General features: G+C 62.1%; 794 protein-coding genes, 7 tRNA genes, 3 rRNA genes, 4 pseudogenes and 5 riboswitches (2 of these 813 only partly in view). Of the genes and pseudogenes, 304 read left to right on the top strand and 504 right to left on the bottom strand.

The features are described 5' to 3' along the window. The 3 genes from LDN90_RS08415 to LDN90_RS08405 form a co-directional block, all read right to left on the bottom strand. A protein-coding gene (locus LDN90_RS08415; protein WP_223948646.1) for a DUF4192 domain-containing protein crosses the window boundary here: on the bottom strand, positions 1–131 show its 5' portion. It extends 1,138 nt beyond the left edge of the window; the window shows 131 of its 1,269 coding nt (coding positions 1–131); its start codon is at positions 129–131; its stop codon lies beyond the left edge, outside the window. 119 nt (positions 132–250) lie between these two features. Then, the gene (locus tag LDN90_RS08410) at positions 251–1,612 is read right to left on the bottom strand and encodes an MFS transporter (protein WP_216923039.1); all 1,362 of its coding nucleotides are present in this window, start codon (positions 1,610–1,612) and stop codon (positions 251–253) included. Positions 1,613–1,647: 35 nt separating this feature from the next. Then, positions 1,648–2,586, bottom strand: a complete 939-nt coding sequence (locus LDN90_RS08405) for a PAC2 family protein (protein ID WP_216923036.1) — start codon at positions 2,584–2,586, stop codon at positions 1,648–1,650. Positions 2,587–2,921: 335 nt separating this feature from the next. Between LDN90_RS08405 and LDN90_RS08400 the strand changes: the two genes are divergently transcribed. The 5 genes from LDN90_RS08400 to LDN90_RS08380 all read left to right on the top strand — a co-directional run bounded on the left by LDN90_RS08400 (position 2,922) and on the right by LDN90_RS08380 (position 9,150). Continuing rightward, the gene (locus LDN90_RS08400) at positions 2,922–4,445 is read left to right on the top strand and encodes a leucyl aminopeptidase (protein ID WP_216923034.1); all 1,524 of its coding nucleotides are present in this window, start codon (positions 2,922–2,924) and stop codon (positions 4,443–4,445) included. Between the two features lie 299 nt (positions 4,446–4,744). After that, complete coding sequence (gene lpdA / locus LDN90_RS08395; protein WP_216923032.1) at positions 4,745–6,127, top strand: dihydrolipoyl dehydrogenase; 1,383 nt, start codon at positions 4,745–4,747, stop codon at positions 6,125–6,127. A 114-nt stretch (positions 6,128–6,241) separates the two neighbouring features. After that, positions 6,242–7,993, top strand: coding sequence for a 2-oxoglutarate dehydrogenase, E2 component, dihydrolipoamide succinyltransferase (gene sucB, locus LDN90_RS08390; protein ID WP_223948645.1), 1,752 nt, complete (start codon positions 6,242–6,244; stop codon positions 7,991–7,993). Between the two features lie 187 nt (positions 7,994–8,180). Continuing rightward, complete coding sequence (locus LDN90_RS08385; RefSeq protein ID WP_216923028.1) at positions 8,181–8,534, top strand: hypothetical protein; 354 nt, start codon at positions 8,181–8,183, stop codon at positions 8,532–8,534. Positions 8,535–8,721: 187 nt separating this feature from the next. After that, positions 8,722–9,150 (top strand): OsmC family protein, encoded by a 429-nt coding sequence (locus LDN90_RS08380; protein WP_223948644.1) that lies wholly within the window; start codon positions 8,722–8,724, stop codon positions 9,148–9,150. Between the two features lie 137 nt (positions 9,151–9,287). On the opposite strand, the gene LDN90_RS08375 is transcribed toward LDN90_RS08380, so the two are convergent. Further along, positions 9,288–12,797, bottom strand: a complete 3,510-nt coding sequence (locus tag LDN90_RS08375; protein ID WP_223948643.1) for a S41 family peptidase — start codon at positions 12,795–12,797, stop codon at positions 9,288–9,290. A gap of 97 nt (positions 12,798–12,894) precedes the next feature. On the opposite strand from LDN90_RS08375, the gene LDN90_RS08370 reads away from it, so the two are divergent. After that, positions 12,895–13,794 (top strand): TIGR01777 family oxidoreductase, encoded by a 900-nt coding sequence (locus tag LDN90_RS08370; protein WP_223948642.1) that lies wholly within the window; start codon positions 12,895–12,897, stop codon positions 13,792–13,794. 55 nt (positions 13,795–13,849) lie between these two features. Here the strand turns inward: LDN90_RS08370 and LDN90_RS08365 are convergent, their stop codons facing one another. Beyond that, positions 13,850–15,454 (bottom strand): serine/threonine-protein kinase, encoded by a 1,605-nt coding sequence (locus LDN90_RS08365; RefSeq protein WP_223948641.1) that lies wholly within the window; start codon positions 15,452–15,454, stop codon positions 13,850–13,852. A gap of 150 nt (positions 15,455–15,604) precedes the next feature. On the opposite strand from LDN90_RS08365, the gene lipB reads away from it, so the two are divergent. The 3 genes from lipB to LDN90_RS08350 all read left to right on the top strand — a co-directional run bounded on the left by lipB (position 15,605) and on the right by LDN90_RS08350 (position 18,153). Continuing rightward, a complete protein-coding gene (lipB, locus tag LDN90_RS08360; protein WP_216923018.1) occupies positions 15,605–16,273 on the top strand; it encodes a lipoyl(octanoyl) transferase LipB in 669 nt (222 codons plus the stop codon). Next, on the top strand, positions 16,270–17,277 hold the full coding sequence (gene lipA, locus LDN90_RS08355) for a lipoyl synthase (protein ID WP_223948640.1): 1,008 nt from the start codon (positions 16,270–16,272) through the stop codon (positions 17,275–17,277). The genes lipB and lipA overlap by 4 nt, the downstream gene beginning before the upstream one ends. A gap of 114 nt (positions 17,278–17,391) precedes the next feature. Continuing rightward, complete coding sequence (locus tag LDN90_RS08350; RefSeq protein ID WP_216923014.1) at positions 17,392–18,153, top strand: DUF4191 domain-containing protein; 762 nt, start codon at positions 17,392–17,394, stop codon at positions 18,151–18,153. A 122-nt stretch (positions 18,154–18,275) separates the two neighbouring features. On the opposite strand, the gene LDN90_RS08345 is transcribed toward LDN90_RS08350, so the two are convergent. After that, a complete protein-coding gene (locus tag LDN90_RS08345) occupies positions 18,276–18,713 on the bottom strand; it encodes an RDD family protein (protein WP_223948639.1) in 438 nt (145 codons plus the stop codon). A gap of 325 nt (positions 18,714–19,038) precedes the next feature. Here LDN90_RS08345 and glnA point away from each other — a divergent pair, with 325 nt between their 5' ends. Beyond that, the gene (gene glnA, locus LDN90_RS08340; protein WP_216923010.1) at positions 19,039–20,463 is read left to right on the top strand and encodes a type I glutamate--ammonia ligase; all 1,425 of its coding nucleotides are present in this window, start codon (positions 19,039–19,041) and stop codon (positions 20,461–20,463) included. A gap of 119 nt (positions 20,464–20,582) precedes the next feature. Here the strand turns inward: glnA and LDN90_RS08335 are convergent, their stop codons facing one another. From LDN90_RS08335 to LDN90_RS08315, 5 genes are all read right to left on the bottom strand, one after another. Then, complete coding sequence (locus tag LDN90_RS08335; protein ID WP_216923008.1) at positions 20,583–20,936, bottom strand: hypothetical protein; 354 nt, start codon at positions 20,934–20,936, stop codon at positions 20,583–20,585. Between the two features lie 605 nt (positions 20,937–21,541). Further along, complete coding sequence (locus tag LDN90_RS08330; RefSeq protein WP_216923798.1) at positions 21,542–21,757, bottom strand: AsnC family protein; 216 nt, start codon at positions 21,755–21,757, stop codon at positions 21,542–21,544. Between the two features lie 80 nt (positions 21,758–21,837). Beyond that, a complete protein-coding gene (locus LDN90_RS08325) occupies positions 21,838–22,401 on the bottom strand; it encodes a GNAT family N-acetyltransferase (RefSeq protein WP_223948638.1) in 564 nt (187 codons plus the stop codon). An 8-nt stretch (positions 22,402–22,409) separates the two neighbouring features. After that, on the bottom strand, positions 22,410–25,421 hold the full coding sequence (locus LDN90_RS08320) for a bifunctional [glutamine synthetase] adenylyltransferase/[glutamine synthetase]-adenylyl-L-tyrosine phosphorylase (RefSeq protein WP_223948637.1): 3,012 nt from the start codon (positions 25,419–25,421) through the stop codon (positions 22,410–22,412). Between the two features lie 9 nt (positions 25,422–25,430). Next, entirely contained in the window at positions 25,431–26,771 is a 1,341-nt protein-coding gene (locus tag LDN90_RS08315; protein WP_216923002.1) for a glutamine synthetase family protein, read from the bottom strand. A 188-nt stretch (positions 26,772–26,959) separates the two neighbouring features. On the opposite strand from LDN90_RS08315, the gene panB reads away from it, so the two are divergent. Then, a complete protein-coding gene (panB, locus tag LDN90_RS08310) occupies positions 26,960–27,865 on the top strand; it encodes a 3-methyl-2-oxobutanoate hydroxymethyltransferase (protein WP_223948636.1) in 906 nt (301 codons plus the stop codon). A 15-nt stretch (positions 27,866–27,880) separates the two neighbouring features. Here the strand turns inward: panB and LDN90_RS08305 are convergent, their stop codons facing one another. Further along, positions 27,881–28,045, bottom strand: a complete 165-nt coding sequence (locus LDN90_RS08305) for an SPOR domain-containing protein (RefSeq protein ID WP_216922998.1) — start codon at positions 28,043–28,045, stop codon at positions 27,881–27,883. Between the two features lie 108 nt (positions 28,046–28,153). Between LDN90_RS08305 and map the strand changes: the two genes are divergently transcribed. The 3 genes from map to LDN90_RS08290 all read left to right on the top strand — a co-directional run bounded on the left by map (position 28,154) and on the right by LDN90_RS08290 (position 30,682). Beyond that, positions 28,154–29,032 carry a type I methionyl aminopeptidase gene (map, locus tag LDN90_RS08300; RefSeq protein ID WP_216922995.1) on the top strand — a complete coding sequence of 293 codons (879 nt, stop codon included), beginning with the start codon at positions 28,154–28,156 and terminating at the stop codon, positions 29,030–29,032. Between the two features lie 72 nt (positions 29,033–29,104). Then, the gene (locus LDN90_RS08295) at positions 29,105–29,908 is read left to right on the top strand and encodes a polyphosphate--glucose phosphotransferase (protein WP_275964115.1); all 804 of its coding nucleotides are present in this window, start codon (positions 29,105–29,107) and stop codon (positions 29,906–29,908) included. Positions 29,909–29,935: 27 nt separating this feature from the next. Continuing rightward, complete coding sequence (locus LDN90_RS08290; protein WP_223949268.1) at positions 29,936–30,682, top strand: SDR family oxidoreductase; 747 nt, start codon at positions 29,936–29,938, stop codon at positions 30,680–30,682. Here LDN90_RS08290 and nrdR read toward each other — a convergent pair. The 3 genes from nrdR to LDN90_RS08275 form a co-directional block, all read right to left on the bottom strand. Beyond that, complete coding sequence (gene nrdR, locus LDN90_RS08285) at positions 30,679–31,182, bottom strand: transcriptional regulator NrdR (RefSeq protein WP_216922993.1); 504 nt, start codon at positions 31,180–31,182, stop codon at positions 30,679–30,681. The two genes, LDN90_RS08290 and nrdR, sit on opposite strands and share 4 nt — an antisense overlap. Positions 31,183–31,379: 197 nt before the next feature. Beyond that, a complete protein-coding gene (gene hisD / locus LDN90_RS08280) occupies positions 31,380–32,753 on the bottom strand; it encodes a histidinol dehydrogenase (RefSeq protein WP_223948635.1) in 1,374 nt (457 codons plus the stop codon). Between the two features lie 4 nt (positions 32,754–32,757). Next, positions 32,758–33,288, bottom strand: a complete 531-nt coding sequence (locus LDN90_RS08275) for a hypothetical protein (RefSeq protein WP_223948634.1) — start codon at positions 33,286–33,288, stop codon at positions 32,758–32,760. Between the two features lie 115 nt (positions 33,289–33,403). On the opposite strand from LDN90_RS08275, the gene LDN90_RS08270 reads away from it, so the two are divergent. After that, positions 33,404–33,904: a flavin reductase family protein gene (locus LDN90_RS08270; RefSeq protein ID WP_308169282.1), complete on the top strand. Its 501-nt coding sequence runs from the start codon at positions 33,404–33,406 to the stop codon at positions 33,902–33,904. Between the two features lie 30 nt (positions 33,905–33,934). Here the strand turns inward: LDN90_RS08270 and dnaE are convergent, their stop codons facing one another. The 23 genes from dnaE to dinB form a co-directional block, all read right to left on the bottom strand. Continuing rightward, positions 33,935–37,492 (bottom strand): DNA polymerase III subunit alpha, encoded by a 3,558-nt coding sequence (gene dnaE / locus LDN90_RS08265; protein ID WP_216922987.1) that lies wholly within the window; start codon positions 37,490–37,492, stop codon positions 33,935–33,937. Positions 37,493–37,562: 70 nt separating this feature from the next. Continuing rightward, positions 37,563–38,489, bottom strand: a complete 927-nt coding sequence (locus tag LDN90_RS08260) for an RluA family pseudouridine synthase (protein ID WP_223948633.1) — start codon at positions 38,487–38,489, stop codon at positions 37,563–37,565. After that, positions 38,482–39,081, bottom strand: a complete 600-nt coding sequence (lspA, locus tag LDN90_RS08255) for a signal peptidase II (RefSeq protein WP_223948632.1) — start codon at positions 39,079–39,081, stop codon at positions 38,482–38,484. The genes LDN90_RS08260 and lspA overlap by 8 nt, the downstream gene beginning before the upstream one ends. Before the next feature lie 99 nt (positions 39,082–39,180). After that, positions 39,181–39,876: a DivIVA domain-containing protein gene (locus LDN90_RS08250; protein ID WP_216922981.1), complete on the bottom strand. Its 696-nt coding sequence runs from the start codon at positions 39,874–39,876 to the stop codon at positions 39,181–39,183. Positions 39,877–40,047: 171 nt separating this feature from the next. After that, a complete protein-coding gene (locus LDN90_RS08245) occupies positions 40,048–40,335 on the bottom strand; it encodes a YggT family protein (protein WP_216922979.1) in 288 nt (95 codons plus the stop codon). A gap of 132 nt (positions 40,336–40,467) precedes the next feature. After that, positions 40,468–41,001, bottom strand: a complete 534-nt coding sequence (sepF, locus tag LDN90_RS08240; RefSeq protein ID WP_216922977.1) for a cell division protein SepF — start codon at positions 40,999–41,001, stop codon at positions 40,468–40,470. 85 nt (positions 41,002–41,086) lie between these two features. Then, positions 41,087–41,845: a YggS family pyridoxal phosphate-dependent enzyme gene (locus tag LDN90_RS08235; RefSeq protein WP_216922975.1), complete on the bottom strand. Its 759-nt coding sequence runs from the start codon at positions 41,843–41,845 to the stop codon at positions 41,087–41,089. Next, positions 41,838–42,548 (bottom strand): polyphenol oxidase family protein, encoded by a 711-nt coding sequence (locus LDN90_RS08230; protein WP_223948631.1) that lies wholly within the window; start codon positions 42,546–42,548, stop codon positions 41,838–41,840. The genes LDN90_RS08235 and LDN90_RS08230 overlap by 8 nt, the downstream gene beginning before the upstream one ends. A gap of 24 nt (positions 42,549–42,572) precedes the next feature. Continuing rightward, complete coding sequence (gene ftsZ / locus LDN90_RS08225; RefSeq protein WP_216922971.1) at positions 42,573–43,793, bottom strand: cell division protein FtsZ; 1,221 nt, start codon at positions 43,791–43,793, stop codon at positions 42,573–42,575. Between the two features lie 216 nt (positions 43,794–44,009). Then, positions 44,010–44,870 carry an FtsQ-type POTRA domain-containing protein gene (locus tag LDN90_RS08220; protein ID WP_223948630.1) on the bottom strand — a complete coding sequence of 287 codons (861 nt, stop codon included), beginning with the start codon at positions 44,868–44,870 and terminating at the stop codon, positions 44,010–44,012. Continuing rightward, on the bottom strand, positions 44,863–46,233 hold the full coding sequence (murC, locus tag LDN90_RS08215; RefSeq protein ID WP_223948629.1) for a UDP-N-acetylmuramate--L-alanine ligase: 1,371 nt from the start codon (positions 46,231–46,233) through the stop codon (positions 44,863–44,865). Before murC ends, LDN90_RS08220 begins: the two co-directional genes overlap by 8 nt. Next, positions 46,230–47,348 carry an undecaprenyldiphospho-muramoylpentapeptide beta-N-acetylglucosaminyltransferase gene (murG, locus tag LDN90_RS08210; RefSeq protein ID WP_223948628.1) on the bottom strand — a complete coding sequence of 373 codons (1,119 nt, stop codon included), beginning with the start codon at positions 47,346–47,348 and terminating at the stop codon, positions 46,230–46,232. The genes murC and murG overlap by 4 nt, the downstream gene beginning before the upstream one ends. 6 nt (positions 47,349–47,354) lie before the next feature. Continuing rightward, positions 47,355–48,656 (bottom strand): putative lipid II flippase FtsW, encoded by a 1,302-nt coding sequence (ftsW, locus tag LDN90_RS08205; protein ID WP_223948627.1) that lies wholly within the window; start codon positions 48,654–48,656, stop codon positions 47,355–47,357. A gap of 2 nt (positions 48,657–48,658) precedes the next feature. Further along, entirely contained in the window at positions 48,659–50,248 is a 1,590-nt protein-coding gene (gene murD / locus LDN90_RS08200; protein WP_223948626.1) for a UDP-N-acetylmuramoyl-L-alanine--D-glutamate ligase, read from the bottom strand. Continuing rightward, entirely contained in the window at positions 50,230–51,339 is a 1,110-nt protein-coding gene (mraY, locus tag LDN90_RS08195) for a phospho-N-acetylmuramoyl-pentapeptide-transferase (RefSeq protein ID WP_216922959.1), read from the bottom strand. Before mraY ends, murD begins: the two co-directional genes overlap by 19 nt. Next, a complete protein-coding gene (gene murF, locus LDN90_RS08190) occupies positions 51,336–52,826 on the bottom strand; it encodes a UDP-N-acetylmuramoyl-tripeptide--D-alanyl-D-alanine ligase (protein ID WP_223948625.1) in 1,491 nt (496 codons plus the stop codon). The genes mraY and murF overlap by 4 nt, the downstream gene beginning before the upstream one ends. 6 nt (positions 52,827–52,832) lie before the next feature. Next, positions 52,833–54,470: a UDP-N-acetylmuramoyl-L-alanyl-D-glutamate--2,6-diaminopimelate ligase gene (locus LDN90_RS08185; protein WP_223948624.1), complete on the bottom strand. Its 1,638-nt coding sequence runs from the start codon at positions 54,468–54,470 to the stop codon at positions 52,833–52,835. A gap of 104 nt (positions 54,471–54,574) precedes the next feature. Then, the gene (locus LDN90_RS08180) at positions 54,575–56,371 is read right to left on the bottom strand and encodes a penicillin-binding protein 2 (RefSeq protein WP_223948623.1); all 1,797 of its coding nucleotides are present in this window, start codon (positions 56,369–56,371) and stop codon (positions 54,575–54,577) included. A 42-nt stretch (positions 56,372–56,413) separates the two neighbouring features. Next, on the bottom strand, positions 56,414–57,076 hold the full coding sequence (locus LDN90_RS08175) for a hypothetical protein (RefSeq protein ID WP_223948622.1): 663 nt from the start codon (positions 57,074–57,076) through the stop codon (positions 56,414–56,416). Next, on the bottom strand, positions 57,073–58,101 hold the full coding sequence (gene rsmH / locus LDN90_RS08170; RefSeq protein ID WP_216922949.1) for a 16S rRNA (cytosine(1402)-N(4))-methyltransferase RsmH: 1,029 nt from the start codon (positions 58,099–58,101) through the stop codon (positions 57,073–57,075). Before rsmH ends, LDN90_RS08175 begins: the two co-directional genes overlap by 4 nt. 135 nt (positions 58,102–58,236) lie before the next feature. Beyond that, a complete protein-coding gene (gene mraZ, locus LDN90_RS08165; RefSeq protein ID WP_216922947.1) occupies positions 58,237–58,668 on the bottom strand; it encodes a division/cell wall cluster transcriptional repressor MraZ in 432 nt (143 codons plus the stop codon). Positions 58,669–59,116: 448 nt separating this feature from the next. Beyond that, positions 59,117–59,485 carry a DUF3040 domain-containing protein gene (locus LDN90_RS08160; protein WP_216922945.1) on the bottom strand — a complete coding sequence of 123 codons (369 nt, stop codon included), beginning with the start codon at positions 59,483–59,485 and terminating at the stop codon, positions 59,117–59,119. Between the two features lie 238 nt (positions 59,486–59,723). Then, a complete protein-coding gene (gene dinB / locus LDN90_RS08155; protein ID WP_223948621.1) occupies positions 59,724–60,986 on the bottom strand; it encodes a DNA polymerase IV in 1,263 nt (420 codons plus the stop codon). A gap of 287 nt (positions 60,987–61,273) precedes the next feature. Between dinB and LDN90_RS24290 the strand changes: the two genes are divergently transcribed. Both LDN90_RS24290 and LDN90_RS08145 read left to right on the top strand, forming a co-directional pair. Beyond that, complete coding sequence (locus LDN90_RS24290) at positions 61,274–61,630, top strand: hypothetical protein (RefSeq protein ID WP_308169281.1); 357 nt, start codon at positions 61,274–61,276, stop codon at positions 61,628–61,630. After that, positions 61,627–62,721, top strand: a complete 1,095-nt coding sequence (locus LDN90_RS08145; RefSeq protein ID WP_216922938.1) for a polyprenyl synthetase family protein — start codon at positions 61,627–61,629, stop codon at positions 62,719–62,721. Before LDN90_RS24290 ends, LDN90_RS08145 begins: the two co-directional genes overlap by 4 nt. Before the next feature lie 118 nt (positions 62,722–62,839). Here the strand turns inward: LDN90_RS08145 and LDN90_RS08140 are convergent, their stop codons facing one another. Next, on the bottom strand, positions 62,840–63,193 hold the full coding sequence (locus LDN90_RS08140) for an Rv2175c family DNA-binding protein (RefSeq protein WP_216922937.1): 354 nt from the start codon (positions 63,191–63,193) through the stop codon (positions 62,840–62,842). A gap of 260 nt (positions 63,194–63,453) precedes the next feature. Here LDN90_RS08140 and LDN90_RS08135 point away from each other — a divergent pair, with 260 nt between their 5' ends. Together LDN90_RS08135 and pknB are read left to right on the top strand one after the other, a co-directional pair. Beyond that, positions 63,454–64,794, top strand: coding sequence for a lytic transglycosylase domain-containing protein (locus LDN90_RS08135; RefSeq protein ID WP_223948619.1), 1,341 nt, complete (start codon positions 63,454–63,456; stop codon positions 64,792–64,794). Between the two features lie 77 nt (positions 64,795–64,871). After that, positions 64,872–66,926: a Stk1 family PASTA domain-containing Ser/Thr kinase gene (pknB, locus tag LDN90_RS08130; RefSeq protein ID WP_223948618.1), complete on the top strand. Its 2,055-nt coding sequence runs from the start codon at positions 64,872–64,874 to the stop codon at positions 66,924–66,926. Positions 66,927–66,998: 72 nt separating this feature from the next. Here pknB and LDN90_RS08125 read toward each other — a convergent pair whose 3' ends face one another. Beyond that, positions 66,999–68,402: a 3-deoxy-7-phosphoheptulonate synthase class II gene (locus LDN90_RS08125; RefSeq protein ID WP_216922934.1), complete on the bottom strand. Its 1,404-nt coding sequence runs from the start codon at positions 68,400–68,402 to the stop codon at positions 66,999–67,001. A 66-nt stretch (positions 68,403–68,468) separates the two neighbouring features. Beyond that, positions 68,469–69,260 carry a lysophospholipid acyltransferase family protein gene (locus tag LDN90_RS08120; RefSeq protein WP_223948617.1) on the bottom strand — a complete coding sequence of 264 codons (792 nt, stop codon included), beginning with the start codon at positions 69,258–69,260 and terminating at the stop codon, positions 68,469–68,471. Positions 69,261–69,369: 109 nt separating this feature from the next. Here LDN90_RS08120 and LDN90_RS08115 point away from each other — a divergent pair, with 109 nt between their 5' ends. Genes LDN90_RS08115 through LDN90_RS08105 form a run of 3 tightly spaced genes read left to right on the top strand, consistent with a single transcriptional unit; the run spans position 69,370 to position 71,505 of the window. Next, positions 69,370–70,158, top strand: coding sequence for an alpha/beta fold hydrolase (locus LDN90_RS08115; protein ID WP_223948616.1), 789 nt, complete (start codon positions 69,370–69,372; stop codon positions 70,156–70,158). Continuing rightward, entirely contained in the window at positions 70,155–70,958 is an 804-nt protein-coding gene (locus tag LDN90_RS08110; RefSeq protein ID WP_223948615.1) for an alpha/beta fold hydrolase, read from the top strand. Before LDN90_RS08115 ends, LDN90_RS08110 begins: the two co-directional genes overlap by 4 nt. Then, positions 70,945–71,505, top strand: coding sequence for a hypothetical protein (locus LDN90_RS08105; RefSeq protein WP_223948614.1), 561 nt, complete (start codon positions 70,945–70,947; stop codon positions 71,503–71,505). Before LDN90_RS08110 ends, LDN90_RS08105 begins: the two co-directional genes overlap by 14 nt. 28 nt (positions 71,506–71,533) lie before the next feature. On the opposite strand, the gene LDN90_RS08100 is transcribed toward LDN90_RS08105, so the two are convergent. After that, positions 71,534–72,592: an ROK family protein gene (locus LDN90_RS08100; RefSeq protein WP_216922929.1), complete on the bottom strand. Its 1,059-nt coding sequence runs from the start codon at positions 72,590–72,592 to the stop codon at positions 71,534–71,536. Between the two features lie 187 nt (positions 72,593–72,779). Between LDN90_RS08100 and LDN90_RS08095 the strand changes: the two genes are divergently transcribed. Beyond that, positions 72,780–74,591, top strand: a complete 1,812-nt coding sequence (locus tag LDN90_RS08095; RefSeq protein WP_223948613.1) for a long-chain fatty acid--CoA ligase — start codon at positions 72,780–72,782, stop codon at positions 74,589–74,591. Between the two features lie 69 nt (positions 74,592–74,660). On the opposite strand, the gene LDN90_RS08090 is transcribed toward LDN90_RS08095, so the two are convergent. Beyond that, a complete protein-coding gene (locus tag LDN90_RS08090) occupies positions 74,661–78,056 on the bottom strand; it encodes a pyruvate carboxylase (RefSeq protein WP_223948612.1) in 3,396 nt (1,131 codons plus the stop codon). A 304-nt stretch (positions 78,057–78,360) separates the two neighbouring features. Here LDN90_RS08090 and LDN90_RS08085 point away from each other — a divergent pair, with 304 nt between their 5' ends. Beyond that, positions 78,361–79,170: a ParA family protein gene (locus tag LDN90_RS08085; protein WP_216922924.1), complete on the top strand. Its 810-nt coding sequence runs from the start codon at positions 78,361–78,363 to the stop codon at positions 79,168–79,170. Between the two features lie 110 nt (positions 79,171–79,280). Here LDN90_RS08085 and LDN90_RS08080 read toward each other — a convergent pair whose 3' ends face one another. From LDN90_RS08080 to gcvH (LDN90_RS08060), 5 genes are all read right to left on the bottom strand, one after another. Next, positions 79,281–79,874, bottom strand: a complete 594-nt coding sequence (locus LDN90_RS08080) for a MerR family transcriptional regulator (protein ID WP_216922922.1) — start codon at positions 79,872–79,874, stop codon at positions 79,281–79,283. A gap of 237 nt (positions 79,875–80,111) precedes the next feature. Next, the gene (locus LDN90_RS08075) at positions 80,112–80,615 is read right to left on the bottom strand and encodes a bifunctional nuclease family protein (RefSeq protein WP_216922920.1); all 504 of its coding nucleotides are present in this window, start codon (positions 80,613–80,615) and stop codon (positions 80,112–80,114) included. Further along, positions 80,615–81,331: a MerR family transcriptional regulator gene (locus tag LDN90_RS08070; RefSeq protein WP_216922918.1), complete on the bottom strand. Its 717-nt coding sequence runs from the start codon at positions 81,329–81,331 to the stop codon at positions 80,615–80,617. The genes LDN90_RS08075 and LDN90_RS08070 overlap by 1 nt, the downstream gene beginning before the upstream one ends. A 23-nt stretch (positions 81,332–81,354) precedes the next feature. Further along, positions 81,355–81,831, bottom strand: a complete 477-nt coding sequence (locus tag LDN90_RS08065) for an FHA domain-containing protein (RefSeq protein ID WP_216922916.1) — start codon at positions 81,829–81,831, stop codon at positions 81,355–81,357. Between the two features lie 138 nt (positions 81,832–81,969). Beyond that, a complete protein-coding gene (gcvH, locus tag LDN90_RS08060) occupies positions 81,970–82,356 on the bottom strand; it encodes a glycine cleavage system protein GcvH (RefSeq protein ID WP_216922914.1) in 387 nt (128 codons plus the stop codon). 117 nt (positions 82,357–82,473) lie between these two features. Here gcvH (LDN90_RS08060) and LDN90_RS08055 point away from each other — a divergent pair, with 117 nt between their 5' ends. Then, a complete protein-coding gene (locus LDN90_RS08055) occupies positions 82,474–83,055 on the top strand; it encodes a hypothetical protein (protein WP_223948611.1) in 582 nt (193 codons plus the stop codon). Positions 83,056–83,135: 80 nt separating this feature from the next. On the opposite strand, the gene LDN90_RS08050 is transcribed toward LDN90_RS08055, so the two are convergent. Then, positions 83,136–84,344, bottom strand: coding sequence for an MFS transporter (locus LDN90_RS08050; RefSeq protein WP_223948610.1), 1,209 nt, complete (start codon positions 84,342–84,344; stop codon positions 83,136–83,138). A gap of 175 nt (positions 84,345–84,519) precedes the next feature. Between LDN90_RS08050 and LDN90_RS08045 the strand changes: the two genes are divergently transcribed. Next, entirely contained in the window at positions 84,520–84,966 is a 447-nt protein-coding gene (locus tag LDN90_RS08045) for a MarR family transcriptional regulator (RefSeq protein WP_216922909.1), read from the top strand. 199 nt (positions 84,967–85,165) lie between these two features. After that, on the top strand, positions 85,166–86,296 hold the full coding sequence (locus LDN90_RS08040) for an IS1249 family transposase (RefSeq protein ID WP_223945982.1): 1,131 nt from the start codon (positions 85,166–85,168) through the stop codon (positions 86,294–86,296). Between the two features lie 126 nt (positions 86,297–86,422). Here the strand turns inward: LDN90_RS08040 and LDN90_RS08035 are convergent. The 10 genes from LDN90_RS08035 to LDN90_RS07990 all read right to left on the bottom strand — a co-directional run bounded on the left by LDN90_RS08035 (position 86,423) and on the right by LDN90_RS07990 (position 96,162). Next, positions 86,423–86,499 (bottom strand) — tRNA-Pro (locus LDN90_RS08035). Between the two features lie 141 nt (positions 86,500–86,640). Next, positions 86,641–88,191, bottom strand: a complete 1,551-nt coding sequence (gene der / locus LDN90_RS08030; protein WP_223948609.1) for a ribosome biogenesis GTPase Der — start codon at positions 88,189–88,191, stop codon at positions 86,641–86,643. Between the two features lie 10 nt (positions 88,192–88,201). Continuing rightward, positions 88,202–88,951: a lysophospholipid acyltransferase family protein gene (locus tag LDN90_RS08025; RefSeq protein ID WP_223948608.1), complete on the bottom strand. Its 750-nt coding sequence runs from the start codon at positions 88,949–88,951 to the stop codon at positions 88,202–88,204. Further along, the gene (gene cmk, locus LDN90_RS08020) at positions 88,941–89,654 is read right to left on the bottom strand and encodes a (d)CMP kinase (protein ID WP_216922906.1); all 714 of its coding nucleotides are present in this window, start codon (positions 89,652–89,654) and stop codon (positions 88,941–88,943) included. The genes LDN90_RS08025 and cmk overlap by 11 nt, the downstream gene beginning before the upstream one ends. Beyond that, entirely contained in the window at positions 89,654–90,760 is a 1,107-nt protein-coding gene (locus LDN90_RS08015) for a prephenate dehydrogenase (RefSeq protein ID WP_223948607.1), read from the bottom strand. Before LDN90_RS08015 ends, cmk begins: the two co-directional genes overlap by 1 nt. A 3-nt stretch (positions 90,761–90,763) precedes the next feature. After that, positions 90,764–91,969 carry a pseudouridine synthase gene (locus tag LDN90_RS08010; protein WP_216922904.1) on the bottom strand — a complete coding sequence of 402 codons (1,206 nt, stop codon included), beginning with the start codon at positions 91,967–91,969 and terminating at the stop codon, positions 90,764–90,766. Between the two features lie 140 nt (positions 91,970–92,109). Next, entirely contained in the window at positions 92,110–92,751 is a 642-nt protein-coding gene (locus tag LDN90_RS08005) for an SMC-Scp complex subunit ScpB (protein ID WP_216923794.1), read from the bottom strand. Positions 92,752–92,758: 7 nt separating this feature from the next. Further along, on the bottom strand, positions 92,759–93,646 hold the full coding sequence (locus LDN90_RS08000) for a ScpA family protein (RefSeq protein WP_223948606.1): 888 nt from the start codon (positions 93,644–93,646) through the stop codon (positions 92,759–92,761). A 7-nt stretch (positions 93,647–93,653) separates the two neighbouring features. Further along, entirely contained in the window at positions 93,654–94,553 is a 900-nt protein-coding gene (locus tag LDN90_RS07995) for an AAA family ATPase (protein ID WP_216922900.1), read from the bottom strand. 262 nt (positions 94,554–94,815) lie between these two features. Beyond that, positions 94,816–96,162 carry a cation:dicarboxylase symporter family transporter gene (locus LDN90_RS07990; RefSeq protein ID WP_223948605.1) on the bottom strand — a complete coding sequence of 449 codons (1,347 nt, stop codon included), beginning with the start codon at positions 96,160–96,162 and terminating at the stop codon, positions 94,816–94,818. 139 nt (positions 96,163–96,301) lie between these two features. Here LDN90_RS07990 and LDN90_RS07985 point away from each other — a divergent pair, with 139 nt between their 5' ends. From LDN90_RS07985 to LDN90_RS07950, 8 genes are all read left to right on the top strand, one after another. After that, a complete protein-coding gene (locus LDN90_RS07985; protein ID WP_223948604.1) occupies positions 96,302–97,948 on the top strand; it encodes a sensor histidine kinase in 1,647 nt (548 codons plus the stop codon). Next, positions 97,945–98,658, top strand: coding sequence for a response regulator (locus LDN90_RS07980; RefSeq protein ID WP_223948603.1), 714 nt, complete (start codon positions 97,945–97,947; stop codon positions 98,656–98,658). The genes LDN90_RS07985 and LDN90_RS07980 overlap by 4 nt, the downstream gene beginning before the upstream one ends. A 57-nt stretch (positions 98,659–98,715) precedes the next feature. Beyond that, positions 98,716–100,341, top strand: a complete 1,626-nt coding sequence (locus LDN90_RS07975) for a helix-turn-helix transcriptional regulator (protein ID WP_216922892.1) — start codon at positions 98,716–98,718, stop codon at positions 100,339–100,341. A gap of 151 nt (positions 100,342–100,492) precedes the next feature. Further along, entirely contained in the window at positions 100,493–101,593 is a 1,101-nt protein-coding gene (locus LDN90_RS07970; protein ID WP_223948602.1) for a class I SAM-dependent methyltransferase, read from the top strand. Between the two features lie 71 nt (positions 101,594–101,664). After that, the gene (locus LDN90_RS07965) at positions 101,665–102,306 is read left to right on the top strand and encodes a GntR family transcriptional regulator (RefSeq protein WP_216922889.1); all 642 of its coding nucleotides are present in this window, start codon (positions 101,665–101,667) and stop codon (positions 102,304–102,306) included. 23 nt (positions 102,307–102,329) lie between these two features. After that, complete coding sequence (locus tag LDN90_RS07960) at positions 102,330–103,850, top strand: MmgE/PrpD family protein (protein ID WP_223948601.1); 1,521 nt, start codon at positions 102,330–102,332, stop codon at positions 103,848–103,850. Continuing rightward, a complete protein-coding gene (gene prpB, locus LDN90_RS07955) occupies positions 103,851–104,756 on the top strand; it encodes a methylisocitrate lyase (RefSeq protein WP_223948600.1) in 906 nt (301 codons plus the stop codon). It begins immediately after the preceding gene. A 75-nt stretch (positions 104,757–104,831) separates the two neighbouring features. Next, on the top strand, positions 104,832–105,971 hold the full coding sequence (locus LDN90_RS07950) for a bifunctional 2-methylcitrate synthase/citrate synthase (RefSeq protein WP_223948599.1): 1,140 nt from the start codon (positions 104,832–104,834) through the stop codon (positions 105,969–105,971). Between the two features lie 93 nt (positions 105,972–106,064). Here LDN90_RS07950 and LDN90_RS07945 read toward each other — a convergent pair whose 3' ends face one another. Continuing rightward, positions 106,065–106,559, bottom strand: a complete 495-nt coding sequence (locus tag LDN90_RS07945) for an NUDIX domain-containing protein (RefSeq protein ID WP_216922881.1) — start codon at positions 106,557–106,559, stop codon at positions 106,065–106,067. Positions 106,560–106,633: 74 nt separating this feature from the next. Here LDN90_RS07945 and LDN90_RS07940 point away from each other — a divergent pair, with 74 nt between their 5' ends. Beyond that, complete coding sequence (locus LDN90_RS07940) at positions 106,634–107,419, top strand: hypothetical protein (protein ID WP_223948598.1); 786 nt, start codon at positions 106,634–106,636, stop codon at positions 107,417–107,419. An 8-nt stretch (positions 107,420–107,427) separates the two neighbouring features. On the opposite strand, the gene xerD is transcribed toward LDN90_RS07940, so the two are convergent. From xerD to LDN90_RS07895, 9 genes are all read right to left on the bottom strand, one after another. Next, positions 107,428–108,387, bottom strand: a complete 960-nt coding sequence (gene xerD, locus LDN90_RS07935; protein ID WP_223948597.1) for a site-specific tyrosine recombinase XerD — start codon at positions 108,385–108,387, stop codon at positions 107,428–107,430. A 2-nt stretch (positions 108,388–108,389) separates the two neighbouring features. After that, a complete protein-coding gene (locus tag LDN90_RS07930; protein WP_223948596.1) occupies positions 108,390–109,052 on the bottom strand; it encodes an NUDIX hydrolase in 663 nt (220 codons plus the stop codon). A gap of 35 nt (positions 109,053–109,087) precedes the next feature. Continuing rightward, the gene (locus tag LDN90_RS07925) at positions 109,088–110,833 is read right to left on the bottom strand and encodes a CTP synthase (protein WP_223948595.1); all 1,746 of its coding nucleotides are present in this window, start codon (positions 110,831–110,833) and stop codon (positions 109,088–109,090) included. 146 nt (positions 110,834–110,979) lie between these two features. Then, positions 110,980–112,719, bottom strand: a complete 1,740-nt coding sequence (recN, locus tag LDN90_RS07920; RefSeq protein WP_223948594.1) for a DNA repair protein RecN — start codon at positions 112,717–112,719, stop codon at positions 110,980–110,982. Positions 112,720–112,722: 3 nt separating this feature from the next. Then, positions 112,723–113,799, bottom strand: coding sequence for an NAD kinase (locus tag LDN90_RS07915; RefSeq protein ID WP_216922873.1), 1,077 nt, complete (start codon positions 113,797–113,799; stop codon positions 112,723–112,725). A 13-nt stretch (positions 113,800–113,812) separates the two neighbouring features. Continuing rightward, positions 113,813–114,625 (bottom strand): TlyA family RNA methyltransferase, encoded by an 813-nt coding sequence (locus tag LDN90_RS07910; RefSeq protein WP_223948593.1) that lies wholly within the window; start codon positions 114,623–114,625, stop codon positions 113,813–113,815. 3 nt (positions 114,626–114,628) lie between these two features. Further along, a complete protein-coding gene (locus LDN90_RS07905; protein ID WP_223948592.1) occupies positions 114,629–114,892 on the bottom strand; it encodes a hypothetical protein in 264 nt (87 codons plus the stop codon). Positions 114,893–114,901: 9 nt separating this feature from the next. Continuing rightward, positions 114,902–115,888, bottom strand: coding sequence for an HAD-IIA family hydrolase (locus LDN90_RS07900; protein WP_223948591.1), 987 nt, complete (start codon positions 115,886–115,888; stop codon positions 114,902–114,904). Beyond that, positions 115,881–116,738 (bottom strand): hypothetical protein, encoded by an 858-nt coding sequence (locus tag LDN90_RS07895; RefSeq protein ID WP_223948590.1) that lies wholly within the window; start codon positions 116,736–116,738, stop codon positions 115,881–115,883. Before LDN90_RS07895 ends, LDN90_RS07900 begins: the two co-directional genes overlap by 8 nt. A 6-nt stretch (positions 116,739–116,744) precedes the next feature. Here LDN90_RS07895 and LDN90_RS07890 point away from each other — a divergent pair, with 6 nt between their 5' ends. Next, positions 116,745–117,818: a hypothetical protein gene (locus LDN90_RS07890; RefSeq protein WP_223948589.1), complete on the top strand. Its 1,074-nt coding sequence runs from the start codon at positions 116,745–116,747 to the stop codon at positions 117,816–117,818. Between the two features lie 210 nt (positions 117,819–118,028). On the opposite strand, the gene rrf is transcribed toward LDN90_RS07890, so the two are convergent. From rrf to LDN90_RS07860, 6 genes are all read right to left on the bottom strand, one after another. Continuing rightward, positions 118,029–118,145, bottom strand: a 5S ribosomal RNA gene (rrf, locus tag LDN90_RS07885). A gap of 160 nt (positions 118,146–118,305) precedes the next feature. Then, a 23S ribosomal RNA gene (locus LDN90_RS07880) occupies positions 118,306–121,450 on the bottom strand. Positions 121,451–122,003: 553 nt separating this feature from the next. After that, positions 122,004–123,525 (bottom strand): 16S ribosomal RNA (locus LDN90_RS07875). The 16S, 23S and 5S rRNA genes sit together here, the layout of an rRNA operon. Before the next feature lie 860 nt (positions 123,526–124,385). After that, positions 124,386–125,696, bottom strand: a complete 1,311-nt coding sequence (gene tyrS, locus LDN90_RS07870; protein ID WP_223948588.1) for a tyrosine--tRNA ligase — start codon at positions 125,694–125,696, stop codon at positions 124,386–124,388. Positions 125,697–125,733: 37 nt separating this feature from the next. Then, positions 125,734–127,962 carry an AAA family ATPase gene (locus LDN90_RS07865; RefSeq protein ID WP_216925216.1) on the bottom strand — a complete coding sequence of 743 codons (2,229 nt, stop codon included), beginning with the start codon at positions 127,960–127,962 and terminating at the stop codon, positions 125,734–125,736. A gap of 117 nt (positions 127,963–128,079) precedes the next feature. Further along, positions 128,080–128,727, bottom strand: a complete 648-nt coding sequence (locus LDN90_RS07860; protein WP_223949267.1) for a DNA-3-methyladenine glycosylase — start codon at positions 128,725–128,727, stop codon at positions 128,080–128,082. Positions 128,728–128,821: 94 nt separating this feature from the next. Here LDN90_RS07860 and LDN90_RS07855 point away from each other — a divergent pair, with 94 nt between their 5' ends. Then, positions 128,822–130,297: an AlkA N-terminal domain-containing protein gene (locus LDN90_RS07855; protein WP_223948587.1), complete on the top strand. Its 1,476-nt coding sequence runs from the start codon at positions 128,822–128,824 to the stop codon at positions 130,295–130,297. 546 nt (positions 130,298–130,843) lie between these two features. Here LDN90_RS07855 and LDN90_RS07850 read toward each other — a convergent pair. The 9 genes from LDN90_RS07850 to argC all read right to left on the bottom strand — a co-directional run bounded on the left by LDN90_RS07850 (position 130,844) and on the right by argC (position 140,304). Further along, the gene (locus LDN90_RS07850) at positions 130,844–131,581 is read right to left on the bottom strand and encodes a maleylpyruvate isomerase family mycothiol-dependent enzyme (RefSeq protein WP_223948586.1); all 738 of its coding nucleotides are present in this window, start codon (positions 131,579–131,581) and stop codon (positions 130,844–130,846) included. 76 nt (positions 131,582–131,657) lie between these two features. Further along, positions 131,658–133,073: an argininosuccinate lyase gene (gene argH, locus LDN90_RS07845; RefSeq protein ID WP_223948585.1), complete on the bottom strand. Its 1,416-nt coding sequence runs from the start codon at positions 133,071–133,073 to the stop codon at positions 131,658–131,660. Further along, on the bottom strand, positions 133,073–134,278 hold the full coding sequence (locus LDN90_RS07840) for an argininosuccinate synthase (RefSeq protein ID WP_211711897.1): 1,206 nt from the start codon (positions 134,276–134,278) through the stop codon (positions 133,073–133,075). Before LDN90_RS07840 ends, argH begins: the two co-directional genes overlap by 1 nt. Positions 134,279–134,352: 74 nt before the next feature. Next, the gene (locus tag LDN90_RS07835) at positions 134,353–134,889 is read right to left on the bottom strand and encodes an arginine repressor (protein ID WP_216925220.1); all 537 of its coding nucleotides are present in this window, start codon (positions 134,887–134,889) and stop codon (positions 134,353–134,355) included. After that, positions 134,889–135,896: an ornithine carbamoyltransferase gene (gene argF / locus LDN90_RS07830; protein WP_216925221.1), complete on the bottom strand. Its 1,008-nt coding sequence runs from the start codon at positions 135,894–135,896 to the stop codon at positions 134,889–134,891. Before argF ends, LDN90_RS07835 begins: the two co-directional genes overlap by 1 nt. After that, a complete protein-coding gene (locus LDN90_RS07825) occupies positions 135,893–137,158 on the bottom strand; it encodes an acetylornithine transaminase (protein ID WP_223948584.1) in 1,266 nt (421 codons plus the stop codon). The genes argF and LDN90_RS07825 overlap by 4 nt, the downstream gene beginning before the upstream one ends. Beyond that, positions 137,155–138,099: an acetylglutamate kinase gene (gene argB, locus LDN90_RS07820; RefSeq protein WP_223948583.1), complete on the bottom strand. Its 945-nt coding sequence runs from the start codon at positions 138,097–138,099 to the stop codon at positions 137,155–137,157. The genes LDN90_RS07825 and argB overlap by 4 nt, the downstream gene beginning before the upstream one ends. 10 nt (positions 138,100–138,109) lie before the next feature. Beyond that, positions 138,110–139,276, bottom strand: a complete 1,167-nt coding sequence (gene argJ / locus LDN90_RS07815) for a bifunctional glutamate N-acetyltransferase/amino-acid acetyltransferase ArgJ (RefSeq protein WP_223948582.1) — start codon at positions 139,274–139,276, stop codon at positions 138,110–138,112. After that, complete coding sequence (gene argC, locus LDN90_RS07810; RefSeq protein ID WP_223948581.1) at positions 139,273–140,304, bottom strand: N-acetyl-gamma-glutamyl-phosphate reductase; 1,032 nt, start codon at positions 140,302–140,304, stop codon at positions 139,273–139,275. Before argC ends, argJ begins: the two co-directional genes overlap by 4 nt. A gap of 178 nt (positions 140,305–140,482) precedes the next feature. Between argC and LDN90_RS07805 the strand changes: the two genes are divergently transcribed. Both LDN90_RS07805 and LDN90_RS07800 read left to right on the top strand, forming a co-directional pair. Further along, the gene (locus tag LDN90_RS07805) at positions 140,483–141,571 is read left to right on the top strand and encodes an acyl-CoA desaturase (RefSeq protein ID WP_216925226.1); all 1,089 of its coding nucleotides are present in this window, start codon (positions 140,483–140,485) and stop codon (positions 141,569–141,571) included. Between the two features lie 85 nt (positions 141,572–141,656). Continuing rightward, entirely contained in the window at positions 141,657–142,622 is a 966-nt protein-coding gene (locus tag LDN90_RS07800) for a quinone oxidoreductase (RefSeq protein WP_223948580.1), read from the top strand. 113 nt (positions 142,623–142,735) lie between these two features. Here the strand turns inward: LDN90_RS07800 and pheT are convergent, their stop codons facing one another. The 3 genes from pheT to LDN90_RS07785 all read right to left on the bottom strand — a co-directional run bounded on the left by pheT (position 142,736) and on the right by LDN90_RS07785 (position 147,395). Further along, positions 142,736–145,279, bottom strand: coding sequence for a phenylalanine--tRNA ligase subunit beta (pheT, locus tag LDN90_RS07795; RefSeq protein WP_223948579.1), 2,544 nt, complete (start codon positions 145,277–145,279; stop codon positions 142,736–142,738). Positions 145,280–145,281: 2 nt separating this feature from the next. Further along, positions 145,282–146,343, bottom strand: a complete 1,062-nt coding sequence (gene pheS / locus LDN90_RS07790; RefSeq protein ID WP_223936608.1) for a phenylalanine--tRNA ligase subunit alpha — start codon at positions 146,341–146,343, stop codon at positions 145,282–145,284. Between the two features lie 152 nt (positions 146,344–146,495). Continuing rightward, the gene (locus tag LDN90_RS07785; protein ID WP_223948578.1) at positions 146,496–147,395 is read right to left on the bottom strand and encodes a hypothetical protein; all 900 of its coding nucleotides are present in this window, start codon (positions 147,393–147,395) and stop codon (positions 146,496–146,498) included. Between the two features lie 107 nt (positions 147,396–147,502). Here LDN90_RS07785 and LDN90_RS07780 point away from each other — a divergent pair, with 107 nt between their 5' ends. Both LDN90_RS07780 and LDN90_RS07775 read left to right on the top strand, forming a co-directional pair. Then, entirely contained in the window at positions 147,503–147,922 is a 420-nt protein-coding gene (locus LDN90_RS07780) for a hypothetical protein (protein ID WP_216925231.1), read from the top strand. Then, positions 147,919–148,551, top strand: a complete 633-nt coding sequence (locus tag LDN90_RS07775; protein WP_223948577.1) for an SIMPL domain-containing protein — start codon at positions 147,919–147,921, stop codon at positions 148,549–148,551. Before LDN90_RS07780 ends, LDN90_RS07775 begins: the two co-directional genes overlap by 4 nt. Here the strand turns inward: LDN90_RS07775 and pcp are convergent. Continuing rightward, a complete protein-coding gene (pcp, locus tag LDN90_RS07770) occupies positions 148,520–149,167 on the bottom strand; it encodes a pyroglutamyl-peptidase I (protein ID WP_223948576.1) in 648 nt (215 codons plus the stop codon). The genes LDN90_RS07775 and pcp overlap by 32 nt on opposite strands. A gap of 77 nt (positions 149,168–149,244) precedes the next feature. Here pcp and LDN90_RS07765 point away from each other — a divergent pair, with 77 nt between their 5' ends. Beyond that, complete coding sequence (locus LDN90_RS07765; protein WP_223948575.1) at positions 149,245–150,339, top strand: Rv2578c family radical SAM protein; 1,095 nt, start codon at positions 149,245–149,247, stop codon at positions 150,337–150,339. A 25-nt stretch (positions 150,340–150,364) separates the two neighbouring features. Here LDN90_RS07765 and LDN90_RS07760 read toward each other — a convergent pair whose 3' ends face one another. Continuing rightward, positions 150,365–150,799 carry a (deoxy)nucleoside triphosphate pyrophosphohydrolase gene (locus tag LDN90_RS07760; protein ID WP_223948574.1) on the bottom strand — a complete coding sequence of 145 codons (435 nt, stop codon included), beginning with the start codon at positions 150,797–150,799 and terminating at the stop codon, positions 150,365–150,367. 134 nt (positions 150,800–150,933) lie between these two features. Here LDN90_RS07760 and LDN90_RS07755 point away from each other — a divergent pair, with 134 nt between their 5' ends. Then, a complete protein-coding gene (locus tag LDN90_RS07755) occupies positions 150,934–152,145 on the top strand; it encodes an MFS transporter (RefSeq protein WP_223948573.1) in 1,212 nt (403 codons plus the stop codon). A 109-nt stretch (positions 152,146–152,254) separates the two neighbouring features. Here the strand turns inward: LDN90_RS07755 and LDN90_RS07750 are convergent, their stop codons facing one another. The 5 genes from LDN90_RS07750 to infC form a co-directional block, all read right to left on the bottom strand. Then, positions 152,255–153,172, bottom strand: coding sequence for a cation diffusion facilitator family transporter (locus LDN90_RS07750; protein ID WP_223948572.1), 918 nt, complete (start codon positions 153,170–153,172; stop codon positions 152,255–152,257). A 92-nt stretch (positions 153,173–153,264) separates the two neighbouring features. Further along, positions 153,265–154,185, bottom strand: a complete 921-nt coding sequence (locus tag LDN90_RS07745; protein WP_223948571.1) for an RNA methyltransferase — start codon at positions 154,183–154,185, stop codon at positions 153,265–153,267. 26 nt (positions 154,186–154,211) lie between these two features. Beyond that, on the bottom strand, positions 154,212–154,892 hold the full coding sequence (rplT, locus tag LDN90_RS07740; protein ID WP_216925239.1) for a 50S ribosomal protein L20: 681 nt from the start codon (positions 154,890–154,892) through the stop codon (positions 154,212–154,214). Between the two features lie 119 nt (positions 154,893–155,011). Further along, the gene (rpmI, locus tag LDN90_RS07735) at positions 155,012–155,206 is read right to left on the bottom strand and encodes a 50S ribosomal protein L35 (protein ID WP_059387794.1); all 195 of its coding nucleotides are present in this window, start codon (positions 155,204–155,206) and stop codon (positions 155,012–155,014) included. Between the two features lie 119 nt (positions 155,207–155,325). After that, the gene (infC, locus tag LDN90_RS07730; RefSeq protein WP_223948570.1) at positions 155,326–156,501 is read right to left on the bottom strand and encodes a translation initiation factor IF-3; all 1,176 of its coding nucleotides are present in this window, start codon (positions 156,499–156,501) and stop codon (positions 155,326–155,328) included. A 225-nt stretch (positions 156,502–156,726) separates the two neighbouring features. Here infC and LDN90_RS07725 point away from each other — a divergent pair, with 225 nt between their 5' ends. Then, positions 156,727–157,131, top strand: a complete 405-nt coding sequence (locus LDN90_RS07725) for a DUF1844 domain-containing protein (protein ID WP_223948569.1) — start codon at positions 156,727–156,729, stop codon at positions 157,129–157,131. 140 nt (positions 157,132–157,271) lie between these two features. Here LDN90_RS07725 and LDN90_RS07720 read toward each other — a convergent pair whose 3' ends face one another. The 8 genes from LDN90_RS07720 to LDN90_RS07685 form a co-directional block, all read right to left on the bottom strand. Further along, positions 157,272–158,576 carry an MFS transporter gene (locus LDN90_RS07720; protein ID WP_223948568.1) on the bottom strand — a complete coding sequence of 435 codons (1,305 nt, stop codon included), beginning with the start codon at positions 158,574–158,576 and terminating at the stop codon, positions 157,272–157,274. Positions 158,577–158,629: 53 nt separating this feature from the next. Further along, positions 158,630–159,559, bottom strand: a complete 930-nt coding sequence (locus LDN90_RS07715) for an SseB family protein (RefSeq protein WP_223948567.1) — start codon at positions 159,557–159,559, stop codon at positions 158,630–158,632. Beyond that, positions 159,559–160,302: a bifunctional 1-(5-phosphoribosyl)-5-((5-phosphoribosylamino)methylideneamino)imidazole-4-carboxamide isomerase/phosphoribosylanthranilate isomerase PriA gene (priA, locus tag LDN90_RS07710; RefSeq protein ID WP_223948566.1), complete on the bottom strand. Its 744-nt coding sequence runs from the start codon at positions 160,300–160,302 to the stop codon at positions 159,559–159,561. Before priA ends, LDN90_RS07715 begins: the two co-directional genes overlap by 1 nt. A 34-nt stretch (positions 160,303–160,336) precedes the next feature. Continuing rightward, on the bottom strand, positions 160,337–160,495 hold the full coding sequence (locus tag LDN90_RS07705; protein WP_216925244.1) for a hypothetical protein: 159 nt from the start codon (positions 160,493–160,495) through the stop codon (positions 160,337–160,339). Beyond that, positions 160,496–161,257 carry an imidazole glycerol phosphate synthase subunit HisH gene (gene hisH / locus LDN90_RS07700; RefSeq protein WP_223948565.1) on the bottom strand — a complete coding sequence of 254 codons (762 nt, stop codon included), beginning with the start codon at positions 161,255–161,257 and terminating at the stop codon, positions 160,496–160,498. After that, positions 161,254–161,880: an imidazoleglycerol-phosphate dehydratase HisB gene (gene hisB, locus LDN90_RS07695; protein WP_216925246.1), complete on the bottom strand. Its 627-nt coding sequence runs from the start codon at positions 161,878–161,880 to the stop codon at positions 161,254–161,256. The genes hisH and hisB overlap by 4 nt, the downstream gene beginning before the upstream one ends. A 46-nt stretch (positions 161,881–161,926) precedes the next feature. Next, complete coding sequence (locus LDN90_RS07690) at positions 161,927–163,045, bottom strand: histidinol-phosphate transaminase (RefSeq protein ID WP_216925247.1); 1,119 nt, start codon at positions 163,043–163,045, stop codon at positions 161,927–161,929. Positions 163,046–163,122: 77 nt separating this feature from the next. Continuing rightward, positions 163,123–163,482: a LysM peptidoglycan-binding domain-containing protein gene (locus LDN90_RS07685; protein ID WP_216925248.1), complete on the bottom strand. Its 360-nt coding sequence runs from the start codon at positions 163,480–163,482 to the stop codon at positions 163,123–163,125. 355 nt (positions 163,483–163,837) lie between these two features. On the opposite strand from LDN90_RS07685, the gene lexA reads away from it, so the two are divergent. Next, positions 163,838–164,581: a transcriptional repressor LexA gene (lexA, locus tag LDN90_RS07680; protein WP_216925249.1), complete on the top strand. Its 744-nt coding sequence runs from the start codon at positions 163,838–163,840 to the stop codon at positions 164,579–164,581. A gap of 9 nt (positions 164,582–164,590) precedes the next feature. On the opposite strand, the gene LDN90_RS07675 is transcribed toward lexA, so the two are convergent. Further along, positions 164,591–166,648 (bottom strand): ATP-dependent DNA helicase, encoded by a 2,058-nt coding sequence (locus LDN90_RS07675; RefSeq protein WP_216925250.1) that lies wholly within the window; start codon positions 166,646–166,648, stop codon positions 164,591–164,593. Further along, positions 166,641–168,203, bottom strand: a complete 1,563-nt coding sequence (gene hflX, locus LDN90_RS07670) for a GTPase HflX (RefSeq protein WP_223948564.1) — start codon at positions 168,201–168,203, stop codon at positions 166,641–166,643. Before hflX ends, LDN90_RS07675 begins: the two co-directional genes overlap by 8 nt. A 491-nt stretch (positions 168,204–168,694) precedes the next feature. On the opposite strand from hflX, the gene LDN90_RS07665 reads away from it, so the two are divergent. Then, entirely contained in the window at positions 168,695–169,309 is a 615-nt protein-coding gene (locus LDN90_RS07665; RefSeq protein ID WP_223948563.1) for a methyltransferase, read from the top strand. Here the strand turns inward: LDN90_RS07665 and dapF are convergent. The 6 genes from dapF to LDN90_RS07635 form a co-directional block, all read right to left on the bottom strand. Next, positions 169,290–170,258 carry a diaminopimelate epimerase gene (dapF, locus tag LDN90_RS07660; RefSeq protein WP_223948562.1) on the bottom strand — a complete coding sequence of 323 codons (969 nt, stop codon included), beginning with the start codon at positions 170,256–170,258 and terminating at the stop codon, positions 169,290–169,292. The genes LDN90_RS07665 and dapF overlap by 20 nt on opposite strands. A gap of 61 nt (positions 170,259–170,319) precedes the next feature. After that, positions 170,320–171,225 carry a tRNA (adenosine(37)-N6)-dimethylallyltransferase MiaA gene (gene miaA / locus LDN90_RS07655; protein WP_223948561.1) on the bottom strand — a complete coding sequence of 302 codons (906 nt, stop codon included), beginning with the start codon at positions 171,223–171,225 and terminating at the stop codon, positions 170,320–170,322. Positions 171,226–171,245: 20 nt separating this feature from the next. Continuing rightward, complete coding sequence (miaB, locus tag LDN90_RS07650; protein ID WP_223948560.1) at positions 171,246–172,829, bottom strand: tRNA (N6-isopentenyl adenosine(37)-C2)-methylthiotransferase MiaB; 1,584 nt, start codon at positions 172,827–172,829, stop codon at positions 171,246–171,248. After that, on the bottom strand, positions 172,829–173,371 hold the full coding sequence (locus LDN90_RS07645) for a regulatory protein RecX (protein WP_223948559.1): 543 nt from the start codon (positions 173,369–173,371) through the stop codon (positions 172,829–172,831). Before LDN90_RS07645 ends, miaB begins: the two co-directional genes overlap by 1 nt. Continuing rightward, a complete protein-coding gene (gene recA / locus LDN90_RS07640; protein ID WP_216925257.1) occupies positions 173,361–174,401 on the bottom strand; it encodes a recombinase RecA in 1,041 nt (346 codons plus the stop codon). Before recA ends, LDN90_RS07645 begins: the two co-directional genes overlap by 11 nt. Before the next feature lie 267 nt (positions 174,402–174,668). Further along, complete coding sequence (locus LDN90_RS07635; RefSeq protein ID WP_254186457.1) at positions 174,669–174,866, bottom strand: DUF3046 domain-containing protein; 198 nt, start codon at positions 174,864–174,866, stop codon at positions 174,669–174,671. Positions 174,867–174,934: 68 nt separating this feature from the next. On the opposite strand from LDN90_RS07635, the gene LDN90_RS07630 reads away from it, so the two are divergent. Beyond that, positions 174,935–175,483 carry a MarR family transcriptional regulator gene (locus LDN90_RS07630; protein WP_216925259.1) on the top strand — a complete coding sequence of 183 codons (549 nt, stop codon included), beginning with the start codon at positions 174,935–174,937 and terminating at the stop codon, positions 175,481–175,483. Between the two features lie 121 nt (positions 175,484–175,604). Here LDN90_RS07630 and LDN90_RS07625 read toward each other — a convergent pair whose 3' ends face one another. The 7 genes from LDN90_RS07625 to LDN90_RS07595 form a co-directional block, all read right to left on the bottom strand. Beyond that, complete coding sequence (locus LDN90_RS07625; RefSeq protein WP_216925260.1) at positions 175,605–176,039, bottom strand: helix-turn-helix transcriptional regulator; 435 nt, start codon at positions 176,037–176,039, stop codon at positions 175,605–175,607. 138 nt (positions 176,040–176,177) lie between these two features. Beyond that, on the bottom strand, positions 176,178–176,690 hold the full coding sequence (locus tag LDN90_RS07620; RefSeq protein WP_216925261.1) for a CinA family protein: 513 nt from the start codon (positions 176,688–176,690) through the stop codon (positions 176,178–176,180). Further along, positions 176,687–177,289, bottom strand: a complete 603-nt coding sequence (gene pgsA / locus LDN90_RS07615) for a CDP-diacylglycerol--glycerol-3-phosphate 3-phosphatidyltransferase (protein ID WP_223948558.1) — start codon at positions 177,287–177,289, stop codon at positions 176,687–176,689. The genes LDN90_RS07620 and pgsA overlap by 4 nt, the downstream gene beginning before the upstream one ends. A 9-nt stretch (positions 177,290–177,298) precedes the next feature. Beyond that, complete coding sequence (locus LDN90_RS07610; protein WP_223948557.1) at positions 177,299–180,163, bottom strand: DNA translocase FtsK; 2,865 nt, start codon at positions 180,161–180,163, stop codon at positions 177,299–177,301. A 73-nt stretch (positions 180,164–180,236) separates the two neighbouring features. Further along, positions 180,237–181,928 carry a ribonuclease J gene (locus tag LDN90_RS07605; protein ID WP_216925264.1) on the bottom strand — a complete coding sequence of 564 codons (1,692 nt, stop codon included), beginning with the start codon at positions 181,926–181,928 and terminating at the stop codon, positions 180,237–180,239. Between the two features lie 27 nt (positions 181,929–181,955). Next, positions 181,956–182,867, bottom strand: coding sequence for a 4-hydroxy-tetrahydrodipicolinate synthase (dapA, locus tag LDN90_RS07600; protein WP_216925265.1), 912 nt, complete (start codon positions 182,865–182,867; stop codon positions 181,956–181,958). Between the two features lie 74 nt (positions 182,868–182,941). Next, positions 182,942–183,277: a hypothetical protein gene (locus LDN90_RS07595; RefSeq protein WP_223948556.1), complete on the bottom strand. Its 336-nt coding sequence runs from the start codon at positions 183,275–183,277 to the stop codon at positions 182,942–182,944. A gap of 75 nt (positions 183,278–183,352) precedes the next feature. Between LDN90_RS07595 and LDN90_RS07590 the strand changes: the two genes are divergently transcribed. Both LDN90_RS07590 and LDN90_RS07585 read left to right on the top strand, forming a co-directional pair. Continuing rightward, positions 183,353–183,901 (top strand): TOPRIM nucleotidyl transferase/hydrolase domain-containing protein, encoded by a 549-nt coding sequence (locus LDN90_RS07590; RefSeq protein ID WP_216925267.1) that lies wholly within the window; start codon positions 183,353–183,355, stop codon positions 183,899–183,901. Between the two features lie 71 nt (positions 183,902–183,972). Continuing rightward, entirely contained in the window at positions 183,973–185,208 is a 1,236-nt protein-coding gene (locus LDN90_RS07585) for a heparan-alpha-glucosaminide N-acetyltransferase domain-containing protein (RefSeq protein WP_223948555.1), read from the top strand. On the opposite strand, the gene LDN90_RS07580 is transcribed toward LDN90_RS07585, so the two are convergent. From LDN90_RS07580 to LDN90_RS07540, 9 genes are all read right to left on the bottom strand, one after another. Next, positions 185,184–185,672: a hypothetical protein gene (locus LDN90_RS07580; protein ID WP_216925269.1), complete on the bottom strand. Its 489-nt coding sequence runs from the start codon at positions 185,670–185,672 to the stop codon at positions 185,184–185,186. The genes LDN90_RS07585 and LDN90_RS07580 overlap by 25 nt on opposite strands. Positions 185,673–185,676: 4 nt before the next feature. After that, entirely contained in the window at positions 185,677–186,435 is a 759-nt protein-coding gene (dapB, locus tag LDN90_RS07575) for a 4-hydroxy-tetrahydrodipicolinate reductase (protein WP_223948554.1), read from the bottom strand. Between the two features lie 75 nt (positions 186,436–186,510). Then, positions 186,511–186,966, bottom strand: coding sequence for a molybdenum cofactor biosynthesis protein MoaE (locus LDN90_RS07570; RefSeq protein ID WP_223948553.1), 456 nt, complete (start codon positions 186,964–186,966; stop codon positions 186,511–186,513). Then, positions 186,956–187,459 (bottom strand): MogA/MoaB family molybdenum cofactor biosynthesis protein, encoded by a 504-nt coding sequence (locus LDN90_RS07565; protein WP_223948552.1) that lies wholly within the window; start codon positions 187,457–187,459, stop codon positions 186,956–186,958. Before LDN90_RS07565 ends, LDN90_RS07570 begins: the two co-directional genes overlap by 11 nt. Next, entirely contained in the window at positions 187,456–188,010 is a 555-nt protein-coding gene (gene moaC / locus LDN90_RS07560) for a cyclic pyranopterin monophosphate synthase MoaC (RefSeq protein ID WP_223948551.1), read from the bottom strand. The genes LDN90_RS07565 and moaC overlap by 4 nt, the downstream gene beginning before the upstream one ends. After that, positions 187,998–189,230 carry a gephyrin-like molybdotransferase Glp gene (glp, locus tag LDN90_RS07555; protein WP_223948550.1) on the bottom strand — a complete coding sequence of 411 codons (1,233 nt, stop codon included), beginning with the start codon at positions 189,228–189,230 and terminating at the stop codon, positions 187,998–188,000. Before glp ends, moaC begins: the two co-directional genes overlap by 13 nt. 57 nt (positions 189,231–189,287) lie before the next feature. Beyond that, positions 189,288–190,865 (bottom strand): molybdopterin-dependent oxidoreductase, encoded by a 1,578-nt coding sequence (locus LDN90_RS07550; RefSeq protein WP_223948549.1) that lies wholly within the window; start codon positions 190,863–190,865, stop codon positions 189,288–189,290. After that, a complete protein-coding gene (locus tag LDN90_RS07545) occupies positions 190,862–192,061 on the bottom strand; it encodes a HAMP domain-containing sensor histidine kinase (RefSeq protein ID WP_216925276.1) in 1,200 nt (399 codons plus the stop codon). The genes LDN90_RS07550 and LDN90_RS07545 overlap by 4 nt, the downstream gene beginning before the upstream one ends. After that, complete coding sequence (locus LDN90_RS07540) at positions 192,048–192,779, bottom strand: response regulator transcription factor (RefSeq protein ID WP_223949265.1); 732 nt, start codon at positions 192,777–192,779, stop codon at positions 192,048–192,050. Before LDN90_RS07540 ends, LDN90_RS07545 begins: the two co-directional genes overlap by 14 nt. A gap of 203 nt (positions 192,780–192,982) precedes the next feature. On the opposite strand from LDN90_RS07540, the gene moaA reads away from it, so the two are divergent. Both moaA and LDN90_RS07530 read left to right on the top strand, forming a co-directional pair. Continuing rightward, on the top strand, positions 192,983–194,107 hold the full coding sequence (gene moaA / locus LDN90_RS07535; RefSeq protein ID WP_223948548.1) for a GTP 3',8-cyclase MoaA: 1,125 nt from the start codon (positions 192,983–192,985) through the stop codon (positions 194,105–194,107). A gap of 4 nt (positions 194,108–194,111) precedes the next feature. Then, positions 194,112–194,378: a MoaD/ThiS family protein gene (locus LDN90_RS07530; RefSeq protein WP_216925279.1), complete on the top strand. Its 267-nt coding sequence runs from the start codon at positions 194,112–194,114 to the stop codon at positions 194,376–194,378. A gap of 44 nt (positions 194,379–194,422) precedes the next feature. Here LDN90_RS07530 and LDN90_RS07525 read toward each other — a convergent pair whose 3' ends face one another. The 8 genes from LDN90_RS07525 to truB form a co-directional block, all read right to left on the bottom strand. Further along, a complete protein-coding gene (locus LDN90_RS07525) occupies positions 194,423–194,884 on the bottom strand; it encodes a DUF1579 family protein (protein WP_216925280.1) in 462 nt (153 codons plus the stop codon). A 101-nt stretch (positions 194,885–194,985) separates the two neighbouring features. Then, positions 194,986–196,329: a pitrilysin family protein gene (locus LDN90_RS07520; RefSeq protein ID WP_216925281.1), complete on the bottom strand. Its 1,344-nt coding sequence runs from the start codon at positions 196,327–196,329 to the stop codon at positions 194,986–194,988. A 75-nt stretch (positions 196,330–196,404) separates the two neighbouring features. After that, entirely contained in the window at positions 196,405–198,654 is a 2,250-nt protein-coding gene (locus LDN90_RS07515; RefSeq protein ID WP_216925282.1) for a polyribonucleotide nucleotidyltransferase, read from the bottom strand. A gap of 239 nt (positions 198,655–198,893) precedes the next feature. Continuing rightward, positions 198,894–199,163, bottom strand: a complete 270-nt coding sequence (gene rpsO, locus LDN90_RS07510) for a 30S ribosomal protein S15 (protein ID WP_144652206.1) — start codon at positions 199,161–199,163, stop codon at positions 198,894–198,896. Positions 199,164–199,321: 158 nt separating this feature from the next. Then, positions 199,322–200,305 carry a bifunctional riboflavin kinase/FAD synthetase gene (locus tag LDN90_RS07505; protein ID WP_223948547.1) on the bottom strand — a complete coding sequence of 328 codons (984 nt, stop codon included), beginning with the start codon at positions 200,303–200,305 and terminating at the stop codon, positions 199,322–199,324. A 67-nt stretch (positions 200,306–200,372) separates the two neighbouring features. Continuing rightward, a complete protein-coding gene (locus LDN90_RS07500) occupies positions 200,373–200,828 on the bottom strand; it encodes a hypothetical protein (protein ID WP_223948546.1) in 456 nt (151 codons plus the stop codon). Positions 200,829–200,848: 20 nt separating this feature from the next. Then, entirely contained in the window at positions 200,849–201,202 is a 354-nt protein-coding gene (locus tag LDN90_RS07495) for a hypothetical protein (protein WP_216925286.1), read from the bottom strand. Between the two features lie 2 nt (positions 201,203–201,204). Then, positions 201,205–202,137 (bottom strand): tRNA pseudouridine(55) synthase TruB, encoded by a 933-nt coding sequence (truB, locus tag LDN90_RS07490; RefSeq protein WP_223948545.1) that lies wholly within the window; start codon positions 202,135–202,137, stop codon positions 201,205–201,207. Positions 202,138–202,171: 34 nt separating this feature from the next. On the opposite strand from truB, the gene LDN90_RS07485 reads away from it, so the two are divergent. Further along, positions 202,172–203,326, top strand: a complete 1,155-nt coding sequence (locus LDN90_RS07485) for a pyridoxal phosphate-dependent aminotransferase (protein WP_223948544.1) — start codon at positions 202,172–202,174, stop codon at positions 203,324–203,326. A gap of 6 nt (positions 203,327–203,332) precedes the next feature. On the opposite strand, the gene LDN90_RS07480 is transcribed toward LDN90_RS07485, so the two are convergent. The 4 genes from LDN90_RS07480 to LDN90_RS07465 form a co-directional block, all read right to left on the bottom strand. After that, positions 203,333–203,833 (bottom strand): nucleoside deaminase, encoded by a 501-nt coding sequence (locus tag LDN90_RS07480; RefSeq protein WP_216925289.1) that lies wholly within the window; start codon positions 203,831–203,833, stop codon positions 203,333–203,335. 75 nt (positions 203,834–203,908) lie between these two features. Further along, entirely contained in the window at positions 203,909–204,412 is a 504-nt protein-coding gene (gene rbfA, locus LDN90_RS07475; protein ID WP_216925290.1) for a 30S ribosome-binding factor RbfA, read from the bottom strand. 77 nt (positions 204,413–204,489) lie between these two features. Beyond that, positions 204,490–207,366, bottom strand: coding sequence for a translation initiation factor IF-2 (gene infB / locus LDN90_RS07470; RefSeq protein WP_216925291.1), 2,877 nt, complete (start codon positions 207,364–207,366; stop codon positions 204,490–204,492). Between the two features lie 152 nt (positions 207,367–207,518). Next, on the bottom strand, positions 207,519–207,773 hold the full coding sequence (locus tag LDN90_RS07465; protein WP_308169369.1) for a YlxR family protein: 255 nt from the start codon (positions 207,771–207,773) through the stop codon (positions 207,519–207,521). Here LDN90_RS07465 and LDN90_RS24285 point away from each other — a divergent pair. Beyond that, positions 207,693–207,896 (top strand): hypothetical protein, encoded by a 204-nt coding sequence (locus tag LDN90_RS24285; RefSeq protein ID WP_346347012.1) that lies wholly within the window; start codon positions 207,693–207,695, stop codon positions 207,894–207,896. The genes LDN90_RS07465 and LDN90_RS24285 overlap by 81 nt on opposite strands. Positions 207,897–208,048: 152 nt before the next feature. Here the strand turns inward: LDN90_RS24285 and nusA are convergent, their stop codons facing one another. After that, the gene (gene nusA / locus LDN90_RS07460; protein WP_216925293.1) at positions 208,049–209,029 is read right to left on the bottom strand and encodes a transcription termination factor NusA; all 981 of its coding nucleotides are present in this window, start codon (positions 209,027–209,029) and stop codon (positions 208,049–208,051) included. Continuing rightward, positions 209,029–209,640, bottom strand: a complete 612-nt coding sequence (rimP, locus tag LDN90_RS07455) for a ribosome maturation factor RimP (protein ID WP_223948542.1) — start codon at positions 209,638–209,640, stop codon at positions 209,029–209,031. Before rimP ends, nusA begins: the two co-directional genes overlap by 1 nt. A gap of 115 nt (positions 209,641–209,755) precedes the next feature. Between rimP and LDN90_RS07450 the strand changes: the two genes are divergently transcribed. The 3 genes from LDN90_RS07450 to LDN90_RS07440 all read left to right on the top strand — a co-directional run bounded on the left by LDN90_RS07450 (position 209,756) and on the right by LDN90_RS07440 (position 212,693). Then, positions 209,756–210,847, top strand: a complete 1,092-nt coding sequence (locus tag LDN90_RS07450; RefSeq protein WP_223948541.1) for a DUF4439 domain-containing protein — start codon at positions 209,756–209,758, stop codon at positions 210,845–210,847. 69 nt (positions 210,848–210,916) lie between these two features. Next, complete coding sequence (locus LDN90_RS07445) at positions 210,917–211,645, top strand: VIT family protein (protein ID WP_223948540.1); 729 nt, start codon at positions 210,917–210,919, stop codon at positions 211,643–211,645. Positions 211,646–211,679: 34 nt separating this feature from the next. Further along, the gene (locus tag LDN90_RS07440) at positions 211,680–212,693 is read left to right on the top strand and encodes an aminoglycoside phosphotransferase family protein (RefSeq protein WP_223948539.1); all 1,014 of its coding nucleotides are present in this window, start codon (positions 211,680–211,682) and stop codon (positions 212,691–212,693) included. Here the strand turns inward: LDN90_RS07440 and LDN90_RS07435 are convergent. Beyond that, complete coding sequence (locus LDN90_RS07435) at positions 212,686–213,480, bottom strand: TSUP family transporter (protein ID WP_223948538.1); 795 nt, start codon at positions 213,478–213,480, stop codon at positions 212,686–212,688. The genes LDN90_RS07440 and LDN90_RS07435 overlap by 8 nt on opposite strands. Beyond that, positions 213,477–215,288 (bottom strand): proline--tRNA ligase, encoded by a 1,812-nt coding sequence (locus LDN90_RS07430; RefSeq protein WP_216925297.1) that lies wholly within the window; start codon positions 215,286–215,288, stop codon positions 213,477–213,479. The genes LDN90_RS07435 and LDN90_RS07430 overlap by 4 nt, the downstream gene beginning before the upstream one ends. Positions 215,289–215,761: 473 nt before the next feature. Here LDN90_RS07430 and LDN90_RS07425 point away from each other — a divergent pair, with 473 nt between their 5' ends. From LDN90_RS07425 to LDN90_RS07415, 3 genes are read left to right on the top strand one after another with little or no spacing between them, the layout of a single operon-like run. Then, positions 215,762–216,523, top strand: coding sequence for an ABC transporter ATP-binding protein (locus LDN90_RS07425; RefSeq protein WP_223948537.1), 762 nt, complete (start codon positions 215,762–215,764; stop codon positions 216,521–216,523). An 8-nt stretch (positions 216,524–216,531) separates the two neighbouring features. Continuing rightward, complete coding sequence (locus tag LDN90_RS07420) at positions 216,532–217,275, top strand: ABC transporter permease (RefSeq protein ID WP_223949264.1); 744 nt, start codon at positions 216,532–216,534, stop codon at positions 217,273–217,275. Further along, the gene (locus tag LDN90_RS07415) at positions 217,272–217,883 is read left to right on the top strand and encodes a TetR family transcriptional regulator (RefSeq protein WP_223948536.1); all 612 of its coding nucleotides are present in this window, start codon (positions 217,272–217,274) and stop codon (positions 217,881–217,883) included. Before LDN90_RS07420 ends, LDN90_RS07415 begins: the two co-directional genes overlap by 4 nt. A gap of 7 nt (positions 217,884–217,890) precedes the next feature. On the opposite strand, the gene LDN90_RS07410 is transcribed toward LDN90_RS07415, so the two are convergent. The 5 genes from LDN90_RS07410 to dxr all read right to left on the bottom strand — a co-directional run bounded on the left by LDN90_RS07410 (position 217,891) and on the right by dxr (position 222,898). Beyond that, the gene (locus LDN90_RS07410; RefSeq protein ID WP_223949263.1) at positions 217,891–218,769 is read right to left on the bottom strand and encodes a GNAT family N-acetyltransferase; all 879 of its coding nucleotides are present in this window, start codon (positions 218,767–218,769) and stop codon (positions 217,891–217,893) included. After that, complete coding sequence (ispG, locus tag LDN90_RS07405; protein WP_216925300.1) at positions 218,732–219,898, bottom strand: flavodoxin-dependent (E)-4-hydroxy-3-methylbut-2-enyl-diphosphate synthase; 1,167 nt, start codon at positions 219,896–219,898, stop codon at positions 218,732–218,734. Before ispG ends, LDN90_RS07410 begins: the two co-directional genes overlap by 38 nt. 49 nt (positions 219,899–219,947) lie before the next feature. Next, positions 219,948–220,241 carry a YciI family protein gene (locus LDN90_RS07400; RefSeq protein WP_216925301.1) on the bottom strand — a complete coding sequence of 98 codons (294 nt, stop codon included), beginning with the start codon at positions 220,239–220,241 and terminating at the stop codon, positions 219,948–219,950. 94 nt (positions 220,242–220,335) lie between these two features. Further along, complete coding sequence (locus LDN90_RS07395; RefSeq protein WP_216925302.1) at positions 220,336–221,667, bottom strand: site-2 protease family protein; 1,332 nt, start codon at positions 221,665–221,667, stop codon at positions 220,336–220,338. Between the two features lie 46 nt (positions 221,668–221,713). After that, entirely contained in the window at positions 221,714–222,898 is a 1,185-nt protein-coding gene (gene dxr / locus LDN90_RS07390; RefSeq protein WP_223948535.1) for a 1-deoxy-D-xylulose-5-phosphate reductoisomerase, read from the bottom strand. Positions 222,899–223,006: 108 nt separating this feature from the next. Here dxr and LDN90_RS07385 point away from each other — a divergent pair, with 108 nt between their 5' ends. After that, positions 223,007–224,476 (top strand): lipase maturation factor family protein, encoded by a 1,470-nt coding sequence (locus LDN90_RS07385; protein ID WP_223949262.1) that lies wholly within the window; start codon positions 223,007–223,009, stop codon positions 224,474–224,476. Here the strand turns inward: LDN90_RS07385 and LDN90_RS07380 are convergent. Then, positions 224,473–225,546, bottom strand: a complete 1,074-nt coding sequence (locus tag LDN90_RS07380; protein ID WP_223948534.1) for a substrate-binding domain-containing protein — start codon at positions 225,544–225,546, stop codon at positions 224,473–224,475. The genes LDN90_RS07385 and LDN90_RS07380 overlap by 4 nt on opposite strands. A gap of 251 nt (positions 225,547–225,797) precedes the next feature. Between LDN90_RS07380 and LDN90_RS07375 the strand changes: the two genes are divergently transcribed. From LDN90_RS07375 to LDN90_RS07345, 7 genes are read left to right on the top strand one after another with little or no spacing between them, the layout of a single operon-like run. Then, positions 225,798–227,123, top strand: coding sequence for an extracellular solute-binding protein (locus LDN90_RS07375; RefSeq protein ID WP_346347004.1), 1,326 nt, complete (start codon positions 225,798–225,800; stop codon positions 227,121–227,123). Then, the gene (locus tag LDN90_RS07370) at positions 227,120–228,049 is read left to right on the top strand and encodes a sugar ABC transporter permease (protein WP_216925306.1); all 930 of its coding nucleotides are present in this window, start codon (positions 227,120–227,122) and stop codon (positions 228,047–228,049) included. The genes LDN90_RS07375 and LDN90_RS07370 overlap by 4 nt, the downstream gene beginning before the upstream one ends. 1 nt (position 228,050) lies before the next feature. After that, positions 228,051–228,956 (top strand): carbohydrate ABC transporter permease, encoded by a 906-nt coding sequence (locus LDN90_RS07365; protein ID WP_216925307.1) that lies wholly within the window; start codon positions 228,051–228,053, stop codon positions 228,954–228,956. A gap of 45 nt (positions 228,957–229,001) precedes the next feature. Then, complete coding sequence (locus tag LDN90_RS07360; protein WP_223948532.1) at positions 229,002–230,222, top strand: Gfo/Idh/MocA family oxidoreductase; 1,221 nt, start codon at positions 229,002–229,004, stop codon at positions 230,220–230,222. Between the two features lie 11 nt (positions 230,223–230,233). After that, complete coding sequence (locus tag LDN90_RS07355) at positions 230,234–231,238, top strand: sugar phosphate isomerase/epimerase family protein (RefSeq protein ID WP_223948531.1); 1,005 nt, start codon at positions 230,234–230,236, stop codon at positions 231,236–231,238. A gap of 57 nt (positions 231,239–231,295) precedes the next feature. Continuing rightward, positions 231,296–231,997: a ThuA domain-containing protein gene (locus tag LDN90_RS07350; RefSeq protein ID WP_216925310.1), complete on the top strand. Its 702-nt coding sequence runs from the start codon at positions 231,296–231,298 to the stop codon at positions 231,995–231,997. After that, the gene (locus LDN90_RS07345; RefSeq protein WP_223948530.1) at positions 231,982–233,085 is read left to right on the top strand and encodes a Gfo/Idh/MocA family oxidoreductase; all 1,104 of its coding nucleotides are present in this window, start codon (positions 231,982–231,984) and stop codon (positions 233,083–233,085) included. The genes LDN90_RS07350 and LDN90_RS07345 overlap by 16 nt, the downstream gene beginning before the upstream one ends. Positions 233,086–233,188: 103 nt before the next feature. Here LDN90_RS07345 and LDN90_RS07340 read toward each other — a convergent pair whose 3' ends face one another. From LDN90_RS07340 to LDN90_RS07310, 7 genes are read right to left on the bottom strand one after another with little or no spacing between them, the layout of a single operon-like run. Next, entirely contained in the window at positions 233,189–234,058 is an 870-nt protein-coding gene (locus tag LDN90_RS07340; RefSeq protein ID WP_223948529.1) for a CoA ester lyase, read from the bottom strand. A gap of 45 nt (positions 234,059–234,103) precedes the next feature. Beyond that, a complete protein-coding gene (locus LDN90_RS07335; RefSeq protein WP_223948528.1) occupies positions 234,104–234,589 on the bottom strand; it encodes a MaoC family dehydratase in 486 nt (161 codons plus the stop codon). Further along, positions 234,586–235,338, bottom strand: coding sequence for a CoA transferase subunit B (locus tag LDN90_RS07330; protein ID WP_223948527.1), 753 nt, complete (start codon positions 235,336–235,338; stop codon positions 234,586–234,588). The genes LDN90_RS07335 and LDN90_RS07330 overlap by 4 nt, the downstream gene beginning before the upstream one ends. After that, positions 235,335–236,135, bottom strand: a complete 801-nt coding sequence (locus LDN90_RS07325; RefSeq protein ID WP_216925315.1) for a CoA transferase subunit A — start codon at positions 236,133–236,135, stop codon at positions 235,335–235,337. The genes LDN90_RS07330 and LDN90_RS07325 overlap by 4 nt, the downstream gene beginning before the upstream one ends. 20 nt (positions 236,136–236,155) lie before the next feature. Continuing rightward, a complete protein-coding gene (locus tag LDN90_RS07320) occupies positions 236,156–237,319 on the bottom strand; it encodes an acyl-CoA dehydrogenase family protein (RefSeq protein ID WP_223948526.1) in 1,164 nt (387 codons plus the stop codon). After that, the gene (locus tag LDN90_RS07315; protein ID WP_223948525.1) at positions 237,316–239,517 is read right to left on the bottom strand and encodes a biotin carboxylase N-terminal domain-containing protein; all 2,202 of its coding nucleotides are present in this window, start codon (positions 239,515–239,517) and stop codon (positions 237,316–237,318) included. The genes LDN90_RS07320 and LDN90_RS07315 overlap by 4 nt, the downstream gene beginning before the upstream one ends. Positions 239,518–239,519: 2 nt before the next feature. After that, on the bottom strand, positions 239,520–241,130 hold the full coding sequence (locus tag LDN90_RS07310) for a carboxyl transferase domain-containing protein (RefSeq protein ID WP_223948524.1): 1,611 nt from the start codon (positions 241,128–241,130) through the stop codon (positions 239,520–239,522). A 102-nt stretch (positions 241,131–241,232) separates the two neighbouring features. Between LDN90_RS07310 and LDN90_RS07305 the strand changes: the two genes are divergently transcribed. From LDN90_RS07305 to LDN90_RS07295, 3 genes and pseudogenes are all read left to right on the top strand, one after another. Beyond that, positions 241,233–241,943 carry a TetR/AcrR family transcriptional regulator gene (locus LDN90_RS07305; protein ID WP_275963907.1) on the top strand — a complete coding sequence of 237 codons (711 nt, stop codon included), beginning with the start codon at positions 241,233–241,235 and terminating at the stop codon, positions 241,941–241,943. A gap of 934 nt (positions 241,944–242,877) precedes the next feature. Then, positions 242,878–244,571: pseudogene (locus LDN90_RS07300) on the top strand (DUF222 domain-containing protein). Positions 244,572–244,872: 301 nt separating this feature from the next. Further along, positions 244,873–245,745 (top strand): NAD(P)-dependent oxidoreductase, encoded by an 873-nt coding sequence (locus tag LDN90_RS07295; RefSeq protein WP_223948523.1) that lies wholly within the window; start codon positions 244,873–244,875, stop codon positions 245,743–245,745. A gap of 85 nt (positions 245,746–245,830) precedes the next feature. Here the strand turns inward: LDN90_RS07295 and LDN90_RS07290 are convergent, their stop codons facing one another. From LDN90_RS07290 to pdhA, 3 genes are read right to left on the bottom strand one after another with little or no spacing between them, the layout of a single operon-like run. Then, positions 245,831–247,309 carry a dihydrolipoamide acetyltransferase family protein gene (locus LDN90_RS07290; protein ID WP_223948522.1) on the bottom strand — a complete coding sequence of 493 codons (1,479 nt, stop codon included), beginning with the start codon at positions 247,307–247,309 and terminating at the stop codon, positions 245,831–245,833. Beyond that, on the bottom strand, positions 247,306–248,316 hold the full coding sequence (locus tag LDN90_RS07285; RefSeq protein ID WP_216925321.1) for an alpha-ketoacid dehydrogenase subunit beta: 1,011 nt from the start codon (positions 248,314–248,316) through the stop codon (positions 247,306–247,308). Before LDN90_RS07285 ends, LDN90_RS07290 begins: the two co-directional genes overlap by 4 nt. Continuing rightward, entirely contained in the window at positions 248,316–249,458 is a 1,143-nt protein-coding gene (gene pdhA, locus LDN90_RS07280; protein WP_223948521.1) for a pyruvate dehydrogenase (acetyl-transferring) E1 component subunit alpha, read from the bottom strand. The genes LDN90_RS07285 and pdhA overlap by 1 nt, the downstream gene beginning before the upstream one ends. A 220-nt stretch (positions 249,459–249,678) precedes the next feature. Here pdhA and LDN90_RS07275 point away from each other — a divergent pair, with 220 nt between their 5' ends. From LDN90_RS07275 to LDN90_RS07255, 5 genes are all read left to right on the top strand, one after another. Next, positions 249,679–250,149 (top strand): Lrp/AsnC family transcriptional regulator, encoded by a 471-nt coding sequence (locus tag LDN90_RS07275; protein WP_216925323.1) that lies wholly within the window; start codon positions 249,679–249,681, stop codon positions 250,147–250,149. Positions 250,150–250,204: 55 nt separating this feature from the next. Next, positions 250,205–251,008 (top strand): hypothetical protein, encoded by an 804-nt coding sequence (locus tag LDN90_RS07270; RefSeq protein ID WP_223948520.1) that lies wholly within the window; start codon positions 250,205–250,207, stop codon positions 251,006–251,008. A gap of 130 nt (positions 251,009–251,138) precedes the next feature. Continuing rightward, complete coding sequence (locus tag LDN90_RS07265; protein WP_216925324.1) at positions 251,139–251,546, top strand: DUF4383 domain-containing protein; 408 nt, start codon at positions 251,139–251,141, stop codon at positions 251,544–251,546. Positions 251,547–251,590: 44 nt separating this feature from the next. After that, positions 251,591–252,181, top strand: coding sequence for a hypothetical protein (locus tag LDN90_RS07260; RefSeq protein ID WP_223948519.1), 591 nt, complete (start codon positions 251,591–251,593; stop codon positions 252,179–252,181). A gap of 77 nt (positions 252,182–252,258) precedes the next feature. Then, entirely contained in the window at positions 252,259–253,278 is a 1,020-nt protein-coding gene (locus LDN90_RS07255) for a PHP domain-containing protein (protein WP_216925326.1), read from the top strand. Positions 253,279–253,357: 79 nt separating this feature from the next. Here the strand turns inward: LDN90_RS07255 and LDN90_RS07250 are convergent, their stop codons facing one another. Beyond that, complete coding sequence (locus tag LDN90_RS07250) at positions 253,358–254,989, bottom strand: cation acetate symporter (RefSeq protein ID WP_223948518.1); 1,632 nt, start codon at positions 254,987–254,989, stop codon at positions 253,358–253,360. Then, positions 254,986–255,366: a DUF485 domain-containing protein gene (locus tag LDN90_RS07245; RefSeq protein WP_223948517.1), complete on the bottom strand. Its 381-nt coding sequence runs from the start codon at positions 255,364–255,366 to the stop codon at positions 254,986–254,988. Before LDN90_RS07245 ends, LDN90_RS07250 begins: the two co-directional genes overlap by 4 nt. Positions 255,367–255,608: 242 nt before the next feature. Between LDN90_RS07245 and LDN90_RS07240 the strand changes: the two genes are divergently transcribed. From LDN90_RS07240 to LDN90_RS07220, 5 genes are all read left to right on the top strand, one after another. After that, positions 255,609–256,811 (top strand): histidine kinase, encoded by a 1,203-nt coding sequence (locus LDN90_RS07240; protein ID WP_223948516.1) that lies wholly within the window; start codon positions 255,609–255,611, stop codon positions 256,809–256,811. A 22-nt stretch (positions 256,812–256,833) separates the two neighbouring features. Beyond that, positions 256,834–257,553 carry a LytTR family DNA-binding domain-containing protein gene (locus LDN90_RS07235; RefSeq protein ID WP_216925329.1) on the top strand — a complete coding sequence of 240 codons (720 nt, stop codon included), beginning with the start codon at positions 256,834–256,836 and terminating at the stop codon, positions 257,551–257,553. Next, positions 257,550–257,912 carry a hypothetical protein gene (locus tag LDN90_RS07230; protein ID WP_216925330.1) on the top strand — a complete coding sequence of 121 codons (363 nt, stop codon included), beginning with the start codon at positions 257,550–257,552 and terminating at the stop codon, positions 257,910–257,912. The genes LDN90_RS07235 and LDN90_RS07230 overlap by 4 nt, the downstream gene beginning before the upstream one ends. Next, complete coding sequence (locus LDN90_RS07225) at positions 257,909–259,375, top strand: cation acetate symporter (RefSeq protein ID WP_216925331.1); 1,467 nt, start codon at positions 257,909–257,911, stop codon at positions 259,373–259,375. The genes LDN90_RS07230 and LDN90_RS07225 overlap by 4 nt, the downstream gene beginning before the upstream one ends. Positions 259,376–259,436: 61 nt before the next feature. Continuing rightward, positions 259,437–260,159, top strand: a complete 723-nt coding sequence (locus LDN90_RS07220; protein ID WP_216925332.1) for a hypothetical protein — start codon at positions 259,437–259,439, stop codon at positions 260,157–260,159. Between the two features lie 13 nt (positions 260,160–260,172). Here LDN90_RS07220 and LDN90_RS07215 read toward each other — a convergent pair whose 3' ends face one another. The 6 genes from LDN90_RS07215 to rpsB form a co-directional block, all read right to left on the bottom strand. Next, positions 260,173–260,757 (bottom strand): DivIVA domain-containing protein, encoded by a 585-nt coding sequence (locus LDN90_RS07215; RefSeq protein WP_223948515.1) that lies wholly within the window; start codon positions 260,755–260,757, stop codon positions 260,173–260,175. 21 nt (positions 260,758–260,778) lie between these two features. Beyond that, positions 260,779–261,714: a phosphatidate cytidylyltransferase gene (locus LDN90_RS07210; RefSeq protein ID WP_223948514.1), complete on the bottom strand. Its 936-nt coding sequence runs from the start codon at positions 261,712–261,714 to the stop codon at positions 260,779–260,781. Further along, positions 261,714–262,271 (bottom strand): ribosome recycling factor, encoded by a 558-nt coding sequence (gene frr, locus LDN90_RS07205; RefSeq protein WP_216925335.1) that lies wholly within the window; start codon positions 262,269–262,271, stop codon positions 261,714–261,716. The genes LDN90_RS07210 and frr overlap by 1 nt, the downstream gene beginning before the upstream one ends. A 117-nt stretch (positions 262,272–262,388) precedes the next feature. Next, positions 262,389–263,126, bottom strand: a complete 738-nt coding sequence (pyrH, locus tag LDN90_RS07200; RefSeq protein ID WP_216925336.1) for a UMP kinase — start codon at positions 263,124–263,126, stop codon at positions 262,389–262,391. A gap of 121 nt (positions 263,127–263,247) precedes the next feature. Beyond that, positions 263,248–264,084 (bottom strand): translation elongation factor Ts, encoded by an 837-nt coding sequence (gene tsf / locus LDN90_RS07195; RefSeq protein WP_216925337.1) that lies wholly within the window; start codon positions 264,082–264,084, stop codon positions 263,248–263,250. Positions 264,085–264,205: 121 nt separating this feature from the next. Then, on the bottom strand, positions 264,206–265,048 hold the full coding sequence (gene rpsB, locus LDN90_RS07190; protein ID WP_216925338.1) for a 30S ribosomal protein S2: 843 nt from the start codon (positions 265,046–265,048) through the stop codon (positions 264,206–264,208). A 418-nt stretch (positions 265,049–265,466) separates the two neighbouring features. On the opposite strand from rpsB, the gene LDN90_RS07185 reads away from it, so the two are divergent. Then, on the top strand, positions 265,467–265,949 hold the full coding sequence (locus tag LDN90_RS07185) for a M23 family metallopeptidase (RefSeq protein WP_223949260.1): 483 nt from the start codon (positions 265,467–265,469) through the stop codon (positions 265,947–265,949). A 40-nt stretch (positions 265,950–265,989) separates the two neighbouring features. Here the strand turns inward: LDN90_RS07185 and LDN90_RS07180 are convergent, their stop codons facing one another. Beyond that, complete coding sequence (locus tag LDN90_RS07180) at positions 265,990–267,180, bottom strand: acyl-CoA dehydrogenase family protein (protein ID WP_223948513.1); 1,191 nt, start codon at positions 267,178–267,180, stop codon at positions 265,990–265,992. A 211-nt stretch (positions 267,181–267,391) separates the two neighbouring features. Here LDN90_RS07180 and LDN90_RS07175 point away from each other — a divergent pair, with 211 nt between their 5' ends. Beyond that, entirely contained in the window at positions 267,392–270,160 is a 2,769-nt protein-coding gene (locus LDN90_RS07175; protein ID WP_223948512.1) for an AAA domain-containing protein, read from the top strand. A gap of 65 nt (positions 270,161–270,225) precedes the next feature. Here LDN90_RS07175 and LDN90_RS07170 read toward each other — a convergent pair. The 5 genes from LDN90_RS07170 to LDN90_RS07150 all read right to left on the bottom strand — a co-directional run bounded on the left by LDN90_RS07170 (position 270,226) and on the right by LDN90_RS07150 (position 274,116). Further along, positions 270,226–270,299: transfer RNA gene (locus LDN90_RS07170), tRNA-Ile, on the bottom strand. An 83-nt stretch (positions 270,300–270,382) separates the two neighbouring features. After that, a complete protein-coding gene (locus LDN90_RS07165) occupies positions 270,383–271,579 on the bottom strand; it encodes a glycosyltransferase (RefSeq protein WP_223948511.1) in 1,197 nt (398 codons plus the stop codon). A 110-nt stretch (positions 271,580–271,689) separates the two neighbouring features. Beyond that, the gene (locus tag LDN90_RS07160; protein WP_216925342.1) at positions 271,690–272,595 is read right to left on the bottom strand and encodes a DMT family transporter; all 906 of its coding nucleotides are present in this window, start codon (positions 272,593–272,595) and stop codon (positions 271,690–271,692) included. Further along, the gene (locus LDN90_RS07155; RefSeq protein WP_223948510.1) at positions 272,595–273,218 is read right to left on the bottom strand and encodes a CDP-alcohol phosphatidyltransferase family protein; all 624 of its coding nucleotides are present in this window, start codon (positions 273,216–273,218) and stop codon (positions 272,595–272,597) included. Before LDN90_RS07155 ends, LDN90_RS07160 begins: the two co-directional genes overlap by 1 nt. Before the next feature lie 49 nt (positions 273,219–273,267). Beyond that, the gene (locus tag LDN90_RS07150; RefSeq protein WP_223948509.1) at positions 273,268–274,116 is read right to left on the bottom strand and encodes a phage holin family protein; all 849 of its coding nucleotides are present in this window, start codon (positions 274,114–274,116) and stop codon (positions 273,268–273,270) included. 176 nt (positions 274,117–274,292) lie between these two features. On the opposite strand from LDN90_RS07150, the gene LDN90_RS07145 reads away from it, so the two are divergent. The 5 genes from LDN90_RS07145 to LDN90_RS07125 all read left to right on the top strand — a co-directional run bounded on the left by LDN90_RS07145 (position 274,293) and on the right by LDN90_RS07125 (position 280,113). Beyond that, the gene (locus LDN90_RS07145) at positions 274,293–275,522 is read left to right on the top strand and encodes a multidrug effflux MFS transporter (RefSeq protein WP_216925345.1); all 1,230 of its coding nucleotides are present in this window, start codon (positions 274,293–274,295) and stop codon (positions 275,520–275,522) included. A gap of 60 nt (positions 275,523–275,582) precedes the next feature. Continuing rightward, a complete protein-coding gene (locus LDN90_RS07140) occupies positions 275,583–275,762 on the top strand; it encodes a glycine zipper domain-containing protein (RefSeq protein WP_216925346.1) in 180 nt (59 codons plus the stop codon). 95 nt (positions 275,763–275,857) lie between these two features. Continuing rightward, positions 275,858–278,356, top strand: a complete 2,499-nt coding sequence (locus LDN90_RS07135) for a DUF2156 domain-containing protein (RefSeq protein ID WP_223948508.1) — start codon at positions 275,858–275,860, stop codon at positions 278,354–278,356. 22 nt (positions 278,357–278,378) lie between these two features. Then, a complete protein-coding gene (locus tag LDN90_RS07130; RefSeq protein WP_223948507.1) occupies positions 278,379–279,662 on the top strand; it encodes an alpha/beta hydrolase-fold protein in 1,284 nt (427 codons plus the stop codon). Positions 279,663–279,705: 43 nt separating this feature from the next. Next, positions 279,706–280,113, top strand: a complete 408-nt coding sequence (locus LDN90_RS07125) for a hypothetical protein (protein ID WP_216925349.1) — start codon at positions 279,706–279,708, stop codon at positions 280,111–280,113. Between the two features lie 46 nt (positions 280,114–280,159). Here LDN90_RS07125 and LDN90_RS07120 read toward each other — a convergent pair. The 10 genes from LDN90_RS07120 to LDN90_RS07075 form a co-directional block, all read right to left on the bottom strand. Beyond that, positions 280,160–280,232 (bottom strand) — tRNA-Asn (locus tag LDN90_RS07120). Between the two features lie 115 nt (positions 280,233–280,347). Then, a tRNA-Asn gene (locus tag LDN90_RS07115) sits at positions 280,348–280,420 on the bottom strand. Positions 280,421–280,506: 86 nt separating this feature from the next. Next, positions 280,507–282,405 (bottom strand): DNA primase, encoded by a 1,899-nt coding sequence (gene dnaG / locus LDN90_RS07110; protein WP_223948506.1) that lies wholly within the window; start codon positions 282,403–282,405, stop codon positions 280,507–280,509. Positions 282,406–282,431: 26 nt separating this feature from the next. Then, the gene (locus tag LDN90_RS07105) at positions 282,432–283,748 is read right to left on the bottom strand and encodes a deoxyguanosinetriphosphate triphosphohydrolase (RefSeq protein WP_216925351.1); all 1,317 of its coding nucleotides are present in this window, start codon (positions 283,746–283,748) and stop codon (positions 282,432–282,434) included. A 65-nt stretch (positions 283,749–283,813) separates the two neighbouring features. Continuing rightward, a complete protein-coding gene (gene dusB, locus LDN90_RS07100) occupies positions 283,814–284,995 on the bottom strand; it encodes a tRNA dihydrouridine synthase DusB (protein ID WP_223948505.1) in 1,182 nt (393 codons plus the stop codon). A gap of 66 nt (positions 284,996–285,061) precedes the next feature. Next, entirely contained in the window at positions 285,062–286,558 is a 1,497-nt protein-coding gene (locus LDN90_RS07095) for a YibE/F family protein (RefSeq protein WP_223948504.1), read from the bottom strand. 54 nt (positions 286,559–286,612) lie between these two features. Further along, entirely contained in the window at positions 286,613–287,986 is a 1,374-nt protein-coding gene (locus LDN90_RS07090; protein WP_223948503.1) for an FAD-binding oxidoreductase, read from the bottom strand. A 215-nt stretch (positions 287,987–288,201) separates the two neighbouring features. After that, entirely contained in the window at positions 288,202–289,164 is a 963-nt protein-coding gene (locus LDN90_RS07085) for a GNAT family N-acetyltransferase (RefSeq protein ID WP_223948502.1), read from the bottom strand. A 2-nt stretch (positions 289,165–289,166) separates the two neighbouring features. Continuing rightward, positions 289,167–290,552 (bottom strand): glycine--tRNA ligase, encoded by a 1,386-nt coding sequence (locus LDN90_RS07080; RefSeq protein WP_216925355.1) that lies wholly within the window; start codon positions 290,550–290,552, stop codon positions 289,167–289,169. A gap of 112 nt (positions 290,553–290,664) precedes the next feature. Beyond that, positions 290,665–291,669 carry a DMT family transporter gene (locus LDN90_RS07075; RefSeq protein WP_223948501.1) on the bottom strand — a complete coding sequence of 335 codons (1,005 nt, stop codon included), beginning with the start codon at positions 291,667–291,669 and terminating at the stop codon, positions 290,665–290,667. Positions 291,670–291,692: 23 nt separating this feature from the next. Between LDN90_RS07075 and LDN90_RS07070 the strand changes: the two genes are divergently transcribed. Continuing rightward, the gene (locus tag LDN90_RS07070; protein WP_216925357.1) at positions 291,693–291,920 is read left to right on the top strand and encodes an RNA-binding S4 domain-containing protein; all 228 of its coding nucleotides are present in this window, start codon (positions 291,693–291,695) and stop codon (positions 291,918–291,920) included. A gap of 67 nt (positions 291,921–291,987) precedes the next feature. On the opposite strand, the gene LDN90_RS07065 is transcribed toward LDN90_RS07070, so the two are convergent. Continuing rightward, a complete protein-coding gene (locus LDN90_RS07065) occupies positions 291,988–292,638 on the bottom strand; it encodes a phospholipase (RefSeq protein WP_223948500.1) in 651 nt (216 codons plus the stop codon). A gap of 68 nt (positions 292,639–292,706) precedes the next feature. Here LDN90_RS07065 and LDN90_RS07060 point away from each other — a divergent pair, with 68 nt between their 5' ends. From LDN90_RS07060 to LDN90_RS07050, 3 genes are read left to right on the top strand one after another with little or no spacing between them, the layout of a single operon-like run. Next, positions 292,707–293,552, top strand: a complete 846-nt coding sequence (locus LDN90_RS07060; RefSeq protein ID WP_223948499.1) for an SGNH/GDSL hydrolase family protein — start codon at positions 292,707–292,709, stop codon at positions 293,550–293,552. Positions 293,553–293,596: 44 nt separating this feature from the next. After that, the gene (locus LDN90_RS07055; RefSeq protein WP_223948498.1) at positions 293,597–294,778 is read left to right on the top strand and encodes a winged helix DNA-binding domain-containing protein; all 1,182 of its coding nucleotides are present in this window, start codon (positions 293,597–293,599) and stop codon (positions 294,776–294,778) included. Positions 294,779–294,821: 43 nt separating this feature from the next. Next, positions 294,822–295,253 carry a hypothetical protein gene (locus LDN90_RS07050; RefSeq protein WP_223948497.1) on the top strand — a complete coding sequence of 144 codons (432 nt, stop codon included), beginning with the start codon at positions 294,822–294,824 and terminating at the stop codon, positions 295,251–295,253. A gap of 6 nt (positions 295,254–295,259) precedes the next feature. Here LDN90_RS07050 and LDN90_RS07045 read toward each other — a convergent pair whose 3' ends face one another. Then, entirely contained in the window at positions 295,260–296,381 is a 1,122-nt protein-coding gene (locus LDN90_RS07045; RefSeq protein ID WP_223948496.1) for a homoserine O-acetyltransferase, read from the bottom strand. Positions 296,382–296,395: 14 nt separating this feature from the next. Further along, positions 296,396–296,510, bottom strand: a riboswitch (SAM riboswitch). A 211-nt stretch (positions 296,511–296,721) separates the two neighbouring features. Then, positions 296,722–298,038: a bifunctional o-acetylhomoserine/o-acetylserine sulfhydrylase gene (locus LDN90_RS07040; protein WP_216925363.1), complete on the bottom strand. Its 1,317-nt coding sequence runs from the start codon at positions 298,036–298,038 to the stop codon at positions 296,722–296,724. A 226-nt stretch (positions 298,039–298,264) separates the two neighbouring features. Between LDN90_RS07040 and LDN90_RS07035 the strand changes: the two genes are divergently transcribed. Beyond that, on the top strand, positions 298,265–298,903 hold the full coding sequence (locus LDN90_RS07035; RefSeq protein ID WP_216925364.1) for a VOC family protein: 639 nt from the start codon (positions 298,265–298,267) through the stop codon (positions 298,901–298,903). 101 nt (positions 298,904–299,004) lie between these two features. Here the strand turns inward: LDN90_RS07035 and LDN90_RS07030 are convergent, their stop codons facing one another. Continuing rightward, entirely contained in the window at positions 299,005–299,772 is a 768-nt protein-coding gene (locus LDN90_RS07030) for a type II CAAX endopeptidase family protein (RefSeq protein WP_223948495.1), read from the bottom strand. A gap of 113 nt (positions 299,773–299,885) precedes the next feature. On the opposite strand from LDN90_RS07030, the gene LDN90_RS07025 reads away from it, so the two are divergent. Beyond that, a complete protein-coding gene (locus LDN90_RS07025) occupies positions 299,886–300,542 on the top strand; it encodes a histidine phosphatase family protein (protein ID WP_223948494.1) in 657 nt (218 codons plus the stop codon). A 26-nt stretch (positions 300,543–300,568) separates the two neighbouring features. On the opposite strand, the gene LDN90_RS07020 is transcribed toward LDN90_RS07025, so the two are convergent. The 14 genes from LDN90_RS07020 to tdh form a co-directional block, all read right to left on the bottom strand. After that, complete coding sequence (locus LDN90_RS07020) at positions 300,569–301,360, bottom strand: DeoR/GlpR family DNA-binding transcription regulator (protein WP_216925367.1); 792 nt, start codon at positions 301,358–301,360, stop codon at positions 300,569–300,571. Positions 301,361–301,383: 23 nt separating this feature from the next. Then, positions 301,384–302,238, bottom strand: a complete 855-nt coding sequence (locus LDN90_RS07015) for a class II fructose-bisphosphate aldolase (RefSeq protein WP_223948493.1) — start codon at positions 302,236–302,238, stop codon at positions 301,384–301,386. After that, on the bottom strand, positions 302,220–303,191 hold the full coding sequence (locus LDN90_RS07010) for a hexose kinase (RefSeq protein ID WP_223948492.1): 972 nt from the start codon (positions 303,189–303,191) through the stop codon (positions 302,220–302,222). Before LDN90_RS07010 ends, LDN90_RS07015 begins: the two co-directional genes overlap by 19 nt. Next, positions 303,188–304,153 (bottom strand): ROK family protein, encoded by a 966-nt coding sequence (locus tag LDN90_RS07005; protein ID WP_223948491.1) that lies wholly within the window; start codon positions 304,151–304,153, stop codon positions 303,188–303,190. The genes LDN90_RS07010 and LDN90_RS07005 overlap by 4 nt, the downstream gene beginning before the upstream one ends. A gap of 9 nt (positions 304,154–304,162) precedes the next feature. Next, positions 304,163–305,080, bottom strand: a complete 918-nt coding sequence (locus tag LDN90_RS07000) for an SIS domain-containing protein (RefSeq protein WP_223948490.1) — start codon at positions 305,078–305,080, stop codon at positions 304,163–304,165. A 188-nt stretch (positions 305,081–305,268) separates the two neighbouring features. After that, a complete protein-coding gene (locus tag LDN90_RS06995; protein WP_223948489.1) occupies positions 305,269–306,750 on the bottom strand; it encodes a potassium transporter TrkG in 1,482 nt (493 codons plus the stop codon). Between the two features lie 102 nt (positions 306,751–306,852). Beyond that, on the bottom strand, positions 306,853–307,224 hold the full coding sequence (locus LDN90_RS06990) for a hypothetical protein (RefSeq protein ID WP_223948488.1): 372 nt from the start codon (positions 307,222–307,224) through the stop codon (positions 306,853–306,855). A gap of 18 nt (positions 307,225–307,242) precedes the next feature. After that, on the bottom strand, positions 307,243–309,219 hold the full coding sequence (locus tag LDN90_RS06985) for an amino acid transporter (RefSeq protein ID WP_216925373.1): 1,977 nt from the start codon (positions 309,217–309,219) through the stop codon (positions 307,243–307,245). 155 nt (positions 309,220–309,374) lie between these two features. Beyond that, positions 309,375–310,058: a response regulator gene (locus LDN90_RS06980; RefSeq protein ID WP_223948487.1), complete on the bottom strand. Its 684-nt coding sequence runs from the start codon at positions 310,056–310,058 to the stop codon at positions 309,375–309,377. Then, a complete protein-coding gene (locus LDN90_RS06975; RefSeq protein ID WP_223948486.1) occupies positions 310,055–311,557 on the bottom strand; it encodes a DUF4118 domain-containing protein in 1,503 nt (500 codons plus the stop codon). The genes LDN90_RS06980 and LDN90_RS06975 overlap by 4 nt, the downstream gene beginning before the upstream one ends. 34 nt (positions 311,558–311,591) lie before the next feature. Continuing rightward, entirely contained in the window at positions 311,592–312,830 is a 1,239-nt protein-coding gene (hutI, locus tag LDN90_RS06970; protein ID WP_223948485.1) for an imidazolonepropionase, read from the bottom strand. Positions 312,831–312,841: 11 nt separating this feature from the next. Beyond that, positions 312,842–313,939, bottom strand: coding sequence for an FAD-dependent oxidoreductase (locus LDN90_RS06965; RefSeq protein WP_223948484.1), 1,098 nt, complete (start codon positions 313,937–313,939; stop codon positions 312,842–312,844). Between the two features lie 182 nt (positions 313,940–314,121). Continuing rightward, positions 314,122–315,315 carry a glycine C-acetyltransferase gene (locus LDN90_RS06960; protein WP_223948483.1) on the bottom strand — a complete coding sequence of 398 codons (1,194 nt, stop codon included), beginning with the start codon at positions 315,313–315,315 and terminating at the stop codon, positions 314,122–314,124. A 44-nt stretch (positions 315,316–315,359) separates the two neighbouring features. Beyond that, positions 315,360–316,406, bottom strand: a complete 1,047-nt coding sequence (gene tdh / locus LDN90_RS06955; protein WP_216925379.1) for an L-threonine 3-dehydrogenase — start codon at positions 316,404–316,406, stop codon at positions 315,360–315,362. 106 nt (positions 316,407–316,512) lie between these two features. On the opposite strand from tdh, the gene LDN90_RS06950 reads away from it, so the two are divergent. After that, the gene (locus LDN90_RS06950) at positions 316,513–317,439 is read left to right on the top strand and encodes a LysR family transcriptional regulator (protein ID WP_223948482.1); all 927 of its coding nucleotides are present in this window, start codon (positions 316,513–316,515) and stop codon (positions 317,437–317,439) included. Here LDN90_RS06950 and LDN90_RS06945 read toward each other — a convergent pair. From LDN90_RS06945 to LDN90_RS06925, 5 genes are all read right to left on the bottom strand, one after another. Next, positions 317,436–318,620: a Gfo/Idh/MocA family oxidoreductase gene (locus LDN90_RS06945; protein ID WP_223948481.1), complete on the bottom strand. Its 1,185-nt coding sequence runs from the start codon at positions 318,618–318,620 to the stop codon at positions 317,436–317,438. The genes LDN90_RS06950 and LDN90_RS06945 overlap by 4 nt on opposite strands. Before the next feature lie 28 nt (positions 318,621–318,648). Further along, positions 318,649–319,701, bottom strand: coding sequence for a LacI family DNA-binding transcriptional regulator (locus tag LDN90_RS06940; protein ID WP_223948480.1), 1,053 nt, complete (start codon positions 319,699–319,701; stop codon positions 318,649–318,651). 55 nt (positions 319,702–319,756) lie between these two features. Further along, on the bottom strand, positions 319,757–321,418 hold the full coding sequence (locus LDN90_RS06935) for a sugar ABC transporter substrate-binding protein (protein ID WP_223948479.1): 1,662 nt from the start codon (positions 321,416–321,418) through the stop codon (positions 319,757–319,759). Between the two features lie 69 nt (positions 321,419–321,487). After that, on the bottom strand, positions 321,488–322,411 hold the full coding sequence (locus LDN90_RS06930; RefSeq protein ID WP_223948478.1) for a carbohydrate ABC transporter permease: 924 nt from the start codon (positions 322,409–322,411) through the stop codon (positions 321,488–321,490). 31 nt (positions 322,412–322,442) lie between these two features. Continuing rightward, a complete protein-coding gene (locus LDN90_RS06925) occupies positions 322,443–323,468 on the bottom strand; it encodes an ABC transporter permease subunit (RefSeq protein ID WP_223948477.1) in 1,026 nt (341 codons plus the stop codon). A gap of 214 nt (positions 323,469–323,682) precedes the next feature. On the opposite strand from LDN90_RS06925, the gene LDN90_RS06920 reads away from it, so the two are divergent. After that, complete coding sequence (locus LDN90_RS06920) at positions 323,683–324,696, top strand: formylglycine-generating enzyme family protein (protein ID WP_223948476.1); 1,014 nt, start codon at positions 323,683–323,685, stop codon at positions 324,694–324,696. A 27-nt stretch (positions 324,697–324,723) separates the two neighbouring features. Here LDN90_RS06920 and arr read toward each other — a convergent pair whose 3' ends face one another. From arr to LDN90_RS06890, 6 genes are all read right to left on the bottom strand, one after another. Continuing rightward, positions 324,724–325,134 (bottom strand): NAD(+)--rifampin ADP-ribosyltransferase, encoded by a 411-nt coding sequence (arr, locus tag LDN90_RS06915; RefSeq protein ID WP_223948475.1) that lies wholly within the window; start codon positions 325,132–325,134, stop codon positions 324,724–324,726. Between the two features lie 65 nt (positions 325,135–325,199). Further along, positions 325,200–325,757 (bottom strand): DUF5666 domain-containing protein, encoded by a 558-nt coding sequence (locus LDN90_RS06910; protein WP_223948474.1) that lies wholly within the window; start codon positions 325,755–325,757, stop codon positions 325,200–325,202. A 95-nt stretch (positions 325,758–325,852) separates the two neighbouring features. Then, positions 325,853–327,361 carry an Asp-tRNA(Asn)/Glu-tRNA(Gln) amidotransferase subunit GatB gene (gatB, locus tag LDN90_RS06905; protein WP_223948473.1) on the bottom strand — a complete coding sequence of 503 codons (1,509 nt, stop codon included), beginning with the start codon at positions 327,359–327,361 and terminating at the stop codon, positions 325,853–325,855. Continuing rightward, a complete protein-coding gene (gene gatA / locus LDN90_RS06900) occupies positions 327,361–328,929 on the bottom strand; it encodes an Asp-tRNA(Asn)/Glu-tRNA(Gln) amidotransferase subunit GatA (RefSeq protein ID WP_223948472.1) in 1,569 nt (522 codons plus the stop codon). Before gatA ends, gatB begins: the two co-directional genes overlap by 1 nt. Positions 328,930–328,934: 5 nt before the next feature. Then, positions 328,935–329,231 (bottom strand): Asp-tRNA(Asn)/Glu-tRNA(Gln) amidotransferase subunit GatC, encoded by a 297-nt coding sequence (gene gatC / locus LDN90_RS06895; protein WP_017199363.1) that lies wholly within the window; start codon positions 329,229–329,231, stop codon positions 328,935–328,937. Between the two features lie 157 nt (positions 329,232–329,388). Then, on the bottom strand, positions 329,389–330,870 hold the full coding sequence (locus LDN90_RS06890) for a CitMHS family transporter (protein ID WP_223948471.1): 1,482 nt from the start codon (positions 330,868–330,870) through the stop codon (positions 329,389–329,391). A 198-nt stretch (positions 330,871–331,068) separates the two neighbouring features. On the opposite strand from LDN90_RS06890, the gene LDN90_RS06885 reads away from it, so the two are divergent. Together LDN90_RS06885 and LDN90_RS06880 are read left to right on the top strand one after the other, a co-directional pair. Then, the gene (locus LDN90_RS06885) at positions 331,069–332,838 is read left to right on the top strand and encodes an ATP-binding protein (RefSeq protein ID WP_223949259.1); all 1,770 of its coding nucleotides are present in this window, start codon (positions 331,069–331,071) and stop codon (positions 332,836–332,838) included. Beyond that, positions 332,831–333,490, top strand: a complete 660-nt coding sequence (locus LDN90_RS06880; RefSeq protein WP_223948470.1) for a response regulator — start codon at positions 332,831–332,833, stop codon at positions 333,488–333,490. The genes LDN90_RS06885 and LDN90_RS06880 overlap by 8 nt, the downstream gene beginning before the upstream one ends. A gap of 26 nt (positions 333,491–333,516) precedes the next feature. On the opposite strand, the gene LDN90_RS06875 is transcribed toward LDN90_RS06880, so the two are convergent. Together LDN90_RS06875 and LDN90_RS06870 are read right to left on the bottom strand one after the other, a co-directional pair. Next, positions 333,517–333,897 carry a RidA family protein gene (locus LDN90_RS06875; RefSeq protein ID WP_223948469.1) on the bottom strand — a complete coding sequence of 127 codons (381 nt, stop codon included), beginning with the start codon at positions 333,895–333,897 and terminating at the stop codon, positions 333,517–333,519. A 68-nt stretch (positions 333,898–333,965) separates the two neighbouring features. Beyond that, the gene (locus tag LDN90_RS06870; RefSeq protein WP_216925394.1) at positions 333,966–334,478 is read right to left on the bottom strand and encodes a GNAT family N-acetyltransferase; all 513 of its coding nucleotides are present in this window, start codon (positions 334,476–334,478) and stop codon (positions 333,966–333,968) included. 288 nt (positions 334,479–334,766) lie between these two features. Here LDN90_RS06870 and LDN90_RS06865 point away from each other — a divergent pair, with 288 nt between their 5' ends. Next, the gene (locus LDN90_RS06865) at positions 334,767–336,134 is read left to right on the top strand and encodes an LLM class flavin-dependent oxidoreductase (protein WP_223948468.1); all 1,368 of its coding nucleotides are present in this window, start codon (positions 334,767–334,769) and stop codon (positions 336,132–336,134) included. A 22-nt stretch (positions 336,135–336,156) separates the two neighbouring features. On the opposite strand, the gene LDN90_RS06860 is transcribed toward LDN90_RS06865, so the two are convergent. From LDN90_RS06860 to LDN90_RS06775, 18 genes are all read right to left on the bottom strand, one after another. After that, positions 336,157–337,365 carry an AAA family ATPase gene (locus LDN90_RS06860; RefSeq protein WP_223948467.1) on the bottom strand — a complete coding sequence of 403 codons (1,209 nt, stop codon included), beginning with the start codon at positions 337,363–337,365 and terminating at the stop codon, positions 336,157–336,159. Between the two features lie 16 nt (positions 337,366–337,381). After that, positions 337,382–338,206, bottom strand: coding sequence for an inositol monophosphatase family protein (locus LDN90_RS06855; RefSeq protein WP_223948466.1), 825 nt, complete (start codon positions 338,204–338,206; stop codon positions 337,382–337,384). Further along, positions 338,203–340,536, bottom strand: coding sequence for an NAD-dependent DNA ligase LigA (ligA, locus tag LDN90_RS06850; protein ID WP_223948465.1), 2,334 nt, complete (start codon positions 340,534–340,536; stop codon positions 338,203–338,205). Before ligA ends, LDN90_RS06855 begins: the two co-directional genes overlap by 4 nt. A 68-nt stretch (positions 340,537–340,604) precedes the next feature. After that, a complete protein-coding gene (locus tag LDN90_RS06845) occupies positions 340,605–345,065 on the bottom strand; it encodes an FtsK/SpoIIIE domain-containing protein (protein ID WP_223948464.1) in 4,461 nt (1,486 codons plus the stop codon). Continuing rightward, positions 345,062–345,766, bottom strand: a complete 705-nt coding sequence (locus LDN90_RS06840; RefSeq protein WP_216925400.1) for a hypothetical protein — start codon at positions 345,764–345,766, stop codon at positions 345,062–345,064. Before LDN90_RS06840 ends, LDN90_RS06845 begins: the two co-directional genes overlap by 4 nt. A gap of 48 nt (positions 345,767–345,814) precedes the next feature. After that, positions 345,815–347,524 carry a serine/threonine-protein kinase gene (locus tag LDN90_RS06835; protein WP_216925401.1) on the bottom strand — a complete coding sequence of 570 codons (1,710 nt, stop codon included), beginning with the start codon at positions 347,522–347,524 and terminating at the stop codon, positions 345,815–345,817. Then, entirely contained in the window at positions 347,521–349,371 is a 1,851-nt protein-coding gene (locus LDN90_RS06830) for an FHA domain-containing protein (protein ID WP_223948463.1), read from the bottom strand. Before LDN90_RS06830 ends, LDN90_RS06835 begins: the two co-directional genes overlap by 4 nt. Beyond that, the gene (locus tag LDN90_RS06825) at positions 349,358–350,260 is read right to left on the bottom strand and encodes a protein phosphatase 2C domain-containing protein (RefSeq protein WP_223948462.1); all 903 of its coding nucleotides are present in this window, start codon (positions 350,258–350,260) and stop codon (positions 349,358–349,360) included. Before LDN90_RS06825 ends, LDN90_RS06830 begins: the two co-directional genes overlap by 14 nt. Next, positions 350,257–351,777, bottom strand: a complete 1,521-nt coding sequence (locus tag LDN90_RS06820; RefSeq protein ID WP_223948461.1) for an RDD family protein — start codon at positions 351,775–351,777, stop codon at positions 350,257–350,259. Before LDN90_RS06820 ends, LDN90_RS06825 begins: the two co-directional genes overlap by 4 nt. Next, entirely contained in the window at positions 351,770–354,256 is a 2,487-nt protein-coding gene (locus LDN90_RS06815) for a transglutaminase domain-containing protein (protein ID WP_223948460.1), read from the bottom strand. Before LDN90_RS06815 ends, LDN90_RS06820 begins: the two co-directional genes overlap by 8 nt. After that, complete coding sequence (locus LDN90_RS06810) at positions 354,253–355,524, bottom strand: DUF58 domain-containing protein (protein ID WP_223949258.1); 1,272 nt, start codon at positions 355,522–355,524, stop codon at positions 354,253–354,255. Before LDN90_RS06810 ends, LDN90_RS06815 begins: the two co-directional genes overlap by 4 nt. A gap of 52 nt (positions 355,525–355,576) precedes the next feature. Continuing rightward, positions 355,577–356,548: a MoxR family ATPase gene (locus LDN90_RS06805; RefSeq protein ID WP_216925406.1), complete on the bottom strand. Its 972-nt coding sequence runs from the start codon at positions 356,546–356,548 to the stop codon at positions 355,577–355,579. Positions 356,549–356,602: 54 nt separating this feature from the next. Beyond that, positions 356,603–362,692, bottom strand: coding sequence for an Ig-like domain-containing protein (locus LDN90_RS06800; protein ID WP_223948459.1), 6,090 nt, complete (start codon positions 362,690–362,692; stop codon positions 356,603–356,605). A gap of 244 nt (positions 362,693–362,936) precedes the next feature. Then, complete coding sequence (locus LDN90_RS06795) at positions 362,937–369,107, bottom strand: Ig-like domain-containing protein (protein ID WP_223948458.1); 6,171 nt, start codon at positions 369,105–369,107, stop codon at positions 362,937–362,939. Positions 369,108–369,577: 470 nt separating this feature from the next. Further along, positions 369,578–370,756 (bottom strand): adenylate/guanylate cyclase domain-containing protein, encoded by a 1,179-nt coding sequence (locus LDN90_RS06790; RefSeq protein WP_216925409.1) that lies wholly within the window; start codon positions 370,754–370,756, stop codon positions 369,578–369,580. Continuing rightward, positions 370,746–371,360 (bottom strand): PH domain-containing protein, encoded by a 615-nt coding sequence (locus LDN90_RS06785; protein WP_223948457.1) that lies wholly within the window; start codon positions 371,358–371,360, stop codon positions 370,746–370,748. The genes LDN90_RS06790 and LDN90_RS06785 overlap by 11 nt, the downstream gene beginning before the upstream one ends. Further along, a complete protein-coding gene (locus LDN90_RS06780; protein WP_223948456.1) occupies positions 371,353–372,303 on the bottom strand; it encodes a biotin--[acetyl-CoA-carboxylase] ligase in 951 nt (316 codons plus the stop codon). Before LDN90_RS06780 ends, LDN90_RS06785 begins: the two co-directional genes overlap by 8 nt. A 56-nt stretch (positions 372,304–372,359) precedes the next feature. Further along, positions 372,360–373,268: an NAD(P)-dependent oxidoreductase gene (locus tag LDN90_RS06775; protein WP_223948455.1), complete on the bottom strand. Its 909-nt coding sequence runs from the start codon at positions 373,266–373,268 to the stop codon at positions 372,360–372,362. Positions 373,269–373,484: 216 nt separating this feature from the next. On the opposite strand from LDN90_RS06775, the gene LDN90_RS06770 reads away from it, so the two are divergent. The 9 genes from LDN90_RS06770 (at position 373,485) to LDN90_RS06730 (ending at position 385,777) form a co-directional block, all read left to right on the top strand. Continuing rightward, positions 373,485–375,068, top strand: a complete 1,584-nt coding sequence (locus tag LDN90_RS06770) for an acyl-CoA carboxylase subunit beta (protein WP_223948454.1) — start codon at positions 373,485–373,487, stop codon at positions 375,066–375,068. A 62-nt stretch (positions 375,069–375,130) separates the two neighbouring features. After that, positions 375,131–375,319 carry an acyl-CoA carboxylase epsilon subunit gene (locus LDN90_RS06765; RefSeq protein ID WP_216925433.1) on the top strand — a complete coding sequence of 63 codons (189 nt, stop codon included), beginning with the start codon at positions 375,131–375,133 and terminating at the stop codon, positions 375,317–375,319. 75 nt (positions 375,320–375,394) lie between these two features. Next, on the top strand, positions 375,395–377,077 hold the full coding sequence (locus LDN90_RS06760) for a DUF885 domain-containing protein (RefSeq protein ID WP_223948453.1): 1,683 nt from the start codon (positions 375,395–375,397) through the stop codon (positions 377,075–377,077). A 195-nt stretch (positions 377,078–377,272) separates the two neighbouring features. Beyond that, positions 377,273–378,706, top strand: coding sequence for a dicarboxylate/amino acid:cation symporter (locus tag LDN90_RS06755; protein WP_223948452.1), 1,434 nt, complete (start codon positions 377,273–377,275; stop codon positions 378,704–378,706). A 92-nt stretch (positions 378,707–378,798) separates the two neighbouring features. Continuing rightward, a complete protein-coding gene (locus LDN90_RS06750; RefSeq protein ID WP_223948451.1) occupies positions 378,799–379,251 on the top strand; it encodes a YbjQ family protein in 453 nt (150 codons plus the stop codon). 211 nt (positions 379,252–379,462) lie between these two features. Further along, on the top strand, positions 379,463–380,170 hold the full coding sequence (locus LDN90_RS06745; protein WP_216925417.1) for a TetR/AcrR family transcriptional regulator: 708 nt from the start codon (positions 379,463–379,465) through the stop codon (positions 380,168–380,170). A 1-nt stretch (position 380,171) separates the two neighbouring features. Then, on the top strand, positions 380,172–382,697 hold the full coding sequence (locus LDN90_RS06740) for an MMPL family transporter (protein WP_223948450.1): 2,526 nt from the start codon (positions 380,172–380,174) through the stop codon (positions 382,695–382,697). 485 nt (positions 382,698–383,182) lie between these two features. Beyond that, positions 383,183–383,845: a nucleoside triphosphate pyrophosphatase gene (locus tag LDN90_RS06735; protein ID WP_223948449.1), complete on the top strand. Its 663-nt coding sequence runs from the start codon at positions 383,183–383,185 to the stop codon at positions 383,843–383,845. Between the two features lie 60 nt (positions 383,846–383,905). Then, complete coding sequence (locus LDN90_RS06730; protein WP_223948448.1) at positions 383,906–385,777, top strand: biotin carboxylase N-terminal domain-containing protein; 1,872 nt, start codon at positions 383,906–383,908, stop codon at positions 385,775–385,777. Positions 385,778–385,842: 65 nt separating this feature from the next. On the opposite strand, the gene LDN90_RS06725 is transcribed toward LDN90_RS06730, so the two are convergent. Beyond that, positions 385,843–387,252 (bottom strand): MFS transporter, encoded by a 1,410-nt coding sequence (locus tag LDN90_RS06725; protein ID WP_223948447.1) that lies wholly within the window; start codon positions 387,250–387,252, stop codon positions 385,843–385,845. A gap of 295 nt (positions 387,253–387,547) precedes the next feature. Here LDN90_RS06725 and LDN90_RS06720 point away from each other — a divergent pair, with 295 nt between their 5' ends. From LDN90_RS06720 to LDN90_RS06705, 4 genes are all read left to right on the top strand, one after another. Then, the gene (locus tag LDN90_RS06720) at positions 387,548–388,960 is read left to right on the top strand and encodes an MFS transporter (RefSeq protein WP_223948446.1); all 1,413 of its coding nucleotides are present in this window, start codon (positions 387,548–387,550) and stop codon (positions 388,958–388,960) included. Continuing rightward, entirely contained in the window at positions 388,961–391,204 is a 2,244-nt protein-coding gene (locus LDN90_RS06715) for a molybdopterin oxidoreductase family protein (RefSeq protein WP_223948445.1), read from the top strand. Continuing rightward, positions 391,201–392,763, top strand: a complete 1,563-nt coding sequence (locus LDN90_RS06710; RefSeq protein WP_223948444.1) for an FAD-dependent oxidoreductase — start codon at positions 391,201–391,203, stop codon at positions 392,761–392,763. Before LDN90_RS06715 ends, LDN90_RS06710 begins: the two co-directional genes overlap by 4 nt. Before the next feature lie 128 nt (positions 392,764–392,891). Then, positions 392,892–393,641, top strand: coding sequence for an MBL fold metallo-hydrolase (locus tag LDN90_RS06705; RefSeq protein ID WP_223948443.1), 750 nt, complete (start codon positions 392,892–392,894; stop codon positions 393,639–393,641). A gap of 101 nt (positions 393,642–393,742) precedes the next feature. Here the strand turns inward: LDN90_RS06705 and LDN90_RS06700 are convergent, their stop codons facing one another. Continuing rightward, positions 393,743–395,152: an NAD(P)H-quinone dehydrogenase gene (locus LDN90_RS06700; RefSeq protein WP_216926923.1), complete on the bottom strand. Its 1,410-nt coding sequence runs from the start codon at positions 395,150–395,152 to the stop codon at positions 393,743–393,745. 130 nt (positions 395,153–395,282) lie between these two features. Here LDN90_RS06700 and LDN90_RS06695 point away from each other — a divergent pair, with 130 nt between their 5' ends. After that, positions 395,283–396,083: a purine-nucleoside phosphorylase gene (locus LDN90_RS06695; protein WP_223948442.1), complete on the top strand. Its 801-nt coding sequence runs from the start codon at positions 395,283–395,285 to the stop codon at positions 396,081–396,083. A 7-nt stretch (positions 396,084–396,090) separates the two neighbouring features. On the opposite strand, the gene LDN90_RS06690 is transcribed toward LDN90_RS06695, so the two are convergent. Continuing rightward, positions 396,091–397,386, bottom strand: coding sequence for an Ig-like domain-containing protein (locus tag LDN90_RS06690; RefSeq protein WP_223948441.1), 1,296 nt, complete (start codon positions 397,384–397,386; stop codon positions 396,091–396,093). Next, entirely contained in the window at positions 397,383–398,069 is a 687-nt protein-coding gene (locus tag LDN90_RS06685) for a hypothetical protein (protein ID WP_216926920.1), read from the bottom strand. Before LDN90_RS06685 ends, LDN90_RS06690 begins: the two co-directional genes overlap by 4 nt. 503 nt (positions 398,070–398,572) lie before the next feature. On the opposite strand from LDN90_RS06685, the gene LDN90_RS06680 reads away from it, so the two are divergent. The 3 genes from LDN90_RS06680 to LDN90_RS06670 all read left to right on the top strand — a co-directional run bounded on the left by LDN90_RS06680 (position 398,573) and on the right by LDN90_RS06670 (position 403,745). Continuing rightward, on the top strand, positions 398,573–400,174 hold the full coding sequence (locus tag LDN90_RS06680; protein WP_216926919.1) for a glycoside hydrolase family 68 protein: 1,602 nt from the start codon (positions 398,573–398,575) through the stop codon (positions 400,172–400,174). Between the two features lie 93 nt (positions 400,175–400,267). Next, on the top strand, positions 400,268–401,899 hold the full coding sequence (locus LDN90_RS06675; RefSeq protein ID WP_223948440.1) for a glycoside hydrolase family 32 protein: 1,632 nt from the start codon (positions 400,268–400,270) through the stop codon (positions 401,897–401,899). A 100-nt stretch (positions 401,900–401,999) separates the two neighbouring features. Beyond that, positions 402,000–403,745 (top strand): phospho-sugar mutase, encoded by a 1,746-nt coding sequence (locus LDN90_RS06670; RefSeq protein WP_223948439.1) that lies wholly within the window; start codon positions 402,000–402,002, stop codon positions 403,743–403,745. A gap of 21 nt (positions 403,746–403,766) precedes the next feature. Here the strand turns inward: LDN90_RS06670 and nirD are convergent, their stop codons facing one another. Next, positions 403,767–404,135 (bottom strand): nitrite reductase small subunit NirD, encoded by a 369-nt coding sequence (nirD, locus tag LDN90_RS06665; RefSeq protein ID WP_223948438.1) that lies wholly within the window; start codon positions 404,133–404,135, stop codon positions 403,767–403,769. 282 nt (positions 404,136–404,417) lie between these two features. On the opposite strand from nirD, the gene nirB reads away from it, so the two are divergent. The 3 genes from nirB to LDN90_RS06650 are packed head-to-tail and all read left to right on the top strand — an operon-like array spanning position 404,418 to position 409,304. Beyond that, positions 404,418–407,093, top strand: coding sequence for a nitrite reductase large subunit NirB (gene nirB, locus LDN90_RS06660; protein ID WP_223948437.1), 2,676 nt, complete (start codon positions 404,418–404,420; stop codon positions 407,091–407,093). Between the two features lie 8 nt (positions 407,094–407,101). After that, complete coding sequence (gene cobA / locus LDN90_RS06655) at positions 407,102–408,136, top strand: uroporphyrinogen-III C-methyltransferase (protein ID WP_223948436.1); 1,035 nt, start codon at positions 407,102–407,104, stop codon at positions 408,134–408,136. Positions 408,137–408,146: 10 nt separating this feature from the next. Continuing rightward, complete coding sequence (locus LDN90_RS06650) at positions 408,147–409,304, top strand: uroporphyrinogen-III synthase (protein ID WP_216926913.1); 1,158 nt, start codon at positions 408,147–408,149, stop codon at positions 409,302–409,304. Between the two features lie 18 nt (positions 409,305–409,322). Here the strand turns inward: LDN90_RS06650 and otnC are convergent, their stop codons facing one another. The 4 genes from otnC to LDN90_RS06630 all read right to left on the bottom strand — a co-directional run bounded on the left by otnC (position 409,323) and on the right by LDN90_RS06630 (position 412,979). Continuing rightward, positions 409,323–409,952 carry a 3-oxo-tetronate 4-phosphate decarboxylase gene (gene otnC, locus LDN90_RS06645; RefSeq protein ID WP_216926912.1) on the bottom strand — a complete coding sequence of 210 codons (630 nt, stop codon included), beginning with the start codon at positions 409,950–409,952 and terminating at the stop codon, positions 409,323–409,325. Continuing rightward, positions 409,949–411,265, bottom strand: a complete 1,317-nt coding sequence (gene otnK / locus LDN90_RS06640; protein ID WP_223948435.1) for a 3-oxo-tetronate kinase — start codon at positions 411,263–411,265, stop codon at positions 409,949–409,951. Before otnK ends, otnC begins: the two co-directional genes overlap by 4 nt. Before the next feature lie 40 nt (positions 411,266–411,305). Next, positions 411,306–411,974: an aspartate/glutamate racemase family protein gene (locus tag LDN90_RS06635; protein WP_223948434.1), complete on the bottom strand. Its 669-nt coding sequence runs from the start codon at positions 411,972–411,974 to the stop codon at positions 411,306–411,308. Between the two features lie 102 nt (positions 411,975–412,076). Then, positions 412,077–412,979 (bottom strand): LysR family transcriptional regulator, encoded by a 903-nt coding sequence (locus tag LDN90_RS06630; protein ID WP_223948433.1) that lies wholly within the window; start codon positions 412,977–412,979, stop codon positions 412,077–412,079. Positions 412,980–413,135: 156 nt separating this feature from the next. Here LDN90_RS06630 and solA point away from each other — a divergent pair, with 156 nt between their 5' ends. Together solA and LDN90_RS06620 are read left to right on the top strand one after the other, a co-directional pair. Then, positions 413,136–414,320 (top strand): N-methyl-L-tryptophan oxidase, encoded by a 1,185-nt coding sequence (gene solA / locus LDN90_RS06625; RefSeq protein ID WP_223948432.1) that lies wholly within the window; start codon positions 413,136–413,138, stop codon positions 414,318–414,320. Positions 414,321–414,382: 62 nt separating this feature from the next. Further along, positions 414,383–415,057: a haloacid dehalogenase type II gene (locus LDN90_RS06620; protein WP_216926907.1), complete on the top strand. Its 675-nt coding sequence runs from the start codon at positions 414,383–414,385 to the stop codon at positions 415,055–415,057. Between the two features lie 72 nt (positions 415,058–415,129). On the opposite strand, the gene LDN90_RS06615 is transcribed toward LDN90_RS06620, so the two are convergent. Then, positions 415,130–416,578 carry a sugar porter family MFS transporter gene (locus LDN90_RS06615; protein WP_223948431.1) on the bottom strand — a complete coding sequence of 483 codons (1,449 nt, stop codon included), beginning with the start codon at positions 416,576–416,578 and terminating at the stop codon, positions 415,130–415,132. A 134-nt stretch (positions 416,579–416,712) separates the two neighbouring features. Between LDN90_RS06615 and LDN90_RS06610 the strand changes: the two genes are divergently transcribed. Then, positions 416,713–417,732, top strand: a complete 1,020-nt coding sequence (locus tag LDN90_RS06610; RefSeq protein WP_223948430.1) for a LacI family DNA-binding transcriptional regulator — start codon at positions 416,713–416,715, stop codon at positions 417,730–417,732. Positions 417,733–417,739: 7 nt separating this feature from the next. Here LDN90_RS06610 and LDN90_RS06605 read toward each other — a convergent pair whose 3' ends face one another. Together LDN90_RS06605 and LDN90_RS06600 are read right to left on the bottom strand one after the other, a co-directional pair. After that, the gene (locus LDN90_RS06605; protein ID WP_223949257.1) at positions 417,740–418,729 is read right to left on the bottom strand and encodes a bile acid:sodium symporter; all 990 of its coding nucleotides are present in this window, start codon (positions 418,727–418,729) and stop codon (positions 417,740–417,742) included. Positions 418,730–418,805: 76 nt separating this feature from the next. Then, positions 418,806–419,402, bottom strand: a complete 597-nt coding sequence (locus LDN90_RS06600; protein WP_223948429.1) for a dihydrofolate reductase family protein — start codon at positions 419,400–419,402, stop codon at positions 418,806–418,808. Between the two features lie 218 nt (positions 419,403–419,620). Here LDN90_RS06600 and LDN90_RS06595 point away from each other — a divergent pair, with 218 nt between their 5' ends. The 11 genes from LDN90_RS06595 (at position 419,621) to LDN90_RS06545 (ending at position 431,448) form a co-directional block, all read left to right on the top strand. Then, complete coding sequence (locus LDN90_RS06595) at positions 419,621–420,046, top strand: hypothetical protein (protein ID WP_223948428.1); 426 nt, start codon at positions 419,621–419,623, stop codon at positions 420,044–420,046. A gap of 149 nt (positions 420,047–420,195) precedes the next feature. Next, a complete protein-coding gene (locus tag LDN90_RS06590) occupies positions 420,196–422,904 on the top strand; it encodes a GMC family oxidoreductase (RefSeq protein ID WP_223948427.1) in 2,709 nt (902 codons plus the stop codon). Next, entirely contained in the window at positions 422,901–424,967 is a 2,067-nt protein-coding gene (locus tag LDN90_RS06585) for a hypothetical protein (protein ID WP_223948426.1), read from the top strand. The genes LDN90_RS06590 and LDN90_RS06585 overlap by 4 nt, the downstream gene beginning before the upstream one ends. Continuing rightward, positions 424,964–426,019 carry an alpha/beta hydrolase gene (locus LDN90_RS06580; RefSeq protein WP_223948425.1) on the top strand — a complete coding sequence of 352 codons (1,056 nt, stop codon included), beginning with the start codon at positions 424,964–424,966 and terminating at the stop codon, positions 426,017–426,019. The genes LDN90_RS06585 and LDN90_RS06580 overlap by 4 nt, the downstream gene beginning before the upstream one ends. Next, the gene (locus tag LDN90_RS06575; protein WP_223948424.1) at positions 426,016–426,999 is read left to right on the top strand and encodes an acetoacetate decarboxylase family protein; all 984 of its coding nucleotides are present in this window, start codon (positions 426,016–426,018) and stop codon (positions 426,997–426,999) included. Before LDN90_RS06580 ends, LDN90_RS06575 begins: the two co-directional genes overlap by 4 nt. Continuing rightward, a complete protein-coding gene (locus LDN90_RS06570) occupies positions 426,996–427,478 on the top strand; it encodes a hypothetical protein (protein ID WP_216926898.1) in 483 nt (160 codons plus the stop codon). Before LDN90_RS06575 ends, LDN90_RS06570 begins: the two co-directional genes overlap by 4 nt. Continuing rightward, positions 427,475–427,972, top strand: a complete 498-nt coding sequence (locus LDN90_RS06565) for a hypothetical protein (RefSeq protein ID WP_223948423.1) — start codon at positions 427,475–427,477, stop codon at positions 427,970–427,972. The genes LDN90_RS06570 and LDN90_RS06565 overlap by 4 nt, the downstream gene beginning before the upstream one ends. Further along, positions 427,969–429,330 carry a patatin-like phospholipase family protein gene (locus LDN90_RS06560; protein WP_223948422.1) on the top strand — a complete coding sequence of 454 codons (1,362 nt, stop codon included), beginning with the start codon at positions 427,969–427,971 and terminating at the stop codon, positions 429,328–429,330. The genes LDN90_RS06565 and LDN90_RS06560 overlap by 4 nt, the downstream gene beginning before the upstream one ends. Positions 429,331–429,472: 142 nt before the next feature. Continuing rightward, positions 429,473–430,348 (top strand): FAD-dependent oxidoreductase, encoded by an 876-nt coding sequence (locus LDN90_RS06555; RefSeq protein ID WP_223948421.1) that lies wholly within the window; start codon positions 429,473–429,475, stop codon positions 430,346–430,348. Positions 430,349–430,475: 127 nt separating this feature from the next. Beyond that, positions 430,476–431,168: a deoxyribose-phosphate aldolase gene (gene deoC / locus LDN90_RS06550; RefSeq protein ID WP_223948420.1), complete on the top strand. Its 693-nt coding sequence runs from the start codon at positions 430,476–430,478 to the stop codon at positions 431,166–431,168. 52 nt (positions 431,169–431,220) lie between these two features. Further along, positions 431,221–431,448 carry a hypothetical protein gene (locus LDN90_RS06545; protein ID WP_216926894.1) on the top strand — a complete coding sequence of 76 codons (228 nt, stop codon included), beginning with the start codon at positions 431,221–431,223 and terminating at the stop codon, positions 431,446–431,448. A 92-nt stretch (positions 431,449–431,540) separates the two neighbouring features. On the opposite strand, the gene LDN90_RS06540 is transcribed toward LDN90_RS06545, so the two are convergent. Further along, complete coding sequence (locus LDN90_RS06540; protein WP_216926893.1) at positions 431,541–432,350, bottom strand: metal-dependent hydrolase; 810 nt, start codon at positions 432,348–432,350, stop codon at positions 431,541–431,543. Between the two features lie 4 nt (positions 432,351–432,354). After that, complete coding sequence (mfd, locus tag LDN90_RS06535; RefSeq protein WP_223948419.1) at positions 432,355–435,987, bottom strand: transcription-repair coupling factor; 3,633 nt, start codon at positions 435,985–435,987, stop codon at positions 432,355–432,357. A gap of 57 nt (positions 435,988–436,044) precedes the next feature. Here mfd and LDN90_RS06530 point away from each other — a divergent pair, with 57 nt between their 5' ends. The 4 genes from LDN90_RS06530 to nhaA all read left to right on the top strand — a co-directional run bounded on the left by LDN90_RS06530 (position 436,045) and on the right by nhaA (position 439,893). Continuing rightward, positions 436,045–437,658 carry an SDR family oxidoreductase gene (locus tag LDN90_RS06530; protein ID WP_223948418.1) on the top strand — a complete coding sequence of 538 codons (1,614 nt, stop codon included), beginning with the start codon at positions 436,045–436,047 and terminating at the stop codon, positions 437,656–437,658. A gap of 50 nt (positions 437,659–437,708) precedes the next feature. After that, positions 437,709–438,206: a DUF2505 domain-containing protein gene (locus LDN90_RS06525; RefSeq protein WP_216926890.1), complete on the top strand. Its 498-nt coding sequence runs from the start codon at positions 437,709–437,711 to the stop codon at positions 438,204–438,206. Position 438,207: 1 nt separating this feature from the next. Continuing rightward, a complete protein-coding gene (locus LDN90_RS06520; RefSeq protein WP_216926889.1) occupies positions 438,208–438,429 on the top strand; it encodes a hypothetical protein in 222 nt (73 codons plus the stop codon). 180 nt (positions 438,430–438,609) lie between these two features. Then, a complete protein-coding gene (gene nhaA / locus LDN90_RS06515) occupies positions 438,610–439,893 on the top strand; it encodes a Na+/H+ antiporter NhaA (protein WP_223949256.1) in 1,284 nt (427 codons plus the stop codon). 10 nt (positions 439,894–439,903) lie between these two features. Here the strand turns inward: nhaA and sufU are convergent, their stop codons facing one another. From sufU to LDN90_RS06465, 10 genes are all read right to left on the bottom strand, one after another. Further along, positions 439,904–440,356, bottom strand: coding sequence for a Fe-S cluster assembly sulfur transfer protein SufU (gene sufU, locus LDN90_RS06510; RefSeq protein ID WP_223936373.1), 453 nt, complete (start codon positions 440,354–440,356; stop codon positions 439,904–439,906). 59 nt (positions 440,357–440,415) lie between these two features. Continuing rightward, positions 440,416–441,744, bottom strand: a complete 1,329-nt coding sequence (locus tag LDN90_RS06505) for a cysteine desulfurase (protein WP_223948417.1) — start codon at positions 441,742–441,744, stop codon at positions 440,416–440,418. A gap of 79 nt (positions 441,745–441,823) precedes the next feature. Next, a complete protein-coding gene (locus LDN90_RS06500) occupies positions 441,824–444,271 on the bottom strand; it encodes an ATP-binding protein (RefSeq protein ID WP_223948416.1) in 2,448 nt (815 codons plus the stop codon). Between the two features lie 470 nt (positions 444,272–444,741). Beyond that, positions 444,742–447,405 (bottom strand): LuxR family transcriptional regulator, encoded by a 2,664-nt coding sequence (locus tag LDN90_RS06495; RefSeq protein ID WP_223948415.1) that lies wholly within the window; start codon positions 447,403–447,405, stop codon positions 444,742–444,744. Positions 447,406–447,443: 38 nt separating this feature from the next. Further along, a complete protein-coding gene (locus LDN90_RS06490; protein WP_223948414.1) occupies positions 447,444–450,185 on the bottom strand; it encodes a LuxR C-terminal-related transcriptional regulator in 2,742 nt (913 codons plus the stop codon). A gap of 131 nt (positions 450,186–450,316) precedes the next feature. Then, positions 450,317–450,901, bottom strand: coding sequence for an aminoacyl-tRNA hydrolase (pth, locus tag LDN90_RS06485; protein WP_223948413.1), 585 nt, complete (start codon positions 450,899–450,901; stop codon positions 450,317–450,319). A 179-nt stretch (positions 450,902–451,080) separates the two neighbouring features. Next, positions 451,081–451,656, bottom strand: coding sequence for a 50S ribosomal protein L25/general stress protein Ctc (locus LDN90_RS06480; protein ID WP_216926882.1), 576 nt, complete (start codon positions 451,654–451,656; stop codon positions 451,081–451,083). Positions 451,657–451,959: 303 nt separating this feature from the next. Next, positions 451,960–452,940 (bottom strand): ribose-phosphate diphosphokinase, encoded by a 981-nt coding sequence (locus LDN90_RS06475; protein WP_159697849.1) that lies wholly within the window; start codon positions 452,938–452,940, stop codon positions 451,960–451,962. A gap of 2 nt (positions 452,941–452,942) precedes the next feature. Continuing rightward, positions 452,943–454,442 (bottom strand): bifunctional UDP-N-acetylglucosamine diphosphorylase/glucosamine-1-phosphate N-acetyltransferase GlmU, encoded by a 1,500-nt coding sequence (gene glmU / locus LDN90_RS06470; RefSeq protein WP_223948412.1) that lies wholly within the window; start codon positions 454,440–454,442, stop codon positions 452,943–452,945. 124 nt (positions 454,443–454,566) lie between these two features. Then, positions 454,567–454,638, bottom strand: a tRNA-Gln gene (locus LDN90_RS06465). A 263-nt stretch (positions 454,639–454,901) separates the two neighbouring features. Here LDN90_RS06465 and LDN90_RS06460 point away from each other — a divergent pair. Next, positions 454,902–455,501, top strand: a complete 600-nt coding sequence (locus LDN90_RS06460) for a TetR/AcrR family transcriptional regulator (RefSeq protein ID WP_216926931.1) — start codon at positions 454,902–454,904, stop codon at positions 455,499–455,501. Between the two features lie 781 nt (positions 455,502–456,282). On the opposite strand, the gene LDN90_RS06455 is transcribed toward LDN90_RS06460, so the two are convergent. The 5 genes from LDN90_RS06455 to LDN90_RS06435 form a co-directional block, all read right to left on the bottom strand. After that, a complete protein-coding gene (locus LDN90_RS06455) occupies positions 456,283–458,112 on the bottom strand; it encodes an ABC-F family ATP-binding cassette domain-containing protein (protein ID WP_223948411.1) in 1,830 nt (609 codons plus the stop codon). A 36-nt stretch (positions 458,113–458,148) separates the two neighbouring features. Further along, positions 458,149–459,141 carry a 4-(cytidine 5'-diphospho)-2-C-methyl-D-erythritol kinase gene (locus tag LDN90_RS06450; protein WP_223948410.1) on the bottom strand — a complete coding sequence of 331 codons (993 nt, stop codon included), beginning with the start codon at positions 459,139–459,141 and terminating at the stop codon, positions 458,149–458,151. After that, the gene (gene rsmA / locus LDN90_RS06445; protein ID WP_216924961.1) at positions 459,138–460,019 is read right to left on the bottom strand and encodes a 16S rRNA (adenine(1518)-N(6)/adenine(1519)-N(6))-dimethyltransferase RsmA; all 882 of its coding nucleotides are present in this window, start codon (positions 460,017–460,019) and stop codon (positions 459,138–459,140) included. The genes LDN90_RS06450 and rsmA overlap by 4 nt, the downstream gene beginning before the upstream one ends. 26 nt (positions 460,020–460,045) lie before the next feature. Then, complete coding sequence (locus LDN90_RS06440) at positions 460,046–461,188, bottom strand: resuscitation-promoting factor (protein WP_216924960.1); 1,143 nt, start codon at positions 461,186–461,188, stop codon at positions 460,046–460,048. A 292-nt stretch (positions 461,189–461,480) separates the two neighbouring features. Beyond that, positions 461,481–462,377 (bottom strand): TatD family hydrolase, encoded by an 897-nt coding sequence (locus LDN90_RS06435; RefSeq protein ID WP_223948409.1) that lies wholly within the window; start codon positions 462,375–462,377, stop codon positions 461,481–461,483. A 158-nt stretch (positions 462,378–462,535) separates the two neighbouring features. Between LDN90_RS06435 and LDN90_RS06430 the strand changes: the two genes are divergently transcribed. From LDN90_RS06430 to LDN90_RS06420, 3 genes are read left to right on the top strand one after another with little or no spacing between them, the layout of a single operon-like run. Further along, positions 462,536–463,624 (top strand): MoxR family ATPase, encoded by a 1,089-nt coding sequence (locus LDN90_RS06430; protein ID WP_223948408.1) that lies wholly within the window; start codon positions 462,536–462,538, stop codon positions 463,622–463,624. 12 nt (positions 463,625–463,636) lie between these two features. Then, positions 463,637–465,190 (top strand): DUF58 domain-containing protein, encoded by a 1,554-nt coding sequence (locus LDN90_RS06425; protein WP_223948407.1) that lies wholly within the window; start codon positions 463,637–463,639, stop codon positions 465,188–465,190. Next, positions 465,187–467,685, top strand: a complete 2,499-nt coding sequence (locus LDN90_RS06420) for a DUF3488 and transglutaminase-like domain-containing protein (RefSeq protein WP_223948406.1) — start codon at positions 465,187–465,189, stop codon at positions 467,683–467,685. Before LDN90_RS06425 ends, LDN90_RS06420 begins: the two co-directional genes overlap by 4 nt. A gap of 135 nt (positions 467,686–467,820) precedes the next feature. On the opposite strand, the gene LDN90_RS06415 is transcribed toward LDN90_RS06420, so the two are convergent. After that, positions 467,821–469,302, bottom strand: a complete 1,482-nt coding sequence (locus LDN90_RS06415; protein WP_223948405.1) for an NAD-dependent succinate-semialdehyde dehydrogenase — start codon at positions 469,300–469,302, stop codon at positions 467,821–467,823. Between the two features lie 160 nt (positions 469,303–469,462). After that, a complete protein-coding gene (gene rsmI / locus LDN90_RS06410; RefSeq protein ID WP_216924989.1) occupies positions 469,463–470,293 on the bottom strand; it encodes a 16S rRNA (cytidine(1402)-2'-O)-methyltransferase in 831 nt (276 codons plus the stop codon). A gap of 181 nt (positions 470,294–470,474) precedes the next feature. On the opposite strand from rsmI, the gene LDN90_RS06405 reads away from it, so the two are divergent. After that, positions 470,475–472,298, top strand: a complete 1,824-nt coding sequence (locus tag LDN90_RS06405; protein WP_223948404.1) for a phospholipid carrier-dependent glycosyltransferase — start codon at positions 470,475–470,477, stop codon at positions 472,296–472,298. A gap of 10 nt (positions 472,299–472,308) precedes the next feature. Then, entirely contained in the window at positions 472,309–474,141 is a 1,833-nt protein-coding gene (locus LDN90_RS06400; RefSeq protein ID WP_223948403.1) for an AMP-dependent synthetase/ligase, read from the top strand. 11 nt (positions 474,142–474,152) lie between these two features. On the opposite strand, the gene LDN90_RS06395 is transcribed toward LDN90_RS06400, so the two are convergent. Then, positions 474,153–475,256, bottom strand: a complete 1,104-nt coding sequence (locus LDN90_RS06395; RefSeq protein WP_223948402.1) for a TIGR01906 family membrane protein — start codon at positions 475,254–475,256, stop codon at positions 474,153–474,155. A gap of 154 nt (positions 475,257–475,410) precedes the next feature. Further along, the gene (locus tag LDN90_RS06390) at positions 475,411–476,406 is read right to left on the bottom strand and encodes a stage II sporulation protein M (protein WP_223948401.1); all 996 of its coding nucleotides are present in this window, start codon (positions 476,404–476,406) and stop codon (positions 475,411–475,413) included. A 129-nt stretch (positions 476,407–476,535) separates the two neighbouring features. Between LDN90_RS06390 and LDN90_RS06385 the strand changes: the two genes are divergently transcribed. After that, the gene (locus tag LDN90_RS06385) at positions 476,536–477,339 is read left to right on the top strand and encodes an RDD family protein (RefSeq protein ID WP_223949255.1); all 804 of its coding nucleotides are present in this window, start codon (positions 476,536–476,538) and stop codon (positions 477,337–477,339) included. A 62-nt stretch (positions 477,340–477,401) separates the two neighbouring features. Here LDN90_RS06385 and LDN90_RS06380 read toward each other — a convergent pair whose 3' ends face one another. The 5 genes from LDN90_RS06380 to LDN90_RS06360 all read right to left on the bottom strand — a co-directional run bounded on the left by LDN90_RS06380 (position 477,402) and on the right by LDN90_RS06360 (position 482,078). Then, the gene (locus tag LDN90_RS06380) at positions 477,402–478,226 is read right to left on the bottom strand and encodes a pentapeptide repeat-containing protein (protein WP_223948400.1); all 825 of its coding nucleotides are present in this window, start codon (positions 478,224–478,226) and stop codon (positions 477,402–477,404) included. A gap of 209 nt (positions 478,227–478,435) precedes the next feature. Beyond that, positions 478,436–479,656, bottom strand: a complete 1,221-nt coding sequence (locus LDN90_RS06375; RefSeq protein WP_223948399.1) for an Ig-like domain-containing protein — start codon at positions 479,654–479,656, stop codon at positions 478,436–478,438. A gap of 159 nt (positions 479,657–479,815) precedes the next feature. After that, positions 479,816–481,294, bottom strand: coding sequence for an adenosylhomocysteinase (gene ahcY, locus LDN90_RS06370; protein WP_223948398.1), 1,479 nt, complete (start codon positions 481,292–481,294; stop codon positions 479,816–479,818). Between the two features lie 46 nt (positions 481,295–481,340). Continuing rightward, positions 481,341–481,559, bottom strand: coding sequence for a Trm112 family protein (locus LDN90_RS06365; protein WP_216924947.1), 219 nt, complete (start codon positions 481,557–481,559; stop codon positions 481,341–481,343). A gap of 141 nt (positions 481,560–481,700) precedes the next feature. Next, positions 481,701–482,078, bottom strand: a complete 378-nt coding sequence (locus LDN90_RS06360; protein WP_216924946.1) for a DUF3499 domain-containing protein — start codon at positions 482,076–482,078, stop codon at positions 481,701–481,703. Between the two features lie 141 nt (positions 482,079–482,219). On the opposite strand from LDN90_RS06360, the gene LDN90_RS06355 reads away from it, so the two are divergent. After that, the gene (locus LDN90_RS06355) at positions 482,220–482,738 is read left to right on the top strand and encodes a metallopeptidase family protein (RefSeq protein ID WP_223948397.1); all 519 of its coding nucleotides are present in this window, start codon (positions 482,220–482,222) and stop codon (positions 482,736–482,738) included. Between the two features lie 34 nt (positions 482,739–482,772). Here LDN90_RS06355 and LDN90_RS06350 read toward each other — a convergent pair whose 3' ends face one another. Genes LDN90_RS06350 through LDN90_RS24180 form a run of 3 tightly spaced genes read right to left on the bottom strand, consistent with a single transcriptional unit; the run spans position 482,773 to position 488,406 of the window. Further along, positions 482,773–484,449 (bottom strand): DUF5719 family protein, encoded by a 1,677-nt coding sequence (locus tag LDN90_RS06350; protein WP_223948396.1) that lies wholly within the window; start codon positions 484,447–484,449, stop codon positions 482,773–482,775. Beyond that, a complete protein-coding gene (locus LDN90_RS06345; RefSeq protein ID WP_263426290.1) occupies positions 484,442–487,861 on the bottom strand; it encodes a glycosyltransferase in 3,420 nt (1,139 codons plus the stop codon). Before LDN90_RS06345 ends, LDN90_RS06350 begins: the two co-directional genes overlap by 8 nt. Beyond that, positions 487,861–488,406, bottom strand: a complete 546-nt coding sequence (locus LDN90_RS24180; protein ID WP_216924942.1) for a WhiB family transcriptional regulator — start codon at positions 488,404–488,406, stop codon at positions 487,861–487,863. The genes LDN90_RS06345 and LDN90_RS24180 overlap by 1 nt, the downstream gene beginning before the upstream one ends. A 365-nt stretch (positions 488,407–488,771) precedes the next feature. Between LDN90_RS24180 and LDN90_RS06335 the strand changes: the two genes are divergently transcribed. Continuing rightward, entirely contained in the window at positions 488,772–489,467 is a 696-nt protein-coding gene (locus LDN90_RS06335; RefSeq protein ID WP_223948394.1) for a TIGR03089 family protein, read from the top strand. Between the two features lie 2 nt (positions 489,468–489,469). Here LDN90_RS06335 and LDN90_RS06330 read toward each other — a convergent pair whose 3' ends face one another. Beyond that, the gene (locus tag LDN90_RS06330) at positions 489,470–490,036 is read right to left on the bottom strand and encodes a GtrA family protein (RefSeq protein WP_223948393.1); all 567 of its coding nucleotides are present in this window, start codon (positions 490,034–490,036) and stop codon (positions 489,470–489,472) included. Positions 490,037–490,308: 272 nt separating this feature from the next. Here LDN90_RS06330 and LDN90_RS06325 point away from each other — a divergent pair, with 272 nt between their 5' ends. From LDN90_RS06325 to LDN90_RS06305, 5 genes are read left to right on the top strand one after another with little or no spacing between them, the layout of a single operon-like run. After that, a complete protein-coding gene (locus tag LDN90_RS06325) occupies positions 490,309–491,448 on the top strand; it encodes a 5-(carboxyamino)imidazole ribonucleotide synthase (RefSeq protein ID WP_263426289.1) in 1,140 nt (379 codons plus the stop codon). Beyond that, complete coding sequence (gene purE / locus LDN90_RS06320) at positions 491,445–492,008, top strand: 5-(carboxyamino)imidazole ribonucleotide mutase (protein ID WP_223948391.1); 564 nt, start codon at positions 491,445–491,447, stop codon at positions 492,006–492,008. Before LDN90_RS06325 ends, purE begins: the two co-directional genes overlap by 4 nt. Before the next feature lie 11 nt (positions 492,009–492,019). After that, on the top strand, positions 492,020–493,678 hold the full coding sequence (locus LDN90_RS06315; protein WP_223948390.1) for an LCP family protein: 1,659 nt from the start codon (positions 492,020–492,022) through the stop codon (positions 493,676–493,678). 52 nt (positions 493,679–493,730) lie between these two features. Then, positions 493,731–494,981, top strand: coding sequence for a mannose-6-phosphate isomerase, class I (gene manA / locus LDN90_RS06310; protein WP_223948389.1), 1,251 nt, complete (start codon positions 493,731–493,733; stop codon positions 494,979–494,981). Between the two features lie 2 nt (positions 494,982–494,983). Continuing rightward, the gene (locus LDN90_RS06305; RefSeq protein ID WP_223948388.1) at positions 494,984–495,919 is read left to right on the top strand and encodes a peptidoglycan bridge formation glycyltransferase FemA/FemB family protein; all 936 of its coding nucleotides are present in this window, start codon (positions 494,984–494,986) and stop codon (positions 495,917–495,919) included. A gap of 158 nt (positions 495,920–496,077) precedes the next feature. Here the strand turns inward: LDN90_RS06305 and glpX are convergent, their stop codons facing one another. Next, entirely contained in the window at positions 496,078–497,100 is a 1,023-nt protein-coding gene (glpX, locus tag LDN90_RS06300) for a class II fructose-bisphosphatase (protein WP_223948387.1), read from the bottom strand. Positions 497,101–497,300: 200 nt separating this feature from the next. Here glpX and LDN90_RS06295 point away from each other — a divergent pair, with 200 nt between their 5' ends. The 3 genes from LDN90_RS06295 to LDN90_RS06285 all read left to right on the top strand — a co-directional run bounded on the left by LDN90_RS06295 (position 497,301) and on the right by LDN90_RS06285 (position 500,187). Further along, positions 497,301–497,984, top strand: a complete 684-nt coding sequence (locus LDN90_RS06295) for a DUF4245 domain-containing protein (protein ID WP_223948386.1) — start codon at positions 497,301–497,303, stop codon at positions 497,982–497,984. A 73-nt stretch (positions 497,985–498,057) separates the two neighbouring features. Continuing rightward, positions 498,058–498,672 (top strand): carbonic anhydrase, encoded by a 615-nt coding sequence (locus tag LDN90_RS06290; protein ID WP_223948385.1) that lies wholly within the window; start codon positions 498,058–498,060, stop codon positions 498,670–498,672. Positions 498,673–498,759: 87 nt separating this feature from the next. After that, complete coding sequence (locus LDN90_RS06285; RefSeq protein WP_223948384.1) at positions 498,760–500,187, top strand: class II fumarate hydratase; 1,428 nt, start codon at positions 498,760–498,762, stop codon at positions 500,185–500,187. A gap of 211 nt (positions 500,188–500,398) precedes the next feature. Here LDN90_RS06285 and LDN90_RS06280 read toward each other — a convergent pair whose 3' ends face one another. The 3 genes from LDN90_RS06280 to LDN90_RS06270 form a co-directional block, all read right to left on the bottom strand. After that, the gene (locus LDN90_RS06280; RefSeq protein ID WP_223948383.1) at positions 500,399–500,875 is read right to left on the bottom strand and encodes an NUDIX domain-containing protein; all 477 of its coding nucleotides are present in this window, start codon (positions 500,873–500,875) and stop codon (positions 500,399–500,401) included. Between the two features lie 4 nt (positions 500,876–500,879). After that, the gene (locus LDN90_RS06275; RefSeq protein WP_223948382.1) at positions 500,880–501,260 is read right to left on the bottom strand and encodes an META domain-containing protein; all 381 of its coding nucleotides are present in this window, start codon (positions 501,258–501,260) and stop codon (positions 500,880–500,882) included. A 256-nt stretch (positions 501,261–501,516) separates the two neighbouring features. Beyond that, positions 501,517–502,062 carry an A24 family peptidase gene (locus tag LDN90_RS06270; protein ID WP_223948381.1) on the bottom strand — a complete coding sequence of 182 codons (546 nt, stop codon included), beginning with the start codon at positions 502,060–502,062 and terminating at the stop codon, positions 501,517–501,519. A gap of 155 nt (positions 502,063–502,217) precedes the next feature. Between LDN90_RS06270 and LDN90_RS06265 the strand changes: the two genes are divergently transcribed. Beyond that, positions 502,218–502,943, top strand: coding sequence for a hypothetical protein (locus LDN90_RS06265; RefSeq protein WP_216924986.1), 726 nt, complete (start codon positions 502,218–502,220; stop codon positions 502,941–502,943). Between the two features lie 134 nt (positions 502,944–503,077). Beyond that, the gene (locus tag LDN90_RS06260; protein WP_223948380.1) at positions 503,078–503,722 is read left to right on the top strand and encodes a GNAT family protein; all 645 of its coding nucleotides are present in this window, start codon (positions 503,078–503,080) and stop codon (positions 503,720–503,722) included. A gap of 180 nt (positions 503,723–503,902) precedes the next feature. On the opposite strand, the gene LDN90_RS06255 is transcribed toward LDN90_RS06260, so the two are convergent. Then, positions 503,903–505,291, bottom strand: a complete 1,389-nt coding sequence (locus LDN90_RS06255; protein ID WP_216924927.1) for a PhoH family protein — start codon at positions 505,289–505,291, stop codon at positions 503,903–503,905. Between the two features lie 237 nt (positions 505,292–505,528). After that, complete coding sequence (locus tag LDN90_RS06250) at positions 505,529–506,335, bottom strand: isoprenyl transferase (protein ID WP_223948379.1); 807 nt, start codon at positions 506,333–506,335, stop codon at positions 505,529–505,531. A gap of 108 nt (positions 506,336–506,443) precedes the next feature. On the opposite strand from LDN90_RS06250, the gene LDN90_RS06245 reads away from it, so the two are divergent. After that, positions 506,444–507,085, top strand: coding sequence for a hemolysin III family protein (locus LDN90_RS06245; protein WP_223948378.1), 642 nt, complete (start codon positions 506,444–506,446; stop codon positions 507,083–507,085). Here the strand turns inward: LDN90_RS06245 and LDN90_RS06240 are convergent. From LDN90_RS06240 to LDN90_RS06220, 5 genes are all read right to left on the bottom strand, one after another. Then, complete coding sequence (locus LDN90_RS06240) at positions 507,078–509,186, bottom strand: thioredoxin domain-containing protein (protein WP_223948377.1); 2,109 nt, start codon at positions 509,184–509,186, stop codon at positions 507,078–507,080. The genes LDN90_RS06245 and LDN90_RS06240 overlap by 8 nt on opposite strands. Before the next feature lie 83 nt (positions 509,187–509,269). Continuing rightward, entirely contained in the window at positions 509,270–510,523 is a 1,254-nt protein-coding gene (locus LDN90_RS06235; RefSeq protein ID WP_223948376.1) for an amidohydrolase family protein, read from the bottom strand. 66 nt (positions 510,524–510,589) lie between these two features. Beyond that, a complete protein-coding gene (locus LDN90_RS06230) occupies positions 510,590–511,045 on the bottom strand; it encodes a GAF domain-containing protein (RefSeq protein WP_216924923.1) in 456 nt (151 codons plus the stop codon). 46 nt (positions 511,046–511,091) lie between these two features. Continuing rightward, the gene (locus tag LDN90_RS06225; RefSeq protein ID WP_216924922.1) at positions 511,092–512,765 is read right to left on the bottom strand and encodes a hydantoinase B/oxoprolinase family protein; all 1,674 of its coding nucleotides are present in this window, start codon (positions 512,763–512,765) and stop codon (positions 511,092–511,094) included. Between the two features lie 10 nt (positions 512,766–512,775). Beyond that, positions 512,776–514,827 (bottom strand): hydantoinase/oxoprolinase family protein, encoded by a 2,052-nt coding sequence (locus tag LDN90_RS06220; RefSeq protein ID WP_216924921.1) that lies wholly within the window; start codon positions 514,825–514,827, stop codon positions 512,776–512,778. Between the two features lie 351 nt (positions 514,828–515,178). Between LDN90_RS06220 and LDN90_RS06215 the strand changes: the two genes are divergently transcribed. The 3 genes from LDN90_RS06215 to LDN90_RS06205 all read left to right on the top strand — a co-directional run bounded on the left by LDN90_RS06215 (position 515,179) and on the right by LDN90_RS06205 (position 518,596). After that, positions 515,179–516,531 (top strand): MFS transporter, encoded by a 1,353-nt coding sequence (locus LDN90_RS06215; protein ID WP_223948375.1) that lies wholly within the window; start codon positions 515,179–515,181, stop codon positions 516,529–516,531. Next, positions 516,528–517,352: an aspartate/glutamate racemase family protein gene (locus LDN90_RS06210; RefSeq protein ID WP_223948374.1), complete on the top strand. Its 825-nt coding sequence runs from the start codon at positions 516,528–516,530 to the stop codon at positions 517,350–517,352. Before LDN90_RS06215 ends, LDN90_RS06210 begins: the two co-directional genes overlap by 4 nt. Before the next feature lie 245 nt (positions 517,353–517,597). Continuing rightward, positions 517,598–518,596 carry a zinc-dependent alcohol dehydrogenase family protein gene (locus LDN90_RS06205; RefSeq protein ID WP_223948373.1) on the top strand — a complete coding sequence of 333 codons (999 nt, stop codon included), beginning with the start codon at positions 517,598–517,600 and terminating at the stop codon, positions 518,594–518,596. A 108-nt stretch (positions 518,597–518,704) separates the two neighbouring features. Here the strand turns inward: LDN90_RS06205 and LDN90_RS06200 are convergent, their stop codons facing one another. The 5 genes from LDN90_RS06200 to mca all read right to left on the bottom strand — a co-directional run bounded on the left by LDN90_RS06200 (position 518,705) and on the right by mca (position 524,572). Further along, positions 518,705–520,231, bottom strand: a complete 1,527-nt coding sequence (locus LDN90_RS06200) for a helix-turn-helix domain-containing protein (protein ID WP_223948372.1) — start codon at positions 520,229–520,231, stop codon at positions 518,705–518,707. Then, positions 520,224–521,306 carry a DUF917 domain-containing protein gene (locus LDN90_RS06195; protein WP_216924919.1) on the bottom strand — a complete coding sequence of 361 codons (1,083 nt, stop codon included), beginning with the start codon at positions 521,304–521,306 and terminating at the stop codon, positions 520,224–520,226. The genes LDN90_RS06200 and LDN90_RS06195 overlap by 8 nt, the downstream gene beginning before the upstream one ends. After that, positions 521,303–522,523 (bottom strand): methylhydantoinase, encoded by a 1,221-nt coding sequence (locus LDN90_RS06190; protein WP_223948371.1) that lies wholly within the window; start codon positions 522,521–522,523, stop codon positions 521,303–521,305. Before LDN90_RS06190 ends, LDN90_RS06195 begins: the two co-directional genes overlap by 4 nt. 733 nt (positions 522,524–523,256) lie before the next feature. Next, positions 523,257–523,556 (bottom strand): hypothetical protein, encoded by a 300-nt coding sequence (locus LDN90_RS06185; RefSeq protein WP_216924916.1) that lies wholly within the window; start codon positions 523,554–523,556, stop codon positions 523,257–523,259. Positions 523,557–523,666: 110 nt separating this feature from the next. Then, positions 523,667–524,572 carry a mycothiol conjugate amidase Mca gene (gene mca / locus LDN90_RS06180; RefSeq protein ID WP_223948370.1) on the bottom strand — a complete coding sequence of 302 codons (906 nt, stop codon included), beginning with the start codon at positions 524,570–524,572 and terminating at the stop codon, positions 523,667–523,669. 77 nt (positions 524,573–524,649) lie between these two features. On the opposite strand from mca, the gene LDN90_RS06175 reads away from it, so the two are divergent. After that, positions 524,650–525,108 carry a DUF4307 domain-containing protein gene (locus LDN90_RS06175; RefSeq protein WP_223948369.1) on the top strand — a complete coding sequence of 153 codons (459 nt, stop codon included), beginning with the start codon at positions 524,650–524,652 and terminating at the stop codon, positions 525,106–525,108. 151 nt (positions 525,109–525,259) lie between these two features. Next, positions 525,260–525,754, top strand: a complete 495-nt coding sequence (gene greA / locus LDN90_RS06170; protein WP_216924913.1) for a transcription elongation factor GreA — start codon at positions 525,260–525,262, stop codon at positions 525,752–525,754. 67 nt (positions 525,755–525,821) lie between these two features. Here the strand turns inward: greA and LDN90_RS06165 are convergent, their stop codons facing one another. The 4 genes from LDN90_RS06165 to LDN90_RS06150 are packed head-to-tail and all read right to left on the bottom strand — an operon-like array spanning position 525,822 to position 529,996. After that, positions 525,822–526,436 carry a rhomboid family intramembrane serine protease gene (locus tag LDN90_RS06165; protein ID WP_223948368.1) on the bottom strand — a complete coding sequence of 205 codons (615 nt, stop codon included), beginning with the start codon at positions 526,434–526,436 and terminating at the stop codon, positions 525,822–525,824. Positions 526,437–526,450: 14 nt separating this feature from the next. Then, the gene (gene ilvA / locus LDN90_RS06160) at positions 526,451–527,689 is read right to left on the bottom strand and encodes a threonine ammonia-lyase (RefSeq protein WP_216924911.1); all 1,239 of its coding nucleotides are present in this window, start codon (positions 527,687–527,689) and stop codon (positions 526,451–526,453) included. Positions 527,690–527,692: 3 nt separating this feature from the next. Next, positions 527,693–528,973, bottom strand: a complete 1,281-nt coding sequence (locus LDN90_RS06155) for an AI-2E family transporter (protein WP_223948367.1) — start codon at positions 528,971–528,973, stop codon at positions 527,693–527,695. A 57-nt stretch (positions 528,974–529,030) separates the two neighbouring features. After that, positions 529,031–529,996, bottom strand: a complete 966-nt coding sequence (locus tag LDN90_RS06150; RefSeq protein WP_223948366.1) for an aldose 1-epimerase family protein — start codon at positions 529,994–529,996, stop codon at positions 529,031–529,033. 101 nt (positions 529,997–530,097) lie between these two features. On the opposite strand from LDN90_RS06150, the gene galT reads away from it, so the two are divergent. From galT to LDN90_RS06135, 3 genes are read left to right on the top strand one after another with little or no spacing between them, the layout of a single operon-like run. Next, on the top strand, positions 530,098–531,258 hold the full coding sequence (galT, locus tag LDN90_RS06145; protein ID WP_223948365.1) for a galactose-1-phosphate uridylyltransferase: 1,161 nt from the start codon (positions 530,098–530,100) through the stop codon (positions 531,256–531,258). Further along, positions 531,255–532,415 (top strand): galactokinase, encoded by a 1,161-nt coding sequence (gene galK, locus LDN90_RS06140; protein WP_223948364.1) that lies wholly within the window; start codon positions 531,255–531,257, stop codon positions 532,413–532,415. The genes galT and galK overlap by 4 nt, the downstream gene beginning before the upstream one ends. A 53-nt stretch (positions 532,416–532,468) precedes the next feature. After that, positions 532,469–533,707: an acetyl-CoA C-acetyltransferase gene (locus LDN90_RS06135; RefSeq protein WP_223948363.1), complete on the top strand. Its 1,239-nt coding sequence runs from the start codon at positions 532,469–532,471 to the stop codon at positions 533,705–533,707. A gap of 100 nt (positions 533,708–533,807) precedes the next feature. Here the strand turns inward: LDN90_RS06135 and LDN90_RS06130 are convergent, their stop codons facing one another. Beyond that, positions 533,808–534,731: a Bax inhibitor-1/YccA family protein gene (locus tag LDN90_RS06130; RefSeq protein ID WP_223948362.1), complete on the bottom strand. Its 924-nt coding sequence runs from the start codon at positions 534,729–534,731 to the stop codon at positions 533,808–533,810. Between the two features lie 277 nt (positions 534,732–535,008). On the opposite strand from LDN90_RS06130, the gene LDN90_RS06125 reads away from it, so the two are divergent. The 4 genes from LDN90_RS06125 to LDN90_RS06110 all read left to right on the top strand — a co-directional run bounded on the left by LDN90_RS06125 (position 535,009) and on the right by LDN90_RS06110 (position 539,221). After that, positions 535,009–536,406, top strand: a complete 1,398-nt coding sequence (locus tag LDN90_RS06125) for a branched-chain amino acid ABC transporter permease (RefSeq protein ID WP_223948361.1) — start codon at positions 535,009–535,011, stop codon at positions 536,404–536,406. A gap of 9 nt (positions 536,407–536,415) precedes the next feature. Then, complete coding sequence (locus tag LDN90_RS06120; RefSeq protein ID WP_216924904.1) at positions 536,416–537,384, top strand: branched-chain amino acid ABC transporter permease; 969 nt, start codon at positions 536,416–536,418, stop codon at positions 537,382–537,384. Between the two features lie 119 nt (positions 537,385–537,503). Continuing rightward, a complete protein-coding gene (locus LDN90_RS06115; RefSeq protein WP_223949252.1) occupies positions 537,504–538,454 on the top strand; it encodes an ABC transporter ATP-binding protein in 951 nt (316 codons plus the stop codon). Further along, positions 538,451–539,221 carry an ABC transporter ATP-binding protein gene (locus tag LDN90_RS06110; RefSeq protein WP_223948360.1) on the top strand — a complete coding sequence of 257 codons (771 nt, stop codon included), beginning with the start codon at positions 538,451–538,453 and terminating at the stop codon, positions 539,219–539,221. Before LDN90_RS06115 ends, LDN90_RS06110 begins: the two co-directional genes overlap by 4 nt. Positions 539,222–539,432: 211 nt before the next feature. Here LDN90_RS06110 and LDN90_RS06105 read toward each other — a convergent pair whose 3' ends face one another. The 24 genes from LDN90_RS06105 to LDN90_RS05990 form a co-directional block, all read right to left on the bottom strand. Continuing rightward, complete coding sequence (locus LDN90_RS06105; protein WP_216924902.1) at positions 539,433–540,788, bottom strand: ABC transporter substrate-binding protein; 1,356 nt, start codon at positions 540,786–540,788, stop codon at positions 539,433–539,435. 224 nt (positions 540,789–541,012) lie between these two features. After that, positions 541,013–541,086: transfer RNA gene (locus LDN90_RS06100), tRNA-Leu, on the bottom strand. 21 nt (positions 541,087–541,107) lie between these two features. Beyond that, positions 541,108–542,028: an N-acetyltransferase gene (locus LDN90_RS06095; RefSeq protein ID WP_223948359.1), complete on the bottom strand. Its 921-nt coding sequence runs from the start codon at positions 542,026–542,028 to the stop codon at positions 541,108–541,110. A gap of 63 nt (positions 542,029–542,091) precedes the next feature. Continuing rightward, positions 542,092–543,549 carry an FAD-dependent oxidoreductase gene (locus LDN90_RS06090; protein ID WP_223948358.1) on the bottom strand — a complete coding sequence of 486 codons (1,458 nt, stop codon included), beginning with the start codon at positions 543,547–543,549 and terminating at the stop codon, positions 542,092–542,094. Between the two features lie 38 nt (positions 543,550–543,587). Beyond that, positions 543,588–544,961: a S8 family serine peptidase gene (locus LDN90_RS06085; protein WP_223948357.1), complete on the bottom strand. Its 1,374-nt coding sequence runs from the start codon at positions 544,959–544,961 to the stop codon at positions 543,588–543,590. Continuing rightward, complete coding sequence (locus LDN90_RS06080; RefSeq protein ID WP_223948356.1) at positions 544,958–545,914, bottom strand: Ppx/GppA phosphatase family protein; 957 nt, start codon at positions 545,912–545,914, stop codon at positions 544,958–544,960. The genes LDN90_RS06085 and LDN90_RS06080 overlap by 4 nt, the downstream gene beginning before the upstream one ends. Beyond that, positions 545,911–546,594, bottom strand: a complete 684-nt coding sequence (locus LDN90_RS06075; protein ID WP_223949251.1) for a DUF501 domain-containing protein — start codon at positions 546,592–546,594, stop codon at positions 545,911–545,913. Before LDN90_RS06075 ends, LDN90_RS06080 begins: the two co-directional genes overlap by 4 nt. Before the next feature lie 68 nt (positions 546,595–546,662). Continuing rightward, on the bottom strand, positions 546,663–547,523 hold the full coding sequence (locus tag LDN90_RS06070) for a septum formation initiator family protein (RefSeq protein WP_223948355.1): 861 nt from the start codon (positions 547,521–547,523) through the stop codon (positions 546,663–546,665). A gap of 180 nt (positions 547,524–547,703) precedes the next feature. Beyond that, complete coding sequence (gene eno, locus LDN90_RS06065; protein ID WP_216924896.1) at positions 547,704–548,984, bottom strand: phosphopyruvate hydratase; 1,281 nt, start codon at positions 548,982–548,984, stop codon at positions 547,704–547,706. A gap of 116 nt (positions 548,985–549,100) precedes the next feature. Further along, complete coding sequence (locus LDN90_RS06060; RefSeq protein ID WP_223948354.1) at positions 549,101–549,799, bottom strand: MazG nucleotide pyrophosphohydrolase domain-containing protein; 699 nt, start codon at positions 549,797–549,799, stop codon at positions 549,101–549,103. Then, entirely contained in the window at positions 549,777–550,919 is a 1,143-nt protein-coding gene (locus tag LDN90_RS06055) for an adenosine deaminase (RefSeq protein ID WP_223948353.1), read from the bottom strand. Before LDN90_RS06055 ends, LDN90_RS06060 begins: the two co-directional genes overlap by 23 nt. A 28-nt stretch (positions 550,920–550,947) precedes the next feature. Then, complete coding sequence (locus LDN90_RS06050) at positions 550,948–551,664, bottom strand: DedA family protein (RefSeq protein ID WP_223948352.1); 717 nt, start codon at positions 551,662–551,664, stop codon at positions 550,948–550,950. A gap of 175 nt (positions 551,665–551,839) precedes the next feature. Further along, positions 551,840–552,508, bottom strand: a complete 669-nt coding sequence (locus LDN90_RS06045; protein ID WP_216924893.1) for a DedA family protein — start codon at positions 552,506–552,508, stop codon at positions 551,840–551,842. A gap of 11 nt (positions 552,509–552,519) precedes the next feature. Beyond that, positions 552,520–553,830 carry a thymidine phosphorylase gene (locus LDN90_RS06040; protein WP_223948351.1) on the bottom strand — a complete coding sequence of 437 codons (1,311 nt, stop codon included), beginning with the start codon at positions 553,828–553,830 and terminating at the stop codon, positions 552,520–552,522. Beyond that, the gene (locus LDN90_RS06035; protein WP_216924891.1) at positions 553,827–554,240 is read right to left on the bottom strand and encodes a cytidine deaminase; all 414 of its coding nucleotides are present in this window, start codon (positions 554,238–554,240) and stop codon (positions 553,827–553,829) included. Before LDN90_RS06035 ends, LDN90_RS06040 begins: the two co-directional genes overlap by 4 nt. 2 nt (positions 554,241–554,242) lie before the next feature. Next, positions 554,243–555,508 carry an ABC transporter permease gene (locus LDN90_RS06030; protein WP_223949250.1) on the bottom strand — a complete coding sequence of 422 codons (1,266 nt, stop codon included), beginning with the start codon at positions 555,506–555,508 and terminating at the stop codon, positions 554,243–554,245. Positions 555,509–555,528: 20 nt separating this feature from the next. Next, a complete protein-coding gene (locus LDN90_RS06025) occupies positions 555,529–556,908 on the bottom strand; it encodes an ABC transporter permease (protein WP_223948350.1) in 1,380 nt (459 codons plus the stop codon). After that, positions 556,898–558,418 carry an ABC transporter ATP-binding protein gene (locus LDN90_RS06020; RefSeq protein WP_223948349.1) on the bottom strand — a complete coding sequence of 507 codons (1,521 nt, stop codon included), beginning with the start codon at positions 558,416–558,418 and terminating at the stop codon, positions 556,898–556,900. The genes LDN90_RS06025 and LDN90_RS06020 overlap by 11 nt, the downstream gene beginning before the upstream one ends. A gap of 165 nt (positions 558,419–558,583) precedes the next feature. Further along, the gene (locus tag LDN90_RS06015) at positions 558,584–559,651 is read right to left on the bottom strand and encodes a BMP family ABC transporter substrate-binding protein (protein ID WP_223949249.1); all 1,068 of its coding nucleotides are present in this window, start codon (positions 559,649–559,651) and stop codon (positions 558,584–558,586) included. Positions 559,652–559,937: 286 nt separating this feature from the next. Next, positions 559,938–560,963, bottom strand: a complete 1,026-nt coding sequence (locus LDN90_RS06010; RefSeq protein ID WP_223948348.1) for an NADP-dependent oxidoreductase — start codon at positions 560,961–560,963, stop codon at positions 559,938–559,940. Beyond that, positions 560,960–561,391 carry an organic hydroperoxide resistance protein gene (locus LDN90_RS06005; RefSeq protein WP_216924886.1) on the bottom strand — a complete coding sequence of 144 codons (432 nt, stop codon included), beginning with the start codon at positions 561,389–561,391 and terminating at the stop codon, positions 560,960–560,962. Before LDN90_RS06005 ends, LDN90_RS06010 begins: the two co-directional genes overlap by 4 nt. Positions 561,392–561,444: 53 nt before the next feature. After that, the gene (locus LDN90_RS06000) at positions 561,445–561,879 is read right to left on the bottom strand and encodes a MarR family transcriptional regulator (RefSeq protein ID WP_223948347.1); all 435 of its coding nucleotides are present in this window, start codon (positions 561,877–561,879) and stop codon (positions 561,445–561,447) included. Positions 561,880–562,002: 123 nt separating this feature from the next. Then, positions 562,003–563,208 (bottom strand): amidohydrolase, encoded by a 1,206-nt coding sequence (locus LDN90_RS05995; RefSeq protein ID WP_223948346.1) that lies wholly within the window; start codon positions 563,206–563,208, stop codon positions 562,003–562,005. A gap of 108 nt (positions 563,209–563,316) precedes the next feature. Then, positions 563,317–564,450 carry a sugar phosphate nucleotidyltransferase gene (locus LDN90_RS05990; RefSeq protein WP_216924883.1) on the bottom strand — a complete coding sequence of 378 codons (1,134 nt, stop codon included), beginning with the start codon at positions 564,448–564,450 and terminating at the stop codon, positions 563,317–563,319. A 298-nt stretch (positions 564,451–564,748) separates the two neighbouring features. Here LDN90_RS05990 and sdhC point away from each other — a divergent pair, with 298 nt between their 5' ends. From sdhC to LDN90_RS05965, 5 genes are all read left to right on the top strand, one after another. Continuing rightward, positions 564,749–565,084: a succinate dehydrogenase, cytochrome b556 subunit gene (gene sdhC, locus LDN90_RS05985; RefSeq protein WP_231343329.1), complete on the top strand. Its 336-nt coding sequence runs from the start codon at positions 564,749–564,751 to the stop codon at positions 565,082–565,084. A 3-nt stretch (positions 565,085–565,087) separates the two neighbouring features. Then, positions 565,088–565,564: a succinate dehydrogenase hydrophobic membrane anchor subunit gene (locus LDN90_RS05980; RefSeq protein ID WP_216924882.1), complete on the top strand. Its 477-nt coding sequence runs from the start codon at positions 565,088–565,090 to the stop codon at positions 565,562–565,564. Positions 565,565–565,670: 106 nt separating this feature from the next. Continuing rightward, positions 565,671–567,470: a succinate dehydrogenase flavoprotein subunit gene (sdhA, locus tag LDN90_RS05975; protein WP_216924881.1), complete on the top strand. Its 1,800-nt coding sequence runs from the start codon at positions 565,671–565,673 to the stop codon at positions 567,468–567,470. After that, on the top strand, positions 567,470–568,252 hold the full coding sequence (locus LDN90_RS05970) for a succinate dehydrogenase iron-sulfur subunit (protein WP_011773975.1): 783 nt from the start codon (positions 567,470–567,472) through the stop codon (positions 568,250–568,252). Before sdhA ends, LDN90_RS05970 begins: the two co-directional genes overlap by 1 nt. A gap of 134 nt (positions 568,253–568,386) precedes the next feature. Then, complete coding sequence (locus LDN90_RS05965) at positions 568,387–569,163, top strand: alpha/beta fold hydrolase (RefSeq protein ID WP_223948345.1); 777 nt, start codon at positions 568,387–568,389, stop codon at positions 569,161–569,163. A 73-nt stretch (positions 569,164–569,236) separates the two neighbouring features. On the opposite strand, the gene LDN90_RS05960 is transcribed toward LDN90_RS05965, so the two are convergent. Beyond that, a complete protein-coding gene (locus tag LDN90_RS05960) occupies positions 569,237–570,538 on the bottom strand; it encodes an extracellular solute-binding protein (protein WP_223948344.1) in 1,302 nt (433 codons plus the stop codon). Positions 570,539–570,832: 294 nt separating this feature from the next. Here LDN90_RS05960 and LDN90_RS05955 point away from each other — a divergent pair, with 294 nt between their 5' ends. Both LDN90_RS05955 and LDN90_RS05950 read left to right on the top strand, forming a co-directional pair. After that, the gene (locus LDN90_RS05955; protein ID WP_223949248.1) at positions 570,833–572,923 is read left to right on the top strand and encodes a hypothetical protein; all 2,091 of its coding nucleotides are present in this window, start codon (positions 570,833–570,835) and stop codon (positions 572,921–572,923) included. Between the two features lie 368 nt (positions 572,924–573,291). Continuing rightward, positions 573,292–574,356: an IS110 family transposase gene (locus LDN90_RS05950; RefSeq protein WP_223948343.1), complete on the top strand. Its 1,065-nt coding sequence runs from the start codon at positions 573,292–573,294 to the stop codon at positions 574,354–574,356. Between the two features lie 26 nt (positions 574,357–574,382). Here the strand turns inward: LDN90_RS05950 and LDN90_RS05945 are convergent, their stop codons facing one another. The 14 genes from LDN90_RS05945 to glyA form a co-directional block, all read right to left on the bottom strand. Next, positions 574,383–574,535 (bottom strand): hypothetical protein, encoded by a 153-nt coding sequence (locus LDN90_RS05945; protein ID WP_223948342.1) that lies wholly within the window; start codon positions 574,533–574,535, stop codon positions 574,383–574,385. Positions 574,536–574,560: 25 nt separating this feature from the next. Continuing rightward, positions 574,561–575,646: a YihY/virulence factor BrkB family protein gene (locus tag LDN90_RS05940; protein ID WP_223948341.1), complete on the bottom strand. Its 1,086-nt coding sequence runs from the start codon at positions 575,644–575,646 to the stop codon at positions 574,561–574,563. Next, positions 575,573–576,250, bottom strand: a complete 678-nt coding sequence (locus tag LDN90_RS05935) for a 2'-5' RNA ligase family protein (RefSeq protein WP_216924876.1) — start codon at positions 576,248–576,250, stop codon at positions 575,573–575,575. The genes LDN90_RS05940 and LDN90_RS05935 overlap by 74 nt, the downstream gene beginning before the upstream one ends. Positions 576,251–576,254: 4 nt before the next feature. Next, positions 576,255–577,265, bottom strand: a complete 1,011-nt coding sequence (gene trpS / locus LDN90_RS05930; protein ID WP_254186354.1) for a tryptophan--tRNA ligase — start codon at positions 577,263–577,265, stop codon at positions 576,255–576,257. Between the two features lie 135 nt (positions 577,266–577,400). Then, complete coding sequence (locus tag LDN90_RS05925) at positions 577,401–578,234, bottom strand: exodeoxyribonuclease III (RefSeq protein ID WP_223948339.1); 834 nt, start codon at positions 578,232–578,234, stop codon at positions 577,401–577,403. A 10-nt stretch (positions 578,235–578,244) separates the two neighbouring features. After that, positions 578,245–578,811 carry a hypothetical protein gene (locus LDN90_RS05920; RefSeq protein WP_216924873.1) on the bottom strand — a complete coding sequence of 189 codons (567 nt, stop codon included), beginning with the start codon at positions 578,809–578,811 and terminating at the stop codon, positions 578,245–578,247. Between the two features lie 62 nt (positions 578,812–578,873). Beyond that, the gene (locus LDN90_RS05915; protein ID WP_223948338.1) at positions 578,874–579,707 is read right to left on the bottom strand and encodes an ABC transporter permease; all 834 of its coding nucleotides are present in this window, start codon (positions 579,705–579,707) and stop codon (positions 578,874–578,876) included. Beyond that, a complete protein-coding gene (locus LDN90_RS05910) occupies positions 579,704–580,543 on the bottom strand; it encodes an ABC transporter permease (protein WP_223949247.1) in 840 nt (279 codons plus the stop codon). Before LDN90_RS05910 ends, LDN90_RS05915 begins: the two co-directional genes overlap by 4 nt. 46 nt (positions 580,544–580,589) lie before the next feature. Beyond that, positions 580,590–581,519, bottom strand: coding sequence for an ABC transporter ATP-binding protein (locus LDN90_RS05905; protein WP_223949246.1), 930 nt, complete (start codon positions 581,517–581,519; stop codon positions 580,590–580,592). Between the two features lie 149 nt (positions 581,520–581,668). Then, on the bottom strand, positions 581,669–581,989 hold the full coding sequence (locus LDN90_RS05900; RefSeq protein ID WP_223948337.1) for an SHOCT domain-containing protein: 321 nt from the start codon (positions 581,987–581,989) through the stop codon (positions 581,669–581,671). Between the two features lie 150 nt (positions 581,990–582,139). Beyond that, positions 582,140–582,805, bottom strand: coding sequence for a response regulator transcription factor (locus tag LDN90_RS05895; protein WP_223948336.1), 666 nt, complete (start codon positions 582,803–582,805; stop codon positions 582,140–582,142). Beyond that, the gene (locus tag LDN90_RS05890) at positions 582,802–583,950 is read right to left on the bottom strand and encodes a histidine kinase (protein WP_223948335.1); all 1,149 of its coding nucleotides are present in this window, start codon (positions 583,948–583,950) and stop codon (positions 582,802–582,804) included. Before LDN90_RS05890 ends, LDN90_RS05895 begins: the two co-directional genes overlap by 4 nt. 105 nt (positions 583,951–584,055) lie before the next feature. Then, positions 584,056–584,949, bottom strand: coding sequence for a bifunctional methylenetetrahydrofolate dehydrogenase/methenyltetrahydrofolate cyclohydrolase (locus LDN90_RS05885; RefSeq protein WP_216924868.1), 894 nt, complete (start codon positions 584,947–584,949; stop codon positions 584,056–584,058). A gap of 141 nt (positions 584,950–585,090) precedes the next feature. Further along, a complete protein-coding gene (glyA, locus tag LDN90_RS05880) occupies positions 585,091–586,389 on the bottom strand; it encodes a serine hydroxymethyltransferase (protein WP_275964107.1) in 1,299 nt (432 codons plus the stop codon). 230 nt (positions 586,390–586,619) lie between these two features. Here glyA and purU point away from each other — a divergent pair, with 230 nt between their 5' ends. The 3 genes from purU (at position 586,620) to LDN90_RS05865 (ending at position 588,806) form a co-directional block, all read left to right on the top strand. Then, on the top strand, positions 586,620–587,471 hold the full coding sequence (purU, locus tag LDN90_RS05875; RefSeq protein ID WP_223948333.1) for a formyltetrahydrofolate deformylase: 852 nt from the start codon (positions 586,620–586,622) through the stop codon (positions 587,469–587,471). Positions 587,472–587,561: 90 nt separating this feature from the next. Beyond that, on the top strand, positions 587,562–588,212 hold the full coding sequence (locus tag LDN90_RS05870) for a class I SAM-dependent methyltransferase (protein ID WP_223948332.1): 651 nt from the start codon (positions 587,562–587,564) through the stop codon (positions 588,210–588,212). A 72-nt stretch (positions 588,213–588,284) separates the two neighbouring features. Next, a complete protein-coding gene (locus LDN90_RS05865; RefSeq protein WP_223948331.1) occupies positions 588,285–588,806 on the top strand; it encodes a gamma carbonic anhydrase family protein in 522 nt (173 codons plus the stop codon). A gap of 126 nt (positions 588,807–588,932) precedes the next feature. Here LDN90_RS05865 and LDN90_RS05860 read toward each other — a convergent pair whose 3' ends face one another. Then, positions 588,933–590,639, bottom strand: coding sequence for an NAD(P)/FAD-dependent oxidoreductase (locus LDN90_RS05860; protein WP_223948330.1), 1,707 nt, complete (start codon positions 590,637–590,639; stop codon positions 588,933–588,935). Beyond that, positions 590,639–592,120, bottom strand: a complete 1,482-nt coding sequence (locus LDN90_RS05855; protein ID WP_223949245.1) for an amino acid permease — start codon at positions 592,118–592,120, stop codon at positions 590,639–590,641. Before LDN90_RS05855 ends, LDN90_RS05860 begins: the two co-directional genes overlap by 1 nt. 140 nt (positions 592,121–592,260) lie before the next feature. Between LDN90_RS05855 and alr the strand changes: the two genes are divergently transcribed. Beyond that, positions 592,261–593,514, top strand: coding sequence for an alanine racemase (gene alr, locus LDN90_RS05850; RefSeq protein ID WP_223948329.1), 1,254 nt, complete (start codon positions 592,261–592,263; stop codon positions 593,512–593,514). Continuing rightward, on the top strand, positions 593,504–595,117 hold the full coding sequence (locus LDN90_RS05845) for a PucR family transcriptional regulator (RefSeq protein ID WP_223948328.1): 1,614 nt from the start codon (positions 593,504–593,506) through the stop codon (positions 595,115–595,117). The genes alr and LDN90_RS05845 overlap by 11 nt, the downstream gene beginning before the upstream one ends. On the opposite strand, the gene LDN90_RS05840 is transcribed toward LDN90_RS05845, so the two are convergent. Continuing rightward, positions 595,114–595,920, bottom strand: coding sequence for a carbon-nitrogen hydrolase family protein (locus tag LDN90_RS05840; protein WP_216924861.1), 807 nt, complete (start codon positions 595,918–595,920; stop codon positions 595,114–595,116). The two genes, LDN90_RS05845 and LDN90_RS05840, sit on opposite strands and share 4 nt — an antisense overlap. A gap of 377 nt (positions 595,921–596,297) precedes the next feature. Here LDN90_RS05840 and LDN90_RS05835 point away from each other — a divergent pair, with 377 nt between their 5' ends. The 4 genes from LDN90_RS05835 to LDN90_RS05820 all read left to right on the top strand — a co-directional run bounded on the left by LDN90_RS05835 (position 596,298) and on the right by LDN90_RS05820 (position 601,637). Continuing rightward, positions 596,298–597,488 (top strand): ROK family transcriptional regulator, encoded by a 1,191-nt coding sequence (locus tag LDN90_RS05835; protein ID WP_216924860.1) that lies wholly within the window; start codon positions 596,298–596,300, stop codon positions 597,486–597,488. Between the two features lie 129 nt (positions 597,489–597,617). Next, positions 597,618–599,174: a multiple monosaccharide ABC transporter ATP-binding protein gene (gene mmsA / locus LDN90_RS05830; RefSeq protein WP_223948327.1), complete on the top strand. Its 1,557-nt coding sequence runs from the start codon at positions 597,618–597,620 to the stop codon at positions 599,172–599,174. A gap of 44 nt (positions 599,175–599,218) precedes the next feature. Continuing rightward, on the top strand, positions 599,219–600,487 hold the full coding sequence (mmsB, locus tag LDN90_RS05825; protein ID WP_216924858.1) for a multiple monosaccharide ABC transporter permease: 1,269 nt from the start codon (positions 599,219–599,221) through the stop codon (positions 600,485–600,487). A gap of 52 nt (positions 600,488–600,539) precedes the next feature. Next, positions 600,540–601,637: a sugar-binding protein gene (locus LDN90_RS05820; RefSeq protein ID WP_223948326.1), complete on the top strand. Its 1,098-nt coding sequence runs from the start codon at positions 600,540–600,542 to the stop codon at positions 601,635–601,637. Positions 601,638–601,732: 95 nt separating this feature from the next. Here LDN90_RS05820 and LDN90_RS05815 read toward each other — a convergent pair whose 3' ends face one another. Then, on the bottom strand, positions 601,733–603,184 hold the full coding sequence (locus tag LDN90_RS05815; protein WP_223948325.1) for a pectate lyase: 1,452 nt from the start codon (positions 603,182–603,184) through the stop codon (positions 601,733–601,735). Positions 603,185–603,561: 377 nt separating this feature from the next. Between LDN90_RS05815 and LDN90_RS05810 the strand changes: the two genes are divergently transcribed. After that, positions 603,562–604,986: an FtsX-like permease family protein gene (locus LDN90_RS05810; protein WP_223948324.1), complete on the top strand. Its 1,425-nt coding sequence runs from the start codon at positions 603,562–603,564 to the stop codon at positions 604,984–604,986. A gap of 2 nt (positions 604,987–604,988) precedes the next feature. Further along, positions 604,989–605,681: an ABC transporter ATP-binding protein gene (locus tag LDN90_RS05805; RefSeq protein ID WP_223948323.1), complete on the top strand. Its 693-nt coding sequence runs from the start codon at positions 604,989–604,991 to the stop codon at positions 605,679–605,681. On the opposite strand, the gene LDN90_RS05800 is transcribed toward LDN90_RS05805, so the two are convergent. The 4 genes from LDN90_RS05800 to LDN90_RS05785 form a co-directional block, all read right to left on the bottom strand. Next, complete coding sequence (locus LDN90_RS05800) at positions 605,659–606,840, bottom strand: ABC transporter permease (RefSeq protein ID WP_223948322.1); 1,182 nt, start codon at positions 606,838–606,840, stop codon at positions 605,659–605,661. The two genes, LDN90_RS05805 and LDN90_RS05800, sit on opposite strands and share 23 nt — an antisense overlap. Next, entirely contained in the window at positions 606,837–607,538 is a 702-nt protein-coding gene (locus LDN90_RS05795) for an ABC transporter ATP-binding protein (RefSeq protein ID WP_223948321.1), read from the bottom strand. Before LDN90_RS05795 ends, LDN90_RS05800 begins: the two co-directional genes overlap by 4 nt. A 32-nt stretch (positions 607,539–607,570) precedes the next feature. After that, a complete protein-coding gene (locus LDN90_RS05790; RefSeq protein ID WP_223948320.1) occupies positions 607,571–608,671 on the bottom strand; it encodes an efflux RND transporter periplasmic adaptor subunit in 1,101 nt (366 codons plus the stop codon). Positions 608,672–608,974: 303 nt separating this feature from the next. Further along, positions 608,975–609,361 (bottom strand): hypothetical protein, encoded by a 387-nt coding sequence (locus LDN90_RS05785; protein ID WP_223948319.1) that lies wholly within the window; start codon positions 609,359–609,361, stop codon positions 608,975–608,977. A 230-nt stretch (positions 609,362–609,591) separates the two neighbouring features. Between LDN90_RS05785 and LDN90_RS05780 the strand changes: the two genes are divergently transcribed. Beyond that, positions 609,592–610,662: a Gfo/Idh/MocA family oxidoreductase gene (locus LDN90_RS05780; RefSeq protein WP_223948318.1), complete on the top strand. Its 1,071-nt coding sequence runs from the start codon at positions 609,592–609,594 to the stop codon at positions 610,660–610,662. Positions 610,663–610,726: 64 nt separating this feature from the next. Here the strand turns inward: LDN90_RS05780 and LDN90_RS05775 are convergent, their stop codons facing one another. Continuing rightward, a complete protein-coding gene (locus LDN90_RS05775; protein WP_216924848.1) occupies positions 610,727–611,167 on the bottom strand; it encodes a DoxX family protein in 441 nt (146 codons plus the stop codon). A 156-nt stretch (positions 611,168–611,323) separates the two neighbouring features. Here LDN90_RS05775 and LDN90_RS05770 point away from each other — a divergent pair, with 156 nt between their 5' ends. Next, a complete protein-coding gene (locus LDN90_RS05770) occupies positions 611,324–612,427 on the top strand; it encodes an FAD-dependent oxidoreductase (protein WP_223948317.1) in 1,104 nt (367 codons plus the stop codon). A 69-nt stretch (positions 612,428–612,496) separates the two neighbouring features. Here the strand turns inward: LDN90_RS05770 and LDN90_RS05765 are convergent, their stop codons facing one another. Then, positions 612,497–614,716 carry an NADP-dependent isocitrate dehydrogenase gene (locus LDN90_RS05765; RefSeq protein WP_223948316.1) on the bottom strand — a complete coding sequence of 740 codons (2,220 nt, stop codon included), beginning with the start codon at positions 614,714–614,716 and terminating at the stop codon, positions 612,497–612,499. 320 nt (positions 614,717–615,036) lie between these two features. On the opposite strand from LDN90_RS05765, the gene LDN90_RS05760 reads away from it, so the two are divergent. Further along, positions 615,037–616,038, top strand: coding sequence for a hypothetical protein (locus tag LDN90_RS05760; RefSeq protein WP_223948315.1), 1,002 nt, complete (start codon positions 615,037–615,039; stop codon positions 616,036–616,038). A gap of 105 nt (positions 616,039–616,143) precedes the next feature. On the opposite strand, the gene purH is transcribed toward LDN90_RS05760, so the two are convergent. Next, positions 616,144–617,814 (bottom strand): bifunctional phosphoribosylaminoimidazolecarboxamide formyltransferase/IMP cyclohydrolase, encoded by a 1,671-nt coding sequence (purH, locus tag LDN90_RS05755; protein WP_223948314.1) that lies wholly within the window; start codon positions 617,812–617,814, stop codon positions 616,144–616,146. A 177-nt stretch (positions 617,815–617,991) separates the two neighbouring features. Between purH and LDN90_RS05750 the strand changes: the two genes are divergently transcribed. The 3 genes from LDN90_RS05750 (at position 617,992) to LDN90_RS05740 (ending at position 621,290) form a co-directional block, all read left to right on the top strand. After that, the gene (locus LDN90_RS05750) at positions 617,992–618,939 is read left to right on the top strand and encodes a BadF/BadG/BcrA/BcrD ATPase family protein (protein ID WP_223948313.1); all 948 of its coding nucleotides are present in this window, start codon (positions 617,992–617,994) and stop codon (positions 618,937–618,939) included. After that, complete coding sequence (murQ, locus tag LDN90_RS05745; protein ID WP_223948312.1) at positions 618,914–619,864, top strand: N-acetylmuramic acid 6-phosphate etherase; 951 nt, start codon at positions 618,914–618,916, stop codon at positions 619,862–619,864. Before LDN90_RS05750 ends, murQ begins: the two co-directional genes overlap by 26 nt. Before the next feature lie 73 nt (positions 619,865–619,937). After that, complete coding sequence (locus LDN90_RS05740; protein WP_223948311.1) at positions 619,938–621,290, top strand: MFS transporter; 1,353 nt, start codon at positions 619,938–619,940, stop codon at positions 621,288–621,290. A gap of 70 nt (positions 621,291–621,360) precedes the next feature. On the opposite strand, the gene LDN90_RS05735 is transcribed toward LDN90_RS05740, so the two are convergent. After that, on the bottom strand, positions 621,361–621,996 hold the full coding sequence (locus LDN90_RS05735; protein ID WP_223948310.1) for a hypothetical protein: 636 nt from the start codon (positions 621,994–621,996) through the stop codon (positions 621,361–621,363). 420 nt (positions 621,997–622,416) lie between these two features. Continuing rightward, the gene (gene purN, locus LDN90_RS05730; protein ID WP_223948309.1) at positions 622,417–622,989 is read right to left on the bottom strand and encodes a phosphoribosylglycinamide formyltransferase; all 573 of its coding nucleotides are present in this window, start codon (positions 622,987–622,989) and stop codon (positions 622,417–622,419) included. 11 nt (positions 622,990–623,000) lie between these two features. Here purN and LDN90_RS05725 point away from each other — a divergent pair, with 11 nt between their 5' ends. After that, positions 623,001–623,450: a hypothetical protein gene (locus LDN90_RS05725; RefSeq protein WP_223948308.1), complete on the top strand. Its 450-nt coding sequence runs from the start codon at positions 623,001–623,003 to the stop codon at positions 623,448–623,450. A gap of 38 nt (positions 623,451–623,488) precedes the next feature. Here the strand turns inward: LDN90_RS05725 and LDN90_RS05720 are convergent, their stop codons facing one another. Next, positions 623,489–624,820, bottom strand: coding sequence for a DUF6350 family protein (locus LDN90_RS05720; RefSeq protein ID WP_223948307.1), 1,332 nt, complete (start codon positions 624,818–624,820; stop codon positions 623,489–623,491). Positions 624,821–624,949: 129 nt separating this feature from the next. Between LDN90_RS05720 and LDN90_RS05715 the strand changes: the two genes are divergently transcribed. From LDN90_RS05715 to LDN90_RS05705, 3 genes are all read left to right on the top strand, one after another. After that, positions 624,950–625,420, top strand: a complete 471-nt coding sequence (locus LDN90_RS05715; protein ID WP_223948306.1) for a DUF4383 domain-containing protein — start codon at positions 624,950–624,952, stop codon at positions 625,418–625,420. 313 nt (positions 625,421–625,733) lie between these two features. Then, positions 625,734–627,209, top strand: a complete 1,476-nt coding sequence (locus LDN90_RS05710) for a flotillin family protein (protein WP_223948305.1) — start codon at positions 625,734–625,736, stop codon at positions 627,207–627,209. Further along, positions 627,202–627,441: a hypothetical protein gene (locus LDN90_RS05705; protein WP_216924834.1), complete on the top strand. Its 240-nt coding sequence runs from the start codon at positions 627,202–627,204 to the stop codon at positions 627,439–627,441. Before LDN90_RS05710 ends, LDN90_RS05705 begins: the two co-directional genes overlap by 8 nt. Positions 627,442–627,483: 42 nt before the next feature. Here the strand turns inward: LDN90_RS05705 and LDN90_RS05700 are convergent, their stop codons facing one another. From LDN90_RS05700 to LDN90_RS05690, 3 genes are all read right to left on the bottom strand, one after another. Further along, positions 627,484–627,861, bottom strand: coding sequence for a hypothetical protein (locus LDN90_RS05700; RefSeq protein WP_223948304.1), 378 nt, complete (start codon positions 627,859–627,861; stop codon positions 627,484–627,486). Then, the gene (locus tag LDN90_RS05695) at positions 627,858–628,283 is read right to left on the bottom strand and encodes a J domain-containing protein (RefSeq protein WP_223948303.1); all 426 of its coding nucleotides are present in this window, start codon (positions 628,281–628,283) and stop codon (positions 627,858–627,860) included. The genes LDN90_RS05700 and LDN90_RS05695 overlap by 4 nt, the downstream gene beginning before the upstream one ends. 226 nt (positions 628,284–628,509) lie before the next feature. Then, complete coding sequence (locus LDN90_RS05690; RefSeq protein WP_223948302.1) at positions 628,510–628,932, bottom strand: HSP20 family small heat-shock protein; 423 nt, start codon at positions 628,930–628,932, stop codon at positions 628,510–628,512. Between the two features lie 240 nt (positions 628,933–629,172). On the opposite strand from LDN90_RS05690, the gene LDN90_RS05685 reads away from it, so the two are divergent. Further along, positions 629,173–629,532, top strand: coding sequence for a MerR family transcriptional regulator (locus tag LDN90_RS05685; RefSeq protein WP_223949244.1), 360 nt, complete (start codon positions 629,173–629,175; stop codon positions 629,530–629,532). 62 nt (positions 629,533–629,594) lie between these two features. Here LDN90_RS05685 and LDN90_RS05680 read toward each other — a convergent pair whose 3' ends face one another. From LDN90_RS05680 to LDN90_RS05670, 3 genes are all read right to left on the bottom strand, one after another. Next, complete coding sequence (locus LDN90_RS05680; RefSeq protein WP_223948301.1) at positions 629,595–630,608, bottom strand: Abi family protein; 1,014 nt, start codon at positions 630,606–630,608, stop codon at positions 629,595–629,597. 141 nt (positions 630,609–630,749) lie between these two features. After that, positions 630,750–632,645 carry an FG-GAP-like repeat-containing protein gene (locus LDN90_RS05675; protein ID WP_223948300.1) on the bottom strand — a complete coding sequence of 632 codons (1,896 nt, stop codon included), beginning with the start codon at positions 632,643–632,645 and terminating at the stop codon, positions 630,750–630,752. Between the two features lie 67 nt (positions 632,646–632,712). Next, on the bottom strand, positions 632,713–634,608 hold the full coding sequence (locus LDN90_RS05670) for an FG-GAP-like repeat-containing protein (protein ID WP_223948299.1): 1,896 nt from the start codon (positions 634,606–634,608) through the stop codon (positions 632,713–632,715). 153 nt (positions 634,609–634,761) lie between these two features. Between LDN90_RS05670 and LDN90_RS05665 the strand changes: the two genes are divergently transcribed. From LDN90_RS05665 to LDN90_RS05625, 9 genes are all read left to right on the top strand, one after another. Beyond that, positions 634,762–635,928 carry a glycosyltransferase family 1 protein gene (locus LDN90_RS05665; RefSeq protein WP_223948298.1) on the top strand — a complete coding sequence of 389 codons (1,167 nt, stop codon included), beginning with the start codon at positions 634,762–634,764 and terminating at the stop codon, positions 635,926–635,928. Beyond that, positions 635,925–637,274, top strand: coding sequence for a UDP-glucose/GDP-mannose dehydrogenase family protein (locus LDN90_RS05660; protein WP_223948297.1), 1,350 nt, complete (start codon positions 635,925–635,927; stop codon positions 637,272–637,274). The genes LDN90_RS05665 and LDN90_RS05660 overlap by 4 nt, the downstream gene beginning before the upstream one ends. A gap of 86 nt (positions 637,275–637,360) precedes the next feature. Further along, a complete protein-coding gene (locus tag LDN90_RS05655; RefSeq protein ID WP_223948296.1) occupies positions 637,361–638,248 on the top strand; it encodes an SGNH/GDSL hydrolase family protein in 888 nt (295 codons plus the stop codon). 159 nt (positions 638,249–638,407) lie between these two features. After that, positions 638,408–638,869: an Hsp20/alpha crystallin family protein gene (locus tag LDN90_RS05650; protein ID WP_223948295.1), complete on the top strand. Its 462-nt coding sequence runs from the start codon at positions 638,408–638,410 to the stop codon at positions 638,867–638,869. Between the two features lie 11 nt (positions 638,870–638,880). Continuing rightward, the gene (locus tag LDN90_RS05645; protein WP_223948294.1) at positions 638,881–639,156 is read left to right on the top strand and encodes a hypothetical protein; all 276 of its coding nucleotides are present in this window, start codon (positions 638,881–638,883) and stop codon (positions 639,154–639,156) included. 8 nt (positions 639,157–639,164) lie between these two features. Continuing rightward, entirely contained in the window at positions 639,165–639,473 is a 309-nt protein-coding gene (locus LDN90_RS05640) for a hypothetical protein (RefSeq protein ID WP_223948293.1), read from the top strand. Positions 639,474–639,592: 119 nt separating this feature from the next. After that, on the top strand, positions 639,593–640,327 hold the full coding sequence (locus LDN90_RS05635; RefSeq protein ID WP_223948292.1) for a hypothetical protein: 735 nt from the start codon (positions 639,593–639,595) through the stop codon (positions 640,325–640,327). A gap of 66 nt (positions 640,328–640,393) precedes the next feature. Further along, positions 640,394–640,810 (top strand): SRPBCC family protein, encoded by a 417-nt coding sequence (locus LDN90_RS05630; RefSeq protein ID WP_223948291.1) that lies wholly within the window; start codon positions 640,394–640,396, stop codon positions 640,808–640,810. Beyond that, positions 640,810–641,238 carry a MarR family winged helix-turn-helix transcriptional regulator gene (locus LDN90_RS05625; RefSeq protein WP_223948290.1) on the top strand — a complete coding sequence of 143 codons (429 nt, stop codon included), beginning with the start codon at positions 640,810–640,812 and terminating at the stop codon, positions 641,236–641,238. Before LDN90_RS05630 ends, LDN90_RS05625 begins: the two co-directional genes overlap by 1 nt. 14 nt (positions 641,239–641,252) lie before the next feature. Here LDN90_RS05625 and LDN90_RS05620 read toward each other — a convergent pair whose 3' ends face one another. The 5 genes from LDN90_RS05620 to LDN90_RS05600 all read right to left on the bottom strand — a co-directional run bounded on the left by LDN90_RS05620 (position 641,253) and on the right by LDN90_RS05600 (position 648,968). Beyond that, positions 641,253–642,512: a plasmid pRiA4b ORF-3 family protein gene (locus LDN90_RS05620; protein ID WP_223948289.1), complete on the bottom strand. Its 1,260-nt coding sequence runs from the start codon at positions 642,510–642,512 to the stop codon at positions 641,253–641,255. 325 nt (positions 642,513–642,837) lie between these two features. After that, positions 642,838–644,103: an APC family permease gene (locus LDN90_RS05615; RefSeq protein ID WP_223948288.1), complete on the bottom strand. Its 1,266-nt coding sequence runs from the start codon at positions 644,101–644,103 to the stop codon at positions 642,838–642,840. Positions 644,104–644,186: 83 nt separating this feature from the next. Continuing rightward, positions 644,187–646,745 carry a LuxR C-terminal-related transcriptional regulator gene (locus LDN90_RS05610; RefSeq protein ID WP_223948287.1) on the bottom strand — a complete coding sequence of 853 codons (2,559 nt, stop codon included), beginning with the start codon at positions 646,743–646,745 and terminating at the stop codon, positions 644,187–644,189. Between the two features lie 1,147 nt (positions 646,746–647,892). After that, the gene (locus tag LDN90_RS05605; RefSeq protein WP_011773907.1) at positions 647,893–648,096 is read right to left on the bottom strand and encodes a cold-shock protein; all 204 of its coding nucleotides are present in this window, start codon (positions 648,094–648,096) and stop codon (positions 647,893–647,895) included. 239 nt (positions 648,097–648,335) lie between these two features. Next, positions 648,336–648,968, bottom strand: coding sequence for an MBL fold metallo-hydrolase (locus tag LDN90_RS05600; RefSeq protein ID WP_223948286.1), 633 nt, complete (start codon positions 648,966–648,968; stop codon positions 648,336–648,338). A gap of 209 nt (positions 648,969–649,177) precedes the next feature. On the opposite strand from LDN90_RS05600, the gene LDN90_RS05595 reads away from it, so the two are divergent. From LDN90_RS05595 to LDN90_RS05560, 8 genes are all read left to right on the top strand, one after another. Further along, positions 649,178–649,543: a TfoX/Sxy family protein gene (locus LDN90_RS05595; RefSeq protein WP_216924809.1), complete on the top strand. Its 366-nt coding sequence runs from the start codon at positions 649,178–649,180 to the stop codon at positions 649,541–649,543. Between the two features lie 67 nt (positions 649,544–649,610). Further along, the gene (locus LDN90_RS05590; protein ID WP_223948285.1) at positions 649,611–650,474 is read left to right on the top strand and encodes an SDR family NAD(P)-dependent oxidoreductase; all 864 of its coding nucleotides are present in this window, start codon (positions 649,611–649,613) and stop codon (positions 650,472–650,474) included. Between the two features lie 56 nt (positions 650,475–650,530). Beyond that, positions 650,531–651,304, top strand: coding sequence for an alpha/beta hydrolase (locus LDN90_RS05585; protein WP_223948284.1), 774 nt, complete (start codon positions 650,531–650,533; stop codon positions 651,302–651,304). Continuing rightward, positions 651,294–652,538: an NAD(P)/FAD-dependent oxidoreductase gene (locus LDN90_RS05580; protein ID WP_223948283.1), complete on the top strand. Its 1,245-nt coding sequence runs from the start codon at positions 651,294–651,296 to the stop codon at positions 652,536–652,538. Before LDN90_RS05585 ends, LDN90_RS05580 begins: the two co-directional genes overlap by 11 nt. A 382-nt stretch (positions 652,539–652,920) precedes the next feature. After that, positions 652,921–653,724 (top strand): nucleotidyltransferase domain-containing protein, encoded by an 804-nt coding sequence (locus LDN90_RS05575; protein ID WP_223948282.1) that lies wholly within the window; start codon positions 652,921–652,923, stop codon positions 653,722–653,724. 214 nt (positions 653,725–653,938) lie between these two features. Beyond that, a complete protein-coding gene (locus tag LDN90_RS05570) occupies positions 653,939–654,457 on the top strand; it encodes a hypothetical protein (protein ID WP_223948281.1) in 519 nt (172 codons plus the stop codon). A gap of 274 nt (positions 654,458–654,731) precedes the next feature. After that, positions 654,732–655,283, top strand: a complete 552-nt coding sequence (locus LDN90_RS05565; protein ID WP_223948280.1) for a hypothetical protein — start codon at positions 654,732–654,734, stop codon at positions 655,281–655,283. 377 nt (positions 655,284–655,660) lie between these two features. Further along, complete coding sequence (locus LDN90_RS05560; RefSeq protein ID WP_223948279.1) at positions 655,661–656,215, top strand: hypothetical protein; 555 nt, start codon at positions 655,661–655,663, stop codon at positions 656,213–656,215. 121 nt (positions 656,216–656,336) lie between these two features. Here LDN90_RS05560 and LDN90_RS05555 read toward each other — a convergent pair whose 3' ends face one another. From LDN90_RS05555 to LDN90_RS05535, 5 genes are all read right to left on the bottom strand, one after another. Then, entirely contained in the window at positions 656,337–656,750 is a 414-nt protein-coding gene (locus LDN90_RS05555) for a hypothetical protein (protein WP_223948278.1), read from the bottom strand. A 46-nt stretch (positions 656,751–656,796) separates the two neighbouring features. Further along, the gene (locus LDN90_RS05550; protein ID WP_223948277.1) at positions 656,797–657,270 is read right to left on the bottom strand and encodes a hypothetical protein; all 474 of its coding nucleotides are present in this window, start codon (positions 657,268–657,270) and stop codon (positions 656,797–656,799) included. A gap of 644 nt (positions 657,271–657,914) precedes the next feature. Beyond that, positions 657,915–658,802 carry an Ltp family lipoprotein gene (locus LDN90_RS05545; RefSeq protein ID WP_223948276.1) on the bottom strand — a complete coding sequence of 296 codons (888 nt, stop codon included), beginning with the start codon at positions 658,800–658,802 and terminating at the stop codon, positions 657,915–657,917. Between the two features lie 846 nt (positions 658,803–659,648). After that, positions 659,649–660,497 (bottom strand): alpha/beta fold hydrolase, encoded by an 849-nt coding sequence (locus tag LDN90_RS05540; RefSeq protein WP_223948275.1) that lies wholly within the window; start codon positions 660,495–660,497, stop codon positions 659,649–659,651. A 330-nt stretch (positions 660,498–660,827) separates the two neighbouring features. Next, positions 660,828–661,442: a dihydrofolate reductase family protein gene (locus LDN90_RS05535; RefSeq protein ID WP_223948274.1), complete on the bottom strand. Its 615-nt coding sequence runs from the start codon at positions 661,440–661,442 to the stop codon at positions 660,828–660,830. Between the two features lie 427 nt (positions 661,443–661,869). Here LDN90_RS05535 and LDN90_RS05530 point away from each other — a divergent pair, with 427 nt between their 5' ends. Beyond that, the gene (locus LDN90_RS05530) at positions 661,870–662,160 is read left to right on the top strand and encodes a hypothetical protein (protein WP_223948273.1); all 291 of its coding nucleotides are present in this window, start codon (positions 661,870–661,872) and stop codon (positions 662,158–662,160) included. Between the two features lie 762 nt (positions 662,161–662,922). Here LDN90_RS05530 and LDN90_RS05520 read toward each other — a convergent pair. The 3 genes from LDN90_RS05520 to LDN90_RS05510 all read right to left on the bottom strand — a co-directional run bounded on the left by LDN90_RS05520 (position 662,923) and on the right by LDN90_RS05510 (position 669,113). After that, complete coding sequence (locus LDN90_RS05520) at positions 662,923–664,281, bottom strand: hypothetical protein (protein WP_223948271.1); 1,359 nt, start codon at positions 664,279–664,281, stop codon at positions 662,923–662,925. A 660-nt stretch (positions 664,282–664,941) separates the two neighbouring features. Beyond that, positions 664,942–666,162, bottom strand: coding sequence for an McrC family protein (locus LDN90_RS05515; protein WP_223948270.1), 1,221 nt, complete (start codon positions 666,160–666,162; stop codon positions 664,942–664,944). Then, on the bottom strand, positions 666,162–669,113 hold the full coding sequence (locus LDN90_RS05510) for an AAA family ATPase (RefSeq protein WP_223948269.1): 2,952 nt from the start codon (positions 669,111–669,113) through the stop codon (positions 666,162–666,164). Before LDN90_RS05510 ends, LDN90_RS05515 begins: the two co-directional genes overlap by 1 nt. 223 nt (positions 669,114–669,336) lie before the next feature. Here LDN90_RS05510 and LDN90_RS05505 point away from each other — a divergent pair. Then, a pseudogene (locus LDN90_RS05505) lies at positions 669,337–670,026 on the top strand (FAD-dependent oxidoreductase); the annotation flags it as partial. 879 nt (positions 670,027–670,905) lie between these two features. Here the strand turns inward: LDN90_RS05505 and LDN90_RS05500 are convergent. Then, positions 670,906–671,121, bottom strand: coding sequence for a hypothetical protein (locus LDN90_RS05500; RefSeq protein ID WP_223948268.1), 216 nt, complete (start codon positions 671,119–671,121; stop codon positions 670,906–670,908). Positions 671,122–671,259: 138 nt separating this feature from the next. Between LDN90_RS05500 and LDN90_RS05495 the strand changes: the two genes are divergently transcribed. The 3 genes from LDN90_RS05495 (at position 671,260) to LDN90_RS05485 (ending at position 673,071) form a co-directional block, all read left to right on the top strand. Next, positions 671,260–672,147 (top strand): nucleotide-binding protein, encoded by an 888-nt coding sequence (locus tag LDN90_RS05495; protein ID WP_223948267.1) that lies wholly within the window; start codon positions 671,260–671,262, stop codon positions 672,145–672,147. A 2-nt stretch (positions 672,148–672,149) separates the two neighbouring features. After that, positions 672,150–672,632, top strand: coding sequence for a hypothetical protein (locus LDN90_RS05490; protein WP_223948266.1), 483 nt, complete (start codon positions 672,150–672,152; stop codon positions 672,630–672,632). Positions 672,633–672,825: 193 nt separating this feature from the next. Continuing rightward, the gene (locus LDN90_RS05485) at positions 672,826–673,071 is read left to right on the top strand and encodes a hypothetical protein (protein WP_223948265.1); all 246 of its coding nucleotides are present in this window, start codon (positions 672,826–672,828) and stop codon (positions 673,069–673,071) included. Between the two features lie 52 nt (positions 673,072–673,123). On the opposite strand, the gene LDN90_RS05480 is transcribed toward LDN90_RS05485, so the two are convergent. The 5 genes from LDN90_RS05480 to LDN90_RS05460 form a co-directional block, all read right to left on the bottom strand. Next, entirely contained in the window at positions 673,124–673,738 is a 615-nt protein-coding gene (locus LDN90_RS05480; RefSeq protein WP_223948264.1) for a dihydrofolate reductase family protein, read from the bottom strand. A gap of 445 nt (positions 673,739–674,183) precedes the next feature. Next, positions 674,184–674,744, bottom strand: a complete 561-nt coding sequence (locus LDN90_RS05475; RefSeq protein ID WP_223948263.1) for a toll/interleukin-1 receptor domain-containing protein — start codon at positions 674,742–674,744, stop codon at positions 674,184–674,186. 489 nt (positions 674,745–675,233) lie between these two features. Next, positions 675,234–677,402: a hypothetical protein gene (locus tag LDN90_RS05470; RefSeq protein ID WP_223948262.1), complete on the bottom strand. Its 2,169-nt coding sequence runs from the start codon at positions 677,400–677,402 to the stop codon at positions 675,234–675,236. Between the two features lie 1,085 nt (positions 677,403–678,487). Further along, positions 678,488–679,540, bottom strand: a complete 1,053-nt coding sequence (locus LDN90_RS05465) for an MvaI/BcnI family restriction endonuclease (RefSeq protein WP_223948261.1) — start codon at positions 679,538–679,540, stop codon at positions 678,488–678,490. A gap of 64 nt (positions 679,541–679,604) precedes the next feature. Next, positions 679,605–681,038 carry a DNA cytosine methyltransferase gene (locus tag LDN90_RS05460; RefSeq protein WP_223948260.1) on the bottom strand — a complete coding sequence of 478 codons (1,434 nt, stop codon included), beginning with the start codon at positions 681,036–681,038 and terminating at the stop codon, positions 679,605–679,607. Between the two features lie 281 nt (positions 681,039–681,319). Here LDN90_RS05460 and LDN90_RS05455 point away from each other — a divergent pair, with 281 nt between their 5' ends. Both LDN90_RS05455 and LDN90_RS05445 read left to right on the top strand, forming a co-directional pair. Continuing rightward, positions 681,320–681,799: a very short patch repair endonuclease gene (locus LDN90_RS05455; RefSeq protein ID WP_223948259.1), complete on the top strand. Its 480-nt coding sequence runs from the start codon at positions 681,320–681,322 to the stop codon at positions 681,797–681,799. Between the two features lie 443 nt (positions 681,800–682,242). Beyond that, positions 682,243–682,419 (top strand): hypothetical protein, encoded by a 177-nt coding sequence (locus LDN90_RS05445; RefSeq protein WP_223949385.1) that lies wholly within the window; start codon positions 682,243–682,245, stop codon positions 682,417–682,419. A gap of 318 nt (positions 682,420–682,737) precedes the next feature. On the opposite strand, the gene LDN90_RS05440 is transcribed toward LDN90_RS05445, so the two are convergent. Both LDN90_RS05440 and LDN90_RS05435 read right to left on the bottom strand, forming a co-directional pair. Beyond that, positions 682,738–685,638 carry an NPCBM/NEW2 domain-containing protein gene (locus LDN90_RS05440; RefSeq protein WP_223948258.1) on the bottom strand — a complete coding sequence of 967 codons (2,901 nt, stop codon included), beginning with the start codon at positions 685,636–685,638 and terminating at the stop codon, positions 682,738–682,740. Positions 685,639–685,738: 100 nt separating this feature from the next. After that, entirely contained in the window at positions 685,739–687,079 is a 1,341-nt protein-coding gene (locus LDN90_RS05435) for a hypothetical protein (RefSeq protein ID WP_223948257.1), read from the bottom strand. A gap of 226 nt (positions 687,080–687,305) precedes the next feature. On the opposite strand from LDN90_RS05435, the gene LDN90_RS05430 reads away from it, so the two are divergent. The 5 genes from LDN90_RS05430 to LDN90_RS05410 all read left to right on the top strand — a co-directional run bounded on the left by LDN90_RS05430 (position 687,306) and on the right by LDN90_RS05410 (position 690,939). After that, a complete protein-coding gene (locus LDN90_RS05430) occupies positions 687,306–688,166 on the top strand; it encodes a VCBS repeat-containing protein (protein WP_223948256.1) in 861 nt (286 codons plus the stop codon). Between the two features lie 71 nt (positions 688,167–688,237). Then, the gene (locus LDN90_RS05425) at positions 688,238–688,552 is read left to right on the top strand and encodes a metalloregulator ArsR/SmtB family transcription factor (RefSeq protein WP_223948255.1); all 315 of its coding nucleotides are present in this window, start codon (positions 688,238–688,240) and stop codon (positions 688,550–688,552) included. Then, on the top strand, positions 688,549–688,956 hold the full coding sequence (locus LDN90_RS05420) for an SRPBCC domain-containing protein (RefSeq protein ID WP_223948254.1): 408 nt from the start codon (positions 688,549–688,551) through the stop codon (positions 688,954–688,956). The genes LDN90_RS05425 and LDN90_RS05420 overlap by 4 nt, the downstream gene beginning before the upstream one ends. 319 nt (positions 688,957–689,275) lie before the next feature. Then, a complete protein-coding gene (locus LDN90_RS05415) occupies positions 689,276–690,196 on the top strand; it encodes an ATP-binding cassette domain-containing protein (RefSeq protein ID WP_223948253.1) in 921 nt (306 codons plus the stop codon). Beyond that, complete coding sequence (locus LDN90_RS05410) at positions 690,193–690,939, top strand: hypothetical protein (RefSeq protein ID WP_223948252.1); 747 nt, start codon at positions 690,193–690,195, stop codon at positions 690,937–690,939. The genes LDN90_RS05415 and LDN90_RS05410 overlap by 4 nt, the downstream gene beginning before the upstream one ends. A gap of 123 nt (positions 690,940–691,062) precedes the next feature. On the opposite strand, the gene LDN90_RS05405 is transcribed toward LDN90_RS05410, so the two are convergent. From LDN90_RS05405 to LDN90_RS05385, 5 genes are all read right to left on the bottom strand, one after another. After that, positions 691,063–691,335, bottom strand: coding sequence for a hypothetical protein (locus LDN90_RS05405; protein ID WP_223948251.1), 273 nt, complete (start codon positions 691,333–691,335; stop codon positions 691,063–691,065). Between the two features lie 198 nt (positions 691,336–691,533). Next, positions 691,534–692,160: a DUF305 domain-containing protein gene (locus LDN90_RS05400; protein ID WP_223948250.1), complete on the bottom strand. Its 627-nt coding sequence runs from the start codon at positions 692,158–692,160 to the stop codon at positions 691,534–691,536. Positions 692,161–692,334: 174 nt separating this feature from the next. Then, positions 692,335–692,799 (bottom strand): hypothetical protein, encoded by a 465-nt coding sequence (locus LDN90_RS05395; RefSeq protein WP_223948249.1) that lies wholly within the window; start codon positions 692,797–692,799, stop codon positions 692,335–692,337. Between the two features lie 117 nt (positions 692,800–692,916). Next, complete coding sequence (locus LDN90_RS05390) at positions 692,917–695,100, bottom strand: copper-translocating P-type ATPase (RefSeq protein ID WP_223948248.1); 2,184 nt, start codon at positions 695,098–695,100, stop codon at positions 692,917–692,919. A gap of 65 nt (positions 695,101–695,165) precedes the next feature. Beyond that, positions 695,166–695,471: a heavy-metal-associated domain-containing protein gene (locus tag LDN90_RS05385; protein WP_223948247.1), complete on the bottom strand. Its 306-nt coding sequence runs from the start codon at positions 695,469–695,471 to the stop codon at positions 695,166–695,168. A 253-nt stretch (positions 695,472–695,724) separates the two neighbouring features. On the opposite strand from LDN90_RS05385, the gene LDN90_RS05380 reads away from it, so the two are divergent. Further along, complete coding sequence (locus LDN90_RS05380) at positions 695,725–696,132, top strand: hypothetical protein (RefSeq protein ID WP_216924724.1); 408 nt, start codon at positions 695,725–695,727, stop codon at positions 696,130–696,132. An 18-nt stretch (positions 696,133–696,150) separates the two neighbouring features. Here LDN90_RS05380 and LDN90_RS05375 read toward each other — a convergent pair whose 3' ends face one another. From LDN90_RS05375 to LDN90_RS05365, 3 genes are read right to left on the bottom strand one after another with little or no spacing between them, the layout of a single operon-like run. Continuing rightward, the gene (locus tag LDN90_RS05375) at positions 696,151–696,759 is read right to left on the bottom strand and encodes a TetR/AcrR family transcriptional regulator (protein ID WP_223948246.1); all 609 of its coding nucleotides are present in this window, start codon (positions 696,757–696,759) and stop codon (positions 696,151–696,153) included. A 12-nt stretch (positions 696,760–696,771) separates the two neighbouring features. Then, positions 696,772–697,617, bottom strand: a complete 846-nt coding sequence (locus LDN90_RS05370; protein ID WP_223948245.1) for an alpha/beta hydrolase — start codon at positions 697,615–697,617, stop codon at positions 696,772–696,774. A 35-nt stretch (positions 697,618–697,652) separates the two neighbouring features. Next, a complete protein-coding gene (locus LDN90_RS05365; protein ID WP_223948244.1) occupies positions 697,653–698,645 on the bottom strand; it encodes an NADP-dependent oxidoreductase in 993 nt (330 codons plus the stop codon). Between the two features lie 365 nt (positions 698,646–699,010). On the opposite strand from LDN90_RS05365, the gene helR reads away from it, so the two are divergent. Continuing rightward, positions 699,011–701,203 carry an RNA polymerase recycling motor ATPase HelR gene (helR, locus tag LDN90_RS05360; RefSeq protein WP_223948243.1) on the top strand — a complete coding sequence of 731 codons (2,193 nt, stop codon included), beginning with the start codon at positions 699,011–699,013 and terminating at the stop codon, positions 701,201–701,203. A gap of 10 nt (positions 701,204–701,213) precedes the next feature. Here helR and LDN90_RS05355 read toward each other — a convergent pair whose 3' ends face one another. The 7 genes from LDN90_RS05355 to LDN90_RS05325 all read right to left on the bottom strand — a co-directional run bounded on the left by LDN90_RS05355 (position 701,214) and on the right by LDN90_RS05325 (position 706,453). Next, a complete protein-coding gene (locus LDN90_RS05355) occupies positions 701,214–701,552 on the bottom strand; it encodes a YciI family protein (protein WP_216924715.1) in 339 nt (112 codons plus the stop codon). A gap of 43 nt (positions 701,553–701,595) precedes the next feature. Beyond that, complete coding sequence (locus LDN90_RS05350) at positions 701,596–702,576, bottom strand: TIGR03086 family metal-binding protein (RefSeq protein WP_223948242.1); 981 nt, start codon at positions 702,574–702,576, stop codon at positions 701,596–701,598. Positions 702,577–702,599: 23 nt separating this feature from the next. Beyond that, the gene (locus tag LDN90_RS05345; RefSeq protein ID WP_223948241.1) at positions 702,600–702,956 is read right to left on the bottom strand and encodes a metalloregulator ArsR/SmtB family transcription factor; all 357 of its coding nucleotides are present in this window, start codon (positions 702,954–702,956) and stop codon (positions 702,600–702,602) included. Between the two features lie 196 nt (positions 702,957–703,152). Then, positions 703,153–704,553, bottom strand: a complete 1,401-nt coding sequence (locus LDN90_RS05340; protein ID WP_223948240.1) for an MBL fold metallo-hydrolase — start codon at positions 704,551–704,553, stop codon at positions 703,153–703,155. Positions 704,554–704,716: 163 nt separating this feature from the next. Further along, a complete protein-coding gene (locus LDN90_RS05335; protein WP_223948239.1) occupies positions 704,717–705,058 on the bottom strand; it encodes a rhodanese-like domain-containing protein in 342 nt (113 codons plus the stop codon). 22 nt (positions 705,059–705,080) lie between these two features. Then, entirely contained in the window at positions 705,081–705,839 is a 759-nt protein-coding gene (locus LDN90_RS05330) for a sulfite exporter TauE/SafE family protein (RefSeq protein WP_223948238.1), read from the bottom strand. Next, on the bottom strand, positions 705,836–706,453 hold the full coding sequence (locus LDN90_RS05325; protein ID WP_223948237.1) for a rhodanese-like domain-containing protein: 618 nt from the start codon (positions 706,451–706,453) through the stop codon (positions 705,836–705,838). The genes LDN90_RS05330 and LDN90_RS05325 overlap by 4 nt, the downstream gene beginning before the upstream one ends. Before the next feature lie 130 nt (positions 706,454–706,583). Between LDN90_RS05325 and LDN90_RS05320 the strand changes: the two genes are divergently transcribed. Next, positions 706,584–706,841: a metal-sensitive transcriptional regulator gene (locus tag LDN90_RS05320; RefSeq protein ID WP_216924700.1), complete on the top strand. Its 258-nt coding sequence runs from the start codon at positions 706,584–706,586 to the stop codon at positions 706,839–706,841. Positions 706,842–707,078: 237 nt separating this feature from the next. Here the strand turns inward: LDN90_RS05320 and LDN90_RS05315 are convergent, their stop codons facing one another. The 3 genes from LDN90_RS05315 to LDN90_RS05305 all read right to left on the bottom strand — a co-directional run bounded on the left by LDN90_RS05315 (position 707,079) and on the right by LDN90_RS05305 (position 709,587). Next, entirely contained in the window at positions 707,079–707,306 is a 228-nt protein-coding gene (locus LDN90_RS05315) for a hypothetical protein (protein ID WP_223948236.1), read from the bottom strand. 98 nt (positions 707,307–707,404) lie between these two features. Beyond that, positions 707,405–708,778 carry an MFS transporter gene (locus tag LDN90_RS05310; RefSeq protein ID WP_223948235.1) on the bottom strand — a complete coding sequence of 458 codons (1,374 nt, stop codon included), beginning with the start codon at positions 708,776–708,778 and terminating at the stop codon, positions 707,405–707,407. A gap of 71 nt (positions 708,779–708,849) precedes the next feature. Then, complete coding sequence (locus LDN90_RS05305) at positions 708,850–709,587, bottom strand: GAF and ANTAR domain-containing protein (RefSeq protein ID WP_223948234.1); 738 nt, start codon at positions 709,585–709,587, stop codon at positions 708,850–708,852. A gap of 270 nt (positions 709,588–709,857) precedes the next feature. Between LDN90_RS05305 and LDN90_RS05300 the strand changes: the two genes are divergently transcribed. Further along, the gene (locus LDN90_RS05300) at positions 709,858–710,271 is read left to right on the top strand and encodes a hypothetical protein (protein ID WP_223948233.1); all 414 of its coding nucleotides are present in this window, start codon (positions 709,858–709,860) and stop codon (positions 710,269–710,271) included. A gap of 137 nt (positions 710,272–710,408) precedes the next feature. Here LDN90_RS05300 and LDN90_RS05295 read toward each other — a convergent pair whose 3' ends face one another. The 4 genes from LDN90_RS05295 to LDN90_RS05280 are packed head-to-tail and all read right to left on the bottom strand — an operon-like array spanning position 710,409 to position 714,297. After that, positions 710,409–711,431 carry a LacI family DNA-binding transcriptional regulator gene (locus LDN90_RS05295; RefSeq protein ID WP_223948232.1) on the bottom strand — a complete coding sequence of 341 codons (1,023 nt, stop codon included), beginning with the start codon at positions 711,429–711,431 and terminating at the stop codon, positions 710,409–710,411. A gap of 24 nt (positions 711,432–711,455) precedes the next feature. Next, complete coding sequence (locus LDN90_RS05290) at positions 711,456–712,163, bottom strand: cupin domain-containing protein (protein ID WP_223948231.1); 708 nt, start codon at positions 712,161–712,163, stop codon at positions 711,456–711,458. 38 nt (positions 712,164–712,201) lie between these two features. Then, a complete protein-coding gene (locus tag LDN90_RS05285) occupies positions 712,202–713,164 on the bottom strand; it encodes a PmoA family protein (protein WP_223948230.1) in 963 nt (320 codons plus the stop codon). Between the two features lie 26 nt (positions 713,165–713,190). Next, positions 713,191–714,297: a Gfo/Idh/MocA family oxidoreductase gene (locus tag LDN90_RS05280; RefSeq protein ID WP_223948229.1), complete on the bottom strand. Its 1,107-nt coding sequence runs from the start codon at positions 714,295–714,297 to the stop codon at positions 713,191–713,193. Between the two features lie 200 nt (positions 714,298–714,497). Between LDN90_RS05280 and LDN90_RS05275 the strand changes: the two genes are divergently transcribed. From LDN90_RS05275 to LDN90_RS05250, 6 genes are all read left to right on the top strand, one after another. Continuing rightward, entirely contained in the window at positions 714,498–716,843 is a 2,346-nt protein-coding gene (locus tag LDN90_RS05275) for a glycoside hydrolase family 3 N-terminal domain-containing protein (protein ID WP_223948228.1), read from the top strand. A 61-nt stretch (positions 716,844–716,904) separates the two neighbouring features. Beyond that, positions 716,905–717,378, top strand: coding sequence for a GNAT family N-acetyltransferase (locus LDN90_RS05270; protein ID WP_263426280.1), 474 nt, complete (start codon positions 716,905–716,907; stop codon positions 717,376–717,378). 380 nt (positions 717,379–717,758) lie between these two features. Beyond that, positions 717,759–718,520 carry an SDR family oxidoreductase gene (locus LDN90_RS05265; RefSeq protein ID WP_223949243.1) on the top strand — a complete coding sequence of 254 codons (762 nt, stop codon included), beginning with the start codon at positions 717,759–717,761 and terminating at the stop codon, positions 718,518–718,520. Positions 718,521–718,555: 35 nt separating this feature from the next. Next, on the top strand, positions 718,556–719,005 hold the full coding sequence (locus LDN90_RS05260) for a VOC family protein (protein ID WP_223948226.1): 450 nt from the start codon (positions 718,556–718,558) through the stop codon (positions 719,003–719,005). Further along, entirely contained in the window at positions 719,002–719,499 is a 498-nt protein-coding gene (locus LDN90_RS05255; protein ID WP_223948225.1) for a DinB family protein, read from the top strand. The genes LDN90_RS05260 and LDN90_RS05255 overlap by 4 nt, the downstream gene beginning before the upstream one ends. Before the next feature lie 75 nt (positions 719,500–719,574). Further along, positions 719,575–721,815 (top strand): HNH endonuclease signature motif containing protein, encoded by a 2,241-nt coding sequence (locus LDN90_RS05250; protein ID WP_223948224.1) that lies wholly within the window; start codon positions 719,575–719,577, stop codon positions 721,813–721,815. Positions 721,816–721,862: 47 nt separating this feature from the next. On the opposite strand, the gene LDN90_RS05245 is transcribed toward LDN90_RS05250, so the two are convergent. The 6 genes from LDN90_RS05245 to LDN90_RS05220 form a co-directional block, all read right to left on the bottom strand. Then, a complete protein-coding gene (locus LDN90_RS05245) occupies positions 721,863–722,561 on the bottom strand; it encodes a YesL family protein (protein ID WP_223948223.1) in 699 nt (232 codons plus the stop codon). A gap of 5 nt (positions 722,562–722,566) precedes the next feature. Beyond that, entirely contained in the window at positions 722,567–724,216 is a 1,650-nt protein-coding gene (locus LDN90_RS05240) for an extracellular solute-binding protein (protein WP_346347003.1), read from the bottom strand. A gap of 5 nt (positions 724,217–724,221) precedes the next feature. Next, positions 724,222–725,091: a carbohydrate ABC transporter permease gene (locus LDN90_RS05235; protein WP_223949242.1), complete on the bottom strand. Its 870-nt coding sequence runs from the start codon at positions 725,089–725,091 to the stop codon at positions 724,222–724,224. A gap of 68 nt (positions 725,092–725,159) precedes the next feature. Beyond that, positions 725,160–726,140, bottom strand: coding sequence for an ABC transporter permease subunit (locus LDN90_RS05230; protein WP_223948221.1), 981 nt, complete (start codon positions 726,138–726,140; stop codon positions 725,160–725,162). Further along, a complete protein-coding gene (locus LDN90_RS05225; RefSeq protein WP_223948220.1) occupies positions 726,131–728,278 on the bottom strand; it encodes a beta-galactosidase in 2,148 nt (715 codons plus the stop codon). The genes LDN90_RS05230 and LDN90_RS05225 overlap by 10 nt, the downstream gene beginning before the upstream one ends. A gap of 268 nt (positions 728,279–728,546) precedes the next feature. Then, complete coding sequence (locus tag LDN90_RS05220; RefSeq protein WP_223948219.1) at positions 728,547–729,401, bottom strand: PfkB family carbohydrate kinase; 855 nt, start codon at positions 729,399–729,401, stop codon at positions 728,547–728,549. A gap of 98 nt (positions 729,402–729,499) precedes the next feature. On the opposite strand from LDN90_RS05220, the gene LDN90_RS05215 reads away from it, so the two are divergent. Then, complete coding sequence (locus LDN90_RS05215; RefSeq protein ID WP_223948218.1) at positions 729,500–730,252, top strand: metalloregulator ArsR/SmtB family transcription factor; 753 nt, start codon at positions 729,500–729,502, stop codon at positions 730,250–730,252. A gap of 68 nt (positions 730,253–730,320) precedes the next feature. Here LDN90_RS05215 and LDN90_RS05210 read toward each other — a convergent pair whose 3' ends face one another. Together LDN90_RS05210 and LDN90_RS05205 are read right to left on the bottom strand one after the other, a co-directional pair. Beyond that, complete coding sequence (locus LDN90_RS05210; protein WP_223948217.1) at positions 730,321–731,319, bottom strand: nucleoside hydrolase; 999 nt, start codon at positions 731,317–731,319, stop codon at positions 730,321–730,323. A gap of 80 nt (positions 731,320–731,399) precedes the next feature. Next, positions 731,400–732,830, bottom strand: coding sequence for an MFS transporter (locus LDN90_RS05205; RefSeq protein ID WP_223948216.1), 1,431 nt, complete (start codon positions 732,828–732,830; stop codon positions 731,400–731,402). Between the two features lie 134 nt (positions 732,831–732,964). Between LDN90_RS05205 and LDN90_RS05200 the strand changes: the two genes are divergently transcribed. Together LDN90_RS05200 and LDN90_RS05195 are read left to right on the top strand one after the other, a co-directional pair. Beyond that, positions 732,965–733,738 (top strand): GntR family transcriptional regulator, encoded by a 774-nt coding sequence (locus LDN90_RS05200; protein WP_223948215.1) that lies wholly within the window; start codon positions 732,965–732,967, stop codon positions 733,736–733,738. A gap of 22 nt (positions 733,739–733,760) precedes the next feature. Continuing rightward, on the top strand, positions 733,761–734,660 hold the full coding sequence (locus tag LDN90_RS05195) for a ribokinase (protein ID WP_223948214.1): 900 nt from the start codon (positions 733,761–733,763) through the stop codon (positions 734,658–734,660). Between the two features lie 55 nt (positions 734,661–734,715). Here the strand turns inward: LDN90_RS05195 and LDN90_RS05190 are convergent, their stop codons facing one another. From LDN90_RS05190 to LDN90_RS05180, 3 genes are all read right to left on the bottom strand, one after another. After that, complete coding sequence (locus LDN90_RS05190) at positions 734,716–735,024, bottom strand: acylphosphatase (protein WP_223948213.1); 309 nt, start codon at positions 735,022–735,024, stop codon at positions 734,716–734,718. Between the two features lie 149 nt (positions 735,025–735,173). Continuing rightward, a complete protein-coding gene (locus LDN90_RS05185) occupies positions 735,174–736,037 on the bottom strand; it encodes a glycosidase (protein WP_223948212.1) in 864 nt (287 codons plus the stop codon). A gap of 155 nt (positions 736,038–736,192) precedes the next feature. Beyond that, a complete protein-coding gene (locus LDN90_RS05180) occupies positions 736,193–737,224 on the bottom strand; it encodes an adenosine deaminase (protein WP_223948211.1) in 1,032 nt (343 codons plus the stop codon). An 82-nt stretch (positions 737,225–737,306) separates the two neighbouring features. On the opposite strand from LDN90_RS05180, the gene LDN90_RS05175 reads away from it, so the two are divergent. Both LDN90_RS05175 and LDN90_RS05170 read left to right on the top strand, forming a co-directional pair. Then, entirely contained in the window at positions 737,307–738,215 is a 909-nt protein-coding gene (locus tag LDN90_RS05175; RefSeq protein ID WP_216926153.1) for an MSMEG_6728 family protein, read from the top strand. Between the two features lie 15 nt (positions 738,216–738,230). Next, positions 738,231–738,635, top strand: a complete 405-nt coding sequence (locus tag LDN90_RS05170; protein ID WP_223948210.1) for a DUF1622 domain-containing protein — start codon at positions 738,231–738,233, stop codon at positions 738,633–738,635. A gap of 96 nt (positions 738,636–738,731) precedes the next feature. On the opposite strand, the gene LDN90_RS05165 is transcribed toward LDN90_RS05170, so the two are convergent. Continuing rightward, positions 738,732–741,146 (bottom strand): Tex family protein, encoded by a 2,415-nt coding sequence (locus tag LDN90_RS05165; RefSeq protein WP_223948209.1) that lies wholly within the window; start codon positions 741,144–741,146, stop codon positions 738,732–738,734. Positions 741,147–741,236: 90 nt separating this feature from the next. Between LDN90_RS05165 and LDN90_RS05160 the strand changes: the two genes are divergently transcribed. Beyond that, positions 741,237–741,533, top strand: coding sequence for a hypothetical protein (locus LDN90_RS05160; protein ID WP_216926150.1), 297 nt, complete (start codon positions 741,237–741,239; stop codon positions 741,531–741,533). 46 nt (positions 741,534–741,579) lie between these two features. Here LDN90_RS05160 and LDN90_RS05155 read toward each other — a convergent pair whose 3' ends face one another. Then, positions 741,580–742,011: a CBS domain-containing protein gene (locus LDN90_RS05155; protein WP_216926149.1), complete on the bottom strand. Its 432-nt coding sequence runs from the start codon at positions 742,009–742,011 to the stop codon at positions 741,580–741,582. Between the two features lie 340 nt (positions 742,012–742,351). On the opposite strand from LDN90_RS05155, the gene LDN90_RS05150 reads away from it, so the two are divergent. Then, positions 742,352–744,640, top strand: a complete 2,289-nt coding sequence (locus LDN90_RS05150; RefSeq protein WP_223948208.1) for a hypothetical protein — start codon at positions 742,352–742,354, stop codon at positions 744,638–744,640. Between the two features lie 105 nt (positions 744,641–744,745). On the opposite strand, the gene LDN90_RS05145 is transcribed toward LDN90_RS05150, so the two are convergent. Beyond that, entirely contained in the window at positions 744,746–745,201 is a 456-nt protein-coding gene (locus LDN90_RS05145; RefSeq protein ID WP_223948207.1) for a nucleoside deaminase, read from the bottom strand. Between the two features lie 122 nt (positions 745,202–745,323). Here LDN90_RS05145 and LDN90_RS05140 point away from each other — a divergent pair. Next, positions 745,324–747,225, top strand: a pseudogene (locus LDN90_RS05140) (TM0106 family RecB-like putative nuclease); the annotation flags it as partial. Positions 747,226–747,238: 13 nt separating this feature from the next. Here the strand turns inward: LDN90_RS05140 and LDN90_RS05135 are convergent. From LDN90_RS05135 to LDN90_RS05090, 10 genes and pseudogenes are all read right to left on the bottom strand, one after another. Then, positions 747,239–747,931 (bottom strand): annotated as a pseudogene (locus tag LDN90_RS05135) (SDR family oxidoreductase); the annotation flags it as partial. Positions 747,932–747,950: 19 nt separating this feature from the next. Beyond that, positions 747,951–748,940, bottom strand: coding sequence for a 3-hydroxyacyl-CoA dehydrogenase family protein (locus LDN90_RS05130; protein ID WP_216926142.1), 990 nt, complete (start codon positions 748,938–748,940; stop codon positions 747,951–747,953). A 2-nt stretch (positions 748,941–748,942) separates the two neighbouring features. Beyond that, positions 748,943–749,425 carry a ribose-5-phosphate isomerase gene (locus LDN90_RS05125; RefSeq protein ID WP_223948206.1) on the bottom strand — a complete coding sequence of 161 codons (483 nt, stop codon included), beginning with the start codon at positions 749,423–749,425 and terminating at the stop codon, positions 748,943–748,945. 2 nt (positions 749,426–749,427) lie between these two features. Beyond that, complete coding sequence (gene dhaL, locus LDN90_RS05120; protein WP_223948205.1) at positions 749,428–751,176, bottom strand: dihydroxyacetone kinase subunit DhaL; 1,749 nt, start codon at positions 751,174–751,176, stop codon at positions 749,428–749,430. A 3-nt stretch (positions 751,177–751,179) separates the two neighbouring features. Continuing rightward, positions 751,180–752,181, bottom strand: a complete 1,002-nt coding sequence (locus LDN90_RS05115; protein ID WP_223948204.1) for a sugar phosphate isomerase/epimerase family protein — start codon at positions 752,179–752,181, stop codon at positions 751,180–751,182. A 181-nt stretch (positions 752,182–752,362) separates the two neighbouring features. Next, on the bottom strand, positions 752,363–753,061 hold the full coding sequence (locus LDN90_RS05110) for a GntR family transcriptional regulator (RefSeq protein WP_223948203.1): 699 nt from the start codon (positions 753,059–753,061) through the stop codon (positions 752,363–752,365). 185 nt (positions 753,062–753,246) lie between these two features. Next, complete coding sequence (locus tag LDN90_RS05105) at positions 753,247–754,317, bottom strand: alkene reductase (protein ID WP_223948202.1); 1,071 nt, start codon at positions 754,315–754,317, stop codon at positions 753,247–753,249. Positions 754,318–754,407: 90 nt separating this feature from the next. Continuing rightward, on the bottom strand, positions 754,408–755,025 hold the full coding sequence (locus LDN90_RS05100) for an SIS domain-containing protein (protein ID WP_223948201.1): 618 nt from the start codon (positions 755,023–755,025) through the stop codon (positions 754,408–754,410). Between the two features lie 27 nt (positions 755,026–755,052). Then, complete coding sequence (locus tag LDN90_RS05095; protein ID WP_223948200.1) at positions 755,053–755,616, bottom strand: hypothetical protein; 564 nt, start codon at positions 755,614–755,616, stop codon at positions 755,053–755,055. A gap of 235 nt (positions 755,617–755,851) precedes the next feature. After that, entirely contained in the window at positions 755,852–756,109 is a 258-nt protein-coding gene (locus LDN90_RS05090; protein WP_223948199.1) for a hypothetical protein, read from the bottom strand. A 136-nt stretch (positions 756,110–756,245) separates the two neighbouring features. On the opposite strand from LDN90_RS05090, the gene LDN90_RS05085 reads away from it, so the two are divergent. After that, complete coding sequence (locus LDN90_RS05085; RefSeq protein WP_223948198.1) at positions 756,246–757,421, top strand: zinc-dependent alcohol dehydrogenase; 1,176 nt, start codon at positions 756,246–756,248, stop codon at positions 757,419–757,421. Between the two features lie 44 nt (positions 757,422–757,465). Here the strand turns inward: LDN90_RS05085 and LDN90_RS05080 are convergent, their stop codons facing one another. Together LDN90_RS05080 and LDN90_RS05075 are read right to left on the bottom strand one after the other, a co-directional pair. Beyond that, a complete protein-coding gene (locus LDN90_RS05080; protein ID WP_223949241.1) occupies positions 757,466–758,389 on the bottom strand; it encodes an SDR family oxidoreductase in 924 nt (307 codons plus the stop codon). A gap of 176 nt (positions 758,390–758,565) precedes the next feature. Then, positions 758,566–760,242 (bottom strand): hypothetical protein, encoded by a 1,677-nt coding sequence (locus LDN90_RS05075; protein WP_223948197.1) that lies wholly within the window; start codon positions 760,240–760,242, stop codon positions 758,566–758,568. Between the two features lie 209 nt (positions 760,243–760,451). Between LDN90_RS05075 and bioB the strand changes: the two genes are divergently transcribed. From bioB to LDN90_RS04985, 18 genes are all read left to right on the top strand, one after another. Beyond that, positions 760,452–761,486 (top strand): biotin synthase BioB, encoded by a 1,035-nt coding sequence (bioB, locus tag LDN90_RS05070; protein WP_223948196.1) that lies wholly within the window; start codon positions 760,452–760,454, stop codon positions 761,484–761,486. Beyond that, positions 761,483–761,803, top strand: coding sequence for a hypothetical protein (locus tag LDN90_RS05065; protein WP_223948195.1), 321 nt, complete (start codon positions 761,483–761,485; stop codon positions 761,801–761,803). Before bioB ends, LDN90_RS05065 begins: the two co-directional genes overlap by 4 nt. Continuing rightward, the gene (bioA, locus tag LDN90_RS05060; RefSeq protein WP_223948194.1) at positions 761,800–763,128 is read left to right on the top strand and encodes an adenosylmethionine--8-amino-7-oxononanoate transaminase; all 1,329 of its coding nucleotides are present in this window, start codon (positions 761,800–761,802) and stop codon (positions 763,126–763,128) included. The genes LDN90_RS05065 and bioA overlap by 4 nt, the downstream gene beginning before the upstream one ends. Next, a complete protein-coding gene (locus LDN90_RS05055; RefSeq protein WP_223948193.1) occupies positions 763,125–764,354 on the top strand; it encodes an 8-amino-7-oxononanoate synthase in 1,230 nt (409 codons plus the stop codon). Before bioA ends, LDN90_RS05055 begins: the two co-directional genes overlap by 4 nt. Beyond that, positions 764,351–765,034: a dethiobiotin synthase gene (gene bioD, locus LDN90_RS05050; protein ID WP_216926129.1), complete on the top strand. Its 684-nt coding sequence runs from the start codon at positions 764,351–764,353 to the stop codon at positions 765,032–765,034. The genes LDN90_RS05055 and bioD overlap by 4 nt, the downstream gene beginning before the upstream one ends. Beyond that, positions 765,031–766,185: a cytochrome P450 gene (locus tag LDN90_RS05045; protein ID WP_223948192.1), complete on the top strand. Its 1,155-nt coding sequence runs from the start codon at positions 765,031–765,033 to the stop codon at positions 766,183–766,185. The genes bioD and LDN90_RS05045 overlap by 4 nt, the downstream gene beginning before the upstream one ends. Before the next feature lie 27 nt (positions 766,186–766,212). Next, positions 766,213–766,710, top strand: a complete 498-nt coding sequence (locus LDN90_RS05040; protein ID WP_216926127.1) for a very short patch repair endonuclease — start codon at positions 766,213–766,215, stop codon at positions 766,708–766,710. 332 nt (positions 766,711–767,042) lie between these two features. Then, complete coding sequence (locus tag LDN90_RS05035; RefSeq protein ID WP_216926126.1) at positions 767,043–767,423, top strand: Hpt domain-containing protein; 381 nt, start codon at positions 767,043–767,045, stop codon at positions 767,421–767,423. 89 nt (positions 767,424–767,512) lie between these two features. After that, on the top strand, positions 767,513–768,112 hold the full coding sequence (locus tag LDN90_RS05030) for an XRE family transcriptional regulator (RefSeq protein WP_223948191.1): 600 nt from the start codon (positions 767,513–767,515) through the stop codon (positions 768,110–768,112). Positions 768,113–768,275: 163 nt separating this feature from the next. Next, the gene (locus LDN90_RS05025; protein WP_223948189.1) at positions 768,276–769,607 is read left to right on the top strand and encodes an MFS transporter; all 1,332 of its coding nucleotides are present in this window, start codon (positions 768,276–768,278) and stop codon (positions 769,605–769,607) included. Positions 769,608–769,616: 9 nt separating this feature from the next. After that, positions 769,617–770,987, top strand: a complete 1,371-nt coding sequence (locus tag LDN90_RS05020; RefSeq protein ID WP_223948187.1) for an FAD-dependent oxidoreductase — start codon at positions 769,617–769,619, stop codon at positions 770,985–770,987. Continuing rightward, a complete protein-coding gene (locus LDN90_RS05015) occupies positions 770,984–772,234 on the top strand; it encodes a CaiB/BaiF CoA-transferase family protein (protein WP_223948185.1) in 1,251 nt (416 codons plus the stop codon). The genes LDN90_RS05020 and LDN90_RS05015 overlap by 4 nt, the downstream gene beginning before the upstream one ends. Next, positions 772,231–773,034 carry an enoyl-CoA hydratase-related protein gene (locus LDN90_RS05010; RefSeq protein ID WP_223948183.1) on the top strand — a complete coding sequence of 268 codons (804 nt, stop codon included), beginning with the start codon at positions 772,231–772,233 and terminating at the stop codon, positions 773,032–773,034. The genes LDN90_RS05015 and LDN90_RS05010 overlap by 4 nt, the downstream gene beginning before the upstream one ends. Positions 773,035–773,073: 39 nt before the next feature. Beyond that, on the top strand, positions 773,074–774,024 hold the full coding sequence (locus tag LDN90_RS05005) for a dihydrodipicolinate synthase family protein (RefSeq protein WP_223948182.1): 951 nt from the start codon (positions 773,074–773,076) through the stop codon (positions 774,022–774,024). Then, entirely contained in the window at positions 774,024–774,851 is an 828-nt protein-coding gene (locus tag LDN90_RS05000; protein ID WP_223948180.1) for an SDR family oxidoreductase, read from the top strand. The genes LDN90_RS05005 and LDN90_RS05000 overlap by 1 nt, the downstream gene beginning before the upstream one ends. A gap of 28 nt (positions 774,852–774,879) precedes the next feature. Further along, a complete protein-coding gene (locus LDN90_RS04995; RefSeq protein WP_223948178.1) occupies positions 774,880–776,358 on the top strand; it encodes an aldehyde dehydrogenase family protein in 1,479 nt (492 codons plus the stop codon). A gap of 6 nt (positions 776,359–776,364) precedes the next feature. Further along, the gene (gene fdxA / locus LDN90_RS04990) at positions 776,365–776,652 is read left to right on the top strand and encodes a ferredoxin (RefSeq protein ID WP_223948176.1); all 288 of its coding nucleotides are present in this window, start codon (positions 776,365–776,367) and stop codon (positions 776,650–776,652) included. A gap of 93 nt (positions 776,653–776,745) precedes the next feature. Further along, the gene (locus LDN90_RS04985) at positions 776,746–777,663 is read left to right on the top strand and encodes an NADP-dependent oxidoreductase (RefSeq protein ID WP_216926116.1); all 918 of its coding nucleotides are present in this window, start codon (positions 776,746–776,748) and stop codon (positions 777,661–777,663) included. 52 nt (positions 777,664–777,715) lie between these two features. Here the strand turns inward: LDN90_RS04985 and LDN90_RS04980 are convergent, their stop codons facing one another. The 4 genes from LDN90_RS04980 to LDN90_RS04965 form a co-directional block, all read right to left on the bottom strand. Next, complete coding sequence (locus LDN90_RS04980) at positions 777,716–778,048, bottom strand: DUF6510 family protein (protein ID WP_223948174.1); 333 nt, start codon at positions 778,046–778,048, stop codon at positions 777,716–777,718. Then, a complete protein-coding gene (locus LDN90_RS04975; protein ID WP_223948172.1) occupies positions 778,045–778,782 on the bottom strand; it encodes a ferredoxin reductase in 738 nt (245 codons plus the stop codon). The genes LDN90_RS04980 and LDN90_RS04975 overlap by 4 nt, the downstream gene beginning before the upstream one ends. 10 nt (positions 778,783–778,792) lie before the next feature. Continuing rightward, positions 778,793–779,383, bottom strand: coding sequence for a molybdopterin-dependent oxidoreductase (locus LDN90_RS04970; RefSeq protein WP_223948171.1), 591 nt, complete (start codon positions 779,381–779,383; stop codon positions 778,793–778,795). 87 nt (positions 779,384–779,470) lie between these two features. After that, a complete protein-coding gene (locus LDN90_RS04965; RefSeq protein ID WP_216926113.1) occupies positions 779,471–780,214 on the bottom strand; it encodes a response regulator transcription factor in 744 nt (247 codons plus the stop codon). Between the two features lie 100 nt (positions 780,215–780,314). On the opposite strand from LDN90_RS04965, the gene LDN90_RS04960 reads away from it, so the two are divergent. Then, positions 780,315–781,985, top strand: a complete 1,671-nt coding sequence (locus LDN90_RS04960; RefSeq protein ID WP_223948169.1) for a PAS domain-containing sensor histidine kinase — start codon at positions 780,315–780,317, stop codon at positions 781,983–781,985. Between the two features lie 3 nt (positions 781,986–781,988). Here the strand turns inward: LDN90_RS04960 and LDN90_RS04955 are convergent, their stop codons facing one another. From LDN90_RS04955 to LDN90_RS04945, 3 genes are all read right to left on the bottom strand, one after another. Beyond that, the gene (locus LDN90_RS04955; RefSeq protein WP_216926111.1) at positions 781,989–782,234 is read right to left on the bottom strand and encodes a PLDc N-terminal domain-containing protein; all 246 of its coding nucleotides are present in this window, start codon (positions 782,232–782,234) and stop codon (positions 781,989–781,991) included. Positions 782,235–782,291: 57 nt separating this feature from the next. Next, complete coding sequence (locus LDN90_RS04950) at positions 782,292–783,500, bottom strand: McrC family protein (protein WP_223948167.1); 1,209 nt, start codon at positions 783,498–783,500, stop codon at positions 782,292–782,294. Positions 783,501–783,579: 79 nt separating this feature from the next. Further along, positions 783,580–785,814: an AAA family ATPase gene (locus tag LDN90_RS04945; RefSeq protein ID WP_216926109.1), complete on the bottom strand. Its 2,235-nt coding sequence runs from the start codon at positions 785,812–785,814 to the stop codon at positions 783,580–783,582. 519 nt (positions 785,815–786,333) lie between these two features. Between LDN90_RS04945 and LDN90_RS04940 the strand changes: the two genes are divergently transcribed. Continuing rightward, positions 786,334–787,758, top strand: a complete 1,425-nt coding sequence (locus LDN90_RS04940; protein ID WP_223948165.1) for a M23 family metallopeptidase — start codon at positions 786,334–786,336, stop codon at positions 787,756–787,758. Between the two features lie 49 nt (positions 787,759–787,807). Here LDN90_RS04940 and LDN90_RS04935 read toward each other — a convergent pair whose 3' ends face one another. Beyond that, positions 787,808–790,978: a glycoside hydrolase family 2 TIM barrel-domain containing protein gene (locus tag LDN90_RS04935; RefSeq protein ID WP_223948163.1), complete on the bottom strand. Its 3,171-nt coding sequence runs from the start codon at positions 790,976–790,978 to the stop codon at positions 787,808–787,810. A 113-nt stretch (positions 790,979–791,091) separates the two neighbouring features. On the opposite strand from LDN90_RS04935, the gene LDN90_RS04930 reads away from it, so the two are divergent. Then, positions 791,092–791,700 (top strand): TetR/AcrR family transcriptional regulator, encoded by a 609-nt coding sequence (locus tag LDN90_RS04930; protein ID WP_223948161.1) that lies wholly within the window; start codon positions 791,092–791,094, stop codon positions 791,698–791,700. Positions 791,701–791,728: 28 nt separating this feature from the next. Here the strand turns inward: LDN90_RS04930 and LDN90_RS04925 are convergent, their stop codons facing one another. From LDN90_RS04925 to LDN90_RS04895, 7 genes are all read right to left on the bottom strand, one after another. After that, positions 791,729–793,684 (bottom strand): DUF5107 domain-containing protein, encoded by a 1,956-nt coding sequence (locus LDN90_RS04925; protein ID WP_223948159.1) that lies wholly within the window; start codon positions 793,682–793,684, stop codon positions 791,729–791,731. A gap of 103 nt (positions 793,685–793,787) precedes the next feature. Further along, positions 793,788–795,332 carry a glycoside hydrolase family 32 protein gene (locus LDN90_RS04920; RefSeq protein ID WP_223948157.1) on the bottom strand — a complete coding sequence of 515 codons (1,545 nt, stop codon included), beginning with the start codon at positions 795,330–795,332 and terminating at the stop codon, positions 793,788–793,790. Then, positions 795,329–796,381 (bottom strand): LacI family DNA-binding transcriptional regulator, encoded by a 1,053-nt coding sequence (locus LDN90_RS04915; protein ID WP_223948154.1) that lies wholly within the window; start codon positions 796,379–796,381, stop codon positions 795,329–795,331. The genes LDN90_RS04920 and LDN90_RS04915 overlap by 4 nt, the downstream gene beginning before the upstream one ends. Positions 796,382–796,396: 15 nt before the next feature. Next, on the bottom strand, positions 796,397–797,806 hold the full coding sequence (locus tag LDN90_RS04910; RefSeq protein WP_223948153.1) for a right-handed parallel beta-helix repeat-containing protein: 1,410 nt from the start codon (positions 797,804–797,806) through the stop codon (positions 796,397–796,399). 46 nt (positions 797,807–797,852) lie between these two features. Further along, complete coding sequence (locus tag LDN90_RS04905; protein ID WP_223948151.1) at positions 797,853–798,806, bottom strand: carbohydrate ABC transporter permease; 954 nt, start codon at positions 798,804–798,806, stop codon at positions 797,853–797,855. Further along, positions 798,806–799,693, bottom strand: coding sequence for a sugar ABC transporter permease (locus tag LDN90_RS04900; RefSeq protein WP_223948149.1), 888 nt, complete (start codon positions 799,691–799,693; stop codon positions 798,806–798,808). Before LDN90_RS04900 ends, LDN90_RS04905 begins: the two co-directional genes overlap by 1 nt. 70 nt (positions 799,694–799,763) lie before the next feature. Continuing rightward, positions 799,764–801,044 (bottom strand): sugar ABC transporter substrate-binding protein, encoded by a 1,281-nt coding sequence (locus LDN90_RS04895; RefSeq protein WP_216926101.1) that lies wholly within the window; start codon positions 801,042–801,044, stop codon positions 799,764–799,766. 378 nt (positions 801,045–801,422) lie between these two features. Between LDN90_RS04895 and LDN90_RS04890 the strand changes: the two genes are divergently transcribed. From LDN90_RS04890 to LDN90_RS04880, 3 genes are all read left to right on the top strand, one after another. Beyond that, positions 801,423–801,605 carry a hypothetical protein gene (locus LDN90_RS04890; RefSeq protein ID WP_223948148.1) on the top strand — a complete coding sequence of 61 codons (183 nt, stop codon included), beginning with the start codon at positions 801,423–801,425 and terminating at the stop codon, positions 801,603–801,605. Positions 801,606–801,781: 176 nt separating this feature from the next. Next, positions 801,782–802,987, top strand: coding sequence for a NosD domain-containing protein (locus LDN90_RS04885; RefSeq protein ID WP_223948146.1), 1,206 nt, complete (start codon positions 801,782–801,784; stop codon positions 802,985–802,987). Between the two features lie 125 nt (positions 802,988–803,112). Further along, a complete protein-coding gene (locus LDN90_RS04880; protein ID WP_223948144.1) occupies positions 803,113–805,701 on the top strand; it encodes a GH32 C-terminal domain-containing protein in 2,589 nt (862 codons plus the stop codon). Positions 805,702–805,716: 15 nt separating this feature from the next. Here LDN90_RS04880 and LDN90_RS04875 read toward each other — a convergent pair whose 3' ends face one another. The 8 genes from LDN90_RS04875 to speB all read right to left on the bottom strand — a co-directional run bounded on the left by LDN90_RS04875 (position 805,717) and on the right by speB (position 816,714). After that, on the bottom strand, positions 805,717–806,484 hold the full coding sequence (locus LDN90_RS04875) for a copper homeostasis protein CutC (protein WP_223948142.1): 768 nt from the start codon (positions 806,482–806,484) through the stop codon (positions 805,717–805,719). Positions 806,485–806,493: 9 nt separating this feature from the next. After that, the gene (locus LDN90_RS04870; RefSeq protein WP_216926178.1) at positions 806,494–806,910 is read right to left on the bottom strand and encodes a thioesterase family protein; all 417 of its coding nucleotides are present in this window, start codon (positions 806,908–806,910) and stop codon (positions 806,494–806,496) included. A 74-nt stretch (positions 806,911–806,984) separates the two neighbouring features. Further along, positions 806,985–809,060: an ABC transporter ATP-binding protein gene (locus LDN90_RS04865; RefSeq protein WP_275963805.1), complete on the bottom strand. Its 2,076-nt coding sequence runs from the start codon at positions 809,058–809,060 to the stop codon at positions 806,985–806,987. Continuing rightward, the gene (locus tag LDN90_RS04860) at positions 809,057–810,790 is read right to left on the bottom strand and encodes an ABC transporter ATP-binding protein (protein ID WP_223948141.1); all 1,734 of its coding nucleotides are present in this window, start codon (positions 810,788–810,790) and stop codon (positions 809,057–809,059) included. The genes LDN90_RS04865 and LDN90_RS04860 overlap by 4 nt, the downstream gene beginning before the upstream one ends. 318 nt (positions 810,791–811,108) lie before the next feature. After that, positions 811,109–813,241, bottom strand: a complete 2,133-nt coding sequence (locus LDN90_RS04855) for an MDR family MFS transporter (RefSeq protein ID WP_223948139.1) — start codon at positions 813,239–813,241, stop codon at positions 811,109–811,111. Positions 813,242–813,250: 9 nt separating this feature from the next. Continuing rightward, positions 813,251–813,733, bottom strand: a complete 483-nt coding sequence (locus LDN90_RS04850) for a MarR family transcriptional regulator (RefSeq protein WP_216926094.1) — start codon at positions 813,731–813,733, stop codon at positions 813,251–813,253. Positions 813,734–813,943: 210 nt separating this feature from the next. Continuing rightward, a complete protein-coding gene (locus LDN90_RS04845; RefSeq protein ID WP_223948137.1) occupies positions 813,944–815,647 on the bottom strand; it encodes a thiamine pyrophosphate-binding protein in 1,704 nt (567 codons plus the stop codon). Continuing rightward, complete coding sequence (speB, locus tag LDN90_RS04840; RefSeq protein ID WP_223948136.1) at positions 815,644–816,714, bottom strand: agmatinase; 1,071 nt, start codon at positions 816,712–816,714, stop codon at positions 815,644–815,646. The genes LDN90_RS04845 and speB overlap by 4 nt, the downstream gene beginning before the upstream one ends. A 233-nt stretch (positions 816,715–816,947) precedes the next feature. On the opposite strand from speB, the gene LDN90_RS04835 reads away from it, so the two are divergent. Next, entirely contained in the window at positions 816,948–818,921 is a 1,974-nt protein-coding gene (locus LDN90_RS04835; protein ID WP_223948134.1) for an amino acid transporter, read from the top strand. Between the two features lie 279 nt (positions 818,922–819,200). After that, entirely contained in the window at positions 819,201–820,043 is an 843-nt protein-coding gene (locus tag LDN90_RS04830; protein ID WP_223948133.1) for a type IV toxin-antitoxin system AbiEi family antitoxin domain-containing protein, read from the top strand. Positions 820,044–820,136: 93 nt separating this feature from the next. Here LDN90_RS04830 and LDN90_RS04825 read toward each other — a convergent pair whose 3' ends face one another. Further along, positions 820,137–820,712 (bottom strand): cupin domain-containing protein, encoded by a 576-nt coding sequence (locus LDN90_RS04825; protein ID WP_017197669.1) that lies wholly within the window; start codon positions 820,710–820,712, stop codon positions 820,137–820,139. Between the two features lie 266 nt (positions 820,713–820,978). Here LDN90_RS04825 and LDN90_RS04820 point away from each other — a divergent pair, with 266 nt between their 5' ends. Continuing rightward, positions 820,979–822,520: a sodium:solute symporter gene (locus LDN90_RS04820; protein WP_223948131.1), complete on the top strand. Its 1,542-nt coding sequence runs from the start codon at positions 820,979–820,981 to the stop codon at positions 822,518–822,520. 199 nt (positions 822,521–822,719) lie between these two features. Continuing rightward, positions 822,720–822,839: riboswitch (SAM riboswitch) on the top strand. Positions 822,840–822,854: 15 nt separating this feature from the next. Further along, positions 822,855–823,154: a hypothetical protein gene (locus LDN90_RS04815; protein WP_223948130.1), complete on the top strand. Its 300-nt coding sequence runs from the start codon at positions 822,855–822,857 to the stop codon at positions 823,152–823,154. 12 nt (positions 823,155–823,166) lie between these two features. Here the strand turns inward: LDN90_RS04815 and LDN90_RS04810 are convergent, their stop codons facing one another. Further along, a complete protein-coding gene (locus LDN90_RS04810; protein ID WP_216926087.1) occupies positions 823,167–823,361 on the bottom strand; it encodes a hypothetical protein in 195 nt (64 codons plus the stop codon). A 278-nt stretch (positions 823,362–823,639) separates the two neighbouring features. Here LDN90_RS04810 and LDN90_RS04805 point away from each other — a divergent pair, with 278 nt between their 5' ends. The 3 genes from LDN90_RS04805 to LDN90_RS04795 all read left to right on the top strand — a co-directional run bounded on the left by LDN90_RS04805 (position 823,640) and on the right by LDN90_RS04795 (position 826,792). Continuing rightward, positions 823,640–824,803, top strand: coding sequence for a VIT1/CCC1 transporter family protein (locus LDN90_RS04805; RefSeq protein ID WP_223948128.1), 1,164 nt, complete (start codon positions 823,640–823,642; stop codon positions 824,801–824,803). Between the two features lie 63 nt (positions 824,804–824,866). Next, positions 824,867–825,760: a matrixin family metalloprotease gene (locus LDN90_RS04800; RefSeq protein WP_223948127.1), complete on the top strand. Its 894-nt coding sequence runs from the start codon at positions 824,867–824,869 to the stop codon at positions 825,758–825,760. 117 nt (positions 825,761–825,877) lie between these two features. Next, positions 825,878–826,792 (top strand): matrixin family metalloprotease, encoded by a 915-nt coding sequence (locus LDN90_RS04795; protein ID WP_223948126.1) that lies wholly within the window; start codon positions 825,878–825,880, stop codon positions 826,790–826,792. An 18-nt stretch (positions 826,793–826,810) separates the two neighbouring features. On the opposite strand, the gene LDN90_RS04790 is transcribed toward LDN90_RS04795, so the two are convergent. Beyond that, positions 826,811–827,947, bottom strand: coding sequence for a Rossmann fold nucleotide-binding protein (locus LDN90_RS04790; protein ID WP_223948124.1), 1,137 nt, complete (start codon positions 827,945–827,947; stop codon positions 826,811–826,813). Between the two features lie 74 nt (positions 827,948–828,021). Between LDN90_RS04790 and LDN90_RS04785 the strand changes: the two genes are divergently transcribed. Both LDN90_RS04785 and LDN90_RS04780 read left to right on the top strand, forming a co-directional pair. Next, positions 828,022–828,825: a gamma-glutamyl-gamma-aminobutyrate hydrolase family protein gene (locus LDN90_RS04785; protein ID WP_223948122.1), complete on the top strand. Its 804-nt coding sequence runs from the start codon at positions 828,022–828,024 to the stop codon at positions 828,823–828,825. Between the two features lie 121 nt (positions 828,826–828,946). Then, entirely contained in the window at positions 828,947–831,853 is a 2,907-nt protein-coding gene (locus tag LDN90_RS04780; protein ID WP_223948121.1) for a chitobiase/beta-hexosaminidase C-terminal domain-containing protein, read from the top strand. A gap of 323 nt (positions 831,854–832,176) precedes the next feature. Here the strand turns inward: LDN90_RS04780 and LDN90_RS04775 are convergent, their stop codons facing one another. The 3 genes from LDN90_RS04775 to LDN90_RS04765 all read right to left on the bottom strand — a co-directional run bounded on the left by LDN90_RS04775 (position 832,177) and on the right by LDN90_RS04765 (position 835,488). Beyond that, complete coding sequence (locus LDN90_RS04775; RefSeq protein ID WP_223949240.1) at positions 832,177–833,199, bottom strand: Gfo/Idh/MocA family oxidoreductase; 1,023 nt, start codon at positions 833,197–833,199, stop codon at positions 832,177–832,179. Positions 833,200–833,284: 85 nt separating this feature from the next. Continuing rightward, positions 833,285–834,304 carry a sugar phosphate isomerase/epimerase gene (locus LDN90_RS04770; RefSeq protein ID WP_223948119.1) on the bottom strand — a complete coding sequence of 340 codons (1,020 nt, stop codon included), beginning with the start codon at positions 834,302–834,304 and terminating at the stop codon, positions 833,285–833,287. Then, entirely contained in the window at positions 834,301–835,488 is a 1,188-nt protein-coding gene (locus LDN90_RS04765) for a Gfo/Idh/MocA family oxidoreductase (RefSeq protein WP_223948118.1), read from the bottom strand. The genes LDN90_RS04770 and LDN90_RS04765 overlap by 4 nt, the downstream gene beginning before the upstream one ends. A 153-nt stretch (positions 835,489–835,641) precedes the next feature. Here LDN90_RS04765 and LDN90_RS04760 point away from each other — a divergent pair, with 153 nt between their 5' ends. Further along, positions 835,642–836,649 carry a LacI family DNA-binding transcriptional regulator gene (locus tag LDN90_RS04760; protein WP_223949239.1) on the top strand — a complete coding sequence of 336 codons (1,008 nt, stop codon included), beginning with the start codon at positions 835,642–835,644 and terminating at the stop codon, positions 836,647–836,649. A gap of 108 nt (positions 836,650–836,757) precedes the next feature. Here the strand turns inward: LDN90_RS04760 and LDN90_RS04755 are convergent, their stop codons facing one another. The 3 genes from LDN90_RS04755 to LDN90_RS04745 all read right to left on the bottom strand — a co-directional run bounded on the left by LDN90_RS04755 (position 836,758) and on the right by LDN90_RS04745 (position 839,815). Further along, complete coding sequence (locus LDN90_RS04755) at positions 836,758–837,684, bottom strand: ATP-binding cassette domain-containing protein (RefSeq protein WP_216926080.1); 927 nt, start codon at positions 837,682–837,684, stop codon at positions 836,758–836,760. Positions 837,685–837,696: 12 nt separating this feature from the next. After that, a complete protein-coding gene (locus tag LDN90_RS04750) occupies positions 837,697–838,755 on the bottom strand; it encodes an ABC transporter permease (RefSeq protein WP_216926079.1) in 1,059 nt (352 codons plus the stop codon). A gap of 64 nt (positions 838,756–838,819) precedes the next feature. Next, positions 838,820–839,815 (bottom strand): substrate-binding domain-containing protein, encoded by a 996-nt coding sequence (locus LDN90_RS04745; protein WP_216926078.1) that lies wholly within the window; start codon positions 839,813–839,815, stop codon positions 838,820–838,822. 308 nt (positions 839,816–840,123) lie between these two features. On the opposite strand from LDN90_RS04745, the gene LDN90_RS04740 reads away from it, so the two are divergent. Both LDN90_RS04740 and iolB read left to right on the top strand, forming a co-directional pair. Further along, positions 840,124–840,864, top strand: a complete 741-nt coding sequence (locus LDN90_RS04740) for a GntR family transcriptional regulator (protein ID WP_216926077.1) — start codon at positions 840,124–840,126, stop codon at positions 840,862–840,864. A gap of 17 nt (positions 840,865–840,881) precedes the next feature. Beyond that, positions 840,882–841,775, top strand: a complete 894-nt coding sequence (iolB, locus tag LDN90_RS04735; RefSeq protein WP_223948117.1) for a 5-deoxy-glucuronate isomerase — start codon at positions 840,882–840,884, stop codon at positions 841,773–841,775. 61 nt (positions 841,776–841,836) lie between these two features. Here iolB and LDN90_RS04730 read toward each other — a convergent pair whose 3' ends face one another. The 13 genes from LDN90_RS04730 to LDN90_RS04670 all read right to left on the bottom strand — a co-directional run bounded on the left by LDN90_RS04730 (position 841,837) and on the right by LDN90_RS04670 (position 857,588). Then, on the bottom strand, positions 841,837–842,709 hold the full coding sequence (locus tag LDN90_RS04730) for a sugar phosphate isomerase/epimerase (RefSeq protein WP_223948115.1): 873 nt from the start codon (positions 842,707–842,709) through the stop codon (positions 841,837–841,839). 10 nt (positions 842,710–842,719) lie between these two features. Then, positions 842,720–843,733 (bottom strand): Gfo/Idh/MocA family oxidoreductase, encoded by a 1,014-nt coding sequence (locus LDN90_RS04725; protein ID WP_216926074.1) that lies wholly within the window; start codon positions 843,731–843,733, stop codon positions 842,720–842,722. A gap of 51 nt (positions 843,734–843,784) precedes the next feature. Then, entirely contained in the window at positions 843,785–844,702 is a 918-nt protein-coding gene (locus LDN90_RS04720) for a sugar phosphate isomerase/epimerase (RefSeq protein WP_216926073.1), read from the bottom strand. 16 nt (positions 844,703–844,718) lie between these two features. Then, positions 844,719–846,230 (bottom strand): CoA-acylating methylmalonate-semialdehyde dehydrogenase, encoded by a 1,512-nt coding sequence (locus tag LDN90_RS04715; protein ID WP_223948114.1) that lies wholly within the window; start codon positions 846,228–846,230, stop codon positions 844,719–844,721. Positions 846,231–846,285: 55 nt separating this feature from the next. Next, entirely contained in the window at positions 846,286–848,211 is a 1,926-nt protein-coding gene (gene iolD / locus LDN90_RS04710) for a 3D-(3,5/4)-trihydroxycyclohexane-1,2-dione acylhydrolase (decyclizing) (protein ID WP_216926172.1), read from the bottom strand. A gap of 40 nt (positions 848,212–848,251) precedes the next feature. Further along, entirely contained in the window at positions 848,252–849,229 is a 978-nt protein-coding gene (locus LDN90_RS04705; RefSeq protein ID WP_223948112.1) for a deoxyribose-phosphate aldolase, read from the bottom strand. After that, positions 849,226–850,260 (bottom strand): 5-dehydro-2-deoxygluconokinase, encoded by a 1,035-nt coding sequence (gene iolC, locus LDN90_RS04700; protein ID WP_223948111.1) that lies wholly within the window; start codon positions 850,258–850,260, stop codon positions 849,226–849,228. Before iolC ends, LDN90_RS04705 begins: the two co-directional genes overlap by 4 nt. A 163-nt stretch (positions 850,261–850,423) precedes the next feature. Continuing rightward, entirely contained in the window at positions 850,424–850,828 is a 405-nt protein-coding gene (locus tag LDN90_RS04695) for a tautomerase family protein (RefSeq protein ID WP_223948110.1), read from the bottom strand. Positions 850,829–851,051: 223 nt separating this feature from the next. Beyond that, positions 851,052–851,954 carry a succinate--CoA ligase subunit alpha gene (gene sucD / locus LDN90_RS04690; protein ID WP_216926068.1) on the bottom strand — a complete coding sequence of 301 codons (903 nt, stop codon included), beginning with the start codon at positions 851,952–851,954 and terminating at the stop codon, positions 851,052–851,054. Positions 851,955–851,966: 12 nt separating this feature from the next. Further along, positions 851,967–853,136: an ADP-forming succinate--CoA ligase subunit beta gene (gene sucC / locus LDN90_RS04685; RefSeq protein ID WP_216926067.1), complete on the bottom strand. Its 1,170-nt coding sequence runs from the start codon at positions 853,134–853,136 to the stop codon at positions 851,967–851,969. 264 nt (positions 853,137–853,400) lie between these two features. Further along, positions 853,401–854,090, bottom strand: a complete 690-nt coding sequence (locus LDN90_RS04680) for a hypothetical protein (protein WP_223948108.1) — start codon at positions 854,088–854,090, stop codon at positions 853,401–853,403. 23 nt (positions 854,091–854,113) lie between these two features. Then, positions 854,114–856,666, bottom strand: coding sequence for a DNA helicase PcrA (gene pcrA, locus LDN90_RS04675; protein ID WP_223948107.1), 2,553 nt, complete (start codon positions 856,664–856,666; stop codon positions 854,114–854,116). A gap of 76 nt (positions 856,667–856,742) precedes the next feature. Next, positions 856,743–857,588, bottom strand: a complete 846-nt coding sequence (locus LDN90_RS04670; RefSeq protein ID WP_223948106.1) for an inositol monophosphatase family protein — start codon at positions 857,586–857,588, stop codon at positions 856,743–856,745. Positions 857,589–857,621: 33 nt separating this feature from the next. On the opposite strand from LDN90_RS04670, the gene LDN90_RS04665 reads away from it, so the two are divergent. Further along, positions 857,622–858,248, top strand: a complete 627-nt coding sequence (locus LDN90_RS04665) for a hypothetical protein (protein ID WP_223948105.1) — start codon at positions 857,622–857,624, stop codon at positions 858,246–858,248. Here LDN90_RS04665 and LDN90_RS04660 read toward each other — a convergent pair. Further along, the gene (locus LDN90_RS04660; RefSeq protein WP_223948104.1) at positions 858,187–859,002 is read right to left on the bottom strand and encodes a DUF998 domain-containing protein; all 816 of its coding nucleotides are present in this window, start codon (positions 859,000–859,002) and stop codon (positions 858,187–858,189) included. The genes LDN90_RS04665 and LDN90_RS04660 overlap by 62 nt on opposite strands. 43 nt (positions 859,003–859,045) lie before the next feature. Continuing rightward, positions 859,046–859,840, bottom strand: a complete 795-nt coding sequence (locus LDN90_RS04655; RefSeq protein WP_223948103.1) for a hypothetical protein — start codon at positions 859,838–859,840, stop codon at positions 859,046–859,048. A gap of 106 nt (positions 859,841–859,946) precedes the next feature. Here LDN90_RS04655 and LDN90_RS04650 point away from each other — a divergent pair. From LDN90_RS04650 to LDN90_RS04640, 3 genes are all read left to right on the top strand, one after another. After that, positions 859,947–860,019, top strand: a tRNA-Arg gene (locus LDN90_RS04650). Position 860,020: 1 nt separating this feature from the next. Continuing rightward, on the top strand, positions 860,021–860,479 hold the full coding sequence (locus LDN90_RS04645; RefSeq protein WP_223948101.1) for a DUF6314 family protein: 459 nt from the start codon (positions 860,021–860,023) through the stop codon (positions 860,477–860,479). After that, positions 860,476–860,883, top strand: a complete 408-nt coding sequence (locus LDN90_RS04640; RefSeq protein WP_223948100.1) for an NUDIX domain-containing protein — start codon at positions 860,476–860,478, stop codon at positions 860,881–860,883. Before LDN90_RS04645 ends, LDN90_RS04640 begins: the two co-directional genes overlap by 4 nt. Positions 860,884–860,947: 64 nt before the next feature. Here LDN90_RS04640 and LDN90_RS04635 read toward each other — a convergent pair whose 3' ends face one another. Both LDN90_RS04635 and LDN90_RS04630 read right to left on the bottom strand, forming a co-directional pair. After that, positions 860,948–862,864, bottom strand: a complete 1,917-nt coding sequence (locus LDN90_RS04635; RefSeq protein WP_216926059.1) for an ABC transporter ATP-binding protein — start codon at positions 862,862–862,864, stop codon at positions 860,948–860,950. A 2-nt stretch (positions 862,865–862,866) separates the two neighbouring features. After that, positions 862,867–864,528: an ABC-F family ATP-binding cassette domain-containing protein gene (locus LDN90_RS04630; RefSeq protein WP_223948098.1), complete on the bottom strand. Its 1,662-nt coding sequence runs from the start codon at positions 864,526–864,528 to the stop codon at positions 862,867–862,869. Positions 864,529–864,807: 279 nt separating this feature from the next. On the opposite strand from LDN90_RS04630, the gene LDN90_RS04625 reads away from it, so the two are divergent. The 5 genes from LDN90_RS04625 to LDN90_RS04605 all read left to right on the top strand — a co-directional run bounded on the left by LDN90_RS04625 (position 864,808) and on the right by LDN90_RS04605 (position 868,778). Beyond that, positions 864,808–865,530, top strand: coding sequence for a hypothetical protein (locus LDN90_RS04625; RefSeq protein ID WP_223948097.1), 723 nt, complete (start codon positions 864,808–864,810; stop codon positions 865,528–865,530). Further along, complete coding sequence (locus LDN90_RS04620) at positions 865,527–866,234, top strand: hypothetical protein (protein WP_216926056.1); 708 nt, start codon at positions 865,527–865,529, stop codon at positions 866,232–866,234. Before LDN90_RS04625 ends, LDN90_RS04620 begins: the two co-directional genes overlap by 4 nt. A 242-nt stretch (positions 866,235–866,476) precedes the next feature. Further along, positions 866,477–867,292 carry an amino acid ABC transporter substrate-binding protein gene (locus LDN90_RS04615; protein WP_216926055.1) on the top strand — a complete coding sequence of 272 codons (816 nt, stop codon included), beginning with the start codon at positions 866,477–866,479 and terminating at the stop codon, positions 867,290–867,292. Next, positions 867,293–867,952: an amino acid ABC transporter permease gene (locus LDN90_RS04610; protein WP_216926054.1), complete on the top strand. Its 660-nt coding sequence runs from the start codon at positions 867,293–867,295 to the stop codon at positions 867,950–867,952. Next, positions 867,939–868,778: an amino acid ABC transporter ATP-binding protein gene (locus LDN90_RS04605; protein ID WP_223948095.1), complete on the top strand. Its 840-nt coding sequence runs from the start codon at positions 867,939–867,941 to the stop codon at positions 868,776–868,778. The genes LDN90_RS04610 and LDN90_RS04605 overlap by 14 nt, the downstream gene beginning before the upstream one ends. A gap of 53 nt (positions 868,779–868,831) precedes the next feature. Here LDN90_RS04605 and LDN90_RS04600 read toward each other — a convergent pair whose 3' ends face one another. From LDN90_RS04600 to LDN90_RS04555, 10 genes are all read right to left on the bottom strand, one after another. Continuing rightward, positions 868,832–871,858, bottom strand: a complete 3,027-nt coding sequence (locus tag LDN90_RS04600; RefSeq protein ID WP_223948094.1) for a glycoside hydrolase family 38 C-terminal domain-containing protein — start codon at positions 871,856–871,858, stop codon at positions 868,832–868,834. Between the two features lie 171 nt (positions 871,859–872,029). Continuing rightward, positions 872,030–872,896 (bottom strand): formate dehydrogenase accessory sulfurtransferase FdhD, encoded by an 867-nt coding sequence (gene fdhD / locus LDN90_RS04595; RefSeq protein WP_223948093.1) that lies wholly within the window; start codon positions 872,894–872,896, stop codon positions 872,030–872,032. A 1-nt stretch (position 872,897) separates the two neighbouring features. Beyond that, positions 872,898–875,207, bottom strand: a complete 2,310-nt coding sequence (locus tag LDN90_RS04590; RefSeq protein WP_223948092.1) for an FdhF/YdeP family oxidoreductase — start codon at positions 875,205–875,207, stop codon at positions 872,898–872,900. 57 nt (positions 875,208–875,264) lie between these two features. Beyond that, complete coding sequence (locus LDN90_RS04585) at positions 875,265–876,608, bottom strand: molybdopterin molybdotransferase MoeA (RefSeq protein WP_216926049.1); 1,344 nt, start codon at positions 876,606–876,608, stop codon at positions 875,265–875,267. Then, a complete protein-coding gene (locus LDN90_RS04580) occupies positions 876,605–877,543 on the bottom strand; it encodes an NTP transferase domain-containing protein (RefSeq protein ID WP_223948090.1) in 939 nt (312 codons plus the stop codon). Before LDN90_RS04580 ends, LDN90_RS04585 begins: the two co-directional genes overlap by 4 nt. Positions 877,544–877,585: 42 nt before the next feature. Further along, positions 877,586–878,086: an HNH endonuclease gene (locus LDN90_RS04575; RefSeq protein ID WP_216926047.1), complete on the bottom strand. Its 501-nt coding sequence runs from the start codon at positions 878,084–878,086 to the stop codon at positions 877,586–877,588. A 355-nt stretch (positions 878,087–878,441) separates the two neighbouring features. Next, positions 878,442–879,194 (bottom strand): NlpC/P60 family protein, encoded by a 753-nt coding sequence (locus tag LDN90_RS04570; protein ID WP_216926046.1) that lies wholly within the window; start codon positions 879,192–879,194, stop codon positions 878,442–878,444. A 98-nt stretch (positions 879,195–879,292) separates the two neighbouring features. Further along, a complete protein-coding gene (locus LDN90_RS04565; RefSeq protein WP_263426279.1) occupies positions 879,293–880,021 on the bottom strand; it encodes a C40 family peptidase in 729 nt (242 codons plus the stop codon). 4 nt (positions 880,022–880,025) lie between these two features. After that, a riboswitch (cyclic di-AMP (ydaO/yuaA leader) is annotated at positions 880,026–880,196 on the bottom strand. A 138-nt stretch (positions 880,197–880,334) separates the two neighbouring features. Further along, positions 880,335–881,165: a M23 family metallopeptidase gene (locus LDN90_RS04560; RefSeq protein ID WP_216926044.1), complete on the bottom strand. Its 831-nt coding sequence runs from the start codon at positions 881,163–881,165 to the stop codon at positions 880,335–880,337. Between the two features lie 4 nt (positions 881,166–881,169). Then, a riboswitch (cyclic di-AMP (ydaO/yuaA leader) is annotated at positions 881,170–881,411 on the bottom strand. Between the two features lie 189 nt (positions 881,412–881,600). Next, positions 881,601–882,296 (bottom strand): metal-dependent transcriptional regulator, encoded by a 696-nt coding sequence (locus LDN90_RS04555; protein WP_216926043.1) that lies wholly within the window; start codon positions 882,294–882,296, stop codon positions 881,601–881,603. A 303-nt stretch (positions 882,297–882,599) separates the two neighbouring features. Between LDN90_RS04555 and serC the strand changes: the two genes are divergently transcribed. After that, positions 882,600–883,730 (top strand): phosphoserine transaminase, encoded by a 1,131-nt coding sequence (gene serC, locus LDN90_RS04550; protein ID WP_223948088.1) that lies wholly within the window; start codon positions 882,600–882,602, stop codon positions 883,728–883,730. An 84-nt stretch (positions 883,731–883,814) separates the two neighbouring features. Here the strand turns inward: serC and LDN90_RS04545 are convergent, their stop codons facing one another. Beyond that, the gene (locus LDN90_RS04545; protein ID WP_223948087.1) at positions 883,815–884,441 is read right to left on the bottom strand and encodes a DUF3027 domain-containing protein; all 627 of its coding nucleotides are present in this window, start codon (positions 884,439–884,441) and stop codon (positions 883,815–883,817) included. 8 nt (positions 884,442–884,449) lie between these two features. Then, positions 884,450–884,833 carry a cold shock domain-containing protein gene (locus tag LDN90_RS04540; protein WP_216926040.1) on the bottom strand — a complete coding sequence of 128 codons (384 nt, stop codon included), beginning with the start codon at positions 884,831–884,833 and terminating at the stop codon, positions 884,450–884,452. Positions 884,834–885,182: 349 nt separating this feature from the next. Between LDN90_RS04540 and LDN90_RS04535 the strand changes: the two genes are divergently transcribed. The 5 genes from LDN90_RS04535 to LDN90_RS04515 all read left to right on the top strand — a co-directional run bounded on the left by LDN90_RS04535 (position 885,183) and on the right by LDN90_RS04515 (position 892,456). Next, complete coding sequence (locus LDN90_RS04535) at positions 885,183–885,398, top strand: hypothetical protein (protein WP_223948086.1); 216 nt, start codon at positions 885,183–885,185, stop codon at positions 885,396–885,398. Between the two features lie 87 nt (positions 885,399–885,485). Further along, on the top strand, positions 885,486–887,957 hold the full coding sequence (locus LDN90_RS04530; RefSeq protein WP_223948084.1) for a helicase-associated domain-containing protein: 2,472 nt from the start codon (positions 885,486–885,488) through the stop codon (positions 887,955–887,957). Between the two features lie 10 nt (positions 887,958–887,967). Then, positions 887,968–889,626 (top strand): DNA repair helicase XPB, encoded by a 1,659-nt coding sequence (locus LDN90_RS04525; protein WP_216926037.1) that lies wholly within the window; start codon positions 887,968–887,970, stop codon positions 889,624–889,626. Positions 889,627–889,813: 187 nt separating this feature from the next. Beyond that, a complete protein-coding gene (locus LDN90_RS04520) occupies positions 889,814–890,287 on the top strand; it encodes a hypothetical protein (RefSeq protein WP_216926036.1) in 474 nt (157 codons plus the stop codon). A 12-nt stretch (positions 890,288–890,299) separates the two neighbouring features. Next, on the top strand, positions 890,300–892,456 hold the full coding sequence (locus tag LDN90_RS04515) for a multicopper oxidase family protein (protein ID WP_223948082.1): 2,157 nt from the start codon (positions 890,300–890,302) through the stop codon (positions 892,454–892,456). Positions 892,457–892,507: 51 nt separating this feature from the next. On the opposite strand, the gene LDN90_RS04510 is transcribed toward LDN90_RS04515, so the two are convergent. Both LDN90_RS04510 and LDN90_RS04505 read right to left on the bottom strand, forming a co-directional pair. After that, the gene (locus LDN90_RS04510; protein WP_216926034.1) at positions 892,508–892,732 is read right to left on the bottom strand and encodes a hypothetical protein; all 225 of its coding nucleotides are present in this window, start codon (positions 892,730–892,732) and stop codon (positions 892,508–892,510) included. A 201-nt stretch (positions 892,733–892,933) separates the two neighbouring features. After that, positions 892,934–893,839 carry a LysR family transcriptional regulator ArgP gene (locus LDN90_RS04505; protein ID WP_223948080.1) on the bottom strand — a complete coding sequence of 302 codons (906 nt, stop codon included), beginning with the start codon at positions 893,837–893,839 and terminating at the stop codon, positions 892,934–892,936. Between the two features lie 68 nt (positions 893,840–893,907). On the opposite strand from LDN90_RS04505, the gene LDN90_RS04500 reads away from it, so the two are divergent. The 4 genes from LDN90_RS04500 to LDN90_RS04485 all read left to right on the top strand — a co-directional run bounded on the left by LDN90_RS04500 (position 893,908) and on the right by LDN90_RS04485 (position 897,245). Then, entirely contained in the window at positions 893,908–894,543 is a 636-nt protein-coding gene (locus LDN90_RS04500; protein WP_223948079.1) for a LysE family transporter, read from the top strand. 67 nt (positions 894,544–894,610) lie between these two features. After that, complete coding sequence (locus LDN90_RS04495; RefSeq protein ID WP_026543233.1) at positions 894,611–895,321, top strand: response regulator transcription factor; 711 nt, start codon at positions 894,611–894,613, stop codon at positions 895,319–895,321. 2 nt (positions 895,322–895,323) lie between these two features. Continuing rightward, positions 895,324–896,769: a HAMP domain-containing sensor histidine kinase gene (locus tag LDN90_RS04490; RefSeq protein ID WP_223948076.1), complete on the top strand. Its 1,446-nt coding sequence runs from the start codon at positions 895,324–895,326 to the stop codon at positions 896,767–896,769. A 185-nt stretch (positions 896,770–896,954) separates the two neighbouring features. Then, positions 896,955–897,245, top strand: a complete 291-nt coding sequence (locus LDN90_RS04485; protein WP_223948074.1) for a WXG100 family type VII secretion target — start codon at positions 896,955–896,957, stop codon at positions 897,243–897,245. 145 nt (positions 897,246–897,390) lie between these two features. Here LDN90_RS04485 and LDN90_RS04480 read toward each other — a convergent pair whose 3' ends face one another. From LDN90_RS04480 to LDN90_RS04460, 5 genes are all read right to left on the bottom strand, one after another. Then, positions 897,391–898,428: a ribonuclease HI family protein gene (locus LDN90_RS04480; protein ID WP_223948072.1), complete on the bottom strand. Its 1,038-nt coding sequence runs from the start codon at positions 898,426–898,428 to the stop codon at positions 897,391–897,393. 209 nt (positions 898,429–898,637) lie between these two features. Then, positions 898,638–900,263 (bottom strand): chaperonin GroEL, encoded by a 1,626-nt coding sequence (gene groL, locus LDN90_RS04475; protein WP_216926028.1) that lies wholly within the window; start codon positions 900,261–900,263, stop codon positions 898,638–898,640. Between the two features lie 312 nt (positions 900,264–900,575). Beyond that, positions 900,576–900,779 carry a cold-shock protein gene (locus LDN90_RS04470; RefSeq protein WP_216926027.1) on the bottom strand — a complete coding sequence of 68 codons (204 nt, stop codon included), beginning with the start codon at positions 900,777–900,779 and terminating at the stop codon, positions 900,576–900,578. A gap of 191 nt (positions 900,780–900,970) precedes the next feature. Beyond that, positions 900,971–901,591: a LytR C-terminal domain-containing protein gene (locus tag LDN90_RS04465; RefSeq protein WP_223948071.1), complete on the bottom strand. Its 621-nt coding sequence runs from the start codon at positions 901,589–901,591 to the stop codon at positions 900,971–900,973. 48 nt (positions 901,592–901,639) lie between these two features. After that, the gene (locus tag LDN90_RS04460; RefSeq protein WP_223949238.1) at positions 901,640–901,951 is read right to left on the bottom strand and encodes a DUF3263 domain-containing protein; all 312 of its coding nucleotides are present in this window, start codon (positions 901,949–901,951) and stop codon (positions 901,640–901,642) included. Positions 901,952–902,083: 132 nt separating this feature from the next. Between LDN90_RS04460 and LDN90_RS04455 the strand changes: the two genes are divergently transcribed. Together LDN90_RS04455 and LDN90_RS04450 are read left to right on the top strand one after the other, a co-directional pair. Continuing rightward, positions 902,084–902,851, top strand: coding sequence for a uracil-DNA glycosylase (locus tag LDN90_RS04455; RefSeq protein ID WP_223948070.1), 768 nt, complete (start codon positions 902,084–902,086; stop codon positions 902,849–902,851). Between the two features lie 52 nt (positions 902,852–902,903). Next, on the top strand, positions 902,904–903,743 hold the full coding sequence (locus LDN90_RS04450) for a siderophore-interacting protein (RefSeq protein WP_223948069.1): 840 nt from the start codon (positions 902,904–902,906) through the stop codon (positions 903,741–903,743). A gap of 32 nt (positions 903,744–903,775) precedes the next feature. On the opposite strand, the gene LDN90_RS04445 is transcribed toward LDN90_RS04450, so the two are convergent. The 13 genes from LDN90_RS04445 to LDN90_RS04385 form a co-directional block, all read right to left on the bottom strand. Next, complete coding sequence (locus LDN90_RS04445; RefSeq protein WP_223948068.1) at positions 903,776–905,263, bottom strand: threonine/serine exporter family protein; 1,488 nt, start codon at positions 905,261–905,263, stop codon at positions 903,776–903,778. Positions 905,264–905,290: 27 nt separating this feature from the next. After that, on the bottom strand, positions 905,291–906,604 hold the full coding sequence (locus LDN90_RS04440; RefSeq protein ID WP_223948067.1) for a peptidoglycan bridge formation glycyltransferase FemA/FemB family protein: 1,314 nt from the start codon (positions 906,602–906,604) through the stop codon (positions 905,291–905,293). Positions 906,605–906,710: 106 nt separating this feature from the next. Then, positions 906,711–907,799: a peptidoglycan bridge formation glycyltransferase FemA/FemB family protein gene (locus LDN90_RS04435; protein ID WP_223948065.1), complete on the bottom strand. Its 1,089-nt coding sequence runs from the start codon at positions 907,797–907,799 to the stop codon at positions 906,711–906,713. A gap of 121 nt (positions 907,800–907,920) precedes the next feature. After that, positions 907,921–909,906 (bottom strand): ATP-binding cassette domain-containing protein, encoded by a 1,986-nt coding sequence (locus LDN90_RS04430; protein ID WP_223949237.1) that lies wholly within the window; start codon positions 909,904–909,906, stop codon positions 907,921–907,923. A 2-nt stretch (positions 909,907–909,908) separates the two neighbouring features. Next, a complete protein-coding gene (locus LDN90_RS04425) occupies positions 909,909–911,048 on the bottom strand; it encodes a peptidoglycan-binding protein (protein WP_223948064.1) in 1,140 nt (379 codons plus the stop codon). Beyond that, complete coding sequence (locus LDN90_RS04420; protein ID WP_223948062.1) at positions 911,048–911,920, bottom strand: hypothetical protein; 873 nt, start codon at positions 911,918–911,920, stop codon at positions 911,048–911,050. Before LDN90_RS04420 ends, LDN90_RS04425 begins: the two co-directional genes overlap by 1 nt. 57 nt (positions 911,921–911,977) lie before the next feature. Further along, a complete protein-coding gene (locus LDN90_RS04415) occupies positions 911,978–912,370 on the bottom strand; it encodes a hypothetical protein (protein WP_223948061.1) in 393 nt (130 codons plus the stop codon). A 232-nt stretch (positions 912,371–912,602) separates the two neighbouring features. After that, positions 912,603–913,424, bottom strand: coding sequence for a DNA/RNA non-specific endonuclease (locus LDN90_RS04410; RefSeq protein WP_223948060.1), 822 nt, complete (start codon positions 913,422–913,424; stop codon positions 912,603–912,605). 38 nt (positions 913,425–913,462) lie between these two features. Then, a complete protein-coding gene (locus tag LDN90_RS04405) occupies positions 913,463–914,884 on the bottom strand; it encodes an L-serine ammonia-lyase (protein WP_223949236.1) in 1,422 nt (473 codons plus the stop codon). Positions 914,885–915,175: 291 nt separating this feature from the next. Then, positions 915,176–915,562, bottom strand: coding sequence for a glycine cleavage system protein GcvH (gene gcvH, locus LDN90_RS04400; protein WP_216926990.1), 387 nt, complete (start codon positions 915,560–915,562; stop codon positions 915,176–915,178). Between the two features lie 301 nt (positions 915,563–915,863). Further along, positions 915,864–916,997, bottom strand: a complete 1,134-nt coding sequence (gene gcvT, locus LDN90_RS04395) for a glycine cleavage system aminomethyltransferase GcvT (RefSeq protein ID WP_223948059.1) — start codon at positions 916,995–916,997, stop codon at positions 915,864–915,866. 12 nt (positions 916,998–917,009) lie between these two features. After that, positions 917,010–919,856 carry an aminomethyl-transferring glycine dehydrogenase gene (gene gcvP / locus LDN90_RS04390; protein WP_223948058.1) on the bottom strand — a complete coding sequence of 949 codons (2,847 nt, stop codon included), beginning with the start codon at positions 919,854–919,856 and terminating at the stop codon, positions 917,010–917,012. A gap of 185 nt (positions 919,857–920,041) precedes the next feature. After that, positions 920,042–920,139: riboswitch (glycine riboswitch) on the bottom strand. A 93-nt stretch (positions 920,140–920,232) separates the two neighbouring features. Further along, positions 920,233–920,772 carry a TetR/AcrR family transcriptional regulator gene (locus LDN90_RS04385; RefSeq protein WP_216926987.1) on the bottom strand — a complete coding sequence of 180 codons (540 nt, stop codon included), beginning with the start codon at positions 920,770–920,772 and terminating at the stop codon, positions 920,233–920,235. Between the two features lie 73 nt (positions 920,773–920,845). On the opposite strand from LDN90_RS04385, the gene LDN90_RS04380 reads away from it, so the two are divergent. Continuing rightward, complete coding sequence (locus LDN90_RS04380; protein ID WP_223948057.1) at positions 920,846–922,396, top strand: MFS transporter; 1,551 nt, start codon at positions 920,846–920,848, stop codon at positions 922,394–922,396. A 44-nt stretch (positions 922,397–922,440) separates the two neighbouring features. Here LDN90_RS04380 and LDN90_RS04375 read toward each other — a convergent pair whose 3' ends face one another. Continuing rightward, a protein-coding gene (locus LDN90_RS04375; protein WP_223948056.1) for a cyclodeaminase/cyclohydrolase family protein crosses the window boundary here: on the bottom strand, positions 922,441–922,746 show its 3' portion. 345 nt of this gene lie beyond the right edge of the window; the window shows 306 of its 651 coding nt (coding positions 346–651); its start codon lies off the right edge, out of view; its stop codon occupies positions 922,441–922,443.

Genomic DNA, 922,746 nt, shown 5'->3' with positions numbered 1-922,746 from the left:
GCGGCTCCGAGCATTTTCCCCTGCATCGTGATGGCCACAAGGCTGTCCTCAGGCCAATAGCCCAACAAATGCGGGATGTAACCCAGGATGTCTTCTGGTTGATGAATGCTCAGCGTCTCTTTGGTGGTCATGCTTCAAGCTTGGGCAACACCACTGGCTGAAAACAGAGACCATCACGCTTATGTGGATAAAGGTGGCCACATAAGGACAAACCACGAAAATGCCCTTACCCGGAGGTTGGTGCCTGCAGTTATTCCTTGCTTCCTTCATCAGACTGCGCACGTGCCGCACGCCGGCGCTCGATCCTTTCGCGGCGCTGCCGGGCCAAGGCTGCAGCCAACGGAGGCACGTGGACGCCCTGCTCGGCCATCTGCAACCGCACCTTCCGTCGGGTCAGCATGATAAGGACCGTCCCGATGCCCAGCAGGACAAACTGGACGCTGAGGGCTACACGGAACGGATCAAGGCCGTACAAGTCCCCGCCTGAGAATCCGCTCGCGTTCAGGACGTCCAGGACCAGGCCAATCAGGTAGATCGCCACCAAGGCAGCGATGAACCCGCCCACGTTGACGATGCCTGTCGCGGTACCAATACGGTGGGAAGGATTGAACGTCCGCGCGAAGTCGAAGCCAATCATGGAGCCCGGGCCGCCAACTGCCAACACCACCACCAGGATCACGAGGAGCCACAGTGGCGCCCGGTCAGGAAGGATGAGCACTGCCGCCCAAGCCAACGCAGTAGACGCAGTGATCAGCAGGACCATGGCTGAGCGGCGCATTGGGTGTTTGGAGACGAACCGCCCAAATCCAGGCCCCGAGACGATTGCGGTTGCCACGAACAAGGCCATCAAAGCCGAGACCGTCCCCGCATCAAGCCCCTGGGCAGAGAGGAGGAACGGATAACCCCATGTCATTGCAAAGAGGTTGCCACTGAACTGGACGGTGAAATGGCTCCACAAGCCAAGCCGGGTGCCTGGCTGCTTCCAAGCGCGTGACAAGGAGACTCCGGTAGCCCGAAGTCCCTGCCCGGTCTCCCGCGGGGGATGCCCGGGAGGCTGGTCCCGCAACAGCACGAGGACCAGGACGACAGCCAGCACGGACATCGCCGCGAGTGACATGAAGGCGGGCGTCCAGCCGGCAGAGTGAAGGAGCAAGGCGAAAGGCACCACGCTGAAGAGTTGGCCCAACTGCCCGCACATTCCGGTCAGCTGGGTAACCACGGGGACCCTGGCCGGACTGAACCACAAGGGAACGAGCCGGATGACGGAGATGAATGTCATGGCGTCACCGGCTCCCACCAGGACACGCCCCAGTACCCCTCCAGGAATGCTATCGGCGAAGGCGAGCTGCAACTGCCCCAGTCCCATCAGGATGGCACCGCCGGCAATCATGACCCGCGATCCAAACCTGTCCACCAGGACGCCGACCGGGATTTGCAAGCCGGCGTAGACAAGCAACTGCAAGACGGTAAAAAAGGAGATGGCCGAAGCACTGGCATGGAAGCGTTCTGTTGCTTCCAAACCCGCGACACCAAATGAGGTTCGCTGTGCTACGGCCACCAGGTAGGCAAAGACGCCGATCGTCCAGATGAGCCAGGCGCGGGGAGCAGTCACTCCTCAATTATGCCCGCGAACGGTTCAAAGCTGATTTATTGAGGCGAGTCTTTACGCGCCAGATATGCCTCCACAGCCGCTCCGATGTCCTCGGCGTTGGGCAGTTCGTCGTTCTCATCGGCGAGCAACGAACGCCGGACGATGCCCTCGGATTTTTCGTCGTACCGGGCCTCCAGGTTGGCGACTACGGCCTGCACTTCCTCGGAGGCTTCAATCTGCTCCGCAATCTGCCGGCCTACTTCCCGGCCGGCTTCCCGAAGCCGGTCAGTGGGAAGCATTAGGGATGTGGCCGCGCCGAGGTACTCCAGCCCTGCCACCGCCGCTGGAGGATATTCGGCCTCAGCCAAATAGTGGGGCACGTGAATGACATAGCCAGCAACATGGCGTTCGGCCTCGGTGAGCCGGAGTTCAAGGATATGGCCAATGGCGGCGGGGACTTCGACCGTTGGCTTCCAGCTCGAGATACCTTCGATGAGCTCGGGCCGGTTGCCGTGAACGGTTACTCCCACCGGGCGCGTATGCGGTACGGGCATGGGAATGGAGTGAATCCAAGTCACCAGGTTGACGTCGAGTTTCTCCACGATTCCCACGACGGCACGGGAGAATCGCTCCCACTGCAAGTCGGGTTCGAAGCCGGCGAGCAGCAGGAAGGGCTGGCCCAGGCCGTCCGTGAGCTTGTAGAGCGCCAGCTTGGGTGCCTGATAGTCCTGCAAATGGTCTTCGACGAAGCTGATGTGGGGGCGCCGTGAGCGATAGTCGATGAGCTGGTCGGCGTCGAACATGGCTACCACCTCAGCGTCGAGTTGGTCCAGGAGTTCCGCGTTGATCTGCCTGACTACATGACCGGCATCGGCAAAGCCCGTGAAACCCATGACCATATTCAGCCCCCGCAGTTCCGGGCTGTGGAAAATCTCGATGTTGCTCGCATAGAGCGCCTCGGGGTCCAGGAGGGAGCCGGATATCCGTTCAAACACGGCATGTTCCTTTCGCAGTGGCAAAGTTCGGTGCCCCCATGCACCCCTGGTCATGGCGTCGCTGACGCCATGACTGCGGTGTGGGGACTCTGTGTCTCTTTGTACAACGCTGCACGTCCAGTAGGCATTCCTGCCGTTGGTGTGCCGCAGCTCTCATTTAATTGCTGTCAGCAGCCTGCGAGAGACTACGATCGAAACGGGCCGACGTCCTTTTGCGACGCTTGACCTGAAGACCAAGGCCGCCGTCGGAACAGGACGTCGGGCGCGTACCGGGGCAGGCCCGCCAAACATGCGGCCCCGCCATGCAATGCAGAGAGAAGTGAGGAAACATCCTCGTGGTCAAGACTACTGACATCATCCTCGGCGTCATCGCCAAGGACCTGAAAAAGTCACCCAGCGACGCACTTGTGATCGGAGTTGCCCAGGGCTCGGACGGACCAGTGCTGCTGGAAAACCCGCTGAGTGCCAAGGCCGCCGAATCCGTGGAGGGATCACTGAAGCTCCTTGGAGTCTCGGGTGCGCCCGACCAAGCGCACCGCCTTCCGGGTTTGCCGGAAACGGGCTCAGGGATCCTGGTCCTGGCAGGCGTGGGCAAATTGTCCGAGGACGGCACCATCCCTGAAGAAGCGCTGCGCCGGGCAGCCGGGTCCGCTGTCAGGCAACTTGCCGGAGTCCCCTCAGTGACGTTGGCGTTCCCGACGACGTCCGTCACCGACGTCGCCGCAGTCGCCGAAGGTGCCGCCATGGGCGCCTATTCCTACACCGAACACCGTTCCAGCAAGGACGGGCTCAAGGATCCGGTTGCCAAGGTTCTGATCGTCACCGGCGTTGACGCCAAAGCTGCCCAACCTGCACTTGACCGTGCAACAGTCGTGGGCAGGGCCGTCAACGCAACGCGTACGCTCGTGAACCAGCCGCCCAGCCACTTGTACCCCGAGTCATTCGCCGAATCTGCCAAGGAACTCGCAAAGGGTCTTCCCGTAAAGGTGACGGTCTGGGACGAAAAGCGCCTGGAAAAGGAGGGCTTTGGCGGCATCCTCGGCGTTGGCAAGGGTTCAACCCGTCAGCCCCGCCTGGTCAAGGTCGAATATGCTCCGGCAAAGGCCACCCGGAAGATCGCGCTCGTTGGCAAGGGCATTACCTTCGACACCGGCGGTATCTCCATTAAGCCCGCCCTCGGCATGGGCGACATGAAGAGCGATATGGCGGGCGCCGCCGTCGTTCTTAATACTGTCCTTGCCATCGCCTCGCTCGGCCTGCCTATCAAGGCAACCGCTTGGCTTTGTATTGCGGAGAACATGCCGTCCGGCGCCGCCCAGCGACCCGCTGACGTCCTTACTGTCTATGGCGGAAAGACAGTAGAGGTCCTGAACACCGACGCCGAGGGCCGCCTGGTCATGGCCGATGGCTTGGTGGCCGCGAGCTTGGAAAAGCCGGACGCAATCATCGACGTCGCAACACTCACAGGTGCCCAGCTCATCGCACTCGGATTGCGCACGGCAGGAGTGATGGGTTCCGATTCGGTGACGGCAGCGTTGAAGTCCGCCGCTGACAGGGCCGGCGAGCTTGTCTGGCCGATGCCGCTCCCTGAGGAACTGCGTCCCAGCTTGGACTCCCAGGTGGCGGACCTTGCCAACATTGGCGAGCGTAACGGCGGAATGATGACAGCCGCTGTCTTCCTGCGTGAATTCGTAGGCAAGAACGGCGACGGCCAGCAGATCCCCTGGGCCCACGTCGACATTGCCGGCCCATCGTTCAACAACGGCAGCCCCTACGGGTACACGCCGAAGCAAGGAACCGGATGCACAGTCCGTACCTTGGTGGCCTACGCAGAGGATCTGTTGGCAGCCTCCGCGTAAGTAACCCACTCCACCGCGGTTGGAACGGGCAGTGCGGGTAGAGCGGATGCGTCCGCGCTACCCGCACAACCCCGGAATTATGCGGTGTGTAGCGCTGTGTCACAAGTGAACGTGAGTCTGGACACAAGCGCTCCACAAACGCCCGTGGAGGGTGGAGCATGGGTAGGTGGTTCGCTAAGGTGAACTCGATAGTCACAAATGCAAGAGAACTTAGGTGCTGGCATAATCACGGCAGAACAAGTTCCAAAGACCCGATGACACGCAGTCCCGTGTCATCATTCACGCGAGGGAGCGTTTTAGTGGCCGATCAGGCAACTGCGCAAGAATTCGACATCCTGGTACTCGGTGGCGGCAGCGGCGGCTACGCCACCGCTTTGCGGGCCGTACAGCTTGGGTTCACCGTTGGCCTTGTGGAAAAGGCAAAGCTCGGCGGAACCTGCCTGCACAATGGCTGTATCCCCACCAAGGCACTCCTGCACTCGGCTGAACTGGCCGATCACGCACGCGATTCCGCCAAGTACGGCGTGAACGTCACGCTCGACGGCATCGACATGTCTGCCGTGAACGCGTACAAGGACGGCATTATTGCCGGCAAGTTCAAGGGCCTCCAGGGACTCATCAAGTCCAAGGGCATCACCGTCATCGAGGGTGAAGGCAAGCTTCAGGGCAACAACACCATCGTCGTGAACGGCACCGCGTACACGGGCAAGAACATTGTCCTGGCAACCGGTTCGTACTCGCGCTCCCTCCCCGGCCTGGAAATCGGCGGCAGGGTCATTACCTCTGACCAGGCCCTCACCATGGACTACATTCCCAAGAGTGCGATCGTCCTGGGCGGCGGCGTCATCGGCGTCGAATTCGCTTCCGTTTGGAAGTCCTTCGGCGTGGACGTCACCATCATCGAAGGCCTGCCCTCCCTGGTTCCCAACGAGGATGCCTCCATCGTCAAGAACCTGGAACGCGCCTTCAAGAAGCGCGGCATCAAGTTCACCACCGGCATCTTCTTCCAGGGCGTGGAACAGAACGACGACGGCGTCAAGGTCACCCTTGTGGACGGCCAGACTTTCGAAGCCGAGCTCCTGCTCGTGGCAGTCGGACGTGGTCCGGTCACTGCCAACCTCGGTTACGAAGAAGCAGGTCTCACCATCGACCGCGGCTTCGTTATTACCAACGAGCGCCTCCACACCGGTGTTGGCAACATCTATGCAGTCGGCGACATCGTCCCCGGCGTCCAGCTCGCACACCGCGGCTACCAGCAGGGCATCTTCGTGGCCGAGGAGATCGCCGGCCTGAACCCAGCGATCGTCGAAGACATCAACATCCCCAAGGTCACCTATTGCGAACCTGAAATCGCAACGGTCGGCTACACGGAAAAAGCCGCCAAGGAGAAGTTCGGCGACGACCAAGTACAGACCCAGGAATACAACCTTGCCGGCAACGGCAAGAGTTCCATCCTCGGTACCGGTGGCATCGTCAAGCTCGTTCGCCAAAAGGATGGCCCCGTCGTCGGCATCCACATGATCGGCTCCCGCATGGGTGAGCAGATCGGTGAAGCCCAGCTCATCGTGAACTGGGAAGCCTACCCCGAGGACGTGGCCCAGCTGGTCCACGCCCACCCCACCCAGAACGAAAGCCTGGGCGAAGCCCACCTCGCCCTCGCGGGCAAGCCGCTCCACGGCTAAGTCTTTACCCAAGACAAACGGGTAGGGTGCATGCGGCGGAATCTGCCGCATGCACCCTGCCCGGACCAGCAGAATTCATCCGCACAAAAGATCAATAAGGAGAACGGGGACGACATGTCTGAATCCGTTAACTTGCCCGCCCTCGGTGAGAGTGTCACCGAAGGAACCGTCACCCGCTGGCTCAAGCAGGTTGGTGACCGGGTAGAGATCGACGAGCCGTTGCTCGAGGTTTCCACCGACAAAGTAGACACCGAAATCCCTTCTCCGATCGCTGGCGTCATCGAAGAAATCCTCGTCGCTGAAGACGAGACTGCAGAGGTTGGCGCCCCCTTGGTACGCATCGGCGACGGCTCCGGCTCCGCCGCACCGGCTACTGAGGAAGCACCCGCCGCTCAGGAAGCACCCGCTGCTGCCGAGCAGACTGCTCCCGCAGAAGAGGCTCCCGCTGCCCCGGCTGCTGAGGAACCCCAGGCCGAAGCTCCTGCCGCTTCCGGTGGCGAAGGCCACGAAGTAACCCTCCCCGCCTTGGGCGAGAGCGTTACCGAAGGCACGGTCACCCGCTGGCTCAAGGCTGTCGGTGACACCGTGGAGGTGGATGAGCCGCTTCTTGAGGTTTCCACAGACAAGGTCGATACCGAGATTCCTTCCCCGGTTGCAGGCACCCTGCAGGAAATCCGCGTCAACGAAGACGAAACCGCCGAAGTTGGATCGGTTCTGGCTGTTATCGGCTCCGGCGCGGCAGCCCCCGCCGCTGCTCCGGCTCCCGCGGCTCCTGCCGCTGAAGCTCCGGCCGCTGCACCGGCACCTGCTGCCGCACCCGCTGCTGCACCTGCTCCGGCTGCTGCCGCACCTGCCGCTGCACCGGCACCTGCTGCCGCACCGGCTCCCGCTGCTGCACCGGCAGAAGCCGGCTCGTCTTCCGAGTCCGGTTACGTCACTCCCCTGGTGCGCAAGCTGGCAAACCAGCAGGGCGTCGACATCGCATCTGTGTCCGGCACCGGCGTCGGTGGCCGCATCCGCAAGCAGGATGTCCTTGCCGCTGCCGAAGCCAAGCAAGCCGCAGCCGCGCCGGCCGCAGCGCCTGCTGCAGCTCCTGCTGCAGCTCCTGCCGCCAAGTCCGCAGCACCCGTTGTTGCTTCCTCCCTGCGAGGCACCACCGAAAAAGCTCCGCGTATCCGGCAGGTCATCGCACGCCGCATGCGCGAGTCGCTGGAAGTCTCCACCCAGCTGACGCAGGTGCACGAGGTCGACATGACCAAGATCGCCAAGCTCCGCCTCAAGGCCAAGAACTCGTTCCAGGCCCAGAACGGCGTGAAGTTGACGTTCCTCCCGTTCATTGCCAAGGCTGTGGCGGAAGCACTGAAGCAGCACCCCAAGCTGAACGCTGCCTACGACGAATCCAAGCAGGAAATCACCTACCACAACGCCGAACACCTGGCGATTGCGGTAGACACCGACAAGGGCCTGCTGGTTCCGGTCATCTCCGACGCCGGAAACCTCAACCTCGCAGGCCTCGCCGGCAAGATCGCTGACGTCGCAGGACGCACCCGTGATGGAAAGATCGGCCCGGATGAGTTGTCCGGCGGTACGTTCAGCATCACCAACATCGGTTCTGTTGGCGCCTTGTTCGACACCCCGATCATCAACCAGCCGCAGGTCGGCATCCTGGGTACGGGCGCAATCGTCAAGCGCGCGGTCGTGGTGGCCGACGAAAACGGCGACGATTCGATTGCCATCCGCTCCATGATGTACCTGTCCCTCACGTACGACCACCGTCTGGTGGACGGCGCGGACGCTGGCCGCTTCCTCCAGACCCTCAAGGCCCGCCTTGAGGAAGGTGCTTTCGAAGCAGATCTTGGTCTCTAAGCCCAAGCGTTAGCAGGGACCCTCCTCACCGAGGGCGCTCTGGTCAACCAGGCGGGGCAGGCTCCGGGGAAACCCGGTAGCCTGCCCCGCTTCGTTGTTGTCCCAGACCGTTTTGTCCGCCGCGCTGTTTGCCGGCCTAAGCGTGGCTTTGCTACGGGACGTAGAAGCAACTGGATAAGCTGGGGCCATGAGTATTCTCTTCAGCATCCTGGTGTTCTTGCACATCGTCGGCGCGGCCATGATTGTGGGCTACTGGATCGCCACCATCAAGACGCCTACCGTCCACCCCCGCCAGCGGGATGGCGCATTCCTTCAGCTGCTCACGGGCATTGCCATGATGGGCCTCCTGCCACTGATGCCGGATGCCCATCCCAACTACTTCAAGCTCGGTATAAAGTTCGCCATCGGCGTGGCTGTTGCTGTTCTGGCCGTCATCGGCTCCCGCAAGGTCAAGAAGGGCGAGCCAGTCTCCACCGGCCTCGCTCACGGCGTTGGCGGACTGGCCTTGGTGAACATCGCCATCGCAACACTCTGGAACTGAAAGTACGCGGAAGCAGCCCATCCGCCTTTGCCGGGCGGGTAGGCTGCTTTCTTCAAGGCAAGCTAGGGGTCACAATCCACTGACAGCGGAATGACAGTGCAGCGCAGCGCGCAAATCCATAGGATTGATCCCGGTGGCATCCGGCGATGGCTGGTTGCCGACGCACAAACGACCCCAAGGAGTGGACATGGCAGCAACACGCACCGCACACACGGTTTGGAACGGCAACCTGATCGAGGGCGCTGGCAACACGACGCTGGATAGCTCAGGCTTGGGCACCTTCGATGTCACTTGGAAGGCACGCACCGAGCAGTCCGGTGGCAAGACAAGCCCGGAAGAACTGATCGCTGCAGCGCACTCCGCGTGCTTCTCCATGGCCTTCAGCAACGAGCTTGCACAGGGGGGCTTTACCCCTGAAGAAATCCAGACCAAGGCCGACGTGACCTTCGTCCCCGGCACCGGTATCACTGGCAGCCACCTGACGATGACCGCCAGGATCCCCGGCATTTCCGAAGAGGATTTCCGCCGTATCTCCGAAGCGGCAAAGACCGGTTGCCCTGTTTCCGGCGCGCTGGCCAGCATCGACATCACGCTGGACGCAACGCTGGCCTCGTAGCGTCGGGCACCGCTTCACAGCACTAAGACAGCATCAAAGCAAAGGCCCCGCTGCCTCTCCCGTCAGGGAAGGCCGCGGGGCCTTTCGCTCGTTCCCAGCTCAGCGCACTGGAACTACGCAAAGTTGGCGCTGGGCTGCTAGCCCTGTTGCGGACGCGCGGGCAACGGCGCGGGCCGCACCTGGCTGTAGCCTTCACGCAACGGCGGGCGGTCCGTAGGTAGCTCCTGGATCATCTCCTTGAGGGCACCAATGCCGTACTCGAGTTGCGGGTCGCTGCCTGCTGCATAGGCATGCGGGGGGAAGAGCACCTCGATATCCGGCTCCACGCCACGGTTTTCAACATCCCAGCCGATCCCACCGCCAAACCACGTGGCGTAGCGGGGCTGCGTCACCCCGGTACCGTCGGCCAGCGCAAAGCGGTTGTCAATCCCCACAACGCCACCCCAAGTCCTTACGCCAATGACCGGGCCAATGCCCCTCAGTTTGGATACTTGGGTGATGATGTCGCCATCTGATCCAGCAAATTCATCTGCCAGGATAATCACTGGACCCCGGGGAGCATGGTGCGGGTAAGTCCGCGGCTTCTCGCCACGCGGCATACTCCACCCAGTGACCTTCCGGCCAATAAGCTCGGCCACGAGCTGTGAAGTGTGGCCCCCACGGTTGCGCCGTACGTCTACGATCAACCCGTCCAAGGCAGTTTCCGTATCGAGGTCACGATGCAGCTGTGCCCAACCATTGGCCATCATGTCAGGGATATGCAGGTAGCCGAACTTACCGCCGGATGCCTCCCGTACCGTGCGCCGGTTGGCCCGGACCCAGTCCTGGTAGCGCAACCGCTCCTCGTCCCGGATGGGGACAACGGCAACGCGGCGCTGGGCACCCGCAGCTGCGCCATGTCCTGGGCCATTCAAGAGTGTCAATTCAACGGTTCGTCCCGCTGCACCCACCAATTGCATGGCAGGCGTCAGGGCAGCGGAAAGCTCGACGCCGTCAATCGCCAGGAGGACGTCGCCCACCTTCGCATCCGCGCCCGGACGCGTTAAGGGCGAGGTTGCCAGAGGATCGGAAGACTCGCCAGCCAGGATTCTGGTGATCTCCCAGCCTTTGCTGCCGAGCTGAAACTCAGCGCCAAGTCTGCCTTGACCATTGCGGCCAGGTTCAGTGACAGCTGCGGGCCGCACATAGGCATGCGAGGTTCCCAGTTCGCCGTGGATCTCCCACAACAGGTCCACGAGGTCGTCATGGGACCCCAGCCGGTCCACGATCGGACGGTAGCGTTTGTAGACGGAATCCCAGTCCTGGCCAGCCATGTCCGGCGCCCAGAAGAAGTCCCTCTGCAAGCGCCATGCTTCATCAAAGGCCTGCCCCCAGGCAGCCACGGGATCCAGGATTACACGGATCCTGTTCAGGTCCACTTTGACCAGTTCCCCGGATTCCTCGTCCACCTTGCTGTCTGACGGGACCGACATGATCTGCTTATCAAGGACATAGACAACCCTCTTGCGATCACCTGACAACCGGTAGCTGTCCACAGCAGCGACGAGGGTGGTTTCCTTGCGCTTGGCAAGGTCAAAGCGCACCAGGGCTGGGGCTGTCTTCTTATCCTGCAGAGTGCCCTTTCCTTCGCCGGTGACACCGGAAAGCTCAGTATCGAGCCACAGCAGCGCCCCGTCACCGGCAGCGAGTCCAGAGTAGTTTCCCTGTGGCACGGGAACCGTGATGACGCGGTGTGCAAGGCCTTCCGCGTCCACGCGCACAACTGGCGCGTCGCCGTCGTCGTGCTTTGCCGTTGTGGCTTGTACGTCCTCAAGGGTGTCCACGGACGGCCCAAAAGGAGACGGCGTATCAGCGGCCAGAGCCAGCAGGTACGGCTTGATGGGGCTCGGGAAGGAAAGGTCGAACGAATGGCCGTCATAGACGGGGTCGAAGCTCCTGTTGGACAGGAACGCCAGGAACTTCCCGTCGGGGGTGAATCGGGGTGATTCATCGCAGAAGCGTCCGTCGGTGGCATCGATGATGCCGGTGCCGGATGCCGAAGGCCTTGCCAGGCGAAGTTTGCTTCGGGAACCGAAGGACGTCACCGGCTCGGACCAGGCAAGCCACTGCGAATCAGCAGACCACGACAATTGATCCACGCTGCCTTCGCCGATACTGACCAAACGAGTCAATGCCCCGGAGACAGTGTCAGCTACGAAAACGTCTCCAAAAGCCGTGCCGATGGCCAGCCAACGGCCATCGGGGCTGGCCTCCAGTGCGCTCGTCCTTGTTGGTGCAGGGAACTCCAGCCGGAGATCGTCCGCTTGGTCTTCCCGTGTGGCTGCGACCTGTACCGCCGTTTCCCCCACGGTGTCTGGTGAGGGGTCCGCATGGGCGGCTTCATCGGAGGGTTCGTCCATCTCGCCCATATTCACCGATTGGTTGACTGGCTGGTTTGCGGCGGAACCTTGCCCCAGGACGTTGGCTGCAGAGACCGGCTTAGGAAGACCGTCGGCATCACTTGAAACAACAGCGGGTTCCGCGGCCTTCGGCACCTCAACAACTCCGGACAAGCGCGCGGCGATGCGCTTGACGTACAAAGCCTCCACTCCCCCGTGGTCGGCCACATAAGCGATCCGACCATCCGTCAACGGCCGCGGAAGGCGGGCCCGGACGCCCGGCGTCACTTCGACCACCCGCGATGGGCCGTCCTTATGGCGGAGCCAATGGATGGTGCCATGTGCCTCTACCGCACTGGCTGTTCCTGCAACGTTCGGAAATACGTCGCCCAAATGCTCAGATGCTTTCAGTGGGGCGGGACGCCGCGCCGGTGATGCAGAACCGAGCGTGATCTCCAGCTTCACAGCTTCAGCATCGGCATCGAGTGAGGGCAGGATCCAGAGCTCACCGGCCGATTCGAAGATAATCCGCTGGCCGTCCGTGCTGGCGTGCCGAACATAGAAATCCTCATGGTCCGTGTGGCGGCGCAGTCCTGAACCATCAGGAAGAACGGAGTAGAGGTTTCCGTAGCCTTCGTGGTCTGAAAGGAAGGCGATGCGCCCCTTGACCCATAGCGGGTCAGTCAGGTTGCCCTCAATTTCGGGGATCAAGCGTTCGAACTCACCATTGCCGTCTGCGTCGATCCACAACTTTCCGGCAGTGCCACCCCGGTAGCGCTTCCACCAAGCCGGTTCCCGGGAAAGGACACTCGCCAGGACAACGGGCTTCTCGTCACCGATTTCTGGTCCGAAGGCAACGCCCTCCACCGGTCCGAAAGGAAGTTCGACGGCGGCACCTCCCTCCAAGGGAAGGCTATAGGCGTACGTGTGGCGGCTCTCGGACTGCTGGAACGCGCTGGTTACCAGGACGTTCCCAGCAGGCGTGAAACCCTTGACCCGGGTTGTGGTGTGTCCAAAGTAGCTCAGCTGCTTATGGCCGCCACCGTCGACGTCCGCGGTGACAACCTCCGGTGAGGTACCAACAACAGCAGTCCACACGAGCCGCTTGCCATCGGGAGTGAAGCGTGGGTTCCTTGCCGGCATTTGCTGGGACGAAACACGCCAGGCCCGGCCGCCTGAGACGGGGGCGATCCAGATGTCGTCTTCGGCCACGAACGTGACCAATTCGCCATGCACATGCGGGAAACGGAGGTAGCTGGAGGAGGTCATTGTTCGATCATAGTCAAGAGGCACGGTGTCAAGAGGCACCCGCCCCGCGCTTCGCACGCTGTTTCTGACTCATGCGTGGGTCGTGATGAGATGAGTCATGCGAATCGTAATGTCCGGAGCCTCAGGGATGATCGGGACGGCAGTGTCGGAGCACTTGAAAAGTGCAGGTGACGACGTCATCCGGCTGGTGCGGCGGCCTGCAATGACTGACGACGAAAGGACATGGGATCCAGCCGCGGGAGACTTGGACGAGGCTGTCCTGGAAGGCGCGGACGCTGTGGTGAACTTGTCCGGCGCCGGCATAGGCGACCGCCCCTGGACCAGGCGCAGAATTGCTGTCATTCGTGACTCGCGCCTTCAGACCACCCGGACGCTGACTGCGGCCATGCGTCGCCTTGGTCAGCCTAAGTTGTCCTTCGTCAGCCAGTCAGCGTCCGGCTACTACGGCGCCTCCCGGCAAGGCCTCCTCCGCGAGGACTCGGGTCCAGGTGCGGGAGTGCTGGGACCGCTATGCGTCGAATGGGAGCAAACTGCCAGGACCGCTCCATCCAGCGTGCGGGTGGTGATACCCCGGACCGGAGTTGTCCTCAGCACTTCCGGCGGTGCGCTCGGACCGTTGCTTCCCCTGCTCAAGGTTGGGCTTGGTGGACCCTTCGGAAATGGGCGGCAATTCTGGCCGTGGATCACCCTTGCCGACGAAGCCGCTGCCCTGGCCTTCCTCCTCAAGTCCGATCTGGAAGGTGCGGTCAATGTATGCGCTCCGGAAAGCGCAGACGTCAACACGATCGTCCAGCGGCTTGCAAAAGCGTTCCACCGCCCAGCCTTCGTACGAATCCCCCGGCCCGCCCTTCGACTTGTCCTTGGCCAGCTTGCTGACGAACTGGTCCTGGCGAACCAAAGAATGGAGCCGGCAAAGCTTGCCGCCGCTGGATTTCACTGGCAACACCCCGGGCTCGATGAAGCCATGGAGTGGCTGACGGGCAGCCCTTCCAGCTGAACCGTTCCGAACCCCACGCCGCTACCCACGCCAAGGAACATCCCTGGCAGTACTGCTAACCGGGACCGAGAATGTCCGAGATGCTCCACTGCCCTGCCAACCTGACGAGGACGAGACGCAACTGTTGGGGCTCACCTGCGGGCTGGGACTTCACCAAACGATCGGAGCTGTCCCGCTCCTCGTAGCCGGAGGTCGTCGCAGTCAGGGCAACGACGGCGCGATCAACCTCGTGGGGGCCCAGCACCGATACACTGCTCAAGCTGGTGGTGAGTCCGGCAAAGTGGATACCCTCAGCCCCTAACTGCTGCTTCAACGTCTCATCCGCCGCTTGGGCAGGTGAGCCTGCTGCGTTGACGTTTGCAAGCAATTCAAGACGATCCAGCCCCAGCGCCATATCGCGCACGGCCGATAACGCGTGCACGGCGATTATCGGATCCTCAGAGCGGAGCGCCTCCAAGTGCGTGTCCGGAATGGGCTGGTCGGCTTGGGGAGCTTGGATCGCTGTCCCGGAACTTACTACGGACGTCGAACCCGACGCGGGCTCTTGGACTCCCAGCCAGAAGGCCCACCCAACCGCACCAACCGACACTCCCGCAGCCACCAGCAAGCCGACCCGAATGGCTATACGTGGCCCACGCTGCGGTTTCCTTTTTCGCGTTCGCCGTTCGGGACGCGGAGTCATTACTGTCCGCAAGGGCCGGAGCCGCAACACAGCCGAAGTCAATGGACTCCTGCGCTGAGGTCGTCCCCCGGCCTGCCGCCGCGTAAGCAGCTCCGGAATCACCGAGGAATGGACGGACCCAGCCAAATCCACAGGCTGTGCCGCAGCGCTGCGATAAATAGCTGTTCCCAGCTCCCGGGCGGTGGGACGCGCCCGGGGATCAGGATCCAGTCCCGCTTCAAGGGCAGCGGCAAGCCCTTTGGGGACATCGGGGACCAAGAGAGGCAGTGGTGGACGGTGCTTGGGGATCTCCGGCGCCATGCCCGTCAAGCAATACCACCCAAGCGCCGCCAGCGAATAGACGTCCCGTTCCGGCTGCAAGGCTTCTCTAGCTCCATCACCAGGGCCGGCCTGGGCGGAAACAGAAGTATCAACAAAGCCGTCGGTCCCGACGTCGAGGCTTTGATTCTCCTCCCCCACAACGCCAGCCACTCCAAGATCCGTCACCAGAGGCTTACCTTGTGCCGTAAACAACACGTTGCCTGGGGAAATATCCCCATGCGCCGTTCCCTGGGCATGCAGGTAAGCCAAGACCTGGGCAACAGGGGTCAGTACCGTCACAGTTTCCCCGACACTCAGCTGACGTCGCGCCTTCACCAGGTTCGCAAGGGAACCTCCTGGCGCGAAATCCATCACCAAGCCCAAACTGCCCCGTGCTTCGCCGCCCAGCTCCACCACATCATGAATCCGGATGAGGTGTTCGTGCCTAAGCGCCGACAGGATCCGAACCTCACGGAGGGCAGTTTCACGATTGGCTCCCCGCTGGCTGCGCTGATCCCCCTGGAGCGCGCCTGTGACGCATTTGATGGCGAACCGGGCATGGTCCTTGTCCCTGCTGGCGAGCCAGACCGTCGAGGACCCACCACTGCCCAGGTGGCGTGATGGCGTGTATCCCGGTATGTGCGGGACCGACGTGGCAGGAGCATCCGTAGTTTCCATATCCAAGGTCTACCGGATGATCCGATTTCCCGCAGAAGTTATCCACAGGCAGCTCCGGGTTGCGGGGCAGGAAAGCTACGCCGACGGATGCGACTGAGAGGTTCACCACAAAATCATGGTGAGTGACCTGCTGGGTCTAAGCTTGAACCCATGACTCTTGAGTTTTCACAACTGGGTCTTGCCCCGGATTTCGTTGATTATGTGCAGGGCTGGGACCTACAGCGCGAGATCCACAACAAAGTTGTTGCCGGCGAGAAGAACAGCACCGTCCTCCTCCTTGAGCACTCCGCCGTCTACACGGCTGGCAAGCTCACCGAAGACCACGAACGGCCCTTTGACGGCACCCCTGTGGTCGCCGTGGATCGTGGCGGCAAGTTAACGTGGCACGGCCCGGGACAACTCATCGCCTATCCGATCCTCAAGCTCAAGAACCGCGCGGGAATCCGGGACTACGTCGAGCGGCTCGAAGCAACCATGATCGCCGTCATGACGGACTATGGAATCCCAGCAGTAACCGTGAAGGGCCGGGCAGGCGTATGGATCCTCGCCGATGACAAGGGTCCGGACCGGAAGATTGCCGCGATCGGCATCCGCGTCCTTGACGGTGTCACCATGCATGGTGTCGCCATCAACTGCAGCAATGACCTCGCGCCGTACGCGCAGATTATTGCGTGCGGAATCACCGACGCCAGCGTCACCACCATGTCGCTGGAGACTGGCCGGACCATCAACCCGGCAGACATCGTTGACCGCTTCGTGGAAGAGTTCCGCAAGCATGAAGAAGCACTCGTTTCCACCCCAGAAGGAGCACTCCAGTGACCCTGGCACCTGAAGGCCGTAAGTTGCTGCGCGTTGAGCAGCGTAACTCGGCTGTCCCGGTTGAACGCAAGCCCGAGTGGATCAAGGCCAAGGTCCAGATGGGGCCGGAGTTCGTCGGGTTGAAGAACCTGGTGAAGAAGGAAGGCCTGCACACGGTGTGTGAAGAGGCCGGCTGCCCGAACATTTTCGAGTGCTGGGAAGACAAGGAAGCGACGTTCCTGATCGGCGGGTCCGAATGCACCCGGCGCTGTGATTTCTGCCAGATCGATACCGGCAAACCCTCCCCGGTGGACATGTTCGAACCCACCAAGGTGGCCCGGTCCGTGCAGGCCATGCAGCTGCGCTACGCCACCGTCACCGGGGTGGCCCGTGATGACCTGGCCGATGAAGGTGTCTGGCTGTACGCCGAAACCGTCCGCAAGATCCACGAACTGAACCCCGGCACCGGGGTGGAGCTGTTGATCCCGGACTTCTCCGGCAAACCCGAACACATCGCCGCGATCTGCGATTCCCGGCCCGAGGTGTTCGCGCACAACGTCGAGACCGTGCCCAGGATCTTCAAGCGGATCCGACCGGCGTTCCGGTACGAACGCTCCCTGGATGTCATCACCCAGGGCCGGGACCTGGGCATGGTGACCAAGTCCAACCTGATCCTGGGCATGGGCGAAACCCGCGAGGAAATCTCCGAAGCCCTCCGGGACCTGCACGCGGCCGGGTGTGATTTGATCACGATCACCCAGTACCTGCGCCCCTCCGAACGGCACCTGCCCGTGGACCGGTGGGTCAAGCCCCAGGAATTCGTGGACCTGCAGCACGAGGCAGAGGAAATCGGCTTCCTCGGTGTCATGTCCGGGCCCCTGGTGCGATCCTCGTACCGGGCCGGGCGTTTGTGGGCCACCGCGATGCGCAAGAAAGGCTGGGAAATCCCCGCCGCCCTGGCCCACATCGAGTCCTCCGGCACCACCCGCCAGGAAGCCTCCACCATCCTCGCCGCCCACGCCTGAACCCAGGTCGGCAAACACTTCACCAGCAACACCATGAAGCAGTACCGAAAGGGCCGGATGCCAAGCGTAATGGCGTCCGGTCCTTCGACGTACATCACGTAGAATTAAGGCACTATGGCGAATTCCTCTGATTCCAGCAAATCGACCCCCTCGGCCGACGCCCCCAAGCGTGGGCTGTTCCAGCGCAAGCCCAAGGAAGCCAAGGCCAAGAAGCCGAGCCAGCTGAAGCAGATCGCTGAAGTCTTCAAGATGACGCGGCGCAATGATCCCCAGGTCGTGTGGATCATGCTGCTGGCATTCCTGGCGGTAGTTGCCGTGGCCTTCCTCATCGGCTACCTCTTGGAAAACTGGGTTACCGGTCTCATCATCGGTATTCCGCTGGGTCTCCTGGCCGCCGTTTTCATCCTCTCCCGTCGCGCAGAGAAGGCTGCCTTCGCGCAGATCGAGAACCAGCCTGGTGCATCCGGCGCGGCCCTCGGTACCCTACGTCGCGGCTGGGTCACCCAGGATCAGCCGGTAGCAGTTAACCCGCGCACCCAGGACGCCGTGTTCATGGCAATTGGTCGTCCCGGCGTCGTTTTGGTCAGCGAAGGTCCCACGCATCGTGTCAAGCCGTTGGTGGAAGCCGAGCGCAAGCGCCTCTCGCGCATCCTGCCCAACGTCACCATCCACGTCCTCGAATCCGGTCGCGGCGAGGGCCAGGTGCCATTGAACAAACTCGCCAAGACCATGGGCAAGATGAAGAACGAACTCACCAAGGTGGAGGTCAACGCTGTTTCCAAGCGCATCAACTCCCTTGGTACCCGCCTGCCGATCCCCAAGGGCATTGACCCCTATAAGGCGCGTCCGGACCGCAAGGCTGCACGCGGACGCTGATTGTCCCTGGGCGCTTGAATGCACCAACGAAAAACCGCCCCTGTCTCGAAGGAGACGGGGCGGTTTTTTATTGGTGTTTGCTAGCTTATGGGGCTGGGTCCAACCGGTGAGGAATGAAGACGCTACATCCGGATGAGGATCGTGTTCATTGCTTTATCGTGAAGTCCGCGCTGGTCCGGATCAAAGATGACTGCGGGGATGACCAGGCACAGGAGCAAGGTACGCACAACCGCAGCAAGCGGGCCTGCGGGGCCTCCCCCCAAGCGGACCACATGAATGCCGGCAATCCTGTGGCCGATGCTGTAGCCGAGGGTGCCGATCAGCAAGATCTGCTCCGCGGCAAAAATTGCGAGCGTTGCCCACTGGTTGCCGCCAAAGGCGAAATTGCTAATGACAAGTGCAATCGTCCAGTCGATCACTATGCCTAGGATTCGTCGCCCAGCCCGCGCCATGGAGCCTGGTCCGGACTCAGGAAGGCCGAGTCTCTCACCCGGATATTTGGAGATGCCGGACGTGTCCGGCCCGCTCAGCCAGGAGCCTATGTCTTTTCGATCAACCACCCTCCAAGCCTAACGGCTTGGGGACGGAGAGACCGACGACGAAGGCCACCTTTCATGCCTGCCCTTGCGCATGTATGGCGCCAAAGTGTTCGCCCACTGGACCCGCGTGGACCTGACACCGGAAAGCCGACTACCGTTTACACAACAGATCATTCTGTAACCTGCCCGAAACAATACTGACACTCCCGGGAAATCCCATCTCCCTAAGGTGGTATGAGTTGCTAGCCACCGCGGCAAGGGGAATTTTTTGTGTCTCCGGGCCTCCGGCATGGGCTGGCTCACGCGGCCTTCCGGGCCTGTTACTTGATATGCATAAGGAGCATAGATGTTCAAGACTGCGGACGAAGTCCTCAAGTTCATCAAAGACGAAGACGTCAAATTCGTCGATATCCGCTTCACCGACCTTCCGGGCGTCCAGCAGCACTTCAACGTGCCGGCGAAGAGCGTAGACCTCGACTTCTTCGTGAACGGTCAACTCTTCGACGGATCTTCCATTCGCGGCTTCCAGGGCATCGCTGAGTCCGACATGCAGCTCATCCCGGATGTGACCTCGGCTTTCATCGACACTTTCCGCATCGAGAAGACGCTTGCGCTGAACTTCTCCATCGTGAACCCCCGCACTGGCGATCCTTACCACCGCGACCCCCGTGGCGTAGCCGAGAAGGCTGAAGCTTACCTGGCCTCCACCGGTATCGCAGACACCGCGTTCTTTGCACCCGAGGCCGAGTTCTTCGTCTTCGACAACATCCAGTACCAGTCCTCCCCGCAGGGCAGCTTCTACAAGATCGACTCCGAAGAAGCCCACTGGAACACCGGCCGCAAGGAAGAGGGCGGAAACCTCGGCTACAAGACCCCCGTCAAGGGCGGCTACTTCCCGGTTTCCCCCACCGACAAGCAGGCTGACCTCCGCGACGCCATGTGCGTTGAACTGGACAAGGCCGGCCTCGAGGTCGAGCGCTCCCACCACGAAGTTGGCTCCGCCGGCCAGGCAGAGATCAACTACAAGTTCACCACGCTGACTGCAGCTGCTGACGACCTCCAGAAGTTCAAGTACGTCATCAAGAACACCGCAGACGCATGGGGCAAGTCCGTAACCTTCATGCCGAAGCCAGTCTTCGGTGACAACGGCTCGGGCATGCACTGCCACCAGTCGCTGTGGAGCAACGGCGACCCCCTGTTCTACGACGAAAAGGGCTACGCTGGCCTCTCCGACACCGCCCGCTGGTACATCGGTGGCCTGCTGAAGCACTCCTCCGCAGTCCTGGCCTTCACCAACCCGACGGTCAACTCGTACCGCCGCCTGGTCAAGGGCTTCGAAGCTCCGGTCAACATGGTCTACTCGCAGGGCAACCGTTCTGCTGGTATCCGTATCCCGATCACGGGCTCCAACCCGAAGGCCAAGCGCATCGAATTCCGCGCTCCGGACCCCTCGTCCAACCCGTACCTGGCCTTCGCTGCCCAGCTGATGGCCGGCATTGACGGCATCCGCAACCGCATCGAGCCCCCGGCTCCCATCGACAAGGACCTCTACGAGCTCCCGGCCGAGGAAGCCAAGGACATCCCCAAGGCTCCCGGCTCGCTGGAAGAAGCCCTCGAGGCCCTGCGCGAGGACAACGAGTTCCTGCAGGCTGGCGGCGTCTTCACCCAGGACCTGATCGACACCTGGATCGAGTACAAGTACGAGAACGAGATCCGTCCGCTGTCACTGCGCCCGAACCCGTACGAGTTCGAGCTCTACTACGGCGTCTAGCAACACCGGCGGCTAAGCAAGGCTTAGCCGCAGGGAATCCACAGAGATTCCAAAATAAGGAGGGCCGGCAACAGGTTAAAAACCTGTTGCCGGCCCTCCTTTATTCGTGCCGCTGCCTACTACTCGGATTCTTTGCCCTGATCCCGGTCGCGGATGTTCTTTCCGAACTCGTCCAGTTTTTCCCTGACGGCCTTTGCGGCATCAGCAAGACCTTTTTCGGCTGTGCTCAGAGGATCCAATTGGAGGTACACGTCCCGATCAATGGGGAGGTCATACTCATCCTTCAGATGCGTACCGCCGGAGACGCCATCAAGCGATAGGTACACAAGGGCCTCAGTTCTTGCGATGCCCGCAATCGTCCCAAAGACAACAGTGAAATCATTGGGCTGAAAGCTTATGGACTGGCCCACATGGCGGCGATCCAACTCTCCAGCAGGAATAGCCTTCTCAAACGAACTTCCGTTGTATTCCATGTACTTCTCCTAAGCATCGAGAGTAGTTACGGAACCGAGTCTATAAGGCTTTTCAACGGACGAACCAGCACCTTGTCTTTGGTCTTTAGTGCCTGGTTTTCGGGACTTCTCCAGGTTGTTGGGGAGCTGCGCAGTCCGCGCAAAACACCCGATCGGTTTCTTCACCGCAGCACTGACAGCGGTGAACCAGTGCCGCTTGTTCAATCACATAGGTTGTCATAGCAAATATCGTGCCTACCAGGGGCAGGTCAGGGCACGAGTAGTGTGTACTCGTTTTTTACCCTTCCGGCACAGCAAACTACTTGGTTCTGGAGGGGCCCAGCCCCTCCGGGGCACCAGCAGCCAACAGTGAATGGCCCTGCGCTCCCCCATCATCTTGCCGCCATTCGGCGTCAGCAAAAGTGGCGAAACAGCGGCGGCAAACATAAACGTCGCCGCGGCCATGCCGGGAGGACCAGTGCGGCCCGGCCTGCTCGCAGCGAAAGCACAACGCATCTGAGAAGGCTGCACCCTCTGAATCCCGACTGACTGTCACGCGAGAATCCTAAGGGACAGCAGGCCCGGACGAACAGACCCAGGCCGGGTTCCTGTCGCCCGGAATAGTGCTACTGCTTCCCGTACTTCTTATGTACCGCCTGCTTGGTGACCCCGAGGCAAAGTGCGATTGCCTCCCACGACAAACCGGCCTGCCTGGCTGCACGTACAAGGGAAGCCTCGGCCCTGCCAACCTCCTTGTGAAGTTCAGCTACGGCATACAGCGCTTCTGCAGGACCCATGCCGTCCATCGATCCAACAAGTGTTTTCATTCTGTCCACCTCCATGACGTCAACCATAGTTGACATCCAGGATCGTCGTCAACGACCGTTGACAACAGCTCCCCGGGGACGAAGCGTCAGCATCCTCAAAAACCCTTGTACATGATGCGCTGCGGGCCTGAGTTGCCGCCGAGGTACCGCCCGCAGTCAACGAAGCCGGCCTTTGCATAAGCTGCAAGACCCGCAGGGTTGCGCTCGTTAACAGAAAGCACGACGCCGGCCTGGCCGCCACCCTGCCTCGCCGTCAACTTGCGAGCCTCCTCCACGGCAGCCTTGGCCGCCAGCACACCGAGGCCGCGGCCCTGGCTTTTCGAGTCGATGAGGAAACCCCTGAGAAGCCATGCGGAGTCGTCGTCCGGCCATCCTGCAAGGCGCGCCGCTCCCCATTGGAGTGTCAGGACGCCCACACCCTCCCCGTTGGCCTCGATCACATAGGGAGAGCGGGATTCTTCTTCAAGACTGATCAGCATCATACGGAGCGGGTCGCCGACGAAGTCAGTTTGATCAGCCGCCAAGGCCATTTCCGCCACCGCGCCCAATTGGATGGCGCGCGCGTCATCGTCCAGCATTTTGAGCGGTATAAGCCAAACGCTCGCCAACGCAGGACGATCCCGAGGGAAGACGTCCAGCTCCGGGTCATCATCGGGCATTCCAGGCCTCAATTACCGTAGAACTCTTTTTCGAAGACAGCCCGGGCACGGCGACTCAGGCGCAGGTAGTCCTCCTCGAACTGTCCTGCGGCTCCAGGCGCGTAACCACACCAGCGCGCCACAGCTTCAAGATCCCTCCGCGACGATGGAAGTACGTCCGATGCCCGGCCTGTCACGATGACGTTCGCCGAGCGGATGCGGCTGGCGAGCTTCCACGCCTCACGTAAGAGTCCGGCGTCGTCCTTGCCAACAAGCCCAAGGTCCTCGGCCGCGGCAAGGGCCTCCAGCGTGGACGTAGTGCGCAACGCAGGCTGCTTGCCCGCGTGCTGCAACTGGATGAGCTGGACAAGCCATTCAACATCGCTCAATCCACCACGGCCAAGCTTCACATGGCGGGCCGGATCAGCGCCTCGAGGCAGCCGTTCCGATTCCACGCGGGCCTTGATGCGCCTGATCTCCCTGACATCCTGTTCGGCGAGCTCAGCCGGGTAGCGGATGGGATCAATAAGCCGAAGGAAGTCCGCTGCCAAGTCGTCTGAACCGGCCATGGGACGCGCCCGCAGCAACGCCTGCGCTTCCCATATCAGTGACCACCGGCGGTAGTACTCGGCATAGGAATCCAAAGACCGGACCATGGCGCCGTTCTTGCCTTCGGGCCGCAGGTCTGCGTCCACCATCAACACCCGCTCGGCCATGATGGCGGGCTTGAGCGGCTGGGTGAGAAGGCTGGAGACTTTGGCGACTATCGCCGTCGCCTGCTCCTGAGCTTCCTCATCGCTGAATCCAGGCCGGGCGCGGTGAACATACATGACGTCAGCGTCTGAGCCGTAGCCGATCTCGCGGCCACCCTGCCGGCCCATGGCCACCACCAGAACCTCCGTTTTCAGAGGATCGGACTGGGTAGCGATGGCTTCAGCCACGTGAAGGGCTCCGAGCACGGCAGCCCGGTCTGTTTCGGCCAACGCCAGTCCCACGGCGTCCTGGTCAAGCAAACCGGCACTATCGGCAATCGCGGTCCGCAGAATCTCCCGGCGACGGATCAACCGGATGAGGCGCATGGCACTCTCCGGATCCGGATGCCGGGACAATTTAGACCGGATTTCCTGCCATTGCGCCTCAAAGGGGATGGGAGCCAGGTCCTTGTCGCTGCCAAGCCACGCCACGGACTCCGGTGAGACTTCCAGGAGGTCCGAAATGAGCCGTGAATTGGCCAGTACCTGGCAGAGGCGTTCGGCTGCCGCCTGGGAATCACGAAGCATCCCCAAATACCAGTGCGTGGTGCCCAACGCTTCGCTGACCCGTCGGAAGGCAAGGAGCCCGGCGTCGGGATCCACGCCTTCGGCAAGCCAGCCAAGAAGAATGGGCAACAGTTGCCGCTGCAGTGCCGCACGTCGGCTTACACCGGCAGTCAGCGCCTCAATGTGACGCATCGCGCCCTGGGGATCGAGGTAGCCGAGGGCGGCAAGACGGCCCTGGGCTGCTTCCGGGCTCAGTTTGGCGTCTTCGCTGCTGAGTTTCGCGGCGGTATTGAGCAGCGGCCGGTAGAAAATACGCTCGTGCAGTTCCCGAACGGACCGTTTGGTTTTCTGCCAGGTCGCCATCAGCTGGTCAGGATGGGGTCGCTCAAGCGAGAAGGGCCCCAGGACAGCCTTCGCCAATACCCGCTGGGCATCCTCCGCCACGGGCATGAGGTGCGTTCGGCGCAACTGGAACAATTGAATCCGGTGCTCCAGAAGCCGAAGATAGCGGTACGCGTTGTCGAAACCGGCGGCGTCGGCACGTCCGATGTAGCCGCCGGCGGACAATGCCGCGATGGCCGAGGTGGTGTCGCGGCAGCGAAGGGACTCGTCCGACTTGCCGTGAACCAGCTGCAACAACTGGACGGTGAATTCGACGTCGCGCAGCCCGCCACGCCCAAGTTTGATCTGCCGCTGTTCCTCGGCAGCCGGAATGTAATCCGTGACCCGGCGCCTCATGGCCTGGACGGACTCGACGAAGCCATCACGGCCGGCAGATGCCCACACGAGTGGCTCGACGGCCTTTTCGTATCGTTGGCCGAGCTCGCGGTCGCCGGCAATCGTCCGGGCCTTCAGCAGCGCCTGGAATTCCCAGCTCTCAGCCCACCGGGCGTAGTAGCTCAGGTGCGAGGGCAGCGTCCGCACCAGGGGCCCTGACTTTCCTTCCGGGCGAAGGTTGGGATCTACTTCCCACAAACCCGGTTCAGGTGCCGACGAGGAAATCGCCCGCGAGATGCCGGACGCCAAGGCGGTGCCGATGGTCGCGGCGCGGGCGTCGTCCAGTTCCTCTGCCTCGATGACGTAAATGACATCGACGTCGGAAATGTAGTTCAGCTCGCGGGCACCACATTTGCCCATGCCAATGACTGCGAGCCCGACGTCGGCAACCTCCGAGGCGTCAAACTGGGCAGCCGCCTCGGCCCGGGAAACGGCAAGGGCAGCTTCAATGGCGGCCCCAGCGAGGTCTGCAAGCTCTGCACCCACGGCGGGCATGAAGTCTTGCGGCGACGCAGCGCAGAGGTCCTTGATGGCAAGCTCCGTTAGCCCGCGGCGGTACGCCGTCCGCAGGGCCGCGTACGCCGGAAGCCCCGTCAACCCAGCCACTGGACGCTGAGCACCGGGCTCGGCCTTGACCGAACGAAGAAGCAGGGACCTGAGCTCTTCGCTTGATGCCGGGAGTGGCTCCGGGCTTACCCGGACATTAAAAACGTCCAGATGCTCCGGCCTGCGCATGAGGAACTCACCCAGCGCCTCCGATGCCCCCAAGAGCCGGTACAGGGATTCGCTCGTGTCCGGGTCAGCGCCAGCCAACTTCTTGAGGCCGGGGTTCTTCTCAATCAGCCGGACAAGTGATTGCAGCGCGGTATCCGGGCTCGCCGCCAAGGAGAGCCCGGCGAACAAGGCGTCCTGTTCGATGCCTTCAAGTTCCGGGGCAGCAAGAAAACGCTCACCCTTTTCCAGGTCACTGAATCCGGCTGAGATGAGCCGACGTGCAAGGCTCATTGGCCCTGCCTACAGAATGCCGAGGTTGCGCTGCAGCTCGTACGGCGTGACCTGGAGGCGGTAGTCCTGCCATTCCGCGCGCTTGTTGCGCAGGAAGTGTTCGAAAACCTGCTCGCCCAGGATCTGGGCCACCAGCTCCGACTCCTCCATGGCACGGATGGCATCGTGGAGGCTGGCAGGCAGCGGAGCGTGGCCCATGGCTTTGCGCTCTGCGGAGGTCAGCGACCAAACGTCATCTTCGGCAGCTGCCGGAAGTTCGTAACCTTCCTCGATACCCTTCAAACCGGCGCCCAAAAGGACGGCATAGGCAAGGTACGGGTTGGTTGCGGAGTCGATGCCGCGGTACTCGATGCGCGCCGACTGGCCCTTGCCGGGCTTGTACAACGGCACACGCACCAACGCGGAGCGGTTGTTGTGGCCCCAGCTCAGATAGCTCGGTGCCTCACCGCCGCCCCAGAGCCGCTTATAGGAGTTCACGAACTGATTGGTGACCGCGGTGAATTCAGGAGCGTGCTTGAGGATACCGGCAATGAATTGGCGGGCAGTCTTGGACAGCTGGAACTCGGCGCCGGCTTCGAAGAATGCGTTGGTGTCCCCCTCGAAGAGCGAGAAGTGTGTGTGCATTCCGGAGCCCGGGTGGTCCGTAAACGGCTTGGGCATGAACGTGGCATACGTGCCCTGCTGCAGGGCAACTTCCTTGATGACCGTGCGGAAGGTCATGATGTTGTCCGCAGTCTGCAGGGCATCCGCGTAGCGAAGGTCAATCTCGTTCTGGCCCGGCCCGCCCTCGTGGTGGCTGAACTCCACCGAGATACCCACCGATTCCAGCATGGTCACCGCGGTGCGTCGGAAGTCCTGCGCAACACCACCAGGGACGTGGTCGAAGTAGCCGCCCTCGTCAACCGGGACGGGCGCACCATTGGGGCCAAGCTCCTTTGACTTGAGCAGGTAGAACTCGATTTCAGGGTGCGTGTAGCAGGTGAATCCCATATCCGCGGCCTTGGCAAGGGTCCGCTTGAGGACGTTTCGGGGATCTGCTGCTGAGGGTTCCCCGTCCGGCGTCAAGACATCACAGAACATCCTGGACGTTTGTTCGGTCTCACCGCGCCAAGGCAGGATCTGGAAGGTTGAGGGGTCAGGCTGTGCCAGCATGTCCGACTCAAAAACCCGCGCAAGGCCCTCGATCGCTGAGCCATCGAATCCCAGGCCCTCTTCGAAGGCACCTTCAACTTCTGCCGGCGCAAGAGCCACGGACTTCAGTGAACCCACGACGTCGGTGAACCACAAGCGTACGAAGCGCACGTCACGCTCTTCGATCGTCCGCAGAACGAACTCTTGCTGGCGGTCCATAGGGCCTCTTTTCCGGTTCGGTGTCCATGCCGCAGTTCCCAGTCATTGAAGCCACGGCAGCTCAGACTTCACTCTACTAAGCATTCGGTGGGAATGCCGCCGCAGTAGCTGCGCGTAACACAGCGTTTACAAACGTGACCCTTGGCACACTGCTGGCAGGCGTCGTCGGCACGGCTTAGGCTCTATCCATGGCCCCAAGCAACCTTCCTGAGTCCACCACGCCCGCCGAAGTCCCCGCGCCCTACGGCAACGGTCCCGCGGCGGCCGCCCAGGCACCGTCAGTTGGCGCCAAGAAGCAGGTCAGCAGGGTGCGCATCCATCACCTTCAGCAGGCCAAGGACAACGGCGAGCACTTCGCTATGCTCACCGCCTACGAGCAATACACCGCTGAGATCTTCGACCAAGCCGGAATCGAAGTCCTCCTGGTGGGCGATTCCGCCTCAAACAACGTCTTCGGCAACGAGACCAGCCTTCCCGTCACAGTGGACGAGTTGCTGCCTCTGTGCCGGGCGGTGAGCCGTTCAGCCAAGCGCGCCCTGGTGCTGGCTGACCTGCCGTTTGGCAGCTACGAGGTTTCAACTGAGCAGGCGGTCGCCACCGGCGTCCGTTTCCTCAAGGAAGGATTGGCCCACGCGGTCAAAATCGAGGGCTCTGCCTACTATGCGGAGACTGTGAAGGCCATGGTCCAGGCCGGCATTCCTGTCATGGCCCACATTGGATTCACTCCCCAGAGTGAACATTCGCTGGGTGGCTACCGGGTCCAAGGCAGGGGCGATGACGCCCAGCGGCTCATCGATGACGCTGTGGCCTTGCAGGACGCAGGCGCTTTCAGCGTCCTCATGGAGATGGTGCCCGCAGATACTGCTGCTGCCGTCGATGCCGCACTGCGCGTACCGACTGTAGGCATCGGAGCCGGCAAGAGCACCACGGGCCAAGTGCTGGTCTGGCAGGACATGGCCGGACTGCGAGGGGGCAAGATGGCGAAGTTCGTCAAGCAGTATGCAAACCTTCGCACGACGCTCACGGATGCCGCCGCGGCCTTTGGAGCGGATGTCAGATCGGGAGAATTTCCCGGACCTGAGCATTCCTTCTAGCTACGTCCTGGCGACCTAGTCATCGTCCTGGGCGTCCCAGGCATCGTTGCGTTGCTTGACCTTTTCCAGCGCGTGCTCCGCTTCTTCCCTGGTCTTGTAAGGGCCAATCAGCTGTGTCCAATCGGACATGGCGTCCTCTTCGATCTCATGCGTCTTGACGTTGTACCAGTACTCCGTCACGTCTCCTCCTCGTCCCGGTTGCCCTCAAACGCGTAACGTTGGCGGAGTCACGTGGGCCCAGCCGCGCTTTGTTACTTACGTCTCTTGTGTGCCTTATATGATCAATCTATGCCTTCTCTTGCTTCGACCGCACCCATCGGCACGCTAACTCCGGGAATCATCAGCCCTGAACGGCCCGTCCCGGCGTCGATCCCCCGCCCCGAGTACGTCGGCAAGAAGGCACCCAGCAAGTTCACCGGCTCCGAAGTGAAGTCAGCGGAGACCATCGAGAAGATCCGTATCGCCAGCAGGATCGCTGCCCAGGCCATCGTTGAAGTTGGCAAGCACATCCAGCCTGGCGTGACGACGGACCAGTTGGACAAGATTGGCCATGAGTTCCTTGTGGACCACAATGCCTACCCCTCCACGCTGGGCTACCGGGGCTTCCCGAAGTCCCTCTGCTCTTCCCTCAATGAAGTTATCTGCCACGGCATCCCCGATTCCACGGTGGTTCAGGATGGAGACATCCTGAACATTGACATCACCGCTTTCATCGGCGGAGTCCATGGGGATACCAATTACACTTTCTTGGTTGGCGACGTGGACGAGGAATCCCGTTTGCTGGTTGAGCGTACGCAGGAGTCGCTCAACCGGGCCATCAAGGCCGTGGCCCCCGGCCGCGAAATCAACGTAATCGGTCGCGCGATCCAGTCCTACGCCAAGCGCTTCGGCTATGGCGTAGTTCGGGATTTCACTGGCCACGGTGTTGGCGAGGCGTTCCACACAGGCCTCATCATTCCGCATTACGACGCAGCCCCGGCGTACAACACCGTGATCGAGGCAGGCATGGTCTTCACCATCGAACCCATGCTGACCCTTGGCACCATCGAATGGGATATGTGGTCCGACGACTGGACGGTTGTTACCAGGGACCACAAGCGCACGGCCCAATTCGAGCACACCCTGCTGGTCACCGAGACCGGCGCGGAAATCCTGACCCTTCCCTAGCTTTCCGGAAGGTCAACCGCAGCCCCGGGCGGCTGCGCCATGCCCACCCCTCCTGCCATGATCGGAATTGCATTGTCCAAGAAGGATGAGAAGACCCACAAGAACGCGCCGCTGATCGGAATCGACATCGGCGGAACGGGCATCAAAGGCGGCATCGTCGACCTCAAGAAGGGCAAGCTGATCGGCGAACGCTTTCGCGTTCCCACGCCACAGCCCGCCACTCCCGAGGCAGTAGCCGAAGTTGTGGCAGAGATCGTCAAAGAGCTTTCCAGCCGCCCCGACGCCCCTGCCGCGGATTCCCCGGTGGGTGTCACCTTCCCGGGAATCATTCAGCACGGTGTGGTCAACTCTGCCGCAAATGTGGACAAGTCTTGGCTGGGCACCGACATCGATAAGAAGTTCACTGACCGCCTAGGCCGCCCCGTCGAGGTCATCAACGACGCCGACGCCGCAGGTCTCGCAGAGGCTCGCTATGGCGCCGGCGAGGGCGTGGACGGCACCGTCCTGGTCATCACGCTCGGCACCGGCATCGGCTCCGCCTTCATCTTCAACGGCCAATTGGTGCCCAACGCCGAGCTCGGTCACCTTGAGGTTGACGGATTCGACGCCGAAACCAAGGCGTCAGCCGTGGCCCGCGAACGCGATGGCTTGAGCTGGGACGAGTACGGCGTCCTGCTCAACCGCTACCTGCAGCACGTCGAGTTCCTGTTCTCCCCGGAACTTTTCATTATCGGCGGCGGCATCTCCAAGCGCTCGGATGAATATTTCCCGCACCTGCAATTGCGCACCGAAATTGTCACCGCCAAGTTGAAGAACGACGCCGGCATCGTGGGCGCTGCCCTTGAGGTCGCTCTGCACCACAAGCTCGCCAAGTAGCTGAGGTTGCCTGTGGACTACGACGCCATGCCCGGAATCGCGATCGTCACGGGTGCCAGCCGCGGAATTGGCGCGGCAGTTGCAAACGCGGCGGCACGTTCCGGGTATGGCGTAGTGGTCAACTACTCGTTGGACGCCGAGGGTGCTAATGCAGTGGTTGAGGACATCCACGCGCAGGGAGGTAGGGCGCTGGCCGTGCAGGCCGACGTCAGCCAGCCCGCCGACGTCGGGCGCTTGTTCGATGCGGCCGCAGCTTGGGGGCCATTAACAGCCGTCATCAACAATGCGGCCATTACGGGCAACCGCATCGGAACACTGGCAGAGGTGCCTGCCGAGACCGTGCAGCGCGTCATGGACGTGAACGTGGCAGGCATGATTTTCATGTGCCAGGAAGGGGTCCGAAGACTCTCTACCGACCACGGCGGTCCAGGTGGTTCGATCATCAACATTTCCTCGACCGCAACAAAGGCCGGTTCCCCCGGGACATGGGTTCACTACGCGGCGTCGAAAGGTGCGGTGGACGTTTTGACGGTGGGCCTGGCCGCGGAAGTGGCAAAGCAGGGCATTCGTGTCAACGCTGTGGCTCCCGGCAGTACCAACACCGGACTCCACGCAGCCGCAGGAATGCCCGACCGCGTAGAACGGCTCAATCCAACCATTCCCATGGGCCGGGGCGCTGAACCTGAAGAGGTGGCGGCGGCTGTGATGTGGTTAATGTCCGGCGAGGCCGGCTACATTACTGGAGCAGTCCTCCCGGTGTCCGGCGGCCGCTAAAGCTGGCTTTTCTCGGAGCCTTTCGCTTCCTTGGCCCCGGCTTTGGCGTGGGCCTCGGCCTCATGCCGCAGCAAGGATATTGCGGATTCGAAGTCTTCGAGCGACTCGAATGCTTGATAGACGCTGGCAAACCGCAGGTACGCCACCTCATCCAGTTTCCGCAACGGACCAAGAATGGCAAGGCCTACTTCGTGGGCGTCGATTTCAGCGGCACCCGAAGAGCGGATGTTCTCCTCGACTTCCTGCGCCAGCATGGCCAGATCGTCTTCCGTGACAGGGCGGCCCTGGCACGCTTTCCGCACACCGCTGATGACTTTGATGCGGCTGAACGGCTCCCCGACTCCCGAACGCTTGATGACGGACAGGCTTGTGGTTTCCACCGTGGTGAAGCGTCGCCCGCACTCAGGGCATTGCCGGCGGCGCCGGATGGAAGTTCCGTCGTCAGCCATGCGGCTGTCCACGACGCGCGAGTCAGGATTCCGGCAGAACGGACAGTACACGCTGGGCCTCCCCTGATCAGCTCCGGCCCGCGTTACACCGGCAGGGTGCCGGAAACGCAAAGGTGCCGGAAGATTCTCTTCCGGCACCAGTTTACGTTCGATGACACCGTAATGACAAGCTTGTAATTACTACATGTAGTAGTGATGACCCGCATATGTAGTGGTCAGGTCCCGTTTAGCCTGTGAGGGTTCTGACGTCAGCTTCGTCCGTTGAAGCGGATCCTGACCGCATCCCCATGTCCTGGAAGGTCCTCGGCCCCGGCCAAACTCACGATGTGGCCACTGACTTGCTCCAGAGCCGTACGGTTGTAGTTGATGACCTGCACTGCGCGCAAGAAGGTGGTGACGTTCAGCCCCGAGGAGAAGGCAGCGGTACCGCTCGTGGGCAGCACGTGGTTTGACCCTGCGCAATAGTCGCCAAGGCTCACGGGGCTGTAGTCCCCCACGAAAATGGCTCCGGCGTTGCGGATCCTCGCCGCCACCGCCGGTGCGTCCGCCGTCATGATCTCAAGGTGCTCAGCGGCGTAGGCATTGCAAACCGCAATCCCCTGTTCCAGGTCATCCACCAGCACCACACCCGATTGCGGACCGGAGAGTGCCTCAAGGACGCGTGCGCTGTGCTTCGTAGCGGCTGCTTGCCGTGCCAATTCACCCACGACGGCGTCCGCCAGGTCAGCGGAGTCCGTCACCAGGACAGAGGCGGCCTTGGGATCGTGCTCGGCCTGGCTAATGAGATCGGCAGCCACCAGTGCGGACTGGGCAGTGGAATCGGCCAGGATAGCGATCTCGGTAGTTCCTGCCTCGGAATCGATGCCAACGACTCCCTTCACCAGCCTCTTGGCAGTGGCGACGAAAATATTGCCAGGTCCCGTGACGAGATCCACAGGCTCGATAGGAGATACTCCCTCCGAACCGGGGACGCCGTAGGCAAACGAAATGATCGCCTGGGCACCGCCAATCGCGTAGACCTCATCGATTCCCAGCAGCGCTGCCGCCGCGAGGATGGTGGGGTGCGGAAGTCCGCCGAAGTCCTTTTGAGGCGGCGAAGCCAAGGCGATGGATTCGACACCTGCAGCAACGGCGGGAACAACGTTCATGATCACCGAGGAGGCCAGAGGCGCGAGACCACCCGGGACATACAGCCCAACACGCCCCACCGGAATCCAGTTCTGGCTGACAACCGCGCCATCAGCCAAAGCGACGTCAACATTGGCTGGACGCTGCTGATCGGCAAACTGCCTGGCCCGGCTGATCGACTCTTCCAACGCGGCGCGGACACTGGGATCAATGTCAGCCAAGGCCTTGGCAAGCGCCTCGGCAGGTACCCGCGGGTGGGACTGTTCAACGCCGTCGAAGTTCCTTGCAAGTTCGGTCAGAGCGGCAAAACCGCGGCTGCGAACGGCTCCCATAATGTCCAGGACCCTCTGCTCCGCATCTGCCATCGTCTGATGCTTCGCCCTGGGTACAGCAGCGCGCAGTTCAGCCAGCGAGAGGTGGCGGCCGCGGAAATCGATACTGCGGAAATTCAAGGATGCAGCGGCAGGGGCGGAGGTATCCGAAGAAGTGGTCACCCGGCTATTTTACGGGCTTCCTGGAAAGAACCCCGAACAGCGCCAGTACAAACGTCACGAACGCCATAGCGCCGGGCCACAAGACGAGGACGGCGTAGGAGCGAAGAGTGAAACCGTAGTCGGCACCCAGGGAAGGGTCCGGAGCGGGTCCCCATAGCTGCGCTGCAACCAAGCCAACCACCCAGGCAATCGCTGCGCCGGCCGCGCCCCCTGCCAGTGCCAACGCCAACCGCCTGCCGGCCCCGGTTCCCTGGAGCTTTCCGTCGAGCATCAGGCCGGTGACACACCCGGCCACCAGCATCAGCCCGGCAAGGACCAAATCGCGCGGCAACCACGAATCCGGGTTTGCAGGATTTGCCAGTTCGGGGTTCCCCGATACCAGGTTTCCCCCTCCCGGCGCCAGAATCCACCAGAGAATGCCTATGACTACCCCCGCAGCCGCGGGTAGGACAAGCCACAGGGCGTCCCGCGAACGCCAGGGAGTTGCGGCGTCGGGCTGGATTTCCGCGGGAACGTGCACAGTGGGCTGAGTCATGGAACTCACATTAACAAAGGTTCACGTGTGCCCATTAAAATAGAGAAGTGGGGCACAGGGAGGAATACCCTGAGAGAAAGACGCCCCCGACCCCAGTTCCAGGAGATTCATCAACGTGGCAAGCGAACTATCCGGCTTCGAAAAGACGTTCAGGGAAATGTTCCGCCGCCATGCCGCCGGGGTGGCCATCATCACAGCCAACCTCAATGGCAAGCCCTTCGGCTTCACTGCCACCTCCGTTGCATCCCTGTCCGCCGAACCGCCACGTTTCACCTTTAACATGGCCCGAAGCTCAAGTTCCTGGCCGGCCATCGCCAATGCCAACTACATTGGCGTGCACATGCTCGGACTGGAGAACCAGGCGCTGGCAGATCGCTTCGCGAAGACGCGGGACCGCTTCGAGGGTGATCACTGGGAGCCAGGTCCGTTCGACGTCCCCATTCTCAAGGACGTCGCAGGTTGGCTGGTGGGAAAGATCCAAATGCGGTTGTCGTTTGAGAACAACGCTGTGGTGGTCGTGGAAGTCGTGGACGGCCAGGTGGGCGACGACGGCGCTCCCCTGCTCTATCACGGTGGCGGTTACAGCCAGCCGAGGCCACTGGACTACGAAATCTAGCCTCCTCCAGCATTCCGGCCTTCCACTGCGCTAGTTATCCAGGCAGGCCGGACCCAACAGGACTTTCAGGTCGCCAAAGAGCGATGGGCTGGGGTTGACCCGCATGTGCACGGGAAGCCCCATGACCTCAACTTTCGTGTCCCCCATGAGCTTGAGCCGGACCTCGGAGTTGCCCCGATGCGTCCGCAGCACATCCCGAAGGTCAGTAACCACTGCTTCGGTGGCCTTGAACGTTGGAATAGTGATCACCACCGGTCCGTTCACACTCTCACTGAGATCCGGCACCGAGAGTTCCATGCAGTTCAGCGTCACGGCTCCGTCGTCCCTGCGCTGGAGGCGGCCCTTGACCACCACGATCAGGTCTTCAGCCAGGACGGAGGCGATGGGCCCGTACACCTGGCCGAAGAACATGACCTCCATGGAGCCGCCCAGGTCTTCAATCTCGGCACGGGCGTAGGCGTTGCCACTGGCCTTGGCGATCCTGCGGCTCAACGAGGTGATCATGCCCGCGATGGTGACTATCGCGCCGTCGTGCGGTCCGTCTTCGGCGATGATCGAGGTAATGGACTGCTCGGCATGCTGGCTGAGGACGCCTTCCAAGCCCTGCAAGGGATGATCCGAAACATACAGGCCCAGCATGTCGCGCTCGAAGGACAGCTTGTCCTTCTTCTCCCATTCAGGAAGGTCCGGAATTTCCGTAGTCAGCGAAGCTTCAGGTTCCTGGTCCTCGAAGCCGGCGAAGAGATCGAACTGGCCGATTGCCTCGTTGCGCTTGAGGGTGATAACGGAGTCGATGGCCTCTTCGTGGATCATGGCCAAAGCACGGCGATGGTGTCCCAGTGAGTCGAAGGCGCCGGCCTTGATCAAGGATTCGATCGTGCGCTTGTTGCAGACCACTGCAGGGACCTTCATCAGGAAGTCCTTGAAGGAGGTGTAGCTGCCTTCGGTGGTCCGCGCAGAGACCATGGCTTCCACCACGTTAACGCCGACGTTTCGGATGGCCCCCATACCGAAGCGGATGTCCGTTCCCACAGGGGTGAAGTTCAACGAGGATTCATTGACGTCCGGCGGAAGAACGGTAATGCCCATCCGGCGGCACTCGTTGAGATAGATAGCCGATTTGTCCTTGTCGTCACCGACGGAGGTGAGCAGGGCAGCCATGTACTCCGGCGCATAATGGGCCTTCAAGTAGGCAGTCCAGTATGAAATGACCCCGTAAGCGGCCGAGTGCGCTTTATTGAAGGCGTAGTCGGAGAACGGAAGCAGAATGTCCCAGAGCGTCTTAACGGCGGCCATGGAGTAGCCGTTGTCCTGCATACCTTGGGAGAAGCCGGCGAACTGCTTGTCCAGCTCCGACTTCTTCTTCTTGCCCATGGCACGGCGAAGGATATCGGCTTGGCCCAGCGAGTAGCCGGCAAGCTTTTGCGCCACCGCCATAACCTGTTCCTGGTACACGATCAGGCCGAATGTCCCGCCCAGGATTTCCTTGAGCGGTTCTTCCAACTCCGGGTGGATGGGAATTACTTCCTGGATCCCGTTTTTGCGCAGGGCGTAGTCGGTGTGGGCGTTGGCGCCCATGGGTCCAGGCCGGTACAACGCGAGAACTGCGGAGATGTCTTCAAAGTTGTCAGGCTTCATGAGCTTGAGGAGGGACCGCATGGGTCCACCATCAAGCTGGAACACGCCCAAGGTGTCACCGCGCGCCAGGAGCTCGTACGACGCAGCATCGTCGAGTTCCAGGTTTTCCAGGTCCAGTTCAATGCCGCGGTTCATCTTGATGTTTTCCAGGGCATCCGAAATGATCGTCAGGTTTCGAAGGCCCAGGAAGTCCATCTTGATCAGGCCGAGGCCTTCGGACGTCGGATAATCGAACTGGGTGATGACCTGGCCGTCCTGGAAACGGCGCATGATAGGGATGACATCAATGATGGGATCCGAGGACATGATGACGCCGGCCGCGTGCACGCCCCACTGGCGCTTCAGTCCCTCAATACCCAGCGCGGTCTCGAAGACTTTGGCGGCCTCGGGATCCGTGGCGATCAGCTGGCGGAAATCTCCTGCCTCGCTGTAGCGCTTGGACTCGGGGTTTTGGATATCTGCTAGCGGGATGTCCTTGGCCATGACGGCGGGCGGGAGCGCCTTGGTCAGCTGCTCTCCCATGCTGAACGGGTAGCCAAGCACGCGGGAGGAGTCCTTGAGCGCCTGCTTGGTTTTGATGGTTCCATACGTGACGATCATCGCCACGCGCTCGTCGCCGTACTTCTTGGTGACATAGTCGATCACCTCGGAGCGGCGGCGGTCATCGAAGTCGACGTCGAAGTCAGGCATCGAGACACGGTCCGGGTTGAGGAAGCGTTCGAAGATCAGGCCGTGCTGGAGCGGATCAAGGTCAGTAATACGCATGGCGTAGGCCACCATGGAGCCTGCACCGGAACCACGCCCCGGACCAACACGGATCCCGTTGTTCTTGGCCCAGTTGATGAAGTCGGCGACCACCAGGAAGTACCCGGGGAAGCCCATGGAGGTGATGACCCCGAGCTCGTAGTCAGCCTGCTTGCGCACCTTGTCCGGCACGCCCTGCGGATAGCGGTAGGCCAGCCCTTTGTCCACTTCCTTGACCAGCCAGGAGGTTTCGTCCTCGCCCGGCGGGCAAGGAAAGCGCGGCATGTAGTTGGCGTCAGTGTTGAAGGACACCTCACAGCGTTCTGCAATGAGCAGCGTGTTATCGCAAGCATCCGGGTGGTCGCGGAAAAGCTCACGCATTTCCTGCGGGGATTTCAGGTAATAGCCGCTGCCGGAGAAGGCAAAACGGGACCCGCCATTATCGTAGGTGGGCTCAAGGAGCGTGGAACCGGACTGAATGGCCAGCAGTGCCTCGTGGGCCTTGGCATCGTGCTCGTGTGTGTAATGGAGGTCGTTGGTGGCTACCAACGGAAGGTTCAGGTCCTTGGCCAGCCGCAGGAGGTCCCCTGTGACACGGCGTTCAATGTCCAGGCCATGGTCCATCAGTTCGCAGAAATAATTCTCCGCACCAAAGATGTCCCTGAACTCTGCCGCGGCCTCCAGCGCTTCGCGGTACTGGCCAAGCCGAAGGCGGGTCTGGACTTCACCGGACGGGCAGCCCGTAGTGGCAATGAGCCCCTCGGAGTACGTATTGAGCAGTTCCCGATCCAGGCGGGGCCACTTGCCGAAGACGGAATCCAACGAAGCAATGGACGAAGCCCGGAACAGGTTCCGCATGCCCACGTTGTTGTAGCTCAAGAGCGTCATGTGGGTGTAGGAACCACCACCTGAGACATCGTCTTTGCGCTGGCTCTCATCTCCCCAGCGGACGCGTTCCTTGTCACCCCGGGCCGTACCAGGGGTTACGTAGGCTTCTACGCCGATGATCGGCTTGATGCCCTTGTCCGTGGCCTTGCGCCAAAAATCGAAGGCACCAAAGAGGTAGCCGTGATCAGTGGTGGCCAGGGCGGGCATCCCCAGGCGTTCGGTTTCATCGAACAGCTCACCCAGCCTGGCCGCTCCATCCAGCATGGAGTATTCGGTGTGGGTGTGCAGGTGGACGAACGAATCATTGCTGGAAGTCACCACGACAGTCTACCGTCCCGCCCCTGACAAAATGCGGAACCCTTGGACCGGGCCGGCCCGGAAGGATGGCCTAGGCTGAGCCCGTGGCCAGCAGGTCCAACGCGTACTGAAGGTCCGCTGGGTAGTCGCTGGTGACTTCCACCCACTCGCCGGTCCGCGGGTGCGTGAAGCCCAGTTGCCGTGCATGAAGCCACTGCCGGGTCAGTCCCAGGTTTGCCGCGAGGCGGGGATCAGCACCGTAGGTGAGATCGCCTGCGCAAGGATGCCGCAACGCAGAGAAGTGGACCCTGATCTGGTGCGTCCGGCCCGTTTCCAGGTGCACCTCAACCAACGTAGCTTTACCAAAGGCTTCCAGGACTTCGTAGTGGGTCACTGAGGGCCGGCCATCTTCGATAACCGCAAAGCGCCAGTCGTGGCCAGGGTGGCGGCCGATCGGGGCATCAATAGTGCCCTCAAGCGGATCCGGAAGTCCTTGGACAACCGCGTGGTAGACCTTGTCCACCGTGCGCTCCTTGAACGCCCTTTTCAGGACCGTGTAGGCATGCTCCGTCTTCGCCACAACCATCACGCCGGAAGTGCCGACGTCGAGCCTGTGGACGATGCCCGCACGCTCGGGTGCTCCCGACGTCGAGATCCGGTAGCCGGCTCCAGCGAGGCCGCCGACCACCGTGGGTCCCACCCAACCAGGCGATGGATGCGCCGCCACTCCCACTGGTTTATCGATGACAACGAATTCCTCGTCGTCCAGCAGGATCTTCAGGCCTTCCACAACTTCCTCCACGACTTCCAGGGGATCCGGCCGCTCGGGAACCGTGACGTCCAACACCGCGCCCGCAACGAGCTTTGCTGACTTGCCGAGGGCCGTACCGCCGCTGGTGACGTTGCCTTCGGCAATAAGCAGCGCCGCAGCCGAACGGGAAATGTCGAGCAACCGTGCAAGCCCGGCGTCAGCGCGCGCACCTGCAAGCTCCTCAGGCACCACAACCGGCTCACTCACCGACGATCTCCTCGCTGGAGCCCGGAGCCGGCTTGGCTGGTTTCTTCGGTGCTGCCACTTGCCGGGTGCCATCCATGCCCACCCCACGCAGGGTCAGCAGGCAAATGATGACAACGCCGGACACCACAGCTGAGTCGGCGATGTTGAAGATCGCAAAGTTCGGTACCTGGATGAAATCCACTACATGGCCCATGGCGAAGGACGGTTCACGGAACAAGCGGTCGGTCAGGTTGCCCAATGCACCGCCGAGCAGCAACCCCAGCGACAATGCCCACCAAGCGGAGCCGAGTCGCCGCAACTGGAAAAGGATGGCAACGGACACCCCGGCCATGACGATCGTGAAGATCCAAGTGACGTTCTCACCAATGGAAAAAGCCGCCCCTGAATTCCGGATGTAGTACCAGTGCAGCAGTGGTGGCAGCACTGGAATGCGCTCACCTTCTGTCATGGTGCTGGTCACCCAGAGCTTGGTGAGCTGATCAAAGGCATAGGCAAAAACTGCAAAGCCGGCAAAGAGCCACAGCATTGCAGGACGCCATTTCCGGACGGGAAGTTCCGGCAGCGATGCGTCGTCGGTGAGGTCGTCGGTCATAATGCTTTCGTTCGTGGAGCGTTGCGGGCTGCTGGCAGGGTGTTAACAGCAAAAGCCGGTGGCGGAGGAGTCCCCAGCCACCGGCTTTCAGAATACTTGCTAAACGTCAGCGGTTGCTTCGCCGACCTCGGGGGCAGCGACGGAACCACGGGCGTCGAGGTCGCGCAGCTGGCCCTCGATGTATGCCTTCAGGCGTGAGCGGTAGTCACGTTCGAAGCCACGGAGCTGCTCAACCTTGCGCTCCAGGACCGAACGCTGCTGCTCAAGGGCGCCAAGGATCTTACGGGACTTCTCCTGGGCGTCGTTGACTAGGCTGGAAGCCTCGATCTGCGCCTCGGCGATAATCTTTTCCTTCTGCTGTGCACCGTCGGCAACGTGTTTGTCGTGCATCTGCTGCGCCATGGCCAGCAGGCCTGCAGCGGACTCAGCGGTAGGCGTAACACCATTGCTGGGGGCCGGTGCCTTGGCGGCGGCAGCCGCAGCGGCCTGCTCGGCTTCCTTCTTCTTGGCAGCCTCAGCAGCCTTCGCTTCGGCTTCCGCCTTGGCCTCGGCTTCCTTGTCCACCTTGGCCGGAGCCGGAACCTTCTCGACGACCGGAGCCGCAGCAGTTGCCGCGGGCACAGCCGAGCCAGCTTCGCCGAGCTTCTTACGAAGTTCGTCGTTCTCCTGGTTCAGGCGGCGCAGTTCAACCACGATCTCGTCGAGGAAGTCATCTACCTCGTCCTGGTCGTAGCCTTCGCGGAACTTGGTCGGCTGAAAGCGCTTGTTGACAACGTCTTCTGGCGTCAAAGCCATCTGGTCACCTCGTTGGTCTAGTTAGTCAGTAGGCCTTCCGGCCGTTCAAAACTACGGTACCTAAATATCATCTGGTTCCTCCAATTCAACACCATCGTGTTGAATTGGAGAATTTGCGGCCTTCGGACCCTCACGAGCCCCCCGGTTCCGCGGTACAGCCTCACCGCGCAGCTACGCCAGGCCGCTGCTCACCGCCATGGCAATACTCACGGCGATAATCAGGATCAGGAAGCCCAGGTCCAAGGAGATTCCACCCAGTTGCAGTGGCGGTATCAACCTGCGAAGCCTCCTCAGGGGCGGGTCCGTCACAGAGTAGACAACATGGGCTGTTACCAACGCCACACCGCGGGGCCGCCATTGTCGGGCGAACATCTGGACCCATTCGAAGATCAGCCTGATGATAAGGGCAATGAAAAACAGCAACAACACAATATAGATAAGGCCGAAAACAATGCCCACGAGTTAGCTCAGATCTCCCACTTGTTCCGGAATGCCGATCAGTCCCTGCTCTTAAAAAGCCGATCGGTCCTTACTATTGCAACACAGATGCCAGGCAGGTTGACCCGCCTGGCATCCTCGTAGCGATGGTTCTTAGCTCTGGTTGAAGAAGCTGGCCTGCGTTTCGCTGGCCTTCTTGTCGTCCCCGATGACTTCAACATACGACGGCGACAACAGGAAGACCTTATTGGTTACCCTCTCGATGCTGCCATGGAGGCCAAAGACCAACCCGGCCGAGAAGTCCACCAGACGCTTGGCATCTGCCTCGCCCATGTCGGTAACGTTCATGATCACGGGAATGCCATCCCGGAAGCTCTCGCCAATGATCTTGGCGTCGTTGTAAGAACGCGGATGAACTGTGGTGATCTGCCTCAAGCCCGAGGCATCTTCGCGGCTCGACGCCGCACGCTTAATGGGTGTCACGGGTGCGCGGTATTCCTCTTCGGCGTCAACAGTGGGCATTTCACGGACAACTTCCCGGACGGGTGCAGGCGCTCGGCGCTCTTCCCGGTCCTGTGCCTGGGGGCGTTCTTCGTCGTGGTGCGCGACGGCCTGCTCAGATTCGTAGTGTTCATCGCCGTCGGCGAGCCCAAGATAGATCATTGTCTTGCGCAGAGCGCCAGCCATGGTGCACTCCTATCGTTTCTGCAGTAGGCGGGCCGCCATGACTTGACATATTGGAACCCCGGCCCGTCATTCCAATACTTTGACGCTACCCCACGGCCGGACGCGAACCGAGAATATCGGAGCCAATTCTCAGGTGTGTCGCCCCAAACTTGATAGCCGCCTCAAGGTCCTGGCTCATCCCCGCCGATACCCCTGAAGCCTCCGGATGATTGGCGCGGACTTCCGCGGAAACAACCGCAAGTCGTTCAAAGGCCGCTTCAGGATCGGCGCCCAGCGGGGCCACGGCCATCACGCCAGCAAGCTTCAGTCCGGGCGAGGAAGCGATCTTTGCCGCCAGGGATTCCACTTCCGAGGGGCGGGCACCACCGCGGTGCGCCCCGGCGTCGTCGTCCAAACTCACTTGGATGTAGCACTCAAGGTCATGGCGCCCAGTGAGGTCCTTTTCACGGGCGACAGCCTTTTCAAGTGCCTCGATCACCTGGGGACGATCTACTGACTGCACCGAGTAGGCGTATTTAGCCACTGATTTCGCTTTTTTGCTCTGCAACTGGCCTATGAAGTGCCAGCGGACGTCCAGATCCGCGAGTTCGGCGCTTTTGCCTGCAGCCTCCTGGTCCCGGTTCTCGCCGAAATCCCGGACGCCCAGCGTAGACAGTCGCCGGACATCAGCTGCCGGGTGGAACTTGGTCACGACGATCAGTCCTGGCAGATCCACACGTCCCGCCGCAGCCGTCGCCGCGGAAATCCGTGCCTGAACAACCTCAAGCCGCCGGGCGAGTTCAGTGGTGCGGGCGTCCGAAGCTGCAACGCCGGACAGGGCGTCGTCGTGTCCAAGGCTAGTCATGCGTCCACACCAAACCTGCGAATCGCCCCGTACGGGAATCCCGCCGGTAGGAAAAAAGGGACTCATTTTCCAAGGTGCATTCCCCGGAGTACTCAACGATGACGCCAGCTTCGGCCAGCTGGGCACGAACACCGGCAGGAAGGTCCAATGCCGGCGTTCCCCACGACGTGCTCGACCAGGCAGCAGGTGCCACCGCGGCAACTTCGTCGCGAAGCTGCTCGGGAACCTCATAGCAGGAGCCACAAATAGAAGGCCCCAGCCAGGCACTGATATTCACGGCACCGAGTGTGCGCATCTCGTTGACGGTTGCGGGAACAACGGCCGAAGCGACGCCCGGACGTCCTGCGTGCGCGACAGCGATGATGGGACCGCGATCGCCTGCATCTCCAACGAGGACCACGGGAACACAGTCAGCCACCATGACGGACAATGGCTGGGCAGCTTGGTTGCCCGAAGGCGTTGAAACCATTGCATCCGCAGTGGGACCGGGACCGTAGCTCGAAATAAGCGCGACCTCATTGCCATGAACCTGGTTCATGTACTGAAAGCTACGATTGCCCAGGTTTGCGGCATCGTCCAACCGGGCACGACGCGCGGTCACATCGCCGGGGTTGTCCCCCACATGCAGGGCCAGGTTCCCGGCGCCTGTGTCCGTGAAGGCAACAGAAACGCCGGGCTGTACTTCATTGCGCCACCAAAACACCGGATATCGACTCTCAAAGCCCGCTTACTTCAGGAAATCGGGGACGTCGAGGTCATCCGAGCGGCTGCCCGACAGGTCCGGCTCCACAACGGCCGGAAGGTCGACGTCGAAGCCTGAGTCCGCGGGAAGCGCCGACGGACGCTGCTGGCCCCAGTTGCTCAGCCCTGCGGCGCCGATGCCTGCAGTTGCATGCTGCGGCGCGTTTGCGTTGGACGGAGCCGTGCTTGGCGCAGCAGGACGCTCGGCAGGCACGGGGTTCTGCGCGGGACGCGACTGGTCCATGGACGGTGAGGTTGCCTTGACGTCGTCGAATCCGGCGGCAATGACAGTGACACGGGCTTCGTCGCCGAGGGCGTCGTCGATGACCGCACCGAAGATGATGTTCGCCTCCGGGTGCGCCACTTCCTGCACCAAGCGGGCTGCCTCGTTGATTTCGAACAGGCCGAGGTCTGAACCACCCTGGATGGAGAGCAGCACGCCATGCGCGCCGTCGATGGAGGCCTCCAGGAGGGGCGAGGCGATGGCCAGCTCGGCAGCCTTCACTGCGCGGTCTTCGCCACGGGCGGATCCGATACCCATGAGGGCGGAGCCGGCACCCTGCATGACGGACTTGACGTCGGCGAAGTCGAGGTTGATGAGGCCCGGGGTGGTGATGAGGTCCGTAATGCCCTGGACACCGGAAAGCAGTACCTGGTCAGCTGAGCGGAAAGCGTCCAGGACGGAGACGTTGCGATCGCTGATGGACAGGAGTCGGTCGTTGGGGATGACGATCAGGGTATCGACTTCATCACGCAGGGCGTCGATACCGGCTTCGGCGGAGCCAGCACGACGGCGGCCCTCGAAAGTGAAGGGGCGGGTTACCACGCCAATGGTCAGCGCACCCAGGGAGCGGGCGATGCGCGCGACAACAGGGGCTCCACCGGTGCCGGTGCCACCACCTTCGCCGGCCGTAACGAAGACCATGTCAGCGCCGCGGAGAACTTCTTCGATCTCATCGGCGTGGTCTTCAGCGGCCTGCTTGCCGACCTCGGGGTTGGCTCCGGCGCCAAGGCCGCGCGTAAGCTCACGACCGACGTCGAGCTTGACGTCGGCGTCGCTCATGAGGAGCGCTTGCGCGTCAGTGTTGATGGCAATGAACTCGACGCCCCGGAGGCCGACCTCGATCATGCGGTTGACTGCGTTCACGCCACCGCCGCCGATGCCGACGACCTTGATGACGGCCAAGTAATTCTGCGGTGCTGCCACGTTTCGTGCCCCTTGCTTGTGTCCTATAGCGAAACTGATCGAGTCCAACTTGAATCCTTGGACCTTAACCCTCTAGTTGAAGGTTATAGTTATGTCAAGTAACTCTACTGCGACGGTATTTCCTCCGCTTCGGACATGCAATGACCGCTTGCGCGTGTCGCTTGATTGTCGCGAAATAAGGTCCCCGAGGCCCGCAGGTTACGTGCTCAATGCTCTTTATTTGGTGAATGGATGCCGGGGCACGCTGACGTCGTAGACGTTCACGGGAACTTTGGGATCCGGCGGCATCTTCAGTAGTGCCTCAAGCGCCTTCGCCTTCAGTTCCTTGTCCTCGGCATTGCCCCACACTACCGTCTTTCCGTCCACCAGTTTTAGCTCAACGGCATCAGGAGACGCAGCAGATGCGGTGGACATCCTGGCGAGCACATCGGCCGGCAAAGTGTTCAGGACAGCTGCAATTGCTTTGAACAACCCAGTGTTGGTGGCACCTGCGCCAGCGTCGATCAGGGGCAGCGCCACCGCTGACTGATCCTGCGTGGCTCCGAGCTGAACTCCATCTACATCCACCATCACGAATGAATCGCCTTGCTTCAACAGGGCCACGGGTACGCGCTCATTGACGTGCACCAGCAATTCCGACGGCGGCCTTGCCTCCACAGTTGCCGAACGCACCTGGACCAGGGGCTTCAGGAGCTCATTGACTTCCTGCTCGCTCACCTGCGGCAGCGGCTTGCCCTCCATTCCTGACAAGGCCTTCTGCACGTCCTCAGGAGTCAGCAGCTTGGTGCCGTCCACTGTGATGGTGCGGACCGCGAGCACGGGCGAATAGATGGCACCCGCTATGAGCACCGCGACGACAGCCGTAACGATGGAGAGCGTCCACAGCAAGAGCCTGCGCTTGCGTTTGCCCTTCGGCTCCGGAAAGGCAATGACATTGTCCGCGCTGTTTTTTGGGGAAGGCTCAACGGACCGCTGGGCGGTGATGACGCTTTCCGTGGAACCACCGGCCGGACGGCCCTTATTCTCCCGGCCGGAGTCTGCGGCGGGCTTGAAGGTTGGCTTGCGGGTGCTAGCCACCCAACGCCTCCACAATCACCGGGCCGTAAGCAGTGACATCGCCGGCTCCCACGGTCAGCACTATGTCACCCTCACCAGCGGCCGCCACAATAGCTTCCACAGCTTCGTCACCGGAGACCAGCCGCCCTTGGGAGAGCCGGTCAGCAATCAACGAACTGGTGACGCCGGGGATGGGGTCTTCACGGGCAGGGTAGATGTCCAGGACCAGCGCCGTGTCAGCAGCATCCAGAGCCGATGCAAACTCCGCAGCGAATTCCCGGGTCCGGGAAAACAAATGCGGTTGGAAGAGAACGTGGACCTTGTTGCCGCCAGCCACAGAACGGGCGGCGGACAAGGCGGCACGCACTTCGGTTGGGTGATGGGCGTAGTCGTCGTACACACGCACACCCCTCCCCTGCCCTTTGAGTTCAAAGCGCCGGGACGCGCCAGTGAAGTGTCCAAGCGCCGTAGCCGCCGTCACTGGCGCCACGCCAAGCTCCAGTGCGACGGCGAACGCGGCAGCGGCATTCAGCGCGTTGTGCCTTCCGGGGACCTGCAGGTTCAAGGTATAGCTGGCTCCATCAACCGCTACCGACACATCACCCGGCCCGCCGTCGCCTAGGCGGATATCGGCGTCGTCGCCTGTCCCGTACGTCAGCACACGCGTGGTTCCCTTGGCGGCCGTCCGCTCCGCCAACGCGCGGGCGCCCGCGTCGTCCGCACATGCCAGGAGGAGTCCGTGGGGCGGCAGGAGCGCTGCGAAGTTATCGAACGAGGCGAAAACAGCTTCAGCGGTTCCATAGTGGTCCAGATGGTCCGCTTCCACATTGGTGACGACGGCGATCAGTGGACGGTAGTTGAGGAACGAGCCATCCGACTCGTCCGCTTCAGCCACGAAGATGTCCGAGGATCCGTGGGCCGCGTTGACTCCCAGCGCCGGGACGTTGGCGCCAATGGCGAACGACGGATCCAGTCCTGCTTCCTTGAGCAGGACAGCAACCATGGAGGTGGTGGTGGACTTGCCGTGCGTACCGGCGATGGTGACCACTCTGTGGCCGTCCATGGTCGCAGCGAGTGCCTCGGAACGATGCAGCACGGGCAAACCGGCCTGACGTGCCGCAGACAACTCAGGATTGTCCGCACGGATTGCGGAGCCGGCAACAACAGTCTGGGCGTCCCCCAGATTGCCGGAGTCGTATCCCACGGCAATACGGGCACCTGCTGTAGCCAGGTCATGCATGACCGGAAGGTCCTTGGCGTCAGTACCACTCACGGGAACACCGCGGGCCACCATGATCCGGGCGATGGCAGACATTCCCACCCCGCCGATGCCGATGAAATGTACTCGTCCGAGGGACTCAAGTGGTGCAATCGGGTGCGTCATGCGGCTACCGCTTCCAAGACAAGATCAGCCATGCGCTGATCGGCGTTTCTGATGCCAAGGGCCTCGGACCTGCGGGCCATTTCGTCCAGCCTGCCGCGATCCGATACGAGTGGAATGAGTTCTTCCTTGAGCCATTCCAGGGTGAATTCTTTGTCTAGGACCATCAGCGCTCCGCCAGCCTCCACCAGGGCAGCTGCATTAAGGGCTTGCTCACCATTGCCGATGGGCAAGGGCACGAACACCGCAGGAACCCCTACAGCTGCCACTTCGCTGACCGTTGCGGCTCCGGCCCGGGCGAGCAGGATGTCTGCAGCGGCGTAGACATCCTCCATTCGATCCACGTACTCCACCTGCCGGTACCCGTCAGCGGCGAGGAGTCCGCCGTCGTTATCCAGAACAGCCTTGCCGGTACCGGTGATATGCAGTGTCTGGATCCCCGCAGCTGCCAGCGCGGGCAAGGCAGCAGCGACAGAACGGTTGATGCTTAGTGCTCCGGAGGACCCACCAGTCACGATCAAGGCAGGACGGTCCGGATTGAGGCCCAGCGAAGCCTTGGCAGCAGGCGCGGCCATAGAGCGGTCCAGCCCTGAGATAGCGCGACGCATCGGCATTCCCACGTGGCGGGCGCCGCGCAGGCGCGTACCGGCAAACGCCACGGCAACATGGCGGCTGAACCGTGCACCCACGCGGTTTGCGAGCCCCGCCTTCATGTTGGCCTCATGGATCACGATGGGCGTACCGCGCCTGCGGGCCGCTAGGTACATGGGAGTGCAGACGTAGCCGCCCACACCCACCAGGACATCGGCCCGGGCCTCATCAAGGATTCGTTCCGCTTGCTTGACGGCGCCCCGCAAGCGCCCCGGCAGCTTCAGGAGATCAAGGGACGGTTTTCGTGGCAACGGGACGCGGTCAATAGTGGCGAGCTCGTATCCGGCCGCCGGGACAAGCCTGGTTTCCAAGCCCGACGGCGTGCCGACAGCCAGGATGGCAGCTTCCGGACGCTTTTCCTTGATTGCATCCGCGATGGCCAGCAAGGGACTGACATGGCCGGCCGTGCCACCGCCTGCAAGCACGACGGACAACGGCTTGGACGCATGGGGGGAATCTGAAGTCATGAAGTGCTATTTACGCTTTCGTGCGGTCTTGGACAAACGACGCGGCAAGAGCCGGGGACGCTGCTGTGGTGGCAACTGTCCGCGGGCCAAGGACAACACTACGCCCACGCCGCACAGCGACATCACCAAGGCCGAGCCACCTGCAGATATGAAAGGCAGCGGGACACCGATCACTGGAAGCAGCTGGGTCACCACTGCCATGTTCATGCTTGCCTGTCCCAGGAGCCACACCATAATGCCACCAGCGAGCGTGCGCTGGAACGGATCGGTCTGCCGGACAACGACGCGGAAAATGGCGATGCCAAGGATAGCGAACAAGACCAGGACCACAAGGGTGCCCACCAGTCCCAGTTCCTCGCCGATGATGGCAAAGATGAAGTCGTTGTGGGCCTCAGGAAGCCAGTTGTACTTTTGCCGGCTCTGTCCCAGCCCAAGTCCGGTCCAACTGCCCTGCGCCAGCCCATACATGCCGTTGGTGGACTGATAGGTGAAGTCGGAATCTGCGGTGCAGGAATCCCCTGCCATGCCCAGCCAGGCTGTCACCCGGCAGATCCGGTTTGGACTGATGATTGTCATGGCTGTAGCGCCAAGGGCGCCGGCGACGCCCGCAATTGCCAGCATCTTCGTGGGAACCCCGGCAAAGTACAACCCCGCGGCCACAATGGCCATGACAACGATTGCGGTGCCCAGGTCGTTGCCCACGAGGATCAGCCCAAGGACCAGGCCAGCCCCTGGGACCACCGGTATGATCACGTGCATCCAGCGATGCAGGTACTTCTCCTTGCGCGCCAGGACCGCCGCTATCCAAACACAAAGAACCAGCTTCGAAATTTCCGAGGGCTGGATGCTGATGCCGCCGATGTCGATCCAGTTCTGGTTGCCCAAGGTGCTGCGACCGAAAACCTGGACAAGTACCAGCAAGACCACAACGGCACCGAGTCCCCACCAGGACAGCCTCTTCATCCAGCTGACGTTGGTCCGGGAGATCAGGTACATCGCCACAAGTCCAACGACGCCAAACATCGCCTGCTTCAATGCATCGGCGTACGGAGACTTACCTTCGGAGATCGCCTCCACACTGGAAGCAGAGAGCACCATCATCACACCGATTGCGGTGAGGGCCAGGGCGCATCCAAGAATGAGGTAGTACGTGGAGCTGTTGGGCGCTTTGCTCTTGCCCTCCAGGCCTTCCCAGAAGGAGCGGACGTGGCCCCGAAGCCGGGCTGGTTTCTTGCGGGCAGCCGGCGAAGCCTCGGCTCCGACGTCCCCGGAAGCCTTGCCGCGGCTGCGGGTGGGCGTGCTGACCATTGTTACTCCTCGGTGGTCTTTGCCTGCCCTTCCACGAGCTCGCGTACTGCCTGGACGAAAGCGTCGCCACGGTGAGCGTAGGAAGAGAACTGATCCATGGATGCAGCCGCTGGAGCCATGAGCACGGTGTCACCTGGCTCCGCCACGCTGGCCGCTGCCCTCACAGCCTGGGCCATGATGGTCTCACCAAAAATCGGCGAGGAGGCGTTCCCGTCTGCGGTCTGCACACTTTCAGTGTCGCCCTTGGGCTGGGCTATCACGGGGACATCCGGTGCGTGTCGCTGGAGGGACGCTTCCAAGGCCTCCGTGTCAGTACCGATGAGCACTACGGACTTCAAGCGGGGAGCGTGTTCCTTGACGAGGTCATCGTAATTGACGCCCTTGGAGAGCCCCCCTGCGATCCACACCACATTGTGGAAAGCTGAAAGAGCGGCCGACGCAGCGTGGGGGTTGGTGGCCTTTGAATCGTTGATCCACAGCACGTCGTCCTGTTTGGCCACGAGCTGGATACGATGCGCACCGGGCAGATAGTTAACCAGGCCCTGCTTCACGGAGGCAGGGTCAACCCCATAGGCACGGACGAGGGCCGCGGCGGCCAAGGCATTGGCCACCATGTGGCGAGGTGCCACTGGCCCAAGATCGGCAATGGACGCGAGTTCGGCGGCTGAGTTTTTCCGCTCTTCGATAAACGCGCGGTCAACCAGCAATCCGTCCACGACGCCCAGCATGCTGATGCCAGGGGTGTTCGTGGTGAATCCGACCGCGCGGCAGCCTTCAACGACGTCCGCGTTCTCTACCATGCGTTCGGTTTCAATTTGATCGGCGTTGTAGATGGCAGCCTTCTGCGTGTTCTCGTAGACCTTCGCTTTATCGGCAAGGTACGACGCGTACGAGCCATGCCAGTCCACGTGGTCCTCGGCGACGTTCAGGCATACGCTGGCCACCGGTGACAACGAATGGCTCCAATGCAACTGGAAGCTTGAGAGTTCCACCGCAAAAGCGTCGTACTCCACCGGATCCCTGAGCGCGTCAAGGATAGGCGTACCCACGTTGCCCACGGCAATGGCTTTGAGTCCGGCCGCCTGCAGCATGGACTCGGTCATCCCTACCGTGGTGGTCTTACCGTTGGTGCCGGTGATGGTGAGCCAATCAGCGGTCTTCCGGCCAGCCCGTTCGCGGACGCGCCACGCCAATTCGACGTCGCCCCATACGGGAATGTGCTTGCGTTTGGCAGCGGCCAGCAGGGCTTGGTCCGGGCGCCAACCCGGCGAGGTCACAATGAGCTCCGGCTTCTCGCCGTCAATGAGGGGAAGGACCTTCACGGCCTCTTCGCCCAGCAGCACATCCACTGCACCCACGATTTTCAACGTGTCGGCCTGCGCCTTTGCTTTCGCCGTGGTCGAGGCATCCACCACCACAACTTTTGCACCGAGTTCGATGAGGGTGTCAGCGGCAGCAAAACCGGACACGCCAATTCCGGTCACCACCACCCGCAAGCCACGCCAATCAGCATCCCAGCTGGTGAGATCCTTCAGGCGGTCGTTGGCCGACGGCGCGCTCTCCTGGCTTGCGTTCACAGCAGCACCACCCATTCAGCGTAGAAGATTCCAAGGCCTGCGGCCACGAAAAGCCCGGCAAGGATCCAGAAGCGGACAACAACCGTGACCTCTGCCCAACCCTTCAGTTCGAAGTGATGTTGCAGTGGGGCCATCTTGAAGACCCGTTTGCCACCTGACAGTTTGAAGAAACCCACCTGGATGATGACGGAAAGGGTGATCAGGACGAACAAACCACCGATGAAGGCCAGCAAAAGTTCCGTGCGGGACAGGATGGCGAACGCCGCGACAGCGCCTCCGATTGCCAGGGAACCAGTGTCTCCCATGAAGATCTTGGCCGGTGATGTATTCCACCAGAGGAAGCCCACCAAAGCAGCGCTCAGGATTGCCGCCAGGAGCGCCAGGTCCATGGGGTCGCGTACTTGATAACAGCCGCTGCCCGCCTCACGGGGCGAACCACAGGCCTGGTTGTTCTGCCAGATCCCCATGATGGTGTACGCGCCGAACACCATGATGGATGCTCCCGACGCTAGGCCATCCAGGCCGTCTGTGAGGTTCACGCCGTTGGTAGCCGCCGTGATGATGAGGTTGGACCAAACGACAAAAAGAATTGCGCCCAGGATGGTCCCACCGAAAGCAAGATCAAGCCAGGGGATGTCACGGACGAGGGAAATCTGCGTGGAAGCCGGACGGAGCCCGTCCTCGTTGGGAAACTGCAGCACCAGAACGGCAAAAATGATGCCAACGGCGGCTTGCAGGATCAGCTTGGCGCGGGCGTTCAGGCCCAAACTGCGCTTGTTGGAAATCTTGATGTAGTCATCCAGGAAGCCAACGAATCCCATTCCTACCATGAGGAACAGCAGAAGCAGCCCCGATGCGGAGGGCCCCGCGGACCGTGGATTCATCATCCACATGATCAAGTGGGTCACGAAATAGCTGATCAGAACCGCAGCAACAACCACGGTTCCGCCCATGGTGGGCGTGCCGCGCTTGGTGTGGTGCGAGGTTGGGCCATCATCGCGGATGAACTGCCCATAGCTCTTGGCCACCAGGAACCTGATGAACAGGGGCGTCCCTATCAGGGCTAACAGAAGGGCGACGCCGGCGCCGATCAAAAGTGCAATCACAGCAGCTCGTTCCCTTCGCTTGCGACATCTTCAGCCGCGCTTTCCCCGGTGGGCTCGGCCCGTGGGGGTAATGCTATCCGATCGCCCAAATGCCTCAGCCCCACTCCATTGGAGGACTTGAACAAGACCAGGTCGCCGGGTTTCAGCTCCCTTTGCAGGAGTTCGTAAGCTTCCTCGGCGGTCTCCGTGAACGAACATTCGTCCCCCCACGAACCTTCCTGGATGGCCGATATATAAAGGGCCCGGGCTTCGCGTCCCACCACCACGAGTCTGGAGATGTTCAAGCGCACAACCTGCGTTCCCACGGCAGTGTGCTCGCGGATGGAATCCTCGCCGAGCTCCAGCATGGCGCCAAGGACGGCCCAGGTCCGCCTGCCCTGGCCGAGATCAGCGAGTGTGCGCAGCGCAGCCCGCATCGACTCAGGATTGGCGTTGTACGCGTCGTTGATGATGGTGACACCGTCAGGGCGTTCGGTTCGTTCCATGCGCCAGCGGCTGGCCGCGGACTGGGAACTAAGCGAGGAAGCAATGTCTGCCGCCGGGATGCCCGCGGCAAATGCCGCAGCAGCGGCAGCCAGCAGGTTCGTCACGTGATGGCCGCCGATCAGGCGGCTTCGGACAGGAACGGAAGGGCCGCCGTCGGGCAGTACAAGATCAAACTCGGGGTGGCCTTCGGCGTTGACCACAACGTTGCGGGCTTCCACGTCTTCGTTCGTCGCGGGAGAGGCACTGAAGCCCAGGACTTTGGCCCTGGTGCGGGTCTTCATGGCGGCAACGCGGCCGTCGTCCAGGTTCAGGACGGCCGTGCCGTGCTCACTGAGCCCTTCAACGAGTTCGCCCTTGGCCGTGGCGATGTTTTCGACACCGCCGAATTCCCCGGCGTGGGCGGTGCCCACCACCAGCACCACACCAATATCGGGCTGCACCATCCCAACGAGGTACTTGATGTGCCCGATACCAGTGGCTCCCATCTCAATGACGAGGTAACGAGTGTCCGTATCGGCAGCAAAGACCGTCAGGGGGACCCCAACCTCACCGTTGTATGAGCCCCGCGGAGCCACCGTGGGCCCGGCTTGGGACAACACGCCGGCGAGTAGGTCCTTGGTGGTGGTCTTGCCGGCGGAGCCGGTAATGCCGATCACTGTAAATTCCTCGCCGCGCTGCTCCCGGGCAGAGCGGATGCGGCGGACTGCTTCGGCAGCAAGGGCTCCCATGGCGAGCACCGCATCATCAACAACGACGGCGGGATACGGCTTGCCGTCGGCGTCGGTGACATCGCGTTCGGCCAGCACCAGGACGGCACCCCGCTCGAAGGCAGCGTCAACGAAGTCATGACCGTCTGCGTGCTCGCCGGGCTTCGCGACGTAAAGCGAACCAGGAGTAGCTTCCCGGGAATCAGTGACGACGGAAGTGGGCGCGATGTCCCCGTCTCCGGTTAAACGGCCATGGGTGATGTGGGCGATCTCCGCCGCAGTAAGTGCAATCATCTCGGTTTAGGACTCTATCCGCTGGTCCGTTGAAACGCTGAATCCCCTGGATGTCAAGGCGGTCCGCAATTCCACTCTGTCGTCAAGAGCCAGGTTGACGCCCTTGACCTCTTGCCATACCTCGTGGCCTCGACCTGCAATGAGGATAGTGTCCTTCGGGGTGGCATACTCCACTGCGAGTCGAATGGCGGCATCCCGCGGCGAGGATTCGATGATTTCACAGGTCAAGTTCGCTGCCTCACGGGCGGCATAGGCACCTGCCAGGACCTGTGACCGGATAGCTGCCGCATCCTCATCGTGGGGGTCGTCGTCGCTGATGATGACAATGTCCGCCAAGCGTGCCGCGATGGCGCCCATCGTAGGACGCTTGCTTTGGTCCCGTTGCCCGGTAGCCCCGAACACCACGATCACGCGGGAGCCTTCTTCACGGGACCGGACGGCCTGCAGCGCGCGGGCCAAGGCATCCGGATTGTGGGCAAAATCCACCACAGAGGCCGGCGCCGCGGAGATGAGCTGCATTCGTCCAGGGACGGCCACGGTAAAGGGATCATGCGCCTCGAGTGCGCCCTGGAGGGTCTCTACATCGATGCCTGACGACAGGACCATGATCGTGGCCAGGGCCGCGTTCGCCACATTGAAGTCACCCGGCAAGCCAGTGTGTACGCGCAGGACGCGGCCGTCTGTGTGCCGTAGTTCAAAATCGGTGCCGAGTCCGCGGGCGGTGGTTGAGGCAACGGACCAATCGGCAGGGGTGCCTCCTGTCGTTGCGGTAAGTGTTGTGACCGGAATGTCCGCTGTTCGCGCCAGGTTGCGGCCCCACTCGTCGTCGACCATCACCACTGCGTGGCGTGCCCGTCCTGCGGTGAACAGCTCAGCTTTGGTGCGGAAGTACTCTTCCATGCTGCCGTGCAGGTCCAAGTGGTCCTGGGTGAGGTTCGTGAACCCGGCGACGTCGAACATCACGCCATCCACGCGGTGATAAGCAACGGCGTGGGAGGACACCTCCATGGACGCCGCCTCCAGCCCACGTTCCCGCATCAGGGCAAGCAGTGCATGGACGTCAGTGGATTCCGGTGTCGTCAACAGGCTCGGAATGGGATCTCCCCCGGCCAGGATTTCTATTGTTCCGATGAGCCCCGGGGTTTTTCCCAAGGCACGGAGCAAGGAGTTGATGAAGTACGTTGTGGTCGTCTTACCGTTGGTCCCGGTTACTCCAAACAGCGTCGGGAACCCGCCGTCGTCCGGCTGGCTGCGGTAGATCAGTGCAGCCAAACGCCCGACAACGGTGCGCGGCTCGTCGACGATCAGGACAGGTACGGGTTGCTCGCCTGCCAGGGCAAGCTGCCGTGCCCCGGCATCGTCCGTGACTACGGCGACGGCGCCAGCCTCTACCGCCTGTGGGACGAAGTCGGCACCATGGCGCGAAGCCCCGGGAAGTGCCATGTAAAGGTCACCAGGTTCAATGGCCCGGGAGTTCAGCGAAATCCCCGTCACTCCCCTGGTGTCGCCGTCCGCCGGGACGGCCACCCCCAGGGCTTCTGCGAGGGTCGACAAAGGCACTGCAGCCACAGACGCCGGGCGGAAGCCGGATGTGCCGGTCTCCGGCGTCTCGGCGTGGGAAGCGGCCTCATTGTGCTCTGACACGTGGTTCTCCGTTGATGCTCGGTGGAACGACCGGCTTGGGGCCAGCGGCGCCCAGCCGGTAGTGATGGATCAAATTCTTTGGCCGAAACAGACGCCCAAGAAGCTTACTTGACGAACTGCGGCAGGCGCGCAGGGGTGCCGATTGATGGCGGCACGTTGTAGGTCCTGAGGACCTGGGACATGACGGAACGGAACACGGGACCATTGGTGATGCCGTAGATATTCCCCTTGGGCCGCTGCAGGACGACCTCTACGATGAACCGCGGGTCATCCATGGGCGCCATGCCCACCATCGAGGCCGTATACCCGTCAAAGCCGGCGAGTCCATCTTCGCGGGGTGCCTGTGAGGTACCCGTCTTGGCGCCCACCCGGTAGCCATCAATGGCCGCGTCCTTGATCTGGCCCTCGGTCACTGCGCTTTCCAGGATGTCCCGCATTTGTTGCGCTGTTTCCTTGGACACCACCTGCCGGGACTCCTTGGCCGGAACCTTCTGCTCTTCCCCCTCGGGGGTGATGTAGCTGTCTATGAGCCTGGGCTGCAACATCACGCCACCGTTGGCAATCGTCTGGAAGGCCCGCACGGTCTGCAGCGTGGACTGCGAAACTCCCTGACCAAACAGGACCGTGTATTGCTGGCGTTCATCCCACTGATCAGGCTTGGCGAGGATACCGGTCGCTTCCGCGGGGAGGCCGATATCCGTTTGTTCGCCAACACCAAACTTCTTCAGCCATTCGTAGCGCTGCTCTTTGCTCAGCCTGCTTCCCGCCATCACGGTTCCGGTGTTCATGGACCAGCCCAGGATTCCGGCCAGCGTGCGTTCTTCGGTGCCGTGCTCGAACGCATCGGTGAACGTCTGGCCGTCAATGGTGTAGGACGGCGGGATAGTGAAATGGTCCAGCGGAAAGGACTTGCCCTCCTCGATTACGGCAGAGGCAGTGATCATTTTCTCGACTGATCCGGGCTCGTAGGCGGCCGTCACAGAACGCACACCCCGGTCCTTGGCATCAACTTTCCCGGGATCGTTGGGGTCCGGGGCATTCGTGTCGGCCAGGGCAATAAGGTTGCCCGTCTTGGTGTCGATCACAATAATCGAACCCCACTCGGCGTTCATCTTGTTGACCTGGCTTTGGATAGCCTGCTGTGCAAAGTACTGGATGTCCGTGTTGAGGGTCAGCTTGACGTCGCTTCCATCCACGGCCGGCGTGAGCTCGTCAGTGGCAACGGGAATCCTGAGGCCATCGGCGCCAATCTCGAATACGCGCTTGCCCTCGGTACCTCGGAGGACCTGGTCCTGGGTTTGCTCGATGCCCGCCTGGCCTGTGGTGCCGTCCTGAAGGAAACCCACCACTCCGCCGGCCACGCTGCCGTTCGGATAGACACGCTTACTGACGCCTTCGGCGGCAACACCGGGAATGTGCAGCTTGGAGATGCGGTCTTCAAGCTCGGGTTTCACATCCTTGGCCACCGTGAAGTACTTTTTGTCACCAGTGAGCGACTCCCTGACCTTGGCGGGATCGGCCCCCAGGAGCGAAGCCAGTTCGGAGATACCCTGGTCCCGCGGGATAGTCTCTACTTCTTCAGTCTTCTCGTTGTAGCGCTTGAACTCAGCGGTGGCGGTGTTGAGGACCTGGTCCACAACAATGTTGTAGCGGATGACACTGCTGGCCAGGACAGTACCGTTGGCGTCCAGGATCCTGCCGCGTTCGGCCGGCAGTACCTGTGGCGTGAGACGGTTCGCAAGGGCAGCCTCGGCCATGCCACCGACGTCAAGGCCTTGCACCATGAAGAGTTTCCCGCCCACCACCAACAGCAGTGTCAGCATGATGCCAAGACCAACCCGGAGCCGCTTCCTCGCCGCCGGCACCTTCGTCTTTTTTGATTTGCCGGGGTTTCGCGCCACGTGGATTCCTTGCTGCTGGCCTTGCGTCGGTGAGCTTGTGGGCTAGTGCCCTGGTGCCTTCTGCTGGGGAGCGGGAACGGATCCCCCGTGAAGCTCCGCAGGCGAAGACGCGGGGGTTGCCGGCTTTGCAGCTGGCGCGGCCGGTGTAGCCGCGGGCGCTGCAGGGGTTGCCGGTTTGAGGTTTTCCAACGGATCCTTGGTAGTCACCGAAGGCACCACATCAAGCTGGCCGGCAACGGCCGGAGGGGCAATCACGGCCGCGGGGTTGTCTCCCTTGACAGCCGGGGTTGCCTTTCCGGTGACCGTCATGGTGTTCACATCGATCTGGCCCTTGACGGTGGACTGTACCATTCCCAATTCTGCAGCCTTTGCGGCCAGATTCTGGGGAGCCTCGAAGTTCTGCTTCTTCTGTGTCAGGTCCTGGTTTTCCTTGTTCAGCGTGGCTGCTTCTGCTTTGAGCTGTACCAAGCGGTACTGGGCTGTGGATACAGAAATGTTAAGGACGAGCACCGTCAGCAGGGCGGCCGCCATCACCACGAAGCACAAGACCACAAAGGGAGTGCGCCGCTTCCCGGGGGCGCTTCGCACAAGCGAAAGCGGCGTACGCGCCTTCCGGCCGACGTCGGGCTTGCCGGCTGGGGCCGGGAGCGCCCTGGCCGTGTTGCCTACCACGGAGGGCAGTGTCTTCGCTGCGGCGGTGCTCATGCGACTCTCCTTGGCTTGATGCGCTCCACGGCCCTGAGTCGGGCAGACGCCGCGCGTGGGTTCTCGGCAATTTCTGCGGCCGTAGGCACTTCCGTGCCTTTGGTCAGCGTTTTCAATTCGGGTTTATGTTCTTCGAGTTCAACGGGGAATCCGAGCGGTGCTGAGGACTTGGATCCGGCCTGGAAAACAGACTTTACGATCTTGTCCTCCAGGGAGTGGTAGGACATGACCACAATCCGCCCGCCCAGGGCAGTCGCTGCGACAGCGGCTGGAATAGCCCGTTCCAGGACGTCGAGTTCTTCGTTGACCTCGATACGCAGTGCCTGGAAGGTCCGTTTGGCCGGGTGGCCACCGCTCTTGGCTGCGGCAGCAGGTACTACACCGCGGATTTGCTCAACGAGTTCTCCGGTGGTGGCGAATGGCTTCTCGGCCCGGGCAGTGACGATCCTGTTCGCAATCCGTCCGGCAAACTTCTCTTCGCCCCACTTGCGGATGATACGAACGAGCTCTTCTTCGCTGTAGTTGTTGACGACGTCTGCCGCGGTTTGCCCCCGGCTGGTGTCCATGCGCATGTCCAGCGGAGCATCGTAGGAGTAGGCGAAGCCACGCTCCCGTTCATCCAACTGCAAGGACGATACTCCGAGGTCCATGAGGATGCCGTGGACTTCAGCGATGCCGAGATCGGCCAGGACGTCCTCGATTTCGTCATAGACCGCGTGAACCAGATCCGTGCGGTCCGAGAAGGGTTCCAGCCGCGCGCCAGCCAACGCCAAGGCTTCCTCATCGCGGTCGATCCCCACGAGGTGCAGATCAGGGAAGCGTTGCAGCATGGCCTCGGAGTGGCCGCCCATCCCAAGCGTCGCATCGATAACGATCGGCGTCTCGCCACGGCTCCGGGCTGCTTCGAAGCCAGGGGCGAGCAAGTTGATGCAGCGGTCCTTCAGGACGGGCACGTGGCGCTCAGATGTGGGCTTTGCCGCGTCCTGCTCTTCCACGTTGCCTCCTCTTTCCTCAATCGCTTGCATTCAGTTCCTTGGACCGGATCCCCATCCGCGCCTATCGTTCCGCCGGCCTGGCTCAGGGGAAGTTGAGTCAGGAAGACAGTTCGATGGGCGGCTGGAGATCCCATCCAAGGACCGGGGCCAGGGCCCCATTTCCGGTTAGATGAAACCGGGGAGGTTGTCATCGTCGGTCTCCGAGAAGGCTGCTTCCTTCTCGGCGAGGTATTCATTCCAAGCCTCGGCATCCCAGATCTCTGCGCGGGTACCGGCACCGATAACTGCCAATTCCCGGCCGAGCCCTGCATAGGCCCGGAGCGCCGGCGGAATCGTCACGCGCCCCTGCTTGTCAGGTACCTCGTCAGAGGCCCCAGACAGGAAAACCCGAATGTAGTCACGAGCCTGCTTGGAGGACAGTGGTGCCTCCCGCATCGATTCGTGAATGCGCTCGAATTCCCTCTGGCTGAAGACGTAAATGCAACGTTCCTGACCCCTTGTGAGAACCAGGCCCTCGGCAAGTTCCTCACGGAACTTCGCGGGAAGTATGATCCGGCCCTTTTCATCAAGGCGTGGGGAATGGGTGCCAAGAAACACCGGCCCACCGCCCCTCAGTCAAGGTGCCCGTTCATACCCAACACTGCCAATACCCTCTTATGCGCTCCACTTTACTCCACAAAGCCCCACAGTCAACGCACGATGAGGTGTTTCTCCACCACTTTGAGTTTCCGAAGGCGCGCTATTGCACAGATTCAAGGGCGTGGTGGGAAGTGGAGGGCAAAGGAACGCCTGGGGCATGACTCTATGGGCGGCCGAGGGAATCAGGCGCGGGATGATCGCGTTGCGGATCCAGAGTGGGCTGGCAACCTCGAAGGGGGTGGAAAGTGGAGGACACAGGGTTAAACGCAAAAAGACCCATAAAGGGTCTTTTGTGTCGCCTGCAACCCAGGGGCATGCACCATTTGTCGGCGCAGGCTATCGGCGCAGCTTATTAAGGAATCGTCGCTTGGAAAGGATCCAGGGCCGGGCTAATGCTGGCGGACACTCAATTGTCGTCGCGGCGACGCTCGTCCCAGCGCTCCTCAAGATTGCTCATGAACGAACTCTTGGACTTTGACTTTCCGGCTTTCGCTTTCCGGGTCTTACCGAACGCCGCGCCCCTAAGAGTCGCAAAGTAGACACCTGCGCCCATCACTACGAAGCCGAGGACACCAACGAAAATCTGTTGGAGTGACACGCCGACCAGCAGCAAAAGGATGCCTGCGATGGCACCAAGGACACCAATTATCACGTGCCGGGTTGACCAGCTGCGGATGGGATCCGAACCCATCGTGTTGGCAAACTTCGGATCGTCCTCATGAAGCTGCTTCTCAAGTTGCTCAAGCAGCTTCTGTTCATGCTCCGAGAGGGGCATCGCGACCTCCTTTAGTCAGCCAGCGTCTGGACGAATCGCGGCCTGTGCGTCTGTTTCCAAAACGATCGGGCCACGAAAAGCGTTCCCAAAAAATTTCCGCTTTATTAGCGGACATCCTGGGACCGACTGCTCAGGAAACAGCTGTCCAGACGATCTAAATATCTGTACTAATTAGGATAGTTTGTCAGGCGCTGTTCTGAAAGACGCTCGGAGGGCGCCTGGGCGGGCATCGCGGGGGTCATTCGACGTCAGGAGTCTTGCGCGGATCCAGGAGCCTGGCCGGGAGCAACGTTTTGGAGCCGAAGCGTTCCGCAACGCGGTCAAGGGCCTGCTCCGCGGCCCTCCAGTTGTCATCGCGTCGATCAAGGCTGAGCTGCATGGACGCTTGGCCGGCCGGTTCCAGTTGCTCCGCACGGACACCCACAAGACGAACGCTCATGGATCGTGGCCCCAAGGATTCCAGCAGTTGCACGGCAACCTGGTAAATGAGCTGGGCGCTGTCAACGGGAGTATGCACGGTCCGGCTGCGGGTCACAGTGGAAAAATCGGCGTATCGGAGTTTCAAGGCTACGGTTCGGGCCAGCATCCCGGAACTGCGCAGCCGCGCTGCCGTGCGATGGGACAACCTGAGGAGCTCCCTGTGCAACAGGGCGTCGTCTGCCGAATCTGTGGCAAAAGTCTCCTCCGCCCCGATGCTCTTTTCCAGCCTCGTAGGAGTGACCGGCCTGGGATCTATTCCCATCGACAGCCTGTGCACGTGCTCTCCGCTGGCGCCAAGGACCTTTTTCAGCGATGCCACAGGCGTAGCCGCTACGTCGGCCACTGTCCGGATGCCTAGGCGTGCCAGCACCTCGGCCGTCTTGCCGCCGACGCCCCAGAGCGCGCTGACCGGCAAGCTGTGAAGGTACGGGATAGTGTCCTGGGCGTCGATCTGGAGGATGCCATCCGGCTTGCAACGGGTGGATGCGATCTTGGCCACAAACTTGGTTCCGGCAATCCCCACTGAAGCGGTGATACCAAGTTCAGACCGAACACGACGGCGGACGAGATGTCCGATGTCCAAGGGAGATCCGAGACGGCGGATAGCCCCACCAACGTCGAGGAACGCCTCGTCAACGCTCAAGGGTTCCACGAGGTCCGTGATGGAGGCGAAGATCTCCATGAGCTGCGCCGAAACCTCGTAGTAGAGCTTGTGGCGCGGGTGGATGATGACAGCGCCCGGGCACATCCGCATGGCAATGGCCATGGGCATTGCTGACTTCACACCTGTGGCCCGGGCTTCGTAAGACGCCGACAAGACGACCGAGCGCTCAGCAGGGAAGCCTACGATCACGGGCTTTCCACGCAAGTCCGGCCGGCTACGCAGTTCCACGGAAACGAAAAAGGCGTCCATGTCCACGTGCAGGATGCTGGTTCGCCGCTGTTCCCGCAGGGCGTCGTGCGCGCTGCGGGCTGGTTCGCTGGCCGCGCTTTGGGCGCTACCGAATGCTTCCTGCCTCACAACGGCAATACTATGCCCGGCCACTGACTAAACTGGAGGCACAGTCCCCCGTCAGCCCAAGGAAGGATACCCCTGTGAAGCTCTTTGGAACTCCTCGATCGCGAGGGTTTGCCCTGCTCGCAGCGAGTGTCGCCCTGGCGGTTTCCGCCTGTACTCCGCCCACCAGCAGCCCCGCGGCCCCATCCGCATCGGGGAACTCCTCTGATTCCTCCACGGCCGCGCCCTCTCCCCCAGCCTCTGCATCATCCTCGTCACAGGCTCCCGACACGTCCGCGTCAGCGGGACCCGTGCCTGGCGCAACGGCCACGGTGGGCGCCTTGGTCCCGGGCTTTCCGGAACAGCTCATCCCGGTGATGCCCAAGACGTCCGTGCGCTCCAGCAGCTTTGACAAAAACGTATCTCCTGCCACCGTTGCCCTCGTAGGAACGGTCAAAGCTCCGCCGGAAAGCGTGGTGGATTACTACAAGACCTCGCTTGAAGCACAAGGGTTCAAGGTTGTTCCGGGCCCCGAAGCCGTAGGCAACGTCACGTCGATCGACTTCATCCGCGGTGACGGTGAAACGGTCAACGTCTCGGTGAGGCAAAAGGAAGGCGTTTCCACGTTCACCATCGGCGCCAACGTGGCGGCCGGGTCAGTCAAGTGACGCCGGTTTCCCAACTCCACACGGAGCAAGTCGAGTTTATTTCCGGCGTAGCCGGGAAACTGAATGAGTTCCTGGCGGTCCAACAGGACATGATGGCTACGATTTCCCCGGACGTCGCTCCCCTCATGGGGTCAATATCAAACCTCGTCACAGGCGGAAAACGGCTTCGTGCGCTGATGTGCTATTGGGGCTGGCGGGGTGCGGGCGGTCCCGCCGCTGACGCGGACATCCTGACGGCTGGCTGCGCTTTGGAACTTTTCCAAGCCGCGGCCCTCATCCATGACGACATCATTGACCGTTCCGATACCCGGCGCGGGGGTCCCAGTGTGCACCGTCGCTTCAGCCAACTCCACGAGGCGAATGGATGGGCCCTGGACAACGAACGCTTCGGCCATGCCGCGGCGATCCTGACCGGGGATTTGTGCCTTTCCTTCAGCGAGGAATCCTTCACGGAAATCGGCCCCAGGGCAGCCGCAGGAAGCGAAGCACGCCGTATTTTCAACCTCATGCGGGCCGAGGTAATGGCCGGGCAGTACCTGGACATTCTCGAGGAAGTAGCCGGTCCTGTACGTGATCGCGCGGGTTCCGTGGAGCGCGCCACCTCGATTATTCGCTATAAATCCGCAAAATATTCCACCGAGCACCCTCTGGCACTGGGTGGAGCGTTGGCAGGCGCATCCGAGGATCTGTTGAAGGCATACTCGGCATTTTCACTGCCCTTGGGCGAGGCGTTCCAATTGCGCGATGATGTCCTGGGAGTTTTCGGGGACCCGGAGACAACGGGAAAACCTGCGGGCGATGACCTTCGCGAGGGCAAACGGACAGTGCTCGTTGGATTTGCCATTAACCTGGCTCCCACGGATCAAGCCACGTATTTGGACGAAATGCTGGGGAAACCGAATCTGGGTGAGGACGAAGTTTCCACAATCCGCAACATCATGGTCGACTGCGGAGCGCTTGATGCCACAGAAGCCCTTATTGACGATCTGAGTGACAAAGCCTTCGCCGCCTTGGAACAGCTGCCGCTGGAAGAATTACCGCTCACAGCATTGCGCCAACTGGCTGAGGCAGCTGTGAGCCGGGCTGCTTGACGGGGCTTTTTCAGGCGTGGGACGACGACGGCGGTCAAGGACCGCCGTCGTCCGCTGTTTAACTGCTTATGACGGAATCCAAGCTGCCGGCTAACCGGCTACCAGGCGAGGGACTGAGTTACCAGGCGAGAGACTGGGCGCGACGCCGAATCTCCGTCTTGCGTCCTTCGCGCAACGCATCCACAGGCCGTCCCCGCAATGAATCGTCAGGCGTAAACAACCACACGATGAGTTCTTCGTCGTTATAACCAGCATCGCTAAGAACCGCAATGGTTCCCTTCAAGCTGTCTACGACGTGTCCATCCTGAATAAACAGCGCCGGAATCGAGCGGATATTCCGCTCTCCCCGCCTGATAGCCACCAGCGCACGCTCATCCAACAGTCCATGGACTTTGGTGATGGAAACTCCCAACAGCTCGGCGACATCCGGCAGCGGCAACCAGTCGGAAACAAGGCTTTCTACATTACTCACGGAACAAGGTTGCCACGCCGGGCTGCCAGTCGCCTAGCCGGAGTACGACGGCGGTCCCGCGGTGTGGGAGAAAGTCGCCTTTTCAGAGGGATGAATTCGGCGAAGAGATTTCCAAAGTGCAGGAATTGTTGTGCCGAATGAATAAGTGTGAGAGATTCACACTGATCACACTTGCAACATTGATAACATCAGTCACATTGGCAACACTGGTAACAGCGGCAACACAAACTATTCCCGCTGCTGAGATGAGGACACACTCCATGACGACGCCCCGCTCGCCGAAACGAACCATGAGCATGCCGGTAATTGCGGCAACCACGGCTGCGCTTCCCGCCGTGGTTTTGTCCTCGCTTGCCTTGGCCCAGCCAGCCACGGCCGCACCGGCACCCCAGCCCCGCAAGATTCCCGCTACGCTCGCTGCAGCCATGAAGGCCCAGGCCACCAAAGTGGGCACTGTGATTCCCGCCCAAGCGGTTCCGGCAACGCTTCCTGCCGCGCTGCGGCCCATGGCTCCGTCCGTACCGGACACATACAAGATCGTCCGCGGAGACACCATCAGTGCCATTGCACGCCGCTTCAACCTGGACACATCCGCTGTCCTGCAGTTGAACAAGCTCACTGCAACAACGCTGATTTACCCTGGCCAGACCATCAAACTCATTGGCACTGCCCCGGCCGCCCCTGACCAGGCGCCCGCACCCGCGCCGAGCGCACCTTCAAATGCCACCACCTACACAGTGGTTCCGGGCGATACGCTGGGCGCGATCGCGGCCCGGCACGGTGTCCCCCTGTCCAGCATCTTCAGCTGGAACAATCTCAGTGGAAGCTCCATCATCTATCCCGGCCAGAAGATCAAGGTCAGTGGCGGCTCTGCACCTTCGGCTCCCCCTGCTCCTGCCCCCGCTCCGGCACCCGTGGCCGCTCCCGTAGCCAGTACGGGCTCTTACACCATCAAAGCGGGCGATACACTGAGCTCCATTGCATCGCGTCACAACGTTTCGTTGTCAGCGCTGATGAGCGTCAATACAGTTTCGGCAACGACGGTCATTTACCCCGGACAGAAGCTCACCATCCCCGGCAGTACGTCACTGCAGCCTGCCGGGGACATTAAGCCCCTGGTGCCGAGCTCCTTCCTCGGCTTTACGTACCCGCCCGCTGTTGTCAGCTCCGCCAACGAGAACAAGGCGCTGCTGAACGCTTCGCCTGTCCCAAGCCGGGATGAAATGAAGACAATCGTCGCTGATACCGCCCGCCGCATGGGAGTCAGCCCCTCATTGGCACTTGCCTTCGCCGAGCAGGAATCCGGCTTCGACCAGCGCGCGGTCTCACCCGCCAACGCCATTGGAACCATGCAGGTCATTCCGTCCTCGGGCCAATGGGCATCCGATTTGGTGGGCCGCAAGCTCAACCTCCTGGATCCATATGACAATGCCACGGCCGGCGTCGCCATCATCAGGGCACTCATCGCCACAAGCAAAGACCTCGACAACGCCATCGCCGGTTACTACCAGGGCCAGTACTCGGTCAGCAAGTACGGCATGTACGACGACACCAAGCGCTACGTCGAATCGATCAAGGCCCGGCAACGTACTTTCGGCTAGGCCGTACCCAAGCACCTTCGGACGAGGCCCGGATCCTTCGCGGATTCGGGCCTCTTCCCTGCCTCGTTTAGGATCATATGGTGCAGGAACCAACGCAGGACCACCTCATCGGGACCACGGTGGACGGGCGCTACCACGTCCGCTCACGCCTTGCGAGGGGTGGCATGTCCACCGTTTACCTGGCCACGGACCAGCGCTTGGAGCGCGACGTGGCCCTCAAAGTCCTGCACCCGCACCTGGCCAATGACGAGACGTTCCTGGAACGGCTTAGCCGCGAGGCCAAGGCCGCCGCGAGCCTGTCCCATCCCCACGTTGTCAGCGTGCTGGACCAGGGCGAAGACGGGCATATCGCGTATCTGGTGATGGAGTATGTCAAAGGCCATACGCTCCGCGACGTCATCAACCAGCAGGGTGCACTTCCACCGCGTCTGGCCCTCGCTCTGATCGATCCCGTCATCGAAGGTTTAGCGGCAGCCCACGGATCAGGACTCATCCATCGGGACATCAAGCCCGAGAACGTGCTCATAGCCGACGACGGCCGGATCAAGGTGGGTGACTTCGGCTTAGCCAGGGCTGTCACGGCCACCACAAGTACTGGCGCCTTGATCGGCACGGTGGCGTACCTCGCTCCCGAGTTGGTGCTTGGCAAGCCCGCTGATGCCCGCAGCGACGTCTACTCAGCTGGCATCATGCTGTACGAAATGCTCACAGGCAAGCAGCCATATGCTGGTGAATCCCCGATTCAGGTTGCTTACCAGCACGTCAATGCCGCAGTTGGCCGCCCCTCCGAGGCTGCTCCAGGTCTTGCCGAGGACCTGGACGAACTTGTGCAGTGGTGCACTGCTGTGGACGCCGAAAACCGGCCCGTGGACGGCTCCGCCCTGTTGTCGGAACTGCGCCACATCCGGACCACGCTAAGCGACGAGCAACTGGACCACAGGCAGCCGTCCTCCCGGCCTCTCTCCACTGCCGCTTCCGTTGAGGCAGCCGCCCCGCGGGAGAATCCCACCGAGGCCCTTGCCACGACAGCATCGCCCACCGAGTTCATCCCACACCAGAGCAACCCGACAACCGTGATGGCAGCGTCTGCGCGGCAACCACGCAACGCCGGCCTGGCCCTTCCCGGTGTAGACGATGACCTGCGCCAGCCTGGCAAACGGGAGCAGAAAAAACTGGAGCGGCAACAGGCTAAAGACCAAACCAGGGCTGCTGCCACCCCGGTGCGGCCCTTGCGTGAAGGCAATCCCAGGCGACGCGCCGTTATCTGGACAGTCGTGATCGTGATCCTGGCGCTGCTCGCAGGATCTGCCGGCTGGTTCTTCGGCATGGGGCCTGGATCTCCAGGCACCGTTCCCGATGTCAAGAACAAGACGGTAGCCGAAGCCCAACAACTCCTGCGCACAGCGGGATTCCAGTCCGAGCCCAAGGACGTATTCGACGACGACGTCCAAGCCGGACTCGCCGTCGGAACTGAACCCAAATCCGGGGAAGTGGTACGTAAATTTCAACCCATTGCCCTTTTCGTTTCGAAAGGCGCACAACTCTTTGCACTGCCCGGGCTGACAGGCGGGACCCTGGATCAAGCAAAGACCGCCCTGAACGCCGCCCAAATGACCCTCGGCAATGTCACCGAGGCTTTCGACGAAAAGATCCCCGCGGGCAGTGTCATCTCCCAGGACCCTGCCCCGGGGAAAGAAATCCGCCACGGTACGCCGGTATCCTTGGTTGTTTCCAAGGGACCCCAGCCCATCCCCGTTCCCGATGTTCGGGGTTTGCCGCAGGATGCTGCCGTGAAAGCAATACAGGATGCCGGGTTGAAGGCCGTTGTCGCTCCGGAGACAGTCAACGACAAATCAGTTCCCAAGGGTGCTGTTGTGGCGCAGTCCCCTGGCAACGGCACGCTCGTCCGCGGCGAAACGGTGACCCTGACGGTCTCCAAGGGACCCAAGCTGGTGAGGGTTCCCAGCTTTATCGGCAAGCAGGCCAAAGATGCTCAGAAGGATCTGGAAAAACTGGGTTTCGACGTGAAAATCAATGCAATTCTGGGCGGCTTCTTCGGAACTGTGCGAGACCAGAATCCAGTAGACACCGAGATCCCGGAAGGCTCAGTCGTCACCCTGACCGTGGTCTGATCCAGGACAAAAACAGAAGAGGGGCGGTCCGGATCGATCCGGACCGCCCCTCTTCTGTAGAGTTCACCATTCCTACCGCTTGGACAGGGCTCCTGCGACCAGGAAGGCCATCTCAAGTGACTGCATGTGGTTCAGGCGCGGATCGCAGACAGACTCGTAACGGTCCAGGAAAGCGTCCTGGTCGATGGGGTCTGCACCGCCGAGGCACTCAGCGACGTCGTCGCCGGTCATTTCGACATGCAGGCCGCCAGGAACCGTGCCCAGGGAGTGGTGTACCTCGAAGAAGCCACGTACTTCATCGATGACGTCGTCGAAGTTACGCGTCTTGTACCCGTTTGGCGAGGTGACCGTGTTGCCGTGCATCGGGTCCGTCACCCACAGGACCTTGGCGCCGGAAGCGGTAACGCGCTCGACGACGGCTGGCAGCTTTTCGCGGATGTTGGTGGCCCCCATACGGGTAATGAATGTCAGGCGCCCCGGTTCGCGGTTCGGGTCCAGCTTGTCGATAAGGCGGAGGGCATCGTCGCCGCTGGTAGTGGGGCCGAGCTTGACTCCAATGGGGTTCCGCACACGGGAAAGGAAGTCCACGTGGGCATGATCGAGTTCGCGGGTCCGCTCGCCGATCCAGAGGAAGTGGGCGGAAGTGTCGTACGGCAGGCCCGTGCGCGAGTCAATGCGGGTCAGCGCGCGTTCGTAGTCGAGCAGCAGTGCCTCGTGGCTGGCGAAGAACTCAACCCGCTTGAGGGCCTCGAAGTCAGCGCCACAAGAGTCCATGAACATGATGGCACGGTCAATGTCACGGGCAAGGGACTCGTACCGGGCATGTGCCGGGTTCTCAGTAAAGCCCTTGTTCCACTGGTGGACCAGCCGAAGGTCCGCGAAGCCACCCTGGGTGAATGCCCGGATCAGGTTCAGTGTGGATGCCGACGTATGGTAAGCCTGCAGCATCCTGCCGGCGTCGTGCGCGCGGGACTCGGGCGTGAAGTCGTAGCCGTTGACGATATCTCCGCGGTACGCGGGAAGCGTCACGCCGTCGCGGGTTTCATCGTTGGACGAGCGTGGCTTGGCGAATTGGCCGGCCATGCGGCCCATCTTGATAACCGGCATCGCCGCACCGTACGTGAGTACGACGGCCATCTGGAGGATCGTCTTGACGCGTGCGCTGATCTTGTCCGCCGTAGCGGCCTCAAAGGTTTCTGCGCAGTCTCCCCCCTGCAGGAGGAAAGCCTTGCCCTGGGCGGCCGCAGCCAAGCGCTCCCGAAGAACGTCAACTTCGCCGGCAAATACCAAAGGCGGAACGACGGAAAGTTCCTTAACGGAGGCCTTGAAGACTTCAGAGTCAGACCACGTGGGCTGCTGGGAAATCGGCAGGTCCCGCCAGGCGTCGAGACCGGGGTAATTTGCAGCCCCACTCTGGGCGGTGCTGGCGAGTGGGTCTACTACGGGGGGTGCGGTGTTCGCGGTTAGCTCAGTCACCCTTAAAGAGTAGTAGCCTCCGCCAAAGTTGGGGCACTGCAGGCGTAACTGTCCCTGCCGGATGCGTCACAGTCCCCCGCTGGCTGCTCCCCCGTCTTCCTTGGGTCCGTCCTTGTCATCAGCGATGTCCGAGGGAGCCTCCTCGGCTGCTTTTACTTTCCCAACAGTCCCGGGTCCTTTGCCATCCATCCGGGCCTTGACCACAGCTGCATACTCGTCCACATACTCCTGGCCGGAAAGCCGCATCAACTCGTACATGATTTCGTCGGTTACGGCCCTTTGAATGAGCCGGTCATCTTCCATGCCGTAATAGCGGCTAAAGTCCATGGGCTGCCCAAAGATCACACCGATACGCCTGATGCTGGGCAGCCTCTTGCCAATGGGCTGGACCTTTTCCGTGCCAATCATGGCCACCGGCACTACAGGGACACGGGTCTGGAGAGCGAGCCGGGCAACACCCACCTTGCCGCGGTAGAGCTTGGCGTCCGGACTCCGGGTGCCTTCGGGATAGATTCCCAAGAGCCCGCCGGAATTCAGGACGTCCTTCCCGGCCTGCAGCGATAGCTCGGATGCGGCTCCGCCGGAACGGTCCATCGGCAGTTGGTTCGTCAACCTGAAGAACAACGCAGTCAAGCGGCCCTTAATGCCCTTGCCCGTGAAGTATTCGGACTTGGCAAGGAAGATCACGGGCCGATCCACCATCAGGGGAAGGAAGATGGAGTCCGAAAAGGACAAATGGTTGGACGCCAGGATCGCCGGGCCGTTTTCGGGGACGTTGTCCAGCCCTTTGACCCATGGCCTGAACAGGAGTTTGAGAACAGGACCAAGAAAGATCCTCTTCATGACCCAATAGAACACGTTTGTCCTCTCACGGCCGGTTTACGGGCGTCCTTCCGGCCAAGCCGGCGGCACTCAACAGCAACCCTACTCCAGTGAGAAATGTCGGGAAGAGTGACACGATGGAGCCATGACGGAACGCAACCAACCAGCCGCGCCGCTCGCCTTCCACCATCCCGGCCATGGAGCCAACGCGTCCACCGGAGTGGCCATCTGCCACGGGTTCACGGGTAGCCCGTTGAGTGTACTGCCTTGGGCCGAGTATCTGGCCGGGCAGGGCTTTTCCGTCTCAGTGCCGTTGCTTCCCGGCCACGGAACCAGCTGGCACGATCTGGCCACCACACGCTGGCAGGATTGGTACAGGACCTTTGAGCGAAGCTATCTGGACCTTGCCGCCCGGACTGAAACGTGTTTTGTGGCAGGCCTGTCAATGGGCGGTGCCGTTGCCCTCCGCGTCGCTTCCCTGCACGATGTTCCGGGTCTGGTCCTGGTGAACCCGGGGTTGAGTTTCTACGACCGCCGGGTCAGGTACGTCGGAGCACTCAAGTACGTCATGCGGACCACCTCACCCATTGAGGAAGAAAAGCCGACGGCGGCCCCCACCGAGGACGGTGACTACTCAAAGACGCCTTTGAGGTCCGTGCACGAACTGAAGAAGCTCTTCCGCCAGGCAACCCGCGCCCTCCCACAAATTCAAGCACCGGCGCTTGTCTTCAAATCTTCAGTGGACGGTGTCATCCCGCCCAGTTCCGTAGCTATGATCAGCAGGCATATGGACCCATCACGGCTCAAAGTGGTGACCCTCCCGGCGAGCGGGCATGTGGCCACGTTGGATGTGGATGCACCCACCATCTTTGAAGAATCGGCGGAGTTTTTCCGTCAGCATGCCGCGGACAGAGTAGCCTCAGAGTCATCATGAAAATGCTTCCCGATTTCTCCCCGTTCCTCAGCAACTGGACTGGCTCAGGCCCCCGGGTTGGCGTCGTCATGTCACACGGGTTTACGGGAAGCCCGCACAGCGTCCGGCCTTGGGCCGAGCACCTGGCCGCGGCAGGATATGCCGTCAGGGTTCCATTGCTCCCCGGGCACGGAACTACCTGGCAGGATATGGCGACGCGTTCATGGCGTGAATGGCACCGGGCCGTTGACGATGCCTACAGGGAACTGGCAGGCGAATGCGATTTCGTCTTCGCGGCCGGACTATCCATGGGCGGAACACTGGCCCTGCGCATTGCGGCGACACGGCCCGTGGCTGGCACCGTTGTGGTCAACCCGGGCCTGGTACTCGATGACCCGCGGGCTGTCATCGTTGCGGCCCTCAAGTACGTCATGAAGAGCACTCCGGCGATCGCCAATGACATCTTGAAGCCGGACCAGGACGAAGGGGCATATTCCCGCACTCCGGTTGCAGCGGCCCACGAGTTGAAGAAGATGTACAAGGATACTGCCGCGCTGCTGCCCCGCATTACTTCGCCTGTGCGGGTCTTTCGCTCCACGGTGGACAACGTCATCTCCAACGCCAGCCTCGAGTTCCTCCGTGCACGGGTCCAGGAGCCCGTTGACGTCACCTACCTCAGCAACAGCCATCATGTTGCGACCCTGGACAACGACGCCCCTGAAATCTTCACGGGAACTGTCGACTTCATCCAAAAGACCATGGCGGCGCTGGCCGGCAACGGGTCTTCCCTTGAAAAGGACAAAGCCGATGAACAGGCCTGATCCCAACTCTGCCGATCAGAGCGCCAACAAAGATGACGACGCCGTCTGGTTGGATTTAGTGTCCCGGCTGGAAGCGACGGAATCCTTACCGCTCGGAGAGGCCTCCGAACCGGGTCGGCCGGAAATGGGCCAGACAGGAGCCGGGCCAGCCAGGGAAGACGCCCCAAAGGTCTTTAGGGACTTTGATCCGCTGGGACTGTCCTCTCCCGCCACGGCTCCAGCGTCCGATGCCCGGACGCCACAAGGGGAAAAGGAACAATCAGACGGCAGGCCCCTGGGTCCCCGCGATTTCGAGGCGGACGACGACGACGGCGCCTTCGTGCCCGAGGAGCCTCCCAGCCTGGTGGGAACCGATCCGCTGACCATGCTGGCATGGATCGGCGCTGTGGGCGGCCCCCTCGCCCTGCTTTTTACGGCGATGTTTTGGCGTTCGGCACCGTTGCTGGCCATCCTTGGCATAGTGGTGGCCTTTGCAGCTTCCGTGGTCTACCTGATCATGCGGCTACCGCATGAGAAAAACGAGGACGACGACGGCGCCCGCATCTAGCTGCGCACCCGCTTGATTGTGGTCTTTCCTAGCTGTAGGCACGGCCGCTGACCCTGGAAAGGTCAGCAGCGCCGATCATGCCTGCACGGGGCCCAAGAGCGGCGAGCTCAATCCTTGCCATCGGACGGAATCCACGCCCCGTCAGGTTTCGGGCGAACGCCTCGCGGGCCGGTCCGGCAAGCAGGTCCCCTGCGTCGCACAGTCCGCCGCCGATCACGAACATGCCGGGATCCAGTGCCGCCGCCAGGTTGGCCAGCCCCAAGCCCAACCATTCACCTTGGTCCGCCAACAGTTCCCTTGACGTAGAGTCCCCGGCAAGCGCCAACGCGGTAACTGCAGCACCGGTAATGCTCTCTGCCACACCGCCTGCCCGCTCAAGGAGTGCGCGGCCTTCGGGCGAGTTGGTTCGCACCAATTGGCGGGCCTCACGGCCAAGGGCGTTGCCTGACGCGTATTGCTCCCAGCAGCCACGGTTGCCGCATTCGCAACGGTGCCCGCCGGGGAAAATGATCTGGTGGCCAAATTCGCCAGCCACGCCGTAACGACCGCGTTCAACCCGCCCGTCCATCACCATTGCACCGCCGATGCCCGTGCCCAACGTGATGCACACCAGGCGGCTCTCACCCTGCCCGGCGCCAAAGCGCCACTCCGCCCAGGCGGCCGCATCGGCGTCGTTCGTTAGCAAAACCGGCCGCCTCAACAGCTTCTGCAGGCTTTCCCTCAGGGGCTCGTTGCGCCAGGCAAGATGCGGACTGAACAGGACGGTACCGCCGTCGAGGTCCATCCAACCTGCCGCGCCAATACCCACCGAGGCAATCCGGTGGTCCGCGCTGAGTTCGTCAACCAGTTCCACGATGGTCTGCTCCACGGCCCGGGGATCGGCGCCGGGCGTGGACCTGCGTGCCTCGGCAAGGATCCGGCCCTCGGCGTCAACTACGCCGGCAGCTACCTTGGTGCCACCGATATCGATGCCGATGGCCAGCCCACGCCTGCCCAAATGGCTCCTGCGTCCAGCCCAGGGAACGTCCTTCAAGGCAGCGACGGGTGGCCGGGGCCGGGCACGGGAACTGGACCGTAATGAAGGCATCCCAACATCCTATTCTGCCGGGCCCAGGCAGAATGCCGTCGGAAGCGCTGGACGGCGCCAAGTTGCTCGAAACGGACGGTCATCCGTAAAGTTACTCGCCAGTAGGTGAAATAGGACACACCTCCGCGAGTGGGCATACTAGAGTGAAAGCAGCCCCTCGCGGCCCGTGCATATCAAAGGAGCTACCGTGCGTGAATTCAGTGTTCCGCCTCTTGTCAATGTTGCCCCTGAAACCAACATCACGGACCTCGTCGTCCGCGAAGCCGCCAAGGCTTCCAACCCTGCACTCTTCGCCAAGCTGGACAGCAATGCCCAATGGCAAGACATCCGTGCCACGGATTTCCTTGCCGACGTAAAGGCCTTGGCAAAGGGCCTTATCGCCAGTGGTGTGGGCGCCGGCGACCGCGTCGGCATTATGTCCCGGACCCGTTATGAGTGGTCGCTGGTGGACTTTGCCATCTGGTTCGCAGGAGCTGTTTCCGTCCCGATTTATGAGACCTCTTCCCCATCGCAGGTGGCCTGGAACCTGGGCGATTCCGGTGCTGTGGCCGCTTTTGGTGAGGCCGCCCACCACGAGGACATCATCCGTCAGGCCGTCGCAGCTGAAGACATACAGTCAGTGGCCAACGTCTGGCAGCTTGAGGGTGCCGGCCTTGATGCCCTTCGCACCGCTGGCACCAGTGTCACCGATGAGGAACTGGAGACGCGCAGGTCCGCCGCAGGCCTGACAGACCTGGCCACCATCATCTACACCTCCGGAACCACAGGCAGGCCCAAGGGCTGCGAACTGACCCACGGGAACTTCGTGGAGCTCTCGGAGAATGCCCGTGCGGCACTGGGCGAGATCATCAACGAGTCGGCGAAGACCATCATGTTCCTCCCGCTGGCCCACGTCTTTGCGCGCTTCATCTCCGTCCTGGCCGTTGCAGGGGGCGTCAAAGTTGCCCACACTCCGGATATCAAGCATCTGCTGGCCGATCTGCAGAGCTTCCAGCCAACGTTCATCCTTGCTGTGCCGCGTGTCTTCGAGAAGGTCTACAACTCGGCGCTGACCAAAGCCGAGGACAGCGGCAAGGGCGCCATCTTCCACCGTGCAGTGGACACGGCGATCGAGTACTCCAAGGCGCGCCAGGCCGGTTCCCTGGGCCTGGGGTTGAAGCTGAAGCATGCGGTGTTCGACAAGCTCGTCTACGGAAAGCTCCGCGACGCCATGGGCGGACATGTGGCGCACGCTGTCTCCGGTGGCGGCCCCTTGGGCGAACGCCTGGGCCACTTCTTCCAAGGCATCGGCCTGCAGATCCTGGAGGGATACGGCCTGACGGAAACCACGGCACCCATCTCGGTCAACACACCCTCGATGATCAGGATCGGCACCGTGGGCGCCCCACTTCCTGGCAATGCAGTCAAGATCGCGGACGACGGCGAAATTCTCGCCAAGGGTGTCTGCGTCATGCGTGGCTACTACCAGCGCGAGGATCTTACCCAGGAAACTTTTGCCGACGGGTGGTTCCGCACCGGGGATATCGGCGAGCTCGACAGCAATGGCTTCCTCAAGATCACCGGCCGCAAGAAGGAAATCATCGTCACGGCAGGTGGAAAGAACGTGGTTCCAGCGCTGCTGGAAGACCAGATCCGTGCAGACGCCCTCGTTTCCCAGGTCCTGGTAGTGGGCGACAACCGTCCGTTCATCGGTGCTTTGGTGACCCTGGATGAGGAGGCGTTGCCGGGATGGCTGGAACGCCATGGCCTCCCAGCAGGTACCACCTTGGAGGAAGCTGCCGGGAACCCGGTAGTACGGGCTGCCATCCAGGACCTCATCAGCAAAGCCAACCAGTCTGTCTCCCAAGCCGAGGCGATCAAGTCGTTCCGGATAGTCCCTGCGGACTTCACGGAGGCCTCGGGCCACCTCACTCCGTCGCTGAAGGTCAAGCGCGCGCAGGTCATGAAGGACTTTGACGCCGTGATCGAAGAGATGTACTCGGCGCCCCGGCCGCAGTAGTCACGACGCACCGCAAACGAAAAACCCCTTCCGGAATTCCTCCGGAAGGGGTTTTTCATTGGTGGATCGTTAGCCGATCACCAGCAGCAAATCGCCGCCCTGAACCTGCTCCACCGAGGAGATGGCCAGGCGGGAGACCGTGCCGGCCACCGGCGTCGTGATGGATGCTTCCATCTTCATTGCCTCGATCGTGGCAACGGTATCGCCGGCGTTGACCACGTCGCCTGCCTTGACGGTAACCGTGACCGCCCCCGCGAACGGGGCTGCAACCTGCCCGGGCTGCGCTGGGTCGGCCTTCTCTGCGGCCTTGACGTTGCTCACCACGGAACGGTCGCGGACAACCACCGGACGCGACTGGCCGTTGAGCGTACACATCACTGTACGCATGCCCTTCTCGTCGGCTTCGGACACGGCCTCAAGCTGGGCGATCAGCCGCACACCCTTCTCCAGCTCGATGACGTGCTCAGCGCCGCGCTGCAGGCCGTAGAGGTAATCGCGGGTGTCCAGCACGGAGATGTTGCCGTAGGTCTCCACGCTCTTGAGGTAGTCCTTGGTGGGACCTGCGAAGAGCAACCGGTTCAGGGTGTGCTGGCGGGTCTTCGAATCACCCTTCAGCGCAGCGCTGTCCTCTGAACTGATCTCCACGTCCCGGACCTTGACGCTGCGACCTTGGAGGGCCTTGGTACGGAACGGCTCGGGCCAGCCTCCCGGGGGGTCGCCGAGCTCGCCGGAGAGGAAGCCGATGACAGAATCCGGGATGTCGTAGTTCTGCGGATTCTCGTTGAAGTCTGCGGGATCCGCGTTAAGCCCAACGAGGTGCAGGGCAAGGTCACCCACCACCTTGGAGGACGGAGTCACCTTGACCAGGCGGCCCAGGATGCGGTCTGCCGCCGTGTACATGTCCTCGATGGCTTCGAACTGCTCCCCCAGCCCCAAGGCGATGGCCTGCTGGCGAAGGTTGGACAGCTGGCCCCCAGGGATTTCGTGCTGGTAGACACGGCCTGTGGGACCCGGCAGCCCGGACTCGAACGGCGCGTAAACGCGTCGGACCGCTTCCCAGTAGGGCTCCAGTGCACCGACGTTGGCAAGGCTCAGCCCGGTGTCGCGCGGTGTATTGGCCAAGGCCGCAACGAGAGCGGATGCCGCAGGCTGGCTGGTAGTGCCTGCCAGGGAAGCAGAAGCGACGTCGACGGCGTCGACTCCAGCTTCCACGGCTGCCAGGAGTGTTGCGAGCTGGCCACCGGCGGTGTCGTGCGTGTGCAGGTGCACCGGGAGATCGAAGCGCTCACGCAAAGCCGAGACGAGCTTGGCAGCCGCAGCGGGACGCAGGAGGCCTGCCATGTCCTTGATGGCAAGGATGTGGGCACCGGCGTCGACGATCTTCTGGGCAAGGTCCAGGTAGTAGTCGAGGGTGTACAGGTCCTCGTTTGGGTCAAGGAGGTTGCCCGTGTAGCAGAGTGCGACCTCTGCGACGGCGGTTCCGGTGGCACGCACGGCCCGTATTGCCGGGGCCATCTGGTTGACGTCATTGAGGGCGTCAAAGATGCGGAAGATGTCAATGCCGGTAGCCGCGGCCTCGTTGACGAACGCCTCGGTCACCTCTTCCGGGTAAGGCGTGTAACCAACGGTGTTCCGTCCACGGAGCAGCATCTGGATACAAGTGTTGGGCAGCGCCTGGCGCAAAGCAGCCAAGCGGTCCCAGGGGTCCTCGCCAAGGAAGCGGAGCGCGACGTCGTACGTTGCACCACCCCAGGCCTCCACGGAAAGCAGCTCGGGCAGCAACGCAGTGACGGCCGGGCCGGCAGCCACGAGGTCGCGGGTACGGACACGGGTAGCGAGCAAGGACTGGTGGGCGTCACGGAACGTGGTGTCCGTAACGGCCACTGCCTGCTGCTCGCGCAGCGCTTTCGCAAAGCCCTCAGGACCGAGCTCCAGCAGCTTCTGGCGGGAGCCGGACGTGGGTACCGGGCCCTCGACGACGGGCAGCTTGTTGGCGGGATCGGAGTGGACCGTCAGCTCGCCGTTGGGCTTGTTCACCGTGACATCAGCCATCCAGGTCAGCAGCTTGGTGCCGCGGTCCGCGGAGATGTGCGACTTGAGCAGCTCAGGCCGCTTGTCGATGAAGTCCGTGGCTACATTGCCGGCGTTGAAGTCCGGATCGGCCAGCACGGCCTGCAGGAATGGAATGTTTGTTGACACGCCACGGATCCGGAATTCGGCCAGGCCGCGCCGCGCACGGGCAACTGCAGCCGGGTAATCGCGTCCACGGCAGGTCAGTTTAACGAGCATGGAGTCGAAGTGCGGGCTGATCTCGGCACCGGAGTAGACGGTGCCGCCGTCGAGACGCACGCCTGCGCCACCTGCAGAGCGGTAGCCGGTGATCTTTCCGACGTCCGGGCGGAAGCCGTTGGCCGGATCCTCCGTGGTGATGCGGCACTGCAGCGCGGCACCCTTGATGGATACCGTCTCCTGGCTAAGGCCAAGGTCAGCGAGGGTCTCCCCCGAGGCAATACGCATCTGCGCCTGCACGAGGTCCACATCCGTGATTTCTTCGGTCACAGTGTGCTCAACCTGGATGCGCGGGTTCATTTCGATGAAAACGTGCTGGCCGGCGCGCTCACCCTCGGTGTCCACCAGGAACTCGACCGTTCCCGCGTTGACATAGTTCAGGGCTTTGGCGAAGGCCACAGCATCACGGTAGAGCGCCTGGCGGATGTTTTCATCCAGGTTGGGCGCGGGCGCGATTTCCACTACCTTCTGGTGGCGGCGCTGCAAGGAACAGTCACGTTCGAACAGGTGCATGACATTGCCTTCGGCGTCCGCCAGGATCTGGACTTCGATGTGGCGCGGGCGCAGCACCGCCTGCTCGAGGAACATCGTGGGATCGCCAAACGCGGCATCGGCCTCGCGCATGGCGGACTGCAGGGCCTCAGGAAGAGCTTCGCGGGTCTCCACGCGACGCATTCCACGACCACCACCGCCGGCAACGGCCTTGGCGAAGATCGGGAAGCCGATTTCGTCGGCTGCCGCAATCAGCTCATCGAGGTCCTTTGAAGGCTTGCTCGACTTCAGCACCGGGACACCGGCCTGGCGGGCAGCTTCCAAGGCAGCGACCTTGTTGCCTGCGAGCTCCAGGACCTCCGCGGGCGGACCCACGAAGGTGATTCCCGCGGCCTTGGCTGCACGCGCCAGGTCCGGGTTTTCCGAGAGGAAACCATAGCCGGGGTAGATGGCGTCGGCGCCGGCTTCCTTGGCGACGCGGACAACCTCCTCGACGTCCAGGTAGGCGCGGACGGGGTGACCCACCTCGCCGATCAGGTAAGCTTCGTCGGCCTTCTGCCGGTGGATCGAGTTGCGATCCTCATGCGGAAAGACGGCTACGGTCTTGGCGCCCAGTTCATAACCAGCGCGAAACGCCCTGATCGCGATTTCGCCGCGATTGGCCACCAGAATTTTCGAAAACATACTTCTCCTGCATCATTGCGGGTGGATCGGTCGGTGGTCACAGTGTGTAGTGCCGCCAGCATCAAACACAAATCTTTGTGGCAACCATCACAATGGAATCGTCATCTGGGCTGTATATGCGTGCGCGCGACTCCCCCTCGTGCTAATGCCCGCAGCATCCTCCGGCGCCCGGGCGCGTAGAAAGCGGGATTCCACGGCCCCGCCCCATATGATGTTGGAGGGGCTTCGGCAAGCCCCGGCTCCGGCGGTCCCGGAGCGGAAAACAGCGCGATACGGCAACCGGCGTTAGGTTTTGGGTTTTCAAGTGCAAGTAGTCAGCATCAGCAGCCTCAAAGGCGGAGTGGGAAAGACGTCCGTGACCACCGGCCTGGCGTCCGCGGCCCTCGCGGCCGGCATTCCAACCCTCGTGGTGGACCTCGATCCCCATGCGGACGCGACCACGGCACTCGGCGTCCAGCGAGGCGAGCAGTTGGACATTGGCCGCATGCTCAAGAGTCCCCGGAAAGCCAAACTCCCCGAGAACGTCGCCAGCAGCAGCTGGGTCTCCAACGGTTCCAGTGGCGGCAAGCTTGACGTGGCTGTCGGTTCGGCTTTCACGGGCATCTATGATCGCCCGGACCTCGGCCGACGGGACCTTCGCAGGCTTTCGGCCGTTCTTGCAGGGACCACCAACTATGAACTGATTCTTGTGGACTGCCCTCCCTCGCTCAACGGGCTCACGCGCATGGCATGGAGCGCGAGCGACCGCGTAGTACTCGTGGCCGAGCCCGGTCTGTTCTCCGTGGCCGGCACGGAACGAACCATGCGCGCCATCCAGTTGTTCCGGCAGGAATTCGCTCCCCACCTGGCGCCAGCGGGAATCGTCGCCAACCGCGTTCGCACTGGGTCAGCCGAGCACACCTTCCGGCTGTCCGAGATGGAGTCCATGTTCGGCGAGCTGCTCCTGACCCCGCACATTCCGGAACAGGCAAATTGGCAGCAGATCCAAGGCGCAGCGCACTCCGTGCACCACTGGCCAGGCGATTCCGCCAAAAACTCCGCAAAACTTTTCGACGCCCTCTTGCAGAGCCTGCTTCAGGGCCAAACCAGCTCGCGGGCTCGGCAGCAGCGCTAACCCGGAACACACCAGCCATACAACGTGAAGAAGCCGCCCCCTGTATCCGGGGGCGGCTTCTTGCGTTACTAAGGCTTCTTGACGTTACTCAGAGATCCAGTCCGCCGTTTTTAGCCGATGCGGCGTGCAACGCGCCGCTTACTCAATTCGTCGTCCGGAAAGGACTGCTCTGCGGCGTGCTCGCTTGGAAGCGCGGCAAGGCTTCCCTCGACTTCCCGCCATACACGTCCCACCGCTATGCCAAAGACACCCTGTCCGCCTTGCACGAGGTCAATGACTTCGTCGGCAGAGGTACATTCGTAGACACTGGCGCCATCGCTCATCAGCGTAATCTGCGCAAGGTCTTCAACGCCACGCTCGCGAAGATGCTCAACGGCGGAGCGGATCTGCTGGAGGGAAACACCGGTATCAAGCAGACGCTTGACTACCTTGAGCACCAGAATGTCGCGGAATCCATAGAGACGTTGCGAGCCGGAGCCCGCAGCACCACGAACGGCCGGCTCCACCAAGCCCGTGCGTGCCCAATAGTCCAGCTGACGGTACGTGATACCTGCAGCCTTGCAGGCAGTCGGCCCGCGGTAGCCCGCGTCCTCGTCCAGCACTGGCAGGTCCTCTGTGAAGAGCAAACCTTGGGCGCCGGATGCGGGCGCAGCAATGCCGGTCGAGGCCTGCTTCAGCTCGCCTGCTTCGCCTTTCGGACTCACGTGACCTCCTTGTTCTCAGTTCCCTTGGGGACGGTGCGTACCACTGATCACAACGCCGAAATTCAGCCGTGTAATTCCCACAAGTCGGCACCTTCCAGTGTGACTTGCGCGGGCAGTGTATGCAACGGGAACTTGATACCTTCGACGTTAGGCCCGGGAGGGCCCTAGGTCAAAGACCCCGGGCCCAAAATCCGGTCGTGTCGAAAGTTTCACCCTCAACTTTAGGCTTAGGGTGATTCAGCCTTCGAAATCCTCAGGTTCCACGTCGTCCAGGAACTCCCGGAAGCGCCGCATTTCACGTTCCTCGTCCACACTGGGATCCGGCTCTGAATCTTCGCCTTCATCATGCTCAGTGATCCGGACGCCGGCTTCCTCCATCACTGCATCAGCGCACCAAATGCGGCATTTGGCCCGCAATGCAAGCGCCAACGCATCGGAAGCGCGCGAACTAACTACCGTGCCGTCGTCGAATTGCAGCTGCCCATAGAAGATGTTGTCTTCAACCGCCACGATGTTGACGCTGATGATTGAGTGCCCCAGGGACTCCACAACGTCAATCAGGAGATCGTGGGTCATGGGTCGCGGTGGAACAACACCCTGCTGGGCCAGGGCGATGGCACTTGCTTCCGGTGTTCCGATCCAGATGGGGACGTGCCGCTCCCCCTTGATTTCGCGAAGGAGGACCAAGGGCTGGTTGGACGGCAATTCGATCCGGACGCCGACAATTTCAACTTCGATCATCAGGAGTCCATCCGGGAGATACGGTCGTGGACGAGCGCCCTGTGCAGCGTCAGGCATAGTTCGCTGATTTCACGCGCTGCCTCGGCGGCCCGTGCTTGGGAGGCTGCGTCACGCCTGGACGTCAAGGGCGCAACCGCTCTTTCCACCAGGCCGAACTCACGCTCGGCCGCAGCCTGGAACGGCCGGAGGTGGCGAGGCTCCAAACCGTGACCCTCCAACTGGACGCAAGCACGTGCAACCTGGAGGGCGTGTTCGTCGAACTTGCCGCCAACGTGGCTGATCAGCCCGAAGCTCAGGAGCGACTCCAACAAGGGCACACTGGCACCCGATTCGGCCCGGAGTTGCTCCTCGGTCAGGGCGCGCGCACGGCCTTGGATTTCCGCAGCCATCTCCGACGAAACCACCCGGGGCGAAACCGTGACGCCCGGAGGCAGGTTCTCTGGCCGCTCCCCGCGATCAATCGCGTCCAGGTAATCCTTGATGACTTTCAGCGGCAAGTACTGGTCGCGCTGAAGTGCGAGGACAAAACGGAGCCGCTCAACATCACTGTCCGCGTACTGCCGGTATCCTGCGGGGGTCCGCTTTGGATTAATGAGGCCCTTTTCCTCAAGAAAGCGGATTTTGGACGCGGTCATCCCAGGGAAGTCATCGCTCAATTGAGCCAGGACTTCCCCGATGTTCAGGACCTGCGGTCCGCGACGTTCCGGCTGGGCCATTGCCACAGGCAAGTACCCCGGGGTCAGACTTGGCCCGCCGGGCGGCCAGGGCTCAAGTAGTAGGTCAGTCGGAACTTGCCGATCTGGACCTCATTGCCACTCTTCAACTGCACCCGATCCACGCGGTCGTGGTTCACGTAGGTTCCGTTGAGGCTGCCCATATCCACGAGTTCGAAGCCCGTGGGGGTTCGGTGGAATTCCACGTGCTTGCGGGACACCGTGACGTCATCCAGGAAGATGTCGGCGTCGGGGTGCCTGCCGGCCGTAGTGGTATCAGCATCCAGGAGGAACCGGGCTCCTGCGTTTGGTCCGCTGTGCGCGATGAGCAAGGCAGAGTCCGGCGGCAGGGCATCAACGGACGCACGCTCTTCGGGTGCAAGCCTGGGTGCAACGCTGGGCTCGTCCCACGTTGGCGTGATGCTGATCGAGGTGGTCTCCGACGTCGGTTGCTCTTCCGCGCCCTTCCCGACATTGGCTTGATTCTGTTCGCCGCCAACCATGGAATTTCCTCCTCATCCGCCAGCAGTTCCAAACCCTGCCAGCCACTTCCGCCTCCCGGTACCGCCGGGCAAATCGGTTGCTGGCCCGCCTTCCCGCGTCCTTGACTAAAAGAATGCAGCCGGGCGGGCCAGATAACTTTAGCCTACCTGTTGTTCGTACTCCGATGCACTGAGCAGGGAATCCACTGCATCGGCTTCTGCCAGCTTTACTTCAAAAAGCCAACCATCGCCGTAAGGATCGGAGTTGATCAGTGCCGGATCCTGGTCCAAAGAATCATTCCGGTTAATGACTTCTCCGCTAACCGGAGCATAGATATCGCTGACGCTCTTGGTGGATTCAACCTCGCCAACAACTTCATTCCCGGTGATCTTGGTCCCGGGTTCGGGCATCTGGGCGTAAACAACGTCACCCAGGGCGTCCTGCGCGAAGTCGGTGATACCAATCCGCACCACGCCATCGGCGTCAGGGGCAGAAACCCACTCATGCTCTGCGGTGTAGGAAAGATCGGCTGGAATATTGCTCATGGGTCGCCTTTCATCGGGACATTTACGGATCTCGACGGCGGCCCGGGCATCCGGCCACCGCTGAAAGTATAGGCACAATTCCCCTGTGCCTGATGAGGTCTCTGCCATGATTGACCCATGACTGAACAAGCACAAGTACCAGCTCGGAAAAAACGCAATTGGGGCGTAAAAATTATTCTGATCCTGGTGGCATTGCTTGTCGCTGTGGCTGCCTACTTCATCCTTGGCGCCATTCTGCCGCGTTGGTGGTCCGACGTCGTAGCGGGGCAGATCCGGCGGGACCTCGGCGCGAGTGTACTGGTGGGTATGTTTTACGGCTTCGTCTTTACCTTCATTCCCCTCGTGGTGGCGTGGCAGGCAACCCACAAGGCTGTCTCCTGGCCTTGGAAGATCGTCATCCTGTTGGCCGCCGTCGCCATCGCAACGCCGAACCTGCTTACGGCCGGCATTGTGTTCGGTTCCACCGAATCTGCGCACGCCGGCCAGCGAACCTTAAGTGTGGATGCCGGCTTCTTCACCACGTGGACCGCGATCTCGGCCGTGGCGGCTGCAGTGATTTTTGTGGTGGTGACTGTTCTTTGGGCCCTGTGGCGTCGGCGGGGTAAGCAGATGAGGACGCTGAAGCAGGCGGAGAACGAACGCACCCGCGCTGCCAAAAGAGCAGAGCAGGAAGCCCGGGACAGCACTCCTCAGGCATAAGCGGCCCTGAGACGCTGAAAAGCCCGCCGTGGAACGTTCAAACCGTTCCACGGCGGGCTTTCACTTTCCCGTGGACATCGTCAGGACACGGGCGCACCCTGGGGTTCGCGTTCGACGTCGGGCGTGGTCTTTGCTGTGGCAATTCCCTTGCGCTTGGCTGCTGCGGCGGCAGCAAGCATGACCAGCAACGCGGCCACAGTAATCGCGGCTCCTGCCCAGATGGGCGAGGTGTAGCCCAGACCAGCCGAAATGGTGACCCCTCCGAGCCAGGCGCCCAGCGCATTACCCAGATTGAACGCGCCAATGTTGGCACCGGATGCCAGCGTGGGAGCGGAGGAGGCAAAGTGCATCACGCGCATCTGCAGCCCGGGGACAGTAGCGAAACCGAAGCCGCCCATTAGGGTCAGCGAGACCAGGGTTGCGATGCTGCTGGACGCGGTGAGGGCAAAGAAGCCCAGGACCAGTACCAAGCCGGCAAGGATAATCACGAGTGATCCGTCCAGGTTTTTGTCGGCCGCCTTCCCACCAAGGAAGTTGCCGACGAACAGTCCGCCGCCGAAGAGCACCAGCAACCACGGGACGGCGCCCGGCTCAAACCCGGAAACTTCCGTAAGCGTGAAGGCTATGTACGTGAACGCGCCGAACATGCCGCCAAAGCCCAAAATCGTCACCAGGATGGAAAGCCAGACCTGGCCGGATTTGAAGGCACCCAGTTCGCTACGGAGGCCCTTGGTTTGCTCAGTACTCCCCCTGGGCACCATCAGCGCGATACCAAGCAGTGCAAGCACTCCTATTCCGGTGATGGCCCAGAACGTCGAACGCCAACCAAAGTTCTGGCCGAGGAGAGTACCGAAAGGAACGCCAAGGACGTTGGCAGCAGTAAGTCCAGTGAACATGATGGCAATGGCACCGGCCTTTTTGCGTGCGGGAACCAGGCTGGCTGCCACCACCGAGCCGATTCCGAAGAACGCACCGTGACACAACGCCGCAATGATGCGGCCCACAAGCATCGCCGTGTACGAGTCGGCGATGGCGGAGAGGAAGTTGCCGAGGATGAACAGAACAAGCAGTCCAACAAGGACGGGCTTGCGCGGAAGCCTGGTAACGGCGGCAGTCACCAGGAGGGCACCAACCGTAACGCTCAGCGCATAGCCGGAAATGAACCAGCCTGCCGAGGCCTCGCTCACCTGGAAATCTGCCGCTACTTCAGGCAGAAGGCCCATGATGACGAATTCGGTTAATCCGATGCCAAATCCGCCAAGGGCGAGGGCGATCAACCCTGCGGGCATATGGAACTCCTTAAATGGGTGGCTCCCAAAAGCAAAGTGGATGTGCGCCTCGGGGAACCCGTAGAATAATAGTTGCAGACGCTGTATATATAGTTGCACACGCTAGATAATTGCGCAAGCAACTACTTTCGGTCGCCTGCACTGACACGCAAACCAAGGCAGGAGCACAACAGGCATGGGCATCAAGGATGACGCCGTAGAAGTACGGGCACAGGGTTGGCGCACCCTCGCTGCCCTGCACGGAAGCATCGAAGCAGAACTCGAGAAAGCCCTCCAGGCTTCCACCGAGCTCTCGGTGGTGGAATACACGGTTCTTGACGCCCTGAGCCGCCAGGACGGGTGGCACATGCGCATGCAGCAGCTTGCCCGCGCCACGGCTCTTTCCAGCAGCGCAACCACCCGCCTGGTCAACCGCCTGGAGGACCGGGGGCTACTGACGCGGATCCTCTGCGCGGATGATCGTCGCGGGATCTACACCGAACTAACGGTCGCCGGCCAAAAGCTGCTTGAGGCGGCAAAGCCTGTGCACGATGAGACCCTGGCGTCGGCCCTGGAAGCCGCCGAGCAGGTTCCGGAACTCGAACCCCTGGTGCGCGCACTGGGAGCGCTGCAGAAGGCCTAGGCAGGCGCAAAACCCGGTCTTGTTCGCTGAACTCGCCGTACAACGTCGAGTTCAGCGAACAAGAGCACACTTTGTTGGGGTTATAGGACAAAACGTGTGTATTGGTTGGGCCTGCTTTCCAGCGCTGGCGGGCGAATTCCGGGATAGCTAAGCTTTTGGAGCTTAGGGTGGCTGGGGTGCTTGCATATCTGGGGAATGTTTGGTCTGCGGCCAGACGCTGGTACGGAACGGGAAAACGGCAGCGGGCAAACAGCGCTACCGGTGCCTGAACTGCGGGGCGAGCCGTTCCGGTCAACGTCCGGATGTCAGCCGTCGCGCTGAGCTGGAGGCGTTTCTTGGTTGGTTGTTAGGCACTTCAGGCCAGTCGTCGCTGACCATGTTCGGCACGGCCCGGTCCTTCCGACGGCGCACGGCCTGGTGCTGGAACATCGCCCCGCGCATTCCCGTGACCGGGGAGGTCCATGACCAGATCCAGGTCGATGGGATCTTTGTCGGGTCGTGGTGCTGCCTGATCGCTGTTGCCGGTGATTACGTGCTTGGCTGGCAGTGGTGCGACACCGAGAAAAAGGCCGCGTGGGCGGCGCTGCTGCAACGGTTCCCTGCCCCTCGCGTGGTGATCACTGACGGCGGTTCGGGGATCGCCGCAGCCCTGTCGGAGTGCTGGTCAGAAACCGCGGTCCAACGGTGTCTGGTCCATGTCCAACGCAATGTCCGGACCTACCTGACCAGCCGGCCCCGAACGGATGCGGGCAAAGCATTGCTGCGGCTGGGACGGGCGTTGACCAGGATCAAAGCCCCCGCCGAAGCAGCCGCCTGGCTCGCGGGTCTCAATGACTGGCATCAGGAACACGGGCATCTGGTCAAGGCCCGCACCTACCGCACCGCTACGGCCATGGCTCCGGGATGGGTCCGGGCCAACCAAACCTGGTGGTACACCCACGACAGACTCCGCAAGGCCTACCGGCTGCTGGAACGACTCGGCCAAGCCGGGACCCTCTTTACCTATCTGCAGGCTGAATACACCGGACTGGATATCGCCTCGACGACCAACCGGATCGAAGGAGGCACCAACGCGCAACTCCGATTGATCCTGCGGGCCCACCGGGGCATGAGCGAGGACCACCAAAAACGCGCCATCGAGTGGTACCTCTACCTCCACAGCGACCAACCCCGGCCCCCGGCGAAGCTCATCGAAAACCGGCACTACAAACCCGGCAGGACCAACGCCAGCACAACCACAGAACCGGAGCCCGGCCCCGAGATCTACAGCACCGGCCTCAGCCCCGATGAAGGCCTCTGGCACCGCGCAGGCTGGGCCGGACGATCATGACACACCCGGGATTTACACACGTTTTGTCCTATAACCCCTTTGTTGCCGATAGCCCTGAGCCGGGGCCACTCGCTCGTTAACGACCAAAGGCCGGAACCCCGCGTTTCCGCGTGATTCCGGCCTTATTGGTCGGGCTGACAGGATTTGAACCTGCGACCCCTTGACCCCCAGTCAAGTGCGCTACCAAGCTGCGCTACAGCCCGCTGGTTCCACCGTTCTCCGCCCAGGTTTTCCTCCGAAGAGTCCAACCTAAGCAGTCCGGCCGAACCACCTCCAAAAGCTTACACGAAGTTGGAGGTTGCCAACGCCATCAGAGCCAAAGTCGGCTGTGATGCCCGTCTCATTTAGCGCTTCTTGCCGCGCTTCTCACGAACGCGCATGTTGACCTCGATGGGCGTGCCTTCGAAGCCGAACGTTTCGCGCAAGCGGCGGGTGATGAACCGGCGGTATCCGGGATCCAGGAAGCCGGTGGTGAACAGCACGAATTTCGGCGGGCGGCTGGATGCCTGGGTGCCAAAGAGGATACGTGGTTGCTTGCCACCGCGAACCGGGTGCGGGTGAGCAGCAACCAATTCACCTAGGAAGGCATTCAGGCGGCCAGTGGGGATACGGCGGTCCCAGCTTTCCAGCGCCGTATCCAAGGCAGGAACCAGGCGGTCCTTGTGCCAACCGGTCTTCGCGGAAATGTTCACTCGCGGAGCCCACTCAACGTGGGCCAGGTCCTGCTCAATTTCACGCTCGAGGTAGCGGCGGCGTTCGTCGTCCAGCAGGTCCCATTTGTTGAACGCGAGCACCAGGGCACGGCCGGATTCAATAGCCAACTGCAGAATGCGGACATCCTGTTCGCTGAGGACCTCGTCCACGGCGAGGAGCACGACGGCGACCTCCGCCTTTTCGAGCGCGGCCTGCGTACGCAGTGACGCGTAGAAATCGGCGCCCTGTGCCATGTGCTGACGACGGCGGATACCTGCGGTATCCACGAAGCGCCACGTGCGGCCGCCGAGCTCAATGAACTCGTCCACGGGGTCCCGCGTGGTGCCAGCCAGGGGATCAACCACCACGCGCTCGGAACCTGCCAACTTGTTCAGCAGCGAGGACTTTCCTACGTTCGGACGGCCGATCAGGGCGATGCGGCGCGGTCCACCGGAACGCTCCACGCCCTCCACCAGGGAATACTCGGGCAGGGTGTCCATAACGTGGTCCAGGAGGTCGGCTACGCCGCGGCCGTGGAGGGCGGACACCGGGTAAGGCTGGCCGAAACCAAGGCCCCACAATGCTGCGGAGTCAGCTTCCTGTGCGAAGTCATCCACCTTGTTGGCCACCATGATGACCGGCTTCTTGCTCTTGCGCAGCATCTTCATGACGCCTTCATCCGTTGCAGTCGCGCCAACGGCGGAGTCCACGACGAAGAGAACAGCGTCGGCAAGCTCAACGGCCATCTCGGCCTGCTCGGCTACACGGGCGTGGATGCCCTTGGCATCGTGTTCCCATCCGCCGGTGTCTACCAACGTGAAGTTGCGGCCGTTCCAACGTGCGGAGTACATAACGCGGTCGCGCGTAACACCCGGGGTGTCCTCAACAACAGCTTCACGGCGTCCCAGGATGCGGTTGACCAAGGTTGACTTGCCCACGTTGGGACGGCCAATGATGGCAAGCACCGGATCCAGCTTGAGGGGACCTTCGTCGCCTTCGTCGTCGTAATCGCCGCTAAGCAGAGCAGCGTCGTCTTCGTCGAGGTCGTAATCATCCAGGCCCGCCCGGAGGGTGGCCGCACGGAGTTCGGCCTCTTCATCGTCCAGGGCAGCCAGGTTCTCAGCCACCTGGTCGGTGCCGGTGGGCGTGTATTCGTCGTCGCCGGCTCCGTGGAGGCCGGATTTTTGAGTCGTATCGCTCATTGCACGTTCCTTAATGGTGGTCTGCCGGCGTCCCGGCTACTTCTGTTTGGCGGTGCTGCTGTGTGGATGGTCCGGACGGAGGTTCCTGGGGAAGGCCCTGCCCTGTGGTCCTGACTGCATCCTGGACGTGTCCGGCCAGTGCATCGCGGATTGCCGCAGCCGCCCTGTCCATTGAAACACGCCCCGGTTCGCCCTTCCGGCGCTGCACCGTGAGGGGTTCGCCGAAGCTGACATACAGCGTACGGCGGGGTTTGGGTATGTGGTCGCGGTGCTCATCGCCTTGGCGGGTTCCAAGGATCGCGACGGGGATCACGGTGGCCCCGGAATTAAGAGCCAGCCAGGCGACACCATTGCTGATGCTGTCAGCGGAGCCGCTCCCCCGGGTACCTTCGGGCAGGATCCCAACGCAACGGCCGGCGTCGAGCAACTGCTTGCCCACGTGCAGTGCGCTGCGGTCTCCGCTTCGGTCCACGGGAATCTGCCCTGATCCCTTGAGGACGCGCCCCAGGAATCCACGGAACATCTCTTTCTTGACCAGGATGTGCATGGGACGCGGCGAAGCGCCGAACATCACGGGACCGTCCAGGAAGCTGATGTGGTTGCCCGCAAAGATCACTGGACCGGCGGCGGGTATGTTGCTCTTGCCCGACACGACCGTCCGATAGATGACGTGATCCAGGATCCAGCCAACGGGACGGCTCCATATGCGTGTCCACTTGGCTGGAAGGCCGAGCGCAAGAAACTGCTTATTAGTCGCCATAGATGACCTTGCTAACGATCGCCAGGGCCGTTTCCACTGTTTCCTCAAAGTCCAGGTCCGAGGAATCGAGCGTCACAACGCCGTCAGCCGCTTGGGTGAAGTTCACCACCGTGGAGTCCTTGGCATCGCGCTGGGTCACCTGGGCGGCAAGCTGTTCCTTGCTTTGCGTCCCGCCCAACTGGATACCACGACGCCGGAGCCTGGCCTCTTCGCTTGCGGTCAGGAGCATGCGGACCTCGGCGTTCGGGGCAACCACAGTGGTGATATCGCGCCCCTCCACCACCATCCGGTGATGGTGCTGGTCGATGAGCTGGCGCTGGCGGCGGATCAACTCCGTGCGGGCACCCAGAGTAGTAGCGACTGCGCTTACGGAGGACGAAATCAAAGGATCACGGATTTCATCGGTAATGTCCGTGCCGTCCACGGCCACATATTCGGTAGCGGTGCTGGTGCTGATTTCCAGGGGCATGACCTTGGAAGCCTGCTCCACCGCAGCGCCGTCCTGGAGGTCGAGTCCTGTTTTGAGGCAGTACCACGTGAGTGCGCGGTACATCGCACCGGTATCCAGGTACGCCAGCTTCAAGCGCCGGGCAACTTCCTTGCTGACGCTGGACTTGCCCGACCCCGAGGGGCCGTCGATCGCGATCACGAGCGGCTTGCCGGGGCGTGCGACTGTCTCCGGCCCAAAGAATTCACGCGTCATTACTGGAGTACCCGCCATCCACGGTCGGTCAAGGCTTCAACAAGGAGGTCGTGCTTGCTCGGCAGGACTGAGAGCTCCACCATGCCCACGTTCTGGCCCGATGAATGATCGAGCCGGAGGTCTTCGACGTTCACGCCGATCTCGCCAATTTCGGTCAGGAGCTGCGCGATCTGGCCGGGCTTGTCATCCACGAGGATCGTAAGCCAGGAATACGCTTGTGGAGGCCCACCGTGCTTGCCCGGAATCCGGGCCTGCCCCGCGTTGCCTTCACTGATGAGCTGGGCGAGATCCAAACGCGCTCCGGGTGCACCTGGCGCTTCCAAAGTCCCGATCAAGCGATTCAGGTCCTCACGAACGCCGTGCAGGATGGAAACAACCTTTTCCGCGTTGCCACCCAGTATCTGCACCCACAGGGTGGGATCACTGGCGGCGATGCGGGTGGTGTCCCGCAACCCGTTTCCCGCCAAGGACAGGGCATGCAGGGGTGTCCCCTGCAAGCGGCTCGCCAGAAGCGAAGACATGATTTGGGGCAGATGCGATACCAAAGCCACCGCTTCATCGTGCTCATCAGCAGTGAACTGGGAGACGATAGCCCCCAGGTCCCCTGCCAGCGAACGTGCCGTTTGCAGTGCGTCGGTGTCGGTTTCCTCCATTGGGCAAACCACCCACGGCATGGACGTGAAAAGCTCGCCCCTGGCTGCAACCGGCCCCGACTTTTCCCGGCCCGCCATCGGATGGGTCCCCACGTACCTGGCCAGATCCACGCCGCGCTCCCGCAATTGGGACTGGATCGTGGCCTTCACGCTGGCAATGTCAACGACGACGGCGGACGGGTAGTCTGCCAGGGCCTTCTCCACGACGTCTGCCGTCACGTCAGGCGGTGCAGCGACAACAACCAACTGAGGTTGCTCGTCAAGCTCAGCCAACGGCCGGCCAGCACCAATGTCCACCGCGACCGCCTGGTTAGTCGGCGAGGGGTCGAAAAGGAAAACGGGAACGCCACGTCCGCGCAGGCCAAGGCCAATGCTGGCTCCAAGCAGGCCTGTACCGAGAACGACGACCGGGCCATCGAGATGGCCCCGGCCGTGCGAGCGGAATGCCGACATGCCTTAGAGCCCCACAGATGCCAGTAGGTGACCGACTTCCTGCCTACCGAGGTTGCGGATGCTTCCTTGGCGCTGGTCTCCCAGGCCAATGGGACCGATCTTGACACGGACAAGACGCTCCACCGGGAAACCAACAGCATCGAACATACGGCGAACGATGCGGTTCTTGCCCGAGTGCAGGACAACCTCAATGAGGACGTGGCCAGGGGTGGAGTCAACAAGCCGGAAGGAATCCACAGTTGCCAAACCGTCTTCAAGCTCGACGCCGGACTTCAGCTGCGCGCCGACGCCTTGCGGGAAGGGTCCGCGCACCTGAACCAGGTAAGTCTTGGGCACCTCATACGAAGGGTGGGTCAGGCGGTTGGCGAGTTCGCCGTCGTTGGTCAACAACAGCAGGCCTTCAGTGGCGACATCCAAACGCCCGACGTGGAAGAGCCGTTCACCCTTGGCGTTCTTCAGGAAGTCGCTGATGCACGGCCGGCCCTCGGGGTCTTCCATGGTGGAAACAACGCCCTTGGGCTTGTTGAAGACCATGTAGACGAGGGTTTCGTCGAGCTGGATGCGGATACCGTCAACGTGGATCACGGCGGTTTTGGGGTCGACACGCATGCCAAGCTCGGTGGTGACCTGGCCATCGACCTCGACGCGGCCTTCGAGGATCATTTCCTCACACACGCGACGTGAAGCGACGCCGGCCTGCGCCATGACTTTCTGCAGGCGCACGCCATCGACATCATGGAGGTCCGACTGCGGGACTTCCTGGCGTGGACCGCGGTTGCGGGCGGGCTTGCGGATGGGGCCCAGGTTCTGGCCGAAGCGTTCGCTGCCAAAGGCCTTGGAGCCGTATTGCTTGGCGGGCTTCGCCTTGGGCTTCAACGCACCAGGCGTTCCAGGAGCCTTGCCGAAGCCGGGCTTGTTGGAGCCTGGCTTACGGAAGGGCTTGGCAGGCTTGGAGGCCTGACGAGCGTCGTAGCTGCCAGCAGTTGTGGGGTTGTCCGGATCGAAGGGAGCCGCTTCCCGAGGCTTGGCAGCCTTGAAGGGACGGCCTTCGCCCTGGTTGAAATTGCGCTTTCCAGCGCCGGCGCTTCCGCCGCGGCCGGAGAAGCCGCCGGCGTTGGAGCGGCCTGTGCCGCCCCTTGCCTCATTGCGTCCAGAACTGTTGCGTCCCGAACCGTTACGTGGTGAACCCTGGCGTCCCGCCTGTGTCATGACCCGTCCTTGTTAGTAATAGCCGGCATTCGGTGCTGCAATCAACACTAGCCAGCCGGGCAGACATCGTCTGCCCCTTGTTGCCGTGGCACCGTGCAGCGGTGCCGTGAATCAGTATGTAGTTCTCGTGCGTTGCCGGCTTACATCCGGCTGGCGTCGTAGTACTCGTCGATCCCTTCCAAACCCGGAAGGTGCGGCGAGAGCTGGGGCAGTTCTGCCACCGAGCCGATTCCCATCCGTTCCAGGAAGTATGAGGTTGTCCTGTACAGCACAGCCCCTGATTCGGGATCGTTCCCGGAGTCTTCGATCAGACCACGCTGGGTTAGGGTCCGGACCACAGAATCGACGTTGACGCCTCGAATTGCAGAAACCCGGGCCCTGGAGACCGGTTGCCTGTAGGCGATGACCGCCAAGGTTTCAAGCGCTGCCTGAGTGAGCCTGGTGGTCTGCCCCTCGAGGACGAACCTGCCCACGATGTCCGCAAAATCAGACCGTGAATAGATCCGCCACCCACCAGCGACGTTCCGCAATTCAAAACCCCGGGGGGCAGAGCTGGCAACGGCAAAGCCGACAGCATCCACGTCCGGGGCTTTAACAGTATAGCCGCTATACTCCCGCTGCAGGTCCTGCAGCAAATCCTCGACGACGGCGACCGTTACGTTCAAGCCCGCAGCCAACTCCTCCGAGGTGGCCGGCTCGTCGATGACCATGAGCACAGCTTCCAACGCTGCGCGTGCCCCGCCGGGCAAAGTTTCAAGCTCAGCAAGGCCGGCTTCGGCCATGTCCTGCTCAGTCACTCGCTGTCCCTTCGCTCGTTTCCTCGTACTCTTCGCTCAGGTTCGAACTGTCCCATTCGGCGACGTCTCCGCTCCACCTAACGGTCAGCTCTGCCAAGGGACCTGCCTGTTCGAAGGCCACAACCCTGTCCCGGAACATCTCCAGCAAGGCCAGGAACCGGGCCACGACAACGAGGGTTGTCTCGGCGTCCGCTATCAACGCGCGGAAGGAAAGCGGGGCTCCACGTTGAAGCCGGTATCCGATGATCTCTGCCTGCTCCTTGACGCTGACCGGTGGCGCGTGGAGGTGGTCCAATCCCACCTCTGCAGGCGCCGCGTCTTTCGGTTTCAGCGCCTTGGCGGCAAGCTCCGCAAATTGTTGGGGGGTGTGCCGCCACACGAGTTCCGGCAGCAGCGCCGCGAAATGGCCTTCCAGAGCCACCTGGCGCGGGTATCTCCGGTCTTCTTGTTCGAGCGTTTCACTGATGAGACCTGCTACCTGCTTGAACGCCTTGTACTGGAGCAAGCGGGCGAACAGCAGATCCCGGGCTTCCAGGAGCGCAATATCTTCCTCATCCTCTACTTCGCCAGCGGGAAGGAGCCGGGCAGCTTTCAGGTCCAGGAGCGTGGCGGCAATCACCAGGAATTCGCTCGCCTCGTCCAACGCCCAGTCTTCCCCCAGTTCCTGGAGGCGGCGGATGTACTTGATGAACTCATCGGTGACCGTGGCCAGCGCCACCTCGGTGATATCCAGCTTGTGCTTGGATATCAGGCCCAGCAAGAGGTCGAAAGGCCCCGTGAAGTTTGCGAGCCGAACCTCAAATCCCGCCTTACGGGCGTCGGAAGCGCCGGCGTCGGGTGTTTTTTCCGGACTTTCCGCCTCGGCGAGTGACCGTCCCACGTGTTCGCTACGGCGCGCCGCCGCGCGAGATAAGTTCCTTTGCGAGGCGGCGGTAGGCGTCTGCACCGATGTGGTTGCCGGCATAGCTCGTAATAGGCTCAGCGGCGACGGTTGCGTCCGCGAACTTGATGGAACGCTTGATGACGGTCTCGAAAACTTTGTCGCCGAACGCCTCCACGAGGCGCGAGATAACTTCGCGGCTGTGCAGGGTGCGGGCGTCGTACATGGTGGCGAGGACCCCGTCCACCTGCAAGCGCGGATTCAAACGGTCCTGCACTTTCTCGATGGTTTCCACGAGGAGCGCTACTGCGCGAAGTGCGAAGAACTCGCAGATCAACGGAATGATGACGCCGTGGGCGGCTGTCAGCGCGTTGACCGTCAGCAGGCCCAGCGATGGCTGGCAGTCGATCAGCACGACGTCGTAGTCATCTTCAACCCTCTTGAGCGCGCGGTCCAGGACTTGCTCGCGCGCCACTTCGTTGACCAGTTGAACTTCAGCCGCGGAGAGATCGATGTTTGCGGGCAGAAGGTCCACGCCTTCCACTCCGGTCTGCTGAATGGCATCGCGGATGTCCACTTTGCGGTCCATGAGGACGTTGTAGACGGTGAGGTCGAGTTCGTGCGGATTGGCGCCGAGCCCGGCAGATAGGGCACCCTGTGGGTCAAAGTCCACCAGGAGCACACGCCGGCCGTATTCCGCGAGCGCCGCCGCAAGGTTGATGGTGGACGTGGTTTTGCCCACGCCGCCCTTCTGGTTAACCATGGCAATGACCCTTGCAGGGCCGTGGGAGGCAAGCGGAGCGGGTTCCGGAAAGTCGCGGTGAGGACGGCCAGTGGGCCCCATGATGGCGTCTTCCAGATCGAGCTCGGTGTCTCCCAGCGTAGCTGTTCCCCGTTCGCTGCTCACGTATCTAACCACTCTTTCGACGACGATCTTCCCTGCCGCTGTTCCCCTGGGTACAGCGCTGCTACCCACCTAGGCTACAGCCCCCGACACGGCATTTCGGGGAACTTGACTTTCGCTGATCTTTGAGCCTTTACCCTCTAGTTGAGGTCGAAGGTTAGGAGCTTGGGCCTTGTTTCTTTGGCTTGCTCGGCGAACGGCAAAGGACCGACACCCTGCATGGGTGCCGGTCCTTGTTGCTTTGTATCGCGTGAAGCCGATCCTGCTAGATGGCTGCCTTGTGGCGGGTTGCAGGTTCCGGAACCGCCTCAGCCTCCGCGCCGTGGGCGATCATGGTCGTCTCGTCGAACGGTTCACTGCCGGAGAGGACACGCTCCACCTGGCCGTTGTCGATTTCCTTGACCCAAGTGCCGATCAGAACGGTGGCAACGGCGTTGCCGGTGAAGTTCGTCAGTGCACGGGCTTCTGACATGAAGCGGTCGATGCCAACGATCATGCCCACGCCGCCCAGGAGCTCGGGCTTGTGTGCCTGCAGGCCAGCGGCAAGCGTTGCAAGGCCGGCTCCGGTGACGCCTGCGGCGCCCTTGGAAGCAATGATCATGAACACCAGCAGCGAGATCTGGGCACCCAGGTCCAGCGGCGTACCCATGGCGTTGGCGACGAACAAGGAGGCCATGGTGAGGTAGATGGCCGTGCCGTCAAGGTTGAAGGAGTAGCCGGTGGGTACCGTCACGCCGACGACCGGCTTGGAGACACCGAGGTGTTCCATCTTGGCGATGAGGCGGGGCAGGGCTGCCTCGGAGGAGGACGTGGAGAAGATGAGGAGGTATTCCCGGGCCAGGTACTTCATCAGCTTGAAGATGTTGACGCCGGCCACCGCACGGAGCAGGGAGCCAAGGATGACCACGATGAACACGGCGCAGGTGATGTAGAACGCCAGCATCAGCGTGAACATGCTGAGGATTGCCTGGGCGCCAGTGGCACCAACGACGGCGGCGATCGCACCGAAAGCGCCGACTGGAGCCAGCCACATGATCATGATGAGGATCCGGAAGACAAGGCGCTGTCCGTGGCCGATTGCGGTGAGGATCGGGGTGCCCTGCTTACCCATCTTCTGGAGCGCGAAGCCCACAAGGATGGCTGCGAGGAGCGTGGGCAGGACGGGAATGTCGCTGGGGATGATGCCCATAAGGAAGTCCACGGTGCTGTCCGTGGCCGCTTTCTTGTTGGGATCGTACGGAGTCAGCTTCAGGCCTTCACCCGGGTGGATGAGGTTGCCGACAACGAGGCCGATAGCCAATGCGAAGGTCGACATGGCCACGAAGTAGCCGAGTGCGAGTCCGCCGACCTTTCCGACGGTGGCAGCTTTGGCGATGGAACCGATGCCAAGGACGATGGTGCAGAAGATGACCGGAGCGATCATCATCTTGATGAGCTTGATAAAGCCGTCCCCGAGCGGCTTCAGGGACTTTCCAACCTCAGGGAACAGCAGGCCGACCACAGCACCGAGCACTACGGCCAGGATGACCGCGATGTACAGGTAATGCGACTTGTCGAGCCCCCTGCGTCCACCGGTGGCGGCTACTGCCGACTCTCCTCGTTGAGAGGTCATGGGATTCTCCTTCTGGATACTGTGTAAGGCGCTGCGGTCCTGCACTTGTGTCCAATCCGCTGCCCTTGTGTGATATCCATCATTCAGCCACGGGTGACACACATCACCGTTGCGGTCATATTGGTCATGGGAGGCCTACTTGTTTCATCGCTGGAGCATCGCGCGCCGCTTGTTCGTGGCAAACCTGCTGTTCGTGCTGGTGCTGACGGCTGTCTTTGGTGCGTTCTCGGTACTGGAGGCGCGGGACAGGGCATACGAGGATGCGGGCAGCCGGATGCTTGCGATCGCAACGTCCATTGCCAACAACCCCCTCGTATTGCAGGCGGCGGCAACTTCTGATCCGTCGGCAATATTGCAGCCCTATGCGCTGGAGGTCATGAAGGACGCCGACGCGGATTTCATCACCATCATGGCTCCCGACCGGACCCGATGGACCCATCCACGTCCCGAAGAGCTGGGCAAGCCCTATATCGGCACGATCGAGCCTGCCCTTCGAGGTGAGACTTTTACTGAAGTCACTGCCGGCACATTGGGGCCCTCCGTCCGGACCATCGTGCCTGTGAAGGACTCCGGTGGAACCGTCAAGGCCTTGGTGGCTGCAGGCATCACCGTAAGAACAGTGGATACCGATGTCGCCGAAAGGCTGGGAGTGATTGGCGGCATCGCGCTGGTGGTGTTGTTCTTTGGCTCCATAGCCTCCTGGCTGCTCGGACGTTACCTGCGATCCGTGACGCGGGGCTGGGGTCCGGAACAGCTCGCGCAGCTCTTCGCCTACTACGAATCAGTCCTGCACTCCGTCCGGGAAGGCGTGATCCTGATCGATACCCGGGGAAAAGCCGTGATGTACAACGATCAAGCCGCGGAGTTGCTGGGGCTGGAACCTTCCGAGGCCGACCGCTCCCCCGAAGATGCTCCCAAGCTGTCCGACCTCCCCTTCGACGGCAGCCTGCGAGCGCTTTTCGAATCCGGCAGGCCGGCCCACGACGAAATCCATTTGACTGGCTCACGGATCCTGGTGGTAAACCAAGCCCCTGCCGTGGGCCCGGTTCCTGCCCGCAGCCGGCAAAAGCCATCGGTCTATGGCACCGTGGCCACCATTCGTGACCGCACCGAGATTGAGTCCTTGGGAACCGAGCTGGAAACAATGAAGACTCTCTCGGATGCGTTGCGGGCCCAGACCCATGAACACGCCAATCGCCTCCACATGATTGTTTCCCTTCTTGAGTTGGGCCGCACGCCGCAGGCGCTGGAGTTCGCCACGAAGGACCTGGAGCTCAGCCAGCAGCTCACGGACGACATGCTTGCTTCGGTGGATGAACCGGTGATGAGTGCTTTGGTGATGGGCAAGGCCGCCGAAGCGCATGAGCGCGGAGTCGAACTGGTGGTTCGGACATCGGGGAGTTCGGGTGTCCGTGGTCTGGAAATCCAGGACCTCGTGACGATTCTGGGAAACCTCCTGGACAATGCCATTGATGCAGCGGCGTCCGGTGAGATGCCCCGAAAGGTGGAACTGGACGTCGAAGCCGGTGCTGCTGCTGTCGAATTCACCGTTCGGGATTCGGGACCCGGCATTGATCCTGAATCGATTGATGACGTGTTGCAGTACGGGTACAGCACCAAGTCGTCCCAAGACGATCCCCGCGGAGCCCATGGCCGCGGGGTTGGCCTTGCCCTGGTGCGGCAGGCTGTCCAGCGGCTGAACGGTACTATGACCATCAGCAATCCAGGCGGCGCCCAGTTCCATGTTGTGCTGCCCGCACCCATTCCCGAGGAAGAGAAGGCATGACAGACATCCGCGTCCTGGTGGTCGAGGACGAGCCCATCGCCTCGGACGCCCACTCCATTTACGTGGGCAGGCTCCCAGGGTTCACGCTGGTGGGAACGGCTCCGGATGGTCAGTCTGCACTGCGCATCCTTGGCGAATTCGCTGCCTCCGGCTCGCCCGTGGACCTGGTCCTGCTTGATATGAACCTGCCGGACCTCCATGGGCTGGATGTTGCCCGACGCATGCGCTCGGCGGGAGTCTTCGCCGACATTATTGCCATCACAGCCGTCCGTGAACTGAACATCGTGCGCAGCGCCGTTTCCATCGGCGTCGTGCAGTATTTGATCAAGCCATTCACTTACTCAACCTTTGCCGACAAGCTGAACAGCTACCGCACTTTCCGTGACCAATTGGCGGGCTCGGTGTCCGGCATCTCCAAGGCCGGTGCTTCGCAGAACGATGTGGACCAGGCCTTCGCGAGTCTTCGGGCACCAACGGAACTACCACTGCCGAAGGGTCTGTCGGGTTCCACACTGGAGTCGGTAAAGGATTTTGTCCGCGCCCGGCAACAAGCGGTATCCGCGAGTGAAGTCATGGATGCCTTGGGAATGTCGCGGGTCACGGCCCGCCGGTACCTTGAATACCTGGCCGACGCCGGGACGGTTACCAGGGCGCCGCGGTACGGAACACCAGGCCGTCCGGAGAACGAGTACGGCTGGAACCGGGGCTAGCCTTCTGCCGTAGGAACGGCTCCCGCAGTAAGCTGGAGCCGAACCCGTGGAGAGCCCATGTCCCAACAGCTGCAGCAACTTTCCGAGGCCCGCGAAGCCTTTGCCCGTGGGGAATGGGACGTGGCACGCCGAAGTCTGGAACGTGCAGCCGCGGACGCTCCCCTCAGCTGGCCGGACCTTGAGATCCTGTCCCGTTCCGTCTGGTGGCTGGGAGACGTTCAACGCTCCATGTCCCTCTCAGAGGAGATCTTCCATCGCTTGGATGACGAACACCAGACGCAGGCCGCGGCCCGGACGGCACTGACGCTGTCCATGCAGTGGGGCATACGCGGCAACCTCGCAGTTTCTTCGGCGTGGCTCAATCGTGCGCGCCGGCTGCTGGAGAATATGCCCGAGGTGCCCGAACACGGCTACTTGCTCTATCTGGAGGCCAATGACGCAATGAACCTGGAAGGCGATCCGGTCCCGGCCCTCGCCGCCTCGGTTTCCCTCAAGGAGATGACCCGGAGGCACGATTCACCCGAATTGGCCAGCTTTGGGTACATGTTGTCCGGCTTGGCGGCGGTTCGGACAGGACAGTCCGCGCGAGGATTCCAGGACTTGGACGAGGCCATGCTGCCTGTGATGGCGGGGCAGGTTCCGGCAGAGTGGGGCGGAGACATTTACTGCTCCATCATCCACCTCTGCTACGAGATGGCTGACTTTGCCCGGATGCGCGCGTGGACTGACGCGCTGGCCACGTGGTGCGCCGGACTTTCCCAATCCTTCATGTACAGCGGGATATCGCGCGTTCACGAACTTCAATTGCTCGGCACTGAGGGCAATTGGGGACAGGTTGAGGCTGAGATGCCCCACGAAGCCGAACGCCTCCGCAACGCTCACGGCTGGATCGCTGCCGACGGCTACTGTGAACTGGGTGAGATCCGTCGGCGCCGGGGCGACGTGGCCGGCGCAGAGTCCGCCTTTGCCCTGGCCCGCGGGCTCGGGCTGGATGCGCAACCAGGCCGTGCCCTGCTACTTGCCGATGCCGGAAAGACAGACGCCGCCATAGAGGCGCTTCGGGCTGCCTTGGCGGACCGCGGAACACTGGGGAGGGCCAGCCTTCTATTGCCCCTGGTGGAACTGCTGGCTCCCCGGGATCCCGGCGCGGCTGCCACCCATTGCCTGGAGCTCGAACAGACCGCTTCTTTCTACGGGACCCCCGGTTTCCTGGCCTGGGCGCACCATGCGCGTGGTGCCGTGCTGATGGAGGAGCGGCGTTGGCCTGAGGCGATCAATGAGCTGGAATCCGCAGCACAGACCTACCGCTCCCAACACATGCGCTACGAACTGGCACGGATCCACGAACGCCTGGCAACTGTCCGGGGTGCCCTGGGTGAAACCGGCCGCGCAGAGGCCGAGCGCGCCACCGCGGCCGCCATCCGGAACCAGCTCGGCGCCAAGCACATTTCCTGGACCCGGCCTGCCCAAGAGCCCGGCGGCCTGACGTCCCGGGAAGTGGAAGTACTGGGCTGCGTCCTGGCTGGTTCCAGCAACCGGCAAATTGCCAAGTCGCTGACTATTTCAGAAAAAACAGCCGGACGTCATTTGGCCAACATCTTCACCAAGATCGGCGTAACTTCCAGGACGGCCGCCGCCGCTTGGGCGCACCAGCACGGGATCTCCGAGCGGCCTGGAGCGTAAGCTGGCGTTCGCTCGGGTCCTGCATGGTTCGACCCACGCCCGCCGAAAAAATGCAGAAAATGCCCGAAGAAGCTCGTAGGGACACGAATCTACCGTGGGGATTGGGACAACAGGCCGGAGCCGCCGGCCCCCTGAAAACCAAGGAAATACCATGGAGACCACCCAGCCCGGGAAGTATGAAACGGCGACGATGCCCGGAATGTCACTTGAAGAAGCGAGGCAGGAAGCCACCGGCAGGCTGATTGACATCCTGAACAGCTCATCCATCGGACTGCTCATTGCCGTGGGCCATCAAACCGGCCTGTTTGAGACCCTTGCCTCGCTGCCCCCTGCGACAAGCCAACTTATAGCGGACGCTGCAGGAGCACATGAGCGTTACGTCCGCGAATGGTTGGGAGGGATGACGACCGCAGGGTTCGTGCACTTCGAACCCAGCGATTCAACGTACTACCTTCGTCCTGAATTTGTTCCGGTTCTCTGCGGGACCGGAACGGAAAACCTGGCCCGTACACTGCAGTATCTCCCCCTGATGGGTGAGGTGGCTCCCAAGATCGTCAAGGCGTTCCGGGACGGCGGTGGAACAAACTACGGTGACTACCCGCAGTTCCACCACATCATGGCCTCCGAAAGCGCTGCAGTGAATGACGCCTCGCTTTTGGACTCGATTCTCCCGTTGACTGGCTGCGAAGGTGCCTTGCAGGCAGGAATCGCCGTGGCGGATATTGGCTGCGGCGAAGGGCATGCAGTAAACCTACTGGCCAGCACTTTTCACCACAGCACTTTCACGGGATACGACTTCTCTGACGAGGCGCTGACTGTGGCGCGGGCCGAAGCGGCAGCATCGAAGCTTCCAAACGTCCAGTTCACGCTCAGGGACGTAACCCGGCTTGAGGCAGAAGGCCAGTACCACCTCGTAACAGCCTTTGACGCCATCCACGACCAAGCCCATCCTGCCCAGGTCTTGCGAAACATCTACAAGGCACTGAAGCCCGGAGGAACCTTCCTCATGGTGGACATCAACGCCTCCAGCAACCTGGAAAAGAACGCCGACCTGCCGTGGGCCTCCTTCCTCTACACCATCTCCACTTTCCATTGCATGGCCGTCTCCCTGGGGCAGGGCGGGGAAGGCTTGGGAACCGTGTGGGGCAAGGAACTGGCAGCGGCGATGATCCGTGAAGCTGGCTTCAGCAGCGTGGAAGTCAAGGAACTCGAGGAAGATCCGTTCAACGTTTACTACGTTGCCACCCGCTAGCAATGTATACATAAACAGACAGTTGTGTCCCTATTGCTGTAAATTGCCGGGTTTATGTATACACTAAAGTCATGCGCGCCAGTGATCGGGCCTACGCGGCTCTCCGTGAAGACATCATTGAGTGGCGCCTGCGGCCGGGAACGGTTCTGGCCGAAGTAGAACAGTCCGAACGGCTGGGTGTCTCCCGGACGCCGGTCCGGGAGGCGTTGGGCCGGCTCACCGCAGAAGGACTGACGACGGCGGCAGGTGGGCGCGGCGTCGTCGTTACCGATATTTCCCTGGACAGCATCGATGAATTGTTCGAGCTGCGCGAAACGCTGGAGGTCAGGGCAGCAGCTCTGGCTGCCCAGCGAGGAGAGCCGGGCGTTTTTGCCGAACTGCAGGCCCAACTCCTGAGGGCGCCGGATCTGCTCAGCGAGAAGGATCCTGCACGTCACGAGTATTACGCGTTGGTTGGCCGTCTGGATGAGGCTATCGACGCGGCGATCTCCAACTCCTACCTGGCCAATGCCATGCGGAGCCTTCGCGTCCACCTGGTCCGGGTGCGCCGGCTGGCCGCCGATGACGCCGCCAGGCTTCACGCCGCGGCCGCCGAGCATGCCGCCATCGCTGAAGCGATCGCCGCAGGCAACCCGCGGCTGGCCGAAGCCGCCACCACACTTCATCTGCACCGAAGCCTTACCCACGTCAAGGCCGCTCACGTGGCCCGCTAGAAACCCTCATTAGAAGGAGCACCATGGTCAAGAACAACCACGTCCGTGTTTACAAGTCCGAAGAGAACCTGCCCCGTGAGGAGCAGTTGGCCCACAAGATCGCTGTGGTCGCCGCCGACCCCGTAGAGGTCACCCCCGAGGTGACGGATATGGTGATCAACCGGATCATCGATAACGCCTCGGTGGCCATCGCGTCGTTGAACCGGGCACCGATCGTCGCAGCACGTGCCCAGGCATTGACGCATGGGCCGTCCGCGAACGGCAAGGGTTCTGCCGTGTTCGGTATCACGGAGCGGGTGTCCCCGGAGTGGGCTGCCTGGGCGAACGGCGTGGCGGTGCGTGAGCTGGATTACCACGACACGTTCCTGGCCGCGGATTACTCCCACCCCGGGGATAACATCCCGCCGATCCTGTCCGTCGCCCAGCACGTGGGTTCCAACGGCAAGGACCTTGTCCGGGCCATCGCTACCGGCTACGAGATCCAGGTGAACCTGGTCAAGGCCATCTGCCTGCACAAGCACAAGATCGACCACGTGGCCCACCTTGGCCCGTCCGCCGCGGCCGGCATCGGCACCCTGCTCGGCCTGGACGTGGAAACGATCTTCCAGTCCGTGGGCCAGGCCCTGCACACCACCACCGCCACCCGCCAGTCCCGCAAGGGCGAAATCTCCACCTGGAAAGCCCACGCCCCGGCGTTCGCGGGCAAGATGGCCGTCGAAGCCGCGGACCGGGCCATGCGCGGACAAACCTCCCCGGTGCCGATCTACGAAGGCGAAGACGGCGTGATCGCCTGGATGCTCGACGGACCGGACGCCTCCTACGAGGTTCCGCTACCGCTGCCCGGGGAAGCCAAGCGCGCGATCCTGGACACCTACACCAAGGAACACTCGGCCGAGTATCAAGCCCAGGCGTGGATCGACCTCGCCCGCAAGCTCCACAAGGAACACCCCGAAACCACCGACCCGGCGAACGTGGCCTCGGTGCTGATCAGGACCAGCCACCACACCCACTACGTGATCGGTTCCGGCGCGAACGACCCCCAGAAGTACTCCCCCACCGCGTCGCGGGAAACCCTGGACCATTCCATCCCGTACATCTTCACCGTCGCGTTGCAGGACGGCGCCTGGCACCACGTGGACTCTTACGCCCCAGAACGTGCCACCCGACCGGACACCGTGGACCTCTGGCAGAAGGTCACCACCGTGGAGGACCCGGAATGGACCCGCCGGTACCACTCCCTGGACATCGCCGAGAAGGCCTTCGGCGGTTCTGTGGAAATCACCCTCACGGACGGAACAGTGATCACCGACGAGATCGCCGTCGCCGACGCGCACCCGCTCGGTGCCCGGCCGTTCGCCCGCGAGCAATACATCAACAAGTTCCGCACCCTCGCGGCCGGACTCGTAGAGGAAGCCGAGATCGAACGGTTCCTCACCGCCGTCGGACGCGTCACCGAACTCGGCGAAGGCGAACTGGACCAGCTCAACATCACCGCAGCGCCCGGCGTGATCAACCTCGAAGCAGCTCCGAAGGGACTGTTCTAGATGCTGTACTCCACCACCACCCCCGAACAGAAACGACTCAAGCTCCGCGAGCTGCTGAACTCCGGCACCGTGCAGCAATTCCCGGGCGCGTTCAACCCGCTCTCGGCCCGGCTGATCGAGGAAAAGGGCTTCGCCGGGGTCTACATCTCCGGCGCGGTCCTGGCCAACGATCTGGGCCTGCCCGACATCGGTCTGACCACCCTCACCGAGGTCGCCACCCGCGCCGGGCAGATCGCCCGCATGACCGACCTGCCCTCCCTCGTGGACGCGGACACCGGCTTCGGTGAACCCATGAACGTGGCCCGCACCGTCCAGGAACTCGAAAACGCGGGCCTGGCCGGCTGCCACATCGAGGACCAGTTCAACCCCAAACGCTGCGGCCACCTCGACGGCAAAAACGTCGTGGACATCGACACCGCCACCAAACGCATCCGCGCCGCAGCAGACGCACGCCGGGACCCGAACTTCCTCATCATGGCCCGCACCGACATCCGCGCCGTCGAAGGAATCCAAGCAGCACAAGACCGTGCCCGCGCTTTGGTCGACGCCGGCGCCGACGCGATCTTCCCCGAAGCCATGGCTGATCTGAGCGAGTTCCAGGCCATCCGCGACGCTGTGGACGTGCCCATCCTGGCCAACATGACGGAATTCGGAAAGTCCGACCTCTTCACCGTGGACCAGCTCCAAGGCGTCGGGGTAAACATGGTCATCTACCCCGTCACCCTCCTCCGCATTGCCATGGGCGCTGCAGAGCGTACGCTGGAATCGATTAAGGCTGCGGGGACCCAAGAGGCACAAGTGGAAAACATGCTCACGCGTGCGCGCCTCTACGAACTCGTGGATTACGAGGCATACAACCAGTTCGATACCGGCGTTTTCAACTTCCAGGTTCCTGGCATCCGCTAGGTCCGGGAATCACCAAGGGGACAGCAGGCATTCCGGCAACCCGGGGCGCTTGCACTATGAACGAAGGAGTTCAGCATGGCTGCTGAAGACATCAAAAAAGGCCTTGCCGGCGTCGTGGTGGACTACACCGCCGTCTCGAAGGTCAATCCGGACACCAACTCGCTGCTATACCGCGGATACCCGGTCCAGGAACTGGCCGCGAAGTGCAGCTTTGAAGAGGTTGCCTACCTGCTATGGAACGGCGAACTGCCCGACGATGCCCAACTGGCTGAATTTGTTGCCCGCGAACGCGCCGGGCGTGCCCTGGACCCGGTGGTCAAGTCAGTTATTGACACGCTGCCCACCACCTCGCACCCCATGGACGTGTGCCGAACGGCTGCTTCCGTGCTGGGAGCCCGGCACGAGCTGGCCGAAGATTCATCCCCCGATGCCAACATGAAGAAGGCTATCGATCTCTGGGCTGCGATGCCTGCCGTGGTCGCCTACGACCAGCGCCGCCGTCGCGGCCAGGACGTTGTTGAGCCCCGGGAGGACCTGGACTACTCGGCCAACTTCCTGTGGATGACGTTCGGCGAGGAAGCAGTAACCGAGGTTGTGGAGGCATTCAACGTCTCGATGATCCTCTACGCGGAGCACTCCTTCAACGCCTCCACCTTCACAGCCCGCGTGGTCACCTCCACACTCTCGGACCTGCACTCGGCCGTGACCGCAGCTATTGGCGCCCTCAAAGGCCCGTTGCATGGCGGGGCCAACGAAGCCGTCATGCACACCTTCGACGAGATCGGCATCCGCAGCGAAGAATCCATGGAAGAAGCCGCCGTACGGGCCCGGGCATGGATGGAAGACGCCCTGGCACAGAAGAAGAAAGTCATGGGCTTCGGGCACCGCGTCTACAAGCACGGCGACTCCCGCGTGCCCACCATGAAAGCGGCGTTGGACAAGATGATCGCCCACTACGGACGGCCCGAACTCCTGGGACTCTACAACGGACTCGAACAAGCCATGGACGAAGCCAAGGCCATCAAACCCAACCTTGACTACCCCGCCGGACCCACGTACCACCTCATGGGATTCGACACCCAAACGTTCACCCCGTTGTTCGTTGCCAGCCGGATCACCGGCTGGACCGCCCACATCATGGAACAGTTCGCCTCGAACTCCCTCATCCGACCGCTCAGCGAATACAACGGACCGGAAGAGCGGCACGTGCCGTAGCTTCCTGGCACTTGGTAGCGGTGGAAGCATACGACGGCGGGCCGGTCACCGAAAGGCGACCGGCCCGCCGTCGTATGCTTGAAAGCCTGTTTTCTAGTCGGTTCCGACCCAATCAATGGTGTGAACTTCGGCAACGCTCTCGTTATCGGCAGCCAAGTCCACTCGAACTGCGATCCGCTGCCCCGAAATCATGGCGGGCAGCCAATGCTCGGCGTCGGCCCACATGCGTTCCACCGGTAGCTTGGACACCGGGAACCATTCAGGCGCAATCTCGTCGCTCTCGGACGGTTCGCCCACCCAAGCACGCGTCAGGTACACGGTGGTGTACATGTTCCATTCGGGCCTGGCAGGGAACACGAAATCGATGATGCCGGCGGGGATCAGGTCTGCGGCTTCGACCACCACGCTGATTTCCTCCATGACCTCGCGGCACACGGCCTGCAGTGCCGTCTCCCCCGGCTCCACATGCCCACCCACGCCCACCACTTTCCCACGCCCAAAACCGGTCTTCTTGGTACCGAGGAGTACGTGTTCCCCGTCCACGCCGTCACGGAGGAGGAAGCACAGTGTCACATGGGCTGCTGTCATGCTGCCTACCTTAACCCGATCACCTGTACCAGTGGTGCCATTGCCACAGTCCGCCCAATTGCTACAGTGAGCCCATGAACGAAGGTGGGGGCGAAGCGCGTGCCGGGACACAGGCACAAGCACAGGCCGTCAACCATGAGGTGAAGTCCCAGGCCGGCGAAGATGTCGAAACAGCTCCTTTGGCCGAGGCCCCATCACACACCAGGGCCGGGCAGGAGCGCGACGCCTGGCTGCCCCGCTGGGTGGTGGCGCATCCGCTCTACGCCGGCTGGGCCTGGACAGTGGTATGGGCCGGACTCATTGTCCTGGATGAGGTGGTGGATCTGGCTGGATGGACTTGGTATTTGCTGGTCCTGGCAGCTGCCCTGCCAACGCTGCTGTCCACGCTGGCCGTGCTGCACGCCACCCCTCGCAGCCACCTCAAGGCAGTGGACGCCACTGTCCTGGGCCATTTCTTCGTCCGCTTCCACGCCCTGGTGGTCGCCTTCATGGTGTGGGCTGCCTCCGTGGTGATGAGTGCTTCCATCTCGACCACGGTGCAAACCGTCATCGGCGACTCCGAAAAGGAGGTGACCGCACTCGGCTTCAACCTCATGCTGGCCTCGGTCCCCCTGGTGCTCTCTGTCCTGTGGATGGCGTTCATCGTGCGGTGCGCCTGGTTCCTCCGCCGGCTGCGCGGTTGGCGGCAAATACCGTTGAAGACGCGGGTACCCAAAAAGTTCCTTAAGGGACAGCCGCGGTTGAAGCGCGTGGTGGTGGGGCTGGCCCACCCAGGGCTTTTGCTCGTGGCCGGTTTGGGGACGTCACTGCTGGCATTGTTCGTCGATGCCGTGGAGCTGACGTTCAGCGTACTGGAATAGCGGCAACGTCAGCCGAGCGCCCGGGGATGGGCAGCAGCGTAAACTTCCCGCAAGGTATCGGCGGTGACCAAAGTGTAGACCTGGGTGGTGGTAACCGATGCGTGCCCCAACAGCTCCTGGACTACGCGTACGTCCGCCCCGCCTTCCAGAAGATGCGTGGCAAAAGAGTGCCGCAAGGTGTGGGGTGATACATCCTTGGTGATGTTTGCCTTCTCTGCAGCAGCTTTGAGGATTGTCCAGGCACTTTGCCTGCTGATCCTGCCGCCACGGGCGTTCAGGAACAAGGCGGGAGTGCCCTTGCCCTTGGATGCCAGCAGCGGCCTTCCGCGGACCACATAGGCTCCGACGGCGCGTGCACCGTAAGAGCCCAAAGGAACCAACCGCTCCTTGGAACCTTTGCCGAAGAGCCTGACTATTGCAGGTTCGCCGCCGGCGTGCTCCAGGGATACGTCGTCGACGTCCAGCCCTACGGCCTCGCTGATGCGCGCACCGGTGGAGTAGAGAAATTCAAGCAACGCCCGGTCCCTCAGCCCCGTCGCCGAGTCCGAACCCGCAGCTTCTAGGATCCGCGTTACTTCACCAACGCTGATGGCTTTCGGAAGCCGTTTGCCCGGCATCGGCGGGTGGACATCACTGGCGGGATCCGACGTCGTGGTTCCTTCAAGGGCCCAAAACTTATGAAGTCCGCGAACGGCCACAATGGTCCTGGCGGCGGAGCGGACGCCGAGGGCCGCAGCGCCATCGGAACCGTCGGACAAGGCTTGGGCAAAGGCGGTGACATGATGCCGAGTGATGTCTCCGGGCCGTTTCACGCCTTGGCCAGCCAGGAAGTTCGAATAACGGGCAAGGTCACGACGATAGGCAGCCAAGGTGTTGGCGGCCAAGCCGCGTTCCACCCCCACGTGCTGGAGGTAGTCCGTAACTCCGCGATCGATGCGGTTGGCAGTACGGGTTGCGGCCTCGGCCATTCTCAGCGCTGGCTCGGGTGCGCGGGCCACGGCGCGTCGGCGGGCCGCAGGCTGGAAAAGCCATCGGCCTTCGCGGCGGCGGCCGCAAGGATTCCCAGGACCGCGGACGGATTGTGCAGGCGCCCTTCAAGGACGGCTTTCACGGCATCGTCGAGCGGAATCCAGTGGAACTCAATTTCTGACTCTTCGTCCGTGCGGACATGCAGGTCAGCCTCGGGAACAGCGCTCAATCCACGAGCCAGATAAATCCGAACAGCCTCGCTGGAGGATCCCGGAGAGTTGAAGAAGTCCACCAGGACATTCCACGTGGCCGCAACAAGATCAGCTTCCTCGGCGAGCTCCCTGGCGGCGCCGGCCACGAACTCCTCGCCCTGAACGTCCAACAAGCCGGCCGGGATTTCCCAGAGATCCATACCAACGGGGTGCCTGTACTGCTTCAGGAGCAGGATTTCCCCGTCAACGTTCATCGGCAGCACGGCCACCGCCCCCGGGTGGTCGATGTAGTCCCGGACCAGGGTGTCCGTGTCCTCGCTGAGCTGGAAGGCGTCGCTGACCACATCCCAGATACGGCCTTCGTAGACCTTGCTGGTGGACAAAAGACGGCGCGGGCTCGGCATATCCGAAACCTGCCTTGAGGTGCTGGGGGTTTCAGAAATGCCGGGCATCGCGCCGTCCTTCGTTAGTGCTTGCGTTTTACCTGTTACTTGGCAGCTACCGCACGGGCGCCGGTCTTGGTCCCCACGACGCTGCCTTCACGACGCTCCAAAGCTGCCTTCACGAGGCCTGCGAAGAGCGGGTGCGGACGCGTCGGGCGGGAGCTAAGCTCCGGGTGTGCCTGCGTAGCAACGTAGTATGGGTGCACTTCGCGGGGAAGTTCAACGTACTCAACCAGCTTGCCGTCAGGAGAGGTACCCGAGAAGATCAAGCCCTCTGCCGCGATTTGGTCACGGTACTTGTTGTTGACCTCGTAGCGGTGGCGGTGGCGTTCGCTCACTGAAGTGGCACCGTACGTCTCTGCGACAACGGAGCCCTCGTCCAGCTTGGCTTCGTAGAGGCCCAGGCGCATGGTGCCGCCGAGGTCTCCCTTGCCTTCCACAATGTCCAATTGTTCTTCCATGGTGGCGATGACCGGGTACTTGGAGTCCGGCTCAAACTCGCTGGACGAGGCGCCTTCCAAGCCAACCACGTTGCGCGCGTATTCGATCACCATGCACTGCAGGCCCAGGCACAGGCCCAAGACCGGGAGCTTGGATTCGCGGGCGAACTTCAGTGCACCCAGCTTGCCTTCAAGGCCACGGATACCGAAGCCGCCCGGTACGCAAATGGCGTCGACGCCGGCGAGGGACTTGGTGGCGCCAGCGAGGGTTTCGCACTCGTCAGAGGGAACCCAGCGGATCTTGACTTTGGCTTCATTCGCGAATCCACCTGCGCGGAGGGCCTCGGTCACCGAAAGGTAGGCATCCGGAAGATCGATGTACTTGCCAACCAGGGCGACTTCGACCTCATGCTTGGGGTTGTGGACAGCTTCGAGCAGCTTGTCCCACTTGCTCCAGTCAACGTCCTTGAACGGCAGGTCCAGCGCACGGACGATGTAGGAGTCCAGGCCCTGGGAGTGCAGCGTCTTGGGGATGTCGTAGATGCTGGGTGCGTCAGCAGCATTGACCACGGCATCGATATCGACATCGCACATGCGGCCGATTTTCTCGCGCATCGCGTCCGGCACTTCGCGGTCCGAACGGATCACGATGGCTTCGGGCTGGATACCGATGGAACGAAGGGCTGCCACGGAGTGCTGCGTAGGCTTGGTCTTCAGTTCCTGGGAAGGACCGATGTACGGAACCAGGGAAACGTGGAGGAAGAAGACATTGTTCCGGCCGATGTCCTGTCGCACCTGGCGGGCCGACTCAAGGAAGGGCTGCGATTCGATGTCACCAACCGTGCCACCGATTTCGGTGATGATGACATCCGGCGCGTTCTTGCCTTCGGCGGGAAGGCGCATGCGGCGCTTAATTTCATCCGTGATGTGCGGGATGACCTGAACGGTGTCTCCGAGGTACTCACCACGGCGTTCCTTCGCGATGACCGTGGAGTAGATCTGGCCCGTTGTGACGTTGGCCGAACCTTCGAGGTTTTCATCGAGGAAGCGCTCGTAGTGTCCGATGTCGAGGTCGGTTTCGGCGCCATCATCAGTCACGAAAACTTCGCCGTGCTGGAAGGGATTCATCGTGCCCGGATCCACGTTCAAATAGGGATCGAGCTTCTGCATAGTTACAGACAAACCGCGTGCCCGCAGCAGGTGGCCGAGGCTGGAAGCCGTCAGACCCTTACCGAGCGAGGACGCCACACCACCGGTGACGAAGATGTGTTTGGTCGTCTTGGACGAGCCCGGGAACCGGGAATTTACACGGGAATTTGATCGCTGCACCACGGAATTCGAGCTTATCATCAATTACGCCTTCCAAGCGTCCGTCCGGATTCCCCAAATGGTCAATGGTTGCCCAATACCATGCCTGCAATCAAGAGCCGGGCGGGGCCAAGTGCACGGATGTGATAGTGGTCGCAGTCCGGCGCCAGCCGTCTGGCCGGAAATTCCTAGGCCTTCTGGGGAAGCAATTTCGCGTCGTCCAACAATTCCTGCGCGTGCGCCTGGGCAGATTCTGAGTCTTCCTGCCCGGCCAACATACGCGCAAGCTCCTTCACGCGCTCGTCGTCGTCCAGCAGTTGCACATCGCTGGAGGTGAATCCGGTGGACGTTTTTCCGTCGGCGCCCCGAACTGAGGTTTTGGTAACCCGGATGTGCTGGTCAGCGAAGGCGGCAACCTGTGGCAGGTGCGTCACAACGAGGACCTGGACGTGGCGGGCCAACATGGCCAGCCGGCGCCCGATCTCGACGGCAGCCCGTCCGCCGACTCCGGCGTCCACCTCGTCAAAGACGAATGTCGGCACAGGATCCACCGCAGCGAGGACTACCTCGATGGCAAGCATCACCCTTGAGAGTTCACCGCCGGAGGCTCCCTTGCCCAGTGGGCGCGCCGGAGCGCCGGAGTGTGGCTGAAGGAGGAAGGCGATCTCGTCCGTTCCCCAGGGGCCAAGCGATCCGCTGTCCTCGATTTGGATGATCAACGTGGCATCCGCCATGGCCAATGCCTTCAACTCCGCACTCACGCGGGCCGAGAGGTCCTTGGCCGCCTTGAGCCGGGCCTTGCTGATCGCTGCGGCTTGCTTGCGCAGGGTAGCTTCGGCCGAAGCTACCTCGGCATCCAAGGACTCGATGCGGCTTGAATCGTCCTGCAGTTCGTCCAAACGCACACGGGCCGTGGCCGCCCACTCCAGCACTTCATCGATGCTGGGGGCGTACTTGCGGATCAGTTTGGCCAAGGCCGCGCGGCGTGCCTCGATTTCAGAGAGCCGCTCCGGGCCTTCGGTGTCCAATGCGGCTTGGTAGCTGGACAAGTCAGCGGCGATATCGTTCAGCAGGAAGCCAACTTCGGCAAGGCGTGCAGCAGCGGCCCCCAACGCCTCATCATGTTCTGCAACATGCTCCAGCGTCCGCTTGGCGGCATCCACCATCGATGTGGCATCACCGGCATCCCCGAATTCCTCTGCGATGAGCGACTCATGTGCAGCCGCGGCCGCCAGCCGGAGTTCCTCAACATTTGCAAGCTTCACGGCTTCAGCTTTGAGGGTCTCATCCTCACCAGGCTGGGGATCCACGTCATCGATCTCTTTGAGCGCCGCGTCCAGCGACTCCGCCTCACGAAGCCGTTCCCGCGCTTCGCTGCGAAGGGTCTCCAGTTCCGCCTGAATGGACTTCCAGTGGTTGTACAGGCCCTGGTACTCCTCCAGGCCCTTGGCCAGCGGTGCACCAGCGAAGCGATCCAGGGCGTGTCGCTGTGCGGTAGCGCTTTTCAGCCGGATCTGGTCCGACTGGCCATGCACCACTACCAGGCTCTCGCCAAGTTCGGCCAGAACCCCCACCGGTGCCGCCCGTCCCCCAACGTAAGCCCGGCTGCGGCCATCGGCACCAACGGTGCGGGCCAGCAGGAGTTCAGCGACGCCGTCGAACTCCTCCGCCTCACCGCCGGCCTCCTTGGCCCGCTCCACTGCGCTGTGGCCTGGATCGAGCTTCAAGACGGCCTCCGCGGAGGCAGATTTGGCGCCGCTCCGGACGGCACCCGCATCCGAACGGGCACCCAGGAGAAGCCCGACGGCGGTCACCACCATGGTCTTGCCAGCACCGGTTTCACCGGTAACGACGCTGAGGCCGGGACCTAGCGGGAGGGCGGCATCAGTAATGACACCGAGGTCACGGATTCGGAGTTCTTCAAGCATGCTTCACTTCGCATTCGTGGGGTCGGATGGCTCACCGTGCCCCGGGTTCAGGGATGTTTCAGCGTTGCCGGGGCCGCTGGTGTCCGCGGGACCGCCCGCCTCCCGGGGAGTGGGCAAAGGAGCCGGTGAAAGGGTTCGGATCACGGGGATGGGGCCGGTGTGGACTTCCCCTGACCGGGGAGCCGGACCCCGCCAGCCGTGGATGGGGAGCTGGAACTTGCGCACAAGCCGTGCTGAGAAAGGAGTCCTGTGCGTCCGTGCCAGGCGTACAGGCGTGGCTGAGCGGGTCACCTCGACACGTGCTCCCGGAGGCAAGTCGACGGAACGCCTGCCATCACACCAAAGGACTCCTAAGGCATCGGTCCGGTTCATGATTTCCACGGCCAGCTTCGATCGCGGAGACACCACCAAGGGTTTGGCAAAAAGGGCATGGGCGCTGATCGGCACAATGACGAGCGCTTCCACTTCAGGCCACACCACCGGCCCACCAGACGAAAACGCGTACGCAGTTGATCCCGTTGGCGTCGCAAGGACCACGCCATCACAGCCGAACGACGTCAGCGGGCGTTCATCCACCTCGGTAACGACTTCGAGCATCCGTTCCCGGTTGGCTTTCTCGATAGCGGCCTCGTTCAACGCCCAGGTATGCCAGATCTTCTGGCCCTTGATCCACACCTGGACATCGATGGTCATGCGCTCTTCAACGGTGTACTGGCGGCTCGCGATCCACTCGACCGTCTGGGCCAGGTCAGCACGTTCGCTCTCTGCAAGGAAGCCCACGTGGCCCAGGTTGACGCCCAGCAAGGGAACGTCCACCTCCCGGACCAGTTCCGCCGCGCGCAGGATGGTTCCATCGCCACCCAGAACCATCACCAATTCCACGTCTTCCAAACTCACGTCGTCATGGAGGATCTCAATGGGGGTATCAACGGCACCAAAGAAGCGCTCGACATCTGCCAATTCTGACTTCTGGAGGACCGGAACCAGGCCCGACGAGTGCAGCTGCGTACAGGCATCCCACGCCGCCCGGAGCGATTCCTCCCGCCCTGTGTGGGCAAGGACAAGTACATGCCTGCTCATCGGGTTCTGCTTTCTAGTCGTTTGGCCAGAGGTTCTTTATCAATGCAGCAACGTCCTCGTCCCGCTCTTCGATCTTAGGCAACACAGCGGACATCCTGCGCTTCATCCACAGGAAGTACTCAACATTTCCGTCCTGGCCCGGGAGTGGACTTGCCGCCAGGCCAAGAAGTTCCAGCCCGGCATCAACTGCAGCGCGGGCCACTTGGGCCACCGCCCGGCGTCGTTCATTCTCGGAAGATACGACGCCCGTGCGGCTCAACCGCTCTTTGCCGACTTCAAACTGCGGCTTGACCATCAGGACAAGGTCTCCGCCAGGTTCCGTGCAGGCAGCAAGCGGGCCCAGAACCAACGTCAGGGAAATGAAGGACAGATCGGCAACGGTCAGGGCCACGGTGCCGCCGATCTGGTCCGGCGTCATATACCTGACGTTCAATCCCTCATGAACCACCACCCGGGGATCATTGCGAAGGGGCGGCACCAGTTGGCCGTGCCCGACGTCGACCGCCACCACTTGCGAGGCTCCTTGCCGGAGCAGCACATCAGTGAAGCCGCCAGTGGAGGCTCCGGCGTCGAGACACCGGCGGCCGGATACTGTGACCCCCGGAAACGCTGCCAGCGCGCCAGCAAGCTTGTGCCCGGCGCGGCTCACGTAGATGTCCTCAAGGTGGGATTGCACCTCCAAGTCTGTACCGGCGTCCACTTGCTGGGCCGCTTTGGCGAAGACAACCCCGCCTGAACTCACCTTGCCGTCGCTAATGAGCTTGGCAGCATGCGTCCGGGACCTCGCCAGCCCACGCGCGACGAGTTCCTGATCAAGTCTTGCCATTCGCTAATTTTCGCCTTCCGGGCGGGTGGCAGTGGTATCCCGGTTGGCAGCGGTCGGCAGGCCAGGCTCGGCATCCAGAGCCTCCATGAGGGAATCGTGAATTGCTGCGTACAACCCGGCATGATCGGCCACCGGAGCGCCATGAACGGCCTCCAGCAAGCTGAGGGCACGGTCCACCGGGGCATCGCCGGTGGAATCCAGAGCCTCCGGCCAGTGCGCAGCGGTCCGTTCAGCCTCAGCTTCCGTCACATTGTTGGGCTCAGTCATCGCACCAGTCTAATGAGTTCGCCATTCCAGCTCCGGCGCTTGGGGCACAGCGGTGTCCGGAACCGCAGCCCACCAAGCGGCGCACGCCGCCCGCCACGAGTCGAGGTCATCCTTGTGCCCCGTGAGCGTGACCTTGCCGTCCTCAGCAATTGCTGATGCTGCACCGCAACGGTAGGTGCCGGCGTCGCTGACGATTTCCGGGTAAGGATTGTAAAGATCACCCAGATCGGCCAACAGGTAATCGGGACGCTCTTCCGTCCGTGCTGCCAGAATCGTTAGCGCGGTATCGACGCCGGTGAGTACCGCCGCCGTCGCAAAACCCGCCCGATTGCCGCCCAGGATGTCCGTGTCCAAACGGTCCCCCACCACCAAAGGGCGAGCGGAGTTCAGCCGCTTGGCAGCAGCGTGGAACAACGGTGCTTCGGGTTTCCCGGCCACCAACGGCGTCTTGCCCGTTGCGGCCGCAACTGCGGCGACGAGAGTACCGTTGCCAGGAGCCATACCGCGTGCCTGCGGGATGGACATATCCGTGTTGGTCGCGAACCATTGGGCGCCACCGGCAACAACATAGGAGGCCTCAGCGAGGTCCTTCCAGCCGATCTCCGGGTTGAAGCCCTGCACAACAGCCACCGGCGACTCCGCTGCACTGTGCACGGGCTTGAGGCCCACGAGTTCGATCTCGTGGGCCAACGCCGCACTGCCAGTGATAAGCACGGGAGCCCCCGCAGGCAGCATGGAAGCAAGCAACTCCCCCGCAGCCTGCGACGAGCTGACCACCTGGTGATCCTCCGCGGGCGCACCAAGTTCCCGCAAATGTGCGGCAACCTGGGCGGGAGTACGCGAGGCATTGTTCGTCACGTAACCCAACCCGACGCCTACTGTCTCCAGTCGCTGCAGCGACTCCACAGCCCCGGGAATGGCATGGGGACCTGCATAAACCACACCATCAAGATCGGAAAGTACAGCGTCAAAGGAGGAAATGAGTGAATCAGCCATGCTGGGAGTCAGTGCCCTGTTCCTCGGCGGGTTCCGCGTGGGAAACGGATTCGTCCGGCTCTTCCTCTGTTTCTTCTGCTTCGGCTTCGTCAGCCTCTTCTGCTGAATCGATGTCCGATTCGGCGTCGTCAGACTCGAAGTAATCCGACTCGACATCATCAATGTCAACGTCGTGTTCGGCATCTGCGGCAGCAGCCTCAGCGATCACCGATTCGCTTTCGGACCTAACGACGTCGGAATCCTCGCCGCGCTTCTCGAAACGCGGCTTGCGCGCAGCTGCTGCTTCTTCCTGCTCGTCCCAGCCGAGGTCAAGAATTTCCGGCTCGGCGAAGTCGCCAACACCCAAGGCATTCTCGGCAACCACTGCCTGACGAGCCCACTTTTCGGCTTCCTCAGTGCGACCCACAGCCGTCAATGCTTCCGCATACGCACGGAACAGGCGGGGGCTGTAGGAGAACGCACGGTTAATGTCCAGCTGCGGGATCTCAAGTTCGGCAACGGCAGCATCAAGCTGGTTGAGGTCCGCACGGGCGCCCGAAGCCACAATCGCCAGTTCTACCTTGCCCGGAGCATCCAGGTCCTGCGCTTCGGGAGAGCGGACCATGTCCAGTGCACGGTCCGGGCGGCCAAGGCCACGCTCGCAGTCCGCCATCACGGGCAGGTGAACGTTGGACCCGCTGATGCGGCGGTACGTACGGAATTCGCGGAGCGCTTCGCCATAGTGACCGGCAGCGTACGCCGTCAAGCCAACAGCTTCCCGGACAGCCGAGAGCCGGCCACCCCTGCGGCTGGCAGCCAAAGCGTGCTGGAAGGCCAACTCCGGCTCGATGTCGATCAGACGACCGGCCATGACCAGGTGCTTGGCAACCCAGCCTGCGCTCTGCTCTTCGAGGGTCTTGATCTGATGCCCGGTGGCGCGGTCAAGTTCCTTACCCGTGACATCCTCATCGATCTCGGGAGAACGCTCGCGGTCAGGACGGTTGGCGCTGCGAATGTCCTTCGCGTTGGGAACCCGGGCCGGACGCTCTTCCCAGGAGCTCGCGCGGTCACTGTTGAAGGGACGACGCCCGCCCCCACGCTCGGGACGGTCACCGAACGGCTTACGCTCGCCACGGTCACTGTTGTAGGGACGACGCTCATCACCATCACGACGCGGGCCATCAAAGTTCCGGGGGCCACGCTCAGGGCGGCTACCGAAGGGCTTACGGTCACGATCGCCACCGAAGGAACGACGCTCGCCTCCACGCTCGGGACGGTCACCGAACGGCTTACGCTCACCACGGTCATTGTTGAAGGGACGACGCTCACCATCACGGGCCGGACGGTCACCGAACGGCTTACGCTCACCACGGTCATTGTTGAACGGACGACGCTCACCATCACGGGCCGGACGGTCACCACGGTCACCAAAGGGCTTACGATCGCCACCGAAGGGACGACGCTCACCATCGCGGGCCGGACGATCACCGAAGGGCTTACGATCACGATCGCCACCGAAGGGACGACGCTCACCATCACGGGCCGGACGATCACCACGGTCACCAAACGGCTTACGATCACGATCGCCGCTGAAGGAACGACGCTCGCCATCGCGGGGCGGGCGGTCGCCGAACGGCTTACGCTCGCCACGGTCATTGTTGAACGGACGACGCTCACCATCACGGGCCGGACGGTCACCACGATCACCAAAGGGCTTACGGTCACGATCGCCACCGAAGGAACGACCCTGCTCGTTGCCGTCGCGATTCCCCCTGGAACGGAATCCGCGGGGATCTCCACCGGAGTTGTTGTTGGGGCGGAAAGAACCGCGGTCACCGCGATTCCCGCCAAAGTTTCCGCGGTTGCCGTCGCGATTGCCGCCGTTGTGCTCAGCCATGGTGGATTCCTCCTGTTGCGAGCCGACCACTGGCGCGTGCGTAGTCGCTCATAACCCTTATTTCGTTGTCACGCCGTCTGCAGCACGGGGCTGCCGACTCGTATGTCTTATGCAATTCTAGGCGACAGCGCCTCAGGCGCCGAACGTCAGGGCAGCTCCACGGGCGTCCCGTGGCCAGTCTCACAGCGCTGTTGGCGATGCAACTTCTGGTGGTTAAAGTGGGGAAGCCCCGACCGTGGTGGTCGGGGCTTCCCGTTAATTGTTGTCCGGCGGTGTCCTACTCTCCCACACCCTCCCGGGTGCAGTACCATCGGCGCTGTGGGTCTTAGCTTCCGGGTTCGGAATGGGACCGGGCGTTTCCCCCACGCTATGACCGCCGTAACCTTGTTACCCGACCCCGCTCGTGCCGGTTTGTGGTTCCGGTTGGGGGTGGGAAGACTGTGTGTGGTTACAACTTTGTGGTGTTGTTATTCAGTTGTGGTTTGGTTCCTGGAACGGTTGTTGTTCGGGAACCACATAGTGGACGCGTGCAGTGTTGTGTGTGGTGTAAGTTGTTGGCCTATTAGTACCGGTCAGCTTCACGAGTCTTTGGTCCTCGCTTCCACATCCGGCCTATCAACCCAGTGGTCTGGCTGGGGGCCTCTCACACAAATTGTGTATGGAAATCTCATCTTGAAGCGAGCTTCCCGCTTAGATGCTTTCAGCGGTTATCCCATCCGAACGTAGCTAATCAGCGGTGCACTTGGCAGTACAACTGACACACCAGAGGTTCGTCCGTCCCGGTCCTCTCGTACTAAGGACAGCCCTTCTCAAATTTCCTGCGCGCGCAGCGGATAGGGACCGAACTGTCTCACGACGTTCTAAACCCAGCTCGCGTACCGCTTTAATGGGCGAACAGCCCAACCCTTGGGACCTACTCCAGCCCCAGGATGCGACGAGCCGACATCGAGGTGCCAAACCATGCCGTCGATATGGACTCTTGGGCAAGATCAGCCTGTTATCCCCGAGGTACCTTTTATCCGTTGAGCGACGGCCATTCCACAATGTACCGCCGGATCACTAGTCCCGACTTTCGTCCCTGCTTGAGATGTCTCTCTCACAGTCAAGCTCCCTTGTGCACTTACACTCGACACCTGATTGCCAACCAGGCTGAGGGAACCTTTGGGCGCCTCCGTTACTTTTTAGGAGGCAACCGCCCCAGTTAAACTACCCATCAGGCACTGTCCCTGACCCGGATCACGGGCCGAAGTTAGATGTCCAAAGTGACCAGAGTGGTATTTCAACGATGACTCCACCCGAACTGGCGTCCGGGTTTCAACGTCTCCCACCTATCCTACACAAGCCACTCCGAACACCAATACCAAACTATAGTAAAGGTCTCGGGGTCTTTCCGTCCTGCTGCGCGTAACGAGCATCTTTACTCGTACTGCAATTTCGCCGAGTTTATGGTTGAGACAGCGGGGAAGTCGTTACTCCATTCGTGCAGGTCGGAACTTACCCGACAAGGAATTTCGCTACCTTAGGATGGTTATAGTTACCACCGCCGTTTACTGGGGCTTAAATTCTCAGCTTCGCCCGCAAAGGGGCTAACCGGTCCTCTTAACCTTCCAGCACCGGGCAGGAGTCAGTCCGTATACATCGTCTTGCGACTTCGCACGGACCTGTGTTTTTAGTAAACAGTCGCTTCCCCCTGGTCTCTGCGGCCCACACCCGCTCACGGAGAGCACGTCTCCATCACGGGGCAGGCCCCCCTTCTCCCGAAGTTACGGGGGCATTTTGCCGAGTTCCTTAACCATAATTCTCTCGATCGCCTTGGTATTCTCTACCTGATCACCTGTGTCGGTTTGGGGTACGGGCGGCTAAAACCTCGCGTCGATGCTTTTCTTGGCAGCATAGGATCACCGGATCCCCCCAAACGGGAGTCCCATCAGATCTCAGGATCGTGCTCGAAGCACACAGGAACGGATTTGCCTATCCCTGACCCTACATCCTTGGACCGGGGCAACCATCGCCCGGCCCGGCTACCTTCCTGCGTCACACCTGTTAATACGCTTACCTCCCGGGATCAGGTCCCGCGCTCGGCCAAAACCCACACACCACAAGGGTGGGCGGGCAGGCTCCGGGCGGTTAGTATCCCCCGCTTGGCATGGGCGGTTTTTCGCCGGTACGGGAATATCAACCCGTTGTCCATCGACTACGCCTGTCGGCCTCGCCTTAGGTCCCGACTTACCCAGGGCAGATTAGCTTGACCCTGGAACCCTTGATCATTCGGCGGACGGGTTTCTCACCCGTCTTTCGCTACTCATGCCTGCATTCTCACTCGTGTAGGCTCCACCGCTGGTTTCCACCGCGACTTCACTGCCCACACGACGCTCCCCTACCACTCCACACCCCTGAACCACGAAGGCTAGGGTACCGTGTGAAATCCACAACTTCGGCGGTGTACTTGAGCCCCGCTACATTGTCGGCGCGGAATCACTTGACCAGTGAGCTATTACGCACTCTTTCAAGGATGGCTGCTTCTAAGCCAACCTCCTGGTTGTCTTCGCAACTCCACATCCTTTCCCACTTAGCACACGCTTAGGGGCCTTAGTTGGTGGTCTGGGCTGTTTCCCTCTCGACTATGAAGCTTATCCCCCACAGTCTCACTGCTGCGCTCTCACTTACCGGCATTCGGAGTTTGGCTGACGTCAGTAACCTTGTAGGGCCCATCGGCCATCCAGTAGCTCTACCTCCGGCAAGAAACACGCAACGCTGCACCTAAATGCATTTCGGGGAGAACCAGCTATCACGGAGTTTGATTGGCCTTTCACCCCTACCCACAGCTCATCCCCTCCATTTTCAACTGAAGTGGGTTCGGTCCTCCACGACGTCTTACCGTCGCTTCAACCTGGCCATGGGTAGATCACTCCGCTTCGGGTCTAGATCACGCCACTACACTCGCCCTGTTCAGACTCGCTTTCGCTACGGCTACCCCACACGGGTTAACCTCGCGACGTAACACTAACTCGCAGGCTCATTCTTCAAAAGGCACGCCGTCACCAGAATCAGACTGGCTCCGACGGATTGTAAGCACACGGTTTCAGGTACTGTTTCACTCCCCTCCCGGGGTACTTTTCACCTTTCCCTCACGGTACTGGTCCGCTATCGGTCATTAGGAAGTATTTAGGCTTATCAGGTGGTCCTGACAGATTCGCACGGGATTTCTCGGGCCCCGTGCTACTTGGGATCCTCTCCAGGCGGCACACAACATTACGGTTACGGGGCTCACACCCTCTCTGGCCGGCCTTTCAAGACCGTTCACCTATGCCTGCACTACACACCCCACCGGTCCGGCAGAACCAGTACGGAAAGTCCCACAACCCCGCCCATGCAACGCCCGCCGGCTATCACACATGAAACGGTTTAGCCTGATCCGCGTTCGCTCGCCACTACTAACGGAATCACTCTTGTTTTCTCTTCCTGCGGGTACTGAGATGTTTCACTTCCCCGCGTTCCCCCCACGCACCCTATGTGTTCAGATGCGGGTCACACAATCACCCTGCGGCGTTGTGCGGGGTTTCCCCATTCGGACATCCTGGGATCAACGCTCGGTTATCAACTCCCCCAGGCTTATCGCAGATTCCTACGTCCTTCTTCGGCTCCTAATGCCAAGGCATCCACCGTGTGCCCTTAAAAACTTGACCACACACAAACCAAACATACGTTCAGTCATGCATCATCTATTCGAGAGAACCACGACCACAAGGGCCAGGTTCATTCATAAGAAATTGCTGTAAGAACACACACACAAATGCGTGTGTGTCCTAGATGCTCGCGTCCACTATGTAGTTCTCAAACAACAACCCCGTCAACCACCCCCACCACCACAACCCACACCCAAAGGCGGGGCCGACCACGGCAGTGAAAGGACAGAAGCAGGAACAAAAGAAACACCAGAAGTGCCCCCCTGCATTGCTGCAAAAAGGTCCTGTTGCCTCAGGACCCAACAGTGCGCCAAACACAACCCCCTACAACCACGCCCCGGCACGTTCCCAGCACCACCACACCCCCACAGGGGAAGCAGCAGCACCGTACTAACACCAGGACACAACCAGCAAGGCCATGCCAAAAAAACTTTGATTTGTTGATATTCCACCCATGAGCACCCACCGCAGAACAAACGCCTGCGCAATGGGCAACACTGACAACCACCACCACCCCATGCAGGGCAACAGCAAGTTGTTAGCAGCTCCTTAGAAAGGAGGTGATCCAGCCGCACCTTCCGGTACGGCTACCTTGTTACGACTTAGTCCCAATCGCCGGTCCCACCTTCGACGGCTCCCCCCACAAGGGTTAGGCCACCGGCTTCGGGTGTTACCAACTTTCGTGACTTGACGGGCGGTGTGTACAAGGCCCGGGAACGTATTCACCGCAGCGTTGCTGATCTGCGATTACTAGCGACTCCGACTTCATGGGGTCGAGTTGCAGACCCCAATCCGAACTGAGACCGGCTTTTTGGGATTAGCTCCACCTCACAGTATCGCAACCCTTTGTACCGGCCATTGTAGCATGCGTGAAGCCCAAGACATAAGGGGCATGATGATTTGACGTCGTCCCCACCTTCCTCCGAGTTGACCCCGGCAGTCTCCTATGAGTCCCCGGCCGAACCGCTGGCAACATAGAACGAGGGTTGCGCTCGTTGCGGGACTTAACCCAACATCTCACGACACGAGCTGACGACAACCATGCACCACCTGTAAACCGACCGCAAGCGGGGCACCTGTTTCCAGGTCTTTCCGGTTCATGTCAAGCCTTGGTAAGGTTCTTCGCGTTGCATCGAATTAATCCGCATGCTCCGCCGCTTGTGCGGGCCCCCGTCAATTCCTTTGAGTTTTAGCCTTGCGGCCGTACTCCCCAGGCGGGGCACTTAATGCGTTAGCTACGGCGCGGAAAACGTGGAATGTCCCCCACACCTAGTGCCCAACGTTTACGGCATGGACTACCAGGGTATCTAATCCTGTTCGCTCCCCATGCTTTCGCTCCTCAGCGTCAGTTACAGCCCAGAGACCTGCCTTCGCCATCGGTGTTCCTCCTGATATCTGCGCATTTCACCGCTACACCAGGAATTCCAGTCTCCCCTACTGCACTCTAGTCTGCCCGTACCCACTGCAGAACCGGAGTTGAGCCCCGGTCTTTCACAGCAGACGCGACAAACCGCCTACGAGCTCTTTACGCCCAATAATTCCGGATAACGCTTGCGCCCTACGTATTACCGCGGCTGCTGGCACGTAGTTAGCCGGCGCTTCTTCTGCAGGTACCGTCACTTTCGCTTCTTCCCTACTGAAAGAGGTTTACAACCCGAAGGCCGTCATCCCTCACGCGGCGTCGCTGCATCAGGCTTTCGCCCATTGTGCAATATTCCCCACTGCTGCCTCCCGTAGGAGTCTGGGCCGTGTCTCAGTCCCAGTGTGGCCGGTCACCCTCTCAGGCCGGCTACCCGTCGTCGCCTTGGTAGGCCATTACCCCACCAACAAGCTGATAGGCCGCGAGTCCATCCAAAACCACAAAAGCTTTCCACCACCATGACATGCGCCAGATGGTCATATCCGGTATTAGACCCAGTTTCCCAGGCTTATCCCAGAGTCAAGGGCAGGTTACTCACGTGTTACTCACCCGTTCGCCACTAATCCCCCCAGCAAGCTAGGGATCATCGTTCGACTTGCATGTGTTAAGCACGCCGCCAGCGTTCATCCTGAGCCAGGATCAAACTCTCCGTTGAAAACAAAAAATCAAACAGACACAACCACACCCACCGGAAATAACGGCAAGAACGCGGCTGCACAAAATTCGAAACCAGCTGAAAACCAGACCACCACACACGGGGGTGCGCAACGGCCCGGCCATAATTTCAACCAATCAAAAAACAATCGGCATCAACAAACTTGGCACACTATTGAGTTCTCAAACAACAGGTCACTATTCCAGAGCAGTACCAACCAAAACCCAAAGGGCCTCAGAATCGCTCCGGAGCAACTTTTCAAACTTACCCGAACAACCAGATCTTTGCAAATCAACGTTTCCGCAATTACCGATCCAGTCCCCGGCCCCACCATCACAGGCACGCTCAAAAGCGGACCATATTCCAGGCTGTTATCAAAGGGGGTCGGCCCCCGCGGTTCCCAGCACCAGGCTGTCTCACTCGCGGCGACTCAGAAGACATTACACGCCCACAAGCCCCGACACAAATCCACCCCCACACCACCCAAAACCCCGCAAACACACGCCAAACACCCCCACCCAAGACCCAAAACCAACCCAAAACCACCAAAACAACTTTCCGTGAAGCCCGTCACACCAACCAAACCCCATCACCCCGCCCGCCAAACACCAAACCCAGCCACCGCCGTCGAACCCTGCCCCCCGCCCCATCCCGACAGAACCTGAGACAACAAACCCCAGAACCCGTCGCGATGTGAGAGAAGGATGCTCGAGAACAACGACGATGTGAGCGAGCAACCGGCCCAAACGCGGCGGGAAGTGAGCGAGCAACTTTCCCCAGCAAATCACCGCTTAAACGCAGAAAAGGCCGGCAACCATAACGGTTGCCGGCCCTTTCAGGTAGAGCGATGATCGGGAAAATTAGGCTGAAACCTCAATGGTCGCCAGGTTCTTCTTGCCGCGTCGAAGGAGCAGGTACCGGCCATGAAGGAGCTCGTCCTGGGCGATGACGGCGTCGGGATCGGACACCTTCGTGTTGTTCACGTAGGCGCCGCCTTCCCCTACGGTGCGGCGTGCTGCCGACTTGCTGTCGGACAAACCGGAGGCAACGAGCAAGTCAATGATTCCGAGACCATCGGCGCCGATTTTCGCTGACGGAAGTTCCGCCGTCGCTGATTCCAGGGTGCGCTCGTCCAGAACGGTGAGGTCGCCGTTGCCGAATAGAGCTGCGGAAGCGGCGATGACCTTTTCGGTTGCGTCGATGCCATGGACCAGTGAGGTGACCTCGAACGCAAGCTTCTTCTGGCCTTCGCGTGCAAAAGGGCGCTCGGCAACAGACTGGCCAAGCTCTTCAATTTCTGCCCGCGACAGGAACGTGAAGACCTTCAGCCGGTCGACAACATCGGCATCGGCCGTGTTCAGCCAGAACTGGTAGAACGCGTACGGACTGCACATTTCGGGGTCCAGCCAAATGGCGTTGCCCTCGCTCTTGCCGAACTTAGTGCCGTCCGAGTTGGTGATGAGAGGCGTACCCAGAGCATGGACGCTCTTGCCCTCCACCTTGCGGATGAGTTCGGTGCCGCTGGTGAGGTTGCCCCACTGGTCCGACCCGCCGGTCTGCAGCGCGCAGCCGTAGTCGCGGAACAGCTGGAGGTAGTCCATGCCCTGCAGGATCTGGTAGCTGAACTCGGTGTAGCTGATGCCCTCGTCGGAGCTCAACCGCGACGCGACAGCATCCTTGCGCAGCATGGTGCCCACCCGGAAGTGCTTGCCGATTTCACGCAGGAAGTCGATGGCGCTCAGCGGGGCAGTCCAGTCCAGGTTGTTGACCATGCGCGCCGCGTTGTCGCCCTCAAAGCTGAGGAAACGGCGAACCTGGCCCTGAAGGTAGCCGACCCACTCCGCAACGGTGTCCTTCGTGTTCAAGGTGCGTTCCGCCGTCGGACGTGGATCGCCGATCAGGCCCGTGGATCCGCCAACCAGGCCGAGCGGCTTGTGGCCGGCCAGCTGCAAGCGACGCATGAGAAGGAGCTGCACCAAGTTGCCCAGGTGAAGCGACGGGGCGGTGGGATCAAAGCCACAGTAATACGTGATCGGGTCCCCGGCGAGCAGCTTTTCCAGTTCCGTTTCATCGGTGGAAACGTGGACAAGGCCGCGCCATTTGAGCTCCTGCCAGATGTTGGCAAAGGCGGGATCGTTGTGCTGGGACTCGATGTTGTTTACGTGTGACACGAGATCTAAGTTAGCAGGATTGTTGAGCCGGCTTTTCCTAGCGTTCGATGCCGGCAGGGAGCGGCGCCGCGGCGATGAGCCTGAGCCGCTGGGTGGGTCGGGTCATAGCAACGTAGAGGTCACCCACCTTGCCGTGCTCATGGTTGAGCATTGCTGCCGGTTCCAGGACGATGACGCCATCAAATTCCAGGCCCTTCGCTTCCTTGGGACTGATGACCACGATGTCCTGCTCGTAGCTTCCGGCTCCAGTGCCGATACGACGGCCATAAATCCCACGAAGTGCCGCAGCCGCCTCGGGCAGCAGCGGCCCGTCGGCAATCACAGCGAGCAAGCCGCCGTCGATCGCTTCGACTTCCTCCGGCAGGACCTCGACCAGGCGCGCAACGATGCCGTCCGCTTCGACTCGGTCCACGATGGGTGACCATTTGCCTTCGCGAACCGCCTTGGGGGCGGAGACCACAAGGCCCGCGCGGTTGGCCATCCGGACAGCGGCCTCCGCGATCTGAGATGGCGTGCGGTAGTTGACGGTGAGTTCTTCAAGCTGCCAGCGGTCACCGAACGACGGCGCCAGCGCGCTTTGCCACGAATTGGCACCAGCCGCGGCACTCGTCTGGGCGATGTCCCCCACGATCGTGAAGGACTTCAGGGGGCAGCGCCGAACGAGGAGCCGCCACTGCATGGCCGAAAGTTCCTGCGCCTCATCAACCACGATGTGGCCGAAAGCCCAAGAACGGTCGCTCGTGGCACGCTCGGCTGCGGTGAGCCGGTTCTCACGTTCCTGGTTCTGGTCTGCCAGTTCTTCGGCGCTTACCAGGACATCCACGCCCATGGCTTCCATGTTGGCCAGGGTCTGCTTGGCGTTGGCGAGATCGCGGGCGCGGTCGGCTTCCTGCTGGGCCAATCCCCTGCCCGCGGCAGGATCCAGCTCACCGAGCAGCTCGGCAGCTTCGTCCAGGAGCGGCACATCCGCCTCGGTCCAGGGAGCATCTGCTGGCCGTTGCAGGAGGGATCGCTGTTCCGGTGTGAGGTGCGGTGTACAGGCTTCGAGGATGGCGGGCTTGCTGAAGAGCTCGGAGATCAGCTTCTCCGGTGTCATCGGCATCCAGCACAGGTTCAATGCGATACGGACGTCCCGGGCAGACCGGACGTCTTCGGCGAGGTAGGCGCGATCGGCGTTATTGCCGATGTTCGATTCCTCGACGAGGTCCGTTAGTTGCTCCGTGAGCTCACGGAGGAGGATCTTGACGAACGTCAGCCGGGCTTCGTTGTGGGGTTTGCCGGTGGCCCGGGCCTTTTCCCGTGCGCGGCGGACCTGGCGGACGGTCAGCGTCAACTTGCGGGAATCCACTTCGAGAATGCGATCTTCTGCTGGGGTACGCTGCCGGTTTGCTACAGCGTTGGCCACCACCGTGGCCATGTCGAGCTTGCCCTTGAGCGCAGCGACGTCAGGATCTTCCTCGGGAACAGCGTGAATTCCGGGCATGAGTCGGCCAAGACTGGCCATGACGACGCCGGTCTCGCCGAGCGAGGGCAGCACACGCTCGATGTAGTGCATAAAGGACGACGACGGTCCCACCAGCAGCACGCCGGCACTCTTGAGGCGATCACGGTGCGTGTAAAGGAGGTAGGCCGCGCGGTGCAGTGCCACTGCGGTCTTACCAGTGCCCGGACCTCCCTGCACAACGAGCGCGCCCGAGATCGAGGACCGGATGATCCTGTCCTGCTCGGACTGGATGGTTCCCACGATGTCCGACATGCGGCCCGTGCGCTTGGAATTCAGGGCCGCAAGGAGTGCGCCCTCGCCTTGCAGGGAATCGTTGTCCGCGAGCATCCCGGCATCCAGGACATCGTCCTCGATCGCCTTCACGTCGCGGCCTTGCAAGATCAGGTGCCGACGGCGGCGCACACCTTGGCGGTCGAACGCGGTGGCCTGGTAGAAGTGGCCGGCTTCGGGGGCGCGCCAGTCAACCATGAGCCGCTGGAGATCGGCCGTAGACAGCCCGATGCGGCCAATGTACTGAGCCTCACCTGAGTCCAGGTCCAGGCGGCCGAAAACCAGACGGTCATCGACGGCGTCGAGCTGGGCAAGGCGGTCCTCGTACAGTGCGGCGAACGCGTCACGTTCCGAAACGTTTTGCATGGTTCCCACTGCACCGGCCTTGCGCACCTGCGCCAGCTGGGCGCGCTTTTCTGCGCGCAGCTCATCGAGCCGGGCGTACAGCCCGGCAACGTATTCCTGCTCGTGGACCAAATCAGCGTCGTGCATCGAACCGTAACCCCTATCGCAAAAGACAGACCTACCATTCTACAGCGATTTTGGTAAACATGTGGGGTGCGGGCCATATCGCGGACCAGCGTCCCAAGTCAGGCCCGGTTGCTCTGTTCAGGCCCGGTTGCGAGGCCGCGCCGCTTTGTACCGTGAAACCGTCGGGTCATCTTCGATCCAGAAACGCCAGGGATAGTCGGTACTTCCACCTGGCCCAGCCACTCCAACCCGCGGTCCGCTGGCCACTGCCGCCGCCGGCGTCCCAGGCAACCACAGGCTGAACGGTGACGCGAGCGCGTCACGGCCGGTGTCCGCCGTCGTAAGTCCCAGTGCCGAGGCGAGCCGCGCCGGTCCACTTGCCAAATCTTTGTGGGCTTTGGAGGCAGGCCTACGTAGGGTGGCGAGCCCCTCCCCTTCGACAATCTCCCCGGCCCGCAGAAGCAACGCCGACGGCGAGCCTCCGGGACCGCAGACGATATTGGCGCAGTAGTGCATTCCGTAAGTGAAGTAGACGTACAGGAACCCCGGCGGTCCGAACATGGGCGCGTTACGGGCAGTTGGTCCGCCGAAAGTGTGCGATCCAGGATCGGGGTGTTCGGAATCGCGGGGGCCCATATACGCCTCCACTTCCGTGAGTCTCACCGCGACAGGTCCAGCCTCGGAGTGGTGGGTGAGCACCGCGCCGAGGATCAGTGGAGCGATGAGACGGGGGTCGCCCTCGAGGAACTTGCGTACTTTTTCGGGATCGGTGACTCCCTTCTCCATGGACGAGCTCATGCCCAGACCCTAGCAAAAATCGTGGAACGGCCATGTCCGATTTCCGCTAGCAGCGGACGTGGACTCCTGACAGGATGAATGTATGGACTTCTGGCAGCGCTACCGGGCAATTGACGCCCGCGACACCCGCTTCGACGGACAATTCTTCACAGCCGTCAGTTCGACGGGTATCTACTGTCGGCCGTCCTGCCCCGCCCGGACGCCGAAGGCCGAGAACGTCACGTTCTACGAGACCTCGGCCGCTGCCCACGAAGCCGGGTACCGCGCTTGCAAGCGATGCCTTCCCGAGGCCGTGCCCGGAACACCGGCCTGGAACATCCGATCTGACGTTGCCGGCCGTGCAATGCGTTTGATCAACGACGGCGTTATCACACGCGAGGGGGTCGACGGCCTGGCGCACCGTCTGGGCTACTCGGCGCGCCAGCTCAACAGGATCCTCAGCCACGAACTCGGCGCCGGTCCCCTCTCGCTGGCGCGGGCAAGCAGGGCCCAGACTGCCAGGACACTGCTGGTCTCCACAGACATGCTCCTCGCCGACGTCGCCTTCGCTTCCGGCTTCAACAGCGTGCGGCAATTCAACGACACCATTGGTGAGGTGTTCGCGATGACGCCGACGGCGTTGCGCGCCACAGGTGCGAGATCGGGAGTTCGCCGGGGTGCTGCCGCGCCGACTGCGCTGACGCTTAATCTGCCTTACCGGGAACCATTTGATCCAGGCATCTTCGACTTCCTGGCAGTCCGTGCGGTGCCGGGAATTGAAGTGGCACGTACGGAGGCCGACGGAACCAGAAGCTACGGCCGAACGCTCCGCCTCCCCCGAAGCACCGCCTCCTTCTTCGTGGTGTACAACCCCTCGACGCCGGGCAAGCCGTTGCAATTGACGGCCACTGCCGTGGACCTGCACGATCTTCCTGCCTTGTTGAGCCGCGTCCGGAGATTATTCGACCTGGACGCGGACCCGCAGGCAATCGACGAAGCCCTCGGCATGGACCCTCGGCTCACGGGTCGCATTAAGACGATTCCCGGAATTCGCGTGCCGGGTGCGGTCGACCCCCAGGAATTACTCATCAGGGCAATGATTGGTCAGCAAATAACAGTTGCTGCTGCTCGAACGGCACTGACTCAGTTGTCCGTCGTTGGCTCCCTCGCGGGGGCGCCTTCGCCCGGGCTGGAACGGCTGTTTCCGACGGCGGCTGAAATCGCCGAACACGGACGCGAGCTGCTGCGGGGACCCCGCCGTCGCATCGAGTCCGTCATTGCTGCGGCCGCAGCTATGGCCACGGGGGCCCTTGAGTTTGGCTATGGCGACGACGTTGCCGCGCTGGAGCGCAAGCTACTGCCGCTGCCAGGAGTTGGGCCATGGACTGTAGGGTACGTCGCCATGCGGGTACTCGGAGCACCGGACGTTTTCCTGGCTAATGACGCGGCAGTTCGCAACGGGTTGAGAGCACTCCCGCCTGGCGCTGACCTCAGCCCTGACTTCGGGGAAGTGAGCCCTTGGCGGTCATACGCCACCATGCACTTGTGGCGGGCGGCAGCAAAGCCCAAAGATTCGTAGCTCCCGTTTCCTCTCGCACATCCCGGCGCCCTTCCGCGATTCCTCTCGCACATCGCGGCGCCTTTTCTCGGTTCCTCTCTCACACCCCAACACCTTTTCGCGATTCCTCTCTCACACCCCAACACCTTTTCGCGATTCCTCTCTCACACCCCCAACGCGGCAGCAAGTGAGAAAGGAACCTGGAAGGGAGTGTCCGTTTAACTGTGGATTCGGGTGCTGGCGTTCATGTGATTCTGCCTTCGAAGGTGATGACCTGGAAAACACCGCGGAAAGTGAGAGAGGAACCGGGAAAACACCGCTGGAAGTGAGAGAGCGTCGCCGAAAACGCTTCAGGATCTGGGAGAACATTTCCATAGGGACAACGACTCGTAGCTCCCTTCCTCTCCTATAACCCGGCTTCCCCCATAACCCCGCGTCGGCTTCAGCCGCGAGCCGACGTCGTACTCTTTCCCTGAAACGTCGGGAAGTGAAAGAAGAACCGGCAAAACGCCGCAGGAAGTGAGAGAAGAACCGGCAAAACAGCGCAGGAAGTGAGAGAGCATCGCCCTAGCGGGCTGCGGGTAGTCCTGCGGGCCATGGGAGTAGGTCGGGCAAGTCGACGCCGTCGGCAGCCGCGGTAGCTCGCAGGCTTCCCAGGCTCGGTTCGCGGCCGGCGAGCCATGCAGCAATATCCGTAAGCATGCCCGTGATGGCAATCGATGTACTGCCGGTGCCAATGACCTGCTGGGGCAGTCCCGTGGGCTGCAAGACAAATTTGTACTTCTCCGGAACGCGCGCTTCGAGGAAAGTGAACAGGTGCTCGCAGAAGGGGCGGCTCCAGGTTTCCGGACCGTAGCCCAAGCCCACGTCCGAAGCGTGGATGGTAAGTTCGCGCCACAGCGCCAGACCGCCGTCGAGGACGGTTCCGTTCCGGTAGCTGATGCGTGCTTCCCAGTCGTCCGGTTCCAAGGCGTCGAACGCGGCGAGTGCGGACTCCAGCGCAGCGGTAACACTTGCCGTGTGCTGCGCGAGGCTGTGCCCGGCGGCCAGCTCGATGGCCTTGTTACGGCCCTCCATGCCGCCGTCGTACAGTTCCACAGCCTCACCGCGCCGAGCGTACTCGAGCTGGCGGGCCATGGCGCGAGAAATCCCGGCAATATGGGCAAGGACGTGGCCACGTGTCCAACCTGGGAGCTCCGACGGTTGGGTCACGGAGGGCTCGTCCAGTTTGGTCAGGATGCGGGTAACGATGTCGGCGGCTTTGTGAAGCTCTTCGGGCAGCGCCCCAGTGGTGATCTGAGTCATAGCGCCATGCTAACGCACCCCTTAAAGCCCTGTGGGACAGCACGTGATGTGCCATCCCACAGGATTGATGGTGCGTTTAGCCGGCGTAGCTGCGCGCTGCGTCCAGTTCTGCCTTGAGCGCCACCAATTGGCGTTCGACGGCGGCCGGTGCAGTTCCGCCCTGCGAGTTGCGGCTGTTGAGCGAACCTTCGGTGCTGAGCACGCTGCGGACCTCGGGAGTCAAGTGCTCCGAGATCGCTGAATACTCTTCATCTGTCAGGTCCCACAGTTCAACGCCACGGCCTTCGGCCTGCTTGACCGCGGCGCCTGAAAGCTCGTGTGCTTCACGGAAGGGAACGCCTTGGCGGACGAGCCACTCTGCGATGTCCGTGGCCAGCGCAAAGCCCTGGGGAGCCAGCGATTCCATGCGCTCGGTGTTGAACTTGAGGGTCGCGATCATGCCGGACACTGCCGGAAGCAGCAGCTCCAAGGTGTCGGCGGCGTCGAAGACCGGTTCCTTGTCCTCCTGCAGATCGCGGTTGTACGCGAGAGGCAGGCCCTTGAGCGTTGCCAGCAGTCCGGTCAGGTTGCCGATGAGGCGTCCTGCCTTGCCGCGCGCGAGCTCTGCAACGTCCGGGTTCTTCTTCTGCGGCATGATCGAGGACCCAGTGGAGTACGAGTCGTGCAGTGTCACGAAGGAGAATTCCTTGGTTGCCCAGAAAATGACTTCCTCGGATATCCGGGAAAGATCAACGCCAATCATGGAGCAGACCCACGCGAACTCGGCGAAGACATCGCGGGAGGCGGTGCCATCGATGGAGTTGTGGACGGCCGAGAAGAAGCCCAAATCGGCTGCCACGGCCTCGGGATCCAGTCCCAACGACGAACCCGCCAGGGCACCCGAACCGTACGGCGAAACTCCCGCACGCTTGTCCCAGTCCTGGAGGCGCTGTACATCACGCAGCAATGCCCACGCGTGGGCAAGGAGGTGATGGCTCAGCAATACCGGCTGGGCGTGCTGCAGGTGCGTCCGGCCAGGCATGGCCACACCTTGGTGTGCCTGGGCCTGGTCCACCAGGGCATCAATGGTGGCAAGGACCCCACTGGCAATGATCCGTGCGTGATCGCGCAGGAACATGCGGCCGAGCGTTGCCACTTGATCGTTGCGGGAACGGCCGGCACGGAGCTTGCCGCCCAACTGTGTTCCGGCACGCTCGATCAGGCCACGTTCCAGCGAACCGTGAACGTCTTCGTCACTCTCTGCTGGCAGGTAGGCGCCGCTGGCAACGTCCTCATCCAGCTGGGTGAGGGCAGCAAGCATGCCTTCAAGTTCGGCGTCGTCCAGCAGTCCGGCCTTGGCCAGCACGCGGGCGTGAGCCTTGGAGCCAGCGATGTCGTAGCGGGCAAGCCGCCAGTCAAAGTGCGTGGACTTGCTCAGTGCGGCCAGCGCATCGGCGGGGCCGCCGGCGAACCGGCCGCCCCACAATGCGCCTTCGTTTGTCGCCGACGTCATTACTCGCCTGCAACCCGGAGGTCGCGGCCCGAGGCAACCTTGGAGGACATGCCCCACAGCTCGATGAAGCCACGCGCCATGGACTGGTCGAAGGTGTCGCCCGTGTCGTAGGTGGCGAGGTCGAAGTCGTAGAGCGAGGTCTCGGAGCGTCGACCGTTGACGATTGCCTGGCCGCCGTGGAGAACCATGCGGATGTCACCGGAGACGTACTTCTGGGTGTCCTCGATGAAGGCGTCCAAGGAACGCTTCAGCGGGGAGAACCACTGTCCGTCGTAAACCAGTTCTGCCCAGCGCTGGCCAACCGTGGCCTTGAAGCGGGCCTGCTCGCGCTCAATGGTGATGTCCTCTAGGTGCTTGTGCGCAGTGATCAGCGCCATGGCACCCGGAGCTTCGTAAATTTCGCGGGACTTGATGCCCACCAGACGGTCCTCGACGACGTCGATGCGGCCAACGCCTTGTGCGCCTGCACGGCGGTTGAGTTCCTGGATGGCCTGCAGCGGGGTGACCTTGACACCGTCGATGGCTACCGGAACGCCAGCCTGGAAGGAAATGGTGACCTCATCCGGAGCCGGCGGGAATTCCGGGGTGGCGGTGTAGTCGTAGATGTCCTTGGTGGGGGCGTTCCAGATGTCCTCGAGGTAGCCGGTCTCGACGGCGCGTCCCCAGACGTTCTGGTCGATCGAGTACGGGTTCTTCTTGGTGGTCTCGATCGGCAGACCCTTTTCCTCGGCGAAGGCGATGGCCTTGTCGCGGGTCAGGGCGAGGTCGCGGACCGGTGCGATGCACTTCAGGTCCGGACCGAGGGTCTGGATGCCAACTTCAAAGCGAACCTGGTCATTGCCCTTGCCCGTGCAGCCGTGAGCGACGGTGGTGGCACCAAATTCGCGGGCAGCCTTCACCAGGTGCTTCACGATCACCGGACGCGAGATAGCCGAAACCAGCGGGTAGTGGCCCTGGTAGAGGGCGTTGGCCTTCAGCGTGGGCATGGCGTATTCGTTGGCGAACTCATCGCGGGCGTCGGCCACGTAAGCCTCGACGGCGCCGCAACCCAGGGCGCGCTGGCGGATGGTCTCCAGGGACTCGCCGCCCTGTCCGACGTCGACGGCCACAGCGATGACCTCGGCGCCGGTGGCTTCACCGATCCAGCCGATGGCTACGGACGTATCAAGGCCACCGGAGTAGGCCAGAACAATGCGCTCAGTCACGAGAGTGCTCCTTTGTTGTTGCTTGGTTCATTTGAAATCAATGCTGTAAAAGTCATGGGCCGCGTCCACGGCGGTTAGTTTCCGGGTCCGGCTTCCTCGGCCAGTTGCAGGAAACGAGCCGCGAGTTCCGCCCCGCCGTCGGGATCCCTGGCAACCAACAGCAGAGTGTCGTCGCCTGCGATCGTACCCAATACCGACGGCATGACGGAGTGGTCGATGGCCAGTGCCAGGAAGTTCGCGGCCCCAGGAGGGGTTCGCAGGACCACAATATTGCCCGATGCCTCCGCGGTAACGAGCAGTTCTCCGCATAGCCGGGAAAGCCGTGCGTCCAGAATTTCCTGAGTGACGCCGCTCTTGGCATTGCGGTCACCGCCCTCCCCCGGAACGGCGTAGACCAGGGCGCCTTCCTTGCCCCGAACCCTTACCGCGCCAAGTTCCACAAGGTCGCGGGACAGCGTGGCTTGGGTGACCTGAACGCCGTCGTCCGCCAGCAGAGCTGCAAGCTCTGCCTGGGAACGCACGGACTCACCCGTCAGGATCGCGGTGATACGCGCCTGACGGGCAGTCTTGGTGGCCGGGCTTGCGCCCGGAACCGACGGATTCGTGGACACTAGAACGTGCTCTCCCCAGTGCCCTCAACTGGAGAAAGACCGTCAACGAATGCCAGGCCGGAGCGGTGCATCAGCCAGGCCATGAGGGCCTTCTGGGCGTGGAGGCGGTTCTCCGCCTCGTCCCAGACGATCGACTGCGGGCCATCAATGACGCCGGCCGAAATCTCATAACCGCGGTAAGCCGGGAGGCAGTGAAGCACCACGGCGTCGGGCGCGGCCTGTGCCATGGCGGCCTCGTCCACGGAGTAGTCGCGGAACAACTGCATCCGGGCTTCCTTCTCGGCTTCCTGGCCCATGGACACCCAGGTATCCGTGGCCACGACGTCGGCGCCCTTGAGGGCCTCGGCCGCGTCGCTGGTGATCAGCACCGAGCCGCGGGTCTCAGCGGCGCGCTCTTCTGCAGCGGCGACGATGTCGGCTGCCGGCAGGTAGCCTTCGGGGCCGGAAATGCGGACGTGCATCCCTGCGGTCACGCCGGCAAGCAGGTAGGAGTTGGCCATGTTGTTGGCGGCGTCACCGAGGTAGGCCATGGTCAATCCGGCCAGCTCGCCCTTGTGTTCCTTGACCGTCAGGAGGTCGGCCAGGAGCTGGCAGGGGTGGTAATCGTCGCACAGGGCGTTGATGACGGGCACTTTGGAGTTTTCGGCCATGGCCACCAGACCGGAGTGGGCCCCGGTACGCCACACGATGGTGGAGACCATGCGCTCCAATACCTTGGCAGTGTCCTCCACGGATTCCTTGTGGCCGATCTGCGCTTCACCGGGATTGATGATGAGCGCGTTGCCGCCCATGTCGGCAATGCCGGTGGCGAAGGAAACACGGGTGCGGGTGGAGGTCTTGTCGAAGATGACAGCCACGGTCTTGCGGCCGTTGCCTTCGGCGGCAAAGGGTTGGACGCTGTACGGCGCCGCCTTCATGCGGACAGCCAGTTCAAGGACCTCAGCCTGCTCAGCAGGGCTCAGGTCGGTGTCCTTCAGGAAGTGCCGGGTGCTGGTGGAAGTTGTCACTGTGCGTCCTTAGCGGTGGTGGCGGTAGCCGTTGCGATCAAGGAAGGGAGGGCGGCAAGGAACCGGTCAGCCTGTTCGGTGGTCAGGATGAGTGGTGGTGCCAGACGGATGGTCCGCGGGCCGGGGCTGTTGATGATGAACCCGGCGTCCAAAGCGGCCGTGACCATTGCCGGGGCAATGTCGGCTGTCAGGTCGATGCCTATCAGCAAGCCCTCTCCGCGGACTTCGGCAACACCTTCGACGGCGGAAATTCCGGCACGCAGGTACTCCCCCACAGACTGCACGTTCTGCAGCACGCCCTGGCTCTCGATGGCGTGCAGCGTGGCAAGGGCAGCAGCCGTGGCCACCGGGTTTCCGCCGAAAGTGGTTCCGTGCTGCCCGGCGGTGAGCAGGGCCGACGTCGCACTTCCAAACGTGAGGAGGGCTCCTATCGGGAAGCCGCCACCCAGGCCCTTGGCGAGGGTAATGGCGTCCGGAACAATTCCGGCGTCCTCGCTGGCCAGCCACTTGCCGGTGCGGCCGATGCCGGTCTGGACCTCGTCCAAAATCAACAGGGCGCCAGCCGCCGTGGTGGCTTCGCGGGCTGCCTGCAGGTATTCGGCGCTCAGCGGCCGGACGCCCGCTTCACCTTGGATTGGTTCCAGGAAGACGGCTGCTGTGGATTCGTCGACGGCGGAGCGCAGCGCTTCAATGTCACCGAACGGGATATGGACCACGCCGCCGGGCAGGGGCTCGAACGGTGCCCGGTAGGCTTCCTTGGCCGTGAGCGCGAGGGCGCCCATGGTGCGGCCATGGAAAGCGCCTTCAAGGGCGATGATCTTGGTGCGTTTGGCGTCGCTGTTCCGGCGGGCCAGCTTGAACGCTGCCTCGTTGGCTTCCGTGCCGGAGTTGGCAAAGAAAACCTTGGAACCCGCGGGAGCATTGGTGATGGCCAGGAGCTTTTCGGCCAACGCGATCTGCGTGGGGCTCGTGAAGAAGTTGGAGACGTGTCCCAGCGTGGCGAGCTGGCTGGAGATCACCGAGGTGACGAAGGGGTGGGCGTGGCCCAGCGCGTTCACGGCGATGCCACCGAGGAGATCCAGGTATTCCTTGCCGTCGGCGTCCCACACGAGGCACCCCGCGCCGCGGACCAGGACCCGCAGTGGGGTGCCGAAGACACCCATCAACGACGAGTTGTAGCGGGCCAGCCAGTCGGCGCCTGAGCTGTGGCCGGTGATGGCGTCTGCCGGGGTTTCCACCAGTTCTGCTTCGTTAGCGGTCATGCGGTCACTTCCTCGTCAGGAACAACCTGCGTGCCAATGCCCGCGGTCGTAAAGGTTTCCAGCAGCATTGAATGCGGCAGCCGGCCATCCACGATGTGCGCGCGTTCCACGCCTTCGTCGATAGCCTTCAGGCACGCAGCCATCTTGGGGATCATGCCCGACTCGAGCCTGGGCAGCATTTCGCGGAGTTCGGTCGCCGTCAGCGATGAGATCAATGACGATTTGTCCGGCCAGTTCGCATAGAGGCCCTCGACGTCGGTCAGGATGACGAGTTTCGTAGCGCCCAGCGCCGATGCAACAGCTGCGGCCGCTGTGTCCGCGTTGACGTTCAGGACCTGGCCGGTAGTGGGACCGGAACCGTTGCCGTCGTCGAGGATTTCCGGGGCGACCGTCGAGATCACAGGGATGCGGCCGGCGTCGAGGATGTCCTTGATCCCGGCGGGGTCCACGCCTACAACTTCGCCCACTAGGCCGAGGTCGACTTCCTCGCCGTCCACCACCGTGCCCGTGCGGACTGCGCGCAACAGGCCGCCATCCTCGCCGGACATACCAACAGCGTACGGACCATGGGAATTGATCAAGCCCACCAGTTCGCGTCCCACCTGACCGGTGAGGACCATGCGCACCACGTCCATGGCTTCCGGAGTGGTGACGCGCAGTCCACCCTTGAACTCGGACTCGATGCCAAGCCTGCCCAGCATGGAGTTGATCTGGGGGCCGCCGCCGTGGACCACCACAGGGTGGATGCCCACGTGGTGGAGGAACACGATGTCCTCGGCGAAGGCACGGCGGAGATCATCGTTGACCATGGCATTGCCGCCGTATTTGATGACCATCGTGGTTCCGGCGAAGCGCTGGATCCAGGGCAGGGCCTCGATGAGGGTTCCCGCTTTGTCCTGGGCGTCAGACATGGATGTGGTTTCCCGGGTGTGCGCAGTCATAGTCATCCGCTCAGCTCGAGTATGCACTGTTCTCATGCACGTAGTCGTGCGTGAGGTCATTGGTCCAGATGGTTGCCTCGGCGTCGCCGGCCTGAAGGTCGATGTCGACGTGCACTTCACGCGGTTCCAGGTCAACCAGGTTACGGTCCTCGCCGATGCTGCCGTTGCGGCAGATCTGCACGCCGTTCATGGACACGTTGAGCTGGTCCGGCTCGAACACGGCATCCGTGGTGCCCACTGCGGACAGCACCCGCCCCCAGTTGGGGTCCTTGCCGAAAATGGCGGCTTTGAAGAGGTTGGAACGTGCAACGGCACGGCTAACGATCTCGGCGTCGCGTTCGCTGGCTGCGTTGAAGGTACGGATAGCGATATCGTGGCTGGCACCTTCGGCGTCGCCAATGAGCTTACGTGCCAACTCCGCGCAGACCTTCGTGATGGCCTCGCTCAGCTGCTCCGCTGAGGGCAAAGCCTCCGAGGCGCCGGATGCCAGCAACACCACGGTGTCGTTGGTGGACATGCAGCCGTCAGAGTCCGCGCGGTCAAAGGTGACCCGCGTGGCATCGCGGAGGACGACGTCGAGCTCGTCCGACGGTACCTGGGCGTCAGTAGTGAGGACAACCAGCATCGTTGCCAGGCCGGGGGCCAGCATGCCGGCACCCTTGGCGATGCCGCCAACGGTGAATTGCTTGCCCTCAGCATCAGTTCCCGTGAAGACAGCTTCCTTGGAGACGCTGTCCGTAGTCATGATGGCTGTTGCAGCAGCCGAACCGCCGTCTGCCGAAAGCTCGCCGAATGCGGCTTCAACGCCCGGAAGGATCTTGTCCATGGGCAGTTGCTCACCGATGAGGCCAGTGGAGCAAACCACGACGTCGGAAGCTGAGACTCCCAGTACTTCCGCCACTTTCTCGGCCGTGGCGTGCGTGTTCTGGAATCCCTGCGGACCAGTGCAGGCGTTGGCTCCACCGGAATTAAGGATCACGGCGTCCACGCGTCCGTCGCTGACCACCTGGCGTGACCAGTGAACGGGTGCAGCGGCTACACGGTTTGAGGTGAAGACAGCAGCAGCGGACTTTTGCGGACCGTCGTTCACAACAAGGGCCAAGTCCGGGTTGCCGGATGCCTTGATGCCCGCTTTGATGCCGGAAGCCCGGAATCCCTTGGGTGCGGTAATGGTCACGGTGCAACTCCCTGCAGGTTCAGGCCGGCGGTTTCGTCCAGGCCGAGGGCAATATTCATGGACTGCACGGCTCCGCCGGCAGTTCCCTTGGTGAGGTTGTCGATGGCGCACGTCACGATCACACGGCCCGCGTGCTGGTCAAAAGCCACCTGCATGACGGCATGGTTGGAACCCTGCACCGACTTCGTAGTGGGCCAGTGGCCTTCCGGCAGGAGGTGGACGAACGGTTCGTCGTCGTAGGAGTCCGCCCAGGCTTGGCGCAGCTCCGCGTAGGTAACGCCGTGACCAACTTTTGCAGTGGCCGTGGTGAGGATGCCACGGCTCATCGGCGCCAAGGTGGGAGTAAAGGAGACGGTCACCGGCTCCCCTGCAGCGTTGGATAATCCCTGCTCGATTTCCGGCGTGTGCCGATGGCCGCCGCCAACACCGTAAGGACTCATGGAACCCATGACTTCGGAGCCGATCAGGTTGACCTTTGCGGCCTTGCCGGCACCGGAAGTACCGGACGCAGAGACAATCACGACGTCGTCCGTCAGGAGGAGATTATTGGCGAACCCGGGGGTCAAGGCGAGCAGGGCCGACGTCGGGTAGCATCCGGGAACGGCGATGCGCTTGGCACCCTTGAGGGCGTCGCGCTGTCCCGGCAATTCAGGGAGCCCATACGGCCAGGTGCCGGCATGGGCGGAGCCGTAAAACTTTTCCCACGTAGCCGCATCCTGCAGGCGGTGGTCCGCCCCGGCGTCGATGACAACCGTGCCTTCCGGCAGTTGGGCAGCGATCTCCGCAGAAGCGCCGTGCGGGAGTGCCAGGAAGACGACGTCATGCCCGGACAGGTTCTCCACAGTGGTGTCTTCCAGAATCCGGCTGGCCAAACCGTGGAGATGCGGCTGCAACTCCCCTAGTCTGGAACCGGCGTTGCTGTGCGCAGTGATAGCACCGATAGTGACGTTCGGATGGCCTGCAAGCAGGCGCAGCACTTCTCCCCCGGCGTAGCCGCTGGCACCGGAGACGGCAACAGAAATAGTCATAGCTCCACTGTACAGCAAAACTATTCATGGTTGCCGATATTTATGCATGCCGTCTTCTGCCAAGTGCAAGGCGTCACATAGGTTAGTGCCGACAGCGTATGCTTAGTGGAGGGTGATCCAGACCGTGCAGTCCGAACGTCGGCTGCAGCGTTGCCCGTTAGCGATACGGGGCACATATATGGCACCCACGTCCACCGCTGAGCGCCCCAAGACACGCGCAATTCAGCCAAACCCCGTTGTTCAAAGCTATTCGGAGCTCCTTAAGAGCGTGAAAGCTGCCGGTCTTCTCGAACGGCGCAGCGGGTTCTACATCTGGCTCTTCGTAGCCCTCATGATCCTCATGGCCGCCACCTGGACAGGCTTCGCCCTCTTGGGTGATTCCTGGTTCCAGCTCCTGATCGCAGCCGCCGTGGGTATCTTCTGTACACAGTTGAGCTTCCTGGCCCACGAGGCCGGACACAAGCAGATCTTCGCTTCCCGTCGTGCGAACGATTGGTCAGCCCGCCTCCTGGCAACAGGAGTCGCAGGCATCAGCTACTCCTGGTGGGAGCAAAAGCACGGTGCCCACCACAACCATCCCAACGTCATTTCCAAGGACCCTGACATCCGGAACAACGCGCTGGTCTTCTATGAAGATGCAGCCGCCGAACGCAAGGGACGCCTGGCCTTCCTGACCAAGAAGCAGGGCTGGTTCTTCTTCCCGCTCCTCACGCTCCTTGGCCTGAGCCTGCAATTCGACTCACTTCGCTTTGTCTTCGGCAAGCAGAAGGTCCGCCACCGCTGGGTGGAGACGCCTATCCTGGTGGCCCGTCTCACCGCTCTTCCGGTCCTCGCATTCACCTTCCTGCCCATCGGTATGGCCTTTGCGTTCCTCGGCGTGCAGATCATGGTGTACGGCTTCTACATGGGTGCTTCGTTTGCCCCCAACCACAAGGGCATGCCCGTCCTTCCCAAGGACAGCCGCGTCGACTTCCTCAACCGCCAGATCCTTACCTCCCGCAATATCTCGGGCGGACGCTTCATGGACTTCCTGCTGGGCGGACTGAACCGGCAGGTGGAACACCACTTGTTCCCTGACATGGCCCGGCCCCACCTTCACAAGGCAGCAGGAATCGTCCGCGAGTTCTGCACGAAGCACTCCATCCCCTACACGGAAACCACGCTGATTCAGTCCTACGGGATAGTAGTCAGCTATCTCAACGACGTAGGCCTGGCAGCTGGCCGCGGCTTCGACTGCCCCGTGGCTTCGACGCACGGACGCTTCTAGGCCTCCACAACCAAGGGCGGCATCCTTCATAGGATGGGTTCTGGAACCGGGCACCGGAAGGACCGTCCCGGAGTAAGGAGCCACCATGACGCACGCCATCGTTGCCCAGCAGCCCGGAGGACCTGAAGTCCTCGAATACGCCTCCGTGGAGCCTCCCACACCAGGTCCCGGGCAGCTGCTGATCAAGGTCGCAGCTGCCGGGGTCAATTTCATAGAGACCTACCAGCGCCGCGGCACCTACAAGGTTGACTACCCGTTCACCCCCGGCGCGGAAGCCGCCGGAACGATCGAAGCGATCGGTGAGGGCGTAGAGGACTTCTCGGTAGGTGACAGGATTGCCACGGCGGAGGCTTCGAAAACCTACGCTGAATACGCCGTCGTGGATGCTTCAAAGGCGCTCCCTGTCCCGGCCGGAGTCGACGACCATACGGCGGCTGCCCTGCCGCTGCAGGGAATCACCGCGCACTACCTCATGAACTCGTCCTTCCGCGTGGAACCCGGCCATACGGTGCTCCTGCACGCAGGAGCCGGCGGCGTGGGACTGCTTCTGACCCAGCTCCTGAAGGCCCGCGGTGCCAGGGTTATCACCACAGTTTCTTCGGACGAAAAGGCCGACCTCTCCAAGCTCGCCGGCGCGGACGAAGTCCTTCGCTATGAAGGCTTCGCGGACAAGGTCCGCGAGCTTACCGACGACGAGGGGGTGAACGTGGTGTACGACGGCGTGGGCAAGGATACGTTTGACGACTCCCTTCGAAGCCTGCGGATCAGGGGTGCCATGGTGCTCTTCGGCGCCGCGTCAGGGCCGGTCCCCCCGTTCGATCCCCAACGCCTGAACTCCGGCGGGTCCCTGTCATTGACCCGCCCCACCATGGGCCATTTCGTCCAGAACGTCCACGAGCGGCGTTGGCGTTCAGCTGAGATCTTCGAGGCCGCAGCAAACGGTACGCTGGCGGTTCGCGTCGGCGCTACCTACCCCCTGGCCGAAGCGGCCCAGGCGCACCGGGACCTTGAAGGGCGTCTCACCACAGGAAAGCTCCTCCTGCTTCCCTAATCGCCCCGCTCAGGGACCGGTCAACGCCGAGACCGCATCCAGCTACTTGGGCAGGCAAGTGAAAAAATCCCCGGAACCAGGAGGTTCCGGGGATTTCGTCGTATAAGAAGGCGTTATCGCTGGACTGCTCCGAAGCGCTCGGCAGCAACTGCTACTGCACCGGCCCGGGCTTCAGAAGCCTCATCGGCTGTCAGCGTACGGTCAGCGGCTCGGAAGCGAAGGCCGAAGGCCAAGGATTTCTTGCCTTCCTCAATGCCCGGTCCAACGTAGACATCGAACAATGCGACGTCTTCAAGGAGTTCGCCTGCACCTTCACGCAGCGCGGCAAGCACGTGGTCAGCCGGTACGTCCTGCGGAACCACCAAGGCGACATCCTGCGTCGCGACGGGGAATCCGGAGATGTGCTTGGCCACAATGACGTCGGCAGCAGCTTCGAAAAGAGCCTCTACGTTGACCTCGAGGGCCACAGAGCGGGCAGGCATGTCGTGGGCTGCGAGGAGCTTCGGGTGCAGCTCACCGGCGTAGCCCACAACGTCGCCGGATCGCAGCGCGAGCTGGGCGGCACGTCCCGGGTGATACGCCTGGTGGCTTCCCTGGCTGACTACAAGTTCAACGCCGAGAACGTCGGCGATGAGCCGGGCTACATCCAAAGCATCGGCCCAGTCCCAGGCACGAGGCGTGTGCGTTGCCGCCGCCGGCGAATCATGGCCAGTCAAGACAGCGGCGATGTGCAGCGGCTGGTGCGGGACGCCGTCGTACAGTGCATCCAGTACCTCATCCGAAGGCTTGACGCCCAGCGGTGGGATGGATTCGGTGCCGAGCCTCTCGCCGGGGAGGAAGACCGAACCGGCCTCGTAGAGTGCCAGGTCACGGAAGCCGCGGGAGTGGTTGCGGCGGGCAATCTCGATCAGTCCCGGCAGGATGGACGTACGGAGGTAACCGTGTTCCTCGCTGATGGGGTTCGCCAGCTTCAACGCCGCACGTTCTTCGCTCTCTTCAGGCACACCGAAGGTGTCATTGGCGGCCTTCGAGACGAACGGATAGGACAGGACTTCCGTGAGTCCGGCGTCTGCCAGTGCCTGCACAACGCGGCGCTTCTGCTGTTGGCTGCGGCTCAGGCCACGGCCGGGAGGTGCCACAGGCAAGGTGGCCGGAATGTTGTCATAACCAACCAGGCGGGCAATTTCCTCGGAGAGGTCTTCCTTGGTGTCGAGGTCGTTGCGCCAGCTTGGAGCTGTTACCAGATAACCAGTGGCAGTCTTTTCCACGGCAGCGCCAAGATCCACCAGCGACGTGGTGATTTGCTCTTCCGTGAAGTCGATCCCAATCCGGGCGGCAGCGAACTCTGCCGGCAGTTCGATGGTGACGGCGTCAGGCGCGGTTCCGACGTCGGTGCCGGTCTCGTCGGCGGTGCCACCAGCGAGTTCAACCAAGAGGTCCACGACGCGCTGGGCGGCGATATTGGCGACGTGCCAGTCAACGCCGCGCTCGAAACGCTTGGAAGCCTCGGACGGGAGCTTGTGCCGACGACGCGAACGGGCGATCGATACTTCATCGAAGTGAGCAGCTTCCACCAGGATGTTGGTGGTGGAATCTGAAACCTCTGTGTGGGCACCGCCCATGACCCCGGCGATGCCGATGGCTCCGGAGTCATCGGTGATCAGCAGGTCTTCGACGTCGAGCGTGCGCTCTTTGTCGTCCAGCGTGGTGATCTTCTCCCCCGCAACGGCGCGGCGAACCACGATGTCGCCGGCAAGTTTGTCGAGGTCGTAGCAGTGGTTCGGCTGGCCGAGTTCAAGCATGACGTAGTTGGAGATATCAACCGGCAGGGAGATGGAACGAACGCCGGCCAGGCGAAGACGTGCGGACATCCACGGCGGGGTGGGACGGGAAGCATCCACGCCACGCACCGTCCGTGCCACGAAGCGGTCACAGCCCGGCTTGCCGTAGATGGGGGCGTCGTCGTTGAGCTTGACGCCGTACCCGCCTTGGAGGCTGGCCGGAGCGTTGACCTTGGAGGCCGGGTCAACGAAGGATGTCCCGGTGGCGTGTGCGTACTCGCGTGCCACACCGCGAATGGAGAAGGCGTAGCCGCGGTCCGGCGTGACGTTGATTTCTGCAGCCTGGTCATAGAGACCAAGGAGTTGCATCGCGTCCGTGCCGATTTCCGGATCCAGCCCGATCCGTGAGAGGACCAGGATTCCATCGTGGTCATCGCCGATACCCAGCTCGCGGACGGAAGCGATCATGCCCGCAGACAGGTGACCGTAGGTCTTCCGTGCCGAAATCCGGAAGTCGCCGGGCAGCACAGCTCCGGGAAGCGTGACAACAACTTTGTCGCCTTCCACGAAGTTATGGGCGCCACAAATGATGCCCTGCACGCCGGAAGGATCGATTCCCTCGCCAGTCAGGGTCTGGTCCTGCCCTTCAGGGACAACACGGACCTGGCACCAGTTGATGGTCTTGCCATTGGATTGCGGTTCCTTGACCAGGCTCAGCACCTGGCCCACCACAATGGGACCCGTGAGTTCATCCGTGGGACGGTGGACTTCTTCTTCTTCAAAACCGACCTTGACCAGGTCCGCCATGACATCTTCGGCCGTAGCATCGGCCGGAACCTGCGCAAATTCACGCAACCAGGAAAGTGGGATACGCACTGTTAGATCTCCATCCCGAAGTGCTCGCTGAAACGTACATCGCCCTCGATCATGTCGCGCATATCGCCGACCTCGTTGCGGAACATGAGCGTGCGCTCGATGCCCATGCCGAAGGCAAAACCTGAATAGACGTCCGGATCGATGCCGGCAGCCCGGAGGACATTGGGGTTGACCATGCCGCAGCCGCCCCATTCGATCCAGCGGGGACCACCCTTGGCGCCGGGGTGCCAGATGTCCAGCTCAGCAGACGGCTCGGTGAACGGGAAGTAGTTCGGGCGCAGGCGAATCGAGGCTTCGTCGCCAAACATCTGGCGGGCGAAGTGCTCGAGCGTTCCACGGAGGTCGGCCATGCTCAGGTTCTTGTCGATCGCCAGGCCTTCGAACTGGTGGAAGACAGGCGTGTGTGTTGCATCGAGTTCATCCGTGCGGAACACCTTGCCCGGGCACAGCACGTAGATGGGGACTTCGCGCTCCAGCATGGAACGCACCTGCACAGGTGAGGTGTGGGTGCGCATCAGCAGATGCGCCTCCGGAGGCTCCACGAAGAACGTATCCTGCATTTCACGGGCCGGGTGGTCAGGTTTGAAGTTCAGGGCGTCAAAGTTGAACCACTCGGACTCGACCTCGGGGCCTTCGGCAATCTCCCAGCCCATGCCGACGAAGATGTCCGAAACACGGTCCTGCAGAGTAGACAGAGGATGACGCGCGCCGGCCCGGCGTCGACGCGGAGCAGCCGTGACATCAACGGTTTCCTCCACCAGGATCCGGGCGTCGTTCTCGGCTTCCAGGACTTCGGTCCGCGCTGCGAGCGCTTGGTTGACCCGGCCGCGCGAGGACCCCATGAGCTTTCCGGCGGCAGCCTTGTGCTCCTTGGCGAGGCCACCGATTTCACGGTTGGCCAGGCTCAGGGGCGACTTCTCTCCGGTGTGGGCGAGGCGGACAGCCTTGAGTTCTTCGAGGGAGGAGGCGGCCGCAATCGCGGCGATCGCATCCTCAACGGCGGCGTTGATGGCGGCTTCATCCAGCGGATTCGGGATGGCAGCGCCTGGCAAAGTGTCAGTCATCTACTGTTCTTAGCTACGAGTCGGGAGCGGCCGGCATGGCTGGCCTGCAAAACGAAAGGGCAGTGCTCACCGCGGACGGCAGACACTACCCTTCAGTCTAGTTGAAGCTCACAGGCGGAACTTAACCCCGTCGGCTTACTCCCGTCAGCACCCTAAGTACCCGACGTCGGTGGTGCGGCAGGTGGAGGAGGCACCTGGCCGTCGTCGGGCTTTGGTTCTTCCGCCTGCCACTGCGGATGCTGCGGCGCTTGTGGCTGAACGGGATGCGCCCCTGGCGTGTAACCCTGCCCTGCCCAATTTTGCTGGGGCGGCTGGAATCCTTGCTGGCCGGCCTGCTGAGGCTGGTTGTATGGAGCCGCCCCTGCGGGCGCCAGTGCCTGCTGGCCAGACTTCCTGCGCAGCAACACGAACAGGAGCACCAAGGCTGCGGCAATCACCAGTACGGCTACGAGCACCCATATGATCCACATTGGAACGCCGGGACTGGCCTCAGCCTTTGCCTGGACGGTGGTTTCGTTGATGGCGAGCATGTCGAAGGTGGCCGTATTGCCGTCCACCACAGCCCCCTTTGCCTCAACAACCTTGCCCGGGAACGTGAATTTGACGGTTGCTTCGTCGAAGATGGATTTGGCCATTCTGGCTGCGGAGGGATCGCTGCCGCCCGAGCCAGTGACTCCGCCCATGGTGATGACGTAGAAGTCCCCATCCCTCTTCAGCTCGAACGGCGATTCCGAACTCGATGCTTCGGCAAGCTTGGCCGGATCCAGATTAACCGCGCTGATCCGCTTCCCTTTGTACTTATCGTCCTCGTAGTCCACGACTGTGGAGCCCTCGGGGATGTCCATGTCTTCACTGCCGTTGCCATTGGTTTCCATGAATTCGTCGAAGGACCTCTCGCCCAAGACCGACTTTTGGATGGCGTAGACAACCTCGTAATCGAGGCTCTTTTCGTTGTTGACCTTCACCGCCATGTTGACCTTGAAGCAACCGGTCAGAGCCACCATGACTGCGATCATCACACCGACGACGCCGATGGCGCGTTTGACGTTCATTTTCCCTCTTCCCCCTAGAGTGCGTCGGCACCAGGCGCGCCCGGTGCGTGAACAGCGTATCCCCGCCGATCCTGCCGTGCCATACGCCACGGGTCTAGCATGTCTTCATGACTCCCGGGCAGCGACTAAGGCAAGTCGCAAACTTCCTGAACCTAACCACTCCGCTGGGGCTCATGGTCGCGCGAGCCTCCCGATCACGCATTTCGCGTGGGCCCCGCGGGCTGCTGATAGCAGCAGGGTACGCATGGAAGCTTCCACACGCCGGAGCGTTCACCGTGGGGAACGTCGTCCTCTACCGTGCAGCCCACGGCGTGGCAGGACGCAATGAGCTGCTCCTTGCCCACGAGGAACGGCACAGCACTCAGTACGCCTATTGCCTGGGGTTGCCGTTCCTCGTTTTCTACGGTGTCGCCGCCGGCTGGTCGATGCTGCGCACGGGCAATCCGGCGTCGAGGAATTTCTTTGAGCGGCAGGCCGGACTCGCAGCAGGCGGCTACATTGACCATCGAATCGAGGCCGAAGCATGAAACGCACGATTACCGTTACGGGAACGGCGAGCGCCAAGGCAGTTCCGGACCTGGTGACGCTGACTCTGGGCGTCGAGACGCGGAGGGAGACTGCATCCAAGGCATATGACGACGCCGGTAAGGCGGCCGCCGCCGTCGCCACCAGTTTGCGGGCGGCTGGCGTGCAGGATGCGGATCTACGCACCAGCGGCTTGAACCTTCGAGCAGACCTGGTGTGGGTGGAGGGGCAAGGACAGAAGGTCGCCGCCTATGTAGCGTCCACTAATGTGCGCGTCGGCATCCGATCACAATCGCAAGCGGGTGCCACCATTGCTGCGGCCGTGGCCGCCGGTGGGGACGAGATCCGGATCAACGGGATAGAGCAAGGATTTGCGGATACCTCTCCGGTCACCAGCCAGGCGCAGGAAGCAGCGTGGCAGGACGCGTTTCAGCGGGCGGAGCAGTACGCGTCCTTGGCGTCCGCCCGGCTGGGCCCGGTGGTTTCCATTTCCCAGCAACCTCTGCCGGGCTCCCCCATTCCGATGGGTGGACTCCTCAGGGCCTCCGCTGCTGAAGCACTTCCCATCGAGGCCGGCGAGTCGTCCGTGGCGGCAAGCGTCACTGTGGAATGGGAACTCTTGAAGCCCTAGGTCCATCCACCGGGGCCTGAACTGCCGTCCGCACCACCACTGCGATGCCGGCAGCCATGGCCTCGAGCGGCATGGACGGCGTCGCGCTCCCCACGGACACCTGCTGCGGAAGGTAGGGAAGATGGACAAATCCTCCCCGGACACCGTCCTTGGTTGCGAGAGCATGCATCAGTGCATAGAACACGTGGTTGCAGACGTAAGTTCCCGCGGACTGGGAGATCTCACCCTTGATGCCTTCGATCTGAAGATTCCGTAGGGCGGCTTTGATCGGCAGCGTCGAGAAGTAAGCTGCCGGGCCGCCAGGAACCACTTCCTCGTCGATGGGCCGCTTGCCCTTGTTATCCGGGATGCGGGCGTCATCGCAATTGATGGCTACACGCTCCAGCGAGACCCTTTCCCGCCCTCCCGCCAATCCAGCGCACACCACGACGTCCGGTGTCAGGGATTCGATGGCTGCCAGCAGGACTGTCGCCGCTTCACCGAACACGCAAGGCAGCTCTAAAGCTTCCACCATGTGCCCCTCCGAACGAAGGATGTCGCGAGCGCGCTGGACGGCCTGCCAGGAAGGGTTAACGTTCTCTTCGCCAAACGGTTCGAAGCCAGTCAGCAGAATCATGGGCCAACCTTAGCAATGTCCGGAATCGGCATTCGAGGTCCTTGACATTTATTCGAACATACATTCGAATGGAGTGCATGAGATGGGACGCACAAGCACTTTCGCCGACGCGTGGACCGGCGTCCGAAAGCGTTGACAGTATGGCTCTTGGCCCTGCCCCGGCCATGGACGCCCTACTGCCGCTGGCCGGGTTTGTGCGTTCCGTCTCAACACCCGAATTCTCCGGAGTCACCTTCCATGAGGTCACCGCAAAGTCAGTGCTCAACAAGGTGCCTTCGGGTTCCAATATGCCTTTCGAATGGACAGTGAATCCCTACAGGGGCTGCAGCCATGCCTGCGTCTATTGCTTCGCCCGGAAGACGCACACCTACCTGGAGTTCGACGCCGGACGCGACTTCGACTCCCAGGTGGTAGTCAAGATAAACGCGGCAGAGGTCCTTCGGAAGGAACTGGCCAAACCCTCCTGGGAACGGCACCAAGTTGCCCTCGGAACCAACACCGACCCCTACCAGCGCGCCGAAGGCCGATACGCGCTGATGCCGGGGATCATCCGGGCACTTGCCGATTCCGGCACACCGTTTTCAATCCTGACCAAAGGCACGTTGCTTGCCCGGGATATTCCCCTGCTCAAGCATGCGGCTACCCAGGTACCCGTGGACCTGGGTATCTCGCTGGCCATGACCAACGAGGACCTTGCAGAGATTGTTGAACCCGGCACCCCATCCCCGAGGGCCCGCCTCAAGCTCATTGCGCGGCTACGTGAGGCAGGTCTGGGTTGCGGAGTCATGGCTATGCCCATCCTGCCTTGGCTCACGGATTCAGACGAAGCCCTTGAGTCCTTGTTCTCGGAACTAGCCAACGCCGGCGCCACAGGCGTCACTGCAGGAGCCCTCTACCTTAAGCCGGGTACACGTGAGTGGTACATGAAGTGGCTCGCCGCCCACCATCCCGAACTTGTAGGACGGTACCGTCGCTTGTACGGGCAGGGATCGTATGCGTCAAAGGAGTACCGCTCCTGGTTGTCGGCCAGGATCAATCACTTCAAAGCCAAGCATGGCTTTACCGGAACGCAAGGCTTCAGCCACCGCAATGCCCGGTCAGCCACCACCCCGGCCTCGGGCCCGGAGCCTGCAGTTGGGACGCCGCTGCCAGGGCAAGAACCACTTTTCTAAGCTGCTAGGCCCGTTTTCCAAGCAGCTAGGCCAGTGCAGTCACGCGTTCCAGCAACGCCCGGACTATAGGGAAGTCAGCCGGGATCCAGGCCAGGCCAAGAGCTTCTTTGTCATCAAGCAGGGATACCCAGCGCAGCTCGTCGTGATCCTCAAGAGCACGAGGTGTGCCTTCAGCGAGTTCCGCCAACCAGACACGCATAGCCGCGCGCTCATTGAGGGGCCACCCCGCGGCCTCACCAGACTCCAGCTCCGCCCCCAGCCGGACCGTAACTCCCAGCTCCTCCGCGAGCTCCCGATGAAGGGCAGCTTCGGCCGACTCGCCCTCCTCTACTTTGCCGCCGGGAAATTCCCACATTCCGGCGAACTGCGGGGGTGCAGTGCGGCGGGCTACAAGGAGTCGGGCCGGGGCGTCCAGGGAGTCGACGACGGCGGCGCCCACCACGTTTATCAGTCCAGTCACTGAAACAGTCTATGGGTGGCGCGTAGCATGGGCATCGTCACATACCGACGTCAAGTCGCGGTCACGGGACTAAGCTTGTTATCGGATTTTCTCCACCTTTTCCCAGCCCTCAAGGCACCTCACGAAGCAGGCTCATGACTATCACTGTGTCCCCACCCGCCGTCGCCAAAACAGCAAGGCGCCACCTGGGCTTGGCCATCCTCGCGCTGGCCACGGGCGGGTTCGCCATCGGCACCACCGAGTTCGCCATGATGGGTCTTCTCAAGGAAATCGAGGAAGGACTGGGCATCAGCACTCCCGAGGCCGGCAACCTCATCTCCGCCTATGCCTTGGGCGTTGTCATCGGAGCGCCCGTCTTCGCCGCATTCGGAGCCAAGCTTCCCAGGAAGTACCTGGCGCTGGGGTTGATGCTGTTCCTCTCCATCGCCAACCTGACCTCTTTTATTGCTCCCGACTACGGTTTCATGCTGCTCTCCCGCTTCGCTTCCGGGCTCCCCCACGGCGCGTTCTTCGGTGTGGCTGCCGTCATTGCTGCCGGCTTGGTGGCACCCACAAAACGCGGTTGGGCCATCTCCATGGTGATGGCAGGCCTCACCGTCTCCAACGTCATCGGCGTGCCTGTGGCCACCTGGGTCGGGCAGACCTTCGGGTGGCGCCTTCTCTTCATCATCGTGGGGGCCATCGGCCTGCTGACCGTGGTCATGGTCTGGAAATTCGTCCCCTTCGAAGCAGCGCACCCTGAGGCGAGTATTCGACGCGAACTCGGTGCCCTCAAGCGGCTTCAAGTATGGCTTGCTTTACTGATCGGCATCATCGGCTTTGGTGGGTTCTTCGCCGTCTACACCTACATCGCGCACACCATGACCGGCGTGGCAGGGATACCCGAAAGCCTCATTCCGGCAGTCGTGGCGCTCTACGGACTCGGCATGGTTGCGGGCAACATCATCGGTGGCCGCATCGCGGACAAGTCCGTTATGGGCACCATCTATTGGGTCATGCCGGGCATCGCCGCAGCATTGGTGGTTTACGCCATTGCCGCCCACTGGGCTTGGTCCGCCTTCATCATGGCCTTCGTCGTTGGCGGCATAGGCTCCATGCTCACGCCAGCGTTGCAGACCCGTCTCCTGGATGCCGCTCCAGGCGCTGCCTCGCTCGCTTCGTCACTGAACCACTCCGCCCTCAACATTGCCAATGCACTGGGGGCCTTCCTCGGCGGGACCGTGATTGCCTGGGGTTGGGGCTACGTGGCTCCGGCCCTTGTGGGTGCCGTCCTTGCCATCCTCGGCTTGGGAGTTGCCATCATCAGCGGACTGCTGGAACGCAAGAAGCCGCTGGCTACCTCATGAATCGCTAGAGCGTGATCCAACTGCTGGATACCGCAACAAAGAAAGATGGGCTCTTCAGTTTGAAGAGCCCACCTTTGGTTAATGCTGACTTTGGTTAACGCTGACCTGACTAAGCCTGGACGCGCTCAACATCGGGTTCAAGGTAGATGACCCGGGCGATCGGTACCGCCGCCCGGATCCGCTGCTCGGCGTCGTCAATCACACGGGCAATTGCTTGACCGGTATCGGCGGCGCCCATGGTGATCTTGGCTGCAACCAGCAGTTCCTCCGGCCCCAGGTGCATGGTCTTGAGGTGGATGATCCGGGTGCCATCCGACTGCAGTGCCTCGGTGATGCGTGCGACGTCGTCTTTGGTGGCCGATTCACCCAGCAGGAGCGATTTGGTCTCGACCGCAAGGATGACAGCAATCGCGACAAGCAGCAGGCCGATCATGGCCGTACCGAAGGCGTCCCAAATGCCATCGCCGGTTACGAGGGTCATGCTGACGCCGAACAGGGCGAACACCAAGCCAAGCAAGGCGCCGAAGTCTTCCAGGAGGATGACCGGCAGCTCGGGCTGCTTGGCGTTGCGGATGAACTTGGCCCACGTCTGCTTGCCACGGATATGGTTCGACTCCACGATGGCGGTTCGGAAGGAGAACGACTCGGCGATGATGGCGCCAACAAGGACAGCCAACGGTACCCACCAGAAGTCGCCTTCGATGCCATGCGGGTGCTGGAACTTCTCCCACGCCTCGTACAGGGCGAAGAGGCCACCCACGCTGAACAAGACGATGGACACGATGAACGCGTAAATGTACCGTTCGCGGCCGTAGCCAAAGGGGTGCTCGGGGCTTGCCGCACGCTGTGCGCGCTTGCCTCCTACCAGGAGAAGGATCTGGTTGCCGGAGTCGGCCACTGAGTGAATGGCCTCAGCGAGCATGGACGATGACATCGTCAGGACGAATGCAACGAACTTCAGGACAGCGATGGTCAGGTTCGCGGCGAGGGCCGCCACGATCGCTTTGGTACCGCCACTTGCAGCCACGAAAGCTTCACCTCTTCGGTTTTGGGAAAGTTTGGAATGGGCCAGGAAGAGTCGTCATCGTGACGATCTTGCAAGAAATACCGTACCGGGCGTCAGGCTGTTTCTACATTCCCGACCCGGGCGCCCTGCTGCGAACGGGCGCTGGCATAGAGGCAAACTGTGGCCGCTGTGCCTAGGTTCAGGCTCTCGGCCGCGCCATAAACAGGGACGGCTACGCGGTGATCCGCGAGTGCCAGTTCTGCATCGGACAGCCCTTGCGCTTCGTTCCCGAACAACCAGGCTGTGGGTGCCTCAAGGGCGTAATCCGAGGCTACATCGCCGTTTCCGAGCCTCCGGGCAGCATTCTCGTCCTGGAGCTGGTCCAGGTTGACAGTCCCGTAGCCGTCTGCAGCCAGGACCCCTATGCCCTGTTCCCGGCAGCGCGCGACAAGATCTTCAACGTCAGCCCCCAGGACCACGGGCAGGTGGAACAACGAACCGGCCGTGGACCGTACCGCCTTGGGGTTGTATATGTCCACGCTTGAGCCGGTCAGGATCACGGCGTCGGCACCTGCGGCGTCGGCCGCGCGCAAAACGGTCCCTGCGTTGCCGGGGTCCCGGACCTGGCACATGACGGCGATAAGGCGAGGACCGGCGTCGAGCACCGATTCGAGGCTGACATCCACGAAACTACACACGGCAACAATGCCCTGCGGGTTGACGGTGTCCGCCATGGCGGCCAGGACGTCGTCGCTGGCCAGCCGAAGATGTGTTCCTTCTGCAAGGTCCGCGAGTTCCGGGAGCCGCTCCAGGCATGCCTCGCTCGCAAAGACTTCATGCACGACGGCGGAACCGCCTGCCGCAGTACGTTCCCGGTGCAGGGTCAAAGCCTCGCGAACCGCCTGTGGACCCTCAGCCAGGAAACGGCCGCGCTTTAAACGGGCCGGGCGCCCGGCAAGCTTTGCAACGTCCCTCACCCGATCTGCTCGGGGGTTGGTCATCGGAAAGTCTTGCGGGCGCCCGGTTTCGTTCATACAAAGAACTTTAGTGGCAGTTGCGACTAGTTCTTGATCTGCTGGCGGGCTTCGCCGCCGGCCGGCTCGAAGCCAGCAGCCTTTGCAGCCTCAACCGTGGAGAACCAGTATTCTGCAGCAGTGTTCTCGTACCAAGTGGAACCCGGTACGTGGTACTTCTTGGACTCGGCGTTGCCCTTGATGGCGTGGCCTTCCGGAGCACCTTCGCCGTCAACGGCAGCAATAGCGCCATCGATAGCGGGCTTCTCGGAGACAGAAGCCTTGACAGCCGTTGCGGTAGCAGCAGCGGGAGCAACCTTGGCAGCCTTCGGTGCGGCAACCTCGGCCTTGGCAGCCGGAGCAGACGTGTCGGCCGGGAGGGCAGCCTTGGCAATGTTCACCAGAGCGGCGAATGCGTTGGCGTCCGAAACAGCCAGTTCGGCCAGCATACGGCGGTCAACCTCAACCTCAGCGGCCTTCAGGCCCTGGATCAGGCGGTTGTAGGTGAGGCCGTTGGCGCGGGATGCAGCGTTGATGCGCTGGATCCAGAGGCGGCGGAAGTCGCCCTTCTTCTTACGGCGGTCGCCGTAGCTGTACACAAACGAGTGCAGCAGCTGCTCTTTGGCCTTGCGGTACAGGCGCGAACGCTGACCGCGGTAACCCTTGGCGCGTTCGAGGATAACCCGGCGCTTCTTGTGGGCGTTTACCGCCCGCTTCACACGTGCCACGTGCGTACTCCTTCAGAAATCTTTATCCCAAGCTGCTACTGCCGGAGATCCGGCCGGCCTGAGAAGGCTTTTGGTGTAGTCGGCCGCTACCGGATGGCAGCAACCAAAGAACTTGGAACTTAGACGCCGAGCATCTTCTTGATGACCTTGGCATCGCCCTTGAAGACGATCTTGTCGCCGGCGAGGCGACGGGTCAGCGTGGAGGACTTGTGCTCCAGGTAGTGGCGGCGGTTGGCCTGCTGACGCTTCAGCTTGCCGGTGCCGGTCAGCTTGAAGCGCTTCTTAGCACCGCTGTGGGTCTTCATCTTCGGCATGGGGACCGATCTCCTTACGTATCCACGGACAAAGTCCGCAGTTCTTTCGTGCAGCCGGCCTACGAGGGCCGGCGTGCTGGTTGCTTGCCGTTGGAGGTCAGGACCTCCGGGGCGTTGAACTAGTTGGTCTTGCGTGATGCAGGCTTCGGCGCAGCCTTGGGAGCTGCGGGCCGAGCTGCCGGCTTGGGAGCTGCCGGCTTGGCGACGGGCTTCGGAGCCGAGGGAACTGCAGGCTTCGGGGCAGCTGCAGGAACAGCTGCCTTCGGAGCTGCCGGTGCGGGAGCTGCCTTGGGGGCCGGTGCTTTCTCCGCCGGTGCAGCCTCCACAACCGGGGCTTTCTCAACCACGGGTGCTTCTTCGACTACAGGAGCTTCCTCAACAACCGGGGCCTCTTCGACGACGGGTGCTTCTTCAGCTACCGGTGCTTCCTCGGCTTCTTCAACAACCGGTGCCTCTTCAGCAACGGGGGTTTCAGCCTCGGGAGCGTCCACGGCTTCCTGCTTGGGCTCTTCTTCGGAAGCGAGCAGGCCTGCGGGCAGAAGGTCGCCCAGGGTCTGCGTCAGCGGAGCCTGGTCACCTGTGGTGTCCACGCGTCCGGATGCCTTGGCCTCGTTCTGGGCCTTGGCTTCGGCACGCTGGGCTGCACGCCGGGCTTCTGCCTTGGCTTCGGCCTTGTTCTTCAGCGGGCCGATCACCATGACCATGTTGCGGCCATCGATGCGAGGGCTGGATTCAACAATGCCCACCTCTGCGACGTCTTCAGCAAACTTCTGAAGCAGGCGGATGCCCATCTCTGGACGCTGCTGTTCGCGGCCGCGGAACTGGATCATTGCCTTGACCTTGTCACCTGCACCGAGGAAGCGAAGTGCATGTCCGCGCTTGGTTTCGTAGTCGTGCTTGTCGATCTTGAGGCGGAAACGGATTTCCTTCAGAACCGTGTTGGTCTGGTTCTTGCGGGCCTCACGCGCCTTCACGGCAGCTTCGTACTTGTACTTGCCGAAGTCCATCAACTTGCAAACAGGAGGCTTAGCCTGCGGGGCAACTTCAACGAGATCGAGATCGGATTCGGCAGCAAGACGCAGGGCGTCCTCGATGCGGACGATTCCTACCTGTTCGCCGGCAGGGCCGACCAGCCGCACCTCGGGGACGCGGATACGCTCATTGATTCTTGGCTCGCTAATGTTAAAGCTCCTGTGGTTGTGGTGAGTTTCACCGGCAAATAGAGAAGGCCTCCAATTGCTGGTGCAATCGAAGGCCTCAAGGATCGGGTGTGCTCCTTTGAAGGGTGCACGCACTCCAGAGGCTACGCCTCCGGGTGTCCGACCAGTACCCGGCAACCTCTTGTTCCGTGAAGGAATCCTGTTCCCCGAAGGGAAAACGGCTGACGCGGGTGGGAGAGAACTCCGCTTGCAAACTGAAAATCAATTCTACAGAAATAACCCGCCAAGCGCACATTGCACGCGGCGGGAGCATTTAATGCGAATAACGACTTCCAGTCGGTCTGTGACAAGCTTACCAGTATGAGCACTGAAGACAGCAATTCGCGCAACTCCTACTCCGAGGACACAGCCACGGCCACCGCAGCCGACGCCGGGGTTTCCCAGCAGATCCGTGACATCGCGGAAGTTCCGGCAGTAGAAGTCATCACCACCGGCGCGGTCCACCTGATGAGCGCCGCCGCTGTGAAAGTCGGCCTTGCCGATGACCCCAACGCAGAAGACCTCAAAGACCTCGACGAGGCCCGCAAGCTCATCACTGCACTGGCTGGCCTCGTAACGGCGGCAGCCCCCGAAATCGGTTCGCAGCATGCCGGGCCCTTGCGTGATGGACTGCGCTCCCTCCAGTTGGCATTCCGCGAAGCCTCCCTTATCCCTGACGCACCGGGCAAAGGCCCGGGCGAGAAGTTCACCGGGCCTGTGAACTAGCCAGGAACTGCCCAAAATACCTACGACGGCGGCCCGACCACATGTGGTCGGGCCGCCGTCGTCGTTAGTCACTGGTATTACGGCTCAGTGGGTTTATGGATCACTGGGATTACGGCCCCGAAGAATTAGCGACGCCGGAGCTACACCCGGGCGCGCCGACGCCTGGACATGAGGGCGAAGCCCGCGATGCAAAGTACGACTCCTGCAAAGCCGACGGAGGCAAAACCTCCGGACGGCCCCACAGTGTCAATAAATATCCCGGCAAGGGGCGCGCCGAAGGCAATCCCGGCCGTCAGCGCGGATCCGTACCAGCCCATGGCCTCGCCGCGGCGTTCCTCATCTACGAGGTCCGCCACCTTTTCCGATGACGCCGACAACACCGGAGCGCAAAGAAGGCCAGGGAGAATCGAGAGCACCGCCAGCGTCCAGGTATCGTGTGCGAAACCCATCGGGATGGTGAGCGCGGCCATGCCCAACAACAGCAGCATGGGAGAGACCGAACGATTCATTGCGCCGTAGATGAGTCCGCCCACAACCGATGCCGCACACCAGAAAAAGAAAACGATGCCGATCTCGTTTTGGTGGCCCCCGCGCTCCAACAGGCCAACAATACTGACATCCGAGCCGCTAAGTACCATCCCCGATCCCGCAGCTACGGCGAAAAGTGCCGCTACGGAAACCGTAAACCAGGTGAAATTGCGGGCCACGCGCTTCCGAAGTCCAGCTGTGCGGGACGTGGCTGCCGGCGCCATTTCAGAGGCCGCCTCCTGCACGTGGCCTGGCGCGGAGGCCACCATTGCCGCCTCGGCAGCGGCAAGGTCCGCAGCCGCCCGTGCCGCGGATTCCTCCGGACTGCAATTGGCATCGCTGCGGGTGGGAGGGTTGAACCAGATCAAAAACAGGCCAGCCACGGAAACAGAAATGCCCACCGCGGTAAGCCCCACGGCCGAGAAGCCGCTGGTGGCGACGATCGCGCCAACGGCGGGACCTATCATGAACACGAACTCAGTGGCGATGGAATCGAGCGCAAACGCCGAGCGTCGCTGGTCTCCGTCCACCATGACGCCCAACGATTGACGAACGACGCTAAAGATCGGCAATGTGAACAAGCCACCCACGAAGACCAAGGGAAGCAGCCAGGCGTAAGGGACGTGCGGAACAATGGACCAAATCACTGTTTCCGAGATGACGGATGGGATCAGCGCCTTACGCAGGCCCACCATGTCCACGCGCCGACCACGCCAGGGCGCCCCCAAGGCAATGCCTATGGTCATGACGGCGGCAGCGGCACCCGCGGCGGCGTAGCCCTCCCCCAGTGACAGGACAATGTGCAACGTCAGGAGCACGCCCGCCGCCGAATGCGGAATGCGGGCGATCATGCCCACCAGCAGGAGCCGCCGGACAGGGCGAATGGACAGCATCTCTTTGTAGAGAGCGAAATTCACGGGCTAATTCCTCTTGTTCCCCCAGGGCAGTCCCCGGTGGACGGGTACTGCCGTTAGTGCCGCCCAGGCTCCTGTGCCGCACGTTGCAGTTTTACTTCAACGGAATCGACGCCCTCGGCAAACGATTCCACCTGTGCCCACGCCTCGTTCAGGTCAGCCACCAGCGATTGGACGGCGGCGGCATCGAGTCCGTCCTCAAGGAAGAGCACTATCCGCAGTTCCGGGCCAGCGCCTCCGCCCGGGACCGTGCGGCCGTCCGCAGTCAGGGAGGCGACACCACCACCGGCCTGTGTTTCGAGCCGGCGCACCGCCGGAAACGCCTCGGCCTGTGAAGCGAGAGCAGACTCCAGTTGATCATCAAGGTATGACGGCGTCCAGTCCCGCTGCTGCGCCAACGCCCACATGGCTGGCCGCCGAACCACGAAGGTGAACGCCGAACCGGGGTCCAGCACCAACAATTGTGCGCCTTCGGAAACAGCCGAAAGGGCCGCCCTTGCCGCATAAACAGCTACGGGCCGGGCCTCTGCATGCCACGATTCAAGAGCGGCGGCCGTGGTGAACACCGGCATTGCCTTCCGGCCATCAGGCGCCTTAAGTGTGACTAATGCCATATCGGCCTGCTTGTCCGCGTGCAGCCCGTCAACGCCTTCGGCTTCCTCGGCGAGCTGGGCTACCACGGGAACGAAAACCCGGGCGGTAGCGAGTGAAGCCAGGACCTCCGCCTCACTGCCCGTCCCGTTCAGCAGTGCATCAACGGCGGCGAGGTAACCGGGGTCGGCACTGCCGTCGTCGTCTTCGAAATTGTGGATCCTGGCATCGTCACCAGTCAGGCTCCGGCCTTCCCAAGGTTGCCCCGCCGAGTCGGTAGCACCGCCGGCGCCGGCCAGGGCAGCGGCAATATGGCCTGGAAGTTCGCGTCGTCCGGCATCGCGGTTCCCCGGGTGGTTCTCCGGGCCGGAATCTGTGGGACGTGAAGCAGCCATCAGCGACGACCGGCTACATCCAGGGCTTCGGGCAAAGTGAAAGCGCCTGCATAAAGGGCTTTGCCAACAATCGCACCCTCGACGCCCAAGGGCACGAGTTGGCGGAGCACGCGAAGATCCTCAAGGCTGGAGATGCCGCCTGAAGCCACCACGGGTTTGCCCGTTTTCTGCACCATCTGGCGCAGCAAGTCGACGTTCGGTCCCTGCAGCGTTCCGTCTTTGGTGACATCGGTGACCACGTAGCGTGCGCAGCCAGCGTCCTCCAGTCGGGCAAGAACTTCCCAGAGGTCGCCGCCTTCTTTGGTCCAGCCACGACCAGCCAGAGTGGTACCACGGACATCGAGGCCGACGGCGATCTTGTCGCCGAAGCGGTCAATGGCGCGCCGTGTCCACTCAGGGTTCTCCAATGCTGCCGTACCGAGGTTCACCCGCTCCACGCCCAATTCCAGGGCGCGTTCCAGCGACTCGTCATCCCGCAGACCGCCGGACAACTCAACCTTGACGTTGAGCTGGGAGACGACCTCGCTGATGAGGTCCGCGTTGTTGCCGCGGCCAAAAGCGGCGTCGAGGTCCACCATGTGCACCCACTCAGCACCGGCGTTCTGCCAGTTCAAGGCAGCTTCCAAAGGCGTGCCGTAGCTGGTTTCCGAACCTGCCTCTCCTTGCAGCAGACGGACAGCCTGGCCATCAACGATGTCGACGGCGGGGAGGAGTTCCAGAACGGACTGGGCAGAGGTGGTCATGTGTGTCCTAGGAGTTGATGGGGACGCGAGGCGTTCAGTTGCCCGGCAGCGTCAGGAGATAGGCGGCAAGCAGGGACATCCCCGCCAGTACATAGAAGGAAACGGAAACCCACAGTGGCTTCTTCTGCTGGTGGAAAGAGATACCTCCACCCACCAGCACGCCGGCAAGGCCCATAAGCACTACAGACCACACTTAGGCTGCACCACGATCGTCCGCTGCCGGAGCCTGTGCCACCTTGGATGCAGGCTTGCGAAGCCCGTCCACCCAGTTGCGCAGGAGGCGTGCCCCGGCGTCTCCGGATTTCTCGGGGTGGAACTGCGTTGCGCACAGGGGGCCATTTTCAACAGCAGCGATAAAGCGGGCACCGTGCTCGGACCACGTCACCAAAGGTGGAGCCATCCGGGGCTGAACGACGTCGAAGTTCCAATCCTGCACGCCGTATGAGTGAACGAAGTAGAAGCGTTCCTGCTCGACTCCTGCGAAAAGCTTGGACCCTTCAGGCACGTCCACCGTGTTCCAACCCATGTGGGGAACCACGGGGGCGGGCAGGAGTTCAACCTTGCCCGGCCACTCAGCCATGCCCTCGGACTCGGTTCCATGTTCGACTCCCGCTTCGAAGAGCACCTGCAGCCCAACGCAGATTGCCAGGACCGGCCGTCCACCCGCAACGCGTCGGCCAATCATGCGGATCGCATCGACGGCCTTGAGTTCCCTCATCACTGTTTCAAAGGCACCCACGCCGGGGACCAGCAGCCCGTCGGCATTCAGCACGTCCTCAGGCTTGGAGCTGAGAACCACCTCGGCGCCTGCCCGTTCCAGGGCGCGAACGGCCGAACGGACATTGCCTGAACCGTAGTCCAGCACCGTAACCGTGGGCTTGCCTTCCGGCGACTCCGGCTTGACGGTAGCCGAAGCGTCAGTAACCGCACCGTCCTTCAGGATTTGCCCGCTCATAGCGCGCCCTTGGTGGATGGGATGCCCTCGACGCGGGGATCCGACTCCACTGCCGAGCGAAGAGCCCGGGCAAAGGCTTTGAATTGGGCCTCGACGATGTGGTGGGGATCGCGGCCTGCAAGAACGTTCATGTGCAGGCAGATACCGGCGTGCAATGTGATGGCCTCAAAGACGTGGCGGGTCAGCGAACCCGTGAAGTGGCCGCCGATCAGGTGGTACTCCTGCCCTGCGGGTTCTCCTCCGTGCACCAGATACGGGCGGCCCGAAACATCCACGACAGCGTGCGCCAAGGCTTCGTCCAAAGGAACCGTTGCTTCGCCGAAGCGGCGGATTCCGGCTTTGTTGCCCAAGGCAGTACGCAAGACCTCACCAAAAGTAATGGCCACATCCTCAACTGTGTGGTGGGCATCAATGTGGGTGTCACCCGTGGCTTTGACGGTCATGTCAATCAGGGAGTGCTTGCACAACGCCGTCAGCATGTGGTCATAGAAGGGAACCGTGGTGCTGATGTCCGAGACACCGGTGCCATCCAGGTTGATCTCCACCAGGACGGAGGATTCGCTGGTGGTGCGCTCCATGCGCGCAGTGCGGTCAGCGGACGGCTTGGCGCCGGTTTCGCTCATTGGGACGTCCTTATACACGAAGAATGGGGTGGGTCTATTGACAAGTTTAGTTGGGTTGGGACGCAGGACTGTCCAGAAGGGCTTCCAAGGCTTCAAGGAAGGCCGTCGTTTCCTTTTCTGTTCCCGCTGTCACGCGCAGGTGCCCCGGAATGCCGACGTCGCGGATCAGGACTCCCGCATCCAGCAAGCCCTGCCAGATCGCGTGCGGGTTCGAAAGCCCACCGAAGAACACGTAGTTTGAGTCCGATGCCGCCGGCTTGAGCCCCATTCGGAGGAGTTCGGTCACAATCCGGTCCCGTTGCACCTTGATGTCCTCGACGTCGGCCATGAGCGCTTCGCGGTGATTGAGGGCGGCCAGGGCCGTGGCTTGTGTGACGGCTGAGAGGTGGTAGGGCAGCCGAACGAGCCTGATGGCATCGGTAACCTCAGGCGCGGCGGCCATGTAGCCCAAGCGGGCACCTGCCAGGGCAAAGGCCTTGCTCATGGTTCGCGAGACGATCAAACGTTCGCGCCCGGGAAGCAGCGTCAGCGCGCTTGGCGTGTTGTCGTGCGCGAACTCGTGGTAGGCCTCATCTACGATGACGATCGCCTGGCTGGCCTCGCCGGCTTCGTACACGGCTTCTACGACGTCCAGGCCCAGTCCCGTTCCCGTGGGGTTGTTGGGCGAGCAGAGGAACACGATATTTGCGCCAGTCTCCTTCACTTGGGCAGCAGCAGAAGCCGCATCCAGGCCATAGTCGTCAGCTCGCACTCCACGGACATACTCGGTGTCCGTGCCACTGGCAAGCAGCGGGTACATGGAATACGTGGGAGGGAATCCCAGAGCTTTGCGCCCCGGACCGCCAAAGGCCTGCATAATCTGCTGCAGGACCTCGTTGGAGCCGTTGGCTGCCCAGATGTTCTCCGCGGAAAGCCCGTGTCCGAGGTAATCGGCAAGGGATTCACGGAGTTCCGTGAATTCGCGGTCAGGGTACCGGTTCAGACCGGTGGCCGCAGCAGCAACAGCCTGGGTAATCGCCTCTTGCACATCTGCCGGCACGCCATGGGTGTTCTCGTTGACGTTGAGCAAAATGGGGACGTCAAGCTGCGGCGCGCCATAGGGGCTCAATCCACGCAGGTTGGTCCGAAGGGGAAGGCGGTCAAGTCGCTCAAGCTGGTCACTCACCAAGACAGTTTAAGGTGCCGGTGCGACTGCAGAGTAACTGTGACGCCAGAGACGCCCACCCATAGGCCCACGGCCGCTCAATTGGCGGGAACGAACAGCTGCTGGCCGGGCTGGATGCGTCCCCCGCGGAGATCGTTCAACTGAATGATTTCTGCGATGACATCACGGGGGTCCCGCTCCGGCGCGGCCGCACCGGCGATGCCCCACAAGGACTGCCCGGGCTGGACAGTAACCGTAACGGCCACCGGCGGCTGAAGCTGGCCTTGGGAATCAGAAGCTTTAGCCGGGGAGTTAATGAAGCCGGCGAGGCTCAGCAGCGCGGCAAGGAGCAGCATGATGGGGATCCCGAAGAACACGATCCTGCCGCGTTGGGTCAGCCGGAGACGCGCAGGAGCCGGAGTGTTGCGGAATTCATGGAACGTGGAGATTGCGGACATGAGCTGAGCCCTTCTGAGCGATTGCCTGCATCGGATGCCCGTTGCTGGCTGCCAATTCCTTGTGTTCGTTGGACCCGGCCTGAATATTCGAACACTTTCTTCGAACATTCGAACCCTGCTCAACTTTTATAGAACACATATTCGAACCTTGCTATGACATTTTTAGCACTTATCAACGAACGGTGTCGAGACTCGCTAGAACGAATGTTTGATAAACGCCTGTGCCTGGCCTAGGTTTGAGTGAAGAAACAGGCACTGTTTCAGTGGAACAGGAGGGTCTGACATTTTTTCAGATCCAACATCCCCGGGCTCACTCCAGACGGTGACCGGGCGGAACGGAAGGGCATTGGCGAACATGGCAGCGAAAGCCACCGGCGGCGGGGTTCCCCTGCGGAGCCAACAGCCTCAAAAGAGTCCCAAAAGCCTGACTGTCCGGCAGAAGAAAATCCTGGAAACCATCCAGCGGTCCGTCAATGACAACGGGTATCCGCCCAGCATGCGCGAAATTGGCGACACCGTTGGTCTCGCGAGCCTCTCCAGCGTCACGCACCAGCTCTCCCAGTTGGAGAAGCTCGGCTACTTGCGCAGAGATCCCAAGCGCCCCCGCGCCATGGAAGTACTTATGCCTTTGACCCTTGACGGCGGGACAATTCCCGGAGTGGAAGCAACTACTACCCTCCGCAGTGCAGGCGGACTCGCCGTGACGGAGTTGGCCAGTGCCAGCGACACCGCGATGGTGCCCCTGGTGGGACGCATCGCAGCCGGTGGGCCCATCCTCGCTGACCAGACGATTGAGGACGTCCTGCCCCTGCCCCGGCAACTGGTGGGCCACGGCGAACTGTTCATGCTGAAGGTCGCTGGGGACTCAATGATCGATGCCGCCATTTGTGACGGTGACTGGGTAGTTGTCCGCCGCCAGAATGACGCCATCAACGGCGACATCGTGGCAGCACTCCTGGATGACGAAGCCACGGTAAAGACTTTCCGCCAGCGGGACGGCCATACCTGGCTGCTCCCCCAGAACACGCAGTACGAACCGATACTTGGAGACCAAGCCACCATTATGGGCAAGGTCGTCTCGGTCCTGCGCTCCCTCTAGGGCGTTCGCCTACGTTTTCTTTGCGCCCAAGCGTTCCAGGACGCCGCGCACCACGTTGCGGTCCGTCGTAGCCCAAAATGGCGGCAAAGCGGCCCGTAGGAACCCGCCGTACCGTTCGGTGGAAAGCCGTGAGTCCAGGACGGCGACCACGCCTTTATCGCCGGTGGAACGAATGAGGCGTCCTGCTCCCTGCGCAAGACGAATTGCCGCGTGCGTAGCTGACACCGCCATGAACCCGTTGCCCCCGGACTGTGCAACGGCTCGCGAGCGTGCGGTCATCAGCGGGTCATCAGGCCTCGGGAACGGAATGCGGTCAATCACCACAAGGCGGCAAGAACCGCCAGGGACGTCGACGCCCTGCCACAGGGACATCGTGCCGAAGAGGCAGGTGTCCGGCTCATCAGCAAATTGCTTCACCAGTGCTGCCATGGTGGATTCCCCCTGGCAGAGGATGTCCACATCCAGCCGTGGGCGCATCGCGTCTGCAGCTTCCTCGGCCGCCCGACGTGAGGAGAAGAGGCACAGGGCTCCCCCACCGGATGCACGGATCAGGTCTTCAAGCTCATCCAGTGCCTCGGGAGAAGTGCCCCTGCCGGGCTTGGGCAGGTGTTTGGCCACGTAAAGCACACCCTGCTTGGGGTAATCAAAAGGCGATCCGACGTCCAACCCGGTCCAGCTAGGCGCCCCATCTCCAATGAGCCCCAGGCCACCTGCTGCGGGCTCAAAGGCAGATCCAATAGCCAACGTGGCCGAAGTAAGCACCACAGTGTGCCCTGCGAAAAGGCCTTCCCGCAGCCGGCCGGCAACGCTTAGCGGGGCGATGTTGATCAGTGCCGGCGCGGTCTCGTCCGGGTGCGAGTACCCTTGCTGGGGATCGAAGGTGCTGTTCCTGGAGAACCACACCACTTCGCGGTTCTCCTTGGCCGCGAGCATCCGCTCGCACAGTTCCAGAATGAGCATGAGCCGTGAGCGCGCAAGCTGCCTGCCGCCGTCGACGGCGTTTGAAGAGTCAGTCTTCGAGTCAGATAACGCGGCGCGGGTGGCATCGCGCAGTTGATCCAGGCAGTCCAGTTGTTCGTCGTTGAGCCCGTTGGGCAGCAAACCATTGGGAACTCCTGCAATGGCCATGTCGAGTCGATCGGCTGCCGCGTTCAGGGCGTCTACGGTAATAGCGGTGTGCTTGCGCGCGCTCGAAGCCGCGGCATGCACCATTGCCACGGACAGCTGACCGGTAACGGCCCCCGTGACCCTGTCCTGCAGCTCATGCGCTTCGTCAACCACAACGACGTCGTACTCGGGCAGGACAGCAAGCCCTTCGAAGGCACTCACGGCCAGCATGGCATGGTTGGTCACCACGACGTCGGCCTCAGCCGCCCGGGCCCGTGCCTGCTCGCTAAAGCACTCCTCGGCAAGTGGGCATTTTTGCGCTCCCAGGCACTCCATGGACGTCACGGAGACCTGCCGCCAGGCGCGGTCGGTAACGCCCGGCATCAGTTCATCGCGGTCGCCCGTGGCCGTCTTTTCGGCCCATTCACGCAGGCGGACCACTTCCTTGCCCAATTGCGACGACGGGCCGCCAACCGCCGCTGCAAAATGCGGCACGCTGGTGTCCTCACCCAGGGAAAAAAGTTGGCCCTCGGACGGCTCTTCGCTGGGGAAGCCGCCCTCCAGCTTTTGCAGGCAGACATAATTTGCCCGGCCCTTGACGAGTGCCACGTTCACGGGACGCTCAAGGGCCGGGCTTATGGTCTCCAACAGCCGGGGCAGGTCCCGGCCCACAATCTGTGTTTGCAGGGCCAAGGTAGCGGTGGACACAAGCGTCGGTTTGTCGCTGTCCATGGAATGGGCGATCAACGGAATCAGGTAGGCCAAAGACTTACCCGTTCCCGTTCCCGCCTGGACCAGCAAATGCTCACCGGACTCGATCGCCCTGGTGACTTGCCGTGCCATCTCGTGCTGGCCTGAACGGCTTTGACCGCCCATCCCGGCAACAGCTTTGTCCAACAGCTCGAGGGTAAACTTCTCCCCCACTGACTCGACGACGTCCGCCGCCACCTTCTCAACCATTGCTGACGAATGACTCCAGCTCGGCGGCCAATCCTTCACGAACCATGGCCACCACGCGGGTTCCGTTTTCCTCGTGCTCGAGGCTCAGGATTTCCGAATCGGAGTTGTGCAGCTTGTTGACCATGTCACCGCGGTCATACGGGATCAGCACCTCGAGGCGGACTCCCGGCCGGGGAATGGACCGGCTGATCTCTTCCAGGAGTTCAGGAATGCCCTGGCCCGTACGGGTGGAAACCACGGCGTGCCGCGGTTCCTTTTGCTTCAGGCGTTCCACCACGAAAGGATCCGCTACGTCCACCTTGTTCAGGACGATGATTTCCGGAACCTTGCGGGCGTCGACCTCGGTGAAGACAGCACGCACTGCCGCGATTTGCCCTTCCGGGTCCGGGTGGGAGGCGTCCACGACATGCAGGATCAGGTCTGCGTCCGCGACTTCTTCCAGTGTGGAGCGGAAGGCTTCCACCAGTTGCGTAGGCAACGAGCGGACGAATCCAACGGTGTCCGCCAGCGTGTAGCCGATACCATCCGGCGTCTGCGCCTTCCTGACCGTCGGGTCCAGGGTGGCGAACAGTGCGTTTTCCACCAGCACTCCAGCATCGGTCAGCCGGTTCAGGAGCGAGGACTTTCCAGCGTTGGTATAACCAGCGATGGCAACCGAAGGTACGGCATTACGACGGCGGTTGGCCCGCTTGGTCTCGCGCGCCGGCTTCATGGCCGCGATCTCCCTACGGAGCTTGGCCATGCGCGTCCGGATCCTGCGGCGATCGAGCTCGATCTTTGTTTCACCTGGACCACGGGAACCCATACCGGCACCGGCTCCACCCACCTGGCCACCGGCCTGGCGTGACATGGAGTCACCCCAACCACGAAGCCTGGGGAGCAGGTACTCGAGCTGTGCGAGTTCAACCTGTGCCTTACCTTCACGACTCTTTGCATGCTGCGCGAAGATATCCAGGATCAGCGTGGTCCTGTCCACCACCTTGACCTTGACGATGTCCTCAAGTCCGCGTCGCTGCGAGGGGGAAAGCTCGGTGTCGACCACCACGGTATCGGCTCCCGTGGCAGCCACGATGTCCTTGAGTTCCTGGGCCTTGCCCGAACCAAGGAACGTTCCCGGATCCGGCTTCGTGCGGCGCTGAACCAGGCCGTCAAGGACCTCGGATCCGGCAGTCTCTGCCAGTGCTGCGAGTTCGCGAAGCGAATTCTCGGCGTCAGCCAGGGTGCCTTCTGTCCACAGGCCAGCCAGGACAACGCGCTCCAGACGCAACTGCCGGTATTCAACCTCTGTGACGTCTTCGAGTTCGGTGGAAAGGCCGGCGGTACGGCGGAGGGCCCGGCGTTCGGCCAGGTCTTCCTGCTCGCCGTCGTAAATGCTGTGTTCCTGGTCAAGCGTGGAGATCGCTTGTGCCCTGCCGAAAACGCCTTTGGCGTCATTGTCATCGGATGCCTGTGCGGGTACATCCTTGGAAAGAATCCGGTCAATGACGGCCTGGATTTGTTCAGGACTCATGTCCTGGGCGTCGGAATCGGATCCGGAGTGCTTCTGGGTGGTCATGGTCTCCTTAGACTGTTCGGCATATCCAGAATAGTGCTGTTTGGTGTCCAATGGGACGGTATTCGCGCTGGGCTGACGGGCTTCGGCCATAGACGGCCTCCTGTGGTGCTTGAATCGAGCGGGTTGGTCCGCGGGAGGTCCTGTCCTGCAGGAGAATTCATCGCCAAACCCTAAGCCAGGCGCTAACAGCAGATGGCTGGGCCACTGCTTTCGCGACAGCTGGGGGGACATGTTCTACTGAGCAACCGCGATCCACCAACAATGGGAGGTGCGGAGTCTGCCGGACGGAACCTGCGGGCGGAATGGCCATGCGCTGGGCTGATATGCCAAGCGGGCCTGCATCGCGGGCAGGTGCCTTGCCGACGTGGTGGCCGGCTCGGGCTGATTACTCAAAGATCAAGAACATGCCTTCAACATTAGCAGCACTGTCAAACCGTCCTGGCCCGAGGGCAGTTTCCCAAGCCGACGATAGCCAACTAATCTGGCAAATTATGGAGTCTGCACACTATTTCAGCGCCCAACCGGCCGGTCCGTTCACCCGCAAGCCCCTCACAGTGGAACTGGCTGGAGCTACCCGTCACGTGCAGACCTCGTCGGGTATCTTCAGCCCTGACGGTGTGGACAAGGGTACCAAGGTACTTTTGGCCGAGGTTCCACCACCTTCGCCCCGTGGCAACCTGCTGGATATCGGGTGCGGCTGGGGCCCTGTTGCCCTCACCATGGGGCTCATGGCGCCCTTGGCACAGGTCTACGCCGTGGACGTCAACGAGCGCTGCATCACCCTGACCAATGAGAACGCGGTTGCCCTGGGTTTGAACAACGTGAAGGCCAGCCTCCCGCCCGAGGTAGACCCCGGCGTCGAATTCGACACCATCTGGTCCAACCCGCCAATCCGCATCGGCAAGGACGAACTACACACGCTGCTCCTGACGTGGCTGCCCCGGCTGGCACCTGGCGGCAATGCGTGGATGGTGGTTCAGAAGAACCTGGGTTCGGACTCCCTCCAACGCTGGCTGGCCAACGAACTGGACAAGTCCTTCACGGTCTCCCGGGAGAGCACCTCCAAGTCCTTCAGGATCCTTCGGGTCAGGAAAGCGTCCCACTAGCCACGATGACTGCAGGGCCGCTCAGCTCAACGTGTTCGCGGCCGTCCTCCCCCGGGAAGAACCTGACGTCCACCACGCCACCAGGAACGTTGACATGCCAGGCATTTGGGGCGCTGCTGCCAGCCCAATGACGGATCGCGACAGCGGCGGCACAAGCCCCGGTGCCACACGATTGGGTTTCGCCCACTCCGCGCTCGTGGACGCGCATGGTGATGGTTCCCACGCCGTCGTGAACCAGCGGCTCTGCGGGCACCACAAACTCGACATTGGTGCCATTGGCAGGCTTGGGATCCACTACCGGCGCGGTGAACAACTTCGTGGCGGCGAGCTCGCCAAGCTCCGCAAGCGCTACCACCGTGTGCGGGTTGCCCATGCTGACCGAGAGCCCGGGCCGGGCCACCTCCAGACCGTCTGCGCTGACCAAGGCATCCATGGCTTTGCTTTGTGCTTCTGCGGGGAAAATGAATTCCCAAGGGCCCATATCCACGGCATAGCCGTCGGCCGTGCGCACAATCTTCTTAATGCCGCCACGTGTTCCGATGGTCAAGGACTGGCCCGGCCCGAGCTCAACCAGGCCTTGGGCGATCAGGAAATGCACGAACACGCGGACGCCGTTACCGCACATCTCCGACAGCGAGCCGTCGCCGTTTCGGTAGTCCATGAACCACTCGGCGGAGGCGTCCTGCTCGAGCAGGTCGCGGCCCTCAGGCAGGTAACGGGATGGGACAGCGCGGATAAGACCGTCACCACCGATCCCCCGATGCCTGTCGCACAGCTGTGCTACTTGCTCGGGAGAGATCTCGTGGGCATCACCGGGATCAGCAATCAGGACGAAGTCATTGCCCGTTCCATGGCCCTTGGAAAACGCCAAACCGGAAAGGCTGGCAGCGGGCACGGGGGCACCGGCAGCGGCGGACTGCTGGGCGGGAACTGCGGCGGTTTGATCCATGGGACTAGGCTACCCGCCGGGCAGGTTCGGCCAGAAATTGCTGTATGGAGTGCCAGCCCTGCTACGCCAGCGCCACTGCCTTGGACACAAGGTCCGGGTCCTGCCAGTCAAGCCAGGTAATGCGGGGATCGGCCCGGAACCACGTCAATTGTCGCCGGGCGAACTGCCTCGTGGCCACAATGGTTTCCTCAGTTGCCTCCGGGACGCTGGCTTCGGCGTCGAGCACCCTGAGGAACTGAGCGTATCCCAAGGCACGCGAGGCTGTCTTGCCGCGCCGAAGCCCAGCTGCATCAAGCCGTTCCACTTCCTGCAGCAATCCCGCATCCACCATGCGGTGTACGCGGAGCGCCAGCCGCTCCCGCAGAACCTCCCGGTCCACAGACAGGCCAATCTGTAGTGCCGGCTGGAAGTACTCGCGTTGCGGCATGAACGAGCTGAACGGCCGTCCCGTCATTCCATGGACCTCCAGGGCCCTGATCACCCGCCGGGCATCCCCCAGACGGCCGGCCGAGATCGGATCCACCTTTTCAAGCCGGGCCCGCATCGGCGCCAGACCGAAGGTTTCCCATTCGTCCTCAAGCCGTTTTCGCAAGACGGGGTCCGTGCCGGGGAACTCCAGTACGTCCAGGGCGGCCCGCACATAGAGGCCGGAGCCGCCCACCATGATGGCGCGCTTGCCCCGGGCATGGACGTCAGCAATGACGGCGCGGCATTCCGCTTGGAAGTCCGCCACGCTGGCTTCCTCCGTGACGTCCTTTATGTCCAGCAGATGGTGTGGCACACCCTTGCGCTCGTCCACAGTGATCTTGGCCGTACCGATGTCCATGCCCCGATAAAACTGCAGGGCATCAGCGTTGATGACCTCGCCATTGAGGGCAAGGGCCAGCTCGACGCCCAGATCCGATTTACCCGAGCCGGTTGGGCCGACGACTGCGATTACCGGCGGCGCGGCATGGGAGGGAGTCATTCGATCTCGAAGAATGGGCGTCAGGCGCCGCGAACAGGCAGCGACGGCATGCCCAAAGACACACCTTTCTTGCCCGGGGCCGAGCCCGCGCTCGGAACACCGCAGGAGTCTGCCTGCGAACGATCCCAGGCGTCTCCTGCCCTTGACCGGCGCAGCATGTAATCGTCCAGACCGGCAGGATCGGCGACCAGGTGGAATGCCGCGGCTTCGGTGATGGTCACGGTGACAAAGTCGCCGGGGCGTGGGGTTTCCGCACCATCAGGTACTGAGAAATGAACGAGTCGCTGATCCTTGGACCGGCCAGACAACCGGTGCGTTTCCTCTGCTTTGCGGCCGGACTGCGCCGTCACCAGAATTTCCACACGGCGACCCAGTTGCTTGGCGTTCTCCTCCGCGGCAATACGGTCCTGCAGGGCCGTCAGCCGTTCAAAACGTTCCTGGACCACTGCTTTGGGAAGTTGCTCCGGAAGCTCGGCAGCAGGCGTACCAGGCCGTTTGGAGTACTGGAAGGTGAAGGCTGAGGCGAACCGTGATTTCTCCACGACGTCAAGCGTCGCTTGGAAATCCTCTTCGGTTTCTCCGGGGAAGCCAACAATGATGTCCGTAGTGATGGCCGCATTGGGGATCCGCTCACGCACTTTGTCCAGGATGCCAAGAAACTTGCTGGAGCGGTACGAGCGCCGCATATCCTTCAGGACCTTGTCCGAGCCCGATTGAAGGGGCATGTGCAACTGGGGCATCACGTTGGGTGTCTCGGCCATCGCATCGATGACGTCGTCCGTAAACGCGGCAGGGTGCGGGCTGGTGAAGCGTACGCGCTCAAGGCCTTCGATGTCCCCACAGGCACGGAGAAGCTTTGAGAAGGCCAAGCGGTCACCGAATTCAACCCCGTAGGAATTCACGTTCTGGCCCAGCAACGTGACTTCCACGGCGCCGTCGTCCACCAAGGCCTGAATTTCCGCCAGGATTTCTCCGGGACGCCGGTCCTTCTCCTTGCCACGGAGCGACGGCACGATGCAGAACGTGCAGGTGTTGTTGCAACCTACTGAAATCGAGACCCAGCCGGAATACACGGAATCGCGCTTGGTGGGAAGGGTGGAGGGGAAGACGTCCAGCGATTCCAGGATTTCGAGTTGGGCCTCGTTGTTGTGCCGCGCCCGCTTCAGCAGTGCCGGAAGTGCTCCCACGTTGTGGGTGCCAAACACAGCGTCAACCCAAGGAGCCTTCTTGACGATGGTTTCCCGGTCCTTCTGGGCGAGGCAGCCACCAACGGCGATCTGCATGCCAGGGTTGGCTGCCTTGACCTGCCGAAGCTGGCCAAGGTTTCCATAGAGCTTGTTGTCGGCGTTTTCCCGAACGGCGCACGTGTTGAACACCACGATGTCAGCGACCTCACCCTCCGCCGGCACGTAACCAGCGTCCTCAAGGAGGCCCGCCATACGTTCGGAATCGTGGACGTTCATCTGGCAGCCGAAAGTCCGGACCTGATACGTCCTCGGTTCAAACGGGGAACGGGCATCCGTCACGTGGGCATCAGCATTTGTTGCCAATACTGATGCCGAAGGCGTGGTTTCTGCTGAGGGGGAAGGAATGGTCAAACTCACTACTCAAGGGTACCGGCTTGGGCAAGTACCTCGCCGACGATCCGGAAGGCCATGGAAGGGGCATATCCCTTCCGGGCAAGCATGGATGCCAGCCTGCGGGTGCACTTGTCACGTTCTGCACGATCGGAGAGATCCACGCCCGGCCTCAGTTTGCGCTCAACAAGCTCACGGGCGGCGATTTCCTCATCTTCATCGCTGAGCTGCGAGAGTGCTTCCTCGGCATCATCGAGCTCGATACCTTTCTCCGTTAGCTCACGGCGAATGGCACTTTTTGCCAGCTTTCGGCTTTGGGAGCGGCTACGCACCCACATTCTGGCAAACTCAGCGTCGTCAATGAGCTGGACTTCCTCGAAGCGGTCCAGCACAGCCTCAGCAACATCCAGAGGGACATTCCGCTCGGCCAGCTTGCGGAACAGCTGCAGCCGACTCCGTGGCGCCATCGTCAATTGCCTCAGGACGATGGCGCGGGCCACGGATTCGGGATCAGGCTCAGGATCGCCGGAGACGGAGGACTCCGGGTCCGGCCCGGTTCTAGCCGTCAACGGCCTTCAGCTTCGGGGAATCTTCCTCCGGCTTGACACCCACGCCAAGCTTTTCCTTGATAAGGCGCTCAAGTTCCTGTGCCAGCTCCGGATTATCACGCAGGAAGCGCCGTGAATTCTCCATGCCTTGGCCCAACTGATCGCCGTCGTACGTGAACCACGAACCGGATTTCTTGATGATGCCGTGCTCGACGCCCATGTCAATGATGCCTCCCTCGCGGGAGATGCCCTGGCCGTAGATGATGTCGAATTCAGCAATCTTGAAGGGCGGGGCCATCTTGTTCTTGACGATCTTGGCCTTGGTCCGGTTACCGACGGAGTCGGCACCTTCCTTCAGCGTCTGAATGCGACGGACATCGATGCGCACCGAGGCGTAGAACTTCAGAGCCTTACCACCGGTGGTGGTTTCCGGCGATCCAAAGAAGACGCCGATCTTCTCACGCAACTGGTTGATGAAGATGGCGGTGGTCTTGGTCTGGCTTAGGCGACCGGTGATCTTTCGCAGGGCCTGGCTCATGAGCCTCGCCTGAAGGCCGACGTGGGAGTCGCCCATCTCGCCCTCGATTTCAGCACGCGGGACCAAGGCAGCCACGGAGTCGATGACGATAATGTCCAGTGAGCCGGAGCCCACCAGCATGTCCATGATTTCCAGGGCCTGCTCACCAGTGTCAGGCTGCGACACGAGCAAAGCGTCTGTGTCCACCCCAAGCTTGGCGGCGTAGTCGGGGTCAAGGGCGTGCTCGGCGTCGATGAAGGCCGCGATGCCACCGTTACGTTGCGCATTGGCTACAGCGTGGAGCGCAACTGTGGTCTTACCAGAAGATTCCGGGCCGTAGATCTCTACGACGCGGCCACGGGGCAGGCCGCCAATGCCAAGGGCGACATCCAATGCAATGGATCCAGTAGGAATGACTTCGATCGGGGCGCGGGTGTCATCACCCAAGCGCATGATGGAGCCTTTGCCGAACTGCTTGTCGATCTGGGCAAGCGCTGCTTCGAGCGCCTTCTCACGATCCGGGGTTGCCGCCATGGTTCACACCTCTGATGCTTTCTCGCTGTGGAGTGGCCTGAATGGCCGCTTTCCTGTCATGTCAGACGCTATTACGGCTCCCTGACATTTTTTGAAGCCGACGTGGGCTATGTGGATAACCAACCCTCGGATTGCTTGTGGAATGCGTCCTTCAGGAACAATTTTCCTCTCACAGGAGCATATCCCCATCCGAACAGATATTCGAACAATACAGCGGGCGTGTCACCACCACAGAGCTGGAAGTCCCTTGGCACACATGGCCGGACTTCAGTTGGCCGCAGGCTTGATGTCCCTGCCGAGCCTGCGCTCCATGGGGACATCCTGGACTTCGCAAATGGCCAACCACACTTCCCGTGGCTGGTAGCCGGCGGCAAGCGCCTCTACGGCGGTACGCCCTCCCACGCCGGCCAGCACCAAGGAATCGGCCAGGACGCGGGAATAGCCTGCCCCAAATTCATCGTCCATCAATCGCCAGAAGTCACTTGCCCTCACGGATAGAGTCTCTCACGACGCCGGACTCTAGAATGGTTGCCATGAGCAATCCTCTCCAGAGCATGCCCCCCGAGGCCGTGCCAGGTGACACCATAGACGACGCCCTTCAGCAGGTGGAACACCAGCTGAGCCTGCTCTGGCGCCGTGCCCGTTCCATCTCGCATCAGTTGTCCCGCCAGGTCCACCCGGACATGGAGCCTGCCGCGTACGGACTGCTGACCATCATTCGCCGCGAAGGCCCCATCCGCCTGACGGACCTTGCCTCGTGCATCGGCGTAGGCAAACCCTCAGTCAGCCGCCAGATCGCATTTCTGGAAAGTATCGGCCTGGTCTACAAGGAGGCCGATCCGCAGGACGGACGGGCTCAGTCCATCCGCCTAACGGAAAAAGGCGAAGAGAAGATGCACCAGGTCCAGGACGCCCGCCGGCAGGTATTCCGTGAGCGACTCGGTGAGTGGCCGCTGGAGGATGTCCAAACCTTGGCCGACTACATGGGCCGACTCAACGCCGTCTACGGTGACAGCGTCATCAAGGACGCCACCCTGAAGGAGACCGAGTCCGGGGAGACTGCCAATCCCGCAGAGGACTGACCCGCGTCCCAGCCCCGCTTTGGACCACAGGGCAGGACAAACGAATGGTCACCAGACGCGAAAGGCCCCCAGCCGTAGGCTGGGGACCTTTTCTTAATAATTCCTGGTCTGGGTGTGACCTCTACCGGGCTCCGGAGAGCATGCCCTGCGGGAAGTCGTCGGTAAGGTCAAGATCGCGACCGTAGCGCTGGGAGAATTCCTGCGGAACGGTATCCGGAACAGCTACGCCCTCCGCAACGGCCACGCGGTCGCTGACTTCGCGGAGCATGCTGGACAACGGAACGTCCAGGGCGGTGCAGATAGAGGACAGGAGCTCGGAAGAAGCCTCCTTTTGGCCGCGTTCAACCTCACTCAGGTATCCGAGTGAAACACGGGCGCTGTGCGAGACCTCGCGGAGGGTGCGGCCCTGACGCTGGCGGACATCGCGCAGTACATCACCGATCTCGTGGCGTAGTACAACCATTTTGCGCTCCTTCTGTTCGCTCTGTGCCTGCTTAGCCAAGCCCACATCCTTCCAGCGGACAACGCCGTTTACGGATACGGGCTGCTTTACCATCTGTATCGCCTTGCTCCCTCGTTCATCCGGTTCGCTGGCTGGCGGACCGGTGTGGTTTTCTACATCCTAGGCGCCCCGGCTGTTCCGAAGCGACACAATGACACAACTATTGGCAATGAGTTTTTGTTCCCGACTACTTTACGAACGGTAACCAACCCCTTCCAGTGCATCAATCAGGCGCGCCAGCGCAGCTTCACAGGCTTGTTGCCTGATACTTTGCCTGTCCCCAGAAAAGCTGAATTCAAACGAACCCGTGCCAGTACTCGTAGCGACGCCGACGAATACGGTTCCCACGGTTTTACCGTCATGGGGCTCCGGACCAGCCACCCCTGTAGTGGATATTCCGACGTCGGCCGTACAGGCGCGCCTGGCGCCCTCGGCCATCGCCGCAGCTACGGCCCCATCAACCGAACCAACAGCAGCAATCAGCTCCGTTGAAACGCCGAGGACGGAGGCCTTCACGGAGTTCTGATAAGCAACCACGCCGCCCTGCAACATTCCGGACGCACCGGGCGTGTTGGCCAGGCTGGCCGCCACCATTCCCGCGGTCAGCGACTCCGCCGTGGCCACCGTCAGGCTCTTTCCCAGAGCCAAGACCACTGCCGCCGTCGCTAGCTCTGCCGCTTTGGCAGCGTCTCCGGGGTGACTCATGCGCGGCGTCCCGCGGCACGAAGCCGGAGCGCCTGGACGACGTATTCCGCTCCAGTCCATAGCGTGATGGCAAGGGCGGCCATCATGACCCAGAAGGCCACAACAACCAGCCACGGTGCGATCGCCTCGAGCGGCAGGATATACAGGAAGATGGCCACTGTCTGGATGACTGTTTTCAGTTTTCCGCCGCGTGAGGCCGGCATGACGCCATAGCGGATCACAAAGAACCTCAGTGCCGTGATGCCCCACTCGCGGACCAGGATGAGGATAGTCACCCACCAGGGCAGTTCCCCGAGGATGGACAAGAGCACCAGCGCTGAACCGATGAGCAATTTGTCCGCAATGGGGTCCGCAATCTTGCCGAAATTGGTGATGAGGCCACGCGCGCGGGCGATATCGCCGTCGAGCTTGTCGGTGTAGATCGCCACGGCAAAGGCCACAACAGCCGCCCACCGCCAGATACCTTGATGGTTGTCATCCGCCACGAGGAACCAGACGAAAAACGGAACCAGGACGATGCGGAGCATCGTGAGGATATTGGGAAGGTTCCAGACGTCGGAGCTGCTGGAAGAGGCGTTGTCACCTTCGGCTGTAGTCACCCCTCTAGGCTACCGTCCGGTGAGCGACCAGGCGTCCTCGCCGCCCTCGTCCTCGTCATCGGAGACGTCCGCGCCGTCGAAATATTCAACAGCTTGGGTCCGGTTGTCCAGGTCCGCTGCCACCAGGTCCTCGGCATAACCGCCGACGGCGATGTTGGAGTTCGCGTTATCGCTCAGGGCCGCAGTGTGGGCGTCAGGCGCAGCCGGGGATTCCTGTCCCTTCATGGCGGCAAGCACGGCAGCGAGGTCATCAGGCTTGACCAGGACGTCCCGGGCCTTGGACCCTTCGGAGGGACCCACGACGCCGCGGGACTCCAGGAGGTCCATAAGGCGGCCGGCCTTGGCAAAGCCGACACGAAGCTTGCGCTGCAACATCGAGGTGGAACCGAACTGGGTGGTGACCACCAATTCGGTCGCCTGAAGAAGCACCTCGAGGTCGTCTCCGATGTCGTCGTCGATCTGTTTCTTGGGGGCCTCGGCAGCGACGTCGTCCCGGTACACGGCCTGCAACTGGCCCTTGACGTGTTCCACAACTTTGTGGATTTCTGATTCCGTCACCCAGGCACCCTGCACACGCATGGCCTTGGAAGCGCCCATCGGCAAGAAGAGCGCATCACCCTGGCCAATAAGCTTTTCCGCGCCCGGCTGGTCCAGCACCACGCGGGAGTCCGTAACGGACGAGGTGGCGAACGCCATGCGGGAGGGCACGTTGGCTTTGATCAAGCCCGTGACGACGTCCACGGAAGGTCGCTGCGTAGCCAATACCAAGTGAATGCCCGCGGCACGTGCCAGCTGGGTAATGCGGACGATCGAATCTTCGACGTCGCGTGGAGCCACCATCATGAGGTCCGCGAGCTCGTCCACGATGACCAGCAAGTACGGGTAGGGCTTGATGACACGCTTGGAGTCAACCGGCGGAGTGACCTTTCCTGCCCTGACCGCCTTGTTGAAGTCATCGATGTGCTTGTAACCGTAGTTGGCGAGATCGTCATAGCGGGCGTCCATCTCGCGAACCACCCATTGCAGGGCTTCTGCGGCCTTCTTGGGATTGGTGATGATCGGCGTGATCAGGTGTGGAACGCCTTCATACGCAGTCAGTTCCACGCGCTTTGGGTCCACCATGACCATGCGGACTTCGTCAGGCGTAGCGCGCATCAGGATCGAGGTGATCATCGAGTTCACGAAGCTTGATTTACCAGCGCCTGTAGCACCGGCCACCAGGAGGTGGGGCATCTTGGCCAGGTTGGCGACGACATAACCACCCTCAACGTCCTTGCCGACACCCATGACCATGGGGTGGTCCGTGCGGCGTGCGTTCTGGCTCCGCAGCACATCACCCAGGGAGACCGTTTCGCGGTCTGTGTTGGGAATCTCGATACCGATTGCGGACTTGCCGGGAATGGGGCTCAGAATGCGGACGTCGCTGGATGCCACCGCGTAGGAGATGTTCTTGGACAGCGCCGTTACGCGCTCCACCTTGGTGCCGGGAGACAGTTCGATTTCATAGCGTGTCACCGTGGGGCCGCGACTGAAGCCGGTTACGGCGGCATCGACGTTGAACTGCGTCAGCGTGTCCGTCAGGGCGGCCACGACGGCGTCATTGGCCTCGGTGCGCTCCTTGGGAATGGAACCCGGCGTGAGGAAGTCAGAGGCTGGCAGGGTATACGTGACGTCCCCTGCCAGGGACAGTTGCTCTGTGCGCTGCGGAATTGGCGTGGGCGGCGGAGGTGGCGTTGCCGGTCTGGCCGGCACCTGGGCCGCTGTGGGTGAGGTCATCTCAGGGGTGAGGACCGGAATGGCCTCGGTGGGGTTGTCGATGCCGGGAGCAGCGCCCAAGCCTTGGGCAGCCTTGATCTTTCCCACCGCTATCTCGGCCTGGGTGGGGCGGCGTACGCCCGGCGGAACGCGGGGTGCAGACGGTTGGGGAGTTTCGTCGTCGTCGACTATTGCGTGCTCAAAGGCCTCGTCACCGACGTAGCCTTCCAAACCGGCGTCGGTCTCCTCATCCTTGCCGAAGAGACGCATCCGCTTCTTCTTCTTGGGCTCTGCAACAGCCCCGTCTTCATAGAGGTAGCTGCGATCATGGGCATCCTTGCCGGACTCGGTGTCCATGAGGTCCACGCCCATGAGGTGCTCGTAGGCGGAGCGGATCCTGGAGGGGATCGCTCCGAACGGCGTGGCTGTAACGATCAGGACCGACACGAAGGCCAGCAGGCTGTAGACAATCACCGGGACAATGGCATGAATTGCAGCCAGTGGGGACGCCGCAAGGAAGCCCAGCATTCCGCCCGCCCTGCGCAGTCCATCGAAGCCGTCAGCCACGGTGGGCTGGCCGCCAATAATGTGGGCCAAGCCGGAACCGGCAAAAGTCATGATCATGAAGCCGATGCCAACACGGTTGTTGCCGCGGCCATCCTGCGGTTTGCGGAAGAGGCGGAAAGCGCAGATGAAAAGCATGAAAGGCAAAACAAGCGACATCCAGCCGAAAGTGCCATTGACCACACTGTAGACGGCGTCAGGCAGCCATCCTGTCAGACCCCACCAAGCGAATGTTGCAATGCCGATTCCCAACACAAGGTTGAACAGGGCTGCGCCGTCGCGGCGATCGGCGGGATCGAGATCGCTGACGTCGTATCCGATCCGGCGGACTCCCGCACCCACGACGTGGCCAATACCCTGCCAGGCGCCTGCGAGCATGCGCAATGGCAGCGGTGCATGGGGCTCGACGGCGGCCGGCTGCTTGGAGCGAGCGCTGCTGCCCCGACCGTTCCTGGGCGTGGCTGCACTGCTTTTGGATGCAGCTGCGCCCCGGCCTGTGCCGCCGGATTTACTACTGGAGCTGCCTCGTGGCGTGGAGGAAGTACGGGTCGCCATGATTGCCACGCTACCCCAAGGGGGCCCGAAATCCGCGGATTTCAGGCCCCCTGGGGTGCATGTTGCCGGTGGACTACGCTTCCAGGACCACCGGAATGATCATGGGACGGCGGCGAAGCTTCCGGTTCACCCACGTTCCGATGATCCTGCGCACAACCTGCTGCAGCTGGTGGTTCGTGTGGTCTGCGTGGTTGAGCACAGCTTCTTCCAACGCGGCGTTGATCTTGGGGATGATTTCGTCGAAGACGGCGTCGTCCTCCGCCACACCGCGTGCATGGATTTCCGGTCCGGAGACGATCTTGCCGGTGGTCCGGTTGATGACGGTGATGATGGAGATGAAGCCTTCGTCGCCCAGGATACGGCGGTCCTTCAAATCCGCATCGGTGATTTCACCCACACTGGAACCGTCCACATAAACGAAGCCGACTTCTACCTGGCCAACGATGTTGGCCTTGTGGTCCTTCAGGTCGATGACAGTGCCGTTGTCGCTGAGGATGATGCCTTCGGAGGGCACTCCGGATTCTTCGGCAATGTTTCCGTTGGCAATCAGGTGACGGGTCTCACCGTGAACAGGCATCGCATTGAGGGGCTCAAGGATGTTGTAGCAGTACAGCAATTCGCCGGCGGCTGCGTGGCCGGACACGTGAACCTTGGCCGTCCCCTTGTGGATGACATCGGCACCGAGCTTCAACAATCCGTTGATGATGCGGAACACGGCATTCTCGTTGCCTGGAATAAGGCTGGAGGCCAGGATCACGGTGTCGCCCTGGCCAACAACCACGCGGTGGTCCCCGTTGGCCATGCGTGAGAGTGCCGCCATGGGCTCACCCTGGGAGCCGGTGGACATGAGGACCACGCGGTTATCCGGGAGGTTGTCAATGTTCTTGATGTCCACCAGGATCCCGTTGGGCACATCAAGGTACCCCAGCTTGGCCGCGATGGCCATGTTCCGAACCATGGACCGGCCGACGAACGCAACGTTGCGGCCGTGCTTGGCTGCGGCGTCCAGAACCTGCTGGACACGGTGAACGTGGGAAGAGAAGGAAGCCACGATGATGCGCTTCTTCGCCTGCCCGAACAACCGGTCAAGGGTGGGGCCGATTTCCTTCTCGGCGGTGGTGAACCCGGGAACGTCGGCATTCGTGGAGTCTGCCATGAAGAGGTCCACTCCTTCTTCGCCGAGGCGGGCGAAGTGACGGAGGTCCGTGATGCGGCCGTCCAAGGGCAGTTGGTCCATCTTGAAGTCGCCCGTGTGCAGGACGGTGCCGCCCTCGGTGCGGATGAAGACGGCCAAGGCGTCCGGGATCGAGTGGTTCACTGCGATGAATTCACATTCGAACGGGCCGAACTGCTCCACCTGGCCCTCGGTAACGGTCAGCGTGTACGGCTTGATCCGATGCTCCTGCAGCTTCGCCTCTACCAGGGCCAGCGTCAACTGGGATCCGATCAGCGGGATGTCGGCCTTGAGGCGCAGCAGATAGGGAACAGCACCGATGTGGTCTTCGTGGCCATGCGTGAGCACCACACCAACAACATCCTGCAGCCGGTCCTCGATGTAAGAGAAGTCGGGAAGGATCAAATCAACGCCGGGCTGAGTTTCCTCGGGAAAAAGTACGCCGCAGTCAACGATCAGCAACTTGCCGTCGATTTCGAAGACCGCCATGTTGCGGCCTATCTCCCCCAGTCCACCTAGCGGAACGATCCGCAGTGTGCCTTGCGGCAGTTTCGGCGGAGTAACCAGTCCAGGAAGGGCTGTTTGGGTCATATTGTGCTTCTTTCCGGCGGAACCGGCCTAGACGTTGAAGTCCATTCCGGCTTCCGCCAAATCCCCGCGGATGGTTTGGATCTCGGCCTCGTCCGGCTCCACGAGGGGCAAACGGACAACCGAGTTGGGCAGGACTCCCTGCCACTTGAGAATCTGCTTGGCGGCTACAGCGCCTTGGACCCGCGTCATGGTTGCACGCACCACGGGTTCCAGTTCAAAGTTGATGGCCCGCGCCTTGGCAAGGTCATTGGCATTGACAGCGTCAATGAGTTCGCGGAATCTCCGGGTGGCCACGTGCGTGGTAACGCCCACGAGGCCTACTGCCCCCATGGCCATCCACTGAAGGGTGAGGCCGTCGTCGCCGGAGTAAAAGACCAAATCAGTCTCGGCCATGACGCGGGTGGCTGCGGCGAAGTCCGCCTTGGCGTCCTTGACGGCCACGATGTTTGGGTGCTTCGCAAGCCCGATCATGGTCTCCGGCGCGATGGCAATGGACGAGCGGCCCGGGATGTCATAGAGCATGACCGGCAGGTCCGTAGAGGACGCAATCGTCTCAAAGTGTGCCCGAACACCGGCCTGGCTGGGCTTGTTGTAGTAAGGAGTGACGATCAGAAGGCCGTCGATGCCAATCTGGGCCGCGCGCTGGGACAGGTGCACCGAGTGCGCGGTGTCGTTGGTGCCGGTTCCGGCAATAATGGCAGCTTTGCCCCCCACGGCTTCCTTGACCGCACGGAACATGCCGAGGTTTTCTTCGTCAGTAAGGGTTGAGGTCTCTCCAGTGGTACCGGTGACCACGAGTCCGTCGCAACCGTCCTGGACCAGCTTCTCCGCCAATGCCGCAGCTTGGTCGTAGTCGACCTTGCCATCCTCGGTGAACGGGGTGACCATGGCGGTCAGCAGGGTACCAAGTGCGGGAATTTGCGCGCGGGAGTCAGACATAAGAAAAACGTTACCCTGTCACGGCCATGTTCCGGGAATAGGTTCCGCGTGATGGTCGTCATCGGCGCTGCTGACTATGCGGGCTTGGGCGTCCTCGCCGTGCCCTCCGAGCAATATTGCGCCACCGCTTTTTCCTTCAACTGTTCCGCCCAGGCAATCAAACGCTGCGAAGCGCGGACGTAGTCGAAGAGTTCCCTCGGGGTGAGGGCCTCAAGGTCTGTTTCAGCCAGGCGACGTGCAAGCTCAGCACCTGGCGCCTGCTCGGCCAGGACCGTTCCCTCCCGGCGCCACTGGACATCTTCCGGCGGTTCGCCTGCCACGAGTTGCCTGAAAAGGAAGTCGACAACGCCTGGACTCATCGCCCTCATGGGTCCGTGGAGGCCTTCCGGAGGCTTTGGAGCATCATTCATGAAGCCATGTTATTCGAACATATATTCGAAGACAAGGCCGGTGAGCCAGCCTCACACGTCCTACATACTGGTTCCATGCGGGAGACGACTGTGCTGGTCGAGGGCGAAAGTGACCGGCTCGCGGTGGAGACACTGGCCGTTCGCCTTGGCCATGACCTGATGGCTGAGGGCGTGTCTGTGGTGCCGATGGGAGGCGCGACCAACATCGTCCGTTTCCTTGACCGCTACGGCCCGAGTGGCACTGACCACCGCATACTCGGACTATGCGATGCAGGCGAAGCGCAAGGCATCGCCCGCGCGCTCAGCCGCGCAGGCCTAAATTCCGGCTCCTTGTCCGAGAACGGCTTCGAAGTTTGCCACGCGGATCTGGAGGACGAACTCATTCGCTGCCTTGGGGTTGATGCCGTGCTCAACGTCATTGCGGCCCAAGGAGAGCTCGCCTCATTCCGTCTGCTCCAACGCCAGCCCTCACAGCGCGGCAGACCGGCATCGGCGCAGCTGCGCAGGTTCTTCGGGGGACGCAGCGGCAACAAAATCCGATATGCGTCCCTGCTGGTCGACGCACTGCCGGCAGGACAGGCACCCCCACCACTCGCCCGCCTCGTGGGATCACTTCCGCAATGAGCCAGCTGCCGGGAAAATGCTTCCGGCCCTCTTCACAGCACGGCCACAGTCCCTTATGAGACGATCGCAGCATGACTTCGCAAGAGACGGCGCCAGCCCGGAAGGTGCCCAGGGGACGCAAAGTCTCCACCCGCCTTACGGGCATAGATGCCGCCCGCGGCCTGGCCTTGCTCGGAATGATGGCCACCCATCTGATGCCGACTTTCGGTCCCTCCCCCCAGTGGGAACCCACTTGGGTGGGACTGGTTTTCTCGGGCAGGTCCGCTGCGCTGTTCGCAGTCCTCGCCGGGATCGGGTTGGCACTCACCACCGGAAAGCAGGAGCCGCGCCAAGGCCTGGACCTCTGGGCGGCGAGAAGCGGTGTCGCGATGCGCGCGTTGGTGATTGCCGTCGTCGGGCTGACACTTGGGGGCCTGGACGTCAATATCGCAGTGATCCTGGTGCACTATGCCGTCCTGTTCCTGTGCATCCTGCCGTTTCTGGGATTGCGGCTGAAAGCCCTCTTGTTGTGGGCGCTCGGCTGGGTACTGGTGTCACCGGTGATCGCCTACCTCGTTCGGCCCTGGCTGCTCGACGCAAACCCTCCCTTGCAGTTGGGGCACAACCCAAACAGCGAGGACCTTGAGACGCCGGCACGCTTGGTCGCCGACTTGTTCTTCACGGGCTACTACCCCGTGTTCCAGTGGATCGCCTATTTGCTGATCGGACTGGCGATCGGCCGTTTGGCGCTCACGACGGCGAACGTCCAGTTGCTGCTGTTCACCTGCGGAATCGCCGTGGCCGCCTTGGCCAAAATCGTAGGAACCCTGGCGATGGAGGTATGGGGCGGCCGCGCCGCACTGGAAGCACTGCCCGGAACGCGAGGACACCCGCTGGAGAGCATGCTCCAAGTGAACCTGACCGGCTTGCAGCAGGTGGATTCGTGGTGGTGGCTGGCAAGCGCGGCACCACATGCAGGCACCACCCTGGACCTGCTTCATACCGGTGGGGTAGCTGCCGCCGTCGTCGGGCTCTTCCTGATGCTTGGCACCCTTGCCGAACGCATCAAGGTCAACTTCCTCATACTCCTCAGCGGTCCGGGCGCCATGACCCTTACGCTGTATTCACTCCATGTGTGGGTGGTCTCAGGTTTCCACAACAAGCCACTGCCAGCGGGGTGGACTGCCGAAGGAATGTATTGGACGCAGGCGCTGGCCGCGGTAGGCATCGGCGTGTGCTTTGCCCTCTTCCGACGCCGCGGACCACTGGAGTGGCTGGCCCACCAGGCGTCGCGCCTGGGCAGTTACCGCCCGGCCGCAGTGGGCTGAGAGCGGAACAACTTTACGGCGTCGCGCATTGAAGCGCGGGCACGTTTGCGATCACCGGAAGCGTCGTAGGCGCAGCTCAGCCGGAACCAGGAACGCCAATCCCCGGGTGCTGACTCCGCCTCCGCACGGTACTTTTCGAACTCCGCGTCAGCGGCAGCACGCACAATCCGGCCACCGGGCGTGCGCGGCAGGGTGTCCACAGGCAGGCCACCCTCGGCCTCCAAGACCTTGGCCATCTGTTCGGTCCGCGCCCCGAACAACAGCTCCCGAATGAGCGCCCAAGCGCCAATCATAGGCAATACGAGGTAGGCAGCGCCGATGCCCTTTGCCACCAGATTGGGATCACCAAGCAACAGGATGGAACGCTGGAGGGACACCACCAGGTACAGCACCAACAGCAAGGTGATGGCACCAACCCAGATTTTGGTGCGGTTTTTCTTCACAGACTCCCAGAGAGTTCCCATGATCTTAAAGCCCCAGGTCCAAGTAGCCATCCAGGCCCACGGTCAGGCCCGGGTGGTCCGCAACTTTGCGCAGCCCGAGCAGGACACCGGGCATGAACGAGGCACGGTCGAAGGAGTCATGGCGCAGCGTCAGCTGTTCGCCAGGCCCCCCGAAGAGCACCTCTTGGTGGGCCACCAGCCCGCGGAGCCGCACGCTGTGGACACGGACACCCTCCACGTCGCATCCCCGGGCACCGTCCAAGGACGTTTCCGTGGCGTCAGGACTTGCCGGGACACCCGCTTCTTGCCTCGCCTGGGCAATCAGCTGTGCAGTACGCACGGCCGTACCTGAAGGAGCGTCTACCTTATTGGGGTGATGCAGTTCAATGATCTCCACGGACTCGAAGTACTGCGAAGCTTTCGCCGCAAACGCCGAAGCCAGTACTGAACCCAAAGCAAAATTCGGGGCGATCAGGACGCCTGTTTCCGGTTTCTGTTCCAAGAGCGTCCGTAACGATCCAAGGCGCTGCCCATCCCAACCCGTGGTCCCAACCACTGCATGAATGCCGTGTTCGACCGCGAAACGCACATTTGCCTCGGTGGTGTCCGGAACAGTCAGGTCCACAACATACTTTGCACCTGCATCGAGCAGTGTCTGCAGGGAATCGCCGCGACCGAGAGCCGCTACCAGCTTCATATCGTCGGCTGCTTCAACAGCCTTCACGGCTTCAATTCCCATGCGCCCATGGGCGCCCAGCACTGCAACAGCAAGTTGTTCGGTCATGCCTTTAACCCTACCGCCGGGCCGGGCCGGGGCAGGAACCGTGACTCCCCGCTTACTCCCCCGAGCCGTCCCCGCTTACTCCCCGGCCCCGACCCATTCCACGGTGCCGTCGCTGAAGAACTGTTCCTTCCAAATGGGCACCTGTAATTTGACCCGGTCCACAAGTTCCGAACAAACGGCAAACGCCTGGCCTCGATGGGCGGCCGCCACGGCACACACCAGCGCGGGATCACCTATCTCCAGCATCCCGATCCTGTGTGCGGCCCAAATCCTGACGGGTTGCTCTGCTTCGCCGGAGTGCTCGGCCACCAACTGCGCGACTACGTCGGCCATGATCCTGTGCGCCGTGGGATGCGCGCTGTAGCTCAGGCGGTCCACAGGCTTACCGGAATCGTGGTTCCGCACGACGCCGCTGAAGCTGACTACTGCCCCGGCCGTGTCAGACTCCACCGCGGCAATTGCCTGGTCCACGGAGATAGGCTCGGCGCTCAGGACCGCGCTAACAACTTCAAAGTCTGTTTCAGTGCCCATGGCTTCCTTCCAATTGATCGCAAAGGTGCCCGATTACCGGATCCAGGACAGTCAAGCCGTCCATGACACCCTTCGGGGAACCGGGCAAGTTAATGATGAATGTCTTTCCTGCTGCTCCTGCGTGCCCACGACTCAGCATTGCCATGGGCGTCTTCGCAGCGCCCGCCCGCCGGATACCTTCCATAATGCCCGGGATCTCACGATCCAGCAGCGGCAAGGTTACTTCCGGCGTCCGGTCGTCCGGGCTCAGGCCCGTTCCGCCACTGGTGATGACGACAGCGGGCTGCTGGGTCAGAAGCGCTCTCAAAGCCGCGCCGACAGGCTCGCCGTCGGGCACCACCATGGTGGGGAAGGCATCGAAGCCATGCTCCTTGAGCCAGTCCAGGATGACGGGGCCGGTTTCGTCGGCGTAGATTCCCGCCGCCGCACGCGTGGAGGCAATGACGACGCCGGCCTTCCGCGGCCCGTGGGCGTTTGGTTCGCACGCACTCATGCTTGGGCTCCTTCCGGGGCCGAACTGCCCCGGTTCCAGTCACCGTGCTTCCAATCGCCACTTTTGCCACCGCTTTTTGCCAGCACCTGAATGTCTGTCAGGACCGCATGCTTGTCCACGGCCTTGATCATGTCGTAGACGCTCAGGGCGGCTACGGAGGCAGCGGTGAGGGCTTCCATTTCGACGCCGGTGACACCGCGCGTCTTCACGGTAGCCAGTACATCGATCGAGTCAGCTCCCAACTCAAAATCGACGGTGACTTTGGAAATCGGCAACGGGTGGCACAGCGGGATCAGTTCGGGTGTCTTCTTAGCGGCCATAATCCCTGCCACGCGCGCCACTGCGAGCGCGTCGCCCTTGGGAAGTTCGCCAGCGCCGAGAAGGGCCAGTACTTCCCTGGTGCTGCGCACCGTGGCCGTGGCTGTGGCCTCACGGGTGGTGACTGCTTTCTCTGAGACATCCACCATCTGGGCAGTACCGTCTTGACGTAGATGGGTCAGGCCGCCGGTGTTGCCGGACGTGTTCGTGGGAGTTTCATTCACAGCATCCATACTTCCACTTCGCTTCCCTCCGCGAGTTCCGTGACGTCGCTGGGGATGTGCACCAAGGCGTTCGAGCGCGCCAAGGCGTGCACCAGGTGGCTTCCTGCGCCACCCTCCATTCGGACGGAGCCGTCAGGCAGCACCGTTCCGCGGCGGACTTGATGCTTGCCCTCGGGTGAATGCAGCGGTTCCACCAAGCGCGCCCGCTGTACCGGTCGCGGTGCGGGGGCGCCGTGGATCTGCGAAAGGGCAGGGCGCAGGAACATTTCGTAGGAAACGAGGCAGCTCACAGGATTTCCCGGAAAACCGAGGAACGGAACCCCTTCAAATCGGCCGATTCCTTGTGGGCCTCCGGGCTGCATGGCCACCGGAAGGAAGTCCACGTGCTGGCCCGCCATGGCTTGCCGCACTACCTCATAGGCGCCTTTGCTCACGCCGCCGGTGGTTACGATGAGGTCTACCCGGTGCTGGCCGTCTTCGCTTGCCAGATGACGATTAAGGACTGCGCGCAACCGCGCGGGGTCGTCGTCGGAGATACCGGTCCGTACCACGTCAAGCCCCGATTGACGCATGGATGCTTCCAGGAGCGTTCCGTTGGAGTCGTAGATCTTGCCAGGAGTCAAGCTCTGGCCCGGTTCGAGAACCTCATCGCCTGTGGTGACCAGCAGAACACGCATGGGCTTGCGGACTTCCGCGGAGGTTAGCCCGAGCGCGGCCAACAGGCCAAGCTGCGCTGGTCCTAAGAAGGTCCCCGCGGGTAGGGCCAGGTCTCCTTCGCCGATGTCACTGCCGATGTGTCGGACATAGGTGCCCGGAGTCGTCGCAGGCAGCAAAACGTCAACGTCCTCCGCCTCTGGGTTCGGGAACGTGCTGGGAAGTGCCCGCTCAATGGGAACCACGGCGTCGGCACCCTCCGGAATCATGGCACCGGTCATGATGGGCGCGGCAAAGCCTGGCTTCAACGGCTCAGGAGCCGCCCCCGCCGGAACAGGTGCCGCTACCCGCAGCTTCGCGCCGTCGTCGGGAATGTCGGCAGAGTTGACGGCAAAGCCGTCCATTTGAGAGTTGGCGAAGGGCGGCAGGGAAAGTGGCGCGTGGAGGTCCACGGCCAGCACCTTGCCCAGCGCCTCGAGCAACGGCAACTGTTCAGTCGCCGTGTTCGCGGCCGGACCGCTCAGTAGTTCCACCACGGCGTCGCGATGGGCAGCAACGGATCTGGGCAAGGACATCCTCCTGTGTGTCACGCTCGCGCCCGGAGATTATCCGGACGTACCCAGAGTAGGGCCTTAAGTGACCTTGACGTTGATGGTGTGGTAGCCGGTGGCGCCGTCGGGAGCCACAGGGGTCCGGTCTTCGCTCTGCGGTTTGCCGGTAGAGTCAGTGGCTCGCACCTGGACTTCATAGGTGCCGGGTGTGAGATCAATGCCCAGCTGCCACTGGTACCAGGTATCGGTGGATATCCCTGGTGCGAGCGCCGCCTGCCGCCAAGGGCCGCGGTTCACGCGGAGTTCCACGTGGTCCACGCCGCGATGCTGGGCCCAGGCAACGCCGCCAAACTGCACTTTTCCGGCTTTGACCGTGCGACCACTACGGGGTACGTCAATGCGGGACTGCGTCTTGATGGGGCCGTGATCACTCCAGCCTCGGGGAGTCCAGTAAGCGATATCGTCAGCAAAACGGGTGACCTTGAGTTCGGTGAGCCATTTGGTTGCCGAGACGAAGCCATAGAGTCCCGGCACGATCATCCGCACTGGGAATCCATGTTCCAGGGGCAGCGGCTCACCATTCATGCCAACCGCAAGGAGGGCGTCGCGGTCGTCCGTGAGCGCTTCCAGGGGCGTACTTGCTGTCCAGCCATCGTTGCTGGTGGAAAGCACCATGTCTGCCCCTGGTTTGGGGCCCGCCATGGCCAGGAGTTCCCGTACAGGCCAGCCAAGCCACAGGGCATTACCGATGAGGTCGCCGCCCACTTCATTGGACACGCACGCGATAGTGATGTGCCGCTCCGTCATGGGCTTGGTGAGGAGCGTCGCGAAGTCGAGTTCGACCTCGCGATCCACCATTCCGGTCACCTTCAATTTCCACTGTGGAGGGTCGATGGCCGGAACCGTCAATGCGGTGTCGATACGGTAGAAGTCAGGGTTCGGTGTCACCAAGGGACTGATCCCTTCCAGCGGCAGCGAGGCCCCTGCAGGGATAGCCTGCGGCGTCGTCGATGGAGCTGGCAGCGTCAAAGAGCCCCTGAAACCGGAAGCTACGGTTGTGGCCCGCGTAAGGATGCTGGTGACCACTCCCCCGACAGCCGCCGCAAGCGATGTGGCCCCCAGGGCGTTCAGGAAGCTCCGGCGTGCCAGAGGCGCAGGTTCCGGGTGAGGTGAGGCACCGGCTGGAGCTGATGTCACCACGCCGGATGACGCTTCACGTGCCGGCGCCCAGGTGCCTAGCCGTCGAATCAGCGTGCGGAGCAGCAGCATGGTGACGACGGCGGCCACGATGGGAGCGAAAGCGGCCTGCGGTGTTGTTTGGGCCCGGGTCAGGACGGCGCTTAGGCCCGCCGCGCCTGCCAAGGCCGCCAGAACTAGTCCGAGTCCGGTTCGACGCCGCTCCAGAATTCCGGCCAGGGCAGCCAGAACCACAGCCACGATCAGGATGGAAGCTACCAGCACGATCTTGTCCGCCGTGCCGAAGAGCTGCACGGCAAGGTCCTTCACTCCGGGAGGAACGGAATCGATGACGGCACCGCCCAGTGCCGTCACTGGCGAAACGAGGGGGCTGAGGAACCCGGCGCTCAGTTCGCCTGCTGCAATGCCTGCTGCCCCGGCCGCCACCCCGGCAACCGCAGCCCAGAATCCAGGCTTTCTCATGCTGCGCCTCCTTGGCGATCCACGACAGATGCTGCCGGAAGGGAGCCCGCCGGAAGCGACAGGGCAAACCGACAACCGCCGTCGACGTTTTCCACCTTCACAGCTCCCCCATGCGCCTTGACGATGCCGGCCACCATGCTCAATCCGATTCCTGCTCCGCTGTAGCTTCCCTGCGGTCCCGCCGGGCTCCCCCGTGAAGGGTCCTTCTGCCAGCCGGTTTCGAACAGGTGGGGAAGGTCCTCCTCAGGGATGCCCCCGCAGTGGTCCTGCACTGCGACCACGGCGTTTCCATTGTCCCGCCCGACGCTGGTGTGTACGTCCGTGTCCGGCCTGCTGTAAATGATCGCGTTGAGCAGCACGTTCCGGATCGCCCTGGCCATGCTGGGTCCATCGGCTACGGCCATACACTCGCGGTCTCCCCCGCCGGTGAGCGTAATGCCACGTTGGGCGGCCAGCGGCGCGAGATCGGATAGAGCATCACTGACAAGGTCATAGAGGTCCAGTGACTCGGCGCGCAAGCGAAGGCTTCCAGCCTGGATCTTGGACAACTCCAGAAGATCGTTGACCATGGCAGTCATTTGTTCCGTCTGCCCGATGATCTTCCGGTAGTACTCCGGGATATCGGCCACCATGCCGTCCTCAAGGGCTTCGGTCATGGCGCGCATGCTGGCAAGTGGAGTACGGAGGTCATGTGAAATCCACGAGACGAGTTCGCGCCGCGCGGTTTCAATGGCGGCTTCCCGGGCACGCGATTCCGCAAGGTTACGGCTGCTGGCCTCCAGTTCCTGGGCCAGTTCAGCGAGTTCCGAGGTCATGGCAGGTTCGGCCCGCTTTCCGTTTTTACTGCTGTGGTCCAGGGTTTCGCCCCGGCCGAGTTTCCTGGCTGCCGCCACAAGGCGCGCCGCGTTCCGGGATACCCCGGCTCCCAGCACGAGCGATAAGGCCACCGCTACCGCCGAAGCCATGGCCAGGATGTACCACATGACCTCAAGGTCCCTGGCAGAAATGAACATGGCGTTGAATGCACTGACCATGCCTGCCACGAGGACAGCCACGGTGGCCACCACTACGAGGCAGATCTGGGCCAACACAGAGGCGCGGCGAAGGACGCGCAGCAGCACGAGCGTGATGGCACCGATGACCACTGCCCATAGGAGTACCCAGGCAAGGATGGTGGCAAGCTCAGTGCCCTCCATGGCCATCCCCCTTGGCGTCGAACCTGTAGCCAACGCCCCAAACGGTCTTTAGGAGCTCAGGTTTGGTGGGGTTGACTTCGATCTTCTCGCGGAGGCGCCGTACGTGGACGGTCACGGTGGAAAGATCGCCGAAGTCCCAGCCCCAGACTGCTTTGATGAGTTCTTCCCGGCTGAAGACCTGGTTGGGCCGGCGCAGCATGAAGGCCAGAAGATCGAATTCACGCACTGTCAACGTCAGCGGCGTTCCAAAATGAGTGACGGTCCGGGACGCGGGATCCAATTCAAAGCCTGCCAATTCGACAGGGGGTTCGGGGGAGAATTCCTTGACGCTGCGGCGAAGCACGGACTTGACGCGAAGGACAAGCTCCCGCGGCGAGAACGGCTTGGTGACGTAATCGTCCGCGCCCATTTCCAAGCCAAGGATGCGGTCATCTTCGGTTCCCAGGGCCGTAACCATGATGACCGGTACGCTCATGCTCTGGCGGAGTCGACGACACACTTCCACACCGTCCAGTCCTGGCAACATGCGGTCCAGAATCACAAGGTCCGGCTGTCGGGTTGCAGCGAGCCTAAGCGCCGAGAACCCATCCCCGGCTACGTCAACCTGGAATCCGGCTTGCAGGAGATAGTCGCGGACGACATCAGCAATGGTCTGCTCGTCTTCGACGAGAAGGATGCGGCGATTACCAGGCTCTGCCGCTGATGATGCCGATTGCATGGTCACGCTTTCAGCATAGGTACGCGGGAGCTGCCCGGCACCGGATACGGGTCACTTCCGGGGGAATGTCCGCATTCCGTAAGAACTGGCTACGGCACGGGACATGACCGCTACCTTCCCAGGAACATCCGAACACTGTCCGCTGAGTGAAACGAAATGTAGCCGGTATCACTGTTCAGGCCAGGGTGGCGTAGCCTGAATTCATGAGTGTTCAGCTAGGCATGCCTGTGCCTCCTTCGGGCAGCGCTGCAGGCGGCCCGGTTCCGCCGCCGCGTCCGGCTGGCACGCCCACCGGTTTGTGGGACCGCTACGGACGCCGGGCGACTGATATGCGCCTATCCCTGACAGACAAGTGCAATCTCCGCTGTACGTACTGCATGCCTGCTGAAGGGCTGGAATGGCTCTCCAAGCAGGCGGTGATGACCAAAGACGAGATCATTCGGATTGTGCGTGTAGGCGTTAACGCCCTGGGCGTGCGGGAACTGCGGCTTACCGGCGGTGAGCCCTTGGTCCGTGCGGACCTGGTTGACGTCATAGCAGGCATCCGGAACGAACACCCCGAACTTCCCATTTCGATGACCACCAATGGCGTGGGCCTGGACAAGAAAGCGGCCGCCCTCAAGGCTGCAGGACTCACCCGGATCAACGTCTCCCTGGATTCGCTCCACGAGGAAACCTTCACCAAGCTCACGCGCAGGCCTTTCCTGGACCGTGTCCTCGCCGGCGTGGACGCCGCGTGGGCCGCCGGTCTCGGCCCAGTCAAGTTGAATGCCGTGCTGATGCGGGGCATCAACGATGCCGAGTCACCGGACCTCCTCGCTTGGGCCTTGGACCGTGGCTACGAACTTCGCTTCATCGAACAGATGCCGCTGGACGCGGACCATGGTTGGACCCGGCGCAACATGATCACTGCAGCTGAAATCCGCGAATTGATGTCAAAGGACTTTGTCCTCAGCCCGGATCCACGCGAACGGGACGGCGCCCCTGCCGAACGTTTTGAAGTACGACGCCGGGAGCAGGCAACGGGTGAAGCTACAGGGGCGGTCCTCGGTACAGTCGGGATCATCGCCTCGGTGACCGAACCGTTCTGTTCAGACTGCCGCCGCACCCGGATCACTGCTGAAGGCAAGATCATGAGCTGCCTGTTCTCCCGTGAGGAGTTCGATCTCCTCGGACTGCTTCGGGAGGGTGCGACGGATGACGAGCTTGCCCAACGTTGGCAGGACGCCATGTGGGTCAAACCCAAAGCCCACGGCATGGACCACACCGGTCTCGGCGCACCGGACTTCGTGCAGCCGGACCGCAGCATGAGCGCAATCGGAGGCTAAACCCTTGCTTGTACGTTACTTCGCTGCCGCACGCGCCGCTGCGGGTGTCGAGGAAGAGATCCATCCGCTCCCGGAAGGATCCAGCCTCGAGGCTCTGCTCGAAGCTGCCCTCGCCGTCGAACGTCCGATGCCTCCGGAGGGGACACCAACGCTTGCCCGCATCGTGGCCCGTAGCAGCTTCCTCAGGAACGAAGTAGCGGTTCGAGACGCTTCTGCTCCTCTAGGCGCCGAGGACGTTATCGACGTCCTTCCTCCATTCGCAGGCGGCTAAACAGCACAGTCAACAAACCCCGCGCGTCCTGCAGCGCTTGGCCGTCAGGTTTTCCGGAACACGCTCTTGAGCAAGGGACTGAACTCGGCCGTGCCCTCGAGCCGTAGTTCCGCGGTGTGCACCAAGACGCCATCTTCAACACGGAACGCGTGCCGGGCTACGCCCTCCGGCGTTCGCCGTTCCACTGTCAGCGTCCCCGCATGCCATGTACCTCGCACAGGGGCAGTTGGCGGCCGGCCCATGCTGTCCACGTAATACCAGAGCGTTTCCCCATGGGCAGGATCCACCGTGAACATCCCGTGCCCTTCGAAGTGCGTTCCATCCGGCTCACGGTGTCGGTAGCTCTGCACAACGGCGTAGCCCCCGGCCGCTTGCGTGAAAACGGCTTCGGCCTCCGCAGTCCGCGCCGCACCCCAAGGAGACTGTGCTATCTCCGTGATGCCCCGCCAATGTCCGATGAAGTCTTGCAGCAGTTCTGCGGCATGTCCTTTTGGCGGCAGATCCATCACGACTCCAATGTGAGCAGGGCAGCATGATCCTGTGATCATGCTGCCCTGCTTACAGTGCGGGAGTCCAGAGATGGCGGACCAGCTGGACGCGCTGCGTCCTAAAGACCGAAGGTCTCACTTTCTTCAAACGGCCCGACGACGGTGATGGTGCGGGGAGCTGCGGCCAGTTCCCGGGCGAGTTCCTGGACTTCGTCCACAGTGACTGCCTTGATCCGGGCCAATGTCTCGTCAATATCCTGGAACTCCCCGGATACGAGTTCCGCTCGGCCGAGTCTGGACATGCGCGAGCCCGTGTCCTCGAGGGCGAGGACGATGCCGCCGCTGAGTTGTCCCACGGCCTTCCGGAGCTCCTCCTCCGTGATGCCCTCCTTGGCGAGCTTGTCCAACTCAACACCAAGAAGATCAAGCACCTGGCGCACTTTTGACGGCGTGCAGCCTGCATACATGCCGAAATAGCCGGCATCGGCGTACGCGGCGGTGAAGGAATACGTGGAGTAGACCAGGCCGCGCTTCTCGCGGATCTCCTGGAAAAGCCTGGAGGACATTCCGCCTCCCAGCACGGCGTTGAGCACGCTCATGACGAATCGGCGATCGTCCGTTGCCACGATAGTGGGGCAACCCATGATGATGTTTGCCTGCTCCACGGGACGCTTGACCACCTGAAGGCCGGATGTGCCCGTGATCACGGCACGGTTGGTGGCCCTACGATCTACGGGAGCTGCATCCGGATCCAGCTGCCAGCCGGCTGCTTCCAACGCCTTCTGCACGAGATCGCAGACGACGTCATGGTCCAAACCGCCAGCCGCGGTAATAACCAGTTCTTCCGGACGGTAGTAGCGCTGGTAGTGCTCCCAGACCGAGTCCCTGGCTACTGCCTTGATAGCGTCCGGCGTTCCGCCAATAGGACGCGCGAGTGGGTGGCTGCCGAGTACGGCTGCAACAAATTTTTCGTGGGCTACGTCTGTTGGGTCATCGCTGTCCATGGCGATTTCTTCAAGAATGACGTCCCGTTCCTGTTCCAGCTCCGCCGGATCCAGGACAGCACCGGTGATCATGTCCGCTATGACGTCTATGGCCATCGGCAGATCCGAATCGAGCACGCGGGCGAAGTAACAGGTACTTTCTTTGGCAGTCGCAGCGTTGGACTCGCCACCCACCTCATCAAAGGCTGAAGCAATTTCCAAGGCGGTACGACGCTTGGTGCCCTTGAACAGGAGATGTTCCAGGAAGTGCGTAGAACCGTGCTGACCATCGGCCTCATCGCGGGAACCGACTGCCACCCAGAATCCGATGGTGGCCGAACGCTGTCCGGGCATTGCCTCGGTGAGGACGCGGACGCCGCCGGGCAGGACCGAACGCCGTACGACGGAACCGCCCTCGGCACCATGGATCAGGTCGCCGCCGGGAAGTGTCTGCTCCAAAGGCAAGGGTACGACAGTCATTAAGACCTTTCGGGTAAAGCCAGAGGGGCCCGTGGACCTTTCAGCCCACCGGCCCCTCCGGGTACTGCTTACAGACTACTCTGCGGAAACTTCGGCTTCTTCCGCAGCTTCCTCGGAGGCTGCGCCTTCTTCCTCGGCAACCACCGGGGAGAGGGAAAGCTTTCCGCGGTCGTCGATCTTGGTGATCTCGACCTGGACCTTCTGGCCAACCGAGACGACGTCATCAACGTTGTCCACGCGCTTGCCGTTGGCAAGCTTGCGGAGCTCGGAGATGTGCAGCAGGCCGTCCTTGCCCGGGGTAAGGGAAACGAAAGCGCCGAAGGTGGTGGTCTTGACGACCGTGCCCAGGTAGCGCTCACCGATTTCCGGTACCTGCGGGTTGGCGATGGCGTTGATGGCGGAACGTGCTGCGTCAGCAGACGGACCGTTGGTGGCGCCAATGTAGACCGTGCCGTCATCTTCGATGGAGATGTCCGCGCCAGTGTCTTCCTGGATCTGGTTGATCATCTTGCCCTTGGGGCCGATGACCTCGCCGATCTTGTCTACGGGGATCTTGACGGCGATGACGCGGGGGGCGAACTCGGAGAGCTCGTCCGGGGTGTCGATCGCTGCGTTGATGACCTCGAGGATGTGGAGACGGGCTTCGCGGGCCTGCTTCAGCGCTGCGGCCAGCACGGAAGCGGGGATGCCGTCGAGCTTGGTGTCCAGCTGGATGGCCGTGACGAACTCGGACGTACCGGCAACCTTGAAGTCCATGTCGCCGAATGCGTCTTCGGCGCCGAGGATGTCGGTCAGGGCTGCGTAGCGGGTCTGGCCATCAACCTGGTCGGAAACCAGGCCCATCGCGATACCGGCAACAGCTGCCTTCAGCGGGACACCTGCGTTGAGCATGGAGAGCGTCGAAGCACATACCGAACCCATGGACGTCGAACCGTTGGAACCGAGGGCTTCGGATACCTGGCGGATGGCGTACGGGAATTCCTCGCGGGAAGGCAGAACCGGCACGAGGGCGCGCTCTGCGAGGGCGCCGTGACCGATTTCGCGGCGCTTCGGGGAACCGACGCGGCCGGTCTCACCGGTGGAGTACGGCGGGAAGTTGTAGTTGTGCATGTAGCGCTTGCGCGTTACCGGCGACAACGAGTCGATCTGCTGTTCCATCTTGAGCATGTTCAGCGTGGTGACACCCATGATCTGGGTTTCGCCACGTTCGAAGATCGCAGAACCGTGAACGCGGGGCAGAACCTCTACCTCGGCGGTCAGCTGGCGGATGTCCGTGAGTCCACGGCCGTCGATGCGGACCTGGTCCTTGAGGATGCGCTGGCGGACAACGTGCTTGGTGACCGAGCGGAAAGCTGCGGACAGCTCCTTTTCACGGCCTTCGAAGTTGCCGGCGAGTGCACCCAGGACTTCGTCCTTGAGCTCGTCGGAAGCGTTGTCGCGCTCCTGCTTGTCGGCGATCTGGAAGACTGCAGCCAGCTTGTCGGCAGCAGCGGCTTCCACAGCTGCGTAGACGTCATCCTGGTAGTCCAGGAAGACCGGGAACTCGACGGTCGGCTTTGCTGCGCGGGCCGCAAGATCGGCCTGGGCTTCGCAAAGAGCCTTGATGAACGGCTTTGCGGCTTCGAGGCCCTCGGAAACAACTTCTTCGGTGGGAGCAGTTGCACCCTGTTCCTTGATGAGGTTCCAGGAGTTGTCCGTTGCTTCGGCTTCAACCATCATGATGGCGACGTCGTCCCCGGCAATGCGGCCGGCAACAACCATGTTGAACACGGCGTTCTCAAGCTGCGAGTGCTTGGGGAAGGCAACCCACTGCGAACCCTGTTCGTCGGCGATGAGGGCAACGCGGACGCCACCGATCGGGCCGGAGAACGGGAGGCCGGAGAGCTGCGTGGACATGGAAGACGCGTTGATGGCTACGACGTCGTAGAGCTCGTCCGGGTTGATCGCCAGGACGGTGACGACGATCTGGACCTCGTTGCGCAGGCCCTTCACGAAGGCCGGGCGCAGCGGGCGGTCCATGAGGCGGCAAGCCAGGATGGCTTCCGTGGACGGGCGGCCTTCACGGCGGAAGAACGAACCCGGGATACGTCCGGCAGCGTACATGCGCTCTTCGACGTCAACCGTCAACGGGAAGAAGTCGAAGCCTTCGCGCGGCTGCTTGCCTGCGGTAGTTGCCGAGAGAAGTGCGGTGTCTTCGTCGATGTAGACCATCGAAGCGCCGGCAGCCTGCTTGGCAAGGCGGCCGGTTTCAAAGCGGATGACACGCTTGCCAAAACGGCCGTTGTCAATAATCGCTTCGGAGAACTGGATTTCGGGACCCTCCATGAGAGTCACCTCCGTTTCTGATTTAGCGGAAGTCCGCCGCATCAACCCAGGCCTCTTCTTTATTCCTGGCCTGTACGACACCCGGTCATCGATCGAGATCCACGGGCAAATCGTCGCCGATTTCTTCCCGGGAATCACTACCGAGGACCGCGAATGCGCGATGCGGTTGATTCCTTTTTTAGTTGTTTTTGAAGAAGGCGGCCCGTTCCGCGAGGGACCGGGCCGCCCCCAAAGGCAGACTAGCGGCGCAGGCCGAGGCGCTCGATAAGCGAACGGTAGCGGGCGATGTCAGTGTTCTTCAGGTAGGAAAGCATGCGCTTGCGACGACCAACCATGGCCAGCAGACCGCGCTGGGTGTGGAAGTCGTGCTTGTGCTCCTTCATGTGCTCAGTCAGATCCTTGATCCGCTGGGTCAGGACTGCAACCTGGACCTCGGGCGAACCGGTGTCGCCTTCAGAGGTTGCGTATTCCTTGATGATGGACTGCTTTACAGCGGCGTCAAGTGCCACGTGAACTCCTAGAGTTGTGCCGTGCCTCCCGATGCAGCGCCTCGCTGACGGGTTGCTTCCGATGCGTCTCCGCACACAAAAACAGGTCCAGCCGCCACGGACTGCAGCCGGATCCAGTAACAGTTTACCGGCAGGTCAGCATTGTTGTCGAAATACCGCTAGCGCTGGGTCAGCAGCTCGTGTGCCTGGGCTACATCCAGGCACATCTGCTCCACCAGGGCCTCGGGCCCGCGATATGCCACCATGCCGCGGAGGCGCTGGGTAAATTCGACCGCAACAGTCTGGCCGTAGAGGTCAAAGTCCTCCACATTCTCCTCGGGACGGTCAATAACGTGGGCCTCCACTTGACGGCTCACACCGTCAAACGTGGGGTTGGAGCCGACGGAAATTGCAGCGGGCCACCGCGTTCCGGACTGGTCTATCAACCAGCCTGCATAGATACCGTCCGCTGGTACGTACCCTGTGGAATCATGCGAAAGGTTCGCGGTGGGGAAACCGAGGTTCCTCCCGCGGGCAGCTCCATGAACTACCTCGCCGCGCATGCGGTGGGGGCGTCCCAGAACGGCGGCAGCCGTTACGACGTCGCCTTCGGACAAGGCTTCCCGCACCCAGGTGGAGGAGCAACGGCGGTCGGAATCGCCGTCGTCGTGGACCGGGAAGCCACCTGCGCCATACTCATTGACCACCTGGACGCCAAAGCCCAACTGCTCGCCGAGTTCCTGCATGGTGACGACGTCACCCACATTCCCTGCGCCGAAACGGAGGTCGTGGCCCACCACAACGTGCTCGGCATGAAGGGCATCGAGGAGGATTTGGCGGACAAACTCGATGGGTGTCATGGAGGCAAGGTCCAGCGTGTACTTCATGACCAGGACAGCGTCCACGCCCGTTTCGCCGAGGGCGTCCAGTTTGTCCTGGAGACCCATGATCAGCTCCGGGGCGGATTCCGGGCGGTGGACCTGGGCCGGGTGGGGATCAAACGTCACGGCCACTGAAGGGATATGGTGCCGTTTGGCGGTGTTTGTCAGTTGCGCGAGAACATGCTGGTGGCCACGATGGACGCCGTCAAAGTTCCCGATGGTAACGACTGTTGGTCCGAAGTCCCCGGGGACTTCGGTGGGATCGTTCCAGATGTGGACCATCAACCTCGCCTTTTACTGCAGATATTCGTTCCGCCCGGCAACCTCCCGGCGCCGGAACATTCTAAGGTTACCCGCTGTGGCTGTTCGCCTTGGACGGCCGCCTCTTGTTCAACCACAGGAGTCCAAGGATGGGCAGCACGAGCGGGACGAAACCATAACCGCGCCCAAACAGCGACCACACAGTGTCATGCGGGAAGGCCACCGGATCGAACAGGCTTATGGCTCCAACCACCAGCACGCCGAGGAGTTCCACGAGAACCGCGGCCAACGACACTTTGAACCACGTTCGGCCCGGTTTTGCCAGTGAGATGGTCGCTACGACATAGACGACGGCGGCGAACGCGGAGAGGATATGCGCCAGCGGAGCTTCGGCAAACTTGGTGGCAATCTGATAGCCGGCGCGGGCAGTGGCCGAGAGTGCGAAGACGGCATAAACCGCGATCAGCAAGCGTCCCGGGCCGGTGTTCCGCGTGTCCTTTTGGGGTGTCCGGCCGGCATTTGCCTCAGTCTCGGTTCCAGTCATGTGTCGTTTTTCCTTCAAGGTCAGTACCAGATCTGATTCATGCGGGCGGCCATGACGAGCGCTGTGACGCCCACCGCCGCCAGGACGAAGTTGCTCCAACGGGTCCGTTCAAGGATGGCCCAGTACACGGCCCCCAGCGGAATCATCAACGCCGTGATCAGGTATCCCCAGAACTCCCAGGCTTCACCGGCCATCCGTTCACCCAGGGCGACCCTGACAATCGAGCCAACCAGGTAGACCAGCAGGGCCAGCTCTACAGCCAGCACGGAGAAGATTGTGACGTCGTTTGGCGCTTTCTTCATCAAACCTGCCACGACACACGCGATCGTGGAGACCAAACCAACAATAAGGATCGAGTAGAAATAGCCGTCCATGCCTACTTTTCCTCGCCTACTGTGGCGGTTCCCGTTCCGGGGGCAAAGACCAGTACAGGCTTCGCGAAACTCCCGGTATCGGCCAGCAGGGCCACCAGCTCCCCCGACGGCGCGAACGCTGCGGCAGGTTTCTCAGCGGTGGCAGCAGCGGACGTTCCCGCACCGGGGCCTGCGGCGATGCGCCTGCCAAAGGAGATCTCGGTGGTTTCTTCGTCGCTCAATTCCCGGTTGGGCATCAGGGAACGTGCGGCAACGGACATGTCGAGGACTTCGAGTTCCCCGGCGAGTTCTTCCAACGTCCGCGCTTGCTCGATCGTGTAAGGGCCCACCTGGGTTCGCCGCAAGGCAGTGAGATGTCCTCCGACGCCCAAAGCGATGCCAAGGTCACGGGCCAAGGCCCGGATGTAGGTGCCGGAAGAACACTCAACGGTGACCTCGACGTCGACTACCCGGCCGCCGTCGATCCTTGTGATGGAGTGGATATCGAAGCGGTGGATCGTGACAGGACGCGCCGCAAGCTTGACTTCTTCGCCGGAGCGGACGCGGGCATAGGAGCGTTCACCGTTGACCTTGATAGCACTGACGCTGCTCGGTACCTGCTGAATGGGACCGGTGAGGGCTGCGACGCCCGCTGCAATGGCGTCCTCACTGACGTCCGCCGCGTTGCGCGCCTCCGTGACTTCGCCTTCGGCGTCATCGGTGATGGTGGTCTCGCCGAGCCTGATGGTAGCCGTGTACGTCTTGGACGTCCCCACAATGTAGGTCAGGAGCCGTGTGGCTTTGTTGATCCCCAGTACCAGCACGCCGGTAGCCATGGGATCGAGCGTGCCCGCATGCCCCACTTTCCGGGTGCCAGCCAGCCGCCGCATCCGGCCAACCACATCATGGCTGGTCCATCCCTGCGGTTTGTCAACGATTACCAGTCCAGAAAGCACGCTTACCAGTATATGGGTGGCTAGGATAGCTCCCATGCCTGAGCTAGCCGCACACGTCCGCGACGTCCCCGTGAACCAGATCCGTGAAATCACCGAGGCCGCATGGACCATCCCAGGGGCGATCGTGCTCAGCATCGGCGAACCGGGCTTTGCACTCCCACGGCACGTCCTCGACGCCGGAATTGCATGCCTTGAACGGGACGAAACCAACTACACCCCGAACGCAGGAATCCCAGCGCTCCGCGAAGCCTTCGCCAAGAGGTTCCGTGAGCATCATCACGTGGATATCGGTGCCGAACGCGTCTACGTGGTGGACGGAGCCCAACAAGGCCTGCACTTCGCCATGAGCCTGCTTCTCTCCCCCGGGGATGAAATCCTCCTGCCCAACCCCGGCTACCCCACCTTCGCCATAACCAGCCGACTCCTGAACGCAGTCCCCGTTCCGTATCCCCTGTACCCGCATAACGACTTCCAGCCGGACATCGAGGACATTGAAGCCCTCATCACTCCGCAGACCCGGGTCCTCATGCTGAACTCGCCATCCAACCCCCTGGGCGCAGTCATCAGCGAGGACGCAACCCGGCAGCTTGTGGAACTCGCCGTCCGGCACGATCTCTGGATCCTCTCCGATGAGTGCTATGAGGCCTTCACCTTTGACGTCCCGCATGTCAGCCCTGCCCGGTTCGATAGCGACATCCCCGGTGAGGCGCGCGTCTTCACGTCCCTGACGCTGTCCAAGACCTACGGACTCACCGGCCTCCGGATCGGAGCCTTGATCTGCCCGCCGGGCTTGGAAAAGAAAATGAACAATGTCATGGAAGCGATCGTTTCCTGCGTTGCTTCACCATCGCAGTATGCCGCTTTGGCCGCGTTGACCGGCCCCCAGGACTACGTGAGCGAGGCGCGAAACCACTATAGGAGCAACCGCGATGCCGCCTCCGCCGTCCTGGAAAGCAAGGGCATTCCGTTCCTTGGCGCGCAGGGGGCCTTCTACCTGTGGGCTGACGTTTCCCACGTCAGTGGCGGCGATATCCGGGCCTGGGTCCACGCCTTTCTGGCCGATTCGGGAGTCGCGTTCGCGCCGGGCACTGCCTTTGGGTCGATCGGCGAGGATTGGATCCGGATTGCGCTGTGCGGCGATCAGCAGGGACTGCTCGACGGCGTCAGCCGGCTTCCTGCCCGGGCGTAAGAGCCGCTAGTAGTCGGTGCGTTCGGTGTTGTTGCGCCAGGCTTCAAAGGGCTCCTCGGAGGCGGCTACCGGCGCATGTTCTACGGGAAGCAACTCAGGCCGGGTCCCAGCGAAGTACTCGTAGAACACTGCATCATCGAAACCGGCCCTGGCGGCTCCGTGCCGGTCCGCAGCGAAATACACGCGGCCAATCCTGGCCCAGAGGGTTGCCGAGAGGCACAAGGGGCATGGCTCGCAACTGGCATAGAGCACCGAGCCGCTGAGATCGAAGTTGCCCATGTCCGCTGCTGCCCGGCGAATTGCCACCACTTCGGCATGCGCCGTCGGATCGTTGTCCCGCGTTACCCGGTTCACGCCCTCATGGACGCTACCGTCCGGGGTGACGACAACAGCGCCAAACGGCCCACCGCCGTCGGATACGTTCTGGACAGCAAGCCGGATGGCCCGGTTCAGGAATTCATCATGGTTCAGGAATTCATCATGCTGCGGTGCATTGTGCGCGGACATGCTCCGATACTAACGAGCATGGACGGCAGAAAGGCCGGTTCCTCAGGAGGAACCGGCCTTTCTGCAAGAAAACTTCTAGCGGTTGGCGTCTTCGTCGAGTTCGTCATCGTCCGTGAGGTCGATGTCTTCTTCGTCGAAGTCGTCTTCGTCGATTTCTTCGGAGCCCTCGCCCTTGTAGGGGTCAGCCTCGCCTGCGTGCTTGGCGCCGGCAGCCAAAGCGGCTACCTCGGCGTCGCGACGCTTTGCTTCACGGAGCAACTCCTCAAGGTTCGATGCGTTGACCGGAATCTGGTCGGCAACGAACTCAAGGGTGGGAGTCAGCCGGACGGTGATGTTGCGGCCGACTTCCTGTCGCAGCACACCCTTGGCCTTCTCCAATGCCCTGGCGGCGTCGGCGTGGGCTATCTCGTCACCAAAGACGGTGTAGTAGATGGTGGCGTGCTGAAGGTCGTTGGTGACGCGGGCGTCGGTGATCGTGATGGACTCGACGCGCGGGTCCTTGACCCTGCGGCCGAGGGCCTCGGCGACGACGACCTTTATCCGCTGCGCCAACTTGGCAGCGCGTGCCGGATCGGCCATGGCTTCCTCCTGGAAAGTAGAAACGGGTGCGGAACGGGTCCGCCGGGGCTACCCGACGGACCCGCTCCAAGCGGAACCTAGACGCGCGGCTTTTCGCGCATCTCGAAGGTCTCGATGATGTCGCCTTCGGAGATGTCGTTGAAGGAGCCAAGACCGATACCACACTCGAAGTCAGTACGGACTTCGGTTGCGTCATCCTTGAAGCGCTTGAGCGTCTCAACGGTGAGGTTGTCACCGATGACCTTGCCGTCGCGGCTAACGCGTGCCTTGGTGTTACGGCGGATGATGCCCGTGCGGACGATCGAACCGGCGATGTTTCCGAACTTGGAGGAACGGAAGACTTCGCGGACTTCGGCAGTACCGAGCTGGACTTCTTCGTACTCCGGCTTGAGCATGCCCTTGAGGGCCATCTCGATGTCATCGATTGCCGCGTAGATGACGGAGTAGAAGCGCATGTCCACGCCTTCACGGTCAGCCAGTTCAGCGACGCGCTCAGCGGGCTTGACGTTGAAGCCAATGATTATGGCGTTGTCCACCGTTGCCAGGTTGACGTCGTTCTGCGTGATGGCACCCACACCGCGGTGGATGACACGGAGCTGAACGTCGTCGTCTCCGACATCGATCTTGAGCAAGGCATCTTCGAGGGCTTCCACGGCACCGGAGACGTCACCCTTGAGGATGAGGTTGAGGGTGTCGATCTTGCCTTCAGCCACGGCTTGGTCGAAGTCTTCCAGGCTGATGCGCTTGCGACGCTTGGCCAGTGCGGCGTTGCGGTCTGCAGCTTCACGCTTCTCGGCGATCTGACGGGCCGTACGCTCGTCCGGGGTCACCAGGAAGGTGTCACCTGCACGCGGCACGTTGGACAGGCCGAGGACCTGGACCGGACGCGACGGCAGTGCGACATCGAGGGCCTCGCCGTTCTCGTCGAACATGGCACGGACGCGGCCGTGGGCCGTACCGGCCACGATCGTGTCACCCACGGCCAAGGTACCGGACTGCACCAGGACGGTGGCCACGGAACCGCGGCCCTTGTCCAGGTTCGCTTCGATGGCAATGCCTCGAGCGTCCTTGTCCGGGTTGGCGCGCAGATCCAGGGCGGCATCGGCCGTCAGCAGTACGGCGTCGATCAGTTCGTCGATGTTGAGGTTCTGGCGGGCAGAAACCTCAACGAACATGGTGTCGCCACCATATTCTTCAGGAACCAGGCCGTACTCGGTGAGCTGACCCTTGACCTTGTCAGGGTTGGCGCCTTCCTTGTCGATCTTGTTCACTGCGACGACGATCGGCACGTTGGCTGCCTGGGCGTGGTTGAGTGCTTCCACCGTCTGCGGCATAACGCCGTCGTCGGCTGCAACAACCAGGATCGCGATGTCGGTGACCTTGGCACCACGTGCACGCATGGCCGTGAAGGCCTCGTGACCGGGGGTGTCGATGAACGTGATGTCGCGGGCCGTGCCCTCATGGATGTGGCTGATCTGGTAAGCACCGATGTGCTGGGTGATTCCACCGTGCTCGCCGGCCACAACATTGGAGTTGCGGATGGCGTCAAGCAGGCGGGTCTTACCGTGGTCAACGTGTCCCATGACGGTGACAACCGGCGGGCGGGCCTCAAGGACATCGTCACCCTCGGCGTCAAGCTCGTCCTGGATGTTGATGTCGAACTGGTCAAGCAGCTCGCGCTCTTCGTCTTCCGGCGAAACAACCTGGAGCTTGTAGCCAAGTTCGGCGCCAAGCAGTCCAAAGGTGTCTTCGTCGAGGGACTGCGTAGCCGTTGCCATCTCACCGAGGTGGAACAGAACGGTCACGAGCGACGCGGGATTCGCATCGATCTTCTCTGCAAAGTCCGTGATGGAGGAACCACGGCGCAAACGGATGATGGTTTCGCCATCGCCACGGGGTACGGACACGCCGCCCAGCGACGGAGCACTCATCTGCTCCAGTTCCTGGCGCTTTGCACGCTTCGACTTGCGCTGCTTGCCACGACCGGCGCCGCCCTTGCCGAAGGCACCCTGGGTACCACCGCGACCGCGGCCACCCTTGCCAAAGCCACCGCCGGCCGGAGCGCCGCCACCGGTACCTGCACCTGGTGCGCCACCGGGACGACCCGGTCCGCCACCCGGACGGCCTGCGCCACCGGGACGACCTGCGCCACCGGGAGCGGGACGCTCAGTGCGGTTGGGCATCATGCCCGGAGTAGGCCGGTTTCCACCGGGGCCACCAGCCGGACGCGGAGCACCACCGGGACGGGGTGCACCGGGACGCGGAGCACCCGGACGGGGACCACCGCTGCCTGCTGCGGGACGGGGACCACCTGCACCTGCTGCGGGGCGGGGACCACCGGGGCGTTCGCCATCATTGCGGCCACCTGCACGGGGCATGCCCTGCGAGGTCGCAAACGGGTTGTTGCCCGGACGCGGCGGACGTTCGCCGTCGCCACCACGGCCGCGGGGCATGCCCTGGGACGTGGCGAAGGGGTTGTTGCCCGGACGGGGACCGCCGGGACGCGGGGCCTGGCCACCTTGGCGGGACGGAGCCGGAGTTTCTGCCTTGGGAGCAGGCCGGGCACCGGGCTTTGCCGAGAACGGCGTGGACGCAGCTGGAGCCGAGGGCGCTGCCGGGGCAGGCGCCGCAGGAGCAGGTGCAGCGGGGGCAGGTGCCGCCGCGGCGGGTGCTGCCGGAGCCGGAGCCTTGGGTGCTGCGGGGCCCGGAGCCGGAGCGGCCGGACGGGATGTTGCGGGAGCAGCCGGAGCCTTGGGGGCGGCTGCAGGTGCGGGGGCAGCTGCCTTGGCAGCGCCTGCACCGGGGTAGGCGTCGCGAAGCTTCTTCACGACGGGGGCCTCAATGGTGGAAGAGGCGGAGCGAACGAATTCGCCCAATTCCTGCAGTTTTGTTACTGCATCTTTGGAAGTAATACCGAGCTCTTTGGCGAGCTCATGTACGCGGACCTTGGCCACATTTCTCCTGTCTCGGTCCGCACCGAGCCAGGCACGAACCGTCTACTTCTTACTGCGGGCCCCTGCCGCTAGCGCGACTGAAAGGCCCATTGCAGAGCGCAACAAAGTTGTCATCGTTACGCACTCATCGCTGGGAACTCATCGGGTTTCCATCAGTTTTCTGACCCGCTTTCAGGTTTGGACGGTTTTCCTGTGGCAGCCGGGGCCTCCACAAGTGGCGCGCCTGACATGAAGTAGCTTTCGACGGCGCCTGTTTCAGTAGCGCCCGCAAGGGCCCTTCCGAAAGCACGCCGCTTGATTGCCAATGCCAAGCACTTTTCGCTGGGATGCAGCCACGCACCCCTGCCGGCCATCCGGCGTCGAACATCGACAAGGACAGTGGACGAACCACCACCTTGGGCGACCAGCCGGACAAGCTCGGACCGGGAGCCTTGCTTCCGGCATCCGATGCACGTACGAACAGGGCCGTGGCCGGGTTCAAGCAGTTCAGCCACGACGTGTCCTTACCTGCCTCTGCAAACTTGCACTGACGGCCGAGACTGCACATGCAGATAAGGCACGTCAAAGCGCGCGGATACCGGACGTAAGCCCGGTTCCATCTATTCTAGCCCCCCGGCCCCGGACAGCCGAAACCGGCCGCACCGCCAGCGCGGCGCGGACGGCAAGGCCGCTGGAACGATCGCTAGTCGACCTTGGCCGGGGCGGCGTCGGACACGATATCAATCCGCCATCCGGTCAGCTTCGCAGCGAGCCGTGCGTTCTGGCCTTCCTTGCCAATGGCCAAGGAGAGCTGGTAGTCCGGCACTACTACCCGGGCCGAGCGCGTTGCCTCGTCCGTGATAGTGACCGAATTCACCCGGGAGGGTGACAAGGAGTTGGCGATGAAGGTCGCAGGATCCTCGCTGAAGTCCACGATGTCGATCTTTTCGTCATTGAGCTCAGTCATGACTGCACGGACACGGGAGCCCATTTCGCCGATGCAGGCGCCCTTGGCGTTGACACCCGGGGTATTGGCTTTAACCGCAATCTTGGTGCGGTGGCCGGCTTCCCTGGCAAGTGCAACAATCTCGACTGAACGATCCGCGATTTCCGGAACTTCCATTTCGAACAACTTACGGACCAGGCCCGGGTGCGAACGCGACAACGTAATGGACGGGCCCTTCGCCCCACGGTGGACATCCACCACGAAGGCACGAAGCCTGCTGCCGTGGATGTACTTCTCGCCAGGGACCTGCTCCGGTGGCGGCAACAGGGCCTCCACCGATCCGAGGTTCACCTGGATCATGTGCGGGTTGTTGCCCTGCTGGATCATGCCGGCGACGAGTTCGCCTTCGCGACCCTTGAATTCGCCCAAGACGTTATCGTCCTCAACGTCACGAAGACGCTGCAGGATGATCTGGCGTGCCGTGCTCGCAGCGATGCGGCCGAAACCGGCCGGGGTGTCCTCGAACTCCCCGATGGCCTCGCCGTCGTCGTCGATCTCCGTTGCCCAGATGGTCACGTGGCCGCTCTTGCGGTCCAGTTCGGCGCGGGCCTTCTCGAAGGCACCGGGCGTCTTGTGGTAGGCCACCAGGAGCGCTTGCTCGATGGTGGGAATCAAGAGGTCCAGCGGGATTTCACGCTCACGCTCCAGGAGTCTCAGTGCGCTCATGTCAATATCCATTAGGCCTCCTCGGAAGGTCCATTGTGTTCGTCTGCCAGCCCGGCCTCGTGGAGGTGGCTGAATTCAATCTCGACTTTTCCGTGGCGGATCCTGTCGAAAGGAATAGTGATGGGGTCGCCCTGTTTGGGCTTCATGCCCTTCTTGACCTCGTGCTCCGGAATGAGCGTCACGCCGGCGTCATCTACTGACGCAATCCGGCCAAGGACGTTCTCACCCTGGATCACGTTGACCCTGACCATGCGGCCGCGGGCCCTGTGCCAGTGGCGTGGTTCCGTTAGCGGACGGCCTACTCCCGGCGAAGAAACTTCGAGGTCGTAGGGACGGCCGTCGTCGTGGGGATCGTTGTCCAGAATATCGGACAACGCACGCGAGACATCTGCGATGGCGTCAAGGCTGACGCCTCCGGTCTCCTCCTGCGGAAGATCCACGACGACGTGGACCGTGCGGTGTGAACCGGCGACGTGGATGGAAACATCCTCGAGGTAGAGCCTGTTGGCAAGGACTGCCGGTTCGAGCAGCGCCTTTAGCCTGCGCTCTTCCGGGTTGTGGATGGTGGCCGTTGAATCCGACTCAGTACGGTCTGTTGAAGTCGTGGCTTCCGAGTCACTCACGTTGCCCGCCGCCTCCCGATAGATGTTGTTGTGACTACTAGCCTAACGATTTTCGGCAGCACATGGTGCACGGTCTTTCCCTTGTCTGCCCGTCCACATGACACCATGGTGTGTTGTGGACGAGCAGACAAGGGAAAAACGACAATCTCCAGCTTGGGGTCGGCTCCTTCTCATTTCCGTGGTTGCGCTGCTCGTTGCTGGCACGGGAATCGTACTTCTACCGCGGGATTCCGGGACTCCTCCTGAAGTTTCGTTCTCCGAATCTGCCCTCGCGGACGCTTTCGCCGATACCAAGAGCCTGCAGGAATCGGCTGCTGGATTGATGGCAGCCGCAGGATCCGGTTCCCAAACGGCCGCACTGGACAATGCTGTGACATTGCTGACAACACAGTCCAGGGCCCTCCTTCCACCTTCGGCCGCAGCCAGCGCCATGGTCGGTACTGCTGATCCGACTGGCTCCTCCGCAACCTCGACGGCAAGCGATAAAGATGGCACGGCCGCGAAAGCAACGCCTGCTTCGGTCGTGGCTGGCCTGACCGCCAGCGGCCGCCAACGACTGGACGACGCCCGCGAGGCCGACGGCGGGACCGCCCGGCTGCTCGCCGCCGTCGGATCCGCCCAACTTCTCCAGGGCGAAAAACTGGCTGCGGTGTGGCAGGTGCCGGTACCGTCGCCGACGTCGAGCGGTAACCCGCCCACCACAACATCTGCTGTGCACCAGTGCCCTTCCGTCAGCCCCACCCCGGATGCAAGCGCTGCCACTACTGATGCGGCTCTTGCGGCCACTGTCCGCTCCGAACAGGAAGCCGTCTACATCTATCAGGTGGCGCTGAAGCGCTTGGACGCTGGCGCAACTGCCCAAGCCGCCAAGGACCTTGCAGTGCACGAGCGTCTGCTTCAACAAGCCGAAGCCCTGACCCGCCGTAATTGTGGCGACGTCCCTACGCGGGAGGCCGGATACAGGCTGCCTGCGCAGTTCGCTGAAGACCCGGCTGCGGGCTTGGGGGCTCTGGAAACGGACTCTCTGGAGGGATTTGGCGACCTCATCGCGCTTTCGACAGGAGAGACCCGGGCCTGGGCTGCCAGTAGCCTGCTGGCCGCCGTCCGCAGGAGCTTGGATTGGGGTGCCACGCTTGCCGCCTTGCCGGGGTTGGAGCTCGACGTCGATGACTTGCCTCCCCTACCGACGCCCACCCGCAGTGAGTAAAAAGGGCGGATGGGATAGGCGAGCCTAGCCATGCTGGTCAAGGCGGCCCGCCAGTGCTTGGCTTGAAGCATGGCTTCCGCAGAAACTGCCACCACACACGAGAACGAACCGCACCGTGATGACCTTGCCCACCGGCTGAACTGGCTGCGCGCCGGAGTTCTGGGTGCGAACGACGGCATCGTCTCCGTCGCCGCAATCGTCGTCGGCGTGGCCGGTGCCACCACCAACACCGGCAGTATCCTTGCTGCCGGCACGGCTGGCCTGGTGGGCGGAGCCATTTCCATGGCGCTGGGCGAATATGTATCCGTCAGCAGCCAGAGCGACACGCAGAAGTCGCTCATCGAGAAGGAACGCCGGGAACTCGCCGAGCAGCCGAAGGAAGAACTCGAAGAGCTCGCCGCGATCTACCAGGCGAAGGGGCTCACCGCGCCTACCGCTCGGACAGTGGCGGAAGAACTGACGAAGCATGATGCCCTTGCCGCCCACCTGTCCGCCGAGCTCAATATCCACGAAGACGACATTGTCAGTCCTTGGAACGCCGCCCTTGCATCGGCAGTGGCGTTTACCTTGGGCGCCGTGCTTCCCATGCTGGCCATCCTGCTCCCTCCCCCCGCAATGCGCGTTCCACTGACGTTTGTTGCCGTCCTGCTGGCTCTCGCGATCACGGGAGCCGTGGGGGCTTGGATTGGCGGGGCGCCCAGGTTCCGCGCTGCAGCCCGGGTGGTGTTGGGCGGAGCCTTGGCGCTTGCAGCCACGTTCTCGATCGGAACCCTCTTGGGCGCCAGCGGCGTTTTCTGAGGGTACTGCCGCCGTGCAGAGCTAGGCTGATGGCGTGACCCTTCACGCCATGATTCCGATTCCGGGCGACCTGCACGCCCGATACAACCGCGATTCTGCGGGGCGGGACTGGCTGGCGAGCCTTCCGGGGCTTATCCGTGAGGCTTTGGACCGTTGGCAGTTGGCCGTGGACCTCGCCCCCGGTGAAGAGCCGTGGAACGGACACGGAGCCTTGGTTGTGCCCGTTCTCCAGCACGGCAGGCAGGCTGCGCTGAAGATCGCATATCCGCATGAGGAAGCACTTGTAGAGCGCCATGCCCTGGCCCTGTGGGGTGGCCGCGGAGCTGTCCGTCTCCTGGCTGCCGACGCCGCCAGTTGTTCCATGCTGCTGGAACGCCTTGACGCGTCCCGTTGGCTCCAGGATGCTCCCATGGATGAAGCCCGGCAGGTCTGGGGTGAGATCATGCGCGAGCTTTCAATTGCCCCGGATGATCGTCCCGAGTGGCGGGGATTCGACCACATCGCTGCCACGGCCGAGCGCTGGAGCGACGAAATGCCTTCGGAGTGGGAGCGGCAGGACCGCCCCTTCCCGCGATGGTTATTGGAGGCCGCGCTGGAAGTGTGCCAAACCCGCGGTGCTGTTGGCCGCCGATCCGGCAGGGACGTCCTGGTGCATACCGATCTCCACTTCATGAACATCCTCGCTGCCTTGGGCGCGGACCGCCGCAACTACCTGGCCATCGATCCCCAGCCGCAGATCGGTGAGGCCGAATTTGCGGTGGCACCTGTTCTGTGGAACCGGATCAAGGATTTGTCAGATCGCGATCCGGCGGCTGCCCTGCGGGAGCGATGCCGGGACTTCAGCCTCGCCGCCGGCCTTGATCCGGAGGTCGCGCGACAGTGGAGCATTGCCCGCGAAGTGAATAATGCCCTGTGGTCCGCGGGAAAGCGGGGACACGAAGGCGATCTGGCCCGTTCCCTGTGGGTGGCCAGCTCACTGGCGGGCAGGACGCTCGAAGGACTTCCAACAGCAAAGGATTTGCCGGAGCCCGGGGACGCAGTCAGCTGACGTTGTCGTTCCAGACGTCCACGCCGAGCTTGATGATCAGTGCAGCGACGACGATCAGGAACACGATCCGTACAAAGCTGCTCCCCCTGGCTACGGCTGTCCGGGCACCTAGGTACCCGCCCGCCATGTTCGCCAGCCCCAGCACCAGGCCCACTCCCCACAACAAGGAGCCGTGGGGGAGGAAGAAAATGAGGGCACCGGCGTTGGTGGCCATGTTGACGATCTTGGCCTTTGCACTGGCTTCAAGGAAGGCGTAGCCCATGGCCGAGACCAAGGCGATCACGAGGAATGATCCTGTACCGGGCCCGATCAGGCCATCGTAGAAACCGATCACGGCACCGATCAGGCAGGCCACCACATAGTGCTTGCGCCCATCGTGCCGCAGAGCCGTCAGCTCGCCTGCGCTGGGGCGGAGTGCCGTGAAGATCGCGACGGCGATCAGCGCCAGGACAATGATGGGCTTGAAGACGCTGGCCGGCAGCGATGCAGCGAGGATGGCACCGCCAAAGCTCCCCGCCAGCGCAATCACCGCCATGGGTATTGCCGTCTTGAGGTCCGGTCCCACTCGCCGGTAATAGGTTGTGGCACTGGTGGTGGTGCCGAAGATGGAACCCATCTTGTTCGTGGCCAGGGCCTGGACGGGCGTGATTCCAGGCACCAGCAGCAGTGCGGGGAGCTGGATCAGCCCCCCGCCTCCTACTACCGCGTCAACCCAGCCGGCTGCGAATCCAGCCACCACAATCAGGATGATGGTGGTGAGCTGGATTGTCTCGAAGCCGGAAATCACCGGTTACGAACTGCGTTGACCACGTAATCCACGGCCTTTTCCACCGAGATGTTCTCGGCTTCACCGCTGCGACGGTCCTTGATCTCCACAACGCCGTCCACGAGCCCACGGCCGACGGCCAGGATGGTCGGCACGCCGACGAGCTCGGCATCCCCAAACTTGACGCCGGGAGAAACCTTGGGCCGGTCATCAAAGATGACGTCGAGGCCTGCAGCCTCGAGTTCCGCCGATAGCTTCTCTGCAGCTTCGAAAATTTCGTCACCGCGGCCCACAGCCACAACGTGGACGTCGGCAGGGGCCACCGTCCGTGGCCACACGAGGCCGCGGTCGTCATGGTTGGCCTCGGCAAGGGCTGCGACGGCACGGGTGACACCAACGCCGTAGGAGCCCATGGTGACAACAACCTGCTTGCCGTTCTGGTCCAGTACCTTCAGGTCCAGCGCCTCGGCGTACTTGCGTCCGAGCTGGAAGATGTGGCCCATTTCGATGCCACGGGCAGTTTCAAGCGGTCCGGAGCCGTCGGGCGCCGGATCCCCTGCCCGGACGTCGGTGCATTCGATGACGCCATCCCAGGTGAAGTCGCGGCCCGCTACCAGCCCGAAGACGTGCTTGCCATCAATGTTGGCGCCCGTCACCCAGGTTGTGCCGGAGACGACGCGGGGATCCACGAGGAATAGCAGCTTGGAAGATCCTTCCAGGCCCAGCACGGCTTCCTCCAGGGACAAACCAGGCCCGATGTAGCCCTTGACCAACCATGGCAGCTTCTTGAGGTCTTCCTCGTTGGCTGCCTCCAGGCCGATCTCGCCGGCAATGGGAAGGAATGATCCAATGTTCGCTTCCACCCGCTTGAGATCCACGGCACGGTCACCCGGAACGCCGAGGACGACGATCTGGCGTTCGCCGGTGGGGAGAGTCACGGCAAGCACGACGTTCTTCAACGTGTCGGCGGCAGTCCAGGCGCCGCCGTCGGCCTCGCCGCGGGGTGCGAGCTGGTTGGCTGCGTCAACCAGAGTCTCGATGGTCGGTGTGTTCGGTGTGTCCAGAACCTGCGCTGCTGGTGCGTCCGTGAAATCAATATCCTCAGGGACAACCGTGGTGACGGCCTCGACGTTGGCGTAATAGCCGCCGGCCGAGCGCACAAAGGTGTCCTCCCCGATCTCCGTGGGGAAGAGGAATTCTTCGCTCTTGGAGCCGCCCATGGCGCCTGCGGTGGCAGCAACCGGAATGACTTCCAGCCCCAGGCGTTCGAAGATCTTCAGATAAGCAGCGCGGTGGGCGGCGTAGCTCGCGTCCAGGCCGGCGTCGTCAACGTCGAACGAGTAGGAGTCCTTCATAATGAACTCGCGGCCACGGAGGAGGCCTGCACGGGGGCGCGCTTCATCGCGGTACTTGTTCTGGATCTGGTACAGGCTCAACGGCAGGTCCTTGTACGAGGAGTACAGGTCCTTGACCAGGAGGGTAAACATTTCCTCATGCGTGGGGGCCAGGAGGTAATCGGCACCCTTGCGGTCCTGAAGCCTGAACAGGCCCTCTCCGTACTCGGTCCAGCGGTTGGTGGCCTCGTAGGGTTCCCGCGGCAGCAGGGCCGGGAAGTGGACTTCCTGTGCGCCAATGGCGGACATTTCCTGCCGGATGATTTCCTCCACCTTGCGCAGGACGCTAAGTCCCAGTGGCAGCCATGTGTAAATGCCAGGCGCGGCACGGCGGATGTAACCGGCCCGGACCAAGAGCTTGTGGCTGGCGACCTCGGCGTCGACGGGATCTTCGCGCAGGGTGCGAAGGAACAACTGGGAAAGGCGAAGGACCACGGGTACGTATCCGTTTCTATGGCAGGTGTGGCAAAAACAACTGTCTACTAATCTACCGGCTGCCAGCGGGCGGCTCCGCACAGAGAAGAGCCACGCCGTCGCGTCTGGAAGCCCCTGGCCAAAGATCGGCTGGTCATCCTGCGATGGCGTGGCTCAGCGGCCGGCCGGCCGCAGACTCTGTCCGGGGACTAGTCCCCCGTTCCCTCCAGCGGAACGGGATCGCCTGCGACTGGGAAGCATTGGTGACTGCCGAGCTCACGGATGGTGCGGCTGCCAAAGGCAGCCTTCAAGGTCTTTGCCATGATTCCCCCTGTAACCACCCGTGCCCCATCGACACGGCTTGGGAAAAACCTATGTGATAGCGGACACGTTTTCAAGGATTTCGATGGCAAAGGCCTATTGACCGCACCTTTGGCCAGACTTAGCGTTAATTCAGCACTTGGTGAATTACTCGGGGGTTACCGGAGGCAGCCATGTCTGAAGCAGCAATAGAAGCCACGGGCCTGCACATCTCCCGGGGCAGGACAAGGATCCTGAGGGGCCTGGATTTCGCCGTGGCCAGCGGGCGCATCACGGGGCTTCTCGGCCCGTCAGGAAGCGGCAAGACAACACTCATGCGCGGCATAGTGGGGGTCCAGCGGATCACTCGTGGATCCATTAGCGTCCTCGGCCGTCAAGCAGGCAGCGCACCCTTAAGGCACGACGTCGGGTACGTCACCCAAGGTGCCAGCGTCTACTCGGACCTCAGCGTCGAAGCCAACGTCAAGTACTTCGGAGCCATGCACAAGGCATCGGCGACGGACGTGGCGGAGTCGATTGCCGCCGTCGGGCTCGAATCGTTTGCCAAGCAGAAAGCCGGGAACCTCTCGGGTGGGGAGTTCAGCCGCCTGTCCCTGGCATGCGCGCTGGTGGCACACCCTAAGCTGCTGGTCCTGGACGAACCGACAGTGGGTTTGGATCCGGTACTGCGTGCGGAGTTATGGGAGCGGTTCGTTGACATGGCCGCTGGCGGAACAACGCTCTTGGTTTCCAGTCATGTGATGGAAGAAGCGTCGCATTGTTCCTCGCTGCTGCTTCTGCGGGACGGTCTGCTGCTGGCACAGCTCACACCCGCCGAGCTCGCGGAGCGGGGACGCAGCAACGACCTTGAGCGGGCGTTCCTGAACATGATCAAAGACGCCGAACGTGGCCCGGACAGCGGACACCCAGCAAAGAAAAGCCAGGTGGCATCATGAATCTCCGGATGACCTTTGCCACCACCGCCCGGGTCCTGGATCAACTGCGGCACGATCACCGCAGTGTGGCGCTCATTATGGTGGTCCCTGCGCTGCTGCTCACCGCCGTCTATTATCTTTTCGAAAACGAAACACTGCCCCCGGGTTTTCCTCGCACCTTCGACCGCGTTGGCTTGATGATGCTGGCGATCTTCCCGTTCGTCGTAATGTTTCTGGTCACGTCCATCACCATGCTGCGGGAACGAACCTCCGGGACCTTGGAGCGGCTCCTCACCACACCCATCCATAAAGCGGACCTCTTGTTCGGCTACGCCATTGCCTTCTCCATCATGGCCGCGCTGCAGTCCCTGGTGGCGACGGCAGTTGCATATTGGATCTTCAATCTCGACATCAAGGGCAGTCCCGGGTTCGTCGTGATGATCGCGGTCATCAACGCTGTCCTTGGAGTGGCCCTGGGGCTGCTGTGTTCAGCCTTTGCACGCACCGAGTTTCAAGCCGTCCAGTTCATGCCGGTAGTGGTGGTGCCACAGATCCTGCTCTGCGGACTCTTCGTGGCCCGTGAGCAGATGAACGACGTCCTCGAGGCCATCTCCGGCGTCCTTCCCCTCACGTTTTCTGTTGATGCCCTTCAGGAGATCGCAGGAAACGTCGATGCAACTGAAACCCTGTGGCAGGACACCTTGGTGATGGGCGGAATAGTGGTGGGAGTCCTTGTCCTTGCCTCCTTGACGCTGAGGCGGCAGACCTCATGAGCCTGGAACCGCTGCGCCGCGGCCGTCGAAGCGGGAGCGACCATTCGCGCGAAGCCATTCTGGTGGCGGCCCGGAAGTTGTTCGCAGAGCAAGGGTTCGATGGCACGAGCCTTCGGCAAGTGGCGCGGGAAGCCTCGGTGGATCCGGCCATGGTGCATCACTTCTTCAAAGGCAAAGACGAATTGTTCGCCTCCAGCGTAGAGTTGCCTGCCGACCCTGACGAGGTCCTGGCAGGCGTTGAAACCCTGGAACCGGAAGCGAGGGCAGAAGCACTTGTCCGTGCCGTAGTCCGGTTGTGGGAGAGCCCGGCGCAACCCGGCTTGGTTGCATTCGTCCGGGGAACCATCGGATCCAAGGCCAAAACAGCACTGCTGCGGGAGACCGTGAGCCGGACCATCCTGTCCCGGGTCATGGTGGGCGTGCAAGGTCCTGCTGAGGAAGTCCGCCTGCGTGGCAATCTGGTGGCGACACAAGTGGTGGGACTGATGCTGCTCCGCTATGTGATCCGACTCGAACCTCTGGCGAGTGCTGATCAGGAAGAAGTAGTGAGCCTGGTGGCACCCACCATCCAGCGGTATCTGACCGGGAACCTGGACTCCCCCAAGTAAGTGCCTGCTAGAACAAAACCGTTGCGAACGTACCGACCTGCTCGAAGCCGACTCTTTCATAAGTGGCACGCGCTTTGGCGTTGTAGTCATTGACGTACAGGCTCGTTACGGGCGCAAAGGTGCGTGAGAGATTTACGACGGCGGCCATGTAGCCAGCACTCTGGTGGTGTCCACGCATCTCCGGATTCATCCATACGCCCTGGACCTGCGTGACGTCCTGGGTAACTGCACCCAACTCTGCCTTGAAAACAACGGTCCCGGCAGCGTCGATGTGGACCAGGGAATGACCTTGGCGGATGAGCCCCGCAACACGCCTGCTATAGAAGTCCTGGCCGCCCAGGAACGGCGAGTAGCCAACTTCTTCTTCGAACATTGCGGCGCATGCGGGCAGAATGCGTTCGAAGTCCGTCATCGTGCCGAAGGTCAGCAACGGATTGGCTTCGATGGCCGGACCACCGGAAATAGTCAAAAGGGGCTGCCTGGAACGGACTTCGTGCGCGAAGTGTCCCAACTGCTCAAAACGGGAGTAGAGCGCCAGCACTGTTTCGGCCGGTCCGAAGATGGAGGCGTACCGCCTGCCGGATTGGTGGGCCGCCGTAGCCACATATCCGGTGAGCCCTGGGTCCAGCTGCACCGGGACCAGATTGGCCCCCGCCCAACAGGCTCCAAGGAGGGTGTCGTCGTCGAACACGCCAAAGACGCTGGCGCCTCCGCTGGTGGGCGCTGCCGTTCCTACGCTGTCCAGATGCGCCAGGATGAAGACGTTGGCAACGGGATCTTCGCTGGCAAGCGCGCGAAGGGCCAAGGTGTCGGCACTGCCGAGCACCCTGACCCCCAGGCCTGTCTCGTTACGAGACGCTAACCACGGGGCTACCCTTGACAGCATCTTCGCCATCGGCCTCCCCCATCTCTTCAGCGATACGCATGGCCTCTTCGATCAGTGTCTCAACAATTTCGCTTTCAGGCACTGTCTTGATGACTTCGCCCTTCACGAAAATCTGGCCTTTGCCGTTTCCGGAGGCCACACCGAGGTCTGCTTCACGGGCTTCGCCCGGGCCGTTGACTACACAACCCATGACGGCCACGCGGAGGGGGATTTCCATCCCCTCAAGGCCAGCGGTCACTTGCTCAGCCAAGGTGTACACGTCCACCTGGGCACGCCCACAAGACGGGCAGGACACAATCTCAAGCTTGCGCGGGCGCAGGTTCAATGACTGCAGGATCTGGTTGCCAACCTTGATTTCCTCCACGGGCGGCGCCGAGAGGGAAACGCGGATAGTGTCACCGATGCCGCGGGACAGCAGTGCCCCGAAAGCGGTTGCAGACTTGATGGTCCCTTGGAAGGCCGGACCGGCCTCGGTCACGCCAAGGTGCAGGGGCCAGTCGCCCTTCTCGGCGAGCATCTCGTAGGCAGCCACCATGATGACGGGGTCGTTGTGCTTTACAGAGATCTTGAAGTCGTGGAAACCGTGCTCTTCGAAGAGCGAGGCCTCCCAGACAGCCGACTCCACCAGTGCTTCAGGAGTGGCCTTGCCGTACTTCTTCATGATGCCCGGCTCCAGGGAACCAGCGTTGACGCCAATCCGGATGGACGTGCCGTGGTCCTTCGCGGCTGCCGCGATTTCCTTGACCTGGTCATCGAACTTCCGGATATTGCCGGGGTTCACACGGACCGCTGCGCATCCGGCTTCAATGGCCGCGAAAACGTACTTCGGCTGGAAGTGGATATCTGCGATCACGGGGATCTGGGATTTGCGGGCAATGATCGGCAACGCCTCGGCGTCGTCGGCTGACGGACAGGCAACGCGGACGATGTCGCAGCCCGAAGCCGTCAGTTCAGCGATCTGTTGAAGCGTGGCGTTGATATCCGTGGTGGGCGTGGTGGTCATGGACTGCACGCTGATGGGTGAATCGGAGCCAACGCCAACAGAGCCCACCTTGATCTGCCGCGTCTTACGGCGCGGGGCAAGGACGGGGGGTGGGGCGGCTGGCATTCCCAGGCTGACCGAGGTCACGTGGACTCCTTGGGTTTGGGGTGGATCGTTGTGGTGGAGGACGCCCGGGCTAGGACGCGTGGGCAGCCAGGACGCCGATGATGGGGTCCCATCCGGTGGTGCGGATGCCGGCTATGACTCCGGCTTCGGCAAACGGATCCTGCTTCAGGAGGTCATTGAGTTCGGCTTCATCTGCTGACTTGAAGATGAGCAGAGCGCCGGCACCGTCACCGTAGGGTCCACTCGCAAGCAGCGTGCCATCCTCTGCGAGGTCGCCCAGCCAGGCCCGATGCGCCGGGCGGGCTTCGTCGCGGAGGGCGCCGGATTCGGCGACGTATACATACTCAACAGCGAAAACAGTCATGAAGCTAGCCTATCCCGCCGCGTCCGATGATCCGCCATCCATTCCAGCTCACGCTGCCGGCTCCAGCCCACCCTGGGGGCCCGGTGTGGGAATCTCAGCCAAAGATATTCACCGGCTTGACGATGTCCGCGTAGATCAACAACGCGCCCATGGCCATCAGTAGCGCGGCCACCACATACGTGGCAGGAAGGAGCTTTGCGATATCAAAAGCACCCGGATCCGGCTTTCCCCTCAGCCTGGCCACTTGACGCCTGGCCCCCTCATACAGCGCACCTGCCACGTGGCCGCCGTCGAGAGGCAGCAGGGGTACCAGGTTAAAGATGGCCAGCGCGAAGTTCAGGCCAGCAAGCAGACCTACCAACGTTCCGATTCGTGCTTGGAGCGGTACCTCTTCCATCGCAGCGACTTCGCCGGCCACCCGACCGACGCCAACCACACTGATGGGGCCGTTCGGATCCCGGGGTTCCTCGCTGAAGGCGGCCTTCGCCACACCCACCACGCGGGCAGGCAGGTTAAGGATTACTCCCGAAATCTGCTTGATGTTCTCCCCCGCCATGGGAAGAACCGACGACGCCGGCTGGGGAACCAAGGCGCTCTGCGCGCCGATTCCCAGGAAACCAACCTCCTGGTACTTCAGCACGCCATTGGCGTCCTGCTCCTGGCGTCCATCGGCACCCACAACCGGCCGCGAGGACAAGACTGGGGTAACGGTGGTGGAAACTTCCGAGCCGTTGCGTTCAACGGTGATGGGTACCTCCCTACCCGCCGAGGCCCGGATCCAGCCGGTGAGTTCATCCCAGCTGGTGACGGTTTTGCCGTCGAAAGTCTTGACGGTGTCGTTCGGCTGCAGCCCGGCAGCTGCCGCGGGCGTTGGCTTGCAGTCCGCTGAATCAGGATCCACCGTTTTCCCCGCAGCGACCTGGCACTTTGAGACGTCCGCGATGGTCGTGGTGGCCGTGGCAACGCCAAAACCCATGAGCAGGATGGCAAGGAGAACCAAACCGATCAGCATGTTCATGGCCGGACCGCCGAGCATGATGATGATCTTCTTCCAGACCGGCAGCTTATAAAAGACCCTGCCTTCGTCCCCGGGGCCTACTTCTTCGTGCGCGACGGAACGGGCCTCGCTGGCAAGTGTCTGGAACATACCCGTGCTGGAGGGACGTACCCCACCATCTTCTTTGTTGGGCGGGTACATGCCGATCATGGCCACGTAGCCACCCAACGGAAGGGCCTTGAAACCGTACTCCGTTTCGCCCTTCTTCCTGGACCACAAAGTGGGTCCAAAGCCAATCATGTACTTGGTCACGCGCACCTTAAAGAGCTTGGCGGGGACCAGGTGGCCAACCTCGTGCAAGGCAATGGACACTGCGACGCCAAGGGCGACGAAGACGACTCCGAGGATGAAAAGAAGGACGGGACTCATGCCGACGGGACTGCTTCCATAGGGTTTTCTTTGCTGGGTTTCTTTACTAAACGGCGCTGTTGGCTAAACGATCGTGGGTGCGTGTGCGTGCCCAACTCTCAGCATCCAGCACGGACTCCACCGTAAGCTCCGAAGAACCTGAATGTTCACTGAGGACGGACTCCACCGTGTCCACGATGTCCGTGAAACGGATGCGACCGGCGTGGAAAGCCTCCACGGCTTCCTCGTTGGCCGCGTTGAAGACGGCAGGATAGGTGCTGCCCTGCTTCGCGGCCTCTTTAGCGAGCTCCACTGCCGGAAAGGCAACCGAGTCCAGTGGTTCGAACGTCCAACTTGTGGCTTGGGTCCAGTCGCATGGCTGGGCAGCCTTGGGAACCCTCCCCGGCCAGCCCAGCCCCAGGGCGATGGGAAGCCGCATGTCAGGCGGCGACGCCTGGGCGATGATGGACCCATCCACAAACTGGACCATCGAGTGGACCACCGACTGTGGATGGACCACGACGTCGATCCTGTCCAGGGGTACGTCGAACAGCAGATGCGCCTCGATCACTTCAAGGCCCTTGTTAACGAGGCTCGCCGAGTTGGTGGTGACCATGAGGCCCATATCCCAGGTGGGATGCGCCAGAGCCTCGGCCGGTGTGACATCGTGAAGCTGCTCACGGCTGCGGCCCCGGAAAGGTCCGCCGGACGCCGTGAGAATCAACTTCTCCACCTCCTGCTCAGTACCCGAACGCAGGCACTGGGCGATGGCCGAATGTTCGGAATCGACAGGCACAATCTGGCCGGGGCGGGCAGCTGCTTTCACCAGTGCACCACCGACAATCAGCGACTCTTTATTGGCGAGCGCCAAGGTGGCACCGGATGCCAGCGCGGCCAGGGTTGGCGCCAGGCCAATGGAGCCAGTGATGCCGTTGAGAACGACGTCGCATTCCACTTCGGCGATGCGGGTGGACGCGTCCGGTCCAACGAAGATTTCCGGGGAAAAGTTGCGCAAACCAATTCGGGCCGCCGCGGCGTCAATCAGGTTCTGCAATGCTTGTGGATCGCCGTGGGCAATGCCTACGGCCAACGCCCGCGTGTGCACAGCTTGATGGGCAAGCAATTCCAGGTTCCCACCGCCGGCGCTCAGGGCCACCACTTCGAAAAGGTGCGGGGCGCCGTCGACGACGTCAATCGCCTGTGTGCCGATGGAACCGGTGGACCCGAGGATGACGATCTTGCGCTGCTGCATTGCTTAAGTATCCCAGCAGCCGCAGAAGGGTGCGAACGTAGCACCCGGGTAAGTGGATAACCTGCTTGACCACTTCTTTCCCGCGCGTAACGTGGAATTGTGGAGTGGCTGGTCTGGTCTGGCGCGCAGGACTGGTTTGACGCGCGAAACTACGAATTCGCGCGGCAGGTATTGCAACGCGGTACTGCCGCCCTTTATCTGGTTGCGTTCCTCTCCACCATGAACCAGTTTCCTGCACTCCTTGGCGAGCACGGCCTGCTTCCCGTCCCGTCATTCCTTGACATAGCGCGCCGCCTCGCCCGGCCCACTCTCTTCCAGTGGCGGTACTCGGATGCCTTGTTGCGCACGGTCTGTTGGGTGGGAATTGCCATGTCCGCCTTGCTGGTGTTGGGCTTACCGCAGCTGGGCCCACCGTGGCTGCCGATGCTGGCGTTCCTCACCCTCTGGTTCCTGTACATGTCGATCGTGAATGTGGGCCAGACGTTCTATGGCTTTGGCTGGGAGATACTGCTGCTGGAGGCTGGTTTCACCGTAGCTTTCCTTGGCTCGGACCAGGTTCCGCCACCCACCACCATCCTGATCCTGGTTGCGTGGCTGGTGTTCCGGCTTGAGTTCGGTGCGGGAATGATCAAAATCAGGGGCGGCCGTGAGTGGCGCGACCTTACGGCGATGTTCTATCACCACGAGACGCAGCCGATGCCCGGACCGCTGAGCCGGCAGGCCCACCTCCTCCCCCGTCCGTTGCACAAAGTGGAAGTGGTGGGAAACCACTTCGCGCAGTTGGTGGTTCCGTTCTTCCTGTTCGCGCCCCAACCGCTGGCCAGCATCGCGGCAGGAATAATCATCGTGACGCAGCTTTGGTTGGTGGGCAGCGGTAATTTTGCCTGGCTGAACTGGATGGCGATCGTTCTCGCCTTCGCGGCAGTGAGCGATCCGGTGGCGCATGCGGTTCTTCCCGTTATCCCGCTCGAGTGGCACACAGGTGCCGAAACTCCGGTGTGGTGGCTCGTCGTCGTACTTGCCGTGACGGTCCTTTTGCTGGTCCTCAGTTACCGCCCCCTCCTGAACCTCTTCTCACGCCAGCAACTAATGAATGCGAGCTTCAACCGCTGGCGCCTGGTCAATGCCTATGGTGCGTTCGGTACTGTGACGAAGCAGCGGATCGAGATCGTCGTTGAAGGCACTATGGCTGAAGAGCCAGATGCAGCTGACGAGCACTGGCTGGAGTATGGCTTCAAAGGCAAGCCCGGGGACGTGCGCCGCCTCCCGCGGCAGTGGGCGCCGTATCACCTCAGGCTTGACTGGCTCATGTGGTTCCTGCCGCTGCGGACCGTCCACGAGGGGTGGTTCTACACCTTCCTGGAGAAGCTGTTGGAGGCAGACAGGCCCACTCTTGGGCTGCTTCGCCATGACCCGTTCGACGGCGAACGCCCGCGTTGGGTGCGTGCGCGCAGCTATCTTTACCGTTTCGCCAGCCGTGCGGAGTTCCGTGGCACGGGTGAGCGTTGGGTGCGGGTGTTACTGTATGACGCCATTCCGCCGGTCTCACTTACGCCTCGACGGCGGCGGCTCCTTTAGCGTTGCCTAACCTGGCCCCGGACGCCCGCACGCCCGGACACGGGCGGTGGCGCTGTGGATTCACGGACCACCAGATGCGTAGCCAGCTCCACCCGGCGGGAGTCGATGTCCTCGCCATGGACCTGGCGGAGGATGAACCGAAGGGCCGAACGGCCCATCTCCTGTAGTGGCTGTGACACGGACGTCAGGGGTGGAACGGATTCTTCCGCTTGGTGTGTGCCGTCAAAACCGACGAGGCTCATGTCCTCCGGAATCCGGATGTTCTGCCTTCGCGCTTCAGCCAGGACACCCAGCGCGATGCTGTCACTTCCAGCGAATATTGCCGTGGGCGGATCCTCAAGTGCCAGCAGGGCCTTCATGCCTCGCACACCGTTCTCGGGCCTGAACGCGCCGGAGGAAACATAGTCGTCGTCCACGGTGATGCCCTCTGCCATGAGGGCCGCCATATAGCCGTGGAGCCGCGCCTGGCTGCATTCCGCCGTGGCCGGTCCGCCTATATAGGCGATCCTGCGGTGTCCCAACCCGAGCAGGTGGGTAGCTGCGGCCTTGCCTCCGGCCCAGTTGCTCGCGCCCACGCTGAAGACGTCTGCCGGTGGCGGGTTGAGGGGGTCCACCACCACGATCGGGATCCGGCGGCGTTGGAAGGCTTCCAACTGTGCGGAGCCAAAGGCGGAAGTGACCACGATCATTCCGCTGCGGCCTTCGTCGATGATGCGTTGGGCACGCTCCTCGGGTCCCAAAGGTGACGCCGTTTGCCTGCTGGTCACCGAGAGGATGACCTCCATGTCCGAGACCGCAGCGTGCTCCATGACCCCGTTGAGGACTTCTACGGAGTAGGCCGAGTTCAGGGAGTCGAAAACCACCTCAACGGACTGCCGGGCCGGAAGGCTTTTGCGTTGGAGGGGCGACTTGTATCCGCTGCGCTGCAAGGCCGCCAACACGCGTGCCCGGGTTTCCTCGGCCACGTCCTCCCTGCCGTTCACCACCTTGGAAACCGTCGGCGCTGAAACACCCACCTCTTTGGCCACGGCTGCCAGTGTGAGCTTAAGCGGACGTTGCTCGCGTTCCATGATCCCCCTGCTTTCGAAATATTTCGGCTTGCTTCGAGTATGGGGGACGGGGGTGGAAAGCTCAAGATTGCTGCAGTTACAGGCCGACAAGAACAAACGCGGCCCTTGACGTGTGATGGAATGCACTTTAGTTTAGACCGTGACCTAAACAGCATTCGCGAAATATTTCGGTATTTTTCGATACGTGGTCACTCCTTTTGGGAGATGGGCACCGCAAGGTGCCCAACGAGGCGACTACACATGGAGAAGCAATGAAGCAGTTCCAATCATCACGGCGTTCTTTTCTGGCTCTAGCGGCAGTTACACCCTTCGCAGTCATGGCAACCAGTGCCTGCGGTACGTCCGGACCGGGCAGCGCGAGCGGAGGAGGCGCCAGCATGTGGTTCCTCTCCGGTGAGCCGAACCAGACCACCATCCAGAAGGCCGTCGATGCTTTTGGTTCGTCGAATCCCGACAACAAGATTGCTGTCACGTACTTCCAGAACGATGCTTACAAGACGAAGATCAAAACCGCGATCGGCGCCGGCCAGGCCCCAACCATCGTTTATGGATGGGGTGGCGGGACGTTGAAGACCTACGCCGAGGCCAACCAGGTGGAGGACCTGACCAGCTGGTTCGAGGCCAACCCGGATCTAAAAAACAAGTTCTTCCCCGCTTCCTTCGGTGCAGCCACCGTCAACGGCAAGATCTACGCCCTCCCCAACCAGTACGTGGCGCCTATCGTCCTGTTCTACAACAAGGAGCTCTTTGAAAAGGCCGGGGTGCAGCCACCCAAGACCTGGGACGACATCATGTCGCTGGTAAAGACCTTCAACGATATGGGCGTTGCCCCGTTCTCCCTGGGCGGTCAATCCCGCTGGACCTCCATGATGTGGCTGGAATACCTGCTGGACCGCATCGGAGGGGCCGACGTATTCAAGGCGATTTTCGAAGGCCAACCCAATGCCTGGATGGATCCGGCCGTGATCGAAACGGGTACCAAGATCCAGGAACTGGTATCCGCCGATGGCTTCATCAAGGGCTTCTCCTCCATTACGGCGGATTCGAAAGCGGATCAAGCGTTGTTGTTCACGGGCAAGGCAGCAATGTTGCTTCAAGGCTCCTGGACGTACGGACCCATGAAGAAGGAAGGCCAAAACTTCGTCCAGGACGGAAAACTGGGCTTCGTCACCTTCCCGACGATCCCGGGAGGCAAGGGAGATCCGAAGAATGGCGTAGGCAATCCCGCCCAGTACATGTCGATTTCGGCCAAGGCCACCGACAAGGAAAAGGAAACGGCTAAGAAGTTCTTCAAGGACGGCATCATGACGGAAACGGTCATCGACGCCTACATCAACTCCGGTTCGGTCCCGATCGTCAACGGAATTGAAGACAAGCTCGCAACGTCCCCGGACAAGGACTTCCTGAACTTCGTCTACGACCTCGCCAAGAATGCCCCGAACTTCCAGCAGTCATGGGATCAAGCCCTGAGCCCCACTGCGGCCGAGGCCCTGCTTAACAACATCGACCAACTCTTCCTGAAGTCGATCACGCCACAGCAGTTCGCCGAGAACATGAATGCCACCCTGGGCAAATGAGCTCAACAACCACTCACAGGGCTGCCACTGCATCGCGGAAAATCGAGCAGACCGGGCAGCAAAAATCTGCCCTTGCATGGCTGACGGTGCCGGCTTTGATCTTCTTCGTGGTGTTCGCACTTGCGCCACTGGTAGGTGTCCTCGTTCTGAGCTTCGCCAACTGGGACGGCATCGGCGCCATCGGAGCAGCCGGTCTGGAGAACTGGTCCTCGGTTCTCAGCGATCCCGGACTGTACAACGCACTAGGCCTGACTTTCCTGATCATGATTGTCTCCTGGCTGGTTCAGACTCCCATCAGCCTTCTCCTGGGAGTCTTCACGGCTGGCACGCAGCGTTACAGGGCTGCCCTGGCGGTGTTGTACTTCCTGCCGCTTCTCCTCTCCTCCGCGGCAGTTGCCATCGCGTATAAAGCACTGTTGGACCCTAACTTTGGCCTGGCGGTGGGGCTGGGTTTGCCCTTCCTGGCACAAGACTGGCTCGGCGTCCCACAGTTGGCATTGGGCTTGGTCATCTTTGTGATCGCCTGGCAGTTCGTGCCCTTCCATACGCTCATCTACCAAGGTGGTGTCCGGCAAATCCCCAAGTCCCTGTACGAGGCTGCACAGATCGATGGTGCGGGAATCATCAAGCAGTTCTTCCACATCACGCTTCCGCAGCTGAAATACACCATCATCACCTCGTCCACCCTGATGGTTGTCGGATCGCTGACGTACTTCGACCTCATCTTCGTCCTGACCGGCGGCGGACCGGGCAACTCCACCCGCATCCTGGCGCTGGACATGTACTTGCGCGGCTTCCGGGCCAACCTGATGGGCCCGGCAAGTGTCATCGCGGTCATCCTCGTCGTCATCGGCCTTGTCCTTGCCTTGTTCCTCCAGCGCCTTGGGGGCAAGGACAAGCAGGGCAGCCAATTGGAAGGTTTGTAAGGTGAGCACTGTCCTTCAAAGCGATTCGAAAACCGCTCCGGCCACTCCCCCGGGCCATTCCATCAAGGCCAAGCAGAGCCTCGGTTCACGGGTGAAGCGGCTGAACATTCCCGGAGGCCTTGGCGGTTGGATATGGCTGGCCATCATCATTGTGCCGATCTACTACATCGTCATCACCAGCCTGAAGACGTCCGAAGGGTACTTTGGGCAGAATCCGCTGGCCCTCCCGACGGCACCTACCTTGGAGAACTACCAACTGGTTCTCGAGGCCAACTTCGCTACGTACTTCATGAACAGCGTGATCGTCACGCTAGGCTCCGTGATCCCCACGGTATTGATCTCCTTCATGGCTGCCTTCGCGATTGTTCGTGGCCGCGGCCGTTACCTGAAGTTTGTGAACGGCATGTTCCTCATGGGCTTGGCGATTCCGCTCCAGGCAACCATCATTCCGATCTACCTGATGATCATCCGGCTGAACCTGTACGACAGCCTCCTTGCCATCATGCTTCCCTCCATAGCGTTCGCCATTCCTTTGACGGTCCTGATCCTCTCCAACTTCATCCGCGATGTCCCGAACGAATTGTTCGAGTCAATGCGCCTGGATGGCTGCAGTGATTGGCAAACGATGTGGAGGTTGGCGCTGCCCTTGACCCGTCCGGCGATCGTAACCGTGGCAATTTACAACGGCCTGCATGTCTGGAACGGATTCCTGCTGCCCCTGGTACTCACCCAAAGCCCGGGACTGCGTGTCCTCCCGTTGGGACTGTGGACTTTCCAGGGCGAGTTCAGTGTCAACATCCCCGCCGTGCTTGCCTCCGTCGTCCTGAGCACCCTGCCAATCCTGGTGATTTACGTCCTCGGACGCCGTCAGTTGGTCAGTGGCCTTACCGCAGGCTTCAGCAAGTAGCCAGCTGCTAGCCAAGTGCCAAGTCAGACAAGAAAGGACTTTCACATGTCAGAACCGAAACGCCTCCGCGTGGGCATGGTGGGCTATGCCTTCATGGGCGCTGCCCACTCGCATGCCTGGCGGACGGCCCCGCGATTCTTCGACCTCCCCCTGGTACCTGAACTGACTGCCGTCGCCGGCCGCAACCCGGACGGCGTGCGTGCGGCTGCCACGAAGTACGGCTGGGATTCCGTGGAAACCGACTGGCGCCGCCTGATCGAGCGCGATGACATTGACCTCATCGATATCTGCACCCCCGGAAACACGCACGCCGAGATCGCCATCGCCGCCTTGGAAGCGGGCAAGCACGTGCTCTGCGAAAAGCCACTGGCCAATTCAGTGGAAGAGGCAGAGAAAATGACGACGGTTGCCCAGGCGGCAGCCGAGCGCGGCGTACTCTCCATGTGCGGATTCAGTTACCGCCGCACTCCGGCTTTGGCCTTGGCTAAACGGATGGTGGAGGAAGGGCGCCTGGGCGACATCCGCCACGTCCGGGCGCAATACCTGCAGGACTGGCTCAGTGACGCGGATGCGCCGCTCACGTGGCGCCTGGACAAGTCCAAGTCCGGCTCCGGTTCACTGGGCGATATCGGCGCCCACAGCATCGACGCCGCACAGTGGATCACCGGCTCCACCATCACCGGCGTCTCGGCCCTGCTGGAAACCTTCGTGAAGGAACGCCCCGTGGGCGGTGACTTCGTGGGCCTCGGTGGGCGCGGCGGTTCGGACGCTCCCAAGGGCCCGGTCACAGTGGACGACGCCGCGCTGTTCACCGCTCGGTTTGCCGGAAAGCACGACGACGGTGCTGCCGCCGGCACCGATTCCGGCGCTGTTGCAGGGCCCATCGGCATCTTCGAAGCCACGCGTTTTGCCCTGGGCCGGAAGAACGCAATGCGCCTGGAGCTCAACGGGACCAAGGGCTCACTGGCTTTCGACTTCGAGGACATGAACTCGCTTCAGTTCTACGATTCTGCGTTGGAACCTGATGCCGGATTCCGCAAGATCATTGTCACCGAACCGTCACACCCGTATACGGGCAATTGGTGGCCCACCGGGCACGGCCTTGGCTACGAGCACGGATTCACCCACCAGGTGGTGGACCTGGTGAATGCCATCGGCGCCGGGGAGCAGCCCTCGCCGTCGTTCGCTGATGCCTTGCAGGTTCAAAAGGTGCTGGCCGCCGTTGAGGCGAGCGCGGGCAACGCGAGCCGCTGGCAGAACGTCTGAGAGGAATCATCATGACCCGACCCATCACCCTTTTTACCGGCCAGTGGGCCGACCTGCCGTTTGAGGAAGTAGCGCGCCTGGCTGGCGAGTGGGGCTTCGACGGCCTGGAGATTGCCTGCTGGGGCGATCATCTGGATCCCCGGCGCATCGTCGAGGACGACTCGTATCTTCAAAGCAGGCTGGACATCCTGGAGAAGCACAGCCTCTCGGTCCACGCGATCGCCAATCACCTCACCGGACAAGCAGTGTGCGATGACCCCATCGATGAACGTCACCGGGACATCCTGGCCCCAGACGTGTGGGGCGACGGCGATCCTGAGGGCGTCCGTCAGCGTGCTGCCGAAGCGATGAAGACCACGGCACGTGCGGCGGCAAGGCTTGGCGTGAAAACCGTCACGGGGTTCACTGGCTCGTCCATCTGGAAGTGCGTTGCGATGTTCCCGCCGGCTTCAGAAGGCATGATCGAGCGCGGCTACCAGGACTTCGCAGACCGTTGGAACCCCATTCTGGATGTCTTTGACGAGGTAGGAGTCCGTTTTGCCTTGGAAGTCCATCCTTCGGAGATCGCCTACGACTACTGGACGGCCAAACGCACACTGGAAGCGATCGGGCACAGGGACAGTTTTGGCCTGAACTTTGACCCCTCCCACTTCATCTGGCAGGACCTGGACCCGGTGATGTTCCTCCAGGACTTCGCGGACAAGATCTTCCATGTCCATGTGAAGGAGTCCGTGCGCCAACTCAATGGACGCAACGGTCGCCTTGGATCCCACCTGCCCTGGGCGGATCCGCGCCGTGGCTGGGACTTCGTCACCGCAGGCCATGGCGACGTGAACTGGGAACCCATTTTCCGGACGCTCAACTCGATCGGGTATGCCGGACCCACCAGCGTCGAATGGGAAGACGCGGGTATGGACCGGCTGATCGGCGCTCCGGAAGCGTTGGACATGGTCCGCCGACTGGCTGCTATCCGGCCCCCGGCAGCAGCTTTCGATGCCGCCTTCGCCGCCCGCTGAACGCGCTTTCGAAGAACCACCAGACTCACCCGGACGTTTACGAATACAAAGGAAAACATGACAACCAAGAGTAAGACCGCACTTGTGGTTCGAGGGGGCTGGGACGGACACCAGCCGGTGGAGGCCACCGAATTGTTCCTCCCCTTCCTCAAAGAGAACGGCTTTGAGGTCAGGGTGGAGGAATCCCCCAAAATCTACGCGGACACTGAATACATGGCCGGAGTGGACCTCATCGTGCAGTGCATGACGATGTCCACCATCGAAAAGGACGAGTTCGAGGGGCTCCGCACGGCGGTCGAAAATGGCACTGGGCTTGCCGGATGGCATGGCGGGATCGCAGATTCCTACCGCAACACCTCGGACTACCTGCACTTGATCGGGGGCCAGTTCGCCTGCCACCCGGGCAAGCACGAGGACGAACGGATCGGCGAACAGTCGGATAACTATGTTCCCTACACGGTGAACATGCTCCCGGCCGCAGCAGAGCACCCCATTACGCAGGGAATCGCCGACTTCGACCTCGTCACCGAGCAGTATTGGGTTCTGGCCGATGACTACATCGATGTCCTGGCGACCACTACGCAGAAAGTCCGCGAATGGGATCCGTGGAACCGTGAGGTCACCTCCCCCGCCATTTGGACCAGGCAATGGGGCAAGGGAAGAATTTTCGTCTCCACTCCGGGCCACCGCGTGGAAATCCTCCAGGACAGCAACGTCCGCACGATCATCGAAAGGGGCATGCTGTGGGCAAGTCGCTAAATGTAGGAATCATTGGCTGCGGCGCCATCATCGCCCAATACCTGGCAAACTTCCGTCGGCTGGATTCCATCAACCTCGTGGCCGTCGCGGACCTCGATCCCGCCCGCGCCCAGGCAGTTGCCGACTCCTACGACGGCGTCCGTGCATTGGGCGTGGATGAGCTGCTTGAGGCGGACGACGTCGAACTTGTCCTCAACCTGACCATCCCGGCAGCGCATGCTGAGATCGCGCTCAAGGCAATCGCGGCGGGCAAGTCCGTTTATGGCGAGAAGCCGTTGGCTGCAACCACGGCCGAGGCCCGGCAAGTACTTGAGGCGGCAGATGCCGCAGGAGTGGCTGTGGGTTGCGCTCCGGATACTGTCCTCGGCACCGGTATCCAGACCGCCCGAAAAGCGATCGACGACGGCCTGATTGGCGCTCCTGTTTCGGCGACAGCCACGATGGCCACACCAGGGCATGAGCGCTGGCATCCGAATCCGGACTTCTATTACCAGCCCGGTGGCGGGCCGCTGCTGGACATGGGCCCCTACTACGTGTCCGCGCTGGTCACGTTGCTTGGGCCCGTCGTGTCGGTGGTGGGCGCAGCCAGCCATACGCGCAACGAACGCACCATCGGTTCAGGTCCACGCCAAGGGCAAAAAGTACCGGTGGCTATCGATTCCCACGTTACCGGTGTACTGGTCCACGCTTCCGGAGCACTGTCAACGCTGTTCATGAGCTTCGACGCCGTCCAGACAAAGAGTCCCAACATCGAAATCCACGGGGAGAAGGGTTCGCTCGTTGTTCCGGACCCCAACCACTTCCACGGCGATGTTCAGCTGTTCGAGCTGGGCGCCGGGGACTGGAAAACGCTGCCCGTATCCGCTGGCTACGTGGACGCCGGCCGCGGCTTTGGCATCGCCGATCTGTCAGCCACCCCGGTGGGACAGGAGCCCCGCGCCGGCGGCAAACTCGCGTACCATGCCCTTGAGGTCATGGAATCTGTGCTGGAATCCGCCAAGACAGGAAAGGCGGTAGCTATCCAAAGCACCGTCAAGCGTCCGGACATGGTGGAACTGGCAGAACTTTCGACGTCGGTACGCGCCTAACGTTCCGGCCGCCGCCAAACATCCCGCCCGGCCACAAATCCGGCCCTGTTCGCTCACCTCGCCGTTCTGCGGTGTGTTGGGCGAACGAGGGCCGGATTCGTCGTTAGTGACGAGCGCGGCGCAGTGTTGCCTCGGCGTGTTTGAGGATGGGGCCATCGATCATCTTGCCCTTGAACTGGAAGACGCCCGTTCCGGCCGCGGATGCTGCATCGAGAAGCTCGGCGGCCTCTGTCACGGCTTCCGGCGTGGGTGCGTAGGCTTCCCGCACGGTTGCCACCTGGCTGGGGTGGATGCACGCCTTTGCACCGAAGCCGCTGGCCACCGCGTCAAGGGATTCCACAGACAGGCCCTGGAGATCGGGGATGTTCACGTACACGGAATCGATGGCTTCCTTGCCAGCGGCTTTGGCTGCAAGCAGCACAGCGGACCGTGCGTGCAGGGCCACGGCCCGGTAGCCGCCGTCGTCGTTCCGGCTGGACAGACCGCCCAGGGAAGCCAGCAGGTCCTCGGCGCCCCACATCAAGGCAACCACGTTGGGTTCCGCGGCGATAGCTGAAGCATTGACGATGCCTGCCGCCGTTTCACAGAGTGCGATCACGCGGTAGCCCTCAAGTGCCCTGAGCTGCGCGGCACTCTCCGCCTTGGCGAGCATGACAGTGCGGTAGGGCGTGTGCGCCAGGCTGTGCAGGTCCTTTTCGAATTCCGCGGAGCCCACCGGATTGACGCGGATAATCGTCCGGCTCGGGTCCAGCTCAGCAGTGTCTCCTTCGGATCCGAGCTGCGCGAGGATCGCGCCCCGGGCCCGCTGCTTGTCCCCCGGAGCCACGGCATCTTCGAGGTCCAGGATCACGGCGTCCGAGCGCTCCGCCGCCTTGCCGAAGCGTTCGGGCCGATCAGCAGGGCAAAAGAGGAGTGCCGGCCCCATGATGAACGGTGTAACCGCACCGCGGAGGGAAGAGGCGGGAGAAGACATAGAGGGTTCCTTGCTGGTGGAATGCTGACAAGTGCGGAAAACAGCCTAGGACTGTGCGGCGTGTGCTTCCTGGGTCCACATCAAGCAGGTCCGCGTGGCAAGTGCCACCACCACTCCGTCCTGGTTCCTGCCAGTATGTTGCATAGTCACCACACCCTGGCCAGGACGCGAGGACGACAACCGTTTGGCGGTGATCACCGTTTCCGTGTACAGGGTATCCCCGTGATAGAGGGGGTGGGGAAAGGTGACATCCGTCAGCCCCAACTGGGCGATGATGGTGCCCTGCGTCAGCTGGGTCACCGACTGCCCCACCATTGTGGACAAGGTGAACATCGAATTCATCAACCGCTGCCCGAACGGCTGCGCGGAACTCCATGCTGCGTCCAGGTGCAGCGCCTGGGTGTTCATGGTCAAGGTAGTGAACAGGACGTTGTCCGTCTCCGTCACGGTTCGTCCGGGTTTGTGGGCGTAGATCACGCCCTCTTCAAGCTCATCGAAGTACAGTCCACGCTGCTCAACAACACGCGTCATACGGTGAGTTCCTGGTCCTCTTCGAAGAGTTCGGCCCCGGTGGCAGCCACGACGTCGTCCAAAGTGACGTTGGGGGCCAGCTCGCGAAGGACCAGGCGCGGCTCACCTTCGTCCTTGACGACGTCGATCACGGCGAGGTCGGTGATGATCCGGTCTACGCAGCCTTTGCCCGTGAGGGGCAGGGTGCAGTCCTTGACGATCTTGGGCCTGCCGTTGCGGTCCACATGCTCCATCATGACGATCACCTTCTTGTCACCGAACACGAGGTCCATGGCCCCACCCATGCCCTTGACCATCTTTCCGGGGATCATCCAATTGGCCAGATCGCCGTTGGCGGCCACTTCCATGGCACCCAGGACCGCCACATCCACGTGGCCGCCCCGGATCATGCCAAAGGACGAGGCCGAATCGAAGAACGCGGCGCCTGGTTTGATGGTGACAGTTTCCTTGCCGGCGTTGATGAGGTCCGGATCAATCTGGTCCTCGGCCGGATAAGGCCCGACGCCAAGGATGCCGTTCTCGGAGTGGAGGATCACTTCAACGCCCGCAGGAATGTAGTTGGGGATCAGGGTGGGCATCCCAATCCCCAGGTTCACGTACTGGCCGTTGGTGAGTTCATGGGCTACCCGCGCAGCAAGTTCGTTGCGGGTCCAGCCTTTGGCTTCGTGATGGTCGACGTCGGCACGCCGGTACTCATGACGCACGGCTTCGGGACGGGGCGGGATGTCCTGGTACGAGTTGTCGTTCACTGTGCTGCACCTGCCTGCCGGGTCGCCTGGCCAGTCGCTTGGCTCGTGCTCAGAGCCACCGTCCGTTTCTCAATCCGTTTCTCCGTTGTGGGAGCCACCACCACTCTTTGCACGAAAATGCCCGGGGTATGAATGTGTTCCGGGTCCAGCTCGCCGGTTTCCACGAGCTCTTCGACCTCGGCAATGGTTGTCTTGGCGGCCATGGCACAGAGGGGGTTGAAGTTCATGGCTGTGGCGTGGAAAACGAGGTTGCCATGGCGGTCGCCCTTCCACGCATGGACCAGCCCGAAGTCCGGCGTCAGTGATTCTTCCAGTACGTAGTCGGCGTCCTGGAAGGTGCGCACTTCCTTGGGGGCCGAGGCGATCGCAACGTTCCCTTCGGCGTCGTACTTTTGTGGCAAGCCGCCCTCGGAGACCTGCGTTCCCACACCGGCCTTCGTATAAAAGGCGGGAATGCCGGCGCCCCCTGCGCGTAGTTTCTCGGCAAGGGTGCCCTGCGGGGTGAGGACCACCTCCAGTTCGCCGGCGAGGTACTGCCTGGCAAACTCCTTGTTTTCACCTACATAGGAGCTGATGGTGCGGCGGATCCGTCCATCCTTCAGGAGGATTCCGAGGCCCCAATCGTCCACGCCACAGTTGTTGCTCACGGTCTCCAGGTCGGTCGTGCCCTGGCTGTGGAGCGCGTCGATCAGCGATACGGGGATGCCGCATAAGCCAAAACCACCGACAGCGAGCGAGGCGCCGTCCGGGATGTCCTTCACCGCTTCCGCAGCGCTGGCAACAACCTTGTCAATCATCCTTGATCCTTCCCGTACGGTTACAGACCCAGCTCGCGGGCGATGAGCATCAACTGGACCTCAGTGGTGCCTTCCCCGACTTCAAGAATCTTGGAGTCGCGGTAATGGCGCGCCACTGTGAACTCGTTGATGAAGCCATAGCCACCGAACACCTGGGTGGCGTCCCGTGCGTTGTCCATGGCTGCCTCGCCTGCGACCATCTTAGCGATGGCCGCTTCAGTCTTGAACGGCTTGCCAGCCAGCATTCTCGCTGCTGCATCGTAATAGGCCAAACGAGCCGTATGGGCCCTCGCCTGCATCCTTGCGATCTTGAATTGGATGGCCTGGTACTTGCCGATGTTCTGGCCAAAGGCGCTGCGTTCCTTGGCGTACTTCACCGAAAGGTCCACGCAACCCTGGGCCGCCCCCGTGCCCAAGGCGGCAATGGCAATGCGACCCTCGTCAAGGATCGACAGGAAGTTGGCGTATCCCCTGCCCCGCTGGCCCAGGAGGTTCGCTTCAGGAACCCGGACATTGTCCAAAGTCAGTGGATGCGTGTCCGACGCATTCCAGCCCACCTTGTTGTAGGCCCTCTCAGCCTTGAAGCCCGTGGTTTCGGTGGGCACCAGGATGGTGGATATTTCTTTCCTGGGACTGCCGTCGGAGTTTTCCGTCTTGCCGGTGACAGCAGTGACGGTCACCAAAGTGGTGATGTCCGTGCCGGAGTTCGTGATGAACTCCTTATTGCCGTTGATGACCCATTCCCCGTTGTCTACGTGGGCGTGGGTCTTGGTACCACCTGCATCGGAACCGGCCTCACGCTCGGTCAACCCGAATCCGGCCAAGGATCGTCCCGATGCCAACTCCGGAAGCCAGCGCTCCTTCTGTTCCTGCGTGCCGAAACGGTACACCGGCATGGCGCCGAGTGACACGCCAGCCTCAAGCGTGATTGCCACGGACTGGTCTACCCGGCCCAACTGCTCCAAAGCCAGCGCCAAGGCGAAGTAGTCTCCGCCCATTCCACCGAACTCCTCCGGGAACGGTAGGCCGAACAGCCCCATTTCCCCCATCTGCTTGACCACTTCATAAGGGAAGCTGTGTTCTTCATCGTGTTTGGCAGATACGGGTGCCACCACTTCGTCGGCGAATTCGCGGACGGAATCACTAAGGTCCTGGTATTCCTCGTTAAGGTCAAAACTGCTCATGGCTGGACTTCCTTGTCTGACGCTGCGGGTTTGTCTGTCTCTGCGCGCCCTTCGAGAGGGTCTGCTGCGTGAATAGTGGCGAGTACCTGGTCGGCTTTGACCAGATCGCCCGGTTTGCTGGTGAGGTGGACGGTTCCGGAAACCGTTGCCACCAATTGGTGCTCCATTTTCATGGCTTCCACCGCCAGGAGCGGCTGCCCCTCTTTGACCACGTCTCCGTTGGCCACTGCCACGGAAACCACAGTTCCGGGCATCGGCGAGCGCACCTCCGGATCTGCAGCACCTTCTTCGCGCTGGATGCCTGCCAGCATCCTGCGAAGACGTTCGGCGCGGTCCAGGACTTCCAGGTGGCAGGACCATCCGTCGTTGCCAAGGTAGATCCCGCGGATCCCGCTCGTCCCGGACGGTGATAGGCCAACCGCATAGGTGAGGGGACCGCCGTCGATCTCCAGGACGATGCCGTCCCCGGTCCGTTCCACGGCGTTGACTTTGGCCGAACGGCCCGCGTCAGGGCCGCCGTCGATGGTTGCCGAGAAGATGCCGGAGTCCTCAATCAAAGCAACGGTGGAGGTGCCGCCGCCGGGCAGGCCGAACGTGGCACTCCATGCGCCGCGGGCGCCCACCCGCCACGAGTCCGGCGAACTCCAGGTGTTGCCGGCGTTTGCAGCAGCCCCAGGGTTTGCCTTCTTTTCGAACCACAGCGTTAGGGCGGCGGCGATCAACTCGTTGGCGCCTGCGTGCCTGAACTCCATGGACGGCAGCTTGCGTTCGATCAGCCCCGTATCCAGGTGGCCGGCGCGGACGTCGGGATCATTGATCAGCAGCCGGAGATATTCCACGTTCGTGTCCAAGCCCAGGAGGGTGTACCTGCCCAAGGCGGCGTCCAAGGTGTCTAGCGCAGCGGCGCGGTTTTCGCCCCAGGCGATGACCTTGGCCAGCATGGGATCGTAGTCGCCGGTGATCTCAAGGTCCTCGCGCATGGCGGAGTCGATCCTGACGTTCGCATTGGAGCGTTGCTCGCCGAGCACCTTGGGATCCGCCCCGCCATTCTCGGCCAGCGCAACAACGCGTCCCATCGAGGGCATGAAGTTCCGCTCCGGCACTTCGGCATAGACCCGCGCCTCCACGGCGTGGCCTTCAAGAACGACGTCGGACTGGGCAACGGTGAGCAGCTCACCGGCGGCGATGCGCACCTGCCATTCAACGAGGTCTATCCCGGTGACCATTTCGGTGACGGGGTGCTCCACCTGCAAGCGCGTGTTCATCTCCATGAAGAAGAACTCATCGGGATGTTCGTCGGACACCAGGAATTCCACGGTGCCGGCACCGCTGTATTTGACCGAACGTGCTGCGTTGCAGGCTGCTTCTCCAATGCGGGCCCGTTCGGCCGGGCCGTCAGCCAACGATTCAAAGAGTGCCGAAGGAGCTTCCTCGATCACTTTCTGATGGCGGCGCTGGAGGGAACATTCGCGCTCGCCCAGGTGGATGACGTTGCCGTGGTTGTCCGCGAGGACCTGGACCTCGATGTGGCGGGGTGCCTTGATGAGCCGTTCCAGGAACAGCGTGTCATCACCGAACGCCGAAGCTGCCACTCGCCGGGCGGTCTGCAGCGTTGCAGCCATGTCTTCGGGCCGCTCGACGATGTGCATTCCTTTGCCCCCGCCACCTGCCGAGGGCTTGATGAGCAACGGAAAGCCTACCGACGCAGCAGCCTCGATCAGTTCCTGGTCCGTGAGGCCGGGTACTGCAATTCCGGGTACGCACGGGACGTCGTAGGCCATGACGTGGTTTTTGGAACGGATCTTGTCACCCATGACCTCGATGGCGTCAATGCCCGGCCCGATGAACGTTATCCCGGCCGCGTCAAGGGCTTTGGCGAACTCCACATTCTCGGACAAGAAGCCGTAGCCGGGGTGGACCGCCTCCGCACCGCTGCGGCGGCAGGCATCGATGATGGCGTCGATTTTCAAGTAGCTCTCCGAGGGTGCCGTGCCCCCGATGGCCACTGCGGTATCGGCAAGGGCCACGTGCTTGGCGTACTTGTCCGCGTCCGAATAGACGGCAATGGAGCGGATGCCCATGTCCCTGAGGGTTCGGATCACGCGGCAGGCGATCTCACCGCGGTTGGCAACGAGGACGGCGCTGAACGGACGGGACGCCGCGGCGGCGGCCGATGCTGTGGTGGTTGGCAGAGTCATAGTCACATCCTGAAGAGACCGAAGGAGGTCTCGGGCAGTTGCTGGCGGGAGACGACATCCAAGGCCATGCCCAGGACCCGACGGGTGTCTGCGGGATCGATGATGCCGTCATCCCAAAGCCGTGCGGTGGAGTAATAGGGGCTGCCTTGTTCCTCGTACTGCTGCTTGATGGGAGCCTTGAAGGCCTCTTCTGCCTCGGCTGGCCATTCCTGGCCGGCGGCCTCGAACTGGTCCCTTTTGACCGTTGCCAGGACACTGGATGCCTGGTTTCCGCCCATCACTGAAATGCGGGCAGCTGGCCACATCCACAGGAATCGCGGCGAGTAGGCCCGCCCGCACATGGAGTAGTTTCCGGCGCCGAAGGAGCCGCCAATGACAACGGTCAGCTTGGGGACCCTCGCTGTTGCGACCGCTGTGACCATCTTTGCGCCGTTCTTGGCGATGCCGCCTTGCTCGTAGTCTTTGCCCACCATGAAACCTGAGAGGTTCTGCAGGAAGATCAGCGGAATGCCGCGTTGATCGCAGAGTTCGATGAAGTGGGCGCCCTTAAGCGAGGACTCACTGAACAGGACCCCGTTGTTCGCCACGATGCCAACGGGGTGTCCGTGGAGATGGGCAAATCCGGTCACCAGCGTGGTGCCGAAATTTTTCTTGAACTCATGGAATTGGGAACCGTCCACGAGCCGGGCGATTACTTCGCGGACGTCGTACTGGGCGTTGACGTCTGTGGGGACCACGCCATAAATCCCGGAGGGGTCGACGACGGGCGGCAGGACGACGTCGAGCACGTCCCACGCCGGCGTGGCTGGCTTGGGCAACGTGCCAACGATGTCCCGGACGATTTCCAGCGCGTGTTGGTCGTTCTCGGCCAGGTGGTCCGTAACACCGGAAATCCTGGAGTGCACGTCACCACCGCCTAGTTCCTCAGCGGTGACAATCTCACCGATGGCTGCCTTCACCAGTGGCGGCCCTCCGAGGAAGATGGTGCCCTGATTGCGGACGATCACTGTTTCGTCACTCATGGCCGGCACATATGCTCCGCCGGCCGTGCACGAACCCATCACCGAGGCAATTTGCGGAATCTTGGCTGCCGACATGCGCGCTTGGTTGTAGAAGATGCGGCCAAAGTGTTCTTTGTCGGGGAAAACCTCATCCTGCTTGGGCAGGAACGCTCCCCCGGAATCCACAAGGTAGATACACGGAAGCTTGTTTTCCAGGGCAATTTCCTGAGCCCTGAGGTGCTTTTTTACCGTCATGGGGTAGTACGTGCCGCCCTTGACCGTGGCGTCGTTGGAAATCACCAGGACGTGCCGGCCATGGACCAACCCAATACCGGCAATCACTCCTGCGCCCGGCGAATCATCGTTGTACATGCCGTTGGCGGCCAGGGGCGCTATCTCCAGGAAGGGGCTGCCCTCGTCCAAGAGGTAGTCAATCCGCTCGCGGGGCAGCAGTTTGCCTCGGGCAACATGACGCTCCCTGGATTTCGCAGGCCCTCCGAGGGCTGCCACGGCAAGACGTCCCTTCAGTTCCCCCACGAGGGCCAGCTGTGCTTCCTGATTGGCTTCAAAGGTGCCGCTGTCGGGCCCTGCCAAGCTGGCGATTGTCTCCATCGACCACTGTTCCATTCCCGGCCCCAGGCCATTTCGGTTAGTGCCACGTAACTGAAATTTAGGTTAGTCTTTATTAACTGTGATGTCCAGCACAGTGGGACCGTGCAAACCCACATCCCTGGCAGTGGCACCAAGGAGGAGAACGTGACCGGAGGCCCGGAAACAGGCACTGTCCGCAGCGCAGCCCCAGCAAGCAACCCAGCCCCGGCAGGCAACCCAGTTCCGGCAACGCAGCGAGGCCAAGCCAAGGAACTCCGAAGGCTCGCATTGCTTTCAGCGGCCGCGGGACTCTTTGCAGAAAACGGCTTCACGCGGGTTTCGCTTGAGGATCTTGGGGCGGCGGCAGGCGTCAGCGGGCCTGCCGTTTACCGGCACTTCCCCGGCAAGCAGGCCGTCCTCGGCGAGCTTCTCCTCAGCGTCAGCCGCGATCTGCTCGACGGCGGCCTCCGCGTGATCGCGGAAGCGGAGAACCCCATGGATGCACTGAAGGGCTTGATCCAGTTCCAGGTGGACTTTGCGCTGAGCGACCCGGACGTCATACGTGTCCAGGACCGAGACTTCGGGAGCCTCAGCAGCACCGACCAAGCCGAAGTCCGGTCCCTGCAACGCGCCTACGTTGAAACGTGGGTGGACGTCCTGGCCCGCATCCACTCCGACACGGATGTCGCCGGCCTCCGTGTCCGGGCGCATGCAGCCTTCGGCCTGATCAATTCCACCCCTCACTCCGTCCGCCATCACGGACGAAAGATCGCGGTAAAGTCGGCCAGGCCCATCTTGGAGCAGATGGCCTTGGCTGCGCTGACAGCAGCCTGATTGTTAACTCTTTTTGGGGAGATTGGGACCGCCTTCCAGGTGTTCTCTTTAAATGTCAGACCCCGATGAAATGATTTTGATCATGGAAGATACGGAGCAGCTGACAACACTTAGGACGGAACCGTCCCCTGTTGTCGCTGCCCTGGCCGCGGTCCGGTCGCAGCGCTTCTTGAGCATGCCGGACTTGGTCAAGGCCGGGTTCAAGGGTTCGACGGCGTCCATGAGCGGGATCGGCCATTTCCACGGCGGGTTACGCAATGCAGGTGGGCTGGGCAACAGAGCTGCGCTAGGCAATGCAGGTGGGCTGGGCAACAGAGCTGCGCTAGGCAATGCAGGTGGGCTGGGCAACAGAGCTGCGCTAGGCAATGCAGGTGGGCTGGGCAACAGAGCTGCGCTAGGCAATGCAGGTGGGCTGGGCAACAGAGCTGCGCTAGGCAATGCAGGTGGGCTGGGCAACAGAGCTGCGCTAGGCAATGCAGGTGGGCTGGGCAACAGAGCTGCGCTAGGCAATGCAGGTGGGCTGGGCAACAGAGCTGCGCTAGGCAATGCAGGTGGGCTGGGCAACAGAGCTGCGCTAGGCAATGCAGGTGGGCTGGGCAACGACCCTGCGCCGCTCAACGGCAAGGCCGAGTTCGGCCGGGCCTCAGGGCCCGTCGGCGCCAAAGCCACGGGTAGAGCGTCAACAGGCGCCAAAGCCACAGACACCGGGCCAACAGGCGCCAAAGCCACAGACACCGGGCCAACAGGCGCCAGATCCACAGACACCGGGCCAACAGGCGCCAGATCCACAGACACCGTAGACGCCTCGGCCTCCACCGCCGGGGAGATCCGTGACCCACAGTGGAAAGCTTGGACCGGCCATGGTCCGGAGCTTGCCCAGCCGAGCCCCCATTTCGAAAACAGGCATCCCAATCATCCGGCTACCGGACGGGATCTGACGGCTCTTCTTGAGCACGGCGCGGCTCTCCTGGACCCCTTGCAGTTGTCCGCAGCAGCCGATGCGGCGCGGCTGTGTGGCTTTTTTGAGGCCGCCGACTTTGCCGGCAGGGTCGAGGAGATCTCCCGATCTTTGGAGTACTTGCAGGTTGTCGCGGCGCAGGCGGTGGAAAGGACCCGGAAGGAAGCACAGCAAACCTCGCCGGGGTCGTCGGCTGGGGCGGCGCCCGAGTGGCGGACCGGTTGGACCGAAGCGGCCACGGATGCGAGGGTTACGGCAACGGACAGCGTCGTGGATGACGGGTACCGGAGTACCGCAGAGTTCCTTCGCGCCCGGTTGCGGATCAGCATCGGGGAAGCCCGTCGCAGGCTCGCCCTCGCACCCGATGTCCTTCCGCAGGCCGGAATGGCCGGGCAGGAGATCCCGGCCCGGCGCGAAGTGCTGGCCGAAGCCCTCTACTCAGCTCTTGTGCCTTCCCGGTCCGCGACGATCATCAGCACCGCACTGGACAAAGTCCGGCAGCTCACCGATGACGGCACCATCACCCGGATGGAACACGCCCTTACCGCGACGGCCATTGAATCCGACCCGGACTTTGTCACCAAAATTGCCAAACGCTGGGTCGATTCGATCGACCAAGACGGTCCCGAACCGTCCGAAGAAGTTCTCCGCCAACTCCAGGGCGCATTCCTCCGGCGACGACGCCGCCACGGGCTCCACCACGTCGAAATCTTCGCCACCGCAGAACATACGAAACCCTCGCCACCGCCATGAACACCGCCACCAACCCCCGACTCACCCCCGCACACAACCCAGCCACCGGCGAAAGCAACGCCACCGGGGAAAGCGACGAGAGCACTGACGGGAACGGCGACGGTTCAGCACCAGGAACCGTCCACGGCAGCGACAGCGGGAACGCCAGCGGGAATGAACCAGCGGGCCCGGAGCTGGACCGGCGTTCCCGGGCCCAGAAACTCCTCGACGGCCTCGTCGGAGCCTGCGCCGTCGCCATGACCACAGGGAAACTGCCCTCCAACGGCGGACTCCGACCCCAACTCACCGTCACCATCGACGAACGCGACCTCTTCGAACGACTCACACGCACGGCCCCCACCCCAAGCACAGCAACACCAGCCGGTGCTGCCCCCACGCCACTCCGCGAAGCCACCCCAACTGGTGCAGCAAGGACCACACCACCCGGCTCAGCAGACGCAGCCACCCAGACCACAGGCACAGGACCTGGCCCGCACCACTCCCGGCTCAGCTCCGGCACCGCCACCTTCGCCGGCCCGATCCACCCCAACACCATCCGCAAAATCGCCTGCGACGCCGACATCCTCCCCGTCCTGCTCGGAACCGACTCCCGCATCCTGGACATCGGCCGCACCACCCGGATCTTCCCACCCCACATCCGCAAAGCCATCACCGCCCGCGACCAAGGCTGCGCCTTCCCCGACTGCACCATGCCCGCCCCCTGGTGCGAAGCCCACCACATCACCTACTGGTCACACGGCGGCCCCACCTCCACCGACAACGGCACCCTGCTCTGCAGCCACCACCACCACCTCATCCACAAAGAAAACTGGACCATCACCACCACCACCGGCGTGCCCTGGTTCACCCCACCCCCACACATCGACCCCAAACAAACACCACGACGCAACCACCACCACACACCCCTCAGAACATAAACCTGCCCGACAACGATGCCGGGTGGGGCCAGAGGGCCGCCCAAGTACTGCGGAAGGGTGCGGAATGCGATGCACAGATCGGGTGCCGGCTGCCTGCAGGCGTGCACAGACGGGCGCTAGGCCCCTGCCTGCAACCTGCACAGTCAACCCGTATGTTCTCGGGCTGTTCAGTATTCCTAGGACTCACAGGGCCAGTTTCAGGGGCTGTGCGGGGCGGAAGTGGAGCCTAGGCTGAAGCTCGAACCCTTACTGAATCCATAAAGCAACAGGGTTGGTACCAGCCACTATCAAGGAGCGCACCATGAGGATTGCCGTAACCGGCGGAAGCGGAAAATTGGGCAGGAGCGTGGTCCGCCGACTGACACAGGACGGTCACCACGTGCTCAACATGGACCGCGCAGGCAAGAGGGGCCGCGGCTACGTCAACGTAGACCTCCGCAACTATGGCCAGGTCCTGGACGTCGTCCTCGGCCTGGACGATCAACACAGCGGCTTGGACGCGATCGTCCACTTGGCTGCCATCCCCGCACCGGGGTTGGCTCCGGACGCCGCAATTTTTGAAAACAACATGCTCTCCACCTATAACGTCTTCCAAGCAGCCCGGCGAGCGGGCATCAAGAAGGTGGTTTATGCCTCCAGCGAGACAGTCCTGGGGCTCCCTTTCGATATCGACCCTCCCTACATTCCCGTGGATGAGGAGTACGCGGCCCGGCCTGAAAGCACGTACTCCCTGGTGAAACACCTTGAGGAGCAGATGGCCATCCAGCTCACGCGCTGGGACCCATCGTTGAGCATCACTGCACTCAGGTTCTCCAACGTGATGGACCCCGAAGACTACGACGCCTTCCCGTCCTACGACTCGGACGCCACCCTGCGCAAGTGGAATCTGTGGGGCTACATCGATGCCCGCGACGGCGCCCAGGCAGTAGTCCGCGCCTTGGAGAAAGGTGCGCCCGGTTTCGAGACCTTCATCATCGCCGCCTCGGACACCGTGATGAGCCGAAGCAGCGCCGGGCTTGCCGCCGAAGTCTTTCCCGACGTCGAGGTTGTCAAGGAACTGGGCCAGCACGAAACCATGCTGTCCATCGACAAAGCCCGGCGGCTCCTTGGCTTTGAGCCGGAACACAGCTGGCGCGATGTCCACTCCAATCGGACAACACCCACAGAAGACTGAACGCGCGACGACCCACCCCTGAGCCGCAGTTTCCTGCAAGCACTCGTAAAGGGGTGGGCCGGCGCAGCTTCCTAAGTTCGTGAAGCTAGACCATAGTTAACACCATGGCGGGATCGGACAGGATAGCGCCAAGGTCCGCCAGGAATCGTGAACCCTGCTCCCCATCCACCAAGCGATGGTCGAAGGACAAGCTCAGGGACATCACCTGCCGTACGGCGATCTCATCATCTACCACCCACGGTGCCTTGCGAACGGCACCTAAGGCCACAATGGCAGCCTCGCCCGGATTCAGGATGGGCGTCCCGGCGTCGATCCCGAACACTCCGATGTTGGTGATGGAGATGGTGCCGCCCGAAAGATCTGACGGAGACGTCTTGCCGGCACGTGCGGTATCCGTGAGTTCCGACAACGCTGTAGCAAGTTCCCGCAGGGTCAGGTGGTCGGCGTCCTTAATGTTCGGTACCGTAAGACCCCGGGGCGTAGCAGCCGCGATGCCAAGGTTGACGTAATTGAACTGAATGATCTCCTGGCGTGCCTCGTCCCAGCGCGAATTCAACGTCGGGTTGGTCCGTAGCGCTATCAGGACCGCCTTGGCCGCAATAGTGAGCGGAGTGAGCTTGTAACCCTCGAACGCTTTGCTTGCCTTGAGTCGTGTCAGCAATTCCATGGTGGCAGTCACATCGATCGTCAGGAATTCCGTCACGTGCGGCGCGGTGAATGCGCTCTGCACCATGGCCGCAGCTGTGAACTTCCGGACGCCCTTGATGGGTGAACGCGTTTCCCGCTCACCGGTGGCTGCCGGCCCTGTTGGTACCGCGCTTGTGCCTTCCGCCTCACCCGTGAAGTTCTGTACGTCCTCCCGCGTGATGAGTCCCCCTGGACCGGTGCCGGGAACCAATTGAAGGTCGATCCCAAGATCGCGCGCCAGCTTACGGACCGGCGGTGTGGAACGCGGACGCTCAGCCGTGGCTGCCTCAGGGTGAGAAGTTGCCACCGGCTCCCGGGCCGCTTCCGTGGGGCGCGCCTGTGGCGTTTCGCCTTGGACCTGGGCGCGGACCCGGCGTGTCGGCCGTCCGGTGTGCTCGACGACGGCGCCATACCCCACCAGGTTCGGCTCACGTTTGGCGGGGCTTGCGGCCGCCCCGCTCGCCTCGACTGGCTGCGGGCCGCCGTTTGATGCAGACCCGCCGTCTGATCCAGATCCACCGTTCGATCCAGATCCCCCAGTGGGCTGAGGTTCGCCAGTGGACTCAGGTTCGCCGGCAGCCTGATCTCCAGCGGCAGGTCCGTTGCCCCCAGTGGAGGCCCCGGCGTCGTCCACTTCGAAGGAGACGATCGGTTTGCCGACCTCCACCACGGAACCGGGCTGCTCGTGCAGGGCCGCTACGACGCCGGCGAAAGGCGACGGCAGCTCGACGACGGCCTTGGCCGTCTCAACCTCCGCGATGACCTGATTGAGGGTAACGGTGTCCCCCACTGCGACCTTCCAGCTCAGGATTTCCGACTCGGTCAGGCCTTCGCCAAGGTCCGGCAGCCTGAATTCCTTGATCATGGTGGCGGTCATCCTTCCAGTCCACTCAGGGAGTTGGGGCGGCCCAAAGTGCGGTCCACGCCATCCAGAATCCTGTCCAGGTCCGGCAAGTGGTGCATTTCGAGCTTCGAGTAGGGATAGGGAACGTCGAAGCCGGTAATGCGGACGGGCGCCGATTCCAGGTAGTTGAAGCAACGCTCGGTAATGCTGGCGGCAATCTCCGCTCCGAGGCCACCGGATTGTCCGGCCTCGTGTGTGATGACCAGCCGGCCCGTCTTGCGCACGGATGCTTCCACCACCGGGTAGTCAACTGGAGCCAACGAGCGTAGGTCGATGACTTCCACGGAAACTCCTTCATCAGCCGCAGCCTGCGCCGCATCCTTGGCAGTTTTTACCAGGGGGCCGTATGCCACCAGGGTGACGTCCGAACCGGCGTTGACCACAGCTGCCTTGTCCAATGGCATCGCGTTGGAGAGGTCGAGGGACTCCTCGACGTCACCCTTGTCGTGGTAGCGGCGCTTGGGTTCGAAGTAGAGAACGGGATCATCCGAGGCGATGGCCTGCTGGATCATTGTGTATGCGTCCTGTGGGTTGGACACCGCCACCACCCGAAGCCCTGAAGTGTGGGTGAAATAGGCTTCCGGTGATTCGGAGTGGTGCTCCGGGGAGCCAATGCCACCACCGAAAGGAACCCGGATGGTGATGGGCATCTTGACCCGTCCCTGTGTCCGGTAGTGCATCTTGGCCACCTGGCTGACGATCTGATCGAAGGCAGGGTAGATGAAGCCGTCGAACTGGATCTCGCACACTGGGCGGTAGCCCCGGTAGGCCAGGCCCACGGCGGTTCCTATGATGCCCGACTCGGCCAGGGGCGTATCAATTACCCGGTGCTTTCCAAAGTCCTTTTGGAGTCCGTCCGTGACACGGAAGACACCTCCGAGGGAACCAATGTCCTCGCCCATGAGGACGACTTTGGGATCGTTTTCCAGGGATTTGCGAAGGCCGGCGTTGATGGCCCGGGCAAATGTGAGCTTGGACATCAGAGTGCACCTTCCTCGACGGGCTGGTTGAAACTTTTCAGGTAGCGCGAATAGTGATCCTTCTGGCGTTCAATCCAGGAATTGGGTGTGCTGTAGACGTGGTTAAAGACGTCCAACGGCTGCGGATCGGGCATGTTGACGCAACTGGTGCGGAGCTCGGCGGCGACGGCGTCGGCTTTGGCTTTGACCCTGCCTTCCAGTTCTTCAGTGAGCAGGCCTTTGGCGTCGAGGAGCCGCCGCAGACGAAGAATAGGATCCCTGGCAGCCCAGTCCTCCAGCTCATTCGGGTCCCGGTACCGCGTGGGATCATCGGCAGTAGTGTGCGGGCCCATGCGGTAGGTGACCGCTTCGATAAAGGTTGGGCCGCCGCCGCTGCGGGCACGGTCCATAGCCCAGCGGGTAGCGGCCATGACGGCGAGAACATCGTTTCCGTCAACACGAAGGCTGGGGATACCGAACCCTGTTGGCCTGTCGGCCAATTGAACGTGGGACTGCACCCGGACAGGCTCGGAAATGGCCCAATGGTTGTTCTGGCAGAAAAAGACCACGGGAGCCTGGAAACTGGCCGCAAACACCATGGCCTCGCTCACGTCGCCTTCGCTCGTGGCGCCATCCCCGAAGTAGGCCAGTACTGCCGTGCTGGCGCCGTCCAACTGGACGCCCATGGCGTAACCGGTGGCGTGAAGGCTCTGGGATCCGATGATGATTTGGGGTGTCGCCATGTTGATCCGCTGGGGATCCCAGGAGTAGAGGGCGTTTCCGCGCCATACCTGGGCGATCTCTGATACATGCGCGCCGCGGATGTAGGCTACTCCGCTTTCACGGTAGCTGGGGAAAACAAAGTCGTCATCCCGCAAGGATCGGCTTGAGCCGATCTGGGCTGCTTCCTGCCCAAGCAGCGGAGGCCAGAGGGCCAGTTCTCCCTGCCGCTGGAGGGCTGTTGCTTCGGTATCGATGCGGCGGATGACCGTCATGTCCTCAAACAAGGAGCCCAGTTGTTCATCGCCAATGTCCTTGATCCAGAGATCAAATTCCGGATGGCTGATCCGTTCGCCTTCCGGCGACACCAACTGGAGGAGGTTGCCCCCCGTCCGCAAAGGATTTTGTGCACTTTGTCCGGGGCGCGGAGCGTCATTTTGCACTCCCTTGCCCGCCTTATCCGTCAACACAGGTGATCGCAACCTTCCGGCTAGTTTTGCCGGCCCTGCTGGACTTGTGATCCAGCCGCAGACCGACTCCCTGGCTCCTTCGCCAGGGTTAATTGTGACCCTACTCACAAGGCGCATCGGGTACAACTACCCTCAAAAAACTTGAGCATTCTGCCATATTGAGTGGCTCCGCGCCGTGCTAATCTTGCGCATTATGCAACCCTTGGATGGCACTGACACCCGGCTCCTTTCTGCGATGGCAAAGGATCCCAGAGGAACCGTTGTGGCCCTCGCCCAAAAACTGGGCCTTTCCCGCAACACGGTGCAGGCCCGCATGGCGCAACTCGAGAAGAAGCATGCCTTCCTCTCCTTTGAGCGGCGCATCAACCCCGTTGCCCTCGGATATCCGCTCACGGCTTTCATCAGCGTCCATGTCCAGCAACAGAAACTCGCCTCGCTGGCGAAGGAACTTGCGGACATCCCCGAGATCCTGGAAGGTTTCGGCCTGACCGGGTCAGCCGACCTGCTGTTGCGGGTGGTTGCTTTGGACGCGGAAGACCTCTACAGGATCAACGGCAAGATCCTGGCCTGCGACGGCGTTGACCGCACCGATACCGCCTTGGCGATGCGGGAAATGATTCCGTACCGGGTGCAACCCCTGTTGGGCCGGCGCTCTGAAGGCTGAAGCCCGCTTTCACCTGCCGTTATTACCCTTTTGGCCCTTGCCTGTGGAACTGTGGATGCGATTTGATTCAGATGGACGCATCGGGGGCCGGCCAGCGGTTTCCGGCTACGTGGTGGCGCTGCCGCAGGCTGCCGAAAGGGGCACTACAGTGAGCAACCCACAGGAACCGAATGGCCGCGACGGAACCCAACGCAGCGGAAGCGAATACGGCCAGAACCCGCCACCCGTCCCACCCGGCCCCGGGTACCCCCCACCGAACGGGACTCCACCGCAGTGGCAACAGCCGCCGTCGTCCGCTGGTTCCCAAGGCCAGTACCCCCAGGGTCAGTATGCGCCGGGCCAGTACCAACCGGGCCAGTATCAACCTGGCCAAAACCCTTATCCACCCGGCCAGTACCCGCCCGGACAGTACGGCCAGCAGTTTCCGCCGCCGGCCAAGAGCAGGAAGGTGCTCTGGATTGTCCTGGGCATTGTGGCAGGAGTGATCGTGCTTGCCGTCGTGGGAATCCTGGTGCTGGTGAACGTGGTGGGCGGCGCGACGTCGAAGGCGAGGTCTTTGGCTGACGAGTTCACCAACCTGGTGGTTTCAGGGCAAACCGAGCAGGCCTACGACAACTACCTGCACCAAGCATTGAAGGACGAACTGGATAAGCAGTCCTTCATCGACGGCATTGCCAGCCTGGAACTTGATGACTCATGCAAGCCCAATTACAGCTCCGTGAGCGTGAACTCCGAGAACGGCAATAACAAAGCGGATATCACGGGAACCTTGCAATGCAGCGGAAAGAGCATCGACCTCAAGTACGTTTTCGAGGGCACCAACGATCTCAAAATGAGCAGCATCCGCCTCCGTCCATAACGGCGGAAAAAATATCCCGGTTTCCACCCATCCGCATCAACGCATGGTCCGAATCACTGTTTGAGAGCCCCGCCCGGGGTTCCACAGGACGGCCGGGAAAGCCCCGGCCATCACCGGAAGGTTCGGACCAATGCGTACTTCGCCCAATCGCTTGATCGCCACCATCTTCGGAGCCGTATACCTCTTGGTAGGCGTGCTCGGATTCTTCGTCACCTCGGGAACCGGGTTCTTCGCCACTGAGGGTGCCAATCTGATCATCTTCGCGGTGAACCCGCTGCATAACGTTATTCACCTGGCCATCGGTGCCGCCCTGCTCTATGCGGGCATGAACGGTGTCACGCTTTCCAAATCCGTCAACACGGCTGTGGGCGGCGTCTACCTGCTGGTGGGTATCCTCGGGCTGTTCCTCGTTGGGACTTCACTGAACATCATCGCCCTGAACGGGGCAGACAACGTGTTGCACCTTGCCAGCGCCGTGGTGCTGCTGGGCGTTGCCCTCTCCCAGGACAAGGCCGTCGTCGTCTCCGCCCGCGCCTGATCGCGGAACCACGTAACCCAAAGACTGAGTCCAAGGAGAGCGCCATGGCAGGAAAACAGCACCCCACGCTGAAAGCAGCCACCCTGTTGTTCGTCTACTTCGCTGCCATGGCTGGCAGCATGGTGGATCTTTCCATTGCCGCCGGGTACCTGACAGCAACGGGTGCACCTGGATTGATAGTTTCCGGAGTGGTGGCCCTCGCATCCGGACTCGCCTTCCTGGCTTGGTCTTTATGGGGGCTCCACCGGAACTCCCTTGTCTTTCCACGGCTTGCGCTTCCCGCCCTGGCAGCGGCAGCCGCGGCCCATATCGCCGTCGTCATATGGAGCGTGGCAACTCCTGGGCGCTCGCTTGATGTGAGCCATCTTGCCGCCTTTAGCCTGTCCCTGATGGCACTTGGCGGGGGCGGTTGGCTGCGGCGGCAGCACAAGACCAACGACGGCGGCGCCCACGGCCTGCCAAGGACCGGGCGGCTTCTGGCAGCCGCGTTCGGAGCCGCCGTCGTTGTTGCTTCAGTGGCCACGCCGGGATTGGCGGCATCGATGGCGGGCCAGCACGCGGTACCCCATGGGGAGCACGCCAAGGCTCCTTCCGAAGGGACACATCCGGGGTTAACTCCAAGCCGCCACCACTAAGTGACGTCCCCGGAACAGGGCGCTCCATCAACATTGCCCACTGTTGATGGAGCGCCCGCTTCGTGGATCATGGAGCCATGGATCCCGTTGAGGCGCTCGAAGAAATCTCCTTTTGGTTGGAACGCGGCCAAGCCCCCTCCTTCAAGGTCCAGGCCTTCAGGAAAGCGGCCGACGCCGTTCGGCAGCTTCCGCCCGACGAGTTGGCCAGGCTCATTCGGAACGGAAGAGTCACCAGCCTGAAAGGTGTTGGGGACCGAAGCGCGGAAGTCATTACCCAGGCTATGGAAGACAGGGTGCCCGATTATCTGGCCGACCTTCGCGAGCGTGGGGCCGAATCCTTGGCGTCCGGCGGCGACACCCTCAAGGCAGCGTTACGCGGTGACCTGCACAGCCACAGCAACTGGTCCGACGGCGGCTCGCCGATTGAAACCATGGTGGCTGCCGCCAAAACCCTGGGCCGTGAATACCTTGCCCTCACTGACCACTCCCCCAACCTGACCATCGCCAACGGCCTCAGCGTAGAGCGCCTTGAAAAGCAGCTCGGTGTGGTGGAAGGGATCAACGCGGATCAGGACGGCTTCCGTTTACTCAAAGGCATCGAAGTGGACATCCTGGAGGACGGGACCCTGGACCAGACGCCGGAAATGCTGAACCGGCTGGACGTGGTGGTGGCCAGTGTCCACTCAAAGCTGCGCTCGGACAAGAAGACCATGACCAAGCGGATGCTCGGCGGAATCAGTGATCCACACACGAACGTCCTGGGGCATTGCACTGGCCGTCTGGTCCAAGGATCCCGCGGCACCCGGCCTGAGTCCGAATTCGATGCCGTCAAGGTCTTCACTGAATGTGCCGAGTGGGGTGTCGCCGTCGAAATCAATTCACGGCCGGAGCGGCAGGACCCTCCGGACAACTTGATTAAGATGGCTCTGGACGCCGGCTGCCTGTTCAGCATCGACAGTGATGCCCATGCCCCTGGCCAACTCGATTTCCTCCAGTACGGCGCCGAACGCGCCGAGTCACTTGGCGTGCCGAAGGAACGGATCGTCACCACATGGCCACTGGAACAGCTGAAGGAATGGCTCAGCCTCAAGAAGTGATTTAGCGTTGGCATGCCTGAGGGCTCCCCCGCCGCTTGGCAGAAGGAGCCCCCGTGTTTGGCCTTAATCCTTGCTGAACTTAGTGGTCCACCGCTTTCTCGGCGCCGATACCTGTCAGCGAGCGGACTTCCATCTCCGCTTGCTTGGCCGGATCCTCGAGGCGCTTGTCCAGGACAGTCCCCAGCCAACCCAGGAGGAAAGCAAGAGGGATGGACACGATGCCAGGGTTGCTCAACGGGAAGAACGCGAAGTTGGCTCCCTGGATCATGGAGGTCTTGGCGCCTGAAACCACGGGCGAGAACGTGATGAGCAGAATGGCAGAGGCCAGGCCGCCATACATGCTCCACACGGCGCCCTGAGTGGTGAACCTCCGCCAGAACAAGGAGTAGACGATGGTGGGCAGGTTCGCCGAGGCTGCCACGGCGAAGGCAAGGGCCACCAAGAATGCGACGTTCTGGCCGTTGGCGAAGATGCCGCCCAGGATGGCCAGGATACCGATGACTACTACGGTCCGACGGGCTACCTTGACCTCTGTAGTGGCGTCGGCTTTGCCCTTTGAGATGACGTTCGCATAGATGTCGTGGGCAAAGGAGGCTGCGGCGGTGATGGTCAGTCCAGCCACGACGGCAAGTATGGTGGCGAACGCGACTGCTGAGATGAAACCGAGCAGCAGCGGACCGCCGAGGTGGAAGGCCAGCAGGGGTGCAGCAGAGTTAACGCCACCCGGGGCCGATTTGATGGTGTCCGCTCCAACCAAAGCTGCAGCACCGTAACCCAGCACCAGCGTGAACAGATAGAACAGGCCGATCAGCCAGATCGACCAGACCACGGACTTGCGTGCTTCCTTGGCGGTGGGAACCGTGTAGAAACGCATCAAAACGTGTGGGAGGGCAGCTGTGCCCAGCACCAACGCCAAGCCCAGGGACATGAAATCAAGCTTGGACGTCTCCGTCTTGCCATACTGCAGGCCCGGGTTCAGGACCGCCGGGTTGTTGGCGGCTTCGGCCGCGGAGCCGAGCAGGTTGGAGAGATTGAAGCCGTAAATCGCCAGCACCCAGGCAGTCATGACTGCGGCTCCTGCGATCAGCAGGATGGCTTTGATGATCTGCACCCACGTGGTGCCCTTCATGCCACCGATGAGGACATACATGATCATCAAGGCGCCGACGACGATGATCACCAAAGCTTGTCCACCCCAGTCGCTGATGCCCAAGAGGAGCGAAATCAAGCTGCCTGCTCCCGCCATTTGGGCGAGGAGGTAAAAGAAGCAAACTGCAAGGGTTGAGAGGGCGGCCGCGATGCGGACCGGCCGCTGGCGCAGCCTGAACGACAAGACATCGGCCATGGTGAACTTGCCGGTGTTGCGCAAGAGTTCGGCCACGAGGAGCAATGCCACCAACCAGGCGACGAGGAAGCCGATTGAGTAGAGGAACCCGTCATATCCGTTGATCGCAATGGCGCCCGTGATCCCCAGGAACGAGGCCGCGGAAAGGTAGTCGCCGGCAATCGCTGTGCCGTTCTGCGAACCGGTGAAGGAACGGCCTGCCGCATAGTAGTCGGCCGCGGTCTTGTTGTTCCTGCTTGCCCGGAAGACGATCACCATTGTGACCGCCACGAAGAGGGCGAAAATGCCCATATTGAGGAGCGTCGTGTCCTTCAATGCCGCGACGTTGACCGCGGGGACAAGGGTGCTGATGTGGTTTGTGTTCATTTGGCTGCCCCGCGGATCACATTGCCATCCTTATCGAACTGGTGGCCCTCGATCTCATGGCGGATACCAGCCGCGATCGGGTCCAGCTTCCTGTTGGAGTAGCTCACGTACCACGCCGTGATGCCGAAAGTGGTGACGAATTGGAGCAGCCCAAGGATCAGGCCAACGTTGATGTTGCCCCAAACTTTAATGGACATGAAGCCGACGGCGTAGTCGGCCAAGAGAACGTAGGCGAAATACCAAAGCAGGAACGCCACTGCCATCGGGAAGACAAAACTGCGGTGCCGCTTTCGCAGCGTCTTGAACCGTTCCGTTTGCTGGACTTCCTGGAAGTCCACGGACGCTGTTACGTCCTGGGGTTGGGCCTCATTACCCATGGTTCCTCCTGATTGTGATGTGTCCACATCAGCTCCACACGCCTTGCCAATGTGACTGCAATCACTATCCGTCGGCCTGTGCCGGCGGTTCCAGAGAACAAGCGGCCAGCGTCGCCCAGCGGTCAGGATGCTGCGCCGAACGGTGGGATGTGAGAGAACGTTGGGAAAAACCCGGTGGGATGTGAGAGAAGGTTGGGGGAAACGGCGCAGGAAGTGAGAGAGCATCGGGCTACGCTGGCTCTATGCCTGACTCCCCACTCTTCACCGCAGCCGCGATCGCCGTGATCGTGCTTGCCGTCGCCGTCGTCGTGGGTGTTGGGCTGAAGGTGATCCGTTCCTTCCGGGACCTTGGCACGGATGCTGAGCGGGCCACGTACAACACACTCCATGCAGCCTCACGTGCGGGACAGCATCTGCGTGGCGGCCTGCACGCGGCGGGCGCCGCCAAAGCCAGTAGGCAGCTGCGAATGCTCCTGGGCTGCGACGCGTTGGCCATCACGGATACCGATTCGGTCCTTGCCTGGGATGGGGTTGCCGAGGAATTGCGGCCTTCCCTCATGCGCCTCGCCTCGGACGTCCTGGCGACAGGGCGGACTGCCGTGGTGCCCCACGCCGGGCCTCCGGCGCCCGCAAAATCCGAGCACGGCCACCACGAATTCAGCGCCGTTATTGCCCCCATCCGTGCCGGTTCCAAAGTGGTCGGATCGGTGGCAGCACTTGCGCCTGCAGCCGGAGCCGGGCTGGTAAGGGCAACCAGCGAAGTGGCTGACTGGATTGCTGCCCAGCTCGAGCTGGCTGAGTTGGAGGCTTCCCGGACCCTGCTGATGGAGGCCGAAGTCCGGGCGCTTCGTGCCCAGATCAGCCCGCACTTCATTTACAACTCCTTGAACGCGATCGCTTCCTTCATCAATACGGATCCCGCCCGGGCAAGGGAGCTCGTGGTGGAGTTCGCCGACTTCACCAGGTACTCCTTCCGAAGGCACGGCGACTTCACCACCGTGGCCGAGGAACTGCGCTGCATCGACCGCTACCTCCTTCTGGAACGGGCCAGGTTCGGCGAGCGCGTGCAGGTCAGCCTTCGGATCGCACCCGAAGTGCTGAGCACGGTCATACCGTTCCTTAGCCTGCAACCGCTGGTGGAGAACGCGGTCCGCCATGGCCTTGAAGCGAAGGAAGGTCCTGGACATATCACCATTTGTGCCAACGATTCCGGCGCGTTCGCTGAGGTCACCATCGAGGACGACGGCGTGGGGATGGACCCGGAGCACCTGCGGTCCGTACTTGCCGGACATACAGACGGCGAGCACGTGGGTTTGCGGAACGTCGATGCGCGCTTGCGGCAGGTCTATGGGGACGAGCACGGCCTCGTCATCGAAACAGCCCCTGGCGAGGGGACGCTGATCACCATGCGGGTCCCCAAATCCCAGCCGGGACATGACGCCTGACACACGGGGCTAATCTTTAATCATGATCAACGTGCTCGTCGCTGACGACGAACTGCCTGCCGTGGAGGAGCTCGCTTTCCTGCTGGGGCAAGATGCGCGCGTCGGCACTATCCATCGAGCCTCGTCCGGGGGCGAGGCTTTGCGGATTTTGGAACGGGAGTCCGTTGACGCCGTGTTTCTTGACATCCATATGCCGGCCCTTTCCGGTTTGGACATCGCCCGCGCCATCGCGCGCAGCAGCAGCCCGCCCGCCGTCGTGTTTGTCACCGCTGATGAAGACTGCGCGCTTGAAGCCTTCGACCTCGCGGCCATCGACTATCTCCTCAAGCCGCTCCGTGCCGAACGGCTGGCACGTTCCGTGGACCGGATCAGCGAGCTGATCAAGGACGGCGCTCCTGCTCCCGAAATGATCACGGTGGACCTGGGAAGCACCACCCGCATGATCCGTCGCGATGATGTCAGCTATGTGCAGGCGCAGGGCGATTACGCCAGGTTGCACACGGCCGAAGCCAGTTACCTGATCCGCGTCCCGCTCAGCGACCTGGAACAGAAGTGGGCCGAAGCCGGTTTCATCCGGATCCACCGCAGCTACCTGATTGCCTTGGACCATGTGGGCCATCTGAAGCTCTCTGCGACCGCCCCCAGCGTAAGGGTGGCCGGTGCGGAGCTGCCCATTAGCCGGCGCCACCTGCCATCGGTGCGGGACAAGCTGCAATCCACCCGCATCCGGCCACAAGGATGACGCGCGTTCGGGTCACGGCACCACGCCAATCAGCGAAACCAGTTCCCCTCCGTTTCCCCTACGGTGGCGAAGTCCCCGAGGATTCGGACGTGGGACGCGTTTTCGTCCGTTCCCTTATCCGCTCTCAGTTGCGGCTCGCCCTGGTGGTGGCGTGCGGCTTCCTGCTGATCCTTGCCGCGTTCGCCATGTTGCTGGTCTTCGGGCCAGGGGTGGCTGAGACCAGGATCCTGGGCATTCCGCTCGACTGGCTGTTGCTGGGGCTTGGGATCTATCCTGTGATCGGCCTGAGCGCCTGGCTCTACAATCGTGCGGCCGCCCGCAATGAAGCCCGATATCGGGACCTTGTGGAGGACAAGTGAACCCTGCGGTTGGCCTGGTCGCCTTTCTGGCAGTTTCGATCACGACGGCGGTCATCGGCTTCTATGGGCTGCGCATCTCACGCACAACGGGAGACTTCTACGTTGCCTCACGCACAGTCCCGCCGTGGTGGAATGCCTCAGCGATTGGCGGCGAATATCTGTCCGCCGCGAGCTTCCTCGGAGTCGCGGGACTGATCCTGCTATCCGGAACCGACGCCTTGTGGTTCCCTGTTGGATACACCGCGGGCTACCTCATGCTGTTGCTTTTCGTTGCCGCTCCCCTGCGGCGGTCCGGCGCGTACACCATCCCTGACTTCACGGAGGCGCGCCTGGATTCGAGGATGGTTCGGCGCGTCACGAGCTTGGTGGTGGTGGCCGTCGGTTGGCTGTACATCGTGCCCCAGCTTCATGGCGCTGCGCTCACCATCCGCATCACCACGGGACTGCCGTCGTGGGTAGGTTCGACGGCGGTGGTGCTGGTGGTGTGCGTCACGGTGGTAGCGGGTGGGATGCGGTCCATTACCTTCGTCCAGGCTTTCCAGTATTGGCTCAAGCTGACTGCGTTGGCCGTTCCTGTCATATTCGTGCTCCTGGTGCTTGCTGGAAACGACACCCCGCACCAAGCCCAACTTCCCGTCAATCCCACTGGTCAGCCGGCCACCAGCGCCTACCAGAACATTTCGCTCATGGTGGCACTGCTCTTCGGGACATTGGGCCTGCCGCACGTCCTGGTCCGGTTCTACACAAATCCCGACGGACAATCGGCACGGCGCACCACCCTGATCGTCCTTGGACTTCTCTCGGTCTTCTACCTCTTTCCCACGCTTTCCGGGGCGGTGGGCAGAATCTTCGCCCCGGAACTCGCGCAGTCCGGACAAGCCGATGCCCTGGTCCTGCTGTTGCCCGGCAAGCTCGTGGGAGGAACGGCCGGTGAACTCCTTTCAGCACTCGTAGTCGCCGGCGCCTTCGCCGCATTCCTGTCAACCACGTCCGGGCTGGTGGTTTCGCTCTCAGGTGTCATCAGCCAGGACCTCTTTGGAGGAAGCGTCCGTGGATTCCGCCTCGCAGCGCTGCTGGCCGCCGTCGTGCCTTTGGGTTTTGCTTTCACGACAGACACCCTTGCCTTGGCGGGGAGTGTTGGACTCGTCTTTGCCTTCACGGCCTCCACCATTTGTCCCGTGCTGCTGCTGGGAATCTGGTGGCGTGGGCTGACTGATGCCGGCGCAATTGCAGGGATGGTGACGGGTGCGCTGCTATGCGGCGGGGCAATGGTGATTGGCACTGTCATGGGCCAGGGCAACGCTCCTGCCTGGCTGGCCCAACCGGCTGCATGGACCGTACCCGCTGCTTTCGCAGTGACTGTGGCCGTCTCCGTCTGGACCAAGAACCGTGTGCCGGCTTCCGTGAACCGCGTGATGTCCCGCCTGCACGTTCCAGAACGGCCAGTGGCCACCGAACGCTAACAGACTGCAGGGGAACCGGCCGCCTGTTGTCCGCGCATAGGGCAAGGTGGACAATGACGCCATGTCCGAAGAACCGGGTACTGCCAACCCCGAACCGCCGGTGAATCCGACTGCCCCATCCCCGCCGGAGGCTGAGCAACCAGCGGTTTCCTTAAGCATCCGGGCCCAGTTGCTGGCCACCGAACACTGGAGCCTGCTTGCTTCAAGGAGCACCACCCAAGGTGAGGTCCTCACACGCATCAGCATGTTCCTGACCTTCACGTCAGCCAGCCTGCTGAGTGTGGCCCTCGTGGGTCAGGCAACGCAATTCTCCGAAGCCTTCAGGGCATTCGCCCTGACCATCCTCACCATTGACCTTATGGTGGGGCTCCTCACCCACATACGCGTCATGAGCGTCGGGATGGAGGATCTGATGTACGTCATCGCCATGAACCGGTTGCGGGCCGCATATGTGGACCTGGACCCTGGCGTGGCGAGGTACCTTATGGCTGGATCCCACGACGACGAGGAAGGTTCGAAACGTACCTACTACTTCTTCGGCGGTAGGAAGGACTTCAGCCAGGTAGCTGGCAGCAGCATGGTATTCATGGCGACCGTAAACGCAGCCCTGATCGCCTTGTTGGTGGGCTCGGCACTGTTGGTTGCAGGACTGCCAGCCGTTGTCGCGGTGAGCGTTGCCGTAGTGGCAGCACTGGCTTTTTTCGTTACAGCGCTGGCCCGTGGAAGGCGCCGCTACCTCGATGCATGGAAGAACAACCCACCCATCTCTCCAACGCCACGGTAGTTTTCCGGACTTCCTAGTCGATGGCCGCCATCAGTTCAACCACACGGTCAAGGAATGCATCCACCTGGGCTTCTTCGTAGCCTTCATCCCCCTTGGCTGCGCGGAAGACTGCACGGCGAACCGTGTCCACGCTGAGGGCCTGATCGTGCTCCAGGTAACCGATGAGTTCGGCACAGAGTGCATCCACGTCCTGGACGTTGTAGCTGCGGACTTTCTTCTTGGCCGGGCGGCGGAATCGTTCGCCATCGGGCCGGTGCAGCCTTCCGCGAAGGATGCCGGAGAGCTTACCGATCTGCCGCAGCCAGGCTTCCTCGCCCTTCTGGCTGATGAGATCGTCCCGTTCCCGCCGTGCGAAAGCGTCTTCAAGCCGATCCAACGCGGCGTCGACGCTGTTGGCGTCGTAGCCACCCTTCACCGGGTCAAAAGCTACATCCCGTACATCCGTGCTGGCCACTTGATCGGCGGCACCCACAGGGTTCTCGAAAGAAGCCCTGGCACGGCTAAGGAACGCATCCACTTGCTTGGCGTTGTAGCCATACTTGCTGCGCTCAACGCGATCGAACGTTGCGGGAATCTGGCGACGAATATCCAAAGCCACTAATTTTCCTTCATCGGGTTGTCAGACGCCGCTCAGCAGCGCGAACAGAACATAGGCTACAGGGGCCGCGAAGACGATCGAGTCCAAACGGTCCATGACACCACCGTGGCCGGGAAGAATGCTGCTCATGTCCTTCACGCCAAGTTCGCGCTTGACCATGGACTCGGCGAGGTCTCCCGCCGTTGAAGCAGCAACCATGCCGGTAGCCAGCACCAGGCCAACCCACCACGGTTTGTCCAACATGAGGACACACGCGAGAACACCAATGATCATGGCTCCCGCGACAGAACCTGCAAATCCTTCCCACGACTTTTTGGGACTGATTTTCGGTGCCATGGGGTGCTTCCCGAAGGAGGCGCCCACGATGTAACCGAACGTGTCATTCGATACGACCAGGAGCAGCATGGTGGCAATCTGCCAGGCTCCCCCTGGAATGCCGTCGGGCCATAAGCCCACTGGAGTCGCGCCACCGCTTGCATGCAGCGGGAGCGCTGCGAAGCTGATCAGGAACGGTACCCAGGCGAGAGTGAAGACACCCGCAAAAACGCTGCGGGGAGCCCCTGCTGCACTCTCGATGGAGCGCCACAGCAACACTGCGACGCAGCTTGCCGTCATGGTGAACAACAAGCCTTCCAAACCGCCAAAGTAGGCGGACACCGGCATCACCAGCGTGCCGATCATCACGGGGATGATCGGCATCCTGGTTCCTTGGGCCTCAAGGGCCCTGAAAACTTCCCAAACGCCCAGCACCGCAAACGATGTGGTGAGCAGGACGAATCCAAGCGGAAGGAACAGCAATCCCCCAAGAACGGCGAAAAGCATGGCAAGCCCGACGCCGATGGCAGCCGGAAGATTGCGGCCTGCCTTCGGCGTCGGGTTCCCCCGCAAACGCCTGACGCGTTTGCTCGTATCGCGTGTCGGGACCCTCCCAGCGGGTGCCGGCTCTGCCTGGTTCATTAGACCTCGAGCAGCTCGGCTTCCTTGCGCTTGAGCAGTTCGTCAATGCTGTCGACGTGCTGCTTGGTGATGGCGTCGAGTTCCTTCTCGCCGCGCGAACCTTCGTCCTCGCCGGCGTCGCCGTCCTTGACGAACTTATCGATCGCGTCCTTGGCCTTGCGGCGGATGCTGCGGATCGAAACCTTGGCGTCTTCACCCTTGCCCTTGACGATCTTCACGTATTCCTTGCGGCGCTCCTTGGTGAGCTCCGGGATGGTGACACGGATGATGTTGCCGTCGTTGGAGGGGTTGGCGCCAACTTCGGAGTCGCTCAAGGCTTTCTCGATGTCACGCAGTGCCGTCTTGTCGTACGGCGTGATGAGGATGGTCCGGGCGTCCGGAACTGCGAAGGATGCGAGCTGCTGCAGCGGGGTGGGTGTTCCGTAGTACTCCACGATCACCTTGTTGTAGAGCCCGGGGTTCGCCCGGCCCGTACGGATCGAGGCGAAATCTTCCTTGGCTACCTCAACCGCCTTGTCCATCTTCTCGCCGGCTTCGAGCAAGGTCTCTTCGATCACGGGTTTCTCCTCAGAAAATAGTCGCTGCCCAACTGCGGGCGGCAATGCACGTTACAGGAATGCACAGTAAAGATCCGCCACGAGGGGCGGACGGTCCTAGAAATATCCTAGCCGCTGCTAGGGAGTAACCAGGGTTCCCAACGTTTCACCCAGGATGGCGCGGGTAACGTTGCCCTCGCCCTCCATGCCAAAGACCACCATGGAGAGGTTGTTGTCCTTGCACATGGTCATGGCTGTCTGGTCCATGACACGGATGTCCCGGCGCAGGGCGTCGTCATAACTGAGGACATCAAGCTTTTCGGCGGAGGAATCCTTCTTGGGATCAGCGGTGTAGACGCCATCCACACCGCTCTTTGCCATTAGTACGACGTCGGCGTGGACTTCGAGCGCGCGCTGTGCAGCTACTGTGTCCGTGGAGAAGTACGGCAGGCCGGCACCTGCACCGAAGATGACTACGCGGCCCTTTTCCATGTGGCGGATGGCCCGGCGCGGAATGTACGCCTCTGCCACCTGGCCCATGGTGATAGCGCTTTGGACGCGGGTTTCAACGCCCGCTTGCTCCAGGAAGTCCTGCAGCGCGAGGCAGTTCATGACCGTGCCAAGCATGCCCATGTAGTCCGCGCGGGAACGGTCCATGCCGCTCTGGGATAGTTCGGCTCCGCGGAAGAAGTTTCCACCGCCAACCACAATGGCTACTTCAACGTCAGGGACGGCAGCAGCGATCTGCTTGGCAATAGCGCGGACGGTTTCAGGATCGACGCCGAGCTTGCCTCCGCCGATGACCTCGCCGGAAAGTTTCAGAAGTACACGGCGGCGGGTCTTCTCGGGCTGGATTGCAGTATTGACGGTTTCCATGGTGCCTTCCCGTTGGTGGACTCTGGCTAGATTATCGTGCTGTGGGTCCGCGCAGATACTACCCGGACGGGTGCATGAAAAAGGGGCGGCCACCGAAGTGACCACCCCTTTTCATGAATTACTAGTTTCCGACGCGGAAACGGGATACTGCGGTTGCCTTGACGCCGGCTTCTTCGAGGACCTGTGCAACGGTCTTCTTGGAATCCTTGGCGAATGCCTGGTCAACCAGGACCTCACCCTTGTAGAAGCCCGTCACGCGGCCTTCGACAATCTTGGTGAGTGCAGCTTCCGGCTTGCCTTCAGCCTTGGCAGTCTCTTCAGCGATGCGGCGCTCGGACTCGACCAGTTCGGCCGGGACGTCTTCGCGGGTCAGGTAGTTCGGAGCCATGGCTGCCACGTGGACGGCGATGTCGTGTGCTGCGGTGGCAGCGGCTTCGCCTTCACCGTCAACAGCGAACAGGACGCCGACCTGTGCAGGAAGGTCCTTGGAGGTCTTGTGCAGGTAAGCGTCAACCGTGGTGCCCTCAACGCGGGAAATACGGCGGACAACAACCTTTTCGCCGAGGACAGCGCCCTCTTCGATGACGACCTCGGACAACGGCTTGCCGTCCACCTCAGTGGCCAGCAGGGTTTCGAGGTCGGCAGCGCCGGACTCGACTGCAACGTTGAGGACCTTGTCAGCCAGCTGGATGAACTTGTCAGCCTTGGCGACGAAGTCGGTCTCGCAGTTGACCTCGATCATTACGCCCACGCCGCCGGTAACCGTGGCAGCAACCAGGCCCTCAGCGGTAGAGCGGCCTTCGCGCTTGGTAGCGCCCTTGAGGCCCTTGATACGGATGATCTCGATGGCCTTCTCGGCGTCACCGTTGGCCTCGTCAAGAGCCTTCTTGACGTCCATCATGCCGGCGCCGGTGCGCTCGCGCAGGGCCTTGATGTCAGCAGCAGTGTAGTTCGCCATGTGAACCCCTCTGTCTAGAAAGTTGTGTGTTTACGGACTGACAGGACGGCAGCCCACCGTGTGAGCCGCCATCCTGTCAGATGCCCCCAATGCCGTTTCCGGCCTCAGGGAAGGTCCAGATTTACTTGGCTTCTTCGGCTTCGCCAGCTGCAGCTTCAGGAGCCTCGGCAGCCTCGGCGGCCGGAGCTTCTTCAGTCTTGCTGCCTTCGAGGAGCTCGCGCTCCCACTCGGCCAGCGGCTCTTCCGGAGCCTCGGTGGTGCCGGTTGCGCGCTGGTTGCGGGCAATGAGGCCCTCAGCAACGGCGTCGGCAACAACGCGGGTGAGCAGGTTCACGGAGCGGATGGCGTCGTCGTTGCCCGGGATCGGGAAGTCAACTTCGTCCGGATCGCAGTTGGTGTCCAGGATGGCAACAACCGGGATGTTCAGCTTCTTGGCTTCGTCGACAGCAAGGTGTTCCTTCTTGGTGTCAACAACCCACAGAACAGAAGGAGCCTTGGTCAGGTTGCGGATACCACCGAGGTTGGACTCAAGCTTGGTGAGTTCGCGCTTGAGGAGCAGGAGCTCCTTCTTGGTGTAGCCGGAGCCGGCGACGTCCTCGAAGTTGATCTCTTCGAGTTCCTTCATGCGCTGGATACGCTTGGCGACGGTCTGGAAGTTGGTGAGCATACCGCCCAACCAACGCTGGTTCACGTACGGCTGGCCAACGCGGGTAGCCTGCTCGGCAATTGCTTCCTGAGCCTGCTTCTTGGTGCCGACGAACAGGACGGTGCCGCCGTGGGCGACAGTAGCCTTGACGAACTCGTAGGCGCGGTCGATGTAGGACAGCGACTGCTGGAGGTCAATGATGTAGATGCCGTTGCGCTCCGTGAAGATGAAGCGCTTCATCTTCGGGTTCCAACGACGGGTCTGGTGTCCAAAGTGGACGCCGCTGTCAAGCAGCTGGCGCATAGTTACGACGGGCATGCCGGCGCTCCTTCCGGCAGGTCATTCATGAGAGAGCCCATGGGGCTGCTCTTACCCTGCCAATAGTTGACGGTTGTTTAGCCTTTGCCCGGACGGGCGCGGCTCCTGGCATCCATTGCACTTCTCATCCGGAGTGGGGCCGAAAGGCTCAACCGGACCGCAAGAGGCACAATCCTCCGCAGCCTAAAGCCAAGAGGCTTCGCTGGTGGAGGGCTGGATACGCGTAGTCAGCTCTGGACCCTCACATATCTGAATGAGACATGTTCCTGAATTAGCTTGAGGGCACAGCAAACTGCTCCACCAAGTGTACTACAGCGGCACCACTCGTTTGACCGCCCGAACGCGGATGTTGTCCACATAGGACAGCCCGGGGATGGCACGGCAGGGCGCGAGCAGAAAGCCTTGGTGCATGCCCATTATGAAGCTCTCCATATCCACTCTTGTCCTCGCCGTGACCATGGCCGGAATCCCCGGGGCGACGCCGGCGGACGAGCGATGGAGCTGGCCCCTCTCCCCCAAACCCGCCGCCCTTCGGACGTTCGACCCGCCGGACAAGCCGTGGCTAAGCGGACACAGGGGCGTGGACCTCGGGCCAGCGTTCGACGGCGCTCCGGTCACCGCGCCGTCCGATGGCGTGGTGACCTTTGCCGGAGTCGTGGTTGACCGTCCGGTCCTGACGATCGATCATGGCGGGGGCTTACGGAGCAGCTTTGAGCCGGTGACCAGTGATCTAAAGCCCGGAGATACCGTGCGCAAGGGCCAGGCAGTTGGCTCCCTGGCCCCCGGACACTGCAGCGCCACCGCTTGCCTACATTGGGGCGTCCGCCGTGGCGAGGATTACGTCAACCCTTTGGGATTCGTGGAGGACCTGAGGCCATCCATTCTGCTACCGCTGGAATAGCCGCGATGGAATAGACCGCATCGGAACAGGAGTCAGGCACCTACACGATGGCCGAGACCCCGGTGATAGCCCGTCCAGTCACCAGGGTGTTGATCTCGTGCGTGCCTTCGTAGGAGTAGATGGCCTCGGCATCGGAGAAGATCTTGGCCATTTCGTAGTCCGTGACAATGCCATTGCCGCCCAGGATTCCGCGGCCGAGGGCAACACTTTCCCGCATGCGTGCGGTAGTGAACGCCTTCGCCAAGGCTGACTGCTCGTCCTTTGCAACCCCGGCATCCTCAAGTTGTGCCAAACGCACCATCATGCCCATTGATGCGACTGCATTGCCCAGGATCTGAACCAACTGGTTCTGCACCAACTGGAAAGCCGCCAGGGGCTTGCCAAATTGCTGGCGCTGCACCGCGTAGGACCGGGCCACATCGAAGGCAGCGAGCTGGAGCCCCACGGCTTGCCAGGCTACGGCGAGCCGGGTCACCTTAAGGACTTTGTTGGTGTCGCGGAAGCTGTTGGCGTTGGCCAGCCTGAAGAAGTCTGGCACCACGACATTGTCCAGAATGATGTCCGCGTTCTGAACAGTACGCAGGGAGATCTTGTTCTCGATCTTGCTTGCCGAGTAGCCGGGCAGCGAGGTGTCCACGAGGAATGCCTTGACCTGGTTGTCTGCCACATCCTTGGCGTAGATGACCACCCAGTCGGAGAACGTGGCGTTGCCGATCCATCGCTTGGCTCCGTTGAGGATCCAGTGGTCCCCATCGCGCCGTGCGGTGGTCCGGGTGCCACCGGCCACATCCGAACCACCCAGAGGCTCGGTCAAACCGAACGCACCGATCTTCTTCAGGGAGTAGATGTCCGGAAGCCAGGCATCCTTCTGCTCCTGGGAAGCAAGGGCTTCGATAGAGCCGGTGAACAGGCCATCATGCACGCCCATGAACGTCGCAATGGAAGCATCGGCGCGGGTTACTTCCGCATGGAGGATGCCAGCGAACAGGTTCGAATATCCCTGCCGCCGCACGGGGCTGACGAGGTCGATTTCCGCCAACTTGGGGATGAGCTCCATCGGAAACTCGGCGCGATTCCAGCAATCCACGGCAATAGGCTTGACCTCGCGGGCCAGGAACCCGCGAACCTCGGCCAAGCGGTCTTGCTCCTTGCCCGTCAGCATCTGCTCAAAGGCGTAGAAGTCACCATCGGCATAAGGGAGATTGTTGGCATCGAATGCAGCGTTGGACATATGCGCTCCTTCAAGGGTGGTCACCTGCGACCACGTCACGGCCCCGGAAGTTACCGGCGAGTAGTAAGTTACTGATCAGTAACATACCGCAGTTGCACGGTTTACCGCAACGCTGGAGTTACCTCTCCCCGATTCCAAATCCTCTGATCGCACGGGACACTTCTGTAACGTCGCTAGTGCAACGCCGCACACAAATTTGGGGGAAGTGCAGATGATCAATCCACGGAGCGAAGCCATTTTTGTCCGCAATCGTAGCCAGAACGGCTTTGATGACAAGACCCCGGAGCTGGTGGAGTACCGCGCTGCGGGCGCGTTCACCTATGTAACCTTCAGTTCCGGGAAGACGTACAGATACTCGGCGGACAACGTCATTATTCTTCGAAATCCCTCACCCATATTCCTCAGCCCCCACGACGCCGTCATCGTGCGTGGCAAGGTTCTCGACGCCGTCACAGAGGTCCTCCGTTTCGATTCCCCTCAGGGGCCATGGTGGCGCGTTTTTCATTTGGGCGACTCTGGGCCCTGCTTTCAAGCTTGTAGTGACAGTGAGATAGCAATCTCCCGGCCATCCGAGGAAGAAATACAAGCCCAGGTCGTGCTTGATTATTGGCGGGATGTTGCATCGAAGCTGAGCGTAGACGATCCGCTGCGCGGGCAGTACGAGAACTTCAGGAGCGTCCCCAAAGGAAGCGCGCTGGATGTGCTGCTCCAGCGCCAGCCCCTGGTTTCCCCGGAATTGGTTCAACAGCACCTGATACTGCCTTTCTCGTCAAACATCAGCCAACGAGAGGCTCTCCTGAGAGGACTCGGCCATCGCATATCGGTGATCGAGGGCCCACCCGGTACGGGAAAGACCCAAACGATACTGAACCTTGTGGCCAACATCGTTACGGTTCCGGGGCAGACGGTTGGAATCGTCTCCTTCAACAACGCCGCCGTGGAAAATGTCCGGGACAAACTCGCCGAGGAAGGCTACGGATACCTCGTGGCGGACCTCGGCCGGAAAGAGAAAATTACCGAATTCTTCGCCAAGCAGGAATCCAGGAACGCCAGGGTCGATCAATTGGTCGGCAGGCCCTCCGGCGAGGCGCCGCCGTCAGAGTATGTGGCCGAACTCGACAGTCAATTGCAGACGCTTCAAGGGACCGCAAGACAGCTGGCCATATTGAGGCAGGAGCTGGACGCGTACCAACTTGAGAGGCGTCATTTCCTGCTGCAGGCAGACGCCCGTGAGGTGCCCGCCCTGGAAGGCGTCCCGCTGCTGCGTGGCCCATCCGGTCGGATCCTGGAATTCCTGGCCGAGACGGCAATTACACCCGCCAGATCGGGGCCACTCCGTAAACTTTTCCAGCGTCTTGGACTTCGCCTCCGATATGGACCACTCGGACGAATCGATCCCAACGACACCGATGTCGTGGTGCGGCTTCAGCGAGCCTATTACGACAGCAAGATACAGGAGCTTGAACAGAGTATCGATCAAGCGGATCGGCTGCTGGCAAACAAGGACTACGGACGTCTTGAGGAAGACCACCGGCGGGTTTCCAGACAGACCCTTGAGGCGTCTCTCCACCGCCGCTACAGCCGAACGCGCAGGCGGATCCATTCAGAGGCCACCTACAAGTCAAACTTTGCAGGATTCACCGCTGACTATCCGGTAATCCTGAGCACGTGCCACTCCCTGCGACGAAATGTTCCCGCCGGCCAGCTCCTCGATTATCTGATCATTGACGAGGCTTCCCAAGTCGATCTGCTCGCCGCTGGACTGGCACTCTCCCGCGCCCGGAACGTCATCGTGGTCGGGGACCTTCAGCAACTTCAGCACATCGCCGATGAGAAGGCTTCAAGAAACTCCACGCGAGCCCCGTCCACCAGCGTGGACTACAAGAAGCACAACATCCTGTCCTCAATCATCGAGCAGTTCGACGATGCCCTTCCCCGCACTATGCTTCGGGAGCACTACCGCTGCGATCCGGCGATCATCGACTTTTGCAACAGGAAGTTCTACGGCGGGAGGCTGGTCCCCTACACCTCCAGCGGGCCGGGCGGTCAGCCCTTGGTGGTAGTCAGGACGGTGGAGGGGAACCATATGCGCCAGCACAGCAGTGGGGGTCGCACCAACCAGCGTGAGGCGGACGTCATTGCCAAGGAGGTCCTTGGGCGATACTGCTCAGGTATCAGCAATGACCAGATTGGCGTGGTGACCCCGTATCGACGGCAAGTGGACAAAGTAGCTAAAGCCCTTCTTAGTAGCATCCACGCCGATACAGTCCACAAGTTCCAAGGGCGGCAGAAGGACGTGATCATCATGAGCACAGTCCTGGACGAGACAAGCAGCGGACACCAAGGCGTCAGCTTCGTCGACGACCCGCACCTCGTCAATGTCGCTGTCTCCCGGGCAGTGAAGCGGTTCGTACTTGTAACGAACAATGAGATGCTGCCAAAAAGCCGGCACCTTCGAGACCTCGTGCAGTTTATTCGCTACCGAAATCCGGAGGATGGTGTTTTCGACAGCAACGTCCTGTCCGTCTTCGACCTCCTGTACCGAGAGTATTCAGCGTTGCTACGCCCCTTGGCCGGCCGACTCCGAAACGGCTCCACGTTCGCTTCGGAGAATATTATCTGGACTCTCTTATCGGAGGTCCTCGAGGATGAGGAGTTCTCCGACTTAGTTATGGCGCCACAGGTCCTGCTGAAGAATTTGCTTCGCGATCCTGCGGTGCTCACATCCCAACAGGCTTCTTTTGTCCAGAACCGGGCAAGCCTGGACTTCGTGGTCTATAACCACGTCACCAACCTGCCGGTCCTGGCCATTGAAGTTGACGGTTTCGCATTCCACGAAGACAACCCCGTTCAACACGTCCGGGATGAACTCAAAGATGCCATCTGCCAGGCGCATGGGATTCGTCTCCTGCGTTTGCCTACGACGGGAAGCGGGGAGGAAGCCCGCATTCGCTCGGAATTATCAGCGGCAGTGGGTTGAACAGCCGAAACGCAAAAGAGCCGTGGCTGACGTATGAAACGCCAACCACGGCTCCCGTGTAAAGGTAGGGCTACTCGGACTTGAACCGAGGACCTTAGGATTATGAGTCCCGCGCTCTAACCAGCTGAGCTATAGCCCCGTGACGCCCCTCCGGCCGCTAAGAAGCAGCAGTTGGGGCAAATGCACTCTAGCAATACTAATAGCTACTGAAGAGTGCTTTTGTCACACCACCATGTCCTCGTAGGAAGCCCCGCGGTAGAGGTCCTCGAATGTCTGGAGGGTGCCGTTGATGCTGTGCGGCTCTACCATCTCGCGGCTCACCTTGCCCATGGCATTCAGTTGGTCCTCGGGAAGCTCCACAAGCTTGGTGATCTTCGCTGCGAGCTCCGTGCTGTCGTTCGGTGTGAAGAGGTATCCGTTTTCGCCGTCGCGGACCAGGTGCGGGAGTGCCATGGCATTGGCCAACAGCACAGGAGTGGAAGCAGACATGGCTTCGAGCGTCACCAACGATTGAAGTTCTGCAGTGCCTGGCATGCAGAAAATGTCGGCCTTGATGTAGGCCTCGCGCAGTTCTTCATCGCTTGCCAGTCCAAGGAATTTCACCCGGTCCCCCAAGCCAAGCTTTGCCACCTGTGCTTCCAAGGCAGGGCGGACTTCCCCGCCGCCCACGATCTCGAGGTGGACGTTGAGTTCGCGCGGGGTCTTGGCGATGGCGTCGATCAGGACATTGACGTGTTTCTCTTCCGCAAGCCGTCCCGCGAAAAGAACAGTGGGATTGGCGTGGGGTTCTATCGTCTCGCCCGGCTGCAGCTCATAGGCTGCGGAATCAATGCCATTGGACAGGGGCAGGACCTTACGGAGGAACGCGTGCTGGTGCATGGCCTTGGCCGCCAGCGGTGTGGGCGTCGTGACGACGTCGGCCTGGCCCATCACCTTGCCCATGTCCTTCCAGGAGATGCGCCCCACGATGTCCTTGAACCACTGCGGGAACGGAAGGAACGGGTTCAGGTTTTCAGGCATGAAGTGGTTGGTGGCAATAATTCTGATGCCACGCTTCACGGCCTCGTAGAGTACGTGCTCGCCAATCATGTAGTGGCTTTGAATGTGCACTACGTCCGGTTGGACTTTGTCGAACAGGAGACTGATTTCCTTCTTGATTTCCCAAGGGAAGCAGATGCGGAAGTATTCGTGCGTGAACACCCCATGCGAGCGGAGGCGGTGGACGGTTGCCTCGTCACGGAACTCGGTGTAGCTCTTGCCCGTGTCCGGACGGCAAGCCAACACGTGCACGTTGTGTCCGCGCGCCGTCATTCCCTTGGCCAGACGGTAGCCGAACTGCGCAGCACCGTTTACGTGCGGCGGGTAGGTATCCGCCGCGATCAGGATGGTAAGGGGTTTGTTGGTGTCGGGAATGGTCACGTGGAGAACTCCTGATGGTCACGGTGCGGAACAGCCTTGAACGGGTCAATGCTGTGGTGTCGCCGGGTTGCCGGACCGCTGGGAAGCGGTGGCGCAAGTTAAAGCTTTGCCTAGGCCTTCCGGCTTGCAGCCGCCTTCGCGTCCTTCTTACGCTTGGTGACTTCCGGATGGTGCCGGCTCAAGGCAATAACCCCCACGATAGCAAGGGAAGCTGCAGCGGCCATGCTGATTGCCATCACAGGCTGGACATCGGGACGAAGCTCACCAAGGATAACGATGCCAATGGCGATGCCCACCATGGGGTCCACCACAGTCAGTCCGGCAATAACCAGATCCGGAGGGCCGCCTGAATACGCGCTCTGGACGAACCAGGAACCAAGGCCCCCGGCGGCCGCGATGGCAATGAGCGTGTACCACTGCACATTGAGCAGGAACAGGCCGTTTGGATCCAGCAGGTGCTTGCCGATGATCCGGGTCAGGACGGCAACGAAGCCAAACAGTACACCCGCTCCCAAGATGTATATGAAGGCGCTCATGCGGTGTTTGAACACCACCGCAAGAGTGCCGAAAAGCCCCACAGCCAGGGCCAGGAGCAGCACGATTGTCAGTTCGTCTTCAGCATTAACGTGATGGTTTTCCTGCGTGACGTTAACTGCCAGGAGTACGAACAAAGCGGATCCGGTGACGCAGGCGGTAATGGCAACCACGGTGGCGCGGTTGATGCTCAGGCCTTGGTCCTTGGCGTTGACCACGGTGGTAATGACCAGTGCGATCGCACCAATGGGCTGCACCACCGTCAGGGGTGCCGATACGAGGGCGATCGCGTTCATCACCATGCCAAGGCACAACAGCAAGAGCCCAAGCATCCATCGTGGATTGCGCAGAAGCCGCAGGAACCCGTTGGAGCTCAGTGCCAGTCCGCCGGTATCGGCCTTTACCGCGCTTCCCTGGCGTTGGGCACCAATGGCCAGGAAAAAAGCGCCAAGTACGGCAAGGAAAACCGCCAGCCACACCATCAGCCGTGTCCGCCGTCGTTGGCCCGCAGTTCTTTGCCTTTACGCAGGATGGCCCAGTAGTAGTTGTAGGCCGCAATCCAGTGGCCCAGCAGGCCGAGGCCGAGGAAGACCCAAGCTGCGGCGAAGTAAGCGTCGGTGTATGAAACGGGCAATTTGGAAAGTACCAGCAACGGCGTGCCCACCAGCAGGAGCCCTGTGCGGATCTTGCCGATGATGCTGACTGGAAGGTCCGGATGGCTGCGGAAGTAGATCAGCGAGGCAATCGCAAGAATGGCGTCAGGCACAACAAGCGCGGCCAGATACCACCACTGCACGACGCCGGCGATCGCCAACGTGATCGCAACGGCTATGAGCGCGGCCCGGTCCGCCATGGGGTCCAGGATCCTGCCCAACTTGGACGTTTGGTTGTAGCGGCGGGCGATATAACCGTCCACCCAGTCCGTGCTGCCCATAATGACCAGGACGAGGACGGCGAAGCCATATTCCTTCTGCCACAGGACCAACCACACAAAGAGCGGGACGCCCATGAAGCGCAGAACCGTGAGCACATTGGGAACAGTAAAGACGAGGTCGTGGTCCACCTGGGGACGGTCCGGATGCGAACCAGCACCGATGAACCTCATGGTGTCCCCCTTTCCTCTTCTCCAGTGTGTGCGGTACCGCGGCAGGCTTCTACTTCTTCAGCAGCTTCCGCAGGGCAACCACGAACACCACAGCCGCGGCGGCGAAAGCAACGAGGTCCTTCCATCGGGAAGCAAGGCGACCGGTGAGGTCCTCGGGAACGGCCTCGCCAAGGTCAGCGAACTTCGCGGAAGCAAAGTCCTTTCCCTCCTGGAGTTTCATGGTGGCTGTTCCCAGCAAAGCCTGGCCCTGCTTTTTGACGTCCAACTGCTCGCCAAGTTCATCGCGCACGCCGGTGAGGTGTTCGCGCCGTTTGTTCAGGCGCAGGCGGAGTTCTGCCTCTGTGGGCGCCTTGGCGGCGTCCGCTTCCTTGGCAGCTTCCTTTGCAGCCTTTTCTGCCTTCGCCTTCTCGGCGGCAGCTTCCTTGGCGGCTTTCTCCGCCTTGGCAGCGGGCGAATTGGGATCGAGGATCGATTCATCGAAGGCCGAGCCTTCCTTCGCAATTCCCAGATCGTGCTTGAGCCCGCGGATGGTGTCTTCAGGGATCAAAGGCATGGCCTTCTTGAACTTGGCGACCCCGATCAAGGCTCCGAGCGCGACGATCACAAGAAAGACCGCCGCAACGATCAACGCTGCAAGCCAGCCCGGCATGATGGTAGCCAAACCAAGAATCGCGGCCACCACCAGCGCGATGACCAGGAGCGCCATGAAAACAAGGGCTACGCCAAAGAAGGCACCGGCCACCCCAACCTGGGTGGCCTTGCGCTTGAGTTCCACCTTGGCAAGGGCGATCTCATCGTTGAGTTGCCTGGGAGCCAAACGGGCAACGAGCTTGAGGGTCTTCGGCAAAGTACGGATGGCTGGTCGCGTGCTGGTCCGGCCGGTGTGACGTCCACTCATTGGGTTCCGCCTAACTGCTTCCTCTGGGCATCGTGTCGGGCGAACGCGGCCGGAAAAAGATCGCCGCGGGCACCTGTCCTCAAAACTATCATTCAGGTTCCGGCTCAACTTTCGCCGATGCCACCGCGGCGCGCCTGACGTAGCTGCATAAATATGATGTGACGGCCATAGGATAGATGATCGTGACCAATCCCATTGCTCCGGGCGATTCCCTGAGCCGACGCGAAAAGCTTGTCTACATTGTCCTTCTCGGTGCCCTGACTGCCCTGGGGCCCTTCACTGTGGATCTCTATCTTCCTGCGTTCCCTGCATTGGAGGAGAGTTTCGGCGTATCAGCCACGGCGATCCAGCTGACGCTGACCGGCACCACCGTTGGGTTTGGCCTTGGACAGTTGGTGGTTGGTCCCTTCAGCGACAAGTTTGGCCGTCGCCTGCCCTTGATCCTCGCCACCGCCCTGCATATTGGATCATCGTTGGGCGCTGCGTTGGCTCCGGACATTGGGTTCCTGTCCCTCTTCCGTGTGCTCATGGGTATCGGCGCCGCGGGTGGGGGCGTCGTTGCGATGGCCATGGTCCGGGACTTGTTCCACGGCTATTCGATGGTCCGCATGTTCTCCCGGATGTCCTTGGTCAACGGGCTGGCCCCGATCCTGGCCCCAATCATCGGTTCGCAGCTGCTGCTGGTGTTCCCGTGGCCCGGCATCTTCTACTTCCTGGCCTGCTACGGCACGTTGGTGATACTGGCCGCGATCTTCTTTATTCGCGAAACCCTGCCGGCGGAACGGCGCGGAAAATCCACGGTCACGGTGCGGCAGCGGTACAAGACCGTGCTGACGGACCGGATATTCGTGGGCATGTTGATGGTAGGCAGCCTCAACTTCGGTGGTTTGTTCGCCTACCTCTCCGCCTCCACCTTCCTTTTCCAGAACATCTATGATTTCTCTCCCCAGGAATACGGCCTCCTCTTCGGCGTCAATTCGCTGGGCATCGTGGCGGGCGTCCAGATCAGCTCAAGGTTGATCCGGCGCGTGGCTCCCCAGTGGATCGTGGCCGGAGCCACAGTGTTCATGCTGCTCATGGCGGCCCTGATTATCGTGCTCGATCTCCTGCACGTGGGTCTCTGGGGCATCCTGATTCCGCTGTGGTTCTACATTTGCGCTACGGGCTTCCTGTTCCCCTGCGTTCAAGTCCTCTCCTTGGCGAACCATGGAGCCCAGGCGGGGACGGCGGCATCGCTCCTGGGCGCAGCACAATTCATGATGGCGGGCATCGTCCCCCCTGTTGTGGGCTGGCTGGGTGTCGATTCTGCGGTACCCATGGGCGCGGTCCAGGCTGTCTGCATCACCGGAGCGATCGCCGCACTGTGGCTGGTGGTCCGGCCCCGGACTGTCCCGTCAATTCATTAGTGACTGTCCCGTCAATCCACTAATACGGCATTCCCCAGAACTGGACCATAGGCTGTGACCATGACCAAGAAACCGCACCGCAACGGTAGGGGCCTTTTCCTCGGGGCCGTGCTTGGCGCCGTCGTCGGGGCGCTGTTGGGCCGCCTGGCCGGGAGTGCACTGTTCGGGGCGATACTTGGCGCCGTCATTGGAGCGGCCCTGCTGTACCGGGTGAACCCTGGCCCCTGGAATAGGGACTAAAGTCCCCGTGTAAGCCCTCCCCTTAGGCCGCCTGGCAGGGCAGAATGGTGGCCAGCCGGGGGTTTCCCCCGCTTCGCCGGTGAAGGGGACATCACATGAGTGCGGCTGTCGGATATACGGGCACTGTTTACGGCCTGGCGGCCATCCGGCGGCTGCCCCTGACTTTGGGACTCGTGCTGTTCCTTTGGGTTGTCGGCGCAGTTACGGGGAGCCTTATCGCCGGACCCAACGAGGCACTCCTGGAGCAGGTCGGGCTGGGTTTGGCGCTGGATGCGGGGCCGGGTTGGTCCATCTTCACATCATCTTTCTTTGCCTCATCCTTACTGGACTATCTGGCATGCAGCGTTTTGATCCTGGTCGGCGTGGGTATCGCCGAGCGAACCATGGGTCCATGGCTGGCGCTGGCAGCATTTATCTTTGGTTCTGCCCTGAGCGCCTTGGTGCTGATGGGGCTGGTTGCTTTTGGAACGGACAACAGCGACCAATGGCTGAGTTTTCTTGGTGGCGAGTACGTTGTGGGCGCCTACGGTGGTGCCGCCGCTGCGTTGGGATGTTCGACGGCGGCACTGGAGGCACTCTGGCGTCGTCGCCTCCGGACATGGTTGCTGGCCGCCACGCTGATGTTCGCGTTGTTTGTAGGCGTCGCACAAACACTCCAGGCCCTTGCCGGCGCTGTCATCGGCATTCTGGCCGGTTGGGCCGTCCAAACCCTGGTGCTGCGGCGGCGTGCGGGCTCCCTTCATTCCTCGAGCCTTCGTGAGACCCGGTTCCTTGTGGGCACCGTAGTTGGTGTGTTCGCCCTGGGGCCATTGCTCACGCAGTTGACGGGCACGTTGGAGGTCGGGCCGCTTTCTGTGGTTTCCGAGGTGATGCTGCAGGCAAGCCCCAGCGTGGACGAAGTGAAGGAAGCCTGCGACAACGACAAGAGCTGCGTCACGTTGCAGAGCGTTGTGGGCGTGCAGAGTTTCGGCGCCACCATCCTCACAGTTATCCCGGTGCTGTTGCTGCTTGTCTGTGCTGAGGGACTGCGCCGGGGTCGCCGCCTCGCTTACAGACTGACCCTGGTCATCCAGCTCTACCTGGCGTTCGTGACGAGCGTGGCAATCCTGCAGTACGTGACGGATCCGGAAGTGACACTGGGCAATGACGACGTCGGTTACCTCCTGCTCTATGCCGTTCCCGCCATCCTGGCGCCGCTGATCATCGCGGCCCTGCTGCTGGTCAACCGCCACAAATTCCGGGTGGAATCCAGCGACGCCGGATATCGCGTCCTGGGCCGGACAACCCTCATCATGGCTGCTGTGGCGGCGGCGCTCTACGTGGTCTTCTGGTTTGTAGAGGGCAACCCGAACCGCTCATCCTTGTGGGACCTCGCAGGCCAACTGACCCATATCCTGGTGCCCTTCCCCGTTCCGTTCGTCGTTGAACTGCCGCAGGGATTGCTGAGCACTGTTCTTTACGGACTGGGCGGGGACGTCATCTGGCTCTGCATCCTTGTGATGGTCCTGAACAACTTCCAGCGGTTCCGGACGCTGGCAAAAGACCCTGCCGCGGACCTGGGACACACCCGAGAATTGCTCCACGACGGCGGGGGGACCTTGTCCTGGATGGCACTGTGGGACAACAACCAATACTGGTTCACGCCCGACAGGAGGGCTGGCCTCGCCTACCAGGTGCACAACGGAGTGGCCCTGACGGTGGCGGGTCCATTCGGGGCCCGCCAGCACCACACCGAGGCTGCGACAGGCTTCCTGGCCCATTGCGCGGCACTGGGCCTCACACCGTGCTTCTACTCGGCCACGTCGGAGCTTGACGAGGCTCTCCTCCCCCGCGGCTTCCGCAAACTGGAGGTGGCGGAAGAAACCCTGCTGAACATCCAGGCCATGACGTTCAAAGGCAAGGAATGGCAGAACGTCCGGACCGCTCTGAACAGGGCTGAGAAGCTGTCCATCAAAGACCACTGGTACCACTACGCGGAGATGCCACCGGGAATCCGTGCACAACTTGCCGAGATCTCGGAAGAGTGGGTGGCGGACAAGGCCCTGCCCGAGATGGGGTTCACCTTGGGCGGACTCGATGAACTGAAGGATCCCGAAGTCATGTGTTGCGTGGCGGTGGACGACGATGGCCTGGTCCATGGGGTCACAAGCTGGCTGCCGGTCTTTACCGACGGCGTGGTGTCGGGGTGGACCTTGGACTTCATGCGCCGCCGGACAACTGGTTTCAAAGGGGTCATGGAATTCCTGATCGCCTCTGCCGTGACGCACTTCAAGGACGACGTTCCCCACATCTCGTTGTCAGGCTCCCCGCTGGCCAACACAGGGGCCGCGACGGACGACGGTGACCACAGTGCCTTGGATCGGGTTCTGGCAATGCTGGGCAATGCACTGGAACCCATGTACGGCTTCAAGTCCCTGGCAGCCTTCAAATCTCGGTTCCAGCCCGAGCACCGCACTCTGTACATGTATTACCGGGACCCACTGGCCCTGCCATCGATAGGCCTTGCTGTTGGCTCGGCGTACTTGCCGGGGTTGTCCCGGGCACAGAGCGCAGGATTGCTACGGCAAATGGTTGCCCGGGAACCCGCCGCATGACCGCGGGACAGACACAACAGTCATGAAAGGGCTCCTGGAAATCGAAATCAGCGGCCCGGTGGTCATGACGATAGCCGTGGTCATCGGCGTCGGGCTTTTCCTGTTGCTGTTCCTCAGGCCGTCTTCGCGCTGGGTCATCACCGCGGTGGTTGGCATTGTGGTCACAGCAGCGCTCGGTTGGTTTACGGTCTGGATTGTGGAGGATGTCCTGGACGTCTTCCACGTGGGCCTGACACCTCGCGTGTGGTTCTGGGTGATCACCGGCTTCGCTGCCCTTGGACTGGCCGTGGTTAGTTTTCGCCACAGTCCCCGGTGGCGGAAAGTGGTGGCGGCGATATCGATTCCTGTGTTCCTCCTGGTCACTGCGCTGGGCGTCAACATGGAGTTCGGGCTCAACAGGACCCTGGGCTCAGCGCTGGGGATCTCCACTGAGGAAGCCATCCGACTGAGCAAGCCGGACCCGGACGCTCCCATCCCTTCCGGGCCCCTCTGGCAGAACTGGAAACCGCCAGCCAACATGCCAACAAAGGGCGAGGTAGGAACGCAGGTCATTCCAGCCACCGCCTCGGGTTTCAACGCCCGCCCTGCCGGGATCTACCTGCCGCCGGCTGCCTTGACGGAGAACCCACCCCGTTTGCCCCTGTTCGTCCTCATGATGGGCCAGCCCGGCCTCCCTGACCCCCAGTACGTTTCGGCCGCGTTGGACGAATTTGCTGCGAAGAACAACGGCTTGGCGCCCATCGCGATCGTGGCCGACCAGATCGGACCAGATCAAGACGACACTCTGTGCCTGGACACAGCCAAGTACGGAAACGTGGAGACGTACATCAACGTTGACGTGGTGAACTGGGCCAAGGCGAACCTGAACATCCTCCCGGACCGCGATCATTGGACGATCGCCGGGTACTCCAACGGCGGGCAGTGCGCCATCTCCTTTGCGCTCAAATACCCGAAGATGTGGGGCAACGTGGTGGATATCTCCGGCGAGGAGTTTCCCGGGGCGGAGGACCCTGCAGGCAACTTGGCGGAGATCTTTGGCGGCAACCAGGCGGCCTATGACGCACAGAAGCCCATCAACATCATGAAAGGTAAGCAATTTCCAGACACCACTGCCGTTTTCACCGTGGGCTCGGATGATGTGACCTATGTTGCAGCTGCGAAGGCTGTCTCCGCAGCTGCAAAAGCTTCGGGAATGACGGTGACCTATTACGAGGTGCCAAACGGCGGGCATGTAGGCATCGCCTTGAACGCCGGACTGACCAAGGGCTTCGAGGTGCTGTATCCGAGGCTTGGTTTGTCCGGCTAGGCAGGCCCTGTTGCCGGCCCGTCCCCGGCGATAAAGTTGAGATGTGCCACATTGGCAAGAGCTGCAGCCGCTTCCGGCACCTTGGCAGCGACGGGATGAACGCATCCTGCCGCTGTGGTGGGACCGCTTGTGCTCTGTGACCAGTCCCCAGTCTGCGGCACTCTATGCGGCAGGCCTTTTCACGGATGATCGCCGCCGGCCCATCGCCCAGTGGTACAACCCCGAAGCGGACGCCGCGTTGCTGGTTGCCCCGGAAACTTCACCCGAGTGGCCGGTCCAGCGGTTTGGAATCTTCTATGCGCCTCCGGCCGGAGGTTTCACGCGCGTTTACTCCGCCCCCCATGAATGGCATCCACGCGAACCGCGGACACCCCCCACCGAACAGGAAGCCTTCCTGGCAGCCGTGGCCGAAGCCGCACGGTTCCTCCAGGTGGAGATGGATTTCGTGTAAAAAAGTGGACCCCGCACCAGTACGAAACCGGTGTGGGGTCCTTGCGCTCCTCCGACTGGACTTGAACCAGTAACCCTTCGATTAACAGTCGAATGCTCTGCCAATTGAGCTACGGAGGAATGAAGCGGTTATGACTTTAGCAAAGGTTTTATGCGAATGCTAATCGGGCGGACATACCCCTAGGGGGTATAAAAATACCCCCGTTCCGAAACACCGGAACGGGGGTATTGTGCGCTCCTCCGACTGGACTTGAACCAGTAACCCTTCGATTAACAGTCGAATGCTCTGCCAATTGAGCTACGGAGGAATGAAGCGGTTACTAGCTTAACAGGGCCCCGCCGGAAAACGAAATCGAGCACCAAGGCCCCTTCCGGCGACCTTCCGCGCGGACGGTCAGGAGTCTGAACGCAGGGCTCGGCGCTGCATTTCCAACACCATCAGTTCGCGGTTCAGACGCTGGAATTCCTCGGGAAATGCGCTTGCGTCAAGACGCTGCAGCTGGCCCATCTTGTCCGCTTTAATGCGGGTGATCTGCAGTTCGAAAAGCCTCGCCAAAATGTCCCGGCAATACCGTTGCATGGCCTCCGGCGTACTGGCCGGCAAAGGAGTTACCGCCAACTCGGAAACCAAGGGCCGAAGAGGCTCCGGAACTTCCTGCCGGACGTGCTCCACCCATGCCACGGGATCAGCTGCGTGGGCCAGTCCTGTGGCACGCACGGCTGCGTGCACCGCCGCGTACGCCGGAGTAGCGAAATGGGACGCCTCAAAGCGCTCCCATGCGCCGTCGCCCAGGACTGAGGGCTCCTGGAGGACCACTTCCAGCGCTTGGCGTTCCATCCCTGCCACGGGGTCCCGAGGATCAGGACGGTTGAAGACCTGACCGCTCGACGGCGGGGCTGCCGCCGTCGAGGATTGCTCTGCAGTACCGGGCGGATTAGTGCCGGACGGAGCAGCGCCGGATGCCGCGCGCTTGGCTGCCGCCCCAACGTAACGGCTGACTTCCTCAATCGGCATGCCCAACCAGCCAGCGAGTTCGCGTATGTAGGCGGGGCGGATGGCGGAGTCGCGGATTTGTGCCACAACGGGCGCGGCTTCCCGCAGCGCCGCGACGCGGCCTTCCACTGTGTCCAGGTTGTGCCTGCGGAGCGAGGCACGGATCGCGAACTCGAAGAGCGGCTTCCTGCTCTCGATGAGTTCGCGCACTGCGGCGTCGCCCTTGAGTTGACGAAGATCACACGGATCAGCGCCGGTGGGCTCCACTGCGACGTACGTTTGCGCGACGAATCGTTGGTCTTCCTCGAAGGCGCGGAGGGCGGCCTTCTGGCCAGCGGCGTCTCCGTCGAAGGTAAAGACCACCTCTCCCCCGGTGCCGTCGTCCGAAAGCAGGCGCCGGGCAATCTTGATGTGTTCGGTGCCGAACGCCGTGCCGCAGGTTGCCACCGCCGTCGTGACTCCTGCAAGGTGGCAGGCCATGACGTCGGTGTACCCCTCAACCACTACGAGTTGCCGGTCCTTGGCGATGTTGCGCTTGGCGATATCGATCCCGTAGAGGACCTGGGACTTTTTGTAGAGAGTGGTTTCAGGAGTGTTCAGGTACTTTGGACCCTGATCGTCCTCATAGAGCTTCCGGGCGCCGAAGCCGATAGTGTCGCCGGCGATGTCCCGGATGGGCCAGATGAGCCTGCCACGGAAGCGATCGTAGATGCCCCGGTTTCCTTCGGAAAACATGCCAGTCAGTTTGAGCTCAGCATCGGTAAACCCACGGCCGCGCAGGTGCTTAAGGAGCGAATCCCAGCCCTGCGGCGCATAGCCCACGCCGAAGTGCTCGGCGGCCGCGCGGTCAAAGCCCCTGCCATCCAGGAAGTTGCGGCCCTCGGCGGCTCCGGGGGTCAGCAGTTGGGCCCGGAAGAACTCGTCGGCGATCTTATGGGCATCCAGGAGGCGCTGGCGCTTGCCCACTTCTTCGCGGCTCGGACCGGTGCCGCCATCCTCGTAACGCAACTCGTAGCCGATTCTGGCGGCCAGCTTTTCCACTGCCTCGTGGAAGGAACTGTGGTCCATTTTCTGGACGAAGGAGATGGCATCTCCGTCTTCGCCACAGCCGAAACAGTGATATCTACCCACTTGGGGGCGCACAGTGAAGGATGGTGAGCGTTCGTCGTGGAAAGGGCACAGTCCTTTGAAGCTACCCAAGCCAGCACTCTTCAAGGTGACGTAACCGTCAACGACTTCCTTGATATCCGTGCGCTGGCGTACTTCGTCGATATCTTCACGTTTGATCAAGCCAGCCACGTGACCATCCTAGCCGCTTGGCGGTGCTACCAAAGTGACGGCAGGCTCCCCACCAGGCGCTCATACATAGCCAGCGCTGAACCATCCGTCAGCGACGCCACCTGGTCAATCACTACCCGCAGCCGCGCGCCGTCGTCGGCCGCGTCACGCCAGTCAGCAGCGAACATCGGCTCGAGGTGGCGGTCGCCTGTGGCGTTCAAGACGCCGACCAACGCGTGCAGGACTTCGCGTTGGCGTTCGTAAACGGGCTGGCGGTGGTCCGTGGAAATGACGAACGTGGTGGCCAGGCCTTTCAGGACCGCGATTTCGGTCACGGTGTCCTCGGGGACCATCAGCTCGGCGCCATAGCGGGTCAGGTTTGCCGGGCCAAAATGGTCCCTTGTGGTTTCCATGGCGCTTTGGCAGAACCGGCCGATGAGCTGGCTGGTCATGTCCTTCAGCGCAGCCATGGATTTCCGGCTGCCATCAGCCTCGCGGACCCACACTTTGGTGGCCTCAAGCCGGGCAAGGGCAGCGTCAATGTCAGCCGGATCGTTGTGCGGGAGGTACCACTGCTTGGTGTAACCCACCACGCGGGCACGGTGGTCCGGATTCTCCATCCACTTCAGTTGGAAGTGGCCTGCGACAATTGCGTCTTCGACGTCATGGACCGAATAGGAAATATCGTCCGCGAGATCCATCACCTGGGCCTCTATGCAGGAGCGGTTACCCGGAGCGCCCTCACGCAGCCATTCGAACACGGGAAGATCGTCTTCATACGCGCCAAATTTGCTGGTGCGGTGGCCATGGATGACGGGGGCGTCGACGGCGGACCACGGGTACTTGGACGCAGCATCCAGGCTGGCGCGGGTCAGGTTGAGCCCGGCGGGCCTGCCGTCCTCGGCAAGGACTTTCGGTTCCAGACGCGTCAACAACCTCAGCGTCTGCGCGTTGCCTTCGAAGCCACCAATGGTGTGCGCCACCTCATTCAGGGCAGACTCACCGTTATGGCCGAACGGTGGGTGCCCGAGGTCATGGCTAAGGCACGCAGTATCCACGACGTCCGGATCGCAGCCCAGTGAACGGCCAAGTTCGCGGCCGACCTGCGCAACCTCAAGGCTGTGGGTCAGACGGGTGCGGACGAAATCGTCCGTATCCGGAGCAACAACCTGCGTTTTTGCGCCCAGCCGTCGCAGGGCCGAGGAATGCAGGACCCGTGCCCGGTCGCGTTCAAAATCGGAGCGGTACGTAGTCTTCCGCGGTTCTTCCACCCACCGCGCAGAATCCGCTTCCGTGTAGCCCGGAATTGCCAGCACGTAGTCGTGCGGTGTTCCAGTGCGGCCCAGCATCGCTTCGGTTCCCATGGGTATCTGCCTCCTTCAAGCGCCGTAGTAGTGGTGCCTCTTGAGCCAGTCTTACACGCGTGAAGCTAGCCGCCTGACACGTCCAGCTCTGCTGCGGAGATTTCGGCACTCTGTTCCGCGTTCAGCTGACGGCTCACGAGCCAATCCTTGGGCAGCGCGGGCTTCTTCGGTGATCCGGCACGGCCGCGCGGACCCTCGGAATCGATGCCCGGATACGGCAAATCCATATCCAACTCTTCAAGGAGTCCGCGCAGGACCTCGAGGGTGGGAACCGTGGCCAGCTTGGCGCGAAGCTCCCCGCCAACTACGTACCCCTTGAAGTACCAGGCCATGTGCTTTCGGATTTCCCGCAGTGCCTTGTACTCATCGTTGCCGAAGGTCTCCACCATGAGCTCCGCGTGACGGTAGACGCCTTCGGCGACCTCCCGCAGGCCCGGACGGTGTCGCTGCTCGCTGCCTTCGAACGCAGCCTGCAGATCACCGAACAGCCACGGACGGCCCTGGCAACCACGGCCTACCACAACGCCGTCCACACCGGTTTCCCGGACCATACGGACAGCATCCTCTGCGGACCAGATGTCACCGTTTCCCAGCACCGGAATGTCAGGCAGCGCCTCACGAAGGCGGGCGATGGCGGACCAGTCAGCCTGGCCGGAATAGAACTGGGCTGCGGTGCGGCCGTGAAGGGCGACGGCGGCCACTCCCGCATCGCGGGCGATCCGTCCGGCGTCGAGGTACGTCAGGTGGTCCTCGTCAATCCCCTTGCGCATCTTGATGGTGAGCGGGATGCCACCCTTGGAGGCTTCCTTCACTGCCGTCTGCACGATCGACGTGAAGAGATCGATTTTCCATGGCAGCGCGGAACCGCCACCGCGGCGGGTGACCTTGGGCACCGGGCAGCCGAAGTTGAGGTCGATGTGGTCAGCCCGGTCTTCCTCGACGAGCATGCGGACTGCCGCGCCGACCGTTACGGGGTCAACACCGTAGAGCTGCACGGACCGCACTTTCTCATCCTCGTCGTGCGAGATGATGCGCAACGATTCCGGAGTCCGTTCCACCAGCGCACGCGAGGTAACCATCTCGGCCACGTACAGGCCACCACCGTATTCACGGCAGAGCCTGCGGAAGGCTGAGTTGGTGATGCCCGCCATGGGGGCAAGGATCACGGGAGTGTCCACGGTGATCCCACCGAGCTGCAAAGGCGGAAGCTCAAGCTTTGGGGCAGGGGGCGTTGCTACTACAGTCACCCATCCATTGTTGCAAATCAGGGCAAATCGGCCCCTCCTGCCGCCACGGACCGTGCTCCTCCGGCGTTACGAGGCGGGATTTTCCCCATCGCCGCGGCGCTCCGCCTCACGCTGGGCACGGCGGCTCCCCGGGCGGGCAGGCTTGCCGACGGCGCGCGGAGACCGGCCGCCGTCGAGCGTTTCTACCCGGCCGGAACCCACGACGGCGGCCGCGGCTGCGAGCGTACCGGTATCGTCCACGTCGTCCGGATTCACGGACAGAGCGGGCGCCGGGACTGCATCCTTCACGCCTGTGGCCTTGACCACCAGGACGGCTATCAGCGTGGTAACCGGGATGGCGAGCACCAGGCCGATGGAGCCCACCAGTGTCCGGATGACTTCTTCGGACAACTCCGCACTGGTCAAGGCCTCGGCAAGCGGGCGGTCGTAAAGCATCACGATGATGAGGATCGGAAGGGCGGCACCAGCGTACGCGAAGGCAATGGTGTAAACGGTGGAGGCGATGTGGTCCCGGCCAATCCGCATCGCCGAGGAGAACAGCTTCCGGGCACTGGTGTTCGGGGCCAGTTCGTAAAGTTCCCACACCGCAGAGGATTGGGTAATGGTGACATCGTTGAGGACGCCGAGGCCTGAGATGATCAGGCCGCACAGGATGATGCCGGAGATTGAAATCTTGTCCGACATGTTTATCAGCGTGGCAGCGTCATGGTCGCCGACGCCTGCAAGGTTGGCAGCATCCGTGGCCCACGCAGCCAACAGCGCTGTAATGCCCAACCCGAAGATGGTTCCGAGCAGGGCCGTGGAGGTCCTCGCCGAGAAACCGTGGGCGAAGTACAAGACCCCGATCATGATCACTGTGGAACCCACCAAAGCCAGCATGAGTGGAGGCTTCCCTTCCACCAGTCCCGGCAGGATGAAGCTGACCAGCACGGCATAAGCGCCAACCAGGCCAAGGAGGGCCCGGAAGCCACGCCAGCGCGCCACAGCGATCACTACTACCGCGTAGAGCACAGCCAGCAGGGCAATCGGCAGGCTCCGCACGAAATCCACAAAAACGTACGACGGCGAGCCGTTGCCTTGCGATGCGCCCTGGACACCGGAGAGGTTCAGATATCTGATCGAGTCCCCCACATCCACGCCGTGGGACTTGGCGACGTCGGGATTGATCACTACCTTGACGACTTCCCCGCCCTTGTCCGGCTGGGTGAAGGCAAAGGTGCAGTCGGATCCGCCGGACTGGCCTGCACCGGTTTGACCCGTGTCAGTCGGGCCAGTATCTGTTTGTCCTTGCGTGGATTGTCCGGTTTGTGTGCAGCTTTCCTGCACCACGCTCTGGATCTTTCCGGTATCGAACGTCACCCCAGGGGCAGCCTGGTAGGGACTCGCAAAGGAGATACCCTCCCGGCTGCCCGAGGGCCACATGACCATCATGGCGATGACAGTGAGCACTCCAAGTGGAACCAGTACCGCAGCCAGGAGCCAGTTGGCGCGCTTCCGGGATGCAATCGCCTGCGGAGTTGGCTCGGAACTTTCAGAATGACCGTGGGAGTGTCCGTGACCCATCAGCTGCAAAACCTCATGGCTTCAAGCCTAGCCGGATCACCCGCAAGCCTTCCCTCAGGCGGGCTTGATGTTCTGGTTCACGTGGAAAAGGTTGCCGGGATCGTACTTGCTCTTGACCTGCACCAGACGATCCCAGTTGGGGCCGTAATTATCAGTGACCCGGTTCTGGTCCTCGGTGTCCATGAAGTTGATATACCCGCCTGTCGCTGAATGTGGTGCAAGAGCTGCCGCGTACGCACGCGTCCAGGCAATGTTGGCTTCGTTATCGGTCGGTTCCATCCACTGGGTGGCGATGACCGGCGCAAACTTCATGTCCCGGTGCGCAAAAGCTGTGTCGTTGACGCCAACGCGTGAGACGGCGCCGTCGATGGGGTAAATGTGGACAGCCGTATTGACGCTGGTGACCGTCGCGCCATGCTCAGCGTGAGCTTGGATGGCGCCATCACTGAGCTCGGGCAGGAAGTTCGCCTTCCAGTAGCCCTGCATTCCTTTCTGGTTGAGCGCGTCGAAGGCAACGTTCAGGGCTGGGTAGGGCATGGGAGCTACCAGCGAGCCGGCAACCGGTGCAGCATCCAGGAATGGCTGCCACCGTGCTTCGCCTTCTCCCATATCCCCCGTCCACATCCCCACCACCACACAGACAGGCTTGCCGTGCCATTCTTCGGGAAGGAACGGAACGGGCGGACCTTGGTGGAATCCCAGAAAGGCGCCAAACTCCTCCGGCGCATTTGCGATGTATTCGCGGTAGAACCGCGCAACGGTGTCCGTATGCTCTGCGCTGTAGAGAATGACTCCGGCATGGACCATATCAACGGGGTGGAGCTTGAACTCGAACGAGGTCACCACGCCAAAGTTGCCGCCACCGCCCCGGAGCGCCCAGAACAGGTCCTCGTTTTGGTCTTCGCTGGCCACCAGGAACTTTCCATCCGCCGTGACCACATCGGCTGAAATGAGGTTGTCGCAGGAGAGCCCGTACTTACGGGCCAAATATCCTATGCCGCCGCCCAGGGTCAGTCCGGCCACTCCTGTGGAACCGACGATCCCGCCAGTGGTCGCCAGTCCGAAGGCGTGGGTTGCGTGGTTGAAGTCAGCCCATGTCGTTCCGCCTTCGGCCCTCGCAGTCGAGCTCTCCGGATCCACGCGGACCCCCGTCCGGTTGACGAAGTCAAGGACCAGGGCGTCGTCCCACGTTCCAAAGCCTGGCGCACTGTGTCCGCCACCCCGGATGGCCAGGGGCATGGAATTCTCCCGGGCAAAGTTCACCCCCGCGATCACATCCGCCACCTGGGCAACTCGGACGATGCCCGCGGGCCGCTTGTCCACCATGGCGTTGAAGACTGCACGTGCCGAATCGTATTCAGGGTCTTCGGGAGTGATGAGCTGCCCACGCAGCTGGTCCCGCAGCCCGTCCAAGGACGTTCCATTCATTGTTGTTACCGCCGCTTCAGAGCAGAGACCGGAGCTGTTCCACAAACGCCGCTTCCCTCCGAGTGTGCCGGCGCGTGGCTTACGTCGCCTTCCTACTCCTGCGCCGTGGCCGCGTCAAGACCCTTTCACCATGAATGCGAGCTGGGCTTAAAGCGAGGATCCCGCCCTGCCCATCGGCGATGGGCAAAGCGGGATCCGGACCTGCAGATACGTGGTCAGTCGCTCACGATCAGCGTGTCAGCGCCACGAACGTGGGCCTTGCCCGACTCCAGCAAGGGCGCCAGGACGCTGCGCAGTGCCGTCATGGATTCGTCCACTTCCAACAGCACGGGGTGCTGGTACGCAATAAGCGCCAGAAGATCCCGGACGGCAGACTCTGCGTCGTCGGCGGACAGCTTCGGATCGTGACCCAGGAAGACATCCGAGGGCTCCTCGGAGTTGCCCTGGGCGTAGCTGATGGCGAAGGCCTGGATCTTGCCTTTTCTGCTGGCCGGCACTCCCTCACCAAAGGCACTTGCCTTCGGTGCACGAAGCACAATGGCCCCGTGCGCCCCCGTGAGATCGTGAAGGAAGAGCCGCTGCACAGTAGCAATGCTGAGCTCACCCGGGCTGTCCCAGTGATGGACGGCTGAGTAGTAGCTGCCCACCACTTCGCTGAGTTCCACGGATCCGGTGGCGAGGTCCTCCACCCGTTCAGAGGCAGCTTCTTCAGAACCATCGCCGAACCGCGGCAGCTTCAGCGGCTCAGGCTCCACCACAACCAACTGTGAACGCTGGATGGGTCCAAGACCTGCAGCCTCGGCGAAAGCGGCCCCGGGCGTGGCCGGCTCAACTTTGGTGCGGAGCTTGGAAACGCCCGACGGCGAGTTCCCGGCTTCGCGGCGCAGCATGGTCAGCAGGGTGGCTCCGACGCCGTTCCGGCGATGGTCCTTGGCAACCTCGATATAGGCCCACAGACGTTCAGGGTGCAGCGAAGCCTCGTGGACCACGCCGGCGGCAACGGGGATGCGAACGCCGTCAACGACATCCTCTGCGACGATGCAGCGACGCCAAGGCTGGTTGCTCGACGGCGCCAAAGCAGCACGGAACTGTTCTGCAGGCAGGGTCTCCGGCCCGCCCCAGATTTCCAGGAGGGCGAGGTCGTCGCCTTCCTTCCACTCGCGGTACTCCAAAGCCACGGTTAGGCGCCGATCAGACGTGCTGCCAGATAAGCCTCAACCTTGTCCAGGGACACGCGTTCCTGGCTCATGGTGTCGCGCTCACGGATTGTCACGGCCTGGTCTTCGAGGGTATCGAAGTCCACTGTGATGCAGAACGGAGTTCCGATCTCGTCCTGGCGACGGTAACGGCGGCCGATGGCGCCGGCGTCGTCGAAGTCGATGTTCCAGTTCTTGCGCAGCTGGGTGCCCAGCGCCTTTGCCTTCGGGGACAGGTCCTCGTTGCGGCTCAGAGGCAGGACGGCTGCCTTGACCGGCGCAAGCCGCGGATCCAGCTTCAGGACCGTACGGACGTCGACGCCGCCCTTGGCGTTGGGAGCTTCGTCTTCGGTGTAGGCGTCAATCAGGAAGGCCATGAAGGAACGTGTCAGGCCCGCCGCGGGCTCGATCACGTAGGGGGTGTAGCGCTCGTTGGTGGCCTGGTTGAAGTAGCTCAGGTCCGTACCGGAGGCCTTGGCATGCGTGGAGAGGTCGAAGTCCGTACGGTTGGCGATGCCCTCGAGCTCGCCCCATTCGGAGCCTTGGAAGCCGAAGCGGTACTCGATGTCCGTGGTGCCCTTGGAGTAGTGGCTCAGCTTCTCAAGCGGGTGCTCGAAGAAGCGGAGGTTTTCTTCGCGGATGCCCAAGCTGGTGTACCAGGACATGCGCTCCTTCATCCAGTACTGGTGCCATTCCTCATCCGTGCCGGGCTCGACGAAGAATTCCATCTCCATTTGTTCGAACTCGCGGGTACGGAAGATGAAGTTGCCCGGCGTGATCTCGTTGCGGAAGGACTTTCCGATCTGGCCAATGCCGAACGGCGGCTTCTTCCGGGAGGTGGTGAGGACGTTGTTGAAGTTCACGAAGATGCCCTGGGCCGTTTCCGGGCGCAGGTAGTGCATGCCTTCATCGTTGGCCACCGGGCCAAGGAAGGTCTTCAGGAGGCCGGAGAACTCCTGCGGCTCGGTCCACTGGCCGCGGGTGCCGCAGTTGGCGCAGGCAATGTCCTTCAATCCGTTCTCGGCGGGACGGCCCTTCTTTTCCTCGTACTCTTCCTCAAGGTGGTCAGCCCGGTAGCGCTTGTGGCAGGAAAGGCACTCCACCAGGGGGTCAGAGAACACCTCTACGTGGCCGGAGGCTTCCCAGACCTGGCGGGGAAGGATGACTGAGGAGTCCAAGCCTACGACGTCTTCGCGGCCGCGCACCATGCTCTGCCACCACTGGCGCTTGATGTTTTCCTTCAGTTCCGCACCAAGGGGTCCGTAATCCCACGCCGAACGCGAGCCACCATAGATTTCACCGGCCTGGAAGACAAAGCCCCTCCGCTTGGAGAGGGAAATGACCTGGTCAAGGACGGATTTTGCTGCCATGGGTACTCCATTTGTTCTACAGGGCCGCTGGGTGCGGTCCGCGGTGGTTTGGCCCCGGACTCCGGACGTGGTGACCGGCGGGGTGCTGGGGGAAAGTTTGTTGATTCCTACCCTACCGGCCTTTGGCACCTGGCCTTCGCGCGAAGGATCCCTTTGGCCAGGGAAGGCTGGCCACGACGATCGCCGCGAGGGTCAAGAGCGTGCCCAGCACCGTGGGCAAGGCGACCACCGTCCCGGCAGTGGGGATCACGACGTCGAGCACCAGCGAGCCCACCAGCTGCCCGGCAATCATGCCAAGACCGGTAATCAGCACACCAAGGCTCCGCACCAGAAGGGCTGCCAGGCCGATGGCGATGCATCCCAACGGTCCGGCGACGTAATACCACCACTCGGAGGGAAGGGGATTCCCGGCCCCGGCTACCGCAAGCTTGATCAGCAAGGCCACCCAGAGGACGGCGGAACCGGCCAGGAAATTGACGAGCGTGGCCGCGATGGGGGTGCCGTAGTGGACGGTGGCGGTCCCGTTCATGGCCTGTTGGAAGCTCATGAGGAAACCCGCCACCAGAGGCAGGATGACCGGCAGCACCAAAGCTCCGACGTCGTCCGTTCCGCCAAAGCGCGGGGACACGGCCCAGGCGACCGCGGCCACGGTGAGCACGCTTCCCACGACCCGCACGGCGGTGATGGAGCGTTTGCCGCCGGGAGCGATGCCCATCCGATCCACCAGCAGGCCGCTGAGGGTCTGTCCGGTGACGGTGGCGACGGTGAACAGCGCGACGCCCAGCAGGCCTACCGTGAAGGACTGCGCAATGACGAAAAGGGCGCCAACAGCCCCGGCCATGACGTAGAAGGGCGGGAAGCTGCGGTTGCGGACCGCCGGAAGGATGCTCTGCAGCCCCGACCTGCCTTTGGGCGTAAGGACCGATATCGCCGCGATCACCAACAGGCCTGTGGTGAAGCTCACCACAGAAGCGGCAATGCCGTCCTCCAGCTTGATGGCGAGCGCCCCGTTGATGCGTCCTTGGAGCGGCAGGACCAGGCCTGTGACCAAGGCAAGCGGGAGCCCGAGGGCAAGCGGAATGGTGGGACGGTGGGAAGGATTCGGCACCGTCACCACACTACTTCAGGCATCATTGCTCTATGAGCAACCCGGAAATCGAAGAGATCCCCATCCGCGACGACATGATCCGCCTCGGCCAGCTGCTGAAGCTCGCCAACCTCGTGGAGGACGGCGTTGAAGCAACGGAGCTCATCAAGAACGGCTTGGTCAAGGTCAACGACGAAATCGAAGACCGCCGCGGCCGCCAGCTGCACGCCGGAGATACCGTTACCGTCAACGGCCAGACTGTCCGGATCACCACCGCCTGAAGCAACGCGGGGTCACTTAGGGCCCATGGTGAGGCCATTTATGGGCCGTAAGTGACCCCGCGTTGCTTTAAGACGCGAGGACTTTGTGCGTCAGGAATTCTCCTACATGGCCGATTTCCTGCTGATTAATGCCATGCCACATGCCCGTGTAGAGCACCTTGGTGAGGTCCACGTGCTTGCGCACCCATCCCATGGTGTATTCGATCTTGTCCGGAGTGATGACGGGGTCCTGCTGGTCGCGGCCCCAGAACATCGGCAAGGTGCCGTCCAGTTCGGCATCGCGGAAGGCGGGGTCGTCGCCGGCGTCCACCACAAAACCCGAAAGCCCGACGACGGCAGCGAAGTCCGTGGGACGGTACCGGAGCATGGAGGTCGCCATGGCCATGCCCATGGAGAAGCCGAGAAGCGTCACTGAAGAATGATTGGCTCTGACCGTATCCAACCATTCAAGGGCATACTCCGCGGCAAGCTTTACTGCTTCCAGCGAGTAATCGATTGACGCGGTGAGCGGGAACCAGGTGAAGCCGGGGCCCATGGGCATCGGCGCGCGCAGGGAAGCCACCACAAAGCCCTCGGGAAGCAGGCCGGCGAGGCTGAAGAGATCGTCCTCATTGGAGCCGTAGCCATGCAGCAGCACCAGAAGCGGTTTGCCCTCCCGTTCAGCTTCGTCATGGGACCACAGGACAACGGGCGTGGGGAATGCAACGGCTTCAGTCATGGGTCTATTCTTGCAGTTACTGATGGGTAACAACCTACGGTGGCGTAGGTTCGCAGGTTCAAGGCAGGATGGAAAGCGTGAGTGACGTCAATTCATTGGTGAAGCCGGGCGAACCGGTTCAAACACACCCTTGGAGCCGTTACGTGGCACTGGGGGATTCGTTTACGGAAGGTATCGGTGATCCCGAGCCGCAGAACCCCGGCGGCTTCCGCGGATGGGCTGACCGTGTAGCGGAAGAACTGGGCCGCGGTCATGAGGATTTCGCTTACGCCAATCTTGCTATCCGTGGGCGGCTGCTGCAGCAGATCGTGGATGAACAAATTGCTCCTTGCCTGGAACTCCAGCCGGACCTTGTCTCGATTTCGGCTGGCGGCAACGACCTCATCCGGCCCGGTGGCGACCCGGACCTGTTGGCGGAGAAGCTGGATGCCGCAGTCCAGGAACTGGGCTCCGGTGGTGCCACTGTTGTGTTGTTCAACGGACCGGACACTGCGTCCTCGGTGTTGGGCCGCATCCGCGGCAAGGTGGCCATTTACAACGAAAACCTTAGGACTGTGGCGGCACGGCACGACGCAATCATCGCGGATATGTGGTCCCTGACGCAGTTGGCCGATCCCCGGATGTGGGACGAAGACCGCCTGCACTTCTCACCGCTGGGACACCACACCATCGCGATGATGGTCCTGGAAGCACTGAACGTCCAGCACACCCTCGAACCCCTGGTGCCGAAGCCCCTGCCGGTCCGCACCTGGCGTGAGGCCCGTTCCTCGGATCTGGTGTGGGCCCGTGAGTACTTTGTTCCCTGGGTTATCCGCAGGTTGCGGCATCGATCCTCCGGCGACGGCATTACCCCCAAACGCCCGACGCCGGGACCGGTCTTTGGTCCCACCGGCACCATGCTGCCGCGTGGCTAGGGTGAGGGGCGCTTGCAGTGTTGACGCGCGGAAAGAGTTCCACGATGCACGCTGACATTTCGCTGGCGCCGGGCGATGTTGTGCGCCTTCGGCTCCGGCGGCAGCAGTTGCGGAATCCCTACGGCGAAACCATTGATGACGTGCTGCGAAACCTCCTCGCGGTGCAGTCGCAGGAATTTCCCTATGCCAGGTGGAGCGTTGCCCAGCGGGCACTGGGGAGCAGTGGCCAGCGGGCACTAGGGAGCACTGCCGATGACGTTGAGCAGGCGGTGACTGACGGCAGGATCCTCCGGACGCATATCCTGCGGCCGACGTGGCATTTTGTGCACCGCGACGATCTCGGCTGGTTGATGGGGTTGTCTGCGGATCGCCTGCATCAAGGCAACAAGGGAATGTACAGGCAGACGGGAGTTGATGAGCACGCCGCCGCCCGCAGCGGGCACATCCTTGCCGAGGCGGTGGCCGGTGGAGCCCACAAAACGCGCGAAGAATTAGCCGGGGTACTGGAACAGGCAGGCTTTCCTGGCAAAGGGCTTGGCTTCGTTTACCACCTCATGCACGCGGAGATCAGCAAAATCCTGGTGAGCGGCGCCCCGGTCCGTTCTGCAGGGGGTGCACTGAAACAGACGTACGCCTTGTTCGACGAACGTGTGCCCGATAATGGCAGTGCATCGTTGACGGGCGACGACCGGGAATGGGCTTTGGGCCAGCTGGCCCTGCGGTACTTCACCAGCCGGGGTCCTGCCACCATCAAGGACTGTGCCGCGTGGTCGGGACTGACCATGAAAGATGTACGGCTTGGCCTACAGATAGCTGAAGAGTCCATGCCTGGCGCCTTGGCGACTGTGGCAATTGACGGCCTGGATTTCTACTTACTAGCCGAAGACGTGGAAGCACTTGCAGTGACTTCCCCGCCAACTGATGATGGGCCGCTCCTCCCCCGTGCCGATCTCATCCAGTGCTACGACGAGTACGTGATGGGCTATTCCCAATCGAGGCATTACCTCGGCGGAAGGGCGCCCTATTTCCCGGAGGGCGATGCTCCCATTCACGTGGTCTTGCTGGATGGCAGGTTGGCCGGATGGTGGCGCCACGGCTTCTCCGGCGGGATCTGCGAACTCGACATCAGGATGAACAGGTCGGTCACAACAGCCGAACAACAAGCCCTGGATGCAGAAGTGGAACGCTACGGGAGGTTCCTGGGCATGGAGACAAAGCTCGTGTGAAAGTGCGGGACTAAGCTGGGTTAAGACCTAGGAGGCCTGCACCGTGAACAATCTGATCTTCTGGATCATCGTCTGCTCGTGGCTGATTCCCATGGGGATCCGCCTTTACAACCGGTCCCGGGCCCGCCGGCTTCAGGACCGTAATTTCCCGGGTCGGAACTATCCGGGCCCCGGCTATCCTCCGCAGAATCTTCCCGGACCGGGTTACCCGCAGCAGAATTATCCGGCACCGCCATATCCCACCCAGAACTACCCGGGCTATCCCGGGGAACCCACCACCATCCGCCCTGCCGATGCCCCACCGCCGCCAGGACCGGCGTCGAACGCTTCTTCACCTACGTTTCCGAGCCACAGCGGCTCTGAGCAGCAAGGATTCCGCGCGCGAAAGCTCGCCGAACTGGACCTCAAGTTCAGCAACGGCGAGATCGCGATGGAGGACTACATGAAGCAGCGCGGCGACATCATGAACGGCTGAGCAGGCTTAGGCGAAGAAAGCCTCGCGTAGTTGGGCTGACAGCTGCCCGATTTCGGTGAGGAAGCCATCGTGTCCGATGGGGGCTTCGATCACGTGGACGGGCACATTGCCTGGCAGATTTTGCGCCAGTTCCAATGACTGGGCCGGAAAATAAAGGCGGTCGGAGTCGACGGCTGCCACAAAGAATTCAGCAGTGGCGGTGGCCAAGGCTTCCTGCAAGGTGCCCCGGCCCCGGCTGATGTCGTGGGACATGAGTGCCTCGGTGATGGCGATGTAACTGTTCGCATCGAACCGGCGCACCAGCTTGGTGCCTTGGTGGTCGAGGTAGCTTTCCACCTGGTAGCGGCCACGCTCCCCGAGGACCGGAGCGGCCAGGGGCGTCTCTTGGTGCTGGGCTTCCCGGCCGAAACGGAAATCAAGCTCCAGCGATGAACGGTACGTGATGTGCGCTATCCGTCGGGCCAAGGCAAGGCCCGCCTCCGGTGTTGGTCCACCGTAGTAATCGCCGTTGTTGAAGTTCGGGTCTTGGCGGATGGCGAGCGTCTGCGACTGGGCGAAAGCGATTTGCTCGGCCGTGCTGTAGGCGCCGACAGAAATAACCGCGCACCGCTGAACACGCTCAGGGAAGGTCACCGCCCATTCAAGTGCCCGCGCCCCGCCCATGGAACCGCCAAGGACGGCGTGCCATGCCTTGATCCCCAACGCATCCGCGAGGCGGGCTTCGGCCACCGTGCTGTCGCGCAAAGTGATCAGCGGGAAGCGGGATCCCCAAGGCCGCCCGTCTGGCGCCTCGGACGACGGGCCTGTACTGCCGTAACAGCCGCCCACAATGTTGATGGAGATGACGAAGAACCGGTTGGTGTCGATCGTCGCACCGGGGCCAACGAGTTGCTCCCACCAGCCTTCCTCATCGGTGGCACCGCGGGCCACGTGTGTGCTTCCCGTCAGTGCGTGCTGAACCAGGACGGCGTTGGACGCATCCTCGTTCAGCTGACCCCAGGTTTCGTAGGCAAGCACAACGTCCGGGAGAAAACCGCCGGCTTCAAGTTCCAGCGAACCTACGCCGGCGTACTTGACCGTCCCATCTTCTTTGCCTGGCTTGGGGGGTGCTGTAGCAGTAATGGTCATTCCTTTGACACCTAACCTCGCGCTTGCCTGCCGCCTTGCGTGCGACAGGCCAGGTCTTCACCCGGGGCACCCCACCGCGGAGGAGGGTTGCCGGCCAGCAAGCCGGGGCTGTCACTGGCACTCATGACCTAATACGTAGAGTCTAGGAAAAATACCGCTGTTTTGGCGAAGAATGTGACAGCTGTGTGACGGTTTGGGGCCGCTTCGTTCAGGAACACGCACTGCGGAGGGCCGCCCGGCGAATTTTCGTCGACGGGCGGCCACGCCGCGCAGGGGTGGTCTTAACGGCTCAAACTTAACGGCTCAAACGCGAGGTTCAGCTGCCGTAATCGGACGCCCCCTAAGCGCCTTTGGCAGCCCGGAAACCGGCCTCAAGATCAGCAATAATGTCGTCCACGTGCTCTATTCCCACGGACAGGCGGACAAGGCCTGGATTCACGCCCGCAACCAGCTGCTGTTCGGCCGTGAGCTGGCTGTGGGTAGTCGACGCCGGGTGGATAACCAGCGAGCGGACGTCACCAATGTTGGCAACATGGGAGTGCAACTCCAGGCCATCGACGAATCGCTTACCGGCCTCGACGCCACCCTTGATGTTGAATGCCACCACTGCACCGGTACCCCTGGGCCCGTACTTGCGGCCACGGTCGTACCAAGGGCTGGACGGCAGGCCCGCGAAGGCGACTGACTCGACGTCGTCATGGGCTTCCAACCACTCAGCTACTTTGGTGGCGTTCGAGACGTGGCGCTCGACCCGCAGGCTCAGGGTTTCCAGCCCCTGGGCGATGAGGAAGGCGTTGAACGGGGAAACCGCCGAACCCAGATCACGCAGCAACTGCACACGTGCCTTGAGAATGTAGGAGAGGTTGGCTCCAAGCGCGCCGTCCTTGCCAAGGTCACGGGCGTAAACGAGTCCGTTGTAGCTGGGGTCGGGAGTATTGAATCCAGGGAAGCGCTCCGGGTCCTTGCCGAAGTCAAAGTTTCCGGAGTCCACGATCACGCCGGCGATCGCCGCGCCGTGGCCGCCCAGATACTTGGTAGCCGAGTGCACCACGATGTCCGCACCCCACTCGATGGGACGGATGAGGTAGGGGGTGGCAAGCGTGTTATCCACGATGAGCGGCACACCAGCCTCATGCGCGGTGCGCGAAATACCCTCGATGTCCAGCACGTCTTGGCGCGGATTGGACACCACCTCGCCGAAGAACAGCTTGGTGTTGGGCTGCACGGCGTCGCGCCACTGGTCCAGGTTGTCCGGATCCTCCACGAACGTCACGGAGATACCGAACTTCTTCAGCGTGTGCGCCAGCAGGTTGTAGGTGCCGCCGTAGAGGCTGGGACTGGCGACGACGTGGTCTCCGGCCTCGGCAATGTTCAGGATGGCGAAGGTTTCCGCTGCCTGTCCTGAGCTAAGGAGCAATGCGCCGAGCCCGCCTTCGAGGCTGGCGATCCGTTGCTCCACGGCATCTTGTGTTGGGTTGCCGATACGCGTATAGATAGGGGCGAGCTCGGCCAGTGCAAAGCGGTTGGCTGCGCTCTCTGCGCTCGGGAAAACGAAGGACGTGGTCTGGTAGATCGGAAGCGACCGCGCTCCCGTGGCAGAGTCAGGCTCCTGGCCTGCGTGGATCTGGCGGGTTTCGAAAGACCATCCTTGGGACATTGAATTCTCCTCTTAGTGGCGCGCGGATTTGCCGTTGATCGCTGTAGGCGTGGGCTGGGGCCAGTCTAGGAAGCGCCCGGGGACTTGGACAGTTTTGTGACGAAGGCAGTATTTTTCAGTCTTTACGCGACCGGGCGTGGCGCGTTCCGGTAGCGCGGAATAACGTCCCATGTTAGTTAGGCTCGCCTTAGCTGAGACCCCGATCACAAAGTGCCAAGATGAAGCCATGCGCATGGATCACGTCTCTTACGCTTGTGAACGAGATGGCCTTTTGGCCACTACCGAACGAATTTCCGCAGCTCTGGGAGTGGACGCAGTCCGGGGCGGAGTGCACCCGCGCTTCGGCACCCGGAACATGATCATTCCCTTGGCGGATAACAAATACCTGGAAGTCGTAGAGGTCCTGGACCACCCTGCTTCTGACAAGGCACCCTTTGGCCAGGCAGTCCGCGCACGCTCGGCGGCTGGCGGCGGTTGGATGGGCTGGTGCGTCGCCGTTGACGACCTCGCCCCCTTCGAGGAACGCCTCGGCCGCTCCGCTGTTCCGGGCAACCGCAAGTTCCCGGATGGCCGCGAACTCGTGTGGCAGCAGATCGGCATTCTCGGCTTGATCGCCGATCCCCAGGTGCCGTACCTGCTCAAGTGGGAGGGCGATCCCTCACTGCACCCGTCCAAGGTCTACGAGAGTGACGTCAAGATGTCCAGCCTCACGATTGCGGGCTCGGCGGAACGCGTTACCGAATGGCTGGGCGAACCCGTGGAGAAGCCGCTCGAGGACGTCGCTGTCCAGTGGATGGCCCCGCACGGTACGCCTGGCATCATGTCCGTCACTTTCGAAACCGCATCCGGCGCCGTCACCATCTGACGCACGCCTTCAAGCTTCGGCCGCCATCAGCGGGTGCCAACGACGTCACCCACCGATGGCGGCCGAATTTCTCTTTAAGGGTCCACTAGCTTTAAGGGTCCCTACCCCAGGCCTATAGCCTTGCCGAAGAGGCTGAAGCCAACGAACGCGACAATGTCCAGCAGCGCATGTGCAATGACTAAAGGCATCACCCGCTTCGTCTTTGTATAGATCCAGGCAAAGACCAAGCCCATGGCGAAGTTGCCGATGAACGGCCCGAAGCCTTGATACAAGTGGTAGCTGCCACGAAGGGCCGCGCTCACGACGATGGCCAGCGGCGTTCTCCAGCCGAATTTTCCGAAACGGTCCAAGAGGTATCCCACGACGATCACTTCCTCAACGATCGCGTGGCGAATCGCGGAGAGAACCAACACAGGTACTGTCCACCAGTAAGCCTCCAGGCCGCTGGGCACAATGGCGGTGGTGATTCCGAGGGCGCGACCGGCCGCGTACAAGCCAAGTGAAGGAATGCCAATGGCGGCTGCGAGTCCCAGTCCGTGCAAGAGGTCCTTGCCGGGGCGTGCGAAGTTGAACCCCAGGCGGGCAAAGCCACTTGCACTTTCCCGGCCACCTTGGGCATGCGATGACAGGAAATAGAGCACCAGGACCACCGGCACCAAAGCGAAGATGATGTCCAGCAGTTGGTACGTGAGATCGAAGTACTCGCGGGTGCTTTGGGACCTGTTAAGCGTCGACGTTGCCTCGGACAGCGGCGCGCGCGTCATCTTGTCCAGGAGCTGCACCACGGAGTACACAGCGGATTGGCCCAAAGACAGGCCCAGTACGATGAGTACTTCGGCGCGCAGGCGGCGGCGGGAAGCAAGGAGCATGTACCTATCTTGCCTGTAGTTCCTGCCACTTTGCCGTGAACTGCGCACGTTCCCGTTCCACCCTTAGGCAGCCCCCTATGCTTGGTGGGATGAGTGCCCCAGGGAGAATCTTCATGATCCGGCACGGCCAGTCGGCCGCGAATGCCGACACGTCAATCTACAACCGTGTGCCGGACTACCGCATTCCGCTGACCGAACACGGAATTGAACAGGCCCGGATAGCGGGCGAAGCCCTTCGGCGGAAGCTCGACGGCGAGCAGGTCTGCGTTTATGTCTCCCCCTATTTGCGGGCGTACCAGACTCTTGAGGCGTTGGACCTGGGACCGCTGATCGAGCGCGTGATCGAAGAACCCAGGCTCCGTGAGCAGGACTGGGCCAACTTTCAGATTGCCGGGGAGATCGAGGACCAGAAGGAACTGCGCAACCTTTACGGCCACTTCTTCTACAGGTTCCGCGAGGGCGAGTCAGGCTCGGATGTCTACGACCGCGTGTCCTCGTTCATGGAGACCCTTTACCGCCATTGGGAAAAGCCGACGTATGCCCCAAACACCCTGTTGGTCACTCATGGACTGACCATGAGGCTGTTCTGCATGCGCTGGTTCCACTGGACTGTTGAGTATTTCGAATCGCTGAACAACCCTGACAACGCCGAACTCCGAACGCTGATAAGGACCGACGACGGCCAGTACAGTCTGGACAAACCGTTCAGCCAGTGGGTGCCAAGGGATGTTGACGATTCAGTGCTTCACGCGCCGAGAATGCGTTTCTAGCACTTGTCACGTAGTTGCAGGATCGCTTAGGTGGCAGGTGCGACGATGACTTCCGTGCCCTTGGCTTCAAACGCGGCCTTGTCCTCGGCGCTGATCCCGGCGTCCGTGATGAGGTGCCGGAAGTCATACCCGGACATGGCCGCAAAGGAGCGGCGGCCTACCTTGGAAGAGTCAGCCACCACGTAGGACTCAGTGGCACGGCGCGCCATGACGGTGTTCACCATGGCTTCGCCTTCATCGGTGATGGTGGGGCCGAGGTCCGGGTCAACACCGTTGACCCCGATGAACGCAATATCCAGGGCAACCTTCTGCATGATGACGTCGGTGTAGGGCCCCACGAGCTCATAGGAGCGCGGATTCAGGATGCCCCCGGTAACCATGATCTTGATGTTCGGACGAACGGCGAGCTGCGACGCTATGTTGATCGCATTGGTCACCACCGTGAGGGTGGGCCTGTTGGACGGCGCGTTGAGGTCCTCGCGGGTGGACAACAGCTGCGCCAGCGCCGTGTTGGTGGTTCCCCCGCTCAAGCCGATCACCGCGCCGGGGCGGATCAGGGCCGATGCCGCCTGGGCGATCTCCTGCTTGGCCACGGCGTGGTCATCACGGTTATAGCGGCCCGGGAGATCGTAGGCTACGGATCCGGTGGTTGCGCCACCGCGGGTACGGCTGAGCAGTCGTTGTTTCGCAAGGCTGTCCAAATCCCGGCGTGCCGTGGCCGGTGACACGCCAAGCCGCGTCACGATGTCCTCGACTTCCACATGGCCGGATTCGGCCAGGAGGTCAAGGATGGCGGTCAGCCGATCGGTGCGGGTCATGACGAGCCTTTCGCGGGGTCTGGCTATTTCGCTTTGGCGAACAGCGTGAGCAAACGTGCGGATTCCTGCACCAGTGCGTCCCGGCCGGCCTTGATGTACTTCCGGGAATCCACCACTGCAGGGTTGGCATCGAGGTACTCACGGACGGCGCGGGTGAAGAACCCGTTCAAATGTGTGGATACGTTGATCTTAGTCATACCTGCGCCGATCGCAGCTACGAGCATCTCGTCTGTGACGCCGGAAGAGCCGTGCAGGACCAGCGGTTTTCCGACCGCAGACTTCAGCCGCGTGATCAGGTGCAGGTCCAGTGCGGCGCTGCGTTCGGTCATGGCATGGGAGGAACCAACGGCCACCGCGAGCGCATCTACACCCGTTGCTTCAACAAACGCCTGCGCCTCCGCAGGGTCGGTCCGGACACCGGGTGCATGGGCGCCGTCCTTGCCTCCAACTTTGCCGAGTTCAGCCTCCACGTAAACGCCTCGCTCATGGGCGTAGCGGGCTACCCGTTGCGTGGCTTCGACGTTCAAGTCATAGGGCAAGTGCGCGCCGTCGAACATGACGGAGCCAAAGCCCAGGTCCACGGCCGCGATGGCGAGGTCCTCGGATTCGGCATGGTCCAGGTGAACGGCAACGGGCACTGATGCGTCGCGGGCGATCGCCAAAGCCGCCACCGCGATCGGTTCGAGTCCACCGTGGTACTTGGCGCAGTTCTCCGAAATCTGCAGGATCAGTGGAACTCCCGCGGTCTCGGCACCCGCCACCAGCCCCTCCGCTGTTTCCACATGGATGACGTTGAACGCACCTTGGCCCGTACCGTTGGCCGCGGCTCTGTCCATCAATTCCCGCGTGCTGACAAGGGTCACCGGGTCTCCTTCCATGTCACGATCAGTTGTTCTTCAAGTTCCTGGTACCTCGGCGAAATTTCGCCTGCTGCAGGCATGAGCACTGCCGCGGCGGACCAGGCGGTGGCCCGGCGCAGAATCTCGCGGGGTTCGGTAATGCCTTCGGCGAGGGCGACGGCGGCAGCCGCCACACCGGCGTCGCCCGCCCCTGTGGGGTTGCCGCTCAGCGGCGCGGGGAGGTTAGCGCTCCAGTACCCGCCGGGTGCTGCGTGGTCGAAGGCGAGCATTCCGTCCGCGCCGGCGCTGACGAGGACCGTGCGGGCGCCCATGGCAATGAGCGAGAGCGCAGCTGCTTCCACTCTGGACTCCCCCGTGGCTTCCGCGAGCTCGTGGTGATTGGGTTTCAGGACATCCGCCCCGGCCTGGGCAGCGGCGATGATTCCGGGTCCTGAGGTGTCAATGATGGCCGGGATGCCGGCGTCGTGTGCCAGCTTCACCAGGGACGGGTAGAAATCCGCCGGTGCATCCGGCGGCAGGCTGCCGGACCCCACCAGCACAGCGGCGGGAGCTTCTCCGTCGTCGCCGCGTATGGCTTTAACGACGGCGGCGGTCAGCGAGCGCCAATCGTCCGGCAGGAGCGCCTGGCCTTCCTCGTTGAAGATGGAGGTCTCGCCGGCGAGGGTGTCTACGAGCGCGATACTGCGGCGTGTTTCGGCGGCGACGGACACCAGCGTGTGGGGCACCCCGCTCGTCCAAAGTTCAGCAGCCAGGGTCTGTCCCGCGGCTCCTCCGGTAGGAGCAATGGCCAGCACGGGATGGCCTACTTGGTGAACCACCCTGGCGACGTTGAGCCCTTTGCCTCCGGCGCGGCTGATGGGTGTGGGAACCCTGTGGCTGGCGCCCTCGGTGATTCCGTGGACGGTATAGGTCATGTCGATGGCCGGGTTCGGGGTGACGGTGACGATGCGGGTTGCGGCGGAGCCGGTCATCGCGCACCATCCAGGAGTGCGCGTGCGTTCAACGCTGCGCCAAGGAGCCCGGCGTCCTGGCCAAGCTGGGCTTGGATGAGGCGTGGGCGTCGTTGGAAGTCCAGGATCTGGTCCACCCGCGCCCGGAGCGGTTCGAGGAGGTCCTCGCCTGCTTCGGCCAGGCCTCCCCCAATCACTACGGCTTCAGTGCCGATGATGTTTACGCATTGGCAGATGGTGAAGGCCAGGGCGTCCACGGCGTCTGCCCACACGCGGGCAGCCACGGCATCTCCCTTTTGGGAGCGGAGCAGGACATCCCGGGCACCGTCTACCGTATTCCCCGACTTCCTGCTGTATCGCTTGGCGATGGCGCCTGCCGAACCCACGGCCTCAAGGATGGTGGCCCCGGTTGCTTCAGTTCGTGTTGCTTCAGTTCCAGTTGGTTCTGCTCCGGCGTCGGGGTCCGGTACCTGGGCATGGCCGAGCTCGCCGGCGAAACCACCGGCCGTGACGGGCACGCCACCGGAGAAGACTGCGGCGGCAATTCCAGTGCCCACCACCATGACCACGACGTCGTTGAACTCCTTGGATCCGCCAAAAGCGTGTTCCACGGTAGCGGCGGAGCGGACATCGTGATCGAACGCCACGGGAAGCCCCAGCCTCTTTTCGGCTTCAGCAGTGAACGGGAAGTTACGCCACCCGAGATTTGCGGAGTAGATCCCGATTCCTCCCACGGAATCCACGATGCCGGGGACGATGACCCCCGCTGCTTTGGCCGGGATGTCCGGGAACTCGGATGCGAGCTCATCAGCGAGCCCTGCGAGCCTGTCCAGCACGGCTTCCGCTGGATTCAATGGATCCAGGGGCGTGGGGACGCGACGCATGCCAAGGACGTTTCCGGATGGATCCACGAGTCCGGCCTTCACATCGGTACCGCCAACGTCGAAGGCCAGGACTGCTGATTCTGCGTGCCCGAGAACCATGGCGGGCGCCTAGGCGGAGGGGTCAAGGATGACGGAGCGCGTCAGGTTCCGGGGCAGGTCCGGGTTGAGGCCGCGGACGCGCGCACGTTCCAGGGTCACTTTGTGGACGCGGGCCAGTTCAGCCAGCGGGTGCTTGTCCGTGTGGAGGTAAAGGGCACCCGTGGCCGCCATGTCCTTGCCAAGGCCCTCGGGCTGTGCGCCAAACAACCAGGTTACGCGTCCTGGCGCCGCGATGGAGATGGGACCATGGCGGTATTCCATTGCAGGATAGGACTCGGTCCAGCCCTGCACGGCTTCGCGCATCTTCAGTCCTGCCTCGTGGGCCAGGCCAACAGTCCATCCGGTACCGAGGAAGGTGAATTGCTCAGCATCCAGCAGTTCCTGGGCCACGGGACCTGAGACTGCATCCCTTGCGTCTTCGACCGCTTGCTTCAGGTCAATCCCAAGGCTGGCGAGCAAGTAAACCAGTGCCGAGGTTGCGAAGCGGGTCTGCACCACGGATCGCTCATCTGCGTACGGGAGGCCGATCACGGCGTCGGCCAAGTGAACGATTGGAGACGCCGTATCGCCAATGATGGCAACAGTGGGGACGATGCCCTTCAGCCCGGCCAGAATCTCCAGCACCTCAGTGGTGGTGCCGGACCGCGTAATGGCCACAACGGCGTCGTACTGGCGCTCCGGACTGTTGCTGTTCAGGAAAGCCTCCGACGCCGCAAAGGCATCCGTCACGCCTTTGCCCGCCGATTCACGGGCGGCAGCATAGCTCTGGGCCATGAACCAGGAGGTGCCACAGCCGATGACGGCGATCCGCTGGCCGTCGGCGGGAAGCATCTGCTCAGAAGCGGCCTGCTCGATGGCCCGCTGCCAGACATCGGGCTGTGATACCAGCTCTTCTTCCATGAAGGCGCCCTGTGTGTTCTCGCTCATCGTGTGTTTCGCTCCTGCTCAGTCAATGACGTTTTATGATCTACAGAAACACTAAACGATCAGTTTCGATCTCACAAGGATCATCTACTGGCGTGGAACGGGCAATTGGGCACGCCAATGGTGAGAACGCTGGTGACGTGCTGCAGCGGAAAGGTGACGAGGAGTATGGAACGCCCAGCTTGTTCCCTTTAGCCGATGATGGGCCGTTCTTCGGGCAGGTTGAACAGGCGGGGGCGGGAGGATAGGGCCAGTGCCGAAGCTACCGTGACGCTCCCGATGCGGCCGGTAAACATCAGAACCATGAGTACCCACTCAGCCGATGGAGGGAGGTTGTACGTGATTCCTGTGCTCATCCCGACTGTGCCGAAAGCCGAGATGGATTCGAACAGGACCTTCTCGAGGCTGTAGTCGGTGAACACGAGCAGCAGCATGGTTCCAGTAATGACTGCGCCTATGCCGAGCAGGGCTACCGAAAGGGCCTGCCGTACCGAGGCAGGGCTAATGGATCGGTGGGCTATGGTCACATCGTCCCGGCCGCGGACTTCATTCCAGATGGCGAATGCCAGGAGGAGGAAAGTGGTGATCTTGATTCCCCCTGCAGTTCCAGCGCTTCCCCCTCCGATGAACATCAGAATGTCGCTGACCATCAGCGTCTCCGGTGCAGCCACCCCGTAGTCGATGCTGTTGAATCCCGCGGTGCGCGGGAACACGCTTCCAGCGAGGGACCCGACGATCTTTCCGGGGACGGACAGCGGCCCCAGGGTTTCGGCCCGGTTCCATTCGAACGCGGCGAACAACACGAAGCCGGCTATGAGCAGGAAGACCGTCCCGAACACTGTGAGCCGCAAATGTACCGTCCAGTTCCGGACCCGCAGTCCCCCGCCGTTGAGCAAATGGATGAGTACGGGGAATCCGAGGCCACCGGCAATGATGGCCAGGCAGATCGGTACCAGGATGTAAGGGTCCTCGCGGAAACTGATGAGGTTGTCGCTGTAGAGCGCGAACCCGGCATTATTGAAGGCGGACACTGCGTGGAAGACTCCATGCCACAGGGCAACGGCTGGGTTTGGGTCGTAGGCGAGCCAGAACCTGACAGCCAGGATTGCTGCCGTTACCGCTTCAAAAACGACCATGATCCTGGCAACCCGAAACAGCACGGAGCGGACATCCCCGAGGTTGAGGGTGTGCGTTTCTGACTGCACAACAAGCTGCCCGCGCAGGCCGATGCTTTTACGCACGAGCAGGGCAAGCAGGGTCGCAAGGGTCATGATGCCGAATCCGCCAACCTGGATGAGCGCCAGAATCACGACCTGCCCGAAGGGTGTCCAGTAGGTTGCCGTGTCGACGGTAATCAGGCCCGTGACACACGTCGCGGACACGGCGGTGAACAGGGCCGTCATGAACGTCTCTGGATCACTGCCATTGTGGGAGATGGGCAGCATCAGCAGGCCTGCGCCGAGGAGGATGACCGCCAGGAAAGCGATGGGTACTGAGCGGACTGGATGCAAGAGGGCGCGACTGAGGACGTTCTCACGGCGCGTCTGTGGGTCACGGTGCTTCCAGAACGTGCGTGCGTGGCCGCGGCCCAGCAGGTGTTCAGGGTTTGGGATGCTGTCCGGAATGTCCTTCCGGGCCGAAGTTGTCACTGCCTCGTCTCTCTGTTTGCTCACGTGATCTCCGGGAGCGTAGCACCGGAGAAAATGTGGAAACAGGAAAATCGGGAATCCTTAACGGTTCCTTTACGCTGGCCCAGGTTCATGCCAGGAACGGAACTACACGCCAACACGGGGAATGCCCGCGGCAACGTTTGCAGCCTCTTCGTAGCTGGAGGGCAACTTTTTGCGGAAGGCGGCATCAGCGTCCGCACGGAGTACGTCGGTGGCCAGCACCCGTACGTGAACGAGCTCGTCGTAGGATTCGCTGCAGCCCAGGACATCTCCACGAACTTTGGGTCCGTGAGAAAGCGGGTCGGGAGATACCTGGAAAATGATCCACCAGGTGTCGCCGGCTTTATCCCTGAAGAGGTAACCCCCCGGAGGGCGATACGCTGCGCCGTCTACACCGCGGCCTCCGTAACCCTCCACTGAGTCCGGCGGCGCAGCGAACCTCAATCCGCCGTCGAAATCGTCTCGATGCGGGCCCATGCGCGAACACCTCCTTGGTCAGCCGACGTGGACCCACGGGCGTTGGGTGACATCGGGCACTGCCTCACGCAGCACCTCCCTGGTGACGGGAGCGATTTCGCCCTCGCCCAGGAACAGGAAGCGCAGGAGATTGGTGAAAGGATTTCCTTCGGTCCACCGGAAGTAGATATGTGGCATGAGCCCGGTGACGTCCCGGATGTGGAGCAGGACGGACGCGATCGTGTTGGGTACCACGGGTCCGTGGACCTCCAGGATCCGGTAACCGTGCCGCGTCACACCGTGTACTTGTAGTTCCGTTTCGAAGTCCGATGAATCGTCGACTATCACTTCGAGGAAGATGGCTTGCTGTTCCAGCGGCAGATGGCTGACCTCGATCGCTGAGGTGAGCTTGTCCCGGTACGCTGCGGCGGTGAGCCGGAGCGGTTCGTGGGCAATGATCGCGATGGGGCCTTCGAGGGTGTCGGACATGAACTCCAGGGCTTGGCGGTCCAGATGGACGCGTGTGGCGTGGAGTTCGAAGGAGCGGCGGATGCGGGAGAGGAGGGAAATCACGATGATGCCCAGAATGAAGACTGCTGCAATCCTGATGCCCTCGGGCCGTTCGAAGATATTGGCGATCGTGGTGTATGTGAACACCAAGGAGATGATGCCAAAGCCCATGGTACGTTTTCGCTGCCTGCGCCGGCGTGCAGAGAGCGTGACGGCAACGGCTGCCGAGGTCATGAGCACAAGAACGCCGGTGGCGTAGGCACCGCCCTGGGCGTCGACGTCGGCTTCAAAGAGGAAGGTGATGAGGAAACCGACGAGGGTGAAGACGAGCACAAGGGGGCGGACAGCCTTGGCCCAGCCGGGGGCCATCCCGTAGCGGGGCAGGTATCGCGGGACGAGGTTGAGCAGTCCTGCCATGGCGGACGCCCCGGCGAACCACAGAATGGCGATGGTACTGATGTCGTAGATACTGCCGAACCCCACGCCGATGTACTCGTGGGCGAGGAACGCCAGGGCGCGGCCGTTCGCCTGTCCACCGGGTTGAAATTCCTGCTCCGGGATCAGCACGACGGTGATGAAACTGGTGGTGATGAGGAATCCACTCATGATGACAGCTGCGGTAGTGAGCATTCTGCGGGTTCCGCGGATGCGGCCCTCCGGGTTTTCCACCGTATCGGCCTCGTCTCCACGGACCTGGGGCATGACGGCGACACCTGTTTCGAACCCTGACAGACCGAGGGCAAGTTTGGGAAACACGAGCAGGGCGATTCCCACCACCATGATCGGGTCCCCGTGCGAGGTCCAGAGCGCGTTCCACCAGCCGCCCATGGCCACCGGGTGCATGAACACCTGGGTAAGGGTCACCACTACGACCACGGCGTTCAGGCCTAGGTAGAGAACGACGAGGACGACGGCCACTCCGATGGCTTCCTTGAAGCCGCGGAGGAAGACGGCAGCCAGCAGCGCCAAAAGGAAGAGTGTGACGAGGATGTTCTGGCCCTGCAACCAACCCGGGGCCACCGGGTTCTGAATCAGGTGCGCGCTTGCGTCCGCGGCGGAGAGGGTCATGGTGATCATGAAATCCGTTGCGGCGAATCCAAGCAGGATGAGGACGAAGAGCTTGCCGCCCCAGCGTGGCAGGAGCCGTTCAAGCATCGCGATGGAGCCTTCGCCGCGATGGCTTTCCCGGGCCACGCGACGGTAGACCGGCAGGGCACCGAACAGCGTGACGGCGATGAGGACCAGGGTCGCCAATGGCGAGATCACACCGGCGGCCAGAGCGGCGATGGCCGGCTGGTAACCCAAGGTGGAGAAGTAGTCGACGCCGGTTAGGCACATGACCTGCCACCATGGATGCTTCTTCTCGTTGGCGGCGGTTATCCCGCCGGGACCCTGGTGGGTGCCTTTGCTGTCCTGTAGCCCGAACAGCAGCCAGTTTTTCAGCGCTGCTTTGCCGGCCGGCTTGGGGGCCGATGGGTCGGCCGGGGGCCTGCTCAACGTGGTCATTGTTTCCTTTCCGCGCGGAACAACGCACCGCGGTCACAGCCGAAGCTAACACCCACGGAACGCATCAAACCGGGAAAGGCGTTTCTATTTACGAATCATTTACGCCGCGTCCGTACACTCCGACTGTCCCCTAAGGACATGCGCGACGCGGCCGGTTATGGCTCGAACCGGTACCCCATTCCGGCTTCTGTGAGCAGATGCTTGGGACGGGCAGGGTCGGCTTCAAGTTTGCGACGCAACTGTCCCATGTAGACGCGGAGGTAATGCGTTTCTCCGTCGTAACCAGGACCCCAGATCCTGGCCAGCATCTGCTGCTGGGTAATGAGTCGCCCCGGGTTACAGACCAGCAGTTGCAGGATGGCCCATTCGCGCGGGGTGAGCCGCACTGGAGAGCCGTCGCGTGTCACTTTCTTCTTTTCGAGGTCCACTGCGAAGTCCCCGACGTCGACAACCACGACTTGTTCGCCGACGTCGGACGAGCCCAGACGGCGTTCGGCGACGCGCAACCGCGCCAGTAGTTCATCCAGGCCAAAAGGTTTCGTAACGTAGTCATCCGCCCCGGCGTCCAAGGCACGGACTTTGTCCACGGACCCTTGCCTGGCGGACAAGACAATGATCGGCGTGCTGCTGGAACGACGGATCGCGGTGATGACGTCAACGCCGTTAATATCCGGCAGTCCAAGATCCAAAACGATAAGGTCCGGATGGCTGCCCGAGGCATGCTGCAGAGCCGTGGTGCCGTCCAGTGCCGTGAGCACCGTGTATCCCTCAGCGCGCAGATTTACCTGTAAAGCACGCAGCAGTTGTGGTTCGTCGTCTACGACGAGTACGGTCCTCATGGCTCACTTCGTTCTTCACTGCCGGGTGCGTGATGCGGGTTCCCGTCGCCGGTGGAAAGAGGCAGTCGGATGACAACCGTCAATCCCCCTCCCGGTGTCGGTTCAGCACTTAGCTGGCCGCCCATCGCTTCGGTAAAGCCCTTCGCAACGGCCAGTCCCAGTCCTATGCCCAGGCCAGCCGGCGCGTCGTCCAGCCTCTGGAACGGCTCAAACATGGCAATCACGTCCGCGGCGGCCACACCTTGGCCGTGGTCTACGATCCTCAGTTCTCCGCAGCGGCGCCCTTCAATCGTCGCCACCCCTGCTCCATTGGCCGGTCCCACGATGGCGATATCCGAGCCCGCCGCGTATTTCAGCGCATTCTCGACGATATTGGCAATGACGCGTTCCAGCATGCCCAGGTCGGCATCAATGGCTGGCATATCAGGAGCCAGATCGATGCGGATGGCTCCTTCCGGCAGTCCCCGCAGCGCGTCTTCGATGGCATCGCGCCATGTCACCGAGGATGTGAGCGGGGCGGTGGACCCGCTGGAGATCCGTGACATGTCCAGCAGATTGCCCACCAAGGAGTCAAGGCGGTCCGCGTAGGAGTCGATGGTATGGAGCATCTCGTCCCGTATATCTTCGGGAAGCCGCCGTTTCTGGCGCTGCAAGGCGGTCACAGCCAGCTTGATTCCGGCCAACGGTGTCCGTAAGTCATGGCTGACGGCATTCAGAATGGACGTCCGGATGCTGTTGCCCTCAGCCAGTTTCGCGGTCGCCTTCAGCTTGAGCTGGAGTGCATGACGTTGCCGGAGTAAAAGCAGGTGGGTCGCGTGGGCCGCCAGCAGCCGCCGCTCGCCGGCCGTGAGGGTCCTGCCGGAAACCACAAGAGCCGTCCGGGTATCTGCCATCTCGTACGCACCGTCGCCTGATTCAGCCGAGCCCGGAGGCTGTGGCGGCGATTCACCTGACTGGGCCTGGAGCTCCCAGTCGTCGCCTGTGCGGGAAGTTCTGGTAAATAATCCCACCGTGCGGACCTGGAAGGTCTCACGGACCTTATCCAGAAATGCCGCAATGGTGTCGTCCTGCACCAGGGCGTTCCTGGCCAGGTCCAAGAGTGTCGCAGCCTCGGCACGGGCATAACTAGCCTCCTGAGCCCGCTTGGCCGAGAGGCCTACGACCAAGGACACAGCAATCCCCGCCCCCAGGAACACGAGCACGGCAAACAAAATCTGTGGGTCATTGATTCTGAAAGTCCCAACGGGTTCGGTCTCGAAATAATTCAGCAGCAAAGAGTCCAGAATCGCGGCCAACACAGCAGGCCAGAGACCACCGATGAACGCCACCGCCATCACCCCGGTCAAATGCACCAGGACATGGGTAGCAAAGTTCAGATCCGGGGCAAACGACATCACCGTCGTGGTCAGCACAGGGATGAAGACCGCTAAAACAAAACCCACCGCGGTCCTGGCCCGGCCCAGCCCTCCTGAGCGTGTGCGAAGAATTCCCCTTGCCATGTCCCCCAGTCTGTCAGCTATTTTCAACCTGTCTCTAGACGGCGCGCACGCCTGCCCTCCACACCGAATGCGTCAGAGGAATCCCAGGCCGGTACGCCAAGTGCGTGGCCGAGGGCGCCTTCAGCATGTGAAGGTCCGCGCGATGACCGACGGCGAGCGAACCCACCGCGCGTTCGCCGTCGACGTCGTTCCCGGACTCCCGGCCCAACGCCAGAGCGCCGCCGTACGTCGCCGCCCGAACCGCCTCGTGGACGCTGAGGTGCATCTGAAGGACCGCCGTGGTCACGCAGAATGCGATGGAACTCGTGTACGACGTACCGGGGTTGCAGTTGGCGGCCAGGGCGATCTGGACGCCGGCATCGATCAGCTCCCGGCCCGGCGCGAGCGGCTGTCGAGTGGACAAGTCACAGGCAGGCAGGCAGGTTGCCACGGTTCCACGGACGCCCCTGCCCGTAGCCGGGTCCCAGCCCGCCCAGGTTCCCGCGAGCGCGTCAATGTCCTTCTCCGACAGATAGTTCACGTGGTCCACGCTGGCGGCCGCGAACTCCACGGCCAACGCAACGCCTGGCCCCTCGCCCAGCTGGTTGCCATGCACGCGCAGTCCCAGCCCGGCATCCCGGGCAGCCGTCAAGACCCGGCGCGACTGCTCTTCCGTGAAGGCACCGCGCTCGCAGAACACGTCCGCCCAGCGCACGTGGGGCAGAACGGCGTCGAGCATTTCACCGCAGACCAGGTCCGTGTACTCCTCCGGATCGGACCCGGCCGGCACTAGGTGCGCGCCGAGGTAGGTGACCTCGTCCACCAGGGCAGCGGCGATGCGTGCACTGCGGGCCTCGTTCTCCACGTCCAAGCCGTAGCCGGTTTTGCTCTCAAGGTAGGTAGTTCCCTGCGAGACGGCTTCAGTGACGCGATCCCTCACCAGCCTCGTCAGTTCATCGTCACTCACGCTTCGCGTGGCACCAGTGGTGACGGCAATCCCGCCAGCGCTGTAGCTCTGCCCGGCCATCCGGGCCTCAAACTCGGCTGTGCGGTCTCCGGCGAAAACGAGGTGGGAGTGCGAGTCGACCCAGCCAGGAAGGACGGCGCGGCCCTCGGCGTCGATCTTTGTATCGGCCACGGGAGCGTCGTTGCTGGACCCGATCCAGGCAATGCGCTCGCCTTCGAACACGATCGCGGCGTCCTTGAGGACACGATGCTCCAGGTCCTGGGTCATCAGCTCGCCGATGTTGGTGATGAGAGTGCTGTTTTGTCCTGGACTGGTGATTCCGCTCATGTCCCTATTGTTCAGCGCCGGATGGACCAACGAACGGCTGCAAGCTGCTCAGCTGTCCGGGATTCCGGACTGTCCGCCTCTACATTCCCCAGGATGAGGTCTGCGGCAAGTTCGGCAATGGCCGAGGACGTCTGGAATCCGTAGCCGCCCTGTCCGGCCAGCCAGAAGAAGCCCTTCGCTTCGGCGTCGAAACCAACCACCGGGATTCCGTCCGCAGCTTCTGTGCGCAACCCCGTCCACGCCCGGTCCACTGAACGGATGCCCAAGGATGTTAGGGAGTTGAGCCTGCTGATCAGTTTGTCCACATCGCCGGCATACGGTTTGGCGTCTTCTGCCCCGCTGGGCACTGTTTCCGACGGAGAGATGAGCACTTGGTCGCCCTCGGCGCGGAAGTAGAACGAGTGGTCGGCCGCAGCCACCATGGGCGTTTGCCGCGTCAGCGATTGCTCGACGTTCACAATCGCCGCAGTCCGGCGATACGGCTGCAGTCCGAGCTTCTCCACGCCGCTGATGACGGCCAACTCATCCGCCCACGCGCCCGCGGCGTTAACCACGACGGCGGACTGGAAACCTTCCGTTCCGGCACCCACCTGCCAGCCGCTTCCGAGGCGCTGGGCGGAGTGGACACGCGCACCGGTGATGATGTCGGCTCCTGCGGCCTCGGCCCTAATCCGGTGATCTTCCAACAAGGCAGGTGCGTTGCAACCAAACGAGCCATTATCCAACCCTGCCGCCGTGAACGACTCCGGCTTCAGGACCGGGCAGAGCTGCATGGCTTCTGCGTGGGTGATTGTCTGCATGTTGCCGCTGGCCTCTGCCCGGACTGTTTCCTCATCGCCAACCAGCATGAAGCCGCGCGGTGTAAGGACCGGCTCAGGAAGTTCAGCGTCGCGCGCCCTCATCATTTCCAAGGTTCGGACGGTGAGTTCCTGCACCACGGGCGGCCCGTAACTCGGAATCAACTGGCGGGCTGAGCGCGAGGAGGTGTGGAAGGCCAACGATTGCTCGGCCTCTACCAGTGCCACCGTGCACTTCCCTGCGAGCGCGGACGCCAGGGAAAGCCCCGCAATGCCGCCGCCAACGATTACCACGTCATAATTCGAAGCCATGGCTCCATCCTGTCAGAAGGCACGAGGGGTGCACAGATCGATGCTCTCTCACATCCAACCCCCAACGGCCCGATCTTCTCTCACATCCAACCCCCAACGGCCCGATCATCTCTCCCTTGCGTCAAGAAAGTGAGAGAACGTCCGGTGAAAAGCCGCAGGATGTGAGAGAAGATCGGGGACGGTTAGGCGACCGCTGCGCGGCTCTTCACGAACGCCTGAACGCAAGCTTCGACGTCATCGCTGCTGTGCGCGGCTGAAAGCTGGACGCGGATGCGGGCTGCTCCCTTCGGCACCACGGGGTAGCTGAAGGCCGTGACAAACACGCCGTGGCCGAGCATCTCGTCAGCAACCTTGGCCGCGACCACGGCGTCACCGAACATCACGGGAATGATGGCGTGCTCACCCTCAAGGAGCTCGAAGCCTTCCTCGCTCATGCGGCGGCGGAACAGGGCTGCGTTCTCGAAGAGGCGGGTGCGGAGCTCGCCGGATTCCTGGACGAGCTCGATCGCCTTGATGGTAGCGGCCACGATGGCAGGCGCCAGGGAGTTGGAGAAGAGGTATGGGCGGGCCTTCTGGCGCAGCATCGCGACGATTTCGCCGCGGCCTGAAACGTAGCCGCCGGAGGCGCCACCCAGGGCCTTGCCGAACGTGCCCGTGTAGATGTCCACGCGGTCAGAAACTCCGGCGTGCTCAGGGGTACCGGCACCGGTGGGTCCCATAAAACCGACAGCGTGGGAATCGTCAACCATCACAAGGGCGTCGTGTTTCTCGGCGAGATCGCAGATGGCTTCCAGCGGCGCGAGGTATCCGTCCATGGAGAACACACCGTCCGTGACGATGATCTTGCGGCGGGATCCCTCGGCCTCAACCAGCTTGGCCTCAAGGTCAGCCATGTCCTGGTTGGCATAGCGGAAGCGCTTGGCCTTGCTCAGGCGGATGCCGTCGATGATGGATGCGTGGTTGAGGGAGTCCGAGATGATGGCGTCTTCAGGGCCGAAGAGGGACTCGAACACGCCGCCGTTGGCGTCGAAGCAGCTGGAGAACAGGATGGTGTCCTCAGTGCCCAAAAAGGCCGAGACACGCGCCTCGAGTTCCAGGTGAAGATCCTGGGTGCCGCAAATGAAGCGCACAGAAGCCATGCCAAAGCCGCGCTCGTCCATCGCGGACTTGGCTGCGGCAATGATGTCCGGGTGGTCGGCGAGGCCAAGGTAGTTGTTGGCGCAGAAGTTCAGCACGTTGTTGGCTGGCTGGCCGAGCTGGCCTGCGGCGATGTGGCTGGCCTGGGGGGAATCGATGTGGCGTTCGGTCTTGAAGAGGCCGGCGCCGCGGATCTCGTCGAGTTCGCCTTGGAGTTGGTCTTTGATGGCTGAGTACATGGTGTGCTCCTGAATACGTCGGGAATGGTTCGGTGGCGGCGGGGTTACAGTTCGGTCCAGTCGAGGACTACTTTGCCGCCGGTTCCGGCGCGGGCGATCTCGAAGCCCTTCTCCCAGTCGGCCGCAGACAGCTTGTCGGTGACCACTGCGGAGATGTTCCGGTGCAACACGGGGTTGGAAGAAAGCATGGCGCTCATCGCGTACCACGTCTCGAACATTTCGCGGCCATAAATGCCCTTGAGCGTGAGCATGTGGGTGACCACCTTGCCCCAGTCGATATCGATGGACTGGCTGGGAAGTCCCAGCATGGCGATCCGCCCGCCGTGGTTCATGTTGTCGATCATCTCAGGCAGCGCCGTGGGGTGTCCGGACATTTCCAGGCCGATATCGAATCCTTCGCGCATACCCAGCTCCCGCTGTGCGTCGCGGACGCGCATTTTGGAAACGTCGACGGCGAGGTCAACGCCCATTTGACGGGCCAGTTCCAGCCGCGGAGCGGATACGTCAGTGATGGCGATCTTGCGGGCGCCGGCGTGGCGGGCGACGGCAATGGCCATCAGCCCGATGGGTCCTGCGCCGGTGATGAGGACGTCTTCGCCCACCAAGGGGAAGCTGAGGGCTGTGTGGACAGCGTTGCCGAAGGGATCGAAGATGGCGCCAAGTTCCGGCGTCACGGATTCGTCGTGGTGGACCCAGACGTTGGTCTCCGGAATAACCACATATTCGGCGAACGCGCCATCGCGCTGCACTCCAACGGATACGGTGTGGATGCACATCTGGCGGCGTCCTGCACGGCAGTTGCGGCAGATTCCGCAGACCACGTGACCTTCGCCGGAGACCCGGTCTCCCACTTTGACGTCACGGACATCCTCGCCGACTTCCACCACTTCACCGTAGAACTCGTGGCCCGCAATGAGTGGCGTTTCGATGATGCTTTGGGCCCAGGCATCCCAGCTCTGGATGTGGAGGTCGGTACCGCAGATGCCCGTGGTCATGACACGGATCTTGACGTCGCTGGGTCCCGCCTCGGGCTCGGGACGGTCAACGAGTTCGAACCCTGCGTGGGGTCCGGATTTGTAGAGAGCCTTCATGGGATTCCTCACTGCTGGGCTGCTTCGCTGCTGCTGACTCCATTACAGCGCCGCTAACGATTTAGCACAACTAGATTCTTCTCAATCAACGATTTAGGATTTACTAATGGAAATCCACCAGTTGCAGATGCTCCGTGAACTCGGTGACCTCGGGAGTGTCAAAGCTGTGGCCGAGACTCTCATGGTCACCCCATCGGCCGTTTCGCAACAGCTCGCGCTCCTGCAGAAATCGGTGGACGTCCCGCTGACACGCAAGGAAGGCCGCGCCCTGGTGCTGACCGACGCCGGTAAGGTGCTCGCCGAAGCCGGGGCCGCCGTCGTGAACGCCATGGCGGATGCGCGCGCAGCGATCGGTGCCTTTCACGACGCTCCCGATGCGCCTGTGAGCGTCAGCGCCTTCCACAGTGCGGGGCAGGCGCTGTTTGCACCGTTGGCTGCGCTGTTGGCGTCCGACGGCGGAAAGTCGCCAAGGCTTCGACTCTCGGATGAGGATGTGGCCCAGGAAGATTTCCCGGGTTTGGTTGCCCGCTACGACCTCGTCCTGGCACACAGGATGGATAACAGCCCGCCGTGGCCCGAAGACAAAGTGGCCGTGGTCCCACTGGCGGACGAACCCCTGGACGTCGCCCTACCCGCGGATCACCCACTGGCCTCCCGGCGCGAACTGAAGCCGTCCGACGTCGTGGGCGAAACCTGGGTGACCAGCCGCGACGGCTACTCCCCCGCGGACGTGCTCGCCGCCGTCGTTGCCGTGAGCGGACGGCCTGCCGAAGTGCTGCACCGGATCAACGACTACTCAACCGTTGCCGCGCTAGTGGCGGCGGGCGGCGCGATCGGACTACTGCCACGGTTCACGGCACGGCGCGTCCTGGACGCGGGCGTAGTGCTGCGGCCCCTTTCCGGAGTGAACTCGGTTCGAAAGATCGACATCCTCGCCCGCCCGGAAACGTTGAAACGGAAATCGGTCATGACGGTTTGCGAGTCACTTCAAACCGTCATGACCGAGCTTATCGAGCTATCCAGCAGGGCCTAATCCCGGATCAGGGCGGGTTGACCGGCGTCGAAGTATGCCACGAGCCCGTCGGGCAGGGCAGGGACGTCCCGCGCACACCCGTCGCCGCGCAGCGATTCGGCGGCGAGGATACCGGCCACCACTGCCTGCCGTGCAGCCACCGGGCTGGTTTGCGTCGGGCCACCCTGGGCGGCGAAGCGCAGGAATTCCTCGATCAGGCGCGGGTCTGCGCCCCCATGGCCTCCGTCACCGTCCTGGATGGTATGCACCTCGTCCGGTGCCGCGTAGCCGGAAGTGCGGCTGGTCCAGACGTTGATGGTGTTCCCGGGGCCGTCGCCGAAGTTCTCGATTCTGCCCTTGGTGCCGATGATCGTGTAGTTGCGCCAGTAATCGGGAGTGAAGTGGCACTGCTGGTATGAAGCAAGGACGCCGTTGTCCAGGACCATGTTCATCATGGAAATGTCCTCGACGTCGATCACCTCGGCCAGGTCTTTCTGCTCCGTGGGGGGCCAGTTGTCCACCGAGAACCATTCGCCCATGCGCTTGCCGGCGTTATTGCCGCGGTTGGTGACGTTACCGTAGACGGCAAGATCGCCGACGGCGGCAACCCGCTTGGTGTACGCGCCGGCAAGCCAGTGGATCACATCGATGTCATGCGCACCCTTTTGGAGGAGCAACGAGGTGACATTGGCGCGCTGGGCATGCCAGTCCTTGAAGTAGTAGTCCCCACCATCGCCAACAAAGTGCCGGCACCAGATGGCCTTGACCTCACCGATCGTGCCCTCCTGAATGATTTGGCGCATCTGTACTACAACCGGCATGTGCCGCATGTTGTGCCCAACATACAAGCGCGTTCCAGTCTCGTACGCCGTCTTCAGGATCAGGTCCGCTGCCTCCACGGTGATATCCAGCGGCTTTTCGCAGAAGGTCGCAATGCCGGCCTTGAGCGTACGGACTGCGACGGCGGCATGCTGGTTATCGGGGGTTAACACCAGGACTGCGTCAAGGCCGCTGGCGAGCAATTCCTCAAGATCGTCCGTTATGCGGGCTGACGGAATGCTCGCCGCGGCGTCCGCCCGTCCCCTCTCGCTCACGTCACAGACGATGGTGACTTCAGAGCCCTGGCCCGGCTTATGGGCGTGCCTCCACAACCCGGAGCGCAGACCGAAACCCACGATGCCGACCTTCAAATCCTTTTCCATGAGGTGCAATTTCCTTCTGCTGGTTCGTTTAATAAAGTCTGGTTGCGGAGCTGCGGTGGGGTGCCGATTCACGCACGAACAAGTGCCACGGGAAGTCCAGGACCGCAGGCTCGCTCTTGGCGTCAGGCGTAGTGGGCGACGTGGCCCGCTGCAAAAGAAGCCGGGCAAGCTTGCCGAAGAAATCCACGGGGCCCACCGTGCTGAGGGACGGCGACATCCGCTCCCCCTCCACCGTGTTGCCCACACCGATGATGTCCACGTCCTCACCGACGGCGAGCCCGATCCGTTGGGCCGCATTGATGGCTGCGACGGCGGCGAAATCCGTGGTGGCGTAGATGGCAGTAGGCCGTTCCGGCAGGCTGAGCAGCCGTGTTGTGGCAGCATATGCACCGGCAGACGTGCCATCGAAGAGGCCCACATAGTCTTCGTTTTCCGGAATGCCGGCTTCCATCAAGGCCTCTGAGTAGGCCCGGTAGCGGGTGCCGCCAGAGGCACCGGCAGCCGTGGCCGGAGTGAGGCAAGCGATCCTCCGATGGCCGTGGAGGAGGTGCTCCACGGCCATGCGGCAACCCGGTCCCGCAATTGACCTGATGACGTCAAAGCCCTCGGGTTCCAGCCCTTCGTCGAAAACCACCAGCGTGGTCCCGTGCTCCGCGAGCTTCCGCAAGGCATCGCGTTGCCCGGCGCGGACTGCATCCACGAAGACGGCATCGGCGCTATGAGTGCCAAGGACCTTCACCCAGTCGGCGTCGCCGAGGATCATCGGCGTAATTCCCAAGGGAGCAGCCGCCTTTTGCACCGCCTCGATGACGGACAACGACCAAGGATCGGACAGCATCGTCAAAGACAGGATGACGGTGTTCGTCCGCCCTGTCCGGATAGCCCGGGCTGCCTGGTTGGGGCGGTAGCCAAGCCGCTCCGCAACAGCCTTGACCTTCTCCGCCGTCGGGTCCGAAACTCCCGGTCCCGCATCGCCCCGGCGACCGGATAACACATAGGAAACCGTGGCCGTGGAAACACCCGCGAGTTCGGCCACCATACGGATGGTGGGCCGGACTCCCGTGTTACTCGCTTTTGCCATGATTTCCCCCTGCTTGTGATGCCGTCTAATATCTGATTTCGTCTTATTTTTGAGGCTAGCTCCTGAACACCGGAGCGGCGGGATCCAACGCGGCCTGGTATTCGTCGCGCATCTTGTCGCCACCTTCGCTCTTCCAGCGTTTGACCGCGTCCTTGAGTTCATCGATCTTGGCCCGTCCGGTGATGATGTCCACTACCTTGTCGCGGAGCTGTTTGGTGATCTTCGCCCCCACCTTGGCGTTCGTATCTGAGTAGGAACCATTCGTGGGGTTGCGCCATGCGAGCTCCAGCAATCTTTCTTCCTGTTGGCTGACATAGCGGGTGTCGTCGTCGAATCCTGGATTGAAGATGACGTTTTCCGGGCTGGACATGATGTTCAACGCCGAAACCAAACCAGGCGCATTGGTGGTTCCAGTCTCCGTACGCACCGGGTTGCCCGAGCCATCCAAGGTGTAGTCCTGGCCGAGCTCGCCGAAGTTCTTCTGCATGTACTCCACGGTGCCGAACGGTGCAGACAGGTAGTTGATGAGGGCCAGAAGTTCGCGGACCTTGCCTTCCCCAGCCTTCTTGAACGGTGTGAAACCCACCGTTCCATAGCCCATGTCGTACGTTGGCTTGACCTTGCCGTCCGCGCTGAACGGAATGAGGATGTCGAACTTGGCGGTCTTGTTCAGTGCCCGGTAGCTGCGGAGGTCATGGGGACCCACCACAACCTGCGCCGCAACGCTGCCATTGGCAACGCGGGAACGAATGTCCGTGGCCTTGGAGTCCGGATAGAAAACGCCCGCTGCGAACATCTTGGCCGTGAATTCAACGCCGGCCATGTACTCGTCCGTTTCGTATAAATGCGTCAGGGTACGGTCCTTATTGACGGCCCAACTGTTCGGAGCACCAAACCACTCGGTGACCATGTGCAGAGCATTAATATAGGCGGGCTCAAGGGCATACTTCTGATCACCCGGACGCGTCAATTCCTTGGCCTTGTCCAGGAACTCGTCCGCGCTCGCAGCCTCGAAACCACCTACTTGGGCCCATACATCATGGTTGCCCAGGTACACCTGACCGAACGGAGTGCTCGGGATGGGCGCCCCCCAGATCTTGCCGTTTACGACGGCGGTCTTCCAGGAATCGGGCTTCAGCGCGGCGAGGTTGGGGTACTCAAGCACTGCGTCACCGGAGAGGTAGGGCGTCAGGTCCTGGAACTTCGCCTCGAGCATGGGGCCGACATTGGGAATTCCCTGGTTCGGCGGCACCCACATCATGTCCGGCAGGTCATTGCTGGCCAGGACAGTGGCGAACTTGGCCGGATAGCCGTCTCCGATGTCCTCGGCGATCTGCAGTTCGAGGTCGCCGCCGAGCTTGGTGTTGAGGCGTTGCCAGAAGGGGTTGTCCTTCAGCCCCGGACTCATGGTGTCGAAGGTTTCGGTCAGACCGGTCACCTTGCCCTTAAGCGGCGGTGTCTTCACTGACTGCACAGCGGTGGGCAGCTTGAAGTAGCCGGCCTGCAGGCCTTTGGCGTTACCGGCAAGATCCGGAGTCACGCCTGTGAATTCCTTGTAGGTGGGCAGCTTGACCGAAGCGGAGGCAGCTGCTCCTCCGCCGTTCGCGGCTCCGCCACCCCCGCAGGCAGACAGGCCGACGGCGGTGACGGCCAGGCCCGCGAGGCCAAGGAAGCCGCGACGGCTGAATCCAGCCTGTCCTGAGGTAGTGCTCGTCATGGCATAACCCTTTCTGGTTATTTACTGGTAATTGATGCTGTGCTTGTTGCCGCTATGCCGTGGCAGCGGCTAACCCTTCACTGCGCCGGTGATGACGCCCTTGGCAAAGTGCTTTTGAAGGAACGGATAAACCATCAGGATGGGAACCAGCGCCACCACAACTACAGCCATCTGGATGGATTGCGGGGGCGGAGTGGTGGTAATTCCGAGCTGGTCTGCCGCCCCGCTGCCCTGGACTACGAAGTTGCGAAGCAGCAATTGGATGGGCCATTTGCTGTGGTCATTGATGTAGAGCAGTGCGTTGAAGAACGAGTTCCAGAAACCAACGGCATAGAACAAACCGACGACGGCGATGACGGCTTTGGACAGTGGCATGACGATCCGCCACAGGATCTGCCAGTCGTTGGCGCCATCGATGCGAGCGCTTTCGATCAGTTCGCCCGGGATGTTCATGAAGAACGAGCGCATCACCACAAAGTTGAAGGCGCCGAATATGCCCGGGAGGATTAGCGACCATAGTGAATCCAGCAGCCCGAGCTGTCGAATCATCAGGAAGGACGGGATCAGGCCCGGAGCGAACAAGAGCGTGAACAACACCGCGAGTACCACAGGGCGGCCGAAGAGGACTGACCGGCTGGTGGCGTACGCCATGGTGATGGTGACGAACAGCGCAAGGATGGTGCCCACACCAGTGATGAGCATGCTCACACCGAGGGACTGCAGGACCATGGGCCCCTTGAAGATCGTGGCGTAAGCCTCCAAGGTGGGCCGCTCAGGCCAGAGCACAAATCCACCGGCCTGCACGAGTTGTTCAGTGTCCGCCAGGGACGTGGACACCACCAGGAGGATCGGCGTCAGGATGGACAGGCTGAAAAGGACGAGGACCACGGCCTTTACCGTTTGGTACAGAGGTGAAGGGCGTTCCTTCCATACGGGTCGTTTGGGGTTGTAGCTCAATTCCCGCGGTTTCCTCGTGAAAAGTGTTGTTGCCATGGGGTTCTCCTTGTGCAGCAGCCGCGGGGGCTCAGCGTGCTTGCTTAGCAAAAATTCCGTCTTCGCCGAAGCGGTGGGCGAGTTTGTTGGCGCCGTAGATCAGCAGGGCACTGACCACACCCTTCGCCAGGCCCGCTGCGGCACCTGAACTCCAGCCGCCACCAACCACACCCGTGTAGTAGGTAAAGGTATCCAGCACTTCCGCTGCCCCTGCGCCCACGGCGTCGCGTTGGAGGATGAACTGCTCAAAACCGACGGAGAGGATGTCGCCAATCCGCAGGATCAGGAGGAGTACGATCACGGGCCTTAGCCCAGGCAGGGTGATGTGCCACATCCGGCGCCAACGTCCCGCGCCGTCAGCAGCCGCTGCCTCATACAAGGAGGCATCGATGCTTGCCAGGGCGGCGAGGAAAATGATCATGGCCCAGCCGGCGTCCTTCCAGATCATCTGGATGACCACCATGACGGGGAAGGTTTCCGGATTGGTCATGAACGGAATCGGATCCATGCCCATATCGCGGAGCAGGTTGTTCACGAAGCCCGCACCGCCCAACATCTGCTGGAAGAATGCGATCACCAGGACCCAGGACAGGAAGTGCGGCAGATAGGCGATGCTCTGGAAAATCCTGCGGACCCGCGTGCTGATCAGGGAGTCCACAATCAGTGCAAGCACTAGCGGCACCGGGAAAAGGAAAACCAGCTGCCACGCCGCAAGGTAGAGCGTGTTCCAGAACGCATGGATGAAGTCGGGGTTGCCGAACAGGTCCACGAAGTTCTGCCAGCCAACAAAGAGGCTGTCCCCGATGCCGAGGTAGGGCTGGTAGTCCTGGAACGCGATGACGTTGCCCAGGATCGGGATGTAGAAGAAGAGCAGCAGGAAAGCAACACCCGGGAGCATCATCAGGAGCATCTGCTTATCGCGCCTCAGCCTTGAGCGGAAGCTTTGCTGCGGTGCCCTGTTACCCTTGCGCCTCGCCCTGCCGGATTTACCGGGCAATGGCTCCGGGACGCGGTGCGCTTCCGGCAAAGCCGGAGCTTGTTGCGTCGTCGAGTTCATGCTGTCTCCTCAGTGCTGGGGCAAGGGCCATCAATGTTTGCTTGAAGAGTGTGATTCAAAACACCTTCGTTAACCGTTTAACAAACCATAAACGACCACGTTCATGTTTGCAAGATCATGATTGAAACTGACGATAGAAATCAGTTTTGATCACTGTCGGGCAGTGTGGCCGACGCCACTAAGATTGATGGAGAACCGCAGAGGGAAGGTTGAAATGGCAGATTGCTGCAGCCCGGGCGCCGGCGCCCGGGAACACACCAAACCCGGACTGACGCTCCCCCTACGCGCGGCGGGCGGACACCGGAACCCGAGCACCGGCGTCGTACATTCGGGCAACGACGCCGCGACAGCGGGTCATAACGACGTCCGGATCCCGTCCGGGACCTTCGCCATGGGCGATCCTTTCGGTGAAGGCTACGACGGAGATGGCGAGACGCCAGTCCACGAGGTGTCCGTTTCCGGATTCACCATCAGCGCCACCACCGTCACCAACGCCGAGTTCGCGGCGTTCGTGGATGCCACAGCGCACCGCACGGAATCGGAAGAGTTCGGGACCTCTGCGGTGTTCCATCTTGCCGTCAAGGCCGAGCCACGCGACATCCTGAACCGGGTCAACAACGTCCCTTGGTGGCTCAATGTCCGTGGCACCGACTGGGCCCATCCGGCCGGACCCCTCTCCCACTGGACGGACATCCCGGACCATCCAGTGACGCACGTGTCCTTCAATGACGCCATGGCCTACTGCGCGTGGGCGGGCCGACGACTGCCCACTGAAGCGGAATGGGAGTATGCAGCACGGGGCGGTGCGGCCGGGCAGCGCTATCCATGGGGCAACGAGCTTCACAATGACAGCGCTGAAGACAGCGCCCGGCACAACTGCAACATCTGGCAGGGCGAGTTCCCCGTGCGTAACGACGTCGAGGACGGCTACCTCACTACGGCACCGGCCAGGTCCTTCGCCCCCAACGGTTATGGGCTCTACCAGACCAGCGGCAACGTCTGGGAGTGGTGCAGCGATTGGTTCCTGCCCAAGTACTACAAGACGTGCCTGACCGCCGGAACCGTAGAAGACCCCCAAGGCCCAACGATTGGCCGCGGACGGGTTATGCGCGGCGGCTCATACCTGTGCCACGACTCCTACTGCAACCGTTACCGGCTGGCCGCACGGAGTTCCAACACGCCTGACTCGGCCAGCGCCAACCTCGGATTCAGGACAGTGGCTCTCTAAAGGTTCCGGCTCCGACGAGGAGAAACGTCAGTTGATGATTTCGCCGCGCTCGTCAGCAAGTATTGCTGCCAGGCGTTCCTTCCACGCTCGCAGCGCCCCGGGCTCCAGGCGCGTCCAATCGGTGACTTCGCTGAGGACCCTGAGCGGCGCCGTGCTGCGGTATGACCGGGTGGGGTTGCCGGGGAATTTCTTATCTGTCACGTTCGGATCGTCCTCGAAGGCGCCGGTCGGCTCGACGACGTAAACGCGCGGCTCAGTTTCACCGGCCGCGAGTTCGGCAGCCAGTCCTGCGCCATCCCGCAGAGCTGTGAAGTAGATGTGGTTCATCACGACCTCGGGCCGGTAGTTCGACCTGAAGCCCGCGCTCAGGAGATCACCTTCCCGAAGGTCGGCTTTTGTGCCATGAAAGAACGGACCTTCGTCCAACGGTTGATTCACAGTTACACCCTAATCGCAGAACTCACCGAGTCACTGGTTAGGGTCTGGTGCTGTGCGAACTCCAGTCAAAGCACCTTGTGTCCGTGCCCCTTGAGATGCCCTTTGAGGATAGCCGGAAGCTCACCGACCACAATGCGCTGTGCCGTCACGGTGTCGCCGTCCTTGGTCCCGGCAATCCTAACGGTGTCGCCGGCCTTGAGATCCCCCGCGGTAGCTGAAGGCAGCGTGGGCTTGCCCTTGCCGTTGCGCAGTTCTGAGACCGCGGTGGGCATGCGTGAGATGCGGGTCCCGGAGTTGATCGCGTACCTCTGCGTGAAGCCATCTTCGCTCTTGACGGTGATGGCAGAATCACTCACGGACTCGATCTTGCCTGTCTGTGTGACCACAGTGCGGAAGGTGCCGTCCTGCTGTTTCACAACGTGCTCGCCATGGATCCCCTGGGCTCGCCCCTCTGGGCGCTTGGCGCCGTCAGATGCGGAGGGACTTGGTGAGGCAGTAGCGCTCGACGGCGATGGGCTCGGTTGGGTGCCTGCCCACACTGCGGCTGCCCCGCCGCCGGTCAGGGCGACGGCGATGCCGCTGGCGATGAGGGCCTTGCGAAGGCCCGGCGTGATGGTGGCCATGAATCAATTGTGCGCCCGGCCGGACAAAAAAGTAGCTGGCAGTTGGGGTTGTTCTGAGCGCTCAAAACAACAACAACTGCCAGCTACTTGGGTGCTTAGGCCTGGACGCCGAGCTTCTCCAGGATGAGCTCCTTGACACGGCCGGCATCGGCTTGGCCGCGTGTAGCCTTCATGACTCCACCCACGATTGCGCCAATGGCTTGGAGCTTGCCGCTACGGATCTTCTCCGCAACGTCAGGCTGCGCAGCAAGTGCGGCGTCGATGGCTTCCAGCAACGGACCGTCGTCGGAAACCACCGCAAGGCCGCGCTTTTCAACGATCTCGGCCGGTGTACCTTCGCCGGCAAGAACGCCGTCCAGGACCTGGGTGGCCATCTTGTTGTTGATCTTGCCGTCCTCGACCAGCTTGTTCAGCTCGACGATGACCTGCGGTGTGACACCGAGGGCCGAAGGATCGACGTCGGCAACCTTGGCGCGGCCAACGATCTCACCCATCCACCACTTCCGGGCAACGTCTGCGCTGGCACCGGCCGCGATGGTTTCCTCGATCGAGTCCATAACGCCGGCGTTGACCACGTCGCGGAACTCCAAATCCGAGTAGCCCCAGGCTTCCTTGAGCCGCTTGCGGCGTTCGGCCGGCGGCTCCGGAAGGGTGGCACGAAGCTCCTCCACCCACTCACGGGAGGCGACGACGGGAACCAGGTCCGGCTCGGGGAAGTAACGGTAATCGTCGGCGTCGGACTTGGCGCGGCCCGACGTCGTCGAACGCGTGTCCTCGTGCCAGTGGCGCGTCTCCTGGATCACCGGCTGGCCGGAGTCCAGGACGGCAGCGTGGCGCTGGATCTCGTAACGAACGGCGTGCTCGACGGCGCGCAGCGAGTTAACGTTCTTCGTCTCCGAGCGGATGCCGAAGCGTTCCTGGCCGTGCGGGCGCAGGGAAACGTTGGCGTCGCACCGGACGTTGCCGCGTTCCATCTTGGCATCCGAAACACCAAGGTTCTTCACGATTTCGCGGACCGCGGCAACGTAGGCCTTGGCCAGCTCCGGAGCACGGCTTCCCGCACCCTGGATCGGCTTGGTGACGATTTCCACCAAGGGAACACCCGAACGGTTGTAGTCCACCAGCGAGTAGTCGGCGCCCTGGATGCGGCCCGCGGAACCACCCATGTGGGTGAGCTTTCCGGCGTCCTCTTCCATGTGGGCACGCTCGATTTCGACACGGAAGACCGTGCCGTCCTCAAGCTCGATGTCCAGGTAACCGTCGTACGCGATCGGCTCGTCATACTGTGAGGTCTGGAAGTTCTTCGGGGTGTCCGGGTAGAAGTAGTTCTTCCGGGCGAACCGGCAGTACTCGGCGATCTTGCAGTTCAGGGCAAGGCCGATCTTGATGGAGGACTCCACAGCCGTCTTGTTCACCACCGGGAGGACGCCGGGCATGCCGAGATCCACCTCGTTGACGTTGGTGTTCGGCTCATCGCCGAAGACGTTCGGGGCGGAAGAGAACATCTTGGTCTTGGTATTGAGTTCCACGTGGACCTCGAAACCCAGAACAGGATCGTACTTCTCCATGGCCTCTTCGAAGCTCAGGGTTGCGTCGACGGACATTAGTTTGAACCTCCGGCGGAGTTGGATGCGGCACCGAGAGCAGGTGTCTTCAATTCAGGAGCCTGGGCAAGGAGCGGGCCGCCCCACTTTTCTTCCAGAATGGATTCAAGCACAGCACCCACACGGTACAGGCGCGCATCCTGGCGGGCAGGGGCCAGCAACTGCACGCCAACAGGCAAGCCGTCCTCATCAGCCAGGCCGCCGGGCAGCGACAAGCCCGGGATACCAGCCATATTGGCGGGTATGGTGGCGACGTCATTCAGGTACATGGCCAGAGGATCGTTCGCCTTCTCCCCCAATTTGAACGCTGTGGTGGGAGCCGTAGGCGAAATGAGGACATCCGCGTTGGAGAACGCGGCGTCGAAGTCGCGCTGAATGAGTGTGCGGACCTTCTGCGCCGAACCGTAGTAGGCGTCGTAATAACCAGCGCTCAGGGCATAGGTCCCCAGGATGATGCGGCGCTTGACCTCATCACCAAAGCCGGCGGCGCGGGTCGCACCCATGACGCGCTCGATCGTCATTGGGCCGTCCTGGGGCAGGGCACGCAAGCCATACCGAACGCCGTCGAATTTGGCCAGGTTGCTGGACGCCTCGGACGGCATGATCAGGTAGTACGCGCCCAGGGCGTACTTCAGGTTGGGGCAGGAAACCTCAACGATTTCCGCTCCGGCATCCTTGAGCAGCTGAAGGGACTCGTTGAAGCGGTTCTCGACGCCGGCCTGGTAGCCCTCGCCGTGCAGCTCCTTGATGATGCCGATCTTCATGCCGGCAACATTGCCCACGCGGGCAGCAGCAGCGAGGTTGTCGAACGGATCGGTCAGGGACGTCGAATCGAACGGGTCGTGGCCACCGATGACTTCCTGCAACAGTGCCGAGTCCAGCACCGTGCGGGACACCGGGCCAATCTGGTCCAGCGAAGATGCCATGGCAATCGCGCCGTAGCGGGAAACTGCACCGTACGTCGGCTTGACGCCGACGGTTCCGGTGACAGCACCGGGCTGGCGGATCGATCCACCGGTGTCCGTGCCCAACGCCAGCGGCGCTTCAAAGGCAGCAACGGCGGCAGCCGAGCCACCCCCTGAACCACCAGGAATGCGGTCCAGGTCCCAGGGGTTCCGGGTGGGCCCATACGCCGAATGCTCCGTAGAGGAACCCATGGCGAACTCGTCAAGGTTGGTCTTGCCAAGGATCGGCATCTTCGCAGCACGGAGCTTCTTGATCACCGTGGCGTCGTACGGGCTGTGCCAGCCCTCAAGGATCTTGGAACCAGCCGTCGTCGGCTGGCCAATCGTCACGATCAAGTCCTTAACCGCGATCGGCACACCGGCCAGGGCATGAAGTTCCTCGGCCGCGGCGCCACCAGCGGCGCGCGCAGCGTCAACCTCGGCCGCAACAGCCAGGGCTTCTTCGGTATTAACGTGCAGGAAGGCGTTAATTTGGCCGTCCACGTCAGCAATACGGTCAAGGTGCGCCTGCGTCACTTCAACAGCGGAAACCTCGCGGGCGGCAAGCTTCGCAGCAAGATCGGCAGCGGAGTGGCGAATGAGTTCGTTCTTCAGCTCAGTCATAGTAATTAGTCCTCATCCAGGATTGCCGGGACCTTGAAACGGTTCTCGTAAGCATCCGGAGCACCGGACAACGCCTGCTCAGCCGTAAACGTGTGGCCCACGACGTCCTCACGGAACACGTTGGTCAACGGAATCGGGTGGGACGTGGCCGGGACATCCTCCCCGGCGGCTTCGCTGACGGACTTCACCGAATCCACGATGACGGCAAGCTCAACCGCCATCCTGTCCAGCTCTTCGGCACTCATTTCAATGTGAGCCAGACGCGCAAGATGCGCGACGTCGTCACGGTTGATCGCAGCCATGGATCTCCCCTGCAAAGTTCAAATGGTTTTCCGAACCAGTCTACTTGGCTTGGGTGAGCCGTCGTACGCCGCAACACAACAACGCGGGGTCACTTAGGGCCCATCCAAGGTGTCTGGATGGGCCGTAAGTGACCCCGCGTTGCTTGATGGGGGTTGTTTAGCCGATGCCGATTGCTCCGGTCAGGACTCCGACGGCCAACATGACGATCGAGATGACTGCCGTGCGCCAGAGGACCTTCTTGTGGTGGTCACCCAGGTCTACCTTGGCCAGCGACACCAGCAGCAGGATCGCGGGGACCAGCGGGCTCTGGAGGTGGAACGGCTGGCCGGTGATGGAAGCCCGGGCCATGTCCGCTGCGCCAACACCATAGTGGGCTGCGGTTTCACTGAGGACCGGCAGTACACCGAAGTAGAAGGCGTCGTTGCTCATGAAGAACGTCATTGGGATGCTCAGCACACCCGTGATGACTGCCATGAACGGACCCATGTCCGCGGGGATGATCTGGACGAGCCACTCGGACATTGCTTTGACCATGCCGGTGCCGTTGAGGACACCGGTGAGGACTGCAGCGGCCATGACCATGCTGACGACGGCGACGATCGACGGTGCGTGGGCGATCAGTTGGGCGCCCTGGTCCTTGACCTTGGGGAAGTTGACCAGCAGTGCGATGGCAGCGCCCACCATGAAGACGAATGGGAGCGGGACGATGTTCGCTACCAGGGTGACCATGACGGCGACAGTGAGCCCAAGGTTGAACCAGAACAGTTTGGGGCGCAGCGTGGTGCGGTTGGGATCCAGTGCGGTATCAGCCATGGCGGTGTCGTGATCGTCCACCAGCTCTTCAGTACGTTCGAGAACCGCGACGCCGGCGCGTCCGCCGGTTACCGGCTTGGGTGCGGTTGTGGTTGAGCCGGTGCGGCCAAAGCCGAAGCGGCCCTTGCTGGCGCCCGAACCGCCGCGGCCATTGCCGCCGTCGAACGCGTCAGAAGGATCTGCGACGTCGCCCCAGATTTCGGGGGCGGTGGTGCGGAGGCGGTTACGTTCCTGCAGGCCGAGCAGCCAGGAGAAGACGAGTACAACGATGAGGCCAACGATGAGGGACGGGACCATGGGGACGAAGACGTCGTTGACGTCCAGCTTCAGTGCTGTTGCAGCGCGGGCTGTGGGTCCGCCCCACGGGAGGATGTTCATGGTGCCGTTGGCGAGGCCAGCCACACAGGTGAGGACAACGGGGCTCATCTTCAGGCGCAGGTAGACCGGAAGCATGGCTGCGGTGGTGAGGATGAAGGTGGTTGAGCCGTCGCCATCGAGGGAGACTGCTGCAGCGAGGATCGCTGTGCCCAGGACTACCTTGGCGGGGTCGTTGCCGAGCTTGCGCAGGATGAACTTCACCAGGGGGTCGAACAGCCCGACGTCGATCATCAGGCCGAAGTAGATGATGGCGAACATGAGGAGCGCGGCCGTGGAGGTCATGGACTTCATCGAGTCCATGACCATAGGGCCAATGCCCAAGCCTGCCCCTGCGAAGAGACCAAAGATGGTGGGGACGATGATCAGCGCCAAGACGGGCGTCAACTTTTTGGTCATGATCAGGACCATGAATACCGCAATCATTGCGAATCCAAGCAAAACCAGCACGGCCGGCTCCTTACTACTGTGAATGGCACCACTTCGATGTGATGCGCACTACAGACGTTATAGTGGCGCCCGTCACGGGCTGGGGTTTCCGGGAATTGTTGGGAATACTGATCATTGCGAGCGTTTTGCGCATTGTGCTCAGTGCTTCAATGGAGCTGGAGGAAAGGAGTAACGGTGCCGCGCTTTACCAAGGTCAGTATGCGTTTCTCCACCCAGACGCTCCTCCTCCAACTGGGGGTAGTTCTTCTTGTAGTGCTCCTGAGCGGGGCAGTCCATGCATGGCTGGTCTATGAACGGATCGGCGACGAAGCCGAAAACCAGGCACTCACGCTCGCCCGCACAGTTGCGGCTGATCCCAATATCCGGGAAGACGTGCAGGCCATCAGCAAAGAAGAAGGAACGCCGCCAGCGAGCGTCCTGGCCGCCGGTCCGTTGCAGGCAGCAGCAGAAGCCGCCCGGATCCGTACTGGCGCACTCTTCGTGGTCATCACGGATGAAACCGGACTTCGGCTTGCCCACCCGGAAATTGCACGCCTCGGCGAACGCGTCAGTACCGATCCCTCGGTGGCGTTGGCCGGCCAGGAGATCACCACCCGCAACACCGGAACTTTGGGTCCCTCTGCGGGGGCCAAGGTCCCCGTGTATGCGCCCGCATCCGCACCTTCACCCGCGTCTGCATCTGACGCTGCGGCCACCCAGGGACCCATCGTGGGCGAAGTCAGCGTCGGCTACTCCATGGAGTCCCTGAGCAAGAGCCTGGCACAGGACATTGTGCCCATCGCCCTGACCGCCGGCGGCGCTCTCCTGGCTGGTGTCCTCGCTTCATTCCTGCTTCGGGCCCGCTTGCAACGCCTCACCTTGGGCTTGGAACCAGAGGAGATCAGCACCCTCGTCCACGACCAAGTGGCAGTGCTCCAAGGCGTGGACGAGGGCGTGATCGGGATCGCAGCCGATGGACGCATCTCCGTGTTCAACGCCGCTGCCGCCAGGCTTCTGGACCTGCCCGACGCCACCGGCCAGGACTGGACTACGGCCAACGTTCCCGGGCAACTTAAGCAGCTCACCCGACCCGCAGCCCGCGACGCCGAAGCCGTGGAACTGGTAGCCGGCGGACGGGTCCTGGTGGCCAGCGCCCGAAAAGCATGGCACCGCAAGGAAGACCTCGGCTGGGTGGTCATGCTCCGAGACCGCACCGAACTGCAACAACTGACCCGCCAGTTGGACGCCGTGGGAACCATGTCCACCGCCCTGCGCGCACAGCGCCATGAATTCGCCAACCAACTCCATACGATTGCTGGCTTCATGAGCATCGGCCAACACGAGCAAGCCAAGGAATACCTGGCAAGGATCTCCGCCACTGGCCCCCTGAAATTCCCTGTAGAGCAGGCAGAGCTCCTTCAGGACACATACTTGCAGGCATTCGTGGGCGCCAAGAGCGTGGAGGCGTCCGAACGCGGAGTGGCGCTCCGGATCGGGCCTGAAACGTTGGTCCGGGGGCACGTGGCCGATCCGCAGGACGTCACCACAGTGCTCGGCAACCTGATCGACAACGCCGTAAGTGCCGCCGTCGCCGGTTCCGCTTCGGAGCGCTGGGTAGAACTTGAGTTGCTTGACGATGCAGGCCAGGACAGCGGAACCCTGCATATCGTCGTTGGCGATTCCGGAGACGGTTTGGGTGGCCTGGAACCCGAGGAAGTCTTCGCCGAAGGATTCACGACGTCGGAACAACCCGTACGCCCGGGGGCTGGACAAGGTTTGGGCTTGGCTTTGGTGCGGCAGTTGGCCCGGCGCAGGGGTGGGGACGTACGCGTCTTGGAGACCGGCAGGAAAGGCGGCCCCGGAGCTGTCTTTATGGCGACAATACCTGGCGTAATGGGACGGGCGGCCGACGGCGGCGCTGAAGCCCCAACCGGCACGGCATCTGGCACGGAAGCCGGTACGACTATGCGGGAGGACAGCAGTGGCTGAGGATTTGAGGGTGCTCATTGTGGACGATGACTTCCACGTTGCCAGACTGCACGCAGCCTACGTGGACTCGGTGGCCGGATTCATGGCGCTCGCTCCGGCCGGTTCCGTGTCCCAGGCTCTGCAGGCGATCCACAGCCTGCGTCCTGACCTGGTGTTGCTGGACGTCTACCTGCCGGATGGTTCAGGGCTTGATTTGCTGGGCCAGCTGGACATCGATGCCATCATGCTGACAGCGGCCTCTGACGCCCCGTCCATCAGGGTAGCGATGCGCCGCGGCGCCCTGGGTTACTTGTTGAAGCCCTTCACCGCGGAATCCTTGTCCCAGCAGCTGAGGTCCTATGCACGCTATCGCCGGATCCTTGGGCAGCAAACGGGTGTTGATCAGACAACGATTGAGCGTGCCAAGCGGGCACTGATCCCAGGTGACGTGACGCCCGCTCAAAAACCAAGGTCAGCAACCGAAGCCGCAGTCCTGGAATCGCTGCTTCCCGGCGAACAGTACTCAGCCGCCGAAGTCGCAGACCGGGTGGGCGTTTCCCGGGCGACCGCGCAGAGGTACCTGTCCTCGCTGGCCGACGATGGCGCCGTCGAAATCCAATTACGCTACGGAAGCACGGGCCGCCCGGAACACCGCTACGGCATTCCGGGCTAACCCGGCCAGGTAGGTAAGCGTCCGGGTTACGCGGACTTCTGCGCGACGAGCTCGATCTCCACGAGCATCTTGGAATCCAGGAATGGCAGCACGTGCACCAAGGCCAGGGTGGGACGGATCTCGCCGAAAACCTCACCGTGGGCGCGTCCGGCGTCTTCCCATTTGCTGATATCCGTCAGGTACAGCTTGGACTGTACGACGTCCTCGTAGGAGAACCCTGCTTCTTCGAGGACCGCTCCGAGCTTCTCAAGGATGTATTTGGTTTGCGAGTAGAAGTCATCGCCCACTATCCCATCAGGTCCGGAAGCCGCCGTAGCAGAAATGAAGAGTGTGTTGTCCACCTGGACCGCGCGGGAGTATCCAAGGGTCTGTTCCCAAACGGAACCCGTGCCATATGTCTTGCGCATGCCGCGCCTTCCTGATCGCTGTGCCCGTTCCGGTTGTACAAACCTAGCGGGGTTTACGAAAGGAAACTTTATGGCTGCGGGAGGTCCAGCCTGTAAACGAACAGCTTTATGTCGGTGCCGGGGACGAACCAGTCGCGGTGCGGAGCGCGGGCAAAACCGGTCCGGGCGTAGAGGGCGTTGGCACTCTCCCACGTGGCTCCCGTGGTGAGGGAGACAGCACCGATGCCGTCCATCGCTTTGGCTTGCTCGACGACGGCCTGCACCAAAGCGCGTCCGGCGCCGGAACGCTGCACCGCGGGATCTACCACGAGGGTGCGCAGTTCCAGTTCGTCGTCCAGGCCGATGTCGGAGAAACCGCCACCCGCTGGTGCTGCCGTGACGGAACCGATCACCTGGCCGTTCCGTTCCGCGACGAAGATATCGGCGTGCTCCGCCCGCGCTGCCACGTCTTGGAGTTGCTGCAGGTACGGATGGTCCGCGCTGCCGTAGTACCCCGCCGTGACGTATGAATCCTGCGTGATGCGGGCAACGTCGTCGTAGTCTTCGGGCAGGGCTGGGCGGACAGTAATCGACGAATGCACTTATCAATGGTAGTGGCGGGCTCGCCGCACCACGCGCCAAACAGCCCTTTCCGTGACGGAACTATCAGTCCGGCGTTGAATTCCCGACGGCGGATTGTTGCGTCACGTTGATCCCTGGCCCGCCGTTGGGCTGCTTTTTGTGTTAATTTCCGTGGCTCTGGATTGAGTCCTGTGGCTCGCCATTAAGCCCGGTTTCGCGCTGTTGCGGCCGCATGTCGAGGAGCTGGCGAGGGGTGTTGTGGCCGTGCTTGAGTTGCCACACCCTCACCTGGATCAAAGGAGAAACCCATGTCCACGCCACAGCGCAAACTCCACCTCAACGCTTTCCTCATGAGCACAGGCCACCACGAGGCCTCCTGGCGCCTGCCTGAAAGCGACCCCCTTTCCTCCACCAAAGTGGAGCATTACCAGCACCTGGCCCGCACGGCCGAGCGCGGAAAGCTAGACTCGATCTTCTTTGCCGACTCCCCTGTGCTGTTCGGGGAGGTCGGGCGCCGTCCAGCGGGCAAGCTTGAGCCAACCGTGCTACTGACCGCTCTCGCTGCAGCCACAGAAAAGATCGGCCTGATCGCCACTGCCTCCACCACCTACAACGACCCCTTCAACCTGGCACGCCGCTTCGCGTCGGTGGACTGGGTCAGCGGTGGCCGGGCAGGCTGGAATGTGGTGACGACGGCAGGACCTGACGCTGCGCGCAACTTCGGCGTGGATGACCAGCCCGCCCACGCTGTCCGCTACGAGCGGGCTGCCGAATTCATCGAAGTGGCGCAGAAGCTCTGGGACAACTGGGAAGACGACGCCGTGATCGCCGACAAGGCCGAGGGAGTCTGGGGTGATGACACCAAGATCCGCGCAATCGAGCACGAAGGCACGCATTTCCGTGTCCGTGGCCCGCTCAACGTACCCCGTTCACCACAGGGCCACCCGCTGATCGTTCAGGCCGGGTCCTCGGAAGACGGTAAGAAGCTCGCAGCCCAGTACGCGGAAGCTGTTTTTACCGCCCATCAAACCCTGGAGGATGCACAAGCTTTCTACGCCGATTTGAAGGCCCGTACCTTGGCCGTGGGGCGCGATCCGGAGGGCATCAAGATCCTGCCGGGCATCGTCCCGGTCATCGGCTCAACGGAAGCAGAAGCGCTGAAGCTCGAGCGTGAACTCGATGAACTGATCAAGCCGGACTATGCCCGTGAACAGCTGGCAAAGACCTTGCGCCTGGCACCGGAGGACTTGCCACTGGACCAGCAGCTGCCCGCGGACCTCCCCTCCGAGGACGAGATTGAGGGAGCCAAGAGCCGGTACACGCTGATCGTGGAACTGGCCCGCCGTGAACAGCTTACGGTCCGGCAACTGATCGGCCGTTTGGGCGGCGGACGCGGGCACCGCACCTTCTCCGGCACACCGGAGCAAGTGGCCGACGCCATCCAGGACTGGTTCCAAGCCGGCGCCGCCGATGGCTTCAACATCATGCCGCCGGTCCTGCCCTCGGGCCTGGAAGTCTTCGTGGACCACGTGGTGCCGATCCTTCAGCAGCGGGGCCTGTTCCGCACCGAATACACGGCCTCGACCCTGCGTGGACACTACGGGCTGGCCCGGCCTGGAAACCGTTTCTCCGGCTCCGCGGTGCAGCAGCTCACATCCATCGGCTCGGCTTTCTGACAACCGGCTAGCTTCCGCGTGCTCAGCGCTTAGGCCAACTCCACAACGGGCCTTCGAGGAAACCGAGTCCCTTGATCCGGGTTTCGCCGAGGTCCTTGTAGAGCTCGTGCTCGTGGGCGGCTCCACTTTCCCGGAGCGCCCTGAGCAGTGCTTCGGAGTGCGTCACCACGATCATCTGGCTGTTGGCACTGGCTTGGACGATGAGTCCAGCCAGTGCCGGCATCAGATCGACATGGAGGCTCGTTTCGGGTTCGTTGAGGACCATCAACTCCGGTGGCCGCGGAGTGAGCAGGGCAGCGGTCAGCAGCAGGAACCGCAACGTTCCATCAGAGAGTTCTGCCGCCTTCATGGGCCGCAGCATGCCAGGTTGCCGCAACTCCACACTGAAGCGGCCGTCGCTCACGGCAATCTCCAGGCGGCTCCCCGGAAAAGCGTGATCGACGGCGGCATCGAGCTGCCGCTCAAATCCCACTTCACGCAGGGTCTGCAGCGCCGCCGCCAGGTCCTTCCCGCTATGGTGCAGCACAGGGGTTCTGGTGCCAAGCTGTGCTTGCCTGGCGGGCGCTTCCGCATCTGTCCGGAAGTGATCGTAGAACCGCCAGGAACGCACAGAGTCCCGGACCCGGAGAACTTCGGGAGCCCTGTCCTGGTCCGATACTTCGGTCAACATGCTCTGGAAAGTGTCCAGCCGCCGCGAAAGCTCAGTCCAGTCCCCATCAGCTCCCCGCAGCTTCGCCAGGCTTCCTTTACGATCCACCAACAGGGAACCTGGCCTTGCCACCGGTCCGGAAAAGATCTGCTCGCGCTTGATCTCAGGATCCAGGCTAAAAGCCGAAGGGCGGGGCCTGCCTGTTTCCTGATCGAATCCGGCGCCACTGGACACTGGCATGCCCAAGTCCACGAGGTAGCCGAAGTCGTCCCCGGAATACCCCAGTTTCAGGTTGACGGAGTCCCTGCGGACCGTGCCTTGAACGGGAACTTCACCACGCCGCATCGCCTCGCTGATCGACTCAGGGCCGGCCCAGAGCGTGGACGCCAGCCCGCCATCCCTGGCCAAGGATCCCACCACGTTTCCGGAGTCACCCCCGGCGCATTCGGCCAGCAGGCGCAGCGCACGGTAGAGGGAGGATTTCCCGCTGCCATTCGCCCCCGTGACCACGTCCAGGCCATGGAGCTCAACCGCCAGGTCCCGGATGGAGCGGTAGTTGGCGATGGCGAGGGTCTTGATCACGGGAACAGGGCGTTGATCAAAGGGGGAATTTCCCGGAGAGTTCCAGGGCGCCTGCGCACGTCCACGCGGCCAAGCGATCCTCGATGGTTGGGCCTCCGTCGAGTGGGCTCTCCAGCCGTGGCCTGCGCACCCAACAGCCCGCTTCCTCGGCGATCAGGGCGCCGGCAGAGAAATCATGCTCGTTCAATCCGCGCTCCCCAAAGGCGTCGTAGGTGCCGTCTGCCACCAGGCACAGATCCAAGGCCGCGGAACCCAGCCTCCGAACATCCGCGAAGCCGTTCATCAGTTCAGCGAGGCCTTCCGCTTGATTGGCGCGGGTATCGGGATCGTAACTGAATCCTGTGGCAAGGATGAGGCCGGTGCGTCCGGGCACGGGGCCAGCCAAGCGGGTTGTCTCCCCAGCGACTTCCAACCAGGCGCCCTTGCCCCGGGCGGCCGAATAGACCCGTCCCAGGGCCGGCGCATGAACTACTCCCGCCAGCCAGACGCCGTCGGCATCTGCGACGGCCACTGATGTGCCGTAATAGACGATGTTGCGGATGAAGTTGGTGGTGCCATCAAGGGGATCAATGGACCAGCGGTAACCCGAGGGTTGCTCGGGCCTCGTGGTCCCGTGCTCCTCGCCCGTAATGGTGTCATTAGGCCGTGCCGCCAGGATTGCCTCGCGGACTGCGTTCTCTGCTGCGACGTCGAACTCGGTCACCCAGTCGCCGGCGTCGCCTTTGTTGGATATTCCCAACCCGGCGCCGCCTGTGCCCGCGGCAGATCTCCGGGACAGGACAGCCGCGCCCGCAGCAGCAGCGCGTTTCGCCACGGCGAGCAACTCGATGGCGTCGGTCATTCTGCCTCTGCTTTCACTGTCTCTGCAGCGTCGGCTTCGGATTCAAACTCGGCCCCTGCCTCGGAGTCAGCATCGGCCTCGGAGTCAGCGTCGGCATCCGCCTTTGCCGGGCCGTTCGCCAACAGCTCGCGGAAGCCGTCCTCATCCAAAATCGGAACACCGAGCTGCTCGGCTTTATCCAGCTTGGTCCCAGCACTTTCACCAGCCACGAGGTAGCTGGTGTTCTTGGACACCGATCCGGAGGCCTTCCCGCCACGGATGATGATGGCTTCCTTGGCCTCGTCCCGGCTGAAGTTGGGCAGCGTCCCCGTGACCACGATGGTGAGTCCCTCCAGGGTTCGCGGCATGCTGGTATCGCGTTCGTCTTCCATCCGCACGCCGGCAGCGGCCCAGCTGTCCACGATCTCGTTGTGCCAGTCCACAGCGAACCATTCCTTTAGGGCTTCGGCGATGGTGGGTCCAACTCCGTCAACATGCGCAAGCTGATCTTCAGTGGCGTTGCGGATCGCGTCCATGCTGCCAAAGGCCGTCGCCAGGGCACGGGAGGCAGTGGGTCCCACATGGCGAATGGACAAGGCCACGAGGACGCGCCACAGGGGCTGCTTCTTCGCTTTCTCCAACTCGGCAAAGAGTTTTTCCGTGGTTGCCGTTGGCTTCGATGGCGACTTTGCCGTCCCCCGTGAGTAGAAGTACGGAACAAGCTCATACTGGCCCGTGCCTACGCCCTTGGACCTCTTCTCCCGGCGGATCATGACATTCGCCAGATCCTCACGCTTCAAATTGAACAGCCCGGCTTCGCTGGTCAACGGCGGAGTCTCCGGCTCCGCCGGCTGCGTCAAGGCGATCGCCGCTTCCCAGCCCAGGGCCTCGATATCGAACGCACCGCGGCCAGCCAGATGGAAAACACGCTCACGCAGCTGTGACGGGCAGGACTTGGCATTGGGGCAACGGATGTCCACGTCGCTTTCTTTTGCCGGTGCCAGCGGGGTGCCGCAAGACGGGCACTCGGTGGGCATCACGAATTCGCGCACGGGTGGATCCTGTTGGTCGCGCAGCGCCAGTACAGGTCCAACGATCTCGGGAATCACATCACCGGCCTTGCGGAGAATCACGATGTCGCCGATCATGACGCCCTTGGCCTTGACCACATCCTGGTTATGCAGAGTGGCCATTCCCACGGTGGAACCCGCCACCTTCACCGGCTCCATCATGCCAAACGGCGTGACGCGCCCCGTGCGGCCCACGTTGACGAGAATGTCCAAAAGTTTGGTGTGGACTTCCTCCGGCGGGTACTTGTAGGCGGCGGCCCATCTGGGGACGCGGGAGGTGTAGCCGAGGGCACGTTGTGTGGCGAAATCGTCAATCTTGACCACGATGCCGTCGATTTCGTGGAGGAGATCATGCCGGTGCTCGCCATAATGGGCGATAAATTCCAGGACGCCTTCAAAGGAATCCAGAACTTTGAAGTAGGGGCTGACAGGCAGCCCCCAGTCAGCCAGCAACTTATAGGTTTCGGATTGGCTCATGGCATTAAGGCCCTCCCGGGCGCCGATACCGTGAACGAACATGCTCAAGGGACGCTTTGCTGTTTCTGCCGGGTCCTTTTGGCGGAGCGAGCCCGCAGCCGCATTGCGTGGATTGGCGAGGGGGGCTTTGCCTGCGGCAACCAGGGCTTCGTTGAACTCCACGAACGCCTTGGAGGGAATGAACACTTCCCCACGAATTTCAACTTCCGAGGGATAACCCGAGCCGCTGAGCTGACGCGGGATCTCCTTGATGGTGAGGACGTTATGGGTGATGTCCTCACCTGTTGTGCCGTCACCTCGGGTGGCCGCCCGCACCAATTTTCCGTCCCGGTACAGCAGGTTCACGGCGAGCCCATCGATTTTCAGTTCAGTCAGCCAGGCGATCGGCGGGACGCTGTCCCCGAGCCTCGCTACTGAAGATTCAGCCTTGCGAACCCAGGCTTCGAGCTCCTCGAGGGAAAAGACGTCGTCGAGGCTGTACATCCGCTGCAGATGCGCGACGGCGGTGAAGGCAGCCGAGACTTCGCCGCCAACTTCCTGCGTGGGCGAGTCGTTGGAGACGAGTTCCGGGTGCAGCGCCTCGATTTCTTCCAGGCGACGGTACAGTTCATCGAACTCGGCGTCGGAAACCGTGGGCGCGTCCTCTTGGTAATAGGCATAGCGATACTTGCGAACGAGGTCGGCAAGTTGCTCATACTCGTCCCGCAGGCTCTCCGAAGGAGGTGTTCCCTCTTCTGCGACTAAGGCCGCAGCGCCAACCTGGGTTGTGGTGTCGACCGGATCTGGATTCTCTGGTGTGCTCACAGGTCTATCTTGCCGCAACCCACGGACATTATTGACCCATCGGGATGTGAGCCAACGCCCATCGATTCCTAGCTGCGGTTCTCCGGCGGCATGGCGATCTGCAGCTTGCGTACCTTTCCACGTCCCACGATGTACCCACGGCCCGGGATGAAGTCCTTGCTGATCCTGCCCAGCGATGTGTTCAAGAGGGTATCCCCTTCCACATCACCAGGGTTAAGCAACAGTCCACGCCTGCCCGACTTGAAGGGTTGGGCCAGGGACCACGCCTGGGACCATGTGGACGTTTCGGACTCACCGACCACCCACTGATCGGCCTTGATGGCAGCCGTGACCAACCGTCCCACGCCCGATTCCGCCAACGTGTCCGTGAACTCCGTCAGGCCCTCGATGAAGATGGCCATGCTGCCCGGGTTGTCCGTGGCTTTGTCGATGAGATCATCCACCACGTCCGAGACCTCGTCCGGCCCCACCAGGGACCTGCTCCAGATGTTCAGGGAGGCAACCGCGGAGCGACGGGACCCGATGTAGATCAGGTCTGTCCGCGGGTTGGACCGCCGCAGGGCGTACGCCAACGTGACCAAGGCAACTGTGCGGCCGGCACCCGGCGGCCCCGCGAGCAAGAGCGAACCCTTGGCAGCGATGGTGGCTGAACCCAGGGTCTCGTCGTCCACGCCAATAACAGGATTGTCCGGGGCGCCGGTGGGCAGGATATCCAAGTCCACGAGTTCCGGAAGCCGTTGTATCTGTGGCGCCTGCTCCAGTCCCTGGCGCACCATGGCCTGGCTGAGTTTGGACACTTCGCGGGCCTGCAGCGCCAGGTTCGAGTTACCACCCAGCACGGCCAGTTGGACTTCCAGCCCATCGAGCAATCCGCGGCCGGGAGGCGAGGCTGCGTTGAGGACGTCCTTGGGCACATCGAGCGTCATGTAGTCGTCTTCGGAGCTAAGACGCAGGACCAATCGTTTTTGGATCGAGGCAAGGAGCGACGCCGGTACAGAGTTGGTTCGGTCACCGCTCACTACCAGGTGGATACCCAGGGGACGTCCATCGGTTGCCAGTTGGAGGAAGATGTCCCAGAGTGCGGACAGGTTGCTGTACTCATAGCCTTCACGGAACGCGGACATACCGTCCACCAGGATGAAGATACGCTTTTCGTCCGGACGGTTTGCGAGTTCACGGTATTCAACAATGGTGGAGGCCCGGACCTCGGCGAAGCGCGCGGCACGGTCATCGGCAACCTCCTTGAGCCAGCGCAGAAGGCGGCCAACCCGCTCGACGTCGTCACCGTTGATGACCTCCCCCACGTGCGGAAGTCCTTCCAGCATCTTCAAACCTGAAGAACCACAGTCAATGCCATACACGTGGACGGGCCCACCACGAGGGGTGACGGCGGCGGCGATGGCGATTCCGCGCAGCGCCGCTGACTTGCCCGAACCACCCGTACCGTAGACGGCCATGTTGCCGTCCTTGTCCGGTTCATAGAACACGGTGGGCTGGTCCTGGTGTGCGGGGTCATCGGCCACGCCCAGCAGGAGTCGCTCGTCCGTGCGTGGGTTTGGCAATTTGGAGAAGTCGTAGGTCATGGCGAGTTCGTTCAGCCACGGCTTGCGTGGAGGTGCAATCGCCAGGAAGTCCGCGGCGCGGATGATGTTGCCGGTCATTCTGGCGATGTCGTTGGGGCCAGCGGGTTCTTCCTCCACAGTTGTGGCAGGCGGTGGCTCCCACGAGGGACCGGATCCGAAGGCCATCTCAACGATGTCGATCCGGGGGCGCTGCGGCTTCTCGGTGGTCCAGCCACCCGCATATCCGGTCTGGAACCCCTGGATGCGGCCGGGGCCGGTTTTCGCCGCACCGCGCCCTGGAATGGAAGGATCGAAGTAGGCTGCCGTGGGGACGCCAAGAATGTCCACCGCATCCACTTCATCTGCCATGCGCAACGCAACACGAAGGTTCGTGTTCGCCCGCAGGTTGTCCTTGATGACGCCCGCAGGGCGCTGGGTGGCGAGGATCAGGTGCAATCCCAGGGAACGTCCACGGGCAGCGACGTCCACCACACCGTCAACAAACTCAGGGACCTCAGTTGCCAGCGCCGCGAATTCGTCCACGATGATGATGAGGTACGGCGGTGCCTCGGGGTCTGCTTCCCGCTGCAGCGCCAGCAGGTCCTTGGCCTTTTTACGGTTCAGCAGGCGTTCACGATAGTGAAGCTCGGCCCGCAACGAGGTCAGGGCCCTGCGGACCAGGTGCGGAGACAAGTCGGTGACGAGCCCCACGGTGTGTGGCAGGTGCAGGCAGTCGGCAAAGGCAGCACCACCCTTGTAATCCACGAAAAGGAAGCTGACACGGTCCGGGCTGTAGGCTGCTGCCATTCCCATCACCCAGGACTGAAGGAACTCTGATTTACCTGCGCCGGTGGTTCCGCCCACGAGGGCGTGGGGTCCTTCGTTCTTGAGGTCCAGGTAGAACGGTTCAACGCCTTTGGAGCCCACCAAGGCACGCAGGCTTCCGTTGTCCTTCCGGTTGGGCACCGCCGTGGCATGGACTGAATTGTTCTCCTGCCAGCGTTCGGCAACGGCCTGCGGGTTGTCCATTAGTTCCTTGCCGATCAAGGTGGCGTAGGAAACGGCACGCGGGAGGTCCGAATCGTCCTCGAGCGGATTTCCGACATCCACCAACGGCGACATCATGCGCGCCAGCTGCGTGGCAAGACCAGCGTCGAGGCTTTCGCAGCTCACAGGGTAGGTGTGGCGGCCAAGCCGTACCTGGCCGGTAGTGGTGCCGTGATCGCCGTCGACGGAGAGGAAGTCCCGGCAAGCAGCAGGCAGGGACTGCACATTCGCTGCCACCCACATGACGTGCACCCCGAAGTCCGGGCCGCGTTCCACCAGCCGCGTCAGCCGTCCCCGGTCCACCGGTGTATCGTCCTCAACGACCACCAGGACAGCAGGTACCACGGGGCCGGGAATCTCTTCGTGCTCGTCCTTGAGCGCGGGGCGTGGCTGCGCACCGGGCTCTTTGGCCTGGGCCTCGCGCTGCTCCACAAGGTCTTCCAGGCGGGAGAGCAGCGAGGCGCCGGCAGCAGGGCCGGCGGCCAGATGGTCCCCGGAGAGCGGGCTGTGGCCGGAACCAACGTGCGGGAGCCACTGCAGCCAGTCCCAGCGCTCACGCGAGCGGGCCGAGGTCAGTGCAGTCAACACCACCTCCGCGGGCGAGTGGAGTCCCACCAGCTGAAGCACCATTCCGCGGGCGACATCGTCCACCACGTTGCGGTCCCCTGCCACGCCGAACGAACCCGAAGTACGCAGCTGGGACACGATCGGCACGCCATCAATGACGCGGACCTGCTGCAGGCATTCCTGGATTTCCCTCATGTAGCGGGGTTCGGTTTCGTTGGCCCCGGGTTCGTCGAACTGAATCCGCGAGGGCGAAGATCCGAGTCCGAAACGGACACCAAGGAAATGCTGATGCTCAGGACGGTTGGTCCACAGGAGCGGGCCGAGTTTGTAGATCGCATCGACGGTATCGCTGACCGATGGCGCTTCCTGAAGCCGCACGGCCCGTTCAATGTTCTGTTGCCGGTCAATGTCCTCCCGGAACGCCAGCATTGAAGCCTGGAACTGCTTATGGCCTTCCTTCGCCTGGCGCTTGCTCTGCATCTTGTGATCCACATAGTGGCCAACGATGAACAGCGGCATCATTGCCATGAAAAGCACCGAGAGCAGGTTCTGGGTGAATGCGAAGAGGACGCCACCCATCAGCAGCGGCGCGATCAACATGATGTACGGGAATGGTTGGTGTTCAGGGCGTTTGGGCCCAGCCGGCGGCACACGTTTGGGAGACTCAAACCTCGGCAGCACACGCGGCGAGCGGTTGAAATCGACCAGCGGCGATGATGGGCCGCCTCCATGGTTCCGCGACAGTGAAACAACCCCAACGGTGGTATCGCCCAGGGTCACCGTATCCGAGGATTCAAGCGTTGCCCGGGTGACCGGCAAACCTTCCATGAGGAGTCCGTTGGCCGAGTTCGTGTCCACGATCTCCACAGTCTCGCCAACGGTGATGCGTGCGTGGCGCTTGGACGTCAGGGGATCCGAGAGGCGGATGTCGGCGTCCCTGTCCCGGCCGATGTAGCTGGTGCCGAATGGCAGCGAAAATTCGCGTCCGACGTCGGGCCCTGACATAACGCGCAGGGTCGCCGCGGCAGGTCCACGGTTTTGGCCGTTGGTACCGCCGTTGCCGTTCGACGCAAACTGCTCGCTCACCTGCGCAAGCGAAACCTTGGAACCGGGCCGCAGGCCGGACTCGAGCAGGTTGTCCGAGGGGCTGAGGACATGGCCGGACAGCCCGCCGCCAACGAACGCTTCGTCCACGCTGATGGACAGGTTCGACGGCGGTTCGGTGCCCTTGCGCGCGGGGTCGGCAGCCCACAGTTCGGTGGCGATGTCCGCCACCGTGGCACGACCATCCACGGTAACGGCGAGGTCCTTTGCTTCCGCGGGGTCTCGCCGCAAGGTCAAGCGGAACTTCATGCTTCGTCTGCTCCAGTCATGGTTTCCAGAAGGTACAGGTCCGCGGCAGTCACCAGGTGTGAGGTCACGGCGTGCTCCACCAAGCGGGCGCGGCGGTTGGTGGCGAGTTTGCCGGCGCCACCACGCAGGCCCACGACGCCCACGCGGTCCAACTTGTCGCAGACGTTATCCAGCTTGCGATTGAAGCGGGTCAGGGCCCAACCAAGCCTCTTGGCTGCCTGCGCCGAGGACGGAATAGCGCTGAACCCGGTGCCATCCCGGCGCAGCATGGGCTCAGCGAGGGCGACGATCAGTGCTTTCTGCGAGTCCGTAAAGACGACAGGGCCTATGGTGGTGTCCCCCGCCTGGTCTTCGTCCCTGGCTTCATGCCGGAAAGAGGGCGTCTTCAAATGCACGGCGAACTCATAAGTGGTGGGCCCAGCGGTGAAGATGACATTGGTGTGGCTGAAAACGAGCGGAATCCGGGCGCCGGGAGCCAGCCAAGCCTGCATGCCGCCCGATCCGTCCGCGACGGTTGCAGAGAGCATGCTGCCTACGTTGCTCAGCCACCACATGCCGTCATAACGTGCAATCTGCAAAAAGCGCCGGTGCAGGTACGGGTTGTCGTCGACCTCCAGGTCGCCTTCCCGACCGATGTCAAAGACGTCTTCGTCGGATGGTTCGTACCATTCGCCACAGAAATCTATTGCTAGATCCCCCATGATCTGTGCCTCCTCAGTCGGCTGTAAGTGTGTGTCATGCGGCCGCTTCTAGTCCACGCAGGCGATGGAACCCTCGCCCCCGGACGAGGCACTGCCATCAGCGCGGACAATAATCACCTGGATGCAGAGTGGCGATTCCGTGCCATAAGCCCGTGCGCGAGGCTCCTTTTCGGAGGTGCTGTAGTCACTTTCGGTGAGGACGACAGTCCTGTAACGCCACTTGTAGGTATCACCGTCCTTGGGCTGCGGGTTCTTCCACTTGAAATCAGCGAAGTCCGGATTTTTGGGGTCCCGGGTGCCGATCAGCCCCTCTACATCCGGAACCCCGCCATCGCCCAAAGCATCCACGGGGGATTTGCTCCCGCTCTCCGTGGGGACAACCTTCGGCTGCGCCTGGGCACCCAGCACCACACCCACAACAATCGCGACAACCAAGACTGCGGCGCCCGTCGCCGCCAGCCAGAGATTGCGTTTGCCGTGGTCGGCAACTGCGGCTTCCTCCGGGCTGTCGGTGGGGGCCTGCACAGCGTAGCGGGCCACCGTCGCGTCTACTTCATGTTGCCGGCCCGAAGGCTGCCAGCCGCGAAGGACCGTGGACTCGGCGGGGTCGGGTTCAGGCGTGCCAGGCTGAGGAGCGTGGAACGGCGGATAGGTGTGTGCCGAAGGAACCTGCGGTGGCTGCGACCGGGGAGGTGACGGCTGCGGGTGTGCGCTGCTTCCTGGAACAGTGGCGCTTCCTGGAACAGTGGAAGGGAAGGTCCGTGCCGGGAACGTGGGAGCCGAGCCGGTTGTAGCCGTCCCGGGCGCGTCCGGATCAATGGACGCGATGCTCCTGACCCTGGTTTCTTCGTAGGTGTCGTCCGGGTGCTCGTCGCCGTGCGCTTGTTCTTCGAGCACCTCAAAGGGCGTCACGGACAAGTTCAGCTCTGTCTGGATCCGCTGCAACGCCAAGGCAAAAGCGTGGGCCGAGGAATAGCGGGATTCCGGGGACTTCGCCATGGACGTAGCCAAGACGAGTTCCAGCGACTCCGGAACGTCGGCACGGCCGAGCCTGGGCAGCGGCGAATTGGTGATGCGGGAGATCAGTTCCCGCTGCGAGTTGTCCTGGCCAGGAAGAACAAACGGTGAACGACCCGCAAGAAGCGTGTACAGGGTGGCACCGAGGGCCCAAATGTCCACTGGAACGCCGTCAACTGCCCCGCCCCGGAATTGCTCCGGCGGTGACCACGGGATGGACATACCGGCGTCGTCCTCGGTATCGGCCCCAATGGTCCCGGAAATGCCGAAGTCGGTGAGGGCGGGACGGTTGTAGTCGGTGACCAGGATGTTGGCGGGCTTAATATCCCGATGCACGATGCCAGCCCTGTGCGCGGTCTCGACGGCGGATGCCACCTGGATGCCGACGGCCAAGACCTCATCCACGCTGAAGCGCTGGCGGCGGTAGCGCACATCGAGGCTGGGCCGGGAGCAGTACTCCATGGCCAGGTAGGAATGGCCGCTCTCCGTGATTTCCGCCTCGAAAATCGTCACGATGTACGGGTGCGAGGACAACTGCGCCATCAGGTTCGCTTCGGACTCGAAACGGCGGCGTGCACCCTCGGTCTTCAAGTCGGACAGCAGCACCTTGACGGCTACTTTACGGCGCGGCCTGTCCTGCTCGTACAGGTACACGTCAGAGAAGCCACCTGAGCCCAGCAGGCTTACGTACTTGAAGCCGGGAATCGGTGGAGGCGGCGCGGGGGGCCTCTTGGAACTCAAAGAATCTCCTCGAAACGCAATGAAATGTCGTCGCCCAATTCAGCGATGTCGCCGTCCAAAAGGATGGCCATCTCGTTTTGGGCGAGTCGGCGGGGTGCTTGGCCTTCTCGAATGAGCACGGTTCCGTTCGTCGCTTTGAGGTCGCACAGCATGACGTGCCAACCCTCCAACCGAACCTCGACGTGTGAGCGGGAAATGTCCCCTCCGGGGCTCTCCACCTGGACCAGTCGCGGCATGGTGCCCCCTTGCACGCGGGACACTGACGGCTGCCTTCCAATGATGAGTGACTGGTCCAAATCGATCAGCTCACCAGTGGATAACCGCATCCTGCCCAAGCGGGGTCGCGGGACCTGAAGCGAATCACCGGATAGCGCGAAACCACACGTGGCACATTGAGAGTACGTGGGCGGGTTGGCATGACCTTGGGAGCACACCCGCGCTAAAACGCTGGGACCGTTGCCGGCCGGGGCATCCTTCGGTGCAACGCCGGGCTCTGCACCTTGTGCGTCCTGGCCGGCGATGCTGCTCTTCATGATCGTCTGGCCGTCATGGTCAGCATCCTCTGCCGCGGGGACGCTATCCAAGCGCGGACTATTCATGGGCATGGTGGGCCGAAGCGCTGGCATCGACGCCAAACCCGCCGGGGCTGACTCCCATCCCGCCGGAACCTGAGGCGCAGGCCGGTTGCCATTCGCTGAAGTGGAAGGGGCTTGTGGCGGAGCAATCGATTCGGCCCGGCCCTCAGGGGCGGGTACTTCGCCAGGGCTGCGCAGCCAGGGAACGGACTCGATCAGTGCAGGCACATGCCCGACGCCGGATCCACCGTCCGCTGCCTTGTCACTGCCTGCTTCGGCCGACCCAGGCGCGGGACTTGGTGCCGAAGCTGACATTGGTGCTTCTGACGTGGGTGTTTCCGAGCCCGATGTTTCTGATGCCGGAGTTTGTGCCGCAGGGGCATGGGCCGCCGGAGCATCGTGATCGTCAGATTCGTCGTCCACGCGCACAGCTGCGTCTTCGATGTTGCGCATCACCGTCTTGTCCCACAGGTGGTCATAGTTGGTGGTGGTCTCCAGCGAAGGAATTATGGGATCCGTGGTGCTGGTGTGGACGGGAACGCCCGAGGATTCTTCAGCGCTTTCGGGCTGTTCAGTGCTCTCGGGGTGTTCAGTGCTCTCGGGCTGTTCAGTGCTCTCGGGCTGTTCGGGCTGTTCAGTGCTCTCGGCATGACCTTCGGAATGTCCGGGCGAGATGGTGAGACCCAGGTCTGCGTCGGCGTAGCCAATCATGGTTTCATCGGACACCGCAGCCGGCGCCGGAACCTTCACAGCGCCGGGTTGGAGCACCACCTCGAGGGAGGCAAGCAGAACCACGCCCTCCCCCAGCGGCAAGCTGCCGTCCGGCGTCGAGGTTTTACCAGCTCTTGCTGGGATACCAAGGTTTCCCGGGACGGAAGGGGAACGCGTTCCCGAGGCTATCCGCAGGCTGTACGAATCAGCCCCAGTGAGCCGGCGCTCCGTCCAGGTAGTCACGTCCCGTCCAGAGAGCACCTCGTCCCCGGCGGACATTTTCACGACGAGTTCAAGGTCGCCGCGAAGAAACACGCGCAGCGCGTCCTTGGAGTCGATGATTCCAAAGGGTGGGATGCGGCTGAGGGAAACCCCGAAAGCCTCGGTCACTTCGTGGAGGACCTCATGGGCTTCAGGCGCGGACGCGAGAAGTTCCCACACCGAATCGATCAGGGCAGGCGACGTGTCGGGGCCCAACAGCACCACAGTGCCCTGACGCACGACGCCGAACCAGTCACCACGCTGGTATCGGGCGTGGGGTGGGTTGTTACTGCTTGCCATCTACGCCCTCCTCCTGGTCAGTTCCTGTCACCCAGGCCCTGGGGAGGGTGTCCTCCTCCACCTCTGATTCGCTCTCCGGGCGCGGCGCGGTGGTGGCGATGCCGGCGTCGTTAAGGACGTTCTTGGCGTCAACCACGATCACCGTGACGTTGTCCCGTCCGCCGCTGCGCAGGGCAGCCTGGATCAAGGCATCCACGGCGTCCTGAGGATGGGCCACGGTGCTGAGGATGCGGAACAGATGGTCATCCCCCAGTTCGCCGTTCAGCCCGTCGGAGCAGACCATGATCCGGTCCCCCTCCTGAATGGGCAGCAACCAGAAGTCCGCCTCGGTCTCGTCGCCAGTGCCCAAAGCGCGGGTGACCACATGCCTGCGCGGATGAACGGCCGCTTGCTCGGCCGTGATGTCACCGGAGTCCACCAGTTCCTGGACTTCTGAATGGTCCACGCTGATCTGGGCGAAATGACCCTGGCTGAGGCGATACGTCCGGGAATCCCCAATGTTCATGACCAGCCAATAGGGAACGCCCATCTGTTCCACCACCACGACGCCGGAGAGCGTAGTCCCCGCGCGCGCTCCTGTGGCTTCGCGGATGCTGGCATCGGCCTTCAAGAGGCACTCCTGCAGGTCCGCTGCCGAAGCCGAACGGACCCCTGCCGCCAGGACAGGGGAACTGCCCAGGGTGCGCACACACACGCCACTGGCGATCTCGCCTGCCTCATGGCCCCCCATGCCATCGGCCACCGCGAAGACGGGATCCGATGCAATGAAGGAGTCCTCGTTCAGTTCGCGGCGCAGTCCGCGGTCCGTCCCGTATCCATAGCTGAGTTGAAAGGAGGATCCAGCGGCGTTGGCATCCGCATCGGCGGGACTGGCCGGCTGTGAGTTCATGCTTGTCCTAGGTGGAAGGAACGGTCCCCGAAGTGAACGGTGGAACCTGGTCTGACGAAAACTGCTTCCCCCGGATGAAGCCGGGTCTGGAGGCCATCGGGCGTAGTGACGGCACTGCCATTGGTTGAGTTGCGGTCTGTAACCCACACACCATCGCCATCAACCCGGAGATGCAAGTGGGTCTTGGAGATGGACCTTCCTGGATCCGAAACGGCCAGCAACTGCTCGGCAGCTTCCCCAGGCTGGGGTGCCGGATTGCGGCCAACCAGGACGGTTCCACCGAGTTCCACATTCTGGCCGTCGTCAACACGGATCCGCAGCACGGCCTCCGCCCGGGCAGTTCCGGGCCGCATCTGCGTCCTCTCCACGTCATCGTCCGGGTGCGCAGGGGCAACAGGATCTGGCTGCTGAACCGCCTGCGCCGTCCCTGCCGGAGCCTGCTGTGAGTGAGTCCCAGGACGCGGGGCAGCAGGAGGACGCCACTGGTTGGGATTGTGGGAAGGTTGCGCTGTTGGCATTGGGGCTGGGGTGGGTGCTGGAACAGGGTTTGCCGTTGCTGGTGCGCCGGACGTTGCTGATGCCCTGGACATTGACGGCATGGGTGACACCACTGGCTGCACGGGCGGTAGCTCGACGGGCGCGAAACTGTAAGGCCCCTGGATCCCTCCAGTAGCAACCGGGTTGCGGCCTGCGTGGACATCGAACACCAAGGACTTCGCAGCTTTGTCATGCCAGCCACGCAGCTTGCCGTTCTTGTCCCAGGCATTGGAAACAACCACCAGGACGGCCCAAACCACACCTAGGACCATGAGCGGGAGGGCGATCCACAGGACCAATCCAAGCAACCCAAGCCCCAACAGCACGGCGCCGAGGATTGCCCCCAGCAGGAGGAGCCCGCCCGTGAGAATGCCACGGACAAAGACCACACCCCCGCCCGGAGCGTAGCCGTCGGCATCGGCACTTCTGATGCCCATCAGTTGATTACCAATGGTGTTTCCAGACCGGGCTTCGATTCCAAGAAGTACAAACACGTACACGACCGTGACACCGAGGCCGATGCTCCCCAACAGGACCAGCAGAGCGGTGTCGTAGACGATAAAGCCGTTCCGCCGGGTTTGGGTGATGCCCGCGATGCCAAGTGCGAAGGTGGTCGCCAGGACGGCCACAGGTCCCAACCAGTCCAGCACTGCCGCACCGAGGCGTTTTCCCGCGGATGCCGGTACCAGGTCGAGCTGTGTAGTCATTGTGGTCCCTCCCCCTGGCCCCGGATGTACGTTTGCAGCTGCTTCACGTCCCGGCTGCATCGGTGCTGTTGACGCCGGCACTACCGAGATACTACCGGCATCGGGCAGGCCTTGCCGGGTTGCGAAGTCGAGGGCGGCAGCCTGGGCACGGTTGACGTTGCGTTCCTTCCGGGCTCCACGATTGGTCAGCGGCGATCCACAATGAGTACAAAAAGCTGCGCCGGGACGCACCGGGTGTTTGCAGGCCGGGCACAGCTCAGCTTCACTACTCATCAATGCTGCCCTTCTTCTTGAACAGGTTGCCGGCGGTGAACTTGCCACCCTTCGTGGGGTCCGGGGGTGTCTGTTCCCGTCGGCGCAGCGCGGCCCTGCCATCGGAAAGCAACGATCTAGGCGAGAACCTGGCCTGCTGCCTCTTCCAGAAACCAACGCTTCCGGTGATGTCCTCAAGCGAGGAATCCACGATTTCCCAGTACTCCTTGACTTCTTCCTCGCTGGGTTGACCCGCTCCGAAGACTGCGGCGTCAGCCCTGTGCGCCAGCATCGTGGTGGTAGTTCCGGTCACCGGGAATGCCTCCGCGATGACGGTGGCCGATTCCCGCCGCGTGGACTTGTTGTCTATCGAGGCGCCCATGTCGGTGGCAAGGCTCAACACTTCGTTCCACCCACCGCCCACCCGCTGGGCGGGGTGGCCATCACGAAAACGTGCCTTCCGGCGTCGTGATTTAAGCAGAAGGATCAGCAGGAGCGGCACGGCGAGAATTCCGAGCGGAATCATTGCCACGCCGATCGCGGCCAGCAGCGGCCCCCAGAACAGCCACGGGTTGTTTTTCTTCTCGTCAGCATCCAAGGCATCCGGGGTGGAGTCCGGCGGGAGGTCCGCGGGCTCCTGCGGCGGGGGCGGCGGCTGCAGCACCTGCGGCTTGGGCTTGGACTTGTTCTCGGGGTCCGGCGGGATGGGCACGTTGTCCTTGGGCGGGGTGGGATCGAACGACACCCAGCCGACGCGGTCGAAGGCCACTTCCACCCAGGCGTGCACGTCCTTGCCCGTGATCTTGACGTCCCCTGCACCGTTTTCCGGGCTCTTGGGATCGGGATAGAACCCCATGACGACGCGCGAAGGGATGCCGAGGTGACGCAGCATGAGCGACATAGCCGCAGCGTATTGTTCGTCATCGCCCAGCATTTGCTTGGCGGAGAGCAGGCTGCGAACGCGTGCTGCACTGTGACCAGGCAAACTCGGCAACTGGCCGTCAGCCACGAGGCCGTTACTGAACGCCCCGCTCTTCTGGAAGTGGGCTTCGATCTGCCGAACACGGTCGATTGCCGTGGGAGCGTCAGCCGAGAGCTCGTTCGCCTGCGAGGCGACGATCGGCGGTACTTCCTGGGCCTCGGGCAACGTGAGCTTGGCGAAGTCGTACTGCGTCAGCTGGCCATGTTCAAGAGTTCCCGGATCAGAAACCTGGACCGTGTAGTTGTCGCCCTTTGCCAGGCCCTTGGTGGTCACTGCGGTATCGGTGCCGGCGTTGAAGTACAGTCCCGACGCCGCCCCGGAGCTCTCCAGGAAGCTCATACCTGTGGTGTGGCGGCCTCCCGGGACAAAGTATCCCTGGTAGTCCTCGATGTTGATTTCCAGCGTGTAATTGGTTCCGGCTACGGGGCTTCCCGTATCGGCCAGCGTGTTCAGCGAACGGGCATCACCCACCTTGCTGAAGTTGCCGGAACTGTTGGGATCCATGGTGTAGTTCAGGCCGTTAAAGGCATCCAGCGCCGCGAGTCGCACGCGTGCGTCCTTGGGTAGGCCCTTCACAGTGAACAGCGTGTGGTCTTTCTCGTCCTTCACGAAATTCCGGAAGCTCGCAAGCGGCGTGATGTAGTCGCGGGGGTCGAACGGCGGAACGATCGTGTTGCGCAGTACCTTCCGGTCGTCGCTGGCGGTCACCAAAGGCGAAGCGACTGCGGTGATCCCGACGGCGGCGACCACCACGGCAGCAGCAGTCCCCAGGCGGCGAAGCTTCCCGCGGCGGGCCGCACCGGCGTCGGACTCAGCCCTGTTGGCCGAAACGGTCTTGGTGCTGCTCTGCCGGAGTGCGTCACGGCGGAACGTCGCCCAGACAATCGAGACAATGGTCAAGGACACGCCGCGCTCCACATTTAGGAAGCCCGCGCTGGTACTGAAGGCGATGCCGGTGACGAAAAGGACCAGCACCGGCAACAGCGGCCAATACGGGCTCTTCAGACGCCAGGTCAACAAGCCCGCAGCCAGTGCTGTGATCAGCGAGCTGAGGAACGGCACAATGAGCATGCCGTTGGCCGTGCCCACGGGCACGCCCACCGTGAGCATGTCCTTCCACGCAAAGACGATCCCCAGCAGCAAGATCCGCAGCGAGTCCAGGCTCGGCAGGAACCCGAGGACGGCTGAGTCGGGCACTGCCAGTGCCGAACCGAACAGCATGTACGCGCCGAAACCCAGTGCGGTGGTGATCAGCAGTCCCAAGCGAAGGTGCGCGTTCAGGATCGCGATGCCGAGTCCCAGGAAAATGCCGCCCAGGCCCGCGATGATGTAATGCGGATCGCCACCGAAGCTCAGGCTGAAGCCAAGCACGCCCAGGAACAGCAGGACCACCAAGGCGCCGCAGTCCACGGCAAAATGCCAAAGGGGTCGGCCATCGGCGAAGACCGAGCCAGCGCTGGCGCGCCTGGCGCCGCTGGTGTCCCTGCGGCGTGCGCGAAGATTTGGTGCGGTGCTCATGCTGCCGCCTTTCTCAGCACGATTGCCAGGTCATCGAGGTCGCCAACGGTGAGGACCGTCAGGTCTGCAATGTTGGCCCGCGACGGCGCCGCTCCGGGTTGGACGCGGACGGCCAGGCTGCGGACACCCGGCGGAACGGACGCCGCCGCGGTGCGAAGCTGCGTGGCCGTAACATGGCTCCCCACCACGAAAAACACCACGGATGCGTTGGGAACGGTGTCCGAGAGGTTCCGGGCGAGGTCGACGGCGGTCTTCCGTAGGGGTGCCCCCACAATCCTGGTCATGTCGTCCAGCAGGTTGCGGCCAGTTTCACAGCGGAGCGGTCCCTTTTGCGTCAGGACGTCCAGCTCACGCTGCTCCCGGATGGCTTGTCGGCCGATGGAGGCGGCAACGGAAATGGCCATTTCGAATTCGGATTCGGAATCGTACTCGTCGGTGTTGATGGAGAGCGAAATAGCCAGGTGCGCTCGGCGCGTTTCCTCGAACTGCCGGACCATAAGTTTGTTGGTGCGGGCCGTGGTCTTCCAGTGAATGTGACGGCGATCGTCCCCGGGAACGTAGTCGCGCAGTGCGTGAAAGGACACATCGGCACTGGAAAGTTCCGTGGTGGGCATGCCTTCAAGGTCTCGGATGAAGCCGGCAGCCGAGCCTCCCAACGGTACCGTGCGTGGGTGGACGAAAAGGTCCACCGGCTCAGTCCAGAGCACGCGCCGCCGCAGTAGATGGAGCGGGTCAGCACGCACGGATCGTACGGGACCGACAACAATCACAGCGCGCCGCGCCGTCGGAATGGTGAAAAGGTCCTCATGTACCTGGGCCGGCTTCATGCGGGGCAAGTGGAAGATAGCGGTCGCGGCGCCCACCGGCAACTCCAACGCGGCAGGCAACAGCGGCCTGGCCGAAGCATTGGACACGGCGATGCTGCCCACTGCGTCGTCCCCCACCGCCACGCGGGTTCGGGCCAGATCCAGGACAACGCCGTAAGCCGAGCGGCCCACGATGAAGCCCACGGCCAACACAAACAGCAGGAAAGCAACCATCGCGGCAGACTTCGTCTCTTGCCACCCCCAGGCCTGCCCGGCGATCCACAGCCCAATAGCCGCAGCAAGGACCACCCAGCCGAGCACGCTCACCACGGAAAGGACAGGCCAGGCGAAGCGAAGCCACAGCTCCCGCACCTTGGCCCATGCCGGCGCGACAAACTCGCCCGCCGTTCCCACAGCTTCAGCCCATACGGCCGAGGGATGGAGTTTGCCGGGTTTCTGGATGCCGGGCTTGCGCTGCCAGGCACCGACTACTTTGTTAAGCGTTCGCACAGCCCTATGCGCTCGCGCGTTGCTGCGGGGCGGCGACGTCGGCCAGGACACGCGTGAGCACGACCTCCGGCGTCGCGCCGGAGAATTCGGCCTCGGGATCCATCACCAAACGGTGCGTCCAGACCACGGGGGCAAGTTCCTTGATGTCATCCGGAAGGACAAAGTTGCGTCCCTGTCCGGCTGCCCAAACTTTCGCGGCGCGAACCATGGCCAAGGCACCACGGACCGAGACGCCAAGGCGGGTCTCGGAAGCGTTGCGCGTCTCTTCGCAGAGCCGTGAAATGTATTCCAGCACTGCAGTGTCCACGTGGGTGGTGGCGGCGAGGTCCGCCATGTCAGCCACGGCCTGGGTGGTGATGATGGCAGTGAGGTCCTTGGAACGGTCCTTCAAGTTGGCCCCTCCCAGGAGCCTTACAGTGGAGGCGTGGTCCGGGTAGCCGATGGACGTTTTGATCAGGAATCGGTCCAGCTGCGCCTCAGGCAGGCGATAGGTACCGGCCTGTTCAATCGGGTTCTGCGTAGCCAGGACCATGAACGGACGGCCTGCCTCGTACGTGGTGCCATCCACGGTGACGCGCGATTCTTCCATGACCTCCAGCAACGCCGACTGGGTCTTCGGCGAGGCACGGTTGATCTCATCGGCCAGGACAATGTTGTTGAAGACCGGGCCCTTGTGGAACTCGAACTTCTGGGTCTTCTGGTCATAGATGGTCACACCCGTGACGTCCGAAGGCAGGAGGTCCGGAGTGAACTGGATGCGGTTGTGGGAACCCTGGACTGTCGCGGCCAAGGCACGGGCAAGGGAGGTCTTGCCAGTACCCGGCGCATCTTCAAACAGGACGTGGCCTTCAGCCAGCATCGCCGTGAAGGTGAGCCGGATCACGTGGTCCTTGCCCAGAACGGCCTGGCCCACGTTGGCAACGAGCTTCTCGAACGTTTCTGCAAACCACGCGGCCTGCTCGTTTGTCATGGTCATTGGGTTCAGTCCTTATCTGGGTATGACGGGTTGGGATGATGTGTGGTGGGCAATTCAGCAACCGCCTGGCCGGGGTCCGTAGAGATCCACCGTGGTGGACTTGACGAACCAGCCGTCCTTGGCAGTGCCCTGTAGCCGGTACCAAGGGGTGCCGTTGCCGTAGATGTCTTTGGTGCAATTGATGGTGATCTTGCCCCAGGAGCGCTCCACCCAGCCGACGCCGCAACTGGCAGGGCTGCCCGGAGTGTAGGAGTCCGGCAGACCGGGCTTGCCCGGGCAGGTGCGGACACTGCTGGCGTCCACCTGGATCTGTGACGCTGGCGGCGGTGGGGTGGGGTCGTCGCCGCTGGTGGAGTTGGCGCTGCCGGCCGGTCCGGCCACAACAGTCACTGCCCTGACCTTCAGGTTGCGTGTGTTGTTCCATCCACCACCGGAGGCATCAAAGCTCGTGGCCTTACCCACGCCGTTCCAGCCGCCACCGTCCAGGCTGACCTCGTAGTGATCCAGGGGCCGGCCGTTCATGGATGGGTTGTTCCACGTCCAGTGCACCTGGCCATCGCCCTTGGCGGACTTTCCACCGTTGACGTTCGGCGCGTTCGGAGGCCCATAGGGGTTCCCCGTGCCGATTGCCTTGGCATCACCGGACATGCCGTTCTTCACTGAAGTGGCAATGATGTTGACCACCACGTTGGTGCCGTTTGGCTGGCCGCCGATGTCTCCGCCGCCACGGCCAATCGGACCCGAACCGTAGGCGGTCTGCCAGCGGTAGGTGATTTCGTTGTCCTGCGAACCATTGCGTTCCGCGGCGGTCAGCGGCGTAAATGCCACCCGGAGCTGTCCACTGGTGCCGGTTGCGGTGACCGAACCGCTTCCTACCGTGCCGGGTTTGCCCGCAGCACGAATAGCAGCCGACTGCTGGCTGACTCCGCTGACACCGGCCTTGTTGGTAGCCGAAACCGTAAAGGTGTAGTCAGCTTCAGCGTTTGCCACGGTGACATTCTGCGATGTCGCGGCTACAGACTGGGAACCCACGACGGCGCCACCCCGGTAGGTGGTCAGCGTGTAGGCAGACACGGGGTCGCCATTATTGTTGGGTGCTACCCAGCTGACCTTCAGCTGGCTCTGGCTGCCAACCGATCCTGCGCCGGACACCGAAGGAGCAGCCGGTGTTGCCGGGACCCCAGCCGGAGTTTCCGCGGCGGAGTAAGGACTCCATTCCGAGGGTTCTTTGGCGTCGTTTCTTGCCAGGACACGGACCTTGTAGGCAACGCCGTTCGTCAGGCCTTTCCAGACGTAGCTTGCACCGGTGAGGTTCTGGATCTGGGGATTCTGGCCCGCAGGAGCCGGGGAGATCTCAAGATCGTAGGACTTGACGGGCGAGCCCTTACTGGCTGGCGGGACCCAGGCTACGGACAACTGCTTGTCCCCGAACTTGAGCGTCGGTGCCACGGGGGTGTCCGGTTTGACGTCGGGTCGAACCTCCGCGGACACCGGCGAGCGATCGGACTCATTGATGGCATTGGTGGCCGTCACTGCGAAGTGGTACTTCGCGTTGTTGGTCAGACCCGTCAGCGTGCAGGTGTTGGCTGGGCAGTCCTGTTTGAAGCCGCCTTCGCCGTACACCGTGTATTTGGTGATGGGCGAACCACGGTCGGCAGGGGCATTCCAGGTCAGCAAGGCTGTCTGGTCGCCGACACTCTGCGCAAGCGGGGTCGTGGGAGCAGCCGGCTTGTCCTTCACCGTGAGCCGGATGCGTGCCGTGGCGTACCGCGAGAGCTCCCCGGTCTTGTCCTGCACTGTGTATGCCACAACCATTGTTCCGGTGAAGCCCGTTGCGGGCGTCACTGTCACGTTTCCACCACTGGAATCCGCCGTACCCTGGCCAGTTTCAGTCACGGCCGAGACGATCTTCAGCGGCGTATCGGGGAACGGGTTCGAATCGTTGGCCAGCGCATTCACTGTGACCGGTTTGCCCGATTGGGCATCGGGTTCCACATCATCATTGGCCACAGGTTTGGGCCGGTTGGATGCCGACAGGGAGAGCTTGTAGGTAGCGAGGGCTTCCAGTCCGCGGCGGTCCTTGGCTTTCACCTGGACTGTGCCGCTCTGGCCGATCTGCACCGAATCGTCAGCGGACACCTTGAGTGTCTTGCCGTCGATGTTCACCCGGAAACCGCCTGGCGCCGCGCCCACCAGCTCGTAGCCCATGTTCTGGACGTCGTCGGCATCGGGATCCGAGGTCAGCTTCTCCAGGTCCAGGCTCGCCGAGTCGCCCTTGGGAACCTCAACCTGGCTGCCTAGCAGCGTGGGCGGATTGTTCTTATTGGGATCCGGAAGCACCTTGGTGCGGATGCTGAGCGTGGACTTCAAGCCGTTGGGATCATCAGGACCGGTTCCATCCGTGACTTCAAAGCTGATGGATCCCGGGCCCACGTATTCCGCGCCTGCGGTGTACTTGATTGCAGTGCCACCGTTGGCAATAGGATCGCTGCCGTCAGCCCCGATGAGCTTGATGCGGTCCGCCTGGGTGAGGCGGGGGGAACGTCCATCACGGACCTTGACCCAGTCGGCCAAATTTACGGTGACGGACTGGCCCGATACCAGCTCCACCACCTCATCCTTTGCCAATGTGGGAACCTGCTGCCCGATGCCCGGCACCCAGATGATGGCCGTGGACTTCTGTCCGTCCACGTCCTCCACGGTGTAGGGCACCAGTTGCGGCTGCTCCGTGAGGTCAACGATGACGTTGCCCTCAGAACCGGGCCGTGCCGTCTCCAACCCAGTACTGATCTTGAGGTTCTCCCCCACACCATCGGGGTCTTCGTCGTTCTTCAGGACGGGCACGTCCACGGCCGTCTTCCCGAGAGTCTGGGCCGACGTCACGCGGTCGTCGCGGGCAATGGGCGCCTGCAGGGGGATATCGTTCTTGACGATCACCCGGATGCTGGCCTGGCCCACTGCGTCGCGGTCGTCGGCGACAGAATAGCGGACGTTCACCGTGCCTTCGGCAGCAGGCGCAGTAATAAGGATGCGGCCACTGGTCTTGCTCACATGGGCGTCCAAGCCGGGGTCAGCTTCGATGCCATCGGCCACGATCCGGATCAGATCACCATCCGGATCAGTGTCGTTGGCAGTGGCATCCACCGCGATCTGCCGGCCTGGCCTGACCTTGACTTCGTCATCCACCGGTGCCGGCTTCTGGTTGTCTTCACCACGCGGCGCCACCCCGACTGTGACAGTTCCCGTGTTAACTGCTCCTTGGCGGTCAATCACTTTGTACCGGAACGTATCGGTACCCGCACCGTCGCCTGCGCCGACGAAATCGATGAAGTTGCTACCCGCCGTCGCGGTTCCCATGCTGGGTGTGCTGTCAATGCCGGTGAGCTGAACCGAGTCGCCGTCGGGGTCAATGCCATCCAACGGAACCGGAATGCGGACGCTGCCGCCAGCCACCACCCGCGCCGTCAGGTTCTTGGGCTGTGGCCGCGAATTCTGGGCGCCTTCCAACGGGAGGATATGGATGGTCACTGCAGCGGCGCTTTTCTGCCCCTGTGGATCCACGGCGTTGTAGATGGCGCGCACGGTCTTGGGAACAGGACCTGCGATAAAGCGGAGCGTGTCTTCGGAAACGAACGCCTTGCCGTCTCCTTCGGCAATGGGCTGGGCCAACACCGGATCAACAGAGAGCTTTTCACCCTGCGGATGTGTGTCGTTGTCCAGGACAGGAATGGTGACGACGTCGTTGACGCGTACGTTCACTTCGTCGGGTTTTGGCTGGGGAGCCTCGACGACGGCGGGGGCCGGCACCGGGACGACGCCCACGGTTCCGGTGGCCGAGGCGCGGCCGTTGGACATGGTATAGCTGAACACAAAAGGTTCCTTGGCTCCGAGGACGTCAGTGACGCGAAGGACGCTGTGGTCGATCACACTGACCGATGCCGAGGAGCCATCGGGCACCGTAACCGACTGGAGGACGAGGACTCCGCCGGAAGGATCGGAGTCGTTGGCCAACGGATCAACCAACACGCTTCCACCCACAGGCAGCAAGGCGACGTCGTGGACGGCAACCGGCGCTCCGGCGTCCTTGCCGGACTCCACGTCCACGCGAATCAAGCCCTGGCTGCTTTGTGGTCCGTTGCTGGCGATGTAGCTCAAATACACAGGGCCCGGGGTGTTGCTGCGGAACGTGAAGGTTCCGCCGTCGGTGACCGGGCCCAGCTCTGCCGGGCCGGCAGCCTCAACATGGGCCACGCGCAAGGCGCCGCCGTTGGGGTCGACGTCATTCTTCAACGGGGAAATGACCAGGTCCTGGCCCACCACTGCTGTGACGTGGTCCGCGTTGACCACCGGTGCGAGGGCTCCCGGCGGCTGCACGTTCACCACCACCTTGCCCGTGGTGGTGGCGCGGCCGTCCCAGACGGTGATGGTGACGTTCTTTTTCCCCGGCGCTGCGCCGGAATCCTGGTACGTGAGCAACCCGTCCCGGCGGACCTTGACCTGGTCTTGGTCATTGTCAGCCTTGGCGTCCAGCAGGACGAGGTCGTCGCCGTCGGGATCCATCCAGTCGGTAAGGATGTTTTGGCTAACGGATTTGCCCTGCTCCACGAGCATCGTAGTGGGCTCGGCACGCTTGAACAGTGGAGGCTTGTTCTCTTCCGGTGCCACGACGTGCAGCGTCACCTTGCCACCGGCGGACAGGCCACGGCCGTCCGCGGCGTTGTAGTCGAAGACCTCCGTGCCGGGCTTCGCGGTGGGAGGGACCTTGATCTGGAAAGCTGAGCCCCCGTAAATGTTCTCCAGCGCACCCGATTTGGGGCCGTTGGCGCCAACCGAGGCGGTGAGCACATCGCCGTCGGGATCTGAATCGTTGTCCAGGACGCTCAGGACGGAAGTACGGCCGGGACGTACGCCGAACTCATCGGGTTTGGTCTCCGGCGGGCGGTTCGGCTTGGTACGGTCCGGTAGGACGTTGATGGTGTTGTTGTCTGCGGATTCCTGGTCTTGGTCATCGGATTGATTCTTTGGCGGGACAACATCGTCCCAGTTGTTCACGAGTTGCATGTTCTGGTTGACCAGCCAGACGCTGCCGGAGTTGATGTCGTTGAGGACTACGAGGTCCCGGTTCACGCGGAAGACGTAGCTGGGCGATGCGCTGGCCTTGGGGACATCGTTTTTCTTATCGTCTGCGTCGTTATCGCAATCGCGGACATACTTATTGGCCCCGGCCCACGCTGCGTGAACACATTTGCTGACCTGCACGGGCGCGGCGGGAACTCCCTCTCCGTCCACGTTGACCGTGGCTGCCGTGGACCCGTCCAAAGGCTGCTTCAGGAGGGCTTTGCGCGTAGCGATGGCTACATATCCGCTGTCTTCGCTGCTCTGCTGGAGCTTGGCTTCCCGGGCGTCCTGTAGCTGGAGCTTGCGGCCACCGGGGAGGAAGAGGTTTCCGGATGCGGCATCCAGCACTACCGGCTTGTCGCCCACAACCGCAATCTGCAGATCGCCGGCGCCCTTGAGCTCGTCCACCTTGGTTACTTCCGAGGCAGCCCGTTCGCCATTGGCGTCCACGGTGGTGATGGTGATTTCGCCCTTGCCCGGGTCCGCCGTGTAAATGCGGTTGTCCTGTCCGACGGCTGACACCATGTTCTGCAAGCCCGTGAGGACTGGTTCGGTGGATTCTTCATCGAAGCCGTTCACGGTGGACGGCGAAAGTGCCCACACCTTTCCACGGGCGGGGTCCGTGACCGAGAGGACGCTGGAACCGTAGCTGACCTGCGAGGACGAGGGCAGTTGCTTGTCGCCACCCAACTTCAGGTTCGCCGCAGAGACCTGGTTGATGGTGGAGCCGGACTCATCGTCCACAAAAACATTGCCGTCATGCTGCAGGACATCGAAGGTGGTGGTTGCCGGTGTCACGGCTCCATCAAGAACCCGGGAGGGATAATTCAACCGTCCCACGGCGTTCTTGGTCTTGCTCACAACCCACACGCCGCCGTCGTTTAGATCGACCTCGGCCGTCTTGAACCCCGGATAGAGGACTGCGCCCGCTACCAGCAAGGCGCCGGCCGCAGTCACAGCAGTGGCAGATACGAGTTTCCTGTTTCGACGCTTTTTCAGCCCCAGCTTGCCGAAGAAAGATGTCACAGCCCCAAAATTCCCTTGTTGTACAGCCGCCCCCAGGCGGCGTCCAGACCAACCGGCATGTGCCAGCAGCCTTGCATTCCGCAGTACCCCCATACGGCGGCGGAATTTTCAGTCCCTAAGACTATCCCACGCACCGGACGAGGAGCCAAGGGAACCCGAGATTGGACTCTCCATTGGCTTTGACAGCCTATGGCCTTCCCCGGGGACGCGGCGATGGGGAGAACTCCCCTCGCGTGGACGGCGGCTAGCATTGCGGCGCGCCTACCCGGCCAGGCTCACCCACCGTGGTGTGGAAGGAGATGATGTAGCGGCCCACGTTCCTGTCCGAACCGTCTTCGATCCTCCACCAGGTGAACATTTGGTCGGACTGGTCGCCTTGGACGATGTAGCACTTCACCACCATCTTCTGCCCGGGGTATTCCCACGGCGGCAGGTTGGCATTCACGCCATCGCAGTCAAAGTAGGGCGTTGGCCGGTAGTTGTCTCCGCCCAACGTGTAGGTGCAGGAACGCTGAACCACCGAGGTGTTCAGAACGCCCTCCCAGACGCCCTGCCGGCCCGATGTGGCACTTGCGCTGACTTGCGGCCCTGGCGTCCCCAGGGAATTGAACGTCTGGACATAAATGGTGCGGGTTTGCTCCCAGCCGCCGGTATTGATCGTCCTGCTTCCGGAAGCCGCAACCGTTTCCCAGGCACCGTTGTCGATCCTGATCTTTGTGGTCTTGACGTCGTTGCTGGACGGCGGGGGCGAGGCCCAGCTAAGCGTTACGGACTGGTTGTTCAGCTCACCGTTGGTTCCAGATGCAGAAGGCGTGCCCGGAGATCCATAGGGCGTAGCCGTTGCAGGGGCACTCGCATCCGAGCTGGGCGCCACCGAGGAATGTGCGGTGATGGTGACGCTGCTTGCCTGGCCGTTGGCGAAGCCGCCCACGGTCTGGCCCGGCTGGATAGCCCCTGACTGGCCGGTACTCGCCGTATAGGTGTAGCTGACTTCATTCGCGCTTGAGCCGTTGCGTTGCGCAGCAGTCAGCGGGTTGAAGTTGATGGTGAGCTGGGTGCCTGCGCCCCCTGTGTTGGCGGGTGTGGCGCTGACATTTCCTACGGTTCCGAGCTTGCCCGTGGCGCGGCGCGGTGCTGACGCGGCACTGACTCCGCCCTTGCCCGCTTTATTCTCGGCCTGCACGGTGAACGTGTAACCGGCCTCGGAGTTGCTGGCGGTGAAGGTGGCACTGCGCACGTTGCCGGGTACGGTTTGTGACTGCGCTGCTCCGCCACCACCACTCATCGTGACGTAGTAGTTCTTGATGGGATCGCCGTTGATGTCCGGTTCAGACCAATCGGCGCGGAGCTGGTTCTGCGTGCCAACAGAAGATACGACGGCGGTGCTGGGCGCCGCCGGGGCGCCGGGCAGCCCGGCTGGGTGGTCTTCCACGGAGTACAGGCTCCAGTCGGAAGGGCCGAGTTCGTTGACAGCCTGCGCGCGGACTTTGTACTTCACGCCGTTGGTCAGGCCCGGCCACGTGTAGCTCAGCCCGGTGACCTCGTTCTTGACCGCAATGCCGCTGGCTGGTGGCGGTGAGATCTCCAGGTTGTAATGCTTCACCGGTGACCCCTCGGTCTTCGCTGGGGTCCAGGTGATGGCCAGGTTCTTGTCCCCAGCCTTGACCGACGGCGCATCCGGTGGCGAGGGCTTCTCGTCCGGGCGGATCTCGTTGGATGGGACGGAGGCGGCAGAATCGCCCACCTCGTTGGTAGCAAAGACCGTGAAGACGTACTTGACGTTGTTGGTCAGGCCGGAGAGCGTGCATGTGGTGGTGGGGCACTCCTGCTGGAACCCGGCTGCCTTGACCGTGTATTTGGTGATGGCTGCGCCATTGTCCGACGGCGGCGCCCACTTGAGCACGGCCGTGCGGCTCCGGACGTCGGTCGCCACCGGGGCAGATGGGGCGTCTGGCTTGTCGCGGACCGTGATTCGTACGCGTCCAATGGCCTGCCGGCTGGGGTCCCCGGTCTTATCCTTCACCGTGTAGCGGACCACCAACACGCCCTTGAACCCGTCCGCGGGCGTTACCGTGATCGAGTCGCCGGAGATGGCGGGCTGACCGGAGCTGGAACCTGTTTCCACCACCGCTCCCACGATGGTCAGTGGTGATTCATTGAAGGGGTTGAAATCGTTCCCCAGCACGTTGATGGTCTCCGACCGCCCGGCGTCGGCCTTATCCACCACATCATCATTGGCTGCCGGGAGTGGACGGTTTGAGGAAACCACCGTCACTGTCACAGCAGCCCTGACAGGCTCGGACCGGCCGTCGGTGACCTTGAGTGGAAAGGTACCACGGGCCCCGGGGTTGCTGGACGGGCCCGGGGTGACTTTGAGGACGGTGCCGTCAATCCGCGCGTCGAATCCGCCCGGCTGTTGGCCGTCGAGTTCGAACTTCAATTTGCCTTGGTCCTGTGCGTCCACATCCTTGGCGAGATTGGCGAGGTCAAGCTCTGTGGCGTCGCCCTTGGGAGCATCGATCGCAGCGCCGCTGAAGGTAGGGGCGTGGTTGGCATTCGGATCCGGGAGTACCCGCGTCATGATGGTGAGGGTGGACTTAAGCCCCTCGGCGTCGTCCGGTCCATTGCCGTCCGTCACTTCGAAGGTCACGGAACCTGGACCCACATAATCTGATCCGGCGGCATACCGCAGCGCCGTCCCGTCGCCCGCGATCACGTTCAAGGGATCTCCGCCCAGGACCTGGATCTTGTCCGCCACGGTGATGCGTGGCGTCCGGCCTTCCCTTACCTTGACGTATTCCTGGAGGGCCAACGTGAGCTCATCCCCGGCGGTGACTTCCACGACGTCGGTCTTGGCGAGGATCGGGTACTGAAGGCCTTGGCCGGGAACCCACATCACCGCGGTTGCCGTCTGGCCGTCGATATCGGTGACGGTATAGGGAATCAGCTGATCCTGCGGGGCCAACGTCACCACCACATTTCCAGCGGTACCCACGCGGGCGTTCGGGTTTCCGTCAGGAAGGGAGATCTTCAGGTCTTCGGCTATGCCATCGGGGTCGGAATCGTTCTTCAGGACGGGTACGTCTACAGCGGTCTTCCCAAGTGTCTCGGCCAGGGTGACGTGATCGTCCTGTGCCAGCGGCAGGTGCAGGTCCGCCGTCGGGCTTGTTTGAACCCGGATAACAGCGCTGGCTTCTGCCTTCTTGTCATCCTGGATCTGGTAACTGATGCTTTCGTTTCCGGCCACACCGGGCGCCGTGAGAACTACCTTCCCCGCAACTGCTTCTACCTGCAGCCCAGGATTCGCTTCGAACGCGGACGCCAAGCCGATGGGATCGCCGTCGGGATCTGAATCGTTCTTGAGCGCATTCACTGCAACCCCGCGTCCGGGGCGGACGTCAATGGCGTCGTCAACGGCGATCGGCTTCTGGTTATCCACGTCAGCCGGGGCAATGCCCACGATCACCGTGCCAGTGTTTTCTGCCCCGATTCGGTCCTTCACGCGGTAGCTGAAAGTGTCCGTTCCGGAAGACTTGCCGCCGGCCGTGAACTCCAGGTATCCGTCCCGCAGGATAGCTGTCCCCATCGTCGGGGCTTTGTCGATCCCGATGAGCTGGACAGAGTCGCCGTCGGAGTCGATGCCGTCCAGCGCAACAGGGATCTTCACGGTCATGCCCGCCACAACGCGGGCCGTGAGGTTCCGCGGCTCCGGTCGGCTATTCGTGGCATCGTCCCGGGCACGAATTCGGATGGTGACCTGCTGGGAGTCCGTTTGGCCGGAGGCGTTGCTGACCTTGTAAATCGCATAGACCGTCTTGGGCTCGTCCCCCGCGATAAAGCGGAGCGTGTTTCCGGCCACGAACATGCGGCCGTCTGCTTCGTCCGGCCGCTGGGCCAGGGCAGGGTCCAGGTCGAGTTCGCCACCGTTGGGATCCGTGTCGTTCTCCAGGACGGGGATCGTTACGATGTCACCCGCCCGGACCGTCACTTCGTCGGGCTTCGCCTGCGGAGCCTGCAGCTTAGTGGGCGCCGGAACCACCTGGACCGAGATGTCACCCGTCGCCGAAGCTTTGCCATTGGAAATCGTGTATTTCAGGGACAGTTGCCCTTCCGCCCGGATGTCGCTGATCTTGACCACCGAGTGGTCAAGGACGGCCACACTCACCGGCAACCCATCAGCCGCCGTTACCGACTGCACTACCAGGACGCCGCCTGCGGGATCCGAGTCGTTGCCGAGGACGTCAACCACTGTGCTCCCGCCGCTGGGCAGGAGGGCGATATCGCGCACGGCTACCGGCGCGCCGTCGCTGTTTCCGGAGACGACGTCGATGCGCACCAACTGCTGGGCACTCGCCGGTCCGTTGGTCACCATATACGTGACGTAATGGGGTCCGACCGCACCGGAATTGAAGGTGAACGTTTGCTGGTCCGGCCCGACCAACGCCGTCGATTGGCCGTCGGGCTGCGCCTGGGCAAGCCGAAGCGCGCCGCCTTGGGGGTCCGTGTCGTTCTTCAATGGGGCGATCACCGTGTCCTGGCCCGCCACAGCGACCACGTGGTCCGCATTCGCGATGGGTGGCAAGGCTCCCGGAGCGCGCACATCCACGCTGATCTGGCCCTCCGTGGTGAGAGTGCCATCCGAGACTTTGACGTTGAGGGTCTTTCGGCCAGGCCCCGCACCCGAGTCCTGGAAGGTGAGCAGGCCGTCCGGCCTGACCCGGACCTGGTCAGCGGGGTCGCTGCTGGAAGCAGCAACGGCGAAGATGTCGTCGCCGTCGGGGTCCGTCCAATCAGTGAGGACAAACTGGCTGGCGATCTTGCCCGACTGAACAACCAGCGCGTTGTTGCGGTTCGGCTTGGGCCGGGGCGCCCTGTTTTCCTCAGGAGGGACGATTCGCAGGTCTACATCAGCAGCTCCCGACCCACCGCGGCCATCGTCCACCGAATACTTGAATGTTTCCGAACCGGAAGCGCCGGCCGGCACGGCAATCTGGAAGCCGGTGCCACCGTAGACGGCTGACAACGCTCCTGACTTCAGCGGCTCCCCCACTCCGACCGTCAGGACGTCGCCGTCCGCATCGGCATCGTTGTCCAGGACCGGAAGGATGGTGGTCTTTCCTGCCCGGACACCGTACGAGTCCGGCTTGGCGATAGGTGGCGTGTTGGGTTTGCTGCGGTCCGGGAGAACCGTCTGCTGGACTTCGTCCGCAGAGTCCTTGTCGGCGTCGTCCGAGGTCTGCTGCGGCGGAATGACGTCATCCCAGTTATTCACCAGCTGCATGTTCTGGTTGACCATCCAGACGTTTCCGGAGTTTACGTCGTTCAGCACCACAAGATCACGGTTGACCCGGAAAACGTACGACGGCGATGCACTCGCCTTGGGGACGTCGGCGCGACGGTTGTCCGCTTCATTGCTGCATTCCCGGACGTATTTGTTGGCCCCGGACCAGGCAGCGTAAGTGCAGGAGCCCAAGTGGACGGGTGCTGCGGGAGTTCCCTGGCCGTCGGCCCCGATCGTTTTGGCTGTTCCGCCATCCAAGGGCTGCAGAAGGAGGGCCTTGGGCGTAGCAATGGCTACGAAGTCAGCTGCTGGACCGCTCTGCTGCAGCTTGGCGTCCCTGGCGTCGTCCAAGTGCACCTTGTTTCCGCCGGGCAAGACAATGTCGCCCGTGGCCTGGTTGAGGACGATCGCCTGGTCGCCCACCGCGGCAAGCTGGATTTCGCCGTCGGCCTTCATGGTGTCATCGGTCCGCACATGCGATTCGGTTGCGTTGCCATCGGCGTCTACCTTCGTGGCAGTGAGCTTCCCTGCTTTCGGATCCAAAGTGTGGATGGTGTCGTCCACACCCACCACCGAGGCGATACCCGCGGACTGCTCAAGCAGGGGCTGGGATTCATCGCTGAAGCCCCCGATGGACGTTGGCGAGACAGCCCAGACTTTGCCCTTGGAGGGATCTGTGACCGCCAATACCTTGGTGCCGAAGCTGACTTCCGCCGCGCCAGGCAGCTTCTGGTCTCCACCGAGGCGCATGTTCGCAGCACTGACCGGGTTAATGCTGGCTCCGCTGGCGTCGTCGATGAAAATGTCGCTGGCCTGCTGGAGAATCTCGAAGTCAGTGCTGGCCGGGGTGACCGCACCGTCCAACGACTTCGACGGGTAGTTGAGCCGGCCTGCCGCGTTCTTGGATTTACTGACCACCCAAACGCCGCCGTCGTTGAGGTCTACGTCAGTGGTTTTGAAGCCTGGATAAAGGATGGCGCTGGTGACAACCACAGCTGCGGCGGCGAGGAACGCTGCCGTGCTCAGACCCTTTGGCCGGCTGAATGGGCGCCTGTTGGAACTGCCCGGTTTTTTGGAACGCGTTGTGGAACGTGTTGTGGAACGGCCCTTGCCGGACACATCAGGCAGAGCCATTCACATTCCCCCACTATGCGGCGACGGGCAAACCCTGTCGCCATACGAGCACGAACCAACCCCAAGACTACCCGTTTTGTCCATCGATTTGCGCAGATGTGACGGGTGGCCTCAGCCCCATCCCTCTCTCACATCCCCACCGCTTTCCCCATCCCTCTCTCACAGGGCGCCGAGGAGATCGAGGTGAAGGAAGGCAGGCTGAAATCTGACTTCGCAAGCATCGGTAACGTCAACGGCCCGGCACCGTGGGATCAAGCCAACGAGGGGTTCATTTTCCGGCTTAGCCGCGCTGTGGAACGCCTGGCCGCCCCCGGTGCAATGAGCCGCTACGAGTCGTCTAATTGGCTCCCGCGCTCAAAAATTGCTTGGCCGCCCAAACAGGACCCATGGCGATGTGAGAGAACGATCCCCAAAAACCCTCAGGATGTGAGAGAAAAACACCCAAAAACCCGCAGGATGTGAGAGAACGTTTAGTCCAGCACCAAGCCCTTGCCGCGGCCGCGAGCCAGCATCACGGGGTGGATCTCGCCGAAACCACGGACATTCTCGGACTTTTGCGGGACCAGCACGAAGCGTTCGTCCTGTCCGAGTGCGGCAGCGGTCATCGCGTCAACCAGCACCGTCCCGGGCTGGGCCAGGGTGGTCAGCCGCGCAGCAAGGTTCACGGTTGGGCCATAGATGTCGCCGAGCCGGGACAGGATGCGGCCCCACACCATGGACACGCGTGCCTGGGGCAGGATTTCGTCTTCGGTGAAGGCTTGTGCCAGTGCGAGGGAAATCTCAGCGCCCGCCGCCGGGGTCTCGGCAATATAGAGAACTTCGTCGCCCACGGTCTTCACCAGGCGGCCGCCGCCCACGGAGATAATCTCGGCGCATTTGTTCTCGAAGCGCTGGACCATTTGGGCCAGCGTTTTCTCGTTCATGCGCCGGGAGAGGCTTGTGTAGGAGACGAGATCGGCGAACCCTACGGCACGGGCCAAAGGCAAGGGGGAATCGTCTTCGTCCCCTTCGCGCCCTTCTTCGCTGGCTTGCAAGCCCGCCTCGGCACGCACGGCAAGCCGCTGGACACCGGCATTGAGTTGACGACGATACGAGTAGACCAGGATCTCTTCCAGGGAATCCACCAGCGCCGGCAGCTGACCCACCAGCTGTTTGCGGGCCACGGCATCGGGAATTCCCTGCTCCTGGACCATGTCTTCAACGAGTGCTTCGATCTGCCAAACCACCATGCGGTCCGTCATCTGGCCGATCGATCGGGTAACGGATATCGCGGCTTCCTCGGTGAGGATCCCGGCACGGACGAGGTCAAGAATTGTGGACAATGCTGCTTGGTCACGTTCGGTGAAAGCGACGTCGTCGTCGCCGAAATTGGGGAAGCCCAAAGCCCTCCACAACTTCCGCGCGGAAAGAATGGAGACACCGGCACCTGCAGCAACTTCACGACGGCGGAGCTTGCGTTCACCGCCAAGCAACCTCGCCTCAAGCGCTTTGATGGCCAGGCGTTCTGCGGACATCACGCCGGTGGGCGGGCCAATGGTCACAGGCGCCTGGACGGGCGCTGGTTCCGTGTCCTCATCCACTGAAGGTTCGGGTACGGCGTCGAACTCCTCGTCCAGGTCCTCGCCGGACTGCTGATCCTCAACGCTCATCTCTTCCACCTTCTCTCAGTTCCCACGGCAACCCATCAGAGTCCGACAGGACTTCACCCTCAAAAATCCCACCGTTGGCCTCTAAAGTTCCAGCACTGGGCAGTTCATCCATGGCGTCAAGAATGTAGCCCCTGAATTTTCCGACCTCCGGCACGTCCGTCAAGACAGCTTCGCCAGAGGGCCCGGTATCCAAGGATATATTCCCGGAGTGCAATGTCCGCTGCAGCAGGTTCTGATGGACCCCCACGCTGCGGACGGTCATCAATGACACTTGCCAGTCGCTGCGGCGAAACATTCCATACTTGGCAATTATCCGGCGGCTCGTCAGGATGAACCTGACTGAACGCCATTTCAACAGCCTCTTGAGGCTGTAAGCCACCAACACGAGCCCAGCAACGGCCACACAAGCGCCGACAAGCCATGGCGTCCATTCCACTGTAATGAATGGGGCGAGGCGCTGTGGATTCCCTTTGATGATCCACGCGCACGCGTAGGCTGCCAGGGCAGGAACCACGATGAAGACCAGCGTTGGCAAGAACAGCGAGCGGGGCTGCTGCCGCGTGATGGTGATGACCTGCTCCCCCGGAAGCAACTCTTTACGCATAACCGCTTTCCGTGGCGCGCAGATGGACCACATCACCAGCCGTCACAACATGTTCCCGGCCACCGTGGTCCACCACCAGGAGCGAGCCGTGCTCGTCCAAGCGTGAGGCGTGGCCCACCAGTTCGTGATCACCGGGCAGGTGCGCGCGCACCTCGCGTCCCAAGGTGACCATTGCCGACTCAACGCGCTTATGCAGCGAGGGCCCGCCTGCCAACCCTGCCGCGGGATCGCCTTCTGAGTTGCAAAAGCTGCGGTAAAGCCGGGTGAAGCGTGAAAGATAGCTCTTCAGCAGCGCGGTGCGGTCCGTCGTCGTGGCCCCTTCCAAGGCCAGGGATGTTGCGGTTGGTACCGGCAATTCATCCTGCTTCAGCGAAACATTGAGGCCGACGCCCAGGATCACGGCGGGGACCGATCCGTCACCCAGTGGCGTCATCTGGGCCAGGATTCCGGCGACCTTGCGTCCATTAACCAGGACGTCATTGGGCCATTTGATTTCTGCCGTAACACCAGCCGTTTCCTGCAAAGCTTCGCGCAGGGCAACGGCGGCAAGCAGTGAGAGCCACGAGTAGGTCTGGGTCGGCACGGGCATGCCTTCGGCTGTGACGGGACGCAGCACCATTGACACTGAAACGGCAGAGCGCTCCGGCGATTCCCAGTGCCGGTCCAGCCGTCCGCGTGCCGCCGTCTGGTGTTCGGCGGTCAACACGGCAAGATCAGCCCATTTTTTAGGCTCCACGGTTACGGCCCTCACGAGGTCCTGGTTGGTGGACCCCGTGGACTCGACAATATTCATTTGGGAAATACCGGTTGCCGACAGGAAATCAGGCTCGAGCAGCGCCTCACGGTTCAATGCCTCACGGTTCAATGCCTCACGGTCCCGTGAGGGCCGGTCTTCCCCGGGCGTGGGGCGGGGTTCGCTGCTGGCAGGCTGTTCGGCATCCATAGCTGAATCCTATCCAGTTGCGGCCCGCAGAACTTGCCCGAAACATGGGAATCCGCTTAGAGGAAGATGTCTGGCACCAGACGGTCCTCGGGTGCGCCAAGGCTGTATGGCGCAAAGTCCTTCACGCCAGCAGCGCTGAGGACTTCTTCGTCAGTGTAGAAGTTCCCCGAACCCGAGACGCCGTCGGCAAGGTTGGCGCCAGTCAGCACTGCGTGCGCAGCGTCGGCCATGATCTCCGGTCCGCGGGCGGCCTTCACCATCTGCTGCCCACCAGGCATGTTCCGGATCGCCGCGGTATCGATCAGTGTGCAAGGCCAGAGCGAGTTGACCGACACGGCGTCGTCCTTAAGCTCTTCGGCGAGTCCCAGGGTGGTGAGGCTCATTCCGTACTTGGCCATGGTGTAGGCCAGATGCATCCCGGCCCATTTTGGATCGAGGTTCAGCGGTGGAGACAGCGTGAGAATGTGCCCGTTCCCGGATTCCCGCAGTGCCGGAAGCGCCAACTTGGAGAGCAGGAAGGTTCCACGGACGTTGATGTCCTGCATGAGATCGTAGCGCTTCATGTCAATCGCGTCCGTGCGCGAGAGGTCGATGGCTGACGCGTTGTTGATGACGACGTCGATTCCCCCAAAGCGCTCGACGGCGGCACTCACGGCTGCGGCGACGTCGTCGTCATTGCGGACATCGCCCACGAGGGGAAGCGCCTGGCCACCTGCGGCGACGAGTTGGTCGGCAGCGGTGTAGACAGTCCCCTCAAGTTTCGGATGGGGCTCGCCCGTCTTGGCCATCAGTACGATATTGGCACCGTCGCGGGCCGCACGCGTGGCGATGGCCAATCCGATGCCACGGCTGCCACCGGACATGATGATGGTGCGGCCCTTGAGCGAACCGCTGGCTGCATAAGGGGTGCTGCCCTTCGGCATAGTCTCTTCGGAAGCCGGGGAAGCATCGTTGCTTGGAGTCATGGAGACACTCTAACCCAAGTATGTTACTCACGGGTAACATACTGGTAGCTTTGGCTTGGGCGCTGAAAATTGTAGGGTTTCTACAGCGGTTCGCGGCAATGGCGTCACTAGACTGGCCAGCGGGGCCTTTTCTTTGTACGGAAGCTACTTAAGTCAGCTACTTGTTTGCACCAGAACTGCGCCAGCGAAAATCAGCTACAGAGCCGGAGACACTTGATGAGCCACGATCTGACAACGACAGCGGGAAAGATTGCAGACTTCCGCGACCGCCAGGCCCGTGCAGAGCAGCCTTCCGGCCCGGAAGCGATCGAAAAGCAACACGCACGCGGTAAGAACACTGCCCGCGAACGCATTGACCTCCTGGTCGATCCCGAATCATTCGTTGAGTTCGACGCCCTCGCCGTCCACCGCTCCACAGCCTTCGGCATGGAGAAAAAGAAGCCCCTGGGCGACGGCGTCGTCTCCGGTTACGGCACTGTAGACGGGCGTCTCGTGGCCATCTACAGTCAGGACTTCAGCGTCTACGGCGGCTCTTTGAGCCAGGTCAACGGCGAGAAGATCGTCAAGGTCCAGGAATTCGCCCTCCGCAATGGCTGCCCGGTAGTGGGCATCAACGACGGCGGTGGTGCGCGCATCCAGGAAGGCGTGGCTTCCCTTGCCATGTTCGCGGATATCTTCCGCAACAACGTCCATGCGTCAGGTGTAGTCCCCCAGATCTCGCTCATCATGGGCCCATGCGCCGGCGGCGCTGCCTACTCCCCCGCCCTGACCGACTACGTGGTCATGGTGGACAAGACTTCGCACATGTTCATCACCGGCCCTGATGTCATCAAGACCGTCACGGGCGAGGACGTTGATATGGAAACGTTGGGTGGTGCCCGCCAGCACAACGCCACCACTGGAACGTCCACGTACCTTGCCTCCGACGAAGCCGACGCCATCGAATTCGTCCGCGAACTCCTGGATTTCCTGCCTTCCAACAACCTCTCAGAGGCCCCGATTGTAGAACACGACCAGGAATTGGAACTCGACGACGACGACCTCGCCTTGGATGGACTGATCCCGGATTCGGCCAATCAGCCGTACGACATGCGCAAGGTTATTGAGCAGATCGTGGACGACGCCCACTTCCTTGAAATGCAGTCGCTTTACGCCCCCAACGTGATCATTGGCTACGGGCGGGTCGAAGGCCACACAGTGGGCATCGTCGCCAACCAGCCCATGCAGTTCGCAGGCACCCTGGACATCTCCGCGTCCGAGAAGGCCGCCCGGTTCGTCCGGCACTGCGACGCTTTCAACATCCCCATCATCACGCTGGTGGACGTGCCCGGGTTCCTCCCGGGCAAGGACCAGGAATTCCAGGGAATCATCCGTCGAGGCGCCAAACTCCTGTATGCCTACGCTGAAGCCACTGTGCCGAAGCTCACCGTCATCACCCGCAAGGCCTACGGCGGCGCGTATATCGTGATGGGCTCCAAGAAGCTGGGCGCGGACCTGAACCTCGCGTGGCCCACAGCCCAGATCGGTGTCATGGGCGCCCAGGGCGCAGTGAACATCCTTTACCGTCGCGATCTCGCAGCGGTTGCCGAGGCCGGCGGCGACGTCGAGGCCAAGCGTGCCGAGATCATCCAGGGCTACGAGGAAGAACTCCTCAACCCCTACCAGGCAGCTCAGCTGGGCTACGTCGACGCCGTCATCGCGCCCTCCGACACCCGCCTCCAAATAATCCGCGGCCTGCGAGCCCTCCGCGACAAGCGGGCTAGCCTGCCCACCAAGAAGCACGGGAACATCCCGCTGTGACCCCGGCAAAGCATCGGGCAGATGAAACCTCCACAGCGGCAACGCCCGAGCCTGCTGCGCCGATGTTCTCGGTGGTCAAGGGAGATCCCACCGCTGAAGAGCTGGCTGCGCTTGCCGCCGTCGTCGCCTCCGTGGGAGTACCCCAGACGCCGGCACCTGCAAAGCCGAACGTTCGTCATTGGGTGCGCCGTCAGCAACTGCGCCTGGACCCCACCCCGGGCCCGGGCGCGTGGAAGCGCAGCCGCGGATAGCATCGCTTCTCCCGGCGGCGGGAAGAAAGTGCAACAACCCTTTCACGTGAGCCGACTCACGGTTAGGCTCTGTGGGTGACTACTGCAAACACGCCTGCACGACCCAAGACCGCCATCGATTCCGTTGCTGACGCGTACACGGAAAAGCTGATCGAACTCAATCCCAGCTTCGCCACCACGTTGGGGTTGCCGGGGCACGAAACCGAATATCAGGACTACTCGCCTGCGGGTGCCGAGGCCCATGCGCAGGCCGCCCGACAGGCGTTGAAATCGTTGGCGGCGTTGGAGCCGACCGACGAATCCGACGTCGTCACCCTGGACGCAATGCGCGAGCGGCTCGGCCTGGAACTGGAGATCCATGAAACCGGCTGGGATGCTGCCGACCTCAACAACATCGCCTCGCCCGCGCAGGATATCCGCGCCATTTTCGACCTCATGCCAACGGACACCGCGGAGCAGTGGGAGCACATCGCCGGCCGCGCCGCTAACGTTCCCGGCGCCATCGAGGGCTACATTTCCTCTCTTCGCGCCGCAAAGGACACCGGCAAAGTAGCCGCCGCCCGTCAGGTCCGGATCGTCATCGAACAGACCGCCCGCTACGCCGCCGAGGATGGCTTCTTCGCCAAGATGGCGGCCGGAGCCACGCTGGCCGGTTCGCCGCTTCCGGCAGACCTGCAGACCAAGCTCGACGCCGGAGCCTCAGCTGCGCGATCAGCCTACGAATCGTTGGGAACTTTCCTCCAGGACGAGCTACTCCCCGTTGCCCCGGAAAAGGACGCGGTGGGCCAGGAACGGTATGCCCTGGCCTCCCGGTCGTTCCTGGGCGCGGCCGTTGACCTCGAGGAGACCTACGCTTGGGGCGTCCAGGAGCTGGAGCGGCTCATCAGCGAACAGGAAAAGGTAGCCGCGCAGATCAAGCCCGGCGCCAGCATCGAAGAAGCCAAAAGCATCCTCAACAACGATCCGGCCCGCCAGATCAAAGGAACGGACGCCCTGAAGGCGTGGATGCAGGAGCTCTCGGACCGCGCAGTATCCGAGCTCGCCGACGTCCATTTCGATATCCCGGACGTCATGAAAACCCTCGAATGCATGATCGCACCCACCGACGAAGGCGGCATCTACTACACCGGCCCGTCCGACGACTTCTCCCGGCCCGGCCGCATGTGGTGGTCTGTTCCCGCCGGCGAAGACACCTTCACCACCTGGTCCGAAACCACCACGGTCTACCACGAAGGCGTGCCCGGCCACCACCTCCAGGTCGCAACTGCCACGTACCGCCGCGAACTCCTCAACAACTGGCGCCGCAATGTCTGTTGGGTCTCCGGACACGGCGAGGGCTGGGCACTCTACGCTGAGCAGCTCATGCTCGAACTTGGCTACCTCAAGGACCCTGGTGACCACATGGGCATGCTGGACGGCCAGCGCATGCGTGCCGCCCGCGTTGTTTTCGACATCGGGGTCCACCTGGAACTACCCGTCCCTGAACGCTGGGGTACCGGAACCTGGACTCCTGAGAAAGGCTTTGACTTCCTCAAATCCAACCTCGACATCAGCGAAGGCCAGCTCCAGTTCGAATTCACCCGCTACCTCGGCTGGCCCGGGCAGGCACCGTCCTACAAGGTTGGCCAGCGGCTCTGGGAGCAGATCCGGGCCGAGCTTGAAACCCGCGAGGGGTTCGACCTGAAGTCCTTCCACAGCAAGGCGCTGAACATCGGTTCGGTGGGCTTGGACGTGCTGAGAAGGGCGTTGCTGGGCTGAGCTTTGGTGTGTCCGGAGGACACACATCCTCGGCGTGCTGCTCCTTCGTCGCTTTGACGCACGCTGCCGGATGTCTGTCCTCCGGCTTCCCTACTGAGAGCATCACCACACTCACGTTGGGAATAAGTTGAGAGTCCCGTAACATTTCTAAACGTCCGTTCGCTATGTTATTTGGGGTGCACCTAGCGTGTTCCTGTGAGCACCTCAAACAACATCACTTCAGCGCCTGGAAAGAACGGCTTCCAGCTCCCCAAGTGGGCAGGATCCTTCGGCGTCCAGATCATCGCAGCCCTCCTCATTGGCCTCGTGCTTGGCCTCATCGCCAAGTACACCGGCAGTACCAAGACCGCCCCCAACGGCCTCGGCGCAACCCTTCAAACGATTGGTTCCAGCTACGTCTCGTTGCTGCAGACCGCCGTCGTTCCTTTGATATTCACCGCCGTGGTGAGCTCCATCGCGAACCTTCGCCAGGTCTCCAACGCGGCCCGCCTCGCCTGGAACACGCTGCTTTGGTTCGCCATCACCTCGCTGGTTTCGGTGCTCATCGGCATCGGCCTGGGTGTGCTCCTGCAGCCTGGTGCAGCAACCGGGATCACGCAGAAGGCCGAGTACGCCGGCAAAACCGGTGACTGGTGGGCATTCCTGATCGGTCTCTTCCCGAAGAACTTCCTCGGACTCGGCGCAAGCTCCACCGTCACCGAAAGCGCCAACGCTGCCACCACGGTCAGCACCTCCGTCAGCTTCAATGTGCTCCAGATCCTCGTGGTCGCCATCGCCGTCGGCATCGCTGCCCTCAAGGTCGGCAAGCAGGCAGAAGCGTTCCTGACCTTCAACGCCTCCGCATTGGCTGTCATCCAGAAGGTCCTGTGGTGGATCATCCGCATCGCTCCACTGGGCACTATCGGCCTGATCGGTAACGCCGTTGCCATCTACGGCTGGGACACCATCGGCTCCCTTGGCAAGTTCACCGCCGCCATCTACATTGGCCTGGCACTGGTGCTCTTCGTCCTCTATCCCGTTCTGGTCCGCGTCCACGGCCTGTCCATCAAGCAGTACTTCTCCGGCGTGTGGCCTGCCGTGCAGTTGGCGTTCGTTTCTCGTTCCTCCATCGGTACGCTGCCGCTCACGCAGCGCGTCGCCGAGCGCAACCTCGGTGTCCCCTCGGGCTACGCTTCCTTTGCCGTGCCGCTGGGCGCCACCACCAAAATGGACGGTTGCGCGGCGATCTACCCGGCCATCGCAGCGATCTTCGTGGCCCAGTTCTTCGGTATCAACCTGGACTTCAGCCAGTACCTGCTCATTGTGCTGGTGTCCGTGCTGGGTTCCGCGGCAACAGCAGGAACCACCGGCGCCGTCGTCATGCTCACACTGACCCTGTCTACCCTGGGACTGCCGTTGGCCGGCGTCGGACTCCTGCTGGCGATCGACCCCATCCTGGACATGGGCCGCACGGCCGTCAATGTGGCAGGCCAGGCGCTCATCCCTGCAATCGTCGCCAAGCGCCAGGGCATCCTGGACGAATCGCTGTACAACGCGCCCCGCAATGGTGCCGCGTTCGCTGACGAGTTCGCCAACGACGCTGCTGCTGCCGAGACAGAGGCGCGCGAACTGGCCGCTTCCAAGGCATAGCACCTGCTGGCTTTTCGCGCCGCGCAATCCCTTGGGGACTTCTCCCCCGGGGATTGCGCGGTTTAACGGCGAAAGCTGGATAGGCTCGGAGCATGTTGATCGTCACCTCCAATGAGATACCCGGCCACCGAATCGACGCCGTCTTCGGCGAAGTCATGGGCCTCACTGTCCGTTCCCGCGATATCGGCTCGCAGATGCTTGCAGGTTTCCGTTCCCTCGGTGGCGGCGAGCTGCCCGAAATGACCAGGGCACTCTACGAAAGCCGACAGGAAGTCATGGCCCGCATGGTCAACGAAGCACAGCAGCGCGGCGCCAACGCAATTGTCGCCATGCGCTTCGACACCTCCGAAATGGGGACCAACTGGACGGAAGTCTGCGCCTACGGCACGGCTGTGTACGTCCTGCCTCTCGGAGAGGGAGAGCCCGGCGCCACGGGACAGTCGGTGTACTTGTTGACCAAGAACGCGGGCCAACAGGCCGCCCAGCCGCAGCAGAACACTCCTCCTGCTCCCCCGCAGCAAACCACACCTCCGCACCAGTTCTGAGTCAGCCGGAATACTTAGTCCCCCATCCCGTCCTTGTTCGCAGAACCCGAACTTGAAAGTCGGGACTCGCGAACAAGGACGGGATTCTTGGTTCCAAGCAGAGTCCAACCCCGTGGCCAGACTCCTTGGTCCACGATTTTGCAAAGATCCGCGGGGCACACCCCCCGCGGAAATATTGCGCAGAGTGCAAAGTTGCACTTAGTGTAAGTATGTGACTTCAACCAGCAGCGAGCCTAGCGTCGCGGAATCCGCCGAACCCAGCGGCCCGTCCCGGCGCGAGCTCAACAAAGCAGCAACCCGCGCCTCCATCGCCACCGCAGCACTTGACCTTCTGCGCAGCAACGGCCCCGGCAATTTCACGGTGGAGGACATCACCGCCAGCGCAGGCGTTTCCCGACGGACCTTCTTCAACTACTTCGCGAGCCTCGAGGCTGCCTTGGCCTCCGTGGCCGACGGCTTCATGGATCGCGCCCTCGAGCAATTCCGGCTGAGGCCAGCGGACGAATCGATCCTCGAATCCGCACAGGCCGCGCTGATGGCCCTCGCTGACCCCATGTCGGTAGCACCCATGGCCGAACTTTTCAGCCTCACCCAGGAGAACCGTTCTCTGGCCCGTTCCGAACTCGAAGCATGGGAACACTGCACGGGACAGATTATCGACGCGGCCCGCAGCAGACTTGGACCGGACACCAGCGAGCTTTACCTGCATGCCCTTGCCGGATCCGTCATCTCGTGCGGCAAGGCGGCCATGACGGTCTGGTTCGCCGAGCGCGGCCCCGACCTATCGTCCGAGTCGCTGGCGGCTCTGCGCCAGCACCTCATCGACGCCATGGGCCTGCTGGGAGCCGGCTTCGCGCCGTCGTCGGACATCACTCTTTCAGCGGCAACTGCCGCCCCCTCCTCCACAGATCGGTTCTGACATGGCCTCGTTCCTCTACCGTCTCGGCAAGTTTTCTTACCGCCGCCGCTGGCTGGTCATCTCGCTGTGGCTGGCAGTCCTGGTGGCCGTGGGAGGTTCGGCCGCCGCGTTCCACGGCACCATGTCCAACAACTTCAGCATCCCTGGCACGGAAACGCAGAGGATGGCCGACAAGCTCAAGGAAGCCCTGCCCAACGCGTCTGGCGGCTCGGCGAGCGTGGCCTTCGACTCCGGCGACTCCGGTTTTGACCAAGCCAAGAAGGACGCCGTAGCCACTGCGCTCACCAAGCTTGAAGCCATGCCGGACGTGCAGGGAACGGTGAATCCGTTCACCACGCAGGACCAGTTGGATAAGGCCGCCGGGGAGATTGCCGCTGGCGAAGCGAAGGCTGCCGAAGGCAAAACCCAACTGGACACAGCCCGCGCCCAGCTGGAGGCGGGCGAAGCCCAGCTTGCGGGAGCGGAACAGCAGATGGCGGCCTCAGGCCTCACACCAGCACAAATCGAGGCCCAACTCGCGCCGCAGCGTGCCGAACTCGCCGCCAACAAAGCAAAGCTCGACGCCGGTGCCAAGGAAGCAGCCGACGGAGCCACGGCATTGGCCTTGGGAAAGCGCCAGCTGGAGTCCTCCCAGGGGATGCGCTTCGTGTCCACTGACAACAAGGCCGCCATCGCCCAGGTCCAATTCAAGACCTCCATCAATGCCGTCGATCCCGCCGTCCGCAAACAAGTTCAGGACATTGTTCAGGGGGTCTCCTCGGCCGGTGTCACGGCTTACGCCAGCAAGGAAATCACCGAGGACGTCTCACAGATCTTCGGAGTCGCGGAGATCGTCGGTGTCGCAGTGGCAGCCCTCGTTCTGATCCTCATGCTCGGCACACTCATCGCAGCCGGCCTGCCCCTCGTCATGGCACTGATTGGCGTGGCTGTCGGCGTCGGCGGAACGTTCGCACTAACTGGCGTGATCAACATGAGCTCCATCTCCCCGATGCTTGCCCTGATGCTTGGGCTTGCAGTCGGCATCGACTACTCCCTGTTCATCGTCAACCGCCACCGCAACCAGCTTCTGGCCGGGATGGACGGCGAGGAATCCGCGGCCCTCGCCACCGGTACGTCAGGCAACGCCGTGCTGTTCGCGGGCCTCACCGTCATCATCGCCCTGGCGGCACTTGTGGTTCCGGGGCTGCCCTTCCTGGCTGTGATGGGTGTTGCCGCCGCAGCGACAGTTGCTGTCGCCGTCGTCGTGGCTTTGACGTTGACGCCCGCCGTTCTGGCTTTGATCGGCCGCAAGCTGATCTCCAAGCGCGCATGGGCCAAGGCCGCCAAGCACAATGCCGAGGCGGGCCACGAAGCCGCGGACCGGGCCCTGGAAGAGAAGCGCAGCAGCAGTGGCTGGGGCGGCTTGGTTACACGGCACCCCTGGCTTTCCCTCGTGGCCAGCGTCCTGCTGTTGGGCGCCTTGGCGCTGCCGGCCTCCCAGCTTCGTCTGGCACTTCCCGACGGCGGATCCGAGCCCGTCGATTCGCAAGCCTTCAAAGCGTACGACCTCACACGCAACAGCTTCGGCGAGGGCGTCACGGGGCCGATCGTCGTGGTCGCTGAATTCCCCGAAGGCCTCAGTGAAACCGATGCCAAGAACAAGCAGTTCGACGTCGCGGACCAGCTACGCGACGTGGAGAACGTCACAGCTGCAGTCCCCGTGGCTTTGAGTGAGGACCGGCGGACTGCCGTCTTCCAAGTCATTCCCAAGGAAGGCCCCGCCAGCGCCAGTACCGTCCAGGTTGTTTCGGATGTCCGGGCCAAGGGCAACCAAATCCGCGAGGACCTCGGCGCGACCATTGGCCTTACCGGTCAGACTGCCGGCAACATCGACGTCTCCGCAAAGCTCGGGGCTGCACTGCCGCCGTACTTGGCGATCGTCGTCGGACTTTCGCTGATCCTGTTGCTGCTCGTCTTCCGGTCGATCGTGGTCCCGCTACTCGCCACCGGTGGTTTCCTTTTGTCGCTGGCTGCGGCATTTGGCGCCGTCGTGGCCGTCTACCAGTGGGGCTGGCTGGGAGCCATCTTCGACGTCGCCAACCCGGGCGCCGTCCTCAGCTTCCTGCCGATCATCCTGATCGGCGTGCTGTTTGGCCTCGCGATGGACTATCAGGTGTTCATAACATCGGGCATGCGGGAGTCCTTTATGCATGGTGAGAACGCCAAACACGCTGTTCGGACCGGCTTCAGCCACGCCGCAGCGGTGGTCACGGCGGCTGCGATCATCATGGTCAGTGTGTTCTCAGGCTTCATTTTCAGTCACCTCACCATGGTCCGGCCGTTGGGCTTCGCGATGGCGTTTGGTGTGCTGATCGATGCGTTCGTGGTCCGCATGACCATCGTTCCCGCCGTCATGTACCTCCTTGGCGAGAAGGCGTGGTGGTTGCCCAAGTGGTTGCAGCGCATCCTGCCGGATGTTGACGTCGAAGGCGCCAAATTGAACCGCAGCGACCGTCCGAAGGCCGGTTCCGAGGAACTGGTCCACTAACGCTCTCTCACCTCCACCCCCGATCTGACCGATCCTCTCTCACATCCACCCCCGATCTGAGCAACGTTCTCTCACATCCACCACCGATCTGACCGACGCGCTCTCACATCCACCACCGATCTGACCGACGCGCTCTCACATCCACCACCGATCTGACCGACGCGCTCTCACATCCACCACCGATCTGACCGACGCGCTCTCACATCCACCCCCGATCTGACGACGTCGGTGCTCAACTTTGCGTGCCGACGTCGGGCATTTCAGCCTTCATGATGAGCAGGTCCGCATGTCACGGGATCAGGTGGTGCCCGGCGTCGCGCTGGATCAGAGCGTTTATGACTTCGGCCGCCGCGTGGCGAGTGAGGGTCGGGGGCGGCACATGGTTGGGCGATGTGCGAGAACATCCCCCCGAAACCGGCAGGAACTGATAGAGGAACCGCCCCAAACCGGCAGGATGTGAGAGAACGACGTACTAGGCTGGGACGGTGACCCGATTGATCCTTGCCTCGCAATCCCCTGCCCGCACCAAGTTGCTGAAGGAAGCGGGAATCCAGCACGATATCCTGGTCTCGGACGTGGACGAGGACGCGGTGCAGGCGCACTACGGCGTGACGGATGCACATGACACGGCGCTGCTCCTGGCCCGGGCAAAAGCTGAAGCCGTCGCCGCACTCCCCGAAGCCGAGGGTGCCCTGGTGATCGGCTGCGATTCGGTCTTTGAGTTCGACGGCGAATCCCACGGCAAGCCCTACACGGCGGAGGTCGCCCGCGAGCGGATGCTGCGCATGAGCGGATCCAAGGGAGTGCTCCATACGGGTCACTGGTTGGTCGATTGCCGGGACACCGCCGCCGATGTGGACGAGGATGAGGATGCGCCCGCAGATGGAACGGGAGCGACAGTGGGCTCCGTGTCCAGTGCCGAGGTTCACTTCGTCGAGATGACCACAAACGACATCGACGCCTACATTGCCACCGGAGAACCTCTGCACTGCGCGGGCTCGTTCACCATCGATGGCTTGGGCGGCGCGTTTATCCGCAAGGTGGACGGTGACCCGCACGCCGTCGTCGGTCTTTCCATCTCTACCCTGCGCGAACTGCTGGTCCATGCGAACGTTGGCATCACCGAGCTGTGGGACGCGCACCAGTAGAAGCGATTTGTAGCAACCCTACAAAGGAACATCTCCTCACACACGGAATCCCCCATCAATATGGGCGGAACCCTCACAATCACGCTAGGCTCCTCAAGGACAGAAGGAGTCAACAACTTGTCAGCTAACCCGGCGCAGCCCATTTCCAGCCCTCTCACCAAGGTCTTGATTGCCAACCGCGGCGAAATCGCGGTCCGCATCATCCGAGCCGCCCGGGACGAAGGCATCGCCTCCGTAGCCGTCTACGCAGACCCGGACCGTGACGCCCTGCACGTCCGCCTCGCCGACGAAGCGTATGCCCTTGGCGGCAACACCGCAGCCGAGTCATACCTCGTCATGGACAAGATCATCGACGTCGCCAAGCAGGCCGGCGCTGATGGGATCCACCCCGGCTACGGTTTCCTCGCCGAAAACGCAGAGTTCGCTGCCAAAGTGATCGACGCCGGCATCACCTGGATCGGCCCCTCCCCCGAGGCGATCTCTGCCTTGGGCGACAAAGTCCAGGCGCGCCACATCGCCGAAAAGGTGGGCGCCCCGCTGGTTCCCGGCACCGCCGACCCCGTCAAGGACGCGGACGAGATCCTGAAGTTCGCCGAGGAATTCGGACTGCCCATCGCCATTAAGGCTGCTTTCGGCGGTGGCGGACGCGGCATCAAGGTTGCCCGCACCATGGAAGAGATCCCTGAGCTCTTCGAATCGGCGGTCCGTGAAGCCACCGCATCGTTTGGCCGCGGCGAGTGCTTCATCGAGCGCTTCCTGGACGCCCCGCGCCACGTCGAGACTCAGTGCCTGGCGGATGCTTACGGCAACGTTGTGGTTGTCTCCACCCGCGACTGCTCACTGCAACGCCGCAACCAGAAACTCGTCGAGGAAGCCCCGGCTCCCTACCTGAGCGAGGAGCAGAACAAGCGGCTCTACGAGTCTTCCAAGGCAATCCTGAAGGAAGCCAACTACCTCGGCGCCGGTACTTGCGAGTTCCTGGTGGGCCAGGACGGCACCATCTCCTTCCTCGAGGTCAACACCCGCCTCCAGGTGGAGCACTGCGTTTCCGAGGAAGTCACGGGCATCGACCTCGTCCGCGAACAGTTCCGCATTGCGCGCGGCGAAGCTCTTGGCTACGAGGACCCCGAGGTCCGCGGCCACTCCTTCGAGTTCCGCATCACCGGCGAAGACCCGGGCCGCAACTTCATGCCGGCACCCGGCACGGTCAGCACGTTGAAGAACCCCACGGGCCCGGGCATCCGCGTGGACTCCGGCATTGAGCAGGGCGACGTCATCAGCGGAAATTTCGACTCCATGCTGTCCAAGCTGGTCGTCACCGGCGCCACCCGCGAGCAAGCCCTCCAGCGCTCGCGCCGTGCGCTTGAGGAGATGGTGGTGGAAGGCATTCCCACCGTCATCCCCTTCGACCTCGCCGTTGTCACGGACCCCGCCTTCGCCCCGGTGGAGGGACCGTTCAGCGTCCACACCCGCTGGATCGAAACCGAGTTCGTCAATAACATCCCCGCTTGGACGGCCAGCGGCGCGGGTACGGAAACTCCCGACGCCGGTGAGCGCCAGCGCGTCGTCGTCGAGGTTGGCGGCAAGCGGCTTGAGGTCGTTCTGCCGTCCGGTTTGGGCGCAAGCGTCGCCGCTGTTTCCAGCGGCTCGGGCACCAAGTCCGGCAAGTCCAAGAAGCGTTCCCGCTCGGCAGGAGCCGCAGCCGCTGCCGCCGGTGGAGATGCACTGACCTCGCCGATGCAGGGCACCATCGTCAAGGTGGCAGCTGCCGATGGCGATATCGTGGCCGAGGGCGATCTGATCGTGGTGCTGGAAGCCATGAAGATGGAGCAGCCATTGACCGCACACAAGTCCGGCACGGTTCGCGGCTTGGCAGCCACGGCCGGTGAGACGGTGGCTGCCGGCGCTGTCATCGCCACGATCGAGGACTAAGAACCAAAACTTAACGACGTCGGCTCCGCACCTTCTGGTGCGGAGCCGACGTCGTTAAGGGCTGCTTAGGCTACGTTGTTCTCGTAGTCCGTGTCCTTGGTCTCGCGCGTCAACCAGAGGGCAATGAACGTGACCACAGCAGCGACGGCCATATAAACGCCCACCAGCCAGGTGCTTCCGTTCGCTGCCGACCATAGGGCGATAGCGACGAACGATGCCGGGGCCGCTCCGATCATGGACGACAGGTTGTAGGCCACAGCCGAGCCGGTGTAGCGGACGTTCGCCGGGAAGAGCTCCGGCAGGATGGCGGCCATGGGACCAAAGGTCAGGCCCATGAGGGTAAAGCCCACAATCAGGCCGACCATCGCAGCCGCCTGGCCCGGTCCAAACATGGTGAACCAGAGCGCGCCGAAGACGAAGATGCCGGCGGTGACGCCCAGCAGGAACTTGCGGCGGCCCCACTTCTCGGCCAAAGGTCCCGAAACCACGGTGAAGATACCGAAGAAGACGACGCCGATAATCAGCATCCAAAGGAAGTCGGACCGGGTGATGCCCAAGCCGGGAACAAACGCCGCAACTTGGTCTGCCGTCATCGGTTTGCCTGCCTTTTCAGCGGCTGCCTGGGCGCCGGCCAAGGTGGGCTTGGTGCCGTACGACAAGGTGAACGTGGTCATGATGTAGAAGAGCACGTACGTGGCGAACATGATGAACGTACCGGCCACCACGGGGCGCCAGTGGCTCTTGAGGGTGGCAGCGAGGGGCAGCTTCTGGACCTTCTCCTGTTCGATCACCTTGGTGAAGGAGATGCTCTCCACCAGCTTCAGGCGAACGTAAAGACCCACAATGACCAGGACCGCACTCAGGATGAACGGAACGCGCCAACCCCAGGCAAGGAACTCTTCGGCGCTCAGTGCCACGTTCATCCAGATGAAGATCACGTTGGCGATGATGAAGCCAATAGGCGCACCCAATTGCGGGAACGTCCCGTAGATGGCGCGCTTACCCTCCGGTGCGTTCTCGGTGGCCAGCAAGGCTGCGCCGGACCATTCACCACCCAGGGCCAGGCCCTGGAAGAAGCGCAGGATAACCAACATGATGGGGGCCAGGATCGCCCACCCCTGCATGGATGCCGTAGGCAGGAGTCCGATCAGGAACGTTGCAATACCCATGGTCAACAGCGAGGCAACCAGGGTGCCCTTGCGGCCGATCTTGTCACCAAAGTGGCCGAAGACGACGGCGCCGATGGGACGCGCGAAGAAGGCAACACCGAAGATGGCGAACGCACTGAGCAGCGCATTGATGTCTGTGGCATCGGGGAAGAAGAGTTTGGGGAAGACGAGCACTGACGCAGTGGCATAGGCGTAGAAGTCGTAGAACTCGATCGTCGTGCCGATCAGGCTGGCGAAGATCACTTTGCCCCGCGAGTTCACTGGCTTGGTGGACTCGCCTTCCTTGGACGTGGCAGTCGAAGACATGTAGTAGCAGCTTTCGTTCACACCGGCCGATGCCCCTCGGAGCCTGCCCGGCGAAGGATTATTCGAGAGTTCAATAATAGTTCCCGCAGTCCATTGACTGGACAACTAAGTCCACGATGCGGACCAGTCGAAAAGTCTCACTCTGTGGTCCGGGCCACATTACCTCACCATTGCCTCACGCACTGGTGACCCGGCCGATAGGGAAATGTCACAGCACGTTTACAAAGGGCGACGGTCCGCGAAACGCGTGAAACCTACCTTGGAAGAACAACGTCCCCCACCAAGGAGGCACTCCGTGACTGTTGACCGCACTGCAGAAGAACTGGTCCCCACCCAGTCCACTGCCACCGCCGTTCCCGCCCTTGAACACCGCCCCGGCCGCTGGATCGCCAACTGGGATGCCGAGGACAAGGGCCAGTGGGAATCCGAAGGCCGGTCCATCGCCAAGCGCAATCTGTACTGGTCGATCTTCGCCGAATTCCTCGGCTTTGTCGTATGGCAGCTCTGGTCGATCGTCGTCGTCCAGCTCCCCGCAGCAGGTTTCAAGTTCGACACCAACCAGATCTTCTGGCTCATCTCCATCCCCAGCCTCGTAGGCGCCACGCTGCGAATCCCCTACACCTTCATGGTGCCGAAGTTCGGTGGCCGCAACTGGACGATCGTTTCGGCACTGCTCCTCCTGATTCCCGCCAGCGGCCTGGCGATCTGTGTTTCCAATCCGGAAACGCCGTTCGGCGTCATGCTCCTGGTTGCAGCCCTCGCTGGCTTCGGCGGAGGTAACTTCGCCAGCTCGATGGCCAACATCACCTTCTTCTACCCTGCCCGCGAAAAGGGCTGGGCACTGGGTCTGAACGCCGCGGGCGGAAACCTTGGTGCCGCCGTCGCGCAGTTGATTGTCCCGATTGCCATCACCCTGCTCGCAGCTGGAACCGTGAACCTGCCCATGGCTGGCATCATCTGGATCCCGCTGATCCTGATCGCCGCTTTCGGTGCGTGGAAGTACATGAACAACCTCACCAGCGCCAAGGGTGACGTAGCTGGATCCGTGGCCGCACTCAAAGAACCGCACCTGTGGGTCATGGCATTCCTTTACATCGGAACGTTCGGTTCCTTCATCGGCTTCGCCGGTGTGTTCCCGAAGCTGATCAAGGACTACTTCCCGGACTTCTCCTCCATTCACCTGGGCGCAGTGGCTTTGTCCCTGGCCTTCCTCGGCCCGCTGGTCGGTTCTCTTGCACGTCCCTATGGTGGCCGCATGGCAGACCGCATGGGCGGCGCCCGCATGACCATTACGTCGTTCGCTTCGATGGCCGTCATCACGTTGATCATGATTTGGACACTCCCGCTGAAGAACTTCTGGCTCTTCCTGAGCCTGTTCCTGTTGCTCTTCGTGGCCAGTGGTTTCGGGAACGGTGCTACCTACCGGATGATCCCGGTGATCTTCGCGACGTCCAGCCGCGCAGCCCGCTCGGGTGCCAGCAGTGCGGCCACCGCTCGGCTGGCAGCCTCGTCATTGGGCCTGATCTCCGCGATCGGTGCCTACGGCGGATTCGTGATCCCCCAGGTGCTCAACGCATCGAATACAGCAAGCGGCTCCTACACCCCGGCGTTCTACGGATTCGTTGGAGCCTACGTCCTGATGCTCGCCGTCTGCTGGCTCTGCTACATCCGCCCCGCCCAGAAGCGCAACACGATCGGACACATCTAGATGCCCAACGGCGCCGATACCCACTGCCCCTACTGCGCGCTCCAGTGCGCCATGACGCTGACCCCGGCTGCTTCGGCCGCCGGGGCAGCGCCCGCGACCTCGTCCGACGCAGCACCGGCAAGCCCTGCCACACCCGCATTGCCCGGTGAAGGTGCCGTGCCCCTGGAAGTTTCAGGGCGCGACTTCCCCACCAACCGGGGCGGACTGTGCCGCAAAGGCTGGACATCGGCGTCGTTGTTGCGTCACAACGGCCGCGTCACCGAACCGATGCTCAAAGGATCCGATGGCGTCCATCAGCCGATCTCCTGGGACCAGGCGCTCATGCTGGTCACCGCGGCTGTGAAGGACACCCAGAAGCAGTTCGGAAACGACGCCGTCGGAGTTTTCGGTGGCGGCGGCCTCACCAACGAGAAGGCGTACATGCTGGGCAAGTTCGCCCGACTGGCCCTACGCACCTCACGCATCGATTACAACGGCCGCTTCTGCATGTCTTCGGCGGCAGCGGCAGGCAATCGCGCCTTCGGCGTGGACCGTGGCCTCCCCTTCCCCGTCACGGACCTGGACTCCGCGTCCGTAATCCTCATGCTCGGTTCCAACGTGGCCGAGACCATGCCGCCGTTCGTACAGCACCTTCAGGGCGCCCGCGACGCCGGTGGGCTGATCGTCGTGGACCCCCGCCGTTCGGCGACGGCAGCGTTCACGGACGACGGCGGCGGCATCCATTTGCAGCCAACGCCCGGTACGGATTTGGCCCTCCTTTTGGGCATCAGCCACGTTGTGGTCCACGAAGGCCTGGCAGACACCAGCTATATCGAGGCAAACACCAAGGGCTATGCCGCCGTGGTTCGCAGCCTCAACGCCTTCTGGCCCGAGCGCGTCCAGTCCATCACCGGCGTCCCGGCCACCCTCATCCGTGAGACGGCCCGACGCCTGGCTCAGGGCGCCCGCAATGGCGGCAGCTACATCCTCAGCGGCCGTGGAGTGGAACAGCACGTAGACGGTACTGACACCGCAACCGCGGCCATCAACCTCAGCCTGCTACTTGGACTGCCGGGCTCGGCCCGCAGCGGCTACGGCACGCTGACCGGCCAGGGCAATGGCCAGGGCGGCCGCGAGCACGGCCAGAAGGCCGATCAGCTTCCCGGCTACCGCAAAATCACCGACCCCGCCGCGCGCGCCCACATCGCCAAGGTCTGGGGTGTGGACGAGTCGCTGATCCCGGGAGCCGGCCTTCCCGCCGTCGAGCTCCTCAAGTCCCTTGGAAAGCCCGACGGCGTCCGTTGCCTCTTCGTCCACGGCGCCAATGTGGTGGTTTCGGCGCCGGACACCAACGCGGTGACCCAGGGACTCCGCAGCCTGGACTTCCTGGTGGTCTGCGACTTCTTCATGTCCGAGACCGCGGTCGAGGCCGACCTCGTACTGCCCGTGACGCAGTGGGCCGAGGAAGAAGGGACGCTGACCAACTTTGAAGGACGCGTCATCCGACGCCGCAAGGCACTTACCCCTCCCCCGGGTGTCCGGACCGAACTGTGGCTGATGGCTCGGCTTGCCGAAATGCTCGAGGCGCCCTCCATGTTCAGTGATGATCCCGAGACAGTGTTTGAAGAACTCAGGCTTGCCTCCGCCGGTGGGCTGGCTGACTACTCCGGCATCGATTACGCGATGCTGGATCGTGGCGAAGCTGCCTACTGGCCATACCCCGTGGGGAGCCAGGGAACACCGCGCCTCTTCGCCGACGGATTCGCCCATGCTGATGGCCGGGCTGTGATGGTCCCGGTCACCCCTTCCAAGCGGGCGGTGCGTTCGTTTGCGGACGACTCACTGGCACTCGCCACTGGCCGCCTGCTGGAGCACTACCAGTCCGGTGCCCAGACGCGCCGCGTGAGCGAACTGTTGGGGTCCCAGCCGCAGGCGAAGCTTCTGATCCACCCTGGAACGGCTGCAGCGCGTGGCATTGCCGACGGCGACTACGCGACGGTGACCAACCAGCGCGGTGAGGTCCTCTGCCGGGCGGAACTTAGCAACTCGGTCCGCCCGGACACTGTGTTCCTCCCGTTCCACTTCCCGGGCCAGGAAAACGCCAACCGCCTCACTGAGGCGGTCACCGATCCCATCTCCGGCATGCCGGAGTTCAAGACCAGCCGGGTATGGGTCCGGCGGGCAGCGTCCACCACAGTGTCAGCGGCTCCAGCCGCCGTGTCTGCCGGATCCGGGCTGCCCCTGCACGCCAAGGAGGCATCATGAGCGAGCGCATTGTTGTTGTTGGATTCGGCCCGGTTGCTGCGCGGCTTGTGGACGAACTGCTTCCCGCGGTCCGCACAGGACTCGTGCAACTGCTGGTGGTCGGACAGGAAGCTGAGGCCGCATACAACCGCGTCATGGTTGCGGAACTTGGCGTCGGACGGACTGCCCCTGAAGCTTTGGCCATGGCTGATGCTGCTGAACTGGAGGCCGACGGCGTTGACGTGCGGTTGGGTGTCAAGGTCAAGAGGATTGACCGCGCACGCCAGCACGTGGTCCTCTCCGACGGCACCAACGAACACTACGACCGCTTGGTGTTTGCCACCGGTTCCCGGCCCGTCATTCCCAACCTCACCGGTTTGAACCCTGATCCGGCGAGCCCCGTTCTTCCAGCCGGTGTCACTGCCCTGCGTGATCTTCGGGATGCCGCGGTACTCCGTGAAGCTGTCGCCGGCGGTAAGCGCGTGGTGGTCCTGGGTGGTGGCGTGCTTGGCCTTGAAACCGCCCTCGCCGCCGCGGAGGAAGGCGCCCAGGCGACGGTGGTCCACAACGGCCCCTTCCCTTTGGGCCGCAGCATTGACCGCGGCAGCGGATCCGTCCTGACGAGCAGCCTCCGTGCTGGCGGCGTCCGGATGGCCGGCAACGCGAGGTCTACTGGCGTGGAAACCGCTGGCCCCGGCGGAAGTTTCTCTGCCCTGCTCCTGGAGGACGGCTCAGCGATCGACGGTGATCTGCTGGTCCTCTCCTGTGGAGTCCGGCCCCGTATCGAGTTGGCCGAGGGCTGTGGGCTCCCCGTTGGCTCGGGGATCCTGGTGGACCACCACCTCAGGACTTACCACGAGCCGCACATGTTCGCGATTGGCGATTGTGCCGAGGTCCGCTGCCCTGACGTTTCCTGCCTTGATTGCCGGACGGCCACCGGCCCCTCCGGCTTGGTAGGCCCGGGCTGGCGTCAGGCCGAGTGGCTGGCTGAGTATTTGGTGGTCCTGGCACAAGACGGCCAGGAAGCCGCGGATGCGTTGGAAGCCCTGCCCACGGAAAAGCCCGGCGTCGTGGTTCTGAAAGCACGGGGCATCAACCTGGCCCTTGCAGGCGATAACCAGGCCGATCCGTGGGACGAAGAGCTTCTGGAAGCCGGGGCCGCTTCTGGCCGGGCACGCCGCCAGATCTCCCAGTGGGCCGATCCCGAGCACGGCCGCTACGTCAAGATGACCACCCGCGGCGGGGTGCTGGAGGGTTTGGTGGCCGTGGGCATGCCCCGGACTGCCGCTGAACTGGTGGTCCTTTTCGAACGTTCCTCAGAACTGCCCGCGGACCGTTCCCTGCTGCTTCGCCTGGACGGCCCGGACCAGTTGGATTCCGGTGCCACCAGCAACGATCCCCAGCGCACAGTGTGCCGGTGTGCCGGCGTCAGCGCCGCCAGCATCGAGGATTCCGTGCTGGAAGGTTGCAGCACTGTTGGCGAGGTCTCCAAGGCCACCCGCGCTGGCACGGGCTGCGGCGGATGCCACGAGGACATCAAGGGGCTCATCGAAAAGCACTTCCAGGCGACTGCTGCCTAGGGTAGCTCGCTCAGTTCGCGGGAAAGCTGCGGGATCGTGGGAAGTTTCCCTGCGTGCTCGCAGGCTTCCCGCGAATTCGTTGCTCGGGCTTGCCTGTTCCCACGAACTCGCACGCCTAGACTTTCGGGGTGAACATCACTGAACCCGCTCCGGGAATCCACTTCGTCCAAGGACCCGCATCCAACTGGGTCATTGTCCGCGATGCCCCTGCGTCCCCGGATGAGCGGGGCTACTTACTGATCGACGGCGGGTACCCGGCGGACAGGGACCTGATACTAAAGTCCATCCGCCAAATTGGACTCGAGCCAGCTGATGCCAAAGCCATGCTCATCACCCACGGCCATGTTGACCACACAGGGTCCGCAGCCTATTTCTCCCGGACGTTCGGCACGCCCATTTTGTGTTCCCCTGAGGAACTCGCCCACGTGCAGGGCAAGGAGAAGCACCAGGTTACGTTCGGTCAGGTGATTATCCGGGCGTGGCGGCCACGTGTTTTCCGCTGGCTCCTCCATGTCATCAAGGCAAAGGCCCTCCAAGCCGAACCGGCAACACGGGCTGAGGCATGGACCCCGGAGAGGCTCCAGAGCCTGCCTGGCCAGCCGGAAGCCATCCTCTTGCCCGGGCATACTCCCGGCAATGCGGCGATCCTGATCCCCGGTGCGCAGACCATTGCCGTAGGCGACACGTTTGCCAGTGGCCATCCGATCAGCACACAATCGGGCCCGCAGATGCTGCACCGGATGTACCACTCGGATCCGGAGACCGCCCTCGCAGCGGCACGCTCACTGAGCACCATCCAGGCCAACGTGATCCTGCCCGGCCACGGTCCGGCGTTGCACATGTCCCTCGCTGAAGCCATCGCGGCGCTGCGTACCTAGGAACGTAAAACGCCCGTTTCGATGGCTCGCTGCGCGTTAGACGGTTCCAACCATCTAGCACGCAGCCAGCCGTCGAAACGGGCGCCACAGGAGCAATGAGCTTACATGTGTACGTGCAGCCGGCGCGCAGCCTCCGAGATGGACCCGGTCAATGACGGGTACACGGTGAAAGCGCTGGCCACGTCATCAACGTGCAGCTTCTGCGTGACGGCCACGGAGATGGGGAAGATGAGCTCCGAAGCGTTCGGCCCCACCACCACGCCGCCAATCACAGTGCCGGATCCCTTGCGGGCGATGATCTTGACGAAGCCATCCTTGGTGTTGCGCATCTTGGCGCGGGCATTGCTGAGCAGCGAGAGCATCACGACGTCGCCCTGGTACTTGCCGGAGGCGAGATCGGCCTCGGAAACGCCGACCGAGGCAATTTCCGGGGACGTGAAGATATTCGAGGCCACCTGGTTGAGCTTGAGCGGCTTCACGCCATCGCCCATAAAGTGCGCAACCGCGATCCTGCCCTGCATGGCGGCCACGGACGCCAACGCGAACACGCCCGTGCAGTCGCCGGCAGCGTAGATGTTGGGGGCGGTGGTGCGCGAAACGCCATCCACTTTGATGTGGCCGGACTCCGTCAAGGTCACTCCGGCTTCCTCAAGGCCGATTCCGGCGGTGTTGGGGATGGAACCAACGCACACCAGGCAGTGCGAGCCCGTGACCACCGATCCATCGCCCAGGGTGACCTTCACGCCGTCGTCGGTCCGCTCAACTGCGTTGGCGCGCGAGCGGGACAACACGTGCACGCCGCGGCGCTCGAACACGCCTTCCAGCAGTTTGGCGGCGTCCGTGTCTTCGCCGGGGAGAACCTGGTCACGGCTGGAAATCAGTGTGACCTTGGAGCCGAGGCCGTTGTAGGCGGAGGCGAACTCGGCGCCGGTGACACCGGAGCCCACCACGATCAGTTCCTCGGGCAGCTCGTCCAGGTTGTAGATCTGGGCCCAGTTGAGGATCCGTTCGCCGTCGGGCTTGGCAGTGGGGAGCTCGCGCGGGTGTGCGCCCACCGCCAGCAGGATGGCATCGGCGTCGATGGTGCGGACGCCTTCAAGGGTCAGCACCTCAATGGTGTTGTTGTCCAGCAATTTGCCGGAACCGATCACGATCTCCACGCCGAGGCGCTCCAGCCCGGCGCGGATGTCGTGGGACTGTCCACGGGCCAGATCCAGGACGCGGTTGTTGATGTGCTTCAGATCGGCGCGGGGCTTGGAGCCGCCACCGTCACCGTCGAATTTGACGCCCAGCTCGTCCGCCTCAGCGACGCGCGTCATGAGGTCGGCGGTGGCAATAAGGGTTTTGGAAGGCACGACGTCGGTCAGCACGGCGGAGCCGCCAAGGCCTGCCCGCTCGATGATGGTGACTTTTGCGCCGAGGGAAGCGGCCACCATGGCGGCTTCATATCCTCCGGGACCACCTCCCAGAATCGCGATACGGGGGGAACTGAAGTCAACTTGGGTGGTCACAATCCTCAATTCTCGCTCATTGCACCTCAGGCTGCCAGTCAGCCCAGCCTCACCCCCGGAGCGTCGTGCGCGTCCCTACCAAATTGCCGCGCACGCAAGGTAGCTTGTACCAGTGAGTAACACTGAGCTGATGAACACAGATCCTTTCGAAGCTGCCCGGGCCGCCGCGGACTTCATTGCCGCCGAGACTGGCGTTGAGTCCCACGATGTGGCGCTGGTACTCGGTTCCGGCTGGGCCGAAGCTGCCGACCTCATTGGTGAAACCACTGCCACCTTGAATGCCTCAGAGGTTCCCGGATTCCACCAACCTTCCGTCGTGGGCCATGTGGGAACCATCCGCTCCGTCCTGACGAAGGAAGGCAAACGCGCCCTGGTCCTGGGCGCCAGGACGCACTACTACGAAGGCAAGGGTGTCCGCTCAGTCGTCCACGGCGTTCGCGCGGCCGCAGCTGCGGGTTGCAAGACGCTGGTCCTCACCAATGGCTGCGGTGGCCTCAACGAGGATTGGACCCCGGGCACGCCTGTTCTCATCAGCGACCACATCAACCTGACGGCCACTTCCCCGCTTGAGGGAGCCACTTTCGTGGACCTCACGGACCTCTACTCCTCACGCGTCCGGCAGCTGGCCCGCGAGGTGGATCCTTCACTGCAGGAGGGTGTCTACGCCCAGTTCAGTGGTCCCCACTACGAGACGCCGGCCGAGGTCCAGTACGCCAAGCGCATCGGCGCTGACCTCGTGGGGATGTCCACGGCGTTGGAAGCCATCGCCGGACGACATGCAGGAATGGAGGTCTTCGGCATCTCGTTGGTCACCAACCTTGCCGCGGGAATCAGCCCGGTTCCGCTGAGCCACGCCGAGGTCCTCGAGGCCGGCCAAGCGGCAGGAAAGCGTATCTCCTCGCTGCTGGCGGAGATCATCGCCAAGCTCTAAAGGCCTGCTAGCCCTTTACCGGCCCTTGCGTTGGAATCGTTGGACCAACGCTGACCACTACCCCGTTGCTGGACACGCCGTCCGCTGTGGCCGTGATGGTCACCTGACCTTGCACGGGGCCTCCCCGCACCAACCCATTGCTGACAGAGGCGATGATCGGGCGGCTTGACGCCCAAGTAATGACCGGCTTCCCGGGTTTGCCGTCGCTGTACGTGACGGTGGCGGTCAGTTGGACGGTGGCGCCCGGCTCGAGTGCGTGCGGGCCAGCAGGACCCACGACGACGCGAATCACCGCATGCTCCACGGTCACCTTCGATTGCGCTTTCCATTCCGTGCCATCGGCGTCCACGTGCTTGGCTTCGATGAGCACTTGCCCCAGGCCCTGCGCGGTCACGAGCCCGGAGGCGGAGATTGTTGCGACCTTGGGGTTCCCCGTTGACCAGGTCACGCTGGACTCGGGTTTGGTGGTCCCGTCCGTGTACGAGGCTACTGCGATCATTTGGTGCGTCTGCCCTTGCTTGATCGTGAGTTCGGCGGGCTCGATCGCCAGGCCGGAGATCTTGGCCGGCGGTGCAGTGTTGACAGTGATGCGTGCAGTGGCTTCGAACCCATCCTGGGAGGCGGAGATGATGGCCGTGCCCGGAGCTGCAGCGGTGACCAGGCCGTCGCCGTCCACGGTCGCTATGCCTGGATCACGGGACCCCCATATAGCTGTGACGTTGAGCCTCCCCAGTGACCCATCGCTGTACGTTCCCTCGGCGAGTAGCTGTATCTTGCCTCCGGGGTCGGCCTCCGCATCGCCCGGAGTGATGCGCAGGGCCTTCAGCGAGGCCGTTCCCGGCGTGGTGACCGTGAGCTCGAAGCGTCCGGAGACGCCGTCGACCGTTGCTGTCAGGCCGGCAACGCCCGGCGCAACCGCTGTCGCCTTGCCGTCTGCGCTGATTCCGGCCACCGCAAGGTTGTCCGAGGCCCACTCAACGCCGTCTTGCAGCGGACTGTGTGAGCCATCGCTGTAGGTAGCTTCCGCGGACAATTGAAGGATGGCCTCGGGGTGGAGCGAGCTCGCCGGAGCGCTCACGGCGATGGATTCCAGCACTGCCGGTTGCCTGTCGAGAAGCACGCGCAGAGCCACCAGCCCGGCCGTCACGAGCACGGCGGCCACGATCACCACCACCCAGGCTCGAACCAGCCTTCGCCGGATAGTGGACATTCCTTCGCCCAAGGCACGGTCCAGGTCGGCCGGGTTGGTCTTCGCATGAAGCGCAGCCTCGGACAACAACCGCTCCCGCAGCGCGTCCCTCACGGCCGGCCTTCTTCCAACGCCAGGCGATTGGTTTTCTCTTCGGCGGCCGCCAATGATTTGCCGACCTCCAGGGCCGGACGATCAGTCATCCCGGCAATCTCGCCAACGGTCAGGTTTGCGAAGACATGAAGCACGACGGCGACCCGCTCGTCGTACGACAACCTCGCCAATGGACTCTTGCCGTTCTTTGTCTTGGGTCCCTTGGTCCCCTTCGTCTTGCCTTCACGGCTCTGCAGCCAGTGTTCGTGTTTCTTCAGGAGTTCCACGAACACGCACAGCGTGTAGACACGCAGCTGGGGCGTCACTGGCCCCTTCCACGCGTTCGTCGACTGGGACCACGCCGCCTCCAGCAAGCTGCGTGCAGTTTCCGCGTTGTCGCAGAGCAAGTGGGCACAGTACTCCATGTCCCCCTTCTGCCGTTCGAAGACGCTGCGGAGCTCGTCCTCGCGGTCTTTGAGTGCAGGCGCCAGCTTGATGCTGGGGGAAGCTCCCAGCTCGATTTCCCGGATAGCGGGCATGAGGACGGCCACGGCGAAGGTCAGCAGGCCTGCACCAATGGGAAGGGCGGACAAAAGATCCGGAACCAACCAGCCCGCCACGATCGCTGCCACAGCCAGGACCGCGAGCACGAGGCGCAATGGAGTCAGGGAGGACCGCCAACGGCGCTTTGGTAACTCACACATGCAGCACCAGCTCACAACAGGCGGGGTCCGGTTCGCAGGGGTGCTCCGGAATCGCTACCACATTTTACGTCCACCGATTGGACTTTTAGAAGGAGTTTCCCGCCGAGCACTGCCGCATAGGCCAGGAATGGTAGAGCGTCAAGTCAAACGGAGCCCACGTAAACGCACAGTGAATTCTCAGAATAAGTCAGTTTTATTTCGAAACATTTGATCCAGCGGCCAGGCTGTGGCACGCGCGCGCAATGGAAATGTAAACGCTTGCACACATATGTCTGACAAGTGCTTTTGCGTCCGTGAAATGTTGTTTGATTTGGGCCTCACACGTGTTTAGCGTGGGAGTCGTTCCGGTAAGTCGACGTACTGGAACCGCCGCGGCGAGAACCCCATAAGGGACCGCCGCACCTCGAAACGATGGCGTCCCTCGAAGACGCCTTCAGCGGATCGATGGACGCCGGAGTTGATAAGCACTCCACGAAGTCCAACACTCCGCGAGAAGAGCAAGCATGAACACGCACTCAACCCCAACACGGCCGCGCCGCCGTCTGCGACAGGCAGCAGCCCTCGCAGCCGCAGCCAGCGTTGCCGGCAGCATCCTGCTGGTGACCCCGGCCGCCCAGGCCAACCTGCCGGCCGACCCGCCGTCGAGCACCATGCCGGCCCCCACCCCCGGCTTCCCGCTCCCCAGCCTCCACACGCAGGAGGCGTACGACCCGGCGGCCGACTTTACGTCCAAATGGACCCGCGCCGACGCGAAGCAGATCATGGCACAAAGCAACACCAACGTTGCTCCGGGCCAGAACTCCATGAGCCCCGACGTCACCATGCCGGAAATCCCCAAGGATTTCCCCGCCATGAACGACGACGTCTGGGTGTGGGACACCTGGTCCCTGACGGACGAGAACGCGAACCAGATCAGCTACAAGGGCTGGGACGTCATCTTCTCCCTGGTTGCTGACCGGCACGCAGGCTACGGCTTCGACCAGCGCCACTGGAACGCCCGGATCGGATACTTCTTCCGCAAGACCAACGCTGATCCTGCAAAGGACAAGTGGAACTACGGCGGACACCTGTTCCTGGACAACACGTCCATCGGCAACACGGAATGGTCCGGCTCCACGCGCCTCATGCAGGGCAACAAGGTCAACGTCTTCTACACGGCCACCACGTTCTACGACGTCGCTGAGCGCAATGCAGGCGGCGGCGGAATTGCCCCGGATGCTGTCATTGCCAAGGCCCTGGGCAACATCCACGCCAACCAGGACGGCGTGACCTTCGACGGCTTCGAGCACACCAAGCTCCTTGAGCCGGACGGAAAGCTGTACCAGAACAAGGCCCAGAACCCGGGCTTCGCGTTCCGTGACCCGTACACCTTCGCGGACCCGGCCCACCCAGGCAAGACCTTCATGGTCTTCGAAGGCAACACCGGCGGCACCCGCGGTGACTACAAGTGCAAGCAGGAAGACCTCGGCTACCGCCCCGGCGATCCCCACGCCGAAACCTTGGACCAGGTCAACACCACCACCGGCGCCTGGTACCAGACCGCGAATGTTGGCCTGGCAGTGGCCGACAACAAGGACCTGACCAAGTGGAGCTTCCTGCCCCCGATCCTGTCCGCGAACTGCGTCAACGACCAAACTGAGCGTCCGCAGATCTTCATCCAGAACGAAAACGGCAAGAACAAGTACTACCTGTTCACCATCAGCCACCAGTTCACCTACGCGGATGGCATGCGCGGCCCGGACGGCGTCTACGGTTTCGTGGGCAACGGCGTTCGCTCCGACTTCCAGCCGGTGAACAACAGCGGCCTGGCCCTGGGCTCCCCCACGGACCTGAACATGCCGGCCAACGCGCCGGAGGGTCCGGACCCGCGCCAGAATGGTCGCCAGTTCCAGGCTTACTCGCACTACGTACAGCCTGGCGGCCTCGTGCAGTCGTTCATCGACAACGTGGACGGCGTCCGCGGCGGCTCCCTGTCCCCCACCGTGAAGATGAACTTCCAGGGTGGCGTGACGCAGGTTGACCGCACCTTCGGCAAGAACGGCCTCGGCCCGTTCGGCTACCTGCCCACCAACCTCCGTGTTGGCGGCGAAGGCCTCTACAAGTAGGCCGCACTACCCTCGGCCGTAAGGCCACGGCAGGGGTGCAGGCTCCACAAGGGCCGGCACCCCTGCCAACCCCCAACCCCAGGATTTCTCCCCATGACTTACCCCAATCCCCGCCTTTCCCGCCGTCACCTGCTGGCCGCAAGTGCCGCCGTCGTGGTCGCTTTTTCCGCTGCCGCTTGCACTGCTCCAGCACCGGAAAGCCCGACGCCGGCCCCCGCCCCGGGCGGGCACCGGCCATCCGCTTCAGATCCGTGGCGGCCCGCAGTCCACCTGACGGCTGAAAAGAACTGGCTCAACGACCCCAACGGCCTCGTCTACCATGACGGGACCTACCACGCTTTCTACCAGTACAACCCTCGCGGGAACTCATGGGGCAACATGTCCTGGGGCCACTCCACCAGCAAGGACCTGGTCCACTGGGAACAGCAGCCTGTTGCCATGGAGGCGAGCCCGCAGGAGGAAATCTTCTCCGGCTCGATCGTGATGGATAAGAACAACGCCTCGGGACTGGGGACTGGGGAGAACCCACCCATGGTGGCCCTCTACACCAGTGCATATGGAAAGAACGGCGCGCTCCCCCAAGGTTCCCAGGCCCAGTCCGTCGCTTTCAGCGTGGACAACGGAAGCACCTGGCAGAAGTACAAGGGCAACCCCGTCCTGAACCTGGCGCCTACCAACAACAACTTCCGCGACCCCAAGATCACCTGGTACGAGCCCGGCCGGTACTGGGTGATGACCACGGTGGTGGCGGACGCGCAGGTAGTGAAGATGTTCAAATCCACGGATCTTCTCCACTGGGACTTCCTCAGTGATTTCTCCGGGGTCGGTGCCCAAGGCGGACTCTGGGAGGTGCCGGAACTCGTCCAGATGGACGTAGAGGATTCCTCCGCGAAGAAGTGGGTCATGCTGCTGAGCATCAACCCCGGCGGCATCGCAGGTGGCTCAGGCATGCAGTACTTCGTCGGCGAATTCGACGGCACCCGCTTCACGGCCGAAAACGCCGCGCCCGCCGACGCTCCGCTCACCGAATCCCAGTGGCTGGACCACGGCGCCGACTACTACGCGGCCAACTCCATCTCCGGAGCACCCGGCGGCAAGCCCGTGCTCCTTGGCTGGATGGGCAATTGGGACTACGCCCAACACGTTCCCACCACGCCGTGGCGCGGGTCCATGGCAATCCCACGCGAACTCACCCTGGTCCGGGGCCAGAAACGGCTCGAACTGCGATCAGCCATTGCCGGCGTGGCAAGGGAAACACTTGAACACTCAGGTGAGGTGAAGAGCAAAAACCTCACCGTCGGGCCGGAGGCGCAGGATCTTGGCGCCGATTTTGCCAGCCGTACGCAGCTCATTGAGCTGGAAATGGACCTTACCTCTGCGCGGGAAGCAGGAATTCTTCTTCGTCGCTCCGCTGACGGTAGCGCTAGCCTGCGTATCTCCTACAACAAGGAAAAGCGCACAGTAAAGGTTGACCGTTCCAAGGCCGGCACCAGCAACTTCTCCGAGAAATTCAGTCCCTACCATGAGGTTGCCCTGCCCTCCTCCGGCAGCGATGGCAAGGTCCACCTGCGCATCCTCCTGGATTCCTCGTCCGTAGAGGTCTTCGCCCAGGATGGGGCAGCGGTTATTTCGGACACCTTCTTCCCGGACTGGGACAACACGGGATCTTCTGTGTTCAGCATGGATGGGAACACGGACTTCACCGTCCAATCCCGCGCGCTCTAAAGCAACGCGGGGTCAGATACGGCCCATTACGACAGGATTTATGGGCCGTATCTGACCCCGCGTTGCCTTTGACGTGGGCAATGAGGATAGTTTTGTCCCTATGACATCAAGCGATGCCGCCCTTAACCAGCTGCTCACCGACGCCCGCGAATGGGCTTCCCACGATCCGGACCCCACGACGTCGGCCGCTCTCCTTGAGCTCACCGACCTCGCCAGCGGCGGTGACGCAGGAGCAGTCCAGGAACTGGGCGACAGCTTCAATGGCACCCTGCAGTTTGGCACCGCCGGCCTTCGAGCTGCCCTCGGGCCAGGTCCCAACCGAATGAACAGGGTGGTGGTGCGCCGGGCAGCGGCTGGCTTGGCTGCGTTCCTGACCGAAGTGGTGGCCGCAGCTGCGCCGGGTACCCGGCCGCGCGCCGTCGTCGGCTTTGACGCCCGGTATAACTCGGACATTTTCGCGGAAGAGACGGCTGCCATCTTCACTGCGGCCGGGATTGAAACCTTCCTGATGCCGGCAGCGCTCCCGACGCCGTTGCTCGCCTATGCGGTCAGGGCGCTGGATTGCGACGGCGGCGTGATGGTCACCGCGAGCCACAATCCCCCGCAGGACAACGGCTACAAGGTCTATCTTGGCCGGCACGCCGTGACAGAGAGCGGCAGGGGCTCGCAGATAGTGGCCCCGTACGATGCCCAGATTGCGGAAAAGATTGAGGCCGTGGGCACGCTGGAGTCGATCGAGCTGGCCGCGGCTGGCTGGACAGTACTGCCCGGCTCAATCGCCGCGGACTACCAGGCGGCAATGGCGGGACTCGTGGACGCAGAGCACTTCCCCGCCCGCGATCTGAAGATCGTCCTCACCCCCATGCATGGTGTGGGCGGTGAAACAGCCGTATCCGTGCTGAACGCTGCTGGCTTCACGGACGTCACCCTCGTCGCCGAGCAGGCCGAACCTGACCCGGACTTCCCCACTGTCGCATTTCCCAACCCGGAAGAGCCAGGCGCCTTGGACCTGGCCCTTGCGGCCGCGGCGGACCTGGATGCAGACATCGTCCTGGCCAACGATCCCGACGCCGATCGGGCGGCAGTTGCTGCGGTTGACCCCGCAACCGGAGACTGGCGGATGCTGCGCGGGGACGAAGTTGGTGCGCTCCTCGGCGCCCATATCGTCGCGCGTATGGCGGCCGGTGCCAGCGAAGAACCCCGGGCAGGCGTCTTCGCCAACTCGATCGTCTCCTCACGGCTGTTGTCACGCATCGCAGCTGCAGCGGGCTATGCCCATGAGGAAACACTCACGGGCTTCAAGTGGATTTCGCGCGTCCCGGGACTCACCTATGGGTACGAGGAAGCGCTGGGATATTGTGTGGCGCCGGATCTGGTCCGGGACAAGGATGGCATCTCAGCGGCAGTTCTGATCGCGGAATTGGCGGCAACCGCAAAGGCCGAGGGCAAGACGATCTTCGACACCCTGGATGAGCTGTATCTGGTGCACGGGCTTCATGCGAGTGACCAGTTGAGCATCCGCGTGGCGGACCTGGGGCTCCTGGACGCCATGATGAACCGCTTGCGCGTCAACCCGCCGGAAGCGTTTGGAGGCTCCGGCGTCGAGGTTTTCACCGATCTTGCCGAAGGCAGCGAATCCTTGCCGCCCACGGACGGGCTTTTGTACCTCACGCGGGACCAGAGCCGCGTGATCATCCGGCCCAGCGGCACGGAACCAAAGCTAAAGTGCTACCTGGAGGTCATCCAGGCGGTGGAGTCGGCGGCAGAGCTTCCCGCTGCACGCCAAGCAGCGCGGACATCCCTGGACGATGTCCTTGGGGATGTCCGCGAAGCGTTGGGCTTGTAGCCGCCGGAGTCTGGCGGGTTCCTAGAGTTCAACCTCGAGGTAGCCATCCACAAGGCGGGTGGCGAACGTTGCGAGCTTGAGGTCCGGGTCGGTGAAGCACTCACCGGTTTCGAGGTCATAGACCTCTTTGTGCAGCGGCGACGCAATGGTCGGCCGGCTGCCGCGGGATCCGATAATGCCGCGGGCCATGACGTTGGCCAGGGTGGCCGGGTCCTGCTGTGCGACGGCGAAGACTTCGCCGGGTGCGATGCGGAACAACGCTACCTGGCGGCCCTGGATGAGTGCCGCTTCGCCCCAGGCCACTTCGAGTTCGTCCACCGGGCACACACGGTGCCATTCGCCAACGGCGGTAGTAGTCAGTTCGTCGGCACGGTCCAGAATTACGGTCATTTCAGCCCCTCTCACTGTGTCCGGGCGCTGGCATTTTCCACCTTCACTCCCCCGGACCGGGCCACGCTTGCGGCCACTCTTCAAAGCTAGGACGCGGGTGTTTCATCGGGGGTGCGCATTTGTGTCGGGTGCGTAAAAGAGACCTCACACCTGGCGAAATGCGTTCGTGATGCAGAAGTTAAGATCACGAAACAAAGGGGAAACTGAAGCGAAACTGCCCGTCCCTAGGCTGGAGGCACAAGTTGCGGAGATCCGTCTGCAACATCTGCGAAAGGCCCACCAGTGACCGGACACACTTCAAGTACAGAGAACCCGCGCCGCATCGTTGTCGTCGGAGGCGGCCCTGCGGCCCACCGTTTCGCCGACGCAATGTACAACCGCGGTCTTGAAGGCTGGCAGGTTACGGTGCTGACCGAAGAAGCGCACCTCCCCTACGACCGCGTTGCCTTGAGCAAGGCCCTGACGGAAACCGACGTAGACCTCACCCTGGGCGACGCTGCCATGTGGGAGCACGAGGCCCTGACGCTGAAGACCGGCGAACGCGCAGTCAAGATTGACTCCGTTGCCAAGAGTGTCCTCACGGCCGCAGGCAACAAGTACGAATACGACCACCTGGTGGTTGCCTCGGGTTCGGATGCAGCCAGGCTCCCCATCCCTGGTTCCGAGCACACTCACGTTTACCGGACGCTCGAGGACGTTTGGGCCATCAACAAAGCCATTGCAGAGCTTCGTGGGAAGCTGGGCCGCAAGGTTAACGCGGTCACCATAGGTGGTGGCTTGCTGGGCCTTGAGTCCGCTGCAGGCACTGAGCAGCTGGGCGCCACACCGATCGTCATCAACGGTGCGCCGTGGCTCATGAATACGCAGCTGGATGAGGGCGCCGGCCAGGCACTTGGCCGCCTGATCGAAGCGAAGGGCTTCGAGGTCCACGGCGGTGTCTTCCCGTCCGAAGTACTGACGGACGACGACGGCCAGGTCACCGGAGTCCTGATGGCAGACGGCCGCACTATCGATGCGGACCTCGTGATCGTGGCTATCGGTGTGAAGCCGCGCGATGACCTCTTCCGCGCAGCCGAAGGCGAAGAGCAACTGTTCAGCCTGGGCCAGCGCGGCGGCGTGGTGATCAACGATTTCTGTGCCACTGAGGTGGACGGAATCTGGGCCATCGGTGAAGTGGCCAACTTCGAGGGCATGTGCCTGGGCCTCGTTGCCCCGGCGAACACCATGGCCGAAATCGTGGCGGACCGCCTGCATGGCGGGGAGGCGACGTTCCCGGGATTCGATACGGCCACCAAGCTGAAGTTGTCCGGCGTGGATGTGGCGAGCTTCGGTGACGCCTTCGCACGGACCGAGCACTCCCTCGAAATTGTTTACGCAGACCCCGCCCGTGGCGTTTACCAGAAGATCGTCACCACTGACGATGCCAAGACCCTCCTGGGCGGCATCTTCGTCGGTGACGCTTCCCCTTACATGAGCCTGCGCCCGCTGCTGGGACGCGAACTGCCCGCCGAACCCGGCGCCTTCCTGAGCGCTGCCGGTGGCGGCGAGGCACCGGAAACCGAGCTGCCGGACGATGCGATCCTGTGCTCCTGCAACAACGTGTCCGCCGGAACCATTCGGGACACCGTCAACGGTTGCGGTGCCTGCGAGGGCAACGCTCCGGTCCAGGAACTCGGCGAGCTCAAGGGCTGCACCCGTGCCGGCACCCAGTGTGGTTCCTGTGTCCCCATGCTGAAGAAGCTCCTCGAAGGCGAACTGAAGAAGTCCGGCATCGAGGTTTCCAAGGCCCTATGCGAACACATCAGCCTGTCCCGCCAGGAGTTGTTCGACGCCATCCGCGTCCTGGAACTGACCTCCTTCGAGGAGATCATGGCCAAGTACGGCACGGGTGCAGGTTGCGATATCTGCAAACCGACCATCGCCTCCATCCTGGCCAGCCAGCACTCTGCCTACGTCCTGGATGCCGGCCGTGGTTCCCTGCAGGACACCAACGACCGCGCCTTGGCGAACATGCAAAAGGACGGCACCTACTCGGTGGTTCCGCGCATTGCCGGTGGTGAAATCACTCCCAAGGGTCTCGGTGTCATCGCAGCGGTCGCCGAAAAGTACAACCTGTACACCAAGATCACCGGTGGCCAGCGCATCGATATGTTCGGCGCCCGCCTGGAGCAGCTGCCGGACATCTGGAAGGAACTGGTCGATGCCGGCTTCGAGTCCGGCCAGGCCTACGGCAAGAGCTTGCGCACGGTGAAGTCCTGCGTTGGGTCCACCTGGTGCCGCTTCGGCGTCCAGGATTCCGTAGCCATGGCCATCGCCCTGGAACTGCGCTACCGGGGCCTCCGCAGCCCGCACAAGCTGAAGATGGGCGTTTCCGGTTGCGCCCGAGAGTGTGCGGAGGCCCGTGGCAAGGACGTGGGCGTCATTGCCACGGCTGATGGCTGGAACCTGTACGTGGGCGGCAACGGTGGTGCCACCCCGGCACACGCCCAGTTGCTTGCCAAGGACCTGGACGACGAAACACTGCTGAAGTACATCGACCGCTACCTCATGTACTACATCCGCACCGCCGACCGCCTGCAGCGCACCGCGCGTTGGCAGGAAGAGCTCGACGGCGGCATCAAGCACGTTGAGGAAGTAGTGGTACACGACTCCCTGGGCATCGCCGAGGAGCTTGAAGCCGCCATGGCCAAGCACATCGACACCTACGAGGACGAGTGGGCTGAGACGTTGAAGGACCCGGAGCGCCTCCGTCGTTTCCGTTCCTTCGTCAACGCCCCCAACCAGAAGGACGAGTCCATCTCCTTCGTTCCGGAGCGCGGCCAGATCCGTCCCGCGACGAACGAGGAGAAGGGCGGCGTGCTCATCGCCTCCACTATCCCGGTCCGCCGCGAAACTGTCGGCTCAGAACCCGTCGGCGCAGAACCCGTCGGCGCAGAACCTGTCGGCGCAGAGAACTAGGGGAACCCATGCAGCTCACCATTGACCTCACAGGCCGCGACGTCCTTGTCACGGGATCCGAAAAAGCCGCCCGCCAAGCCGTTCGCCGCTACGAGGCTGCCGGGGCCAACGTGTTCCGCCTCACCACCCCTGTCGGCGCACCCGGCGACGGACCGCTACCCGAGCGTCCGTTCCTGGTGGCAGTGGTGGACGACGGCGACACAGGTTGGGAGCCGTTGGTGGAACGCTGCGGCGGCGCCGGGATTCCGGTTGCCTTCGAGCCGGCACCAGGCACCGAGGGTCAGGTGACCCTGGTGGGCGGTGGTCCGGGCGCCCTGGATCTGCTCACGGTTGGTGCGGTGGACGCCCTACGCGATGCCGACGTCGTGTTTTACGATCGTCTGGCCCCGTACCAGGAGCTGGCTGACCTGACGTCCGGCGAGTTGGTGGACGTTGGAAAGCAGCCTGGGCACCACAAGGTCACGCAGCGTGACATCGAAAAACTCATGGTGGAAGCTGCACTGCTTGGCAAGAACGTGGTCCGGCTCAAGGGCGGCGACCCGTACGTGTTCGGCCGCGGCGGCGAAGAAGTGGCCGCCTGTGTTGCCGCTGGCGTTCCCGTCCGCGTGATCTCCGGCGTCACGAGCGCTATCTCCGTTCCGGCTGCAGCTGGGATTCCGGTAACGCACCGCGAGGTCAGCCACATGTTCACCGTGGTTTCCGGACATGCCCCACTGACAGAAAAGGAACACACCCACCTGGCAGGACTCGGCGGCACGATCGTGGTCCTCATGGGCATCGGAACCCTCCCGCAGCTTGCCGCCGGCCTGCGCCGGGCCGGCATGGAGGCCGACATGCCGATGGCCGTGGTGGAGCGCGGCTACCGCCCGGGCCAACGCACCACCATCGCCGATCTAGGTACGATCGAAACGGCAGCCACCGGTTGCAGCAACCCGGCCGTGCTGGTCATAGGCGAGGTGGTCCGGGTGGCTGAAGCCAACCGTAATCATGCCGAAGCATCCGCTGAACTGAGCCGACTCGCGGCTTCGCTCCTTGAAGCCTGAAAGTAAATCAATGACTGTTGCACGTGCCCTTGAAATCCAAGACGTCACAACCGCCACGGACGTTTCAGAAGCTACCGAAGCGCCGCTGGACGGCTTCCGCATCGGCGTCACCTCGCACCGGCGTTCCAGGGACCTCATCGAGGCTCTGGAACGGCGCGGCGCGAGCGTGCTCCATGCCCCGGCCTTGAAGATCGCGCCCGTGCAGGAGGACATGGTCCTCATCGAGGACACCCGCACCATCATTGCCGCCAAACCGGATATCTGCATCGCCACCACTGCCTACGGCATGCGCCGCTGGTGCGAGGCAGCGGACTCCTTCGGCATCGGCGAGCAACTCCTGGAAACACTCTCGGCCTGCCGCATGTTCGTTCGGGGACCCAAAGCCCGCGGTGCCGTCCGCGCGGCCGGTCTCGCCGACGTCGGAATCAGCAGTGACGAAACCACAGCGACCCTTGTGGACATGCTCCTCACTGAAGGCGTCCGGGGCAAGACCGTGGCCGTGCAGCTGCACGGCTACACCGATGTTCGCCAGCTGGAGCGCCTCCGGATGTCCGGCGCCACGGTCCTGACGGTGACGCCATACCGCTGGGTCAAGCCCGACGGCGAGGACAAACTGCCGCGCCTCATCGAGGCCGTATGCAATGGCAACCTTGACGTCCTGACCTTCACCAGCGCCCCCGCAGTGGACGCAATGTGGAGCACGGCACACGAGATGGGTCTGTACCGCCAGCTTATTGAAGCGCTCAAAGGGCCCGTCACGGTTGCCGCCGTTGGGCCCGTCACCGCACAGCCACTGGTCGACGCCGGGCTGACGCCACTCATTCCCGACCGTTACCGTATGGGCGCATTGATCCGCCTGGTGACGGAGCACCTGTCCTTGAACCATGTGCGCCGGCTGGAAACCAAGAGCGCCACCATCGAACTCCGCGGGCGTTGCTTGCGGATCAACGGCGAAGTGATTGATCTTGCCCCGGCCCCGCTCCTGCTGCTCCGGGCCCTGCTCGGCGCCGGCGGTGCGGTGCTGTCCCGTGAAGCGCTCTCGGATCTCCTGGACCTCCGCGGTTCCGTGCACGCCCTGGACATGACTGTCAGCCGGCTGCGTTCCTCGCTTCCGGACGGCAGGCTCATAGAAACCGTCGTGAAGCGCGGGTACCGGCTCCGCGCTTAGGTTCGTTAGGTTCCTTAGCTACGCGCGGGGTGCGGAAAGTTCAGCCACCTGGGCAGGTTGCAGGGGACGTGTCGCGTGGCCTTGAAGGAGAAAGAACAGTCGGGCTGTTTCTTCTACTTCTTCAACAGCGTCCACTGCTTGTGGCAGAGAAGGCGCAGAAACGATCGGTCCGTGGTTGGCCAGCAGCAGGGCATGGCTCGATTCCGCAGCTTTTTGGGCCGTCCCGCCCAAGCCTTGGTCGCCCGGTGCGAAATATGGCAACCGGACCAGCCGTCCAACCCTCATGGCAAAGTAGGCCGTCAAAGGTGGCAGAACGTCGTCGTCATTCAGCTCTGCCAGGCACGATAGGGCGGTGGCGTAAGTGGAATGCAGATGGACTGCGGCATGGTCCTGCGGTCTTGCCCGGTACATGGCCAGGTGCAGGAAGGCCTCTTTGGAGGGACGGGCCCCGGACAGGTGTTCTCCGGTGCCGGAGACCATTGCCAGATCTTCTGTCCTGAGTTCACCCAGGGAGGCGTTGGTGGGAGTGACCAGCATTCCGCCGTCCACTCTGAGGCTAAGGTTTCCCGATGTTCCCCTGGTCAGCCCTCTTTGATGCAGGGACCTGGCCAGCCGGACGAGCTCCTGGCGACTATCCATCGCAGTCATCCCATCCCCGTCATCGGCCGTGGTCCCATGCGGCCGTGGTCCCATGCGTGAAGGAAGAGCCGCGGGTCTCCGAGGTTTCCGGATTTGAGCAGGATGGACAACTCGGCGTCGGTTTCGGTTTTCAGCCATGGCACACCAGGTGTGACCTCCTTGCCGACTCGGGCTGTGGTGATGCCAAGCCTGCGGACCACAGCCCCGGAGGTTTCTCCGCCGGCGACGATGAGCTGCCGGCAACCTAAGCCGACGAGTCCTTCGGCAATCGCGGAAAGGCTGCCTTCGGTTATTTCGGCGGCCCGGTCCTTGCCAAGATGCGTTTGGGCTTTCAAGACTTCCTCTGGAGAAGCAGAGGAATGGATCAGGATGGGGCCGCCCGGAAGATTTTCCTTGGCGAACATCAGCGCTTCGGCCACTACGTCCCGTCCTTCTGCGATGGCGACAGGATCCACCAGGAAGCAGGGGTACACCTCGCGGAACGCCCGGATTTGGGCATTCGTCATCTCGGAGCAACTGCCGGCGACCACTGCAGCAGGGCCACTTGGACGGGCAGCATGCGCCGGGTCCGGTTGTCCGCGGAACCTGCGGGTGGCGGCCAGCCCTCCCACCAGTCCTGATCCGCCGGTGACGAGCGGGTGATCCAGGAGTGCAGCCCCGAGGACTGCGAGGTGACGGTCGTTGAGTGTGTCCACCACCGCGTACCCGGCGCCTTGGCTGCCCAGGGTATCGAGTTCCGACCTAACCGCGGATACTCCTGCTTCTATTGCGCCATAGCCGATGTGACCCACAGGGTTGCTGCTTTGGGCCTGGAGAAGCCGTGGCACGTTCGAATCGGTCATCGGGGTCAGCGGGTGGTGACGCATGGACGATTCCTGCAGGAGGTCCGTGCCGGCGAACAGCACGCCGTTGTACACGGTGCGGCGCAATGCGGGAGTTCCTGGAGCAACCACCGTGATCTGGCCGGCCGGGACGAACTCTTCGCGCAAGGCATCTGCCACTGGGCCGATGTTGCCTTCCGGAGTTGAGTCGAACGTGGAGCAGTACTTGAAGTAGAGCTGCTGCACGCCGCGGGATTTCAGGGCACGTGCCGCGGCCAAAGACTGTTCTACTGCCTCGGCAGCCGGCACACTGCGGGTCTTCAGCGAAATGACGATGCAGTCAACATCGTGCAGCTGCATCGACGCGTCGGGGATACCGAACGTCTGCACCACGCGCATTCCGGCGCTGACAAGGGTGCCGGCCACGTCCGAGGCACCTGTGTAGTCGTCGGCGATGACGCCCAACCAAGTGACATTGGCCTTCGTTGGTGTGTCTGGCATGGTCTGTATCTTTCTCGGTTGACGGCTCTGGTTACGAGTCTTAGGAAGGAAAAAGAGTGCTGAGCTGGCTCATTCCAGAATCTGGCGAAGCCAGCACGAGGGGTCCTTCAGGCTGTCCTTGGGTGTGCTCAATGACGCGGGCCATCGACGCCTGGGCGAGAACGATCACATCGCACTCTGCTGCCAGTTCAATGAAAGCGGCAAGCACCAAGCTGTCATGCATCGAACGGTCACCTGCGCGCAGAGCCTGGAAAGCGCCGTCGACTATTCTGGCCGTGATTTCGGGCTTTTTGTTCCGCCGCTGGGCTGAGTCCCGGACAAGCCGGGTGGTTGGGCCGAGGGTTGCAGACAGGGTCGCGAGCACGCCGATCCTGGCGCCCGATTCGACGGCGAGCCCGGCCATGGGAGTGTCGATGCGCAGGACGGGGATAGAGACAAAGTCCTCTGCGGCGGTTGCGGCTTCGCCGATGGAGGAGCAACTCACCAACAATGCCTGGGCGCCTGATTCCTCGGCGTAGCGGGCATAGTCCACCAAACGGCGCCGAACGTGTCCTGGAGTTGTTCCCCTGGCAATGGTGTCCTGGAGCAAGGACTCATCCACATAGTGCAGGACACGAATGCCAGGGACTACCTCGGAGGCCAGGGCTTCCATGTCCTTAACCAAGCCAGGGACTGTGTGCAGCATTGCAAGGACCGGGGGGTTAGTCATGCAAATCAGCGTATGGCACAAGAAGCTGCTGATTAACGGCGCACCAGACAACGCATTGTTTCCAAGAACGAAAGAAGTGCGGATAGACCCGTCAGCGGGAAGCTAGGACCCCAACCTGGTCGCGAGCCCCTGCCGCAGGTGTTCGATGGCGGCGGTGATCCGGCGTGGTGTTTTGGCAGTGGACGGGTAGAGGGCAAAAATATCGGCGTTGGGTGTCGGGACGTCCGGCAGGACCTGCTGGAGTACTCCCTGACGGATCAGCGGGTTGACGTGCCACGTAGAGCGCATGATCAAGCCAAGGCCCTGGATGCACCAGTCGGTCACTACGTCTCCGTCGTCGCTGATCATGTTGCCTCTGACGTCGACGTATTCTTGCCCCTTCCCGCCAAAGCGCCATAGCGAATAGTCGGCGTTGTTTTCCCGCAGGACGATGCAGTTGTGCCGTTCCAGGTCCCTGATGGTCTGCAGCGGCGGGGCACCTTCCATGTAGCTCGGCGCCGCGCACACAATCCTCCGGTTCGGCGCGAGGAGTTTTCCCTTGAGCCTGGAGTCCGACAATCCGCCGACGCGGACAGCAATGTCGAAATTCGTGCCAGCTATGTTCAGAGGCAGCGGCGAGATCTCCAGGTCTATCTGAATCAGGGGGTGCTGCCGGACGAACTCCCCCAACAGCGGCGCAATGTGCTTGCGTCCGATGCCCAGGCTCGAGTGCACACGGAGTCGTCCCTTGAGCTCACCGTGCTGTACGGACAACGCGTCTTCGAGATCTGTTTTCTGCTGCAGGATAGCCACAGCACCTGTCGCATAGCGTTGCCCCTCTTCGGTGAGGGTCAGGCGGCGGGTGCTGCGCCGTACCAGCGCTACCCCTAGCCGTGACTCGAGCGCTGCAAGCCGTTTGCTGACGGCAGACACCGATTTTCCCCAGTTCCTGGCCGCTTCAGTGAGGCTCTGGGAACGGGCAATCTGTTCAAAAAACTCCAAATCATCGATCGATGTAAGGTCCATCTCCTGCTTCTTTCGTTTTTGGAAACAATGCATTGTCTCACGGCCCCTTAATCACCTTCTTTTTGTGTCGTACGCTCGAGTGACTGGAAGCCACAGCCGAGGTAGCTCCAGCGAAAACGGGACAACGGCGCGCAATAAGGGAAAGCAAGGTAAAGCATGACTGCACTCGAAACAGACGTCGTCGTCGTCGGAGTCGGCTCTGTAGGAAGCATGGCAAGTTGGCAGCTCGCCTCCCGCGGCCAGCGGGTCATCGGAATTGACAGGTTTTCAATCCCGGGGCCCTTCTCCGCCTATGCCGGCGAATCCCGTATCTTCCGCAAGGTTTACGCAGAAGGCGGGCACTACACCCCTCTCCTGCAGAGGTCACAAGACCTCTGGCGTGAACTGGAGAAAGTCACCGGTACCGAGCTACTCAGCACCACCGGCGCTGTCACGATCTACGACGACCACAACCCCCGGCTGGCATCCCTCCTTGCGGCAGGCAAAGACAACGGCCTTGACTACGAGCTCCTCCGGGGCGACGAAGCAAGGGCAAAGTATCCCGAGCACGTAATCAGGGACACGGACGTCACGATCCTTGATCCGGAGGGCGGGTACCTGAAGTCGGAGAAGGCCGTTACGGCCGCCCTGGCAGAGGCCGCCCGCCTTGGCGCACGGTTCCTCGGTAACCGGAAAGCTCAGAGCGTTGAGAAGCATGGTGACCGATACCTTGTCCGGACCGACCAGGAAGAAATCATTGCCTCCCGGGTGATCATCTCCCAAGGCAACGGTGCGGGAGCACTCTGCAAGGAACTCGGCGTCCACCTTTCCGTTCTGCCGCAAATCCTTACCTGGTTTCCCGCTGCGGACCCAGCAACATTCTGCAGGGAAGATATGCCCGTCTTCCTCCGGAGGGCCGAGGAAGACGGGAGGCCGGACAAAGCCCAGTTCTACGGATTCCCCAGTGCTGACGGTTGGACCGTGAAAGTGGTGGCGAGCATATTCCTGGATGAGGTTGAGTCCATGGAGAAGCCTCACACCTGGGACCCCCAGCATTTGAACACCATCCGGGCGTGGGTCCGGGAATTCATTCCTGGACTGGTTCCAGAGCCCCTTCGAGTTGCCGTGTGCGCGGATGGTCACTTACCTGACGCGACCGGGCTGCTAGGGATGGTTCCCGGAATGGAAGGCGTGGTGGCGGCTGCCGGCTTCTCCGGCCACGGCTTCAAGATGGCCTCCGCACTGGGAGCCGTTGCCGCGGACCTCGTGCTGGACGGCACAACGGACACGGACGTCAGTTTCATGAACCCCGCAAGGTTCCTCGGACCGGACGCACGGCTCTCCTCATTGGCTCTGAGTTGAGCTAAGCATCGACAGCCACCTCTACCCCCAAAAAATACAAGATCCTTAAGAACGGACGAATCATGGCAGACACGAACTTCCGGCCGAAGTACATCTCCTACGATGTCTACGGCACCCTTATCAACTTCAACATCTATCCCACCACCCAGCGCTTGCTCGCCGACCGGATCCCCGAAGAACAGTGGCTTGCCTTCAAGAAGGTATTCCGCGCGTACCGGTTCGACGAGGTCAACGGCGACTACAAGCCTTACGTTGAGATCCTTCAGAGTGCCTTCGACCGCGCGTGCAAGCGGTTTGGCATTGGACCGACCCCTGGTGCCGGCGCAGAACTTGCTGAAGCGGTACGCAGCTCGGTCGCCCACGAGGATGTGCCGGCCGCGCTGAAGCTCCAAGGCGACAACTACAAGCTGGTGGCTCTGTCCAACGCCGATGACAGTTTCCTGGACATCAGCATTCCCAAGCTCGGAGCAGAGTGGCACGCGGTGTTTACCGCTGAGCAGGCCCAGGCCTACAAGCCGCGTCTTCAAGCGTTCGAGTACATGCTCGACACCCTGAACGCCAAGCCGGAGGACTTCCTGCACGTCTCCTCGCACCCCCTGTATGACCACATCCCCATGTACAACCTGGGTTTCCGTGACCTTGTCATGCTGGACCGGGGTGCTGAACCCTTCGCCGACGGGTACAACATCGCCACCGTGAAGTCCCTGGACGAGCTCAACAAGAAGCTCGGCCTCTAGACCTTCGCAGAAACCGCCGGAGGGGAACGACGCGTTGAGCGTCGCTCCCCTCCGGCTTTTTTGGAATCGTGACTAGTTCTTGTGCACCAGGTAGATGGCGCCGGTGGTGACGTCCTCTTCGAGAGCCTCCAGCGTACGCCCACGGGTTTCGGGGACCTGGGTGTAGATAAATACCAAGGCGAGGATGCCTACGACACCAAACAGGAAGAATGTTCCCGTGATCCCCATCCCGGCAACAAGTGTGGGGAAGAAGAGACCCAGCAGGGCGTTTGCGATCCACAGGCAGAAGACGGACAGGCCGATGGCGAAACCGCGGACGTGCAGCGGGAAGATCTCGGACAGCATCACCCACACCGCAATGTTCAGGAACGTCTGCATCGATCCCACGAACGCAACCACCAGGAAAAGGATCACGAAGGGCCTGGCCGCATTGCCCACCGGGAGGACGATCGACGCGATACCGATGAGGAAGTGGCAGACCGTAGTCAACGTGAAACCGAGGAGCAGCGTTGTGCGGCGGTTGACGCGCTGCATCAGCGTCAGTGCAATGACACCACCGACGACGGCGATCACACCGGGCGCGATGTTGGCGATGAGGGCGGCGTTGGAGTCGAATCCGGCCTCAACGAGTACCGATTGGCCGTAGTACATGATCGAGTTGATGCCCGTCAGCTGTTGGGCAACACCCAGCCCAATGCCTACAAGAATGATGCGCAGGATCCACTTGTCCTTCAGTGCACCCCATGAGGTAGCCTTCGATGCCCTTTCTTCGTCAGCCAGGTGCTTCACATCTGCCATTTCTGCCTCCGCGCGCTCGTCCGAACGAATGGTCTTAAGCACCGCCAAGGCCTCCGAGTTCCTGCCCTTTGAGATGAGCCAGCGTGGAGATTCCGGCATCCGCAGCATGCCCAAGAACAGTGCGATCGCGGGAAGGGCGGCAACAGCGAGCATGATGCGCCAGACCCCGCCCACTTCGCCCCAGACATTGCCGATGATGGCGTTGACAACGAACGCTGCCAACTGGCCGATGACAATCATGAGTTCGTTCCGCCCGGCCAGGGAACCACGGATTTCGTAGGGCGCCAGCTCGGCAAGGAAAACGGGCACCACTGTGGAAGCACCGCCAACGGCCAGGCCGAGGATCACGCGCCCGATGACCATGACCTCAAAGCTTGGCGCCGAGACACAGGCCAATGTACCCACGAAAAACAGCACGGCCAGGAGGATGATCGTCTTCCTGCGGCCCCAGCCGTCTGACAGGCGCCCGCCGCCGACTGCTCCGGCAGCGGCCCCAAACAACAGTGAACTGGTGACGATCCCTTCGGTCAGCGGTGTCAGTGCGAGGTCGACCGTCATTGGCCTCAGTGCGCCGTTGATGACACCAGTGTCGTAGCCGAACAGCAGGCCTCCGAACGTAGCCACCAGGGCAACAAGGCCCAGCCGCTTTCGATGCGGGCCATTGGTTAGCGGAGGAAGGGCAGCATTGCCGGTTCCTTTGCTCTGCGTTTGCGTAGCAGACATCGGGACTCCTTTGTCATTGTGTTGCAGGCCATAGTCGCCCGCCCTGAAGTACAGACTAACGCGCGAAAGGCTTAAATGTAAGGTCAAACTAACAAATGACATTTTTTCATTCTTTCCCCGTGGGAGGATGAACTATGGCCCCTGACCCCCAGCACCGCCCCGCCACGCAAAGCGACGTCGCGCGCGAAGTGGGCGTTTCCCGGACCTTGGTGTCTTTCGCATTCCGCGGCGCGCCAGGTGTCAGCCACGAAACGAAGCAGGCCATCTTCGAGGCCGCCAAGCGTCTCGGGTACCGGCCAAACGCAGTAGCCGCCGATCTGGCACGCAAGCACCGTTCCGCCGTCGGACTTTACCTGCTGGACATCCGCAACGAGATCTACGCTGATGTCCTCAGCGGCGTCCGAACAGCGCTCCCCCAAGACAGCAACCGGCTCATCCTGAGCGTTTCGCGGTCCGTGGACGGCGTAGATCCCGGCGCGCTGGAATCGCTGATAGAGGCCCGGGTCGGAATTATCATCGCAGCTACGCTGCTGGACTCGGACGAACGCGTGCAGGAGATGGCCCGAATCGTCCCTCTGGTGAGTGTGACGCGGCCCGTGCTCGGCGTGGACAGCGTGTACTCGGATGACTTTGCGGGAGCCAGGGCGGCAACCCAACATCTCCTCAGCCTCGGGCACACTCGCATCGCGCATCTGTCCGGCCCTGTCTACGACGGCCACGTCGTCCGTCGCCGGAGTTACGAGCAAACAATGCGCGACGCCGGGCTCGCACCCCAGACGGTCGCGGCAGAGGACTTCACACCGGACGCAGGACAGCGTGCGGCCGCACAGATGCTGAGCCGCTCCGACCGTCCGACTGCGATTTTCACCCACAACGACCAACTAGCCCTCGGCGTCCGTGAAGCCGCCTACGCACGGGGACTCTCGATTCCCGACGATTTGTCCCTTGTGGGCTACGACAATTCCAGGACCGCCCACCTGCACGGCATCGACCTCACGTCCGTGGATTTGCATGCCGTTGAATTGGGTCGGGCTGCCGGCACAGTAGCCCTGGAACGGCTCAATAATCCGCATGCCCCCATCGCCGACGAACGCCTCATGCCGCAATTGGTGGTGCGCAACTCGACGGCGCCGGTCAGGGGCACGGCTGGTTAGTTGAGTTTCACTTGTGGGTCGGGGTTAGCCGTGAATGGGTTCGCCAGGGCTTCCTGCGCTCTTTGTTCACGATTATCGGCAGGAACCGGACGTAGAGCACCATGCCAATCAGCTCCACAAGGGTTTGGGTCACCACAACCAACGCAGCCAGGGCCAAATGGCCCGGCAGGGCCAACGCGAGCGGAAGGACGACCAGGGAATTGCGGGTCGCGCCGCTGAAGACAACTGCCCGCGTAGCGGCAACGTCGAGCCCCGCAGGTTTGGCGGCGAGCATGCCCAGCGGCACCATGACCACCAGGAATGCTGCATAAATCGGCACCACGGAGAGCAGGGAGCCGAGCTCTTGGCCCACGCCTGCGATCTGGGACCCGACGACGACGGCCAGCGTCGCCATCATAAGCGGCACCATCAACGCCTGCATCAAGGCCATCACGGCCCTCCCCGCGTTTGCTTTCCGGGCCAGGGCCTGCGTCAGCGCAGCCGCAGCCAAGGGGATGATGATCAGAACGACGATTGCTTCAACAAACGGTGCGGGGTCGATGGACGACACCAGTTCGGGGCCGACGAAGAGCAGAAGGTAAAGCGGGAGCAGGAGCATTTGGGCCAGCATTAATACCGGCGCGGCCGCCAGAAGCCGGTGACTCGCCCCTCCAGCGAGACCGCTGAAAACGATGACGTAGTCGATGCAGGGAGTGAGCAGCACCAGCAAGACGCCGACGAGTAAAGCTTGGTCTCCGGCGATGAACCGCGTCAGGCCAAAGACCACCACAGGAACGACGACGAAGTTCAACACCAGCACCGTGGCCAGGAAGCGGAAGTCCCCGGCAGCCTTGCCGATGGAGGCAAAGGGAATCCCCAGGAAAGTCGCGTAAAGCAACAGGCCAAGCACAGGGTTGATCGAATGCTCCAATGCCGGGGCGAGGCCCGGCGCCAAGAATCCCACACCACCGCCAATGACGATGGCCAGCAGGTAGAGGCCAATCTGGTGTTCGTCCATCCAGACGACGAGGTTCTTGGTCTTCACTCTTGCAATGCTAGGCGCGACACCAGCATCAGCTTGGAAGGGAGGTGGATTACCGGGGTAGGCGGTACCGCACGTGGGTGACGAGTTTGGTGCCGGTCACTTCCGTGGGTTCAAGCTTGAGATTGCCCACGCCGTCCAACAACCGCTCGCCCCCACCCAGAATCATGGGCGAAATGTGGAGCCGCAGCTCGTCCATCAATCCTGCGTCAAGGTATTGGCGGGCTGTCTGGGCTCCGCCAGCGATGGCCACATCTTTGCTTCCCGCGGCTTCCCGCGCCTGGGCCAGCGCGGATTCGATCCCGTCGGTCACGAAATGGAAGGTGGTGCCGCCCTGCATCTCCAACGGCTCATGCTGATGGTGGGTCAGGACGAAAACCGGCGCGTGATAGGGCGGTTCCTCACCCCACCATCCCCGCCATTCCTCGTCCCACATATCCGGCCCGGGGCCTGCGAACATATTGCGGCCCATGATGAAGGCACCGGCAGCGAGGATTTCTTCAACCTGGGCCGCGTTGGCTTCGGCCTCTTCGAACATCCATCGGTGCAGGAGCTCCCCGCCGTCGCCAAGTGGCTCCGACCTTCGCTGGTTTGGACCAGCCACGAAGCCGTCCAGGGAGATGGTCAGATCGCACGTCACTCGGCTCATTTGCCCATCATGCCACTGGTAAACCCTGTTAGGCGTTGCCTCCTGACCTTCTTTGCCAGGGAGTACGCCAATAATCAACCTCCTTTGGATGATTTGTGGGCCGGCGAGTGCCAAAGAGGGTCAGGAAGCCACGGCCCGCGCCCTGCCAGACACTGCGCAGCCCTCGCCAAATCATCGGCTGCGGCGGAAACTGGGGCTACACATCTCAGGAGGACCACATGACATCCGTGCTGTTGGAGCGACTCAACATCTTGGTCGGCGAATGGGAGACTACTGCCCCTGGCATGGACGCGGTGGGCCGGACAACGTTCGAATGGTTGCCGGGCGGCGGTTTCCTGATCCAACGCTCCACTGTTGAGAGGCCGGAATTCCCGAATGCAATCTGCACTATCGGCGCTACGGGATCAGACGGCGCACTTCAGCAACACTACTTCGATTCCCGAGGCGTCGCCCGTGTCCTGGACATGACCTTGGAGGGGAACGTGTGGACCCTTTTCCGGGATGGACCCGATTGGCCGCAACGCTACATCGGCCACATCAGCGAGGACGGAAGCACCATCACTGGCCGATGGGAACGGGGAACCTACCTCGGCGCACCGCTTGAGCACGACTTCGACCTGAACTTCACCCGGATCATCGCGTGACATCCGGCGAGCCACGCCGGATCAACGGAATAACTCCACCTCATGGACAGATCCCCGGCCCGGTGGGAACATAAGGGCGATAGTCCGGAGGCACCGCCCGGTCACGCCGGGGCTGCCTTCAGGTCAGCTTTCCTCTGAGAGGAACGGCCATGGGTCGTCTGGGGACCGGGAACAGCGGGAATGCGGGTGCGGAACCCGCACCCGCTCCGGCACGCCACAGTGCACAGCACATCGATACACAAGGCATCGAAAAAGTTGACGCCGTGGTGGTCGGTTCCGGATTCGGCGGTTCGGTGGCGGCGCTCCGCTTGGCAGAGGCCGGACAATCCGTGGTGCTCATGGAACGTGGCAAGCCCTATCCGCCCGGAAGTTTCGCGCGTTCGCCGGCAGAGATGGGCCGGAATTTCTGGGACCCGGACCGCGGTCTGTATGGGCTTTTTGATGCGTGGACATTCCGCGGCACGGAGGGCCTGGTGTCCAGCGGGCTGGGCGGTGGCTCACTGATCTACGCCAACGTCCTCCTGCGCAAGGACGAAAAATGGTTCGTCAACGAGTCCCCCATCCCTGGCGGAGGTTACGAGAATTGGCCTTTCACACGTGCGGACCTTGATCCGTACTACAAGGCCGCAGAAGACATGCTCAAACCGGTCCGTTATCCGTACCATGACACGCCCAAAACCATGGCCATGGAGAAGACCGCCGCAACCCTTGGCCTACCCATCAGCAGGCCTCCCATCGCCGTCACTTTTTCGACGGAACCCACCAAGGAACCCCAAACCAACAGGCCCCTCCCCCTCCCGGCCTACGGCAGCATCCACGGGCCAAACACGGTCCGGACCACCTGCACGCTCAGCGGTGAATGCGATATCGGCTGCAACGCCGGCGCCAAGAACACGCTGGACCACAACTACCTTTCCGCGGCCGCGCATCAGGGGGCGGATATCCGCACATTCCACGATGTGCGCGGTATCAGGCCACTTGCCAGGGGAGGTTACGAGGTCCGCTACGTGGTGCACGATCCCGAGCGCCAAGGCGAGCTCCTGAAGGAACGAATCATTCACTGCCGCCGCCTCATCCTTGGCGCCGGCACGTTCGGCACCAACTTCCTGCTCCTGCGTAATCGCAGCTCCCTCCCGGCCCTGAGCGACGCCCTAGGCACCCGTTTCAGCGGCAACGGCGATCTCCTGACGTTCATCATGGGCGCCAAGACTCCGGGCACCAATGGGTCGCCGCCCGGAGTGCGAACACTCACCGGCAGTCGCGGACCAGTCATCACCACCGCGATCAGGATCCCCGATTCCAACGACGACGACGGCGATGGTCGCGGCTACTACGTGGAGGACGCCGGGTATCCGGCCTTCATGAACTGGCTCATGGAGACCGCCCAACTCAGTACCACCGTCAAACGCACAGCCAAAGTGGCCCGGCAACTGCTCAAGGACAGGCTCTTCGATGCCGGGCGCTCCAACGTCTCCGCCGACCTCGCCGCAGCACTAGGTGACGGCCGCCTATCCTCCAGTTCCGTGCCGCTGCTGGGAATGGGCCGGGACATCCCCGACGGCGTCATGACCCTTCGCGACGGAAGGCTCGCCATCGCATGGACAATGGCCACGTCCAGGGAGTACTTCGGGCGCGTCCGCGGAACAATGTCCGAGATCGCCAAGGACCTCGACGGGGATTTCATAGACAACCCGCTGTGGTGGGCCAAACGTGTCATCACGGTCCACCCCATCGGCGGCGCACCGTCGGGCCGCCACCCGGGCGAGGCGGTGTGCGACTCCTACGGCGAGGTGTTCGGTTATCCCGGCCTGTTCGTGATGGATGGGGCAGCCATGCCTGGCCCCGTGGGCGCCAACCCTTCCCTGACCATTGCGGCTTTTGCCGAACGCGCATGTCGTCACATGCTGGAGAACGCACGCAGTGCCGGACACAGGGGAATAACCCCCGCGGACGCCGCCGGGAGTGACCCAGCCAGTGATGACTTGGCTGGCGCTGCCGAGCCGGCCCACGACGTCGATGCTTCGATGACGCGCGAATTGGCGCCGGACGCTACCAAGGGCAAGGGCGCGCGGGAGGAACGGCCTGCGAGCGCAGCAGGAGGGGGCGCAGCTGCCATGACAGGAGCAAAGAGCCGTGGTTTGGGGCTGCCACAACCCCAAACCCAGCAAGCCGCGGCTATAGACGCCACTACTTCTGTGCGTTTCACGGAGCAGATGCACGGCTGGTTCAGTCCTGGTATCCCTGACCCGGAGAAGGGGCGAAGCCTGGGCAGGGACCGGAGCCGCAGGATCATGTTTGAGCTGACGATTACCGCGGAGGACATGGACGCGTTTGTGGAGGATCCGAGCCACCCTGCGAAGGCGGAGGGGTATGTGCTCGCAGACTATTTCGGTGGCCGGATGCCGGTGGAACGCGGCTGGTTCAACCTCTTCGTGGAAGACGTTTCCGACGACGGCAGGCCGGCCAGGCGGATGCTGTATCGGTTGTGGCTTCGGGACCCGGGCGGAACGCCGTTCACGTTCACGGGCTACAAGCTGATCCATAACGAGGCAGGTCTGGATATCTGGCAAGACACAACAACGCTGTACGCGAGAATCCTGCGTGGCCACGTTCCGCCGTCGGAATCCTCTGAAGTCCAAGAGCCAGGCGAGGAGGACGTCTTCGGTGCCGGCATTCTGTACATCCGCCCGTTGGACTTCGCCAAGCAACTGACCACGTTCCGTGCCGAGGGTCCGGCGCCGGCCGCGGGATTGGCGTCCTTCATGAAATTGTTCGCCGGTGAGTTGTGGGAGGTCTACGGGCGGGGCCTCAAACGGGTCCCGTTCCCGGTCCGGAGCCCACTGCGGCCGCGCAGATGAAGAGCTGGGAGCTTGCGAAGCACCGTGCTGTCCTGGGATTCACGCCCCAGGCAGCGGTTCGCTGGCTCTCGCCGATGTCGCTCGCGCGGACGGCATTGAAGGTCATGGCAGCCACTGTGTTCGCGGACTTCGGAGACAAAAGGGAACTCGAGGGCGGCTTCCCTGCCGATCCCTTGCGGCTGGATAAACTCCCGGTCCCCGGCCAACCAGCCCAGCCGCCGGTCACCAGTCGCGGGCTTCCAACCCCCGGGGAGCTTGACGCATCCCGCACCACAAACCCCGGCGAGCCCCTGGACTTACACGACTCACAGAGCCCCGCTGACTTGTGGCTCGATTACACCGCAGACCTTGGAGACGGCTTCGACGCGACGTACACCGTCGCCCTGCTCCTCGCCCAGGACAAGCTAACCGTTCAAGGCCACGACCTTCCCCGCGGAAGGGTGCTGGTCCTCGGCGGCGATGAGGTCTACCCCGTTGCTTCACCGGCTGCCTATGAGAATCGGATGGCCGGACCATACCGGATGGCGCTGCCAGCCCCTGCGTTGCGCGGCCCCCTGAGCGCTGTAAAACCCGACCGAAGCACGCAGAGCGGGACCCACAACGAGACACCCATCATGCTCGCACTCCCCGGCAACCACGACTGGTACGACGGCCTGACCTCGTTCATCCGCATGTTCACCCGGCAACGAAGCATCGGGGGCTGGCGGACCATCCAGACGCGCAGCTACTTCGCCGTCCGGCTCACGGGGAAATCACCCACGCAAGGCTCCGACGGACCACAGGAAGGTACCCCGGGTTGGTGGCTGCTGGGCCTGGACAGCCAGCTGGGACAGTACATCGACGAACCACAACTGGACTACTTTTACAGGAACGTCACCCTTCAGCTCCAACCAGGAGACGCCATCATCCTGTGCGTGGCAGCTCCCTTTTGGGTTGATGCCGAACACCCGGGGCCCAATGAGTTCCGGCAGGTCAACTTTTTCGAGCAGGACTACCTTCGCCGTCGGTTTAATCCCGAGTCCGGCCTGTTCGAGGCGACGGGCGCCAACGTCCGGCTGTGGCTCACGGGCGACCTCCACCACTATTCCCGCTACGAAGAGCGAGCAGCCGTCCAAGACCTCCCACCTGATCCAGCGGGAACGCAGATGTTCACTTGCGGCCTGGGTGGCGCATACCTTTCAGATGCCCATTGGCTCCCGGAAGAGCTCAACCTTCCGGGTCACGGGAGTGCGCCCGGCGTCTCCTCCAGCATCACCCAACCCGGGAACGCTCACGGCGATCAAGCATCACCCACAACCCGCCACTTCACCCGCATGCCCACGCTCTACCCGGACCAGGCCGATTCCCAGACGCTCGGTCCACGGCTCGCGAACCCCTTCTCTCAATACTGGCTTCCCATCCGCAACCCTGGCTTCGGTTTGTCCCTGGGCATTGTGCACGTGATCGCAGCAGTGACCCTCTGGACAGTCTTCAGCGCGTTCCGCGGAGAATCCTTCGTGGACAGCCTCCGCAGCCTGACCCGCGGAAACACGCTGCTCCTCATCGTCGTCCTGATCCTTGCGGTGCCGCTCCTGCTTGCAGTCCTCTCACTCGTGGCACGGCTACTTGGGCTGGCCAAGGCAGGGATCGTGGTCTTCACCCGCGGCGCGCTCTACCAACTGTCCGCGCTCGCGGTGAGTGCCGCCGTCGTGATCCTGCTTCCTTGGCCGAACGGCTGGCCCGACGTCGTGGTCCTGCTGCTGGCGCTCGCATTGGTGTACCTGGGCGGCTGGGCCGTTGGCAGTGAGGCCTTCGCGCTGTTCATCCTGGCGACGCCCAGCGGGGAGGTCTCTACCTGGAAAATGTCCGGCCAATCCATCGAAGACCATAAAGGCTTCCTACGCCTCCACCTCGCCGCCGACGGCAACCTCACTGTCTACCCATTGGTGGTGGACACAGTGTGCCGCGACTGGCAGCTGGCAACGAACGACGACGGCGCGCGGCTTGTCCCAGAGTCCGGCCTGCCCGCCGTGCGGCTGCTTGAAGAACCCATCACCATCACGCGGAAAGGAACCGCACCATGATCATCACCCGTGCCGAGCACCGGACAGAGGTCATCCCGTTCCGGGCCCGGGACAACACGCCCTTGAGCCTGGTCCACGTGACGTCACCGGTGGAGGTGACTAAAGGGCCAGTCATGTTGGTCCATGGCTCAGGCGTGCGGGCAGAGCTGTTCAGGCCGCCCGTGCGGACCACCATCGTGGACGTCCTGCTGGAGGACGGATGGGACGTGTGGATGCTGAACTGGAGGGCGTCCATCGATCTCGATCCCCTGTCCTGGACGCTTGCCGACGCCGCCGTGTATGACCACCCTGCCGCCGTCGAGCATGTCCTGAACGCCACCGGCGCGGAAACAATGAAAGCCGTCATCCACTGCCAAGGATCGACGTCGTTCACTATGTCCGCCGTAGCCGGGCTGTTGCCCCAGGTGGACACGATCGTCTCCAACGCGGTGTCCCTGCATCCCGTGGTGCCGGCATTCTCGCGACTCAAGATCGATTACCTCACCCCTGTGGTCAAGGTGTTCACTCCTTACCTTTCCCCCGCCTGGGGCTATAAATCGCAGGGCTATTTCACGCGTGCCATCCGCGGCCTGGTCAAAGCCACCCATCGGGAGTGCGACAACATCGTCTGCAAGATGGTCAGCTTCACGTACGGCAGCGGCCGCCCTGCGCTGTGGGCCCACGAAAACCTCGACGACGCCACTCACCAATGGCTCAGCGGCGAGTTCGCCGAGGTCCCTGTGACGTTCTTCGAGGAGATGGGCCGCAGCATCAAAGCCGGGCACATGGTGGCTGCCGGAAACCATCCGGAACTACCGGAAAACTTTGTCGCCGAGGCACCCCAAACCGATGCCCGGTTCGCGTTCATCGCCGGGCTGGACAACCTCTGTTTCCTGCCCGAAAGCCAGCAACGCACCTTCGACTTCTTCCAAAAGCACCGGCCCGGGAAGGACTCGCTCCACCTCATTCCCGGCTACGGCCATCTGGACGTGTTCTTCGGCGAGCATGCATGGCAGGACACCTTCCCGGTCATCGTCGAAGAGCTCAACAAAACCCAGGAGCCAACGTCATGAAAACACTCACCGAACTCGTTACCCCGTTGCTCAAGCTCATGCCTTCACCGGTTCCCCGACGCCAGGAACGCCTCCGCGGCCAGCACGCCCTTGCCGACGGCATCAAGTACGTCATGCCGGTCAATTCGGACGACTCCCCGGTGCTCATGGCGGCCTTCCCTATCAACAAGAAAGCCGCAGCGGCCGCACTCCCCGGCACGGAGATGCGGCCCTTCAGCCTCGGCGGCAAAGGGCTGCTGGTGGTCACCGTGGTCAACTACAAGTCCACGGACATCGGCAAGTACATCGAATACTCACTGGCCATCGCCATCACCCACGGCAGCAGGCCGGCCCCGCCGATTCTCCCGTTGATCTTCCAGAAAACCTTCAAACTGGGCCAGTTCGTGGTGGACCTGCCCGTCAGCTCCGAGATCTCCGTGAAGGGTGGCAAGGGAATCTGGGGCATGCCGAAGCATCAGGCCAACCTCGACTTCGTCGTCACTGATTCCACGGTGTCAGCACAGTACGACAAAGACGGCCGGCTGGGCTGCTACATCGAAATAGAACGGCCGGAACCACTAGCGCTGCCGCTGAAGCTTGCCGCCTCGAACTACTGCGTCTTCCGGAACATGCTCTGGAAATCGGACATCTACTTTGAAGCTACCGGTGACATCGCCCTCGGAGCACAGGCCAAGGCGCGCCTCATCCTTGGTGACGCGCCCGGCGTCGAGCCTTTGAAGAACCTTCAAGTGGAAAGCAAACCTGTGTTCACCGCCTGGCTGCCGCAAGCCCACGGTGTCCTGGACGACCACTACGAAGCCTGGTTCCTCACCGCACCCACGGAATCCGCTGCAGCCGCCCTTCGAGGAGGCGACATGCTGGACAGCGTCGTGAACCTGGGCCAGAGCCAGGAATGGCTGGCACCGCCGGATAGGAGCAAGGTGCCGGGCGCTGCTGTCACTGGCACCATCCCCCGCGCCACTCCGGGAAGCATCCAATGAACTGGCTACTGCTCATCAACGCGCTCTACTTCCTGTTCGGCGCCACCATGTATGTGGGCACCATGTGGGTGCTCAAGTTCTTCCTGTACCCCACATGGCGTTCGCTGGCCCGCGAGAACGTAGACATGCACTTCGGCATCCCCACCCGCGCCGCTACCAAGTTCTTCACCATCGTGGTGCCCATCATGTTCATCTCGGGCGGCATCCTGGTGTGGTCCGAGTGGGGCACCATCCGCGTCGTACCGGCCATCATCTGCCTCCTGGGGATCATCGTCCTGACCTGGGTGGGCCAAGGGATCATCATCCCCATCAACGTTCGAATCCGCGGCGGCGACTTCGCGGACGACGCGGAACTCCGCACCCTGCTGAAACGCTGGATGATGCTCAACGACATCCGGTTCTACGTCTCCACGCTGACCTGGGCCTCGATGGTGTGGCTGCTCGTAGACCGCGGACGCCTCCTGGAGTCCTTCGCATGACCGCCCACCAGCCGGCACAGCCCGTGCCCCACCACCCGTCGCGCCCTGGCGTTTGGGCCTGGGCCACCGCCGATCCGCTGCGCGCCGTCCTCGCAGCGATCGCCATCATCACGGTCCTGACCGGTGCCGCGCAGATACCCTTCGGCGGACAAGTGCTGCCACTGATCGGTGCCGATCCCACCCCCGGTATGCAACAACTCTTCGGCACAGTCGGGATGTTCATGGTGGTTGTAGGCGGACTGCTCCTCCACACCCTGCTCAATGCCGTCCCGTCCCCCGAGGTGGTGCTCTGGTCCGGTCTGCAGAAAACCGGGGCATTCGGCGCCGTGGGGATCGGGGTACTGAACGGCGTCTTCTCACCCGCAGCGCTGCTGGTCGCCTTCTTTGACCTCGCGACGGCGGCACTCCTGTTCGCCTATTGGCGCAGGATCAGCGGGAGCACAGGTTCAGGGGGCACCGCCGGCGGCGGTACCGCCGGAGGAACCGAACCGTGAAACGTTCTCTGGTGCTCGCCGGTGGCGGGATGCGCGTGGCCTGGCAGGCCGGCGTCATGCGGGCGCTCGCCGAGGAGGGCTTGGAGTTCCACCATGTTGACGGCAGCTCCGGCGGGATCCTGACGGCGGGGATGCTGCTGTCCGGAGTGTCGCCGGAAGAAATGTGCACCCGCTGGTCCGGCGTGAACGTGAAGGACTTCGGCTCAGCCCTGCCGGTAGGTGACTACCTCAAGGGTCCCTGGGCGCTGCCCGCTATTGGTGACGCGGACGGAATCCTGAACAAGGTCTTTCCCGCCCTGGGGATCAACGACGCGACTATCCGTGGCCGCGCGGCGGAACCGGGCGCCGTCGAAGGTTCCTTCAACGTCGTGGAGTTCACCGGCAAGCGCTGCCACGCCATCGATGCCACCGCGATTGACGCGGAGCTCATGGCCGCGGGAATGTCACTGCCCATCTTCCTGACACCGCTGCGCCGGGATGGAAAGATCTGGACGGATGCCGTCTGGATGCGCGATGCCAATGTAGCCGAAGCCCTGCGTCGGGGAGCGGAGGAAGTGTGGCTGATTTGGTGCATCGGCAACTCGCCATATTGGGGTGACGGGCCCCTGGAGCAGTACGTCCACATGATCGAAATGAGCGCGATGGGAGCACTTCTCGCTGATTTCGAGGTTGCAAGCGCGGCTGGACGCGAGTTTGTGCTGCATGTGGTGCGTCCTGAACATCCGCTCCCGCTGGACCCGGAATTCTATCTGGGAAGGATCGACGCCGACACCCTGATCGGTATGGGTTACCGGGACGCCCGGGCGTACCTGGACGCCATGACGCCAGCCGGCGTCCCGAAGGACGCCAGTTGCACCGCCATGACAGAACCTGCGGCGGGCGTCCGTTTCAACGACACCTTGCGAGGAGAACTGGACGGCTCACCCCTGACGTTCAAGGCCACCGTCGTGCTGCCCACGGCCGGTTCCACTGTGTCCCCGCAGTTCACCGGATTCCTGGAGCACCCGCACTTCGGCGGCCGCGTCTTTTTCTCGGATGGACGCGTTGAAACGGAAGGCCACGACGTCACCTACCGTGCTCGGATCAGGCTCGACGGCGGTTGGCAGGACGTGTCCTTGACGCGTACGTTGCGGGATGACCCCGGTCCGGATGCCTGGACCGACTCGCGCCAGGCTCTATTGAAGGTGGACGGACTGCGCGTGGGCAGCCGGAGCGCCGACCTGACAATGACCCTGGCCGACGCCGCAGCGCTTCTGGCCTCGGTGGAGCCAGTGGGTGCCCACGGCTTCGTTGACCGGGCTGAGGCCGTGGCCAGCTTCGCTGCCAACGGTTTGCGGGAGTTACTGGAACGGTACTGAACTCCACTGTGATCCACATTATTACCGGCGGGTAAACAGCGCACTACGGATCTGCAAAAGATGGCAACAAGAGGGAAACACCCGCGAAAAACCGGCATCCTACGCTGATGATCAACAGGTCACGCCAGCGAAAGGGCCAAACATGTCCTCCACACCCGTTCACGTTGTCATTGCAGGCGCAGGTCCAGCAGCCCAGGCTTTGGTGCGGCGGCTGGCGGGCAGCGGCTCAGGTTCCCGGCAACGCCCGTTCGATGGCACCATTACCGTGCTCAGCAATCGCGACGAATGCCCCGAGGCGCTCCTGGAACTGGCAGAACTGCCGCAGGTCTCGATCCGGTTCGGGCAGGCCGCGAGTTTCATTGACGCCGACGCGAAGATCGTCACCACCGTGGACGGCATGGAGTTCTCATACGACCAGCTGGTGATCGCTACGGGTTCAGCTCCAAGCCTCCCGCCGGTCGCGGGCGCCGAAGCGGGCCTGAGTTACTCCACCATCGATGACGCCGCGAACATCGGTGAAGCGGTCAAGGACGTTACAAAAATCGTTGGCCGGCGGCCGTTGGGAATCCTCGTGGGCAATGGTCCCGCAGCGGGCCAGGCAGAGGCCGTGCTCCGGGCCCGCGGGGTTCGTCCCGTCCGCACCACCCTCCGCCCGGCCGCCGTCATTGCTTCCGTCGCCGGCGCCGGCATGCCAGCTTCCGTCCTGGCCGGGACCGGCATCGTTTTCGAGGACGGCAGCAGCATGAACGGCGATCTTGTGGTCCTCGCCGAGGAACGTATAGCGCGCAGCGAACTCGCCGAAAGCGCTGGTCTCCTGATTGCGTCCGACGGCGGCATCGCAGTAGGGCGCGACCTCGCCACCTCCGTGCCGGGCATCTGGGCGATCGGCGACGCCGCTTCCTGCGATGGTCTCCGACTGGGCCTTTTGCTTTCTGCCGAGTCCTCCGCGATGCTGTGCGCCTCAGGGATGCTGTTAGGTGCATGGGGCGGCAACCAGCAGCCCGCAATGGCGGCCTAGCTGCCCCCTCCACCTGCCTCTGTGGACAACCGGACTGGCAATCGGACCATGTGGCAAGATGGTCCTTTGACGGGCAGTGACAACCCTGCGGCCATCGGGCCGGCCACGCCCGGCACGGAAGGATCCCATGAGCAAAGAAGCCGTCGCGCCTGCAAGCATCGCCTCGTACATCGACCACACACTGTTGAAGCCGGAGGCCAGCGAGGCCGAGGTTTTGAAGGTGTGCGCCGAGGCCGTCGAGTACAAATTCAAGTCCATCTGCGTCAATCCGATCTGGGTCAAGACCGTCACGAAGGCCCTCAAAGGATCCGGAGTACTGACCTGCTCGGTCATTGGGTTCCCGATGGGCGCCACGCCCAGCGACGTCAAGGCGTTCGAAGCGCGCGGTGCCGTGTTGGACGGCGCTGATGAGATTGACATGGTGATCAACATGGCTGCCGCCCGCGCGAATGACAAGGGTGCTTTGGTGGATGACATCACCGCCGTCGCCGAAGCTGTCCACGCCGGCGAAGCGATACTGAAGGTCATCATCGAGACGTCCATGCTGACCGATGAACAGAAGGTCATCGCCTGCGAAGCCGCCGTGGAGGCAGGGGCTGACTTCGTCAAGACCTCCACTGGATTCAACGGCGGCGGAGCAACTGTTGAAGACGTTGCCTTGATGCGCAAGACCGTTGGGCCCGATGTTGGCGTCAAAGCGTCTGGCGGAGTGCGGTCCCTGGCTGACGCACAGGCTATGATTGCTGCTGGTGCAACACGTATCGGAGCGAGTTCCGGAATAGCCATTGTCAAAGGTGAACAGGGTTCATCGGATTACTGAGGCATCCGCAACCGCCACAGATTTTGAGCCCTGCGGGGCCGAGGAGGAATGAATGTCCAAGAACGCAACAAGCGCCCCAATTGAAAAAGAGAACAACCTCGGCGCAAGCATCGTCCTGTTCCTGGTTGTGATCGTGCTCTTCCTGGGCGCCATCTACTCCCTGTCCTTCCTCACCCTGGACAACCCGTGGCCGATGGCCGTCTGCCTGGGCCTGTTCGCCCTCGCATTCTGGATTCCGCAGACCATCCTTGGCCGCTCGGACTCCGCTGGCGAAAGCTAGACTTCACGCAACATGACATGGCCCGGGCGAATGCCCGGGCCATTCTTGTTGGTTGGCAGCCGTACTTTTTGGCGGAGCCGATGCGCGGCCGGCTAGGGCAGCTGCAGCATCCCGCCCAGCGCAGAGAAAATAGCCGGCCAGTGCTGCCCAGCGAGAGCCCAGCCCGCCGCGCCCATGCCCACCATGGCGTATCCGCTGACAGGAATCAGCACCAGCCACTCGCGCCGTGATCCGGCCCTTCCCAGCAGCGGAATCGAAAAGGCTCCGTTGGCCCGCCAGATGCCGCTGATCAGAGATTTCCGCAGGAATTTAGGTGGCTTGATAACGATCGGCCACAGCAACGGTACGCCGCCTACGGTAATCATGTCCCCGACAATGTGGACCACGACGCCCGTCAGCATTGACAGCGGCAACCAACCCCATTGATCCGGTGCAAACCAGGTCACCAGGCCAGCCATCACCACGGCGAACAGCCAGTTGGTAATCCAGCCCGACTTCGGAAACAGGTTCAAAGCCTTGGCTGCCAGGTTGATCATGAACATGCACAGCAAACCAGCGCCAACCGAGAGCTTCCCTGCCGGTGTAACCATCTGAAATTGTGCTGCCATGGCCGCCAGCACTACAAAGGCCGAGGCTCCCAACAGAGAGTGGGTCCCTTGCCGGTGGCCGCCGCTGGCTTTCTCAATGCCCACCGCAATCACATTGGATAACGGCGGCAGCGAATTCGCTATGGTGCTGTGCCGGTGGTCCCAGTCGCACACCAAGGCTGTGCCCGCCGTCGCCATGGCCCCGATGAGGATGCCAGTCGAGTCCAGCGGGTACCAGCCCAGGGCGTAGGGACCTGTCGAGGCAATAGCTATCCACGCCGCGGCTCCTGACGCGGCGTGGTGTCCTCCCATCATTCGGTTAGCCTGCCTTTACGGGTACGTCTGAGAAGATCGCTTCGATCACGTTGTTCGCCCACTGAAGGATCTCTGCGTCCTGGAGATCACGGCCGCCGATCCTGGCCGTTTTCGGTTTGGGAATAAGCACGGCATCCAGAGCAGGCTTGACCTGGGAACCCGGGTACATGCGGTTCAGGCGCATGGTTTTGGACTCGGGCAATTGCGCCGGCGAGAAGCGGATGAAGTTTCCTTGGAGCGCGACGTCGGACAGGCCGGCTTCACGAGCCCCCACCCGGAAGCGGGCCACGGCGATGAGGTTCTGCGCCGGCAAGGGCGGCTCACCATAGCGGTCCACGAGTTCGGCGAGGACCTCATCGATGGCCTCGTTGGTCACAGCAGCGGCCAACTTCCGGTAGGCCTCCAGGCGCAGCCTCTCACCGGGCACATAATCGTGCGGCAAGTGGGCGTTGACGGGCAGTTCGATCTTCATCTCGGCTGCCTTTTCCTCGGCCTCGCCGCGGTACTCGGCAACAGCCTCGCCTACGAGCCGGATGTAAAGGTCGAAGCCCACTCCCTGGATATGGCCGGACTGCTCCCCGCCGAGCAGGTTGCCCGCACCACGTATTTCGAGGTCCTTCATAGCCAACTGCATGCCGGCACCGAGCTCGTTGTGAGCCGCCACGGCCTTGAGTCGCTCCAGGGCTACCTCGCCCAGGGGCTTTTCCGAGGGATAGAGGAAGTAGGCGTAGGCACGTTCACGGCCACGACCAACACGGCCACGGAGCTGGTGGAGCTGCGAAAGTCCGTACTTGTCGGCGCCGTCAACAATCAGGGTGTTGGCATTGGAGATGTCCAGCCCGGTCTCAATGATGGTGGTGCAGACCAAGACGTCGAACCGTTTCTCCCAGAAGTCCACAATGATCTTCTCGAGGCGACTCTCGGACATCTGCCCGTGTGCCACTTCCACCCTTGCCTCCGGAACCAGCTCGCGGATCTGCGCGGCGATGCGTTCGATCGAGGACACACGGTTATGCACGAAGAACACCTGCCCCTCGCGCATCAGCTCACGGCGGATGGCCGCTGACGTCTGCTTGTTGGTGAAGGGACCCACATAGGTGAGCACCGGGTGGCGTTCCTCCGGCGGGGTGGCCAGGGTGGACGTCTCACGGATGCCTGTCAGGGACATCTCCAAAGTACGTGGAATCGGCGTAGCGCTCATGGCGAGCACATCCACGTTGGTGCGCATTTTCTTCAGTGCTTCCTTGTGTTCCACACCAAAGCGCTGCTCTTCATCCACGATCACCAACCCCAGGTCCTTGAACTCAAAGTCCTTGGACAGCAACCGGTGCGTACCGATCACGACATCGACGGCGCCGCTCTTGACGCCTTCGGCTGTTTCTTTGGCTTCCTTGCCGCTCTGGAAACGCGAAAGGGGCTTCACGCGTAGCGGGAACCCCGAGAAACGTTCGGTGAAGGTCTCATAGTGCTGCTGGGCCAACAGCGTAGTGGGCACCAGGACCGCTACCTGCTTGCCGTCCTGGACAGCTTTGAATGCCGCTCGGACTGCGATCTCGGTTTTACCGTAGCCGACATCGCCGGAAACCAGGCGGTCCATCGGGATTTCCCGCTCCATGTCCGCCTTGACCTCGTTAATGGTGGTCAGCTGGTCCGGGGTCTCCACATACGGGAAGGCTTCCTCGAGCTCGCGCTGCCACGGGGTGTCCGGGGCGAAGGCGTGTCCGCGGGATGCCATCCGGGCCGAGTAGAGCCGGATGAGCTCTCCGGCGATCTCCTTAACGGCCTTGCGGGCCTTGGACTTGGTGCTGGCCCAGTCAGCTCCGCCCATCTTGCTCAAGGCCGGGGTGTCACCGCCGACGTAGCGCGTGACCTGATCCAGCTGGTCCGTGGGAACAAACAAACGGTCCCCCGGAGCGCCGCGCTTGGATGCCGCATACTCCAGCACCAAGTATTCACGCAGCCCACCATCCGAAGACGACGTACCGGTCACCTTGCGTTGAATGAGCTCAACGAACCGGCCGATTCCATGCTGCTCATGGACCACAAAGTCGCCTGCGTGCAATTGCAACGGGTCCACGGCATTCCGCCGCTTGGACGGCATCCGACGCATATCCTTGGTGGAACTGGCAGTGGCCCGCCCCAGCAGGTCCGCTTCAGTCAAGAGGCCCAGTTTGAGGCCGTCAAGGACAAAACCGCGTCCGACGGCGGCAGTGGTCACCTCGATGATGCCTGGCTGCGGATCCTTATCCAGCGAGTCCACGCGTGCACAGGGGATGTCGGCGTCGTCGAACAGCTCAACCAGGCGCTGCGCCGGTCCCGGACCATCAGTAACAACTACCAGGCGCCATTGCTCCCGGACGCGGGAGCCAATGAAGTCCAGCATTTCCGCGACCTCGCCCTGGTAACCGCGCGGTTCCCGGGCATGGAGGTTCAGGACGTCGATGTCCAGCACCAGGTCCTCATCAGTCGCGAGCGAGGTGATGGACCACCAGGAGACCTCGTGTTCCAACGCCGCGGATCGGGTGTCGGTCAGAGAACGGAAGCTCGCAGCGTGCAAGTCAGTGGACGCCTGTGAGGACAGATCCAGAGGCGCAGAGCCGCCGTCGGACGCCGTTGACCAAGCGGCTTCCAGGAACTCTTCGTTGGTAGCAGCGAGGTCGTGCGCGCGGGTGCGTACTTTTTCCGGTTCGATGACCACGCTCAGGGACCCGGCCGGAAGCTGCTCCACGAACGGGACCATGGCATCCACCAGCACCGGGGCCAGGGATTCCATGCCTTCAACGGCGATCCCACCGGCGATCTTCTCGAGCATGTCAGCCGCCGCCGGCATATCGGCTTTGAGCTTGGCTGCACGGGACATGACGGAGGGTGTGATCAGGATTTCGCGGCACGGGGGCGCATGCAGTTCAGTCGGGTGGTGGATCCCGGGTGCAGACAGCGAGCGCTGATCGGCTACGGCGAACCAGCGCATCTGGTCAACCTCATCGCCGAAGAACTCCACACGGATGGGGTGGTCCTCCGTGGGCGGGAAAACATCCAGGATGCCACCGCGAACCGCGAATTCGCCTCGGTGCGTCACCATGTCAACCCGGGCATAGGCAGCGTCGGACAGCGCACGGACAACATCGGTGAAGGAGCGTTCCTGCCCTACCTGCAGCGTGACGGGGACGAGGTCGCCCAAACCGGCGACAATCGGCTGGACCACAGCGCGAACCGGCGCAACCACCACACGCAAGGGTGCCGCCGTCGAGGTTTCAGGGTGGGCCAGGCGGCGCAGGACGGAGAGCCTTCGGCCCACGGTGTCCGAGCGCGGTGAGAGGCGCTCGTGCGGGAGGGTTTCCCAACTGGGGAAAGTGGCCACGGAGTCCGCGGGGAGATAGGAGGCGAGCGCCGCTGTCAGGTCTTCGGCCTCACGCCCGGTGGCGGTAACCGCCAGCACAACAGGCGTGCTGCCGGCTTCAGTTCCTTGGGCAGCCAGGCCATCGGCCATTTCTGCGAGCAGAACTGCCCGCATCCCGGTAGGGGCGCTGATTTGGTAGTCCGTGCTCCGGGCCGAAAAGGGCCGCTGAGCCTCGGTTCGGACGCGCGCAAAAGTCTTGTCCTCCGCCAGTGCGCGGCGCAGACCGTTGAGGCTCATGGCTGAAACTCCTAGGGTGGGTCCAAGGGCAGGCAACACAAATGCCCGGAAATTCGAATGAATGCCGGGTCATTCCAGCCTACCCCTCCCTCCAGCCCAGGAGTTCCTTTGCAGTCATCCCCAAACCAGTCATCGCCAAACCAGGCATCCAAGACCGTCCTTGTCACGGGCGCCACCGGTTACATCGGAGGCCGCCTGGTCCCTCGGCTTCTCGAGGCTGGCCACCGCGTGAAGGTGGTGGTCCGCTCCCCACAGAAGATCGCCGACGTTCCATGGCACGACGACGTCGAAATCATCACGGATTCCCTCTCCGACGCGGGAAGCCTGGAGAACGCGCTCCAGGGTGTGGATGTGCTCTATTACCTCGTTCACTCCATGGCTTCGGGCAGTGGATTCGAGGCGAAGGAAGAAGCCATGGCGCGACTCGTGGCAGACGCGGCCACCCGGGCCTACGTCAACAGGATTATCTACCTCGGCGGCCTGCACCCGGAGAACGCAGAGCTCTCTACGCACATGCGTTCCCGTGAGACCGTCGGACGGGTCTTCCTTGAATCCGAGGTGAATTCCATAGTGTTCCAGGCGGGAGTCGTCATCGGTTCGGGTTCGGCGTCGTTCGAGATGATCCGCCACTTGGCCGATACCCTGCCCGTCATGCCGGCACCCAGCTGGGTCAATAACCGGATCGAAGCCATCGCCGTGCGCGATGTGCTGCACTACCTTGTGGCTGCTGCCACGCTTCCCGACGGCCTGAACCGGACGTTCGATATCGGCTCCCGCGACGTCCTGAAGTACAAGGACATGATGAACGAGTACGCCGTGGAGCGAGGCCTGCCCCGCCGTTTGGTAATCGCCCTGCCGGTTCCGGCGCCCAAGCTCGCCGGCCTTTGGGTTGCACTGGTGACGCCCATTCCGCTGTCCATGTCCTTGCCGCTGGTGCAGTCGCTGCAGCACGACGCAGTGTCGCGGGAGCACGACGTCGATCATTACATTCCGCAGCCCGACGGCGGCCTGACGCCCTACCGCCGTGCCGTCGCCTTGGCTTTGGGCAAGGAACGGGACGGGCAGGTGGAGACTACCTGGGCAAATGCCGGAATCGACGCCGACCCTCTTCCCAGCGATCCCGATTGGGCCGGTTACAAGGTCTTCCTGGACGAGCGGACCTTCCACAGCGACGCGAAGCCTGAGCATGTGTGGACCATCATTGAGGGCATCGGTGGCAAGAACGGCTGGTACTCCCTGCCGCTGGCATGGCGGGTGCGTGGATGGCTGGACAAGCTCACCGGTGGCGCCGGGCTGCTGCGCGGCCGGAGGCATCCGAAAAAGCTGGGCAGCGGCGAAGTGGTGGACTGGTGGCGGGTGGAAGCCATAGACCGCGGACATTTGCTGCGCCTCCGGGCCGAGATGCGGGCGCCCGGGCGTGCATGGCTTGAGTTGGCAGTGGAGCCCGACGGCGGCGGGAGCCTTTACAAGCAGCGCGCCATATTCTTTCCCCGCGGTTTGGCGGGCAGGTTCTACTGGCTGGGCGTGTACCCCTTCCACGGGATCATTTTCCCGTCGATGGCACGGAACATTTCGGCTGCCGCCTCCGCTCTTCAGGAGGCACAGCAGGAAGCGGCCCCGAATGAACGTGAACAACAGGCCGGTTCCGGAGTGGCCTCGGACACCCCGTAGGATGTTGTGAGCTAAAAGAGCTTCACCACCAACATATCCACGGAGGACCCATGGCCCTGAGTGCATCCACCACCCTGCCGCACAGCGTTGACCGAGTAGCGGCCGTATTTGTCGACGAAGACTTCCTGCGTCACACGAGCGAACTGGTGGGCGGCTCCCTGGAATCGTTCACGATCGACGGCGACCCTGCCGGCGCTTTCAGCACCACCACGGTTCGTACGCTCCCGACTACCCGCTTGCCGGATATCGCCCGCAAGTTCGTGGGCGAGAGCCTGACCGTCACGCAGACCGAGCAGTGGGAGGCGCCCGCAGCAGACGGCTCCCGCGCCAGCAAGATTGCCTTGAAGGTCTCCGGTGCCCCGCTTGATGTCACCGCCGTCCAGCGTTTGGTTGCTGAAGGCGCGAACACCCGCATCGAGCTCGAGGGCAATGTGTCCTCGTCGGTTCCGTTCCTCGGCGGCAAGATTGCTGATGCTGCTGAGCCGATGGTTGGCAAGGCCCTGAACATCCAGTCCCAGCAGGCGCAGGCCTGGCTCGAAAGCCACTAGCATGCAGCTCCCTGCCATTCTGGGCTGGGTCCTGATCGTTGCCGGCGTATGGTCGCTGGTTGTGTGGCCCCAGTTCCTGAAGCGCGTCATGAAGGACCCCCGCGCCCGCGACTCCGCCGGCAAGGCCACCAGGTTCCTCACAGTCCACGTGGTCCTGGTCTCCATTTCCATGGTGCTGGGACTCGCGACGGCGGCCATCGGGATCGCCGGGCTCGTCGCCTAGCGCTCGTCCCAGCCCAACTAGGTCGCAGTAGTGCGCGTTTTGAGCCCTCATAACGCGCTCTACTGCTACCTAGTTGGGTAGAATGGAACTTGGTGTGCCGGGAAGTCTGGTCGGCGGTGTCTTTGCGATGCCTGCCCTTAGACCACTCGACCCACAGGAGCCTCCGTGGCCAAACAATCCATGACCACCACCGTCTTCAGCCGCTCCAGCTACCCCGAGTACCGCCGCATCCTCTCGATACTCCGAACAGAGACCGTAGGCGGAGCCCTCCTTCTTGGCGCAACAGTCATCGCGCTGATTTGGGCAAACTCCCCCGCCGCTGACGGTTACTTCGCATTACGCGACCTCAAAATAGGCTATGAGCCCTGGCACCTGCAGCTGAGCCTCGGGCATTGGGCCTCCGACGGCCTGCTCGCTGTGTTCTTCTTCCTCGCAGGCCTTGAACTCAAACGGGAGTTCGTCGCCGGGGAACTCCGCAAACCTGCCCGGGCCGTTGTCCCCGTTGCCGCGGCCGTTGGTGGGGTTCTCATCCCCGCGCTGATCTACGTCCTCTTCAACCTAGGCTCGGCCTCGGAGACAGTCAAAGGTTGGGCCATCCCCACGGCAACGGACATAGCCTTCGCCCTGGCCGTCCTTGCCGTGATCAACACGCACCTTCCCGCAGCCCTGCGGACCTTCCTGCTGACCCTCGCAGTGGTGGACGACCTCATCGCGATCGGCATCATCGCTTTCTTCTACTCCACGGGGATCCAGCCCCTCATGCTCCTGGCCGCGTTGGTACCGCTGGCCCTGTTCACCTTCCTGGTCCAGAAGCGGATCCGCAGTTGGTACCTCCTGCTCCCCCTTGCCGTGGCCACGTGGGGTCTCGTCCATGCGTCCGGCATCCACGCCACAGTGGCCGGGGTGCTGCTGGGCTTTGCGGTTCCTGTCTTCAACAGCGGAAGAAGGGGTGAACCGGCCGAGGGTCTCGCTGAACACTTCGAACACCGGCTGCGCCCCTTCTCGGCCGGATTCGCCGTACCCGTCTTCGCCTTTTTCTCTGCAGGAGTGGCCCTGGGCGGTTTCGACGGCATGCGGGCCGCGCTCACTGATCCGGTGGCCGTGGGAATTGTTGCCGCGCTGGTACTGGGCAAGGCCATTGGCGTCTTTGGCACCACGTTCCTGGTGACCAAAACCACCCGCGCGAGCCTGGATTCCAGCATTGCGTGGATCGACCTCTTTGGGCTGGCACTGCTGGCCGGGATCGGATTCACCGTCTCCCTGTTGATCGGCGAGCTAAGCTTCGGCACCGGGTCTGCCCACAACGACCACGCCAAGGTGGCCATCCTGGCAGGTTCCCTGACCGCGGCGCTGCTGGCCGCCGTCGTGCTCAGGGCCCGGAACCGGCGGTACCGCCTGGTTCAGGCGGAAGAACAGCGAGACGACGACGGCGACGGCGTACCTGACGTCTTCAACCGCGCTTAGCCCCGGGCTACTAGGCCGTTGCCTGGTTCAGCGCGTCCTCTGCAGCAACCCACGAAATCATGGCGCATTTGACCCGGGCGGCGTAGCGGGCCACGCCTTCGAACGCGGCGGCGTCTCCCAGAATCTCTGGATCCGCCTGCACCTTTCCACGCGAACGGAGGACCTCACGGAAGTTGTCGATCACGGCGTGCAGTTCTTCTACCGACATTCCTTCGCCGAGGTCTGTCAACACTGATGCCGACGCCATGGAGATGGAACAGCCTGCGCCGTCCCAGCTGATCTGCTTGACCGTTCCATCGGCAACAGCCAGACGGAGCGTTACTTCATCTCCGCAGACCGGGTTGAGTTGGTGGGATTGCCCGGTTGACGTGCCCGTTGGGGCTTCCGTGTCTGCGAGCCCGCTGCCGTGCCGCTGCTTGGAGTGGTCCAGGATGATCTGCTGGTACAGCTGGTCAAGACTCATGGTGCTGGTTACCCGTTCGTGGAAGTTTGTGGGGAGCGGCTGCGGTGCTGCCGCAAGAATCAGGCCTGGAAATAGGCCCGAACGCCAGACACGGCGTCAAGGAAGGCGTCGACGTCGTCCGTGGTGTTGTAAAGGTACGTACTTGCCCGAGTGGTAGCAGTCAGCCCCAAGCGGCGGTGCAGCGGCTGGGCGCAATGGTGGCCGACGCGGACGGCGATGCCGCGATCGTCAAGGAATTGGCCGACGTCGTGGGCATGGACACCGGCGACGTCGAACGCGGCCAGTCCGATGCGTTCCGCACCGGAAGCAGGACCCACCACGCGGATGCCGTCGATGCCCTCAAGTCCTTTAACCAGTCGCTGACCCAACGTGGCTTCCCACGCATGGATGCGGTCGATCCCGGTTTCGGACAGATAGTTAATGGCTGTGGCAAGGGCAACCGCCTGGGAGATGCGCTGGGTCCCGGCTTCGAAGCGCTGTGGAGCAGGCAAGTATTCGGCGCGTTCCATAGTGACCGTGGTGATCATGGAGCCACCGGTGAGGAATGGCGGGAGGACGTCCAGGAGCTCCTGCTTGCCGTACAGGACGCCGACGCCCGTGGGAGCCAGCATCTTATGGCCCGAGAACACCGCGAAGTCGACGTCCAGGTCCTTGACGTCAATGGGCATGTGAGGCACTGATTGGCAAGCATCCAGGACCACCAACGCACCCACGCGTCGGGCGAGAGCCACGAGTGCGGCAACCGGGTTGATGGTTCCCAGGACGTTGGAGGCGTGGGTGAAAGCCAGCAAGCGGGTCCGCTCCCCCACGATCTCTTCCGCGGCGTCCAGGCGAAGGCTGCCAGCATCGGTTATGGGAATGTACTTGAGTGTGGCTCCGGTCCGGAAAGCGAGCTCCTGCCAGGGGATCAGGTTGGCGTGATGCTCCATCTCCGTGACCACGATTTCGTCCCCGGGGCCGATGGCCAGCTCCTTCAACGCCGAACTACCCCGGCCCTGTGCAGCCCACAAAGCGGCGTTGGACAACGCATAGCTGATGAGGTTCAGGCCCTCCGTGGCGTTGGACGTCCACACGGTTTCCTCGTACTGGGCACCAATAAAGTCCGCGACAGTTTGGCGGGCGTCCTCGAAAACCTCAGTCGCGCTCACCGCAAGCTGGTGCGCGCCACGGTGTACCGCGGCATTGCGTTGCTCGTAGAACTCCTGCTCGGCCTCTATCACGCTCAAAGGGTTCTGCGACGTGGCCCCGGAATCGAGATAGATCAACGGCTTTCCGTTGACCAGTTGGTCCAGGACCGGGAAGTCGTTCCGGATCCGCAGCACCTCCGCATTGTCCATGGCAGGAACCACGGACTGCTGCAGTGAGGCGGGAGTTGATACGACTGTCAAGGGGCGCTCCTTGGAAATCCTTCAGGGACACTCAATTATCCCACGGCGCGACCTCCCCGGAGATGTGCCGTTCAGCACGTCAATGTCCTGCAGTACCGGGCAGCCATCCCAGCGGCGGAGCAACATCATTGTCGAAAGCCCCGTGCAGCCGCTCCATCAGCGTCCAGGCGCGGCGGCTTGCCGCGCCGCGGGTCCTGGCTTCGTAGCCACTGGCCGCCCGGGCGTAACAGAGGGCCGCCTGAGCGAATTGCCGGTCCCCGGAAAGGCTCCTGCCAGCAGATTCAAGCAACCTGGGGTCATTACCCAGCAAAGCCGATGCGAAGGTTCCCGTCGCCGCCGCGCCAGCGCCCTGCAACGAAGCGGCAAGCTCACTAAGGCGGCGCTGCACTACAAGGTCCTCGACGGCGGACCTGCTTGCGTTGAGCATCATGAGGGTCAACGCCTCGGCTTCCATCAAAGGACTTTGCCGGTCATGGAATGCCTCGGCTACCGCAAACAAATGGCCGGGCTTGCGCGAAACCTTGTCCTGGGCTGCCGCCACGAACAGGGCGCTGAGCTGCGGCAACAGGCCTTTGTCAGTTGGGTCGAATGCGTCCTTTGCCGCCACCAAGCTCTGCTGCACCCTTGCCGTGGCCTGCTCCGAATCACCGCACATCGCCGCGGAGTACGCCAGCATCGCCGATGCCAGCTGCAGAACCGGCGGCAGGCCGGCGTCGTGCAGCTCAGCCACAACGGGTTCCAGGGTTCGCAACGCGGCACGGGGAAGGCCTTGGCTGAGCTGGGCATATCCCCGCGCTACGTCCAGGCACCATGCCACCTGCGCTGGCACCGCGTAGGCCCAGGGGCAATCCAGGAGGGCATCCAACTGGCTCCATGACAGGTTTTGCCGCAGGCAGACCACGTGGCGGAGCAGGACGCCTGGCCGGAACATCTCCAGCGCGGGGTCGGCGCCGATGGCGGCCATGGCGGCGGAAGACTTTTCCAGCGCTTGGGGAGCGTCCCCGGAAAGCAGGAGTTGTTCGGCCTGGTGGACATTCCACATGACCCGGGCGGCTGGATCCGACGGTGCCGCCGGCCCATGCGCCCCGCCGTCGGGCTTTAGCGGCATGGGTGAGGCCGCCCCCAGGAGGCTCAATGCCATCAACCGACGTGCAGCGTCGGCCTGCACCTCCGGCTGCGATCCTTCACCCTCCAACTCGCGCAACTCCGGTGCTGCTTCCTTGAGTTGGCCCTCTGCAATGAGTGCCCTGGCGCGGAGCATCCTGGCTTCATCCCGGTGGCCTGGACCGTTGACGCCCACCGAAGCCCTGATGGCCAGCTCAGCGGTGGACGGTTTGTCAGCGGCGGGGGCTGCGGCCAGGATGAGTTCGTCGGAGAGGCTCAGCCCGGAATCGAGGGTCCACGTCATCCACCGCAGCATGGCGGGCGCGGAATCCGCCGTCAGTCCCGGCTCCTCGATGCCAAGCCGGAGCGCCGTGCTGCGGGAGCGGGGAACCGACAGCCGGATGCCCTCACCCCTAAGCCATGAACTCGTACGGACAAGCGGCGGCCTTCCGGGCAGCACCCGGATGTGGCGTGCGTCAAGAAGGTGTTCCACAGCTTTCTGGCCGAAGCTGTGCTCAACAACATCCAAGGCCAGCGGCTCGGCGAGCGCAATAACCTCCAACGCCTTCAATTCTTCCGCAGCATGGTGGGAGATATCGGCCCGGACGTGCTCAACCACCCCGGGCCATTGGCAATGTGCCCGTACGTCGATGGTCCAGTAGCCGTCGCGCTGCACCAGGAGGTGGGCGTTGCGTGCGTCCTGGATCGCGAGGCAAAGGAGTCCCACGTTGAACCCGCACATCGCCGCCAGAAGACTGCTGGCGCGCCGTTGAACCTTTCCGCCCAGTACGTCCTCGCACAAGGCCTGTGCCTCACTGAACGTAAAGGGAGCCAGGATGTGCTGCTCCAGGAAGCCGTCTTCCCACAACTGGTACAGATCCGGCGGAAGCGGGCGCCGGCTGTCGGCCGTAGCTACCAAGGTGGCGCCGAATCCCGGCATCAGCTGCAGTAAAACCGCCAGGGACGCAGGATCGACGAAGTGGATGTCGTCCACGAGGAGGACCAGTGGAGGCCGTTTAGGCTCTGGGTGACGCTTGCTTCGACGCCGTGCAACCGGTGGTGTGTACAGGTATCCTGCTGGACCGAGGCTTTGGGTGAGCGCCCGCAGGACATGAAGTCCCGGGAGGTCCGTTTGTTCGCCTGAGGGCTGTACTGCGGCGCTCAACGCACCGTAGACGGTTGTCTGGAGTTCCGCTTTGCCGGCGAAGGTGCGGACGTCCATGGAGTCTTGTAGTCCTGCTTTGATGGAGAGCAACAAATGGCTCTTTCCAGATCCGCTGTCGCCGATCACAACTATGCCGTTGGTGGAAGGAGAGGGTACTGCTGCGAGGATCAGATCCAGGATCTGTTTCCGGTCCGGGAATGTTGGCGGCCTCAGCCCGACTGTGACAGTGTCTTCGTCCAGCCAGGGGTCCGGCAACATGCGCACTCCAATAGCAGCAGTCCCTTGGTCCGGGAGAATTTAGGCTTTCCGCGATTTTGCGGGATCCCTGGCCTAGAAGCCGGCGACGGCTGGGGGGAGAGTCTCGGTCTCAGAAGACTCTGTCGCCGCCGGCTTCGTCCAGGGCCGGACCGCCTCTCGGCGGCCGGAGCATCGGCTCAAAGAGACCACCGATGCGGTATTTCGATTTGGAATTCGGGGGATGCTTGGGGCTTTCCTTCCTTCCAAGATCAGTTAACCGTGTGCCGGAAATCAGAACACCAGTAATCGGTACTCGATTAGTACGGCGGTTTTCGGGCCCCGATACTCTGTTGTACTCAGTCCTTTGAACGGGCACTACTTGGTCCGGGCAGGGGTAGGGCGCGGGTTACTCCATTGATTGGTGATAATTGGTAAAATACCGCAACCACGTGGTGGTTGCGGGCGTCCGGGGCTACTGAAATGGCCGCGCGTCAATTGCGGACAGCGGCCCCAAGGTCCTCGCGCCGGCGGATGCCCAGCTTGGCATAGCTGCGGTACAAGTGACCCTCCACTGTGCGGACGGAGACCATGAGTTTCTCTGCGATCTGCCGGTCAGTGAGTCCGGAAACGGCCAGCGCCACAATATCCTGTTCCCGCCGGGTCAGTGGCACGGAACGGTCTACGTCGGTGTGGGGGTCGTGGAGCTGTGCGTCGCCCAGGCTGGCCTCGCTGACGTCGCGCAACACGGCCGCCTGCCGCGCCTCGGGCCGTTTGCCCTCTGCGTCAAAGGCAATGGCAGCCCTATCGAAAGCTGTCGCCGCCGGCCCTGGCATGCCTCCGGCGGCCAGCAGGTTGCCAGCGTTGACGAATGCTTCGCCGGCGCCGTTCACTTGGGCGGTCGCCAACGTGTGCCAGCCGCCTGCCCACGCCCCAGCCATTGAGGAGGCAGTTTCCTGGATGGCTTCCATGACCTGCATGTCCCCCAGCTCTGCCCTGAGGACCAGGTTCTGGAGCAGGACACCCGGAAGCTGATGCAGGTGCGTGGAATCAGGGAGGCTCCGCAGTCTCTCCAGCCCTGATCCTTTGTTCACATACTCCTTGGCGGCCAGGGTGAAGATCTCAGCCAGGGCTTCAACATAGGCGCCGCCTGCAGCCGGGATCACCGCTGTATCCACGGACAGGCGTTGGGCCAGTTCATTGTTTCCTGACCGGGCTGCAGCATAGAACGCCAGCGCGTTGCCTAGGCGGCGCAGCCTCTGCGGGTCCTTCACACGGAGGGCCTCCACCGCGGGAGTCAGCGCAGCGCTTGCTTGTTCCAAACGTCCCTGCCGGAGCAAGGACAATCCTTTGATCGCCTGGATATCACCACCGAACGTTATGAGCCCCATGGCGGAGCTGGCTGCGTAGCGGTTCAGGGCAGTCTCGGCTGCCGCCCAGTCCCCGGACTCCAGCGCGGCCAAGGCATAACGGACCAGGATGAAGTCGGTGAAGTACAGGAGGTCGTCATGGTGTTCATCCAGCAACACCAGCGCTTCCCGGCCCATCTCCAATGCCTGCACGGCCTGGCCCTCCACCATCAGGAGCTCGCACTGCATGGCCAGCAGGAAAAGCTGGTTCATGACGAAATCCGGTTCGTCCACGGCCAGACCTGCCTGGAACGTGGCAAGTCCCTCACGAAGCTCCCCATAGCGGCCGTCATGGGCCAGCGCCGCCAATTCCAAAGCTGCCGCATGGCGTCGGATCTGCTGGACCACAGGGTCCTGCGCGCTGAGGCCCGCCACCAGTGCGTCAGCGGCAGAGTGGGCGTCAGCCAGGATGTCGCCCGAGCTGTCCCCCATTGCGGACCTTGCAGCTCCCCACAGCAATCCGGCGCCCAACGGCCCGGACGGATCGGCGTCCAGGAACCCGGCATCTTCTCCGAGCAGTTTCACGGCACTGCGGTAGTCGCCGTCGTTGTATTTGACCATTGCCATCACGGCACGGGCACGGGGGCGCAGCGCTTCGGAGCGAACCTTGGCAGCGGCCTCCAGCGCGAGTGGATTCTGCAGCAGTTTCGCGGCAAGGAACGCTGCCCGCAGCAGCTGTTCGTCGTCGACGTCGGCACCACAGTCCAGCGCCCAACTCACCATTCGGAGCAGTCCCTCCGCCGTGGATGGCTCCGCGGGCAGGTGCTGGACCATGCGCTGGCGGATCTGGAGGCTACGGGCGGGCGAAACGATGTGGCGAAGCGCCTCACCATACATCGGGTGCCACATTTTCAGCGGACTCCCGGCGCCATTGCTGGAAATCACGAGCCTGTTGTCCATCAGCGAGCGCAGCGTATCCCTGCCCACAAGCGCGTCGAGTACGGCCGCGGGGACCGGTTCGGACAAGGCGATGATGTACATCGCCTCCCGTTCAGCCTCGCTGGTTCGCAGGACTCTGTTCCGAACCACCTCAGAGAGGCCCTCGCCGGTGCCGGAGAGGGCCCTCGTGAGGAACCAGACGCCATTTCGACGCACCAGGTTTCCGTCAGTTCTTGAGTCTTCCAAGAGGCAACGGAGCAACAGGGGGTTGCCCTCCGAGACCGCATGTAAAACATCTGTGGTGCTTGCCATGACCGAGCCCCCTAATGTTTTCCCGGCGAGCTCGGCCACTTCTTCCTTTTCCAGCGGATGGAGTTCGAATCGCTCCGCCAGGCCGTCGTACCAGAGCTGGAGCAGGGCAGGAGGAAGTCCTGGCCGAGGCCTGCTGGTCGCCACGAGCCTCGCCCAGCCGGCCGTCACCAATTCGGCCAGAATCTGTGTGCTGGCCTCATCGAGATCATGGGCGTCGTCTACAACCAGAAGGAGCCTTGCACCTTCGCTTCCCCGCCTTTTCTCGAACTGGGACCAAAACTCGCGCAGGATCGCCACCGGCGAGGTGGCTTGTTCCACGGGCAGGTCCAGGAGATAGGGCGCCAGGACACCGAAAGGAACAGCGGACAGCGCGGGACTTCCGTGGATCCGCATCACTACCATTTCGCCGGCCAAGCGCGCTGCGATCTCCGCGGCCATGGCCGTTTTGCCGATGCCGGGATCGGCAAGGAGCAGGACGGCCCCCGCCCCCTCCTGCCTCAATATTTCAGTTGCGAGATCCAACTCCGCGTCCCTGCCAACAAGGTGCTCAGCCTGCATGGGCACGCACCCGGTTGACGGAAACTACACTCCTCGACTCACAGGAGACCATTGAGCTCGCCTCGCGATGAGACGCCGAGCTTGGTAAACACTTGGTACAGGTGCCCTTCGACGGTCCGCACAGACACCCCAATATCCATAGCGATTTCACGATTGCTGACACCCTTTCCGGCCAGTTTGGCAATTTGCCGTTCGCGCTCGGTCAACACCGGCGCGTCACTGCGTGGTTGGATCGGCAACGCCGAAACCGATTGCTCCAGTCGCTCAAGCCTAAGCTGCGCGGTCCTGGCAGCAGTGGTTTCGCCGGCATCACGGGCAAAATCAAGGGCGATAGCCACGCATCTGGCTTCGACAACCAACAAATCCAAGGCCGCTGCGGCATCGGCGGCGGCCAGAAGAGTACGGGAACTCCTATTCAGGGATCCCCGCGCAAGATCACGGGAGATCTCTGCCAACGGGCCCTGGCGGTTTTCGGCAATCTCTTGCAGCAATCTGTACTCGGCGTCCGTGCCCTCCACGGTTGCCCCGAAGAGGCAGATCCCGGCAGTTGTGAAGCGCTGCTTGGCAACGTCCTGATGGACCCTGGCCAGCAGCCGCTGTTTGACGTCCGGGTCCCCCATCCATCGCCCTGCCATTTCAGCGCAGAACTCGGCAACGGACTCGGAGAAATATGTTCCAACACCCCGGCAGGTGCGGTACAGGTCAAGGTAACGTCCGGCTTCGAGTGAATTCCCCAGCTGTGCATAGGCAAAGGCGGTAGCTGCGTAGGCAACCTTGACCATGTTCATTGCCGGCCGGAGCTCAAGCTGGGCGGCGGCGGAACGCAGGGGCTCGATCGCGCAAGAAGGCTTCCCGGCGTAAGCGTACGCAAGGCCCACGCCCAGTTCGGTGATTGCACCCCGGTACTGCAGGCGCGAAGGTGTGGAGGGCGTCCGCCGCATGAGCTCGATGCATTTCCGCCATTGTCCGGACAGCAGCAGCACTCCGAAAGCTTGCCGGGCGAAAGACTCCTCCAACTGCGCCGGCCTGTCATTGTTCCCCAGCTGCCGGGACACAGTGCGTGCCAATTGCTGCGCTTCCAGTTCCCGGCCCATCACGCAGCGGGCTTCAATGAGGCAAAAGGCGGATCTGAGCCAGTGTTCCCGGTCCATAGCCGGGTCCTTGGCCAGTTCCTCTTCCAGGTCCTCGGCCACAGTTGCGTACTCGCCCATATACGTCTGGTATTCGTAGTTGCAAAGCAGGAGGCGGTTCCGGGCCCGCGTGATCATCTCCGGTGGGTATTTCTCCGGATTCGAAACCATGGCCTCCAAGGTTTCACCCGCTGCCGCGATCACTCCGGGCACCATTGCCGAGCGGCCGTCAATCCATGTCATGGCCTGGCATTTAGCCGCCGTTACTTCTGCAAACTCCATTGGGTCCAAAGCTGTTATGTGTGCCTCTGACACCTCATCCAAAGCCTGGGCCGCGTGCAGGGGCAGATCCAGCATGAGGTAGGCAGCCGACCGTAGGCGCTGCCCCGGCACCCATTCAGGATCTTTCGGATCAAGGGAGAGCGTGCATTGGATGGCAAAGTTGGGGTCGTAATCATCCAGGGCCGCCCGTCCTGCTGCCAGCGCGTGAGCGGGCGACGGCGACGGTTCGTCCTCGCAGGCATGCATCCACGCGGCGTAGCTCAGCAAATCCTGCGGAGCCAACCCACCCAGCTCCGGCTCCTTGGGTCCAAGAAGCATCAGCCTCAGCTCGCGACGGCGCCGGGTACTTAGCCAGCCCCGAACAACCTCGCCCACGTAGGCATCGCGAAGGGAAACCCAGTGCTCGCCGTTCCGGTCAACGTTGAGCAGCCCGGATTCCTCCATCTCCACCAGCACTTCCGTGCCAAAGATCGCAGCCAGATCCACCAGAGTCGCGCGCTGCGCGCAAGCGAGGACCTCGACGACGGTCCGGTTGGCCTGCGGTTCGCGCGCCAGCCTGGAACGGACAAAATCCTCCACAACAGTGGCGCCCTCAAGCTTGATCCGGTCCCTGAGCGTCCACACGGAATCGTTGAGGACCAGGTTGCCGGAATGGCGCTGCTGGTCCAGCAGCGCGTGCAGGAGCATCGGATTCCCACCGACGGCGGAGTGGAGTGAGCCAACCAGCGTCGAGGAAACGTAGTGGCCCAGCACCGAACCGAGAATCTGCTTCGTCTGTTCTTCGCTGAGCGTGTTCAGATGGACTTCGCCCAGTTGCTCCTCAAGTACCAGCCGATGAAAATCAGCGGGGAGATCGCTGGAGCGTTGAACGGTGGCGATCACCTTTGCCGTTCCAGTGGCCATCAGATTCAGCAGCACGCCCGTACTCATGGGATCCATACCGCCGGCATTGTCCACGATAAAGACAGTCTGGCGGCCCGCGGCTTCTGTACGGATCAGGGTGGTAATCGCGTGGAGAATGCCCGTGGGCGAACTGACGGCCTCGGACGGCAGTCTCGCCAGGAGGAATCCGAGGCACCCGTAGGGAGTCTGGCCATTGGCGACTGTGTTGCGCAATTGCAGGCTGTGGATTTTGGGGCCCAGCGAGGAAATCACTGCCCGGGCCAAGCCCGACTTGCCGATTCCCCGTTCGCCCGTGAGCACCACACCGTACGATTCCGGGGACTCAAGGTGCTTGGTGGCCCGGGACAGATCCTGGCTCCTGGCCAACAATGACCATGTTTGCCGATCGGATGGACCGCCAACAAGGTCCGGGGCCGCAGCCCTCGCTGCGCCTCCACCGCCTCTGCTTAGCAACTCCGCCGACATTCGCATCCTTCGCTACAACATCCGCGACGGTCCCCCACCGCTTACCTGCGTACCATGCACACTACCTCCGGGCGCCGACAGTTTGTAGGGCTAAGGGCGCCTCGTATCATCAGGCTTTCCTCAAGATTTGCTCAAGATCTTGCGGCATGATGCTTCTGCTGCGCCGCCAACAGCCCCTCATTGACCAGCAGTTCCACGGCGTCGGCCGCCTCATCCAGCAGAAATGGCAATTCCTTCTTCTCGGCCGTTGCAAAATCCCGCAGCACAAAGTCCGCGGTATCCATACGTCCGGGAGGCCGGCCCACCCCTACTCGCACGCGTAAATAGTCCTTTGTTGCCAGCGCCTTGGAGATATCGCGGAGGCCGTTATGACCACCCTCGCCGCCACCTATCTTGAGCTTGACCGTGTTGAAGGGGATGTCGATCTCATCGTGGACAGCAATCACGTGGTCCGGCACGATGTCGAAGAATTTGCTCAAGCCCGCCACAGGACCACCCGAAACGTTCATGTACGTCATCGGCTTGGCCAGCACTACCCGGGGCCCGCCAATCCCCAGCCGACCCTCCACTACCTGCGCCCTGGCCTTGTGGGTCTTGAACTTGCCGCCCATCCGCGACGCCAGCTCGTCAAGCACCATCTGGCCCACGTTGTGCCGGTTGTCGCTGTACTCACTGCCGGGGTTGCCAAGGCCAACTATCAGCCAGGTGTCAGTCATGGTCTCATCCTAGGGAATCTGGTCAGGAAATCCGGTCAGCCAATCCGCTGGGCGAATTTTTCCGGCCGGGTATCGGGATCGCGAAGGCTCGCGGAATTACGCGGGAGGGGAAGAAGAAAGTGGCCGGGACCCAAGGGGACCCGGCCACTCAAAAAGCGTTTGCCTTATGCAGGCAAAGACTACTCAGCCGCTTCTGCGGTGGTTTCTTCTTCAGCTTCAGAAGCGGTCTCGGCGATACGGACCACCAGGGTGTCGCCTTCAGTGAGCAGGGTGGAACCCTTCGGCAGGACGAGGTCCGATGCGTGGATGTTCTCGCCAGCCTTGCGGCCTTCGATGTCAACCTCGACGGCGGTGGGAACGTGGGTTGCCTCGGCCTCAAGGGAAACCGTGGTGGCTTCGAGGCTGGCGACAGCACCCGGAGCAACTTCACCGGAAACGTGGACGGCGATGTCGACGGTAACCTTCTCGCCGGCCTGGACGGTCTGGAGGTCAACGTGCTCGATGATCTGCTTAACCGGGTCGCGCTGGATGTCCTTGACGAGCGTCAGGTGCTGCTCGCCGTCGACGTCGATTGCCAGCAGGGCGTTGGAAACGCGGACGGCCAGGGTGGTGGCGCGGCCGGGCAGGTTGATGTGGATCGGCTCTGCGCCGTGGCCGTAGATGACAGCCGGGATCTGGCCGGCCATGCGTGCGCGGCGGGCAAAACCCTTGCCGAATTCGGTGCGCAGTTCTGCGGTGAGCTTCTGCTCAGACATGTGTACTCCTTGATTACTGTGGCGTCCGGGAAACTCCGGACAAGTCGATCAGCAAGGGCGGAGGTCTGTGGACCTTCTACGCCCGGCGACCGTTGCTGTCCAGCAGCAAGCCCGCCTGTGTCGAAGGAGATGCAGACCCAGTCGATAACGGAGACCCGCAATTCCGGTTCAAAACTCGCACCGGATGTGCTCTCCCTCGCCAAGGTATCCCCAAGAGTTTACCAGCGGATACCTTCATTATTGAAAACGGGCCATCCACGCGCCCGGAGGCGGCGGATGACCCGTCATGTCAGTAGTCCGGCGTCAGGCTTTGCCGTCGAACAGGCTGGTGACCGAACCGTCGTCGAACACTTCACGAATGGCACGCGCGATCAACGGTGCGATGGACAGCACCGTGAGCTGCGGGAAACGCTTCTCTGCCGGGATGGGCAGGGTGTTGGTGACAACCACTTCCCGTGCGCCCGAATCAGCGAGGCGCTGCGCTGCCGGGTCCGAGAAGACGGCGTGCGTGCAAGCGATGATGACATCCTTGGCGCCAGCGTTCTTCAGGACCTGGACGGCGCCGGAGATGGTTCCACCGGTGTCGATCATGTCGTCAATGAGCACGCAGGTGCGGCCTTCAACCTGGCCAACAACGGTCTTGGAGACGGCCTGGTTGGGCACGGTGAGGTCGCGGCTCTTGTGAACGAACGCCAGCGGGGCACCGCCCAGGCGTTCCGCCCACTGCTCGGCGACGCGGACGCGGCCGGTGTCCGGCGAAACAACGGTGATGTTGTCCGCCTCCACCTTGGTGCGGATGTAGTCGGCCAGCAGCGGGATCGCCATCAGGTGGTCAACGGGGCCATCGAAGAAGCCCTGGATCTGGGAGGTGTGCAGGTCCACGGACATGATGCGGTCCGCGCCGGCGGTCTTGTACAGGTCCGCTACCAGGCGGGCGGAAATGGGCTCGCGGCCGCGGCCCTTCTTGTCCTGGCGGGAGTACGGGTAGAACGGTGAAACAACCGTGATCCTCTTGGCAGAGGCGCGCTTGAGGGAATCGATCATAATCAACTGCTCCATAAGCCAGTTGTTCAGCGGGGCCGGGTGCGCTTGGATGACGAACGCATCCGTGCCGCGGACACTCTCAGCGGAACGGACGTAGATTTCCCCGTTGGCGAAGTCATAGGCGTCGATGGGCAGGAGCTCTGTCTCCAGCTCCTTCGCGATTTCCTGCGCCAGCTCCGGATGTGCCCTTCCGGCGGCGAGAATCAATTTCTTCTCGCCGTGTGCGGTAATTTCGCTCATGCCTATTTGCCCTCTTCTGTGGTTGCTGGGGATTGTGAGGAATTGGAGGCGGGGGTCAGCAGGGAATCCTGCGCGGCCTGGGCCAGTTTCGCTGAGACGGTGCCAGGGCGGTTGGCCTGCACCCAGCCTTCGGCGTTTCGCTGTGCGGCAAGGCTAACTGCGAGGGCTCCCGCGGGGACGTCCTTGCGGATGACTGCACCGGCACCGCTGTAAGCGCCGTCACCCACGGTCACGGGAGCTACGAAGACAGTGTTTGAACCAGTCCGCACGCCCGAGCCGATCACCGTGCGGTGCTTCTTCTCGCCGTCGTAATTGGCCGTGATGTTGCCGCAGCCGATGTTGGTGTCCTCGCCAATTTCAGCGTCACCTGCATAACCGAGGTGCGACAGTTTGGAACCACGGCCGATGGTCACGTTCTTGGTTTCGTAGAAGGCGCCGATCTTGCCCGTCTCCCCCAGCACTGTGCCGGGGCGAAGGTACGTGAACGGTCCAACACTTGCGCCGGCACCGATCCTGGAACCCGAGCCATGCGTGCGGGTCACCTTGGCACCTTCGCCCACATTGACGTCGGTCAGCGTGGTATCGGGACCCACGACGGCGTCCCTCGCCACGGTGGTGGAACCGTGCAGTTGCGTATTGGGCAGCAAGCGGACGTCTTCATCGAGCCTCACCGTGGAGTCGATCCAGGTGGTGGACGGATCCACGACGGTCACGCCCGCCCGCATCCAGGACTCGACGATGCGGCGGTTAAGCTCGGCTCCGAGGGCGGAAAGCTGGATGCGGTCGTTGGCGCCCTCAACCTGCCAGCGGTCCTGGGTGACGACGGCGGCAACCCGGCCACCGGCGTCGCGCGCCAGCCCGAGGACATCCGTGAGGTACATCTCGCCCTGCGCGTTGTCAGTGGTGACCTGCGTCAGCGCGTTGCGGAGCACAGAGGCGTCGAAGGCGTAAATGCCGGAGTTGACCTCTAGGATGGTGTGCTCGGCTTCGCTTGCATCCTTGTGCTCGCGGATGCCGGTTACCGTGCCGTCTTCGGCACGCAGGATGCGGCCGTAGCCCGAGGCGTCGTCCAATACCGCAGTGAGCACCGTTACGGCGTTGGCCTGGGCTTCATGCGTTGCCACGAGTTCACTGAGCAATTCGCCGGTCAGCAGGGGAACATCCCCATACGTGACAACCACAGTGCCGGTAAGTTCTGCTTCGGCGTCGAGGGCCTTGAGGGCAACCTCCACAGCGCGTCCCGTGCCGGGGATCTCGTCCTGGTCAACGATCACGGCTTCCGGATCCAGCGCGGAGACGTGTTCTGCCACGCGATCGCGCTCGTGCCGGACAACAAGGGCAAGTTTGAGGGGGTTGATGGAACGGGCGGCGAGGAGGGCGTGGCCCACCATGGAGAGGCCGCCGATTTCGTGGAGAATCTTGGGAGTCCGCGATTTCATTCGCGTCCCGGCACCTGCAGCCAAGACGATGACTGCTGCGGGACCGGTGGTTTCGGGGCTCACGTACTGGCTCTCCTTGCTCGGTTTTATCCCGGGTAACCCGGCTTCGGAATGCTGCCATTCCAACTATGGACCCAGGCACCGTTCGAGCTGTTCCAGGTACAGAGTGGAGCGCATTTTCCGACCGTTCCGCCCATAGGATTCGAACCTATACTCCACGGCTCCAAAGGCCGGGGTGCTGCCATTACACCAGAGCGGACCGTGCATGCTCGCACCCCCAGGCGGCAGGGCCTGACGGTCTCCCGGGTCACCGGGATGCACACACAAGAACCTAGTTTGCCATGACCTTTGCATGGTTCGCGACTTGACCCACTCTGACGGCTCTCCAGATGCCCTTTTACGGCCCGCCCCGATCAGCGGCGCCGCGGGTTAGGGCATGATGGACACGTGAGCAAGCGCACTGAACTTCCCCGGCCCGCAGCCACCCTCGAGCCTCTGGGAGACCGCCCTATACGGTTAAGGATGACGGGACAACAGCGCCGCTCCCAGCTCATCGGCATTGGCCGGGCGCACTTCGCAGCCAAGGGCCTGGACGGCACAACCATTGAAGAGATTGCCGCCAGCGCCGGCGTGTCCAAGCCGGTGATCTACGAGCATTTTGGGTCCAAGGAAGGTCTTTACCGGCAAGTTGTCGAAACCGAATTCCGGATACTCCTGGACTCCATCACCGAGGCACTGAGCACTGAGGCCAAACCCCGCGTCCTGGTGGAGCGCGCTGCACTGGCACTCCTTGGCTATATCGAAGAACGCACCGACGGCTTCCGGATCCTCATGCGCGACGCACCTCCCTCCCAGCCCGAGGGCGCCTTCTCCACGCTGCTCTCCCACGTCACCGCGCGTGTGGAACACCTGCTCTCCGACGAATTCGCCCGCCGTGGATTCAGCGCCGCGGATGGCGCCATGTACGCGCAGATGCTCGTGGGAATGGTGGCGATGACAGGCCAATGGTGGCTCGATAGTCGTGAGCCGGACAAACGGGCCGTTGCTGCACACTTAGTCAACCTGGCTTGGAACGGACTGACCGGGCTGCAGAAAGAACCCGAGCTCCGCTCCGACGGCTGATCCTCTCGCACTTCCCAGCCACTTTCGGGCGTTCCTCTCTCACATCCCCACCGCTTCCAGGCGTTCCTCTCTCACATCCCAACCACTTTCGGGCGTTCCTCTCTCACATCCCAACCGCTTTCGGGCGATGCGCTCTCACATCCCAACCGCTTCCAGGCGATGCGCTCTCACATCCGAACGCCTCCCCCAACCGTTGCGGTCGGACACTACTCGCTGACCAGTGGGGTACACCACGGAATCGCATTGCGACTCCAGGGTCTTGGCAGAAGCAAGCCGCCGCGAGCGGGAAATGAAAGAGCATCCGCCAAGAATTGGCAGGATGTGAGAGAACATCCGGGTCCTTAAACCAGCCCCCGACCGAAACTTCTGCTGAAGCGCTGAAAAGCACGCTGCCGGATGCCCGCCACAACGTTGCTTTCACATCCCGAGTGACCAAGCGACCCGGGCCGCTTTCAACATCGAAGCAACAAATCCACGCCAAATCAGGCTCCACCGCCAGGGGGATACTCGCCCGAACGACGGCTAAAACCCTGTGGGAGGTGAGAGAACGTTCCGCAAAAGCCCGCTGGACGTGAGAGAACGTTCCGCAAATACCCGTCGGACGTGAGGGAACGTCCGGAAAACACCCGCGGGATGTGAGAGAGGGTTTGCAGCAGCGGCGGGCATCCGGAAGCGTGCGTCAAAGGCGAGGAACGAGCAGCACGCGGAGGATGCGCGCCGCTGCGCCGCCGGCTGCCACTCGCCAGCTGTTACTCGCGACGGCAACACCGCTGGCCGCGCCCTACTCGCCGAGGATTTCGGCGGCCTCCAGCCACTCGAGTTCCAGGCCCTCTTTCTCATCGAGCAACTCCTGCAGCTTCGCGTTGAGCTCACCCAGGGCATCGAAGTCGCCGGATTCGGACTTCGCGGCCATTTGGGTGTGGAGCTTTTCTTCCTGCTGGGCTATCTTGCCGAGCTGGCGGTCGATCCTGTTGAGGTCCTTGCGGGCTTCACGCTTTTCGGCCTCGCTGGCGCCGGAAGCAGCACCAGACGCGGATGAACCGCTGGCGGCAGTCGGCGCACCGGATCCGCCGCCAACAGCACCGGAGGCAAGTGCCGCTTCACGCAGTTCAAGGTATTGGTCCACTCCGCCAGGCAGGCCACGGAGTTTGCCGTCGCCCAGAAGTGCCATCTGGTTGTCCGTAACACGCTCCAGCAGGTACCTGTCGTGGCTCACCACAACCAGCGTCCCGGGCCAACCGTCCAGGACATCTTCGACGGCGGCCAAGGTGTCGGTATCGAGGTCGTTGGTGGGCTCGTCGAGCATCAGTACATTGGGCTCCCCTACCAGCAGGCGCAGGAGCTGGAGTCGACGCCGTTCACCACCGGAGAGGTCCGAAACGGGTGTCCACTGCTTTTCCTTGGTGAACCCGAGTTGTTCCACGAGCTGTCCGGCGGTGAATTCCTTGCCACCCACGCTGAAGGAGCGCTTTTCGCGTTCGATGACCTCAATGACGCGAAGGTCCGAGACGTCGTCGAGCTCCTTCACGTCCTGCGTGAGCACGGCGGTGACTACGGTTTTTCCGCGCTTCACCTTGCCGGAACTCGGCTGGATTTCGCCGTTGAGGAGCTTGAGCAGCGTGGACTTGCCGGCACCGTTGACGCCCACCAAACCAAGTCGTTCGCCAGGTGCGAGGCGCAGGGTGATGTTGTCGAAGAGTTTCTGCCCATCGGCCCCGTCGAGGAAGTCCAGGCTCACGTTCTCAAGGTCCAGCACGTCTTTGCCCAGGCGGGCGGTGGCCATCTTGCTGAGGGCGACGGAGTCCCGGGGATCGGGCACGTCAGCAATGAGGTCGTTGGCTGCTTCGATCCGGAACTTCGGTTTTGCGGTTCTGGCGGGGGCACCGCGGCGAAGCCACGCCAGTTCCTTTTTGACGAGCTGCTGGCGCTTGTTTTCGACGACGGCGGCCATCCGGTCCCGCTCGGCGCGCGCCAAAACGTAGGCGGCGTATCCGCCGTCGAACATGTCCACCATGGCGTCGTGGACTTCCCAGGTGTAGTTGCAGACTTCATCAAGGAACCAGCGATCGTGCGTGACCACCAGGAACGCGCCTTGGTTGGCGCGCCAGCGCGTCTTGAGGTGCTTTGCCAGCCAGGCCACGCCTTCGACGTCGAGGTGGTTGGTAGGTTCGTCCAGCATGATGACGTCGTGGTCTTCGATGAGGAGCTTGGCCAGCGCGACACGGCGCTTTTGCCCGCCGGATAGTGCATGCACGTTGGCATGCCAGTCGACGTCCCCAACCAGCCCGCCCATGACTTCGCGGATCTTGGGATTGGCAGCCCATTCGTGGTCAGCGCGGTCGCCAACGATCGCAGCGCCCACTGTCAGGTCGCCGTCGAGCACGTCGCCTTGGTCGAGGTAGCCGACGTTGACGTCCCCGCGTTTGGTAACGCGGCCGGAGTCGGGCGTCGAGCGTAAGGCGAGCAAACGCATGAGGGTTGATTTTCCGTCACCGTTGCGGCCGACCATGCCGATGCGGTCGCCATCCTCCAAACCGAGGGTGACGCCGTCGAGGACAGTGCGGGTCGCGAACGAAACGGTGAGGTTTTCGCCGCCAAGCAGGTGGGCCAATGGGTACTACTTTCTACTGCTGGAATGCGGGAGCTACTAAAGGAGGGTATCGGAGATGATCCGGGCGCCGGGCACAGGTCCGTGGACGGCAACTGCAGTGTGGCCTCGATGGGTCAGCTCTTCAGCGAGGACGCTGGCGGACACCGAGTCCCTGGCAAGCAGCGCGATGGTGGGCCCGGAGCCGGACACCATCCCTGCCAACGCGCCCCGGGCTTCACCCAAGCCGATGGTGTCCCTTAGCTGTGGGGCAAGCGCGATGGAAGCCCGCTGGAGATCATTGATCAGCACCCGGCTGAGGGCCTCGGGATCGCCGTGGCGCAGGGCTTGGAGGATGGTGGGGTCAACGTCAACGGGCTCCGGGATTTCTACTCCTTCGGAGTCGCGGAGGCCGTCCAGTGTGTGGAAGACGTCAGGTGTGGAGAGCCCGTAGTCGGCAAATACCAGCACCCAGTCCATTTGTGCCTTCGCCAGTGCCGGCGACAATTTGTCGCCAACACCGAGTCCGACGGCGGTCCCGCCCAGGAGCGAGAAAGGAACGTCTGCGCCCAGTTCGGCTGCCAGGTGAGCGAGTTCTTCGCGGGAAAGCCCGCTGTTCCACAGGGCATCGCACGCAAGCAAGGTAGCGGCGGCGTCGGCAGAGCCCCCACCCATCCCTCCGGCAACCGGCACGCGCTTGGTGATTTCAAGGTGGACGCCGGTTGGTTTCTCGGAGAGCTCAGCCATGATGGCTGCCGCCTTGTAGGCAAGGTTGCGTTCGTCCAGGGGGATATCGACGCCGTCCAGGTCCAGCGTGCTGTTGGGGCTGATGCTGACGGTAATTCCGTCAGCCCCGGTGCTGGTGGCCGCCACTTCCTCGTACAAGGAAACGGCCAGGTAGACGCTTGCCACGGAGTGGTAGCCGTCGGGGCGCAAAGGACCGACGCTCAGGGAAACGTTGATCTTCCCGGGCGCTTTGACCCGGACAGTCCGGGCATGGAAGCGATCGCCCACGTATGGCAGGCCGCTGGGTTTGCGGGTATTCGGACTCATGCGTCCGCTGGGTGGCGGGCTTCGGCAATCCGGACGTAGGCAGAAATGTCCAGGACCTCGCCCCGGGCTGTGGGATCAACGCCTGCGGCGACAAGGCATCGTTCGGCCTCTGCCGCGCTGCCTGCCCATCCAGCCAACGCTGCACGTAGGGTCTTTCGACGCTGGGCAAAAGCGGCGTCAATGACAGCAAACACCTGCTCCCGGGTGGCGTGCGTGGCGGGTGGGTCATGGCGCGTAAAGGCAACGAGTCCTGAGTGGATCTTCGGAGCAGGCCAAAACACGTTCATGCCGATCACGCCGGCCTTGCGCATGTGCCCGTACCAGGCAGCCTTGACCGAGGGAACGCCGTAGATCTTGCTGCCGGGAGTTGCTGCCAGGCGGTCTGCGACTTCGTCCTGCACCATGACCAGTCCGTGCTGCAGGCTCGGGAAGTGTTGCAGCAGGTGAAGCACCACGGGGACGGCCACGTTATACGGGAGGTTGGCCACGAGTGCTGTCGGCTGAACTGGCAGTTCCGTGACCCTCATGGCGTCCGAAAGGACCAGGTGGAAGTTCTCTTCTGCCTCTGGCCGCCATGCACGAACGGTTTCGGGGAGCTTCCTGGCGAGCACGGGATCAATTTCAACGGCCACAACAGTCTTGGCCGCATCAAGCAGCCCAAGAGTCAGGGAGCCAAGGCCCGGGCCCACCTCAAGCACGGTTTCCCCGGCGTCGATATTGGCGGCTGAGACAATCCTGCGGATCGTATTACCGTCAATGACAAAGTTCTGGCCCAACGTCTTGGTGGGGCGGACACCGATTTCCTCGGCTAACCGTCGGATGTCTGTGGCGCCCATCAAAGGCACGACGGCGGCGGGTTCGGAATTCGGTTCAGTCACCTAGGTATCGTATCGCCTGTGCGGGGTCACGCTGCGTACGCGCAGCCCCAGTCGCTGAGGCCGTTCCTGGCGTAGAGGCGGTTGGCGATATCGATCTGCTGTGCTTTGGTGGCAAGGTTGGCGGTGGGGGCGTAGGCGCCGCCGCCATTGGCCAACCAGGTGGGGCTGGAGAACTGGAGACCGCCGTAGTAACCGTTGCCGGAGTTGATGGACCAGTTTCCACCGGACTCACACTGGGCGATCCTGTCCCACATAGCCTCGTTCGGTGCGCCGGTGGGACCACTGGAAGTGGCAGCCTTGGCAGCGACGGGGCGTGCCTTCGTTCCGACCGCAATCTTTTCGGTAACGGGCTGGGTGGTGACATTGCTGGATACAAGGGTGCGGGAAGCTTCACGGCCATCCACCAGGACCAGCTTGAAGGTCTTCACAACGGAACCTGCGACGCCCTTTTGGGTCACTTTCTCGTCGCCCTTGTAGAGTTCGGCACTTTCGGTGCTGACGCTGTCGAACGGCACTTCCTCAGTGGCTTCGGCGGTCTTGCTGGTGTCCACGCGGGAGACCTTGATCACCATGTCCTGGATGACCGGTGCGTTTCCGGGCTGGGAGACGCGATCGCTGGCGCCCAGGGTGACTCCGGCATCCTTCAGGACGCTGGCGACGTCCGGCGCCGTCGTGGTGGTGCTGGTGTCCTTGCCGTCAGCTACCAAGCTGATCGTCTTGGGTGTGGAGATGGAAACGAAGGAGCCCGTGACAGCCAGCGAAGCGTCCTTCGGCTGGGAGATTTCGGAGGAGCTCGCAACTCCCAATTCACTCACCAGGCCGGCAACATCCGGTGCGTTGGTGTTGACGGTCTTGCGGGCGCCGTCCAATTCGATGGAGACGGCCTTGGCGAGATTGATGTTGACTACCGAACCGTTTTCCACCTGGGTACCAAGATCCGGTGAAACACGGTCTGCGTCCTTCAGCTCGACCTTGGCTGCTTTGACCACTTGGTCAACCGTGCCGCCGAAGGTCTGGATGGAACTCACCTTGCCATCAACGTTCAGGGTGATTGTCTTGTTGTTGCCGACGAAGGCGACAACACCGACCACCAGCGCTGCAACAACCAGCAACTGGGCACCGACTTTGAGAAAGCTGAACTTGCCATCCGTTGTGAAGAACTTGATCACGATTGCCCATAACTCTCAGACCATCCGGGCACGGGGAAAAGCGCAAAAAATAATGCCAGCCGCAAAACTGAGGGGCCAGGCAAAAAGCCTGGTCCCACCTCTGCTGCCGGCATCTGCGCCGCCAAATACATTCAACTAAAGAGCCCGGACGGATCCGGACCAGTTTTCCGAAGGCCTTCCCCGACCCCGGCTACTTGTTGTACACAGTAACCGATCTGTTATAAACGGACCAAGAATTCTGCATACCGGGTATTCAAACGAGTTCACATCCGAAGGGCTTCAAGGCTGACGATCAGCCCCAGGATCCGTAGGCATTTACGGTATTTTCAGCCAGCCTGGCGCAAAGTTCCGAAAGGTCATTTTCTGTCACTTCCGCCATCGAGCGAACTGTGTACGGCACCATGTAGCTCGCATTTGGCCGGCCACGGTACGGGTGTGGCGTGAGGAATGGCGAATCTGTTTCCACCAGGATCCGGCTGGGCTCCGCAATAGACAACGCTGCCCTAAGGTTGCCGGCATTCTTGAATGTCATTGTCCCCGCAAAGGACATGTACCAGCCATTGTCATTGCACGTGCGGGCGAGTTCCTCGCCACCGGAGAAGCAGTGGAAAACTACCCGCTCGGGGGCGCCTTCCTCGTTCAGCACCTGCACTACGTCATCGTGGGCGTCGCGGTCGTGGATCTGCAGCGTGAGGCCAAGCCGCTTGGCGATGTCGATGTGCCTTCGGAAGGAATATCGCTGATGTGCCAGGCCCTCGCCGTGGGTTCGGAAGAAGTCCAATCCTGTCTCGCCGATGGCACGGATCCGCGGATGGGCGGCCAGTTCTTCGATCTCTGCCAGCGCCGATTCTAGTTCCCCCCGCCCGGCGTAGATAGGTGCGTCGTTGGGGTGGATGGCAACGGCTCCCAGCAACCGGTCATCGGCCTGTACCGCTTGCACCGTGAAGCGCGACGATTCCAGGTCGCAACCAACCTGGATCGCCCCTTGGACACCAACCGCTTCGGCGGCATCCATGGCGTCCGCAGCGCCGACTTCGATCAAACCGTGCCGGAAGTCCAAGTGGGTGTGGTTGTCCATTACCGGGACGGGAAGCGGTTCCGGGGCTGGCGGGTACTCTTTGCGGGAATCCGATGCTTCTGTTGCACCGGAGGACGCGCGGTAGGGAGCGGGGGCGAGGGAATTGCACATGTTCCCACCTTAATCGGACCGCGGTCCCCTGCGCTTCGAGACAAATTCCAGTTGGCACATAAATTCGCGGAGCACTATGTCAGGGACGGCCAAAGTCTGGGTAGTCTGGAACGGACAGACGGCCGACACCGGCGTTGGCCACGGCTGAAGGGCAATCCATGGAGTCCAAGCGACAAGTCACCGTTGAACCTTCCCCACTTCAGGGCGAGGCGTACAGTGCGCTGCCCCGGGATGCCGCCTTGCTCAATGGACACAAGCCGCAGGTCATGGACGCCGAACGATTCCACGATGCCAGCGAGCGCATCCTGGCATCCATTGGCAAGGTCATCGACGGCAAGGCGGACGCTGCAAAGCTGGCCTTGACAGTCCTCCTGGCCCAGGGCCATCTCCTGCTGGAGGATGTGCCCGGTGTTGGCAAGACCCTGTTGGCGAAGACACTGGCCCGGACCGTGGACTGCACGGTGTCCCGTATCCAGTTCACCCCGGATTTGTTGCCATCGGATGTGACGGGCGTGTCCATCTACAACCAGTCTTCGCGGCAGTTCGAGTTCCGGCCGGGTGCCGTGTTCGCGAACATCGTGATAGGCGACGAAATCAACCGGGCCTCGGCCAAGACCCAATCCGCGCTCCTGGAGTGCATGGAAGAGCACCAGGTGACGGTTGACGGCCATTCGTACCAGCTGGGATTGCCGTTCATGGTGGTGGCAACGCAGAATCCCATCGAAATGGAGGGCACTTATCCGCTGCCCGAAGCCCAGCGCGACCGCTTCATGGCCAGGATTTCCATGGGCTATCCGGACACGGATGCCGAGATCGAGATGTTGGAAACGCATCAGGCAGCCTCTCCCCTCATCAACGTAACCCCAGTGGTCACAGCGGCCGACGTGGCAGCGATGATTGCAGCCGTCCAGCAGGTCTACGTGTCCACGGCCATCAAGGAATACACGGTGGCGATTGGCCGGGCCACGCGTGAAAGTGCCCGCCTTCGACTCGGCGCGAGCCCGCGGTCCTTGCTGCAGTTGCTGCGCGCCGCGAAGGCCACGGCAGCTTTGGATGGACGCGATTTTGTCCTTCCCGACGACGTCGTGGACGTCGCCGAATCGGTGCTGGCCCACCGCATCATCCTGGACCGCAAGGCCGCGAGTTCCGGCGATACGCCCCAAACCGTCCTGCGGGGCATCCTCGCTTCCCTCCCGGTTGCCCAGGAACCGCCTGGCGCGTGGCGCAGGGACAAGCAAAGCGCATAGGAGACAGCGGGCATGGCACTCGTGGATCGGCTCCCCAAGCATTTGTTCACCAGCCGCGGATGGGGATTGCTCGCCGCCGGTGTGGTCTCGCTGGTCTGCGCTTACATTATGGGCAGACGTGATCTCCTGACTCTGGCCGTCTTCTTGTTCATCCTGCCACTGGTTGCCCTGGCCGGTGTGCGGGTGTTGAAACCCAAGTTCCAGGTGTACCGGGAATTCAATCCCTCCACCGTGGAAACGTCCACGGCCACCACTGTTCGCCTGGCGGTTGCCCGCTCCACGTTCTCCACCGGTCACGTGATCATGGAGGAACAACTTCCTCCACGGTTCGGTGATCCGCCCGCTTTCCGCTTCCCGGCCCGGTCTGCAACCGGCGGCACCAGCCGCTACGAATACCATCTGCGATCCGGCAAGCGGGGACAGTTCCGGATAGGTCCAGTCACTGCAGAGTTCAGCGACCCCTTCGGCTTGTCACTGCGGCGCCATGCGATCGACGACGGCGACCTCCTCACCGTGACGCCGGCCGCCGTCGAACTTCCCGTAACGGGACTCGCCGGGGCGCGTGGGAACGATGGCGTCACAGCTACCCGTATCAGGGCGAACCCCAGCGACGACGACATCATGACCCGCGAATACCGGCATGGGGATCCGATGCGCCGTGTCCACTGGCCCGCCACGGCGCGGCACGGACAGCTCATGGTGCGTCAGGAGGAATCGGTCACCACTCCGGAAGCCACCATCATCCTTGACCAACGATTCGCGGCCTTTGCATCCGGCAGTGGCTCGGTTTTCAGCTCTCACGACGACGACTCCGACCTCGTGACCAGCCCGAATTTTGAGTGGGTTGTGACAGCCGCAATGTCCATCAGCGCGCACTTGGCCGAACGGAACTATTCGCTGCGCGTCCTGGACGCCTTCGGCAGCCCGGCCTTCATCCGCTCGCCGTCGGCACCGGACCCGGGCGTGGAAGAGTTCAGTGGCGTCGCTGGCCTTCATGCCATTGCCGAAGGTTTGGCCGCCATTGAGTTGAGCGGACCAAAGCACCACTGGGTTGACCACCACAGGGCGGGTGAAAACAGTCCGGAACATTCCCGGCGCACCCCTGAACCCAGCGGTTCCATGCCTAACCGCTTTACCGGGGCATCGGAGGTACACGGCCAGGAAAACGTTGATTCCGTCTTCGACGACCGCCTCATGGACAAGCTCGCTGCACATCGTTTGCGCGGCCCGCTCCTTGCCTTGCTTGGCAATCTGACCCTGGCCGAGGCCAAGGCGCTTGCTCCGGCGGCCGGCTATGGCGCCAACGCCTTCGCAATAGTAGTAACGGACCCTCAAAGCAGCACCGAGTCCCGCAACCATGACTTCCGCAACCCCGACTCACGCAACCCGGACTCCCGAAATAAGGACGATGTCCTGGAAACCTTGAGGCAAGGCGGCTGGAAGGCTGTCTCCGTCACGTCGAAGACACCACTGACAGCGGCCTGGTCAGCCTTCGACGAAGGCGGCCTGCTGGTTGCTGCGAGCGCGGCAATGGACGTACGGCGCGGAGCGGCGGTGCCGCGATGACCGCCACGTCCCATCGTGGGTCCCCCACGACGTACCGGGGAGGCCCGTCCCAGCAGGTTCCAAGCGGAGAAGCGCCCGGCCCCACTCCAACTTCACGCCCGCAGGCTCCCGGCCTCTACCCCTGGATCATGGCTGGTTCCGTGGCCGTCGCCGTTCTCGGTGCGGCCCTCTCCCTGAACGGAGTCTTCAGGGGCTGGGCCTGGTTCATGCCCCTGATCACCACCGTTGTAGCGGTGGCCCTGACGCTTGCCATCCTGCGGACCCTCCGTATCCAGCCCTTGGTTACCACGCTGGGCGCCTTGGCAGCGTTGGCCGGGATACTCAGTTTCACGTTCTGCCGGCAGGACAGCTTCCTGGGCTTTATTCCCACCACCGGGACCTTTGCCGCGGTAGGCCGGCTCATCAAGCGGGCCGCCGAGACGGTCGTGTCAGAGAGCGCTCCGGTAGCCCCAAACGCCGGGATTGTCTTCATCACTTGTGCCTGCCTGGGTCTACTGGTGATCCTGATCGATGCTTTGGCCGTCCCGCTATCGATGCCGGCAGCCAGTGGAGTCGGGCTCATTGCGGTCATGGTGGTTCCTGCAACCATCAAGCCGCAAAGCGTAGGTGTCGCAGGATTCGTTGGGGCCACAGTGGGATATCTGCTCATTCTTGGTTGCAGCCATTGGTTCGCCCCTGACGCCAGGCTGCAGTCCGGAGCACCACGAAGTTCCGGCCAGATCAGGCGCTCCCTGGTGACGGGGGCACTGGCCCTGGGTTTGGCATTGGTTGTTCCGCTGGCCATTCCGGGGTTTGAAACCGGCACCTTCCCGCAGGGTTCACGGCTGAGCCCATGGGGTACCTCGAACGGCCTCAATCCGATGATCACATTGGGTAACAGCCTCCGGAGTCCCACGGGGGCAGGACGCATCACGTACTCCACCAGTTCCAGTGCAGCCACCTACCTGAGGTCCGTCACTGTTGACCACTTCGACGGCGAAACCTGGGCACCGGATGACCGCTCCGCCACACGCAGGGCCGGGGTGGACCGGATAGAGCCGGGTTACTCCATCCAAGGTGAAGTCGTGAACGCGGTGACGTCCATCAACGCGGGCTTGTTCACCAGCCCGTACTTACCGGCACCGTTTGCCCCGGTGTCCGTAAATGGGCTGAACGGCCGTTGGACCTGGGATCCGGCCACCCTCAGCATCATGAGCACGGAATCGAGCACACTGGCCCAACGGTATGTGGTGTTCTCGGCCGCACCCAAGATCACTGCACAGGCCCTGTCCCAAGCCACGGGTAAGCCAAAGTCCATTTCGGACGACTTCCTCCGCGTTCCAGGGAACCTGCCAAGCATTGTGCGCCAGACGGCGGAGCAAGTCACGTCTTCGGCAGGCAACAACTACGCCAAGGCACTGGCCATCCAGAAATACTTGCGCTCCAGTGAATTCACGTATTCCCTTCAGGCTCCGGTGCAAAACGGGTATGACGGTAACGGGTTGTCCGTGCTGGCGGACTTCCTGGCGGTCAAGAGCGGCTATTGCGTCCATTTCTCCTCCGCCATGGCGGTGATGGCCCGCGTGGAGGGCATCCCCAGCCGCATCGCGGTGGGGTACGCACCCGGCCGGCTGACGGGCGAGACCGTGGCTTTGGTTGGCCAGGGATCGTTCCCTGAGTACGAGGTAGACGCCCGTGATGCCCACGCGTGGCCCGAGCTCTACTTCGAAGGACTGGGATGGGTGCCCTTTGAGCCGACTCCGTCGCGTGGCGTTGTTCCGGAATATGCCACCGAGTCCTCGGTCCCGGGCAGCCTGAGCACAAATGCTGACGAGAAGGACGTTCCAGGCACCGCAGTGACGCCTCCCCCGAGCACCTTTCCGCTGCCGGGAGGTGACGCGCAAACTGCTGGCTCTGCGCCAAGCGACCCTCTGCCAACGGTTATTGGCACGATTGCGGCAGTGCTGTTGCTGGCTGCTTTCCTTGGCTCTCCGAGGTTGAGCAGGGTAGTCCTGCGACGGCGCCGGCTAAACCCCAAGGAACCAGCGGATCGTGGATCACCGGGGCACCAAGACTCCGCAGCTCTCGCATGGGCAGAGTTGCAGGACCTCGCCACGGACTATGGCGTACCGTCCACGCCCAGTGAAACGCCAAGGCACTTTTCTTCCCGGCTGCGTTCAAGTTCAATCCTGGGTGAGGCCGGGGGTCTCGACGACGCCGCCCATGCCGCCGTCGCTTCACTCACCGCGGACTTCGAACGGCAACGTTATGGTCGCCCCATGGAGGCTGCCTCCCCGGCGGCGGCCAGGATCGCCGTCGTTCGTGAATCGTTGCGGAACAATACCAGCTGGCTGGTCCGCTTCCGCGCCACCTGGTTGCCGCCGTCGCTCATGCGCCGCTGGTTCCACGCACTCGGTGCCCCCTTCCGTGCTGTGGGGTCCCTGTTCCGGCGGACCGGGCAAGGGATTGCCAGATCGTGGCGCGCGCTCAGGGGACTTCTTCCGCAACGCCGCTAAGGCCGCAATCCCACCGTGGGAACAGCAAAGGGCCCGACTCCGGAACTTATGGCTCCGGAGTCGGGCCCTTTGCTTGTCTCTACCGTTCTTGTTGCGAGAGCGGTGGACGGGACGGGACCTGGTTTTTGTACAGGACTAGTCGGCGTAAGGGTCGGCGATACCTACGTACTGGGTGTAGAGGTACTCTTCGATGCCTTCGGAGCCGCCTTCGCGGCCCAGGCCGGACTGCTTGACGCCACCGAACGGCGCAGCGGCGTTGGAGATAACGCCGGCGTTGAGGCCGAGCATGCCGGTCTCAAGCTTCTCGCTGACCCGGAGGCCACGGTTGAGGTCCTTGGTGAAGACGTAGGCAACCAGTCCGTATTCGGTGTTGTTGGCCAGGCGGATGGCGTCGTCTTCGGTGGAGAACGTGACGATCGGGGCCACAGGTCCGAAGATTTCTTCCTGGAGGATGCGGGAGTCTGCGGCGACGTTCTTCAGAACGGTGGGCTGGTAGAAGTAACCCGGACCGTCGACGGCGGCACCACCGGTGACTGCCGTGGCACCTCCTGCTACGGCTTCGGTGACGAGGGCGTGAACGCCATCGCGGGCCTTGCCGTCGATCAGCGGACCAACCTTGGACTCCGGCTCAGTACCGCGTGCGGTGGTGAGGGAGCCGATCTTCGCAGCGAACTTCTCGGCAAAGGAGTCGGCGATGGACACGTGCACAATGAAGCGGTTTGCTGCGGTGCAGGCTTCGCCCATGTTGCGCATCTTGGCGGCGATGGCGCCTTCAACGGCCTTGTCCAGGTCAGCATCCTCGAAGACGACGAACGGTGCGTTGCCGCCGAGTTCCATGGAGGTGCGCAGAACCTTGTCCGCGGCTTCGCGGATCAAGGCCTGGCCTACCGGGGTGGAGCCGGTGAAGGATATCTTGCGCAGGCGGTCATCCTTGATCAGCGGTCCGGTGACAGCACCGGCGGTGGAGGTCTGGATGACGTTCAGGACACCTGCGGGAAGGCCGGCTTCCTGCATCACCTGCGCGAAGAGCAGGCTGGTCAGCGGCGTCAGGTTCGCGGGCTTGAGCACCATGGTGCAGCCAGCGGCTACAGCCGGGGCTACCTTGCGGGTGGCCATGGCCAGCGGAAAGTTCCACGGGGTGATGAGCAGGCAGGGTCCAACCGGCTTCTTCTGCACGAGCAGGCGGTTCTTGCCATCCGGTGCTGCGGAGTAGCGGCCGGACACGCGCACGGCTTCCTCGGAGAACCACCGCAGGAACTCAGCCCCGTAGGTTACCTCGCCGCGGGCTTCTGCCAGCGGCTTGCCCATTTCGAGGGTCATCAGCAGTGCGAAGTCTTCTGCGCGCTCGGTGACCATTTCGAAGGCACGGCGCAGGATCTCGCCGCGTTCGCGCGGAGCGGTGCGGGCCCAGTCAGCCTGGGCGGCAGCGGCGGCGTCCAGGGCGGCGGCGCCGTCTTCAGCACCGGCGTCGGAGATGCTGAGCAGGACCTTGCCCGTAGCCGGGTCCTCAACATCAAAAGTCTTTCCGGATCCCGCCGGACGCCACTGACCGTTGATCAGCAGGCCGGTGGGGACGGAAGCCAGCAGTTCGCTTTCGCGTTCAACCGTGACAGTCATGGCGACTCCTTCGTCTTGGGTGCATTGGAGGGTTGCACCACTAGGGTTCCTTGCCAGAATTGGCTTGAATTACTGCCACGGTACTGCCATGCAAGAAGCAGTGTCTACGCCTTCACGCACTGCCATACGCCCGCCAAATTGTGCAGCTGCACAGGGACGATCAGCGCGCCGCCAGCACTGCCGAATACAGCTCCCGCTTGCTGACGCGGGCATCATCCGCCACGGCGGCAACGGCTTCCTTCAGCCGAATTCCTTGGGAGATGAGCTCATTCACGGCAGCTACATGGTCTTCCGGTTTGCCGGGAGCCTGCTCGGGAGCGCCACCCACAACCACGGCAATTTCACCGCGGACTTCATTGTTTTCTGCCCACTCCAGGAGCTCGCGCAGAGTTCCGCGGATGACCTCTTCGTAGGTCTTGGTCAGTTCACGGCAAACAGCCACCCGGCGTTCCGGGCCAAAACGCTCGTGCAGCGCCCGAAGCATCACTTCAAGCCGATGCGGAGCCTCGAAGAACACCATGGTGCGGCGCTCGTCAACCAAGTCCGCCAAGCGGGAATTCCGCTCGCCCGACTTCCGTGGCAGGAAGCCCTCGAAGCAAAATCGGTCTGTCGGGAGCCCGGAAAGCGCCAGAGCCGTCAGCACAGCGGAAGGTCCCGGTACGGCAGTCACAGTCAGGCCAGCGGCGACAGCTCCCTCCACGAGACGGAAGCCAGGGTCCGAAACTGCCGGCATTCCGGCGTCGCTGACCATCAGGATGGTTTTGCCGGCCCGCACATGCTCCAGCAGTTCACCTGTCTTGGCTACCTCGTTGTGTTCGTGATAGCTGATGACGCGCCCGGACACCTCCACGCCCAAGGCCTGGACCAGCCGATGCAGGCGGCGCGTGTCCTCCGCTGCAACGATGTCCGAGGTCGCCAGGAGTTCGATCAAGCGGGAGGACGCATCGCCCACGTTGCCGATGGGAGTGGCAGCAAGCACAATCCTGCCGATTGCTGTGGTTGCGCTCGTGTTGGTACCCGCGTCCAGTTCCTGGGCCGCGTCCGGTTCATCAACCGCCGATCCATCATCAGAGGGGGCTTCGTCCGGGGTGCTGTGTTGTTCTTCCACCTGCCAAGCCTAATGCCGCGCGCAGTTCAACGCCGCAGTAAGGATGGAACGGTAGCATGGGCGGGTGAGCCAGTCCCCCGTTCCCACCACCGATTCCGGAACCCCCGCAGTGTCGGCACTACCTTCCGGAGCCACGGACGTGGCGGCAAGCAACGGCTCCGGAGAGCCAACCCAGACAACAGCTGTCCGGGCAACTACTTCGTGGCGGCCTCCCTCCGGACAGGGCGATTCAGACGGCAGCAGACTGAGTGCCGGACGCGGGCTGGCGGGCCACCGCTGGATCGCCAGTCCCGCTGCGGCCTTCACGGTGGGCGCCCTGACATCTCGTTTGATCGGCGGGATCCAAAGCTGGCGGGATTACCCGCCCTCGCTGCGTTTATGGTTCTGGTTGATTCCCACCATTACGGCCGTCATCGGCGGAATCCTGCGCTTCTTCCGTCTTGAGGTCCCACACAGCCTGGTGTTCGACGAAACGTATTACGTCAAGGACGCGTATTCGTACCTCGTCAGCGGATACGAACGCAGCTGGCCGGCCAACGCGAACGATTCGTTCAATGCCGGCCATCCTGACATCCTGCTCAACACCCCGGAGTACGTGGTTCATCCTCCGGTCGGGAAATGGATGATCGCCTTCGGCATGTGGTTATTTGGGGCTGACAATCCGTTCGGCTGGCGTTTCGGTGCCGCCCTGACCGGGACGCTCACCGTCTTCCTGCTCTCGCTCATCGCGCTGAAGCTCTTCCGTTCCCACACCCTTGGCGCGGTGGCCGGGTTGCTGCTCGCCATTGACGGCCACCATATCGTGTTGTCGCGAACGTCCCTGCTGGACATCTTCCTTGCGTTCTGGCTCCTTGCCGCCTTTGGCGCGTTGCTGTTGGACCGCGACGACGGCCGGCGCCGCCTCGCTTCAAGGCTTGCCGCCCGTGCGGCTGCTTCATCCGACGGCCGGCCCTCGGCCACGCAACTGTTGACCGGCCCCTGGCTGGGGATGCGTTGGTGGCGCCTGGTTGCTGGGATTTGCCTCGGCCTGGCCGTGGGCACCAAATGGTCTGCCCTGTTTTTCGTGGCGGCGTTCGGCTTGTTGACTGTCTTCTGGGACATGAGTGCCCGCCGCACCGCCGGGATCCGCAGCTGGCCGAGTGCTGCGGTCATCAAGGATGGCCTTCCGGCTTTCCTGACCATTGTCCCGATCGCCGCAGCCACCTATGTTGCCACGTGGACCGGCTGGTTCCTCTCCAAGGATGCCTACTACCGTCAATGGGCGGCCACCAACCCGGCACCCGGGTGGGATTGGCTGCCCAATTCCGTGCGTTCCCTGGCGCATTACCACCTCGAGGCGTACAAGTTCCATCAGGGCCTCAGCGCTGACCATCCCTACGAATCCAGCCCCTGGACCTGGCTGGTCATGGGCAGGCCCACCTCGTTCTATTACCAATCGCCCAAGCAGGGAACTGCTGGCTGCATTGCCGAGACCTGTTCCTCGGCCATCCTGCCCGTAGGCAACCCCGTTGTGTGGTGGGGCGGCACCATGGCCTTGGTGATCCTGCTCTTCTGGTGGGCAGGCCGGCGGGATTGGCGCGCCGGGGCCATCCTCGTTGGAGTCGCGGCTGGATACCTGCCGTGGTTCATGTACCCCGAACGCACGATGTTCATCTTCTACGCAGTCTCCTTTGAACCGTTCCTGGTGCTGGCCCTGACGTATGTTCTGGGGTTGGTGCTGGGCCGCAGCAGCGATCCTCCCTGGCGTCGGAGATCCGGACTCTACATAGTGGGGTTGGTTGTGGTGCTGGCCGTACTGGCCACAGCGTTCTTCTATCCTGTGCTGACCGCCGAAGTCATCAGCTATCAGGAATGGCGGATGAGAATGTGGATGCCATCGTGGATCTAGGAGGAGGATCGTGAGGGAGGCAAGCACGGAGCTTCTGGTCGAGGCCGACGAGAATACCAACGTGACGGACCTCCTTCTGGAACGATGCGCCAAGGACCCGTTCGGCAACCTTTATGCCCATAAGACAGCCAATGGGTGGCTCAACGTGCCTGCCGCGCGCTTCCTCGCGGACGTACAGGCACTGGCGAAGGGCCTCATCGCTGGAGGCGTCAACCCTGGCGATCCCGTAGCTGTGCTGTCCCATTCAAGTTTCGAATGGACCTTGGTGGACTTCGCCATCTGGATGGCTGGCGGAGTTACCGTACCCATTTATGAAACGTCGTCGGCAAGCCAGATCGAGTGGATCCTTGCCGATTCCGGTGCCCGGCGCATCTTTGTGGAAGACACGTCCAAAGCAGACCTTCTTCACACCCTCGTTGAGAAGTCCACGGCCTTGGGTGAGGACCCGGTGACGATCATCCGTATGGAGCACGACGGAGAGGCCCCCAACCTGACCAGCCTCGCCGCCGTCGGAATTGGCATTATGGATTCCGAACTTCAGCGCAAGCGCAGCGCGGCCACCCTGTCCGATGTCGCCTCGATCGTCTACACCTCCGGCACAACCGGCAAACCCAAGGGCTGCGAAATCACCCACGGCAACTTCGTGCTTGTTGCCCGGAACGTCATCCCGTTCCTCCCCGAACTTTTGATGCAGCGCGGCGCGCGAACATTGATGTTCCTACCGTTGGCACATGTCCTGGCGAGGGCAGTCCAGGTGGTCTGCCTTACCGCAGGCGTCACGTTGGGGCACAGCCCAGGTGCCAACGGCCTCATGGCGGACCTCGGTGCCTTCAAACCCACATTCCTGCTCGCAGTTCCCCGTATCTTCGAAAAGGTCTATGCCGGGGCCGGACACAAAGCGGCCATGTCAGGCAAGTCCGGACTGTTCGCCGCAGCGTCCGCCACCGCCGTCGAATATTCGACGGCGGTAGACCTCGCCGCCCGCGGGCAGGGACCCGGACCGGGCTGGTTCCTTGGCCTCAAGCACTCGGTATTCAACAAGCTCCTCTACCCCAAAGTGCGGGAGGTCTTCGGCGGTGCGGTCGGCTACACCGTGTCCGGGGCCAGCCCCCTCAGCCTCCGGGAGAACCACTTCTTCCACGGCGCGGGGATCCCAGTCCTTGAGGGCTATGGCCTTACCGAAACCACTGCGCCCTGTACCGTCAACACGCCAAGCATGTCCCGCATAGGAACCGTTGGCATTCCGCTGCCCGGAACCACCATCCGCGTGGCACAGGATGGCGAGGTGCTGGTCAAGGGAATCGGCGTGTTCAAGGGCTACCACCGGAATGAGGCCGCCACCGCTGAGGCCTTCGTGGACGGCTTCTTCCGCACAGGGGACCTTGGCGAGCTCGACCCGGACGGGTTCCTGACCATCACAGGCAGGAAGAAAGACCTGTTGGTCACCGCGGGCGGCAAGAACGTCGCTCCCGGTCCCCTTGAAGAAAAACTACGGGAGCACCAACTGGTAGGACAGGCAGTGGTGGTGGGCGACGGCAGGCCGTTCGTCGCAGCGCTGGTGGCTCTGGATCCTGAAGGGCTTGAAGACTGGTGCGCCGAGAACAAGCGAGACGCCATGTCCCCCAGCGAAGCCGCAAGGGACGAGCGCGTCCGTGCAGCCGTTCAGTCTGCCGTGGACGAAGCCAACACTCTCGTATCCTCCGCTGAATCCATCCGTAAGTTTGGCTTTATCACCGCAGATCTCAGCGTCGAGTCCGGGCACCTGACGCCATCGCTAAAGTTGAAGCGGGCCGCGGTGGTGAAGGACTTCTCCTCATTGGTGGAGAAGCTTTACGAAAAGTAGCGGCGGCGTCGTTACGCGACGGTGTCCTTGCGGACACCAGAGGTATCGCTTTCGTCGTCGATTTCGGTGGAGGATGCTTCTTCTTCGGCCGCTGATTTGGAGTCCAAGCCACGGCGACGACGCGTTGGCCAGGTGAGGATGAAGGTGACCGTCGCGGCCAGGAACACGAGGGCTCCAATGACGATTCCCGCATCCACCCAGAACTGTCCGGGGAAGAGACGAATGAGCGTGTCGTCCAGGGAGAATGTCCAGGTGCCATTGGCGAAGAAGATCCGGTGGAACTCGGTGAAGAACTGCTGCCAGCTCAGGGCTGCCAACACTGCAAGGCCAATGATGATGACCAACGTGACGATGGAGCCGGCGAAGAGCCCACGCCTGACACCGCCTTCACTGCGCTTACGCAAGTAGGCAATGGCAATGATGCTCAGAAGAATGAGCAGCAGGCCCGCACTAAACGAGGTCAGAATAACCATCTTCACGTCCGCCATATGCGCGACTTCGCTGTCTTTGAAAAGCTTGGCGCCGTCTTGGTTTACCAAGCCACCCAAATACCTGGGCCCTGACCAGTTGCTCAAGTAGTCCACAGCATAGGAGCCGTAGGTCATGCGATCATCCGTGCTGAACCCGTAGCCGTCTCCCGGGAAACCCGGCCGGTTGTATTCAACCCAGAGGAACAGGGGGCTGGTCACCGCCCTGACAGCCAACACCAGGAGGATCACGGGGAAGAAGACCGCGAGCAGTACCTGGAAAATCCGGGGGCCGATTGGCTTGACCTTCGCTGCCTGTTCGCGCTCTGCATTACGCCTGGCAACCTCGTCTTCCGGCGGACGAACCTGGAGGGCAGACGTCGGCAACGGTTCGGAATAGTGTGCGGGTTGGCGACTTGCGGGCGCTTCTGCCACGGTCTCCGCGAAAAGCGGTGGCTCCGGCTCAACGTCCGCAGCCTCGGCAGCCTTCCGATCAGCGCGGCTTTCCGGCTGAACCGGCACGGGACCTGAGGGAGCAGCAGAAGAACCACCGGATGCCTTGGGCTTCATCCAGTCAAAGGCCGGCTCGTCGGGGTCCTCGTGGACGTCCGTCGCCGGATCTTGTGGTTTTTGGCTCTTGTCACTCACAGCGGTTTCACTTCCGTAGGCATCCCACCGGCCTAAGCATGCTGCCGGCACTCTTGTCTGCATTCGAGCCTACAGTCCGGGTTTGGGCAGAGACGAGGAGCCACCCCGCGTATGGCAAGATCGAAACGCAACTGTAAGGTGCAGGCGTGTCCGCCTAGACAGCAATCCCCCGGTAACCGGCGTCATGGCTGTCAAGGTCGCCAGTAGCTCCCGAACGGAATGAACGTCCACCCAGAACCAAGGTGTACGTCCAGAAGGCCGCCAGGACCAGTGCCCCGATCGCGATCTTCATCCAAACAGGCAAGGGGCTTGGTGTCACGAACGCTTCCACCACGCCCGAGATAAGAAGTACCAGGACTAGCCCAAGGGCAACCGTGATCAGCGAACGCCCTTCGTCGGCGACGGCCTGCATCCGGGTCCTGGGTCCGGGCCGGACCATCGACCAAAAAATTTTCAGGCCGGCCGCACAGGCGATGAACACTGCGGTGAGTTCCATGAGCCCGTGAGGAAGGATGTAACTGAAGAAGACATCCAACTTTCCCGCAGAAGCAAAGACGCCGGCAGCCGCCCCGACGCCTTGGGCGTTGAGGAAGAGAATCATGGGCACCCAAAACCCCGTAATTCCGAACGCAACGGCTTGGGCCGAAATCCAGGCGTTATTGGTCCAGACCGCGCCTGCAAACGACGCCGCCGGGTTCTCCGAGTAGTAGTCGATGAAATCGTCTTCGATGTACTGACGAACCCTGTCATCGCTGCCAAATGCGGCCCGCAGCGCCTCGGGCGACGTCCCGATCCACAGGGCGTACGCCCCACTCACCAGCACGAAGAAAACCCCACACCACACCGTCAGCCATCGGAGTCTGTAGAACGCCGCGGGCAGCGCGATGACGAAGAAGCGGGCGAGGTCTTCCATGAAGTTCGAACGTGCCCCGGTGAACCTGGTACGAGCCTGGGCAAGCGCGGCAGACAAGGATGAGGACAAGGCCGTCTCGGGAGCCACTGAGCGGATGAGGGACAAATGTGCGGAGACAGTCTGGTACAGGCGCAATAGTTCGTCGGCCTCGGACCCAGTGAGCCGCCGCTTATGTGCCAAAAACGTGAGCCGCGACCATTTGTCCCCATGCACGGCCGAAAAGGCATCGATGTCCACGGCACCACCCTATCCCTGTCTGCCCTATCCGAGTCTGCCCTGTCCCTGGCTGCCGGGACGGGCGCGGCTAGACTCGTTGATGCGGGCACGTTGTGCGCCCGTCGTGATTGCTACGCACCGGGGGCGGACTTGAGTTCAATCATCACAGGCGAGGCAGTGGTCTTGGAGTTGCGCCCGGCATCCTTCGCCGCCCGCGCGCTGGGGCTCATTCTGGACGTTATTGCCAACGTCCTCCTGTTGATCCTCCTCATCATCCTGATCCTCTCCGCCGCCCGGAATCTCGATGAAGCCGCGGTCCGAGCCATGGTCCTGGCCTGTGTCGTGTTCTCCTTCGTCATCGTTCCCGTCACAGTGGAGACGCTCACCCGCGGCCGCTCGCTGGGGAAACTGGCCGCGGGCCTTCGTGTGGTCCGGGACGACGGCGGCTCCATCAGATTTCGGCACGCGGTCATCCGTGGGCTGCTCGGGTTCCTCGAGATTTACATGACCTTCGGTGGCCTCGCTATCGCCGTGGCACTCTTCAACGACAAGTCCAAGCGCCTCGGCGACGTCGTAGCCGGCACTTACTCCCTGCGCCAGCGCGTGCCCTCCGAGCCGAGGATCTTTCCCGGCGCTCCGCCTTACCTCCAACCATGGGTAGCCATGGCGGACATAGGACGGATCCCCGACGCCACAGCCCGCCGGGCCGGAACCTTCGTTCAGCAGGCATACCTCATGGCACCATCCTCACGCGCCAGGATGGCCGCAGCGCTGGCCTCGGAGCTGGCAAACTACGTCGCGCCGCCACCGCCAGCGGGAACGATTCCCGAGGACTACATAGGGGCGGTCCTCGGCGAGCGACGCAACCGCGAATTTGCGCGCCTTCGCACGGCGGAACAGCGCAACGCCGCCATCGGCGAAAGGCTTCGCAAGCTGCCGTTCACCCAGGGCTGAGGCAACGCCGAGCACTTCCGGGGGGCTGCCGGACGTCAGCCACCAGCCTTTCGCTGGTGTTCTCAAATCCAATGCGCGGGCGTCGTGAGCCTTTCGGGTAGTCGCGTTTCGCGGTTCCCCTGCGCCGCGTTGATTTGCGGCTGCGTGAGGTAGAGGGACCCGGAGAGATTGGCGCCGTGGAGACGCGTATCGCGCAGATCGGCGCCGAGGAGGTCCACTGCGGTTAGGTCACTGTGCTCCAGGTTAGCCCCTATCAGGTAAGCACCGCGGAGGTCCGAGCCGGACAGTTGCTTCTTTGCCAAGTTGGCGCCCATGAGGTCGGCACCCGGGTGGATTCCGCCGTCGGGCATTTCACGGCCCTCAGCCCCATATGAAGCGCGCACCTCCTCGCTGACCTCCATGAGAAGGGCACGCACCTCAGCATGTAAACGCCCGACGTCGGCAGCCAGCACTGCGGACGCCTCGCCTTGGGATGTGGTTTCAATGTCCATGGTCAGCTGGCGGGCTGTTGCAGCCAGCTCCGGATCGAAGGCGCGTTGCTCAGCTTCGGACAAGTACCACAACATTTCGTGCAGTTGCTTGACCACCTTGAAGACAGCGAACATCGAGGACTTGGACTCCGGATCCTTGACCCAACTCGTGCCTCCAAACGTGCGTTGGGAAACCACTTGGCCTGCGCCGAAGCAGTCAAAGACGGTACATCCGCTGAATCCGCGGGGCCGCAAACGTTGATGGATGGTGCAGGAAAAGTCGCTGGCCATGTTCGGGCAGGCCGAGGCAGCGGGTTTATCGATAGCGAAATCAGCCGAGCGGGCAAAGCCAAGGGCGGTGCAGCAGAGGGCGAAGCATTTGCTGCAGTCCGGGCTAAGGGTTGGCGAAAAAGTCATTAGTGCTCCAAGCGATGAAATGGAATCAGGTGGAAGGAGCTGGGAACCCTGCGTGGGTTCCCCTAAGGAAGACTCGTAATCACCACGAAGGGCAGCACAAATAGCAGGTCCGGCCAGATGCCAGAACCGGTAAGGAGAATCAAAGACCGCAAGAAATAATCACTGCCTCGATCTTAACAGCAGTTTCTGTCCCGGGCTGGGAATGCCGGCTACCGCTGGGCGTAGCTGGCCCAGGGGATGTTCCAGTCGCCGAAGCCCTCCAAGGGTTCCACCGCCGGGGCGCCGGTATTCAGGATCTGCACGACGTCCCCGGTTTTCATGTTGTTGAAGAACCAGGCGGCATCTTCGGGCAACAAGCCCACGCACCCGTGGGAAACGTTCACGCGTCCAATGGCGCCCCAAGCGGACTCCAGGGCCTGGTGGACATAGACGCCGGACCACGTGAGGCGGTTGGCATAATCCACCACCATCGGAGCGTAGTAGCCTTTGTCACCGGGTTTGAGGCCGATGCTTCCAGCGTTGAAGTTGGATTTGCGTTCTTGCTCCAGGATCACTGCGTAGCCGGTGGGCGAAAGCCAGTCTTCGCCGCCCAGCGATACGGGTGCGGTGTGCATCAGCTGGCCGTCGAAGTACACGTTCATGGTCTTGGTGTTGTCATCCACTACAGCCACGCGCTGCGGTCCCGTAGTGAAAGTGGAAACAACATCGCCGTTGCCAATCATCTTGTTGCCGAAATCGACGCCCAGGAGCTTCATGTCCACTGTGACCGTGGTTCCCGAGGCCCAGAATGCTTCCGGACGAATGCGGACCTTCTTGTCCGAGTACCAATGCCAGGCCACCGCCTGGCCCGATGAAACGGTGATGGCAACGCGCTTTTCCATCGCGGCCTTGTCAACCACAGGTTCACTGAAGTTGATTTCGATTGGCTGGCCGGAGCCGGCAACTGTGCCGTTGCGAGGATAGATGGAAGCATCTGCTTCGAAAGCAGCCGAGACCGTGGTGAAGGTCTGCGTCTTCTTGATTTCCTTACCTGCTGTATCCACGATCGTGAAGGAATAGCTGTACTGGGTCTTGAACTTCAGGACTTCCAGGGTTGTCCACGTGCTGCCATCCGCGCTGGTCTTCCCCTGCACAGGTGTACCGCCCTCGACCGGCGCCAACACAACGTCCTTGACCTTGCCGTTGACGGCTTTGATCTGGGGGCCAACCACTGGATTCCACTCCACGGCGCCGTCCAGCGGTGTGATACCCAGTTCAACGGGTTTCGCCTCCTGCGTCGGAGTGGATTGGGTTGTTGCCACGCCATTCGGGGTGGAACCGGCCAGCAATCCAGGAACGGTGGCAACGCCAATACCGCCCACGACGAGCGCGGCGCAGACCCCCGCAATGGCTAGGATCTTGCCCGTTTTCCGTTTGGCGACTTCCGTCATGGTTCCTGTCTTCCTGTCCCCCGGCAAGCAATACTGAACACCCAATTCTAGCCGAAAGGCCGGCCACGCTGGTCACGTGTCCGGCCTTTCATCGCGGCTTGAAGCTACCGCTTTGAGGTTACTGCCACCGCAAAACTGAAGTTGGTTTAGCGGCGGTGCTTAGTAACGGTAGTGCTCGGGCTTGTAAGGGCCCGCAACGTCCAGGTCCAGGTAGTCCGCCTGATCCTTGCTCAGTTCCGTCAACTCCACGCCAAGCGCATCCAGGTGCAGGCGTGCCACCTTTTCGTCCAGGATCTTGGGCAGGACGTAAACCTGCTTCTGGTATTCGCGTTCGCCGGCCGGCTGGTCCTTCTTGGTCCAGAGTTCAATCTGCGCGATCGTCTGGTTTGTGAACGAGTTGCTCATCACGAAGGACGGGTGGCCCGTTGCGTTGCCCAGGTTCAGGAGCCTGCCCTCAGACAGAACGATGATTGACCGCTCGGAGTCGGAGCCGGCGTCGAAGACCCACTCGTGAACCTGCGGTTTGATTTCCACCTTTTTGACGCCGGGAACCTTGGCAAGCCCTGCGATGTCGATCTCGTTATCGAAGTGGCCGATGTTGCCCACGATCGCCTTGTTCTTCATGCCCAGCATGTGCTCGGCCATGATGACGTCCTTGTTGCCGGTGGTGGTGATGAAGATGTCACCCTGGGCAAGGACAGATTCCAGCTTGGCCACTTGGTAGCCGTCCATGGCGGCTTGCAGGGCACAAATGGGGTCGATCTCGGTAACTACAACGCGCGAACCCTGGCCCCGCAGCGCTTCTGCCGCGCCCTTGCCGACGTCGCCATAGCCACAAACCACGGCAACCTTGCCGCCCATGAGGACGTCCGTTGCACGGTTGATGCCGTCCGGCAGCGAGTGGCGGATGCCGTATTTGTTGTCGAACTTGCTCTTGGTCACGGAGTCGTTGACGTTGATGGCCGGGAAGAGGAGCTTGCCCTGCTCGGCGAGCTGGTAAAGGCGGTGGACACCCGTGGTGGTCTCTTCGGTGACACCCTGGATGCGGGCGGCGATGCGCGTCCACTTCTGCGGGTCCTCGGCAAGGGTCCGACGAAGGAGGTCCAGAATGAGGACATACTCTTCAGGATCTTCCTCGGTGGCTGCGGGAACGGCACCTGCAGCTTCGAAATCGACGCCCTTGTGCAGCAGCAGCGTGGCATCGCCGCCGTCGTCCAGAATCATGTTCGGCCCCAGCTCCGGGTTGGCGTCCGCTCCCGGCCAGGTAAGGATCTGCTCGGCGGTCCACCAGTATTCCTCGAGCGTTTCGCCCTTCCAGGCGAAGACGGGAACGCCTTGCGGATCTTCCGGGGTGCCTTTACCGACGACGACTGCGGCTGCGGCCTCGTCCTGGGTGGAGAAAATGTTGCACGAGGCCCAACGAACCTCGGCGCCCAAGGCTGTGAGGGTTTCAATGAGGACGGCTGTCTGGACCGTCATGTGCAGCGAACCGGCGATGCGGGCGCCCTTAAGCGGTTGCGAGGGGCCAAACTCGGCACGAAGTGACATGAGGCCCGGCATTTCGTGCTCAGCGAGACGGATCTGGTGGCGGCCTGCCTCGGCAAGGGAAATGTCAGCCACTTTGTAGTCGAAAGTCATGGAAGTCCTTTAGGTGTACCGTGCGGATTGCAGTTCTGGAAGTACGTCAGGCTTTGGGGTGGTGCTGGCCCGAGCTTGCGGCGCTGGAGGCAGCAAGCAGTTCCGGGGGCAGAAGCAGGGGAATGCCGTCCTCGATCGCGTAACGGACCTTTTCACCGTTCTCGGCGGCAGCCGTTGAAACAAGCTCCTCACCCTCCTGGACCAGCGGTGAGCCCGTCACGGGGCAGCGCAGGATGGACAACAGTTCAGGACTGACCTTTGGCATGAATGATGCTCCCTGGATGGCGCGGGTTTGGCGCCGCTGGCGGATTTATCTGCAGATTCCAGCCTACAGCGCAGGAGCATCCCGCAAGGAGCCGCGGACGATTTGAGTCCCCGGGGCCGCACGTCGCAGGGCCAGGACGGACTAGGACGGTTCGCGCAGAATCCGCAGGTGGCCGCGGCGCGTACCTTCAACCACTACCGGCGGCTCCACATGCGGCCGACTGGTACGGGGTGGGGTGTCCGTTGCCGCTGAAGCAGCTTCCCGCACCGCGTTGGCAAGTGCCAGCAGGTCATCCGGGCCAGGCTCCGGAGGTGTTGTTGGCATAGCCAGCCGCAGGACTTCCCAGCCCCGCGGAACCGTGAGGGATTCTGCATGCTGGGCGCAAAGATCGTACGCATGGGGTTCGGCGTACGTGGCCAGCGGTCCGAGCACCGCCGTGGACTCGGCATACACGTACGTCAAAGTAGCCACCGCGGATTGGCGGCAGGCGGACCTTGAACACTGACGAATAGCACCCACAACATCCCAGATTAGCGCCCTTTGGCCCCTACCCTGTGCATTGGCTGGCCGTGGCCGCCCGGAAGCTGCAGTCTGCGCCGGTCACGGCGCGCTGTTCGCCATGATGTCGCGTTGGCGGTTCCTCGGGACTAAAGTCGATATATGCAGTCACAGCCACATGTTCCTGGCTTCACAATCCGGTGGACTGACGCCGAAGGCGATCAGGCAAAGGAACACACCGGCTCGGATGTCCGTGGTTTCCGGCGGCGCCGGAGAAACCGTCACGGCAGAGGACTGCGCGGGGAACTCATGCTCCCCAGTCTTCCCGGCTTCCGGACCCGTGCCGAGCGCTTCGACGACATGGTGCTGGACTCAGCTGAACGCCTCCAGGATATGTGGGGCAAGCAGTTGGATGGCGTGCTCTTCGCCGTCGACGAAATCCCGCCGAACCTGGAGCAATTGGTGGCCGAAGGTACGGCAGCCCCCATGGGCTCCTACACTCCGGGCAACCGCGGTGAAGCACCCATGATCGCTGTATACCGCCGTGTGGTCGAACAGACTGCCGGAACACGGGAAGAGCTCCAGGACTTGGTCCACGACATCGTGGTGGAGTACACCGCAGAAATGCTCGGAGTACCACCGGAGACGCTGGATCCCGTGTACCGGCGTCGTTACCAGTAGACGCGCGGCCCAAAACCCTAGTAGCCCGTAGCGCCTAGTAGCCCACAGTCACGGGAACTTTTTCGAGCCCGGCAGCAGCATCCTGGATGCCCAGCACCGAGACGTCGGCGCGATCCTGCCTACCCAGGATAAGTGCCCCATACGCAGGGTCCCCTGATGCTGAAACCACGTATCCGGCGACCACTGCCTGCCCGGATTTAGCTGGAAGCTCGATCAGCGATGTTGTGCCGCCGGACATGTCCACATCCACGGACTTGCCCACCTTGCCATCGGCTGTCACCGGTGCGTAGCTAACAGTTGCGCGTCCTTCAGGAACACCGAAGCTGAAGAAACTCTGCCCGTCACGGGGCACTGCCACCACATGCTGGCTGCCCAGGCGGGCCGAGGACGGCGACCAAGCGAAATCCGTTGGCTCCTCCGCTTTAGCCCCCCGCGCGATCCGGGTTGAAGCCACGAACGCGACGTCAGAACTCGCGCTCACGGTGTAGCTGCCGGCCGGAACGCCGTCGAGGTCCAACGTAGCTACCGTGCCGCCCTTGACAGTTACTACTCCCCCGTTGGGGAGTTGGCGCTCACCGTTGGCGCCGTACAGCCGGACTTGAACCACGGCGTCCGTGGACCCAGGTACGGCTATTTGAAGCGCGGGAACGGCATCGGTAAAGCCCGCTTTACTGCCCAGCGCCTTGATCGCCGCTGCATCCTGGATGTCGACGCCGGCCATCACCTGGAGGTTGGAAGGCCCGGAACCTGAAGACAGGAACTCCACTCCACCCGGCACAAGTCCGCGCAGCACGCTCTGCTGGATGGTCCCGGCAACGGGTCCACCCGAGCTGCGTACGTGCACTGCCAGTTGGGATTCGCCGGGGGCAAGGCCGGCAAGATTTACCGAGCGTGTTGTCCCTGGCGCCACCAGGAGACCCCGTGCGCCTGGCGCTTGGATCTGTCCCTGGGCGCCGAAGAGGTCCAGGTTGACGGTAGCGGGCGTCTCCGATGCATTGCTGAGGTTCAGGACCGCGGTCCGGCCAAGCGCAGTGTCCGAACCCAGCAGCCAAGCGTCGTTTCCGGGTTTCTGGCACGGAGCCGCTGCCAGGCCACGGAGATCACCGTCCTTGGCTGAGTAGCTCAGATTCGCGGCCACGGATGCTTGTTCGTTTCCGATGGGGTCAGCGCCCACCACGGTAGGTGCGGTCACCGGGCTGATAGATGCAGCCGCTGCCGCCAGGACGGGTGGACCGGAACTGGGCGATGGTGTACTCGTGGGGGTCTTGGCAATTTCCGCAACTGTGTCCCCTGCCAGCGACGTCACCTTACTACCCGGAATGGTGCCTGCGGGATTGCTCAGGACCAGTGCGTTGAGCGCGCTGGTGGCCGTGGTGGAAACCGGGCTGAATTCAGCATCGGTGTCCACCTCTGTTCCCGTGACAAGGCGCGCTGGTTCCGGGCAGACGCCCAGGGAGCGCCCCGCCGGGACATCGGCTTGCCGGATATCCACGGCAGAGCCGCCAGACGGCGCTGGAACCATCGAGGTGGCCGCGACTGCTCCGCCTCCAGCGGCAAGGATCACCGCTGCGGACAAGACCCCTGTGATGATCCCCTTGTTGGAGCTGCGGGCGCTCTTGCTGGAACGAGCATCCTTGGCGGAGTTGCGTGCATCCTTCGCGGAACCGCGCTTCCCGTTATCGTCCACCTGCTTCTTTGGATCCTCAGACACTGCTGTACTCCTTACGGAGGGAGACTTCGTCCCTCGACATGCCGGTTCGCGAGCGGCGGGCGGGCATCGGAACGGCCAGAAGCACTGTCAGTCCGAACACCACGGCCTGGAGGATCCCAAACCAAAAACCCCAAGGGTTGGTGTACCGGATTTCGAGGTGGCCTCCATTGGCCGGAAGTTCGAAAGCCTGGGCCCATCCGGACGTGGTCGATTTCAGCTGGCGCCCATCCATCCAAGCACTCCAGCCGGGATCGGACCGTTCGGCCAGGACCACCCGGCGGCCCTCATCACCCGCCGGCACTGCTGCGTCCACGGACACCTCTTCTGAGGGCAGAGTGCCGATGGCCTCACCTTGGGCGTTGAGAATGCGAACCCTATGGGCCGTGTCTGCAGCAGTGGCGGCAGCGGAATTCCGCGGGGTTACGCGCCACAACCATCCGGCGTCGGTTTGTCCAACAGCAACGAGGCCTGGAACGGCGTCGATCCTGCTGGCGGTCAGCTGGGCTGCGTCATCAGCGGCCTTGAGCACCACAAAACCGGCACCGAGTTGTTCCAAATCGTTGCGAGGGTCTACCCCTGTGCTGGCCACAATGGTGGCCACTGCCCTGCGGAGGGATGCGGTAGCGGCGTCGTCGGTGGCAATCTCTTCCCTGCCGGGTGCGCCAATAATGGTCCTGGCCGACGCGATCGTGGACAAGCTGTCCAGCGTAGTCCCGTCACCACGCATCAGGGAGGACGTAAAGGCGCCCTGCTCGCCGCTGGTGATAACCAACGTTCGCGTACGTTCGGGTCCTTGGCCACGGTCGACGGCGGTTGCCGGCAAGGTGCCGTTGTCCACCGGCCGAACCTGGCGGGCAGAGCCCAAGGATGGCTTGTTACCCGTATCTGACGGAAGGGCGTTAGCGGTATCGGCAGCGACTGGGGCCTCCGACAGGGGCTGCAGGACGTTTTGTCCCGCCCACGCCGCCATCCCGGCCAAAGGTCCACCGACGAGGAGAGCAAGTGCCACGCCTGAAGCTATGCGCCGCAGGGGCGACTTCCAACGGACGGTATCAGGCGTCCTGGTGGGAACGGCGAAGATTTTATCGGCACCGAGCAACGCCGCAGCCAGCAGGAGGATGCCCGCCGCTGAAACGGCCGGTCCAGTGAAGGGACCAACAATCACATTGTTGTTGACACCGGTGGCCACATGGCCCATCAGCCAACTGCTGCCCAAGGTAGCCAGCGCGGCCAACCAAAAGACGCGGGCAAGGGCGGTGCGCTTACCGGGAAGGAACAGCGCCGCTACAGCCAGGAGAAGTACGGGGACGCTGACCAGCAGAGCAAGCACCAGAGCCCAAGGCACAGCGCCAGGCCCGAACATCCCAAGACCTGTGAGGCCGCCGTCGATGTCGAAGGCCAGGGGCTGGCCCAGGAACTGCTGCCACAGTGGTGCAGCGTCGAAACTGAGCGGCAGGCCGGGGTCGCCAAGCAACGAACGGGGGCGGTCAAGAACCGAAATGCCGTAGGGAATGAACAGCGCGGCGCTGGGCAAGAGGGACCACCACATTGTCTTTCCGCGCGTTCCGAGCACCACGGCTACCAGAACCACGACCACCGTGATTGGTCCCAAGAGCGACGGCGCCGAAGCAGTGATTGCAGCCATGGCCAAGCCAGCAGCCGCCGCGGCGGTCCAGGACGGCGTGCCGTTTATACCCGGTTTTCCGAGCACCGGTGCCGGGCGACGCGTGAAGGGTGCCCGTACGGAATGGGCCCGCCCTATCGCCGAACCCGACGCGCGTATCAGCGCCAGCATCAGCAATGGCATCAGGACGTGGGCCACCAAGGCTCCCGGCCTGCCCTGGTTTATGGCTACCAGCAGTGCGGGTGCCCCGGACCAGGCCAGAGCCGCAACAATCCGGAACCGGCGCCGGGTAGTCAAAGCCCCGGCAGCGAACCAGGCACCGATCGCAGAGAGTGGCATCGCCAGGATCAGCAACCACACGGTTGCCGAGTTGCCATCGCCGCCGCCAAACAAGGAAAGAAGCCACAATACGTAAGCGAATGGATCGGCGTGCCCGGGCAGTCCCGCGCCGAGGGAAATCCACCACGAGGAGGCGTTGGCCCAGATATCGGAAGGTGACTCGGACAGCGGGAGGAGCCCCCCTCCGGCCACAATTCCCGTGCGAAGGAGGCCGAAAAGCCCAACGAATGAAACGGCAAACGCGATGAGGGCAGCAACGACTGCACCGGTGCCAACCCACCCGCGTTCGTTGGTGGCCAGGGCGGCGAAATCGTCAGAGGCATCGCCGCTGGGTTCGGGGGCGAGAAGATCCGAGGCCACCGTAGTTTCCTCGCTGGGGCGGATCGCCTCCAGCAGGGAACGCCTGTTGGCACGGACCTCGCGCGACGTCGCTTGGAGGCCCCGGACCACCGAGCGGTGTACACGGCGGGTCCTCGCTGCAATCCGGCGGCCCCTTGCGATAGCGAGGGGCCGCACCAAGCCGGCAATAGTGGCCGTGAACTGGGAGAATCCGTAGCCCGGTTCCTTGACCAGAATGCTCAGCACCAGACGGACAACTGCGCCCAAGAGCGCCCCCACGGCCTGGAACGGCAGGTTCCACCACGGCGTGTGTTTGAGGCGCATGTGAATTTGTGCTTTGCGTGCCGCGGAGGACGTACCCAGGCCATGCGGGCGGTGCTCCACGTGGAACATGCGCGCGCTAGGCACCACCACTACACGGTTTCCGGCAAGCCAGTTGCGCCAGCAGAAATCGACGTCGTCGCCGCTGCCGGGCAAGGCAGGGTCAAAACCCTGCAACTGGTCCCAGACGTCCCTGCGGATCAACATGCCGCCAGAGTTCACGGCAAAAGTGTCGGAGCGGGCATCGTATTGCCCTTGATCTACTTCATCGGCGTCGATCAGCGTGAGCCGTTCAGCCCAACGGCTGGTGGACAGGCCAACATCCACCACGTGACGGTCGTCGTCCCATCCGAGCTGTTTGCAGCCGGCAACTGTTACCGAAGTGGTCCGTTCCACTGCGTGGAGAAGCTCGGCCAAGGCGTCGGGTGCTGGAGCGGCGTCGTCATGAAGGAGCCAGATCCATTGGACTGCACCGGCTTGGACAGCACCGGCCGCTTCTGCGTTTTTGGCCACGTCCTCATGCTGGGCAGCACCTGCGGGAGCAAGCTCGTCCAAGCCCGCCTGGACAGCGGCACCAAAACCAGACTTGGGCTGGACGAATTTGGTGACATTTGCTTGCCCCAAGGCCGCACGGAGCAAGTCGAGGGAGTTGTCCGTGGATCCTGTATCAATGCCAATGGCGGCATCTGCCGAACGAGTCTGGTCCGACAGTGCCGCCAAGGTCCTGGGGAGATAGCTCCCGCCGTCGTGGGCAACCACGACGGCGGTAACGTGTACTTCCTTAAGAATTAGACTGCCCGCTTCCTTAGCCGGCGACGTTCGCGCTCAGAGAGCCCGCCCCAGATGCCGAATCGTTCGTCGTTTGCGAGGGCGTACTCAAGGCACTGCGAACGCACATTGCACGCTCCGCAGACCTTCTTCGCATCCCTCGTTGATCCGCCCTTCTCCGGAAAGAATGCTTCCGGATCCGTCTGGGCGCACAGGGCGTCAGTCTGCCAACCGAGTTCGCCCTCGTCATCGAAGTCACCTTGGCTCGGCAGTCCGATCCACACCGGCTGTCCTGGGATTTCCTGAGGACGACGCAACTCCATGGGAGGGTCGTCCAGGTCTTCGTCCGGCCCGGCAGGCAGGTCCCCGATCAACGCTTCGTGCGCAGCGAGGAGGGCAGTTGCTTGATCCTCCAACGACTGCTGCACGTTCTGGTTGTATCGGTCTGCCGCTTCCGGATCCGCTGGGTCCACGTACCAGTCCCCTGGCACTTCCCGCGAACGGTATTTCACCGACGCATGTTCTGCGACGACTGCATCTTCCTGGATACGCAACGCTTGCCCCATGGCGTCCCTCCTGATTTTGCAGCTGCTGCTTGGATGTATTTCCGATTCCCGGCGGTGTTCCGGAAATCTGTGCAGCGGCGTTGATTACTAATTACACGCGTGTAACTACCCACCAGTCAAGCCGCGCCGAGATAATAATCAAGAATCTGTAGAAACGTGGGATGCGCCACGCCCAACGTTTTCCGCCGTGGCGCAGCTGGCTAGGGCCAAAACGAAAGCCCCTCATCACTTTGCATGAACAAATCCTGACATTCCGCGGAATTCCAATGACGAGCCCCGGATGTCCAACGACTGGACTTAACGGAGGTGTGTTGCATTTCACATTCCCCTGCGGCCCGACGCCCCCACCGTGGCAGGATTGATCCATGAGCATCCCGGCAGCGAACCTGATGACCACCCTGCGATCCGGCCATTCCACGTCCCCGAGACTGACCTGGTACGGCCCTGATTCCGAGCGCGTGGAGCTCTCCGGGAGGGTCTTGGACAACTGGGTCGCCAAAACGAGCAACCTGCTGCAGGACGAACTGGACGCCGAGCCGGGCAAGGCTATCAGGCTGGACCTCCCGGCACACTGGAAATCCTTTGTGTGGGCACTGGCCTCCTGGCAGTTGGGCATGGAGGTGGTCCTCGATGGCACCGCCGCGGACCTGCTGGTAACAGATACTCCCGACGACGGCGCCGGAGCCGGCTTTGAGGCGGTCGTCGCCGTACCGCTCGCGGCACTTGCGATGCGCTGGCCCGGCGAGTTGCCAGCCGGCGTCGTGGATTATGCTGCGGAAGTCCGGTCCCACGGCGACGTCTTCATGGCCCACAACGAACCGGAAGCCGGCCTTCCGGCCGTCCGCGGCAGCGCGGGCCACACCCATGACAGCCTTCTGGACGGATTCGCTGCACCCCAGGAACCCGGCGTCCGGCTATTGGTTCGGGCGGCCGACGGCTTGGAGCCGGGCCTGGCAGCGGCATTGGGCGCGTGGAAAGAAGATGGCTCAGTGGTGCTGGTGCATCCGGACCTGGAAGTGACCGGGCACCTGCTTGAGAATGAGCGCGTCAGCCGATCCTGAGATCAGTTCTTGATGGAGGGCAATTCGCCGGTTGCGGGTCCCGCGCTGGCCGCCTCCGCAGCTGACTTCTCCTTGTGATGGAGCTCCAGGATCTCGTGGTCGTGGGAGTAAGCCGGCTCGGCATCCAACTCTTCGTTGAAGACCCAAAAGCGGTATGCGAAGAACCGGAAAATGGTGCCCAGGACGAGTCCGACGACGCTTCCTGCGATAAACAGCGACGGCTTGTCATTCAAGTCCAGCACGTACTTGGCGAACCACACACAACCGGAGGCAATCAGCAGCCCGACGAAGTTCATGACGGCGAACAGAACGGCTTCACGGACCACGTTCGCCTGTTTGCGGTGGCGGAAGGTCCAGAAGCGGTTGGCTACCCAGGAGAACACGCTTGCAACGATCGTCGCAATGGCCTTCGCCCAGACTTCGCTTCCGTGCATCGGACCCGAAAACAGCCAGATGTAAACTGCCGAGTCAATGACAAAAGCAACACCGCCTACGGCGCCGAACTTTGCTACCTCGCGCCAAAAAAGCGAGGCAAGTCCGCGGATGCGATCTGCAAGTGTGGTGATCATGACCCTCCATGGCCGTTGAAAAGTGGGCCGATGGGCCACATCCATTTTAGCGCCCATTTCCAACCGTTCCCTTTGAGTCCCCTGTGAGAAGGCCGATACAAGGGCCTGCGCCCCTGCGAAACCGGAACAACCCATGGCTGAACCAACGGAAGAACAACATCTACTTGGTGACGTTACAGCGGCTGAATCAGTGTTCCGGCCGCTGGTTCGGTAGGCTGAACCTTGTGACTTTTCCAGTAATTGGTGTTGTTGGCGGCGGCCAGCTCGCACGCATGATGGCCCCGCCTGCTACCGCTTTAGGCTTCGAACTACGCGTTTTGGCTGAGGGCGAGGACGTTTCGGCTGTCCCCGCCGTGGCCAACGCCCCCGTTGGCGACTACAAGGACCTGGACGCTCTCCTTGAGTTCTCCAAGGGCGTGGACGTCCTGACATTCGATCACGAACACGTTCCCACGGAACATCTGCGTGCCCTGATCGACGCCGGCGTGAATGTGCAGCCCGGGCCCGATGCCCTGGTGAATGCGCAGGACAAGCTCGTGATGCGCGCGGCTATTGATCGCCTTGGGCTGCCCAACCCGGAGTGGGCCGCCGTTGACTCGGTAGAAGAGCTGGTGGCATTCGGCGACAAAATCGGCTGGCCCGTAGTGCTGAAGACGCCGCGTGGCGGCTACGACGGCAAGGGCGTCCGCATTGTTGACTCCGCCGATGATGCCGCTGGTACTGCGGATTGGTTCCACGCCATGAGTCCCCTGCTTGCAGAAGCAAAGGTGGACTTCAGCCGCGAACTCTCGGCCCTTGTAGCCCGAACGCCCAGTGGCGAATCGCGTGCATGGCCCGTAGTTCACACCATTCAGGTTGACGGCGTGTGCGATGAAGTTATCGCCCCCGCCCAGAACATTCCACTCGAAGTTGCCGCGGCTGCCGAGGGGGCTGCACTACGGATCGCCAACGAACTCGGCGTTACCGGCGTCATGGCTGCTGAGCTCTTTGAGACCCCGGGCGTTGGCGCCGGCTTCCTCATCAACGAACTCGCAATGCGCCCCCACAACACGGGGCATTGGACGCAGGATGGATCGATCACCAGCCAGTTCGAACAGCATCTGCGTGCGGTGCTGGACTTGCCGCTGGGCGCCACGGATGCTGTAGCGCCGGTATTTGTCATGAAGAATTTCTTGGGTGGAGACAACCAAAACCTCTTCGAAGCGTTCCCCATGGCGTTGGCTTATGAACCGGCGGCGAAGGTGCACTGCTACGGCAAGTCCGTGCGTCCCGGGCGGAAGATCGGGCATGTCAACCTGGCTGGCACGTCCACCTCGGAGGTAGATTCCGTCCGCCAACGCGCCACGGCAGTAGCCAACATCATCCGTGACGGCCGGATGCCCGCACAGACCACCCCCGAGGAGACCGAATGACAGCAGCATCAACAGCCCCGATTGTAGGTCTCGTCATGGGCTCCGACTCGGACTGGCCCGTCATGGAGGCCGCCGCGGACGCCCTGGCCGAGTTCGGCATCCCCTTTGAGGCGGACGTCGTCTCGGCCCACCGCATGCCCACCGAGATGATCCGCTATGGCCAGACTGCGCACGAGCGCGGCCTGCGCGTCATCATCGCCGGCGCAGGGGGCGCGGCACACCTTCCTGGAATGTTGGCTTCGGTCACTCCCCTGCCCGTGATCGGCGTCCCCGTTCCATTGAAGACATTGGACGGTATGGACTCGCTGTTGTCCATCGTTCAAATGCCTGCCGGAGTTCCGGTTGCTACTGTCTCCATCGCAGGGGCCCGCAACGCAGGACTCCTGGCTGTACGGATGCTCGCCTCCGGCACAGACGATCTCGCCAACCGCCTTCGCGAAGACCTGCTCAAATTCGCCCAGGAGTTGAACGACGTCGCCACCAAGAAGGGCGAAAACCTGCGCCACAAGGTGGAAGAGGTATTTTCCCCTGCCAATGCTTCCGCCCGGAGCAGCCGCTAGGAAGGCAGCGGATGACCACCATGCACAAGAATCCGAATCAGTCCGGCGCCGCCCTGACTGATCCAGTCCGCTATCCAGCCGGGGCCAGCGCTCCGGTGCGGACCAAACGCGCCTTCGTGCTGGTCCTCCTCACGCTCTTCATCCCCGGCAGCGCCCAGATCGTGGCAGGTGACCGCAAGCTGGGCCGCGTTGCCCTGCGCATCACCCTCACTGTGTGGGCGCTGGCCTTGCTGACGCTGTTGATTGCGTTGGTGAACCGGAGCATGCTGCTCAGCATCGTCACCCATCCGGTGGGATCGCTGTTCATTATCGTTGTCCTCATTGCTCTTGCTTTGGGCTGGGCCTACCTGTTCCTGAACACCCTGCGGATCATCCGGCCCAACCTGCTGGCACCCGGGATGCGGCCTATCATTGCCGTGGTCCTTGCCATGACAACAGTCCTGGCCAGCGGCTCCTTGGGCTACCTTGCATATGTTCTGAACGTCAGCCGCAACGCGATCGGCAGCATCTTCAACGCCGGCCCTGCCATCGATCCCGTGGATGGTCGCTATAACTTCCTGATGATGGGAGGCGACGCCGGTGATGACCGGACGGGCAGGCGTCCGGACAGCCTTTCGGTCATCAGTGTCGACGCCAAAACCGGTGAAAGTGCCATCATTTCCGTACCCAGGAACCTGCAGAACGCCCAGTTCAGCGAGGGCTCCCCTATGCGGAAGATCTACCCCGACGGCTATAACTGCGGCGATGAATGCCTCATCAACGCCGTCAACACCGAGGTCACCAACAACCACAAGGACCTGTATCCGGGGGTTGCCGATCCTGGCGCGCAGGCCACCCTTGAAGCCGTGTCCGGGACCTTGGGCATCACGGTGCAGGCTTATGTGCTGGTGGATATGGACGGGTTTGCCAAGCTCATCGACGCCATGGGCGGCATCCGCATCAAGGCTGGCGGCTGGGTACCCATCAGTGGTCCCGTCACGGACGAGGCCCACGGGATCCACGGCATGCCCGATGGCTGGATCCCCGCTGGCGACCAGCACTTGGATGGCTTCCACGCCCTTTGGTATGGCCGTTCCCGTGAATTCGTTGACGACTACGCCCGTATTGCACGCCAGCAATGCGTACAGCAGGCCATGCTCAAGCAGTTGGACCCCGGCACGCTGCTGACGAAGTTCGAGGACATCGCCAACGCAGGCACCAAGGTGGTGGAATCCAACATCTCCTCCGCGCAGCTCGGAAGCTTTGTGGACCTTGCCTTGAAGTCCAAGAGCCAACCGGTCAAGCGCCTCACTATCGGTCCACCCGATTTCGATGCCTCGTTCTCCACGGTGCCGGACTTCGATCTGATTCACTCCAAGGTCAAGGAACTGTTGACGTCCCAGGACAGCCCCAAGGCGCAGGACAGCCCCAAGGCCGATGATTCCATGGTGTCCAACGACGCCAACGCGGGCTCTCATGTCGTTGCCGCGGGCCCTGTCCAGGGCAGCTTCCCGGCCGGGATACCAGCGGGGCAGCAGCCGTCGCCGTCGTCCTCTGATTTCACGCCGGTGACCACCACGCCGGACGGTACGCCCATCACGGAAGAACTGCTCAACGGCCTCAAGGCCCAGGGAGATGAGCAAGGCATCCGGGATCTCGTGGCAACCAATGGGCAATGCGCCCCGCTGTAACGCCAGCAGCACCACCACCTCACGTTCAGCGCGACGATAAGGACTTTCCTTCGTGTATCAGATTGAGAATGTTTTGCGACCCTACGCGTGGGGTTCGACGACGGCGATTGCCGGCTTGCTGGGGCGGCCGGCGTCAGGTGGTCCGGAGGCAGAGATGTGGATCGGCGCTCACCCTGATTCCCCGTCCACAGCCATTCATCCGAATGGGGTCACACAACCCCTCGATGCCCTGATCGCCTCGAATCCTACCCACTTTTTGGGAGCCGAAAGCCTGGCCGAATTCGGGCCCCGGCTTCCGTTCCTCACCAAGATTCTGGCCGCGGAGCAGCCACTTTCCTTGCAAGTTCACCCGAGCTTGGAGCAAGCTCGCGAAGGCTTCGCCCGAGAGAATGCCGCAGGGATCTCCGCGGATTCCCCCGAACGCAACTATCGGGACGATAACCACAAACCGGAGATGATTTTTGCGCTCACTCCGTTCCGGGCGTTGTGTGGGTTCCGATCCCCCGCAGCAGCCAAAAGTGTTTTTGAGCACCTTGCCTCAGTGTTGGATTCCGCTGCAGTGGAGGTCCCCGCAATTATCGGCGGCGTAATTTCCGACCTCAGCGTTCCCAACGAATCCGAAGCCCTCAAAGCCGCCTTTACCCGCCTGATTGAGGGCGGCAGCGACGTCTCGGATGCCATTCACGAGGTAGAAGCTGTCCTGCGTGCAGGCGCACCGCAAGAGCCCCACGAAGATGCGCTGGCCGCAATGGTGGGAATCAATGAGGTATTCCCCGGCGATCCTGGTGTGCTCATTTCCTTGCTCCTCAACCACCTTTCCTTGCAGCCAGGCGAGGCAGTGTACCTGCCGGCAGGCAACGTCCATGCCTACCTTCACGGCTTAGGCGTGGAAGTCATGGCTTCCTCGGACAATGTGCTGCGCGGCGGACTCACCCCCAAGCATGTGGATGTCCCCGAACTCGTCAAGACCATCCGTTTTGAATCAATAGGCGTGCCCCGCGTTGAAGCCACCGGCACGGAGTTCGGCCAGGAACTGTACCGCCCGCCTTTCAAGGAGTTCCAACTCCAGCGGATCGAACTCGGCCCGGGTGCCGAACCGGTGCCGCTGGCACAGTCCGGTCCCGCCGTCGTCGTGGTTGTTGCCGGTTCCGTGGTGCTCGACTCGCCCAAGAGCGACCTCCCGCTGCAGCGCGGCGGCGCTGCGTTCATCCCTGAGGTGGAGAACCCGGTAAATGTTCATCCCGTGCAAGGCGCCACCGATACAAGTATTGCCTTCGCAGTGACCACAGGGCTGGGTAAGTGAGCGTGGACTTCTTTCTGCAGTCGCCCGCTTGGGCTGCCGTCCAGCGCTCGCTCGGCCGCAGGGTCCATGAGCAGTCAGGTCCCGGATGGAGCTTCCTCGCGATAGAGGAAAAGAACCCGGCGGGCAAAGTCATCTACGCCCCCTATGGCCCCGTGGCAAAGTCCGTGGATGCCTTCGACGCCGCGACGACGGCCTTGGTGGAATTGGCGAAGAAGGAACGTGCTGTCTTCGTGCGCATGGAACCTGTATCAGCAGGCTTCACAGCGTCCGAGGCCGATGCACTCCTCCGTGCCCGTGGCCTCCAGCCAGCGCCCGTGAACCTGCAGCCGGAGTTGAGCTGGATCGTGGACCTTGAGGGCGATTTCAAGGATGTTCTTGGCGGAATGAAGCCGACCAACCGGAACCTCTATCGCAACATCCACAAGAAGGGCGTGACGTTCCGGGCATCCCAGGATCCCGCGGACATCAAAATTCTCCTGCATTTCCTGCACCTGACGGCAGCACGCAACGGCTTCAAGCCACAAAGCGACGACTACCTCACCCAGGTGGCTGAGTGTTTGCTACCGTCCGGCGCCGGAACGCTGTTCATAGCTGAGCTCGAGGGCGAGCCGATCGCCGCCGCTTTCACCTACGATTCCTCGGACACTCGCACTTATGCCCATGCCGCACTGGATGACACGCACCGCAAGCTCAGCGCTGGTATTCCGCTCCTGGTCAACCTCATGGCAGATGCCAAGGAGAAGGGCCTGAAGCACGTGGACCTCTGGGGCGTGGCCCCTGAAGACCAACCGGACCACAAATGGGCAGGCTTCACATCCTTCAAGAAGTCCTTCGGAGGCCGCGAAGTAGCCTACCCGGGAACATGGGACCTCCCAGTGAACAAACTCCGCTACGGCGCCTACCAACTGGCCAGAAAGCTCCGCGACAAGCTCCGCTGATCTTCACCAAGCGCGCACAAGCGGAACCGCGGCACAAACGCATCGGGGCAGCGAAAAAGCGCCCTATCGCGTCAGCGGCATCAAATCGACGAGGTACGAGGAGATAGCCGCAGAGCGATGGGGCGCTTTTTCGCGCTTAGCGCGCGTCAGTGCGGAGGTTACGGCTTGCGCGCGTAGGTCTCCCACTTGGATGCGTGGTGCTCAGCATCAACGAAGCGCACCGTTCCGGACTTCGAGCGCATGACGATGGACTGCGTCAGCACGCGGTCCTTCTGGTAGCGAACGCCGCGGAGGAGGTCGCCGTCGGTGATGCCGGTGGCTGCGAAGTAGCAGTTGTCCGAGGTGACGAGGTCGTTCGTGGAGAGAACGCGGTCGAGGTCGTGTCCGGCGTCGATTGCTTTCTGCTTCTCATCGTCCGACGTAGGCCACAGGCGGCCTTGGATAACACCGCCGAGGGACTTGATGGCGCAGGCGGCAACGATGCCTTCGGGGGTTCCGCCGATGCCCATCAGTGCGTCCACGCCGGTTCCGGAGCGGGCTGCGGCGATGGCACCTGCGACGTCGCCGTCCATGATGAACTTGGTGCGTGCACCGGCTTCGCGGATTTCTTCCACCAGGGGGCGGTGCCGGTCGCGGTCCAGGATCATGACGTTGAGCTGGTTGACCTTTACGCCCTTGGCCTTGGCGATCAGGTGCAGGTTCTGCTTCACGGGCAGGCGCAGGTCCACCATGTCGGCAGCTTCGGGGCCTGTGACCAGCTTTTCCATGTAGAAGACCGCGGACGGATCGAACATGGAGCTGCGTTCTGCCACCGCCAGGACGGCGAGGGCGTTGTTGATGCCGAGGGCGGTCAGGCGGGTTCCGTCGATGGGGTCCACGGCGACGTCGCACTCGGGACCGGTGCCGTCACCAACCTGCTCGCCATTGAACAACATGGGGGCTTCGTCTTTTTCACCTTCACCGATGACCACGACGCCATTGAAGTGGACGGTGTGAAGGAACGAACGCATGGCGTCGACGGCGGCGCCGTCTGCCTTGTTCTTGTCGCCGAAACCTACCCAGTGGCCACCGGCAATTGCCGCGGCCTCGGTGACACGGACGAGTTCCAGCGCCAGGTTGCGGTCGGGTTCGTCGGTGCCGACGGCGAGCGACGGCGAAATCGTGGAATACTGCTGGGTCATTGGTGCAGGAGACACTTGAACCTCTTCTTCGAGTGACGATTCACGGGACCGGACACGGTTGCACGAGGCAACCTGGGGTCCCTCTATGAACGATCATAGTCGCCGCATGCGTTTGGAGTCGCTGGATGACCACGGCCGGCAATTCCCGCGGTGAGGTTCCCGGTTGTGTGTTCACAGCCGGGATGAGGGACTATGGAGGTGTGAGTGAAACGCAGGACAAGCCCGCTGCCGGCAACCAGCCCAAGGCTGCAGAGGCAAACCCCAACGGCGCCCCGGACGCCATGGATGCCCCTTATAAACCCGTCATTCCGGCAAAAGCGGCCAAGCGCGCCAATGCCTCGGTCATTGGCATGATCATTGCCCTGGTGCTGTGTGTCCTCGCATTCCTTCCCATTGTCTTGATGAACCCTGCACCGAAGGGCGAGGGCTTTCGGCCCCCCGTTGACGTTGCTTCCATAGCCCGCAACGCTGCCGATGTGGCGGGATTCACACCCGTCACGCCGGAAACCGGCGACACATTCAAGCCGAACTACGCCCGTTGGGAATCGGGCACCGGCACGGGCGTGCCCACCTGGGAGGTTGGCTACCTGACTCCCAAGGAAGCCTTCATCGGCCTTACCCAGACCACCAAGGCGAATCCCACGTGGGTGCTGCAGCAGACTGGCAACATGCCAGTAACCGGCACCCGCAACGCCGGTGGCCAGGATTGGGAGCTCCACGATTCCGGCAAGGACAAGCGCAGCATGGTGCTCAACTACCGCGGAACCACGATCATCCTGAACGGCACGGCGAACCTTGAAGAGTTCGCCACGCTCGGCGCCGCCGTGGTGAAGTCCGCGGACCAAGCCGCTGCGGCTTCCGAATCTGCAGCGCCGTCCTCATAAGCACACCAGCGCAATAAGCACACGCAGCGCAACAGTTTTACGGCCCGCCACCTCCGGGCCGTAAAGTAATCAGGTGCCTACATATCTGACTCCCGCCCTTGCCTGGCGCCGCCTCCAAGAGGGCAACGAACGTTTTGTTGCCGGCGAATCGCTGCACCCGAACCAGGACGCGTCCCGACGCTCATCACTCATCGAGAACCAGAACCCCTTCGCTGTCATCTTTGGCTGCTCCGATTCCCGCCTCGCGGCCGAGATTATCTTCGATCTCGGGTTGGGCGACGCCTTTGTGGTGCGCACCGCAGGCCAGGTGATCGACGACGCCGTCCTCGGTTCCCTTGAATACAGCATTGCTGAGCTTCGTGTTCCACTGATCGTCATCCTTGGCCACGACAGCTGCGGAGCCGTCACGGCTACCAAGGCCGCCGTGCAAACCGGAGAGATGCCCGCTGGCTTCATCCGCGATCTCGTGGAACGCATCACCCCGTCCGTCCTGACTTCCCTGCGCAACGACCAGGAAGACGTCAACGACATGGTGGTGGAGCACGTCAAGCAAACCTCAGCGAGGCTGGCCGACAGCTCACGTGTGATTTCGGACGCCATCGACGACGGCCGCGTGGCTGTGGTGGGCCTGTCCTACAAGCTCGATGAAGGCCGTGCGGCCCTCGTTTCCGGGATCGGCAAGCTTTAGTGGACCGTGCTCCGGCCTCCGCGCCGGAGCACGTAGCACTCCCTCCCGGGTTTTCGATGCGACCCCCAATCGCCCTAAGCTAGCCCCATGACTTCCACCACTGAGTTCCGTATTGAACATGACACGATGGGCGAAGTTCGCGTCCCCGTGAACGCCCTGTACCGCGCCCAGACGCAGCGTGCTGTGGAGAACTTCCCTATCTCCGGCAAGACGCTTGAGCGCACTCACATCGAAGCCCTTGCACGCGTCAAGAAGGCCGCTGCACTGGCGAACGCCGAACTGGGGGTGCTCGATGGTGAGCTCGCCGAGGCAATCGCCGCAGCTGCCGATGAGGTAGCCACCGGCAAGTACGACGGCGACTTCCCGATTGACGTCTTCCAGACCGGCTCTGGCACTTCTTCCAACATGAACACCAACGAGGTCATCGCAGAGCTCGCTTCGCGTGCCCTCGCAGCTGCGGGCAGCGACAAGGTGGTCCACCCCAACGATCACGTGAACGCTTCGCAGTCCTCCAACGATGTGTTCCCGACGTCCGTCCACGTTGCCGCCACCTCTGCCCTGATCAATGACCTGATCCCGGCCCTGGAATACCTGGCAGCATCTTTGGACCGTAAGGCCGCGGAGTTCAAGGACGTCGTCAAGTCCGGCCGCACCCACCTCATGGACGCCACGCCGGTAATGCTCGGCCAGGAGTTCGGTGGCTACGCCGCCCAGGTCCGTTACGGTATCGAGCGCATCAACGCAGCACTCCCCCGCGTCGCCGAGGTCCCCCTTGGTGGCACCGCTGTTGGCACCGGCATCAACACTCCTGCCGGCTTCCCGGAGCGCGTCATCGAACTGCTCGCAGCCGACACCGGCCTGCCGCTGACAGAAGCTCGCGACCACTTCGAAGCACAGGCAAACCGCGACGGCCTCATCGAGGGCTCCAGCCAGTTGCGCAACATCGCGATCTCCTTCATGAAGATCAACAACGACCTCCGCTGGATGGGTTCCGGCCCCAACACGGGCCTCGGCGAAATCGCCATCCCGGACCTTCAGCCGGGCTCCTCGATCATGCCGGGCAAGGTCAACCCCGTTATCTGCGAAGCCTCCATCATGGTGTGCGCCCAGGTCATCGGCAACGACACCGCTATCGCATGGTCCGGCACCAACGGCGCCTTCGAATTGAACGTCGGCATCCCCGTCATGGCCGCCAACCTGCTCGAGTCCATCCGCCTGCTGGCCAACACCAGCCGCGTGATGGCCGACAAGATGATCGACGGCATCACCGCCAACGTCGAGCGCGCCCGCTTCCTGGCTGAGGCTTCCCCGTCCATCGTGACCCCGCTGAACAAGTTCATCGGTTACGAGAACGCCGCCAAGATCGCCAAGATCGCCGTCAAGGAGGGCCTGACTATCCGCCAGGCAACCGAGAAGCTCGGCTTCGTCGGCGAGGGCGAGGGCAAGGTTTCCGAGGCAGACCTGGACAAGGCACTGGATGTCACCACCATGACCTCCCCTGCCCACAAGGCTTGACTTCTGGCTTAACACCCAAAGCACGACGACGGCCGGCACCTTTCACACTAAAGGCGCCGGCCGTCGTCGTAAGCCGTCCTCGTACAGGGACTTTGCGTACAGGTCCGGCCCCCACGGTCGCCTGCTGTACACAAACCCAACTCTCTTTTTGCACTTTTTCGACTGACCACCCTCGCGGCTGAAACTCCGGCCAACGCCGGCGCCAAATACCTTAGTCCTCCTCCTGGTACGCCACGGGGCCTTCGGGCTCCGTGGCGAGCCTGATGGCCTGAAGGTTCCCCTCGCTCACATCAGGCAGTTCATCCAAGCCGAACCAGCCAACAGCGATCGATTCGTCATCGTTTACCTGAGCATTGCCGGAGACATACCTGCAGCGGAAGGTGATGTCCAGGAAGTCGCAAACGTCGCCATTCGGAAAGGTCACCGGACCTACAACGCCGACGCCGATGATCCGCTCAGTTTCGGCCACAACCGCCGTCTCCTCGAAGATTTCCCTGACCAGTCCGGGAGCGGGATGCTCGCCCGGTTCAAGGATGCCGGTGATCACTGTCCAGTGGTGATTGTCCGCCCTTTGGCAGAGCAGCACCCTGCCATCGTCGTCGAAGACTACTCCCCTGACCGCCGGCAACCAGAGCGGATCATTCCCGATCTTCTCCCGTAGCTTGAGGATAAATTCGGGTGCGCCCACGGCGTTAGCTTTCCTTGAATTCGATCGTGGCGTGTGGGTTGCTCAACGTGAGCATGCCGTCGTCGAGGTTCCATTGAACAGGCTGCTCAAAGAGCTTGACGGTCCAAGCCTCGTAGCTTCCCTCAAGCTCCCGGCAGCCCATGGCCGAGGCGGCCATTGAACGCGTTGCCCAGACATCTTCCTGGACGGAGACTTCCACATTGAGCACATTGCACGGTGTCTTCACCAGTAGGGTCCACGCCCCGTTGACATGCGTCGAGCTGATCCGCAGCGGTTGTGTCCCAAGCCACGCTACGTCTCCAGTGGCATCGCTCCCGCGCACCGACGTGAAGGTGGAGCAACCCAACGGGCCGCCCTGGCAGAAGGGCTCCGGCTGCTGGGTCATGAGCGCTTGAATGCTGGCCCCAGGGCTTGCACCGGGAACGTTGCCCGATTGCCCGCAGCCCGAGAGCATCAAAGCGCAGGCCATGGCGACACCCGGCACAGGCCAAAAACTACCCCTCTGCACAGCAGCCCCCTCCAGGTGTCTTAAGCGCGTCAAACCATCTGGGCTAAGCATGCCGCAGCCTGGTGAACCCGCAGAATACGGGAAGCGTTGCAGTTCGGCCGCAGTTGGTCCCGGGCGGGGCGACTTGGAAGAATCACGCAGGCAAAAGCACCATGCTCACCAAGGCTCCTGCCAGCATGAAGGGCCCGAACGGGATAGCCGAACCCAGCGTGCCGCGCCTGGCCACAAGGATCACCAGGCTCCACAACCCGCCGAGCAAGAAAGCAGCGAAGGTGCCCGCGAAGACATGGGCCCACCCGAGGTAGCCGAGGTATAACCCAAGGACTCCGGCCAGCTTCACGTCGCCGAACCCCATACCAGGTGGATAGACCAAACGAAGCAGGAAGTAGAACAGCCACAGCACGCCGCCACCGGCCAGCACTCCGAGCCCGGGGATACCGAACAGCGAGGCATCCAGCCCAGCATCGGGGCCGCCAACAAACACCAGAACCGCAGCGCCCAGCAGCAGGACCCCGCCCACCGCGTAGGAGGGAAAGACGATCCGGTTCGGCAGCAGATGGCTCCGGATATCAATAATGGTCAGGCGCACCGCCATCACCAGGAAATACGCGCACGCAAGAACCACCAGCCAGAAGCCCAGCGGGCTGGCGTCCCAGAGGTCGGCGAGTCGTCGGATCACCCTGCAGATGCTATCCCGAATTGGTCCAGAGGCCGGGTTGAACGCGTAGGTAAACTGTGGATATGGCGCGCTACAGTGCAGGTGGATCAGGTTTCGGACCGGACTTCGGATCTGGTTTTGCGCCAGCTAACGGGCATGGCGGCCAGGCACAGGACTTGTCCTCCACATTCCGCAATCTCTGCCGCTCTTCACCGTGGAAGTGGACGAGTCTCCGTTTCGAATACCTCGAACGCCCTGGGACTGGCGCCAATCTGGTCCGTGCATGGCTGAGGCGGCCCGGCGCGCTGCGGCTGGAGACTCCTGACGGAAAGCTGCTGCACAGCACCACGGGCATCAACGATTCCCGTGACGACCTCTACGTCAGTGCCACGCGACGCTCCTGGTTACTCCCTGCCCACTTGGTGACCCCGGTCTATGATGGCGCTGGCTTGGTCCGAAGGCGCCCCGAGGCGGCCTACGGTGAACCGTCCTTTGGCAACGGACGGCTGGCTGCGGCACTGGATCCGGTGGAACTTGCCGGCAATGCGCCCGTCCCCCTGGAGTTCCCGGATTCCAACCCCGTGTCCTTGGAAGAGCCCCGTGAAGTAGATCATGAGGGACGGATGGCCTTGGAAACAGTGGTTACCCGTGGCCGAACCTACGTGCCCTTGGATCCTGCCCAACCCTTGGCCCACCCGGGCCGGACGCTGATCCGCGTGGATGCCGGCACAGGCGTCTGCGTCGCCAGCCAAAGCCTGGACGGCGATACGGCCGGCAAGGGTCATTGGCTGAAGATCCTGGCCGTTGACGAATACATGCTGGACGATCTTTTCCTTGCCGAGTCAATGAACCTGACCGACGTTCGGCGCCATATCTCCTGGGACATAGGCCCCGCCGCCTGACCTTCACATCCACGAAACGTTGTGAACCCGCTATTCCATGGTTGGCCAACAACGTGATAGCGGGTCCACCACGCAATAGGCTGTCACCAGCTCTGTGACTCGCATGGCCTCGACAGCCGGGCTAAGCTACGGCGATGACATCGCTGGCAGACATCTGGCCCCCGTTCGGACTTACCCTCACCACCCCGAGGCTTACCATCCGGCCCATCCTGGATGAGGACATCCCAGCCGCGGTAGCTGCCGCCCGTTCCGGTGTCCACGAGCCCGGCAAGAGCCCGTTCAGCACCCCGTGGGCAGAGCTCCCGGACGACGAGCTCGCCCCGAACATGGCTCAGTGGTACTGGCGCTGCAGGGCAAATTTCGCCAAAGACTCCTGGACCCTGCTCTTGGCAGTATGGCAGGACGACGAATTCCTTGGAGTCCAGGACCTCGGCGCCAAAAACTTCAAGACCCTGAAGACAGTGAGCACAGGATCCTGGCTCAAGCAGTCCGCGCAAGGCCGCGGCATCGGCAAAGAGATGCGTGCCGCCGTCGTAAGCTATGCGTTCGATTACCTGCAGGCGGAAGTGGCCGAATCCGAAGCCGCCTCCTGGAACAAGCAATCGTTGGGCGTCTCCCTGAGTCTCGGCTACGAACTCAACGGCCTCGTCCGCGACGGCTGGGGCGAGAAAGTCGAAGAAGTCCAAAGAGTCCGCCTCACCCCCAAAACCTTCAACCGCCCCAACTGGACCCTAAAAGTCCACGGCCACAAAGGGCTAGCCAGCTACCTCGGGCTCTGAACGGCGACTAAACCGCTGGCCGAGCTTCGGTCCTTCGCACAGGAGCGCATCGCGACGCAACGGACCCGGCGAGGTCGCCCAGCGACCGAGAGGGTCCCTTTGCGCCGTGTCTAAGCGACGGCGAAGGGCCGTGGCCCGGCTAACCGGACCACGGCCCTTCACACTAATCGAACGTTAGATCTACGCCCCTTCGAGCAGCTCCGTCACCAAGGCCGCAATTGGCGACCTCTCGGACCTGGTGAGCGTGATGTGGCCAAACAGCGGATGCCCCTTGAGGGTTTCGACGACGGCGGCCACGCCGTCGTGCCGGCCGACTCGGAGGTTGTCGCGCTGGGCGACGTCATGGGTGAGAACGATCTTGGAGTTCTGGCCGATGCGGCTCATCACGGTCAAGAGGACGTTCTTCTCCAAGGATTGTGCCTCGTCCACGATGACGAAGGCATCGTGCAGTGAGCGTCCTCGGATGTGGGTGAGCGGCAGCACTTCGAGCATGCCGCGGTCCATGACTTCTTCCACGACTTCCTGGCTGACCAATGCACCGAGTGTGTCGAAGACAGCCTGTGCCCAAGGGTTCATCTTTTCCGATTCAGACCCTGGGAGGTATCCCAGTTCCTGGCCGCCTACAGCGTAGAGGGGTCGGAAGACGACCACCTTGCGGTGTTCGCGGCGCTCCAGGACGGCTTCGAGGCCCGCACAGAGTGCCAGCGCGGATTTGCCGGTGCCGGCTCGCCCACCGATGGAGACAATGCCCACTGCGGGATCCATGAGGAGGTCGATGGCGAGCCGTTGTTCCGCCGAACGGCCATGGAGCCCGAAGACGTCACGGTCACCCTTGACCAGGCGGACCTGTTTGTCGGCCCCCACGCGGCCGAGCGCCGAGCCGCGGTTGGACAGGAGGACAAGACCGGTGTTCACGGGAAGTTCAGCGGCGGCAGGGATGAAAACGGGTTCGTGACCGTAAAGCGTGGCGATTTCCTCTTCACCGGCTTCCACTTCGGCCATGCCGGTCCAGCCTGAATCCTTGACGAGTTCGTTGCGGTATTCGTCTGCGTGCAATCCCATGGCGGATGCTTTGACGCGCATGGGAAGGTCCTTGGACACCACGGTGACGTTGTGACCCTCGTTTGCCAGGTTCTTCGCTACGGCCAGGATGCGGCTGTCATTGTCCCCGCCCCGGAAGCCTGCGGGAAGGACTTCCGTGGAAATGTGGTTCATCTCTACCCGGAGCATGCCTCCGTCGGCGCCAATGGGTATTGCGTGGTCCAGTCCGCCATGTTCGATTCGGAGGTCATCCAGTAGCCGCAAGGCTTTGCGGGCAAAATACCCTAGTTCGGGATCGTGGCGTTTGCCTTCCAGTTCGCTGATGACCACGATTGGGACGATGACTTCGTGCTCGGCGAATCGCAGCAGTGCGTGCGGGTCTGAGAGCAAGACGGACGTATCGATCACATAGCTGCGGCCCACTGCAGACGATGCTGTCCGTTCCCCCGATGAAACCCGTTTGGCGCGAGAGGTAGCTGCACTTTCCCCGTCAGAAACCATTGTGGGCAGTTGCTCTGAAATAGCCACATCGACTCCAGCCCCGGGCGGTCGCCCGGCCTAATGGTGAAGCGGCTCGGCCGGAAGGCCGGGCGTGGCCTCCCATGTAACTGGTGCGATAGTTCGCTCCATCTACTGGCCTCCCCGATCAGCGGGCGGTTTTGCCTGCTGATGGGATTAACGTAATCCCGGACACATTCATTTCCGCAATCCTTCGTCGGCAAGTCGCATGTCCGGATCGTTAAATTTCGGTGAACCGGCCCGCTTCTAGGAGCCGAAGCGACGCTGCCGGCCAGCGTAGTCACGGAGGGCGCGCAGGAAATCAACCTTCCGGAATGCCGGCCAGAGGGCTTCGCAGAAGTAGAACTCGCTGTAGGCGCTCTGCCACATCAGGAATCCGGAGAGCCGCTGCTCACCGGAAGTGCGGATGACCAGGTCCGGATCCGGCTGGCCGCGCGTATAAAGGAACCTTGAGATGTCGTCCACCGAAAGTTCATCTGCGACGTCGGACATGGTCCGCCCCTTGGCGACGGCGTCGCGGAGGAGTTCCTTCACGGCATCGACGATTTCACGCCGCCCACCATAGCCGACTGCCACGTTCACATGGATTTTTTCATGGACAGGGGTCCGGGCGGTCAGCTTGTTCAGGCGATCGGCGAGGTAGTCCGGGAGGAGCTCTGGCGCGCCCATGGCATGCACGGAGACGTCCTCATTTTCATCCAGCCGGTCCATGGTGTTGGCGATGATGCCCATGAGCAGGTCAAGCTCTTCGCCGGAGCGGTTCATGTTGTCCGTGGAGAGCATGTACAGCGTCACTACTTTGACGCCAAGCTCCTGGCACCAGCCGAGGAACTCGTGGATTTTGTCGGCGCCGGCCTGGTGCCCCTGGCTGGTCGGCGCGTTGAACTGACGGGCCCACCTGCGGTTGCCATCCACCATGACACCGATGTGCCTGGGGATGCGGTCCTGCTTCAGGGAGCGAAGGAGTTGGCGCTCGTAGAAGCCATAGAGGAAACCGGGCAGCTCCACCGGACTTTCACCTGACTTCCTTGCTCTTACGACGACGGCGCACATCCAAGGCTACCTTCCCGAGGTGCCTCGCAGGTGCATGGCCGGGTCGCATTCACATCCAACCAGAGTTACTTTTCAGTAACTTACCGAAGCGTAGGTTACTCTTTAACGATGGCCGAGCTGCTCACTATCAAGCCCGCATGGCGTGGTTGGATCCACGCCGTTGCCGCCCCCTTCGCCCTCGCTGCCGGAATCGTCCTAGTGGCGCTTGCCCCCACAGCCGACCGAAAAATCACCTCCACGATCTATGCGGTAACAGGCGTCCTCCTCTTTGGTGTCAGCGCTGTTTACCATCGCGGAAACTGGTCCCCGAAGACCCGGCTGGTGCTCAAGCGCCTGGATCATACGAACATCATGTTGGTGATCGCCGGAAGCTATACGCCGCTGGCTTGGTCGCTTCTTGAACGCTCCCAAGCCGTCACGTTGTTGTGGATTATCTGGTCCGCGGCCATCGCCGGGGTGCTGTTCAGGGTGATTTGGACAGACGCTCCTCGTTGGTTATATGTCCCGATCTACATTGCCTTGGGCTGCGGGGCACTCTTTTACCTCCCCCAGTTCTTCGCGGCGAATGCGGCTTCTGCCATCCTCATCTGCGTGGGCGGCGCGCTATACATAGCCGGCGCGGTCTTCTATGCCATTAAGAAGCCAAATTTCAGCGTCCAACACTTTGGGTTCCACGAACTCTTCCATGCGTTCACTGTCCTGGCGTTCGCGGCCCACTTCATCGCCATCATGATGGCTGTGCTCAGCTAGCGCCTGGGGTCATTCGCGCCAGCATCGATTGCACCTCGGCAACGGTTCCCACAGGCCTTTCGCACACCATATCCCGGCACAAATACACTTGTGGCGAGCCGTTTGGCGCACCAGTGCGATGAATCAGCAGCGGAACCTCACCCTCACCAGCCGGGGACGCGGCGTCGTCCTCTTGCAAGGCGACAACGAGGCCGGGGCTGGCGGACTTCAAAAGCGCGCCGTGCAGTTCCTGCCGCAGGGATGAGTCGGGACCAGCGACGGCGGCCTCCACCGGGCCGGCCAGCGCCGCTTGCGCCGTGGCCAGGAGCCAACCGGCAGCGCGGGGCGCGCGCGTGGCCAGTGGAGGAAGCAACCCCAGGATGTTCCCGGCCATGAGTCGGTGATCGTGTGAGCCTGAATATGCGGAATACGTCAGCAGCACTCCGGCAAATCCGGCAGCGCCGCTGGGGGCAGCATTGTCGAATGGATCAAGGGCGGCGCGTTGGCCTTGGGCGTTGAAGACCTGCGCAGACTCCCCGGCTGAATCGGCAAGGTGTCCGTTCTCTACAAAACGCGCTTCCGCGGCCCGAATGAGTTGTTCCGCCAAGCGGTACCAACGCCTTTTCCCCGTCGCGGCATACAGGGAGAACAGGCCCTCAGCGCAGAATGCGTAATCTTCCAGGAGTCCACCGATCCCCCGGGCCTTGGAATCGTGCGAGACCCGGAGCAGCAGCCCTTGCTCGGCATCCCAATGTACGTCCTCAAGGTACTCAGCGACGTCCTGTGCGGCAGCGACGAGGTCCGGTCTGTCCAGCACCGCTCCGGCCTCGGCAAGCCCCGCGATCGCGAGCCCGTTCCAACCTGCCACAACTTTCTCGTCCCGGGCAGGCTGGTTCCGGAGATCGCGGACGGCCAGGAGCGTGGGCCTGACGCGGCGCCACAGCGTGGATTCGGAAGCCGAAAGGGGTCGTCCGGGATGCAACGGAGATCCCAATTCCGAAACCGTTCCCTGGTCACCGATGTTCATCATCCGGGCCACCGCCTCGGCGTCATCTGGCCCGAGGACTTCCAGCAAGGACCCGGGAGTCCAAAGGTAGGCCGCACCCTCATGGTGCACGCCGTCCACCACGGTGTCGGCGTCCAATGATGAAGCCAGTCCACCGCTAGGCAGCCCCAGTGAGGCCAGCATCCAGTCCGCGCACCTGGATGCTGTCTCCGCTGCCTCGCTGGCGGAGAACACCTCATTGCCCCCGAGCCGCACCCAGTGGGCGTAGATACGCAGGAGCTGGGCATTGTCGTAGAGCATTTTCTCGAAGTGCGGCACTGACCAATCCGCTGTGACCGAATACCGCGCGAAGCCGCCGTCGAGCTGGTCGCACAAAGCGGAACTGGCCATCCCGACCAGCGCCCGTCCAGCCATGTCCCGCGCATCCTCCGCAGTCTCCGACCTCGCCGCGGCGTGACGGATCAGGAACTCAAGAACCGCCGACGGCGGGAACTTCGGGGCGGTGCCAAACCCACCGGCGTCGGGGTCTTCCGACCGCGCCAAGAGCCCCACTGCGTCCGAAAGCAGTTGGGCATCAAGTACCTCGGGCGGGCCATCAAGTCGAACCGCCGATGACAGCTGGGCATTGGCCATGTTGGCGGCGAGCCCCCTGGCGTTCTGCTCAACAGCCTCGCGGCGTTCCGTCCACGCCTCGTGGACAGCCTCAAGCACGTTCCGGAAGGAGGGGCGTCCAGGCAGGGGAACGGGCGGGAAGTAGGTGCCTGCATGGAACGCGAGGCCCTCGGGAGTCAGGAAGACGGACATTGGCCAGCCACCTTCGCCGCTGATGGCCTGCGTGGCCGTCATGTAGACGGAATCGACGTCCGGGCGTTCCTCGCGGTCCACTTTGACGGGCACGAAGTGGGCATTCAGGTAATCGGCGGTTTCCTGGTCCTCGAAGGATTCGTGGGCCATGACGTGGCACCAGTGACAGGCCGCATATCCGATGGAGAGGAAGACCGGAACGTCACGGGCAGCAGCAAGCGCAAAAGCTTCATCCCCGAACGGAAACCAATCCACCGGATTGTCCTTGTGCTGCAGGAGATAGCTGCTGTAGGCGCTGGCAAGTCTGTTCACATTTTCCATCATCGCTCAGAGCCGCGTCAGCGGCCCAGTGAGCTGATGACGCGGCTTTGAGCCCCAACCCGTCTGTTGCTTTCTTAGGCAACCCGAACGTCCAACGGCAAGTCCGCCGCGCCCCGAAGGATCCCGGTGGAGATGATCTGCCCGTCCTTGATGACGGTACGTGTCTTGCTTTCGTCCCAGAGAATCGAGGGTTCATGGAAGGGATTCCCGTCCAGCACCACCAAGTCCGCGCAGGACCCGCGGGTGATGCGTCCAAGGTCATCGCGCCGAAGCAGGGCGGCGTTGGTTGACGTTGCCGACCGGAGTGCGCCATACACGCCAAGGGCTTCGCACTGCAGACGGAGTCCGGCCAGTTGCTCATCCTCCAGGTCACCCATGAGGTCTGTTCCGAACCCGATCCGGACCCCGGCATCCCGCGCCAGTGCCACGGCATTCTTCCCCGCCTCCAGCACTTCCCGGTTCTTGGCCGCTCCCACTTCGGTAAGGCCGACATCCTTACCGCGGCGTTCCATGGCTTCGTAGGTCACCAAGGTGGGGACCAGATAAACGTCGTTGTCAGCCATTAGCTTCGCCGTTTCAGCGTCCAGCAGGTTGCCGTGCTCGATGCAGCGGACCCCGTTAAGTACTGAATGGCGAATGGCCTCCGGGGAATATGCGTGAGCCGTGGCGTAGCTGCCCCGGCGGGAAGCCTCTTCTGTTACGACGCGGATTTCCTCCGCGCTGTACTGCGGAACCCGAATCGGATCGACCGGTGAAACGACCCCTCCGGAGGTCATTAGCTTTATGGCGGAGGCGCCTGTGCGGAATCGGTGACGCACGGCCAGCAGCAGGTTATCGGCGCCGTCCACCACCTCGCACATGTGCCCGCCATGGAAGCATCCGCCATTGTTCGCGGCCCGGATATCGCCGTGGCCGCCTGTCTGGCTCAGCGCCGGGCCGGTGAAGAAGTAGCGTGGACCAGGGCACAGACCTTCCTCGATGGCGCTGGCAAGGCCAACGTCACCACCGGCTACGTCACGTACCGAAGTGAACCCGCGGAGCAGTGTCGCCGCGAGACGCCTTGCCCCGGCAAGTGCGGAATAGCTCAATGGCCCAGTCTCGTTCGTGGCGGAAGTCAGGCTGAGTGCGTATGCATGAAAATGCGCATCGATAAGTCCTGGAATCACGGTTCGGCCCCGGGCGTCATGGACAACACCGCTCGTTTCAACCTCCCGCCCTACGGCGGTGATCCGGCCATCCCGGATGCTGATGGAGCCCTCAATCAGGTCAGGTGATTCGCCGTCGAAGATTAGGGCGTTCCGTATTGTCAAGCTTTCCGGTGTTGTCACGTCTGTTTCCTTCCTGTTGTCCCCCGCGGGCGGGCCCCCCAATCGTGGTGCCCGCCCGCGAATGAACTAGCTGGCGGTGGTGAGGGCTTCTTCGAGCAGATGGACGGACCGCCGTGCGACGTCCACGGCTGAGTCGACCGAATTCTGGTCGTAGCTGCCCTCAGGGGCGAGGAAGTTCATGGAACCGATAGTCTGGCCGTTGCTCACCACCGGAACGTTGACGATGGCCCCGCAGCCCAATGACTCGATCATTGCCGAATCAAAGAAGAATGCACGGACCGCTTCCTTATCCACCCCCAAGAACGGCTGCTGTCCCTTGAGCACCTGCTCCAGCCACACCGCGTTCGTGTCCCCGGCGAGGGTCTTCTTCCCACCTACCGGATAAACATCGGGATGGGTGGTGTACACGCGTGCCATGCTGGTGCCATCGTCGGCGATGACTGAGACGGTAAAGAGAGTGACGCCGACTACTTTCCGGGCGTTCGCGTACACGTCGTCGAAGGATTCAAACTGGGAACTCATGGAGTCCTTTCTTTCCTGATCGGAACCTATTTGCTGCTGGTGGTGCTTAGTAGCCGTAGTGCGTCTTGGCGAAGTCCTCGGTGATGAAACCGTTGACGATGTCGTAGGTGATGTCCTCGCGGGAGCGCTTGGAGACGTCTCCGAAGCCGCCACCACCTCCTACGGCGAGGCGGACGACGTCGCCGGCCTTGACCTTGCGGGCGTTCGCTTTCAGCGTGCGAACCTCATCAGCGCGGCCGGGGTTGATCACAACTTCCGGGCCCTGGGCGTCCGATCCGCCGAAGAGCCCCCAGGCCGGGGTCTTTGACCGTTCGAACCAGAGCCCTACCACGCAGTCGGCCAGGAATTCGTATTCGCGTACCACGCCGTTGCCGCCGCGGTACTGGCCGGGGCCGCCGGAGTTGGGGCGGATGGAGTACTCGTTGATCCGGAACGGGTAGCGGGTCTCCAGCATCTCGATGGGCAGGTCCTTGAGTGAGCCGTTGACATTGTTGATCATGGCGGATTCACCATCGGTTCCCTGCCACGCACCCCAGCCTCCAAGTGTGGCTTCCATAGTGACGAAGTTCCGGCCGAAACGGGTGTCGAAACCGGCGGCGGTGATGATCATCGAGTCACCGTGGCTGGCGCTGGCGACACGTTCGGGCATGGCGGGGGCCATGGCCTTGGAAACGAGGTCGATCAGCAGCCCAAGGTGGGAGAAATACCACTGGCACGGGGCTGGAGTCACGGCGCCGAGCACTGAGCCGGACCGCACCTGGGTGGTCATTGGCCGGAAGGAACCACCGTTGGAGTTGGACTCCGGGCTGACGAGGAGCTTGTAGCCCACGCGCAGTGCCGAGACGGCCTGGGCGGCACCACAGTTCACCGGGCCCATGGTCTGGTCCGCCGATCCGGTGACGTCGAAGTCAATGGTGTCGCCGGCTACGGTGATCCGCAGCTTGATCTCAATTGGAGTGTCCAGATTGATACCGTCGTTGTCCAGGAAGCCCTCAGCTTCGTACACCCCGTCTTGAATGTTGCGTACGGTCATGCGCTCGATTTCTTCCGTTTGGCGGAAGATCTCATCCCGGGCGGCATCCAGCTGCTCCATGCCGTACCGGCCCACAAGCTCCTTCATCCGGGTGGTGCCCATCCGGAGGGCTGCGATCATGGCATGCATATCACCAATGGTCTGGTACGGGAATCGCACGTTGGTCCGAATCAGGTCCACAACAGAGGTCTCAACACCTGCCTCGACCAATTTGACCGGCCCCATCCTGAACCCCTCTTGGAAAATGTCGGTCGAGTCCATCGAGCCTCCGACATCTTTAGACCCCATGTCCATCCAGTGCGCACGGGTCGCCGCGAATCCGACAACCTCTCCATCGTCGAAGATCGGCGCAAAAATGGTCACATCGTTCAGGTGCGTGCCGCCCAGGTATGAGTCGTTGAGGATCCAGATGTCCCCTTCCTGCCAGACCGCGCGGCCGTACATTTCCTCCACAGCGATGGAACAAGTTTCCAGGTTGCCTAGGAAGAGCGGCAGGCCTGCGGACTGTCCGAGCACGCGGTGTTCGGTGTCCAGGAGAGCCACCACGCAGTCCCCGCCCTCGTAGAGGATGGGTGAGTAAGCGGAGCGGATCAGGGTGGCGTTCATGTCATCCGCGGCGCTGGTCAGCGCGTTGCGGATGATTTCCACGGTGACGGGATCCAGTGTTTTGACTGCTGCAATTGTCATTTTTGGTGCCTCAGTTTTCTTCGACGTCTTCAGAGCGGATGACCAGGGAGCCGAACTCGTCGACCGTGACGTTGAACCCGGGGGGAACGACGGTGGTGGCGGTCTGCTCCACAATGATGGCGGGACCTTCGAATGTGTGGCCGGCGCCGAGATCGTCACGGCGGACTACGGTGGTGCTGTGCTCAACGTGGTCAAAGACCACCTGGCGGATTTCGTGCTTGAACTCAGGGCCCTGTGCGGTGACGTAGCTCGGAGCTTCCAGCCGTCCCAGATCCCCGACAGCCTGCGTCCGCAGGGTGACGATTTCGATCGGGGCACCAAGGTTGGAGTGGCCGTAGCGCTCGTGGTACATCGCAGAGAAGCGGACAGCGAGGTTGGCAACGAAGTCAGGTGACTCCGGTTCGTCAGCTGATGTCAGCGGAACGTTCAAGGAGAACTCCTGCGACTGATAGCGGACGTCCACGGACGCCTTCGTGGCCCGGCTTTCCTCCGGGACCCCTTCCGAGACCAGTGAAGACAGGCCTTCGACTTCCATGGAGCGGAGGATGCCGGCCATGTCTGCCACATCAATGTCTTCGTCGAGGTAGAAGTAGGGTTCGGAAAAGTCCTTGCGGATGTTGGTTTGCAACATGCCCCAGGCGGAGAAAGCACCGGGGAAGCGGGGAACGACCGTTTCCGGGATGCCGAGTTCCCTGGCGAGGAAGACCGCGTGCATGGGTCCGGCTCCGCCAAAGGCCACGAGGGCGAAGTCCCTGGGTTCGATGCCGCGGGAAATGGTGATGGTCCGGATCGCTTGGGCCATCTGTGAGTTCGCGACGTCGCAGATGCCTTCGGCCATGGCGATGGGGTCCAGGCCGAGCTGGTCGCCTACTGTTTTCAGGGCTGTGATTGCGGCTTCACGGTCCAAGGCGACCTGTCCGCCGGCGAACCAGTCGGGGTCCACGCGGCCGAGCACCAGGTTGGCATCGGTAACGGTGGGTTCTGTGCCGCCGCGGCCGTAGCAAGCCGGTCCGGGGTTGGCTCCGGCGGAACGCGGTCCGACCCGCAGGCCGCCGGCTTCGAGCCAAGCGACGGAGCCGCCGCCGGCGCCGACGGTGTGGATGTTAACAACGCTCATGAGCATCGGCAGGCCTTCCAGGTGCGCCTCCGTTGAGACGTCCGGCTTGCCGTCAACTACCAAGGAAACGTCAAAGGAAGTGCCGCCCATATCCACACCGATGAGGTTGCGGTTTCCCGAGACACCCGCCAGTTCGACATCGCCCATGGCCCCCCCGACCGGGCCGGAAAGCAGCGTCTGCAGCGGCCGCTTACGAGCGGACTCGGCGGTGAGGACGCCGCCGGAGGACTGCATGATGTGCAGCGGTGCTTCCACGCCCCGGTCGGCGAGTTTCTCTTCCAGGTCCAAAAGGTAGTTGCGTACCACCGGCCCCGTGTAGGCCTCGACGACGGCGGAGGAGGTCCGCTCGTATTCGCGCCATTCCTTGGCTGCTTCGTGCGAAAGGGAGACTGTGAAATCCTCCCCGAGTTCCTCGATCAGGATTTCACGGGCCCTGAGTTCGTGCGAGGGGTTCTTGTAGCTGAACAGGAACCCGACGGCGACGGCGCCGTAGCCCTCCTCCGCTGCCCTGCGCGCTGCTTGACGGACTGCCGCTTCGTCCAACGGCACGAGTTCCTGGCCTTGACTGTCCAGCCTGCCACCGACGCCAATGACGTCCTTACGCTCGACCAACGGGGCGGGCTTGCGGTACTGAGCATTGTAGAGCTCAAGTCGGGGGCCGCGGGCAATGTGATAGGTGTCCTCGATGCCGGCCGTGGCCAGCAGTAGTACGCGAACTCCGCGGCGTTCCAGGAACGCATTCAGGCCCTGGGTGGTGCCGTGGACCAGGAATTCGATGTCCGAGAGTTCATCAACTATCGACTCAAGGCCTGCAATGACACCGGCACTCAGGTTGCCCGGTGTGGTGGAGGCTTTCGTAGCCGCGTAGGTTCCGGCGTCCTGGTCGTACGCCACAATGTCCGTAAAGGTTCCGCCGATATCCATCGACACCCTGTAGTTCGGCATGTGTATCTCCTCATGGTTTGGAATGGCACTTTGTGCGTGGAAACACGCTATATACCGGGCCAACCAAGAGGGTGGGCATACTGCACGATTCTGCTGGCGTTGGAAGGGCAGAGTGCATAAAAGTGCTGAGCGCCCAAATGCTCCTATCGGAAAAGTGCAAAGTGAACACCTCCTGAGCACACCTCGTTCGTAGTGTGAGTGCAATCACTCGGCGGGATGCTTGGATGCGCTCTCCGAGTGGAGGCTTGGATGAGCTGCTCCGAGGTGCATTCCTTGATATCCGGACGGTTCTCCGTGCACAGAAGCGCTACGTGCACTTCTTATCCTGTCCAAAATATCGGAGGTCAAGACATGTCCAATATCGACCCACTCATTTCAGAGCCATGGCCCGGGACGGTGAGTCCACCGCGCTCCATGGCCGTCGGGCACGCGTTCCGCGACATGCCTTTCGGGTCTGTCCACGTCAAGATATGCGCGGTCCTCTTCTTCGCCTTCGCAATCGAAGCCTGGGAAATGCTCATGCTCACCTACGTTGCTGGTGATCTGGCTACTAGCCTGCAGGTCGGTATGACGGAGGTGGGAATCGCCATCTCGGCGCTCTTCCTGGGCATGATCCCCGGGTCATTGGTTTGGGGGCCCATCTCTGACCGGATCGGCCGGAAAGCCACGTGTGCGTGGAGCTTCGCCGGTTATGGTGTCTTCACGCTCCTGAGTTGCTTCGCACCGAACTTTGAGACCCTCTCGGTGGCTCGCTTCCTCTCCGGGGTTTTGTTCAGCGGCGTGTTCACTGTGACTTTTCCCTATTTTGAAGAACTGCTCCCGGTTAAGGTCCGCGGAAAGGCCACGGTCTATCTTGCTGCAGGGTGGCCGATTGGCATCCTGGCCGCCCTCGGCACCGCCGCTCTGATCGGAGGGCACGGCTGGCGTTGGGTCATTGCTGTCAGTGCACTTGCCAGCCTATGGGGCATCGTTCTGTACAAGGTCGTCCCGGAATCCCCGTACTGGCTCGCCAGGAGGGGCCGGAACGAAGACGCTCACGACGTCCTGGACCTTCTGGGAGCACGGGGCATCTCCCGTGGCACCATTTTCACCGTGTCGGATGGCAAGAAACAGTCCATCTGGAGCCTCTTCAAGCGGAAGATGGGCCGGATTACGGTCATTCAAGTCCTCATCAACTTCACCTTCTCTTGGGGCTACTGGGGACTTCAATCGTGGATGCCAACATTGCTTGAAGGGCGAGGACTGAGCGCCTCATCAAGCTTTTCCTTCATCGCCCTGAGCGCGGTCCTCATGATCCCCGGATACATGACGGCCTCCTACCTGACCGGACGATTCGGCCGCAAATGGATCTTCACGATCTACGTCCTCGCCGCGGCAGCCGGCGGTTTCTTCTTCGGGACAGCCTCAACCGAGACCGAGATGTATATCGGCATGTTCTCCCTGGCCTTCTTCGCCCTTGGCGCCTGGGGGGTCTGGGACACGTGGATGGGCGAGCTTTATCCCTCGGCCCTTCGTGGCTCAGGTTACGGGTTCGGGATTTTCGGCCAGCGCGTCGCAAATACGGTCGCCCCGAGTCTTGTCGGGTTCCTCCTGGCCTCCGCCGCGGGCGCTACCTCGACAATCCTGTTTATCAACATGTTCTTGTTTGCCACGGTCATCCTCGGCCTGTTCTTGCCCGAAACCGAAGGAAGTGAATTGGAATGATTACCCCCACCGACAGCCTCGACGCCATCTCGGAGACTACCCGAATCCTGTGGATCAACCCGCTCTACACCGATGCGTACAACCGTACGATGGCGGAGTCCTTCCGCCAGATCGTCCGCCCCGGCACCGAAGTTGATGTCGTCTCCCTTGATGGAGAGGGCCCCTCACATGTCGAATACAACGCTTTCGAGGCACTTATGCTTCCACGGCTGTTGCGCACGGTGCGCTGGGCGGAAGAAGCAGGCTACGACGCCGCCGTCATCGGGTGCTTTTACGACCCGGCGTTGCGGGCGGCACGCGAAATCACCGATCGCATGGTGGTTGTAGGCCCGGCGCACTCGGCGCTGAGCATCGCCGGGAGTCTGGGCGAGCGATTCTCAATCCTCGTCGGTCGAAAAAAGTGGATTCCTGAGATGGCCGAGAACGTCCACCGTTGTGGCGCATCAGAGCGTCTTGCCTCATGGCGCGTGCTCGAGATGGGCGTCGATGACTTCCAGGCGGACCCCGCGCTTACGGAAAGGCGGATCATGACCGAAGCCCGCAAGGCCGTGGAACAGGACGGCGCGGACGTCGTCATCCTCGGCTGCACGGCCGAATTCGGCTTCTTCCGAACGGTCCAAGAGGAAATTGGCGTCCCCGTGATCGACGCGACTGTGGCCCCGCTCAAACACGCCGAGCAACTCGTCGACTCCGTCCGTCGGTTCGGTTGGACCCACAGCAAGCGCGTCGGCTACGACGGGCCCACGGTCCAAGAACGCGAGCGGTACTTCCCGGCTCTTGAGCCAAAGCACATGGTGTCAATGACTTCGGTGTCCGCGTAATTCATATCACCCGTACCTCGCTTGCCTTGACGTCCTTGGTCGAGGCAGGCGGGGAACCCTCGCGGCTCACCAGCAATGCGTCGACGAGCACCGCATCCTGCCCCTGACCCCGGCGTCACGAACGCCGGCCAACCCAATCGAATTCAAACGTGGCATACAGCACCACGCATCAACGGAGGTACGGCAATGTCCAGACTGTCCCTATGTATCAACCCCATCAAGCCCAACCTTTCGGTGGTCCAGAAATGAGCAGGTCGGAATCCGCAGTTGTCTTCCGTGAGATAGGCGGACCTGAAGTCCTGGCCGTCGAAGCTGCTTCTCCACGTAAAGTCTCCGAAAACGATGTCCGCATCAACGTCGCAGCATTCGCACTCAACCGGGCAGATCTCATGTTCATCCACGGGGAGCACTACACCATCCCGGTGTTCCCCTCGCGCATTGGTTCCGAGGCAGTGGGAACCGTCACCGAGATCGGCGAGAACGTCACCACCTTCAACATTGGCGACCGGGTAACGAGCATTCCCTTCTTCACCACAACCGACGGCGTGCAGGGAACAACGGCCGTCCTACCGGCAGACTACCTAACCCACGCTCCATCGGAACTTTCGGATGCCGAGGCCTGCTCTGTTTGGATGCAGTACCTCACTTCTTACTTCGCATTCGCCGAAGTAGCCAATCTCGGACCCAAGGACACAGTGCTCGTCACGGCTGCTGCCAGTTCGGCCGGGCTGCGCGCAATCGAGATCGCACGCGCACTCGGGGCCAAGGTGGTCGCTACTACACGGTCGGAGACGAAGCGATCGCTCCTCCTCGAGGCGGGCGCAAACGAAGTAGCCCTCGTGGGAACCGACGACCTCGGCGAGGTCATCAACCGGACCACCGATGGCAAAGGCGTACGGGTCGCTTTCGATCCTGTCGGAGGTGAGTCCCTCGGCACCTACGTCGATCACCTGGCACCCAATGCCGTCATTTTCGGCTACGGAACGCTGAGCGATCTGCAGCCCGTCATCCCTATGGCCGCAATGTGCAGGACGCAATCGGTTTTCCACCCGTACTCAATGTTCAACCACGTCGGACGGGCCGATGAGCGGCAGCGAGGCGTCGACTTCATCCTTGAGCGGATTAGCTCCGGCGCCCTGCGGCCCAGAGTCGACAGGGTGTTTGCTTTCGACCAAGTGCTTGACGCCTACCGCTACATGGAGTCGAACGAACAGTCAGGCAAGATTGTCGTCGAAGTAGCTTAGCCCTGCCACGCCTGGATCCGGGTCCGGGTCCGTAGAACAGGACACGGACCCGGGTCGGACTCAGGCATGGACCCCGGCGGCACGCACTTCTGACACGACTCATGGGAGTCATTTCTGGTTTTCCATGGGGTCTTCGGAGGTCGTTTCCTCGGGCATGGATCGTCTCAGAACTTTGGCGATGAGGTGGACGGACAGTAACTCGGAGGGGACATCCAGCGGGACGCCGAGTTCCCGTGCCCGGTTAAGGCGGGCCTGCAAGGTGTTCCGGTGCAGGTTAAGGGATTTCGCAGCGAGGCTGACTGAACCGCGATGATCGAGGAAGGCGGCCACCGACGTAATGATCACATCGCGGTCAGGGGAGGCCATCAGCCGTGGGAGTGCCAGTTCGGCCACCAGTGCGACTGCGTCCACGTCCACGAAGGTCGTGGCCGCGACCACCCCGAGGCTCGCGAAGCTTAGAACCGTACCGGGCCCCGCTGACCGGGCGGATTCAGCAGCCAGCCGGGCCTCACGCACAATCAACGCCAGCGCCGGGACATCCTCCTGCCATCGGGACAATCCCGCCACCAGACCAAGCTCGGCAAGAGCTGGCCCCAGACGTGTCCTGATGCGGGTTTCGAGCTGAGTCGAGGCATCCTGATCCCCGGCCGGAACGAGCGTCAGCCAACCGCCTTGAACCTCGGCCAAGGGACTTCGTACTGCGACCTTGCGCCAGAGCAGGCGCAACACGGCCGTCAGCTCGGGCCGATGCTCTTGCACCGGCGCGCTGCGGAACCACAGAGACATGTAGGGCTCCCCTTCGCGCCAGCCCAACTGGTTCAGCAGATGCCGGTGTTTTTCCTCGAACTCCTCGCCTGACGCATCAGGGTCCTGATCCAACGCGGCGATGGCCGCTGTGGGAACAGCCCGAGCGGTGCTGAGTAGGTCCTCCGACAGCCAGGCAGCCTTCACTGCAGGGGTTGCCACCTCAAGGATTGAGCCCACCAACCGCAGGTTGTGGACGCCGGAAGTGGGCACGCGGGCCGTGAGAGTGAAGCGGACGGCGCTATTGGCCCCATCGACTTCCACGGTGATGACTTCATCAGTCTCCCGCGGAGGCATTCCGGCGGAAGTCACCACCACGCCGTCGTACTCCAGCAAAACTCCTGCCCCGTCCAGTTCCCCGGAAATGGTCTTGAGAACATCTCCCAGGGTGGTGTCCTTTGCGATAGTCCGGGCGACCCGGGCCAGTTCCGCATCGACCACCGACAGGGCCGCTCCGATCTCGGCCGCCAATGCCAAGGCAAGCGCTGCAGGGTCCCCGTCAGCGACCAGCACGGTGATTCCCAACCGCTCCGCCAGTCCGACCGCCGCGCTGGCATAGGCGCTGCCGGCCACGACGACGGCGCTGGCCCGCCGCTCCCACGCGTGTCGCAGTGCCGCGGACACCAGCCAGCCCCCTGATCCCATCTCCGTGGAGAGTACTACCACAGTGTTTGGCCGCACCTGCCGGATCGCCTCGAGCTGGGAGACGAGAACAACGCTTTCTATCACCCCGCTGGCTGGGGCGAGATATAGCGGCGTGGTGCCGCGGAGGGAGCCGTGCGCCAACAGCCCGGCGACATCGAGCCGGGTTTCGTTTTGCGATCTACGCATGTCGCCGCCTTGGGTGCCCAATCGGAATGCCGAAGGCCTTTGGCTCGGTGAGATCAAGCCCTGCCTCCGTGTACCACTGCTCCGCTGCCTTGATCTTCACGATGTCCATGACGTCGCCCACCTGGACGTCGTCGATGTTGACCACCGTGCCGTGCTCAGAATTGAGCAGCGTGACCATGTCCGGTACGGCTGCTGTTATCGCACCATCCACCAGGACCAGCAGGATCTCATTCTGAATTTCAAGACGGATGATGCGTCCGGTGGTTTCGTCGTCGAGCGTCAAGCTGGACGGCTGCGCCGGCAGGCCGAGGTCCGCAGGCCGGGAGAGGCTTTCGATGTGGCTCACGCGGGCTCTGGCGATGCGCGTGGCGCCGAGCAACTCGGTGAGCAACAGCAGCTTTCTCTTAACCGGGGTGCTCGCGTCGAGGATTTGACCGATCCGGATCATCCGGCTGATGGAGCCGTGGACACCATGCTCCTTCAGCTGTTGTGCGGAACACGGGTACATGGCGGTGGCTGCCCAGCCGCCGAGTTCAGTCACCAGTGCACGCACCAGCGTTTCGGCCCGCTGCGGGTTTTCGACCTCAACCACCGCCCGCTCCCCGGTTACTCCCATCAGCGCGATAGGGCCGATCGCGACGTTTCCAACGTTCAGCGTTGTTTGGCTGATCAAGGGGAAAACGCGTCCCATGGGATCGGAATCGATGACGGGCAGCGAGGACTGCAGCCCAACCATGAGGGGGACGATTCCGTTGATATTGGCGGCGGCGAGCGAATAGATCGCCCGCACCGACCGGCCGAGATTGGCCTCGATGGCGCGGATGCAGCCGAGGAACTCATCGCCCACGGGAGGCATGTCGGCGATGAAAAGGCCCTGCGTTACCATTCCGACCGCCACCACCAGATCGTCGGGGGCAAGCTCGTCGACGGTAATGAGCTCCAATGACCGGTCCTCCATCGCCCGCTCGATCATTTCTGCGTAGACGTAGATGGCCGTCGGGTCTATGGTGCAGGCCAGGAAGTGGGCCCCGGTGCGGAGGTTCCGGACGTCTTCGATCGTGAGTACGGTGCTCATGGGGTGGCGCCCCGCGCCGCTATGGGCAGCACATGTTCCTCGTTGGCAGACGTTTCTCCTGCCGCTTGGACCCGGATTCGAACGATTCCGGGGTTGCCGTAAGGCATGGCATAGACGTTCGATTCAATGATCTGGGTTTGCCCCGGGCTGGCACCCAACTGGACCGCCGCTGAATGGGCGTCCTCTACGGCGAGGTTCTGTACGCGTTGCAGGTCAGCCCGGCCACTGACAGTCTCGAGCCTGTCGATCCACGCCGTCAACGGCGCCGCGGCTGATCCTACCAGTGCGGCGTCCTGCGCCGCCGGCAGAGTGGGCACCAGCCCGAAAGGCAGCGCAGTCTCCTGCCACTCGCGGAGGTCGGCAATCACGGAGGGGATGTCTGTGCGAACGGGATGATGGACGGTGTATGGCTCGAGAATGGCGGCATTGCTGGCGAGGCCTGCGCCAAAACCTTGGCGGATGAGGCTTCTGGCGGCAGGCAGGCCTCCGCGGGTGTGGCCCACCGTGGCCCCGGACTCCATGCAGAGAATAACTTCCCCCTCGGGGATGCCCGCCAACGTGGCCGCGCCAAGGATTCCCATCGCGGGCTCGGCGCGCAACCCGTGCACAGGCGCCAAGGCCAGCCGCGACAGAGGTGCGCGACCGCCGTCGTTCTTTGCAAACGACAAGAGGGCGTCCGGGAACTGGCGCCGGCCTGCCTCCTCAAGCATGGCAGCCAACTCTTCCCCCGTCTCCATCAGGGCACTGTTGAGGATGGCCGTGTAGTCGCGGTTCCGGAAAACGCTGGAATAGAAGTCACTGGAAATACTGATCCGCATATCTCGGTCATTGCTGAGGGTGGCATCGGCTATACGCGTTTCATGGTCCTTTGACGCCGTGGAGCCGACGGCGGTGATCGCCACGTTCCGTACGTCGGTGGAGAGGATGCCGGGAAGATCGGCCAGGAACCCCTCCAGGTCCAACCGGGCCAGGGGACGTCCCCGCAAGTCGTGGCCCCCGGCAACGTGCACGGTCCGGGTCACAGCCGGCTCAACAAGGGGTGGCAGCACGGTCGCGTGGAAGGCGTCCGCGGGGGGACGGGGAGAAATGCGGATGGCGACGACGTCGGCCAGTTTCCGCTCCCCCAGAACCCGTCCGACGTCGGCGGTGAGCTCCGTGATGGCCGACCCGAACTCCCGGCGGAGTCCGGACAACGACGAGTCCAATGCTTCCGACAAGCTACCGGCGTGCACCTCAGTGGCGGCGGAAACTACGCTCCGCCCGTCCAAGACAACGGTCCGGCAGCTCGTTCCCTGCAGCCGTAACCCTACTCTCATTGTTCAGCTTCCTGTCTGGTGCCTATAGCCGTCGCAGCCCGCGACTGGGACGGGGCACACAACTTCGCCGGCCACCGGCACCGCGTAGAACGGGTACTCAGCTCCTACGAAGATATCGTCAATGGCCCGGAGATCGAAGGGGTCTGCAACCACGCATCGCTTTCACGAGCCGGCGCCGGCTTGTCGATGCTCCTTACCACGTCGGCGAGAAGTTGATCCGTGTGACGCCAGCCATCCGACCGCTGCGGCCGAACCCGGAAGCACAGCGCAGGTCGCGCGGAGCACCATCCGGGACCTCGATGTGCTGTCCTTCAGCGTCCTGTCGGTAGACGATATCCGGCCGCCACGGGCCAGCCAGGTCCACCCGCTCGATCCCGGACGACAGCAGCGTCCTTCGGCGACGGTGGTGGGCCCTTCACCCGAAACAATCCACGGTCGTCAGTTCGCTGCTGAGGGATCGGATCCTCACCTCCGAACCGGTCACCGTGCGTTCACGGATATGGAGCGTCAGCCGTATACGGATCGGGACATCCGGGGTGCCGTAGATAGCCTCTCCGTTCGTTGCCAACCACGACCCGACGGCCTCGAGTAGAACCGGACGTTGGCCTCCCCGGGCCAATTGTTTCCGCGTGGGTCAGCGGCTTCCGGGAGCGGCATCGCCGTTCTCATCCGTGGTGCCGGCGTCGCCGCCCGCACTATCGAGGGTTCCGGCTTCCGCGGCCAGACGCGCCTCCTCCACCTGCGCACGGTACCGGACCCGCCGGATGCGGCGAACCATATCCACGATCAGGAACGTGGAAAGGATCACGACGAAGGCGGTGAGGACGAAACCCCAGGTGCCGGGGGTCACCTGGTCCTCGGACAGGCCAGGCCGCAGCGTCCCGGTGGGGTCGGGCGACGGGCTGACGGTCAGGGCGAGGATCAAGTGGTGCACGTTCAAACCTTCTATGGGAGCTAATGCATGTCGGCTGGCCTCAGCGCGGGCCGGGCAGCCGGATGGCGCGCAGCCCAACTTCTACAAACGATAGAAACTGATGGCAATACTTATCTTATCCCCGCAAAGAGATCCTTTTCGGGCAAGTCCGTAGAGACCGTGGACTTGATCAGCGTGTAGTCCTCCCAAGGCCACGCTGTCCGCTGCAATTCAGGAGAAACAGCGAAGAAGAAGCCCATGGGATCGATCTGTGTCCGGTGCGCCCGGAGAGCGTCATCGCGTGCCTCGAAGAAGTCGCCGCAGTCCACCTGCGTGGTGGTCTGGTGTGCCGGGGCAGGAGGAGTGTGGCCCTCGGCGTCTGCTTCAAGCCACGCTGCGAGCCGTTCAGCATAGGGCGACTGCAGCCCGGCCTCTTCCAACGCAAAGTGCAGTGCACGGAAACGTTCGGGGCTGAAGGCACGGTCGTAGTAGAGCTTGCTGGGCGCCCACGGCTCCCCCGTTCCCGGGTAGCGCGCGGCGTCGCCCGCTGCCTCAAACGCCTCCACGGCAACCTTGTGGGCCATGATGTGGTCCGGGTGCGGGTAGCCACCGTTTTCGTCATAGCTGATGATGACGTGCGGCCTGAAGTCCCGGACCAGGCGGACCAGCGGAGCCGTGGCGCGTTCCAACGGCTGCAAGGCAAAGCATCCCGGCGGAAGCGGTGGAAGGGGATCGCCCTCGGGCAGGCCCGAGTCCACAAAACCAAGCCAGCGCTGCCGAATGCCAAGCACGGCAGCCGCATTGGCCATTTCCAACCGGCGGGCACCTGCCATGTCGCGCTTGGGGTGCGGAGCGTCAACCATGCCAGGGTTCTGGATATCCCCCCTGGATCCATCAGTGCAGGTGGCGACCATGACGTCTACTCCCGCAGCGGCATACATCGCCATGGTCGCTGCACCCTTGCTGGATTCATCGTCCGGATGAGCGTGGACGGCGAGCAGCCGCAGCTGCTGCTCGGAACTGCTGGACGCTGTCACTTGACGGCTCCTCTTTCATGGATGGTGCAAAATCAGGACTGTGCAGGAGGCGCCGGGATCCGCACTAAACTGGATAGGTGACTTCAGAGGACCTATCGGCCAACGAACTACCGGCAAGCAACAGCCTAGCCAATCGCTACGGTGGTCAAAAGCGCGGCTTGACCCGTACATCGAAGCGGAACATCGTCATCGTGGCCCTGGTCCTCGGAATTGTGTTCGCAGCATGGGTGGCAACGTCCTCTGCACAAGCCCCGGTGACCTTCAAAGACATCGGCTACAGCACTGTGGATGGCACGCAAGCCGAGGTGGATTACCAGGTCACCAAGTACCCGGGAGCCACGGCCAAATGCGCCGTAAAGGCCATGGATTCCAAGTTCGCGGTGGTGGGCTGGAAAGTGGTTGAGATCGGCCCCAATGAGCCCAAGGACAGTGCAGATGGCGGCAACACAACAGCCCAACGCACCGTGCTGAGAACCGAGTCGCCCGCCGTAGCCGGGGTGGTGGACAATTGCTGGATCGTGGACAGCGGGAAATAACAATCGTGTGACCCACAACTCAACCAGTTTGGGTTCGTCCAGAGGATTTACTACAATGGATGAAACCTTCACCCCGTTAAGTTGGTTACTGAGTTTCACGAGTGGCCACCTCGGCGGGGTCTTTGCTTTGTCAGATCAAAAGGAGAAATCCGTGTCTACCACCAACAGCGCCACAGCAGCTTGGCTTACCCAGGAAGCTTTCGACCGCTTGAAGGCTGAGCTGGACCACCTTTCCGGCGCTGGCCGGGCGGAAATCGTCCAGAAGATCGAAGCCGCCCGCCAGGAAGGCGACCTCAAGGAAAACGGCGGATACCACGCAGCCAAGGAAGAGCAGGGCAAGATTGAAGCCCGCATCCGTCAGCTCACCGCGCTCCTGCGCGATGCCCAGGTTGGCGAAGCTCCTGCCGATGACGGAATCGTAGAGCCCGGCATGTTGGTTGTTGCCCGCATCGCCGGGGACGAAGAGACGTTCCTGCTCGGCTCCCGCGAGATCGCCGGTGACTCCGACCTCGATGTCTTCAGCGAGAAGTCTCCGCTGGGTGCCGCCATCATCGGCCACAAGGAGGGCGACAAGCTCAGCTACACCGCCCCCAACGGCAAGGAAATTCCGGTGGAGATCGTTTCCGCCAAGCCGTACGTCGCCTAAGCAGCACGAAAAAGCCCGACGCCGGTCCACCCCTTTGCAGGGTGGGCCGGCGTTTTTCGTGCTTGCCTCAGATGATGGTCCGGGATTTCGGACGCAACAGGATGGCCGCGATAATCCCTCCAATGGCCCCGCCCAAGTGGGCCTGCCACGAAATAAAGCCCATGACGGTTGGCAGCACCCCAAAGAGGATGCTGCCGTACGCCATGAAGAGGACCACGGACAGAAGAATCTGCCACCAGCTCCTGTTGAAGAAACCCCTGACCAGCAGGAACGCGAAGAACCCAAACACCAGCCCTGACGCCCCCACCGTGATTCCTCCCCCACCAATAAGCCACACCGTCAGGCCCGAACCCAACCAGCTGAAGGCCAGTGCCGTGAGGAACACCCTGATGCCTGCCAGGAAAACCAGGAAGCCGAAGATGATCAGGGGCAGGGTGTTGGACAGCAAATGGTTGAGGTTCGCATGGAGCAGTGGAAACGTCAGGATGTCCAGGACGCCATCCAGGCTCCGTGACCGCAGCCCAAAAGTAGCGTTGAGGCCATGCCTCATCAGCGTGTTCAGGAACTCGATGACGTACAGCAGGATCACGAAGCCGCCCATGAACAGCAGGCCGCCCTTGGCTCGGCCCGCGAGTGTCTCCTTGGCCTCGGCCTTGGATCCGTCAGGCGTTTCGAGCACCATATCTGCGGCTCCCGTCAGTGCACCACGATCGGCTGGAAGCCTTCGGCCCTCAACGCGCCGAGGACCTGCTCGCCGTGTTCGTGGCCCTTCGTTTCCAGGTTGATGGTGATGGAGACATCGCCCATGCTGATGGAACCACCCAGGCGTGTGTGGTCCAGGCCCGTGACGTTGGCGTCGTTTTCGGCAATGATGCGGGCGATCGTCGCCAGTGAGCCTGGGCGGTCGTCCAGCATCATTCGAACCGTCATGAACCGGCCCGCAGCCGAGAGGCCGCGTTGGATGACCTTGAGCATCAGCATCGGATCGATGTTGCCACCGGAAAGCACGACGGCGGTGTTCCCCGGGTTTTCGATTTTGCCATCCATCAGCGCGGCTACTCCCACCGCGCCTGCCGGCTCCACGACCATCTTGGCCCGTTCCAGAAGGAAGATCAGGGCCCGGGCAAGGGAATCCTCGCTCACAGTCACGACATCGTCCACGAGCTCGCGGATGATGCTGAAAGGAAGCTGCCCTGGTCGGCCTACGGCGATGCCATCAGCCATGGTCGAAACCTTTTTGAGCGGTACCAGGGCGTCCGCAGCGAGGGACGGAGGATAGGCGGCCGCGTTTTCCGCCTGCACCCCGATGACCCGAATCTCGCGTCCGAGCTCTTTGGCCTTAGCCTTGATGGCCACTGCGACGCCTGCAAGAAGTCCGCCGCCGCCGACGCCCATGAGAATGGTGTCCACGTTGGGGATCTGCTCCAGGATCTCCAGTCCGATGGTGCCCTGGCCGGCGACGACGTCCACGTTGTCAAAGGGGTGCACAAAGACTGCGCCTGTTTCGTTGGCATAGCGCTGGGCTTCGGCCAATGCCTCATCCACGTTGTGGCCGTGAAGGATGACTTCGGCACCATGGCTGCGTGTTGCTGCAAGCTTGGGAAGCGCGACACCGAGCGGCATATAGATGCGCGCGTTGATGCCAAGGCTCTTTGCGGCTACGGCTACGCCTTGTGCGTGGTTGCCTGCGGAGGCAGCTACCACGCCCCGCTTCTTCTCGGCCTCATTCAGGCGCGCCATCCGCACGTACGCACCGCGGACCTTGAATGATCCCGCCCGCTGCAGGTTCTCGCATTTAAAGAAGACGTTGCCGCCCACGAGGCTCCCCAGCGCACGGGACGACTCCACCGGAGTCTTGGTAATAATGCCCTCGAGCAACTCCTGCGCCTTGAGGACATCGTCCAGCGTGACGGGCAGGGTATCGAGGGTATTCACTGACTATTCTCCTTTGTTGGTGTCAACTGCAGGCTCCTGGACGGAGGTGTTATCTGCGGCCTTGGTCTTGCCGGCAGCGCTGCTGCCGCTGCGGGATCCGGCTCCCGGAAGGTGGACTTCCTTGAAGTTGGAGTCGCTATCAGTTTCCGACGATGCGGCTCCAGGCTGCAGCTCTGCCGCGCCCAATCCTTCATCATGTTCCCACGTCCGGCCGGCAATGTAGCGAACCGCCGTGTTTACTACGGCGAGCAGTGGCACTGCGAAGAGCGCTCCGGGAATGCCTGCGAGATAGGATCCGGCTGCTACCGAAAGGATTACTGCGACGGGATGGAGGGCCACAGCCTTACCCATGACCAGCGGCTGCAGGATATGGCTTTCAAGCTGCTGGACAAGCAGGACGATGGCCAACATAATCAGGGCGTTCACGGGTCCGTTCGCCACAAGGGCCAGCAGGACGGCTATCGCACCAGTAACCAGCGCACCCACCACCGGAATGAACGAACCGATGAACACCAGGACCGCCAGAGGAAGCGCGAGGGGGACCTGGATGATGGCCGCACCAACGCCGATGCCCACGGCGTCGACAAATGCAACGAACATCTGGATCCGTACGTAGCTGACCATGGACGTCCAGCCACGGCGTCCGGCACCATCGGCAGCCCTGCGTGCCCTCTTGGGCAGAAGCCGGACCAGGAAGCCCCAAATCCGGCTGCCTTCCAACAGGAAGAAGATCAGGATAAAGAGGGCAAGGACCAAGCCGGCCGCGAAGTGACCGGCGGTACTGCCAAAGGACAGGGCGCCGCTGAGGATGGTGCTGCTGTTGTTCTGCAGGGCGGTGACGGCGTCAGAGACGTACTGGTCAATCTGGTCAGCCGTCAGGTGCAGGGGCCCGGCTGCCAGCCAGTCCTGGATCTGCTGGATGCCTGTCAGGGCCTCCGTCCACAGCTCGCTGAATCCTGAGACAAGCTGCCTGCCTACCAGGGCAAGGGCGCCTCCGATGACTCCAATGAAAGCCAGCACCGTGATTGCCACGGCCGCCCCGTTGGGCACATTCCGCTTGCGTAGCCAGATCACTACCGGGTAGAGGAGTCCGGCCAGGAGGGCGGCGACCATGACCGGAATGATGAGGAAACTGACCTTGCCGAGCAGCCATACCAGGGCGCCGATCATCAACAGGATCAGGCCCATTCGCCACGACCACGCGGCCGCAATGCGCACCCCATAGGGAATGTCTTGGGCGATTTGTTGGTCAGAACGTGATTTGGCGTCCGGTGTTGGCGTCATGAACCCATAATTCCGCAGGCCGCCCCGTATGGGAAACCGGCCCGCCGCGCACATAGCCTAGATGGAGGCGGTAATCCCCCACGTCATGGTCAACGTCTCCCCTGGCGCAAGCCAGCGCAGACCATCTCCGCTGTTAAACGCGTTGGCTGGACCGGTCATGGGCTCAATGGCGACTACTTTTGATCGGCCTGGGAACGTGTCCGTGACGAACACGTGGACATACTGGCAGTTCTGGTCCTGCACGAGTGACACGCTCCGTCCATCCGGCGCAGTCAGCGTATGGCGGGCCACGCCGCCGTCGAACGTCAGGTCCGTCAAGGCGACGTCAATGTCCAAGCTGCCCACCGCCCGACCCGCGGAAAGGTCAAAGTCTCCCTCCACCGCAGCGGTGCTGCGGGGAATCAATCGCTCGTCCGCTACCAGGCGGGTGGCTGCCTTGACGGTCAGGACCAAGTCTTCGACGGCTACCTCACCAAGCCGAAGATAGGGGTGGGCACCCAGGACGACGGGGGCGTCCATCTGGGAATCGTTGACCATCGTCTGTGAGACACGAAGGTCCAGGTTTTCGTCGAGCTCATACCGAACGATGTGCCGGACAAGGAAAGGGTAGCCATGCTGGGGGAAGACGGTTGCTTCCAGCGTCACTGAGAACTCAGACTCGTCCACCAGGGTGTAGCCCGCGTTGCGGAGGAGTCCGTGGCTGGCGTTGTTGCGTGAGACCTCGGTGATATCGAGCTGCTGTTTCTTGCCGTTGAGGTACCAGGCGCCATCCTCCACCCGGTTGGCCCACGGGGCTAGCATGATTCCCGTGGCGCCTGGCGGAATCTCTGCGTCACCGTAACTTTCGGTAAGTTGGACGCCTCCGCGGGAGTACAGCCGAAGACCTGCAGCAAGCTCGGTCACGACGGCGAGCGCATCGTCCCGCCGAAGTTCGAATTGGCGGCCGGTGGCGAAGCGGCGGGGTGCTGCTTCGCCCGGGTTTTGGGCGGCTGGCAAGGATGCAGGGGGCGGAGACGCAGGCATGGCAATACCGTACTGCATGCCTGCCTTTCCCCAAGCAGTAGCCAATGTTAGCTTTTGTTTGAAACTATGCGTTTTTGATTGCTTTGTGGAATGATGGACCCATGAGCCGTATGACCAGCACCCGCCTCGCCGACAACCGTGAGTTGATCTACTTTGACGACCCCGGAACTCCTGAGCGCACCCCGGAATCGCTGGTGGATCACCGCGAGCTTCCAGCAAGGGGCGAGCCTGGCGAGGTCAGGTACGACGCCCTGTCCGGCGAATGGGTAGCAGTGGCCGCCCATCGGCAAAGCCGCACCCACCTCCCCCCGGCCCACCAATGCCCCATTTGCCCCACCACTGCCGATAACCCATCCGAGATCCCCGCGCCGGATTACGACGTCGTGGTTTTCGAAAACCGGTTCCCCTCGCTGGGACCGGTACTGGGCGACATTCCGGAGATCCCAGGTCATGGATTCGCCGGCCACGGCGTCACCGGACCTGCCTACGGCCGCTGCGAAGTTGTGGCCTTCACGCCGCGGCACACAGGGTCCTTCGCCGAACTGGGAGAGACCCGCGCCCGCACCGTCATCGAGGCTTGGGCACAACGCACAGAAGCACTCAGCGCCCTGCCCGGCATCAAGCAGGTCTTCCCGTTCGAGAACCGCGGCGCCGATATCGGAGTCACCCTCCACCACCCCCACGGCCAGATTTACGCGTATCCCTACGTCACGCCCCGGGCCGCCGCCCTGGGCGCGGTAGCCCGCAAATACTACGACGACGTCGACGCGAAAGAAACGCTGGGTGCGTCCCTACTCAAGGCAGAACGCGAGGATGGCAGCCGTATGGTTCTCGAAGCCAAGCATTTCAGCGCCTACGTGCCCTTCGCCGCCCGCTGGCCTCTGGAAATCCATCTGGTCCCCCACCGCAGCATCCCCGACCTCGCTGCCCTGACGGGCGAAGAACGCGACGAGCTCTCCCACGTCTACCTGGACCTGCTGAAGCGGCTTGATGCCCTCTACCCCACCCCCATGCCGTACATTTCGGCCTGGCACCAGGCACCACTGGACCCGGTCCTGCGCCCGGCCGGCCAGTTGCACCTCCAGCTGACCTCACCACGCCGCGCTGCCGATAAGCTCAAGTACCTCGCAGGCTCTGAAGCAGCCATGGGCGCGTTCATCAATGACACCACCCCGGAAGCCGTGGCGGAGCGACTCCGCGACGTCGCTGCAGCCACCAACACCACACGTTTGGCCGACACCCTGGAAGGCACCCGAGCATGACCACCACCACTGACACCAGCGTGCTTTCTGCCCGCTTCCAGGAAACCTTTGGTTCAGTTCCGGACGGCGTGTGGCAGGCACCGGGACGCGTCAACCTGATCGGCGAACACACGGATTACAACGAGGGCTTCGTCCTGCCATTCGCCATCGATAAGACCGCCAAGGTGGCAATTCGCCTCCGCGGGGACTCCACCGTGCGGTTGTTGTCCTTGTTTGGCGGTCACGGCTTGGTAGAGGCGGACCTTTCCGGCATGGAACCAGGATCCGGCGAAGGCTGGTCACGCTATCCACTGGGCGTTGCCTGGGCCTTGAAAGAGCGTGGCATTGACGTTCCCGGTTTTGACCTGCTGCTCGATTCGGACGTTCCGCTGGGTGCCGGGCTCTCGTCCTCCCACGCGATCGAATGTGCCGTTATTTCCGCCCTCAATGACCTCACCGGGGCAGGTTTAGGCGCGGAGGATCTGGTGCTCGCCACCCAGCGTGCTGAAAACGTGTTCGTCGGCGCCCCCACCGGCATCATGGACCAATCCGCTTCACTGCGCGGAGCGAAGGGCCATGCTGTGTTCCTGGATTGCCGGGACCAGCACGTTGACCTGGTCCCCTTCGACGCCGAGGCATCTGGCCTGATCCTGTTGGTCATCGACACAAAGGTGTCGCATTCACATGCCGACGGCGGTTACGCCTCCAGGCGCGCTTCCTGCGAGTTGGGTGCCGAAATTCTCGGCGTCAAAGCACTGCGCGACGTCGGCGTGGATTCCTTGGAGGAAGCTGCTGGCCTACTGGATGAGACAACCCTTCGCAGGGTCCGGCACGTGGTCACCGAAAACGACCGAGTACTCCAGACCGTGGAAATCCTCAACAGCGAAGGCCCGGCCAGTATTGGCCCACTGTTGGACGCCAGCCACGTGTCCATGCGCGACGACTTCGAGATCTCCTGCCCCGAGCTCGACCTCGCCGTGGAGACAGCCAGGGCCAACGGCGCGATCGGAGCCCGCATGACCGGGGGCGGTTTCGGCGGCTCTGCCATCGCCCTGACTCCGGTCGGCCAAGAGCAACAGGTGCGTGACGCCGTCGTGCGTGCGTTCGCTGAAGCCGCTTTCACTGCACCGGACATCTTTACCGTGACTCCAGCTGCAGGTGCCCTTCGCTTGGCCTGACCTCTCAGGCTTACGCCCGTCTTCCTTCCAGATGCCGGGCGTAAGCTGGGGCCATGACTGAGGCTGTCATCGTTTCCACTGCCAGAAGTCCAATCGGGCGGGCCTTCAAAGGCTCCCTCAAGGACGAACGCCCCGACGACCTTGCCACCGCCATGGTGCAGGCCGCACTCGCGAAAGTTCCGGGTTTCGATCCTGCCGCCGAAGATGGAGGCGGCCTTGATGACATCCTGCTGGGATGCGCCGAACCCAGTGGCGAAGCGGGCTCCAACATGGCCCGCGTCGTCGCTGTCCTTGCAGGCCTGGACCGCGTTCCGGCGGCGACCATCAACCGGTTCTGCGCTTCCAGCCTCCAGACTCTTCGTATGGCATTCCACGCCATCAAAGCCGGTGAAGCAAACGCGATCATCTCAGCCGGCGTCGAAAGTGTCTCGAGATACCAGAATTGGGCAGGGGCCGGACAGACCGACGCCGGCAACCACAACCCACTCTTCGAATCCGCAGCCCAGCGGTCAGCCGCCCGGGCGGCGTCGAACATTCCCTGGACGGATCCGCGGCTTGGGGGGAGGCTTCCCGACGTCTATATCGCCATGGGCCAGACGGCCGAGAATGTTGCCACCAGCTACGGAATCGGTCGGGCAGAGCAGGACGAGTGGGGCGTGCTGAGCCAGAATCGCGCCGAAGCGGCCATCGCTTCGGGTTTCTACGCCCGCGAAATCACGCCGTACGCGCGCAAGGACGGCACCCTGGTTGAGCGGGATGACTCTCCGAGGGCAGGAGTGACCTTGGAAGCTGTATCTGCCCTGGAGCCCGTTTTCCGGCCCCAAGGTACAGTGACCGCGGGCAATGCGTGCCCACTGAACGATGGCGCCGCCGCCCTCCTGGTCATGAGTGACTCCCGCGCTCGGGAGCTTGGACTACAACCGCTGGCGCGCGTTGTCTCCACCGCCGTTTCCGCCCTTTCCCCCGAACTCATGGGCATGGGGCCAGTTGAGTCAACGCGGCGGGCGTTGGCGCTGGCAGGACTGACGATTGACGATATCGACCTCGTGGAGCTCAACGAAGCCTTTGCGGTCCAAGTGGTTGCCAGCGCCCGTGAACTGGGCATCGACCCACAGAAGCTCAACGTCCACGGCGGCGCGATTGCCCTGGGGCACCCCTTTGGCATGACCGGAGCGCGCATGACGACCACGCTCCTCAATGGCCTGAAGGAACGCGACGGAACCCTTGGCCTGGCCACGCTGTGCGTGGGAGGCGGCCAAGGAATGGCTGTTGTTTTCGAACGCCTGAGTTGAGGCCTGATTGGGGCCGCGCCCACTGCTTAAACCAGGCCTGTCGTTTAAAGAAAAATGCCCCCGAAGTAATTCGGGGGCATTTTCCTGAACTCGGGCGGACTTAGTCGTCGCCGCGCAAAATCGCCAGAAGCCGAATGATTTCGACGTAGAGCCAAACCAGGGTGACGGTCAGGCCGAAGGCAGCGATCCACGAGTAGCGCTCAGGTGCGCCGGCACGGACGCCTTCTTCGATGCTGGTGAAGTCCATGATGAGCGAGAAGGCTGCCAGGCCAATCGCCAGGATGCCAATGAAGACACCCAGTGGGATGCCTGCAATCGTGATACTCGTGCGCAGGCCGAACGGTTCCTGGACCGCACCAGTCCACATCATGACGAGGTTGATCAGAGCAAAGACCGCGTAGCCGATGGTGGCGATCATGAAGAAGCGCACCATCTTGGGCGTTGCGCGGACCTTACCGCTCTTGAAGAGCATCAGCGTGACGCCGAACACGGCCAGAGTACCGATGACCGCCTGGAGACCGACGCCGGGGAACATTCCGTCAAGAATCCGGGTCAGGCCACCGAGGAAGAGTCCCTCAAGGCCCGCATAAGCCAGAATCAGTGCCGGAGAAGGCTGCTTCTTGAAGGTATTGACCAGTGCCAGGACGAAACCGCCCAGTGCACCGACGATCATGAGCATGGTGGACAGGGCCGGAGCTACGAAGAGCGTGATGCCGGCGCCGACGACCAGGGCAACGAGACAGGCGACGGTCTTCATGATGACGTCGTCGTAGGTCATCCGCCCGGTGTCGGCGGGTCCTGCTGCAGGCTGGTTGTACATCTGCTGCAGTTGTTCGTTGGTCATGTTCTGCTGCGAGGCGGACCAAGCGGACTGGGTGTCCAGGACCTGTCCAGGCGCGCGGCCAGGCGCCTGGTTAAACTGCTGGCCGTACGGGTTGGAATACGGATTTTGCGGAACAGGCGGTGCCTGTTTGGCTCCACGGAAATTCTTTCCGTTGAAGATAGGGTTTCCGCCAAGTGCCATTGCGGGTGTCCTCCTGAAAAGGGCTGAGTGATAATTCACGGTACCAATTACCACGCGCCCAGGGGACAGAAAGTTCCCTTGTTCACCCAGACGAAACTCAACCGTGACACGAATGTGGGAGATTGCTTGTTGCCTATAGCTTCACAGTTGTTATCCGATCGCTATCTTCTGACCTCTATGCTGTGCATTTTTTAGCCGCACTGAGCGGTAACATAGGCCACACATGGGTGACTTAGATCACAATCGAGGCAGCAGGCAAGAACTGTTCACAAGCCCCATGACCGTTCGCACCGGCTGCAATGGCGCAGCCGGGACCACCCCCACTGTGGAGGTTTCCATTTTGAGAAGCACACTGCGCGACCCGTCCATGAGACGGTCCAAGGGACTGCAGAGAGCCGTGGGGGCGTTCTTCGCAGCCCTCATTGCCACCCTGTTGATCGCCGCCCCCTCGGCGGAGGCTACCACCCCCTCGCCTTCGCCATCCCCAACGAATTTCCAGAACAATATCAGCGGCTTCCTCCGCGACGATGCCCGCGCCCCCATACCGGGCGTGAAGATCAAGGCCTCGGGCAACGGGTTCGAAGGGGAAGCCACCTCCGGAGCAAACGGCGCCTGGAGCATAGGTGTCCCCGTGCAGGGCACGTACAGAGTTGAGCTTGATACCTCCACCTTGCCGGAGGGCATCAAGCTGGCCGATGGCCAGGAGAATCCGCGCGATGTCACGTTCAACCAGACGTCCAACCTGTCGGTGATCTTCGCTTTCGGCAAGGGCATCGTCGTCCAGCAACAGGACTTCGGCCAAAACCTCCTCAACCGCCTGGTTGCGGGACTAAGCTTCGGTCTGCTGCTGGCACTTGCCGCCGTGGGCTTGTCCCTCATCTTCGGCACCACAGGCCTCACCAACTTCGCCCACGGTGAGATGGTGACCTTGGGCGCTGTCCTGGTCTTCATGTTCAACGGATTTGGCTTGCCGTTCTGGCTGGCCATCCTGCTGTCGCTGATCGGCGGCGGGCTCTTCGGGTATGTCCAGGATGCCGGGCTCTGGCGGCCCCTGCGGCGGCGCGGCTCGGGCCTGGTGCCCATGATGATTGTCAGCATCGGCCTCGCCCTGGCTATCCGCTACGTCATCCAGTTCTTCTTCGGCGGCGCCACCCAACAGCTGCCCGGAGCCCAAAGCGCAGAGGTCCAGATCGGGCCCATCTCCATCTCTCCGAACAACCTCTGGTCCCTGTTGATCAGTGCCGTGGTGATTGCCCTGATCGGCATCGTCCTGCTGAAGACCCGTCTCGGTAAAGCAACCCGCGCGGTGGCAGACAATCCTGCTTTGGCGGCTGCTTCGGGCATCGACGTCGACTCCGTCATCCGGCTGGTATGGATTGTTGGCGGCGTCCTCGCTTCCCTCGGTGGCATTCTGTGGGCCTATTACCGGCCCGGAGTGACCTTCGACATGGGCTCGCAAATCCTGCTGCTCATCTTCGCCGGCGTGACGCTCGGTGGTCTGGGAACCGTCTTCGGTGCCCTGATCGGTTCTATCGTCGTCGGTATCTTCGTGGAGCTGACCACTGTCTTTGGCCTCCCCGCCGACCTCAAGTACGTCGGCGCTTTGTTCATCATGATTGTTGTTCTTCTGTTCCGACCGCAGGGTATCCTCGGCCGGCGTGAGCGTGTGGGTTAGGAGCGGGCCATGGACTTCGGATTTATTCTTTCCAGCGCCCTTGGCGAATTGTTCAGCCCGACGACGGCGGCCTACGCACTTGCTGCTTTGGGCCTCGCCGTCCACTTCGGCTACTCCGGCCTGTTGAACTTCGGCCAGGCCGGATTCATGGCAGTGGGAGCCTACGGTTTCGCCATCTCCACGCTGACCTTCAAGACCCCGTTCTTCATCGGCCTGCTGATCGCGGTCCTGTGTTCGGTGATCTTCGCCTTCATCCTGGGTATTCCGACACTCCGCTTGAGGGCGGACTACCTCGCTATCGTCACGATCGCAGCAGCGGAAATCGTGCGTTACGTCGTCACTACCAACCAGCTCACCAGCGTTACGGGTTCGGCAAACGGCCTGGCCGCGTTCGAGGGTGGTTTCTATTCCATGAACCCCTTCCCCGAGGGGTCATACATGGGCATGAACAACCGTGACTTCTTCATCCGCGTTGTCGGGTGGGGCCTGGTCATCATCTGCTGCCTGCTGGTCTGGCTGCTGATGCGCAGCCCTTGGGGCCGCGTCCTGAAGGGCATCCGTGAAGACGAGAACGCCGTGCGGTCGCTCGGCAAGAATGTGTACTCCTACAAGATGCAGGCCCTCATCATTGGCGGCATCCTGGGTGCACTTGCAGGCATGATCTTCACCCTCCCCCGCGGCGCTGTCCAACCCTCCAACTACGGCACAGAGCTCACGTTCTTCCTCTGGACCTGTCTCCTGCTCGGTGGCATGGCAACCGTCCTGGGCCCAGTGATCGGAGCCATGATCTTCTGGGTAGTGCTCTCGCTGACGCAGAGCCTCCTTTATGGGCTCATCGAATCCGGAGTCATCACCTGGCTGACCACCGTTCAGGCCGGCCAGCTGCGCTACATCCTGGTTGGTGTGGCACTGATGCTCCTGATGATCTTCCGCCCGCAAGGCGTCTTCGGCAATAAGAAGGAGCTTGCTTTCGCATGAGTGAGACCAACGAACCAATCAGCAACAACCCAATCAATCCGGCTGGCCCGTCCAACACAGGCAGCACCGGCAGTTCTGTCTACGGCGCCATCCCGCCCGACGAGGCAGGCATCGACTACATGACCGATTCACGCCCCATTGCGGTCGGGGAAAACACCCCGGGCTGCAAGAAGCGCGATCCGATCGTCGTAGCCGAAAACGTCACCCGTTCCTTCGGTGGCATCAACGCCGTGGACGTGGAATACCTGGAGATCCCCCGACACAAGATCACGGCATTGATCGGGCCAAACGGTGCCGGCAAGACAACCCTGTTCAACCTGCTCACCGGCTTCGACACGCCAAACACGGGCAAGTGGCAGTTCGAAGGAAACAGCATTGCCGGTGTCTCGTCCTACAAAGTGGCGCGCATGGGCATGGTGCGGACATTCCAGCTGACCAAGGTCATGGGCAAGCTGACAGTCATGGAAAACATGCGGCTTGGTGCCGCCGACCAGCCGGGCGAGCGTCTCTCCAAGGCCCTGTTCAAGGGCATCTGGGGTGGCCGCGAGAAGGAGATCACGGCACAGGCACATGTGCTCTTGGAGAAGTTCAAGCTGGACGCCAAGAAGGATGACTACGCCGCTTCCCTCTCCGGTGGCCAGCGCAAGCTCCTGGAGATGGCACGATCCCTCATGGTCAGGCCGAAGCTCGTCATGCTCGACGAGCCCATGGCCGGCGTGAACCCTGCACTGACCCAGTCCCTCCTGGACCACATCAAGAACCTCAAGGCTGAAGGCATGACAGTCCTGTTCGTGGAGCACGACATGAACATGGTGCGCCACATCGCAGACTGGGTGGTCGTCATGGCAGAAGGAAAGATCGTGGCCGAAGGTCCTCCCGGGGAAGTCATGAAGAACCCTGCCGTGATCGATGCTTACCTTGGAGCACACCACGACGTCGACCTCGGCGATGCAGAAGGCATCAAGGAACTCGAGGCAGAACTTGAGGCTGACGAAGAGTCGGTGGTGGGAACAGAAGACGCAGGCATCCTGTCCGAGATCGTAGAAACCAAGAAGGAGGACGGGAAATGAGCAGCACCAGCGCAATGCCCGCCTCAGCGGATGCCCCGGCAAGCGATTCAGTCGTCAAAGTCACCAACCTGGTGGCGGGCTACATTCCTGGCGTCAACATCCTCAATGGTTGCTCCATCGAGGCCCGCAAGGGTGAACTGATCGGAATTATCGGCCCCAATGGCGCCGGTAAGTCCACCCTGCTGAAGGCGATGTTCGGTCTGGTCAAGGTCCATTCCGGCACCGTGGTAGTCAGGGGTCAGGATCTCACCGGCTTGAAGGCCAACAAGCTTGTCACCCAGGGCGTTGGTTTTGTCCCCCAGACCAACAACGTCTTCGCCACCCTCACCATCGAAGAAAACCTCCAGATGGGCATGTTCCAGCGGCCCAAGTCGTTCGCCGAGCGCTTCGACTTCGTTGCCAGCCTCTTCCCTGAACTGGCCAAGCGACGTGCCCAGCGAGCAGGTTCCCTCTCGGGCGGTGAACGCCAGATGGTAGCCATGGGGCGGGCACTCATGATGGACCCCGCGGTGCTCCTGCTCGATGAGCCATCGGCGGGTCTCTCCCCCGTCAAACAGGACGAGACGTTCCTTCGGGTCCACGAGATCAACCGCGCCGGCGTCTCGGTCATCATGGTGGAACAGAACGCCCGCCGTTGCCTGCAGATCTGCGACCGCGGCTATGTTCTGGACCAAGGGAAGGACGCCTACACAGGCACTGGACGCGAACTCATGAAGGACCCCAAGGTTATCCAGCTGTACCTCGGAACCCTGGCCGACGAGGTCTAGAAGCCGCATCACGCACGCTCGGAGGGCCTTGGGTATAACCCAAGGCCCTCCGTCGTTTTCCGGCAACCCGTTGCCAGGCCCACTCCGCGCCCCAAACCCAGCCCCAGACACGCACACCAGGCCCCACAACACACCCACGTAAAACAAGACCAGGTCCCCTTCCTGGAGAGGAAGGGGACCTGTTCTGTTTGCGGTCTAGTCAGGATTTGGCTTAGAGCTTGCCGAACTCTTCACGGACCGGCTTGTAGGTGTTGTTGTCCTGGTATTCGTAGATACCGATGTAAGCCTCGGTGGGGTCACCGGCGTCGGAGAACGTTACCGGACCCGACTGGCCGTCGTAGTCGATATCCTTGCCCTGGCGAAGCAGGGTCACGCAGGAGGCGAAGTCGGTGCACTTCTCGCCGCCTTCAGAGACGTCCTTCAGCTTGGCTGCAATGTCTGTGCCCTTGGTGCTCTTGGCCGCTTCGGAGGCCAGCGAGATCAGGTTTACGGCGTCGTAGGACTCGCCTGCGTAGCTGTAATCCTTCAGGGCCGGATCGATGGCGAGGAGCTTCTGCTTGAAGGCGTCCTTGGCGAACGTACCGGGGATGGTTCCCTGTGCGCCCTTCAAGGTGCCGGCCTGGAAGTCCTTGCTGTAGTCCGAGGTGTTGCCATCAACCATGAACAGCTGCGTGGGCTTGATTCCCTTGCCGGTGATCAGTGGGACGATGCTCTTTGCCTGGTCGAAGGTGATCAGTGCGATGGCGTCGGGCTTGGCGGCAATGACCTTGTCCACCTGGCTGCTGAACTGCGAGTCACCTTCGTTGAAGAGCTCCTCGGCAACAACCTTGCCGCCAGCGGCCTCGAAGGCCTCCTTGACGTTCTTCTGCAGGCCGGTGCCGTAGGCGTCGTTGAGGACGATCATGCCAACAGTCTGGGCGCCACAGGTAGCCATGTAGTTGCCCAGGACCTTGCCCTGCAGGACGTCAGAGGGGGCGGTACGCCAGTACAGGCCCTTGTCGTCCCAGGTGGTGAAGTCAGGGGACGTGTTCGCAGGTGAGAACTGGATGACTCCAGCGCCGGTGATCTGGTTGATGACCGTCTTGGAAACACCGGACGAGGCTGCACCAATAATTGCGCTTACGCCCTGGCCCAGCAGGGCGGTGGTGGACTGGGTTGCGATGTCGGTCTTGGTATCACCGGAGTCACGGTGCACCACCGAAACCGGAGCACCCAGGACGCCACCAGCATCGTTGACTTCCTTGATACCGAGGTTGACGCCAGCAATTTCGGGTGGGCCGAGGAACGCGAGCGACCCCGTCGTCGGCAGCAGCGATCCAAGTTTCAGAGGAGTGGCGGTAGTGGTGGTCGAGGGAGGTACGGGTCCCGTGTTGGTAGCAGCCTGGCTGTTGCCGGCTCCCGCCCCTGCACTCGGAGCCGGGCAGGAGATGCCTGCGGCGGCGGCGGAACTGGACCCGGTCTGGCTCGGCGTGGAGGACCCACCACAAGCTGTGGCCAGGAGGGCAACCCCAATGCCAAGCGCTGTAAGCTTGGCGGCTCGGGGCGCCGCTTGGGAAAGATCAAACATTCGTTGTCTCCTCGATCGAAAGGTGCGAACTGCCTTTGATGCGATAACTCAGGTGTTCCTGATTAAGACTCAAACTAGTGCAATTGATCCGGGAAGATAAGTGATTCAGGTCACATCCCTATAACACTCGTTGCCTGTGGGGAATCTACGAGCCTGCTGGGAAAAGTCCCCGAAGGATAGCCGACAAATGGAAGGGGAGGAATCCTCCTCCCCTTCCATCCTTGTGCCCCAGGTGGGACTCGAACCCACAACACGCGGATTTTAAGTCCGCTGCCTCTGCCAATTGGGCTACTGGGGCGCCCGCACCATGGTATCCCAGCTACACGCGTTCGAATGGCGCCGCGTAGCGAAAGGTTCCCCGGACGCCGTCGGGCCATGCCGGTAATGGCAGCAACTGGAAGTGATCGCCCCAGGCTGTCTCGGGCGGTTCCACACCCAAGGAAGTGGCCGGCACATAGCCGAAGCGCGGGTAGTAAAGGGGGCTGCCCAACAAAGCAATGGCAGGCACCCCTGCCGCCGTGGCGCGCGAGGCGGTCTCGCGCATGAGGGCCGAGCCGATGCCGCGTCGCTGAAACTGGGGAAGCACGCCGATAGGACCCAACCCCACTAGCTCCAGGTCGCCGATCCAGCCGCGGGTGCTGATGGCGTGGCCAACAATGTCCCCGCCAATCTCAACTACGATGCTCAACTCGGGAATGTACTCGTCGCACTCGAAGAGCTCACGCAGCAAGCCAACCTCCAAGGGAGTCCCCTCAACCGGCTGACCGGTCACCGGAGACACTGAAAAGGCACGTGCCGTCAGTTCCAGGATTTCAGGACGGTCTTCTAGCCGCTCCGTCCGCAGTACCAGTCCCCGGGCCAGCAAACGCAGAACGTCCAACGCGCGGTCGGCGTCCGCTACCGGGACCAGCAAGTGGTCATGATGAAAGCCCGCCAGGACGTTGCAACTGATGCCTGCGTGCGTCAGTGCCGCACTCACGGCGGCCGTCAAACCCACCGCTTCCAATGCTGAATGAATCTGGAGCGTGATCCAGGAAGCCACGAAATCGTAGGCGAGGCCAAGCCTGTCCGCCTCGTCCCGCCGCATCACCACAGTCAAACCTTCGGCCTCACGGACGGCGGCCTCGATGTCGCCTTCCAGCGGCTTGCCATGCGGCCAAAGCGCGTACACGTAGTCACCATCCCTGATGACAGGATGCAGGGACTCCAGAAGGGTCTTCAGATCGGTTTCGCCAGGCATGGCAACAGCTTAAACGACGACGGCCACTCCCCTCAGGGGAGCAGCCGTCGTCGGACGTGCGTACTACTTGGCGTCAGCCGATACCGGAGTCTTGTCCTCGGCAGGCTTTTCCGCAACAACAGGCGCGGGAGCAGGTGCAGCAGCCGGCTTGGGGGCCGGGGTTGCAGCCGCAACGAAAGCGCCACGCGGGTTGTCCAGGTCAATCAGCTGCGTGGTGTCGCGGCCTGCGAAGAAGGCCAGGATCCAGCCGAAGATCACGCGGAACTTGCGCTCAACCGTGGGCATGGCCATGCCGTGGTAGCCACGGTGTGCCAGCCAGGCGAGGCCGCCCTTGAGGCCGATGCGGCCCAGCAGGTTGATGTTGGCAACACCCTTCCACTCGCCGAAGCCGGCCACAGCACCAAGGTTCTTGTGCTTGTAGTCGTGCAGCGGCTTGTCCCAGCGCGAAGCCCAGAGGTTCTTGGCGAGCTTCTTTGCCTGGCGGAGCGCGTGCTGGGCGTTGGGGACGCAAGTACCGTCCGGCAGGCCCTTGCCCGTGAGGTCTGGAACAGCGGCGATGTCGCCAGCTGCCCAGGCGTTCTCGACGATGCCTTCGTCGCCAGCAATACGGAGGTCCGGGAGGACGCGGACACGGCCGCGCGGTTCCAGCGGGAAGTCCGTTGAACGGATCATCGGGTTGGCCTGCACACCGGCAGCCCACACGAGGGTGTCAGCTTCAACTTCACCGGCGGACGTCTTGTCCGGGAGGTTGATCAGCTTAAGGTTGCCCTCAGCGCTGTCCAGGGAGGTGTTGAGGAGGACCTCGATATCGCGGCTGCGCAGGTGCTCTACAACCCACTCGGCCTGGGATGCGGTGACCTCGGGCATGATGCGGCCCATGGCCTCAACGAGGATGAAGCGAACTTCTTCCTGGCGGACACGCGGGTTGTTCTTGACCGCGGCGCGGGCGAGGTCTTCCATTTCGGTGAGGCATTCGATGCCGGCAAAACCGCCACCGACAACCACGAAGGTGAGGGCCTTGGCGCGTTCTGCGGGGTCCGTCATGGTGGAGGCGGCTTCGATGCGCTCCAGGACCTTGTTGCGAAGTGCTACCGCTTCCTCAATGGTCTTCAGGCCGATGCCCTTGTCAGCGAGGCCCTTGATCGGGAACGTGCGGGTGATGGCACCAGCTGCGATGACGACGTCGAAGTACGGAATCTCGAAGGGAGCTTCACCATTGGCCGGAGCCACAACCGCGGTGCGGTTGGCGTGGTCGATGCTGGTGACGCGGCCCTGGATGAGCTCGGTCTGCTTGAGGTGCTGACGGTGGGAGACGACGGCGTGGCGTGCCTCGATGTTGCCACCAGCGACCTCGGGGAGGAACGGCTGGTAAGTCATGTAAGGCAGTGGATCTACGACGGTGACGATGCCACCTGCATTCGCGATCTTCTTCTGCAATTTAAGGGCTACGTACAGGCCGACGTAGCCGCCGCCGACGACGAGAACCCGGGGACGGTCAATGAGCTCTGGGGTGGTTGCCATGAAACCAGAGTACAGCACTTTGTGAAAATCTTCACTAGCTACTTCCGGGTGGGCGGATCCACCGCTTCCAACGTTCCCGTTTCTGCCTCTTCCCCAGCAGTGGAAGGGTTCTTGGCGACCCTGCGCAGCTGAATGAAAGCGCCCACAACGATCACTGCAAAAATGCCGCCGAACCCGAGCACGACGGCAGCCGGAAGGGCGTCATCAACATGTGCAGGAGTGGCGGCGACGGGAACGGTCGGATCTGCCAGGGTGGGTGCCGCGCTTGTAGGACTGGCCACAGGAGCCTCGGAGGGGGTGCTGAAGTCGCCTCGCCGGTGGACGCGGATCCAATCCGCGATCGATCCGAGCGGGTTGGTGCTTGTGGTCTCTACCTCATCCTTCAGCGCTGCCTCTGCGTTGAGCACACCGTAGCCGTAAAGGGGGTCCTTGCCAGGGGCGCCGGCGTCCTTGGCCGTGCTCACAATCCTGTTGATGACCTGCTTCGCACTCATGTCAGGCCACTTGGACCGGATGAGCGCGGCCACGCCGGAAACGATGGGCGCGGACCCGGAAGTTCCAGCCCATTGCGCGTATCCGCCGCCGGGAAGGCCGCCAAGGAGGTCTTCTGCCGGTGCTGCAACGCCAATGCTGATCCCTTGGGAGGAGGAGTCGACGCTGGCCCGGCCATCGCCGTCGAGCCCTGCCACGGTGAGCACACCGGGAATGGTGGCAGGAGCTCCAACCTGCACGTTGCCACCAACCCGGTTGCCCGCGGCGGCGACGATCACCACATCCTTTTGCTCGGCATACAGGAAGGCCGCATCCCAACTTTGAGGCCAAACCGGTGAGGTGCTGCCCAGCGAAATATTGATGACCTTCGCGCCATTGTCCACGGCCCAGCGAACGGCGTCTGGAATCTGCTCCTGGTCCGTCTTGCCTCCGGGGTTCGGTGACCCCAGCCAAGTGGATACTGCCAGGATCTCCGCCTCAGGCGCGACGCCGATGATCCCGTCCGGTCCCCCGGCAGGAGGAACGGTGGGCGAGGCTGAGGGCGACGGGGAAGCTGTGGGCGTGGTGTGTCCGCGCCCGGCCAGCATGGTGGCCACAAGGGTTCCGTGCTCTGTCTTGGCGCCTATGCTTTTCTGTCCGTTGGGCGCTCCGGCTCCGGAAACGTCCGTTCCGCCCACCACGACGCCCTTCAGGTCGGGGTGGTTCCCGTCAATTCCGCTATCGATGATAGCGACCTTGACTCCTGCTCCCTTTGAAACCTGCCAGGCATTCGTGATTCCCGATTCCTTGAGCCAGTACTCCTTGTCCCGCCAGGCGTCCGCCATCGCTGCCGGCGCAGTCAACAGCGCACCGGCCAGTGCTCCCCCGGCGAGCATCGTGGCGAGGGCAGCAGAAAGCAGGCGGTGGCGTCGCAGGGTCATGCGGAGTCCCGGATACTCAGGGCAATCCCATCCAGGATGTCGTGCTCGCTGGAAATTGCACCGCTGACGGAACCGTTGCCCACGGCCGCAAGCCTATTCAGGATTCGCCGCCACACCAGGGCTCCAGCTCCAATGACGTCCACGCGGCCTGGATGCATGTAGGGAAGAACGGCCCGTTCGTCGCGGGTCATCTCCAGCAGGCTGGTGCACGCGTCGCTAATGGTTTCAATATCGAGATAGGCGCCGTGGATCCGGTCCGGCTGGTACTCGCTCAGGCCCAGGGCGTGCGCAGTGATGGTGGTGATGGAACCCGCGACGCCAACCACGGCTGTGGCACGGTCAAGCGGAACGGTCTGCGCAGCAAGGTCAAGTGCGGCGTCGACGTCGGCCTCTGCTGCTGCAATCTGGGCCGCCGTAGGTGGGTCGCTGCGAAGGTGCCGCTCGGTCAACCGCACACAGCCGATGTCCACCGACCGCGCAGCAATCACGCCATTGGCGTCGCCGAGCACGAATTCGGTGCTGCCGCCACCCAGGTCAACCACCAGCACCGCGTCGTCCCCTGTGACCGGCAAAACGCTGCTGGCACCTGCGAAGGACAGCGCAGCTTCCTCATCACCTGAGATAACTTCAGGCTCCACACCCAGAAGCTCCCGGATTCCATCAACGAAAACCTGGCGGTTCCGGGCGTCGCGGGTGGCCGAGGTAGCGGCAAAGCGCACGCGCGCGGCACCGTGTTCACGGATAAGTGCTGCATAGTCCGCGGTGGCGGAGAAGGTGCGTTCCAGGGCCTCCGGAGCAAGTTCTCCGGTAGCGTCTACGCCCTGTCCCAGCCGGACCACGCGCATTTCACGCACGACGTCGGTCAGCGGCCCGGGCGCCCCGTTCGCCGAAGCGTCGGCAATGAGCAGTCGGATGGAGTTGGTTCCGCAGTCAATGGCGGCGACGCGGCTCATGCGTCCTCCACCAATTCGCTGCCGGACCCGGCTTTGGGTTTACGGACCGGCGCCGGGCGCCCTACGATGTCAGGCAATCCTTGAGGACCGTGACGGCTAAGATCCCTCGAGGGAGCCTCGCCTGCAGTGTCCCAGGCGCCATCGCAGTAGCAACGGTCCTTGGTCCACCACTCTGCGATAGCGTCCAAAGCTTCGTCACCCAAGGGGTTGACCCCGGGACCGGCCGCCAAGGAGTGGCCAACCAGGACATGCAAGCACTTGACGCGGGTGGGCATGCCACCGGCGGAGATCCCATCGATTTCCGGCACGGCCCCCGTCCCGGAACGTCCAGCGATGTCATTGCGTGCCTGCAGGTAGGCCTCGTGGGCGCCAAGATACGCGTCCGCAAGCTCCTGATCTGTGGTAAGCCGATCATTCATCTCGTTCATCATTCCGCCCGCTTCCAGCCGCGACACTGCGGAGGTGATGACCGGGTGGGTCAGGTAGAACGTGGTGGGAAATGGAGTCCCGTTGCTGAGCCGGGGTGCCGTGGCCGCCACGAGCGGGTTCCCACATACACAGCGCGCGGGAATCTCCACCACGTCCCGCACCGGCCTGCCCAGCTGGCGGCTGAGGACATCGAGGTCGTGTGCTGATGGCTGGCGGGATTCCTGCGGCACGGCTGCCGTGTTCTCTTCCACTTGCGCTGCCAACCTTCCTGCCCTTTTGGCCATGTCCTGGAAGGACACGACGGCGGCGGGCACCGCGTCTAGTCTGTTGCCGATCGTCTGATTGACTCCCAGAGCGCATCCACCCAGGGCAGGTTTGCCGGGTTTGCGGATGAGCCGGAGCCGGTGCGGCCCCCAGGGGTACCGGCGGCTTCTTCCCCGCCAAATACCCAGTAACCCGTTTCACCCGGCATAACCATGTTAATGCGGTCGCGGGCCTGCTGTTTCACGTAGTTGGGATCCTGCCACCGGGAAAGCTGCTTATTCAGCTCAGCCTGCTCTGCCTGCTTGCTGGCGATCTCGGCCTCCAGGGCGGAGATTTCGGCGCGCTTCTCCAGAAAAATCCGGACCGTGGGCGCGAGCATGATGGTGATGGCAATCATGACCACAGCCAACGCCAGCATCCTGCCCGAGAACGCCTTGGCAGGTACAGGATCGAGATCCTGGGCATCACGGGTGCCGTTGCCGGAGGCTTTGCCTGAAGCTTTCGTGGACGCGGCGGGGCTGTTCTTGGTTGCGGGGCTCTTCTTGGTTGAAGGGCTGTTCTTGGTGGCCGGGGTCTTGCCGCTGCCTGGAGCCTTGGTGGCTGGGCTCTTGGTATTGCCTGCGGTCTTGGAACCGATGGAGGACCTCGTGCTGCGCGGGGTTTTGGGAGCCGAGGGCTTCCTGGTGGCCGCTTTCGGCGTCGAGGATTCCGCAGAGCCGCGGGAGGCGCCGAACTCAGCCTCGATGACGTCTCCACCGGCAGGGTCTGCGCTGTTTGGCGTGCCCACCGGGTTGGGCCGTGCCGGACCGTTGGCCGTGCCTGCGCTGGTTGACCTTCCTGCGCTGTTCGGCCTTCCTGCGCTGTTCGGCCTTCCGAGGGCGTCGGCCCTGGGAACCTTTGGACGACGGGTGGCCATGACACTCCTGTAATGCCCGGTGCTTGCCTGGCGGGTTGCTGCGCTTGCCCTGCGCGTAACGTACGTGTGCGGAACTTGCGTAGGTCCTGCTGTGCCCGCGGCTCCGCAGGCAAGCGTTAAACAGAACCGGTGGCTATGGTCTTTCCACCATAGCCACCGGTCAGCTGTTTTCGCGGAATGCTAGCCCTTGAAACGCGGGAACGCGCTGCGGCCGGCGTAGCGTGCGGCGTCGTCGAGTTCTTCTTCGATGCGCAGGAGCTGGTTGTACTTGGCGACGCGCTCGGAGCGGGCCGGGGCGCCGGTCTTGATCTGGCCCGCGTTGGTGGCAACGGCGATGTCAGCGATAGTGGTGTCCTCGGTTTCGCCGGAGCGGTGCGAGGTGATGGTGGTGTAACCGGAACGCTGGGCCAGGGAAACGGCGTCCAGGGTCTCGGTCAGGGAACCGATCTGGTTGACCTTGACCAGCAGGGAGTTGGCCGTGGCGGCGCTGATTCCCTGCTGCAGGCGGACCGGGTTGGTGACGAAGAGGTCATCGCCAACCAGCTGGACCTTGTCACCGATGGTGTCGGTGAGGGTCTTCCAGCCTTCCCAGTCGTTCTCGTCCAGCGGGTCTTCAATGGAGACCAGCGGGTAGTCGGCAACGAGCTCGGCGTAGTAGGCGCTCATTTCCGAGGCGGTCAGTGCCTTGCCTTCGAACTGGTAAGCACCGTCCTTGTAGAACTCGGAAGATGCAACGTCCAGGGCAAGGGCGATGTCCGTACCCGGGGTGTAGCCGGCGTTCTTGATGGCTTCCTGGATCAGGTCCAGCGCAGCGCGGTTGGACGGCAGGTTGGGGGCGAAGCCACCCTCGTCACCGAGGCCCGTGGAGAGGCCCTTTTCCTGGAGGACAGCCTTGAGGTTGTGGTACACCTCAACACCCCAGCGCAGGCCTTCGGAGAAGGTCTCGGCACCGATCGGGGCGATCATGAATTCCTGGATGTCAACATCGGAGTCCGCGTGCGAGCCACCGTTGAGGATGTTCATCAGCGGAACCGGGAGGACGTGTGCGTTCGGGCCACCGAGGTACTTGTACAGCGGCAGGTCCGAGGAAGCAGCGGCTGCGTTGGCAACGGCCAGGGAAACACCCAGGATGGCGTTGGCGCCGAGCTTGCTCTTGTTCGGGGTGCCATCGAGGTCGATCATGGCCTGGTCGATGCTGCGCTGGTCCGTTGCGTCGAAACCAATGAGTGCCGGCGAGATCTCGTCGATGACCGCGTCAACGGCCTTCTGGACACCCTTGCCGAGGTAACGGCCTTTGTCGCCGTCACGGAGTTCAACAGCTTCGTGCTCGCCGGTGGAGGCGCCGGAGGGAACTGCTGCGCGGCCGATCTGGCCGTCGGAAAGCAGGACCTCAACTTCTACGGTCGGGTTTCCGCGGGAATCAAGGATTTCGCGGGCGTGAATGGCATCGATAAGCGCCATGGATGTGCTCCTTATGGGCAAATTACAGGAATGTGGAGGGAAATTCTCAACGTCCTCGTCGCTACTAGCGTAGTCGAGAGTGGCTTAGGTTACGGAACGGGCTCAAACTCCTCACGTCATGAAGGCTGGGCCTTCCCGTTCTGAAACGATCGAACTGCTGCGCGCAGGGCACGCTCGGCGTCGAGCCCTTGCTCCCGGGCACTGGCAACGACGGCGAGCAACAGCTCACCGAGCGCCTCTTCGGTGTCCGGAACCGCAGGAAGCCCGACGGCGGTTGCCTGGCTTTGGGCGTCGATCGACAGACCCGCACGGGCAGCACGGTCCAGGGACTTTTGCGCCCCTGCCAAGGCGGGTAGGTGCGGTGGAATTCCCTCGAACGGATCGGCACGGCCGGGCTTCTCGGAACGCTTCACGGCATCCCACTTCAGGACGATTTCCTCGACCGTCGCCGGGAACGTGGCCTGCAGCGAACCGTCCGGCTTGAAGACGTGTGGATTGCGGCGGACCATCTTCGCGTTGATGCCGCGGGTTACGGCATCAAAGTCGAAGCTGCCGCGCTCCTCGGCAAGCCGGGCGTGAAGCACCACTTGAAGCAGCACATCGCCCAGCTCGCCGCGGAGCTCCTCGTCCCTGGCCGGCGAATCCCCGGCCTCAATCGAGTCCACAACCTCGTACGCTTCCTCGATCAAGTACTCCACCAAGGATTCATGCGTGAGCGCCCCCATCCAGGGGCAGTGATCACGCAGCGACGCGATCGTCCGGATCAGCTCCGTAATCCCGGCCCCCGACTCGTTAGCCGAGGTTGGCGTAGGCATCGTTGATGTACTCGACCAAAGCTTCACGCTCGTCCAGCGGCAGGAAGGCGGCCTCTGCGGCGTTGAGCGTCAGCTCGAGCAAATCATCGAGGTCGTAGTCGAAGGTTTCCACCAGGAGCTCGAACTCGTCCGTCAGCGTGACACCGCTCATGAGCCTGTTGTCCGTATTGATGGTGACGTTGAAGCCGAGCTGGAAAAGCATGTCCAACGGGTGGCTCTCGATGCCTTCGCCGAAGCTGGAGATGGCACCGGTCTGGAGGTTCGATGACGGGCAGATTTCCAGGGGAATTCCGCGGTCGCGTACCCAGGCGGCCACGCCGCCGAGTGTCACCATGCCGATGGTGTCCTCGCCGTCGTCGTCGGAGTTGTCCTCAAACTCCACCGTGATGTCCTCGGCAATACGCACGCCGTGCCCAAGCCGGAGGGCGCGTCCGTCCACGAGGGCCGACTGGATGCTGTCCAGGCCTGCGGCCTCACCGGCGTGGACCGTGGCCGGGAAGTTGTTCTCGGCAAGGTAGGTGAAGGCGTCCTTGAAGCGGGAGGGCAGGAAGCCGTCTTCGGCGCCTGCAATATCGAAGCCGACAGCGCCGTTGGCGCGGTGTCGAACGGCCAGCTCCGCGATTTCCTGGCCGCGGTCGGCGTGGCGCATTGCAGTGATGAGTTGCCCCACCTGAATCTGCTGGCCGCGTTCTTCCGCCGCATCCACGCCGGCTTCGAGGCCATCCTGGACCGCTTCCACCACTTCATCCAGGGTCAGGCCCTTTTGCAGGTGCTGTTCGGGGGCCCAGCGTACTTCACCGTAAACGACGCCGTCCTCAGCGAGGTCTTCCACGAATTCCTTCGCGACCCGGAACAGGCCCTCCTTGGTCTGCATCACGGCAATCGTGTGGTCAAACGTTTCCAGGTACCGCACCAGCGAACCGGAGTCGGCAGATTCGCGGAACCATTCGCCCAAGGCAACCGGATCAGTGGAAGGCAGCGTGTGGCCGACGGCCTGCGCCAGTTCGATGATGGTTGCAGGCCGCAGTCCTCCGTCCAGGTGGTCGTGGAGGGAAACCTTGGGAAGGCTCTTCAAATCGAAGTCGAGGGCAGGGGCGGCATCAACAATGGGCTCAGTCACGTACTAACTGTAGGGGGACCGCAGGTGCTTAGCCAGCAGGCTTGGAGAGGTCGACGCCGGCGACAGCGTTTCGCTGCGGGTCCGCCTTGGGTGCCTCCGCAGATGCTGCCGCCTCACGGGCGTGGTCCTTCTTCTCCGTGTCCTTCTTCTCCAGGTACTTGTGCCACCAACGAAGAACGTGGTCCACAACAATGCCCAGGATCACCGCGAACGCCACGGCAATGCCCACGCCAAGCAGCGGGTTGTTGTGCACCCATTGGCCGGCGAGAATGCCGATGCCGATGGAGTAGCAAACCCACGTGACGCAGGCAAAGGCATCCAGGAAGAAGAATGTCCTGTGGCGGAACCCCGTCTGTCCGGCAACGTAGTTCACAGCCACACGTCCCCAGGGAATGTAGCGGGCCGTGAAGATCAGGACTGCCCCACGTTTGTCCAGCTCATACTGGGCCCAGGCAAACATCTTCTGGACCTTGGGGCGCCGCATCCATTTCCAGCGGTTCAAGCCAATCTTGCGGCCCAGCATGTAGGCCATGTTGTCGCCGGCCATAGCGCCCACCAGTGCCGTGCCACCGAGGATCCACAGGTTGGGTTCACCGTTGTGGAGGGACAGTGCCGAGAGGCCAACGATGGCTGTTTCGCTGGGAAGGATGGTGGCGAATCCGTCAATGAAGAAAAAGACCAGAAGGACCGGGTAAATCCAAGGCTGCCCAGCTGCATGCTCGAGCATTTGGTTCAAAAACTCCACGCGGCGGTAGCTCCTAGGCGAATATGACTTGACACTGTGACGGAAGTCGCTCTTAGTGTCCCATGGCCGGGACGTCGTTCGCTACGCCCCAGCCTCGGGATCACACACTTAACGGTACGCGTGGACTACGCGTTCCGTCGTCAGCCGCCAGACTGATCTCCCGGCGTCGTTCACGTCATACCGTGGGTGGAGGCGGCGCTTCTTCCTCGGCGATATTTGTGCCTTCAGCGATGTTCTTACGGTCCAGCGGGACCGATCCCCGGACCTTGCTGATGATGCGGTCGATGATGATGCCCAGGATCACCGCCACCACAATCGCAATCACTGCGCCCAATAGATGGTTGTGCTCGAACCAGACCCCAAAGAAGTATCCCAGGACCACCGAATAGCTGGCCCACAGGATGGCCGACATTGCGGTCAGCCCAATAAAGCGGCGGTGGTTAAAGTGCGTGGCACCGGCCGTCAGGTTCACCGCCACCCGACCGATGGGAATGAAGCGCGCCACCATGATGAGTGAGGCTGACCTCCGTCGAAGTTCCTTCCCAGCCCAGCGGAAGGCTCCTTGCATACGCTGGGTTCGCATCCAACGCCAACGCTGGATCCCGATCCTGTGTCCTATCAGGTAGGCAATATTGTCGCCTGAGAAAGCGCCAAGTGCTGCCACGACCGCGAGCAGCCACACGTTGGGTGAGCCTCCGCTGCCGGAGACAGCACTCAAGCCCACCACCACGGACTCGCTGGGAATGGGTGGGAAGAAGCCATCGATCAGGCAGCAGGCCAAAACCAGGAACAACACCCACGGCTGCTGGGCCGCGGCGAGGATGAAATCGTTGATGGCCTGCACGGGATCTAAGCCTAGGCGATCCTGTCGATGATCAACTGATGGGCTGGTCGTGAGCCCTCCGGTGCAATCACCACGGCGTCCTGTAGCGCTTCCTTGGCCCGCTCAAACTTCTCAGGAGTATCGGTCAGGAGCGTCATCAACGGTTCGCCGGCCCGGACCAATGCGCCCGGTTTGGCATGAAGGCGCACACCGGCTCCGGCCTGGACCTTGTCCTCCTTGCGGGCGCGGCCAGCTCCGAGGCGCCATGCCGTAACGCCCACGGACAGGGCATCCAGCTCCACCAGGACGCCATCAGCCGGCGCGTAGACCACCTCGGATTCCTTGGCCACCGGCAACGCCGCGCGCGGATCACCGCCCTGTGCTTGGATCATCCGGTTCCAGACATCCATGGCGCGCCCATCCTTGAGGGCAGCCGCGGGATCGGCGTCGTGAATGCCGGCACCGGCCAGCATCTCCTCGGCCAAACGGACAGTCAGCTCGACGACGTCTTCCGGACCGCCGCCCGCAAGGACCTCCACCGATTCCTCCACCTCGATGGCGTTGCCTGCTGTCAGGCCCAGCGGCGTGGACATATCGGTCATCAAAGCCACGGTGTGAACGCCCGCGTCCTTCCCCAAGGCCACCATGGTCTCCGCCAGCTCCCGCGCCCGTGCCTCGTCCTTCATGAAGGCACCGGAACCCACCTTCACGTCCAGTACCAACGAGCCGGTGCCTTCTGCGATCTTCTTACTCATGATCGAGGATGCAATCAGCGGGATCGCTTCGACGGTTCCCGTGACATCGCGCAGGGCGTAGAGCTTCTTGTCAGCCGGCGCCAGACCGGATCCGGCAGCACAAATGACCGCTCCGACGTCCTGGAGCTGCGCCATGATCTCCTCATTGCTCAAGTTCGCGCGCCACCCGGGAATCGCTTCGAGCTTGTCCAAGGTGCCACCAGTGTGGCCGAGTCCACGGCCTGAAAGCTGCGGAACAGCCACCCCAAAGACCGCCACCAGCGGGGCCAACGGGAGCGTGATCTTATCCCCCACCCCACCGGTAGAGTGTTTGTCGCTGGTAGGCTTCCGGCCGCCGTCGGGCGTTGTCAGCGACGAGAAGTCCATCCGCTCCCCGGAGGCGATCATCGCCGAAGTCCAGCGCGAGATTTCCTCACGGTTCATGCCGTTGAGCAGGATCGCCATGTTCAAAGCCGCCATCTGCTCCTCGGCGATAACACCGCGTGTATAGGCGTCGATCGTCCAGTCGATCTGTTCCGGTGTCAGCGTGCCTTTGTCGCGTTTGATGGAGATGATCTGAACGGCGTCGAAGGCTTCAGTGCTTCTCACGTGGTTTCCTCCAGGTTTTCGGGACCAAAGGCGTCAGGCAACACTTGGTCCATGGATTTGATTCCCTGCGTTGTCATGAGCTGCATGCCGGGCGCCCGGAACTCGAAGAGCAGCTGACGGCAGCGCCCGCATGGCATGAGGACGTTCCCTTGGCCATCGACGCAGTAGAAAGCCGCGATCCTGCCCCCGCCGGTCATGTGTAGTTGTCCCACCAAGGCGCATTCAGCGCAGAGGGTCAGACCATAGCTGGCATTCTCCACATTGCAGCCGCTAACGATCCTGCCATCCTCGGTGAGCGCCGCAGCGCCCACCGGGAACTTGGAATACGGGGCATAGGCCCGTTCCATGGCCTGTACTGCAGCTTCTTCCAGTGCATGCCAATCGACGCGCCTTTCGTGAAGAGTCGTCATCGTCAACCCTTCACGTACGGTATGCCGCTTGCGGCAGGTGGCCGCGACCTGCCCACCAAACCTGCGACGGCGAAGATGGTCACCAGGTACGGCAGCATGGCCATGAACTGGCTTGGCACAGGGGTACCAATGATGCCCAGAATCGATTGCAGGTTGTACGCAAAGCCGAACAGCAGCGAGGCGAGGAAGGCACCGATCGGATTCCACCGTCCAAAGATCAGGGCCGCCAAGGCGATGAAGCCACGGCCGCCGGAGATTTCCTTGGTGAAGGAGTCGATGGTCACCAGGGTGAACACGGCACCACCGATGCCGGCGATGGCACCACCAAGCGTCACGTTCCAGAACCGGGTGGCGTTGACGTTGATGCCAAGGGTGTCCGCAGCCTGCGGGTGCTCGCCGACAGCGCGGACGCGCAAGCCCCAACGGGTCTTGAACAGGCCGAACCAGACGACGGCTACAGCCACGTACATGAGGTAGCCCGCGATGGATTGCTCAAACAGGATCGGCCCAATGATGGGAATATCCGAAAGGAATGGAATCGGCAGGATATCCAGGCGGCCAGGGGTGTTGAACTGCTCCTTGTTGGGAACCATGACGGTGCCGAACAGGAAGCCCGTGAGGCCGGAGACCAGCACATTCAAGACAACGCCCACAATGATCTGGTTGACGAGGTATTTGATGCTGAAGACCGCCAAAACCATGGACACTACGGCACCAGCTGCTGCGGCAGCGATCAGGCCGACATAGGGGCTGCCAGTCACCGTGGCAACCAAAGCGGCGGTGAAGGCACCTCCGAGCAGCTGGCCTTCGATGGCGATGTTCACCACCCCCACGCGCTCACACAAGACGCCGGAGAGGGAACCAAACACCAGGGGAACTGCCAACGTCACAGAACCCGCAACCAGGCCGGCGAGGGAGATGGACGGCTGGCGTGCACCGGCAACAATCCAAACCAGCAGGGCGAAGACGAACACCACGGCGAAGGCGATGGGCAACCACTTCGGCGAGCGCTCCCCCCGTGTCCACAGGAAGATGGAGTAACCCGCCATGGCCAGGAGCAGGATGGCCAGGACAATGCCACCTACTTGCCCGGGAATCATCAGCGCCGGTACCGCGAAAGCGTCGCCTGGATCACTGATCTTCATCTCCGCAGTCTGATCCGGACCCATGAGGCCGAAGAAGATCAGCGCTATGAGTGCCAGGACGCCAAGCGAAACAGGGACCTTCAACGATGGGCGAAGTCCAGGCAGTGCTGTTGCTCCCGCCATGGGGGCGGTGGATGTTGCGCTCACTTGGCACCTCCAGCGGCGTTGGCAAGGGCAGCTTTCCGGGCGGCCTTCGGTGTCTTGTTCTTCTTCTTGGGCTCAAGCCGGAAGATCGACCTGATCAGTGGCGGTGCTGCGATGAACAGGACGATCAGTGATTGGACCACCAACACGATGTCGATCGGCGTGCCCGTTTGGATCTGCATCTGGACTGCACCAGCCCGGAATGCACCAAACAGGAGGCCCGCGAAGAACGTGCCCCACGGAGTGCTTCGGCCAAGCAGCGCAACCGTGATGGCATCGAAGCCGATCTGCGCTGCAATGCCGCCGGTCAGCACCTTTTCCGTACCCGCTACCTGGGCAACTCCGCCAAAGGCTGCGAGCGCGCCGGCAAAGGCCATCACCAGGATGGTGGCCCGGGGTACCTTGACCCCTGCTGTTCGTGCGGCCACAGGGTTGGCTCCGACAGCCCGGAACTCAAAGCCAATGGTGGACCGGTTCAACATCCACCACACGCCGTAAGTCAGTAACACCGCCACCAGGAAGCCCAGGTGGAGTCGGGAACCCGGAATGATCACCGGGTAGGCAGCCGTCTCGTCCAGCCGCGGCGAGATGGGGCTGTTATCCCCCGGGCGCCGGAAGGCAGCGGTGTTCAACAGGAAGTCCAGGAGGAACAGCGCGACGTAGTTGAGCATGATAGTCACGATGACCTCGTGCGCACCTGTCCTGGCTTTGAGGACCCCAACGATCGCACCCCATGCGGCGCCGCCGAGCACGCCCATGATGATGACGAGCAGCAGGTGGAGCCCGAACGGCAAATGCCAGGTAAAGCCCACATAGGCCGCCAACGTGGCGCTGATGATGATCTGCCCCTGGGCACCGATGTTGAACAGGCCGGCGCGGAAGGCCAGGGCAACGCCCAGGCCAGCGCAAATCAGGGGCGTGGCCACCGTCATAGTTTCAAGCAGCGGCATGAGTCCTTGGCGGGGGTTGAATACCGAGCCCTGGAACAATGCGACGTAGCTCTTGGTCATGGCATTCCAGAGCGCCAGCAGGAAATCGGTCGGCCGTGCGAAGAAATAACCCGCGGTCTCGGCAACTGTCTTGTCCGTACTTGCAATCAGCAAACCGCCCAGGAACAGTGCCACGATGACCGCCAGGACGGACACGAAGCCGTTGCCCATGACGATCCTGCGCATTGTGCTGCCTTCGTGGTGGCCGGTGTCCCCGCTCTGCGATGACACAGGAACGATCGACGGTTCCAGCGTGCCGCCGGCCGTGTCCAGTGCGACGTCCGCCGCGCGTACTTCCGCGGCGGATTCTTCGGGAGTCTGGTTCTTACTGGGGGTCTGGTCGTTACTGGGGGTCTGGTCCTTGCTGGGGGTCTGGTCCTTACTCGTCATGGGAGCCTCCTTCCGGGCCGACGCCGGCCATCATCAGGCCAAGGGTGTCTCGGGGAGTCCCCGCAGGGACAATACCCACGAGCTTCCCCTTGTAAAGCACGGCGATCCTGTCCGCGAGTTCGATCACTTCATCGAGTTCCGTGGAGATGATCATCACCGGCGTTCCCACGTCCCGTTCGGCAACGATGCGTTTGTGGAGGAATTCGATGGAGCCGACATCCACGCCACGCGTGGGCTGGCTTGCGATGAAAAGCCGCAAGGGCCTGGAGAGCTCACGCGCCATGACCACTTTTTGCTGGTTGCCGCCGGAGAGGGTTCCGGCCGCAGCTCCCGCGGAGGGCGTCCTGATATCGAACTCCTGGATCTTGGCTTCGGCATTTTCTGCAACCTTGGAGGGCTTCATGCTGATACCGCTGGTAAACGGTGCTTGGTCGTAAAGGTCCAGCACCAGGTTCTCGGCAACAGAGAAGGGACCCACCAGGCCGTCCACTGTGCGGTCTTCCGGGACAAAGCCGACGCCGGAGCGCAGCACGTCCTTGACCGGCAGGCCCAGGAGCTGCTTGCCATCCAGCGTCACGGATCCCGTGACGTGCGGCTGGATACCGAGGATTGCTTCCGTCAGCTCGGTCTGGCCGTTGCCTTGGACACCTGCGACGGCGAGGATCTCGCCTTGGGCGATGTCGAAGCTGATGCCGTCCACCACGTTGGTGCCATTGGGGGCCCGGACTGTCAGGTCCTTCACTACGAACGTTGTTTCCTTAGGCTGCGCGGTTGCCTTGTCCAAGGTCAGGCTGACCGGACGGCCCACCATCATGGAGGCAAGTTCGGAGGCCAGTGCGGTGGGAGGGGCATCCCCTACTACTCTGCCGCGGCGGATTACCGTGATGACGTCAGAGACGGCCTTCACTTCGCGCAGCTTGTGTGAAATGAACACGATGGATGTGCCGCCTGCCTTGAGCTGACGCATGATATCCAGGAGTTCATCGGTTTCCTGGGGCGTGAGGACTGCCGTGGGTTCATCCAGGATGAGCACTTTGGCCTCGCGGACCAGGGCCTTGATGATCTCGACGCGCTGCTGGACGCCGACTGGCAGGTCCTCCACCAGGGCGTCGGGGTCGACGTGGAAGCCGTACTTCTGCGATATGTCCCGGATTTTCTTTCGGGTTTCGTCAATGCTGAGGACCCCGCCGAAGGACGTTGGCTCAGCCCCGAGGGCCACATTTTCGGCCACTGTGAAGACAGGAACCAGCATGAAGTGCTGGTGCACCATGCCGATACCGGCGGCCATGGCGTCGCCGGGGCCGCGGAAGTTAACGAGCTTGTCATCAACAAGGATTTGCCCGGCCGTCGGTTCGTAGAGTCCGTACAGCACGTTCATGAGGGTTGATTTTCCGGCGCCATTTTCGCCGAGGAGGCAATGGATCTGGCCCGGTTCGACCACGAGGTCGATGTCTTGGTTGGCGTAGAAGGTCCCGAAGGCTTTCGAGATCCCCTTCAATTCGAGTTTCACAACTCCCACCGTTCTTTGAGTCCGAGGGACGGCCGTACTGCTCCAAGCCATTGGCTTTGAGCAGAAGCCTATTCTTGGGAGGGCCCGCAAGATAGGCGCTGGCCAGGGCAAAAAACGAGCCGCCAGTACCGGCACTCGGTACTGGCGGCGCGTCCAGGAATTGTTTTACTTCTTAGGGCTTGCCGCCGATTCAACAACCAGCTTGCCGGACACGATGTCCGCCTTCAGCTTGTCGAGCTCGGATTTGGTGTCCGCGGAAATTGCCGAATCGAGATCGTGGAACGGGGCGATGGCTACGCCCTCATTGGCCAGGGTGCCAACGTAGGCTTCGTTGCTGAACTTGCCATCCTTGTCGTCCTTCACCACGTTTTCCACCGCTTGACCCATCTGCTTGACCACGGAGGTCAGCATGAGGTCCTTGTACTCAGGGGCGGTGAGGTAGCCATCGGAGTCAACCCAGATGAGCTTGACGTCCTTGCCGGCTGCCTTGGCTTCCTTCAGAGCTGCACCTGCACCCTTGCCCACAGGGCCCGCTACGGGCATGATAATGTCCGCGCCCTGGTCCAGGAGGTTCTTGGTGATCTGCTTGCCGGTGTCCTGCTTCTCGAAGTCGCCCGTGAACGAGCCATCCTGGCTGGTCTTGTCCCAGCCGACCACCTGGACGGACTTGCCCTTGGCCTTGTTGTAGGCCTGGACGCCGTCATAGAAGCCGTCCATGAAGATGGTGACCGTGGGAAGCTTGATGCCGCCGAAGGTACCCACCTTGCCGGTCTTTGTTGCTGAGGCAGCCGCGTAGCCAGCCAGGTAAGCGGCCTGCGCGGTGTCGTAGACCACGGGCTTCACGTTCGCGACGGGGGTCGTGTACGAGTAGTCGATGATTGCGAAGTGTTTGTCCGGGTTCTTCTCCGCGGCAGCCTTGGTGGCATCGCCGAGGAGGAAGCCCACCGTAAAGGTCATATTGCAGCCTGCGGAGATCATGCCATTGAGGTTGGTCTCGTAGTCGCTGTTGGCCTTGGACTCAGCCGACTTCATGGTGATGCCGAGGTCCTTTTCGGACTTCTGCAGGCCTTCGAACGAGGACTGGTTGAAGGACTGGTCATCGAATCCGCCGGAGTCGGACACGATGCAGCCGATGTAGTCGCTCTTGGTGGGAGCGCCGGAACCAGCGCTTGGAGCTTGTCCGCAACCGCTGAGCATGAGGGCGGCCGCACCTGCAGTTGCAATGCCGGCCATTGAACCGCGCTTAAGGGTGGCACGCAGTGGGTTCTTCAATTTTCCTCCAGGAAGAAAGTGAGTCGCGCTACGACGGATGGTCAATGAGTGTCCGTTTCGAATACCCGAGGCAGAAATTCTGTTTTCACTGAAGTTCGCAGCACTGCGCCGAAGCGCCTTGATACCCCCAACACTAGTGGCGTGGACCACACGCAGGTAGCACAATTCAGTCCTCAAGGGCAGATCGTTGACTTTTTGTTACCAAGCAGTAGCCGGGTGTGCAAGTCACACCCGGCCCACGCCTACATCACAGTCGGACAAGCATCTTTCCGGTGTTGGCGCCGTCCAGCAGGTCAATGAACGCCTGCGGCGCATTCTCCAGCCCATCCACGATCGTCTCGTCGTAGCGAATCGTTCCGTCCGCGAGCCAACCGGCCATCTTTCCAGCGAACTCTGCGGCGTGCTGGCGCTGTCCGCCCACCAGGAATCCACGCAGGGTCAGCTGCTTGCCGATCGCCAGCGCGAGGTTCCTGGGCGCAACCGGCGGTTCGGTGGAGTTGTATTGGGCAATGGCACCGCACATGGCAACGCGCCCGCCCACAGTCAGCGTAGCCAGGGCGGCTTCAAGGTGTTCGCCGCCGACGTTGTCGAAGTAGACATCGATGCCGCGCTCCCCCGCAGCTTCACGCAACTGCTCAAGTACGGGACCATCGTTGTAGTTGAAGGCTGCGTCAAATCCGAGCTCCAGGAGCCTGGCAACCTTGTCCGCCGATCCGGCGCTGCCGATCACCTTGCTGGCTCCGGACGCCTTGGCAATCTGGCCCACCATGGATCCCACAGCGCCGGCCGCCCCGGACACGAAGACGACGTCGCCTTCTTTGAACTCGGCCACCTTGAGCAGGCCCGCGTATGCCGTCAGGCCCGTCATTCCCAAAGCGCCAAGGAACGCCGACGTAGGTGCCAAGCCGCTTGGAACCGGGGTTGTCGCAGCCGCGTCGACCACCGCGTGCTCACGCCACCCCAGTTGATGCACGACGACGTCACCCACCCTGTGCGCATCGGACCTGGACGCTATCACCTCGCCTACCGCACCGCCGTCGAGCGCTGCGTCCAGGCGGAACGGCGCAGAGTAGGACTTGACGTCATTCATCCGTCCGCGCATATAGGGATCTACGGACATGAACTGGTTCCGGACCAGGATCTGCCCGTCCTGAAGGTCCGGCAGCACGGAGGCGGCCAGACGGAAGTTCTCCGACGTTGGGCGGCCGACGGGACGCGAGGAGAGCTGAATTTCCCGGGTTTCCGTCGGCAGGACGGTTGTTGCAGTGCTCATGCTGCAAACTCCACGAGCTTGAGGTCAACGGCCATGTTGCCGCGGGTGGCGTTGGAATAGGGACAGATCTGGTGTGCTTTGGCCATCAGTTCCTCCGCGGTATCACGATCCAAGGCGGGCAGGGCGATCTCAAGCTCGGCGGCCAGGCCGTAACCCTCGCGGTCAGTGAGTGCACCGAAGTGGACCTTGGCGGCAACGGCGGAATCGCTGAGGTCAACGCGTTCCTTGCGGCCCACCAGGCGCAGTGCGGAGTGGAAGCATGCCGCGTAGCCGGCGGCGAACAACTGCTCGGGATTGGTGCCCTGGCCGTTGCCGCCAAGCTCGACCGGGCTGGCGAGGGCGACGTCGAGTTTGCCGTCGTTGGTGCGGGCGTTGCCATCGCGGCCTTCGCCGGAGGCCAAAGCCTCGGCAGTGTAAAGAGTCTTCACGAATCTTCCTTTTCTCTTGGAAATCAGTGGGCTTGTGTGGCTTGGAAAAATTCTCAGAGTGACTTCTGCAGTGCCGCAGTGAGTTTGCAGAGCGTCGCATGCAGTTGCCCAATCTCGTCCGGGGACAGGCCGGCGGCCTCCGCGAGACGCTTGGGGACAGCCTGGGCGCGCGTGCTCAACTCCCTGCCGGCGTCGGTCAGGACAACATCCACCCGACGTTCGTCCTCGACGGAACGGTGGCGCTCTACGAGACCCAGCGCCTCAAGGCGCTTCAGGAGGGGCGACAACGTGCCGGAGTCGAGCCCGAGTTCGGCGCCAAGTTCACGGACGCTGCGCGGTTCCTGCTCCCACAGGACCAGCATCACCAGGTACTGCGGATAGGTAAGGCCCAACTCGTCCAGCACGGGGCGGTAGACCGCCGTCGCGGCCTTGGACGCTGAATACAACGCAAAGCAGACCTGATGGCGGAGGCGGGGTGCATCACTCATGAATAAAACGATAGTGCACAATTCAATTGTGCACAACTCATCTAGCGGTACTGGCACCCAACTGAGTCGCAGTTAAGCGCGTTTTGAGAGCTCAAAACGGGCTTAACTGCGACTTAGTTGGGTTTACTCCTGGAGGTCCCGGATGGTGCGGAGCGCGGCCGCCGTCAGGACACGAATGGCGTAGCCAAGGGCGCGTTCATCCACAATGAAGTCGCCACGATGGAGATCATATTCCTCGCCGCCGGGCGTGTGTGTGCCGAGCCGCATCATGGCGCCCGGGAGGTCGGCGAGGAACCATGCAAAGTCTTCGCCACCCATGGACTGGGGCGTCAGGACGACGGCGTGCTCACCGAGTTCGGCCCGCGCCGCCGCTTCAATGAGGGCCGTCTCGTGCTCCGAGTTGACCACGGGAGGAACGCCGCGGGTGTGCTCCAAGTGCACGTCCACGCCGTAAGGAGCGGCAACCTGCTTCACGACGTCGTCCAGCAACTCCCCGGCACTGTGCCAGGCATCGCGGTCAAGGCAACGCATGGTGCCCGCCATGTAGCCAGTGCCCGGGATGGCGTTGGGTGCGGAACCTGCCGAGATCTGGCCCCACACCACTGACACTCCGCTGCGGACATCCACGCGACGGGAGAGCACTGCGGGTACGTTGACCGCAATTTGCGCCAGGGCAAAGACCAGGTCTTCCGTCAGGTGCGGCCTGGACGTGTGGCCTCCGCGGCCCGTGAGCTCGATCTTGATGGTGTCCGACGCCGAGGTGATGGCCCCGATCCGGGTGCCGATCTTGCCGACGTTGATCCTGGGATCGCAGTGCAACGCAAGGATCCGGGGAACGCCCTCCAGCACGCCCTGCTCGATGCAGGACAAAGCACCGCCCGGCATGGTCTCCTCGGCCGGCTGGAAGATGATGCGGACAGTTCCGCCCAGCGGGGTGTTCTTGTGCATCCGCTGCAGCACCAAGGCAATGCCGAGCATGGTGGTGGTGTGGACGTCATGCCCGCAGGCATGGGTGACGCCGTGGTTCTTCGAAGCGAACGGCAGACCCGTTTCCTCGATGATGGGCAAGGCGTCGATGTCACCACGCAGTGCAGTGGCAATAGGACCTTCGCCCACGTCAACCGTCAGTCCGGTTCCGTCAAGGCGGCGCGGCTGCAAGCCGGCAGCTTCGAGCCGCTCCACGAGTTTGTCGGTGGTGCGGAATTCCTTGAAGGAGAGTTCAGGGTGCGCGTGCAGGTCCCGCCTGAAATCGATGAGTCCAGGCAGCAGCTCATCCACCCACGGGCTTACAACGGGTGTCGGCTCGGTTTCAGTCGTGTAATTGCGCACGTCACAACTCTAGCCATCCACGGCCTCCGAAGAACGAAAGCCACCTCTTGGTTACGCTGCGTTCAGACGTAGGACAACCAAAGAGGTGGCTCACGGTATAAGCGATTGCTACAGGACGTCCGTGTCGCCGCTGGCTTTCAGGGCGTCAACAGTGCCCTTGACCAGCTGTGCATGTTCCTTGGTAGTCACCAGGAGGGCGTCGGGCGTGTCCACGATGACCACGTCCTTGATGCCGATGAGGGCAATAACGCGCTTGGTATCGGACACCACTACGCCGCTTGCATTCTCGGCAAACACGCGGGCACCTTCGCCAAGAACGGTGACTTCATCGACGTCGCCCGCGTTGTTCAGGCGGCCGATTGCGGCAAAGTCGCCGACGTCGTCCCAGCGGAAAGTACCAGGCACGACGGCGACATCGCCGGCTGCCGCTGCCGGCTCGGCAACCGCGTAGTCGATCGCAATCTTGGGCAGTGTGGGCCAAACACGGGCGGTAACTTCAGCACGCTGGGGGGTGTCCCAGGCTTCGGCAATTTCCTGAAGGCCCTTGAACAACTCCGGCTGGTTCGCTTCGAGGTGCTGGAGCATGAGCGCTACGGGAGCCACGAACATGCCTGCGTTCCAGACATAGTCCCCTGCTTCTACATATTTGTTGGCAACTTCCTGGCTGGGCTTCTCAACAAACTCAGCCACGGCAAGCGCGTTCGGAGCGCCTTCCACGTTCAGCGCTTCACCGGAGCGGATGTAGCCGAAACCGGTGGAGGGGTGCGTGGGCTTGATGCCGATCGTGACGATCTTGCCCGTGGCAGCGGTGTAAATTGCCTCGCGCACAGTGTCCTGGAAGAGGTCGTCAGGGCTGATCACCTGGTCCGCTGCGAACGAACCCATGATGGTCTCCGGGTCGCGGCGGTGGAGAATCGCGGCGGCCAATCCGATGGCAGCACCGGAATCCTTGGGCTCGCTCTCGAGCACCAACTCGTCATCGCCCACCTCGGGGAGCTGTCGGCATACAGCGGCGCGGTGTGCCTCGCCGGTCACAACGAGCACCCGCTCGCCGGCCAGCGGCTCAAGGCGGTCATACGTGGCCCTCAACAACGTGCTGCCGGAGCCGGTCAGGTCGTGGAGGAACTTGGGCGCAGCGGCACGCGAGAGTGGCCACAGCCGGGTCCCCACACCGCCCGCCGGAATAACCGCGTGGAAGCGGTTCAAGGGAGATTCCGGGAATGTCGCGTCTTCTGTACTCACCGCAACACTTTATCCGACGCGGCGGCGAAGCCCCGCAGGCCGCCGCGCATGTGGCCTTCGTCTCACGAAGCACGGAAAATCGCCGAAATACGGGCAGGAAACATGGAATTAACAACCAGAGAAGCGCGTCCTAAATTGAATAAGCTGGTAGCGAAGCCTAGATTTAGGCGTGAGCTACGAGTGCTCTCGCAGCAGGCGTTCCCCCCGCATGGATCCCATGCCAGCGCCGCTGTGTTGCAGGAAGGTTTAATCAGTGCCGACAAAACCAGCTGGCACCTTGTACCGCGGCCGTGAAGGCATGTGGTCCTGGGTTGGACACCGTATTACCGGTGTAGTGATCTTTTTCTTCTTGTTGGTCCATGTGTTGGACACCTCATTGGTGCGCGTGTCCCCTGAGGCCTACACGGCCGTCATTGGTGCTTACAAGAACCCCCTCATGGCCCTGGGTGAAACGGGCCTGGTCGCTGCGATCATCTTCCACGCCTTCAACGGCCTTCGTGTGATCGCCATCGACTTCTGGAAGAAGGGCGCGAAGTACCAGCGCCAAATGCTGTGGATCGTGCTTGCGCTGTGGCTGGTCACGTTCGCCGGCTTCGCTATCCGCCACCTTTCCCTCGCGCTGGGAGGCCACTAGACCATGACAACGATCGAATCCCCCCGCAGCGGAAAAATCGGTTCGGGCAAGATTGCTCCGAAGTACAACCGCACCGGCTCCAGCCGTGGCAACTTCGAGATGATCGCCTGGCTCTTCATGCGCCTCTCCGGCATCGTCCTGGTGGTGCTGATCTTCGGCCACCTCTTCGTGAACCTGCTCGTGGGTGAGGGTATCCACGCCATCGACTTCGGTTTCGTTGCCGGTAAGTGGGCAGATCCCTTCTGGCAGTTCTGGGACCTCGCCATGCTCTGGCTTGCCATGCTGCACGGAACCAACGGCGTCCGCACCATCATCAACGACTACGCGGAGAAGGACTCCACGCGCTTCTGGCTCAAGGTAGTCCTCTATGCAGCCACGGCTGTCATCATCATTCTCGGCACACTGGTGATCTTCACGTTCAACCCGTGCCCCGTCGTCGACGGCGTTCAGCTGCCTGGCGGCTTCTGCCCGGCCCCGTAGCGGCTTCCTGGCGCAGCCGGCCGGCCCTGCAGGGAACCGGTTGCGCCTGACTTAGCGGAACAGCCTCCGCCGACCATCTGAATTTTTGAAAGAGAGAGCATCTGGTATGCAGGTCCATAAGTACGACGTCGTCATTGTCGGTGCAGGTGGCGCCGGCATGCGCGCCGCGATCGAATCCGGTCAGCGCGCACGCACAGCGGTACTGACCAAGCTCTACCCCACCCGCTCGCACACTGGTGCAGCCCAGGGTGGCATGTGTGCAGCACTGGCCAACGTCGAAGAAGACAACTGGGAGTGGCACACCTTTGACACGATCAAGGGTGGCGACTACCTGGTTGACCAGGACGCAGCCGAGGTCATGGCGAAGGAAGCCATCGACGCCGTGCTGGACCTGGAGAAGATGGGTCTGCCGTTCAACCGCACGCCCGAAGGCCGGATCGACCAGCGCCGCTTTGGTGGCCACACCCGCGACCACGGCAAGGCTCCTGTCCGCCGTGCTTGCTACGCTGCCGACCGCACTGGCCACATGATCCTGCAGACGCTGTACCAAAACTGCGTCAAGCACAACGTTGAGTTCTACAACGAGTACTACGTCCTTGACCTGCTGATCGTCGAAGAAGACGCAGTACGCGAAGACGGTACCCCGTACAAGCAGAAGCGTGTCGCCGGCGTAGTCTCCTACGATCTTGCTTCCGGCGAACTGCACGTTTTCCAGGCCAAGTCCGTAGTGTTCGCTTCCGGTGGTGCCGGCAAGGTCTTCAAGACGACCTCCAACGCCCACACCCTCACGGGCGACGGCATGGGCATCGCATTCCGCCGCGGCATCCCCCTGGAAGACATGGAATTCTTCCAGTTCCACCCGACCGGCCTCGCAGGCCTGGGCATCCTCCTCACCGAGGGCGCACGTGGTGAGGGTGCCATCCTTCGTAACTCTGAGGGTGAGCGCTTCATGGAGCGTTACGCCCCCACCATCAAGGACCTTGCACCCCGTGACATCGTGGCCCGTGCCATGGCGAACGAAGTGCGTGAGGGCCGTGGTTGTGGTCCAAACAAGGATTATGTCCTCCTGGACCTGACCCACCTTGAACCGGCCCACATCGAGGCCAAGCTTCCGGACATCACGGAGTTCGCACGCACCTACCTGGGTGTTGAGCCGTTCACCGATCCTGTCCCCGTGTTCCCCACCGCGCACTACGCCATGGGCGGCATCCCCACCAACATCACCACCGAGGTGCTGCAGGACAACGACACGATCGTGCCGGGCCTCTACGCAGCCGGTGAAGTTGCCTGTGTTTCCGTGCACGGCTCGAACCGGCTCGGCACCAACTCGCTCCTGGACATCAACGTCTTCGGCAAGCGCGCCGGCATCGCCGCTGCGGAGTACTCCAAGACAGCCGACTTCGTCGAGCTGCCGGAGGACCCGGAAGCAATGACCCGCGGCATCCTGGAGGGCCTGCTCAACGGCAACGGCACCGAGCGTGTTGCCCAGATCCGCAAGGAACTCCAGGACACCATGGATGCGAACATGCAGGTGTTCCGTACCAAGGAGTCCCTGGAGCAGGTTCTTAGCGACATCGCTTCCTTCGAAGAGCGCTATAAGAACGTCACGGTCCAGGACAAGGGCAAGCGCTTCAACCTGGACCTCCTGGAAGCCGTGGAGCTCGGCTTCCTGCTGGACATGGCCAAGGTCATGACAGTCGGTGCGCTGCACCGTGAAGAGTCGCGTGGTGGCCACTACCGCGAGGACTTCCCGGACCGCAATGACGAAAAGTTCATGAAGCACTCCATGGCTTACCTGGACAACTCCGTCACCGTCGACTCCTCGGCGGAATCTGTTGCGGGCATCCGTCTCGAGACGAAGCCCGTCATCTTCACCCGTTACGAGCCGATGGAGCGTAAGTACTAATGACGACCGAAATGGCAGAGCCCGCTTCCAAAATCGAGCTCCCGGCAAGCGTTGCGGGCGACGGTGAAATTCCCACCTTCCACATCACGCTCCGCGTTCGCCGCTACGACCCCGAGATCTCGGACGAAGCACGCTGGGACGACTACAAGCTGACCATGTACGGCACGGACCGCGTCCTGGATGCCCTCCACAAGGTCAAGTGGGAGATCGACGGCAGCGTTTCCTTCCGCCGCTCCTGCGCACACGGTGTCTGTGGTTCGGATGCCATGCGCATCAACGGCCGCAACCGCCTCGCCTGCAAGACGCTGCTGAAGGACCTGGACACCACCAAGCCCATCACAGTCGAGCCGATCAAGGGCCTCCCCGTGGAGAAGGACCTGATCGTGGACATGGAACCCTTCTTCCAGTCCTTCCGCGAAGTCATGCCGTTCCTGATCAACAAGGGCCACGAGCCCACCAAGGAACGCCTGCAGTCCGTTGAGGACCGTGAGCGCTTCGACGACACCACCAAGTGCATCCTGTGCGCAGCCTGCACCTCGTCATGCCCGGTCTTCTGGACCGACGGCCAGTACTTTGGTCCGGCCGCAATCGTCAATGCACACCGCTTCATCTTCGATTCCCGTGATGACGCCGGCGACATGCGCTTGGAAATCCTGAACGACAAAGAAGGCGTGTGGCGTTGCCGCACCACCTTCAACTGCTCGGAAGCATGCCCCCGCGGCATCCAGGTTACCCAGGCAATCGCCGAGGTCAAGCAGGCCATCCTGGCCCGCAAGATCTAGTTCACCAGGACCACTGAGGTACTCAAGGACAGCACGACGACGGCGCCGCTCACCACTGTTGGTGAGTGGCGCCGTCGTCGTTAATCTTCGGCACCGTTCCCTGAACCGGGCCTCGTAAATACAAGGAGACCAACGTGTCACGCCCTGAGAAGATCACTTTCACCGGAAGTACAGGCGACGCCTTGGCCGGCATCGTAGACGTGCCTGAGGGCCCTGTCCGTGGCTGGGGCGTGTACTCGCACGGCCTGACCCTGGGCAAAGACAGCCCCGCCGCTGCACGGATCTGCAAAGGGCTCGCGGAGCAGGGTGTGGGCATGCTCCGGTTCGACAACCTTGGCCTGGGCGGCTCTGCCGGGGAATGGTCCGCGGGTTCATTCAGCGTCAAGGTGGCTGACACCATCCTCGCTGCGGAGTTCATGCGGGAGCAGGGCAGGGAGATCTCCTTGCTGGTGGGCCACTCGTTTGGCGGAGCTGCTGTACTGGCTGCTGCGCGCGACATCCCCGGACTGAACGCCGTGGTGACCGTGGGCGCGCCTTACGAGCCAAAACACGTTGAGCACATGTTCGACGCCGAAATCGACTCCATCCTGCGCGACGGCAGCGCCGTGGTTGACCTGGGCGGCAGGCCCATGGAAATCCGCCGGCACTTTGTGGAGGACGTGGAACGCGCTGACCTGCGCGACTGCATCCGCACCCTCCACAAGCCGTTGATGGTGATGCACTCCCCCACCGACAACACCGTGGGCATCGACAACGCCAGCGAGATCTTCCGTACCGCGCGGCATCCCCGTAGCTTCATTTCGCTGGAGGGCAGTGAGCACCTCCTGACGGGCAGGGGACAGGCCGCCCGGGTGGCACGGATCATCAGCGCCTGGGCCGATCCGTATCTGGAGGTCCGCGACGCCCACTGAAGCAACCCGGGGTCACTTAGGGCCCATGTTTCCCCTTGGTAAGGGCCCTAAGTGACCCCGCGTTGGCGTTCGCCTATTTCCCGATGGCCGCTTTGCTCTCACTAAGCCACTGCTCGGCGGCCTTCTCCGGCGTCAGTCGCTTGAAGAGGACATCCGTGTTGATGCGCGCCGTAATCTCGGAGACTGCCGTGGAGCCCGTGGGGCCAATGTAGGTGGGGGCGAAATCCATCTTGCCGATCTGGTCGATATAGGCGGCCTCAACCTTGCCCTGGGGCGTCAACAGGTCCTGGATGGCCGTGCGCATTCCTGCATTGCTGGGGACCCCGCGGTCGCTCTGGATGATCTTGGCTGCGGCCTCATTGTTCACGAGGAAACTGACCAGCTTGGCAGCGGCATCCGTATGCTTGCTGCGCGCGGAGATGGTATAGAACTGCGATGACTGAAGCCAAATGCCCGGCGTGGGCGACTCGCCCGGGAGCTTGAGTAGTTTCAGGTCTGCTCCGGAGGCCTTGCTCAGCGCGGATAGCGAGTTGCTCCACGTGAGCATCATGCCCGCCTGGCCCATACCCATGAGTGTCTGCTCAGTGCTGACGTTGAGCTTCTCCACCGTCTCGGAAGCACTGGGTGCAGCTCCTGACTCGCTGAGCTTCAGGGAGTAGTCGAAGTAGGCCTGCACCGTGTCCTTATCCAGGCCGAGCTGGCCGTCCTGGGTGTAAAGGGACTTGCCGCGCTGGCGGGCATAGGCGTCCAGGGAATCGTGCGTGAGGACAGTCGCTGTTCCATAAGTGCCTTTAGGGCTCTTGGCCGTGATGTCGCCTGCGATCCTGGCGAAGTCCTCCCAGGACCATTTACTATCGTCCGGAAGCGCGACGCCGGCAGCTTGGAAGACGGCCGGGTTCACGACGATTGCCAAGGCATTGGCTCCCGTAGAGACCCCGTACTGCTTACCTTGGACTTGGCCATTCTCCAGGGCACCTTGATCCATGGCGGACAGATCCAGTGAGCCCTTGACCTTTGACAGGTCTAGCAGTGCCCCGCGGTTTGCATACTCGGCCGGGTATGCCCCGCCCATGGTGATGACGTCCGGGGCGTCATTGGCCGCCACCTGGGTAGCCAGCTTGTCGAAGTAGCCACCGATGTCCCCATATTCAGGCTTCACCTTGATATTGGGGTTGGCCGCCTCGAACTCCTTGATGGCTTTGGTGGTCAGCTCCGCCCTGCCTGCGTTGCCCCACCAGGAAAACCGGATCTCCACCGGTCCGTCGTCGGGTTTGTCGGATGTAGGAGCGGAACACCCCGCGGTGAGGCCAAGCATGCCCACAGCGGCCACGAAGGCTAGTGACTTTTGGATGGTTCGAAGAGATTTACGCGCCATTGGGTAAGCTTCTTTCATTCTCAGAAAACGGTTCCTGAAACGTATCAAGAGGGTCTATGCTCGTCAATAGTTATGAGCATGAACTATTTCAGTGGACGTGAGACACCCCCAGAAAGGCGCGGAGTGCAGAGCCAAAACGCAATCCCACCAGGGCCGGCATCCCCAACCCGGACAACAGTGACCAACACCGAAAAAATTGACCGTAAGGCTCTCGCCCAGCGGCACAACGTGCACCAGAGCCGCCTTGACCCCAGGAGTCCAGTGACCGTGGGCAACGGCGAGTTCGCGTTCACCATGGACCTCACTGGCCTTCAAACCATGCCGGAGGCCTACCCCGTGGGAGCCCGGGACGATCTGCCCCCTGGAACACTCCTCGGCACCCAGGCCCAATGGGGGTGGCACTCCACACCGCCCGCCCAACCCTCCGACCTCGCAGGCTCTACAGTCCTCTACGATTCACCCCGAGGGCCTGTGCCCTACGTGGACATGGTGGGTGACATCGTCAACGACCGCGAAACTGACACGTCCTTGGCCGAAACGTGGTTGCGGGCAAACCCGCATCGCCTGGACTTGGGGCGCATCGGCTTCCGCTGGCTGGAGCATGGCACGGCGCGCTCCATCCTTGAGGCTGAGATCACCGACACCGAACAAACACTCGATTTGTGGTCGGGAGTAGTTACCAGCCGCTTCACCTTGGCCGGACACCCAGTCAAGGTCACGACGGCGTGCCATCCCGACCGCGACGAGCTCGGCTTCCGCGTCGAGTCGCCAGCATTAGGGGCCGGCCTGATTGTCGGCATCGGCTTCCCCTACGGCTCCGAGGCGTGGCATGACGCGGCTGACTGGAATAGTCCGGACGCCCACACCACCTCGCTCGGACAACCAACGCCATCCCATCAGCACAGGGGTTCCACCCAGTGGACCGCACTCCGGGAACTGGACGACTCCCGCTATCAGGTGGTGGTTACGGGGCATGACCTTGACGTGGAGCAAACCGGAACACACGACCTCCGCATTGCGCCCCGCCGCGGACAGGCAAACCCCCTCGTTCTCGACTTCTCCGTTGCCTTCGTTTCCGCAGGAGATGGCGGCTGTATCCCGCGAGGCGCCTCCATTCGAGGCCAGGTGGCAACGGCGGTGGGCAGCGCTCCAGAACCAGGCCCCGGCGTCGAGCTTTCACCTGCCCGTAGCGTGGCCGCAGCTTCCGAGGCCCATTGGCCCGAATTCTGGTCCTCCGGAGGGGCGATCGAGCTCGACGCGACCGATGATCCCCGGGCCAAGGAGCTGGAACGCCGTATTGTCCTCTCGCAATACCTGACCGCGGTCAACTGCTCGGGCTCGTTACCGCCCCAGGAAACGGGTCTTGTCTGCAACTCCTGGCGAGGCCGCTTCCATTTGGAAATGCACTGGTGGCACGCCGCCCACTTCGCGCACTGGAACCGTGCGGATCTGCTCCTGCCATCGCTACGGTGGTACTCCACAGCGCTGGAAACCTCCCGTCAAACCGCAAAGGCGCAGAGATTCGACGGCGTCCGCTGGCCCAAGCAGGTCGGACCGGACGGCCGGGAAAGCCCAAGTCCCATCGGGACATTCCTCATATGGCAGCAGCCACACCCCATTCACTTGGCCGAGCTTGTGTACCGGGCAAATCCCAGCCATGAAGTGCTGAAAGAATTTTCGGAGATCGTTTTTGAGTCAGCGGCATTCATGGCCGACTTCGCACATCCCACTTCCCGAGGGTTCGAACTGGGGCCTCCATTGATTCCGGCACAGGAAAGCTACGGCTCCATCCGGGCCAAGGTCACCAATCCCACGTTTGAGTTGGCCTACTGGCAGTGGGCTCTTCGTACGGCGGCTGCGTGGCGGGAACGTCTCGGTCTGGAACCCGTGGAAGCGTGGACTGACGTTGCGGACGCTTTGGTGAAGCCACGTGTGGTAAATGGCGTCTACGCCGCCATCGACGTGGAGCCCTTCACCATCCGCACGGACCACCCTTCGATGCTGTGCGCGCTTGGCGTCCTGCCTCTGACGGACTTGATTGATGCGGACATCATGCGCGCTACCCTGTCGGATGTCCTGACGGACTGGGATTGGGGCAGTACCTGGGGTTGGGACTATCCCGTAATGGCAATGACCGCCGCCCGGCTCGAGGATCCTGAGGCCGCAGTCGATGCCCTGCTGCTGGACGCCGGGAAAAACACCGTCCTGCCTAATGGACACAACCGCCAAACGGACTCGTTGCCGCTCTACTTGCCCGGGAATGGTGGGCTCCTGGCCGCCGTGGCGCTTATGGCAGCTGGCTGGGACAACGGACCGGCCCGCCACGCACCAGGTTTCCCAGCTGACTGGACCGTTGCGTGGGAAGGTCTCGTCCGGGCACCCTAGCCAGACTGATAGCAACCCGGGGTCACTTACGGCCCATAATCCGCCCCAGGATGGGCCGTAAGTGACTGTGAGGATTGGGGTGGCTGGTCTGGGACTGGCTGGCAGAGTGGTAGTAGTCGTTCTGCCTCGCGGGTGTGACTCTGTAAGTGACTGGCCCTGTAGAGGGTGCCTTTGAGTGGGATCTGTCCGTCCGCGGGGTGGAGCGGCCGGTACCGCCCGGCCCACCTCGGTAACTTGATCAGAAGGTTGTCCGCCCTCAAGCGTGACTCGTCACAGTGTTGTTCCGAAGTGACCTCTACCCGGGACCGGTACCGGCCGTTTTACGGCCCTGACCACATCCGCGAATAGAGGAAGACGCCAGAACCGCCATGACTATCGTCGCGCATTCCCGTCCTTTTGTCGTCGGCGTCGACACGCACGCCAAAAACCATGTCTACGCCATCATCACCGCAGGCACCGGCGAATTGATTGCCACCCGGGCCTTCCCGACCACCGGGGCAGGCATCAACCGTGCCATCGCCTGGGTCGCGCGCCACACCGGCGCTGACCTGGCTGCCTTATGGGTCGTTGAAGGAGCCGCGTCCTACGGCGCCCTGTTGGCCGGCGCGGTCGGCGCCGCCGGCTACGAGGTCGCCGAAGCCGCGCGCATGGATGCACGTCAGGGAACCGGTAAATCCGATCCGCTCGACGCGCACCGGATCGCCGCAGCCGTTCTGCCCTTGGATGAGCAGCAGCTGCGCCGGCCACGGCTGAACGAAGGGGTCCGCGCCGCCTTGCGGATCCTGGTCTGCGCACGGGAAGCCATGACCACCGACCGCACCCGGGCGGTCAACGCCTTGACCGCCCTCCTGCGCGTAAACGACCTCGGCCTGGATGCCCGCAAACCCCTGACCGGAGCACAGATCGCCGAGGCGTCCCGGTGGCGTTCCCGGGAGGAACCACTGGCACTGACCGTCGCCCGGTCCGAAGGGGTCCGGCTAGCCAAACGCATCAGCGAGCTCGACGCGGACATCAAAACCAACAACCGCCAAATCACAGAACTGGTCCAAATAAGCGAAGCCGCCCCGCTCCTGCAGGAACCAGGCTTCGGTCCCGTCACTGCCGCCATCTGCCTTACCGCCTGGTCCCACCACGGACGGATCCGCTCAGAAGCAGCCTTCGCGTCCCTAGCCGGGGTCAACCCGATTCCGGCGTCCTCCGGCAACACCGTCCGGCACAGACTCAACCGCGGCGGCGACAGAACCCTGAACAAAGCCCTGCACATGGTCGCCCTGAGCAGAATGACCTTCGACCCGGCCACCATCGGATACGTCCACAAACGACAAGCCGAAGGACGAACCAAAAAGGAGATCCGCCGGTGCGTGAAACGCTATCTCGCCCGACGGACCTACCGAACCCTTAACGCCACAAACACGGACCCACGCCACCCTTGACAACCATAGAAGGATCCCCGCGTTGCTTATTCGCGGCGGGGTCCTAGGGCCGCTCCAACCAAGGCGCCCAAGCCGAGGCCAATCAGGATCCCCACAAAGGGAGAGTTGAAAACGAGCTGGCCAACCACCAGCCCTGCAGCGGTTCCCAGGAGGCAAGCGATCCACAACTGGTTGTTCATGAAACCTCCTGGAAGAAAACAACTCTTACGTCTGGGGCGTTGTGCGGCGTGAACCGAGGATCTTCTTGTGCGGGGTCTCCCCTGCCTGCAGGTCAGCCTCGCGGATAGCGGCCCACGAAGCCGAAACAAGATACACCTGGCTTACCAGGTTGAACCAGATCAGAAGGCCGATGATGATGGCGAACGAGGCGAGGACAGGGTTCTGTCCCGCCCGGGCGAGGAGTTCGGTACTGAATAGCTGAAGCACGGTGGTCCCGATACCGGCCAGCGCAACGCCTTCGATGAATGCCCGGCGCCCCAGCTTGAGGCCACCGGCGATATGGAACAACACGGCCGCCGTCGCGCAGTTCAGCAGGAGGGGGACGACGACCTTGACCACGGCCGCCACAGGCCCCGCAACTGCTTCGTCCAATCGAAGGAGGTCGAAGATCCAGGCAGCGGCCGTGCCAAAGATCAGAGATGCGCCAGCACTGACCACGAGGATCACGCCAAGGAGCAGGAGGGTGCCGGCGTCAACAAGTTTCTGCAGGATGGGGCTGCGCTTGAGCGGATCAGCATCCATCACGCCCCGCAGGCCTTCCCTGACACTGGCAATCCACCCAAGGGACGTGAAGATGGTTACCGCAGCCGCGATGACCGCTGTCCATCCAAGCCCTGAGGGATTGAGCAGCGTTTGCGGATCAACCAGTCCCTCGCCGCCATTTACCTGGAGGAGTCCCGGAGCTGCAGAGGCCACGCTGCGAATGACGGCGTCTTCGAGAACCGGGTTGCCTCCCAGGACGATTCCGGCGATGGCGAAACCCGTGGTGAGGAGACCTGTGACGGAGAAGAACATATTGAAGCCGATGCCGGCACTTAGGAGAGGCCCATGCTGCCGGGTGTAGTTCTGGAAGGAGCGCATGGCCCGGTTAGTGTTCAGCCTTGCGAGCAGGACGGCGAGAAGGGCTCCGGCCCTCTTCGGCAGGCCTTCTCCGGCACGCTTGACATGGCCCCAGTCCTGCCGCTTGTGAAGAAGTTGAAGTTTTAGCTTTGCCAGCTCAGTTGGCAGCGGAGGACTTCCCGCCGGTGGATGTTGATTCCGCCTGCTGCGTTTCGTCAGTGTCGCCGCCAAAGTCGAGCTCTTCCCGTAGCTGCCAAATTCCATTGGTGTCGTGCTCGTAAAGTCCCATGCTAACCACTGGGAAGGTTGCCCGGTAATCTCTCAGGACCGTTTCGGCCTCGTCCAGATTTTCCTTGGCGACATCATGGGCCACTGTGACATGCGGGTGGTACGGGAAGGGAAGCAAACGCTCAAGCGGACCCGTCTGGAGCTTTTCGTGCAGTTGCACGCACTCTTCAAAGCCTTCTTCGACGTTGACGAAAACCACGGGCGAAACGGGTCTGAACGAACCGGTCCCGGAGATGGTGATGGTGAATGGTTCCTGTGAGCGGGCAACCTCGCGCACGTGGTCCCTTGTGGCTTCCCAGTCCTGCGTTGGCGTTGTGGTGATGAGCGTGATGTGGGCAGGGATGACCTCGGCCATGGGATCGCCAAAGGATGCCCGCCAGGCCTGCAGTTCCCGCGCAACCTCCGGCGGGAAGCCGAGGATCACGCCAACGCACATGGTGTCACCGGCACCGCAGTCGGTGCCGGTGACAGCGGGCTGGCGCGATTCGTCCCGACCGACGCCTTGAAGGGTATCGGTCTTGACGTTGAGCTGGCCAGCTGCGCACATGAACTTAGCGGACTCCTTGCTCGCTGCGGTAGGCATCCCCGCGGTACGGCAGGAAGCCTACCTTGGAGTAGACATCGGCGAGCGTCGCCGAGGCGATCTCACGCGCTTTATCCGCACCGTGAGCCAGCAACCGGTCGAGTTCGGCAGGGTCTGCCAGGAGTTCGTTGGCGCGCTCACGAATGGGTGCGAGGTGTCCGGAGACGAGCTCGGCGAGGTCTACCTTCAGGTGCCCATACATCTTGCCTTGGTAATCGGCCACGATCTTCTCCACCGGAGTGCCGCTGATAGCCGAGTAGATGGTGAGCAAGTTGGAGACCCCGGGCTTGGTCTCGCGATCGTAGCGGATCTCGGTCTCAGTGTCTGTGACGGCGGATTTGATGCGCTTTGCCACCGTCTTGGGGTCGTCCAGCAAGTTGATGAGGCCCGCGGGCGATTCAGCAGACTTGGACATCTTGGCCGTGGGGTTCTGGAGATCGTAGATCTTTGCCGATTCCTTCTGGATGAAGGGCTCGGGCACCTGGAAGGTCTCGCCGAAACGGCTGTTGAAGCGGTTGGCGAGGTCCCGACTGAGCTCCACGTGCTGGCGCTGGTCTTCGCCCACGGGTACGCCGTGCGGCTGATAGAGCAGGATGTCTGCAGCCTGCAGGATGGGGTAAGTGAACAGGCCGACGCTTGCGTGGTCCGAGCCTTGCTTCTGTGCCTTGTCCTTGAACTGCGTCATGCGGCCGGCTTCACCCATGCCCGTGATGCAGTTCAGTACCCAGGCAAGCTGGGCGTGCTCGGGGACCTGAGATTGCACGAACAGTGTGCACTTCTGCACGTCCACGCCACCGGCAATGTACTGGGCGGCAGTGACCCTGGTGCGGCGGGCGAGCTCGGCAGGATCCTGCGGAACGGTGATGGCGTGCAAATCCGGAATGAAGAAGACAGCATCGTACTCGTCCTGCATACGAACCCAGTTGACCAAAGCGCCAAGATAGTTGCCAAGGTGCAGGGAGTCAGCCGAGGGCTGCATGCCTGAAAGGACGCGCTGCTTGGCGCCAACGGCAAGCTTGGTGGAGGTCACGGTACTCCCGCTGGGCAGTGTGGCGGCTGGGGTGCCGGTTTCAGTCGTGATGGAGCTAGTCATTGAGCAATACTTTCGTGAAGCTTAGAGCCGGTAGTCCACTACCAGCGGTGCATGGTCGGAGAAGCGGGTGTCCCACGAAGGCGCCCGGTCCACGACAGCCGAGAACGCGGCTGCTGCAAGTCCGGGAGTAGCCAGGTGGTAGTCGATGCGCCAGCCTGTGTCAGTGTCAAAGGCCTTTCCGCGCTGGGACCACCAGGTGTAGGGGCCGGCGACATTTCCTGCCAGGCCCCTGTGGACATCCCTCCATCCAATTTCTTCACCCAGGAAGCGGTCAAAATAAGCGCGCTCCTCTGGCAGGAAACCGGCACGCTTGACGTTGCCCTTCCAGTTCTTGATGTCCAGTTCAGTGTGCCCGACGTTGAGGTCGCCCACTACCAGCGCGTGATCGCTGTGCTTGGCCAGCTCGGGAAGACGGGTGGTCATGGCGTCCAGGAAGCGGTACTTGTCATCCTGCTTGGGCGTGCCTGCCTCACCCGAGTGAACGTAAGCGCTGACCACGGACAACGTGGAGTATTCGCCTGCGGTGTTCCTGACGGAGAAATCCGCTTCAACCCAGCGGCCCGCGGTTGCGAAGTAGTCATCGCCGATCCCGATCCGGGTGGCCGTGGGTTCTTCGCGGGAAGCAATGGCAACCCCTGCGCGGCCCTTTGCCTCAGCCTCAGCGTGGAGGATGTACCAGCCTTCGCCGATCAGCGTGTTGACGATGGCATCAGGAGCGCGCACTTCCTGCAGGCAGAGGATGTCTACTTCGCGTGGCTCCAGCCATTCCGCCATGCCGTTCTTGTAGGCAGCCCGAAGGCCATTGACGTTGACCGATGCGATGCGAAGGAAGTCCTTCTTCAATGCCGTACTCACCCGGTCTACTCTAGTCGATGATGGTGCCGGCCACGGGCTCGTCCGAGCCACCTGAGGACTTGATCATGTCCCGGGCATTGGTTGCCGTGATCGCTATGGTTTCCAACGCGCGGTTGATGGTGTCCTGGTTTGCCGCTGCACCCTTGGCACGTTCCTCATCCACAACGCGCACCTGCACCTGGACAATCTTGAAGGAGTGGTCCAGCTTGAGGTCCCGTACCTCATCGGCCTGGCTGCGTTCCGCGACAACGCGGGTGCCGCCGCTGTCAGCCGAGGACGACGACGGCGCGCGGCCGGTTGCCGAGTTGAATGCGGCTTGCGCTTCGCTCAATTTAGCTCCGGCGCGCTTCGCAGCCCTTCGAATGCTGAACACCACGAACGCGGCGAGCGCGAGCCAACCGAAGGCGACCACCGCAACTACCCAACCCACAAAGTCGTTCTGGTTGGCCGCGAAAATAACGGCCACCACGAAAGCGATGATGACTACGGTCATCCCCAGGCCGCCGATACGGAAGCCTTTGAAAAGGCTTCTACCGGACGAGGACGTGGACGGGTGCGGGTCGCCGAGAGATTGCATGAGTCAATTGTCGCAAACCCCCGAAGGTGCCTGCGCCGCTTCCACGGACGGCGAACATTTCATCACTTCAGGAACAGCTGTCGCAGCCGTCCGGTGGTCAGCATAATGCCAAGCGCGATCATCACCAGGTAGTAGCCAACGTGGATGGCTGTTGCCGGGCTGAAGGAGCCCACGCTGATCTGCCGCAGCAGTTCAACCCCGTGCCATAGGGGCATGGCTTGGATGAACCACTGGATGACCTGGGGATAGACGCTGAGCGGGTAGAACGTGGCGCTGAACAGGAACATCGGCAAGAGGATGAAGTTGATCCAGTCCATTTGCTGGAATGTCTTCATGAAGCTGGTGATGCCCATGCCGAAGCTCGCGAAGCCGAAGGCAATCAGCACTGACGCAGGGATGACCAGGATGGCCCACCAGGTTGTGAGAAGGCCCATGACCCCCATCACCGCGGTGAATCCCGTGGCGTAGAGAAGACCCCGCAACAGTGCCAGGAAAATCTCCCCCATGGCTACGTCCAACGGCCCAAGGGATGTGTAGAGCATCCCCTGGTACAGCTTGGCGAAATTCATCTTGAAGAAGACGTTCCAGGTGGAATCGTAGATTGCACCGTTCATGGCTGAGACTGCCAGGAGTGCGGGCGCTATGTAGGCCGCATAGCTGATGTCTTCGCCTCCGGGTCCCTGGACTGTGCCCACGATCGAGCCCATCCCAACACCCATGGCCAACAGGAAGAGAACGGGCTCGAAGAACCCTGACAGCAACACCAGCCAGGTGCTGGACTTCGCAGCCATGAGGCCACGGGCTACCACGGCCTTGGCGTTTCGCGAATAGAGCGGACCGAACTTTCGCTCGCGGGCGATATCAGTTGCGCTGTGGCCGCCAGTCAGGATACTCATGAGCCCATCCTCTTCACGAACTGGTGCCGGACCAGCAGCCAGCCGGCCGTGGCGGTCGCCAGGAGGTACACCACATGCGTAATGGTCAGCAAGGGGTTCTCGTCCATGCCATAGGTGAAGACCCGCCCCAGCTCAGTTCCGTGCCACACAGGCGATATCCAGCCGATCCAGCGGACAGCCCACGGCAGCGTGTCCAAGGGAAAGAACGTGCCCGAGAACAGAAACAGTGGCATGACGATGAACCGCTGCACCAAAGCAAACTGTCCCTTGTCCTGGGTGATGCTGGCGGCATAGGCCATGAGTGGCAGGCCGAAGGACAACGCCGCCACGGTCGCGACCACTGCGGACACCCATCCCCACGGACTCGGCGAAGCCCCGAACATGGCCACCACCGCTAAGTAGACCACCGACTGCAGCAGGAACCTGAGCGTGCTTGCCATGATGTGGCCGCTCGCTATTTGCTGCGGTACCAGGGGCGAGGCATGCGGCCCATAGAACACCCGCCGCCATTTGAAGCCGTCCATGATGGGGTAGGAGAATTCGCCGGAAGCCGTCATGACTGCCGCTGACACCAGCAGCGCAGGTGCCACGAATTCCAGGTAGCTGACGCCACCGAACACGGATTCGCTGTTCGCATCAACAAGGCTTGCCAGCCCCACTCCCATGGCGAACAAGTAGGCCACGGGCTGCCCCACACTGTAGAGCACCACGGACCAGCCGTAATTGCGCATGACCCGGAGCACTTGTTCCGCGTAGAAAAAGGAACCCCAACGCCGCGCCCTGGCGGCCGAGACAGCAGGCGGGTGTGCCCGCAACGGCTGCTCCGCCGTCGTGATTGGTTTGGCGGCTCCATCTCCGGGAGGGCCGCTGGTCAAGGGATCCCTAGTCAACGAGGCTCCTGCCGGTGAGCCGCAGGAACACGTCCTCCAAGGAGGAACGGCGCACCAGGGACGTCATCGGGCGCAGCCCGCGCGCCGAAACCTGCTCCAGGGCGGCCTCGCCGTCGTGCGCGTAGATGAGAACCCGGTCAGGAAGTGTCTCGAGCCGCTCGCCAATGCCTTGAAGTTCGACGCCGATAAGCGAGTTCCGCTCGGACCCAAACCTGAGTTCAAGTACTTCGCGGGAGGAGTGCTCGCGGATCAGGCTGGCCGGCGATCCTTCGGCCATGATCTTGCCCTTGTCCACAACGATCAGGCGATCGCAGAGCTGCTCTGCCTCGTCCATGTAGTGGGTGGTCAGGATCAGTGTGACGCCGTTTTCCTTGAGCCGGAACAGGCGGTCCCAGAGGATGTGCCGGGCTTGCGGGTCAAGGCCCGTGGTGGGCTCATCGAGGAGGAGGATGCGGGGTTCGTTGATGAGCGACCGCGCGATGGTGAGCCGCCGTTTCATGCCGCCGGACAGCGCATCCACTTTGGAGTTGGCCTTGTCCGTGAGCTGCGCGAATTCCAGGAGCTCGTCCGCTTTGGGCCGCAGGTAGCTCAGCGGCAGGCCGAAGTAGCGGCCATAGACGATCAGGTTCTCGCGGACCTTCAGTTCTTCGTCAAGGTTGTCCTGCTGCGGAACGACCCCCAGGTGTGCCCTGACTTCGGGACCATGTGATTCCGGGTCCAGGCCCATGATGTTCAGCGTTCCTGAAGTGCGCTGCGAGACGCCGCCGATCATTTTCATGGTGGTGGATTTGCCCGCGCCGTTGGGGCCGAGCAGCCCAAAGGACTCCCCCGCCGGAACATCGAAGGAGATGTTGTCCACGGCTGTGAGCTCGCCATAGGTCTTGGTGAGGTTCCGCGCGCTGATGACGGTGGGTGGGTTCATGTCGAAGCTGGTTTGCCACGATTCGGAGTGTGTTGCAGAGCCGGTTGCTTCATTGTGCACCCTCAGCAGACTAGTAGCGCCAACGAATATGTGAAAGGGCTCTTGCAGATATTTTTGCAAGAGCCCTCTCATTTTCGCTTCCGTCCAGGTCAGGACGGTGGCTGCGAGCGCAATACCTCCAACCGCTGCCGGAACTCCGTCTCATCAATTTCGCCCCGTGCATAGCGTTCGCGCAGCACGCCCTCAGCACCCTGGGTTGCTGCCCAGTGATGGTTGCGGCGCCAAGCCCGCCGGCCGACGAAAATGAATAGGAAAATCACGAGGATCCAGAACAGCGGGAACAGGAGGAAGAACGGCCAAAACGTGCCGTCACCCCAGGGACCGTGCGCGACGACGGTGGCCGGCAGCTGTGCCAGCGCTCCCCCGAGCGTGGTGGTCTCCCCGACGATTGAAGTCAATGCGGTGAACATGTCAGTGATCCAAACTCTCTCCGCCGTTTCCCGGCGTGAACCGTCTTTCGGCTCTGGTTCAAGTCTGCCCGCGGACGGTCGGCGGGACGTCCGCCGTCGGGAGTCACCTGAAGGCGCTGCCATACTCCCTTGGGAGGCGGTGGTAGCCCGTCAGCTGCTCCAGCCTGGCCTCACCAGCCCTGATTCATACGCGAGCACCACCAGTTGGGAGCGGTCGCGGACCATCAGCTTGGTCATGATGCGCGATACGTGGGTCTTCGCAGTCAGCGGGGTGATGAACAGGCGTTCGGCGATCTCTGCATTGTTTAGGCCCTCGCCCACCAAGGCCAAGACTTCGCGTTCGCGTTCCGTCACCTGTTCGAGGGGAATCACTTTTCCTGCCGCCCGGCTCTGGGACGCCATTTGTGCCATGATCCGCCGGGTGACCGAGGGCGAGAGCAGCGCATCGCCGTCGTGGACCACCCGGACGGCGCGGATCAGCTCCGCGGGTTCGGTGTCCTTCACCAGGAAACCAGCTGCGCCCGCGCGGACAGCCTCGGCGATGTACTCGTCGAGCTCGAAGGTTGTCAGGATGATGATGCGTGTGCCGGACAGGGTTGGGTCGGCAAGAATCCTGCGGGTGGCGGTGAGGCCGTCGTCGTCGGGCATCCGGATGTCCATGAGGATGACGTCCGGTTTGTCGCGCGCCGCCAGCCTCACAGCCTCCCTGCCCGTGCCGGCCTCGGCCACCACTTCCATGTCCGGTTCAGCGTCCAGGAGGGCACGGAAGCCCGCCCGGATGAGGGTCTGGTCATCGGCGAGGAGGATGCGGATCATGGCTGGTTTCCTTCTGCCTGGTCTGTTGTGGGCAGCAGCGCCTCTACGCGGAGCCCGGGCTGGAGTTCGTGCAGCGTGAGCGTCCCGCCCAAGGCGACCGCCCTCTCGCGCATCCCCGTGAGGCCGTTGCCCGGGAGCGCCCCGCCCATGCCCGCGCCGTCGTCGTCTATCCGGACAGTCAGGGCCTCTTCCGCATGGGAAAGATGTACGACGGCGGATTGGGCACCTGAGTGCCTGCCGACGTTGGTCAGGGCTTCCTGGATGATCCGGTACGCCGCTTCCTGCTGGGCCAGGCCGACGAGATCATGGTTCGAGTGGTCCTCGAAACGCACCTGCAAGCCACCCAGCTCCGCGTTCCTCACAAGTTCGGGGATCCTGGCAAGCGTAGGACGGGCCGCCGGGGCAAGCGGGACGTCCTCCCGCAACACGCCCAGGAGTTGCCGGACTTCCGTGAGGGACTCCTTGCTGGCTGCCTTGATGGCCTCCAGAGCCGGCCTGAGCTTCGCGGGATCATCCGAGCCCACGTGCAACGCCACAGATGCCTGGACGTTGATCATGGACAAGGAATGAGCCACGACGTCGTGGATATCGCGGGCGAGCGTGAGCCGGTACTCATCGCGTTCGGCCTTCCGGGCGGCCTCCCGGCGGCGTCGGTATTCCGCGAACCGCTCACTCCGGCGTCGGAATCCCTGCCCTATCAGCACCAAAATAGCGGCCCATCCCACCCCGGCTGAAGCGCGGAGGGGCCAGTTGGGATCGCCGCTGAGTGCGGCCGCGAACACCACTGCGGCAGCCGCGATTCCGGCCCCCACCCACGCCTGCCAGCGCAAACCCGCCGACGACGTGAGAACTATGGCCACCGCCAGGGAGAGCGGAATGGGACCCCAGGGGTAGCCCAGGCCAACATAGGCCCCCGTGGCCACGAGGGCGACGGGAAGCATAACCGCAGGCGCCCGCCTCCGGAACGCCAGTCCCGCAGGCCCGGCCAGCAGCAATAGGATCGCAAGCGCGTCCAACGGCCGCGGGGCGTCCTGATGGCCCGCGGAAAAAAGCGTCCCCGCCACCTGGATGAGGGCCACCGTGATGACGATGAAGCTCGTGGGTGGGCCTGCAAAACGGCGGCCACCAGGGAAACGGGGTTGCATACACCGAGCCTAGCTTTGGTCCCGGGTGTTCGTCGTCGGGTTAACGGAGCAGGGCGACTACTCCCGAAGGAGTAGACGCCCTGCGTTTTCGACTGCTGGTACGCCTCAGGCGATGCCCGCTGCGCGCTCGGCGCTCTCCACAACGTTGGCGAGCAGCATGGCGCGGGTCATCGGACCCACGCCGCCCGGGTTCGGGGACAGCCAGGCGGCGACGTCGGCAGCTGCCGGGTCCACGTCTCCGGTGACCACAGCCTTGCCGTTACTGTCCTCCACGCGGCTGACACCGACGTCGAGCACTACTGCGCCCGGCTTGAGGTCTCCAGCCTTGATCATGTGCGGCACGCCTGCAGCGGCAATCACGACGTCGGCCTGCTTGAGTTCAGCGGGCAGGTCAACGGTTCCCGTGTGCGCCAGGATGACCGTGGCGTTGACTTCCCTGCGGGTGAGCAGGAGGCCGATCGGGCGGCCAATGGTGACGCCGCGGCCCACTACCAGGACGCGCTTGCCGTTGAGCTCGATGCCGTGCCGGCGCATCAGTTCCACACAGCCCTTGGGTGTGCAGGGAAGCGGGGACTTCATTTCGCCACTGACGTTGGCCACCAGGCGGCCAAGGTTCATGGGGTGCAGGCCATCGGCGTCCTTGTTCGGATCCATGGCTTCCAGGATGACGTCCTGGTCAATGTGCTTGGGCAGCGGCAACTGAACGATGTAGCCCGTGCATTCCGGGTTCTCGTTGAGTTCGCGGACAACCTTCAGGAGGTCTTCCTGGGTGATGTCCTCGGGCAGGTCCCGGCGGATGGACTGGATGCCCACCTCGGCGCAGTCCTTGTGCTTGCCGCCGACGTACCAGGTGCTGCCGGGGTCCGAACCCACCAGGATGGTGCCCAGGCCGGGGACGATGCCCTTTGCCGCGAGGACGGAAACGCGTTCGGTCAGTTCTGCCTTGATGGCTGCGGCGGTGGCCTTGCCGTCAAGGATCTGTGCGGTGGACTGTGTCATTCCATCTGCTCTTTCTGGTGGTGACCTATTCAAAGGTTCATGCAACGGGACCCGCCGCCGATGGTGTGGCGGCGGATCCCGTTGTTTCCGGGCCATGCCCGGGTGGTGCTTATGTGCGCTTTTTGCCGAGGGAGCGGCGGGTTACCACTGCTCGTGCTGCGGGTACAGCGGGAAGTCCGCGGCGAGCTTGTCGACGCGGGCCTGGAGTGACTCGACGTCGGTGGCGGAGCCTGCCTTCAGCGCGGTGGCGATGATCTCGGCAACCTCGGTGAACTCGGTGGCACCGAATCCGCGGGTAGCCAGTGCAGGCGTACCGATGCGGAGGCCGGAGGTGACCATCGGCGGGCGGGGGTCGAACGGAACGGCGTTGCGGTTCACGGTGATGCCCACCGAGTGCAGGAGGTCTTCAGCCTGCTGGCCGTCCAGCTGCGAGTTACGCAGGTCCACGAGGACCAGGTGGACGTCGGTGCCGCCGGTGAGGACCGAAACGCCTGCCTCGGCAACGTCGGACTGGTTGAGACGGTCTGCAATGATCTTGGCACCTTCGAGGACGCGCTCCTGGCGTTCCTTGAATTCCTCGCTGCCGGCGATCTTGAAGGCAACAGCCTTGGCCGCGATGACGTGCATGAGCGGACCGCCCTGCTGGCCGGGGAAGACGTTGGAGTTGATCTTCTTGCCGTACTGTTCCTTGGCCAGGATCACGCCGGAACGCGGGCCTGCGAGGGTCTTGTGCACGGTGGAGGTGACGACGTCGGAGTGCGGAACCGGGCTCGGGTGCAGGCCTGCTGCAACCAGGCCGGCGAAGTGTGCCATGTCCGTCCAGAGGAGCGCGCCAACCTCGTCCGCGATGGAGCGGAAGGCAGCGAAATCCAGGTGGCGGGGATACGCGGACCAGCCGGCGATGATGACCTGCGGCTTCTCGGCGATGGCTTGCTCGCGCAGCTTGTCCATGTCCACGCGGAAGGTGTCTTCTTCCACCTGGTAGGCAGCAACCTGGTAGAGCTTGCCGGAGAAGTTCAGCTTCATGCCGTGGGTCAGGTGGCCGCCGTGTGCCAAGGAAAGACCAAGGATCTTGTCGCCGGGGGTGATCATGGCGGACAGCGCGGCAGCGTTGGCCTGGGCACCGGAGTGCGGCTGGACGTTGGCGTACTCCGCACCGAAGAGTTCCTTGACGCGGTCGATCGCCAGCTGCTCCGCGACGTCAACGTACTCACAGCCGCCGTAGTAGCGGCGGCCCGGGTAACCCTCGGCGTACTTGTTGGTCAGGACGGAGCCCTGGGCTTCCATGACGGCGCGCGGGGCGAAGTTTTCGGAGGCGATCATTTCCAGGGTGCCGCGCTGGCGGCCGAGTTCCTGGTCGAGGACTGCTGCGATCTCGGGATCGAGCTCAGCGAGCGACTGGTTGCTGACAGTCGCGGAAGTGGTGGTAGGCACGGAGATCTCCTGGCTAGGCAACGGGTGGTGCTACAGGTCAGGCTACCGGCAGCAGCATTCCCGCGTCCCCTTGATTACGGAGGCATTGGTCACGTGCGTGCAGCGGTAAGACATGACCCTCGGCCCAGGCGTACGATCCGTGGTCTTCGTGATTGCCGCTCCCTGGTGGTAGTCCACCCAACGCCAGTTGCGACCCGTTAACAGTACAACAAGGCGGCACAGGTAGGCTTATCCGTGTGACTGATTCCGCCGCTTTCGTAGTAACACTGTCCTGCCCAGACCGCCCAGGCATCGTCCACGCCGTTGCCGGCGCCTTGCTCGAAGCCGGTTGCAACATCGCCGATTCCCAGCAGTACGGAAGCCCCAGCACAGGCAACTTCTTCATGCGGGTGGAGTCAACCACGACGTCCTCCCAGGACGAACTGGCCGCCGCCTTGCGGCCGGTAGCTGAGTCCTTTGGCATGACGTGGCAGATCAACCCGGTGGGCCAGAAAGTCCGCACCATCATTCTCTGTTCCAAGGATGCGCACTGCCTCAACGATCTCCTGTTCCAGCAGCGCACGGGTACGCTGCCAATCGAGGTTCCGGCGATCGTTTCAAACCACCGCGACCTTGAGGAGCTGGCCCGTTTCTACGGGATCCCGTTCCACCACATTCCCGTGACACCGGAGACCAAGCCGCAGGCCGAGGCCGAGCTGCTCAAGCTCATTTCTGACCACGACGTCGAGCTCACGGTCCTGGCGCGTTACATGCAGGTCCTCTCCAACGAGCTCTGCACGGAGTTGAACGGCAAGGCCATTAACATCCACCACTCGTTCCTGCCGTCCTTCAAGGGTGCCAAGCCGTACCACCAGGCCCACGCCCGCGGTGTGAAGATCATCGGCGCCACGGCCCACTATGTGACCGCCGACCTCGATGAGGGCCCGATCATCGAGCAGGAAGTCATCCGCGTTGACCACGCACGCACGGCTGCCCAGTTCGTGCAGATGGGCCGGGACGTGGAGGGACGCACCCTGGCCCAGGCCGTTCAGTGGCACGCCGAACACCGCGTACTCCTGGACGGCACCCGCACCGTTGTATTCAACTGACTCCCGTCCCAACTGACTGGCAATAGTGGTTGTTCGAAGGGCTCATAGCAACCACTACTGCCAGTCAGTTGGGCGATCTACGCTGGGGGTATGCAAGACCACGAGGCTGACCTCGCCGTTTTCTACGACCGCCAAGCCCCGGTCCCGAACACCCGTGCGCTGACACCGCATCGTGTTGAGTGCCGGGAATGGTTCGTCCGGCTCTTGAAGGACGAGCATCGACACTCCGTGTTCGAGCTGGGCTGCGGGACCGGCGTCGAGGGCCTGGAATTTGTCCGCGCAGGACTGCATTACACCGGCGTGGACCTCTCAGAGGAGAGCATTCACCTGGCGCGGGCGCATGGGCTGGATTGTTCAGTGGCCAGCGGACGCAGCCTGCCTTTTGTTGATGGCGCGTTTGCGGCCGTTTGGACCATGAGCACCCTGCTGCATGTCCCCAACAGCAGGATTCACGACGTCGTCAGCGAACTTGTGCGGGTCAGCGCGGCTGGTGCGCCAATCGCCGTCGGGCTTTGGTCAGGTGAGGACGTGGAAGTTCTAAACCCCGAGGACGTCGAAGAGCCGCGGCGCTTCTTCAGCCGCCGCAGCGACGACACCGTGCGGCGGATCTTCGGAGAGCACGGCGTGATCGAGCATTTCCGGACATGGCCGGAAGGTACGGGTGTGGAGTCCGGACCCGGCGCCGGGAACTGGACGCAGCACTACCAATTCCTGGTTCTGCGCACCCCCTCACCCAACTAGGTCGCATTTGTGCGCGTTTTGAGCGCTCATAACGCGCACTGCTGCGACTCAGTTGGGAACTAAGCTGGCTCCATGGCTCCCTCTTACACCTTTGCCGGGGACACTCCGGCCATCCATGAATCTGCATTCGTTGCGCCCACCGCATCCATCATTGGCAAGGCCACCTTGGCCGAGGACTCCAGCGCCTTTTACGGGGTTTCGGTCCGTGCCGATACGGCTGCCATCAGGGTCGGTGCCGGCTCCAACCTCCAGGACAACGTGGTCCTGCACGCCGACCCCGGATTCCCCTGCACCGTTGGCGAGCGCGTCTCCATTGGGCACAGCGCAGTGGTCCACGGCTGCACTGTGGAGGACGACTGCCTTATCGGCATGAGCGCCACCATCCTCAATGGTGCAGTGATCGGTACGGGCTCGCTGATTGCCGCTGGCGCTGTGGTCCTGGAAGGCACGGTGATTCCGCCACGCTCCCTGGTAGCGGGTGTGCCGGCCAAGGTTCGCCGGGAATTGACTGACGAGGAATTCGAAGGCGTCAAGCACAACGCCGCCCACTACAAGGACCTCGCCGCGGCGCACCGGGACATGCACACGTCTTAAGCAACAATGCGGGGCCTGCTCTGCATCCCCACCGCCTCCCTGACTTCGCAAGCTCAGCCAGGGAACCCGGGCGGCGTGGGCCCTGCGAGTGGTTGGGACGCAGGGCAGGGCCCGCAACGTTGGAAATTAGTCCAGGCTGATCGGGCCGAATTCGTCCAGCAGATCACCCGGACCGGGGTTTTCGGCAGCAGAGGATCCGCCCAAGTGGTTCACCACGCCCCACACGGCGTTCAGGCCCGTGGTCACTGCGCCTTCGGCCCATCCGGCGGTGAAGGACACATCGTCCCCGGCGAGGAAGATGCCGCGTTGGCTTTCCGGCAGCTGGTCCTGCTTGAAGTGGGTGAAGAGCCGCTGCTGGTACCGGTAATGGCCCGGCAGGTTGGCTTTGAAGGCACCCATGAAGTTGGGGTCCGCTTCCCAGGAGACAGTAATCGGCTGCCCCACAATGTGGCTGGCAATGTCCACGCCCGGATAGATCTGTTCCAGCGAGTGCAACATGAGCTTGACGCGCTCTTCGGCAGTGAGTGCAAGCCACTTCAGCGCGTCGTCGTTCCATGTGTAGGACAAGAGGATCACAGCGGGCTTGTCAGGGCCGTCGTCGAGCAAGTACGTGGCCCGGTTGAGGCGGTCGGTGAGCGTCATGGACAAGACTTCGCGTCCGGTTTCCGGATCGATGTCCTTCCAGAAGGGCCGGTCCACCATCACGAACGTCTTCGAGGACTGCATGTAGTGCGAGCGCTCGATCGCCGTCCACAGCTCGGCCGGGAACAGCGCTTCCTCGGTGTGGATGCGCGTGGACAGCAACCACGACTGGCAAGTGGTCACCACCGCTTGGTACGTAGCTTCGCGTCCCCAGTTTTCGCGCACTACCAAATCACCGTTATCGGCGCGGCGGATGTTGTCCACGGCTCCGCGCGGCGAGCCGGAGTGCAGCGACGACAGCGACGTGCCGGCGGGCCAATGCTTAAGGTCCGACGGCGCGTGGTTCCACAGTGCTTCCGGGAGCCTTTGCGCTCCTCCCGAAATGAGCCGATGCTGGTCGTCTGCGTCCGTGTAGACGACCCTGAGAATCTCCAGGATGGAGTTGGGGAAATCGGTGTCCCAACCGCCAGTGCCAAAGCCGACCTGGCCGAACGCTTCGCGGTGGGAGAAGCCGGCTTCCTTGAAGGACTTGCTGGCTGCGATGAATCCGTAGAAGGTCTGCTCGTCCAATTCGGGCAGGAGTGCGTTCCAGAGTTCCTTGATCCGCTTGGTATCGCGGGCTTTGATAGCTTCCTGCATTTCGGCGAACGCAGCGCCATCGTTGATTGCGGCTTTCCAGGCATCGGCTACTTCCTGGAAAAATACCGGTAGCTCAGCTGCTGTTGTGGCGTAGTGCTTCTTACCCGCAAGTTCGATCACTGTGCTGGACGTCGCCGGGGCCATCGGGTTGGGGAAGTCCTGCGTTTCCAAGCCAAGAAGGTCCACGTAGTGGTAGAAGGCTTTGCCGGAAACCGGGAAACGCATGCCACCAAGATCGGCTACGACGCCTGGCGCCGACGGGAAGCTCGCCGTGCGAAGACGGCCTCCGATCTGGTCGGCCTCGTAGATGACGGGCTTGAGGCCGAGCTTCATCAGCTCATAGGCGGTGACCAGTCCTGACAGGCCGGCGCCGATGACGGCCACTTCCGTGCCGTAGCGCTCTTCCGGAATGCTTCCGAGTCCGTCCGGGTGCGCCAGGTAATGGTCATAACTGAAGGGGAAGTCCGGGTTCAGCATGGTGATGGGGGCTTCGCCTGCCTTCGCTTCGGAGGCGGCGACGTCGGCTGTGGGAAGTTCGGTAGCGATGGTCATCAGTTTGCGGCTTTCACAGTTTCCGGGCTCACGGCCCTGGTGGTCAGTTCACGGTAGTCCTCATCGCTGAGCGCGGCTACCTTGGAATTCCGGCGTCCGTAGCCGAAGTAGATGGCGATGCCCACCAGCATCCAAACACCGAACGTGATCCAGGTGTCGGCGCCGAGGTTGAGCATCAGGAAGGCACACATCAGCGTGCCCAGGATTGGGGTGATCGGGTACAGCGGAACCCGGAAACTGCGGTCAAGATCCGGGCGGTTGCGCCGGAGATAAATCACGGCGACGTTGACCAGCGCGAAGGCGAAGAGCGTACCGATGCTCGTTGCGTCAGCCAAGGCGCCCAGCGGGACCAAGCCAGCGGTGAGGGCGACGGCGGTTCCGACTATCAGGGTCCCGGCCACTGGCGTTCCGGTGCGGCGGGAGACGCGGCCGAAGACCTTGGGCACCATGCCATCACGGGACATCGAGAGCAGGATGCGGGTCTGGCCGTAAAGGACGGTCAGCACGATACTGGCGATGGCAAGCACCGCACCGGCAGAGAAGACGAGGGCGATCCACGGCTGCCCAGTGATCTCATGCAGGATCTGGACCAGGGCAGCTTCCGTGCCATCGAACCAGCCCCACGGACGGGCACCGATCGCGGCAACGGAGACCAGGACGTAGATGCTGGTGACAATCACCATGGAGAGCAGGATGGCGCGTGGCAGGTCCCGCTTGGGGTTCCTGGCTTCCTCGCCGGCGGTGGAGGCGGCATCGAATCCGATGTAGGAGAAGAACACACTCGACGCGGCAGCGGAGACGCCTGCTGCACCCATCGGCATGAGGGGCTCGAAGTTCCCGGCGTTGAAAGCGGTGAAAGCGACCGCGCAGAAGAAGATCAGGATGCCCACTTTGATGATGACGATCGCGGTGTTGATCCATGCACTTTCACGGGCGCCCCGGACCAGCAGGATCATGGCAAGAACCACGATCACCACGGCGGGGACATTTACCACCCCACCATCGCCCGGCGGCTGGCTCATCGCGTCGGGCAGGACCTGTCCAAACGCGGCCAGGGTCTCGTTGACGTATTGTCCAGCGCCCACTGCAACAGCTGCCACGGACACCGCATATTCCAGCACCAGGCACCAACCGCAGATCCACGCCATGCCCTCACCCATGGTGGCGTAAGAGTAGGAGTAGCTGGAACCTGCCACCGGGACGAGCCCGGCCATCTCCGCGTAGGACACTGCCGAGAAGAGGGCAGCCAAACCGGCGATCACGAAGGAGATCCAGATCGCCGGGCCTGCCAGCGGCACGGACTCACCAAGGATCACCAGGATGCCGGTACCCAGCGTTGCACCGACGCTGATCATGGTCAGCTGAAGGACACCGAAGCTGCGTACAAGCGGCGTACCGCCTTCGCCGGTTCCGGCCTCGTCGGCCATCTGCCCGATCGGCTTGCGGCGCAGGAGTTGGGCACCGAGGCTTGGCCTGGCCATGCTCGCCGCCGTTGAGTTTTGAGTGTTCACAGGCACAGTCACCCTTGACGTCCCTTCAAAGTAGTTTCGATTTCCCCTCCACAAGACTGGCATGTGAGCCATCTCTCACAATGGTGCAAAATGACCTATAGTGTTCAACCATGAGACGTATTGCACAGTACCAAGAGGGCGGCTCGCTCGCCCTCTCCGGCCAGGTCAGAGTGGATCTGTCCGCTATTTCAGACAACATCAGCGCCCTCAAGGACCGGACAAAGGCGCCCTTCTTCATGGCCGTGGTGAAGGGCAACGCCTACGGTCATGGCCTCGTGGAAGTAGCCCGCACGGCCGTTGCTTCCGGGGCCGATTGGCTCGGCACCGCGCAGCTCACCGAAGCCATTACACTACGCAAAGCAGGCATCACCGCACCGATCCTTTCGTGGCTGTATCTGGCATCACAGACGAGCGACACCATCCTGCAAGCACTCGAAAACAACATCGACGTCTCCCTCGGAAGCGTCCACCAACTCCAGGTGCTGGCAGGCATCGCCGAACGCCTCGGCCGTCCCGCCGTCGTACACCTTGAACTGGACAGCGGGCTAAGCCGCGGCGGGGCGCGGAAAGAGGATTGGGCTGAACTTGTAGCTCATGCCCGGCAAGCGGAACTGGACGGCACGGTGCTGGTCCGCGGCATTTGGACCCACTTGGCCTGGGCCGATGTGCCCGCCCATCCTGGGAACGCCAGCGCTGTTGCGGAGTTCGAAGACGCCGTCCGCGAGGCGCGCGAAGCCGGACTCACGCCTGAACTGAGGCACGTTTCCAGCTCCGCCAACATCCTGGACCGCCCGGAATTCCACTTCGACATGGTCCGGGCCGGACTGGCAATTTACGGCCTCGCTCCCGCAGACCACCTCAACCCGACCGACTTCGGATTGCGGCCGGCGCTCAGCGTCACCGCCCCATTGGTGATGGTCAAGAAGGTCCCGGCAGGTACCGGCGTCAGCTACGAGCACCAAGCCATCACGTATGAACCCCGCTACCTGGGACTCATTCCCCTTGGCTACGCGGACGGCATCCCTAAAGGCATCAGCGGCCGCTCGGTGGTGAACATCGGAGGCCGCAGCGTCCCGGTCATCGGTAAGGTCTGCATGGACCAATTCATGGTGGACCTCGGACCCGACGCGACCGGGATCGACGTCGGCGATACTGCGGTGTTGTTCGGCGACCCGGCCACGGGTGCGGCGAGCGCCGACGATTGGGGCGCTGCGATCGGCAGCCACGGGGACGAAATCATCAACAGGATCGCCCCACGATTGCCGCGCATATACGCCTCGTTGGACGGCGCCTCCATGGACGCCGCCTACGAGTGCCCCGACTACCAGGAGCCGGCCGCCGCCGGGCAGGACAATGTTGCCTGAGCCCGCCACCGCCCGCCTGAGTTTCGTCACGCTGGAACAGTTCCTGGAGCAGCTGCCGCCCGAGTTGAAAATGCTTCACGACGGCGGCAGCGGCGCCTCGCTGCTGCGGTGGGTGGAACCGAGCGAACTGGAAGATCCCACCCCGTATCTTCCGGAGGGCGAGTTCCTGCTGACCGCCGGGCTGCCTTTCCTTGGGGAGGGCGGCTCGGCGGCCAGTGTGGACGCCTATGTCCGGCGACTGGTGGGTGCGAAGGTGGCCGCGCTCGGATTCGGCATCCGGCCCTATTTCGACGCCGTCCCGGACGTCCTCCTCGACGCCTGCCGCAGGCACAACCTCACCCTGTTCGAGGTCCCGGAGTCCGTGCCCTTCGCCGCGATCGGCCTGGAGTTCTCCCAGCTCCTGGAATCGGACAACGCCCGCGTATTCCGGCAATTGGCCGAAACCAACCGCCAACTCATGCGGGCAGTCCTCTCCCCCAGGCCGGAGCACGAATTACTGGCAGCCCTCGTCCAGCGTGTGCCTGTGTGGGCGCTGCTGGTCGGGGCGGACGGGCGGGTGCGGGCGCGCGGGCACAATGCCGGCGGCAGCACCGGCGTCGAGCATTCCTTGTTGGCGCCGCTGCTGGAACGGTTGCTGACCGGCAGCGGGCCGCGCGTGGAGATGGATGGTTTCGAGCAGCCTGGGTCTGCCTTGGTGTTCGGTCATCCCCTGCGCAGTACCAAGGACGCGAACCTTGGGGCGCTGATTCTTGGTTCGGACGCTCCGCTGACGCCTGCGCAGAACAATGTGGTGCAATCGGCGGTGGGTTTGCTGGAGTTGCTGGTCCGTCAACGAACCAGCGGTTCACTTGCTCCGAGCCAGCTTGCCACGGCATTGCTCCTGCATCCCGATACCTTGTCCACCGGCGCCACCAAGCACGTCAACGGACTCAAAGACCTGCTGGCGCAGAGCCTTTCCTCGACGCGCTCCGGACAGATGCGGGTAGTGCAGGGCATCAAGGCCGAATCCCCTGACTGGCCCGCCGGCGACGGCCCAGTCCGCGAGCTACTGCAATGGCGCAGGCTGTTCGATACCAAGCTCGTGGAAATAACCGACTACGGTTTCGCAGCCATCACCCGGTTGAAAGTGGATGACGCGCTGCTTGCCGACGTCGAGAAGCTGGGCTGGAGGCTGGCGATCGGCGAGCCGACCGAACTCACCGGGCTTGCCGCGGCCTACCAGCGGGTGAGCTCGCTGCGGAGCCGCGTGTTGTCCAGCGGAAAGAGTGTCCGCGTGGAGGAAGTGCAATGGTCGGTGACCGGTCTGCTTGGACGCGAGGCGGGGACCATGCTGGCCGAGCGTCTCCTGGCGCCGGTTTTGTCTTTGGAACCTGATCGCCGTGACCCACTGCTGTCCGTACTGCGCGGGTGGCTCAGCGAAAACGGAAGCTGGGACGGTTCCGCCAAGCTGCTGGGCCTGCACCGCAACAGCGTCCGACGCCAAATAGGAGTCCTCGGCGAGCTGTTCGACATGGACCTCAACCAGGCACAGGTCCGGGCGGAACTGTGGATCGCGCTACAGTATGCGGACGAGCTTGTTGCCGGGCCTGACGCTGGCGCTTAGGCGCCCGCCTCCCACTCCCGGTATAGCTCAGGCCGCCGTTCGCGCAGATAAGGGACTTCGTCGCGTGCGGCTTTCACCGTCTCCGTGCCCACTTCCGCGAACAGGAGCGCTGCCGACTCCCCCGCCGCCGCGAGCAACGAGCCATCGGGGCCGGCAACCACGCTGCCGCCGAGGAAGTTGTAGATGTCCTCGTGCCCGCTGTGGTTGGCGTACGCAACGTTGAGCTGGCTCTCCACCGCGCGGGCCCGGATGAGCACCTGCGGCACGTTATCGAATCCCATGGACAGAGCCGTTGGCACCAGCAGGAGTTCAGCCCCACGGGTTGCCGCTGCCCGGACTGCCTCCGGGAACTCGACGTCGTAGCAAATCAGCATCGATGTTCGGACCCCGTTGAAATCCACGACGGCGGGAGGTTCTTGGGCGCCCACGAACGCCTTGCGCTCCTCCGCACCGAAGAGGTGGACTTTGGCGTAATGGAGAAGTTCCTCGCCGTTGCCGTCGATGAGTGTGGCGGTGATGTGCCACGCGTTCTCCGCGGGAGCCGGCGCCGGAAGGCTGTACACGAGTCCGATGTTGTGCTGGCGCGCGATGCCGGAAAGGCGTTGGCGGATGCCCGGCAGCGTTGCCGGATCCAATTCGGCGTGAAGCCGCAGCGGTGCGTAACCCACCGGGAAGAGCTCCGGAGTCAGGAGCAATCCTGCCCCTGCCTGTGCGGCGCGTCGGGCGGCGTCGTCGATCGTGCGCAGGTTCGCCTCAACGTCCAGGACGGAAGCGTTGGCCTGCAGGACGGATAGCAGCATCATTACCACCTTGGTTGCACCGGGTACCGGACCGGTGAGGGCCGGAAGTCTTCTTGTTTCCAGAGTAGGCCCGGGGTCTGACACGTGGAGCGGGGCATTTAGACCCGGAGGCGATCGACACGGGACGCATTGCACGCACACCGCCCCGCAACCTTCCGGGCCACACCCTGCGAGGCCCACTCTGCGCCCCAACCATTCGCAGGGCCCACGCCGCCCGGGTTCCCTGGCTGAGCTTGCGAAGTCAGGGAGGCGGTGGGGATGCAAAGCAGGCCCCGCAACGGGAGGACGGAGCGCCTCTTGCGTTGGAGTATGTCGGGAAAGCTTGACTGCTTGTGTTCACTTCTTGACTACAACGTTGCTTTTGGGGCAATCTTCTTGTCATGCCCGCTACGCAGCGCTCAACGAAGAGCCAACCACGAAAACCCGGCTCGCAGTCCGCGCTCCGGCACCTGAACCAGCAACGGATTATCGAGTGCTTGCTGAGTGGGCCGTCAACGCAAGCCGAACTTTCAAGGCAGACCGGGCTCTCCACCGCCACGGTGTCCAACATCGTGAAAATCATGCAGGACGCAGGCCTCGTTTCCACCGAGCCAACCACCAGCTCCGGACGCCGGGCAACCAACGTGAGGTTGAACAGCAACGGTGCAGTCGCCGTCGGAATCGACTTTGGCCGACGCCACCTGCGGGTGGTTCTGGCATCCCTCGGCTACCACGTCATCGCAGAGGATTTCATCGAACTTCCGCTCGGCCACCACGCAGAGGAAGGGATCGCCGCGGCGGTGCGGCTGCTTGGCCGATTGCTGGCAGAAAATGGCATCGATCCCAGTGCGGTAGTGGGAGCCGGTGCGGGCATCCCGGGCCCTATTGACCGCAGGACAGGGACCGTTGCCCAAGGTGCGATCCTGCCCGAATGGGTGGGAATCGACATCCTTCATAGGCTCGAGGAAGCCCTGAATTGTCCCGTATTTGTTGATAATGACGCCAATCTTGGAGCGTTATCGGAGGTGACTTGGGGACCCCACAGCGGGGTGTCCAACCTGATGTTCCTCAAGATCGGTTCAGGTATTGGTTCGGGCCTGATTCTGAACGGCGTGCCGTACTACGGGAACGTGGGCATCACAGGTGAAATCGGCCATGCAACCATCCACGAGCACGGGCTGATGTGTCGGTGCGGCAACCGCGGCTGCCTCGAAACCATCGCCTCCACAACCACGATGATCGAGCTGCTAGGCAGGGGAAAAGAGACATCGCTGACGCCCCAGGACATCGTCCGGAATTGCCTTGCCGGCGACTCCGCAACCCAACGCGTGGTGGATGATGCGGGCCTTGCCGTGGGGCGAGCACTGGGCAACGTCGCCAACCTGATCAACCCTGAAGTGATCGTCGTCGGCGGGCCCCTGGCAGGCCTCGGCGACCTCCTTCTCAACCCCATTCGCAGGGGCCTTGTTCGCCACGCCGTACCCGTGGTGGGCGAAACAACGCACCTCGCAATGTCGTCCTTGGGAGCACGTGCCGAAGCGCTTGGCGCAGCTGCCTTGGTGTTCCAACAGGCCGGAATCACGGGTAGATAACGAAATCGTTAGCTGGTTCTTGTGTTCAAGTCTTGACGACAAGACACGTGATCCAGTTTACTTTTTCATCAGACAGCTCCGCCGTTTGGGGAGCGACAACGAAGTCATGCATTGGAGGCGTAAGGGCTGATGACAACCCTCGACACGCAAGACGAGCCGATCCTCTTGGAGATGCGCTCGATCACGAAGGAATTCCCCGGTGTGAAGGCCTTGTCGAATGTGAGCCTGCGCGTAAAGGCCGGCGAGATCCACGCAATCTGTGGAGAGAACGGTGCTGGAAAATCCACGCTGATGAAAGTTCTCTCCGGCGTGTACCCACACGGCAGCTACACCGGGGACATCGTGTACATGGCCGAAACGCAGCAATTCAAGGACATCCGCGCGAGTGAAGCTGCGGGCATCGTCATCATCCACCAGGAATTGGCGTTGATCCCGGAGTTGTCCATCATGGAGAACATCTTCCTGGGCAACGAGCCAACCAAATGGGGTGTCATCGACTGGGCCGAAGCCCGGAAGCGCTCCGTAGAGCTGTTGGCCAGGGTAGGTCTCCGTGAGGACCCCGATACCCCCATCAAGGAAATCGGCGTCGGCAAGCAGCAGCTGGTGGAAATCGCCAAGGCGCTGAACAAGTCGGTCCGCCTGCTGATCCTGGACGAGCCCACAGCAGCCCTGAACGAATCGGACTCCCAGCACCTGCTGGACCTGATCCTGGGGCTGAAGGGCAAGGGAATCACCTCGATCATCATTTCCCACAAGCTCAACGAGATCGAACAGATCGCCGACGAGATCACCATCATCCGTGATGGAAAGTCCATTGAAACGCTGAACGTCAAGCGGGATGGCGTTGACGAGGACCGCATCATCAAAGGCATGGTGGGCAGGACCCTCGAGTCCCGCTTCCCCGATCACGAGCCGAAGATCGGTGAGGTCTTCTTCGAAGTGAAGGATTGGACGGTGGGTCACCCGCAGATCCAGGATCGCCTGATCTGCAAGGGCTCCAACTTCTATGTGCGCCGCGGTGAAATCGTAGGATTCGCAGGACTCATGGGTGCCGGCCGCACGGAACTTGCCCGCTCTCTGTTCGGACACTCCTACGGCCGTTACATCAAGGGACAGGTTTACAAGGACGGCAAGCCGGTCAACCTCCGCAGCGTCCGGGCGGCTATCGACGCCGGCCTGGGCTACGTCACGGAAGACCGGAAGTCCCTCGGCCTGAACCTGCTGGATGACATCAAGACCACCACGGTTGCAGCGAATCTCCGTGCGATCAGCAAGTACACGGTGGTGGACGACCGCAAGGAATTCTCGGTGGCAGAGGAGTACCGAAAATCCCTGCGTACCAAGACCCCGTCGGTGGAGGAAGGCGTAGCCAAGCTCTCGGGCGGAAACCAGCAGAAAGTGGTGCTGGCCAAATGGATGTTCACCGATCCGGATCTCCTGATTTTGGATGAACCCACCCGTGGAATCGATGTGGGAGCCAAGTATGAGATCTACGGCATCATCCAGAGGCTGGCGAACCAGGGCAAGGGAGTGATTGTCATTTCCTCGGAGCTGCCGGAACTCCTGGGCCTGTCCGACCGCATTTACACCATTTTTGAAGGCGCCATCACCGGTGTCCTGGACAAGAACGAAGCCAGCCAGGAAAGCCTGATGAAACTCATGACCTCCGCCCGCAAGACGGCCTGACCGTTGGCCCAGACTCACCCCTTCCTGACACAAGGACCAAAACAATGAACGCGCTCAAGAAGCTATTTGGTGGCAATACCCGCCAGTTCGGCATGATCTTCGCCCTGGTGGCACTTATCGTCTTCTTCCAGATCTTCACCGAGGGCCGGACACTGACGCCGGGCAACGTGATCAACCTGTTCAACGGCAACTCCTACATCCTGATCCTGGCCATCGGTATGGTCCTGGTCATTATTGCCGGCCACATCGACCTCTCTGTGGGATCAGTGGCCGCATTTGTGGGTGTTTCCGTGGCTCTCGCCATCCGGGACTGGGGTATCCCCTGGTACATGGGCGTGCTCTTCGGGCTGGTACTCGGTGCCGTGATCGGGGCCTGGCAAGGATTCTGGACAGCGTATGTGGGCATTCCTGCCTTCATCGTGACGCTGGCAGGCATGCTCCTGTTCCGTGGTTTCAACCAGTTCGTGGGCAAATCCAACACCATCCCCGTCCCCAGCGACTTCCAGTACCTGGGCTCCGGCTACCTGCCTGAAATTGGCCCGAACACTGGCTTCAACAACCTCACGTTGCTGTTGGGAATCCTGGCCGCCGCGTTCGTTGTCATCATGTCTCTGCGGGCCCGGGCTACCAACAAGGCACTTGGCGCCGACGTTCCCGAGCTCTGGGTCGAGGTCACCAAGCTGGTCCTGATCTGCGGTGCCATCCTCTACGCCACGTACCTGTTCGCCACCGGCCGCCCCGGAACCTCCTTCCCTATCCCCGGTTTGATCCTGGCCGTGCTCGTCCTGATCTACGGTTTCATCGCTGACAAGACCGTCCTGGGCCGCCACGTCTACGCCGTGGGTGGCAACCGGCACGCTGCAGAACTGTCCGGTGTGCAGTCCAAGAAGGTCAACTTCATGGTCATGCTCAACATGTCCGTCCTTGCAGGCCTCGCCGGCATGATCTTCGTTGGCCGATCCACCGCATCCGGCCCCTTTGACGGCGTCGGTTGGGAACTGGACGCAATCGCAGCCGTGTTCATCGGTGGCGCCGCCGTTACAGGTGGCGTTGGCACCGTGATCGGCTCGATCGTCGGTGGCTTGGTGATGGCCGTGCTGAACAACGGCCTCCAGCTTCTGGGCGTAGGCGCCGACCTCACCCAGATCATCAAGGGCCTGGTGCTCCTGGCCGCCGTAGCCTTCGACGTCTACAACAAGATCCAAGGCAAGCGGTCCATCACCGGCCTGTTGATGAAGAACTTCCAGCGCAACAACGACATCAAGCCGGACGAGACCACGTCCACCAAAGAGGTCATCTCCAAGGAAGCCTGACCGGTTTCCATCGACTCGCTCCACCCCACCCACACAGAAAGTGAACCAAGATATGCGAATGTTTGGTAAAGCAGGAAAGGCAGCAGCAGTCGCTGCCATCGCGGCACTGGCGCTGACAGCCTGCGGCCGCTCTGACAGCGGCTCAAGCAGCAGCACTGCTGGCGGGGAAGCGTTCCCCAAGGACTCGATGATCGGCGTCGCCCTTCCGCAGAAGACCAGTGAAAACTGGGTCCTCGCGGAGAATCTGTTCAACGACGGCCTCAGCAGCGCCGGGTTCAAGCCCGACGTCCAGTTCGCCAACGGCGGCGTGTCCGAGCAGCAGAACCAGATCAGCGCCATGGTCACCAAGGGTGCAAAGGTCATCATCGTTGGCGCAATCGACGGCGCCCAGCTGGGCACGCAGCTCAAGCAGGCCAAGGACTCCGGCGCCACGGTCATTGCTTATGACCGTTTGCTCCTGAACACGGAGAACGTGGACTACTACGTGGCGTACGACAACTTCAAGGTCGGTGTGCTCCAGGGCCAGGCCTTGTTGGACGGATTGAAGGCCAAGAAGCCTTCCGGCCCGTACAACATCGAGCTCTTCGCCGGTTCCCCGGATGATGCAAACGCCAAGGTCTTCTTCGACGGAGCCATGAGCGTCCTGAAGCCGAAGATCGACGACGGAACCCTGAAGGTACTCTCCGGCCAGACCACTTTCGAGCAGGCTGTTACCCAGGGTTGGAAGGGCGAAAACGCGCAGAAGCGTGCGGACACCCTCTTGGCAGGCAGCTACACCTCGGCCCCGCTGGACGGCGTACTTTCCCCGAACGACCTTTTGGCACGCTACATCCTGAACTCGGTCAAGGCCGCCGGAAAGCCGACGCCGGTCATCACCGGCCAGGACTCCGAGGTTGAGTCCGTCAAGTCGATCATGGCTGGCGAGCAGTACTCCACCATCAACAAGGACACCCGCAAGCTGGTTGAGCATGCCATCACCATGGTGAAGGACCTGCAGGCCGGCAAGCAGCTGGAAATCAATGACAAGGATTCCTACAAGAACGGCGTCAAGACTGTTCCGGCTTACCTGCTCCCGCCGCAGATCGTGACGGCAGCCAACGTCAAGACGGCTTACGTGGACGATCCGGTACTCGGCCCGATCACCAAGTAGTCGAGCACGTATTAGCTGAGCACTACTTAACAGCACAGCCCCGGCCCGCAAAAATTTGCGGGCCGGGGCTTTCGCTTTCCCCAGAACCGTAGGCGCTACTTCCCCTCTTGGACCTTGATCACGCCGGGTCCCGAAAAGTTCAGCACCGCATTGCGGACTGCGTCCGGCGATTTCAGCGTCCGGTACCCGTAGTTATCCGAAGGTGACCAGCCGACGTCGGACGTAAAGTCACGCTGGGCCCATTCAGGAACCTCGGTGCCTGACTCAGCCGCAGCGGCTACCGCCTCCGCCTTGCGTTCCTCAAAGGAGCCTTGGGCAACGGCTTCCAGATTGACGGGTTCACCGTTGAACCAGGAACCGGTATCGCTGAACATATTGCCGTTGTAACTGGTGACTGTAATGGATTCATCGGCGTTCGGCCCGGAGTAGTCAAAGGCGTTGTACTCGGAGAAGATCCGGGAATCGTAGCCCGCACCAATGAAGTAGCTGGTGCCGCCCTGCGCCTGACTAATCATGGGATAGTCAGGGTCCTCGCTACTGCCGACGAAGTAGTTGTTCAGGACGTGCACTTGGCCGAAGCGGACCCGGGGACCACGCTGTTGGGTGTTTTCGAAGAGGTTCGAGATGAAGCTGACGCGCAGCTTTCCGCCGTCTTTATCTACATGCTCGTCGCCGGATCCCAGAAGGCTCGTCTTGTCATGGTCCTTGAGTTGGCTGTTGGAGATGGTGACGAAGTCTGTTCCGTCCTTCAAATCCAGAAGGCCGTCGTGGCGGATGACGGGCTCGTTCTTGAAATCCTTGGGCGCCTTGCTGTCAGGATAGCGGCCGTCTGTCACCAGGACATGGTCAATCCAGATGTGGTCCGAGGTTACGGCGGACACGCAGTCGAAGCGGGCGTTCCATGCGCCGTCGCCGTCATCGGGAGACCACGTGGTAAACCAGTCCACGGGTGATTCGATGCTCAAGTTCCGGATGACCACGTTGCTGGCCACGTTCATGATGATGTTGGCTCCCACCAGCCCGGAGTCATCATCCAGTCCCAGGAGCGTGGTGTTGCTCGGAAGATTCACCTCAATCTGACGCTTCATGGCATTGCTGCCCTGTTGGCGCAGTTGCCTCATTTGCTTGCAGTACGGGAACGCTTGGTCGCTCCAGGTCTTTCCGTTGTCCAGGAAGCAGCTCATGTAATTCTGGATGTCGTAGCCAGGAGCGTAGTCCTGCTCGCCAAGGATCTTTCCGTCAGGGGCTTCGTTGCCGTTGATGGTCCCCCGGATGTAGATGATTTTTGGTGCCTTGGGGTCGCCGTTATTCAGCGTGGCCGCCTTGAGTTCTGCCAAGGTGCTGACCACGTGAACGTTCTTCGGCGGGGCATCGGAACCTCCGTTGGTCCCCGGGCCGGCCGGGGTGCTTCCAACGGATGCCCAACCCGTGGGAGCTGAATCGTGTATTGAGACTGTGGGCGAACCGTGCAGATCAACCGGAGCGGCGCTGCTGGCGGGCGCGCTTGCCAGCGTTGCCGCCAGCGCGATGCCGACTACTGCTGCCACCGTGGCTGGGCGTCGCCGTGAAGGGCGGTTCGGGAATCGGGAGTGAATGTGATTTTTCGGGGATGCTGCGGACGTCATTGGCCTGTTTTCCGGCATGCCAAAGAGCACATGCCTGGTAGCGGGAATGGGCGATTCGACTAACTGCTTTTCCTTGCCCTCACTGCGAGAAAGCGCTTTCTCGAGGGCTGTCCTATTATGCCGTTGCAGCTCGCCACGCTGTCAAGAGGTCGTTCGGAATCCGGACCTGCCTGACGTCCCGGATTTTCACAGCGCACGCATAGCTTCGACAGGCTTCCTGCACAGCAGCGCTCAGCATCGTTGGACCTGCAGCCCGCGAGCCAGCGGTCTGCGGAACTCAGCAGGTCCAAAGGAGAAACGTGAGCGTCCTTGCCCGAAGCGTAGGCAATGCCTTCCGCAACAAAATCAGAACGGCCGCGGTAGTCGCTGTGCTGGCCGTAGCGATCGGCCTGGCGTTGGCCATGCTTGTGGCCAACCAGGCCGTGGGTGCCAAGGTCCAGGAGCTCAATGCTTCCGTGGGCACCACCCTGACGGTGAATCCGGCTGGTGGGCAGGGCTTCGAAGGTGGCGGCGAACCGCTCACCGCTGCTCAAGCGCAGACTGTAGCCTCGGTCACCAACGTGACCTCCGTGGTGGGTACCAAGGCGCTGCGCCTCCAGACGGCGACGGCAGAAACAAGCACCACGCAGCAAGGTGGCGGTTTCGGTCCCGGCGGGCAGCAGGCCAGCGTCACTACCAACCTCACGGCAGCCATCGATGCCGGCACCCTCGGCAACCGCAACGGCTCCGCCACTAACACCGGAGGTACAGGTACTACCCAACGAGTACGCACCCTTCCCATTGCGGCCACAGGCATCGGCGCCGAAGTTGACAGCGCCGGCAAGGCCTTGGACATCACGAGTGGCACCGGACTGGGCGACTACACTACGGCTCAGGCAAAAGCGCTGGTGGGGACGACGCTGGCGCAAAAGAACAACCTCACAGCGGGTTCCACTTTCACCATCCAGGACAAGACGTTCACGGTCGCAGGCATCTTCGACGCCGGAACCGCCTTCGGAAACAACGCCGTCTACGTCACCCTTCCAGAAGCCCAAACGCTGGCGGCGACTCCTGACGAACTCTCCACGATGATCGTCACGGTCAACAGCATGGAAAACGTCGACAGCACCAAAACGGCCGTCCAGTCCGCGTTGGGAACCAGCAAAGCCGACGTCACCCAAGGCCAACGCAACCTCGAAACTGCCGTCAGCTCGCTGGATAGCGTCAAGAACATCTCCCTGGTCGCGTTCATTGCAGCACTCGCTACAGCCGGACTCATCATCCTGCTGATCATGGTCATGTTGGTCCGTGAACGCCGCCGCGAAATTGGCGTGTTGAAGGCCATCGGTGCCAGGAATCGCACCATCGGCCTGCAATTCGTCCTTGAATCGCTGGTACTCGTGGCCTTGGGCAGCGTGGTGGGCGCCGCCATTGCATCGCTCGCCAGCGGCGGTATCGCGTCGGCCCTCATCAGTTCAAACACCAGCACGACGGCGGCGCCCACCACCCAGCGCGGCGGCGGCTTTGGCGGGGGCGGCTTCGCCGGTGGCGGTTTTGCTGGTGGAGGCCAGGGCGGTCCCTTCGGTGGGGCCTCTCAACTGCTCACGTCCGTCTCGGCGAGCGCCTCCCCCGGTGTCATTGCTGCCGGCATCGCCGCGGTGTTCGCCGTAGCCATCATCGGCGCGCTGGTCCCGGCCTTGCTGACCGCCCGCATCCGTCCCATCGAAGTACTCCGAGGAGAATAGCCGTGATTGTTGTCAAAGACCTGGTACGTCAGTTCAAGTCGGGCGACCGAACCATCAAGCCCGTAAACGGCGTCAGTTTCGAACTCGAGAAAGGTTCGCTGGCTTCCATCGTCGGTAAGAGCGGCAGTGGCAAGAGCACGCTGTTGTCCCTGCTGGGTGCGCTTGATAAGCCAACCAGTGGAGACGTCGTCGTGGATGGCGTTAGCTTGGCCGGCCTTCCGGACAGCAAACTGACCGAGTACCGACGGCGGGACATCGGTTTCGTGTTCCAACAGTTCAACCTGATTCCCAACCTCAGAGCCGTGGACAACGTCATGCTGCCCATGGAGTTCGCCGGTGTCCGGAAGGCTGCGCGGCTGAAGCGCGCCAAAGAACTGCTGGAACAGGTGCAACTCGATCCGGAGAAGCAGTCCCGCCGGATCAATCGATTGTCCGGTGGCGAGCAGCAGCGCGTCGCGATCGCAAGGGCACTCGCCAACGAGCCCAAGCTCATCCTTGCCGACGAGCCCACGGGAAACCTGGACGAGCAAACCGGTGAGCACATCATCGAACTGTTGAGCTCACTGAGCCGCGACCACAACACCACCATCCTGGTAGTCACCCACGACCGCAGCCTGGCGCAGAAGACGGAGCGCTGCTTCCGCCTTCAGCAGGGCCGACTTACGGAGGAGGTCAAAAGCGGATTGCATCGATGACCTTGACGCGCACCGCCACGAGCGCAGGAATGGCTCCGGCGAGTGCGCCCACAAGGACAGCTGCCCCGAAGCCCAGGAGCGCAGCGTCAATGGGGAACGACGGATACTCAGTCAATCCCGGCGCCACCTTTGACTCGATCCACGGGTTTTTCACCACCGCGACGGCCAGCATGACTCCTGCCAGGCCGGCGACTGCGGTGGCAACCACGGATTCCATCATGACTCCGAAGAAGATCCGGCCGGAAGTCGCGCCGAAGCTGCGGCGGATGCCGATTTCCCGGACCCGGTACCGCACGGTGACCATGGAGATGTTGAGCATTCCCACGGCGCCGAGCAGGAGAACCAGTCCGGCTACGCCGCCCACGATCCATTGCGCGGGACCCAGCGGATCCCCATACGCGGCGAAGTCCATCCGGCTTGCCTGCGCGTAGTACCCGGGAAATTGCCCCTGGAGGTCCGTGGAAATGGCTGCGGCCAGGGAATCGGCCTGTTCCTCCCCCACCCACACTTTGAACTCGGACATCTGGGACTGCATTCCGGTCATCGCGGCTCCGCCGGTGAGGATGAAAGCGGCCGGAGGTTGCTGCGGATAGGCATCAGGTACGACGCCGATAATCACCGCCGTGGCGGGGTGCTCACCCGGGATGGTCACAGTCGGACTGGTGGTCAGGTTGGGCATGCCTGCTTGGTTGTAGAACGCTTCGGAGACCACGACGGCGGGTGCGAGCCTTTGCTCGTCGTCGGCAGCGAACCAGGTTCCTTGGGTGAGTGGGACCCTGTGGATGATGCCGTATCCGATGTCCACGATCGTCACGTCCACATTGGTCACGCCACGCGGAAACTGGAAGCCAGCCTGGGTCCTGCCAACGTGGGTGGACGTGGTGATGCCGAAGCGCTGTTGGATGCCTTCGTAGACCTTCTCCAGTTTCGCAGGATCAGGCGTGGAAGGGCCGTTGACGCTCAGTGACAAGGTGGCAACCCGGCCACCGTTGCGCTCGGACTGCACCTTGATCCCTTCACGGACCAGGCCGCCGATTCCCACCACCGATGTCAGCGCAGCCACAGACAGGGCGACGCCAAGGAGGGCCAAGAGGATACGGACCTTGTTGATCCTGAGTTCCTGCCACGCTTCGACTAGCGTGGAAATGAAGCCGGTCATGCGCTGACTCCTGCTGATTCGGCAACTGCCAGCGGGCTGAGCACACCGGAGTCGAGGCGGTAGCAGGCTCGTGCCAGCGCTGCCACATTGGTATCGTGCGTGATCGTGACAAGTGCGGCTGCAGTTTCCGTGGCCACGGTGTCGAGCAACGCCATGACAGCCTGCCCGGTTTCCACGTCCAGGGCACCCGTTGGTTCATCGGCAAGGATGAGCCTCGGCCTGCGGACCAGCGCCCGGGCGATCGCCACACGCTGCTGCTCACCACCGGAGAGCATATTTGGCATGGTGTGGGCGCGCTCGGCCAGCCCGACGCGATCCAGCATGTCCATGGCAAGTTCCCGGCGGCGCCAAAACTCCCTGCCGTGGGCGTAAAACAGGGGCGTGATGACGTTGTCCAGGGCGCTGCGGCCAGGGAGCAGGTTGAATTGCTGGAACACGAAGCCCACTGTGGAACCGCGTAAGCGGGCGCGGGCGTTGCTGCTCAACCGGTCCGCCGGTTGGCCAAGGAATTCCAAGTCACCGGAGGTGGGGACATCGAGGAGCCCCAGGAGGTTGAGCAGTGTCGATTTTCCGCACCCTGAACGGCCGACAATGGCTGTGTGGTCACCGCTCTGAACCTCGAGGTCGATGCCTCGGAGGATGTGGAGCTGCTGCTGGTCCGGCAAGATCACTGAACGCGTGACCGAGCGGAGGCTCACGAGAGTTTCGTTGGTGCTTGTCGCGTCCACGCTTAACCCGCCGGAATGTAGGTGCCCTGGCCAGGGCCCATCATGGGGTTCGGGGCAGCCGGGGCGCCGGGCACGAACTCGAGGACCTGCTCGCCCTCGGTCAAGCCGGACGTCACTTCAACTACGTTGCCATCATTCAAACCAAGCTGCACGGTGCGCTCCTTCGGGGCAGCCCCGCTCCCTCCTGCGCCCGCAATCCAGACGATGCCGTCTTTCACGCTGCCTTTCACCGAGGTCAGCGGAACTGTCACCACATCAGAGGCCACCCCGGCGCTTACCGTCATGGTCGCGCCAAGTCCGGCAAAGACCTCGTGCCCGGCCGGGATAGCGCAGCTGAGCGTTCCTGTTGGCGTGCTGCCACCATCCTGCGACTGGCCTCCCCCGCCACCCGGGATTGCGACGGCCCCGCCGACACCCATGCCAGCACCGCCTCCAGTGGACGACAAACCGCCCGAGGTGCTGCCGCCGTCGTCGGACGCGTTGTTCTTGAGCGTCACCTCGGTGCACTGGAACGGCGCCGGCCCGCCAACCAAAGCGATCTCGGCCGGGCCGGGCTTGCCGAGCAGGCGGTACTGCTGGGCAGCCGTGACCGAGCCGGCGACGGTGTACGTGCCGGGGTCGATCTTGCCGACGTTTTCCCCCACGCTCACTTGTTGGTCGATCAGTGTGGTCAGGGACTGCAGGGTACCGCTGCTGGGGGCAAGGATGTCGAAGTAGTCATACACGGGCTTCGGCGCCGAGGACATTTCGTCCTTCGATGGCTGCGCGGATGTCACAGCGCGTTCCGTTTTGACCTGGAACAGGGCGTCGCCCCTTGCCACAGTGGCGCCTTGCTCCACGAAGACCTTGATGACCTTGCCAGCCGATGTGCTCCGTATGGCTTCAGCGGCGTCGCTCTGAACGGTGCCCTTGATTTCAACGGTATTGGTGACTGTTGCGCGCGTGGCCGGGACCACCGGGATGTCCACCTGCGCCAACGGTGCTGGCCCGGAATCCGAAGGCTTGAGGCCATCTATGAAAGCGATCTTGACCAAAGCCACAGCAATCACTGCGAAAACCACTAGCCAGGCAACCGGCAAAATGACGCGCCGAAAAATACCCATCCCTGCTCCATTTCGGTAACTCCCCACAGAACCTCTGCGAGGGATGACTACCTCAGCCTAGGCGAGGTTTCTCATTACGATGGACATTCGCGTGACTCGGGAACACGGTTCCCGACGTTCCCGGACGAACATGTGCTTGTTCCGTCAAGCTCACGGACAACGAAAAAAATCGTGAACAAGAGCGGCATCCGCGCTGACGGTCAATCTCCCGGCGTCCGGAATGGGTGATCGCGACGTGACAAACGTCGTAACCAAAATTGGTGGTATATTCCCCAGATGGCTGCGTGCCGTGAGCATCGTGACTCACCGTATTTGGGGGAAAATCTTGGTGATGAGCACAAAGCAGGTGAAAACCCGCAGAGATCCCGCGAGCAGGCTGTCATTCTTGGGCGCGGTAATCATTGCGACCTTTCTCGGTGCCGTAGTCGTCGTCACCGGCTCTTCCAATTCGAGGGCGATGTCTACAACTGGGAGCGAGATCCTAACGGCAGTGGCCGTTGCGGGATTCCAAGGGTCGATGGTTGCCATCGTGGCAGCAGTCCTTATGTGGTTTCCGACGTATAGACACATTTCAAAGAAGATGCGATTGGCGCTGCAATTTCCGGTAATGATGGTTTGCGGCACGGCTACTGCCATTCCTGTCGCGATTGCCGACATTGCATTCAATTTGAATCCGGGTTTTACAGGCATATGGGCTGTCTATACCCTTTTTGCCGGTATCTGGAGCGCATCCTTAGCTTGGGTACTAGTTACTATCGTTCCTCGTCGGATCGAAAAAACTCCCTATTTATGGTGGACAGGAGTCCTAGTCCTCGCAGTCGGCGCTGTTGTATATGGAATACGGATGTTTGGGGGCGCCTTTTGGTCCTAGTGGCCAGATGTTTCCCTGGAGCTGTTGCCGGAATGAGAGGATGGCAGTCATGACGCTCCCTATCGCCAAACCGTGGCTTTCCAGCCAGACCAACCAGGATCCCCGGGCTGCCACCGGCCGCCGCTTGCGCTGGGGAGTCGTATCCACGGGCAACATCGCCAATAGTGTTTCCCAGGACCTTTCCCTCCTGGAGGATGCAGAACTCTACGCCGTGAGCTCCAGGACCCAGGCAGCCGCGGACGCGTTTGCGCACACGCTCGGTTTCGCCAAGGCCTACGGGAACGACGGCGGTGTCCCCGGCTACCAGCGGCTGTTCGAGGATCCCGCCGTCGATGTGGTGTATGTGGCCACACCCCACGCACAGCATTTCCAGATCGCCGCGGCCGCCCTGCGCGCCGGCAAGCATGTCCTGTGCGAGAAGGCCCTCACCATCAACGCCCGTGAGGCCACCGAGCTGGTGAAGCTGGCCCGGGAGAACAACGTGTTCTTCATGGAGGCCGTGTGGAGCCGGTTCCTACCGAGCATGCAGCGTGCCTTTTCCATTGCCGCATCGGGGGAAATCGGGCACACCCAGTGGGTCAGCGCAGACCTCGGCTTCCCTGCACCGTACGATCCCTCCGCCCGCATCTGGGCACTCAATGACGGTGGCGGTGCACTGCTGGACATTACCGTCTACCCGTTGCTCTGGGCCCTGGGAACATTGGGCTTCCCACAGTCCGTTACCGCGATCGGCACCCTAAACGACGACGGCGTGGACACCCAGAATGCGCTGACGCTCGGTTATGCCAGCGGGGCCCAGGCACAATTGACGTCGTCCCTGACGGCCCACGGACCGCGAACGGCCACCGTGGCTGGCGGACTTGGGTACCTGCAGACGGTGGGCTCGGTCAACAATCCGCGCGAGATTCTGATCCGGGTTGGCTGGGACGAGCCACGGCACGAACGCTTCGACGTGGTGGGCGTCGGGTACACCTACGAACTCCGTGAAGTGACACGGTGCATTCAACAGGGACTGCTGGAGAGCCCGGTGATGCCGCTGGAAGACTCCATCAACGTCATGCGCTTGTTCGATGGCGTCCGGTCCCAGTTGGGGATCAGGTACCCGAACGACGCTCGGTGACTGCCGTTTTTGGTGAGCCGACCGCGCGTGGTGGGTGCCGGCGTCGGGAGTTAACCCAGCTGTATTAACGCCCTTGGCGTGCTGGCTGCCTTGCCAGTTTCCGGTCCAGCGAGAATGCACCAGGACCGAGGAACACAAAGGCTACCGAAATGGCGAAATAGATGATCAGGAGCTCGGCAGTTACGCCCGCCTTGTCCGTGAGCAGGGGCTTGCCCGCTTCCGTCACGAACCAGATACCGGCGAACAGAATCGCTGCGAGGAAGCCAGCCACCCTGGTTAGCGCTCCGAGTACCAGGAGCAAGCCCAAACCAAGCTCACCGGCAATGACCAGCCAGGCTACTATCTCGGGCTTCTGCACCCCCATGGCAGCAACCGACGCGGCGAAGGCGGCGTGCCCGGCCATGAGCTTCTGGATGCCGTGCACCATGACCAGTGCGCCGAACACCACACGCAGGACAGTGACGCCGCGGGCAGAGGACTTAGGAGAGGGGTGAAGGAATTTCACGGGTTCCAATCTTCCATGCCTTTGGGACGAGCGCCAACCCAAGTAAGTAGCAGCAGATGCCCTTTTGAGCGCTCAAAAGGGCATCAGCTGCGACCTAGTTGGGCGGGTGGGGGCAGAATGGAACCTGATAGTGGGTCAAGGGTGGATGGAGCTGGCATGCAGGTTGACGTCGTAGTTGTTGGCGGAGGAGCAATGGGATCGGCTGCCGCGTGGCAGCTTTCCCGCAGCGGGAAGTCCGTGGTCCTCCTGGAGCAGTTCGAGGCCGGTCACCACATCGGCGCCTCGCACGGCGCCACCCGCAACTTCAACACCGCCTACGCCGAAGGCGACTACCTGGACCTCCTCGCCGAGGCCAAGACCCTGTGGGACGAGCTCGCTGCAGAAACCGGGGCGCCGCTGCTGGACCTGGTGGGTCTTGCGAACCACGGCAACGTGGACCGTCTCCGGACCATCCAGGAGGCCCATCAGGAACGTGGCATCGAAAGCTACTTCATCTCCGCAGACGAGGCCATGGACCGGTGGCAAGGAATGAACTTTGTCACCGACGTACTCTTCGTACCGGGGTCTGGAAGGATCCGTTCGGCCAATGCACTCGAGGCGCTTCGGAAGGCAGCCGAGTCCCGCGGAGCGGTCTTCAAGTACTCGACGCCGGTCCGCGACATCCGTGTAGACGGTGCCGAAACCGTGGTGGTGGTGACAGACGAGACCGAATACACTGCCAGTCGCGTGGTAGTCACGGCCGGCGCCTGGACGAACAAGCTCCTCGGCGAGCACGCCAACCTGCCGCCGCTGGTTGTTACGCAGGAGCAGCCCGCCCACTTCACGCCGGTGGACAACACGCTCGTGTGGCCGAGCTTCAACCACACCCCAGACATGGACGATCCCGCATACGAGTACTGGTACAGCCCTGTCTACGGGATGCTCACACCCGGTGAAGGCGTCAAAGCCGGTTGGCACGGCGTGGGCCCCGTCATGGATCCGGACGAGCGCACATTCCAGCCCATCCCCGAGCAGCTCGACGCCTTGGTGCGATACGCGCAGGAGTGGCTTCCCGGCGTCGACCCTTCCACAGCGGTTCCCATCAGCTGCACCTACACCACCACGCCCACTGAGGACTTTGTGCTGGACCGCTTTGGACCATTGGTGGTGGGCGCCGGGTTCTCAGGGCACGGTTTCAAGTTCACACCGGCTATTGGCCGGGTGTTGAAGGACATCGTCGACGGCGGTGTGGCACCTCAACGCTTCCTGGCCGACCGTTAACGGCAACTGACTCGCAGTTGTGGTTGCCATGAGCTCTCTAAGCAACCACAACTGCGAGCCAGTTGGGAATTAACGAAGCGTCGCGAGGACCTTGTTGAAGGTAGCCGACGGACGCATGATCTCAGCAGCCTTGGCAGCGTCCGGACGGTAGTAGCCGCCCAAATCGACGCCGGGACCCTGGACTGCGTTCAGCTCGCCAACGATGACTTCCTCGTTGGAGGTCAGGGCCTCGGCGATGGCAGCGAAGTCCTTCGCCAGCTCTGCATCCTCAGTCTGCTTGGCCAGTTCCTGTGCCCAGTACATGGCCAGGTAGAAGTGGCTTCCGCGGTTGTCCAGCTCGCCAACGCTGCGGCGCGGGGACTTGTTTTCCAGCAGGAACGTACCCGTGGCGCGGTCCAGGGTGTCGGCCAGGACCTGCGCGCGGGCGTTGCCCGTGGTGGTGGCGAGGTGCTCGAAGCTGACAGCCAAAGCGAGGAATTCACCCAAGCTGTCCCAGCGAAGGTGGTTTTCCTTGACCAGCTGCTGCACGTGCTTGGGAGCAGATCCGCCGGCGCCGGTCTCGAAGAGGCCACCACCGTTGATCAACGGAACGACGGAAAGCATCTTGGCGCTGGTGCCGAGCTCAAGGATCGGGAACAGGTCCGTGAGGTAATCGCGGAGGACGTTACCGGTGACGGAGATGGTGTCCTCGCCCTTACGGATGCGTTCCAGGGTGAAGGCCGTTGCCTCCTCCGGGGACATGATCTCGATCTGAAGGCCCTCGGTGTCGTGGTCCTTAAGGTACTCGTTGACCTTGGCGATGAGGTTGGCGTCGTGCGCACGGCCCTTGTCCAGCCAGAAAACGGCCGGCGTCTGGGAAGCGCGGGCGCGGGTAACGGCAAGCTTGACCCAGTCGCGGATCGGGACATCCTTGGTCTGGCATGCGCGCCAGATGTCACCCGGGGATACCTGGTGCTCGACGAGGACGTTGCCCTGGCTGTCCACCAGCTGCATGGTGCCGGCTGCCGGGACTTCGAAGGTTTTGTCGTGGCTTCCGTATTCTTCGGCTGCCTGTGCCATGAGGCCAACGTTGGGAACGGTGCCCATGGTGGTGGGATCGAACGCGCCGTTGGCACGGCAGTCGTCCAGGACAACCTGGTAGACGCCGGCGTAGGAGCTGTCCGGGATGACGGCGAGGGTGTCCGCTTCCTTGCCGTCCGGGCCCCACATGTGGCCGGAGGAACGGATCATGGCCGGCATGGAGGCGTCGACGATGATGTCCGAGGGAACGTGAAGGCTGGTGATCCCCTTGTCCGAGTCCACCATAGCCAGTGCGGGACCGTCTTCGAGGCCCTTGGTGATGGCTGCCTTGACGCCTTCACGGACGTCCTCCGGAAGGTCTTCCAGTCCGCTGAGGATGGCTGCGAGGCCATTGTTGGGGCTGATGCCTGCGGCTGCGAGCTGCTTACCGTAGGTGTCGAACAGCTCGGAGAAGTAAGCCTTGACCACGTGGCCGAAGATGATGGGGTCCGAGACCTTCATCATGGTGGCCTTCAGGTGTGCGGAGAAGAGGATGCCTTCTTCCTTGGCACGGGCAACCTGGGCCTTGAGGAACTCGTCCAGAGCGTCTGCGCGCAGGACGGTAGCGTCCACAACTTCGCCGGCCAGGACGGGGAAGTCCTTCTTGAGGACCTTGGTGGTGCCGTCTTCACGGACCAGCTGGATGCTGAGGGAATCGTCGGCCTTGAGCACAACGGATTTCTCGTTGGAGCGGAAATCGTTCTGACCCATGGTGGCAACGTTGGTCTTGGAATCAGCAGACCAGACGCCCATGGAGTGCGGGTTCTGACGGGCGTAGTTCTTTACTGAAAGGGGTGCGCGGCGGTCGGAGTTGCCTTCACGCAGCACCGGGTTCACGGCGGAGCCCTTGATTTTGTCGTAGCGCGAGCGGATGTCCGTCTCGGTGTCCGAGGAAGGGTTGTCCGGGTAGTCCGGGAGGGCGAAGCCCTGGGACTGGAGTTCGGCGATGGCAGCCTTGAGCTGCGGCACGGAGGCGCTGATGTTGGGCAGCTTGATGATGTTGGCTTCCGGCCGCTTTGCCAGCTCGCCAAGTTCAGCCAGGGCGTTGCCCGTGCGCTGCTCTTCAGTCAGGAAATCGCCGAAAACGGCGATGATGCGGCCTGCCAGCGAAATATCGCGGGTCTCGACCTCCACACCTGCGGTCGAGGCATACGCTTCCACAATCGGCAGGAATGAGTAGGTAGCCAGCATCGGCGCTTCGTCTGTGTGGGTATAGATAATCTTGGCCATTGGCGGGGTTCTCCCTGAAAGTCTGCAGATTTCAACATCTCTAAACTTACCCGAGTAGGCCGGATTGGCGGCCCTTCGTGTCCGGGATCACTCCTTCGTTACCGCTCGCCGCGGTGCTGAACGCCCGACGGCGACCTTGCCGCCGAAGCTGCCGACCGGCGTCGTGCATTGCTCCTCGGCGTGTGACAAGAAGTGAAAGTAAAATATCACAAACTATGAAACAACTCTTTACAAACTTGTCACACGCCGGGTAGCTTCGATTCCGTCAGTCGGCGGTCGCCATCACTGGCCGCCCCACTCCCTCGATAGGTTGGAACAACGTGACAAAAACCAAGACCCTGGCCACAAGCCTGCTGAGTCTGTCCGCTGCCGCAATCCTTGCCCTGGTCGGAACCACCAGCGCAAACGCGGCCCCCGCCAAGGACATCGACTCCAGCGGCGTTGCGGTCAGCAGCCATGTGGCGTCGGACAACGGCGCCGCAGACTACTGGACCCCGGAACGCATGAAGAACGCCAAATCCGGCGACATCCTCGCCAGCAAAGCACTGGACCGCAGCCGGCTCCTCAACCTCGGAAAAGCCCCCGTGACCGAAGCCCCGGGCGCCCTGAGCAGCGTCGAAGGCCAGCAGGCGTCCACCGACTCCAAGGCCATCAACCTCAAGACGAACCAGAGCGAAACCCCCGTCAAGCACATCGGCAAGATCTTCTTCACCTTGGGCGGAGCAAACTACGTCTGCTCCGGCAACTCCGTGACTGCGGCCAACAAGAGCACCGTGTCCACCGCCGGCCACTGCGTCAACGAGGGACCGGGCGCCTACGCCACCAACTTCGTCTTCGTACCTGCCTACCTCAATGGCTCCGCACCCTATGGGAAGTGGACAGCAAGGGCGCTGTACTCCCCCACCCAGTGGGCATCCAACGGCAACATGCAGTACGACACCGCCTTCGCCGTAATGAACACCCTCAACGGCCAGCGGCTCGCGGACGTGGTGGGCTCCTCCGGCGTCCAGTTCAACGCCGCCCGCGGCCTGAGCTACAAGTCCTTCGGCTACCCGGCAGCTCCTCCCTTCAATGGTGAATCACTCAAGAGCTGCTCCGGCACCGCCACCAACGATCCCTATAACCCGCAGTTCGCCACCCAGGGCATCCCGTGCAACATGACCGGTGGTTCCTCGGGCGGCCCGTGGTTCATCGGCAACAGCTCCGGCGGGTACCAGAACTCGATAAACAGCTACGGCTACGGCAGCAACTCCAACACCATGTACGGCCCTTATTGGGGCTCCGTCATTCAGTCGACCTACACCACCGCGGCCGCTTCTTAACGGTTCTGCTTCTTCACGCCCCGGTTTAACTACGACGGCGGCCGTCCCCATCCCGGGGCGGCCGCCGTTGCGTTGTACTACTTTTGCCTTTGTGGCCGGACCCTTCTAGTGGAAGAAGTGGCGGGCTCCGGTGAAGTACATCGTGATGCCGGCAGCGTTGGCTGCAGCGATGACTTCCTCGTCGCGGACGGAACCGCCCGGCTGGACGACAGCGCGCACGCCAGCGTCTATCAGGATCTGCAGGCCATCAGCGAACGGGAAGAACGCATCCGAGGCTGCAACGGCACCGCGGGCGCGCTCTGGTGCGTTGGTCGCGTCGGCGTTCGAAGCGCCGCCGGCACCTTCGACGTCGGACTCCACCTGCACGCCCAGCGTGTTGGCGCGCTCGACGGCAAGGCGGCAGGAATCCAGGCGGTTGACCTGGCCCATGCCGATGCCCACTGCGGCGCCGTGATCTGCGAGCAGGATGGCGTTGGACTTTGCGGCACGGCAAGCCGTCCAGGCGAAGGCGAGGTCCGCGAGAGTCTTCTGGTCGGCAGCTTCACCGGCGGCGAGGGTCCAGTTGGTGGGGTTATCGCCGTCGGCGTCCACTTTGTCGCTCATCTGGACCAGGACGCCACCGGAAACCTGGCGCATCTCGGAGGGGTAGCGGCCATAGCCCTCAGGCAGGGCGAGGAGGCGGATGTTCTTCTTCTTGGAGAGGATCTCCACAGCTTCGGGCTCGAAGTCCGGGGCGATAACAACCTCGGTGAAGATGTCCGCAACCGTGCGGGCCATGCCTGCAGTGACGGTGCGGTTCGCGGCGATGACGCCACCGAAAGCGGAGACGGGATCGCACGCGTGGGCCTTGGCGTGGGCATCGGCGATGGGATCTGCAGAGTCGGCGGAACCAACAGCGACGCCACACGGGTTGGCGTGCTTGATGATTGCGACGGCGGGCTCGGCGAAGTCGAACGCAGCACGAAGGGCGGCATCGGCGTCGACGAAGTTGTTGTAGCTCATGGCCTTGCCGTGCAGCTGGTCAGCCTGGGCGATGCCAGCCGGGGCAGCCTTGTCAACGTAAAGCGCGGCCTGCTGGTGCGGGTTTTCGCCGTAGCGGAGAACCTCGGAACGCTCCAAGGAAAGTCCGGCGTACGCGGGCCAGTCGATGACGCCGTCGCCGTCTTCGTCCAGGAACTGGCTGGCGGTCCAGGTGGCAACAGCGTTGTCATAGCTCGCCGTGTGCGCGAAGGCCTTGGCGGCCAGGCGGCGGCGCGTGTTGAGGTCGAACCCGCCTTCCTGTGCAGCGGCAACCACTGCGCCATAGAAGTTAGGGTCCGTAACAATGGCGACGGCGGCGTGGTTCTTCGCAGCCGAACGCACCATGGCGGGGCCTCCGATGTCGATCTGCTCAACCACATCGTCCTGTGCTGCGCCGGACTTCACGGTCTCGACGAACGGGTACAGGTTCACCACGACGAGGTCGAAGGTTTCGATCTCCATACCGGCAAGGGTTTCCATGTGCGCGGGGACGCGGCGATCGGCCAGGATGCCGCCATGTACGCGCGGGTGCAGGGTCTTAACGCGGCCGTCCAGCATTTCCGGGGAGCCGGTGACTTCTTCGACTTCCTTGACCGGGATGCCTGCGGCGGCGATCTTCTTGGCGGTGGAGCCGGTGGAAACGATAGCGACGCCGGCTGCGTGCAGGCCTTTCGCGAGCTCCTCCAGTCCCGTCTTGTCGTAAACCGAGATCAGTGCACGGCGGATGGGAACACGGTCAAGCTGCGTCAAGCTCACAAAAGTCTCCGTCTTAGTTCGCGTAGATGTCGCGGGGTGGTGGGATATGGGCAGTTTATCGTGTTTCGTTGGCGGACTGGTTTTGCGTCCTGGTTGCTCCTCCGTTGTCAGGCCTGCTCTGCACCTCATCCCCCGGGATTCCCACGCACACCAGGCCCCACAACATAGGGTTGAGCCATGGAAGCCACCGATGTCGTTCTCGCCGCCGATGTAGGGAAGAGCCGTTGCCGGGTGGAACTGCGCAGGGGCACGGAGTTACTGGGCGCAGCGGACCAGCACGGGTTTCCCGGAGTGCACACCGACAACGGGCCCGCCATCGCTTTCGAGCTCCTCCTTGAGACGGTCTCGATGCTCCCGCCCGGCCTGCCTGTGAGCACGTTGACGGGGATCGGCGCAGCTGTGGCCGGCGTCGAAGCTTCTGCCGAGAAGTCCCGTGAACTCGCCATCATGTTGTCGCAACGCTTCGGCGTCCCGGCAGCTGTCCTCTCGGACGCCACGGCAGCCCAACTCGGAGCCCTCCAAGGCGCACCGGGCACCACACTGATCGTGGGCACAGGCGCAGTTGCCTTCCGGTTCGACGAAGCCGGAATCCTTCATCGCGCCGACGGCTGGGGACCTTATCTTGGGGATCGTGGCAGCGGCCGGTGGATCGGTCAGCGGGGGCTCCAGGCCGTTTTGGAAGCGCACGACGGCGGCCCGGCCACCTCGCTTTCGGCTGCGGCAGGGGCTCTAGTCGACTCCCCGGAAAAGCTCCCGGGCTGGCTTGCGTCCGTCGAAAACCCGTACAGGGCAATGGCCCGGTTCGCGCCGCTGGTTCTGCACGCAGCGGAGGCGGGTGACGCCGTCGCCAATGTCATTGTGGACGAGGCCTGCCGCATCCTGACCCATACCGTGAAGCTCGCGTCCAGTGGTGACGAGGCCAGCTCACGCCGTGTGGCGTTGCTCGGCGGAGTGGTCAGCTCCGGGTTCTTCGCGGAGCTATTGCGCAAGTCCCTCGCTTCGGCTGGGATTGAGGTGGTGGCCCCGCTGGGCGATGGCTTGGACGGTGCTGCTCTCGCTGCGACGCGCCGCGGGCTCATCCAGGAAAGGTACATCCACCGTGACGGAACAAACTGGACAGACTGACGCGGACAGGCTCGCGGGTCTGCGCACGGAACTCGCCGGGCTGGAGACCGAAGCTGCGGCCGAGAACCTGAGCGAGCTGGACATCATGGGCACGGAGGAACTCGTCGCGGCCATGCTTGCCCACACTGCAGGAGTACACGCTGCAGTTGAGGCGGCGAGCCCTGCGATTGTGCAAACGGTCGACGCCGTTGCGGAGCGACTCCAGCGCGGGGGTCGCCTTCTTTATGTGGGGGCTGGAACGGCCGGGCGCCTGGGGGTTCTGGACGCGAGCGAGTGCCCACCGACGTTCGGCACCCCGCCGGGACTCGTCGTCGGACTCATCGCAGGTGGCGTCCAAGCGATCCAGAAGCCGGTGGAGTACGCCGAGGATAACGCGACCGCAGGCGCGCGCGACCTGCACGATATTAACGTGACGGAAGCGGACGCCGTCGTGGGTATTACTGCGTCCGGTCGAACGCCTTACGTGATTGGCGCGTTGGAAGAGGCCCGAAAGAAGGGCGCGTTCACGGCGTCGCTGGCGTGTAATAAGGGCTCGGCGGTCAGCCATCTCGCGGATGTGGCCATCGAGGTTGTTGTGGGTCCGGAGTTCATCGCGGGCTCCACGCGACTGAATTCGGGAACTGCCCAGAAACTCGTCCTCAACATGATCAGCACGCTGGTGATGGTGAAGCTCGGTAAGACGTACGGAAACCTGATGGTTGACCTGCGAGCGACCAACGAAAAACTCCTGGCCCGCTCGCAAAGGACAGTTCAGCACGCGACCGGGGTGGACGCGCATCAAGCCGCAGCCGCATTGGACTCGGTCAACGGCTCGGTAAAAGCGGCCATCCTGGTGCTGCTGACCGGCATCGAACCAGCTCAGGCCAAGAGAGCTCTGGAAGACGCCGGCGGTTTCCTGCGGAGGGCGATCGAAAACCAGAAGTAACCCGAACGGCTGTGTTGGCCTGAGCGCATGGCGGTGTTCGCCCGAGCGCATAAAGTTGCATGCAGGAGGGGAGATGAATACATACACAGCCGTGCCCAGCGGCGAACAAGTTGTGCAGGAACTGCCGTGGCGGTGGAAGGTCCAAGGCAGGATCTTCGTGATCGGTGGCCTGGGGTTCATGTTCGATGCGTGGGACGTGACGCTCAACGGCATCCTCATTCCGTTGCTGTCCAAGCATTGGTCCCTTCAGCCGGCTGACGCTGGGTGGATCGGCACGGCCAACCTGATCGGCATGGCCGTAGGCGCGTTCGCGTGGGGAACCATCGCCGACACGATCGGGCGCAAGAAGGCGTTCACGGCAACCCTCCTGATCTTCAGCATCTTCACCGTGCTCGGCGCCTTCGCCCCGGACATCGTATGGTTCTGCATCTTCCGCTTCATGGCCGGGTTCGGTCTGGGCGGCTGCATCCCGGTGGACTACGCGCTGGTGGGTGAGTTCACGCCGCGCAAGCAGCGGGGCAGAGTTCTCACTGCGATGGATGGCTGGTGGCCCGTGGGTGCGGCGCTTTGCGGGTTCATCTCGGCGGGACTTGTTGCTGCCTTCGGCGACTGGCGGCTCACGATGCTGATTATGGTGCTGCCTGCACTCCTCGTTTTCTGGGTACGGCGCAGTGTTCCGGAGTCTCCGTTGTTCCTGATTCGGTCCGGCCGCCGGGCTGAGGCAGCGGCGGTGATTGATGGTTTGGTGGAGGCAACGGGCGCCTCACCCCGGGCCTACAGCCTGCCGGAACCTCAAGCCGCCCCCAGGCTCTCCCCCGGCAGCGCGTGGGAACAGCTGCGGAGGATCTGGACGTTCAATTGGAAAATCACCACTGCGGCTTGGGCCCTGTTCTTCAGCATCCTGTTGGTCTACTACCTGTCCCTGACATGGATGCCCCGGATCCTCATTGGCGCCGGCTTCGAGGAGTACAAAGCCTTCGTCACCACAGCCGGGATGGCTGCCGTCGGGCTTTTGGGCGTGGTAGCCGCCGCGCTGCTGGTGGAGCGGGTGGGCCGTAAGTGGATCCTCGCCGTCACCGGTCCGCTTTCCGCGCTGACGTTGGTGATCGTCGCGTTTGTAGTGGACGTGCCGCAAGCCGCCGTGTTCTGGCTGTTGGTGTTTGGCTTCGTGGTCCAAGTGGCCATCCCGGTCCTCTACGCCTATGTGTCCGAGCTGTATCCCACTGAGCTTCGTGGCTCGGGCTTCGGCTGGGCATCGACGTTCTCCCGCATTGGCGCAGGCTTCGGGCCTTTGGTGTTCGCATCGTTCTTTTGGCCCGAATTCGGTTTGGCTCAGTCCTTTGCGATGGCCGGCGGGCTGGTCCTGCTCTCGGTTCTGTGGATGGCGTTCTTCGCCCCCGAGACGAAGCAGCGCATCCTCGAGTAAGTGCCCCTCCTTTCCCAACTAGGTCGCACTTAAGCGCGTTTTGAGCCCCCTAAACGCGCACAACTGCGACCTACTTGGGTGACCAACCGCGCTGCTCGAGCGCCCGCCTCACCTTGGCCACCGCGGTAGTCGCCCCCGGGGACATGTGACGCTTAGAGATCCGGATAAGTATCCATCCAGCGCGGCTGAAATCTTCCTCGCGGGCAATGTCCCTCACAATCTGATCGGCCTCCGAATGGCCCTCCCCTTCGTATTCCACCGCCACCCGCCACTCACGATAGGTCACATCCGATTGACGCACGACGCCGGGACTCAACTCCGTGGGCACGTTGATTTCCGCAGTCGGGAGCCCCGCCCGGTCCAGTGCTAGCCGAAGTCGCGTTTCGGGGGCTGAGTCGGCGCCGACGCGCGCCTGTTCCAGTGCAAGACGGGCTTTGCGAATCCCTGGTATTCCCCAGTGGCGATCCAACATTTCTTCCAGGTCATCCACCGTGCAGTAAGGCGCCCGGCGGCCCTCGAATTCGGAACGCGGTATACGCAGCAAGTGATCCGCCACCACAGTGATCTCGTCGATGTCCATCTTCCGCGTGCAGTCCAACCATGTGCGGGCTCTGCTGGTGATGTACAGGCCGTTGAGCGTGGTGATTTCGTCTTCAAAGAACTGGCCCCGATGGCCAATTACGCCTCGGCGACGAGGAATTGCCATGGTGTGAGGGCGCGCGATGTGGATTCTTGGGTCATCGCTGCCTGGCAAGAACCCCGGAAACCCCCACAGCAAAAAGGCGGTCGCGTGGGACGCGGCCGAGAACGGCGTAACACGGGTAACCGGGCGAACGGTTTCAGCAAGGGCGCGCGGAGCATCCGACTGAGGCACCCGAATCGCCCGGCTCGGAGAGACCAGGCTTCGGTGACTCAGCCGCCGTCGGGACACTCCGGCTGCAACGGCTTCCTGCCAGGTGAAAGGCAACGAAGCGAGTGATTCGGGAAGGGGTCGCGGAGTCTTCATGCCCCATGCTGACAAACTTCCTTAGGGGCGTGCTGCGTTATCCACAGGCAGAGCCCGTCGGACGGAATCTAAGTAGCAGCACTGCGCGTTTAGAGGGCTCAAAACGCGCTTAAATGCGACCTAGTTGGGAAGGGAGGCCGCAAGGTCTGCGAGGGTCTGGACCAGCAGGCGGCGCTCCACTACCTTGATGCGCTCGTGAAGGGTTTCCTCGGAGTCGTCCGGGAGAACGGACACGGCTTCCTGCGCAATGATGGGGCCCGTGTCCACGCCGGCGTCTGCCCAATGAACCGTGCAGCCCGTGACCTTCACGCCGTAGGCCATGGCATCGCGGACACCGTGGGCTCCCGGGAAGGACGGAAGCAGCGCCGGGTGGGTGTTGACGTACTTGCCATTGAAGGCCTCGATGAAGTCGGCGCTGACGATCCGCATGAAGCCCGAAGACACCACCACATCCGGGTTATAGGAGAGCACCTTGTCGCGGAGGGCGGCATCCCATTCGTCGCGGGTTTCGAACGAGTTGAAGTTCACCACGAAGGTCTCAATGCCGGCCTCGTCGGAGCGCTCCACACCGTACGTATCGGGCCTGTCGGCACCCACGGCAGCGATCTCGACGTCCAGTTCACCCGACTTCACGGCGTCGATGACAGCCTGAAGATTGGAACCAGTACCGGACACGAGGACAACAATGCGCATTGCACTAGCTTATGGGCGGCTCGCGTAGGCTGGAAAACATGAATCCCGACGTCGGTCCCCGGCCGAGCCAGCAACCCCGCACTGCCGCGGAAAAGTCCGCATTCGGCGTGACACAGATCCTGTTCCGCGCTTTCCTTTTGTCGGCCTTGGGATCGTTTTTCGTGTTCTCCCTGAACGTGAACTACGTGTGGTTGAGCGCCATCCTGACCGTTGCTGGTTTGGTGTTGGGGATTGTGGTCCTGGTCCGGTCGGTGAAGTACAAGCATCCCCGGTTGGTGTTGCTTGGCACCATTTCCGGACTCGTGGTCTCGGCGGTCATGTGTCTGCTGATTCTGACGTCGGTGCTCTTCTTCAAACAAGTCACCACGTATCAGGACTGCGCTCGCTCCGCCCTGACGGAATCGGCCAAGACACAGTGCCTCACGCAGCTTGAAGACTCCATGCCGGGCCCGGTCCGCTAAAGCGAGCACAGCCTAACGAAAAGCCGAGCCGCCCAGGCTCAGGCGTGTTCGTCGTCGAACGCTACTTCGTCCAGGTTCGCCTCGCGCAGCTTCTGGCGGCGTTCCAGCCAGGGCCCCACTGCGTAGCCGATCACGACGCCGATGCCCACCTCGGCGGCCAGCCAGACTGCCGTCCAGAGCGGGTGAGGTCCGATTTCCGTGAGCCGGCCGATACCGGCTGAACCACGCGCGACCCATGCCAAGGCACCGCTCGAGACCCCGGCGACAGCTCCAATGAACGCGCCCAGGAACAACGTCGAGGCCGTGGCTGTGAACCAGCGGGCCTTGATCTTGATGGAGAGCCATTCGTCAAAGTGATTTTCGCCTTCACGGAGGAACCACCAGCCTGCCATGATCCCGGCAACCACGGGGAGGGCAAGAGCCATCGGCCCGGCGTCGAGTTGTCCCGACGGAAGCCCACCGAAAACCGGGACGGCAGGCAAAGGCCCGACGGCGGTGCCCAGCGGCCCTGCATGCGAGCCGACACCGAGCGAGAAGCCAGCCCCGGAGGACCAGGCCAGAGCAAAGACCACGAGGTTGGGAAGGAATCCGAGCTGCGCGATGGTGAGGACGGCCCCGCCCAAGGCACCGGCTTGGAGCCCTTCGTATACAGCGATGATGTCCGTCCAGTGCCACACGATGTCCACGGCCAACAGCACTGCGGCGAGGCAAACTGCCGCCATGGTGGCAACGAACCCGGCCTTCAAAGCTGAGCCCACATACGAGCCCGCCCACCGCGAATGCTGGCTGGTCTTGGCGATCCATGCGACGGCGTCCACCCCGATAAGCCTGCTCCAGGAGCCTGCCTCGCGTCGGGCGCCGACCACCAGGCCGAGTGCGAAAGAGATCAGAGGGATGGTCATGGCGAACCACAGGTTGATGACTACTTCCGGGGTGCGGCACACGAATCCCGTAGCTGTGCCGAACGCGGCGTATACAACGCAGGCGCCCAGGAACGCCTGCCACAACTGGTCCGTGTAGGAGGCGCGTGCAAGTCGTCGTCCCGCCCGCCAGGCAAGCAGGAACGGAATGAGCGTCAAACCTAGGGGAATCAGCGAAAGAAGACCGGTTCCAGGCTGGCCGGCGGTTCCAATGTTGACCTGTGCCAAGGTCAGCGGGACACCGTGGATCAGTAGCCACGCCTGGCCGGCGAGGCGAGCCAGGAAGTCTACGTTCCGGTTCTGGAATCCGTCGGTGGCCCACACCCCAACCAACGGAAGGATAACAACGATGGCTGAAATGAAGGCTGCCTGTGCCGCTTCCAAACCACCCTGTAGCCAAAGGGGCATCGGGAGGCCACGGTTTCCGGTTTGATCAGCGCGCAGTTTCATCGTGTCCTATCGTGCCACGGTAGGCGCCACTCCCCCGGCAGGCGCCCTGTAATACCGCCAATTCCAGCGCTTTTTGCCCGAACCGGCCGTAAAATAGGAGATGTTCGCAAGGGGTGACTGGAGGAGCGAATGAGTACCTCTGCTTCACATGCACGCGGTGTCCACTTCGGGCGGCAAGACATCCAGGTTGTTGGCTTGGGTGTGGGTGCCGTCCTTGCGCTCGTTGGCGTCCTAGGGTTCATTCCGGGCATCACTATGCAGTACTCGGAGCTGCAGTTCTTCGGGCCGGACTCTCACGCGATGCTCTTTGGCGTGTTCCAGGTTTCCATTCTGCTCAACCTCGTACAGCTGGCAATCGGCGCGGCAGGGTGGGCGATGTCCCGCACTGCACATGGCGCACGTAACTTCCTGATGGGCTTCGGCGCCCTCTACATCGTGCTGAGCATTTACGGGCTGAGCGTTGGAGTCGACTCGGCAGCAAACTTCCTTTCCCTGAACAGCGTGGACAACTGGTCTTACATGGTGCTGGGCATCCTGATGATCGCCGCCGGCTGGATGTTCGCCCAGTACTTCACAGACGACAAAAAGGCCCGGAAATAATAGAAGCCGGGAACTAGGAGCGGCCAATGAACAGGTGTCACAACTAATAACAGAAAGTCGTACTAGCAGCTGGTGCAGCCACCTACGGATTCTCTCCAAAGGTTGCACCAGCCTTCTTTGTTAATGCTCGACGGCGGGTGGCTGGGTTAGGCGGGCAGACCCTCAGCCTGCTTGGACGTCGTGGCACAAATGACGCACAAAAGTGCTGGACTTCCCTGCTGCCGCCCAACGAGACTGTGTACACGAACAGGCACATGGCCTATGGGGGTCAACGGATGAGGCCGGTTCACATCGTCTGAAGGGACAAGGTCACATGAACGACCTCTCGGCATTTTTCCCCTTGATCGCCGGCATTCTTGGCGTGATTGTTGTCATCGGTTTCGTGTGGCTGGCAACCAAGGCAATGTGGAAAGTGGCGGAACCGAATGAGGCCCTGATCATCTCAGGGCTGACTCGCGGCACGCTCGAAAATACCGACGGCATGGACTTCAAGATCGTCACTGGCAAGGGCGCCTTGGTAGTTCCCGGGCTGCAAACAGTCCGAACCCTTGCGCTGACGCTGAATGAAACAGAGCTCAAGGTTTCGTGTGTGACGTCGCAAGGTATCCAGGTGATTGTGGACGGCGTGGTGATCTACAAGATCGGCGACGCTCCCCCGTTCATCGCGAACGCTGCGCGGAGGTTCCTTGGGCAGCAGCCGAAGATGGAGAGCCAGGTCTACAACGTGTTTGAAGGGCACCTCCGTTCGATCATTGGCAGTATGACTGTTGAGGAGATCATCCGCGAGCGCGACAAGCTCGCCTCACTCGTCCGCAGTGCCAGTGGCGTGGAGATGGAGAAGCTCGGCCTCGTGGTGGATTCCCTGCAGATCAAGGACCTCCAGGACCCCACGGGCTACATCCAGAATCTCGCCAAGCCGCACATTGCCCAGGTCAAGATGGAGGCCCGGATCGCCGAAGCCACCCGTAACCGTGAGGCGGCTGAGAAGGAAGCGGAAGCTGCCGCACTGATTGCTGATGCCCAAAGCCTGTCCGCCATCAAGCAATCGGCCGCGCAGGCGAATGCTGAACAGGCCCGTGCCAACGCTGCGCAGGCCGGACCGTTGGCCGACGCCACTGCCCGTCAACAAGTGGTGGTCCAGGAAACCGAAGTTGCAAAGCTTGAGGCCGACCGCGAAGAGCAGAAACTGCAGACCACCATCCGCAAGCCTGCCGATGCCAAGGCCTACGCCCAACGCACCGAGGCCGAAGCGAAGAAGGCCGCTGACATCAGCGCCGCCGAGGCCCTGGCGAAACGCATCGAACTCGACGCTCAGGCCAACGCCCGGCGCGTTGAACTAGAGGCCCAAGCGAATGCGGGAGCCGCAGCAGCAATGGCCGGTGCAACCCGCGTGACAGGTGAAGCCGAAGCAGCTGCGACGACTGCCCGAGGAAATGCGGCAGCATCGGCAGTGAAGGCCAAGGCGTTGGCTGAAGCCGAAGGTATCAAGGCCCGGGGCGAAGCGCTCGAGACAAATCAGGAAGCTGTCATCAACCAGCAAATCGCCGAGAACATGCCCGCCATCGTTTCGGCCGCGGCAGAGCCTTTCTCGCGCATCGGACAACTGACGGTGCTCAACGGTGGCGAAGGACTGAACAGCATGGTTGGCGGAATTCTGTCCCAAGTTGGCAGCTTCCTGCCGTCCTTGGCCTCCGCGTTGAAGGGGAACGGAGCGAACCGACCGCCCACCCGACCCGCTCCTGTGAAGTCGCCGCCGGCGAAGGCGTCAGACGCGGCATCAGATGCATAGAGAGGTAAATCGGAGCCTCACCGGCAAGATCGGCAGGGTGACAGGGACAATCGCTCCGGGCACCATTGGCGAAGTCATGCTCCCCTTCCATGGGGGTACCAGTGCATTTTTTGCCTACCCCTTCGACAAGACCAGCGTCTTTCCTGTGGGCGAGAAGGTGCTGGTGATCTACTTTGAGCCTCCCCAGACCGTCTATGTGGATGAGCTTCCGGATGTGTTGCGGGAATCCTGACTTTGGACTTCGGGCCGGGCCGGCCCCCAAAGGAGATGATTCTTATGGCTGCGGCCCGTAGATGAATTCCTTGGCGTGCTTGACGGCCTTCTTAAAGGCATCGTTACGCAGCGAGACCTGCTCGGTGGTGCCGCCCTTGCCGGGTTCGACGAAGGTGGTTGGTCCTGGACGGAGGATCCAAATGTCGCCGGCGGGCGGGAGGTAGAAGACACCGAAAGACCTATGCTCGGGATCTTCGGTCCAAATAGGGACCACCGCCACGGCCGCACCGGTATCCACATTGATCCATTGAGCACGCGGCATGGGTTGCTCGTGCACCTCCGGGTCCAGGAACGGCGCGGTTCCCTTTCCCCAGCGAGTCTCGAACCGCTCGTAGAACGCGGGCATCAAATGGCTGTCGTACGAGCGCCAGGCACTCATATGTATCTCCTTCGGACTTTGGGCGAGGGGTATCCGGGGGTAGTCCTCGGCAGCGGTTCCCAGTGGACCGGGCCGAAGACGAGGGGCTGTTGATCCTTTTGGCGTGCCGCGGGAGATGCCGGCGTCTTATGGATGCGAACTTTGACCGGCTTCCCTGGGGAGCCGCCCGTTGAGGTACCGGTTCGTCGGGCGCGGTCATAGGCGCTCCGCTTCGCCGGATCCGAGAGCACAACGTACGCCTGCATGATGGCGTGCAGTTCCTGGAGGTCGGCCGCCCGGGTGGAGTCGCCGTCGTCGACCTTTTCGCGGGTGTCCGGGTGGCGCGTCCGCAGCAATGAGCGGTAGGCGTGGGTGATTTCACGGGCTGTCGCGCTGGGAGCCACGTTCAAAATCGAGTAGTAGTCGGGCTGGTTGTTGCTCACGGCCGGTTCCGGTGACGTGCTGAGGATTTGGCGATGGCCCCCGGCATGGGCCGGGGGCCATCAATCGGGAGGCAACGTCGGGGACCACGTTTCATCTGCACAACAAGTGCTGTGGCGTGGCGCGAAGCCTGCGCCCAACTATTCCGATGTGGTCGGTCTGAAGCTCCCGGTCCGACGCTCCGCTGGGTGGCCACCCCCGGGTGGAGCTCCAGCGGAGCAGCTGTGGCTAGGCGTTGATCTCCTGCCGTTGGCTGTTGGACTGGATCTCAATGCGCCGCGGCTTTGCCTTCTCGGCGACGGGGATGCGGAGTGTCAGCACACCTGCGTCGTAGCTGGCCTGGACGCCTTCGGTATCCAACGTGTCACCCAGAATGAGCTGCCGGCTGAAGACGCCTTGCGGGCGTTCGGCGGCGATCATCTCGGTGTTCTCGCCCGCAGGCGACTTACGTTCTGCCTTTACCGTCAGGACGTTGCTTTCGACGTCCAGTTCCACCGAATCAGGCGAAACGCCCGGCAGATCGAAGGCAACTATGAATTGTCCCTCCTCCTGCCAAGCATCCATCGGCATGCCGGCAGGCCGTGCTGTTGTGCCAAAAACCTGTTGGGCGAGCCTGTCGAATTCGCGGAACGGGTCTGTGCGCATCAGCATTTGGTTCTCACTCCTTCAGATTTTGATGCGGTTTTGTTGTTTTGCCAGCCTTCCAGATCTGTGTTGGCTGGTATAGATTTTTTATAGCACTGGTGAGAGAGTGGTGCAAGAGGTTTTTTCAAAGATTTTGGAGAGGTTTGCATGGCTGGTGACGCTGACAGCGGGCGGCTGGATCACGACGGCGGACCTGCCCCCTCCGTGCCTAACGGAGGCTCGGGCGGCGGCGCCGACCGGAACGCCATGGGTGTCTACGCCATCTCGGTTGCGGCGGAACTCGTGGGCACCGGGCAACAGAACATTCGGCAGTACGAGCGCAAAGGGCTGCTGACTCCTGAAAGGACCGACGGCGGCACTCGCCGCTACAGCGAACAGGACCTTGCTACGCTGCGCAGGATCGGCGCGCTCCTGGACGAGGGGCTCAACCTGGCCGGCGTGAAGCTCGTGCTGGAGTTGGAAGCCGCAAACCGGGGGCTGACGGAGGACAACCGGGGCCTGGCCGACCACAATCGCGAGCTCCGGGCGGACAACAAAGGGCTGCGGAAGGATTTGAAAGAGGCCCGCACGGAACGGGACGCACAGACCGGTCCGGGCACACACTGAACCCTGCCTCATCAGGCGGGCGGGCCCGGGTCGCTAGCGGACGCGCGCTCTGATGACTGGTGCTATTTCCAGAGTTCCAAGCTTTGCCAGTCCGTAGGAAACCCCATGTTCCCCTCAGGGCAAACGAGTTGCGTTCCGTCGGGGGCCAAAAGCTTGATGTCGAGCTTCCTAACCTGCGTCTTGAAGGTCATATGCCACCCGGAGCCACTCGAGTGTGATCGAAGCATGAAGGCCAAGGCCGCAGCGTAGATGTAGAGCCTCTGATTCGGCTTAGGTGTGGCAGTAAAACCCGGCTCAAGAAGATGATTAAGCAAGTCCCCCTGAGTTTCGTGGCTCCTGAGGGACATCGATCTTTTGAAAGCACGGTTGAAGAGACGTGAGCCATGAGCACAGACATTGCGTAGGTCCACCATCATGCGGAGCACAGCGCCAAACGGGCGCGGGTGGACAAATCCAAACATGCGCGCAACCTCGCGGGCATCCGAAGTCTGCATGAGGTCGAAGAGGAATGGAAGCTTACCGAAACTTAGCACTTCGGTTACAGCCCAAATTGGTACAGCCTGGTGTGGATATTTCAGCAAATGGTGGGCGATAAAGTCCTCATCTTCGCCGCCGGACCGCACTGCGTCACGGCACGTCTCCAACCACGCTTCAAACTTGGTCCTGTCGCCACTTGGCTGATCGCAGATCTGCTCGTCGAGGTATTCCCTGGATACGTGCGCGGCGACATTCTTAGCTGCCAAAGTGTGCGCGATCGCCGCCCTCACTCGTACCTCAAAATCCAAGAGACCCTCGAGGCACACTCGCGCCAGTTTGAAATCAAATGCCTCCAGCTTCATCACGTGCTCAAAGCTGGCGCCAGGAATGTACTCGTCCTGTCTGTACTCACGCTTGCGTTCGTCCACTTCGTCTGGCGAAAGCAACTGCCGGAAAACGTACCGGTACGCGCCGGATCGAAAGTAGCCGACGCGTATCAGAAAATTGAGTGCATCGGCCGCGTTAGGGACGGCAAGTCCGCGGACTTCCAGTTGCCGAATCAACTCATCGCGCTCTTTGAAATCCTTTGTGTACTCCACGCTTCACCGTTGACAGGGAAATGAAAATCGCCCCCTTGAGCCGAGGCTCAGAGGGGGGCGATGTCTGATGTCTAGAATCTATCACGATCGACTGACAAATATCGGGTCAGCTGCGGAGCACGTTCAGCGTGCGGCTCTGACCTAAAGAATTGCGGTCATGCCGTTCCAGCCCTGACCAATAACGCTGCCGATGGGCCACTTCGCCCCACCACTACCAGAGAAAAGCCACAAGGCACCGGACGAGTCGCGAGCCATCACATCAGGTTTGCGGTCACCGCTGAAGTCGCCTGGACCAAACACGGCAGTCATGCCATTCCAGCCTTGGCCGTACTGCACTTGGGGCAGCCAGCCGCCAGCGCCGTTCCCTGGATAGAGCCACAGACGACCACTTGCATCGCGTGCGGCTACATCTGACGCACCGTCAGTGTTGAAGTCCCCTACTCCAAGAATGTCTGTCATTCCAGACCATCCTGATCCAATCTGCACCCGGGTCAGCCACCCTCCCTTGCCATTTCCGGGATACAGCCAAAGGACGCCACTGCTGTCTCGGGCGGCTACGTCGGGGTAGCCGTCTCCGCTAAAATCGCCGACGCCCGTAATGGCAGTCATGCCGTTCCATCCCTGTCCGGCTTGAACCCTCGGCAGCCAACCAGCCGCGCCATTCCCGCCATACAGCCACAGCACGCCGGTGTTATCGCGGGCAAGAATGTCCGACTTCCCGTCCCCATTGAAATCACCCGGGGCGAGAAGGGCCGTCATGATGTTCCAACCCTGACCGACCTGCCGCCGATCGAGCCATCCGGCCGCGCCGTCACCGGGATAGAGCCAGAGCGCTCCGGAACCGTCGCGGGCCAAAACGTCGGCGCTTCGATCGCCATTGAAGTCATTCTTTACCGGTTGTGGATCTGCCGGCTGAATGACAGTCACCGAAGCGCTGCCGCTGTTAGCTACGTACGTAGTACCTGTGTATTCGTGGACGGCCACGGCCACGGGCTGGGCTCCAGTTCGGACGACAACCGACGTGTTGGAAGAATCGATGACGGAAACCCCGCCCCTGCTCAACGTTGCGTAGGTTCTGTGGCGGGTGGAGTCCACTGCTAACGATGTGGGCTGGCTGGGAAGGCTGATCTGGGCGATCTTGCTCCTCGTTGCTGGGTTGACCAGCACCACCGACGAGTTGCCCGTAGCACCCAACGATTCGACATAAACGGTGCCAGTCCACGAGTCGACGGCCACCTTCCCAAACGTTTCGTTGGCCTGATACAGGTTGCTTGCGTGATTGGACTCGTCAACAAGTCCCACTTGGCTCTGCGGGCTGTCGATGAAGCTTCCCGCGAGCGTCCGGTAAACCTCGTTGGTTCGGGTGTTCACAGCATGATCGACGGCGTTGCCTGCACCGAAGACATAGACGGTCTTGTCATTCGTTTGTCCATCGATGACCGTGAGAACGCCATCTGTGGTGACGAAGATCTTGTTTCTCGACGAATCGATAACCACACTCCTCGGAGTGGAGGTGTAGTACGGGATAGTCACCGTCGAATGGCCCGTCCAGGGGTCGATGACGGTGATTCCATTGCTGAAGGCGACATAGATCTTTTGGGTGACTTGGTTGACAGCCACGATGCGAGGATCGGGGCCGGTCTTAACCGTTCCCACCACCGTGGTGCCATCGACGATGGCCACCGAGCCGTCAGCACCTGCCTTGCCTGCAACACTCACATAGGCACGGCTGCTTCCCTGGGTCGCAACACCTTGAGCAATGCCACCTACATCAACTGTGGTTGCTTTTCTCGTGTCCGCGTCGATGACGGACACCCCGCTGTCGGTGGCAACGTAGACATCCCCATTGCCGGCGACGGCAATGTCATGCGGGGCCGTGCCGACCGCAATATCGAACGATGTGGAATCAGCAACTGCCGGCGAGCCAACCAACAACGAAACGGCCAGTGCCCCCACAACGGCGAGGGCCGCCGTCGAGCGCTTTCGGCCCGTTTTCTTCAACCCGGACACAGACGAACCAGACGCGACAGAGTTCATGAGACCCCCAAGAAATGAGACGCGACTGCCGCGTCGATGAGCGGAGTCTACATGGCTGTCAGGAAACTCACAGAATCGCCGTCATCCCATTCCACCCCGTACCGACGCGCGAAGCCCAAGGCCACCTGGATCCGCCTTGCCCCGAGTACAGCCAAAGCTCCCCAGCGGCATTTCGCGCCAAGATATCGGCCCGGCCATCACCGTCGAAGTCGCCGGGGCCAACAAGAGAATTCATGGTGTTCCAGCCTTGCCCGATTGCCTGGCGAGGCTGCCAGCTGCCGTAGCCGTTCGGCGGGTAGAGCCACAGGGCTCCGGCGCCGTCGCGGGCCGCGATGTCTGACAGGCCGTCGCCGTTGAAGTCGCCGACCCCGGTGATCTCGGACATGTCGGACCACCCTGAACCAACCCACATCCTGGGCAACCAGCCACCGCTGCCATCTCCCCGGTATACCCAAAGGGCACCACCACGGTCGCGGGCTGCAACGTCTGTGAACCCGTCGCCGTGGAAGTCAATCCCTTCGATCGCGCTCATGCCCTCCCAGCCACTGCCCACCTGCACCCGCGGTTTCCAGCCTGCGGAACCGTTACCCGGATACAGCCAGAGCAATCCGCCGCCATCGCGGGCGAGCACATCAGCATGGCCGTCGCCGTTGAAGTCGCCGGGAGCAAGCAGTGCGGTCATGACGTTCCATCCCTGCCCGACCTGGAGGCGAGGCAACCAGCCACCCGAGCCGTTGCCCGGGTAAAGCCACAGCACGCCGGAAGCTTCCCTAGCCAAAACGTCGGCAAAACCATCGCCGTTGAAGTCGTTCTTAACAGGTGCCGGCACCGTTCCATCGATCACCGACACGGAGTCGCTGCCATTGTTGGCCACGTACGTTTTGCCGGTGGAGGGGTTCACGGCCGCCGAAACCGGCTCCTGCCCGGTGTACACAGCGGAACTGCTGTTGTCGGCGCCATCAATGATGGTGGTTCCCCGGCCGGACATAGGAACGTAGATCTTGTTGCTCGCTTGATTCACCACGATGTCACGGACAAGCGAGGGTGTGATGATCTGCGCAATTTCAGTCAGGCTCGCCCCGTCAATGACTTTGACGTAGCCGTCTGTTGAGTTGCTGTCCGCCGCCACGTAAATCCTGTTGGTGGCAGGGTTGACAGCCAACATCCCCACCTTGCTGGAAGACTCGTACTTTCCCGTGGTTTTATCGGTCGCGCCGTCAATCACACTCACGCCGGCACCGTACCTGCCAAGCGTGGTGTAGTAGATCTTGTTGGTTGCCTGATTGACTGCGAGGGCGCGAATGCCCCCAGCGCCGATGATGACGTCGCCGGTAACGCTGCCACCAGCGTTGATGACCCTGATGGTTCCGCTGGAGTTCACGTAAACCTTGTTGGTGACAGGGTTGACCACGATGTCCTGCGCACCCCCGGATAGCGGAACACTGGTAACTGCGTTCGTAACACCATCGATGACGGCAACGCCGGAAGCGATACCGACGTAAATCTTGTTGTTCGTTTCGTTGACAGCAACGACACCGGCCCCGGAGCCCACCGGCACGGACGTTACGGCGCGGGTCACACCGTCAACCACGGCAACGGATCCACCAATCTCGCTGACGTAGATCTTGTTTGTCGCCGTGTTCAATGCAACGTCCACAGGCATGTCACCTGAATACAAGTCGCCCCCGTCAGAAACGCCATTGATGACGGAAACGCCCTCAAACGTGGCAACATACGCCTGGTTCGTCAAAGGGTTCACGGCAATTTCCCCAGGCTGGTCCCCCACAGGAACAACGTTGGTCACCGCGTCAGCCAGTGCCGGCGGTGCTGTCGTTGTCAACGAACCAACGGTTCCCACCAAAAGCGCCAGCGCCAGTCCGACGGCGACAGGCCGCACCGCTGCCAGGCGCCGTCGTACGCCCACTCCCCCAAGCGCGCGCGAATGATCCCCAACAGCACCCATTTTGACCCCCAAAAGTCGTGACGCCCCAGCGCGTCCATGCGGGAAGTCTACGCGGCCCTCCAACAGCGATGAAGACTCCTGTTAACCAACTCTTCCTCCACAGGCCACCCGTTCGAACCCCCAAGGCCAACCGCTCCGACCACCGTTGAAACCGTGAGGATCGCAATCGTCGCCGAATCATTCCTGCCACTGATGAATGGTGTAACCCATTCGATACTGCGGGTGCTGGAGCATCTGCAGGCGCGCGGGGATGAGGTGATGGTGATCGCTCCGTCGACGTCGGACACCGATGTTTCGAGCGTCGTCAAAGGTGCGTATGTGCACAGGCTTCCCTCAGTGCCGCTGGCCGGTTACACGAATGTGCGGGTTGCGTTGGGTGGTGTGAATCGGGTCAAGCGAATCCTTGCCGATTTCGCCCCCGACGTCGTTCATCTCGCCTCCCCGTTCGTCCTGGGCTGGCGGGCTGTGCAGGCTGCCGATCAACTCGGGATCCCGACAGTTGCGATCTATCAAACCGAGGTCCCCAGCTACGCTGCCCGCTATGGCGTGCCGTTCCTGGAGAACTGGGCGTGGAACCGCGTGGACAACATTCATCTTCTTGCCACCCGAACCCTTGTGCCGTCCACGTTCGCGCTGAACCAGTTGCGCGGACGCGGCATCCTGCGCGTGGATATGTGGCGCCGCGGCGTGGATACCGCACGCTTCAACCCCGCGAAACGTTCGACGGCGTGGCGCAGCTCGGTAGCACCGGACGGTCACCGGATCATCGGCTACGTCGGCCGCCTCGCCGTGGAGAAGCAGGTGGAAGACCTCGCCGTGCTGTCGGACCTGCCGGATACGAAGCTCGTGATTGTTGGTGACGGTCCGCAGCGGGAAGCACTCCAAACGGCCCTCCCGAACGCGCACTTTGCTGGTTTCCTCGGCGGGGATTCGTTGGCGCAGGCTGTGGCAGGCTTCGATCTCTTTGTTCATCCCGGCGAGTTCGAGACCTTCTGCCAGACCATCCAGGAAGCCATGGCGTCGGGCGTTCCTGTGGTTGCGACGGGCCGCGGCGGCCCCCTCGACCTCGTGGAAAACTCCCGCACAGGCTGGCTGTACGAGCCGGGGAACCTCACCCAACTGCGCGACTACGTGCAGGACCTGATGGGCGACGACGCCAAGCGCCGCGCGTTCGCAGCGGCAGCAACCGCGTCGGTCCAGGGACGGACGTGGCCCGTGCTCAGCGCCGATCTGGTACGGCATTACAACGAAGTCATCGCCGGCATTCCCAGCGAAGCCGGCCCCACTGAATTGACCTCAAGCAAAGGACCCTCCTCATGAAGATCTCCGTGATCGGCTGCGGCTACCTCGGCGCCGTCCACGCCGCAACGCTCGCGTCCATGGGACACACCGTGGTGGGCATCGACGTCGATTCCCACAAGGTTGAGCAGCTCAACAAGGCGCTGGCTCCCTTCCACGAGCCCGGCCTGGACGAACTTCTCAGCGATGGACGCACCACGGGCCGGCTGAAGTTCACCACTGATTTCTCAGCGGCAGCCGACGCCAAAGTCCATTTCCTCTGCGTGGGCACGCCGCAGTCCAAGACCTCTGACACGGCCGATCTCTCCTACCTGATGAGCGCCACGAAGAGCCTCCTCCCCCACCTGGCCAAGAGTGCCGCCGTCGTGGGTAAATCAACGGTGCCGGTAGGCACTGTGGAGACGCTTCGGGCGATCCTGGCCCGACGCTCGGACGTCCTGCTCGGCTGGAACCCCGAGTTCCTGCGTCAAGGCACAGCCATCAAGGATTCCCTGGTTCCTGATCGTCTGGTTTACGGGGTTCCTGGCGGCAAGGGTGCCGCAGCCGGAGCTCCGGTGACAGCCGTTCTGGATGCCGTGTACGAGCCGCTGATCAGCGCCGGGATCCCCCGTTTGGTCTGCAACTTTGCCACGGCGGAGCTGATCAAGTCGGCGTCGAACGCGTTCCTGGCCACGAAGGTCAGCTTTATCAACGCGATGGCAGAGCTCTGCGATGCTTCGGGTGCTGACGTGGGCGAGCTCAGCGAGGCGATGGGTTTGGATCCGCGCATCGGCAACCGGTACCTGCACGCCGGGCTCGGATTCGGCGGGGGCTGCCTGCCCAAGGACATCCGTTCGTTCCGCGCCCAATCGCGCGAGCTTTCCGTTCCGTCCGTGGACCGATGGATGGCCTTGGTGGACACCATAAACCTGGACCAGCGCACCCGTGCCGTGGATGTGGCAAGGGAAATGTGCCGGGGGTTCCTGTCCGGCAGAACGGTGACAATCCTCGGCGCAGCGTTCAAACCCGACACCGACGACATCCGCGACTCCCCCGCCCTGGACGTCGCGCAGCAACTCGCTTCTGCCGGCGCACACGTAACCGTCACCGATCCCAAAGCCATCAACAACGCTTGGATCCGCTACCCGCAGATCCGCTTCGAAGCCTCCACCAAGCGCGCCCTTGAGGGCGCCGAACTGGTGCTGTTGTTGACCGAATGGGACGAATATGTGTCCCTCTCGCCATCGCTTGCGGGTTCACTGGTACGACGCCGGATGGTGCTGGACGCGCGGAATGTACTGGACGCCGAGGCTTGGCGGAGTGCGGGGTGGACCGTCCGCGGGTTGGGGACGGGAGCTTCGGTGGTGGCGGAGGAAATGTTCCTCTAGCCGGCTCGAACTCCCGGGAACATCACGACAAGCACTGCCGTTATCCACATTGTAAGAAACCTTTTTCCTTACAAGGAGGTAGGGCGATGAGGTGGCGTGGCCGGGGTACCCCCAAAGGCCTTGTTGATCTCACACCGGATGTTGGGCTGACTACCAAGGACCGCCCGCACCCGTGGAGCAGGTATGTGGCGCTTGGGGATTCCTTTACCGAAGGGATTGGGGATCCGGAACCAGGAAGCGTCGGAGGGCTGCGCGGCTGGGCTGACCGTGTTGCCGAAGAACTGGCAGCTGACAGCCCGGATTTTGCCTATGCGAATCTGGCGGTTCGCGGCTTGCTGATGCAGCAGATCCTGGACCGGCAAATCGGTCAGGCCCTTACCCTGAAGCCGGACCTAATCACTTTGTCGGCAGGCGGGAACGACATGGTGTTCCATGGCAGTGACCCGGACAAGCTTGCCAGCAAACTTGAGACCGGCGTGAGCCTCTTGGCTGAGACCGGCGCGACGATTGTTTTGTTCACAGGACCGGACTGGGGATCCACCCCGCTACTGGGGCGCAATCGTGGCAAAGTGGCCATCTTCAACGAGGACGTTCACGCTATTGCTGCCCGCCACGGGGCAGTCCTCACAGATCTTTGGGCCCTACGACAACTCAGGGACCCGAGAATGTGGGACCCTGACCGGCTGCATCTCTCCCCGTTGGGTCATCACACCGTGGCCATTGCTGTGCTGGACACACTCAATGTGCCCCATACCCTCCGGCCGTTGGAACCCAAAGAGCTACCGGAAAGCAGCTGGCGTCAAGCACGGGCAGGTGACCTGGCATGGGCAAAGACATACTTCTTCCCTTGGGTGTTCAAACAGCTCCGACCGCACGGTCCCGGGGAGGAACGCCTGGCGAAGCGACCGTCCGCAGGTCCGGTTTTCGAGAGTGAGAAGGCCTCGGGAGCGTCCGCGGCTCTTCTGGAGAGATAACTTTGGGTGCCTCAACGCTGGCCAAGCACGGGGCTTCCAGCAAGGCCAAGGGCGTCTTAACAACGATGCATGTTGGGCGTATTTTATTTGTGTAGATCCGATCGAGGCCCCGCCCGGGGGTCGGTCCGCGGGGCCTGGTAACAAACAGGAGGCACCACGATGAGCAATCTACTTCGTTGGTCGGCCAGTGACATCGCCGATCCTGTCCGTCGGTTCCTTGAAGGAGAGGCCGGCTCCTGGCTCCGTGTGGAGGAATACCGGGACGGCGGATCGATGGTGGTCAAAGCCGAAGTTCCAGGCATCAATCCTGAAAAGGACGTCGATATCACTCTCTCCGGTGACGAGCTGCAGATCCAGGTCCGCCATGAGGAAAAGTCCGAGCATAAGGACAAGAGGGGATACCGCTCAGAATTCCGGTACGGCACTTTTTCCCGAACCGTGAAACTTCCGACGGCGGTCTCCGAACAAGACGTCAACGCCTCCTATACGGATGGCATCCTCGAAGTGCGGATTCCGATGCCGGAGCAATCGGAGAAGCAGGCACGCAAGATACCCATCACCCGCGCCGCTTCTTCGGGGGCCGGCACCAGTCCCAGCACCGGGCCCACCGAAACCCGTTAGACCGTAGCCTGGTGCGTACACCGGGCAAGATCCCCTATTGGCAATTCAATCTTCGGGAGCTCACGGTGGACACCGGAGTGATGACGGCTTATTTCGTCGGTTATCTCATAACGGCAATCACGGTGTTCATTTTTTGCCTGCCAGCCATAGTGCTCTTTGTGATTCTGTTGCTGGTGGCAGGGGCACTTCGGGTGTTGGTCTGGCCACTGGAACTGGTGTTCCGGAAACTGCGCCGGCACCCGAAGGAAACCCAAACTGACCAATCGTGGTTGTTGGGCTCAGGTTAGGAGGAAAGATGATGAAGATCGGACAAGAGCCGGAAACACCGCGCGAAGTGCCGGAGGCCGATGCGCTTGAACAGCAAACGCCCGTCCTCCCGGAGGCTTCTGAGGAGTTCGAGTTAACGAAACCGCTACCCGATGATGCCCCTGAGGCCGACGTCCTGGAGCAGCGTACAGACGTGCTTCCCGGCCGGTCAGCATTTTCACGGCTCGCAGGCGCATCTGAAGCAGAGGCTGCGGAAGCAGATTATATCGAGCAGGCCCTCGCACCCTCCTTCGAAGAGGATGACGACTACCGCGATGACAACGAGGAGTCCGGCTAGAAGCAGCCCCCACACCCTGTGCTAAGTCATAGAAGACTTCTCCTGTTGGGGCCCGTGTGACCGGTGTTACTGTCGCTCCACGCGCCTTTCGCATGGGCGCACTTTAAGGGGGCAACACATTGCACACACAACTTTCGCGCGCCGGAAAACACTCGCTTTTCGGCGGCAAATCGTCAGGGAGTTTTCGCGGTAAAGCACTCGGAATCACGGCCATCGGGTCACTGATGATTCTGCTGGCCGGTTGCGGTTCGGGATCCATGGGAGCTGCTGGATCCGTGAGCAGCACCAAGGAATCGACGTCAGCTTCTCCCTCGCCTACGCCTACTCCAACGCCGAGCCAGATAGCCGGGAAAGCCTGCGCCGCTGAGAAGAACATCCAATCTGTGGCCGGCGAAACGTACATCTGCACGATTGATCAATCCGGAAATCTCGTCTGGCTGGACTCCGCAACAGCAGGAAAGCTTTCTGATCAACGCGCTGCAGACGTTGCGGCAAAAGCCGCGGCAGAGAAGGCGGCAGCGGACGCAGCCGCGAAAGCTGCAGCGGACAAGGCCGCGGCTGATAAGGCTGCCGCGGACAAACTCGCTGCCGACCAAGCAGCCGCTGCCAAAGCAGCGGCAGACCAAGCTGCAGCCGATCAGGCTGCTGCCGCCGCTGCCAAGCCTGCCCCCGCCCCCGCCGTTCAAAGTGGCTGCGACCCGAACTACGCCGGCGCCTGCGTACCCATTGCGTCCGACGTCGACTGTGCTGGCGGCAAAGGCAACGGACCTGCTTATGTCCGAGGTCCGGTGACAGTGGTTGGTTCTGACATTTACGGCCTGGATAACGACCACGACGGAATTGGTTGCGAGTAGTAGCCTGTACAAGATGGTCTATGCACAGATAGTCTGTGCGTAGACCATCTATTTCAGGAGGCAATCATGTGGGACTACGAGCACAGCATTGAGACGAGCGCGTCACCGGAGGCGCTCTGGCGGCTCTGGGCAGACGTTGAGAACTGGGGGTCCTGGAACGCCGAAATTGAACGCGTTGAAATCGATGGCCCCTTCGCGGAGGGTTCGCAGATCCTCATGACGCCACCCGGGGATGAAGCCATCCAGTTGCGCATCGCTGAGGTGGTAGACGGCGAGCTCTTCGTCGACGAAGCACGCTTCGATGAGCTGCTGATCCGAACCGCCCACCGCTTGGACAAGCTCGACGGCGGTCGAGTCCGGGTCGTCTACAAGATGGAGATCACCGGTGCCGGCGCCGACCAGGTTGGCCCCGAGATCGGGCCTGCCATTACGGCCGACTGGCCGGACACCATGGCTTCGCTCGTCGAACTCGCCCAGCGCTGATGCCGCTCAGCCCGGGCGAGAGTCCCGGATTCCTGCTGTGGCATGCCACCCTTCGCTGGCAGCGTGAGATAGCTGCGGCTCTGGCTCCGCTCGGCCTCACGCACGTGCAGTTTGTACTTCTTGCCTGCACCTGGTGGCTCAACAAAGAAGGCGAACATCCCAATCAGCTCGCCGTTGCCCGCCAGGCCGGTACCGACGTAAAGATGGCATCGCAGGTCCTTCGAACCCTGGAGCTGAAAGGCCTAATAGAGCGCGAGGTCGACCCCTCGGACACGAGGGCCAAACGGCTACGTGTTACTGAAGCAGGCTCTGAGCTGGCTCCACGCTCAATCGAGGCAGTGGAGCTCGCGGACGCCCAATTCTTCGAGCCAGCGCCCGCCGGGGAGCTGGTACCGTTGCTGAAAAGGCTGGCGCATCCGAACGACTGATTGCTTGCGTCTGGCTAGCCCTCGCCCAGGCGGCGCTGGACGTCGAGGAGGAACTTGATGCCGGCGTCGGACAATTCACGCTCATACTGGCCCCATTTTTCTGAGCCCCAAAGCCTTAGGCAGAGGAATGCGCTGTGGACGTCCTGCTCCAATTCGCGAGCTACTTCGATGGGTATATCGGCGCCGTTCATCAACCGGAGGCCGCGCTCGTTGAGCGCCAACTGGACTACTTGGGTACTCAGGTTCCATGGTGGGCGACTACCGGATACTTCCCAGTGCAGTTTGAGTTGGGTAACGACATCCAGTCCCGCACCGTCAGGTGATGCCAAACGGTCAGCAATGTAGTGCCACAACATTGCTGGCTTGTTTACCAGTTTTCTACCCGCTGGGGTCAGGACGAGCCTGCCCTTGTCCTTTCGCAGGAGTTTCCATTCCTGCAAGTGTTCGCGGACGATGCGCACTGGGGCAACGTTGTACTCCGTGGAACTGCTTCCGTGCAAGACCACGTGCCATCCCAGTTCAGTCATTGCCCGCTTGACAACGATCGGCTTCAGGTAGCCAGCCGATGTCAGAGGGAATCCATCAAGCTCCGCCTCTTTCAAGAACCAAAGAGCTGGCCCCAGAACAAACTCCATCTCGTCAGGGGTTACCTCGCCTGGCCAGAGCCGCTGCGCCAAACGATTCAGCTGCCCGTTAACGGAATCAAGGTCGAAAGCGCGGGCGTCGAACTTTGATGCCCTCTCCTGCGTTACCAGCTCAAGCCACTCAACAGCTGCCGCATGCTCTGGGTGCTTTGGATCTCCGACCACCCGCACAACGTTGGCGTATCCATACACTCCCCCGGAGTCCTCGACGGGGCCACGCATTGCGCCGCCTGTGCATGTGATCCTCGATTCCTGAACCACAGCTCGCCCCACGACTTCGATTTCGTGAGTCCAGTTGTCACCAAAGTCGTAGTCGTATTCAAGGCACGACTTTCCAGGCTGGCTTGAGTCGAACAACTCGTGCAGTTCAACACCGGCGGCCTCCTCCGCGCCCACAGGCGGATCGTCATCTTCGGCGACCCTGGTGATGATCCGCTTCTTGCCGTACCGGTCATGGCCGGCCACGGCGTAAAGATGCGCGTTCTTCCAATCAAATGCGCATTGAATCGCACTGTGAAGCTCGGCAACCGTGGCGCTTTCCGGGAGAACGAGCTGCCGCCAAATCAGCGGGTCCGTTTCACTGATGGAAATGCGCAGCTCGACGGCGGGAACTTGGGTGGGTGACTCCATGCGCCAATTCTGCCAGCGCCCTTGGAGCAGGGCGCAATCGCGTCCCACCACCTAGTCTGTCCCGGCAAACACTCATTTTTGGATTGATGCACCGCCAAAACCGCGAAATTACGCCTATTTGAACACCTAGAGCAGAGGAACGAACACCTAGACCGCGATTCCCGGCCATAGTCTCCTCTTGTGCCTTCGGGACGGGAAACCCGGTGTCCGGCGGGAACCCCACTCGTCCCAGGCGAAGAAGGCACGACGGCACGGCTCCACCGAAGTACCCCCAGGTGGAGTCGTGCCCAGCCGGCTGCTGGACCAGCCGCTTCTGGATCAGGGCCTATCGAGGGCTGGACAGAGTCCGGCGCAAACGGATCACCCGGAACACGATGCCCACCACGAACATCAGCACACCGAGCCCTACAGACAGTGGCGGCAGCGTAGCAACCAAAGCCACGCAGGCAACGGCTCCAGCCACTTGAAGGGCCTTCGGGTACCGGCGGTCCTCTGCGGGCTGGGTAAAGGCGGCGATGTTTGCCACTAAGTAATAAAGCAGCACACCGAACGACGAGAAACCGATGGCGCCCCTGAGGTCAGCTACGGCAATGATCAGGCAAATTACCACGGCCAGCGTTGTTTCCGCCCGGTGGGGAACCTTGTAGCGAGGATGAACGGCCGCGAGCCAGTGCGGGAGGTCGTGCTCGCGGGCCATCGCCAGGCTCGTCCTGCCCAGCCCTGCGATCAGCGCGAGGAGCGCCCCCAAAGACGCAACTGCGGCTCCGACCCGAACAATCGGAGCAGCCCAAGACATTGCACCAGCAGTGACGGCATCGGCGAGGGGTGTCGGGGTCCCGGAAACACCGTCCGGCCCCAAGGCAGCCAACAGCGTGACGGCTATCAGCGCATAGATGACGATGGTGATTCCCAGGGCGATGCTGATGGCACGAGGTATGGTGCGGCGGGGCTCCCGAACTTCCTCCCCCATGGTGGCAATCCTCGCGTATCCAGCGAAGGCAAAGAACAACAGCCCGGCCGACTGCAAGATGCCGTACCAGCCGTGCGCCAGCAGCCCCTCACCCACAAAGTTGCTGAAGTCAGGTCCGGAACCACCCCAAACGGCCGCCACCGCAATGGCCAGAGCGGTCAGGACGGCGATCACCAAAATTCGGGTAAGTCCCGCTGTGCGAGTCACTCCGTGATAGTTCACAGCAGTCAAAATTACGACGGCGGCAATCGCCACCGGGCGCTCCCAGCCAGCCGGTGCTGCATAGGCCGCGAAGGTCATGGCCATGGCCGCGGCGCTGGCCGTCTTGCCGATCACGAATCCCCACCCGGCAAGGAAGCCCGGCCAGGGCCCAAGCCGCTCACGTCCGTACACGTAGGTTCCGCCGGAGGTGGGGTACCTGGCAGCGAGCTGCGCGGAGGACGTCGCATTACAGAAGGCCACGAAGGCGGCAACCACCAGACCAATAAGCAGCCCGGATCCGGCAGCTGCTGCGGCTGGTGTGAAGGCCGCGAAGACCCCGGCGCCAATCATGGAGCCTAAGCCAATGAGGGAAGCATCAAACGTGCCGAGGCGGCGAGCCAAGGCCGGGGAATTGCTCACGAGAACCCTTCACGCATCAAGGTCTGAGCTCTACCGGTGTCACCGGAGACTCGTACTGGAAGATACGTTCAGCCTAACGTGAGTCAGCGTGCTGCCATTGAATTCCCCACGAGGATGAACAGGCCATTACGCGAGGTTGCACCGGTCTTTCGCAGGGCGTTGGAGATGTGGTTTTCCACTGTTCTCGCGCTGATCCCGAGATGTTCAGCAATTTCTACATTCGAGCGATGTCCCGCCAACGCGGCAACCTCAATTTCGCGTTCGGTCAGAGGTGTCGTCCTGAAAGTGTTGAAGGAGAGTTGCTCGTTGGTTGACGGAAACCTTGCTGCGAACATCGAGGATGCTTCGGCCATGGCCTCCGCCGCTGCTGTGTTCCCTTCCAGAACGTGACGTTTGAGGGCACCTCGAAGGAGCATGCCGATCTGATAGTTGTCGGCGTCCAACTCGTAGTGTTTCAGGAGGAGACCAAGCAGCTTGTGATCGCCTTCCACAACAGCGGTGGCAACGGCCATCATCTGATCGTGAGCCGTCACTCCGCTGTCCCGCAGGATCTTGCGCAGGAGATCCAGTACCGGCGCGCCGGGACATAGGCATGTGCAGAGCAGCGCCGTCATTGTTGCTTCCAGGATGTAGCCGCTTCTCATCTGGCGTTTGATGAGTTTCACGGCCAGCCGATCAAAAACCGACGGCTGGGTAGTCTCTGCGGCAACTAGCTCATGTGCACCCTTGCCGATACCGGGCAACGGTCCAACGTCAGGCACCTCACTCCGTGCTTGGGAGGCGATGGACAGCGACGGTGAGATGGCCGTGGTCGCATGCCGTAGGCCGGCGAGCCGCAGCATGGCGTCATAAAGGACGTCGACGACGAAGCCGGGACGGCCCATGGCAAACACACTGCTCATGAGGTACTCGGCTTCTTCGAAGTAGCCCCGATACAGCAGACCGAGCGCCGCCACGTAGCTACTTGCTACGACGCCGAATTGATCGAGGTTGCGGCGGGCCTCGGCACGCCAATCCAGTGCGAAGACCAAGGAGTCCTCGATCCTGCCTGCTGCAAAGAGCGCGAGGCCGTGAAGGAACGGACGCAGGTGCGGGAAGGTGTCGTCGTCCTCAGCCTTCTCAGTCAGGCTAAGGACCGCGCCCGGGCGAAACCGATACAGCTCAAGCAAGCTTTGGACGAGCCCTTCCAACCCCGGCGATGCAGCCTGCGAGGCTTCGGCAGAGGGCTCTGGCATGGGTGCGACCCGACCATGGGAGGCATTGATGAAGAGGACAGCGGCCTCGGCAGTAGAGGCTTGTTCCGGGTTGTGCTCGGCGAAGCCTTTGAGGATGTCCACAGCCGTACTCACGCCTTGCCCTGAGTAGATTGCAAGGAAAGCCTTTGTGATCGCGAGAAAGAGAATATCGTTGGGGTCGCCGTTGAGCGTGGACGTCTCCTGGCATACGCGGGTTGCCCTCATAACGTTCACCGGCGCTCCCCAGTAAACCCTGAGCAGTGCCGCAGCATTGGTCGCGGACTTGTTCGCTTGCCATCGCTCATAGCGCGTCCGTTCGCGGGCGGCACTGTGATCGTGAAAATGCCGGGCAGTTACGGCGTCATCGTTTCCCTTCTCGAGCCGCAAGGATGCCAACACCCGGGACAGGCAGTCGGCAGTGGTTGAATTGCCCTGCGTGGTTTGAGGCACCCCCTCAAGCGCGCCCGCGATCTTGTTCCGCAAGAGGTGCCGGTCTCTGAGCGTCTTTTGGCCCCGGAAATAGTCGGCAATTACGGGCGGGCTTATCGCCGCGATTGGTCCATTGTGGTGATCGTCCATGACTGACAGGAATCCCCGCCGTTCAAGGCCTTCCAATACGTCGGGCTGTACCACTTTTTGCAGAACGTCCACCCGGGCGGTGCCGAGGATTGCCATGGTGTGCAGGGCGGTGACTTCTTCCGGAGCCAGGTCCGCCAGCAACGCTTCGAGGGTGCCTCTCAGATGGTCGTTCCAGAGGGTGTCACCTGTCATCTGCCACTGACCACCACGCATAATCAGCAGCTCGCTTAACGCCGCGGTCTCCGTAATGCGGACGACTAGCCGAGGGTTGCCGCCGGACTTGGTCAGGATCCTGGCTGTTGTGTCTGCATCTGCAGCAGACCCCAGCACCTGCGTCACCAAGGTGTGTACCTGCTCAAAATGGAGGGGGTCCAGTTGCAGCAAAGCTTCGCGGCCACTGTTCATGACAGCCAGTTGACCTCTTGAGATCGGACCGCTGTCCGGAGCCGTGACGATCAGCGGGCAATCGGACCTGCGCCGAACGGATTCCAGGACCGCCAGTGATTCGTTGTCCAGCAGATGGATGTCGTCCACTATCAGGACGTGCTTTCCAGGCTTAGACAACTGGCTAGCCAGCGCATCGGCCATATCCATGACTCCGCTACGGCCGGGCCGAAGCTCCAAACCCAAACTCTTGATGGCTGCGTACGGAATTGAGCGATGGGTTCGAAGGCCGCTGATGAAGTGGATAGCCATTCCGGTCTTTTCCAAGTTGGCCACGACGTTCCGCACCACCGTGGTCCTGCCGCTTCCGGGTGCTCCAATAATCCGCACGCCTATGCCGCGGCCAACGAAATCGAGGATGCGCTGCACCTCAGAATCGAACACTCGATCCAACCTTCTGTTTCTGTGGATGACCGACATGCGGCTCACTTCGCAGGTTAGATCTCGGAAACGGGACTAGGTGGCAAAACAGCCTTGCACAGGCCGCTTAGCCCCCGTCTAGGTGGTGATTCCGGCAAAAATGAGTGCTCGCGCGGCTCGCCTAGGTGGTGAGCCTGCGTTGAATGAGCTGGCGGGAAGGAGTCGTTTGCAGTCTGTTCGTCCATGGGAGGCCCTCGGTTTCGTAGTTGATACCGATCACGCTACGGACGTTCGAAGGTGAGTTACAGGGATGTAATTAGCTATGTGGATATGTGTTCGAATGAGATTCTTAGGATAGGAACATACCTACTACAAGCGTGGGGACCGCGATCGGGCTGACGCTCTTGCCTGCCCAGATCGCAGCGGAAGCCATCGCCACATTGCTGCTGTGCAGGCACCCACCGTGATGCCGACTGCCACGGCCACGATCAGGTGCTCGGTCCGCCAGTCCTCAGGCGCATTGAGCGCCTGATATGACAACCACATACTGAAGGCCCAGGCGACGCCGGTCACTGCAGTCCATATGACCCCAACTTTGGCCGGCCACCGGGCGGCCCACCATTGCCCCAGGCCGAGTAGTAACCCTCCGAGACCCGCCATTAACGGCCACCCCACAGCGTCCGGAAGCATGTCTCCAAAAGTGTGCGCCACCAGCAAGGCCCCAGTGGTCCCAATGATCCACCGCCAGGCGCGTAATCCGGACCTCCTTAACAGCAGTGCCTGTAGACCACCAACTAAGAGCCCGGTGGCAACGCCGTTCACCAGCGCTCCGGCTGGGTTGGGGTTGAAGGAGTCACCGTTATTGGGCGGCAGGGCACCGGGGAAATGGAACACGACCCCGGACACCGCTACGCTCAGGGCCGTCGTGAGGAGCCATAGTAAAGGAAGGACCCATGGGGAGCGGGTTCCTGATGTTTCTTTGCCCATGCAGCACCCTCTTATCCAGGACAGGCTGGCAAACAGGCCCATCCCGACCCATCATTCTGCGGCTATGCAGTAATTATGGCGGCCGGCGAGCGAAGGGCAAGTGCCCACGGCTAATGCCCCACCTGGGCACAACAAAAAGCAGGGCCGGTCAATGACCGGCCCTGCTTTCTTGCTTATCCGAAGACTAGATAGCCTGGATGTTTACTGCCTGGGGACCCTTGGGGCCCTGCTCGACGTCGAAGGAAACCTTCTGGTTCTCTTCGAGGGAGCGGTAGCCCGAGGAGTTGATCGCAGAGTAGTGAGCGAAAACGTCCTGGCTGCCATCTTCAGGAGAGATGAAGCCGAAGCCCTTTTCGGAGTTGAACCATTTCACGGTACCTGTAGCCATTTTTTCAGTCCTTACTGAAGGTGGAGATTCTCCCGACTTTCGGGTCTCCGGTGTGGGGTGTTCTCCACCGTTACTTCAGAAGGTCGCGATCCAGATGGATTACGGGGACTGCCTGAACTACCAAATGCCAAACACAACAACACCGTCAAGTTTACATAGATCTGAGCAGATAGCTAGTGCGACGTCAGATTAATCAATCCGATGGCCGGATTACCCCCTTTGAGGAGGGCAATTAGCGGTCACGGGGTGACTGAAGCTCCCGGTGTCCATGGCGTGTCCGCGTGCGAGAGCCAAACCATTGCAGGATTCAGGGAGCGAATGAGCTGCTGACCTTCGGTGCGGGGGTTTTCGAGTTCGTCGAAAAAGACCGCTGTGTCACCGGCGATGACGGTAGGTGCTCCGTCTCCGTCAATGACCACGACCTGTGAGCCCCGAGTGTGTCCTGGTGTCTGAACGAGCCGAATTCCGGGAAGAAGTTCGAATTCGCTGTCGACAGTGACGTACTCCATCCCTGGTGGGTCGACCCATTCCGGGATGGTGTAATCGTCCTGGTTGCGGGCGTCGTCAAGTTCCTGACGCTGAACGTAGACGGGTTTGCCCGCGAAGAGGTGGTTACCACCGCAATGGTCAAAATGCAGGTGGGTGTTGACCACAATGTCGACGCTGTCGATGTCGAAGTCCTGCTCGTTCAGTGGATAAATACGTGGCTCCATGTCGGCCACCGCCGGATGAAGCTGAGTCATGCCGGTGTCCACCAGCACGCGCCCTTCGGGGTGGTCGATGACGTGCACATACACCGGCATTGCCTCGCCTTCGGCAAGCAATTCGGCGACACGAATGGCAGTAACACGGATTGCAGCGGGAGGATTCAATTCTTCACCTCAGTCCCACATCAAGGCCGTGATGTGTCCCGGAGGCAACAGATCCTTCTGCCCAGCGCGCGCCGGGATCTGTGGCCATGCTCCAGACTCCCATCGGTCGGCGCGTCCGTCGAGGAGGCAAACCCATTTGTTTGATTTCCGGACTGATTCTCATGTTCTGCGTACAGTGGGCATGGAGGTACAACCCAGGAGGACGAGCAATGCAGATGCCCAAGCCGTCGGATGCCGACAAGGAACGTTTCCGTTCAGTGCTGCCCGACCATCCCGACGTCGTGGTCAAACCCATGTTCGGCAACCTCGGCGCTTTCGTGAATGGCAACATGTTCGCCGGTCTGTTCGGCCCTACCATCGGCGTCCGACTTTCCGAGGCTGACAAGGCCGAGCTCGAGTCGGATCACGAAACTCAACCTTTCGGTCCCGAGGAACGCCCCATGGGCGGTTATGTCGGCCTGCCGGAAGCGTGGAACGACGACGCCGCGCAGGCCGAGCCTTGGGTGGCCAAGGCCTTTGACCATGTTGCAGGTCTGCCGCCGAAGGCACCCAAGGAAAAGCGGTCCAAGAACTAAGGCTTCCTGAGCTCGGCGAACCCTCGCCAAACCTGCCAATAAGTGCTGAGATCAAGCTATGCCCTCCATGAATGGACGAACAGCGCTCGTGACCGGGGCGACAGGCGGCCTGGGTAACGCCATCGCCACTGCACTTGCACGCGAAGGAGCGTCCGTCGTCGTGGTTGGACGTTCAGAAGCCCGGGCAGAGGATGCCATCCGTGATATCCGCGCCACAGAACCAGACGTGGTTCTCGAACCGCTCGCCTGCGACCTCTCAAGCCAGGCCTCAATCCGTTCGGCAGTGGACGAGTTCCTTTCGCGCCACGACAAGCTGGACGTCCTGGTCAACGCGGCTGGAGTATTCCGCAAGGAGCGTCACGTGACCCCGGACGGGCTTGAACTCACGTTCGCCACCAACGTGATGGGCTACTTCCTGCTGACGAATCTGCTCTTGGACGCGCTCAAGCGCGGCGTGGGCGCGGACGGGGCGCGGACTTCGCGGATCGTTAACATCGCTTCCAAGTATTCGGGAGGCCCTTCCACCACCAAGATCGACTTCGACGATCTGCAAACCGCCAAGGGCAATTACAGTTACCTGCGCTCCACTCCTCCAACAATGCTCGGGCGGGTCCTGTTGACGCAGGAATTCGCGGAGCGCCTCCGTGGATCCAACGTTGTGGTGAACGCCGTGCACCCGGGCCTCGTAAAGCACACCGCGCTATTGCAGGACGTCGGCGGACCTTTCCGCTGGATGACGAACACCTTCGGCGCGACTGCTGAGAAAGCTGCCGATACGCCAGTCTGGCTGGCCACCGCGCCGGAGACTGCCGCCGTGTCCGGGAAGCTCTGGGCGAAACGCAAGGAACTGCCGACGCCGGGCATGGGCTCTGATCCGGCCGCGCGGAAGCGGCTCTGGGAAGAGTGCACCCGCCTGTCCAAGATCTTGTGACTTTCCACCGGTGAAGAGCCCTCCCGCACTCGCATCTCCAGGCGTACAGTGCAGCCATGGAACCCATTCGAGTGGTCCTCCTTCCGGGCAGTGTCCTTCCTGCGGGGCCCGCCTATGGTGCGCTGCTCGAGGCCTTGGGCCCGGACGTCGACGCCGTGGCCAAGGACCTGGATCTTTATGAGGGCGACGAGCCGCCGTCGGACTGGACACTCGACACGGAGGTCGACGGCGTCCTGCGCGAGGCAGGCGCCAAAAACTGGGACACGTTTCACCTCGTGGGCTACTCGGGCGGCGGAGCCGCGGCCCTCGCCTTCGCTGCCAAGTATCCCGAGCGGCTGCTAAGCCTCACTCTCTTGGAACCCGCCTGGGCCGGTGACTGGGGCTGGAGTCAGGCCCACTCCCGCTTCTGGGACGAGCTGGGCACGCTCGAGCCGCTGCCTCCGGAGCAGTTCATGGCAGAGTTCATGAGGCTATCGGTGAGGCCCGACGTCGTCCTTCCGCCTCCGCCGGCGGGTGACCCGCCGCCGTGGATGGCCAAGCGGCCTGCCGGAATCAGGGCGTTCCTGAAGGATTTCCGGAGCTATCGTCTGGACCGCGAGCGCCTGGCTTCTTTTGAACGTCCCGTGCTGTATGTGCTGGGCGGCCTGAGCAACCCAGACCAGTACGGTGACATCGCCGATCGTCTGTCCACTGTTTTCCGGGACTACCGTGTGGAGGTGTTTGAGGAACGCCACCACTTCGATCCCCCACACCGGATTGAACCCGGGAGGCTCGCGGGCATGTTGCGCGAGCATTGGCAACGAGCCGAGGGCAGCAACAATGCCGACTAAACCAATAGACACGGTCATCATCGGCGCAGGCCAGGCGGGACTCGCGACGAGCTATTGGCTCACGCAGGCCGGCGTCGAGCACCGGATACTGGAGCGTCGGGATTCCCTGGGTGGCGCATTCCAGGATCGCTGGGACGGGTTCTACATGAACACGCCGAACTTCAGCCTGGACCTGCCCGGCATGCCCTACGCCGACAACGAGCCTGAGGCTTTCATTCCCCGCAACGCAGTGGTCAACCTCTTCAGGCGATACGCGGAGGTGATCAGCGCTCCCGTCCACACGGGCGTGGACGTAACGCGGCTGGCCACTTCGCCTGACGGCGGATTCAGCATTGAGTCGTCGCTCGGCCACATGAAAGCCCGCAAGGTGGTGCTGGCAACCGGCGCGTACCAGGTTCCCAAGATCCCGGCTTTGGCTAACAGCCTTTCCAAGGACATCGTCCACGTCCACACGCACGATTACCGCAATCCAAACCAGCTGCCCGACGGCGCAGTCCTCATCGTCGGGACCGGCCAGTCCGGCGGTCAGATCGCCGAAGAACTGCACGACGCCGGCCGCGAAGTCCACCTCGCCGTCTCCACCTGCCCCGAAGCACCCCGCCGATACCGCGGCCACGACCTCATCTACTGGATGCTCGAAACCGCCAAACACGGCCCCGGCTACGGCATCAACGCCCTCACCCGCGAGGCACTCCCCTCCCCCGCCGCCCGCTTCGCCTGCAACCCACTGCTCTCCGGCACCGACGGCGGCCACGACATCCACCTCCGCGAACTCGGCCGCCGGGGCATGCACCTGCACGGCCGTATGGAGAACATCGACGACGGCGACATCACCTTCAGCGACGACCTTCCCGAACGCCTCGCAATAGTCGAATCCAGCTTCCACCAGCGAATGCGGAAAGCCATCGACGCCTACATCGCAGCCGCGGGCATCGACGCAGAAGAGCAGCCTCCAAGACCAGAGGACGACTGGCTGCCCTCAGAGCCAGCGCGAGTAAACCTGGCCCAGGCCAACATCACGTCAGTCCTGTGGGCCACCGGATACAAACTCGATCTGTCCTTCATCGACATCCCAGTGCTGGACGAGTGGGGCTACCCAAAACACACGGCAGGCGTCACCGAACAGCCCGGCCTGTACGCCGTAGGGCTTCCTTGGCTGACTCGGCACTACTCATCGATCCTCGGCGGCGTGGGGCTGGACGCGGAGTACGTGGCGGGCAAGGTTGCTGAGTGAACAAATAGCCAACTACACCGGGCCCGCCGGAAAGAAGTAACCGACCTGCCCGCTGCTCTGTCGTTGCACGAGGGCCTTTGTGTTCAGCGCGCTAACGGCCTGAGTTGGACTGGGCAGCTCATGTTCCGGCCTTCGCAGGACGTTGGGTCAAACGACGCTGTGCAGTGAGATCCTGATCGCTCGTTGAGACGCGCCGATTTTCATTCCCGTCATACATGGGGAAACACGGTTGCAGTAATCCCCGCGTCATCGCGCATCTCATCGTGCGGGTCTTACGTACGTGATCCAAGCCAGCAACTGCACGGAAGCTGTCGGCGGTTTCACTAGCACGATGATCGACCGGCTGACGGGCGCAGTGGTGTTCAAATGGAAGAATTCGAGGATGACAAAGGCTGCTGCGACTATCCCTGGCCGACTTCGGCCCACCCTTGACGCCTTGGTGTCCGCGTGCAGGGACGACAAGAGGGTGCGCTCAGCGTGGCTCGAAGGCTCGATCGCGCAAGGTGTGGCCGACGACTGGAGCGACATTGACCTGCATCTGTTGGTCGAGGAGTCGGAAGCGTTCGACGCACAAGGCTGGTTGAGCGCGATCGTTCCGCTTGTTCTGGCCGACGCGATCCCCGGGGTGCCAGGAGCGTTGATATGCCTCACGCCCGACTGGATCCACATCGACCTCGTTCTCCACTCAACCACCGAGAATTTGCCGGATTGCCAGCGTGAGGTGCTTTTGGATCGGGCCGAGGAAAGGGTTGCGAGCACGGCCGGGACCCTGCCCGGTCCTGCCGATCCCTACTTCCCTGAACAGCAAGTTCGGATCTTCCTGTACTTCATGGGGACAGCCATCGCTGCCCATCACCGCGACGACCTGATAGCCCTGCTCCATATAACTACGATGATGCGAGATCGGCTCCTGATTCAGTTGATGCTTGCGGAAAACGGGGTAGAGGCAGAGGCTGGAGCCAAGAGGACTACGCGGCGTTTGAATGCCGAACAGATGGACTGTCTTCGTTCCCTGCCTTCCACCGCGGTCAGCGAGGCATCCTTGCTCCAGGCGCTGAAAGTGATCGCAGCCGAGTACCTAGGGAGGGCACATCGGCTGGCACGCAATTGCCACGCTGTGTGGCCAAATGAGCTCGAACTCGCGACCAAGCGCTTGTGGGCCCGCGAGCTCGGCTTCATCCTCTAGCGGCTAGCCGAGCGTTCTTCCTTAAGTTGAACCAGTCCCATCCTTCCGCTGCAGGCATGTCCCTGTGAGGGATCCACTTGCGGGCGGTTAGGGCAGTTCGTTCTCGACAGCTTCCGCCTGCAATCGGCGGCAACGTGCTCACGTCTGCTGAGTAGGACATCGTCAGTTGCGCGCGCCGTCTGGTCCAGTGGTCGAACCTAAATACATTTGAGCCATGACATTGCCTCTTGTCGGAGATGAAATTGTTCATCTCGATTCCGGTACCTTTATGTGGGTCCATTTGACGCGTTTCCTCATCGACCCGGACCAAGACGACCAATCTATTCTTGAGAGCCTGATCGAGAGCCCCGGGTACCAGCACGACTACGCCTCCCCCTTTCCCTCGGCGGCGGAAGTCCGCGCATGGGGAATCCATGGGCGGTGGAGGATTGATGCCATCCACCCGGATCTGTTCGAGCCATCGACGGCCGAAGCGGCGAAGACCGACATCGCCATCTGGGCCAATGACCAAGACTGGACGGACGCGAAATACTCCCAGCCCCACGATGTCATTCAAAGGCTGGAATCCATCGATTCACTCTTGGGCTCAGGCACTGTACTGAAGCTACGCAATCCCCCACGGGAAGCCCAACATGACTACGGCTTCGTCACCGGAAACCTAGGCTTCCACGAGTTCATCGTGATTGATCGCCTTCTTCGCACACTTCACGTCATCGTCGCATCAGATGACTGAACTACTCCGCCTCGTTGTCATCGTTCGCAGAGCCCGAACTTGGAGTCATCGATGGACTCCAGGCAGTGAGCGTTCACCTCTGCCAAAAGGGCCTAAGGACACGAAAAGCGCCTGACACACTGTTTATCCGACGCTACCAAGATTAAACCCAGGCAGCACGGTGAGGGATCCACGATCGCTACGCTGTCTACATGAACGGCACTCGACAAATCAGAAACATGCTCGTTGGCCAGACGATGCTGTCCACTCATTCCTCCGCCTACCTTCCCCTGCCATGATGAGGATCGGTGATCTTCTGCTCCCGGATTACGAGCTTCTCCGGCACACCCCGATGCCCGAGACGGACCCGCTGACGGAGGCAGGCGCGCTCCAAGAAGCGCAACTCCTCGGCGTTAAGTTCGACGTTCTGTCTGGCGTGGCGGGATTGTTGTTTGAGCTTCGGGTGGCCCTCCAATTGCGGGAGACGAACACCGGAGTCCTCATCGCCCATGGTGTCCGCGAGATGACGTGGTCCGGGCCCAGCCGGGACACTCCTTTGACGGCCTGGACTGTTGCGGGCTGCGAGCCGCAATCGATTGACGGACTCTTCGCGTTGCAGCTTGGAATGTGGCCCGCTCCAGGTGCCCAGTTGTCGCTGAAGGCCGAGAGCGCAGCCTTTTTTACTGGGGATGTGCTGGGACTGACGGAGGCACCGCCCAACTACGCAAATCATGACCGCGCGACCCTTGGCTCCGAGGTCGCCGACTGGGACTCATTCTTCGAGCCCATCAGCGCCGTCTTTTTCGACGGTGCATCGGCCGGTCGTGGTGGTCTTGGCAGCGAATGAGCCATTGTCCCGTTGAAGGATCGGCTTACGGGCGGGTGCTAGGGGTAGGGGCCTTGAGGGGCGACGCATGCAGGCCAGCGGTTTGGCCAGTTTCGCGGCCGGCTCAACGGTGGCGGGGGTGGTGCAGCGGGGTTAGAGGACAATGTTTTGATACCTTGGGTTCGCCGTGACGTTGCTGGCCCCAGAGTGGACCAGGGGCGGGAGCTGGCTAGCCTCGGTTGCCACCGGCGTTCGTCGGCGATAGCGCTTGGTGCTGCCCCTTTCCGGCGTATCCTGTTCCACCCCGTAGTGGGCGCGTCCGAAAGACGAGTACAGGCAAGTGTTGCCCGCGGGTGCGGCTGCATGCGAGCGTAAATGCACCAAAGCAAGGCCACATTTTGGATTGGGGGCAGCTCGTGGAGGAGCAGCACAGCGGGCAGCAAATGAGCGACTACACCCCGGGGCCGAAGGCCCCTTGGCAGCCTCCGTTGCCGCCCTACCCGCCCGAACCCATAGATGAGGCCCCGGCGAGGCCGCGGAGCCAGCGCAAGCCACGGCGGATCCTTGCGATAGTGCTGGCATCTCTCGCGCTGGTCGCCCTGGGAACGGCTGCTGGGACGACCGTCGGTTACAACAACGGGTACGGCACCGCCTCCTCCGAGGCGTCGGCCAGGCCGATTCCGACCGTGACGGCGACCGAGACCGTCACCCAGACCAAGACTGTGGCCCAGACTCCCTACCCATGTACTCAGGCCCTCCAGTATGCCGACCAAATCATGGACTTGGCTGTTCAGACCATCAACGCGCTCTCCGATACCAGCAAGGCGCTGAGCACCGGGGACACTGCGGGCATTGTGGCCGCCAATGCCCGCATGCAGTCACTCCAGACTAAGCTCAACGGGCTGGAGGGGCTCCAAACCAGCTATCTGGTAGCCAAGGCCCAGTGCCACTGACGATCCTTGAACGGGCACCCGGTTCTCCGAAGGTTGGGGGGACACGTGTCATATCGTCTCATCCTGGATCGGCCAGCTTCACGGCCATCTATTTCACAGTTGGTTGGGAAGTTGTCGGTACTTATAGGTGACTAAGGATGGTCGAGATATAGGCAATCACGCACGAGTACCCGGCCATGTAGGTAAGTGTGTAGGGCCATCTCGTCTTCCGCTGTTGATCGTGGGGTTGTCCGCGGCGCCCGCTATTGCTGGCAAATGCCATTCTCAAATCTGGAGCCCGCACGCGATAGAGGAACACGGAACCGAGAAGCAGCGCCGATGCAATGAATCCCAGCGCCGGTGTCCCAGAAAACTCGGTCGTCATGATTAACGCTATTCCCACCAGGGCGACTGCTACGTTGCCAAACACATTAATGACGCCAAGAAGCCTGTCCATAGGTGATCCCGGCCTCAAGGAGGGGAAACGGTATCTTCCCCAGTAGGCACCAGTTAAACCGAACAGAGCCACGAAAGTGAATATCAGGATCTTGTTCACTTGCAGTCGTTTCTCCTGTAGTTGTAAGCATCATTTATCTGGCCGGCTATAGGTAGTCGAAGTACCTGATCCACCAGCTCGGCTTGCTTGACAGGAACACCCAAGCGGTCACGCGGCCGTCGTAGGGCTCCCAAAGCGGCGCTTCCGCAACGAGGGTGTAGTCTCCCTCGTCGAGGCACTCATAGATGCGTGTGAGGTCACTCTCGTGAACAAGCGCGTCGAACTCCTCTTGGTCATAAGCCCCCGGGTTCTCAAGCGCCAGGACGGCGAGATTGCCGAAGTTCGAGACCCGGACGACCAGGTTCCCTCCGGTAGCCGTTGCGTCGGCAGGAACGGTGACCTCGGCGTGATACGAGGCGTCCTCGATACTCCGATCCGTCTCACACGTGGTCTGAAAAGCGGTGTTGAGCCGTGCGACGAGGCAGTCGAACTGTCGGCGCGCGGCATTCCAGTCGAATCCTTGCGGCGCCTCCAGGTGCGCTGGATCGTCCAACTTGTACAGCAGAGCCCAGAGTTCCACGCCGTCGATCCGCACCCCGCCAGCCTAGCTCGTGTCCCACTCGGAACCCCATAAGGTGCAAGTCGCGCGTACAAGGATTACCCAACTCGCCGCCAGCCGAAAGTTACTGGAGAGGCTCGCCGAAGTTGTAGAGTCGGGTTCAGCACAGCCGGCTCCCCATAAATGCGGGTGTCCGGCAACGGATGCTTCACCGCACATCTGCTTTCTCAATGCTTGAGTGTGATGTCTGGAGCTGGGTTGTTGGTTTGTACCAAGCGCCCACGTCCATAAGGGTAGAGTTGCCCAATTCGGTTCGAAATATGATGACCCAGTGGAAACAATATGCGGGTACTCACCCCTTCTCGGAAGAAGAACAGGCCGGGTAGCGTGTTCGCACTGCTCATGCCCGATGGATTGTTCTCCTTTGGACGCCTCGTTAACGCGGATGCGAATGCAGGATTTCGGCCAGGTGCGCAGCACGTTGCGATGGGAACCCCTCGGCAACTTTCCTCAGCGGCAAGCCATTAGTCACGGTGCGTCGGGTGAGTTGTAGACGCTTCGGATGAACGAAACGCGTCACCGAGGGAGAAGATCGTCTTAGTCGCCCGATCATCCCCCGGTGTCACACTAATTTGCGCTTCATGCGGATTATGAGAAGCAGGCGGTCACTTCAATCCCACCTGATCGGCGGCGTACTCGGCCTGCGGCGCAGTAAATTGGTTGCCGGCCGGGCTAGTTAGCTGGGCGATCAGGCTCTGGCGGGAGAAACCCAGGCCTGAGGACATGTAGCCCTTCGCCGCTTTGACGGCTTCTGCGTTCCAATCCGCGCCCGAGTTGGCGACAGCGTACTCGGCCTGCGGTTGGGTGAACTGGTTGCCAGCACTAGAAGTGAGCTGCTTGGTAAGCGAAGCCTCCGAGAAGCCAATGCCCGAAGCCAGATAGCCTTTCGCCGCCTTGACGGCCTCCGCGTTCCAGTCCGCACCGGAGTTATCAACAGCCCACTGGGCGTCGGCCTGCGGGAACCCGTTACCTGCACTAGAAGTGAGCTGCTTGGTAAGCGAAGCCTCTGAAAAGCCAATGCCTGATGCCAGGTAGCCCTTTGCTGCGGCCAGGGCCTGCATCTGGGCTGCGGTTCCGCTAGGTCCGCTCGACGTAACGGCGGGCGCGGGAGCTGCAGCGGGCGCCGAGGAACTACCCGTTGGGGATGCGGCAGGCGCTGGCGAACTCGACGACCTGCTGCTGTAGACGTTTACGAAGATGATGCCGAGGATCAGCGCAAGTGCACCGAGAATCACGCCGGCGCGCGCGGCACGCGCTTTCCGCAGCAACCCGATGATGCCTAGGACCAGTGCGACAACACCGAGGAAGATCCCAAACCCTGCCGCTGGCGTAAACGCGAAGATGATGCCGATGACGCCCAAGGCCCGCGCCCAGGTACCTAGCCCAGCTTTCCGTTTCTCCTTCTTCGGCTTTGTCCCAGGAGCCGCGGGCCCCTCAGGTGGCACAGGCGCGGCTGGATTCGTTCGTCCATCTGGGGGCGTGGTGTCGGACATCGGTGGGACTCCTGAACTTCGTTTGCGACTTCACAACCGGGCTATTAGTACCAGTACCGTCTTCCGGCAAGAGGGCGTCCGATTGCACCGAGCAGGAAAAGCACCAGGCCGATAACAGCCAGAATCCACCCAATAGTTATCAGGATTCCAATGTTAAAAATATAACCAAGGATTAGTAGAACAACTCCGAGTGAAAGCACTTCAGTCCTTACCTTGCCAAATATTCGGACCGACCCTAAACTGCAAGACGGTTCCTTGCGCTCGTCCCATTCGTACCACACCGGGTTGTCGAGTGGAATAGGAACCTTACTGACTCGCCAACCAGCAGGTCGCCCTTTAGCGCAACAAGAAGACCGCCAGGAGGACTGTTCCGGTTCTAAGGTTCTCTCGGGGTCCGACGGTACTCCGGGATGGGCTGCCTTCGTTTGTGCATGACAGGCGTCGGTGGCATTGAAAACACCACCCTTTATGATGACACGGAATGCCGGTCCAGATAGCCGTAAAGGCTCTGCACACAAAGGGGTCCCTGACGCTTTTACCCTGGTAACCGCCGGGGGTTTCTTTGCCCGGTAAACAAGTGCTCGATACTCAACGACCGCAGCCTCCCGAGCCCGCCGTCGACGCTCGAAGTCCTAAGCACGATGAGGGATCGTCTTACGTGCGCCTGGTGCTATACCGAGCGATCACGAAACTCAATAGGTGGGATCAAGTCACAACTTGGGGAAGTGTCCCCGCTTGGAATGGCCTGGTTCGAAGGAATGGGGACACCACCAGCATCGATTGTGGGGGCGGCAAATCTGCGGACCTATCGGTGGGGACCAATAATACGAGGCGGGATACTGCCCGCTACACGCACTGCGGGCGATACGTTGGATCTGCGGGGCCGCTCTGGAGGAGCGCGTTGGAGACGAGGGACCACACGTTCGGATCGTTAGGAGATTGATCGTGTTCGAAAGTGTCGAGAGGACAGTAGTCCTGAAGCACAAGGTTGGATACTTGCTTCACCGGCCCAACGAGAGCTTGGCTCGTGTAAGGGGTAACGATCTCGTCGTAACGTGTCGAGATGACGGTGTAGGACGGGCCGGGTACGGTGTCGCCGATCGAGTTGAGCTCGGCCATGAACGCCGACCCGGCATACTGGTCCGCGCAGGCCTGGCATAGGGTGCTGGTTGCGGTCGTGTCGAGAATCATCCCCGCGGGCGACGGCGCGATGAGGCCTTGAGTGCCATGGTTCGACGGCGCAATGCCGACGAGGTGGTGCACATACTTGGCGCCGCCGAGGAAGCCGATGTAGTACCGCGGCATCATCCCGCCTTGGCTGTGCCCGACCAGATCGACCTTCTTCGCACCCGTCGCGCCGAGAACTGATTTCACGAACGTCGCAAGCTCAGCTGCGGACTTCCGAATTGCCCCGCTGGCGGGGAGATCGTTGGCCACCCCGTAGTTGAGCGCGAAGACGCAGTACCCCTGGTCCTTGAGCACTGGTGAAAGCAGCGCCCAGTTCTTGTACATTGTCTCGAACGTCCCCGGGACGAGGACCACAGGATATGGATGAACGCTCGACGGCTTGCACGTCCAGTCATTGGCTCCGGGCGGGTCTGGCGAGATCGAGTCGGCCTGAGCCGCGGGTGCGGCGAAGAGTCCAATCGTGAGCGCCGCAGCGGCGAGGACGGCGGTTAGTCGAAATCGGCGCATGGCCTGCCTTTCTCTTGGCCGCGAACCCCTATGTCCACGGCATCCTTAGTTACTTTGCAGTAACTTACCTGCGGGTTGCAATAGCGTGCCAAGATTTTGAGAAAACGTGCACCCCTCACGCGTGGCCTGCCGCCTAGTAAGCCGATCTTCACTGGGCGGCGCAGCAATCAGCAGCGGACCAGTGTCCAGTAGAAGTCATTAGCGCCGGCCTCGGCGCACCAAGATCAAGGAAGCGAAGGCCATTGCATAGGCTGCCAGGATGCCTCCCAGCATCGTGATGGTCCAAAGGCGAGCCCAGCTCTCCTCGTGGGTGGGCGCATGAGCGGAGCCTTAATCGATTTCGGTCATATCTCCCGCCCCAGGCCTCCCCTCAACCCGAGCATAGCGCTGCATCAACGCACCCTTTGGCGAGGCGACCACCGGCTCAATAAGTTGAAGGCTCGTCGGGACCACCCCACCGGCGAACACCTTCTTCCCACGGCCCAGAAGGATCGGATACACCCACAGATTCAGCCGGTCGAACAGCCGCTCAGCGAACAGGGTCTGCACAAAATCCAGGCTGCCGATCACGTGAATGTTCTCGTGCTTGCCACGCAGCTCACGCAAGGAAGCCACCACATCTGGACCCAGCTGCGAGGAGCTATCCCACTCGAGATCCAACGGCTGGCGCGAGGCCACGTACTTCGGAATCCGGTTGAACAACCGCGCGATTCCACTGTCCTGGTGAGGCCAATACGAAGCGAAGATGTCGTAGGTCCGGCGCCCGAGCAGCAGCGCGTCCATCCCCACCATCCCCGATTCGACCTGCTCGCCAACCACATCGTCAAACAGAGGCGCCTGCCAGCCACCAAACTCGAAACCACCCTCCGGATCTTCCTCAGGACCGCCGGGCGCCTGCGCGACGCCGTCCAGCGTAGTGAACAGGTCAATATGGATCAGTCCCATGTCGGGTTCCTTCCCTGCTGCCCGTCGTCACCCCGGCGACAGGATCAAGTCGAGGCTTCCACGGGTGGGGCTGCAGGGCAATGGGTAACCGTAGAAGGTCGTCGACGGCGGCAGCGCCTTAGGCTGGCTAAGCGCCGTCGCTCATCTTCTCCGCGTCCTGCCGTCTCTCAAGAATTGCCAAGCAACCGTCGCTAGGACCGCGATGAGCACGAGAAGTGCAATGCATCAGAACTCGTCGATCACTTTAGTGGTTTGTAGACCCACACCCCCAACAGCAGGACGGTGGCAGCAATGTGCAAAACGCGGACCTTACAAGCAGTAGTCATTTCAAAATCGGCCCCCTACGATGCCGTCCAAGAAGCCTAACGCCTCGTGTCCCAGTGGTGCCTACGGTCCGGAGACTGCGGCACCAGTGACGTGCAAGTGCGTGCCACGGTCGGCAAACTCCCGAAGGGAGCGCGGCCCCGAGTATGGCGTCAACGCCCTCACCACCCAGGTTCTCCCCTCCCCCGCGCTGCGCTTTGCTCCCAACCCGCTGCTCTCCGGCATCGACGGCGACATCACGGTCGGAGACGACCTCCCCGAACGTCTCGCGGCAGTGGAGTCCAGCGTTAAGGCAAGGCAAATGACGCGTACATTGCGGCCCCGGGTATTGATGCCGAGGAGCAGCCTCCACGGGCGGCGGATGATTGGCTGCCATCGGAGGGGGCGCAGCTAAACCTGGCCAGCTCCGGCATCACGACCGTCCTTTAGGCGACCGGGTACAAACTCGACTTCAGATTCATCGATATGCCGGTGGTGGACGAATGGGGCTACCCCAAGCATTCCGGTGGTGTAAAGGAGCAAGCTGGACTGTGCGTACTGGGGCTGCCGTGGCTGACCCGGCATTATTCCCCGATTGTTGGTGGGGTGGGCTGGATGCGGACTATTTTGCCGCCCAAATTGCCGGTGGCTAACGGCAGGGAGGACGCTCTTCGGGACGGGCTACGGGTCTTTATCGCTTCGGGACGCCACCTGTCTGCAAGAATGCGAGGTCCAGTACCGGGGTGACCCGGACACCCACGGCTTCCGGATTCTGGATCAGCTGCGGGCCGTGCATCCGCAGGTGTCGAGTGCGCTGATGGATGAGGCGACGCTGTTGGAACACCGGATGCTTGGGGCGTGAAAGGTGCACCGTCGAGGGCAGTCTTAAGCCGGCTCACTCCCGAGGAGAAGCGAGTGTTTGACGGCTCGCGCAGGCTCGTGTGGCGACAGGGTGCGGCTGGAGCAGGAGCTGAGTGATTGGGAGTGGGCATTGCAGCAGCTTGACCTTGTCACTGACGCCTCGCCGTGGGTTGATATTGGGGTCCACCGCTTTTCCGCTTAGGAAGCTTCGTTCTCGCGGCAAGCCGGCCGTTGGGACAGCCGGTGATGTGAGTGAGTTGGATGTTGGACGGCGTTTGGGTGAAGAGCAAAGTGCTGCTTCTACCGTCACCGGTAGCTATTCCACGGGACTCTGGCCGTCCCCTTCATTCCCGTTCTTTTCGCGGCCACGCCGGCGCATGGCCCGCTCGGAAATGCTGCTCGAAAGCTTTCCTGTCACTGATTTCGCCTCATCCAACGTTTCTCTGCCGATCCGCCGGGTGGCGTCGAAGCCCTCCGCGCCGGTTTCGATGGCTTTTTCGGTCGCTGACTTAGCGCGATCGACTGTCTCTGCGCTCAAACGCCTAGCCGTGTCTACACCACCTGCGCCAGCTACTAAGGCTTTGTCTTTTAGCTCTGTGGCCGCATCTATCCAGCGTTTTGCCTCAAGCTTTTGCCGTTCTAGGTCAATACCAAGTGTCCCGTGGAAGTCAATTACACCAGTCACTACCTGATTACTGGTCTGAATAACAGCGCGGGAGGCCCCCGGCTGCAGAAACACCTTAGTATTCGCTTTCTCTGCGGCGGCATCCATGCGGGACAACAGTCGCTCGGTGCTTTGCGAAATGAGCTTCAAGCGCTGATGCCGGGCAGCCTTCAGCCCTAGACGATGTTGGTCCAATTCATCCGGAGAGGCATCCAACACACGGTCGAGTTCAAGCAAGGCAACAGCATCTTGAAGCTGGAAACAACGAGCGAGCACGGCGAGCCATTCGCGAACCTTCGGTTCGATTTCAGCGATGGCCTCAGCCACGTCACCCAGTTTGCTCTTCCGTTCAATCTTCTCTGCGAGGGCATCGAGTTGACGTAGCGCATATCCTTGCGTGCTCTTCAAGGTGGTTGATGTTGCTTGAACTTTCGACCATGTAGTTTCCGAGACCCGCCCCACGTGCTCGCGAATGAGCAATGCCTCTTCAATTTCAATGTCCACGCCGATCATGGCAGCGAACACCGCGTCCTTCTGGGCACGCAGAAGATCATCGATCTTCTCATCAATGGCGGCGAGATAATCGGTGATCTCATCCATGGCCTGCTGCATGGCGACCTGTGACATGATTCCGGCAGCACCAGACAGGACGGCTGGGTTGGTGATCAGAGCCCCTGGCACTTTAGCGAATTGAACGATGCCCTTGATCTGCCCGCCTTTGGCCTGCACAACGCCCAGATTAAGCCCGCTCGTAGAACTCTTCATAAGGCCGTATTTCTTGACGAGCTGTGCAGATTCCTCGGTGAGCTTGACCCATCGCCCAGAGTTGGCTGCGATTTCGGAACCAGACTGAACGATACCTGCCGCAGCGCCAATGCCGGGCCAGAGTCTTTGCAGTCCGAGATCCTTTGAGGCCAAGCCCTCGGAGACGAGGAAGCGCTCGACGGCGTTTGGGTCGCCAATGACCGCCAAACCATCGCCATCACTTATTAGTTGAATCTCGTTATCCATTGTGTCCCAAGTCGTCGGCATCAAAAGATCGTTCTCCGGTTTGAGTGTATGTGGGGTACGCAGCTATCTGCCTGACCCAGTCGGCATTTCCTTCACCCTGGATCTGACTTGCCGTCAGCATCGAGCCTTGCGCCATCAGATAGTGTGAAGCAACGTGCATGGTTGCCGTCCAGGAGCGATTCGAGTCCAGCCGAGGACACTACGCAGACGTGATGCTCAAGTACATCCTGACCAAGCACCCCCAGCAACTTCTGACTGAACTCAAGTGTCTTGTCTGTGACGGGTTGTCCTGTGAGGTCCCCGTGAACCAGCAAGGATATTTGACCCGTAACATCCGTCTTGAAACGGGCACCGTGTCGTTGTAAATCCTGCTCCAAGACTGATCGCTTCACGTGTTCTCCGAAAATATGAACCTTGCCGGTTATTGCAACCGTTTGACCCCGGAGCTCAGTTACAACACTCGAGCAGGTGCCAGAATATTTGTACATCTTGTTCCAAACTTTCGGCTTTCAAGCCATTACAACGTGGAAGGACGTCGCAATCTTCACAGATCAAGACTTTGTGTCGTAATTAGTTTCCGGGCAGCATCTAAGAAGTCCAAGCCCGTTGGCACCTCCCATGAAGCAACTCGACATTGACCGAATACTCTGGTTGATGCCTTTAGACGAGATTCATCCGGAGTGAGCTCGCGTACGCCTCCGCCGCTAACTCCTCCACCCGCATCAGAAGCCCCTCCGGCTCCTGCGACAGATCCAGTGGGAATTCCACCACAGACACACCCGTGTTCCGGATTCGGCGAACACGCGGAGCTCCACTCCCCGCATAAACAAGCCAAGCACGCGGCACTCCGAGAGCCGTGCAGTACGCAAGCATCTGATAGTGGTCAGCATTCGGATACGCACCGCTTGCTGAGGCCGCCTTGTACTTGGCATCGAAGATCATCGCCGGCAGGCCTCGGACGGAATGCACCACGTCCACAAACATCCGTACTCGGTCGCTGCTCCGGAAACCGTGTTCCGATTCGTCCATGAATGCTTCGTATTGCCACTCCGTCAGCCCCGCATAAGGCTCGAGCGCCTCCTTCAAGGCAGTGCCTACAAAGTCCTCAAATACAGTGGCCATATTCACTACGAAGGAGGCAACCATGCGATGGCCAACCCCGGCTTCGGCGGACATGTTCTGAAGGATGATTTCGGACAACCTCAGTGCTGGCACATAGTGGCCATTGATTCTGGATTCGGTCCAGGCCGGCAACACGGCCCCATGATTCAAAGTAGAAATACCCTCAAGCTTCGAATCCAGGTGAGAAAAACGTCCCAGGAGCGTGTCCGGCAGCCGAGGAACCTGCATCATCGTCCGAATCGCGGCCCGGAGAATCTGGTTCTCAGCTACGTCAGCTGTGTAGTCGTCGTATGAAACTTCGAGAGGCAGGAGCAGTCCAGGACGCCTGCTCATCTGGTCACCGACACGTATTCGGCCCTTAACCGTCCGTAGCGCCTCTTCCAGAGACACGTAACTGTTCAGTGGCCCACGTTCAAGCGCTCGTTCGCCGTGCCTCGCAAGCGACTCACCCAGTGCAGCAAAGAGATCGTCATCTTCAGCACCAATTACGTTGTCCCTTCGAAAGCCTGGGTCCGCCGCATAACCCAGCAGAAATAGCAGCCGGCTGAGACCCACCTTTTCCTTAGGCTTCACCCGAACCAACAAGCCGTCGATCTGGACTGCCCCAACTTTCCCGGCGGGCAGAATGGTCCAAGCATCCCCATGCGCGGGCACGACGGAAACCAGGCCAGTGTCCCGCAGCGTGGCAGCCACCTCACGGTCCAGCTCGACTGGCTCCGGATACCCCTGCAACTCGTCGAGTACGATTTCTCTCGGCATCAGACGATAGCTTCGTCGCCAAATTCCGACACAGACGAGTCCGGCGCGCTATCAGTGGGTCCGATGTCCAAGCGGGCTTTACGCCGTATGGCCTCAAGTCCGAACTTCTCACGAATCCTTTCCCGACTCAAACGCCCAAAGTACTGCTCCTCAAGCAAAGGCAACAACTCATATTTCCAGATCTCGGCCAGTCCTTGGTCCGTCTCAGCGTGCGGCTTCATGAAGTACGACGGCCCAATCATCAAGTCGCGGTTCGTGGCCTCGATCTCGCTGTTCAACGCATTCAAGAGTTCAGCCCGTAGGGCCGGCTTGCCTGTGGCCTCCAAGAAGCGCTCGAGCATCCCGGAGATCATGCCCTCCTGAGGATGCAACTCCACAAACGCGAACCGTCGGCGAATGGCAGCGTCCACGAGGGCAATGGAGCGGTCCGAGGTGTTCATCGTGCCGATGATGAAAAGATTTGGCGGCAAGACGAATGTCTGTTGCTGGTTGTACTGCAGATTGATGCCTTGGTCGCGATACTCCAGGAGGAAGTACAGCTCACCGAAGATCTTCGCCAGATTGCCCCGGTTCATCTCGTCGATGATCAGGAAATAGGGCTTGTCCCGGTTTCCGTCCAATGACGCCTCAGCGGCGATTCGCCGTAAAGGGCCAGGTTCGAGACTGAAGCCGACATTGGCGCCGTCGGACTTGGCCGGACGGTAGCCCTCGAAAAAATCCTCATACGCGTACGACGGATGGAACTGCACCGTCTTGACATGGTCTCCATGTTCCTCGCCCGCGAGAAACCGTGCGATTTTCCCCGCCAAGTACGTCTTACCAGTCCCTGGCGGACCGTAGAAAACGATCTGCTGGCGTGTCTGGAGCAGGCGAATAACTTCCTGCACGTCGTCGCGCTGAACATGCAGCCTGGTCGCGAGATCGGTGGTTGCCTCGCGCAGTTGAGGTACGACGGCGACCTGCGGCAGTGGGGCCGGCACCGGTTCAGTGCCACTCAAGACCGGTTCGGCTTCGGACCACGCGGTAATGATTGAGAGACCATCGGTTAGGTCAACAACAGAACCTTGCTCCTCCAACAGCCGTGGCATCGGTGCCGGAAGGTCATCATTGGCGATGGGTTCCTGTCGCCAGGCCACCTGTCGCCGCAACCCGGAGGTCTCGTCGTCGGCGTACTCCGCTTCGCCGGTAATGACGCCAAGGTAGAGGTTGCTTTCGAAGGCTGTGAGGACGAAATCGTCCACCTTCATCTGAGTGAGGAAACGGTAGAACTCCTGGGCCCGCACTTTGCGTTCGGCGTAGTCGATGTGCTGGTAGCCGGCATTTACTGCCGCCTGTATTTGGTCAAAGTTGCTCCCCTGGGCAGGAGAGCCGAGGTGTTGAGCTCTGAGAGAGACGAAGACTTGGCCAAGCCATGAGTCCACCATCGCGATGCCGCCTTGGTTCTGGCGAACAAGCCAAGCCCGTCGCCCGGCATCACCGCTCGAAGGCTGCCATTCGCTCAGGTACGGCTCGTCGTACCACTCGACGAATTCGTCAAAGGCACCCTGCTGTGCCCGCCGGATATTGAGAAGGTCCTTTGCAATCTCGATCTCCGTATCGCCCGTCGGCCCTCCGATGATTCCTGCGAAGGCATTCCGGATCTTGATCCTGTGATCTCTGCTGACAACGGGCTGAAGATGATGCGGCCATGCCAGAAACTCAAGGCTGTAGCGGATTGTTGGCCAGTCCTTGGGGACGGACTGTGTGAGGGCAATGAATGCCCAAGGGTCTTCCAGAGCTTTGTCTATGAGGCTTTCTGGCTGCTCCGTCACATGTTCCACAAACCGACTGAGCCAGCCCACATGGTCAGCGACTTGAATGTTGAAGCCCACTCCTCCGTTGAAGGCACCTTTGGCTTGAAGTCCTTCGCGCAGCCCCTCCGGCAACTCAACGTTGCCCTCCGGCACCCAGGACAGGACCTTCTCGACGCGGGCGATCTTCGTCCCGGCCGTCACGTTTTCCAGGGGAAGGACTTGAAGATAAACCAGTTCCGCCGCCAAAAGGACGGTCTCCCTTGCGGCGCCGTCCAGCTGACGCTCCAGCTTGGCCATAAAAGAGCCAGGACCGACGTCGGTGTTCGTGCTCCGACGGGCCAGATCCTTCGCCGCTTCCGACGTCCACGTGTAGGTCCGGCCATCCATGGGCGAAGGTTCCCCACGAAGACCAGCACTGATGATCCGTCGTGCCGGCGTTTCGAGGGGTAGTGCACCGCCAAGCCCGTTGTTTAGAGTCTCTACTTTGTCGCCCCTCCAAGCCCGAAGCGCTTGACTGTCGGGGATGCTCCACTCGTCCGTGGGATCTACATTCATCACGGTCCACATCAGTCCCTGGGCATCCAACCGGTCGCGGACCTTGATTCCATGTTCGGGAGCCAGCCGGACGATTTCGTCGAGCGCTTCCAACAGAAGTTCATAACGGCGAGCGGGGTCGCCGCTGGCGCCTCTGTCATCCCACCCAACCAGTTTTAGAAACTTTTTGGCTGCTCGTGCCCTGTAGGGGGGGAAGTTGTATGGATCCCGCCCCATCAGCAGCAGCGACGCGAAACCTATGATGCCGCCGACAGAAAATTGCTCGGGATTGTATGGGCGAAGAGCAAGTGTGAAATTATTGATGTCCCGGGTATCCAAGTCACCTTCCCACAGCAAGGCGATCACCCGCCACAGGTCGTCTGGGTTTGTCCGGCCCAGGTCAACCAGCCGCATCATGAAGTATTGATTCATCAACCCGGATGAAGAGATGTCCCGCCGAAGCGCTTCGAACCATTCCGGATCCTTTCCGAGGAAGGTCTCCCGTGTCCTTCGGAGCCGCTCTGCAACTGCGATCTTATAGCTGTACTCGTCAGCGTCCAGATCAACCGTCTTAGCGAACACTGCGCCAAACTCCATGAATTGACGCCACTTGGGATCGCTCATGCCGCGTTCCTCCTATGCAGCAACACAGATCCGCGTTCGACACAAGGGGACATCAAGTACTCCATTTTCTGCTCAATCGACGCAACCACAGCCACACCGTGGGCGTGGTCCTTGAGGAACATCACTCAGCGCTCACGGCCATCTACATATCTAGCACCACAATGCGCGAATCCGCGGAGGACACAGGACCATCGGCACTATGACGGCTCAACTCGCCTCTCACGTCGGCTCCGGTCGTTAAGTCCACCTCGCCGTCTCCACCTGCCCCGAAGCACCCCGCCGATACCGCGGCCACGACCTCATCTACTGGATGCTCGAAACCGCCAAACACGGCCCCGACTACGGCATCAACGCCCTCACCCGCGAGGCACTCCCCTCCCCCGCCGCCCGCTTCGCCTGCAACCCACTGCTCTCCGGCACCGAAGGCGGCCACGACATCCACCTCCGCGACCTCGGCCGCCGGGGCATGCACCTGTACGGCCGCTTGGAAAGCATCGACGACGGCGAGGTCACCTTCAGCGACGACCTCCCCGAACGCCTCGCAACAGCCGAATCCAACTTCAACCAACGCATGCGGAAAGCAATCGACGCCTACATCCCTGCGGCAGGGATCGACGCCGAAGAGCAGCCTCCGACACCGGCCGATAACTGGCTGCCCTCCGAGTCCGCGCGACTAAACCTGGCCCAAGCGAACATCACGTCAGTCCTGTGGGCCACCGGATACAAACTCGATCTGTCCTTCATCGACATCCCAGTCCTGGACGAATGGGGCTACCCAAAACACACGGCAGGCGTCACCGAACAGCCCGGCCTGTACGCCGTAGGGCTTCCGTGGCTGACGCGGCACTACTCCTCGATCCTCGGCGGCGTGGGTCTGGACGCGGAGTACGTGGCGAGGCGGATGGCTGAGTGAACAATAGCCTGAGGACACACACTCGGCGCGCCGAACAGAACTAAGCGACGGGGACCTCATGTCTGGCATTGCCGGAGCGGCCGCCGTCGTTGATGACGGCGTCGACGTCGCCGTAGTCGATTGACCCATCCGACGCCTCGACCAGGCCTCCACTGCCGGGTGGCGACGGTCAATTGACGACCAGGTAATCTGACGGCACGGTCGGTTTCTCTCGGCAGTCCTTGACGCGGCCCGGCGGAGCGCGCAGCATCGGTCCCTCCTATACCCATCTCGGATCAGGTCCGCCTCAAACCGGCTACCACTCCAACGACATTGGACAGTAACCGACTTACCGGACCAGTTGGATGGTGCCTACTGCCGTAGAGGCTGAGAACTACCCTTAACGGTCAGCTCGTCAGCTATGTCCCTCGCATCGAAGCGGAACGTACCAAACGATCGAGTTGGGTCACTCGAGCCTATCGCCTGCTCGCCCCGCAGCTATCGCTTCACGGTGCCCGGGCGCACCCGCTAGTCCGTGACCGACGAAGACCTGATTCTCTTCTATATCCGGGGTAAGGAGAGCGTTTCTTTAGGCAGGGAGATCCTGATCGATCGTTGAGACGCGCCGATTTCATTCCAGTCATACATAAGGAACGAGGTTCCAGTAATCGTCCCATCATCGCGCATCTCATCGTGCGGGCCTTACGTACGTGGCCTAAGCCAGCAACTGCACGGAACTTTCGAAGACGGATGTAAACGATGTCATCGCTAGCTGGCGCCGGCGGCCGACCGAGCCCTCCGGCCGCGGCCCTTCACCATAGACCAAGCGGCGGCGGCGAGGAAGGCTGCTGCCGCCCCGCCTGCCACGGCGGGCAGTTCACTCGGGGAGCCGGCCGCTGGTTAGGCAGTCGCTTCCCGGTCCGGGGATGCGGCCATTGCTGTGGCAACTGTGGATGCCTGCGGCTTTGCTGCTAGGGCTGCAGTGGAATACCGGACCACAGAACCGTCCGGGGCCACCGCCAGAAGACCGGGGCCGTCATCAGTGGGGATGGAACAGCCCACTTCATTGGCATGAGAGCGGATCACGGACAGCTCCTGGGTCAGCAGGCTCGTCACATACAGCGATCCGTCAGGCGCGAAGGCTACGTCCTGCTCACCCTCCAGAGCTCTCGGCTAGCCAGAGAGAGTGCACTAGGACTTCGGGAGCTGTGATGAGGGATATGCTGCACCATAGGATCCATCGATGGAGGGGCATTGGAAACCAACAGTAGAAAAGTCTTTGTGGTGCATGGACGCAACGGCAAACTACGGGCAGAGATTTTTCAGTTTCTGCGATCGTTAGGGCTCGATCCGACGGAATGGTCCCAAGCTGTCGCCGACACCGGGCACGCGTCACCGTACATTGGCGACGTGCTCACTACGGCCTTCGATGAGGCGCAGGCAATTCTGGTTCTTCTGACACCTGATGATGTCGCCTATCTGCACGATTCCTTGGCTGACGAGGATGACCCCGAAACCTCTCCCCAACTGCAGCCGCGCCCAAACGTGCTATTCGAAGCTGGAATGGCGATGGGACGCGACGATCGCCGCACAATCCTCGTGGAGATGGGCAGGGTAAAAACATTCAGCGATATTCAAGGACGACACGTTGTCCGACTTGATAACGACACAGCAAAACGACAAGACCTTGCTAATCGGCTGAAAAACGCAGGGTGCGCCGTGAACATGACCGGCACCGACTGGCACACGGCGGGAGACCTGACGCCCCCTGCCCCTGCCGGTGGAGGTCTACCCATGGGCAAGAAGCTGCCCTCCTCCCAAGCATCAAACAAGCCTAAGCTGTCAGCCAGGCTCTCCATGCCCGGAGGCAACAAGCTAGGGAAGATCCTCGTCACCAACCTTGGCCCCGGAGACGTATTTGACCTCGACGTCCACCCAGCAGAAGGTGAAGAACGCGGTCTCTTCCGGGAAGAAGACGACTTTCCGCTGCCCAAGTTGCCGCAAGGCAAAAGTATTGCATCCTTGCGCGTGCTCCCACTTACGATGGCGGACAGGGCTAAGTCGCACTTCAACATTGTGATCACTGGAACGACCATGGACGGCACACCATTCGAGCAGCATGAATTCGTAAGTCAGGACTGACCATGAGCGAAGGATTCGAAGTCTCTTTTACCTACGAACTCCCCGTCGATAGCGATGGGTTTCTCCGGCGACAGTGCCCAACATGCGGCCGGGACTTCAAATGGCATAGTGGACCGGCGAACGAAGAAGGCGAACTCCATCCAGAAGCAACCATCTACTACTGCCCCCTATGCGGAGACTCGGCCCTAAAAGACCAATGGTTCACACCCGCCCAGGCTACCTTCATCCAAGGCCACGCTGATGCGGCAACCATGCAACGACTCGATGAAGAACTATCCGGATTGTTTCGTGGCATGAACAGCAAACACCTGAAGGTCAAGCAGACCGGCCATTTGGACGTACCGGAACTTCCGGACCCGCTGGTGGAAACAGACGACATGGTCATAGTGGTCTCCCCATGCCACTCTTATGAACCCGTCAAAGTCCCCGAAAACCACCCGGGCCCCTTGCATTGCCTCATTTGTGGAGAAGCATACGCAGTTTAGCCGGACCGACGAAAAAACAGCCGCGGTTAGCCATCCCCTACTGTACGTAGCCAACCGCTATCAAGTGACCATAGAACGTTCAGAATAAGTGGTGCGGTCTTTGTCGAGGGGCGCGAGTGTAGATCAAGGGCAAGGACGCCAGCGTCTGGAGCTTCATTGCGGGTCAGTTGGCCACCTGAGTCGTGTCGGCCGAATGGAGGGCGGCGCTCTACCGCGCCGCAGCCTGGTTCCCGGCGCCATCGTCACGGAACAACAGACCAAAATGGATGGCCGCTCCGGGACAGCCGTCGGCACAACCGAGGACGGGGTTCGCACCGACGTCATCTTTGACCCGGCCCCGTGGCTGTTCATCGGCATGCGGGCGGTCAACGTAAAGGGAACCTCAGACTTCCCGCCGGTCCCACAACAGCTTGGACTTCCGTCCGAACCTCAGTCGTAGACTCTGTCGATTGACTGCTACCCACTCCCCAATGGGGTGCACGAGTGGACCCCTAACCGATCTCCGACATATCCCCCACCCCAGGCGTCCCCTCAACCAGGGCGTACCGCTGCATCACCGCACCCTTTGGCGAGGCAACCACCGGCTCGATAAGTTGAAGGTTCGTCGGCACCACCCCCTCGGCGAACACCTTCTTCCCACGGCCCAGAAGGATCGGATACACCCACAGATTGAGCCGGTCGAACAGCCGCTCAGCGAACAGGGTCTGCACAAAATCCAGGCTGCCGATCACGTGAATGTTCTCGTGCTGGTTGCGGAGCTCGCGCAGAGAAGCCACCACGTCAGGACCGAGCTGGGAGGAACCATCCCACTCAAGCTTCAGCGACTGACGCGAGGCCACGTACTTCGGAATCCGGTTGAACAACCGCGCGATTCCACTGTCCTGGTGAGGCCAATACGAAGCGAAGATGTCGTAGGTCCGGCGCCCGAGCAGCAGCGCGTCCATCCCCACCATCCCTAATTCGACCTGCTCGCCAACCACATCGTCAAACAGAGGCGCCTGCCAGCCGCCAAACTCGAAACCACCCTCGGGATCTTCCTCAGGGCCACCGGGCGCCTGCGCGACGCCGTCCAGCGTGGTGAACAGGTCAATATGGATCAGTCCCATGTCGGGTTCCTTCCCTGCTGCCCGTCGTCACCCCGGCGACAGGATCATGACGAGGCTTCCACAGAAGCCGCTGCGAAGGCAATGGTCAGCAGACAACGTCGGCGACGGCGACAGCATCTTGCGCTGTCACCGTCGCCGTGGATGGAGCGTGAGTTGACGAACGAGTGAACCCTGAGCCCTGCACCTTGCAGTCGCAGCTTTGGCTTCATAGGAAGAGTAGACCCCATACGAACTCAGCGCGTTAAAGGTCAAGAAGCCAGCGACCAGACAGCCCATCGACTGCAGGTCCGATACGAAGTTCTTTTCAGCAGGAAAGACATCTGGCGGGTACCACGAACACTGGCACCGAACCTTGATGGCTTTGGCTGCTTCGAAGAAGTCGGGAACCGGGTTTGTGGGAGGGCTTGTTACGATTATGCGGTCAGCTTGAAAATTACTCGTAGTTTCACGACTTGACCACCTCGGAAATCTCTGCGGCAATCCGATTGATCGACTGCTCACGTGTCGATCGAGCCACTTTATCAGCAAGGCTAGGACTAAACTTTAGAACCTCGGCATGTGAAACTCCATGCCAAATTGGTAGAATAAGCTGCTCCCGAGCCATCGATTTTGCCAAAATTCCATCGAGCTCGTACTGCGTCCAGCTCTTAGTGAGAAAACTAGGTGAGATCACAACTACGGAGAATCGACTTTCCGCGATACCTGTATCGATACTACGTCGGAGACCATCGCCGATCCTGAGTTGCACTTCATCAAGCCAGGCTCTGACACCCCGACCGACTAGAAAGGACTCAAGTGGCCGTGCAACCTCCGCTTTGTCCTCACTAGCGTGTGAAATGAATACATCCCAGCTCTTCTTCGACGAACCCTCTTTGTCGATGCTACGCTGCGGTCTACGGCTGATGCGGGCCAGGGTTTGTCGCACCTGCGGCCAGGGTCTGGAGTTTTCGAAATCGCGGCCGATGAGGTCTTTCTTTTCATCAAACTTATGTTCTGAATATGTCAATTAGATCTCCTTATTGTTCTTGTTTTCTTCTTGAATAAACTCGCAGTTAATTTAGACCTAATTAACGAACGATCATGCATTTCTATATTGCTAATCGCGGCTGTGCCTAAAATGCTCAACACCTGTGTGATTGACGGTCCCATGAGGTCTGTTCGTGCGCGCGTTTTGGTTCAAGGAGTGCAGTGTTAGCTGCCGGTCTTGCATTAGTGAGACAGGAGGCAAGCCTGATGGCCCTAACTGTGCTTAGGAAGAAGCAAACAATGAGGCGTGGATAGTCGCCTATGTAGAAGCGTGCTACCTGCTCTAACGCTACAGACGGATCCCTGGACGATGAACAGAGAGGCAATCTCTCTATACCACTCAAGGCCCTGTTCCCCCATGTCAAGATCAAGTGACTGCACACTCTCGGGCGTCACTCCCAAGAGTGTGCAGCCAAATCTTCAGAGGAACCGATGGCTAGCCGACGGAAATGCTGGCAATATACAAGGCTTAGTAGACGCCGTCGCGCTCGTATTCCTGGTACTCAGGATCATCGTCGAAGTCCACTACGGGCTCGGATGGTGTTACCGGGCGATCTCCCGCCGGCGCACCGCTTTGCCGCTTCGCCAGACGACTCCAGATTCCAAGGTCCGTAACAATGTCAGTCAATGCCCGGAACTCTCTGTCGACGTCTAACCCGAGCGAATCAACAAGAGTGACGTTCTCTTCGGAGACTATTCCTTGAATGGCTGTAACAGTGGATTGCACACTTTCAACCGCTTCAATAAGGCGTTGTCGGTAGGCCAAAAGCCGAGTTTCGGGAGCTGCGTCATCGTCAGTCGGCGTTGCCCAGCCGTCCTTTTTGTACCGGAAGAGATCCTCACGGGTCAGAAGCTGATTCTCAGACAGATACTGATCCGATGCATTCTGCCCTTTCCTGAGCAACCGCGGCTCGAAACCTGCCCTAACGTCGAGGATAATCTGGCCCAGCTGTTGGATGCCAGCAATGGATGTGACCATACGCTCTATGATTTGTTGAGGTTCGGGAAGGTACTCTCCACCAACCTTAGCCGTGGATCGAATCAATAACGGACTCGCACCGCCTTCGACAAGACAATACAAACCCAGCACGCCGAGCTCAGCCGCTTCGCTGGAAATCTCACGACTTACGTCATCGAGATTTTGGTTCCGAATTTGCAGTTTTTCTACAGCGTCGTTGACCAAATCGAGAATTGAGCGACGGCTCAGCCTAGCCCCAGAAAGCGTTGTCGTGGCAAGCACCTTCTGCATCGTCGAACGGCGACCTTTGAATGCGGTGTCCTCTTCCTTGCCCGAGATGATCCAGTTTGCGCGCAAGGCAGCGTCTGCGGCTAGGGCCGCTCGCTCTTCCCTGCTAGGTCGTTTACCCGTCAACCCATACACCGCAGAATTTACGGCTAAGACCCTTCTGCGATTCCCTTGCGACACGAGAGTCTCAAAAGCCAGAGCCAAAACTTCGTCGGCAAACAGCGGACTTGCGCTCGGATCCTCATCAGCGACCAACTCGCCGCCCTGCGTGGTTTCCGCCTGGAGCACACTCAAGATTCGTTCATCTGAGAAGCCGTCAAGTTTAGGAAGAAGGCCCTTGGCGTGCACATCATCCAGAGCGATCCTCGACTTCAATGCAAATTTAGTGGTGTCCGCAAATGTCAATGGCGGTTCCAAGTGAATATGGCCGACAAGCGAACGACGCACTTCATCGAAGCTCGGCTGCTGCTTTTCCGGCGTACCGATCTTGGCGTAACCGACAATAACCTGCGCCCGGGGCATAACGCTGGACCGAAGGCGGGCCGCCGACACAGAGGCGGCTTCGCTCTCGAGATCCGCAACACCCGAGTCTCGAAGGGTAATCAATTCTTGACGCAAACGATTTTCCACGGCGTCATCTTGCAGATCAAACAAGACGTCCGAAATGCTGATGCCCGAACCTCGCTGCGCACCAACTGTACGACTAAAGCCGTCAGTTGCGTCGAGCACACCGATTTTGGGGCCGTCACCCAAAGCCAAACGCGCAACAGCCAAAAGTCCTGGGGTCTCGATTCCGCGGAAAGGAATCGACTTCGAGTGTGGATTCTGGTTCCAGATTTTTTGGGTTTGCTGAGTCAACGAAGTGATAAGTTCGTCCGGGTCTGGCCAGCTCAAGCCCAGAACTGGCTCGCCCGGCGTCATCGGTCCATAACGGAGAGCTTTTCCTGACTTCCAAGCTCGTTCACCCTCGAAGCGAATGTTTTCCACCGATGGAAGGATCCGCCAGGTAACCACGTCGAATTCAATGTAGGTGATCTTGAATTGACCGAAACGGCGGCTGCGAGGCGAGCGAATAGCCTCTCGGAGTTGTGTCAGGTCTGCGGCAGACCGAGCGATGGTAGCAGCGTCGAAAGCGTGCAGACCGAAAGAGTCCTGCAACATCTCAGACGCCGCAGCGCGAGCCTTGCCATTCTGCGTTCGAAGTGCTTCGGCGACAGCAAGGTACGGCGTGACGTAACCTGATTCGTCATCGTCGACGTTTGCTTCTTGCCAGGCGCGGGCCGCTGCCCCCGTGAAATTCTTAACAGACATAAAAATAGCCTCCTCGGGCTCCTTTTGAATCACCTTGATCCAAAAAATGGGTTGCCCGCCAGAGGCGAGTACACCCATCATGTCCCCAAACGCTCATCCGGAGCGCCAAAGGGGAGTATGGGATTGTTGCGGATTTCGATATTCGACGTTCCTTTAACCACATCGAGAATCCGAGTGGTTCAAGTATTGTCTGGAAAAAACCTATCAACCAGCCAACAACAATCAATACATTGGACAGGCTAGACCAAGGGACAATAGATGTCAAGTTGGCGCGTTGACTCATGGAAAGGGTCCGCGGAGTTGGACACGTTGCCTCATTGGAAAGGTCCGGTTGGGGGTGGTCGCGGACATCCTTGAGGGATGGGTCTGACGATGAGCCACCGCAAGGCGGTCACTCTGATCAAAGCACGTGCCTGCGCCCGGGCAACGCGTACCCAGAAGGTCCGGATCCTCGGTGAGCTGGTCGAGTTGACGGGTTGGAACCGGGTAATGCCCGGGGCGCGTAGCGGAAGGCGCCCGAGCTCAGCAGTGTGCGGGGCCACCAGCACCGGGGCGAGCGTATGGTCCACAGATCGTGGAGGCCTTGGTGTTGTGCAGTTCTGCTGGCTCCGGTCACTACGAAACACGACATCCCCACCGCACCTCACAAGCTTTCAGTCAGGCACGAAAAGAGGCCCAAAAGCCCAGTGATGCAGATGAACGCGACATTCAACCAATCAAGCCCGGCGCCCTCTTACGGCACATCCTCGCCTTTACCACGGAACTAGCAACAATCGCTCTGCCGCGAGAAGGCCGCACCTGCCACGCCAATCAAACTGCCTGGAACCTCAGCTTGCCGGCCTACCCAGCCGGCAAAACCGCAACAAGTAGCCGGAGGAGTTCAACTGAGGCAACGGGGAATGCCCAGTGATCGCCATCCCAGTAACCTGGCAATTGTTGGCGGCTGCCCTCCGCTTGCCTGCAGCTCGCCATGGTGAGTGCGAACACACGCTACCCACCGCCTGTTCTATCGAGGCGGAGACGAAGTGCTCAATCGATCAAAACGTGAAACCATTTCAGTAATAGGCTGAGCTAGGAGGACCTCTGGCAAACAGCTTGAAAGTAACGGTTCCCACGATGTTGAGATTACGATGCCTTTAATAGCGAGGAACTGTCCGTAACAAGGACTACTGTGGCCCAACAAGATCAAAGGACCGAGAGCCTTTGAAGAGCTCAGAACGATCTACGGGCCTTATTTTGAATAAAAACCCCTTGTCTCCTTCATTCCTAATTAGAAAGTCGACAGTTATTTTGCCACGTCGTAAAAGTCTTACGAACTCGGGGAAAATTGGTTCGGTGGTACGCTCGAGCCCCACAAAACGGAGATACTCTTTCTCGCCCTCCATCCGACTTACGGCATCCACCCATACCGTTTGAGCATGCTTCTGATTAAGTCGCTCTTCTAGTTTGTGGAGTGACCAGGAAACAACATCTTCCGGAGCAAGGGGGTTGAATCGAGCATGAAGAAGCTGTGCATCCTTATCAAGGTGAAGGAACAGCGACTGCGGATTAGCAGAACGAACCGAGAGGGTGCAGGAAAGCTTCCTGCCCTCCGGAGTTTCATACCCAAACGCCTCTAGAATCTTCGTCGATGACTTGATCTGGCTAATATCCCAGTCTGGAACCTGCGCAAAAAGGTTTGAACGCGCATTGGTTATCCGTCCGGCTTTAAGTTCAATACCTCGAAAATCGGGGTTTTTGGAAGAATTCATGGGTATTCCAAGCTCCTGCTCAAGTAGACGTCCTACGGAACTACTACCAGCATCAGGTGCCAGAATAAAGCCGCGGCTACTTAGGTCGCGAAGCTTCACCAGAAGCTCTTCGAAGATCGATGGACCTTTGTCACGCTTTAAAAGATCCGAAATGACTCGATAATCTTCTTCTCGAGAATGCGAGCCGTTGAAGCAAAGGATACGATCGCCCACGATCGCCACAATCAGAATCTGTCCTGCATTAAGTACGTTATCTATCGACCGCAGCCAGACACGCTCATCACCTCTGCTCTTGGCACGGTAAAGAGACATGGACGACGGGACCAGCTCTCCAGAACGCGTTATCACGTCGACAGGTATCAAAACCTTAAAGGTAGGTCCGAATCCCTGCGTGTCGTAGTCGTGGAACCCCGATGACTTCATTAACTCCCTGAAGTCTGTCGTTGCGTCAAGGATCGACTTTCGCATGCCTGTCGCAGTCGTCTTAATGTAACTGAAGCGTATGGACTTCTCTGCGAGGAACTTTACAACACTAGGCGATGGAACCGACAAGGTTGTCCCCATTTACATACTCAAAGGAGTCGAACGACGGTTCGACCGTATCCAAAATCCCGCGAAGCATCTTACCAATCGCCCACGACAGATGTGGAGACACCGCGTTTCCTACCTGCGAGTACTGAGGAACTTCAATCCTCCTGCGGTGAGCCCCTGTTGTCTCCTTGCCGAGAAACTCAAAGTCATCAGGAAATCCCTGGAAACGAGCTAGCTCACGCACTGAAAACACTCGGGGGTCCAATGGATGCACGTAGTCATCTGGAAGAGTGACTACAGTGCGCGCTGGCTCCGCCCAGGCAAGTACACGTTGAGAATGCTTCTTGGTTCTCAGCCTCAAAACCAGTTGCACCATATGTTGTAAATTTTCCGCCAGATGGGTTCCATCAGGAGCATATGCTGGAAAGTCGGCGTCTTGAAGCTGCAACTCTATACGGCGGCGTGCCTCAAGCTCATCACATTCTACCGTTTGACTCAAAATTCGCGGGTTTAGACCCTGAACGGCAAGATACTGATACAAACGAAAGCGAGATATGGTTCGCTCATTGTGACGACGACGAATGTGATTCAACTTATCACCATTTGCTTTGCGCGAAAGTCCCCATCTGTCGTCCGACATTATCTTGATGTACTCTTCATGGTTCTGGGTGAGTCCACTGTTACCGAGAAAGTTCAAATCCGCAATAGCATCACCAACGGTTCGAACTTCACGCGACTTCAAAATTGGCACCGGGACCAAAGCAGGAACTGCATCGTCCATGAGATCCGTAAAGTTAGATTTCCAAATCGAAGATGTTGCTTCGATTTGGACGGACGAGGCTATGTCATCCCTTAGGCCGACTATAAGCAGGCGCGGTCGGTGCTGCGGGGCGCCGTAATGTACGGCATTTACCTGCATGGCCTGAACCACGTAACCTGGCTCAGTCTCGGCCAGGGCCGTCCGTAATTGGTTGAATGAAGACTCTTCTTCAGTATTGAACCGCCGCCCCATACCGACCACGTTCTCGATTACTACAGCACGCGGCCTAGTACGTTCAACAAAGTCCAAAAACTGCCACGGCAATCGATTTCGAACGTCTTCAGGATTTCGACGTCCAGCGAGCGAGAAACCTTGACACGGCGGGCCGCCTACTACGAAATCGAGACCTTCTGACGCCAGTTCTGTCATCGCGTCGTCGTTGCTGAGTAGTACACCAAGTTCATTCACGAATACACGCGATTTGACCTGTTCATGCTCGGATAGGCCAAGGTAGTTCTGCCATGCACGGCTGTCAGACATGTCGCCCACCAGGTTGTGGTAGAACGTCCGGGCTGCCATATCCGACTTCTCCACCGCCAGAATCAGCTCGGCACCGGCCCGCTCCAGACCAAGGGACAGTCCACCGCAGCCAGAGAATAGGTCAACATATTTCATTACTAGTCCATTCTGCCGGATGTCCAACACGGCGTTTTTGGTTGGACACTGGGTAGCGCCTCTTACTGTCTATGGAACATGCCGTCCTGATGACGGCATGTTCCAAGTCTAGGTGGCAGGACAGACAAACTACGTCCGGTTGGAAGTGTGCCGCACTCGTTGAAGGAGTAGGGCAGCCCAGCACTCTTCACTGTGCTTCCCCGCCTCGACCACCGGAACAGATGGATCGGTGCCATCGACTGGTTCTCCCGGCCGACAAGACGAGCGATTAGCATTCATATGTGACCGACTTCATGACTCCTGAAGCGCGGAGTAAGCACATGGCTAAGATTCGCTCTAAGGATACCAAGCCAGAGCTTGTTCTTCGATCGCTGTTACATCGTGCGGGCTACCGGTACAAGCTTCACGACAAGTCGTTGCCTGGCCGGCCAGACCTCGTGTTCCCGGCCCGCAAGAAAGTGATATTCGTGAATGGGTGCTTCTGGCACGGACATGACTGTCCAGTAGGAGCCAGGCTTCCAAAAACCAACACAGAGTACTGGCACGACAAGCGCGAGCGGAATCGGGTGCGGGACCTTCGGCAGATATCCGAACTCCGCGGTACGGGCTGGGAGGTTATGGTTGTGTGGGAGTGCCAAGTTAAGTCCGACGGTAACCATCTTGAAGTGGTGCAGAAATTTCTCGATTCGGGCAAAGGCCTGATCCATCTAAATCGTGAACTAGGACTTTTTATCATCAGTCTTGTCGAGGTAGAGACTTGAGATCGACCAATCGTGACAGGGCAAACCCACCTCTCCATGTCAGGTATTCTTTGTGCGCAACGCCGGAGTGATGGCAGGAAGCCGGCGGCAATTACACGTTCAACCAGGGACGCAGGGCGGCCCTAGCAACAAGCATGCCGCCCACACCCGTTTACGAACATGGCCCCTCCCCACACCAGTGCCCATGCTGGGTGAGCCGGGTTACGCAACCGTTTACGTAACCCGTTTGTGCAAGCCCCGCCAAGAAGAGCACCCAAGGACCCACATGGCCACCATCCGCGACGTCGCCAAGCACGTAGGCGTTTCGCCCGCCACGGTTTCGCGTCGTCGATGGCCTGATGGGCTACTCGGACGAGACTCGACAACGGGTAGAGGAAGCCGTCAGGTAGCTCAGCTACGAAGCGGACAACCTCGCCAGGCGCCTGAAAACCCGGCAAACATCGGTGATCGGCCTTCCGGCACCCATGGTGTCCGACGCCATGGTGTCCGACGCCATGGCCTCCCACGTCATGCAAGGCGTGGAACTCGAGGCCCAGGAGCGCGGTTACGCTGTGATGCTCGGCCGCGCAGGTGCCAAATCGATGTTCGTCTCCGGCTACCTCCGTACACTCCGTACCTAGAGTGTGGCGGGCGCCATCCTGATTTCGGCGGTCATCACTCCAGAATTCCGGCAATTGCTCGGCTCCGCGATCCCCGTCCAGGCGGTCGCCATCCGCGGCGAACAGGGCGCGTGGTCAACGAACGCCAACGCCGCGGCCCACGAGTCCCCGAGGACGTCTCGGTGCTCGGCTTCGACAACGCCTAACCTCTCCGCGTGTCCACCCGCCGCTCAACACCGTCGCTTAAACACTCGAAGACATGGGCAACGGCGTGAACAGCTGTGGACCCGACTCTCCAGCAGGTCCCACACCTTTCCTCCTTCAATCAGCCGGCAGGAATCACCCCAACCCCACCGGCAAATTCCCCACCGCAACGTCCATGATGTTCAGCCCCTCGTCCACCAGCGCACTCCCCTGCGGCAGCGTCACGCTCGAGACCTCGAACGCCGGCGGAATGTCGATCTTCGTGGCGAACACACGGGCCGGCTCATCCACCCGCACAACGGTCGATGACCCACCGATGTAAGCCTGAGTGTGCCGCTGGTGATAGGCCGACGTGGCCACCACAACGCTCGTATCCGAAGCGACCCCGGAGAGCCAGTTCGGCAGAGAAAGCGTCACCTGCCGGCTCTGCCCGTTCGTGAAGTGCACGGTCGCGACGCCCGAGGACACGTTCCCCGTGGAAAACCCCGTCACCAGCAAGGTTCGCCCCTTGCCCGAAACAGCAACTTCCTGCCCGGCAGCCTTCAGAGTATCCGGCGGCCCCACCGCCGTCGGATGCCAAACGGACGAGACCCCAAATGCCGAGTACGGCTTCCCGCTCACCAACCCAGCCGCCGCCAGAGCCTCCTCCGAGAACGTCCTCCGATCAGCCGTAACAGCCCCATTACGCGGATTGGCCGCGTTCGCCACCGACGTCTGGTTCACCAAAGAACCGAAAGGCAGCGCAGCAGGCGCAATTCCAGGCCCTTGGTAAGCACCGATATTCGGTGCCCCAACAGAAGAGGCACCAGAGGTGGGATTCCCGAAGAAGTCCCTGCCGCCGTCGTCGTTAATCGCAATACCAGCACCCAACAAAGGCGACCCGGAAAGCAGCCGATACCCCGGAACTGACAGAGAAGACTGCCCACTTCCGCCAGCAACCAACCGAGGATCCCCCAACACCGAACCAGTCTCACCAGCCGGAGGCAAAATACCGCCGTAGTACGCGTTGTTCGCATACACAGCCGACGCGGCTTTCAAAGCACCGCCCGGCGCCACAAAGAGGTTGTTACGGACCTCCCGCGGGCCGGTCATGTCGTCCAGGAAGACGCGCGACGGGCAGTAGAAGGTGTTGTTGTAGATGTAGTGCTTGCCCGTACCGCTGCTGCTGCCGCCCAACCGACAGTCGTCCTGGGCGATGTTGTACCGCAGCACCACGTTCGCCGCGGTGGCACCGCCGCCGCAGTTCGAGACGCAGTTCAGGTAGAAGCCGCCCGCGTTCCCGTACGAATAGTTGTACTGGAAGAGGCAGGTTCCCACGATCTTCATGTCGCAGTCCCAGGCCGTGGAGTCGTACACAGAGGTGGTGCTGTTGCCCACGACGTTGAACTGGAATACAGGGTTCTTGGAGTTGTACGGCCACATGCCGGCGAAGTTGCCACCTTCATACGGGTGGGCGCCTTGGCCGAGGTTGAGTCCACTGTTGTACTCGATGAGCGGTGAGTCGGAATTGTGGATCACGATCGCGTCGCCGCCCACGTCGTGGATCTTGTTCCGGGCTACGTAGACCTTGGTGTTGTAGCGCTCGGTGGTGTCCGGAGCGGAGATCTTCACGCCACCGCCGGCGGCATCGTTCACCTCGTTGTCAGTGATGGTGATGCCGTCCACGGAGCCCTTGCCCCAGGTGCGCACCATGATGCCGGCAGACTGGGCAAACCCAGCGCCGTTCGTAGCCTTGTTGCGCCAGCCAGCCACGTCTTCCACATGGTTTCCGGTGACCACGATTCCGGCGGTCTGTGCCGTTCCGCTGTTCTCAAAGAGGATGCCCACCCTGCGCACGGGAGTGTCCGACGGGTTCACAACATGCAGTCCGCTGACCGTCCAGTGGCTGGCATTGGTGATCTGGATGGCTGCCACCGCGCCGCCGCCATTGATGGTGGGCTTGCCGCCGTCGCCGTAGCTCGAAAGAGTGATCGGGTGGTCCGCGACGCCGGTGCCCACCGGCGTCAGGGCGCCTGTGCAGTCCGTGCCGGCCCGGAACAGGACCGATTCACCGGCGTTGAACGCGCCGTGGCCGTTGACCTGGGCGATCGAGTTGAACGGGCTGGCCTGGCTGCCGTCACCGGGAGTAGCGGCCGAGCAGTCCACGTAGAACTTCGCATCGCTGATCTGCACGATCAGCGCGCCGATCCTGCCCGTGGTGGCCACATCAAACGGGCCGGTGCCGGTGGCGACGAGCTCCGTCGTTCCGCCTGCGGCTCCAGCAGGCACCACGAAGGTGATGGTCGCAACGCCGGTGGCGTCAGCAACGGCGTCGGCCACGTTTTCGCCCCGGAGGCTCAGGCTCACGGGGCTCAACGGCTGCAGGTCACGCACGACGACGGTAGCCGGGGTCCCTGGGACAAGCGAGTTGAGGTTCGTCCCGGCTGAGCCCTCGAGACGCAGCGGCGCGGCGAGGAATTGGTCGGAGCAGTTGAGCTTCGCATCGGCCCAGTCGGCGTGATCGTTGCCGTTCCCTTCCGGGCCGGGCTCCACCTTGAGCTGCAGCGTGGTCCCGCCCCGGAGATCCACGTTGACGGGCAGGGCATCGTCCGTTCCCCTCCGCTCCCCCGCGAAACGCTCCACGCCGTCCACCAGGACCTTGAAGTCCACCCGGCCGCGGTCACCCTGGGTATCGTCCACACCCACCTGCGCGAGGAATTGCCGGCACTGCCCGCCGAGGTTATACGTAATGGACGACGCCGCGTGGGTTCCGAGGCCCTTCGCATGCACGGTGCCGCCGATGGTCAGCGGCGCGCGATTGGCGTCCGCGAGCGCTTGGCCGCCGTTGCTCATGTCCAGTTCAGCGGGACCCCAACCGTTGGTCATGCTTGACCATGGAACGTCGCTGGCATATACGACGCCGGTGGGCGGTGGAGGCAGTTCGGCTGCGGTTGCTACGGGGCTGGCTGCGACTCCGGCGGCTACCAGCGTGGCGGCTGCCAGGGCCGCGGATGCGGTGGTTGCGGCCAGACGCCTGGCCAAGGTTTGTGGGTGCAAGTGAGGCTCCTCATTGAGTGGGTTTCCTCAAGGAGTCTCTTGTGGTGGCACTGCGAAGAGCAACGAAATGCACAGGATTGAACACGCGGGCTCAGCGCCCTTACAGCCTCACCTTGTAGACGTGGTGGGTGGATTCAACGGGGAAGTCATCCGTGAACTTCCCGTCTTTCACGGCGATGGTGCGGTTCTCGTTCAGCACGTCAACCGACTTGGGAGTGACACCCGTTGGCAGGGTGAAGGTCCGCTGCCCGGTCTGCGCGTCCTGCGTCATCGCGAAAATGTAGCCGTCGCCGTTGTAGCTCTTCAGCATGGTGTCCAGCCCATCACCGAAGTTCCACACATAGCTCTGCGTGTTCAGAACCGGCGCCAAAGCCTTTACTTCCGCGTTGACCTCACCCATGGCTTGCACTTGATCCCGGGAGCAGGCGGTGTTGTGAATGCGGACATCGGCGAGCGCATCTCCGGACATGCACGGGTTGTCGTCCCCACCTCCAGGTGACTGCGTGAACCACACGATTCCGCGCGACTCGTGGATGAGCATCGCCCACACCTGCGCCTTCACCCTGTCCGGCGTCATCTGGTCGGAGAGGTCATGCTCCCCTTCAGGACTAAGCACGGTGGGGACCATCCAGATGGGCGTGTAAACACCCCTCGCGGCGTTGACCTCCTGCATCACCTGCATGGCTTTCGCGTACGCGGACGACGTCTGGCAGGTGGCCGTCGTCGTCGGGTTGTATCCCTGGGGTGTGCGGAGCCGCCAATCGCGGCAGGCACCTGCGTAGTAATAGTTGGACGTCGAGGACACGTCCACGGTCTCCCAATAACGCTTGGTGATGTCCATCGGTGCGTCGTAGCTGATGAGGGACGGAGTCCAGTTGGCGTAGGTGAACCGGCCCTCCTCCTTGGCCTTCAGCTCTTTGATCGTCTGGTTCATGTGGGCAACGCCCTCGTCCCAACCGAACCTGCCATCCACTTCGTCGTCAACGTAGTTACCTGGTAGTTGCGCCCAGTTGTCGGGTGCGTTCTTTGGTTTCATCAGCGAGAACATGCCGTGCTGATCGAACAGGGCATAGTCAGTGTCCGGGTTGAACTGGACGTAGAAGTTGATGCCATGCGCTTTGTCGAACTGCATCTGTTCACCATTCGCGGATGCGTACCAAACTCCGATGGGGAAGAAGTTGGGATCATCCCACCCTGCGGCGTCCGCCTTGCTGAACTTCTTATAGAAATCAGGACCACCGTCCCAGGGAATCCTAGGGAGTTTGGCCAACACCGCCGGGGGCGTTGCGGATGGCGAGCCTGTGGATGACGCGGGCGCCGTGCCTGTGGGGATTGCTGACGGGCTCGACGGCGGGGCGCTGGGGTCCGCTGTTCCGGTGCAGCCGGAGAGTAACAGGACGGCAACCGCTGCTGCCGCTGTGAAGTAGCGAACCCGCCTCATTGCTCCTCGATTCCGTCCCGATGGTGAAACCTGTCTATAGGATGACAGGGCTTTCCTCCAGCCCCTAACAAAACTTCGGCGATCCGGCTAAGCTCCGGTCCATCGCGTGATGGCTATGTTGCTAATGGGGGTAACGGTGATGTTCCGATCAAGGTGGACTACTGATGCGCAGCTCAAAGCGAGAAAGGCCCGACGTCGGCGACGCCCACTTTTGGTTGCGACGGCCTTGGCAACTGCCGCGGTTGTGGTTGCCGCGCTGACAAACGTTCCCGCCCAGGCAGACATGTCCGCAACCCGGGCTTTGAGCGTCCCCAGCAACAACTGGGATTACGTCACCATCAATACCAGCTACTTTCACGACGTTCTTGCCCGAGACGCAGCAGGTGATCTCTGGGTCTACGCCGGCGATGGCCTTGGCGGCTGGAAGAAGCCCCGTTTCAAGATGGGCGAGGGCTGGAATGTCATGACCGCAATCGTCGGTCCGGGCAAGTTCCAAAGCGAGTTCACGGATGACCTCCTGGCCCGGGACGCCAATGGCGACCTGTGGCTCTACCCTGGCACTGGCGCTGGAATTCTCAAGCCGCGCATGCAGGTGGGCGTCGGCTGGAACGTCATGACTGCGTTGGTGGGACCTGGGGACTTCAACGGCGACTACATGGCAGATCTCATGGCCCGTGATGCCGACGGGCGGCTCTGGCTGTATCCGGGAGATCACCACGGCGGGTGGCTCCCCCGGTTCCAAATCGGCGAAGGCTGGAACGTGATGACGGCCCTTATTGGTCGCGGCGATTTCAACGAGGACCGGAAAATGGACCTCCTTGCCCGGGACACCAGCGGCGGCCTTTGGCTTTACCCCGGAAACGGAACCGGCGGGTGGCTCCCGCGGATGCAAGTCGGCGAAGGCTGGAACACCATGACGGCAATCATCGCCACCGGCAACTTCGACAACAATTACCAGGGATACGCGCAGATCATCGCCCGGGATACCAACGGCATACTCTGGCTCTATGCCGGGATTGGAAGCCGTCACCTGGAGCCGCCGAAACAGATCGGAGAAGGCTGGAATGTCATGACCGCGCTGGTCTGATCTCCCTTCGCGTTTCGCTCGCAGCCCGACTGGGCTTGTCATTTCGGAAATTTCCGACATATCATCTTCGAGTGCTTCCTGATGTCTTCGGCGCCCTCGCGAACCCTTCGCGGCGTACCATCCTCGATAGCCTCCGTGAGGGCCCCCTAACGGCGGGCGATCTAACAGGCCGCTTGGACCTCAGCCGCTCTGCAGCGTCCGAGCATTTGGCAGTCCTGCGGGAAGCCGGCTTGATCCGGGAGGAACGGCAAGGCCGGAACAGGATCTACCACCTGGAGGCCTTGGGCCTCCGGGATGCCAGCGATTGGCTGAAGAACTACGAGCAATATTGGAACCAGCGGCTCGACGCCCTGGCCGAACTACTTGATGAGGAAAACACCCCATGACCGAAAACGCCATCCGTCTACAGCGCACGTTCACCCATTCCCGCGAGTCCGTCTGGGCTGCGCTGACAACGCCTGAACTCCTCGCCCGCTGGTGGGCTCCCGGCGACATCGCACCTGTGGTGGGCCACCGCTTCACCATGGACATGGGCGGTTGGGGTCAGCAGCAATGCGAAGTCACCGCCGTCGAACCCGGCATCTCCATCACGTTCGTCTTCGCAGAAGGCACCCTGGACACCACTATCACTTGGGCCTTGGAAGCTACCGAAACCGGCACCATCCTTCACTTCGAGCACGCCGGCTTCAACCTGGACACACCCCTGGGGCGGCAAGCCATTGAAGGCATGGGCAATGGCTGGCCGGGTCTCCTGGCCCGCATCGACCAAGTGTTGGTCAGCGTTAGTTAAGGCTCTTTCAGGAAGGCTTGGTACGGCCCAAGGATAATTTCTCGATAGTGCGAACTGGCCCGTAACTATTTGCCTGTTGACAAGCTGGTTTCTTTTATTTGTGCTAGGAAAGCCTGTTTCAGTGGTCGATCCCCAAGGATATGTTGCCTATGGACACTAGAACTAAATTGATTTGACTAACCCTAAATGGACCCCATAAGTTAGCAATGCACTCACAATGAGTGCAATGCTAAGGGGTTTCATGAATTCACCGATGAGTGGCATCGTCCTCACGAGCAATAATCAAGAGAATTGGCTCAGAACGGACTAGCGCGAAATTATGACCCTGAGACTGGATAACATCTCGAAGTCATTCGGAAACATTAAGGCCGTCCACGAGTTGAGCTTTAGCTGCGCTCCAGGGACGATTACCGGGTTCATCGGGCCAAATGGGTCCGGGAAATCCACCACGCTCAGAATGATCGCGGGCCTGACCCGGCCGGATGCCGGCAGCATTACGATTGCTGGCTCGCCCTTCCACGAACTGCTGAACCCAGGGGAACAGATAGGCTTCCTGCTCGATCCTTCGGCGCACCATCCCGGCAGGTCGGCCCGCGAAACAGTCACTTTGACCGCCGCAATGATGGGGCTACCCAGGCAAAGGGTGGATGCCGTTCTTGAGTCGGTAGGTCTTGCCAGTGCGGGTCGTAGAAAAGTACGCTCCCTGTCCCTGGGCATGCGCCAACGCCTTAGTTTGGCCATCGCACTTCTGGGAAAACCCAAGTACGTCGTCCTGGACGAACCAGCCAACGGGTTGGACGTCGAGGGAATGAGCTGGCTTAAGGCATCCATCCGGCGATTTGCCGCAGACGGTGGTGCCGTTCTCATCTCAAGCCATTTGCTCAATGAGCTTGAGTCCTATGTAGATCGCGTGGTCATCATTGACCGCGGCCGCGTGATCTCCAACTCCTCCATAGGAGACCTGGGAGGAACGGAAGTCACTGAAGTCGATGGCCCTCAGAGGTCTGAAATCAGGCGAGTCCTACAGGCCGAGGGAATTGCACTGGCCGAGGCCCCTCATTCCGCGAATGAGCGAATCTCAGTTATGTCGTCCCCCGAGCACGTCGGTGAAATCCTTTGGAGGAATGGCATCCAAGTGAGCCTACTGCACAGAAAGCCCGTGGAATCGTTGGAAAGTTACTACAGTGAACTGACTTCCCCGGAGTTTGCAGCGGTCTCCAGGACGGAGGAGGGGAAATGAGCGGCATCAGCAGTCCGGTATCGAACCCCATCGGCGTTGCCGTCTACGTCGAAATGCGAAAACTCATCAATACCCGCAGCTCACGATGGCTTCTCTTCAGCATGACGCTTCTCGGCATCCTGATGATCGTCGCGTTCGTGGCCGTCTCAGCAAGCCGCAATGAGCCGATTGACATGTCCATGATGCTTGCAGCCTTGGCCTTGCCCGCTGGCATAGGTGCGCCAATTATTTCGATTCTCGCGATTACCTCCGACTGGCAGCACCGGGACAACGTGAAGTTCTTCGTATTGCAGCCAAGGCGGGGAGTGTTGCTTCTGGCAAAGTACATCGCTGTGGCCATCTTTGGTCTCGCCACAATGCTGGTGATTTGTGCTGTGGCATTTGCCGTGTCGGCAGGCTTCTCCGTTTTCACGAGCTCGGACATCATGTTCGGAAGCCTGAGCAGGAGTGTCTGGCTACTGGTTTGTGCCACCCTGGTTGGCGTCATGTCCGGGGCTGCGGTCGCTTCCGCGCTCCTGTCCACGCCACTCGCCATTGTCTTTGTGCTGTTTCAGTCTTTTGTGTTCGACTCGTTGATTGGCCTGGTCGCTGGCGATGCCACGCCATTTCTTCAATCAGCCACGTTCACCAACGTTCTGACTGAAGGTGGCAACGCTGCAGCTGCTGCATCTTCAGCTGTCCTATGGATTCTTATTCCTTGTGTGATCGGTATCTGGAGAAACCGAACCAAGGATGTTGTCTAATTCGTGTTACGCGGGAATGGAGTAAGTCGATGGAAACCAGCACACAACAAGATCGTGTGATCGCCGAGGCTCAGACCTAATTGCCTCGGCTCTAGGTAACAGGAAGTCTGACGCCAAGGGCTTTCATTCCGGGCCGTATTCCTCTTCGGTTTCGGCGAGTACCTCGGCAGCCGTCCGGCTTCCGCCGTCCGCGAGGCGCCGAAGTTCCTCCACATCGCCACGTTCCGAGGCAAGCTCAATGAGGAGGTCCACGGCGTCGGTACTCCCCCGCGCGGCAAAACGACGCAGTTCCTCAAGGTCGCCCCGCTCAGCGGCAAGTTCCACAAGCTGGTCTATGGCGTTCTGGCTGCCTTGGTCTGCCTGCGCCCGAAGTTCAGTCAAATCATCGTCGGTCATGGTGTGAACATTCCACATTTGCCTGCCGTCCGGAAGTCCGCGTTGCCATATGCAGGATGATGACTTCGATACTGGTGGGCCGCGCCTTCTAACAATGAGCTGGACCCGCGGTTGCGGTAGCCGAGCTGTTGGATGAACCAGAGGAGCAAGGCAGCAAGCGGCTGTCGGCCCTGTTCGGGCCGACAGCCAAGGTATTGCTTAGAGGGTGGTCAGCAGTTGCTGCATCTCCTTGATTTCGGCTTCCTGCGCGGTCACGATGTCTTTGGCCAATTGCACCGCATCAGCATTTTGCCCGCCCGTGGTTTCGGTCTGGGCCATCACCACTGCACCCTTGTGGTGGGCGATCATCTGGGTCAGGAACAGCTTTGCGGCGTCTGCACCTTGGGCTGCTTGGAGTTTCGCCATGTCGTCAGCGCCCATCATGCCTTCCATGCTGTGGCCGCCGGGCATCTGCGTCGACTGGTTCCAGCCGGACAACCAAGAGGTCATTTTCTCGATCTCCGGTCCCTGAGCGTTTTTAATTCGGGTGGCGAGGGCGCTGACTTCATTGGGGATGCCCTGCTTGGCCAGGATCATGTCGCTCATTTCCACAGCCTGCGCATGGTGGGGAATCATCATCTGGGCAAACATCACGTCCGCTGCATTGTGGTCGCCCACAGCTTGGGAGGACTCAGACGCTGAGGGGCTGGAGGAGCTCATGGCGCCGTGATCCATCCCCGGCATGGAGGTCGCGGACGATCCGGGGGTTCCGGTACTGCAACCGGCAAGGGCCAAAGCCGCCGCGAGGGCAACTGCAGACAGGGGCAAGAGCTTTCGGGTGTTCATAAATGGTCCTTCACAAGGAGGGGTGGGCGTCGAGGCGCCAACGCGAAAAGTTTTGGTGATGCTCAGCAGAATCCGCTGGGCAGTGGCTGCCTGCGAGCAGCAGAAGAGCAGGCCCGGTCATCCGGGCAGCCCAACCATGCGGGCAGCCTGTCATTCGGGCGCCGAGGCGACCGTTTATGTCCTGCTGATCGACAATTCACCCGGTGAAGGACTTCCGGGCAGGTAAGACCACAGTGTGCCGGAAGACTCGGCCTGGAACTGGAAGGTGGAAGGCGCTGTGGTTGTGTTGTCCCGAAGCGGCGCAGCCAGACCACCGGTCCCGACTGATGGGATGCACGAACCGCCCGCCACATGCGCAGTTGGGCAGTTCCCGGAGCAGGAACACTGCGCCAGCGGCACCGTGCCTGATTCTCCGCCCATGGACTGCGCCGCGCCCATATGACCGGTGTGGGCGGCGGCATCTCCAGTGGCGGCGACGGCCGTAGGGGCCGAGTCCGCCGCAGTGGTGATGACGCCCGTGTGCATGGAGTGGGGGCCGATCATGATGTGCATACCCAGCAAACCGGCGATCAACGCCAGCACTGCGGCCAGAAGGCCTGCCCTGAGGAAGAATCTGGTTATGGCCGGATGTGGTTCCACAGCAGTCCTTCCTTGTCCGTGACGAGTCAACGATGGTGCCGAGTCAGCGTGGTCGGTTTCAGCCTACCGGCCCATGGCACCCCGCCCTGTTCAGGGTGCCCGGGGCCGGTGGCTCTGCTAACGAACCTCTGCGGGGTTCAGTTTCACACGGCGCAGCAGCTGGGCGTTCAAGGCAACCACGATCGTGGAGACCGACATCAGTACCGCCCCGGCGGCGGGAGACAGGACGATCCCCGCGAAGGCCAGCACGCCTGCAGCCAGCGGCACGGCGATGATGTTGTACCCGGTTGCCCACACCAGGTTCTGCCACATCTTGGTGTAACTGGCCTTGGACAGATCCACCATGGACAGGACGGCACGTGGGTCGTTTCCGGCCAGGATCACTCCGGCCGATTCCATGGCCACGTCCGTGCCGGCTCCGATGGCGATGCCAACCTCAGCCCGGGCCAAGGCGGGAGAGTCGTTCACGCCATCGCCGACCATCGCGACCTTCAATCCACGGGCCTGCAGTTCGGCGACTTTCTTGTCCTTGTCCGCCGGGAGGACTTCAGCGAAAACTTCGTCAATGTTCAATTCGGATCCAACGGCGTCGGCCACCTGTTTGGCGTCACCAGTGATCATGCCAACTCTCACGCCCCGGCTTTGCAGGGCCTGGACCGCCTGCCGGGATTCCCAGCGGATCGCGTCTTCCAGGCTGACCGCGCCCAAGATCCGGCCCCCGTCAACCACGTGCAACACGGCGGCGCCCCTATCCATCCAGGCCCGGGTCGCGGCGCTGAGCCATTCAGGTTCAGTGAGGCCCAGTTCCCGGAGCAGGGCCGGACCGCCTACCTGGACAGTCCGGCCGTCAACGGTTGCCCGCACGCCCCTGCCGGTCATTGAGCTGAAACCCGTCGCTGCCGGCTGCTGGAGTCCCTTCGCGTTCGCGGCCCGAACGATCGCGCGGGCCACAGGGTGTTCGCTATCGGACTCCACGGCCGCGGCCAGAGCCAGCAGCTCCTCGACGGTGGTGCCTTTGGCGGCGACGGCGTCCTTGAGTGCGGGCTCGCCCTCGGTCAGGGTTCCGGTCTTGTCGAACAGGACGACGTCGATGGTGCGCATCCGTTCCAGGGCCATCCGGTTCTTGATCAAAACCCCGGCGCGCGCAGCCTGTTCGGTTGAAATCGCGATGACCAGCGGGATCGCCAAACCCAGGGCGTGGGGGCAGGCGATCACGAGCACGGTGACGGTGCGCGTAACGGCTTCCGGCAGGTTGCCCATCAGGACCCATGCGATGAAGGTGATGACACCTGCGATGGTTGCGAAGTAGAACAGGAATGCCGCTGCCCGGTCCGCCAGCGCCTGAGCCTTGGATGATGAAGCCTGCGCTTCGGCAACCAGACGCTGGATCCCAGCGAGTGCGGTGTCTTCCCCGACGGCGGTGACCTGGACCCTGACAGTGTTATCGGTGGCGACAGTTCCGGCAACCACAGAGTCCCCTGCCACCCGGAGGACGGTCTTGGATTCCCCGGTGATCATGGACTCGTCGAATTCGGCCTGTCCGTCGACTACTGTGCCGTCGGCCGGCAAGCGGGCTCCGGAGCGTACCAGTACAACGTCACCAGCTTGCAGGGCTGCGACGGGAACGGTTTCCACGCCCGCTCCAGTGATGCGTTCGGCCTCGTCCGGCAGGAGGGCCGCGAGTGCATCCAACGCGCCTTGGGCGGAGCCGAGGGCGCGCATCTCGATCCAGTGCCCCAGCAGCATGATGGCTACCAGCAGCGCCAGTTCCCACCAGAAGTCCAAGTCGAAGTTTCCGATCCGCAGGCTGGTCGCCCACGAAGCGACGAACGCGACGCTAATGGCCATGGCAATCAGCAGCATCATGCCGGGTTTGCGGGACTTCAGCTCGCTGAGTCCTCCCCTAAGGAACGGCTGGCCCCCGTAGAGGAAGATTACAGTGCCGAGTACCGGTGGAATCCAGGCCGATCCGGGGAACTCCGGAGGCATGTAGCCCAGAAGGTGGGCGAACATCGGGCTGAAAAACACCACTGGGACGGATAGGGCCAGAGTCAGCCAGAAGCGGTCCTTGAACATGGCCGTGCTGTGCCCGGCGTGCTGGCCGTGGCTATGCACTGCGTGGTCGTCCTGACCCCGCGCAGCGCCGTGGCCCTCATGGCCACCATGGCCACCATGGCCACCGGAATGGTCCTGATGTTCGCTGTGTTCTCCCGAGGTAGCTCCGGGTTGCTGGTGATGGTGGTTGGCGTGGTGTGGGTCAGCTTCGCCGGCCAGTGAAGCCGAATGGATGTGCTCTTTCATGTGTGCTCCTGCAGAAACGATGGCGCGCATCGCCCTCTCAGGCCGCGCAGGCCGTGATGCGTGGACTAGCGGGTCAGGGCGTAACCGGCGTACCTGACAGCGTCATGGACCGCAGCCAATTCGGGGGATCCGGTAATCAGCAGGCGGGAAACTCCGCCGGCGACGAGCTCGATCGCGGCGGCGTCCACGCCGTCCACGTCTTTGACCGCGCGCTTAAGGCGGCCGACGCAGCCTCCACAGGTCAGCCCTTCTACGCCGAGCTCAACATCCGTTGAAGTGGGCGGAACGACGCGCGCTTCCGTGGAGCAGCGACCGCAGCCGGAGGAGGACGTCGCGGTCAGCGGCAATTCAGTGCGGGAGGATATTTGCATGTCAGTTCCATTCCTTTGCAGATTTGCGATGGAGTGCTGGGGTTGAACGGCTGTGAAAGAGGGAGAACCCTCCGGGACATACCACTTCACTGACAACACCATGAATATACCCCTAGGGGGTATATTCATGCAAGGTTCCCCAAGCGTGATACGCCTCTCTCCGAAGAACCGCTTTGAGCACGCCCGTCCTGCGGCTCTTGAGCAGGTGAAGCCTTGGAGGCATCCTTGGAGGGAGAACGTGTTGGAGGCTGCGATGGACTCGTCAGACACAGGCGCACAGCCGGTGACACCGGCCGGGTTGCTGGCCTCGCTGGCTTATATCGACAACGTTGGATTCCATGGGATCGCAACGACTCTCACCGGCCCGGACCCAAAGATCGACCGGAACTGGGCTGCATTAATCCGCAACGCACACATCGCCGTCGCAGCGACTACTTGGCCGGTGGACCTGCAGGCCGCTGCCGACCGGTTCACCCATGCGGCCGAAGAGTTGATCGCTGTCCTTGAAAGGCGGGACACGGCCGCCGTGGCCGAGCCTGCCAAGGAACTCCATATCGCCTACCATGCGCTGAGCGACGCAGGCTGGAGCCATCTTGCAGCGGCTGCGGGAATGAAGACCGAAGGCGACCACGACCACCACGGACACGGGCACTCCCACTAAAGACCGTCCCTGCGGCAGCTAGCTTCGCGTGGCCAAAACCGCGTTGATCTGATCGCGGATCTCATCTCCGACTTGCTCGTCAGTGAGACCACTATTGGCGGAAGAGCTCATGCTGACGAACATGATCGCCGAGATGACGCGGGCAATTTTCCCTGGGTCCCGAGCCGTCAATTGCTCATCCCGGCCCAACACCTCCGCGATGGCGGCTTCCGTGCGGATGGTCAGCGCAAGTGCCTCCGCATGGTGGGGTTCGGTCGGATCGCCGAAGACGATCTCTTTCAAGTAGGTCCGGCCGTTCTCGATCTGGACCCGGTTGCATTTGATGATGGGCCGGATGATCGCCATGATCCCGTCAAGGACAGCTTCTTCCTGTTCCGCGGCGGCGACGCCCGAGTTGAGCGCTTCGGCGTATTTGACGTTGTGGACCAGGAGAAGCAGCTCCGCCTTCGTCTTGGCGTACAAGAACAAGGTTCCCGATCCGACGTCGGCCTTTTCCGCCACTTGCTGGGTGGTGACCTCGTCTACGCCGTACTGGGTGAAGAGCTCGCGGGCCGCGGCGGTGATCCGGTCAAGCTTTTCCTGCTTATTCCGCTCACGTCGGCCAAGGGTCTGGGGCACAGCCTGCATTCAAATACCGTATCAGCGGCCCAGGAATTCGAGGGCGACGGGGACGAACTCCTGGTGGTACTGGAAGATGCCGCCATGCCCTGAATCCGGGTAGATGACCAGTTCACTGCCCGGAATCCGGAGGTGCATATCGTCGGAGAGCCGGGACGGAACCATGCGGTCGTTGTCGCCGTTGGCGATGAGTGTCGGCTGGGTGATGGCGCCCAGGTTGGCCGGTTCCTTGCGGCCCCACTTCTTGATGGCCTTCAGTTGCGTCTGGAAAGCCTTGGTTTTGATGGGTGCGTCCCGATTGGCGGTGCGCTCGTTGAGGCGCTGGATAAATGCCCTCGCGGCGGGCTTGCCCGCGGCATTGCGGTTGAAAAACAGAAATTCCTTCGGGTCCTGCCGGGTCAGCGTGGCTCGCAGGACGTCGTAGTAGGTGACGCGAGCCACCTTGTCGATGCCCTTCCCACCTGCAGGACCTGTGCCGGCAAGGACCAGCTTCCGCACCAACTCCGGGTATTTGACCACCAAAGCCTGGGCAATCATGCCTCCGAGCGAGAATCCAAAGAGGTCTACTTTCTCGTACCCGAGCGCTTTGATGAAGGTCGCCGCGTCCTCAGCCATCTCCTCGATGGTGCCCGGAACGTTGCCGGTTGTGGCACCGACACCACGGTTGCTGAAGGTGATCACGTGGTGCTTCTCGGCGATGGGGTCGATGACGAGCGGATCCCAGTTGTCCATTGTCGCGGCGAGGTGGACCAGGAAAACGACGGGGATTCCACCCTTCTGACCCAGCTCACGGTAACTGTAGGTGACGCCGCCAGCGGTAACTGTGCTGCCCGGCGCGTCCTTGTAAGCGGTGATGACTTTGCTCATGAGGTTTGTCCTGACTTGTTGAGTATTCGGTTTGATCAGTGGCTGACGACTGTTTTGCCGCGAACGCCGCCCTTGTCCAGCTCGGCAAGGACGTCCGGCGTCTGGTCGAACGGGACTACCCGGCCGACAACGGGACGGATTTCCCCGGCATCGATGAGCGCGGCAATCTCCCGGAGCTGGCTGCCGTTGGCGCGCATGAAAAGGAACTCGTAGGTGACGCCGAGACGACGGGCCTTACGCCGGATGCCCGCACTAATGAGCGCCACAGCGCCCTTCATCACGGCGTTTGCTCCGAGCTCTTCGGCAAAGCCGGGATCCGGCGGCCCTGAGATGCCGATTGCCTTACCGCCCGGCTTGAGGACTTTCAGCGACCTCTCCAGATTCTCGCCGCCGAGGCTATCCAGAACGAGATCGTAGCCTTGGAGGATCTCCGCAAAGTCCTCCGTCCGGTAATCAATCACCACGTCCGCCCCGAGCTCGCGGACAAAGTCCGCGTTTCCGGCGCTGACCGTCGTGGCAACCATGGCGCCAAGATACTTGGCCAGCTGGATCGCAATGGAGCCCACTCCCCCGGCTCCCGCATGGATCAGGACCTTCTGGCCCGGGCCAACGTTGCCGCGTTCAACGAGCGCCTGCCAGGCGGTCAGGGCCACAAGTGGCAGGGATCCCGCTTCGTCCATGCTGATCGACGCCGGCTTGATGGCAAGGTCCGACTCTGCCACAGCGATCCGCTCGGCAAACGTGCCGATGCGGTCCTTGTTGGGACGGGCGAACACCTCATCCCCCGGCTTGAAGGACCGTACTTTCGCACCAACACTGACCACGACTCCGGCGAGGTCATTGCCAAGGATCAGCGGAAGCCTGTACGGGAGAACCTGCTTGAACTCCCCCTGCCGGATCTTCTCGTCCAACTGGTTCAGGCCGGCCGCCTTCACCTGCACAAGGACGTCATGCTCGCCGACTACGGGCTCGGGAACGTCAACCTCTTGCAAGGGTTGTTTGTATTTATTGAGGACGAAGGCTCTCATTGGTGCTCTCCAGATTAGATAACTGAGTTGACTCAATTCTGAGTGTACTCAGTTCTTAAGTCAAGAGCGCCTCCTGACCTGTTTTGGTTGGCCGCGGTCACTTTGCCGCTGATCGGGGTTGATTTTGGGCCACTCCTGGCCCAAAAAGGGTCCGGGAGCCACAGGCCTCATGATCAACAGTGCTTCCCAGCAAAAAGGCACGAAAAAAGGAGACACGTTGTGCCTCCTCACTTTCAATCTATACGGCACCGGGGGGCTTGCCGCAAGGCCCAGGGGTTGCTGCAAAATTGAGAGCCGACGCCGGAAGTACGCGCTGTTTCAGACGCGCGGTTCCGGCGCCATCAGCCCAGAAAGGAGCTGACAGCGTGCCTCTCACAACCAGCGCGTTCAACCTTCCCGAGCACCTCGCACCCAAAGCAGATCCAGCCCTGATCGCTGCCGATGAGCAGCACTTCGCAGCCATCGCTGAAAGCCTTGAACAGACCATCTCCCAGCTGTCCGATCAGCTCGATGCCATACGCAAAGCCCCAAGCCGCTTCGGCCAGGAGGCCGTGGAGAAGGACGTTGAAACCCGTCGGCTAACCGGGAGGCTTCGTGCACTGCGTCGCTTCGGGCTGGACCTCTGTCTGGGTCGCGTTGTCCCCGCCGGCGACACGGAACCGCTCTACATTGGCCGACTCGGGCTCACGGACAGTGACGGCCGCAGGCTGCTTGTCGACTGGCGCTCCCCCGCCGCCGAGCCGTTCTTCGGAGCCACCCACGCCAACCCCATGGGCCTGGCAGCCCGACGTCGTTATCGCTGGACCCGGGGACGGATCACCGACTACTGGGACGAGGCTTTCACCGCGGACCCGGCCACGGCAGAACTGCCCGGCGGCACCGCTGCGCTTGAAGATCTTTCGGCGTTCATCGCCAGCCTGGGCAGCAGCCGCTCTGCGCGGATGCGGGACGTGCTGGGCACCATCCAAGCGGACCAGGACGCCATTATCCGCGCATCTTCCCGGGGCGCGTTAGTGGTCGACGGCGGTCCCGGTACAGGTAAGACTGTGGTCGCCTTGCACCGCGCCGCGTATCTCCTCTACGCGGACCCCCGGCTGGGTCACCGCAGGGGCGGCGTGCTGTTCGTCGGCCCTCACTGGCCGTTCCTGGCGTACGTTGCAGATGTCCTCCCCAGCCTTGGTGAAGAGGGCGTGCAGACCTGCACGCTGAGGGACCTCGTGCCTGAGGGAGCCGACGCTGCCCTCGAGGACGACGAGGTTGCCGGTCTGAAATCTTCGGCGAACCTCGTGAAGGCGATCGAGCCGGCGGTGAGGTTCTACGAGTCACCGCCGAAGGAGGGCATGGAAGTCGAGACGCCTTGGGCCGACGTCTGGCTGAGCGCAGATGACTGGGCGGAGGCGTTCGACGTGCCGACACCAGGCACTCCCCACAATGAGGCGCGCGAGGAAGTCTGGGAGGAACTGCTCACCATTTTGGTGGACAAGTTCGATACGGACGAAGTTCCAGAGGACTTGCTTCGGCGGTCCTTTGCGCAGAATCCGGACCTGGTGGACGCGTTCAACCGGGCATGGCCGCTGCTTCATTACACGGATCTCGTGGCCGACCTTTGGCGGGTACCGGCGTACCTGCGTCTGTGCGCCCCTTGGCTCAGTGCTGATGAACTGGGGAAGCTTCAGCGGTCCGAACCGCACGCTTGGACTGTGTCCGATTTGCCCCTCCTGGACGCAGCCCGCCAACGGCTGGGCGATCCTGAAGCGTCCAAGCGAAGGCGACGCCAGAAGGCGGAAGCCGCTGCCGAGCGTGAGCTCATGGACCGCGTGGTGGAAGACCTCGTGGCTGCTGACGATTCCGAAATGCTGGTCATGTCCATGCTGCGCGGCGAGGACATGCAGGAGAAGCTCCTGGACGAGTCAGTGTTGATCGCGGACCCGGACCAGCTCGCGGGACCGTTCGCCCATGTGGTGGTGGACGAGGCCCAAGAACTGACCGACGCCCAGTGGCAGATGCTCCTGCAACGCTGCCCGTCCCGGAGCTTCACGATCGTCGGTGACCGCGCGCAGGCCAGGCACGGATTCACTGAGTCCTGGCAGGAACGGCTGGACCGCGTCGGGCTGAGCAACGTGAACCTGACCCATCTCAGCATCAACTACCGCACGACCGAGGAAGTCATGGCCGAGGCTGAACCCGTTATCAAGGCCGCCCTCCCCGACGCCAACGTCCCCACGTCCATCCGGAGCAGCGACCTCCCGGTCATCCACGGATCCGTTGCAGACCTGGACTCGGTCCTCACCACGTGGCTCGATGCGCACGCCGAAGGAATCGCTTGCGTCATCAGCAAGAACGACGCCGGACGCGGCTCGTCCCCAGCGTCGCCACGCCTCCGCTGGCTTGCACCGGAACTATCGAAGGGCCTGGAGTTCGACCTCGTAGTCGTGATTGATCCGGAGGATTTCGGTACGGGCATCGAAGGAGCCGTGGACCGCTATGTCGCGATGACCAGGGCCACCCAGCAGCTGATCATCCTCACTACGGCTGAGCGGACCCACGGCACCCGCTGAGGAACGCGAGCTACATTCCGGGGATCTCCTGCGCTTCGTGGACTTCGATCTCGCAGCCACCGGGCATGTTCAGGTGCGGGTGGACTTTGGCGAGCTCGACGGCGGCATCCATGTTGTCGGCTTCGATGATGCTGTAGCCCGCCACTTCACGCTGGCTGGGCGACGTGCTGCCATCGGAGGCCACGCGGACTCCGTTGGCCAGCGGCGTGCCGAAGTCCACCAGACGATCGCCCACCTTGGCACCCCAGGCGTTCCACTCCCCCATGACGGCTGCCATGTCATCCGGTGACGGCGGGGCGGCCTCTGCGGGGGTCATGGGTGCGTGATAGATGAAAACGAACTTGGACATGATGGTCCTTCTTTCCTGCTTTTGTTCTTGGGTTGAGGAGGGTTTAGAGAGTGACAGTGCGGCCGGTGAAGGCTACGAGCCGTTCCAGGCTGCTGGCTGTCTCCGCCGTCGGCTGCTCTGGCGCGAAGCTGCCGCCGGAGCGGACCTGCTCGGAGATGGTCTGCCGGGCAAGTTCCGTCACGTAATCGCTGACGACGTCGGACACCTCCACTTGCTGTCCCGTCGCCTTGGCGAAGTCCCAGGCATGGACGAGCAGTTCGAGGTTCAGGATTCCGGCAACCGTGGTCGCCGGCAATTCGGCGAAGCCCATATCGACGGTGCCTTCAAGGCCGCGGTTGCTGAAAGCTTCCAGCGCGGGCTGGGCCAGCTCAGCAATCCGCACCTCCGGGGACTCTTCCCTAGGGTCCACGGGTGCCGCACCGAGCGCACGGCCGATGCCCTTCAGCGATCCTGCCAAGTGGTCCAGCAACTCGCTGACGTTGAAGTCCTCGCATGGCGTTGCCTTCGCTGTGTCTTCAGGAGTGACGTTGCGCAGAACGCCAAGAAGGATCGCCAAGGCTGCGTCAGCCGAGCTCAGCTGGTTGATGGGGTCGGGTGCCCATGCCCACTCGTCGCGGCCAGCGCCGTCCTTCGCTGAAGCCTCAGCCAGCAGACGATCCAGGTAGTGGTTCCAGCCCATCGCGTGGGATGTTTCCTGCTCCTCGGTGAGTCCCTCATGCAGGAAACGGAGGGAAGTACCGTCGGCGTCGGGCTCCAAAGTGATGCTAACGGTCGAGGCACCCGGCGGCAGATCGCCCCCGCCCTCCCAACCCCACGTGAAGACGACGCGCTTGCCCGGTTCGATTTCCTGGAAGGTTCCGGAGGCATTGTGGCCGGGAGTAACGGTCCAGCGGAAATCCCCACCGATCCGGAGGTCCACCCTGGCTGCGACCGTTTGCCAGCGCCGTAGTCGTTCAGGCTGGGTGATGAGGGCGAAGGCCTCGTCGGCTGTGACCGGCAGGTGGATGGTTTTATCGAAACTCATGTGCGTCCTCGCCTTGGAAGTTATTAGTGGTCGGGCTGTTGTTGATGCTGGTTGCCCCGCCGTAGGGCAAGAACGGCGGCATCGGATGCAAGGAGGTCCAGTTCGTTGGTCCAGAACTGGGAAACAAGATCCCGGAGCCTGCCCATCCCCTGGGGATCGAGCCTGTAGTACCTGTTTCTCCCCTCCTTGCGGGCCATCACCAGGCCCGCTTTCTCCAACAACAACAGGTGCTGTGAAACCGCGGATCGGCTGACGTCGAAATGAGCCGCCAAATCGCTGACCGCCTGCTCGCTGCCCGCCAGGAGGTGAAGCAGCCGACGCCGATTCGGCTCGGCAGCTATCTCCAGGGCATCCAACACAAATAATACGTTAGTGATCACTAACGCATTAAGCAAGGGGTGTTGACCTTGTGGGCGGCCAGCAGCATGAACTGGGCAAGGTTCTGCCGCAAACCAAGCACTGCCCTTGTCGAACCGGTGGTGTGGCGGGGAAATGTTCTGCCGGGCATTGCGGGCATGTAGGAGGCCCGGGCAGGAGGGGATCCTGCCCGGGCGGTCTTGAGGTTTACGTGCCTGGTTAGGCTGCGGGGACGCTGTTCTTCCACGCGCTCCAGGCCGCGTAGCTGCCGTCGAGTTCGACGACGTCGTACCCGGCACGGCGCAGGGCGCTGGCGGCCACGGAGTTACGGACGCCCGACTGACAGTACGTCACGATGGTGCCATCGGCGGGGAGCTTGTCCAGGTGCCACATCACGCGGCCGCCACTGAGCTGGTAGGAGCCGGGGATGTTGCCCCCGATGTGCTCGCTGCGGTTGCGCACATCCAGAACCATGGCCGGGTCGAAATCCTTGAGGTCTTCGGCCTGGATCAGCTTGGGCGTGAACGCGGGAAGGCCTTGGATGCCGGTGACGTAGCCGGCGACGTTGTCGATGCCCACGCGTATCAGGTGGTCCCACATGCCGTGCGCCTGTTCCTGATCCCGGGCCAGCAGCACGAGAGGGTTATTGTCCGTCTCCGGGTTGACGACCCAGGCGCCGAAGCTGGCAACGGACTTGCCGGCAGGAACGTTCAGGGACCGGACGACAGTGCCTTCGTGGACCTCGCTGTTGGAGCGGGTGTCGATGAAGGTCAGAGTGTCAGCAGCCAGCCCCGCTGCGACGGTGTCGGTTGACAGCTCAGGCAACGGGGAGCGTTCGCCCATAACGGCAGGGCCTTCACGGTTTTCGCGCTTCATCCGGCCGAAGTAGGCGTGCGCGTCGGGCTGGCCGTCGAGGAGTTCGTCGATGAAGCCCTGTTCATCGTTGGCGGCGAGGTATGGGCCCCACCAGGCGTAGAGACGTTCGTAGCCCACAGTGGATGACGGGATTGCGCCGAGGGCCTTGCCACAGGCACTGCCTGCGCCGTGGGCGGGGTGGACCTGGACGTAATCCGGAAGGGTCAGGAACTTTTCCCGCAGGCTGGCGAAGAGCTGCTTGGCCCCTTCGAAGCGCGTGTCGATGCCGCCGGCTGCTTCGTCCAGCAGGTCCGGCCGGCCAAGGTCGCCGGAGAACACGAAGTCGCCGGAGAGCAGGTAGCCGGGCTGGTCGCTGAACGCGCCGTCGGTCACCAGGAAGGACAGGTGTTCCGGGGTGTGCCCGGGGGTGTGGAGGGCCTTGATGCTGATGTTGCCCAGGGTGATGGTGTCGCCGTCGTAGAGCCGCTCGCCGTCGAACCCGTACTGCCAGTCCGCGCCGCCCTCGCCGGAAACATAGATAGTGGCGCCGGTGGCTGCGGCCAGTTCGCGGGTGCCGGAGAGGTAGTCGGCGTGGATGTGGGTTTCGGTGACGGCCACGATCTTCATGCCGTTCTTCGCGGCCAGGTCCCGGTAGACGGCGATGTCGCGGCGGCCGTCCACCACGATGGCTTCACCTTTGGCCTGGCAGCCAATGACGTAGCTGGCCTGCGCGAGGTCTTCGTCGTAAATGCGCTCGATAAGCATCTGGTGCTCTCCTTCAGTGAAAGGGGATTTGGAGGTTGTTCTGAAACGAGTTTGGATACCCTGCGGGGTCTCATGTAGCGGGCGCTATGGGCATGCTCGACCCAGGGGTCAGGCGTGCTCGTGGCCGGCACCGGCGCGGTACTTGTGGTTACGTTGTGGGTTGTTAGCGGACGGGTTCGCCGGCCTGGCGCCAGGCGGCCATGCCGCCGCGCACGGAGTAGGCGTCGTACCCCTTGTCGGCGAGGAGCCGGGCGGCGGACGCGGAGCGTACGCCGGAGGCGCAGATGGCTATGACCGGTCCGGTCTTCTGGATCCCGGAGGTGTTGGTTTGCAGCCGGTCCAGGGGAATGTGCTTGGCCTGCTGCGCCCGGCCGGTCCGCCACTCCTGGGTAGACCTGACGTCGAGGAGTGTGGCGCCAGCGGTCAGGAGTTCTTTGGCCTGCGCCACCGAAATGGTCTTGTATGGCTTGTTGAAGGCCTTCTTGAGGGAGTCGATCAGTCCCATGGTGTTCTCCTGTCGGGTTGAGTCAGGCGGTGACGGTGCCGGCGGTGACCCATGCCGCGACGGCGAAGATGAGCACCGCGAATGAGATGCGGATGTGTTTGTCGTGCAGCCGACGGGCGAACCGGGCCGCGACGATGGACCCCAGGACAGCAGGGACCGCGAATGCCAGGGTGGTGGCCCAGTCGATGGTGTAGCCGGCGGCGTGAGCGCTAAAGCCGGCGGCGGAGTTGACGAAGATGATTGCCAGCGAGGTGCCGATGGCCTGTTTCATGCGCAGACCCAGGAAGATGGTCAGTGCGGGTGTGATGAGGAAGCCGCCGCCCACGCCGAGCAGTCCGGTCAGGAACCCGACAAGCAGGCCCACGCCCACGGCCTTCGGGGCGCAGGACCGGAACGCCCGGTGTGGCCCGGTGCTGCAGGATCCCTCAGTTTCGCGGGATTTCATGAGCATACGGATGCCCGCGGCCACCATGATCACGGCGAACGCCAGCATCAGGATGTTGGGATCCAGCAGCTTGCCCACGGCCGCGCCGGTCCAGGCTGCCGGGATCCCGGCAGCACCGACCAGCGCAATCACGGGCCAGTTCAGGCCCTCGCGGATGCGGGGCAGCAGGGCGGCAAGCGAGGATACGCCCACTACCACCAGCGAGGTGGGAATGGCCTGGGCGGGGCTCATGCCCACGCCGTACACCAGGGCCGGCACGGCGATGATGGACCCGCCGCCGCCCACAACACCCAGTACGACGCCGACGACGAGCCCCAGACCCAGGGCCGGGATCATGCCGCGGCGTCCTCTACGGCCGTCTGTGCGGGAAGTTGCAGGATGGCGCTTTCGCGAGTGGGTTCCTTGGTTGCCTTGTTCCATGGCAATGCTGAGATGGCTTTGCCCATGGCGCAGGTGTTGGTCGCGGCCGAGAAGGTCAGGCCGGCGCCGATAACGCCGGCAACCGTCCTGATTTTTGGGGAGACGAACTTGCCGCCGGCAAGGCCCAGCATTACGAGGGAGCCTGCCACCAGGCGGACCTGCCGTTCGAGGTCCCAGCGGCCCTTGCCCTTGACCACGTCACCGCCGGCAGCAGCGAACCCGGGTGCCCCGCCGGTGAGCACGTAGGCGGTGTCGATTCCGGCCGAGGCGAGGCGTTGGCGTGCCTCCTCGGCGCGGACGCCGGACTGGCACACCAGGACAACACGGGAGCCCAGCCGGGCTGCGAGTTCGTCGGTGTGCTCGGACAGCAGCGGAAGCGGCACGTTGTAGGAGCCGCGGATGTGCATGGACTCGAATTCGGCAGCGGAGCGGACATCAATGACCACGAGATCCTGGTGTTCTTTGATCCAGGACTGCAGAGCTTCGGGAGCGAGTGCGGTAACGGCTGGCGCCGGGTAAGAAGAAGTCATGACTGGCCTCTCGAAAGGGGTCGGGTGGATACCCCACCGAGTATTACAGATACCCCCGGGGGTAGTCAAAACACCCGCGGGGGTATAGGCTGGAGTGAAAGCTTCAGACGTCCCCTCCTTGGAGAGACCCATGCAACTCAATCCCTCAGAACTGACCCCCGTCATCAACCGACTCAAGCGCGCACAGGGGCAGCTCGCCGCCGTGACCCGCATGCTCGAAGAAGGCCGGGACTGCAAAGACGTCGTCACCCAGCTCGCCGCCGTATCCAAGGCACTCGACCGGGCAGGGTTTGCAGTTATCGCCACCGGGCTTGAGCAATGCATCGTCCAGCAGGACGCGACCATGGACAAGAAAGAACTGGAAAAGCTCTTCCTATCCCTGGCCTGACCACCCCCGCCAGGGCAACGCTTTACCGTCACCAGCGGGCCCTCGCCGACCGCGAGAGCACGACGATGTAGCCGGGTTCATGGATGGCGCAGAGCGGTGTCGGATCCTTCGGTGCACGTCGAAGATCAGATCCCCCTCGCCGAGCTGGCACGGGGCGGTCCAGGGGGCAGCAGAAACCATCGCGTTCATCGAGCGCATGAAACCGGACCGTCCACGCATTAAGCAAGGGGTGTTGACCTAGTGCCTCCCCTGGGACAACTCCCGCTTGCGGGAGCTGCGATGCCGCGGCCCCCTCCCACGCCGTCGTCGTTGTAACAGGGCAGAGAGCGGCAACGCCAAGCGGGAAGCCACCACGGCGGCGAGAGCCACCAAAGTCACAAGAATGGCAATGGTGACCAGCAGCAGCCACAGTTCCGGCATGGGCGAGCCACTAAGAATTTCCGGGGTATTTTCGAGTCCAAGCATTTACTTCTCCTGCAATCCGGGGCGTAACTATTGCAGTGGTGAGTACGAGTGAATGCCGGAACGTGTCGCGGAAGGCCCAATTCTTTGCGTCGGTTGTTTTATCGCGTGTCCGCAGTGGGCTTCCGCCACATCACGGCGAGCACCAACACCAGCACGTTCAGGCCCAGCATCACCAGGACCATGAGTCCCCAGTTCGCTTGGTTCACGCCCGAGCCATATAGAACGCCAATCAGCACAGTGGCAGTGATCGCTCCGAGGTAGCGGCACGTCTGGAAGATTCCGGCAGCTACACCTCGTTCTTCCGGGCGGGCCGAAACGTAGAGCCCTTGGTTCGAGGCCGTGCTCACCATTCCGTAGGGTATGCCCATCATTGCAGTAAGCACGAACACCAACGGCGCCCACAGCGACAACGTGAGCGCACCAAGACCCGCTGCGGCAACAGTCAGAACCAGCACGCCTGTGATCAGGACGGAACGCACGCCGAAACGCTCCATCAGCCGCACCGTCAGTGGCGTCACCACAACCGACAACGCCGCAAGGGGCAGCATGAGCAGGCCCACCACACCGGCGTCGTAATGACCTGCCTCCTGCAGCAACTGCGGCAGTCCGAAGAAGGCAAAGTAGTAGACGCCGCTGAAAACGATGAACAGCAAATACACCAGCAGCAGCGGCCGGTTCCTGCCCAGCAGGCGGAGGTCCAGGAACGGAGGCCGGAAGCGCAGCTCGCGCCAGGCAAAAAGTGCGCCGATCAATGTCGCAGCGCCCAGGAGCCACCAGCGGTAGGCCGGCATCACGTTGAGCAGCGCCATCATCGCGAGCATGAGCGACGTAACAAATGCGAGGATGCCGGGGATGTCGGAGTCGCGGATCAGCGCCGATAGCTTGCCCGTTTCGCGGCCGGAGTCAGCTGGCGCAGCCTTGTGCACCACAACGAGTGCAACCAGCGCGATTGGCACGTTGATCGCGAACAAGGCCTGCCAGCCGACCAGGCTCACCAACAAACCGCCCACCACCGGACCCACGGCAGCGGCCGACGTGTTTGCCATCTGGATCCTGCCCAGCGGCCTCGTCGACGGCAAATTGGCGAGCTTGCTCAGCTGGGTGACCATCACGACGGCCGAGGGATATGCGGTCGCAGTCCCCACAGCCATCAGCGCGCGGGCCACACACACCAGGGCGAAGCTGGGAAGGAACGGTGCGATCGCGCAGGTGACCGCCACCAGGGCCATGCCGAACGTGAACAACCGGCGAGGGCCGAAGCGGTCAGCGAGCCTGCCCATGAGCGGCTGTCCGGCCGCGGAGGCGAGGTAAAACGACGTGATCACCCAGGTGACGGTGGCGACGTCGAGCGCGAAATCCTCCCGCAGGACCACCAACGCCACCGCAATCATGGACGAGTTCAGCGGGTTCAGCGCCGTCCCGAGGCTCAGCGCAGCGATCGCGAGGCCGGGCCGGGGTCTATTCGTCGTCACCCACCCAAGTCTGCTCCATAGTTGCTTCGGGTTACGAAACGCGTTCGCGGGGCGGACATTCCAGGCGGGCCCTACTCCTCGAAGTGCGTCGTAACCTTCCCGGAGGACACTGCGGCGATGATCGACTGGGCCAAATGCCGCAGCTTGATGTTCCGATTGCTGGAGGCAGTCCTCAGAATGGTGAACGCTTCTTCCTGGCTACAGTGGTTCTGCGCCATGATCGCACCCACCGCCAGGTCGATTACCGTGCGTGATTGCATAGCAGCGGCAAGGTCATTCCGGGCATCGCTGAGTTGCGCGATCTTCAGCGCGAGGCGTAGCGACTTGGCGGCGTGCGATGCGAATACCTCGGCGCGTTCCACGTCATCGTCGCTGAATGCATGGGTCCGCTCTGAGTAGAGGTTCAGGGCAGCTCGGGTATCGCCCTCGACCAGCAGCGGCACGCTCAGGATGGACCGAAGCCCCTGATGGGAGGCGGCCTGCACATATTCGGGCCAACGGTGTTCGCGAAGAAGGTCCGGGACCAGCACGGAGGTCAGCTTGTCCATGGCCGTGAGACAAGGCCCTTCGAAGGCGTTTTGGAGTTCGTCCATGACGCGGGCCCGGTCATCACTGCTTGCGGCGGTGGCTGACTTCTTGCGCCGAAGGACTGTGATGCCGCAATAAACAGCGGTGTTGCGGTGTGAGAGGCTCTCTGCCGAGAAAGAAGCCAGATCGCCGAGAAAAGCCTCGACGTCTTCGCTACCCAGGACGAGGTCCAGAAAATATCCATTCTGGAGAGCTTCCTGCTCGGGGCGGGGGTTGACCATGTGGCACGTTCCTACTGACTGAAAAGCGTCCCCAGCAGACAGCAAAGGAGCGAATATCGCCGCCCTCTGCAAAACGGTCTGAAGACACCATATCGTTCAACGATCAACGGTACAAAGTGCGGCACGACATGCGTTAACCAGCAGATTCATGAACCAAATCGGACCCGGTTTGTCAATCCGGGCAGGGTGTCACATCGAACAGAAAGTAAGTAGGCTTACTTTATTATCCGAGTCCGGACACCGGACGATTCGTGCAAAGGAGAACATCTGATGGGCGTTGAAGACAGCATCCGCAAAGCCGCCGAAAACGCGATGGAAGACCTGGCTAGCACGTCTGACCCCGTTGACAAAGGGCAGGTTCCGGAGCCGAACGAGAAGGATGACGACATCCAGGTCCACTCCTCCATCAGCGAAGGTTCCAACGCGATGGACTCCGAATCGCCTGACAAGGCTGCTCAGACAACCCCGCGTCACAATGCGACTGCGAGCGACGCCGGCGAACACCACAACGAGCCAGGACTCGACGCCGGTGCTGGCCAAGGCATGGAAACCGACGACGACCTTCCGGCCTCCACGGGCGACGTCCCCGGACCCGCTGGTCTGCCGGATGGCACCCCGGACGAACTCAGGGCAGACCCCTCCGAAGGTGACCAGGACCCGTCGACGAGCATGGGTCGAGGCTAATCAGGGGTGCGCTCATTGGCCTAGCCCCTGTGGCTTCCTGACCTTGTTTGGGCCGAGTTCAGCCCTTCTGTAGCCTATTTGGGTTGCAAAACGGCCGACTTGGATTCAAAGAAGGTCTGGAAGCCACAGCCCTGCGCTTAGGTTGCAGGGGACGCAGTGGAACCCCGCACTACAAGCTCCGTTCCGAGCTCGATCCGCTGCGGCAACTCCTCGTCGCCTTCAAGATGCCGAAGTAGCGCCCGCATAGCCGTCTCAGCCATCTGCACCACGGGCTGACGGACCGTGGTTAGGCCGGGTTCGATCCATTCAGCTGCAGGGATATCGTCGAAGCCGATGATCGAGAGATCTTCCGGGATCCGCAGCCCGGCAGAACGAGCGGCACGGTAGGCACCGAGGGCTTGGGCGTCGTTGCCGGTGAAGATGGCTGTGGGCCGGTTATCCAGGGCCAGGAGAGTCTCAGTTCCCCGGGCGCCGGATTCCGTGGAGAAATCACCGGGCACCATCAACGAAGAATCCGCGTCGACACCGGCCCGGCGGAGCGCAGCCAAATAGCCGTCCTCGCGGGCTCCGCTGCACTGAAGGTCCTCGCGGCCGCCGATCATGCCAATACGCTTGTGGCCGAGTTTCAAGAGGTGCTGGGTTGCCGAGAAGGCACCGTCCCAGTTTGCAGCACCAACAGTCGTGAGGTCCGGGCCTGGCTGGCCTACGGGATCAATCAGGATCACAGGGATTCCGAGCGCCTTGATGCGCTGGATCTGCTTCGAGTCCAGTTCGTAAACCGCCAGTATCACGCCGTCGGACTTCCGCTCGGCGAGGTTCGCCAGCCACGGCCGAATCCGTGATCCGTCCAGGGACAGGCTGCTGACCACAGTGCCATATCCGGCTTCCTGGGCAACGCGCTCAACGCCCTCAATGATTTCGCACGCCCATTCCGAAGCCATGCCTGGGAACACAAGATCCACCAGACCGGCCTTCTTGCTCCTTTTGGCCGGGCGACGGGCGTAGTCCCGCTTGGCGATGATTTCTTCCACCCGGGCGCGCGTTGCCGCGGCGACATGGGCATGCCCGTTCAGGACTTTGGAAACCGTGGGTACGGACACTCCGGCTTCCCGGGCGATCTCGCCGATCGTCGCCCGCCCAGAGTCCTGCTTGGTCACCATGGAACGCACCCCTTTCGGCCGGGATCACCTCCCCGCAGCAATAGTTTCGGAAAGTTCCCAGGCTTGGATTCGGCCGCACATGCCGTAAATCCTGCGGGTTTTCCGTTCGCCTATCGTAGTCCTCGAGTCTTGCAAGTAGAAACTTTCCATGGACTCGATAGAGTCCAGATTGTCCTTGGTAAGCCCGGCCTGACGCGCCGCTCCATCGTCCACATAGCCGCGCCACGTTCCGGCCCTGCCACTCACCAATCGAACAGCCGCGGCATGAAACCCGGCCAGTGCGGAAACTCCGGATGTGATGACACCATGCTTCAACTCCAGATAGCCCTCCAAAGCCAGGTCACGACGACGACGCGCAGCCGCCTCGGCAGCCGCATCACCGCCGTCAGCGTCCCTTGACGGAAGCGAAGCGGCGCGCGAGTACGCGTCGACGTCCACTAAATGCTCTGGCGGGAACGTCATCACCGCATCGCCGCTCTCAGGCAACCCGGCATTCTGCATGACAATGAGCACTCTGAGGTTCCCGGAATCGTTGATGGCACGGTGCACAGTTCCGGGCGTGAACCAGACCACCACGCCTGGCGTCAGCGGCGTAACAGTGAAGCCGCGCGAATCCAGGGTTTCCAGACGGCCGGTTCCTTCCACGATTACGTATGCCTCCGTCGACGCCGTGTGCACGTGAGGGGATCCGCCGGCCATGCCGTCCTGACTTGGCCAGTTGTAGATGCTCACTTCTGACACTGCAGTCGCGCCGGGAAATGACGTGCACACTAGGCCCAACCATCCAGTGCGTCGCGAGCTGCGCCGGCGAGCGCACTGGCCGAGTCTGCATCGATATCGCCGTCGGAGATCACGACGGCGTACCTGTACTTGAGCGGTTCGCCGACCTTTAGCGGGACTACTTCGCTGAAGAACGGAGCCGAACCCAGGCAAGCGAACATCGATGAGCGGGCGAACCATTGGTTGGGCGCACCCGCGTTGGATTGGTCCTCCACGAACATGACGGTTGACTTCCGGCAGGTGACGTCGTGTTGGCCGGTGAACGCGATCCATGGTGATCGCGTGCCCATGAACTCGTCGGCTCCGGTGCCGGCTTCAGAGCGGAACTCCCCGCCTGCGAAGGACCTCGGACCGCGCCAGAACAGACCGCCGTACCCTGCGTTGTCCCTGCCTTCCGTGGTGGGGCTTCCGATACCAATCTCGGCACCGGAGACATTGGTCATCTCCGTTTCGAATAGGAGCGCCCACGAGTTTCCGGATGGCAGCAATTGGATGGCGAAGCGGCGCTGCTCCCGGATGAGTGGCGTGCCTTGTTGGCCCGGTTCTGTTGGCTGTGAAGTCCAGAGCAAATCCTCAGCGGCGGTAATCGTAGACGCCGATTCCTCGATGTAACTGAAGGCTTCATGGTTCATGGCCCCGTTGTTGTCCAGGTTCGCGTAGCCGGTCTCGCGGGTGTAAGTCGCACCACCCCAGAAGTTGTGCTCGCCCACATTCGGCAACGCCCAAGAGAGTCCCTTGTGCCAGACGTGGTCCCACGGACGGGAGATGGTGACCTCATCGCCGTCCAAAGTGGTGAGGGGATGGAAGTAGGGACGCGGGCTTTCATATTGATCGTCAGTGGGACGGTATGTATAGCTCGCAATGTCCTGGCCGGCTGCCGTGAATGTCAGGGAACGGCCGTCGTCGGCATAACTGAGGGTGGCGGTCTGGGCGGTCTGGGCTGAGGTGGTCATGGGTTCTCCGTTGATTCGGTGCGGGTTCAGGAGCGGGCCGTGGAGGCCAGGACGCGGCTGCCGCGGCCCTCTCCATCCATGCCTGCGTAGAAAGCGTGGCCGGGAACGATCTCCCCGCGCCGCACCGGCTTTCCGGTGAACGCGGAGGCGTAAATTGCGGCAGCGAACTCAAGTGTCTGCCTCGCTGAGTCCGCGCCCGCTGGAAGCGGGAGTCCGGCGTCGAGCGCGTCATACATGGCCAGGAATTGTGCCGAGTGGCCGCTGCCTCGTTCCAAAGGTTCGGCAGTCCAAGCAGCCGTCACTTGGTCCTCATGGCCGGGTGCCGCAGTGATGGTCCAGTCCTTGGTGCCGTAGCCGTACAGGTGACTGAGCTCGATGGTGGCGAACTCGCAGTCGACGCGGATATCCGAGGTTTCCCGGGGCGAGAGCAGGGAGTTGATGACCGTTGCAGCAGCGCCATTTTCGAAGCGAACCAAGGCAGCCGAGAGGTCCTCGGTGGACGTTGCCCGGGCCTGGCGCGAGGCCATGGCGGTGACTTCTTCCCACGGGCCAAGCAGGTGCAGGAGGAGATCGAACTGATGGATGCCGTGGCCCATGGTCGGACCGCCGCCTTCGGCCTTCCAGGTGCCGCGCCATGGCAGGTCGAAATACTCATCCGGCCGGTACCAGAGGGTATCGCAGCGGGCAACGAGCGGACGTCCGAAGGCGTTTCCGCCGATCAAGGCACGTGCTGCGGCCGAGGCATCACCAAAGCGGTGTTGGAATACGCAGGAGAACTGCGCGCCGCCTTGGGCTTCGGCGTTGTTGAGGCGGTCGAAGTCCGCAAGGCTGAGGGCTGGCGGCTTCTCGGACAGGACATGCACACCTGCTTCGAGGCATTCGATGGCTTGATCGATGTGCATCATCGGCGGAGTGCAAAGGTGCACGATGTCCGGTTTGGCTTCGGCGAGCAGGTCCGTGAGGCTTTGGTATCGGCCAGCGATTCCATGTTCATTGGCAAAAGCCTGCAGCCGCGCGTCGTCGACGTCGCATGCAGCCACCAGCTCTGCCCTGTTATCGGTGCGGGCCAGGTTGGATGCGTGCACAGCCGCGATCCCACCCGTTCCCACGATGGCCACTCTGTACGTCTGCATATGAGGGTTCTCCCATAGTTTTTGGCTTGGATAATGTCCGAAAGTTTCTGATCTGTTGTGGTGCAAACTACCCGCTTGCGCACCGCACTTCGTCAACGCTATGAAGAATCTGCTCGTAAATCAACACATTTCCACCCTAGAAACTAATCAGAAGTTTCTGATAGTTTCTAAAAATCGCCAATCAACCCAAGGAGAAGCCTGTGAGCAGCGGCGCCGCTGAACAGCAAGCACTTGCCCGCGTCCCCGGTCCGGACGTCGTGGAACACCTCATCAGCGAAATGACCTTGGAAGAAAAGCTCGCCCAACTGGTAGGCGTTTGGGTCAACGCATCCAGCGACGGCGATTCCGTGGCACCCCTGCAGAGCCAGATGGCAGGCGATACGCGTTCCTGGGACGATGTCATCTCCCACGGGCTGGGCCAGATCACGCGCATGTACGGCACCGTTCCAGTGGACCCATCCGAAGGCGCCCGGCGACTTGCCGCCGCACAGGAACAGATCATGTCAGCCTCCCGATTCGGCATCCCTGCGCAGGTGCATGAGGAATGCCTGGCCGGTTTGGCTGCGTGGAAGGCAACAGCTTTCCCGGTCCCACTGGCGTGGGGTGCCACGTTCAACCCAACTTTGGTCCGTGAAATGGCAGTCAGGATTGGCTCATCGATGCGAAGCCTGGGCATCCATCAAGGCCTTGCACCCGTGCTCGACGTCGTCCGCGATTTCCGGTGGGGCCGCGTTGAGGAGACCATCGGCGAGGACCCCTACCTGGTGGGCACGATCGCGACCAGTTACGTCCAGGGGCTCGAATCCACCGGTATTGTGGCCACACTCAAGCACTTCGTGGGCTACTCGGCGTCGCAGGCAGGCCGCAACCACGCCCCCGTCTCGATGGGCCCGCGCGAACTCGCCGACGTTATGCTGCCGCCGTTTGAAATGGCGATCCGCCACGGCGGGGCCCGTTCGGTGATGCACGCATATACCGACGTCGACGGCGTACCTGCCGCCGCAAACCACGCCCTCCTCACTGGGCTGCTGCGTGAGGAGTGGGGTTTTGCCGGCACGGTGGTGGCCGACTACTTTGGGATCGCGTTCCTTGACGTCACGCACGGTGTGGCGGCCGATTCCGGTGACGCCGCGGCGCTGGCGCTGCGGGCCGGCGTCGACGTTGAACTTCCCACCGTCAATTGCTTTGGCGAGCCGCTGGCCGCACGCGTTCGCGAGGGTGCCGTGGACGAATCGGTTGTTGACTTGGCGCTTCGACGAGTTCTTACCCAGAAGGCCGAGCTGGGTCTTTTGTCGCCGGACTTCTCGGCAGCGCCCACTGCCCTTTCCGGCGCAATTGAACTGGATCCTGCCGAGGACCGGGCGTTGGCCCGTGAACTCGCTGCACAGTCGCTGGTGCTGCTGAGCAACCGACCATTTGCGGGTTCGCCGGCCTTGCCACTTTCCGGTTCGGAAACGCTCGGCATTGTTGGACCGTTGGCTGACGACCCCTTTGCCATGCTGGGCTGCTACTCCTTTGATGCCCACGTGGGGGCTTCCCATCCGGACGTACCGATGGGCATTTCCGTGCCTACAGTTGCTGGTGTCGCTTCCTCGCGCTTCCACTCCGTGGTGAGTTCCGTGACAGGGAATTGTGAGTCAGCCACTGAGGCTGAGATTTCCGCAGCCTGCGAGGTCGCCGCCTCCGTTGATACCTGCGTCGTGGTGGTTGGCGACAACGCCGGGCTATTCGGCCGGGGCACGTCAGGTGAAGGAAACGACGCCGCCGATCTCCGCCTCCCCGGGGACCAGCACCACATGCTGGATCGGGTCCTCAGCGCCTGCGCCGAATCCGGGACTCGTTCCGTGGTGGTGGTACTCAGTGGCCGGCCGTATGCACTTGGCGACTTCGTGGAACGCGCCGATGCGATGGTGCAAGGCTTCTTCCCAGGCGAAGAGGGCGGCGAGGCAATCTGGGACGTGCTGACCGGCGTCGTCAATCCCTCCGGAAAGCTTCCCGTTTCTGTACCCTGCTCCCCCGGCGGGCAACCAGGAACCTACTTTCACTCTCGGTTGTCCGGACCTACCGAAGTCAGTGCGCTGGACCCATCTCCGCTGTTCGGCTTCGGGCACGGTTTGTCCTATACGAGCTTCGAGCTCTCAAACCACCAGTGCAGCGCTCCCGCGATAACGACGGCGGAATCGGTCACCATCAGTTGTACGGTGACGAATACCGGTGCCCGCGCTGGCGCCGAGGTAGTGCAGCTGTACTTGGAGGACCCGGTGGGCGAGGTTGTTCGTCCCGTCCGCGAGCTCATCGGTTACGCCCGGGTAGAGCTGGAAGCCGGCGCGTCCGGCGTCGTGGATTTTCTTGTCCACGCCGACCGGACATCCTTCACTGGGCTGGACCTTGCCCGTGTGGTGACGCCTGGCTTAGTAAAGCTGCATATCTCCACGTCCAGTACCTGTGATGTCCAAACCCATGAGGTGATCCTGCATGGGCCGCGGCGCGTTGTTGGGTTTGAACGGGAGATGCTGACGCCGGTGGAGGTGCGGGTATTGGCCTAATTGCCGTCTGTAGGCTGTGAATGTGCTCCCACTTTCCACGGCCAGACTCCGGTTCCGAGAGATGACGCCGACTGATCTTGACGCTATGGCCGACATGCTCGGCGATCCTCACGTCATGGCGTACTACCCCACTCCGAAGTCACGGGAAGAAGCTGCGGCTTGGATCGCGTGGAACGAAGCCAACTACACCCGCGACGGGTACGGGCTGTGGATTCTGGAAACGCACGACGGCGGTTTCGTGGGCGACTGCGGGTTGACCTGGCAAACAGTAAATGGGCGCCGCGAGCTGGAAGTCGGCTACCACGTTCGATCGGAACTCCAGGGACGAGGCTACGCCAAGGAAGCTGCCCAAGCCTGCGTTGATTTTGCACGGGACGAGGCTCGGGTGGAACGTCTAGTGGCCATCATCCATCCCGACAACATCGCCTCGCGGCGAGTGGCCGAACACATCGGGATGACCCATTTAGAAGACGACCTCGGCGGCTCGATCGTTCGGACAGTGATGGGGATTGAGCTGAACGCCGTGGCTTCCTGACCTTGTTTGAGCCCAGCTCAGTCCTTCTGCAGCCTATTTGGGTTGCACAGTGGCCCTCTTGGATTCAAAGAAGGTCGGGAAGCCACACCCTGAGCATCAAGCGATCCGTGCGTCTGTGTCAGGATCTTGTCGCGCGCCGAGCATTCCAGCGATTCTGCCTTCGAGCGCAGCAACGAGTAACTGCCAAGGAAGTCGAAGAGGGGTTCCACAGGTTCATCCTCCCACTTCCAGGCCCACCTCGTCCGTGGGCTTAGGTTGAGTCAGCGGCGCGTGAGCATGCGAGATTCTTACGCTCAACCCGTTTATTGATAAGCCAACCTGTATCACTCGATAGGCTCCTTCCTGACCAGCTTTTCCCTTTGGAAGGACACACATTGCCAATCAAGAATGACCACACCGACGTGGCATCCGGCACCGAATCCACTCAGCCCCTCAACGTCGTCGTTGCGGGTTCCACCAGTGCCGCGGGGCAAGCGGTGGTCGCCTCGCTGGTTGCCGCGGGAGCCCGTGTAGCCGCCGTCGATCTTGACGCTGCCCGCCTTGAAGCACTCGCTGCCTCCCACGACGGTGTGGTGCCGTACACCTGCAACCTTTCGGACCCGGCATCGGTCGAAGCCCTGGCAGATTCCGTCAGGAGCGAGTTTGGATCTGTGGATGGTCTTATCCACCTTGTGGGCGGATGGCGTGGCGGCGAAGGAATCGTTGGCCAGAAGGACGAGGACTGGGACGTCCTGCACACCAGCATCATGACGACGCTCCGGAACACTTCGCGCGCGTTCTACTCTGACTTGGAAGCATCGCCGCGTGGGCGCTTGGCCATCGTCTCGGCTGTCGCTGCCGCCAAGCCCACAGCATCCGGCGCCAGCTACGCTGCAATTAAGGCAGCTTCCGAGGCTTGGGTCCTTGGTGTCGCAGATGGCTTCGAGGCAGCCCAGTCCGGCCACAAGACTGAGCCCAAGGAACAGACATCGGCCGCAGTTGTGTTCGTGGTTAAGGCGCTGCTGGACGACGCCATGAAGGTAGCGGCTCCGCACCGCAAGTTCCCGGGCTACACCCACGTCAACGAGCTTGGCGACCACGTCTCTGCGCTCTTCTCGACCCCGGCTTCCCACCTCAACGGAGCCCGCCAGCACCTTAGCTAAGGCCCGACGTCGTACCCTGTCGCTAGCATGTCCGTATGGACCAGCGACTGCATTTCATCACATTTGCCACCGCAGATCTCGATCGAGCCCGTTCGTTCTACAAGGACGGGCTCGGTTGGGATCCGCTGATGGACGTTCCCGGGGAGATCATCTTCTTCCAAGTCGGTCCGGGCTTGATGCTTGGTCTGTTCGATGCTGAAAAGTTCAACCAAGACCTCAACAGCGATATTTCGACCAGCAGCACAGTTTCGACGAGCAGCGTCAGCGGCGTGACGCTTTCGCATAACGTCGATAGTGCGGCCGAAGTGTCCAGCACCATCGACAAACTGGTATCTGCCGGGGCAACCGTGGTGAAGCCCGCCCAGGCTAGTGCTTTCGGGGGCATATTCCACGGCCATGTCAAGGATCCGAACGGCATCGTCTGGGAGATCGCGCACAACCCGGGCTGGAGAATCGACGACGACGGCACGGTGGTTTTCGGATGAGTGTCTTCCCGCCCACCTTCGCTGAAGATGTCATCAACCACGACGTCCGGTCCCAGTTCGATGCATTCCTTGACGAGCACCGTCGTGCACTTTACGAGTCGCTGGACGGGTTAACGGAAGAGCAAGCACGGCGCTCGTTGGTCCCGTCGCGAACAACGCTTTTAGGGTTGCTGAAGCACGCCACGTTCGTGGAAAAGGTGTGGTTCGATGAGGCCATCTCATGCCGGTCCCGGAGCGAGATCGGCATCCCCGCCACGCCTGACGAGTCGTTTATTCTCGAGGACACCGACACGATCGCAAGTATTCAGCAGGCACATCGCGAAGCGTACGAGGCTTCGCGCCTGGCTGCTTCGGCTTTAGGGCTGGACGAGCTCGTGCTCGGAAATCGACGTGGCCCGCTCCCCCTCCGCTGGGTGTATCTGCACATGCTGCGCGAGCTCGCACAGCACTGCGGCCACGCGGACATTCTGCGGGAGCAAGTCACCAGCAGATAGCCGCTATTTCCCGCGTTTCCTGGTCCCCAATGAGAGGGAGCTAATAATGTCAGACCCTGGTGAGAGGGTTTATTCATGGGAAGCATTGGGGAGATTCTGGCGCGGCGGGCAGCAGTGACTGGCGCCACGTTGCGCCCCCGACGCGTTCCCCTCGGAAGCCACTCCGGTGCTGCCCACGGGCAGGACGGCTTTGAAAGCCCGACGGCGGCAGTCACCGGTTCGGACAGCCCACGGGCCATGGCGCTGCTTCGCGGCATCAAACCACTGCCCGTCCCCGAGCCCGATGAAACGGACCGTGACGCTTTCCCCGGACTCGGCGTTTCCCACGGGCTTGAGGACGCGCGGGGAATTGAGGGTGCGCGGGGAATTGATGGTTCTCTGGGACTTGAGGGTGCGCGGGGAATTGAGGGAGCGCTGGCTGACAGTGTTGAGGCGTTGGAAGGCCTGCGTTCCTGCACCGTTGCCGGTGCCCTGTCGTTCGGGTTTGCCGAAGCTGCGGGGTTCGCCGGGCGGGTGGAGGAGATCTCCCGCACCGTGGAATACCTGCAGGTCATCGCGGCGCACGCCGTGGAACGGACCCGTACCCAAGCCCAGCAGGCACGGCCCTCCTCCGCGGCGGGCACGGGATGGCAGACAGGCTGGACCGACCCCGCAACCACAGACTGCGGAACCACAGACCCTGCGGCCCCGGCACCAGGACCAAACCCCGCCACCGCCCCCGCCACGGCTGCAGGGTCTGCTGCTGTCGGTGGATCCGCTGCTGCTGGTTTCGATGCTGCTGGAGGTTTCGCCACGGCTGCAGGTTTCGATGCTGCCGGTGGATCCACTCCTGCTGGGTTCGGTGGTGTTGCTGCGGCGGACGCTGCCGCGGTGGCCGATGATGGTTACCGGGACGCCGCGCAGTTCCTGCGGGCCCGCCTGCGGATCGGCATCAGCGAAGCCCGGCGCCGGCTCGCCCTGGCCTCCGAGGTCCTCCCCCGGACCGGAATCGCCGGCCAACACATCCCGGCCCGCCGCGAAATCCTGGCCCAAGCCCTCGAATCCACGCAAATACCCACCCGGTCCGCGAGCATCATCAGCGCCGCCCTGGACAAAGTCCGGCTCCTCACCGACGAAGAAACCCTCACCCGGATGGAACACGCCCTCACCGCCACGGCCATTGAATCCGACCCCGACTTCGTCCTGAAAATGACCAAACGCTGGAACGACCTCATCGACCAAGACGGCCCGGAACCCAGCGAAGAAATCCTCCGCCAACTCCAAGGCACCTTCATCCGCAAACCCCGCCACGGACTGCACCATCTGGAAATCTTCGCCACCACCGAACAATACGAAACACTCACCACCGCCATGAACACCGCCGCCAACCCCCGCCTCACCACCGCACACAACCCAGCCACCGGCGAGGGCAACGCCACCGGGGAAAGCAACGAGAGCACTGACGGGAACGGCGACAGCAACGAGAGCACTGACGGGAACGGGGGCGGGAACAACAACAGCGGGAACAATCCAGCGGGTCCGGAGCTGGACCGGCGTTCCCGGGCCCAGAAACTCCTCGACGGACTCGTCGGAGCCTGCGCCGTGGCGATGACCACCGGGAAACTGCCAGCCAACGGCGGACTCCGTCCCCAAGTCATGGTCACCATCAACCACCACGACCTCTTCCAACAACTCACCCGCACCGCACTGGCCCCAAGCGCAGCCACCCCAGCCGGTGCAGCGACCACCACGCCACCCGGCTCAGCAGACGCAGCCACTGGACCTGGCCCGCACCACTCCCGGCCCAGCTCCGGCACCGCCACCCCAGCCGGTGCAGCCCCCACGCCGCCCGGCACGGCCGCCACCCGGACCACAGGGACCGGACCTGGCCCGCACCGCTCCCGGCTCAGCTCCGGCGCCGCCACCTTCGCCGGCCCGATCCACCCCAACACCATCCGCAAAATCGCCTGCGACGCCGACATCCTCCCCGTCCTGCTCGGAACCGACTCCCGCATCCTGGACATCGGCCGCACCACCCGGATCTTCCCACCCCACATCCGCAAAGCCATCACCGCCCGCGACCAAGGCTGCGCCTTCCCCGACTGCACCATGCCCGCCCCCTGGTGCGAAGCCCACCACATCACCTACTGGTCACACGGCGGCACCACCTCCACCGACAACGGCACCCTGCTCTGCAGCCACCACCACCACCTCATCCACAAAGAAAACTGGACCATCACCACCACCACAGGCGTGCCCTGGTTCACCCCACCCCCACACATCGACCCCCACCAAACACCACGACGCAACCACCACCACACACCCCTCAGAACATAAAAGTGCCTCAGACAGGGAAAGGTCATGATGGGGGTATCGAATGCTGCCTATTCGGCTGTCGCGAACTTGGCCTCAACAAACTTGAGGAGCGGACGGGAGTTCATGCAGACCAGATAGACCAGCAAGCCCGCAACAAACAGGATCAGCCAAGCAGTAGTGGCCATCAGCACGAATCCTGAAATAAAAATGATTCCGGCGCTGCCCAGGGACACCCGCCGCTGCGCACCCAGGGTGTAAAGGGAGAGCCGATAGATGTCGCTGCTACGGAAGGCGAACCGGGACAACAGGAGCAAAGCATTTACCGCAGCGGTAGCCACTAAGACTCCGACGCCCAACAACCCTATCCGGGCAGCGATCTGCACTGGGCTGGTTCCTGGGCCAGATCCCAGGTTCCCGGGCAGGACACTCAGGTTGAAAGCAATGACCGCAAGGAGCGCGAGGTACGGAAGCCAAACCACCAACGCCTGGCCAAAGTTACTGCGGTACGACTTCATAAAGTCGTGGAAAACTCCGGTGTCCTCGTGTGCAAGCAGCCTGTTGAAGGCGTAACAGGCAGCCACGAATGAAGGGCCTGCCAGGATCAGGGAAATCAACGCCAACGGCCCAATGACGCCAACCAGCACCGGAGTGAGCACCAGCAGCGCATTGACGAGAACCAGCAAAGCATCGCCAACCATGATGCCGTACACAGTTCCAGCTGCCTTGAACAAGGTCCCGGATCCAAACTCAGCTTTCGTGGCTGCCATCAGGACTACTTCTTGTCCGCGTAGGCCTTGTATGCCTTGTTTGCGAGTTCGACGTACTTGCTCTGCCCCTTGCTGTCGAGCTCTTTGACGTACGCACCAAACTCGCTTACAGCACGCTGCCCGGTGATGAACTTGAGAGTGTTCTGCTTGACGTGGTCCTTGAGAGGGGTGAGCGCCAGCGTGGCCTGCTCACGATCGACGTCGTTGAAGGGCACAGGCGGTGCAACCGGGCGTGGCTTTTTGGATTTCATGGCCTCTTGGAACGCCAATTCCTCGTCGTTGAATGTGGAGTGCAGGAGTTCCGTCGAGCCGCCGTAGGCGAAGTTTCCTCCAGAGAATCCGTAGTCCACCCGCAGGTCCTTGGTGCCTGCGGGATTGAGACCCTGGAAGTTGATATCGGCTGCCAGCTTCCGTTTGCCGCCTTCCTTGGTAAAGGTTGTTCCCTCAACGCCCCACTTGCTGAATTCCTGGCCTGCATCGCTGTAGAACAACCAGTCGATGTATTGGATGAGAGCCACAAAGCTGTCCTTGTCTTTGACGGACGAGTTCAGCATGATGCCGTTTTCCAAGCGTGTGCCACCGAGGACGTCGCCTGCAGGGCCTCCCGGAACCGTGATCTTGCCGATCTCGAAGTTCCCCGTGCCCAGCGACTGTTCCATGGAGGTGCGGTAGGTAATGACATTCTGCGAATTGGCACTGATCACGAACGACTTACCGGAAACGAACTTTTGGATGGCAGAGTCGTCGGTTTGGGTGAAGCTCTCAGGATCCATCAGTCCTTCAGAAACCAGGGAGTTGAAGTAGGTCACGAGGTCCTTGAACTTCTCTGATCCTGCAGCAAAGCCGAACTCCTTCTTGTCCTGATCGAACAGGAGCCCATCCACCAGGCCCCAACCCGCGGCCGTGCCAAAGGTTGGTGCCGCGATGTTCAGCACACTGTCGCCTTTGAACCTGTCTGAGAAAGGCACGACGTCGGGATACGTCTTCTTGAGCGACCGCAGCACTTCACGGAACTCATCCCACGTCGTGGGCTCAGCCAGGCCTTCCTTCTTCAGTACGTCCTTACGGAAGCACAGAGAATAATCCGGCCACAGTTCCTCGTGCAGTCCGGGAAGAACGTAGTACTTGCCGTCTTCCTGGGTGAGGGCTTCGATCTCTGGTTCGAGCTTCCACTTCTTGACCTTCTCTTGGAAGTGCGGCATGAGTTCCACGTAATCGCTAACTGGCAGCACAGCCCCGGCAGATACAAAAGCGGCTTCCTGCCCGGGATAGGTCTTGGCGATGATCTCCGGAGCGCTGCCGGAACTGATGAGAAGGCTGCGTTTCTGCTCGTAATCACTGTTGGGAACGATGGTTGGTTCCAGCGTGACGTTGTTGTCGCTGGCCATCTTGGTGAAGAGCAGCCAGTCCTTCTTGTACGGATAGGTTGGCTGGTCGGAGAACAGGAAGGTGAAGGACAAGGGCGTCGTCGCCTTGAATGTGTCACCTACCTTGAAGCTATCCATCGCACCATTGCGGGACTTGGACGTATCAACCTTCTCAGCGGCTTCAGAGTCGCAGCTGGTCATCATCAACCCGATGGTGACAACGGAGGCGAGGCCCAGAAAGTCTCTTCTGCGGAACTCTCGTTTGGCGATCATTGGATGTCCTTTCATAAGGGTTATTCCTTGACGGAACCGAGCATCACGCCCGAGAAGAAGTACTTCTGGACGAAGGGGTAGACACAAAGGATGGGAATGACGGTCAGCACGATGGTGACCGACTGGATGTTGGCCGCGATTTGGCCCACGTTTTCCGCGGTCCCGCCGGCGGAGCCTGCAGTAGTGACTCCAGCGATCATGTTGCGGAGGTAGATGGTGACCGGAAAGAGGTCGGGGTTATCCAGGTACAGGAAGGCCTGGAACCACGAGTTCCAGTTTGCGACCGCGTAGAACAGGACCATGGTGGCCACGATTGCCTTACTCAGTGGGAGCACCACCCGGAAGAGGATGCCGTATTGAGTGAGTCCGTCGATGGACGCCGCTTCTTCCAGCTCACGCGGCATGTTTTCGAAGAAGGACTTCATGATGAGCAGGTTGAACACGCTGATGGCATTCGGCAGGACCACAGCCCAGATTGAATCCCGCATGCCCAGCGAACTGATGAGCACGTAGTTGGGGATCAACCCGCCGTTGAAGAACATGGTGAAGACGGCGAGTCCAATGAAAACACTGCGGCCCTTGAGGTCTTTCTTGGCAATGGCGTAGGCGAATGAGGTGGTCAGCACCATTGAAATCGCGGTAGCCACCACCGTGTACAACAGGGTATTTCCGTAGTTGGTCCAGAACGTGGACTCGGCCAGGATCAGTTTGTACGTCTCGGTGTTGAAGCCCATCGGGAACAGGTTGACCTGCCCTGCGTTGATGAACCCTTCGCTGGAGAACGACTGCGCGATGATGTTCAGGAACGGATAGACCGTTAGGAACACTACGAACAGCAGGAACACCAGGTTGAAAGCCCTGAAGATCCGCATTCCAGTGGAAACCCTCATGTCTTTCAGGAGGACACCGCCGGCAGCGCGAGGACGCAGAGAAGGAGCGGACTTGGTTGCTGTCTTGTTCACCACAGGCTCGTTCCTGCGAGGCGCTTGGATATCGCGTTCGCTGAGAGGATCAGCGTGAGGCCGATGACGGATTCAAACATTCCGATCGCCGCCGCATAGCTGAAGTTGCTGGATTCAAGGCCCACCCGGTACAGGTAGGTGGAGATAACGTCTGACGTTGCGTAGTTGAGCGGGTTATAGATGAGCAGGATCTTCTCGAAGCCCACTGCCATGAAAGTGCCGATGTTCAGGATCAGCAGCGTGATGATGGTCGGCCGGATGGCGGGCAGCGTCACGTGCCAGGTCTGTTGCCACCTGTTGGCGCCGTCGATCCTTGCCGCCTCGTACAGTGATTCGTCCACCCGGGTGAGCGCGGCCAGGTAGAGAATCGCTCCCCAGCCCATCGTTTGCCACACCTCTGAGCTGATGTACATCGGCCGGAACCAGCCCGGATCCTGCGTGAAGTTCATTGTGTTGCCGAACAGCGATTCAGCGATCTGGTTCACCGTGCCAGTCATGGAGAAGTTCTGCAGGATCATGCCGGCGATGATCACCACCGACATGAAGTGCGGCAGGTAAGCCACAGTCTGCACGAACTTCTTGAACTTCTGGGATCGAAGCTCATTGAGCATCAGCGCGAAAATGATGGGCATCGGGAAACAGAACACCAACGTCAGGATGCCCAGAACGATCGTGTTCTGGAAGGCCTGCCAGAAGCTGGGGTCGTTGATGAAGAGGGTGATGTATTTGAAACCCACCCATTTCTCGCCGAAGATGCTGCCGCCAGGCTGAAATTGGCGGAAGGCAATGACGTTCCCGGCCATTGGCAAGTACCTGAAAATGAGGAGGTATGCCAGTGGTAGCGCTAACAGTGTGTACAGACGCCAGTCCCGTTTGAGCGCTAGCTTCCAGCTCCCAGGCTTGATGCGCCGCTTTTTCTGCTTACTCGGCTCAGCGCCCGGTACAACCTCGGGTGGAGCGTCCAGCCTCAGTGCCATGGTTTTCCCGCCTTAGCTGTCGATTCTTCAAGGACCGGGACTTCTTCGAGGACCAGGACGCCGTTCGCTGGAAGTTCCACTTCTCCGCGAATCGGCTGTCCACTGATGCGGTCTATCCCGCCGTCGAGCACGTTCACCCGGGATGGCGCATCGTTGTGGTTGAGCACCAGGAGGAAACTTTTGGCGGCGTCGCCTGAACCGCCGGTGCCTGAACCGCCGGCGTCATGACCCAGGTCAGCCGGATTCAAGGCAGTACGACGGCGGACCTGGACTCCCGTAGGCGCCGCTAGTTCCGGTTCCACGCCTGCGCTTCGAAGTTCGTCGTCGAGCAATTGTTTGAGCAGCCCGTCCTCGACGCGGGCCGAAATGTAAACCGCGGTTCCTTGCCCGAAACTGTTGCGCGTGATGGCAGGAGCTCCCGCGAGGCGCCCTGAAGAGTAACTGGCCAAGACGTCCGCCGTCTCGGCGTGCAAGTGCTCTGTCCAGTAACTCGCCGAGGAGGTACCGCCGTCGAGCGTGGAGAGCTTCACCTGTTCACCGTCCCCGGCGAGTGGGTGCATTTCTTCGCTCCACGCGCCCAGCACGTTGCGGAGGGCGCCGGGGTAGCCACCCAAGCGGATTGTGTTGTCCCGGTCCACGATGCCGGAGAGGTAAGAGACCACCAGTCGGCCGCCGTCGGACACGTAGTTTTCGAACTTTTCAGCGGCGGCGTCCGTGAGCAAGTACGAGGCCGGCATGATCACCAGGCTGTACGCGGACAGCTCGCTGTTGGCATTGACGAAGTCCACCGTGATGTTGGCGTCGAACAGCGGGCGGTAGAAACGCAACACTTCCTCGGTGTAGTTCAGGTCCGAGCGCGGCGAGTTGCCCAGCTCCAATGCCCACCAACAGTCCCAATCGAACACAATCGCCACCTTGGCTGCGGACCGTGTGCCCGTGAGGCCGCCCAAGGATTTGAGTTCCTGGCCGAGTTCGCAAACCTCGCGGAAGATGCGGGTGTTCGGGCCAGCGTGGTTCACCATGGCCGAGTGGTAACGCTCGGTTCCACCCTTGGCCTGGCGCCACTGGAAGAAAAGGATCGAATCGGCACCCTGCGCGATGGCCTGGTAAGAGCCGAGCCGCATCTTGCCTGGAAGCTTGGAGACGTTGACGGACCACTGGCTCACAGCGCCAGTCGCTTGCTCCATGACCATCCACGGTTGTCCGTGACGCAAGGAACGCATGAGGTCAAAGTTCAACGCGGCGGCGACGTGTGCATCATCTTCACGGGGATCCGGGTAGATATCCAGAGCTGCGGCATCCTCCTGGGCGGCCCATGCCCAGTAGTCGTTGGTCTTGTAGAAGCGCATGAAATTGGCGACAATCGGCAGGTCCGGGCTGTGGCGCCTGAGGACGTCCCGTTCGGCCTTGAAGTGTTCCAGCATGCTGTCCGAGGTGAAGCGGTGAAAGTCCAGCCGTCGGGAAGGGTTGGACCACGTGCGGGGCTGCGCGGGAACGCGTATCTGGTTCCAGTCCGTGTAGATCTGGCCCCACACGGCAGTGCTCCATGCCTCGTTGAGCTCATCGAGCGATGAGTACTTTCTCCGTAGCCACTGGCGGAACGCCTTCTCAGCCCACGGCCCATACGAGGTAGGCCCGTATTCGTTTCCTACATGCCACATGCGCAGCGCAGGATGCTGTGCGTAGCGCTCCCCCATCTTTTCGGCGAGCGCCAAGGACTTTTCCCTATACACGGGGTGGGAGACGTCAAAGTGTTGGCGGGATCCGAAGCCGAACGTGGTTCCGTCGGGACGTTCCGGCATGATGTCCGGGTACTGCTCCACGAGCCACGCTGGCGGAACGGCATCCGGTGTCGCGAGATCCACGCCGATACCGTGCTGGTGCATCAGATCCATGACGTCGTCCAGCCATTCGAAGTCGAAGACGCCGTCGCTGGTTTCCAGGCGGCTCCAGGAGAAAACAGCGAGGGTTACGAGATTCACCCCGGCCTGCTGCATGAGTTTCGCGTCCTCAAGCCAGACCTCGCGCGGCCATTGCTCCGGGTTGTAATCACCGCCGTAGGCGATGCCGCCCAGTTGTCGATGCAGTTGATGCAGCCGCTTTTCAGCAGCCCGTAAGTCCTCAGGGTCGATGGTCATCTTTGTCCTTCGCTAGGCATTGGTCGCCTGGAAACCACAGTGCGACACAGATCACAGAGAGAAAGTATCGTAAACTTTACGCAATAACAACAGCCCACTACCCGAAACTGGAGAGTAACTTATAGGCTGTTGTTGCAGCCAAAAATTAGGGAATCTCGGACTTTCAAACCTCCATGAAGCCGTAATGCCGCGCAAATAGAAGGCCATAGCTAGTTTTGTTTCCGATGAAAGTAAGAAACTATCGGACTTGACCAGCTCTACTCAGTACTCAACGCCCCAGCGCAGGGTGCAGATGCTCACTCTCAATCGCGACGCGGGCTTGAACTGCCGCCGCTTCGAGGGCATCAAAAACTGGTGCGCCCCGCAGGGTCGCAGCAAGGAAGCCGGCCATGAAGGCATCGCCTGCCCCGTTGGTATCCACCACGTCGGCGGGAACGGCTGGGACCTCATGCTGGGTGCCGTCCGCTTCCAAGGCGACCGCACCTTCCGCCCCGAGTGTGCAGACAGCCAGGCGAGGCCCCCGTGCAAGGCAGGAATGCATGAGCGCCCACGGATCGTCTGTCCTGTCGTCATTCATGAACACCACAGCGGCCGCACGCAGAAAGGGTTCATGGAATGCCGAGGATCCGTCGTAGTCATGAAGGTCCACCCATACAGGCGTCTCGTGGATCTCTTCGCGCTCGAGCAGCATGACGCCAAACTCACTCAGGTCGATAACGGCAAGATCAGCTGCAGCCACCACGGCCGCCGCCGTCGCGAGATCCTCCTCGGCCGGGGCGGACGGCACGGAGACGTAGAGCGATACGCGGCTGCCGTCGTCGGTCATGAGGTTGACGTGGCGCTCAGTTCGGTCGGAGGAAATCTTTTCTACGGTGACGCCGGCGTTGGTCAGTGCGCGCAGGATCTGCCCACCGTCGTCGTCCGCTCCAAGTGGCGAGCACAAACGCACACCGATGCCCAGAGCGGCAAGGTGCACCGCTTTCCCCGCCGACGTTCCGCCGACTGTCTCCCAAGCGCGTCGCGCGAACTGCATGTGCGGGACGGGCTCGGGGAGGTGGTCCAGGAGGATGAGCTGGTTCCACGAGGCCGGGCCGCAGACGGCAACGCTCGGAGTAGCAGGCATGCGACTATCCAAGCACGGTCAAATGCCCCCTCAGCGGAAACAAGACGGCAATTCCAAAACCGTTGACACGTGACCAAATGGTCACCTATTCTGAACCCATGGACGCCGTGTTCAAGGCACTGGCAGACCCCACCCGGCGGGAGTTGCTCGATGAGCTGTTTCGCGAGGATGGGCAAACCCTCACCGCACTCGGAGCCCGGTTCGAGATGACCCGCTTCGGCATCGCCAAGCACCTCAAACTGTTGGAGGATGCCGGACTGGTGGTCACGCGCCGCCGAGGACGTGAAAAGCTGCATTTCCTGAACCCCGTCCCCATCCGGCTCATCCATGACCGCTGGGTGAGCAAATACGCAGAACCATGGGCCGCTGCACTCAGCGACCTCAAATCCAGATTGGAAAGTCCCATGGAAAAGATCTTCGAGATTTACATCAAAACCACCCCGGAACGGCTCTGGGAAGCCATCACCAACAGCGAAATCCGGAGCAAGTACCAGTTCGGTAACACGTTCACGGCGGACTGGACTCCCGGCGGCCGGTTTGAAATGCGGAACGTCAAAGCAGACGAGCCCCTGGGCGAAGGCGAGAACATCGAGGTCGATCCCCCGCGGCGGCTGGTCCAGACGATGCAAGCGTTGTGGGGCGAGGACGTCAAAGCGGAAGGAACGTCGCGGATCACCTGGGAAATCGAACCCGTGGGCGATTCGTGCCACCTCACCGTGACGCACGATCAGCTCCGCGACGGCGCCAACGAACAGCTGTACGGCGGCTGGCCCATGATCCTCTCCGGGCTTAAGACGTGGCTCGAAACAGGCGAAACACTGACAACGCCTGGCTCGCTCATGTACGCCTAGGCACGTTAAACCACGACGACGGCGGGAGCTTCCCGCCGTCGTCGTCGCTATGTATTGCCTCCCGCCAGTTAGGCGACGGGAGCGGTGAGCTCCTCTTCCGAGAGCCAGGCCGCCTGCATGGTGCCCAGCAGGTGCGGCGCGAAGTCTTCGCCGATTTCCAGCACCACGCGGCACCGCGCACCGCGCTGGTCCGGGAAGCCGAGGTACTGTCCACGGAGGTCGCACACCGTCTGACCGCGGCTGGGACCGTTTGTTGTGTCTACCTCCACCCGCACTGTGGGCGCTACCGTCAACTCCACTCCCCTGACGGCGATGGCTGCAGCCAGGGGATCGTGCATCGCCGAACAAGCGCGCCCGAAGATGTCCACATAGAAGCCGAAGTAGTAGCCGAGCATGCTGCCGAGCGCTTGCGAAACGGGGTGCTCGGATGCCAGCAACTCTTGGCGGTGGGTTTCCTCCAGGACGTTGGTCATCGTGACGTCCAGCGGCACCAGTGTCACGTTCCACTCGGCGGCGAGTACTTCCGCCGCAGCCTCGGGGTCGTTGGCGATGTTGGCTTCTGCCACGGGCGTGATGTTTCCCGGCGCCAGGGCTGCGCCACCCATGATGGTGATTTCCGCGATGAGCTCCGGCAGCCTGGGCTCCAGCCGAAGGGCTTCGGCGATATTCGTCAGCGGCCCGATCGCCACAACACGAAGCGCCCCAGCATGCTTGTGTGCCAGCTGCACCAGCAGTTCAGCAGCCGTTGCCTCAACGGGCTCACGATCCGACGGAGCAAGCTCCACCCCGCCGATTCCGTTATCGCCATGGACATGCGGCGCCCCACCGTGGAAGCTACCGACCTGCGGATCATGTGCACCGATCGCCACGGGGATGTCCGGATGCCCGGCCAATTTAAGCAAGTCCAGGGTGTTCCGGGCACCTCCGGCGGCGCTGATATTGCCGCTCACGGTGCCGATTCCCACGAGTTCCGCTCTCGGGGTTGCCAGCAGGTAGGCGAGGGCGAGGGCGTCGTCGATTCCCGTATCGCAGTCGAGGTAGAAGGGGGCGGCGGGGGGCTGGATCATGGTCTCTCGTTTCAGGATGTAGCGGAGTGTTGTGAAGAGGATCGGGGCGGACGCGCGGTGCTGCGTACCGGCGTCGGGCGTTAGATCTTTTCGCCCTTGGGGGCTGTGATGAACAGGCTGACGAGGAAGGCGAGGACGGTGATGGACACCGAAATCCAGAGCGCCGTCGAGTACCCGGCCGCGGTGCCCTGACCGGCGAACGGTGCAACAACCACGACGCCGAGGCTCGCCCCGATGCCGAAGGAGGCGCCGTTGATTCCCGGCAGCGCGGCAGGTGCTTCCTTGGGCGAGAGCAGGACCGAGAGCCCGTTGATCGCAGTGAGAAAGAAGCCGTTGTAGAAGATGCCCAAGGCTGCGATCGCGATGAGGACCGCCACTTGGTTGTCGGCGAACAGCGCTGCAGCAATGGCGCAGGCCAGGCTCGTGGCCGTGCCGACGCGCACGGTCTTGATCCAGCCACGGCGGTCGGCAATCCAGCCGGCTAGCGGGGCCGCGAACACGCCGATCAGGGCTGCCGGAGTCAGGAACAGTAATGCTGCCACCGAGGCCGGCAAGCCGAAGCCATTTTCCTTGTCCTGGCTGATCAGCACCACGGTGAAGTTGATGATGGCGAAGATTCCCGCGAGCGTCAGCACAGTGGTGACGATGACCGGCCATACCTGGCGCGAACGGAGGTGGTGGACTGCCACCAGAGGCGTGGAGCGCTTCTTCTCGATGAGCCAGAACGCGGTAAAGGAAACGATGCTACCGGCGAGCAGGCCAAGCGCGGCAGGTGAGACCCAGCCGGCAGAGGAACCCGTTGAGACGAAGTAGGTGATGAAGACCAGGAACACGGACAGCGAACCTGCGCCCCACCAGTCCATCCGGCCCGGAGTGACAGCGGACTTTCCGCCCGGGACCACTTTGATGACGCAGACGACGGCGATCGCGGCCAGGGCGAGGACGGCAACAAAGATCGACTGGAAGCCGAGAGTTTCAGCCATGAGCCCACCAAAGTAGCCATCTACCCCGCCCACACCGCCGTTAATGGCGGCGATGATGCCGATGGACGTGCCGAAGAGTCGGGCAGGCAAGTATTCGTTAAGGACGATGTAGGAGAGCGCGAAGATGGCGCTCGAGACACCCTGCATGAAACGGCCCGCGACCAGCAGTGGCAGGCTCGGAGCGAAGATGCACAACACCGTGCCAGCGCCCATGATGGCCAGGACCAGGAGCAGTGCGGTGCGGCGGCCGATAAAGTCGCTCCAGCGTCCAATCACCGGTCCGGAGATGGCTCCCGCAAGGAAGAACATGGACTGCACCTGGGCCACAGCCTCGGGCGTCTCGCCAAAGAAGGAACCAATGTGCGGGAGTGCCGGGGTGATCATGCTGGCGTTGAGTTGGAACGACAATACGGCCAGAACCAACGTGGTGATCAGCAGGACTGCCGCACGACCGCCGGGGCGGGTCTCCGACGTCGCTTCTACGGCTTCGGAAGGCTGCGCCTCTACCGCTGTGTTGGGGATATTCACATCAAACTCCTTTGTCCGAGGGCGCAGGCGGCGCCACGAGATGTGAGTTGTTATACAAGCATGTATTACGAGCTTGTGCAACCTATCACATTTTTCCGGTACAGTGTCCGTAACCAAACCCAAGCGAGGCACCCTTGACCGACAATGCCGTCCAGTTCCTGTCCCGACCCATTGCGCCCCAACCCGGCCAGCCCTTGCGCGTTGCGGCATACTCACGCATCGCCGAGGCAATCAGGACCAAGCTCCTCCCTCCCGGCTCGCTACTCCCCACCGAGACCGAGCTGGGCGTCATGATGGACGTCAGCCGCACCGTGATCCGGGAAGCGCTGATGTTGCTGGAGGAAGACGGACTCACCAGGGCACGGCGGGGAGTCGGACGATTCGTGGCTGATTCGCTGCCACGGATCGGCATCGAACACATCCGCCCGTTCGATCAACTCCTTGGCGGGCCGGACCAGGACATCCAGGTCAAGCGCGTTGCTGCGATCAAACAGCCGGCCTCCGAATTTGTTGCCCCCGGACTCGGCGTGGAACCGGGCCAGGACGTCTGGTTCTGGGAAAGCGTGCTGATCCGCAATGGCGACCCCGTGGCACACCTGCAGGAAAACGTGGCAGAAAGCATCCCCGAAGCCGAGGCACTCTCAGAAGCAGCGGAAGGTCCCACCCTTTCGGCTTCCACCCTTTTGGAAGTCCTCAGCGGCTTTCCGGGGGCGTCGCTTGGCCCTGGCGAATGCGAAATCAGCCTGAGTACCGCAGGTCCCAGCCGCGCCAAATTGCTGGATCTTCGGCCGTCTGAGCCGGTTCTGGTCCTCACTCAATACGTCCGCCGCAAGGGTTCCCCGTTCTACCTGGCCAAGTGCCTTGTGGCCGCCAAGGCCGGCCACCTCTCCGTCATCCAGTCCTCCTGAATCCTCCCGAAAAGGTCCCTCCATGAGCTCCTCGCCTCAGTCTTCCGCGCCCATTTTGGCTCCCGCAAACACCGCGCTCACCGTTGTGGGCAGCATCAACCTCGACATCACGGCTACCGCCAGCCGCCTCCCGACGCCGGGCGAAACCGTGGGCGGCGCCGTCCTCCGTCAGCAGCCCGGCGGCAAGGGCGCCAACCAAGCCGTGGCTGCAGCCCGGCTCGCTGGCGCTTCCCGCATGGTGGGGGCAGTAGGGCGGGACGAAGCAGGCCGGAGCCTCCTCGAAGCAATGGCAAGTGCCGGCGTCGACGTCCAGGACATCGCGCAAGTGGATGCCGCGACGGGGACAGCCCTGGTTCTGGTGGACATTGAAGGCGAGAACCAGATTGTTGTGTGCCCGGGCGCCAATGGGCAGGTGTCCGTGGAAGGCGTCTCCTTCGCGGAGGAAGAAGCCGTCCTGTGCCAACTCGAAGTTGACCAGGACGTGGTGCTGGAAGCCGCCCGCCGAACCAAAGGCTATTTTGCCCTCAACGCAGCGCCTGCTGCGCCCATCGTTCCGGAGCTCCTGGAACGCTGCGACCTTGTGATCGTGAACGAGACCGAGTACGCCCTGATCCCTGCCCTTCGCACGGCACCCTTGGTTGCCGTGACGTATGGGGGCGAGGGCTCGGCGATCTTTGAGCATGGCGAACGCGTGGCCGAAGCCCCCGCGGTACGGGTCACGGATATCGCGAACACGATCGGAGCCGGCGATGCTTTCTGCGCCGCCCTTGTCTTGGCTCTCCGCTCCGGACTTGAAAACAGCCATGCTCTGGCCGTGGCCAACGCCGTGGGCGCGGATGCTGTCCGGGATGCTTCGTCACAGCCTGCGTTGAAGTCGTTGGAGCACTACGTTGAGGCGACGCGCACCTCTTTGGCGGTCTGACCTTTCGCGGCCTGACCTTTCGCGGCCTGATCTTTCGAGTCTGGCTAAGGCCGGTTTAGCCCACGATCCGGAACTCGTCGAATTCGCCGGTCGCATCGGAGACGTCAAACTCCATATTCTCGATTCGACCAGGTGCCCGCGCCGAATGGAGCCAACTCACCAGTGCCTCGGCATGGGATACCGGTCCCTCGGCAACCAATTGCACGGATCCGTCGCGATTATTCCGGACGGTCCCCTTCAGCATTAGCTCATCCGCTTTGCGGGCCGTCCAGTAGCGGAATCCCACGCCTTGGACCACGCCGGTGATGCGGGCAGTGATCCGTACCTCGTCATCGGCAGAGCGGTTTTCCAGCGACTCAGTCATGGACCCAATCTAGCCCGGCACACCTGCGATACCGAGTGGGGAGCCCGACGAAACCCGCCCTCGTTCGCACTACTCACCGCACAAGGGTGAGTGGAGCGAACAAGGGCGGGTCCGGCGTGCATCAGGCGACCAGCGCGGCAGGAACTAGGTCAGCCCACCACGATGTCGTGCGTCGCGTGGTCGTACGTAAAGGTGACCGTGCCGCCGTCGTGGTTCAACTCGTGGTTGGCGCCATCGCGGACGCCAAACGCGCCATAGTTCTCATCCCACGAACGGTTCAGCGCGATCTTGTACGTATAGAAACCGGCCGGCAGTTCAGCCGTCAGCGTCCACAGCTGAACCAACGGGTTGAACTCCATCTGGACTTCGTCGTACTGGGGAGCCCAGTCTTCCGGAGCTCCCAGGATCTTGTTGAAGTCGCCCGCAATCGCGACGGCGTCCGGCTGGGGCAGGGTCTCGACGGCCGGAGCCGCCGCTGCCTTCGCAGGAGCCTTGCGAGTGGAAGGCTTCTTCGCGGCTGGCGCGTCCTTGCTGGTTGCAGCCTTAGAGGTCGCAGCCTTAGTGGTCGCAGTCTTGGCGGTCGCAGCCTTCGGAGCTGCAGCCTTCTTCGACGTTGCCGCACGCTTCGTCTTGGCCTTGGCGGGAGGGGCCGTAGGCACGGGAACATCGGCTGGTACCGGTGTTCCGGCGTCGAGGGCCTCTGCGAAAGCCGAAACGTCAGGGAAGGCGACAGTCGCCCGCAGTCCGTCTTCCGGGATGGTCCATCCCGAACGCCCCTTGACCAGCCAGCCGGCCTTGACCAGCTTTGCCGATGCCGACGTCAGGGTTTTGTGGCCGCGGGGAATGCCCCCACTGAGAAGTTCAGCCTCATGATCGTTGAAAGGAACGCGTCCGATGGCCTCTGCCAGGACTTCCCCTGCGTTCAGCGTGGCTCCAGACCATACGCCCTCAGCGAGGATGTCCAGTACGGCCTTCAGACGAAGGTTGGTGTTCTCGGCGGTGTTCGCGCCCATGCTTCTCCTTCTACGGTGGATAATCCCTTGCAGTTTGCCAATGAATTGTTAATTCGCGCGACTGATATTGGTAAACACCGTGTGTCGTGACCGAGTATGACATTTCCGCGGCCGGAAGTGATCGACGGGTCTCGCCTCCAGCACCAATTCAGGGTTTATTGGGCAGGCGCAGACGCCTTGACCCACTCCGTCACTTCGTCCAGCAATACGGCTTTCCGGGCGGCGCTGGCGAACGAAGAGCGGATCGAGTTTGCCGCCAAAGTGGCCTGCTCAGGAACCGAGAATTCCAGGACCTTGGCCAACTGCTCGAAGTTGTCGTCTACGTAGCCGCCAAAGTAGGCAGGGTCATCCGAGTTCACGCAAACGTTCAAACCGATGGCAAGCATCTCCGGCAGTGGGTGGTCGGCCAGCTTGTCCACCGCACGCAAACGAACGTTGGATAGCGGGCAAACAGTCAGGGGCACCTGCTCGGCGACGAGCCGCTGCACCACCTCCGTGTCTTCCATGCAGCGGATACCGTGATCGATCCGCTCCACATGCAGCACGTCCAGGGCCTCGGTGATGTAGGCGGGCGGCCCTTCCTCACCCGCGTGGGCGATCCTTCGCAGCCCGGCCTCACCGGCGCGCTGGTACAGTCGCTCAAACTTCGACGGCGGATTGCCCACCTCTGCTGAGTCCAGCCCAATGCCGACGATGGGGGCGTGCATCGCGAGCAACTGGTCCAACACTTCAAGTGCTGATTCCTCGGACATGTCCCTGAGGAACGCAGCTATGAGGAGTGTAGTGACGCCGAAGTCTTCCTCGGATGTCGCCAGCGCATTGGCGACGCCATTGACGCACACCTCAAGCGGGACACCCCTGGATACGTGCGCCTGGGGATCCATCATGATCTCCGCGTGGCGCACTCCTCCGGCTGCGGCACGCTGAAGGTAAGCGCGAGTCATATCGGTGAAGTCCTGTTCAGTCTGCAGGACGGCCATGTTGGCGTAGTACAGATCAAGGAAGGACTGCAGATCCGTAAATTCATACTTCTCCCGCAGTTCCTCGATGTCTTCGTAGGGCAGTTCGATGCCGTTACGTTCGGCCAGGGCAAAGATCAGCTCTGGCTGGAGAGTCCCTTCGATGTGCAGGTGCAGTTCGGCAACCGGGGGCGCCGTCGTCGTCGTTTTCTCGCCAAAAGTTTCCACTCGACAACTCTAGGCCCCATATCCGCACGTGTCCCGGAGCACTCAACTTGGTTCTTCGCCGCGGGACCCCCAAACTGAAAGGATGCAGACTTTCCTCCCTTTCGCCGATTTCCGTGAGAGCGCCGCGGCGCTCGACACCTCAAGGCTCGGCAAACAGCGCGTCGAAGCCCTCCAGGTCCTCCGCGCACTGGTCATCCCGGAGTACGGTTGGCAGCAGCACCCCGCCGTCCGTATGTGGATGGGCCACGTCCCCGCCCTCACCATGTACGGTCTGGCAATGGCCGACGAGTGGATCCAGCGAGGCCACCCGGACAACACCCGCAACAACATCGCTGAGTTCGCACCCCAGGCGGCACATCCGGACTACGCCTCCAGGATCGTCATGCCGCCGTGGCTGGGCTACGAGGACCTGCACCTCAGCCACCGCTCCAAGCTCCTTGGGAAAGATCCCAAGTTCTACGGACCGCTCTTCCCCGGCGTCGAAGAAAAGCTCGAGTACATATGGCCTGAGCCCAAGCACGAGTTCCACCCTGAAGACCCTGACGAGGACCGACTCTGGATCCTGCGGGCCAACGTGGAGGACCTCCGTCCGGAGCAGCTCACCACGGTAAGCATGCCCCCTCACGGCAAGGCAAAGGCCGTTTCCAACGCCGATGAGTATGAGTTCGTGTACGCCGAGGAGAAGTCCCGGCGCCAGGTGGGCGGCCCCAAGAAGCGGCCCGTGAAACAACTGGAGAAGAAGCCCACGCGGAAACGCCAAGCCCAGGAAGCTGCGTTCAACACACTTCCCGGCAAGACCGAAATCGCCGTCCCGTTCGACGGCGGCCAGATCTTTGCCGTCGGCTTGGTCCAGGGACGGCCTATCACGGTTGATGGCAAGTTCGCGCGCAACTTCGAAGTCACGGACGTGGTCAAGCGCTCCGATTTCGATTACCCGGCCCTGCTGCAGGACCCTCGGGTCTTCTTCCCGATCCCCGCACCGGCACAGTAGCAGCGAGGGAGGGCCATGGATTTCCAGCACATCATCGAAGAAGTCGGCCGGTACATGGACTTCGCCGGAGTGGCAGTCATGGTGGTTGGGGCGCTGGTTTCCATCCCGCTCGCGTTGCGCGGGTACCAACCCAAACGCGCCAGTGGGCTCGCACCATTTTCGCCTTACCGCGCCTACCGGCAATTGCTGGGACGGTCGATCCTCCTGGGCCTTGAGCTCCTGGTGGCCGCCGACATCATCCGCACAGTTGCTGTGACGCCCACGTTTGAAAGCGTGGGCGTGCTTGCGATCATCGTGCTGATCCGGACGTTCCTGAGCTTCTCCCTGGAGTTGGAGATCACTGGCCGTTGGCCGTGGCAAAAGGAAAAAGAGCACGACGCCGGCAGCTCAGTTCCGGACGGCTCGTCGGTTCCGTCGTAGGGGTCCGTCGCAGCAAATCCCGGCCTTGTACGCAGATCGCAACCTTGTAGGTGGGGTTTAGCGAACAAGACCGGGATTTGTGGCTCGGGTGAAGGGCTACTTGCCGAGCCCTGCCCGACGAAGTGCTTCGGCCATCGCTGTGTTGGCGGGAGCTTCAGACTGCTGGGGTTTGCCCTGGCGACGATCACCCTGGCCCGGCTGCCCACCACCACGCTGACCATGCTGCCCACCCGAACGCTGGCCTCCAGCATTCCGTGCACCCGGGTTTGCTCCGCCCGAGGAACGTCCTCCGGAACCGCGGCCGCCCCCGGTACCGGGTTCGTCGTCGAGCCTTAGGGTCAGGGAGATGCGCTTGCGCTCGGGATCGGCTTCAAGCACCTTGACCCGCACTACCTGCCCGGACTTCACGATCTCGCGGGGATCCGAGACGAATTTGTTGGACAGCGCAGACACATGGACCAGCCCATCCTGGTGCACTCCGACGTCCACAAAAGCACCGAAAGCGGCAACGTTGGTGACGGTGCCTTCCAGGATCATGCCCGGTTTGAGGTCCGAGATCTTTTCGATGCCCTCCGAGAATGATGCCGCCTTGAACGCAGGACGGGGGTCGCGGCCCGGCTTCTCGAGCTCGGTCATGATGTCCTTGACGGTCGGCAGGCCGAACGTGCCATCCACGAATGCCTGCGGATCCAGTGACGTGGTGGGTCCGCCACCGGCCGCGACGAGGATCTTGCGCGCAACGGAGTAAGCCTCCGGGTGCACGCTGGAAGCATCCAACGGCTCCGCTCCCCCAGTGATCCGTAGGAAGCCTGCACACTGCTCGAACGCCTTCGCTCCCAGGCGGGGTACCTTCTTGAGGTCGCTCCGCTTGGCGAAAGGGCCATTCTCATTGCGGTACGCCACAATGTTTTCGCTCAGCAAAGGTCCGACGCCGGCCACTCGACTCAGCAGGGCAGGAGACGCCGTGTTAACGTCCACGCCCACGGCGTTCACGCAGTCTTCCACCACGGCATCCAGTGAGCGGTCCAGCTTGGCAGCCGTGACATCGTGCTGGTACTGGCCAACCCCGATCGACTTGGGTTCGATCTTCACCAGTTCGGCCAGCGGATCCTGAAGCCGGCGGGCAATAGAGACAGCTCCGCGGAGTGAAACGTCCATGCCGGGGAGCTCGGAAGCTGCCAAGGCCGACGCGGAGTACACGGAAGCCCCGGCCTCGGAAACAACGAGTTTCTGGACACCCTTGGAACCGGCGGCCTCGAGGGACTTGATGAGTTCGGTGGCCAGCTTGTCCGTTTCCCGGGACGCGGTGCCGTTGCCGATTGCCACGAGCTCCACGTTGTACTGCTTGGCGAGGCGGCCGAGCGTGGCCAGTGCCTCGTCCCATTTCTTTGCCGGCGCGTGAGGATAGATGGTATCCGTGGCAACCACCTTGCCCGTGCCATCCACCACCGCCACCTTGACCCCCGTACGGAGTCCCGGGTCCAGGCCGAGCGTGGAGCGGTTGCCGGCAGGCGCAGCGAGCAACACATCACGCAGGTTGGCGGCGAAGACGCGGACAGCCTCATCCTCGGCATCAGCAAACATCCGTCCGCGAAGATCCGTAGTGAGGCGGTCCAGGATGCGACCGCGCCAGGCGAGCTGGGCAGTCTGGGTGAGCCAGAGATCGGCAGGACGGCCGTGGTTGGCGACCCCAAGGCACTTGGCCACAGCGTTCTCGTAGCGGCCGCGGGCTGCGGCCAGGGCGTCGTCGTCGGCGGGGTCTGCTTCGGCGAGGTCCAACTCAAGTACGCCGTCCTTTTCACCCCGCAACAGGGCGAGCACCCGGTGCGACGGCATTCCGGACGGGACTTGCGTGAACTCGAAGTAGTCCTTGAACTTCTGGCCCTCGGCCTCCATGCCCTTCTTGACGCGGGAGACCATCCGCCCCTGCTTCCAGAGCCGTTCCCGCAGGTCCTCGGCCAGGTCGGGGTCCTGGGCCACGCGCTCCACCAGAATCGCCCGGGCACCTGCGAGCGCAGCGGATGCGTCATCAATGGAGTGCTCGGCGTTGAGGTACTTGGCGGCTTCGGTTTCTGGGTCCAGCTGTGGGTTGGCAAGCAGGACGTCGGCCAGCGGCTCCAATCCGGCTTCGCGGGCAATCTGAGCCTTGGTGCGGCGCTTGGATTTGAAGGGGAGGTAGATGTCCTCCAGCCGCGCCTTGGTGTCAGCACCCACGACGGCGGCTTCCAGTTCCGGGGTTAGCTTGCCTTGGGCTGCTATCGCCTCCAGGACGGTCTTGCGCCGTTCTTCCAGCTCTCGCAGGTAGCGGAGCCGTTCCTCAAGATCGCGCAGCTGGGTGTCATCGAGCGTCCCGGTGACTTCCTTACGGTAGCGGGCGATGAAGGGAACGGTGGATCCGGCGTCGAGCAGTTCCACCGCGGCCTTGACCTGCCAGGCCTTGACGCCGAGTTCGTTGGCGATGAGGTGGTGGATGGCAGAATCGGCTGACTGGTGTTGGAGAGATTGAGTCACCCTGACAGTTTGCCTCACATGACCCACAGTTTTCAGGTTCGGGTTCCGGAAAGCCTATGCCGGGAGCGCTGTTAGTGCTGTAGTTGGAGCATGCAGGAACTGCTCATCATCCTTCAGGACGGGTTTGTTTCCGATGACGTGAGCGTGACCGTCAACGGCAAGGAAGCTGTGTCCGAACGGGATGTGTCCACCAAGATGCTGTTGGGAATGGCCGACGAAATCACGGTGGAGCTGCCGGCGAAAGGCGCCACGGTGGGAGTTGAAGTCCGAAGCAGAAAGCTCAGCGCAACGAAAAAGCTCGCTGGTAAACCCAGGAGCCTGATTGTCTCCATAGAGGACGACGAGCTCGTGCTGCGCGAAGGAACGGGCCGCGAGGCGTTCCTCTGACGGGGAGCGCTTCGCGGCGGCTGGATGTACGTGCCGGATCGGCAACTTAGTGTGCCATGTGCTCCTTGGCGGAAATGTGCTCCACCAGTTCGCCAACGCGGTCCTCGGTGTAGTTGCGTGCAATGTCACCTTGGCTGATGATGCCAACGAACTTGTGGTCGCTGATGACGGGAAGCCGGCGAACCTGGTGCTCCTCCATCATCCGAATACATTCATCGATGCTGGCGTCCGCATCAATCCAGTAGGGCTTGCCTTGGGCGAGCTCGCTGGCGCGTACTTCACGGGCGTCCTTGCCTTCGGCCAGGACCTTGACCACGATGTCGCGGTCGGTGATGAAACCGGAGAGCTTGCCGTCATTCCCGCAGATAGGAAGTGAACCGCAGTCCAGTTCCTTCATCTTGCGGGCGGCGTCCTGGAGAGTCTGGTCTTCAGGAATGCACCAGGCATTCGTTGTCATGAATTCACGTACGACACTCATGGGTCCTCCTTCATCGATTGGACTTTATCGACGCGGGGTCCTTCGGGATGGTCCTTTCGGCACCGACGCCGATGATGCCAGCCTACGCTCGGCGGCTGCGGCTGACTAGGCGATCCCGCAGGTTGCCGGGCGGAATTTTAGTCAGCCCCCTAGATATAATCCATTCGGTGGAGTATCCTCCTTTTTGGGTTACACACGGCTTCTGGGCATCGGCCACTCACATCCTTCGGGACTCCCCACATGCATCGCCTCCGCCCTGAACCGTCATGCCGTCCATCTGCTTTCCCCAGTGATGGACGAACGCATTGTTGACTGCTTGCAGAGCGAGAAAGATCCTCCCATGGACACCCCCAACGTCCCCAGTACCCACTACTCCCCTGTCCCCCACCACCCCAATGAAACCCCGTTCCCGACCGCTTTTGAGCCCCACGCTTTTGGGTCCCGCGCTTTTGAGCCCCAACCCAGCACCTTGACATGGCCCTCCGAAGATTGGTGGAGGTGCTGGCGCTCTGCACCCGTCAGCGGCCGTTATGAAGGCAACCAGGCAAGCAGCGGCCCTGTCGGCAGCGCGCTGGACCTCCGCTTGGACGTCGATCCCCGCCAGGGCGTGGAATCCCCGGTGCTGAACAAAGTCAGTGGCGATCTATACAACACCCGCTGGGTCAAAGCGGGTGGCGTCAACCAACTCGTGAAGACCTATGTGGAGTCTTGGATCGTGGACGCGCCGGTAGTCACCATGACCCATGCCGATGCACACATCACTGGAACGGTCCGCTACTGGAAAGGCACGCACCCGGCCACAACCGTGGAAATCACTGTGTCCTGGTCCCACGGGGCCATCACTGGCGCAGTGGCCACGTTCACGGCAGGCAGCGTTGCCGGGCAGCCCTACGCGTGCGCCTACCGTTCGGGCTGCTTCCGGGACGTCAACCTTGAACTGGACTATTGCAGTTCCGTGGATGTCGATCCCAAAGTCCCGATCTACAACAGCCACGCCCACAACAACCGCCCGGCCGATCTCTCCGAGCGGACCCTCAGCATCGAGTCCTCGTACAAAGACGCAGGGGTGGCCGTCACCATCGACCCCGTGCACACGGTGATCGACGACAGCGCCGCGGGCTTCGCCTCCTGGAACGTCGGCGAACTGCACGATGCCATGGAAACTTCGTTCGGCAAGTTCAACTCCGGCTGGCCAGCATGGAACTTGTGGGGCGTGCAGGCCGGCATCTTCGACACTGCCGGAGTGGGTGGCATCATGTTCGACGCCGCTGCGGGCTTTGGCGGCGCAGGTCGCGGTCCGGATCGCCAGGGTTTCGCGATATTCCGCAACCACACGTGGTTTACGAATCTCGTCTCCAATCCGACCACCCAGGACCAAGCGTGGGCCATGCGCCATTTCCTCTACACCTGGGTCCACGAGGCAGGACATGCTTTTAACTTCCTGCATGCGTGGGACAAAGCCAGGCCTGATTCCCTTTCGTGGATGAACTACGACTGGAAATACGATCAGCGCAACGGCACGGACACCTTCTGGGCAAACTTCCGCTTCCGTTTCGACGACGACGAGCTGCTCCACATGCGTCACGGCGACCGGGCCTCCGTGATCATGGGCGGTGATCCGTGGGCTTCGGGCGGACATCTGGAATCTCCTCCGGGGGCTATGACGGTCTCAGGGCCCGGCAGCGATGTGGAGCTGACGCTCACCGGCAAGGACTACTTCGATTACATGGAACCCGTGGCACTCGAATTCCGGCTGCGGAACACCAGTGATGCACCTGTCCCGGTGGACGGGCGGCTCGATCCGAGGTACGGCAACACCACCGTGTACGTCCAAAAACCCGATGGGACCGTGGTGCTCCACGAATCGGTGGTTTGCTTCTACGGGATACCAGACATGGTGATGCTCTCGCCGGCCGCCCCTTCGGGTGGGAGCGACGGCAGCGACCGATACAGCCAGCTCGTCCAGTTGGCCTATGGAACGGTGGGGTTCGTCTTCGACAAGCCGGGCCAGTACTTGGTCAGGGCCGTTTACAGCACGGACGGGCTGGTCCAAGCGTCCAACACGTGGCCGTTGCGGGTGGGCTTCCCCGTCACCAAGGAAGAAGACCGGTTTGCGCCGGAGTTCTTCACCCGGGAGGTAGGCCTGACGCTGGCGTTCGAAGGGTCCATGTCGCCCCATTTGAGCAAGGGACTGGATACCCTGGTCGAGGCTGCCGAGCGTTTCAGCGGTGAGCCTTTGGGCGTCAAGGCCGCTACCGCCGTCGCCCAATCCGTGGGAGACGACTTCTTCCGCCGCAAGGACGACAAGATGGTGAAGCACCACAGCGCCGATCCTGAGCGGGCGTTGGCGCTGACGGATGCGGGCCTGGCCAAGTACCAGCAAGAAGGAGCAGCGAGCAGCAACCTCGCCTACCGCAACCTGGTTGAACTGCGCACGGAACTGCACGTCAAGGCCGACAACCCCGCGGCCGCCAAGTCAGAGGTGGAAACCCTAGCCAAAGATCTTGGCTCCCGAGGCGTCAACCCCACCGTCCTGGCCCAGGTCAAGGAGCTGGTCCCATCAACTCCAGTCCCACCAACTCCGGCGGCCCGTTCCCGCCGGTCGGCTCCGAGGAAGCCTGCCAAATAGTCGTCGGATGACCGTTTGGCATGTGGCTACTCCGCAGCCGGCGACGGCGGCACGCTCCATCGCTCGAAACGTGCGTGCCGCCGTCGCTCCTTTAAGCAGTTGCAGTTATTCCGCGATGTCCTCGGCCCAGAGTTCAGGGTGATCGTCCTGGAAGGTGCGCATCATGTCCACGCAGCGGGGGTCATTGAGGACCACTACTTCAACGCCACGCGAACGCAGGAGCTCGAATTCCCCCGGGAACGTCTCCGCTTCGCCCACCACGACGCGCGGGATCTTGAACTGGATGATGGTTCCCGTGCACATCGCGCACGGCGCCAGCGTGGTGTAAAGCGTCGTGTCCCGGTAACTCTTTTGCCGGCCCGCAGCGCGCAACGCGGACATCTCGCCGTGCGCGATCGGATCGCCATGCTGGACACGTTCGTTGTGCCCACTCGCGATGACCTCCCCAGCGCGGGCCAAAGCGGCGCCAATGGGGATCCCGCCCTCGCTGAGACTCTTTTGCGCGGCTTGGTACGCGGCCTCGAACGCTGGGTCCGCAATGGTGAAGGCTGATTCAGTCATGGGGGCAGTCTAAGTTGCCCGCACGCCAAATTGCCCGCACGCTAAATTGTCGGGGGCCGCTGATAGCTTGGCTTCATGGTCCACTTCGCAGTGGTTCATCCGGCAACAGGGAGTAGGTCACGGTGTTCTTTCTCGATTCGGAGATAGCGGGCGCGCCGCAGGATTTGGTGTTCTCAGCCAGCGATCTTGTCATCGCGGCCACCTGTGAGTACCAGCTCCTCCGGAAACTCGACGAAAAACTGGGCCGCTCCCCCAAAGCCGAATTCCCGGCAGATGCCATGTTGGATCGCACGGCGAAGCTTGGCGATGTCCACGAGCACAGGGTCCTGGACGAGTTCATGGCAGAGTTCGGGCCCTGGGATCCGTCTACAGGACAGGGCGTTTACGACGTCGTTCCCGCCCCCGCCATGGACCGCGCCACCCTTTTGGCCAAGCATGCGGAATCCATCGACGCCTTGCGCTCCGGGGCGGACATCGTGTTCCAGGCCGCGTTCTTCGATGGCCAATTCCACGGCCGCTCCGACTTCCTGGTCAAGCGTCCGGGCGGTCAGTACGCCGTCTTCGACACAAAGCTTGCACGCCATGCCAAGGTCACTGCGCTTTTGCAGCTGGCTGCCTATGGCGATCAACTTCTTCAGGCCGGTATTACGCCGGATCCCACTGTCACCTTGGTCCTGGGCAATCGCGTGCACAGCGATCACCCGCTCGCGGAGATTTTGCCCGTCTTCAAGGAACGCCGGGAACGCTTCCTCCGAATGACCACGGCCCATAGGGCTGCTTCAGGACCCATAGAATGGGGCGACTCCCGCTTCTCCGCGTGCGGCCGCTGCGATTACTGTGCCGAGCAAGTAAAACTGCACCGTGACCTCCTCATGGTTGCCGGCATGCGGATCAGCCGCCGCAAGAAGCTGGTGGAGGCCGGGATCACCACGATCGACCAACTGGCCGAGCTCCCCGCTGTCGGTGATCCCACGCTGCTGCGCCTTCGGGAGCAAGCCCAACTCCAGACCGGCACAGGGGCCCCCGATGGGACGGTGAACTACACGGACAAAGCCGGGGAAGCCAAAGCAGTAAGTTACAAGATCCTGCCGGACAACACCCTCGGCAGGCTCCCTACGCCGGACCCCGGGGACATCTTCTTCGATTTTGAGGGCGATCCCCTTTGGCAGGATCCAGTCACAGGGAAATGGGGCCTTGAGTACCTTTTCGGAGTCATCGAAAACCCCTTGGAGCCTGGCTCCGAACCGGTCTTCCGCCCGTTCTGGGCGCATTCACGAGCTGAAGAAGGCCAGGCATTCGTAGACTTCCTGGAGTATGTTGCCAAGCGCCGTGCCAGCTACCCCGGCATGCATATCTACCACTACGCGGCTTACGAGAAAACTGCCCTCCGCAATCTCTCCCTGACGCACGTGACGGGTGAAAACGCCGTGGACGATCTCCTGAAGCAAGGCGTGCTGGTGGACCTCTACGACACCGTCCGCCACAGCATCCGCGTGTCCGAGAATTCGTACAGCATCAAGAAACTGGAGCCCCTTTACATGGGTCAGCACCTGCGCTCCGGAGACGTGACCGACGCCGGAGCCTCCGTGGTTGCTTATGCCGACTACTGCACGGCTCGAGACACCGATAACCCTGACCAGGCTGCGGCCATCCTCGAAAGCATCAGGGACTACAACGAGTACGACTGCCTCTCGACGCTGGAGCTCCGCAACTGGTTGTTGGCCCGCGCCGCCGAGCGGTCCATCGTCCCGGGCGGCTCTGCCGGCGACGACTCCGGGAATGCGCAAGATTTGGGGGACGAGTCCGATGATTCCCAGGCCGCAGCCGAACCGACGAAATATGAGGCTGCACCGGAAGAAACCGCCCTGCTGGACTACGTTGCCGCGCTGCCGGAAGAGGAAAAGCTGTCCCCCGATTCCCGGGCGATTGCGATTGTGGCCGCGGGCATTGGATATCACCGGCGTGAGGACAAGCAATATTGGTGGGGGCACTTCGACCGCTTGGAAAAGCCAGTGTCCGAGTGGGAGGACGGCCGCGGAAGGCGATCGCGGCTGCGATGTCCCTGGTTGAGCCCACGCGGTTCACCACGAGGTCCTTGGTCAGTTCGTCCTTGCGTTCCTGGCTCAGCGTGCCGCCCATGATGTCGGTATCGACGGGCCCGGGTGAGATCGCATTGACGGTGATGTCGTATTCGCCGAGTTCCCGGGCTGTGGCACGGGTCAGGCCGATGACACCGGCTTTGGCAACCGAGTAGGGAGTCTTGGAGAACGTTCCGCCACCGCGCTGGGCAGAGACCGAGGAGATGTTCACGATGCGGCCGATCCGGTTCTTTACCATGGATTCGACCACTCGACGGGTGGCGTAATGGACACCGTTGAGGTTGATGTTCAGCACGCGATCCCACTCGGCGGGTTCGAGTTCCAGGTAGCCGATGGGCGAGCTGACTCCAGCGACGTTGGCCAAGGCGACGATCTGCGGCAGCTCGGCTTCCAGTTCATCGATCGCTGCCCGGACTTCGGCTTCGCTGGCGACGTTCGCACCCACGCCGCGGGCCTGGACTCCGTATTCTGCAGCAACTTCCTTGGCCGCAGCCTTGCAGGCCGCGTCATCCAGGTCGATGATGCCGATGTTCCAACCTTGGGCGGCCAGGTAGTTCACCGTGGCCCTGCCGATGCCGCGCTCGGAAACGGCGCCTGTGACGATGGCGGTGCGTTCAGCGGGGAAAGTCATGTGTTTCTCCTAGAAAGAGTTAGTTGATGGGTGCCGGGCCAAGCTCTTCAATGAGCTTTTGCATGGCGACGTAGGCCTTGTTCCGGTACGCGATGAGTTCCGGGGTGCGCTCGGCGGGGACGTTGAGGAAACCAGCGCCGGTCTTGGTGCCGAGCTTGCCTGCCTCCACGAGGTCCGACAGGATCTTGGGCGTCGCAAAGCGCTCCGGGAAACCGGTCTGCAGGGACTTGTAGCAGAAGTTGTAGACATCCAAACCGGCCATGTCCGCGATCGCGAACGGACCGAAGAACGGCAACCGGAAGCCGAACGTCGTACGCACCAGGGTGTCGACGTCGTCCGCTGTTGCGATGCCCTGCTCCACCAGCTGTGCAGCTTCGTGGAACAGCGCGTACTGCAGGCGGTTGAGCACAAAACCCGTAACGTCCTTCACGACGGCGGTCTGCTTACCGGCCGCATGGACCAGCTCGCGGGAAGCAGCTACCGTAGCGGCGTCAGTGCCGGCGTGCGGAATAACTTCGACGCCCGGAATGAACGGCGACGGGTTGGAGAAGTGAACGCCCAGGAACCGCTCGGGGTTGGTCACGGCTTCTGCCAGGGCGGCAATGGAAATCGTGGAGGTGTTGGAGCCAATCAGGGCATCCGGCCGGGCCGCGGCGCTGATCCGGGCGAGGGTCTGATGCTTGATTTCCAGGACCTCGGGAACGCATTCCTCGATGAAGTCGGCATCAGCAACGGCTTCCTCGATGTCCTTCGCAGCCCAGAGGTTCTGTTTCAGGATTTCAGTGGATCCCGCCGGGAACAGACCATCGGCGATGAACTGATCGGATTCGACCAGCAGGCGGTCGAAGTTCTTCTGCGCAATCTCGGCAGACACGTCCGCCAAAGCCACGCGCGCTCCGCCGAGCGCCAGGACCTGGGCGATGCCGCCGCCCATGTATCCGGAGCCGACGACGGCGATCTTCCGGGCTGTGCTTTTCGCGGTGCCTTCGCTTGCTTCAGGAGTGGTCATGATCAGACTGCCTTCGTGTAGTTGGGCTCGTAGGAGCAAATGGCGTCCACCTTGGCGGCGGAGGATGAGTTTTGGTCGAAGCGGTGGCCGAGCCACTCCCCTACGAGCTTCTTGGCCAGTTCCAAGCCAATCACCCGCTGACCGAGCGTGAGGACCTGGGCATTATTGCTCAACACGGACCGCTCCACCGAGTAACTGTCGTGGGCGGTCACCGCACGGATTCCGGGGACCTTGTTGGCCGCAATGGCCACGCCAAGCCCGGTGCCGCAGATCAGGAGGGCCCGATCGAACTCACCGTCAGCTACCTTGCGGGCGGCATCGACAGCCACGTGGGGATAGGCCGTGGAATCGTTCGCACCGACCCCGACATCGGTCACTGATGCCACACGCGGGTCGGATTCCAGCAATGCCAGAAGTGCTTGCTTGTATTCAACTCCGGCTTCGTCATTGCCGACGACGATGCGCCAGCCTTGTGTGTCGCTCATTCTCAGGCTCCGTTTCCGGCCGGAGCCGCTGAGGCAGCGCTGGCCAGTAGTGAATCGATGTGGTGGGAGATCCTTGTGGCGATCAGGCCAAAGGAGACTGCGCCGGGATCGGGGTGGCCGAGGCTCTTCTCGGCAAGTGGGCGGGCCCGGCCCTTGAGCGGGCGCAGTTCAGCGGTCTGCGCGGCAGCCATTTCAGCAGCCGCAGCAGCTGCTGCCAGTGCCCTGTCAACGGGAGCACCGCCGTCGAGCTCTGTCAGGAACGCGTCCCGGAACGGCAGGAGGGCGTCCACCATGGTCTTGTCTCCGGGCTCGGCCTTCCCGAGTTCGGTGATGGCCCGGACGAACGCGGAAACAGCGGCCCGGGCGTCGTCCGCACTGTACGTTTCGCGGTTGCCGAGTGCTTGGCCGGCCGCGATGACCGCCGAACCCCACAGCGCGCCGGATGTTCCGCCTGCCCGTTCGCTCCAGGCCTCGCCGGCCGCGAGGAGGATTCGCGCTACCGAAGAGCCGGATGCGGCTTCGCCCGCAGCAGCCGCAGCGTCGACGCCACGACGCATGCCGATTCCGTGATCACCGTCGCCGGCGATAGCGTCCAGCTTGCCGAGCTCGTCTTCGTGTTCGACGACGACATCGCGCACCTGGGCGAGAATCGCTACGGCCTGCCGCCCGAGTTCCGCCGCCGCCGGGGTGGCCTGTTCGACGTCGGCGGTTTCGGCGTCGACGATTGCTGCCTCGGCGCGCGCTGCGCGGGGTGCCATGCTGCCCTTGCGGAAAGCGGGGGTATCGGCGGGCGCTGCCCAATACTGTTCGAGTTCATCGTCCAGCCAGAGCAGCGTCAGGGACAGTCCGGACATGTCCAAACTGGTCACCAGTTCGCCGCATTCCGGTTCAACAACGGTGAGACCAGCAGCGGTAAGCAGCTTTTCGACCTTACCGAACAGCAGGAAGAGTTCGTCATACTTCACAGTGCCCAGGCCGTTGACGATCGCCACAACGCGGTCCCCCGAACCCTCGGGCTTGTCAGCGAGCAGCTTGGAAACCAGAAGCTGTGCAAGCTCGGACGCGGTGGGCATCGGGTGTTCCGAGATCCCGGGCTCACCGTGGATTCCGAGGCCCAGGGACATCTGCCCGGCCGGGACGTGGAACAGCGGATCCTTGGCACCAGGCAGGGTACAACCGTCGAAGGCCACCCCGAGGGACCGGGTCCGGTAGTTGGTCTTGATGGCCAAGCGCTCGACGTCGTCAAGGTTCAGTCCCGCTTCGGCTGCGGCGCCTGCGATCTTGAAAACCGTGAGGTCGCCCGCGATGCCGCGGCGCTTCTCGAGTTGGTCGATCGGAGCGCTTGCGATGTCATCCGTGACGGTGACAGTGCGCGTTTCGATGCCCTCGGCGTTGAGGCGGAGCTGTGCCTGGCCAAAGTGCAGGACGTCGCCAGCGTAATTGCCGTAGCTCAGCAGAACGCCACCTCCGGCATTGGCCGCTTTGGCCACGCGGTATACCTGGCCGGCGGCCGGGGAAGCGAACATGTTGCCGCAGGCCGAGCCCGTTGCGAGTCCGGGGCCGACCAATCCGGCGAAGGCCGGGTAGTGCCCGGAACCGCCGCCGACCACCAACGCCACTTGCCCGGCAGGTACTTCGGTGGAGCGGATCACGCCGCCATCTACCCTGGCAACGTAGCCGCGGTTGGCAGCCACGAAGCCGTCCAGGGCTTCATCGGCAAAGTCTGCCGGGTTGTCGAAAATCTGTGTCATTCCTCAGACTCCTGCGAGTTCCGTGACGGGCTGTTGCCGACCTTGCGCGACCTTGCTCGTGCCAAGTTTGTAGCCCTCGGTCTTCGGCAGGACGTGGCGGCGCAGGTATTCCTGGTTGCTGGCCGTGACGCTGAGCCCGTCGCCACCGTAGTGCTCCGTGCAGAGGATGCCCTGGAAGCCGACCGAGAGAGCAAACTTGAATGCCTCGCGGTAGTTGATCAAGCCGCTTTCCATGGGTGCGGGCATGGTGATGTAGCTGTCGCGGGCCACATCTTCGTCGCGGATGTAATTCTTCATGTGCCAGTAGTTGGAGTACGGCAGGGTCTTGGCCACCATCTCGCGCCAGTCCTCGATGGGACGGTGCAGGCGGATCAGGTTTCCGAGGTCCGGGTTGAGGCCGACGTTGTCCAGACCGATGTCCTGGACCAGCTGTACGGATGAATCAGCGGTGCCGAGGTAGGTGTCCTCGTACATTTCCAGGGAGATGAGGATGCCGGCTTCTGCTGCGTGCTTGCCAAGTTCACGGAGGCGGGACACTGCGTTGCCCCACATTTCCTTGTCGCCTACCGGATCCTTGTAACCCTCCACCGTCCAGAACCACAACTGCTTTTGCTGCTCAGGCGTGATGGCCTGGTGAAGTCCGAAGGAGACAACCTCGCATCCAAGCTCTGCTGCGGCGTCGATGGTGCGGTGGCTGTAGGCGAGGTTATCGGCCCAGTCCGTCTGGTGGATGATGCTGCGGCGGATGGCGGAGATGACCGGCACTCCGATGCCCACTTCGTTAGCCGTCTGCTTGAACTCGGCCAGACGCTCCGTGCTGAGATCGCCCGGGCGGACCCAGCTGTCGGTGAGGTCCGCGTGTGCGAACCCAGCCTCCTTCACTTCCTGGAGGACTTCAGCCCAAACGGAAGCGTCGGCGTCGTTGATGTGCCGCCCCGCGGCGTCCACGCCGGGGAACTGTAGGAGGGCCGCGGTGATGGGCCAATTTTCGGCGGTATACGCCATGATGATCACTCCTTCGTGGAATCCTGTTTCCTATAGGATTTATGAACGAAGCAAAGCTGTCAACCCTTTTCGCGAAACTTCCTAGATCCTATATGTCTTACATATGTCTGTGAAGGGGCTCACTGATCGCACGAAAAAGGCCCGCCGCATTCGCGACGAGCCCTTAGGGAGCGGTGGGTGTTCAGTCTTCAGGCGCGTCAGCCATTGCCCGGCCCCGTACCTTTTCCACGTGATTGATCATTGCCTCGGCCGCTTTCCCCGGGTCCCCACTGGACATCGCGTCGAGCACGGCTTGGTGCTCGGCGATGGCCTGCTCCGCATCCGTGATGCCCACTCCCCCAAACAAGCGGAACCGCTGGATCTGCCCGCCCAGTGTGTTGTAAGCGGCGAGGAGGAACTGGTTCCTGGCTTGCGCCGCGATCAACTGGTGGAAACGCTCGTCAGCCTCGAGGTAGCTGCGGTACTCAGCAAACGTGCCGCCCCGCGGTGCCGTCCTGAGATCCTCAACGGCCTGCTTCAGGGCGTCCAAGCCTTCCGAAGTCATGCGTTCGCACGCGAGGCGGGCATTCACAGGCTCTATCGAAAGCCGTGCTTCCATGAGTTCAGCGAAGTCCTCCCGCGTGAACACGGGGGCTACGCGATACCCTTTCAACGCCACGCGGCGCACCATGCCCGTATGCTCCAGTCGCGCCAACGCTTCACGCACGGGGGTAGGAGAAACCTCCAGTTCCCGCGCCATTCCGTCGATGCTGACGGCTGCCCCGGGTTCGAGCCGACCATCCATGAGCCACTCGAGGAGGGCTTCATAAACGTGGTCGGCCAACACCTGGCGGCTGACGGGAAAGCCCGGGCGGGGAAGAGCCGGCGAAGGTTCAGACATGCCACAAATCCTATAGGAACGCGAGCACCAGCCGACCCCTCTTTCCCAACTAGGTCGCAGCAGCGCGCGTTTTGAGCGCTCAAAACGCGCACAAATGCGACCTAGTTGGGCGGGCACACGCTTAACGCACGACGCCGGCACTCGGGTGAGTGCCGGCGTCGCGGTCCTGCTGGGGTTCTGCGCGGTTAGTTGGCGTAGAACGGGTAGTCCGTGTAACCCTTTGCACCCTCGCCATAGAACGTGGAGGCGTCCGGCTCGTTGAGCGGGAGGCTTTCACGCCAGCGGCGCGCGAGGTCCGGGTTGGCAATGGCGGGGCGGCCAACCACAACACCGTCCGCGAGGCCATCGGCCACCAATGCAACAGCTTCCTCGCGCGTGGTGATTTCACTGAAGCCAGTGTTCACCAGGAAAGTGCCGTTGAAGCGTTCGCGAAGATCCTGGACCAGGGCACCCTTGGGGTCGTGGTGCAGGATGCTGAGGTACGCCAGGTTGAGCGGCGCAATGGTCTCTACGAGGACTTCGTAGGTGGCGCGGACGTCTGCGGCATCCGTCTCGGCGATACCCTGCACGTTGTGTTCCGGGGAGATGCGGATGCCAACGCGGTTCGCGCCAAGTGCTTCAACCACCGCATTGACAGTCTCGATCACGAAGCGCGCACGGTTCTCCGGGGACCCACCGTAGCTGTCGGTGCGAACATTCGAGTTGGGCGCAAGGAATTCATGCAGCAGGTAACCGTTTGCCGAGTGAAGTTCCACGCCGTCGAATCCTGCCTCAATCGCGTTCTTCGAGGCGGTGACAATATCCTGAATGACTCCCGGGAGCTCGTCCGTGCGGAGTTCGCGCGGCACCGGGTACGGCTGCTTGCCGATGGGAGTGCGGACATCGCCCTCGATGGCAACAGCACTCGGGCCCACGATTTCGTGGCCGCCCGTGATGTCCGCGTGCGAAACGCGGCCACCGTGCATGACCTGGGCGAAGATGCGCCCACCCTCAGAGTGGACGGCGTCAGTGACCGTCTTCCAGCCTGCGATCTGCGCTTCCGTCACCAGACCAGGCTGGCCTGGATACGACTGACCGGCCGGCGTCGGGTACGTTCCCTCGCTGACAATCAGCCCAAGGGACGCACGCTGCCGGTAGTGCTCGGCGATCAGTGAACCAGGAATGCCGTCCGCGCCGGCCCGCAGCCGGGTCAGGGGCGCCATCACCAGTCGGTTGGGAAGTTCGAGCTCACCAAGGGCCAAGGGGGAAAACAGCATGCGCAGTTCCTTTCAGAATGAATCAGGTTCACTCTGGGCAACTGTGCGGCGTCTGCAACTATTCCGGATGCGAGGCAGATCACAAGCTGCTTAGCCCTGGCCCCGCAGCCTCATGGCGTCGTCGAAGCATTCGCAAAGGGCCAGCACCGCAACCAGGTGCGCTTCTTCGGCATGCGGCGGGTCAGTGTCAATGCAGATCGCTTCGTTGACAGCCTGGGCAAGGTCCTTGGACTCCTTGCCAGTCAATGCCCACACCCGCGCTCCGGCGGCCTTGGCAGCAGCAGCGGCCTCCCGGAGATCATCCGTGATTCCCTTCGCAGCGAGCAACACCACGATGTCGCCACGGCGAACCTGCCCTCGAATCTGGTCACTGATGCTTCCGCGGGCGCCGTCGTTGCCGCTCTTGCTGACAGATATGGCCTTGAAGGCAGAGCCATCCCTGGGGTCGTGGGCCGCCAACTCGGAGGTGAATCTCTGTGCTTCGTGCGCAGAGCCATCGCTGCCGGCTGCAAACACGCTGCCGCCACGAAGACGTACGCGGGCCAGTTCCTCTCCCCATTCAGCGAGCCGCGACGATTCACGGCGCAAGGCCGCTACCGCTGGGCCGATCTCGCCCAAATGGCCAAGAACAACGTCAACCGCATGCCTGTTCTGCCTTGAATCCGTCGGGCGCACCACTTGGCCCGGTCGCCTTACCACGATGCTCACTTCCTGCCTCCGTTTCACCGTAGGAACTTACACGTTCCTATCTCCGTCCCGCCTCGAACTGTCCCTCACGGAACCGTCCCGCACAGAATCGTCCCGGGTAGAGCCCTCCCGCGTAGCCCGCTCCCGCAAAGGCTCTTCCCTAACGGCGCTTTCCCGTGCCGAGCGATCCCGTGTAAGCCGTTGTTCGCTTGTATTCATGTCACGTGTATCCATGTCACGGTCACGTCCACGATCCGCGTCATTCTCCCGGTCGCGGTCAGTCCTGACATCGGGGTCCACTTTGTCGGCGTGGCGCAGGTGTTCCTGTACGCGCCCGCTGGCTTCTTCGGCCTTCTCCGCATGCCGGTCCGCTTCGCGCCGGAGCCGGTTGGCCTCGACTTCTGCCTGAACGGCTGCTGCCTCAGCTTGTGCCGACTGAGCCTTCGCTTGGTGTGCGCCGAGGGCTTCCTGGTCTGCCTTCTCGCGCAGTTCCCCTGCGCGACGGCGATTGAGTTCGGTCTTCTTCTTGCGTCCAACTACCACTGCAATGATCACAGCTGCGACTACGACGACGGCCAACACGATGATCAATACCAGTTGTCCTGTGTCCATGTGGATTGCCTCCCTCGTGAACGGCTTTGTTTGGGCGCCGCCCCTAGCCCATGCTGTGCTTAGTACCCAAAGTTGTACCCATCCAGTGTTCGTTCGAAACGCTTTCTGATCACGTGGACAGCTATCTCCTACCAGCTTAACACCAATTATCAGGTTACTTACTAAAGTGGGTGCGAAGGTGACCCAGGCCGGTCAGCGGGGGACGCCGTCGTACTACTGCCCAAAATAGGTGTTTTTAGCTACCCGTCGCCTCTGGATGCTCCCTGGCGCGCTTCTCCTCCGGCGTCTCGCCGCTATCGTCCGGGATGAACGCAGGGTCCACCTCCGTAGTAAAGTCACCCGTCCCGGGGGTGCTGTCCCCATGCTTGACGTCGGCAGGTACCGCCTGCTTTGAGGCGTCAGAAGGCGCCCTATCCCCTTTGCTCGATTCGTCCCGCTCGCTCGATTCGTCCCGCTCGCTCGATTTGTCCCGTTCGCTCGATTCTTCGCTCATAGCCTCAATGTAGGCCGGGCTTCAAGGGCTGTCGAGGCTACCAAAGACCTTGTGCGCCGCTGCCAACTCTGCTTCGCTGGGAAGGTCTCCTGCAGCGCGGGACACACCTCCAGCCCCCAAAGCAGGGAGAGCGATTGTGAAAGCAGTGACGTGGCAAGGAAGGCGCTCGCTGAGCGTTATTGATGTCCCCGATCCCACCATCCAGGAACCAACGGATGTCATTGTCCGAATAACATCGTCAGCCATTTGTGGCTCGGACCTGCACCTCTACGAAGTCCTCGGCCCCTACATGCACAAGGGCGACGTCATCGGCCACGAGCCCATGGGAATCGTGGAAGAAGTGGGCTCGGAGGTCCACCGGCTCCAGAAGGGCGACCGGGTAGTGGTGCCCTTCAATATCTCCTGCGGCCGGTGCTACATGTGCAACCAAGGCCTTCAGTCGCAGTGCGAAACCACGCAGGTCAAAGCCAAAGGTACAGGGGCTGCACTCTTTGGATACTCCGAACTCTACGGCTCCGTGCCGGGCGGCCAGGCACAATACCTGCGGGTGCCTTTCGGCGACTACGGGCCCATCAAAGTAGATTCAGACCTCCCCGACGAGCGCTATCTGTTCCTCTCGGACATCCTGCCCACAGCGTGGCAGGCCGTGGAATACGCCAACGTCCCCGAGGGAGGCACATTGGCGGTGCTCGGACTCGGCCCTGTGGGCCAGTTTGCCTCCAGAATTGGCGTCCACAAGGGTTTCCGTGTCATTGGCGTGGATCCCGTTCCCGAGCGCCGGGCGATGGCGGAAGAACATGGCGTGGAGACCATGAACTACAGCCCGGATGTCGCCGCGGAGATCCGCGAGGAGACCCTCGGCCGGGGCCCGGACGCGGTGGTGGATGCAGTGGGCATGGAAGCCCACGGCTCCCCGGTGGCATCATTCCTGCACCGGGCGGTTTCATTGCTCCCTGACAAGCCGGCGCAGGTAGCCATGGAGACCATGAGCGTGGACCGCCTTGCTGCCCTCCACACGGCAGTGGATCTGGTGCGGCGCGGCGGCACTGTTTCGCTCAGCGGCGTTTACGGTGGCCAGGCCGATCCCATGCCGCTGATGACCATGTTCGACAAGCAAGTCCAACTCCGCATGGGGCAATGCAACGTGCGCAACTGGACTGACCAGCTGCTCCCCTTGGTAGAGGACGACGCCGATCCGCTGGGAGTCATGCATCTGGTCACCCACACGGGCGGTCTGGACGACGCGCCTGACTTGTACGAGAAATTCCAGAAGAAGCAGGACGGCTGCATCAAGGTGGTGCTGAAGCCCTGATTTCCTGGAGGATCAGTTGGGCGATAGAGATGGGCGGAGGCGCCTTAGGCGAGGTGCTTTCCGCCGGTAACCCCAATAACCGAGCCGGAAATGTAGCTGGACTCCTCCGTCGCCAGCAGGACATACGTCGCGGCAAGTTCAGCAGGCTGACCGGCCCGGCCGAGGGGCGTGTCCTGCCCGAACTTCACGATCTTCTCCTCCGGCTGGGTTGGTGGTTGCAAGGGGGTCCAAATGGGTCCGGGAGCTACCGCATTGACCCGGATTCCCTTGGATCCGAGGGATTCTGCCAACGAGAACGTCATGCTGTTGATGGCTGCCTTGGTGGCGGCGTAATCGATGAGCGAGGGACTCGGATGGTAACCCTGGATTGATGAGGTATTGATGATCGAGGACCCTGGCTGCAAATGTGGCAAGGCCGCCTTGGTAAGCCAGAAGAGCGCATAGACGTTGCTCTTGAAGGTCCGGTCGAACTGTTCGCTGCTGAGGTCTTCGATCCCCCGGCTGGTAGTCATCTGGAAACCTGCGTTGTTGACCAGAACGTTCAGTCCATCGAATTCTTCGATGGTTTGGGCGATGACTTCCTGACAGAATTCCTCGTCCCGCAGATCCCCCGGCAGCGCCAGGGCACGGCTGCCCGCGGCCTCGATCAATTGGACGGTCAATTCCGCGTCCTGCTCCTCTTCCGGCAAATACGTGAACGCCACATCTGCACCTTCACGGGCGAAGGCAATCGCTACGGCTTTCCCAATCCCACTGTCGCCGCCTGTAATCAAGGTCCGGAATCCCATCATCCGGTGATGGCCCACATAGCTTTGCTCCCCGTGATCCGGCCGCGGGATCATTGCCTCGGTCCAGCCAGGGTAGTCCTGGGTTTGCGGCTCGAACTCCCCCGACGGATACATTGTCCGTGGATCTGAGGCCTCTTCCGGGTCCTCCGCCGGGTTAAGGACGTGGTTTTCCAACGCCATCGCGATGTCCTCGTCGAGGTCGGTTGTTGACTCAACCTGCCCTGAGTCGTCGGTCTGCTCGGATTCCTCTGGCTGCCCTGGTTCCTCGCTCAGCCCGGTCTCTTCGTTCCGCTCATCCTGTGCCATGCCTCATTCTAAGCACCCTGACTTTTCGCGCGCAGCGCCAGCCAGCGTGCCTATTTCCGGGCTGGCAGCACCAGTGCGCCTGACTTATCCGTGGACAAGGCAAGGGAAGAGATGAAGCGGGGTTCGCCGTCGGGACCGTCCTGGCCTGAGCGGAGCATGTCCGGGCGTTCGAACTCAAGGCCGGTGACGTGGCAGAGGAGCTTCTCGTCGCTAGGGTTTCCGTCGGCGTCGAACATGGGCAGGTCGATCCCGTCATCGGTGCGGCGGAGGTAGTAGCGGCCACGCGTGGCCAGAGCCAGGACCGGGGGAAGTACCAAAGCAAGGACGACGGCGAAAATTGGCGAATACGGCTGCACTCCGGCACCGAAAGCCCCAAAGAAGACCGCGATGGACATCCCTGCCGAGACCAGCATGGAAACGAAGCCGACCGGATTGATGGGGTAGAGCATGCCCCGTCGGAACTCAGGAACCTTGGGCGAGATCTTCAAGAGGTACTTGTTGATGGCGATATCGGAGGCAACTGTGACCACCCAGGCCATGGCGCAGTTGGCGTAGAAGCCAAGGATCGTGTTGAGGAATTCGAACATGTTCGACTCCATGAGGACCAATGCGATCACCAGGTTGACCACAACGAACACCATGCGGCCCGGGTAGGTCTTGGTGATGCGGGTGAAGGAATTGGTCCAGGCAAGCGATCCGGAATAGGCGTTGGTGACGTTGATCTTGATCTGCGAGATAACCACCAACACAACGGCCAGGGACATCGCGAGCCAGGCCGGCATCATCTCCTGGTACACGCCCAGGAATTGGTGGACTGGTTCATTGGCGTGCACGGACGCGGCGGGATCCAGCCTGGCGATCAGGTAAATGGCAATAAACATGCCTACAACCTGCTTGATGGCACCAAAAATAACCCAGCCGGGTCCGGCGAGGATTACGGCACGCCACCAAGCACCCTTGTTCTCCGCGGTCTTGGGTGGCATGAAGCGCAGGTAATCGATCTGCTCTGCGATCTGGGCCATCAACGAAAGGCAAACGCCGGCAGCCAGCATCACGGAGGCGAGATTGGTGCCGCCCTCGCCCGAAGCGCCGGTGTAGGCAAAGAAGGCGTCGATGCTTTCGGGGTGGGACAACAGCAGATAGCCGACGGGAACCACCATCAGCAGCAACCACAAGGGCGTGGTCCACACTTGCAAAGTAGCAAGGGTCTTCATCCCGTAGATCACCAGCGGAATGATGATGATGGTGGATACGGCATACCCAAGCCATTGCGGGACGCCGAGGCCCAATTGCAGGCCCTGGGCCATGATGGAGCCTTCGAGGGCAAAGAAGATAAAGGTGAAGGTCGCGAAAATGATGTTCGTGACCACTGAACCGTAGTAGCCAAAGCCTGACCCGCGAGTGATGAGGTCGAGGTCTATGTTGTAGCGGGCGGCGTAGTACGCCAGTGGAAAGCCCGTGGCGAAGATGATCACCGCGGCAACGATGATGCCGAAGATCGCATTCACGGTGCCGTAGGCGATGCCGATGTTTGCCCCGATCGAGAAGTCAGCCAGGTAGGCGATCCCGCCAAGGGCACTGGTCGCCACCACACCGGCGCTCCACTTCCGGTAGGAGCGCGGGGCGAACCGGAGTGTGTAGTCTTCCAGGCTCTCCTTCGCGGCGCTCATCGCGTCGGCGTTCCCCGCCGTCGTAACTCTTTGGGCGTCTGTCAGAAGGTCGCTCATCCGGGCTCGCTTTCAAGATTCGTGGTCGGTGCTTCGTCAACGACGCTAGTCACGCAGCGGGTCAAATCAGTCACAACGATGTTTCACAGCTGTAACTTCTGCACCAGCCGCCCGCGCCCACCAGCCATAAGGGCAGTCCAAAATCCGCTACGCCACTTTGTGCGGACCCCACAAAATCGCGTGCCGCCCCCACGGATACCGTCAAGTCCATGACGACCCAAACAACTCATCGAACCCCAGCAGGCGCTGCCTACGCCATCCTGGACATCGCACGCGAGCAGGTCCTTGAGCGCGGTAAAGGCCTCAACGAAGCCCAGCTTGTGGAGATACTCCAACTTCCTGACGAAGCGATTCCCGCTGCCATGCAGCTCGCCCACGAGGTCCGGCTGAAGCACTGCGGCGAGGACGTCGAGGTTGAAGGCATCATCTCCATCAAGACCGGCGGCTGCCCCGAAGATTGCCACTTCTGTAGCCAGTCCGGACTTTTCGATTCCCCGGTCCGTGGCGTGTGGCTGGATATCCCTGAACTGGTGAAGGCTGCCAAGGAAACAGCCGCCACCGGTGCCACCGAGTTCTGCATCGTCGCAGCTGTGCGTGGCCCCGACATCAAACTCATGAACCAGATCAAGTTCGCGATCGACCGCATCAACGAGGAAGTTGAAATCAACATTGCGTGCTCCCTGGGTATGTTGAACCAGCGCCAGGTTGATCAGCTGGCCGAATGGGGCGTCCACCGCTACAACCACAACCTCGAAACCGCGCGGAGCTACTTCCCCGAGGTCGTCACCACACACAGCTACGAGGAACGGCTGGACACCTGCAACATGGTCAAAGCCGCCGGTATGGAACTGTGCTGCGGCGCCCTGATCGGCATGGGTGAAACCCTCGAGCAGCGGGCCGAACTCGCCGCCCAACTGGCCGCATTGGAACCGCACGAAGTTCCGCTGAACTTCCTGAATCCACGTCCGGGAACGCCGTTGGAAAACCAGGGCATCATGGACGGCAAGGACGCCCTCCGCGCTATCGCCGCCTTCCGGCTCGCCATGCCGCGAACAGTACTCCGCTACGCTGGCGGCCGCGAACTGACCTTGGGCGATCTCGGCACCCGCGAGGGCCTGCTCGGCGGCATCAACGCCGTGATCGTGGGCAACTACCTCACCACCCTGGGCCGCCCCGCCACCGCAGACCTGAACCTCCTGGTGGAGCTCAACATGCCCATCAAGGAACTCCAGAAGACGCTATGACCGCGATAGGCGCCATGCAGGCGGAATACTGCGGGCACTGCGGCGGCACGGTTGCCGGCGCCCTTTTTGAGGACGTCGTTGAAGACGTTGTTGAGGACGGCACCGTCATTGGGGGCGGTACCGTTCGCAAAGGCACCAACGGCGAGCGCCCGACGTCGCACCCCCACTCGACGTCGGACTCCCACCAAGGCTGCCAGCAACGGTTGGCGATGGAACCGCCCAGGTATTGCGCGCAGTGTCGCCGCAGGATGAAGGTCCAGGTGACGCCGTTGGGTTGGTCGGCGGAGTGCTCGCGCCACGGACGGGTGTCCCGATGAGTTCGCTGATCGAGCGGGACCGGGCAAGCCTGTGGCATCCTTACGCTCCGGCGTCCGGGACGCTGCCGCTTTGGGAAGTTGAAGCGGCCGACGGCGTGGCGCTGCGGCTTCGGGACGAGGACGGCCGAACGCATGAGGTGCTGGATGCGATGTCGTCGTGGTGGTCGGTGATCCATGGGTACCGCCATCCTGTGCTGGATGCCGCGGTTCAGCGCCAGCTGGGGTCCTTCAGCCATGTGATGTTCGGTGGACTGACGCATCAACCTGCCGTGGATCTTGCCGAGACCCTGCTGTCTCTTGCACCGCAGGAACAGGGCCGCCAGCTGGAACGGGTGTTCCTGGCAGATTCCGGCTCCGTTTCAGTGGAGGTGGCCCTAAAGCTGGCCGTGCAGTTCCAGACTGCCTCCGGGCGTCCACAACGGCAGCGCTTCCTGACGGTCCGCGGTGGCTATCACGGCGACACGTTTGCCGCGATGGGCGTTTGTGATCCCGTTGACGGCATGCACTCCGCGTTCCCTGGTTTGCTGGCGGGTAATGTGTTCGCGCCGCGTCCTCCAGCCGCAGCGACGGCCACCCCAGCAGCTATCGGTGAGTGGCGGACATCAGTCGAGACGCTGGCCCGTGAGCATTCCAATGAGCTCGCAGCGATCATTGTGGAACCTGTCCTGCAGGGTGCTGGCGGGATGTTCATCTACCCGCCGGAGTGTGTGCGGATCCTCCGCGAGGTTGCCGATGCGCACGGCTTGCTGCTCATCCTGGACGAGATCGCCACGGGCTTTGGGCGAACAGGCGAGTTGTTCGCTGCGAACTATGCCGGCGTCGTCCCGGACATCCTGTGTGTCGGCAAGGCGCTCACGGGTGGGTACATGACGCTGGCCGCAACGTTGTGCACGGGTGAGGTTGCTGGGGTGGTATCCAGCGGTGATGCTGGTGCCCTACTTCACGGCCCCACGTTCATGGGCAACCCGCTCGCCTGTGCCGTGGCCAACACGAGCCTCGGGCTGCTGCGGGACGGCGACTGGCGCGCAGACGTTGACCGCGTAGGCGCAGGGCTCGCGGAGGGCTTGGCCCCGGCGTTGGAGCTCGACGGCGTGAGGGACGTCCGCATTATCGGCGCGGTGGGCGTCATTGAGTTGGCGGACGCGGTGGACGTCGCTGCAGTGACCCGGGCTGCGATCGAGCGGGGAGTGTGGATCCGTCCTTTCCGCAATCTCGTCTATACGATGCCGCCGTACATCAGCTCAACCTCCCAGATCAGGACCATCACTGCTGGCATGGTGGCGGCAGTCTCCGCGGCCGCAGACAGGCTGGAGGCCAGAGTATGAGCCTCTCCATGACCGCTTGGCTGGAGCAACAGGCAGAGGTCCGCGAGCGCCGCGGGCTGGTGCGGACGCCGACAGTGCGTGTCGCGAACGGCCCCCGCGGCAAAGAAAGCGTCCCGGGCACAGAAGCCGGTGCTGGCCGTACAGGCGGACACCGCAGGATGATCGACCTCGCCAGCAACGATTACCTGGGCCTGTCCACAGACCCGCGCTTGGCGGAGGCTGCCACGGACGCGATCAGGCGCTGGGGCACTGGCGCTGCATCATCCCGCTTGGTCACCGGCACCACCGAGCTGCATCTTGAGTTGGAGCACCACCTTGCCCTGTTCACGGGAGCGGAGGCTGCGTTGGTCTTCTCCTCGGGCTACCTCGCCAATCTGGGTGTCACCACGGCTTTGGGTGGTCCCGGAACGTTGATTGTGGCAGACGAGTACTGCCATGCCTCGTTGATCGATGGTTTTAGGCTGAGCCGCTCGGAAGTGCGGGAATTTAAACACAATGACGCTGCGGACGCGGCACGCCTCCTGGAGGGACGGACACAGCCGCGGGCCCTTGTTGTTGTTGAGTCCATCTACAGCGTCGGCGGTGACGCTGCTCCACTACAGGAGTTATTCAACCTCGCCGAGGAACACGACGCCGTGCTGCTGATCGATGAGGCCCACAGCCTGGGCGTTGCCGGCGTTGGCCCCTTCCAAGGGCGCGGCGCGGTGGCGGGCACCAGCCTGGCCGACCATCCGGGTGTTGTTCGCACTGCCACCCTGTCCAAAGCCTTGGGGAGCCAAGGCGGGGCGGTGCTTAGTTCCAGCCTCCTGCGGGAGCACTTGGTGAACCGCTCGCGTAGCTTCATTTTCGACACCGCGTTGGCCCCGCCGGCAGCGGCGGCTGCCATGGCCGCCGTCGGAATCATCCAGCGGGAACCTTGGCGCGCCGCGGCCGTCCATCACAACGCAGCCGCCCTCGCCGCCCAACTGCAACCCACGCTGGGACGCTCAGCCGCCGTCGAGCGTTCTGCCGGAGCAGTTCAATCCATCCCCATGCCTTCAGCGGAGGCTGCCTTGGCTGCGAGCCAGGCCGCGTACGCTGCCGGCGTCCAGGTGGGCTGTTTCCGGCCACCTTCCGTGCCCGACGGCGTCTCCCGGCTGCGACTCACAGCCCGGGCCAACCTCACCCCCAACGACCTCGATCACGCCTGCGCAGTGCTGCGCGACATCCTGGAGCGAACCCCATGAAACTTCCCCGCATCATCCTGGTGACCGGTACCGATACCGGCGTCGGGAAGACCATCACGACGGCGGCCCTCGCCACAGCGCTTCAGCAACGCGGCTGCTCGGTGGCGGTCTACAAGCCCTGCCAAAGCGGCAACGTAGACGGCGATTCGGACTGCGCGGAAGTGGTGCGGCTTGCCGGCCCGCTCACGGCGGAGGCCGGCATTGTCCTGGAACAGCCGCTGGCCCCTGTCCCCGCTGCTGCCTGTGACGAGGTGGTGCTGCCGCAGCTTGCTTCGCATGCCCAGCGAATCCGCGCACTGGCCAACACCCATGACCATGTACTTGTGGAAGGTGCCGGCGGGGTGCTGGTTGAGTTGGACCACGACGGCGGCACACTGGCCGACCTCGGAAGCCTCCTGGGCGACTCGGCTGGTTTCGCCGTGGTGGCGCGGCCGTCGCTGGGCACCTTGAACCACACGGCGCTGACGCTCGAAGCCCTCGATCGGAGGGGCCTGCCGGTGGTGGGTGTTGTGCTTGGCAGCTGGCCTGCGGTCCCAGGTGCAGTGGAGCGAAGCAACCGTGCCACCATCTCCGGCTGGCCCGTTCCGCTGTTGGGGGCCATCCGGCACGAAGCCGCCGCACTGGCCCCTGAAGCGTTCCGCGAACAGGCAGCCTCCTGGCTTGAGGGGGTGCCAGCATGAACACCGTCACCACATGCCCCTACAAGGTGCTGCGCGATCCTGATTCCGTCCGCGAGGTCCTTCACCGGCCTGGCGACTTCAGCCCTGCCAACGCACTTCTGGCCGTGACGCCCTTGAGCGGTCAAGCCCTCCGCATCCTGCAAAAGGCACGCTTCGCCCTTCCACCAGTCCTGGCCAGTAACCACTCCCCATCACACGCAGCTATTCGCAAGGTGGTGGCGGGCTTCTTCACTCCCGCCAAAGTTGCGGCCATGGAACCGCGTATCCGGCAGCTCTCCCGGGAGTCAGCCACGGCCGCAGCCCAACTCCTCCGTTCCGTGGGAAATGTTGATCTGGTGCAGGCAGTGGCCGCGTATCCGCCGGCAGTCATCATGCTGGAGATGCTGGGCCTCCCCGTCCGCGACCTTCCTCAATTGAAGGCGTGGAGCCTGGACTCCCTTGAGCTGTTCTGGGGATGGCCGGATCCCGCACGGCAGCTCGAGCTGGCCCACACCGCGGCGGACTTCTACACCTGGCTGCGCGAACTGGTCCTTGAATCGGTGGAGGCACCCTTGGTTCCGGGCACAACAAACCTCTTCAGGGCACTCGCAGACCACGGGCTCAGCACGCCGGAGATCTGTTCCTTGGGCTACTTCCTGCTCATCGCGGGCCAGGAGACCACCACGCAGCTCATCAGCACCACGCTCTTCCGGCTGGCCGAGGGCTCGCGGGGAATCTCCTGGGACGCGGCCTCCTCCAGCGCCAAAGCCCGCGAGATTGTTCGGCATGTGCTGGCCACCGAGTCTTCCGTGCCTACCTGGCGGCGGGTGGCCGCCCGCGATACCGAACTCAATGGCGAGCACATCCCTGCGGGGGAGGAAATCCTGGTGGAGCTGACCGGGAACCACGGCTTTCCGTGGGCAGCCGGGGTTGACACTGCGGAATCTGCCGGAGAAAGCACAGACCATCCGGGACCCACACCCTACGGCCTGGCCTTCGGCTCAGGAATCCATCGCTGCCTTGGTGCCAAACTCGCTGAGCTGGAGACCGTCGTCGTGGTTCAGGAAACCACCGCGGCACTAAAGGGGGTCCGGCTCGGGAACCCCAACCCTGAGTGGCTGCGGCTACTCTCCTTTCAGGCTCCGCGGACCGTCAGCGTCGCCCGCCCCTAGCCAGCTTGGGTGGGTAGGCTGGACTGTATGGGCGAGAGCCGGGACTTGCTGACGCCGGAGCAGCGTAGCCGAAACATGTCCAGGATCAGGGGCAAAAACACCAAGCCCGAGTTGCTGGTCCGGAAACTACTGCATGCCAAGGGGTACCGCTACCGGCTGCATGGGCAAGCCGGTGGGACCAAGCTGCCGGGCCGGCCTGATTTGGTGTTCTCCGGCCGTCGCAAAGTCATTTTCGTCAACGGCTGCTTCTGGCACTTTCATGATTGCAAGGTCGGCCTGCACTCCCCCACTGCCAATGCGGCCTTCTGGGAGGCCAAGCGCACGCGGACCCGTGAACGCGATCTGGCACAGAGGGAACAGCTGCACGCTGCCGGTTGGGACGTTCTGACGGTGTGGGAATGCGAATTGCGGGACAGCTCAGTCCTCGAAGAACGGCTGACGGCGTTCTTGGAGGGGCCGTTGGAGGGCAGGTCGCCCTATGGCGCCTTCGACCCAGCCCCGGCGGACCCAGTGGAGTCGGAGTGACCGGTGCTGGCATGGGAACCTTGCTCCCACAGCGCATACGCTGACGTTCCACCAATACCCAGAAGCACCGTCAGGCACAACACGATGATGACCACGAGGCCCGCCGAGGGTCGAACACCACCGTTCATGCTGATTTCCATTCCTTTACCCACGCCTTGCTCCCCCGGTTCGGCGATTATTCCATTTCCTTTACTTACTTTCAGGGACTTCGATCAAGACCCCCTCTGAGTCCGCTCAAGATTGGATCAAGCTTTCGCTTTCCGGCGTTGCGATACTTCCCCCGGACCTACATTTGAATCGTGCATCTATTGTTCGGAGGCGGGAGGGGCTTGGTGTCTGAGTATGACGAGTGCACAGACTCACTGGTGGATCCCGCCGTCCTTATCCAGCTTCAGGCAGAACTTGGCGGAGACCGAACCGTCGTTGGCGCTTTCGTCCGCACCTACGTGGAACTCCTGCCATGGCGCGTTGCCCGCCTGCATCACGCGCTGAATAACCTGGACATCGAAGATGCCATGGACGCTGTACTGAGCCTGAAGACCTCAAGCGAGATGGTGGGCGCCATCTGCATGCGCCGCTTGGCCGCGGAATTGGAGATCAGCATCAGGCTCCTCCCCAACGCCAGCCACCTTCAGGAGTTGAGACCGCAAGTGGAGCTGATCGAGGCTTTCGTCTTCGGCACGATCTGCGAGCTCCAACCCCCACTTCCGTAAAGATCTTCACGAAAATAAAGAAAACCATTGACTCGCTAAAAATCTTCACTATAGTTGTGTGAGTTAGCTCACCAACGAAGGATACGGCAATGACTACCGAGACTCCTGCACCGCCGGCCACCAGCGAACTGCTGGCAACTGTGGGGAACAAGGTGCGCACCATGCGCAAGGCAAAGGGCATGACCCTCGCCCAGCTCTCGGACATCACCGGCCTCAGCCAGGCGATCGTCAGCCAAATCGAACGCGGAATGGCCAACCCTTCCTTCACCACCCTCGCCCAATTGGCCCACGGCCTGGACATCCCCGTAGGGAGATTCTTCATTGGCCAGGACCACTCCACCTCACCCGTGGTCCGCAGATCCGAACGACGCAACCTTAAGAACGTCACCCGCGAATCCGTGGGCGAAGCCGTACACGAACTGCTGACTCCCAACCGCGACGGAAGCATCGAAGCGCAGTGGATCAGCACGCCCCCAGGGCACGACACCAGCGCAACCCCTTTTACGCACAGCGGTGAAGAGTTCTGCTACATCATTTCCGGCCGTAAGGACGTCTATCTGGATGGCGTCTGCTACAGCCTCGAAGAGGGCGACTCGATCACCTACTCCTCAGAGATCCCCCACTGGTACAAGAACAGCTACGAAGAGGTATGCGTAGCCATCTGGGTCAACGCACCACACGCGTGGTAACACTGCTGCCCCTCAACGGCGCCAGCGTTTTCCCTTAACTGTCCGGACACGAACCGTGGCCGCTGACAATCCTTGCCACTTTCGCACAACGCGCCTCCTCCAACAGGCGTTCCTGCGTCATACCCTCCCACGCCCTCCGGGGCGTCAGCGTAAGGACACTTCCATGCTCAACACCCAAACGACGGACAACGCCGTCCCGTCGCCAAGCACCAGCCACTCCTCCCCCGCAAAGAACGCAAAATTCACTCCCCAGGTCCGCAAAGGACTGTTGGGCCTGGGACTTGGCAACGCCCTTGAATGGTACGACTGGATGGTCTTCGGACTCCTGTCAGCCTTCATCGGACCGAACTTCTTTCCCAACACCGAGCCGCTCTCCGCCACCCTGAACGCGCTGGCCGTGTTCGCCGTCGGGTTCGCCTTCCGCCCCCTTGGCGGCATACTGCTGGGGACGCTCGCAGACCGGATCGGCCGGCGTCGGGTCATGCTCTTGTCCATCATGCTCATGGCCGGCACCACGCTGATCATTGCCGTCACGCCGAACTACGCCTCCATCGGAGCCTGGGCCGGCATAATCCTGCTGGTGTGCCGCGTCCTGCAGGGTATCTCCACAGGAATCGAAGCCCCGCTCTCCACCTCCCACGCTGTCGAACTCGCACCGGAGGGCCGCGAAGGCTACGTGGCCGGCATCATGTCCTTCTACGTGAACATCGGCATCCTGTTGGCCTCGCTGGTGAGCTTCCTCTGCAGCCTTGTCCTCGGCGGTGCAGCAATGGCCGATTGGGGCTGGCGCGTACCGTTCATCATCGGCGCCGCCTTCGGTTTTGTGGTTCTCTACCTCCGCCGCTCCCTGCCGGAAACCCTCAAGGCCGAGGAAATGGCCACGAACACCCCGCGTGCCGTGTGGTCCGGAGTCCGTAGACACTGGCTTTCCGTCCTTGCCATCATCTTCGTGGTGGGTGCAGCACAGGCCTACAACTACGCCTGGAACGTTGGCCTTCCCACCGCAGCCCGTAGCGGTTTCAAGGAAGATCCCACCGCGGTCTTCGCCCTCACCACCATCCTGGCCGTCATCCTCGTAGTGGGCAGTTGGGTCATCGGCAAGCTGGCCGACGGCAAAGCAATGTCCCGCTGGTTCCTGGTGACCCGCATCCTCGCCATCCCGTCCGTGTTCCTCATGCTGATGTACGTCCAACCGGGCATTGGCGGATTCGCGGCAGTCCTCCTGGGTGGCTCGATCGTCCTGGTCCTGAACATGACCCTTTACAACGTGGTCAGCTCCTCCCTGATGCCCAAGAACATCCGCGGTACCGGCGTCGCCTTGGGCTATGGCATTGGTGTGGCTCTCTTCGGCGGCACCGCGTCCTACCTTCTGGTCTGGTTCCAATCCCTGAACCTCACCTGGGTCTTCCCGGTCTACGTGGCCGTCCTGTCCATCCTCAGCATCGTTTTCTACCTCGCCGCACGCCGCTCCAACGGCATCTTCGTCGGAAAGTAAGGACTCACCATGAACACCCTTGAACTCAGCACTACGACGGCGGACCTCACCGCCCCCGTCATCTCACGATCCGACGTCCTGGTAGTCGGAGGTGGTCCCGCAGGCGTCGCTGCGGCGGTTACCGCCGCCCGCTCAGGAGCCAAAGTCACTCTCCTGGAACGCTACTCATCCTTGGGCGGACTCGCCTCCGGCGGTATGGTCCTGGTTCTCGATGACATGATCAACGGTCAGGAAATCACCGTCACGGGCATCGTCTCCGAATACGTGGAACGTTTGCAGAAGCTTGGCCTGGCAATCGTCCCGCCCGCCGATGACCGCAAGACCTCCGAGGAACTGTGGAACAAATGGGGCCGCTACGGCACCTTCGATTTCCACTCCCACACCAACCCCAAGCCCATCTGCTACGCCGCGGCTTTCGATCCCGATGGCTGGAAGCGCGTGTCCAACGACCTCGTACGAGAGGCCGGAGTGGACCTCCGCCTGCACTCCTGGTTCTCCCGGCCGATCGTGGACAACGGCGTGATCAAGGGCGTGATCTGCGAAACGAAACTGGGCCCGCAGGCGTTCATGGCCGACGTCGTGATCGACACCACCGGCGACATCGACGTCGCCTCCCGTGCCGGCGCCAGCTACGCCAAGGACAACTACCTCACCACGCTGGTCTTCCGTCTGGGCAATGTGAATACCAAGGCAGCCGAAGCCTTCGAACAGGCCAACCCCAAGGAAGCCCGGGCCATCAACCGCAAGATCAAGCGCCTCCTCGGCGGCGCGTGGGAACTCTGGTGGCTCAAGACCCCCATCGACGGCGTGGTCTGGTGCAACGCCCCGCACATGAGCGGATTCGACGGCGTTGACCCCGCGGACATGACTGCCGCCGAGTTCGCCGCCCGGGACCGGATCTCCGAAGCCGTGGAGTATGTCCGCGCGAACCTGCCCGGCTTCGAAAACTGCTACATGCTGGACGTCGCCTCCCAGATGGGCGTCCGCCAAACCCGGCTCCTGCAGGGCGAGTACGTCATGACCAAGGACGACGTCACCCAGCGCCGCCACTTCGCGGACACCGTTGCCCGCGGCCGTGACTACTACTACCCGTACCGCTCGCTGCTGCCCAAGGAAGTGGACCAGCTCCTGGTTGCCGGCCGCCACTACTCCGCCACCCCCGAGGCACAGAAAATGTCGCGCGAGATCCCGCCCTGCATGGCAATGGGACAGGCCGTCGGCGTTGCAGCGGCCCTCGCCGTGGAGAACAACATGTTGGTCCGTGACGTCTCCGCGCTGGATATCCAGCAGGGCATGCGCCGGCATGGTGCAGACCCAGGCGACGTGCCGTCGTCGAACGCTACCGTGGACATCGACTTGAACGCAGTGGTGCTGGCATGAGCACCGTTCTCCTCGACCAGACTGAAAGCACGACGGCGACGCACACCGCCGGGGCTCCGTCACCAACGCCCCTCCCGCTGGATGGCATCAAAATCGTGGACTTCACGCAGGTGTTCATGGGCCCGTCCTGCACCCAGCTTCTGGGCGATTACGGTGCAGACATCATCAAGGTGGAACGTCCCGGCGCAGGCGACATTTCCCGCAATTCCTTCCCGGACCAGGACGGACAGGACAACCCGATCTTCCTGTCCATCAACCGGAACAAGCGCAGCGTCTCGGTGGACACCCGCACCGACGAAGGTCGCGAGGTACTGCACCGGCTCATGGCGGATGCGGACGTAGTGGTCAGCAACTTCCGCTCCGGAGTCATGGAACGGATGGGTTTCGGCTACGAGGACCTCAAAGCTGCCAACCCGGGAATCATCTGGGCCTCGGGCACAGGCTTCGGCCCCGAGGGACCCTACGCCCATAAAGGCGGCCAGGACGCCATCGCGCAAGCCTATTCGGGAGTGATGTGGCGCCGGGAATCCGATGACACCAAGCCCTCCATCTACCCCACCACCCTGTGCGACTACATCACCGGCATGCACCTCATGCAGGGCATCCTTCTGGCGCTGCGCACACGCGAGGCATCGGGGGTGGGCCAGAAGGTGGAGGTGACCATGTACGACTCCATGCTGCACCTGCAGATGCAGGAAGCGTGCATGCAGCTCAACCGCGGCTACGAGGTCAACTGGGGCGCCATGCCGCTGAGCGGGGTCTTCGAAACCACCGACGGCGCCGTGTGCATGGTGGGTGGTTTCACGCCCGATCCCCTGGCCAGGATCTCCGAAGCACTTGGCCTGGACGAGGACCTCACCCAGCGGCCCGAATTCGCCAACCTCGAGCAGCAATTCAAGAACAAGCCGGCATTGCAGGCCATCTTCCGCGAGCGCATCGCCACCAATACCACGGAGTATTGGACACATCAGCTTGAGGAGCAGGGGCTGCTGAATGCCCCGGTGCACACCCTGGAACAGGCGTTGGCCGATGCGCAAACCGAGGCCAACGGGATGATCGTGGAAGCAGAACACCCCGGCGTCGGCACGGTCCGTATGCTGAACGCCCCCATCCGGCTCTCCGCTACCCCGCCCTCCATCCGCCGCGCCGCACCGCGCCTCGGTGAGCACAACGTGGAGGTCCTGCTGGAGAACGGCTTCGACCAAGAGGCAATCGAGCGCCTGCAGCAGCTGGGGGTTCTGCGGTGACATCCGTAATCGAGCGAGTGGACACTGTCACCCTGACCATCGAGAACCACGTGGCCACGGTGGTCATCGATCGTCAGCACGTCCTCAATGCCGTGGATGCCACTACCCATTCACGGCTCAACGAGATCTGGGCCCAGCTTGAGCAGGACCCGTCCGTGCGTGCGGTTGTCGTCACTGGTGCGGGATCCCGTGCCTTCTGCGTTGGTGCTGACATGTCGGCATCGGCCGTGGACAAGACCGGCCTTGAGTACTGGGCGGGACTGGACCCCAACGGCTTCGGTGGCCTGAGCCTGCGCACCACCTTGGACATCCCGGTCATCGCCCGGGTCAACGGCTACGCCCTTGGCGGCGGCATGGAAATTGTGCTGGGTGCCGACATCGTGGTGGCCGCCGACACCGCGAAGTTCGGCTTGACGGAACCTCGGGTTGGGCGATTGGCGCTCGACGGCGGCATCCACCAGTTGGTGCGGCGGATCCCCTATACGCAGGCCATGGGAATGCTGTTGACCGGACGCAAAGCCGATGCCGCAGAGATGCAGTCCATGGGCCTCGTCAACCAAGTAGTTCCGGCCGAAGAGCTCGACGCCGCTGTGCAACGCTGGGTGGACCAGATCCTTGCCTGCGCCCCCTCCTCGGTCCGAGCGGTGAAGCAGATGGTCACCCAGACTTGCCACCTGACGGCCAAGGAAGCCCGCGGCCTGCGACTGCCGGCTCTTATGGCGGCGTTGGACAGCGAAGACTCCGCCGAAGGAGTTCGTGCATTCCAGGAAAAGCGCGCGCCCGTCTGGCCGGGCCGCTGATCCCCCAACCTTCCACGTTCGTCCCGAAAGGAAAGAATCATGCAGCAATATTCCGTGCCCAAAAACACCCGCAAGGACAGCCTGCAACCGGGTGTCTGGGGCGTTGTTGCCACACCATTCCAAGGCAGCACGCTGGACGTGGACCTGGACAGTTTGTCCGAGCTTGTGGAGCATTACGAGGCCATCGGTGCCACGGGACTCACCGTACTGGGAGTCTTCGGCGAAGCAGCCGCACTGACGGCTGAGGAACGCCGGCAAGTGTTGGAAACGGTCGTCGAATGCACGGCGCTGCCGTTGGTGGTGGGCGTGACCGCCCTGGCCACGCGTCCCGCCATCGAGGAGGTGCGGACAGCCCAGGAAGTTGCCGGGGAACGCCTCGCAGCTGTGATGGTGCAGGCCAACTCGGCCAAGCCGGAGACGGTGATTGCGCACTTGGATGCCATCCACCGGGCCACTGGCGCCAAGGTTGTCCTTCAGGATTATCCGTTGGCGAGTGGCGTCAGTATCCCCACACCCGCTCTGATCAGGGTGGTGACCTCTTGCGACTTCGTCATTGCCGTCAAGGCCGAAGCGCCACCCACCAGCGTCGCGATCGCTGAGCTGAGTGCCGGCGTCGAGGTTTCAGTCTTTGGCGGCCTAGGCGGGCAGGGACTGCTGGATGAACTGATGGCCGGCGCAGCGGGCGCAATGACTGGCTTCTCCTACCCTGAGGCGCTCATCGCGTGTGTGCGGGCCTGGCAGGAAGAGGGCTATGAAGCAGCCCAACGCGAACTGCTCCCGTATCTGCCGCTGATCAACTTTGAGCAGCAGGCGAAGGTAGCCCTGGCTATTCGCAAGGAATGCCTGCGTAAACGGGGACTCATCAAGGACCCAGGCGTTCGCGCACCTGCAGCGGGCTTTCCCGAAGCCCTGCGCGGGAGCATGGCCACGCACCTTCGTGAGGCAGCTGCTGCCCTCGAAAATGACACGACCCCTGTAAGGAGCTTGTGATGGATCTGGGAATTGCGGGCAAGACAGCCTTGGTCGCCGCTTCCACAGGCGGGCTTGGCCTTGCCGTGGCTCGTGCCCTGGCTGCCGAAGGCGTTCGCGTGGCGATCGTGGGCCGTCGTCGGGACCGTGCGAAGGAGATCGTCGCTGAACTACAGGCCGCGTACGGAACCGGTGTTTCCGGCGCTTCCGGTATAGCGACCAAGGGCTTCGACGCCGTGGCGATCGAGGCAGACCTGACCACGCCCGAAGGCATCGAATCAGCAGTCGAACAGACGGTCGCGGACTTGGGACCCATCGACATCCTGGTCCTCAACGGCCCAGGGCCCAAACCCGGTGCCGCAGCCACGCTAAGCTCCGATGACATCGCGGCGGCGTTCGATCTCCTGGTCAAACCGCAGCACGCCTTGGTTTCGCACGTACTCCCGGGAATGCGGGAACGGCGGTGGGGCCGGATCCTGGCTATCGGTTCCAGCGGCGTGACAGCCCCACTTCCCAACCTCGCCGTCTCCAACACTGGACGGGCTGCCCTGGCCGGGTACCTCAAGACACTCGCTGCCGAAGTGGCCCTGGACGAGGTCACCGTGAACCTGCTCTTACCTGGCCGCATCGCCACGGACCGTGTCACCCAACTTGACCAGGCCGCGGCCAAGCGGCGCGGCACCACGTTGGAAGACATCCAGCTCGAATCCCGCAAAACCATCCCCGCCCGACGCTATGGAGAACCTGCCGAGTTCGGCGCGGCTGCTGCCTTCCTGTGCAGCGCGCCGGCGTCGTACATCACCGGCGTCGCGCTGAGGTGCGACGGCGGCCTGATCCGCAGCCTTTAGCCCCCTTCACGAAAACCAAAGGAACATCATGACTTCCACAGCGATTGACACGCAGGCCACCACCGACGCGCAGACGATCACCGCCCAGCACCTCATCAATGGCCAATGGCTCGGAGTCGGGGACACGCAGCGAATGAATCCGGCCCGACCAAGCGAAATCGCAGCACTCTCACCTAGCGGCACCGTCCAGGACGTCGACGCCGCCATCACCGCCGCCGCCGCAGCCCAGCCATCGTGGGCGGCCCTGCCCGCACCAGCCCGGGGCGCTATCCTCATCGCGGCCGGAAACCTGCTCAACGAACGCCAACACGCCATCGCCGAGGACCTGGTCCGTGAGGAAGGAAAGACGCTCGCGGAAGCAAAAGGCGAGGTCAAGCGTGCCTCGGACGTGCTGCGCTTCTTCGGCTCGCTGGGCTGGGCAGCAACGGGCGAAGTCCTCCCGAGCGGCCTGCCCGACACCACCATCACGACGCGTCGCGAACCGCTGGGCGTGGTGGGGCTCATTACCCCGTGGAATTTTCCCATCGCCATTCCTGCCTGGAAAACCGCGCCTGCCCTGATCAGCGGCAACGCCGTGGTGATCAAACCGGCCGAGCTCACTCCGTTGTCCACCACCCACCTGGCACGTGCCCTGCAGGACGCCGGACTGCCCGCCGGCGTGTTCAACGTGGTGCACGGCAAGGGCCGCGTGGTGGGCGACGCGCTGGCCCGGGACCCTCGCATTGCCGGCTTGTCGTTCACGGGTTCCACCAATGTTGGCCTTGGGCTGCAGGAGATCCTCAATGCCCGCCGCGCACGCGTACAGCTCGAAATGGGCGGTAAAAATGGCGTGCTGGTGCTGGATGACGCCGACCCCCGCAAAGCTGCGCAGGTAGTAGCGGCGGGCGCATTCGGCCTGACGGGACAGGCATGCACAGCAACGTCCCGCGTCTACGTGACCCCCGGCATCCGCTCCGCCTTCCTCGATGCGTTGGTTCAGGAGGCCGCCGCCTACACCACCGGTGACGGGCTTGATGGCGACGCCCGGATGGGAGCCGTAGTGAGCAAGCAACAATTCGAGCAGGACCAGGCAGCGGTGCGTACCGCCGTCGAACGCGGGGCTACACTCCTGCACGGACAGTACGACGGCGACCCCAACGGTGCGCTGTTCTTCCCGGCGGCGATTCTCACCGGACTGCCGTTCGACGACGCCGCCGTAACGGAAGAGATCTTCGGGCCAGTGGTGGCCGTTCTCGAAGTGGCCGACTACGAAACCGGCCTCTCTGCCATCAATGAATCCCGCTACGGGCTCACCGCCGGCATCTGCACGGACTCACTGGCCCTCGCGACGGACTTCGCTGACAGGGCGCAGGCAGGGGTGGTGAAGATCAACCGGCCAACTGCCGGGCTGGACCTGAACGTCCCCTTCGGCGGTGTGAAGGATTCCTCCACCAATACCTTCCGTGAGCAAGGCAGGTCAGCGCTGGACTTCTACACCTGGGGCAAGACCGTCTACACAGGCATTTAGTGCGCCATGAGCTACGTGATCGCACAGCCCTGCGTGGATGTGAAGGACAAGGCGTGCATTGACGAGTGTCCGGTGGATTGTATCTACGAAGGTGAACGCTCGCTCTACATCCACCCGTCCGAGTGCGTTGACTGCGGGGCATGCGATCCCGTGTGCCCCGTAGAGGCGATCTACTACGCTGAGGATGTCCCTGGCGAATGGACAGACTACGTCAGGGCGAACGCGGAGTTCTTCGAGGACGTGGGCCGCGATCATCCTGTAGTGATCGCGGAGCCGGTGCGAGTGGGCAGTTAGGCGGCACTGCTCGCGGTACCGGAGCGATTGGACTGCTAGAACTACAAGTGTGAAACCGCCGTGTAGGCCAGGATCGATGACCGGGAGCTTTTGATGAAAGCAATTGTTGTGTCAGATCAGTCCGCCGGAAGGGCCGGGCTCAGGATGGCCGAACGGCCGCAGCCGTCGGCATCGATAAACGATGTCATTGTTCAGGTTCATGCCTCTGGGTTCGTTCCGACCGAGGTCGAGTGGTCCTCGACCTGGACTGATCGAGCCGGTAGGGATCGGACACCCTCCATCATTGGGCACGAGGTGGCCGGGGTTGTAACCGCGCTCGGCTATGGCACGACAGGCCTGACTGTGGGTCAACGCGTGTTTGGCCTTGCGGACTGGCACCGGGACGGCACCTTGGCGGAGTACGTGGCCATGGAAGCACGTAACCTTGCGCCGCTGCCGGGCGACGTCCCCTTCACAGTTGGCGCCAGCCTGCCCATCTCTGGACTGACCGCCTGGCAGGGCTTGTTTATCCATGGCCGCATCCAGTCGGGACAGAGCCTACTCGTGCACGGTGCGGCCGGGGCAGTCGGAACGATGGTGACTCAGCTGGCACGTGAAGCCGGCGCCTACGTCATCGGCACCGGACGAACTGCCGACCGGCAGAAAGCACTTGACTTCGGAGCGCACGAGTTCGTCGATCTCGCCAATGACACCTTGCGGGAAATCGGCGGGGTTGACCTGGTATTCGACGTGATCGGGGGTGACATCCAGAAGCAGTCAGCGGCCCTGATCCGCCCCGGCGGAACGCTGGTGAGCATCACCGGGCCAGTTGAAGCCCGCCCTGCGGATGGGTTGGCAGTGGATTTCGTTGTCGAGTCGGATCGTGCGCAGCTGGTTGAGATCGTCCAGCGAATCCGGGACGGACGGCTGCGGACGAACATCGGAAACATCGGCGAATTCGACGACGCGCTCAACGCCCTTAATCCAGCCGCACGCCGGAATGGGAAGACGATCATCCAGGTGCGTGAGTAATTCAGAAGCCGTACAGGCAATGAACGCCTACCTGAAGCGCCGCAACTGGCGCTTATTCTTCGCGCTCGATCTCCAAGTAGCTGAGACCGCTCAGATCCAGCCAATATCGCGTTGGTGTTTGGACCAATCGCAGCAGCACTCCTTGGCAGTCGCGGCACCGGACCACAATGCCGGGCGCGTCCGTGAAGACCATGGCCTCGCCGAAAGCCCTGACGGAACCACAGTGCCTGCACCGCCCAAGCGCTGCGATGATGTCGATCCGGAAGACTTCGGACAGGGCGCCGGCCGCGGCGTTCCCGTCCACATACGGAATCGGGTCATGGGGTCCTGCTGCAATGTCCGGGTCATCGGACTCGGGGACAGCGAAGTCGTCGGTGCTGGTCACCGGATACCTCCCGTCCCGCCAAACCGCTCGGTCTTGATCGACTCCGGCCGATAACCGGCCATGACAAGCCAGTCCGCAACGGTCTCCACGAAGACTGTCTGGCCGCAAACAAAAACATCCGGGTTCTCCTCTGTCGGGAAGATCCTGCCCAAAAGGCTCTCGGAGGTAAGGCGGCCTGGCGCTGCCGGCCAGCCATCCGGCGTCGAACGCGTGTAGACGTAATCCACCATCAGCTTGGCTGAATCCTGGTCCAAACGATGCAGCTCGTCACGGTAGAGCGCAGCGTCAGGAGCTTTAAGGGAATAGAGCAACCTGAAAGGGGCCACGCTGTTGGATGCCTGGTGGGCGCGGATCATCGACATCAGCGGCACCACACCTGACCCTCCTCCGATCAGCTGCACCGGGTTGGCATTTCCATTCCGCCAGACAAACCAGCCGCCCACGGGTCCCCGGATTTCCAACCGGTCTCCGACCGCCAGGTCCCGGACGAGGTACGGCGAGACTTCGCCGTCGGGCAGTTCATCAACGGTGATTTCCAGATGCTCATCCGCACTTGCCGATGCCACCGAGTAAGACCGGATGGCTGTATAGCCGTCGTCCGCGGTGAGGCGGATATCAATGTGCTGCCCGGCCAGGTATCCCATCAAACCATCCACGCGGAGCCTAATGGTCCGGGCTGTGGCGTTTTCCAGTTCCCCGCCCACCACTTCAGCGACCCGCCATACAGAACTCACGGCAAAGGCCTCACGAGTATCGCTCCTCACGCCAGGGATTGCCGTGGAGATGATACCCATTCGATTCCCAGAAACCGGGAACGTCGTCATCCGTCAGTTCCAAACCATGAATCCATTTGGCGCTTTTCCAGAAATACAAATGCGGCACCAAAAGCCGCGCCGGGCCGCCATGGGCGCGTTCAAGTGGTTCGTGGCCGAACTCCCAAGCCACCCAGGCTTTGCCGCCCAACAGGTCCCACAGCGGAACATTGGTGGTGTAACCGCCGAATGAATGGGCGGTGGCGAAGTCGCGGGTGGTCTCCACCTTTTCGAAAAGCGTGTCCACCGAAACGCCGCGCCACACTGTTCCCAGTTTTGACCAACTGGTGACGCAGTGAATGTCTTGGGTGATCTCTTCCTGCGGCAAGGCCATGAACTCATCCCAGGTCCACGTGAGCCGCTGGCCATCCTCCGCGGTAATGAAAAACTCCCATTCTTCAACGGGAATGAGCGGAGCGGGTCCCGCGGTCAGGACAGGAAAGTCCTGAGTTTCATGCTGTCCCGGAGGCAACGCAGCATTCTCGGACCGCCGTCCACGGAAACCGGAAGAAATAATACCCATGATGCACCTCCGCGATGGAGCTCCATCGGCCAACGACCGTTGATGCCCCAACCATAGGGCAAGCTCCGGGCGTGGTCCAGCAGATCCTTAGTTGCCCTGAGCCAGCGGCGCGAGCCGGTACCCAACGCCGCGCACAGTCTCAAGCCAGCGCGGGTTCTGGATGCTGTCGCCAAGTTTCTTGCGCAGGTTGCCCATGTGCACCTCAACGGCACGTTCGTCGGCATCGCTGACGTAGCTACCGACGTCGTAGGGTTCATTGCGAAGGCGCCGCGCCAGATCTGCCTTGGTCCGCACAATCCTGCCTGTCTCGAGCAGGGCAAGCAGGAGGTCGAATTCGGTGCGTGTCAGCCTCAGTTCCTGGCCGTTCAAGACTGCCGTCCTGGAGCCGGCCGAAACGGCAAGGCCGTTGTGGGTCATCTCCGGGTCGGTTTCTTCGACGGCGGCCTTGGACTCCGACGACGCGCGGGGCCTTCGCATCATGGCCTCGACGCGTGCACGAAGTTCGCGCGGGCGGAACGGCTTGGTGAGGTAGTCGTCGCCGCCGGCCTCGAGGCCCATGAGGGTGTCCAGTTCCTCCGCACGAGCCGTCAACATGATGATGTAGGCGTCCGAGGATTTCCGGATCTGGCGTGCCACCTCGAAACCATCGATGTCGGGCAGGCCCAGGTCCAGCGTTATGACGTCTGGATTCAGTTCGCGGGCTGACGTGACGCCCGCGGATCCAGTGGATGCAACATGGACGTCAAATCCCGCTTGGGAAAGGACCACACGCACCAATTCGCGAATATCCTGGTCATCTTCAATGACCAGCCCCACACGTACTTCACTCATCGCTGCCCCTCAGCCCCTTCGATAACCCTTCGAAGTATAACCATTATGGTTAGGCTGATCTCATGAACCGACTTTCTTCTGCATTCCGGGTGGTTGCGCCGTGACCCGCCCAACCACCTGGGATCTTGGCGAGAAGAAAAAACTCCTGGTTTTCCGGCGCTCTTTCCACGAACACACCCTGCGAATGAGGGTGGTTCTCAGCCAATTGCCGCTGTCCGTCTGTGTGTGCATTTCGGCGATTCTGGTGTGGCTGTTTTTCCCGGCCACGCTCGAAAATCCCATGTTCCTCCTCTTCCTGCTCAGCCAGGCATTCCTGTTGGCGGTGTGCGTCATTGTGCCGTGGCACCGGCTGCCGTTCCCCAGCTTCCTGGTGATACCGATCCTGGACATGGTGTCGATTTCGTTCGGCAGGGAAGGAGGGCAGGAAGCGCTCACGGGGCTCAGTGTCCTGGTGGTCCTGCCCGTCATTTGGCTCTGTGCGTCCGGCCTGTACCCAAGACTGGCCATTGCCTTGTCATTCGTGGGTCCGCTCTGCATCGTTTGGGCTCCCTTGTTCGTCAAGGGCTCCTTCACTGAGCAGGACCTCACCAAGCCCCTGCTCTTCCCGATCCTGATGCTTGGCATCGGCGTGTCCGTGAGCGTGCTGACTCTGAGCATGGTGCGCCAGCAGCGGGCCTTGGAACAAAAGGATGAGGAACTAAAGAAAGCGCTCGACGTCAGCACCAAGCAGGAACGGCTCTTGAACACTGTCATGGAAGCCTTGCCCCTGGGTGTGGTGGCGGTGGATGGCGAAGGCCATGACATCCTCATGAACCGCCGCCAACGGCAAACCCACTCCCTGGCAACTCCTCCAGGCAATGACGATCCGAACGAATCCGAGCTGCTCGTCTTCGACCAGGACAGGACCACGCCGTTGCCCTCTGACCGCCGTCCAGTCCGGCGTGCGGTCCTGGGGGAAAGATTCACGGACCAACTCGTATGGCTTGGTTCCGGAGCAGACCAGCGCGCCTTCACCACAAGCGCCCGCCCCATGGTTGACGACGCCGGGAACTTCGCCGGCTCGGTTATTGTCTTCAGCGACGTCACAGACCTTGTCAATGCCCTGGCCGCCAAGGACGACTTCGTCGCCAACGTCTCCCATGAATTCCGAACGCCGCTGACGTCCATCCTTGGTTACGTTGAGCTTCTGCTGGATGAACCGCGTTCCCTGGATCCCTCGTCGCGCAGGCAACTCGATATCGTTCGAAGGAACGCCGAACGGCTGCTTACCTTGGTATCGGATTTGTTGGCAGTGCGTTCGGGCCAAATGGTCATTCAACCGCACGCGGTGGACGTGGCCGAACTGGTGCGGGGTAGCGTGAGCTCTGCCGGTCCCCGGGCTGCCAAAGCGGGAATCCGGTTGTCCATGGATGTCCCTGAGTCCTTGGAGGCCCACGTGGACTCCTCACGAATAGCCCAGGTCCTGGACAACCTGGTATCAAACGCCATCAAGTACTCCCCCAAAGGCGCAAACGTAGAGGTTGCCGCGTGGGAGGACCAGGATTTCGTGTTCTGCCGCGTCTCCGATACCGGCATGGGCATGACTGAAGAAGAGCAGTCCGAGGCCTTTACCAAGTTCTTCCGGGCCGGCGGCGTACGCAACAGCACCATTCCCGGCGTCGGGCTTGGACTGCCCATCAGCAAGGCGATCGTCGAAGCGCATGGCGGAACCATCACGCTGGAAAGCGAACCCGGCCGGGGCACAACCTTCCTCGTGAAGATGCCCGCCTAGGCGTTAGCGCCCGCTGCCTGCTACTGCGGCATCACGACGGCGGCCGAAGAGGAAGTAGCTCACCGGTCCGAAGAAGTTGATGAACGAAACAGCGCGCCACACCGCCTTCTTTCCCCTGATTCTGGAGTCGGGGGTCTTTCCGATGCTCCGTTGCGCTGCACCCAGCAGGGCCATATTTATGGCTCCGCTGACGATGACCATGATCCGCTGGCCCTTGCTCATATCGCGCCACGATTTCCTGCCAGCCATGATGCCTCCCTCGAGAATTTCCCCTCAGCCGTCGTTCACCCGGCCGTAGTTCTCAGGCTAGTCTGACGCCGTTCGTCCCGCCACAGCCTGACGCACTACTTCGCCCCACGACTGTTCCGCGAGGTCCGCCACGGCAGCCAGGATTTCCGACGGCGGCAGGGACAGGTCCAGCGGATACTCCACGATGTCGATGTCCGTGTTCAGGATCCTGCGCAACTTCATCTCGCCCGGTCCAGCGTAGACAAGCCATGCCGTCGGGACCCGGAGTGCGGTGCAGTACGCCAACAATTGGTAATGGTCCGCGTTCAGTGAAGCGCCGGCATCTCCTGCCGCTGTGTACTTGGAGTCGTAGACCACCACGGGCCTCCCACCCAGGAAGTGCACGGCGTCGGGGCGGACTGTCAGGCGATCCGCGTCCCGGACAGCCTCATTGAGCAGCGCTCCGTACTGGAGGCGCATCTCCCCCGGGTAAACACTCATCGCATGACGCAAAGCCGTGCCCACGAACTCTTCGAAAACCTGTGCCATGTCCACCACAAAGGAAGCCGTCTGCTGCTTCCCTTCGCCGGCCTCGGCGGAGGCATTGCGCAGGATGACCTCCGAGAGCCGCAGAACGGCGTGGTACCTGAGATTCATTCGGTTGGCCCGCCACGGCGGCAGTGGGGCTCCGGACTGCAAGCGGGTGACGGCGTCGAGCTTTCCCTTGAGCTGGCGCAAGCGGCTCAGGACGTCGGCCCGGACGCCCGGCACCTTCCCCATCCGTTCCAAAGCGGCGCGGAGGATGCGGTTCTCAGCGATGTCCTCAGTGAATTCGTCGTAGGACACTTCCAAAGGCACCATCATGCCGGGCCTGCGGGAGATCTGGTCCGAGATGCGGATGCGGCCTTTGACGGTCCGCAGCGATTCATCGATGGTGAGGTAGCCCTGAAGGACGCCGCGGCTCAGCGCGCGGTCAGCCAGCTGGGCCAGTGACTCGGCCAAGGCGCTCCAGAGATCCGGGTGCTCAACCGCTTCTACGGAGTGGTCGCGGAAGCCTTGGTCGCCGGCGTAGCTGAGGAGGAAAAGCAAGCGGCTCAGGCCCAGCCGGTCCTTGGGACGGACCTCGAGCTGGACAGTGGCAGTGCGCACCGCGCCGACTTTGCCAACGGTTTCGATCCTGTAGAGGCCCATGCCAATCGGTGACGCTTTCGCCAACCCACTGGCGTTGATGAACGCAGCGGTTGGGGGGTCGAGCTTGTCAACAACTCCCCGTGAGAGCTCGTCCATGACGATGTGCCGGGTCCCGGCAGCCGTCCGCGCCGTACCGGCACTTGCCGGTGGCCGCCGCGGGCGTGGCGGGACGGCCTTAGCGGGCAGCAAGTCGTCCCAGCAATTGGTCCAGGCCGAAGCGTTCCTCCAACTGGGCACGGTTCAACTGCCCGTGATAGTGCTCCTCCAGCAACGGCATGAGCTCGTACTTCCAGATGCGCCGCAATCCTGTGGGATTCTGGGCAGCGTTCTTCATGAAGTAGGACGGCCCGATCATCAGGTCCCTGTCCCAGTCATCGATGGCGTCGTTGAGGGCGTCCAGGAGATCCGCATTCAGGGTGTCCAGGCCGCGGGCTTGAAGGAAGCGCCGCAACGAGCCCCTCACCGGTTCCACCTTGGGATGGAGTTCGATGAACGCGAAACGACGACGGATGGCGGCGTCCATCATGGCGATGGAGCGGTCAGCGGTGTTCATGGTGCCGATGATGTACAGGTTGTCCGGCAGGCTGAAAGGCTCGTTGGGGCTGTACTGCAGGTAAATCCGGTCATCACGATACTCAAGGAGGAAGTACAGCTCGCCGAAGACCTTGGCCAGGTTGGCACGGTTCATCTCATCGATGATCAGGAAGTACGGCTTGTGCGCGTTCTCCGGCTTGGCAGCTTCCTCCGCGAGCCGACGCAGCGGCCCGGCCACGAGCTTGAAGGAGACCTGGCCGTCGTCGGTTTTGTCCGGACGGTAACCCTCAAAGAAATCCTCGTACGCGTATGACGGATGGAACTGCACCAGCTTCACGCGTTCATCGGTGCTGTCGCCGGCGAGTTCGGCAGCGAGGTGCTTGGCCAGGTACGTCTTGCCGGTACCTGGAGGTCCGTAAAGAACCAGTTGGCGGTTCTCTTCGAGCAGTTCGGCGATTTCCTTCAGCGGCTCAAGGTCCATGTGAAGGGAAGCTGCGAACTCTTCGGTCAACGGCCGGAAACCCTGCTGGACAACCTCGACGACGGCGGTGGGCGGCGCTTCGTCCTCGCCGTCGGTTTCGGCTTCTACCGGCAGGAGTTCCTGCAACGCCTGAATGACCCTGGTGACATCCACGATGATCCCGGGCGTGGACAATTGCCGCTGTGCATGGCGTGGGAGTTCGGTGATGGCGTAACTGTCATCGAACCAGCGGACCTTGCGGCGGATACGCCGGTTGTCCTCGTGGTGTTCGGGCTCGCCAAGGACGACTCCCACCCGGACGCGTCCAGCGTGCTGGTAGAGCGTAAGGTCACCGGGTTTCATCACCGTGAGAAAGGCGAAGACCGCCGTCTTGGTGTCCTCGCGCTCTACATAACCCAGGTGCTTGTAATCCTCGTCCACGGCATGCTGGACCACGCCCGCAGTGACTCCGGCAGTGAGGGAGCGGAGGTGCTCAACGTCCAGCGTGGCTTTCTCTTCAGCAACCCAGGTGGCCAGCAGGTCAGCGTTGTCGTGATGGGTACGCAGCAACCAGGAGCGGCGTCCGGGGTCTCCAACTTTGCGCCATTGGCTGACCAGCTGGCGTGCATACCAATCGATGCGCTGGCCGGCTTGTTCGTCCAGGTGCAACCGGATCCGATGGATGTCCGCAGTCACGTCCTCCTCGGTATCGCCCCCGGCGCCACCAACGAGTGAGGCGAAAGCGTCACGAATCTCCCGGCGCTCCACGTCAGCCACCACAGGCTCGAAGTAGCTGGGCCACACCAAATACTCGATACTGCGGCGCATGGCTGGTTGGTCCTCTGGTGTTCCCACTGCAAGCTCGTGGAACTTCAAAGGATCGGCGAGCGCCTGGTTGATGGTCTCCGTGCTCTGGCCGTCTACATGCGCAACAAAGCGGCACAGCCATTTCAGGTGGTCCCAAATGGTCCAGTTGAACTCGGCGGTGCGGTCACGGATCACGCCGTGGTCCGTCATGCCCTCGTAGAGTTCCTCCGGCAACTCGATCGGCGGCTCCACCCAGGAGGCAGCCTCGGCCACACGGGCACGCTTCACCCTGAGGGACTTGACCTCATGGGCCAGTGGCAGCGACTGCAGGAAGAGCAATTCCACCGCCAGCAGCTTGGCTTCCCGTGACGCGCCTTCGAGGTTTTGCCGAAGATTGGTCATCATGGGGGCCTTGGAATCTTCCACCCCACGCTCAAGGCGTTCCAGCAGTTCTCCGGCGGCGTCCGCCGTCCACGTCAGCGTATGGCCGTCCAGCGCTGACGGTCTCCCTTGGAGTGCCGGGCCCAACACATACCAGGCCGCGTCCTCGATCTCCTTGGAGATTCCGGGGGCGCGGTCAATGGCAGGCTTCACGGAGGGGGTCACCATGCCAACTTACCTTGTTTGACTTAGCCAAGCATCTGGATTTGGAGGGGCACAGGACAGATAGAAGTCTGGTTAAGTGGCGATGTTCGCGCAAACATGGCTTGACGTGAGCCCGTCATTCCCATAGACCTGCAGTACCCGTAACATGCAGTGATCGGATCCGGACAATGGTGTGGACATCCAACACTTTTCGCCGGGCACGGATCCATGTCAGGAGCGGGTTTTGTGAACAACAAACCTCCTGACAAGGGCCCAACCCGGCTCCATGGGCACGCCCGGATTCCGTTAGCGGTTCTCGCGGCGGCGGTCATGCTTGGCTGCTTCCAATCTGCAGCGGTCACCACGGCGCCCCCAGCCACCCAGCAGATCCGGGCAGATTCAACGGCTGATGCACCCTCAGTAGCCAATCGGTCCACGAATGACACTGCCGTTAATAGCACCACCCCTTCGGGAACGGTTGAGCCTGGGCCTACGAACCCCTTGGCCGCGACACTCTGTCAACAAACAGCCTCAGGATTTGGAGTGGCGTCCACCAGCGGCGGCCCTTCAGACCTCCAACTCCGCAACGCTTCGGCCATCATGGTGGCGGGCAAAAAGCTGGGGCTAACACTCGACGTCCAAATCCTTGGGGTACAAGCCGCCCTTGGCGAATCTTCCCTTGAAAGCAAGGACTTCGGTGACGCCGCTGGGCCGGACTCCCGCGGGCTTTTCCAGCAGCGCGCCAACGGCGCATGGGGCTCTTATGCGGATCGCATGGATCCGTTCATCAGCGCAACCAGCTTCTTCCTTGCCCTGAAGGGCATCAAGGACTGGCAGCTTCTGCCGTCCAGCCTGGCCATCCACCTCGTGCAGCGGAACCAGGATCCAGACCACTACACCAAGTACCGGGAGCTGGCACAGGAAATCGTGAGTTTCCTGAATTCCCAGGGTGCATCTACCTGTTCCGGCGGCGGCTCGTGGCAAACATCGGTGGGGAACCCTGAGTCCCGTCATGTACGGCCGGGACCCGGCTCGTTGATGTCCCCATTGCTGAATCTGCGCCCCAGTTCACCTTTTGGGCTACGCACCAATCCGATCACAGGTGCCCCGGGGGAATTTCATACAGGGCAGGACTTCGCAGCGGCCTGTGGCACACCGGTCCATTCTGCTGATGACGGCTACGTGCGCGAGGTGGGCTGGCATGCCTGGGGTGGAGGCAACCGGATAGAGATCGATCACGGCAACGGACTTATCACTACGTACAACCACTTGCAGGCGAGCGCCGTGCGCAAAGGGCAGGTAGTTGAAGCCGGAGAAGTCATCGGATTGGTCGGCTCCACTGGTTCGTCCACCGGATGCCACCTTCACTTTGAAACAATTCTGAATGGCGTGCTGGTGGATCCATCATCGTGGAGCCTGATTCCACTGGATACAGAATCGTCCGTGGATCTACTCAGGCTCACAAGCTTCTCACCAACAACTGGAACGACGCCGGTTGGCGAGGTTCCGGTGTGGTCGCTCGGGATCGCGCTTGGCGAGCCGGGGACGTCAGCCCCCGAGCCGGCTGCGCAGCCCACTCCCTCACCTACGGCGACCCCGACGGCTACTCCCACGCCGACCCCAACTGCTACACCCACGCCCACTGCAACGGCTGAGCCCACCCCCACTGTGAGCACTACGCCGACGCCAACGGCCAGCCCGACCGCCGAACCCACGGCAACTCCGACCACTACGCCCACACCAACTGTGACGGCTACGCCCACGCCGACGCCAACGGCCAGCCCGACTCCTACCGCCGAACCCACGGCATCACCAACCACCACATCCGACCCCACGGCGTCGCCGACTCCAACAGCCACGGTCGCTCCCACCGCAACCATCACAGCGACCCCAACTACCGAGCCCGCTCCTACGGCAACCGTGACGGCCACTCCCACACCCACGGCCACGCCCACCGCAACACCCTGAGCGTGCCCGGCCTTGCCCGCAAGCAGACGAAGGCCGGGCTGGGTTCCTGCTAGCCGGCAGCCGCGATCCTGAACACCAGCGTGCGGGCTTCGGGTTTAAGGGCGAAATCGGGCCACACGTCGGGTCCGCAGGCCCGCGAGCCCAGGCCGTGTTGTGCGGCGTCAAGGTAGAGGAAGCTGTTTCGGCTCTGCGGCAATTCGTGCGGATGGGCCGCGCCCGAGACCTGCTGCGCCGTATGCCGGGACAACGTGAAGCCAGGCAGCCGATCCCTCGAATCTGGAAGTGCATGGAACGTCACCCAAGGATCCGTACCGTTGCGCAGTTCCAGGGATCGGACCGCACTCCTGTGCCCTGTCTCCTGCGGCCGGGCGTAGTTCACATTGAGCTCATCGATTGCCGCCGAGTAGCGGCCCACCAAGGCAGCCCGCATGCTGTCCGGATACGACTCCCGGGGTCCTGTCCCGAACCAAGAGGCTCCGTCCACTGATTTGGGCAGGTCAAACCGCACACCCAGGCGAGGCCACACCATGTTCCAGCCCGAGCTGGGCGCAATGTCCAGGCGCACCCACAGCTCTCCCCCGGATACCTGCCACTGCTCGTCCACGGAAACAGAATGTGCATTGTCCGCGGCGGCATAGCGGGTGGTGACGAACACGCCGTCGTCGGCCTGCACCACTTTCTGGACGCGGGCCGTCAGTCTGTCCAGGCCCGCCTTGAGCCATACACTCTGGTTGGACGGAGCCGGAACCCCGTTGCCATTGTTGAGCCACGGGTCTGCGGCGTCATAGCTGCCGAAACCCGAACCTTGGTCGTTGTCCGTTGGTGCCCGCCACAACTCCAGGCGCGGGCCGGATACCGGCAGTCCACCCAGGGCAACGAGCCGCCCATCCTCGAACTGAGCCGGTCCCAGGGATAGTGCCCCGGCCGTCCCGGTCTCCCCGCGACCAGCCGACGACAGAGGGCGCGGAGCCGTAACGGGACGCCTGGTGGCCGGCGCAGTTAGATCCAACTGCGCAGTGAATCCCAACTGACCAGTGCAATTCAGCTGCGCAGTGGAGATGACATGGCCGGCAGGAGCCCACGCGGTGTCCTTGCGCAGGACAACCTCGACGGTCAGCCACTGTTCGCCGGCCCCCACCTTAGTGAGAGCCCTTAGCGCTGACTCCGGCAACTCCATGACTGTGGAGTTACCAGCGGCGAGTTGACCGCCAGTGGCGGTGACGACGTCGAACGTTCCGGACGCGTTCGGCTCGCCGTCCGTTTCGGTGCGCCAGCGAAGGACGACGTCGGACGCGTCCGCCGAGTGCCGCAGGTTGGCGACTGTGAGCATTGGGTGCCTCACGCCGTCGGTGCCGGCTACTTCGAAGCCCAAACGGAGGGGCGCCACGATCTGTTTATACTCGAACAATCCCGGGCTGGGCGTCGAATCCGAAAGAACCATGCCGTCCATGACGAAGTTGCCGTCGTGGACAACCTCGCCGAAGTCGCCCCCGTAGGCGAAGAACTCCGTGCCGTCAGCGGTGGTGGTGCGGATCCCGTGGTCCCGCCATTCCCACACGAACCCTCCATGCAACCGCGGGTAGCGGTCCACGAGGTCCTCATATTGGTCGATCGCACCGGGACCGTTGCCCATTGCATGCACGTACTCGCACAGGAGGAACGGTTTACTGCGTTGGCGCGCCGATTCCGCGGCGGAGCAGCCAAGCAGGAGCGAGCCGGAATCGTTGCGGCCAATGGCTTCGGTTTCGGGGATGGAAGAGTACATGCGCGAGTAGACGTCGGTGTACGCGCCCGTGTAGTCGCCCTCGTAGTGGACTGGACGGCTGGAGTCGCGCGCGTGGGTCCAGGCGGACATGGCCGCGAGGTTTGCGCCGGTACCTGCCTCGTTGCCCAAGGACCACATGACGATTGAGGGGTGGTTCTTGTCCCGCTCAACGGTGCGCTCCATCCTGTCCACCAACGCCTCGCGCCAGGCAGGATCGTCACTGGGATTTCCGGCCCAGCCATGCCGCTCAAAGCCGTGCGTTTCAAGATCGCACTCCAGGATCACCCAAAATCCCATCTCATCGGCGAGATCCAGCAGTCGCGGGTGCGGAGGGTAATGGCTGGTGCGGATGGCATTGACGTTGAACTGCTTCATCATGGCCAGATCGGCCCGGGCAAAATCTTCGTCAAAGACGCGGCCACGGTCCGGGTGCGTCTCGTGCCGGTTGACGCCATGGAACACTACCCGCCGCCCGTTCACCAGGAACTGGTCCCCCTTGATTTCCACCGTCCGGAAGCCGATCTTCAATGCGACCGTCTCGCCTTGGCTTGAGATCGTCGCCGTGTACAGCCGCGGCACTTCCGCGGACCAGGGTTCGACGGCGGCAATCGCCACCGGGGCGACGTCCGCCGGACTTTCCCACGTGACGTCTACATCAAGTTCGGGAACGCGGAGGCGCACAGGATAGGCAGCGGGAGCGGCCGTAATTTCGGCATCGATGACGCCTGAACCGGAGTGGCCGGTGCCCTCAAACGGGGTCCGCAACCAGACGTCGTCGATACCTGCTTGAGGACGGGCCTGAAGCGTGACATCGCGAAAGATGCCCGGCATCCACCATTGGTCCTGATCCTCGACGTAGCTCGAAGCAGACCACTGGTGTACGCGGACGGCCAGGACGTTTTCCCCGGGACGGACTGCCTCGGTGACGTCGAACTCCTGGGCCAGCCGGCTTCCTGTGCCGACGCCGATCACTGTTCCGTTGACCCACACTTTGTAGCGGGATTCCACTCCGTCAAAGCGCAGGACGATCCTCTCCGCAGTGGCCCAGTCCACAGGAATGGTGAAGGTCCGCCTGTAGTCGCCCGTTGGATTCTCATCAGGCACGTGGGGTGCATCGGTGGGAAAGGGGAACTGGACGTTGGTGTAGATGGGGCGGCCATAGCGACCCTCACCTTCCAGGACCCAGTGCGAAGGAACAGGGATCTCATCCCAGCCGGAATCGTCCAGGCCTTCATCGGCGACTCCCTCTACCTGCTCGCCAGCAGGCAGGACTCCCCTGCCGCCTGGCGTTCCGGGCGCACCGGGCAGAAGACGGAACCTCCACAAGCCGTTGAGCGGGAGCGTGGGAGCGTCACTCCGCAGCCAGGAACGGGCTGGCAGCCGATTGCCGGAGCCCGGGCCAGGATGCGTGATGTAGGAAGTGCCGGCAAACAAGGCCAAAGATGTCGATTCCACGTGGCTCCTTCAAGCGTCCACTACAGGGTTGGGTGTGACCACGCTAACACAAATTTCGAGTACATACTCGAATTTCAGAATTGCAGTCCCCGCCCGCTGTACACTGGCTTGCCATGACCACAAAGGACACGGCTAGCGCCAAGCGGGGACCCTATGCCAAGGCGAAGGAAAAGCGACGGCTGATCCTCGACTCCGCCCACGCCGTGTTTGCCGCGAAGGGGTATCTGGGAGGCTCGCTGCAGGACGTTGCCAACCAAGCGGGCATCAGCCAGACCAGCCTCCTGCATTACTTCCCTTCCAAAAGCGATCTCCTGATGGCCGTCCTGGAGTGGCGCGACGAGCTGACCAAAAGCGCGAATCCCTCCGCTGGGGAAGAGTCGTTTGAGGACGCGGTGATTCGCACAGCACTCCACAATGAGAAGATTCCCGGAGTCATCGAGCTCTACACAGTGCTCTGCGCGGAATCGATCACGAATGCCCATCCCGGCCGTGATTACTTCACCGAACGCTTCGAACGCTTACGTGAAAGCTATACCCGCTCTTTCTCGGCCTTGGCACAGGAGGGCAAGCTCAGGCCCGGCGTCGATCCGGCGTGGGCAGCCATGTCCCTGGTTGCCCTGTGGGACGGGCTTCAAACCCAATGGCTGTTGGCCCCGGACACCATAGACGTGGCAAAAGCCTTGCGCGCCTACTTCGAAGTGGTCCTGCTGCCCGAAGCGTGAGGGTCTACCCAGTTGGCGTCCCAGTCCCCTAGTGCATTCCAAATTGGTAGTTGAAGGGCACTGCTTCGCCCGGACGGACTTCTTCCCAGAGCGCAGCGATGGCATCCTCTCCCTCGCGGAGGTCCGGTATCTCCACCCCTTCGCGCAGGATGGCGGCAGCATCTCCGGCCTTGCCCACCCGGGCCAGTGCCAGGGCCTTCAGGAACCTCAATCGCCCGACGGCGGCGCCCTCCTTAGGCGCCGACTCCAGGTTAGGCGCCGACTCCAGCAGTTCCAGCGCCTGGGCCGGTTGGTCGTGGCGGATGCTGAGTGTCACAGCCTCGGTCAGTAATGCCGTATTGGAGGAGTCAGCCTGCACCCCGCTCCTGAGTTCCTCCAGGCCCTCGCGATCCGCGCCGTCGGCCAGTAACGCCAGTCCCAATCCGCGGTGTGCGAGCGCCAAAGTCCGCGACTGAACGCCCCCGGCAGCAAGCACCTCGCGGTAGGCCGCCTGGGCTCCCTCCAGATCTTGCCGGGCATGCCTCATGGTGGCCACATGGAAGCGCGCCTCAGGACTTTCCTGTCCCTCCAGCAGCTCCTCCCAGTCAGCTCCGGCAACGAAGCTGGGCGCGCCGTCGAACGCTTTTCCCTTCAGCAGCTCCAGCCATGGTTCCTGCTCCGCCGTGATGCTTTCATCTACGAACGGGGTGCCGCTCTCATCAATCCAGCCCTTGCCTGTCCTTCGGCGCCGCGCCCGTTCCACCACTCCCCAGCCACTGCCGTGGAGCAGCATGGTGGACGGCGGGACGTCACCATCGGTGATGGCGTCGGGCAGCATTGCTTCCAGCTCCTCGTGCGCCAGGAGCTCCTCGAGCCGCTGGCCGGCATGGGCCACGGCCGCCTCCCAATCTGATCCGTGGGATGTGTCCGGGTCCAGATGCCCGTTTCCGTATGCTTCCACCCAGGACCATTCCGCACCCGCCGGCATGGACAAATGCTCAAACTGGGTTCTCGCCAGGCCAGCCTGGATCTCGGCGTAAGGGCCGGCAACCGGGCTCAACCACTCCTGCCACCGTTTACCGCCCTGCCCTTGTCCCCAGACGAAAAGCTTCTTGCCCCTCAACCGGCCGGTGGACAGCATCGCCAGCCCATCGCCGTCGTCGTCCGCAGCCACAACCCAGCGACGTTCGGATGGATCAATATCAAAGAAGAAATCGGCGGCATGTGGGCTGTTAACCAACCACGTGCCGTCGTAGCCGTTGTGGTCCGTGGGCCGGACGCGGGTGATGTCCGTGGCGTAGTCGCTGCCAAATGCTTCGTCGGCCGGGGCGATCACCCGGGTGCGGTCCGTCTCCGGAATGGCCGCGTTGCTCCACCAGTACATGGGAACGTCATGGTCGTTGGGGTTGCGGATACGCACCGCCGCAAAGAGCACCGCCGATTCGGCAGGCAACCATATGTCCACTTGGAAGACCACTTCCCGGAGCCGCTCGAACTCCCACACGCGAAGGATGTGTTTGCCGTCCAGGGTGTGGACGATCGCGGTGTGCAGTGGATCGCAACTGGTGGGTGAGTGGCCTCGCGTGCCGATGTTCCACTCCAGACCGCCCGCGAACCACGCCTTTCGCAGCGCGATGTTGGCCAACTGGGGTGCCCCGTGCGTGTGGAGGAGCTGCTTTCCCGTCACTTTGTCGAACAATTCCCAGATACGGCCGCCCAGGGACGGTATGACCGTCGCCCTGAGCTTGCTGTTCTCAAGCACGACGGCGGGCAGCTCCTTGGGTGCCGCCTCCCGGGTATAGCCATCCTGCATGAGGTATGGGAACACGTTGGGCACTACTCCGTAGCGGGCCGCCGCCTGGAGTTCTTCCGGCACGCCCTCCCCCACGGTGTAAGGCTGATCGAGCTCCGCGGCCACCACGGGCAAGGGGTTCAGTGGGCCAATATCTGCCATCGTCAGGGAAATGGTGGTGACAGTGAGGTTGGAAGGTGAAATGGCAGCCATGTCGGTATCCGTTCGTGAGGAATCAACGTCCACACCCACAGTCTCCTCGGAGCGGGAAGCCAGCGCTAGAACTCTCCCATCCGGACTCGAACCAGCCCTGTCCTTAGGACAATGAGCTGACAACCAGTTTCAGGACAGTGGCCGTACCGCCTTCCACGCGGAGGTCGGTGCCCAGGCTCCCGGGGAGGGGAAAAACAAGATCGCTCAGGACAACCCTGCCGTCTTGGGCGAAGACCTCCACGGACTGGTCCACGATAATACGCAGCCTCAGCACACCGCCGTCGAGCTTCACTGGCGCCGACTCTGCCGACGCAAACTTTTCGTGGAAGGCTGTGTTTCCGGAAGTGCGGCGATCCAGGGTGAGTTGACTCGTTACGGGATCAAAGCTGAGAACCGTTGCGGCGCTCCCGTCCGGGGCACATAGAAGCCTGAACGCAATGCTCCGCACCGAGCCGGGCAGGATCTCAGCCTCGATCAGCAGGGCTGATCCGGGCATGGCGTCGGGCAGTTCCAGCACGGAATCGTGAAGTTCCACGTCTTGGAAAGTGCTCTTTGGCACACCTGAGTCCAGGGGCAGCACCTGCGGAAGCACGGGCCGTTGAACCAAGCGCGGCAAACCCTCCACAGTCGCTAGTTCCACCTCGCGGGCAAGGGACATCCCCGAGCGCCACGGGGCCGTGGGCAAGGAGTTGGCATAGTCCCAGTTGTTCATCCAGCCGATCATGATGCGGCGGTTGTCCGGGGTGTTGCTGAAGGAGACCGCGGCGTAATAGTCACGCCCCCAGTCCAGCCACAGGCATTGCCTGAGATCGGTGGATCCGTCAGCATCCGGTGAAACGAGCGAATCGGGATCGGCAGTGAATTGCACGCCATCGAAGTGGCCTACGAAGTACTGCCCTCCCGAGCCACCGGCCACGGCACCAGGATTGACGTTAACCACCAGGACCCACTTGACGTTCTCCGGGTTCCCGTCGACAGGGAGCGGGAACAAGTCCGGGCATTCCCATTCGCCCTCCGACGAGTTCGCGGGGCCGAAAGTACTCAGGTATTCCCAGTCCTTCAGGTTGGCCGAGCGGTACATGACAACCTGCTGATGCTGGGCCTCCACCGCCACCATCACCCAGCAGGCGCCGGCAGATCCCTCGTAGCGGAACACCTTGGGATCCCGGAAATGCGCCGAACCGCGGCCAAGCACGGGATTGCCCGCATATTTGCTCCAGGTCATGCCGCCATCCGTGGAGAACGCGAGGGACTGGGCCTGTGTCCCCTGGTGCGTCGAGCCTTCCTTGAAGGCGCTCGTGTAGATGGCCACCAACGCCGGGTCTTCCTCCGTGCCGAATCCCGAGGTATTGCCGTGGTCCACTACGATGCTGCCGGAAAACACGTCTTCTTCCTCGTCACAGGCGATGGCAACCGGGTGTTCAGTCCAATGCAGGAGGTCTGTTGAGGTGGCATGCCCCCAGGACATGTTGCCCCAGACGTTGTCGAACGGGTTGTTTTGGTAGAAGAGGTGGTAGAGACCGTCGTGCCAAACCAGTCCGTTGGGGTCGTTCAGCCAGGTGTTTCTGGCCGTGTAGTGAAGTATCGGGCGCATCGTTGAGGCGGCGTCTTCGCCGGGACCGGCACGGTGCGTTGTTGTTTCAGTCATCGGAGGTCTTTCGGGAGGGATGCGACGGAATCGCGAAGAACCATGGGGCATGGAAGAACGGTGGGGTGGGTGGCGAACAGCTGTAGGTCGGTTTTCCCTTCGATGGCATCGATCAGGTTTTCCGTTGCCCATGCACCCATCTCATAGTGCGGCAGGGCGACCGTTGTCAGCGCAGGGTATAGGTTTTCGGCAATGAGTTCCTGGTTGTCGAAACCGACGAAGGAGATGTCCTCCGGAATCCTGAGACCAAGTTCCGCAGCGGCCCGGTAGGCACCCATGGCCATGCGGTCGTTGTAGCAGAACACGGCCGTTGGCCGGCTCTCAGGTTTCAGCAGGCGCAGCGCCGCCTGGTAGCCACCAGGCATCTCCGAATGCTCGGACTGGACCAGTTCTTCGTGGAACGGAAGCCCGGCGTCCGCCAACGTTTCCTTGAAGGCCCGCAACCGGGAGTGGGTTGCAGGCACGTCGTCGGTGTTGTTGAGCATCCCGATCCGGGTGTGACCGGCGTCGATCAGGGTTTGCACGGCGGATCTTGCGCCGCCCACTTCGTCGGGGATAACGGAGGAAACAGTGTTACTGATGTCTTCGGAGTCCACCAGGACTGCAGGCAACCCCGCCAGGTTCTTGGGGACAGCCAGCTTCCGGTGATACATCGTGGCGTACAGGATGCCGTCCACTTGCCGGTCCAGCAGGTCCGCCACCTGGCTTTCCTTGGACTCCTGGGAGCTGGTGCTGGTGGAGTTGATGATCATGATGTTGTAGCCCCGGCGCTTGGCAGTTTCCTCCGAGCCCAGGATGATCCTGCCTGCATGCGGCGTGGTAGCGATTTCCTCGCTGATGAACCCGATCATCCCTGAACGTTGCGTCCGCAGGGCTTGAGCCAGACGGTTAGGGCCGTACCCTAGACGGTGTGCGGCTTCCTGGACCCGCTCCCTGGTTCTTGCGCCGACCCGGGCGTAGGCAACATCGTTCAGGACGTGGGAGACGGTGGTGACCGAAACCCCGGCCTCTGCCGCCACATCCTTGATACCCACTGATCTATTGGTCATTGGTCCCCCACGTCCTCATGATGTTGGTGCTGATCCTGCGATCGAATCAGCATGTGCCGCCTGGAAACCGACTGTCGGTGTGGCCCTCAAGGCGTTAACAGCCCTGTCTGCAATAACCTGGGCGTCAGTTCCGGAATCAAGGATCGTGTTCCGGGCAGATCCGGGATCGACCAGGACGGCCGTGACGGCGAGCCCGTCGGAAACACCCGTGGTCAGCAGGGCATCCACCTGGGCGGAGAAGCAGGAGTCACTTGATGTGGAGTGAACGTCCATCGCCACCACGTGGTTGTTGGAGACGAAATTTCCAGCCCCCTTCAGCAACCGGATGATGACCGGCGTCGCACCTGCGGGACGGATGCCCTGCGCGTCGATGACCTCGGAGAAGTGGTTGCCCACCACAGAGTTGTTGCTCCCGCTCACGCAGAGAAGCCCGTACAGATCGTCCAGCCCGTTATCGACTCCCAGGAACGGCGTCCAGGGCTCATGGTCCCGCAGGAAGTGGTTCGTTGCCACCAGGTTCTCGGAACTGTTCGCTGCGAGGACCACCATCCCGGGGTAGAACGAATGCAGACGGTTGTTGGTGACGCTGGAACGCGTGACGCCGTCCAAATGGATACTGCTCGCACCCCTGGGGAAGATGTTGTTCGCGGTTATCAGGAGCCCGCCATGGTTCCTGGCATAGATCGAGTGGCCTTTGAAACCTGCTCCGATCAAATTGTCGGTGATCTTTGACGCCTGTCCCCAACCGCGCAACTCGATACAGCTTCCACACTCAGCAATGAAGTTGTCGTGGATGGAAAGCGCGTCGGCGTTGTGGATCGTGAGGGCGTTCTCAAGGTAGATGAACCCCATCCCCGTCACGCGGAATGAGTCATTGGCGCTCGCCACATAGATACCGGTCTTGCCATTCACATAAGTGTTTTCCGGTGGCAGCTCCGAGCCGTCCGGGGTGAAGTGCAAGCCGTCGATGCAGAAGTTGGAAAACTCCACCGAGCTGATCCGGGGGCTCCCGCTTCGCTCAATGTAGAAGGCTGCTCCCTTGGCTTCGTCGGCGCCCTCCCCGTCAACATCTTCCCCGCCCACACCGAGTGGAAGATCGACAATAATGCGACTTCCTCCGGGCCACAGCTCATGCAGGTCGGGCCACTCGTCTTCGGGAACGTTGAACCGGATGCTTGACGACGTAAAGCCGTGTCCCGAGCCCTGGATCCTGAGGAAGCTGATATCGATCACCACCTGCGTACGGAGGTGGTAGTCCCCGGGTGGCAGGTAGATCACCGCTCCCGGCTTGCCTCCGTTGTTCACATCGGTGGCTGCCTGCCTGGCCTTGATGTCGGCGATGATGCTGTTGATGACTTCGCCGACGTCCTCGGACGGGTTGCCGACCGGCCACGTAGTGACGTCGTAGTAGTTGTTGCTTGACATAGCTTCTGCCCTTTTTGTGGTGTGGTTTCCCGGCCCTTGACGGTTCTTAGCCCTTGACGGCGCCGAGCGTCATGCCTGCGACGATCTTGCGCTGCAGGAGAAGGGTGAGAAGGATGACCGGGATGGAATACACGGCGGCCAGCGCCGTCATGGATCCCCAGTCCAGGCCGAATTGGGTCTGGAAGTTCGCGATGACCACTGGAGTCGTCTGGGATCGGATGGCGGTCATCAGGAGTGCGAAGAGGAACTCATTCCATGATGCAAGGAAGGCGAAGATCGCGGTGACGGCGATGCCTCCGGAAACCACCGGGATCACTACCCGCCAGAGCGCGCCGAGCCTGCTGCAGCCATCCACGGTTGCTGCCTCTTCCAAGTCACGGGGAACAGCCTCGAAGAAGCTGGACATCAGCCAGATGGAAAGCGGCAAGGAGATGGTGGTGTGCGCAATGGACAACGCGATCGGGGTATCCGCCAAACCAGCCGAAGCCATCATGGATGCCAGCGGAATGCCGATTGCTACCGGCGGCACCATGCGGGTGACCAGTGCGGCCATGATGAACACCCGGCCGCTCGGAGTCTTGTAGCGCGTGATGCCATAAGCCGCCGGGACAGCCAGTACCAAGGACAGCAGGGTGCTGATGATCGCGGTCTGGATGCTGTTGATGAATGAAGCCAACACACCGCTACGGCCAAGGGCGTTCGCGTAATTCTCCAGGGTCCATTCTTTGGGAAGGATGGTAGGTGGAACGGCGATGGTGTCGATCGGGGTCTTGAAGGACGTAAACAGCAGGTACAGGAACGGGAACCCGTACAGCACCATGGCTGCAGCGAGCAGGATCCACAGGATGGTCCTGGTGCTGCGGCGTCCAGCCTCAAGGCCTTCACGGTTGACGCCGCGGCGCCTGCGCGGGGCAACATGCGTGGCGGTTGAAACGGAACTCCTGGCACTCACTGTAGGCGCCTTCCCGCCGTCGGGCTTTGTTCGTTCGGCGACGCGCATCAGTTGTCCTTTCCTGGCCGCCAGATGGTGGCCACCGCGAAGAATGCGACGGCGAGCATCGCCAGCAGGTAGATAGTGCCCATGGCGCTGGCCAGGCCGGGATCGCCGAAGCGGATCATGGTCCGGTAGATCAGCAGGCTCATGGTTTCGGAGGCGGACTGCGGGCCGCCGTTGGTTTGAATGAGGATGGTGTCAAAGGCCCGGGCGGCATCGATTCCGCGGACCACCAGTGCCACGGCGATTACCGGGCGGAGGAGCGGAAGAATGATCTGGAACAGGAGCGCCGGTGCCTTGGCGCCGTCCAGGCGGGCTGCCTCGATGAGGTCGCCGGGGATGTTTTGGAGGCCGGCGAACAGCACCAGGCACATGAAGGACGTCGTGAGCCAGATATCGGGGACGGCTACCGAGAACAGCACGATGTTCGGGTCCGAGAGCCAGCCGATCTGGTTGGGGTTGGAGAGGATGCCCGCTTGGTGCAGGAGGGTCCCGATGAGGCCGAAGTTATCGATCATCAGGAACTTCCAGAGCAGGCCGGCCACGATCGGCGCAATCATCAGCGGGTAAAGGAAGACAGTCCGCCAAACCTGGGACTTGCGTCCGAGAGTGGTGAACAACAAGGCCATCCCAAGGCCGAGTGCGAATTCGAGGGTCACTACCACCACGGTGTAAGCCAGGGTCCGCCAGCCGGCACCCATAAAGGCTTCAGAGGCGAACGCTGCCGCATAGTTTTGGAAACCGACGAAGTCACGCGGGCCGCCCGCGATGGGCGAAATCTTGAAGAAGCTGTCTGCGATCAGGCGGAACAGCGGGTAGGCCACAAACACGGCCAGGAACAGCGCCGCTGGGGTCATCAGGTATAGGGCGAAGCGGCGATCGGAGATACGCACGATTTTCTCTTCTGTTTGTTGGGACCGCGGGCGGCACCGGCCGAGTCTGCCGGTGCCAGCCGCGGAGTCTTTACTTGAGGAGGTCCTGGATCTGCTTCTTGGCGTCAGCCAGGAGGGTGGCGGAGTCACCGCCGGCTACAGCCTTCTGCAGGAGCGGAACCAGAACGGTATCCACGATCTGCTGCCACTTGGCTGTTGCCGGACGCGTTGCGGTTGCCTTGCCGTTGAGCGTTTCGATCAGCGGTTTGAAGCTCTCGTAGCCCGGCTGGTTCTGGTACTTCTCAAACGCTGAGATGCGCGAGGCGAGTCCCAGGCTTGATTCCACACCCATGCTGTTGTTGTCGTAAGCGCACTTGATGAACTTCTTGGCGGCATCAGCGTTCTTGGTGGCCTTGGGTACGGACAGGTACCACGGGCCCGGAACACCCGCGACGCCGGCGCTGCCGCCAATCATCGCTGCGGCTCCCACCTTGCCCGCTACGGGAGAGTCCTTGGGGATCTGCCGGTAAGCGTGGGCCCAGAAGCGGGTCATGGCGGTCTTGCCCTGGTTGAACAGGTTCTGTGCCGCGGCCCAGTCAACCTGTGCAGCACCCGGAGGGGCGGACTTGGTGAGGCTGACGTAGAAGTCGAGGGCTTCCTTGTGGGCAGCGTTATCGATGATCACGTTGTTGTTCGCATCAAGGACCATCGGCGAGCCGGCCTGCAGGACGTGGGCAAGCCATTCCGTTTCCACGGCGCCCTTCACATCCGTGCCGTACATGCCGTCCTTGGTGAAGAATTCGGAAATGTCCTGGTACTGCTTCCACGTGGTGGGGGCTGCCAGTTCATAACCGTACTTTGCCTTGAAATCTGCCTTGTTCTTGGCGTCCTCGAAGAGATCCTTGCGGTACAGGATGATCTCTGCGTTGGTCCAGGCAGGCATTCCGATGAAGTGGCCGTCTACATTGGCTTCCTTCACGAGCGCGGGGAAAATGTCCTTCTTGGCTTCATCGGTGAACAGTTCATCGATGGGCTGGACCGCATCCTTGAAGCTGGGGAGCCAGACGGAGTCCAATGCGGCAACGTCGAAGGAAACGTTGCCGGAGGAGAACTCGCTGGAGAGCCGGTTGAACATGCCGTCATAGGGCAGTTCGACGAAGTTGACGTTGAGGCCGGTGTCCTTCTTGCATTGCTCGGCAACGCCCGTGAGCTCGGCGTGGCCGCCTGCTTCCACCAGGACGTTGACAGTGCTGGACGCGCTTCCGGATGTGGGTGCGGGGCCCCCGGCACCGCAACCCGTAGCTGCGAGTGCGACGGCAGTGCAGAGGCCGCCGAGTGTGACGAGCCTGGAGATGGTCTTTCGAGTGGACATCGCTGTCGACTTTCTCTTGGAACGGGATTGAAAGATTTTTGTGGAGTGGAGAATCGTTTTGCCAAAACGACTTGGCAACACCATAGGCGCGTTTTCCCGGGTATGTCAAGCGTCACATTTTGGCTCGTGCGGGATCTTGACGAGCTGGATGGCCCAGCTCTAAAGTCATCGTCGCAGGCAGATAAACCGTTTTGGCATATTTTGGCTGATGCGGCAGGTTTTGGGACCCGCTGTGCCCCTTCCGCTCACGCCTGTTCTTTAGGGCGACGCGTGTTCTTGATGCCTGTTCTTCCCGTCCACCGGTCTCCACCCTTAGGGCGGTCCCTTCCCATCTCTCACCAGCGTCCACGCTTGGTGACCCTATTCACTGGAGAAAGTATGAAACCCGTCCCGGACATCAGCCGACGAAGCCTGCTCCGCGCTTTCACGGCATCGGCAGCAGTTGCCTTTGCTGTGGCGGCCACGGGCAGCGCTGCTGCCGCGGCGCCAGGGCCGGTGGTCGCAACGCCCGACGCCGGCACTCAGCCGCGGGGGCACCGCCACCTTATCGGCGTCCTGTAAAGCAACCGTCTATAGAGCACCCGTCTGTAGAAACACCCGGAACCGCCGGAGGCGTGCGGCAGCATGCGGCTAAGCGAGGCACGAGCGAGCATGCAGAGCACGGCGCCGGCGGTTCCGGACGCACTTGAAGAGAAGCAGCACAGTTCAGTCCCCCAACGATGTGAGGAGAACCAGCTTTGACCACCGTCTACGACGTCACCACCTGGAGCGTTCCAGGGAATCCGTCCGCTACCCCGTACAACGACATCGGGCTCATCATCAACAGCATCATCGCTGACATCAAGAGCCAGCAGACCAGCCAGGCGTCCAAGCCCGGTGCTGTCATCTACATCCCGCCGGGAGACTACTCCTTGAAGACCAGGGTGAATGTGGACATCAGCTTCCTGACCATCCGGGGATCGGGCCATGGCTTCACCTCGTTGAGCATCCGCTACAACGCCGGCAACACATCGGGCTGGCACGAGATCAACCCTGGCGCCAGCCGCGTCAGGGTGGAAAATACTGACGGGAACACGGACGCCTTCCGGGTCTACCGCACAGGTGATCCACGGATTAGCGCAGTGGTGTTCGAGAACTTCTGCCTTGATGGCGTCTCCTTCGGCTCCAACGAGAACGACTACACCAATGGGAAAACGGGCATCCGCTTCGATTCCGCCAACGATTCCTGCCGGGTGGAGCGCATGGGAATGGTGTACCTGGAGCATGGGCTTGTTGTCAGGGATACAGATGCCCTGAGCGTCAGCAGCAACTTCCTTGCTGAATGTGGCTCCTGCGTGGAATTGACAGGATCGGGCCAGGCCTCGAAGGTCACCGACAACCTCATTGGTGCCGGTTTCGTGGGATTCTCGATCTTCGCCGAGGGGCACATGGGCCTGCTGGTCACGGGCAACAACGTCTTCCCCCGGGGCAAGAGCAGCGTGCACTTCAAGGACTGCACCCGCTCCTCCATTACGTCCAACCGCTTCCATGCGTTCTACCCCGGCATGGTGAACTTCGAGGGAAGCTGCACCGAAAACCTCATTGGAGCAAATCACTTCCTGCGCCAGATGGAACCATTCGATCCCCTCAAGCCTTACAACAACGGGTTGGACGATCTGTTCGGCCTGGTGCACATAGCGGGCAGCAACAACACGGTTACTGGAAACCACTTCAGCTACGACGTCGCTTCGGGTTCGGTCACGCCGTCGGGGCAGACGCCCACCATCATCCTGGTGGCTTCCGGAAACAACAACTACATCGCCACCAACAACACCGTCTCGGCCATTGCCGTGCACACCGTAGTCCTGGATGCATCAACCTCCGGATCCAAGGTGCTGGACAGCGGCGACAGCAATCAGGTGGTCCGGTACGCGTCCAACTACGCCTTCAGGGCAACGCCATAGCTGCGCCGCGTCATCGCACGACATGAATATGAATAGCGAATAGCACGACGGCGGGCGTCGCCCCACAAGGCGGGTCCGCCGTCGTCATCCTGAAACGCAAGCCCTTGACGAAAGGTCTGTCAACGATGACAAGACGCGCCAAAGCCCTAATGTCGATCGGGGCGGCCGTGGCACTCACCGCTGCCTCATTCTCCGTTGCCGCCACCGCGCAGGCCACCGACCCGGATCCGGCCACCCAGCAATACCGGCCATACCTGCACTACACGCCGGAAGCGAACTGGATGAACGATCCCAATGGACTCGTGTTCCACAACGGCAAATACCACATGTATTACCAGTACAACCCCAACGGAACACGGTGGGGAGACATGAGCTGGGGCCACGCATCCTCCACCGACCTGATCCATTGGGAGGAACAACCACTCGCTATCCCACGGGGTTTCAACGGATCCGGCCAGGTGATCGAGGAAATCTTTTCGGGATCCGTCGTGGTGGACACCCAGAACACCAGCGGACTCGGGACCCTCCAAAATCCGCCGTTGGTGGCCATCTATACGAGCAATTACACCGCGGCCCACCCAACCCTCGCCGGTAAACAAGCACAGTCGCTGGCCTTCAGCACCGATGACGGGCAGACCTGGACCAAGTACGGCAACAATCCGGTCCTGAACAGGAACACGTCCAGCTTCCGCGACCCCAAGGTCTTCTGGTACGACTCCCCCACCGGTCCGGACTACTGGGTCATGGCAGCCGTTGAAGCTGACGAACACCGCGTCCTCTTCTATAAGAGCAACGACCTGAAGCAATGGAACTATCTGGATGACTTCGGTCCGGCAAATGCCACCGGAGGACAGTGGGAATGCCCTGATCTGTTCCCCCTCGCCGTCGACGGAGATCCAAACAACGTCAAGTGGGTCCTCTCTGTGAATATCAACCCCGGAGCCGTGGCCGGCGGCAGCGGCGGACAATACTTCGTAGGAACCTTCAACGGCACTTCCTTCACCGCCGAGAATATCGCTCCCGCCAGCCAGCTTCCTCCGGGAAACCTTCTTGCCGGCTTCAATGGTGGCAATTACAGCGGCTGGAACGTCCAGAACGATCCGTCAAACAGTTCCGGGCCTTGGGGAAGCGCCCCCGCCTCGGGAACTCTTTCAGGGCAAATGGCGGTTACTGGCACCATCGGCACCGGGTTCGTCAACGGCTTCCACGGTGGCGATGCACCCGTGGGCACTATGGAATCAGCACCGTTTACGTTGGACAAGGACTACCTGAACTTCCTCGCCGGCGGCGGAAAGCACCCCCAGGAAATCGGAAAGCAATCGGGAAACCAAGCCCCTCCGGGGTACCTGCTATTCGACGGCTTCGACTACCCCGGGACACTCACGCAAGCCGGCTGGCAGCTTACCGGCGACTTCCAGGCGGCACTGAACCCCTCGTCGTCGGGCGGTGAATTCGCCATCGGAAAACGGATCAACACTTTCGAAGGCGGCCCGTACCAGGACAACAACGTCGGCACCATCACGTCCCCCGAGTTCTACCTGACCAACACCAACATCGGCTTCCTCCTAGGCGGCGGCAGCCGAACCAACGGGGAACTCCAGGTTGAACTGCTGGTGGGAGGCGTGCCGGTTCGTACCGCAACTGGCTCGAATTCGGGCGACCTGAACTGGCAGAACTGGGACGTTTCCCCATGGTACGGCCAGATCGCCCGCATCCGGATTGTGGACAACGCAACCGGCCCATGGGGCCATCTGACACTGGACAACATGGTGTTGGGTTCAGAGCCGGCGAAGCCCAGGAGCGCCGAAACCACCGTGAACCTTGTGGTCAATGGTCAGACAGTTCGTACCGCCACCGGCAATGACTCCGAAAATCTGGAGTGGAAAGCCTGGGACGTCAGCGCCTACAAAGGCAGCCAGGCCACCATCAAGATCGTGGACAACAACCGCGGCGGCTGGGGACACATCCTCGCCGACGAATTCGTTTCCTCGGATGCCTCCTACCTCGAGCAGCACGATTGGCTGGACTGGGGCAGGGACTACTACGCCACGGTGTCCTTCAACAATGCTCCAGGCGGCAAGCGGATCATGCTGGGCTGGATGAACAACTGGGACTACGGTCAGGACACTCCCACCACCACATGGCGCGGAACCATGGCGTTGCCGCGAGAAGTGGTACTAACCCAGACATCCGCGGGTCCGCGGCTGCGGCAGCAGGTGGTGTCCCAGGCCGAGGCGTTGAAGAACACGGCGGCCGCATATACTGCGCCGGCCCAGGACATCACGCCCGGAACAACCACACTCCCCATCACCGGTGACGTGGTCCAGGTTGACGCCGAATTCTCTCCGGGGACGGCATCGGCGTTTGGCGTGAAAGTCCTCGATAACGGAACCGAAACAACCCGGATTGGCTACGTTCCCTCCACGAAGCGGCTCTCCATCGACAGGACCAACTCGGGCAACGAGGGATTCCATCCAGCCTTCAGTTCAGTAGAGGACCCGCGCGTGGAGTTGATCGACGGCCGGCTACGCCTGCGCCTGTACGTTGATCGTGCATCCGTGGAGCTCTTCGCCCAGGACGGCCTGACCACCATCACGGACCAGATCTTTCCAAGCGCTGGGGCGACCAACATCTCGGTTTTCGCAGAAGGAGGAACCGCACGGCTCGAAAGCATGACGGTAACTCCCCTGAACCAGGCAATGTGGGGAGGCTGACCCCAGCGGTGGAAACTATGCCGGAGGAGCACCGAGTTCCAGCGCGTTGATCTCCGCTCGCGCCATGCGGACCGTTTCCCGGTCAGTAACGGTGTAAGCGGTGGGGTCGGCACCGTCCTGCGTGCCAAGGGAAATGGTTCGTTGACCCAGCGTAGAGACGGTTCTCTTGGCGGACATATGAACTGCGGAGAGGCCGGCTGCGTGCATCGCCGGGATATCGCCAAGCTGCAAGCCCCCTCCTGCCATGATCTCCAGGGCTCCCCCGGCCCGCTCCACCATCTCGGACAGGGTGGGAAGGCCTGCACCTGCTGTGGCCTCGTGGCCCGACGTAAGTACCCTGGTGAAGCCGAGCTCCAGCAAATGATCAAGGGCGGCCATGGGATCCCGTGATTGGTCGATCGCGCGGTGGAAGGTCAACTGCGCATCCGGGCTGGCGTCCCGGGCAGAATCCACCAGGCGTTGAACCGCATGAACGTCGACGTCGCCCTCCGCGGTCAGGGCGCCCACCACTACTCCGTGGGCGCCCTGAGCCAGCAAGTGGCGTACCTCGTGCACCATCGTGTCCACATCCGAGGCGGAGTAGTGGAAATCGCCGGGGCGGCACCGCACCAGAGCGTGGATCTCCAGGCGTCCGTCAACATGTTCCATGCTGGCCTCAAGTAGTCCCTGGCTTGGCGTGATGCCACCAAGTTCCAGGCTGCTGCAGAGCTCAATCCGATCGGCACCTTCGGATGCGGCCGTACCGGCACCCGTCGCGCTCACCACGGCGATTTCAAGTTTCATGGTGAAACTCTACGCGCGGTAACGCTCCAGCTTTTCCTTCTGGTCCGGAGTCAGCCTGAGGACCCTGCCGGTCGCTTCTGCCACGAAGGCCAGGTGCGTAGTGGCTTTGACACAGTCTTCCTTTGTAACGGGGTCCTTGATGACGTAGTGAAGATCAAAGCTGGCACCCTTGATGGCGCCAACCCAAATCTCCACCAAGGCCGGGATGTTGCGGTATTCCAAAGTCCTCACGTAACGGACTTTGTGCTCCACAACCAACGTCATGGTGCCCTCTTCAACGTCATTGAAGAGGGCCGCAGGCGGTTCCATACCCGGAAGGCCGGCACCCCGTGGTGGTCCGAAAGCCGCGATTCGGGCTTCTTCCAGCATGCGTACGATCTGCACATTGTTGATATGCCCGTACGCGTCCATGTCCCCCCAGCGCATAGGTACGAGTACCTCGATGCGCTGGGGGTCAACGGAATCCTGGGAGTGCAACCCGGTGCTCAGGGAATTCGCGCTCAGCTGTGCACCGCCGTCGAGTCATCCACGGCGGTCTCTTCCTCACCGGCAAACTGGGACATGTACAGGCGGTAGTAGGCGCCTTGGAGCGCAAGCAGCTGGCTGTGATTGCCCTGCTCCACGATTTGCCCGTTCTCCATGACAAGTATGGTGTCAGCATCGCGGATGGTGGACAAACGGTGGGCGATCACGAAACTCGTCCGGTCGGTGCGGAGCGCGGCCATTGCCTTCTGCAGCAGCAGCTCGGTACGCGTATCCACCGAGCTCGTAGCTTCGTCAAGGATCAACAGCGACGGATCGGAAACGAACGCACGTGCGATGGTGATGAGCTGCTTCTCACCGGCGCTGACGTTGTTGCCTTCTTCGTCGATGATCGTCTGATAACCGTCCGGAAGGGCTCTCACGAAGCGGTCCACGTAGGTGGCCTTGGCAGCCTCCATGATTTGTTCCTCGGTGGCATCCAGGTTGCCGTACTTGATGTTGTCGTAGATGGTTCCGCCGAACAGCCAGGCATCCTGCAACACCATGCCCACCTTGGACCGGAGCTCGGAGCGGCTGAGATCCTTGATGTCCACGCCGTCCAGGGTGATGCGTCCGGCATTGAGCTCGTAGAACCGCATGACAAGGTTCACCAGTGTGGTCTTTCCAGCACCCGTAGGCCCGACGATCGCCACCGTGTGGCCAGGCTCCGCACTGAAGGAGAGATCCTCGATGAGGGGCTTATCCTCCACGTAGCTGAACGAGACATGCTCGAACTCCACGTGGCCGTCGGTCTTGGCTGGCAGGTGGCGGGTACCCGTCTCTTCAACTTCGTCGTCGGCGTCGAGGAACTCAAAGACGCGCTCTGCCGAGGCGACACCGGACTGCAGCATGTTCGCCATGCCGGCAATCTGGCCCAGAGGCTGGGTGAATTCACGCGAGTACTGGATGAAGGCCGTGGCGTCGCCAAGGCTCATGGAGCCAGAGGCAACCCGCAGGCCACCAACCACGGCAATTCCGACGTAGGACAGGTAGGACACGAAGTTCATGGCCGGGAAAATAACACCCGAAACAAACTGGGCGCCGAAGGACGCCTTGTACAAGGCCTCGTTGCGTTCATCGAAGCGCACCAGCATGTCAGCATCGCGCCCGAACACCTTCACCAGGTCATGCCCTGAGAAGGACTCCTCAATCTGTCCATTCAGCGAACCGGTGTTCTTCCACTGCGCAGCGAAGAGCTTCTGGCTCTTGGCACCAATGAAGCCGGCCATGACGCCGGAAAGCGGCAAGGCGATCAACGCGATCAGTGCCAGTTCCCAGGACACGATGAACATCATCACGGTGATTCCCACAACGGTGAGCACGGAGCTCACCAACTGTGCGAACGCTTGCTGGAGGCCCTGCTGGACATTGTCGACGTCGTTGGTGACGCGGGAAAGGATGTCGCCGCGCTGACGGGTGTCGAAGTAGTTCAGCGGGAGCCTGTTGAGCTTTGCCTGGACGTCATTACGGAGCTGCTTGATGACTCGCATGACAATCCTGTTGAGCAGCCAGCCCTGTGCCCACAGGAAGATGTTGGCCACAAAGTACATCAGGAGGACGATCGAAATGAGGAACGTCAGCTTGGGGAAATTGATCCCGTTGGTGAGTTCCATCTTGGAGACCATGTCCGCAAAGTTCTCTTGGCCTTGCTGACGCATGAGCTCTACGAACTGTTCCTGCGAGACGCCCGGCGGGAGCTGTTTGCCCATGACGCCGCCGAAGATCACGTCCATCGCACTGCCCAGAATCTTGGGCGCAATCACGTTCAGGACCACCGAGACCACCACAAGGCCGATCACGATGTAGACGCCGAGACTCTCAGGCTTCAACAGGCCCATGAGGCGCTTGGCGGATGGCCAGAACTCCTTGGCTTTCTTGGCTGGAAGATTGCCGAACATACCGCCATCGGCTTCGGACGGGACGTACTCCTCATCCACCACGTCATCGTCAAGCACCTCGGTTGCCGCTTCCGCCTCTGCCGTAGCCTTGGCATTCTTTGCGGCTTCTGCCTTGGCAGCCCAGCCACGCTTCTTCTGCTGGTCCTGCTCGCTCATGCGACTTCCTCTACACTCAGCTGGGATTCAACGATTTCCTGGTACGTCGGCGAGGTCTCCAGGAGTTCATCATGCGTTCCGCGATCCACGATGCGGCCGTTATCCAGGACCAGGATCTCGTCCGCGTCTGCAATGGTGGAGACACGCTGGGCGACGATGATGACCGTTGCGTCCCGGGTCTTGGCCTTCAACGCTTTACGGAGCCTGGCATCTGTGGCGACGTCCAAAGCGGAGAAGGAATCGTCAAAAAGATAGACATTCGGCTTGGTCACCAGGGCTCTGGCAATGGAAAGGCGCTGCCGCTGGCCACCGGAAACGTTGGTGCCGCCCTGGGCTATGCGACGGTCCAGCCCTGATGACTTTTCCTCAACAAAGCCCCTGGCCTGCGCCGTTTCCAGCGCCTCCCACAGTTCCTCGTCGGTAGCCTCGGGCTTGCCAAAGCGCAGGTTGTGCTCGATGGTCCCGGAGAAAAGGTACGGCTTCTGCGGCACAGCTGAGACACGGCTGGTGATCTCCGAGGCATCCAGCTCGGTGACAGGAATGCCGTCGAGCAGGACACTGCCTGAGGCGACGTCGTAAAGCCGCGGCAGCAAGGAGACCAGGGTGGTCTTGCCTGCGCCTGTGGAACCGATGATGGCCAGGGTCTTGCCCGGCTCCGCGGTAAAGGAAATGTTGCTCAGCACAGGAGCCTCGGCCCCGGGGTATTTGAAGGTGACATCGCGGAACTCCACGCGTCCCTTCTTCTCGGCCGGAACCACAGGGGAAACCGGATTGTGGATGGAAGGCTCTACGTCCAATACCTCGCCGATGCGGTCTGCACAAACGGACGCACGGGGAATCATCATGGCCATGAACGTGCCCATCATGACCGCCATCAGAATCTGCAACAGGTACTGAAGGAAAGCCGTAAGGGATCCCACCTGCATGTCGCCGGAGTCCACACGCTGACCGCCGAACCACAGCACCGCGGCAGTAGACAAGTGCAGGATCATGCCGATGGCCGGGAACATCAGGACAAAGAGATTGCCGATCTTCACCGAGACCGCGGTGAGGTCCTGGTTGGCATCACCGAAGCGCTTGGCCTCGTAAGGTTCGCGCACAAAGGCACGGACGACCCGGATACCAATGATTTGCTCACGGAGCACACCGTTGATGGCATCAATCTTGGTCTGCATTGACCGGAACAGCGGCATCAACCGGACCACGAGGTAGCCCACCACTGCCACCAGAATGGGTACCGAAACCCAGACCAGCCACGACAAACTCAGGTCCTCGCGGAGGGCCATAATGATGCCACCCACGCACATGATGGGTGTTGAGACCATGAAGTTCAGGCCCATCAGCACCAGCATCTGAACCTGCTGGACATCGTTGGTGCCTCGTGTGATCAGCGTAGGAGCACCAAAACGGTTCACGTCCTGTGCGGAAAAACTGCTCACTTGACGGTAGACACTGCGCCGGAGGTCACGACCGATCGCCATCGCTGTCCGCGCACCAAAGTACACCGCAGCGATAGCGGTGAGCACCTGGCCGAGGGCAACGGCGAGCATCATTGCGCCGGTGCGCCAAATGAAATCGGTGTCGCCGCGGGATACTCCCTCGTCAATGATTTTGGCGTTGAGGCTTGGGAGGTAGAGCGTGGCAATAGTGGACGCCAACTGGAATATGAGGACGGCCACTATCTGCGGCAAATACGGCTTGGAGTAGCGCCGTATAAGGGTGACAAGCATGCCCACGGGTCCTTAGAAAGAGTGCGTGAATGAAGTAAGAGAAGTGTTGCAGCAAGGGCTGACAGTATTAGCCTCCCTACTCTACGAAATCCGTTGCCTCGGCGAAACAACCTAGGGAAAAGATCATCCCAGCGGAGTATTTCGCGTGTCGGATGTGCTCCCGCTGGCGCAGGCACCGCAGCCGGATCAGCCGCTGCACGCAACGAAAGCGCCGGCTGGTCACCCAGCCGGCGCTTTTGGTCCCGCCGTTGTTCGCCACACCCCGCGTAGTACGGCAGGAGTTTCGAACGAGGGCAGGATCCGTGATGTCTAGCTGTACTAGCCCGCGTGCTTGCCGTGGTCCGGCCGTGCTTCCCGCGCTTGGACGCCTTGAAGGAGGAGCAACGCCATTCGCTCCTGCTGCCTGCGTTCGCGCTTGATCTCCTTGCGGAGGGCGGACAGTTCGCTGGCAGTGCGGGCCTGCTGCTCCGCGACCGTCTGCTGCTCGCGCAAACGGGCCTGCAGCTCAACGTTGGCCCGGCTCAGCTGCAATTGCTGTTCGGCCAGGACGTACTGGGTGCGGGACAGTTGTTCCTGCAATTCCTTGACGTCCGCAACTGGCTGGGAGCGTTCCTGGGTCAGGATCCGCGCGAATTCGAGGTCAAGATCGGATCCCGAGTCCGAGCCCGGACCCTCGCCCCTCTCCTGGAGGCGACCTGGAAGGCGACGCCCGGCATTAAGGCGGCTTGCGCCGTCGTCGAACGTTCCCGGCTGAGCGGCAGGGGCGTCAGCGGTATCCAAAGAAGCGGAATCCAGGGAAGCTGTATCCAGAGTCGATGTGTCCAAGGGATTGGCAGCATCACGGGTCCCGGCCGGGACGGTTTCCTTCTCCGGCGCCGCGTCAACAGTGCGCCGCAGCGGGCGTTCCTTGATGAACAGCACAGCCAGGAGTGCCACCACGCTGATGATCGCCGAGATCAGGAAGATCTGGGCGGTGGCGTCGCCGTATGCGGCGCGCATGATGTCCGCGATGGGCGCTGGCATATCGGCCAGGTCCATGCTGGCACCGGACCCACCACCCTGGACCGGAATACCGGCGGCGGCCATCCCTTCAACTGCCAGGTCCTTCACGTGGTTGGACATGATGGCCCCAAGGACCGACACGCCGATTGCCCCACCCACAGAGCGGAAGAATGCAACGGACGCACTGGCGGTACCGATGTCCTTGGCCTGGACTGTGTTCTGCACGGCGAGTACCAGGTTCTGCATCAGCATGCCCAGGCCGAGGCCGAACACACCGGTGTAGATGGCGACGATCCAGAGTTCCGTGGTGTGGTCCATCGTGCCGGCGAAAGCGAGGCCGCCGATCAGGAGCACGGAGCCGCCGATCAGGAACCGCTTCCATTTCCCAAAGCGGCTGATCAGGATGCCCGATGCCACAGAACCAATAAGGTTGCCGGCGATCATTGGCAACGTGAGCAGCCCTGCCTCAGTCGGCGTGGCTCCACGGGCCACCTGGAAGTACTGGCCCAGGAACGTGGACGAACCAAACATGGCGATACCGACCGCGATCGACGCGATGATGGCAAGTGCCGTGGTGCGCTCGGAGATGATTTTGAGCGGAATGATCGGCTGGGCGACTTTGGTTTCCACCAGCACCAGGAGCGCCAGCAGCGCTACGCCACCGCCCACCATGAGCGCTGACTGCCAGGAGAACCAATCGTAGTAGTCCGGGTTGCCGGCGAAGGAAACCCAGATCAGGAGCAGACTCACGCCCGAAGTCAGGAGGATGGAGCCGAGCCAGTCGATCTTGGCGGGACGCTTGACGTGCTGGATCTTCAAGGTCACCTGAAGCAGGATGAGCGCAACCACAGCCAGTGGTACGCAGACGAAGAACGTCCAGCGCCAGCCGAGCGGGCTGTCCACAATGAAGCCACCCAGCAGCGGGCCCCCGGCAGTGCCCACTGCCATCACGGCACCCATGTAGCCGGAGTACTTGCCACGATCCCGCGGCGGAATCATGGAACCGATGATTGCCTGGGCCAGTGCGGTGAGGCCACCCATTGCGATGCCTTGGATGACACGCGCAGTAAGCAGCAGCGGAATCGTCTCGGACAAGCCGGCCATGACGGAGCCCGCCACGAAAATAATGATGCTCAGCTGGACCAGGAGCTTCTTGTCGAAGAGGTCAGCGAGCTTTCCCCAGATGGGCGTCGTGGCCGCGTTCGCCAACAAGGCGGCGGTGATGACCCACGCGAAATCGGTCTGCGTGCCCTTCAGTTCGGACATGATGGTTGGCAGCGCGTTGGCGACAATCGTGCTACTGAGGATCGCCGTGAAGAAGGCCGCGAGGAGACCCGTGAGGGCTTCCATGATTTGCCGATGCGTCATGGGTGCGGCGGCTGTGTCGATTCCCGGCGTATTGCGCCCGACGGCCTGCCCCGAGGCGGCATTCTGAACTGGTGTGGCCATGCGTGGCTCCTAAGCTGTGTGAGTCGTTGTAGTGGAGCCGGCCGCCGTTGCCCGGATTGAGTCCTTGAGGGAGGTCGTGAGTTTGTTGATGACCTGGGAGGCCTCGAGGGCGTCAGCCTCGCTCCAATCCGCCAGGTAATCCCGCAGCCTCACACTGCGTTGTTCTTCGACCTCGCGCAGCTTCGCCGCGCCATCCTCCGTTAGGGCAAGCAGCTGGGCCCTGCCGTCCGCAGGATCAGGCCGCCTTGCGACGAAGCCAAGTTCCTCGAGTTCGGCGACATGCCTGCTCAGGACCGGAGCACTGACACCCAAGCGCGCAGCTAGTGCCGTTGCCCGGGTCTCCCCCTCGCCGATGAAGCGCATGACGCCTTGGACAGCCATCCCGACGTCGGGAACGCGGGCCATGTGGGCGGTCACCACGCAGCGCAGGGTGCGCTGGAGATCGAATATTTGATGCACAAGATCGGTTGCTGTGGCAGAACCGACGGACATGGAAAACACCCCTTTTTTGTTTGCCTAGAGCAACTATAACTCATATTGATTGCTTTGGGAAACTAAAGAAGATTGAACACGCAGTTGTTGCGGGGCCTGCTTCGCGTCCGAATCCAAGGTTTTGGGGCGCAGGGCAGGCCCTACAACGCAGTCAGCCCCCGCACGGCGTTCCGTACGGGGGCTGATTGATTTGGTTGTTTAGTGATCCGTTTAGTCGTCCAGGTGGGTGGGACCGAACATCTTCAGCAGCGTCTCAACCACGACGACGTTGGGGCCATCCGCCTCGAATGACTCCTTGAGCGCGTCCCCCACTTCCTCCGGGGAAACCCGCCGAGCCGGAACACCGAACGACTCTGCCAGCTTCACGAAGTCCGGGCGTGCCAGCTCAGTGGCCGTGGCCTTGCCGAAAGCACCCACCATGTATTCGCGGAGGATGCCGTAGCCGCCGTCGTCCACGATCAGCCAGGTGACCGGGATATTGTGCTGCTTCGCCGTGGCAAGTTCGGAGATGGAGTACATCGAGGAACCGTCACCGGAAACGGCGAGCACCCTGCCGGGCTTGCCGGCGGTTTCCAGGCCGACGGCACCTCCGATTGCCGCCGGGAAGCCGTAGCCGAGGCCACCAGCACCCTGGGCGGAATGGAACTGGCCTTCGCGGGCGTCCCAGCAGCTCCAGGCCCAGTACGCGGAGATGGTCATGTCCCAGAAGGTTTGCATGTCCGCGGGGACGGCTTCACGGATATCGGCCATGAACTTCAGTTCCTTGGCCAGGTCCTGGGATTCCAGGCGTGCCTTGACCTTGGCCAGGGATTCCCTGACCACGTCCTCCGGGCTGGTGCCGTGCCATGACCGCTTCACAGTGTCCGCGGCACCAGCTGCTGCCAGTGCCTCGTCCAAGGCTGCCAGGGCTTGGCCGGCGTCGGCACGGATGCCCAAGCCTGGCCGGTTGGATTCGAGGACGCGAGGTTCGGCGTCGATCTGGATGATGCGGCCGCGGGGTTCGAACGTGAAGTAGTTGGACGTCACTTCACCGAGGGATGAACCGATCACGATAAGCACGTCGGCGTCTTCCAGGACATCGGTCATGTACCGGTCCTCGATCCACGACTGCAACGACAACTCGTGCTTCCACGGGAACGCACCATTGCCGCCAGGGGTGCAAATGACGGGAGCACGCAGCTGCTCGGCAATGGAGAGCAGCGACTTCTCAGCCCGGCCACGGCGCGTACCGCCGCCTGCGATGATCGCCGGACGTTCCGCCGTCGAAAGCCACTTCACGGCCTCGCGGATCAGCTCGACGCGCGGCGGGTTGTCTGCTGCCTCGGCGAGCGCGTCCTCCACCGGCGGGACCATGATCGGATCCAGCAGGACGTTCTGCGGAATCTCGATCCACACCGGACCCTGCGGCGAGGAAATCGCCTCGGTCCAGGCGTCCTGGATGGCCGACGGGATCCCCGAGGCATGCTGGATCAGGCGCTGGCTCTTGGTGACGTTCGCAGCCGAAGCCTTCTGGTCATCCAACTGGTGCAGCATACCCTTGCGGCGCGCGCCCAAGCCCTCAAGCGGAATCTGGCTGGCAATAACCACCATCGGAACGCCGGTGGCATAAGCCTCCTGCAAACCAGCAAGGGAGGTGAGCGCACCCGGACCGGTGGACAGGAACAGCACGCCTACTTCGCCGGTGGCGCGGGAGTAACCGTCGGCCGCAAACGCCGAGTTGTTCTCCACGCGCGAAGACACGAAGTGCAGGTTCCCGCGGCCCATGGCGTCGAAGAGACCCAAAGCGTGCTGCCCGGGGATACCGAAGACCGTCTTCGCACCCAGCGCTTCAAGGGTCTCGACGACGAGGTCCCCACCGTTGCGCTGATCGGTACCGCGCGTTGGCGCGGCAGTGCCAGGATCGAAATCGATCATCGCGTCTCTCCCGCGGTGCCGGTTGCCTGGGCGAGTTCTGCGATGCGTGCACCGAGGGCCTGCTGGGCGTAGCCGTTGGGAGCACCGTGGCGGTCACCTTCCACGGCATTGTCCGCCATGAGGGTTACCAGTTCGTAAGCAACGTGGCTGCCGGCGACACCGGTGATTTCGGCGTGGTCATAAGCGGGGGCAACTTCCACAATGTCCGCACCAACGAGGTTCATGCCGCGGAAGCCACGGATGATCTCAAGCAGCTCCCGGCTGGTGATGCCGCCGGCTTCGGGTGTACCCGTACCGGGCGCATGCGCCGGATCCAGGACGTCGATGTCCACCGAAATGTACAGCGGACGGTTTCCGATGCGGTCGCGGATCTTGGCCACCGTCTCCAGGACGCCCTGGTAGTAGACGTCAGCGGAGGTGACGATTCCGAAGCCAAAGCGGTGGTCGTCGTCGAGGTCCTTCTTGCCATACAGCGGACCGCGGGTACCCACGTGGCTGATGGCCTCCGTGTCCAGGATGCCTTCTTCCACTGCGCGGCGGAACGGCGTTCCGTGCGTGTACTCCGCCCCGAAGTAGGTGTCCCAGGTGTCCAGGTGTGCGTCGAAGTGGAGCATGGCCACTGGCTCACCGGCGCGCTCTGCTGCTGCCCTCAGGAGCGGAAGGGCGATGGTGTGGTCGCCGCCCAGGGTGACGACCTTGCTGCCGTTGGCCGTAAGGTCCAGGGCGTTCTGCTGGATGGTCTCGATGGCCTCGTTGATGTTGAACGGGTTTACCGCCATGTCACCGGCATCCGCCACCTGGATGTTCTCGAACGGGCTGACATCCCAGGCAGGGTTGTACGGGCGCAGCAGGCGGCTGGCTTCACGCACATGGTTCGCGCCAAAGCGGGCGCCGGGGCGGTAGGAAACGCCGGAGTCAAAGGGCACGCCAACAACCGTGACGTCAGCCTTGGAGACCTGGTCCAGGCGGGGCAGGCGGGCGTAGGTGGCAGCACCGGCGTAGCGCGGGATGCGTGACGAATCGATGGGACCAAGGTTCCCGTTGGCCTCAATACGGAGCTCTTCCAAAATGCGCCACTCCTTAGTGGATAGGTCGAGATGAATCAGTAACTGTGTGACACCCATCATACACTCAAAGTTTCCTAATAAGCATCATCTGTTTACAAGTTCTCTTGAAGTTCGAGCCCCTATGAGATGCCGGTCACATCAGGCGTAAAGATTCCATAAAAACCGGGGTCCGTGCGCTGGAGGCGGCCATACGCTCCTTGCGTGAGCAGCACACTGCTGCCCGGAAGGACAACGTGACCACCCTGACGAGGCCGCCGGCCGACCCTGCCGACCGGCACAAAAGCGCATTCCACCTCAAAACATGGCTGCTTGAAGGAATGCCGGATACCTCGGGCAAGCGGCAGGGTCCCCACGGAAAGCCTGCTGAAGCCCACAAACCGCAGGCCTGGTGGAAGGTCATGTGCCTTACGGGCCTGGATTACTTCTCAACACTGGGCTATCAGCCAGCGATCGCGGCCCTGGCTGCCGGATTACTGTCGCCACTGGCCACACTGCTGCTGGTCTTCGTCACCCTGGCTGGCGCACTGCCTGTATACCGTCGCGTTGCCAGGGAAAGTCCTCGGGGCGAGGGTTCCATTGCCATGCTCGAGCGCTTGCTTCCTCGATGGGGTGGCAAGTTGTTCGTCCTGGCACTCCTCGGCTTTGCGGCCACGGATTTCATGATCACCATTACCCTCTCCGCCGCCGACGCGACCGCCCACCTCATTGAGAACCCCTTTGCTCCGCACTTCCTGGAAGGCCAGCAGGTTGTCATCACGCTGGCCCTCATTGCAGGACTGGGCATCGTCTTCCTGCGCGGATTCAAGGAAGCCATCAACGTGGCCGTCGTCCTGGTTGGCGCCTTCCTGGCACTGAACCTTGTGGTCGTCATCGTCTCCATCAGCCATGTCTTCACGGAGTCCCGGGTCATCTCGGACTGGTGGACCGCACTGAACACATCCCACGGTGATCCCATCCTGATGATTGCCCTTGCGCTGCTGGTGTTCCCACGGCTGGCCCTTGGCCTCTCCGGGTTCGAGACCGGCGTCGCAGTCATGCCGCAGATCAAGGGAGACCCCTCCGACACTGAAGCCAAGCCATCCGGTCGGATCAAGGGCGCCCACAAGCTCCTGACCACCGCCGCCATCATCATGAGCTCGTTCCTCATAACATCCAGCTTCACCACCGTCATGCTGATCCCAGCCGCGGAATTCGAACCCGGCGGCAAGGCTGATGGGCGGGCCCTGGCTTTCCTCGCCCACAAGTTCCTGGGCGACGGATTTGGCACGGTGTACGACGTCAGTACCATCGCTATTCTGTGGTTTGCCGGAGCCTCGGCCATGGCAGGCCTCCTGAACCTGGTCCCCAGGTATCTCCCGCGCTACGGAATGGCTCCAGCGTGGGTCCGCGCATTGCGACCACTCGTCCTGGTCTTCACACTCATCGCCTTCATCGTGACGATTATTTTCCAAGCCGACGTCAACGCGCAGGGAGGCGCCTACGCCACGGGCGTACTCGTCTTGATCACCTCCGCCTCCATCGCTGTGACACTTTCCGCGCGGCGAAAGAAACAAGGGGCACAGTTCATCGGCTTCGGGCTGGTTTCCCTGGTCTTCATCTACACCACCGTGGTCAACTCAATCGAGCGTCCGGACGGCCTGAAGATTGCCGCACTCTTCATTCTGGGCATCATGGCAGTGAGCTTTATTTCGCGGATCCGGCGTGCCTTTGAGCTCCGTGCCACTCATATCAAGATGGACCAGACTGCACTCGAATTCACCGCGAACAACGTCGACGGACCGGTCCGGATCATCGCCCATGAGCCTAAACACCTCAGCGCCGGGCGTTACCGGGAGAAGCTCCAGCACGCGCAGCAGGCCAACCACCTGCCCCTGGATTGCGATGCGGTGTTCATCGAGATCATTGTTGAAGACAGCTCAGATTTCGAGCAGGAGCTCCAGGTAGTGGGCAAGAAACGGCATGGCTTCAAGATCCTGGAAGTCCACAGCAACAACGTACCCAACACCCTTGCCGCCGTCTTGCTCCACATCCGCGACGTTACGGGTTTCATGCCACACATCTACTTCCGCTGGACCGAGGGCAACCCGATCTCCAACCTCAGCAGGTTCCTGTTCTTCGGCGAGGGCGAGATCGCGCCGGTGACCCGTGAGGTACTGCGTGAGGCTGAGCCGGACATCACCCGCCGCCCATGGGTCCACGTGGGCTGACTATCCCGCGTTGCTTCCCGACCTTCCGACGCGCTCCTCCCCGGTTGGTCCTCGCCCAGCCTCGTTCCTCCCCACTTCGTCCCCTTTTGTCCCAGGCACGCCGCGGGCAACCCTTGGATTTCCAGGCCCCTCCCTTGGGCGGTGGTTTGAGATCCGGGGGCAACCGGGGAGGAGCGCGGCGGCTCGGAGCACGAACTGGGAGAGGGCGTCCATCCGGCGTTGCCCACATACGGCAAATTGGTCATTTCACGGGACACGGGAAGCATGTGAACTGGCCCGATGGATGCCCTCCAGTACCTCCAGAAAATCGGCGGAGTTGCCCGAACCAGGCAACTGCTGGCCGCAGGCTACTCGCGCGCGGATCTCGCACGCCTTTCAAGCCAAGGGGCACGACAGCCTCGGCGGGGCGTCTTCATGCTTGGGGAACACAAACCAGAGTTGGCAGCGGCCCTCCGTCACAACGCCCACGTCTCCTGCGCCAGCGCCGCCCCGCATTATGGGCTGTGGCTACGGAAGACACCCGATCTCCACCATTTGGCCTGCAACCACGGGCACGGTCTCGGCTTCGTCAGACACAGAACCAACAGGTTCGATCCCCATCCCACTCTCCCCATTGCCGCCGTCGAGGACGTCGTGCTGCACGCAATGGCGTGCTTGGAACCACCCGCATCAACGGCAATCGCAACATCGGCGATTCGCTTGCACGGTGTGCCATTGGAACTACTGAAGGAGCAGTTACGGGGAGACAGGTCGCGGCCTGTTCTCGACGCCCTCAATGAGCTGGACCTGAGTGCGGAGTCCATTGTGGAGGTCGATGCACAGCACCTGTTTCGCACTCATGGCATCGCCTTCAACTCCCAAGTAGCGATCCCTGGAATCGGGCGCGTCGACTTTCTCATTGAGGACTTCCTCATCGTGGAAGTGGACGGTTTCGCGTATCACTCAAGCAGGAAATCCCTACGGAATGACCTTGCACGGAATAATGCCTCCATGGTCAACGGATTCTTGGTGCTGAGGTATCCGCCGGAGGTCATCTGGTTTGAACCGGAGCGCGTGCTTGCAGAAATTCGGGCAGTCCTCAGCCTCCCACGCGACGCTCCTCCCCGGTTCGTTACGCAGTGAACCCGGCCAGGCCACGGGATTCCAGGGCCCACTCACCAAATCCGAACGGCAAACGGCGGGCAACTGGGACGGACCGCGGAGCAGCGGGAAGGTCTAGCGGCTCGCTGCGGGCACCAGAACCCAGAGGACCTCGACGGTTTCGTCCGTGGGATTGACCCACGTATGGGGTTCCCTGCCTGGGAAGGAGAGGGTGTCCCCTTCTTCGAGGTCGTACTCCTCGTTGGTCAGGATCAGTTTGATGCGTCCCTTCACCACATGGAGGACGTCAACATCGCAGTCAACGGCGTAGAGCTCGTTTTCACCACGACCCCGCGGTTCGATGGTGGCCTGAAGGATCTGCAGCCGCCGCTCCGATCGGGCTGTTAACAAGCGCTCCACAATGCCCTGGCCACCCAGGGAAATCCGGGGGCCGTCGTCGCGCCTGGTCAGGTGCGTTTCCGGAGCGGCAAACAAGTCTCCTACCGACACGGACAAGACCTGGCAAAGGGTTACAAGTGAAGCGACCGACGGCGAGGTCAGGTCGCGTTCGACACGGCTGAGGAAGCCTTTGGTTAGGCCTGTCGCGTCCGCCACTTGCTCGATGGTGAGCCGCTGCGCCTGGCGGGCTGCGCGGATTCTGGAACCAATCGCAACGGGAACGTTGCTTGGTTCAACGGGGAGAGCCTTCATTCACGAACCTTTCAGGCCTGTCATTGGGCCCTGTCATTGCAGCAATAGTAGCGGGACCGCGGGCCTCCGGAGCCCTTAACAGCCCGAGGATGACCAAAGCCCCTTGACTGTTACTCCCATCACAACATATCCTCATAGGCAACAAGTGTTGTCTGTGAGGCACAACACGATCCCCAATCTCCCATCATCAGCACGGAGACTTCGGCACTTCCCAGGAGTATCGTCGAAACCCCCAAACTCCGTGCACCAGCTCCAAGGAGCCACTCATGGACTCATCGTTCATAAACATCGCCATTGTGGTGGTGTACCTGCTTGCAATGCTTGCATTCGGCTGGTGGGGCAAGTCCCGCACCAAGAACAACAGCGACTTCCTGGTGGCAGGCCGCCGCCTGGGACCCTTCCTTTACACAGGCACCATGGCCGCGGTTGTCCTTGGTGGCGCATCCACGGTCGGCGGCGTCGGCTTGGGCTACAAGTTCGGCATCTCAGGGATGTGGCTGGTAGTCGCAATCGGCTCCGGCGTCCTCCTGCTGAGCTTGCTCTTTGCTGGCACCATCCAGCGCCTGAAGATCTATACGGTTTCCCAAATGCTGAGCCTTCGCTACGGCAGCAAGGCCACGCAGACCTCCGGAATCGTGATGCTCGCCTACACCCTCATGCTCTGTGCCACGTCCACCGGCGCATACGCCACCATCTTCGTAGTCCTCTTCGACTGGGAACGCTGGATGGCGATCGCCGTCGGCGGTGCAATTGTGCTTGTTTACTCGACCATCGGTGGCATGTGGTCCATCACGCTGGCCGACCAGGTCCAGTTCATCATCAAGACCGTAGGCATCTTCTTCCTGATGCTCCCCTTCGTCATGAACGCGGCCGGAGGACTCGATGGTATCCGTGAGCGCGTCGATGCGAGCTTCTTCCAGATCGACGGCATCGGTGTCCAGACGATCATCACGTACTTCGTCGTTTACACCCTTGGACTCCTGATCGGCCAAGACATCTGGCAGCGCGTCTTCACGGCCAAGACTCCCAAGGTTGCACGCTGGGGTGGAGCGACCGCCGGCGTTTACTGCATCCTTTACGGTGTAGCCGGTGCCTTGATCGGCTTGGCCGCCCGGGTGGCGCTCCCCAACATCGATGTCGCCAACCTCGGCAAGGACGTAGTGTACGCCGAAGTGGCAACGCACATCCTGCCCATCGGCATCGGCGGCCTGGTCATGGCCGCAGCCGTTGCGGCCATGATGTCCACGGCTTCCGGCGCCCTTATTGCCGCCGCCACCGTGGCTCGCGCAGATGTTGTTCCGTTCGTCGCCAGCTGGTTCGGCAAGAACATCAACACCGACGACACCGAAAACCCTGAGCACGACGTCAAAGCCAACCGCTACTGGGTTCTGGGCCTGGGCATCGTTGCAGTGCTGATCTCCATGGCCGCGCAGGACGTGGTTGTTGCCCTCACCATTGCCTACGACATCCTGGTGGGCGGCCTCCTCGTCGCGATTCTCGGCGGCCTGGTGTGGAAGCGCGGAACCGGTATCGCCGCTGCATGGTCCATGGCAGTGGGCTCTGTATTGACCCTGGCACTGTTGATTCTGTTCGCGATTGGAGTCATTCCGAGCGTCGATGGCGTCTACGCCAACGAACCCATCTACTACGGCCTGGCCGCCTCGTTCGTGGCCTATGTCGTGATTTCCCTCCTCACGCCGCCCACCGAACCCGGAGTCCGGGCCGCTTGGGACAAGCGCGTGGCCGGGGCAGTCTCGGAAGAACTGCCGCTGGAGGCCCACCCTGTCAGCAGCCACAACGCCAGCTAGCTGACGCCCAGCCCCGGGTAATGTTCGACGGCGGCGCCGCCCCTTTCCGGCGGCGTCGCCGTTGCGCTTTCCGTCCCGAGTCGCCGCGTTGTGGGGCCCACTCTGCGCCCCATCGACACCCCTTGGCACGCACACCGGGCCCCACAACAACCCACCCACAGTTCTCCAGGACAGCACTCCTCCAGTACAGTGGTCCCAGCTTCAAGAGAGGTGGCGCCAAGCTCCGACTGGCCACACACCAACCCCATGTTCACGGGTGGTTCGGATGAGGAAGCGGCCCGCCCCGGACCAGAGACAACCGAGCGGGCAAGAGCACTCCCTAAAGGAGCAGTCCTTGCCGTACCAAGGTGTAGTCAGCCCAACTCAAACGACCCCCACCAAATCCGAGGCGCCCACCCTTCCGGTGATTCCCGGCGTCGACCTTGTCCGTGGGACTGTGACCCTGTTCCTGAACGGTGGCCTGACCCGGTTCCGGCACCCTGAAGCGCAGCTGCTGGCGCGTGCTCTTGCCCAGGCTGTGCGTCCATCGCGGTGGTGTGCATCGTCGAGGACGTTAACGGTGACTGTTGCAGCGCTGGGGCGTCCGGCCGGACTGGAGCGGCATTTCACCTTCGATGAGGAGGGCCCTGCCTAGAAGAAAAGAGTCCTAGAATTCTTCGTCTTCTTCCCCGCGGAATTCTTCGGTTTCATCCAGGGGGACAACCCGCTCGTCGTCTTCAGGGACGTCGATTTCCTCCACCCAGGGTTCGTCGACTTCCTGGTCTTCGCTGTAGTCGTAGGCGGGGTCTGACTCGATGGTCTCCCGTTCCGGGTGGTTGGCGTGCGGTTCGGTGGTGTCCATGCTGCAACCTCCGTCTGGTGGGCTGGCAAGCAGCCTGCTGACCGAGTGCGGGGAGGGCCCCCGCCCCTGTCCTTCCATCTGAGCACTGTGCCTGAAGAGGGTCAAGGCAACCGCCAACATGGACCCAAGGAAAGGCTCAAAGCAGAGGATTGCACCTTCGTAAATTAAGGCATGCCGAACATTCCAACTAAGGAATACCGGCCAAAAATCCGCGCCAATAAGCGGTACAGTGGGCGTGCAATGGGGCCGCAACTACCCCACCCAGCACAGGAGAAAAAGTGCAGAAGCACCAGGAATCCCACGGTTCGTCGAGCCCCGCTCCGGACCCCGCCCCCGGATCCGGAACACCGCCCCAACCAGCCCGGCCCACATCGGCGGACATCAGGCGGTGGCGTCAATACCTGGCCGACGAGCGAGCCGAAGCCGCCGTCTACCGGGAACTCGCCCAACGTCGTGACGGCGAAGAACGCCAGATCCTGCTCGCCTTGGCCGAGGCAGAAGGAAGGCACGAGGCACACTGGCTGAAGCTCCTCGGAGAGCACGCTGGAATGCCGAAGGGGGCGTCCACCCGGAGCCAGCTACTTGGCTTCCTGGCCCGGCACTTCGGCTCGGTGTTCGTGCTCGCCCTGGCCCAGCGCGCGGAAGGCCGTTCCCCCTACGGTGCAGAACCTGCCGCGACTCCGGCCATGGTTGCCGACGAACAAATCCACGAAGAAGTTGTCAGGGGCCTCGCCACCCGTGGACGCAACAGGCTCTCCGGTACCTTCCGCGCTGCCGTTTTTGGGGCCAACGACGGCTTGGTGAGCAACCTTTCACTAGTCATGGGTATGGCCGCAACGGGCGTTCCCAGCCCCGTGGTCCTCATGAGCGGTGTTGCCGGATTGCTGGCCGGGGCCCTGTCCATGGGTGCCGGCGAGTACGTTTCGGTCCGCTCGCAACGGGAGTTGCTTAACGCCACGCTACCCACGCAGGCTACCCTCACGGCCGCCCCTTCTTTGGACATCGAACACAATGAGCTCGTGCTGGTGTACTTGGCCCGCGGCATGACCCGTGAGGCCGCCGAGCACCGAGCCGCCGAACGCATGGGACTCTTCAGCTGCGACTGCGATCCCAGCCTCTCCTTGCAACCGGAGAAGGAGCAGCCCGCCGATGACCACGAAATGGTCGGCTCTGCCTGGGGTGCTGCGATGTCCAGCTTCTGCTTCTTCGCCTCGGGTGCGATCGTGCCCATCCTTCCGTTTATCTTCGGCATGACGGGTGTGGCGGCACTGACAGTAGCCGGTGTTCTGGTGGGCATCGCGCTCCTGGCGACTGGCGCCGTCGTCGGGCTGTTGTCCGGGACCTCACCGCTGAGCCGTGGCTTCCGGCAGCTGGCGATCGGCCTGGGTGCCGCGGCCGCCACTTATGGGCTTGGCCTCGCGTTCGGAACGTTGATCGTCTAGGCGGTAATGTTGGTTCGTCCTCCGCGCAGCCCCGCGTGACCGGGGCGTAGGGAATGGAGAACCGTGGATTCGGAGCAGCCGCCGTTGCGCGCGCCAAAACACCGTCGTGCGGGCACAACCCTCCGAGTTCTTCGCGGCGTCCTCGTGGCTGGTGTCGCCGCCGTCGTGGCTGTCCTGGTCAGTGGTTTGCTCCACGGCGATCCGCGAATCATTGGCCTGTTTCCGGGTGTGGCCCTGCCCAATTCGTCCAAAAGCGAGCCGATCCAGCAGACCCCGGCCCGGCCCCTGGACGCGCCGCCTCCAGGAATCGACGAGGCGGACGCCCCGCTGGCATCGCCGCCGCCCCCAGCCAGCGCCAGCGATTCGTACAAGTTCCTGGCAACCAACGACGACGGCACTCCGGTTGGGTACTCGCCGTGCCGTCCCCTGCATTACGTGGTGAATGCCGCCACTGCGCCTGAGGGTACGAATGCCCTGCTTGCCACCGCAATCGCCAATATCTCCGCGGCATCCGGAATCCAGTTCATCAACGATGGCAGAACCGATGAGTTGCCTACCGCTAAACGCGAACCGTACCAACCGTCCAAGTACGGTGACCGGTGGGCACCCTTGCTGATTTCGTGGACCACGCCCGAGACGGCTCCGGCGCTGGCTGACACCGTCATCGGTACGGGCGGCAGCACCATGTACTCACTCAACAATGGTCCCAAGAGCTACATCACGGGCAGCCTGGAGCTCGACACCCCGCAAGTGGCTGAGCTTCTGGCCGAGGAAGGCGGTTCGGACTACGTGCTGGCAGTCATGCAGCACGAACTGGGGCACGTCATGGGTCTGGATCATGTCGATGATCCGGTTCAGCTGATGTACCCGGAGATCGGCGCTCCTGACGGATTGGCTGCTGGCGACCTGAACGGTCTTCACCTCCTGGCCTCGGCTCCTTGCCGCAAGGACATCTGAAGCAACGCGGCTTCTCATGAATCGCCATGGACTCGCGGCCCCATGGGCTCTATCCTGACGGAAGCGGCCGACGGCGGCGCCCCACCGTCCGAGTGGGCCGTCCCGTGAGGGGGTTCGATGGAACCTTATGGGTCGCCAGAGTGGCCAGACCCCTATCCCCCGCCGCCTTACCAGCAGCACGCCAAGCCGCCGGCCCGGCCCCCCATCAAGCACAGCAGCATCGCGGCCATCCTGTTCCTGTTTGGCGTTCTCGGTTTGGTCTGCGCCGGCGCATATTTCAGCGGCGAGCTGCAACAGTTCTGGTCCGATTCCACGACGCAGAGCCAAGCGCCGCGGCCCGGGCTGGTTCCCTTTGGCCAACGTCAGGATCCGCTGCCCGGCTTCGAGGAAGCCGACGCACCCCTGGGCACGCCTGCGCCGTTGCAGCGGACCAGCACTTCCTACAAATTCCTGGCCGTCAAGGAGGACGGAACCCCCCTGGCATTCTCCCCTTGCAGGCCGATCCACTACGTGGTCAACGCGGATCTGGCCCCAACGAGCTGGTATTCCATGGTGGAGGACGCCGTTCGGCAGGCCAGCCTCGCCTCCGGACTGCAATTCATTTACGACGGTCCGACGTCCGAAATCCCCACGAGCAACAGGGCCGGCTACCAGCCCGCCACCTACGGTGACCGCTGGGCGCCTGTGCTCATTGCCTGGACCACGCCGGAGCAGGTGCCGCGGCTGACCGGACAAACTGTGGGCCTGGGCGGAAGTTCCTCCATCGGCCTGAGCAACGGCTATAAGGCCTACGTGACCGGCTCGGTATCGTTGGATGCACCGCAGTTTGCCGGGATCATGGACTCACCCCAGGGCAAGGAAGTGGGCACGGCCGTGATCATGCACGAACTCGGACACGTTCTAGGCTTGGACCATGTGGATGACCCCCGCCAGCTGATGTACGACCAAGCCTCGTGGGTTCGCGAATACGCCGCCGGGGACAAGACGGGCCTTGCCCAACTCGGCTCGGGCCCCTGCAGCAAAGACTTCTAGCCCCTGCAGCAAGGATTTCTAGCCCGCGGCCACCACTGCGAGCGCGTCCTCCACAGTGTCCACCAGGAAGATCCTGTCTGCCATGGGCCTCCCTGCCGCGAGGCTCCGCAGCATCGCCCATGCCGGGTAGGTGTGTTCCCAATGGTCGCGGCCCACCAGGACCATGGGAGTGATGGTTTCCGGGGCTCCGTAATAGTTTTCGCAGGCGTCCTGGAAGATCTCCTGCACTGTTCCGGCGGAACCGGGCAGGAACACGATCCCGCCGTTGCACAGCTCCAGAAGGATCGCTTCCCGGATCGCGTTCGCGAAGTACTTGGCGATGTGGGTGGCGAACAGGTTTGGGGGTTCGTGCCCGTAGAACCAGGTGGGTATGCCCAGCGTCGCTTTGCCTTCGGGGTAACGTTCGACGACGGCGGCTGCGTGCCGCGCCCAAGCCGTCACCGATGGCCTGAACCCCGGTATGGAAGCCAGCGTTTTCAGCGCTGCGGTGGAATCGGCGTCGGGCAGTCCGCTGAGGTAGGCGCCCATGTTGGCTGCTTCCATCGCGCCGGGGCCACCGCCGGTTGCCACTGTGAATCCGGCCTGCGCGAGCAAGCGACCCAGCCGCGCGGCGTCGGCGAATTCCTTGGTTCCGCGCTGCGCTGCGTGTCCGCCCATGACGCCCACGAGTTTGGTACCTGCCAGGTCACCGTCCTGCAGCAGTTCGTCCAGGGCGTCGCCGATCGCGTGGTCGTGGAGGGCTGCGGCGAGCGTTGCGTCAAGGCTTGCCCGCTTTCCCGGAAGGATGCTCCACTGGTAAATCCTCGCGTCCAGGGTGGCTTCATACTCGGTAGTGGGAATGTCTTCGTAGAGTTCCCTTGCCGTGTAAAGGGTGCCGCGATACGGGTTGAACGGCACGCCGCGCATCTTGGGAAAGATGAGTGCGCCGCGGCTTCGCAGGCTCTCCTCGATGCCGTCGTCGAAAGTGCATCCCAGGAAGATCGCGCCCTGCGGGTCCATCATTTTCAGTTCCCGCGAACGTCCGCGAAGGTCCAGCGACTGCGCGTGCCAGCCGTGCATGGATCCTGCCCCGGAGGTAACCAGTTTGTCGAAATGAACGATGCTTTCGACGTCGAGCGTCCGTGGACTTGGGTTCAAGGCACCGGAGGGATTCATGGCATCAGCGTAGTAGTGCTAAACGACTTGAGTCCCGTTTACGCGCAGGGCGATGTTCCGTTGCATGATGAAGCATGAAGACTTCAGATGAGGGCGGCGCTGGCGCCCGGCCGCGTATCGGAGTTCCGATTCGCCTTAGCAGCTCGGACAATCCCGACGCCCGCGTGGGCGAAGCCAACCAGCTGTTCACCCTTATTGTGGATTTGCTCCGTGAAGCGGGTGCGCAGCCCGTGTTGCTGACCCCCGTTTCGGCGGACAGCGCCGGGCGTCTGGCGTCCGTCATGAAAACGCTCGACGGCGTGCTGCTGCCCGGTGGCGGGGACTTGGAACCGCGTCTTTATGGGCAGGACCCGGAAGATTCGGTGTATGACGTCAACCCGGAACAGGACCATCTGGACATCGACGTCGCCCGGGCCACGATCGACGCCGGCCTTCCGCTGCTGGGGATCTGCCGCGGCCACCAGTTGTTGAACGTGCTGTACGGCGGGACGTTGATCCAGGACATGGCACCGTCGGCCGTCAACCACAACGGACTGAATCCCGACGATCCCACGGCCGGTGAGTGGGCATGGCATGACGTTGTGCTTGCACCAGGATCGAAGACCGCCGCGCTCTATGGCGCGCCGGAAGGGACCTCCATCAAGATCGCCTCGGGGCATCACCAGGCGGTGGCCAGGGTGGGTGAAGGCCTGGTGGTCGCGGCGATCGCCGACGACGGCACGGTGGAAGCGCTTGAAGATCCTTCCCGTTGGGTTGCCTCGGTGCAGTGGCATCCGGAAGCGTCCCAGCTTCCCGATAACCAGCGGCTGGCGCCTTTTAAAGCGTTCGTGGAAGTGTGCCGGAACCCTACCCAGGCTGGCCCCGGAGGAGTACAGTAGCGCTCACTGCATCGCTTTCAGCTGCACTGAAAGCTCGGCAAGCGCATAACTCCATTCGAATGACGTCCCGTGGGCGTCGTAAGTTTGCCGGCTGGGGGGCCCAACATCTGCTCAAAGGAGCATGGTTGTGGACCGTCCAAAATACGTCCGTCGTCCCTATCGGCAACCCCATTTCTTCAGCTTCCTAAGCTTGATCCTTGCCCCGGCTTTGGCCTTCGCGGGACTCGTCGCATTTTCGATCGCCCCTGCGTCGGCGGCCGTTCCGCCGTGCGCAGGAACCGGCGGGGCCATGCAGATAGTGGCTCACACGGACGATGACCTGATTTTCCTCAGCCCGGACTTCATGAGGGACATCCAGGCCAAACGCTGCGTCCAAACGGTGTTCACCACCGCGGGCGAGGCCGGTGAGGGGGCTGCGTACTGGAAGAGCCTGGAAGCTGGAATCAGGGCCAGCTACTCCAAGATGGCAGGAGTGTCTGATTCGTGGACCACATCCGACGCAGGGGTTCCCAACCGGCCCCTGACAATGCAAACCCTCAATGGCGCACCCAACATCTCGGTGGTGTTCATGCGGCTCCCGGATGGTTTCCCGAACGGTGACGGCAGTGCGGCGTACAACGACCAGAGCATCCTCAAACTCTGGGATGGACGGCTTTCCTCCATCAGGCCCGTGGATAACGCAGCCACGTTCACAAAGTCCCAGTTCCAAACTGCCTTGAATCGGCTGGTTGCCAACTTCCAGCCGACCACGTTCCGCACACAGGACTGGACCGGCAACTTCAACAGTCCCTACGACCACAGCGACCATTGGGCGACCGCAAAATTCGCCCAACTGGCTACGCGCAGCTACACCGGCCCGCATACCTCCCTGGCCTACGACGCATACGTGATCGACGAGTACCCCCAAAATGTGACGGGTGCCGAACTCACCACCAAGGTGGACACCTTCGTGCGGTTCGCGGATTTCGACATGTATATCTGCAGCAGTCCTGGCGAAGGATGCCCCGACTCCCCCTACGATGAGTGGCTGAAACGGCAATACATCACAGCCATTGAGTGGGTGGGCAACGCCGCCAAGTCGGCAGGGACCACCGTCACGGCGTCATCCCAGAAAGCAACGGCCCAGAGCCCCGAGAAAGCCCGGGATGGGTATGCATGGGGCACCCCCATGGACGCAACGCGAGAATGGGTGACGGCCGGCGAAAAGGCGGGCAGCTGGATTCAGTACAACTTCTCCCCTACAAGGACCATTAACTCGGTGACCTTGTTCGACCGGCCGCTCCTCTCTGACCAGGTGACCGGAGGAAACCTGCTGTTCTCGGATGGAAGCACCGTGGCCGCCCCCGCACTTCCCAACAACGGCTCCGGGCTCACCATAAACTTCCCGGCAAAAACCGTGAGCTCTGTGCGTTTCAACATCACCTCAGTCAGCTCCACCACCACCAACGCCGGTTTGGCCGAGTTCGAGGCCTACCTGGGAACGGACAACGTTGCCCCCGTGGTCACTCCGACGCCTCCGGGCGGAACATACGCGGTGGGCCAGTCCATCACCCTCACCGCCAATGAGACGGCGACGATCTACTACACCACGGACGGTAGCAACCCCACGACGGCGAGCAGCAAGTACGCCAGCCCCATCCCGCTGAATGGCCCGATGACCCTGAAGTACTTCGCCGTTGACGGCGCCAACAATTCCTCGGCCGTGGCCACCCAGACGTACTCCACGGGCCCGGATATCACCAAACCAGTGGTGACAGCCAGCCCTGTAGGTGGGGCGTACGCCGCAGGCACCACGATCACCCTGTCCACCAACGAGCCAGCGGAAATCCGCTACACGACGGATGGCACAGATCCCCTTACGGCCGGACTGGTTTATACCGCGCCAATCACGTTCAATGGGCCTGGCCCCATGACCCTGAAGTACTTTGCGAAGGACACGGCTGGAAATACCTCCGAGGTCGCAACACAGACCTACACGGTTCCGCCGGACACCACGGCCCCTGTGGTGACGGCCAATCCCACCGGACGGGCTTTGGCCAGCGGCGCCACGATCACGTTGACAGCCAACGAGCCTGGGGCGGCCATTTACTACACCACCGACGGCAGCACCCCCACGGCCACTGAGTCTGCGTCCAATATCAAGTACTCCACCCCGATCGTGATGGGCAGCTCCACGCTGACGTTGAAATACATCGGCGTGGACACGGCGGGCAACACCTCGTCCGTTGGTACCCAGACGTACACTGTTCCCGCAGCCGGACCGCCGTCGGCCCATGACTTCAACGGCGACGGCCGCGCTGACGTCCTGGCGGCTGACACCGCTGGCAACTTGTACCTTTACCCGGGCAACGGCGCGGGCGGGCTCTCCCCCAAGCAGCTCGCTTTGGCTGCGCCTGCCTGGTCATCCAACACGGACACCATCACCCCCGGCGACTTCAACAGCGACGGGAAGCCCGACCTCCTGGCACGATCCGGGGACGTCCTGTGGTTCTACCCCGGCGACGGCGCTGGCAGCTTTGGCGCGCGGAAGCAGGTCAGCACCGGTTGGAGCACCATGACACAGCTCTTCTCCCCAGGGGATTTCAGCGGTGACGGAATTCCCGATTTCATGGGACGGCGCAGCAACGGCGACCTCCGTTTGTATGAAGGAAATGGTGCTGGAGGACAGCGGACTCCCTACACAGTCGGCTGGGGTTGGGGCGTCATGAACGCTATTTTCAGTACCGGCGATTTCAACGGTGATGGCAAGGCAGATGTACTGGCGCGGCGCACTGATACAGGCGCATTATGGCTATATCCGGGCAATGGTTCCGGGGGATGGCTGCAATGGAAGCAGATCGCGACGGGCTGGGGCACGCGCACTGCGCTGGCCGGACCACGGGACCTTGACGGCGACGGTAAGAACGACGTCGTAGGCCGCATTGGAGACACTTTGTGGCTCTATCCCGGATCGGGAAGCGGAACGCTCAGCAACGTTCCGCCCGTTAGCCTCGGCTCGGGTTGGCAGGCCATGAAGGTCATCGCCTGATCAGCCCCCTCTACCTGGCGCGGGTCGGAGTTTTCCCCCAGACTCATCCGGCCCGCGTCAGCTACGTCCGATCCTCTCTCACATCGGGGCCCTTTTTGGCCGGTCTTCTCTCACATCGAAGCCCTTTCTGACCGGTCTTCTCTCACATCGAAGCCCTTTCTGGCCGTTCTTCTCTCACGTCCCGCGCGCGGTAGGTCCCGACGTCGGCACCCAAGTCAGGTGCCGGCGTCGTGGCTTTCCTGAAACAAGGGAGAGAGGAATGCCGATAATCCCGCAGGATGTGAGAGAAGATCAGGAAAAAAGCCGCAGGATGTGAGAGAAGATCAGGGGGCGACGCGGACGGGGACGCCGGTTTCGAGGGATTCCTGGGCGGCGTCGGCCACCTTGGAAGCAGCGACGGCGTCTTCGGGTGTGCACGGATTCTTGCGTTCGCCGAGGACCAACTCCACAAAGGCAGCCATCTCGGAGCGGTATGCCTGGTCGAAGCGTTCGGCAAAGGTCTTATGGGAGATCCCTGACGGGAAGGCAACCCCTGGCTCAGCTGAACGGACCGCCATCTGTTCATCCATGCCCACCACCACCGAGCCATCAGAGCCCTGGAGTTCCAGCCGGACATCATGCCCGGCCCCGTTGTATCGGCTGGCGGAGACCGTACCTACCGTGCCGTCGTCGAACGTAACTACCGCCAAGGCTGTATCGACGTCGCCCACCTCACCGATTGCGGGGTCGCCATTGTTGGATCCCTTGGCATAGACCTCCACGATTTCCTTGCCCGTGAGCCAGCGAAGGATGTCGAAATCGTGCACGGAGCAATCCCGGAAGAGTCCGCCGGAGGTTGCCAGGAACTGGACAGGCGGCGGGGTCATGTCGCATGTGAGGGCGCGGACGGAGTGGATCCAGCCCAATTCCCCGGCTTCATAGGCCCGCTTGGCTTCCAGATAGCCGGCATCGAATCGGCGTTGGTGGCCGATCTGCACGGTTCCGCCTTTCTCCCGGATGTACTCCAGGACAGGCAGGGACTGGGCAACATTCACAGCCACCGGCTTCTCGCAGAACACCGGAATTCCGGCATCTACGCCGGCGCGGATGAAGTCCGGGTGTGTCGCCGTGCCGGTGGCGATCACCAGTCCATCCACACCCGAGGAGATCAGCTCAGCCACCGACCCCACAAATTCCGCCTCAAATTCGGCGGCCACGGATCGGGCGTGTTCCTCCGCCACATCGGTCAGCTTGAGTTGGACCTGGACACCCTCCGGGTTCAGGACTTGGTTGAGCGCGCTGATGTTCTTGGCGTGCATTACGCCAATCCGGCCGACACCCACAAGGCCGAGGGTCACTTGCTTCATCATTATCTGTCTCCGTCAGTGCAGCAGAAGTTGAGTCTTAAAGAGGGATTCTTGAGGCGACACTAAACCTTGTCAGTTTGTCCTGTCAATTAGCACTAGCGGTAGAAGCCTTCAGTGCCGCGTCGGCATCCTTAAGGACCTTTGCCGCAACTTCAAGTCCTTCGATGCGGCCCAGGGAAACGTCCTCGTGTTCGATGTTCACCAGCATGTCGGGATCAACCTCATGGAGGGCCCGGAGGAACTCTGTCCAAAAGGCCGTATCGTGTCCACGGCCCAAGGCCACAAAGTCCCAGGCCGAGTTCCTGGGCCATTCGTTCGCCCACTCGTCGCCGCCCAGGTTGGTGCGGTTTTCCTCGGCTGAGAGTCGTCGGAAGCTGTTGTCCAATACTCCGTACAGGGCAGCGTTGTCCTTGTTCACGCGGACGTCCTTCGCGGCCGCTTGGAACACCAAAGGGCCAAGTTCGCGGACCACGGCTACGGGGTCCATCTGCTGCCAGAACAGGTGCGAAGCGTCCAACTCGACCCCAACATGCGTGGCTCCGGTGAGCTCGACGAGCTTGTAGACATCAGCGGTGTTGAAGACGAGGTTCTGAGGGTGCAGTTCAAGCGCCACTTTGACGCCATGGCCAGCGGCGAGGCGGTCCATTTCCTTCCAAAACTTTGCCGCCACGCCCCACTGGTAATCCAGCACGTCCAAGGCGGCGGAGTTCCAGGCATTGACTACCCAGTTGACGATGCTCGCCCCAGGCTCGCCCCCAGGAAGGCCGGACATGGTTACCACCCGGTCCTGTCCGAGGCGGTGGGCGAGGCGAATGGAACGGCGGATGTCTTCGGCATGCTTCTCACCGATTTCCCGCTTCGGATGCAGTGGATTGCCGTTGCAGTTCAGGCCAGCGATGGAAACGCCGGTGCCCTCGAAGATCTCCAGGTAGTCGTCGCGCGCTGCGTCGCTTTCCAGAATCTCGTCAAAGGTGGGGACGTGCACGGCGGGCAGGAACCCGCCGGTGTTGATCTCGATGCCCGTGAGGCCCAGATCGGCAATGACCTTCAGTGCTTCCGGGAGCGGACGGTCGTGGAGGATCGCGTTGTAGACGCCGAGTTTCATAGCGTGATCTTCTTTCCGTTGTTCAGGGCGGATTCAGTGACGGCACTGAGGAGTTCCATGTTGCGGACACCTTCATCGAAGGTGGCACAGCGGGGCAGGGATGCCTCTTCGCCAAGGCCTGCGACCTCTTCGAGGAATGCCCGGGCCTGGTAGCCGAAGGCATCGTTCTGGCCGAAGCCAACTTCCGGCGCGTCCATTGCCAGGCCACCGGCGATGTAAGGGTGTCCCGGCCCAAGGGAGACTTGGCGGTAACCGTTCTCATTGCCGGATCCATCATTAAGGAACAGCTGGATCTCGGAGGGGCGGCGCTGATCGAACTTGGCGGCGCCGTTCTCGCAGAAGACCTCGAACTGAAGGCCGTTGGCATGGCCGGCTGCAACCCGGGAGACTTCGAAGCTTCCGGCGCCGTTGGTGAACTCCGCGTTGAAGGCTGCATAGTCGTCATTCTCGACCGCTTCGAACGTGTCGCTGACGGCCACGTGATCGTGACCCATGACGGCGCCCAGCGGAAGGGGCCGCTTGGCAATCGCTGTTGCGAGCCGGCCACCGCTAATTGACTTGATGTCACCGCACAGGAATTCGGATACATACGTCAGGTGACTTCCGACGTCGGCCAGCGCACCGGAGCCGGGCCCGCCCTTGTATCGCCAGCTCATCGGAGCCGAAGGGCTGAAGCCATAGTCGGTCCAGTACCGGCCACTGAAGTGCAGGACGTTCCCGAGAACGCCATTCTGGATGAGATCGCGGATGTAGGCAATGCCCGGGGTGCGGCGGAAGGTGAAGCCGATACGCGCCAGGGTTCCCCCGGCCTCAGCAGCGCGGGCGGCATCTGCCATCGCGCGGGCATCGGCCAAGGTGTCGCTGAGCGGCTTCTCGCACAGCACGTGCTTGCCGGCGGCGAGCAGGCCTTCCACTACCTCCCGGTGCAGCGAGTTGGCGATGACGACGCTGACTACATCAATGTCATCGGCCTCGGCGATTGCCTGCCAGGACGTATCGTTGCGCTCGTATCCAAAGCGCCGCGCAGCCAGGGAACCAAATTCGGCATTCACGTCGCCAATGGAGACGAGGCGGAGCTGTGGCAGTACCGGGCTGTAGAGGGCAGATGCTGTGCGGTACGCGGCAGCATGGGCCTTACCGGCCATGCCTGCACCGATGACGGCGACGCCGAGGCTTTCAGCCATTGATTTCTCCTTTGAAATTTCGCCATGCCATGAGGCATTGAACGACGTTTTGTAGCGCTACAATTTTTGCACTGGGTTTGAGCGTAACTATGTCTATATGTCCTGTCAATCCTTAAGGGACTATCCTCGAGGACAGACACGAAAGGCACACCGATTCCGTTGAACAGCGCACAGACCCGCCGCCCCACCCTCTACGACGTCGCCACCCAGGCCGGAGTCTCGCCGTCGTTGGTTTCACTGTTCCTCAAGGACCCGGGGAGGATCAGCGAAAAGCGTCGGGAGGCCGTCCAAAAGGCCATCCGCGATCTTGGCTATAGGCCCAGCCGCGCTGCTACCACGCTGGCGAGCAGCCGCACCAAAAGCATCGGGCTGGTCATTGACGACTACCGGAACCCCTGGTTTGTAGACCTCCTCCGTGGGATGGAATCCGTCCTTTCAGACCTCGGCTACCAAGTCACGCTCGCGGACTCCAGGCCCGGGGCGAACCGCATCAAGGAAGCCACGGATGGCCTGCTGGCGATGCACGTGGACGCCTTGGTCCTGGCCGCCGAGCCCAGCGAACCAATGCTCGCTGGAACATGGGTCCCCACCGTTGTTGCGGGATGGCGGAACGGCGTCCCGGCAGGTGCAGACCTGATAACCAACGACGACGACCGCGGGGGCATGATGGCAGCGGACCACCTGCTGGCGTTAGGCCACAGCCGCATCGGCCACCTGTCCGGGTCCGACGGCGCGTCCTTCCACCGGCGGGCCGGTTACCAAAGCACGTTGGAGGCTGCCGGCGTCGAAGTCGTGATCGGTGAGAGTGAAGGAACGTCAGAAGAAGACGGGTACGGATCCGCTTGCTGGCTCCTGGATCACCACCCCGGCACCACAGCCATCTTCGCAGCCAACGACACCATGGCGCTAGGCGCGTTCGCCGCCATCAAAGCCCGTGGACTTTCCGTGCCCAACGAAGTTTCGGTGATCGGGTACGACAACTCCCCGTTGGCCAAGTCGCGCTTCCTGGACCTCACATCCATCGATAACCGAAGCGACGTTGTGGGCGTGGACGCAGCGCGAAGGCTCCTTGCCCGTATCGACGATCCGACATTGGAGCCGGAGCGCAAGCTCATCGAACCGACGCTGGTACTCCGCGGCACGACGTCGGCCGTTCGCTAGAGGGAGCCGTTCGCTGGAGCGAGCCGTTCGCTAGAGGGCGCTAGAGGCGCCGGACACGACTCCGCCCGGAGCCACGAGGCGCTCCGGGCAGAAGTCCGCCGAACAAACCTAGTGCCGCTTCGTGGCACTTTCCGGCGCAGCATCAGCCACACCCGCTACTTCGGCCTTGACCTCCTCAAGCGCATCGGAATGCCCACCGAGCTGCTCCAGCTCATGGGCCAACTCCGCGAGTTCTGCACCGCCGGCCATTTGGGCCGTCAGCTCATCCAAGGTGATGTCCTTCTTGTCGTAGTAGCCGATCGACTTGCCGCGCTTGAGCAGCAGGAAGCGGTCACCCACAGGGAAGGCGTGGTGCGGGTTGTGGGTAATGAAGATAACGCCGAGGCCGCGGTCGCGGGCCTGCAGGATGTACCGGAGCACCACGCCGGACTGCTTCACGCCAAGTGCTGCTGTGGGCTCATCCAGGATCAGCACCTTCGCGCCGAAGTACACGGCCCGGGCGATGGCGACACACTGGCGCTCGCCGCCCGAGAGCTGACCGATGGGCTGGTCAACATCACGGAGGTCGATGCCCATCTCGGCCAGTTCCTTCAGCGTGATGTCCTTCATTTTCTGGACATCCATGCTCTTGAACGGACCGAATCCGCTGGTCAGTTCCGAGCCAAGGAAGAAGTTACGCCAGATGGGCATCAGTGGAACCACAGCCAGGTCTTGATACACGGTGGCGATACCGGCGTCGAGGGCGTCCCTTGGCGAATTGAACTTCCGGGCATCACCCATCACCTGAAGGGTGCCTTCGTCGTGCTGGTGCAGGCCCGCGATGATCTTGATCAGCGTTGATTTGCCGGCGCCATTATCGCCCAGGACGCAGGTGACCCGGCCGTTGTCCACCGCCATGGTTACATCGCGCAGGGCGATGATGTTGCCGTAGTGCTTGCCTACTCCCTCGAGCGAAAGCAGGTGCACGGGTGTGTGCGTCAACGGGTCCTTCTCGTTTTTCAGCAATGTCTGCTGGTCGATCTGTTGTGCGTTCATTGTTCCGGCCCCTTACTTGAGCTCTGCCCGGCGCTTGACGATCAGGTTCACGATGGTGGCCAGCAGGAGCATCAAGCCCAGGAAGAACTTGAACCAGTCTGGATTCCATTGTGCGTACACGATGCCCTTGTTGGCCATGCCAAAGATGAAGGCACCGATAGCGCCACCCACGGCCGAGCCGTAGCCGCCTGTCAGGAGGCAACCACCGATGACGGCAGCAATGATGTAGAGGAACTCGTTGCCAACACCTTCACCGGACTGCACGGCATCGAAGGCAAAGAGGTTGTGCATGCCCAGGATCCAGCCGCAGAAACCAACAGCCATGAAGAGGCCGATCTTGGTCTTGGTCACCGGGACGCCAACTGCGCGGGCAGCATTGGCATCACCGCCAACTGCGAAGATCCAGTTGCCAACGCGGGTGCGCAACAGGATCCACGATGCCACTGCCACAAGGATGATCCAGAAGAATACGGTGATCTTGACTTCAACGCCGCCGATGCTGACGGAGGAGGCGAATACCGCTCGTGCCGATTCGAACCCGTCCAGCTTGGAGATCGACGGCGAGGAGACGCTGCCACCGATAAGGCGGGTCAGTGCCAGATTGAGGCCGGTCAGCATGAGGAAGGTCGCCAGGGTGACGATGAAGCTCGGAAGTTTGGTCTTGACGAGAATCCAGCCGTTGATGAATCCAATGCCCAGCGAGACAACCAGTGCCAAAGTGACACCCACCCATGCATTCAGTGAGAAGTTCCAGCTGAAGAGCGAGGCGGTCAGTGCGGAGGAGATCACGGCCACACCCGTGGAGAGGTCGAACTCACCGCCGATCATCAGCAGGGAAACCCCTACCGCCATGATGCCAATGGTCGAGGAACCGTAGAGCACGGTGGCGAGCGCGTTCGGCTGCGTAAACGTCTGGGAAACAGACGCGAAGAAGATGAAAAGGACAACCGCTCCGACCAGTGCACCGACTTCGGGCCTCGCCAGGAACTTTTGGACCGGACTACGGCGTCCGACCCGTTCGTCGCCAGGGGCCGAAGCCCCCGCCGGCGGCAGAGTTGTTGTATTTGCCATAGGAATGACTCCTTGTTGGTCAGGCTGCGCGGCGGTTCCCCGCCGCGCAGCCGGATGCCTGGATCTAGCGGACGCCTTGCTGGGCGAATTTGAGGACATCGGCGGCGTTGGCCTTGTCCACGATGGTCGGGCCGGTCAGGACGGGCTGGCCGCCGCCGATCTTAAAGCCGCCGCGCTTTGCCTGCCACAGGGCATCAACGGACATGTAGCCCTGAAGCCATGGCTGCTGGTCAACCGTGAAGATCACTTGGCCGTCTACGATCTTTTGGGCGAGATCGGCATTGAGGTCGAAGCTGGCCACCTTGGCCGAACTGCTGGCGTCGGTGACGGACTTGAGCAGGGTGAGGGTGATGGGGGCGCCGAGACCGATGATCACATCGGCATCTTTGGACGCCTGGAGTTTCGCTGTGGCCGTTGACTGGACCGCGGTCATGTCCTTGCCATCGACGTAGAGGATCTCCGTTGCCGGCACCTTGGCCTTCACACCGGCGCAGCGTGCTTCCAGGCCCACATGGCCCTGCTGCTGGATGACGCAAACGGGGTGCTTGTAGCCTTCTGCAGCGAGCCGGGTGCCCACCGCCTCGCCTGCAAGCTGCTCATTCGATCCGAAGTGCGTGAAAGCGCCCAGCTGGCTGGATACGGATTCACCCGCGTTGAGGCTCACAACGGGGATACCCGCAGCGGTGGCCTTTTTCAGGACATCCTTCAAGGCGTCCGGGGTTGCCAGTGTGACAGCAATGCCGTCCACCTTCTGATCAATGGCCTGCTGAACAAGCTGGGCCTGGCGTCCGGCTTCGGGATCGCTGGTGTACAGGAGTTCTACGTTGTCCTTGCTCGATGCTTCCTCTGCGCCCTTGCGGACGATATCCCAGAAGGTGTCCCCAGCTGCTGCGTGCGTAATGAGGGCCACCTTGATGCGTGCAGTGCTGGCTGCCTGCCCGGCGCCTGCACCTCCCCCGGAATCTGCCGGTTTGCCGCCCTGGCTCGAACAGGCGCTCAGGGCCACCAATGGAACCACTGCTGCGACGACCGCCGCTTTGCGCCACGAGAATTTTGCCACCGTTATCTCCTTTGATGTCAGCTTCGGGCGTCCGGGGACTCGTGCCCGGATCGCCTGCTACCTCGATCATGGTGACTCGCCTCACACTTTGTCAATACTTTGTCCTGACATTAGAATGTTTTGACGTAAGTTCCTCGAGTAGATGCCGCCACCACATGCCTGGAAGTCACTTCCTTGACCAGCCCAGCACGGCTGCTATTATCAGAAAAAACCAGTATGTCCTATCAAGAGAACATGAGCGGACATACTCATCCATCCGACCGGGCTACTGATTCCTTGGCCGGGCTTCCGCAGGCTAGGAGAAACCAGTGGCGAACCAACTCAGCCTCAGCATCGACCGTTCGTCCCCGGTGCCGCTCTATCACCAAGTGGTCCAGGGAATCGAAGCCGCCATCCACAGCGGCGTCCTGGAACCGGGCAGCCGGTTGGACAACGAAATCGACCTTGCTGCACAGCTCAACCTGTCCCGCCCCACCATGCGAAAGGCCATGGACGAACTGGTCCGCTCGGGCCTCCTGGTCCGTAAGCGCGGCGTTGGCACGCAGGTGGTTTCAAGCCAGGTCCGGCGGCCGCTGGAGCTCTCAAGCCTTTTCGATGACCTCAGTAATAACGGCAAGAAGCCCACCACGGATGTGCTTAGCTTCTCCCACGTGGAGGCCGATGCCGCCACACTCACCGCGCTTCAGCTGCCGGCCGGGTCCAAGGTCTACCACTTCACCCGCCTCCGCAAAGTTGGCGGCAAGCCCCTGGCGCTCATGGAGAACTGGGTCCGTGACGACATCACCAGCATGGACGAAGCCCAGCTCTCCAGCGAGGGACTCTATTCCATCCTTCGACGCGGCGGCGTGAATTTCCGATTGGCATCCCAGCGCATCGGCGCCATGATCGCCAATGACTACCAGGCTCCCCTCCTCGAGGCCGAAGTTGGTTCGGCCCTGGTCACCATGGAACGCACTGCGGTGGACGACACCGGACGCATGGTTGAAACGGGCCACCACGTCTACCGCGCCGATTCCTACAGCTTTGAAATGACACTCGTACAGCGCTAACGCAAGGACACAAATTTATGGCCAACTGGGTCTACCCGCTGGGAACAGCCACTGACGGCAAATGGGACATCTCGCTCGGCACTTCCGATTCCACCCTCGCGATCGACGGCTGGGCCCATACGGGACTGAAGGTTGCGACGCTCGGACCTGGTGCCGCCGTCGAGCTTCCTGCCGCTGGGGAGGAACGCATTGTGGTTCCGCTGAGTGGTTCGTTTACCGTAACGGTCGACGACGACGCGTACAGCCTCGCGGGCCGGCATTCGGTTTTCCACGGGCCAAGTGACGTCCTGTACACGGGTATCAACAGGGCCGTCACCATCAGTTCGCACGACGGCGGAAGGGTGGCGGTCGCGACCGCACCGGCGAAGGCCGGCTACCCTACCCGCCTGGTCACGGCAGCCGAGACCCCCGTAGAGCTGCGTGGGGCGGGCAACTGCTCCCGGCAGGTCCACAACTTCGGCACACCGGCGGCGCTGGAAGCTGATCGCTTTATTGTTTGCGAGGTCATCACACCTGCCGGCAATTGGTCCTCCTACCCTCCCCACAAGCACGACGAGGAGAAGGAAGGCGAGACAAGCCTGGAGGAGATCTACTACTTCGAAACGCGCGTCGCCCCGGACTCCCCTGCCCCTGCGGACTCAGACGCAATAGGCTACGCCCGCGTCTACGCCTCCGATGACCGGCCCATCGATGTCTCAGCGGAGGTCCGCACCGGTGACGTGGTGTTGGTCCCCTACGGCTGGCACGGACCGGCGATGGCAGCCCCGGGCTATGACCTCTACTACCTGAACGTCATGGCAGGCCCCGGACGCGTACGCGACTGGCTCATCAGCGATGACCCCCACCACGGCTGGATCCGCCAGACCTGGGACGCCCAGGGCGTGGACCCGAGGCTCCCGTTTACCGCCTGACGCATCGATGACAGAATGCCCCTGTGATTCTCGGTCACAGGGGCATTCTTGGTGTTGAGCGCTATTTGGCTTGGGCGATGTAATCGTTCATCGTCTTGAGCTGGTACCTGGAAACGTCCTCGGCATTCTCGTCCTCTGCGAACACCGAAGAAACCATGACGGTGTTCTCCTTGTCCAGGAATCCGATCTCCTTCAAGCCGCCGAAGAACTCGTCCCAGTTCACATCCCCATCACCGATCTTGAGGTGCTGGTGGACGCGGACAGCGTTGCCCGGCGGGTTGGTGATGTACCTGAGTCCGTGTGAGGCGTGGTGGTTCATCGTGTCAGAGACGTGCACCAGGCGGAGCTTGTCGCCGGCCGCCCGCATGATCTCCAACGGCTTGTTGCCCATATGGAAGGTGTGGGAGGCAACGTAAACCATGCCGATGTTCGGGGAGTTCACGCCCCGGATCACGCGCAGCGCAGCCAGTCCGTCTTCCACGAAGTCGTCCGGGTGCGGATCGATGAGCACATCCATGTCTTCGCGTTCGATGATCGGCAGCAGTTCCTCCATGGAGCGGTAGAAGGCGCGTTCAGACTCCTCAGCCTTCTCCGGACGGCCGCTGAACTCCGTGTTCATGGTCTGAACGCCGAGGTCTACGGCGATCTGGATGGCCCGCTTCCAGTAGCGGACCGCAGCTTCCCGGGCGTCCTCATCGGGTCCGGACCACCGCAGGACCGGCAGGACGGAGGCGATTTCGACGCCGGCGTCCTTACACGCTGCCTTCAGCTTGCCCACAAACTCGTCATCAGCCTTCGGGTGGTTGAAGAACGGGATGAGGTCCGCGTGAGGCGTCATCTGCAGGTACTTGTAGCCAAGATCTGCTGCCACGCGCGGGAACTCGAGCAGCGTGTGGCTGTGGTGGAACGGAGTGGGGTCAAGGGCAATCTTCATGTCAGTGCCCCTACTTGTAGAGATCAGGCTTGGTGTTCAACTGCACCTTGACCTTCTCGCCCGATTTCTGTGCCTCGACTCCGGCCTCGCAGCAAGCAGCGGTGGCATAACCGTCCCAGGCGGTGGGACCGCCGATTTCGCCGCGAAGGGCGGCATCAACCCACGCCTGGATCTCGACGTCGTACGCTGCTCCGAAGCGCTCCTCAAAGCCCGGAGTGACGCTGCCGCCCCACTTACCAGCGGACTGGATGTACGGGCCGCTGTCACCGCCGATGCTCACGATGCCATCCTCGAAGGACGCCTGAGTGGCAACCTGGTAGCCGAACTTGGCGTTGACGTAAATCTCGACGTCGGCCAACACGCCCGATTCAGTTTCAAGCAGCACATGCTGGGGGTCGTGCTGGCCATTGGGGGCGTTGCGCGTGGGCTTACCCAAGCGGACCTGCACTGAGGTAATTTCCTCGCCGGTGAAGTAACGGATGGCGTCGAACTCATGGACCACGGAGTCGTTGATCAGCATCTCGTTGGTGAAGCCTTCAGGCGTGCTTGGGTTGCGGTGCTGGTGGTGCAGCATCAACAGTTCCCCCAATTCACTGTTGCGGATGATCGAACCCAGTGCCGAGTACTCGGCATCAAAGCGGCGCATGAAACCCACCTGAATGCGCTTGTGGCCCAATGCCAGTTCAGCCTGGACAACCTTCCACGCGCTTTCCGCATCCGGTGTCAGCGGCTTCTCACAGAGGATCGGGAAGTCCTTCTCCAACGCCTTGTACAGGATTTCCTCGTGCAGGAAGCCCGGCGTGGCGATCAGGACGGCGTTAACGTCTCCATTGTTCAGCGCCTCATCGGCACTGGACAGCGCCGCAGCGCCGTCGATTCCTTCAATGGCAGCCTGCGCGCGGGCAAGATCAACATCGACGACGGCGGCTACTTCAGCGCCGTGGATGCGGGTGCTCAGGCGCTTGATGTGGTCGGCACCCATGCGGCCTGCGCCGATGACGGCAACGCGGAGAATCTTTGTCACTTTTCTATCCTTCGTGAGGTTGGTTCTAGTTACTGGACCAGCGTGCGGGAGCTACTGGACCCGCGTGCGGGAGCCGCAGGAAAGCAGGTAGTTGCGTGTTCGCTTGGCGATGGGCATCGGTACATCGAACGCTACCGGGTACATGTCCTGCTCCACGATGCCGAAGATCGGCCGGTTGAGGCCTTCCACAGCTTCAATAACAGCGCGCAGGTCCGGGAGGCCGTTCGGCGGCTCGGTCATGACGCCGGCGAGGTTGGCAGCAGCCCAGGTCATATTCTTCTCGTTGACCTCCGCAAGGATCTCGGGGTTGATCTGCTTGAGGTGCAGGTAGCCGATCCTGTCCGGGTAATTCTTGATGAGCTCCAGGCTGGAAGCGCCACAGTACTCCGCGTGGCCCGTGTCCAGGCATAGGTTCAGGTATTGCGGATCCGTTGCGGCCAAGAGGGTTTCGATGTCCTGTTGCGCGCCAACGTGCGAGTCAGCGTGGGAGTGGAACTGCTGGTGCAGCCCAAAGTCCTCCAACAGGACCTTGCCCATCCGGTTGTGGCCTGCGAAGAGATCAGCCCACTGCTCGTCGGTCAGTTCGCCGTTCTCTACGGCCTCGCCCGTGACGTCGTCCCGCCACATCGCGGGGATAACCACAATGTGTTCACCACCCATGGCCGCAGTCAGTTCGGCCACCTTGCGTGCCGGTTCCCAGGCCTCGTCGTACTGCTTGGCACCACGGTGGAAGGCCGTGAACACCGTTCCGGCAGTGACCTTGAGATCGCGCTGCTTGAGCTCTTCTGCCAGCCGGGTGGGGTCGTTCGGCAGGTAGCCGTAGGGACCCAGTTCAATCCATTTGTAGCCGGATTCAGCTACCTCATCCAGGAACCGTTCCCACGGAGTCTGCTGGGGGTCATCGGCAAACCACACGCCCCACGAGTCAGGGGCGGTGCCGATGATGAGCTTGTTCTCGACGTCAGTCATGACAGCAGTATCTTTCTCAGTTGGAGGGGAAGTTGTAGGAGGCGCCGGAGGCGTGGGTGGGTTCGGGCCAGCGGGAGGTGATGACTTTGCCGCGGGTGTAGAAGGACACGCCTTCGGGGCCGTAGATGTGTTTGTCGCCGAAGAGGGAGTTCTTCCAGCCGCCGAAGGAGTGGTAAGCCACCGGGACGGGCAGGGGCACGTTGATGCCGACCATGCCCACGGTCACGGAGCGCTGGAACTTCCTTGCTGCGGCGCCGGAGGAGGTGAAGATCGCGGTGCCGTTGCCGTACGGGTTGGCATTGATCAGCGCGATGCCCTCCTCGAGGGTGTCCACGCGGACCACCACCAGCACGGGCCCGAAGATCTCCTCGGTGTAGGCGCTCATTTCGGTGCTGACCTGATCGATCACGGTGGGGCCAACCCAGAAGCCCTCTTCGTGGCCGGGGACGACGAGGTCGCGGCCGTCCACCACCATCGCAGCGCCAGCCTGCTCTGCTTCGGTGACGATCCGTTCGATGCGTTCCTTGGAGGCCGGGGTGATGACCGGACCCATCTCCGCACCGGGCACTGTGCCGTTGTTGACCTTCACAGCCAGGGCACGTTCCTGGACCTTCTTCACCAGCAAATCAGCCGCGTCCCCGACAGCGACAGCGACGGAGATCGCCATGCACCGCTCCCCCGCGGAACCGAACGCCGCGGCGGCGAGGTGGTCAGCTGCGTTGTCCAGGTCAGCGTCCGGAAGCACGATCGCGTGGTTCTTCGCCCCGCCCAGGGCCTGGACCCGCTTGCCGTGCTTCGTGGCGGTTTCGTGGACGTACTGCGCAATCGGGGTCGACCCAACAAAGGAAATACCGTCCACATCCGGGTGCGTCAGGAGCCCGTCAACGGTTTCCTTCCCGCCATGCAGGACCTGGAACACCCCATCAGGCAAACCGGCCTGCTTCCACAGCTTCGCGAGCAACATCGGTGCGGACGGGTCCCGCTCGGAGGGTTTGAGGATGAACGCGTTACCCGTGGCGATCGCCATCGGAGCCATCCACAACGGCACCATCACCGGGAAGTTGAACGGGGTAATACCAGCAACCACGCCCAGGGGTTCACGGAAGGAAAACACATCAATGCCGGTGGAGACCTGGTCCGAGTAGTCACCCTTGAGCAGGGACGGGATGCCGCAGGCGAACTCGATCACTTCCAGACCACGGCCAATCTCACCCTTCGCGTCGGAGAGGACCTTGCCGTGCTCGGCCGTGATCAACTCGGCCAACTCGTCCACGTGCGCGGCGACCAGTTCACGGAACTTGAACAACACGCCCGTGCGCTTGGCCAGGGAAATATCACCCCAAGACTCGGCAGCCTTCTTCGCCGCAGCCACCGCAGTGTCCAGGTCAGCCTCATTCGCCAGGCGCAACTCCGCCGTGACCTGCCCAGTAGCCGGGTTGTACACGGGCCGGGTCTGTTCCCCCACCCCCGTGGACTCGGCTCCATTGATGAAGTGGTTAATGGTGGTCAGTGTGGTCGTCGTCGACATATGCGGACTTCCTTTGGTCTGTAGCTTGAAAGGCTGGGGTCTATGTATCTGAGAATCAACCGAGCAGCTTGCGCTGGCGGTTCTTGTGGTCGGTATACGTCTCGTAGGCCTGCTGGGTGGATTCGAGGTCCGAGACCTGGGAGACGGGAACGTCCCACCAGGATTCCGAGCTGGGTGCATCCAGCAGAGGATCGGACTCGACGTGGATGACGATCGGGCCGGTTTCGGGGGCTGCTTTGGCTTCCTTGATGGCAGCGCCGAGGGATTCGATGACGTTCTCGCCCGGTTCGATCCGGATGACCTTCGCACCCAGGGATTCGGCGTTGGTGGCCAGATCGATCGGCAGGTGCTCGCCGGCGTCGAAACTGTGCTGTTCCTTATCCAGCACCCGGTACTGCGTACCGAAACGCTGGGAGCCGAGCGACTCGGACAGTGAACCGATGGAGGCGTAGCCGTGGTTCTGGATCAGGACCACGATCAGTTTGATGCGTTCGGCGACGGCGGTGACCAGTTCGGTATGCATCATCAGGTAGGAACCGTCCCCCACCATCACCACGACGTCCCTGTTTGGACCGCCGGCAGCGGCTTCGGCCAGTGCTGCGCGTTTCACGCCCAGCCCGCCCGGGATTTCGTAGCCCATGCAGGAATAGGCGTATTCCACGTGGTAGCCGAACGGGTCACGGACCCGCCACATTTTGTGCAGGTCCCCGGGCAGGGAACCCGCGGCGCAGATGACCACGTCCTGGTCATCCATGGCCTTGTTCGTGGCTCCGATGATCTCGTTCTGGGCCGGCAACGGCGTGAAACGGGTCTCGAACGCCTCATCCACGATCGCGTTCCAGCGCTTCTTCTCCGCCGCGACCTTCTCTTCAAGGTCAGCACCCACACGATAACCGCCCAGCGCCTGGTTCAGTTTCACCAGGGCCTTGCGGGCATCAGCGACCACGGGGATGGTGGTGCCGTGTTTGTAGGCATCGATCGGGGCCACGTTGATGTTCACGAACTTCACGTCCGGGTTCTGGAACGCGGTGCGGGACGCGGTGGTGAAGTCTTCGTAGCGGGTGCCAATCCCGATCACCAGGTCCGCCTCGGCCGCGATGGCGTTGGCCGCCGTCGTGCCCGTGGAACCGATCGCACCCAGGGAATGCTTGTGATCCCACGGGAGGACACCGACGCCAGCTTGGGTGTTGCCCACCGGAATGCCGGTGAGCTCGGCAAAGGCGGCGAGTTCCTCGTTGGCGTAGGCGTAGAGCACGCCGCCGCCGGCGATGATTAGCGGGCGCTTGGCGGCACGGATGGCCTCCACTGCGCGGCGGATGTCCTCATCCTCGGCCTCGGGACGGCGAATCCGCCAGTCACGCTCGGCCAAGAACTCTTCCGGAACGTCGAGGGCTTCGGCTTGGACGTCCTGCGGCAGCGAAATCGTCACCGCGCCCGTCTCGGCCGGGTCCGTCAGGACACGCAGGCCGTGGTGGAACGCCGAGAACAACTGCTCCGGGCGGGAGACCCGGTCAAAGAACTTCGACAACGGACGGAAGGCATCATTGACCGTGATGTCGTACGCATACGGCAGTTCCAACTGCTGCAACACCGGGTCCGCTGCACGGGTGGCGAACGTGTCGCTCGGCAGCAGCAGCACCGGCAGCCGGTTCGTTGTAGCCAGGGCGGCACCAGTCAGCAGGTTCGAGGAACCCGGACCAATGGACGTGCTGATCGCGAACGTCTGGCGCCGGCGGGTGTGCCGTGCATAGCCAACAGCCTGGTGCGCCTGGGCCTGCTCATTGCGACCCTGGTAGTACGGCATGATGGACGGGTCCGCTGCCTGGTACTGCTTCAAAGCCTGACCAACGCCGGCAACGTTGCCGTGCCCGAAGATACCGAACATGCCCGGAATCAGGCGCTCACGGTACTCCTGGCCACCGATGGAATCCACCGTGTACTGCTTGGAAAGGAACTCGACCACGGCCTGGGCCACGGTCATCCGACGGGTTGCTGTTCCTGTTGAGGTCCGCATGGCGGGGCTACTCCGATACTTTCACTGGAATACGGTCAGACGAAGCGGGCTCCCCCGCAGCAGGCCCAGTCGCGGACCCGGTCGCAGGTCCAGCGTTGTTCAGCAGCGAGGCGGCCGTCGCGACGGCACCCGCCACATCGCCGTCGTGCGGGTACAAAAGCGTGCGGCCCACCGTGAGGCCGCGGACGCCCGGCAGCGCGAGGGCGGCCTGCCAACTGGCGAAGACCTCGTCTTGGGAGCCGTCAGGGTCACCACCCAACAGCACGGTAGGAAGCGTGGTGGAGGCCATGACGCGCTCCATGTCCGCCACCACCGGCAGTTTCATCCAGGTGTAGGCGCTGGTGGAACCCAGGCCCTCGGCGATGCCGACGGACTTGATCACGGCGTCCGCGCGGAGATCGTTGCGGACCTTGCCATGTGCGTCACGCACCGAGAGGAATGGCTCCACCATGGCGATGAGCTTACGTTCGGCCAACGAATCGATGGCCTTGGCGGTCGCTTCAAGCGTGGCCACCGTGTCCGGGTCACCCAGGCAGATCCGCGTGAGCATCTTGCCGCCATCGGCACCGAGTGCCTGTAACGCGGCAGCTGTGTGTCCGGTGAACCGGTCATCGAACTCATTGACCAGACCAGCCAGGCCACCACGGTTCATCGAGCCGAAGATGAGTTTGCCGTCCAAAGCACCCAGCAGAAGCAGGTCATCCATGATGTCCGGTGAGGCAAGGATGCCATCCACGGCCGGGTTGGCGAGGGCGATCTGCAGCCGGTCCAGAAGGTCCCGGCGATCGGCCATCGCCATCGGCTCCGGCCCAACGGACAGGGCGCCGCGCGCCGGATGATCTGCCGCAACAATGAAATTCTGGACACCGTGCTTCAGCCCCGGGTGGCGACGACGGGTGGCAGCCGCGCGTGCGACGGCTTCCGGGTCCTCGAGCCGGATGCGGCTCAAGTGCTCATAGCGGCGGGGGTCATCGTTCAGGCTCAACGGACTGCTCCTTCTGCGAACGTTGGTGCTGCGGGCGCAGGGGCCGCGGCAGGGGAAGCTCCCGGGATGGGCCGGCCGCGTTCCGCGAGCAGCGAGGTGACCTCATCCGGCGTCGGCATCGCATCCGCGCAGGACACGCGGGAGGCAACGATCGCGCCGGAAGCGTTGGCGTAATCCAGAACCTCGGACAGGCTCCAGCCGGACAGCAGCCCATGGCAGAAAGCCCCGCCGAAGGAGTCACCCGCGCCCAGGCCGTTGACGGTTTCCACCGGCACAGGGGCCGAGACGACCCGCTCGGTGCGGGTCTTGGCCATGACACCTTCCGGGCCGAGCTTCACCACGGCAATCTCGACGCCGGCGGCCAGCAGCCGGTCCGCCTGTTCGTCGGGCGTACCCTCCCCCACTGCTACAGCGCATTCCTTGTCGTTGCCGATCGCAACCGTAACGTGCGGAAGGATCCGGGCAACTTGCGTGCGGGCTTCCTCTTCCGAATCCCAGAACATCGGCCGGTAATCCAGGTCCAGGATGGTGAATTGGCCTTCCTTCAAACCAGTCCGGGGACGGGCTTCGTGAGCTGCGATGTGCGCGCTGCGGCTGGGTTCCTGGCAGAGGCCGGTCACCGTGGACCAGAAAATGCCCGCGTCCCTAATGGCATCCAGATCCAACTCTTCGGCTTTGATCTGCAGGTCCGGCGCCGTGGGAAACCGTCCATAGAAGTACAGAGGGAAATCTTCCGGCGGCTTGATCGCGCAGAAAGTCACCGCCGTCGGGTACTCCTTCACGGGGGAGACAAAGGAATCATCAACGTTGAACTTGTGCAGTTCCCGGTGCAGGTAGTTCCCGAACGCGTCATCGCCGGTCCGGGTAATGACACCGGCACGGCGGCCGTGGCGCGCAGCAGCGACGGCCACATTGGAAGGCGAGCCTCCCAAATACTTGCCGAAGGACGTCACGTCCTCCAGGTCCACCCCAATATCGTTCGGGTAGATATCAACGCTGATGCGCCCGATCGTAAGCAGTTCGTGGGTCACGATGATCGTTGACCTTTCTCTTGTGAACTCTGAACCTTTGAGCGCTGGGCCCCAATGCCTTGCCACCCCTTCAGTGAGCGGGGCCACATGACTACTTTGCACCACATTTCATGTCCTGTCAAAGGTTTGTACTGACATATTTACAACATGACACGGACTGCATCTACTTGCGCGGGATGGCCAATTCTCCAGTGACATACTGACTGCGCCCGAAGCCGAAAGACCAGTCGCCGGGCGAGTTCTCCATGTAGCCAATGAAGACATCCTCGCCCTTGACGCCAAGCTCGCCAAGCCCTTCGGTAATGGCTTCAAAGAGTGAGCTCTTGGCCACCTGGGTTCGTCCACCCTGCGTGAAGATCTGGATCATGACCACCTCAAGGCTGCGCTCAAACCCCAGTCCAGCGTCCTGGGCCACAATCTGCCCATTCGGGTGCTCGGTGATGATGTGGAAGTAGTCCCGCTCAGGGATTTCATACTCAGAGACGATTGCATTGTGGATGGCCCGGCTGATGGCGGCCAACTCCTCCGCCGGCCGGCCCTGATTGACGTCGACTCTTACCAATGGCATCTCGCGCTCCTTCGAAGTAGTTTGTCCTGACATACTAACAAATAAAGGCCTTGAAGGTACAGGGCCCCGCAACGCGCGTTAAAGCACGACGGCGACCCCGCCGCCTTCCGTGGGAAAGGTGAGGGGCCGCCGTCGTGCTTGCCTTAAACAGCAACGCGGGGTCACTTTGAGCCCATTCCACACTCGGGAATGGGCCGTAAGTGACCCCGCGTTGCTTTGGGTACTAGAGCGTTGCGAAAACTTCGCGCAGCAGCTTAGCGGTTTCGGACGGCGTCTTGCCGACCTTCACGCCTGCAGCCTCAAGAGCTTCCTTCTTGGCCTGCGCGGTTCCTGCGGAGCCGGAGACGATGGCACCTGCGTGGCCCATGGTCTTGCCCTCAGGAGCGGTGAAGCCTGCAACGTAGCCAACAACCGGCTTGGTGACGTTGGCCTTGATGAAGTCAGCAGCACGCTCTTCAGCGTCACCACCGATTTCGCCGATCATGACGATTGCCTTGGTCTCCGGGTCAGCTTCGAACGCAGCCAGGGCGTCGATGTGCGTGGTGCCGATGATGGGGTCGCCACCAATGCCGATGGCGGTGGAGAAGCCGAGGTCGCGGAGTTCGTACATCATCTGGTAGGTCAAGGTACCGGACTTGGACACGAGGCCGATGGGGCCCTTGCCCGTGATGTTTGCAGGGGTGATGCCAACCAGGGCTTCGCCCGGGGTGATGATGCCGGGGCAGTTCGGTCCGATGATGCGGGTGACCTGGTTGCCCTCGGCGTCAACCTTGGACTGCGCGAGTGCCCAGAACTCGGCGGAGTCCTGAACCGGAACGCCTTCAGTGATGACTACAACGAGGCCGATACCGGCTTCGATGGCTTCAACCACGGCGTCCTTGGTGAATGCCGGCGGAACGAAGACGATGGAGACGTCGGCGCCGGTTTCAGCGATGGCTTCCTTGACGGTGCCAAAGACGGTGATTTCCTTGTCGCCGTGCAGGACCGTGGTGCCGGCCTTGCGGGCGTTGACGCCACCAACAATGTTGGTGCCGGCCTTGAGCATCAGTGCGGTGTGCTTGGTGCCTTCGCCGCCGGTGATGCCCTGAACGATGACCTTGGAGTCTTTGTTGAGGTAGATAGACATTGTCGCGTCCCTTTACTTAGCTGCGTTGGCGAGCTCGGCGGCCTTGTCGGCGCCCTCGTCCATGGTGGCGGCCAGGGTAACCAGCGGGTGGTTGGCCTCGGTCAGGATGCGGCGGCCTTCCTCGACGTTGTTGCCGTCGAGGCGAACGACCAGCGGCTTGTTCGCAGCGGATCCGAGCTCAGCAAGTGCACCCACGATGCCCTTTGCCACAGCGTCACAAGCGGTGATGCCACCGAAGACGTTGACGAAAACGCTCTTGACCTGGGAGTCACCCAGGATGACGTCCAGGCCGTTGGCCATGACCTCCGCAGAAGCTCCACCACCGATGTCCAGGAAGTTGGCGGGCTTGACGTTGCCGTGGTTTTCACCAGCGTAGGCAACGACGTCCAGGGTGGACATCACAAGACCGGCGCCATTGCCGATGATGCCTACTTCGCCGTCCAGCTTGACGTAGTTGAGGTCCTGCGCCTTTGCCTTGGCCTCGAGCGGGTCAGCTGACTCCTTGTCCTCGAGCAGTGCGTGGTGCACGTGGCGGAAGTCGGCGTTTTCGTCGAGGGTGACCTTGCCATCGAGGGCAATGATGTCGCCTGCGCCGGTGCGGACCAGCGGGTTGACCTCAACCAGGGTTGCGTCTTCCTTCTTGAAAACGTCCCAGAGCTTCAGAATGACGTCGGCCACTTTGCCGCGCAGTTCTTCAGCGAAGCCTGCGGCTGCGACGATCTCGTCAGCCTTGGCCTGGTCAATGCCCACAGCGGGATCGATGGCGATCTTGGCCAGGGCCTCGGGACGCTCAACAGCCAGTTGCTCAATTTCCATTCCGCCTTCAACCGAGCACATGGCCAGGTAGTTGCGGTTGGCGCGGTCCAGGAGGACCGAGAAGTAGAATTCCTCGGCGATGTCCGCACCCTGGGCGATCATCACCTTGTTGACGGTGTGGCCCTTGATATCCATGCCCAGGATGTTGGTGGAGTGCTCAAGCGCCTCGTCGGCAGTCTTGGCAACCTTGACGCCGCCAGCCTTGCCGCGGCCACCAACCTTAACCTGTGCCTTTACGACAGTAACGCCGCCGATCTTCTCGGCAGCTGCCTTTGCTTCTTCAGGAGTGTGCGCCACGATGCCGGCGAGCACGGGTACACCGTGCGCTTCGAACATATCGCGCGCCTGATATTCAAACAGGTCCACGGTTTAGTGTCCTTCTACGTCGAAGTAGTTTTCTGTTCAGCCGGGAACCGCGATGACCGCGATAGCCAGCTGCGGAAAGTACGCGGTAACAACCAGGATTGAAGCCGGTCACATTGCGTAAGGTCCTCTCGGAACTTTAGCCCTTTGAGGAGTCCCGCCAGCTACACACTACCTGTTAAGTGAGTAACCTTACACTTCTATCGGCTGTAGAAAACCCGCAGAATGACGCGGTTTTTTGGCCGTTCATCGTCTGCTCGACGGCGATCACGACGCCGGTTCCAGGTTCCCGCTGACCGTTTTCCCGCCGTCGGAAATCAGCTCGTAGCCCGCCCGGCTGACAAAGAACGCCACTCCACCGGAGACATTTCCGCAGGCAACGCCGTCGTTATAGGCGGAGCACCGAAGGCCGTTGCGCTCGATGTTCTGCCCGTCGGCCAACTCGCGCAGCTTGGAAATGGGGCCGCTCCGGCTGCCTTTGGGCCCGAACTCAGACTCCATTTGTGTTACGCCGGAACGACATGAGCCGTAGACAGCCTTATCCGGCGTCAGGAGAACCGTGCCGCCGAGATAACCCAGGCCCGTTCCGGCGCAGTCGTCTGCGACGTCGGTTAACTCAGGTTTGGCGTACTTCGCCAATTCGCAGTGCACCACCGGCACCACGGCAAACTTGTTGTTGGCCGCATCAGAATACGAGTTCGGCTCGTACGGAACGTTGAGGTGACCGCCCCTGGAAGAGGTCATGGCACACACGATGTTGCGGTCCGGCGTCACAAATGCGGTGACGTCCTCGCCGGCGGCCAAGGTGGTCTGCTCGGTAACCGGGACCTGCTTGAGCTGTTCCAGCGGAGGCAACGGCGCCGGCGGAACGTAGTCAGGGTCCTTCGTGGAGAACGAGCAGCCCGAGGCCAACACCATGAGCAAAGCGGCAAGAATCCCCAATACAGTCCGTCGCATGCCACCAATTATGCCGTTATGCGTCAGGCATCGATTTTGGTCAACGGCGCGTAGCGCAATAGCAGGCGCTTCTCACCGACGTCGAACTTCACCTTTGCGACGGTCTTGTCGCCCGAGCCCTCGACTCCCAGCACAACGCCGTTGCCGAAGCTTGTGTGGTTGACCTTGTCCCCCACCACCACGGAAATGACTTCCTTTTGCGGCTGCACCCGGTTGCGTGCGACGGCGGCCGGGACGTCGGCGTCGAAACCGGCGGTTGGGCTGGCGGCAACCCCGCGTGAGGTGCCTGCGCCCCAGAAAGAGCCGCCGTAACGGTTGGAGCCGATGGGAGCATTACCCCAACCGCCCCCTGCCGCTTGCCGGCTCATGCCCTCACGTTTCCAATCCACCAACTCGGCGGGAATCTCCTCCAGGAACTGGCTGGCGGGGTTGTACTGGCTTTGGCCCCACATGCTGCGGACCTCTGAGCGCGTGACGTAGAGCCGTTTGCGTGCGCGGGTGAGGCCCACGTAGGCCAGGCGGCGTTCCTCCGCCAGTTCCTTGGGATCCGTGGCCGAGCGCTGATGCGGGAAGATACCGTGCTCCATGCCGGTCAGGAAGACCACCGGAAACTCCAGGCCTTTGGCCGTGTGCAACGTCATGAGCGTGACAACGCCCATGCGCTTGGCTTCGGCCACCGCGGCGTCAATATCCCCGCCGGGAGCATCAGGAATTTGGTCGGCGTCGGCCACCAGGGAAACCTGCTCCAGGAACTCGCCCAGCGAACCGTCCGGGTTGTCGCGTTCATACTCGCGGACTACGGCCACCAATTCGGCGAGGTTCTCCACGCGGGACTCGTCCTGGGGATCGTTGCTGGCGCGCAGGCCGGCAAGATATCCGGTCTGCTCGAGCACTGCCTCCAGGGCAGCGGCAGCACCAGATCCGGAAGCCACCTCAGCGAGGTCATCCAGCAGCTTCACAAAGCCCAGGACTGCGTTCACAGAACGTGTTGCCATGCCGGGCGCTTGGTCGGCACGGCGGGCCGCGGCCATAAAGGACGTCCGATCGCGTTCAGCCAAGGCAGCCACGGCACCCTCTGCGCGGTCGCCAATCCCTCGCTTGGGTTCATTGAGAACCCGGCGGAGGTTGACGTCGTCGTCAGGGTTTACCAGAACGCGCAAGTACGCCAGGGCGTCCTTGATTTCCTTGCGCTCGTAGAACCGCGTGCCGCCCACGACTTTGTAGGGCAGGCCTACCCGGACCAGCACGTCTTCAATGGACCGTGACTGGGCGTTGGTGCGATAGAAGATGGCGACATCGCCAGGACGCAGCCCTTCCTCGTCCTGAAGCCGGTCGATTTCCTTGGCAATGAACTGGGCTTCGTCGTGCTCGTTCTCCCCGACGTAGCCCACGATCTTCTCGCCGTCTCCCTCTGCCGTCCACAACCGCTTTTCCTGGCGGTTGGGGTTCCGGGAAATTACGGAGTTGGCGGCGGTAAGGATGTTCTGCGTGGAGCGGTAGTTTTGCTCGAGTTTGATGGTGCGCGCGTTGGGGTAATCGGCCTCGAACTCCACGATGTTGCGGATGTCCGCACCACGGAAGGCGTAGATGGACTGATCGGAATCTCCCACCACGGTGAGTTCGCTGGGTTCGACGTCGGTATCGGTTCCCAAGCCAACGATCTCCCTGACCAGCGCGTACTGGGCGTGGTTGGTGTCCTGGTACTCATCGACCAGCACGTGCCGGAAGCGACGGCGGTAAGACTCGGCGAGCGCGGGGAATGCGCGGAACATGTAGACGGTTTCCGCGATGAGGTCATCGAAGTCCATGGCATTGGCTTGGCGCAGGCGCTGGGTGTAGCCCTTGAACACCTCTGCCACGGCTTGTTCGAAGGGGTCATTGTGGTTTGCCGAGGAGACGTAGGAGTCGGCGTCGATTAGCTCGTTCTTGAGTGCGGAAATCTTGTGCTGGATGGCCTTGGGCGGGAACTTCTTGGGATCAAGGTCCAGGTTCTTGGACACAAGGGTGATCAGGCGCAGGGAATCCGCGGAGTCGTAAATGGAGAAGTTCGAGTTCAGGCCCACGTTGGCTGCCTCGCGGCGCAGGATGCGCACACAGGAGGAGTGGAACGTGGAGATCCACATGCTCTTGGCTCTGCCACCTACCAAGGCCTCGATACGTTCGCGCATCTCCGCGGCGGCCTTGTTGGTAAAGGTGATGGCCAGGATTTCGCCGTGGTGCGCACGCTTGGTGGCAATAAGGTAGGCGATCCTGTTGCTCAGCACACGGGTCTTGCCCGAGCCCGCGCCCGCAACGATCAGCAACGGACTGCCGGCGTGCTTCACGGCTTCTTCCTGCTGCGGGTTCAAGCCTTGGAGGAGGGCGTCGGCGGATGGCAGCCTGCGTGCCTCCTGATGACCCCAGGCGCCGGAAGCAGGACTTTCGTTTGTGCCGCTGCTGGACCCACCGCTGCCCTCGCCGAACCGGGCACGGGAAGCACCGCCGCCGGCGTGCGAAAGCTCCGGGGCAGCCTTGGTTGCGGCTTTGGAGCCTGCGTTGAAGGGGCCGTCTGCGTAGGGGTCGAACAACATATCCATGGTGACTACCAGTCTAGGCGGTGCCTCTGACACTCAAGGGCCACCCCAAAGTCAGCCCCGCCCAGGCGATCAAAAACTACGCAAACTGCGGTACAGAGGTGAGGGCGCCACTCAGCTCGCGGACCGCCGTCGGGCCTCCTGCGATGAACCAGTTAAGGCCGTTGACCTGCACGACGGCGGTGTCGCCGCCTGCAGCGCGGACGATCGCCTTGCCGGGGAGCCAGTCCCACTCCGGGCAGCTGTGCTGGAACCAGCAGCCGAGCTCGCCATCAGCCACCCGGCCGAGGTCGCACGAGCCTGACCCGAACATCCGAAGGGATGCAGCAGAAACAGCGGCGGCATGCCAGGGCATGGCAGTGCGTGGGTCCGCCAACCAGGTGGGGTGGATGTAGGTTGCCGCGCAGATTTGGCCCACGGAGAGGTCTCCGGAACCTGAAATGCGTTCGCCATTCAGGCTGGCCGGATGCTCCTCGCCGCCCAGCCAGAGCTTGTCCAGTTCGGGCTGGTAGATAGCCCCAAGCAACACGTCCGGGTCCGCAACCCGGTTGCCGCCGCGATCTGAGTCGTCGCGCTTAAGGGCAATGGCCGAGCACCAGTACGTGGAGCCGTGAAGGAAGTTGTATGTTCCATCCACCGGATCGATCACCCAGGTCCGGCCACTCGTGCCGGCAACAGAAGCGCCTTCCTCGCCCAGGATCCCATCTTCCGGGCGGCAGCGTCGCAATTGTTCCAGGACGTAAGCCTCGGCCGCGTGATCGGCTGCCGTGACGACGTCGGACACTGACGTCTTGCGCGTACCCTGTAGTCCGCCCATCCGCATGAGCAGCGCCAGTTGGCCTGCTTCGCGGACCAGTGCGCTGGCCAATTGGTAGTCATCAAGTGATGGATCGAGTTCAGTTGCGGTGTGCCTGCCGGTGGTCATGGTTCCAGCTTATGTGGCGGGATAATGAATGACATGGCCAAGACACCAGCGCAGCGCATCAAGAAGCACGGAGCCAAGGCAGTGGTCCCCGAACACTCCCTCCCGTCCGTGATCAATCCCACCACGCGGAGGACCCCCGAGAAGGCGCAGAGCAACTCCAAGCTGATCGTCATCGCGGGAGTTGTGGCCAGCCTGTTCCTGTTCTGGTACCTGCACCTGCTCACGCTGAACCAGATGACGCAGCTTTCAGGTGGCCTGGCCATGCCGGATTCGCTGATCGGTGGGTTCTCCCAGGACTATGTCGCTCAGCTTCGCGCCGCGATGGACGAGGCCGCCCGGGGCCAGCTGAACTACGTCCATAAGACTGCGGGCACGCTCTTTCCACTGATCTTCAGCTTCAGTTGGCTCCTGCTGATCGGCACCAACGTTGCGCGCAAAGCGTGGCGCTGGGCAATGTGGGCCGCTCCCCTGCTGTTTGCGGTGGCCCACTTGTGGTCCAACGTCGCCATCGATTCCATGCTGGCTATGGAAACGCCCGACGCCGGTTCGGTTGCCCTGGCGTCCACCCTCACCATTGCGTCGTGGGTACTGTTCCTCATCAGCCTGCTGTGCGGTGCGGCGGCGGTGTTCCTGGGATTGAAGAACGCAAAACAGCCCTGACAGCTTTCCGTTCCCTTGTGACGCGGTGAGCCACTACCAGGCCCACCAAGGACAACCCCAGGATGATCGGATACGCCATGGTGCGCTCGATGGCGCCCGGCTCCTCGACCCGCAACTGCACCGCAAGGACGTAGATGGTTGCTCCCAAGGAAACTACTCCGAACAGCAGCACTATCCACGACATCTGCGTATGCCCCCGCCACACGAGGCCAAGTATCACCAATGACAGCGGTCCGGCGATGAAGTACAGCCCCGCCCCGGTCAGATGCAGCGCGAGGTCAGTGTCCTCGGGGATCAAGCCAACCATCGCCTGGCCTATGCCCGCCACGAGGATCAGTGCCCTGACTCCCCAGGCTGCAATCCAAGGAAATGCCGCTGCGGGTGATGCCATGCTTGGCCGGATCACCCGGGCACCCGGTTCAGCCGCCACAGAGAGGACCGCCGAGCTCAGCAGCACTGCCCCGAGCACCATGGCAACCCCTTGGAGTACGAACGAGGCATTCATCAGCCAATTAAGCGGCGAGCACACCTCGTAACCGTTAAAGGGACCACAGTGGGCAGCGCCAAGGTCACTGATGACGTGGGCACGCCGGTCATAACCTGGATTGCCTTGCCACACAGCCATCGCTGTGGCTTCCACAACGAAATAGTGGATGAGGGTGATCGCGGCCCAACCCCCAATCAGCTCGCGCCGGCCAGCGAGGTCAGGCAGAAGTCCCCGGTCCCCGCCGAGCGGACCACGCGCCGTCGTCATAGCGCCAGAATAGTCCCGGAGTACCGATGGTGCACCCGTTCAGTCAGCGCTGCCTGAGTCGGTTGGCTTTCCGCACGGTGCGCACCCGTTGGGCGATGACCAAGCCGGCAGCAGCCAGGCCGATGGTCACGGGGTAGCCCATCAGCCGTTCCAGTGTTCCGGGCTGGGGCACCTCCATTCCCGTGATCCCCCCAACGATGAGCGCTCCGATACACAAGGAGCCACAGGCTGCGATGAACCAGCTCATCGGGGTCTGCCGGAACCAGAGGATGCCTAGCAGCAGCAATGCGAAGCCACCACCAATGAAGAACATCAGGGCGCCCGCGAAATGCCATGGGGAGCCGACATCCTCTGGCACCAGGCCAACGATTACCGTCCCGCCGCCCGAAACACCCGTGAGTATTCGGATGGCCACAGCCATGATCCAGGGCTTGGCCAAGACCCTGGTCCGGGGTTCTTCGTCGGCCGTGGTGGCGTGGAAGCGCTGGGCATGCACGCCCGGACGCGCTGCCACGCACAAAAGCCCTGCGGTCAGGAACACCGCACCAAGGATCAATGCAAGGCCCTGGACAACAAACGAGGCGTTCATCAGCACATGGAGTGGTGAGCAGACGGCCCGGTCCTCGTAGACGCCGCACGAGGCAGCACCGAGGTCGCTGATGAACCCGGTAGCTCTGCTGTAGGGCTCCGGACCGGCCCAGGCCTCGATAACGGCAGCCTCGGCAACGAAATACTGGACCACGCTCAACTGGGCCCAGCCGCCAATGTTTGCCCGTGTTGCGCGGACATCCGGAAGGAATGTGCCGGTGGTTTCCGGTGGTGTCGCATGCCCTCTCATGACCGCCAGCCTAGCCGTGTTCGGGCACCGGCCCGGCAGCTTGTATGCTTGTAGTCGTGTCCGGCCATGGAGCTCCGTAACGGGACTCCGGGCGATGGACACGCAGGCCCTCGTAGCTCAGTGGATAGAGCACGGCTCTCCTAAAGCCGGTGTCGTTGGTTCGATTCCAATCGAGGGCACTTGAACCACCAGCAGCCCCCACAGGACTTGCGCGGCTATTTGGCTGGCGCGTGGAATGTGGAGCGGACTCTCCTGGACCGGGCCTCCGGCACCCGCGGAACCTTTACCGGCGTCGTGCGTTACACGGAAGGGCCCGACGGCGGCCTCCAGTACCGCGAAGACGGAACCATGCGCTGGCCCACGCACACGGGCGCGGCGTTCCGCGAATATCTCCTCAAGCCAGGCCCTGAACCGGATTCCATGGACGTTTTCTTCCCCGACGGCCGGCCCTTCCATGTCATGAGCTTCGCGGAGCAGGCCAACCAGGACAAACACTGGTGCGACCCCGACGACTACTACGTGAACTACACCTGGGAGGGGCTGGATGCATTCAGTTTCACGTGGGATGTCCGCGGTCCTGCAAAGGATCTGCTGCTTGAATCGCATCTGGTTCGAATCAAAGCCGGGAGGCAAGCGTGAGCGTTACTGATGTGATCGTGGTCAGCGCCGTGTGCGTTTACAACAAGGAGGGCCAGCTCCTGACCGTCCGCAAACGGGGCACGGACAAATTCATGCATCCAGGCGGCAAACCCGAGGCCGGTGAATCCGCCGCGGAAGCTGCAGCCAGGGAATTGTTCGAGGAAGTAGGCATCGAGGTAGCCCCGGAGGACCTCGAACCCCTGGGCGCTTGGCTCGCAGTGGCTGCCAACGAGGCCGCAACCAACATCGAGGCCACAGTCTTCACGGCTCCTGGAACCTGGGAAGCACACCCTTCGGCCGAGATCGCAGAGATCCGTTGGCTGGACCTCGCAGCACCGCTACCCGGGGACCTCGCACCCCTGCTGACGGACCACGTTCTCCCTGCGCTCGCCTCGCCTAAGTAGGAGGTCACCCAAGTAGGTCGCATTTGTGCGCGTTTTGAGCCCTCAAAACGCGCACAAATGCGACTTAGTTGGGCTCCGGGACAGCTTCCTCGGCCACTGCCGTGGCTTCCGCGAACTGGGTCCGGTACAACTCGGCGTAGCGGCCGTCGGCAACAAGCAGCTCGGTGTGGGTGCCGCGCTCCACGATCCTGCCGTCCTCTACCACCAGGATCACGTCCGCGGCACGGATCGTGGACAACCTGTGGGCAATCACGACGGCGGTACGCCCCTCGAGTGCTTCCCCCAAGGCCGCTTGGACTGCGGCTTCGTTGGTGGAGTCCAGCGCGGCGGTTGCCTCGTCAAGAATCACCACGCGCGGCTGCTTGATGAGCAAGCGGGCGATGGTGAGCCTTTGCCGTTCGCCACCGGAGAGCCGGTAGCCGCGCTCCCCTACAACTGTCTCAAGGCCATCGGGAAGGGACCGGATCATGGGTTCCAGGCGTGCCCGCCGGAGCACCTCCCACATGTCCTCTTCCGTGGCATCGGGCCGGGCGAGGCGCAGGTTGGATGCAATGGTTTCGTGGAACAGATGGCCATCCTGGGTCACCATGCCCAGTGCGTCGCGCAGGGAGTCAAACTGAAGGTCCCGGACGTCCACGCCGGTGCCAGGCCCGCGCCCACCAAGGCGCACCGCTCCGGAGTCGACGTCGTACAGGCGGGACAAGAGTTGGGCCACCGTGGACTTTCCTGCGCCGGACGAGCCCACCAAGGCCACCGTCTGGCCCGGCTCAACGCGGAAGCTGACACCGTGCAGCACTTCCTCGCCGCCGCGTGTGTCCAGGGTGGACACGTCTTCCAAGGAGGCAAGGGACACTTTGTCCGCCGACGGGTACGAAAAGCGGACGTCGTGGAATTCCACGGCCACGGGTCCGGACGGAACGGCTACGGCGTCCGGCTTTTCCGTGATGAGCGGCTGCAGGTCCAGGATCTCGAAAACCCGCTCGAAGCTGACAAGTGCGCTCATGATTTCCACGCGCGCGTTAGAGAGCGCGGTAAGCGGCGCGTAGAGACGCGTCAGGAGAAGAGCCAGGACAACTACGTCGCCTGGTGCCAGTTGGCCACCAAGGGCAAGCCAGCCGCCCAATCCGTAAACGAGGGCCAGGGCCAAGGCCGAGACCAAAGTCAGCGCAGTGACGAAGGTGAACTGCAGCATGGCGGTGCGGATGCCGATATCGCGTACGCGGCCGGCCCGGGCAGCAAACTCCCGGGATTCCTCGTCCGGCCTGCCGAAGAGTTTTACCAATGTGGCGCCGGGAGCGGAGAACCTTTCGGTCATCTGCGTACCCATGGCAGCGTTGTGCGCGGCTGCCTCGCGTCGGAGGTCTGCCAGCTTGGAGCCCATGCGCCGGGCAGGTATGAGGAAGATTGGCAGCAACACCATGGCCAGAACGGTGACCAGCCAGGACGTGTTGAGCATGACGATCAGAGTCAAGGCGAGCGCCACCACGTTGCTCACCACGCCGGACAAGGTACCGGCGAAGGCTGACTGCGCCCCGATGACGTCGTTGTTCAAGCGGCTGACCAATGCGCCGGTGCGTGTCCGGGTGAAGAAAGCGACGGGCATGCGCTGCACGTGGTCGAACACGCGCGTCCGGAGGTCCACGATGACGCCCTCGCCGATGGTGGAGGACAACCATCGGGTCACCAGTCCGACTCCAGCCTCGCCAACAGCCACAATCGCAATGAGGACGGCCAGCCAGATCACTGTTCCGACATCTGCCTTGGCAATGATGGCGTCAACCACTTGCCCGGCAAGCACAGGCGTGGCGACGGCGAGGAAGGCGCCTGCGATCGAGGCAATAACGAAGGCTATGAGCTTGCCCTTGTGGGGTGCGGCAAAGCCCAGGACACGTTTCAGCGTCTCCTTCGAGAAGGGTTGCGAGCCGCTCTGGGCACGCGTGATCTTGTGCAGCGAGCTCCAGGCAACGCCATCCATGCTCATGGTTACTTCTCCTGGCCGGGGATGTGGTGAAGCTCCTGGACACGGCCGTTTTCCAGGTGCCAACGCGAATCGAGCCGCACGTTTTCCAGCAAGCGGCGGTCGTGAGTGACGAGGAGGAGCGCACCTTCGTAGCTTTCCAGCGCCTCTTCCAGTTGCTCGATCGCAGGGAGGTCAAGGTGGTTGGTGGGCTCGTCAAGCACCAACAGGTTCACGCCCCGGGCCTGCAGGAGGGCCAGCGCAGCACGGGTTCGCTCTCCCGGCGACAACGAATCAACGGTCCGCGAAGTGTGGTCCGCTTTGAGGCCGAACTTGGCCAGCAGCGTGCGGACGTCCGCACTGTTCCAGTCCACCAGCACGGCTTCGACGGCGTCGCCAAGCTGCCGTCCGGCGTCGAGCAGTCCGCGGGCTTGGTCGATTTCGCCGATGGCGACCGACGCACCCATGGAGGCCTCGCCGTCGTCGGGTTTCCGGGTGCCCAGCAGCAAGCGCAGGAGAGTGGACTTACCTGCGCCGTTGGGCCCGGTGATGCCGATGCGCTCACCGCCGTTGAGTTGCAGGTTGACCGGCCCCAGCGTGAAGTCGCCTTGGCGGACCACCACGTCACGAAGGGTGGCGACGACGGCACTTGAGCGGGGTGCCTGGCCGATGCTGAACTGCAGTTGCCATTCCTTGCGCGGCTCCTCCACCTCGGTGAGGCGGGCGATGCGCGACTCCATCTGGCGGACCTTCTGTGCCTGCTTTTCGGACGACTCGGTACTCGCGGCCCTCCGGATTTTGTCGTTGTCAGGGTTCTTCTTCATCGCATTGCGGACGCCCTGGGAGCTCCACTCGCGCTGCGTGCGTGCACGGGACACAAGATCGGCTTTGGTGTTGGCGAACTCTTCATAGCGTTCGCGGGCGTGGCGCTTGGCGACCGCACGTTCTTCGAGGAACGCTTCGTAGCCGCCGTCGTAGACAGCCACGGAATTCTGCGCTAGGTCCAGTTCCACAACGGTGGTGACGCAGCGAGCCAGGAACTCACGGTCGTGGGAAACCAGAACCACTCCTCCACGCAGGCCCTGCACGAAAGCCTCCAGCCGGGCCAGGCCATCGAGGTCCAGGTCGTTGGTGGGTTCATCAAGAAGGACAACATCGAAGCGGCTGAGCAGCAGGGCTCCCAAAGCAACCCGGGCAGCCTGCCCGCCGGAGAGGCCTGTCATGAGGGCATCGGTGCCAAGCTCAAGGCCAAGATCCGCCAGTACAGCAGGAATCCGGTCCTCCAGGTCTGCAGCACCGGATGCCATCCAGCGGTCAAAAGCCAAAGAGTATGCGTCATCCGTTCCGGGAGCCCCGGAACCAAGGGCCTCGGCGGTGGCTTCCATCTCCGCAGTGGCCTGGGCACAACCAGTGCGGCGCGCAATGTAGGCTGCGATGGTTTCGCCTGCGGTGCGCTCATGTTCCTGGGGCAGCCAGCCAACAAAGGCGTCCGACGGAGCCAGATTGACGGTCCCCTCCTGCGGCTGGTCCACGCCGGAGAGGATGCGCAGAAGCGTGGATTTGCCAGCGCCATTCGCGCCCACCACGCCCACCACATCACCGGGAGCAACGGTGAGGGAAAGCTTCGAAAAGAGCGTGCGGTGGCCATGACCACCGGAAAGATCCTTGGCCACCAGTGTTGCAGTCATTCTCTATTCCTCTCGCAGCGCCATCAGGCGCTCGCGTCTACATCACCAGCGCGGTAAAACAAGCGCGGGTTCACCTACGAAACGCGGCCACACTGCCCGTGATTCCCATGGGCATGGAAAAACCCGCTGGTCCGGACTTGGGGGGTGTACGGACCAACGGGTTCAAGCATCAAGCATAATTCAATGTGGCGTCGGCGTAAAATCAATCCGTACCTTCGCTCCGGCTCCTTTTTGGATCGGCCCGGACTTGCCCGTTTGAAATACCCCAGAAAGCCCTCCATGCCCTTACCGTCCAAGGCGTTCCAACGCTGGCTTCACGGCGTTGCACCCAACGCCAGCACAGCGGACGTCTGCAGGATTTCCGGGATAAAACGGACAACGCTGGCCCAACAACTGGTCCGCGGCAAGGTGGCAGAGTCAACGCTGGTCAGCATTAGCCGGGGCTATCACATCAGTCCTGTGGAAGCCCTGGCCACGTTTGACCTCTATGCAGATCTTCGGGGCGATCCCGTCCCGCCCACGCCTGATGAACTGGTGAGCCAGATTGCAACCATGGATTTGCTGCGCGCGGTAGTGGAACGCAGTGAACCGGGATCCGTCTCTGTCGCAGGACTGTCGCCAACACCGCACCCCACCGCGGTGCGCAACTGGGTGGATGCAATCGACGACGGCGAGTTGCGGCACCGGGTCAGCGAAGCCACCGGCATCGCACCACAGAACTTCTCCGCCCACCTGACCGCCAACAGGCTTCCTCCAGAGCTGGCCATCGCAACCTCGCGGGCCGCCGGCGTCGGGCCAGCGGGCGGGCTGGTTGCTGGAGGGCTGCTCACAGAGGCCGAGGCCGGCTGGTCCCCCAATGGGCGGCAGGAGGCCCTGGACCGGATGACCTTGGGCGAACTGGTGACCCTCGCCGGTGAGAGGCTTCAGGCGCTGGGCAAGACCTTGCGCCGTCAAGAACAAGACCATGAACGAACTGAACGAATTTGGGAGAACCTCGGATGACGGCTGTCCTGCCTTGGGCAACCTTGCTGGTGTGCCTGGCAATCACCATCGCACGGATTCCGAGCCTGCTCAGGGGTGAGAACCGGGTAGTTTTCTACATTTTCGCGCTGATCACCCTGGATATCCTCCTCAGCATCGAAGGCCCGTACCTTGCCATCGATGCCCTGCTCGGCGGAGTTAACGTCACCAACCTGATCCTGCGTTTCCTGCTGTACGGTACGTTCCTGCTGATGGGCATCAAGATTGCCATGGGCTTCGCTTCCACGTCAGCGGAACGAGCCATTCGTGGCCCTTGGGGGCTGGCAGTCCTGGGAATCACGGTGGCATTGACGACGTTTTTCTTTGTCATCACGGACACCCGCGGTTCCACGGCGGGAATGACAGGGCTGACCTGGGGACCATCCATGGAGGCCTATGCGGCCCTGGGCCGCTTCTATCCTGGATACGTATCAGCCTGTTTGCTGCCCGCCATCTGGCGGACCATCGTGGGCCGCTACCCAGCGCTGCTGCGTGCGGCATCGGCCCTGCTGTTTGTTGGCCTGGCGTTGCTGTTGGTGTCTCAACTCTTCCCACTGATCCCGCTGGTGCACCTGTGGCTGCGTTCCCTGATTAACTACTCCGCAGTGCTGGCGACCGCCATTGGGCTGGCCGGGATCTGGTTTTCCAAGGCATTTGCCCGGCGCAAAGCAAGACGCACAGCGTAAGACTTTCACAAAACTATTAGATCGTGGCACAATCATGAATGTGTGAACGCGGTTGCAGCCTGGCACCGGAATCAGAGAACGGGTTTCCGGTGAACGTGGCGCCCACGTGATCACAATTGGGGGGATGAGTGGTGGCGGGCTGTTGGGGACCGCCCCCACTCAGCCTTTTTAACCACACCTTCAGTGGGCGTCCAAGCCTTCCCTTCCGGGAATCCGCGTTTGCCCGTGACTAAGATGGCTCCATGACCAGCCTTCGCTCCCGCCGTTCTCTTTTCGCCGCTACCTTGGCCGCCGCTGCCCTTGCACTCTCTGCCTGCGGTGGCGGTTCCACTCCAGCCCAGTCCGGTGGCGATACATCCTTGTCCGATGTGAAATCCAAGGGCGAACTCGTCATCGCAACGGAAGGAACCTACCGCCCGTTCAGCTTCCACGCCGAGGGCGCTGGTGAATTGACGGGCTTCGACGTTGAGATTGCCAAGGCCGTGGCTGAAAAGCTGGGAGTGAAGGCGAGCTTCCAAGAGACGCAGTTTGATGGCATTTTTGCGGGCCTGGACGCCAAGCGGTTCGATACCATTGCCAACCAGATCTCCATCAATGACGAGCGTAAAGCCAAGTACGAGTTCTCCAAGCCCTACACCGTCTCCACCGGCGTTGTGGTGACCAAGAAGGACAACTCCAGCATCAACAGCTTTGCTGACCTCAAGGGAAAGACCACCGCGCAGTCGCTGACCAGCAACTTCTACAAAATGGCAGTGGAGGCCGGCGCCAACGTTCAGGCAGTCGAAGGCTGGGCCCAGTCGGCCACCCTCGTACAACAGGGACGCGTGGACGCAACGGTGAACGACAAACTCACGTACCTGGACTACGCCAAAACCACCCCGGATTCCGGTTTGAAGGTGGCCGCCGAAGCGCCGGACAAGACCGAGAGCGCCCTCGTGTTCCGAAAGGGTTCCACAGAGCTGACCAAGGCTGTAGACAAGGCGCTGGATGACCTCCGGGCAGATGGAACCCTGGCAAAGATCTCCGAAAAGTACTTCGGTGCGGATGTCACCAAATAAATGAACTGGGACCTCATCTGGAGTTCCTTCGGGCCGATCATCACCGGTGCCGTAACGGGCACCATCCCCCTTACCCTGGCCTCCTTTGCCCTGGGCCTGGTGTTGGCTTTGGTGGTTGCGCTGTTGCGGCTTAGCTCGAATTGGCTGCTGTCCGGCATAGGTCGCTTCTACGTCTCGGTCATCCGGGGTACTCCCCTGCTGGTACAGCTGTTCGTGATTTTCTTCGGCCTTCCCAGCATTGGCATCCGGCTGGATCCCTGGCCGAGCGCCATCATCGCCTTCTCCTTGAACGTGGGAGGCTACGCTGCAGAGATCATCCGGGCTGCGATACTTTCGGTCCCCAAGGGCCAGTGGGAAGCCGGCCACACCATTGGGATGTCCCACCCCCAAACCCTGGTGCGCATCATCCTTCCGCAAGCGGCACGCGTGTCCGTTCCGCCGTTGTCCAACACCTTCATCTCCCTGGTCAAGGACACCTCGCTCGCATCACTCATCCTGGTTACTGAACTCTTCCGCAATGCCCAGCAAATCGCTGCGTTCAGCCAGGAGTTCATGGCCCTGTACCTGCAGGCTGCCCTGGTTTACTGGGTCATCTGCCTGGTCCTTTCCACTGCGCAGTCCGCTGTGGAAAGGAGATTGGACCGCTATGTCGCCCACTGATGCACCCCAACAGCGCGAACCACGCGTTACGTCAGTCCTGAAGGCCCGGAACCTCGCGAAAGCCTTCGGCAGCAACGTAGTGCTCCGCGACATCGATATCGACATCCGCCGCGGCCAGGTGGTGGCCCTCATCGGTCCCTCAGGTTCGGGCAAGACCACTGTTCTGCGCTCGCTTAACGGCCTTGAAATCCCCGACGCCGGTACTGTCACCTTTGGCGGCACCGGCCGGGGCCCGGGCTCCGGCCCGAGCAGCGAGACCTCCGATGACCTCTCGATCGACTTCGGCGCCAAAGTAGGCAAGAGGGACATCGCTGCGCTGCGGGACCGCAGTGCCATGGTGTTCCAGCACTACAACTTGTTCCCGCACATGACGGTCCTGAAGAACATCATCGAGGGTCCCGTGCAGGTCCAGAAGCGCCCGAAGGCAGAGGCCATCGCCGAAGCCGAGCGATTGCTGGAGCGGGTGGGCCTGGCTGACAAGCGGGACGCTTATCCGTTCGAGCTCTCAGGCGGACAACAGCAGCGCGTGGGCATCGTCCGCGCCTTGGCGCTCCAGCCCCAACTGCTGTTGTTCGACGAGCCCACGTCGGCGTTGGATCCTGAGCTCGTCGGAGACGTCCTGGGCGTCATCAAGGAACTCGCCGAGGAAGGCTGGACCATGGTGATCGTGACCCACGAGTTGGCCTTCGCCCAACATGTTGCGGATGAGGTTATCTTCATGGATGGCGGCGTTGTAGTGGAGCGTGGCCCAGCTGCCGAAGTGCTGCGCGCACCCCGGCAGGAACGGACCAAGTTGTTCGTGAAGCGGCTCCAACACGACGTCTAAACCTCTTGGCGCAGGTCTCCTAGCGCTGTCCAGCATTCGGGCGCGCCCAGCCTTTATCGGGCGAACCGCAACGTGACCAATTGGAACGGGCGCAGGACCAGCTCGGCTGCGTCCTGCCCCACAGTCACTCCAGGGGCCTCTACCGGCCGTTCCAGCAGGTCCGTGGCCAGGACGCCCTGAGCTTCAAAATTCGCCCTGACTACACCGGCTGAGCGTTGTCCCAAGGATTCGTAAAGACGCACAATGACGTCTCCGGAGCCATCTTCAGCCAGCTTCACTGCCTCCACTACCAAGGCAGGGTTGGACACTGACAGCAGGGGTTCCACTGGCTTGCTACCAGTGACATAGCGGGGCTTCAGGTTGGTGCGGTAGCCCTCCTCCACGGCATCCCCTATTCCCGCTCCAGGCCTGATGGACAGTTCAAGGGTGTGCTCGCCGCGGTCTGCCTCAGGGTCCGGGAACCTTGCGGAACGCAACAGCGAAACACGGACGTTGGTGGTCGTCCCTCCGTCTCCGCGGACAGCCCTGGTGACGTCGTGCCCATAGCTGGAGGAGTTGCTGACGGCCACGCCATAACCGGGCTCGGCAACGTGGATCCAGCGATGGGCGCAGATTTCGAACTTCGCAGCATCCCATGATGTGTTCGTGTGGGTCGGTCGGAACACATGGCCGAACTGGGTCTCGGAGGCCGAGCGGTCCGCACGAACATCCAGTGGGAAGGCTATCTTGAGCATTTTTTCGCGTTCTTGCCAGTCCACTGTGGTGGAGATAACCAGCGACTCCGCACCGGCGTCGAGCGTTACCCGTTGCGTGATAGTGGAGGCACCAACCGTACGCTTGACCACCATGACGGCGCCTGCCTCCGTGCGCTCAAGATCGATGGTTTCCGCCTGGGTCACTTGGGTGACGTTGCGCCGGTAGAACTCCTCGATATCCCAGGCGTCCCATTCATTTGGAGTATCCCTGAACAGCTCAAGCAGGTTGCCGGGCTGACCGGGGACCATCGCCTCACGGCCGGTGGCGTGGTCCATGAGTGAGGTCAACAAGCCGTCACTGTCCAAGGCAGCGCGGATGATTCCGTTGTCCAGGATGTAGCCGCCGTCCTTTTCGCGGGCATCAACAACTGCCTCCGGCTTCACGGCTTCCGCAGCGGCCAGCGCCGGCACGCCACCCCTCTTATGCGGGGCAGCATTGAGCAGGAACTGCCTGTCTCCCTGGCCGACGAGCGCTTGGGCTGCCTGGCCGATGATGGCCTCAAGGTCGCGGGCGATCGCCTCGTAATTCCGCTCGGCGTCCTGGTGGACCCACGCAATGGAGCTGCCCGGCAGAATGTCGTGGAATTGCTGCAAGAGCACCAACCGCCAGAGCCTCTTGAGCTCCGTTTCGGGATAGGCGTAGGCGTCGCCCAGGCGCACTGCAGCCGTGGAGCACCACAGTTCTGCCTCGCGCAGCAGGTGCTCGCTGCGCCGGTTGCCTCGCTTCGTCTTCGCCTGGCTGGTGTACGTTCCGCGGTGCATCTCCAGGTACATCTCGCCCACCCACACCGGGAGGTTCCGGTACTCGGCTTCGGCGGCCGTGAAGAAGTCCTTGGCCGTGCCCATCCGGACCTTGGGGGAACCTTCAAGATCCGCCGTGCGGTGTGCAGCCGCCACCATTTCGCGTGTGGGACCACCACCGCCGTCGCCATAACCGAAGGGAACCAAAGACATGGTGCCGCGGCCGTGGTCACGGTAGTTGCGTTCCGCGTGCGCAAGTTCGCGCGCATGGAGCTCAGCGTTATACGTGTCTACCGGCGGGAAATGGGTGAACAGCCTGGTGCCATCGATTCCTTCCCACGTGAAGGTGTGGTGCGGCATCCGGTTCACCTTGTTCCAGGAAATCTTCTGCGTAAGGAACCAACGCAAACCCGCGGACTTGACGATTTGTGGCAGCGCTCCTGAGTAACCGAAGGAATCGGGCAGCCAGGCTTCCTGGCACTCCACGTCGAATTCCTTCAAGAAGAAACTCTTGCCTTCCACGAACTGGCGGGCCATGGCCTCGCCACCAGGCATGTTGGTGTCCGATTCAACCCACATGCCACCGACGGGCACGAACTGCCCGGCCCGGACCTTTTCCCGAATGCGGACAAAGAGCTCAGGGAAGAATTCCTTGATCCAGGCCATCTGCTGGGCTGAGGAGCACGAGAAGACGAAGTCGGGGTCCTCGTCCATGAGGGCCACCACGTTGGAGAACGTGCGGGCACACTTGCGGATGGTTTCACGGACGGGCCACAACCAGGCGGAGTCGATGTGCGCATGACCGGTGGCCACGAGTTCGTGGGCCGAAGCATAGGCGGGACGGCTCAGTACTTCCGCCAACGCCTCGCGGCCTGCGGCAGCCGTCCCTGCGACGTCATCCGGATCCATGATGTCCAGCATCCGTTCCAGGGCCCGCAGGATTTCGTGGCGGCGCGGCAGGTCCATGGGGAGCTCGTGCATGAGCCCGCTCAATGTCCAAACGTCCTGGTTGAGTTCCCACACCGTCTCGTTGAGTTCGGCAATGGCAATCCGGCCCAGGCGATACCGGGGTTCGTCGCCGGACGTAGCCTTATCCCCCAAAGGAGTAGGGGCAAATGACCAACCCTGCGCCACATCCGGGTTGGCTGCCGCTTCTACATAGAAATCCACGGACAGTCCGCCGCCGAGCAGCTTCAGCGGAACGTGGTAGTTACGCGGTGAGATCGCCTTGATGATGCTGGCATCGGCCCGCCAGGCCGTGCCTTCACATTGGAACCCCGGCACGTCGCTGTTGAAACCCAGGTCCACGATGATTTCCACCGCCGTCCCCTCGGCTGAACCCCAGCCTTCTGGAACTTCGCCCTGGAGCCTGAGCCACTTGGTGCTCCACGGCTTACCCCAAGGTGCGCCCGGCTCCTGGGGCGTGAAGAGCTGGCGAATGGCCTCCGCTGCGGGCACGGGTTCTCCCGGCGCGTCCCAGCTGCTGAGCTGCAGTGGGACGGACCTACCGTAAATGGCCGGAAGAAGGCGTTCCCGAACGAATCGATCGAGACGCTGTTCAGTGATCCGGCGGTCGTCGTGCAATTAAATCCCCTTAGGCATGGGCTGGTGGCAAAGCGTCATGGCCGGCTGGCGAACCGGCATATGATGGACGGCGTTAGTAGTGGACACGGCGATTCCAATCGATGGATAAAATCTACGTTGTTCCAGCTCAATAGCCAAGTGATTGAGGACTATCCGCAGTGAATGGGGCCCTCAGCCCGCCTCCACGCCTACGATCCTGTCCCTCCCTGCGTAGACATTCAGGCTCGCACCGCGGCTGAAGCCCACCAACGTGATACCCGTTTCGTCCGCGAGCTCTGCCGCCAGGCTGGACGGAGCGCTGACGGCTGCAAGGATGGGAATGCCCGCCATGGCCGCTTTCTGGACGAGCTCGAAAGAAGCCCGGCCGGATACCTGAAGAACTGTTCCTTTCAGGGGCAGCTTGCCTGCCCGCAAAGCCCAACCCACCACTTTGTCCACGGCGTTGTGGCGACCAACGTCTTCCCGCAGGCACAGCAGCTCGGAAGTACCGTCGTCGTGAATCCTGAAAAGGCCGGCAGCATGGACGCCACCTGTTTTGGCGAAGACAGCCTGCCCCTCACGCAACCGGTCCGGGAGGGCAGCCAGCGCCTTTACGGGGACCGTGACGTCATCATCCTGGGGGCTGTGATGCGAGGACTTCCGGACGGCGTCGATCGAATCAGTGCCGCAAATGCCGCAGGAGCTCGAAGTGTAGACGTTACGGCCGGTGTCCGGACGTTCGACGTCGGGTCGCAGCTGTGCGTCCACGACATTGAAGGTCTGTACGCCGTTCTCGTCCTCCCCTGCGCAGAAACGCTCCGAGACCAGTTGCCCCGGCTCCCAGATGATGCCCTCCGAGACAAGGAACCCGGCCACCAGATCGAAGTCGTCGCCAGGGGTCCGCATGGTCACAGAGAACGACATATCACCAAGACGGATCTCCAAGGGTTCCTCGACAGCGAGGACGTCTTCCTTGTATCGGACAGGGTGTTCCAGGGCCTGGGGCGATCCGTCCAGAACGAACTTATGAAGCTTTCGGCGCTGGGTCACACGTCCCACGTCAGGATCCGTTCTCCTCTGGGTGCTTGACGAACCGTACAGTCATGGCCTTGTAACCGGGTGTGTTGGATTCGCGGGCCACAAGCTCCCGGTGCACCAGGGCGTTGGCCTCCGGGAAGTATGCGGCAGCGCAGCCCTTGGCCGTGGGGTATGCGATCAGCCGGAACTTGTTGGCTCGCCGCTCCGTGCCGGCAAAGGTGGAAATGACGTCCACCAGGTCACGGTCCTTGAATCCCAGGCCAGCGAGGTCTTCCTCGTGGACCAGAATCACCCTACGGGCATCCGAGACCCCGCGGTAGCGGTCATCGAGGCCGTAGAACGTGGTGTTGTATTGGTCGTGACTGCGCACCGTCTGAAGGATCAAATGGCCCTCTGGAGCTTCGAGGTACTCAAGCGGACTTACCGAGAACCGTGCTTTGCCGATGTCGGTGGCGAACGTACGGGTATCCCGTGGCGGGTTCGGGAGGACAAAACCGTTCTTCGTCCGGACCCTGGCGTTGAAGTCCTCGAACCCCGGGATAACACGTGAGATGTGGTCCCGGATCACGTCATAGTCCTCTGCCATCGCGCGCCAGTCCACGCCGTGGTCATCCCCGAGTGTCGCTTGCGCCATGCGGGCCACGATGACGGGTTCGCTCAGGAGGTGCTCTGAGATCGGAGCCAGCCTGCCCTGCGTCTTGTGGATGACCGACATCGAGTCTTCTACGGAGAGGAACTGCTTGCCCTTGGGGTGTTTGTCGTCAGTGTCCGTACGTCCCAGCGTGGGCAGGATCAGTGATGTCTTCCCGTGCACCACGTGGGCCCGGTTCGGTTTGGTTGAGATGTGGACGGTCAGCCCCGCGGTCTTGAGTCCGGCTTCCAAAGCTGCTGTGTCAGAACCGGCTGCAGCAAAGTTGCCGCCCATGGATACGAAGACATCCACGTCCCCCTTTTCCAGGGCGTGCTGGGTTTCCACGGAGTCGTATCCGTGATCGCGCGGCATCCGGAATCCGAACTCCCTGTCCAGCGCGGCAAGGAACGGTTCACGTGGCTTCTCCCAGATGCCCATGGTGCGGTCGCCCTGGACGTTCGAGTGGCCACGTACGGGGCAGGCGCCGGCTCCGCGCTTGCCGAAGTTTCCCTGGAGCAGGAGCAGGTTGATGATCTCCTTCAGGGTGTCCACCGAGTGCGGCTGCTGGGTCAGGCCAAGCGCCCAGCAAATAATGGTTGCCTTGGATTTGGCCATCAGTCCGGCCACAGTGACGATTTCCTCGCGCGACAAGCCCGTTGCGCGCTCCGTTTCCTCCCAGTCCAGCTGGGACCGTGCCTTCGCGTACGCTTCAAAGCCCTCAGTCTGTTTCCCGATGAAGGACTTGTCCACCACAGTCCCCGGATTCCGCTTCTCCTCCTCCAGGAGCAGGTGGCCCAGTGCCTGGAACAGGGCAAGGTCGCCACCGACCTTGATCTTGAGGAACTCGTCAGCGATGGTTGTTCCGCCGCCGATCACGCCGTTGAGTGACTGGGGGTCCTTGAAGTTCAGCAGCCCGGCTTCCGGAAGGGGGTTCACGGCAACGATCTTTCCGCCGTTGTTCTTGCAATCCCGCAACGCGGACAGCATACGGGGGTGGTTGGTGCCGGGATTCTGTCCCACCACGAACACCAGTTCGGCGTGGTGGATGTCTTCCAGCGAAACGGTTCCCTTCCCGATGCCGATGGTCGGATTCAGCGCGCTGCCCGAGGATTCGTGGCACATGTTGGAGCAGTCCGGCAGGTTGTTGGTGCCCAGGCTGCGGGCGAACAACTGGTACATGAACGCAGTCTCATTGGCCGTCCGGCCGGAGGTGTAGAAAACACAGCGATCCGGCGTGGTGGCATTGATATGCTGCCCGATCAAGGCGAAGGCATCAGTCCAACTGATCGGGGAATAGTGGGTATCCCCCGGCTTTAGGACTACAGGCTCGGAGATCCGGCCTTGGCTCCCCAACCAGTACTCGGTCTTGTCTTCAAGATCGGCGATGGAATGTTCAGCCCAGAAATCGGCCCCCACCGTCCGGGTGGTGCTTTCCTCGGCGATGGCCTTGGCGCCGTTCTCACAGAATTCCGCGGGACTGCGGCGTCCCGTGATGGATTCTGGCCAGGCGCAGCCCGGGCAATCAAAGCCGTCATGCTGGTTAACCCTGAGCATTGAGCGGACCGTGCGGGCTACTCCTGCCTGGGAGTAGCCCCTTTCCAGGGCGACAGTGACAGCTTTGAGGCCTGCCGCAGCCTTCTTGGGCGGGTGGATTTGCAGGTCATCTTCATTGATGTCCTGTTCGGGAGCATGCCTGTTCATGAGTCCATCATTGCAAGCCGGGGCACCCGGTTACCACCTGCGTCCAGCCCGGGAGCCTCAGGCTTCCAGCGCACTCCAGTCAACGGGACCGGAAGGAGCCTTCTTTTGTTGCCGCGCTGGCGCCTTGCGTTGTTTTCCTTCAGCCGATTTGGGCGAGGGCAAAGGCCTACCCCATGGCAGGGGAAATGCCGGAACCAATTCGCCCATTTGAACGCCGTGCGGCGGCACTACCATGACGCCATCTGCTCCTGCCAGCCCGCGCATCATCCCGGGTCCTGCATGCTGCGCTGGCGAAGCCAATCCGTAGACCAGTTTGAAGGGCATCAGACGCGTGCGACCCGGATCGGCGTCGATCATTGAACCGCTGGGAACCTCGCCGACTTCCTCCAGCTTCCCGTGGCCGAGTGCTGCGAGGAGCGGGCCTCCCACCGTGAACAACGCCATCATGGCGGCCAATGGATTCCCGGGCAGGCCCAGGACGAAGCGCCCGTCCGGAAGCTCCGCCAACACGGCCGGGTGCCCGGGGCGCATGGCAATGCCATCGATCAGCAGCCGGCCGCCCAGTTCAGCCACGGCTCTCCTGAAGTGGTCCGTCCCCGAGCGTCCGGTCCCGCCGGTACTAATAACGACGTCGGCCGGCGGCTCCGCTGCGGCATATGGTTCTGCGGGTTCAGGCTCGGTGTCCTGCAAAGCCGCAAGCCAGTCGTCGTAGTTGTCGCCTACCTTAAGTTGCTCCCCGGCAATGCCACCCAGGAGTTCGACGACGGCGCCAAGCTGAGGTCCGAAGGTGTCACGCACCTTGCCCGGTACGGGAACGCCCTGCGTCACCACTTCCGCGCCGGTCAGGAGGAATCGCACCAAGGGTTTCCCCAGGACCTCGAGCTCATCCAGGCCGGCCAAGGCGGCCAAGGCAATGTGCGCAGGATTCAGCATGGTTCCGGCTTTGAGCAGCACGTCCCCTTCTGCAGCTTCTTCGGCAGCCTTGCGGATGTGCTGGCCATTGCGTGGCTCCCCCGGCTTCGCGGCCCCGCCGAGCGCAAGTATCGGAAGGCCGTCGTCGTCGGTGGTGATAACGCCGCTTTCGGTGCGCAGAACAGCCTTGCCGCCTGGCGGAATGAGGCCCCCGGTAACGATGGGACTGGCCTGGTGTGGAGCGAGTCTGTGGCCGGGCTCAACAAGAATCCATGGACCCGTTCCGTTGACGGCCCAGCCGTCCATGGCGGAGGACGCATAGTGCGGCATGTCCTGTATGGCGACCGCATCCGAGGCAAGCGTCCTTCCCAAGGCGGCCTTGAGCGGCACGGGGCTTGGCGGGATAGGAGCAGCGACGTCGAAGGCGCGCTGCCGGGCCTCATGCCATGTGTGTGCCGCGTTGTGGCCCTGTCCGGGGGCCTCGGTCATTCCGTCTCAGTCCCGGGCTCCAGGTATTGCTTGGCAACCTGACGGGCCAGGTCAAGGGCAGCGCTCATGGCGGTATCGTCCGCCGCTTGTCCGATCCCCCTGGCCATACCAGCAGCGTAACCAGCGATGAACGTAGTCAGGGGCGCGGCAGGCCGCACCACGGAGTGCGCGGCAACTCCTGCCACTGCGAGGACATCATTGATGTCCACTTCAACGCCCTCAAGCTCAAATGCCTGCAACAGCGTGCGGCACCAGTCCTCGAGCGTCTCTTCCTGGCTCTTCATGTCCGCCTCCTGCTCGTCGTGTATGCCCAGGGCCGCAGCGTCCTCCCACGTGTCCACATCATCGGTAGACCCATCGGGAACGGTAACGGCCAGCAGGTTCAGCCTAGCAAGCAGCCGGAACACAGAAGAGTTCGTTAACCCCGAAGTTGCAGAAGCTGCGGCAACTTCCCTTTCCAACGCCCGGGTGCTGTAGATCCCCAGGAGAGGCTGTTGCCGGCCATCGGCTGAGACGGCCATGGCGCCTTCCACTTCAGGGTGGCCACGCAATCCTTCCCATAGGGGCCCAATGCCCCTGGAAGCGTGCGGCATGTCGCACGCCAGGACGAGCGTCCACGCCGCTGGGCTGACTGACTGCTGAAGAGCGGCTGCCTGATGAATAGCCGCCGCCTCATGAAGGGCGGCCAGCCCAGCAGCAATCGCAGCGGCAGGGCCCGCGAAGGCCGGCTCCTCCTGGGCGATAAGAACTCCATCAGGCAAGACGCCGACGATACCAGGGGTGTCCGGACCAACCACCACCACACCGGAAGCCCCCCGCGCCGCCTGCAGGGCATGAGAAAGGAGGCTGGCACCGTCGAACGTTAATCCGGGCTTGGGCACGCCACCGAGGCGGGTGGCCCTGCCACCCGCCAGAATCACAGCGTTGAACTCCATCCGCCCAGATTACCCGGACGGCGGGAGCGCAACAGAAATCGATCAGGCGGCGGATTCCGGCAACAGGAACGGGTCCCAGTCCGGCGCAGGTTTCTCGAGTTCTTTGATCTGCCACATGGTTCCTGTGGGCACGCCAGGTTTGAAACGAAGTTTCCAACCCATCTCGGCGAGCGTGTGGTCACTCTTGGCGTTGTTGCATTTCAAACACGCCGCAACCAGGTTTTCCCAGGAATCCGCGCCGCCCCTGGATTTGGGGTGGACGTGGTCTATGGTGTGGGCTGTTTTCCCGCAATAGGCGCAGCGATGGCCGTCGCGGCGGAGGACCCCGCGGCGGCTCACGGCAGTGATCCTGTTGTACCGGGGCCGGATGTAGCGATTAAGAAGAATCACGGATGGTCTCCCGAGAATCTCCTGTGGCCCGACGACAGGCTCGTCGCCTTCGGCCACCACGCTAGCTTTTCCAGTCAGCACAAGGACCAGCGCCCGGCGGAAGGTTACTACCGCCAGCGGTTCATATCCAGCATTCAGAACGAGTGTGCGCATGCACGTACCTCTTCACGGCCGCACCCGTCAGGGGCACGAGGGCCGGCTGCCCTCTGCTTGTACGGGCTGTGGATCGACAACACAAGGGTAAGCACTTATATGCCGTATCAACGAATTTTTCCGCCGTTTCGCCTGCGGTGTTGGCGAAAGTTCATGTGCGGGACACTTTTGCTGAGGACGCGGAAGTTCGCTAGAGCCACGCAAACGGGGCCGGCGACACCTATATTTGGGCGTCGCCAGCCCGTCTGAGTGGCAGCGACGTAAATGGGTGTCACCACGAGGTTGAGTCGCCACGATAGTTAAAGCAGAACACCCCGCCGGCCTGCGCCTGCGGGGTGTTCTGTGGAGTATTTGATCAGCCGTTGACGCGGATGAAAACCGGGCCGGAGCCAACGTTCACGCTGAACAGTGCCGTGGTGGATCCGTTCCATCCACCGTGGACTGCCATGCCGTTGCCGACGTAAACAGCGATGTGCGCCATTCCGCCGAAGCCACCGTTGGCATAGTAAGCGAGGTCGCCGGGCTGGGCTTCAGCTGCACTGACCGTGCGGCCGAGGGAGAGGTAGCCGGCCGGCCAATCGTGGAAGTGAATACCGACTGCGGCCAGCGAGTTGGTCACCAGCATGGTGCAGTCCTGCGTGACGCCGAGCTGTGCGTAGGCCGCTGCAGCGATAGCCGCACCGAGGCCGCTGGATGCAGCAGGCGCCTTGGCTGCAGACGCATCCGAGTTGACCGCCAAAGTAGCGGTGCCACCGGCTGCCGGAGCTTCCTTGGCTGCGGCCTTCTCGACGACGGGAGCCGGGGCTTCCACAGTCTTGACCACAGGGCGCTCGTAGGAGATGGCAACGCTGGAATCGGCAGCAATGGTGGCCTGGGCAACTGACTGCACGTCAAGCGCAGACGCAGATGTAGATTCCCGCTGGACGTTGGTGTCGGCAGCATTTGCAGCAACGCCGCTGGTCAGGACAAGGCCCGATGCAGCTGCGATCACTGCTGCCTGACGGCCAACGCCACCGGCGTTGTCGCTGACAGCCTTGGCAATGACGGCAAGTGAGCTGGTCTTGGGGGCCTCAGCTCGATGCCGTGCAACCTTGTGTGCACTGGTCATGATTACTCTCTTTTCGTATCCGCGCACGCTGGGATCGCACGCGGGTAATGGGCTGCCAGCACTTGGGGGGCATGCTGGCTTACCCCGAATGGGATTTTCTAGCGGAGGGTGTAGAACGAGGATGTGCCAGTGGAAGCCACGGAGTGCAGAAGCGTGCCCTGGCTGGGGTTCAAAGCGCTGATCATCATGCCGTTGCCGACGTAGATGCCCACGTGGGCTCCACCGTTCTGCACGACGAGGTCGCCGGGGGAAGGGGTGCTGGTGGAGGTCATGATCGTCCAGGCATTGACGCGGGGGATGCTGATGCCGGCCTGGGCGTAAACCCACTGGGTGAATCCGGAGCAGTCCCAGCCGTTTGGGGAAGTGCCGCCCCAGACGTAGGGGTGGCCGATGCCGGTGTAAGCAATTGCTGCAAGTCCTGAGGCCGCGGCGCTTGAAGCGGCATCCTTGGCGCTGGAGGACAGGGAAGCGAGGGTACCGTTCGCTTGGCCTTCGGTTGCCGTGCGCTGGGAGGCCCGCTGAACCTTGGGAGCTTCCTTGGTAGCCACAACGGGGCTTTCGAAGGAAACCGTTGCGGTGGGCTCCGCGGTAACAACTGCGGTGGCGACCAGCTGCTGGGTGCTGGAGGATTCTGACTTGGAGACGTCGGTGTCAGCGGCCTGGGCCGGGAGTCCAACGCTGAGAACGAGCCCCGAGGCTGCGGCCAGAACGGCAGCTTGGCGGCCTACGGTGCCTGCATTGGTTGAGACAGCCTTGGAAAGGTTGTTCAACGGGTTCGTGCGAACCAATTCGGCGCGATGGCGCGCAGGGGTAGTGCGTGATGACACGAAGGTAGCCTCTCCCAATGCCTGCGAGGTGAGCTGTCGGATTCGGATGGGAGTCATCCGGCCGCGCCGCTTCAAGGAAGCTTTTGCGACTTAACCCCAAGGTCTTCTGACTCGAAGACCAAAATTGGTTCCCCCGCCCCTGCCAGACGATTTTTGCGAACGGACCTTGAGTGGTGGCAGAGCTAGGCAATCCACTCAAGTGCATCGGCCCCCTAAAAAGCCGATGCGCTTTAGACGGTACAACAGATGTTCGTGAATGTCACATTCAGGTCACGGGGCGTGTCATGAATGCGATAGACAACCATCAACTTGCTTACAGCCAGCCCATGGGATCTACGACTTCGCCGTTTACCTGGACCTCGAAGTGCAGATGGCAGCCGGTAGATGCTCCTGTGGTGCCGCTCAGCGCGACGGTATCGCCGCGGCTGACAGTCTGCCCCACCTTGACATTGAAGGACGACAGGTGGTTATACGTGGTCTCAAGGCCGTTGCCGTGATCAATCACGACCCGGTTGCCTCCGCCGTACTCATGCCACCCGGCGAACGTGACCTTGCCCGCAGCTGCGGCGTGAACAGCGGTGCCGCACTGGGCTACGAAGTCCTGGCCACGGTGGAAGTCGCCGGTGCCGCCGGTAAGGGGGCTGACACGGTAGCCAAACGGCGATGCCGTGACCAGCTTGTCCAGCGGACTTCCCAAGGTGCCAAGTGAGGAGGCGCGCTGTATGCTTCCCGCTGACTGGGCGCTCAACAACTGCTTGAGCTTGCCGTCCGGGTCAGCGGCGGTAGCGACTGCTGCACGACTGAAATCGATTTTGGCAGAGGCTGCTGCAGAAACTTCGGGCTGACTGCCACCGGGCACGGAGAGGGCCGACTCGGCCTGGCCGGACTCGGACGTGGCCATGACGGGGCTTGTGGCAGGCAGGCCTACAGTCAGGGCAAGTCCGGTGGCGGCAAGCGCGACACCGGCCTTCTGCCCGACACCACTGGCTGCGGCGAAGTCGGCTACCTGGCGCAACGGGCTCTTACGGCGGCGCACCTGACGCGGGGTGTCGCGTGGCCGGATCTCCATTGCGGCGCGGGCTGGCCGCAGCTCAGCAGCGGGGCCGGACGCGCGGCGGCGGCCCCTGACGTTCTGCGATGTCAAACTCTGTTCCTCTCTGGAAAGCCTGCGAAGTTAGCTGTCGGATTCGGGTCAGAGAGTTCAAAGACCCGGTCCGCACGAAGCGCAAACGGCACACAGGTGTCCCCGGAAGGACTTGCGTTAGTAGGCACTTCTGCTGCGGACTTCACCCCAAGGCTGCTTCTTTAGGCAGCCGCTTGTGGTTCCCCCGCCTCTGCCAGTAGTTGATGACACACCTGATCTGCTGGCAGAGCTCGGCTCCAGATCAGGTAACGCTTTGGTATCGGCGCTAGTAGATAACTATAGGCGATTAAAGCCCGCGGTAATAAATTCGTTATCTTTCCAAACGACCGTGTTGTGGGTGTCCCCATAGCATCAGTCGCGGAAATCCGCAGGTCACGCGCGCGGCAGCCACCCCAAAGTGAGGTTTGACACTCCCGCGGTCCGGGAAAGTCAGAGTCAGTTGACGGCGACGAAGACGTGCGCAGCTACCTCGGGAGGCAGCTCTAGTGCTCCTTCAATGCCGGGAACGCGGACGGAGATGTACTCCCCCACCCGCTCCAAGGAGACACTCGCGCCGGGACGAATTCCGCCTTCATCGAGCTGGGTGAGGAGCTCGGGCTCAACCTGGATGGGTTCAGCAAGCCGGCTGACCACTACACGGGAATCGGCAGCGTACCCGTCCATCGCATGCAGCAGGTTCACGTCCAGGCGGGCAAGGGGCTGGTTGGCGAGACCGCCAAGGGCTTCCAAACCCGGGATGGGGTTGCCATACGGTGACTCGGTGGGGTGTTCCAACAATTCATAGAGCCGCCGCTCCACCCGTTCACTCATGACGTGCTCCCAGCGACATGCTTCGTCATGAACGTACGCCCAGTCCAGACCAATGACGTCCGCCAGGAGCCTCTCGGCAAGGCGGTGCTTCCGCATGACTTCGGTGGCCCGCTTGCGCCCAACCTCGGTCAGCTCCAGGTGGCGGTCGTTGGACACAATCACCAGGCCATCGCGCTCCATGCGTCCAATGGTCTGGGAAACCGTGGGACCCGAGTGCCGCAGACGCTCCGCAATGCGTGCTCGAAGAGCCACGATGTTCTCTTCTTCAAGCTCCAAAATGGTCCGAAGATACATCTCAGTGGTATCGATCAGATCCGTCATCCAGCTCAGCTCTCCTCGAACGCATTTCTTGCGTAATCTCCACCGTACCGCGTCCCAGCCAAGGTGGACGGTGTCCAACCGACACCTCAGGAACGTAACCCCAGCCTAGCTTATTTGGAATTACTCTGGATAATTTTTCCCTTGGCCGCAATGCCTGTGGTGCTCCGGCATTCCACGTGGCGGACTATGACAACCGAAGATTCCTGACGGTGGGTCCGGTCAGGCAGAATGAGGGAGTCGAAGGGGCAGCCGATGCCACCTGCCCACCTCCCCCTCTCTAACCGATACCCATTGGAGCCACACGTGAGCGACAACAGCATCACTATTCCCGCCGACCTGCTGCCCAAGGACGGACGCTTCGGCGCGGGACCGTCCAAGGTCCGCCCGGAACAGGTCCAGGCCCTGTCTGCCGCATCGACCACCATTCTTGGCACGTCCCACCGTCAGGCGCCGGTCAAAAACCTGGTGGGTTCGGTCCGCGAAGGGCTCAGCCAGTTCTTCCGTGCACCTGAGGGCTACGAGGTTGTCCTCGGCGTCGGCGGTTCCACTGCTTTCTGGGATGTAGCGGCTTTTGGGCTGGTTGAGAAAAAGGCCCAGCACCTGTCCTTCGGTGAGTTCGGTTCCAAGTTTGCCGCGGCCACCAACAAAGCCCCCTTCCTGGACGCATCCTCCATCATCAAGTCCGAGCCCGGCACGCGGCCGGTCTCCCAGGCGGAGGCTGGCGTTGACGTCTATGCCTGGCCCCAGAACGAGACATCAACTGGTGTTGCAGCCCCCGTCAAGCGCGTCGAGGGCGCCGACTCTGGTTCGCTCGTCCTGGTGGACGCTACCTCGGCCGCCGGCGGGCTGGACGTGGACGTCGCCGAATCGGATGTCTACTACTTCGCCCCGCAGAAGAACTTTGCCTCCGACGGCGGCCTGTGGCTGGGCCTGTTCTCCCCCGCGGCGTTGGAGCGCGCCGCCCGGATCAAGGCCAGCGACCGCTGGATTCCGGACTTCCTGGACCTGCAGACCGCTATCGACAACTCCAAACTGAACCAGACGTACAACACACCTTCGCTGTCCACGCTTGTGACTTTGGACACGCAGGTACAGTGGCTCAACAGCAATGGTGGACTGGACTTCGCCAGCAAGCGCACAGCAGACTCTGCCAGCCGCATCTACTCCTGGGCCGAGGCTTCCGAGTACGCCACACCGTTCGTCGCGAAGGCTGAGGACCGCTCCAACGTCATCGCCACCATCGACTTCGATGACTCCATCGATGCTGCGGCAATCGCCAAGATCCTGCGTGCCAACGGCGTCGTGGACACCGAGCCGTACCGCAAGCTTGGGCGAAACCAGCTTCGTATTGCCACTTTCGTCGCTATCGAACCGGACGACGTCTCAGCCCTGCTCGCCAGCATCGACTACGTCGTGGGCGAACTCAAGAAATAAAACTGAAGAAGTAACTGCCGCGGAATTCCACGCAAGGGCAGGAAACGGCGCCGTCCCGGTTCTTACCGGACGGCGCCGCTGCCGTTAATCGCCCAGGCGGGCGTCGTCATCGTCATCGTCAGTTTCGGGATCGGATGCTTCGGCGGCGTCGTCTTCATCAGCCTGCACTGATTCCTCGGACACTTCCTCTACCGTCTCCTCCACCAAGGGAGTCTCGTCTTCCGGGCGGACGCGCTTTGCCCACGGGACCCATTCCGGGGCCAGGATGGAATCGTCAGAGGGCAAGAGGCCGAGCTCGCTCACTGTGACGATCTTTGAGCGGGAATTGCGGGTGATCACGGCATACCACTGCCACCCGCCGTATCCCGCGAGCTTCGACTCGAACAAGTGCGTGACCACGCGGTCGCCCTCGGACTTTGCGCCTACGTGGGCACCTACCTCGCCGGGGCTCGCGATAGTTTCCACCGCTTCCCGCGCGGCGTCGACGGCGGCGGCCAGGAACGCATCCGGCTTACCAGTGCGCCACACGGGGATGCCGGCCCGCGGCTTCGCTGCGACCGGCTTCCGCGCAGGGGTGTCGCTGTTTTCCGGGGCTTGCCCGATGACAGTACTTCCCCCGGTGACAGGGACGTCGGCGGCGGAAGTGACGCCCTCAGGGTTGGCCTGCGCGTCCCTTCCGGCCTGTGTATCCTGTGCGGATTCCGAAGTCATGGCGGTTCCTAGGCTTCCAGCTCGTCGGCAACCTTGCGCAGCGCCATACCGATGGCCTTGGCCTTGTTGCCTTCCGGGTACTTACCGGAAGACAAAGTACCGGACAAGTTATCCAGCACGGTCACGAGGTCCTGCACCAAAGGCGCAAGGTCCTTGGCGTTCATGCGCTTGGCCTTGGCGATGGAGGGCGTCTTGTCCAGGACCCGAAGGCCCAATGCCTGGGCACCGCGACGGCCGTCGGCCACGCCAAATTCCACACGCGTACCGGCTTTGAGCTCGGTTACGCCTGCGGGCAGTGATGTCTTGGGCAGGAATACTTCCTGACCGTCCTCAGCCGCGAGGAATCCGAAGCCTTTTTCCTTGTCATACCACTTGACCTTGCCGGTGGGCACGTAATCAACCTTCTTCGTTCTTGCTTTGGAGACACGTCGCACCGCCACCGCATCCGCAGGGATTTGCGGGATCGAGGGAGGACAGCACGGTCCGTGTTGGTCTATTACTTCAAGGTTATCCTGCCGGACCACCTATTCATGCTTTGCCGCCGCTTTGCGGCGCCTTTGCTTCACGCTTTGCGGCGCCTTTGCTTCACCCTTGCAGCGCCTTTTGCCCCAGGACTTGCTGCACCTTTCACTCAGGCGTTGCTGCACCTTTCCTGCACCCTGACTGCACACCGGCCCGGATGGAGACCGCCCAGTAGCCAACAGCTCTGGTTCGTGTGGCCCTGCTGCTAGCGTTAGGCGCATGACTTCCCCGGGTTACCGCCGCCCCTTCATGATCGTTGCCGCCGTGATCGCCATCCTCTCCTTGGCTGCAGTGGGCGCGGTCATGGCCATCGCCTTCAACGGCGGAGTGGCGCCGGTGTGGATCACGTCCACCGCCCTTTATGGGCTGCCGGTTGCCTTCATGCTTGCCGTAATCCTGGTTTTGGATGCCGTCCGTCAACGGCGCCGGCAATAGCGATTCAAGCGCCGTCAATAACGAATCAACCGGGCCGGCTTTACCTGGGCCACGCACGAGTGGCCCGGTGGCGGTAACGTTGGATTGATGTCCCTAATTCGCGCGCTCAGCAAGGAACTGGAAGCGCGCAGCGACAATTCGCTGCGGGCCTTGTTTGCCGCGCGACCTGACCTGATTTCTCCCATGGCCCCGGACTTCGCTGCCTTGGCGGCCAGGGCAAGTGCGCGAGTAAGCGTGCAACGCGTGTTGGAGCGCCTCACGAAGCCCGAAATGCAGGTTCTGGAAACTCTCCACCTGTGCACGAATGCCGATACTGGCCACAGTGTTTCCGCCGCCGGACTCAAGAAGGTCATTGCCGGTTCCACTCTCTCTGCGCTGGAACCCATTCTCGCCAAACTCCAGGAGTTGGCGCTGATCCACCGGGCCGATCCGCCGGCGGCATCAAATTCACAGCCAAATTCCCGGCAACGGTTCTACCTTCCAGTTGGAAGCCTGAAGGATGTGATCGGCATCTATCCGGCAGGCTTGGGCCGAAGCTACACCGAGTTGGTGAGGTTGCAGCCGGCTTTCGCCCAACGCGTGGTCCAGCTCGTAGCCGAGCTCCATCACTGCGGCCTGGACATCCACCCCGCCAGCACGCCCATGGACGCCGCCTTGTCCCTACAGCGCTGGACGTCGAGTCCAGAGACCGTGCGCGCGATTCTGGCCACGGCGCCCGAGAGGACCCTCGGCTTGCTGGACAAGTTCGGCAGCTGGGCCATGGGCGCGGTCCCCCAAGCTCAACGACGGGCCTCCGTGACCCACGAAAGCGCCGACGTCGGGCCTGTCGACTGGCTGCTGGCCCGCGGCCTGTTGGTTCCCTTGGACGCCGGCCACGTCGAATTGCCGCACAGTGTCGGCATCGCCCTTCGCGGTGGTGCGATCATTGACGACTTCACCCTGAGCCCTCCGGTTCCGGAACTGGGTCACACGAGTGCTGCCCTCCGGCGCAATGCCGCGATGGGCGCCATCGCCGAGACACTACGGCTCACCAGCGAGGTGCTGTTCTCAGTCCGCGAGCAGCCATTGGCAACCCTCCGGAGCGGCGGCGTGGGCGTGCGTGAGCTGCGGCGCCTTGCAGAATCCATCCGGTGCGGCGTCCACGAAACTGCCCTCCTGCTTGAGTTCTGCGCACTGGCCGGCCTTGTGCGGCTGGACGTTGACAGTTCCACGTGGATCCAGCCGCCATCGTTGGAATGGCTCTCCCTGCCACGACAGGAACAGTGGCTGTGGCTGGTGAACGCCTGGTTAGCCAGCGAGCGGGCACCCTCCATGGTGGGCCAGCCCCTCCCGGGGTCGACCTCCGGGTCGCCATCCCATCCAGGTTCGGCCGGCAGCACCATCAATGCATTGTCTGCGGAGGCACAAAGGCCCGATGCTCCAGTGGTCCGGCGCAGGATTCTGGAGATCCTCAATGAACTGACGGTTGAGGCGGCCGCTCCGGATGGCAAAGCACCTGTCCTGGACGCGCGCGCGGTGCTGCAACGTGCTGAATGGACGCAGCCCCGGATGTCCCGCCGGTTCAGCTCCCTGGTGAGGGGGATCCTGGAAGAAGCCACTTTGCTGGGCTTGATGGGGTCCGGGGCCTTCACACAGTTGGGGTCTGCCATCGCGCTCGGCCATCCGGAGGAGGCGATGACCCTCCTCGGCGAACACCTGCCCGCCGCGGTCAACCACATCCTCCTTCAAGCGGACCTCACAGCCGTGGCACCCGGTTACCTTGCGCCCGAGCTCAGCGAAACGCTGCTGCTCATGGCTGACGCCGAAGGCCAGGGCCCGGCGTCGATCTACCGTTTTTCCACGGCAAGTATCCGCAGGGCCCTCGACGCCGGCCAGGATGCGGAATCGCTGCTGGCGTTCCTCCGCGAGCATTCAGCCACCGACGTGCCGCAACCGCTCGCGTACCTGGTGCAGGACACAGCCTCCCGACACGGACGTTTGCGGATCGGTTCCAGTGCCAGCTTCATCCAAAGCGACGACGAATCGGCCATCACTGACCTGTTGCAGGAGGCCCGCACGTCTGCGCTGAGCCTGGTTCGGATCGCGCCCACCGTGCTGACGTCCTCCGCCAGCCCCAAGGAGACTGCACGTGTGCTTCGCGAGCTGGGACTGTCCCCTGCCGTCCAGGACTCGGAACCCGCCGTCGTGCGCTTTAAGCGGACGGCAGCAGTGCCAGGCAGCGCGCGTCCGGTCTACACGGCACCGCGGACGGCCCCACCGGACGACGACGTCGAAGCTCAACTTTCGGTCCTGCGGCAGCACCGAGCCGTCCCGGCTGATGCGACAGGGGAAGCCTCTACGCAGCTCGGCTTGGAAACGCTTCAGAAAGCCATCCGGCTCAAACAGGCCGTGACCATGAACGTGGTGGACAGCCTGGGGAACGCAAACACCGAAACCGTGGTGCCCGTCTCCGTCTCCGGTGGCCGCGTCAGGGTCTTCGATCCCGGCAAGGAAACCGAACGCGTGCTATCCATCCACCGGATCATCGATGTAGAACCAGCAGGAGAGCTGCGCAAGTGAGGATTCAAGAGTGACCGACGGTCCACTGATCGTACAAAGCGATAAAACCATTCTGTTGGAAGTCGACCACGAGCTCGCTACAGAAGCCAGGCACGCCATTGCGGCATTTGCTGAACTGGAGCGCGCTCCCGAGCACATGCACAGCTACCGGCTGACGCCCCTCGGGCTCTGGAACGCCCGCGCCGCCGGACTCGACGCCGAGCAGGTGTTGGATACGCTGCTGAAGTACTCCCGCTTCCCGGTCCCGCATGCATTGTTGATCGATATCGAAGAGACCATGTCCCGCTATGGCAGGCTTCGCCTCGAAAAGGATCCACAGCACGGTTTGGTGATGCGTACTGACGACTACCCCGTACTGGAGGAAGTCATCCGCGCCAAGAAGATCGCCCCACTCCTTGGGCCCAGGATCGATGGCGAGACTGTGGTGGTTCATTCCTCGCAGCGAGGCCAGCTCAAGCAGCTGCTCCTCAAGTTGGGATGGCCGGCCGAAGACCTCGCCGGGTATGTCAACGGGCAGCCGCACCTGATCATGCTCGATGAAACAGGATGGCAGTTGCGCCCTTACCAAAAATTGGCAACCGAGAACTTCTGGGCCGGCGGCAGCGGCGTCGTCGTTCTTCCTTGTGGTGCGGGAAAGACCCTGGTGGGCGCGGCCGCCATGGCGACGTCCTCCACTACAACGCTGATCCTGGTCACCAACACGGTTTCGGCACGTCAGTGGAAGGACGAACTGCTCAAGCGGACGTCCTTGACCGAAGATGAGATCGGCGAATATTCCGGTGCGGTCAAGGAAGTCAGGCCCGTCACCATCGCCACCTACCAGGTACTCACAACCAAGCGCGGTGGACTTTACCCGCACCTTGAACTCGTGGACGGTCATGACTGGGGCTTGATCATCTACGACGAGGTGCACTTGTTGCCCGCCCCGATCTTCCGGATGACGGCGGACCTGCAGGCCCGGCGACGGCTCGGGCTTACGGCCACATTGGTTCGCGAGGATGGCAGGGAGGGCGAGGTCTTCAGCCTGATCGGGCCCAAACGCTACGACGCTCCATGGAAGGACATCGAAGCACAGGGCTACATCGCACCGGCCGATTGCGTTGAAGTCCGTGTCGATTTACCACGCGACGAGCGCGTGGCCTACGCCATGGCCGACGACGCCGACAAATACCGGCTGTGCGCAACCTCCGAGACAAAGACCCAATTGGTTGAGCAGCTCGTGGCGGCGCACAAGGGTGAGCAATTGCTGGTCATCGGCCAGTACATAGACCAACTGGACGAGATCGCAGAGCGGCTGGATGCTCCCTTGATCAAGGGGGAAACCAGCGTCAAAGCCCGGCAGAAACTTTTTGATGCCTTTCGCAAAGGCGAAATCCAGACGCTCGTGGTGTCCAAGGTTGCCAACTTCTCCATCGACCTCCCGGAAGCTTCAGTAGCCATCCAGGTTTCGGGTTCCTTCGGGTCCCGCCAGGAGGAGGCCCAACGACTGGGACGCCTGCTGAGGCCCAAGCAAGACGGCCGTTCCGCGCGGTTCTACTCCCTCGTTGCCCGCGACACCCTGGATCAGGACTTTGCGGCCAAGCGCCAGCGTTTCCTGGCTGAACAGGGATATGCGTACCGGATCATGGACGCCAAGGATGTGGGCAAGGACGCTGCCACAGACGAATAGCCGTTAGGCCATTGCTATTTATCTCCAGCAATTTTAGGATTCCAAGTGAAGCTCTCCGCCCTGAAGGGCTGCCCTTGGTCCAGGCAGCCTGGCGGCCAGTCGTCGGCAGTGGGGGTAGCCCGCAGCCAGGGTGCCGACGATTCGTAGGCCTTGAAGAATCTGTGTCTTTTTTACCAGAGGATTCCCTATGCGTAAGACCCTCCTGGTCCTGTCGGCAATCATCCTGCTATCAGGGCTTGCCCAGCTCTTTTTTGCCGGCTACTTCCATTTCCAAAACAGCATTGAAGCCCAGCACGAAGCGGGCGTCTATCACGTAATGAACGGCCAATACGTGCTGCGCTATTCGGCACTGTTGGCTGTGATTGTCGCGGCTATTGCCAAAGCCGGATCCCGGACTATTTGGCTTGCCGCCGGCATTTTCCTCATGACGTGGGTGCAGCTGTTCATCTTCATCATCGGCGGGATGCTCACTGGATCGTCCGAAGATTTCATCACGCCCTCCGGGTCGTGGGTGGCTGCCATCCACCCCGTCACAGGACTGCTGATCATCTTCATGTCCTACTGGTTGTTCAGGCGTGCCCGTGCGCTTGCACTCAACCCCCAGCCCCTTCCACCCAAGGCAGCAGCATCGGATGCTTCCGCCTCGTCCGCTACGGCGTGATCAGCGGCAGCTGTGAATATTTCACAGCTATTGGCCGTCGACTTGGTGCTGGCCGTCCTTGCCGCCGGCGCCTGGATAGCCGCCGCCTGGATGGCCATTTCTTCTACAGCTGACAAGAGGCCAGCCAAGCCACGCGTTGTCGACTTGGCACTTCTTCTGTTGGGCCTGGGCGTCGTTGCCACGGCGGCGCGCTACGCCTTGCTCCCCGCTTTGGCGGCGGGCAGTTGGTGGTTTGCCAGCGAACGCACAACCATCAGCCTGCCTCTGACCGCCATCCCCGCGGCTTGGGCCGCGATGGCCGGTGTTCCGTACTTGCTGAGGAGACGGAACACCGGCCCACCACGTTCAAGGGAGCTGCCCGGACGCGTTGGCCGAACCCAGGAATGGGCTGTTCTCGCCATAGTGTCGGCCGCGGCTTCGGCTATTGCCTCACTCGCACTGACCTTCGTCCTCGGCCCGTTCCCCGCCCCGTGGACGCTGGCGGTTCTCTTGTTCCTGGTTGCAGGGACTGTGATGATAGCCAGGCTCGCGCTGTTCCCTCCGTTCCAGCGTCCGCCCGCTCCTCCCGCTCGTGCCGGCGGGAGCGTCTCACCCGGCCGGGGTCGCCTGGTTCGCAGGCGCACGGTTGGCAGGCGCACGACGGCGGCGGCTGCAGTCGCCGGACTCATGGCCTGCACCGCTTTAGGTTCGGGAGTCTTTGCCTGGCTGGGTAGCCGGTCCGCCGATGGCGCGGTGATTACGGCCGCCGTCGGTCATCACCGAGGTGTCCCCACTGCACCCGTGGTGGCCCCAATTCCGGTAACCAGCCTGGTGGGCGACCTCCCTGACAAAGCCGTGGTCCGGCACTATGAACTCACTGCCCGCACGGAACACATAACCTTGCCCTCCGGGGAATCCACTGATGCATGGACCTTCGGAAGCCTCCCCGGGCCCGGCATTGAAGCGCAACTGGGCGAGGTTATGGAAGTTGTGCTTAGGAACCAGGACGTGAGCGCTGGCGTGACCTTGCACTGGCACGGTTACGACGTCCCCAATGCCATGGACGGCGTGGCCGGGGCAACCCAGGACGCCGTCATGCCCGGGCAGTCCATGACCTACCGGTTCCTTGCTGCCCAAGCTGGCACATATTGGTACCACACGCACCAAGACTCGGCCGAAGGTGTCCGCAAGGGCCTCTACGGCACATTCGTCGTGCACAACCCCACACTGCCGCGCGCGGACACTGACATTGTGGTAGCGGGACACGACCTCGGCGGTCTGGGGTTGCTGGGCTCCTCAGACCGTAGCAGTATTCATGAGGCCGCTCCGGGCTCGAGCGTTCGCGTTCGTCTCATCAACACTGATTCCCTGCCACAGCGTTACCTTGTGGACGGAACGGCGTTCAAGGTTGCGGCAGTGGACGGAACGGAGGTGAACCAGCCTCAGGAGGTCACGGGGAAGCTATTAAGGCTTGGAGCCGGAGGAAGGATGGACGTCACGTTCACAATGCCCGAATCCGAGGTGACGCTCCGCTCTGACTCGGCGGCCAGCGCCGTCGTCGTGGTTGCCCCGTCCGGCTCGGGCCCGGCCAACTCGGCTGGGGAAGGCGCCCATACCGCAGGGAAGGCAGACGACGTTTCGGAGAACGCGGCCGACGTCCCGGAGAAGGCACAGCCGGGCGTCTTTGCGAGGACCCCCGTCCTGGACCTGTTGCACTATGGCGAACCTGTGGCTGGCACACCGGCACCCGCAGAAAATGTCCGGGAGGAAGTACTGGTTTTGGATCGCCAGTTCCGCTTTGTTGACGGAGTTCCGCGCTACGCGTTTACGGTGAACGGCGCAGCCTATCCCTTGGTGCCATCCATTGAGGTGGCCGAAGGGGACACCATAAAAATGACGATCGTGAACCGCACCGCGGAGCCACACCCCATGCATCCGCACGGACACCACGTTCAAGTACTCAGCAGGAACGGCGTTGCCCCAAGTGGGTCGCCGCTGATCCTCGACACCGTGGACGTGCTACCGGGCGACGTATGGGAGCTACTGCTGCACGCGGACAATCCGGGCATCTGGATGGATCACTGCCACAACCTGGACCATGCTGCAGAAGGAATGATGATGATGCTGAAGTACGAAGGCGTGTCGTCTGACTTCGTACACGGCGGCCATGCCCACAACCGGCCTGAATAGGACAGCTGGCGGAATAGTACAGCTGGCGGGGCGGACGTCCGGCGTACGGCCTCAGGCAACCATGCGGCTGGCGTGCGGGATTGCAACGTGATCCACGACTGCCCAGCAATCGGCGTCATGGAGCTGCGCGCTGGCGAAGCGCTCGGCTGATGCCAGGTCCGGAAATTCCTCGCGCCTGATGTGGCCCGAGTCTGTATCCAGGTACGTCACGTGGAACTCGACGTCCGGGGCTTTTTCATTGTGATGAATGCTGATGGGGGCTGCTTCTTTTGCCATGTTTCCAGTGTGGAATGGGGCACCGACATTTTTAGGAGCATCCGTGGGCGTGTTCGGATCTTAACCCTTGTCTTAACTCTTAGGGCCGTTGCTTCCTGACTGTCTTTGATGTCCGGGACACTCGAAGGCAACTGAAATGGGTTGCCCGGAGAAAGCGCTGGCAGCAAAGCAGGTCACGACCCATCACCTGGAACGTCTGGACTAGGGCGTCCGAAGGTACTCGGCGGAGACTTCGCGCACTACCGAGCTAAGGACGTCGAGCACTCTCGATGCCGTCTTCCAGCGCTGCCAGTAGAGCGGAACATCAAAGGGGCGCTCGGGGGCGAGTTCAATCAAGCGCCCTTCAGCAATGTCCGGCCCACATTGAACTTCCGGAATCAATCCCCATCCCAAGCCCAAGCGAATGGCGTCGCCAAAGTCCTGCGAAGCCGGCACGTAGTGTCGCGGCCCCTTCTGTTGTGCTTTTGAAGCATTCGGCCACGATTCCACGAAGGCCCACTGATAGGTGTCCTTACGGTCGAAATCCACGGTTGGTGCCGTATTGAGCTTGCCTCCGTCCACCCCATCTGCAAACCAACGATCAACAAAGACTGGCGCTGCCACTGCCCGGTAACGCATGACCCCGAGGCTCTCCACACGGCAACCCTGCACCGGGTCCGGGGTGGCCGTGACTGCGGCCATGACGGTCCCCGAACGCAGCATCGAGGTGGAGTGTTGTTCGTCGTCGCGGTGCAGGTCAAAGGTGATGTTGAGGTCGCTGGGTACACGGGCAAGTGCTTGCAGGAACCAGACCGCAAGCGAGTCCGCATTCACCACGATTGGCACAGCCAGCTGCGGACCATCCGTGCCCAAGCCCAACTCAACGCTCGCGTCTGCTTCCAACTGGGCCACTTGGCGGGCAAGGCGAAGCACCACTTCGCCTGCTTCTGTGGCCTGCGCCGGATTGCTCCGCTGGAGCAGGACCCTTCCGGACGATTGCTCAAGCGCCTTCAAGCGTTGGGACACCGCCGACGGCGTGATGCGGAGCCTGCGCGCAGCTGCATCCAACGTGCCTTCCGAAAGGACGGTGGCGAACGTCAGCAACTGCTCTGAGGGAAACTGCGACATAAGAAAATCTTACGGCACATGCAAAACATTAGCTGGTCTAAGTCTCCTGCCGCCCATAGTTTCTAAGGGTGACTTTCTCTGACTTCTTCAACTCGGCAGGTCTCGGCCTTGTGACGGGTCTTGGCCTAATCGTTGCTATCGGCGCCCAAAACGCCTTCGTGCTTCGGCAAGGAATCCTCGGCAAACACATAGGTGCGGTGGTCGCGGTTTGCGCACTCTCAGACGCCATTCTTATCGCTGCCGGGGTGCTTGGCACTGGTGCACTGATCGCGGTCGCTCCTGCCGCCGTCGTGATTCTGCGCTTTGTGGGAGCTGCGTTCCTGGTGGCTTACGCGGTGCTTGCTGCCCGTCGCGCTCTTCGCCCGCAGTCGCTCGATTCTTCCGATACGCCGTCCACCGATGCCGACACCAAACGTGGCCTCGCCGCGGTCCTCACCACCGTCCTGGCGCTGACGTGGCTAAACCCGCATGTCTACCTGGACATCGCGCTTATCGGTTCGCTGGCCAGCGCCCAGGGCAGTCCTTTGCAATGGTGGTTCGGCGCCGGGGCGATGCTGGGAAGCGTCCTCTGGTTCTCCTCCCTGGGCTTTGGTGCCAGATTCCTTCGCGGCTTCTTCGCGCGGCCCACGTCTTGGCGAATCCTGGACGGCGGGATCGCTGTCACCATGGGAGCCCTCGGCGCAGGACTCGCACTGGGAGCCTAGCGGCGCGCCAGCCTTCTCACATCAAGCATCCAGATAACTCACAGAAACTGGGAGCATCATGGGTGTCATGAAAAAGAACGGCCCCGAAGCCAAGCTCCTTGTCGTCGACGACGAACCCAACATCCGCGAGCTTCTCTCCACGTCCCTGCGGTTTGCAGGTTTCGAGGTCGTTGCCGCATCCAATGGGCGCGAAGCCCTGGCCGCCGCCGACCTTCATGCCCCCGACCTCGCAGTCCTGGACGTCATGCTGCCCGACATGGACGGCTTCACGGTGACGCGTCGGCTCCGTGCCGCGGGCAAACACTTCCCTGTTCTGTTCCTGACGGCAAAGGACGACACCGAGGACAAGGTAACGGGCCTGACTGTGGGCGGGGACGACTACGTCACCAAGCCATTCAGCCTTGACGAAGTAGTGGCCCGCATCCGCGCCGTACTGCGCCGGACACAGCCCCTTGAGGACGACGACGCCGTGATCCGGGTGGACGACCTCGAACTCGACGACGACGCCCACGAGGTCCGCCGCGGTGGCACGGTCATTGAGCTGTCCCCCACCGAGTTCAAGCTCCTGCGCTACCTCATGCTGAACCCCAACCGCGTTCTCTCCAAGGCACAGATTCTCGACCACGTGTGGGAATACGACTTCAACGGCGACGCCTCGATCGTTGAGTCGTACATCTCCTACCTGCGCCGCAAGGTGGACATCGACCCCGATGCCGCAGCCCTCATCCAAACCAAGCGCGGAGTGGGCTACGTGCTGCGAACGGCAGAGAAGCGCTGACGTTGCTGCAACGCTGGAAATCGGCGTCCCTGAGGTCGCAGCTCGTCGCCATCATCATGGGGCTGCTCCTCCTCGCGCTGGCCGCGACGGGTGCTGGCACGCTGACGCTCGTCAAGAGCTACCTGCAAGGCCAGGTGGACGACAAACTCAAGGCCGCCGTCGCGCTGGCCCAGGACCAGCAGTCATTCGACAAGCTGTCCGAGCCGAACCCTGCCGTACCCACGGACTACTCGCTGACCCTGTACGTTCCAGGGCTTTCGCCGTACGCCTTTGGCGGCATGCAAGACGACCGTCCGGCGATCGCGAACATTACTCCTGCCGAGGCCAAAGCGCGTGGCAATGCACCGTTCCAGGTGCGCGGCACCGCCGGTAGCAACTGGCGTGTCGTCGCCGTGGGCGTCGTGGCCAACGGGCAGAACGGCGTAGTGATTATCGGCCTGCCGCTGACGCCCGTGGACAAAGTCATGGAACACGCCGTGCTGGTGGTGGTGGGCGTTGGCCTGCTGACCCTGGTTCTGGCGTTCTTCATCGCTACTTGGACTGTGGCACGATCCTTCAGGCCCCTGGCAAGGGTGGAGAAGACAGCCGCAGCGATCGCCGCAGGCGACCTCTCCCGACGCGTGGAAATCGACAACCCCCATACAGAGGTGGGCCGGCTTGGCGCTTCATTGAACGCAATGTTGGCCCATATTGAGGCCTCCTTTGCGGCACGCGCCGCTTCGGAAGCCCGGATGCGCCGCTTCGCCGCGGACGCTTCCCATGAGCTCCGGACCCCCTTGGTCACCATCCGGGGTTTCTCTGAGCTTTACCGCCACGGCGCGCTGGCGACTCCCGAAGACGTCGCCACCGCCATGGGCAGAATCGAAAGCGAAGCCAAGCGGATGGGGTCCATGGTGGAAGACCTGCTCCTCTTGGCCCGGCTGGACGAGCAGCGGCCGTTGCAGCTCAAGCCGGTGGACCTTCAGTTGTTGGCGCACGACGCCGTAGTGGATACCAAAGCCTCATCGGGCAACCGGAACATTACGCTCATCGGGCTCGACGGATCGTCCCCCACCCCAGCCCCGGTCCAGGGGGATGAGGCCAAACTTCGGCAGGTAATCGGCAACTTGGTGGGCAACGCCCTCCGCTACACGCCAGAGGGCACCCCGATAGAACTCGCAGTTGGTGTTCGGACCAGTCCTGAAGGCGCGTTTTCGGTCATCGAGATACGGGATCACGGGGCCGGCATTCCGGAGGCTGAGACCAACAAGATCTTTGAACGCTTCTACCGTGCCGATACGTCCCGGACCCGTGAAACCGGCGGCAGTGGCCTCGGACTGGCCATTGTGGCTGCCATCGTTGGCTCGCATGGGGGCAGCGTCCGGGTGAAAGAGACCGACGGCGGCGGCGCAACTTTGGTGGTCAGCCTCCCGTTCCGCGAGGAGCCCGCGGAGCTGATATCCCAATAACGCCGATATGCCAGTCATGCTGGCGTCCCCAGCGGCGGCGTTACCTCTAGCGGCCCTTCAACAGAGCCGTTATCCACATAGCGACGAATGGTTGTTCCCCGGCCCCAGGCGGCTGCCTAGGCTCAATGTTGTGGCCACGCACACCGCCGCGACCAGCGGAACATCATCGTCGAAAGGCATTACCCATGAGCGTCATTTCCGTCGACACTGAGCTCCTTCAGCTCAAGTCGTCCAACGTCAAAGCAACCGTTGACCGCATCAGCACGGACGTGCAAGCCATGAAGCAAGGACTGGACGAGCTTCAAGCCACGTGGAAAGGTTCCGCTGCCACCAACTTCCAATCGCTTGTCTTTGAATGGTCCCTGACGCAAAACAAAGTCGAGGGCTCACTGGCGTCCATCAACATGGCTTTAGCGTCGGCGGCCGCAAGCTACCTCGAAGTGGAGCAGGGCAACACCCAGCGGTTCGCCTACTAAGGGGCTCCACGGTCAAACTACACACGAGGTCCAGCTACCTATAAGCTCCTGCGGGGCCGGCTGTCTTCCCCCTGTGCAGCCGCCCCGCAGGTCATCAAAGCCCGTTGCTTGCTTCCTGTGCTTGCCTCCTGTGCCTCCAGTTGGGTCAGCTTTCGGGGGTTCCCTGATGGAATCGGAGCCGCCACTGGCCTCGGTCCAGCAGCCAAACGGAACTGCGGAGGGCCGAACCTGAATGCGCGAAACTGCGGTAGTTCAGCAGGATAGTGTTCTCACTCAGGCGATCGGCGCTAAGAACTTCCAACTCAATGGGTTCGCCTGGGTCCTCCTCAAGGGCGACCATCATGGCGTCCCGGGTCCAGAAGCGACCGGAGCTTCCAATCTCGGCAAAGTCGGGATGAAGCAATACTCCAATCCTGCCGATGTCAGTGCGCACGTCGGGGCGCAGGAGCTCGCGCTCCAAGGCAACCACGATTTCCTCTGCGGGCACCTCCCGGGCGGACGCATCCTCGTCCAGTTCACTGAAGAGATCCGGCTGGCCGAAGATACCCGACTCCCCAAACAGCGTGGGTTCGGAGTGGGACTGGAAGCTGAGCCCAGCTCTGGTCTGGGGACCTGTAGCGGTTGTGGGAACGGGAGCGGTTGTGCGAACTGGGCTGGTGCTCGTAACGCTGCCGGCGGCCGCTGCGGCAGGAACAGGCTCGGCCAAGACTTGGCCTGAACCCGTATACCCTGGTCCGATTGGAGCTGCCGTGCCCTGCTGGAAGGCGGTGGCTACGGCGCGTGCGCGCTCGTCTGCTGCCTCGTTGAGGTCATGTCCGGCGTGGCCCTTGACCCATTCAAATGTGTATTTGCGCCCGACGATTGCTTGGTCGATGTCCTTGAGGAGGTCAACGTTCAGGACGGGCTTTCCGTCAGCCTTGCGCCAACCCTTCCGCTTCCATCCGGGCATCCACTTGGTGATGCAGTTGATGACGTACTGGCTGTCGCAAAGGATCAGCAGTTCTTCTTGCGGTAGGTGGGCGGTGGAGCGGAACAAGTCCAGGACAGCCATGAGCTCGCCCATGTTGTTGGTGCCGTGGGGCCAACCTCCTGCGCGCCAACAGGAGTCGTCAACATACCAGGCCCAACCGGCCGGCCCAGGATTGCCGAGGGCAGAGCCATCGGCGGCAGCAATAATCGTCATGCCTTCAATCCTGCCAGACCACACAGACACTGAAAGCGTGCTAGTGCCAACTGGGGACAGCACCTCCCGCTACGGGCCCTCATAAGAGCCCGATCTGTCCCCTATTTGGTTTTACACCTACTTGGTTCTTAACGCCGACTGCGGTCCCCACCAAAATGGTGAGGACCGCAGTCGTTTGCTCTAATGCGTGACGCTACAGCTTAGGAGGCTTAGAAGCCGCCCATGCCGCCCATATCGTCGCCACCGGCAACCGGAGCGTTCTTCTCAGGCTTGTCGGCAACTACAGCCTCGGTGGTCAGGAAGAGACCAGCGATGGAAGCAGCGTTCTGGAGAGCCGAGCGGGTGACCTTTACGGGGTCGTTGACGCCAGCAGCCAGCAGGTCTTCGTAGACACCCGTGGCAGCGTTCAGGCCGTGGCCGGAAGGCAGGCCGCGAACCTTGTCGGCAACAACGCCCGGCTCGAGGCCAGCGTTGAAGGCGATCTGCTTCAGCGGAGCATCGATGGCAACCTTGACGATGTTGGCACCGGTTGCTTCGTCACCCTGGAGGGTGAGGTTGGCGAATGCCTTGGCGCCAGCCTGGATGAGGGCAACGCCACCACCGGCGACGATGCCTTCTTCAACAGCAGCCTTGGCGTTGCGGACTGCGTCCTCAATGCGGTGCTTGCGTTCCTTGAGCTCAACCTCGGTTGCGGCACCGGCCTTGATGACTGCAACGCCGCCGGCCAGCTTGGCCAGGCGTTCCTGCAGCTTCTCGCGGTCGTAGTCGGAATCGGAGTTCTCGATCTCGGCGCGGATCTGGGCAACACGGCCTGCGATCTGCTCGGCGTCGCCGGCACCTTCAACGATGGTGGTCTCGTCCTTGGTAACAACAACCTTGCGGGCGGTACCGAGGAGTTCCAGGCCAGCGTTCTCCAGCTTGAGGCCAACTTCTTCCGAGATGACCTGGCCACCGGTGAGGATGGCGATGTCGGCGAGCTGTGCCTTGCGGCGGTCACCGAAGCCGGGAGCCTTGACGGCTACAGACTTGAAGGTGCCACGGATCTTGTTGACGATCAGGGTGGCCAGGGCCTCGCCCTCGATGTCTTCAGCGATGATCAGCAGCGGCTTGTTGGACTGCATGACCTTCTCCAGAACCGTGACGAGTTCCTTCACGTTGGAGATCTTGGAGTTCACGATCAGGATGTACGGGTCCTCGAGGACCGTTTCCTGGCGCTCAGCGTCAGTGACGAAGTAAGCGGAGATGTAACCCTTGTCGAAGCGCATGCCTTCGGTGAGTTCGAGCTCCAGGCCGAAGGTGTTGGACTCTTCGACCGTGATGACGCCTTCCTTGCCCACCTTGTCCAGGGCCTCGGCAATGAGGCTGCCGATTTCCGGGTCGCCGGCGGAGATGGAAGCCGTAGCTGCGATCTCTTCCTTGGTCTCGATCTCCTTGGCGGAGGCGAGCAGCTCGGAGATGACGGCCTCAACGGCCTTCTCGATGCCGCGCTTCAGGGACAGGGGGTCGGCGCCGGCGGCAACGTTGCGCAGGCCTTCCTTGACCAGTGCCTGGGCGAGAACCGTAGCGGTGGTGGTACCGTCGCCAGCGACATCATCCGTCTTCTTGGCAACTTCCTTGACCAGCTCAGCACCGATCTTCTCGTAAGGATCGTCCAGCTCGATCTCCTTGGCGATGGAAACACCATCGTTGGTGATCGTGGGGGCGCCCCACTTCTTTTCGAGGACGACGTTGCGTCCACGCGGGCCGAGGGTGACCTTGACGGCGTCGGCGAGGATGTTCAGGCCCCGCTCGAGGCCGCGGCGTGCCTCTTCATCAAATGCAATGATCTTGGCCATAACGGCGGTAGTCCTTTCGGGACAGTCGTTAAGAAGGAACCTGTCAGATGGAGTGCCCGCGACGGACGGTCCTTTGCTTGCGGCCTCTGTATGCCCCGCGCTCCGAACCTCACCCCACCAAGGTGTTTCTTGATCCTCCTCCGTTTCGAGAGCCGTCCACCGCCGGCGTAAACCGGGCCGCAGTTAGCAGTCGAAGCGTAGGAGTGCTAAATCAATAATTAGCACTCGACCGGGGAGAGTGCAAGCAGAAGTGCCACTTTGCGCTATAAACAAAGGGGTTTCAGCCGTTAGCTGACGTGACGGCCGAAGGGACTATGCCACGCGGACGCTTTCGGCCTGCGGACCCTTCTGGCCTTCGCCTAATTCGAACTCCACCCGCTGGCCTTCCTCAAGAGCGCGGAAGCCTTCCATCTGGATAGCGGACCAGTGCACGAAGACGTCGTCGCCGGAGTCATCCACAGTGATGAAGCCGTACCCTTTTTCGGCATTGAACCATTTGACGGTTCCCAAAGCCATGATGCCCACACTTTCACAGTAGCCAAGACCGGTTGCCGGGATCTCCGGACCGGAATCAATCCACTGTAACCACAGTCACTATCCGCGCGCTGCCGCGGAGGGGTCCAGCATGACTTTTGTTATTGAGGCTTAACCGAGTTGCCGCTTTGAAGGCTTGGAACCCGGTGAAAAACGGCTGAAAGTCAGCGAAATTACTGGTAGCCAGGTCCCACAACAACAACCAGCGGCTGCTGTATTTCGGGAGATTCAACAACCGCAGAAATACCCAGAAGCTTGCCGAGCGCTTCTGCGTTCGTCTTCTGACCGGGCACGTTGTAGAAGACCACGGAAGACTGCTGCGGCAGGCCTCCCCAGTTCCCCACAGTTCCCAGTGTCCAGCCGTCGCCTTGGACCAGCCCTGCGACGCGGCTGGCAAGCCCGGCCGTAGCCGTGCCGTTGTAGACGGCTACAGCGACGGTCTTGTCCACGGGCGCGGAAGAAGGAGTTGCCGAGGTCTCGCCCGAGGGTGTGGTACCCGGGCTCGGCTCACCGGAAGCGATGGGGGCGTTGCTTGATTCGGTAGGTGCAGCAGACGGGGAGGTTTCGCTCTGCTGGGGCGCCGGCGTCGAAACGCTTGTGGACGCACCGGGGGCCACCAGGCCAAGCCGCGGAAGTATCAGGAAAGCGACGAGTCCCAGCACCAGGGCGACGGCTCCTACGGTCAGTACCGGCCACAAATTGGGGCGGACCGTCTCTTGGGCGTCACGGTGCACACCCTGCCGGGAGCTGTTCTGTGGGACCCGGTCGAATTCATCCTTGGCAAATTTGGTCATGGTGAAGCCTTGTCCTTGCTGGTTGCTGCTGACTATCAGCCGGGCGATTTACGCGTCGGACCCCAAACGGCGCGCTGTCCGCGCACGTTGGCGCGACGTACGTAGTCTACGCAATCTCTTCACAAGCATTGGATCGTGGGCCAACGCATCTTCCGTATCGATAAGTGCGTTCAGGATCTGGTAATAGTGCGTGGCGGAGAGATTGAAGAGCTCACGGATCGCCTGTTCCTTGGCGCCGGCGTACTTCCACCATTGCCGCTCCAACGCCAACATCTGCTGATCACGGTCACTCAAAGGTGAGTCGCTGCGGGTCTCTGCCGCCAGGTCTTCAAGTGCCAAAACGGTAGACTCCGGCGCCATTGGTTCCGGTGCTGGTTCTGCCACGGCACACTCCTTGACGCTGATTGGGGGAAAATGTCCTACCCCCATGTTACGGGCGAATAACAACGCTGTCATTCGCACCGCCGATGCCATGGAGGAGACAATGACAGGGTGACTGGTGAGGATGCACTGTTTGACCTGGAACCTGCCGGCGTTGCCGACTCGGGCTTCGCCGAGCTTGTTGACCAACCCCTGGAAGAGCTCATGGCCGCGGATTGGGCGGACGCGTTGCGCCCCGTGGAAGGCCAACTCCGTGAAGCTTTGGCCTTTGTTGCCGCTCAGGCTGCCCAAGGGATCCAAGTCCTTCCTCAAGCTACCAACCTTCTCCGGGCTTTCTCCCGGCCACTGGCTGACGTCAAAGTACTCATCCTTGGCCAGGATCCGTACCCAACCCCGGGACACGCCGTCGGGCTTTCCTTTGCCGTCTCGCGGCATACGCGGCCGATCCCCCGAAGCCTGGCAAACATCTATCGCGAACTCCACGAAGACCTCGGGCTGCCGCCACGCATCCACGGCGACCTCACAGCTTGGACGGACCAAGGCGTACTGCTGCTGAACCGCGTCCTGAGTGTCGCGGCAGGGAGCGCTGGCTCACACCGCGGCAAAGGCTGGGAGGCAATCACGACGGCGGCCGTCAGGGCGGTAGCCCATCGCACCGACGACGCGGGACGCCGGAGTCCCGTGGTAGCGATTCTGTGGGGGAAGGACGCCGAAGCGGTCATGCCACTGCTGGATGGCACCCCGGCAATCACTTCGGTGCACCCGAGCCCCCTTTCGGCATCCCGTGGTTTCTTTGGTTCCAAGCCGTTCAGCCGAGCCAACGAGCTGTTGTCGGCACAGGGCGCAGAGCCCGTCAATTGGGAACTACCCGTCTTGTAACCTTCGACTCATACCCAGGTGACACCCAACGATTTAGCTTAGGCTTGCCTACATGGCTGCTCTCCCCGTCACCTCGTCCGCCACCCGGAACACGCGCCCGCAGGTTAACCTGACCGTCCTGCGCAAAGAATGGCTCTCACCCCACATGGTGCGGATCGTCGCTGGCGGCCCAGGGTTCAGCGACTATGCGAACAACGAATACGTGGACCGATACGTCAAGATCGTTTTTCCGCAGCCCGGCGTTGATTACCAACTTCCGCTGGACCTGTGGGCCATCCGCGAGACGATGCCACGTGAGCAATGGCCGCACACCCGGACCTACACCATCCGCTGGGTCAACCTTGAAGAACGGGAACTGGCCATTGATTTCGTAGTCCATGGCGACGAGGGCCTGGCGGGGCCTTGGGCAGCGGCAGCCGAACCTGGGGACCCGCTGATTTTTACCGGCCCCGGTGGTGCCTACAACCCCGCGCCCGACGCCGATTGGCACCTCTTCGCAGGCGATGACGCCGCGATTCCAGCCATCGCAGCGTGCATAGAGGCACTTGCCCCGGAAGCCCGTGGATTTGCGTTCCTCGAGGTGGACAGTGCCGAGGATATCCTGCCTATCTCTGCTCCTGCCGGCCTGGAACTCCGTTGGCTGCAGCGCAACGGAGTGCCGGCCGGATCAAGCGAGTTGTTGCTGGACGCGCTTCGCGACATGCAGTGGCTGCCCGGCCGCGTAGACGTCTTTGCGCATGGCGAAAGGGGCTATATGAAGGGTCTGCGCCAGATCTTCTTCTCCCAGCGCGGCTTGGAACGTTCGCAGGTTTCCCTCTCCGGCTACTGGGCCCAGGGCCGGGTAGAGGAAGTTTTCCAGGCAGAGAAGAAGCTTCCCGTAGGACAGATTTAAAAGCCGGGACTGATCTAGCGGCCAGAAGTGATCTAGCGCCGCCGTACCCTGCGGCGCTCGTTGCTGGACAGACCCTTTGTGAGCGGCCGCGCCAAGTTGTCCCCCAGCACGATTCCTGCAGCAACTCCCAGGACGATCGCGCCTGCATTCAGCATGCCTCCGGCACCCTGAAGAATGTCCGCTTCCTCGATGGTCAATACATACATTGAACGGAATATAGTCAGGCCGGGCAGCAGAATGAGCGCCGCCGGAACAGCAACCACAAGTTGGGGAGCACCAAGTTTTAGCGCTACTACCCGAGCCAGCAGGCCGATGGCCACCGCCGAAACTGCCGGCGACAAGCGGTCGCCGAACCCTGCAGTGGTAGCCCCCCACAAGACGAAGAAGCCGACCAAGCCGACCGCCGCCGTCGGGAGTAACAAACGCATCTGCGTCTGTTCGGTGACGCCGATAGCCACTACCGCTATCGCAATCAGAATGGCTTGGCCCCACAAAGGATACGCATCCGGGAATGTTTGGGTGACGTCCAGGACTGCGCTGCCCATGAGGGTTCCGACCACGACGGCGACGGCGATGCCAGCGACGATCGCGCCGAAGGTGAGCAGCGTGGAGAGGAATCGTCCTGCTGCCGTGACGGGGAAGCCGTTGATGGCGTCCTGCACGGAGGACACAAGCCTCCCTGTTGGAAGCAACAACAGTATCCCGCCCGCAACCACAATGGACGGAGCAATGTCCGCGCCCGCCCAACGCAACATGAGCGCGATGAATGTAACCAGGAACGAGCACGACATGGTGATGAAGAAGTCCGGGGTGCGCCACCGGCTCAGTTGTCGCGCAACCAGGCTGATCAGCAAGTTGGAGCCAAAGGCCAAGGCTGAAGCGCCCGGACCGCCGCCCAGTACGCCCACGAACACCGCGGCGAAGACAGCGAAGGCAACCGTGACCATCCAGCGAGGGAAGGGCTTGGCACTCCGGACGATGTCATTCAACCGACGGACTGCCTCGTCGCGGCCAACTCCCCCGGCCACAATGTCGGTGACCAGTTGATGCACTTGGGCGAGGCCGGCGTAGTTGTTGGTCCACGAGCGCACCACACGCAACAACGTGATGGGGGTCTGGTCCTTTGGCGCATAGTTGATGGCCACCGACTGGTTGGTGATGTCCACTTCAACGTTCTTCAAGCCAAGGGCGGCAGTCACCGCAATCATGCTGGTCTCAACTTCAAGGGCGCCTGCACCGTAGCGGAACATGACTTCGGCCAGATGCAGGGCGAAGTCGATGGTCTTGCGCGCTGAGGCGTCGACGCCGACAACCTGGATAGTTGGGTTGGCGTAGGGACTTCCCGCGAGCCGGTCCACGATGTTCATGGGGGCTGTGGGCGGGCTATCGCCCTGCACCAAGCGCATCAGCATGCGTTTGGCATTGGCGTTCTGCCGGATTTGCGATGGCCGCATCGGCTGGGTCTTGGGCAAGCCGTCAGTGTGAGGCCTGCCGCCGGAGCCCTCAGGGCGTTCAGTCACGCAGTGTTCCTCCCTTGGCTTCGTTGATTAGTTCTTCCCCCGGAATTTACTCAGCAGGTTTCCAGGCTCCGGCAATTTTGCCAGGACCGTCTTGGCGGCAGCTGCAAGCTTCCTGACCGCCTGGTAAGCGGTGAACACTGGCACGTTCACTGGTGCAACGAAGTCGCCCACCAGTTGGACCACTTCGCCGCCGAAGCCCTTCTTGAATTCGTAGCCGCCGTGACCGGTTTCATCCTGGCCCTGAATGCCGAACGTGCCGTAGAAGTTGTAGCGGGAGTAGCCATTGTTGAGCGCGTGCAGCATCATGCCCCAGTAAAGCGACGTAGCTCCGTTGAAGTAGATGTAGTCCTGGACAGTACCGCCGATCACGCACACGATTTCATCGCCGGAGCAAGCGAAGTGGATTGCCGCCACGGTAGCCACGCCCACCGAGTCGGGGAAGCGTTCAATATCCTTGAGGCTTCGCTCGTAGCTGTCCACGAGGTCCTGGACCACCTTGATGCGGTTGGCCTTCTTCTTGCTCCCGGTTTCCTCGACGTCGCGCTTGAGGTCCGCGAGCGTCTTGGCTTCGGCATCCAGACGCTCAGTGATCGACGCCCGGTATTCGGGGATGTTGATCTTGGCCATCATGAGCTTCGTGAACTCATCCGAGGTATTGCGGAGCAGTTGCTCGTAGTAGTCACGCTCGCGGTAGGTGAAGCCCTTTTCGTCGCCGGCAGTGCTCAGCGCGTTGTAGAAGTCGTCCAGCGTTTCCAGGGTGGCCTGCTCCAGGTAAACGCCGTTCTTTTCGGCCTTCCGGATGGCCTTGCGCGTGCGGTAATTCATGCCCATGATGAGCTCTTCAGAATCGACGATCCCGTCCAGCTTCTTGACGAACATCCAATTGATGTTCGCGAAGTTCATCTCAAAGCCCTGGTGCTTGAAGCCCAACCCTGCCAGTACCTTCAGCAGTGGACGGTTGTCCTCAACCTCCGGGTGCTCGGCGCCGTCCTCGTCGCGGGCGATGTACTTGACGTTCGGTGAGATCCGCAGCTCAGCAGCCTTCTTCGAGGCCGCATGCTTTTTCAACTGCTCGACGACGAACCGCACCGCTTCGGCGTCGTTGTAGTCCAGCAGTGGTCCCTTTGCGCAGTCGCAGACCTTGTAGCCAAAGCGGTTGGCGGTGTAGACGAGCTTTCCGGCGGCGATCAGGCTGCCACCGCGGGTCACACCAAAGAGCTCCACCTCCTGGCCGCGGGCACGCTGGAAACGCGCCAGGTCCACGGACTGGATGAAGCTGCCTTGCGGGTGTCCCTTGGCAAATGTCTCGAAATCAGCGTCACTGAGAATCACGAATTCCATGCCGGTTCCAGCCTCGATCGGAGTCAAAGAAATTACCTCACCTAGATAGATTTGCGCCCGTTGGTGGCCGGGGCGGGCCTGAAGTGTGTTGGGTTGGTGCCGGTTCTCAGTAGAACTGTCCGCCGGTTCGCATAGTTTCCAGCCGGCGGAAGACGCGCTCTGCACCCTTGAGCCACAGCTTGTAGCGGATTGGTCCCAGGACAAGGTCATAGCAGCCGACGAAGTCCGTAACGGTCTTGGTGAAACTCGTTTTGAACAAACCCATGCCGAATAGAGGGTGGGTCTTGTCCTTGATCCGGGCGGCAGGCGGCGTGCCACAGAAATCGTACTCAACGCAGCCCAGATCCTGCATCCGCTGGATCGCAGCCCACTGGACCAAATGCGAGTCACCGTATTGCTTGCGGTTCTGCGTGGAGCCGCCATCCTTGTAGGTTGCCTTGGAACCATAGTTGATAACGAAAGCTCCGACGCTGGGTGCGCCGTCCTCGTAGACAAAGAAGAAGTGCCCTTGGCCCCGGCTGCAGAATTCGTGCCAGAAACGGGAGTAGTACTCGTAGCTCCGCAACGGCATGGCACCCTTGGCGTTCACTGTGTCCTGCATCAGGGCGTAGAGCTTGCGGTAGCTGTCCTCGCCAGGCTCAGCCGGAAAGACTTCGCATCCTTCACGTTCTGCCCTGCGGACCGCGTTGCGGGCCCGCGATGAGATGCTGCGGAGCACTTCATTGGCCGGGGCCGAAATATCCAGCAGCGCTGTTGAGTCGTTGGACTGGATGTTGGGGGCTTTCATCAGCCCGGCGGCCGCGAGCTGAGCCGTCGCCTCGCTGGATGCAACGATGTCTGGCTCGATCTTGATGGAGAACACATTCATCTTCTGCTCACGTGCAAGTGCAGCGATTGAGCCAAGCATCGGCTTGATGTCATCAATGGAGGAAGCGTCCGGTCCCTTGATGAGGTACCAAAGGCGGCCAAGGACAGGGAACTTCTTCTCAAGGAGAAGGTTGTAGCTGGAATATTCGGCGGTCTCCAGAACCAGGCGGCGGACCAACCAGCCGTTGCCGTCCTTGACTGCCGCATATGCGTCCGACTGCAGCATGTTGCCGCCATTGGGGTTGGCTGTGACGTGCTTGTCCCAGTTATCGATTTCCTCGGCGGTGGCAAAGCGGGCGGTAAATTCTCGCAAGGTGGCCGTGTCCAATCTCAGGGTTTGGTGCAGTGTTCAAATCGGTGCTCAGAAGCAAGTGCCCATGCGGACATGCAGCCTCAAGTCTATCGGGCCGAGGAAAATAGCCCGACTCCCGGTGAGTTGCCCGTTCGAACTACGCGCGAATAGCTTGGGCCGGATCCGCTTTGGACGCCGCAATCGCTGGATACGTCGCAGAAAGAACACCAGTAACTGCGCCAGCGGCAACTCCGGTCCACACTGCTTCAGGCCCCAGCACCGGTGTCCACTGTTGGCTCAGGCAAAAGGCCAGAACTCCCAGCACTCCGAGCGTTCCCCCAGCCAGTCCACCGCCCAATCCCACAAGCAAGCCCTCGAAGATAAACATCCGGCCAATGCTGGAGCGACTCATACCGAGGGCCCTCCTGAGTGCAATCTCCGATCTTCGGGTTTGCACAGTCAGATACATGGACGTAGCAGCGCTAAGACAGGCGAGTGCCAGCAGCAGCCACGAGATGACACTGATCAATACGCCCAAGTCATTGTTGACTCCTTTTCGGAGTGAGCGAAGGTCGGCCACGGTATTTACTGTGAAGTACTCGGGATGGGTGGCGTCGAGGGCTAAAGGGATGACGTCGGCCAGTGGCGCTGGAAACCCAGGGAGGGTGCGGACCACAAATAGTGGGTTGTCAGAAGCAGTGGATGGGTAGGCGCTGATTCCCAGGATGATGCTGTCTGCAAGAACCGGGTTCCGTCCGGGCTGCTGTACTATGCCCACGACTGGAACGGGCTGCCCACCGATCCAAATTTTCTGGCCCGGACCCGCAGAAGGAATCCCTAGACGGGCGGCCGTATCGTGTCCCACTATTGCTACGGGCTTTCCAAAGGAATTGTCCAGGAGAGCTAACGCAGAAGCAGGCTCAACTACGGCCTGGCTAATGTCGAGGAAGGTCGAGTCCACGGCCAAGAGTGACCCTGCGAAGTCGTCCTCCTGGATTCCCCTATTTGGCTGAAAGCGTGTGGGGCGAAATTCAGAAGTCGCCAACTCCACGCGCAAACCAACTGCGACGACTCCGTGAAGATCCTCTACCTTCCCCTTCTGACCTCGCAAGGCTGCGATGTCAGCGTTCGCGGGCTGCACCCCGGGTGTGCTTCTAGAAGCTTGTACTTCATCCAAGGCGGCTTCGGCCAAGCGCTCGGAAACCTGTGCGGACGCGCTTTGGCTAAGGCCCACCGAGGCAACCAGTCCGCCCGATCCCAGCATGAACGCAAGAATGAGCAGCAGGGCCTTGCCTGCCTTAGAGGTAAGGGATGCCAACGCATCATAGGCATCATCCATCAAGAGATTGAGACGTCTACACAGTGAGGTTGGGGAGAGAACTTCAGTTGGATCCGGGCGGCCGCCCATGGGCTCGTGAACAGCGGCCAAGGCAGGGGAACCCAGCCCATCGGGCTTCTCCAGTCGTCCGTCGTCGATGACAATCTGGCGGTCTGCCGCGGCGGCGACGATCGGATCATGCGTAATGACGACGATTGTCACCCCGGTTCGATTCAAAGCCTTGAGATCCGCGATGACGCTCTGAGTATTGACGCTGTCCAGATTGCCCGTGGGTTCGTCTGCGAACAGGATCCTGGGCTTCGTCGCGAGAGCACGAGCCAAGGCAAGACGTTGCCTCTCCCCTCCAGAGAGGTTCTTGCCGAGCACGCCTGCCCTGTGGAGCAACCCAACGCGCAGCAGGGCCTTAGTTACTTCCAACTCCCGTTCCACGTGGCGGACGCCTTGCACACGAAGGCCGAGCGCTGCATTCCGTGCGGACGATTCATCCACGATCACATGCGAGGCTTGGAAGACAAACCCGAACATTCGCGATCGCAACCAGTCGCGTTGCTTCTCTGCCATCCGTGATACGTCTGCACCGTTGATCGAGTACTTGCCATCCGATGCACGGTCCAACAGTCCAAGAATATTCAGTAGCGTTGATTTGCCGGATCCTGAGGGACCAATGATCGCAACGAATTCACCCTCGCAGATTTCAAGGTTGATGTCTTGAAGGGCCGCAGTAGGTAAATCGGCTCCTCCATAGAAGCGCCCGATGCCTTCCAACCGGAGCAGGGGAATCCTGCCGGGGCTTGGCGCCAGCATGTTCACGACACGTCGACCGTTGTTCCAGGTTCCAGCTTCGAAGTCTCGGCCAAGGCGGCCCAGCCATCGCGCTGCCCCGTCACGGTCACGTCAATTCTTTCCGCCGATGTGCCCTCACCGGCGTCCTTTTCCGAACTTGGCACAGTCACGTACGTCCCGATGTCATCCTGCTTGATGGCGGTCAGCGGAACTGCCAAGGTCTCCTGGACCGGCTCCTTAACGCTGACAGACACAGGCTGACCCGGCTTGGGTTTGTTGGGATCATCCGGAACGGATGCGATGATGTCCATTCCGGGAAGCGTCCCCTTTTCCGGATTGCCTTGGTCGAAAACCCCGATGCTCTGAATGACGCCCTGAGCGTTGTACCCACTGGCTTCGAGCGCGACGGCCTGGCCAACTGTGAGAGCTTCAGCCTGGGTGATAGACGCCCGTCCCACGACCACGTCCGGGGCCGTCTGCGCGGTAGCTACCAAAAGATCGTCCGTTAGCACGGCTCCTGAAGCAGCGACGCTTGTCACCGAGCCCTCATCACCTGGAATTTGAACAAACTCCCTCCACCGGACCATAGCCTTCTTGTCGTCGGATTTTGGTGCTGGCTGGTCAACGTCACGGTACAAAGCCGCCACGGATTCCTGGGTGGACTTATCAAATACTCCGGTTGTGCTGGGCCGATACCCTATGGATTGAAGCCAATTCTGCAAGGCGGAAACGTCCTGGCCGGTGTCACCATCCTTCAGGTCCCGATACAACGGGACGGAGGTTGATATCACAATGAGTGGACGCCCGGACACAGTCGCAACGATCGTCCCTGGCCTTAGCGTGTCGCCAACAGCAACCAGCATGCGGGTGATGACGGCGCGTTCAGTCCCTGGAGGTACTGATGCTGTGACGCCCACCGACGTTCCTGGAGTCATGCTCCCGGGAACGATCAGTGTGCTCGCCAAGGCCCTGCGCTCCACTGTCGCAGTCACCTGGACTGGAGTGTTGACGGCGTCGAGGGCCACAGACTGGGGTGACTTCACGTAGCTTCCGGCAAAGAAAGAACCTGCCATTCCAGCCGTGACTATGACCAACAAGCCAATGATTCGCCGGAGTCGCGGAACACGCGGGACCTTAACTTCCTCGTCTTGTTGCAAAGGCATCAAGCGGCACCTTTGCCATGTTGCCGCAGAATCGTCCTCGCTTTGGCCAGAGCCTCGGTTTTGTCATCAGCGAGCTTGTTCATAGCGGCTTGGTTGGCGGCAATCAGGGCAGATTGATACTGCGCTCGGATATCCGAGATGCGTTGCATTACCTTGGTTTCCTGCTTGCAGTTCGCATCTTGTATAGCTGTCCTGATTTCGCCTTGCTTGTCCGAAGGGTATGAAGGCACCCAGGCGTCCGGTGAGTCCTGCCGCATAGAAATTCCGGCATCCTTGAGGCACGCAATCCACTCGTCGCGTGATTCCCTCCAGTCAGGATCCCGCTCAGATAACGCATTTGAGTCATTGCTAATGTTTGTCAGCAATGAGTCTTCACCGGCGATTCTGCTTCGGAACGGAGATATCTGACTCGACACCGTTGCGTTATCGCATTCAAAGTATTTCTTGACGTTTACATCCACTGATTCCCTCGTCTGGGAATCGTAAATGCCCGAGACAATACGGATGATCGGCTTGTCATATCCGTATTTTGCCGCAAGTTCGGGAACCCAAACGCCATACGACTGATCGGCTTTGACCGTCAGATCCCCGTGCTTCTCTGGCATCGTGACACCGGCGTTTTTCATGCAATCCTCTATGAGATACATATTGGCCGCCGTTATGACCATTGATTCGTCGGGCGTCGCTTCATACGCATCCATGGGCAACGAAATGGTCGCCGTAGCCGGATCCAGTTTTGCGTGCACGCCGGCATATGCTGCTCGGTCCACGGAAGGCAAGGACGCGGCATCCACTCCGCCAGGCTGCGAGTTGGCGCTGCATCCGGCCAATGCAACTACCAACACGAGCACACCCAGTGGATGCCGCGCCATTTTGCCTCCCCCAACTCTTCTATGCAGTGCGATAGCTGTATCTTGCGTGAGGCGGAATCAGTAGGCTTCGTCGTGACTCGAGATGCGATTGTCCCAGTTGCCGCCACCGGGGTAGGCAATGTCGGCCAGATAGCTGATTGCTTGCCCTTCCTTCATGTAAAAGGAGTTGCCGCCGAAGTTCAGGTGCTCGTAGAACATGACGTACCTGTAGGCTGGATTCGTGGTGTATCCCACAATGTTTGATGTCGGATCATTAGCAGCGTCACCGACGTAGGTTGCCGCGTAGTTGTTAGAGTACTTCGTTCCATTCCATACTGAACTCTGGAACAAACAGACCTTACCGTTGGCGCAGGTCTGATCAGCCCCGGCATTTGCCGGGCCCGCACCCACGCCAATTGAAACCGGAATGACTACGGCCGATGCGGCCAGAAATTTGGCAATTTTCCTCATGTCACCAGTCCATCTCTCTAGTAGTGAAATTCTGGCTACTCGTGCATTGTAAACCCGGTCCACAATGGCGCCCCCCAGCAGAACCGAAAATACAGAGCCGAGGGTTGAACGTCAATCAGGATGATGATTCCGGCAATCAAAACCGAAATATTTAGAGATGTATAAGAAATAGTCATCTTTGGGCGTCACGAAGCTCATGGCCGCGACACGTATAAAGGGGGCGTTCGTGTCCTTACAGCCGGATCTGATCAGGGCTCTCCAACTTGATGGCTTTCGGTTGCTTCCCGAGTTCCCGCTGGCCGCTGGCCAGCCGGTCCGCGTTGGCGAGTCTGCTGAGACTCAGTCCGGTCAGGTCTGCGATCTGGCCGATGGGAACCTGGAAGGTCCGGAACGGTCCCAAGGGCGGCGGTTCGCCTTCCAGGAGCCGCTGGTCGATGGCTCTGTTCAGCTCAACTTTGCCGAGCAATGGAGACTGGTCCAACACAAAGCCCGCGGCGGCGAGCTTGGCATCGTTGGTCCACGCTGCGATTTTCCAGAACTTCCGCGGAACCTGTACGCCTCTGTAGGGAAGGTCGTCGTCGAGAAGTACGGGTCCGGTGAACACCGAAAGCTTGGCGTCGTACGCGTCCGCGTGCTCCAACACGTGGTCCTCGAGCCCCACCCAAAGTTCCTTGCCTTGGTTGAAGTCGTCCACCTGCGGTGCCGCGTTGGTAAAGACGAAGGTGTCCTGATTGGCTTTCTTGGCCGTGGCCTCGTCACCCCAGACGGGATCCAGGCGCCGCACAAGATGCCCGCGATCGAAGGCATTGTTCTTGTAGACGTCCGGCCCGGCCTGCTGCTCTTTGGGGATCCTGTCATCGAAATGCCATGTGCCCTCGCGAGCCAGCGGACTCAGTTCCTTACCGTTGATGTTGACGCCGACTATCGCCGCGAGTTTCCGGGCAGCCCGGAAACGCACGGAGAAGTGGATGTAGTCCAAAAGAATCGTCGTTGCCGACGGACTGGGCAGCTCAAGGCGTGCCCGCAAGAAATCCCTGTCGTATCCCCCGCTCATGGATACAGCATGGCACTAGGGACTGACAGTAAACAGACTCAGCATTCGACGACGTTGACGGCCAGGCCGCCCATCGCGGTTTCCTTGTACTTGGAGGACATGTCCTTGCCCGTCTCACGCATGGTCACGATCACCTCATCCAACGACACCCGGTGCGTCCCGTCACCCCAGAGCGCCATCTTCGCGGCGTTGATCGCCTTCGCCGCCGCGATCGCGTTCCGCTCAATACACGGAATCTGCACCAACCCCCCGATCGGATCACACGTCAACCCCAGATTGTGCTCCATCGCGATCTCCGCCGCGTTCTCCACCTGACCCGGCGTACCACCCATCACCTCAGCCAACCCGGCAGCAGCCATCGACGACGCCGAGCCCACCTCACCCTGGCACCCCACCTCAGCACCCGAAATGGACGCCTGCTCCTTATACAACACACCCACCGCACCCGCGGCGAGCAGGAACTTCACCACCACATCGTCCTTGTCGACCTGCGTGGCCTTATCCATGCCCGGGGCGTAATTCAACGCGTAATACAACACCGCCGGGATGATCCCCGCCGCGCCGTTCGTCGGGGCAGTGACCACCCGGCCACCGGAAGCGTTCTCCTCATTGACCGCCAACGCGATCAGGTTCACCCACTCCTGCCAATACTTCGGATCGTTGCGGTCCTTGTCCTCCTTGAGCAACCGCTCCAACCAATCAGGAGCACGACGCCGGACCTTCAACCCGCCCGGCAACACACCCTCACGCTTGAGCGACGTCTCAACACACGCCTCCATCACATGCCAGATATGAAGGAGCCCCTCCCGGATCTCCTCCTCGGACCGGGACGCACGCTCGTTGATGAACATGATGTCGCTGATCCCCAGGCCCTTGGACGCGCACCTGCCCAGCAACTCAGCAGCCGTCCGGAACGGCAACGGCAACTCCGCCTTCGTCTCCTCCAACTCCGCCCGCGCCGCGTCCTCCTCACCCTCCCGGACAATGAACCCGCCACCAACCGAGAAAAACGTCGCCTCCCTGAGAACATTCCCCTCCGCGTCAGACACGGCAAACTTCATCCCGTTCGTATGCCGCGGCAACACCGTCAACGGATGCAACACCATATCCTCCACCGCATACGGCAACTGAACCCCAGCACCAACCTCGCCCGAGGCACCGGCAAGATTCAGCACACCCGTCTCAGCAATCGCCGCGAGCCGCTCCTCCACCTCATCGGGCAGGATCAACTCCGGATGGTAACCCTCAAGGCCCAACAGAGTCGCAGTCATCGTCCCGTGACCACGGCCAGTCGCCGCCAACGACCCATACAAATCAACCCGCAACCCAGCGACCGAGCCCAGCACACCGGACTCACGCAACTCAGCAGCGAACACCGCCGCAGCCCGCATCGGCCCCACAGTATGAGAACTCGACGGGCCAATACCCACAGAGAACAGATCGAAAACACCAACAGCCATAGCCGTGATCCCTAACAAAGCTTGAAAACGGTCCACCAGATGGTCCTGGCGGATGGTCTCCCCCGCTCGTGGCGGAAAGCGACCGAACAACGACGCCGGGCGGCCCCTTTTGGCGGCAACCCGGCGTCGCAAATTATTTAGTTCCTACAATCCCACGCTACGCCCATCGCGTTCCATTTCGGGGCTCAGCTGCCAAACATGCCGCGCGCACGGCATTCTCTGCAGCAAGCCAACGAATCGGAGGAAGCAAGCACGCACGGAGGACGTCGGCCCCCACGGGCCACACAGGTCTTAGCCCAGGTCTCCGCCGTTCTTGGAGGCGTACTCCTCGGCCGAAAGCAGAGGGCCCTCAGACTCAGCGGCGACCTTGAACAGCCAACCAGCGCCATAAGGATCGTTGTTGATCAGTGCCGGATCGCCCACAACGGCGTCGTTGATCTCGGTGACCTCACCAGTGACGGGCGAGTACAGGTCAGAAACACTCTTCGTGGACTCAACCTCGCCACATGTCTCGCCCGCAGTGACGGCGGAGCCAACCTCAGGGAGGTCAACGTACACAATGTCACCCAGCGCGTCGGTGGCAACCTCGGAAATCCCGACGGACACCAGGTTCCCCTCCCCGCGGGAAACCCACTCGTGCTCGTCGGAGTACTGAAGTTCAGGCGCTACTTTGGGCATTCTGTTTCCTAACTATGGTTGGTCAAAAGCTGTGGCTGGGTTGGGTGGTGGGGCACCGAATTCCTCCGCGTGCTGCTCCTTCGTCGCTTTGACGCACGCTTCCGGAATCCGCTGCCCCACCACGCGGCCCTCGCGGGGCCAGCCTCCGGCAGCATGCGTCTAAGGGAGCATCGCATCCGCTCAGCGGGTGCATCTCCGACGGGGGCCACGCCGTCCGGGTCCCCTGGCCGAGCTTGCGAGGCGAGGGAGACGGTGGGGAGCATGCAGAGGAGGCGGGACTCGCCGGGCAAAAGGCGACTAACTAGCGAACTCGCTTGTAGAACGGCAATGCGACAACTTCGAACGGCTCAGCTTTTCCTCGAAGGTCCACGTCGAGTTGAGACCCGACCTCCGAGAATTCGACGTCGACGTACGCCAACGCAACCGGGTAACCCAGCGTGGGGCTGGGCTGGCCGGAGGTGACTTCGCCTACCACTGCCCCATCCTTGAGGACCGGGTAGTGGGAGCGTCCGGCGCGGCGGCCCAGGCCTTTGAGCCCCACGAGCTTGCGCCCGCTGGTGGAGCCAGCGCCGTCAGCCTTGAGAGCGGCGAGGGCGGCCTTGCCGACGAAGTCGCCTTCTTTGGAAAGTGCGACCACGGGACCGAGCCCTGCCGCGAACGGGTTTCCTTCGCGGGACAGCTCGTTGCCATAGAGCGGCATCCCGGCTTCCAGGCGCAGGGAGTCACGGGAAGCCAGTCCTGCCGGAACCAACTCGCCCTCTTCAGCTACCCCGGCAATGGCCTGCCACAGTGCTGCAGCGGACTCGTTGGCGACGAAGATTTCGAAGCCGTCTTCACCGGTGTATCCGGTGCGTGCCAGAAGCAGTTCCTGGGTGCCGCCGTCGAACGTGAACGGAACTTCAACCGCCGCGTAGTACTTGAGGTCGGTGACCAGGCCGTGCTGCTCCGCAGGGACGAGGCGCAGAAGGATCGCTTCGGCAAGCGGCCCCTGAACTGCAATCAACGAGGTCTCCGCGGAAGCGTCCTCAACAACCACGTCAAAACCGGCGGCACGTTCCAGCAAGGCGGCGGCGACAACTACAGCGTTACCTGCGTTGGGCACAACGAGGAACTTCTCCGCACCACGACGGTAAACAATCAGGTCGTCGATGATGCCGCCGTCTTCCTGGCAGATCAGCGAGTACTTCGCCTTGCCTTCGGCCATGGCGGAGATCTTGCCGACGAGCGCATAGTCCAGGAACGCTGCCGCGGCCGGTCCGGTAACCCAGACTTCGCCCATGTGGGAGAGGTCGAACAAGCCGGCGGACTTGCGGACGGCGTGGTGCTCGGCCAACTCGGAGGAGTACTTGAGCGGCATCTGCCAGCCACCAAAGTCGGTGAAGGACGCGCCGAGTTTCTTGTGCTCTTCGTAAAGGGCTGTGTAGTTCTCAGTCATACTGCGTACCTTCTAGTTCTCGAAGTCTTCGATCGGTGGGCAGGAGCAGACCAGATTGCGGTCCCCTGCAGCTCCATCGATACGTCCGACCGGCGGGAAGTACTTGTCCTGCTTGAGGTGGTGGACGGGGAACGCTGCCTGCTCACGCGGGTATGCGCGGTCCCAGTCAGAAGTTACGACGGCGGCAGCCGTGTGGGGTGCCTTGCGCAGCGGCGAGTTCTCAACAGTGAAATCGCCAGTGGCGACCTGCTCGATTTCGGCACGGATGGTGATCATGGCCTCGATGAAGCGGTCGATCTCCACGAGGTCCTCGGACTCCGTCGGTTCCACCATGAGGGTTCCGGCAACGGGGAACGCCAGCGTGGGAGCGTGGAAGCCGAAGTCGATGAGTCGCTTGGCAACGTCCTCGGCCGTGACGCCGGTCTTGGCCGTCAGTTCACGGAGGTCCAGGATGCATTCGTGAGCCACGAGTCCGCCCTCGCCGGTGTAGAGCACGGGGAAGTGCTCGTTGAGCCGGGAAGCAATGTAGTTCGCAGCCAGCAGCGCTGACTTGGTGGCTTCGGTGAGCCCCTGGCCGCCCATGAGCTTCACGTAGGCCCAGGAAATCGGGAGTACGCCAGCCGAACCGAAACGGGAGGCCGAAATCGGGACGTCCTTGCCTTCGGTCCAGGAAGCAGCGTCACCAGGCATGAAGGGCGCCAGGTGCGCCTTCGCAGCAACAGGACCAACACCGGGTCCGCCACCACCGTGCGGGATGCAGAACGTCTTGTGCAGGTTCAGGTGGGAGACATCCCCGCCGAACTTGCCCGGCTGTGCGAGCCCAACGAGCGCATTGAGGTTTGCACCGTCAATGTAGACCTGTCCGCCGGCTTCGTGGATAGCGTCGCAGACTTCCCGGACATCGGCGTCGTAAACACCGTGCGTGGACGGGTAGGTGATCATGATGGCCGAGAGGGCGTCCCGGTTGGCCTCGATTTTGGCCGCCAGATCGGCGTGATCGATGGTGCCATCAGCGGCCGTAGCCACCACGACAACCTTCATGCCGGCCAACACAGCCGAGGCTGCGTTGGTGCCGTGCGCAGAAGCAGGAATCAGGCAGACGTTGCGCTGGTCATCGCCATTGGAGAGGTGGTAGCCGCGGATCGCGAGGAGTCCGGCGAGCTCACCCTGGGAGCCGGCGTTCGGCTGGATGGAGACTTGGTCGTAACCAGTGATTTCGGTCAGCTGGGACTCAAGATCCTTGATCAGTTCACGCCAGCCCTCGGTCTGGGAATCCGGAGCGAAGGGGTGGATGGAGGCGAACTCCGGCCAAGAGATGGCTTCCATCTCGGCCGTGGCGTTCAGCTTCATGGTGCAGGAACCCAGCGGAATCATGGTGCGGTCCAAGGCCAAGTCACGGTCCGAGAGTTTGCGGATGTAGCGCAGGAGCTGGGTTTCGGAGCGGTGCGTGTTGAATACCGGGTGCTGCATGAAGTCGCTCGAACGCTCAACGGAGGCCTCCAGTGCGAAGCCCTCCACGGCTTCGGTGACCGAAGCGCCGAAGACATCCAGGACGCCGCGAACAATCTCCGATGTAGTGGTCTCGTCAACAGAAATGCCCACGAGATCAGCGTCAATGCCGCGCAGGTTGATGCCCTTGGCCTCGGCAGCAGCTACGATTTCGGCAGCCTTGCCAGGAACGCGGACCGTAATGGTGTCAAAGAAGGATGTGTGGAGGACCTCGACGCCGGCAGCCTTCAGTGACGCCGCAAGGGTGCGGGCGTGACCGTGGGCCGTTTCTGCGATTGCCTTCAGGCCTTCGGGGCCGTGGTAGACGGCGTACATGGATGCGACGATGGCCAGCAACGCCTGCGCGGTACAAATGTTGGACGTGGCCTTCTCGCGGCGGATGTGCTGCTCGCGGGTCTGCAGCGCCAAGCGGTAGGCGGGGACACCGGCGTCGTCCTTGGAAACGCCCACCAGACGGCCCGGCATGGAACGCTCGAGACCCTTCTGGACGGCCATGTACGCGGCGTGCGGGCCACCGAAGAACAGCGGAACGCCGAGGCGCTGGGCAGAACCGACGGCGATGTCAGCACCTTGCTCACCCGGAGGGGTGAGGAGCGTCAGGGAGAGCAGGTCTGCTGCGACCGTGACCAGTGCGCCGCGTTCCTTGGCCTCAGCAATCACAGAGGAGTGATCGAACACGCGGCCCGAAACACCGGGCTGCTGCAGGACGACGCCGTTGATGACGCCCTCAGGGAGGCCCAGCGAAAGGTCAGCGACCTCAACCTCGAAGCCGAGCGCCTCAGCGCGGCCCTTCACGATGGCGATGGTCTGGGGGAGGCAGTCGGCGTCCAGGACGGTCTTCCCGTCGTGGGCTTCCTTGTTCTTGTTGGCCCGGCGCATCATGAGGACGGCCTCGGCCACGGCCGTAGCTTCGTCCAGCAGGGAGGCGTTGGCAATCGGCAGGCCCACGAGGTCCTGGACCATGGTCTGGAAGTTCAGCAGAGCTTCCAGACGGCCCTGCGAGATTTCCGGCTGGTAAGGCGTGTACGCCGTGTACCAGGCCGGGGATTCGAGGATGTTCCTGCGGATAACCGGCGGCGTGACGGTGTCGTAATAGCCCTGACCGATCATCTGGACGGCAGTCTTGTTCTTGGACGCAAGCTTGCGCAGCTCGGCCAGCACCTCAACTTCGCTGAGCGCGTTTTCAAGGGTAAGGGCAACGTCCTGGCGGATGTCTTTGGGAACGGCCGTATCAACCAGCGAATCAACGGTGTCGTAGCCGACCGTCTTGAGCATGGTGTCAATGTCGGCCTGGCGGCGGGCGCCAATATGCCGATCGACGAAGGTGGTGGAGGCTGAACTAACCGTCACGAAGGAACTCCATTACTTGGGCGGCGTTTGGGTACGCCACAGCGGCTCGGGTTCCTCCCCGCTCTGTATTGGACCTGAGAGTTTCCGCGTGTTGCTTATACAACGATCGCTTGCACCTTCGGTGAGCACAGCATTTCGTCCGCGCCAACGGGCGCGGCAAAAGGCCTGCTACTTTCCAGAGTTGCCTCGCCGCGGCGGTGCGTGGGCCTGAGAGATTCCTGGGGAGGGTTTGCTCCTACGGCGCCCGCATCACTTGCTTGCAGGACTCTCCCGCCGCAGATCAAAGGCATATTCACTTGTTTGCGTGCCCCTGTAAAGACGCACCACAAGGCTCAATTGTCCTACGTCGGAGGCGTCGCCGCAAATGGGTGGCCCGCTACTTGCGGAGCCGGTCCAAGACTCCGAGCAGGATCTCGACGTCGGCCTCCCGCCCGGCGTTACCGCCCTCCTGTCCGCCTTCGAACATGGCATTGAAATACAGGCCGTCACCCATATAGCTGACCGCCTTGGCAACCTCCGGACCCACATCCTCGGCCAGAACGTCCTGCCACTGTTGTTGAATGCCGGCAAACCTGCGACGCGTCTCCTCATGGGCGACTTCTGCCAGCCGTGTGGCCGCCACGAACGCCCGGTCCATTGGGGTCCCGGCCCACAGGGAGGTCCGAATGAAGTAGGCAGCGCTGCCATCGGGCGCAGTCTTCATTTTTTCGATGTCTTCCTGGGCCAAACGATCCAAGCGCTCCAGCAGGGCGCCGATCAGCGATTCCTTATTGGGAAAGTGATAGAGCAGCCCACCCTTGGACACCCCTGCTCGCTTGGCAACGGCGTCGAGTGTGGCAGCACGCTCCCCCACCTCAATAAGTAGGGCTTCGAAGGCATCCAAGACTGAATCCCTGGCAACTGGTTTTCGTGGCATGTGTCCATCATTCCCTAAAGGCTTACGGTGATTCCATTTGAAACTGTACCGTCTGGACGGTACAGTAAATGACATGTTCACTCCGTCCTCAACCCAAGCACCCCGCTCCGCTTACCCCGTCACGGGCAAGGCAGCACCGTGGCGCGACTGGGCGGCACTGGCACTCCTGATGTTTCCGGTGCTGCTGGTTGCCGTCGACAACACAGCCCTCACGTTCGCCCTGCCTGAAATTGCCCGCTCCCTGGATGTGGGTGGCGTGCAGCTCCTGTGGATCATTGACGCGTACCCGCTCGTGTTGGCAGCGCTGCTGGTTTCCATGGGCAACCTTGGGGACAGGATCGGACGACGGCGGCTGCTCCTGATCGGCAGCACAGGCTTCGCTGCGGTTTCGGCTGCTACGGCGTTCGCGCCCTCCGCGGAATGGCTGATCGCCGGCCGCGCTGCACTTGGCGTGTTCGGCGCCATGTTGATGCCTTCAACCCTGTCCTTGATCCGGAACATCTTTGCTGATCCGAACCGCCGGCGGCTCGCGATCGCCGTCTGGGCCGCCGCTTTCTCCGGTGGTGCCGCCCTTGGTCCGATCTTTGGTGGTTGGCTGGTGGAACACTTCTGGTGGGGTGCCGTCTTCCTGGTGGCGACCTTCCTCCTCCTTCCCCTCCTCGCCTTCGGCAGGGTCCTCATTCCCGAATCCAAGGACGCAAACCCTGGCCGTGTAGACGTGCCCAGCATCGCGTTGTCCGTGATCGCGATGGCTCCCTTCGTGTACGGGATCAAGGAATTCGCCATCCACGGATTCGGGGCGTCGGCAGCGGCCTTCATGGTCTTCGGCCTGGTGATGGGCATTCTGTTTGTCCGTCGCCAGCGGCAACTCGAGAACCCGATGCTGGATGTCCGCCTGTTCAGCAACAAGGTGTTCAGCACTGCGATCGTTGCCAACGTCCTGTCCTTGTTTTCCATGACGGGCTTCATCTACTTCTTTGCCCAGCACCTGCAGCTGGTAGAAGGCCAGTCCCCCATGGAAGCGGGCATCGCAATGATTCCGGCGCTCCTGGCAACCGTCGTCGCCGGCCTGGTGGTGGTCCCGCTGGTAAAGCGAATCCGGCCCGGGTTCGTGGTGGCCGGCGGACTTACCCTCAGCGCTGCGGGCTATTTGGTGGTAGCTGCGGGTGATCACAGCAGCGGACCTGTGTTCCTCTTGTCAGCTTTGACGATTCTGGCCGTCGGTGTGGGAGCAGCGGAAACCATCTCCAACGACCTCATCCTTGGCTCGGTGCCGGCCGACAAATCCGGAGCGGCGTCCGCAATTTCCGAGACTGGCTATGAGCTGGGTTCGCTCCTGGGAACGGCCGTGCTGGGCTCTATCCTCACCGCGTCCTACCAGCACAACCTCGTCGTCCCGGAGGGCTTGTCCGCGCAGGCGGCCGGGAAATCGGGAGAAACGCTGGCCGGTGCAGTGGATGCTGCCGCCACACTACCCGCTCCGCTGTCGGATGCCCTGACAACCGCCGCCCGGGTAGCCTTCGAATCCGGCGTGCACATCACTGCGGCGATTGGGCTGGTACTGATGGCTTGCGCGGCAGTGCTTGCCGCCGTCGTGCTCCGCCGAGTTCCCAAGGCGCACTAAGTCGGGTTCCCAAGGCGCACTAAAAGGTGTGCCGTCTTCGGAAATCAGTGGCCGTCAGTAGGTGCAGCCTTGCCATCTACGGCGGCCACCAGCTGGTCAATCCGGTCCAGGGCATCGCTGAGCCGGCCAACCGTACCCCACAATTCAGGGTGCTTTTCCTTGATTTCATCAAGGGTCGCCCCTGCGGATCTGAGCGATCCGAGATCAAAGCTCACGTTGGTTCGGGCTCCTGCGATGGCGGCCCTGAGGGCTCCAAACCCGACCACTACGTCGGCAATGAGCGCTGGATTCCCGTTGCTGGCCAGCCATCCCAGGTCCTCAATGGCTTCTATGGCATGGTCCCCGAGCAC

The organism is Arthrobacter sp. NtRootA1 (genome assembly GCF_019976975.1).
In the GTDB taxonomy this organism is placed as follows: Bacteria; Actinomycetota; Actinomycetes; order Actinomycetales; family Micrococcaceae; genus Arthrobacter; species Arthrobacter aromaticivorans.
Note: the sequence above shows the minus strand (reverse complement) of the source record. Positions and strands in the feature narration are given on the sequence as shown.

Bases quoted from the DNA above. Each gene is read 5' to 3' on its own strand.
- sucB (WP_223948645.1), top strand. From the start codon at position 6,242: ATGTCTGAATCCGTTAACTTGCCCGCCCTCGGTGAGAGTGTCACCGAA.
- LDN90_RS08385 (WP_216923028.1), top strand. From the start codon at position 8,181: ATGAGTATTCTCTTCAGCATCCTGGTGTTCTTGCACATCGTCGGCGCG.
- LDN90_RS08380 (WP_223948644.1), top strand. From the start codon at position 8,722: ATGGCAGCAACACGCACCGCACACACGGTTTGGAACGGCAACCTGATC.
- LDN90_RS08375 (WP_223948643.1), bottom strand. From the start codon at position 12,797: ATGACCTCCTCCAGCTACCTCCGTTTCCCGCATGTGCATGGCGAATTG.
- LDN90_RS08370 (WP_223948642.1), top strand. From the start codon at position 12,895: ATGCGAATCGTAATGTCCGGAGCCTCAGGGATGATCGGGACGGCAGTG.
- LDN90_RS08365 (WP_223948641.1), bottom strand. From the start codon at position 15,454: ATGGAAACTACGGATGCTCCTGCCACGTCGGTCCCGCACATACCGGGA.
- lipB (WP_216923018.1), top strand. From the start codon at position 15,605: ATGACTCTTGAGTTTTCACAACTGGGTCTTGCCCCGGATTTCGTTGAT.
- LDN90_RS08350 (WP_216923014.1), top strand. From the start codon at position 17,392: ATGGCGAATTCCTCTGATTCCAGCAAATCGACCCCCTCGGCCGACGCC.
- glnA (WP_216923010.1), top strand. From the start codon at position 19,039: ATGTTCAAGACTGCGGACGAAGTCCTCAAGTTCATCAAAGACGAAGAC.
- LDN90_RS08335 (WP_216923008.1), bottom strand. From the start codon at position 20,936: ATGGAATACAACGGAAGTTCGTTTGAGAAGGCTATTCCTGCTGGAGAG.
- LDN90_RS08330 (WP_216923798.1), bottom strand. From the start codon at position 21,757: ATGGAGGTGGACAGAATGAAAACACTTGTTGGATCGATGGACGGCATG.
- LDN90_RS08325 (WP_223948638.1), bottom strand. From the start codon at position 22,401: ATGCCCGATGATGACCCGGAGCTGGACGTCTTCCCTCGGGATCGTCCT.
- LDN90_RS08320 (WP_223948637.1), bottom strand. From the start codon at position 25,421: ATGAGCCTTGCACGTCGGCTCATCTCAGCCGGATTCAGTGACCTGGAA.
- LDN90_RS08315 (WP_216923002.1), bottom strand. From the start codon at position 26,771: ATGGACCGCCAGCAAGAGTTCGTTCTGCGGACGATCGAAGAGCGTGAC.
- panB (WP_223948636.1), top strand. From the start codon at position 26,960: ATGGCCCCAAGCAACCTTCCTGAGTCCACCACGCCCGCCGAAGTCCCC.
- map (WP_216922995.1), top strand. From the start codon at position 28,154: ATGCCTTCTCTTGCTTCGACCGCACCCATCGGCACGCTAACTCCGGGA.
- LDN90_RS08290 (WP_223949268.1), top strand. From the start codon at position 29,936: ATGCCCGGAATCGCGATCGTCACGGGTGCCAGCCGCGGAATTGGCGCG.
- LDN90_RS08275 (WP_223948634.1), bottom strand. From the start codon at position 33,288: ATGACTCAGCCCACTGTGCACGTTCCCGCGGAAATCCAGCCCGACGCC.
- lspA (WP_223948632.1), bottom strand. From the start codon at position 39,081: ATGACCGACGACCTCACCGACGACGCATCGCTGCCGGAACTTCCCGTC.
- LDN90_RS08250 (WP_216922981.1), bottom strand. From the start codon at position 39,876: ATGGCTTTGACGCCAGAAGACGTTGTCAACAAGCGCTTTCAGCCGACC.
- sepF (WP_216922977.1), bottom strand. From the start codon at position 41,001: ATGGCTGGCGCTCTGCGCAAGACAATGATCTATCTTGGGCTCGCCGAC.
- LDN90_RS08235 (WP_216922975.1), bottom strand. From the start codon at position 41,845: ATGACTAGCCTTGGACACGACGACGCCCTGTCCGGCGTTGCAGCTTCG.
- murC (WP_223948629.1), bottom strand. From the start codon at position 46,233: ATGACGCACCCGATTGCACCACTTGAGTCCCTCGGACGAGTACATTTC.
- murG (WP_223948628.1), bottom strand. From the start codon at position 47,348: ATGACTTCAGATTCCCCCCATGCGTCCAAGCCGTTGTCCGTCGTGCTT.
- ftsW (WP_223948627.1), bottom strand. From the start codon at position 48,656: ATGGTCAGCACGCCCACCCGCAGCCGCGGCAAGGCTTCCGGGGACGTC.
- murD (WP_223948626.1), bottom strand. From the start codon at position 50,248: ATGGGTGGTGCTGCTGTGAACGCAAGCCAGGAGAGCGCGCCGTCGGCC.
- murF (WP_223948625.1), bottom strand. From the start codon at position 52,826: ATGATTGCACTTACTGCGGCGGAGATCGCCCACATCACCCATGGCCGT.
- LDN90_RS08175 (WP_223948622.1), bottom strand. From the start codon at position 57,076: ATGAGCACCGCCGCAGCGAAGACACTGCCCTCCGTGGTAGGCAACACG.
- rsmH (WP_216922949.1), bottom strand. From the start codon at position 58,101: ATGCAAGCGATTGAGGAAAGAGGAGGCAACGTGGAAGAGCAGGACGCG.
- LDN90_RS08160 (WP_216922945.1), bottom strand. From the start codon at position 59,485: ATGCCCCTCTCGGAGCATGAACAGAAGCTGCTTGAGCAACTTGAGAAG.
- LDN90_RS08135 (WP_223948619.1), top strand. From the start codon at position 63,454: ATGACGACGCCCCGCTCGCCGAAACGAACCATGAGCATGCCGGTAATT.
- pknB (WP_223948618.1), top strand. From the start codon at position 64,872: ATGGTGCAGGAACCAACGCAGGACCACCTCATCGGGACCACGGTGGAC.
- LDN90_RS08115 (WP_223948616.1), top strand. From the start codon at position 69,370: ATGACGGAACGCAACCAACCAGCCGCGCCGCTCGCCTTCCACCATCCC.
- LDN90_RS08110 (WP_223948615.1), top strand. From the start codon at position 70,155: ATGAAAATGCTTCCCGATTTCTCCCCGTTCCTCAGCAACTGGACTGGC.
- LDN90_RS08105 (WP_223948614.1), top strand. From the start codon at position 70,945: ATGAACAGGCCTGATCCCAACTCTGCCGATCAGAGCGCCAACAAAGAT.
- LDN90_RS08100 (WP_216922929.1), bottom strand. From the start codon at position 72,592: ATGCCTTCATTACGGTCCAGTTCCCGTGCCCGGCCCCGGCCACCCGTC.
- LDN90_RS08090 (WP_223948612.1), bottom strand. From the start codon at position 78,056: ATGTTTTCGAAAATTCTGGTGGCCAATCGCGGCGAAATCGCGATCAGG.
- LDN90_RS08075 (WP_216922920.1), bottom strand. From the start codon at position 80,615: ATGATCGAAGTTGAAATTGTCGGCGTCCGGATCGAATTGCCGTCCAAC.
- LDN90_RS08070 (WP_216922918.1), bottom strand. From the start codon at position 81,331: ATGGCCCAGCCGGAACGTCGCGGACCGCAGGTCCTGAACATCGGGGAA.
- LDN90_RS08065 (WP_216922916.1), bottom strand. From the start codon at position 81,831: ATGGTTGGCGGCGAACAGAATCAAGCCAATGTCGGGAAGGGCGCGGAA.
- gcvH (WP_216922914.1), bottom strand. From the start codon at position 82,356: ATGAGCAATATTCCAGCCGATCTTTCCTACACCGCAGAGCATGAGTGG.
- LDN90_RS08055 (WP_223948611.1), top strand. From the start codon at position 82,474: ATGACTGAACAAGCACAAGTACCAGCTCGGAAAAAACGCAATTGGGGC.
- LDN90_RS08050 (WP_223948610.1), bottom strand. From the start codon at position 84,344: ATGCCCGCAGGGTTGATCGCCCTCGCCCTTGGCGGATTTGGCATCGGA.
- LDN90_RS08045 (WP_216922909.1), top strand. From the start codon at position 84,520: ATGGGCATCAAGGATGACGCCGTAGAAGTACGGGCACAGGGTTGGCGC.
- der (WP_223948609.1), bottom strand. From the start codon at position 88,191: ATGAGCGATACGACTCAAAAATCCGGCCTCCACGGAGCCGGCGACGAC.
- LDN90_RS08025 (WP_223948608.1), bottom strand. From the start codon at position 88,951: ATGGCGACTAATAAGCAGTTTCTTGCGCTCGGCCTTCCAGCCAAGTGG.
- cmk (WP_216922906.1), bottom strand. From the start codon at position 89,654: ATGACGCGTGAATTCTTTGGGCCGGAGACAGTCGCACGCCCCGGCAAG.
- LDN90_RS08015 (WP_223948607.1), bottom strand. From the start codon at position 90,760: ATGTCGGCATTCCGCTCGCACGGCCGGGGCCATCTCGATGGCCCGGTC.
- LDN90_RS08010 (WP_216922904.1), bottom strand. From the start codon at position 91,969: ATGACACAGGCGGGACGCCAGGGTTCACCACGTAACGGTTCGGGACGC.
- LDN90_RS08005 (WP_216923794.1), bottom strand. From the start codon at position 92,751: ATGGCCGAAGCCGGCCTTGCTGAGCTTGAAACTTTGCCCGGCGGGGCA.
- LDN90_RS07990 (WP_223948605.1), bottom strand. From the start codon at position 96,162: ATGACCTCTCAACGAGGAGAGTCGGCAGTAGCCGCCACCGGTGGACGC.
- LDN90_RS07980 (WP_223948603.1), top strand. From the start codon at position 97,945: ATGACAGACATCCGCGTCCTGGTGGTCGAGGACGAGCCCATCGCCTCG.
- LDN90_RS07975 (WP_216922892.1), top strand. From the start codon at position 98,716: ATGTCCCAACAGCTGCAGCAACTTTCCGAGGCCCGCGAAGCCTTTGCC.
- LDN90_RS07970 (WP_223948602.1), top strand. From the start codon at position 100,493: ATGGAGACCACCCAGCCCGGGAAGTATGAAACGGCGACGATGCCCGGA.
- LDN90_RS07965 (WP_216922889.1), top strand. From the start codon at position 101,665: ATGCGCGCCAGTGATCGGGCCTACGCGGCTCTCCGTGAAGACATCATT.
- LDN90_RS07960 (WP_223948601.1), top strand. From the start codon at position 102,330: ATGGTCAAGAACAACCACGTCCGTGTTTACAAGTCCGAAGAGAACCTG.
- prpB (WP_223948600.1), top strand. From the start codon at position 103,851: ATGCTGTACTCCACCACCACCCCCGAACAGAAACGACTCAAGCTCCGC.
- LDN90_RS07950 (WP_223948599.1), top strand. From the start codon at position 104,832: ATGGCTGCTGAAGACATCAAAAAAGGCCTTGCCGGCGTCGTGGTGGAC.
- LDN90_RS07945 (WP_216922881.1), bottom strand. From the start codon at position 106,559: ATGACAGCAGCCCATGTGACACTGTGCTTCCTCCTCCGTGACGGCGTG.
- LDN90_RS07940 (WP_223948598.1), top strand. From the start codon at position 106,634: ATGAACGAAGGTGGGGGCGAAGCGCGTGCCGGGACACAGGCACAAGCA.
- xerD (WP_223948597.1), bottom strand. From the start codon at position 108,387: ATGGCCGAGGCCGCAACCCGTACTGCCAACCGCATCGATCGCGGAGTT.
- LDN90_RS07930 (WP_223948596.1), bottom strand. From the start codon at position 109,052: ATGCCCGGCATTTCTGAAACCCCCAGCACCTCAAGGCAGGTTTCGGAT.
- LDN90_RS07925 (WP_223948595.1), bottom strand. From the start codon at position 110,833: ATGATAAGCTCGAATTCCGTGGTGCAGCGATCAAATTCCCGTGTAAAT.
- recN (WP_223948594.1), bottom strand. From the start codon at position 112,719: ATGCTTGAAGAACTCCGAATCCGTGACCTCGGTGTCATTACTGATGCC.
- LDN90_RS07915 (WP_216922873.1), bottom strand. From the start codon at position 113,799: ATGAGCAGGCATGTACTTGTCCTTGCCCACACAGGGCGGGAGGAATCG.
- LDN90_RS07910 (WP_223948593.1), bottom strand. From the start codon at position 114,625: ATGGCAAGACTTGATCAGGAACTCGTCGCGCGTGGGCTGGCGAGGTCC.
- LDN90_RS07905 (WP_223948592.1), bottom strand. From the start codon at position 114,892: ATGACTGAGCCCAACAATGTGACGGAAGCTGAGGCTGAACGGACCGCT.
- LDN90_RS07900 (WP_223948591.1), bottom strand. From the start codon at position 115,888: ATGGCTGATTCACTCATTTCCTCCTTTGACGCTGTACTTTCCGATCTT.
- LDN90_RS07895 (WP_223948590.1), bottom strand. From the start codon at position 116,738: ATGGCCGGTCGTCTGATCGACATCGAGCCGGAGTTGGCCTTCCAGCAC.
- LDN90_RS07865 (WP_216925216.1), bottom strand. From the start codon at position 127,962: ATGCACGACGCTGATTTGGTCCACGAGCAGGAATACGTTGCCGGGCTG.
- LDN90_RS07860 (WP_223949267.1), bottom strand. From the start codon at position 128,727: ATGGAGAAGGGAGTCACCGATCCCGAAAAAGTACGCAAGTTCCTCGAG.
- LDN90_RS07855 (WP_223948587.1), top strand. From the start codon at position 128,822: ATGGACTTCTGGCAGCGCTACCGGGCAATTGACGCCCGCGACACCCGC.
- LDN90_RS07850 (WP_223948586.1), bottom strand. From the start codon at position 131,581: ATGACTCAGATCACCACTGGGGCGCTGCCCGAAGAGCTTCACAAAGCC.
- argH (WP_223948585.1), bottom strand. From the start codon at position 133,073: ATGACGTCGGCGACAAACGAAGGCGCATTGTGGGGCGGCCGGTTCGCC.
- LDN90_RS07825 (WP_223948584.1), bottom strand. From the start codon at position 137,158: ATGACCGCTAACGAAGCAGAACTGGTGGAAACCCCGGCAGACGCCATC.
- argB (WP_223948583.1), bottom strand. From the start codon at position 138,099: ATGACTGCGCACACCCGGGAAACCACATCCATGTCTGACGCCCAGGAC.
- argC (WP_223948581.1), bottom strand. From the start codon at position 140,304: ATGACTATTTCTGTTGCCGTCTCCGGTGCCAGCGGCTACGCCGGGGGA.
- LDN90_RS07805 (WP_216925226.1), top strand. From the start codon at position 140,483: ATGGCACCCACGTCCACCGCTGAGCGCCCCAAGACACGCGCAATTCAG.
- LDN90_RS07800 (WP_223948580.1), top strand. From the start codon at position 141,657: ATGACGCACGCCATCGTTGCCCAGCAGCCCGGAGGACCTGAAGTCCTC.
- pheS (WP_223936608.1), bottom strand. From the start codon at position 146,343: ATGACTGACACTTTGCCAGGCGCTGCCATCCCGAATCCGCTGGATGAA.
- LDN90_RS07785 (WP_223948578.1), bottom strand. From the start codon at position 147,395: ATGAACGTCAAACGCGCCATCGGCGTCGTCGGTGTGATGATCGCAGTC.
- LDN90_RS07780 (WP_216925231.1), top strand. From the start codon at position 147,503: ATGACTCCCGGGCAGCGACTAAGGCAAGTCGCAAACTTCCTGAACCTA.
- LDN90_RS07775 (WP_223948577.1), top strand. From the start codon at position 147,919: ATGAAACGCACGATTACCGTTACGGGAACGGCGAGCGCCAAGGCAGTT.
- pcp (WP_223948576.1), bottom strand. From the start codon at position 149,167: ATGATTCTGCTGACTGGCTTCGAACCGTTTGGCGAAGAGAACGTTAAC.
- LDN90_RS07765 (WP_223948575.1), top strand. From the start codon at position 149,245: ATGAGATGGGACGCACAAGCACTTTCGCCGACGCGTGGACCGGCGTCC.
- LDN90_RS07755 (WP_223948573.1), top strand. From the start codon at position 150,934: ATGACTATCACTGTGTCCCCACCCGCCGTCGCCAAAACAGCAAGGCGC.
- LDN90_RS07745 (WP_223948571.1), bottom strand. From the start codon at position 154,185: ATGAACGAAACCGGGCGCCCGCAAGACTTTCCGATGACCAACCCCCGA.
- rpmI (WP_059387794.1), bottom strand. From the start codon at position 155,206: ATGCCGAAGATGAAGACCCACAGCGGTGCTAAGAAGCGCTTCAAGCTG.
- LDN90_RS07725 (WP_223948569.1), top strand. From the start codon at position 156,727: ATGAGCACTGAAGACAGCAATTCGCGCAACTCCTACTCCGAGGACACA.
- LDN90_RS07715 (WP_223948567.1), bottom strand. From the start codon at position 159,559: ATGGCTGCTTCACGTCCCACAGATTCCGGCCCGGAGAACCACCCGGGG.
- priA (WP_223948566.1), bottom strand. From the start codon at position 160,302: ATGACCACCTCTGCCCAGTCCGTTCTGGAACTCCTCCCCGCCGTCGAC.
- hisH (WP_223948565.1), bottom strand. From the start codon at position 161,257: ATGAGCGGGCAAATCCTGAAGGACGGTGCGGTTACTGACGCTTCGGCT.
- hisB (WP_216925246.1), bottom strand. From the start codon at position 161,880: ATGAGCGAAACCGGCGCCAAGCCGTCCGCTGACCGCACTGCGCGCATG.
- LDN90_RS07685 (WP_216925248.1), bottom strand. From the start codon at position 163,482: ATGTCCGCAATCTCCACGTTCCATGAATTCCGCAACACTCCGGCTCCT.
- lexA (WP_216925249.1), top strand. From the start codon at position 163,838: ATGGCAGCGAAAGCCACCGGCGGCGGGGTTCCCCTGCGGAGCCAACAG.
- LDN90_RS07675 (WP_216925250.1), bottom strand. From the start codon at position 166,648: ATGGTTGAGAAGGTGGCGGCGGACGTCGTCGAGTCAGTGGGGGAGAAG.
- hflX (WP_223948564.1), bottom strand. From the start codon at position 168,203: ATGACCACCCAGAAGCACTCCGGATCCGATTCCGACGCCCAGGACATG.
- LDN90_RS07665 (WP_223948563.1), top strand. From the start codon at position 168,695: ATGGAGTCTGCACACTATTTCAGCGCCCAACCGGCCGGTCCGTTCACC.
- dapF (WP_223948562.1), bottom strand. From the start codon at position 170,258: ATGGATCAAACCGCCGCAGTTCCCGCCCAGCAGTCCGCCGCTGCCGGT.
- miaA (WP_223948561.1), bottom strand. From the start codon at position 171,225: ATGACTCCCTCCCATGCCGCGCCGCCGGTAATCGCAGTCGTCGGCCCA.
- recA (WP_216925257.1), bottom strand. From the start codon at position 174,401: ATGGCGGCAACCCCGGATCGTGAGAAGGCGCTCGAAGCAGCGCTTGCC.
- LDN90_RS07635 (WP_254186457.1), bottom strand. From the start codon at position 174,866: ATGGACGATGAATTTGGGGCAGGCTATTCCCGCGTCCTGGCCGATTCC.
- LDN90_RS07630 (WP_216925259.1), top strand. From the start codon at position 174,935: ATGAGCAATCCTCTCCAGAGCATGCCCCCCGAGGCCGTGCCAGGTGAC.
- LDN90_RS07625 (WP_216925260.1), bottom strand. From the start codon at position 176,039: ATGGTAAAGCAGCCCGTATCCGTAAACGGCGTTGTCCGCTGGAAGGAT.
- LDN90_RS07620 (WP_216925261.1), bottom strand. From the start codon at position 176,690: ATGAGTCACCCCGGAGACGCTGCCAAAGCGGCAGAGCTAGCGACGGCG.
- LDN90_RS07610 (WP_223948557.1), bottom strand. From the start codon at position 180,163: ATGGCGACCCGTACTTCCTCCACGCCACGAGGCAGCTCCAGTAGTAAA.
- LDN90_RS07605 (WP_216925264.1), bottom strand. From the start codon at position 181,928: ATGACCCAAACAGCCCTTCCTGGACTGGTTACTCCGCCGAAACTGCCG.
- dapA (WP_216925265.1), bottom strand. From the start codon at position 182,867: ATGTCTGACTCCCGCGCGCAAATTCCCGCACTTGGTACCCTGCTGACC.
- LDN90_RS07595 (WP_223948556.1), bottom strand. From the start codon at position 183,277: ATGAATGATGCTCCAAAGCCTCCGGAAGGCCTCCACGGACCCATGAGG.
- LDN90_RS07590 (WP_216925267.1), top strand. From the start codon at position 183,353: ATGCGGGAGACGACTGTGCTGGTCGAGGGCGAAAGTGACCGGCTCGCG.
- LDN90_RS07585 (WP_223948555.1), top strand. From the start codon at position 183,973: ATGACTTCGCAAGAGACGGCGCCAGCCCGGAAGGTGCCCAGGGGACGC.
- LDN90_RS07580 (WP_216925269.1), bottom strand. From the start codon at position 185,672: ATGGGAACTCTCTGGGAGTCTGTGAAGAAAAACCGCACCAAAATCTGG.
- dapB (WP_223948554.1), bottom strand. From the start codon at position 186,435: ATGACCGAACAACTTGCTGTTGCAGTGCTGGGCGCCCATGGGCGCATG.
- LDN90_RS07570 (WP_223948553.1), bottom strand. From the start codon at position 186,966: ATGGGCACTGAAACAGACTTTGAAGTTGTTAGCGCGGTCCTGAGCGCC.
- LDN90_RS07565 (WP_223948552.1), bottom strand. From the start codon at position 187,459: ATGAGTGCGTGCGAACCAAACGCCCACGGGCCGCGGAAGGCCGGCGTC.
- moaC (WP_223948551.1), bottom strand. From the start codon at position 188,010: ATGGATGCTGTGAATGAAACTCCCACGAACACGTCCGGCAACACCGGC.
- glp (WP_223948550.1), bottom strand. From the start codon at position 189,230: ATGTCCTTGCCCAGATCCGTTGCTGCCCATCGCGACGCCGTGGTGGAA.
- LDN90_RS07550 (WP_223948549.1), bottom strand. From the start codon at position 190,865: ATGAGAAAGCCTGGATTCTGGGCTGCGGTTGCCGGGGTGGCGGCCGGG.
- LDN90_RS07545 (WP_216925276.1), bottom strand. From the start codon at position 192,061: ATGGAGGGCACTGAGCTTGCCACCATCCTTGCCTGGGTACTCCTATGG.
- LDN90_RS07540 (WP_223949265.1), bottom strand. From the start codon at position 192,779: ATGCAATCGGCATCATCAGCGGCAGAGCCTGGTAATCGCCGCATCCTT.
- moaA (WP_223948548.1), top strand. From the start codon at position 192,983: ATGAGTGTTCAGCTAGGCATGCCTGTGCCTCCTTCGGGCAGCGCTGCA.
- LDN90_RS07525 (WP_216925280.1), bottom strand. From the start codon at position 194,884: ATGGATCTGCCGCCAAAAGGACATGCCGCAGAACTGCTGCAAGACTTC.
- LDN90_RS07520 (WP_216925281.1), bottom strand. From the start codon at position 196,329: ATGACTGTCGTACCCTTGCCTTTGGAGCAGACACTTCCCGGCGGCGAC.
- LDN90_RS07515 (WP_216925282.1), bottom strand. From the start codon at position 198,654: ATGGAGGGTCCCGAAATCCAGTTCTCCGAAGCGATTATTGACAACGGC.
- LDN90_RS07505 (WP_223948547.1), bottom strand. From the start codon at position 200,305: ATGGTCCACATCTGGAACGATCCCACCGAAGTCCCCGGGGACTTCGGA.
- LDN90_RS07500 (WP_223948546.1), bottom strand. From the start codon at position 200,828: ATGACTGGAACCGAGACTGAGGCAAATGCCGGCCGGACACCCCAAAAG.
- LDN90_RS07495 (WP_216925286.1), bottom strand. From the start codon at position 201,202: ATGGACGGCTATTTCTACTCGATCCTTATTGTTGGTTTGGTCTCCACG.
- LDN90_RS07485 (WP_223948544.1), top strand. From the start codon at position 202,172: ATGCCTGAGCTAGCCGCACACGTCCGCGACGTCCCCGTGAACCAGATC.
- LDN90_RS07480 (WP_216925289.1), bottom strand. From the start codon at position 203,833: ATGTCCGCGCACAATGCACCGCAGCATGATGAATTCCTGAACCATGAT.
- rbfA (WP_216925290.1), bottom strand. From the start codon at position 204,412: ATGGCCGATCCGGCACGCGCTGCCAAGTTGGCGCAGCGGATAAAGGTC.
- LDN90_RS24285 (WP_346347012.1), top strand. From the start codon at position 207,693: ATGCAGCCACGCACCCCTGCCGGCCATCCGGCGTCGAACATCGACAAG.
- nusA (WP_216925293.1), bottom strand. From the start codon at position 209,029: ATGGATATTGACATGAGCGCACTGAGACTCCTGGAGCGTGAGCGTGAA.
- LDN90_RS07445 (WP_223948540.1), top strand. From the start codon at position 210,917: ATGGCTTCCGCAGAAACTGCCACCACACACGAGAACGAACCGCACCGT.
- LDN90_RS07425 (WP_223948537.1), top strand. From the start codon at position 215,762: ATGTCTGAAGCAGCAATAGAAGCCACGGGCCTGCACATCTCCCGGGGC.
- LDN90_RS07420 (WP_223949264.1), top strand. From the start codon at position 216,532: ATGACCTTTGCCACCACCGCCCGGGTCCTGGATCAACTGCGGCACGAT.
- LDN90_RS07415 (WP_223948536.1), top strand. From the start codon at position 217,272: ATGAGCCTGGAACCGCTGCGCCGCGGCCGTCGAAGCGGGAGCGACCAT.
- LDN90_RS07410 (WP_223949263.1), bottom strand. From the start codon at position 218,769: ATGCTGTCAAGGGTAGCCCCGTGGTTAGCGTCTCGTAACGAGACAGGC.
- LDN90_RS07400 (WP_216925301.1), bottom strand. From the start codon at position 220,241: ATGACTGTTTTCGCTGTTGAGTATGTATACGTCGCCGAATCCGGCGCC.
- LDN90_RS07395 (WP_216925302.1), bottom strand. From the start codon at position 221,667: ATGAGTCCCGTCCTTCTTTTCATCCTCGGAGTCGTCTTCGTCGCCCTT.
- dxr (WP_223948535.1), bottom strand. From the start codon at position 222,898: ATGCAGCAGCGCAAGATCGTCATCCTCGGGTCCACCGGTTCCATCGGC.
- LDN90_RS07380 (WP_223948534.1), bottom strand. From the start codon at position 225,546: ATGGAACGCGAGCAACGTCCGCTTAAGCTCACACTGGCAGCCGTGGCC.
- LDN90_RS07375 (WP_346347004.1), top strand. From the start codon at position 225,798: ATGAAGCAGTTCCAATCATCACGGCGTTCTTTTCTGGCTCTAGCGGCA.
- LDN90_RS07370 (WP_216925306.1), top strand. From the start codon at position 227,120: ATGAGCTCAACAACCACTCACAGGGCTGCCACTGCATCGCGGAAAATC.
- LDN90_RS07360 (WP_223948532.1), top strand. From the start codon at position 229,002: ATGTCAGAACCGAAACGCCTCCGCGTGGGCATGGTGGGCTATGCCTTC.
- LDN90_RS07355 (WP_223948531.1), top strand. From the start codon at position 230,234: ATGACCCGACCCATCACCCTTTTTACCGGCCAGTGGGCCGACCTGCCG.
- LDN90_RS07350 (WP_216925310.1), top strand. From the start codon at position 231,296: ATGACAACCAAGAGTAAGACCGCACTTGTGGTTCGAGGGGGCTGGGAC.
- LDN90_RS07340 (WP_223948529.1), bottom strand. From the start codon at position 234,058: ATGTCTTCTCCCGCCTCTTCCCTCCGCGGTGCGGTTACACCGTTCATC.
- LDN90_RS07335 (WP_223948528.1), bottom strand. From the start codon at position 234,589: ATGACGCGTGTTGTTGAGCAGCGTGGACTGTACTTCGATGAGCTTGAA.
- LDN90_RS07325 (WP_216925315.1), bottom strand. From the start codon at position 236,135: ATGATTGACAAGGTTGTTGCCAGCGCTGCGGAAGCGGTGAAGGACATC.
- LDN90_RS07320 (WP_223948526.1), bottom strand. From the start codon at position 237,319: ATGAGCAGTTTTGACCTTAACGAGGAATACCAGGACCTTAGTGATTCC.
- LDN90_RS07315 (WP_223948525.1), bottom strand. From the start codon at position 239,517: ATGACTCTGCCAACCACCACAGCATCGGCCGCCGCCGCGGCGTCCCGT.
- LDN90_RS07310 (WP_223948524.1), bottom strand. From the start codon at position 241,130: ATGGAGACAATCGCCAGCTTGGCAGGGCCCGACAGCGGCACCTTTGAA.
- LDN90_RS07295 (WP_223948523.1), top strand. From the start codon at position 244,873: ATGAGGATTGCCGTAACCGGCGGAAGCGGAAAATTGGGCAGGAGCGTG.
- LDN90_RS07290 (WP_223948522.1), bottom strand. From the start codon at position 247,309: ATGACCGCCACCATGATCAAGGAATTCAGGCTGCCGGACCTTGGCGAA.
- LDN90_RS07285 (WP_216925321.1), bottom strand. From the start codon at position 248,316: ATGTCCAAGCTCACATTTGCCCGGGCCATCAACGCCGGCCTTCGCAAA.
- LDN90_RS07275 (WP_216925323.1), top strand. From the start codon at position 249,679: ATGCAACCCTTGGATGGCACTGACACCCGGCTCCTTTCTGCGATGGCA.
- LDN90_RS07270 (WP_223948520.1), top strand. From the start codon at position 250,205: ATGCGATTTGATTCAGATGGACGCATCGGGGGCCGGCCAGCGGTTTCC.
- LDN90_RS07265 (WP_216925324.1), top strand. From the start codon at position 251,139: ATGCGTACTTCGCCCAATCGCTTGATCGCCACCATCTTCGGAGCCGTA.
- LDN90_RS07260 (WP_223948519.1), top strand. From the start codon at position 251,591: ATGGCAGGAAAACAGCACCCCACGCTGAAAGCAGCCACCCTGTTGTTC.
- LDN90_RS07255 (WP_216925326.1), top strand. From the start codon at position 252,259: ATGGATCCCGTTGAGGCGCTCGAAGAAATCTCCTTTTGGTTGGAACGC.
- LDN90_RS07250 (WP_223948518.1), bottom strand. From the start codon at position 254,989: ATGAACACAAACCACATCAGCACCCTTGTCCCCGCGGTCAACGTCGCG.
- LDN90_RS07245 (WP_223948517.1), bottom strand. From the start codon at position 255,366: ATGGGTAATGAGGCCCAACCCCAGGACGTAACAGCGTCCGTGGACTTC.
- LDN90_RS07240 (WP_223948516.1), top strand. From the start codon at position 255,609: ATGCCTGACTCCCCACTCTTCACCGCAGCCGCGATCGCCGTGATCGTG.
- LDN90_RS07235 (WP_216925329.1), top strand. From the start codon at position 256,834: ATGATCAACGTGCTCGTCGCTGACGACGAACTGCCTGCCGTGGAGGAG.
- LDN90_RS07230 (WP_216925330.1), top strand. From the start codon at position 257,550: ATGACGCGCGTTCGGGTCACGGCACCACGCCAATCAGCGAAACCAGTT.
- LDN90_RS07220 (WP_216925332.1), top strand. From the start codon at position 259,437: ATGTCCGAAGAACCGGGTACTGCCAACCCCGAACCGCCGGTGAATCCG.
- LDN90_RS07210 (WP_223948514.1), bottom strand. From the start codon at position 261,714: ATGAACCAGGCAGAGCCGGCACCCGCTGGGAGGGTCCCGACACGCGAT.
- pyrH (WP_216925336.1), bottom strand. From the start codon at position 263,126: ATGGAAACCGTCAATACTGCAATCCAGCCCGAGAAGACCCGCCGCCGT.
- tsf (WP_216925337.1), bottom strand. From the start codon at position 264,084: ATGGCGAACTACACTGCTGCTGACATCAAGGCCCTGCGCGAGCGCACC.
- rpsB (WP_216925338.1), bottom strand. From the start codon at position 265,048: ATGCCCGTCGTAACTATGCGCCAGCTGCTTGACAGCGGCGTCCACTTT.
- LDN90_RS07185 (WP_223949260.1), top strand. From the start codon at position 265,467: ATGAAGCTCTCCATATCCACTCTTGTCCTCGCCGTGACCATGGCCGGA.
- LDN90_RS07180 (WP_223948513.1), bottom strand. From the start codon at position 267,180: ATGTCCAACGCTGCATTCGATGCCAACAATCTCCCTTATGCCGATGGT.
- LDN90_RS07175 (WP_223948512.1), top strand. From the start codon at position 267,392: ATGATCAATCCACGGAGCGAAGCCATTTTTGTCCGCAATCGTAGCCAG.
- LDN90_RS07160 (WP_216925342.1), bottom strand. From the start codon at position 272,595: ATGGTGTGGCTGGCGGTTTTCCTTGCCGTACTTGGCGCTTTTTTCCTG.
- LDN90_RS07155 (WP_223948510.1), bottom strand. From the start codon at position 273,218: ATGAGGTTCATCGGTGCTGGTTCGCATCCGGACCGTCCCCAGGTGGAC.
- LDN90_RS07150 (WP_223948509.1), bottom strand. From the start codon at position 274,116: ATGAGTGGACGTCACACCGGCCGGACCAGCACGCGACCAGCCATCCGT.
- LDN90_RS07145 (WP_216925345.1), top strand. From the start codon at position 274,293: ATGATCGTGACCAATCCCATTGCTCCGGGCGATTCCCTGAGCCGACGC.
- LDN90_RS07140 (WP_216925346.1), top strand. From the start codon at position 275,583: ATGACCAAGAAACCGCACCGCAACGGTAGGGGCCTTTTCCTCGGGGCC.
- LDN90_RS07135 (WP_223948508.1), top strand. From the start codon at position 275,858: ATGAGTGCGGCTGTCGGATATACGGGCACTGTTTACGGCCTGGCGGCC.
- LDN90_RS07130 (WP_223948507.1), top strand. From the start codon at position 278,379: ATGAAAGGGCTCCTGGAAATCGAAATCAGCGGCCCGGTGGTCATGACG.
- LDN90_RS07105 (WP_216925351.1), bottom strand. From the start codon at position 283,748: ATGGGAACCGAAGCGATGCTGGGCCGCACTGGAACACCGCACGACTAC.
- LDN90_RS07095 (WP_223948504.1), bottom strand. From the start codon at position 286,558: ATGGGTCACGGACACTCCCACGGTCATTCTGAAAGTTCCGAGCCAACT.
- LDN90_RS07090 (WP_223948503.1), bottom strand. From the start codon at position 287,986: ATGAATGGAACGTCCTTGGACGGGCTGCGGGACCAGCTGCGTGGGCAG.
- LDN90_RS07080 (WP_216925355.1), bottom strand. From the start codon at position 290,552: ATGGCAGCAAAATCCGTCCTTGACCAGGTCATTTCCCTCTCCAAGCGG.
- LDN90_RS07070 (WP_216925357.1), top strand. From the start codon at position 291,693: ATGAGCAACCCGGAAATCGAAGAGATCCCCATCCGCGACGACATGATC.
- LDN90_RS07065 (WP_223948500.1), bottom strand. From the start codon at position 292,638: ATGACTGAAGCCGTTGCATTCCCCACGCCCGTTGTCCTGTGGTCCCAT.
- LDN90_RS07060 (WP_223948499.1), top strand. From the start codon at position 292,707: ATGGAAAGCGTGAGTGACGTCAATTCATTGGTGAAGCCGGGCGAACCG.
- LDN90_RS07055 (WP_223948498.1), top strand. From the start codon at position 293,597: ATGCACGCTGACATTTCGCTGGCGCCGGGCGATGTTGTGCGCCTTCGG.
- LDN90_RS07045 (WP_223948496.1), bottom strand. From the start codon at position 296,381: ATGACCATTACTGCTACAGCACCCCCCAAGCCAGGCAAAGAAGATGGG.
- LDN90_RS07040 (WP_216925363.1), bottom strand. From the start codon at position 298,038: ATGTCCCAAGGATGGTCTTTCGAAACCCGCCAGATCCACGCAGGCCAG.
- LDN90_RS07035 (WP_216925364.1), top strand. From the start codon at position 298,265: ATGCGCATGGATCACGTCTCTTACGCTTGTGAACGAGATGGCCTTTTG.
- LDN90_RS07030 (WP_223948495.1), bottom strand. From the start codon at position 299,772: ATGCTCCTTGCTTCCCGCCGCCGCCTGCGCGCCGAAGTACTCATCGTA.
- LDN90_RS07025 (WP_223948494.1), top strand. From the start codon at position 299,886: ATGATCCGGCACGGCCAGTCGGCCGCGAATGCCGACACGTCAATCTAC.
- LDN90_RS07020 (WP_216925367.1), bottom strand. From the start codon at position 301,360: ATGACCCGCACCGATCGGCTGACCGCCATCCTTGACCTCCTGGCCGAA.
- LDN90_RS07015 (WP_223948493.1), bottom strand. From the start codon at position 302,238: ATGGAAGGAGACCCGGTGACCCTTGTCAGCACGCGGGAATTGATGGAC.
- LDN90_RS07010 (WP_223948492.1), bottom strand. From the start codon at position 303,191: ATGACCGGCTCCGCCGCAACCCGCATCGTCACCGTCACCCCGAACCCG.
- LDN90_RS07005 (WP_223948491.1), bottom strand. From the start codon at position 304,153: ATGGTTCTCGGGCACGCAGAATCAGCAGTCCTGGCCTTCGACGTTGGC.
- LDN90_RS07000 (WP_223948490.1), bottom strand. From the start codon at position 305,080: ATGAGCGAGAACACACAGGGCGCCTTCATGGAAGAAGAGCTGGTATCA.
- LDN90_RS06990 (WP_223948488.1), bottom strand. From the start codon at position 307,224: ATGGGCCCGCATCGAGACGATTTCGACGGCGGATTGAGGTTCGCTGCG.
- LDN90_RS06985 (WP_216925373.1), bottom strand. From the start codon at position 309,219: ATGACCACGTTGAGCAGGCCCCCGGCCGACCCATCGGCCCCCAAGCCG.
- LDN90_RS06980 (WP_223948487.1), bottom strand. From the start codon at position 310,058: ATGAGGACCGTACTCGTCGTAGACGACGAACCACAACTGCTGCGTGCT.
- LDN90_RS06975 (WP_223948486.1), bottom strand. From the start codon at position 311,557: ATGGCAAGGGGAATTCTTCGCACACGCTCAGGAGGGCTGGGCCGGGCC.
- hutI (WP_223948485.1), bottom strand. From the start codon at position 312,830: ATGAGCGGAATCACCAGTCCAGGACAAAACAGCACTCTCATCACCAAC.
- LDN90_RS06965 (WP_223948484.1), bottom strand. From the start codon at position 313,939: ATGGCTTCGAATTATGACGTGGTAATCGTTGGCGGCGGCATTGCGGGG.
- LDN90_RS06960 (WP_223948483.1), bottom strand. From the start codon at position 315,315: ATGTACTCAGCCATCAAAGACCAACTCCAAGGCGAACTCGACGAGATC.
- tdh (WP_216925379.1), bottom strand. From the start codon at position 316,406: ATGAAGGCTCTCTACAAATCCGGACCCCACGCAGGGTTCGAACTCGTT.
- LDN90_RS06950 (WP_223948482.1), top strand. From the start codon at position 316,513: ATGGAAATCCACCAGTTGCAGATGCTCCGTGAACTCGGTGACCTCGGG.
- LDN90_RS06945 (WP_223948481.1), bottom strand. From the start codon at position 318,620: ATGGAAAAGGATTTGAAGGTCGGCATCGTGGGTTTCGGTCTGCGCTCC.
- LDN90_RS06940 (WP_223948480.1), bottom strand. From the start codon at position 319,701: ATGGCAAAAGCGAGTAACACGGGAGTCCGGCCCACCATCCGTATGGTG.
- LDN90_RS06935 (WP_223948479.1), bottom strand. From the start codon at position 321,418: ATGACGAGCACTACCTCAGGACAGGCTGGATTCAGCCGTCGCGGCTTC.
- LDN90_RS06930 (WP_223948478.1), bottom strand. From the start codon at position 322,411: ATGGCAACAACACTTTTCACGAGGAAACCGCGGGAATTGAGCTACAAC.
- LDN90_RS06925 (WP_223948477.1), bottom strand. From the start codon at position 323,468: ATGAACTCGACGACGCAACAAGCTCCGGCTTTGCCGGAAGCGCACCGC.
- LDN90_RS06920 (WP_223948476.1), top strand. From the start codon at position 323,683: ATGGCAGATTGCTGCAGCCCGGGCGCCGGCGCCCGGGAACACACCAAA.
- LDN90_RS06910 (WP_223948474.1), bottom strand. From the start codon at position 325,757: ATGGCCACCATCACGCCGGGCCTTCGCAAGGCCCTCATCGCCAGCGGC.
- gatB (WP_223948473.1), bottom strand. From the start codon at position 327,361: ATGTCCGTCGACGCAACCCTGAGCTTCGAAGAGGCCATGGAGAAGTAC.
- gatA (WP_223948472.1), bottom strand. From the start codon at position 328,929: ATGACTGAGCTGAAGAACGAACTCATTCGCCACTCCGCTGCCGATCTT.
- gatC (WP_017199363.1), bottom strand. From the start codon at position 329,231: ATGGCTGCGATCAACCGTGACGACGTCGCGCATCTTGCGCGTCTGGCT.
- LDN90_RS06885 (WP_223949259.1), top strand. From the start codon at position 331,069: ATGCGTTTCTCCACCCAGACGCTCCTCCTCCAACTGGGGGTAGTTCTT.
- LDN90_RS06875 (WP_223948469.1), bottom strand. From the start codon at position 333,897: ATGCGCAAGACATATGGCACGGGTTCCGTTTGGGAACAGACCCTTGGA.
- LDN90_RS06865 (WP_223948468.1), top strand. From the start codon at position 334,767: ATGTCCACGCCACAGCGCAAACTCCACCTCAACGCTTTCCTCATGAGC.
- LDN90_RS06855 (WP_223948466.1), bottom strand. From the start codon at position 338,206: ATGACCGACGCCATCGAGTTGCTCGCCGTGGCGAAACGCGCTGCTGCT.
- LDN90_RS06845 (WP_223948464.1), bottom strand. From the start codon at position 345,065: ATGAAGTTCCGCTTGACCTTGCGGCGAGACCCCGCGGAAGCAAAGGAC.
- LDN90_RS06840 (WP_216925400.1), bottom strand. From the start codon at position 345,766: ATGGGGGATCTAGCAATAGATTTCTGTGGCGAATGGTACGAACCATCC.
- LDN90_RS06830 (WP_223948463.1), bottom strand. From the start codon at position 349,371: ATGGCAAGCAGTAACAACCCACCCCACGCCCGATACCAGCGTGGTGAC.
- LDN90_RS06825 (WP_223948462.1), bottom strand. From the start codon at position 350,260: ATGAACTCACAGCCGGCCAGTCCCGCCGATGCGGATGCCAACGCCGCT.
- LDN90_RS06820 (WP_223948461.1), bottom strand. From the start codon at position 351,777: ATGAGTAGTGAAGCTGAGCTGTGCCCGGCCTGCAAACACCCGGTGCGT.
- LDN90_RS06815 (WP_223948460.1), bottom strand. From the start codon at position 354,256: ATGAGCACCGCACCAAATCTTCGCGCACGCCGCAGGGACACCAGCGGC.
- LDN90_RS06805 (WP_216925406.1), bottom strand. From the start codon at position 356,548: ATGACCATGACAAACGAGCAGGCCGCGTGGTTTGCAGAAACGTTCGAG.
- LDN90_RS06795 (WP_223948458.1), bottom strand. From the start codon at position 369,107: ATGGCTCTGCCTGATGTGTCCGGCAAGGGCCGTTCCACAACACGTTCC.
- LDN90_RS06790 (WP_216925409.1), bottom strand. From the start codon at position 370,756: ATGAGCGTTGAGGATCAGCAGTCCGGCGAGGACCTGGACGAGGAGTTC.
- LDN90_RS06785 (WP_223948457.1), bottom strand. From the start codon at position 371,360: ATGCGTAAAGAGTTGCTTCCGGGGGAGCAGGTCATCACCATCACGCGG.
- LDN90_RS06780 (WP_223948456.1), bottom strand. From the start codon at position 372,303: ATGGATGCCGAACAGCCTGCCAGCAGCGAACCCCGCCCCACGCCCGGG.
- LDN90_RS06775 (WP_223948455.1), bottom strand. From the start codon at position 373,268: ATGACTCCAAGCAACGATGCTTCCCCGGCTTCCGAAGAGACTATGCCG.
- LDN90_RS06770 (WP_223948454.1), top strand. From the start codon at position 373,485: ATGAGCCACGATCTGACAACGACAGCGGGAAAGATTGCAGACTTCCGC.
- LDN90_RS06765 (WP_216925433.1), top strand. From the start codon at position 375,131: ATGTTCTCGGTGGTCAAGGGAGATCCCACCGCTGAAGAGCTGGCTGCG.
- LDN90_RS06750 (WP_223948451.1), top strand. From the start codon at position 378,799: ATGTTGATCGTCACCTCCAATGAGATACCCGGCCACCGAATCGACGCC.
- LDN90_RS06740 (WP_223948450.1), top strand. From the start codon at position 380,172: ATGGCCTCGTTCCTCTACCGTCTCGGCAAGTTTTCTTACCGCCGCCGC.
- LDN90_RS06730 (WP_223948448.1), top strand. From the start codon at position 383,906: ATGGGCGGAACCCTCACAATCACGCTAGGCTCCTCAAGGACAGAAGGA.
- LDN90_RS06725 (WP_223948447.1), bottom strand. From the start codon at position 387,252: ATGTCTTCGACTGCCACGTCCAAGGAAGGCGAGTCCACCAAGCCAGTG.
- LDN90_RS06715 (WP_223948445.1), top strand. From the start codon at position 388,961: ATGCCCAACGGCGCCGATACCCACTGCCCCTACTGCGCGCTCCAGTGC.
- LDN90_RS06710 (WP_223948444.1), top strand. From the start codon at position 391,201: ATGAGCGAGCGCATTGTTGTTGTTGGATTCGGCCCGGTTGCTGCGCGG.
- LDN90_RS06695 (WP_223948442.1), top strand. From the start codon at position 395,283: ATGAACACAGATCCTTTCGAAGCTGCCCGGGCCGCCGCGGACTTCATT.
- LDN90_RS06685 (WP_216926920.1), bottom strand. From the start codon at position 398,069: ATGTGTGAGTTACCAAAGCGCCGTTGGCGGTCCTCCCTGACTCCATTG.
- LDN90_RS06680 (WP_216926919.1), top strand. From the start codon at position 398,573: ATGAACACGCACTCAACCCCAACACGGCCGCGCCGCCGTCTGCGACAG.
- LDN90_RS06675 (WP_223948440.1), top strand. From the start codon at position 400,268: ATGACTTACCCCAATCCCCGCCTTTCCCGCCGTCACCTGCTGGCCGCA.
- LDN90_RS06670 (WP_223948439.1), top strand. From the start codon at position 402,000: ATGACATCAAGCGATGCCGCCCTTAACCAGCTGCTCACCGACGCCCGC.
- nirD (WP_223948438.1), bottom strand. From the start codon at position 404,135: ATGACCGTAATTCTGGACCGTGCCGACGAACTGACTACTACCGCCGTT.
- cobA (WP_223948436.1), top strand. From the start codon at position 407,102: ATGCAGCTCACCATTGACCTCACAGGCCGCGACGTCCTTGTCACGGGA.
- LDN90_RS06650 (WP_216926913.1), top strand. From the start codon at position 408,147: ATGACTGTTGCACGTGCCCTTGAAATCCAAGACGTCACAACCGCCACG.
- otnC (WP_216926912.1), bottom strand. From the start codon at position 409,952: ATGACTGCGATGGATAGTCGCCAGGAGCTCGTCCGGCTGGCCAGGTCC.
- otnK (WP_223948435.1), bottom strand. From the start codon at position 411,265: ATGCCAGACACACCAACGAAGGCCAATGTCACTTGGTTGGGCGTCATC.
- LDN90_RS06635 (WP_223948434.1), bottom strand. From the start codon at position 411,974: ATGACTAACCCCCCGGTCCTTGCAATGCTGCACACAGTCCCTGGCTTG.
- LDN90_RS06630 (WP_223948433.1), bottom strand. From the start codon at position 412,979: ATGGACCTTACATCGATCGATGATTTGGAGTTTTTTGAACAGATTGCC.
- solA (WP_223948432.1), top strand. From the start codon at position 413,136: ATGACTGCACTCGAAACAGACGTCGTCGTCGTCGGAGTCGGCTCTGTA.
- LDN90_RS06620 (WP_216926907.1), top strand. From the start codon at position 414,383: ATGGCAGACACGAACTTCCGGCCGAAGTACATCTCCTACGATGTCTAC.
- LDN90_RS06615 (WP_223948431.1), bottom strand. From the start codon at position 416,578: ATGTCTGCTACGCAAACGCAGAGCAAAGGAACCGGCAATGCTGCCCTT.
- LDN90_RS06610 (WP_223948430.1), top strand. From the start codon at position 416,713: ATGGCCCCTGACCCCCAGCACCGCCCCGCCACGCAAAGCGACGTCGCG.
- LDN90_RS06605 (WP_223949257.1), bottom strand. From the start codon at position 418,729: ATGGACGAACACCAGATTGGCCTCTACCTGCTGGCCATCGTCATTGGC.
- LDN90_RS06600 (WP_223948429.1), bottom strand. From the start codon at position 419,402: ATGAGCCGAGTGACGTGCGATCTGACCATCTCCCTGGACGGCTTCGTG.
- LDN90_RS06595 (WP_223948428.1), top strand. From the start codon at position 419,621: ATGACATCCGTGCTGTTGGAGCGACTCAACATCTTGGTCGGCGAATGG.
- LDN90_RS06590 (WP_223948427.1), top strand. From the start codon at position 420,196: ATGGGTCGTCTGGGGACCGGGAACAGCGGGAATGCGGGTGCGGAACCC.
- LDN90_RS06585 (WP_223948426.1), top strand. From the start codon at position 422,901: ATGAAGAGCTGGGAGCTTGCGAAGCACCGTGCTGTCCTGGGATTCACG.
- LDN90_RS06580 (WP_223948425.1), top strand. From the start codon at position 424,964: ATGATCATCACCCGTGCCGAGCACCGGACAGAGGTCATCCCGTTCCGG.
- LDN90_RS06575 (WP_223948424.1), top strand. From the start codon at position 426,016: ATGAAAACACTCACCGAACTCGTTACCCCGTTGCTCAAGCTCATGCCT.
- LDN90_RS06570 (WP_216926898.1), top strand. From the start codon at position 426,996: ATGAACTGGCTACTGCTCATCAACGCGCTCTACTTCCTGTTCGGCGCC.
- LDN90_RS06565 (WP_223948423.1), top strand. From the start codon at position 427,475: ATGACCGCCCACCAGCCGGCACAGCCCGTGCCCCACCACCCGTCGCGC.
- LDN90_RS06555 (WP_223948421.1), top strand. From the start codon at position 429,473: ATGTCCTCCACACCCGTTCACGTTGTCATTGCAGGCGCAGGTCCAGCA.
- deoC (WP_223948420.1), top strand. From the start codon at position 430,476: ATGAGCAAAGAAGCCGTCGCGCCTGCAAGCATCGCCTCGTACATCGAC.
- LDN90_RS06545 (WP_216926894.1), top strand. From the start codon at position 431,221: ATGTCCAAGAACGCAACAAGCGCCCCAATTGAAAAAGAGAACAACCTC.
- LDN90_RS06540 (WP_216926893.1), bottom strand. From the start codon at position 432,350: ATGATGGGAGGACACCACGCCGCGTCAGGAGCCGCGGCGTGGATAGCT.
- mfd (WP_223948419.1), bottom strand. From the start codon at position 435,987: ATGAGCCTCAACGGTCTGCGCCGCGCACTGGCGGAGGACAAGACTTTT.
- LDN90_RS06530 (WP_223948418.1), top strand. From the start codon at position 436,045: ATGAATGCCGGGTCATTCCAGCCTACCCCTCCCTCCAGCCCAGGAGTT.
- LDN90_RS06525 (WP_216926890.1), top strand. From the start codon at position 437,709: ATGGCCCTGAGTGCATCCACCACCCTGCCGCACAGCGTTGACCGAGTA.
- LDN90_RS06520 (WP_216926889.1), top strand. From the start codon at position 438,208: ATGCAGCTCCCTGCCATTCTGGGCTGGGTCCTGATCGTTGCCGGCGTA.
- nhaA (WP_223949256.1), top strand. From the start codon at position 438,610: ATGACCACCACCGTCTTCAGCCGCTCCAGCTACCCCGAGTACCGCCGC.
- sufU (WP_223936373.1), bottom strand. From the start codon at position 440,356: ATGAGTCTTGACCAGCTGTACCAGCAGATCATCCTGGACCACTCCAAG.
- LDN90_RS06500 (WP_223948416.1), bottom strand. From the start codon at position 444,271: ATGTTGCCGGACCCCTGGCTGGACGAAGACACTGTCACAGTCGGGCTG.
- LDN90_RS06495 (WP_223948415.1), bottom strand. From the start codon at position 447,405: ATGCAGGCTGAGCACCTTGTTGGCAGGGACGCGGAGTTGGATCTCGCA.
- LDN90_RS06490 (WP_223948414.1), bottom strand. From the start codon at position 450,185: ATGTCGGCGGAGTTGCTAAGCAGAGGCGGTGGAGGCGCAGCGAGGGCT.
- pth (WP_223948413.1), bottom strand. From the start codon at position 450,901: ATGACTGACACCTGGCTGATAGTTGGCCTTGGCAACCCCGGCAGTGAG.
- LDN90_RS06480 (WP_216926882.1), bottom strand. From the start codon at position 451,656: ATGTCTGAGCAGAAGCTCACCGCAGAACTGCGCACCGAATTCGGCAAG.
- LDN90_RS06475 (WP_159697849.1), bottom strand. From the start codon at position 452,940: ATGAGCGAAATTACCGCACACGGCGAGAAGAAATTGATTCTCGCCGCC.
- LDN90_RS06460 (WP_216926931.1), top strand. From the start codon at position 454,902: ATGACGGGACAACAGCGCCGCTCCCAGCTCATCGGCATTGGCCGGGCG.
- LDN90_RS06450 (WP_223948410.1), bottom strand. From the start codon at position 459,141: ATGAGTCCGAATACCCGCAAACCCAGCGGCCTGCCATACGTGGGCGAT.
- LDN90_RS06435 (WP_223948409.1), bottom strand. From the start codon at position 462,377: ATGTGCAATTCCCTCGCCCCCGCTCCCTACCGCGCGTCCTCCGGTGCA.
- LDN90_RS06430 (WP_223948408.1), top strand. From the start codon at position 462,536: ATGGAGTCCAAGCGACAAGTCACCGTTGAACCTTCCCCACTTCAGGGC.
- LDN90_RS06425 (WP_223948407.1), top strand. From the start codon at position 463,637: ATGGCACTCGTGGATCGGCTCCCCAAGCATTTGTTCACCAGCCGCGGA.
- LDN90_RS06420 (WP_223948406.1), top strand. From the start codon at position 465,187: ATGACCGCCACGTCCCATCGTGGGTCCCCCACGACGTACCGGGGAGGC.
- LDN90_RS06415 (WP_223948405.1), bottom strand. From the start codon at position 469,302: ATGACTGTCACGGTTGAACGCGAAAGCGAACTGCTGGCTTCCGTCCCC.
- LDN90_RS06380 (WP_223948400.1), bottom strand. From the start codon at position 478,226: ATGACTTTTTCGCCAACCCTTAGCCCGGACTGCAGCAAATGCTTCGCC.
- LDN90_RS06375 (WP_223948399.1), bottom strand. From the start codon at position 479,656: ATGACGGAAGTCGCCAAACGGAAAACGGGCAAGATCCTAGCCATTGCG.
- ahcY (WP_223948398.1), bottom strand. From the start codon at position 481,294: ATGACTTTCGACTACAAAGTGGCTGACATTTCCCTTGCCGAGGCAGGC.
- LDN90_RS06365 (WP_216924947.1), bottom strand. From the start codon at position 481,559: ATGCCAAAGGTCAGTCCTGAACTGTTGTCCATCCTGCGCTGCCCCGTG.
- LDN90_RS06355 (WP_223948397.1), top strand. From the start codon at position 482,220: ATGCAGTCACAGCCACATGTTCCTGGCTTCACAATCCGGTGGACTGAC.
- LDN90_RS24180 (WP_216924942.1), bottom strand. From the start codon at position 488,406: ATGGGGCAAGCGTTGCGTATCCAGGAAGATGCAGTCGTCGCAGAACAT.
- LDN90_RS06335 (WP_223948394.1), top strand. From the start codon at position 488,772: ATGAGCATCCCGGCAGCGAACCTGATGACCACCCTGCGATCCGGCCAT.
- LDN90_RS06330 (WP_223948393.1), bottom strand. From the start codon at position 490,036: ATGATCACCACACTTGCAGATCGCATCCGCGGACTTGCCTCGCTTTTT.
- LDN90_RS06325 (WP_263426289.1), top strand. From the start codon at position 490,309: ATGATGGCCCCGCCTGCTACCGCTTTAGGCTTCGAACTACGCGTTTTG.
- purE (WP_223948391.1), top strand. From the start codon at position 491,445: ATGACAGCAGCATCAACAGCCCCGATTGTAGGTCTCGTCATGGGCTCC.
- LDN90_RS06315 (WP_223948390.1), top strand. From the start codon at position 492,020: ATGACCACCATGCACAAGAATCCGAATCAGTCCGGCGCCGCCCTGACT.
- glpX (WP_223948387.1), bottom strand. From the start codon at position 497,100: ATGACCCAGCAGTATTCCACGATTTCGCCGTCGCTCGCCGTCGGCACC.
- LDN90_RS06285 (WP_223948384.1), top strand. From the start codon at position 498,760: ATGACTTCCACCACTGAGTTCCGTATTGAACATGACACGATGGGCGAA.
- LDN90_RS06275 (WP_223948382.1), bottom strand. From the start codon at position 501,260: ATGACCCAGCAGCCGGAGCCCTTCTGCCAGGGCGGCCCGTTGGGTTGC.
- LDN90_RS06260 (WP_223948380.1), top strand. From the start codon at position 503,078: ATGACATCGCTGGCAGACATCTGGCCCCCGTTCGGACTTACCCTCACC.
- LDN90_RS06250 (WP_223948379.1), bottom strand. From the start codon at position 506,335: ATGTGCGCCGTCGTCGTAAGAGCAAGGAAGTCAGGTGAAAGTCCGGTG.
- LDN90_RS06245 (WP_223948378.1), top strand. From the start codon at position 506,444: ATGGCCGAGCTGCTCACTATCAAGCCCGCATGGCGTGGTTGGATCCAC.
- LDN90_RS06230 (WP_216924923.1), bottom strand. From the start codon at position 511,045: ATGAGTTCCCAGTTTGAATCCTTCGACGACGTGTACGCGAACGCCCGG.
- LDN90_RS06225 (WP_216924922.1), bottom strand. From the start codon at position 512,765: ATGACAATTGCAGCAGTCAAAACACTGGATCCCGTCACCGTGGAAATC.
- LDN90_RS06220 (WP_216924921.1), bottom strand. From the start codon at position 514,827: ATGCCGAACTACAGGGTGTCGATGGATATCGGCGGAACCTTTACGGAC.
- LDN90_RS06215 (WP_223948375.1), top strand. From the start codon at position 515,179: ATGTCCAATATCGACCCACTCATTTCAGAGCCATGGCCCGGGACGGTG.
- LDN90_RS06210 (WP_223948374.1), top strand. From the start codon at position 516,528: ATGATTACCCCCACCGACAGCCTCGACGCCATCTCGGAGACTACCCGA.
- LDN90_RS06205 (WP_223948373.1), top strand. From the start codon at position 517,598: ATGAGCAGGTCGGAATCCGCAGTTGTCTTCCGTGAGATAGGCGGACCT.
- LDN90_RS06200 (WP_223948372.1), bottom strand. From the start codon at position 520,231: ATGCGTAGATCGCAAAACGAAACCCGGCTCGATGTCGCCGGGCTGTTG.
- LDN90_RS06195 (WP_216924919.1), bottom strand. From the start codon at position 521,306: ATGAGCACCGTACTCACGATCGAAGACGTCCGGAACCTCCGCACCGGG.
- LDN90_RS06165 (WP_223948368.1), bottom strand. From the start codon at position 526,436: ATGGTGCTCGAAACGCCTGACGGATCCAAGGCCGAGGCCAAGGAGACA.
- LDN90_RS06155 (WP_223948367.1), bottom strand. From the start codon at position 528,973: ATGACGCCAACACCGGACGCCAAATCACGTTCTGACCAACAAATCGCC.
- LDN90_RS06150 (WP_223948366.1), bottom strand. From the start codon at position 529,996: ATGCCTGCGTCTCCGCCCCCTGCATCCTTGCCAGCCGCCCAAAACCCG.
- galT (WP_223948365.1), top strand. From the start codon at position 530,098: ATGAGCCGTATGACCAGCACCCGCCTCGCCGACAACCGTGAGTTGATC.
- galK (WP_223948364.1), top strand. From the start codon at position 531,255: ATGACCACCACCACTGACACCAGCGTGCTTTCTGCCCGCTTCCAGGAA.
- LDN90_RS06135 (WP_223948363.1), top strand. From the start codon at position 532,469: ATGACTGAGGCTGTCATCGTTTCCACTGCCAGAAGTCCAATCGGGCGG.
- LDN90_RS06130 (WP_223948362.1), bottom strand. From the start codon at position 534,731: ATGGCACTTGGCGGAAACCCTATCTTCAACGGAAAGAATTTCCGTGGA.
- LDN90_RS06125 (WP_223948361.1), top strand. From the start codon at position 535,009: ATGACCGTTCGCACCGGCTGCAATGGCGCAGCCGGGACCACCCCCACT.
- LDN90_RS06120 (WP_216924904.1), top strand. From the start codon at position 536,416: ATGGACTTCGGATTTATTCTTTCCAGCGCCCTTGGCGAATTGTTCAGC.
- LDN90_RS06115 (WP_223949252.1), top strand. From the start codon at position 537,504: ATGACCGATTCACGCCCCATTGCGGTCGGGGAAAACACCCCGGGCTGC.
- LDN90_RS06110 (WP_223948360.1), top strand. From the start codon at position 538,451: ATGAGCAGCACCAGCGCAATGCCCGCCTCAGCGGATGCCCCGGCAAGC.
- LDN90_RS06105 (WP_216924902.1), bottom strand. From the start codon at position 540,788: ATGTTTGATCTTTCCCAAGCGGCGCCCCGAGCCGCCAAGCTTACAGCG.
- LDN90_RS06095 (WP_223948359.1), bottom strand. From the start codon at position 542,028: ATGCCTGGCGAAACCGATCTGAAGACCCTTCTGGAGTCCCTGCATCCT.
- LDN90_RS06090 (WP_223948358.1), bottom strand. From the start codon at position 543,549: ATGGCAACCACCCCAGAGCTCATTGACCGTCCCCGGGTTCTCGTCGTC.
- LDN90_RS06085 (WP_223948357.1), bottom strand. From the start codon at position 544,961: ATGACCCTGCGACGCCACCGCCTGCTTTCTGCTGCCCTCGCCACGATG.
- LDN90_RS06080 (WP_223948356.1), bottom strand. From the start codon at position 545,914: ATGAGCCGCGTCGCCGCCATTGACTGCGGAACCAACTCCATCCGACTG.
- LDN90_RS06070 (WP_223948355.1), bottom strand. From the start codon at position 547,523: ATGGCCACCCGTCGTCCAAAGGTTCCCAGGGCCGACGCCCTCGGAAGG.
- eno (WP_216924896.1), bottom strand. From the start codon at position 548,984: ATGGCGCTTATCGATGCCATTCACGCCCGCGAAATCCTTGATTCCCGC.
- LDN90_RS06060 (WP_223948354.1), bottom strand. From the start codon at position 549,799: ATGCCTACGCCAACCTCGGCTAACGAGTCGGGGGCCGGGATTACGGAG.
- LDN90_RS06035 (WP_216924891.1), bottom strand. From the start codon at position 554,240: ATGACGACTCTTCACGAAAGGCGCGTCGATTGGCATGCACTGGAAGAA.
- LDN90_RS06030 (WP_223949250.1), bottom strand. From the start codon at position 555,508: ATGGCGGGAGCAACAGCACTGCCTGGACTTCGCCCATCGTTGAAGGTC.
- LDN90_RS06025 (WP_223948350.1), bottom strand. From the start codon at position 556,908: ATGACGAGTAAGGACCAGACCCCCAGCAAGGACCAGACCCCCAGTAAC.
- LDN90_RS06015 (WP_223949249.1), bottom strand. From the start codon at position 559,651: ATGGCCGGCATTGCAACTGCAGGTGCGGCCGCCCTCATGCTCAGCGGT.
- LDN90_RS06010 (WP_223948348.1), bottom strand. From the start codon at position 560,963: ATGAGCACTGCAACAACCGTCCTGCCGACGGAAACCCGGGAAATTCAG.
- LDN90_RS06000 (WP_223948347.1), bottom strand. From the start codon at position 561,879: ATGAGTGATGCACCCCGCCTCCGCCATCAGGTCTGCTTTGCGTTGTAT.
- sdhC (WP_231343329.1), top strand. From the start codon at position 564,749: ATGTGGTCCTGGGTTGGACACCGTATTACCGGTGTAGTGATCTTTTTC.
- LDN90_RS05980 (WP_216924882.1), top strand. From the start codon at position 565,088: ATGACAACGATCGAATCCCCCCGCAGCGGAAAAATCGGTTCGGGCAAG.
- sdhA (WP_216924881.1), top strand. From the start codon at position 565,671: ATGCAGGTCCATAAGTACGACGTCGTCATTGTCGGTGCAGGTGGCGCC.
- LDN90_RS05970 (WP_011773975.1), top strand. From the start codon at position 567,470: ATGACGACCGAAATGGCAGAGCCCGCTTCCAAAATCGAGCTCCCGGCA.
- LDN90_RS05960 (WP_223948344.1), bottom strand. From the start codon at position 570,538: ATGGCGCGTAAATCTCTTCGAACCATCCAAAAGTCACTAGCCTTCGTG.
- LDN90_RS05955 (WP_223949248.1), top strand. From the start codon at position 570,833: ATGGACCTCACTGGCCTTCAAACCATGCCGGAGGCCTACCCCGTGGGA.
- LDN90_RS05950 (WP_223948343.1), top strand. From the start codon at position 573,292: ATGACTATCGTCGCGCATTCCCGTCCTTTTGTCGTCGGCGTCGACACG.
- LDN90_RS05945 (WP_223948342.1), bottom strand. From the start codon at position 574,535: ATGAACAACCAGTTGTGGATCGCTTGCCTCCTGGGAACCGCTGCAGGG.
- LDN90_RS05935 (WP_216924876.1), bottom strand. From the start codon at position 576,250: ATGTGCGCAGCTGGCCAGCTCAACGTCAAGACCGATACCCTTCAAGGC.
- trpS (WP_254186354.1), bottom strand. From the start codon at position 577,265: ATGCAGCCCTCGGCTGACTCCCTGCACCTTGGCAACTATCTTGGCGCT.
- LDN90_RS05920 (WP_216924873.1), bottom strand. From the start codon at position 578,811: ATGCAATCTCTCGGCGACCCGCACCCGTCCACGTCCTCGTCCGGTAGA.
- LDN90_RS05915 (WP_223948338.1), bottom strand. From the start codon at position 579,707: ATGAGTATCCTGACTGGCGGCCACAGCGCAACTGATATCGCCCGCGAG.
- LDN90_RS05905 (WP_223949246.1), bottom strand. From the start codon at position 581,519: ATGAACCCACCCACCGTCATCAGCGCGCGGAACCTCACCAAGACCTAT.
- LDN90_RS05900 (WP_223948337.1), bottom strand. From the start codon at position 581,989: ATGTTCACCGCATTGACTTCAATCGTCGGGGAGACCACCACGCTCGGG.
- LDN90_RS05895 (WP_223948336.1), bottom strand. From the start codon at position 582,805: ATGATCCGCATCCTCCTCGCCGATGACCAGACCCTCATCCGGGCGGGC.
- LDN90_RS05890 (WP_223948335.1), bottom strand. From the start codon at position 583,950: ATGCAACCCCGTTTCCCTGGTGGCCGCCGTTTTGCAGGCCCACCCACG.
- LDN90_RS05885 (WP_216924868.1), bottom strand. From the start codon at position 584,949: ATGACACAGTCCACCGCACAGATCCTTGACGGCAAGGCCACCGCCGCA.
- LDN90_RS05870 (WP_223948332.1), top strand. From the start codon at position 587,562: ATGCAAGACCACGAGGCTGACCTCGCCGTTTTCTACGACCGCCAAGCC.
- LDN90_RS05865 (WP_223948331.1), top strand. From the start codon at position 588,285: ATGGCTCCCTCTTACACCTTTGCCGGGGACACTCCGGCCATCCATGAA.
- LDN90_RS05860 (WP_223948330.1), bottom strand. From the start codon at position 590,639: ATGACCATCGCTACCGAACTTCCCACAGCCGACGTCGCCGCCTCCGAA.
- LDN90_RS05855 (WP_223949245.1), bottom strand. From the start codon at position 592,120: ATGGCCAGGCCAAGCCTCGGTGCCCAACTCCTGCGCCGCAAGCCGATC.
- alr (WP_223948329.1), top strand. From the start codon at position 592,261: ATGAGACGTATTGCACAGTACCAAGAGGGCGGCTCGCTCGCCCTCTCC.
- LDN90_RS05845 (WP_223948328.1), top strand. From the start codon at position 593,504: ATGTTGCCTGAGCCCGCCACCGCCCGCCTGAGTTTCGTCACGCTGGAA.
- LDN90_RS05840 (WP_216924861.1), bottom strand. From the start codon at position 595,920: ATGATGCTGCTATCCGTCCTGCAGGCCAACGCTTCCGTCCTGGACGTT.
- LDN90_RS05835 (WP_216924860.1), top strand. From the start codon at position 596,298: ATGCCCGCTACGCAGCGCTCAACGAAGAGCCAACCACGAAAACCCGGC.
- mmsA (WP_223948327.1), top strand. From the start codon at position 597,618: ATGACAACCCTCGACACGCAAGACGAGCCGATCCTCTTGGAGATGCGC.
- mmsB (WP_216924858.1), top strand. From the start codon at position 599,219: ATGAACGCGCTCAAGAAGCTATTTGGTGGCAATACCCGCCAGTTCGGC.
- LDN90_RS05820 (WP_223948326.1), top strand. From the start codon at position 600,540: ATGCGAATGTTTGGTAAAGCAGGAAAGGCAGCAGCAGTCGCTGCCATC.
- LDN90_RS05800 (WP_223948322.1), bottom strand. From the start codon at position 606,840: ATGACCGGCTTCATTTCCACGCTAGTCGAAGCGTGGCAGGAACTCAGG.
- LDN90_RS05790 (WP_223948320.1), bottom strand. From the start codon at position 608,671: ATGGGTATTTTTCGGCGCGTCATTTTGCCGGTTGCCTGGCTAGTGGTT.
- LDN90_RS05785 (WP_223948319.1), bottom strand. From the start codon at position 609,361: ATGCCTGTAAAACCCGGATTCAAATTGAATGCAATGTCGGCAATCGCG.
- LDN90_RS05780 (WP_223948318.1), top strand. From the start codon at position 609,592: ATGACGCTCCCTATCGCCAAACCGTGGCTTTCCAGCCAGACCAACCAG.
- LDN90_RS05770 (WP_223948317.1), top strand. From the start codon at position 611,324: ATGCAGGTTGACGTCGTAGTTGTTGGCGGAGGAGCAATGGGATCGGCT.
- LDN90_RS05765 (WP_223948316.1), bottom strand. From the start codon at position 614,716: ATGGCCAAGATTATCTATACCCACACAGACGAAGCGCCGATGCTGGCT.
- LDN90_RS05750 (WP_223948313.1), top strand. From the start codon at position 617,992: ATGGAAGCCACCGATGTCGTTCTCGCCGCCGATGTAGGGAAGAGCCGT.
- LDN90_RS05740 (WP_223948311.1), top strand. From the start codon at position 619,938: ATGAATACATACACAGCCGTGCCCAGCGGCGAACAAGTTGTGCAGGAA.
- LDN90_RS05735 (WP_223948310.1), bottom strand. From the start codon at position 621,996: ATGGCAATTCCTCGTCGCCGAGGCGTAATTGGCCATCGGGGCCAGTTC.
- purN (WP_223948309.1), bottom strand. From the start codon at position 622,989: ATGCGCATTGTTGTCCTCGTGTCCGGTACTGGTTCCAATCTTCAGGCT.
- LDN90_RS05725 (WP_223948308.1), top strand. From the start codon at position 623,001: ATGGGCGGCTCGCGTAGGCTGGAAAACATGAATCCCGACGTCGGTCCC.
- LDN90_RS05720 (WP_223948307.1), bottom strand. From the start codon at position 624,820: ATGAAACTGCGCGCTGATCAAACCGGAAACCGTGGCCTCCCGATGCCC.
- LDN90_RS05715 (WP_223948306.1), top strand. From the start codon at position 624,950: ATGAGTACCTCTGCTTCACATGCACGCGGTGTCCACTTCGGGCGGCAA.
- LDN90_RS05710 (WP_223948305.1), top strand. From the start codon at position 625,734: ATGAACGACCTCTCGGCATTTTTCCCCTTGATCGCCGGCATTCTTGGC.
- LDN90_RS05705 (WP_216924834.1), top strand. From the start codon at position 627,202: ATGCATAGAGAGGTAAATCGGAGCCTCACCGGCAAGATCGGCAGGGTG.
- LDN90_RS05700 (WP_223948304.1), bottom strand. From the start codon at position 627,861: ATGAGTGCCTGGCGCTCGTACGACAGCCATTTGATGCCCGCGTTCTAC.
- LDN90_RS05690 (WP_223948302.1), bottom strand. From the start codon at position 628,932: ATGCTGATGCGCACAGACCCGTTCCGCGAATTCGACAGGCTCGCCCAA.
- LDN90_RS05685 (WP_223949244.1), top strand. From the start codon at position 629,173: ATGGGTGTCTACGCCATCTCGGTTGCGGCGGAACTCGTGGGCACCGGG.
- LDN90_RS05675 (WP_223948300.1), bottom strand. From the start codon at position 632,645: ATGAACTCTGTCGCGTCTGGTTCGTCTGTGTCCGGGTTGAAGAAAACG.
- LDN90_RS05670 (WP_223948299.1), bottom strand. From the start codon at position 634,608: ATGGGTGCTGTTGGGGATCATTCGCGCGCGCTTGGGGGAGTGGGCGTA.
- LDN90_RS05660 (WP_223948297.1), top strand. From the start codon at position 635,925: ATGAAGATCTCCGTGATCGGCTGCGGCTACCTCGGCGCCGTCCACGCC.
- LDN90_RS05655 (WP_223948296.1), top strand. From the start codon at position 637,361: ATGAGGTGGCGTGGCCGGGGTACCCCCAAAGGCCTTGTTGATCTCACA.
- LDN90_RS05650 (WP_223948295.1), top strand. From the start codon at position 638,408: ATGAGCAATCTACTTCGTTGGTCGGCCAGTGACATCGCCGATCCTGTC.
- LDN90_RS05640 (WP_223948293.1), top strand. From the start codon at position 639,165: ATGATGAAGATCGGACAAGAGCCGGAAACACCGCGCGAAGTGCCGGAG.
- LDN90_RS05630 (WP_223948291.1), top strand. From the start codon at position 640,394: ATGTGGGACTACGAGCACAGCATTGAGACGAGCGCGTCACCGGAGGCG.
- LDN90_RS05625 (WP_223948290.1), top strand. From the start codon at position 640,810: ATGCCGCTCAGCCCGGGCGAGAGTCCCGGATTCCTGCTGTGGCATGCC.
- LDN90_RS05620 (WP_223948289.1), bottom strand. From the start codon at position 642,512: ATGGAGTCACCCACCCAAGTTCCCGCCGTCGAGCTGCGCATTTCCATC.
- LDN90_RS05605 (WP_011773907.1), bottom strand. From the start codon at position 648,096: ATGGCTACAGGTACCGTGAAATGGTTCAACTCCGAAAAGGGCTTCGGC.
- LDN90_RS05595 (WP_216924809.1), top strand. From the start codon at position 649,178: ATGCAGATGCCCAAGCCGTCGGATGCCGACAAGGAACGTTTCCGTTCA.
- LDN90_RS05590 (WP_223948285.1), top strand. From the start codon at position 649,611: ATGAATGGACGAACAGCGCTCGTGACCGGGGCGACAGGCGGCCTGGGT.
- LDN90_RS05585 (WP_223948284.1), top strand. From the start codon at position 650,531: ATGGAACCCATTCGAGTGGTCCTCCTTCCGGGCAGTGTCCTTCCTGCG.
- LDN90_RS05580 (WP_223948283.1), top strand. From the start codon at position 651,294: ATGCCGACTAAACCAATAGACACGGTCATCATCGGCGCAGGCCAGGCG.
- LDN90_RS05575 (WP_223948282.1), top strand. From the start codon at position 652,921: ATGACAAAGGCTGCTGCGACTATCCCTGGCCGACTTCGGCCCACCCTT.
- LDN90_RS05570 (WP_223948281.1), top strand. From the start codon at position 653,939: ATGACATTGCCTCTTGTCGGAGATGAAATTGTTCATCTCGATTCCGGT.
- LDN90_RS05565 (WP_223948280.1), top strand. From the start codon at position 654,732: ATGATGAGGATCGGTGATCTTCTGCTCCCGGATTACGAGCTTCTCCGG.
- LDN90_RS05545 (WP_223948276.1), bottom strand. From the start codon at position 658,802: ATGTCCGACACCACGCCCCCAGATGGACGAACGAATCCAGCCGCGCCT.
- LDN90_RS05540 (WP_223948275.1), bottom strand. From the start codon at position 660,497: ATGCGCCGATTTCGACTAACCGCCGTCCTCGCCGCTGCGGCGCTCACG.
- LDN90_RS05535 (WP_223948274.1), bottom strand. From the start codon at position 661,442: ATGGGACTGATCCATATTGACCTGTTCACTACGCTGGACGGCGTCGCG.
- LDN90_RS05520 (WP_223948271.1), bottom strand. From the start codon at position 664,281: ATGGATAACGAGATTCAACTAATAAGTGATGGCGATGGTTTGGCGGTC.
- LDN90_RS05515 (WP_223948270.1), bottom strand. From the start codon at position 666,162: ATGCCGAGAGAAATCGTACTCGACGAGTTGCAGGGGTATCCGGAGCCA.
- LDN90_RS05510 (WP_223948269.1), bottom strand. From the start codon at position 669,113: ATGAGCGATCCCAAGTGGCGTCAATTCATGGAGTTTGGCGCAGTGTTC.
- LDN90_RS05490 (WP_223948266.1), top strand. From the start codon at position 672,150: ATGAGCGAAGGATTCGAAGTCTCTTTTACCTACGAACTCCCCGTCGAT.
- LDN90_RS05485 (WP_223948265.1), top strand. From the start codon at position 672,826: ATGGAGGGCGGCGCTCTACCGCGCCGCAGCCTGGTTCCCGGCGCCATC.
- LDN90_RS05480 (WP_223948264.1), bottom strand. From the start codon at position 673,738: ATGGGACTGATCCATATTGACCTGTTCACCACGCTGGACGGCGTCGCG.
- LDN90_RS05470 (WP_223948262.1), bottom strand. From the start codon at position 677,402: ATGATGGGTGTACTCGCCTCTGGCGGGCAACCCATTTTTTGGATCAAG.
- LDN90_RS05465 (WP_223948261.1), bottom strand. From the start codon at position 679,540: ATGCGAAAGTCGATCCTTGACGCAACGACAGACTTCAGGGAGTTAATG.
- LDN90_RS05460 (WP_223948260.1), bottom strand. From the start codon at position 681,038: ATGAAATATGTTGACCTATTCTCTGGCTGCGGTGGACTGTCCCTTGGT.
- LDN90_RS05435 (WP_223948257.1), bottom strand. From the start codon at position 687,079: ATGAGGCGGGTTCGCTACTTCACAGCGGCAGCAGCGGTTGCCGTCCTG.
- LDN90_RS05420 (WP_223948254.1), top strand. From the start codon at position 688,549: ATGACCGAAAACGCCATCCGTCTACAGCGCACGTTCACCCATTCCCGC.
- LDN90_RS05415 (WP_223948253.1), top strand. From the start codon at position 689,276: ATGACCCTGAGACTGGATAACATCTCGAAGTCATTCGGAAACATTAAG.
- LDN90_RS05410 (WP_223948252.1), top strand. From the start codon at position 690,193: ATGAGCGGCATCAGCAGTCCGGTATCGAACCCCATCGGCGTTGCCGTC.
- LDN90_RS05405 (WP_223948251.1), bottom strand. From the start codon at position 691,335: ATGACCGACGATGATTTGACTGAACTTCGGGCGCAGGCAGACCAAGGC.
- LDN90_RS05400 (WP_223948250.1), bottom strand. From the start codon at position 692,160: ATGAACACCCGAAAGCTCTTGCCCCTGTCTGCAGTTGCCCTCGCGGCG.
- LDN90_RS05390 (WP_223948248.1), bottom strand. From the start codon at position 695,100: ATGAAAGAGCACATCCATTCGGCTTCACTGGCCGGCGAAGCTGACCCA.
- LDN90_RS05385 (WP_223948247.1), bottom strand. From the start codon at position 695,471: ATGCAAATATCCTCCCGCACTGAATTGCCGCTGACCGCGACGTCCTCC.
- LDN90_RS05380 (WP_216924724.1), top strand. From the start codon at position 695,725: ATGGACTCGTCAGACACAGGCGCACAGCCGGTGACACCGGCCGGGTTG.
- LDN90_RS05375 (WP_223948246.1), bottom strand. From the start codon at position 696,759: ATGCAGGCTGTGCCCCAGACCCTTGGCCGACGTGAGCGGAATAAGCAG.
- LDN90_RS05370 (WP_223948245.1), bottom strand. From the start codon at position 697,617: ATGAGCAAAGTCATCACCGCTTACAAGGACGCGCCGGGCAGCACAGTT.
- LDN90_RS05365 (WP_223948244.1), bottom strand. From the start codon at position 698,645: ATGAGAGCCTTCGTCCTCAATAAATACAAACAACCCTTGCAAGAGGTT.
- LDN90_RS05355 (WP_216924715.1), bottom strand. From the start codon at position 701,552: ATGTCCAAGTTCGTTTTCATCTATCACGCACCCATGACCCCCGCAGAG.
- LDN90_RS05350 (WP_223948242.1), bottom strand. From the start codon at position 702,576: ATGAGTTTCGATAAAACCATCCACCTGCCGGTCACAGCCGACGAGGCC.
- LDN90_RS05340 (WP_223948240.1), bottom strand. From the start codon at position 704,553: ATGCTTATCGAGCGCATTTACGACGAAGACCTCGCGCAGGCCAGCTAC.
- LDN90_RS05335 (WP_223948239.1), bottom strand. From the start codon at position 705,058: ATGGGACTGATCGACTCCCTCAAGAAGGCCTTCAACAAGCCATACAAG.
- LDN90_RS05330 (WP_223948238.1), bottom strand. From the start codon at position 705,839: ATGATCCCGGCCCTGGGTCTGGGGCTCGTCGTCGGCGTCGTACTGGGT.
- LDN90_RS05325 (WP_223948237.1), bottom strand. From the start codon at position 706,453: ATGACTTCTTCTTACCCGGCGCCAGCCGTTACCGCACTCGCTCCCGAA.
- LDN90_RS05320 (WP_216924700.1), top strand. From the start codon at position 706,584: ATGCAACTCAATCCCTCAGAACTGACCCCCGTCATCAACCGACTCAAG.
- LDN90_RS05315 (WP_223948236.1), bottom strand. From the start codon at position 707,306: ATGCTTGGACTCGAAAATACCCCGGAAATTCTTAGTGGCTCGCCCATG.
- LDN90_RS05305 (WP_223948234.1), bottom strand. From the start codon at position 709,587: ATGGTCAACCCCCGCCCCGAGCAGGAAGCTCTCCAGAATGGATATTTT.
- LDN90_RS05300 (WP_223948233.1), top strand. From the start codon at position 709,858: ATGGGCGTTGAAGACAGCATCCGCAAAGCCGCCGAAAACGCGATGGAA.
- LDN90_RS05295 (WP_223948232.1), bottom strand. From the start codon at position 711,431: ATGGTGACCAAGCAGGACTCTGGGCGGGCGACGATCGGCGAGATCGCC.
- LDN90_RS05285 (WP_223948230.1), bottom strand. From the start codon at position 713,164: ATGACCACCTCAGCCCAGACCGCCCAGACCGCCACCCTCAGTTATGCC.
- LDN90_RS05280 (WP_223948229.1), bottom strand. From the start codon at position 714,297: ATGCAGACGTACAGAGTGGCCATCGTGGGAACGGGTGGGATCGCGGCT.
- LDN90_RS05270 (WP_263426280.1), top strand. From the start codon at position 716,905: ATGACGCCGACTGATCTTGACGCTATGGCCGACATGCTCGGCGATCCT.
- LDN90_RS05260 (WP_223948226.1), top strand. From the start codon at position 718,556: ATGGACCAGCGACTGCATTTCATCACATTTGCCACCGCAGATCTCGAT.
- LDN90_RS05255 (WP_223948225.1), top strand. From the start codon at position 719,002: ATGAGTGTCTTCCCGCCCACCTTCGCTGAAGATGTCATCAACCACGAC.
- LDN90_RS05250 (WP_223948224.1), top strand. From the start codon at position 719,575: ATGGGAAGCATTGGGGAGATTCTGGCGCGGCGGGCAGCAGTGACTGGC.
- LDN90_RS05245 (WP_223948223.1), bottom strand. From the start codon at position 722,561: ATGGCAGCCACGAAAGCTGAGTTTGGATCCGGGACCTTGTTCAAGGCA.
- LDN90_RS05240 (WP_346347003.1), bottom strand. From the start codon at position 724,216: ATGAAAGGACATCCAATGATCGCCAAACGAGAGTTCCGCAGAAGAGAC.
- LDN90_RS05235 (WP_223949242.1), bottom strand. From the start codon at position 725,091: ATGAGGGTTTCCACTGGAATGCGGATCTTCAGGGCTTTCAACCTGGTG.
- LDN90_RS05230 (WP_223948221.1), bottom strand. From the start codon at position 726,140: ATGGCACTGAGGCTGGACGCTCCACCCGAGGTTGTACCGGGCGCTGAG.
- LDN90_RS05225 (WP_223948220.1), bottom strand. From the start codon at position 728,278: ATGACCATCGACCCTGAGGACTTACGGGCTGCTGAAAAGCGGCTGCAT.
- LDN90_RS05220 (WP_223948219.1), bottom strand. From the start codon at position 729,401: ATGCCTGCTACTCCGAGCGTTGCCGTCTGCGGCCCGGCCTCGTGGAAC.
- LDN90_RS05215 (WP_223948218.1), top strand. From the start codon at position 729,500: ATGGACGCCGTGTTCAAGGCACTGGCAGACCCCACCCGGCGGGAGTTG.
- LDN90_RS05210 (WP_223948217.1), bottom strand. From the start codon at position 731,319: ATGATCCAGCCCCCCGCCGCCCCCTTCTACCTCGACTGCGATACGGGA.
- LDN90_RS05195 (WP_223948214.1), top strand. From the start codon at position 733,761: ATGAGCTCCTCGCCTCAGTCTTCCGCGCCCATTTTGGCTCCCGCAAAC.
- LDN90_RS05190 (WP_223948213.1), bottom strand. From the start codon at position 735,024: ATGACTGAGTCGCTGGAAAACCGCTCTGCCGATGACGAGGTACGGATC.
- LDN90_RS05185 (WP_223948212.1), bottom strand. From the start codon at position 736,037: ATGGGCGCGAACACCGCCGAGAACACCAACCTTCGTCTGAAGGCCGTA.
- LDN90_RS05175 (WP_216926153.1), top strand. From the start codon at position 737,307: ATGCAGACTTTCCTCCCTTTCGCCGATTTCCGTGAGAGCGCCGCGGCG.
- LDN90_RS05170 (WP_223948210.1), top strand. From the start codon at position 738,231: ATGGATTTCCAGCACATCATCGAAGAAGTCGGCCGGTACATGGACTTC.
- LDN90_RS05160 (WP_216926150.1), top strand. From the start codon at position 741,237: ATGCAGGAACTGCTCATCATCCTTCAGGACGGGTTTGTTTCCGATGAC.
- LDN90_RS05155 (WP_216926149.1), bottom strand. From the start codon at position 742,011: ATGAGTGTCGTACGTGAATTCATGACAACGAATGCCTGGTGCATTCCT.
- LDN90_RS05150 (WP_223948208.1), top strand. From the start codon at position 742,352: ATGGACACCCCCAACGTCCCCAGTACCCACTACTCCCCTGTCCCCCAC.
- LDN90_RS05145 (WP_223948207.1), bottom strand. From the start codon at position 745,201: ATGACTGAATCAGCCTTCACCATTGCGGACCCAGCGTTCGAGGCCGCG.
- LDN90_RS05130 (WP_216926142.1), bottom strand. From the start codon at position 748,940: ATGACCACTCCTGAAGCAAGCGAAGGCACCGCGAAAAGCACAGCCCGG.
- LDN90_RS05125 (WP_223948206.1), bottom strand. From the start codon at position 749,425: ATGAGCGACACACAAGGCTGGCGCATCGTCGTCGGCAATGACGAAGCC.
- dhaL (WP_223948205.1), bottom strand. From the start codon at position 751,176: ATGACACAGATTTTCGACAACCCGGCAGACTTTGCCGATGAAGCCCTG.
- LDN90_RS05115 (WP_223948204.1), bottom strand. From the start codon at position 752,181: ATGGCGTATACCGCCGAAAATTGGCCCATCACCGCGGCCCTCCTACAG.
- LDN90_RS05110 (WP_223948203.1), bottom strand. From the start codon at position 753,061: ATGTCTGAACCTTCGCCGGCTCTTCCCCGCCCGGGCTTTCCCGTCAGC.
- LDN90_RS05105 (WP_223948202.1), bottom strand. From the start codon at position 754,317: ATGCTGTTTTCCCCCTTGGCCCTTGGTGAGCTCGAACTTCCCAACCGA.
- LDN90_RS05095 (WP_223948200.1), bottom strand. From the start codon at position 755,616: ATGGACACAGGACAACTGGTATTGATCATCGTGTTGGCCGTCGTCGTA.
- LDN90_RS05090 (WP_223948199.1), bottom strand. From the start codon at position 756,109: ATGAGCGAAGAATCGAGCGAACGGGACAAATCGAGCGAGCGGGACGAA.
- LDN90_RS05080 (WP_223949241.1), bottom strand. From the start codon at position 758,389: ATGGCGTTGGAAAACCACGTCCTTAACCCGGCGGAGGACCCGGAAGAG.
- LDN90_RS05075 (WP_223948197.1), bottom strand. From the start codon at position 760,242: ATGAGCGACCTTCTGACAGACGCCCAAAGAGTTACGACGGCGGGGAAC.
- bioB (WP_223948196.1), top strand. From the start codon at position 760,452: ATGACGACCCAAACAACTCATCGAACCCCAGCAGGCGCTGCCTACGCC.
- LDN90_RS05065 (WP_223948195.1), top strand. From the start codon at position 761,483: ATGACCGCGATAGGCGCCATGCAGGCGGAATACTGCGGGCACTGCGGC.
- bioA (WP_223948194.1), top strand. From the start codon at position 761,800: ATGAGTTCGCTGATCGAGCGGGACCGGGCAAGCCTGTGGCATCCTTAC.
- LDN90_RS05055 (WP_223948193.1), top strand. From the start codon at position 763,125: ATGAGCCTCTCCATGACCGCTTGGCTGGAGCAACAGGCAGAGGTCCGC.
- bioD (WP_216926129.1), top strand. From the start codon at position 764,351: ATGAAACTTCCCCGCATCATCCTGGTGACCGGTACCGATACCGGCGTC.
- LDN90_RS05045 (WP_223948192.1), top strand. From the start codon at position 765,031: ATGAACACCGTCACCACATGCCCCTACAAGGTGCTGCGCGATCCTGAT.
- LDN90_RS05040 (WP_216926127.1), top strand. From the start codon at position 766,213: ATGGGCGAGAGCCGGGACTTGCTGACGCCGGAGCAGCGTAGCCGAAAC.
- LDN90_RS05030 (WP_223948191.1), top strand. From the start codon at position 767,513: ATGACTACCGAGACTCCTGCACCGCCGGCCACCAGCGAACTGCTGGCA.
- LDN90_RS05025 (WP_223948189.1), top strand. From the start codon at position 768,276: ATGCTCAACACCCAAACGACGGACAACGCCGTCCCGTCGCCAAGCACC.
- LDN90_RS05020 (WP_223948187.1), top strand. From the start codon at position 769,617: ATGAACACCCTTGAACTCAGCACTACGACGGCGGACCTCACCGCCCCC.
- LDN90_RS05015 (WP_223948185.1), top strand. From the start codon at position 770,984: ATGAGCACCGTTCTCCTCGACCAGACTGAAAGCACGACGGCGACGCAC.
- LDN90_RS05005 (WP_223948182.1), top strand. From the start codon at position 773,074: ATGCAGCAATATTCCGTGCCCAAAAACACCCGCAAGGACAGCCTGCAA.
- LDN90_RS05000 (WP_223948180.1), top strand. From the start codon at position 774,024: ATGGATCTGGGAATTGCGGGCAAGACAGCCTTGGTCGCCGCTTCCACA.
- LDN90_RS04995 (WP_223948178.1), top strand. From the start codon at position 774,880: ATGACTTCCACAGCGATTGACACGCAGGCCACCACCGACGCGCAGACG.
- fdxA (WP_223948176.1), top strand. From the start codon at position 776,365: ATGAGCTACGTGATCGCACAGCCCTGCGTGGATGTGAAGGACAAGGCG.
- LDN90_RS04985 (WP_216926116.1), top strand. From the start codon at position 776,746: ATGAAAGCAATTGTTGTGTCAGATCAGTCCGCCGGAAGGGCCGGGCTC.
- LDN90_RS04970 (WP_223948171.1), bottom strand. From the start codon at position 779,383: ATGGGTATTATTTCTTCCGGTTTCCGTGGACGGCGGTCCGAGAATGCT.
- LDN90_RS04965 (WP_216926113.1), bottom strand. From the start codon at position 780,214: ATGAGTGAAGTACGTGTGGGGCTGGTCATTGAAGATGACCAGGATATT.
- LDN90_RS04955 (WP_216926111.1), bottom strand. From the start codon at position 782,234: ATGGCTGGCAGGAAATCGTGGCGCGATATGAGCAAGGGCCAGCGGATC.
- LDN90_RS04950 (WP_223948167.1), bottom strand. From the start codon at position 783,500: ATGGACGAGCTCTCACGGGGAGTTGTTGACAAGCTCGACCCCCCAACC.
- LDN90_RS04945 (WP_216926109.1), bottom strand. From the start codon at position 785,814: ATGGTGACCCCCTCCGTGAAGCCTGCCATTGACCGCGCCCCCGGAATC.
- LDN90_RS04930 (WP_223948161.1), top strand. From the start codon at position 791,092: ATGACCACAAAGGACACGGCTAGCGCCAAGCGGGGACCCTATGCCAAG.
- LDN90_RS04925 (WP_223948159.1), bottom strand. From the start codon at position 793,684: ATGGCTGCCATTTCACCTTCCAACCTCACTGTCACCACCATTTCCCTG.
- LDN90_RS04920 (WP_223948157.1), bottom strand. From the start codon at position 795,332: ATGACTGAAACAACAACGCACCGTGCCGGTCCCGGCGAAGACGCCGCC.
- LDN90_RS04915 (WP_223948154.1), bottom strand. From the start codon at position 796,381: ATGACCAATAGATCAGTGGGTATCAAGGATGTGGCGGCAGAGGCCGGG.
- LDN90_RS04910 (WP_223948153.1), bottom strand. From the start codon at position 797,806: ATGTCAAGCAACAACTACTACGACGTCACTACGTGGCCGGTCGGCAAC.
- LDN90_RS04905 (WP_223948151.1), bottom strand. From the start codon at position 798,806: ATGCGCGTCGCCGAACGAACAAAGCCCGACGGCGGGAAGGCGCCTACA.
- LDN90_RS04895 (WP_216926101.1), bottom strand. From the start codon at position 801,044: ATGTCCACTCGAAAGACCATCTCCAGGCTCGTCACACTCGGCGGCCTC.
- LDN90_RS04890 (WP_223948148.1), top strand. From the start codon at position 801,423: ATGAAACCCGTCCCGGACATCAGCCGACGAAGCCTGCTCCGCGCTTTC.
- LDN90_RS04880 (WP_223948144.1), top strand. From the start codon at position 803,113: ATGACAAGACGCGCCAAAGCCCTAATGTCGATCGGGGCGGCCGTGGCA.
- LDN90_RS04875 (WP_223948142.1), bottom strand. From the start codon at position 806,484: ATGAAACTTGAAATCGCCGTGGTGAGCGCGACGGGTGCCGGTACGGCC.
- LDN90_RS04870 (WP_216926178.1), bottom strand. From the start codon at position 806,910: ATGCGCTGGGGGGACATGGACGCGTACGGGCATATCAACAATGTGCAG.
- LDN90_RS04865 (WP_275963805.1), bottom strand. From the start codon at position 809,060: ATGAGCGAGCAGGACCAGCAGAAGAAGCGTGGCTGGGCTGCCAAGGCA.
- LDN90_RS04860 (WP_223948141.1), bottom strand. From the start codon at position 810,790: ATGCTTGTCACCCTTATACGGCGCTACTCCAAGCCGTATTTGCCGCAG.
- LDN90_RS04855 (WP_223948139.1), bottom strand. From the start codon at position 813,241: ATGGCCACACCAGTTCAGAATGCCGCCTCGGGGCAGGCCGTCGGGCGC.
- LDN90_RS04850 (WP_216926094.1), bottom strand. From the start codon at position 813,733: ATGTCCGTCGGTTCTGCCACAGCAACCGATCTTGTGCATCAAATATTC.
- LDN90_RS04845 (WP_223948137.1), bottom strand. From the start codon at position 815,647: ATGATCGATTTCGATCCTGGCACTGCCGCGCCAACGCGCGGTACCGAT.
- LDN90_RS04830 (WP_223948133.1), top strand. From the start codon at position 819,201: ATGGATGCCCTCCAGTACCTCCAGAAAATCGGCGGAGTTGCCCGAACC.
- LDN90_RS04825 (WP_017197669.1), bottom strand. From the start codon at position 820,712: ATGAAGGCTCTCCCCGTTGAACCAAGCAACGTTCCCGTTGCGATTGGT.
- LDN90_RS04820 (WP_223948131.1), top strand. From the start codon at position 820,979: ATGGACTCATCGTTCATAAACATCGCCATTGTGGTGGTGTACCTGCTT.
- LDN90_RS04810 (WP_216926087.1), bottom strand. From the start codon at position 823,361: ATGGACACCACCGAACCGCACGCCAACCACCCGGAACGGGAGACCATC.
- LDN90_RS04795 (WP_223948126.1), top strand. From the start codon at position 825,878: ATGGAACCTTATGGGTCGCCAGAGTGGCCAGACCCCTATCCCCCGCCG.
- LDN90_RS04790 (WP_223948124.1), bottom strand. From the start codon at position 827,947: ATGAATCCCTCCGGTGCCTTGAACCCAAGTCCACGGACGCTCGACGTC.
- LDN90_RS04785 (WP_223948122.1), top strand. From the start codon at position 828,022: ATGAAGACTTCAGATGAGGGCGGCGCTGGCGCCCGGCCGCGTATCGGA.
- LDN90_RS04780 (WP_223948121.1), top strand. From the start codon at position 828,947: ATGGTTGTGGACCGTCCAAAATACGTCCGTCGTCCCTATCGGCAACCC.
- LDN90_RS04775 (WP_223949240.1), bottom strand. From the start codon at position 833,199: ATGAAGCAAGTGACCCTCGGCCTTGTGGGTGTCGGCCGGATTGGCGTA.
- LDN90_RS04770 (WP_223948119.1), bottom strand. From the start codon at position 834,304: ATGAAACTCGGCGTCTACAACGCGATCCTCCACGACCGTCCGCTCCCG.
- LDN90_RS04765 (WP_223948118.1), bottom strand. From the start codon at position 835,488: ATGGCTGAAAGCCTCGGCGTCGCCGTCATCGGTGCAGGCATGGCCGGT.
- LDN90_RS04755 (WP_216926080.1), bottom strand. From the start codon at position 837,684: ATGAACGCACAACAGATCGACCAGCAGACATTGCTGAAAAACGAGAAG.
- LDN90_RS04750 (WP_216926079.1), bottom strand. From the start codon at position 838,755: ATGGCAAATACAACAACTCTGCCGCCGGCGGGGGCTTCGGCCCCTGGC.
- iolB (WP_223948117.1), top strand. From the start codon at position 840,882: ATGGCCAACTGGGTCTACCCGCTGGGAACAGCCACTGACGGCAAATGG.
- LDN90_RS04730 (WP_223948115.1), bottom strand. From the start codon at position 842,709: ATGAAGATTGCCCTTGACCCCACTCCGTTCCACCACAGCCACACGCTG.
- LDN90_RS04720 (WP_216926073.1), bottom strand. From the start codon at position 844,702: ATGACTGACGTCGAGAACAAGCTCATCATCGGCACCGCCCCTGACTCG.
- LDN90_RS04715 (WP_223948114.1), bottom strand. From the start codon at position 846,230: ATGTCGACGACGACCACACTGACCACCATTAACCACTTCATCAATGGA.
- iolD (WP_216926172.1), bottom strand. From the start codon at position 848,211: ATGACCGTGGCCCAGGCCGTGGTCGAGTTCCTTTCCAAGCAGTACACG.
- LDN90_RS04695 (WP_223948110.1), bottom strand. From the start codon at position 850,828: ATGCCATTGGTAAGAGTCGACGTCAATCAGGGCCGGCCGGCGGAGGAG.
- sucD (WP_216926068.1), bottom strand. From the start codon at position 851,954: ATGTCTATCTACCTCAACAAAGACTCCAAGGTCATCGTTCAGGGCATC.
- LDN90_RS04680 (WP_223948108.1), bottom strand. From the start codon at position 854,090: ATGCGACGGACTGTATTGGGGATTCTTGCCGCTTTGCTCATGGTGTTG.
- pcrA (WP_223948107.1), bottom strand. From the start codon at position 856,666: ATGGATATGTTGTTCGACCCCTACGCAGACGGCCCCTTCAACGCAGGC.
- LDN90_RS04670 (WP_223948106.1), bottom strand. From the start codon at position 857,588: ATGACCACCGGCAGGCACACCGCAACTGAACTCGATCCATCACTTGAT.
- LDN90_RS04665 (WP_223948105.1), top strand. From the start codon at position 857,622: ATGGCCAAGACACCAGCGCAGCGCATCAAGAAGCACGGAGCCAAGGCA.
- LDN90_RS04660 (WP_223948104.1), bottom strand. From the start codon at position 859,002: ATGACGACGGCGCGTGGTCCGCTCGGCGGGGACCGGGGACTTCTGCCT.
- LDN90_RS04655 (WP_223948103.1), bottom strand. From the start codon at position 859,840: ATGAGAGGGCATGCGACACCACCGGAAACCACCGGCACATTCCTTCCG.
- LDN90_RS04635 (WP_216926059.1), bottom strand. From the start codon at position 862,864: ATGAGCATGGATGGCGTTGCCTGGAGCTCGCTGCACAAGATCACGCGT.
- LDN90_RS04630 (WP_223948098.1), bottom strand. From the start codon at position 864,528: ATGACTGCAACACTGGTGGCCAAGGATCTTTCCGGTGGTCATGGCCAC.
- LDN90_RS04625 (WP_223948097.1), top strand. From the start codon at position 864,808: ATGCCCTTACCGTCCAAGGCGTTCCAACGCTGGCTTCACGGCGTTGCA.
- LDN90_RS04620 (WP_216926056.1), top strand. From the start codon at position 865,527: ATGACGGCTGTCCTGCCTTGGGCAACCTTGCTGGTGTGCCTGGCAATC.
- LDN90_RS04615 (WP_216926055.1), top strand. From the start codon at position 866,477: ATGACCAGCCTTCGCTCCCGCCGTTCTCTTTTCGCCGCTACCTTGGCC.
- LDN90_RS04610 (WP_216926054.1), top strand. From the start codon at position 867,293: ATGAACTGGGACCTCATCTGGAGTTCCTTCGGGCCGATCATCACCGGT.
- LDN90_RS04605 (WP_223948095.1), top strand. From the start codon at position 867,939: ATGTCGCCCACTGATGCACCCCAACAGCGCGAACCACGCGTTACGTCA.
- LDN90_RS04590 (WP_223948092.1), bottom strand. From the start codon at position 875,207: ATGAACAGGCATGCTCCCGAACAGGACATCAATGAAGATGACCTGCAA.
- LDN90_RS04585 (WP_216926049.1), bottom strand. From the start codon at position 876,608: ATGACCGAGGCCCCCGGACAGGGCCACAACGCGGCACACACATGGCAT.
- LDN90_RS04580 (WP_223948090.1), bottom strand. From the start codon at position 877,543: ATGGAGTTCAACGCTGTGATTCTGGCGGGTGGCAGGGCCACCCGCCTC.
- LDN90_RS04575 (WP_216926047.1), bottom strand. From the start codon at position 878,086: ATGCGCACACTCGTTCTGAATGCTGGATATGAACCGCTGGCGGTAGTA.
- LDN90_RS04570 (WP_216926046.1), bottom strand. From the start codon at position 879,194: ATGACCAGTGCACACAAGGTTGCACGGCATCGAGCTGAGGCCCCCAAG.
- LDN90_RS04555 (WP_216926043.1), bottom strand. From the start codon at position 882,296: ATGACGGATCTGATCGATACCACTGAGATGTATCTTCGGACCATTTTG.
- LDN90_RS04545 (WP_223948087.1), bottom strand. From the start codon at position 884,441: ATGACTTCGGAATCCGCACAGGATACACAGGCCGGAAGGGACGCGCAG.
- LDN90_RS04535 (WP_223948086.1), top strand. From the start codon at position 885,183: ATGACTTCCCCGGGTTACCGCCGCCCCTTCATGATCGTTGCCGCCGTG.
- LDN90_RS04530 (WP_223948084.1), top strand. From the start codon at position 885,486: ATGTCCCTAATTCGCGCGCTCAGCAAGGAACTGGAAGCGCGCAGCGAC.
- LDN90_RS04520 (WP_216926036.1), top strand. From the start codon at position 889,814: ATGCGTAAGACCCTCCTGGTCCTGTCGGCAATCATCCTGCTATCAGGG.
- LDN90_RS04510 (WP_216926034.1), bottom strand. From the start codon at position 892,732: ATGGCAAAAGAAGCAGCCCCCATCAGCATTCATCACAATGAAAAAGCC.
- LDN90_RS04505 (WP_223948080.1), bottom strand. From the start codon at position 893,839: ATGTCGCAGTTTCCCTCAGAGCAGTTGCTGACGTTCGCCACCGTCCTT.
- LDN90_RS04495 (WP_026543233.1), top strand. From the start codon at position 894,611: ATGAAAAAGAACGGCCCCGAAGCCAAGCTCCTTGTCGTCGACGACGAA.
- LDN90_RS04485 (WP_223948074.1), top strand. From the start codon at position 896,955: ATGAGCGTCATTTCCGTCGACACTGAGCTCCTTCAGCTCAAGTCGTCC.
- LDN90_RS04480 (WP_223948072.1), bottom strand. From the start codon at position 898,428: ATGACGATTATTGCTGCCGCCGATGGCTCTGCCCTCGGCAATCCTGGG.
- groL (WP_216926028.1), bottom strand. From the start codon at position 900,263: ATGGCCAAGATCATTGCATTTGATGAAGAGGCACGCCGCGGCCTCGAG.
- LDN90_RS04470 (WP_216926027.1), bottom strand. From the start codon at position 900,779: ATGGCTTTGGGAACCGTCAAATGGTTCAATGCCGAAAAAGGGTACGGC.
- LDN90_RS04465 (WP_223948071.1), bottom strand. From the start codon at position 901,591: ATGACCAAATTTGCCAAGGATGAATTCGACCGGGTCCCACAGAACAGC.
- LDN90_RS04460 (WP_223949238.1), bottom strand. From the start codon at position 901,951: ATGGCGCCGGAGTCTACCGTTTTGGCACTTGAAGACCTGGCGGCAGAG.
- LDN90_RS04450 (WP_223948069.1), top strand. From the start codon at position 902,904: ATGGCTGCTCTCCCCGTCACCTCGTCCGCCACCCGGAACACGCGCCCG.
- LDN90_RS04440 (WP_223948067.1), bottom strand. From the start codon at position 906,604: ATGGAATTCGTGATTCTCAGTGACGCTGATTTCGAGACATTTGCCAAG.
- LDN90_RS04430 (WP_223949237.1), bottom strand. From the start codon at position 909,906: ATGCTGGCGCCAAGCCCCGGCAGGATTCCCCTGCTCCGGTTGGAAGGC.
- LDN90_RS04425 (WP_223948064.1), bottom strand. From the start codon at position 911,048: ATGCCTTTGCAACAAGACGAGGAAGTTAAGGTCCCGCGTGTTCCGCGA.
- LDN90_RS04420 (WP_223948062.1), bottom strand. From the start codon at position 911,920: ATGGCGCGGCATCCACTGGGTGTGCTCGTGTTGGTAGTTGCATTGGCC.
- LDN90_RS04415 (WP_223948061.1), bottom strand. From the start codon at position 912,370: ATGAGGAAAATTGCCAAATTTCTGGCCGCATCGGCCGTAGTCATTCCG.
- LDN90_RS04410 (WP_223948060.1), bottom strand. From the start codon at position 913,424: ATGAGCGGGGGATACGACAGGGATTTCTTGCGGGCACGCCTTGAGCTG.
- LDN90_RS04405 (WP_223949236.1), bottom strand. From the start codon at position 914,884: ATGGCTGTTGGTGTTTTCGATCTGTTCTCTGTGGGTATTGGCCCGTCG.
- gcvH (WP_216926990.1), bottom strand. From the start codon at position 915,562: ATGCCCAAAGTAGCGCCTGAACTTCAGTACTCCGACGAGCACGAGTGG.
- gcvT (WP_223948059.1), bottom strand. From the start codon at position 916,997: ATGACTGAGAACTACACAGCCCTTTACGAAGAGCACAAGAAACTCGGC.
- LDN90_RS04385 (WP_216926987.1), bottom strand. From the start codon at position 920,772: ATGCCACGAAAACCAGTTGCCAGGGATTCAGTCTTGGATGCCTTCGAA.
- LDN90_RS04380 (WP_223948057.1), top strand. From the start codon at position 920,846: ATGTTCACTCCGTCCTCAACCCAAGCACCCCGCTCCGCTTACCCCGTC.